This window comes from Lactiplantibacillus paraplantarum (assembly GCF_003641145.1).
In the GTDB taxonomy this organism is placed as follows: domain Bacteria; phylum Bacillota; class Bacilli; order Lactobacillales; family Lactobacillaceae; genus Lactiplantibacillus; species Lactiplantibacillus paraplantarum.
Window position 1 is genome coordinate 1,555,924 of sequence record NZ_CP032744.1, and the last position, 922,746, is coordinate 2,478,669.

Genomic DNA, 922,746 nt, shown 5'->3' on the forward strand with positions numbered 1-922,746 from the left:
CTTTAACTTGAAATCAGTCTGTGCTGATAAGTGCAGTTTGATGGTAAGGTAGTAGGGCCAAATGTTGGCGGATGTGTAGCCTAAACATAAAGCCCCCATTAGTACAATTACTAGATTAGTAGTCAAACTAAACAGCAAACTACCGAGCGCACCCAACCAGAGGCAAATTAACAAGTAACTACTAGCTTTGAGATTTAAGTGTTTGGTGCTAAAAACACTAGCAGCACGCGCAACATAGAAGACAACGATTGCAGCTAAGTAGTTGGTATTGTGTGTTTGTTGGTACTTGAAGAGAATCAAAACGTAGGGCAAGACGATTCCCACGTTAGCCAAAAAATTAAGCGTAGCTACGGAGAAGTCTAATCCGGAGTGTCGTAAACGAGTCAAAAATAATCACAACCATTTCGTTAGTTTTCTAGGCTTAGTATACCAATTAATGGACACAAACGGTGGGAAAAGGTATGTTTAATCGCATCAACTTGGAGGATTTATAGGTATGATAAAGTAGAATTATTAAAATAATAGTACAGGTTTACTTTAACTTAAATAATAAAAACAAAATTCTTACCAACATCATCACAATTTTGTCATATTTATTCACAAAAAACATAAAATTCTTATTTATCATTATCCTCATAATTTAAATAATGAATGGAGTTATGCAAATATGATTTATGCTCAAATTTTAGCTGGTGGTAAGGGTACCCGAATGGGGAACGTCCCAATGCCTAAGCAATTCCTATTATTAGCAGATAAACCAATCTTGATTCATACAATTGAAAAATTTACACTAGAAAGTCGTTTCGATGCTATTTTAGTTGTCTGTCCGGTTGACTGGATTAGCCATACTGAAGACTTAATCAAAAAGTACATTACCGATGACCGAGTACGGATTGTTACTGGTGGATCCGACCGAAACGAGACTTTGATGAGCGGAATTGCATATATTCAGAAACAATACGGGATTCATGATGATGATGTTGTTGTAACACATGATGCAGTTCGGCCATTTATAACACAACGGATAATCAATGACAATATTGAAGCTGTCTTAACACATAAAGCAGTCGACACTGTAGTACCGGCAATTGATACAATCGTCCGGGGTACTGACAAACAAGTTATTGATATTCCCGTACGCTCAGAAATGTATCAGGGCCAAACACCACAAAGCTTCCATATTCAGACATTAATTGATTCATACCAAGCACTCAGTACCACACAAAAAGAAACGCTGTCTGACTCGTGCAAAATTTGCTCTTTAGCGGGGCAATCAATTAGTTTAGTACTTGGTGAAAATTACAATTTTAAGATTACAACACCGTTTGATTTACGAGTTGCATCAGCTTTAGTAGAGGAGAGGTCATAAGATGTTAAATCAAGTTTATCGCTTAATCCGCCCTCGCCAATTTGAGGTTGAGACAGTTGCAGAAAAAATCGGTACTGACGACATCATTGTGCGTCCTAAGTTCTTATCAATCTGTCATGCAGACACTCGTTACTTTTTTGGCCAACGTTCACAAACTGCATTACGTGCCAAACTTCCAATGGCACTGATCCATGAAGCCGTGGGTGAAGTCGTGTTTGACCCACAAAATGTATTTAAAGCAGGAACATTGGTTGCAATGGTACCGAACACTCCAGTTACAAAAGATTCGATTATTCAAGAAAATTATCTACCCTCATCCAAGTTCCGTTCAAGTGGCTATGACGGATTTATGCAAGAATACGTTTGTTTACGGCGAGATCGAGCAGTAGTTGTCCCAACCGATTTTGACCAGCATATGTCTGCCTTTATTGAAATGATTTCCGTTGGCGTTCAGGCACTGACAAAGCTGGAAAACACTATGGATGATGATAAACGAATTATCGGTATCTGGGGAGACGGAAATCTCGGCTATATCACGGCCACACTTGTCAAACAAATTTTCCCTGACAGTCAATTGTTAGTGTTCGGTCGACATCAGTCTAAATTAGATTATTTTTCATTTGCTGACAAAACTTATCTTGTCGATGATATTTCTCCCGATATTAAAGTTAGTCAGGCGTTGGAATGCACAGGCGGACAAGGCAGTGAAACTGCTATTCAGCAAATTATCCAACATATTCAGCCAATGGGAACCGCTATTCTTATGGGAGTCTCCGAGAATCCTGTTGGTATTGATACTCGTTCAGTTCTTGCAGAAGGGCTGACATTGCGGGGGGTTAGTCGTAGTAGCCGAGAAGATTTCAAGCGAGCCATTAAGATTCTGTCTTCTAGTTCAGTCACTCGTGAACGCTTACAGAATTTAGTTGGTGTTGTCAAAAAGGTCAGCACTATTCAAGATATCACTAACTTTTTTGATGGCGCCGTAACTAACTATTGGGGCAAGGAGGTGATGGAATGGGACGTTTAAAGACTTTAAAGCTCGTGTTACTACACACGAGCTTTAATTTTCTCTATCAAACATTTTATAAAATGTTTGGACCTAAAAAAGGGCGCATTACGTTAGCAACAATGCGTAGCGACCAATTAAATGATAATTTAAAAGCTCTCCATCAGGGGCTATTGATGACTGATATTAATCAGATTAAGATATTTTGCTATCATTATGACCGTACGTTTTCTGGTAAATTAGGATTCTTACTCGCCTCAATTAAAGCACTGTACCTAATTGCGAGATCTGATGTGTTTGTCATTGATGATTACTTTTTTCCGCTATATGCAATTCACAAGCACGAGGACAATCAAGTGGTACAATTATGGCATGCAATTGGGTCCTTAAAAAAATTTGGATTAAGTTTACCAGATGCTAATCAAAGCGTTATGCGGCCACACACGAACTATGATTGGGTCTTGATTAATGCTAAAACGGATCAGCGGGCATATTTGGACGCCATGGCCATTGATGAAGCCCATGTCTTGGCAATCGGTTCCCCAATGGTCGATGATTTGCTCAACCGCCTGCCACAGTGCAATTCTGCTGTTCGCCGTATTTTATATTCACCTACTTATCGGCCTGGCGCCCAAGGTAAACAACAAGTTATGAATTATGTTAAGAATATGATTGATGCTTGTCAACAGTTAACCGGCCAATGGGAAATTTATATTTCACTACACCCATATTTAAAACTTACGGCCATGGCCCTACCAAAAAATGTTCATATTTTTCAAGATGCGGAGAAAGTTAAGACACTAATGCCAACTGTTGATTTATTTATTACTGATTATTCATCATTATCGTTGACGTTCAGTTATTTTGAACGGCCTATTTTACTTTATACGCCCGATTATGATACTTACATGCAAACTTCTGGATTTTACGTCGATTACTATCAATATTTAAAAGCACCTTATTTTAACCAAGCTACTCAGGTTGTAAATTATATTAATAATAAATTGGATCACATGGATTTGTCCTATGTACGCCACTTAAAACAAAAGACATTTCCACATCAAGATGGCCGTAACACCGGACGGGTTGTTCAATTTGTTAAAAAATTAACAAGGGAGAATAATAAATGATACAACGATTAAAACGAATTGCACGCCGAATCATATATGGACGCAAACAACCTCAATACACTGATACCGAAGCTATATCTGACACACCCACCGCCAACGAAAATATTGCTTTTTTGAATACATTACGAATTGAAAAGGATGCTGAATCATTAATCAAGCGCCAAGTTACTAAATTAGCATTCAATAGTTCTTATTTAGTCATTGAGGGAACTGCTTGGTTTGAAAACTATCCAGAGCAAGATACTGAGCGGATTATCAAAAGCCTTGTATTAACTAATGATATGGGCGAAGAACTTGAAATTCCGTTAATTAATACTCACAGTGAAAATACAGATTTTCCTTACGCAGGATATCATGGTGATGTTAACTTCTCAACACTTAGCAATGGTAAACCACTAATACCAGGAACCTATGAAATCAAGATCCAGTTAAAACAATATCTAGGCAACGGTTGGCTAATTCGTCGGACAACCATCGGTCAAGTTGCCGATACTCAGCAGGATTTAAATTATACGACCAAAATGACCAGTTATTCAGCTAAGAGTAACAAATCATACAGTTTAATTTTCCGCTACAATTTGGCTGCCCAAGCATTAAAAGTGACGTCATACAAGCTGAGCGATGTTAACCCGCTTGAAAATGAATTCACTGAAGATGTTGGCTTAGACAGTGCCGCTATGCGGGCTATTAAACGCCGTGCCTTAAAAGTGTGGTATCGCTGGTATTGTCTGCAACCGATTCATAAGAAACAAATTTCATTTGTTTCCGATAGTCGGGTCACTATTTCTGGTAATTTTGAGTTTATTTATCAGGAACTAAAACGCCGCAACACTGATTTTAAAATTTCATTTTATTTAAAACCAAGTATTAAAACTAAAAAGTCTTGGAAAGAGGTCCGGACGTTAGCCAAAGCCTTGGCAACTAGTCGCTATGTCATTTTAGATGACTTTTACCCGTTAGTTTATCCATTGCATATTCGCGAAAATGCGGATTTGATTCAAGTTTGGCACGCTGTAGGGGCCTTTAAAACGTTTGGTTACAGTCGCTTAGGGATGCCCGGTGGTCCCAAGATTCAATCTTTGAATCATCGCAACTATACTAAAGCCTTAGTTTCTTCTCACAATATTGCGGATAAGTACGCAGAAGGATTTGGAATTGCCCCGGATAAAGTTCAACCGTTGGGTATTCCTCGAACTGATATCTTCTTTGACGAACCTAAGAAACAAGCTATTCGGGAACGATTAGAGAATGATTTACCATTTATTAAAGGTAAAAAGGTTATTCTCTTTGCGCCAACCTTCCGTGGTAATGGACAACAGTCGGCGTACTACCCATTTGAAATGTTAAATTTCAAAGAAATCTATGAAGCTCTGCACGAAGATTACGTCTTTTTATTGAAGATTCATCCGTTTGTGCAGAATAAACCGACCTTACCGTATGAATATTCAAACTTCTATTACGATGTTTCTGATTATCGGGAAATCAACGATTTGCTACTTGTTGCCGATCAATTAATTACCGATTATTCGTCAGTATGTTTCGAATACGCATTACTGAATCGGCCAATGATTTTCTTTGCGCCTGATTTGGCTGATTACATGCAATCCCGGAGTTTCTACTTTAACTACTTTGACTTTATTCCAGGTAGTTTGGCTGAAAATACGGGTGAGTTGATCAATCAGCTACAGCATCCGCAGGTCGACCAAGCTAAATTAGATGGCTTCGTAAACTTCTTCTTTGACGATTTAGATGGCAAGTCTACGGCTCGTTTTGTAGATGCGCTTGAAAATGATTTTGTAGATCCAGATGCAGCTGAATTAGAAAATACTGATGGTTTAGCCATTAGTGAAGATGGCAAGATTATTCCTGACTGGGGTAAAAAGGCCAAATAATATGATAAACTGGAACAGTCAGTGGCACTATCAGCGCTTTGAAGATGCTGATAATGTGATTGGCTGTTTTTTGATTACTAGTAGGAGGAATTAATCATGGCACAAATTATGACTCGACGGTTAACAACTGCTGACGTCACTCAATTACAACAGATTAGCATTGAAACATTCAAGGATACATTTGGAAGCCAAAATACGGCTGAAAATATGGCGGCATACTTACAGGACGCTTATAACGTTCCCAAGTTAGTAGCTGAGTTAGCAGAACCTGAATCTCAATTCTATTTTGTTGAACGTTCAGGGGAGTCACTAGGATACTTAAAATTAAACACTGGACAAGCCCAATCAGAAGCAATGGGACCAGACACCTTAGAAGTCGAACGTATTTATATCCGACAGGCCTTTCAACATCAAGGACTTGGCAATCAATTCATGGCACAGGCTATTCAAATTGCTCAAGCCGCTGAGAAACAAAAAATTTGGCTCGGCGTTTGGGAACATAATGAACCAGCAAAGGCCTTCTATACGAAATGGGGGTTTAAACAATTTGGGGCACATGACTTTGTAATGGGAGACGATCGGCAAACTGATTTATTAATGATTAAATCGTTGACTAAAAATTAGTTTTAACGATAGTACCTGATTGGCTAGATGGGCAAGTAAGCACTAATAAGATTAGTTTGATTTTTCTAATTTGACGTGCCACCCCACTAAAAACCTTTGCTTTTACTCTGCAGGGGGCTTATACTGTTAATCAATCGTACACGATTAAAAGGAGTATGTTTATGACACCAGAAATCGACTTGGCTAATCAGCTCTGTTTTAGCATTTACAATGCCAATCGGCTGTTTAACAAATTTTATGTCGAGGCATTAGCACCGTTTAAGCTGACATATGCGCAGTATCTCGTTTTAATGGCGTTATGGGAACATGATGACCAGTCATTGCATGAGTTAGGTCAGGTCCTACGCTTGAATAGCAATACCTTAACACCACTGTTACGGCGCATGGAGGACGCAGGGTGGCTGCAGCGGGAACGACCAGTAACGGATCGTCGCCAGCTAGTCATTCACCTTACGACTCAAGGGAAGCAACAACAAGCAGCGATTGAAACGGCGATTGCGACTTGTATTGGTCATTATCACTTAACAGTTGATGAATATCAGCAAGCGTTGGCATTAAACCAGAAAATAGTGACGACATTGTCACAAGATTTGGCCTAAGCGGGCCTTTTTATTGGCTATTTCAGTCGTGCACGATTGAAATGCAGAAATTTTAGGAGGATCTTTATATGGCAGATTATGACACAATTTTTATCGGTAGTGGTCACGCGACATGGCACGCAGCAGTGACACTAGCTCAAGCACAACAAAATGTGGCAATTATCGAAGAGGATACGATTGCCGGAACATGCACTAACTTTGGTTGCGATGCTAAGATCCTGTTGGACGGACCTTTCGAGTTGACTGAACAACTCAAACAATATCAGGGGATTGGCGTTAACACATCTCCAACCATCGATTGGGCACAGCTGATGGCTTATAAGCAGCAAATCATTCAGCCCTTAGCCATGCAAATGACGGCGATATTCAAACAATTAGGTATTACAATTATTACCGGTCATGGTGAACTAACTGATACGCATACCGTTCAAGTTGATACTACCAAATATACGGCTGACAACATCGTCATTGGAACCGGTCAGCGACCGGCTAAATTAGCGATTCCGGGTGCCGACCTCATGCACGACAGCCGTGATTTTCTTGATCTTCCAACCATGCCTAAACGCTTGACCTTGATCGGCGCGGGAATTATTTCACTAGAATTTGCTAACATGGCAGTGCTACTAGGATCAGAAGTGCATATTATTGAGTTTGCTGACCGAGCACTACCAGCTTTCTATTCAAAACACGTTGAAAAGATAATGGCACATCTGCAAGCTGCCGGGGTTCATTTCCACTTTGGTGAAGCGCTTAGTCGAGTTACTCAAACAGCGACGGGGTTATTAGCAACTACTAAGAGTGGGCTGTCAATTGTAAGTGATGATATCATTGCAGCGACGGGTCGCATTCCTAACATTGAGCATTTAGGGCTAACGACAGTCGGTATTGAGACTGATCGTCATGGTATCATCGTAGACGACCATCTACGGACGACTGTTTCTAACATTTACGCAAGTGGTGATGTGATTAGCAAGAGGTTACCTAAATTAACACCGACCGCAACGTTTGAATCAAACTACATTGCAGCTCAATTACTTGGAAATACGGCTGCCATCGATTATCCGGTGATTCCATCAGTTGTCTTCACGTTACCAAGAATCGCGCAAGTCGGTATCAGTGTTGAAACTGCCAAGAGTGATACTGAGCATTTTCATGTTCAGGAATTACCATACGGCAAGCTATTAGCTTTCCAATATCAGAATGAGGTTGACGCGGACTTACAATTGGTTTTTGACCAGGCCAACTACTTAGTTGGAGCTGCCATATACGGTAATGGTGCACCTGACTTAATTAATTTACTGACGATGCTCATTACTGACCATGTATCAGCTAACGAATTAAGTCATAAAATTTTTGCTTTTCCAAGTGCGTCGGTGGGAATTATTGACATGTTGACGCCACTATTACATCATGATCGATAAGTGAATAAATTTACCAACACAAAAAATACTGTGCAGACTGCCTGCCAGTATTTTTTGTGTTATCAAACGTCAGCTTCGATAATTCGTTGCGATCAAGCCTGCTAATTTGGACAGGAATACAATCAAGCCAACGAGTATCCAGGTCATGCTTCCCCAATCCAACCAAGTAGCCCGGACAAATAAACTAATCAAAATGAACCAATTCATCCCGAATAGCCACCAGCTAAAATCAGTCCTGAAAATGGTCAGCCATAACAACGGCGGTAAACGCTGATTTAGTGGCATGATTGCCAGCAATACTGCCGGAATAAGCGCGCTCTCCAGCATCGCAAAGTAATGGTGGGGATCACTAGTATAGGCGACGGCGCCCAACCAGCCATAGTGACTTGGAATAGCCGGCAGTAACGCTGATTGTCCGAGATAGACCAGCACTGGTTGACCAATTAATAATCCCAATAATCCCCAGGTCGATTTTTTCATGAATATACGCCATCCTTATTATTGAATAATGTTATTTTAACAATCTACATCGTATGCTAACTATCGAATAATTGTAAACTTCTGATAAAGAAAGGGTAAATGCAGGCCATGATTTGTTCACTATGCTTTCAAAATATAAGTAATGGGTATTTTAAAACAGTATGCGTATAATAACCACTTAATAAGTTTATTTGGGGGAGTTATGATGATAATAATTAGAGTTTCAATTATGATTTCAGTCGTTTTTTACTTATATTTTATTATTAATCTATTGTTAATTAATCACTACCGAGAACCCACTCAAACGTACGAGAAGGGGCCAACACCGTACGAATTATTTCTGGTCATTCCAGTTCTCAATGAAGAACAAGTGATTACTAAAACCATTGCACGACTTTCAAAATCTCTTGCACAATTGCCATCGACAATTCGAGCGCAAATCATTGCTGTCGATGATGATTCCACGGACCATAGCCTGTTAATGCTGACCCAGTCATCCTCACCATACTTACAAATCCTACATCGCGCTGGTAATCAACGCGTCGGTAAGGGAGCCGTTTTAAACACTGCTGTCCAGTATATTCATAAGACACTGGCGACAACCGCTGACACGCATCAAGCAGTCATTGGCGTCCTGGACGCAGATGCTTTTATGACCGCCACTGATTTGATACGCGTACTTGCACGATTTGAACAAGAACCGCAGTTAGCAATGCTTCAGACTAGTGTCAGTATTTATAATCAATCCAATTGGCTCACTAAAATGCAAAACTTTGAGTTTATGGGGGTTAATAACGCTACTCAGCAACTGCGTAATCGGCTCGGTCAAGGGATCGCGTCGGGGAATGGTCAGTTTGTTCGCTTAGATTTAGCTTTGAAAAATCCATGGGGGAATAGCTTACTAGAGGATCTTGAGTTTACCTTGCGCACCTGGTTGCTTGGTGGGACACGAACCACCTTTGATCATACATTAGTTGTGCAACAAGAAGCTATCGAACAACTACGACCATTTTTTCGCCAGCGAGTGCGCTGGTGTCAAGGGGCAGTTCAGTGTATGCGTTATTTACCAGCACTATGGCATTCAGGACGATTAAACCACTTTCAAAAGTTAGATACGACTTTTTGGATTCTGATGCCCATCAGTGGCTGTGTTGTCCCACTCACCAGTCTCACCACCCTAATTGTTCTTGTAAGCCGTAGCGTGCAACATTGGCAATCAGGGTGGCATCATCTCGTCATTGGGACGCTGTTAGCGATTGCTTTGATTGCTTGCCTTGTTTTGGCGGCACTATATCAACGGAACTGTACTACTGTTAAACAACCCGTTCGATTCATGACTGCTATCAAGCAAAGTCTGAGTTTTCAAGCATTTTTATTGATTATTAGTTTGACACCATACGTTGCCATTTATCGACAATTGCGTGGACACACAACGTGGGCTAAAACCCGTCATGGTACTACCCGGGCAACGCAATACACTGATTCTGATTTAAAACGCTCATATTAAGATAAGGGTGAATTTCTATGAAGTGGTACTATAAGATATTTCAGACCATTATTCTAACGGTTGCGGCGGGGCTACTTGGGTGGATGATTATGGCCGATTGGCAAATCAGTTTACAACTTCATCTCTCAATCAATGCCTGGATGGGTGCCATACTATTCGTATTGTTCATTGGGACCACGATTGGCTTCGGTAGTTGGTGGTTAAGTCGTCACCAAACAAGTTGGTTAGTCGCAACACTGTTTGGACTAACACTCCTGAAATTCCCACTGGTTATTGGGTTAAAAATCAATCCCACCTCAGACTTTTGGAATTACCACACGTTAGCCGTCTTTAGCGCCCAGGGGCTCACTTGGACGCAGCTTTTACATCAGGGCACCATTGGCAACTATGTCGTCTTCCCACACGCCTTAAATATTGCGAACGGCTACAGCTTAGCAGCAGCATTTGGCGGTTCTAATTTTTTCGTCAGTCAATTGATCAACATTGAGTGTACCTTAGTAGATATGGTCCTAATCTACTGGCTGGTCGCCCGATGGCTTTCGCGCCAACTGGGGATTATGACGGCACTTATTTTTTATTGGATCCCAGCTTATTGGCTGTATGGCACTTTACTAAATGGTGGTGAACCGTTCTTTCTAACAAGTATCCTACTCATGATGTATGCATTGACACGCGCATTAGTCCCATTACCAACAACCACACTTACAGACCGGCATCTGTACCTAGCATTAGCTATTGTGGCAACCATTGTAGCTAACATGTTAAGGCCAATCATGGCAGTCTGGTTGATCGCGCTCAGTTTAATGGCAATTATTCTATTATTTACAGTTGGCCGTCACTACCGTTATCAATATCGTCAGCTAATGATCTATGGCGGTGTGGTATTAGGATTACTGTTCACGGCTACGAATATTGACAGTTGGCTATACGGCTTTAAAGTAGCGCCAAGCCGGGTTGAAACGCTCTATAGTTTGGCTACTGGCACTGATGTAAAAAGCCGGGGAACTTATAGTCCAACCTTGCAAACAACTATTAGCCATGAGTTACGGGCGGCACCAACGTTAACACAAGCTTATCCGCGTATCACACGAACGATGACAACGGCCTTGCAAACCAATCTCAAACAAGTCCAACCACAAATGGGCACCTTTGCCAATCAAAAAATGCAGGGCTTTATTCGTGAAGATTATGGTTACGACTGGAGTTTGTATAATTTAAGCAATCATTCCGGTCTACTCAACCATAGTTGGTTCCATTTGGCGCCAATACTGATTACTAGTGCAACAGTTTATTGGCAGATTATGCTTATTATCGCATTGTTAAGCGTCTTAATTGGATTAGGACTTCAATGGCACCAACATTATCTCAATCGCTATTTACTAATGGGCGCACTTTTATTAGACGGTTTTACATTAAGCGCCTTACCATTAGAAGTACAGGGCCGCTACCATATCATCTTGTACTTACCGGTCCTCATGCTAATGACTTGTGGGATTGCAGCCATGAAACTGTGGTGTCATAACCGTCCAATTAAGCATAACTGATTCAATAGATTACTCATAAGAATTTAACAGGCGTCATTTAATTATTCGACATTGCGCTATTAATAAAAAGGTTATGACTGAAAATGACACCAGACATTTATTCAGTCATAACCTTTTTAGTGATAATTGGGACTAAGCTCGTAATAGTTCTAATTTATCATCATAAAGCCGGATTGTTAATTAAGGCAATAAAGTTGTTAAAGCTGGCTTGCCCGATATGATCAACAAAGTTAAAAAGAAGTGCTAAAGGGGTTACCTTGGCGTTACCCCCAGGTTCTAATCTAGATTTTATGATCAATCAAGACGCTAGGAGCGCTGATGCTAATGTCAAAGATTTCATTATTGGGTGCTGCTAGTATAATTGATAACCACACTCCGTAAGACAGCAAATACCATTGATTGCTGCCACCACTCAAAACCATGAAGCCAAACAGGGCGGGGTGACTAGTTATACTAGGAAGAACAGGGCACTTGTATTGATAGTTAAGCATGTACATCAAAATAGGGGTCCTTAAGGAGAAAAGCCAGTGAAGCACAGCCCCATTCACTAAGGTTAAACAGGGAAGAAACCATAAAAGCTGAAAAAGCGATTAACACCCGCTTTTGACGCAATGTTGGCTTTCATGATGAATATCACCTTCGCTATAACTTGTGATTGCACTGTTTTATTGAGAAGGGCCATTCATCTTGAAAAAGTGTTCACCAAGCAAGCACTTTGAGCTAGCACACGTTATTCAATCAAGTGTGTGATTATGGCTAAATGTAGTGGGCATCAAGGCATTATTAATTGTGAGTATGATGTCGTCAAGGTTGAACAATGTTAATGATGTTTGCTTGATAATGAAATTATAGGACAACTATTTGAATGTAAAAAAAATTGAAAAACCTTTTAATTTCGGGTGCTAACAGACAAATTATTCGCTGAAGAAAACAACGAATAATTGTAGAATAACTTTGATATCCCCACAAGTCACGTGATTAATGCCAATATGATTTGATTATTGGCTGTTTATGTAGCTATAAATGGCCAAGATATCGTTTCTATCGCCATGGTCGCATGCATATCCTTGATAATGTCACCTAGACTAATGACTATTGCCAAGCTAGTCAGGTAAACACTGAAACACGTGATCGAGTATTGTCTGGCAGCTTATCAATGAAACGCCTAGCGAATTGGTCCGTGAAATTATCAACTAGCCAAGCATAGTCTGTCTACAATTTAATTACCGCAAGCTGGTCTCGATACACGACCTGAGGCTTCTATGGGTTAACTACAAACAAGGTTAAGCATCGTCATAATACTTATATCGATATGTTGGGATTACTGATCATGTAGTTCAAGGCATAGCGCAACCGGTTTATTGAATCAATACTAGGCCATCATCATCGGTTTCCATAACACAAAAACCACTTTGTCACGGCAGCAACTTGTACAAAATGCTTATCATCGCAAGCACAGCAAATGTTATTACAGCCAAAAGTAGCACAAATTTTTTTACCTGAATATATTTTCTAAATTATTTTTGGCCGACTATAAATTAAAACGACAAAACACGTTTATCAACGCAACTAATGCTAAAATGCTAAGGCGTTCAAGGTGAATCGTCATATTTAGTGAGGGGGGCTTTTTTTACTTTTTCTAGTTTACATAATATATATTATACAAAGTAGAATCAAAACAAAAATCGCTCCCCCACGACCTAATTTGGTCCCCTGTGGTGTCCTTTTACTGTACACCAACTTTTTTGCGAATTTGTTTGCGAATCATTATTTCGTCGTGAACATTTTTGCTGTTCATATTTTCAAGGTGCACGCTTCACTTAAATTGTTTTTTTATGATTCACTAAAACATCAACACTGAAATTAATCGATTGAATTTCAACAAAGTTTTTTAATCAATTTGAATTAGCTTATTCAAATCACTAAAAGTTCAAATACTTTCAAACTACTAAATCTAGTTATTACAGACTTGCATCTATTTTCATGATTTGCTGATATCCATGTCGATTCTACGGTTCTTTTGATGACCACTCGTTCAACTAACAAACGAACACGTGCTTAGAATGCGCCTCTCAACAGCGGTCAGATCGCTTGTTTTTGTTTCAATTTTATGTTTTAGTTAAAGTAAGAATTCAAACCCAGAAAGGATGTCCTACTACCAATGGCCGCAAAATTCCCGTATGCCAAAAGCTTCCTCGCATCATTAGAAACTGCTGGTAAACAAGCTAGTACTATTGAGCAGTACGAATTAACCTTGGCTGATTTTTTCAACTATGAGCAACATTTCAATGAAACTTTTGCTAAAGATCAATTATTGGCAGATTTAACTGAAAATGATATTCAAGCTTATTTAGATATGCTCCGTGAACAACGCCAATTCAAAATATCGACGTTGAACAAATGCTTGTCGAATTTAAATGGCTATTTCAGCTATCTATTTTCGCATCGAATCATTACAACTTTACCGACCTTTACAATTAAGGGGCAACCACTGACTAACATGCAACAAACAACTTCTTGGCCAGAGCAACTAGCTGCTTGGCTGACAATTGATGATCTCCATCCATACACCCGCTTATTTTTGTTGCTGACGACCAAGGGTTATACCGCCACAGAGATGCTAACACCGGGGTTTTATCAGCAATTGAACACAATTACCTTTACTGCTTCAGAACAGACTTTTTTGGTTAAACTACATGCCTATTTGCAGCCATTACAGACTCGAAGTGGCAGTTCGGATCTCTTTTTAAAGCAACGTCATCGTGGAACTGATCCACATATCACCCTGGCAGCATTACACAAATACTTAGCGGGTGATAGTCAACGTTTAGGTGTGCCATTAAAGCCTGTTGCACTGCGTCAGGACTTCATACTTTGGTTTCTCAATCAGCATCGGACGACCGAACCGACTGAGATCATACAACAACTACGGTTAGATGAAACTAGCCTTGAATATTACCAAAACTTGCTACGACAACGTGATTTACGTATTTTAAAAGCTACCAAAGTAGACTAAGGCAACACTGATAAGCTAACTGAATACAGCTAGCTTTTTTAGTTAAAGTAACTTTACGTTATTGCGTTTACTTTACATAACTTTACAAACGCGTCACAAGCATTACGTGGAATTTGCTAGTTAATTAAGAAGCCTTAAAACGCCTGTACAACACGTTTTTTTGCAGTTAAACTAGTTTTATTGATTAACAAAAGTATTTGAAAGGATGATTTGATGACGTTCTATCGTTGGTTGGAACCGTTTATTGAACAGAACGGACCGTTTGCACCAGCCGCATGTTATGCGCACTCAGATTTCGATTTTCCTTTGACTAGTAATGTTCATGAATTGTCTGACTATATTACTTATTTAAATATTCGTGACTCGGTCAAAAAATCGTTTTATTCGGCATTAGACGCGTACCAAGCAAGTTAACAATCATAATTATACTTAAAAACCAACCTACTAGCCCCAGCGACGATTGCTGTGGTTGCAGGTTGGTTTATTCGTATTTCTAGTATTTATCGAGACGATGTCCAAACGATATGAAGCTCCCAAATCTGACCTATTCTCAACGCTTAAACATCATCTGGTTTACTGCCAATGCTGTTTAATGAAGGCTTCACGTCCGCCCATCTCTTCAATCTGATAACGGAATGGATTACGGCGATAAAAATCCTGGTGCTCGGCCTCTGCGGGATAAAATGGCTTGGCATCTTCAATGGTTGTCACAATCGGCTCAGCAAACTTACCACTAGCGGCAAGAGCATCTCGTGAAGCCGTTGCCACTCGACGCTGCGCTTCACTATTAACAAAAATTACCGGTCGATAGCTGTCGCCACGATCTTGAAATTGGCCAGAAGCATCGGTTGGATCGGTCTGACGCCAATAGATTTCAACCAAGTCGGCATAACTGATTACTTCTGGGTCAAAAGTAATTTCAACCGCTTCAGTGTGCCCAGTCGTGTGACTAGCAACTTGTTCATACGTGGGATTGGCAACGGTCCCACCGGTATAACCCGAAACGACGGACTTAATCCCTGGCTGCTGGTCAAACGGTTTGACCATGCACCAGAAACAACCACCAGCAAATATTGCAGTCTCTGTCATCTAAATTCCTCCCGTTTATTAACTCAATTATTTAAATAAACTCTGATACTGGCCATAGCCAGTCTTTTCAAGGTCGGCAACTGGAATGAACTTCAGTGCTGCCGAATTAATGCAGTACCGAAGCCCACCTCGATCAGTTGGCCCATCTGGAAAGACATGACCCAAATGTGAATTTGCTTGCGTACTCGTCACTTCTGTTCGATGCATTCCAAACGATTCATCACGATGTTCATTAAGGTTATTCTGATCGATTGGTTTCGTGAAGGATGGCCAACCACAGCCGGCATCATATTTATCACGTGAACTAAAAAGCACTTGCCCGCTAACAACATCCACGTAAATGCCTTCCTGATAAAAATTATCATACTCACCACTAAATGGTCGTTCAGTTGCGGCCTCTTGAGTAACGGCGTACTGTTCAGGCGTCAGACGTTGGCGTAATTCATCTTTTTGCTTATCCATTGCTATCAGTCCTTCCTGTAATTAAGTTGTGTACAATCTAATTACAATATTTATCATACCTCAATTTATCTAGAATGCAAAAAAGAAGCTCCAACAAGTGGCAGCTTCTTTTAAACTGATTTGTCAATTAAGCGTTGAAGGCGTCCGTTAATTGAGGGACAACTTGCTTCTTACGTGAAACGACACCTGGTAAACTCAAACGGTTGTTAGCAATCGTCTTACCAAAGGCCTGCTCAACGGGTTCCGTTGGGTTACCAACAACTAATAATTCAGAGTTACTATCTAAGATATTAGTTGCCAAGATTAAGAATAAATCATAGCCGTCACTTGCATTTTCGTCTTTAGCAGCAGCTTCTAGCGCAGCTTGGCGCTTGAAAACGTCATCCAAGTCAACTGTATTGATTTGCGCAACCCGGACTGTTTTGCCAGCCATCTCGAATGACTTAGCATCGGCATCGATTAATTCCTTTTCAGTCTTGCTGTCAAGGTTAGTACCCGCTTTAAGCATGGCTAAACCATATGTTTCATAATCAATATCAGCAATTTTAGCTAAGTCTTTAACAACTGCAACGTCGGTTTCCGTTGTAGTTGGTGACTTTAAGAGTAACGTATCTGAAATGATTGCAGACAACATCAATCCAGCTAACTTGGCAGGAATTTCAATGTCATTTTCTTGGAATAACTTGTAAATGACAGTACTGCAGCAACCAAGTGGTTCGGCTCGGTAAAATAATGGTTGTGCCGTGTCAAAACCAGAAATTCGATGATGATCAACTACATGGCTAACCGTAACGTCAGCAATGTCACTGACACTTTGTTGTGGTTCGTTATGGTCGACAAGCATGACACTGTCAACTTCATCACTGGCCTTAGTAATCACCCGTAGTGCTGGTTCATCAAAGTAGTCCAAAACAAATTGGGTTTCTTCGTTTGGTTCGCCTAATGCAACTGCTTCAGTGTCCGCCCCCACTTTATTTTCAAAGTATGAGAACGCCTTGGCCGCCACGATTGCGTCGGTATCAGGATTTTGATGTCCAAAAACTAATTCCTTACTCATTAGCACAAAACTCCCTTAAAACTTATTTTTGATTAATCTTTTGTAACCGTGAAATATAATCTTCAGCTCGTAGGTAAGTGTCAAATTCATCAAGGAAATTCTTGATTCGTGGAATTTGGTCCTTATCTTTACGGAAGACAAAGTTTAAATCGAACTTGATGGCTGGTTCAAATGATAACGTATGCAGCTTATCAGTTGCTGGATTAGCCACCATAAATGAATTTGGCAAAGCCGTATTAGTGTTAGTAGCTGCCACGAAGCGGTAAATTTGTTGCGGTGTCGTGAAACGAGCGACTGCCGTTGGTAAATCCGCCAATTGGTTCTTATAAGATTCTTTAACCACTTGATCCAAGTAATAGTTTTCAGGGTAAGTGACCCACGGATTAAGCGTTGTATCCTTAAACTTGATCCGCTTCTTCTTAGCTAACTTTTCATCACCCGAAATAAATAATAATTCATCTTGGATAATCTTCTTGGATTGATATGGTTTCCAGTTCTTAATACTTTCATCAGGCAAGTACATGACAGCCAAATCAATTCGGTTATTTTCCAACCGTTCCCAAATCTCTTTACGCGTCAACATGTGTAATGAAATAATCACATTCGGATTTGCTTCATAATACTTGATAGCAAAATCTTCAAAGACGTGATCTTCAATTGAGGCTAAAACCCCAATGTTAATCGTCCCTTGAGTTGCACTCGTAGTTTGTTGAATTTCATCAGTCGCCTTGTTAAGAACATTATAAATGCTGTGCGTCGCATTGAGCATTGTGTAACCTGCGTCAGAGAGTCGTAACTTTTTTCCAACCGAATAAAACAAAGGGGCACCAACCGTACGCTCTAGTTTTTTGATCTGTTGGGTCAATGCTGGTTGGGTAATTCCTAAAATTTGAGCTGCTTGCGTGTAATTCATCGTTTCAGCTAGTTGCAAGAAATACGTTAACGTTTTCGATGAGAAAATACTTTCTTGAGTTGTCTTCATGAATTTTACCTGATCCTTTCTTCTTATCGCCATCTTATAATATCTATAATTTTATACAAGATTCAAGATGAAAGCAAGCGGTTGTTATCGGTAAATAAAGCTTAACTAATTCATAATCTTTTACCCTGCCATAACATTATCTTAATCGAATGGCCGTTAACGTGCAAGTATTCGCATTAAAAACTATACAGTGAGCGGAATGGGATGAATCTGCATGGCAACGGGCTCGCCCTCCGTGTCAGTATCAACGACAAAAGAACCATTAGAATAACGCGCGCTGACCGGATGGTCATCATTTAAAATTGAATGGTGCTTGCCACGATCAGTCAACACATCAAGTGCTACCCCATTAGCATTATTAGCCACTAAGACGTAGTCAGCAACCCGGTGTGGATTATTTTTCAGTTCGCGTAAAACCTGTACCCCACGACGGGCCCGACTTGTTATTGGGAGATCGGCCACTTTCATTTTTTTAAACGAACCACGCTGCGTAATCATTGCAATCACATCATCATTAGCCGCAATGGCTGCCCGCACAATCGCATCATCGCGCAGATCCATGGACTTGACGCCGACCGCTTTCGCACCAATTGTTGGGATCTCGCTCAAATCATAGCGCAGGCCATAACCATGTTGCGTGATCAAAATCAAGGTTCCTGTTGGCGCGGCTGGTAAGTATTTGACCGTCACAACGCTTGCGTTATCTGACTTCATTTTTATAAACTGGCTAGCCCGGGTCTTATAAGTTCGGCCCGGCGTGTAATCAGCAAAGGCGGTTTGTTTGATATAACCGTCACTAGTTGCCACTAAGAATTTCCCGGTAGCTTTAAGATTCTCAAAAGAATAGACCCACGTGATGCGCTCGTTGTCGGCCAACCCGATCGTCTGAGAAATGTGTTCGCCGGTATCTTTCCACTTGGCGTCAGCAATTTCATAAATCGGTCGGTAGATTAGATGGCCCATGTTGGTGAACATCATTAAATGATCTAAAGTACTGTTCTTAGCTAGATAGATTGGATAATCTTCATCTTTAAGCCCATTATCATCAGGCTCAGATGCCGAGTAAGAGCGTAAACTAGTTCGCTTGATATAGCCATCATGGCTGATCATGACGATGACGTCTTCTTGTGGAATCACGACCTCGGTCTTAACCTTTAGTTCTTGAATCTCGTTTTGAATCTCAGTCAAACGGTTAGTTGGATAAGCTTTTTGAACAGCTTTCAATTCGCGCCGTAAAACTTTATCGAGTTCTTTAGGTTCCGCCAAAATCAGTTGATAAGCTTCGATGGACTTGGCTAGTTCAGCGGCTTCTTTTTCTAACTGAGTCACATCGGTGTTGGTTAACCGGTATAGTTGCATCGTCACGATGGCTTCAGCCTGAATTTCAGTAAAATCAAATTGACTAACTAAATTCTGCTTGGCATCTTTCTTATCCTTACTACCACGGATCGTCTTGATCACTTGGTCGAGAATGGACATCGCCTTGATTAAGCCTTGAACGATGTGCTGGCGATCCGCAGCCTTTTGTAAGTTAAACTGGGTCCGACGGGTTACAACGTCTCTTTGATGTTCCAAATAGGCCGCTAGAATTGTCTTGAGGCCAACATGTTCAGGTCGCTGATGATAAATAGCCACCATGTTGAAGTTATAAGTAATCTGTAGATCGGTATTTTTGAGTAAGTATGTCAGAATACCTTCTGCATTGACGTCACGCTTTAATTCAATCACCACCGATAGTCCTTGGCGGTCACTTTCATCACGAACTTCGGCGATTCCTTCGATCTTCTTCAGAATGCGAATTTCATCAATTTTTTTCACCAATTGCGCCTTGTTAACTTCATAAGGGATCTCTGAAACTTCAATCTGTGATTTATTCCCCTTAAGTGGCACGATCTTGGTTCGTGAACGTACCACGATACGCCCACGGCCAGTCTCATAGGCTTGTTTGATGCCTGCTAATCCTTGAATGATCCCCCCAGTTGGGAAATCGGGCCCCTTGACAAAGTCCATCAAGTCTTCAAGTGTTGCCTTAGGATGATTCATCAGGAATAAAATCGCGTCGATAACTTCACTCAAGTTATGCGGCGGAATTTCCGTTGCGTAACCGGCCGAAATCCCCGTTGCCCCGTTAACTAATAAGTTAGGGAAGCGGGCCGGTAAAACAGTGGGTTCATACTCCGTGTCATCAAAATTTAGGACCATATCGACAGTCTTTTTATCAATGTCTTGAAGCATTTCACCAGCAATTTTACTCAAACGTGCCTCGGTATACCGCATGGCAGCAGCCGGATCACCGTCCATGGAGCCATTGTTCCCGTGCATTTCAATTAACGGTTCTCGCAGTTTCCAGTCCTGACTAAGCCGCACCATTGCTTCATAAATCGAAGAGTCACCATGGGGATGAAAATTACCCATGACGTTTCCGACTGACTTAGCGGACTTACGGAAAGCTTTGTCAAAGGTGTTCCCGTCCTGATTCATCGCGTATAGGATTCGCCGTTGTACTGGCTTCAAGCCATCACGGATATCTGGCAAGGCGCGTTCTTGAATAATATATTTAGAATAACGGCCGAAGCGGTCGCCCATGACGTCTTCAAGAGTTAGTTCTTGAATTTTTGGTTGTTCAGTTGCCATTTTACGACCCCCTCTATTGTTTTAGCTGTTGGGCCAATTCTTCATCGGCCTGTTCATGTGCGGATGAGACGGCCTCGTTATCTAACAATGATCCATCTTCATCTAAATTAAAGTGGACGTTACTTTCGATCCATTTCCGACGAGGTTCAACTTTGTCACCCATTAGCGTTGTGACTCGTTTTTCCGCTAGCGCCGCGTCATCGATGCGAACTCGGACTAAAGTCCGTTTTTCAGGATCCATGGTTGTTTCCCATAGCTGTTCCGCGTTCATTTCACCGAGTCCCTTGTAACGTTGGAGTGCGTAGCCTTTACCAAATGACTTGGTCTTGAGCGTTAATTCCTCATCGGTCCAAGCATATTCCGTCCGCAATTGCTTGTTTTGCTTCTTTTGCAACCGATATAACGGTGGCAGAGCGATGTAAATTTTGCCAGCATCTATCATGGGGCGCATATATTTGTAGAAGAACGTGAGTAACAGAATCTGAATATGGGCACCATCGGTATCGGCATCGGTCATAATAATGACTTTATCGTAATTACTTGCTTTAAGGTCAAATTCGGGGCCAACGCCAGCACCAATTGTGTAAATCATGGTGTTGATCTCTTCATTTTTGACAATATCAGCTAATTTGGCTTTCTCAGTATTCAATACCTTACCACGTAATGGCAAGATAGCTTGGAATTTTCGATCACGTCCTTGTTTAGCTGAACCACCGGCCGAATCCCCTTCGACTAAGAACAATTCATTCTTCTTAGCGTTTTTAGACTGCGCTGGCGTTAATTTCCCAGAAAGTAGCCGTTCTTGCTTGTGCCGCCGCTTACCATTTCGACTTTCATCACGGGCTTTGCGAGCAGCTTCACGGGCCTGCCGAGCTTTCGTTGATTTGCGAATCAACATTTGCGCAAATTCGCCATTTTCCATCAAGAAGAATTGAAGTTGTTCACTCACGATGTTATCAACGATCGTCCGGGCTTCGGGTGTCCCGAGCTTTTCCTTAGTTTGACCTTCAAATTGTAAGAGATTTTCCGGTACCCGTAATGAAATAACAGCGGATAGCCCTTCACGGACATCGGAGCCTTCCAAATTTTTATCCTTGTCCTTCAATAGGCCAACTTTGCGGGCATATTCATTGAACGCCTTCGTCCAGGCACTGCGGAACCCGACCTCGTGCGTCCCACCATCGGGCGTCCGCACGTTATTGACGAATGACAACAAATTTTCCGAATAGCCATCGTTGTATTGCGCAGCGACTTCAACTTCGACGCTTTCCTTAGTGCCATCAAAGAACATAATATCCCCAAGGGTGTCCTTATCTTCGTTGAGGTAACTGACAAACGCCTTGATACCATCTTCGTAATGGAAGACCAATTCCTGCTGCTGATTTTCCCGTTCATCAGTCAGCGTAATTTTGACACCTTTCAGCAAGAATGCGGATTCACGCAACCGTTCGGCCAACGTTTGAAAATTATAAACCGTCGTTGTAAAAATACTAGCGTCCGGCTTAAAAGTCATCGTCGTTCCAGTTGGCTTATTAGTCTTCCCTTTCTTTTCGAGAGTACCAACGGGATGACCACCATCTTTGAAGTGTTCAACGTAGCGGTAACCATCACGGATGATCGTTACCGTTAATTCGGACGACAACGCATTAACGACGCTCGCACCGACCCCATGCAACCCACCAGAAGTCTTATAACCACCCTGGCCGAACTTACCACCAGCATGTAAGACTGTTAGGATAACTTCAGGTGTTGGAATGCCAGATGCATGCATTCCAACCGGCATTCCACGACCATGATCGACAACGGTGATACTGTTATCAGCGTGAATAATCACGTTAATTTCTTTACCATAGCCAGCTAAGGCTTCATCAACGGCATTATCAACAATTTCATAAACTAAGTGATGGAGTCCGCGGCCGTCCGTAGAACCGATATACATTCCGGGACGTTTCCGAACGGCTTCTAATCCTTCAAGTACTTGGATTGAAGAATCATCATATTTTGGGCTTTTCTTGGCCATTCTCACAACTCCTTTGATATTTATAAATCTGCCTCATCAAGTAATACTTTAAGGTAACCGTAATAAAATAGTCCTAAAAGCCTCGACCTGTCAAGACGTAATCGTATTGAAAACTTCATTATCACGTATGCTCATTATCTGTTAGCATACACGTTACTGATCCAAAAAGCAAACATACGTTCGCAATAAACGATACAACTAAAAAATTAAAGCCACCTACTAGCTTACCTCATGTTGATTCTAAGCGCCAGTTCAATGAATAAACTTATTAGTGGTCACGACTAGTTCTTAAAACGCGTGACTAATTTGCTAGTTAGCGCTTTAAAGACCTTTACCGTCAGCTTTTAGCCATATAAAAATTATCAAAAAATCATTTTAATTTCATAATTTGACACGCAAACATCATTTTTTAAACCAATTAATTCCCACAATCTTAAAAAGAATGCTAAAATATTGATTGATTCTATTGCAGGAGGAACCAACTTTGAAAATAATAATTATGCTGATCATCGCCTATTTAATTGGCGCGATTCCTTCGGGTGTCATTATTGGCAAGTTTTTCTTTCACACTGATATTCGTCAAGCAGGCAGTGGTAACATCGGCACCACCAACACGTATCGGGTTCTGGGTCCGACCGCTGGGACAATTGTCATGGTGATGGATATTCTAAAGGGCACCATCGCAGCACTGCAACCGACCTTGCTGTTTCATATGAATAACCGGTATACCTTATTGATCGGACTAGCAGCCATTTTAGGACATACTTTCTCAATTTATATCGGCTTCAAAGGTGGCAAGGCCGTTGCCACCAGTGCCGGGATTTTACTGGCTTATAATTGGGAATTTTTCTTGATTGCGAGTGCCATCATGCTACTGTTAGTTTACACGACCAGTATGGTTAGTGTTGCTAGTATGACGGCCTTCCCAATCGTCACGTTGATTGCGATTTTTTACTATCAAGATTGGCTGCTATCACTCGTGGCCTTTGCATTGACCCTCTTCATCTTCTATCGGCACCGCAGTAACATTGCACGTATCAAAAATGGGACCGAATCATTGGTGCACTTCGGACTCGGTTGGCGACGTCAGCAACGGGCCAATCGCAAATAATCGCGTGACTTTCAAGACCACTTCATTATTGAGTGGTCTTTTAGTTAGGAACTGGTAAGCTTAGTTGCTGGTTTTTGGTTTTGCTATTTTAGTTAAAGTAACATGATACAATATACTTCTGTTTATCTTCCTGATCACACCAAAAAACCGGTCAAGCCTGTCGACCGGTTTTGCTAAATCATCGTAATTTTAGTTAGAAAAAGCTAATCGCATATTTGGCATCAAACGTCTGGTTCGCTGCAAGCCGATTAATGCCCATCTTATGACTTAATTGGCCATCACTATCAACGTTATCCGCAATGCCCCACCATGGCTCTAAGCACACGAATGGCGCTTCTGCGGGGTATGGAGACCACATGCCGACATATGGTGCGTCTTCGATTGTCATGGCCACCCCATGATCATCCCGATCAGTATCCAACATCAATGTCGTTTCATGATGATCCAGCGCTAAAATCAAGGCATCATCTTTAAACAAGTCTCGACTGAGCGCCAACGGTTTCGTTAAGTCAAAATCATCCGCATTAGCCGCATCATTTAACGGTGCTTGTAACGGAATATGTGAATAAACCTTCCGTGGCGCCACCGTAATTTTATAATCAGCTAAAGTTGCGGTTGAATCAGCAAGTGGCACGTTAAAGGCCGGGTGCCCCCCAACTGCAAACAGTAATTCTTGATTAGCTGGATTATGCACATTGTAGTTAACGGTTAATTCATGATCCGTCAGCGTATAAATCAAGCGTAAGCGAAACGCATACGGATACATGTCCCGCGTTGCGCTACTATCAGTCAGTTCAAGCGTTGCTTGCGTTGCCGTTTGCTTCACGACCGTAAAATCGTTATCACGGGCAAAACCGTGCTGTCCCATATGATAAGCCTGACCAGCAACGGTATATTGATCATTCTTCAATCGACCAACGATTGGAAATAACACGGGTGCGTGCCGACCCCAAAAAGTTTTGTCGGCCTGCCACATGTACTCGATACCGTCATTAGACTTGACACTACTTAGTTCAGCCCCGGCTTCGTTAATTAAAACGGTCAGGTACTCATTCTTTAATTCTACTGTCATCCGCGTAAACGTCCCCCTTATAATTATAAAATATAGCGGCTAAGATCCTTATCCTGCGCAATGTTCCCGATGCGGTCATTAACGTAGCTTTCCGTAATCGTGACTTCGCCCATTTCCATGTCTGGTCCTTCATATAGCAATTCTTCCAGGAGCTTTTCCAAAATGGTGTGCAACCGGCGCGCACCAATATTTTGGGTCTCGTGGTTAACTTTATAAGCAATCGTCGCAATCGCTTCGATGGCTTCGATCGTAAACGTTACTTTAATATTGTCAGTCCCAATCAAAGCAATATATTGCTTGATCAAGGCGTTTTTCGGTTCCGTTAAAATTTTAACAAAGTCGTCTTGACTTAGATCATCTAATTCAACGCGAATTGGAAAACGGCCTTGTAATTCAGCAATCAAATCACTCGGTTTACTTTCTGCAAAGGCTCCGGAAGCAATAAACAGAATATGATCCGTATTGATGGGCCCGTATTTTGTTGAAATTTGTGACCCTTCAACAATTGGTAAAATATCCCGTTGAACCCCTTCGCGTGAAACTTCACCAGAACCTTGTTGACCACCCTTAGTGATCTTATCAATTTCATCAATAAAAATGATCCCAGTATTTTCAGCACGAACAATCGCATCGTGATAAATGTCAGCATTGTTGACTAATTTTTCAGATTCTTCGCGGACTAAGATTTCCCGTGCTTCCGCAACTGGCATCGTCCGTTGAATCCGCTTCTTCGGCATTAAGGCCCCTAGGCTATCACCAAGATCAATCCCCATTTGGCCGAGCATATTATTATTGCCAGCAGCTGCCTGTTGTGGATCATCCATTTCGATCGTGACCTCTGAATTTTCTAAGCGGCCAGTTTTCAACTGATCTGCAACCGATAACCGTTGATTACGGACGGCATCCGTCACTTCTTCGTTATTTGCATCATCAACGTTGGGGGTCTGACCATTTTGCATCTGACTAAACATATTCATCATATTTTGGAATTCGTTGCCATTGCTTTTAGCTTGCTTCTTTTGGGCGGGCACTAATAACTTGACCAACCGTTTATCAGCAGCTTGGACCGCTTTAGCTCTTACACCGGAATAAGCCTGCTGTTTTTCCATTTCGATGGCCACGTCCACCAAGTCCCGCACCATTGATTCAACATCGCGACCAACATAGCCAACTTCCGTAAACTTAGTTGCTTCAACTTTCACAAATGGGGCGTGCACGATCTTGGCTAATCGACGCGCAATTTCCGTCTTTCCGACCCCGGTTGGTCCGATCATCAGCATATTTTTCGGGGTAATCTCTTCCTGCATTTCAGCCGACAGTTCCATCCGCCGATAGCGATTACGTAACGCGATGGCCACCGCTTTTTTGGCTTGGTTTTGGCCAATGACATAATTATCAAGTGCGGCCACAATTTGTTTCGGTGTCTTATTGATTTCTTCCATGCGAGTTTCCTCCTACATTACAAAGTTTCTGAGATGACGTTATGGTTAGTAAAAATATCAATGTCGCCAGCGATATTGATGGCCGCTTCAGCGACTTCCTTAGCACTCATGTCCTTAGCATGCAACTGCATGGCGCGCGCCGCAGCCAAGGCAAAGTTACCCCCAGAACCAATAGCTAAGACGTCGTTATCTGGGGTAATTACTTCACCACTCCCAGAAACAAGTAACATCTCATCTTTGTTCATCACGATCAACAATGCTTCTAGTTTTTGTAACGCTTGGTCACTGCGCCATTCTTGGGCTAATTCAACGGCCGCCCGCTGTAAGTTGCCAGAAAATTCGTTGAGTTTCTTTTCAAAACGATCTTCAAGGTTGAACGCATCCGCGACGCTCCCGGCAAACCCCACGACGACTTGATCATTATAAATGCGCCGAACTTTATGGGCGGTGCCCTTCATTACGACTTTTTCACCCATCGTGACTTGGCCATCACCAGCCATGGCATTATGGCCATTCTGGCGAACCGCACAAATAGTAGTTGCTTCAAATTTCACTGTCATGTTCAGTCTCCTTTGTCGATTCCCGCGTTGCCCGTGGGAAAAATTGACGATAATCTTGTTGTAAATGTTCCTTGGTCACGTGCGCATAGATTTGCGTCGTGGACAAGCTCGTATGACCTAACAGCTCCTGCACGGTCCGCAAGTCAGCACCATTATTCAGCATCTGCGTCGCAAACGTGTGCCGGAGCATATGGGGATGAATATCCGCCGTCAAGCTACTTTTTTTAACGATTTGATTCAAGACATATTCGATCCCGCCACCAGTAATCGGCCCGCCATGACGGTTAATAAACACGCTTTGGTGCGTCTGCTCATATTTGGCCATCACTGGTTGTCGGCAGACGGTTTCGTAATGTTGAAGGGCAGCGGCCGCGTACCGACCGAACGGCACGTAGCGTTCCTTATCGCCCTTCCCACGAATCAACATCATCTTAAGATCGAAATCAACGTCGGCTAATTGTAAATCGACACATTCACTCAACCGAATCCCGGTGCCATACAAAACTTCTAACAACGCCGCGTTCCGGGCCCCCATCACACTATCATCCGCATAGACGGTTTGAAATAATACGTCCAGCTCCTTTTGATAGAAAAAGCGGGGCAAGCGAGCCGCGTGTTTTTTGAGTTGGACGTACACAAACGGATTCAATTTTGCTAAATCATTCTTAACTAAAAAGTTATAGAACGACCGCAAGCTTGAAACTTTCCGAGCAATTGAATTGCGGGTCAAGTGCCGGTCATATAAATGACTCAAATAGACGTTAACATCTAACCGGTCAACTTTAGTATACGCTTTCGCACCGCCATTTGCCGTTAAGAAATCATTAAAAGCCTGAATATCTTCACGGTAAGCCGCGGCCGTCTCTTCCGAATACTGACGTTCCACCCGAATATACTTTAAAAAGAGGGTTAAATAATCCGTTTCCATGCAAAAACCTCCATACGTTGCTACTTTAGCAAAGTATGGAGGAAAACACAATTATGCACCCTGTTATAGGCGATATTTTAGTTGTTAACAGTCAACGTTTCATCTTTAAAGGTTGCTAGGTCGGCCAAGGCCCGTTCAGAAATCGCCGTATTCCGTTCGCGCTTATCACGAATGCGTTGCTTCAGCTTCGGCATGATCCCGAAGTTCGCATTCATTGGTTGGAAATTGCTAGCACTCGTGTGTGTGATATAGTGGGCCATTGCCCCCATCATCGTGTCCGTTGGGAATACTACCGGATCTAGACCTAGCGCTAACCGGGCCGCATTCGTCCCCGCAACGATCCCACTCGCCGCACTTTCGATATAGCCTTCGACGCCCGTCATTTGGCCCGCAAAAAATAGGTCAGGCCGTTGCTGCGTCTGATAAGTTGGCGTTAATAGTTTTGGTGATTTCATAAAGGTATTACGATGCATGACACCATAACGGACAAATTCAACGTTCTCTAAGCCAGGAATCAATGAAAAGACCCGTTTCTGTTCGCCCCACTTAAGGTGGGTCTGGAAGCCCACAATATTATATAGATCGCCGGCCGCGTCATCTTGACGTAACTGAACGACTGCAAAGGGTTGCTTGCCCGTCTTCGGATCTTCAAGACCCACTGGTTTAAGTGGACCAAATAGCATCGTTTGGCGCCCACGTTGTGCCATCACTTCAATCGGCATACAGCCTTCAAAGACATCCGAATTTTCGAAATCATGGGCTTCGGCCATTTCGGCATGGATCAACGCGTCGTAGAAAACGTCAAATTCTGCTTCCGTCATCGGACAATTGAGATAGGCCGCTTCCCCCCGGTCATAACGTGACTTGAGGTAAACCTTATCCATATCGATCGAATCCTTCGTTAAAATCGGTGCCGCCGCATCGAAAAAGTGTAAGTCATCTTCATCGTTGAACGCTTGAATCGATTTTGCTAAGGACGCCGCGGTTAATGGGCCGGTCGCCACGACTGTAATGCCATCTGGAAGACTCGTGATTTCTTCGTTAATGACTTCCACGTTTGGTAAATCAGTGATGGCCGCCGTAATTTCGGCAGAAAAAGTGTCGCGATCAACGGCTAGTGCACCGCCAGCTGGGACAGCGTGGTGTTCAGCCGCTTGCATCACGATCGAATCCATCTGCCGCATTTCGGCCTTTAGTAGGCCCGCCGCGTTGGCTAATTGGTTCGCCCGCAGTGAGTTTGTGCACACTAGTTCTGCAAATTGCGCCGTGTGATGGGCGGGGGTCATTTTACTTGGTCGCATTTCGTACAAGCGAACATTGACGCCCATGTTGGCAATATGCCACGCTGCTTCCGAGCCGGCTAAGCCAGCGCCAATGACGTTTACTGTTGGTATTGATGCCATCCAGAATTCCTCTTTTCTTGTTGTCATACCATTGATAGTATTGTTGTCATCATACCTGAGAAACTAGCAGAAGACAACTAATGGCATCAGCAAATCCTGCAGTGCCATGTCCATCGTCAAGCTTAAGGCGAACATTAATTTAAGTGGGCGCTTATTTTTCCGAGAAAACACTTGTCAATCAGTCGTGATGGTGAATTTTATCAATGGCTTCTCGAGAATTGTACGTGTTATTTTACAATGCACAAAAAAAGATCATCCGTAGATGACCATTTTTTGATTTATTTTTGCACATTTTCAGTATAATCGCCATTTGGACAAAGCACTTGCTTGCCACCTTTGACCTTCTTTTCGACCAGGTAATGGCCATCCTTCGGGCAATCGCGGCCAACCGGCTTATCCCAAGAGACAAAGTCACAATCTGGGAAGCGGGAACAACCATAGAAGATCCGGTTTTTCTTCGATTTCCGTTCAATGACCTGGCCCTGCTTGCATTGCGGACAAACGACACCAATTTCTTTAACGATTGGCTTCGTATTACGGCAATCCGGGAAACGGGAGCAGGCAAAGAATTTGCCGTAGCGGCCCATCTTCACAACCATTGGGGCGCCACAAATATCACAATTGAAACCCGCCAATTCGTCTTTGATTTGGATTTTCTCCATACTTTCCTCGGCCGTTGCGACTTCTTTAGAAAACGGCTTGTAGAAACTATCGACGACTTCGACCCAGTTTTCCTTACCTTCTTCAGTCGCATCCAGCTGTTCTTCTAAACTGGCAGTAAAACCGACATTAACGACATCCGGGAAGTATTCCTGAATAATATCGTTAACGATTTCACCGAGTTCAGTTGGCACAAACCGGCGCGCTTCTAATTTGACGTAGTAGCGCCGCTGAATCGTATCCAAGGTTGGCGCGTACGTTGACGGCCGCCCAACACCATTTTCTTCCAATGCTTTGATGAGGTTGGCTTCAGAGTAACGTGCTGGTGGCTGGGTAAAGTGTTGTTGTGGATCAGTCTTCGATAACTTGACCACGTCGCCCTCACTCAAATCTGGTAAGACGTTATTCTTTTCCGTCTTATCGTAGATCTTCGTAAAACCAGCAAACTTCGTCTTCGACCCGTTCGCCCGGAATTGGACGTCATTTTGGTCGATCGTGACCGCCATCGTATCGAGGACTTCAGGCGTCATCTGACTAGCCACAAACCGTGACCAGATCAGCTGGTATAACCGGAATTGATCCTTCGTCAAGTAGTCTTTGATGCTAGCTGGTGTCCGGAAGACGGATGAGGGCCGGATTGCTTCATGGGCATCCTGAGCGCCTTCTGGTAACTTGCCCTTGACAGGTTTGGTGGCCGCATATTCTGCGCCATATTCTTTATGCAAGAATTGTGACGCTTCGTGCTTGGCAATCGACGAGATCCGAGTCGAGTCAGTCCGCATATAAGTGATTAAGCCGACGCTACCTTCCTTACCACCAACGTTGATGCCTTCATACAATTGTTGTGCCGCCATCATCGTCTTACGCGTCCGGAAATTCAACTTCCGGTTGGCATCCTGTTGCATGGTGGAAGTCGTAAATGGCGGTGCTGGGAACCGTTTGCGTTCCTTTTTGACGACTTTGACGACATTAAAATCGCCATTGCGATCTAATTGGCCCAAGATTTTTTGGACCGCATCGTTGTCATCCAAAGGTTGCTTCTTACCATGGGTGCCATAAAAACTCGCCATGAATTTGGAACGGCCCTTTTGAAATTCACTATCGATCGTCCAATACTCTTGGGGTTTGAACGCTTTAATTTCATTTTCACGTTGAATGATCAAATCTAGCGCGATCGATTGCACCCGACCGGCCGATAATCCCTTTTTGACCTTTTTCCACAATAATGGACTAATCGAATAACCCACTAATCGGTCCAAAATCCGCCGGGCCTGTTGGGCATCCACTAGGTCCATATCAATTGAACGTGGTTCCTTAAAGGCGTTTTTGACCGTATCCTTGGTGATTTCATTGAAGACGACCCGGTTTTTATCCTTAGGGTCTAACCCTAATAAATAGGATAAGTGCCAAGCAATGGCTTCCCCTTCACGGTCCGGGTCAGATGCGAGGTACACGGCTTTGGCTTTTTTAGCCTCTTTCCGCAATCCCTTGATCACATCACCCTTACCACGAATCGAGATATAGTGCGGTTGATAGTCGTTATCCACGTCGACACCCATCTTGCTCTTCGGTAAATCCCGAATATGGCCCAGACTAGCAACGACTTTATAAGAACGACCTAAATATTTTTCAATCGTTTTTGCTTTAGATGGTGATTCTACAATCACCAATTTTTTAGCGGGTGCTTTACTTTTCCGCTTAGTCGCGGTTTTAGTTGCGGTCTTCCGCTTTGCCGCTGGTTTGGCTTTAGTTGTACTTGCAGCCACGCAATCAGCTCCTTACAGGTTTCATCATCATTATTATAAATATCAGTTTAAGAAATCCCTGTAATCATATTTCAAAAATTTCGTGTTGTCAAATTTTTGGTAAAAACTCTTCTATTATATGTCGTGAATTTAGGACTGGTTTGGCTCCGGCCACGATCAATTGATTGCAACCAGCCGAGAATGGGGCATCGATTGGTCCGGGTACTGCTAGAACATTGCGGTTGTTCTGTAAGGCCAAATTAGCAGTGATCAGACTCCCCGAATGGGCCTGTGCCTCAACCACCATGACCGTTTGGCATAGCCCGGCAATAATCCGGTTGCGAGCCACAAAATGGTATGGTTCAGGACCGACACCTAGTGGATACTCACTAATTAATAAGCCGACCTGACTAATCTGCTGCTGTAATTCGCGATGTTGACGGGGATAACTAATATCTAGGCCAGTTCCAATGACTGCAATTGTGGGCAAGCCAAAACGAAGGGCAGCACGGTGAGCAAAACCATCGGCGCCCTTCGCTAACCCACTAACAATCGTTACCTTTTCCGCTGCTAACGGTGCTAATAACTGAGCTACCGCCCGCTCTGCATATGATGTTGCCTGCCGGGCACCAACGACAGCAAGTTGGCGTGTCGCTAACAATTCCCGTTGTCCACGCAAAAATAAGACAAGCGGTGGCTGATAGCCTTCTAGCAACGCTAATGGATAATCAGCGTCTAGAATCGTCAAAATATCAACTTGGGCGTGTCGTTGTAAACGCCGTTGAAACGCCGCACTCCGCCAATCAGCTGTAAAGCGTGCCACTTGGCTTGGTGTTAGCTTAGCAACCCGACTAATCTTAGAAGGCTCAGTGATGACACGGCGTGACGCGCGACAATATTGTAATACCCGCACCATCCCTGCATAACCAATCCCCTGGACGACTTGTAACCGAACTAATAAACTTCGTAATTGCACGGTGCCCACCACTTTCTTTACGCATCCGGCCTGTCCCAAGATGCTGAGCAGGCACTCGCTTTAAGAAGTAGTTACGGATTTACGCGCGCTTAGCGTTTCGAACCGGTGAAAAAGATTGGCGATGAATCGGAGTGGCCCCGAGACTGGCCAACCCGGCCAAATGCTTAGCAGTCCCGTAGCCCATATTATCAGCAAAGTCGTACCCGGGATACACTTGATCGTACATTGTCATCAAGTGATCCCGAACGACTTTAGCGACAATACTAGCTGCTGAGATACTGGCACTCTTTGCATCACCTTTGATTAAACGAGTCTGTTCAATCGGCACTGGCACCTGCATCGCGTCAACTAGTAAGCGCGTTGGTTGAACCGGCAAATTATGAACGGCCTGGGCCATTGCGACCCGGGTCGCCTCGTAAATATTCAATCGATCAATCTGCTGCGCATCCGCAACGCCGATTCCCACGGCGACCGCTTCTTCTAGGATCCGTGGCATCAGGGCCGCCCGTTTCTTGGCTGTTAATTGCTTTGAATCATTGACTTCTAGCAAATCAAAATGATCGTCCAAGACCACAGCGGCAGTTACGACCGGGCCAGCTAACGGACCGCGACCAACTTCATCGATCCCAGCAACGTATTGTCCGCCGTGGGCCCAAAAATCCCGTTCTAAACGCATATGTTGATTAAAACGTGTCACTAATGCCGCCTGTTTTTCAGCTTGTCGCAAATAGTGTTGATAAGCCTGTTGCACGCCCTTGCGAGGATCGGCTTGGGCCGCGGCTAGAAGTGCTGCCGTTGGTTGCTCAGCCAGTAGCCGTTTAAAATCCGCAATCGTTCGTTCAGGCATCGGGTTGATCCCCCGTTAAGTCGAGCGTAAAGCGCCCAAGCCGACCCTTACGAATATCTAAGAGGAAAGCCACGCAGAAACGTTCCCAATCATCGCGCATCCCCGCATTTTTGGTCATCGCAATCAGTAATTCTGGATTTGGTAAGGCCAACTGATCAGCTGTCAAATGGTAACGGTCGACTAAGCGTGTCGCGTAGTGCTGCTTGAAGAAGTCCAAGGCAAACAAAGCAACGTCATCGTTAGGATAGATATTTTCCTTGATCGCACCCGTGACGGCCAGCTTGGTCCCAACGACTTGGTCTTCAAACTTCGGCCATAAAATCCCTGGGGTGTCGAGTAATTCCAATTTATTGGACGCTTTGAGCCACTGCTGGCCCTTAGTAACGCCCGGACGATCACCGACTTTGGCAATTTTTTTATTGACAATATGGTTTAATAAGGTCGATTTACCAACGTTGGGAATACCGACACAGACCGCGCGGATTGGCCGATTAGTAATACCGCGAGCTGCAATCTTGGCTAACTTGTCAGCCAACATGTCACTAGCCGCTTGCGTCATTTGCTTACCAATCGTGCGACTACGTGAATCGACCGCGATCGCAACTTGACCCTGGTCTTCATAATACTTGACCCAGTCAGCTGTCGCTTGGGGATCTGCCAAGTCCTTCTTGGTCATAATTAAGAGGTGTGGTTTTTGTTGAACCGTTTTTTCAATTTCTGGATTCCGGGAAGCCACTGGAATCCGGGCGTCGACCAATTCAAAAACAATATCAACTAAGTGTAAATTGTCCTGAATTTGATGAATCGCCTTGGCCATATGACCTGGGTACCATTGAATATTTGCCATTACGTTGTGCTCCTTTTTCTCGTGGCGTGAATGCCTTCAAGCTTTGATCATTGTTAAAATTTTTTAACAGCACTGGCTGTCAAGCCGATGCTGCTAGTTCCAGTGGTGACATGCTTAAGTATTCTGCACTAACCGCTACTAATGCACTCATTCGCTGAAGCCGTTAGTCACTGTGCATTCATGAACTAAACATCCCACGCTTACTAGTCTAGGACTAGCATGGTGCAGCAATCTATATTTTACCATGTTTACACCGACCATGCTTTGAAACCGCCCATTGACCTGCTGCCCAAGACATCTTCACGTTAATTTAGTTAACCGGAATCTCTGTACCATTTTACTGGGTGCAAGCTTGCGATAACTGTCAATTAGTTCGTTAGTCAAAGCTCATCGCACAACCCCACTTAGATTAACGCTTCGTTGATAATGTCCGTCGCTACAATCATAATCATATACACAGTTCGCCTACTGCCGACCACAAATAAGCGCGACGTCACAGTCCCTCATCAAGGTGACTGTAACCGTCGCGCTTATTTGATTGTCGTTTGATAGCCGTCAGCTAACTAACTGACGTGACTTAATCCCAGAATTTAGCCGCAATCTTTTGTCCCTGATCAATCTTTGCCCACTGCTGAGCCTCCGTTAACTCGTTGCCTGAGTCACACGAAGCGAAGCCGCATTGCTGGGATAAATATAACTGGTCCTTATTCAAGATTTGACTAGCTTGTGTCAGTAACCGTAACGCACGATCTTCATCATCTAAGGTATTGGTTTTACTGGATAACAGTCCCAAGACGACTTCCACATTCGGCCGGTCCTCAAGTACCTTGAGCGCTGAAAGATCACCGGCGCGGTCATCGTCCCATTCAAGGAAGAAACGGTCGTAGTGTTGATCATGCAGGAACTTCTTAGCAATCGTATTGTAACTGCCTTCCGCAAAGTGCCGACTTTCATAGTTACCACGGCAATTATGCGTCCAAACTTTCAATCCTAATTGATGACCAAAATCAACTAATTCATTATTAGTGTTGACAGCCACATCAGCTAATTCTTGGAGACTGCCATTTCCAGCACCAAAGGGACTTTGCTGATTATCACTGGCAAACACTTCCCACAAGCAGTCATCAAATTGAATGATTTTGCCACCCGCAGCCTGATAATCCGTTAAGAATTCTTTATACGCCCCGAGTAAGCCTGCATGCAAGTCATCAACAGTCTTGTAAACCTGGTCCGGGCCATATAACTTATCAATGTATCCAAACTCAACAAAGGCGTGCGCGGGACTCCAGATCGTTAATTTAACGTCATTACCATCGGCTTGTGCCTTAAGTTGCTGATAAATATCGATGAAGTGATGATGCTTACCCGAAAGTGGCGCCGTGATTTCAATGCCAATATCTTTACGTGTTTCAAAATCACTGCCGTCATGATCACGAAAATTATAACCTTCATCCGCAATAAACCGCCGAACCCCACTAAACCCCCAGATAAAATCTAAATGCCACATTGACTTCGTATATTCGCCATCCGTTAGCACATCAATACCATGCGCTTTTTCGGTGGCAATCACCTTTTTCACTGCCGCTGTTTCGGCAGCCTGATAGCCCGGCAAAGCCTCATAGAATGGGTATTGAATATCGTCACGATGTTCGATTTGATTTTTATAAGTAAGTAAACTAGCCGGGCGTAAGAGTGAGCCAACCAATTGGAAATGTGTTTGTGTCATAATGTAATCATCCTCCGTGTCTGTCTTAATGAGTTTATTATAACAATCTGATTAGAAAATAGATAAGACTGATTACATTGATGATATAATAGGCAACACCTATAACTTAAATAATTTATTCAATCACGCCAGCTACAATCATGCGTTAACTAGATACTGAAACCAGACATTTCTCAGGAGGTGCACTTAATGCGTATTCAACAATTGCGCTACTTAGAAAAAATTGCCACGACCGGCTCAATCAACGAGGCGGCCAAACAACTATTTATCAGCCAACCCTCATTATCCCAAGCAATGAAAGAACTCGAAAAGGAATATCAAGTACAACTATTTTATCGTCATAAAACGGGGATCACTTTGACGGATGCGGGCCGTGAATTCATTAACTATTCCCGCAGCGTCCTCGATCAAGTTAATTTACTCAACGAACATTTTGGCCAGGGAACCGTTCGCAAGCGGATCTTTAGTGTCTCTGCGCAACACTATGCGTTTGTCGTGAACGCCTTTGTCGAATTGGTCAAGGAAATTGGTGGCGATACTTATCAGTTCACATTACGCGAGACTGAAACGGCCAACGTGCTCAATGACGTTCAGACTTTGAAAAGCGAACTCGGCGTCATTTACCTTAATAGGTTCAATCAGACCGTGCTTAGCCGTTTGATTGCTGACAAAGACTTAAGCTTCGTCCCGTTATTCGAGGCCCACCCACACGTCTTCGTGGGTCGTGATAACCCGTTAACGCACAAGCAAGAACTGACTTTGGATGACCTACGAGACTATCCCTACCTTTCTTATGAGCAGGGCGATACGAGTTCCTTTTATTTTGCAGAAGAAATTCTCAGTACGCTGCCTCATAAAAAACATATCCGCATCAGTGATCGGGCCACGATCTTCAACTTGATGGTGGGTTTGAACGGTTACACGATCAGTTCAGGCATCATCAGCAGTGAACTCAATGACGAAAAAATTGTGGCAATCCCACTAAAAGTGGACGATGCCATGACCCTTGGATACCTGCGCCATAAAAAAATCGAATTAAGCACGACAGCCCAGCGCTATTTGACACTGTTGAAACAGCACATTCAAGGATATGGCTTTGACGTTTTTAATGATAATTGACTACTTGACACATGACGTGACTGAATTCATTTTTTGTCAACAACAGCCTACAGTGGTGGGTTGTTTTTTTGCAATTTTGATCAAGGCCTTAATGTCCAAACCGTGATTCCCCTCACTAAAGCATTTAAACATCATATATATCCTTTTCAAAACCCCCGCTGAGTTGTGGATTAACTCAGCAGGGGTATCAGTTTTTTATCTTACTTTATTGATCAAACTTCAACACACTCAAAGCCCAATCAATCTTGTTCATAATAATATGCATTTAAAGTATATGTTTTAATGGGGGTAATCTGTAATTCATATTTTTCAACTAAATCAGCTAACTCCTGACCATCGATGAGTGTTACCGTATTATTCCCCTGCATCGCCTTAGCTTTAGCTCGGTTGGTGAAATGACTAGTTGTCACAAAGATACCATATTCAGCATTAAAACTATCCATGACGCCCTTAAATTTATCAATTTCAGGCTCGGATACCTGGTCCTGCGTATACCGTTTGCACTGAATTGCCACCCGGCTAGTACGAAATTCGTCGGATTTAAAATAACCAAAGCCATCGATACCGTGATCAGCTGAACGTACCACACCACGATTTTTATCAATGGTCACACCCATTTTTGAAATCAATGCTCGCGAAAAGTTTTCAAACTTTCCAGGATTGAATTTTTTTAAACATTCAATTAAATCACTCTTCCATTGTGATTCATCTGCATCTTGCTGCGACTCTGGATCATCGATTACGACCAGGTCTTCATCCCTATCTGCCAACTTGTCATCAGCTTCCTGCATTGCTGTTAATTTCCGGTGTGCTCTTTCACGTGTCTTTTGATTCCAATAGTTCGTAACTAGTTGGTTTTGTTCAGAGGTCGGATAATGTGATAATGAATCAGTTCTGCCAATACTTGTCAGCGAAACTTCCTTTCCCCATTCTATAGAACTAATATAACCAACTGTAAGTAGATTTTTTAACCCAAAGTTGAAATCGTATAGGAAGGGATTATACGATCGTCCGGTCCGTGCACTGACTTTAGTATCATAGACATCCTCATACTTCAGATTAGCATATTCATTTGCAGCAATTGTCTGGCGGATTATTTTTCGTGAGGCTGTTCCGCCAAGTTCCCGCAGTGCTAAAACAATTGCCTTCTCTACATTCCAACGCTTATAACTCATTTCAAATGCCAACTTTCAAATTTAATACCAACTATTTTTTGACACGGCAAACTGTCAATATTCGGCTTCCAAATTTATTCTATCATGTTTGAATTAGGCTTGCGCTGATTACTGTATCATCTAACCAGCTAAAGTCACGAAAAAACGGCATTCAACTCGAATGTCGTTTTTGTCTTGCCGTGACTACTCGTTTGTTTCAACATCCAATACATGTTTACCCGCCAGCGCACGGCCAAAATCAGTTTCATCAAAATGATCAATGATTTGCTGAAGCGCGGTCGCACTTAAACTGGATCCAAATAACGGACTGCCGGGCTCAGTCATAATACCATTCGCCAGTCGGGGATAGCTAATGGGATCAAACCCAAGCGTCTCCACAAAGTGGGCCACAGTTGCTACGGCTTGGGGCTCATCACCAGCTACCAATAGGGCCTTCCGCGCCGGATCGCCATTAGGTCTGGCGTCTTCTTGCAGATTATGATAACCCATATGATTCAATGTTTTAACCAGATGGCTCCCTTTGAAGTATTGCTGGACTTGTTCGCTGGAGGACGTCTGGGGATCCAGAACTTCTTCCCGTACCCCGTCTGTTTCCCACCAATAATTCATAGCGTCAATTACAAGTTTGCCATCAAGCGCCGTAGCCGGGATTTGCCGGTAACGACTCAGCGGCAATGCTAAAATAATTAACTCACTGTTGGCGATGACATCCTGATTTTCCGACGCAATTGCACCCGGAACCAGTGTTTGAATCGTTAGTTCAATTTTGCTTACTTTGCCAGAGCCTGAAATGCGAACGTTATAACCGGCCGCCAATGCAAGTTCTGCTAAGACAATGCCAACTTTACCGGCGCCGAGAATCCCAACGTTTTTGATTGTCATTTAGTCGTCACCTGCTTCGCTTGTAAAATAGCTTTAACTTGTGGAATCACCTGTGTCGCATACAACTCAATCATTCGTTCACGTTGAGCCGCCGTTTGATTACCGGCCCCGTATACTAAGTCAAAGCGCCCCAGCCCCAGTGTTTCAATCGTCGTCACGATCCGTTGGGCAACCACGCTCGGCGTCCCAACATAAAACGACCCATACTTTGTTTCACGATCAAACTGCTCATGACTCATTGGCGCCCAGCCCCGAGTCAATCCAATGCGATCAAAATTAGCTTTGATATTTTGATAAGCCACCGTCAAGGCCTCATCCTGATCATCCGCAATGAATCCATGTGAATGCACCGCAATCGGATAAGCTGGCTGATTGAATTTTTTAGCGGCTTCATGATACAGTTTGATATACGGTTTAAATCGGTCCGCCCGACCACCGATGATTGCAATGATGACTTTATAGCCAATCTTAGCCGCGCGAATAATTGATTCTGGTGAACCACCAATCCCGATGTAAGTCTCAAGTTCACCAGTAGCCGTCTTTGGATACACGTCTTGATTCGTTAACGGGGCCCGAAACTTACCCGACCAAGTCACTGGTTTTTCCGTTCGCAGTTGGTCATATAGTGCGAGTTTTTCGTTAAATAGGTCATCATAATCCGTCAGATCATAGCCAAATAACGGGAACGATTCGGTAAACGATCCCCGTCCTAACATCACTTGGGCGCGCCCATTAGACAGACCGTCTAACGTTGCAAACCGTTCATAAACCCGAACCGGGTCATCGGAACTCAGCACCGTTACTGCTGACGCTAATTTGATGTGCTGGGTCACGGCAGCGGTGGCTGCCAACACCGTTTCCGGACTTGAGACGCTGTAGTCTGGTCGGTGATGTTCACCAATTCCAAAAATATCCAGCCCATACTGATCCGCTAACTGACCTTCGCGCACGATTTGGCGCAATGACTCGCCCGCCGACTGTAAACTACCATCCGCGTTCGCCACAATATCCCCAAATGTTTCTAACCCAAATTCTAGTTGATTAACATCAATCATTTTAATGGCCCCCATTACTTTCGTTTTGCTTACTTTTAGTAAGTGATTGATGTTAATATAACGTATTCGCGCTTTAAATGCAACTGATAGGTACAGCTTGCTAGTCATCAATCATGATTAAAATAACCTGCTAATTAGATGGGTGCCGATCCGGTAGTCATTCACTGATACAACCATCGGCGGCAGACTAAAAAGAGGTATTCAATTAGAATACCTCTCCATAACTCATCTATAAGTTGATGCGCACAAATAATAATTGCAATACCCCAGCTTAAAACGCAATGCCTAGGCTCGTAACTGCCGCTGCGTCTCATGACGTTGTGCCCATAAGTTGATCACTAAAGCGACAATCATTAATCCGAACGCCACAATCATGATATTTTGTAGTCCTGTGTGTAAGATACCGCGCATCATCGGCACTAGGTGCGCTGGCAACTGGCCCGCCCGACTAGCATCACTCAACTGATTCATCATCGCCATGGTGATTTTACCATCCGATTGTGCCACCCCACTGGTCAACGCTTGGTTCATGATTAGCCCAAAGATAGCCGTGGTAAACGTCTGGCTGAGCATCCGAATCAAATAACTAAACGAGGTCGCCACTGGGATATCACGTTGATCAGCGTCCACTTGCACTTTAACTTGTAATTCATTAAAACAAGCTCCGTTACCCCAGCCCTCAAAGAAACCTGCGAGTAATAAGACCCAGTATGGGAGTTTGACACCACCAATCATTAACGGCACAAAGGTCAAGGTCAAAATGATAATATTGAGTGTCAAGACCCGGTGCGGTGTTAAGTGCCGACGTAACCAAGGAACTGATTCACTACCACCAAAGTTAGCGAACGCACTCGGAATCTGCGTGGCACCACCAATTAATGCCGACGTCCCTAATAAGCCTTGCGCCCACATTGGACTATAAGTCAAGAAGGCCACAAAAGCGCCCCAAATGAGCACGAACAGTCCAAAATCGATAACTAACGCTGGATTCTTAAACAACCGGCCGGGAATAACTGGGTCCACCGCCTGCCGTTCAACCACGGTCAAGCTTCCTAGCATGATCAAGGCGACGATAATCACAATCGCAACGATCCACAGCGACACCATGCCAATCAATTCGATCCCGCCAAGTAAGCTGATGATGCCGATCGCCATCAAGGCTGCTCCGGCACGGTCCATTGGTTTTAGATTATGTGGCCGCTTCGGTTCCTGATAAAAGATCTGTAGCAACACGGCCGATAAAATCCCAATCGGCACGTTCAAGTAAAAGATCCAGTGCCAAGACCACACATCGACAATCACACCACCGACCATGGGGCCAATAATCGTTGCCATACTAAAGCAAGCTGAGACTAGTCCTAGTGCCCGCATTCGGTCACGCGGATTCTTAAAAATATCCGCATACATGATGTAAGGTAAGGAAATCATCCCCCCGTTGCCAAGACCCGCAATCCCCCGAGCAATAATCAAAAACCAGATATTGGGTGCTAATCCTTGTAGTAAGGAGCCGACAATAAAGAGTGCCGTCGTCATTTGATAAGCCCGCTTATTACCAAAGCGCTCACCCATTTTTGACCAGATCAAGGTTGAAACTGCCGTTCCTAGTAAGAAAACGGCCACGATCCACGCCATTAACCGTAGACCGTGTAAATCCGCAATAATTGCTGGTAGCGCCGTATTCACATTCGTACTATCGATACCAGCCATAACGTTCGATAGCAACAGGGCGCCCTGAACAAAATAAATGGCCCGTCGATTCACAACAAAACTTCTTTCTATAATTGCTAAACATCTCGTCAGTCGTTCAGCTAAAAGTTACCTCAATCCAACCCGTTGAAATTCACTATTTCATACTGATCAATTAACGCACAATTTCTAGTATACCGCTTTACCCCCACCAAAAGGCAAGTTCCAAAACACAATTTAAAGTTAGTGACCATCCCAAGATTAAGATAGTACTGGAATTCTTTCAATCAACATCCAACCATCAAACAACAACGTCTACTTGCATGTGATAATTTGGCTGACTTAAGTCAAGTGACCGTAAAAGACAATTCGACAGCAACTGTGCGATGCATAACACAATTGCTGTCGAATTAGTTTTATGGCCATTTTAAAGTTAACTCGTTAATTCATTGCGTCTTCCCACGCCGCCTGCGGATTGATACCAGTCTTAGTTGCAAGCCTTTCTAAAGTTTCAATATCAGTAGTAGACAACTGCAACTGGCTGGCCTTAACTTCATCGGCAACATACTTTTCCTTAGTCACACCAACAATTGGAATGGTTCCCTTCTGCATCGCGTAAGCCGTGGCAATTTCAGCAACTGACGCATCCTGAACAGTACCAATTTGTTTCATAGCGGCAGTTAAGTCTTCAAGTTGTGGTAAAACTTTGTTATATGTTTCCGCGCGTTGACTCCCTGCAGGTAATGGGTGCTGGGCATCATACTTTCCAGACAAGGCCCCCTGTTCAAGCACCATGTATGCGAAAAAATTGATATCGTGTTCACGACAGTAATCAAGTAAGCCCGCTTCTTCCGATGAACGATAGAGTAAACTATAATGATTCTGAACAGCGGATGCTTGAAGCCCTTCAGCCCCAAGAATTTCATTGACCCGCTTTAGTTGGGCTAAATTGTGATTCGATACACCAACGCGCTTAACTTGACCATTTTTAACTAATGGAATTAATTGCGGGGTCCATTTTTCAATGTCCGCCGGATTGTGAATCCAATAAATATCGATGTAATCTGTGTTTAACCGTTGTAAACTTCCCGCCAACATTGCGGCAACTGCACGTTCACCACTAGCCATTTGCGGGGTAAACTTGGTCGATAATAAATAGTCTTGCCGTTGATAGGGCTTTAATAGATCACCCAAGATTTGTTCCGAAGCACCCACCCCATAAGCATAAGCCGTGTCAAATAAGTTCAGTCCTTGCCGCATGGCACTTTCAACAACCGGCTTTAAGTCATCTCCAAATAAATGGTTTCCAAAAACCTGGTCGCCACCAGCCATTCCCGCTCCCCAAGACCAAGTTCCTAGTGCAACAGCTGGTAACGTTTCATTTAATTGTGGCATTTTATTAATCCCTTTCGTTTTCAAGTGCTAGTCAGACAGATCGGGCTGCATCACCATAGTATCAACGTCCAGAACAGTTTTGATTATGCACTCAGTATACGTCTTTAGCCAAATTAGCCATTGATCGGAATAATTGGCTAAATCGTGCTGATTGAGATAGGTCAACAAAATTAACCAGTGCGTGGTCTGATCAACAAAAGTGGCAGTATAAAGAGCTAATTGTTGCTTTCTTACAGCAATTTGGGATGCCAAATCCGTTTCAAATTGTGTATTAAGCTCAGGCGCAATAGTGAAATCCAGTGATAGGACCTGATTAGTATTGGTTCCACTCACCATCAAGCCGGCTGGCGGGCTCACTATGTGTTGCAAGTGCAACTCATCAATTGATTTTTTAGTAACGACCGTTTGCGCCAATTGACCATATCGCTTAAACTGGGGCGAATTGGTGTGTATCTGGTAACTCGCTGGGTCGCGATAAAGTTCAAAAATAACGTTATGCGTGCCCACTTGATCAGTATGCGTTGCATACATTGCTAACGTCCCTGGTCCAGTTACTAAAGAAGTCGTCATATTATACTGGCCTTCCGCAGCAAACCGTGCTTGGTCAGTCACATTGATTTGTAGCTGGTATCGTCGAAATATTAACTGTTGATTTACCGCCATCTGAGGCTCCTTTCGCTAGTCAAGTGCTGGTAATGACTTAATCCTTTTTGCCGGGACACCGCCAACGATTTGGTTATCGGGAACATCCGTCACTACCACGGCTCCAGCTGCTATCACAACATTATGTCCAATGTGAACACCACCGATAATCGTCACATTACCACCAATCCAAACATCATCACCAACCGTGATAGGCGCTGTATGGGTGATTAAATAACGACTCCATCAGACCGAATCCCAAAACGTTTACGGGCATCAAGGGAATGTTGGCCGCAATAAAATTTAGTATCAGGCGCAATAATGACCCGATTTCCCAACGTAATCCGATTTGAATCCTGAAAATAACAATTGCCATTGATAAAGACATCATCACCAACTGAAATATGGTCTCCATAGATTGCTTCAAAATGACCATTGATGGTAACTCGCTGGCCGGCTGCGTGAAATAGCTCATGAATCGATCTACTACGGCTTTCAGCATCGGTTTGCGTATTCATTCGTTGGACTAACGTTTTACCCCGAGCCAATAACCGTTGTAACTCAGGGTCACGATAGTCGTAGTCTTGTCCTGCTAATAATTTTTCGTGTTCAGTAAGTGTCAAGAACATCTTCCTTTCTTAAATCCCAATTATTACTTGCAATCAATTGTTCTTTTGATTCATTAACAAGTTTTAAAAACAAATTCACTAGTTAACGGAACAAATTTTTTAATAATTTGCGCTGCACCATCATTTTCGTCACAGAATATCGGACAATTTTTTCATTATGAATGCAAAAGTCCTATAATAAATGTATATTGATACCGAAAACAAATAGTGAGGCTCGAATATGGAAACACGTATATTAAATTACTTTCTAACCATTGCACGACTCGGAACGATTTCCGCCGCAGCACGTGAATTACATGTTGCTCAACCGACCTTGAGTCGTCAAATTCAACAGTTAGAATCACAATTAGAAGTGCCGCTCTTTACCCGCGAAAAACATCGAATGACATTAACTAAGGCAGGGCTAACCTATCAGCTAAAAGTTCAACAGATCCTAACTGAATTAAACCAGACGAATCAATTAATCAAGAACATCAATAACGATGCTCTGACTGGTACCATTAATATTGGTTGTGTTGAATCAGCTTTAATGGCTGAACTGGCACCACTATTAGTCGCCTTTCACCAGCAAAATCCGAATGTTAATTTTGATTTTTACGACGCTGATGGAACTGCCATTCAAGATCGGTTGGATCAGAACTTATTAGAAATCGGCTTTGTCTCGACTCCAATCAATGCCGCAAAATATCACGCGCGACGACTACACATTAATGATCGTTGGGGCGTTGCCGTTTCCAAAACAAATCACCTCTATCAGCAAAAGTTCGTCCAGATAGCTGATTTGAAAAATCAGTCAGTAATCATCCCCCATCGACAATTGGTCAAAACTGAGCTGAATGCTTGGTTGTCACCAGCGAACCAGGCCTTGCAAATCGTTGGTGAATATAATCTATTAACCAATGCGACCGCTTTAGCGGCGAATGGTCTGGGTGTTCTCATTTGTATTGAAGGGGTGGCCCTTCCAAAAACCAGTCACTTAAAGTTCATCCCATTTCAGCCTGAACACAATCTAGCGCATTTTTTAATTTGGCGCCAAGACGTTCCGCTTAGTAAACCTGCCCGATCATTGATTGACTTTTTAAAAACGCAACTATTTATTTCGTAATCCCTACTAAAAATACGGTTTTCACATCCAGAAACTTGTTCCCGTAATCTTCATAATCCTTAACTTAGCTCAATTATTGATTCAAAAGGCGTAACGCATTAGTGAATTCGATCTGTTGCTTTTCTTGATCACTGATGTGCATTTTGGTAATTGCTTTTAAAATCATGGCACTGGCACCGACCGGTAAGCTTCCAAAGGGCGCATCCGTCCCAAATAAAACATGGTCAGCACCGAAAAAAGCAACGGTCAGGTCTAATGCCAGTGGATTACCTAGGATAGCTGTATCGACAAAGAACTTATGAAAATCGCGAGCTTGTTGCGGTGTCAGAATGGCATTGATCCGACCCGCAAAGAATGGTACCATCCCACCAGCATGATGAACGATAACTTTTAGTTGTGGATAGCGCTGAAAAACACCCTTCAAAACTAGTTGTTGCATCGCCTGGGTTAATTCATATTCCCAACTAAAAACAATATTATTATCTGGTTTACGAGTATCAAAAATTGGATGTAACCAAATCGGTAACGCTAACGTCGATGCCATCGCGAACAAGGGTTCATAGTCAATAGTCGCAATACTTTTCCCTAAAGCCCGGGTAAAAAGCTGAATACCAAGTAGCTTAGGATTCCCCATTACCTGTTCAGTCATAATCTTTAATGCGCCAGCAAGATTATTCATTGGCACCATGGCAACTGCCCCAATAAATTGATTGGGATTTTGTGCAGCCATCGCCGCTAACTCTTCATTAGCAGCCCAACAAAGTGCCAACGCTTGCTCAGAATCAACATAATCTTCAGGGTTCAGGTTAACCATACTAATTACCTGCCGCGTAGCTACAATCTGTTTTGCTTGGCGATACTTGAGATCAAGTAAAGCCTGGTTATTGATATACGCAGCCTGGTCAGGAATAGTATGGTCAATCGTTAACATCCGTTGATAAAATTGGGGTGCTAGTACGTGGGCAAAAATATCAATTGGAACATTTTCAGTTATCAAATTATTAATCACACTTTCTGTATTAACTCATTTCGATTATTTGACTTTAATTTGGCTTTAAACGTTCATTCAGAGCGCCACTTCGTCTACGATTTCGTAACTGACAAACCACAGTATATCAGTCAAAAAAGTTACTGACGGTTCTTGTAACAACAATTATGCCTGTTAGTAACGCTTACCACTAACTGCTAATGATTAGAATAGCTATATCTCACCAAATTGTCTAATGCTTATACTTAATTGACATCTATGTATATAGTGTATACATCAATCTCCTTAGTTGCTAGTGTTGGTTGGCCAATACACGTTGCGTTAGTTAATCAGTCGCGAACCATGATTAATGCTAAACAACAACTGGCACACCACGTATGTCCTAAGCGTATATTAATCGATTCAAAATGGTTATTAGCCAATTTTCAATATTCTGCTTACAATAAAAACTAGCAATAGATTAAAACACAAATGGAGTGAAGCATTATGGAATATCGTCAATTTGGTCATACGGGTTTACAAGTTTCACCGCTTTGTTTAGGGACGATGGGCTTCGGCACTCCCGGAAATAGCATGTTTCCCTGGGCAATTGGTGAACCGGAAAGCACACAGATTGTTAAGAAAGCCCTCGACCTAGGACTGAACTTCTTTGATACGGCAAATATTTATTCACATGGTGATAGTGAACGACTACTGGGATCGGCATTAAACCAACTGGCAGACCGTGACCAAATAATTGTCGCAACTAAGGTATTTTTTACCGAAAAGAATGCTCCTAATTTGGCCGGACTCTCTAGAAAAGCAATTTTTACTCAGCTCGACAAGAGTTTAACCCGACTTAATATGGATTACGTTGACCTCTATATTATTCATCGTTGGGATTATCACACACCAATCGAGGAAACAATGGCTGCATTACATCAGGTTGTTCAATCTGGTAAAGCACGCTATATTGGTGCTTCCGCAATGTACGCTTGGCAATTTGAAAAGGCCCAAGCAATTGCTAAAGCCAATGGTTGGACTGAATTCGTTTCAATGCAAAACCACCTAAATCTTCTGTATCGTGAAGAGGAGCGTGAAATGTTACCACTGTGTGCTGATCAAAATATTGCTGTAACACCATACTCCCCCCTCGCATCCGGGCGGCTGGCACACCAGCCTAACCAGACAACTCAACGGTCACAAACGGATACCGTCCAAGTCTCAAAGTATGGTGCTACCGAATCTGAGGATCAGGCCATCATCGATGCAGTTGGACAGGTCGCTCGCAAGCATGGCGTCAATCGTTCACAAATTGCCCTCGCTTGGTTATTACAAAAACCAGAGGTAACTGCTCCAATCATCGGTGCCACCAAGGTTGCACATTTGACGAGTGCCATCGATGCGTTAAAGGTTAAATTAGACGCCAGTGACATTCAAGCCTTAGAGGCCCCATACTTACCACATCCCGTCGTCGGCGCTTACGCACCGGGAACTACTGACTATCAACGGTAATAACACCATGTATTTAGTCCAATTAAAGGTTTCATAGTAGGACTCCTGCTTGCCAAATCAATTGGGACGACAGCAATCTTAAAAGACAAGTACGTACAATATGGTCTTTGCTGACTACTTAATCAGTTTAAAATTAGGCGACAAAAAAGGCACAATCAAAAATCAAATGATTTTTGATTGCGCCTTTAAATTATCTACGCTCAACCGAACTTAATTCGTCTTTTCAATCAATTTCATTGCCGCATCGTAAGCCCGGTCATTATCACTGATCTTGTTAGCTAATTCAGTCTCGATCTTGGCCAACGTCTGTTTATCAACCTTGCCATTGACCGTTAACTTGGCATGCTTTTGATACTGCTTGACCGCACTGGTGGTTGAATCACCAAAGTAGCCATTAACGGTTCCTTTAAAGTAGCCTAAGGCTTGCAAATACTTCTGGAACGTCTTGACATTGCTATTGACCTTGTCAGCTTGTAAGTCACTGACCTTGCTAATAACCGTCAAGCTTGCATAACTCGGTTCATCAGCTTTAACATCAGGTGTTAAGCCCTTCTTGTTGATCCAAGTGCCATTTGGTGTCAGCCACTTTGCGACCGTGATCTTCATCTCAGTCTTATCATTAAAAGTCGTCACCGTTTGAACGGTCCCCTTACCATATGACTGTGACCCGACCAGTTTAACACCTGCCGATTGATGCAAGGCTGCGGAGAAGATTTCAGCTGCCGAAGCACTCCCACCATCAATTAAGACGGTCGTTGTCTTCGTTTCTTTAAAGCCACCATCATACTTCTTGGATGCGGTGTACTTTTCGGTCGAACCATCGCGTGCTTGGACCTGCATGATCGTTTTACCGTTCTTCAAGAAGATCGAGGCCATCTTTAAAGCAGCTGTCATCAGGCCACCAGGGTTGCCACGCATATCGATGACTAACTTCTTGGCGCCCTTCTTATCGAGTGCCTTCAACGCCGTCTTAAACTCCTTAGCGGTATTCGTTGAAAAAGTCGATACCGTAATATAACCAATCTTCTTATCGCCACCGACCAATTTGTAATCAACGGTCGTCACTGGAATCTTCGCGCGCTTCAAACTAACGCTAAAGGTTTGACCACTGCGTTCGATCGTCAACTTGACCGTCGTACCGACCTTACCACGCATCATGTTAACCGTCTGTGTCAAGGTCTTACCGGCCACTGACTTACCATTGACCGTCTTAATGATATCCTTCGGTTTCAAACCAGCTTTCTTAGCTGGCGTACCAGCAATTGGTGAAATTATTTGAACATAATTGCCAGACTTTTGAACCTGAGCACCAATTCCAGAAAATGAACTGTCGATCGTGTCATTCAGACTTTCCGTCTCACTCTTGTCCATGTACTCGGAAAATTTATCACCTAACGAATTGACCATGCCGTTAATGGCACCGTTGGCCAACTTATTCGCATTGACCGGTTTGTAGTAATTCTCATTGATCGTTTCATAAACTGATTCGATCTTTTTCATCGCTTTACTAGTCTGTTGCATACTGCTGAGTTGGGCGTTCACTTGCCGGCCAATCAGCCAGTACGTCCCGCCAACCCCAATGCCTAGTGCCACCACGATTGAAATAATATACGTCCATAATCCAACCCGGCGCTTGGGCCGCTGTTCCTTTTTCAAGTGTGGATTGGTTTGTTTGGGTTCCTCTGACATACCGAACGTCCTCTTTCCTACAAATTAATTTAAGCTTCACTCGCCAAATAGGCCTGCCACGCGTCATCAAAAACCGTCATCGTTGGAAGATAGCTAGCATTCAACTCTAAATATTGTGAAAGCTCATGAAAATCCTTACTTTGTTTTGGAAATGATTGATCCAAAAACGCGTTATTCGCAAATTCGGCGATGGCATCAGTACTGTCTGGGTTCCGCTGCGTCATCAAAAATGTGTAAAATGTTTTGTGCATGAATTCACCCCTTTAGTCACTCGTCTTTGGAATGTGCATTTCAAACTTAAATTGATCGTTTTTCAAGTCAAGCTTGTCAACGCTATAGCGAACATCGTGTTTGCCGACCAGTTTATTCAAGTACAAGTCGATTGTCTTCTTCTTAGCGTTCAACTTGACCCACTTAGGTGTCTTATAATTATTATTAATATAATTAATTACAAAACTGATTGGTAAGGACATCGTTCCCACTGATAAATTAGTCGCCTTGAGCGAAATATTACCGTTATCGATAACACTTGGCTGCATTGTGATCACAAAGGACACATCCTGACCAAGCACCTTCGTCGTTCCTAGCAAATAAGCTCCGGTCGAACGGACGACGAACCGGTACTTCATATCCTGACCCTTTTGCAAGTCATTCAAATAATAACTAGCGAGCGCGTTCAGTTGTTGCCGATTCATTGTAATTGGAACACTAGCGGCATCCGTATTACTGGCAGCCGTTAGACTCGTACTTTCACTTGGCGAGCGTAAGACCTGCGTCCCCATATAGGCACCCGTTCCCACGATCAACGCAATTAAAGCCACGGCGACCCATTTCCAAATATTGACTGGTCCGCCCGTCTTCGGCTGTTTAGGTGTTGGTGCTTGCTTAGTTCGTTGTGCTTCCCGCATCTCATTTCCTCCTTACTTCTTAATCAACCAAGCATCATGAGCCATCATGGCCTGATACAACTTGGTCGTAAACACACGGTAACCCCGTTTATTGGGATGGAAATTATCGGCCGTCGAGATTAAATCATTCGTCTTATTTTCAGTCTTCAAAGCCCCCGTGATTGCCTTAGAACTTGTCAGACTCGTTAAAGTCGTTGCACTAGCCGCTTGCTTCAACTTGCGAATCTGTGCCGCCGTCTGGTACTGGCCGTGTGACATGGTCCAATTGATATCCATAAAGTACGTGTGCTTATATTGACTAACCGTCGTCTGCGTCTGATCATTCCACTGGCTAATGTAATGCGTGATCGACGTCACATTTGGAAAGTTCACATAAATTGGATTATAGATGCTAAAGACAAACACCGACGCGGAACTGTTCAAACTTTGTAATTTATTAAATAATTTAGTCAATTTATTGGCATATAACGTCTGTGCTTTGGCGACCGTGGCGTTGTTTTTCGCCGTATTGTTAGAAGTTAGTGACCCTTCCAGCGTTTGCAGCAGATCATTACCACCCACCGTCACGGTAATCACATCCGCCTTGGCAATTTTTTGTTGTAACGCTGTCGACTTATTAATACGTGCTAAAATCTGGTCACTCCGATCACCGGACTTACCGGCATTCGTGGTGGTTACCTTGAGCTTTTGCTTCGTCGCCAACGTCTTTTTGATTTGACCGACATAGCCACCCTCGGCCTCATCGCCGACCCCTTCTGTTAAGGAGTCACCCACAGCTACTAAATTAATTTTAGCTTTATGCTGTGTCTTGCTAGAACTTGCCTTTTTAGTCGTGGTTGGTTTAGTCGTTGCCGACTCATTTTGCGGATGTAGCAAGTAGTTGACCCCGAAAAACACCGCGGCCGCTAATACCGCAACCACTAAAATGACCTTGATTGTTTCTTTAACTTTGGACATTGGCCTCCAACCTTTCTAGCCCTTTAGTTGTCATTCCCGACCACTAACAACTCGTCGCTGAACAATAAAATGGTCACCATCCCCAACCGGGACGATCACCATTCGCCGTTAGTGCTCGTAGACAAGTTGTCTGTGGGCCCTTCGTTCACTTTACGCTAGCGCCTGCGTATGGTATTCCACGGCAAACGCCCCTGGGCCACCATGCGTTGCAATAATTGGCACCGTTGGTTGAACGCTAACTTTCAAACTTGGGAGTGCCGCTTGTAGACGCGCCCGATATTCTTCCACGCGCTCCGTGGCACCAACGTGTGAGATTGCAACTTCCGCCACGTTCGGCGTGGCAATAATATCTTCAAGAACCTTATCGAAGAACTTATTGATGGCTTTAACGCCACGGCCCTTCATCTTCACATCTAAAGCGCCATCATCAACTTCCAAGGCAATCTTAACGTTTAATAACGTACTGATAGCCCCGGTTAACCGACTAACACGACCACCAGCAACGAGGTTATTCAAGGTCATGACGCCCATGAATAACTTCGTATGGGCCTGAGTCGCATGGATCTGGTCAATCACAGTTTGCTTATCAGCGCCACTTTGAGCTAATTTAGCAGCGTTCAAGACCTGAAAAGCCATCGCCCGGTCGGTTGTCCGCGCATCAATAACGGTAACATCGGTCTTCGTAATCGAAGCCGCTTGTTCCGCCGTATGCACCGTCCCAGAAATCGCTTCGAGCATGTTGATACAAATCACACTCGCACCATCCGCACCTAACTTATCAAACGTCTCAATGAACGTCCCTAGCGCTGGTTGGCTCGTCTTTGGTAAAGATTTAGCCGTTGCCATCTTGTCAATAAACTCTTCACGCGTAATCGTCTCATCTTCCACGTAAATGGTGCCATCGATCATGACAGTCAACGGAATCACGGTAATATCGTATTTTTTTACCTCGGCATCCGTTAAATTTGCCGAAGAATCGGTCACAATCTTGATTTTCGTCATACTTTGCCACGCTTTCTTATGCTTGTAACGTTTAAACAATCGTTACAATAAATTAATGCTTTCAGTATAGCAGAAATCTGCCTGAGTTTCACGGTTGCCACTGAATTAACGGCGACGGAAATCATCAAATTCGTACGGATACTGATTTTTCTCATCAACCGTCCCGATTTGTTGGTGCACGAGTTGCCACTGCGTGTAATCCACGGCCGGCATCCAGGTATCCCCTTCAAAGCTTGCATTGATGCGAGTCCGATATAAATAATCGGCCACCGGTAAGACAGCCTCAAAGACCACGGCCCCACCAATGAAAAAAATTGGTTCATTCGGATGTACTGCGGCTAGTGTTTGAATCTCAGCAACATTGCTTAACCGGTGCACATCTGACGGTAACACTAAGTCCGACTGCTGCGAAAGCACCCAGTTCGTTCGCCGTGGGAGCGGCCGCTTAAAGCCCATAAAAGTCTTACGGCCCATCACGACATGATGACCAGTCGTTAACGTCTTAAACCGCCGCATATCGGCTGGCAAGTGCCAAGGCAGCTGGCCCTGTTTGCCAATCAAGCCATTCTGATCTTCCGCCCATATCAAAGCTATCATCACAGCCCTCCTAAATCGCAACCGGCGCCTTGATTGCCGGTGCAGGATCGTAGCCTGTGAGCTTAATGTCACTCATTTGATAATCAAAGATACTCGTATGCGCGCCACTTAATGCCAGTTGTGGTGCCGGCCGCGGCTGACGTGCCAACTGGGTCTTGATCTGTTCCACATGGTTCGTATAAATATGCGCATCACCCAGCGTATGCACGAATTCGCCGACTTCTAAACCGGTTTCCTTAGCAATCAAGTGGGTCAGTAGTGCGTAACTTGCAATATTAAACGGCACCCCTAAGAAGACGTCCCCCGAACGTTGATAGAGCTGACAAGACAGCTTACCATTCGCCACATAAAATTGAAACAAGGTGTGACACGGCGGCAACGCCATGTTCGGCACGTCTTCCGGGTTCCAAGCAGAAACGATCAAGCGACGAGAATCCGGATGTGTCTTGATCATCTCAATAACATTGGCAATTTGATCGATCGTCTCACCCTGGCGTGTTTGCCAGTGTCGCCACTGCGCACCGTAGACGTCACCCAAATTACCATACTTGGCCGCAAACGCGTCGTCTTCTAATATTTGCTCATCAAAAGCTTGCAGCTGAGCTTGATAAATTGGTGCGAAATCTGAATCATCTAACCGTCGATGTTCAAAGTTCGTCATATCGGGGCCTTGATAATCGGGACTCGTTACCCAGTTTTTAAACGCCCATTCATCCCAAATATGATTGTGATGTTGAAGTAAATACTGAATATTCGTATCACCGTGTAAAAACCACAGTAATTCGCTCTTAATCAAGCCAAATGGTACTTTTTTAGTAGTCAGCAATGGGAACCCTTGACTGAGATCAAAACGCATCTGATAACCAAACACACTGTAAGTCCCCGTGCCGGTACGGTCATCCTTATACGTGCCGTGTTCCAAAATGGTGCGGGCAAGTTGTAAATAACTATCTTCTAACATGCGATCATCCTTTCAGGCTTCTGCATACTGGCTGAGGTAGTCCCAGCGATCCATCTTCTCATCAATTGTTTGCTCAGTCTTAGTCAATTCTTTTTGCAAATCAGCTAATTTGCCGTAATCACTAGCATTTTCAGCCATTGCAGCTTCAATTTCACCTTTATGGGTATCAAGTTGCTCAATGATCCCTTCAATCTTGTCATATTCCAGTTGCTCTGCGTAGGTTAGCTTAACCTTTACTTTTTTAGTTGTTGGGGTCGGAGCCTCATCTGCTGACGATTGATCAACAGTCTTGGTCGCAGACTTACTGATCGGTTTATTGACGTCCTTTTGATCCTTTAAATAGCTGGAGAAGCGACCAGAATAACGTTCGATCTGCCCCTGACCATCAAAGATCAAGAGTTTCGTCCCAACTTTGTCCAAGAAATAGCGGTCATGGGAAACGGTGATGACGGTCCCCACAAAGTTATCGAGATAATTTTCCAACACCGTCAGCGTCCCGATATCTAAATCATTGGTTGGTTCATCCAACAATAGTACATTGGGTTGTTGCATTAACAATTTCAGTAAATACAAGCGGCGTTGCTCGCCTCCTGATAGCTTACGAATCAAGGTTCCATGCATCGAACGCGGAAATAGAAACTCTTCTAGTAATTCAGTCACTGAAACATGCTCACCTTGTTTGTTGAGAACCGTTTCACCAACCTCTTGTAAGTAATTGATAATCCGCTTATCACCCGGAATCGGCTCAGTCTGTTGTGTATAATAAGCCAGCTTGACCGTTTCACCAATCGTTACCGTCCCACTATCAAGTGGTAGCCGGCCCGCAATCACGTTTAATAAACTAGATTTACCGGCACCATTAATTCCCGTAATCCCAATACGATCATTGGCCTGAATCAACATTGAAAAATGATCGAGGATCGTTTGCCGTTCAAACTGCAAGCTGGCGTCCTTCAGCTCAATGACCTTCTTGCCCAAGCGTTGTTGGCCTAGCGAAATATCAACGTCACTGTCAACTTGAAGCGTATTTAAATTATCCTTTAAATCGTTGAATCGATTAATCCGGCCCTGCTGTTTCGTACTACGCGCAGGCGCGCCCGCCCGCATCCAGGCCAGCTCCTTTTTATACAGCTGCTGTTGCTTATGTTCAGCCAGGACGTCACGTGCGACCCGTTCTGCCTTAGCCTGAACAAAGTCTTGGTAATTGCCAGTATACTTATGCAGCTCACCAAACGACAATTCAAACATCTGGTTAGCGACTTGGTCTAAGAAGTACCGATCATGAGTGACCACAATTAACGCACCTTTGTAACTGGCCAAATAGCTTTCCAACCATTCAATCGAATCAAAATCAAGGTGGTTGGTTGGTTCATCTAATAATAATAAGTCCGGTGACTGAATCAGAACTTGAGCTAGACCAACCCGCTTTTGCTGGCCCCCGGACATCTGCTTGACCGTTTGTGTCAGATCCGTAATGTGTAGTTGCGTCAAAATTGTTTTAACGTCACTTTCCGCCGTCCACGCATCTTCCTGGTTCATCTGGTCTTCAGCTGCTACGTAAGCCTTTTGGGTTGCCGGATCTTCTGGCCGATCAGCATACGCTGCGAGTGTCTGCTCATAGTGGCGAATTGTCCGAAAGACTTGCTGACTACCAGCTAGAACGGCATCAATGACCGTCAGATTCTGATCAAGTTCTGGTTTTTGTTTTAAATAACCAATCGTATAGTTTTTCGGCATCACCAGTTGTCCGGCTTCAGGTGCCGTAATCCCAGCTAATACGTCTAATAAATTCGTTTTCCCGGACCCATTAACGCCAATGACACCAATCCGGTCATGTTCATTCACAATAAACGAAATATCATGAAATAACGTCTTCTCACCATAAGTTCGGGTCAGATTTTCTGCTCTTAAAGTTTGCATTCTTGCGATCCACCCTTTTTTTACATCATTAAGTTCTATCTTAGCTAGAATCGACCTAAAACACAACTGACAAACGCGCAAATCAAAGTTAATATTTCTTAATGATCACGGTCTAATTTCCAAATGCGTTTATAAAAAAACTCCTGGCGCCCATTTAGGCGCCAAGAGTTTTATTACGAACTAATTTTTATGATCACCATAAACGTCAAAAACAGTCCGTTCGTCGTCAACCACTAAGTGCAGCTTACCTTCAGCGGTTAACGAACTAGTCTGATAAATATTGTCGATGCCATCAGCATCTCGTGGCTTAAATGGCAAATAAATTTGCTCGCTGCCCCGCTCATCACCGAATAAAATATCAATTTTTTCAATATCTTGATAGTGGGTGACCCGTTCGAACATCCCACTGGTTACGGATGATAGCTGTGTCGTTTCGGGATCGATAGCATCTGCATCTGGTGTAAATTCAGCTTTAAATGACTTGCAAGGGTGAATGATGGTCATATGACCACCCTTAATCCGACCATAACTAGTCGTTACCCGGCCAATCCATAGGTCCGAGATATCTTGATGATGAACTGTCCAAGTGTCACCATTCCGAAAATGAAATTTCAATGCTTCTAATGCTCGTTCCATTTAAATCACCTCATTGAATTAGTTTCACCTTTATCGTAACAGATTCATAGAAAATATCAATGGTTTTTTGAATCCGCTACCATCCCTGCAAAATCAAGCAAATCATCCTGTTGATTGGCAACTTGTTTGGTAATCACGGCCTGTAGACAAGCCGTTAAGATTTGTCCCATCATCGGTCCGGGCGTCACTAACTTCGCTTTCACTAAGTCGCCACCATTAATTGCCAGTTCATGCTTATCGTGAATCGGTAAATCAGCATAGGCCCGTGCCAATTCCGTCTGATCCTGGCCAAAGCCTAGAATGGTTGCCACCTGATTAGCTGTTGTCAGCGCGTCTAAGCCCGTGTAAAAGTTCTCTTGAGCAGTTAGCCGACCCGCACGTTTTAACGCGGCTACGGCCTTAACAGCTGTCGTAACGTGACTAATCAACTCATTACTGGTCCTCCACATCTTTAACAAATGCCGAACTGCAGCTTCATCCGTCAATCGCATCGTCCAACTGAGCAAGGTCCAAGTACTCTCAATACTCGTCAAATGCCAAGTCGGTAAGGCCATTAATTGACGTAACAGTCCTTCTTGATCAGCCATTGCTGGCATATAACGATATAACCCAGTGGTCAACAGGCCCGTCAAGCCAGCGATTGGGTGTTGGCCCATCAATAATTTTTCCCACTCGACTCGCGTCCGTTCTACGGCAATCTTCGTCAGTAAAGTCGCATTATCGGCAATCGCTTGTTCAGTCTGTGGTTCAATAGTAAAGCCTAACTGGCTCGCAAACCGAACCGCCCGCATCATCCGCAACGCATCTTCATGGAAACGCGCCTCGGCTATCCCGACGGCACGCAAGACCCCTTGCTCTAAATCTGCTAAGCCATCGAATAAATCGATCACTTTACCATTAGCCGTCATTGCTAAGGCGTTGATCGTAAAATCACGACGTTTAAGATCATCTTGCAACGACCGCACGAACGTTACCTGATCAGGCCGCCGAAAATCTTGGTAGCCAGACTCAGTTCGAAACGTCGTCGTTTCGTAGCCATTACCGTGGTCTAAGATCATCACCGTACCGTGCTCGATACCTGTATCAACCGTTCGTTTGAATAATTGTTTGACTTCAGCTGGAAACGCACTGGTGGCAATGTCCACATCGTGCAATGGTTTACCCAAGATCGTATCGCGAACACACCCACCAACAAAGTACGCTTCATAGCCCGCCGCCTCAATCGTATCAAGAATCGGCTTGGCTGCTTGAAACTCAGCTGGTAACTGCGTCAAGATCATAGTAAATGCTCCAAACCAACGAAGAGTTCATGATACTGGTTCACTTTTTCAACCGCCACTTTTACCCCAGTCATAAATGAGATCCGGTCAAATGAGTCTTGGCGAATCGTTAGGCCTTCACCAGGGCCACCAAACATGACTTCTTCGTGCGCCACTAACCCAGGTAACCGCACAGCGTGGATCCGCATGCCTTCATATTCAGCACCACGTGCCCCTGGTAAGGTTTCAGTTGCGTCAGGATTGCCTTGTTGTTTAGGCTGCCGCACTTCAGCAATCTTCTTAGCCGTACTAATGGCGGTCCCACTTGGCGAATCGATTTTATCGTCATGATGCATTTCGATAATTTCAACGTCAGGGAAGTACTTAGCTGCTTGTTGCGCAAATTGCATGAGCAAAACAGCACTGATACCGAAATTAGGCGCAATTAACCCACCAACTTGCTTGTCCTTAGCTAATGCTTGCAAATCAGCAACTTGTTCATCGGTCATCCCGGTTGTCCCAATGACGGGTGAGATGCCATGGTTAAGTGCAAACTTAGCATTTTCATAAACAGCCGTTGGAATGGTAAAGTCAATCCATACCGTGGCATCCGTCTTAATTTGGTCTAAATCATGAAAGGCTGGAACGTCTTGATCCTTGAACCGATCATCCTCGTTCAAATTCTGTTCACTACTGCGAGCATCGTAAACACCCACCAATTCAAAATCAGGATTATCAATAACCATTTGAGCAGCCGTGCTACCCATCCGACCTTTGTAGCCGGCAACAATTACTTTTACCACAATAAATTCCTCCTCAAGATTAAGCTAATTAGCACAATGCGTGTTACCTTATATTTTAGCAGACAATCGCCAAATTAGGCAGGAGAATCCTCACTGATTTCAGACAAGCTTCGACTTCCGGTCACAATTCGCTTAGAAAGCGTCGTGGCTGATGTCTATGTTACCGCCACAGCCGTGATTAATAGTCGTTTAATTGCCAAAAAGTGTTGGACTCAAAGCGATAATAACGCTAAGTCCAACACTTTTCTAAATAAGATGCAACCAGCAATCAAGCAGGTCTCAGACCGCTATCACTATCAGATCAACGTTTCAATTGCAGCCAACACGCCATCATGATTATTATCATAAGGTGTGAGGTACGTTGCCATCTGCTTGACTGGCATAATCGCATTTTGCATCGCATAACTATAATCAGCTTCACGCAACATTTCTAAATCGTTGCCATTATCACCAAAAGCCGCTGTTTGGCTAGCGGTCACTTGCCAATGCGACTGCAAGTAGGCTAGTCCAGAGGCCTTATTGACGTGGGGTGGAATGACATCTAAGCCATTCCCCCCGCTGACTGTCGCTCGCAAGCGGCCGGCAAATTGCTGGTTGATCAGATCCGCATGCGCATTGGCATCCGTATCCTGCCAACTAAAAGTGGCCTTATAGATATGGTCATCAATCGTTGATAATGATGGTACCACCTGCAACCGGCTCAAATAATAGCGCATAATCGGACTATCATCTTGTGGCCGAATGTAAGCGGCCTGTTTTCCTGAAATGGAGATTTCCGCACCAGCTAACGCGGGTTCGTTTGCCACATAGGTTAATAATTCCTGATACAACGTCGGCTCAATCAAGCTTTCAGCCAAGACGTTACCGTGATTATCAATGACGAGACCGCCATTCTCGGCGACATACGTCAGTTCGCCCCTGATGCCCTCAAAAACGTCAATACAGTGTTGTAACTGATTGCCGCTAGCCACAACAAAGTGCTGGCCTTGTGCATTCATCTGGTCTAACTGGGCCTGAAATCGGCCATGATCAAACTGATGATCATCTCTTAAAAAGGTTCCGTCTAAATCGGTGGCAATAATCGCTACTTTCACAATGATAGGCTCCTTACTTAGATTTACTCTAAGTTTATTCTACCAAAGATGAAAGTGTTTTCAACTAGTAACCCTGATCTTCGTAATCTTCTAGCATTGCCACCATCTCACCATCATCGGGTTCAATCATCAGGTAATTGCGCAGCGCAGCAACTGTATCATCAGTCAAACCCGCTTCCCGGAAGAAGTAAATCGCCGGTTTAAGGAAATCCTTATTATGCTCAAAGAACGGGTACGCTGCCTCATAATTATCTTTTGCGGCCTGGAAGTGATCCAATCGATCGTTAGAGATGGCTAAGTTCCAATAAAACTGCGGGTCAAACTCATCGCTCCGTAGATACTGATCCAACAATTCAATATTATCTTGATAACGTTCCCGCTGTACTAACAAATTGGAAAGCTCCAGCACAGTGGTTAGATTATCAGGATCGATACTCAACCCTTCACGCAAATATTTTTCAGCTAGCTCCTGATCGTCTAATTTCAAGGCCAAGCGCGCCGTTTGCAAGTACAATTGTTCATTGTACTGATCAACGGCTAACCCTTCTTGAAGCGTCAATAACGCCTGATCTAGCTGGTGCAATTGCTCTTGTGCCTGAGCCAAGTATGGATATAAGGAAGCATACTGGTCATCTTGTTCCCGCAACTTATTAAAAATATCAACTGCTTTTTGTGGTTCCTTCAATTGCAAGTAAGTGAACCCTAATTCAAACTGACTGTCCGGTGTTAATTTAGCTGGCTTGATCTGTTCTAAATAGCCTACTGCTTGTTCGAAGCGTCCCGACTCCGCGTAAGCAACGCCTAGTCGTTCAACTAAATTAACCTTAGAAAGCTCTACTTGCCCTTGCTTGATCAAATCCAAGTAGAAGCGCGTCGCTTGACCATAGTTGCGAATCAAGAAATAAAACTCAGCTAGCGCAAACTCAACAATTGGTTCATCTGGTGCCAATTGATAGGCTTCTTTCAGCTTTTGTTCACTAACTTCAAATAATTCCTGCGTCTGATATAAATCTGCTTCAACAAGTAACGCTTGGACATAGGCCGGTGAATCTGGTTGGACTTGTTGTAAGTAGTTTAGCGCCAAATCCGTGTCATCTTCATCAATCGCAATATCCGCGAGGCTTGTTCGCAAGTCATCTTCATCCGGATACTTTGCCAATAACTTCTTATAGACCCGCTCTGCCTGCTTCAAAAAGCCGAGACCGTATAACTCCTCAGCCAAACTATACAGTGTCTCATCATCATCTTTACGTAAGGCCCACGCAAAGTGTTTTTTGGCCGTATCAATTTGCCCGTTTGATAGTGCCGCGAGCATTTTTTCTGAATAACTCATTACACCCATCCTTTAAACCACCAAGTACCACTTCATTCAGACTTTGCGGTTACATTATTTATTTAACGGACCGCTTACCGCTTTCTTTACGAATCACGGCACCGGTTGTTCCGTCGCTTGACCTGACAGTCTATCATACCGCAGACGACAGCAAAAAAGCCAGTATAACGGTCGCTATACTGACTTTCATGTTTGCATTTCATTAACTGATATGCATTATTTAACTGCGTCCTTTAAAGCTTTCCCTGGCTTAAATGCAGGTACTTTGCTTGCAGGAATTTGGATTTCGTCACCAGTTTGTGGGTTACGGCCCTTACGAGCAGCACGTTCACGTACTTCAAAGTTACCAAATCCGATCAGTTGAACTTTTTCACCCTTTGCAAGAGTGTCTTGGATTGATGCAAAGACTGCGTCAACTGCAGCAGTTGCGTCTTTCTTCGTTAAGTTAGTTGCCGCAGCAACGTTGTTAACTAATTCAGCTTTGTTTGCCATGTTTGATTCACCTCCCCGTTACAGAGTGAAGGATCGCCGTGCTTTTTAACATCGTTGATCCAGATGATCATTTTTGAGTGGTCCAAAAATGAGAGAAACGATAACAAGCATCATTTCTTCATCAAAGATAGCATAGGAATGCCGTAATAGCAAGCTTTTTTAGCCTTTTTGACGAAAAATGCGCAAAAAGATGATAATCGTTTACATCAATCTGGAATTGTGCTAAAATGCCGATTTTACGCGCTTTTGCTTACTTACGTCGGCGTTCGATCATATGGATCGGCGTTCCGGTAAAATCAAACGCGTTCCGAATCTGGTTCTCTAAGAACCGTTCGTATGAAAAGTGCATCATATCAGGATCATTAACGAAGACCACGAAGGTCGGCGGCTGAATGGCCACTTGCGTCGCATAATAGACCCGTAGCCGCTTACCATTATCACTAGGTGTTGGATTCATGGCGATGGCATCCATGATCACATCATTCAAGACTGAGGATTGAATCCGCCGCATATGGTTCGTATTGACCTTCTTGATCAGCGCCGGTAGTTGTTCCAATCGCTGGTTCGTTTTGGCTGAAACAAAGATAATGGGCGCATAACTCAAGTAAACAAACTGATCGCGAATATAAGCTTCGAACTCTTGCATAGTATGATTATCTTTCTTAACAAGATCCCACTTATTGACCACGATGATAATGCCCTTACCGGCTTCGTGAGCATAGCCAGCTACCCGCTTGTCCTGCTCGCGAATGCCTTCTTCACCGTTAATAACGAAGAGCGCCACGTCACTATTATCGATCGCTTTAAGGGCCCGCATCACACTATAACGTTCAGTATTTTCGTAGACTTTTCCCTTTTTACGAATTCCGGCCGTATCGACCATCACGAATCGATCGCCGTCTTGATCCGTAAACTTGGTGTCAATCGCATCCCGCGTCGTCCCAGCCACGTCAGAAACAATCACCCGGTCTTCACCTAGCAAGGCATTAACGATTGATGATTTACCAACGTTCGGCCGACCAATCAAACTAAAGCGGATCGTTCCAGGTTCCTCGTCACCACTTTTTTCAGGGAAGTTTTTGATGACCGCGTCCAACAAATCCCCGAGTCCCAGTCCATGGGCCCCTGAAAGCGGATATGGATCGCCAAAGCCGAGTGAGTAAAAGTCATAGACCTCACTGCGTAATTCAGGATTATCAACTTTATTGACCGCTAACACGACCGGCTTATTCGACCGGTACAAGATTTGCGCAACGTGTTCATCAGCGTCAGTAACGCCTTCCTTAATACTAACTAAATAGATAATGACGTCGGCTTCATCAATAGCGACTTCGGCTTGCTGTGTAATTTGCTTAATAAACGGGGCGTCTTCAATATCAATCCCCCCGGTATCAATTAAACTAAATTCCTGACCAAGCCACTCACTATTGGCATAAATCCGGTCACGGGTGACCCCCGGTGTATCTTCAACGATTGAGATTCGATCACCAGCAATCCGATTGAAAATTGTGGATTTACCAACGTTTGGTCGCCCAACAATGGCGACAACTGGTTTTGCCATGTTTAATTCCTCCTTTGCCCTCGTAGCGTCAGGTTCCTGCTACGAGTCTCAAATTAATTGGTAACACCAACTAATCTGTTCCTAAAAAAATATCCTTCAAGGCAAGCTTGAAGGGTATTTTTAATCAATCAATGATTAGTTTTCATCATTGTTGCTTTCAGCATTCTTCAATTCGTCACCGATCAAATCACCTAAAGTGAAACCAGTTGATTCTTCAGGAGCATTAGCCGTTGAACGTTCGCTAGCAGTCCGGTTATCCCGGTTGTTGTTACGACGACGGTTGTTATTGCTCCGACGTTCTGGTTGACTTTCGTTATCATCGTCAGCAGTTTGTGGCTTTTCTTCCAAAGCTTTAATTGATAAAGCTAACCGCTTTTCGTCTGGACGAACATCCAAGACTTTGACTTTGATTTCTTGACCAACTTTTAAGACATCGTTTGGTGTTGCAATGTGTTGGTGTGAGATTTGTGAAATATGAACTAACCCTTCGACACCAGGGAAGACTTCCACAAAGGCACCAAAGCTCGTCAAACGCTTAACTTTACCATCAAGTACGGCACCTTGTGGGGCTTTTTCTTCAATACCATCCCAAGGTTCTGGTAAAGTAGCTTTGATTGATAATGAAACACGTTCGCGGTCAGCATCAACGGATAAAATCTTCACCGTAACTTCTTGACCGACCTTCAATACATCAGCAGGCTTCTCAACCCGGTCGTATGAAATTTCTGAAACGTGAACCAAACCATCAATACCACCGAGGTCAACAAAGGCACCGAAGTTCGTCAAACGAGCAACTTTACCTTCAACGACATCACCAGCTTGCAAGGTCTTCAAAGCTTCTTCACGTTGTGCTTCGCGTTGTTTTTCAACAACGGCACGATGTGATAAGATCAAACGGTTTTCGCTAGGTTCGATTTCAATAATCTTAAGTTCAAGTTCTTGGCCTTTGTAGGCGTTTAAGTCTTCAACATAATGATCATCAATCATTGAGGCAGGGATGAAGCCACGAACACCAGCGTCAACGACTAACCCGCCCTTAACAACTTGCGTTACCGGAGCTTTAATCGTATGACCTGCTTCGTATTCTTTTTCAACATCGTCCCAAACTTTGCGAGCTTCTAACCGACGATGTGACAGTAAATAACTGCCGTTTTCCTTGTCGCTGCCAATCCGAGAAATGACAACCAAGTCTAACACATCACCGACTTTAGCGGCTTCGTTGACATCGTCAACCCGTTGTGTTGAGAGTTCCTTCAAAGGAACGACCCCTTCAACACCGGTACCTTGGATACCAACAATTACTTGTTTGTCGTCGTCGATTGCTAAGACTTCACCCTTAACAACGTCACCGACGTTTACTTCTTCAACGCTATTTAAAGCGTCTAAAAGTTCATTTTTCTCTTGGCTGTTTTCGTTTTCACTCATGCAAATTTCCTCCTGTCAACAATAACTCTAACCTATATCATAGCTGAAAACGCAATGAAAAGCTAGCTAAAAGCATTAAGTTAATACAATTAGATTGTTGAACTTTGTTTTTTTGTAATAATTTCCGCAATGGCGGCCACAACTTCGTCAATTGACATTGGCGTCGTATCAACGAGCGTGGCGTCTGTTGCCTGTGTTAATGGTGACACTTTACGCGTTGAATCTTTATGATCACGTAATTCAATCTCAGCCTGTAACTGAGCTAAGGGTGTGTCGATGCCCTTCTTGATATTTTCGGCGTACCGGCGCTTAGCACGTTCCGCCGCCGAAGCTACTAAAAAGATCTTAACTTCGGCCTTGGGTAGCACCGTGGTACCAATATCACGACCGTCCATCACAATCCCACCGGCAGTTGCCATTTCACGCTGTTGATCCGTTAAAATCGTGCGTACTTGCGGTAATGCTGCAATCGTTGAGACGTTATTCGTAACGTCTGGTTGACGAATTGCCGCCGTGATGTCTTCCTGGTTAGCAAAGACGAGTTGATCTGGTTCTCCAGGCTTGAAACTAATCTTGAGCGTTTGCATCGCTGTAACGACGGCTGCTTCATCCGCCAGATCAACGTGTTGTTGCATCGCCCAATACGTCACTGCTCGGTACATCGCACCCGTATCAACATAAATATAGCCAAACCGTTTTGCAACTAGTTTGGCTACGGTACTCTTGCCAGCTGAAGCCGGACCATCGATGGCCACCTGTAATGCTTGCTTAGCCATTAACTAACCCCTCACAATCTGCAAAAATCGTGTATTAACGGACACGTAACCGTTGACCAGCTGAAATCGTTGCCCCAGATGATAAACCATTTAGCTCTAACAATTTATCCACTGAAATTCCAGCATTCGTAGCGACCCGGTAGACCCCTTGACCGGCTTCTACCGTGACGTACTTGGCGCTTGAAGATGATTCTGAGGAGCTACTGCTGCTAGTACTGCTACTGTCTTCAGTACTCGCACTTGCTTTTGAACTAGCAGCGGCTGAACTAGCCGCCTTGGAACTGGCTGCTTTAGAGCTAGCCAATGCCAAGCTACTGCTCTTGGCAGCAGCTTTTTTCGACGATGCGGCCGCTTTTTTCTTGCTAGCAGCAACCGAAGACTTGCTGTCAGCAACACTGGCCGATGACTTTTTCGAGCTCGAACTAGCAACTTGTTCGGTCTGTTGCGGATTATTAAGCGAATTCTTTTTCACCAAAAAATAGCCAATTGGCGCCAAAGCAAGCAACAAAATCAAGACCACTAAAACGGTCGTTAATGTTGAGTTGCTACTGTCTTGTTTTCGTTTTTGAGTTCGCGATAAGTTGCCCGAGTCATCCCGATCGTCTTCAAAAGTTTTGTCCCACGGCTTATCCGCTTGGGATTTGTCATTCTCATTTTTTTGACTCATAGGGTGTTCCTCCTCAAAAAACTTTCAATCAATATTGTAACATAACCCTGAATTGATTTCTTTAAGAATTTAGTAAAAACAATTGAGCTAAGCGTTGCTCCCACGATATTGTTGGTGTCGTCGTAACTGCTCTGACCGCCGTCAACCCTAATGCGGTCAGTGGCAGTGGTTCACCAGCAAGTTGACAACATTGTGCCGTATGTGGAACTGCGGACTCATCAAAATAAGCTAACATCACAGCTCGATGACAAGTTGTTGTTTGCACATAGACCATCAAAGCCCGCAGTTCACGTTCCTTCGCAACTTGCCGATCAGCAAAAATCGTTGCAACCATCGCTGGTGTCGCCCCCTGCTGCCAGTACGATTGCAAGACCGTACTACGGTCATCGACCGGGGGTTGTTTCGCTTGATAACGTGCATAATCTTGCTGGATCTCGTTAGGCGTGGCAGCCGTCAATTCGTTCAGATTACGCACAAGATTCTCATCCCCTGGTGCATAGAGCATGATGGCCATCGCCTGGTGACCATCCCGGCCCGCGCGACCAATCTCCTGAACATAATCAGCTAAAGTCGTTGGCAAATGATAGTGAATCACTAAGCGAATATCCGCTTTATTAATCCCCATCCCAAACGCCGACGTTGCACAGATAACATCCAATTGCCCCGCCATGAATTGCTGTTGGATTTTAAAGCGGTCATCAGCCGCTAAGCCCGCATGATAAGCAGCCACTCGTAAGGTTGTCGTTGTCCGCAACCATTCAGCAATTAAGTCAGTTTGCCGTTTGGAAGTAAAATAGACGATTGCTGGCCCGCGAGTGCTCGTCACTAAATGTTGTAAGGTAGCCCGTTTGCTAGCTTCATCGTTAACTTGTTCAACCGCCAAATAAATATTAGGACGGTTAACCGAATATAAGACTTGCTGCGCGCTAGGAACAGCTAGTTGTGTCACAATATCTTGCCGGACTTGCCGTGTTGCCGTTGCGGTTAACATTAGTGTTCGCGGTGAGCCTAATTGCTGGCGAATGTGGCCGAGACGTCGATAATCCGGGCGAAAATCCGGGCCCCAAGTTGAAATGCAGTGCGCCTCATCGATGACTAACAGTGCTAATGGCACTTGCATCAGTGCTGCTTGAATCACATCTTGACCTAACATTTCTGGTGAAACAAATAAGAATTTTATTTGTGCCAAATGATTCAGTAACCGCTGACGAGCACCATAGTCTAACTGTGATGTTAGGGCCGCGACTTGTTTTTCGCCCTGATAGTTCAAACGGGCCACCTGATCTTGCATCAACGAGATAAGTGGTGACACTACCACAACAAGTCCCGGCAACGCAGCCCCGACTAGTTGATAAATCAGCGATTTGCCAGTCCCCGTTGACAATACGGCCAAAACATCTTGGCCCGCTAACAATTTCTGGATAACCGTTAATTGACCAGGCCGAAATTCGTTAAAGCCATACTTTGTTTTTAATAACTGATATAACTCATCCTCTGACATGGTGACACCTCATAATTTGAAATAGCCGGAACTCAAAAAAATCTAAGGTAGGCATTGCAACTTGTGCATCTTGAAACGACCAGTTCGCAATATCGGGGCGATTGACAAAAATAGTGGTCAACTGCTGCATCAAAGTGCTACTTAGCACCGACTCAAACGGAAACTGGGGTAACCAGATTGCAACTTCTAGCAAGTGCTCCCGAACCGTACTTAATTTCAAGCGCCTCGTCTGTGCAATTGTTGCCAGTTGGTTAGTCTTGACAAAAGCTTGATACGTCTGCCAGGCACTTTTACTGATCGCGCTAGATTGCTTTAAAGGTGCCAATAGATTCCACAATGGATCGGTTGTTTGATGTTGTTGCAGCCAATTGATCCATTGACAAATAGCATCCGTCCGCATCAAGCCGGTTTCGAGCGGCTGACGGCCTAATTGTTCGGCTAATTGTTCATTAGTAAGGCCTGGTTCTTGATAACCCGTTAAGCCTTGGACAAACACTGTCGGCAAATCTGGTACCGACAGGCTCGTTAAGAAAGCCGTCAGCGCTGCATGAACTTGGCCACCAAGCTCCGACTTCGGTTGTTGTCGTAACCAGCGCTTGACCTGTGCTTGGATGCCCGGATCAGTCGTCACCGGATAGTAATGACGATCATGATGAACTAATTCAGAAACTACTTGCAGTGCTAGCTGACTAATAGCCATAAAGCGACGAACGTCCGTCGTTTGAAACGCCTGGAAAGCTTGAGGTAAGTATAACGTTTGTCGCAATTTTGCTTGGCGCTGCTCACCAGCCGGCGTTAATTGCCAACATCCCGTTGCCGTACTGACTAATTGCCCATTTTCTTCTAGGACAGCAGTCGCTGCCATGAAGTCTTCTAAGGGGACACCGTGCCAGCTGTCAAGTAGTTCTAAACACCCTGCTGTCAACCCGGCAAAAAGTGTTGAGACCGTGCGGCGACCACGCAACACATTGAACAACCCCTTTGCCCGTCGCGGTGTCGGACTGAATAACAATAGAACGTAGTCTGTAAACACGGTGAGTCCTCCCTCCAAGTATTTTGTTGATACTTTTATTTAAACGATCACCGGATATTTTTCAAAGTCATGGATGCCCAGCTAATAGCTACTAGCAAAGGATAAATTAAGCCGCTCAGTCACTAGCTTCCAAGCATTTCTAGTAAGATAAAAAACCTTTCAATGCATCCTGTATCAGCCATTACCAAGTACGCATTTAAAAACTAGTTGCGATAAAGGCTGGGCCCATGATTGATCAACACTACGCGTATTTAAGAATATCACGATGGCGACCAATAAAAAAGGCAGTCACCTTGCAGTTACGCAATTAGTGACCACCCCAATTATTTTGATTAAATTCGGCTCATAAGTTGATTATGGTTGCCTAACCATTTAGCTAGCCGTTGATAGACCAGCCAGAAGACGTTACCGACTAACAGTCCCTTGATTAGATTGAACGGAATCACAGCCACTAGCACAACCGTATTCAACGACATGCTGAGCTTCATCCCCATCACCTGCAAGTAGAATGGCAAGACGAACGTCAAGTTGGCTAACGATTCAATGACCACTAGACCAATTGTCGCCACCGCAATTGCCACGGGCATTCGCCACTTAGGATTACCACGATAATAACGCAGCACTAGCGCAAAGGCTAAGATCAGCACTGCCGTTCCCAGAAAACTAGCTAGGGAACCGATTAAATCATAGATGGCAAACCCCATCATCGCTGAATGAAGCAGCAACTTGATAATGGTGATGACGAACGCACCCCCCACACCAAAAAGAAACAGACCAATTAGAATCGGAATATCCGAAAAATCAATCTTCATCCATGGCGCAATCGGTAAAATCGGAAACTCCACTAACATTAAAATATACGCAATGGCACCGAGTAAGGCTATGCCCACTAGTCGGTGTAACGTTGTATGTTGCATAACGCACCCTCCTATGGGTCATCTTCAATGAACCGCATTACCAGTTGTTCAAACAAAAAAAGTCCACCCAATCACACTAACTGTCATCCGGGCGGACTTACTTGCAACGCTTGGCAAATAAGCTCGATCTTCTTTATACCAGACTTTACTGTCGACTTTGGAATTACACCAAATCACTATGCAGCCGCATAGGTCGCGGGTTATTACCGCCGGTCGGGAATTACACCCTGCCCTGAAGATGAACCAATATTTATTTTTACAAATTCATTTTAACGGCTTTCGTCCAAAAATGCAAGCGCTATCGTTCACCTTTTAACTTACTAATTTCAATTGGCTTCAATTTTCGGTACTCCCCAGGTTGTAAACTCTGCAAGTCGAGGACCCCATAACGTTCACGCTTTAACTTAGTCACTGGATGACCAACCGCCGCTAACATTTTCTTTACTTGGTGGTTATGGCCTTCGTGAATTGTTAATTGGACTAGCGCATTATTTTTCTTATGATCACTATCTAACAGATTCGACTTGGCCGGTGCCGTTTTACGGCCATCGATTTCAACCCCTAAGCGTAATTGCTTGAGATCAGCATTCGTTGGCACCCCTTCGACTTTAGCCAAATAAGTCTTCTTGACTTCGTACTTTGGATGAGTTAACCGATTTGCTAAGGCGCCGTCATTAGTCATGATCAATAAACCTGATGTATCATAGTCTAACCGCCCCACTGGGTAGATTCGTTCAGACACATCTTCAAAAAAGTCCAGCACCGTCTTACGGCCTTTTTCATCATGAACCGTCGTCACGACCCCCCGTGGCTTATAAAATAAATAATACACGAGTTTTTCCGCATTCAACGGCACGCCATCTACTTCGACACGGTCACTAGGTTCAACTTTGACACCAAGCGTGGTGACAGTCGTCCCATTAACCTTAACATGGCCAGACGTAATCAACACTTCTGACTTACGCCGCGAAGCAATTCCTGCTTCCGCCATCACTTTTTGTAATCGTTCTGCCATTATTTATCCTCACGTTCTGCTTGTAATTTATCTTGAAATGCATTTAAAAAGAGGTCCGTCTCCGGCGCCGGATGTTCAGCGTCACTTAACGCGGCCAAATCAATCGTTGGTAAATCATCCAAAGATTTTAGCCCAAAGTAATCCAAAAATAGCTCCGTTGTGCCATATAGGATTGGTCGTCCCGGTTCATTCAAGCGCCCCGTCTCAGTCACCAACTGCCGCAAAACGAGTTTTTGAATCGTTGAGCCACTATGCACACCGCGAATCTCATCAATCTCAATTCGCGTCAATGGCTGCCGATACGCAATAATGGCTAACACTTCCAACGAAGCTTGTGACAGACTGGTCGTTAAGGGAGCCTCAAAGTACCGTTTTAATACTGAGGCCACCTCAGACTTGGTCGCTAATCGGTAAGTATTCGCCGTCGATAAGATCATTAACGCACTGTCTGCGTCTTGCTGATACTTCGTAGCCAGTTGTGTCAGCATCGTCGTAATCGCCGGTTTGGCAAATCCCGTGGCGTGCTCAATCTCAGCAACTGTGATGCCTTCATCACCCGCCACAAATAATAATCCTTCAATTTGTTCAATGTTCGTCATGCTGTTCATCCTGTCGTAAATATAAATGAATCGGACTCAGCGGCGCAGCTTGTTGCAAGGCCAACTGATCCTGCTTGGTTAATTCTAACACAGCCATAAAGGTTGTCACTAACATTTCATCGCTAGCACTGACCGTAAACAGCTCAGCAAAGTCTAAGCCCTGTGGTTGCTGCTGCAGCTGTGTGGTAATTTGCGTCATTCGTTCATCAATGTTAATCGTTTCCGCTACGACCGTTTTCGTTAATGTCCGTACCCGTCGCCGTTTAGCCACCAGTTGCCGAAACGCCGCTTGCAAGTCATCCAACGTGATCCCCGCGGTAAGCTTGGGCGCACTTAAATCGGCCGGCACGAGCATCGCTTCGCGCGTAAAATGTTGGTGCCGGGCCTGTTCCTTAGTCCGTAACTCGCCAGCAGCTTCTTGATAAACTTTATAGGCTAATAATTCAGCAACAAGTGAATCACGGGGATCCTCTTCGTCATTGCCGTCATCAACATCATCTGGTTCGGGCTGTGGTAACAAGAAACGACTTTTGATCGTCATCAAAGTCGCCGCCATGACCAAATAGTCGCCAGCAATGTCCAATTTCAACGCTCGCATGGAATGCAAGTAGTCCAAATACTGTTGGGTAATCGCCGCGATTGGAATATCATAAATATCCATCTTATTTTGTCGAATAAGGTGCAGTAACAAATCCAAAGGTCCCTCAAATTCTGAAATTTTAATGGTGATTGGTTGTTGATTGTTTGTCACGATTACGCTCCCACGCACCAATGATTGGCGCCATTTCTAAAGTTCCCATGACCCGTTGGTTCGGATACAACGCAGCGAGCTCATCTAACATTTGATATTGATTGGCCGCCGTTCGTTCCTCAGGTGATAATGAGTCATGATGTAGCAAGATAAAGTCGCTGCCAACTTCAATGCCAATAATACCGCAAAAGTCACCGTCACCTTGACGCCATAACAATAACTGATGGTCATCAGTTGACTGGTACCACGTCATCTCAGTTTGTAAATGCGCTAAATCTTTAAAATCAGGGATAAATGATAGTAGCCCCATCGCCACTTTCTCATAATCCTTACGATATTTAACGAGCACAGTATCGCCTCCCTTGCCTCTGCTTGACTTTGCACGCCACTAGGCCCGTGGATGGTACTTATTATAAACCTCAGCTAAGCGTTTTTTTGAAATATGCGTATAAATTTGGGTCGTTGAAATATCGGCGTGTCCCAATAATTCTTGGACAACTCGCAAATCCGCACCATTTTCCAAAATATGCGTAGCAAACGAATGTCGTAACGTATGTGGCGTAACATTTTTTTCAATTCCGGCTGCTTTAACTTCCGCCTTCAGATTTTTCCAGACGCCCTGTCGGCTTAGCTTACCACCATGATTGTTAATGAATAAGTACGTATTCCGACGTTTGGCCGACACAAGCTTAGGCCGCGCCGTCTTCAAATACCGAGTAATAAAATCAATCGCCACATCCCCAATGGGAATAATCCGTTCCTTATCGCCCTTCCCAATCGTTTGAATCAGTCCCAAGTCCAAGTGCAAGTCATCCATAGTTAAATTGATTGTTTCGCTGACCCGTAGCCCCGTCGCATACATGACCTCCAATAAAGTCCGGTCGCGCAATCCCAACGGTGTATTCAGCTTAGGAACAGCCAGTAAGCGTTCGACTTCCCGTGGTGATAGTACTTGCGGCAAATGTTGGGCCCGCTTAGGCGTATCGATCTTTAACATGGGATCCGTATCGATGGCGTGCATCTGCGCTAAATATTGAAAAAATTTGCGTAGACTTGAAACACTATGAATAATCGTATTGCGCGACTTGCCCGCTTCATCTAAATACTGCAAATAATTCAAGAGGACGTACCGATCAACCACACGATAGTCCGTGATCTGCTGACTCATTAAGTACTCGCTGAACGTGGTTAGATCCTGAGCGTAACTCTTGATCGTATTCTCGACCAGTCCCCGTTCAACACGCAAAAAATGCAGGTAATCAGCAAGCTGGTCCTGCATTTTTTGATCAATCGTCGGCTTGCTCATCAGCAATCTTGACGAGCTTGATTTCACCTGGTTGTTGGCTAATCAAGCGTTGCTTCAACAAGTTACCCACGGCACGCTTAAATTGTGACTTGCTGATACCGAAATAATTACGAATATCATCGGGATCGCTCTTGTCCCAAAAGGGCAGTGCGTGGTCGGCTTGGTGTTGCAAGGCTGCTAGTAACATCTGGGCATCGTCACCAATTTCTTCATAGCCCCGCGGTTTCAACGATAAATTCAGTTCGCCATCCCGCAAATGACCAATCACCCGCGCTTTGACGTGTTGCCCCATGCGCGGTTCCTGTTCACGCTCTGATGGATGAACGAAGCCTAGATGATTATCATCAGTAATCACCGAAGTTCCCGCCATCTTCAGTCGAAAAACAGTGGCCATCGTATCAGTGTTTTTGACTTGTTCTCGATCATACGGCTTGGCAATAGCTTCAAAATCTGTCAACTCCGCTAAAGTAGCCCATAAGCGTTGTTTATTATCTCGGGCTAATTTAACGTATAAGCGATCATCTTTCTTTGGCCATAACCGACTAATGGTCGGCAACTCGTCCAGTGACACCACCAAGTCTTTGTTTGGTAGCCCAACATCGACAAAGACACCGAGATCATGACGCGTCCGGACAACTGTGCCCCACACAAAGTGATCGAACGAAATCTCTGGAACCAAGCGTGTCATTTGTAAATGGTGATCTTCATTCTCGTAGACAAAGCCTTCATATAGTCCACCAATGTGTAATGGCTGCTCTGGTTCCATTTTATCGACCCATAACGTTTGACCGTCTACTTGTACGAAGTATGCTTCATCATTTTCATCGGTTACCTTCGCTGTAACCACCGTTCCAATAATACTATCCATGTGATAACTCCTCTGAACGTCCATCTAAAAAATGACGCACGTGTTCTTAATTACTGTAAACTTAAATGTAAGACTTGAATAATGCAATAAGTAATGCCGGCCGCAATAATCGGTCCCGCAGCAATCCCTTTGAGCAAAACGACACCCATGATAGTGCCAAATACTAATGCTACGGTAATTTCCGGTGTCGCTGACAACAGTCCGACACCATGAAAAGAGAGCACTGAGACAAGGACCCCACATGCGACTGCAATCCAGCCAACTGGTGATTTAAACGCATGCCACAGGTCGCGAAACCCAATTTGACCAGTTGCAATCGGAATCAAAATCGCCACGGTGATTACCGTTACGCCCCAATTGATTCCCTTTTGACCAATCGTCGTCAATAATTTACTTGTATTAGGAATCAACTTAATGAGTAGCACGACAACGGTCGCAATTTGCAAGGACTGATTTTTCCCCAACCATGCCACTACTAAAATTGCTAATAAAAATAACCAACTTTCCATACGACACCTCACGTGTTATCAATTGTAACTGAAAACGGCCCGAATTACGAGGGGTGTTCGCCCGTTACTCATCAATTTCACAATCCCCCCCTGACTAATCACCGATTCCTGTTCTTTAATCTTGGAAGGAATCATGCTTGAAAAGTGCCAAATCGTCAACGGCAAATGTTACCAGCTTAAGCCCGCTGGAAACAGTTCGAGGTAGCGTAAACTTGCTTAGTTAGTGCGTCCTACGCCGACTTCCAGGCATTCCTGCCAATTGCTGGAACGCGGTGGACACAGATTTAAGCCGAAGACCACGTCTTAAATACTGGTCTTCCACTAACCAAGCAAAGGACGCTTGCTAAGTGGAATTTCACCGCTGAGCATTGGCCGAAACGCCTTCCAGTCGGGACAGTATTCGAATGGCTGACAGGGATATACCCAACTTTTGCTGGATTCATCGTTGTTTTTCATAAATGGTAACTTTATCAATCAATTGTCAGACTGAAAGTGATATTGAGAGAACTCACTAATTCTGAATCAGCGTAGTAAGATTTAATCTCCCGACAAAGTGCTAATGCACCTAATGCTTTGTTTAAAGCTCAAGTATCAAAATAGTCAACGATAAATTGCGCTAAGTTCGGTGGCCGTTCATCCGCCATTCGAGCGGCTTACCGAAACGTGTTCAGGGCCGCTGAAGCCTGTGCTTGCTACGCCACCGAATCAATGCTCGACTTCAACCCGCGGCCCTGAACACTCTTGAGACTGGATGGGCTGGATGACAATGCTCAGTAGCCAAATTATTCTTAGGCGGAAGTGCGTTGCTTCCGGCTTAGAATAAGACTCGTATTTGAGATGACGCGGGTTGGGCGTTAGCTCAAATCGACGTCGGCTGCGTTCCAGCAATTGGCACCCAGCCTCGGCAGTCGGATTAGGACGTCCTTCGCTGACGAACAGGCATTCAAACGATTTGGCACTTTTCAAGCATGTTTCATGCTAATTTGGCTGGAGTAAGGCAATTTATGTAATATAAAAAGCCGCCGCAAAGCGGCGACTTTTTAACATCAAATTAGATTTGATCTTAAAGGGCGTTTGAAGCACCGCGGTATACAAGGCCACGACGTGAATCAACTGTGATCAATTGACCATCAGAAATAACACTAGTTGCATCCTTAACACCAACGATAACAGGAATTCCCATTGAGATACCAACAACAGCAGCGTGTGAAGTTAAACCACCGTTTTCAACAACTAAAGCACTTGACTTTTCGATTGCTGGTAAGTAGTCTTTGTCAGTCGTCTTAGTAACTAAGACGCCACCTTCAACGGCCTTGTCGATAGCTTCTTGAGCAGATGTTGCGATTACGGCTTTACCGATAACCGTTTCATCACCGACACCTTGACCATCAGCTAACTTTGACCCAATTAGTTGGATCTTCATGATGTTAGTTGTACCGCGTTCGCCAACTGGCACACCGGCAGTGATCAAGATTAAGTCGCCTTCCTTGGCAAAACCAAGTTCAACAGCCTTAGAAGCAGCTAAATCAAACATGTCATCAGTGGTTTCTGGTTTTTCAGCCACGATTGGTTGAACACCCCAGTTAACCATTAAGCCACGTTGTGTCCGTTCGTCAAAAGTGATTGCTAAGATATCAGCATTTGGACGGTACTTCGAAATCATCTTAGCCGTGTAGCCAGATTCAGTCGCAGCAACGATCGTCTTAATGTTCAAGTTCTTAGCAGCCCGAGCAATCGCAATCCCGATTGTTTCAGTAACACTTGTCTTGTCGAAACGGTTTAATTGTAATGTTCCGTTTTCAGCCAAAGTGTTTTCAGCCTTTTCGTCGATCTTAGCCATCATGGCAACTGATTCAACAGGGTAAAGACCATTAGCACTTTCACCAGAAAGCATCGTTGCGTCAGTACCATCAAAGACGGCATTGGCAACGTCAGAAGCTTCGGCACGAGTAGGACGTGGGTTTTCTTGCATTGAGTCTAACATTTGGGTAGCCGTGATAACAGGCATGCCTAAAGCATTACACTTCTTGATTAAACTCTTTTGTACCAATGGCACATTTTCAGCAGGAATTTCAACACCCATGTCACCACGAGCAACCATCAACCCGTCACAAACCTTAAGAATTTCATCGGCGTTGTCGATACCTTCTTGTGATTCGATCTTAGGGAAGATTTGAACGTGTTCCATGTGCTTTTCTTCAAGTAATTCACGAATGTCTAAGACATCTTGTGGCTTACGAACGAATGAAGCAGCGATGTAGTTGATTTCATGATCCAAACCAAAGCGAATATCGCTTGAGTCTTTTTCAGTGATCCCAGGTAAGTTGATTGAAACGCCAGGAGCGTTAACACCCTTACGTGAGCCTAAAACACCGGCGTTTTGAACAGTCGTAACCAATTCGCGGTTAGCTTCGTCTTTTTCGTCGATCTTCATGTCTAATAAACCATCATCAAAGAGGACATGGCCACCTACATGAACGTCATCAAAGAGATTCTTGTAAGTAACGGCAATCTTATCATGGGTCGTATCTAATGATTCGTCCATGGTAATACGAACCTTGTCACCGATCTTGTATTCAGATTTCCCGTTAGCTTGAACGGTCGTCCGAATTTCAGCACCCTTAGTATCAAGCATGATACCAACGGTCTTACCCGTAATCTTTTCTGCTTCATGAACTTTGTTTAAGCGATCTAAATGTTCTTCATGATCACCATGTGAAAAGTTAAAGCGGAAAATATTTGCGCCGGCTTCGATTAATTTAACAATAGTGTCAGTATCGGTGCTGGCAGGACCAAGTGTTGAAACAATCTTGGTTTTCTTCATAAGAAAAATCTCTCCCTTGAAAGTTTTTATAAAAAGACATTAACGTCATTTTTATCAGATTAAAATAAGAACAAACGTATCACGCTTACTTGAATGAAATCTCATCATTCAGTTTGTCGAGTGATACTTCAACCTCATGCTTAGAATCAAATAAATCTAGCATGTTGTGGTTAACCAGTTGGTTGTTTTGAATCCCAACCGCTAAACCACCCTTACCCGCAAGTAAGAGTTCCACAGCGTAGGCCCCCATCTTGCTGGCCATCACCCGGTCTTTAGCAGTTGGATTCCCACCACGTTGCATATGCGCAATGGTGTTACCACGGGCATCAAAGTCACCATATTCAGATAACTTTTCAACAAATTCTTGAGCGCCCATGACACCTTCGGCTAGCACAATCAAGTTGCTCCGATGACCATTGGCCCGGTTATGCTTGATTTTGTTGGCAATTTCTTCCATGCTCCAGTCAACTTCGGGAACCACGATCGCAGTCGCACCGATTGAAACACCAGACCATAAAGCAACGTCACCAGCGCCACGACCCATAACTTCCACAACGAAAGTCCGGTCATGACTGTGCGCCGTATCGTAAATCCGGTCAAGAGCTTGCACGTTCGTATTAACAGCAGTGTCAAAACCAATCGTGAAGTCCGTGTAAGGAATATCATTATCGATCGTCCCTGGAAGACCAATCGTATTATAGCCATGTTCTGTTAGGCGTAACGCACCATGATAAGAACCATCGCCACCGATAACAACCAAAGCATCGATGCCGAACCGCTTTAATTGTTCGATCCCTTTTAATTGACCTTCTTCATGCGCGAATTCTGGGTAACGTGCGGAGTACAATAAAGTTCCACCACGCTGAATCACACCATCTAAGTCGGCTGCTTCTATTTTGTGAATGTCACCGGCAACTAATCCAGCAAAGCCGTAATTGATGCCGTATGCTTCCAACCCTTCAGCCATTGCTTTACCAGCAACTGCACGAACGGCCGCATTCATACCAGGAGCGTCGCCGCCACTGGTTAAAATACCAATGCGTTTCATTTTTTCACCTCAGGCAATAAATTGAGTTCGTAACTCCATAAGTGATTCTAACACTTTTCCCGTGGATTGTCTGTTATTTTCTAAAATTAAATGCGGTAAAAAACGCCGTCGTATCAAGGGATAGCGTTCTTCATCACGACATTATCGCGACCTAATAAGGTTGTAAGCGCTCCAACTAAATCGGGATTTTCCGCGACCCAATACTGTGAATTTAGTTCAACTGTTCGATGCGCCGCGGCCGAGTAGATTAAAACTGGATTGGGGCCCTGATACTGACTTAAAATCCTTAAAATTTCCTTTTGCACAGTCGCCGTTGCTTGGTCAGGTTGTAAGCGTAAAAAGAGTTGGCCGGTTGGCTTCGGCAATTGTTCTGCCAGCTGCCAAGTGTTTACAATCACTTGTAAGTCCCGCTGTTGCTCGACCTTGCCACTAATCAACACAATCGCTTCCGGTTTCAATTCCGCCTGAATCCGTTGGTAAGTGTTGGGAAAAATCGTTAAGTCGATTTCACCAGACAAATCACTTCCAGTTGCAAACGCCATCGGTTGACCACGCTTAGTCCGAATCGTTCGGACTTTTGTAATATAGACCAATATTTGGGCCGGTTGTTCACTCGTGAGCGTGCTGACTAATTGCGTATGTCGTTGTTGAGCCAGCCAATCATACGCCTCTACTGGGTGCCCCGAGACATACACACCAAGATATTCCGCTTCTTTAGCTAATCGCTCACTTAACGGGAGTTCAGGTTGTTTTTTGATTTTAGGTGCCAGTGATTCGAACAACGTCATACTGTCCCCGGCTAACTCCGCACTGGACATCAGCTCTGGCACGCTAGTCAGTAACTCCGCGCGGTTCAGGCCAAAGTGATCGAACGCGCCGGCATAAATCAGCGCGTTCATTAAATCGACTTTGAGCCACTTGGCATCGATGCGTTGCATAAACTGCTGAAGATTTTTAAACGAACCGTTGGCCTGGCGTTCATCGAGCACACTAGCAATAAAATCACGTCGCAAGCCTTTGATTGAACTCAACCCGAACACGATGGCTTGACCATTCCAATCAAAATATTGCCCACTACGATTAATATCTGGTGGGATGATGGCTACCTGATGCTGTCGAGCTTCCGCTAAATATTGCTTTAACTTAGTTCCGTTGCCTAATACCGAGTTCATCAACGAAGTAAAGAACGCTCCCGAATAATGGACCTTCAAGTAGGCCAATTCAAAGGCCATCTTACTATAAGCAATCGCGTGGGAACGGTTGAAACCATAATTAGCAAATTGCTCAATATATTGATAGACCTGGGTCGCAACAGTTTCAGAATAACCATTTTGTTGTGCACCGGCAATAAATTGCTGCCGCATTTTATCAATCACCGCATGTTTCTTTTTACTCATAGCACGCCGCAATAAGTCGGCCTCGCCCAGTGTAAACCCACCCATGACCGCCGCAACTTGCATGACTTGTTCTTGATAGACCAAAATACCGTACGTTGGTCCTAAAATTGGCGCGAGTTGTTCAGCTGGATAGCTGACAGGTTCTTGGCCCTGTTTCCGGGCAATAAAATGATCAATGTTTTCCATTGGTCCTGGCCGGTATAGTGCATTGACCGCTGCGACCAACTCAAAATTATCCGGATGTAGTCGTCGGAGAACATTGCGAATACCAGCCGATTCAAATTGGAAGACCCCCGTTGTATCACCGGCCTGAAATAATTTTAAGGTCGCTGGGTCATTCAAATTGATCTTAGTAATGGCCAAGGGCTTGCCAGTTTGGCGCTGAACGTAATGTAGCGCACTGGCCATTAAAGATAGATTCCGTAATCCTAAGAAATCCATCTTTAATAAACCAACCGCTTCGACGGTGTCCTTAGTATACTGGGTCATCATCATGGTTTCACTACCCGCTTGTAATGGAACAATTTGAATCAACGGCTTTTGACTTAACACGACCCCCGCCGCATGTGTCGAGTAATGTCGCGGCAAGCCCTCCAGGCGTTGTGCGGTTTCAAATAGCAATTTATTTTTAGTCGAATCAGCAACTAGATTTTGCAAACGTTGTGAACCTTGATAAGCCTGCTGTAACGTGATGTGTAACTGGTTGGGAATCGCCGCACTCCAATCACTCATCTCATAAGTTGATAACCCAAAGACCCGACCAACATCGCGTAAAGCCTGCTTGGCGGCCAAAGTCCCAAACGTGATGATTTGAGCGACGCGGTCATGGCCATACTTATCATGAACATAATTGAGGACTTGCTCACGACGGTTATCAGGAATGTCTAAGTCAATGTCCGGCATATTAGCCCGTTTAGCATTCAAAAAACGTTCAAATAACAAGTTATATTGTAACGGATCGACATCCGTAATATTAAGCACATAAGCGACTAATGACCCTGCTGCCGACCCCCGTCCAGGGCCCGTCGTGATATTAGCCTCGTGGGCAAAATTCATCACATCCCACACAATCAGAAAGTAATCATCAAAGCCCATCTGATCAATCACGGTTAGTTCACGATTCAAGCGATCTTGATAGCTCTGTTGATCAACGGGCTCCGTCATAGCGGCTAAGCGCTGCTTTAAGCCAGCCGCACATAACTGCCGTAAATAGACATTGGCCGGCTGTTCATCGGGCGTTGGAAATTGCGGTAACTGCGGCGGCTGAAATTGTAATTCCACTCGGCACTGCGCCGCAACTTCGGTCGTAGCGTCAAGCGCACCTTTCAATCCGAGTTGATCGTAATCGGCGGCCACCATACTAGCCGGCCGTAAGTAATGACTCCCTTCAATACCTTGTAACGTCTCAGGCTGTTCGATCTGCTGTCCCCGATCGATCGCCCGTAAAACTGAGACGGCAAAATAATCCTTTGCTTGAACATAGTCGACTGGATCTAACGCAATTACCGACAATTGATGTTGGTGGGCAAAGTCAGTCATCGTCGTTCGCAGTGCGGGTGCTTGGTCCAAAGAAACGCCCAAGTAAAGGCTATCAGGATCGACGGCTCGTACGAGTGTGGCGACCCAATTAGCAGCCCGGTCAGCGCCATCTTGTAACAGTAAGGCGGTCAATTCACTGTCTTTAGCTGGCGTTAATACCATCAAGTGGTCCAAATAGGGTAAGACCGCTGTTAACGGCAATCCTTCAGCCGCAGCCGTTTGCTTCATCGTCGACAACCGCATCAAATTTTGATAACCCGTTCGATCTTTAGCAAGGACCACTAAACCGAACGTTTGATCCGTTAAGTCACGCCCTAACAAATTCAATGTAATGCCTAAGACCGGGGTAATTTCTGCCTGGCGACAAGCATTGTAAAAATCAACAATACCGTACATGACATCGACGTCCGTTAAGGCCAGTGCTGAATAACCATGTTGCTTAGCAGTCTGGACTAGCTCATTGACGGTGCTAGTACTTTGTAACAGACTGAACGTACTCAATACCTGTAATGGGACATACTGCGACAATATCGCCGCCCCCTTTCATTAATTAAAACGCGATGTATCGGTTATGCTTCAAACCGAAAAATGATGTCAATTAAGTGATCCGCTAGCAGAAATCAGCTGTCAACCAGGCCATTACTAACAAACCCAATCAGCAATTTGAGAAACATTCAAGCATACCTCATGAACAATTGACCAATGACGCGCAGTAGTTACTATTCATTATACCAAACAGTTGTTCTAAGCGGCAGTCATAAGTCACCATGTTCACTAACAAGATGGTCTTCAACTCGACTACGGTACCAAAGATCAACCTGGTGACCACCTAATAGGACTAATTTTTCTAATTAAAGCCTTAATATCCCGTTATTATCCAATTGCTTTTTCCCACCGGTGTGTTAAAATAATTTTCATTGGGAGGTGTCGGAAAATGATGAGACAACTTACGATTATTTTTTGGAGTGTCCTCTTCGGTGAAGTCATCGGCTACATTGGTGGCGCCCTCGAACAACTGGACTATAATTTCGGTGAAATTGGCATCGTGGCCGCAGTCTTTGCGCTAGTCGTTGTCAACAGCATCACTTATATTACTAATCATTCCCAACCCGCTAAAGGTTCAGATAATAAGTAATTTAAAATGAGAAGGGGCTATGCCACAGCTAAGCCGCTACACAAACAAGAAGGACGAGCAACCGAATGCGGGTTGTTCGTCCTTTTTGCTGAACCCTTTGACCGAGGTACGTGGTATCTACGCTCAAAATGTGTGCAAATCAATTAATTGATAAATCGTTCAATCATCCACAGTTAGTCAGCACTTTCTTGAGCGTTTGGTAACGATTTGCATCTTTTCTCTTATAATATCTTAGACCATCACCAATATGGTTCCAATCTACATATAATCAAAAACCTGGACTGTGAGTATCTAAAGATGCTCACAGTCCAGGCTTTTTGCTGATACGACTTTTATTACCAGCACTCGTAATCATCAGTTGTTAATCCAATTAATAACACTTATGCGGGTTGAGTCGTTTGATTTTCAAATACTAAGTGATCGTCCATCAAGTTAATAGCAACCGTCGATTTAGGAGCTACGCGGCCCGCAATAATCTCTTTAGCGAGAGGCGTTTCAACATGATTAGTAATAAAGCGTCGCAGTGGCCGCGCCCCATACGCCGGTTCATACCCTTGCTTAGCAATCCACTTCTTAGCTTCATCTGAAATTTTCAGTGTGATTTCACGGTCTTGTAGCCGTGCCGATAACCGAGCAATCAGTTTCAACACGATTGCTTCAATCGCACCTAATTGTAATGGCGTAAACATAATGATGTCGTCAATCCGGTTTAAGAATTCTGGTTTAAACCGGCTTTGAACCAGCTGCATGACTTGTTGATGCGTCTCATCGGACAAATGCCCCTGATCATCAACACCCGCCAGCAATAGCTCTGAGCCCAAATTCGACGTCATGATCAGGATAGTATTCTTAAAGTCAACTGTCCGTCCCTGACCATCCGTTAAACGCCCATCGTCTAACACTTGTAACAAAATGTTAAAGACATCTGGATGGGCCTTTTCGATTTCATCAAATAAAACGATTGAATACGGATTACGACGAACAGCTTCAGTCAACTGACCGCCTTCTTCGTAGCCAACGTAGCCAGGTGCTGCCCCGACTAGCCGTGAGACGGATTCCTTTTCCATGTACTCACTCATGTCGATACGAACCATGTGATCATCGGCGTCAAATAAATTTTCAGCTAGTGCTTTCGCTAACTCAGTCTTGCCCACCCCAGTTGGCCCTAAAAACATAAAGGAACCTAAGGGACGGTTAGGATCTTGCAGGCCGGCCCGCGAACGTAATACGGCATCTGAAACCGCATTGACCGCTGCGTCCTGACCAACGACCCGTTCATGTAAATGGTCTGCCAAGTGTAATAATTTCTCTCGTTCACCGGCAACCAGCTTGGCTACTGGAATACCCGTCATCCGGGAAACCACATTGGCAATCTGATCTGGCGTAACCGACTCTTCAACGAGCCAGTCTTCATGATGATCATTAGCTTCCATGGCGGTTAGTTCTTGTTCCAACTTAGGAATCGTCCCGTGTTGCAACTTAGCCGCCTGCTCCAGATCATAATTATTTTCAGCATTTTCCAAGTCATGTTTAGCTTTATCTAACGCAGACTTTTTATCACTCAACGCTTGCAGACTCTTCTTTTCACTATCCCAACGTTCGGCCAATGCCCGCTGTTTTTCCTTCGCACTGGCCAATTCTTTTTGCACATCAGCCAAACGTTTAACGGAAGCATCATCGGTTTCTTTCTTGAGTGCCGCTTCTTCGACTTCTAAGCGCATTAATTGCCGATTAACTTGATCTAGTTCGATCGGATTAGAATTCATTTCGACCCGGATTTCTGCAGACGCTTCATCGACTAAGTCCAACGCCTTATCAGGTAAATACCGATCCGTAATGTAACGATCAGACAACTTCGCAGCGGCTACTAAGGCATTGTCGTGAATCCGAACGCCATGATGAATTTCAAAGCGTTCTTTTAAGCCCCGTAAAATACTAATTGTATCTTCAACACTGGGTTCAGCAACTAACACTTTTTGGAAACGCCGTTCTAGGGCCTTATCTTTTTCCATGTACTGGCGATATTCGTCCAATGTCGTAGCCCCAATCAAATGAAGTTCGCCACGTGCCAACATTGGCTTTAATAAATTACCGGCGTCCATACTACCTTCCGTCTTACCGGCACCAACGATATTGTGAATTTCATCAATGAACATGATGATTTGCCCATCACTCTTCTTGATTTCCTTCAATACCGCCTTGAGTCGTTCTTCAAATTCACCACGATATTTTGCTCCGGCAATTAAGGAGCCCATGTCTAGCGAAAATAACGTCTTATCCTTCAAGTTCTCCGGCACATCGCCACGAACGATCCGTTGGGCCAAGCCTTCAACAATCGCCGTCTTACCAACACCCGGTTCCCCAATTAGAACAGGGTTATTCTTGGTTTTCCGTGACAAAATTCGAATTACGTCCAAAATTTCTTCATCCCGACCAATAACCGGGTCCTGATTACCTTGCCGTGCCTGCTTAACTAAATCGACCCCGTATTTTTCTAAGGCCTGATATTGATCTTCTTGGTTGCGAGAAGTTACCCGTTGACCACCCCGAATACGATCAACGGCATTCTTAACTTGTCCAGCTGTAATCCCTTGCTGCTGCAAGTATTTGGTCAACTGATCCCCAGTCTGGTCCATCAACGCTAGGGCTAAGGTATCCGTTGCGAGATACTCGTCACCTAACGATTTACGCTTAGCATCGGCAGCCTGCATCAAGGTAGCCAGGCTGCTACTCATGCTACCACCATACTGAACGTTACCACCGCTAACAACGGCAATGTCATCCAGTTCACGGTCGAGTTCATTTTGTAATTGATCTAAATCAACACCCGCTTCGCTGAAAATTTGCCGGACTAGTTCCCCCGGCTGCGTTAAGAATTTAAATAAGTGGGGTACCCCAATTTCTTGGTGGCGCCGCGTTTGTGCAATTTGCTGAGCCTGTTGTAAGGCTTGTTGTAAACTTTCTGTAAATTGTTCTGGATTCATATTCACGTACCTCCTCAAAAATGGTAGCAAAAAGGCAGCCGTCATAGCTGCCAATTTTTGTTTGACCTTTATTGACTATTAAAGTATAACCGACAAGGTCAAACAAGGTCAAGAATTTAGTCCTGGTCATAATTATCCTGAACGATCTGTAAGACCACGTCCACCGCTTGGGCCATCACCTGTTCTGAAACGTATTCGAACCGACCGTGCATGTTCTCACCGCCAGCGAACAAGTTGGGCGTTGGCAAGCCCATAAATGAGATCTTGGAGCCATCTGTCCCACCACGAACCGGATAAATTGCCGGCGTAATGCCGAGCTTAATCATTGCTTGTTTTGCCAGTTCAACAACTTGCATGTCCTTTTCAATGACTTCACGCATATTATAGTACTGGTCCTTCATGTCGACCTTGATCCGGACCACACCGTCAGCTAAGTTCAACCGATCCGCAACTGCCATAAATAACCGTTTACGTGCTTCAAACTTATCGCGATCATGATCACGAATAATGTAAGTCATCTTGGCGCTATCGACCGTTCCGTCTAAACTAAGCAAGAAGAAGAACCCTTCGCGACCTTCCGTATGTTCTGGGACATCGTGAGCTGGTAACGCCGATTGAAAATCAACGGCTAATTGCAAAGCATTGACCATCTTATCCTTAGCTTCACCTGGATGAACATTAACGCCTGTAATGGTCACGGTGGCTTGGGCTGCGTTGAATGTTTCATACTCCAATTCACCGAGTGGGCCTCCATCGACCGTGTAGGCGTAATCGGCACCAAAGGCGGGTACATTAAAGTGATCAGCCCCAGTCCCAATTTCTTCATCAGGACCAAAAGCTAAGCGAATCTTGCCATGCTTGATTTCTGGATGGGTCAGCAAATATTCCGCCGCACTAATAATTTCAGCAACACCCGATTTGTCATCGGCACCAAGCAGTGTGGTCCCATCAGTCGTGATCAACGTGTGACCAGCATAGTTCTTTAAGTTGGGGAAGACAGCGGGATCCAACACGTAATCCCCGTTGCCTAACTTAATGACTGATTCGCCATCATAGTTGTCAACAATTTGTGGATTGACATTTTCCGCATTAAAGTCGGCCGTATCGATGTGCGAAATAAAGCCTAGTGTTTTGACCGCCTTATCAGTATTAGCAGGGATGGTGGCAAAAACATACGCACTCTGCGCATCCTGTTCAACATCACTCAAGCCAAGTTCGGTAAGCTTGATCATTAACTGTTGCAAAAAGGCCGTTTCACGTGGTGATGACGGAATTGTCGTTGATTCCTCATCAGAACGACTATTAATCTTAACAAAAGTTAAAAAGTCTGAAATTAAGTTTGGATATTTTGACATAGAATAACTTCCTTTCCTTATTAAAGCTCATGATTAACTTAGATGAAGGTAAACGGATCAGTATTCAGCTGAGACGCCACAATCTCGATTGGCCAACCAGCTTGTACTCGCCACTGATTAAACAAACTAGTCAGTTGTGGTTTACAGATACTCTCGATATGATGGCCCGGGTCGATAACCGTTAACCCCGCCGCTAACATATCATGACCAGTATGATAATAAACATCACCCGTCACGTAAGCTTGTGCACCTGCTTGCAGCGCTTGGGGATAAAATTTGCCACCATCACCGCCGAGGACAGCGACACGGCTGATCCGTTGTTGAGAATCAGCGCTGACTAGTCGCAGCCCACTGACACCAAATGCTTGCTTACACTGTTCGGCAAGCGCTTGAGCCGACAACGGTGTCGGTAAATCACCAACCCGGCCCATATAATACTGATGACCGCCAGATAACAGTGGCACAACCTGATAGTCCCACCTGTCAGCGGCTAGGTCATCAATACCTGCCACCGCAGTCGAAACCTGATCGGCTAGTAAATCGACGCTGAACTGTTCACCTGAGTTGACAGCGTAACGATCTAGCGTGGCACCCACGGTATTCGTTAAGTATTCCTGTACCGTTTCAACTTGATTGGTCGGTACCGTTAGGGTCAGCTTAACAGCCTGTGCATGGTACCCAGGAACCAACCCCTGGACGTTTTGCAAATCTAAGGCCGCCGCAAGCCAATCGTTCATACCACCCTCCGCACAGTCCAAGTTCGTATGGGCCGCGTACACCAAGATGTGGTGGGCTGCAAGTTCTGCATACATTGCTTTCTGAGGATCTTGATAATCAAGATTGTTGGCTGGCCGAAACATGACGGGATGGTGGGCAAAAATCATGTCGGCACCGATTGCGATGGCTTCTTGGACAACTTCCGGCCGCACATCCAAGGTGACTAACACCTTGTGGACATCCTGATGAGGATCACCGATTTGTAACCCGGTGGGATCATGCTCCCATTTCAACTTGAGTGGCGCAAATTTTTCAAAGCGCGCGATTAATTCACTTGCTTGCATCCGTCAAGACTCCTTCAATCAATTTAATTTTGGCATTAGCGCGCGCCAAGTGCTCCGCCGGAATCACTTTAGCCCGCTGCATTTGCGCAACCGCAGCGTTCACTCGCTGTAGTTCGCGCTGCCACTTGGCAATAAATACCGGCGACTGCTCAGTTAACAGGAACGGACCAAACAACTGCTCAGCGGCTGTATATGTGACTGCATGATCAACGCGATCCGCACAAAGAATCTCATAAGTATGACCATCTTCTGCCAGAATTCGCTCAGCCACAATTTGAAACTGATTAGCAGCTAGCCATTCACGCACCGTTGCTTCACCAACGTTAGGCTCCAATATGAGCCGTTGAACATCTACAAGTTGTGGTGCACCTTGCTCGAGAATGTGACGAATCAAAGGACCCCCCATTCCGGCAATCGTCACCGTATCAATACGATCAGTCGGCTCAATCGCAGCCAATCCGTCAGCCAACCGGGCCACCAAGACATCAGTTAAGCCTAGCTTTTGAATCTCATGGCGCGCGTTCTCAAAGGGACCTTGAACGACCTCACCGGCGATACCATAACTAATTTGGTGATTTAATGCGAGATTAGCTGGCAAATAGGCATGGTCTGACCCGATATCGGCTACTCGTGCCCCTGGCTTAACGAACGCCCCAACCGTTGCTAATCGTTGTGATAATTGTTTTGCATCCACATACAGTTCCCCTTTAATTCGGTCAGACTTACCCACGCTAATAAAGTATCAACAACACGACTTTCAGCAATTATTGGCAAATCTTCCCAGTCTAATTGTTTTAATTATACCGTTTAACTAACTACGGATGGTACGCGTTATATTAACTTGACTAGTACCATCCGCCACTAATCATATTTTACCATGCTTCACCATGAATACGCATTCAGCTGGTTAATTTTTTCTGAAAATTCCTAAGATTTGTTCAAACTAACTAAAATTCCATAAACCTAAGTTCAGCTAGCAAGCTTGCGTGCCATAATAGTAATGTCGACTGGCAAGCGACATGTATCTTATCTTCTAACGAGAGAAAGTTTGATTAATCATGCGAAAACGTCTTGTAACGACGTCGCCATTTTTGACTGGCCTAAAATTATTAGCCATTCTGCCACCGGTGGGAATCGGTTGGCTCATTTATTTAAGCCGCTGGCAATGGCTGGCGCTACTCAAACACCCGCGACAATTCGGCCGTCATGACCCATTGTTAGGATTTATTGTCCTGCTAATGGGTGTCACAACGCTCAATCTCAATCACCGTGATTACCGCAGCGTTGCACTGTCCGTTTTAATGCTTTTTGTATTAGGCAATTTATGGCTACTATGCCGTGAATCAACCCAATCAATTGCATGGCACGAACTGCGTAAATTCGTCATCCAATTCGGCTTGTATATTGCAATCAGCGGCTTTGCGTTTCATTGGCTCAACCAAGTATTGACACTACCGACTTGGTTAAAATTCCTGTTGGGCGATTTATTGTGGGGCTATGCCGCTAATCAAAATCGTTTATTCGGTTCCGCCTACAATCCAAACGATGCCTGCTGTCTATTATTGATTGCCCTCGGTTTACTATTGACGCAATTAAGTCATGAAAGCGTTCACCCCTTCACCCGCTGGCCACTAGCGAACTGGTGCTTCGTCGGCCTACTGTGTGTAGGTATTTATCAAACCAAATCACGTACGGGTCTCATGATCATGATTGCTATTCTGATGATGACGGCTTACCAGCTTTGTCGCCATCATCGCCTTTTAGTCACAACAATCTTAATAACCAGTAGTTTAATTATCTGGCACGTTTTCCCCCGCAGCGCCTCCACCGTTACCGCCCTTCAGAGTCGTTTGACGATTTGGCACAATAGTTTCGCCGTTTTCAAGCAGGCGCCGTTTCTCGGTGTCACGTATTTCGGCTTTGCCCGCCGCTATCTGCAACTGACCGGGACCTATGTTCCACACGCCCATGATATTTTACTCATGCTGCTGGCTTCTTTTGGCATTTTAGGTGGCGTTGGCTTTATTTACTTAGTCCTCAGTAGTGGTTGGCACTTAACCAAATATTGGCATCAGTATCGCACCCCCAATTTGCGATACTTTATGATGACGTTGCCCATCATTCTAGCTTACGGATTAACAGATTTTGTCTTATCTTCCATGCAGGTATTGATTATTATTTTGCTGATCATTGCTTGTTGGCATCATGAACAGCAATTGAGTACTAACAGCCTCATAGCGGCTACCAGTCACCGCTAGCCTGCAATTTAATCAGGGCACCGGTTACCGTTATCGTCGCCACACATTTCAAACGACCAATAACGGCCAGTTATCCCAAAAACAGTGTCAGCTGTCGGTGATCATCACACCGTAGCTCACACTGTTTTTTAGCGTGCCGTTAACTGAAGCGACGATAGGCCAAGACCGTCAACGGCATAAAAATTACAATAATAAGTCCGCTACTCAGTAGCACGACAAACGCATTTAATCCCCACTGACCAGTCTGCAAAATCGTGCGAATCGCGGTGATTGTTAAACTGACCGGATTCAATCGAACGACTATTTGAAGCATATGTGGTAACGTCTTGGTCGGAATAAACGCGTTGGATAAAAAGGTCAGCACTAGAATAATAATCATTGAGAGGCTGCCAATTAACGCCGCATTTTTGACCATTAATCCGACTAAGACAAAAACCCACGAGAGCGACCACCCAACAAATACTGCTAGCAGTAAAACACTGACCAGTACTAGCGGGCTAACGGTGGGGCGCCACCCCATCATGGAAGCCGTCACCAGCGCCATAATACCAGAAATAAGCAATCGCAAAACATCGCCCATTAACTGACCGGCTAGCGGCACAATTGGTGAGATTGGCAGCGTCTTAAAACGGTCAAACACCCCCGCATTAATATCTTCACGCAATTGCTGGCCAGACCCCGAAGCCGCATTTAAAATACTTTGAACCAAAATACCGGTAACTAGCATTGGTAAATACGCATGGACACTGCCGGCAATCGCCCCACCAAACAAGTAACCAAATAATAGCGTAAAAATAACCGGTTGCATCACCACATCGCTAATATTATCCGGGTTATGCCACGTCTTTAACAAATTTCGATGTGTCATGGTCAAAATATGACTTAATTGTGTTAGTTGTTTAATTGCCATCTCTTTGTCCTCCTCTAATTCGTGCCAACGGTCAGCTTCAAAAACACGTCATCAAGCGATGGTGTGTGCATGGCGAAGTTGCTGACCGTGATTTGAGCGGCTTGCAAACGTGTTAAAACTTCAGCGACTGTCGTCAAACTGTTGGCGCCTAACGGTACGGTCAAGGTACGTGCCTCAACTTGTACGTTTTGACCAAGAACCGCTTGCAAAATATTTGTCGCCGATGCAACTGCCGCAGTCGTACTGACTTGTAACTCAAGTTCTTGCCCACCTATGCTTTGCTTCAAAGCTGTCGGTGTCCCACTAGCAACTAACTGGCCGTGATCAATGAGCGCAATGTGATCCGCTAATTGGTCCGCCTCTTCTAAATATTGCGTTGTCAATACCACGGTTGAACCAGCCGCAACTAATTGACGAATCGCCTGCCACATCTGCGTTCTTGTTCGGGGGTCCAGGCCAGTGGTCGGTTCGTCAAGAAAAAGAATGGCCGGCTTGCCGATTAAGCTAACCGCTAAATCTAATCGGCGCCGCATCCCACCGGAAAATGTCGCTAAGACGTGGTCCGCGGATTGCGTCAAATCAAAGTCAGCCAATAATTCAGTTGCCCGAGTTTTCGCTGCCACACGACTTAATCCATTTAACCGCCCAAAAATCTGCAAATTTTCCCGGGCACTCAAGTCCTGGTCGATACTGGCCGTCTGCCCCGTTAGACCAAACTGCTGGCGAACACGTTGGGCTTGTGACAACGAATCAAACCCATTAACTATGATTTTTCCAGCATCTTGCCGCAATAGGGTCGTCAGCATCTTGATTGTCGTTGTTTTCCCCGCACCATTCGGACCCAACAAGCCAAAAATTTCACCCCGTTGCACTTGCAGCGACAAGTCTTTAACGGCGACTTTCGCGCCAAACCGTTTCTGAACATGCGTCATTTGAATCATCATTTCTTCACTCATTCTAAAACCTCCCACAAATTAGTCAGGTCCCCCTGACGAAATATATAGTAAGTCCCCCTGATTAATTTGTCAATCATTAATTATTGACCGGCGATTCCAAAACCAGCTGCCCTTAAAGTGCCGTGTTTCGGAGAATGTTGTATACTTAAGAAAATAACGAATGGAATGATTTGACCGTGACAACAAATATTAAGGCAGAACTAGTCGCCGGAAAATTAGCTGAATACGAGCAGCTAAGCAAAATTTATGATGATATTGTCAAACAGGCGCGCCCACGAATAACCGTTGAGGGCCAAGGCAAGATCCTATTAGCGCTAGCTGATGAAGACCACCTCTCACAAAAGCAGTTGGCGAGTCGCCTCGGCATGTCGCCACAATCAACGAGTGAATTTGTCTATAAACTAGTCAATCGGCATCTAGTAACCTTATCAAAGTCCACTAAAGATCGACGGGTCAACCTGGTTAACTTAACCACGGCTGGTCGCGAAGAAATCGCCTCCGCAGCTCAAGAAGTGCCACCGTTTGTCAACACACTTTCCGATGACGAGCTTGATCAGCTGGCGCCATTGTTAACCAAGATTACAACTGCGATGTATGCGGATATTGACGCTGCTAACCCAACTTTAGGCGTTAAGTTCCACAAATTATTTGCTAGTCGGTACTTGAAGCAGTTTAAAAAGTAAGACCAGCGCTACCTGACAGTCATTTTTAGCTGGCACCTTGCTAAAAATTAGCCATGACCAATATTTCGCTCTAACCGGATCTAAAAAGCGGACCAATTCAGTTACGAATTGATCCGCTTTTAGTGCTTATTCAACTTTTATCAAAAATCACATTTTACCATTGATAATCAGTTGGGTCCTGTAATCCGCGACCGGTTGCTTTGTCCAACATAATGCGTTGTTCAAAGTGAGCCACATTGCGTTTAGTCTCCTTGACCATATCTGGATTAACGGAAACATAATCGATACCGCTTTGAATCAAAAAGTTAGTGAACTCTGGGTACTCAGATGGTGCCTGACCACAGATTGAAACCGTTTTACCATCTTTGTGCGCCGTCTTGATCAGGTGTCGAATGGCCCGTTTAACAGCCAAGTTCCGCTCATCAAAGAGGTGCGCTACCGTATCATTATTGCGGTCACAACCGAGAATCAGCATCGCAAGGTCATTCGAACCGATCGAATAGCCATCAACGAATTGGTTGAATTGGTCGGCCAAAATAATATTAGTTGGGATCTCAGCCATCATATAGACTTTAAAGTCCGCACCCCGAATCAGCCCTTCATCGCGCATAATAGTCGTTACTTTTTGCGCTTCATCGACAGTCCGGACAAATGGAATCATCACGTTCAAATTTTTCAAACCAAATTCATTGCGAACCTTTTTGACCGCAGCCAGTTCCAACTTGAAGGCCTCAATATACTTCGGATCGTAGTAGCGAGATGCACCCCGCCAGCCCAGTAAGTCAGCTGGTTCATGTGGTTCGTACTTATCGCCACCCTTTAGATTGCGATACTCACTCGACTTAAAGTCTGAGAAACGTAGGACGACTGGCCGCGGTGCCATCGCTCGAACGACCTTGGCAATCCCATCCGCCAACATATTAACCACTTTTTCAGGATGGCCCTGCTCAATCAAGTATAGCGGATGTTCATGAATAAAAGTCGTCCATAGGAATTCTTCACGCATTAGGCCGATGCCATCAGCTGGTAAACTTGAGTATTTGTCAGCCAGATCAGGATCACCCAAATTCATCATGACGCCCGTTGCAGTTGGGGCAAAATTCTCAGCGGCAACCACTTGACCAATGGCTGCTGTTGCACTGTTCTTAGGCTTCAACATGCTGGCAACCTTGCCTTGATAGACGACCCCGTTCTTAGCATCGACCGTCACGACATCACCGGTCTTCAAAACATCGGTTGCCGCCACTTTCTTACTTTTAGTGCCGACAATACATGGAATCTGCATTTCGCGAGAAACAATCGCCGCGTGACAAGTCATGCCGCCGTTATTGGTCACAATGGCTGCGGCTTTCTTCATTGCTGGCACCCAATCTGGTGATGTCATTAACGTCACTAACACTTCGCCTTGCTTGAACTGATCAATGTCTTTTGGATTATCGATGACATGAACAACACCACTGGCTAATCCGGGACTAGCCGGCAAACCCCGGACGACAACCTTGGCATTCGCTTCATCCACAACGTCTTCATCGTCAGCGGCACCGTTGTGCTTATTACGCTGTGACCAAACAGTCTCTGGCCGTGCTTGGACGATCCATAGCCGATTGGTATTCGTGTCCAATGCGTATTCCATGTCCATGTAGCAACCGTAGTGCCGTTCAATTTCTTTCGCGTAGCCCGCCAATTCAATCACCTGCGCATCGGTCAATACTGGCTGACCTTGCAACTCATCGGGAACAGGTTCTTCTTTAGTCCCACCACCCGGTAACCGCATCAATTGGACAGGTTGTTCGATAATATTCTTTTCAACGATCTTCATCGATTGCTTATCGATAACAAAGTGATCCGGCGTAACTTTGCCCAAAACAATATATTCACCCAAACCGTAAATGGCATCGATCACGATCTTGGAAGCATCCCCATCCGCCACGTTGACGGAGAACATAATTCCTGACGCCTTAGAAAAGACCATCATCTGAATGGCAGCTGAGAGGGCCACTTTTTCATGCGGGAAATGCTGTTTGTGTCGATAATACGTGGCCCGATCAGTAAACAGTGACGAATAACATTGTTGAACCCGGTTAACGACATCGGCAGCACCCTTAATATTTAAGTAAGATTCTTGTTGCCCAGCAAACGAAGCATTTGGTAAATCTTCAGCAGTCGCTGAAGAACGAATTGCCACGAACGGATCAGTTTGCCCCATCTTCTTGGCTAGATCCGCATAGGCTTGTTCGATATCAGCTGCTAAGTCAGCTGGCATCGTGGCACCCACGATCAAGTGCCGAATTTGTTCGCAAGCAGTATGCAATTCATCAGAATTTTCATAATCCTGAATACTTGCTAATAAATCATTGACCTTGTCGTTCAGCCCCGTCTGGTTCATGAAATACTGATACGCCCGGGCAGTGGTCGCAAAACCATACGGTACTGGAACATCCATCGATGACGTCATTTCACCTAGTGAAGACGATTTACCGCCCACTAGGTTCACATCTTCGCGGTGTAATTCATCAAACCATAAAACGTTTGCCGTATCACGACTACTCATAAGATTACCTCCCTGTATTTCTTAACTTGACTATCACAATTATCAAACTGAAAAGCAAATTCATGTAAGCGTTTACATTAACCATTTATATTGTAGTTCATTTTTACACAAAGTAAAACCTGTTCTCACTATTTTTTCGATAGAATATGGTTATTAGTATTGATCAATCACGTCCACGAAAGTTCATCGTTATCCTTAAATAGCTGGAATTCTATTGATCTTCATTCTCAAAACGGTTCGTAGCTCATCATTGGCAGGTAAGGCTAATTAATTAACGAATACTTTTCACAATATTATTAGTTGAGTGTCGTATCGTCACTTCACCAGACACGTTTTTTCGTCATCATTAATGCTTAACATCGTTATCATCTCTAAAACAGTGCCAACAAAAAATTGTAAGCTCAATAACAAACCGCTGCAGGACGTCTTAACCTGTTCAATCCAATTGACACTCGGCACAATCACATATGCTATACTGATGGTTATTATACATATTTTTCATTGATTCGGAGGAATCCCTAAATGCACAAATTGGCCATTTTGGTTATTACAATCGGCATCACACTCGCTGGTTGTACAACCCAAACATCCGCCCCAGCCCATCACCACCCTGTCAAAGCGACGACCCAAAAAGTGCTCCAAGCAAAGACTAAAACGTGGACTTTTGATCAAGCGGTTAGTTCTAAACAGACGAAGCATGGTGTTGCCAGCAAATTAGAAGCCTCAGTTGTCGACAAGACAACCGCCCAATCAAGCTGGACAACTAGCCAAGGCCAGTTTTTATCAGTAGGCATCAAACACCGACAAGTCTCATTCTCTAAATGGCAGCGCGCTCAACAACGGCATATCATAAAAAGTTACCGTCATCGACTTCATTACATGTCAGTCAGCCAAGTCAACGCGGTTCTAAAAAAACTTGGCGCACCGATTAAAATTAATAAGTTGACCGACTTGATCTATTTAGAGACTGGTAGCAGCACCGATCCTTTACCAGTGGCCACGGCCTTCGTTGCTAAGGGCCATCATCTCTACGCCATTAATATGCAATACTCAGATACTGACCAGACTACAACCATTGACCGCGGTCGTTCTTTTACCGACACGAACACTAAAGTAACCCCTAGGCACATTAGCGTTGATCAACTCAATGGCACTTGGATTGCTGCCGAAACAACAACTAGTGCTAGCGACACCGGCAAGCTAATGATCAAAAACGGTTACCTGTATCAGCATCGGTATAATAGTTATGAACGCTCCGCAATCCAAGACCTCAGTCGTTATTCATTAGGCTCATTAAACCAAAATGTAACCTACGCAGCCTTCAAAACTGATGCCGCTCACGCCGGTTACCAGTTGGCACATAATACTGTTGCTAGTGGCGACAGCACTGGTATGTTGTACATCGTTATTAACGCCAACAAAATCATTCGCATCAATCAGCAACTTGTCACGACATATAACAAGACCAGTACCATCGTTGCAGCTAGCGCTTTGCCGCAAACAGACATCGATATTTTTAACCAAATGGATCAACAACATCCTGGCGAATCGGCCGCGACCATTACGGTCAAAGCTGGGCCAGCCCGAGTGGCACTCACCAGTAGCCTGAATTATCTGACCGATCCAGATGCTGGGCAAATCACTAAAGAGGTGACCGTTAACTAAGCTGGTTATCCCCTCGTTATTAACAGAGAAGGTCGGCAACGTTGTTTTGACCTCATGGCTTACAGTTGTTATGGTTAACTAATAATCACAAGAAATGCGTCCTGTAATGAACCAGTGTGTTCATTGCCGGACGTTTATTTATTCAGTAAAAAAGCCATAAACCCAAGTGCCAAATCAGCTAGGCACTATAACCACTATCGCCAGTACATCAAATATTTAGTAAAGTCATCAGCCTTACATACAGCTTTGATTGTCAAAATTAATCGACCTCGGTTACACTGGGCGTCATTCCATTTAAGAAAGTAGTGATTGTTCATGACAGAATCAAAACGGGCTAGCAACGGTGACAAAATCTTTAAAACGTTAAACCCGGAAGCAGCGGCGCAATTGAAAGCCTCCTTAGCTAATACTGCGCCAGTACTCAGCCAATACATTTCAGAATTCGTCTTCAATGATATTTTTGGTCAACCTGGGATGAGTCTAAAACAAAAAGAAATCATCACTCTGACCGTCCTATTGACACTCGGTGATACGAATTATCAGCTACGCGTTCACCTTCAGAGTGCCTTAAATATCGGCATTACCAAAGCTGAGATCATGGCTACTTTTGTTCAATGCCTTCCCTACGCTGGTTTTCCACGTGTACTGACAGCCGTCCAAATCGCGACCGACGTCTTTGCACATTCTAGCGCTAAATAGTCATTTACCCTCTCACAAGCCAACTCAACAGCGCCGGTGTTCAGAATCTAAATAAGATCTGGATGCTGGCGCTTTAATTATGATCCCCCACGGACCGCATCTTTAAAGCTAATTGACACTTAACGATTGACCGTCTATCGATATTAACGCACGACCACCATCCTTAAAATCTGTCAATAAAGGTCACTGACCATTGTCACAACCAACGGCAAACGTTGACATAACAACGTTGATCGCAAATGCCATTATTGATTTACACAGCGAACTAACAAACCAATTGACTTAATTCGCAAAATCTTAGTTATCAGATTATCAACGACTGGCGTCAAAGTAAGATTGCATGTTAGCATTTTAATTGTACAAAACTTAATTATTTTTTATTGGTGGTTCTTACAGAAAGGAAGATGAATGATGGCAGACAAATTGACGACTGAAGCAGGTCAACCATGGGCCAATAACGAGCATTCACAAACAGCGGGATCTCGTGGCCCGGTTTTGATGCAAGACTACGATTTGTTGGAAAAGTTAGCCCATTTTGATCGTGAACGGATTCCCGAACGGGTTGTTCATGCTAAGGGGGCCGGTGCTAAGGGTTACTTTGAACTTCTCAACGATATGAGTGCTTATACCAAAGCCGATCTCTTCAACGGTGTTGGTAAAAAAACGCCCCTGATCATGCGATTCTCGCAGGTTGCTGGTGAAAAAGGGTACCCTGACACTGTCCGCGATGTTCGCGGCTTCTCGATGAAGTTCTATACCCAGGAAGGTAATTACGACATCGTTGGTAACAACACGCCGATTTTCTTCGTCAACGATCCCCTGAAATTTCCAGATTTTATTCACTCGCAAAAGCGTGATCCGAAAACCAACCGGCGAACGCAAAATATGCAATGGGATTTTTGGTCACATTCACCGGAATCACTGCATCAAGTCACCTATTTAATGGGTGATCGTGGACTGCCCGCCTCATTTCGGACGATGAACGGCTACGGTTCCCATACGTTCAAGTGGGTCAACCAACAGGGTGAACAGTTCTGGATCAAATATCATTTCATTGCTGATCAAGGGGTTAAGAATATGACCGCGGCAGCCGCCGAACAAGTAACACTCAAAAATCTCGATTATCTGCAAGATGATTTGTATGATGCGATTGAAACCGGTGACTCCCCTTCATGGACACTCTACGTACAAATCATGCCGTATCAAGCTGGCTTGGACTATCAGTGGGATATCTTCGACGTGACTAAGGTCGTCGCTCACAAAGACTATCCCCTGATCAAAGTTGGCCGCATCACTTTAAACGAAAATCCAACGAATAATTTTACGGATATCGAAGAAGCTGCCATGTCACCCGCCAACTTTGTACCAGGCGTCGAACCTTCACCGGATAAACTACTACAAGGGCGTCTCTTCTCCTACAAGGATACCCAGCGCTACCGCTTAGGTGTTAACTTTGAAGATCTACCAGTTAACAAACCAATCGTGCCCGTGCATAACTACGAACGCGATGGCTATATGAAGGCTGATAATCAGGGTGCTGCGGTCAATTACGAACCAAATTCACTGAATGGCCCTCAAGAAGTGCCAGACGCAGCCATTAAATCAGTCACCGTCACTGGTGATGCCCAGGCCCAACCATACGCTCATCATGTTGATTATACGACTCAGGCCGGTGACTTATACCGACTGATGAGCACTGCAGAACAAGCACGCTTGATTGAAACAATCAAAAACGCGCTAGGTCAAGTTACCCTGCCTGGTGTTAAGGAACTTGAAATCCAACAATTTTACGCGGCTGATCCAACATACGGCACTCGTGTCGCAAAAGCTTTAAACTTGGATCTCGAAACCGTTTTAAGCTATCGCGAATAACTCATTGGCCATTAATTTACGCCAGTAAGCATGACACTCAGACCAACTATTAGGAGGAATATACTATGCTTGATCAAGAAATGACCCAATTAGAACGTGTCACCTTAGAACCTGCTGCTGCCGCCTTAGCTACTGCTACCGACCCACACCCCCGAATCTACGAACTGCCACCAGTTAAGGGTCGGGCAATTCTCGACCAACTTCAAGACAGTCCCGTTACAAAAGCCAACGTCGACATTGCCGATCAACTAATGGATACTGGTCAGTGGGGCACCATTAACGTGCGGTTCGTCCGCCCCGCCGGCAACTATGCTCAATTACCAGTCATCTTCTATATTCACGGTGCTGGGTGGGTCTTCGGTGATGCGCACACCCATGATAAATTGATTCGTGAATTGGCCGTTCGAACTAATTCAATGGTCGTCTTTCCGGAATATAGCCGCTCACCAGAAGCACGCTATCCGGTTGCAATCGAACAAAACTACGCCGTATTGCAGCAACTGCCAGCACTGGCAACTGACAAGCAGTTTGATGCTACTCGTTTGACCGTCGCCGGTGATTCCGTTGGTGGCAACATGGCAACGGTCATGACCATTATGACGAAGCAACGTCAAGGTGTTCCAATCAAACAGCAACTGCTCTATTATCCGGTAACGGATGCTAACTTTGATACCCCGTCCTATCAAGAATTTGCCGAACACTATTATTTAACCAAAGCTGGCATGGAATGGTTTTGGGACCAATATTTACCAGACCAAGCGACGCGTCAAGAAGTCACAGCATCCCCATTACAAGCGTCACAAGAATTACTCACTGGTATGCCTGCCGCAATGATTCTGACCGACCAAGCTGATGTTCTTCGCGATGAAGGTGAAGCCTACGCAGCCAAATTACGAGCGGCCGGAGTTACCGTCACTCAAGCGCGTCTCCAAGGCATGGTCCATGACTTTGTGATGCTCAATTCACTTGATCAAACTAACGCGACCCGCGCCGCAATGGACCTATCGACCACCTGGATCAACCAACGCAATAACTAGTAACTGGACGCAGTAACGCCCCCAGACTAACTAATTAACAAATCACATTAACAGAGTCAAAGCAAACAAGCTTCACAAGAATTGTATTCTTGTGGAGCTTGTTTTTAGTTGCGTTCAATATTGTCATAATAACGGCCGCGCTCGAGTTCCAGGTCAAACCGACCTGTCATTAAGCCCCCGTTTGAGCCACTCCCAAGCCGCGTGAATCCCAAAAGCCGACGCAAATGATAACAACCAGGTCAAAACGTAACACACCCCGATACCTAGCCCAGACAGCTTGATTGTCAAAGCACGCCCAAAACTCAGCCACAGCAGCTCCGACCAAAAAACATTGGCTAAATAGGCCTTATAGGCCATCCCGGCCAACTGATGTACCACCCTAGTCACTGGGCGCTGCTGTCGAACTTGGACCTCGCACAATACTGCTAGTAACCCAATCACAATCAGTGCATACAATACCATTGAGGGCTTGTAATACGGCGCGTTACCCAACTTAATAGGAAAGCCATACGTAAAAAATTCCCAATTGGTCCAAGTCAGGCACAGCAAAAAGGCGCCCATCAATCCTGGCCACCACCGACTCAGCACACGCTGAAACGACGCTCGAAACACCCATGCCAGTACACCAAGCACACCAAAAATCAAGAAACTAATAAACAGACGGTCCACTAAATACCAGTCCTGCATGTGGGGACCATGAAAGATTTGGCAATCATAAAACCACAGCCAGAGCACTGTAATCACCGTTGTCAATCCTAAAACTAGCCAGCCATGTCGCGGCTGCTGTTGACACCACCGACCAATTGCCCAAAATAACGGCATCAGTAAGATAAATTGTAGCATCATGGTGTTGTACCATAAATGCGGCGCCGCATTCCCATTAACAAAGTGCCAGAGAAAGCTTTGCCAATGATGATACCGTCCACCTAATTGTAATTGGGGCATCAAAACCAAGTAAATCGTGGTCCACCACAGCGTCGGAATAAATAATGCATGCCATTGTCGTCGCAAATACTCACCATAGGTCAACGTTGCTTGGTTGAGTGTTGTTCGCGTCGTCGTGTAAAGAATCCCAAAAATAAAGGCCGGCGCCGTATACTTGACCAGATTATAAAAAATACCGATACCAATTTGCGTGGCGATCGACGGTGCAGTCGTCAATGCGTCGGCAAGGATTGGCTGGGCCATGACCGCAGTACAGGCCCCTAATTTGAGGTAATCACCCACGTCAGTCACATCAGCTGATATGTTAGAAGCATTCATTATCGTTACCACCTTTTCGAATTTCGTGAGATCGAACGGTGGTCAATCTTAGGTTCAGTCTAATAAATTCTTCAGAAATTGCAAGGGGGGGTGACTAGCATCCCCACCAGCAATTTAAGCTTGTACTTACTACCAAACCACTCGTCTGGTTGTGCTACAAGTGTTCTTGATCAAACAGTACGATCACTTTACCAAAGCTCTCAGCCGCCTGCAGGTAGGCATGTGCGGCTGGGACTTGGTCAAACTTAAAAATCCGCGTTGGTGCAACTGGCACCTGATAGTCAGCAATAAAGTCAAATAAGTCTTGTAATAACGACTGAGAAACTTCCCCAGACGAGAATCCGGTCAAATACCGATTATTGGGAATATCACTAATCGGGTCAAAGTCTGGCAGCGTCCATACGCCGCCTAATTCTCCGGTAGCATTAACAATGCCCCCTTCATTCAGATGCAATAACGTGTCCTTAACACTTAACGGACCAATCAAATCAATAATTTTATCAAAATAATCAGTTCCGGCTGGTAGCTGGGCACTATCTGGCGCTATGATGACCTCATCAAAACCCGCGTCTAATAATTGCTGCCGTTTAGTGGCTCGTCGTGTTGTGCCAGCCACGTGAATTCGTGAATCATAGGCCTTAATCAAACGCAAATCAGCAACACCAACGCCACTAGTTGCTGCTCGAATCAGTACGCGGTCCGTTGCTTTCAACTGTAAACTCTTGAAAATTCCATAAGCCGTATAATAAGTTTCCGGCGTCGCCACCAATGATGCTAACGGTAAATTCGTGTTAATTGGATACACTTGGTCATTAGGCAACAAAACGTATTCGGCGTAGCTCCCATCATAGGCCCGTCCCATCTCACCCATAATGGAAACCACGCGCTGACCACGACTCAGTGTGGCTGGCGCACTCGTCTCATCAACGATTCCCACAACTTCAATACCAAGGACTCTGGGAAAATGAACACTAGGTGACTTGCCTTCCCGTGTAAAGATTTCTGAATGATTAACGCCAAACCCTAACACTTTTAGTCGTGTCCATCCGGGTTTAACACTGGGTTTAGGCCGCTTTGTTAGTTTTAATACCTCGGGGCCACCTGGCTGATTAACAACATAAGCTTGCATCTTATTACTCCTTTGTGTGCTGACTTTAGTAACTAATCGATTATTTGATATCAATGTTAACACTATTATTTAACTTAACCTAGAAGTCAATACTAAGCTAGTATCGCGCTCCGACAGCTAGTTAAATAGACATTCACTAAGGTCATTGCTGCTATTAAAAATGACCAGCATTAATAGACGGCCGTGGTCGGCAGCTAATGTTGGTCATTTGGGCAGCAAGTACCTTGATAATTTTTAAGACTAGTTAGTCACAAGCTCGGTATTAGCATGATTGGTATACGTCGGACTAGCCGACATGACTGGAGGATTGGCGTCGTTTCATGGCCATGATCATCACACCTAATTCAATCACAACTAATATGAATAACAATCCCAAGGCCATGGTTGACCCCAACGCCGTTCGATGCGCATTTGTGCCACTGGCTTGAGCCTGAACGAGCGTAATGATCGCCGACACAACGGAAGTCCCAATCGCCCCCGCAAACTGTTGCAGTGTATTGAAGACCGCATTTCCATCGGCCTGCTGACTAGCCGACAATTGCTGCAGCCCACTGGTCATCGTGTTGCCCATCGTCAAACCAATACCAATCATTAGTAAAATATAAATCGCTAAAATAAAGGGACCGGTCAGTCGCATACCTAAAACTGTAAATAAAGCCATCGCAATCACTAAAATCGTCGACCCTGTCAATACGGGTCTAGCAGCACCAAAGCCATCTAAAATCCGGCCACCTAATGGCGCAAAAACTGCTCCAATGGCCGCTCCAGGCAAGACAAACAAGCCCGCTAACAAGGCGCTTTTCCCGTTAACCAACTGAATATAGTTGGGCAAAATAAAGGCCAATCCTAGCGCACAAATTTGGACAAGAAAATAAGCCATTAAATGAAAATCATACGAACGCACTTTAAAAATCGTTAGACTAATCAATGGCTGCGCTGCACGCTGCGTCCGCCACACAAAACCGCCCAAGCCAATCAATCCCACTACGATCCAAGCCACACAGGCCAGTGGCTGCGTCGTAATCGTTGCTAACCGACTAAAACCAATGGTAAACCCTACAAATAATAAGATAACCAGCAACCAACCGACAACATCAAAGCTAGTTTTGACAATCGGCTGTGCCTGACGAATCCCGTAAAGTCCCAGTAATAGCGAAATCACTAACACTGGAATTAAAAGCATAAAAATCCAATGCCAATTCAACTGACTAACGATGATGCCGCCAAAAGTTGGACCCAGCGCGGGTGCGATGGCTGTGATAAGTGTCCCGACTCCCATGAGCGTTCCTTTTTGATCAGCTGGTGCCCAGTCCAAAATGATATTAAACATTAATGGTAAAGCAATCCCTGTCCCACAACCTTGAATAATTCGACCCGCAACCAATAATGGAAAATTAGTTGCAAGCGCATCAACGATCAAACCGACCATAAATAAAAGGTTGGCCGTGACAAATAACGTTTTAGTTCGAAACCGGCGTTTCAAATAGGCTGAAATGGGCACGATACTGGCCACAATCAGTAGATAAGCCGTCGTCATCCACTGAACGGTAGCCGTATTGATGGAAAACTCACGCATCAGCTTAGGAAAAGTAATATTCATTGCGGTCTCCACAATGACACCGCAAAACGAGAGCAATCCGGCCGCCACGATAGCCACAATCAGTTTGAGGTCAACTTGTTTTTGCATTTGTAAATTCAGCTCCTTAAGTTTTAGTTCGAATACGAACTAGTTACTTATTCTAACATACTATTTCGATTTCAACAGTAGTATTTACATTGACTTTATAAAGATATGTTTCTATAATTCAAAATAGTTAGTATTAGAACAACTACCGAACATAAGGAGTCTAATTATGCAGGATTCATTAGGTATCATGATTAAAAAAGCCAACAATGCTCTGTCCCGTGATTCTGATCATTATGCGAAATCCCTTGGTCTGACTGGTATGCAAATTAGTACCATCAACTTTATCGCTAACAATGAGCACCATGACCTCTTCCAACGTGACTTAGAACTAGAATTCAACATTCGCAAAGCAACTTGTTCCAGCTTAGTTTCGAAAATGGAAGCTGCTGACTTACTGATTCGAGTTCCGGCCAAAGATGACGGCCGTTACAAACGATTATTATTGACACCCAAATCACGCAAACTCGCTACTCAAATCGAACATTTTTTTGAAACTAGTGAACGCCGCATGGCACGAATCATCGGTGCCAATACTGCTATTACTTACGAAGCCTTGCGGCAAATTACAGTCGCCTTTGCCGCCCCAACTAAAGCCAACGACTAGTCCACTTAATCCGAATGGCATGGCCGCCATCGCAAAACATGTGATGACACACTATCGACTAAAAACCCGGCTCAGGCAACCGTTTGCTTGAACCGGGTTTTAGTCAGACTCAAAATTTTAATAATGACTACCGTCAACCAACTAATTCGCTAAAAAATCCGTAAAAAGTTGTTGGTAGATATCAATGAAGTCATAAAACATTTGCTTAGGAAGACTCTCATTAACTTGATGCTGGGTCATATTGCCCGGGCCATAAACGGCGAAGGCAAAGTCAACCGGTTGTTGTTGTGCTAAATTAGAGGCATCCGTAATACCAGGACTCGGTGCGACCACAATTTCACGACCAGCATAGGGCTGCCCCACCTTCTGAATCAACTTAACTAACCGATTGTTAGTCTTGGTGGCAATCGGGGCTTCATTCATGATGACCGTGGCACTGATTTTGGCACCCTGTTGATTATACGTCGCAATAAGTTGGTTTAACTTTGCAATAACCTGATCATTATCATACTCTGGAATCGTTCGAACGTTAATCAGGGCAGTTGCTGAATCTGGTAGTGAGTTCACTTGGTCACCACCATTCAACACGTCAATATTGAACTTGACCGGGCCCATTTCACCAGCGGGCAGTGTGGCAAAGTAATCATTGGCTTCGTTGAGCAGTTGAATCAACGGAACTAACGCATTATAACCACGCTCGGGTGTCGAACTGTGCACTGCTTTACCCTTGGAGGTCAATTTTACATCATAAGACCCCTTCTGTTCAGCCGCCGTTCCGTAAACTGTTGACGGTTCCGCAATTAATAACCCGGCGGCATCTTGCATCAGGCCTTGCTGATAGAACGCTGCTGAGCCTGCTTCCCCAACTTCTTCACCCATTGTCGCTAATAATCGAATCGTCCCTTGCTTAGGCAACCCTTGTTGCTGCAAATTGATCATCGCCACGATTAACGCGACCAGCCCAGCCTTCATATCCGTCACACCACGGCCAAACAGCTGACCGGATTTTTCCGTTAACGTGAAGGGATCAGTGTCCCACGCATCCCGATCGCCAGCCGCCACAACATCCATATGGCCCGAAACCACTAGTACCGGCTGACCATTACCGATTTCAGCAACCAAGTTCGCCCGGTCACCAGTGACTGTATTGAGATCGGCGGTAATTCCGTAGCGCCGTAGCAATGCTTGAAGATACTTAGCGACCGCCAATTCATGGTCATTCACTGATGGAATTTTAATCACATCAGCTAAAATTTGAAGCGCTTCAGTTTCTTTGATCGTCTGCATTTTTTGCCATCTACTTTCATTTGATAATTCCAGCGTAGCATTATCAGGTCTTTGCTGGTACTTTCCCGGTCAATTTAAATTAACCTGTTCTATATGATCATCCTAATACGCATTGTGTTAATTAATCGATCATGATTAATACTCACTAATAAGCTAACAAGCTTGTATATCCTAATAATTATATATTGCCAATGATTATTTTTATGGACGGCTCAAAATCGATGTCCGCGCTGTCGTCTGATCATTAAAATATTCATATTGGACGAGTTCGGCATATGATCCTGCAATATTAATAACATTTGCATATCCCCGATTAAGCAGCGCGCGGACCATGTTATAACTCCGCTGACCAGTCTGACAATGAATATAGACCGGCCGATCTGTCGGAATTTCAGTTAAGCGCTGCCGAAATTGACTCAATGGAATATTGTGTGCGCCATTGATGTGGCCATTAGCATATTCTTGCGGTTCCCGGGCATCAATAATAAATGCGCCACCCAAGACCAACTGCCGAACTTGCGTCACACTAACTTGCTTGAACTCATCATTAAGGATATTTGCAGCCACCAAACCGACCATATTGACCGCGTTTTTAGCCGTACTGACCCACGGTGAATAACATAGTTCAAGATCCGTTAAATCACTCACACGTCCATGCATCGTTATTAAACTCGCAATAATATCAATTTGTTTATCAACCCCAGATTGGCCGATAGCCTGAGCACCCAAAATTTCACCACTCGGATAACTAAAAATCAACTTAATAAACACCGGTGTCGTATTAGGCATGACACTGACCCGATCTTGTGGCGCCACCGTTGCAAAGCGATAATCGATCTGCTGCTGTTCACAAGCAGTGGCGGTCAATCCCGTTGAGGCAATGTTTAGTGTAAACAAATGTAATACTTGTGAGCCAATGACACCTTGACAATCAGGCGTCTGCCCATATAATTGATCAACCAAGTGACGAGCCTGCATTTGTGCCGGAAATGCTAAGGCCAAACGTGTTGGTTGCCGCGTCAAGCGATTAGTTACCTCAATCGCATCACCCACCGCATATATATCCGCCACGGATGTTTGATAGCGATGATCAACTTTAATCCCTCCCGTTACACCCAATTGACAGCCCGCTTGAACGGCCAGTTTCGTTTCCGGCGTCACGCCAATTGCCATGATAACCAGCTGTGTTGCAACGGTTCGTCCTGAATTTAACCGAACCTGATTGGAACTAATGGCCGCGACCCCATCTTGTAAAATGAGTTGCACCCCATGATCATACAATTCTTTGTGGACCATCTGCGCGAAATCATCATCGAGGGTTCCTAAGACATGTTCTGCCGCTTCCACTATCGTGACCTTCTGACCAGCCTTTTGTAAATTCTCAGCCATCTCTAAACCAATAAAGCCACCACCAACCACGGTCACGTCATGTACCTGATGTTCAGTAATGAACGTTTGGATCAAGCGGACATCCTGAACGTTACGGACCGTCATGACGTTAGACTGTTCAACGCCTTCGATGGTCGTTGGCACAATCGGACGGGCCCCGGGCGATAAAATTAAACTATCATAAGGCACCGTAGCGGTAACATCACTATCTACCGGTTTAATTGTAACGGTTTTACTACCAGCATCTACCGCTATAACTTCCGTCTTAACTTGAACGTCAATCTGATACTGTTGCTCAAACTGTTCAGGTGTCTTCAAAATAACATCGTCTGGCTGATCAATCACATCGCTAAACGTATACGGTAAAGCACAGTTTGAAAATGACACATCCGGACCCTTTTCAAAGACGGTTATGTGGGCAAATTCATCCAATCGCCGCACCCGGGCCGCCGCGGATGCACCACCACCAACCCCACCAACGATAACGACTTGCCTTACTTTCATTTAAATCATCCTTTCATTACCCGTTTGATAGCGCTTAATTAGCTTCAATTCTAAAGGATTCGTTCTTAAACCACAAGCACACGGCTGTATCATTATCACTATCGGTTCAAGTCACTCGTAATCAGGTGACTTTATTTTTAAGTGAAAATAAGTTATTATTAGTAAAAAGCTTAAAGAAACTTACGGTGATGCTTAATGAATCAAAAAGAACGTTTAACCCTAATTTTAACGCAACTGGCAACTAGTCCCTCACTCAGTTTAAAAGATATTATGCAATTAACAGGGACTTCGCGCGACACTGCTCGGCGGGACATCGTTAAACTAGCTACCAATAATCTCGTAGAACGGACTTACGGTGGTATTAGTCAGCCCAATACTTTTAATAAACTAGATCAATATCTTGACCGCGATAACGACTTAATCCAAACTAAACGCGCCTTAGCAAAAAAAGTTAGTCCTTATTTAGCCTCTGCTTCGTTGTTATTTTTGGATATTTCTACTACAGTTGCCTGCTTGCCACAATATCTCCAATCGGATCAGCCCGCAATGCTCGTCACTAACTCACTTGATATCGCTGACCAAGCACTGCGGCACAGTAATCTTCAAACGCGGATCTTAGGCGGTACTTTAGATGCCCAACAGCGTTGCGTGCATGGTGCTGATAGCATTTTAGAATTACAAAAATTTCAATTTACAGCCACTGTCTTGAGTTGTGCGGGTCTTACTGCTAACGGTGTTTATTACGCCTACGAGTCTGATATTGCATTAAAGACAACGCTCCGTGCCCAAAGTGATCGGTTAATCTTAGTCTTTGACCATACCAAAGTGGACGTCAAACATAATTTTAACTTGTTGGCGCTCACTGATTTTGACTTATTCGTCACGGACCAGCCACTCCCTGAACACATCACTCGTCAAATCGCACCCGATAAAATTATTTATCTCTAGGAGGAAAATTATGTCATCATTATTAACTAGCCAACGCGCCATGTTAGCCTTGATACAAAGCGGCCTGGCCTATACGATCGATCCATTTGATCAAGATCGCTATCAAAAATTACAAACTTTATTGATTCAACAGATGGCCACCACTTCCAACTTATCCGTTGCGACATTAACCACGATGCTGACCCAAGATACGGGCTATGTTACACCCAAATTAGATGTGCGCGGTCTAATCCGCCACGGCAACCAGTTGTTACTGGTCCAAGATATTAAAACTAAACTCTGGGCACTACCAGGTGGCTTTGCCGACGTCGGTTACACCCCTACTGAGAACGTGGCCCGCGAAGTCTGGGAAGAAACCGGACGACACGTTAACGTGCAAGGGTTACTCACCATTTTTGATACTGCACTACGCGTCGATATTCCCCAGCCGTTCCAATACTATAAATTAGTCTTCGACTGTGAGATTACTGATGGCCACTTCGAACCGAACATCGAAGTAGCTCAAACAGCCTATTTTACCCTTGATAACCTCCCCCCTTTATCCAAAAATCGTACCACCGAAGAACAATTGCACCAATTAATGGGTTGCGCCGAAGTAGTTAAAGTCGATTAATCGCAACACTGCCTTTCAGCTGCTTGTGCCTGCTAGTGATTACTACCATCACTAAAAAGAGGTTTCAGAACTTTTCATTCTGAAACCTCTTTTCTTAATGACACGCTAATAAAATCAATAGTCACAACTACGTTAATTTTCATAGACTTAGTAATGATCAGCTTCACAAATACATTTCAAAAATAGACACGGCGTGCTTACATATCCACCAAACCAACTAAAGTTCGTTGAAAACTTATCCGCCGAATATGACGGGGAATAAACTGGCGAATATCATCATCATTAAAACCCACTTGTAATTTATTACGACCGACAATAATTGGTCGTCGTAATAACTGGGGGTGTTCGCACAACAGCTGTAAAGTCTCATTAAATGTCATATCCGGTAGCTTATCCGCAATCGTGGGATACAACTGCGAACGAGTCGAGATAATATCATCCAACCCATTTTCAGTCAGACATAAAATCTGCTTCAACTCACTAATCGTCGGTGCCGTACTACTAAAATTCTTCTCTTCAAATGCAATACCATGGTCACGGAACCATTGGCGGGCCTTTCGCGATGAGTTACATCCTGCTTGAGTAAACAATTTAATCATAATCATTTCGCCTCCTCGGTTAGTGTTTTTTATTATGATAATTATAACTTGTTTATTATTGTAGCAGGTTATTCATGACTTTGTAAAGACATGAACGAAGTAATCGTAAAAAATTCATTATTTTTTCATATTTTTTATAGTATTCATAATAATTATTTTATGGTTTTCACCAGTTGTCAGCTTTTTCGGACTACGTTTCACGAGCCGCTTTGTTTTCCATTAACAATCGTGACGATAATAAATAGGGTACTTGATACTTAAGCGCTAATTGTCGTAAAAACGGGCCAAGTAAGTCATGTTCCGGTGTTAACGTCGCCAGTAACGCTAAATAGCGTTGTTTTTCGGCCGTCGTACATCGCTTTTTAAAGTAACCCCAGACGTGTTGATAGGCCGTCGTTAGTGTCGCTTTAGTCGGTGGCTGCCGCGCAGCTTCTGCCAATAATTGTTTTAAGCGTGCTTCTTTAGTAGCCGACCACTGATTATTACGGGCCAATTGCCGAATTGCATCGTAATGCTGTTGCGAATGTGCCATCACCCAATATTTTTGATAGGCCCATTCCCGCTGCCATTGTGTCATTTTTATCCCCCTTGTTCTTGATCACTAACTAGACTAAATACTATAGATAGCCTGTTAATAAGCCCAGTCTGTCCCAGTAGCCATCTAAAAATCGCTGTTGTCAATATTCTATCGAATTCAGAATATTAACAACAGCGATTTGCTTAATTAACATGTTTAATACGCATTGCGCTAATTTATTATTTATGTTCGACACAGGCCAATTACATCAAGTTAAGACATTCATTGGCCGTTACTTTAATCGTGAGAGTTCATCCATCATTGCTGACCGTCGCGGATATTGTTGATGCCAATCACGAACGATTGCGTGCACGGTCCCTTTTCCAGCCGGATAATTCAGCATCCGCTCTAATATATCAACTAACTGTTGGTATTTGCGCCGAGTCCCGGTAGTAGCAGCCATTTTTCGAACTTCCTGGTCATATTTAGCTAATAATTGATCCGAAAAATGTGGTTTCAACAACCCTTCATACGATCGCATATCCCACAATCCATCCGCCGCAACTACGGCCTTTAATAAGGGACGTAATAAATTTTCTTGCACGTATAGCGGTTTAAGATCCGCACGCGGATTAGTAGCGATCGCAGCAAACAGTTGTGTCCGCGCTGCTGGCCAATCCTTAGGGGCATAGCTCTGCTTCAATTCTGAAAACAACGTTTCATCCGCTGGACAATATTCAGTCAGTAATTGCCACAATTCCTGACGATATAACTTCTGATTACCCTGCTGTTGGTAGACACTTTTTAGTTGTTGACTAAATGCGACTAACAACGACGCATCATCAGTGACAAGTTTTTTACCAGTCTGTAGCAATTGGACTGCATGGGCTGCGTCTTGATGCTGTAAGCAGAATTGGGCATAAAACAAACGTACTCGTGGCACTGTTAGATTAGTTTCACAAAATTCAATGACCTGCTGATCAGGAACATGCGCCGCTGCCATCATTTGCAAATGGTACTTTAGCCATTTTTCAACCTGAAAGTCACGCTCCCAACCATTAGGGCGCTTTTCAGCGGCTCGTAATTGCTTGGCCGTATAAGCTAACTTGGCATCAATAAATGCTGGCGTCTTGAAATACGTGAACAATAATGTCATTAATGCATCTTCAATAAAATTTGAGGAGAGCGTTAATTGGTGACATAACCAATCAAACACTTGTTGCTGAACATCCGTATTAGCTTCTGCCAAAACTTGTTGCCATAAATCATCACAAGCACTCATAATCATCATGATTTCGCCATCTGAGTCATCAATGTCGACTTGGTCGATTTTAAGCATCAAATGCGCTAATATTTGAAATACCAGACTGAACTGACGCTGATCAACTAGGGGTTGCACTTCCTCATTCAGCAAGGACAACATTTCTTCACCAAAATCAGTTGCGGCCGTATAATCAATAAAACCATCCGAGTCGGCGTTAGTCTCAAACGGATCATCAATTACTGCTAGATATTCTGACAAGTCCCGTTGCGGTTCTAACCCACCAACCATAAGTTTAAACAATTGTGCTAGGTGTGCATCATGCATCAAAACAGTGTTCAGGAAGTCCCGAACTTGTGCATTCGTCGCGTGGGCGACCACCTGAGCCACCCGGTTCTCGTCATGATCATCCTCATTACTATCGGTTGTCTTTGCAGGTTGACTTGAATCATTCACTGCCGCCACTTGATATAATACCGCCGCCATGTGTTTGCAATACTGATGTCCAGCCGCGTATGGGCAGTCACAAGTACCAGCTTGAAACTCGTCATTACTCATACTGATGCTTACGTCGTAACACTTAGTTCCCGTCACTGTGGCTGTAATTTGCGTTTTGGTCTGTTGCAAGTCCGTTACTAAACCTTGTAAATAATAATCATAGCCGCGCTCGGCAATCACCGTTGGAAAATAGGCTTCCCAATCCAATATCATCACTCCCGTTAACTAATCCGTCTTTACTCTACTCCAATATGAATTAACGGACAAGTTACTACGTACTGAACTGGCCCTTATGACCACAAGAAACGGATCAATAACCGGTCAACTTGCGCATTCTCATGTAATTGACTGTGTTGCGCGTGTTGGCCGGAAATCTTAACTTCCCGGTAAGAAAGTGCCCGGTCAGCAATCAAATAGCGTAGCGACTGCGACGACGCGTTACTAACCGAACCATCCGAATGGGTCCCGTCGCCCTTATCCCCATAAATATTAAGGACTGCCACTTGCTGACGCGGGTAAACCTGCCGTAACTTCATGAGCTGGCGATACGCTGGTTGAATCTTCGTCGGGCGTCCCTGAGCAGTTAGCTTCATCTGATTAGGCTCGTCATCCATCCCCAAGATGCCGTTAAAATGACCAGCAATGTCGACTTGTTTGCGCAGCTGCGGTAAATGCTTGTTTTGTCCATTCGCTAATAGATAAAACCCAATCGCCATATTCCCCATAGAATGCCCAACCATGTTGAACGATTTGATACTATAAGTCCGTTGCAAAGCAACTACGACATTTTTGGCCCATTGTCCAACCTTCTGATAGTTCGACGAACGATTAGCGGCAAAATTAACTTCAACAATGGGCCGATAATCGCCCCGTTTAAAAGTTCCCTGCAATTTCACGGTACCGTTGCTAGCAACCATGGCACGAATAATAGTTCGCGTCACGCCCGCCTTAACCGCCGCGTTAGCCATATGTTCTTCTGCATGGTAACTACTGCCCCAACCATGGAAAAACAGCGTTGGCACGTATTTTTGACCGTTGGCTATTTGCGGTGCTCCCGGCGTCGTCAACGAGCGACCACAACCACTTAGCATTACTAGTAGACCAACTAAACTGCCCCATAACCACAACTTTTTCACTTCGAACATCCCCCTTTTCACTCAACCAGGCCGCAACACAACATTCAAACGCGTGCCTAGCCCGATTGCACTCTAATCATATCATGTTAACCGGTCCAACTCAGCAACTAGTGCATGATTAACCTTGACGTTTTTTACTGATGACATACTTGAGCTAGACTAAGTCTTAAGATCAAAATAACCAGCTTACACCGCTGAAAAGAATTCAGTCAGTATCAACTGGTTCGATTAGTTCATCGGCCGCCGACCATCAGGCATTTCTGACAAGTGGCGTCACGTGGTGTGCCTAGCGATTGCGATGCCTTGGTCCTCGGCTTAAATCGGCGTTCGACGCGCCATACCAACGAATCATACCAACGAATCATGCCCTAGTTAATTAACACGTTTTAATCATGATCCATGGTCAATACACTCACACAACGCGTTAATATTTGTTAGCGCCATCTTATTAAGTACTCAGCTTACAACCATTGTGGCCGGTCGCCAGCCGTATGCGGCTTATTGATACCCAGACTAGCGCGCTGATAATCATTCGGCTTCACAATCAATCTCATGACCAAATCCGCCACACTGGCTCGTGAAACTTCAGTCCCTTTAAATGGTTCATGGCTAGTCGTCAATTCGTAATCAATTTCATCATGATCCGTTAACCAGGCTGGTCGAATTTCCGTATAATCAATTGACGACGTGCTCAATAAATCAGCGGCCTCCCGAAAACCGGGCAAAAAGGCGGCAATTGCTTGCTCATTCCACTCACCAAACTTACCAGGCACTTCGTGGTGCGCCCCCAACGCACTAATAAAGATGAGCCGGTGTTGTGACGTCTGCTTCATTGCAGCTAAAATGTCCTTGGTTTGCGTTCCTAAATCGGTACCGCCAACGTTGGAATAGACAATATCTGCCGGTGCCATTGCCCGGGTTAAAGTCACCATATCGTGCACATCCCCTTCTACCAAAGTGACGCGCGGATTATCACGATACTGGGCCAACCGCGTTGCGTGTCGTAAAAACAAAATCAATTCATCAGTGGTTTCAGTTAATAACCGATCAATCACTAATCTAGCCGTACCACCATGGGCACCAATAATCATTACTTTAGTCATTCTTATTTCTCACTTTCATTAACACACCTAGGCGTTACACAAACGGTAGCTAATCGTGGTCCTGCTTGCAACATCGGCAACAAATACGGGCTGCCAGCGTACTTTTGACGGTACGCTTGATCAATGACGACATTCAACGTTTCGTCGTGAATCGCCGCAAAATAAACCGTATAATTATGCTCAGCTAAATGTATCCGCCCCGCTTGTTGCTTGACCGCTGAGCGGTACCACCGCGATTGGGGACCATTCCACGCCCGAATAAACAACTGGTGATTCACGACCACCGACCAGATCCAAGTCGGTGTACCATAAGTGTGCCCATCAGCATAAAATGGCGACACTTGAAAATCATCCGCAAGCGCAAAGGCTTGTAATTGCTCAGACCGCCAATGAACTGATTGCGTTTCGCCAGTATTGGTCATGTCCGCTGCTCGCTTTACCATCGACATTCACCACCAAACATGATGCTTGACTGAACAGCCAATCGTCCCATTTTCGAAATTCTCATTAATTGTATCTGCTGATTCATCGTGCCACTACTCCCGTCATTAATTATTAGCGTCATCCATTAACAATGTTCATCCTAAAGCTTGACAACCATTATGTCTAATGCTTATATAGTATTCAAAAGCATGCGCATTTGTAATAGTAAGGAGTGTTCCTATGGAATTAAGAGTTTTGCGTTATTTTCAAGCAGTCGTCACGGAATTAAATATCAGCCGAGCTGCTGAACGCTTACACGTTTCTCAACCAACCATTTCACGTCAGCTCAAGGATTTAGAAGACGAACTAGGTGTCGTGCTGTTTGAACGTAATGGTCGCCATATTCAGCTCACTAGCAGTGGTGAATATTTTGCAAATCAAACGAATCAAATCTTAGCACTTACCGATAAGACGCTCGCCAACGTCAACACGGCCAAAGAAATTAGTGGCACGCTGGCGCTAGGAAGTGCCGAAGCCCGCAGCTTTCTAACTATTGCCCAGTCGATCAAAAAATTACAACGCCAGTACCCTAAAATCAAGACGAATCTAACTAGTAGCAACGCGAATCAGATTCGAGCTAATTTAAAATCCGGTAATTTTGATTTTGGCATCGTTATGGAACCGACCGATAAACACGAGTTCAACTTCATTCGCTTACCCGGTGAGAGTCGTTGGGGCTTATTAGTCCCCCGCCAGTCACGATTGGCAAACCAAGATCACATTAGCTTAGACGATCTTAAAGATCAAAACATTATTACTTCAGCCCAACACGGCATGCTTGACCAACTACAAAATTGGTACGGCGATAGCACCCCCCAGTTTAACGTTGTAGCAACTTATAACTTGCTTTATAACGCGTCGCTATTAGTCTCAGCGGGTGTCGGCTACGCGCTATGTGTTGATGGCATTATCAATACGAATCAATCTGATTTGACATTTGTACCCTTAACACCCCGCATCACAACGGGCACTAGTTTAGTCTGGCCCAAAGGACAACGATTATCCACTGCCGCCAATGCTTTTCTTGTGCAGCTGGCTAAGGATATTGAGCAACCACTACCCATAACTGATTAACGCTTCAAGGACCATCAGCGACAACTTGCTAATAAAACTGCGAACCAAATAATTGAATTGACCACAATTAAAATGCTAAGCTAAGTTATCAGTTTTTAGGAGGAATCATTAATTATGCAGGCAGTTGTCATTAATCAATACGGTGGTCCTGAAGAGCTACAGATGACCACCATCGATCAACCCACCATTGCGGCCGACGAAGTCTTAGTTGCCGTCAAAGCCACTAGTATCAATCCAATTGATTGGAAGGCGCGGCAAGGCTTATTAAAGGGCATGTTTGACTGGCAAATGCCAGTAGTCCTTGGCTGGGACGTTGCCGGGATCATTGTTGCAGCCGGTCCGGCAGTCACTAAATTCAAGCTTGGTGACGCCGTCTTTGCGCGCCCAGATATTTATGAAGATGGCCGCCGTGGCACTTATGCCGAATACGCAGCGGTCAAAGAGGATAAGTTAGCGTTAAAGCCCACTGAACTGTCATTTGAACAAGCGGCCGCCCTACCACTTGCGGGACTGACCGCTTATCAAGTCATTCATAATCAGTTGAAGATTCAGGCCGGTGAAAAGGTTTTGATCCAAGCTGGCGCTGGTGGTGTTGGCCTGAATGCGATTCAAATTGCTAAGTACTTAGGTGCCAAGGTAGCCACAACGGCTAGTCCCAATCACCATGACTTGTTAAAAAAGCTGGGTGCTGATCAGGTCATTGACTATCACACCACGGCCATTCAAGACGTTCTTCATGATTATGATGCTGTCTTTGACACGATTGATGCGATTGATGACGGCCTAGCTATTTTGAAGCCTACCGGTCGCTTAGTGACGATTGATGGCCAACCCACTGATGCTCAAAAGGCTCAAGGCCCCACAGTGACTAGTTGGTGGCTCCAACCCAACGGTCAGGAACTCGCTATTTTAGGTGAATTGGCCGTTCAGGGCCAGCTTCAAATCGTCATTGACCAAGTCTTTCCGTTTAGTACGGCCGGGCTCCAAGCTGCCCACCGCTATAGTGAAAACAGCCATAGTGCGGGCAAACTGATTATTAACGTTGGTACTGAGGCTTAGTCTAATCAAATATCAGTACCATTAAAACAAGGGACTGGGATAAAACTATAAAGCGCGTCAATTACTCGATGAAACACTGAGTAATTGACGCGCTTTATTTTTTATGGCAATAGGACCAAGCCGTGTTCGGTGTCACTGAAGCCTGTACTGACTGCACCAATGAATTAATGCAACACCCACATTAATTTTATTGGCTAAGCAATACTCAACTTCAATCTGAAGGTCAGCGTAGAATAATCATCCAGCTAATTACGCATGGTACTTAGTTGATCTATTATGAAGCATGACTAAAATAAGATAATTAGTTACACGTTATGCTAGTTGCTATTTAGCATTAGTCATGATTAAAACGTGCCAAGTTTAGATTGTTATACGTCAGCCAGTACGCGTCCTATGTCGACCTCCGGGGCTGGGTGCCAATTGCTGGAACGTAGCCGACGTCGATTTGAGCTAACGCCCAACCCGCGTCATCTCAAATACGAGTCTTATTCTAAGCCGGAAGAAATGCACTTCCAGCTAAGAATAATTTGGCTACTGAGCATTGTCACCCAGCCCCTCCAGTCGGGTGAGCCGTCAATGAGTATTTTTTGCGTGAGTATTTTATGGTATGGGAATTCTTCGATACTAAGTTACTAATTTAGCAATCGTAGTATTGGTGCAGCTTGATATCACGCTAACAGTCGAATCACAAATTTACCGTTTATCAAAAACAACGATAAGTCTATCAAAAGGCCGAGTACATCCCTGTCAGCCATTCGAATACCATCTCGACTGGAAGGCGTTTCTGCCAATGCTCAGCACTGCAAGAGTGTGAGGTTCAGACGAGTTGAGACTGAGGATTAGCCTAGCTAACCGGAAGTCTCAGTCTGACCTGAACACGTTTCACCAATATGGTATTAAGGCGTGGAAGACCAGTATTTAAGACGTGGGTTGCGGCTTAAATCTGTGTCCACCACGTTCCATCAATTGGCAGAAATGCCTGGAGGTCGGTATAGGACACATTTATCCAGGCAGGTTTACACTAACCTGAACTGTTCCAGCAGTTCTAAGCTGGCTGCCTTTGAGCTTAAGAACTTGGCACGTTTTAATCATGATTCATCCTAAATTAAACGATGAAGGACTATTGCCAATTACCGCGAGCAGTAACCCGCGGGGTCTGATTGCCGTACTGATACTCTTGCTTCACCGCCAACTGGCCCACCAAGTTCAAGTAATTAAATGGCTGATCAAAATTGGGCTGGAAAAACATATCGACATAGGCCAAGTCATCAATCGTATTTTGGTTCTGAATCATGACTGAAATCGTATTGGCCGCCTGAGCAATGTCATGGCGGCTCCAAAACTGGGCCCCTAGTAAATGCCGATTTTGATAATCATAAACTAAATCAATGGTCACCTTAGCCGTGGTCGGCATATATGCCGGTCGCCAATTACCTTGATAAACAGCGTGGCGCACGGGTAACTTTTTCTTCTGAGCCGCGCCTAACGTTAAACCCGTGGTCGCCATCGTGTGATCAAATAATTGCATCGCAGATGTTGCTTGTGTCCCCATATATGGATGAAGATTGCCGAAAACATTAATTCCAGCTAAGGCTCCTTGACGCAAGGCGTTGGTTGCTAAGGGGGTATACGCCGGCTGTCCAGTGGGATTAAAGTTAACCATACAAGCATCGCCAGCCGCATAAATATCAGGATTCGAGGTTTGCACATAATCATTGATCAAAATGGCCCCGTGGCGATCCATCGCCACCTGCCCACGTAATAATTCCGTATTCGGCATAAAGCCCGCACAGACGACAGCTAGATCAACTTCATAATCCCCTTGGGCAGTTTCGACCAATAATCGATCAGCATCACTAGTTGCAAAGCCAGTGACTCGTTCATTCAAATGAACATCAACATCATGATCCCGTAATAATTCAGCGGCAGCATTAGCCATTTCCGGGCCAAGATAATTATTTAAGATTTGCTCATGTGAATGAAAGAGTGTCACCTGATGCCCCATACTAGCATAGCTTTCCGCCAATTCGGTCCCCATATAACCTGCCCCAACAATGGCAACGTGTTGGCCTGCTTGTAAGGATTGATATAACTGTTGTGCTTGCTGATAGTTCTTGCACAATAAGACTTTCTCATGATCAATTCCCATAATTGGTGGCACAACTACTGACGAACCAGTTGTCATAATCAACTTATCGTAGTGATCAATGAACACCGCACCAGTTAACATATTAGCAACCTGAACTGTTTTCTGTGTCGTATCAATTCTTAAGACATTATGTTGAGTTTTAACTTGCGCACCCAATTTGATTAAATCTTGCGGCGTCGCATAAAACATATCCTCGAGGTGTTGGATGACCCCCGTTAAGTATAAGTAAATACCGCTTGAAACAAACGAGATATTGTCATTTCGTTCATAAATCGTCACTTCCGTCTCCGGATGTCGGGTTAGAATCTGTCGTGCCGCTGCTGTACCTGCATGGGTACTGCCAACGATAATTACTTTCATATTACCGCATCTTCCATTCTTCCAGATTTGCCACGCTATTAGTCATCACGTTTAACGTTTACTGCTATTCACTTATTATATCGCGTACTAAATCATTTGTATATGGACGAGATCATCTCAATTAAACATTGTTAAAATCTGGTTATGACCAAGTCTAGCCTTACAACCACTGATTAGCCTTCGCCACGCGAATCGCTTCTAATCGATTGTGAACCCCCAGTTTGCTAAAAATAGCGGATAAGTAATTACGAGTCGTCCCTGCTGACAAGTATAAATTAGCGGCAATTGTCTTCGTGGGCAACCCTTTCTCGGCTTCGATCAAAACTGCTAATTCCCGTTCGGTCAATGGGTTGTTGTCTGCTGATAACATGTTCGTGACCAGCTCGGGCGCATAGATGGTGCGGCCAGTCATCACAGCTCGAATCGCATCGATCAGGTCATCACTCGGACTATCTTTTAACAAATATCCCGCGACATTGGCTTTAACCGCTCGTTCAAAATAACGACGTTGCGCAAAGGTCGTCAAAACAATCACTTTCGTCGCTAGCTGCAAACTGGCCAATCGATCAGCAACATCCAACCCGGTCATCCCCGGCATTTCGATATCAAGAATTGCGACATCTGGTTGCAATGCTGGCAACTCCTGCCAGGCGTTTAGCCCATCTACTGCGCTACCCACCACGTGTAGATCATCTTCTAGTTCCAGTAATTGGGTCAAGGCAGAATTCAACATACTTTGGTCTTCTGCTAAGTATAAAGTTATCATGCTGGCTCACTACTCCTTTGGTAAAGTTAAAATTAACTGGGTGCCGCGCCGACTACTCGTGATGACAAAGGTGCCCTGTTTGGCTTGTAGCCGAGTACGCATCCCGGCAATCCCGTTGGCGCCCTGACGAGTCAAGGTCCCACCCTTACCGTCATCTTGCAGCTTAATCTGATAAATTTTTGCCGTCTCGACAAAATCAATCCGCACCTCGTGCGCGCGTGCGTGGCGCATCACATTGGTCATGGCTTCAACTAACACCGCCGCAAAACAGCTTTGGACCGTTGTCGGCCACTTGGTTGCTTGTGTCTCACCAGCTGTCGTCGTCCATACACCGGCCGCCGCTAGATTATGAGTTTGGGCCAACAAGACTTCTGTGAGTGATTGTTCGTGTAAATTATTGACGATTTCGCGAACTAACTGTAGATTTTGGCGACTGGTCTGTTCGATTTCGTCCAGTTCTGATACCACTTTATCAGGTGCTTTGACGAGTAATTTTTTGGCCAATTCCGTTTTAAGTGTAATCATTGAAAAGCTCTGTCCGAGGGTATCGTGCAAGTCACGCGCGATTCGTTCACGCTCGTTACGTTCCACAATTGTTTTTAATCGGCGGTTAGTTTGGTTGAGTTGGCGCTGTCGTTCAACTGACCGCGAAAAGGTATACGCGAGTATGGGTGATAACAATGGAAAAACTAAGCCCATCACGTCACCATTATGCCACCCAAACGCACCGGGATACTGCAAATAGTCTCGTATACAGCCAGCAATTAAAAAGACATAATAACCCGCAGCAAAACCATAAAATTCTCGTTTAGGCCGGCGACCAAGTAAAAAACTCACTTGCCAGCCGGGAAAGATGATCATAAAATTGTTAGCCGCAAATACCGCAAACAGTCCCGTCACAACAAGCTCCGCTGGCATCGTCACTGCACGCCAATGCGGTTTCTCAACAACTAAGATGTATAATACAAGAAAGCCAGCAATCATCATTAGCCAGAACCAATCATGCCAAGTTTTTGCTGGTATATAAATCGCAATTGTATACGGCAAATAGGCGAGCCACACGTAGCTCGTCCATTCGATCGTCTTCAATTTATTTTTATAATGCGTCAACAACGCCATGCCCCCGTTTAAGTCCCCGCTGAATCCCCCAACTAACAATCACTAATAGGCCGCACACCCACAGCCCGATGCCAAACAAATCGATTAATTTCAGTGTACCATGGGTGCCCCAGTTGACCAACAAATCGTTCACATAATATGTTGGCAGTCGTTTACCAACCGCCTGTAGCCAACTTGGCAATATGTTAATAGGCCACCATAGGCCACTAATAATGGCCATCGGAAAGGTAATTAAATTACTAGCGACACTCAACGTTTCGGCACGGTTCAAAAATGAGAGTCCAACGCCCATCAGCAATGTCGGTAATTGACCAATCAGGGCAATTCCAAGTATCCCTAGCCATTGAAACACGGTTAAATCAACGTGGTTAACAACGACCGCAAGCGTGCCTAAAATAACGACCGTTAGCGCATTCATCCCCAAACTCATTATTCCAATTGAACGATAGTACGGTACTACCCCGTGTGGCGTTAACCGTAACCACCGTAATAGTCCCCGTTCCCGGTCATGCATTAGAATCTGGGCAATACTGAACAGCGCACTGATTGTCCCACTATAAACGATCATGCTGCCCATGTAAGACCGATTAAAAAATGCGATTTGCGCCGTGGTGCCACCGGTAACCATTACTTTTGTAAATAACAAGTAAAAAGCTGCTGGCATCACCAAGGCAAAGAACTGAAACGCTGCGTTGCGAATAATCAAACGCCGGGCATCAAATCTTAGTTGTGCCATTAAAATTTTCATGCCGAGACCCCCTTCGTCAGATGAACAAAAATATCCGTCAATGATTCACGACTGATTGAGACTTGATGCAATTCACTGATTATTGGCATCATCGCTTGCAGCGTAGCGTCACCGTTTTCACTACTCATGCGTAGTTCATCACCTTGCTTAGTAACCGCAGTTACTGCCGCTAAATTCGTAAACCGGCTCGTCGGCAATGCCGTTTGGCAACGAATCTCTACTTGTTGATATTGTTTTTGCAACGCGGCAAACGAGCCTTGAAAGACAAAGTGCCCGTCTTTCAGCAACATAATTCGATCAGCGATGGCTTCAATCTCCGGTAAGTAATGACTGGTAATGATAATGGTTTTACCAGCGGCTTTTAAGCGCCTAATTTGTTGCCAAAATGTCTGTTGCGCATTGGTATCCATGCCAACGGTCGGCTCGTCTAAAAATAATAAATCAGGATCACCTACCAGTGCTAAAGCAAAGGTGACTCGTCGCAACTGTCCTCCTGATAATGCTGTCAAGCGTTGCTGGGCTAAATCTTGTAATTCCAATGAGGTTAATAATGCCTGCCAATCAAATTCAGGCAGCCGTTGTGCTGCAGCTAGCATTAACATATCACGCACCGTCACGCCTTGAATTGCCATATCACCCTGCAACATTGATCCAATCTTTAATCGTGCCGCCAAACTACCAGCTACTTGCCCGAACACCTTGAGATGGCCCTGTTGAACCCGTTTGATCCCTAATAGCAAGTTTAACAACGTCGTTTTACCGGCCCCATTTTCACCAATCAAACCAACAATCTCGCCCGGCACAATCGTCATATTAATATCAGTCAAAACTGACTGTTGACCATAACTAAATGCAACCTTAGTTGCTTCAATCAACGGTGTCATTCTAACCGCCCCCTTTAATGACTATAGTGTACGTCAGTGTAATCGGATCGAGTAGTCGCGTTTGTCATGACTATCAGGTGACAAATGTCATTATGACAACACTGAGCAGTCAGAATGAGACGCTGTGACAAAAAAATGAACTTCTAAGTTTACACCAGAAGTTCATTTAAATCACACTTAATGACATGAGTCACCGTGCCTTCAATGCCCAGTGCGCCAATTGTGAAACGACAATAATCACAATAACACCAATAGTACGCACACTCAATGACAGCGTTCGACTATAAAAGAGCCACACAGCCAACCCCAATACTTCGGCACCAAAAATCACAAACTTCATTTGCAACACATCCGATCCACCAGCCCATTTGCGACTAGTATACGGGCTAATCAAGCTAATGTCGATTGAATTGCTATTATTTACTAGCTATAATTCCAACTGTGATTTCACACAGCTATTGCACACGTTGTTGCTCGTCATCATTCAATACGAGGTTAGATGACTTTTTGTTCTGACCAGCTTTCATGTTAAACTTAACCTATGTCACAACTAAAATAAGGAGGTCGACCATTGTTAATTAAGCCGATACACCCTGCTGATCGAACACCGCATTTGATTAGCCAATTAACGCAGCTTTGGCGACAGTCCGTCGATGCCAGCCACCACTTTCTGACGCCCGCTGAAATCACGGCCATTGAACAGGAAGTCCCCACGGCATTACGAACCGTCCCACAACTGCTCATTGCCATGAATGAACAGAACGAGCCAACCGGTTTCATTGGTATTGATGGTTCACTGATAGCCATGCTCTTTATTACCCCCACTGCTAGTGGCACTGGTATTGGAACTGCCTTACTGCAAACTAGTATTCAGGATTATGGTGCCACAACGGTTACGGTGAATGAACAGAACCCGCGGGCACAGCAATTTTATGAACACCGTGGTTTTTACGTCACAGATCGCCAAGCAACTGATGATCAGGGCAGACCGTATCCATTATTAACCATGACTTACAGCACTGACTAAAAAACGACCGGCTTGACAAAGTCGTTTTTTTCATAAATAATGGACTTGTCCACTATTTATGAAAAGGAGTTGTGATTATCGAATATTTCAGTCTAACTAAATATATTGCGGGCATCTACCGCGAATCCAAGAACAGTATCAACACCCAATTAAAGGCACTAGACATCCGAGCAACTGAAAGTGATCTATTACTAGTTGTTTACGATCACCCGGCCCAAACCCAAAAGGAACTGGCCGCTAATCTGATACTTGATCCCAGCTTATTGGCTCGCACCGTCCGTCAGCTTGAACAGCGTCAACTCGTCACTCGTTTTCGTGACCCCGCCGATCAGCGTAGTCTGAGAATTAGTTTAACACCAGCGGGTGAACAAATTGCGACTGCCATTAAAAAAACGTTGATTGATTGGTGGCACGACTTCTTCACTGCCCATCCAGAAGTTAATGAGCAAATCTTTACAACCCAACTACAACAAGTTTATTTAGGCTTACAAGAGAAAAGAGATTGAAGTCACATTGAAAGAATTCATTAAACGCTTTGGGGTCCTCGTGATTGGTATTTTGTGTATGTCGGCCGGCGTCGCACTCTCTAAATTATCCTTACTAGGGACTTCTCCGATTTCAAGTATTCCGAACGTTATCAGCAATATTACGGCAATTCCAATTGGCCAGTTGACAATTGTCTTCATTTTCATTTTAGTTCTACTGGAGGCCCTCGTTTTGCGCCGGCAGTTCTCCTGGCAAAACTTATTACAATTAATTCCGGGCAGCCTGTTCGGTTGGTTCATCGATGCTTTTGTGAAGGTTTTTCATAACCTCCCTAATCAAACATACATCGAGCAACTCGGACTTGTCTTAATGGGAACGGTGCTCTTATCGTTAGGCGTCTTTTTAGAAGTCAATTCGCACGCCATCATCATGCCTGGTGAGGGACTGCCGAACGCCATCGCACTCATTCATCAACTCAAGTTTGCCAAAGTCAAAGTTTATAATGATTTCATTTTGATTGGCATTTCGCTAGTCTTGGCACTTGGCTTTACCCACTCTTTAGCGGGCGTGCGGGAAGGAACCCTCATTGCGGCCTTTTTAACTGGGCGACTCGTAAATTTCTTTACCGAACATGCCAATCGATTTGTTGATTGGATGACACCAGTTGCTGGTGATTAATCTTCAGCATTGTCCAATAAAGCCACGGTCACTAGTTAGTGACCGTGGCTTTTGCTGTCAGTGTTCATCGCAATGTTTTAATCTGCCAGTGCCCGAATTTTTTCAACCACTGATGTTGGTGAGCACTGACTATCCGTTAATTGTTGTCCAAGCCGATTTAACGCTGGTTTACTTTGTACCCACACACTGGTTGTCGCATGTTGTAGTAATTGCCGATCATTTTCATCATTACCAAATGCCACGTAACGCGTGATTCCAAGCCGTTGCAAGGTTGACCATTTGTTGATCTTACTAGCGGTCAAATCCAAATTGCCTTCCGCGGTATGCTGAACAATCGTCAAGCCCGTGGCTGCCTGCAATTGCGCGCTTAAACGCGTACTTTGTGCCATTGTCAATCCCACTAAAATAACTTTGATCACTTCATTCAATTCCGGTAGGGCAACTTTTTGGGCCAACTGTTGCGGATCAAGCTGGTTAAGAATCGGCTGGGTGTCATCAACTTGAGCCGCATAGTTCCAACAACTATCCGCAATATAACTCAGTCGCTCGCTAGCAATCAACTCAGTCACCAGCTGCAGATCACGTGGCGTTATGGGTGCGACCGGCCTAATTTGTCGATTATCCGCAATTAGCGCCCCATTGGCACCAATCAGTAATCCATCCTCAAACCCTGGAATCATTGGCAGCAAATCGCGAATTGGCCGCGCTGACGCAAAAATTACTTGATGACCACACTGCTGCAGCGACCGAATCGCAGCCAAAATCGGTGGTGCAATCGTCTCACCATCAAAGCTTAACGTCCCATCAATATCAAATACATAATTCATTTGAGTACCCCCATCTTAATTAACCTAACTCCCCTTCTACGTCTTAGGGTACCATATTAATTAGTCGCCACGCGACATCAATCAAAATGGACCAAACAAATTCAGTCCACCAAACAGTTCACAAACTGCTTGTTTTTTTGATACTATCACAAAACACTCGCTTAACTAAAATTAGCTATGTGAGTATTTCGCCAACTAACTAGCCACGATGTTGGGCACGCCAACTAGGCTACGGCTGAAAGCCTGACCAGACCGTATTCTTAACCCCGCTAACCATCAGTATGTCAGATTAACCAGCTTTGTATACCTTGTGTTAGTTATTTAATTTAGTATTAATCATGATTAAAACGTGCCGAAACAGGTAAAGTCAAAAACACCCAGCTTAGAATAAGACTCGTATTTGAGATTGCGCGGGTTATGCGTGAGCTCAAATCGACGTTGAAGTGCCCTACAATTGGCACCCAGCCCCGGAGATCGGCATCGGGCGCACATATGCTGACAAACTAGCAACTAAATTCAAGCACTTTTCAGTAGTGATTCATGACATCAACTCCGTAACACTCGACAGATACCGTCGAAAGACCAGAACAGTATGTTTCAGCATCCATATAAACAAAAAACGCCTGACCAATCAGCACCTTTAGCTGGTTAGTCAGACGTCATCATCTGGTGATTATTCCAAGAAATCTTTCAATTGTTTACTGCGTGATGGGTGGCGTAACTTCCGTAGCGCCTTGGCTTCGATTTGGCGAATCCGTTCACGGGTCACACCGAAGACTTTACCAACTTCTTCCAGTGTCCGGGTCCGACCATCATCAAGTCCGAACCGTAACCGTAACACATTCTCTTCCCGATCCGTTAAGGTATCAAGCACGCCTTCCAGTTGTTCCTTCAGCAATTCATACGCCGCAGCATCTGCTGGTGAAGTTGCATCTTGGTCTTCGATGAAGTCACCCAAATGTGAATCATCCTCTTCACCAATTGGCGTTTCCAATGAAACAGGTTCTTGTGCGATCTTCAAGATTTCACGAACCTTTTCCGTTGGCATATCCATTTCGGCCCCAATTTCTTCAGGGGTTGGTTCGCGCCCTAAATCTTGTAACAATTGCCGTTGAATCCGAATTAACTTGTTAATGGTCTCGACCATGTGCACTGGAATCCGAATGGTCCGCGCTTGGTCCGCAATTGCCCGCGTAATCGCTTGGCGAATCCACCAAGTCGCATACGTTGAGAACTTGAATCCTTTGCGATAATCAAACTTTTCAACGGCTTTCATTAGCCCCATGTTACCTTCTTGAATCAAATCAAGAAATTGCATGCCCCGACCCACATACCGTTTGGCAATCGAAACAACCAACCGTAAGTTGGCTTCGGCTAATTCCTGTTTGGCAGATTCATCACCTTGTTCGATTCGGAGTGCTAAGGCGACTTCTTCGTCAGCCGTTAACAAGTCGACCCGACCGATTTCTTTCAAGTACATCCGGACGGGATCATTGATTTTAATTCCGGAAGCTGAACCAGCGTCACTAAGTTCCTTCTTAGAAACCTTTTTGACACTCTTGACTGCCCGAGCATCAGGATCACCTTTTTCATCAACAACACTGATCCCAGCATCTTCAACTTTTTGCAATAATTTATCAATGCCACTAGCATCTAGTTTGTAAGGCGCTGCTAATTTATCTGATAATTCATCATATTGAATGCTACCAGTTTTCTTATATTCCTTGATTAATGCTTTAACGGCTTTGTCATATGCCGTCGTTGCTTTTGCCTTTGCCATGTAGTAGCCTCCTATTTAGTATGCATCTACCAGCTGATCGGTTGCAATACCGAGCCAACTTTAAGTATATCATTTTCATGCCTAGTTATCAGCTTGTTGGACCTGTTGCTGTTGCCGATATAGGTCGATTAACGCCAACGTTAACTGCTGAACCAAATCGTGATTACCGATTTGCTTGGCCGCCGTTAACTCAGCTTTTTTACTGTTGATTTGTTCCACCAGCGGCTGTTGATTCATGATCACGTTGACCAGATCTGCAATCTCTTCCTTGGAAGATTCACTGGCAACATCCATAAATTCCAAACTCGTGACGACGGGTTGTAACTCTGAATCCGTCATAAAATCCGTAAAGTTGCCCAAATCAAATTGATTATGCGTTTTAAAATAAGCCTCCGCATACACTAAGATTTGCTGATACGAATCATGAACAAAATGAAAACCGGCAATCGCCATCACACGTAACCAAACGTCATGATCATTCAACAAACGGTATAGTAATAACCGTTCCGCCTTCTCTACCCGACTCAACGGGCCACTGTTCGTACTGCCATCCACCGTTGCTGGAGGTGGCCCTAACGGCGCAGGGACTGGCGGGGGAGCCATTTGCTGTGTGTCCGAGCGACTACCACTGCGTCGAACGGCCTGCTGACCGACCAGTGATCGCAACTGTTGCTTCAAATCATCCTTATCAAGATCGAATTCCGCCACTAATTGGTTCAGATACAAATCCTGTTCGACACTGGACGACAATTGCGCTAATTGTTGTAAGACCGCCTGTAAATAAGTCAATTGATCAGGCGTATTTTGCAAATTCAAATCATGTTTTAAATACTGCATTTCAAAAGCAGTTGGCGTTTGCTTGCCGTCTTCAAATACTTGGACGAACTTCTCCTGCCCCTGAGCACGCAAATATTCGTCGGGATCCATCCCATCGGGCATCTGAATCACGCCTAAATTCAGTCGACTGTTACCACCTAGCAACTTCAGGGCGCGATCGGTCGCCTTTTGTCCCGGCATATCACTATCGTAACAGACGTACAGAGTGTCGGTAACGCGCTCAAGCATATAAATCTGCTCATCAGTCAAGCTCGTCCCCATTGATGCGACCCCGTTCTGAATACCAGAACGATATGCCGCAATCACATCCATAAAGCCTTCAAATAGTACCACCGATTTTTGTTGTCGAATGGGGCCCCGCGCTAAGTCAAAGTTAAAGAGCACCGAGCGTTTGTTAAACAGCTTCGTTTCCGGACTGTTCAAATACTTGGGTTCATTAGGCGATTTTTTGAGGATTCGGCCTGAGAAAGCAATCACCCGCCCACTCGCATCTTTAATCGGAAACAAGACCCGGTCAATGAAGCGATCACGTAAGTCACCTGATTGATTTTCAATAAACAGTCCCGACTGCCGTAGTAGTTGGTAGTCGGTCTGGTGCTCCTTGAAAAAATCCAATAAAAGCTGATTAGCCGGTGCATAACCGATTCCAAACGTTTTAATCGTCTCATCATCTAGTCCGCGCTCATGCAAGTACTTGAGCGCCGGTTCACCCAGTTCAGTATTCACTAAAATATGTTGATACATCTTAGCACTATCCGCGTACAGCTTTAACAGATCAGCTTGTTGCTGATCCTTAGGTGTGGCCGGTTGTGACTGAGCCGTATAGGTTGCCGGCAAGTCAATGTGTCCAAAATCGGCCACTTTGACGATTGCTTCCGGAAAAGACAAGTTTTCGAGATCCATAATGAAACTGAACACATTGCCCCCGCGGCCACAGCTGAAACAGTGAAAAATCTGTTTTTGCTCATTGACCGAAAAGGACGGCGTGCGTTCTTCGTGAAAGGGACACAGGCCAAATAAATTCTTACCAGCCTTCTTCAACTGAACATATTGTCCAATAAAATCCGCAATATTAACTGCTGAGCGGACTTGCTCAACCTTTTCTTCTGGAATTCGATTGGCCACTTTGCCACCCCATTTCTACTAACTAAAGTCTGACAAACCAACCAAATCATTGTCGCAATCAAAAGCCGCATCACAAAACTTGGATGCGACTTTGTGCGTGCAAACTTTTACAGAATACATATTACCACAAGTTTGACAGCAGTGCAATAATAAGTTGTCCTTATTAGACATATTTGTCAAATTCGTTTGTCATCAAGCTAAAAAAGAAGCCACAGCCTTTGCTGTAACTTCTCCTCATTATACACGGTACGCGCTTATTTAACGATTAATTGGTTCAAGTCACCCATCACATTAATCATTTGGGCAATCGTTAAGAGTTGTTTCAAGTGATTATCCCGCACCTTTTCATCCTTGCTCATAACCATCGTCTGTTCAAAATAATCGACGATCAATGGTCGCAAGGCGGCTAAGGCCTTGAACCGGTCATCCATACTCATTGCTGGGGTAAATTGCTTTTGCAATTCAAGAACAGCGTCATACAAATGTTGTTCCGCTTCATTTTCAAATAAGCTTGGGTCGACAGTCAAATCACCGGCATCCAGCTTAGCTTTCGCCGTGATCCGCAACAACCGGGTAAAGGCTTCAATCGTATCCTTGAACTGAGGATCATCTTGATGCGCATTCAGCACGTCGGCTGCTTTGAACATTTCACGGATATCCTGACGACTGCCTTTGATAACCGTATCGACAATATCATAGCGAATCTTACGATTATTGAACCACTGCTTGACGCGGTCCGTTAAGAAATCAGCAACTGGCGCCGTTTGCTTTTCAAAGTCCAAGTTGTACGTGGCATCATGGGCCACCAATTCTTTTTGAATATCGGCTTCGAGTTGACGAATTGGGAAGTCCCAACCTTGTTCCCGAACGATCCGTACGATACCAAATGCTTGGCGACGCAAGGCAAATGGATCATTGGACCCACTTGGGGTTAAGCCAACGGCGAAGAAACTCGTAATCGAATCCACCTTGTCAGCAATCGCTAACACCGCACCGACCTTTGACTTAGGTAAATCGCCATCAGCACTGATTGGCATATAGTGCTCGCGAATCGCTTGGCCGACGACTGGATCTTCGCCCTTCAAGACGGCATACTTGTCACCCATGACCCCTTGTAACTCAGGAAATTCACCAACCATGCCAGTAACCAAATCAAACTTATAAATTTGAGCGGCCCGGTGAAGTTGGTTCTTTTCAGTTTCAGTTAAGCCAAACTGATCGGCTAAGAAGGCACTGATAACCATGACTCGTTGCATCTTTTCATACATGGTCCCAATCTTATCGTGGAAACTAACCTTTTTAAGCCGTTCAACGTATTCTTGAATCGAATGTTGTTGATCTTCGTGGTAGAAGAAGGCCGCGTCTTCTAAGCGTGCTGTCAACACCTTCTGGTTACCCAAGGCCACGTTTTCTAAGTGTTCCGTATTCCCATTCCGCACTGAAACAAAGTGTGGCAATAAGTTATCTTCGGCATCGGTCACGTAGAAAAACCGCTGATGATCACGCATCGACGTAATCAAGACTTCGTCCGGGATCGTCAAGTACTTGGTATCAAAATCCCCCGCAAAAGCGGTTGGATATTCCACCAAGTTATTAACTTCTTCCAGCAAATCTTCATTAACTTTGATTTGCCAATCGCGTTCGTTCGCTAACGCCGCAATCTGTTCGCGGATCGTCGCTTTACGTTTAGCTGCATCCGCAACCACTTGAACACTAGCTAAGTCAGCTTCATAATCCATGGCAGTTGCAATCTCAACGTCATGGCCCAAGAACCGATGGCCACGAGAAATCCGATCAGCCGTCACGTCTAAGATTTGAACGGGAACGATTTCGTTATCTAATAATGATACGAGCCAGCGAATCGGCCGAACATACTTAAAACTGTACGTTGACCATTTCATCATCGTTGGGAAATTCATCTTGGTGATAACATCCTTAACGCCAGTTGCTAAAACTTCAGCTGCCGTTTTACCAGCCGTAAAAGTCTGGACAAAGACGTACGGGGTGCCCTTGATATCCTTAAAGACAATATCATCAGTCGAAGCCCCTTGACCTTTAGAGAACCCAATCGCCGCCTTCGTCCAGTTGCCATCCGCATCCTGGGCAATCTTTTTAGCCGGGCCGCGAACTTCTTTTTTTACATCCGCCTGCTTGTCAGCTAAGCCCAATACTTGGACCGTCAACCGACGTGGCGTTGAAAAAGTCTTAACATCTTCAAAATCAAGCCGCGCATCTTTCAGGAATTTGACCATTCGTTCCTTAAGTTGTAACACACTCGGTGTAACGACGTGGGCCGGCATTTCTTCCAAACCGATTTCAAGTAAATAAGTTTTCGCCATTATTTCGTCTCCTCCTGTGCATGTTTTAATAATGGGAAGCCACGTTTTTCACGTTGCGCCACAAATTCCTTAGCAATTGACTTCGCCATGTTCCGGATCCGGTCTAAATAACCAGCCCGTTCCGTTACTGAAACCATGCCGCGAGCATCCATCAAATTGAAGGTATGACTGCATTTAAGACAGTAGTCGTACGCTGGGTGAACTAAACCGTTCTTGATTTGCCGCTTAGCTTCCTTTTCGTATTCATCAAATAACATTAACAATAATTCTTCATTACTGTCTTCAAAGGCGTACTTAGAATTCTCAAATTCTGGTTCCAAGAAGATGTCACCATACTTCACACCATCGCCCCATTCAAGGTCGAATACGGAATTCACATCTTGAATATATGAAGACAGGCGTTCTAACCCATAGGTGATTTCAGAAGTGACCGGATCAACTTCGAGACCGCCAACCTGTTGGAAGTACGTGAATTGGCTGATTTCCATCCCGTCGAGCCAAACTTCCCAACCAACACCGGCACAACCCATTGATGGGTTTTCCCAGTTGTCTTCCACAAAACGGATATCATGTTCCAGTGGGTTGATGCCGAGTTGTTCAAGACTTTGCAAATATAAGTCCTGCACGTTTTCTGGTGAAGGTTTCATGACCACTTGGAATTGGTGATGTTGGTATAACCGATTGGGGTTCTCACCATAACGCCCATCAGCAGGCCGCCGTGATGGTTCAACATAGGCTGCATTCCATGGTTCGGGACCAATTGCTCGTAAAAATGTATAGGGGCTCATCGTTCCGGCCCCTTTTTCTGTATCGTAGGATTGCATTAACATACAACCCTGATCCGACCAAAACTTTTGCAAGGTTAAGATAATCTCTTGCACTGATAATTTTTTGCTCATTAGTATCCTCCCAAAATTAGTGACTGAACGGCTGATAACTTTGAAGCAGGAACCCGCTCAACCAACTTAATGGCAACAAAAAAGTCCCCTGTCGTCAACAATAACGACATAGGGACGATTGGTTTCGCGGTTCCACCCTACTTCTGAGTAACCTCAGCAGCTTAATTACATGGTCTTAAAGCTCCGAGAGCGCCAATTAACGACTTTGATTGACCGTTTCACACCATCACGATCTCACTGTAAATCAAAGGCCATCAACCTTCTCTCATCAACACTTAACTATTCAGTTCTTCATCATCATAGCTGATGCTTGTTCGTTTGTCAATCCTCATTCTTGCGTGGCGCCAGTGGTTGGTACCAACTACTCATCTGATCAATGAAACGTTTAGACTTCAATCGGACCCCCACTGAATTCTGATAAATTTCATCGAGAATTCGCCGTAACTCCGCCGCCGTCCGCGGTTTGACCTTAATGGAATGAACCTTGGCCAAGTCCAGCACCGAAAACTGGCGCAAATAAAAGATAGCCGCGGCACTAGCATGCAAGCGATGCGGATCTAAGTGCCAGTGTTGCTGGCAAAGTAAACCACCGTAACTTTCAGAATAATCCAGTGGTAAATCGGTACGGCCACATACCGTACACCAACGCAATTCCGGTGCAACGCCAAATGGTTGCAATAACTGAATCTCAACCACGTTAGCCACCAACGCGGGGGCCACGTCTTGATCAATCAGTTGTAGCGCGCTGGTCAATTGTTGGTACCACCGGCCTACCGGTTGATTATCAGGAAAAGCCACGTCAACCAAATTCATCACATACGTCGCGTAAGCATTCAGCGCGATATCTTGACTAATATGCTCAAGATATTGAACGGATTTGACGCTATTAATATACGACAGGCCTTGATCGCGTAAATCACCAACGTATTCCCCCATCGTGAACGGTAATAACTCTGCCGCCATCTTAAAGCCGCGCCGCCGCGCACCGCGAACAAAAAACATTTTCTTACCATACTCAGCGGTTAAAAACTTGATCAGCATGTCGCGCTCACGGTAATCGCGGCGAAAAAGCAAAATACCGTTAAAATTTGTGACCATTTGTTGGGCCATCTGAATCACCTAACGATTCTAATAGTCATCTTGCCGGTAGCCGTAGCTTGCCAACAAGTCTTGGCGGTCCTTCCAGTTTTCTTGGACCTTCACCCAGAGTTCAAGGTACACTTTATCCCCGAGTAAATGTTCAATATCACGCCGGGCTAGTGAGCCAATCTTCTTGAGCATACTGCCACCCTTACCAATGATAATCCCTTTTTGTGACGATCGTTCAATGATAATGGTCGCCTGAACATGAATTTTTTCTTCATCTTGCCGTTTGATCGAGTCAATCACGACGGCCGTTGAATGCGGCACTTCTTGGCGCGTCAATTCAAGGACCTTTTCACGAATCAGTTCAGAAATGATAAATCGTTCGGGATGGTCAGTGATTTGGTCAGACGGATAATACTGTGGGCCTTCTGGTAATTGCGCTTTCAAGGTCGCCAATAATTCATCAACGTTATTCCCTTCAAGCGCCGAAATTGGATAGACTTCCTTCCACGGTAATGCGTCCTTATACTGATCCATGATTTCTAGGAGATGGTCCGGGTGAACTTGGTCAATTTTATTAATCACCAAATAAATCGGTTGTTTGACCGTCTTAAGTCGGTCAATAATAAAATTATCACCAGCGCCACGCCGTTCATCAGCATTGATCATAAATAACACCGCATCCACTTCACCTAATGTCGACAAGGCCGACTTGACCATAAAGTCACCCAAGCGACTGTGCGGTTTGTGAATCCCGGGCGTATCAATAAAGACCATCTGGGTATCGCTCGTTGTATAGATACCTTGGATTCGATTCCGCGTCGTTTGGGCTTTATCTGACATAATTGCCACTTTTTGACCAACGACCCGGTTTAATAATGTTGATTTACCGACATTTGGACGACCAATAATCGCCACAAAGCCGGAATGAAATGCTTGTTGTTCTGCCATATTCAATTCCTTTCAATCTTGCCCACCGGTTGACCAATCATTAGCCTAACCAGTCGACAACGAAGTTCCAAATTTTGGGTGCAAACAATATTAACCCGACCAAAACTGCAAATGCTGCGGCAAACACGACTGCGCCAGCTGCAATATCCTTGATCTTTTTAGCTAATGGACTGAAGTTGGGCCCTGTCACCATGTCGGACAGGTTTTCGGCAATCGTATTGTTAATTTCACATAGCATGACCAAAAAAATAGCTAATGCCAGCCATAGCCATTCGTTAACGTTTAGGTGGACCCACCAGCCAGCAATCAAGGCTACCGCCCCCAGTGCAAGGTGGGTTCGCATATTACGTTCTTCAATCACCACCGTCTTAAGGCCATTCCAAGCATGCAGCCAAGATTGCCAAAAGGAGTGATTCTTGCCGACCTGAAGTCGATCAGGCCTATTTTTCGAGGCCATAGGCGTCCAGAATCTGGCGTTGTAGCGTAAACATTTCGGTTTCATCTGCTGGCTGAAGATGATCATACCCATTCAAATGTAAAAAGCCGTGAACGACCAAGTAGCCGAGCTCACGTGCCTCTGAATGTTGCAAAAAGGCAGCTTGTTCGCTTACTTTATCAACTGAAATCATAATATCACCAAGATTTAGCGGCATTTCTGCTGCCATCTCAGGATCCATCACAATCAGATCGTCCTCATCATCATCGTGCATCGCGAAACTAATGACATCCGTTGGCCGATCTACCCCCCGATATTGTTCATTAATTTTTTGAATCGCATCATTGTTCATTAAAGTCACGGAAACTTCCGTGTCGTCTCGTAACTTCAATGTCTTCCCGGCTAGCGCGATTAGATCCTGAATTAGTTGCAATTGTTCAGGCTGCGCGCCCGCCGTTGTTTGATCATATAATTCTAAATCCATGAGTGCCCCCTAGCGTTGTTCCACACGGTCGTAAGCCGTAATAATCTTGGCAACGACCGGATTTCTAACCACATCATCCGCTGTAAACTTAACGAACGCAATATTAGGAATACCACCTAAGATCTGTTCAGCTTGAATTAAACCGCTCTTAGTGTGGTGTGGTAAGTCGATTTGGGAAATGTCACCATTAACGATCATTTTGGCGCCAAAGCCCAGGCGGGTCAGAAACATCTTCATCTGGGCATTCGTCGTGTTCTGTGCTTCGTCTAAAATGACAAAGGCGTGATCAAGCGTCCGGCCCCGCATATAAGCTAGCGGTGCAATTTCGATGATGCCCCGATCCATTAGGCGCTGCGTATGTTCTGCACCATAAATATCGTACAAGGCGTCATAAATCGGCCGCAAATATGGGTCGACCTTTTCCTTCAAGTCACCCGGTAGAAAACCGAGACTCTCACCGGCTTCAACTGCCGGCCGCGTCAAGATCAGTTTTTCAACATCACCACGTTTTAAGGCAGCAATCGCCATCACAACGGCGAGATACGTCTTCCCGGTCCCCGCTGGGCCAATTCCAAACGTAATGTCACTTTTAGCAACGGCTTGCACGTACTGCCGTTGCCCAAAATTTTTGACCCGAATGGGCCGTCCACGATTATCCTTGATTAAAGTCTCAGAATAGAGGTCTTTGAAATAAGCTAGCGTACCGCGGTTCACCATCTTAATGGCGCTAATCACATCGGGCGCACCAATTTGAATACCTTGTTTAATTAAACTCGTTAAATTATCTAGTACTGCTTGCGTATTATGAACAGCCGCTTCGTCATCACTACTGATCGTCATCTGATCTCCAAACACGTGCAGTTGAACGTGAAGACCGTCCTCTAGTAAGGCTAAATGAGCGTCTTCTGGTCCTAACAGTGCGACTGATTGGGCTGGATCAGCAATGAGAAATTTTTGTTCATATTTTGAGTTTTCGGTCAAAAACATGGACTCCTTTATTGACAGATTTAATCACCATTAGCTGGCAATGTCACCCGCAATTAGCGTGATAACCACGCCGATTTCAGCAGGTATTTGTTAGTTAATCATAGCATAAAAGCCCCTTAGGAACCAGTACAAGGACGCTCCGAGTGCCATTCACCAATCCATTCCACCGGCCACACTTAATTAACGAACCAACTTTTCAAATTGTCACCTAATTTCCGTAAACAATTGTTATTAGTGGAAACGGTAGCACAAAAGAGCACGGAACAAAAAGGCGGTCTGCTCGCAAGCAACCTTGGGGCGCACTTTTCGATAATGGTAATATTGATAGCAAAATTATGCCCAAAATAAAAAACCGGAGAAAGTATTCTCCGGTTAACCGTTAATTCAATAATGATTTAACTGTTTGGTTGATCAGCTTGCCATCTGCCTGACCTTTAAGTTTTGGCATCACTGCCCCCATCACCTTACCAAAGTCACCTTTACCAGTGGCTCCGATTTGTTGAATGGTGTCAGCAACAATTTGTTGAACTTCTTCGTCCGACAATTGTTTTGGCATATACTGCTCAACAATTGCAATTTCTGCTTTAACGCCGTCAACTAAATCTTGACGACCCGCATTTTCGAATTCACTTAATGATTCGCGCCGTTGCTTCAGTTCACGTGAAAGCACGCTCACTTCTTCTTCAGCCGTTAAATCATGGCCCGCATTAATTTGTTCATTCATTACCGCGGACTTAAGCATCCGTATAACGCTGAGGGTTTGCTTATCGCGCGCCTTCATCGCAGCTTTTAGATCACCATTGAGTGTATCAATTAAACTCATTGGTTTTCCCTCCTCGTTAGGTCATTAGTAATCAATACTAATTACTTGAAACGACGACGGTTCTTACGCTTACGTGCTGCTTCAGATTTTAACTTCTTCTTCACACTTGGTTTTTCGTAGAATTCCCGTTTGCGGTATTCTTGTAAAGTACCACTTTTTGAAACGGTACGTTTAAAGCGACGAAGAGCATCATCAAGAGATTCGTTTTTACGAACGACTGTTTTTGCCATGTTAAATTCCCTCCCTCCGAGCTCAAAAAGTAACCGTTAAATTATGCGTACTTACACATAACGCAACTGTTCTAGTAAATTATACATAAATTGAAAAAGGCCGTCAACCAAAGTTTACAATTTCCTTAAAATAAATCGTTAAGAGCAACGCCAGCTCGGACAGTAAATCGTTTTCATCGCCCGCTAGCTATGCTACACTAAGGGTATTATCGAACCGAAATGAGGTTATTACATGTCAGCAATTAAAGTCTTTATTTTATCCGATTCCATTGGTGAGACAGCACACAACGTGGCCTTAGCTGCCGCTGCTCAATTTTCCGACTATGACATTCGCTATCAACGGTTTCCATTCGTGCGGACAGATTCACTACTCCAGACCGTCTTAACTCAGGCCCTCAAGGAACACGCCGCCATCTTTCACACGTTCGTTGATCGTCGGCTCAGCCAAATCGTTAATCAGTTTTGTGTCGCCCATGAATTACCTTATTATGACGTAATTACACCGGCACTCGATACGTTCTCCCAAATTACGCACGTTCAACCGTCCAATCATCCTGGAACCGTTCATGCCTTGAATACCAACTATTTTGATCGGATTAACGCGATCGAATTTGCGGTCACTTACGATGATGGCAAGAACCCCAGTGGCTTTTTAGAAGCCGATGTTGTCTTACTGGGAGTCTCACGAACTTCTAAGACCCCCTTATCACTTTACTTGGCCAATCGCAATCTAAAGGTCGCTAACTTACCACTGGTTCCTCAAGCCCAGATTCCTGATGAAATCTGGAAAGTTGACCCCAAAAAGATTTTCGGCCTAACTAACGATCCTGAAAAGTTGAACGATATTCGTCGACAACGGATGGTCCAATATGGGCTCAATCCCGATACCATGTATTCCAACACGGATAAAATTAAAGCAGAACTTGAATATGCTGACAAGATTTTCAAAAAAATAGGTTGCTTAGTTATCAATGTCGCTAATAAATCAATTGAAGAAACGGCCACTTTGATTACCGAAAGCTTAAATACCGATGAGTCAGACAATCATTAAGCGGTGCACCTATCAGTTAAGCACTTTACCTGAGCCTATTTTTCATTAAAAGCGCGTTACGACTAATTAAACTCGTAACGCGCTTTGTCATCTTCTTAACTTGTGAGGTTTAACGTTTCCAGCAGCTCAAGCTAATTCGACACCCCCATCAACATGCAATACTTGTCCCGTCACAAACTGATTTTGCATCAGATAGAGATAAGCTGTCGCCACTTCCGCTGGTGTCGCCACACGTTTCAATGGATTACCATCGCTTACTTCAGCTGTTTGAGTCGCTAACTGCTCAGCAGATAATTGCCGCCACAATCCGGTTGGCGTCCAAGTTGGTGCAACCGCATTAACACGGTAATTTGGCGCCAACTCAACGGCGAGGCCAGCAACCATCGTATTAATTGCTTGATTGCCAATGATGGCCCCAGAAGCGTTATCCGGCCGACCACCCGCACCTGAAGTAAAAATTAGCGAACCGTGCTGGTTAAGATGTCGGCTAGCAATCTGCGCTAGTTGAAGATTAGCAAAAAATTTAGCTTCAACTGTCTGTCGTATCGCTGCTACCGAGTTATCAAGAAATCCGCCACCCATGGCGCCACCTAGCATCGAAATAACATGATCGAAACCAGCGTTACTTTCAAAAAAGGCGGTCAACTGTTCCTTATTTTGCGCCTCTAACGCCGTTCCCATTAGACGATCCGGGGCTCCTAATTTTTTTACTGCAACTGCGACATGCGCAGTCGTACGACCAATAATATGAACACGGGCGCCGTGTTGTAACGCCTGGCGCGTAATTTCCATGCCAAAACCTGAAGTACCGCCGACTACTAATATCCGTTGTTCAAATTGCATTTTTAACTTCCTCCTTAAAACAAAAAACGACAACCGGCTTGCGATCATCGTTCAATTCTTATTAACTACTGTTGTTCAATATCTGCAATCAGATGGTCATTAAACCGGCCAGCGCGCAACATGGCAATCTCGTACTTGTATGGCGGCAACTGGTGTTTCTTATCAGCCCCGACGTATGGCGTTTCTAAAATCTTACTGATATCCGGTAGCTGAGGATGGTGCGCGACCGCATTCAAGGCGTCAAAACCAATTGTTCCCATACCGATATTGGTATGACGATCTTTATGCGCACCTTGCGGATTTTTCGAGTCATTGAGATGAATCACTTTCAAGCGGTCCAGCCCAATCACGTGGTCAAATTCATTCAGAACCCCATCAAAATCATCTTTAATGGCATAGCCGGCATCACTCGTATGACAAGTATCAAAGGTAACGGATAACTTTTCATTGTGAGTCACACCGTCAATCATTTGTGCGAGCTCTTCAAACGTCCGCCCAACTTCAGTCCCCTTACCAGCCATCGTTTCTAACGCAATTTGAACATGCTGTTCTGGTCGGATAACCGTATTCAAACCCTTAATGATTTGTGCGATGGCCACATCCGCCCCAGCACCAATATGGGCACCGGGATGTAGTGTCAATTGCGTCGCACCAACCGCGTCTGCCCGCTGGATTTCTTGATATAGAAATTCCGTTGCAAATTCAAAGTAACCCGGTTTTTTCGTATTGCCCAAGTTAATAATGTACGGCGCATGCACCACAATCTGACGAAGATCGTTGGCTTCAATTACTGGTTGTGCTTCGGCAATTTTAAGTTCGTCAATCGGTTTACGCCGCGTATTTTGCGGCGCTCCCGTATAAATCATAAACGTATTGGCGCCATAGCTAGCTGCCTCATTGGCTGAGCCTAGCAACATGTCAGGCGCTTTCATCGAAACATGTGATCCTAGTCTAAGCATTATTGATCCATCCTTTTCTCAAATTGGCTAATTCTGATCATAACAAGGATTAGCGCTATTTTCTTTACGATACCAAACAATCATTGCACCAGCTGAAATATCTCAACTAGTTTCAGTTTCAATCGCCTGTGGATAAAAGTACGCCAAGGTCCGCTCAATCGCGTGACCATCATTACGCGTATTCCACAGCTGATTAAACCGGACCAGTTGTAACGACGTCGCTGGCATTGCCAAGACTTGGTTCAACGCCGCCATCGTCATCACGAATGGCCCCGGCGCCCAATCCTTAAAGTCCGCTTGGAGGCCCACCTCACGTTTATAGTGGTCCCAATCAAATACATAGAAAACAATCTTTTGACAATTTGGTAATAACGCGTAGTCAAATACAACCGACGAATAATCACTGATCAATGTATTGGCAACCGTCAATAATTCATCCGTACTAAATTCGGGGACTAACGTCACTTGATCTGGGTAACGAGCCTGCAAGTCACGTTCCTGATCAGCCAAATGCGGATGTAATTTGATCACCAAACGTTGATCTGGTCGTAACTTTAATTGGTCAAAATCTGCTGGTAGTGTCAATTGAACACCGGCCCGGTACGTTGGCGCGTACAAAATAACTTCCTGTTGTTTAAATTCCGGGTATTTTTGATAAATGGCGGTCGTCGTTCGCGTCACCCAGCCAGACTCACAATACCGATCCGAACGTGGGTAGCCCAAAACACGCATGCGTGTTTTGGGAACGTGGTAACTCGCCGCAAAAATCGTTCCCATCTTATCGGAACCAACCACGTAATCAGTAATCTGATCATAAACAGCTTGGAATCGGCGGCGATCATCTGCGGGACGCTGAGCCGTCTGCGGATCGCCCCAACCAAATGTTTTGACCGCCCCAGCAGCATGCCAAAGTTGAATTAACCGCTGTGACGATCGTCGCGTCAGGCCGGCAGTAAAGCCATAATAATTATCAATATAGATATCCGTTGCCCGTGTGATGGCGGGGACCCCCGTCAATGCAAATCGAATAGAATCATGAAACGGCTGCGTTGCAATTCCAATTTGTGTCAGTTGGGCAGCGCCTTTGCTGGCACTTGGCAAATAATACACGGTCAAGCGTCCAGGGATTCGTTGATTCAATTGCCGAATAAAGTCCAAATTATCTGCAAAACTCATGAGATAAATGACCCGATCGGTTGTTCTAAAGTGTGCCAACCACGATATGACCCGCACAAGCCAGACATAAATTGTTTTTTTCACACTGGCCATCCTTTCATTTTGTCATTAATTACTAATTTTTCATGCTATCAGTCACTAACACAATGCTTGTATTATATACCAGATTCCCAGGCTTCGGCTAGTCGGGACACAGTTAATAGTACTAACTAATGGCGTCCGGCCAAACTAGAGCATCTACAAAAAAGTGTTTGCAAACGCCACGGTTTGCAAACACCATTTATCATATCAACCCAGTCAAGGCTTTGGCTCATAGAAATGCCCGAGGATCTTGACTGTATCCGAAATACTGACGAAAGCGTGGGGATCGGATTCCGCCATGGCCGCCTTCAACTCGCTCATTTCGTAACGCGTGATAACCGTGAATAAAATCGTCTTGTCATCATGTTGATAAGCGCCTTCAGCGTTGTGGACGATGGTCACACCACGGCGAATCCGATTTTGAACACTGTCAATCACCGTCTTCGGGCGACTCGTAATAATCATGACTTGCATCTTCTGCTGACGCGTATACGTCATATCCATGACCCGACCATTCACAAATAAACCGAGTGCGGAATAAAATGCATACGGCCAGCCATAGACGAAACCGGCCGCAATCACAATGATCGAATTAAAGGCCATGTTGATCGTCCCAATACTTCGCCCCGTTTTACGGCGTAACACAATCCCGATAATATCAAGACCACCAGTTGAAATACCATTCTTCAGGGCCGTTCCGGTTCCAAAACCATTAACTGCCCCCCCGAAAATCGCACAAATAATAGGGTCATGGGTTAAACCGACTGGGGCAATCAGTTTAATCATAATACTAGATAATGTAACCGCCAAGAACGTATACAAGGTGAACTTATGTCCGATGGCACGCCACGCAATAATGAACATGGGCACGTTCAAAATAAACAGTAACGCCGCTGTTGAAATTTGGACTGGCAGAAACTTGCTCATTAAACTATTGATCAATTGAGCTAACCCGGTAATCCCTGATGAATAAATATGCCCAGGGGTCCAGAAATAGTTCATGGCAATCGAAACTAAGATGGCGTAAATAAATGCAGTTGACGCTTTGACGACATCACGATGGTGTTTGGATAACTGCTGAAAATCATCCATGAATTAAGTGTGCTCCTTTACGTTTTTGCTTTCGTTATTGTAACACGCCTATCTACAAACAGCCGGTCTTTTGCAGTTTTCTGCTAAAAGTCTCACGTTTCTCAGCAAAATCCCATTAATTAGTGCGGCCGAACCAATCTTATATTCAATCTACCTTTGTTTATCATGATCACCTGTTCTTAATATCAATACTTGATGGGCCCTAATCTACCTTAGGCGTATCCGCCCACTGTTCAGCGATAAAATCAGCGCGGCCACCCGCTTCCTGTTCCGCATACACGACCGGATTATTCTTATAGAAACGCTGATGACGCGCTTCAGCCGGATAAAATGGTTGCACGTCTTCAATTGCTGTGACGATTGGCTGGGCAAATCGTTCACTAGCTTGTAACGCACGTTTGGAAGCTTCAGCGACTTGGCGTTGTTGTGGGCCATCAACAAATATGACCGGCCGATAGTTATCACCACGATCTTGAAATTGGCCCATTGCATCAGTAGGATCCGTCTGATGCCAATAAATGTTAACTAATTCTGCGTAACTAATAATTTGGGGATCAAACGTAATCTTGACCGCTTCAGTATGGCCAGTCGTATGTGCTTTAACTTCTTCATACGTTGGGTTTTTCGTGTGGCCACCGGTATAACCTGAAACGACACTATTGATGCCTGGTTGGCTATCAAAGGGTTGAACCATGCACCAAAAGCATCCACCCGCAAAAATTGCTGTTTCCATGAGAATTCCTCCAATTAAATATTAATATAAATCTAACACTAATTAAAAAGAACGTCCATTCCTGGGCGTCCTTAATCACTTTATTCGGTTGGTTCATCATCCGTTACCGGATTAGTAATATTCAAATCTAAATCAGCCAGTTGCTGGTCAGAAACTCGCGATGGTGCATTCGTCATTGGCTCAGATGCCTTAGAATTCTTAGGGAAGGCAATCACTTCACGAATGTTGTCGTTACCTGATAATAACATTGCGAACCGGTCTAACCCGATGGCTAAGCCACCATGAGGCGGAAAGCCCATATCAAGCGCATCTAACAAGAACCCAAATTGTTCTTGGGCTCGTTCCTTAGTGAAGTCCAATGCTTTGAACATCTTTTCTTGTAATTCGCGGGTATGGATCCGGATCGACCCACCCCCGAGTTCATAACCATTCAAAATGATATCATACGACTGGGCATGGGCTTTGTGGGGATCTTCGCCATCATTCAAATAGTGCACATCTTCTTCGTTGGGCATCGTAAATGGATGGTGGGCTGGGACCCAACGTTCAATACCTTCGTCATATTCGAACAATGGCCAGTCAACGACCCATAGGTAAGCGTATTGATCTTGATCAATCAAGTCAAGTTCCTTAGCAATCGTCGTCCGTAAGTAACCCAGCGTGTCAGAAACTACTTTGAAACTGTCGGCGGCAAACAATAATAAGTCGCCTGGTTTAGCAGCAGCAGCACTCGTAATGGCTTCAAAGTCACCATCGTTCTTGAAGAATTTTGCAACGGGACCACTAAAGCCGTCGTCAGTGACTTTCATCCAGGCTAAGCCCTTAGCACCAAACCGTTTAACGTATTCCGTGTACGCATCGATTTGCTTTCTAGAGTATTGATCAGCACCACCGGGAACCGCAATCGCCTTGACCATGCCACCATTAGCAAGTGCATTATCAAAGACTTTAAAACCAGCGTTAGAAACGGCCGCGCCCATGTCTTTGAGCTCCATACCAAAGCGCACATCCGGCTTTTCAGAACCAAAACGGTCCATAGCTTCTTGCCAAGTCATTCGGGTGAACGGCGTCTTGATGTCGACACCCTTGACGTCCTTCATGACTTGCTTAATCAAGCCTTCGGTATAAGACTGAATTTCTTCAGCCGTTAAGAAAGACGTTTCCATATCGATCTGAGTAAATTCAGGCTGCCGATCCCCTCGCAAATCTTCATCACGGAAACAGCGCGCAATTTGATAGTAGCGATCAAAACCGGCGCCCATCAATAATTGCTTAAAGAGTTGGGGTGATTGTGGTAATGCGTAAAAATGCCCTTGATAGACCCGTGAAGGCACTAGGTAATCCCGGGCCCCTTCTGGCGTCGACTTCGTTAAGAACGGCGTTTCAATATCATAGAACCCGTTGGCATCAAAATAGCTATGAACTGCTTGAGTGATGCCATTACGAATTTTCAATCCGCGTTGCATTTCTGGCCGCCGCAAGTCCAAGTAACGGTACTTCAAGCGCAATTCATCTGATACGTTAATGTCATCTTGAATATAAAATGGCGGGGTTTTCGCCTTATTTAAGATTTTGGCATCGTGAATTTCAACTTCAACTTTACCAGTCTTCATGCGGTCGTTAATGGCGTCAGCATTCCGATTAACAACGGTCCCTTGCACTTCAATGACGTATTCGCCTCGTAACTGATCCGCTACCGCCAAAGCATCCGCTGAAAATTCCTGACTAAAGACTAATTGCACAATTCCTTCACGGTCCCGTAAATCAATAAAAATCAAACTCCCCAGGTCGCGGCGTTTTTGTACCCAACCTTGTAAAGTGACCGTTTGGCCTAAATAATCCTCATTGATGAGACCCGCATATGTGGTCCGTTTCATAAACGCTTCCTCCTTATAAATCGGCAAACTTGCCGTTCACACTACTTATCTAAAACTTGATGAGCATCTTGATAGATATCCGCCATCGCAACCTTGGTTTCTTCACCCGTCGCCATCGCTTTCAAGTTAACGACCTGATCAGCCAGTTCGGTTTCGCCCACCGTCATCGTGTAACGGGCATTCAAGCGATCAGCACTCTTGAACTGAGCTTTAGGCTTGCGATCCAAGTAATCCCGTTCGGCCTTATAACCGGCTGCCCGTAATGCCTGTACCAGCTTCAAAGTCGTAGCACTAGCAGTGTCGCCAATTCCCACAACATAGACGTCCAACTGATCATCAGTTGGTACCGCAATGTTTTCGGCATCCATCAACACTAATAGTCGTTCAACGCCCAAGCCAAAGCCGACACCCGAAACTTCAGGACCACCTAATTCCTTAACCAATCCGTTGTAACGACCCCCAGCACAGATCGTCGTATAGCCCTTGCCTAACGCTTTTGAGTGGGTCATAATTTCAAAAATCGTATGATTATAATAATCTAATCCCCGGACCATCGTGGCATCAATCTCATACGGAATTGCTAACGCATCTAAATACGTCTTAGTTTGATCAAAATGCGCTTGAGCTTCCGGAGACAAGTAATCTAAAATTGATGGCGCATCGGCCACAAATTGTTGATCTTCCGGTGCCTTACTATCTAAAACCCGCAATGGATTCTTGTGTAACCGTTCCTTGGAGTCATCACTCAGTTCATCAAAGTGTGGTTCCAAATAATCGATCAGGGCTTGGCGGTAATCATCACGCGTTTGTTGATCACCCAACGTGTTGATGACCAGCTTCAAATCAGTCAGGCCAAAGGTTTTAAGCAGGTTATAGCCCATCGCGATTACTTCGACGTCTAGGGCGGCACTTTCACTACCAAAAGCTTCCACGCCTAATTGGTGGAACTCACGTAACCGACCTGATTGGGGCCGTTCATAACGGAACATTGGTCCCATGTAATAAACCTTGTATGGTTTGAGAACTTGCGGTCCGTATAATTTATTCTCAACGAACGCCCGCACAACCCCGGCAGTGCCTTCTGGGCGGAGCGTAATGTGTCGGTCACCCTTGTCATGAAAATCATACATCTCTTTCGTCACAATATCAGATGTATCCCCCGCGGAACGTGAGAAGACTTCGAAGTTTTCAAACATTGGCGTCCGAATTTCTTTGAATTGATAAGTCTTGAAGACGGCACGGGCCGTTGCTTCAACGTATTGCCACTTTTCACTATCGCCAGGCAAAATGTCGGCGGTGCCTTTAGGCCGTTGATATCTCATTAATATTTCCTCCTTGATTGCAATCGACAAAAAAAGCGCCCTTGATTATTTACCAAGGGCGCTGTTAGCGCGGTACCACCTTTATGAGTACTAATTGATAACGTCTGTAATCACAGGCGGAACGCTGCCGTTCACCTCAAAAGCGTCTCCTCATTGTTCACTATCCGGAATTCTCAGCACTACCGGTCTCTGGTTATAGTGGCGCACAATGCTCTTACTTTCTCTGCGGTCGATTGATTAATATATGGTTAAAGTTACACGAAAATCACTTAAAAGTCAACGATTCTAGTTAAAATTATCCCAAGTTTTCGTCGCTTGGGCATTTTTTTGGTATACTATTTGCAGCACTTTAAATTGTAATTATCTTAAATTTAGTTGGTGACAAAGTATGCAAGTTTTAAAACAATTTTGGCGTCAAATCACCGTTATGCTTATTTTCATTGGCTTGGTGATTGGTTTTGTGGTGCTACTAGTGACTAATAACACAGCCACCGTTAACATCGCCAACGTCAATATCCGTAGCGGCCCTGGCATGAGCTATGCCATTGAAGACGCAACGTCTAAGGGTACCAAGGTCCATATCATGAAACGTAAGAATAACTGGCTATACGTTCGTTATGCGGATCATAAGTTTGGCTGGATTGCCAGTTGGTTGGTCAACGAACATAACAGTCAGTTAACCAAAACCACTAAGATCTCTGAGGCCACCATCGTCTTGGACCCTGGACACGGTGGTTCTGATTCCGGAGCGCTCTCCAGCAAGGGCAAGATGGAAAAAACGTACACGCTACGGGTAGCCAAAGCAGTGGCTAAAAAGCTCCGCGCAGCTGGTGCCCACGTCGTCTTGACCCGTGATAGTGATAAATATGTGGGGCTGAGTGCGCGACCAGCGATAGCAAATAAGCTGCATGCGGACGCCTTTATCAGTTTCCACTTTGATAGTTCACCAGAAAAGAACACGGCTTCTGGAATTACGACTTATTACTATCATAAATCAACTTCACTAGCACTCGCCAAGGCGTTGAACAATAACGTCTCGACCTTGCCAATTCCTAGTAAGGGAACTGACTTCGGTGACTTCTTAGTTATTCGTGATAATTCGCGGCCGGCCGTCTTGATGGAACTGGGCTACATTAATGATAAGTCCGACTTCAAGACCATCAGCTCAAAAAAATATCCACAAGAAGTGGCCCATGCCGTCTACGCGGGATTAAGCACCTACTTTGCTAACCAATAGCAACATCGTGAAGGACACCATGCATCTGGAAGTGGTCGTCACCCAATTACTTGGATGGCGACCACTTTTTGTTGCTTAATTTCAACCTAAGCGCTTGAGCATACGTCAACTGAAGGTACTCGCGCAGTCACCTCACTATTAGGCCTTCTAATTGTTAATAGCAATTAATTGCGTTACAGTGATGACAACGATATTCAGCATTACTTTAGGAGGGGTCATGATGCACTTAACAGAAGCTTGGTTCACACAACTACCATTAACTGGCATTGAGCAAATATTGCCAGTTAGTGGTGGCGATATCAACGCTGCTTTTCGGATTGTCACACGTCACCACCAATATTTTTTAAAAGTCCAGCCGCACAACAACGTCACCTTTTTTGACCATGAAGTTGCAGGATTGCAGCTACTCGGTGCAGTGATCAAGACACCAACTGTTATTGCCAGTGGCACGATTGCAACTGATGGGTACTTATTGCTGGATTGGTTAACAACTGGGACCGGCAGTCAGTCTGCCCTTGGTAAAGCCGTAGCAACGGTCCACCAACAACATCAAACCCACTTCGGCCTCGACCACGATTTCACTGCTGGCAAACTGCCTAAGCTTAATCACTGGCAATCTGATTGGGCGACTTTTTATACCCAACAGCGCTTAGATGTATTAGTCAACTTGGCAAAGGAACACCATTTATGGTCACAGACACGTGATGAGCATTATCACCGATTGCGGCAACAACTTCTACAAGATCCTCACATGCATACCGTGCAACCAAGTCTCCTTCACGGTGATTTATGGTCAGGTAATTACTTATTCGACACCGCCGGCACACCCTTTTTGATCGATCCCGACGTCTTTTATGGTGATCGTGAAATGGATCTCGCAATGACGACACTCTTTGGCGGCTTTGACGCTGACTTTTATCAGGGATATCAAGCAATCTACCCGTTTGCTCCCGGCATGCAAGCCCGACTACCAAGTTATCAACTTTACTATCTGCTAGCTCACCTGAACCTCTTTGGTGAGCCATACGGAGCGGCTGTCGATCGTATCCTGATGCAATATTAGCTAAAGAGCCCCGGCACCAGCAGTCTCAATTGAGCGCACTGGTGCCGGGGCTTTTTAACAACCTGCTAGATACAATCACTAATTATATTAGGATTATCAGCATCTTAACTAACCGACCAACGTTAATAAGTCATTTAAATCTGTCACTTGAACCTCGGGCGAACTAGTCACCTCGATCAGCTGATCAATATCAAATAAATAACCAGCAATATCAGCATTGTGACCCGCCTCAATATCCAAGTTACGGTCACCAACCATAACGGCTTGTTGTCGATCAACATGGTGCTTATCTAATAAATAATTTAAGGCCGCTGGATCTGGTTTGCGTGGAAACGGCTGGTCGGCAGTGACTGCGTCCGTAAAATAGTGATCAAGGCCGGCTTGGACCAAATAGGTCTGGGCACTTTCGTCACGATGCGTCATTAAATAGTTATGACCACCGACTGCGACTACTTTTGCAAGCACCGCCTTGGCTCCCGTAAAAGCGGCCGGTGCTTGTTGCAATTGTGGCTCCCAACGTTGATAGCCTGCCCGCAAAGCTTGCCAATCCCAGCCATTTTGCGCTGCTATCGTTTTTTCTGCATAACCAACCGACTGTTGTCGCATTAGCCGGTAAGTCGCTTCAGCCGTTATTGTTCCACCTAACTCAGCCACCGCTTGTTGAAAAGCTTGGACCATGGCTGGATAAGTATCTAGCAAGGTCCCGTCAAGATCCCATAAAAACTCGCGCATCTCATTCACTCCTATTATTAATTGTGGTATACAAAAAGCTGAAAGTACCAGATTGGCCTTTCAGCTTTAGCTCAACGTTGATCAGTGTCATAGCAAATCGTGACCGGGCCATCATTAACTAGGGATACTTGCATATCAGCACCAAATTCACCAGTCGCAACGGTCACCCCACTAGCCGCGAGTTGCCGATTAAATGTATCGTACAACTTGCTAGCTAACTCAGGACTTCCCGCATCCGTAAAGCTTGGCCGATTGCCATGACGCGTATCTGCATATAACGTAAACTGCGATATCGACAAGATGGCACCACCAACTTGCTGAATATTCAAATTCATTTTGCCAGCTGCGTCACTAAAAACGCGGAGATTCAAAATCTTATGTGTAACGTAGTCTAATTCGGCCTGGCCGTCGCCGTCTTGAAAACCGACCAGCAAGACGAAACCATGGTCGATTGCACCTTGAACATTACCATCAATACTTACTTGTGCCTGCTGTGCTCGCTGAACAATGACTCGCATAAAGACCTCCTAAAACATTTTCCGTTCGACAACATAAAGATCTTGAACATTTTTTAAGCTATCAATAATTCGTTGCAGATGCTCTAAGTTCCGAACACCTAACGAAACACTAATAATGACCATCTTGTTATGATCAACCTTACCATTGACATTCGTCAAAAATTTCGTGTGGTTGTTGATGACTTTTAACACATCGTTTAACATCCCATTACGATTGTAACCTTGAATTTCCAAATCAGAATTATAATTCGTCCGATCGCCCTCAGGATTTTCCCACTGCACATCAATCAGCCGCTCACCGTTAGCTTCAGCACTCTTAACGTTCGGGCAATCTACTCGATGAACCGAGACACCACGGCCCTTTGTAATATAGCCAACAATTTCGTCTCCCGGAATTGGTGAACAACAATGGCTCAATCGAACCAACAAGTTATCAACGCCTTGAATAATCACGCCACCAGAAGATGAGACTTTTTGACGTTTACGTTCCTGCTTTTCTTGATCATCATTATGATGATCCTTAGCCTTCTTCTTCGTTGGCGTTTCCGTAGCATCCGCTAGAATAGCTTCTTCACGCTCACGCTGGCGATTTGCTTCTCGCTGCTTACGCACATCACTCGTCAAGCGGTTTGCAATTCCTACTGGTTGAACGTCACCAAAGCCTAACGCTGCAAATAAATCATCCTCACTGCCATAATGCATCTTCTGAGCAACTGCGGTTAATTTGTCCTTAGTCATAATCTCTTTAGGATTAAACTCTAAATCACGTAATTGCTTTTCTAACATGTCGTGACCAGTAATAATATTTTCTTCACGGTCAGCGTTGCGGAAAAATTGTTTGATTTTGTTGCGCGCTCGCCGCGTATAAACTAATTTCTGCCAATCGCGACTTGGCCCAGTGGAACTGCTGGACGTTAAAATATCCACGATATCACCGTTTTTGATTTGGTAATCCAGCGGTACGATTTTACCGTTAACTTTGGCACCGGTCGTATGGTTACCCACTTCAGTATGAATTGAGTATGCCATATCCAACGGACCAGCCCCTTTTGGCAATTCCGTCACGTCACCCTTAGGCGTAAAAGCATAGACCCGGTCACTGAACAAGTCACCTTTGACGCCTTCCATGAAGTCAGCAGCGTCCTTGCTTTCATCTTGGAGTTCAATGATCTCCTTGACTAAATTCAGCTTATTGCCTGACTGAGTCTCCTGAACCTCATCTCGCTTACCTTCCTTGTATGCCCAATGAGCAGCGACCCCATATTCAGCGACCCGGTGCATTTCAAACGTCCGGATTTGAATTTCTAAGGGTTTGCCCTCAGGACCAACTACCGTCGTATGCAAGGATTGATACATATTAGCCTTGGGCATCGCAATATAGTCTTTAAAGCGGCCTGGCATTGGTTTCCACTGCGTATGAATCGCACCTAAAACTGCATAACAATCCTTAATCGAATCAACGACCACGCGAATTGCCAACAAATCATAAAGTTGACTGAACTGCTTGTGTTTATCGCGCATCTTCTTATAGATCGAATAAATATGTTTGGGCCGGCCATAAATTTCTGCTTCTGGTAGCTCAAGATCATGCAGTGCCTTTTGGATATCTTGAATCGCAATTTCAATATACTTCTCACGGTCTTCACGCCGAGAATTCATCAAATGAACGATTCGGTAATACTGTTGTGGATTCAAATAGCGCAACGAGATATCTTCCAATTCCCACTTAATCGTACTAATCCCTAACCGGTCCGCAATTGGGGCGTAAATTTCTAGGGTTTCATTTGCAATCCGCCGTTGCTTATCCGGACGTAAGTGTTTTAATGTCCGCATATTATGCAAACGGTCTGCTAATTTGACAATCATGACCCGAATATCTTTTGACATGGCCAACAATAATTTTCGATGATTTTCGGCTAATTGTTCCTTGTTCGATTTATACCGAATCTTACCAAGCTTAGTGACACCATCAACAATAACGGCCACATCATGGCCAAAAAGTTCTTCAACGTCACCTAAAGTTACACCCGTATCTTCCACAACATCGTGTAAGAAACCAGAAGCGACGGTTTCAGGGTCCATCTTTAATTCAGCTAAGATACCAGCAACTTGAATGGGATGCATAATGTACGGCTCACCAGATTGACGATACTGGTCCTTATGCACGTAGGCTGCAAAATCACAGGCTCGTTTAACTAACGCCACGTGATCATTATTCATATACTTTTGAACCATGTCCAAGATATCCTGGGCAGTCCAAGTAGGTTGTTTGGGCATTTTATCACCACGACTTCCACAAAGATTCTATTTAATAAAAGGCACGCGAGGTTCCCACCCAACGTGCCTTGACAACCGTTTTAACGCAAACTCGCGCGGGGACCAGTTAACCCATATGCTAAGTAGGATATGCCTAAATCAACTAATGCTAAGTAATAGACATACGTTGGGAAAAATAGATATAGACCCACAAAACAGCCAACTGGAAATAACCAGATTAACCAGCCCGTCTGTTCAGTCCGCCGAATCCACCAGCCCACGACGGCTGCCAACACAAAGTCAACTACGAACAGTAGCCATACAATCTGATGAAACCGACTAACACTCATGAATTTCAGTAACCATGGTAACATCACCCCAACGACAAGCGCAATCAACCAATATTGGCCATTAAACTTACGAAATTTTTCCGTCAAACTAACTCCCTCGCTTACGCTTTATTGCTAACTGACTATGATTATTTATTGTACACCACCGACCACAAAATTACACTAGTTCGCACCAAAAAGAAACACTACTTAACAAGTATAGTGGCGCCGTTTCAGCTCGCATAATCCGTGGTCCTAGACCGACTGCTGTAATCCCAGCAGTTTGTAAAGTGTTGACTTCTTGAGGTGCCAACCCGCCTTCAGGGCCAAAAATTGCCAGTAAGCGTTGCGGAGACGTCATTGTTTTCAACGTTTGCACCAGCTGGCTACTCTCACCCTGCTTGGCCGACTCTTCCCACGCAACGACCCCCGTATCATACGTGGTGTTTACTAACACGTGCGTTAGATCCGCTTCATAAGTCACACTTGGAATCATTGTTCGATGTGACTGTTCAGCCGCTCCCTGCGCAATTTTGGCTAATCGGTCTAACTTCCGCTCACGCTTATTGGCCGCCCATTTTGCCACCGTCCACTGACTATCAAAAAAGACAAAGGCACTCGCACCCAACTCGGTACCACGCTGTACGATCTGTTCAGGCTTATCCCCCTTGGACAGCCCACAGGCAATTATTACCGGCAACGGTAATTCGACTTTGGGTGCGGTGACAGCAGTAATCGTCGCCGTCGCCGTTTGCCCATCGCTATTCACTAGTTCCGCTACCACCACTTGTTGGGTCTGGGTAACAAACTCGGCAAGGTCACCTGGCTGAGCCCGCATCACTTTGATCCAATGTTTGACCGTCGCTCCAGCAACCGTAAAGGTTTGTCCAACCGTCGCCGTAATCGGTGTCGCTAAAAAGTATCGTTGCATTTCAGTTCCTCACTAATCTTCATCCGTCGGTAAGTAAGCCACAATACCATGCCAGTCGCCCATTTGCGTGTGCTGAGCAATCTGAAAGCCGGCTTCTTTAATTGCGCTTAGCACAACTTGGAACTTATCATCAATGATCCCAGAGGTGATGAAGTAACCACCACGCTTTAAGTTTTGGCGTGCCTGCGGAACTAGCGGAATAATGATTTCAGCCAAAATATTGGCCACGATAATATCGGCCTGTGTCTGAATCCCAGCTAATAAATCATTCGCCGCCACGTGAACATCCTTAGCAACTGGGTTTAAATCGAGATTTGTTTGTGCTGACGCCACGGCCACATCGTCCAGGTCATAGGCTTCTACCGCACCGACGCCCATCGCTTTAGCCGCAATACTCAAGACACCAGATCCAGTCCCGACATCGATTAAATGCTCGCCACCATTAATAACAGTCTCAAGCGCTTGTAGACACAATTTCGTTGTCGGGTGCGTTCCAGTACCAAATGCCTGACCAGGATCTAATCGTAAAACCAACTCGCCTGGCTGAGCAGGTTGATATGATTCCCAGCTTGGTACAATCGTCAAATACCGGGTCACCCGAACCGGATGATAATATTTTTTCCAAGCCGTAGCCCAATTTTCATCGGCTAAGGCCGTCATACTGACTTCATTCGGAGCCGGGTTTAAACCAAAATCTGCCAATTGCCCTACCCGCTGTTTGATTGTTGGAATAATTTCCGGTACGAATACCGTTTCAGGGTAGTACGCTGAGATTTTTGCCCCGCTCGTCGCGTGCGGAATAGTGGTCAAATCAATAATTTCACCATACCGATCAGGTTTTAAATTTTGATAATCCAACGCATCATCAATTTTGACCCCACTGGCACCGGCTTCCATTAAAATATTAGCAACCGCCTCGACGGCCTCGTTGGAAGTACTGACCGTTACTTCAGTCCATTTCATTTTTAAGTCATCCTCCTATTAAAAAAGCCAAGTCGCTTATCACAGTTCCTTAGCTTCGCACCGTTTATTCTCATTAACAATTATATAACAAGCCGCAGTAATTTGACAATCAGCTCGTAATCCAACCATGGTGCTTATGATCAATCGCCCGTCGTGGTAATTTTGATACAAACGGATTGCCAGCGACAAAGAAACGAAGCGGCGCAGTTGTCCACTCACCCTTATTAACAATTCCAATTCGAGGCGTTGTCACTACCCGCTGTGGATGGCGGTCATGGTGCAAATCCAATGATAAGGTCGCCAACTGTAATGGTTGGCCATTCAGACGCCGATCCAGTCCGAGCGCCTGCGTCAGTTTCCCCGGTCCATTCGTCAAATTGGCAACCGGAACCGGTCGCCGCTGTTGCATTTGTGTCATCCCCACAGCCGGCTCAACGCCGCGAATCAATACACATTCAGGTACTCCGGCCGCTTGGGTCACAATGTTCAGTAAGTACCAAGTCCGCATTTGATAAATATAAATTGTCCCGGCAGGTTGCCAAAGTGCTTGGTTACGTGCCGTCTGATGGTTCTTGTAGGCATGGGCACCCGCATCGGCCGCGCCTAAATAGGCTTCCGTCTCCGTAATCCACGCTGTCAATGCACCGGTAGTCGTCTGTAATCGCAATTGTTTACCTAACAAGGCTGCCGCAATTGCTTGCGTCGTTTGAGTGCTTAAAAATCGTTCAGTATCTGTCATACTTACTCGCTCCTAATAGAAAACGGACTAGCCACTATGCCAGTCCGTCATCGTTTTAACTTAGTCATTATTTGCGGTCTTTTTGGTTAAATGTTTATTCAAATACTTGATCATATCGGCCTCATGCTTAAAGATCCGAGGATGCTTTTGCTTATGCAACCGAACCGCAATCTCATTGATCTTAATTCGCCCAGTCCAAGTATGACTATATTTAACGACCACCCGATTATTGCGGTGATCCTTACCAAACTTCAACACGTAAACGCTGTCGGGCACCATCAGCGGTCTAATATATGTTTTATCGTAGTCATAATGTATCGATCGCAGAAACTGTTTCGTGCGTTTTAACATGTCGTTGATCTCTCCTTCACAATGTGAAATTGATTAAATAATAAATTAATTTATCGTTATTACATTTTCATATCTAGCTTTTATTATAGCAGACTTTAAACAAGTAGTGTACCAATTTGCCACTGGTTTAGCAAGTAACGCGCTTTAATTCTTATAAATTTGCTAACCATGACGGAATTGTTTTTGACTGTTTTACGGGTATGGTAAAATATGATTAAATTAGTTTCGGTTATCAATTTTAGGGGGAATTAACTGATGGTACTTATTGAAAGAATTTATCGACGTGGGCATGAGCAATTAACTAATGTTGATCAAATTGAAAAATTTGAAACTAGTGATGGCTACGTCACATCTAACGAAGTATTAGCCCGAGAAATCGGTGCGGATAGTGAAAACTGTTTCTATAAAAATCAAGAAGGCAAACGTAAAAAAGTCGTTGCGTCCAAAGACGATCAAGGTAGTTGGCATTTAAAGACTATCGGTACAACTGATCCAGCTAGTGATGGGTTACTGCAGCTGCCTCATATGGACAATGTTTGGGGCTAATTAAGTACTGACACTTAACTTAAAGAATAAACTGATAGTTAGTAGCTATCAGTTAAAACTACCATTAAGAACTCAAGTTCTTGATGGTAGTTTTTTATGCCCATTATCATTTAATATGTCGACCAGGTTGGCTTGCTATTCGTCAACGTGTGTTCGTCCTATTCCGACCTCCGGGGCTGGGTGCCGCTCGAATGGCAAATGAACGACCGCTTAACTTGATACAATTGCTCGTTGTCTATTTTGATGCCGGAACTTCAATTAAATGTTGCATTGCTGTTGACCATCTCTAGAGATAATCCCCATACTAATAATAGTTGAGTTGTCACAACAACGTTATCAGACAGGTAATTGGGTGACAAAATTATCCTTTAAGAAAAAATAATAATCAACCCATCAAATGTAGTCATACCTATGTCGACCATTCGAATGCGATCCCGGTTGGAAGACGTTTTTGCTAATACTGCCTCTAATTTTTAAAGATCAGCACGCTTTAATCATGATTGATGAAATCTAACTAGCACAATACGCATCCGGAACTCGAAAATTTAATTGCATTCTTAGAAACAATTACCTATCAACAATCACAAAAATTAGTTGTAAAACTTTCTGATGGTACGCAAATCGCACATGAAGATCCCGGACAAGGACTTGTTTTGGAAAACTAAATATAATCTAACAACAACGCAAAGAGCGGCGGCTACATCCATTGATGTAACTACCGCTCTTCTTTTTATTTATTAATTGCTTAGTTCGGCTTTTCGTCTTCGTCGGTTTTCAGAACCGCCATGAACGCTTCCTGCGGGATTTCCACCTTGCCGACAGCCTTCATCCGCTTCTTACCAACTTTTTGCTTTTCGAGTAACTTCATTCGCCGCGTCCGGTCACCACCATATAAGTGCGCCGTCACGTCTTTCCGATAGGCCTTGATGTTGGTCCGAGCAATGACCTTAGAACCGATCGTCGCCTGTACCGGAATCTCAAAGTTTTGTCGGGGAATAATCGTCTTCAACTTCGAAGCAATCTCACGACCACGTGCCGGTGCAAAATCACGATGGGCAATGAAACTCAGGGCATCGACTTGATCGCCATTCAACAAAATATCAATTTTGACCAAGTCACTGGCGCGATAGCCGTCCAAATCATAATCCAACGAAGCATAACCGCGCGTGTTCGATTTTAACTTGTCAAAGAAGTCAAAAATAATTTCTGACAGCGGAATGTGATAAACCACATTGACCCGGTTACTATCCAAGTATTCCATCGTATCGAACTCGCCGCGTTTTCGCTGAGCTAATTCCATCACTGCCCCAACATAATCGTTAGGAACCATGATTTGGGCCTTCACGTACGGTTCGCGAATTTCTTTAATAGCCGAAGCTTCTGGCATTTCGGCCGGATTCTCTACTTTCTTCTCCGTCCCATCGGTCATAAGCACATGGTAGGTTACGGACGGCGCCGTGGTAATCAGTTCGAGATTAAATTCTCGTTCGAGACGCTCCTGAATAACATCCATGTGCAGCAATCCTAGGAACCCGCACCGGAACCCAAAGCCCAATGCCTGTGAAGATTCTGCTTCAAATTCCAAAGCGGCATCGTTCAATTTTAATTTTTCTAACGCTTCTCGCAAATCCGTAAATTTCGCATTATCAGTCGGATAAATCCCGGCATAGACCATCGGATTCATTTCACGATAACCAGCCAAAGCTTTTTCCGCTGGCCTTTTTGCATTCGTGACCGTATCACCGACCCGAGTATCTTGAATATCCTTGATACTAGCCGTAATATAACCAACATCACCGGCCATTAAGTAATCCCGAGCTAATGGCTTAGGCGAGTTAACGCCAACTTCAGTTACTTCGTACTCACTACCACTGTTCATCAGCCGAATCCGGTCACCCGGACGGACAATCCCTTCATGAATGCGGACACTAAGCACGACGCCCCGATAGTCATCATAAACCGAATCAAACACTAACGCTTTCAGCGGTGCATCTAAGTCTCCCTGAGGGGCCGGAATCTTATGCACAATCTGTTCAAGTAATTCCTCAATCCCGATTCCCGCTTTTGCTGAAGCTAAGACGGCATCTTCGGCATCAATACCGATGTCATCTTCAATTTCTTTTCGAACCTTTTCGGGTTCGGCTGAGGGCAAGTCAATTTTATTAATTACCGGTACGATTTCCAAGTCATCATCAATGGCTAAGTACACGTTGGCCAGTGTCTGAGCTTCGACCCCTTGCGCAGCATCCACAACTAAAACTGCCCCTTCACAGGCTGCGAGACTCCGTGAAACTTCATACGTGAAGTCAACATGTCCGGGCGTATCGATTAAGTGGAAAATATAGGTCTCCCCATCTTTTGCTTGGTAGTGTAATTCCACCGCATTCAATTTGATCGTAATCCCACGTTCACGTTCCAAGTCCATTGAATCCAACACTTGGTCTTGCATTTCGCGCTTGGAAATCGTATCAGTTAGTTCCAAGATTCGATCCGCTAGCGTTGATTTGCCGTGATCAATATGGGCGACGATCGAAAAATTCCGAATATGTTGTTGCCGATCTTGCATTGTCGCTTTATCCATTGATTTTCCTACTTTCTTCCTAAGTCCTAGTCTTTTTAATTATACCAAGATACAAGCACAAGCACAATTTTTCTATCAAATACAACGACCTACCAACAGCAACCATTTGAACAATCGATCATTCAGCGCAACCAAAAAAAGTACAAACCATCAGCGGTCTGTACTTTTTTGCTTACTTATTTAAAATGGTCAATTTGACTCGGACTAAGTCGTTGCCACTTGTTCGAATAAAAATCATCATTAATTTGGTAATGAACTGGCTTCGTCTTCTTAGTCAAGAATGGGTCAACCTTCTGATCCACTGCTAACCAACCACGCCAGCCAAGATGAATGGTATCAGTCATAAAGTAATCTTTACCACCGTCCTGGGTCAGGTCCAAAACGTTATTAAAGCCTTGACTCTTCAACTGGTACTGTATTTTTTCATCAAACTGCGCAATCATTTTCATTGATAATCCAGTATATGCGGACCACCGCTGATTAATTGGCGGAATGATGAACAAAACATCCGTATGCGTCTTCGCAAATTGATTTAAGACTAATTGGAAATCGGCAAACTCTGGCGACTTCGTGTAATTCAAGTGTCGTTGTGAATCTTTAAGCCGCTTGTAATTACGTTTTAACTTCGTATTCCAGAATTGATTACTGATCTCCAGACTATTTGAATCCGTTTGGGCAGCGCCAATCTTACCTGCTAATTGATCTAGTTGGTTGAAATTATAAGTTGCCGGTAATTTATCAGCTTGCTTATTAACGGTGTTCAAATTCTTACCTGCAATCCCAAAACGTGAGAAAAATTCATCCTCACTGCCAAGGACCCGCGCTTTATAATTGATGTACGCCATTTGCGCACTCGTTGGTTTAAAGCCAGCCGCAACCCGTGCCAAGGCACCCTCCAAAACACGGTCGGAAGAACCTGAAGGCATCTGAAGCAACCGTTGGGCGGCATACCGATCCATTGCCGTATTGTGTTCATCTTGCAGCCAGTCGATAGTCTGCAGCGGTGAATAGTAATACGAAAACGCATCTTTACGTGTCCCTTGAGGAACAAACCATTGTGGCGAAATTACAAAGACGGCCTTCTTATTTGTAATCTGCTTTTTCACCGACTGCATCGCAAAATACTGGGTCAATGACTGGGTCCCCCGTGCACCGAGCAAAAATGGTCGGTAATCACGGTGATATTTAGCTGCCAGTACGGACGGATGCATCGGATCAAACCGCGACCATTCTGAAGAACCGAAGAATGGCACATAGCCATCATCCAACGCTTGTCGCTTAACTAACCGACCCTTTAATACGTTAGCTGATAAGGAAACAGCGGCTTTTTTCTCAGTATCTTTAGAAATGTGATTCAATCCAAATGAAAACGGTGAAAGCAGTACGGCCAATAATAAGACGGCTGCCAAAATAATTGGCCCAAAAATCTTAAAAAGGCGTTTGGCGACCTTCATTGCAAGTTCTCAACCTTTGCAACAATCTTCGCCGGTGTATCCCATTCTGACCGTTGAAATTCAGAGACCGGTACTTCGATGCCTAATTGATTTTGGAGTTCCAACAAGAGTTGGACGGAACCCATCGAATCTAAGATTCCTTCATCAAACAAGTTAACGTCCATATTACTTGAAACGTCTTCCCCCGTTAAGTCTGCTAAAATTGATAAAACCGTTGCTTTTGTATCATCCATTGTCATTACGCTCCCTTATTGTAATTATATTATGGCCGGGCTCCAAAGAATAACGTGTTCAAAAATCCTGAGAAAATCAAGAAACTGAAACAAACCACGTTAAACGTTAGGAAAATCGCAAAGTACTCCGTAAATTTATTCGATGGTAATTGCGCCTGATGCTTCTTCTTGTAACGTAACCAAGCATCGTTGACGACCATTGCGAAACCATGGAACAATCCATAAACAATGTAGTACCATGTTTCCCCGTGCCAGAACCCCATGATTAACATATTAATAACGTAGGCCACATTAGCCGTTGTGATGCGGCTCTTAAAGACTTTATGCTTCATCATGAAGAACACTAACCGCATGTAGATGAAGTCACGGAACCAGAATGACAACGTCATGTGCCAACGATTCCAGAAATCTTTGATGTTCTTTGATTTGAACGGTTGATTGAAGTTCATCGGGGTTTCAACACCCATCAGGTAACTGATCCCAACTGCAAACAAACTATACCCAGCAAAATCAAAGAATAAATCCATGCTGTAGACGTACATTACCCCAAGTAGTGCCCACGACATCCCGTGAGCTTGTAAGGCTGCGTGTTCAACGACTGGCAGCATTCGAGTCCCAAAAATATAAGCCAAAATGAACTTATATAAGAACCCCAAGAAAATGTAGTGAACGCCCTTTTCAACTAACCCGAGATATTTCTCACGGGTCGGCACACTATCATAATCCTTCACAAACCGCCGATAACGGTCGATCGGTCCAGATGAAATCGTCGGGAAGAACAGTAAGAACTGCCCAAACAACACCGGATGGAATTCTTTGATCACGCCATCACGGGTCTCCATAATCATCTGAACAACTTTAAAGGTTAGATAGGAAATCCCTAAGAAACCAATGATCGAATTAGCACCATGCGCTACAGCTGGCGTAATTTTAACGACCGCTAATGGAATAATCGCCAAAACCACACTGACCACGAAGACCCACCCCTTATTAGGTGAATCTGGTCGTTGTCGATACTTCGAGTACAACCAAACCAACGTGATCTGATAAATCAGATAAATCACTAGTGCGATCCCAGTCCGCCACTTAACACCACCAAAGGTCAGCATTAGGAAGACAAACGATATTAGTGACTCATACCAATGGGACCGACGACCATATAACAAACCAATCATCAACGGTAACAACGCGATAAAGAGCAGCACAAAGTACGTTGGGTTACCGTATGGGTCAAAAGACATCATTCTGGGTTAACCTCTTTAATGATCGACTTGACATCAATCTTACCGTTAGGCGTTAATGGCAAGCTCGTTTGATAGACGAACCGTTGTGGAATCATGTATTCCATCATCATTCCTTGTAGGTCCTTTTTAATTGCAGTGGTCAAAGCAAAATCACTTTCAAAGTCATTCGGCTTTGGCACCACGTACGCAATCATTTGAGTTACTTTGTGCTCTTTATCGTATTTGGGAACGGCCACTGCTTGTTTGATATGCCGTTGTTGTGCTAAGAAGTGATCAACTTCTTCTAATTCGATTCGGTAACCATGCATTTTGATTTGGAAATCGACCCGACCGCGATACCGGAATAACCCATCCGCATCCATCGTGCCAATATCACCAGAATGATAAGCGCGCTGGCCATCTAATTCAAAGAAAGCTTTGGTCGTTTTTTCAGGATTATTTAAATATCCCTTCGAAACAGATGGACCGGCAATAATTAATTCGCCTTCCGTGCCAGCAGGAACCGCTTCACCATTTTCATCAACGACCAGCATACGCGTATCCGCTTTGGCATATCCGATTGGCAACCGATCATACTTTGCTAAGGCTGCATCAGTGATTTCAATCTGAGTGACGGCCACGCAAGTTTCCGTTGGCCCATAAGTGTTAAAGATTCGGGCAGCAGGAAACCGTTTTTTTAGTGTCGCTGCCGTCTTATGCGTCAACTCCTCACCACAGAACAAGAAATGCGTTAAACTCGGTAAATTTTCGGCATTGAATCGTGGTTCTAACAAGCAAATATCCATGAATGATGGCGTTGATACCCAAACATTAATTGGTAACGTTGGTAACGCCGCAAATAATTGCTTAAAATCATCTGTCACTGCTTTCGGCAACGCGTACAGCGTACCACCTGAGGCTAACGTTGGATAAACATCCATCACCGATAAGTCAAACGAATACGGTGGTTGTGACAACGCATTGGGTTGATCAGGCAACCCAAAGTCATCACCTAACATCCAGTCAACGTAACTGACCAGATTATCATGACTGATCTGAACCCCTTTAGGCATTCCCGTTGTTCCCGATGTAAAGATAATGTAGTAATTATCATCGCCACTAACTACGTGATCAGCTTGATAATCTACCGGTGTTGCAAAAATTGCCGCTAATTGATCCGGTGTGATAACTGGAGTAGTGCCAACACCGGTTGGTAGATCAACCACCGCAATCACGGCAGCCGGTTTAGCAATCTCATTAATCATCGTTAATCGCTCATTTGGCGAATGCGTATCAATCGGAATGTAGGCCCGGCCTGATTTGACAACCCCTAAGAAAGTCGCAATCATTTCAAAAGTTTGTCCGCCAAACACAATGATTGGATCTTTCGCTGGCAAATCCAGCGTATCAAGATGTGCCGCTAACGCATCCGAATAAGCTTTTAATTCCGCATAGGTATGCGTGACACCTTGCACATCATAAACCACTTTCTTGGGTTGCGTCCGTGCATAATCATCAATCGTTGTAATGATGTTCTCAATCATAATTAAAACTCCCCCCAAACAATAAGTTACTGCGTTCACTTTTAGAATTCGTTGTAAATAAACTTCGCTTGGTTGATCCCACTATAGCCGTATAGATAAACCAAGGCTAGCATGACAGCAAAATAGAATACTGTGAGCGCAATAAATTGAACGACTGGTCGTTGAAACCAGCTTTTCAACTTTGCGAACATGCCATCACCTCCTCTTATTCAATAACAGTTACTTAATATCACCCTTCATCAGTTCCGCAAAAATTTTATTAGCCGCCGCTTGACTACCAGCGGCCTTGCGATAGTAATTACTTAACAATACTACGCCAGTCTTGCCGTCTGGTGAGAGATAAACGCTGGATTCATACCCGTAACCAAGTCCGTGTGACCGAATACCATTGCTCATGTTATAAACACCACCGCCATATTCACCAGTGGCCGTTCGCGTGTGTAAAATTGCGACGTTCTTTTTTGACAATAACTGCCCCTTCAGAATGGCACTTTCAACTGTAAATAAATCTGCAGTACTCATATAAACTTGACCAGTCCCTAACTCATTGGCCATCTGGGCTTTGCTTTCTGGCATCGTCTGATCATAATTAGGAATCGTTTGATCTGCAAGTGCTCGGTAGCCCGTGGTCGCATTCTGACCCTGACCATGAATTAAAAAACCAGTTTCCTTCAAATTCAACTTGTCAATAAAATGCGTAGTAAAGAAATGTTGATATGATTGACCAGTCACCTTGCGAATAATACCAGCTAACAACAAAAAGTTAACGGACGAATAATTATTAATACCATTTTTATCTGGATAGTAAAAAACATTATGGGCCGCAAAGTCAATCACTTTATTTTCCGGTAAGAATTCTTTCGAACCACTCTTCAACCGGAATCCGGTCGTCATATCTAACATCTGACGAAGCGTTGTTTGACGGCCATGCTTGAGGTTTGGATAATACTTAGAAATCGGATCAGTTAACTTTAATTTGCCCGCCTGTACAAGCTGCATAATGCCGACCGCCGTCATTGATTTTTGAATTGATAAAATTTGGTACTTTGAATTTACTTTGTTAAGTTGGTCCTTTGCTTTATTCGCGTAACCAAAGGCACGCTTATAAATAACATGATCATTTTTAACCACTAATGCTGAACCCACAAAATGGCTTAACTTCAAAGCCTTAGTCACCTGTGCATCCGTGTTTTTATTATTTGAAAACGTTGTTTGGTTCACCTTACGACTGAGCTGGCTATTTTTCAGTGCCGCTTTTTTATTCAGTGCCTTGTTAGCCAGACGCTTGTTGGCAATCGCCGTTTGTCGCTCTGTATGATAAATATAGTAGCCGCCACCAGCTCCCACAATCAGCAGTCCAAGCAAAACTGTTATCAAAAGTTTGCTTCGCTTCACAATGATTGACCTCCCCATTAGACTATCGATTACGAACTGATTGGTGATATTAGCTGCGCCGCTAATAGTACGCTAAGTTCAATTATCAGTGTAACAATCTAACAACCGATAACGCCTGTGACACCTCAAAAAGAACAAAATCCTGCATTTGCGCTTACTGGTCCGACATATTTGTAACGGTTTTGTAACATCAACGTTACTCTCCCCATGAGTAAACGACGTATTACTTCACCTCCTTGACTAATTCTAGCACTCACTAATCACTAGGCGACAGGATAACGAAACAGTTTGCACAAAAATCAGGCTACTGAAAAGTCACTTAATAAACAGGCTCAATAGCTTTACAAGTTAACATAAAAAAGCTGGGTAAGCACCATCACAACTCATGATGGGCGCTTACCCAGCTACTTATTACATTTATAAAATCAGTCTGCCTAGTTAGACACCCCGAAGTTTGTCAAATAATGAACTCTTACCGTTACCGGCAACCGTCTTACCACTAGCTTTAGCGAAGGTCTTCAAAGCTTCTTTCTGACCTTTGTTCAAGTGTGTTGGTGTTTCAATGGCAACCGTGACCCGTTCATCACCATTGCCATTACCACGCAATCGGGGTGCACCCTTGCCACGTAACCGGAAAGTCGTCCCCGTTTGAGTACCAGCTGGGATCTTCAACTTAACGTCACCATGAACGGTCTTAACCTGAACTTCATCACCAAGCGCTGCTTGAACAAAGTCAATCGGCAACTTGAAGTAAATCGTCGCCCCATCACGTTCAAAGTCTTTGCTTGGTTCAACCCTAAAGATGATAAAGAGATCCCCATAAGGGCCACCATTAGTACCGGCTTCTCCTTGGTTTTGAAGTCGCATTTGCTGTCCTTCTTCAACCCCAGCAGGAACGGTCACTTTGATAGAATGGCTCTGTTCCGTATGTCCAGAACCACCACAAGTTGCACACTTATCTTTGATTTCTTTACCAGTCCCGTGACAAACGTCACACACTTGTTGACTCATCATCCGACCAAGCGGTGTGTTGGTCTGAACTTGGATATAACCAGCACCATGACATTTTGAACAGGTCACTGGTGAAGTCCCAGGCTTAGCACCGGAACCGCCACACGTTTCACATTGTTCCTCACGATTATAAGTAATGGTCGTCTTCTTACCAAAAATGGCATCTTCAAATTTCAATGTCATTTCATACTGTAAATCACGCCCTTGTTGCGGCGCCGTTGGGTTAGGTCGCCGTGAGCCACCTGCGCCACCACCAAAGAAGGAACTAAAAATATCCTCAAAGCCACCGCCGCCACCGAAGCCGCCAAAGTCTTGGCCACCAAAGCCACCGGCACCGCCGCCAAAGCCTTGCTGACCGCCAGTTGATCCAAATTGGTCATACTGAGACCGCTTTTGAGGATCGCCTAACGTTTCATACGCTTCATTGACAGCTTTAAACTTTTCTTCCGCACCAGGTTCATGATTCAAATCAGGATGATACTTCTTTGAAAGCTTACGGTACGCCTTCTTAATTTCGTCCTGACTGGCATCCTTTTCAACACCCAGAACCTTATATAAGTCTTGCTCTGCCATTGTAACCTCCTAATGAACCTTAATTAAGTCTCATTAATACTAGCATATTTAAACCAAAAAGGCCAAAGCCACGTGGCCTTGGCCTTTTGTTCTGACAGTTTTACTTCTTATCCTTGTCTTTATCCAAGTCTTCAAAGTCACCGTCAACCGTGTTGTCATCACCGCTCTTGGCCGAATCAGCGTTGCCAGCAGCATTACCGTCGGCACCAGCTTGAGCACCCTGAGCTTCTTGGGCTTGTTGATACAACTTGACTGATAAGTCTTGAACGATCTTATTCAAATCATCCTTCTTGGCTTTCATCTCATCAATATTGTTATCATCTTGAGCCTTCTTCAAAGCATCACGGGCATCTTGAGCCTTCTTAACTTCATCTTCGGAAACCTTACCTTCAAGATCCTTCAAGGTCTTGTCGGTCGTAAAGATCAATTGATCGACTTCGTTCTTCAAGTCAACTTCTTCTTTACGTTGCTTATCGGCTTCTTCATTTTCTTTGGCTTCCTTGACCATTTGATCAATTTCGTCGTCTGAGAGACCCGATGAACTCTTAATGGTAATCTTTTGTTCTTTATTAGTTCCCATATCCTTAGCAGAAACGTTAACGATCCCGTTCTTATCGATATCGAATTTAACTTCGATTTGAGGAACGCCACGAGGTGCTGCTGGAATGTCGGTTAATTGGAAACGACCTAACGTCTTGTTGTCCGCAGCCATTGGCCGTTCACCTTGCAAGACATGAATGTCAACAGCTGGTTGATTATCAGCAGCCGTACTGAAGACTTGTGACTTGCTAGTTGGAATGGTGGTATTACGGTCAATCAATTTCGTGAAGACCCCACCCATAGTTTCAATTCCAAGTGAAAGTGGCGTAACATCAAGCAACACAACGTCCTTAACATCACCAGTAATCACACCACCTTGAACAGCTGCCCCTAAGGCAACCGCTTCATCAGGGTTGATTGAATGGTTAGATTCTTTGCCAGTCCACTTTTCAACGGCTTCTTGAACAGCTGGAATCCGGGTAGACCCACCGTTTAAGATAACAACGTCTAAGTCGCTAGCAGAAAGGTTGGCATCTTTCAAAGCATTTTCAACTGGGATCCGGGTCTTTTCAACCAAGTCCGCCGTCAATTCATTGAACTTAGCCCGCGTTAACGTGGTTTCCAAATGCAAAGGACCACTAGCACCAGCTGAAATGAATGGTAAACTGATTTGCGCTTCAGAAACACCAGAGAGATCCTTCTTCGCTTTTTCAGCAGCATCCTTTAACCGTTGTAAGGCCATCTTGTCTTGTGATAAGTCAACGCCATTGTCAGCCTTGAAACTAGCCACTAACCAGTCGATGATCTTTTGGTCAAAGTCGTCACCACCAAGGTGAGTATCACCGTTTGTTGATAACACTTCGAAGACGCCATCGCCTAATTCCAAGATGGAGACATCAAACGTCCCACCACCAAGGTCATAAACTAAGATTTTTTCGTCTTTGTCGGTCTTATCCAAACCATAGGCTAAAGCTGCCGCCGTTGGTTCGTTAATAATCCGTTCGATGTTTAAACCGGCAATCTTACCAGCATCCTTAGTTGCTTGCCGTTGGGCATCATTAAAGTAAGCAGGAACAGTTACAACGGCCTTTTCAACCTTGTCACCAAGATAGTCTTCAGCAAATCCTTTGATGTATTGTAAAATCATTGCTGAAATTTGTTGTGGCGTGTAGTCTTTGCCTTCAATGTTAACCTTGTAACCCGCTTCACCCATGTGGCGCTTAATTGAAGCAACGGTATTAGGGTTAGTGATTGCTTGCCGCTTGGCAACTTCACCAACTTGAGTTTCGCCATCTTTGAATGCCACAACTGAAGGAACCGTCCGGCCACCTTCAGGAGTGGTGATAATCTTAGGTTCATTACCTTCAAGAACCGCTACCGCAGAGTTAGTAGTTCCGAGGTCAATCCCGATAATTTTATTACTTGCCATAAATTAACAAACCTCTTTTTAATTAGTATTTTTATTGATTAATTACTGTGCCACAACGACCATGGCTGGACGGAGTGTCCGGTCTTTCAATAGGTAACCCCGTTGTAAGACTTGCACCACCGTATCGGCCGGATGATCATCATCAACTGGCACGGTCTGAACAGCTTGGTGAATATTTGGATCAAACTTTTCACCCGCAGCGGCGACTTCAGTGACCCCATGCTTCTTCAAAGCGTCTTGCAAATGGCCATAGACCATTTCAACACCCTTCTTCAATTGCTGAGCCGCTTCATCATCCGCTTGCGTTGCTAAGGCCCGCTCTAAGTTATCTAATACGGGTAAAACATCCTTAGCCAACGCTTGACCGTCATATTTCAGCAACGCCGCTTGCTCTTTCTTGTTGCGGTTTTGCATATTGACGATCTCAGCTTGTGCTCGCAACAACTGATCGTCCTTTTCATCTAACTGCGCCTTAAGGTCAACAATTTGTTGCGCTTGCGGATCCACCTGTGTTGTTTCTTCGGATTGGTCCGCTGCGCTAGTTGCTGCCTGAGTTGCTTCACTGGCAGTAGAAGTTGCCTTTGAATCAGCTGTCGACGTCTGTGAATCGGTTGACGCCGTATGCGTTGATTTTTTTGCCAATGTTTTCATCTCCCTGTCCGTCACTCGTCAAAGTACCGGTAATAATCTAGTAATTTGCGGGCGAGTTCACGTTGGAACGCACCCATCAGCCCAATCATCCGTGAATACGGCATGGCGGTCGGTCCAAGTAAGGCAATCACACCCTGCCCGTGTTGATCGACATCGTAAGTAGCGGTAATCAAACTGTAGTTCTTCAACAAATCGTTGGTAATCTCATTACCGATACGAACCTGAATTTGTTGACCAGGTGGGCCAATCACATTAGCTAATCGATCCGTTTGATCAAGTAACGAGTACAATGACTGTAACTCTTTCGGGCTCTGTTGTTCGGTATAGTTAAACAAATTTAACTTGCCGCCAACATAGAAGCGCTCAGAAGCTGCCTTGGACAACACACTGCCAAAAATATCCAAGAAACCATCTGGATCTTGCAAATACTGTGCAAGTTTTAGTGGAATCTCATGAGTCAATTGACGGAGGACGTCTTGTAACGGCAAGCCAACTAGCTGGTCATCAATAAACCGAACGACCGGTTCCAGCTCATCACCAGTAATGTCATTAGGAATGGTGAACGTTTGATTTTCAACGTCACCATTATTCGTGACTAGGATCGCCATGACTTGATGATTGCCCAACGGTACGAGTCGGAAACCACTAAGACGGCTGTCTTTGAGCTCCGGACGCAACGTGAAGGTCGTATAGCTTGTCAATTGGGACAAAATATCGGCCGACTGGGCAACAATTTCGTCAATCTTATGGAACTCGCCACCTAACGAATGTTGAATTACTTTTAAGTCTTTGCCGTCAACCTTTTCGGGCTTCAGAATATGATCGACATAGTACCGGTACCCTTTAATTGATGGAATTCGACCTGATGACAAATGCGTTTTGACGATCAATCCCAAATCCTCTAGCCGGGCCATTTCATTACGAATGGTCGCCGAACTGACCTTGATTGGCAGCTCTTGAACTAGCGATTTGGACCCAACTGGGTTACCGCCCTCGGTATAGTCACGGACAATGGCCTTTAAAATTAGGCTTTGTCGTTCAGTTAACGTGATCATCACCTCTTTTTAGCACTTAACTTAATGGAGTGCTAACACAATTACTAATATAACAACCACCCCGATGAAAGTCAAGGAAAGACAAAGTATTTCTGGAAAAGAATGCTTGAATTATCAGTATGGTAAGCACCACCATGACAGGTCTTTAACGACCTCAATCAACAATTAGCACTCCTTACCTACGAGTGCTAATATACACCCACATCAATGACATTGCAAGCACGATGCCTAGCAATAGCACCTCGCCATCAGCGGCAATCCATATCGTAATCGCCAACATGGATTTAATACCCAGGATGTAATTGATTACCCACCAAAAAGTCCGAGACAAAACTAATTATGCCCAGTTTCTTTTTCCAGAAACTGAGCACAATTTTTCTATCAATATTGTCGAGATGGGGGCCATTAAAAACCGCATACACCTCTTACTACTTACCGTTCCGCTTTATTAATAGCATGATCGATAACTTCATTATCAAACTGTTCCTGAAGATAAGCCTCATTGTCGATCGGTAAGTGCACGTGAAAATCAGCAAAATGTTGAACCTTCAACGTAGCTTGTTCCACTTCGAATCCAAGCAAATGACCACCCAACTGATGATCCTTGCTTAGAAAATGTAAGTGAAAGCCACCGACCGTAGCCCCTTGGAACAAGTGTGGCGCATAGTAACCAATAATCGTTCCATCGACATCTTCCCCAGTAAACTCGGGTTGCGTCGCTGTTGCTGCAACCAACGTCTTATAAGGCGGTTCTTGCCGTGGGGCGACTCGCGTCTTAATATGTGCAAACGTGCCATCGACCCGAATGGCCGCAAACACATTCGTTAAGCGATAATCTTGAATAACCTGCTGTTCAAAATCGGCCTGCTTGATTGTTGCCAAGTTAGCGCTGATGTCAGGTTTTTCAAAGTGTACCGATGCAAACGGTAACGTTTCGTCAGGCTTGATTTCACGAATCTGGCCGTCTTCACGTGCCTGATAAGCGTGACCATCAACAATGATCACTTCACCGTTAAGACCATCTAGCGTCCCAATTCCAGTATCACCATGTGTTAAAAGTTCCCGGGCCGTGATGGTTCCATCAAATAGACCGGGCACGAGTAATCCTAACGTGCCGTGTTGAAAAATTGTTGTTGTATCCATTCATTATGCCTCCAAACTATCTGATTGTTTAGCAACTTGTATTCGGGGTGCCACCTGAAATGGGTGCATGGCATAGTAATCTCGGGTAGCCTGTTCATCACGTTTTAATTGGGCGACTAACTCATCCGCACCCGCAAATTTAATTTCACCACGCATTCGATGACTCCAACGAACCGTCAACTGTTGGCCGTAAAGATCACCGTGGAAATCTAATAAATAAATTTCAACCGTAATTGGACGATGATCGCCGAACGTGACGTTGCGCCCCACTGATGCCATCCCCATGACCCATTGTGAGCCAATCTGCACCATTGTGGCATAAATACCAATACCGGGCACCCGCGTATTGGAGCCGTGGGCAACGTTGGCAGTCGGGAAGCCCAGCGTACGGCCCCGTGCTTCACCATGGACCACTTCACCGCTAGTTTCATATTGATAGCCAAGTAACCGGTTGGCCGTATCAATTTCCCCAGCGTCCAACGCATGGCGAATGCGCGTCGAACTGATCTTTTCAGCATCCAATTCGGCCTTGGGAACTTCAATAATTTCAAATCGATTGCGACCATATTCGTTCAACCGTTGCATGTTGGCAATTTCGGCCGGTCCGTAAGTGTAATCAAAACCGGCCACTACTGTTTGCGCGTGCAAACCAACGATCAACTGGTCAACAAAGGTTTGCGGTGGCATGGCACCCACCGCCGCATCAAAATGGAGGACGTACAAGATTTCAACACCAAGTTCCGCCATCAATGCTGTTTTTTGAGCAATCGTCGTTAAATAGCGCACCTGCTGGGGGTCCGTATGTTTGAAGACAACTGACGGGTGCTGATCAAACGTCATCACTGCCAGTTTTGCGTGTTGTGCTTGGGCCGCCTGACGTGCCGTTGCAACAACTTGTTGATGCCCGCGGTGAACGCCGTCAAAAAAGCCTAAGGCCAATACGATCGGCCCTTCTGGGATTTGGCCCGTCGCCACGGGATACTTTAAATTAATCACCTGCATGACAAAAAACTCCTTAATTGACCGCAAACATTTTAAACGGTTTGTACCGTTGTTCATCCGGTCGGTAACTATATAGACATTTTAGGCTGTTTTGGTAAACTAACGCAACCATCGTGTTCGCATCTGGATCAGTTTGTTGGCCTTCCGCAGCCGTAATGAAGGCTCCGTTTTTGACGCGTTGCCACTGTTCATCAGTCAATGTGACCCGCGGGTATTGCCCCAATGCTTTATCGATTGGCGCTAGTAAATCACCGGCCGTGCCAGCCTCCACGTGTGCTGTAATTTCTTCAAAAGTCACCGTTTCGGCCAGCGTAAAGCCACCGCTCTTTAGCCGAGTTAGGTCGCTCATGACAGCGGGTACTCCGAGAGCCTTACCAACATCCACCGCCAACGTTCGCACATAGGTTCCTTTGCTACAAGCAACGGTAAAGTAAATCGTTTGCGTCTTAGTTTCCGGATCATAATCGGCAGCCTGCCGTTGCTTAAAGCTGGTAATCGTCACGTGACGTTCAGGTCGTTCGACCGTTTCACCGTTTCTGGCGTAGTCGTACAACCGCCGCCCGTTCACTTTCACTGCTGAAAACATCGGTGGAATTTGCGTAATTGCACCGGTCATCTGTTCTAGTGCTTCATCGATTGCTTCACTAGTAAACGGTTCACTAATCGCTTGCCGCGCAATCTCCTCGCCATCTAAGTCTTCAGTGGTCGTTGCAAATCCTAGTGTGATGCTGCCTTGGTATTCCTTGCCCGAAGCGACTAAAAATTGAACAACCTTAGTGGCGTTACCGATACAGATTGGTAAAACACCATCGACGTTCGGATCCAAAGTCCCGGAATGCCCAACTTTTCTAGTCTGGTAGAGCCGGCGAATTTTAGCAACACAATCAAAACTCGTCATTCCCCGGGGTTTATATAATGGTAGAATTCCGTTTAACATAAAAAACTCCTTCAATATTTAAATTCAGTTTTAAGTGACGCCTAACAGGGCCGTCACGGATTTAATCGTCCTTAATCGACGGTTTTCAGTATACCACACCTCACCCATATGTAAGCGGATTATCAAAGAATTCAGAGTGCTTGATGCCATAGCTAAGCCGTTTAGCACCAATCATCCTGGCTAAGTGATGAATATACCACGTGCTTTAAATATATAATGCTGCATTGTACTAGTTAATTTGGCATGAAATATGATTAAAACATGCCAGTTCGTTGGATTACTATTAGTCAGTATATGCCCGTCCGATGCCGACCTCCGGGGCTGGGTGCCAATTGCTGGAACGTAGCCGACGTCGATTTGAGCTAACGCCCAACCCGCGTCATCTCAAATACGAGTCTTATTCTAAGCCGGAAGAAGGCCACTTCCAGCTAAGAATAATTTGGCTACTGAGCATTGTCACCCAGCCCCTCCGGCCTAAAAGCCTGTGAGGGGCCCCGGCGTAGAACGCGCTAATCAAGTGATTTTTCGTTAAATGTACGATTTTCGACGGACTCAGCTAGTAGCTTTTAAACTTAGAAATAGCCATTTTTAATCATGATTCATACTAAATAATAACTAGCACAATGCATGTATAATGATTAAAAGCCGGCATAGCTAGCATCACAGTAGATTCAACCAATAAATCATATTTTTATTAATAAGACGTAGAAAAACCGTGCCGCCCTGAATTCAGGCACTGCACGGTCATTATCAATGATTCATCAATCTAATCTTGTGACAGACTGGCAATAGTTGTTGATTACTTTATCGATCAAGCTTGAAGTGCCGTTTGCTGGCGACCTAACCAATTTTGTATTTGCTGAGCAATTTGTTGGGGTGTCAATCGATCAGTCGCAATTGTCAAATCAGCCGCAGCCGCATATAAACTTTGACGACGCTTTTTCAATGCTAAGAGCGCACTACGATCCAATTCATTGACCAATGGCCGGCCAGCGTCATTTTGGACCCGGTCAATGATTGTTTGGTCACTGGCCGTTAACCATATAACTGGCACTGCACTTTGCTTTAAACTTACGGCATTCATAGTAATCGTTGGTGTCCCACCACCAGTTGATAAAATCCCCGGCGTTCCAAGCGCTTGGAGCAAGGTTTGATGTTCCAACTGGCGAAAATACCCCTCCCCGTGCTCCGCAAAAATCGCCGTAATTGGTTGTCCGGCCCGTTGAACGATCAAATCATCCAAATCAGCATGTTCAGTCGCCAACGTCCGCGCCAAAATCCGACCGACCGTTGTTTTACCGCTACCCATAAATCCAATTAAAATTGCTTGCATGTTTAATTCCTCCTCACAATCTGATAGCCCGCTGCCACAAGTAACGTTGCAGCCTGGCTTTGGGTGTTGGCATCACTAAATGTCAATTGCAACACCCCGTCAATATCTTCACGAATTTCTAAAATATGAATGTTGATCAAACTAAGCTGAGCTCGGGCCAACCGTTGCGTCACATCTGCAATTGCCCCGACCTGATCTGGAACGTTTAAAAATAAATCGAAGAAGTTAGGCAACCCGCCAAGCTGTTCGGGCCCTAAGTGGTCACGAGTTACTTTAGCAGCCGCAAAAAATTCATGTAATGTTTGTTGGTCACGCGCCGTAATTGCCATTTTTATATGTGTTAATTGGTTAATATAATCCTGCAATTGATTGGTTATTAATTCAGGATTAGTCATCAAAATCGCCGCCCACATCGTCGGGTCAGAGCTGGCAATCCGGGTAATGCTTTTAAAACCCCCAGCCGCTAGCCGTAGTCCGAGTGGCGAATCCGCTAAGGCCTGTTGCGTTTGATTAACTAAGGCAGCAGCAATCACATGCGGCAAATGACTTAACTGGCCCACAATGCGATCGTGTTGCACCGCTGTAACCGTTAACCATTTTACGCGAGCTGCACGCAATAGTTGTTGTAATTGTTCAACAGCCGACTCGGCAGCAAGTCCCGGCACCAAAAAGTAAAAAGCATTTTCAAAGAGGTTAGCACGGCCGGCCGTCACTCCTGACTTATGTGAACCAGCCATGGGATGACCGCCAACAAAAGTGACACCCCGTTCTTGTAGTGCCCGTGCAGCTCGCATAACTACTTGCTTCGTACTGCCAACATCCGTCACGAGCACACCTGGCTTTAACGCCACGGTTGCCAATTGTTGCAAGTCAGCCACAATTACATTGACGGGACCGGCTAAGATAATGATGTCGGCCTGGCTCGCTGTCGCTGCTAAGTCGATTTCACTGTCATCGATCATACCTTGTTGGCACGCGTAACTCAGGCTGGCAGCGTCGCGATCCATTCCAATGATGCGAACTGTTGGGTGTGCTTGCTTAATGGCCAGCGCCAATGAACTGCCAATCAATCCCAATCCTTTGATCAATACGGTCGTCATGCTGGTACCTCCTGACTTAGGCGGGCTAAATCTTCAAAAAACGTTGGGTATGAAATATTCACCGCTTCGGCGGTCTGTAATTCGCTCGGAGCTGCCAACCGTAACGCCGCAATTGCCATCATCATGCCAATCCGGTGATCCCCATGACTTGCTAACGGCATCGTTGGTTGATGCCAAGATTTACGACCATCAATAGTAAAGCCATCCGGTTGGGCCGTGATCTGCACCCCGAGTTTTTGTAACTCGGTCACAATCGTTGCAATCCGATCCGTTTCTTTGACCCGCAATTCAGCCGCCCCACTGATTGTCGTGATTCCGTCAGCGGTTGCCGCTAACAGGGCTACCAGAGGTAACTCATCAATTACGGCAGGAATCTCAGCCGCGGTTAATCGTACTGGCTGTAGTTGCGCATACGCGACATCAATCGTGCCAACTGGCTCACCTGCCTGTTGCTGTTGGTCAACCGTTACTTGGCCGCCCATTCGTTGTAAGATCGTTAATAGCCCAGTCCGCGTTGGATTCAATCCTACGTTCACTAGCCGGATATGAGAATTCGGGATGATTGTTGCCGCTGTGATGAAAAATGCGGCGGAGGAAAAATCCCCAGGAATCGTTAATGACTGCCCATGCAAGACCGGCTTAGGGTGCACTGTAATCGTCCGTTGATCAGCCGCGGTTTCGATTTGACCCCCAAATTGTTGTAATAGCCGTTCAGTATGATCACGAGTAGGTAGTTTTTCAATAATCGTGCTCGGTTGATCAGCTTGAAGGGCCGCTAAAATTAACGCACTCTTGACTTGGGCGCTGGCGATTTGCATCTCTGTACGACCTCCATGTAATATTTGTCCAACGATCGTCATTGGTAAATGGCCGGCCGTTAATTGTAACTTGGCGCCCATCGCTTGCAAGGGCTGGCGCACCCGTTCCATTGGTCGCTGACTAAGTGACGCATCTCCAACCAAGGTGGTCGTAAACGATTGACCAGCTAGCAGACCAGCAAGTAAACGTGTCGCCGTACCCGCGTTGCCCATATCTAATTCTTGCTTTGGCTGCGTCAGCCCGCGTAATCCCTGGCCAATGATCGTCACCGTTGTACCATCCCGCATGATAGGGACCCCTAATTGTTGCAGCGCCGTTAACGTCGATAAACAATCAGCCGCCGGTAAAAAGTGGTGCAGCGTCGTAGTGCCCTGACTAATGGCCCCCAAGATCAAGCCCCGATGCGATAAACTCTTATCGCCTGGTACCGTTAACGTTCCCTGTAAGCCACTGATGGGCCGCGTCATTAATTTTTTTATCATCAATTATCATCACCTAATTTATTTGATAGACACACCACACCATCGAAGGTGTCAAACGCGTCAGTTGTCGTTCATGCGTTGTTAAAGTTACGTTTTTCTCATTGGTTAACACGTAGGCCGCCTGATTTTGCTGATAGGCTTGATAAGCCAAATACTTGCTAGCAACCGCTTGGACCGTAACGTTATGCACTAATCTTGTCAGCAATTGCGCGGTCGCCGCATGGGTATACCCAATCTGATTGTCAGCATCCAATCGCTGGATCACGACTAACGGGTCTAACTTAGTCATAAAACAAGTCAGTAGTGTTAATTGGGACAATAACGCATAATGGACATCACCCCAACTTGCGTGTAACGTTGTCGATTTAAAAGCGGCTGGAATAATTAAGCGGTCGCCCGAGTAAACAGCTAAATTAGCTAAAATCATCTCAAAACTAGGGTGCCCCACAATCTTTGCCTGATCCTGAAGATCCCGATGATTATACGCTTGCGCTGCCGCATAACTATCCGTAACCTCAGGACCCAAAGTATGAATTTGCATGCGTCCCTCCTAGTACTTTCGAAGCGCTTCACGGTAATCTGCGACCGTTTGTTGGAAACGAACTAAGTTACTACCATCAAAAGTGGCGGTTAACGCCCGTGCTAGTTCGATGGCCACCACGCTTTCTACTACGATTGATGCCGGTGCGATCGCGGTCGTATCGGAGCGTTCAACACTCGCCTTTTGGCTCACCTTGGTCGCAATATCAACACTTTGTAACGGCTTGTATAGCGTTGGAATAGGCTTCATCGCTGCTTTCACAATGATTGGCATTCCGTTAGTCATGCCGCCTTCAAAACCACCTAAATGATTCGTTAGCCGCGACCAACCAGTTTGCTCGTCCCAGCTGATTTCATCCATCACTTGACTACCATAGTGATCAGCCGCCGCAAACCCATCACCGATCTCAACACCCTTCATGGCATTGACACCCATCACCGCAGCCGCTAATTGACCATCTAGCTTTGTATCCCAATTCGTGTAGCTTCCTAGGCCAGCCGGAACGTTTTCCGCAACGACCCGAATCACACCACCTAAAGTGTCACCAGCTTTCTTGGTTGCCGTAATAAGATCATGAATTTCAGGAACCAGTGCTGCATCTGGTAATCGCAAATCATTCTGACTGATTCGTGCCCGTAACTGGTCAACGGTCAACGCCAAATCATTCGTGACTTGCTTGGTACCAATTTGCTGAACGTAACCAATTAATTGAATATCTAATTGCATTAGTAACTGCTTACAGATTTGACCAATCGCCACGCGCATGGCCGTTTCACGAGCTGAGGAACGCTCCAACACGTTACGCAGATCCCGATGACCATACTTCATGCCCCCAACCAAATCAGCATGTCCAGGTCGTGGTCGTGTGACTTGCCGCAACGTATTCGTGGCCGTGGCGGGACTAACGGGATCCATGATAGCTGCCCAGTGAGCGTGATCTCGATTCATAATTGTTAGTGCGATGGGCGACCCCAGCGTGACCCCGTGACGGACGCCGCCACTGACCTGAACCGTATCATGTTCGATCTGTTGCCGATTGCCGCGACCAAAGCCACCTTGGCGTGCTGCTAATCCTGCATTAATAGCTGCAATGTCTAACTTAAGGCCTGCTGGAATACCAGTCAGAATTCCAGTCAATTGGGGCCCGTGAGATTCACCCGCTGTAACGTAATTAATCATGTTTCATATCCTCCTTGTGTAGATCTGTTTGGTATGCTCGTGAGTTATGCATAATCGCCTGAAAGATTGCTTGTAGGTAAGGTGTGTGTGCCGTTTGCGTACTTTTAACAGCAACTTGCTGTAAGACGCGTTGTTCACGCTGCTGATCTAATACCGGCAGCTGTTGCTGTTGCTTCAACTCACCGATAGTTGTCACCGTGTCAAAACGCTGATTGAGTAACCGAACAATCTGACGATCAATGTGGTTGATCCGTTGCCGTTCTTGGTTGAGCGTTGCCGGCATATGTAGCGCCCAAGCAGCTAAGCCGACAAAAGCTAGGCCAATGAGACCAACTAATAAATCAAAGCGCATCGCCGTCGCCACACTTTGCTTTGAAAGCCACCCAGTCATCAGCGGAATCGTAAAGGAAGCCAGACTACCAAACGTGAAGTAAATACCGGTAATTCGACCCTTGATATGCGGATAGCATTTGATAAACAAATTAAGACCGACCTGCATCACACCACCCGCAGCAGTGAACCCAAAACTAAATGCCGCCAACATGGATACGCTAGCAACCGGACTAAAACAAATCACCGCTAGCGCCAATAACGAACCACTATTCATCGCAACTAACAATTTAGTTTCCGCAACACCGCGACGTAACAACCAAAAAATCACAAGAACGCCGGTGATTGAGCCAATACTGTAGAGTGAAAGTAGCCAATGCGCCAGGACCGAGGAAAAATGAAAGGTCCTCGTTGCAAATAGACTGACCCATTGTGTGTAGAGAATCATGAGGGCCATCGAAGTGTAACCATAGCCTGCTAAGCCTACTGTAGCTAGCCACCGTCGTGTTTTAGATTGCTGTTGTCCTACAACGACCGCATCTGAATTAGATTGATTTTTAGCTGGAAACTGTTGCCGATTCAGTAACACTCCATTAATTATCAAAATCGCAGCCGCTAACATAAATGACCAGCCATACCAAATTTTCTGAGCTTCAAAATTAGCCACCAACAAAGGCAATAAGAATTCGCCGGCAGACATAAATGCTTTCAATAACACATTCGCAGAACCCTGCCGACCACCCATTTCGATAAATGTCGTATAAGTTCCCGCATCCAATGCCGAATTCGCGATTCCTGCTAAAATTGCTAACCCATAAGCAAGTTGAATATTGGTCACAACCGCCATTCCAACAAAGAAAATCAAGTAACTGAGCATCCCCAGATTGACAAAGACTTTACGGCCGAAGCGATCCGATAAGTTGCCGAGAATAAAGTAGGCGAGCAAACGGCCGATTCCAATCCCCGAAATCACGTAAGAAACGGTCGCTAGTGGTGCTTGCCAATGTTGACCTAAGGCCTGCATATTTTGCGTTAAAATAATTAAGCCAATGCCGTGAACAAAGTAGTTTAAGTAAAGACTGACTGATAATTGATGCTTGTGCATAAACAACAACTCCTTAATGGAAATAAAAAAAGCCGGCTAGATTCCAAGAATCTAGCCGGCTCATCAAAATTTAATCTCATTTGATGATATGCTTGCCGCTAGACTCACTGTGTCTAGCTGGCCAAGATGAATTGACTTCGCTTAGACACGAACGTAGGTGCCGTCCGTATCTAAGGTTCCAACACGGGCGCTACCTAAAATAAGCAAAGCCATAATAATAAGTTGCATTGATGGTTAAAGTCGTCATATTCATCTTTCCTTTCCGTTTTATTGGTTGTTTATATTAAAACATTCTCATTTTAATACGTCAACCCTAATTTTATTTTAATTTTAAAATCGAGCAGTTAATTATTTCGAGCAACCGCTACCATTACTGTTAAATAAGCTTACTGAGTAGCGTCAAAATAACATCAAGGATTGGTATCACTAATGTAACGGTCCAAAAATGCGCTTCTCATCAAGTTAGTCAGTGCGACCTAAGTCTGACTTTCGGACTGGTAATCAATGGCTACAATCACGCGTTTTCCTCCCGCAAACCCATTCGGCTGGATGAGGAGTCAGCGTTGAGGTGGTCACCGCCAACTTAGGCCTGCTTCAATTAATATTGAGCTCAAAAAAATAGTCGTTGTGAATCCACATGGATTCACAACGACTATAACGTTGAACCGCCTAATCTTGACGCTTCAAATTATTGATTAATTCGTCAATCCGGCTACCGTATTGAACCGAATGATCGCGTTCAAAAGTTAGTTCCGGGGTTTTATAGATGCTAAGTCGTGAACCCAATTCGCTACGAATTAAGCCCGTTGCCTTAGTCAATCCAGCCGCCGTCTTTTCACCATCGGATGCCTTATCTGACAAAATACTGTAGTAGATGGTCGCTTGTTGAAGGTCGCCAGTTACCGTCACACCGGTAATAGTGACACCCGCAACTCGTGGATCACGAACCCGTTTTAACAAAATATCATTAACTTCACGTTCGATTTCTTGTTCTAAACGACCAACTCGATAATGTTGTGCCATCTGCTAATCCCCCTTTTTAAAGGTTATTCCACTGGGACTTCCTTCATCACGTAGGCCTCAATGACATCGTTGACCTTAATATCATTGTAATCTTCAATCCGAAGACCAAGTTCAAAGCCCTGTTTAACTTCCTTAACGTCGTCTTTGAAACGCCGTAAACTAGCTAACTTGCCGTCATAAATAACGACACCATCACGAATGACCCGGACACCGGAGTCACGATGGATAACACCATCAGTGACCATCCCACCACCGATCGTCCCAATCTTAGAAACCTTATAGATTTCACGGATTTCGGCTTGACCAGTGATTTCTTCTTTATAAGTTGGTTCGAGCATCCCTTTCATCGCGCTTTCGATTTCATCGATTGCGTTGTAGATGACTTGATGCAAACGAATATCAACATCATCAGTGTCAGCTTGGGCCTTCGCTTGTGGCGTTGGCCGGACGTTGAACCCAATAATAATCGCGTTACTTGCTTCTGCTAACGCAACATCGCTTTCATTAATGGCCCCAACTGCCGTATGGATAATATTAACCCGCACGCCTTCAACCTCAATTTTCCGTAAACTACCAGCTAACGCTTCAACGGAACCTTGAACATCGGCCTTAATAATGACATCAACTTCCTTGAGTTCACCCTGTTTCATTGAGTCAAACAAGTTATCCAAGGTGACGTGAGCCGTTTGCTTCCGTTCTTCCATCAAAGCTTGTTTGGCACGTTGTTCACCAGCATCGCGCGCCGTCTTTTCATCATCAAAGACCACGAACCGGTCACCCGCATCAGGCACATCGTTCAAACCAGTAATTTCAATTGGTGTTGATGGTACAGCTTCCTTGATTCGCTTACCATGATCATTAGTCATCGTCCGGACTTTTCCGTAAGTATTTCCGACGACGATTGGGTCACCAACATGCATTGTCCCTTGTTGGACAAGCAACGTAGCAGTTGAACCCTTTCCACGATCAAGACTTGCTTCCAATACGGAGCCAGCCGCATTTTGTTTAGGGTTAGCGGTTAATTCTAACACTTCTGATTGTAACAAGATCATATCTAATAATTCATCAAGGTTCTTACCGAACTTCGCTGAAATCTGAACAAAGATCGTGTCACCACCCCAATCTTCAGGAATTAAACCATATTCGGTCAATTGTTCCATCACATGGTTAGGGTTAGCACCAGGCTTATCGATCTTATTAACGGCCACAATAATTGGCACCTTAGCGGCTTTCGCATGGTTGATTGCTTCAATTGTTTGTGGCATGACCCCATCATCAGCAGCGACCACTAACACGGTAATATCAGTAATGTCCGCACCCCGTGCCCGCATTTCGGTAAAGGCCGCATGTCCAGGCGTATCCAAGAACGTAATGGTCTTGCCATCATGTTTAACTTGATAAGCCCCGATTGCTTGGGTAATCCCACCGGCTTCACCTTCCGTAACGTGAGTGTGCCGTAATTGGTCCAATAAGGTCGTCTTCCCATGGTCAACGTGACCCATGACAGTGACAACGGGTGCTCGTGGCGCCAAATTATCAGTATTATTAACTTCATCATCAAAGAACTTGTCTAAGTCGGTAACATCGACTTGCACTTTTTCTTGCGCCTCAATGCCGTAGTCACTGGCAAGGATTTCAATCGTATCCTTATCCAAAGATTGATTTTGGTTAACTGCCACGCCTAACATGAATAACTTCTTGATGATTTCGGCTGGTTCACGATGCAATAACTTACCCAAATCTTGAGCATTCATGCCGACCGTGTAAACCAGTGTTTCTGGCAATGGCTTATCTTTCCGAACTGGGGCTGGCTTGTTATTGACTTGCCGAATTCGTTGATTCTTATTATTGCGGCTCTTATTGTTACGGTTATTGCGCCGCCGGTTATTATTATTACCACCCCGATAACGGCCACCGCCATTACCGCCACCATTGTTATTATTGTTTAAACTGCCACCAAAGCGACCACTACCGTTACGGGAGCTGTTACTAGTCCCGTTACCCCGGTTACCGTTTGAAGCGTTGCTGTTCGTCGTATTCCGGTTATTATTCCGGTTCTGACTACTATTATTGGAACGATTACTGCTATTGTTCGAACGGTTAGCACTCGTATTTGAACGGTTACTATTATTGGACCGGTTGTTAGTACTGTTGTTAGACCGGTTCGTATTGTTCCCATTACTATTCCGAGTACTGTTACTACGTGCAGCATTGGTTGAACGGTTACCGTTATTACTGTTACTGCGGTTGCCACCGTTATTATTGCTACGATTACCGCTACTGTTACGGCTTTGACTATTATTTTGGTTATTATTACGATTATTATTCAAAGAATCACCACTCTGTTGATGACGCGAGTTGGATTGCTGCTGATTAGCAGTTCGTGTCACATTTTTTGCTGCAGTTTGCGCAGCCCGACCAGTTTTAGCTGGAGCCGGTTGAGATTTAGGATGGGTAACCGTGGTAGCGCCTTGTAACTGACGCGCCTCACCGTCACCGAGTGTCGACATATGATTTTTGACGGAGAATCCCAGCTGCTGTGCTTGCGCAATCAGTTGCTTACTTGGGACGTTGAGCTCCTTCGCTAATTCATAAATTCGCTTTTTCCCCATATCTTCACCCTCCTTTACCGTGTCATGATCGCCACCATTTTCTTCGCAAACCCGGCATCCGTGATGGCATAAATAGTTCGTTTATTCCCGGTAGCCGTGTTTAACTCTGCTTTAGTAAAGGTATCGATCACTGGAACATCATAAGATTGGGCCTTATCATGGAATTTTTTGGCAGTCGTGGGACCGGCATCGCTAGCAATAAAGACTAGTTTAGCCGTCTGATTACGAATTGCGGCCAAGGCTAAATCCTCACCCGTAATCTGCTTGCTGGCACGCCGTGAAAGGCCCAGTAGGTTTAAACAAGCTTCGTTAGGCGTCATTACCGAAAAGTTCCTTTCGGGCTTGTTGATGATCAACATACGCCACTAACTCATCGTAAAAGTCCGCGTCAACTTTAATACCAAACGCCTTATCAAAAGTCTTTTCCTGTTTGGCGCGTTGCGCAACCGCTACGTCTAACGCGATGTAAGCACCGCGACCCGGCTTTTTACCGGTCGGATCAACGGATACTTCATCTTGCTTATTCTTAACGACCCGGACTAAGTCTTTTTTGGGATGCATTTCACCCGTCACAATGTCCTTTCGTAACGGCACTTTTCTTTTTTTCATAATCCCAGACCTCCTTTAGTTACTTCACTCACTTAGCAACCAACTTATTCAGCATCACTCGCTGGTTCATCAACGGCTGCTTCTGAATCAGTCACCGGTACTGCTGCTTCGGACGTTGCTGCTTCATCATTACTGGCTTCACTCGTTGCTGTTGTTGGTACTTCCTCAGTGGTTGCTTCTGGGGCCGTCTCAGCAGCGGCAATATCATTCGGGTTTGCATCCATTATATCAGAAGCTTCGGTTTCCGATTTAATATCGATCTTGAAACCAGTCAATTTAGCAGCTAAACGGGCATTTTGACCACGTTTACCAATGGCTAATGACAATTGATAGTCAGGAACGACCACGGTACAACCCCGCTCATTTTCAGGATCGAAAATAACATCTAAAACTTCAGCAGGATTCAATGCATTGGCAATAAATACAGCCTGGTCATCCGTCCATTCAACGATATCCATGTTTTCACCATGTAACTCGTTAACAATCGTTTGAACCCGCTGTCCTTTAGGACCCACACAAGTTCCGACGGCATCAACATTCGGATTATTAGAACGGACCGCTACTTTAGCCCGGTCACCAGCTTCGCGAGCAATGGAAACAATCTCGACGATGCCATCAAAGATTTCGGGAACTTCTTGTTCAAACAAACGTTTCAACAAATCTGGCGCTGTTCGCGAAACAAACACTTGTGGCCCCTTGGTCGCGTTTTCGACCTTAGAAACGTAGACCTTAATTTTATCATGAATCCGGTAAACTTCACCAGGCAACTGGTCTGAACGTCCCATAACAGCTTCTACTTTACCTAAGCTGACGTAAACAAACCGATTATCTTGACGTTCCACCTCACCAGTCACGATTTCATTTTCATACTGGCTGTATTCATCATAAATGATTCCACGTTCAGCTTCACGAACTCGCTGCATGATAACCTGCTTAGCTGTCTGCGCCGCAATCCGACCAAAGTTCTTAGGTGTTACTTCAAACCGAATATCATCACCAATTTCGTAAGCTCGGTTGATGGCTAATGCATCTTGCAAACTAACTTCCAAACGTGAGTCGAAGACGTCTTCGACAACTTCTTTGACCGCGTAAACGTGAATATTACCCTTAATCTGATCAAAGTCAACTTCAACGTTTTGAGCCTGACCATAATTACGCTTGTAAGCTGATACTAACGCCGCTTCCAACGCTTCGATCACAACTTCTTTTTTGATGCCCTTTTCTGATTCGAGGGTGTCTAAGGCCCCTAATAATTCCTTGCTCATGTGTAGACTCCTTTACTTATTTAGAACTTTACCGCTAAACGGGCTTGCGAGATTTGTTCCCGGTTAATCGTCACTGTTTTATGACGTGTCTTATCCATGTAATCAACGGTTAACGTCGCCGGCGTCACGGCCGTCAAGTCACCTTCAAAAACCTTCTTGCCATCTAATTTCTGATATAGCCCAATGTGCACATACTTACCGATAGCATTTTGATAATCAGCTTCCTTCTTCAGGGGCCGCTCCGCACCTGGCGAAGAGACTTCTAAGAAATAGGCCTGTGGAATTGGATCAGGATCCATGGTATCTAACTTTTCACTAAGTTCATCACTAACCATTGCACATTCTTCAATATTAATGCCGCCCGGCTTGTCAATATAAATTCGCAAATACCAGCTTTGACCTTCGCGAACAAATTCAAGATCCACGAGTTCAAATTGGTGTGCGCTGACAATGGCTGCGGCCACTGGCTGAATGGTTTCAACAACGTTATTGCTCAAGGCTGTGCCTCCTATTCAGATTAGTCCAATAAAAAGAGTGAGCATCGCTGCTCACTCGTTAACGAGTTTTAAATTACAACCCATATATTAGCACAATTATCTAAGAACCGCAAGTTTACGCCATTTATAGCATTCAAATGACCATTACGCTGATTAACGGCTAGCCACGCTTTTAAGTGACAGAAAGCCTGTCAAATCACAGTTTGTCACCATAATTCGTTGGCAACGATGATGATAGCCCGCGGTCGTATCAAATGAGCCGTTCACCTTAAAGTTTCATCAACTTTTAACAAAGCCGGGCACAATGACTACTAAAACAAGGATAATTGATTTTCATCTGGCAAATCGCTTAACACACTATTTTCAGTCATAAAATCGATTAACCCCTTTGAAACTTTGCCGCGCTTAGATAAATCTTCCTTCGACAGGAACGGTTTATCTGCGCGGGCCGCCACGATCTGTTTGGCAACGTTCAAGCCCAAACCTGGTACTGCCCGAAATGGGGCAATCAATGTATCACCATCAATCAGCCAGTCCGAAGCATCCGATTTTTCAAGATCGACCATTGAGAACTTAAAACCCCGCTCTAGCATTTCATTGGCTAATTCTAAGACCGTTAGTAAGTTTTTCTCTTTGGCACTGGCATCCATTCCTTTATCAGTAATGGCTTTCATTGATGCCTTGACAGCTTCTTTACCGTGAGCCATCGCGACCAGATCAAAATCATCTGCCCGAACTGAGAAGTATGCCGTGTAATAGATCAACGGGAAGTACACTTTAAAGTAAGCTACCCGTAGTGCCATTAAGATATAGGCCGCCGCATGGGCCCGCGGGAACATATACTTGATCTTTAGACAAGATTCAATGTACCAATCCGGGACGTCCGCATCTTTCATCGCTTGTTGCCACTCATCCGGGATCCCACGACCCTTCCGCACGTGTTCCATAATTTGGAAGGACATGTCAGACTCCATGCCATAATGAATCAAGTCGGTCATGATGTTATCCCGACAACCGATAACTTCAGCCAGTGTAACCGTCCCATCCTTGATCAACTCTTCAGCGTTTCCTAACCACACGTCGGTCCCATGTGACAATCCAGAAATCTGAAGTAATTCATTAAAGGTGGATGGGTGGGTTTCTTCAAGCATTCCCCGCACAAACCGCGTCCCAAATTCAGGAATTCCAAGCGTCCCCGTCTTGGAAAAAATTTGGTCTTCTGTGACCCCTAAAACCTCGGGGCTCGAAAAAATCTTCATGACGTGCGGATCAACCGGCGGAATACTTTCAGGTTGCACGCCGGACAAATCTTGCAACATCCGAATCATTGTCGGATCATCATGTCCCAGAATATCGATTTTTAAAATATTATCGTGAATCGAATGGAAATCAAAGTGGGTCGTTTGCCAGGCCGCACTCTGGTCATCGGCTGGATACTGAACGGGCGTGAAATCATAAATATCCATGTAATCCGGCACAACGATGATACCGGCCGGATGTTGACCAGTCGTTCGTTTGACGCCAGTCGTTCCCTTTGCTAATCGGTCAACTTCCGCCGAACGAAGTGTTTGATTCGTATCCCGTTCATACGCCTTGACGTAGCCATAACCGGTCTTATCAGCAACCGTACCGATTGTCCCAGCCCGATACACATTTTTCTCACCGAACAAGACCTTGGTGTAATTATGGGCAATGGGTTGGTAGTCTCCTGAGAAGTTTAAATCAATATCTGGCACCTTGTTGCCGTAAAAGCCTAAGAACGTTTCGAAGGGAATGTTTTGCCCATCACGCACCATGTCAGTCCCACATTCAGGACAATCCTTAGGTGGTAAATCGTACCCTGACCCATATTCGTTATTCGTATAAAAATGCGAATATTGGCAATTGGGGCAACGGTAATGCGGTGGCATCGGGTTCACTTCAGTAATCCCAGACAAGGTCGCGACGATACTAGAACCGACCGACCCCCGGGAACCAACCAAATACCCGTCTTTATTACTCTTAAACACAAGCCGTTGCGCAATCAAATAAATCACTGAGAACCCATTGCCAATAATACTTTTAAGTTCTTTATCGACCCGCTTTTGAACGATTTCAGGTAATGGATCCCCGTACCACGCATGGGCCCGATCCATTGTTAATTTTTCAATTTCCGCCTCGGCACCCTTCATTCGTGGCGTATATAGTTTGTCCTTAACTGGCCGCACAATTTCAAATTGATCAGCAATCGCCCGTGGTGTCTCAACCACGACTTCGTGGGCCGTATCTGCGCCCAAGAAATCGAAATCTTTAAGCATCTCATCCGTTGAGCGGAAATGCACATCGGGACGTTCAGTTCGATTTAACGGATTACCTGGTTGTGAATGTATCAAAATTTTACGATAAATTTTGTCCTCAGGATTCAGATAATGGACGTCGCCCGTGGCAGCAACCGGAATATTCATTTCATGGCCTAGTTCGACCATGTTACTGATAATTTCTTCCAGATGGGCCGTATCCGCAATTAAGCCACTCTCAATCAGTGCCGAATATGCAGGTTTCGGTTGCACTTCCAGAAAGTCATAATAACCAGCCTTTTGACGGGCCTCCGCTTTTCCCTTTTGCATCATCGCAGTAAATACTTCACCACTGGAACAGGCCGAACCAACTAAAATACCATCACGATACTTATTTAAAATACTACGTGGTACGCGTGGCACACGGTAATAGTACTCAACATTCGATAAGGAAATAATCCGGAAAAGGTTTTTTAACCCAGCTTGCGTCTGTGCATAGAGCGTCGCATGAAATGGCCGGGCATGGCGATACGCCGCATTCTCATTCATATGGTCGTTCAATTGATCATGGAACTGGACCTTATAGCGCTCTTCAGCATCCTTCAAGAAAAGATGATTCAAATGTCCAGTTGTCTCCGCATCATAGATCGCGCGGTGATGGTGTTCCAGATTAACGTTGAATTTCTTGGCTAACGTATTCAGCCGGTATCCACGCAAATTCGGGTATAACCACCGTGCTAACGTCAACGTATCAATAATTGGATTCGTGATGGGCCCCATATGATGTCGTGCATAGCCCGTGTTCATAAAGCCAATATCGAATGTCACGTTATGCCCGACAACGATCGCATCGCCATAAAATTCTCGGAATAGTTTAAAAACTTCTTCTTCCGATTTAGAACCCCGCACCATGTCATCAGTGATACTCGTTAGATTAGTGGTCGTCTCAGAAAGATGGAAACCGGGATCAATAAATTCTTCAAATTGATCAACGACGTTCCCTTTGACCATCTTGACCGCTGACAGTTCAATCACCCGATCATAAATAGCAGAAAGCCCCGTCGTTTCGGTATCAAAAATCACATAAGTCGATTCCTTTAAATCAACATGGGCATCGTTATAGGCAATCGGGACACCGTCATCAACCATGTTGGCTTCAACACCGTATAAAATTTTGATGTTGTTTTTTTCGCCAGCCGCAAAAGCTTCTGGAAACGCCTGCGCTCCAGAATGGTCCGTAATGGCAATTGCCGGATGACCCCACTTAGCGGCTTGTTTCACATAATCACTAACACTATTAGTCGCGTCCATCTGACTCATATTAGAATGCAAATGTAATTCGACCCGTTTGTCATCCGCTGGTGCAGTATCTTGACGGCTCGCATGCGACGTTTCGTTGATATCGTACGCATTAATCGTCAAATCACGCATAAAACTATCTTCTTGGACGGAGCCGCGCACGCGAACCCACATACCCGGTTTCAAGGCCGCAAACTGAGCTTCATCATCAGCATTCCGTGAGAACTTTTTGACGACCATTGATGAACTATAATCCGTGACCTTTAGAATCAATAGTTGCCGCTGTGACCGAAGCGTACGCACTTCCATGTCGAAGACGTAGCCTTCCACAATGATTGATCGTTCTTCTTCGGTAATTTGAACCATTTGTTTCGCAGGCTCCTGTGGATTGATTTGCTTTCCCAATTGAACGGGACCCTCAATTGGCGCGGGAGCATCAGCTTGTTTTTGACGTTTTTCATTAGCTTTCTTGATAGCCGCTTCCGCTTTTTGTGCAAGTGCCTGGTCAGACTTCGCCTTTTGCTCATGAAACTCTTTGATTTTGGCCTGAGAAGCACTCTCATCGATCATGGTGTGGACGGAAAACTTCGGAAAGCCCAGACGATGATACGTACTTTCAATGGGTCCCAGAGCTTGATTAGTCAGAAAATTTTGAATGACTTCATTTTCAGCTAATAAAATGACACGCCCATCTTCATAAGTCGGCACATTGCTATTACACAACGATTGAACTAATGGCGACTTGATGCCGCTGTGTTGAACGATCCATTCCCAGTATTCAGCCAGCTCACGACCATTGACTTCCGTGTCATCGGTCGCAATTGTAAACGTCACTCGTGCGATGTCTTTAAAGGCAATTTGGAGTTTGTTTTGAAAAGTCATAAATTGTGTATATGGTAAAACGTGTTGGAAATGCAGATGAAATTCCCAAACTTTGGAAGCTTGATGAACGGTCAACTTATCGATCATCGCTTCTGTAAATTCAGGACCCGTTGGCATTTCAATTTGTTCGAGCAATTTCTCAAACATTTCTTGTTGATTTAAACTCACCAGTGGTCCTCCTTTTGTTAATTGGACTCAGTTGATAATACCTGCGTTGCGCTGGTTAATCTGGCATGAATTATGATTAGCATCGACCGATTGTCAGCATACGCGCCTTCAAAAATGGCTGCTGACCTTAATAATCGGCCAACGATCATAATGCATACTAATGATAACTAGCACTAACTTAATCTAAATAATCCTCAGTGAACGTTCAAGTCGTTCGCTTGAAACGTTACTATTTTATCACAGTCTGCTCACTGAGCCACGTGATTAATCGGCCAACAAAAATCACCTAGTCAACGAACTTCAACCAGGTGATTGTTGTTGGCGACTAACCACGGGTAGTTGCCGTATTTTTATTTCACAAAATCCTAATCAATGTTTTTCAACAAGACGGCCAAATTATTGGCAATTTCTTCCTGCTTAACTTCCAAAGTTTCACCAGTCTGACGAAGTTTGATTTCAACAATTCCTTCACTGGCTTTCTTCCCAATCGTGATTCGTGCAGGAATTCCCATTAAATCAGAATCAGCAAATTTTACACCAGGCCGTTCCTTACGATCATCATACAACACATGATACCCAGCGGCTTCTAGCTGCGTTTCAACTTGATCAGCAACTTCAACTTGATCAGCCTTCTTCGGGTTAACCGGAATGACGTGCACGTCAAACGGCGCAATCGCTTTAGGCCAAATCAAACCATTTTCATCAGCCCGTTGTTCCGCAATCGCTGATAACAACCGTGAAACGCCAATTCCGTAACATCCCATGATTACTGGAATATTACGACCATTAGCATCCAAGACTTCCGCGTGTAAGTCTTTCGAATAACGCGTACCTAGCTTGAAAATATGTCCAATTTCAATTCCCTTTGTAAACTTCAAGACGCCGGCACCATCTGGTGATAATTCCCCCTCTTGAACAAAGCGAATATCGACGTAATCTTCAGCATGAAAATCCCGTTCTGGGTTAACATTCGTGAAGTGGTGGCCATCTTCATTGGCCCCGACCGTAATGTTAGCCATGTCTTTGACATACTGATCAGCAACAATTTTCACATCATCACTAACATTGACCGGACCAAGTGAACCGAAGCTGGCCCCAAGATATTGTTGCGCCTGTTCTGGTGTTGCCATATCTAAGAAATCAGCACCAAGATAATTCTTCAATTTAACATCATTGACTTCATGATCGCCACGAACCAATGCCATTACTGGTTGATCATCCGCAATGAACAGAATGCTCTTAACTAGCTGATCAGCCCCCACCTTCAGGAAGTCCGCCAAGTCTTCAATGGTCCCAACTCCAGGCGTGTCAATCTTTTCCATATCCTTCAACGAAGCGTGCGACTTTTTAGGAACATACAAGCTCCGAGCCATTTCTAAGTTGGCCGCATAATCACTCGCATCCGAGTAAACGATCGTATCTTCACCAACCGGTGCGATTGCTGAATATTCACGAGAATCTTTGCCACCCATGGCACCACCGTCACCAATAATCGAACGGAACTTCAAACCGACCCGTTCAAAAATATTTTGATAAGCTTGCGCCATCGCTTGAAATGTTTCATCTAATGACGTCTCATCCGCATGGAACGAATAAGCGTCCTTCATGATAAACTCACGCCCACGGAGTAACCCGTAACGCGGGCGGTCCTCATCACGATACTTAGCTTGAATTTGATACAACGTCAACGGCAACCGTTTATATGATTTGATTTCATCACGAACAATTGAAGTAAACGTTTCTTCATGTGTAGGGCCTAAAATAAATTCCCGGTCATGCCGATTCTTCAGTTTGAACAATTCTGGACCGTACGTTTCATAACGTCCAGTTGCTTTCCACAGCTCAGCTGGGATGACTGCTGGCACTAGCATTTCAGCCGCATCAATGTTTTCCATTTCCTGACGGGTAATTTTTTCAATATTTGTTAATACCCGGTAGGCCAATGGTAGATAGGCGTACATTCCCGCTGAAATCTGGCGAATATAGCCAGCCCGTAGCATCATTTGATGACTCAAGGCCTCCGCATCATTAGGCACTTCCTTGAGGGTTGGGATTAACAGTTTCGATTGTTTCATCTACAAATCTTCTCCTTATTGTTTCAAATTAAACATCACTTAGAAGAAATACCGTTGAATATCATTCCAAGTTACTAGAATCATTAATAACATCAAAAGGCCAAATCCAATCAAGGTAATGACACTTTCCGTTTCCACTCGTAGTGGCTTACCTCGAATGCCTTCAACAATGTTTAATAATAGTTTACCACCATCAAGGGCTGGAATTGGCAATAAATTGACAATTCCGAGGTTGATCGATAACACAGCCAGCAAGTAAATCACAGTGCGCACACCAGATTTAGCCGCTTGAGAAGTCGTTGCAAAGATTGCCACGGGCCCCCCTAAATCATTCAAACTAAAACCATGGGTAACCATCCGCCCGAGCACTTGAAAAATCTGCTTCGTGATTCCCCACGAGCCAGTAAACCCATATGCCAACTTAGCACCTAGACTCGTATCCGTCTTAGTGGCCCATTGGACCCCAATTTGACCGATTCGATTACCAGAAACCGTCTTTGCAGCGGGCGTGACTGCAATTTTTTTAGTCTGTCCCGCCCGTTTGATGGTCAACTTTAATTGTTGCTTGGGGCTGTCCTGAATCAATAACGAAATTGATTGCGCACTCGTCATTTTTTTACCATTTACGGCCACAATCTGATCACCCTTTTGAATGCCAGCTTGTCGTGCGACTGAGTGAGCCGTTGTCGCTGCAACGTGGGTCGTCGTACTGGTGACCCCCCCTTGCATAAAAGCTAAAATGGCAAAGGTAATGATGGCCAGAATGAAATTATTCATCGGACCAGCAAAATTGGTCAACATACGTTGCCAAAGTTTGGCCGATTGAAACTGAACGTCGACCGGGGCAATTTGAACTTCAGTCCCGTCACTTTCCACAATGGTCGCATCATGATCGACAGAATATCGTTTCACTTCAGTTTCGTCACCATTTTCGTAACCTTCGATCCAGAGTTCTTTTTCTAGATCAGTGGCCGTTACCGATAGCGGAATTCCATTGAACAACGTTGTTTTTTTACTAGCATTGATCGAATGAACAATCCCATCCTGACCGACTTGCAAGCTTACTGGTGTCCCTGGTTTGAGTTCTTCATCCTCATCATCGGCGACACCTGCCATCCGCACGTAGCCCCCAATTGGTAAAAACCGTAACGTATAGGTCGTGGCATTACGACGAAACGCGACCGCCTTGGGCCCCATCCCGACAGAAAATTCACGCACTAAAATTCCAGCCTTTTTGGCGAAGTAAAAGTGCCCAAACTCATGGACGATGACCAAGATACCGAAAACGATAATGAACGTAATAATTGTAACGATCAATTAAGCGCTCCTTTCTCCCGCGTTTCGGGTATTCAGCTTAAAAGAGGCCGAATAAATGTGCGATTGGAAAAACTAATAACATACTATCAAAACGGTCCAAAATTCCACCATGGCCTGGCAAAATCTTACCAGAATCCTTAACACCATAGTACCGTTTTAAGGCCGATTCAACTAAATCACCAAACTGGCCGACCACTGATAAGACGAGGGTGATTAACACCATACTTACCACACTTGCATAACCAACATGGAAACCAATGGCAAACGCACTGGCAACAATCACGCCAATGACGCTACCCCCAATACAGCCTTCCCAAGTTTTATTGGGGCTGATGGGTGTCACTTTGTGTCGACCAAGCTTGCGGCCAACCATGTAAGCACCACTATCCGTCAACCAGACAATGAACATCAAGAATAATAACATGTAGACACTCACACCCCGAGCAGCGGTGAAGTAGTTAAAGCCCATGCCAATGTATAACACACCTAACGTCAACATTCCGGCATCATCAAACGAGAATCGGTTGCGTGACCAAACCGTGTGCAATAGTAGTAAAATCACTAAAAAGTAAACCACGTATTCCTTATTGAGTTGATCCGGTAACCCATTGAACCATTTGTTAGGCGCAATTTGAATCATTACTGCCAACATGCTGACAATCGCTTCAAATGAAATCAGCAACTTTTTACGCATCACGAGTAATTCACTCATCGCAATGGCACCTAGTAACATAGCCACAATATCCAAGGTAATCCCACCAACAAAAATGACTGGGATAAATAAAATTAACGCAACGACCGCCGTGATGACTCGTTGTTTCATACTGAAAACTCCCCTTTATTTATGATCCGACAACCCGCCAAAACGGCGATCACGGCTTTGAAAATCCGCTATGCACGCCTGAAGAGTCGTCGCCGTGAAGTCTGGCCACTTAACATCCGTAAAGACCAGTTCACTGTACGCAATTTGCCACATTAAGAAATTTGAGATTCGTTCTTCACCACTGGTTCGAATCAATAAGTCAGGATCATTGTATGGCGCAAGTGGTGCCGTCATCAGTGCTGCGTCGATGGTTGCATCATCAATATCATCAACCGCCAATCGACCATCCTGCACCTGCCGTGCGATCTTTTGCACTCCGGTCACGATCTCAGCCCGTGAACCATAGTTGAGGGCAAAGTTTAGCACCATCCCGTCACAATCCTTAGTATCCGCAATCGCATCTTGAACTGCCTTTTGGGTGGCGGCTGGTAGACGATCAACATAACCCATGACTTGCACCCGAACGTTATTTTTGATCAAATCTGGCACAAAAGTGTCAAAAAAACTTACTGGCAATTGCATCAGATAATTCACTTCATCAGTCGGTCGCTTCCAGTTTTCGGTTGAAAACGCATAGAGCGTCAATACTTTCACGCCCACATCACTTGCGGCAATCGTAATCTTCTTGACGGTATTCATACCTTCCTTATGGCCAGCAATGCGTGGTAAATGCCGTGACTTGGCCCAGCGACCATTGCCATCCATAATAATGGCGACGTGTGCCGGAATTCGATTAGGATCCAATTGCACGTCCGTTTTATCTGCAGGATCATTCTTATTAAAAAAAGCGAACAAGGCGCACCTCCATAAAAATAGCTTAACTATGCACTATTTTACCAAAAAAAGCACTAATTAACTATTCGTCAACAAAAAAAGGCTTGAATTTCTCCAAGCCTTAATAAATTGGTCAGTCATTAACCTTCCAAAATTTCTTTTTCTTTGTCGGCAACAATCGCGTCAACGTCCTTACCCGCTTGATCCGTTAACTTTTGGGCTTGGTCTTCTAACTGATGTAACTGGTCGTCAGTGAACTGACCAGCTTTATGGCCCTTCTTCAAGGCTTCCATTGCATCACGACGCACGTTTCGAACGGCGACCTTGGCGCGTTCACCTTCCGCCTTAACGTCCTTGGCAAGTTCTTTCCGCCGTTCTTCCGTTAATTGTGGAATAACTAGCCGAATCGCCGACCCGTCGTTAGCTGGACTAATCCCGAGGTCTGACGCTAAAATAGCCTTTTCGATTTCTTTAAGGGCACTCTTATCAAAAGGGGTCACCATTAATACCCGTGGTTCCGGCACCGTAATAGCTGCCATCTGATTAAGAGGCGTCTGAGTGCCATAATAATCTGCAGAAATCCGATTCAATAATGACGCGTTCGCCCGGCCAGCCCGAATATTACCAAGCTCACGCTGTAAAGCGGCTTCCGCCTTCTTCATCCGTTCCTGTGCTTCTTTTAAAATTGGTTCTGTAATTGCCATATTATTTCCCCCTGACTGTTGTCCCGATGTGTTCACCGGCGACGACTTTCCGAATATTACCAGGTTCATTCAAGTTAAAGACCACGACAGGAATATCGTTGTCCATTGATAATGAACTAGCTGTTGTATCCATAACTTGCAAGCCTTTGTTGATAATGTCGAGATGCGTAAGTTTATCAAATTTAACCGCGTTAGCATCCTTATTAGGATCAGCTGAATAAACACCATCGACCCCATTTTTAGCCATGAGGATGGCGTCAGCATTGATTTCAGCAGCTCGTAATGCCGCAGTTGTATCCGTTGAGAAGTATGGACTCCCAGTACCACCGGCAAAAATAACAATCCGACGCTTCTCAAGATGGCGCATTGCCTTTCGCCGAATGTATGGTTCCGCGATTTGACGCATTTCAATGGATGTTTGAACCCGGGTCGGCACACCAATTGATTCAAGATTATCTTGGAGTGCTAAGGCGTTCATAATGGTAGCCAACATACCGATATAATCAGCTTGCGCCCGTTCCATACCCATCTGTGCGCCAGCTTCACCACGCCACATGTTGCCACCGCCAACAACGATTGCAATTTGAACGCCCATATCATAGACGTCCTTGAGTTCTTCTGCCACCGTTTTAATGACGGGTGGATTGATGCCAAAGCCCTTTTCACCAGCTAAGGCTTCACCACTAAGTTTTAGGATCACACGCTTATATTTAACTTCCGACATCGTTTTGTCCTCCTCGAAATTATCTGTCTATTATTTTACCATATATTTGAATAAGCGTTTGGTTGTCAGCCATAAACCACGGGAAAATTAACCGAATTCTCTTTTTAAAGCGACTTCAACCCGTTACTTTACAAAAAGGGACTACGCCGAAAATTGCTTTTCGTCGTAATCCCCAATTAGCTAATTCTTTAACTAGTAATTAGTCTTTAATTTGGTTCATAACTTCGTCGATAAAGTTATCAGCCTTCTTTTCGATTCCTTCGCCAACTTCAAAACGAATGAATGAATTGACCTTGCCACCCTTTGATTCAACAAAGTGAGCCACAGTTTGGTCAGAATCCTTAACAAATTCTTGGTCATCCAAGCTGATTTCTGAAAGCCACTTGTTCAAACGGCCTTCAACCATCTTTTCAACGATCTTTTCAGGCTTACCTTCATTTAAGGCTTCTTTAACAAGAACGTCCTTTTCATGAGCTAAGCGATCAGCAGGGACTTGTTCACGGTTAACGTATTCAGGATTGATGGCAGCCACGTGCATAGCCACGTCCTTAGCAGTCGCACCGTCAGCGCCATCTAAGACAACTAACGCCGCAATTTGACCACCATTATGAATGTATGAGCCAAAGTTTTGATCAGCACCCTTTTCAACAACTTGGAAACGACGTAAGCTGATCTTTTCACCAGTTACTTGAGTCGTTTCGATGACATCGTCTTTGACCGTGCCATTAGCCGTCTTTAAAGCTAAGGCATCGTCAACTGAAGCAGGTTCTTCTTCAGCAATTTTATCAGCAACTTCAGCCACTAAATCCTTAAACTTGTCAGTTGAAGCAACCGAGTCAGTTTCACAGTTAATTTCAACAATGGCAGCTTTGTTGTCTTTGATGGCAACGGCAGCAATGCCTTCAGCGGCAACTCGGCCACTCTTCTTTTCGGCCTTGGCAACCCCTTTTTCACGCAAAACGTCAACGGCTTTTTCCATGTCGCCTTCAGTTTCAACTAACGCCTTTTTAGCGTCCATCATACCAACACCGGTTTTATCACGAAGTTCTTTAACTTGTGCTGCAGAAATCTTTGCCATAGTTTACTCTCCTTTGAGTATCTTGATTTTAAATAAAAAGCTGCCCGTCAAATCAGGCCGTAATGGTCCGCGATTTTTAGGCAGCCTAATTATTTCAATTAATTATTTGTCTGACTTAGCGTTATTGTCGCCTTCAACGGCTTCAACGATGTCTTCCAATGAGTCAACGGACTTCTTAGCGTCCTTGCTATCTTTGAAAGAATCTTCAGTAACGTCTTCGTCTTCACCTTGACGGCCTTCAATGACAGCATCAGCCATCTTAGAAGTAATCAAGCGAACGGCACGAATTGCGTCATCGTTTGATGGGATGATAACATCAATGTCATCTGGATCAGTGTTGGTGTCAACCATGGCAACGATCGGAATGTTCAACTTTTGAGCTTCCTTAACCGCAATTTGTTCCTTACGAGGATCAACGATGAAGACAACATCTGGAATCCGAGGCATATCTTCAATACCACCCAAGAATTTTTCAAGCTTGGCACGTTGCTTCATTAACAATGAAACTTCCTTCTTAGGTAAACGTTCGAAGGTCCCATCAGCTTCCATCTTCTTCAAGTCTTTAAGCCGTTTGATCCGAGTTTGAATCGTATTCCAGTTAGTCAAAGTCCCACCTAACCAACGATGGTTAACGTAGTATTGACCAGCACGGGTTGCTTCTTCTTCGATTGAGTCTTGGGCTTGCTTCTTAGTCCCAACAAACAAGATAACGCCATCATCAGCTGCAGCGTCCTTCACGAAGTTGTAAGCTGAATCAATCATCTTGACCGTCTTTTGTAAGTCAATGATGTAGATGCCGTTCCGTTCCGTAAAGATGTATGGTTTCATCTTTGGGTTCCAACGACGAGTTTGGTGACCGAAATGGACACCGGCTTCAAGCAATTGTTTCATAGAAATAATAGCCATAATAAATGTGCCTCCAAAAATTTGTTTTATTCCTCCCCACTGCTCAACTAACTATGACACTCTCCCGAGCACCGCCATAATTATCCCAGTAGGTGTGAATTGGTTTTAACACCGAAAATTAGTATACCGAAAATCACTAGTGCTTGCAAGCAATTTCATCAATAATTTGTGAATTGGGTAAAGTGTGTTAAAATACAATCTCGCATAGGGGGCTCACTTAATAATGATAAAAGCCATCATTTTTGACCTTGACGATACGTTATATGATCAAAAATCACCATTCACGACTGCGCTAACCAAAACTTTTAACCAGCGTTTAAGCGATCCTGAATTGGCAGAAATTTTTAATCGGTTTCATGATTTTAACGACCGCACCTTCAATCAGGTGACGGACGCAGCCATGAGCCTAGAAGCCTGGCAAACAGCCCGTATTCGGCATGCTCTGGCACCCATTACTGGGCGTATCAGCATGGATTGGGCGATCCAATTTGAAATGGCCTATCAACAGGCCTTAAACCACATTTGTCTCTTCAATGGTCTCGCCGCAACGTTAACCAAGCTTAGCCACGCTTTCAAAATTGGTATCATCACAAACGGGCCGGCACCCATTCAGCATCAAAAATTACATCAATTACAAATTGAACATTTTGTGCACCCAGATAATATTTTCATTTCTGAAGAATTGGGCATTGCTAAACCAGACCCGTCGATTTTTACCACCTGGGCTCACCAGGTTGGCATTAAAGCCAACGAGGCCGTTTATGTCGGCGATAACGCCGCATTAGATATGACCAGCGCTAAACACGCCGGCTGGCAGACTTTTTGGTTCAATCACCGGCAAAATGAGCAGATGACGCCCAGTGTGATTCCGGATCAAATTATCCAGAGTCCAGCGGAATTAAACGAGCTACTACTAGCTTTAGTACAAGCTGCTAGTGCATCATAGTTGTATTACTCAAGACTTTGTATCATCAGTAATTAAAGCACTACTCAAAGAAGTCGCCCTAGCTGAACTCTAGGGCGACTTCTTTTGGTGATACCCTTCGCTACCATCCTAACCAGCGAATCCTAAGTCACAGTAATTTTGTTAGTTACGCAACTGTTGTTAGTGAAAATGAACCTGGTACGAATACAAAAAGGCGCTACTCATCTGAGTAGCGTCTTTTTTATCAATTATTGTCGAGATTAGTCAAACTTAACTTGCGTATCAGCTTTACCAGTTTCGATGAATTGCTTGTTGCTGTTCATTGAAACGTGCACCATGTTGTGAACGGCAGTTTCTGTGTAGAAGGCCGTATGTGGTGTAATCAAAACGTTGTCGCGGTTGAACAAGTTCATGAAGACCTTGTCATCAATCGTTTGACCTTCAAGATCCTTGTTAAAGATCTTAGTTTCGTATTCATACGTATCAAGAGCGGCACCGGCAACTTTGCCACTGTCTAAGGCTTTGATCAAGTCTTCTGAGTCGATGAGCGTCCCACGAGCAAAGTTCAAGATGTAGGCGCCATCTTTCATCTTACTGAAGGCATCCGCATTCAACATGTGGTAGTTATCCTTCAATGCAGGAACGTGTAACGTAATCACATCAGCTTGGGCGTATAATTCGTCCAAGGTGTCAACGTACATGCCTTCCTTTTCAAGTTCAGCATTCCGGTAAACATCGTAACCGATAACCTTAGCGCCGAAACCTTTGAAAATATCGATGGCAGCACGGCCAATCCGACCAGTACCAATAACACCAACAGTCATGGTGTTTAATTCCTTGGCAATATCTGGAGCCCAACGGAAGTCTTGCTTAGCTAACTTCTTGTTGAACAATGGCGTTTGGCGTAATAATTGCATCAATTGCGTTACTGATAATTCAGCAATCGCATTTGGTGAATATGCAGGCACGTTAGAAATGTTTAAGCCACGCGCTTTAACAGTAGGAACGTCCAAGTTATCAACACCAACGTTACGAAGAGAGATGTTCTTAACCCCTTCGTCGGCTAACTTGTTTAATACTTCAGCAGTATAGTCCTTTTGTTGGTATACATCGGCACCGTCGAAGCCCTTAGCTAAGTCAACGTTGTCTTCAGTAAGTAATTCTGGAACTAATTTAACTTCAACATCTGGGTTTTCTTTCATCCAAGTATCGAAGAATGGACGTTCGTCATCACGTACAGCATATGCAATAATTTTCATTACAAAAATTCCTCCTATATATTGATACAGTAAATATTATAACAGTAAATGCCAGAAATAGAATCATTAATTGTGAAAACTTCGCTAAATTTTTACATCGTGAGCTGACAAGTAATTTAGCTTGGCAGCTCTCGATTGGTGTTTAAAGGCGTATTCGGCCTTCAACGCACTTGATTTGTCATTGAAAGTTTCATGATAAATTAATTGCAAGGGGCGCCGTGATTTTACACGTGTGTACTTAGCACCTTTGCCAGCGTTATGTGTTGCTAACCGGCGTTGTAAGTTATCCGTAAAACCACCGTACAACGTCTGGTCAGCACATAACAATACATAAAAATAATATTTTTTCGTTGCGGCATCGACCGTAACAGTCTTATCAATCTTCGCCATAAAGTAGCGTGTGCACCTCTTCTCCATACTCACCATTATCTTGATATACCACAAGCGGCGGCATAATCCGAACGCCGTTGGCCTTGCCGTCTTTGATCATTTCAATCAACACCATATTGGCTTCTCGCCCAGCCTTAGGATGTACAAATCGAATGCGTTTGGGTGCCAACCGATTCCTAGCCATTGCGATGAATAGATCATCCAGCCGCTCGGGACGGTGAACGAAATAAGCCTTACCATTCATTTTTAGTAAATCACTACTCACAGCCAAAATTTGATCTAGATTGGCCGATAATTCATGACGCGCAATTGCCAGATGTGGATTGGGATTTTTAACACTTTGGGGCTGATCTTTAAAATATGGTGGATTACACAGGACCGTGTCCACCGAATCTTTCGGTAATTGTTGCGTGATTGCCAGTAAGTCTTCGTTTAGAACCGTCATCTGGTGTGTTAAATGGTTCAAGGTAACACTTCGTTGCGCCATGTCCGCCAACCGTGGTTGAATTTCCACGGCTGTAATGTGACCGCGAGTCTTGGCGCTGGCAAACAATCCCACGGCGCCGTTACCAGCACAGAGATCCACAATCTGACTGTTAATCCCCTTCGCAACTTGCGCAAAGTCCCCCAGTAAAACGGCATCCAGTGAAAATGCAAACACTTGAGAACTCTGAATAATTTGAATATCTTTACTATATAATTGATCAATACGCTCATCAGCGTGTAACGTGACGTCGGCCATACTCGGCCACCCCCTCCATTAAAATCATCGCAAAGCTATCATACAATTAACTTGCAGAATTTGCCAAATTTCGTCATACTGTGAGCAGTTAGTAAACGAAAGGAAGATCGTGATGTTTTATTCTTTTATGCGCGGACTAGTCCGACTGATCATCACCATAATTAACGGTCGGCCCCGCTATCAAGGACGTGCCAACCTTCCTGAGGGCGCCTACATCTTAGTTGGCCCACACCGAACATGGTTTGATCCTCTATACTATGCCTTAGCCGGTAGTCCAATGAAGTTTAGTTTTATGGCTAAGGAAGAATTATTTAAAAACCCTGTTTTGCGGTACATTCTCGTCCATGCCAATGCTTTTCCTGTCAACCGCCAACATCCTGGACCCTCCGCGATCAAGACCCCTGTCAAATTCTTGCGAAGCGGAAAACTCTCACTAATTATGTACCCTTCAGGAACGCGACACTCACAAGAACTCAAGGGTGGCGCGATAGTTATTGCCAAAATGGCTGGTGTGCCCCTCGTCCCAACTGTTTACCAAGGGCCATTGACCTTCAAACAGCTCTTCAGTCGACAACGCGTCACTGTCCGTTTCGGGGAACCCATCTACATTGATCGCAAACTTAAACTAGATGATGCCGGTCAGAAGCAAATTGAAACTAAAATGCTCAGTGCTTTTGACCAGCTGGATCACCAAATTGATCCAACGTTCAAATACATTGATCCCGCAACAACTAATTCTAAGCGCCAATAATACAATAAAAAAGTGTCGGTAATCGCGATTGCGAACCGGCACTTTTTTATTATCAATACTACTTACTATCGTTTTTAGAAGCAGCTTTCATTGAATTTAACATCTGGTGCAATTTCTTTTCGGATGGGCGTTGACCCATTTGCATCATCATGCTCCGAAGCATTTCTTCACTAATAGGTGGATTTTGCTTCAAATAGTTTTGCATATAATGCCGGGCACCAAAGAAGCCACCAGTTAACCCAACTAATACGCCGATAACGACGATTAAAATCCAAATTCCAGTAGACACAGTCATTCCCCTCCCTTATTACAGTCTTCATTAAACTAGTCTACACAAATTAATAATAAAAGAAAAGGAAAATTTGTCAGTTGACAAATTTTCCTGAAATCGGTTAATCATCCCGCAGGCCGCGATCACGTTGTACCTGGCGAACCTTTTCGGGCGTAACCTCTTTACCATCTTTATCATAAACTTGCAGCATCTCAACTTGTTGCCGGAACCCGGCCCGAAATTCCTGCAAGTATTTTTGCCGTAACTCTTGCCGTTCCGCTTCTTCCAACTCGGTGAGGCCCTCGGCTTTCGCCTTATGAGCTAACTCATTGATCCGAGCAAGCAATTCTTTTGAAATCAAAGTAGCAGCCCCTTTCATCAATGCAATATACACGAAAATAGACCGTAAATCAATTAATAGCGTTTGTCAACCGAACATTTGTTTGAAAGCTGTGAAACGCTATGCTACAATTGGTTTAACCAATAATGAAAATAATAAATGAGGTGCCAAGATGAGTAAAACATCGGAAAGCAAACAAATGGCCGTTCTTCGTTTTATTTATGAACGCGTCAATGAAAAAGGATATCCGCCAACTGTTCGTGAAATTGGGGAAGCCGTTGACTTATCTTCGACTTCGACCGTTCACGGCCATATTTCACGACTTGAAAAGAAGGGTTACATTCAAAAAGACCCTACCAAGCCCCGCGCCATTGAAGTAACGCCCGCTGGCTTCGAAGCCTTGGGAGTCGAAACCACCCCGCATCAAATTCCAGTCCTCGGAACCGTGACCGCTGGACAACCCATCTTAGCGGTTCAGGAAGCCACAGACTACTTCCCGATCCCTAAGGAATTAGAATCATTCGGTGGTGATTTATTCATGCTAACGATTCGAGGCGAAAGTATGATCAATATCGGCATCATGAATGGTGATCAAGTTATTGTCCGTCGTCAAAGCTCAGCTGACAACGGCGACATCATCATTGCGATGACCGATGAAAATGAAGCGACGTGCAAACGTTTCTTCAAAGAAGCCGATCATTACCGCCTCCAACCCGAGAATGATACGATGGCGCCAATTATTTTGAACAACGTCTCCGTCCTAGGTAAAGTTGTTGGTTTATACCGCGACATGCTTTTTCAATAAGTATTAATGATCAAAAAGATGACCTTAGCCGTCATCTTTTTTTATTACCACGGTTCTTACTCACTTATTTCCCGCGTAGCGCAATTTTATAAACATGCGTTATAAATACTTTTGCCCTTCACGTTGTGCAAGCCGTGACAAAGTTGTCGTTGCCAGAAATTCACGGCCCCATGCCGGATTAGTCTTACTGTAATCGCGCAACGCCCAACCAATCGCCTTTTGAATAAAGAAATCTTCATCGCATTGATTGCTTAAAATGGCCGTCCGTAAATACTGAACATTGGTTTGTTGCTGCCAACCTAACTGTAACGTAATCCCCACACGCCGGACCCATTTGTCAGTAGCGCGCAAGTACACTGGTCCTTCTTGCTCTAAGCAACCGTGCTTCAGAATGTACGTTGCGAGTACTTTACGCCACGCATCAACACTATCCCACCACGGCGTCACTGTAAGTTGCTGCTGACACCATTGATACTGAGCCGGTGTTAGTCGGCGCAGATTGGCCAGCGCAAGGTCAATTGCCACGTACTGATACTCGCGATAGGGTTGTTGATAATAAAAAGCTAGCCAGTGCTGTAACTGATGTGTCGTTAGTTGGTAGCTCGCCTGACGAATCGGTCGTAACAGTTCCCTGCGCTCCGGACTTTTAACCCCCAGAAACTGAAACTGGTCACGCATGTACTTAGCCATCGGTGCCTGATTTTCAAGATGACTGGGTAAAAAAAGTGGTGGTGTCGTCAACAAATTAGTCATTTTGTCCCCTCATTTTCAAAATATTTTAATTCGGTATCAAACAGCCAATAGTTCAATGGTATAATAATTATATTATTTCAAACATTGGGAGTTGGTTACATGTTGTTCCTAGCCATTATGGGCTTGATTGTTTTTCTATTAGCTTTATTTTCCGTGATTTATGCACGTCAAACCGGTGGTGGTTGGAAATTTCTAACGTTCATAACGGTCTTAAGCGCTGTGGTCACTATTTATGCTGTTATCAAACTACCGTATTGGCCTTACAACCAGTCACAGCACACTACCAGCAAAGCAGCATCAAGTGCTAAAACTAGTGCAAGTACTAGCAAATCAAAATCGACGAGCTTAAGTTCCTCACAGGTTATTTTCAACGAAGGTAGCGCTAAACAAGCTGCAGCAACTACTAAGTTAAACGAAGAAAACATTCTTAAACAGCTGCAAGCGAACTATCAGTCAATCGGGACGGTCGCATTTACGAAAGCAACCAAAACTTATACGATCACCCCAACCGGCAAAAAATACGTCAAATCTTTAAAAACAATCAAGTCATATCCGTCACAAAATCAAAAAGCCATCACGACAATTACTTCAAACTTCAAGTCCTTGTCTAAGTCACTTAAAAAGAATCTAGCGGCTGGTTACACCATTCAACTGCTACAGCCAGATACAACTGATAAAACCTTACTTAGTGTTAAAGATGGCCAAATCATCACTAATAATTTCAAATAACAAAAGCACTTGCCTAGCAATTTTGCTAATAGCAAGTGCTTTTTTATTAAGCCTCGCGATCCAGGTATTGACGTTGCTCAGCTTTTTGTCCGGTTAGCACAAAGCGGTGTGGATCATCCGCAACTGACACAACCTGATCTTCAGCTTGCCATTGCAGTTGTTGATTAAATAATGTCTCATATTCCGCGACACTGACTCGTCGACGACGGGCTAAACGTTGCGGTAAGCCAGCGTCCAAGCCCAATTGATAATCAGGCTGGAGTTCACCAGTATAAAACTCCCCCTCCGCACCAGAGCCATAACTGAATAGTCCTAATTGGTCGCCCGGCTGTAACTGCGGATCTGTTAATAATTGCGATAACAAGCTTAAATAGAGTGACCCAGTATACAAGTTGCCCACTTGCCGGTTCAACTGACGCGCATGCTCAAAATGAGCCAGCCAGCGTTTTTGCTGGTCATCATCGACTAGTGGCAAAGCGCTCCGAAGTGCCTTAAGACCCATTTTTGTATATGGCAAATGAAAAACTAACGCCGTCATCGCTTCTGGACGTGTGTGCGTTGTTTTCAAGTAATCTTTAAAAACATCTTGGAAATAGTCAATATAAATATTAGATGAATATTTACCGTCAACTAGGGCTTCTGTATGGTACAACGGGCGCCAGAAATCCATTACATCGGCACTAAGTAAACTAGTCGTGGTCCCCAGTGCCAACACCTGCGGATCAGCGCTAATTAGCATGGCGACCGCCCCGCCACCCTGAGTCGGTTCTCCCGGTGTGTTCAGCCCATAACGAGCCACATCACTACCAATAACTAGGGCCTTCTTATCTGGATGAATCCGAATATGATCCTGGGCCAGCTGAATACCAGCAGTCGCAGCATAACACGCTTCCTTCATTTCAATCGTACGAACGCGTCGATTCAATCCCAACAATTTAGCCACGTATATGGCACTCGCTTTCGAATTATCAATACCCGATTCAGTCCCTACAACTACTAAATCAATGGCGGCAATATCTTCAGCCGTTAGCATTGGTGCTGCGGCATTCGCCGCGAGCGTGACTGCATCCTGACTAGGTGGGATCACTGCCATCTTGGACTGACCGATACCAATCAAATATTTATCGGGCTCAGCCTGACGTGCTACCGCCAACTCAGCCATATCAACGTATAAATGCGACGTTGCAAAGTGCAACTTATCGATTCCAACTTTCAAGTGTTTTCCTCCAATTTGTTAATAACAATAACGGATTAATAGGCATTTCCCAGTGGTCCTAAGTAATGAAAATCTGGATCAGATCCAAGCCGATAGCAACTGAATGCACGGCTGAGTTCATTATGAAAAGTAACGACGATTGCAGGCGTTGCCCAAGTGGAGGCCGCCCAAAAGACAGTGTCATCAAACTCCCGCCTATCATTTGGATACCGGTGATAACCTTGAACGTTATCCCATATGGTGCCATGCGTATTTAACCAATCCTCTGCTAGCCCCGCTTCAACCTGCGTCATGACGTCTTGATTATCATCGATCAAACACGCTAGTTTTTTCCAATCCAATTGCCAATCATGTATGCGCGGGGTCGACCCGCGTGTTCCTAGCGGCGTATGTGTTAATACTATCGGTGTCAAATCGACAAAATCCACTTGAACCACCCCGTTCGTTAATCATCCTAAGATTTCTCAACTATTATATCATTTTGCCATAAAAATATTGTAAGCAATTGCTTGACCTGGGACGGGTTCCATAATCTATGCTGAATTCAAATAACGGTAGTTAAAGTAATTATTTAAGTAAGGAGTGCGTTAATATGTGGTTTTTACGTCATCATGATCAGACTAGAGTTCAAGCCCCAGTCGCAGGTATTTATCAGACCATCCCCACAGTCGCCAACCCACAACGAATGGGTTTACTTGCCATGCAGCCAACGGACGCTGTGATTAACGCCCCACTGGATGGTGACATCATTAGCTTGTCATCATCCAGGGTCTCCTTCAAAGCACTCAATGGCCAGCGCTTTGAACTTCGTATCGACACACCAGACTATCAAAACAGCTGTGATTGGCAAGTCCGGATTGGTGATTCTGTCTCGCCACTAACCATCTTAGGCACACTCAATGGCAACTTGGCAAGTATCATCATATCCATCTACCGGATTGACTCAATACCCGCGACCAACTTAGTGACGGCAGCCAACGACTAGTTTGATACTTTAGATTCAACATCCCCGTTCGGTGAGCTTAACTGTCATATTCGCAAAGTAATCTGTTAGCTGATCAGGTACGCCAATTACAAAACAGCGCTTGCGTCATTAACTTGCAACTTCGTATGGCCTTCTTTTTATAGAATTCCACACAAAGCTGCTTTTTTTGCCCTGCTGACAAATTGAAATCATTAAGTGTCATCGCATACGGTAACACTCAATATAAAATTGAACCACAGCAGTGTTTACTAGCGTCTTAATTGACTAGTTATCGCGAATCCATTACAATTTTTGTGACTCGATAATTGATTGCTTTATACCTTAATTCGGGCTATGATATTCATACTGGTTTAAAATGCTTTTCTTTATTGATTAGTGAGCGACTACTATTCAACCGGTGCCAATTGGTATCGATCACCAAGCCAAAACGCAATTGATTCGTCTAAAAATTATGAAAAGGTCGGATACTAATAATTATGAAAACCATGAGTCTAGTTGTTCCGTGTTATAACGAGGAACCTACGATTGAAATATTTTATCATACCGTTGAAAAAGTTCTAGCGGATAATCCGGAGGCGTTCAACGATATCACAACTGAATATGTCTTTGTCAATGACGGCTCTTCCGACGACACGCTGAACGTGCTACGTACATTAAACGCTGCTCATCCTGATACTGTGCATTACGTTTCATTTTCTCGGAATTTCGGGAAAGAAGCTGGCTTATTGGCAGGTCTGGAACATACAATTGGGGATTATGTGGCCGTCATGGACGTTGACCTACAAGATCCGCCGACTTTGTTGCCTAAAATGTTGGCTATGCTTCAAAGTGGCGAGTACGACTGTATTGGTACAATGCGGGAAAATCGTGCTGGTGAGCCCTTTATTCGTTCGTTTTTATCGCGTTCGTTTTACTCAATTGTTAATAAAATTTCAAAAGTACAAATTATTCCTAATGCCCGCGATTATCGCTTAATGACGCGCCAAATGGTTGATGCCATCTTAGAATTACCCGAATATAATCGTTTTTCTAAGGGGATCTTTAACTGGGTCGGTTTTCGGACAACTTATTTAAAATTTGAAAACCAACCCCGGTCTGCCGGCGAAACTCATTGGTCAATCTGGCAGCTCTTCAACTACTCAATGGACGCCATCGTTGACTTCTCTGATGTTCCCCTGAAAATTGCTACGTTTACGGGCGGCCTACTTTCCTTAGCTTCCATTATCAGTATTTTTGTCGTAATTATTCGCAAATTACTATTTAATAATAGTGTCAGTGGTTGGGCCTCAACCGTCACGATTTTGCTCTTAATTGGGGGCATTCAACTGTTCTGCCTGGGCATTATTGGTAATTACATTGGTAAGATTTACATTGAATCAAAGCACCGGCCTCACTACATTGTGCAAGAGAAAAAATAACCCATTCATAATTGTCCAATACCGCTTTAATTGTTAGATACTACTACAAAATCCAACCTGCTTCTACCTGCTGTCAATTTAATTATTGATGGCAGTTTTTTTGACTCTTGTTAGTTGATGATATTATATTCAAACCCTCATTTACTTACAGATTGATTTTTTGACATCCGCCTAGCCACTTGCCGACTTAACGGTATCCTGGCACAAACTGAGTTTAATTTACATTCAATTCACTTAACGTTGCTGTAAATATGCCTCCCTATCATTATCGTATATAAAACGACCCAGCAGTATCAAACAAAACTGTCTGGGTCGTTTTGGTTATTGAGTAGTGTCCCCTTGCTAACAATTACCAGAATCTAATGTATCGTATACATTGTTTCAGTTCTATCTGAAACTCGAAAACCATTTTTCAACGGCACCGCTGCTGGTAATTTACCAATAGCAGTGTTACCAGCATGCCCCACGTACACATGCGATTGGCCATAATGCGTATCAGCCTTAGCTTCATCCGTTTTACTTTCAACGCTCTCATCACTGGCATACCGATAATGCCCGTTAGTTGTGAAGGTCTGCGAAGGCAAGTCCGGCCGTAGCCCAGCGGCGGCTTGTAATTGCCGACTCACCTGTTTGCGACTGTCTGGGTAAACCTCTACCATACTACGACCAGCAATATCAAACGTTCGCCACTCAAATGTCAATCGTTTTACTCGATATTGCTTAAAAGTTTTACGACTTTTAAACAGTGTTAACATATCGTAATCCGTCAAATTAGTCCTCATTTGATCTTTCAAATCACCGACAACTTTGGCCCCTTTAGACGAAAGCCCTTCCTGATTCAAGCGCTTGACCATTGCGTAAAAGACGGCTTGCTGCCGAAAACCACGGTGTTGATCGTTGTCGATATGTCTTTCGCGTGCATAGGCCAATGCACGTGCACCAGACATCGGTTGCAAACCTGCTTTAAATTTTTCTGGTTTGCCCCAGTAATTTTGTCCGATAAAGTCACGATCAACATTAACTTCAACGGGGCCAACATCATCAATGGCCCTAATAAAACCATCCCAATTAACAGTTAGATAATAATCAATTGGCAAATTCAAATAATGTTCAACGGTCGCCACCGCCGCTGCATCACCACCATAGGTATACGCCGATTCAATACGCTGATAACCATGATATTGCTGCGAATGGATCTTAACAAAAGTATCCCGTAATAAACTACATAAGGTCATTGTTTTAGTCTTATGGTTTACAATGACTACCATCATTCCATCCGTGCGCGTTGTCGACAATTTGCGCTTGCCACTATTATCTAACCCCATCAATAAAAAAGTACTGACTGGTTGCTGGGTCAAATTATGATGCGGCTTGATAACTCGTGACTCATGGAACGAGTGCAACATGTCAAATAATCGAATACCTTGAATTGTAAAAACCACTAACATAAAGGTTATACAACTCGTTACTAGTACAATTAGTCGTTTTCTTTGCCATTTAGGCAGTTGCCGCCTTCTCATAAACTCAGTCCCCCCGCATTTCATTCATATCGCGCTTAAATTGATCAGTAATTGCCATTGTTTTTGCCCAAATTTGTTGCTCAGTACGTTGATTTCTAGGCGTCTTAATCTGATAAGTGTTCATAATTTGTGCAGGTTGCCCTCCTAGTACATAAATGACGTCTGAAAGGCGAACTGCTTCAGAAATATTATGCGTTATCAAAACAATCGCTTGCATTTTAAATTTCCTGCGTTCCCATAATGTGATCAAATCTTGCCCTAACCGCTGCCCTGTTAAAACATCCAGTGCTGAAAACGGTTCATCCAAAAGGAGCAGTTCTGGCTCAACAGCAAGTGCACGCGCAAAACCAACGCGTTGTTTCATTCCTCCAGATAGTTCATAGGGGTATGCATTTTCCAACCCTTTTAAACCAATCAAATTAATTAAATTGTCAATTTGAGCGTCAACATATTGACAGTCAGAATTAAGCTGACTTTCTAGGCCAAACATGATATTTTGACGTACTGTCAACCATGGAAATAGCGCAAAATTCTGAAATACCATACTCATCCGGCGATCAGGAGCCGTGACTAAATTACCATCAAAAGTAATGGCGCCATAGCTGGGCTGAATAATCCCCGCAATCATTCGTAATAGTGTTGATTTCCCGACACCCGACGAACCAATAATACTAATAAACTGGTGCGTTTGAACTTGCAAACTAACCGCTTCTAAAATCAGTTCAGACTGCCGCTGTTTTGAAAGTATAAATGACTTTGAAACGTGATCAACATCTAATAAAACTGCTTTTTTCAACTTAAACTCCTCCTCGTATTAATAATGAAAGCGACGTTCAGCAAATCGATATAATGGTTGCCAAATCAACACAACGCATAACCCAACAATGACACAAATAATCAGTACGCCAGTTGCTTCTGCAGGTTTATTATTGATATTTTTGGCAATGTAAGCACCAAGTCCAGTAACTGCATACTGATGGGTACCCCAGCTAATCAATTCAGCCGCAATATCAGCATTCCAAGCTGCCCCAGCAGCATTAATAATTGCGGTAATGAGGGCGGGAAACAGTGATGGAATTAAAAAATGTGTCCACCAACGCCACCCTGACAGGTGAAAAACATTAACAACATCTTTGATATCACTGGGAATTGCCAGATATCCCGCAATAATGTTGAAAAAAAAGTACCATTGAGTTCCAGTCATTATCAATGGAATGACCCACCAATGCTGTGTTGTCCCCGTCAGCGTAATCATTAATGCAACAATTGGAACATAAATATCCGCGGGAATTGATCCTAAAACCTGTCCAACCGGTTGAATCAGTTTTAATCGCCGTGCATCACTGGCAACCCATACGGCAAGTGGAATAAAAATAAGCGCCGAAAGTAAAACAGCTATCAAAACACGACTAGTTGTTAGGAAGGTCCATTTAAACAAAACACTTAAATTAATCCAATCAAGATATTTTATTAGTAATACACCCAAGCGATATAGACCAACAGCTATTACTAGCCACCATGCAATGCGCCAATATACTGTATATTTTTTTAATATTCGTATAATCCGTGAAAAGCCCAGTTTTTGCCATTGCTTTGGAGCACCATATAACCACCAATACCGGATATGACGATGGAATCGCTTAACTAACAGCGGCACTTTAGCCATAACCATCAAATCATAGACTTGCGATTGCTGTGGTAGTTGGCTATCGGTACTCGTACCATATTTATAATGTGCCGTTCCTTTAATCAGTGGTTGAAAAATAAACACATTGACCAATAACACACAGATAACTAGCGCAATCACTGCATTAATAACAGCACCAAAATTAGCTGTATCAAGCGCAATCTGGATGTATGATCCAATTCCTGGTAGCACCACTGTTTCATTTTTAGGAACCATGATCGTCGCTTGTTCACAAGCGACTAGGGCAAACCAAGCAGCCGATTGAGAAATGACAATATTCCATAGAATGCTCGGTGTCGCATAAAGGAATTCTAAGCGCCAAAATCGTTGCCAGCTATTACAGCCAAATTGCTTAGCCACTGTCATCAAGTCTTCGGGCGTAACCCGAAGTGACTGATAGAGAGCCAACATAATATTCCAGGCCTGTGCAGTAAAAACGCCGAAAATAGCAACGGCCTCAACACCTAGCACATTATTGGGAAACAATCCCATGAACCATGCAGTTGTAAACGTTAAAAACCCCAATAACGGCACCGACTCCAATAAATTAACAATCGGCAAAATAACATAGCGTGCACTTCGATAGCGCGCTGCTAATACGCCAAAAATCAAAGAAAACAATATTGAGTAGCCCATTCCAATGAATAGTCTCGTTGTTGTTCGTAACGCAGCCGCTACTAAATGTGACATTGTTAAGTAGCCTTTCCCTCCCGTAGTATCTAAATAACCTTGAGTGGGTAATCGACTGAGCGGCAGGTTCATCTTGGCAATGCACCAGCCAATCATAAGCAAAATTCCAATACTTAGTCCAAGCCACATCATCGTTCCCACCACAGAACGTACTTTAATCCCTCTTTTTAAACTTGTCATGGGGACTCCTTTCCATGTTCAAGTTGTTTTTAGGCAAATAAAACCCCATTAGCAAATTGCAGCTAATGGGGTAAAAAACTAAAATGGATAACGATTTTTGCATCGACGCATTCATTGAGTTTTAGCACTTTAAGACGTAAGAACTAGTCTAGTTATCTTGAAAGAGCCTTAATTCGGCAAATTCTGCTTTACTCATTCCTGTCTCTCGACATTTCTGGGCGATAACCTATATTCTTAAAGTAACCTCACCTAATTGCAACTGATTTTTATTGCTGATGTAATCAACAATGCTATCATAGTTTCAAGATCTTTAATCGTCAATAAAAATTAGCTAATAATAATCATTAACAAGTGATTATTTATACTTTTTAGGTTTCCTTTATAATCGTAACTTTTACTTAACTATTTATCTCTAAACAAATTACTCGTACTGTCTAACTTAAAATTTGGCCTTTAATTGCCACAAAAATCCTGTTACTTAGTGAAAAATTCTCGGTACCGAAAAAATGGAGCGCACGTTAGGATACTGTGTCGCAAGAACCAAGCCAACCCCCATAAAATCGCCAATTATGGCCGAACCTCCCTGACTAACAAAAGGTAACGGAATTCCCGTTAAAGGTAACAGCCCAATCGTCATGCCAATGTTTTCAAACATATGGAAAGCTAGCATTACGGCTACTCCAGTGGAAACGTAGACATAAAATCGGCGTCGACTAGCGAATGCTGAGCGAAAAATCAGATAAAACAAGTACATGTAAACGATAAGCAAGACACTACAGCCAATGAATCCAGTTGTCTCACCAACAACCGAAAAAATCCTATCTGATTCCCTAACTGGCACATAAACAGCGTTATGAGTTACACCATTCCCAGTTAATCCACCCACACCAACCGCTCGCATACTTTGCCACAATTGATAGCTTTGATCCGAGACGCCATTGCTTGGGTTAAGCCACGTATTGATGCGATCAAACTGGTACAATTTAAATCCGATATGAGATAACAGAGATTGGCCCGTACTCGATGTCGCTAACCAAATTAAAATAACCCCAATGGATCCAGCCACCAATAACACACGCCATAAAAAACTAAATCGGCATGGTGAAACAATCAGCATACCAATGAAAATTGTCAGAAAAACTAACGTCGTTCCAAAATCATTGATGATTTTCAACGCAACAATAATTGGAAAAGTGTAAATAACTAGGCGACGTGTCAACCGCCAATCCGCATTAAAATTATTGTGGGGTCCCCATTGTTGATCTTGAACGATTAACCGGCCCATCATTAAAATATAGAGCGGTTTCATAACTTCAACTGGTTGAAAAGTCAGTGTACCAATTGCAAACCAACTTTTAGCCCCTGTTTGAACATAATATTCTCGACTATAGAAGACCAATAAAAGTATCAATAACAGCATGCCAATTGAATAGCCAATCGGGGCCCACTGCATCAATTGGTTTTCACTTAGGTGAAGCATCGTTGTCGCTATCAATGCACCTACAAGGTACCAGAGACATTGCATCATTGTCGTCCGGACAGGATCAATCACTTTTAAATCATGCAGACAAGCATAGTAAATAGCCCACATACCAATACAACAGAGTATGATGATACATAATATAATCCCCCAACCATAGTCGCCAATATGTTTATGCTGTTGCCACCGACCAAGTTCTCTATTATTCATTTGTTACCCCCCATAAATAAAATTTATACCGGGCTTAGTATAGCGGTAAATCCAAATATTTTATATTTTAAGTGACATTTTTAGGCTTAATTAATCGATTTAACCAGATTCTAAATATTGCATTAAAATCTTAATCATCTCGGCTAAGCCTCTTGGTAGCCACGATAAATTAATTGATACAACATTTGATCATTATTACGGTTAATATTTTGCACGTTGTTGACTAATCGTCTTAAAAACTTAGCGTCAGTCTAACATTTGACGCTACTTTAAATCTTTTGAATAAATATTTATTCCAGCAGAAAATTATGCTATACTTATTAAGTACCATATGGAGAGTTGGCAGAGTGGTAATGCACCGGACTCGAAATCCGGCGAACCGGCTAATACCGGCGCGCAGGTTCAAATCCTGTACTCTCCTTAAATTGATTATCTGTACCAGCCTTGAGCGTCGTCAATCGTTGAGTTGACGGCGTTTTTATTTTAATTTAATTGTTTCAAAACGGCTTTAATTGATATAATGGTGCACTTTTTGGTGCACTTTTACGAAAAAACATCAAATTTCGACGATTTAGTGCACTCAAAAGTGCACCAAAAAAATCCACACCACTGTAACTCATTGTGCCCCAAGGGGTTACAGCAACGGTAAATGCACATGACGCCTAGGCGGTTAAAATATATGGAGTAAATAAATTAAAAAAGCCCCACACCAACCATTATGGTCAGTGTGAGGCTTTTTGTTATTTCACATATTCAAGAGTATTATTAGCTGGGCCAGTTGCCATATAAGCATAGCCGTTCGGACGTGGTTGGCGCACCCAACGATAACCACCTTGAATGATAGCTTGATCAGTCTTGATGGTTGATCCCGCTGGCAAGACAGCAATAACACTGGACGCTGTAGAAGCGCCTGTTCGAAGTTTCACAGCTGTTTTGAGCGTGTATGTCTTCTGCTCCTTGACCCACTTTGGCCCGGCTGGCTTAGGCTTACTTGGCGCAGGTACAACTGTCTTAGTCGCTTTTGCATACTTGTCCCAAGCGGCTTTGTCACCGTAGAAAACGTTGAAATCAAGATTGCCACCCCAACCTGACAAGCGCCCAACGCTTGCGTATTGGAAGATGACCATCGACTTCCAATGCTTAAGTAATCCGTATAGATCACGTGGCTTGAACCCATTAACGACCGTATCACGATTATACTGGGCCAACCATAGTCCATAATTAGCCTTGACAACGGACGACCAGTCCAATGAATTTTCGCAATTAATACCAGTATAGAGCAACGGACGAACTCCAGTCTGGCTATAAACAGAATCAAGCCATTGTTTGGCTAGTCCAACGCCAACTTGATCTTGAATTGTCGAACCACTCGTGTTTTCGAAGTCCAGAACCAGAACAGCTTGACCGATATACGGCTTAGCCTTGGACAAAAAGTAGTCGGCCTGTTTCTTTACATCAACGTCATTTCGAATAAAGTGATAGAGTCCTAACTTTTTGTCCGCAGATAGAACTTGTTTAGCATGCCCGCTCCATGACGGATTCGTATATCCTGTTCCTTCAGTTACTTTCACAATGACGAAATCACCAGCGATTTCATCAACATTCATGCCAGCCTGATAACTGGAAACATCAATACCATTTAAACTCATTATTCTACACCTCCATCTAATGCATGTGTAATTGATTTGAATACCTCATTACCGCCAACACTGACGGCGCCAGCAACTAAACCATCAACTAACCCTACGACTGGTTTAATATCGCCGTTCAGCCAACCAAATACAATACCAATCACTGCCCCAATTCCCAATGCAATCATTGGTAAATACACATTCTTCAATGGTGTTTGCTTAACTCCCCACACGATTACAAAAGTAGCAATCGCAATCATGGCAATAGTACCACCATTCAATAATTGGATAAATTCTTCCACTATTTTTCATCTCGCTTCCTATAATATTCGATTATTTCCTGTTTCTTTGTGTTCTCCTTCTGTAGCGCCTCATTATCCTTTTTTAGCTTGGCAAGCGTGTTGTCAGTGGCCTTAGTACGGTTCAATATCGCCGGTGCTTGAGTTATCAATGCAACGATTATCGAAGCACCAGCACTGATGAGGGCCACGAGTACGACGTCGCTCACTATATCAGCCCCCGATTACTATTTCATGGATCATCGATGATAAAACAAAAAATGCATACATCGATTCAAAACTTATTAGTTGCCCATTACCAGCATCGTGAAAGATAAAGGCGACCATAAAAAAGACCCACACAAATGTGAGGGCTCCTGTCATTACCGGTTTATAATATGGTACATCAATATTCCAGAACGAATAGACAACTGCTAACGTCGCTACAATCATGAGTATTGAAATCGAAGGTGGATCATCCATGATATCTAAAACCGTTGGCCGTGGTGGTACGAAGGCAAAGGTTACATTATGCCTAACGAGAAAATAGACGCCCAATCCATAAGTTTCTAATGATTTCCACAACCAAAAACGATTCTGCTTTAAATGTGTTAACACATACTTTCATCTCCTAACCAGTCACCCAAACAAACGTACCGCCTACATAGTCAGTCACATCAAATTGTCCATCCATTGGGCTCTCAAAATTCAAATTTCCATCATTACCCAGTGTTAATGAAAATGAACGTCCAATTGTTCCTCTTAACGAGAACGGGATAGACTGTTGTGGATAGAAATTCGTTGGTAATTTTGCAATGACAGCATCACGAACTAAGTTAGTAATTGACAGTCTCAAAACTACAATTTCGCCGATTTTTCTTATACTTGTTTTTCCAATATTAGCTCTGTTTTCGAAACCATTGATTAACGTTAAGTCAATCCATCCAGTATCCTCAACCGCTGAACCAAGGCCTTCTAACATTCGGTTCAACGGTTCATCCCAATTTGCTTGACCATGATTAATAGTAGTGATGTTAATCATAACTAACACCACCTTTATAAATAATAAAAGGGTTAGAAATACCGGTATATAGGCATTCTACCCCCCCCCCGTCATTTTCTAACTTGTTTTTAATTTTCATTCTTTTTATCCTCCGTTTCTGTGTCAGTCGTATCTTCATTAATACCAACTAGCTCATTGTATTGATCCTCTGTTAGTAAACCGCCTAGTTTCAAAGTGCTTAAATTATCCGCATTATACAGCCCCATCGCGTAATACTGTTTGATAAAAATAAACATTAGTTAGTTCCTCCATTCTGTGCAGCAATTGCAAGCATTGCTTGAGCGTTGAACTGGTCTTGCGCAGTCTTGTTCTGCGCAATTTGCAACATCAATGCCGCATTAGTTTTATCTTGTTCTGACGGCTCCGGTACTGGCACTGGATGTGCTGCAAGCCATTCATCCTTATCAGTGCCATTCCATGTAGTCCCATCCCACGTAATTGGCTCGTATAGTCCATTTGTCGGTGCTACTGGCGTCGCGTTGCCTGGTAACGGATTAGGTAACTCATCATCCGTCATAAAAAATTCACTGTGATCCAGCTCATTGTCTTCATTCCAAAAATATAATATTTGTGGCAATTTACTCATCCCTTCCTAAATAATTAATGCCTGCAAAATCTAACTTAGTACCGTTTGGCAAGGCTTTGGCTACATATAGTCCATCATCCTTAATGGTTACTGGAAATTCGGTTTGACTAGATACATTTCGGCATAATGCTGTGATGCCACCGTCAGCCCCCAAAAACTTATCTGGCATTGCTAAAATTCTCGTTGCTGCCGGAATATCTGCAGTTGCTACGATTCCAGAAGTCAAATGGACAAGATCATTCACACGTCGAGCAAGCGGTGCATCTTTTGCTTGATACAGGCCTTCCACCGCACCAACCATTGTCAAACGAACTAATCCAGTGTCTTCCGCATGAATATCGTTGGCCGCGGGTGCCCAGTACTCTGACTTTCCAACAAATACCTCACCAAAAAACAAATTGTGATCTACACCATCGGTAGACCCATTGTTGTCAATACGGAATGCTCCCTGAACATTATTACCTGAATTGAAGCTAAGCTTATACAGAACTGCTTTAGACGGATTTGGAACAACACTCGTGGTTAATTGAATATTATTCAAATTATCATTTGCATCATGACAAATCATGTAAGCATCAAAGCTTGTAATACCGACAGCACCATACGCAATGAAATAGACATCATAATTTGTGTTGGGTACCAAGGTATACTCATCCGTTATTGCAAAAACCTCCTCATCAACACCGGGCTTTTCTTTGTCATGTAAGATGCTGAATAAATTGACTTTGCCATTCTTGTATAAGTGATTACGAATAACAAGAACTTTTCCACCAACGGGTGCGGACCAATGTTTAGTATTTCGAGGAGTTGCAGAATTTAAGATCAAATTTTGCCGACTAACTGGTCCCCCAGACAAATGAAACGTATCAGAGTCAAGGCCAGAGAAGTTATCATTGATAGTCTTTTCCCAATGTTCTTGACCATAATCAACTTTTGCTAAACTTACTGTCATAATTGAACTTCCTTTCTCTAATTCAAAGCCGTTCAATTGTGAACGGCTACTTTACGAAATAAATACATGGTTAAAATTAATCCAAAATGTGTCGTCGCTTGTTTCTGAACAATATTGCAACTGAATTTTTCCATTGTAAAAATTCCAGCCATATTGAACTCCAAATGCTCGTGTATCAAAGTGAGTGTTAACCATTTGGTGCTCGCTAAACCAATCCGTAACTAGCTGTGGCAGCGTAGCAACGTTTAATGTTAGATTCCATCCCTTGGTAATAGCGATGCCATTCACAGAACCGCTCAGCATTAACATATCAACTGCCCCTAACTGAATAATTCTAAAGGCGGGAGTATCACCTAAAAAATTACTGTAAACTTTTGCACCATTCATTAGAGTAATCCCATCCCTAATCCAGCCAGTATCTGTGACTTGTGCAGTGTCCTCCACTGCTGGGCGCCAATCCGTTGCCTTATCACCAAGCTCAACTTGTACATGATATTGACCGGTGTTCAAACTGACATTTCGTACAGAAATTTGCAGAATACCAGTATTATTTGTCGTTACAGTCAAAGGACTTCCAGCTTTAACGCCATTAGTACCGGAAACTGCCTTAAATCCAGCGTTTCCTGCAAATAGATCCTGTGTTCCTTGGTCATCACGTGCTGGAATATTAGTAGATACCGTATACGTAGTATTGGCAGCTAATTGTAAATTGACTGATGGCATTTCCAAATAATCTTCCCGATACTGACTACGTTTGAATTTCTCCAAGCTAAAATAATTTCGGCCTCCGATAACCATATTGTTCAAATTTTTGAAATTCGTATTGATAACCCCATCCCAGCCTGCTTGACCGGAATCAATATTGGTGATATTAGTCATAAATCACACCACCATTCCAATATGATAAAGGGGTTAGAAACGTTGATAATACTAAGTTTATACCCCCCCCCGGCGTTTTCTAATGTAGATTTAATCTTCATGTTTTTGTCCTCCCATTACTTAAAAGTTGCATTCAAACACTGAATACCAATAGTTGCTGGCTCCGAAATAAGATACATCCATTTTCCATCACTCGCACGGGTAACTGCAAAGCTACCGATATTGAAGTCCGGTAATGCAGCTTTGATTTGTGCTGTCATGAACCGCGGAATCATCACTTGACCATTATTCTGCAAATCAACATTCATTGTTAATTCCGTCATTAGCGGAACACCGGCATACGAAGTTGTTTGTGCAATACCAGCGCCATTGTAATAGCCCCATGCTTTAAATCTGGGATAATCGTTCAGATTCAGTTTGGCGGTATCAATTGCGTAGGACTTTTCATTCAGTACAACTGCTACTTGTTGGTTCTGAACATAGGTCGTTGTCGCTAATCCATTCGGATCAACCGCAACCGTCACATTCTGGATTTGACCAACGACCACAGTAACGGCCAACTTGAATTCCAACAAAACTTTATCTGCAAAACTAGGCATCATTTCAGCTTCTACAGCCTTGATTACCGCGTATAGAATTTCACTGCCACCAGTTTCCTTAGCATAAATGCCAATCGCATTAACTGGATAGCTAATTTCTAGATCACGATTCGTAAAAAAAACTTCGACTTGCTTTAACGTATGATCATCTAGTCTGACAATAGAATTGTCCGTCAGTACACCACTCTGCATCTCATCCGGCATCGCTGTTAATTCACCAACGCTTACTGTCGATAGGTCTTTGCTACTTGCGGTCGTGCGTGTCAGCGAGAAGGTTGTTTTACCCGCTGCTGCTCGACTTGCTAATAATAAGCCTGCACTTGTCAATTGTGAATTTGCATATGTTGCCATTTAACTCACCTCCTTTAATTGTGTACTCTCAGCGGTCACAGACGTGTTGACCGTGACATGTTGCACGGTACCGACGCGCATAATTTCATCCGCTAACAGCATAAAACTGACTGGTTCCGCATCTACACTAGTTGCAACCGCAACTTGAACTGCTTGGCCAGCATTAAATTGCTCGACTGTCCGCTCTGTACGTCGCGTTGTTATTTGATAGGTTAAATTGGCTGGAACATAAACATTCAACAAATAGCGTAGCCGTTTGATTTGTGTAACACTCACATCCGCTTCCAAGCTGATGGTGCTCAAGATTGAATTGATCGCATCAACTTCAATATCAGCCGGTATCTGCATTGCCTTAACAAGCGAACGAAAATAGCCAATTGTGATTGGCTGTGGCGGTAAGATACGCATCAAAATGTCGTACCGTCGCTCTTCCAAAGTAGCCCCTGATTCAGGTGTGATTCCCAGTTGATATTCGAATAACGACAATCCTTGGGCATCCGCCGTAAAGACGTATTGATTCATCAATATTCGATTCAGTTGGTCCGTATTCGCATCAACTGCCACCTGTTCAGCATTGACTAGCGAATGCATTTCCACAATATCATCATAATAATCTGGTAAATAGTCACTTAATTTAGCCATTGAAGTCCACCACTCCCATCACTGGTAGCTGTGATACCGTATTGTTGAATACCAAATCAATATCAGCTGCTTGTCCATTTAATAGTGGTAACGAGGCATTAACAACTCCATCAACCTTCATCAGCTGAGTTAGGATTTGCGCACGATAGATTGTCAATTGGTATCCTCGGCCAGTCACCGCATCGACATTATTCCAGTCGGTACGCTTTTGTTTGAAATAGGCTTCAATTCCTGTCTCAATCGCCGAACGAACGGCCTCAACAGTAATCTGACTATCAACTTCAATGGTGGTAGTAACATTAATTACCAGCTCAGTCGGTGCAACGACCGTGACCTGATGTCCAATTGGCGCAAGTCCATATCCTTCCCCAGTAACCTCATCTGGATCAATCGTATTCTTTACTTGATTCAATAGGTCAGTACTTGCAGCTCGTAAATCATTGTCAATAATGACTAGCTTTACAGTGCCGCCACCGTGCCACGCCGGATAAACTTGACCGGCGCCAACGTCCTCAATTCCAGCTAGCATCTTTAAATAATCGGCCACATTCCCACCATAAGCATTGTATGAGTCAGGCGAGAGTAATCGCTCACGTAGATGATCATCAGTTTCAGCATCGCGGGCTGGTACCGGCACTGCAGTGATTTCAGCCCACGATAGCGAATCATTCGGCGTCACTGGTAATATTTGGCCACGATAGCCATTAGGGCCGCTTCCTACTGATTCAGCAACTAAATAGCCTACGCCGTCGCCGACAATTTCAGCCACTTTATAAAAGAACGGCTCATCGCCTAGACTTGCAAACCGGTCACCGACCTGCACATTAGTCACCGGCTGTCCGTCAGCATCGGTAAATTTGGCGCTGGCTTTGGCCGCAGTCGCTGGCTGTCGCGATGTTCCTTTCTCGACAGCCCGATAATCCAAGAACTCGCTTTGTGCAGTTAATGTATATGTCTGACGGACAATCTTTGCTGCATCCATAGAACTTTCCGCCATTGCGGATGCAGCTGGCGCTAGCGCATCATAGATAATTGAGCCTTCACGTTTATCAACCGTATCAGAAACTTTTGCCAACATTTTATCCAGCCAATAGTCAAAGTCTTGGGCTTCCAACTGATTGGCTAAGTCATCAGGATTCATTCGCATGCACCTCCTTTTCAACACTCATGGTGCCATATACCGTTTCAACCGTAGCTGTGATGTCTAAAGTAGTCGCATTTACTTGTACGATGCTTTCAACCACTACATCATCAACCCGATCATCCGCCTGTAAAGCTTCTTGCAACATTCGTTCGACTTCAACGGTGGCATAGTCAAAGCTTTTTCCCAGCAGTTCACTAAAATCATTACCATACTGGTCAGAATAAATGGGAAAGACAAACCTTTCAGTCCGCATCACCTTATCAACGGCTTGAACCATTGCGTCATAGTCATCAACCATACCAACGATGTGCCCGTCTACTACTTGATAAGTTCTCGAGGGCAACGTGACTTCTTCCACTTCGTCCGCCAGGTCATCAACTGTAACGCCATCGTCGACTGTTTCAATTTCATCCGCCATTGCTCTCACCTCAGACTTTATCAAAAATATAAAATGACTGGCCACCATCACTGCGAATCATCGCAACGTGGTCTCCAGTCTTTAACCCATTCTTAATTTGTACCTTTTTATCACTACCGTCGACTTTTACGATCGTCTCATAGTCACTGACAGCTCTTCCCGTAGTCAGAAACACATTGGTCAGCATTAAATTATTGCCAAGCTGAACCTGTAGCGGAGTCGTACCCACAACTGTGCCGTAAACAACATCAGCATAGTCCGACTGGCTGCCACCTCTACTCTTCAGCATACTAAGTAGCCACTCACCGGCCATCTTTTACACCTTCATTTCTATTTCGCAAGTATATTTAGTTCCAAAATGATGTGTCGCCTTGGTAATGAGCACTGAACGGGTCCCAAGACCAATGTCCTTCAAGCTCTGAATTTTGACGTACACTGCATTACCAGCAATCAGATCAATATCGCCTAACGTCGTGAGCGTCAAGGTGTATGCTTGCTTGTTTTTCGACTTTAATAATGCTTTAGCTTGCTCCATCATCTGTGCTTTGTTCGACTTATCCTTCGCATTTTCTACGTGTTGAAGCCGGCCCCAGTTATCAATATTATGACGACTACTTGCAGTAACAGTAGTGTAATGCGTATCCTTAGCACTCTTGCCACTAGCAGTCGCTGTACTCTTCTGACCTTTAGTCTCATCCTCTCGAACGATTCGTACCACGGTTGCAGCATCATCAATACTGCGTTCGTATTGAAATTTAGTCATCAATGACTTGTCCCCCACAACTGTCGTTAACGCCTTGTACGGAGCCTTCCGAAGTTCAACCACATCATAATTTGCAGCCACAAAATACAGATTACCAGTTGCTTTCTCGGTGTTTTCAATCGACGTTTTCAGCATATCAAAATAGCTTTTACTATCACAGACTTCCGCCGCTAGCTTATGACTACTAGCGCTGACAATGCTGTGACTGATTTGAGCCATATTGCAAACTTTACTAAAACGCTGACTCAACGTCGATACCGGCCAAACAAGGGAATCTTCATTTTTCAAGTAACGAAGTTTATCATAGGCAGTCACTGTGAACTTTTCTGGTTCATATTTGAAATCGAAAATATAGCCGTAAAAAATTCTGATACCATCCCAATAGAATTTAACAATGTCCCCGTTATGCGGTGTGAATCCTTCATCAACCTCGACAATATCAAACTCCAATGAACCGGCCGAATAATTCAAGTCAGTCGTCCAAGTAATCGAATCATTGACTAACAGGTTACGGATGTCCCACACAATCGCCCCTTCACCGCGATGTTGGACCGTCATCGTCGTTACTGCCATTCCTTACACCGCCTTTACTGCAGATTTTTTCACCCATCCGCGCCAACCGCCGCTAAGCGTCGTCACGTGATATGGATAAGCTCTTCCGAGAGCGATAAAGTTCACTTTGCGAATGGTGTTATGCTCAGTCTGGCCAGGTCCCCGTCCATAACTATCAACGTGCAAGCGGCCATTTACGATTACCTTCGAGCCTCGCCCAATTTTTTTGGGTGGCTTTGGCCGCGGCTTTCCTTTTTTCGCAACTTTTTTCTTAGCAATTTTCATTTTTTCAGCTTTATAAGTTTTATACTCCGTTAGATCTAACGTGAAGGTGTATTCATCCGCATTTGCATTTTCCATCCCGTAATTAAAGCTAGCAACTGTCATCTTCAGTGAAATTTTAGTTCCAGAAACAACCAAGCGAATTGGCTTTTTTGACTTTTGAGCCGCAATAATCCAATCAATATACTTTTGAGCCGAACTAAGTGGCTTGGAGGCAGTCACATAACGCACATTCTTAGTCGTGACTGGCAAAATACTTTCTATTGACAGTGTTCGCAATTTAACTTCACCAATTCTGTTGATTTCGCCAAGCTTGACAACTTCTTCGGTTGCATCGTTGGTTTCATAGTTAACTTTTAATTCTTGTGGGTTAACCGGTAGCTCAATCGTTTTGTTCTTGTTATCGGTCAGATACACACCAATATGTTTTGCCATTATTCACTCACCTCTTTAGCTCATCGCCGTGCCATTTTTACGAATCAAATAATTCTCAAGCTCGCGAGCGATAGTTTCGCCATCAAGTGCACCATTACCGCTGCTAACCACTTGAATTGCACCTGGTTGTACTTGAACAACCATACTTGAAGCATCGCCATAATGGTTAGCTGTCACCGTTTCACGAGCATTATCGCCAAATGGCGTCGTAGCCGGAACATCGCTTATATGGCTTCCTGTAGCTCCGAATTGAATCTGACCATTAGCAGTGATAGAACTACCGCTCATTCCATTAATCGCATTAGACACATTACCAATGACTTCTAATGCTCTATTGAAGCCAGCTGCTAGTTGATCACCAGGGTTTAGCCCAGTTAAACCAAAATTTCCTAACGATGAGTCAATATTGGCAGCACTCACTGCTGACGTTGCCATCTTAGCTCCCGCCTTACTAATCAACGAGCTAGTTCCATTCATCCCGATTGCCATACCTTGGCCCATATAGTCACCAATTTCAGCAAATAACCGCGATGGTGAATGAATTTTAGCAGCTGCACGAGCAGCACGATTAGCTTGTGCAATCAGGGCATTTGCAGCCGCAGTAACCGTTCCTAATCTCGACCGCATTCCGGCGGCCAATCCGGCACTAATCATGGCACCAGCCGAACGGGCAGCACTAACACCACTCTTCATTGCACTGGTAGCAGCATTAACTAAGGCGTGTGCGGCAGACCGTGCATTACCTGTTCCGCCTTTAAAGGCGCTAACAAATTTATTAACCGCATCTCGTGCAATAGATCCTAATGTATTTAGTCCGGTCTTAACAACACTAACCGCGCTGACCATTGTTTTTAGGCTAGCGGCAGCTGATGCAGCTTTGTTTGCTATTGAAGCAACCTGAGTCGCTACAAGTTTCGTTGCTACTCCCAATGCAGCCATACCGATAGCAGACGCGGCGGCAGCGATTCCTAGCCCTGCGAGAACAAGGGCAGTGGCAGCAGCCACCAGCACAATAGCAGCAAGTCCGATCATTGCCATCATTGCTCCCATCATAACCATCGTTAAACCGACCATCGCCATCATCCCTCCAGCCATAACCAGCATCAGACCAGCCATCGCCATCATTGCTCCAGCCATAACCATCACAAGGCCTGTAAAAGCCATCATCGCTCCGGCCATAACCAGCATCAAGCCAACCATCGCCATCATTGCTCCAGCCATAACTAATATTAGCCCCATTGCGGCAACCATTGCACCGGCCATAACTAGCATTAGTGCAACACCTAGCATCATTATTCCAACTGCAGCCACCAATGACATTGGTGCTACTAACATCAAACTTACCGCTAATAGCATCATTCCAACCCCAGCAATCAAGCCCGTTGCGGCAATCCCCATTAGGGCCACGCTCATTAATAGCAAACCAATTGCGGCAACCATACTAAACACGGCCACTAACGGCATTGCTACGGCTAGAATCATCATTCCAACTGCTGCAATCATCACTGTTACTGCTACCATGGTCATTGCTACGCCTAATAGCAACAAACCAATCGCAGCTAGCATGGACAACGGTGCTAGTAGCACCATACTAACCGCCAATATCATCATGCCAACTCCAGCAATCAAACCTGTAACGGCAATGACAGTTAAAGCCACACTCATAAGTAACAGTCCGACAGCCGCAATCATACTGAATACGGCAATCAACGGCAATGTGATTGCCAGCATCAACATCCCAACAGCAGCGATAATAACAGTCACCACGATGGCAGCCATTGCAACGGCAAATAGCAGCGCTCCCACGGCTGCGATAACAAATCCAACACCTAAGATTAATAAGGAAGCTCCTAATAGAATAAGACCCACTGCAGCAACAATAGCAGCCAAACCGAAGACGGCAACCGCACCAGCAAGCGCTAATAGTCCAATAGCGGCACTAACACCATACTGAGAAATCAACGGCAATTGAGTTGCTAATAGCGCCAAGCCAGCCGATGCAAGTAACACCGCAATACCAATCAATAGTAAAGCAGCACCAAGAATTAAGAATCCCACCGCACCTCCGATTAAGGACGGTCCGAGTAGTTTAACGATGACAGCTAATACAGCGACAGCCGCAATCATTCCAAAGAACATTGCAATAGCTGGCCAACCAGCTGACACCAGCTTGATTGTTGCGTTCGCAATCATCAATAGTCCCGCGCCTGCTAAAGCAGCGCCAGCACCAATCAGAACCATAGCAATCCCTAGCTTCAACATTGATGTCGCAGCCGCTCCCGTCTTACCGGGTTCTGGTACTGGAATTTCTGGAACTTTAGGTGTCTTTTGAAACATTGATAATGCTGATCTAATCCCTTTAAGCGCTTGGAACCCTTTCATCGCAGTGACAACCAAACCAACTGCCACCGCCACTGCTTTGATTTGTCCTGGGCTCATTTTTGATAAAGCATTCAGGCCGGCAATCAGAACCGTGAACTTTAATCCCTGCATTCCAGACTTCATAACGACAAACGCGGCCCCAATCGTTTTAAGCGTTCCTGGGCTTAGCTTACTTACAGCATCCGCTACCGCGCTAATCGATTTAGCCGCGCCTTTGATTGTGTTACCCGCCAATTCACCAAAACTCTTGAACGGATTTTTACCACCACCTGCCAGCTTCCCAAACACTCGTTTGGCAGACGCACCCAGAGTCGTAAACATAGACTGTACCGACTTGATAGCGCCAGTGTCCGTAAATCCGGCCCACATTTGTTTTGCATTTGCGACGACGGTTTTAAATGCATTCATCGCACCATCAGCAATTGGCTTAAAATCAATTTTATTAATGGAGTCAGACAAGCTGGATACCATTTTAATACCAACTTGACTTGCGCTATCAAAGGCATCTTGCAACTTAATGGCGACACCTTCTTTGAGTCCATCAACTGCTTGTCCGACAGTCTTAAATTGTGTTGCCATCTTAGTAAAGCCTTTATTAGTCCCAGCTTTTGAGACAGCATTGAAGAAATCCTGTGTTTTAACTTTGCCGTTTTGAATATCCTGAACTAATTGTGCAGTGGATCTGTGCATTGTTTTAGCGACTGCAGCCATACCAGCTGGTGATTGTTGCATCATCAATTTAAAATCAGCCCATTGTACTTTAGGCATGGCAGCCATCTGAGTAGCTTGCTGACTCAAAGTCTTCATCGCTTGTGCCGGATCTTCAGAGGCGGATGCTAGCCCACCAAATCCTTTAACCAACGATGTCGTGTTCTTTGTACCAACTGCTGCTAGCTGGCTATAAGTTGAAGCCATATCTGATGCAGAATAAATTGTTTGTTGCGCAAACTTTGATAAACTTCCACGAGCGGCAGAGATTTGCTTGGGGCTTTGTCCAATCATGGACATGTTCCCGTTAAACGTTTGCCATGCCTTGCTGGAATCGTTCAATTCGCCAATCATTGAGCCAATCCCCGATGAGGCAATTCCAATGCCTTTACTAATACCGCCACCAATAACATTGGCACCTAATACAGACTTAAATACCCCACCAGTTTCAGCGGCAGACTTGTTAAGACTGCTGAATGGATTGGCGCCTGCCATTCCAGACTTGAAACGTGAAAACATCGACTGTCCCTGACTTAATTTACTGTTTAGTTTGTCTAGTGGTGATGTGAATCCGTCTAGAATTTTAATTGTTGCGCTTACAGTTGACATACTCATGGCCTCCTTTCTTTTATGTACAAACAAACTAGAAGACTCAGTGCCTTCTAGCTTTTCGTTTAGCGTCTTTTTCTTGACGTCGTTCTTCCTTAACTCTTATGTCAATCCCAGCGATCACGAGTGCCTTTTCTCGGATAGTTAGGGCTGTGTACTGTGACGGGGTCCAGTTGAAGTTATTCATCGTATAGAAATAGTATGAAAAATCTGCACCTTCACCGTCTTGAATTATTTTTTTACTTCATCCGTTAAATCCTTCAAGTTTTCCTGGTTGATACCTGACAGTTTCATGACTTCACCACTAAGATCAGTCATTTCACCAACTTTCAGCATTTCCTTCAACGTCCCGATTGGATCAGCTAATGTACCATAGCTTTCTTGAAGTTCATGATCATCTAACGGAGGGAACACGACCGAAGCTGTGACAAGTAGTTCGCCAAACAGCTCCTGGTCTTGAGTCTCCTCAATTTGACCCGTTGCCGGATTTTTACGCCGACGAGTGGCTTTCTTTCGTAATCCATCGATTTCTTTATTAGTAATCTCTCGAATAACAAACGGCTCAGTAAAGCGCTTGAACGCGACTTCTTTGGTTGCTGGTTCATACGCCATATTTTGTTTCAGAAAGCTAGATACACTACGTTGTTGCTTTTCTTCGGTCATGTTGTAATTCCTCCTATAAATCGAATCCAGTGAATGCCTGAATTAGGCTAACGCCTTCAAAAGTAAAATCAGATTCCCATTGCATTACATCGTCATCCGCTTCAAAATCAGCAAACGGAACATCATCTAAGTTGACGTCAGTGAAATGTAATGTTTGAGTGCCAGCTGCGCTGGTAGGATCATTAATTGTTAAAGTCGCTTCAAAGTACAAGTCTTTGCCACCGTTGATGTATGGTAAAGCATACTTAGACCAGTTCGAACTAATTAGGTAACCACCTAACGTCCCAGTTCCTTCCACACTCGTAGTCTTTTTGTGCTTCCAACGTGATCCAAGTGTCTGCACATCTTCCTTATTTTTTTCTAGCTTGGCGCTAAATTTATTTGCTTCAATCAATGGAATAACCTTGCCATTGATAGTGATATAAATTTTCGCGTCCTTAGTTGAAATCGTATCGCGCCCATTAAGGAACGAGCCGATTGTCGTGTTTTCAGCCATGTTTTAGACCCTCCTATTGAACAGTAATCGTCATGTATAATTTTTCCATTGCTTCGTTTGGTTGAACCGCTAAATCTACCACAATGGAGTCTTTAGTTTGGCCTTCTGCCACAGTTACATCATCAGCCACAAAATTAGTGATAGAACCACCATTTTGCAATGTATCCAGTTGAGCCACAAGGTTTGCTTTGAATAGGTCGCGACCAGTGTCATCGTTGTTGACCTTACCAATGAACTGGTTTTCGAAAATTGTTTGCGTCAAATTCGCAATGCCATCGATTGTGCGGATGACCTGGTTTTTAGCAAAATAGCTTGGCTTGTCATCAGTAAATTGAACCAGGCTGTTGATGTCCTCTTCAATAACCACATCGCCATCTCGCTTCACACTAAATACGAGGTGTCCTGCTTTCAAATTATCAATGATTGCTGTATTTGAAAGGCGAGGTGTCGCATCTTGTGCATCCGGATAAACGGCATACGTCAACGAGGCACTACCATCAAGCGCAGATGATGCTCCTGCAATATATGCGGCTGCGGTAGTTGCGTCCAAGACCGTGCCATCCATTAATGTCACGCCATTGACAACAGCTGTAATGGCTTCCGAATTGTACTTGGTGTCGGTCGTCAAAGCTGGTACAACGCCCGTCACCTTGTACCCTTCATCATCACGCATCCGCTGTACAAGGTTCGCAAGTAAGGCATGAATCTCAGTATCAACTGGATAGCCGGCCGTCGTGACGACACTGTATGAGCGAGTCTCCATGGCGTCAGACAATAATGTCGTGATGTCGCCCTTTTCACTAGTACCACCCGTCAGCTTATACGTGGTCTTACCAGTCAATGCTGCCAATTTGGTTGGTCCTGCCGTTTCATCTGCGGTAACAACATCAATATAATCATTAGACAGCAGTGGCACTGAACCATCACTCTTAATTGCCTGTTGATCAACTACAGACGTTCCTAGAAGCGTTGTAACTGTAATTTTCGTCTCGTCCGTCGGGTCTTTTAACACACTGACAGTCAGATCATTACCACGTACACCTGCGTATTTAGCTGTAAGCGTCCATGGCAAGCCTTCATCAGCCACTGTTGCTTTAGTACCAGCATTGTCGTTGACTAGTAACACAGTTACGGCTCCCTTTAAAGCTTCATGAATTGTAATCGCCTTAGAATCCGTCTGAGCAACACCAATCAGTGCGCGAAAGTCACTATCTCCAGATAGCTCAATGACCCCATTAGCGCCCCAACCATAATCAACACCGTTTGCCATTAATACACGGCCAGTAGTCGTATCAGTTTGTTGTTCCGGCACCCCTTTGACATTGATATATGCGCCAGGTCGTACCTTATTTTGTGTCTTCCAAATTCCGCCTGCCATTTAAATTGCCTCCTTAAATTTATTGATTTCACTTTTAGCTTGTTCTAACGAATATTGTTTATCTTCTTCCAAAACAACTTTGAGAATATCGACTTCCAACTTCGTGAACGCACTCGCCATTAACAAGTCGGCCTTATCAAACTTTGGCACAACCGTTTTGGCTCGCTTTACTGTTCTCTTGGTTTCACTCACGTTTTGTCCCTCCTCGATAATCAATCGTCTCTTGTTTCGTGCCATCATCAACAGGTACCGCGCGGAAACTGACAGTGAATGTCATCAGTAACGCCCCATCGTTGTGGTCGAAGTTTCGGTTTGTGATCCCTGCGAAATCATTTAACTGAACAAAATTATCAGCTAATAATTCTTCCATCATTTCCATATCTTCATTCGGGTTTTCCGGGTCTGGAAAATACACCAATTGAAAGTGATTATCTCGCACTTGGATACCGAATAGGTTTGGCATAATAGCAGTTGGCAACTTTTCCACAAAAAAAGATGGCTCTTGAAAACCACCTCGTTGTTGTTCACGATAAATGGGCAACCCTGGAACAAGTTGAGCCAACTGTGTAGCAATTCGCTTCGTTACATTAAATGACATTGAACCACCTCATGAGAGCTTAGATAAGAACTTTTGTAGTGCAGGGGTCAACAATGACGTCATTTGGTCATCAACCTCAAACATTGTTTTCATCAGCATGTGCTGCCCAGGAACCCAACCACCGCCACGAGTTCTATGTCCCATTTCGATATATTGCGCATATTCGATGTTGTTTAGCGCCGTCAACGTAATCACGGATGCACTAACTGTTGGCCCTTTCAATTCCCAACCACGTCGAAGCGTCCCTGTGTCAACCGGTGTTTTGGCTTTGACTCCTTTGAGTATTTGTGCACCAACTCGTTTTACACTCTCTTCCAACTGCGATTTAAGAATTTCGGCATTGGCCTCCGTTTGAACCTTCTTCGCAAATTCTTTGAATTCAGCATCATCAATCGTTCCCCAACTCATTAGCTGCCACCTCTTTAGCCTTCTCATCACGAACCATCGCTACTTCTTGATGGGTCTCATAGCCCGTATACCCCCTGCTAGCGCGCTTATACTGGGTCACATTGCCATTCACATCAGTGACGGCAATCAAATCACCAGCAGCTACCTTAACCCCGTTATCAATAATGAGCTTGGCGTCGTACAAATCAGTCCCATAGAACGATTGTTCGCTGGTTTTCAATCCTGACAGTACCACTTTTGCCGGGCGATTTTCACAAATAACCACGTCTTCGGTGGTTGTGAATGGCCCATCTTCAACTTCCCGCACACCGGTAATGGTTACGCGATCATGCCATAGTTTGGGCAACACTTTTGCCATGCGCTTATAACCATTCATTGTTTCACCACCCGGTAACTATTCAGAGTCGCCAAAAAGTTATCGCTAATTACATTGGCTTCCTGCAGCTCCAGATAGGCTTGTGATGGCGATTTAAACTTAACGGAGGTATCACCCTCGGAAATACTATCAACATCTCCCGACTGCTCGTCAAGTGGCGTTAACAACTGATGGGTGCCGACATACTGCATGCACATCGCTACAATCGTGCTATCCAGATGTTCTGATAAGGCAATCGGATCAACATGGCAATAATTTGCCACATCCATAATCGTCTTATCGAGCACATAACTTAAAACATCATCATAGCCATCATTCCCGTCAGGCTTCGGCAATAGCTTCTTTAGTTGGGCCAATAACACTGGCCGCCGCGGTAATTGTTCCATGCTTACCCCACCTTTACTTAACGAGTGCTAATAAATCAGCTTTAACGGCACTAGCATCGTATTGAATTCCTTCTTGGTCTAAATAAGCCTTGATTTGTTCGACCGTGCTTGAATCGGTTGGTTTAGCCAATGTTTGCACTGTGCCTTCTGCCGGAGCCTTATCACTCACAACAAATTCAATCCCCTTGGTCTTGGTCTTCAAGATGAAAACATCATCGTATGATTGTTCGTAATACAAGAAGTTCCCAGAATTCATAGCTGATGGACTGTCAAAGCCAGCAAAACTGTACTTTTGCGGTGCGATTTGAATTCCGTTTGAAATCAAGAACATTTCAATTTGCTTAGCATCAGCTTTAAGTTTGGAACCAACCGTGAAGTCGAAAGCCGTTTGCATTAAGTCAGATGGCACAACCACAATTGTTACATCATCTAGGCTATAAACAGTGCGTTGAACGTTATTAGGGTCTTTCAAGACCATTTCACGGTTCATTGCTTCAGCACGTTTAAGAATGGCGTTGTTCTTTGGCGTCAGGTATAAGATTCGGCCTTGTTGTGGCACACGGGCTTCGTCCATTCCGACCATCATGTCATCGAACGCGGTTAAGATGTTCTTTTCATCTAATGTATCAGTTTGAATGCCGCCATCGTTCGCGTCTGCTTTACGTTGATATAGCTTAGAAAACATTTCGCGATCCATTTCTGGCATCTTTTCATCAAGATTGAATTGCTTCGTGATATTCGCCATCGAGATCACATAGTTAGATTCGTCCACATCTGATGGGTCAACCAAGGTACTCCAATACCGCTCATTTTTAAGTTCATATGGATCCCAATCATTTGAATAGTTTGCAGAAGGTGTTGTAATGGTTCGCCGCGCACGGTCCCGCCGACCTTCATCAATCGTTAACCGTGGGACTTTGATATGTTTAGCACCATCAAAGCTAATTAATGAATTTGACGGTGAGTTCCATAAGTCTGCTGAGAATAAATGTCCGTCGTAAAAAGATTGTTGAATCGCCTGTTGGTAGGCATCTGCATAATTAATTGTTGCCATGTTGTTTTCCTCCTAAGATTTAAATGCGTCGATCATTGCTTGGGCGGGATCTGGATCTTGCGGGCCACTCCCACCGTTTGGTTCGTAATGTCCCTGCTTACCTTCGTCGAACAAATAGCCATCGGACTTTTTAAGCGCTGCTAACTGATCATCGACACCTTCAAGCTTGCCATCATCGGTTAGCTTCACCTTATCCATATCAAGCAAGCCCTTGATGGCTTTAGGGTTACGTACTTTAGCACCAGTCAGCGCCGTATTCAATGCGCCGTTCAACTTGGTTTGGTTAAGCTGAGCGGTCAATGCTTTAGTGTCCTCATCATATTTGGCTTGTAAATCAGTGACTTGCTTAGTCAACTCTTCGTTATCCCCTAATTGCTTTTTAAGGCCCTTCAAATCCTTATCCCGGCTAGCCACGTTACCTTTTAAAGTTTCGTTTTCTTGTTGCAAGGCTTCAATGCCAGTACTGGCTTTAACCTTGGCGTTTTCGATATCCTCGCCGTTGATATCCATAACAGCCTTGATTTGTTCCTCGGTAAGTTTCAGTTCTGTTAGTTTTTCACGTTTCATTTTTGTTTTCCTCCGTTACGCTTTTTGTACGTGGTTGCACCACCACTTGTGTAAAACAAAAGAACCTTTTTACGTCTTGTTCGGGACAATTTAGGTATAAAAATAGCACTCAACCGGTGATGGAGTGCTGGTGGAACTATCTATTGGTTATTGCCATTCAATTTTCACATTCCAATGATCTTCGGTGATTTTACGGGCCTTGTCCAAACATTCCTGAACATTAGGCGCATACTTGTAATAACTATATTTAATCTCAGCTGTAAAATTATTTACTTCTAAATTGTTACGAAAGGATTCCATTTCAGGTGAATTATAGTCAATACCCGCAGCTTCTTGCTGTTCATTAAACCGATAGTATAGGAATTCTCGAACATCTGGGTTGATCTCATTTATTTTCATCAATAATTCCCACCTTTCCTCGATTCAATACGACAAACTTATCACCATTTGAATTATACCACCCATCAACGCCTAAGCCCATTGCAACGTAATCGAATAACATCTCGCCAACCAGTGGCTGTACTTTCTCTTTAATTCCATATATTTGCATTTGTTTTTGCAATGCAGCCTGAAACTCAAATTGATTTACGATAACGCTATCCGCTGCCATTGTACCAGTGACAAGTTCATTAGGCGAATAGCCATATTTTTTGGTAGTATACTGATAATCTGCACCAAAATATATTCCCCGTCCATTAAGAGAATTGTTGGTTGTCGAATACTCCAGCGGACCCCGCAACAATTGCTGCTTTCGATCAGTATAACGATAAATTTTCGCACTATCAGGAATTAGTAGCGAATCCTTCCAATTAATAATAGTTGGTTTAACATCATAGCCCAGTTGGTGGGCATAGTCCAACATATTTTGGCGGTAGGCACCATGATAAATATCGTCCGGTACGTCTGGCCTTTGCCGTTCAACCTGAATTATCATGCCTTCAAGCTGAGCAGCAGTTAACTCACTGATACGGGCAATCGGCTTCTTACTCAACATTTGAGTAATGTCACCATTATTCCAAACCCTGTTGGCAGTTCCATATTCCTTCCACCAATCAGCATAGGTAGCATTCTCAATTAACTTACCTTTACCAGTCTCAGGATCACGCATCCAACGTTCACCCACATCGGGTAAATCCGCAATCCACGGTACTGTCGTACAGCGGCACCGAGCGTGGATCAAGGGGTAGTTAATGCCAACTCGCCGGTCTTTCATCGCAAAATGTTGACCGTCTAACTTAGCGCATATGTTACAAGTATGACTTTCAAGCGTTGCCATATATTCGTAAGCATCAATACCGCTTTCTTCGTAGCTCTTAGCGGTTGCTTCTTCTTGGATATGGCCTAATTCAGATTGCACCAGGTTATGAATCTGATTTCGCTTCACATCTTGGAACTGGGCGTGCATTCGTTGGGCAACTTTATCAACGCCCCAACCCATCACAGTTGCACGAAACAGCGAATCCATTAAATAACTAGGCAGTTCTTGCTGATAGTTCCTCCAAATCCGTTGTGAGAAGTCCTTGCCATCTTTAGCCCATGGCCGAGATACCACTGTTTGAAGCTGGGCCTCATTGAAATGAGCGAAATCCGAAGTAAACGCGCCACGCTGTTGCTGAACATTAAACGTAGTCCGCATATAAGTGTCTTCATATTGCTTCGTCAACGCTGTTTCCATACTGCTAGCATGTTTCTTGGCTAGCCCACGGGTAAGTTTACGCATTTGGTCTTCAAGCGCTGACAGACGCGCTAAGCGGCTCTTATAATATTCACTGTTTAACTCCTGTTCATACCCTCCAGTCTTGGCCTTAGCTTCGAACTGCGCTAGCGTATTCTGCCAATGTTTGGTCTTGATGCCGTCCAATGCCTTAATGGCTTGATCAGAACTTAACCCCTCATTGGCGGCATACTTATCAACCCATGAGCTGGCTTCCTTGGCAATCTCACGGTAGGCGCCGTTCAATCCGGGTTGCAGTGCCTTCTCATAAGCTTGCGTATTCTTGATTGCTCGCTGCTTAACGCGCAAATGACGCTTCTCCCAATAACTAAGTTTGGTCATCGTCCTCACCGCCTAGCTGGTCGTCAGCATCTGGATTACCGTAGCCATCTTGCGCCACAATATCATCTTGCCGATTCTTCAACTCTTCTTGCCAGTCATCGACAATTGGATTGGCCTTAGCAACAGCCTCATCACTAGAATACTGGGCGACCTGCGCCACGACCTGAGCTTGCTCCAAGCTATTCTGGATAGCTGTGCGAGTCCACGTCTGACTAATTGGGCGACTGTCAGCATCACTAACACCCAGCCAGCCCATAATAGCCCGCACAAGCTCGCTAAGTGCATCTCGGAAATAAGCTTCAGTGTTAGACGCTTTAAGTTCAAGATGCCCATATAATGCACGAATAGCCGTTCCAGAAGCATTTCCGATTGCTTTAAAATCTGTCGGGTTAATGCCCTGCCCATCTACGAATATCTTGCTGTCAGTACGGTTCAAAACGTTGTCCCGAGCTTCAACTGGAATGTCGATAGTCAACTTGTCAACGCCAGACTTATCACTTGGGCCGAGGTTATCCATCTTAATCGCTTTGTCCTGCTTTAAGGTTTTCATAAACTCTGACAAGTCGGTGCCACCATAATTGGTAAGCACTAAAATAACTTGTTGTACGTCGTTAATGTCGTTCACGAAGCCGTTATAAACGTTATCGAACACATCGATGAACCCCTTGACCTTCAACAACTCTGGGCGTTGGTCCTTGTTTTTAGGGAAGGCAATAAAGGGTACCCGGCCAAACCCATGGTCAAATACGGCACCAGCACCCACTTCATCACCAGTTGATACATCATAAGTTGGGAATCGGTCGTCAATCGTTTCCAGATCACTATAGTCTGACAGCTTGGACTTAAACACTGTTACATCTTTAGCCGTCCAATATTCGTGAACATTGAATTGCTTACCGGTATCTGGGTCCAGCTCTTTGTAGCTACGCCGCACTGCCAGTAATTTACGATCGAGGTCACTGCTATAAATGGGAGTAACCTGATCAGGCGGCACAATACCATAACGGAACTGCTTGTCATCATCAATCCAATAATGAAGCCAACCAACACCAGCATTACTAGCATCAACTACTAACTGATTCAGACGCAGGTTAAAGTTGTCGCCTAACGTATTTTTGATTTTATCGTTAAGATTGTCGTCCTCAACGTCAATTGCCGGTGGCACCGTTGCAAGATAGCCCGCTTCCTGATCAATTAATAGCTGAGCATAATTACTACTAACCCGGTTATCAGCATGACGTAATGGGCCGTCCTCGGCTTCCTTGCCTTCTTCTTTAGTCTTAGACTCACCATCATTTCGCAATGTAATATCATTTTCATTGTGGTAATAGCGCAAGGCTGTACTGTAGTGACGGTTAAACCGAGTTCGTCGCCCGTCGGTATTCTTTAACAATTGGATCATCGCTTTTGTTTCCAAGGCTTGAAACCTCCTTTCCGCATGATTGACTCAATGGCATACCGAACAGCATCAATACTGTGGTCGTTACCATCGGGGTATTCTGCTTTTAATTCACCATACTTATCGCGTTCTAACTCATAGGCTGTGAACTCACGGGCAGCATTAGGACAACGCTCCGGATCAATAATGATTTCACGTAAGTCTTGTAGCCATTTGAATCCCTGGTCACGACTTCCCGGCCCCTTAATGGCACCAATCACCGGCAGCCCCATGTCCCGAAGTTCAGCAATCGTTCCGGGTGAAGCAGAATCACCAGTGATTGGCTTGTTTTCGGGATCATACGGTTTGATTAAATCCACGGCGTTCTGGTTCTTCAACCCAACCTGGTAAACTTCTGCGTAGATGTATAGCCGGTGCCGTGCGACATCAAAAAAGACTTGCTCGTATGCCAATGGATCACTGGCAAAACCGAAATCAAGTCCTCGTCTTGGGTTATCAAATGTTTGTAATTCCTGTTCCGTAATGCGCCGCTTAATGATGTTGTTAAATACCTCAGCGCCCGTCCCAGTAATCTCACCGAGATACTCATGGGCGTACGCTTTGGGGTTATCCTCCTTTAACTGCTCGGCATCCGCAATGAACTCTTTACCAAGCCATTCTCTTGGAACACTAAGATAATCGGATTTATGCACCAATGTATCGCCGCGCAGGCCTTCACTGTCAGTCACTTTATTCACCCAGCTATTCTGACTCGCTGGCGGATTGTAGCTATAAAAGGTGATGATGTCACTACCACCACGATTAAGCGACTGATTCATAGAACGAATTTCCGGCCAGCCACCGAACTCATCAACTTCTTCATAGTGTTTAAACTTAGTATAGCCGTGTCTAAACTTCTGTGATTTAATTTTACGTGGCTTATCAGCACCCTTAAATCGAATCTGCTGGCCAGTCGGCATATAAGTTAATACCATCGGACTAACAGACTCTTTCCAATAGTCTTCAACGCCCAATACATCGATGGCCCATAGATACTGGTCAAACACTGAATCACGCAGCGTGTTTGCAACTTTCCGTAGTACTACGGCGTTCGCTTCTGGGTCTTTCATGATTCCCAATACGACCTCAATTGAAACGAAACTTGACTTCGTTGATCCACGGCCACCGGACAGCCAATAATTTGAATGCCGACGATGCTTAATATCAACGTGAAGATTGTAGAAAGATGTTGCTACTTTAGTCTTTAAGCTCACTCGTTTCATCTTCATCATCTCCTTCGATATTATCGTCAATCTTAACGCCCTGTGATTCCTGCTGAGTTGTGTAAACATCAGCATACTTAGCAAGCGTCTCAAGCGCCTTCTGCTTATCATACATTTCAACCACGGCCTCACCTTTGTCAATCCGGATTGACTTTACATTGCTCGTATCAATTTGATTACTATCTTCCAAGGTTACTATATTCTCGTAATACCACGCTTGCTCTCCTGTTTCTGGGTCAATATCAGGATCCATGCGATAGTGCCCGTTGTCATCCTCATAGGGACCCGTTTTATCTCTAATCTTAGTCCAACGCAAACGCTTCACTGTTTTAAAGCTAACCACATCGCGAACATCCGACTTAGACTGCTGGCGCAATTCAAGGATGATATCTTGAAGGTCAAAGTACAAGTCAGATTGTTGTTGCTTCTTCAACTCAGTCAACTGCCGTTTTACACTAGCATTCACTAGCATCCGACTACCATTCACATTGGCTGTATTCCAATCAACTCTGTAAGCCTGCTGGTACGCCCAAGTTGCATTAAATCGCTGTAAATAAAAGAGGCAGAACAACTTCTGCTTTTCAGTCAGCTCGTTGTTTGCCTCTAATTCATCTACTATTTTAGGTGCAACCTTGGGTGCATCTTTTTTTCGTTTTGGTTGCACCTTTTTGATTGCAGATGCATCCTTCTTCCAGCCGTCGCGGGTACGCCACGATTTGAGCGTATTGACTGGCACACCATACTTAGCTGAGATGTCTTTGTAAGCCATCCCTGAAGAGTAATCCCTACCTGCCTGTTTTCGTTTATCCATTACATACCACCACACCCTGCTTTCTATTGATTTTATGTATTAAATTCTAACTTTCGTTGGTATTTTGGGGTTCAGCATCTAAATACCATTGTAAATTAAAATTTTTTATTTTCTTTTTCACAGACTTTCCTGATCGCTCAGTAACGACAATCAAAAATCCTAACATCCCATAATCTGTCTCGTGCTGTTCACAATATGCATCTAAGTTCATTAAAAATAAATCACGTGACATACAAAATTGATTTGTTTCTCCCGGAACTAGACTGGCACCATATTTTTCATTTTGGTACATCTTTCCATGTGAAGAAATAATTAATCCCGTTGTATCTTTCCATGGTTGACTTGGCATGGTAGCAAAAAGCATCACCTTATCGATTTCGGCAATCTTTTCAGGCGACTTGTTAGTTACTAAAACAGGAATTTCAAATTCTTTTTTACCTTCAACAGCCGTTAAAGAATTATGGAAAGTTATCTTTAACCTAACCTTTTTACTCCGTTTAGACTGATATATTGTGTAAACTAGCACCAATGCTCCTACAATTCCTGAAAACCATTCCGCCAATGAACCTATTTCCATCACAATCTCCTCCAAACTAATATAACTATACAAAAACTCCCACCATTAAGCGAGAGCTAGTTTGAAGGCATGCTATTAGTTTAAATTCATTCTCTTTCTTTTCTCAGTTAAATCCATATCACTAAAAAGCTTGATATATCAATGATAGTTTGTTTTCCAAATTAAAAGCCCTCCGAAGGACGCTAGCTTTTATTTGGTATTAGCCCTCAAAAAAGAAATTATTTCAGTGTTGCTGATAAACTCATGGTGTTCAATCATCGACCAAATTCCTTTGTCATTTTTTTGCCATAAATCAATTTCATAAACATTACGCTTACCAGTTGAGAGACGATTCATATAAGAATTCCAATCAATCTTTGAATCACTAAACTTCATCTCAACTTGACGCATTAAGTCAACAAATATCTCCTTACTCGTTACTCCAAAGGACTCTCGGTCAGTTTTGTTCTCTAAATACTCAGTTATATCAATTTGGTACATACCACATCACTCCCTATCTAATCCAACTATATATAAAGCTTCTACTATGTTATATGAGTAAGAGGCAGTTTCAAATGCTACATATCTGAAAACCACCTTAAAAAGTTAAACATTAGTAATATAAATTACATTATCCTCAACTTGTACCTCATACAAGAAATCCTTCTTAGCAGAATAGTACATATAACCGCTAATTCCCTTTTTACCCTTTTCTATTGCATCATCCTCCATGTAATCTCGCATATGTTCAGACATAAACTCTTGATCTGAGCTAGCATCGACCCATTTTGGCAAGGTAACAATCACCTGATTAATAACATTACAATTCTTGAACACTGTAAATTCAGTCCCTGTACCCAAAGAAGTGTTACCATCTAACTTATAGGTAACAAAGCTATCATCTTCACGAATCTTTGTCATTCCTTTAGGGTCAATAACGGAATGTACCGCATTCTTCTTTAAAGAATGTGTCTTATTGAATAAGAGATCTAACAACGTCAAAGTTATATCTTCTGCTGCAAAGATAACAAACCTGGCCTCGACGGGTGTTATAGTTTGTGATCTTACCGCTGATCCATGTGAAACTGAAGTTAAATTTCGTAAATTTCCTATCTCAGTAACAATATCAATCACATTATCGAATACCGTTGGAAATTGTTCGCTTGCCGCTAACTCTGAACTCAAGGAGCTTAGTGTACCCTTGATTAATTTATTCAGACTAAGATACCTATCTTTATCAATATCCTCATCATTAAGTGCTTTATATACCCATTTACAAGTTGATTCAATCATGCTTCGCGCATAATTAACAGATTCCCCGTAACGTTCCTCGTTATAGCTATCATTCATTTCAGAGTAACGTTCATCAATTGATGCTATTCCAAAACTATCAACCTCGGGCCTCAAAATTTCACCAGGATGTCTCATATTTTCACCACATCTTTAATTTAATTGACTCAACTATATCAAACCGCACTGTATTATGCGATTACGTTGTTTCAAATTTTTAAACACACAAGTATGTACCTGGCTCTCCTAAAAGCTCCAAAAAATGTCACCGTTAAGTGAGAACCAGTTTGAAGAACAGTAATCGGACTTTACCGGCTTATTGTACCGTCATACTCTTTTCAGATATAATGTAACTAATTAGTCATTCTAGGAGAAAATATCATGAAAAAGATAATTCAAAAAATTTTAGAGAATTCATTATCATCTCTACTATGTACTGCAATAATTTGGCTTTGCTCAAATGCTGCAGTATTTTATATGTTTATTCCAAATAAATCCATTATTCAATCATTTTCCATTATTTATGATAATAAAATATGGATGACAATAATAATAATTGGTCTTCTTTTACTGATAGCACGGTCATATAACATTCATCGAATAAATAAAATACAGTATTTCCCAGATTATAGTCTTATACCTCAAACTAGAAGTACAATTACTGTCAAAAAACCGGGCGAAGTTGCATTCACTGTCTATCTTTCATACTCCTTTGATAACCGTATCTTTGTTCAAGGTATATCTAATCTCAGATGTCCTAAATGTGCACAGGACTTGGTAACTAAACGAACTATCATTTTGGGTAGATATGAACATTTTTGTCCACAATGTAAATTTTCAATTACTAATAATTTCACTGATAATACATGGTCACAAATACTTACCCGTAACTCCGAAACATTGTTTAACAATAAGACAACAGAACAAGTTAATGATATTATTAAGCAATAATAAAAAGCTGTCGAGAAGCCTAATCAATTTAGACTTTTTAACAGCTTTTTATTTACACAATTAAAGAACCCACTCATTTACGCTATTAATATAACATCTAAAAAGGGACATTGTCTGGACATATAAGGGACAATTATCCAACCATTTCTTCGAGGCTCACAATTCCAAACAAGAAAATTGAAAACTCTTGAATTGCCTCTTTCTGATCACGCTTAATGGTTTTTTCCGACACATTAAAATAGTCAGCAATTTTCATAAACGTCCATTTTTGTGGATTGATATACATGTTTTGAATTACAAAATAGCGCCGCTTCACTGCCATATCACGCTTACTAGCGTAGCTGTGATAGGCCTGCAGCATTAAGTCTGTGTACTCCATCATTTTCTTGGTTCGTGCCTTATAACCCACAATACTACGGATTTTTAAATCATCCTGTGAGAACACATCTTTAAGATACTGATCAATATCCGTATCAATATCTTTGGAGTGCTCCGTGAGAATATCATAGTTTTTCAATAGCAACTTAGTGTTTTTAACTCGCCAAGTCTGCTCGTTAGCAAATTGTCGCTTGCGTTCGTTGCGAACTAGCTCTGTCACCAACTTCGTTATTTGTTGAATTGATTTTTGATCCAACTCTATCACCCTTTCAAATAATTACCATGGCAATTCCTCCCAGTGCCTATCTAAAAACTCAGCCATTACACGAGCTTTAAAACGCCAAGGGCTGCCTTTAACCCCTCTATGAATCAATTGATGGTGCTGTTCCATATAACCAATCTCACGACTATATTTTGGGTTATAAATAATATTATCTAATATCCAACCCCAAGATTTATTGCCGCACCATTTACGCAAATCTTTTGACGTCCATGTACGTCCAATAAGACTTTCTCCCTCAAACCCATGCATATCATCTGGTATCAACTTCATGCTATCTGGAATTTGAACCGGTACTGTTACTTGTAAAACTTGCTTCATAATAATCACTCTTTTCTTTTAATTAATGACTATTATGATTCAATTTTCAATTCATGGTTAACCAGTTATTAAACTGTGTCAAGAACAAGTGATACTCTTCGCCACTCAGGTCAACCCAGTAACCATCCGTGCCAATAAAGTTAACTTGATAATGTTCTTTAATCTAAGAAATCATCGCCACTTTACTAAAGACAATTACTACTTCTTCACCACTAGCATTCTCTGTTGTAAACATTTATACACTCGCTCTCTGATTTTTAGATTGTTACTGTACATCATTTTTTGTCAGTTCCTTGTTTACGTTTTTCGATAAAAAGTGTAAAACTGAATACTCATCCTAAAAACACTTTAAAATCAGTGTTCTAACAAATCAGCATTGCGATGGATGTCGCCAACTATTTCAGGATAGGTTTGTGGAAATTTAATATCATTGTCCCATTCACCCAAACAAGCAAATAACGGCTTCTCCCCACAATAGAATCCTGCGTAATCCTCTCGACATTCGACTTTTAAATAGTCAGTAATGTTTTTCCCATATATCATAGATGACGTAGCTAAAATGTCGCCCTCGTAGATATCCTTGCCGTCCACGTCTTTCAGGCCGGTAAACTGCTCAAGCTTAAACAGTGCGTCAATTCCATCAACTGCGCCATCGTTTGAGTACCCGTCCTGTCCATCAGTACTAGCCTCTGCCCAATAGGCTTGACCATGAATAAATTCAATATTGTCAGGTAACAGCATTTTATTCTGAATTTTGTCCCATGCTCTAAACTTAATCATCGTTGCCACCTCCAACATTTAAAAAATCGATATTTTTTGAAAGTTCACGATTAGTTTTAGCCAACAAACTTAAATATTCATCAATTTTTAAAACTTCGTTATCGTCAATAAGTCGCTGTGTATAGACTGCCTTTAACGCTGATGATAAATCTGGGTAATAGCCAATCGCTTTCGGTATGGGCTTACCAACACTATCCGTTAATCGACCACCTTTACTGTCCGTAATACGTTGCAGCACCCAATTATTGTATTTCTGTGCATCAACTTGATAATCATTGTTAATTTTAATAATCATGCTCAATCCTCCCCGAACGCTTTATCCAATGCCACTTGAGCCTCGATGTAATCAATTGCCAGCTGATAGGCCTTATAGATACGTTCGTCTTGGTCTTTGTATTCATCAGCCACTCGTTGCTTAAGTTCCGTCCATGTTCCTTGGTAACAGCCAGTCGTTGCCACATCTAGCGACGGGATATAAGTTAATTGAGCATTATCGCGCGAGCTTTGCAAGCCAGCTACGTACACTTTAAGGCCGGTTGATTCGTGCCAGTTGACCCAATTTAGGTTGGCACCCTCTAAGTCAGCACCCCTTAAATCGGCACACCTTAAGTCGGTACACCATAAGTCGGCACCCCTTAAGTTGGCACGCCGTAAGTCAGCACACCATAAGTCGGCACGCTCACCGCCGGTCTCGTTGTTCAGCCATTTATTGTGTAAATTAATAATTACGTCTAATTCAGTTTGCTTCATGCTCAATCCTCCTCGAACGCTTCAAACGCCCGCTTACGTTCCTCGTTAGTTGGTTCCTTGACGATTATCATGCTATGCTGCTCTCTTTCATGAATACCAGCCAATGGGTCTTGCCACGTTTATTGCCAAACAATGGTTGGTAGCCGATAGCGTCCAATATTAATTTCACATTGCACCTCAAAATAGAACGTTCCAAATTGTGATTGCGAACCAGGTTTCGAAAATCAACGCAGCAATCCATGCCGCGATAATGAGTCCCAAAATACAAATATTGCCCAACTGCTCAATTAGTTCTCGCATCCGTTATCACCTCTCGTTACCTGGTAAGGTGCATAATCATGTACCATCCGCAAGCGCTCTGAATTTTCACGACTATGTTTGTCAGCATTCATGCGCATCCGCCGCCGTTTCTTCTTAACCGTTGATTTCTTGGTGTGTTTCCGTTGTTTCGTCATAATTTTCCTCCGATAAAAAATAATTGCCGTCAATCACTGCCAGCAAGCGTGGTTTTAGCCAGGTATTGCTGTGACCAATCATCTGACTACACTTTGTCAGTGATATTTCATTTGCAATCACTCTTTTCATTACCAGTAGCTCATAGTGCGTGAGCGTCGGCAAAGCATCTGGCATACAAGCAGATATTGCATGTACCTGCTTCAACGCATCTGGCGGTGCATCAGTGACACTACCATATTGCTGTTCCACTACCTGTACAGCCGCTAACAGTATTTGATGATTAAATCTCTTCATTTTGGGCCTCCGTTAAGGTGATTGGGTCTCCTGGCTCAGTCCGCCAATCGCCAAGCCTTAACATCGCCGCAACGTCAGGCGTAACCCGAACCCCTTTAATATGATATTTCGCCATGAAACTATAAATTCCGATATTATGCTGTTGATTATGATGAACCCGACACAGTGGCATCACCTGATTACCAATGTGTTTGATATGATTACGATCACGACCAATGCCGACAGCGTGAACATGCGCGACATCCGCATGGTTGCCACAAATGCAGCATTTCTTATACTTGAGACAAGTCCGCTCCCAGCCATACTGACCTTGCACTTCATCCAACGTTCGTGTTAGAAATGGTACGTTCCACGCTAGACAAAAATCAATTAGGTATTCAATAAAGTTGGTTGCCACCGTCTCCGAACAGTTTGCCAACGAAAAGCCGTCATAGATTCCGCTATATAGCGCGTACTGCTCCTTCATTTGTGTCTTAGTCAACTCAGGTAAGTAGTTGCCCGCCCAACGGTCAATCTCACCCAGCAAGGCATATATCTTGTGCTGCTGAGCGGCCGTAATATGGCGCCCATCATCGTAAAGCAAGCCAACTTCACCATTCGACACTAGATATTGCAACTGGTCGGACTGGGTTAGTTCGATTGTCACAATGTTGTCCTTGATTTCTAGCACGCGCCCCATTGCTTGTGGCAATCTCTACCAGCTCCTCCGTATACTGTTCATGCACGATCTCCGTACAGTTGGGACACGGCCCAATGTTGAATACACCGAGCATCGTCTGCGGATGCACGACCTTAGTCCCATGACATAATTCACATTCCATTTTTTGCACCTCACTTTATACTTCACCGCGATAATCCTTGATTGCACTGAATGCAACACCATTACCAACACCGTAATTCTTCATTCGACTTAATGTTCGCGCGCCGTAACGATTTTCGAGACCCTTACCATCTAAGTTAGTCGTCACAATCACCGTCTTGTTCTCCCGATCACGCCAAAACCGATCTACTAAGTCTTGCGAGTATTCGGTATCACGTTCACTGCCAAAGTCATCTAGTACGACTACATCGGCCTGTTTAATTTCAAATAAAATTTTGTTAACCTGTCGCTTCAACGTATCGTCTTTAAACGACTGTTTTTGCAACTCAATAAGCTCATGCCAGTCAATAAATAGTGCCTTCCAACTGACATAGACGGTTTTAGTCTCGCCATTTTTTGTAACCTGCTTAGTTGTCTTATACCCTGTTTGAGCCAACACGGCATATAGCATTCCCATTGCTAAGTGCGTCTTACCACGACCCGTTTTGCCAATTAATAGACTATGCACAGTTTTGCCATCAGCAATCTGCTTCGCTATTTGCTGACACCTCACTAGCACTCGTCTCTCAGGCTCATCCGTCGCCATATAGTTCTTAAAACGGTGCCGCATGACATCAGAACTACTAGTCACGCTATAGGTTCTCAGATAGCCCAAGGCATCATTGCGATGTGCGACCGTCGTTAATTCTGTGGCCGTTGGAATCGTTCGCTGTGCAACAGGTTCGGTATACCCACACTTCTTGCGGCGCAGTTGTCCATTCTCAGTGTAGGTAATCACTCCTGGGCAAGCCCCAGCTAGTTTTCTACCAGTCACTGAGTCAACCGTCTTGGGCCGTAACAGTGGTGTGCCACAGTTTGGGCAATTCACGCCATAGGTTTCAAACCGACTGTTCATCAACCGCTCAATTGATTCCTGTATTTTTGTGGGTTTTACCATGGCAAATCATCATCCGCAACATCACGGTCTTCTAATGCAAACCCATTCGCATGTCGGTTAGCACTCGGTGCCTGATAATCATCATCGAAGCGACCATTAAACCAGGTCGACCCGTTCATTGGTTGTTTCCACTTATTGGCAGCCAAATCCTGTTGATACAGGCGTAATCGTTCCAACAAGTAGTCATTAGTATGCTTGATACTCTGTTTACGCCATATTTTATAATGGGCGAACGCTTGCTTCTTTCCCTTTTTATTTGGATATTGATTCCAAATCAGGTCAAATTCATTTTCTAGTGACACGGATGGTGCGGGTAGGTCCGCACGTTGCGCTGTTTGGTCTGCTCCTGATTCTTTTTCTTGTTCTGACTCTTGCTCTAAATCTAGTTCTAATTCTTTCTCTTTCTCTTTCTCTACGTTACGTCCTGTTACATCACTGTTACTTTGTAACGCTTTTTGACGTTTACGGTAGGCCCGCACGCGCTTAGCTGATGAACTTTCCTTGCCAACTAAGCCTTCTGTAACATCATCCGCAAATCGAAAGGCACTTGCATCTTCATCAGAATATTCAATCAAATGTTTCGCATTCAAAAACGTTAATAAAAACTCAACATCGACTTGTTGCTCCTCAAGAATCAGCCCTAGCTCCTCAGAAAAATCTTTACCAATCCCCGTAAAGTAGATATAGCCACCATTCTCAAGCGATAGCAGAATCATCTCCAAATAAATAACAGCGTAGGTGTCGCCACCCGACATCCGGCGCAATAAGCGCACTGCTGGGGATTTAAAAAAGTCCATTTGTAACTTGATCCAGTAATACGTTTTTTCAGCCATAATGGACCACCTTCCTAAAACGGCATATCAGCATCACTGATGTCAATCTGCTTGCCATTGTTTTCAAATGGATTGTGTTGTGGATTTTGTGCGTTAATACCTGCTTGCGCTTGTTGGGCCGCATCCGCTGTGTCAGCCCGCTGTCGTTGTTGGGCTGACTCTTGCTTGCTATCCACAAAGTCAACCGTATTAACGACGACATCTTGCGTGTAATGAGTTTGACCATTACTCTCATATTTGCCACTGATCAACTGTCCTGTGATCCCGATTCGACTGCCTTTGTGAAAATACTTCGTCAGCATTTCAGCGCGTTTTTCCCATGCTTGGCAACGAATAAAGTTACTGTTATCACCATAGCCACGCACCGCAATGCTAAAACTTAAAACAGCTTTACCACTCTGCGTATACTTCAGCTCTAAATCATTCGTAATTCGACCATATAGACTTACCACATTCATACGTTTCCACCTTCCAAATCGTGCCGCATTTGCTTAGCAGCATTGAAGAACTTCACAGCATTACTGGTCGTATTCAGCTCAGCATCGACGTAGCCCGTTTGTCCCATTAGTTCTTGATAAATATCAGGTTGGTCACGCCCCGTAGCTTGACTGATTAATTCGATTTGATGCATTGCTTGCTTCAAGGGACCACTACTAGTATTAGTTTGATTGTTATTCTGGCGTCGCTGGTTAACACCGCCACGCTGTTGGCGTTGTCCACCACTGTGTTGAGCAATACTCGGTGATGCCGCCGGGGCGCTCGTTGCAGCTCCGTCATCATCAACCTCGGAACTCACACCGAATGAGGCTCCTAACGAATACCGTTTAGCATAAGTGATCGCGCTCCCAGCTTCCTGGGGCTGGCCGTTCGTTGTAAACTTCATCCACGGTGAATGGTAAACAAAACCAGTTGTATGCACGATGATTGTCCGCACACGGATGACTTTCATATCGATTTCAGCTTCCTGATACCAAGCTAATCCAGTCGCTTTCAAGCCATCGTCAATCGATTTGATTAAGTCATCCAGTAGAACATAATCGTATTTTTTGTTATTGCCATTTTTCGTTCCGTAATTAACGTGTCCATTTTTGGCTGGGGCCTTAACTTGAGACCGGAACTTAGCCAATCCAGTATTAAATGCCGCTTGTAACTCAACTCGTTTTTCTGGCGTAACTTTCTCTACTTTTGGTACATCCGTTTCTTTATCGGTCATCTAAATACCTCCCTGAATCAATTGCAATTTAAGATTGCGGGCCTACTTCAAGTTACAAAACACCTCATAATCAGCTGGTGTCATTTCATCGCACGGAGTACGACCATAGATTGCAATACCCGTTTCGATTACCGATAAAATGGCAGTATTTAAGTTACTTGTTACCATCTTTGCACCCCCATACTCGTTGCCATAAATGTGGTTTGGGCGTATGATAGACACGTAGTTTGATAAGATATGCGTCTAACGCGGTACCTACGACTGGTTGCATCCGGTCGTGGGTATTTTGTTGTTTTAGCCAAATTTCGAATGGCTTATGCGGTACTTTTCTCATAATCAGTTTTCCTTTCTAATTCACTTGGCTCAGTGCAGAAATAAAAATCTCAAACTTACGTCCGGACGCTTCAACTACAGCAATCCGCCGTGATGACTTACCAAACAAGTCAGGTTTAATTTCAACGACTTTGCCAACGCCTCCAGCAATAATGAGCTGTCCAGCTGACATAACGCTTGGATAAGTTACACGATCACCAACACTAATAATTGTCATAATTGCCCTCCTCATCCGGTAAGCGAAAAATCCATTTATCGGCTTTCTGCTCAGGTGTTACTACTATCACGCCGTTGTCACCTAATGCTTCTAGGAACTCCTCTGAATACTTCTTCGTGCTATTTCGTTCGATAACGTTGCAACCAACAGCAAACTGAATATCAGTTAGCAAAGTCTCTTCATTGGCCCGAATCGTATTATGCCGTCGCATACTAAGCGCGTAATTAATCGATTCATCATACATAGTTAAAACCTCCTTTTTAAATTCCAAACCAGTCTCTAATTTCATGTCGCTTAAACCACAATGTTGTTACCACCCATGTTAGTAGCACTACTGCTACCCAATTTGGTAATACGATCATTATTTTCCCTCCAATTAAGCTTATATTGAACCATCATCTACCCGCCTAGGTTTTAGTTACTTAAATTCTGATGATTCAATAACCATTTATCGACTGCTGGTGCGTACCATTTTCCATCTCCCTCTGGTTTTGGAAATCCTTCTTTATCACGATAGTGTTTGTCGAATGAATCTACTTTGATACCAAACTCAGAGTAGAAATCTTTACGTCCAATCATTTTATGCTTAACGGTCTGCTGACTGCGACCGTCTGCAACTCCCTGTTCATATGCTTGTTTAAAGAGCTTCGATAAGGAAGCTACTAAACTGTCCATTTGGCTACCCCCTCTGAACCTTATTCATATAAGCCTAATGATGTTTGTCGAATAATGGTCTTTGTGGCGGTCGATGGCTCCCAGTCATTAACGAAGTCCATTACCATCCGATAATCCTTTTTCCGCAACATCGACCGAGCGCTTACACCGGCAATCTTCTTGACACCGCCATTAATGTCTTTGAATAATTCGCCACGCTGCTTTTGAGTAATGCTGCCATAGCTATTTGATACCTCAGATACTCGCTGATTAATCCGACGTGCCAGAATATTGTAATCTGGCTGAGGAATAACTTGGTTCTCTTTTAGGTCTTTTAAATCATCCTCAACATCATCCAATCGCTGGTTAGTTTCCTCATTTGCGTCCAGTGCCAATTTTGCAAGTTCACGTGGTGACGTTGGTAATGCTGGACGTGATGGATTAAAATAATTTTCTTCCAACTCGTCAAACATATCCCAGGCTCGATCAGTACCTAGCATTTTTGAATGCCGACTGGCGCCACGCTTAGTCCACAGATACAAATGACTAGAAAATTTATTAATAGGCAAGTCGAAATTTTCTACCTGGCTTTTAAATTGTTTCAAACTGTTTGCTTTAAGCAAATAATAATGGATACCTTCAATAAACTTAGTCTTGTTATTGGCGAAATTTTGTTTAATCGCTGTGTTCGTTGCCCCATAAAACTCAGCTAATTGCTCTGTAGTCAAAATCAGTTCTCCATTAAATTTGATTTGTTCTACGTCTTGCATTTTCATCGTTCCTTCCTAGTTTTCAATATTTAATACGCGGTAAATTTTTTGTCGAATATCGATAGACTTAGGTGACATATCCGCATGAATTGCTCGATTTACCTGTGTAGGGCCCTCACCAATCAATTTGGCTAATTCAACTTGACTCATATCACGTTCAAATAATCCAATCTTAATTTTGGTCGTAATTGCTTTGGCACCATTAATTAATTTTTCCTCAGTCATTTTCAACCCTCCTCAGTAATTTATTTATCAAGTTATTGCATTTTCTACCATATGTGATAAAATCAATGTATAAGAAATAAGCATACAAAAAGCCATCTTCTAGCCTTTCCTACCAAAGTTACGCTGTGAAGTTGCCCGTTTCTTGTTGCTCAATTACTTGATGAATTCATTATCAATCATTTGTGATAAAAAGTCAAACTTATATTCCACCATTTGTGATAATAATTTCATCAATACCCTTAGGAGTGTTGATATGACTACATTAGAAAGAATAAAAAAACTTTCTAAGCAACGCGGATGGTCACTACAAACTTTAGCTGAAAAAGCAGGTTTAGGAAAAAATAGCATTTATCGCTGGGATGCAAAAACACCCAGTACCGCTAGCCTACAAAAAGTTGCCAAAGTTCTAGACGTCTCTGTCGCCGATTTGCTTGGAAGCGAAAGCACTGTTCAATCGGATGAACCAAAACACATTGACGTTGATGACATCGTTAATAGTGTTGCGCCACTTACACAACGTGATCATGCTTTATCCGATGAGGACCAGGCTGCTATTCGTGCGCTTGTCAAAACTTACCTTGAAAGTAAGGAAGGACAAGACCGACTACGTAAATATGGTGGTTACGATAATAATGGCAAAAAAACTGATGGGAAATGAAGTGATTAGATGATTTATGACACCTTGCAAGAAGCGTTGACTGATATGGAAACGTTAGGAACTTGGGACCCTGATCGTCTAATCCGTCATTTTGGGATTGCTTACCACTATACTAGTGACTTACCAGATAATATCAACGGTTACTCACTACCGTTGACTAGAACCTTTTTTATTAATGAAAATACTAAGTCACCCATATTTGTAAAATGCCATGAGTTGCAACACTGCTTACTCGACCCAACTGTTGAGCCACTCATCGATACTAGTATGGTCTCAAATTCAAAAATAGAATCGCGTGCGAACCGTGGCGCATTCTATATTATGATTAAGAACTACTTAAATACGACTGATATTGAACCAGGCGATTTTAATATTCTCAGATTCGCTGAGAGCTACCAGCTCGAAACCAAACATTTATTATTTATTCGAAACGTAGCCGAACAGGAACTGGGTATTAAGATTAGTCAAGGCGTATTTAGTCTGTAACTGTAATTTAACCAGTGAATCTATCATAGAAAGAGGAAATGTCCGTGAACCTGTTTAACAAGATTCTAAACATTTTTAGTAAGGCGAACATGGCTTCTGTCCTTGAAGAAGATAGTGAGAGGATAATAAAAGACATAGAAATAGAGGACCGAAATATAGAACGATACCAAATTCAATCGGGAAAGCTATACAATCTCTGGCACAGTAAAAACTATGTTGCTACAGAATCCTATGGATTAAAAATAATCGGCCATGGTAATTGGTTACCTGGCGTGTTTGAAACTATGGCCAAACTATATCGTCGACAGAAACGATATAACAGTGAAATTGACATTCTAGAGGCTGGAATACAGGCACAAAAAGAACATAGTAACTCCGGAGTGGCAATCAGAGATTTTCAATTACGTATTGAAAGAATTCACGAGTTACAACCGAATAGTAATAGCATAGACTGATATACTAAGTTTACAAAAAAGCGTTTCACCGCCATCAACAGTAAAACGCCTCAAATAACGTTATGTTGCTTTACAAAAACAATTATATCATTGGAGGATATGTAAATGAATATGAAAAAGGTCGCGACCATGGGGACAATTCTATTAACCGGGTTAAGCTTAACTGCTTGTGTTAGCTCTTCAAATGAATCAAGTTCTAGCTCCAAGAAAGAATCAACTTCAAAAGTAGCAAAGTCGAATTCAAAAAAAGAAGCATCTAGCAAAAAAGAAAGCAGTAGTTCATCGAAGAAAAGTAATGATGCTAATGATATCCTTCAAGCTATGGATTCTAAAAAACTCGCTAAATTTAATGAAGACTTGTCATCCAGCTTAAGCGAAGATCAAGGATTTGCGAACGATGGTCAAAAAGGATACGACTACGCAACTTACATTGACACCTTAGCGTATGACCACAATAGAGGCCTAATTGTAACAGTCAATGATGACTTTATGGGATTAAATGACGCCCAAAAAACTACTGTCGGACAAGGAGCACAAAAATTAGCTGCAACACAGCTCGTAATCGACGGTATGGACATTGGTGCAGACAGTTCTGCCATCATGACCAATGTCCACTATGGTTCTGAAAGGGTCGGTCACTCAAAATCGTTCTCACCATCTAATTTTAAATGGAAATAAAAAAAGCACATCCCCTCCCGCCAAGAAGTCAGATGTGCTAATTGAACAAATACATAACAAAGGATAACTCTACCCTTTTTATAAAATTAATTATACCTGAAAGGAAGTGATGCCACAATCCTTCAAATTCTACCCGCCTAGGTGAAATTTAAGGAGGAAATCAAAATGGCAAGTATTACTAAAAGAAATGGTAAGTGGGCCGTCCGCGTCAGTTACTATGACGAATTCGGCAAACGATGCTTTAAAAACAAAAGTGGTTTCACTCGCAAAAAAGAAGCTGAACAATGGGCTACCGAATTAGAACAAGCTAAGTTTGATAAATCCATTGGTAAGACTGACACAACGACACTCTTTTCTGATTACTATGAACGATGGCTAGAAACTTACAAATTTGGCAAAGTTGCACGAATTACCGAACAGGAATACCGATACACTCTCCGTCAAATCGCTGAACTTTTACCAAAGATCCAACTATCAGCAATGACTCGGCTGCGGTATCAACAATTCATTAATGACTTTGTTCATGGTAACTCACAACAGCGTACCAAACGTAATCTTAAAGACGACCAGCCCTATCATAGTAAATCATCCGTTGAAAAGCTGCACGGTCATATTCACGCTGCTGTTGTTGATGCCGTGGCTGATAACTTAATTAAGTCTGATTTCTGTCTGCACGCTGAGTTAGGCGGTCATGCGGGTAAATCAGCACAGTTAAAGTACCTTGATGCCGAGGACATGCAAAAACTAGCCGCTGAGGTTAATACGGATATCAAGTTAACCTCTACCAGCAAATCAATGATCTACACTGGTTTACTAACTGGAATGCGAGTGGCCGAGGTTTCTGCACTCACTTGGCCCGATATTGATTGGCAAAACAAAACCGTACGCGTTAATAAGTCATGGGATTATGTTTATGGTCAAAAATTCAAGAAAACTAAAACCGAATCGAGTATTCGGACAATAACCGTAACTGACGATCTTTTAAATCATCTTAAAACGTTACACGCTTTACAAATGGCAGTTAAATTGGACAACCCAGATCATTTGGTTTTCATGAATAAGCGTGGTCGTATTCCCTCTCCAGGTGCATGCGATAATCTGCTTAAAAAATACCACGACTCATTGGGTATTAAACGGATTAGCTTTCACGGCCTACGTCACACTCATGCTAGTTACCTACTCTACTGTGGTGTGAAGATGGAATACATCTCAAAACGATTAGGTCACAAGAACAGTTCCATCACTCGTAACGTCTACGCTCATATGATTAAAGAAGACCAACGACAGGAAAACGAACGGACCTTAAAAGCCCTCTCTCAGGTCAACTAACATGGTGCACTTTTGGTGCACTCAACAAAAATGATAGCGCTAAAAGGCTTGATATCAATGATATGAGAGTGCACTCGAAAGGCTGTACTCTCCTTAAATTGATTATCTGTACCAGCCTTGAGCGTCGTCAATCGTTGAGTTGACGGCGTTTTTATTTTAATTTAATTGTTTCAAAACGGCTTTAATTGATATAATGGTGCACTTTTTGGTGCACTTTTACGAAAAAACATCAAATTTCGACGATTTAGTGCACTCAAAAGTGCACCAAAAAAATCCACACCACTGTAACTCATTGTGCCCCAAGGGGTTACAGCAACGGTAAATGCACATGACGCCTAGGCGGTTAAAATATATGGAGTAAATAAATTAAAAAAGCCCCACACCAACCATTATGGTCAGTGTGAGGCTTTTTGTTATTTCACATATTCAAGAGTATTATTAGCTGGGCCAGTTGCCATATAAGCATAGCCGTTCGGACGTGGTTGGCGCACCCAACGATAACCACCTTGAATGATAGCTTGATCAGTCTTGATGGTTGATCCCGCTGGCAAGACAGCAATAACACTGGACGCTGTAGAAGCGCCTGTTCGAAGTTTCACAGCTGTTTTGAGCGTGTATGTCTTCTGCTCCTTGACCCACTTTGGCCCGGCTGGCTTAGGCTTACTTGGCGCAGGTACAACTGTCTTAGTCGCTTTTGCATACTTGTCCCAAGCGGCTTTGTCACCGTAGAAAACGTTGAAATCAAGATTGCCACCCCAACCTGACAAGCGCCCAACGCTTGCGTATTGGAAGATGACCATCGACTTCCAATGCTTAAGTAATCCGTATAGATCACGTGGCTTGAACCCATTAACGACCGTATCACGATTATACTGGGCCAACCATAGTCCATAATTAGCCTTGACAACGGACGACCAGTCCAATGAATTTTCGCAATTAATACCAGTATAGAGCAACGGACGAACTCCAGTCTGGCTATAAACAGAATCAAGCCATTGTTTGGCTAGTCCAACGCCAACTTGATCTTGAATTGTCGAACCACTCGTGTTTTCGAAGTCCAGAACCAGAACAGCTTGACCGATATACGGCTTAGCCTTGGACAAAAAGTAGTCGGCCTGTTTCTTTACATCAACGTCATTTCGAATAAAGTGATAGAGTCCTAACTTTTTGTCCGCAGATAGAACTTGTTTAGCATGCCCGCTCCATGACGGATTCGTATATCCTGTTCCTTCAGTTACTTTCACAATGACGAAATCACCAGCGATTTCATCAACATTCATGCCAGCCTGATAACTGGAAACATCAATACCATTTAAACTCATTATTCTACACCTCCATCTAATGCATGTGTAATTGATTTGAATACCTCATTACCGCCAACACTGACGGCGCCAGCAACTAAACCATCAACTAACCCTACGACTGGTTTAATATCGCCGTTCAGCCAACCAAATACAATACCAATCACTGCCCCAATTCCCAATGCAATCATTGGTAAATACACATTCTTCAATGGTGTTTGCTTAACTCCCCACACGATTACAAAAGTAGCAATCGCAATCATGGCAATAGTACCACCATTCAATAATTGGATAAATTCTTCCACTATTTTTCATCTCGCTTCCTATAATATTCGATTATTTCCTGTTTCTTTGTGTTCTCCTTCTGTAGCGCCTCATTATCCTTTTTTAGCTTGGCAAGCGTGTTGTCAGTGGCCTTAGTACGGTTCAATATCGCCGGTGCTTGAGTTATCAATGCAACGATTATCGAAGCACCAGCACTGATGAGGGCCACGAGTACGACGTCGCTCACTATATCAGCCCCCGATTACTATTTCATGGATCATCGATGATAAAACAAAAAATGCATACATCGATTCAAAACTTATTAGTTGCCCATTACCAGCATCGTGAAAGATAAAGGCGACCATAAAAAAGACCCACACAAATGTGAGGGCTCCTGTCATTACCGGTTTATAATATGGTACATCAATATTCCAGAACGAATAGACAACTGCTAACGTCGCTACAATCATGAGTATTGAAATCGAAGGTGGATCATCCATGATATCTAAAACCGTTGGCCGTGGTGGTACGAAGGCAAAGGTTACATTATGCCTAACGAGAAAATAGACGCCCAATCCATAAGTTTCTAATGATTTCCACAACCAAAAACGATTCTGCTTTAAATGTGTTAACACATACTTTCATCTCCTAACCAGTCACCCAAACAAACGTACCGCCTACATAGTCAGTCACATCAAATTGTCCATCCATTGGGCTCTCAAAATTCAAATTTCCATCATTACCCAGTGTTAATGAAAATGAACGTCCAATTGTTCCTCTTAACGAGAACGGGATAGACTGTTGTGGATAGAAATTCGTTGGTAATTTTGCAATGACAGCATCACGAACTAAGTTAGTAATTGACAGTCTCAAAACTACAATTTCGCCGATTTTTCTTATACTTGTTTTTCCAATATTAGCTCTGTTTTCGAAACCATTGATTAACGTTAAGTCAATCCATCCAGTATCCTCAACCGCTGAACCAAGGCCTTCTAACATTCGGTTCAACGGTTCATCCCAATTTGCTTGACCATGATTAATAGTAGTGATGTTAATCATAACTAACACCACCTTTATAAATAATAAAAGGGTTAGAAATACCGGTATATAGGCATTCTACCCCCCCCCCGTCATTTTCTAACTTGTTTTTAATTTTCATTCTTTTTATCCTCCGTTTCTGTGTCAGTCGTATCTTCATTAATACCAACTAGCTCATTGTATTGATCCTCTGTTAGTAAACCGCCTAGTTTCAAAGTGCTTAAATTATCCGCATTATACAGCCCCATCGCGTAATACTGTTTGATAAAAATAAACATTAGTTAGTTCCTCCATTCTGTGCAGCAATTGCAAGCATTGCTTGAGCGTTGAACTGGTCTTGCGCAGTCTTGTTCTGCGCAATTTGCAACATCAATGCCGCATTAGTTTTATCTTGTTCTGACGGCTCCGGTACTGGCACTGGATGTGCTGCAAGCCATTCATCCTTATCAGTGCCATTCCATGTAGTCCCATCCCACGTAATTGGCTCGTATAGTCCATTTGTCGGTGCTACTGGCGTCGCGTTGCCTGGTAACGGATTAGGTAACTCATCATCCGTCATAAAAAATTCACTGTGATCCAGCTCATTGTCTTCATTCCAAAAATATAATATTTGTGGCAATTTACTCATCCCTTCCTAAATAATTAATGCCTGCAAAATCTAACTTAGTACCGTTTGGCAAGGCTTTGGCTACATATAGTCCATCATCCTTAATGGTTACTGGAAATTCGGTTTGACTAGATACATTTCGGCATAATGCTGTGATGCCACCGTCAGCCCCCAAAAACTTATCTGGCATTGCTAAAATTCTCGTTGCTGCCGGAATATCTGCAGTTGCTACGATTCCAGAAGTCAAATGGACAAGATCATTCACACGTCGAGCAAGCGGTGCATCTTTTGCTTGATACAGGCCTTCCACCGCACCAACCATTGTCAAACGAACTAATCCAGTGTCTTCCGCATGAATATCGTTGGCCGCGGGTGCCCAGTACTCTGACTTTCCAACAAATACCTCACCAAAAAACAAATTGTGATCTACACCATCGGTAGACCCATTGTTGTCAATACGGAATGCTCCCTGAACATTATTACCTGAATTGAAGCTAAGCTTATACAGAACTGCTTTAGACGGATTTGGAACAACACTCGTGGTTAATTGAATATTATTCAAATTATCATTTGCATCATGACAAATCATGTAAGCATCAAAGCTTGTAATACCGACAGCACCATACGCAATGAAATAGACATCATAATTTGTGTTGGGTACCAAGGTATACTCATCCGTTATTGCAAAAACCTCCTCATCAACACCGGGCTTTTCTTTGTCATGTAAGATGCTGAATAAATTGACTTTGCCATTCTTGTATAAGTGATTACGAATAACAAGAACTTTTCCACCAACGGGTGCGGACCAATGTTTAGTATTTCGAGGAGTTGCAGAATTTAAGATCAAATTTTGCCGACTAACTGGTCCCCCAGACAAATGAAACGTATCAGAGTCAAGGCCAGAGAAGTTATCATTGATAGTCTTTTCCCAATGTTCTTGACCATAATCAACTTTTGCTAAACTTACTGTCATAATTGAACTTCCTTTCTCTAATTCAAAGCCGTTCAATTGTGAACGGCTACTTTACGAAATAAATACATGGTTAAAATTAATCCAAAATGTGTCGTCGCTTGTTTCTGAACAATATTGCAACTGAATTTTTCCATTGTAAAAATTCCAGCCATATTGAACTCCAAATGCTCGTGTATCAAAGTGAGTGTTAACCATTTGGTGCTCGCTAAACCAATCCGTAACTAGCTGTGGCAGCGTAGCAACGTTTAATGTTAGATTCCATCCCTTGGTAATAGCGATGCCATTCACAGAACCGCTCAGCATTAACATATCAACTGCCCCTAACTGAATAATTCTAAAGGCGGGAGTATCACCTAAAAAATTACTGTAAACTTTTGCACCATTCATTAGAGTAATCCCATCCCTAATCCAGCCAGTATCTGTGACTTGTGCAGTGTCCTCCACTGCTGGGCGCCAATCCGTTGCCTTATCACCAAGCTCAACTTGTACATGATATTGACCGGTGTTCAAACTGACATTTCGTACAGAAATTTGCAGAATACCAGTATTATTTGTCGTTACAGTCAAAGGACTTCCAGCTTTAACGCCATTAGTACCGGAAACTGCCTTAAATCCAGCGTTTCCTGCAAATAGATCCTGTGTTCCTTGGTCATCACGTGCTGGAATATTAGTAGATACCGTATACGTAGTATTGGCAGCTAATTGTAAATTGACTGATGGCATTTCCAAATAATCTTCCCGATACTGACTACGTTTGAATTTCTCCAAGCTAAAATAATTTCGGCCTCCGATAACCATATTGTTCAAATTTTTGAAATTCGTATTGATAACCCCATCCCAGCCTGCTTGACCGGAATCAATATTGGTGATATTAGTCATAAATCACACCACCATTCCAATATGATAAAGGGGTTAGAAACGTTGATAATACTAAGTTTATACCCCCCCCCCGGCGTTTTCTAATGTAGATTTAATCTTCATGTTTTTGTCCTCCCATTACTTAAAAGTTGCATTCAAACACTGAATACCAATAGTTGCTGGCTCCGAAATAAGATACATCCATTTTCCATCACTCGCACGGGTAACTGCAAAGCTACCGATATTGAAGTCCGGTAATGCAGCTTTGATTTGTGCTGTCATGAACCGCGGAATCATCACTTGACCATTATTCTGCAAATCAACATTCATTGTTAATTCCGTCATTAGCGGAACACCGGCATACGAAGTTGTTTGTGCAATACCAGCGCCATTGTAATAGCCCCATGCTTTAAATCTGGGATAATCGTTCAGATTCAGTTTGGCGGTATCAATTGCGTAGGACTTTTCATTCAGTACAACTGCTACTTGTTGGTTCTGAACATAGGTCGTTGTCGCTAATCCATTCGGATCAACCGCAACCGTCACATTCTGGATTTGACCAACGACCACAGTAACGGCCAACTTGAATTCCAACAAAACTTTATCTGCAAAACTAGGCATCATTTCAGCTTCTACAGCCTTGATTACCGCGTATAGAATTTCACTGCCACCAGTTTCCTTAGCATAAATGCCAATCGCATTAACTGGATAGCTAATTTCTAGATCACGATTCGTAAAAAAAACTTCGACTTGCTTTAACGTATGATCATCTAGTCTGACAATAGAATTGTCCGTCAGTACACCACTCTGCATCTCATCCGGCATCGCTGTTAATTCACCAACGCTTACTGTCGATAGGTCTTTGCTACTTGCGGTCGTGCGTGTCAGCGAGAAGGTTGTTTTACCCGCTGCTGCTCGACTTGCTAATAATAAGCCTGCACTTGTCAATTGTGAATTTGCATATGTTGCCATTTAACTCACCTCCTTTAATTGTGTACTCTCAGCGGTCACAGACGTGTTGACCGTGACATGTTGCACGGTACCGACGCGCATAATTTCATCCGCTAACAGCATAAAACTGACTGGTTCCGCATCTACACTAGTTGCAACCGCAACTTGAACTGCTTGGCCAGCATTAAATTGCTCGACTGTCCGCTCTGTACGTCGCGTTGTTATTTGATAGGTTAAATTGGCTGGAACATAAACATTCAACAAATAGCGTAGCCGTTTGATTTGTGTAACACTCACATCCGCTTCCAAGCTGATGGTGCTCAAGATTGAATTGATCGCATCAACTTCAATATCAGCCGGTATCTGCATTGCCTTAACAAGCGAACGAAAATAGCCAATTGTGATTGGCTGTGGCGGTAAGATACGCATCAAAATGTCGTACCGTCGCTCTTCCAAAGTAGCCCCTGATTCAGGTGTGATTCCCAGTTGATATTCGAATAACGACAATCCTTGGGCATCCGCCGTAAAGACGTATTGATTCATCAATATTCGATTCAGTTGGTCCGTATTCGCATCAACTGCCACCTGTTCAGCATTGACTAGCGAATGCATTTCCACAATATCATCATAATAATCTGGTAAATAGTCACTTAATTTAGCCATTGAAGTCCACCACTCCCATCACTGGTAGCTGTGATACCGTATTGTTGAATACCAAATCAATATCAGCTGCTTGTCCATTTAATAGTGGTAACGAGGCATTAACAACTCCATCAACCTTCATCAGCTGAGTTAGGATTTGCGCACGATAGATTGTCAATTGGTATCCTCGGCCAGTCACCGCATCGACATTATTCCAGTCGGTACGCTTTTGTTTGAAATAGGCTTCAATTCCTGTCTCAATCGCCGAACGAACGGCCTCAACAGTAATCTGACTATCAACTTCAATGGTGGTAGTAACATTAATTACCAGCTCAGTCGGTGCAACGACCGTGACCTGATGTCCAATTGGCGCAAGTCCATATCCTTCCCCAGTAACCTCATCTGGATCAATCGTATTCTTTACTTGATTCAATAGGTCAGTACTTGCAGCTCGTAAATCATTGTCAATAATGACTAGCTTTACAGTGCCGCCACCGTGCCACGCCGGATAAACTTGACCGGCGCCAACGTCCTCAATTCCAGCTAGCATCTTTAAATAATCGGCCACATTCCCACCATAAGCATTGTATGAGTCAGGCGAGAGTAATCGCTCACGTAGATGATCATCAGTTTCAGCATCGCGGGCTGGTACCGGCACTGCAGTGATTTCAGCCCACGATAGCGAATCATTCGGCGTCACTGGTAATATTTGGCCACGATAGCCATTAGGGCCGCTTCCTACTGATTCAGCAACTAAATAGCCTACGCCGTCGCCGACAATTTCAGCCACTTTATAAAAGAACGGCTCATCGCCTAGACTTGCAAACCGGTCACCGACCTGCACATTAGTCACCGGCTGTCCGTCAGCATCGGTAAATTTGGCGCTGGCTTTGGCCGCAGTCGCTGGCTGTCGCGATGTTCCTTTCTCGACAGCCCGATAATCCAAGAACTCGCTTTGTGCAGTTAATGTATATGTCTGACGGACAATCTTTGCTGCATCCATAGAACTTTCCGCCATTGCGGATGCAGCTGGCGCTAGCGCATCATAGATAATTGAGCCTTCACGTTTATCAACCGTATCAGAAACTTTTGCCAACATTTTATCCAGCCAATAGTCAAAGTCTTGGGCTTCCAACTGATTGGCTAAGTCATCAGGATTCATTCGCATGCACCTCCTTTTCAACACTCATGGTGCCATATACCGTTTCAACCGTAGCTGTGATGTCTAAAGTAGTCGCATTTACTTGTACGATGCTTTCAACCACTACATCATCAACCCGATCATCCGCCTGTAAAGCTTCTTGCAACATTCGTTCGACTTCAACGGTGGCATAGTCAAAGCTTTTTCCCAGCAGTTCACTAAAATCATTACCATACTGGTCAGAATAAATGGGAAAGACAAACCTTTCAGTCCGCATCACCTTATCAACGGCTTGAACCATTGCGTCATAGTCATCAACCATACCAACGATGTGCCCGTCTACTACTTGATAAGTTCTCGAGGGCAACGTGACTTCTTCCACTTCGTCCGCCAGGTCATCAACTGTAACGCCATCGTCGACTGTTTCAATTTCATCCGCCATTGCTCTCACCTCAGACTTTATCAAAAATATAAAATGACTGGCCACCATCACTGCGAATCATCGCAACGTGGTCTCCAGTCTTTAACCCATTCTTAATTTGTACCTTTTTATCACTACCGTCGACTTTTACGATCGTCTCATAGTCACTGACAGCTCTTCCCGTAGTCAGAAACACATTGGTCAGCATTAAATTATTGCCAAGCTGAACCTGTAGCGGAGTCGTACCCACAACTGTGCCGTAAACAACATCAGCATAGTCCGACTGGCTGCCACCTCTACTCTTCAGCATACTAAGTAGCCACTCACCGGCCATCTTTTACACCTTCATTTCTATTTCGCAAGTATATTTAGTTCCAAAATGATGTGTCGCCTTGGTAATGAGCACTGAACGGGTCCCAAGACCAATGTCCTTCAAGCTCTGAATTTTGACGTACACTGCATTACCAGCAATCAGATCAATATCGCCTAACGTCGTGAGCGTCAAGGTGTATGCTTGCTTGTTTTTCGACTTTAATAATGCTTTAGCTTGCTCCATCATCTGTGCTTTGTTCGACTTATCCTTCGCATTTTCTACGTGTTGAAGCCGGCCCCAGTTATCAATATTATGACGACTACTTGCAGTAACAGTAGTGTAATGCGTATCCTTAGCACTCTTGCCACTAGCAGTCGCTGTACTCTTCTGACCTTTAGTCTCATCCTCTCGAACGATTCGTACCACGGTTGCAGCATCATCAATACTGCGTTCGTATTGAAATTTAGTCATCAATGACTTGTCCCCCACAACTGTCGTTAACGCCTTGTACGGAGCCTTCCGAAGTTCAACCACATCATAATTTGCAGCCACAAAATACAGATTACCAGTTGCTTTCTCGGTGTTTTCAATCGACGTTTTCAGCATATCAAAATAGCTTTTACTATCACAGACTTCCGCCGCTAGCTTATGACTACTAGCGCTGACAATGCTGTGACTGATTTGAGCCATATTGCAAACTTTACTAAAACGCTGACTCAACGTCGATACCGGCCAAACAAGGGAATCTTCATTTTTCAAGTAACGAAGTTTATCATAGGCAGTCACTGTGAACTTTTCTGGTTCATATTTGAAATCGAAAATATAGCCGTAAAAAATTCTGATACCATCCCAATAGAATTTAACAATGTCCCCGTTATGCGGTGTGAATCCTTCATCAACCTCGACAATATCAAACTCCAATGAACCGGCCGAATAATTCAAGTCAGTCGTCCAAGTAATCGAATCATTGACTAACAGGTTACGGATGTCCCACACAATCGCCCCTTCACCGCGATGTTGGACCGTCATCGTCGTTACTGCCATTCCTTACACCGCCTTTACTGCAGATTTTTTCACCCATCCGCGCCAACCGCCGCTAAGCGTCGTCACGTGATATGGATAAGCTCTTCCGAGAGCGATAAAGTTCACTTTGCGAATGGTGTTATGCTCAGTCTGGCCAGGTCCCCGTCCATAACTATCAACGTGCAAGCGGCCATTTACGATTACCTTCGAGCCTCGCCCAATTTTTTTGGGTGGCTTTGGCCGCGGCTTTCCTTTTTTCGCAACTTTTTTCTTAGCAATTTTCATTTTTTCAGCTTTATAAGTTTTATACTCCGTTAGATCTAACGTGAAGGTGTATTCATCCGCATTTGCATTTTCCATCCCGTAATTAAAGCTAGCAACTGTCATCTTCAGTGAAATTTTAGTTCCAGAAACAACCAAGCGAATTGGCTTTTTTGACTTTTGAGCCGCAATAATCCAATCAATATACTTTTGAGCCGAACTAAGTGGCTTGGAGGCAGTCACATAACGCACATTCTTAGTCGTGACTGGCAAAATACTTTCTATTGACAGTGTTCGCAATTTAACTTCACCAATTCTGTTGATTTCGCCAAGCTTGACAACTTCTTCGGTTGCATCGTTGGTTTCATAGTTAACTTTTAATTCTTGTGGGTTAACCGGTAGCTCAATCGTTTTGTTCTTGTTATCGGTCAGATACACACCAATATGTTTTGCCATTATTCACTCACCTCTTTAGCTCATCGCCGTGCCATTTTTACGAATCAAATAATTCTCAAGCTCGCGAGCGATAGTTTCGCCATCAAGTGCACCATTACCGCTGCTAACCACTTGAATTGCACCTGGTTGTACTTGAACAACCATACTTGAAGCATCGCCATAATGGTTAGCTGTCACCGTTTCACGAGCATTATCGCCAAATGGCGTCGTAGCCGGAACATCGCTTATATGGCTTCCTGTAGCTCCGAATTGAATCTGACCATTAGCAGTGATAGAACTACCGCTCATTCCATTAATCGCATTAGACACATTACCAATGACTTCTAATGCTCTATTGAAGCCAGCTGCTAGTTGATCACCAGGGTTTAGCCCAGTTAAACCAAAATTTCCTAACGATGAGTCAATATTGGCAGCACTCACTGCTGACGTTGCCATCTTAGCTCCCGCCTTACTAATCAACGAGCTAGTTCCATTCATCCCGATTGCCATACCTTGGCCCATATAGTCACCAATTTCAGCAAATAACCGCGATGGTGAATGAATTTTAGCAGCTGCACGAGCAGCACGATTAGCTTGTGCAATCAGGGCATTTGCAGCCGCAGTAACCGTTCCTAATCTCGACCGCATTCCGGCGGCCAATCCGGCACTAATCATGGCACCAGCCGAACGGGCAGCACTAACACCACTCTTCATTGCACTGGTAGCAGCATTAACTAAGGCGTGTGCGGCAGACCGTGCATTACCTGTTCCGCCTTTAAAGGCGCTAACAAATTTATTAACCGCATCTCGTGCAATAGATCCTAATGTATTTAGTCCGGTCTTAACAACACTAACCGCGCTGACCATTGTTTTTAGGCTAGCGGCAGCTGATGCAGCTTTGTTTGCTATTGAAGCAACCTGAGTCGCTACAAGTTTCGTTGCTACTCCCAATGCAGCCATACCGATAGCAGACGCGGCGGCAGCGATTCCTAGCCCTGCGAGAACAAGGGCAGTGGCAGCAGCCACCAGCACAATAGCAGCAAGTCCGATCATTGCCATCATTGCTCCCATCATAACCATCGTTAAACCGACCATCGCCATCATCCCTCCAGCCATAACCAGCATCAGACCAGCCATCGCCATCATTGCTCCAGCCATAACCATCACAAGGCCTGTAAAAGCCATCATCGCTCCGGCCATAACCAGCATCAAGCCAACCATCGCCATCATTGCTCCAGCCATAACTAATATTAGCCCCATTGCGGCAACCATTGCACCGGCCATAACTAGCATTAGTGCAACACCTAGCATCATTATTCCAACTGCAGCCACCAATGACATTGGTGCTACTAACATCAAACTTACCGCTAATAGCATCATTCCAACCCCAGCAATCAAGCCCGTTGCGGCAATCCCCATTAGGGCCACGCTCATTAATAGCAAACCAATTGCGGCAACCATACTAAACACGGCCACTAACGGCATTGCTACGGCTAGAATCATCATTCCAACTGCTGCAATCATCACTGTTACTGCTACCATGGTCATTGCTACGCCTAATAGCAACAAACCAATCGCAGCTAGCATGGACAACGGTGCTAGTAGCACCATACTAACCGCCAATATCATCATGCCAACTCCAGCAATCAAACCTGTAACGGCAATGACAGTTAAAGCCACACTCATAAGTAACAGTCCGACAGCCGCAATCATACTGAATACGGCAATCAACGGCAATGTGATTGCCAGCATCAACATCCCAACAGCAGCGATAATAACAGTCACCACGATGGCAGCCATTGCAACGGCAAATAGCAGCGCTCCCACGGCTGCGATAACAAATCCAACACCTAAGATTAATAAGGAAGCTCCTAATAGAATAAGACCCACTGCAGCAACAATAGCAGCCAAACCGAAGACGGCAACCGCACCAGCAAGCGCTAATAGTCCAATAGCGGCACTAACACCATACTGAGAAATCAACGGCAATTGAGTTGCTAATAGCGCCAAGCCAGCCGATGCAAGTAACACCGCAATACCAATCAATAGTAAAGCAGCACCAAGAATTAAGAATCCCACCGCACCTCCGATTAAGGACGGTCCGAGTAGTTTAACGATGACAGCTAATACAGCGACAGCCGCAATCATTCCAAAGAACATTGCAATAGCTGGCCAACCAGCTGACACCAGCTTGATTGTTGCGTTCGCAATCATCAATAGTCCCGCGCCTGCTAAAGCAGCGCCAGCACCAATCAGAACCATAGCAATCCCTAGCTTCAACATTGATGTCGCAGCCGCTCCCGTCTTACCGGGTTCTGGTACTGGAATTTCTGGAACTTTAGGTGTCTTTTGAAACATTGATAATGCTGATCTAATCCCTTTAAGCGCTTGGAACCCTTTCATCGCAGTGACAACCAAACCAACTGCCACCGCCACTGCTTTGATTTGTCCTGGGCTCATTTTTGATAAAGCATTCAGGCCGGCAATCAGAACCGTGAACTTTAATCCCTGCATTCCAGACTTCATAACGACAAACGCGGCCCCAATCGTTTTAAGCGTTCCTGGGCTTAGCTTACTTACAGCATCCGCTACCGCGCTAATCGATTTAGCCGCGCCTTTGATTGTGTTACCCGCCAATTCACCAAAACTCTTGAACGGATTTTTACCACCACCTGCCAGCTTCCCAAACACTCGTTTGGCAGACGCACCCAGAGTCGTAAACATAGACTGTACCGACTTGATAGCGCCAGTGTCCGTAAATCCGGCCCACATTTGTTTTGCATTTGCGACGACGGTTTTAAATGCATTCATCGCACCATCAGCAATTGGCTTAAAATCAATTTTATTAATGGAGTCAGACAAGCTGGATACCATTTTAATACCAACTTGACTTGCGCTATCAAAGGCATCTTGCAACTTAATGGCGACACCTTCTTTGAGTCCATCAACTGCTTGTCCGACAGTCTTAAATTGTGTTGCCATCTTAGTAAAGCCTTTATTAGTCCCAGCTTTTGAGACAGCATTGAAGAAATCCTGTGTTTTAACTTTGCCGTTTTGAATATCCTGAACTAATTGTGCAGTGGATCTGTGCATTGTTTTAGCGACTGCAGCCATACCAGCTGGTGATTGTTGCATCATCAATTTAAAATCAGCCCATTGTACTTTAGGCATGGCAGCCATCTGAGTAGCTTGCTGACTCAAAGTCTTCATCGCTTGTGCCGGATCTTCAGAGGCGGATGCTAGCCCACCAAATCCTTTAACCAACGATGTCGTGTTCTTTGTACCAACTGCTGCTAGCTGGCTATAAGTTGAAGCCATATCTGATGCAGAATAAATTGTTTGTTGCGCAAACTTTGATAAACTTCCACGAGCGGCAGAGATTTGCTTGGGGCTTTGTCCAATCATGGACATGTTCCCGTTAAACGTTTGCCATGCCTTGCTGGAATCGTTCAATTCGCCAATCATTGAGCCAATCCCCGATGAGGCAATTCCAATGCCTTTACTAATACCGCCACCAATAACATTGGCACCTAATACAGACTTAAATACCCCACCAGTTTCAGCGGCAGACTTGTTAAGACTGCTGAATGGATTGGCGCCTGCCATTCCAGACTTGAAACGTGAAAACATCGACTGTCCCTGACTTAATTTACTGTTTAGTTTGTCTAGTGGTGATGTGAATCCGTCTAGAATTTTAATTGTTGCGCTTACAGTTGACATACTCATGGCCTCCTTTCTTTTATGTACAAACAAACTAGAAGACTCAGTGCCTTCTAGCTTTTCGTTTAGCGTCTTTTTCTTGACGTCGTTCTTCCTTAACTCTTATGTCAATCCCAGCGATCACGAGTGCCTTTTCTCGGATAGTTAGGGCTGTGTACTGTGACGGGGTCCAGTTGAAGTTATTCATCGTATAGAAATAGTATGAAAAATCTGCACCTTCACCGTCTTGAATTATTTTTTTACTTCATCCGTTAAATCCTTCAAGTTTTCCTGGTTGATACCTGACAGTTTCATGACTTCACCACTAAGATCAGTCATTTCACCAACTTTCAGCATTTCCTTCAACGTCCCGATTGGATCAGCTAATGTACCATAGCTTTCTTGAAGTTCATGATCATCTAACGGAGGGAACACGACCGAAGCTGTGACAAGTAGTTCGCCAAACAGCTCCTGGTCTTGAGTCTCCTCAATTTGACCCGTTGCCGGATTTTTACGCCGACGAGTGGCTTTCTTTCGTAATCCATCGATTTCTTTATTAGTAATCTCTCGAATAACAAACGGCTCAGTAAAGCGCTTGAACGCGACTTCTTTGGTTGCTGGTTCATACGCCATATTTTGTTTCAGAAAGCTAGATACACTACGTTGTTGCTTTTCTTCGGTCATGTTGTAATTCCTCCTATAAATCGAATCCAGTGAATGCCTGAATTAGGCTAACGCCTTCAAAAGTAAAATCAGATTCCCATTGCATTACATCGTCATCCGCTTCAAAATCAGCAAACGGAACATCATCTAAGTTGACGTCAGTGAAATGTAATGTTTGAGTGCCAGCTGCGCTGGTAGGATCATTAATTGTTAAAGTCGCTTCAAAGTACAAGTCTTTGCCACCGTTGATGTATGGTAAAGCATACTTAGACCAGTTCGAACTAATTAGGTAACCACCTAACGTCCCAGTTCCTTCCACACTCGTAGTCTTTTTGTGCTTCCAACGTGATCCAAGTGTCTGCACATCTTCCTTATTTTTTTCTAGCTTGGCGCTAAATTTATTTGCTTCAATCAATGGAATAACCTTGCCATTGATAGTGATATAAATTTTCGCGTCCTTAGTTGAAATCGTATCGCGCCCATTAAGGAACGAGCCGATTGTCGTGTTTTCAGCCATGTTTTAGACCCTCCTATTGAACAGTAATCGTCATGTATAATTTTTCCATTGCTTCGTTTGGTTGAACCGCTAAATCTACCACAATGGAGTCTTTAGTTTGGCCTTCTGCCACAGTTACATCATCAGCCACAAAATTAGTGATAGAACCACCATTTTGCAATGTATCCAGTTGAGCCACAAGGTTTGCTTTGAATAGGTCGCGACCAGTGTCATCGTTGTTGACCTTACCAATGAACTGGTTTTCGAAAATTGTTTGCGTCAAATTCGCAATGCCATCGATTGTGCGGATGACCTGGTTTTTAGCAAAATAGCTTGGCTTGTCATCAGTAAATTGAACCAGGCTGTTGATGTCCTCTTCAATAACCACATCGCCATCTCGCTTCACACTAAATACGAGGTGTCCTGCTTTCAAATTATCAATGATTGCTGTATTTGAAAGGCGAGGTGTCGCATCTTGTGCATCCGGATAAACGGCATACGTCAACGAGGCACTACCATCAAGCGCAGATGATGCTCCTGCAATATATGCGGCTGCGGTAGTTGCGTCCAAGACCGTGCCATCCATTAATGTCACGCCATTGACAACAGCTGTAATGGCTTCCGAATTGTACTTGGTGTCGGTCGTCAAAGCTGGTACAACGCCCGTCACCTTGTACCCTTCATCATCACGCATCCGCTGTACAAGGTTCGCAAGTAAGGCATGAATCTCAGTATCAACTGGATAGCCGGCCGTCGTGACGACACTGTATGAGCGAGTCTCCATGGCGTCAGACAATAATGTCGTGATGTCGCCCTTTTCACTAGTACCACCCGTCAGCTTATACGTGGTCTTACCAGTCAATGCTGCCAATTTGGTTGGTCCTGCCGTTTCATCTGCGGTAACAACATCAATATAATCATTAGACAGCAGTGGCACTGAACCATCACTCTTAATTGCCTGTTGATCAACTACAGACGTTCCTAGAAGCGTTGTAACTGTAATTTTCGTCTCGTCCGTCGGGTCTTTTAACACACTGACAGTCAGATCATTACCACGTACACCTGCGTATTTAGCTGTAAGCGTCCATGGCAAGCCTTCATCAGCCACTGTTGCTTTAGTACCAGCATTGTCGTTGACTAGTAACACAGTTACGGCTCCCTTTAAAGCTTCATGAATTGTAATCGCCTTAGAATCCGTCTGAGCAACACCAATCAGTGCGCGAAAGTCACTATCTCCAGATAGCTCAATGACCCCATTAGCGCCCCAACCATAATCAACACCGTTTGCCATTAATACACGGCCAGTAGTCGTATCAGTTTGTTGTTCCGGCACCCCTTTGACATTGATATATGCGCCAGGTCGTACCTTATTTTGTGTCTTCCAAATTCCGCCTGCCATTTAAATTGCCTCCTTAAATTTATTGATTTCACTTTTAGCTTGTTCTAACGAATATTGTTTATCTTCTTCCAAAACAACTTTGAGAATATCGACTTCCAACTTCGTGAACGCACTCGCCATTAACAAGTCGGCCTTATCAAACTTTGGCACAACCGTTTTGGCTCGCTTTACTGTTCTCTTGGTTTCACTCACGTTTTGTCCCTCCTCGATAATCAATCGTCTCTTGTTTCGTGCCATCATCAACAGGTACCGCGCGGAAACTGACAGTGAATGTCATCAGTAACGCCCCATCGTTGTGGTCGAAGTTTCGGTTTGTGATCCCTGCGAAATCATTTAACTGAACAAAATTATCAGCTAATAATTCTTCCATCATTTCCATATCTTCATTCGGGTTTTCCGGGTCTGGAAAATACACCAATTGAAAGTGATTATCTCGCACTTGGATACCGAATAGGTTTGGCATAATAGCAGTTGGCAACTTTTCCACAAAAAAAGATGGCTCTTGAAAACCACCTCGTTGTTGTTCACGATAAATGGGCAACCCTGGAACAAGTTGAGCCAACTGTGTAGCAATTCGCTTCGTTACATTAAATGACATTGAACCACCTCATGAGAGCTTAGATAAGAACTTTTGTAGTGCAGGGGTCAACAATGACGTCATTTGGTCATCAACCTCAAACATTGTTTTCATCAGCATGTGCTGCCCAGGAACCCAACCACCGCCACGAGTTCTATGTCCCATTTCGATATATTGCGCATATTCGATGTTGTTTAGCGCCGTCAACGTAATCACGGATGCACTAACTGTTGGCCCTTTCAATTCCCAACCACGTCGAAGCGTCCCTGTGTCAACCGGTGTTTTGGCTTTGACTCCTTTGAGTATTTGTGCACCAACTCGTTTTACACTCTCTTCCAACTGCGATTTAAGAATTTCGGCATTGGCCTCCGTTTGAACCTTCTTCGCAAATTCTTTGAATTCAGCATCATCAATCGTTCCCCAACTCATTAGCTGCCACCTCTTTAGCCTTCTCATCACGAACCATCGCTACTTCTTGATGGGTCTCATAGCCCGTATACCCCCTGCTAGCGCGCTTATACTGGGTCACATTGCCATTCACATCAGTGACGGCAATCAAATCACCAGCAGCTACCTTAACCCCGTTATCAATAATGAGCTTGGCGTCGTACAAATCAGTCCCATAGAACGATTGTTCGCTGGTTTTCAATCCTGACAGTACCACTTTTGCCGGGCGATTTTCACAAATAACCACGTCTTCGGTGGTTGTGAATGGCCCATCTTCAACTTCCCGCACACCGGTAATGGTTACGCGATCATGCCATAGTTTGGGCAACACTTTTGCCATGCGCTTATAACCATTCATTGTTTCACCACCCGGTAACTATTCAGAGTCGCCAAAAAGTTATCGCTAATTACATTGGCTTCCTGCAGCTCCAGATAGGCTTGTGATGGCGATTTAAACTTAACGGAGGTATCACCCTCGGAAATACTATCAACATCTCCCGACTGCTCGTCAAGTGGCGTTAACAACTGATGGGTGCCGACATACTGCATGCACATCGCTACAATCGTGCTATCCAGATGTTCTGATAAGGCAATCGGATCAACATGGCAATAATTTGCCACATCCATAATCGTCTTATCGAGCACATAACTTAAAACATCATCATAGCCATCATTCCCGTCAGGCTTCGGCAATAGCTTCTTTAGTTGGGCCAATAACACTGGCCGCCGCGGTAATTGTTCCATGCTTACCCCACCTTTACTTAACGAGTGCTAATAAATCAGCTTTAACGGCACTAGCATCGTATTGAATTCCTTCTTGGTCTAAATAAGCCTTGATTTGTTCGACCGTGCTTGAATCGGTTGGTTTAGCCAATGTTTGCACTGTGCCTTCTGCCGGAGCCTTATCACTCACAACAAATTCAATCCCCTTGGTCTTGGTCTTCAAGATGAAAACATCATCGTATGATTGTTCGTAATACAAGAAGTTCCCAGAATTCATAGCTGATGGACTGTCAAAGCCAGCAAAACTGTACTTTTGCGGTGCGATTTGAATTCCGTTTGAAATCAAGAACATTTCAATTTGCTTAGCATCAGCTTTAAGTTTGGAACCAACCGTGAAGTCGAAAGCCGTTTGCATTAAGTCAGATGGCACAACCACAATTGTTACATCATCTAGGCTATAAACAGTGCGTTGAACGTTATTAGGGTCTTTCAAGACCATTTCACGGTTCATTGCTTCAGCACGTTTAAGAATGGCGTTGTTCTTTGGCGTCAGGTATAAGATTCGGCCTTGTTGTGGCACACGGGCTTCGTCCATTCCGACCATCATGTCATCGAACGCGGTTAAGATGTTCTTTTCATCTAATGTATCAGTTTGAATGCCGCCATCGTTCGCGTCTGCTTTACGTTGATATAGCTTAGAAAACATTTCGCGATCCATTTCTGGCATCTTTTCATCAAGATTGAATTGCTTCGTGATATTCGCCATCGAGATCACATAGTTAGATTCGTCCACATCTGATGGGTCAACCAAGGTACTCCAATACCGCTCATTTTTAAGTTCATATGGATCCCAATCATTTGAATAGTTTGCAGAAGGTGTTGTAATGGTTCGCCGCGCACGGTCCCGCCGACCTTCATCAATCGTTAACCGTGGGACTTTGATATGTTTAGCACCATCAAAGCTAATTAATGAATTTGACGGTGAGTTCCATAAGTCTGCTGAGAATAAATGTCCGTCGTAAAAAGATTGTTGAATCGCCTGTTGGTAGGCATCTGCATAATTAATTGTTGCCATGTTGTTTTCCTCCTAAGATTTAAATGCGTCGATCATTGCTTGGGCGGGATCTGGATCTTGCGGGCCACTCCCACCGTTTGGTTCGTAATGTCCCTGCTTACCTTCGTCGAACAAATAGCCATCGGACTTTTTAAGCGCTGCTAACTGATCATCGACACCTTCAAGCTTGCCATCATCGGTTAGCTTCACCTTATCCATATCAAGCAAGCCCTTGATGGCTTTAGGGTTACGTACTTTAGCACCAGTCAGCGCCGTATTCAATGCGCCGTTCAACTTGGTTTGGTTAAGCTGAGCGGTCAATGCTTTAGTGTCCTCATCATATTTGGCTTGTAAATCAGTGACTTGCTTAGTCAACTCTTCGTTATCCCCTAATTGCTTTTTAAGGCCCTTCAAATCCTTATCCCGGCTAGCCACGTTACCTTTTAAAGTTTCGTTTTCTTGTTGCAAGGCTTCAATGCCAGTACTGGCTTTAACCTTGGCGTTTTCGATATCCTCGCCGTTGATATCCATAACAGCCTTGATTTGTTCCTCGGTAAGTTTCAGTTCTGTTAGTTTTTCACGTTTCATTTTTGTTTTCCTCCGTTACGCTTTTTGTACGTGGTTGCACCACCACTTGTGTAAAACAAAAGAACCTTTTTACGTCTTGTTCGGGACAATTTAGGTATAAAAATAGCACTCAACCGGTGATGGAGTGCTGGTGGAACTATCTATTGGTTATTGCCATTCAATTTTCACATTCCAATGATCTTCGGTGATTTTACGGGCCTTGTCCAAACATTCCTGAACATTAGGCGCATACTTGTAATAACTATATTTAATCTCAGCTGTAAAATTATTTACTTCTAAATTGTTACGAAAGGATTCCATTTCAGGTGAATTATAGTCAATACCCGCAGCTTCTTGCTGTTCATTAAACCGATAGTATAGGAATTCTCGAACATCTGGGTTGATCTCATTTATTTTCATCAATAATTCCCACCTTTCCTCGATTCAATACGACAAACTTATCACCATTTGAATTATACCACCCATCAACGCCTAAGCCCATTGCAACGTAATCGAATAACATCTCGCCAACCAGTGGCTGTACTTTCTCTTTAATTCCATATATTTGCATTTGTTTTTGCAATGCAGCCTGAAACTCAAATTGATTTACGATAACGCTATCCGCTGCCATTGTACCAGTGACAAGTTCATTAGGCGAATAGCCATATTTTTTGGTAGTATACTGATAATCTGCACCAAAATATATTCCCCGTCCATTAAGAGAATTGTTGGTTGTCGAATACTCCAGCGGACCCCGCAACAATTGCTGCTTTCGATCAGTATAACGATAAATTTTCGCACTATCAGGAATTAGTAGCGAATCCTTCCAATTAATAATAGTTGGTTTAACATCATAGCCCAGTTGGTGGGCATAGTCCAACATATTTTGGCGGTAGGCACCATGATAAATATCGTCCGGTACGTCTGGCCTTTGCCGTTCAACCTGAATTATCATGCCTTCAAGCTGAGCAGCAGTTAACTCACTGATACGGGCAATCGGCTTCTTACTCAACATTTGAGTAATGTCACCATTATTCCAAACCCTGTTGGCAGTTCCATATTCCTTCCACCAATCAGCATAGGTAGCATTCTCAATTAACTTACCTTTACCAGTCTCAGGATCACGCATCCAACGTTCACCCACATCGGGTAAATCCGCAATCCACGGTACTGTCGTACAGCGGCACCGAGCGTGGATCAAGGGGTAGTTAATGCCAACTCGCCGGTCTTTCATCGCAAAATGTTGACCGTCTAACTTAGCGCATATGTTACAAGTATGACTTTCAAGCGTTGCCATATATTCGTAAGCATCAATACCGCTTTCTTCGTAGCTCTTAGCGGTTGCTTCTTCTTGGATATGGCCTAATTCAGATTGCACCAGGTTATGAATCTGATTTCGCTTCACATCTTGGAACTGGGCGTGCATTCGTTGGGCAACTTTATCAACGCCCCAACCCATCACAGTTGCACGAAACAGCGAATCCATTAAATAACTAGGCAGTTCTTGCTGATAGTTCCTCCAAATCCGTTGTGAGAAGTCCTTGCCATCTTTAGCCCATGGCCGAGATACCACTGTTTGAAGCTGGGCCTCATTGAAATGAGCGAAATCCGAAGTAAACGCGCCACGCTGTTGCTGAACATTAAACGTAGTCCGCATATAAGTGTCTTCATATTGCTTCGTCAACGCTGTTTCCATACTGCTAGCATGTTTCTTGGCTAGCCCACGGGTAAGTTTACGCATTTGGTCTTCAAGCGCTGACAGACGCGCTAAGCGGCTCTTATAATATTCACTGTTTAACTCCTGTTCATACCCTCCAGTCTTGGCCTTAGCTTCGAACTGCGCTAGCGTATTCTGCCAATGTTTGGTCTTGATGCCGTCCAATGCCTTAATGGCTTGATCAGAACTTAACCCCTCATTGGCGGCATACTTATCAACCCATGAGCTGGCTTCCTTGGCAATCTCACGGTAGGCGCCGTTCAATCCGGGTTGCAGTGCCTTCTCATAAGCTTGCGTATTCTTGATTGCTCGCTGCTTAACGCGCAAATGACGCTTCTCCCAATAACTAAGTTTGGTCATCGTCCTCACCGCCTAGCTGGTCGTCAGCATCTGGATTACCGTAGCCATCTTGCGCCACAATATCATCTTGCCGATTCTTCAACTCTTCTTGCCAGTCATCGACAATTGGATTGGCCTTAGCAACAGCCTCATCACTAGAATACTGGGCGACCTGCGCCACGACCTGAGCTTGCTCCAAGCTATTCTGGATAGCTGTGCGAGTCCACGTCTGACTAATTGGGCGACTGTCAGCATCACTAACACCCAGCCAGCCCATAATAGCCCGCACAAGCTCGCTAAGTGCATCTCGGAAATAAGCTTCAGTGTTAGACGCTTTAAGTTCAAGATGCCCATATAATGCACGAATAGCCGTTCCAGAAGCATTTCCGATTGCTTTAAAATCTGTCGGGTTAATGCCCTGCCCATCTACGAATATCTTGCTGTCAGTACGGTTCAAAACGTTGTCCCGAGCTTCAACTGGAATGTCGATAGTCAACTTGTCAACGCCAGACTTATCACTTGGGCCGAGGTTATCCATCTTAATCGCTTTGTCCTGCTTTAAGGTTTTCATAAACTCTGACAAGTCGGTGCCACCATAATTGGTAAGCACTAAAATAACTTGTTGTACGTCGTTAATGTCGTTCACGAAGCCGTTATAAACGTTATCGAACACATCGATGAACCCCTTGACCTTCAACAACTCTGGGCGTTGGTCCTTGTTTTTAGGGAAGGCAATAAAGGGTACCCGGCCAAACCCATGGTCAAATACGGCACCAGCACCCACTTCATCACCAGTTGATACATCATAAGTTGGGAATCGGTCGTCAATCGTTTCCAGATCACTATAGTCTGACAGCTTGGACTTAAACACTGTTACATCTTTAGCCGTCCAATATTCGTGAACATTGAATTGCTTACCGGTATCTGGGTCCAGCTCTTTGTAGCTACGCCGCACTGCCAGTAATTTACGATCGAGGTCACTGCTATAAATGGGAGTAACCTGATCAGGCGGCACAATACCATAACGGAACTGCTTGTCATCATCAATCCAATAATGAAGCCAACCAACACCAGCATTACTAGCATCAACTACTAACTGATTCAGACGCAGGTTAAAGTTGTCGCCTAACGTATTTTTGATTTTATCGTTAAGATTGTCGTCCTCAACGTCAATTGCCGGTGGCACCGTTGCAAGATAGCCCGCTTCCTGATCAATTAATAGCTGAGCATAATTACTACTAACCCGGTTATCAGCATGACGTAATGGGCCGTCCTCGGCTTCCTTGCCTTCTTCTTTAGTCTTAGACTCACCATCATTTCGCAATGTAATATCATTTTCATTGTGGTAATAGCGCAAGGCTGTACTGTAGTGACGGTTAAACCGAGTTCGTCGCCCGTCGGTATTCTTTAACAATTGGATCATCGCTTTTGTTTCCAAGGCTTGAAACCTCCTTTCCGCATGATTGACTCAATGGCATACCGAACAGCATCAATACTGTGGTCGTTACCATCGGGGTATTCTGCTTTTAATTCACCATACTTATCGCGTTCTAACTCATAGGCTGTGAACTCACGGGCAGCATTAGGACAACGCTCCGGATCAATAATGATTTCACGTAAGTCTTGTAGCCATTTGAATCCCTGGTCACGACTTCCCGGCCCCTTAATGGCACCAATCACCGGCAGCCCCATGTCCCGAAGTTCAGCAATCGTTCCGGGTGAAGCAGAATCACCAGTGATTGGCTTGTTTTCGGGATCATACGGTTTGATTAAATCCACGGCGTTCTGGTTCTTCAACCCAACCTGGTAAACTTCTGCGTAGATGTATAGCCGGTGCCGTGCGACATCAAAAAAGACTTGCTCGTATGCCAATGGATCACTGGCAAAACCGAAATCAAGTCCTCGTCTTGGGTTATCAAATGTTTGTAATTCCTGTTCCGTAATGCGCCGCTTAATGATGTTGTTAAATACCTCAGCGCCCGTCCCAGTAATCTCACCGAGATACTCATGGGCGTACGCTTTGGGGTTATCCTCCTTTAACTGCTCGGCATCCGCAATGAACTCTTTACCAAGCCATTCTCTTGGAACACTAAGATAATCGGATTTATGCACCAATGTATCGCCGCGCAGGCCTTCACTGTCAGTCACTTTATTCACCCAGCTATTCTGACTCGCTGGCGGATTGTAGCTATAAAAGGTGATGATGTCACTACCACCACGATTAAGCGACTGATTCATAGAACGAATTTCCGGCCAGCCACCGAACTCATCAACTTCTTCATAGTGTTTAAACTTAGTATAGCCGTGTCTAAACTTCTGTGATTTAATTTTACGTGGCTTATCAGCACCCTTAAATCGAATCTGCTGGCCAGTCGGCATATAAGTTAATACCATCGGACTAACAGACTCTTTCCAATAGTCTTCAACGCCCAATACATCGATGGCCCATAGATACTGGTCAAACACTGAATCACGCAGCGTGTTTGCAACTTTCCGTAGTACTACGGCGTTCGCTTCTGGGTCTTTCATGATTCCCAATACGACCTCAATTGAAACGAAACTTGACTTCGTTGATCCACGGCCACCGGACAGCCAATAATTTGAATGCCGACGATGCTTAATATCAACGTGAAGATTGTAGAAAGATGTTGCTACTTTAGTCTTTAAGCTCACTCGTTTCATCTTCATCATCTCCTTCGATATTATCGTCAATCTTAACGCCCTGTGATTCCTGCTGAGTTGTGTAAACATCAGCATACTTAGCAAGCGTCTCAAGCGCCTTCTGCTTATCATACATTTCAACCACGGCCTCACCTTTGTCAATCCGGATTGACTTTACATTGCTCGTATCAATTTGATTACTATCTTCCAAGGTTACTATATTCTCGTAATACCACGCTTGCTCTCCTGTTTCTGGGTCAATATCAGGATCCATGCGATAGTGCCCGTTGTCATCCTCATAGGGACCCGTTTTATCTCTAATCTTAGTCCAACGCAAACGCTTCACTGTTTTAAAGCTAACCACATCGCGAACATCCGACTTAGACTGCTGGCGCAATTCAAGGATGATATCTTGAAGGTCAAAGTACAAGTCAGATTGTTGTTGCTTCTTCAACTCAGTCAACTGCCGTTTTACACTAGCATTCACTAGCATCCGACTACCATTCACATTGGCTGTATTCCAATCAACTCTGTAAGCCTGCTGGTACGCCCAAGTTGCATTAAATCGCTGTAAATAAAAGAGGCAGAACAACTTCTGCTTTTCAGTCAGCTCGTTGTTTGCCTCTAATTCATCTACTATTTTAGGTGCAACCTTGGGTGCATCTTTTTTTCGTTTTGGTTGCACCTTTTTGATTGCAGATGCATCCTTCTTCCAGCCGTCGCGGGTACGCCACGATTTGAGCGTATTGACTGGCACACCATACTTAGCTGAGATGTCTTTGTAAGCCATCCCTGAAGAGTAATCCCTACCTGCCTGTTTTCGTTTATCCATTACATACCACCACACCCTGCTTTCTATTGATTTTATGTATTAAATTCTAACTTTCGTTGGTATTTTGGGGTTCAGCATCTAAATACCATTGTAAATTAAAATTTTTTATTTTCTTTTTCACAGACTTTCCTGATCGCTCAGTAACGACAATCAAAAATCCTAACATCCCATAATCTGTCTCGTGCTGTTCACAATATGCATCTAAGTTCATTAAAAATAAATCACGTGACATACAAAATTGATTTGTTTCTCCCGGAACTAGACTGGCACCATATTTTTCATTTTGGTACATCTTTCCATGTGAAGAAATAATTAATCCCGTTGTATCTTTCCATGGTTGACTTGGCATGGTAGCAAAAAGCATCACCTTATCGATTTCGGCAATCTTTTCAGGCGACTTGTTAGTTACTAAAACAGGAATTTCAAATTCTTTTTTACCTTCAACAGCCGTTAAAGAATTATGGAAAGTTATCTTTAACCTAACCTTTTTACTCCGTTTAGACTGATATATTGTGTAAACTAGCACCAATGCTCCTACAATTCCTGAAAACCATTCCGCCAATGAACCTATTTCCATCACAATCTCCTCCAAACTAATATAACTATACAAAAACTCCCACCATTAAGCGAGAGCTAGTTTGAAGGCATGCTATTAGTTTAAATTCATTCTCTTTCTTTTCTCAGTTAAATCCATATCACTAAAAAGCTTGATATATCAATGATAGTTTGTTTTCCAAATTAAAAGCCCTCCGAAGGACGCTAGCTTTTATTTGGTATTAGCCCTCAAAAAAGAAATTATTTCAGTGTTGCTGATAAACTCATGGTGTTCAATCATCGACCAAATTCCTTTGTCATTTTTTTGCCATAAATCAATTTCATAAACATTACGCTTACCAGTTGAGAGACGATTCATATAAGAATTCCAATCAATCTTTGAATCACTAAACTTCATCTCAACTTGACGCATTAAGTCAACAAATATCTCCTTACTCGTTACTCCAAAGGACTCTCGGTCAGTTTTGTTCTCTAAATACTCAGTTATATCAATTTGGTACATACCACATCACTCCCTATCTAATCCAACTATATATAAAGCTTCTACTATGTTATATGAGTAAGAGGCAGTTTCAAATGCTACATATCTGAAAACCACCTTAAAAAGTTAAACATTAGTAATATAAATTACATTATCCTCAACTTGTACCTCATACAAGAAATCCTTCTTAGCAGAATAGTACATATAACCGCTAATTCCCTTTTTACCCTTTTCTATTGCATCATCCTCCATGTAATCTCGCATATGTTCAGACATAAACTCTTGATCTGAGCTAGCATCGACCCATTTTGGCAAGGTAACAATCACCTGATTAATAACATTACAATTCTTGAACACTGTAAATTCAGTCCCTGTACCCAAAGAAGTGTTACCATCTAACTTATAGGTAACAAAGCTATCATCTTCACGAATCTTTGTCATTCCTTTAGGGTCAATAACGGAATGTACCGCATTCTTCTTTAAAGAATGTGTCTTATTGAATAAGAGATCTAACAACGTCAAAGTTATATCTTCTGCTGCAAAGATAACAAACCTGGCCTCGACGGGTGTTATAGTTTGTGATCTTACCGCTGATCCATGTGAAACTGAAGTTAAATTTCGTAAATTTCCTATCTCAGTAACAATATCAATCACATTATCGAATACCGTTGGAAATTGTTCGCTTGCCGCTAACTCTGAACTCAAGGAGCTTAGTGTACCCTTGATTAATTTATTCAGACTAAGATACCTATCTTTATCAATATCCTCATCATTAAGTGCTTTATATACCCATTTACAAGTTGATTCAATCATGCTTCGCGCATAATTAACAGATTCCCCGTAACGTTCCTCGTTATAGCTATCATTCATTTCAGAGTAACGTTCATCAATTGATGCTATTCCAAAACTATCAACCTCGGGCCTCAAAATTTCACCAGGATGTCTCATATTTTCACCACATCTTTAATTTAATTGACTCAACTATATCAAACCGCACTGTATTATGCGATTACGTTGTTTCAAATTTTTAAACACACAAGTATGTACCTGGCTCTCCTAAAAGCTCCAAAAAATGTCACCGTTAAGTGAGAACCAGTTTGAAGAACAGTAATCGGACTTTACCGGCTTATTGTACCGTCATACTCTTTTCAGATATAATGTAACTAATTAGTCATTCTAGGAGAAAATATCATGAAAAAGATAATTCAAAAAATTTTAGAGAATTCATTATCATCTCTACTATGTACTGCAATAATTTGGCTTTGCTCAAATGCTGCAGTATTTTATATGTTTATTCCAAATAAATCCATTATTCAATCATTTTCCATTATTTATGATAATAAAATATGGATGACAATAATAATAATTGGTCTTCTTTTACTGATAGCACGGTCATATAACATTCATCGAATAAATAAAATACAGTATTTCCCAGATTATAGTCTTATACCTCAAACTAGAAGTACAATTACTGTCAAAAAACCGGGCGAAGTTGCATTCACTGTCTATCTTTCATACTCCTTTGATAACCGTATCTTTGTTCAAGGTATATCTAATCTCAGATGTCCTAAATGTGCACAGGACTTGGTAACTAAACGAACTATCATTTTGGGTAGATATGAACATTTTTGTCCACAATGTAAATTTTCAATTACTAATAATTTCACTGATAATACATGGTCACAAATACTTACCCGTAACTCCGAAACATTGTTTAACAATAAGACAACAGAACAAGTTAATGATATTATTAAGCAATAATAAAAAGCTGTCGAGAAGCCTAATCAATTTAGACTTTTTAACAGCTTTTTATTTACACAATTAAAGAACCCACTCATTTACGCTATTAATATAACATCTAAAAAGGGACATTGTCTGGACATATAAGGGACAATTATCCAACCATTTCTTCGAGGCTCACAATTCCAAACAAGAAAATTGAAAACTCTTGAATTGCCTCTTTCTGATCACGCTTAATGGTTTTTTCCGACACATTAAAATAGTCAGCAATTTTCATAAACGTCCATTTTTGTGGATTGATATACATGTTTTGAATTACAAAATAGCGCCGCTTCACTGCCATATCACGCTTACTAGCGTAGCTGTGATAGGCCTGCAGCATTAAGTCTGTGTACTCCATCATTTTCTTGGTTCGTGCCTTATAACCCACAATACTACGGATTTTTAAATCATCCTGTGAGAACACATCTTTAAGATACTGATCAATATCCGTATCAATATCTTTGGAGTGCTCCGTGAGAATATCATAGTTTTTCAATAGCAACTTAGTGTTTTTAACTCGCCAAGTCTGCTCGTTAGCAAATTGTCGCTTGCGTTCGTTGCGAACTAGCTCTGTCACCAACTTCGTTATTTGTTGAATTGATTTTTGATCCAACTCTATCACCCTTTCAAATAATTACCATGGCAATTCCTCCCAGTGCCTATCTAAAAACTCAGCCATTACACGAGCTTTAAAACGCCAAGGGCTGCCTTTAACCCCTCTATGAATCAATTGATGGTGCTGTTCCATATAACCAATCTCACGACTATATTTTGGGTTATAAATAATATTATCTAATATCCAACCCCAAGATTTATTGCCGCACCATTTACGCAAATCTTTTGACGTCCATGTACGTCCAATAAGACTTTCTCCCTCAAACCCATGCATATCATCTGGTATCAACTTCATGCTATCTGGAATTTGAACCGGTACTGTTACTTGTAAAACTTGCTTCATAATAATCACTCTTTTCTTTTAATTAATGACTATTATGATTCAATTTTCAATTCATGGTTAACCAGTTATTAAACTGTGTCAAGAACAAGTGATACTCTTCGCCACTCAGGTCAACCCAGTAACCATCCGTGCCAATAAAGTTAACTTGATAATGTTCTTTAATCTAAGAAATCATCGCCACTTTACTAAAGACAATTACTACTTCTTCACCACTAGCATTCTCTGTTGTAAACATTTATACACTCGCTCTCTGATTTTTAGATTGTTACTGTACATCATTTTTTGTCAGTTCCTTGTTTACGTTTTTCGATAAAAAGTGTAAAACTGAATACTCATCCTAAAAACACTTTAAAATCAGTGTTCTAACAAATCAGCATTGCGATGGATGTCGCCAACTATTTCAGGATAGGTTTGTGGAAATTTAATATCATTGTCCCATTCACCCAAACAAGCAAATAACGGCTTCTCCCCACAATAGAATCCTGCGTAATCCTCTCGACATTCGACTTTTAAATAGTCAGTAATGTTTTTCCCATATATCATAGATGACGTAGCTAAAATGTCGCCCTCGTAGATATCCTTGCCGTCCACGTCTTTCAGGCCGGTAAACTGCTCAAGCTTAAACAGTGCGTCAATTCCATCAACTGCGCCATCGTTTGAGTACCCGTCCTGTCCATCAGTACTAGCCTCTGCCCAATAGGCTTGACCATGAATAAATTCAATATTGTCAGGTAACAGCATTTTATTCTGAATTTTGTCCCATGCTCTAAACTTAATCATCGTTGCCACCTCCAACATTTAAAAAATCGATATTTTTTGAAAGTTCACGATTAGTTTTAGCCAACAAACTTAAATATTCATCAATTTTTAAAACTTCGTTATCGTCAATAAGTCGCTGTGTATAGACTGCCTTTAACGCTGATGATAAATCTGGGTAATAGCCAATCGCTTTCGGTATGGGCTTACCAACACTATCCGTTAATCGACCACCTTTACTGTCCGTAATACGTTGCAGCACCCAATTATTGTATTTCTGTGCATCAACTTGATAATCATTGTTAATTTTAATAATCATGCTCAATCCTCCCCGAACGCTTTATCCAATGCCACTTGAGCCTCGATGTAATCAATTGCCAGCTGATAGGCCTTATAGATACGTTCGTCTTGGTCTTTGTATTCATCAGCCACTCGTTGCTTAAGTTCCGTCCATGTTCCTTGGTAACAGCCAGTCGTTGCCACATCTAGCGACGGGATATAAGTTAATTGAGCATTATCGCGCGAGCTTTGCAAGCCAGCTACGTACACTTTAAGGCCGGTTGATTCGTGCCAGTTGACCCAATTTAGGTTGGCACCCTCTAAGTCAGCACCCCTTAAATCGGCACACCTTAAGTCGGTACACCATAAGTCGGCACCCCTTAAGTTGGCACGCCGTAAGTCAGCACACCATAAGTCGGCACGCTCACCGCCGGTCTCGTTGTTCAGCCATTTATTGTGTAAATTAATAATTACGTCTAATTCAGTTTGCTTCATGCTCAATCCTCCTCGAACGCTTCAAACGCCCGCTTACGTTCCTCGTTAGTTGGTTCCTTGACGATTATCATGCTATGCTGCTCTCTTTCATGAATACCAGCCAATGGGTCTTGCCACGTTTATTGCCAAACAATGGTTGGTAGCCGATAGCGTCCAATATTAATTTCACATTGCACCTCAAAATAGAACGTTCCAAATTGTGATTGCGAACCAGGTTTCGAAAATCAACGCAGCAATCCATGCCGCGATAATGAGTCCCAAAATACAAATATTGCCCAACTGCTCAATTAGTTCTCGCATCCGTTATCACCTCTCGTTACCTGGTAAGGTGCATAATCATGTACCATCCGCAAGCGCTCTGAATTTTCACGACTATGTTTGTCAGCATTCATGCGCATCCGCCGCCGTTTCTTCTTAACCGTTGATTTCTTGGTGTGTTTCCGTTGTTTCGTCATAATTTTCCTCCGATAAAAAATAATTGCCGTCAATCACTGCCAGCAAGCGTGGTTTTAGCCAGGTATTGCTGTGACCAATCATCTGACTACACTTTGTCAGTGATATTTCATTTGCAATCACTCTTTTCATTACCAGTAGCTCATAGTGCGTGAGCGTCGGCAAAGCATCTGGCATACAAGCAGATATTGCATGTACCTGCTTCAACGCATCTGGCGGTGCATCAGTGACACTACCATATTGCTGTTCCACTACCTGTACAGCCGCTAACAGTATTTGATGATTAAATCTCTTCATTTTGGGCCTCCGTTAAGGTGATTGGGTCTCCTGGCTCAGTCCGCCAATCGCCAAGCCTTAACATCGCCGCAACGTCAGGCGTAACCCGAACCCCTTTAATATGATATTTCGCCATGAAACTATAAATTCCGATATTATGCTGTTGATTATGATGAACCCGACACAGTGGCATCACCTGATTACCAATGTGTTTGATATGATTACGATCACGACCAATGCCGACAGCGTGAACATGCGCGACATCCGCATGGTTGCCACAAATGCAGCATTTCTTATACTTGAGACAAGTCCGCTCCCAGCCATACTGACCTTGCACTTCATCCAACGTTCGTGTTAGAAATGGTACGTTCCACGCTAGACAAAAATCAATTAGGTATTCAATAAAGTTGGTTGCCACCGTCTCCGAACAGTTTGCCAACGAAAAGCCGTCATAGATTCCGCTATATAGCGCGTACTGCTCCTTCATTTGTGTCTTAGTCAACTCAGGTAAGTAGTTGCCCGCCCAACGGTCAATCTCACCCAGCAAGGCATATATCTTGTGCTGCTGAGCGGCCGTAATATGGCGCCCATCATCGTAAAGCAAGCCAACTTCACCATTCGACACTAGATATTGCAACTGGTCGGACTGGGTTAGTTCGATTGTCACAATGTTGTCCTTGATTTCTAGCACGCGCCCCATTGCTTGTGGCAATCTCTACCAGCTCCTCCGTATACTGTTCATGCACGATCTCCGTACAGTTGGGACACGGCCCAATGTTGAATACACCGAGCATCGTCTGCGGATGCACGACCTTAGTCCCATGACATAATTCACATTCCATTTTTTGCACCTCACTTTATACTTCACCGCGATAATCCTTGATTGCACTGAATGCAACACCATTACCAACACCGTAATTCTTCATTCGACTTAATGTTCGCGCGCCGTAACGATTTTCGAGACCCTTACCATCTAAGTTAGTCGTCACAATCACCGTCTTGTTCTCCCGATCACGCCAAAACCGATCTACTAAGTCTTGCGAGTATTCGGTATCACGTTCACTGCCAAAGTCATCTAGTACGACTACATCGGCCTGTTTAATTTCAAATAAAATTTTGTTAACCTGTCGCTTCAACGTATCGTCTTTAAACGACTGTTTTTGCAACTCAATAAGCTCATGCCAGTCAATAAATAGTGCCTTCCAACTGACATAGACGGTTTTAGTCTCGCCATTTTTTGTAACCTGCTTAGTTGTCTTATACCCTGTTTGAGCCAACACGGCATATAGCATTCCCATTGCTAAGTGCGTCTTACCACGACCCGTTTTGCCAATTAATAGACTATGCACAGTTTTGCCATCAGCAATCTGCTTCGCTATTTGCTGACACCTCACTAGCACTCGTCTCTCAGGCTCATCCGTCGCCATATAGTTCTTAAAACGGTGCCGCATGACATCAGAACTACTAGTCACGCTATAGGTTCTCAGATAGCCCAAGGCATCATTGCGATGTGCGACCGTCGTTAATTCTGTGGCCGTTGGAATCGTTCGCTGTGCAACAGGTTCGGTATACCCACACTTCTTGCGGCGCAGTTGTCCATTCTCAGTGTAGGTAATCACTCCTGGGCAAGCCCCAGCTAGTTTTCTACCAGTCACTGAGTCAACCGTCTTGGGCCGTAACAGTGGTGTGCCACAGTTTGGGCAATTCACGCCATAGGTTTCAAACCGACTGTTCATCAACCGCTCAATTGATTCCTGTATTTTTGTGGGTTTTACCATGGCAAATCATCATCCGCAACATCACGGTCTTCTAATGCAAACCCATTCGCATGTCGGTTAGCACTCGGTGCCTGATAATCATCATCGAAGCGACCATTAAACCAGGTCGACCCGTTCATTGGTTGTTTCCACTTATTGGCAGCCAAATCCTGTTGATACAGGCGTAATCGTTCCAACAAGTAGTCATTAGTATGCTTGATACTCTGTTTACGCCATATTTTATAATGGGCGAACGCTTGCTTCTTTCCCTTTTTATTTGGATATTGATTCCAAATCAGGTCAAATTCATTTTCTAGTGACACGGATGGTGCGGGTAGGTCCGCACGTTGCGCTGTTTGGTCTGCTCCTGATTCTTTTTCTTGTTCTGACTCTTGCTCTAAATCTAGTTCTAATTCTTTCTCTTTCTCTTTCTCTACGTTACGTCCTGTTACATCACTGTTACTTTGTAACGCTTTTTGACGTTTACGGTAGGCCCGCACGCGCTTAGCTGATGAACTTTCCTTGCCAACTAAGCCTTCTGTAACATCATCCGCAAATCGAAAGGCACTTGCATCTTCATCAGAATATTCAATCAAATGTTTCGCATTCAAAAACGTTAATAAAAACTCAACATCGACTTGTTGCTCCTCAAGAATCAGCCCTAGCTCCTCAGAAAAATCTTTACCAATCCCCGTAAAGTAGATATAGCCACCATTCTCAAGCGATAGCAGAATCATCTCCAAATAAATAACAGCGTAGGTGTCGCCACCCGACATCCGGCGCAATAAGCGCACTGCTGGGGATTTAAAAAAGTCCATTTGTAACTTGATCCAGTAATACGTTTTTTCAGCCATAATGGACCACCTTCCTAAAACGGCATATCAGCATCACTGATGTCAATCTGCTTGCCATTGTTTTCAAATGGATTGTGTTGTGGATTTTGTGCGTTAATACCTGCTTGCGCTTGTTGGGCCGCATCCGCTGTGTCAGCCCGCTGTCGTTGTTGGGCTGACTCTTGCTTGCTATCCACAAAGTCAACCGTATTAACGACGACATCTTGCGTGTAATGAGTTTGACCATTACTCTCATATTTGCCACTGATCAACTGTCCTGTGATCCCGATTCGACTGCCTTTGTGAAAATACTTCGTCAGCATTTCAGCGCGTTTTTCCCATGCTTGGCAACGAATAAAGTTACTGTTATCACCATAGCCACGCACCGCAATGCTAAAACTTAAAACAGCTTTACCACTCTGCGTATACTTCAGCTCTAAATCATTCGTAATTCGACCATATAGACTTACCACATTCATACGTTTCCACCTTCCAAATCGTGCCGCATTTGCTTAGCAGCATTGAAGAACTTCACAGCATTACTGGTCGTATTCAGCTCAGCATCGACGTAGCCCGTTTGTCCCATTAGTTCTTGATAAATATCAGGTTGGTCACGCCCCGTAGCTTGACTGATTAATTCGATTTGATGCATTGCTTGCTTCAAGGGACCACTACTAGTATTAGTTTGATTGTTATTCTGGCGTCGCTGGTTAACACCGCCACGCTGTTGGCGTTGTCCACCACTGTGTTGAGCAATACTCGGTGATGCCGCCGGGGCGCTCGTTGCAGCTCCGTCATCATCAACCTCGGAACTCACACCGAATGAGGCTCCTAACGAATACCGTTTAGCATAAGTGATCGCGCTCCCAGCTTCCTGGGGCTGGCCGTTCGTTGTAAACTTCATCCACGGTGAATGGTAAACAAAACCAGTTGTATGCACGATGATTGTCCGCACACGGATGACTTTCATATCGATTTCAGCTTCCTGATACCAAGCTAATCCAGTCGCTTTCAAGCCATCGTCAATCGATTTGATTAAGTCATCCAGTAGAACATAATCGTATTTTTTGTTATTGCCATTTTTCGTTCCGTAATTAACGTGTCCATTTTTGGCTGGGGCCTTAACTTGAGACCGGAACTTAGCCAATCCAGTATTAAATGCCGCTTGTAACTCAACTCGTTTTTCTGGCGTAACTTTCTCTACTTTTGGTACATCCGTTTCTTTATCGGTCATCTAAATACCTCCCTGAATCAATTGCAATTTAAGATTGCGGGCCTACTTCAAGTTACAAAACACCTCATAATCAGCTGGTGTCATTTCATCGCACGGAGTACGACCATAGATTGCAATACCCGTTTCGATTACCGATAAAATGGCAGTATTTAAGTTACTTGTTACCATCTTTGCACCCCCATACTCGTTGCCATAAATGTGGTTTGGGCGTATGATAGACACGTAGTTTGATAAGATATGCGTCTAACGCGGTACCTACGACTGGTTGCATCCGGTCGTGGGTATTTTGTTGTTTTAGCCAAATTTCGAATGGCTTATGCGGTACTTTTCTCATAATCAGTTTTCCTTTCTAATTCACTTGGCTCAGTGCAGAAATAAAAATCTCAAACTTACGTCCGGACGCTTCAACTACAGCAATCCGCCGTGATGACTTACCAAACAAGTCAGGTTTAATTTCAACGACTTTGCCAACGCCTCCAGCAATAATGAGCTGTCCAGCTGACATAACGCTTGGATAAGTTACACGATCACCAACACTAATAATTGTCATAATTGCCCTCCTCATCCGGTAAGCGAAAAATCCATTTATCGGCTTTCTGCTCAGGTGTTACTACTATCACGCCGTTGTCACCTAATGCTTCTAGGAACTCCTCTGAATACTTCTTCGTGCTATTTCGTTCGATAACGTTGCAACCAACAGCAAACTGAATATCAGTTAGCAAAGTCTCTTCATTGGCCCGAATCGTATTATGCCGTCGCATACTAAGCGCGTAATTAATCGATTCATCATACATAGTTAAAACCTCCTTTTTAAATTCCAAACCAGTCTCTAATTTCATGTCGCTTAAACCACAATGTTGTTACCACCCATGTTAGTAGCACTACTGCTACCCAATTTGGTAATACGATCATTATTTTCCCTCCAATTAAGCTTATATTGAACCATCATCTACCCGCCTAGGTTTTAGTTACTTAAATTCTGATGATTCAATAACCATTTATCGACTGCTGGTGCGTACCATTTTCCATCTCCCTCTGGTTTTGGAAATCCTTCTTTATCACGATAGTGTTTGTCGAATGAATCTACTTTGATACCAAACTCAGAGTAGAAATCTTTACGTCCAATCATTTTATGCTTAACGGTCTGCTGACTGCGACCGTCTGCAACTCCCTGTTCATATGCTTGTTTAAAGAGCTTCGATAAGGAAGCTACTAAACTGTCCATTTGGCTACCCCCTCTGAACCTTATTCATATAAGCCTAATGATGTTTGTCGAATAATGGTCTTTGTGGCGGTCGATGGCTCCCAGTCATTAACGAAGTCCATTACCATCCGATAATCCTTTTTCCGCAACATCGACCGAGCGCTTACACCGGCAATCTTCTTGACACCGCCATTAATGTCTTTGAATAATTCGCCACGCTGCTTTTGAGTAATGCTGCCATAGCTATTTGATACCTCAGATACTCGCTGATTAATCCGACGTGCCAGAATATTGTAATCTGGCTGAGGAATAACTTGGTTCTCTTTTAGGTCTTTTAAATCATCCTCAACATCATCCAATCGCTGGTTAGTTTCCTCATTTGCGTCCAGTGCCAATTTTGCAAGTTCACGTGGTGACGTTGGTAATGCTGGACGTGATGGATTAAAATAATTTTCTTCCAACTCGTCAAACATATCCCAGGCTCGATCAGTACCTAGCATTTTTGAATGCCGACTGGCGCCACGCTTAGTCCACAGATACAAATGACTAGAAAATTTATTAATAGGCAAGTCGAAATTTTCTACCTGGCTTTTAAATTGTTTCAAACTGTTTGCTTTAAGCAAATAATAATGGATACCTTCAATAAACTTAGTCTTGTTATTGGCGAAATTTTGTTTAATCGCTGTGTTCGTTGCCCCATAAAACTCAGCTAATTGCTCTGTAGTCAAAATCAGTTCTCCATTAAATTTGATTTGTTCTACGTCTTGCATTTTCATCGTTCCTTCCTAGTTTTCAATATTTAATACGCGGTAAATTTTTTGTCGAATATCGATAGACTTAGGTGACATATCCGCATGAATTGCTCGATTTACCTGTGTAGGGCCCTCACCAATCAATTTGGCTAATTCAACTTGACTCATATCACGTTCAAATAATCCAATCTTAATTTTGGTCGTAATTGCTTTGGCACCATTAATTAATTTTTCCTCAGTCATTTTCAACCCTCCTCAGTAATTTATTTATCAAGTTATTGCATTTTCTACCATATGTGATAAAATCAATGTATAAGAAATAAGCATACAAAAAGCCATCTTCTAGCCTTTCCTACCAAAGTTACGCTGTGAAGTTGCCCGTTTCTTGTTGCTCAATTACTTGATGAATTCATTATCAATCATTTGTGATAAAAAGTCAAACTTATATTCCACCATTTGTGATAATAATTTCATCAATACCCTTAGGAGTGTTGATATGACTACATTAGAAAGAATAAAAAAACTTTCTAAGCAACGCGGATGGTCACTACAAACTTTAGCTGAAAAAGCAGGTTTAGGAAAAAATAGCATTTATCGCTGGGATGCAAAAACACCCAGTACCGCTAGCCTACAAAAAGTTGCCAAAGTTCTAGACGTCTCTGTCGCCGATTTGCTTGGAAGCGAAAGCACTGTTCAATCGGATGAACCAAAACACATTGACGTTGATGACATCGTTAATAGTGTTGCGCCACTTACACAACGTGATCATGCTTTATCCGATGAGGACCAGGCTGCTATTCGTGCGCTTGTCAAAACTTACCTTGAAAGTAAGGAAGGACAAGACCGACTACGTAAATATGGTGGTTACGATAATAATGGCAAAAAAACTGATGGGAAATGAAGTGATTAGATGATTTATGACACCTTGCAAGAAGCGTTGACTGATATGGAAACGTTAGGAACTTGGGACCCTGATCGTCTAATCCGTCATTTTGGGATTGCTTACCACTATACTAGTGACTTACCAGATAATATCAACGGTTACTCACTACCGTTGACTAGAACCTTTTTTATTAATGAAAATACTAAGTCACCCATATTTGTAAAATGCCATGAGTTGCAACACTGCTTACTCGACCCAACTGTTGAGCCACTCATCGATACTAGTATGGTCTCAAATTCAAAAATAGAATCGCGTGCGAACCGTGGCGCATTCTATATTATGATTAAGAACTACTTAAATACGACTGATATTGAACCAGGCGATTTTAATATTCTCAGATTCGCTGAGAGCTACCAGCTCGAAACCAAACATTTATTATTTATTCGAAACGTAGCCGAACAGGAACTGGGTATTAAGATTAGTCAAGGCGTATTTAGTCTGTAACTGTAATTTAACCAGTGAATCTATCATAGAAAGAGGAAATGTCCGTGAACCTGTTTAACAAGATTCTAAACATTTTTAGTAAGGCGAACATGGCTTCTGTCCTTGAAGAAGATAGTGAGAGGATAATAAAAGACATAGAAATAGAGGACCGAAATATAGAACGATACCAAATTCAATCGGGAAAGCTATACAATCTCTGGCACAGTAAAAACTATGTTGCTACAGAATCCTATGGATTAAAAATAATCGGCCATGGTAATTGGTTACCTGGCGTGTTTGAAACTATGGCCAAACTATATCGTCGACAGAAACGATATAACAGTGAAATTGACATTCTAGAGGCTGGAATACAGGCACAAAAAGAACATAGTAACTCCGGAGTGGCAATCAGAGATTTTCAATTACGTATTGAAAGAATTCACGAGTTACAACCGAATAGTAATAGCATAGACTGATATACTAAGTTTACAAAAAAGCGTTTCACCGCCATCAACAGTAAAACGCCTCAAATAACGTTATGTTGCTTTACAAAAACAATTATATCATTGGAGGATATGTAAATGAATATGAAAAAGGTCGCGACCATGGGGACAATTCTATTAACCGGGTTAAGCTTAACTGCTTGTGTTAGCTCTTCAAATGAATCAAGTTCTAGCTCCAAGAAAGAATCAACTTCAAAAGTAGCAAAGTCGAATTCAAAAAAAGAAGCATCTAGCAAAAAAGAAAGCAGTAGTTCATCGAAGAAAAGTAATGATGCTAATGATATCCTTCAAGCTATGGATTCTAAAAAACTCGCTAAATTTAATGAAGACTTGTCATCCAGCTTAAGCGAAGATCAAGGATTTGCGAACGATGGTCAAAAAGGATACGACTACGCAACTTACATTGACACCTTAGCGTATGACCACAATAGAGGCCTAATTGTAACAGTCAATGATGACTTTATGGGATTAAATGACGCCCAAAAAACTACTGTCGGACAAGGAGCACAAAAATTAGCTGCAACACAGCTCGTAATCGACGGTATGGACATTGGTGCAGACAGTTCTGCCATCATGACCAATGTCCACTATGGTTCTGAAAGGGTCGGTCACTCAAAATCGTTCTCACCATCTAATTTTAAATGGAAATAAAAAAAGCACATCCCCTCCCGCCAAGAAGTCAGATGTGCTAATTGAACAAATACATAACAAAGGATAACTCTACCCTTTTTATAAAATTAATTATACCTGAAAGGAAGTGATGCCACAATCCTTCAAATTCTACCCGCCTAGGTGAAATTTAAGGAGGAAATCAAAATGGCAAGTATTACTAAAAGAAATGGTAAGTGGGCCGTCCGCGTCAGTTACTATGACGAATTCGGCAAACGATGCTTTAAAAACAAAAGTGGTTTCACTCGCAAAAAAGAAGCTGAACAATGGGCTACCGAATTAGAACAAGCTAAGTTTGATAAATCCATTGGTAAGACTGACACAACGACACTCTTTTCTGATTACTATGAACGATGGCTAGAAACTTACAAATTTGGCAAAGTTGCACGAATTACCGAACAGGAATACCGATACACTCTCCGTCAAATCGCTGAACTTTTACCAAAGATCCAACTATCAGCAATGACTCGGCTGCGGTATCAACAATTCATTAATGACTTTGTTCATGGTAACTCACAACAGCGTACCAAACGTAATCTTAAAGACGACCAGCCCTATCATAGTAAATCATCCGTTGAAAAGCTGCACGGTCATATTCACGCTGCTGTTGTTGATGCCGTGGCTGATAACTTAATTAAGTCTGATTTCTGTCTGCACGCTGAGTTAGGCGGTCATGCGGGTAAATCAGCACAGTTAAAGTACCTTGATGCCGAGGACATGCAAAAACTAGCCGCTGAGGTTAATACGGATATCAAGTTAACCTCTACCAGCAAATCAATGATCTACACTGGTTTACTAACTGGAATGCGAGTGGCCGAGGTTTCTGCACTCACTTGGCCCGATATTGATTGGCAAAACAAAACCGTACGCGTTAATAAGTCATGGGATTATGTTTATGGTCAAAAATTCAAGAAAACTAAAACCGAATCGAGTATTCGGACAATAACCGTAACTGACGATCTTTTAAATCATCTTAAAACGTTACACGCTTTACAAATGGCAGTTAAATTGGACAACCCAGATCATTTGGTTTTCATGAATAAGCGTGGTCGTATTCCCTCTCCAGGTGCATGCGATAATCTGCTTAAAAAATACCACGACTCATTGGGTATTAAACGGATTAGCTTTCACGGCCTACGTCACACTCATGCTAGTTACCTACTCTACTGTGGTGTGAAGATGGAATACATCTCAAAACGATTAGGTCACAAGAACAGTTCCATCACTCGTAACGTCTACGCTCATATGATTAAAGAAGACCAACGACAGGAAAACGAACGGACCTTAAAAGCCCTCTCTCAGGTCAACTAACATGGTGCACTTTTGGTGCACTCAACAAAAATGATAGCGCTAAAAGGCTTGATATCAATGATATGAGAGTGCACTCGAAAGGCTGTACTCTCCTTATTAGAGCAGTAGAGACCAGATTCAAAAAATAAGAACCCCGACAAATCAACGTTTGTCAGGGTTCTGTTTTTTGTAAAGGGCTAAAAGAGAATCAAAGTGAGAACAGATTGAGAACGAGTAATCCCTTTATATATGCAGGATTAAAGTGAATATTGAAAATTATTGAGAACAGAATAGCTATCCAGAATCCCACGTATAGATTATTGAACGACGAAAAATCCCCACACCAGCCTTTATGCCAGTGTGGGGATTCGTTTTACTTCACGTATTCCAATGTATTATCTATCGGGCCAGTTGCCATATAAGCATAGCCGTTCGAACGTGGCTGACGCACCCACCGATATTCACCCTAAATGATGGCTTGATCAGTCTTGTTGGTTCCCCCTGCTGGCAGCGTTAGCATCTGTTGACGGTGCGGTCCGAAGCTTCACGGCTGCCTTGAGGATATACGTCTTTTTTTCTTATTAGAGCAGCAGTCAGCACAACAAAAAAGTATTTTAACAAATGAGACTTCATACCATACATTTGTCAAAATGCTTTTATTACGTGAAAATCGCAATCAATTATTTATCGGTCACCACTCAGACTTTTTCATCATTCCTGGTTACGCGCTGCTTTGCCAAATACAAGGAGTGATGTGATAATACCAAAACACGATAACAAAAACAAAATACCGTAACACAACACGTCCCCCACCGTCACTAAGGTCTTCGGAAACCCAGCAATTGAGACCCATAGAAAAACCACACTTAGCCAAAACCAGAACGACCGATAGAACCGAACCGGACGACGTACTCGCATGATGCTCCCCCCCTAACTCCTGCTTCCAATGAAATACGACGGTTGACAAACCGTGATTGGAATACCATTTATTATAGGCAGAGCAACCTTAAGCACAAGTCCTTGACCGTTCAAATCCGCTTATTTAGCCATAATTAACGACTAGTTACGTTTGTTAAGTGATAATAAGTCTCCCATTGATCAAAGCGTTAACTCAACATCACCTATTTGGTTTATGCGCCACAATCACAAATCGATCCTCAAACGTTGTAATTTGACCATTAACGGCTAGCAAAGCTTGCAGTTGATGTAATTTAGGTAATATCCGTGTGACATCAAAATTAGGAAACTCCCACGGAATAACCGTTGCATAATAGACAATTGCGCCAATATCCCTAAAGCTCATTTTAACAAACGCTTGGTCGGCACGTAGAATTTCAAACCCGGCCGCCTGCATGCGGGTCACGACTGTCAGCAAATGATTATCCGGATAAGCTGATTGATACCGTTCGTCAAAGAACCGAGATAAGCTATAATTATTGGTCGCTCCCACTTGTTGTGTGACAAACCATCCACCCGGCTTTAAAACTTCGCCTATCCGAGCTATCGGCATGGCACCATGACTATTTGTTACCATATCAAAGGTTGCATTCGGTACTGCCGTCAATTGTTCGGCCGAGTCTGGATAAAGTGTGACACCAGTTGGGACGAGCGTTTGCCTCAACAAGTCAATATTTGGTTGCCACCCCTCAGTAACGGCAGTCAAATCAGGACGATGCTCAAATTGACTCATCAATTCACCGCCACCCGTATCAATATCTAACCACTGAGCATCAGGTCGTAACCGTTCACGCACCAATGTCTTATAATCCCACGGCAACGTTTCCGTCTGCCAACGTCCCGCCAAATGGTCAAAATCCCAACCGTGCATTGACTGATGGGCTTCCTTAAGCCAACTGTTTTCTAAATTTATCATTGTTAGCCTCCCGTAAAGCGTTTTAAAAGCGCTTTCAAAACGTTGCACTGCCAGCCTCATCGTCAAAGCGTGGCGTCGCTTTTTCCCATAAACATATGCTATCATAACAGTAACTTTAAAAGGAGGTTTGGTCAATGACACAATTATTAGTTACTACTACTGAAAACATCCCAGGGCACCCTTATGAAGTCGTGGGTGAAGTCTTTGGTTTAACAACGCAATCTAAAAACCTAGTCCGTAATATCGGGGCGGGCTTAAAAGGTCTCGTTGGCGGTGAAATTAAGGACTACACCAAGATGCTCGAAGAATCACGCGATGTGGCTGTTAACCGGTTACGCGATAACGCTAGTGCCATGGGTGCCGATGCCGTTGTCATGATGCGTTTTGATACTGGATCAATTAGTCAAGACATGCAATCGGTCGCAGCTTACGGCACGGCAGTCCGCTTCGTCACCAAAGAACCAATTGGTGATAATGAATAATCAGACTCAAGCATCTCGCTGATAATCCGGCGAGATGCTTTTTGCGTACTCATACCAGCCAGTTGTATTCCCCAATCAGACCACCTAGTCAGCGCCGAATGAATAAACACCCGCCACAAGCCAGTAATAATCCCATTGCTGTCAAATACGCCGCTTGTGGGCCCACAACGTTAGCCAATAATACTAGTCCAACACTACCGATCGGAATTGAAATGGTGGCAAGCGAGTTGATGATTCCACTTAAGCTCCCAACAATTTGTCGATCAGCTACTTTTAACAGACTCGCCATCAACTTAGGATTTGCTTGGCCCATACAAAATCCGCCAATCATCATAACTGTAACGACCACCCAATAGTTTTGCCAACTGAGCAGATTGATGAACAAGCCTTCAAAAGTCACCACCGTCGTCAACATAACAGCCCGAAACGACCATTTCTGAAACCAACCTGTATGTAGCAAGTTACCCGCGACACTCCCAATTACAAACGCGGTATTCATCACCAACACTGCACTACCAAACGAAAGTGGCAACGCCGCGCCATGATCAATCAAGTATAAGTTCAACAAAGCATCAACACTGGCCCCAACCGCGTTTAACAACAAAACACTGGCCAATAGCGCCAGCACATTCATATGTGCACCGGCTTCCATCGCAACTCGTACTTGTTGCAATAACTGACGAAATGGTGGTGTCGTTGCGGCTGGTACTGAAGGTAATTTTAAGGCACCATAACCGCATAGCAAAACAACCCCAGCAAGTAAAAATGTCACCGCATTCAAATACCCCGCCAATTGATAATCCCCTGTCGCCGCTAAGATGCTCACTCCCAAAGCTTGACCCAGTGTCTGCACCAAAACGCCGATGCCTTGATTGATACCTAAAGCTTCCTCTTGTAAATCGGCCGTCACTTTAGCTTGTAATAATGGCATCCGTAAACTACTGCTCATCATCCCAAGGATATCCGAGCATAAATTGATGGCAATAATGATCAATAGTAAGCCGACCTGTTTACTCGTAATAAGTTGTGCCAATACCATATATAACATGGCCTGAATAAATTTCAATCCGACCAACCAACCACGCTTATTGGATTGCGTATCCGCCAGCCGACCAGTAATAATACCAAAAACACCGGGTAGCACGGTAGCTACTGAAACTAGCGAGACCATCAAACTAGCCTGCGCGAATGTCCGGGCATACGTCAATAAAATAATGTTAAATAAGCTAGTGCCAATTGTCTCAAAAATATCAGCGACTGTTAACGTGACAAACGCGCGATTATGACTTAGATTTTTCATGACGCCACTTCCAGTTCAAAATTATTTTTCGTTTAAATAAATTTAAACGATAAACAGATTTTAAACATTTGATTTTTATTTGTCAAATGTTTAAGCTAGTAGTGAGGTGAAAAAGATGACTAAAAACACCCTGGCACAGTTTGCAAAGTTAATGGCCGATCCAAAAGTGGCCGCCATCTTAAAGGCCACCAAATCAGATACTGGCCTAACAACGAAGCAAATTTCAGCCCAGACTAATATCCCTAACAATCAGTTGTACTATACGATCAACAAAATGCAAGCTGCCGATCTATTGACTATCGTTAATCAAGTTCAAGTCAAAAACTTAACCGAAAACTATTATTCCAGTGCCCATCTCTCCCATGAAACACCCCAAAACCAAGCGGACCTTGACAGTCGCAACGCTGACCTAACTGATATCTCTGGCACTTGGAGTAAGGCGCATGTTCAACAACTTTTACAATGGATCATGTTATTGAATCATGAATTTACTGAGGCTTACCAGGAACAAATGACTCACCAACATCCTGACGAAGCCAATGTTTTTTTTAGTAATGCCACCTTAAACCTTTCAGCAGCAGGCGAACATCAATTACGGTTAGATTTGATCAAATTGTTAAGTGATGCTGAAAAAAATGATCCTGATCCTCAATCAGTGGATAAACATTCCGTTAAATTACTTGTTGAGAAGTGGAATAATGCCTGATATGTTATCGTTGATCGCATTAGAATGGCCACTGGACTGTCGTGTAATCAAGGTTAGTGACGAAACAGCCTGCAAACGTCAAAAAAAGCTCCGAATCACTGGAATACCAGTCATTCGGAGCTTTTAGTTCAAGCTTAAAATTGCATCAAGCTCAACATATCATAATCTTTTATCTTGTCGCGGCCGTGCAAATCCTTCAGTTCGACTAAGAAAGCCGTTCCAACCACATTGCCACCTAATTCTTCAACCATTTGAATCGTTGCCGAAATGGTGCCACCAGTCGCCAGCAAGTCATCAGTGACGAGCACGTTTTGACCAGGTTTAATTGCATCTTTATGCAAATACAGTGCTGATTGACCGTATTCTAAATCATAAGTTGCTTTTACGGTCTCCCGTGGCAGCTTCCCTTTCTTACGAGCTGGTGCAAAACCAACACCCAGTTCATAAGCTACTGGACAACCGACAATAAAGCCCCGCGCTTCAGGACCGACAATCATATCAACATGTTTATCACGCGCAAACTGCACGATCTGGTCGGTGGCTTCACGGTATGCTTCACCATCAGCCATCAAAGGCGAAATATCACGAAAAATAATTCCGGGTTCGGGATAATCCGGAATACTAGCCACATACTTTTTTAAATCTAATGCCATTTGTTCTTAACAGCTCCTTCAATTCTTAACCGCAGCCTGGTTCTTCACCCATACTTGGAGCGCTGCAGATTTACTATATAAAAGCGTTTCTTCAGCAACGATTTGTTGCTCGCGTAGCTGATAACTAGGGGCGTGATGTAAATCCGCTTTCGCTGGATTCGAAACGCCATTCATGACACCATCATTTATTTTAACAAATCCAACCTCAAAAAACACCTGAATCATAAAAATAAGCAAATTTCGTTCAATATGCAGATGTTTAGCAACTAAGGTCAACTGATGATGAATGTCGACATCATGATGGGTAGCGGTGAACTGGAATAGCTTCGCAAACTGTTCACGATTTGGCATCCCAGTCATATAAACCGATTCTTGCCGGTACAAATAGAGGGTCACCTGATCAAGCGCAATTGTGGTTAAGAGTTGCGTCATGTCAGCAAGCGTATCAGGACAATCCACAACAAAGACGGCATGACTGGCCGTGACCGCTGCTAGCTCTACCGTCGTATCACCGACCCACACAGCTTGGACTTGTGATCCTAAGTATTGTTGAACTTTTTTCAATAATCGCTGATGGAAGAAAAGATAGACACCCGGTGCTTGAAATAAATGGGCTGACAAATGTTGCGTCCGAGCATCAATCACTTGGGTACCAGTCACCGCAATATCTTTAATCATAATTTGCGGCTTTGTCTGCCCATTCCAAGTATTTTCACTCAACTCACCAACTAGCGTGACATCTGCGGGACTCGCCTGAACGGCAGGTAACGCTGCTCCCATTGAAAAACCAATGGCGTCAACATTAACCGTCTCATCGCCAAGTTGTAATTTTAAATGCTGTTGATCACTACCAATCGCTCGCGCCTGTGGAATCATGTTTGGGGTTAATTCAAACACTGGCGCCGGATTATCCGTCCCAAATGGTGCTAACGTTTGAATATCCGCTAGCGTTGCCAAGGTCGCCTCAGCTAATGGTAACGTGCCATCAATTGGCAAACTGACCTGCGCGTTAGCCGCCAGTTGCTGATTGACCGCTGCTTCTTCCATCGCCGCTTTAAGGGTCGCCAGTTGATCGGCCATCACGGTCAAGCCAACCGCCATGTGATGACCACCAAATGCAACTAACGCCTCCCGGACAGGATCAATCGCAGCGAATAAATTATACGCCTCAACACTCCGGCCACTACCCTTGAGACGACCTTCGTCATCTTCATTTAGCACTAATGTTGGCTTACCAGTCGTTTCAACCACGTGGCTTGCGACAATACCCAAAACCCCTTCATGCCAACCATGGCCGGTAATCACTAAGGTTTGACGGGCCTGATTATCAGCCGTTTGTGCCTGTTCAATGGCACTAGCACTAATTGTTTTAACCAGGCCTTGCCGTTTTTCATTCAATTGATTGACCTGTTTAGCCAATGCCGTGGCCCGTTCATCATCCAAAGTCGTTAATAATTCAACACCACTTTGAGCCGACTGCAACCGACCCAGCGCGTTTAATCGCGGCGCAATTCCAAAACCAATGCTAGTCTCATTCAATTTATCAGGAACTAACCCAGCTTCTTGAATCAACGCTGCTAAACCCGGTCGCGTCGTCTGTTGCAAGACTTTCAAACCAAGTGTCACCAAAGTCCGGTTTTCAGCTGTTAAACTTACCAGGTCAGCAACCGTCCCAATGGCGGCCAGGTCTAATAATTCTTCCGGAACCTCTTCAAGTAGCGCAGTCGCCACTTTAAACGCCACGCCGGCACCAGAAAGACCACCAAATGGATAACTGCCCTCTGGATGTCGTGGATGAACAATGGCGTAAGCATGCGGCAATTCAGTCGGTAACTCATGATGATCGGTCACCACGACATCAATGCCCTGTTCCTGCACCTGATTGATAACTGCATTTCCCGCGACACCGTTGTCCACCGTCACAAATAGCTTCGTTCCAGCCGCAATCAACCGGTCAAAAGCGGCCTGATTAGGACCATAGCCATCTTTGAAACGATCCGGAATATAGTAATTCACGTTAGCACCAATTTGGTCCAGCGTTTCATACATGATTGACGTACTCGTTAACCCATCCGCATCATAATCGCCGTAAATGGTAATTTGATCCCCAGCAATGACCGCCTCTTGGATGCGCTCAACAGCTTTTTCCATGTCGTGCATGGTCATTGGGTCCAGCAATGGTTGTTGATCCGCGTGCAGGAATGGCACGGCTTCTTTGGCCGTATTAATGCCCCGCATCATTAACAGACGGGCAACTAAGGGGGTCACGCTAGCCGCCTCAGCCAACTTATCAACATCGGCTTCATCAATGGACGTCGTCAAGCGTGGTACCCACTTCTTCTTTGCCGCTAACATGGCATCCTTCCTTTCAACTACTTACTTATCGGTTGGCGTGGTTGGTTGTTCGACCACTGCCCGCTTTTGTTTACCTTTATTATTCAAACGCAACGTTAATTGCTTATTTTCAGCAGTCAACTTGTCAATCTTAGCCTGGGCCGCTGCCAATGCTTCACTATGGGCGGTCCGTTCCTTGGATTCATTGACCGTTGCCATCAGTACTGCGGTAATAACGCCTAAGATCAACGTCACCACAATGACCAAGATCAGTGGCCAATGAACCGCTGTAATCCCAAAATTGATTCGCACTGGTTCCACGTTTAAAATTGCAAAAATAATCACGACTAACGCAATGACTAGTGCACTCACTAACCGCCATTGATTCTTCATTAAACTCATCCCCTATTTAAAATTAAAAACCGTCCCCGTCAGCCAATCCCCGAGCTTGGGTGCCAGCTGATAACCTAAATTAGCCGCCGACATCACCCAGGGCCGATTCAATTCACGCCGTTGATGTCCCAGTTTGCTCACAATCAACTCAGCAAACTTAACGGGATTCAATGCCAGCTGCTCGACGCGTTCTAAGTAATGTCCGGCTGGATCCGCAATCTTAAAAAAGTCCGTTTTAATGGGGCCCGGATTAACCGTCAGCACGTTAACATGGGCATCCTTTAACTCTAGACGTAGTGCATTGTCATAAGCAATAACAGCCGCCTTACTAGCTGCATAAACGGCCGACTTCGGTGTTGCAATTTTGCCAGCCATCGAGGCGATATTAACAATTTCACCGGCTTGCTGTTTGACCATTCGCTGTGCAGCCAGTTGGCTAACATACATGGTTCCCAACGTATTGACACGCAACATTTTCGCCATCACCGCTGCATCCATCGCGGTTACCGTCGTCATATCACCAAAACCAGCGGCATTAATGACCACATCCAATTGACCAAATAGCTCATCGATGGTTGTAAAGACGTGATCAACGTCCGCCACGTGGCCCACGTCACAAGTAATCGCCACGGCCTGCCCTTGTGATAACAGACGACATTGATCAGCCACTTGTGTTAGCCGTTCACGTCGGCGGGCTGCTAAGACGACATTGGCTCCCTGACTCGCCACGGCTAGGGCTAATTGTTCGCCCAGTCCACTAGATGCGCCAGTGACCAAAACAGTTTTACCCATTAAGTTTGTCATTTACTTGACCTAACCTTTCTCAGGTAATGGAATATCAATTACATCAAAGTCGCGAACGACTTTTGAGTGACTGAAGACTTTCTGTGCTTGTTTTTGCAGTTCCTTACTTAACTTACCAGTATACCGGGCCGAAATATGTGTTAATAACAACTGCTTAACACCGGCTTGCTGGGCCACCTGAGCTGCTTGGGTACTCGTTGAATGGTAATAGTTATGTGCCAACTTACCTTCATCTTTTCCGAACGTGCTCTCATGAACTAAGGCATCCGCATCCTGTGCCAAACTGACCGCGTGCGGTGTCCGCCGAGTATCACCGAGAATCGTTACTGTTCGCCCTTTTTGTGGCGCAGCGATGTAATCTTGTCCATTGATTGTCCGACCATCAGGCAACGTCACCGTTTTGCCGGCTTTTAATTGACCATAGACGGGACCACTCGGAATGTTCAGGGCTTTGAGTCGCTCTGCTTGTAATTCACCTGGGTGATCAGCTTCTTCCACCCGGTAACCGAAACAAGCAATCCGATGATCCAGAGGCTCACAACTTACTTTGAACGTGGCATCTTCAAAGACCGTCTCAGCCTTCGTGATTTCATGAAACTTCAATGGATATGACAAATGGGTACCAGAGACCCGCAACGCCGTTTGAACGAAGTCACGCACACCAACTGGCCCGTATACCGTCAATGGCTCGTCACCACCCTGAAATGACCGCGAACTCAATAATCCTGGCAAGCCAAAGATATGATCACCGTGTAGATGGGTAATAAATATTTTGGCAATTTTGCGGGGCTTTAACGTCGTGCGTAAAATCTGATGTTGCGTCCCTTCGCCGACATCGAACAACCAGACTTCATTCCGTTCATCTAATAACCGCAATGCTGTGCTGGTGACGTTTCGAAATTTACCCGGTGAACCGGCACCGGTACCTAAAAATTCTAATTGCATATTTTTGTTCGTCCTATCTATACAGTCTGCTAACTATTTTACCGAATCTAACGGCAATACACAATTGTTAGCACTGCAAAGTCATGACCGGTGAACACAATTGCACCCACCGATCGTCATTTTAAAAATGACTTCAATTTATTCTAACATGTCACGCCAAAATTATCGCACTGGTTTTTTAAGAATTCGACTGCTGATAACGCGGTGACCACTAACTGTTCACACCTGAAGCTGCCAGCATCCAGCAACCCATTTTCACATCAAATTGACTATCATGACTGGTTGTGACCGTTTTCATCAAAAACGTCATCGACTAACTATGAATTACTGTCAATATTGCTTAACCTAATCGACTATCGTATACTTGCTTACAAAAGTATCTCAATACGAGGTGACCACTATGCGACTCATTGACTTTAACTTATCAACCGCTGATTTACAACAAATGCTACCACTATATTGGGAACCCGTGACCAATCAAGCCCATCCCATTCAAAGCGTCACACTCATTGATCAACAATTAGTATTAGTAGCCGCGCGATCTGGAGTACCACTGACGCTGGACCAATTCAACGCCCGTACCCGCCAAATCAGTGGACAGACTCAACTCTACATACAGACCGCGTCCCAACCACTCCGTTTATTTGGCTATCGGCTTAGCCAGCAACGACTATTGTTCGGCTGAGGACGTGGACCCAGATCCAAAAAAGCAGCGTGGTTAGTTAAGATCCTAACCACGCTGCTTTTTGTTCCATTATTATTTTATCGCAGGTCTGGCCGCCAGAAATTAATCTGACTGTCGTGACAAGCATCGTCAACTGGCCATCGATTCAAGCACATCTAATCCATGAATTGGAACGAGTAATCCAAGATTTGAATCGTATCATCATTCTTAGCACCGGCTGCCCGTAAAGCGTCATCAACGCCCATACCACGCAGTTGCCGCGCAAACCGCATTAGACTTTCTTCATGGTCTAAGTTGGTCATCTTAAATAGTCGTTCCAACTTTTCACCAGACAAGACAAACAAGCCTGGTTCTGGGTTATCAATGTTAAAGTCCGCATTCGTCTCAGTCGTGTAATCCCGGTGCTTCAAATCGTCAACACCCTTGATTGGGAATTGTGGTGTCGTATCTAATAAGTCAGCCGTCTTGGCTAACAAGGCTTTCAGTCCCTGTTGCGTGATCGACGATACTGGAAAGACAGCCGGTGTGTTGGGTAACATATCATCCGTCGCTAACTTCGCCTTAAAGGCTTCCAGATTAGCTTCGGCATCCGGCATATCCATCTTAGTCGCCACCACGATTTGGGGCCGTTTTAAGAGATCAGGATCATAACTCGTCAACTCATGGTTGATTTTATGATAGTCTTCAAACGGATCATTTTCTTCCACACCACTCATATCAATGAGATGTAAAATAACGCGGGTCCGTTCGATATGCCGCAAGAACTGAATCCCTAAGCCGACCCCGTTAGCCGCACCTTCAATCAAGCCAGGCAAATCAGCCATGACAAAATCGCGACCGTCATCCAAGCGAACCATCCCGAGATTAGGCACTAAGGTCGTAAAATGGTAGGCCGCAATCTTCGGCTTAGCACTCGTGACAACGGAAAGCAGTGTCGACTTACCAACTGAAGGAAACCCGACTAAGCCAACATCAGCCAAAACTTTCAATTCCATTCGAATTGTCAGTTCATCTCCAGGTTCACCGTTTTCAGCAATTTCTGGCGCCGGATTTTTGGGACTAGCAAAATGAATATTGCCCCGGCCACCCCGGCCACCTTTGGCGACAACTAGCCGTTGATCTTTACTGACGATATCACCAATCAACTCACCAGTCTCCGCATCCGTCACCGTGGTCCCAAGCGGCACCTTAATGACTGTATCCTTCGCAGAACGACCAGTCATCTGCTTGATCATCCCGTTACCACCAGCGGCAGCCTTGAATTTCCGCGTGTACCGAAAATCCATCAACGTCCGTAGCCCTTCATCGGCTTGTAAGACCACGCTCCCACCGCGGCCGCCATCACCACCAGCTGGGCCACCATTGGGTACAAACTTTTCACGGCGGAAAGCAACCATGCCGTTACCACCGTTACCGGCCTTTACATCTACTTTTACTTGATCAACAAACATGTTTTGTTCTCCTGTTTCTTCTATATTATTATCTACGAAATCCGATCGTGCGAAATTAGATACCTGACCTAGTATACAAATCTTCGGCCACTTCGTCAAAAGTTCCACGCCCAATCAAGATAATCAGCTTAAAATAACTCTTGGTGATGATTCAATGACGGATTTTGATTTATTTTGACAGTTTTTGAAGGTTTTTGTTGCATTTTGACGCTTAAACAGGTATATTATTATGCGGAGGGATTTGAAAGTGCTTACAGAAGAACGTCAACAGTACATTTTAAATACGATCCGTTTCAAGGGCATTATTAAAATCAAGGACATCTGTTCTGAAACTCGTTGTTCCGAGTCCACGGCACGCCGTGATCTCCAACAATTAGAAGAACAGGGCGAGTTACTCCGCGTCCACGGTGGCGCAAAATACATGAACTCGCTTCAAGAAGAACCCGCGATGAATGATAAGGTTTCCCGTAACGTTAATGCTAAGGACCATATCGCGCAGCAAGCGGTTGCAAATATTCAAGTCGATGACGTGATTTATTTGGATGCTGGTACATCAACACTGGCGATGATCCACCATTTAAATCCCAGTTATAACTTGCGGGTTGTAACTAATGGGGTCGTCCATGCTTCCGCCTTAGCGGACATGGGCATCCAGACCTACTTGCTTGGTGGCAATTTGAAAGGCACCACCAAAGCCGTGATTGGTCCCGAAGCCGTTAAGTCGTTAGAGGAATACCGATTCAACAAAGTTTTTCTTGGCATCAACGGTGTCCATCCCAAATTCGGGCTCACAACACCCGACCCTGATGAAGCGGTCGTCAAAAAAACCGCAATTTTACAAAGTGAAGAAAGCTTTATCTTAGCTGACAACACTAAGTTCGATCACGTTTCGTTTGCGCGCGTCGGTGATTTATCCAGTGCGACCATCATCACCGATCAACTCACACCAAGCGTTGCCGAACAATATCAACCATTAACTACGATTCAGGAGGTTCAATCATGATTTATACCATTACTGTCAATCCATCAATTGACTACGTGGTGCAACTACCCCAAATGACCCTCGGTAGCGTTAACCGATTAGCACATACGGCGAAACTGCCTGGTGGTAAAGGTATCAACGTTTCACAAATTTTAAACGACCTACACCAACCCAACAGAGCTCTCGGCTTTATCGGTGGGTTTACCGGCACGTTTATTAGTGATGCTTTAAAAGCCAAGGGCCTAGATTGCCACTTCACACCAATTGCCGATGATACCCGGATCAACGTGAAAATTCACGCTGAAGAGGAAACCGAATTAAATGGTGCGGGTCCCGACATCACAACAAATGAAATCGACAACTTCTATACCGAATTAGCCGATCTAACACCAGATGACGTGGTCGTCATGTCTGGTAGTCTGGCACCTAGCTTACCCGATAGCTTCTACTACGATATTATTCAAAAGGTTGAAGCTGCCGGTGCGAACTTTGTCATCGACACGACCGGTGAAGCCTTGAAGAAGACTTTGCCAAGTCACCCACTTGTGGTTAAACCGAATAACCATGAACTGGCTGATTACTATCACACGACGTTTAATGGCCAAGCCGATATTATCGCGGCGGGACAACGGATGCTGGCTGAAGGTGCACAACACGTGCTGATTTCAATGGCTGGCGATGGTGGCCTTCTAATCACCAAAGATGCGGTCTACTTTAGTCCCGCACCTAAGGGCCAAGTAATCAACTCAGTCGGTGCCGGTGATTCAATGATTGGTGGTTTTGTCGGCACATTTGCCAAAACACACGACGCTGTTGAAAGTTTCCGTTACGGTCTCGCCTGCGGATCCGCAACCGCCTTTTCGGAAGACATTGCGACCCGCGCCAAGATCGACGAAATCTTGCCACTCATTAAAATTGAAAAACTCGCTCACTAAAGAAAGGACTGTTACCTTAACATGGATATCCGCGATTTATTACTAAAAGATGTCATGATCATGGACATGCAAGCCACGACCAAAGACGAAGCGATTGATGAATTGGTTCATAAATATGCCGAACAAGGTGTCATCAACGACGAAGCGCTCTACAAGCAAGATATCATCAAACGTGAAGCTGAATCAACGACCGGGATCGGTGATGGGATTGCCATGCCGCATGCCAAAGATAAGGCTGTTAACCGGGCAACCGTCATGTTTGCTAAGAGTAAGGCCGGTGTTGACTTTAATGCGTTAGATGGTCAACCCGTGCACCTCTTCTTTATGATTGCTGCTCCCGAAGGTGCCAATAATACGCATTTGGCTGCTCTCGCCGCCCTCTCAAGCCTATTGATCGATCCTGAATTGGTCGCTAAACTTAAGAATGCCCAATCACCTGAAGAAGTTCAACAACTCTTCGGTGATGCCCAGGCTGCTAAGGAGGAAAAAGAAGCCGCAGCTGCCAGCACCACAACTGACGAAAAACGTCCCTACTTAGTTGGGGTTACCGCTTGTCCCAACGGGATCGCCCATACTTACATGGCTGAAGCCGCTTTGATCAAGGCTGGGGAAGCTGCGGGGGTCGATATTAAGATCGAAACAAACGGTTCTGAAGGTGTTAAGCACTTATTGACTGCCGATGAAATCGCTCGTGCCGACGGTGTTGTGATTGCTGCCGATAAGAAAGTCAAGATGGCTCGTTTTGATGGCAAACATCTCGTTAACCGTCCCGTCACAGATGGAATTAACAAGGCTGACCAATTAGTGCAAGAAGCTTTGAGCGGCAAAGCTCCCGTCTATCACGATGCTGATGGGGGTGCTACTGGCGACGATGACGGTGCTAGCGCTAATGGTAGTGTTTGGGGTGAAGTTTACAAGGACTTAATGAACGGGATTTCCCACATGTTACCATTCGTTGTTGGTGGTGGGATCTTAATGGCCCTCTCCTTCATTATTGAACAATTTGCCGGTAGTAAGAGCTTGGCCTTTACCTTCTTCAACCAAGCTGGTAACATGGCCTTCGCCTTCATGGTTCCCGTTTTAGCCGGTTACATCGCCGAATCAATTGGTGATCGCCCTGCTTTGATGCCTGGGTTCGTTGGTGGGTTCATGGCTACGGTTTACACTGGCGCTTACGGTGGTGTTTACACAGCTTCCATTACGGCCAATGCTAAGAGTCCCGCTGGCTTCTTAGGTGGTTTAGCCGCTGGGTTCTTGGCTGGTTACGTTACCGTTTGGATGAAGAAGTGGACCAAGAACATGCCACAATCCTTAGACGGGATGAAACCAATGTTGATTTTCCCAATTCTCGGATTATTGATTATTGCCGCTTTAATGTTCTTTATTGTTAACCCAATCTTCTCAGTTATCAACGCTTGGATTACCCACTTCTTGAACTCAATGGGTACTGGTAATGCCGTTCTTCTCGGACTCGTACTTGGTGGGATGATGTCGATCGATATGGGTGGTCCTTTCAACAAGGCTGCTTACGTCTTCGCCACCGGTGCCTTTACCGCCACGCAAGATGGGAACTTAATGGCTGCTGTTATGGCTGGTGGGATGGTACCACCATTGGCAACTGCGATTGCAACTGCTTTTTGGCCAAAGAAGTTTACGGATGACGAGCGTAAAGCTGGGATTTCTAACTGGTTACTTGGGGTTTCATTCATCACTGAAGGTGCGATTCCATTCGCCACGGCTGACCCATTACACGTTATCGGTTCTAGTGTTGTTGGGGCCGCCATTGCCGGTGGTTTAACGCAACTTTGGGGCGTTGCTGTCCCTGCTCCTCATGGTGGCCTTTGGGTCTCACTACTCGCCACGAACATCTGGGGTTACATCGGTGCCACGGTTATCGGTGCCGTTATTGCTGGGGTTATCCTTGGTATTTGGAAACCAGCTAAAGCAACTAAATAATGTCATGCAAAAAGACGATCAACATGATCGTCTTTTTTGTTAGCCAAATTAACGAAATATCCGTCTAACCCCGCTAAAAAACGGGTATAATAAAATTAATATGTTATTTAGAATCGAGACGAATTCGATGAAATTATGGAAATCTATCTTAGGCATCGGGATGGTGCTGCTCGGTGGTATCTTCTTATCTAGCTGCCAAAAAACTACGGCCACCACCCTGCCGCCTGTCACGCACAACACGTTAACGGCCATGATTATCAGTGACGACCATGTCATTGCACCAAGCTTACATGATAATGGTAAGGCTTTCAGCCAATATGCTGGCAACGATGCGGGGGCCGATTTAAAATACAGTGCCACAATTTTTCGCGCGTTTATCGCTAAAGCACTAGCTACAAAACCCGACGTTGTTCTCGTCAGTGGCGACATCACTAATAACGGTGAAAAAGCTAGTCATGAGTATGTCGCTAAGCAGCTTCGCCGACTAACTGACTAGCACATCCGCGTTTATGTCGTCCCTGGTAACCACGACTTGAATAACCCAATTGCCCGTCGCTTCAAGGGTAATCATCAGTATAGCACTGAGGCGACCAGCCCGACTCAGTTCAAAAAAATTTATCGGCAAGCTGGTTATAGTCAAGCCAGCGAAAATGATCCGAGTTCACTTGGGTACTTAGTCAAACCAAGTAAACACACCTGGTTTCTGATGTTAAACTCGGCCATCTATAAAAGTAATTATCAACAAGGCAACTCAACGGTCGGTGGCGGTTTAACAGACGGTACCTTGCAATGGATCGCTAAAGTCGGCAAACAGGCGAAACAGGCCCATGCAACGCTCATTCCTGTATTGCATCACAATACGATGGACCACACGGTGATTCATCAAGACTATACGATTGGCTACGCTGAAGATGTTCGCAAAGCACTGACAAACGCTGGTATTAAACTATCACTCAGCGGCCACATTCATGCGCAAAGTATCAAGTCGACCAAAGTTGCTGGACAGTCGCTAACCGATATCGCTAGCGGTGCCTTAATTTTAGGATCGCACTATTATGGTACGCTGAAGATCAATCAAGCTAACGGTACTGCTACCTACCGCGCAACCCCATTAAACGTGAGTGCCTACATCAAACAACAACAAGGTGTTACGGCCATGCGTGCTTATCAAAAGTATGACCACGATGTATTATATGCGGCCGGCTATAATGCAGCGCTGAGTCAACTATACGAAGATCGCGACGAGACCAAGCTATCAACCGCCAAAGTTAACCAATTAGCTCGTGGCATGGCCGCTGCTAACATCGCGCTGTTCCGGGGCACATCAGTCACGAATAGTACCGCAATCAAAGCCTGGCAGCAAATGCCACAAGATACGAGTCTGCGCGGATTCGTGCTGGCAACTCAGAAGCTGCATGGCAATGTGACGTGGTCGGGAAAAGTCCGATAAGCATTAGTGAGCGTGATTTTACTGCTCTCTACAATCATTTATTAAATATCCTATCAATTCGAGCATAAAAATAACGACTTAGTTGGCCAACTGAGTCGTTATTTTTATACGGACTATGTGGCCCCTTTTTGATAATGCTTCGGCGTCACGCCACCACCGGCTAATGAGAACTTCACAGTCTGTGCGACGTTTTTAGCAATCCCCAATGCCTGAATCTCCTCAATTGAGGCGCCAGCAATCTTACTCATGGAACCGAATTTGCGCAATAACTTGTTCCGCGTCTTAGGCCCCACACCAGGAATTTCATCTAACCGTGAACTCAACGAATGCTTAGTATGCACTTGACGGTGGAACGTAATGGCGAAACGGTGCACTTCATCCTGAATCCGTTGTAGTAAGTAGAAGCCCTGACTCTTAGGATCAAGATGTAGGTGCTGGTCACCGGCCGATGCGAGGAGGTCCGCCGTCTTATGATGATCGTTCTTGACCATCGCCGCAACCGGCGTTGCAATTCCTAATTCGTTCTCTAAGACGTCCTTAGCTGCTTCAAGTTGGATCTCGCCACCATCCATCAAAATTAGGTCTGGTAACGCTGTATGTTCCTTCAACAACCGTGTATAGCGCCGTCGAATCACTTCACGGGTCGAAGCTGCTTCATCCGCATGATCGACCGTCCGCAACTTATACTTTCGGTACAACTTCTTATTCGGTTGCCCGTCTGTGAAGACGACCATCGCTGAAACTAAGTCCGCTCCCTGAATATGGGAGTGGTCAAACGCTTCAATTTTATGACCCGCTGGTATACCTAAGGCGTCAGTAATTTCCTGCATCGCACCAGTTGTCTTGCGCTCATCCAACTCCAGCAACCGGAACTTTTCTTCCAAAACGATGCGCGCGTTCTTTTGAGCCATGTCTAACAAATCTTTCTTCTGCCCGCGCTGAGGTGTCCGTACGGGGATACCCAGAATATCACTTAAAACCTGTTTATCCAGCCCATTGGGAACCAGCACTTCGCGTGGTAGCACATTATTCTTACGGTTATAAAATTGCAGGATAAAACTCGTCATTTCTTCTGGTGCCGTCGATACGACTGGAAACAACCGTTTCTCACGTTTCATCAGCCGTGCTTGACGAATAAAGAAGACTTGAATTGAAAGCCAGCCCTTGTCCAAATAAAAGTTAAACAAATCACGCGGTGTATTATCATTGGAAATAATCTTTTGTTTTTCAACGGTCATCTCAATGTAATTCAATTGATCACGCAATTCGGCGGCTCGTTCAAATTCTAATTCAGCAGCTGCCTTGTCCATTCGTTTCGTTAATTGCTTCTTGACCGTTTCAACGTGCCCATTTAAAAAGGATTTAATTCGTTTGATCTGCGCGTCATACGCCGTCGTTGGTACTGTCTTGAAGCACGCACCGAGGCATTGACCCATATGATAGTACAGACAAGGCCGATTTTGAAACCCATGACACCGGCGTAACGGATAAACTTTCTGAATAAAGTTGACCGTCTCTTGAGCAGCGTAAACATTCGGATATGGGCCAAAATAATACCCACCATCTTTACGAACATCGCTCACAATTAAGATTTGAGGATCACGTTCATTGGTGATCTTGATATACGGATAACCGGTCCCTTTTTTTAGTTTAATATTAAAATAAGGTTGGTGCTTTTGAATCAACGTAATTTCTAACAGGAAGGCTTCCTTATCCGTTGAAGTCACAATAAATTCAAAATCCGCAATCTCCGAAACTAACCGTGCTGTCTTGCCGGTATGGCTACTTTTAAAATACGAACGCACCCGGTTTTTCAAGTTTTTGGCCTTACCAACGTAAATAATCTGACTATTTAAGTTTTTCATCAGATAACAGCCCGGTAAGTCCGGTAACAAAGATAATTTATGTTCAATATGCGCGGATGCCATGTCACACCTTCCCTTCGTTTAAATTAGCATTAATAGTATACCGCCTGATAGCATGTGGCTCAACCAATCGGCCTGCAAATATGATTTTAATGATACCGATAACGGCTGGTCACAATTGTTTACCAAACCACAGCAAAGCTCGGCTATCATTGACCCAAACAAAAACCGGCCGCCAGAATAATCTGACAGCCGGTTCACATTCTCGTATTTACATTAAAATTTTTGAGAGAAAGTCTTGGGCCCGTTCCGTTTGCGGGTTCGCAAAGAATTCGTCAGGCGTGTTATTTTCTTGAATATAACCATCCGCCATGAACCAAATCCGATCCGCTACTGACTTGGCAAAGCCCATTTCATGCGTTACCACGACCATCGTCATCCCATCCTTGGCCAATTCTTGCATAACATTCAAGACTTCGCCAACCATTTCGGGATCCAACGCAGATGTTGGCTCATCAAACAACATTACTTCAGGATTCATTGCTAAAGCCCGCGCAATGGCCACTCGTTGAGCCTGCCCGCCCGATAGACTACTTGGAAAGGCATCCGCATGATCATCCAACCCTACTCGTTGTAATAGCTCATGGGCGGTCTTAGTCGCCGTTGCATCATCGGTATGTTTGACTTTCATCGGTGCTAACTTGATGTTTTCTAGTACCGTCATATTCGGGAACAGGTTGAAACCTTGAAAGACCATCCCCATCTTTTCCCGTAGCGCATTAACGCTCTTAGTGTCCAGCGTCGTCAAATCTTGTCCCTCAAACGCCACTTGCCCACTGGTTGGCGTTTCTAACAAGTTTAAGCACCGTAAAAAGGTACTCTTACCACCACCAGAAGGTCCAATAACTACAATCACCTGTCCGGGTTCTACTTTTTCGGTAATATCTTTTAAAACAACGTTATCACCGAAGCTCTTCGCAAGGTCTTTAACTTCAATCACTGGTTTAGTCATGTTGCATTCTCCTTTCGAAGTAGTTCAAGATACGTGAAGCCGTAAAGGTCAAGATAAAGTAGAGGACCATAATAACGACAATCGGTGCGACGCCACGATACGTGTCAGAACGAACGATGTTGCTTTGATAAATTAGTTCCGTCACCCCAATAATTGAGACAATCGAACTATCCTTGATCAACGTAATAAATTCATTGCCTAGTGACGGCCAAATATTCTTAAGCGCTTGTGGCAAGACGACGTACCGCATCGTTTCGCCATTAGACATCCCTAAGCTCCGAGCAGCCTCCGTTTGTCCCACATCTACGGAATTGATCCCGCCACGAATGTATTCGGCCACGTAAGCACCAGAATTCAAAGAAATCGCAATAATCCCAGAAGTCAGGGCCGGCAAGTTAACAAAGAGTCCTAACCCAAAATAAACGAACATCACTTGGACCATCATTGGTGTGCCCCGGATAAATTCAACATACGCCGTTGCTAACCAACGAATAGCGGTCTTCAGTGGGTTGCCTTTGGTCATCCGAGCTAAGGCTAGTAGAATCCCAATGATAAAACCGAAGAAAACGGAGCAAACGGTAATGATTAACGTGTATTCAATCCCAGTTGCAAAAGCTTTCCAGTAATGTCCCATTGAGGTGTTAACCGTGTTGGTCTTCAGATACTTACCAGCAGCTGGCAAGTATTGCTTTTTAACTAAATTTTCTTTCTTAATCTGATCAACCGTCTTGTTAACCTTGTTAACTAAGCTAGTTGATCCCTTTCGAAACGCAATTGCTGAACTAGTAGCATCAGAACTCATGTTGAAGTCGCTAGGAATTGCGACTAGATTTTTATTATTTGAAACATAGGCTTCAGCAGACGGCTTTTCCATCGCAACCCCGTCAACTTTATGACTTTGCAACGCCAAGATCAGGTCTGACTGTGAAGTCATCCCCTTTGCCTTCGTATTCGAAGTTTGACTCTTAATGGCATTATATTGCGTGGTCCCGGTCTGGGCACCTAACGTACCACCCTTAAACGAGTCCTTATTCTTATATTTGGCTTTATCGGTTTTGTTGATGACAATGTCATAACCACCCTTGTAATAAACGTGAGTGAAATCAACATTTTTCCGTCGTGATGGCGTTGGATTCATCCCAGAAATAATCATATCGATCTTGCCAGTCTGTAAGGCAACCAACAGTGAATCAAAGGACATCGACTTGACCTTCAACTTAACCCCTAAATCTTTGGCCACCTTTTTACCGATCTGAACATCCATCCCAACGACCTTACTCTTGCCGTTGACCGTCGCCTGGAATTCATACGGCGGATAGTCTGGGGACGTCCCCATAATGAGGACCCCCTTCTTTTGAATCTGCTCTAACGAATTATCAGCCGCTTGTGCATGTTGCGACTGTCCGAGCGGGACAACCGTCATGATCAGGGCCACAATAATGGCTAACAACCACCCAAATCTTTTTTTCATATGCTTTTCTCCTCGTTTGTCATTTACAAGAATAAAGTATAACCGCATATGATTATTTATGCAAGTATTTTTGAAAAATTCTTTATTTTATGCATAAATAGCACTTTTATACACGTATTTGTCCCTTAATTGTGTATAAAAGACGAATAACTGACAAATGACACAAAATTTGCTATCATTAGCGGTAACCGAAAGGAATGATAACATGGCTTTAAAAGTACAACGTCAAGATAACCTTGATAAACTATTTGATAAATTTGCAATCGGTCCTGACGACAAAGACAAGCTAACTACCAAAGCCGTTCAGGAAACAATTGATGAACATGCCCAACGACAACCTAAATCAACCGATAAACCAGTTGATCACAAATAACCAATAATGTATTAGTACCGATTACGTCACAAAAAGAGCCTTCATAACTGAAGGCTCTTTTTCGTTCTTAAGCTTACTTATAAGAATCCATCCCAGAGCACATGACAACTTGGTCCTGCTTATTAGCTGATCGCATCTATTAACGCTCAGCATCCGCACAGCTAACTTTTAACACCAAATTGCGGCCACTGATTAGTGGTTAATTAGCAAATCTTTGTTCCAATCGTTTGCATCTTTTCGCGGCGTTCGGCCTCTGTTTCTGGAGAAACATCGCGCCAATCCACGACTGCCAAGGCGCCATCGAGCATCCCACTATCGTCCTTCAAGGCTAAGGCATTGTGCCAACGAGAAATATTTAACCCGTTACCAAGATAAGCTTCATCGGCAGGAGCGACGTGCATAATATAGCCCGCATTATTTTCAAGCGGTGTTGTATAATCTGGATCAGCTTCCTTTAGAATGACTAGTTGAAATTTATTACCAATAGCACAGCTACCACCTAAACTAGAGTACTTGTTAGAACCATCATCGGTTGTTAAAATAACTTGGCTACCTGCGGGAATCTTGTCAGCTAAATAGGCTTGAGCATCGTCTTTGATATTAATTTTCATTGAAATCATCCTCCGTATCAAAATAATTAAGTTGTGCACAACTCTTTTACAATTATTAATTTACGCCATTTAATCAGTAAATGCAATTATTTGACTCATTTGGGCAAAAAAACACCCACAAATGCGGGTGTCAGTTGCTACTTGACCGGTTTACCATTCGGATACTTGTCGTTTAGCTTGGTAATATTCTGCTGGGCAACTTCTTCAAACGGAATATCAGCCCATTCAGCGACCTGTGATAAGTACCATAAAACGTCACCCATCTGTTTTGTTAACTGATCTTTATTCAATCGTTCGCCGTGAAACGTATACTTTTTAACCAAATCAACGACTTGCCCGGTCTCAGAAGCTAAGCCTAAGGATAAATTCGTCAAAACCTGTTCATTTCCATATAACGTCCGATTTGCTAATGATTGATATTCATTAAATTCCAAGTTAGTTGCCTCCCACAGTATGTGCTTCGATCCATTGCCAAATGGCATCCTTGCCTTCCTTAGTTTTAGCCGAAAACGCAATAAAATCATCCTCAGCTTGGAAGTTAAGTGTTTTCTTAATTAAGCTTTCCTGTTTATTCCATTTACCACGCGGAATCTTATCACTCTTAGTAGCGACGACTAGTAAAGGCATCTGATAGTATCGCATCCACTCATACATGGTAACATCATCTTTGGTAGGTGCATGCCGTGCATCCACTAGAATAATGACGCCACGTAACGTGTCCCGGCTTGTCAGGTACGTCTCAATCATTTGCCCCCATTTCTCACGTTCCTTCTTAGAAACCTTGGCATAGCCATATCCAGGAACATCAACAAAGTATAATTGATCCTCAACTTTATAAAAATTCAGCGTCTGCGTCTTACCAGGTTGACTAGACGTCCGCGCATAGCTATTTCGGTTGATCAAGACGTTGATCAACGACGATTTGCCGACATTTGATCGACCGGCTAGACCAATTTCTGGAAAACCAGTTGTTGGGTACTGACTTGGTGCCACCGCGCTCATGACAAGTTCAACGTTATGCACTTCCATCGAATTAACTCCTTCTGCAATCGTTATTGCATTCATTTTACCATAATTTAAGCGTTCGCTAGGGCCCAACGCTCAAGTTCGATTTAAACAGCATTCAGGACCGCGAATGAATCCTCATCGCGGTCCTGAATGAAAAATGCTATTACGGGCGCTTAAAAAAGCTTTAGGAAGCCTTTTGATCCGCTAAAACAAGTTCTGGTTCGGCATGATCCGCTACCGTTTCGCGGGTAATGATTACTTTCTTAACATCTTCGCGACTTGGAATATCATACATGATATCACGCATGGTGTCCTCGATAATTGAACGTAACCCCCGGGCACCCGTATTGCGGGCTAATGCTTCTTGAGCAATCGCTCGTAAGGCGTCGTCGTTAAAGTCCAATTCAGCACCATCCAAAGCAATCAGACGCTGATATTGCTTAACAAGCGCGTTCTTTGGTTCCGTTAAGATTCGAACCAAATCGTCTTCCGTTAAACGTTCGAGCGCGGTCAAGATTGGAAGACGCCCAATAAATTCAGGGATTAAGCCGAATTGCAAGAGGTCTTCTGGGACAACTTGTTGCATCAGACTCTTGGAATCATCCAAGACTGCATTTTTACCGTCCGTATCAGTTCCAAAGCCAATTGTCTTATCACCTAAACGACGTTTGACGATGTCTTCAATTCCATCAAAGGCCCCACCAACGATGAATAAAATGTTGGTCGTGTCAATCTGAATAAACTCTTGTTGCGGATGCTTACGCCCACCCTGCGGCGGCACATTGGCAATCGTGCCTTCCAAGATCTTCAAGAGTGCTTGTTGAACCCCTTCACCAGAAACATCCCGGGTGATAGAAACATTTTCACTCTTCTTAGCGATCTTATCAATTTCATCAATATAAATAATACCTTTTTCGGCACGTTCAACATCGTAATCCGCATTTTGCAATAACTTCAGTAAAATGTTTTCAACGTCTTCACCCACATAACCGGCTTCGGTTAACGTCGTCGCATCTGCAATCGCAAATGGGACGTCTAAAATCCGGGCTAGGCTTTGTGCCAGGAAGGTCTTCCCAGAACCAGTAGGCCCAACTAAACTAATATTACTCTTTTGTAATTCCGGACCATCATCAGTCTCTTCATCGCTATCAGCCATAGCCTTAACCCGTTTGTAGTGGTTATAAACCGCAACTGAAAGGGTCCGCTTAGCTTCATTCTGACCGATCACATACTGGTCCAACTCGTCTACGATTTCTTTAGGCGTTGGAATATCTGTTAATTCATGCGTTTGTTCTTCACTAAACTCTTCATCGATAATTTCTTTACACAAATCGATACATTCATTACAGATATAAACGCCGGGGCCAGCCACGATCTTTTTAACTTGATCTTGTGATTTACCACAAAACGAGCAGTTCACAGGGCCGTTTGTCTCGGTATTCTCAAACATTCATTCTCACCTCATCGATGTATTTACATGGATTAATCATAACAGAAAAACTAAGCTAAAACCAGCTTAGGCACTGTCTTCTACGTCCATTACTATAACATGGACGAACCCAAACCCGAAATTATTTGTTCAAATGGGTCGTTGAAACCAAATAATCAGCAAACTAACTGGTAACAATCGTTCGTCATCACTTAATTAATCCTTGATTAGCTACCGCTATGTAAAAAAAAGATTATGCCAGAATTAATCTGTCATAACCTTTTACTTGCTTACTAATTAATCTTTGTCGCTGTCATCTTTTTTGTCGTCTGCTTTAGCGTTTTGCTTAGCAGAATCAGCAATTAAGTCAACGGCTTGGCGAATTGCAATGTCATGTGACAACATATCATCAGTTAAAGCACCACGAACAGCGCTTTCTTCCAGGTTGTATTGACTAGCTAAATCCTTAACTTCAGCAGCAATTTCATCCTTAGATGGTTTGATGTTTTCAGCTTCAACAACCGCTTCTAAGACTAAGTTAGTCTTAACCCGGCGTTCAGCATCAGCAGCAAATTGCTTGTGCAAGTCGTCTTCAGTAGTCCCTGTCAACTTGTAATAAGTCTTAGGATCGATTCCTTGTTGTTGCATATTAGCCAAGTATTGGTCCATTTGACGATGAATATCGTCTTCCTTCATGGCATCAGGAATTGCTTGAATTTCGGCATTGTCGACAGCTTGGTTTAAAGCTTCATCTTCAATGGCATCATGAGCAGCAGATTCCTTTTGTTCTTTAAGTTCATCCTTGATCTTAGCTTTTAATTCTTCAAGTGTATCAACGTCTTCGTCAACATCCTTGGCAAATTCATCATCTAATTCAGGGAGTTCCTTAGTCTTAACTTCGTGAACCGTAACCTTGAAAGTGGCTTCTTTATCTTGTAAATCTTCGGCTTGGTAATCCTTAGGGAAGGTTACCTTAACTTCAGTTTCGTCGCCAGCCTTAACACCAACTAATTGGTCTTCAAAACCAGGAATGAATGAGTTAGAACCTAATTCAAGTGAATAGTTTTCAGATTCGCCGCCTTCAAATGGTTCGCCATCAACGAATCCTTTAAAGTCGATGACCACCGTGTCACCATTAGCGGCAGGTTGGTCTTCCTTCAAAACTAATTCAGCTTGCTTTTCACGCCGTGATTCTAATTCAGCGTCAACATCCTTAGCATAGACCCGCGTGTTTTGACGAGTGACACTAAGTTCTTTGTATTGGCCAAGCTTAACTTCTGGTTTAACCGTAACAACGGCTTTTAAAACCCATGGCTTGCCTTTTTCCATGCTGTCAACGTCGATTTGAGGTTGATCAACTGGTTCAATTTCAGTTTCCTTGATTGCTTCTTCATATGCCTCTGGGAGCACGATGTTTAAAGCATCTTGATAAAGGGCTTCTTCACCGTACATTTGATTGAAGATTTGACGTGGAACCTTACCCTTACGGAAACCAGGAACGTTTAAGTTCTTTTTAGTCCGTTGGAAGGCCTTATCAATACCTTCACTAATTTTGTCAGCACCAATTTCGAATGTTAATTCGCCTTGGTTGCCTTCTTTCTTTTCCCACTTTGCAGCCATTGTATTCCCTCCGAAACATTATAATTTCTACAATTCTAGTCAATTGCATACTTGTTAAGTTTAACCTATCGTTCCCGTAAAGTAAACCGAATTGGTTAAAAAAGCGCGTAAGCACGCCATTGATTGTTAATTTCTTTAAAAAAAGCGACTTGGAAGAAGACTTCCAAGTCGCTTAGATCAATCAATGAAAATCAGTTAGAGATTAGTCATCAATTTCTGAAACAACACCGGCACCGACAGTATGACCACCTTCACGAACCGTGAACTTGGTACCCTTTTCGATGGCAGCTGGTTGAATCAATTCAACAGTGAACGTTACGTTGTCACCAGGCATAACCATTTCAACGCCGTCTGGCAATTCAATAACACCAGTGATATCAGTGGTGTGGAAGTAGAATTGTGGACGATAGTTTGAGAAGAATGGCGTATGACGGCCACCTTCTTCTTTGCTCAAGATATAAACTTCACCCTTGAACTTCTTGTGGGTTTGGATCGAACCTGGCTTAGCCAAAACTTGACCACGAACAACTTGTTCACGGTTAACACCACGTAATAACGCACCAATGTTATCCCCGGCTTCACCTAAGTCAAGAGTCTTACGGAACATTTCAAGACCCGTAACAGTTGACTTAAGAACGTCTTCGTGTAAACCAACGATTTCAACTTCATCGCCGACCTTAACAGTCCCACGGTCAATACGACCAGAAGCAACAGTCCCACGACCAGTGATTGAGAAGACGTCTTCAACAGGCATCAAGAATGGCTTTTCAGTATCACGAACTGGAGTTGGGATGTATTCATCAACAACGTCCATTAAGTGCATGATAACCTTTTCTTGTTCTGGGTCGCCTTCAAGAGCTTTAAGCGCTGAACCACGGATAACAGGAATATCGTCACCAGGAAAATCGTATTCTGAAAGTAATTCACGTACTTCCATTTCAACCAAGTCAACTAATTCGTCATCGTCAACAAGATCAGTCTTGTTTAAGAAGACAACGATATAGTCAACACCAACTTGGCGAGCCAAGAGGATGTGTTCACGCGTTTGTGGCATAGGACCATCAGTTGCGGCAACAACTAAGATTGCACCGTCCATTTGAGCGGCACCAGTAATCATGTTCTTAACGTAGTCAGCATGTCCTGGGGCATCGATATGAGCGTAATGACGCTTTTCAGTTTCGTATTCAACGTGGGCAGTGTTGATAGTAATACCACGTTCACGTTCTTCCGGAGCAGCATCGATAGAAGCAAAGTCTTGTTCTTTAGCCAAGCCCTTAGATGCTAATACCTTAGTGATTGCAGCGGTCAAAGTAGTCTTCCCATGGTCAACGTGGCCAATAGTACCAATGTTTACATGGGGTTTTGTTCTTTCATAATGTTCTTTTGCCATTAATGAAACCTCCTGTGATTTTCGCAAGAATAGTGCCGAGGCCAAAATGGTCTCAACAATTCTTTAGTTAGTATTATACTACATCCTAGTGAAAAGGCCAAATCGCGCACCCATCACTGAGAATCCTTAAATATTATATATAGCCTAATCTGATTTGTAAACAGATATTATTCAAAAAATTGATTTTTTGTTAGGAAATTCTTATTAAACACGCTTACTGCTGTAAATCAAGACTAAATTGCTGAATTTTTTGTTGAATTTTCATCATTTTTTCTATTTCTGCTCCCGTGACGGTCACCGCCTGTCCCGTCTGTTGCCAGATTAAAACATCGATCCACGCCGCTGGATCAGTAATAACTACTTTGGCTTGCGGATATAAATACATTAATTGCAATTGTAAAAGTTCCCGTAAGTTTTCATATAGAAAAACATCTTGATTGCCGAGGCGCGCTTTCAAAACTCGATAAACCGCCATACTAGTCTCATCCTGACCAAAGACTGATAGTTTCGCTGGACACAATGTTAGCATTTCATCGTTGAGTAGCCATTGCATCTTAACCATTTCTGGCACGCGTAAATTATATAGCGTATAAAGAACCTCAACCCGCGTTAAAGGGTGCAAAAATGGATCCACTAATAGAAATTTAGCGGCCGTTAAGTAACGTTGGTACGTCAAATGATGGGCTGCTTGTAAACTATCGGCATGCTGCCGCGCCGGCTGATCGGATAGATGATAGAAATGCCGCATCGTTGTCGTTAAAGTCGTTGCAACCGTCTGTTCAGCATTAGTCTCCGCTGCAGCTAGGGTGGCAAGCATCGTTTTTGTCCAACCACTTGATTTACGGGCCATGATCACGATGCGAGCCATAATGAAATCATGATTCGCAATGAGCGCCGTTATATAGAGTTCCGCAGCCCCATCGGTTGCTAAATACTGTGCTTCAAATTCACTCGCATAACTAGCAGCGGCCACGTATTGTTGATCCGCGACCAATGCTTGTACCAAATGATAATTGATTGGTGCCGTTTGTTGAGTTTGATAAACCTGCTCCCACAAACTGGCGGCCTTAGACCACTCCTGAGCTTGGCTGGCTCGCTCGGCTGCTAATTGTGTTTCAGATACCGTCACTTGATTTCGCCCCTCTTCATTGCTACTAAAAAAGTCGGAAGCAACTTCCGACTTTTTTATGATTAAGCTTTAGCGTCACTTTCAGCTGGTGTGGCTGGTTTAGCCTTCTTAGTCCGACGATGGTGCTGATTAACTTCCATAATGACTGGTAAGATAACTGGATGCCGCTTTGTTTGATCCCATAAATAATGGTTCAACTTTTCACGCACCGCTTGTTTGAGGTGACCCCAGTCAAACTCTTTGTTATCCAGATTTTCCTGCACCGTTGTTTTAACCAGCTCAGCGCTTTCCTGCATTAAGTCTTTACTCGTCTTGACATAAACAAAACCACGCGAGGTAATCTTTGGTGTTGCGATAATCTTCTTCTTCTTCCGATCAATCGTGACAACCGCCACAAAAATACCGTCTTCTGACAAGATTTTACGATCACGTAAGACAATGTTACCGATATCACCAACACCGATACCATCAATCATCGTATCACCAACTTCAACGGAGCCGGCTAAATGCATGGTATCCCCATCATAAAGTAATTGGTCCCCTTTAGCTGCGATCAAGACATGGTCATCTGGAATCCCAACTTCGCGGGCAAAGTCAGCATGCGCATCCAACAGTCGGTATTCGCCCTGAATGGGAATAAAGTACTGTGGCTTCATCATATTGATCATTAATTGTAAGTCCCGTTTGGCAGCATGGCCCGACGAATTCATTTCATCCGCAATTGCTTTGACGTCCGCGTCAGCGCGATAAATCATATCACGTGTCTTCGCGACCACGGTTTCCATCGAATGCGATGGCGTCGTTGTAATAAAGACTAAGTCACCTTTCTCGATATTAACCTTGCTCTCCTGCTTATTTGCCATCCGCTGTAGCGCCTTGATGGGTTCACCCATCCGGCCCGTCTGCAAGATAACCACTTGTTCAGGCTTAAGCTTGTCAATTGACTGCAAAGGAACAACGACATTTTCAGGCATGTGTAACTTACCCAGGTCAATAGCCGTCTTGACGATGCTCTCGACATCACCAGGCATCAGAGCAACTTTTCGATCCGACTTCGAGGCGGCATCCAAAACCTGCTGAATGCGCAAAATATTGGAAGCTACCGATGCCACAATAATCCGGCCAGGATGATACTTAAAAGTCTCTAGAACATAAGCCGCAATTTCACGCTCACTTACAGGCTGTTCGTAATTTTCAGCATTGGCCGAATCACTAAGCAGTGCCAAGACACCCTTTGAACCAATCTCTGCTAAGCGTGCAAAATCAGTCTGGTAGTCTCCTGCCGCAGTTGGATCAAACTTAAAGTCACCCGTATAGACGACCTCACCAGCACTGGTTTGTAACACGATTCCCATTGAGTCAGGAATTGAATGGGTCGTCCGGAAAAACGAAACCGTCACTGAACCAAAATCAATTTCGGTCTTCTCGTTAATCACGTGAAAATCATTAAAGTTTTTAGCCTTGGGATCCTTTTGCAATTGAATCTTAGCAAGTTCAATCGTCAATTCTGAGCCGAATACGGGCACGTTAAACTCATTTAAAAAGTATGGTAACGCACCAATAGCGTCAGCATGGCCGTGAGTTAAGAAGACTCCGACGATTCGATCAGCATTTTCCCGCAAATAACTGAAATCTGGAATCACAATATCAATTCCTAATAATTCGTTTTCCGGGTACTTTAGCCCACAATCTAAAATATAAATATCGCCATCGACTTCGACAGCATACATGTTTTTACCGTTTTCACGGACCCCGCCAAACGGGGTAATTTGAATTTTACTACTCAATTATTTCACCTTGATTCTTCTAAATGTTTAATGTTTGAAAAAGTTGTGTTGTCTGCTCAGTACTTAGCGGCAAAATCGGTAACCGTGGATTACCAACAGGTTGCCCTAAATGATTCAATGCCGCCTTGACGGGCGCTGGTGATGGTGCGCTGAATAATGCACTCATCTTCGGCGTTAAATCGCGTTGATACTTTGCCGCCATCGCAATATCGCCTTGATCAATGGCGCTGAACATCGCCGTCATTTCGTCACCATAAATATGACTAGCCACTGAAATAACACCTGCGCCACCAATTTCCTTAGCAGCTAAGCTTTGTGCGTCTTCACCCGTGTAAACCAAAAAGTCAGCTGGTGCATTCTCAACAATGGCACCAAATTCTTCCATCGTCGCACACTGCTTAATTCCAATAATATTCGGATGCTGTGCTAGCGTTAATACCGTTGACACATCCATTTTCACAACGACTCGGCCTGGAATATTATAGATAATTACCGGTAAGCCACCCTGATCAGCAACTGCTGTAAAGTGCGCAATCATCCCAGCTTGGTCCGGCTTGTTGTAATAAGGAACAACCACTAAAGCGGCCTCAATTCCCTTGATCTGACTAACCTTCTTAGTAAACGCAATCGTGGCAGCAGTACTATTAGAACCAGTTCCAGCAACGATTGGAACCCGACCATCAACGATGTCAGCAGCTTTCTTCAATAAAGTTAACTTTTCATCTTCTGTTAACGTCGGTGCTTCACCAGTGGTGCCACCCACCAAAATTCCTTGTGTGCCATGTGCTAATAAATGTTCAATCAAACTCGCTAACCGCTTTTCATCCAATTGTTGGTGATCATCGAAAGGGGTCACCATTGCGGTCATTAAATCAACGTTTGCAAAGTTCATGATCTAAAAACTCCTCTATTAAAATTTACAAGTACCAGCGTACCTGTTCCGATTAAGTAACTCTCCCCAGTTTACCACATTTTAAAGTAAAGCAATAGTTAGACCATTCTTAGACAATTTAATGAGCGCGTTGATGCCTAAAATAAATCAGCCATAAACCTAGCGCCATAAGCTGTAAGCCAGCAGTGACTAAAAAGATGGGTTGATACCCCCACCAGTTGGCAACTAGTACGGCCAAGCCTGGGCCGACGACGTTACCACACGCTTGTGCTGACTGGTTCAAACTGAAAACACGACCAAAAGCAGCGTGCGGAACGTGTTCAACGGTCATCACTTGAAGCGCCGGTAATAGTGCCGCATCCGCAACACCGAGTAGTAACCGTAGAACGACCAGCTGAGCCATCTGGTGAACCATACTGGTTAATAGTAAGTCAACGATTGCTAACGTCAAAAAAATAAGCAGACAACGATTCGCACCTAACCGATCTAAAATACGGCCAACCCGATTAGCCATTAGAATGGTAGCGATTCCCGGTGCAGCAGCTACTACCCCGGTCATCCAAACGATTGTTTGTGTCGATGCTTGGGGAGCCAAGTCCCCAACTAATAAACTTAACAGTGGCGTCACCGCGTTTGTCGTTGCTTGCACAACTAATAACGATGTTAATAAAGCAATGACAAAGTTTCCACCTAATTGTTGTAAAACTGGCCGTAATGGTAGTAGTTCAGCCCGACTAACGGGCATCACTGTCTCCTGCACACCCCACCATGTCATGACAAATACTAGGGCCATCAAGCCGCTGGTTACCATAAAAGCTCCCCGGTAACCTACTGTATTAGCAAGAACACTGCCTAATAACGGTCCCATCAATGTGCCACTAATACTGCCCGTCACTAACCTACTTAACCACTGTCCACGCCGTTCAGCCGGTGCTGTAACTGAGATCAGCGCATTGGCGTTATTGATATAGCCCGAAAAGGCCCCCTGAGCCGCTCGCAAAATTAACAGCACCGCTACGTTAGGGGCCAAGCCTACCCCTAAGATCGTCAGTGTCATCATGCCAGCTGCGCGTAGACACATCAATTTACGTCCCTTTTGATCAGCTAACCGCCCCCACAATGGTGCGACCAGCGCTTTACAAGCATAAGTAATCGCAAAAGCAGCCGCACCTAAAAAATTCAACTGATTCGTAGTGTAGTCTCCCAAAGTCTGAATATATAACACAATAAATGGTAACGTCATCGCATTACCCAAATCTGTAATCAAACTGCCAAACCATAGAACCCGAAAATTACGGGTCAACCTTACCGTCGCTTCCATGAAATCCCCTCAATCACTTTTGAATAAGCAAAAGTATACCGAACGGTTGTTTGGGATTGATAAAGTTTATGTATTGTTTCTGTAATTTTTCGAACAAAAAAAGAACCACCCGTAGGCAGTTCCCATAATCTTAATATTAACGACGAAGACCAAGACTTTGGATTAAGTCACGGTAACGGTTAACGTCTTCTTTACGAAGGTAAGCTAACAAGTTACGACGGTGACCAATTTTCTTCATCAACCCACGTTGTGAATGAAAATCCTTCTTGTGAACCCGTAAATGTTCGTTTAATTCGTTGATGTCTTCCGTTAAAACTGCAACTTGGACTTCAACAGAACCAGTATCGCCTTCGTGACGAGCATACTTGTTAATAAGCTCCGTCTTCTTTTCGCGTGAAATTGCCATGTGTTTCAACCACCTTTCAAATAATTGCCCTAAACTGAGTAAATCGTTGGTGGTGCACGAAAAACTAAGTAAAGGGTTGCTGAACACTTGATATAGTCTAGCAAACTAAGGACTAAAAAGCAAGTTTGAATACATATCAAGATAAATTACTTTACACATAACGGTTGCATTCAGGCCGGGGCTTATGTATAATAGCATTTGTTGAAAAAATGATGGAGGTGAATCTGATGCCAATTATCAAATCCGCTATTGAACGCGTGAAAACAAACAATAAAGCAAACGTCCGTAACACCGCCCAAATGAGTGCGATGCGGACTGCTGTTAAAAAATTTGAAGCTGCTAAAACTGCTGGTGCCGACAACGTCGACGATTTATACTTAGCAGCAACTAGCGCAGTTGACAAGGCTGCTTCTAAAGGTCTTATCAAGCGCAACAAAGCTGCCCGTGACAAGTCACGAATGGCCGCACGTTACGCTAAATAAGCTAATTTTACGCCCGAGCATTGCGACGGCGTTTTTTTGTACCTTCAGCCAAATAAAAGATAGACTGCCAAGATTTAAAAAATCTTGGTAGTCTATCTTTTTAAGGTAACCGCTATCGCCTACATTCATCTTGATAACAACCTTGCTAAAGTTTAACGATTAAACTTCAACCAGGCATCTGTCAGAAATCCTAGTACATTGGCTCAGTAATCCAGTGTGAGAATTAGCGCTCACTAGTAAAAACTCAGCCGTTGCTCGCAAATCTAGGCATGGGTTCCAGCCACCGCTCGCCGCTCATTAACAAATTGAACCATGAACAATTCAAAAAGCAATTCGGGATCGCGCTGAGTCGTTTTCATCTGTACTTCTGTTTGTAATAATCCCAAGTAAGCTGCTCGTAATGCGGCCTGATCAAAGTGGCGGACCGTCTGCATCGCCAACTTGACCCGATATGGATGCACTTTGAGTGTACTAGCTAAACTGCCCTGACTGTAACCGGCCCGGGCCATAATTTTAACTTGTAATAATAAGCGAAACTGTCCCAATAAAATGGCATTGATTTTTAACGGTGCTTCCTGAGCCGCCACGAGCTCGTGATACAGTTCAACAGCTGGTTGTGTCCGATATCGTAACACGTCGTTGACCAAATCAAAGACATTCTGTGTCAACGACTTAGTGACTAAGGATTGAACCGCCGCCAAATCAATTTGTTGGGACTGCGCCGCATAAATCATTAGCTTAGGCAATTGCCCCATAATCAATCCCAACTGTCCATCCGTTCGATTAACCAATTCTTGTAGCGCGTCAGCATCAATTCGAATCTGCTTTTCGTCCAGAGCTGCCTGTACATAACGTTGCGTTTCAACCTCAGACACTTGATTGATTTCAATCATTGTCGCTTGCTTTTTCAAAGTTTTAACAAGTTTTTTGCGCGCATCCAACTTCTCATAAGGCGCCATGAGCACCAAAATAGTCGTGGGCTCTGGTTGTTCAAAATAATGCTGTAGCGATTCTAAATCGTGATCAACTTTGGTCTTTTTATTCTCACCCGTTAAAAAATACGGATGGTTAATAAAAACCAAGCGTCGATCACCAAAAAACGGCGCTGACATTGCATCATCCAAAGCAACGGCTACCGGTGTCGTTTCCATGTCATAACTGCCGACGTTCATCGTTTGTTCTTCACTTGGAATTTGTTGCATCAACGCTTGTTTGAGCTGATCGGCTAGGTAGTCAACCGTTCCCAAAATAACATAGACCGATGCTAATTCACCTTTGCGAATCGATTTTAACGCTTGTTGTGCGTTGATGACGATCACCCTCCTTTAAAAATGTTTGCCAACGGCCCTTCCGATGATTAAAAAAGCGATACGTAATCATTCCTTGTAAAGCCGTTGAATAAGTCTCTATATGTTGAGCTGTTAATGTCGTCAAGGTTTCTTGATTGGGATGACCATAACGATTATGGCGTCCCACCGATAACACACCACGTTGGACGCCCAATTGTCGCAATGCCAGTGGATCAGACGCCGTTTTACTACCATGGTGGCCTAACTTGAGCACGTCCACGCGCAGTTGGGGATAGCGGGCGACGATTGCCCGTTCTCCTGCCCGGTCAAGATCACCGGTAAACATAAAACGCTGCTGTCCATAAACACCCGTCAGCACTAACGAATCTTCATTCTCAGCACGCCCAGGTTTAAACGGATGGACAGCCACTAAACCATCCGCAAATGTTTGACCAGCGAGGGCCTCAACCACTTTCGGCCGCTTTTTAGCTGGTAGCAACAATTTCTGAAACTTAGCTAAATGTGCCATCCCCGCTGGAACTACCACCTGATTAACTGGCATCAGTCGTAACAGCTCGCCCAAATCACCGATATGATCAACATCCTTGTGTGACAAATAAACTGTATCTAAGTGTCTAATCCCTAGACGATGTAAATAATTGACTGTAATGGTTTCAACACGTGATTTAGAAGTTAGGCCATCATCTTGCCAGCGAGGCCGTGGAAAATGCAATTGTCCACCGGTATCAATCAAACTGACCTGACGATTAAACGGTTGGCGAATCAAAATCGAGTCGCCTTGGCCAACATCGATAAATTGAACAGTGCCATGCAGTGGAAAGCGCATGCTGATACCAAAACATGTATATGCTAATAATAATCCCCAACAATACCGACGTTTTGGTGTTCGTAATAGCCATAAACTCAGCAAACTGAGCCCCCACGCCCACAGCGCATTCGGTTGACCAATGACCAGTAATCCCGGCCAATGACTGACCCAATCAAGCCAATTCTGAAAGCTCGCCAAAACCCACTCACACATACTGGTGACTAATGGAAATACTAAGCCCACGCTAGCTCCAATGACGGTCACTGGTAGCAATACCCAACTAAAAATCGGCGCCACTATTAAGTTAACTACTAGTGACCACAGGTGCCACTGGGCAGTTGCCACCAATAACACCGGTAAACTAATAACTTGAACCCAGACGGCTAGTCGCCACGTGGGCAAGCCCGGCATTAAGATGAGCAATAACGCCAGACCATAACTGAGCTGACCACCTAACTGACTCAATACTAAGGGATTATGGACGATTCCGATTATCAGTGCCATACTCCAACCACTCAACGAACCACTCGATTGCCGTGTCAGCAGTTGCCAAACAATCGGCAAGGCCGCCGTCACCACTGCTCGTTGTAAGCTATCGGCACCACCACCCAGCACAAGGTATGCTGGTAAAAGCCCTAGCAACCAGCAGTCAATGGCTTGGTGACTTAAATGTAACCGCAGCAACAGCCATTGTAAAAATGCAACCAATAAAATAACGTGCATCCCCGACAAACTAAATAGATGCAACAACCCCAGCTGTTGTACTGCACCCATAGTCGCCTGAAAATCCGCCGGCCGCATCCCCACTAATAAGCTGGTTGCATAGCGACTGAGCGTCGGTGGGAGCCGCTGACACGTCTGAAAAAACATTTGTCGCCAACGATGTAATTGGTCAAGCAGTCGTCCCCAACCACGCCGCGGTGCCGTCCTAACTTGCTTGACAGCCGTTACAGTGAGTTGGCGTGCAATCCCTTGACTACGATAATATTTGGGCGCGTCAAACTGACCTGGATTCGTTGGTGGTGCAATCGCATCAAGTTTGCCTTGCACCCGCCACGTCGTTCGTCGAGCAATCTGGCCCAATTGTTGTTTTTCAATCGCTCGTTTCAATTGGCCCTTGACTAATAATTTACCCACCGGACTCGTAGCAACCATCTGATACTGACTACCACGTAGCGTAATTGCATCCGGTTGAACCGTCAAATTAATCGTTACCATCTGACTGGGCTGCCGAACCAAGTTTGTAAAACGTTGGTTTTGCCAACTCAACCAACCAGTCATGGGTACTAAACAGAGTATCGTCACCAGTAAGCAATGACGATCTCGTAATCGTACGACTCGCCATAACCAGATGAATAATAATCCAGCCGCTAGCCATTGTTGGTCAACTAACCAACTACTAAGTAAACCGCACGCAATTGCGGCAAAAAACAGTGCCCGCAACTAGTCACGGTCTAATAAGATTTGATCAAGATTCAACTTATCTAAGTCTGATTGATCAAACTTAACTTGTTGCAACGCCACGTGTTTCCGTTCAATCAAGGACATCGCATAAGCATCATTATGATAATTACGCAAATAATGAATTTTTTGAATTCCAGCTTGTAATAACATCTTCGTACATTGCAAACAAGGAAAGTCAGTGACATAGATTTCGGCACCAGCCGTCGCCACCCCAAACTTAGCACATTGCAAAATCGCATTCATTTCCGCATGAATCGTCCGCACACAGTGCCCGTCAACCAAATAGCAGCCTTCATCAATGCAATGCACGTCACCAGATACTGAGCCATTGTAGCCACCCGCAATAATTCGTTTGTCACGCACAATCGTCGCGCCGACCGAAAGCCGTTCACACGTGCTCCGACTAGCCAGTAAGACAGCCTGCATCATAAAATATTGATCCCATGGAATTCGTTGATCTCTCATTACTTTATGCCTCACTTTCAATGACAGTAGTATACCAAATTGTTTGCTTTGAAACTAGACGGTCAGTTGGTCTTTATACTTCGCCACTGTTTTTTCACCAAAGCCACTAACATTTTTCAAATCATCAATCGTCTTAAAATTACCATGTTGCTGGCGATAATCAATAATTTTTTCCGCTTTCTTTTGCCCAATTCCACTTAATTTTTGTAAAGCAGCCACATCCGCAGTATTAAGATTAACCTTATCCGTCGACGAATGAGCACCACCAGACACTTCCAAATTAGAACTAGCTGATGGCGTCACCGGTGGTTTGACCACAGTTAAAGGCTGTTCACCCTTAACTGGTACGTAAATAACTTGTTGGTCAGTGACTTTAGCAGCCAAGTTAACTTGCTGAGCATCGGCTTGTGGCTGCATGCCTTGCGCCAACTGAATGACATCTGCCACCCGCATACTTGCTGTAATCTGATACAACCCCGGCTTATTAACTGCACCCTTAACATCCACATACCCTGGTAAATCATTGCCTGCCTGACTGCCAGCCGGATTCACTGATACTGTTCCCGTTGCCGACGTACTAGTGGCCGTTGTTGAACGTGCACTTGTCCTATCGCCTACTGATTCTGAACTAGCCAGTAACTCATTGGGAACAGCTGATTGCGGTTGTCTAAGCTGACTAAGGGCCCACCCCGTTATCAAAATAATGATAAGCGCACTACCAATTCCAACGATACGCCAATGTGCTTTAAGTAATTTGATCCAAGTCATCATTTATTTTCACCCCTTCGACTCATAGTTACGAAGAAGGTGTCTCAGACCATGAAAAAAGTTTGGGTTTTATCCCAAACTTTTTTTCTAACTTGAACCCAATCTTAATTCGGATGGGTCTGCAAATAATGAACCGCCTGTTTAAAAGACGTCACCGGAATGACTTTCATGTTCGGTGCGTACTTTTTAGCGGTCGCTTTGGCTAACTGATAATTAGTTTGCCCTTTTTCTTCAACGGCTAACAACGCTTTGGTTGGCTTGACATACGGTGCAAAGAAAATCGTTGCGCCCGCGCGTTTTGCGGCGATCACTTTCTTATCAATCCCGCCAATTTCACCAACTTGGCCATTCTGATCAATTGTTCCAGTACCAGCAATTTTACGCCCATGCCGCAAATTCTGATTGGTTAATTGTTGATAAATTTGTAAACTAAACATTAATCCAGCTGACGGTCCACCAATTTGGCCGGGATCAACCTTAACTGGGATGGCCGTTGTGACCTTGATATTATCAGTCAACCCAATCCCGATGCCGGCACGGTGGGTGCTCAACTTGACCAAGGGCGCGGTGGCCTGCTTGGTATCGCCATTACGCCGGTACGTAATCGTCACCCGGTGGCCCACCCCCTGCCGACCAATATAATGTTGGTAAGCACTCGCCGTGTTAAAATGGTGCCCATCAACTTTGGTAATGGTATCGCCAACTTTTAATTGGTGCTTAAACTTCGAATTAGGCTGAACGGTCAAGACATAAATTCCTTGATAAGTCTTATGATAAGCTTTATGGGCGGCCGAATACGCCGTCGCAATCGCCTCATTAATCGCACTACGCATATAAAATTTTTGAACGCGATTATAGGTCGCGTCATCTTGACCACCCGTCATATCCTGCGCACTAACCACATCATAATGTGGATTCAACTGTGCATATAACCACAGTATGGGTGTCGCCGGCGCTTCTGCCACCGAAGTCAACATAAATTTACCACGGTGATGATCTGGATGACGTTTAACGGTGACAAACGTTTTTAAGTTATCCGCACTTCCCGGCCCCTCTATATAGTACGGTAACGGTACCAAAAACAGGGCCAGAACCACCAGTACGACGACTAGTATGCCCCAATACCGGCTTAATAGCTGTCGTACTTTAGTCATGTTGATCATTTCCTAAACGTTGGTGTAGTTTTTGTGCCACTGCGGTTGGGACATACTTCGAAACATCGGCCCCCATCTTAGCGACTTCTTTAATTAAACTAGACGAAAAGTAAGCATACGGCGGTCGAGCAATTAGACAAATCGTTTCGATCGTCTCATCCAACGACTTATTCATCCACGCGATGTCACGTTCATAGCCAAAATCCTGCTCATTGCGTAGTCCACGTACTAACACGGTGGCGTGGACGCTCGCCATAAAATCGACGGTCAATCCGGTCGCTGCTTGAACTTCAACATTGGGTAGTTCCGCGACTTCATCGCTGATCATCGCTACCTTTTCAGCCATCGTAAACAAGGGTTGCTTACTCGTATTGACCATCACAGCAACGATCAGATGGTCAACAAACCGACTAGCACGCTGAATCATATCTAAATGTCCACGCGTAATCGGATCAAAACTTCCTGGAAAAACTGCTGTCACCATAATTTACCCAACCTCCGTTACTTTTTGGTAAATGGTAATAACTGTAATACCATAATCTTGTTGTCGAACCAATTCAAAACCTGACAACGTTGTTGGCAAGTTCGCATTGGTATCAGTTTCACAGACAATTCGACAACCCGAATTCAGTAATCCCAATGTATCACAACGTTGAATATCCTTAACAATTTGCTGTTTAGCATACGGCGGATCTAAGAATACCCAATCAAAGCGTTCATTTTGAGTTGCTAACCGGTCTAAAACTCGTTCAGCATCCCCCTTAATGACTTCAAAACGGTCGGGTGCCTTCGTGACGGCAATATTATCCTTAATCGTCTTGATGGCTTGGTACTGCCGATCAATCAAGACCGCCCGGGTCACCCCCCGTGAAACAGCTTCAATACTTAAGCCACCACTACCCGCAAACAAATCTAGGGACTGACCACCATCAAAGTAAGGCCCAATAATATTAAAAACAGCTTCTTTCACTTTATCTGTCGTTGGCCGGGTCTGCATTCCTGGTACGGCTTTTAACCGCCGGCCACCAAAGTCTCCTGCTACAATTCGCATCTCATCTTCACCAACTTAATCCTCATCATCGTCATCCGGTGCTCCGGTCGTGGTCGGTTTAAAGAACCCTTGATCCACGCGTTCACCAAAGTTCATAGCAACGTCCGGTCGGTATGACGGCTCAACCTTACGAACAAAATTTAATTTTTTGATTTTAGTGGTTGCCGCTGGAATCTGATTTTCATCCATGTACAAGACCACATAATGTTCCTTGCGTGATTGGTATTGAATTAACCCAAACCGCTTTAATTGGCGCACCTGCTTCATCGAATGCATATAGACGATGAGCGACCGGCGCGGTTTAACTGTAAAATCCATCGAACCTCACCTCTTCTACTAGCGTTGTTGTTTAAATGTTAGGCTAGATTCCGTATTTCGTCAACTAAGTTCTTTAGTTCCATATTGAATTTCAGCATTTCGCTAGCCTGTTAGACGACCTAAATTAAAAAATCACTAGCAGCCTGAGCCACTAGTGATCCACTGACAACAAAGTTATTGTGGTGCGATTTCTAATAATAAATCGTCCGTTTGAATCACATCACCCGCATTGACATAGATGTGTTCAATGACACCATCTTCTGGTGCTTGAATCGTCGTCTCCATCTTCATCGCTTCAGTCACGAGTAATGGTTCGCCCTTCTTAACGGTCTGGCCTTTCTTAACCAGTAACTTCAGAACGGACCCGCTCATCGTTGCGCCAACTTCATTCTCGTTAGTTGGTTCTGCTTTACGTGTGCTCGTTGCCGACTGATGAATGGCATTATCCTTGACCATAATCTCTTGATTTTGACCATTGATACTAAAGTAAAGTGTCCGGACCCCATCAACATCGGGATCACTAATTTGGTTGAGCTTAACAATCATGGTCTTGCCCTTCGCCAATTCAATATCGACGGTTTCACCCAGTCGCATTCCCTGGAAGAAAGTTGGCGTGTCCAACAAGGAGACATGACCATACCGTTTGTGACTGGCATTGTAATCCATGAAGACTTTTGGATACAGGATGTAGCTCAAAACCTCCTGATGATTAGCGTCGCGGCCAAGTTTAGCTGACAATTCCGCTTTAACGGCGTCAAAATCAGCCGGCTTAGCTAAACTACCTGGTCGAACAGTCAACGCTGGATGATCCTTCAAAATAATTTTTTGCATTTTCTTCGGAAAACCACCAACTGGTTGTCCAATATTACCAGCAAAGAAATTAATTACTGAGGCTGGAAAATCAAGTTTGGTTCCATGATCATAAATATCAGCTGGCGTCAAATGATTCTCCATCATGAACAAGGCCATGTCACCCACAACCTTTGAACTTGGTGTCACTTTGATGATATCACCGAACATATCATTGACCGTCGCATACATCGCCTTGACCTCTTCCCAACGGTCACCAAGGCCAACTGCTTTAGCTTGTTGTTGCAAGTTAGAATATTGGCCACCAGGCATTTGCGTCTGGTAAATATCCGTTTGGGGACTAGTCATCCCATTTGAAAAGTCTTGATAATATGGTCGGACACCTTGCCAGTAACGATTAATAGCTTCGACATTATTAATATTAACATCTGGTTGGCGATCATTGTGCGCTAACGCGTAGTATAGCGAGCTCATTGAAGGCTGGCTCGTCGTTCCTGACAGTGAACTGGCTGCAACGTCGACCACGTCAACACCAGCTTCAACAGCTCGCGCATAGGTGAAGATACCGTTGCCAGTCGTATCATGTGTATGCAGATGAACCGGCACGGCTAACGATTCCTTTAACGTAGCCACTAACTCATAAGCAGCTTCCGGTTTCAAGACTCCCGCCATATCCTTAATAGCAATAATGTCAGCACCGGTTGATTGCAAATCTAAAGCCAATTGCCGGTAGTAATCGAGACTATATTTCTGTCGATCAGGATCCATAATATCGCCAGTATAGCAAATCGTTGCTTCAGCAATCTTGCCCGTCTCCTTGACGGCTTGAATACTCTTTTCCATCTGTGGAATCCAATTCAAGCTGTCAAAAATACGGAAGACATCAATTCCACTCTTAGCGGCTTCTAAGATGAATTCCCGAATCACATTATCGGGATAGTTTTGATAACCAACCGCATTCGAACCACGAAATAACATTTGGAATAATGTCCGTGGCATCGCTTGCCGAAGTTCTTTTAGCCGATTCCATGGATTTTCATTCAAGAAACGGTAAGCCACATCGAAAGTCGCACCGCCCCACATCTCATATGAAAACAGTTGTGGCAATGCCTTTTGTGACGCAGCAGCAACGGCCAGCATATCCTTCGTCCGCATTCGGGTTGCAAATAAGCTTTGATGTGCATCACGCATCGTCGTATCCGTTAATAACACTTGCTTTTGTGCTAGTAACCACTGCTGCAAGCCTTGGACACCCTGGTTGTCTAAGACGTCTTTGGCCGTCACAATTTCAGGTGCGATCGGCTGGAAATCATCTTTGAATTCAACGTCAGGGTAGTATTTTTTTGCGTGCTGAGCAACATCGGCAAAACCATTAACAGTCACGTTCCCAATATACTTCAACATTTTATCTTCACGTTGCGTGTCATCAGGGAATTTGAAGAGCGTGGGCGTTTGATCGATAAAGCGTATCCCAGCTTCACCAGCTTGAAACGTTGGGTTGTCGATCACATTCAACATGAATGGGATGTTCGTCTTGACACCACGAATGTCAAATTCAACTAAGACCCGTCGCATCTTATGAACAGCCGCCTTGAAATTACGGGCCGCCACACAAGCCTTGACTAACAATGAGTCAAAATATGGGGTTACAATGGCCCCCGAATAAGTATTACCAGCATCCAACCGAACACCATTCCCACCTGGTGACCGGTACGTCTCAATCCGTCCAGTATCCGGCATAAAATCATTAGCCGGATCTTCAGTCGTGATTCGGCACTGAATTGCCGCACCCTTATATGTCAAGGCGTCTTGGTGTGGCAAATGCAAGTCTTCGAACAGATCGCCACCCATCGCAATTTTCAGTTGGGCGTGCACGATGTCAATTTCAGTAATCATTTCCGTAACCGTATGCTCCACTTGAACTCGTGGGTTGACTTCCATGAAATAGAATTGATCCCCTTCGACCAAGAATTCAACCGTTGCTGCGTTTAGATAGTGGACACTCTTCATCAAATCGACCGCCGCATTGCAAATCTTAGTCCGTAATTCAACTGGAAGTGCTACGGCTGGTGCAAATTCAATCACTTTTTGATTACGACGCTGAACAGAACAATCCCGCTCAAACAGATGCATCACGTTACCGTGCGCATCCGCTAAAATTTGAACTTCAATGTGCTTGGGGTTCGCAATGAACTTTTCTAAGTAGATTTCATCGTCGCCGAAGGATTGCATGGCTTCCGAACGGGCTCGGTCAAAAGCTTCTTGTAATTCTGAAGCTTCATGCACGATCCGCATCCCACGACCACCACCACCCATAGCAGCTTTGATCATAATTGGATAACCGTACTTTTGGGTAAACTGCAAGGCCTCATTCAGGCTAGTCACCGGATGCAAAGTACTTGGAATCGTCTGAACGCCAGCATCACGTGCCACTCGCTTGGCCGTGATTTTATCCCCAAACATCTCGAGATGTTCCGGCTTAGGGCCAACAAACGTCATCCCTTCTTCAGCAATCCGTCGTGCAAAAGTCGCATTTTCAGATAAGAAACCGTAACCAGGGTGAATCGCATCAACATGATTTTCTTTGGCAATGCGAATAATATCTTCAATATCAAGGTAAGCCGCAATTGGCGCCTTACCTTCCCCAACTAGATACGCTTCATCAGCTTTGAAACGGTGAACTGAAAACTCATCTTCTTTGGCGTAAATCGCAACAGTCTGCAAGCCTAATTCATGACAAGCACGGATAACCCGCGTTGCAATTTCTCCCCGGTTAGCAATTAATACTTTCTTCACCAAAATCCCTCATTTCCAAATAAAATCATTTTAGCCTGCCTGTCGAACGGTGTTGCGTCGGGCTATTTTTTCCAACGCACTGATATTTAACACCAACCCCAGTGAAAGGGTCAACACCATCATACTGGAACCACCATAACTCATGAACGGGAAAGTCACCCCAGTAATCGGAATCAGACCAACAATCCCACCCACATTAACAAATGCTTGAATGGTCAAATATGCGGCCACTCCGTAGCATACTAGTGCATTAAACGTATTAGTTGCACGTACCCCAATATATATGGTGCGCACCACAATCACTAATAATAATCCCATCACTAGCAGAATACCGATCAATCCTAGTTCTTCTGCCGTGATCGACATAATGAAATCAGTGTTTGGCTCGGGTAAGTATCCGCGCTTTTGCAAGCTATTCCCAATACCAACGCCTGTCAAGCCGCCATTCGAAATGGCATAGTAAGAATTGACCAGTTGCGTTCCAGCCCCCGAAGCCGTCTTGAACGGATTAAGAAACCCCAGAAATCGCCGGAGCTGATAAGAATTAGTAAAAGCACTTTGGGGTAGACGACTCACTAACGGTACTAAGACCCATTCAAAGGCCCCGACTGCCCCCGCAAAAACACCGACACCAACAAAGTACGGAATACCACTCGCAAATAAAATCACTGCCGCAATTGCTAAATTAATCGTTGCCCCACCAAGGTCAGGTTGAACAAAAATCAATAAAATCATCGCGAAGAGCATCACAAACTGTGCACCAAGTTCACGAAAACGGGCCACGCCAAAATGCGCCTCACGTTGGGCAATTATTGATGCCAAGTAAATGATCAGATAGAACTTACAAAATTCGGCCGGTTGAATTGAAACTGGCCCTAAAATAATCCAGCCGGCCGCCCCATTAATTGATTTACCAACTAGCCGGAGAAGAACCAAAACAATCAACATCGCAAACCCCAAAAAGCCGAGTAACTTAGTTTGCTTAAAATAGTCAATCTTCAAATTCATACAAACCAAAGTAATCAATAATCCTAAGACAACCCAAATCAGCTGTTTTACCAAATAACCGGTGGGTGTCGTGCCATTTTGTGCGGCTACGTATGAACTCGATGAATAGACCATGACAACGCCGATCCCGCTAACAATCAAATACGGGATAAACAGCACATAGTCCATATAGTGTAACTTTTTCCACATGAGCTTAAATCCCACCCTAATTAATATCTCAGTTCGCTATTGTTCCCCACAACAGCGCGAACTGCTTGCTTGCAACAATTATAGCATAAGTCGATTTTAACACAGCATTTTCACATATTTATTTGTTGATTTTTAATCAAGTCTTGATGATTCACTGACAAAGACACTTTATTAGTTCCACCTCACAAGGCTATCGCGCGGGGGCTGTTGATGAGAATCAGCAGTCCCGTCTGGCCCCACTTATCCACCGTCATTCAGTACCAATCACATTAAACTTACACAGCCGAGCTAGACTGTTAACTAGCAAGAAACGACCTTACCCCAGCAAAATACTAGAATAAGGCCGTTTAACGAAGTACAAAATTATATTATTTCATATGTCAACTTGACAAGGGCTAGTTCATCTTAAAAAACTGAGCACAATTTTTCTATCAATATTATTGTCGAGACGCGCGCCAAAAAGTTGCTTGAGCTTTCCACTACACCCCTCATTCCGCTTCATCTGCCGCAATTGCTGCCTTTAATTTGCGCTGATACCACCCAAACACACGCTGAACATTCGCAACAGCACGCTCAAATGAAAATGTCCCTAACAATAACAAACATGGTAAGTATTGGATCAAATAGCGACTCCGACCACCTTCAAATAGCAGTAAAAAGACAAAGCCACCAATCATTGACAGTCGTAGCAGTTGGATGACCCGCCACTTAGCCCCAGACCCCAACACAATAACCGTCAGTAGTGCGATCCACCACAGTTGAGCTGTAAAACGAAAATCGGCAATATGCCGGCCATATAAATAAATAAAGTTTTTCAACCAATTACTAAAACCCTGATTCGTCGGTTTTTGATTTTCACGAAAGAAATTACCTTCTTTCAACCAGCCAAAGGTCCCGTCAGCTGTATTATTACGCTGCTTTTTTATTAAGAATTCAAAGTAACCCAGTGGTCCCAACTTTTTTAGACGTCGTTTCAGCATCTTAATCGAATAATCAGTCTTTTGTTTTTTAGTTGGCAAGACCGCCATTTGAATTGCTTGCTTTTCACTATAGCCACCGGTCCCATAAACACCCATCGCCATGAAATGAATTGCAGGAATCGACCGTGACCGATCTAATTTGATATACGTTTGCCCTTGAATTGCCTGATTCGTGTAGTGATAAGTGAAGCCCGCACTTTCCACCATTAAGATCAACATCGCAGCGCTGACAAAGATTGCGGGCGCATGCGGGGCACGCTTGTGTTTTAATCCTTCTAAGCATTCAATAATGACAATCGCGATGACTGGAATAATCGATGAAGGTTTCATAAAATAAGTCAACGTAACACTTATTCCAAAGCCAACCGCTGACGCCACTCGCAGTAGCGGTGGCAAGCTCGTCTGACGCATCACAAAGTAACATAGCATGTAAAAAGAAACCAAGGGTAAGCCCCATGCATCCGTATACGGCATAATAATACTTGGGAAGACAGCCAACCAGCCCGCATGTAAATACAATGCGAATCCCAGCGCGTGTCGGCGCACCACCGCCACACTTAACAAGTTAAAGGCCGCCGATAAATCAACGAAAAATAACGTCACATAATCAAAAAACTGCCACGATGTTTGTCCCGTTGACTCTGATAGCCAATGCATAAAAAGCATGATGGGCATATTATTTTGATTAAGACTATAGTATGCAGTTACGCCAACTTCCTGCACGTGCTTGGCACTAGTCGCTGCATAATGAAGCATCCCCGCATCAAAGCCACTCACCGGGTGCACAAACGTGACAAAGATGATTTGGCCGATAACGACCAGCCCGAGCAAACTGCCCGCTGTCCAAAGTTGGTGCGTGACCAGCACACGATACACGCCCCGTCGAAAGCGTGGGTAGGCATAACTCATAATTAAAACGGCTGTAATGCCAATGACTAAACTAGTTGTTAGCATGGTCGTGCTCGTCCCAAACGTCGCATTATCACCTAAAATAATATTCGGCGAAGTCACCGCAAAGATGAACATTAAGCCAAATAACAGCCACCAAATGACTGTAATTGTTGATTGACTAAACCGGTAAAAGTAACGTCTTATCATTGATCTCACTTCGTTGAAAGTGTCAACTCGTCATTGAGTTATCGAATCAGCAACACCCACGGATGTTTCATAACGTGCCACCACTTACTTCAACTTATTTTCCTTTCCGGCGCTGTCGATAATGATCACGAATGGTCTGACCATCATCACATAAGACCGCCCATAATCGTTGCCATTCTTCCGTGAACCCGCGCATCTTCCAAGTTGCTTGCGTTGTCATCGCATTGATGACCCCCACTAATCGGATCCATGACGTCAAAAACATGTAGAGCGGCAATGTCAAAGTCAACCACCACAAGTGTGAATAAAAGCGCTTTTCTTCTGGATATGGCCGTAGCAGAATGCCCACACTGATAAAATTGATTACACCAACCATGGCATACAGCGCATAGATCAAGAGATAGGATAGCCCGACCACCACGGTTGAATAACCAAAAGCAATTAGAACGATCGTTGCAAAAGTCCAAATCATTCGTGGAAATGTAAACGTATGGTCGATCATGATCCGGCGCACCAAGAAATCTTTGAAAAAGCCTCTGATACTAGCTGTTTGTGCCATGTAATGTTGCGCCACTTCTAGTTCACCACGCTGCCACCGCTGCCGTTGCGTATACAACTCTGAAAAACCCGAAATTGGTGCTACGTAAAAAATCGCATTCGCACAAATCACAACCTTTTTGCCAAGTCGCGTCCGAATCTGGAAAGTCATGTCCGTATCTTCACCAATGGTGTCAGTGTCGTACAAAAAGGTTTCCATAAGCACTTCCCGCCGAAACGCTGAGAAGGCCCCTGACATAGTAAATAATTGGTCACAAAACGATTCGATCGTTCGGCCAGACAAAAAGGCTTGGGCATATTCGTAGTATTCATTTTTGGCTAACAAACGGTGCCACCAACCATGAACTTGTTTAACCAAATCCCGTTGTGGTAACACTGCTCCGGTCATAGCTGCAATGCGCTCATCACTCTCGAATCGTAATACCATATTTTTGACCGCGTTTGATTCCAAAAGACCATCACTATCGATATTAATGACATAACTACCAATACTCTCATAAATTGCCGCATTAAGTGCTCGCGCTTTACCCTTATCAGTATTAACATACCGCAAAAACAAATCTGGAAAGGCATTTTGAGCACGAGCGTACGCCCCAAAGCTATCATCAGTACTCTGGTTATTGGCAAGGATAATCTGCATTGATTTTTTATCATACGTCTGATTATCGATTGAACGGATACAGTCAAACAACGTATCCTCAGAGTTATAAACCGGTACAATAATGGTTACCCACGGCCATTTAGCAGGTGCTTCAAGCTTAGGCATGTGCCGGTGTAATCGCATTAACTTAATCGTTGATACGATTGCTGGAATAATTTCAACAACAATCGGTACCAGCGCCCACGTAATCCAGAATCCCATTCTGGTCAGTGCTAAGTTGATCCAATACATCACAGAATTCGATCCCTCCAATCAATAAACTGCTGATAAATTCCTCGGGCCAACTGCGAATATGTGAAAACATTGTAATATAAAATAATAACAAGGACATAAAATAATAAGCGCCCAATGACAGAATGCGCCAAGAAGAAGGTTTGACCACCGCCAAAGTGAACAATCACAATCACGGTAACTAGCCGTAACACATTGATCAGGTAAATAAATACTAAGCCAAAAACACCATAGAATACTTTCTCACGACGATTATAAGCCGGATAGAATGCCACCAACGAAACAAACGCACAGGTTTCAATAATCCCTGAACATTCGTAGTCAATTGACATGACTACCGGATTACCACTATTAGTGATATACACTAGTCCCATTTTGAACATAATAGTACACCAATTGGTTATATCGCTAAATAGTGCGACCCCGTGAATGACGGCGTGAGTAAAAAACCACACCCAATACGGACGACTAATTGCTGTTAATATAAAAAAAAGCCCGGCGCTTCCCACAATAAAGTAGAAAGCTGATAGCCGAGCCCGTTTGAGCACTGACAGTCCGTATAACCATATTACAATCCCTAGTAGGATTTTTACATTCATCGTCCACCAGTCCTATTAATTAGCTGACCGACCGTTCCCAATAAGAACCAAGTCGGCGGTTATAAATGATTGTCAGTCAAAACTAGTTCCATAAATCCCAATAATTACTTTTTAACTTTTGGTAAATCAGTTGGTTCTAATTGCCGCCGCTTGCGGAATTTGAAATAACCCCACGCCACGATAACAACCCCAACACCTGAAATCAAGTACGGCCCCGTTGAACCACCAGCGACCGTCACTTTCTCATTACCAATATTTGGATTATACATCGTAATGGTTTGACCCGTCATGGTTGAAATCTTAAATTTACTCAAATCAACTCTAAATTCCGCAATCGAATGTGAACCAGCTTGTGAAACATACCCATTACCAACGGTTCCATACTGATGACCTTCGTTCCACTCGCCACCAGTAAAGGACACGGCTTTGACAGCCCCGTCACTTTGTGAACTTGGCATATCGCCAGACCAGACATAATATTTTTGACCACTGATATCAAAATTATAGTCTCCATAACCTGGAACTTGACCATACTTCATCTTGACATAGACATAAACGTACTTAGAACGTGTTTAGAATCTTTTCAAGAGTATTCGCAGGAAGGCTAAGCTAATCATCATCTTACTGGTGTTCAGCTTTCGCTCACAATTACGCCAGAGGCGCCGATATTTTCCTAGCCAGCTAAAACTGCGTTCGATAACCCAGCGTTGCGGGGTCACTTGACCGTGCCTAAGGTCACTCTGTTTAGCAATAATGACTTCAGCGTTAATCATTGCCTGAACTGATTGAGCAAAGTTTTTACCAGTATAACCACCATCGGCCATTACTCGTTGAACCAGGTCAAACTGTGATTTGTTTAACGCCAGTAGCGCATTGGCGCCATCACGCTCAGAAACATTGGCGGTTGTCACATGGACTGCCATCGGCAGCCCATTGATATCTACAGCAAGATGGCGCTTAATCCCACTCACCTTTTTACCACCATCGTAGCCGCTACTTTCAGCAGGATCGGTATTCTTGACACTTTGAGCATCTAGAATGACGAACGATGTATAAACTGAACGCTTCTGAGCCAACCGATGTTGGCTGACAATTTTTTTAAAACCTTATCCAGAGGAGTGATACCAGCAGGAGATGGCGTTTTAGTCCAAAGTAACCAGTAATAATAGACGGTTTCCCATTTAGGAAAATCGCTGGGTAAATCGCGCCAAACGCACCCATTTTTCAAGGTATAAAGCAGGGCACAAAAGATATCATATAAATCAACCTTTCTTGGCTTAGTCCGCTTACGTATGCCTTCTAGATCTGTCCGGATTAGTTCAAATTGTTCACGAGAGATGTCGCTACTATAATGGTGTGCAAAGCTTTTCATGGATTAAAAACTCCTGTTTTTGATCTAATTTAACTAAAATCAAATCGAATGTCAAAGTATCCAAACACGTTCTTACCATCGCTGACCATGGCAGTATAGCCGTCATAACCCTCAGTCAAAGTGACGTTCTTCCAGTCATTGAAATTACCATCAATCTTAATATTTAGATTATCATTATCGTTACTAGCATTATTATCTGTCGTTAATGACGCCTTAGAAGCCGTGTCATCCTTATCTGTGATTACCCCTGCCGAACTGCTCGTCGAATTTGTGGCACTGCTTGAATCAGTACTACTGCTTGAATTTGTTGCACTACTTGAATTGGCGGCGCTACTTGAGCTAGCCGAACTGGTCGCAGTTGTAGTAATCGTACCGGCAGTGGTCGTTGCGCTATCACTTCCAATGTTCGGATTAGCCATTGAGATTTGCTTCCCACTTGCGCTTGCCGTCAATCCTAGTTTGGTCAGATCAACTTTGAATTCAGCATAGTTATGCGAACCATCATTCGTCACATAACCAGTTCCGACCGTCCCGTACTGGGTGCCTTCGTTCCATTTACCACCAGTTAGCGTAAATGATTTGACACTTCCCGAACTAACGCTGCTCGGAATGTTATTCGACCAGACATAATAAGTTTTACCATCAATAGTAAAATTATAGTCCCCATAGCCTGGAACTTGGCCGTTCTTCATCTTGACGTAAACATTGACGTACTGACCATCACCCGCTAGCGCCGTATAACCGTTATAGCCTTCCGTTAACGTCGCACTTTTCCAATCATTCATTTTACCATCAATTGTGACGTTGGTGCTGGCATCAGCAGTCACTGAATTCGTCATTACCATGGCACCGGTCATACTAAAGGCAAGCATGCCTAAAATCATCAACTTATTAATTTTTTTCACGATGGACACACCTCCAAAACTTAACATCGTTTTTATGGGTCATTAAGACCAACGGACCTTTTTTACCCTGTAAATCAATAGTATACTCCTCGCATCAATTAATCAATCAATATTTCCATTTAAATGAACTCAATGACCATTAACAGCACTAATGATTATCGCCACGGACCAGTCTGACTAATTTTAGCCGTTTTTAGTCCATGGTTTGTAAAAAAAAAGCACGTCCCTCAATTAGGACGTGCCGGCACGAATTAACGTGTGTTATTTGTTCATTTTACGCTTTTTAGCTTCTTTTTCACGTGAATTAGTGTTCAAGATACGTTTCCGTAACCGAACATGATCCGGCGTAATTTCACAGAATTCATCACTGTTCAAGAATTCCAGTGATTCTTCCAACGTCAAATGCGTTGGCGTCTTGATAGTAGCCGTCAAGTCCTTGTTAGAAGAACGCACGTTGGTCATGTTCTTACCCTTAGTAATATTAACCGAAATGTCGTTTTCACGGCTGTTTTGGCCAACAATCATACCTTCATAGACTTCGGTACCTGGGTCAACAAAAATCGTTCCCCGGTCTTCAATCCCCATCGTAGCGTAAGTCGTTGTCTTACCTTGGTTAATTGAAACTAAGGCGCCATTCCGACGACCAGGGTTCCAGTTAGGAATAACTGGCAAGTATTCAGAGAAAGTATGGTTCATAATACCGTAACCCCGCGTTAGTGATAGGAATTCCGTTGAATACCCAATCAAGCCTCGTGAAGGTGCCAAGAAAGTTAACCGAGTTTGGTTGTTACCAGTGCTTTCCATGTTCTTCATTTCAGCCTTACGTTTAGATAAGGTATCAATAATTGAACCAGTATATTCGTCAGGAGTATCAATCTGAACAGATTCGAATGGTTCGCAACGCTTGCCATCAACTTCGCGATAGATAACTTCTGGACGAGATGCTTGTAATTCATAACCTTCACGCCGTAACGTTTCGATTAAAATTGACAAATGCAATTCGCCACGACCAGAAACGACCCATGAACCCGGTTCGTCGGTATCGTCAACCCGAAGTGAAACGTCGGTTTCAAGTTCAGACTTCAACCGCATTTCAAGTTGACGGGCCGTCACAAACTTACCTTCTTTACCCGCAAATGGTGAAGAGTTCGTTCCGAAAGTCATTTGTAACGTTGGTTCATCAATCCGTAAAATCGGCAAAGCTTCAGGATTGGCTGAATCAGCAACCGTTTCACCAACGTTGATATCTTCCATCCCAGAAACAGCAACTAAGTCACCGGCGTGGGCTTCGTTGATCTCCAAACGTTGTAAACCGAAGAACCCGAACAACTTAGTTACTCGGAAGTTCTTCTTACTACCATCAAGCTTCATGACTGAAACACTGTCACCAACCTTGATTGTTCCACGGAAGACCCGACCGATACCAACCCGGCCAACATAGTCGTTGTAGTCTAATAAAGCGACTTGGAATTGTAATGGTTCGTCAGAGTTATCAATTGGTGATGGAATCGTCTTAATAATGGTATCAAAGATTGGTTGCATCGTATGTTCTTGCTTAGCAGGATCCGATTCATAACTAGAAGTCCCATTCAAAGCTGAAACGTAAACGACTGGGAAATCTAATTGTGATTCGTCAGCACCTAATTCAATGAAGAGGTCTAGCACTTCATCAACTACTTCTTCAGGACGAGCACCAGGGCGGTCAATCTTGTTGATGACCACGATTGGTGTTAAATGTTGTTCCAGGGCCTTCTTTAAAACGAAACGAGTTTGCGGCATCGTCCCTTCAAAGGCATCAACAACGAGTAACACCCCGTCAACCATCCGCATAATCCGTTCAACTTCACCACCGAAGTCAGCATGTCCTGGGGTATCCAGAATATTGATTTGTTTGTCGCCGTAACGAACGGCCGTGTTTTTCGAAAGGATCGTGATACCGCGTTCCTTTTCAATGGCATTAGTGTCCATCGCCCGATCGTCAATCTGGACGTGTTCGTCAAGGGTATCCGATTGTTTAAGCATTTCGTTAACCAACGTCGTTTTACCGTGGTCAACGTGGGCAATAATGGCAATGTTGCGGATATCATCTCTAAATTTCAAAATTGATCTTCCTTTCATCCTTCAAAATTCTTACTATCCTTCGACAGCAGAAATCTTACATATATTAATACAAACCGCCGTTACTATCAAGTCTCAGCTTCAACTTGAAACCTTCATAACGACGTTTTCAGCAGTTTTCATCCATTGACATAAAAAAACTGTGACATATGGGTCACAGTCCCACTACTTTACTAGACGATTGCCAAAATTGAGCGTTGTGCGCGCTTTGTCGCTATCAGTACAGCACCCGATGATAACATATCAACGGGGGTGCCGTCAACTCTAGTCACTACCAAACCAAGGCTTTCAGCGAGAACTCGACCAGCTGCAAAATCCCACGGTCGCAAGTATGATAAGTAACCCACCAGCTCACCAGCCAACACCTGACTAATTTGAATACCGGCGCTTCCCATGATCCTAGGCCCAAGTGATTGTGCCACGACCGTCTGCATGTTAAATCGATTTTGAATCAACAACGGTGCACTCGCACCGAATAGGCCCGCACTTAAATCAAGATTAGCCGGTGCAACTAACGGCTCATTGTTAAGTGTGACCCCAATCTGGGGACCACCAGCATACAACTTATTCGCCATCACATTATAGATATACCCCAAAGTTGGTTCGCCATCGACATATAAGCCCACCATCATCGCAAAATGGTTCCGTTGGTGAACAAAATTCATGGTACCATCGATTGGGTCCACGATCCAAACATGTCCAGCCATCGTATCAACCTGATCGCCAGTTCCCTCTTCGGCCAAAATGTGCGCATCTGGATCTAATTCACGAATCTGATGCACCAAAAAGTCCTCATTGCTATGATCCACATTAGTCACTAGATCACGGCGACTTGTCTTTTCGGCCACGGTTAGATGCGCTCCCATCTTGGCAATCACTTGTACTCGGGCTGTCTTCATCACCGTCTGCATCGCCTGATTTAACTGTTTCACAACATTCGTTTGCACATTATTCACCTAGTCTCGGTATTGAAATCGCTGCTTATTTGTCGCCCGTGCTGCTTGCATCGTTTGGTAGATTCGATAGCCTGACGCGGCTTCATATTCACGCGATAATCGTTTTTCTTCTGACTTAGCTGGAACGACCGTCTTAAACTCACGGTAAGCTCCCAATAACTCAGCCGTCGTAATCGAGCTTTCATTGGCGGCTTCCACAGCTTGATAAAAGGTCGTGACCTTAATGATCTCGGCCGTTGTCCAGGTCTCATCCAGTGGGTACTGATAATTATCATTACGCTTAGGCATCTTCGTCCAGCTCCCCTGCTGCGACCCGATCAAGTTCTTCGCGAACCTGGCCGGCAATCTCAGCATATTCTTTTTGTTCTTCATCAGACAGCACCATATCAGCCATCCGCTTAATACCATTAGCACTAATTAATACCGGTGACGATAACCCAACTAGCTGATCCTCATCGACCGACGTCTGAATATTTGTCACCGTACCAATAAACGGTGATTGCGCATAAAACGCGTTAAGCACTTGTACTAATGCTAACACACTCAAGGTCTGATTAGTAACAATTGTCGGATCATCGATTTGTTCGGTGGCCGCACTCATTTCATCCATGCCGAAGCTGATGTCCTGATTTGCCAAATACGTCATGACAGGTGCGGGACCAATATATGACCGACTCCAAGAAATTAAGTGAGCCGCAGCAGTGCCTACCACGAACGCGCGAACGTCAGTGGGACCAACACTCAATTGCTGACGTAATAATTGCTCTAGCAAGCGACTTTGTGGCAAAGTCCCTAATCCTACCACTTTGGAATGATCGATACCACTAAAGCGGGCCGCTAATACACTCAAAACTGCATCATTACTACCAGCTAAAATGATTTTGCCATTAAAGCCAGCCCCCATCGCATCGTTAACAAACGCACGAAATAATGGTAAGGTCGCCTTTAAATCACCATTAGCATCTCGATCCATTGCCAATGGTACTAAATTTCCAATAATCAAGCTATCCGCCTGCGAATAATCTGGCTTAACTTGCGCTGCTAATGTAAATTGCCGACACGTTAGGCTCGCCGTCACCAATGCTTGGTAGCGCGGTGCTTCATCAGCCCCCGTTGCAACCACTAATTTCACTGGCAAATCTTTGGCAATTGCGACTAATATTAATTGTTGTACGAATTCGAATAATCCCCGAATAATTACCGTATTAATCATTTCAATCCCTCCAACCTTCGCTAATAATTGTACCTGAGCTGTCAACGAATTCAAGTAAATGTTAACAAAAAGCTTACCTTTCTGTAACATTCAGGCCAAACTAATTGAGAGCTCGTCCCTAACCGGATGAATTTAGCACCTAACCACAATCGACCACAGAATTCAAAGCGACCACTAACTATTAGTTACGTCAAAAACCGGTATTAAAATGGTCCTCGCCATAATTTATCATAAAAGCGACTGTTTTGATTACTTTATGCTATGGGTATTAATTCAGCACGTTCTTGGTACGACACACGCGACTAGTCACTTATCATGAGTATTCGGCTTTATCGAGCTTTAAAAAGACTTAGAAGACCCGCAGTATTTTCCAGCAAGATAAACTGGCCTTTTTCAATCGCTCAAAATTGGCCTTTAATTTTAAAACTTCAGGGCCTGTTTGCAGCACTTCCTTCTGAACTAAAAGCTGCAAGCATTATTATCATCACCGCCCAGCCCAATTCTATGTAAAACAAAAGTTTGAGGCTCACACCTCAAACTTTTATTAATTCATTATCCACATTAGATGTGTGTAGGATAACCCATCGCTTCATCGGCTGCTTCTTGAACTACTTCGCCTAAGGTTGGGTGGGGATGAATCGTTAAAGCAAGGTCTTCGACATTCATGCCACCATTAACCGCAACGCTTAATTCAGAAATAAGGTCACTTGCACCGGGACCAGCAATCTGTGCCCCAACGATTGTGCCTTCGTCTTTAGTACTGATCAACCGGAAAAATCCGTCCATTGAGTTCAATGAGATTGCTCGACCATTACCGGCGAACGGGAACTTAGAGGCCTGAACTTTCAGACCAGCCTTTTCAGCATCGGCTTTTGTCATGCCAACCGTTGCTAATTCTGGATCAGTAAAGCAAACTGCTGGTATTGAGACGTAATCATTGGCAGTTTTCTTACCACTAATAGCACCAGCGGCAACTTTAGCTTCTGCAAAAGCCTTGTGGGCTAATGCCGCCCCAGCAACAATGTCACCAATTGCAAAGATATCCTCAGCAGCCGTCCGTCCCTGCTCGTCAACTTCAATCAAACCGCGTTTAGTCAACTTAACATCAGTGTATTCCAAGCCCATATCATCTGTATTAGGCCGACGACCGACAGTCACCATCACATAGTCAGCATGAATTTCAGTTTCTTTGCCATCAACGGCATAGGTCACCGTAACACCACTATCATCTTGTTCGGAGTTTTTCGCCATCGCATTCGTAATGACGTCGACCCCTTTCTTCTTGAAATCGTTTAAAACGAGCTTAACCATGTCTTTTTCAAAGTTAGGCAAAATTTGTGGTGTTCCTTCAAGAATCGTAACGTGAGCACCAAGATTAGCATACGCGCCGGCTAGTTCAGAACCAATATAACCGCCACCAATAACGACTAACTCTTTAGGTACTTCAGGTAAGTTTAACCCACCCGTGGAATCAACGACACGGCCCGTAAACTTGAAACCAGGAATTTCAACCGGCCGGGAACCGGTGGCAATGATCAAATGCTTGAATTTATAAGTCTGACCAGTATGATCGCCATTCATCACGCGTAAGGTATGATTGTCATGCATGTAAGCTTCACCACGAACGACTTCCACCTTATGCTTTTTGAGCAACATCTCAACCCCACCAGTTAAACGATCAACAACTTGATGATCTTTCCAGTCCTGGGTCACTTTAAAATCTAATACTGGATCTTGAATATTCTTAATGCCAAAAATCTTACTGTCCTTGGCTTCTTGAAGTCGATGTCCAGCACTAATCAGCGCTTTTGATGGAATACAGCCAACGTTAAGGCAGACACCACCGATATATTCTTTTTCTACCACGGTGACTTTTTGGCCGAGTTCCGCGGCCCGAATCGCAGCGACGTAACCCCCAGGGCCCGCGCCGATGATCATTGTATCGCGTTCTTCAGCAAAATCTCCTACAACCATTCCGACCTCATCCTTCCATCAAAAGTAATTCTGGATCATGTAACAATTGTTTCAATAAATTCATTGCCCGCTGGGCCGTCGCACCATCAATCAACCGATGGTCAAAGCTTAGGGATAATTTTTGCATCTTACCAACCACAATTTCGCCATCATCATTGACATATGGTTCTTTACCGATGCGGCCAACCCCTAAAATTGCAACTTCAGGCTGATTAATGACCGGCGTAAACCAACCGCCACCAATCGAACCAATGTTACTAATCGTAATCGAGCCACCACTCATCTCATTAGCCTTTAGCTTGCCATCGTATGCTTTTTGCGTGTTGTCAGTGATTTCTTTGGCAATTGCAAACAAGCCCTTACCCTCAGCATGTTTAATATTTGGTACTAACAATCCGCGATCAGTATCCGTCGCAATACCAATATTAAAGTAGTGTTTGTAAACAATTTCCTTATTAGCATCGTCAATAGAAGCATTTAGTTCTGGGAATTGTTGCAATACCGCAACTAATGCCTTGACAATATATGGTAAGAAAGTCAAGTGAATGTCACGATCTAACGCGACTTGCTTGTACTTCTTTCGGTGTACCATTAAAGCGCTCACTTCAACTTCATCAAACAGCGTAACGTGTGGGGCCGTATGCTTACTATTAACCATTGCTTTAGAGATTGCTTTTCGAATTGGTGTCATCTTTTCGCGCGTCTCTAGTTCTGGCGTGTCAGAAACATATGGTTTAACTGGCGCAGGTGCCGGCGTTGTCGCTGCAGTAGGAGCGGTCTCAGCTGTGACCGCTGCTGGCTTAACACCCGTAGCAGTTGGAGCACCGGTATAATTGTCAATATCTTGCTTCGTAATCTGACCGTGTGTTCCAGTTGGTGTGACTAAGGTAATATCAATATCCTTATCACGTGCATACTGCCGAACAGATGGCATCGCTAAGACCCGTTTGTTAGGGTCGCCAGCTGCTGGTGTTCCAGTTGGTTGTGCTGGTGCTGCTGCCGAGGCCGACTTCGTTTCAGTAGCTGGCGCTTCGGTTGCTGTGGCCGCCGGTGTTTCAGCCTTCGTAGCTGGTGCTGCATCACCCGAACCATCATCAATTGTAACGATAACATCGCCAATCTTGGCAGTTTCGCCTTCAGGGACTAAAATATCAATAATTTTACCACTCACTGGCGATGGTAATTCTTCAACCGATTTATCATTTTGAATTTCAACTAGAGAATCGTCTTCTTTGACTTCATCACCAGGTTTTACGAGCCATGATGCAATTTCGCCTTCTTCAAGACCTTCACCAAGCTCTGGTAATTTAAACTCGTAAGCCATTGGATAACTTCCTTTCATGACAGTCTCAGGTGACTGTTTTTCGATGCCGCGATCACCTTAATAGTTCAAGATTTCGCGGGTTTTTGCTTCAATTTCATCTTCTGCTGGTAACCAGTCGTCTTCTGCTAACCCGAATGGATAAACCGTATCTGGCGCATAAACCCGGCCAACTGGTGCACTTAAGTAGAGTGCGCCTTTTTCAGCGATCAATGAGGCTACGTTTGCTGCAATACCCGCTTGCCGTTGCGCTTCTTGAATCGCTACCGCGCGACCAGTCTTCTGAACCGATTTAAGAATTGTTTCTTCATCTAAAGGTGACAACGTCCGTAAGTCAACCACTTCGACTGAAATGCCTTCCTTTTCAAGTTTTTCTGCCACTTTAAGTGACTGATTAACTTGAGCACTGTAGGCGATTAAAGAAATATCAGTCCCCTCACGAACCACGTTCGCTTTATCCAACGGAACGGTATAAGCTTCATCTGGAATATCTGCCTTCATTGACCGATATAGCTTCAAGTTTTCAAGGAAGAAAACGGGATCATTATTCCGAATTGAGGAAATCAACAAGCCCTTAGCATCATATGGATTAGACGGTGTCACCACCCGCAGTCCAGGAATTTGAGCCAAATAACCTTCCAATGAATCCGCATGCATTTCTGGTGTGTGCGTGCCACCACCATATGGTGACCGAATCGTGATCGGCATGTGGCGCGTGCCACCTGTCCGGAAGCGTTCACGTGACATCTGTCCCGCAATCGAATCCAAAGTTTCAAAAATGAAACCTAAAAATTGGATTTCAGGAATTGGCCGGAAGCCTTCCAAAGCGAGCCCAATTGACAGCCCACCGATACCAGATTCAGCTAAAGGAGTATCGAAAACACGGTCTTCGCCAAATTCGGCTTGCAGGCCATCGGTGGCCCGGAAGACCCCACCGTTTTTACCAACATCTTCACCAAAAACTAAGGTCTTTTCATCCGACCCGAGTTCTAATCGAAGCGCATCGGTAATCGCTTGAATATACGTTTTCTTTGACATGTTACTTCGACTCCTTTGCTTGGAATTCCGTAATTTGTTGTTGAATGTTTTGTGGTTGTTCTTCAAAGACATTCCCCAAGAATTCGGTCATTTTCTGCTTTGGTGCATCATCCGCTTGTTTAACAGCGGCCTTGATATCTTCTTTAACTTGTTCAACATATTCATTTTCTTGATCTTCTGACCAGACACCTTGATCAGTCAAATATTGACGATAACGAATTAACGGATCATTATCGAACCATGGTTGTTCTTCGTCCTTAGTCCGGTAACGCTTAGGATCATCCCCAGCATTCGTATGTGGTCCGAACCGATAAGTCAACGTTTCAATCATGACTGGGCCATTACCGGCAGCAGCGTACTCACGAGCAGCCTTGGTCACTTCATAAACTGCTAAGAAGTCCATCCCATCGACTTGAACACTTGGAATACCAGCTGCAACGGCTTTTTGAGCTAATGTCTTCGCGGCTGTTTGCTTGCGCCGTGGCACTGAAATGGCATAGCCGTTATTTTGAACAATAAACACTGCGGGTGCTTCAAAGGCACCGGCAAAGTTCATCCCTTCATAGAAGTCACCTTGCGAAGTCCCACCATCACCAGTATAAGTGTAAGCAACCTTGTCCCCGGTCCCATTCTTCTTGATTCCAAGTGCTACACCAGCTGCTTGTACGTATTGTGCCCCGATAATGATTTGTGGTGGCATTGCGTGGAAGTCCTCTGGATATTCGTTACCTAATACGTGACCACGCGACCATAAGAATGCTTTGTAAACTGGTAATCCATGTTGAATTAACTGCGGAATGTCACGATAGGCAGGCATTAAAACGTCGGTTTTCTTCATTGCCGCGTTACTACCCATTTCACTGGCTTCCTGACCCTCAGTCGGCGCGTAGAATCCTAACCGACCTTGCCGTGTTAACGCGTTAGAGCGTTGATGTAACGTTCGCTCCCATAACATTAGCTTGAAGAATTCAACTAGTTGTTCGTTTGAATATTTAGAGACAATTTCTGGTTTGATTACTTTAGCTTGACCATCCAATACTTGCACGGGTTCAAAATCTTTCCCAAGTGCATCCCGGATCGCACCAAAATCAACAATTGGTTTTTCGTTGTCCATAAATGACACATCCCTTTCATGAACGTACAAACGTTGTGGCTTTCCACCGCGTTCGTAATCGTTTTCATAATTACAAGTCTAATTTACCATTGCATTTCATCTTTTGCAAGCCCTTCCAAATACCGTGGAGTCGGCTTTTTTTATCAAACTGATTGTGAACTATTTAATTTGTCAGTATTTTTGTTTTCATCTTTTTCATACCGGGTGCTACTTTTTAATTCAGGCTTATGCTAAACTAGATATTAAGTGTAAATTGCGCGATCTTAATTTTGGAGGTAATTGGAATTGATTAAAATGCGCGACATCATCCGCGAAGGTAATCACACATTACGCGCGGAGGCAAAACAAGTTAAATTTCCGTTAAGTGAAGCTGATCAAAAACTAGCTAACGATATGATGGAATACTTAGAAAATAGCCAAGACCCTGAATTGGCAAAAAAATACGGTCTACGTGCCGGTGTTGGTTTAGCCGCACCGCAAGTCGACGTTTCTGAACAAATGGCTGCGGTCCTTGTTCCAAGTGAAAATGAAGATGATGACCCCGTTTTTAAGGACGTCATCATTAACCCTGTCATTGTTAGTCATTCCGTGCAACCCGGCGCATTAACTGAAGGCGAAGGTTGTCTGTCAGTCGACCGTGATATTGCCGGCTACGTGATTCGTCACGATCGCATTACATTGCGCTACTATAATATGGCTGGTGAGCAGAAAAAGATTCGGCTAAAAAATTACCCAGCAATCGTTTGTCAGCATGAAATTGATCACTTACATGGGATTTTGTTCTACGATCATATCAATGGTGACAATCCATTTGCTGCGGATGATGATTTAGTTCTGATTTCTTAACTCGTCTCAAAAAAGCAGTTCTGAATAATTCAGGACTGCTTTTTTGATGCACTCGGATTCAACCGACGAAGGTCTTTTAAATATTCCAGAGTGGCTTCATTCATTAAGTAGGCAACATCTAAATGTAACTGACCACTCCGTAACCACGTGTCCGTCACCCGCAATGCTGGACCAGCATCCTGAAAAGCCTCAATTTGGTTGCTAATCGCATATTCTTGCAGCTGGTTATTAAACAATCGCCGAACTTCCGGCAAATCAGCTGTAATCATACCTGGTGCATCCAGTACGTACTCAAAGACCATCACACCGCGCCCCCATACATCGGCAACCGGTACCGAATGAATCGCACCCGCAACTTCTTGGATGGTCATCGCATTGGCAAGTACTTTGAATGATGCTGTCATGGCACTATCAACGGTACGCTGACCTGCCCGGCGAATCTTCAATGCGGCCCGCTTTAACACTTGTCGTCGTAACAATTCATAAACGACCAGTGCAATTAAGACGCCACCAATAATCGTTACCCAAGTTTGCATCGTCAACCTCCCGATTCTTTTTTTGTATAATGATTCACAATTTTAGGAATTTTTTTGCTTTTTACTTATATTTAGCATAGCATGTTTCATCAAAAAAAAATCTTTTAACCGCTTTGTTTTTGAAGAAAGTTAACATTGTATACACCCATCTTAAATTATGCTAAAATGTAAGATAATTGTTGTGTTTACACAACCTGGTGTACGGATCAAACTTTTATTTTTGCTATCTATTTAGATTACTTAGAATCTAAATAAATCTTGTTTATATTAAGGAGTTTTACGTATGATTTACAAAGTATATTACCAAGAAACCCAAAAACGGAACCCACAACGGGAAACGACCCAATCTTTATATCTCGAAGCAGATACTGAAGTGCAGGCACGGACTTTAGTGGAAGATAATACGGATCACAATATCGAATTTATCGAACCGTTAGAAGGTAACTTCTTGGATTACGAACAAAAAAATCCAGAGTATCACCTAACGGAGTTCAATAAATGAAACGGTTAAACGTCAAAAATAACGAAACCGCTGTTTTTGCAGTCGGCGGTTTAGGAGAAATTGGGAAAAATACTTATGGTATCCAATTTCAAGATGAGATTATTCTGATTGATGCCGGAATCAAGTTCCCTGAAGACGAACTTCTCGGAATTGATTACGTTATCCCAGATTATTCCTATCTAGTTGCAAATCAGCAAAAAATAAAAGCTTTAGTGATTACGCACGGTCATGAAGATCATATTGGTGGGATTCCTTTCCTACTAAAACAGATCAACGTGCCAATCTATGCCGGCCCCCTAGCCTTAGCCCTAATCAAGGGCAAGTTAGAGGAACACGGGTTATTAAAAACAACTGAATTACATGAAATCAACGAAGATACGGTGCTAAAGTTCCGTAAAACTCGAGTGTCGTTCTTTAGAACAACCCACTCAATCCCTGATACACTGGGTATTGCGGTCCAAACACCACCTGGCACAATCGTGGAGACTGGGGACTATAAGTTCGACCTGACTCCAATTACTAACCAGCCACCGAACCTTCAAAAGATGGCCCACCTCGGTGAACGCGGTGTTCTGGCATTAATGTCAGACAGTACTAACGCCGAGCGGCCCATCTGGACTAAGTCTGAACGCTGGGTCGCGCAATCCATTCGCCATATTTTCGAACAAGTTGAAGGTCGGATCATTTTTGCCACCTTCGCATCTAATATCTCACGAATTCAAGAAGCCGCCCAAGTGGCACTTGAACATCATCGTAAGATTGCTGTATTTGGTCGCAGTATGGAAGCCGCTATCGTGAACGGTCGTGAATTAGGCTACTTGAACATTCCCGACGAAGCTATTGTGGACGCCAATGATTTACGATCATTGCCAGCAAATAAAGTGATGATTTTGTGTACTGGTTCTCAAGGTGAACCCATGGCTGCCCTATCGCGAATTGCGAACGGGACCCATCGCCAGATTTCAATTGAACCTGGTGATACGGTGATCTTCTCCAGTTCCCCAATTCCCGGTAACACATTAAGTGTCAACCACGTTATTAATGAACTGGAAGAAGCTGGGGCAAACGTTATTCATGGTAAAGTCAATAACATTCATACCTCTGGACATGGTGGTCAGGAAGAACAAAAATTGATGCTCCGCCTGATGAAGCCGAAGTTCTTTATGCCAATTCATGGTGAATATCGAATGCTGAAGATTCATACGGAACTGGCTGAACAGTGTGGTGTGCCATTAGACCATAGTTTTATTCTTGAAAATGGTGATGTCTTGGCCTTTACCAAAGACTCGGCCCGCGTCGCTGGACATTTTGGTGCCGGTGATGTTTACGTTGATGGTTCTGGTATCGGGGATATTGGTAACGTTGTGCTACGTGACCGCCAAGTGCTTTCTGAAGAAGGTCTCGTCGTCGTCGTGGCCACGATCAACTTAAAGAAGAAAGAGATCCAAGCTGGTCCAGATATTCTATCACGGGGGTTCGTTTATATGCGCGAATCTGGTGATTTAATCAACGAAGCTCGGCGCCATGTCTTCCGTACGATTCGCCGTAAGATGAAGTCAGATAAAGCGACCGAAGCAACCATTCGCAACGCGATTATTGATGATCTGCAAAGTTTCTTATTTGATAAAACTGAGCGGCACCCAATGATTCTGCCAATGTTGATTATGAACTAACTACTTGCCGGAACGATCCCGTTCCGGCTTTTTATGGCGTAAGACTGATATGAGGTGTAATTTTGATTGCTGAATACTACATTATTATTAATGAACTTGCGGGTTCCGGTCACGGTAAGCTGGTTTGGGAAACCATCAAACCAATACTGGAACAACGTCAAATTCATTTTGAATACCGAGTTTCCGAATACGCTGGTCACACTATTCGGCTCGCGGCTGAGTATGTCAAAACTATTCAGCATCGACCAAATGTGACCCCCGTTATTTTAGTCGTTGGGGGTGATGGCACCCTCAACGAAGCTTTAAATGGCGTCATGCAGGTGCCTCAGGCGGAGCCAATTCCCCTCGCCTACATTCCCGGTGGTTCTGGTAACGATTTCGCACGTGGATTAGGTATGGCAACTGATCCAGCAATCGCATTAGCACAAGTACTTAATAACATGCGTCCCCGTACGTTAAACATCGGTTATTTCCACGAGACCTTAAAGAACGAACACCGTTACTTCATCAACAACGTTGGCCTTGGATTTGATGCTCAAATCGTTGATGACACAAATCGTAGTAAACAAAAAGGGCGCTTAGGGCGTTGGTCTTATCTGAGCAATATGTTAGCTGCATATTCACAACAGGAAGGCTTTCCACTAACCGTGCACGTTGATCGTAAGCGCGATTACTATAAGCATGCGTTTCTATGTACGGTTTCAAACATCCCTTATTTTGGCGGTGGCGTCAAAATCTTGCCACAAGCGAACCTACATGACGACCAACTTGAATTGATCGTGGTCGAGGAACCTCATTGGTGGATTATAGCCTGGTTGTTCATGCTACTACTACTTGGGGGTCGCCACCTTAACTCCCGTTTCGTTCACCATTACCGCAATGCTAACTTGCATTTACTAGTTAATTCAGTTGAAATCGGGCAAATGGATGGTCAAAGTATCGGTAATCGCAACTATGACCTATACTTTTCAACTCGGCCCTATCCGTTTTGGATTGATACTAGTATTCATAATCATCATTAAAATACTTGGCTGCTTGCTGAATTAACCTACATGTTGACCTCATCAAACAATAAAATGAATCTAAAAAACTAATTGCGCTCAGCTTCTTAAGAAACTGAACGCAATTTTTCTATCAAGAATGTCGAAACGTACGCCAAAAGATTGCTTGTTTCGCTCTCATTTAGTGATGATCACTTCTGTTTACCAGACCCATCTTCCAACGGGTCTCAAGCTAACTGTTTTTGAATTTAAGAAACGTTCTGTTTTAATCAGAATTCATTATTAAACAATAACTAACACAATACGTAAACGACTAACTTGCATCCAACAAAAAAGACCGGCAACCACCTCAAATGGCCGACCAGTCCTAAATAATCTTAATCTTCAGAAGCGTTGATTGCTTCCAGAAGCATATCAAGTTGTTCACATTTACGGGATAGATGACCAACCCGTTCTTTCAAATGTGGATAAATAGTCACAACCCGTGAGTGATCCTGTTGCCGAACGGCCAGCGCTCTTAAATGATCAAGTTCGGTATTAGCCTCTTGATACTCTTCCAGGATCTCAAAACGATTACTCATTGATAGCACTTCCTTATCACAATAGATAGGTCCAATTTTTCATGTTGAAAAACGACAAACATAATATACCACAATTATTAGTAAGTTTAAATCATAAAATTCAAAAAAAGCAAAAAAAATACCCTTAGCACCGAATCATGCAGTGTTAAGGGTATCACTAACAAATCAACTACTTAACCGTACCAGCAAAGCTTGGCATGAAGTATGAACTGATTGTTTGCACTTGAACGTTTTTGCCTTCGGTTGGTGCCGCTACATATTGATTATTACCAATATAAATGGCATCGTGATAAGTACTACCACGGCTACCCCAGAACAGAATGTCCCCAGGCTGAGCGTCCGCAACTGAATGGGTTGTCACGTAAGCTTCCTGTGCAACCGTGCTATGTGGCAACGTAATACCAGCAGCATGTTGATAAACATAGGAAACTAAACCTGAACAGTCCATTCCTGAAAGACTAGCGCCACCCCAAACGTAAGGAATGTTAGCACTGGCTAGCTTTAAGGCTAATCCAGTTACCGAGCCAGTGGCTAAATCGCTGGTTGAACTAGTTGTCGTACTGCTACTATTAGTCGTTGCCGCATTACTTGCTGAGCTGCTAGCACTACTAGTGGCTGCAGCAGAGCTACTCTGACTCGTCGTACTAGCACTAGTGGCCGTTGAACTACTCTGACTGGCACTGCTAGTAAGAGTAGTGCTGCTCTGACTGGCACTGCTCGTTGTCGTTGTACTACTTGCACTAGTAGTCGTTGTATCACTTTGACTAGTTGCGGTTGAACTGGCAGCTGAGGTTACACTACTCGTTACGGAAGAACTCGTTGCCGTACTAGTAGCTTGACTATTAGCAGTCGATGAACTAGTAGTACTTGATGATGCGGCTGCACTAGTTGCAGTACTCGTTGGCAATGAAGCACTCGCGCTTGTTGCCACAGCTTTTACAGTTACAGCCGCTGTAGAAGAAGCCGTTGATGAAGCTGCTGAAGTCGTTGACGTGGTTGAACTAGTAGTACTTGATGTACTGGCACTGACAGCATCCTGACTTGCTGTACTAGTGCTACTAGTATCACTAGCGCTAACACTTGAAACTGAGCTAGCACTCGTACTTGAGGTCGAACTAGCACTGGCCACCGTCGCTGTCTTCGTAGTAGCACTAGTTGCTGACACAGCGTTCGTTGTCGTGGTTGCTGCTTGACTCGTCTTAGCGGTAGCCTTGGTCGTTGCTCCCGGCACTTGGATGTTTTGCCCCACCACAATCAAATCGCTAGATAAGCCATTTAATGTTTGGAGAGCATGCACAGAAGTGTTGTACTGATCAGCAAGCGCCCAAAGTGTATCACCCGCTTTAACGGTATATGTACCCTTAACAGCGGCTTTCTTAGTTGCTGACTTAGTCGTGGTCGTCTTAGTCGTTGACCCACTAATTTGTAGGTTTTGACCAACATAGATCAAATCGACATTTACATCAGATGCTTTAATCTGGTTAAGTTTTTCAATACTCTTTACGGAAACTCCGTGTTGTTGAGCGAGGCCCCAAACTGTATCATTTGCTTTTACAGTGATTGAGGCAGCATTGGCAGCTTGGCCTGTAGCAAGCAATAACCCAACGGCACCAACCGTACTGGCTAGGACCTTGCCCGTTGTATGTGCTTGTGACATTTAATTCACTCCTTAGTTATTAAAATCGATAGTAACAAAACCGTCTTTTGACGTAAGATTAAGAAATTCTTAATTTGCTTTTACAAATCATAATTTTATTGTAGCACAATTTATCAAAATACAAACTAGAATCGCTCGTTTTTTTACAAAACTGTGCGGTTATTTTGAAAAACGCTTGCCAATACCAAAGTAACGCTATTTGCCGGTATATCAGTGTTTATCGATATAAACATAACGTTATCATTTGATTAATTCAAATAATTGCTTGCACATTTATAGTCGAGTATATCAGTCAATGAACCAACTAAAAAGCACATTAACTAACTACTGAGTTAATGTGCTAAAAATTATTATTTAAATGCGTGGATCAAATAATCGGTCAACTGGTTGTTGTTCATGTACTAGTTTAATTGCATCACCCAACAATGGACCAACCGATAATTGAACTAACTTATCAAATTGTTTATCAGCTGGGATTTGGATCGTATCAGTCACAATAACCTTTTCCAATTTAGAAGCTTGTAGTTTGGCAACCGCATCCTGTGAAAAAATCGCGTGGGTCGCACAACCGTAGACAGTCGCTGCACCGGCCTGCGCTAAAGCATCTGCGGAAACGTCAAATCGCGTGCCAGTATCGATCATATCATCAATGACAATAGCCACCCGGCCCTTCACATCGCCAATAATACTGCTAGGGACAATATTGTCATCATCTGGATGCCGATTATCAATGATTGCAATCGGTGCACCTAATAGTTCCGCCATCTTACGTGCTCGCGAAACACCTGCATGGTCCGGTGAGACCACCACAAGATTGTCAGTAATGCCGCGATCCTTGAAATAGCTAGCAAGAAGTGGCGCCGCGAACAAATGATCGACCGGAATATCGAAGAAGCCTTGAATTTGAGCAGCATGCAAATCAACCGTTAAGACTCGACTAGCCCGATCCTTCTCCAATAAAGTTGCAATTAACTTAGCTGTGATTGGTTCGCGTGAACGGGCTTTGCGATCTTGTCGTGAGTACCCATAATATGGAATGACCACATTAATTTGACTGGCACTAGCCCGCCTCAATGCATCGATCATAATCAATAATTCTAATATCGTATCATTGACTGGTTCTGAGATTGATTGAATGACAAAAACTTCTGCCCCACGAATACTTTCTTCGATGTTGATCTGAATTTCACCATCACTAAACCGCTTTACAGAACTTTTACCGAGCGGAATTCCAACCCGCTGTGCGATTTTCTCGGCTAACGGCAGGTTCGAATTCAGGGCAAACAGTTTCAGTTTGGCATAAGATTGATCTGTTGACATAACGACCTCCATAAAAGTTGTTTGATGACTTGCTACCTTGATTATAGCAGTTACCGCGGTCAAAAACCGTCGGCAACCGAATTTTATTGCAAATGATCTCGGCCGACAACGACACGCTGGCATCAGTCTTGATTGGTATTAACAATTAGCAATTAATTAGTTACTTGTGGCATGAAATTAGCAGGAGTAATTCCATTCATACCAATCATTGGATCGATTTGCCCACTGCTAACTAACGCAGGTGTCAAAATAGTTGACCTTGTTGGCTCAGTATTCGTCACCGGCGCGTCAGTTGGTCCATCTGAATCCGTTCCGTTCTTCTTAACTGACCCAGTCTCATCGCTGTCAATCGCTCCAACTGACTGTTCACCAGTCGTGGTTGGTTCAGCCGCTTCTGACGTCGAGTCCCCACCAAAGACTTGCTGCAACCGTTTGGTGAGCGTAGTCTGCCGATTAACTGACTCATTGGTAACACTTCGCTCAAACGATTGGACATCGCCTAATAAGATTAGCATCTTTTCGGCTCGCGTAACAGCTGTATATAATAGATTGCGCTGTAACATACGTGAAAATTGTGGCACTAACGGCAGGATCACCATCTTGAACTGACTCCCTTGCGACTTATGAATCGACATACTGTACGCTAATGTTAATCGGTTCCAATCGTTGCGTTGATAAGTCACTTCATTCTGATCAAACGCAATTGTGATTTGATCTTTTTTGGACTCATTATGGGAATCATTGGCCAGATCAATCCCCACAATCTTTCCAATATCACCATTAAAGACATTGTCTTCTGGTGAATTAACGAGGTGTAAGACTTTATCGCCAACTCGAAAATCCTGGCCATTATAAGTGAGATGCTTTTGACGTGCCGACTTCAGCGGATTGAATATTTTCTGAACCGTGGTGTTAAGCTGATCAATACCGGCCGTACCACGATACATCGGTGCTAAAATCTGGACATCTTCCGCACTAAATCCCTTAGCTTGCGCCCGTGCCACCACTTGCTCGACAATGTGGTTGACTTGATAAGCATTACAAGCAATAAATGAACGATCTGGCTGATTAATCGCAAAATCAGTGGGCAACCGGCCATCCTTGATTGCATGGGCTAAGGGAATAATACTGGAATCATTGCCTTGGCGATAAATTGTCGTTAACTCGATTTGTGGTAATTCAGCAAATTGTAACAAGTCATGAAAGACTTGCCCAGCTCCAACCGACGGCAATTGATCTTTATCACCAACCAAAATAACTTGCATGTGGCTCGGAATTGCCGTCAACAGCTGCTGGAAAAGGACCGTATCGACCATTGACATTTCGTCAATGATCAACAGACCTCCGTCGAGTTCTTTACTAGGCTCTTCGGGGCCATCTTCACGACCAGTTAGCCCTAATAATCGGTGAATCGTGCTAGCTGGCAATCCCGTTGTCTCAGCCATCCGTTTGGCTGCTCGACCAGTTGGCGCGGCTAGCAAGATTGGAAAAGGTTTATCTTTATATTGATTAATATCTAACGATACATCGTGTAATTCCGCGTAGAGCGCCACTAGTCCACGAATAATTGTTGTCTTACCAGTCCCTGGCCCCCCCGTTAGTAGAAAAACCGGTGCCGTAATTGCCGCCTTTAAAGCTTCTGTCTGCGAATCATCATAAGTAATATTGCTAGCCCGACCGACATGCTCGATTGCGCGCTCAACTGAATGGGCCGCTAATTGTTCATCATGATCAGCGGCCAGTAATCGCTGTAAGTGCTCAGCGACCCGCCACTCAGCTTCATATAATCCGCGCAAATAAATTCGATTTTCATCGCCCACAATTTTGTTTTCTTTAGCAAGCACAACTAATTGGTCAGCAAGCTTTGACGGATCGATTTGAATATTACGTGCATTCTCAAGCAACTGCATTGTTTGATTCAATAAAGGTTGCGCCGTTGTATAGGTGTCACCATTTTCTACACATAGTTCGTTAATTTCAGTTAAGAGTGCCGCTTTTAATCGATTATCCGCTTGGGGATCAATCTTTAATTGGGCTGCAATTTGATCGGCCTTCTTGAACCCAACGCCCTTGATATCCTCCACTAAACAGTAAGGATTCTCTTGAATTTTAGCTAAAGTCTCCCCCTGATAACGGGCATAAATAGCTGCAGCTAGCCGGCTCCCAAATCCATACGCATTGAGGCCAATTATCGTCTGTTCTAGACCATTATTGACCGTTAACGTATCAATCAATGTCGCTTGAACACTGGCGCGCAGACCAATGGGCTTCAAAACCTTCGGATCTGCTAATATTTGATCAATGGCATCTTCACCTAAGGTATCTACAATCCGTTCAGCTGTCCGCTTACCTAACCCAGGAAAGTCACTACCTGATAAGTAAGCAATCAAACCGGTGCGCGTTGTTGGTGTCTCATTTTGATAATTATCGGCTTGAAACTGCATCCCATATTTAGGATGTGTGACCGGTTTGCCCGTAAACCGATAGGTCGTTTCTTCTTGGATATCAGCAAAATTTCCGGTAACAACGATTTCATCTTCCGACCAATCAATATTCTGTTCGGTCACTTTGACTAATAAGACCTTATAAAAACTATCAGCACTACTAAAAAAGACGGCAGCGACTTTACCGACAATAAAATGCGTGACCGGTCCCCGACCAACATCGTTGGAAAATAAATTTGCTTGTTCGTCCGCCACGGAAATCCTCCTCAATTAATTGTGTTGATTATCTGCTTGGGCAGCTAACATTTTTTCAATATCCGTTAGCTGTTGCTGATGGGCTTTAAAATACGTGCGATCTAATTTTTTAGCCCGTTCAAACCAAGTTGCATACGGTTGACCCAAAACCATCGCCGTCAGTCCAATGTTAAACGCGGCCCGGCCAGAGTGTGAATCTAAGGCATATGCACGTTGGTAATAATCCGACGCTTGCTGATTATTGCCTAATGCAAGTAATATGTCTGCAACTAGCAAATTGGCGTCAGTCTGATTTGGACGGGCTTCTTGTACCGTGATTGCCCAGACTAAGGCATGTTGGTAATCGTGCTTTGCCATTAAAGACTGTGCCATCATCATATAGGCATCATTTTTTAATTTATGATCCGTGATTTGTTGATAATATGGAAGGGCCTTATCATAAGTTTGCGCTTGATAATACACATTCCCTAAGGCATAGCGTAGTAAGTCTGCGGCTGGCTGCTGTTGGTCAAACTTACCTAATGCTTTCATCGCTAGCGCTTCTGCTTGTTCGAAATCTTGACCGGCCGTTAACAAAACAACTAACTCATAATAAGCATGATAATCTTCCGGTTGTGCGTCAATTTCACCGATAAGTTGGTGAACTAATGCTTGCTGTTCAGCCTTGTCAGGACGTGATGCTTTTGCCATTCATGCCACTTCTTTCTTTTATACTAAATCGTATCAGTTGCATCAGGACGACGCGACAAATACGATGTATCATTCCAATCTAATAATTTGAACTGTTGCCCACGATCCCGCGTCTCCAAAATTGTGGTGGACGTATTTGATAGTCCCCCCCGTTGGCGCAAAGTTGCTAATGTTGCCCCCAATAACGAATTGACCAGTGCATTTAAGGCGGCACCATGACTAACAATTAGGACATTATCATCACGCCGTGGATTGGCCTGAACAATTTGTTTGATGGCCGGTGTCATTCGCTTCAATAATTGTTGAAAGCTTTCTCCCTGAATCGCCGTGGGATCATATTGATCAGGATGATTTCGAAAGGCGTCAAATTCAGCCGGATATTTGGCCTGAACATCGGTAAAGGCCATGCCTTCCATTTTGCCTAAGTTAAATTCTCGCAATCGACTGAGCACGGTCAGTGGCAAGTCAGTTTGTGTCAAATCATGACGCAAGGTCATCGCCGTATCGCGTGCCCGCTTTAGCGGACTGACATAAATGTGACTAAAATGAATATCTCGTAAAGCTGCTGCTAATTCATGGATTTCTTGATAACTCGTCGGTAACAATGGTGAATCCCCTTGTGAGCCCTGATAACGCCCCTCTAGGTTCCATTCCGTTTTTCCATGACGAATAAATAATAATTTTGTCAATTGCTTACTTCCTTATTTTATCATTCTAAATACTAAATTCAGCGTCAAACTGCTAGCAATGCTGACTAAAAATAATCTTAACCAGCTAATTAGCACCGTTATCGGGATTGAACGTCAACTAAGTTATCATAACCGTTGCCAGTCTAACAAGTGACTCTTAAACTGTCCGAAACCCACGACTTACCTAACTAAATCTGACAATGCTCAGCGATACAATCCTCCTTAACAATGGATTATGAAGAATAATATTTAAGAGTCCTGTCCAGCACACGCTAATAATTGGCAAAAAGGTCCAGATGCCAGCGTAAAGTACACGATCAACCAGATCTAAGCTCGTTACTTTTAGCTTTAATAATTAGCATGTTTTAATCATGATTAATATCAAACAATAACTAGTCCAACGCATATTACGCTATATATTATGACAGTTTTCAGCCTGATTTTCAAAATCTGTTCACGAATTTTATCAATCGACTTTAAAACCTTCTAACCGCAACCATCAGTAATTTAAATGATACTTAACTGTTTTAACGCAATGCCGTTTGCTGATTATTATCGTAGCTTGTAAAACTAGAACTACTTAACAAAAATATAATTATGTAAACTAAAATATTAACCTGCATTTAATGGTTCTTAATGGATTCTCCATTCGAATACCATCCCGTAAGCTTCAATTCCAACCATCGCACAAAAAATGGTGGCAAGTAGCGTTGAAGCACTACTTACCACCACCTTCATCAAGGCGTCGGAACAATTGCCAACGTCCAAGTTATCGTACTTTGATACTCACCAGCAGCTGCCAGTGGCGTCGCTAGTAAGTGTAACGAGCTTGGCGTCACATCAAACGTCTGTCCTTGATGTCCAGTCTGCGTATACACCGTTTGGGTCGCACCATCTGCCGATAACGTTCGATCCACTACCCCGGTTGTATCCTTCAACACCAACTGAGCCGTTTTGAGTGTCGCTGTCCCGGACGTAAATGGACTTAAACTAGCAAGTAATTGCCAATCAGCCCCAACTGTTCGGTCATCAACGACCGACAACCGGTAATCATTGTTGCCATCATATCCCGTTCCGGCCGCCGCTGGTATTGTACTGGTCGCCAAACTGGCCCCTTGTGCCAGCGTTCCAAGTGTTACTGTCCCAAAATTAAAATTAGGAACAGCATTCAGTGATAACCGCCCGCCACTTTTAACCGTTAATAACGCCGCATTTGTAGTTACAGTCTGCGGTTTGCCATTTACCGGATAACTCAGACTGGCATAATAGGCCGTCCCATCGTCATCTGCATTAGTAGGCACCGTTACCGTATAACTAGTATCCGTCACGTTCAATGCGGTTGCTTTACCGTCCTTAACACGATACCAGTTATTTACAGTAACACCATCTGGCAACGTCGGTAAAGTAAAGGTTGCGGGTGTCCCTTCTACGACCGTCACGTCCTGGAGTGCACCGATTAACAGTTTGACACTATCACTTAGACCGTTGGATGTGCCAGTAATCGTTACCATTCCGTGGTCATCAGCTTTTCCAGAAGTATCAGTAGCCGCGTCAGCCGCGGTTACATTACCATATTCATCAACTTCTGCTAACGTTGGATCACTACTTGTCCAGGTGACCGGATCAGTTGCATCTTCTGGTGTCAAAGCTGCGTGCACCATCGTCGCTTGCGAGTTATTCAACCACTCGTCATCACTAGTGACCTTAATGCCAGTAGTCACGACCCGCTCAGGTGTTACGGTGATTTTAGCAATTTTTGACCAGTAATCTGGAAATGCGCCAACTCCTGAGAAATCATATTGAACTTGAAAATATACCGGCGTTGTCGCTGTGACTTGTGGTGCGTTGTACGTATAGGTTCGACTATTCGTACCGACTTTTTGATAGGTCTGGCCACCATCTGTCGATTGCCACCAAACATACTTACGGCCGCTCAGCAGACTGGTGGCCGCTTCAAGTGCACTCCGTTGTGCGCGTACCGACAACGTCACCGAACTACCCCCAATCACATTCGTATCGATAGGTTGTTGCGAAAAGCCACCTGACAAATTCAAGCCAATGATCGAACTTGGTGGTGTACTCGGCGGTTGTGGTGGTGTCTTGGCAGCAAAAGCAAGCGTGGCAGCACTCATACTGATGAATATACTCATTAACACTAAGAAGCAGGTCTTGATTAACTTTCTCATCATCCCTCACTCCTTACGCGAACGTCGCTGTCCGACCCAGTAAGCTGCTATTAAAAGCGCCAAGAGGATCATCAAAGCGACAGTGCCCCACAACCACCAATTGATCTTTCGTGGACCAACCAAATGGCGATTATGTTGTTCGGCCCGCTGTGCGGTTAAGGTAAAGTCACGGTTAAAATTCCAAACTCGGCGACCACTTGTCAAGTGTAACTTCAACTGATACTTACCCGCGGCTAAGTTTTTAGTCCCCAGGGCCACCTGATAATTAAACCAGCTGTTCGGCGCCATTGAGCCTGATTTCAGCTGCTGAGTTGTAATGGTTTTTCCTGTCGCACGTTGAATAACCCGGGCCTGAATATTAAGTTGTCCAAAAAGTGTTGGCGTCAGATTACGAAGTTTGGCAAAAAGCATTGGTTGCCCATTAGTTGGTGTCACTTTAACTTGATCAAGCGCTAATTTTACTGGAATCGTCACTTGTGGTTGACACCACAACGCAACTGCTGTTACTTCCGCATAACGGTTCTTCAGCATAAAACCCTGACTAGTCGTTGGCCGCGCGGCATTCGCCGTTGGATTGGTGGCAAAAAGGCCACCCAAGACTTCCCCTTTAAAACCGGCCTTAGGAATCGTTGTTTTAAACGCAACGGTCTTAGCCTGATGAGCAGCTAGCTTGACGGTTACGCCACCCGTCGTCATATCAGTAAATGTCGTCGTTGCCGACGGATCATGCCGATCAGAAGGTACATAGGCCACATTGCCCGCGTCCGAAGTCGTTGCGTTAACCGGCGTCACTTGAAGCGTAATGGCCGATTTGCCAGGATTGCTGACCGACACTTTAAACACTTGGGTCGCTCCAGGAGTCACCTTTAGATTAAAGTACCCCGCCTGCTTATCTAATTGATCCTTGGGCAGCAGGGGTGTCAAAATAAAACCCGATGCCGGTGTACTCGCTGCTGCTTGACTAGGAAGTGCACCTAAAAGTCCCCCTAACAGCAATGCCAGCATTAATACCCACCACTGACCGATTTGTTTCCATCGCATTCTAAACACCCCCACGACACTTAATAACTAATTAACGACTCGCAAATCATATTTAATCAGATTCTATGATGCTGCTTTAGGTGCAGCAGCAGCGGCTGGTGCATTTTGTAACGTCCAGTAAAGGGTTGCCGTATAGGTCCCAGCAGAGATATTCGACTGTTTACCGACTTGCAACGAACTACTCGTCGCGGTCGTCGCCGTATTCGAACCTTCACCAGTATTGGCAGCTGCATTCCATAATGTTTGTGGACTTGCAACCCAGCCATTTGTGACCTCACTCTGGTTTAGGGTTAGTGCTGTCGGTGCTGCTGTGCCACTGTTATCAACCGTTCCCTTACTCATATTTAAATTCAACGTCGCCGAATCGATCGTTGCTGGTCCCGAACTAAACGGACCCATGCCAACCGTCAATGTCCAACCAGCATGGTTACCACGATAATCACTCACATTCAGATTACCGCTACCATTACCATCATAGCCATTTCCGCCAGATGTGTTCGCACTCGTCGCATTTAAGGCTGCACCTGCCGAAGCAATGTCTTTAACGTTAGTTGAGCCTAGTGCAATGTTTGGCACGGCATCTAACGTTAACTCGCCAGGCATAACTGTAAATTGCGCGTTAGATAAAGCTTCTGCATTGCCAGTGCTATCTGCCACATAACCCGATGAAACCGTTGTCAAGTTACCTTCTGCTGTCCCAGGTCCGGCTGCTAACGCCGCAATTGGCATTAACGCAAGTGATAGTGCCGTAACGCCACCACTTAATCCCGTCATTAATTTAAAAGCTCGCATGTTACTTCCTCCTTCTCAAACTTCAGTTGTCATATTAGTTTACTAATTACTTTATGATTCCGCTTTCACCGTCCTCTTCACCTGACGCCAACATCAGTTTAGCATGTACACATATCGAAACCACGTGTTTTATTTTGATTCATTAACTTTCCGTATTAATTACCGGTCCCGACAATAGGTTACTTACTCCCACTGATAACAATACTTAAATGCTAATAAAAAACGTCAAGGCTATTTTAGCCTGACGTTTACTTAAATTAATTCACTTATTTTTTTAACGCTTCATCGAGCGCGTTGACGCTCTTAATCGGCCCCACAACCGTTACAACATCGTGCAAAGCCATCATATCGGTCGGCTTGGGTGAAACATTGATGTCTTTTCCATGCTTGATTGCAATCACCGTCAACCCAAAGCGCTGGCGAATATTCAAATCAATCAAATTTTGATTAACGAAATTCGGGTCAGTAATTTCAATGGCTGCTAAAGTATACTCATCGCTCAGATCAATGAAGCTCAAAATATGATTCGAAAGTAATTTGCGTACGATTCCTTGTCCCATATCACGTTCTGGAAAAATAACTTGGTCCGCACCAACTCGCTCAAGCACTCGGCCCTGATCACTGGTCTCAGCCTTAGCAATAACCTTTTTAGCCCCCTGCTCCTTACTTAACATAGTTGTGAGGATGCTAGCTTCCATATTGTTCCCAATGCCGATAATCACGTAATCAAATGTATCAACGTTTAAATCATGCAAAACTTCTTCATCCCGGGTATCTGCGATCATCGTTTGCGTCGCGACCTCCATCAATTCATTGACGGGTTCTTCTTTGATGTCAACAGCCAAGACATCTTGATGTGCAGCTGCCAGCGTCCGAACAACACTTTCGCCAAATCGTCCAAGACCGAATACCGCAAAACTCTTCTTCATAAGTTGCCTCCTAGCCAATCAAAATATTTTCTGCCGGATAACGAATCAAGTTGACTTTCGCCTGCCGTTTAGACAACGCGTATAGCGAAGTGAAGATACCGACCCGACCAATGAACATCAGCATCATGATGATAATCTTGCCAATCAAACTCAGCTGCGGTGTTAATCCCAAACTAAGCCCGACCGTCCCAAAAGCCGATAGCACTTCAAACAAGACGTATTCCAAGCCGAACCCCTTGGGGATTTTTTCCGTCTGTGTCAAGACCAAGGTTGCCACCGTTAACACAATACTAGCCAGAAAAATCAACATCAGTGCGCGACTAATATTTTCTTGACTGAAGCGGCGATGACTGAATTCAACATCTTGTCGACCGCGTAATTGCGCAATACTTTGAAACATTAGCACGCCAAATGTCGTTGTTTTGATCCCGCCAGCCGTCGAACCTGGCGTACCGCCGACAAACATCAAAATCATGATTACAAATAAACTCCCTGCTTGTAATCCCTGCGTCGGCATGGTGATCAACCCCGCGGTTCTTGGTGTGACACTTAAAAACAGCGTATTGATCGTACGATTAGCCCATGACATTCCCATTGGCAGTAACTTCAAATCTCGTTCAGTAACCAGTAGCAAGATAAAGCCAATCACAAATAAACTAAGGGTTGTCAGCAACGTTAATTTTGAATTTAAGGTCAACCGTTTGCGTGTGTGGTACAACAAGAGGTCGCGCCAGACCAAAAATCCGAGTCCCCCGGCAATAATTAAAATCATCGTTACGATCAACACGTAAGGGTCATTACGGAAGCCTTGGAGACTATCGCCAAAGACGTCAAAGCCCGCATTGCAAAATGACATGACCGCATGATATAAAGAGACGTACAGTCCATGTTGCCAGCCAAAGCGTGGTACAAAATCAAGCGCTAATAAACCCAAGCCCCCTAATTGGAAGAGTAATGAGAGCCCGACCACGTACTTCATCACACTCTTAGTATCACTTAACCGTTCTAAGTTCAATGAAGCCTTGACCATTAACTGCGTTGAAAGCCCAATCTGACGTCGCATGATATTAAATAGCAGCACCGCAAACGTCATATATCCTAACGCCCCCACTTCGGAAAGGCCCAGAATAACGAGTTGTCCAAACGTCGTCCAATGGGCAGCGGTATTGACCACTGTCAGCCCCGTAATACAAGTGGCAGACGCTGACGTAAACAAAATATCAATCAACGAAGTCTGGACATTCGCAGGGGTCGCCCATGGTAAACTCAACAACCCAGTACCAATTAAAATCAAAATAATAAAACCGGCTACCATTTTCTTAGATAGCGTATCAAAAAGTTTAAAATGTGCTAATTTTTTCATAATCCTTCCATCCTACAACAACTTAACCGTCACAATTAACGTTAACTCTCGGTTCGCATTGATCACACTTCATTTAGCTTAATCAACCCTACCAAGAAAAGCAAGTCAGATTTAATCACTTATACGGACTTCATCTTACTCAGGACGGTTATCTGCCAATTAGTCAGATTGATGTACGACCGCACAGACCAGTCTATTCCGATCTCCGGGGCTGAGTAACAATTGCCGAAACCTGTCAACGTCGATTTGAGCTCACGCAAAATCCGCACCATTTCAAATACGCATCTTATTCTTAGTCGAAAGCAAGTATAAGACTTACTAACCAAGCAGAGCGATACTCAATGGCCTTTCCCAGCGGGCTTCAGCTGGTCGTTTTCAACTTTGAGACATGCCATATTACAACAATAAATTATGACAAATAAACTAATAATCCATAGTTGAACTACATTTAACCAAATAGCTGAACAATCGACGATTAACTATTTGCTGGCCATTGCACCATTAAAAAACCCACCAATCAAGATAAACTTAATCAGTGGGTCATCAATTAACGATTAAACATACTGCAAGACGCGCTCATCATTATAAGCAGCATCAATCATACCGGAACCTAAGCATTCCTCACCATTGTAAAAGACCACCGCTTGTCCTGGCGTAATCGCGCGGACCGGATCATCAAAGGTTACCGTGACTTCAGTGTGGTCATCATTAAAATGAACAGTTACACCGGAATCCTTTTGACGGTAACGGAACTTCGCCGTTACGTGGAAATCATTGCCTAAATCCTCGTTAGTCACAAAATGAAGATCAGAGGCCTTTAAATGCGTGGCATATAGGTGTGGGTTATGGTATCCCTTGCCGACATACAAAATATTTTTCTTGAGGTCCTTACCAATCACGAACCATGGCTCGTTATCCTCACCATCGCCACCAATACCAAGACCACGTCGCTGACCAATCGTATAATACATCAAGCCAGCGTGCTCGCCCTTAACTTCGCCATCAAACGTCATCATTTTACCAGGTGTTGCGGGTAAGTAATGACCCAAGAATTCCTTGAAGTTCTTTTCGCCGATGAAACAAATCCCAACGGAATCCTTCTTCTTGGCCGTTGCTAAGCCCGCGTTTAAAGCTAACTTGCGCACGTCTGGCTTAACCATCTCACCAAGTGGGAACATGACCTTTTGTAAGGTTTTTGAATCTAATTGACTTAAGAAATAAGTTTGGTCCTTGTTACTATCGACGCCTCGTAAAAGATGCATCGTACCATCTTCATCATGCTGCAAACGCGCATAATGACCAGTTGCAATGTAGTCAGCACCTAAATCCATGGCGTAATCCAGAAACGCCTTGAACTTAATTTCCTTATTGCAGATAACATCGGGGTTCGGAGTGCGGCCCTTCTTATATTCGTCTAAGAAATACGTGAAGACCCGATCCCAATACTCCTTCTCAAAGTTAATTGAATAATAAGGGATCCCAATCTTATCCGCAACTTTGGCAACGTCTTTATAATCCTCAGTTGCGGTACAAACACCATTTTCGTCCGTATCGTCCCAATTCTTCATAAACACGCCTACCACGTCGTAACCTTGCTGCTTCAAGAGTAAAGCCACGACGGATGAATCAACACCACCACTCATGCCGACAACGACACGGGTGTTACTGTGATCAGTCATACTTTTCACCATCATTTCCAAAAGATTCTGGAGAATCCACGATTTGAAGGTCGTACAAGTCCAGTAAGTTCCATTATAACAAAGAAAACGCCGGCTGCAAGCCAGGCGTTTCATCATTTAACCCTCAGTCAGGATATCCCGTTCAATAAAATTAGTCAAAAGATAACGTAATTGTTCAACTGCCTCAGGATGCGCATCGTTTTTAAAGATATTTACCCGTTGGACACCATTCCCCGTCACTGTCGTCATTTTAAAGCCAGTCAAGTCCGCATTAACCGTCACTTTTAGCTTAAAAGCTGCTTGATATGGTGAAGTTGGATCCAAAGAGCGTTCAAAACTAAACGCACCCGAGCGTCCTTTCACAAAGCCCAGATCCATCAATGTGTATTTTTTGACCGTTGGGCTTAACGTGTACGTCTTAGTATCACCATCTAATTTCACCGTTGTTGTGTATGCCATCAGTCACACCCCCTACTTTTTTAATAAGCGCTGCGTCGTCTTTGTCAACACAGATACAAATTGATCCAAATCAGCCTTGGTCGTGTACCGACCAAAGCTTAACCGAATCGACTCAGCAATCCGTGGTGAATCTTCGCCAAACATTGCAATTAAAACATGCGATGGTTCGAGACTGCCCGCGGTACATGCGGAGCCCCCCGAAACTGCGACTCCGCCTAAATCCAAATTGGTTTGCATCGTATAGGTTGAGACACCCTTGATCCATAAGTTCAAGACGTGTTGTAAATTATGCTCACCAAGGGACCCGTTGACTTCAAAATCAACGCCGTTAGCCGTTAGCTGATCGACGATGTATTGCTTAAAATCGCGATACTTAGCCTGCCGGTGGGCCTTCTCAGCGGTCGTCAGTTCTTGCACAGCCGTGGCAAAGCCCGCGATTGCCGGAATATTTTCAGTACCGGCACGGCGCTTATCTTCCTGCTCGCCACCCTTAACGAAGCTGGGGAAGTTAATGCCATTGCGTTTATACAAGAAGCCCAAGAATTTAGGCCCGTTGATTTTATGTGCTGAGGTGGACAACATATCAATATGATCCCGTTGGACATCAATATCTAATAGTCCATAAGCTTGCACCGCGTCCGTATGGAACCAAGCCTGATGATCCTTTAATAGTTCGCCGATTTCATGGATTGGCATCTGTGAACCGACTTCATTATTGCCGGTCATGATTGAGACAAGAATCGTATCAGGACGTAGTGCCGCCTTCAAATCATCCAGGCTAATTTGCCCCTGTTCATTCACGGGTAAATAAGTAATCTCAAACCCGTGTTCAGCCAGAAAAGCCGTTGATTTGAGAATCGCTTGATGTTCAATCGCAGTGGTGATAATATGCTTGCCCAAATGCTGCCGCATCCAGGCAGTTTGCATCACCGCCGTGTTATCACTTTCTGTGCCACCACTAGTAAAGATAATGTCATCATCAGCCGCGTTAATACTTTGGGCAATGATATGCCGGCTATCATCTAAAACCTCACGGGCGGCCCGACCAAATGCATGGGTGCTCGAAGCATTGCCAAACGTATTCGTCATCTGGTCAGTCATTGTCTGAATAACAGACGCGGCCATTGGTGTGGTGGCCGCATTGTCTAGATACACTTGCTTCATTACAACTACTTCCTTCTACAAAAACTTAATTAATATCATTTCCAAACTAATTGCGGCCTAGTTTTGTGCTGCAAACAAGGCGAGTAACATTGCTGCGGATTGCTTACCAGCCGCCAGAATAAACTCATCAAAACTAACACCAGCATTTTCATCGCCGACATCAGACATCGCCCGAATGACAACATACGGCGTCTTAAATTGATGGCAAGCTTGGCCAATCGCGGCCCCTTCCATTTCACTAGATAAAGCGGCTGGAAAATGTGCCAAAATCTTATCAGTAGCGGCCTTTCCCGCAATAAACTGATCACCAGAGACAATTAGACCCGTCTTGGCATTCAAACCAGTTGCCTTGGCCGCTGCCATGATTTGCTTTACCCAATTGGCATCCGTTTCGTAGTATAGCGGCTGTTGTGGTAATTGGCCATATTCATAGTCAAAGGCCGTCGCATCAACATCATGGTAGGCAGTCGCATTGGCTACAACAACGTCACCAACATGCAGACCAGTGCCAATCCCACCAGCGGAACCGGAATTGATGACCACGTCCACATCAAAGTTAGTAATCATTAAAGCCGTGGTCATACCAGCTTGGACTTTACCAATACCCGATTGCACTAACACGACTTCCTGCTGCTCAATTGTCCCATCATAGAACGTAATATCCTTAATATTAACGATCTTTTCGTCTTGCAAAGCGTCCCGTAACGTTTTAAGTTCTTCTTCCATCGCACAAATAATTCCAAATTTCATGTGAGCCTAGCGCCTACTTTCTATGGTGTTAAAAATAAGATTAAAAAGACAATAATAATACCAACGACCAACCCGGCAATGACCCAATTTAATTTGCGGGCCAACCGCTTGGTCTTGGCTTCCTCAACGGCCCGGTTATTCTCAGCAGCATACGCTTGTCTAGAAGCGCCCGTTTCTTCCGGTTCCGGTTGTTGCTCCTGAGTCCCGTCACCGGTAGGCCGGCTACGTTGTTGGCGGTATTGCTGTCTGGTGACTCGATCATCATCTGCCACTATCCCTCAACTCCTAACTCAGGGTGACTTTGCCAGTACCAGATTGCCATCACCGTTTTAGCATCCTGAATCTGGCCAGTCTGGACTTGGTGTATTGCCGTTGGTAAATCAAGCTTGATGAGGCCGATTTGTTCATCGGGGTCTTGCGGTAGCGCCGTTGTCACCGCTGTTAGTCCAGTGGCAACGTACAATTTCATTAATTCATCCGTAAAGCCCGGCGACGTATAAAATTGGGCGACGGCTTCTAGATGCTGAGCCGTTAACCGTGTTTCTTCATTCAATTCCCGAACCGCGGCCTGGTCCATCGTTTCACCGGCTTCAACTTTACCAGCCGGAATTTCAACGGTCAGCCCCCCGGTTGCTGCGCGCCACTGTTGTTCAACAATCATTTTTTGTTGCGCGGTTATCATCAACATTGCAACAGCTGGTTGGTGTCGTACAATTTCGCGCGTTGCGGTCGTTTGATCCGGCAAGGTCACTTCTTGACGTTCGACTTGTACTAAGCCACCTTGATAGACCAACTTGCGACTTTGAACCCGTTCCTCAAATGTCATTGATCAAGAACCCCTTTCAGTGTCTGCTCTCTCAATAAGGATACCGATTTTTACGGCTGATTGCAATTTTCAACTGACTGATTACGATAATTTTAACGAACCCCGCAAAAAAATGGATTAACGAGCAATCAGCATTGCCCATTAACCCATCCAATCACACTGTGCATCAAGCAGTGGTTGTCATCTTCAATTAAACCTCTGCTAAATTAGTCACAAAGTCTTCGTACGCAGTTTGTTCACCAGTTTCGGTCGCCGTGGCGGGACTATAATCGCCCTGAAGTGCATCTTCTAATGGCAAGGTCACAATCCGGACAAACGTCGCGTTGCCAATCAATTCCATCCAATATTCTTCATCAGCGCCTTGATGAACGACCGTCTTGACCATCCCACCAGGATTAGTGACGTGGATTTCTTGATTAAAATCAGTACTTTCTTGATGCAATAATACGTACATCAACGAAGAAGCCGACATCGCGGTTCCACAAGCATTGGTAAAGCCAACGCCACGTTCAAACGTCCGCACAAAAATCGCATTAGGTCCTAAGATCTCAACAAAGCTAACGTTAACACCATCTGGGAAAATTTGATTTTGACCATCATTCATCCACTTGCCAATCCGACCCAATTCAGGACCAACCAACGTGGCATGGTCCACAAAAGCAATTAAATGGGGGTTAGGAACGGCAACGGCCGAGAATTTTAGATCAGCAGACAGCGCTGGAATCTTTTCATTAATAATTGTCGTCGCATCGTTGTTCGCATGCATGCCGAGTGTCTGCGCGTCAAAAGTTACGGGTGAAATTTCAACACTGTAAGCTGGGACGTGAGCCGCAAAATCAGCAACGGCCTGCACCTTTAAGTCCGCATACATCGTCTGAACCCGGAAGTCTTCCTGACTATTCTGCGTACCCAAATAACGAGCAACGGTCCGTAGCCCATTACCGCACATGCTGGCTTCCGTCCCATCCGCATTAATGACCCGCATCCGACCAAGTACTTGCGGATGTTCCGATTTATCGACAACTAACACCCCATCAGCGCCATCGTACAAACCAGCGCCATCACGTTTACAAATGTTAATTGCCAGTTGCTTCAAATCCGCATCCGATAACGGTGCTTGAAATTGTGTTTGATCTAATAAATAAAAATCGTTACCAGAACCGTGTACCTTGATCATTTTCACAGCCATCAACATCCTATCTATATAATATCGGTCTTAATTTAAACTACTTCATTATCATACTGACTTTTTCATGAAAATTCAATTGCAAAGGACCATTTCTCATAATAACCATTCAAAGTCCTGCGCAGGCAACTGTAAATTCTTAACAACACTTAAATCTTGCATCTGAAAAACGCAATCAGCTTTTTTTACAGCTATATCTCAATCATCCCAGTGTTCGGATTTACCGACTAATTGATAATCCACGTCAGCACAAAAATGTGCCACTAATCAGTCCCGTTTGACTGATTAGTGGCACATTTCATAAGTTATCAAGATTCACTCTAAATTTAATTCAACTTAAGCTTCCAAACCAGTTGTCACTGATTCAGGGTAGTTTTCACGAACGATTGCGGCACACCGTGCACATAACATTGGATAAGCCTCATCGCTACCAACATCGGTCTTAACCATCCGGCAACGATCACAAACATCACCGTCAGCATGACTGACCTTGATTGCCAATGTATCACCAAACGTTTCGGCATCCGCAGGGGCATCACTTAGCGCGTGCAGATCTAATGCTGAAACCATCAACATTTGCCGAACATTGGTATGCAAACTATCTAAGAAGGTTTGCGTGTCCGCATCCACGTACAAGTCCAAGTGTGCTTCTAAGGACTTCCCAATCAACTTAGCATCCCGAGCTTCTTCAAGTGCCTTCAAGACATTGCTACGCAGATCCATAAACCGAGTCCATTGGGCCATTAAATCGTCACCATTAGCATAATCTTGAACAGTTGGCATATCCGTCAACTGAACGAATTCTTCTGGTTCCTTCAAGAACGGCCAAATTTCTTCAGTCGTGTGTGGCAGCATCGGTGTAAAGAGCTTCGTCAAGGCAACTAAGACGTCATAGAAGACCGTTTGCATTGACCGCCGTGAATGGCTATCCTCGGCATCAATGTACATAATATCCTTGGCAATATCGAGATAGAAGTTTGATAAATCAACCGTCAAGAAGTTGATCAGCTTCTTGTAGATATCCAAGAAATCATAATGATCGTAATGGTCCTTCGTCTCAGCCACGAATTGGTTCAAACGTGTTTCCATGTACTGGTCCACACTTGCTAAATCTTCATAAGCGACGCGGTTGGCCTTCGGATCAAAGTCCGCGGTGTTGCCTAACATGAAGCGAACCGTATTCCGGAACTTCTTGTAGGAATCGGCCACTTGCTTAAAGCTTTCCATCGAGACCCGAACGTCGGAACTGGTATCCACTGAAGCGACCCACATCCGAACGATTTCAGCACCCATCTGCTTAATGACATCAGCTGGCGCAATCGTGTTGCCCAGTGACTTACTCATCTTACGGCCCTGATTATCCAACGTGAAGCCTTGTGACAAGACTTGCTTGTATGGGGCATGCCCAGAAACGGCCACACTCGTAATCAAACTTGAGTTGAACCAACCACGATATTGGTCAGAACCTTCAAGGTATAAGTCGGCTGGATAGTCAAGATACGACCGTTCTGCCAAGACCCCTTGGTGTGATGACCCGGAGTCAAACCAAACATCCATAATATCGGTTTCCTTAGTAAAGGTGCCGTTTGGTGAATGTTCATTGGTATAGCCATCTGGTAATAAGTCCTTGGCATCGCGTTCAAACCAGACGTTCGAACCATACTTACCAAATAAATCAGCCACGTGGTTGATTGTTTCCTCGTCCATGATTGCAGTACCATCTTCAGCGTAGAAGATTGGTAACGGCACACCCCAGACCCGTTGCCGTGAAATGACCCAGTCACCACGGTCACGAATCATGTTGTAAAGGCGTTTCTTACCCCACTCTGGGAAGAATTCAACGTCATCCATCGACTTCAGAATTTCATCACGCATATCACCAACGGAAGCAAACCACTGCGGTGTTGCCCGGAAGATAATTGGCTTTTTAGTCCGCCAGTCAAATGGATAGCTGTGTTCGTATGGCATATATTTCAACAACAGCCCAGCAGCCTTCAACTTATCCAGTGCGATCTTGTTAGCGTCATCGTAGAAGACCCCTGCAAAATCATCGCCAGCTTCGGCCGTTAAGAACCCTTTGTCATCAACCGGCGCAAAGACTGGCAGATCATATTGCTTACCGATCCGGTAGTCATCTTCCCCATAGCCAGGTGCGGTATGCACTAAACCAGTCCCGGAATCAAGCGTAACGAAATCGCCTAACATCGTCACTAATTGACGGCTATTATCAAAAGGATGTTCGCATAAAACGTTTTCAAGTTCCGCACCCTTGACCGTTTTAAGCACTTGAACATCTTCCCAACCAAACCGCTCGGCATTTTCGTCAAGTAATTCAGCAGCAAGTACAAATTTACGACTTTCACCAGCTGGTTGCACAACCACGTAGTCAAAACTAGCATCAATGGTGATCCCTTCCGAAGCTGGAATCGTCCAAGGAGTCGTCGTCCAAACAACCATGTAAGTATCATCGTCTAAGACACCCTTACCATCAATGACATGTTCGCCATAGAAGGCCGATGGTGAGGTAACATCATGGTATTCCACTTCAGCTTCCGCCAAGGCTGATTCAGAAGACCATGACCAGAAGACGGGTTTTTGGCCCCGGTAAATTAAGTGGCGTTTGGCAAAGGCACCAAAGACCCGCACTTGGGCCGCTTCAAATTCTGGCTTTAATGTTAAGTATGGGTTATCCCATTCACCAGCCACGCCTAACCGCTTAAATTCGTCACGTTGACGATCAACTTGTTCCAGCGCATACTTACGACAAAGTTCCCGGAATTCATTATCCGTCATCTTTTTACGGTCATAGCCCGCTTGCTTTAATTTTTGTTCGATTGGCAAACCGTGAGTATCCCAACCAGGAACATAGGGTGCCCGGAATCCATTCATCGATTTATAACGAACGATGAAATCTTTTGTGATTTTGTTCAAGGCATGCCCCATATGAATGTCACCATTCGCGTATGGTGGGCCATCGTGTAAAATAAAGCTTGGCTTACCTTCATTCAATTTTTGCCGTTGTTCGTAGACTTTGTTTTCAGCCCACACATTTTGTCGTTCAACTTCCTTGACCGGTAAGTTGCCACGCATTTTAAACTTGGTCTTACCAAGGTTTAACGTTTCTTTAACGCGCATATTCTCACTCCTTAAATTTTTTATCAAACAATCGCTAATTGAATTTTAGACACAAAAAAACTTCGTCCACCCAGGGACGAAGTTATCGTGGTACCACCCAATTTTAGAATTGTTTAAATTCTCTCTTAGCATGGTTAACGTCCATGGACCGGCCACCCTTACTCATTTCAGGGTAACGTTCGGAGATGATCTGCAATTGACTAAGGGACGACCGCCTTTCCATTACCGGCAGCTCTCTGGACGTATTAGTTAATCGTTTGCTGTTCTCCTCAATACATTCAATTCGCTTCAATTGTGCCTGACAATCCACCTAATTAGTCATTAGTATTGTCATCAGGGAAAATAACCACCGTCTGCTGTTGGGCTTGATCGCCACCGTCTGCAACGGGGGTCTCACCACTCGTTGCTTCCGTAATTTCAACGGTTGCTTCTGAGTTTACGCTCGCATCACCCGAGTTGTCAAGGTTATCTTCCTTTAAGACGTGTTGAATTTCAGCATAATCAGCCGTATTCGTCTCACTAAGTAATTGATCCCAATCCTTGCTCTTAACTACTTCTAACTGCGATTCAAGCATCACTTGGAGACGCTGACGGAAGACCCGCGTTTGTTTCTTCAAATCATCAGTTTCAACGGATAACCGCTTAGCTTTTTGGGAAGCTTCATCAATCATTTGGTTTGACTTGTCGGTTGCTTCACTCACAATATCAGACGCTTGCTTTTGTGCTTCACGAGTAATAATGTCGGCTTCCTTCTTAGAGTTCGTCTTCACTTTATCCGCAGCTTCTTGGGCAACCAAGATGGATTGATTTAAGGAATCCTTCAACTCGTTGAAATATTTCAACTTGCCTTCACTCGCATCCAGCCGCTCTTGGAGGTCCTTATTTTGCTTCAAGGTAATTTGATAATCTTTAATAATTTGTTCAAGAAAATCATTGACCTCGTCAATATTGTAACCACGTAGTTTCGTTGAAAACTCTTTGTTATGAATGTCATCTGGACTTAACACCATTAGAATTCCTCCAATATCTATTTACTATGAATAAGATTTAACGTTACTCGCAGCCGCGCTTTCTTAGTCTCGCCGCTAATCTCGGCAAGCCGCACACGGCCATAATGATTCACACTCAGCATATCTAACAATGCTAATTCGTAATCCGCTTTCGGCAAATCAGCCCAATTGAGCCGCACCTTGGCACCCTCAATTAGTTCTTTAGCGTGGTGCCGCGACAAGTTGAACGCTGCCTTAATAATATTATCCGCTCGTAGTGAACTGACCGTGGTCGTTATGGTTTCCCAATCATCTTCCGGCGTGACCACCTCGGTCAATGGTACTTCCGTCAGATGAACTTTTGTCTTACCAAAACGATCAATTTGATCACTAAAGTAGTTTGCCATTTCAGTCTCACATACAAACTGCCAAGTCTCACCATTAGTGACAATATCCCCAAAGACATCCCGTTCAACCCCGGCATTTGCCAATGTCCCCAATATTTGACCATGCTTTAAGGTAGCAAACTTGACAGGGTAGACAATGTTAAACAGTGTGATTTGAAAATCAGCCATCTCAGGTTCATAGTACACCGGATAAAACAAAATCCGTTGCAACTCTGCCCCTTCAAAACCGCCAAAAGCCCGCATGCGCACATCATCCAATTGATTTGCCAGTGTTTGCGCAATATAAATCTGACGTGGATTCAAGAACGCCGTTAGGATTGGGCGATACTGATCAGCAACTTGCCGTAGCCAACCAGTGACCTGTTCAATAAATGGGGCTTCACTATCGCGAAAATGTTGTTTTAAGTTATCATTCACGATACTATCCTCGTTATTCTAATTTAATACATTATCAAAGTTAAAAGATAAAACAAGCCACTTTCAGCTAATTGGAGCACTAACAGCGCAATAATCGGTGAAAAATCCAGTCCGGCAATTGCGGGAATGAAGCGCCGAAAAATACTGAGAAACGGTTCACAAATCTGACCCAAAAACTGGCCCACACGGGTATTATAAGCTCCCGGGAACCAGGACATCAAAATGTAAACCACAATGGCTAATTGGTATAGTTGAAATAACCGACTAATAATCGTCACTAACAGGCCACTCACTCCTTATAATTTGCTCGTATCAAACTGACTCGTGGTACTTCCAGAGACTTCATAATTTTCTGGAATACAGAGAAAAATCTCATCACCGATCCGTTCAATTTCACCATTAATCGCGAAAACTGTCCCGGTAAGAAAATCGACAATTCGCCGCGCCATTTCATCATCGACGTGATCAAAATTAACAATCACGGCTTGATTTTTAAGGAGCTGCGTGGCAATTTCCTTAACGTCCGAATAAATTTTGGGCTCGAACAAGGCAATTTTACTGTTCACTGACTTTCCCCCTTGCATTGGCACAACTTTCGGGGTACTACGGGTGTTGGTTGCTTGTTCAGTGGGCGCCGCTGCTTGTGAAGCGGTTGGCTCCTCATACTGACCGTCAGAATCACCAACCCCAAAAAAGTTACTAATGAATCCGGCCATCTGCTTACGCTCCCTTCACCGCTTTACTTACGCCGACGTTTAAAGAATGGTGGGGTATCTAAAGAATCCCCATTGTTGTCATCCTTACTGTCATCAGTCTGTGAATTATCATTAAAAACATCAAAATCAGTTTTTTCAACGTTATTAAATTCCTGACCATTATTAACTGGCCGTGAATTATTAGGTTCACGTCGAATATCCCAGTTACCAAACGGATCATTCGCTTGTGATTCACTTGGTTGGGCAGCGGCTTCACTAGTTGCTGGTTGGTCGTTTGGAGTGGCAAACATGCCACCACGTTGTTGACTAGCTTCACTGCGACTTGGTTGACTACCCATCTTGAGTTCCCGTTGCTTCTGGTCAATTCCAGTGGCAATCACTGTCACCCGCACTTCGTCCCCAAGGCTCTCGTCAATCGATGTCCCGAAGATGATATTAACATCCGTTGTTGCTGCTTGTGAGACAATGTCAGAAGCGGCTTGGGCTTCATACAAGGACATGTCAGGGCCACCCGTGATGTTCAGTAAGACTTGTTCAGCACCATCGATGGAAACTTCCAATAATGGTGAAGAAATTGCCTGCTTGGTCGCATCAGCCGTCCGATTTTCGCCACTAGCAGAACCGATTCCCATCAGCGCGGAACCTTGATTTTGCATCACCGTCTTAACATCGGCAAAGTCCAAGTTAACGTAACCTGGTGACGTGATTAAATCAGAAATCCCTTGGACCCCTTGACGTAATACATTATCAGCTTCTTGGAAGGCTTCCATCATTGGCGTCTTCTTATCAACGATTTCAAGTAAGCGGTTATTGGCAATGACGATCAACGTATCAACGTTGTCCTTCATCTGGGCGATTCCTTCAGCAGCATTGCGCGCTCGTTTCGGCCCTTCAAATGTGAATGGTCGCGTCACAACGCCCACCGTTAAGGCACCGGAATCTTTCGCAATCTTGGCTACAACGGGAGCCGCACCGTTACCAGTACCGCCACCCATACCGGCCGTCACAAAGACCATATCAGAACCTTGTAAGGCTTCTGTCAATGCTTCTTCACTTTCCTGTGCCGCTTTTGAACCAACATCAGGATTAGACCCAGCACCTAAGCCCCGGGTAAGCTTTGGTCCAAGTTGAATCTTAGTTTCAGCGTTTGACGTCTGTAATGCTTGTACATCAGTGTTAGCGACGATAAATTCGACACCTTTAACATCTTCAGCAATCATCCGGTTAACGGCGTTGCCACCACCACCGCCGACACCAATGACTTTAATATTAGCCCCTGAATTCTGGGTTGAATCTAAAGAAAATTCCATGTTTTTTCCTCCGTCATTTCTATCCGATTATTAATCAAAGAAGTGGTTAAAAAAGCCCTTGACCCGTTCAACCGTCCCCTTGCGATCTGGATCAGCCTGCTCCTGAGATGCTTGTGGTGCAGACTGTTTTTTAGTTGTTTGCTTAGGTTGTGGTACTGCTTGACTAGGTGTCGGCGTTGCGTCAGCAAATTCCAACGCCACACTGGCCCGCGTATCACCAGTTAACGCACTCTTAACAAGTAACGTTACTTCACTCAAGGCTGCTTGATATTTGATGACGGCCAACGCCTCATCAAACGACGGATGCCTCAAGCCCATTTGGTTAGGAGTGAAGACACGCACCCGCGTGCCAAACCGTTGGGCTGCCAAATCAGTAATTCCTGGTAACGCAGCCACCCCGCCAGTTAATACAATACCTCCAGGCAATTCAAGTGCCCGAATCTCATCTAAGTGCTGCTTGACCTTATCAAAGATTTGGTCCAAGCGAGCTTCAATGATTTCTGCTAAGTATTGCTCACTTATTTGCTCCGGTGTACTTTGCCCAACAACATCAACTGGGAAAAGTTCATCATCTGAAGCCTGCTGAGCATCGGCATAGCCATAATCACGTTTTAACTTCTCGGCGTTCTCAATCGAGGTGTTCAAGACAACTGAGATATCCTTGGTAATATACTGGCCGCCTTCTTGATCAACGTAAGTATATTTGAGCTGGTGATCATGAATCACCGCCGCGGTCGTCTGACCACCACCCATATCAATGATGATTGAACCAAAATCCTGTTCGCCATCATTGAGCACTAATGAACTCAGCGCTAAAGGCGCAATCACAATCTGTTCAATTTGTAGCCCGGCCTTTTCCAAAGCCTTGCGCGTATTATGAATGATCGTTTTCGGGCCAGTGAACAGGGTCCCATGCATTTCAAGCCGGACCCCGACCATGCCACGAGGATCCTTGATACCATCAAACCCATCGACAACAAATTCGTCAGGAATGACATCAAGAACTTCCCGTTCTGGTGGTAAACTCTGAACTAGCGCTGCCGCCGCAACGTTTTGAACATCTTCATTATTAATTTCTTTTGATTCATCTGCCACGGCAATCATGCCACGACAGCGCTCAATTTTGACCAGGTTAGCAGGTACTCCTGCAATCACCTTTTTTATTTCGATACTTGCTTTTTCTTCAGCTTGGCGTACTGCTGATCGAATCGTTTCGGCCGCCTTATCAATATCGACGATAACGCCACGACTTAAACCATTAGAACGTGCGCTTCCCACACCAATAACGTTCATTTGCCCTTTAACACGTTCAGCAACAATGACTTTTATTGAGGTGGTCCCTATATCAAGTCCGACATAAATTCCTGAATTATCCATAATAGAGGAACCTCCTAGTATTTTACATAAATATTCAAGGATTCGCTGACATATCCAGTTAACCCCTAGTTTACCATATCCTAAGCGCTTTTAAAAAGGTCACACTTAGCATTCTATCAATTATTCTGATTCTTGAACGGATGGGAGTAAGCTCCCACTTCAAGATTGATAACACCCTTGCTCTTCATTTTCGCGACAATGCCCGGATAATAGGCCATCTTACTAGCAAAAGTACTGATGGTTGCGTACACTTCATTACCGTCATTCATATAGAGATGGACCCGTTCGGGATTAGCCTTGTTCGGTGCAAACTTGATTTCAGAAATGTTATGTTTGACCGCTGATGGCAACTTGGCATACTGCGTAATCATCGTCTTTAACCGTTGACCACTCTTAAAATTGGCATAGATAGGCGACCCACCACCCGGTTGCGAATAAGTTGCTTTTAAAATCAAGCCATTCTCCAAAATTCGACGATAATGCTGTCCTGACGACAAGTACCCTGCAATCCGAATTTCTTTAACTGTCACCCGAACACCATTGAGTCCTACCAACTTAGTCGTGACCTTGCCAATTTGTGGTTGCGATTGATTAGCACGCTTAGTTGTTCGCTGGTCGTGACCAATGACAGACCACAGCGCCACCCCTGGGTTAATTTTGGTTGCCGTTGTTACTTGTGTCACTGACAACTGATTATTACCTTGAATGGACACCGTTTGGACATGGCTCAGCGGTGAAACAAAGTACCCTGCCACCGCAGCGCCAATCAGAAAAACACCCATCAATATCAAGACCCGCTTAAAGAGCAGTCGGCGACGTTGTGATTTAAGCTTCGGCAATTTATCACCAATTCGTAGTCGCTTACCCGACCAACTATGACGACTTTTCTGTTCTGCCCGATGATTTTCAGCGGCATCATGTTGAAATCGCTCCCACGGTGTTAATTGCTCAGGGTGCTCACGATCCTTAGGCTTTTTATGAAAAATGGCCATCACACCCACCCTTTCACTCTGGTCTTCGTGTTACTTGATCACCGTTTCCAAAACGTGCAATAACTGGTCCGCTGCATCCGGCATACCTAACTTCTTGGCATTTGCCGCCATCGCTTCACGATGAGTTGTACTTTGTAGCAACCTATCTAGTGCAGCCACCAAGCTAGCACCAGTCAGGTCGGCCTCCGTAATTAATTCAGCCGCCCCCGCATTCACAAGACTCTGAGCATTCTTAGTCTGATGATCATTGGTGACATATGGACTCGGAACTAGAATTGAAGGAATTCCTAAAGCCGTAATTTCCGCAATACTAGTGGCACCAGCCCGACCAAGAATAACCGCCACTTCTGGTAAAATAGCAGGCATATTTTTGATGTATGGTTCGATTTTAACATTTGCAGCTAGTGCTGTCGCCGACAAGCCATTCCGGATCTTATCGTAGTGCACTTGTCCAGTAACAAACAGGGTCTGGTAGTCACGCTTATTTAGTTCGGGAATTGCCGCTACTGCCGCCGCATTAATACGCGCTGCCCCGCGGCTACCGCCAAAAATCAACGCCGTTGGAATATCAGGATCCAATCCAAATTGCGCTAGTGCACCACTTTTTTGGATATTGGCCACTTGCTGAGCCCGCGGATTCCCAGTCATCACGACTTTTTGTGCTGGAAATTGTGACCGCGCACTTTCGAATGAAATCGCAATCTTATCCACGAAGCGACTTAAAAACTTATTGGTCACTCCCACAACTGAATTTTGTTCGTGAATAACCGTTGGAATGTGCATCTGGCTCGCCGCAAACACGACCGCCCCACTGACATACCCTCCAGTTCCTACCACTACGTCAGGCTTGAACGCCTTAATATATTTACGCGCGGTAACCACACTCTTTAAAAACAAATAAACTGTTTTAACGTTTTGCAATGACAATGAGCGTTTGAACCCCTGAATCTTAATCGTCTTAAAATCAATCCCACGTTCAGGAACAATCCGACTTTCAAGCCCACGATGCGTACCCACGAATTGGACCTGGGCTTCGGGATCATGCGCTTTTAGTGCATCAATCAAAGCTAGTGCAGGATAAATGTGTCCTCCAGTTCCACCGCCAGAAATCATTAATCGCATTAGTTCTCTTCCGCCTTTCCAGTTAACTGCTCAATCGCTTTAATAAACCGATCACCCCGAACTTCAAAATTCGGGTACTGATCCCAGCTGGCACAAGCTGGTGATAACATGATAATATCACCGGCTTGGCTATGCTGCCATGCAACTGGCACGGCGGTCTCACAGTTATCCGTAAATTCAATATCTTGAATGCCAGCTAAGCGGCCCGCGTCCGCAACTTTTTCAGCCGTCTCACCGAAGACGATCAGTGTCTTGACATGTGCCTTTAATGCTGGTGCAAGCTTTTCAAACGTATTACCACGATCCAGACCACCGGCCAATAAAATAACAGGTTGATCAAAGCCCTTTAATGCCATTTCAGTTGAAACGAGGTTGGTTGCTTTAGAATCATTGTAAAATTGTCGCTCCTGATACGTCTCAACGTACTGGGTTCGATGACGAACCCCCGTAAAAGTCTTCAAGACCTGTACGATTCCCGCTGTTGGAACATCTTGTAACTTAGCAACGGCAATGGCCGCCAACGCATTTTCAACGTTATGGTCGCCAGGGATCCGAATATCGGTTGCATCCATGATATATTCATCTTTGAAATACAGCTTACCAGCTTCCTCATAAGCCCCATCCTTAGTATTGGCTTGTCGTGAAAATGGAATAACCGTTGCTTTCGATTGAGTACTTAGTTGCCGCCATTCTTCACTGTCCCAGTTGATAACCAAGTAGTCACTAGCTGTCTGGTTCATCGTAATGCGCATTTTGGCCTTAACGTAATTCTCGCGCGAACCATGATAGTCCAAATGGGTCGAATAAATGTTCGTAATAACCGCAATGTGCGGATGAAGCGTCCGGATCCCACATAGCATAAAACTCGATAATTCTGTGACCATGGTATCGGCTGCCGTTGCTTTTTGAGCAACAGCTGAAGCTGGCACGCCAATATTACCTGCTACGTAAGCCTTACCGGCAGCGGACCGTTGATTCAACATCATCGTAATCATGGTCGTCGTCGTGGTTTTACCGTTCGTCCCAGTAACCCCAATCAGTTCACCTGCCAGAATTTGCGAAGCAAGTTCGACTTCAGTGATGACTGGAATCCCCTTCGCTTGGGCCCCACTAACGATTGGATTTGAATATGGGATACCTGGGTTTTTAACCACTACTTTAAAATCTTCATCTAGTAGTGAAAGTGGATGACCACCCGTGATGACTTTGATGCCGTCACTCAATAATTCTTGCGCATCCGGATTATCATCAAACTCCTTTTTATCATTAACGGTCACAAATGCGCCTAATTTGTGGAGCAACCGTGCGGCATTGACCCCGCTCTTTGCTAAACCAAGAACCAAAACTTTTTGGTTACGATACTGCTCAACCGACTTCATAAACCAAGATCTCCCTATAATGTTTGTAGATGGTGCCTAAATTAACTTGTTATGTGACCGATGACCTCGAATCTAGTCATCGGCTAATTATTCATGATACGTCAGTGACTGCTTCCATGACATAATTTGCGGTAGGCTTTGCAGCCATTCAATTATTCATAGCTACATTGACAGGAACCAGCACTATTCACTTTAACTTACTTACTTTCTGACTACCAATGGATAATTTGGATAAAGTCATACCGCAAAATACAATTATGTACAATCAACGCGGGCAATATCGTCCGCGTTAATTAAAATTTAGCTTTAGATAATGGTGGCAACGCTAATGACAGCGGCCACTAAACCAATCGACCAAAAAACAAGATCGATTTTCCATTCACTCCAACCCTTCATTTCAAAGTGATGGTGAATCGGGCTCATCAAAAAGATTCGCTTACCAGTCAATTTGAACGAAGCCACTTGTAACATAACCGAGGCCGTTTCAATCACAAAGATAATCCCAATCAATAAAAGCGACAACTCGTGATGCAATAAAATCGATACCGCGGCTAAAGCACCACCTAACGCTAGTGAACCCATGTCACCCATAAAAATCTTAGCGGGTTTGTGATTATAAACGAAGAATCCGACTAATGATCCCACCACTGCTAAGCAAAACAACATGACGTTGTATTGATTTTGCGCGTAAGCAATGACTGCGTAGGCGCCAAAGGCAATCGTGGCTTGACCAGCAACTAATCCGTCCAAGCCATCCGTTAAGTTGACCGCATTTGAGAAGCCTACTAACCAGATGATGACGAATAGCATGTACCAAATTCCCATCGACCAGTCACCCAATCCTGGGATTCTGAGGGCCATTGGCAAATGTTCATGCTGATAAACTAAAGTTAAAATCACGGCACCAATAATTTGTCCCAGCAATTTCTGCCATGCTTTCAAACCTTCATTTTGTTTACGCCACAGCTTGATACTATCATCCCAAAAGCCCAACGCACCGTATAATACCAAGATAAACATTAGAATCCACGTGGTTGGCTGTAATTGATGTTGCCACCCACCGACCCACAGCGTGGTAATCAGAATCGCGATAATGAAGAGCAAGCCCCCCATGGTCGGTGTTCCCGATTTTTTTTCATGCCACGTGGGTCCTTCCTCACGAATCATTTGCCCCTCTTTGCGGGCACGAAAATACCGAATAAGTGACGGCATTAACGCAAACACAATAATAAAACCACTGATTAGGGTTGCACCCCACACTAATACACTCACAACAATTCTCCATTCTAAGACTTAATAAGGACTACTTCAGTGTCACACTAATTGACTGCTTTGCTTCAATCGGATTACCCGCCGTCACACTTTGCGTCTTGACGTAACCTGTCCCGCTAGTCGTGAGTTTAACTCCCGTTAACGTGGCAAAGTCTGCAACTTCACTCGCTGACCATCCGGATAAGTTTGGCATGTACATCTGACCATTGGTAACCAAAATGACCCGTTGACCACTTGAAACAACGGTGCCCGAAGAAATCGACTGCTTGACGACCCGACTACCCTTACCAACAACTACGACGTCTAGTCCCTGCTTCTTAGCAGCACGCTCAGCCGCGCTAGTTGATTTACCAGTTAAATCCTTCATTTTAACCGTCGTCGTTTTCGTCTCGCTCGCTTTTTGCTCTTCCAACGCCCGCTTCATTACCGTATCAAAGATTTCTGCCATGTCATCCGATGCTGAACTACCATTAAGCGTTGGTTGTTTCATCGTAATATACATAATGTACTTTGGATTCTTAGCTGGTGCCATTCCCACAACTGAGTACAGGTAGGTATTGTCACCCTGCTCATAAGTACTCCCATTGCTGACTTGGGCTGTCCCAGTCTTGGCAGCGATCCGGTACCCTTTGATCTTATACGATGACCCGGTCCCGTATGACTTATAGACAACATCTTGCATATGATCCAGAACTTTGCTAGCCGTCTTCGAACTAATTGGCTGACTAACGACCTTCTTCTTAGCCGTATAAACCGTCTTATTGGTATTAGGATTGGTAATTTTAGAAATAAAGTACGGCTGTAACATCTTACCATGATTAGCAATCGCTGTGAATCCGCGTAGCATTTGCATGGCGGTTACCTGAATTCCTTGACCAAAGGCCGTGTCCGCCTGTTCGATGGGATACGTGAATTGAATGGATCCACTTTGCTCACTGTCAAGACCACTATTAGTACTTTCACGTAGTCCGAAGCGTTTAATGTACTTCAGCCACGTCTTGGCTCCCATAGTCTGTTCAAGGTGAGCCATGGCGGTATTACTTGAAAGGGCAAATCCCTTGGCGTAAGTGATATTGCCCCAACCACTCGTATTCCAATCGGGAACGGTATTATTGCCAATCTTATATTCACCGGTCGGTACGGTCACGTTAGCGTTGTACTTACCACTGTCAATTGCTGCAGCCATCGTGAAAACCTTCATTGTTGATCCCGGTTCATAAGTATCTTCAACCAGCAAGTTGCGCCACATTTTAGATAATCCTGACTTAGTCTGCGCATTAAATGTTGGTCGTTGCGTTGTGGCCAAAATCGCCCCCGTCTTGGCATTCATCAACGTTGCTGTCATCGATTTAGGTGAAACTTTAGCATTCACTTGTGAAACCTTGGTTTCAAGTAATGTCTGTAACTTACTATCAAGGGTGGTATAAATATTATCGCCATCCTTGACCTTCTTACCAGTCTCGGTGCTACCTTGATACCCGCTCTTCGTAATCGTCTTACGGCCATCAGTCCCCGATAATTGCTTGTTAAAGGCCAGTTCAATTCCCATCGAACCCGTTAACCGAGTTTGATCAGTATTCTTTTGACTTTTAGATGTTGTTAGCCCCACCAAGTGGGATGCAAACGTCCCATTCGGATACAGCCGGGCTTCAGATTCAATAAAATGAAGGCCAGTTACGTTTTGCGCATCAATTTTTTCCTTAGTTGTCAACGAAATGTTTTTACCGGCAGTACCAAATTCGATTTGGAACTTACCCGCACCCTTTTGTAACGTTGCAAGGGCCTTTTTGTAACTGATTGGTAAATACTTCGACAACACTTGGGCGGCCTTCACATTATTTTTAACATACAGAGCCTTACCACTAGCACTTTGTTGATTTTTCGCCATAATCGCATAAATCGTATAAGTACTCGTGTCTTCAGCAATCGGGTCGCCATTGGCCGTATAAATGGTTCCACGCTTGGCCGTAATCGTCTGATCTTCCGTATATAATTTCTTAGTGGCTTCAACCAGATTGACCCCGTTAACGTGGCGCACAATCGCGATATATGAAAAACGAATGATCAAAACACCAAAGACGGCAATCGCGCCAAAAAATAGCCATTGGCCAAAAATTCTACGATTTTGTTTTGGTGACCGTTTCGAAGTCATTCGTTGTTTGTTCTTATTCATTTGTAAACATTCCTTATGCTACCGTTATTGAGTGATAGCCCGTACTGCTTAGCAATTTTATTTAAACGGCTTCGACTTGAAAGTTCACTAATTTCCTGTGCGGCCGACGTATTTTTCGCCTGCACTTTAGTTACTTTTGTCTGCACCGTCTGTAACTGACTTTGTGCGTTACCAGTCGTAATGTTCGTTGAAACTAACATAATGGCTAAACCAAAAACCACCAAACTCAAGCCAACACACAATACTTTCTCAAACATTGAAAATGCGACCCGTTGTGTCTTAATAGACGGGTTCGGGGTCACAACGGGTTTAGTTTTATGTACCGGGGTGGTTGCGCCAGGAGTCTGCTGTGGCAACTCCCGCGCTAATCCATTTTGGGCCATTTTAATCACTCCTTTAATTATTCCTGAATATTATTTATTCGTTAACTTTAATCGTTCGATAGCACGTAACTTCGCACTGCGAGCACGACGATTAGCCTCAATCTCCGCATCGCTAGGCACGATTGGCTTACGACTGACCAATCGGTAATCTGGCTGCATCTCAGCCGGAATAACTGGTAAACCAGGTGGTAACTCCGGTAAATCACTGTGTTCTTTAAAAATCGTCTTCACCAATCGATCTTCTAATGATTGGAACGTAATCACACTGACACGACCATGGACATCGATTAGATCAATTGCTTGCTCAAGTGACGTCTCAAGGACCCCCAGCTCATTGTTGACTGCAATTCGAATCGCTTGGAAGACCCGCTTGGCTGGATGTCCACCAGTTCGCCGAGCTCGAGCGGGAATAGCATTCTTAATGATTTCGACCAATTGACCAGTCGTGATAATCGGTTGTACTGCTCGTTCACGTTCAATTAGTCGCGCGACCTGCTTAGAGAACTTTTCCTCACCATAACGATAAAAGATTCGAACAAGATCCGCATATGGCCAAGTATTAACGACCGTTTGCGCCGTTAGCGCTTGACTTTGATCCATCCGCATATCCAGTGGGGCATCGTGTTGGTACGAAAAACCCCGGGCAGCGTCATCGAATTGTGGTGACGAAACCCCAAGGTCGTAAACCACACCATCGACGTGTTCAATCCCACGGGCATTTAATTCGGTTTTCAAGTTTGCAAAGTTACTTTTGATGAACGTGACCTGACCGCGTTCAAGATATGGTGCTAAATTACTTTGATTATAGTCAATAGCCGTTTGATCTTGATCAAAACTAAACAGATGACCATCAGGACCTAACTGTTGCAAGATTTCTCGTGAATGACCACCACCACCTAACGTACAATCCACGTAGACACCATCCGGCCGGACGTTTAACGCGGCGATTGCTTCATGTAAGAGTACCGTTGTGTGTTCAAATGTTGCCACGCGTGCGCCCCCTTCCTAATTATTATTTTTTCTAAAAATCAATTAAATTTTCTGCAAGCTCATCGAAGTTCGCTTCAGTTTCCGTCTCAAACTGTTGCCATTGCTCGGCACCCCAGATTTCAAACCGATCAGAAACGCCGACGATCACACATTGCTTTTCCAACTTCGCATATTGTCTCAACGTGGTAGGAATCATCACTCGCCCCTGCTTGTCTAATTCACATTCGGCAGCCGCAGCATAGAAAAAACGGACAAAGGCCCGCGCATCCTTACGCGTCAAAGGCAAGTCGTCCAACTGTGCCTGTAGTGTCGCCCAACGTTCAGCAGGATAGCCAAAAATACACCCATCCATACCACGCGTTATCACAAATGCCGTTCCCAACAACTCACGAAACTTGGCAGGAATGATTAACCGCCCTTTTGCATCTAAGGCATGTTCAAATTCTCCAAAAAACATCTTAGACGCCACGGCCAATCAACCCCTTTCATTAAACATAATTCAAGTCTACCACACCCCCCCACTTCCTACCACACCGTTTTGTTACTTTTCCAAATTGTTAACAAAATGTCAAAAAAAGCCCCACCTAACGTTAGTTTCGTTAGGTGGGGCTTGGTGGGGGGATTTTTACTTACGATAGCAAGAAATGACTAGCTAATGCCAAAATATACACGACGAGCGTCAACAGTTCCGCCCCCCGCCAATAAAGCTTAAAAAAGCGCCAATACAGGATTTCTCCCCGTTCGACAGCTTCAATGAGGGTTAATCCGATCCCCAAAATCATCAAGGATAACACTTCATAAGGTGCCAGCGAACTGTCCGTTGCTTGCAGTGTCAAAAAGTGGGTAAAAACAATTAAAAATGGTGGCCAAAAATCTAACAGCCTTAAACCATGTGGCCAAACGCGGTGTGCGACCCGTTTGACACCTAAAATGATCATTGAAATTGCGGCCAAGAAAATCAGCTGCCCATACCAAGTGGTCCATAACTCTCGCATATGCGTACTTGCCTCCCCATTAGTGTCGGATTAAATTATAGAGATTATCCTTAAACTTTTCAATCATCTACAACAGCCCTATAATAAACATAAACTTATAATTGGAGGGATGACCGTTGTTACAATATTTCACGACTGGCCAAAATGGCCTTTTGACCACGCCCGACGACCATCACGACCAACCTTACTGGATCAACGCTGAACGACCAACCCCCGATGAAATCGACCAACTGGTGACCCAATTCGATCTACCTAAAGATTACTTGACGGCCATACTAGATGATGCGGAGGTCTCACGAGCAGAACAGTTAGCCACAACGCAGTCCGGTCAGCCGATTTTAATCGTTATGCAGTATCCCAAGCTAACCACAAGTGACTTAGGCTATTTGGAATTTCAAGTCTATCCCTTTGCTCTGATTTTAGTAGACGACGTTGTTCTCACCGTCAGCAACTATCCGGCCAGTTTCATCCAAGATTTTGTGATGGACCCGGCGTCCTCCAAATTAAGTCTGGATAACCATGAAGATTTTGTTCTAGCTATCATGTGGTATATCGAACACAGCTTTGTGACCGCGCTTGAGCTAATTAACCACCGGACAACAACATTGGAAAGTCGCTTAAACCAAGCCACTCACAATGTGGAACTCTTTCGAATCATGGCCTATCAGAAATCATTGATTCGCTTCAAAGCTGCCCTTAATCAGAATGCGCCGACACTAGACGCGGTCGAGAATTCAGTTACCCATTTTAATGCGCCCCACCACCAATCGCTCACGAATGACATTAAGATTGAAACCCAGCAAGCAACTGACATGGCTGATACGACTAACCAAATTCTACAACAGTATAGTCAGTTAGTTGGTTCGGTCATTTCCAACAACTTAAATGATGTGATGAAATTCTTAACTTCACTCACCATGGTCCTAACGATTCCAACGATTATCGGCGGCATTTATGGTATGAACGTCAAATTACCTGGGGCCAGTCTCGTCCACGCTTTTACTTGGCTGATGCTTGGGACGATTATTCTCTGCATTATTAGCATTGAATATTTACGAAACCATGACTATTTTTAATTTCAATTGAAAAAAATCTGATTCCACGTTAAACTATGAAAGAATTACTCGTAAAGTGTGGTGCATACAAACATAATGAAGAAGAAATCAACTTTTCAAAAAATTACGATGATCGTTATCTGGTTAATGATCATTTCGACCATTGGTTCATTGGTGCTGACTGCCCTATCCGGGTTAGGTTTACTCACTTTCTAGGCCAATACCATGAAATTTTCAATCCTTACCAAAAAGTCAGTTACGTTTGCTAATCGCAATCGTGACTGACTTTTTAGTTGTCACTAATAAATATTGTTCTGCTTTGCCATTCCGGCTTGTTAAAAGAGCGTCGTCACCCAGCCCCCCAGTCTGAAACTTGCGCGTGGGCTAGCCAACGGATTAATGTAGTCTTGGCATTAGTCCATTGGCTTAGCCAGCACAGGTTTCAGTGGCACCGAACGCATTGCGCTCAGCCGCCTGGAAGGCGTTTCGGACAATACTCAGCGATAAAAGCCCACTTATGCAAGCGTTTTTGGCTTGGTTAGTGGGGAAAGACCAGTATTTAGCTTAAATTGGCGTCCATCGCGTTTCAACAATTGTCAGGAATGCCTGAAAGTCGGTGTAGGGCGCACTAAAAAAGCTTCCAATGTGTTAAGTCTAAGAACACTAACACATTTGGAAGCCTATTTGTTTGTATCGTCATTCATTAATTCATTACACACGATGTTCGACATCGTCGCCTGGAACTGGCGCCTCATCGGCCGACTTCTGGCGATAAACTTTGCGTGGTTTGCTTCCTTCAGAAGGCCCAACTACGCCGCGTTCCTCCATTTCATCGACAATCCGTGCCGCTCGATTATATCCGATGCGAAAGCGCCGTTGCAACATTGAGACACTGGCTGACTGTTGGTCAGTCACCAACTCAACAGCTTCAGCATAATACTCGTCTTCGCCATCACGTGGATCACCATTACCACTGGCATCAGCCTCGTCATCTTTGACCAACATACTATCATCGTAATCAGCCGTCTGCTGTGCTTTGATAAAGTTAACAACTTCTTCAACATCATGGTCAGAAATATAAGCGCCCTGGACCCGCAATGGCTTATTCATCCCCATTGGCTGGTAAAGCATATCCCCACGTCCAAGTAGCTTTTCAGCACCATTACTATCAATGATCGTCCGTGAATCCGTCCCACTTGAAACGGCAAACGCCATGCGTGATGGCACGTTGGCCTTAATCAACCCAGTAATAACATCTACCGATGGCCGTTGTGTGGCCAAGATCATATGAATTCCAGCCGCGCGGGCCATCTGTCCTAAGCGGATAATCGCATCTTCAACCTCACTTGAAGTGACCATCATTAAATCGGCTAATTCATCAACAACCACCACGATATACGGTAAAACGGGCCGATTTTGTCCATCCGCTGCATTTTGTTGGCGAATGTACTGATTATATCCCTGCATATTACGCTGCTTAGAATCAGCAAATAATTCATAACGCCGTTCCATTTCAGCAACCACCTTATGCAATGCCCGTGCGGCCTTCTTCGGCTCAGTCACCACGGGCGTCAGCAAATGCGGAATACCATTGTAAACCCCTAATTCGACCTTTTTAGGATCAATCAACATGAACTTAACTTGACTTGGTTTCGTGTTCATCAGTAGCCCCGTAATCATCACGTTAATGGCTACTGACTTACCACTCCCCGTTGAACCGGCAATCAGTAGGTGCGGCATTTTGGACAAATCCGCGACAACTAAATTACCAGAAACATCGCGACCCAACGGTACTGCCAGCGGTTTCGTTGGGTGCGCCGGTTGAGCTTCAACGATATCTCGAAACGACACCGTTGAAATTTGCTTATTCGGCACTTCGATTCCAATCAATGATTTACCAGGAATGGGGGCTTCAATTCGTAAGTCCTTTGCGGCTAGTGCCAACGCCAAGTCGTCAGCTAAATTAACGACCTTACTGACCTTGACACCGACTGCTGGATGTAATTCATACTTCGTTACGGACGGCCCTAAACTGACGTTTTTCACTTCAACCTGTACACCAAAGCTCGCCAGTGTAGTAGTCAACTTTTGTGAGTTACTTTCGATTGTTGCATATTCAGCGCTCTGATCCGTTTTCGGAATTTTCGTCAATAATGTCGATTCTGGCAATTGATAGTCCGCATCATCCATAACCTCAGTACCTTGTAATTCCTGTTCATGATCTGGTGTCGCCATCGAAGGCACTGATTTAGCTGGTGGCTCATCACGATCACTGGCCACCGTAATATTCAAATCTGCTGATGAATCCGGCGTTGCACTAGTTGCCGAAACAGGCTTGGCAGTTGTACTGGTGGCTGCGGCAGAAACTGCTGATTGCGGTTCTGCCGAGGTTGCCTGCGGTTCAGGTTTGGTTGCCGCTTGGTTGGCCCGCACTTGCTGGTGCACACGCCAGCGCGCCACTTGAACCCGTATCACGTGGGCAAGTTGCTCATAGCCCGCACGCAACTGCTGGCCCAACTGTATCAGCCCCTGACGTAATACTTGCATAGTCTTATGAAATGGCAAGTTAAAGGTGATGTACACGCTCGCAATCATCAAAATCAGTGCAATCAGAATGGTCCCAACATTGGCTAACAGTGGATAAGTAATACTGTACCCAGCAGCACCAACTAAGCCACCACCAAGATTGCTGGCCATGCCGCCCTTGCTAAAATCATTTTTGATCAGGTTCCAAGTAATCTGCCAAAAATCAGTATGGCGGTTTAATTGATTAAACATTGGGATTTCTAATAACAATAAGTAACTGAAGAAAAACAAGTTACCACCGACCCACCACCGCCAAGTCAGCCGTGGCCAACGACCGAAAATCATTAAGTAACCCATTACGAGTAATGTTAAGCCCGCAAAAATCTGGTAGGCATTACCAGCAATAGCTCGGAAAAACTCTGCAAATACCATGCCCACTAATCCAACTTTCAACAAGGCTAGTACTGTAATCAGTAATCCTATCAGGCCAATGACATTCCCAGTCATCTGTCGCTTAGCCGCAACCGTCGGCTTCTTCTTACGCGTCGAGGTTCGGCGCTTTTTCGTTGTTGCTTGTCTACGCGCCACGCTTCGTTCATCCTTTCTCAATTAGTCCTATCTTCATTATAACAAACTCAAGTTCCCCCGTCCCCATCAAAAAACGCACCCTAACGTTTAGCGCTAGTGCACGTTTTGCTGGTTACTTCAATTTATCATTTTCATAGTGGTGTGACCGTTCAAGGTTCGGAAATTGTTGTTGGCGTAAGGCTTCATAAATCACGATGGCAGCGGAATTCGATAAATTCAGAGCCCGAATATGTGAATCATCTTGGGGAATTCGAATTGCTTTTTCCGGGTACTTGCGCATAAAGGGTTCTGGTAAACCAGTCGTTTCCTTACCAAATAAGAAGTAATGATCCTTACTGGTATCACTGTAATCAACATCCGCATAATCATGCTCAGCAAACTTGGACACTAAGTACAGCTGATCTAAATTAGGAATACTAGCTAAAAAGTCTTGCAAGTCAGCGTGATAAGTAATATCGACACTATCCCAGTAGTCCAAGCCAGCCCGTTTTAGGTGCTTATCATCAATTTTGAAGCCCAATGGTTCAATTAAATGCAAGGCCGTATCCGTTCCGGCACAGGTCCGGGCAATATTACCAGTATTAGCCGGCATTAACGGTTCAAATAACGCAATGTGATTTGTCAAAATAATCGTCCTCATTCATATTAGTCTCTGTGCCATGTTGATTCATAGCAATCACATTAATCATACCATGTCTCCGACTCAACGGCGAATTTTGAAATTAAAAAACGCATTGTTCGCATTCTTAACTAATCTTTCCTATACTAATCACCGTACATCTTACAATTAGCACTGATAATTCATCTAAACAATTGATATAAACCGAGGAGGAATCATCTATGAAAATTATGATTATTGGGGCAACCGGTATGGCCGGGTCAGCCATCACCAAACTAGCACTTGACCGTGGGCACACCGTTGTAGCCATCGGGCGCTCCGAAACAAAACTAGCGACCCTGCCGGCCAACCCTAACTTACAGACCAAGGCCCAAGATGCGTTTGACCTAACATTATCCGAATTACAAGCGGTTGATGTGGTCGTGGATGCCATGGCCACTAGTCCGGACAAAGCTTATCGACACGTAGATCTCGCAACTAAGCTCATCGCGCAACTTCGTGAACAGCAACGACCACGCCTCGTCTTTATTCTAGGTGCTGGTAGTTTAACCACTGGCGATGATCAGCACCTCTTCGTACACGACATCGAAAGTAATCCGGCTAACGCTGCTTTTGTCGCCATTCCGCAAAATCAATTGGCCGAACTGACTTTCTTACGGACGGTCACCAACGTCGATTGGGTGGGCATCTCCCCAGCCGCAACCTTCACGACCGGTCCCGCCACTCCGGTTCAATACGGTCAAGATACGTTGCTAACGAACGCTGATGGTGAATCCGTGACCAATAGTGGGACGATGGCGGTCGCCGTTTTAGACGAGCTTGAAGCACCTCAACATCATCAGGAACGGTTTACAGTCGCCAACCAGTAATGCTCGTCATATGGTTAGCATCACCCTCAGTACCAGTGGCTTTACTAAGGTGACTTAATTGTGCCGACTTAGACAAGCCTGTGTGCATTTGGCATGTAACTCCCAGAGAGTGGAACAAAAGGTGATCTACTTGCGAGCATTAACGTAAATTCGGCGATTATTCCTGGAAATGGAATCGTCACCGAATTTGGATTAAGCGGAACAAGCCACCTTTTGGCGCACGTTTCGACAATATTGGCAGAAAAATTGTGTTCGGTTTCTTGAGAAGCAGTCTTTTCTCAAGCGACTGAACACTTTTAGTTTTATCTCAATCTCCTTTTAGGCAATTACTCGTGACGCTTGGTACCAGTGCTTCGCCTTTAGACTTGCTAATGACAACGTCAACGCGTACTAACTAATTAATTCTGATTGATGAAAAAATGCTGAGCACAGCTTAATCTGAGCATCAACGCTAGCTCGGGCCCTCACCGACCTTTAATTAATTCTTCACCAAAGCATGCTAAACTATTGCCATGATTATTTGAAAGTGGGGATACCATGCATAACCGTTTATCAGGGCGGAATTTGCTCTTCATTGGCACCATGTTATTTGGACTCTTTTTTGGTGCTGGTAACTTAATTTTTCCAATTTTTTTGGGCCAACAATCAGGTCAACACGTTGGCGCGGCCATTATCGGCCTATTGATTACTGGGATTGGGCTCCCGTTACTAGGTGTCATTGGCATGGGCCTAACGCGTAGTCAGGGCGTTTTCGACCTAGCCACTAATGTCAACCGCCCTTACGCCTATGTTTTCACCGTACTACTATATTTTACTCTCGGCCCACTATTTGCAATGCCGAGGTTAGCAACCACCGCCTTTCAGATTGGACTGGCTCCCTTTTTGACCGCCAAGTCACAATCTGGGGTTTTATTGGTCTTCTCAATCGCCTTTTTCGTGGTCACCTGGCTCCTCGCTCGTAATCCAGGCAAGATCATGACTTACGTTGGCAAGTGGCTCACCCCCCTCTTTTTACTATTATTAGGGGCCTTAATACTCGTAGCCCTCATCAAACCATTGGGGACACTGAACGTTGCCGCTAGTGGCGCTTATATCAAACATCCAATTCTAACTGGATTCACTGAAGGTTACAATACAATGGATGCACTAGCTTCGTTAGCCTTTGGCATCGTCGTCATCGATGCGATTCGTGACCTCGGTGTACGCGATCCAGGCCAAATCGCAACTGACACGATCAAGGCCGGCCTGATCAGTATGAGTCTAATGGCCGTCATCTATGGCTTACTAGCGATTATGGGGACCATGAGCTTAGGCCGATTTGCCCCAGCTGAAAACGGGGGCATTACGTTAGCTCAAATTGCCGATGCATACTTTGGTCGATTCGGTAACGTCTTACTGGCTTTAATTGTTATTATCGCTTGTTTAAAAACTGCTATCGGTCTCACCTCAGCTTTCGGTGATACGTTGCATGGAATGTTTCCTAAGATTTCCTATCATTGGCTAATCACACTTGCTTGCCTCATTCCGGCCATTCTCGCCAATGTTGGGCTAACTGAAATGATTACTTATTCAACCCCAGTCCTGATGTTTCTTTACCCGCTCGCCATTGTGTTAATCCTACTGGCCGTATTAGCCCCTTGGCTTGGGATGTCCCGGTGGCTATACGGAATGACAACTGCCTGGACTATGATTCCGGCCATTCTAGCTGGAATTAACGCCATGCCATCCGCTTGGTTGCAAGCGTCCTGGTTGCAAGCCTTGCTTCACCTCAACGCCTGGTTACCGCTTGCCGGTCTAGGTCTAGGCTGGAGTGTCCCCGCACTAATTGGGTTCATCTTAGGTTGGCTAATCAGTCGTAAGCAGCAAGCAACTTCAAGTTTACATTAATCGTTCAATACACAAAGGCCCTCCATCAGTCTTACTTGACTGATCTGGAGGGCCTTTTAAGTTGCTTCACCGGCAAACGGATTAACAACGATTATCCATGATCTGCGTTATTGCTTACCAAGATATTATCAGCACGATTCTCGTTAACATTGCTATTTACAAGTTACTGACACCTTTTGAAAATACAAAAAAACGTAGTATTTCGGTGTGGGCACGGCGAAACGCTACGTTAATGAAGTACAACTCGGTAGTCACCAACGACATGTCGATGTTAACTACCAAACGATTTCTCAAAGGTTATCTTAACACCGGTATTTCAATCATGCAAGCACCTATGTTAACCTTTTTGCATCGTCAGTAAACTCACATCAACCGTAATCTTGGTTAGTCCTTGCTGTTTAGCAATCGTCAATTGTTCAGCATCCGCCCCCCAGTGCAGTGGCGTCATTACTAATAAGTCGTTAAAGTCAATGTCATCAAGTGCAACCTGATATTGAATTCGTTGCCGCTTAGCAGCTGGATAATGCTGAGCAAACAGATCTAACACACGTTGATTATCATACTGATATTGGCGATCAGTTGGCTTAAATAACAGGTGGCGCAGTTCAACTAAATATTCAGGATTAGGCACAATCTTCAGTAACTGCCCACCGGGGGCTAGTACCCGTTCAAACTCTTGGTAAGCGGATGGCGAGAAAACGTCCATAATAGCCGTAAACGCCCCATCAGTAAAAGGCAACTGGGCCAAATCTGCCACACAATAATAAGCGGATGTTGTCAATTGGGTGGCTAAGTTAACCCCGTCTTTACTAATATCAAAGCCAATCCCAACATCAGCAGGATTAGCATGTAATGTCAGCAAGTCAGCTAACGGCGTCCCTTCACCACTACCAATATCTAAGATTCGTTGCGCCGTTTTTGGCAACGCCGCATTAATGGCCTGAACAATCGGGCCGAAAAAGCCAGCTTGCAAAACACGGCGGCGGGCCGCTAACATATTGGCATCATATTCACTAGCAACCTGATGCGTCAAAAAATACAACGTCCCTTTTTTAGAAAAATCCACTTGATGCCCATTGGGACAGCATAAGCTGTGGCCGTCAATTGTCACATATGCTTGGTTACAAACTAAGCACCGAAAGCGGCCAATGTTTGCCTGAACAAACTGGATGCCGCGGTCAATTTTTTTCACAGGTGTCACCTTGCCTTGGTTAATTTTATCATCAGCCGTCCCCTATCAATCCGATGTTTTTGCGCTTCTCTGAGACTAAGAATTCGCCACTACAACATCATATAAAGGACGTGTGTTCAATCATACCATATCATCGCGAACAAAATAGTAGCTGTTACGATTTAGGTATGGTATCTTATTAACTGTTCTAAAGGCTGACTTAAATTGTCCAAATGAATTTGCTACCGAATGGCATGAATTTAATGACATAAAGGAGACTCATTCAGATGGCAAAGAAATCAAAAATTGCGAAAGCAAAACGGATCGAAGCAACTGTGGCTAAGTATGCTGAACGGCGCCAAGCGCTTAAGGCTGCTGGTAACTATGCCGAATTAGCAAAATTACCGCGTAATGCCTCGCCCGTGCGTATTCATCGACGCGACTCACTTGACGGTCGACCACACGCTTACCTACGTAAGTTCGGCATGTCCCGTCTTAACTTTCGTCGCTTAGCACACGCTGGTCAAATTCCGGGTGTTAAAAAGGCGAGCTGGTAAAGGGGCAACCGGTACTAAGCTCATTAATGATTAACAGTACAACTACCATAAAAAGGTTCCACAGGATTTGTCATCAGACAGATTTCTGTGGAACCTTTTTCCTTGGCTTTATTCGTCTAACTGCAGCCCTGCCACGTATCTTTCATGCAACTAGCCAACTAATATGCTAATTTTTAAGGCTTATCATCAACTGATGGCTTTTTTTCTGGTTCATATAGTCCTGAAGAGCGTCGATACCAGTCAAAGAGATGCGTCCATAAGACTTTCAAAATCGCATAGCCCGGAATCCCGAAAATAACGCCCATCAACCCAAAGATTTTACCAGCCGCTAATAAGACGACTAGAATCGTAATCGGATGAATATCTAAGCTACTCCCTAGGACTAACGGTGAAATAAAGCGGCCTTCAATCGTTTGTTCGATGACGAAGACAATCAGAACTTGGACCAGCATCCACGGCGAAGTGACTAACGCAATCACCACCGAGGGCACCATCGCGAGGAAGGAACCTAAATACGGAATCAGATTTAAGATTCCAGCCGCAATTCCTAACGTCAAAGCAAATTTCAGTCCAATAATGCTGTACCCGACCGCAAACATCACAGCAACAAAGAACGCCACGGTCAATTGACCACGAATGTAATTACTGACTTGTGAATTGATTTCCGTTAACACTTCTAAAAATCCCGAGCGTGCCTTGGTGGGCACAAACTTAGCCATATACTTGGGTAGCTGATGACCATCGCGTAATAGGTAGAAAAGAATAAACGGCATCGTTATCAACCCAATGATGACGGTCGTCACAGTGCTGAATACGCCCGTAAGCGAAGTCACCGTCCCAGTCAAGTACTTCGAAAAGCGACCACTCACCAACTTACTGAGGTCCGTATTCCAGCTCTCGAGTTGATCACGAATACCACTGAGTTGCGGATCATTGATCCAGCGATTAACTTCTGTGCTGGCATTTTTCCAGTAAGTAGGCCAGTCATTGATGATCGATAAGGTTTGGTCGCGAATCGTTGGGATAATTGCAATAATGCCTAACGCTAGCAGCGCGACAACCACAATAAATAGCCCAATGATCGTCCAAGTCCGTCGCACGTGAAAACGTTTTTCTAGCCAGTCAACCAGCGGATTAAGCAAGTAGTACAAGACGCCAGCCAAAATAATCGGCAGGCCGACGATACTAAAGAATTGCCGGACCGGGTCCAACAACCAATCAACTTGCCTGCCCATAAAGAAGATCGTCAATACTAACAAAATAATGACTAAAATCCGAATAAGCCGTTGGGTTGACCATCGTCGCTTCTGTGAATCAGGTTTCAAACAATCCCTCCTCCCTAAGCCTGATACGTAATGACGCTACCGACTTTGATCGTTGGTAACTGGTTCGGCGTCAAATAAATACCGTTTTCCATTGGTTTGGCAGGTACTGGTTTGAAGTACAACGTCGCGTGCCCGATTGACGTTAAATTAGCTTCAACTAGCCCACCGGCAAAAACCACCGTATAAGTTTGTTGATCGATCGTAATGGTGCTACCAGCAACTAATGAAAGACTCGTGATGGGCTGTTCAAATTTTTGAACCACCGCGATTTGCTGTAATGGTGCCGTAGCCGTTTCATCGAATAGAACTAGAATTGGTTCCTTGGAATCGATGGCATTCGTACCAATCGATTGTACTGTTGCAGTTATTGTCATATTGAGACCCCCATCGATTAATTAATTGCTTTAATTGTAGCATAGTCCTAATCGCAGACGCCAATTTGTCATCGCTTACACGTGGCATATCTATGCTATACTTGAATTATCTATCAAGGAGGTTTGTTATCATGCAAGAACGCATTTTATTCGGAACGTATACGAAAAAAACAAGCCAAGGGATTTACCAAGGAACCCTTGACACCACTGCCAAAACCTTAACTAATGATGGCTTACTGGCAGCCACTCAAAATCCCACCTATTTGGCCCTTTCAGCTAAGGATCGCCTATACAGTGTCGACAAGGAAGATGACGAGGGCGGTATCGCAGCTTGGCAGTTAGATGGCCAGACCGCTCACAAACTAAATACCGTCGTCGCACCTGGCACCCCACCAGCCTACGTTGCCGTCGACGAAGCCCGGCAACTCGTCTATAGCGCTAACTACCATAAGGGAACAGCCGAAGTCATGAAAATTGCTGCGGATGGGGCGCTAACTTTGACCGATACCGTTCAACATCGTGGTAATGGCCCTCGTCCTGAACAAGATGGCTCCCATATTCATTACATCGACCTCACGCCAGACAATCGCTTAGCCGTAATCGATTTGGGTAGCGATAAGGTCTACGTCTATAACGTCAGCGACGCCGGTCAGTTAAGTGAACAATCCGTACTCACTATGGAAGCTGGTTTCGGGCCACGCCACCTCGTGTTCAGTCCGGACGGCCATTACGCCTTCTTGGCTGGTGAATTATCAAGTCAGATTGCAAGCTTAAAATATGATGCCCAAACTGGCACCTTTACGCAACTTGGCATTGTCAAAACAATTCCGGCCGACTACACGGCGCATAACGGTGCCGCAGCCATCCGTTTAAGTCACGACGGTCATTTTCTCTACGTCTCCAATCGTGGCTACAACACGTTAGCCGTCTTTGCAGTAGCCGCAGACGGTCACTTGACTCTGATTCAGCAAATCAGTACGGAAGGTGACTTCCCCCGTGACTTTGATTTAGATCCAACTGAAACCTTTGTCGTGGTCGTCAACCAAAATACCGACAACGCGACTTTGTATGCTCGGGACTTAACGAGTGGTAAACTAAGTCTATTACAAAAGGACGTCAACGTGCCCGAAGGCGTTTGCGTTCGTTTCTAGCAAAGGATGAAGCTCATGTTATTAAAAGAAGTCTGTGTTGAAAATTACACCAACATTCCCGCAGCGATTGCGGCCGGTGCGAACCGGATTGAACTCAACGATAATTTGGCCGTTGGTGGCACCACTGTCAGTCGCGGCGTAATGGCCGAAGCGGCCAAGTATACTGGTGAACATCACGTGCCCCTAGTCGCCATGATTCGCCCTCGTGGTGGGAATTTCGTCTATAACGATACGGAATTAAAAATTATGGAAGCGGATCTCCTACAGGCCCAATCATTGGGTGTTGACGGTGTCGCATTTGGTGCTTTAACCGCGGATCATCAACTTGACGAAGAAGCCTTGGAACTATTAATTGGTGCAGCCGGTGGCATGTCGATCACCTTCCACATGGCTTTTGACGCCATCCCTGCCGACCAACAGGCAACAGCGATCGATTGGTTAGTAGAGCATGACGTCGACCGTATTTTGACACATGGTGGTCCACTTGATCAGACGATTGATAACTGTGTCCCCCACTTACAAACGACGATTGCCCAAGCAGCCGATCGGATTCAGATTTTGCCTGGTGGCGGCATTACCGCTGCAAACGTAACGACCATCACGGCAACGTTAGGGGTTAATCAGGCCCACGGGACAAAAATCATTAAATACTAAGAGCTTCCAAAAAGACGCATCTCATTTTTTGAGATGCGCCTTTTGATTTAAAAAATCAAGACGTCAATAGCTGTTATTCAAACGCCTGCGTATCAGTACAAGACGCCCCTAACCAAACTGGCGGCTTTCGTTCTAAGTTGGCCACGATAGGCACTGACTATTTAGCGCATTTTAATCACCATTCGCACTAAGTAGAACGAGCATAATCTGGTACCAAATACTAATACTTCCACTGTCCAACTTACGAATTGGCACGCTGATTATGTGTAATCAAGCGACTAAGATCAGACGGCAACGGCGCAAAAGTCGTCAGGGTCTTATCAATGAACGGATCATCAAATTCCAATTGCATGCAATGCAGCGCTTGACGTTGAATCCACGGATCACGAGGCCCATTGTAAAGCTCATCTCCAACCAACGGATGACCGCTAGCCGCAAAGTGAACCCGAATCTGGTGCGTCCGACCAGTATGCAAACGTACCCGCACCACCGTCATATTGCGCAATCGTTTAACTACCCAATATTCAGTCAAGGATGGTTTACCATCAGGCCGCGTGGTCCGTTTGATAAACGAATCAGCAGCCCGACCAATCGGCGCATCTAGCCAACCATGATCAGTAGCTAATTCGCCACTGACCACGGCTAAGTACATTTTGCGCATCGCGTGGGCCTTCAATTGATGGTCAATGATCGAGTGTGCAAAGTGGTGCTTGGCGAACAGAACAATGCCACTCGTATCACGGTCCAAACGAGTTGTAATATGTACAACTTCATTATCATAATGGGCAGCTTGATAATAGCCCTTCACCCGATTAGCTAACGTATTATCGGGTAACGCGTGTGCCGGCACCGAGGCCACCCCAGCTGGTTTATTCACGATTAAATAATCCCGATCCTCATACAAAATAGTTATTGGCAACATTGAGACGCCGAGATGATCATTGCCAATTTCGGCGGGTGTAACCATCGTCACGGTCTCACCACCCGTCAACATGTGAATCGCTAATACTGGTTGCTCATTAACGAGAATCGCTCCGCCATGAAACTTGACTTTCTTCAATAAACTACGCGTCACGCCGTGCTGTGCCAAGAGCGTTTTGACCTTCATCGGCGTCGCCTCATGATTGATCCAAGTAAACCTCATTGTTCGTCCAACCCAATGAAGGACGTTCCAACTCGTTTCCAGAAACGGTTATGCCGGTGTTGTGCAAAGGCAATCCGCCGGTTAGCAATCGAATAACGAATTTGCTCAATTGGACGTGGTTGGGTATCCATTTGATCAGCCGTAAAGATAAAATGCGACTTTTGTTGTGGGCGAATCGTGATCGTTTCGTATGGCGCTACGATGACTGGCGAACCAAGTGTTCGGAAGACCCGGTTGTTGATCGATGCAATTTCAGCCATTTGTAAAGCATCTAATCGCGGATGAATAACCGCACCGCCCACTGATTTATTATAGGCTGTTGAACCGGTCGGTGTTGAGACGCATAACCCATCGCCACGGAAACGTTCAAATAATTCATCTTGAATATAAACATCGGCAACCATGGTGCTCCCAAGTTTTTTGAGCGTTGACTCATTCAACGCCAAATAATGATCCGTCGCATCGGTGTCGGCATAAGTAATATCCACAGCTAACAATGGGTAGGTCACACTCTGCCCATTATCTTCTAGCAAACCAGTTATCAGTTGGTCGATCTCATAATCACGCCAATCCGTATAAAAGCCGAGATGGCCAGTATGCACGCCGACAAAGCGTACCTGATCAACCATGTGGCTATAATGATGAAATGCCGCTAAAAGCGTCCCATCGCCCCCTACAGATAGAACAATATCGGGGTGTTCATCATCGATCTCAAATCCAGCAGCTAGCAGCTTAGTATGTAACTCACCCGCTACTTTTTTCGTCTTAGCACTCGCATTTGCAAAAATCGTTACTTTCATGAATTCTGATCTTCCTTTGTCGAGTCAGGATCATCATTACTCGGCCCCTTCCCATATGAGAACAGGCTCTGAGCTTCTTGAATTTCCTCACGAATTTCTGACATTTCTTTATCCAAACTAAAAGCGGCTTCGGCAGCTCGTTGTAGTCGCTGACTCAAATTTTCAGGGAAATCTCCTTGATATTTATAGTTAAGTGAATGTTCAATCGTTGCCCAAAAATTCATAGCAAGCGTCCGGACTTGGATCTCGGCCAAAATTTTCTTCTCACCACCAACCATCTGGACGGGGTACTCAATCACGATATGATACGAACGGTAGCCAGATGGCTTTTCATTACTAATATAATCTCGTTCTTCTAAAATCGTCATATCGGTCCGTTTTCGCAACAAATCAACGACTTGATAGATGTCCTCAACGAACTGACACATAATCCGTAAACCGGCAATATCTTGCATATCTTGTTCCAAGCGGTCTTCTTGAACTTTACGTCGGGTCATCTTTTCCTTAATGCTATCAACGGGTTTGACCCGCCCCGTTACAAATTCAATCGGTTCATGCTGATTCAAATCACGAAATTGTTTCCGCATTCCCCGCAATTTAACTTTGAGCTCATCAACAGCTTGCTGATAAGGCAGTAAAAAATGATTCCAATCTTCCATCGGGGCACCTCCGTTTCAATCCATACCCTAAAATTTTACCATAATTTGCTGGAATAAAAAGTTAACGTTCTCGAGATTGAACCCTAAGTTCACTTTTTTTCCAAACTGCAAGCCTAGAAACAAAATACTTTACGAATTTAGCAAATCGGTGCATGATAACGGGTGAAGGTTTAATCTAAGTAACGAGTTATGCTTTGGTGTTAAAAAATTTATGAAATGAAAAACTTGCAAATACCTCGTTTGATTGGTATTCTGCACTATGACGCGAATAGAGAAAGTGGAGGAATTATGACGTGTTAGAAGTGTACTTATTTGTAAATCCGTTGGCAAACCAATGCGTACGCGATGAACAAAACGTGTTACGGTTGGCAAATGACTCAGACAAGCAAATCCAATTTCAATTCGTACCGTTACTGAACATCAATGTTATCCAGCGGGCCTTAAAATGCCAAGGGATCAAAACATCTGACTGGCACGCCCAAAATGAACAGTCGCAAACGCTGTACCGGGTTATTTTGGATTACAAAGCAGCCCTATTTCAAGGTAAAAAGCGCGGCCGTAACTTTTTGATTGCCTTACAGTCTGCAATGCTTAAGGCTGGTCAACATTATTCAGAACACCTCGTCAAAACCGTGGCGACGGACTGTCAAATTGATTTGGATATGTTCATGGAAGATCGTGACAGTGACTTAGCAAAACAAGCCTTTCATGCTGATCAACGATTGGCTTCCGAAATGAATATTACCGAGGCGTCTTCCGCCGTCGTTTTTGATTGCGACCAATACGATTATGGCGTCTTGTTAGAACAATTTAATTACACGACACTTTTTGATTTAGTTAATGGTAACTTAGATCCTTTCCAAGATGCCACCCGGGCAACCAATGCCAGTTGCGCTAACCTGACTAACGCACAATTACACGTTTTATAATTTCATCAATTGCAATTATTCAACTGGTTTACCAGTCAAAAGCACCCGACGATCATTTTCGCCGGGTGCTTTTGACTAGTATCAGTTTTTAAATTCTCAGCGCCGGCACCATGAACAAGCACTGACACAACTGCTTATCTACTTTTGTAAAATAAAACAGGTGCTAGAACGATTTATTTTGAACGCTCATTTGTAAACAAACTAATGCTAAGGTTGTGATTCACTCGCTTACTGCTTCGTCACTAACTGTTCAAATTCATCTAGTCGTTCTTCAAAAACCTTGAAAGCTGCATCTAGATAATCTGGCTTGGTCATATCAACACCAGCTCCGTGCATGACATCAATTGGAAACGCTGAAGAACCTGCTTTCAAATAGCCTAAATAGTCATCAACGGCCCCCGCCTGCTTGGTACTAATTCGGTCGGCTAGCGTCGAGGCGGCCGCAAAACCCGTGGCATACTGGTAAACATAGTAATTGTAATAGAAGTGTGGAATACGCGACCATTCATCGGCAATCTGTGGATCACTGACCACTGCATCACCGTAATAGCGTTGATTCAACTGCAAGTACTGTTTTGATAACCGGTCAGCAGTCAAAGCTTGGCCAGCTTGATCTTGTTCGTGTAACCATTCTTCGAATTCTGCAAATTGGGTTTGACGGAAAACGGTCCCCTTAAAGCCATCTAGGTAATAATTCAAGACATAGGCCCGCATCTGGGGGTCCTGTTCAGTTGCCAGAAAATAATTAGTCAGCAAATTCTCGTTAGTAGTTGAGGCGATTTCCGCCACAAAAATTGAATAGTCACCATATTGATAAGGCTGATGATGCGTCGTGAAATAAGAATGCATGCTATGACCCATTTCATGGACCAACGTGTATAAATTATCAATATTATCCTGCCAATTCAATAACATATACGGCGCAGTATCATACATTCCTGACGAATAAGCACCACTGCGTTTGCCCTGATTTTCCACAACGTCGATCCACCGTGAAGCAAAAGCCGTTTTTACATGTTTGAGATAGTCGGGGCCTAAAATTTTCAGTGCCTGTAAAGCCGTTGCCTGCGCCTGTTGATAAGAATAATTGATTGTCGGTTTGGGTGCTAACGGCGTATACATATCATACATATGCAACTGATCTACACCTAATAGGCGCTTACGTAGCGCCACGTAACGATGCAACAAATGCAAGTGATCATCGACAGCCGTAACTAAAGAATCATAAACCGACGTTGGAATTTGATTAGCAGCTAACGCGGCTGTTCGCGCATCGGGATAATGGTGGGCTTGGGCCACAAAATTATGCACTTTGACTTGGCTGGCAAGTGTCGAGGCAAGTGTGCGCCGAAATTGGCCGTATACTTGATATAATGCCTCAAAAGCTTCACGTCGGACTGCCGGATGGACGGACTCTAGTAACACGCCGTAAAGCCCTTGTGAGAGCTTAACAGGATTGCCATCATCATCCTGAACAGTCGGAAATTGAAAATCAGCATTGTTTAGCACACCAAACGTCTTAGCTGAGGCCCCAAAGATGTCGCTAGCCCCTGCCAGTAAAGACTCTTCATTTTCAGACAATACGTGACCCTTTTGCAACCGCACCGTGTCTAATAAGTGCCGATAATCACGTAAAGTGACGTTTTCGTCAAGGTACGTATCCAATTCACCTGGTGTTAATTGTAAAATAGCCGGTTCAAACCAAGCAGTTGCTGCAGATACCTTGGCTGTTAAACTACTAGCTTGATCATCTAAAGCCGCATTCGTACTGTTTCCAGTGTCCTGATCACTCTTCAAACTAGCATATACCGCTACTTTTTCTAGCCGTCGATACAGGTCTAAGACCGCCTGAATCCCTGCCAGCACCGTATCGGCCGAACTGATAAAATCATCTTTAAGTGCTGCAACGGTGGGGATTGTCGCTTTGATTTGCGCGACATCCGCCGCATACGCAGCCTGATCAGCATAAATAGGCGTGAGATCCCAAGTCAACGTTTCAGGAACGGCCGAACGAGTCGGCAATTTTTTAGTTGCTACCATGCAGATTCCTCCAATTATTTCAATATAGCACTAGGTTACCACATATTGTAGCAACCACGGTAGCATGTGTTTTCAAATCAACGATCACGCCATTTGAGTTGTTGCGCGTTGATTTGCCAGACTGACCCCTGCTTAATAATGACTCGCTGATCAACTAACATAGTCATTATTACTGTAATCTGCTGTTGTAATAGCTGACCTCGTGCGTGCAAGCACACACGCCGCGCAAGTAATGGCCGGAGTTGATGCCAAATCAACGCGCGTAACTGTCCTGAAGTGAGAGCCCCTGTCCGTTGCCGTAATGCACCAAAAACGTGCCCGTACCAAACAAGATACGGCACTGCCAATATTGGCAATTGTGGGATCGTCGGAATGGTCCAGCTAGGAAGTTGCGCAATCGTCCCACCACGATGATAACAATAGGCCTGTAACTGCTCAAATACGTGTTGATGGCGTAGCCGGGCGAACATTAATTGTTGATAATAGCGCTGTAAATGATTCGTTGACAGTGGCAGTGTATCAACGGTCGCTGTGAATCGACGCAAATTCGTAACCGACTGCTGCGTAGTGTTTAACCAGTAGCTTTGGTAGCTCAATGGTTCGGCGTCCAGCGTCAAAATATGATGTAATAACTGGACGTTAGCAGTCGTAACGTGTAAAAAAAGCAGATATGGCCCCCACTGTTGTTGGTATTGTAAAAACTTTAAGGCCTTGCTATTGAGATGCAACTGCCGCTGATAGGGCTGCCCCAACAACCACAACACTTGATAACCATGCCGCCAATATCCGTGAGTACGAGCTGCTAGTCGATCTACTGACAAGGGGGAACACTGAAATTCTAAAGCTAGTGGTGGCGCCGTAGCTCGTTGGACCAAAATATCTGGCCGCTGGTGTAAGTCCGCTAATTCGGCTTCCAAGCGAACCGTATAGCCACTAGCCGCAAACCAGGTGGCTAATAGTTGTTTACCGCAAAGATGTTCAGCCGTTTCGCCTTCTGAGAAAATATGACAATCCGTCACATGCACGTGTGCAAAGTGGGGCACAACCACTGACCCCCGTTTGAGCCGTACGGGTTGTGAGCATCCGGGGCACTGATAAGCTAACTGACGGTCCGCAGTTGCCGCATTGATCAGTTGCTGACAGTCGTTCATTGCCATAAGCATCCGACCCCCTCCCTTCAACTAATAATTACGTCACCATCACCGATTCCTATGAAATTCCATCGTTATTTTTAAAAATTTCTTCTTCGTTAAACAACTCAAGCATCCCCGCCGACTCATGAGTCATTAAGCCGGCTTGATGCACTAAATCACAAAAAAACCCAACATCACGGATAAACGTCATGTTGGGTTGCTAAACTGCTATTTAAAATAGTGACGAATCGTTTCTAACGCGGCGTTAGACATGATTTTTTCACCATGTTCAAGTAATACGTCGGCTGAAACATTAGCTAAATGAGCGTATTCCAACGCCACCGCTACATCGTCCTTGATAGTTGCCGTTGTTGATTGGTCAACAAAGAAAACCAGTTCTAGATAATATTGATCCCGATACTTAAATAAGTTAGATGCAAGTCCTTCTGGCCGGAATAACTGTGCTAATGATACCAAATCTTCGAATTGATCAAATTTCAACACATATTCCTTAGTTGGCGTATCCGGATCATCAAGATACGGATCGAGGTCATTCGTATCCTTAGTTGGATTATGCGCAACACCTTGCCCGTCTTCAACTTGATTCGTATCCGTCTGCATCAATTTACGCTTTAAATAATCCGAAACATCATCCTGCGAATCATCATCATCTGATTGATCAGGTGACTGAGTGGCTTTCGCAATCGTATCTTGTAAATTATCACTGTTTTTGCTAATAAATAATTCTAAACCATTTCGGTTTGGTAATACTTGGAAAGTTACGGCATCATTGTCCTGAAATTGATGATCAACATCAACTTCCTCCAAGATGCTATAGAAGAAACTTTCAATTTGCTTATGATTCCCTAGTAAATCTAATACGCGAATACCGCGTTCATTGAGATCATCATTTCCAATAACGACGCGAATCGTATCTTCGTTGATGCGTTCCATCTCCATTACAGATCCACCCCTTTCTAAGTGTCAAGGGCCATAATCACTATCACAATTCTAACTTATTTCAGTTTATTGTAAAGTAATCTATCTGAAAATACAAAAATTGGCCAATTAGTTAAGCTAACTAGCCAATGATTATCACATATTTGCTAATTGTTGTGCCCGCAATAATTCTAACGTTCGAATCTTCCGTGGTAAGAAGCGCCGAATTTCATCTTCATTATAACCGACTTGTAATCGTTTTTCGTCTAACATGATTGGTCGACGTAACAAACTTGGGTCCCGAGTGATCATATCAAATAATTCATTCAGCGATAAATCATCAATATCAACATTTAATTGCTGAAAAGCTTTTGATCGCGTAGAAATAATCTCTTCCGTTCCTGATTCAGTTAACTGTAAAATATGCTTAATATTCTCAATTGAAAGTGGCTCAGTAAACAGATTGCGTTCTTGAAAATCAATGTCGTGTGTCTGTAACCAGGCCCTAGCTTTGCGACATGAGGTACAACTTGGTGCGGTATATAAAATAACCATACTGGGTTCCTCCTTGGCGTCGTTAATCAATTTCTATAATATAATTCATTATACGCTAACCGCTTTTAATTGTGAATAGGTTTAACGAAATTAATTTAGATGAAACTAATTATTTAATTTACAATTATTCATTTTTTGTTATTTATCTGCAAAATAAATCGCTTTTATTACGAATTTCGTTATTAATAAGATTGTGTGCAATTTATTTTCATCTTATAGTATTAATAACCATTTTACAGTAAACTGACAGAAAAAGCTTAGCAAAATGATTTGCTAAGCTTTATCGTATTAACCAAGATTTAATTGTAAAAACTTCTGGGCAACCATCACCGGAATATCCGGACCAGCTGCCGCTTGTGCTTCTTGTTGTAGCCGATCAAAAGGAATATCTTGTGGCAAATGTGTTAACAATAATTTTTGAACGTGCGCCTGCTTAGCAATTTTACCGGATTGTGCCGATGTCATATGCCACATTTTTCCGGTTTTATCGGCATCAAAATTCGTATCAGTCATTAATAACTGTGCACCAGTCGCAAAGGTTGCCAATTCTGGTAAATAAGCTGTATCAGCCGAAAAGACCAATTGTTGATCGGTAGCCCGCTCAACAATTCTGACCGCGTACGCTGGGACCGGATGCTTAGTTGGCAAAAAGCTAATATCAAACGGCCCAATCTGGTTGATGACGGCCGGATCATAAGCGCGACCTTCTGTAGCACCACCCCACGTCAGCGCACCAAAGTTTAGTGGGTCGGCTGTGTGGCCATAAATCGGCAAAATCGGTGTTTTGCGTTCTCCAGGACGTAACTGCCAATAATACTGTAAAACACCTACGTCAGCCGTATGATCATGGTGATAATGTGTTAAAAGAACACTATCGAGCTGTAAGGGGTCTAGAATCTCTTCTAAGGCGTTCAAAGCCCCTGACCCACAATCGAGCAACAAGTGATAATCACCAGCCGTAACTAGGTAAGAACTCGTCCCTACTCCATTATATGGATAACCACCGTAATAACCCAGAACTGTTAATTTCATTATTGACCATCCCTTCAATTTTCTGTACTACCTTATTTTAATATAGCCGCAAGAAAAAATGAAACCAACAACTTAACATATTTTCAATTATTTTGAAAAACACGTATAATAATAGATGTAATAAATAAGGAGTGATATTGATGAGTGGAAAGATTGCAGCAACATTTGGGACACGCAAAATTCTAACTATGATCCAACAAAAACATGCTGATCGAGACTTGCTTTTAATGCAGGCCAACGCTACTGAAGATCGCTACATGTTACTCGACTTAACTGGTGAAAAAACAGTTTTTTCAAGTCCCGTAACATATGACGTTTTACTTTCAAAGGGATCAGCCGACTGGCATGGGATGACTAGCTTTATTTTCATTGAGCTACCTGTTGAAGAACAAAAGGTCTTTAGTTCTAAATTCAGCAGTTTCCGGCATGATTACAATAAACCGGACGGCCTTAAACACTTTTGGGTTTTACGTGAATCTAAAAATAATGCGGCCTTCGTAATTGTCACGAATTGGCATAGTGACTCCGAATACGCCGTTTGGTTGCGAAGTGAATCATTTAAGCCATTTGCGAAGTATATTACTTCCGATTACGGTTACCATGAAAGCCGTTATTCATTCGTTCGTTCATTAAAATCATAACTCAGTATGAGGTTCAAAGTCGCTGCGTATACCGCAACGACTTTTTTTTACATCATTGTATCTTAAACACTTTCGATATTTACCGTAAAATTAGTAATTACCAGATAGATTAGTCACTCACATCATCAAAACGGCATTTAAAATAGGACTGCCCATATCAACTGAATGACGTTCTAACTTGGTTGATTTTAGACGGTAAGATTGCAGTCTATCGCAAAAAAATTGCCAATCTCTTAGTTTTAAGCATCAGATTATTTACCACAGCCATACACATACCATATTTGCTTGATTCAAATATTATTGATTAATAACGAACACAGTAAATGGGACGAGCACAACTTCCGTCCTTGATAGACGCTGACAATGAACCCCAAAATTTGCAAAATGAATTATTTCTCAACTCAGAATATTGCAGCACCGGAAATCTGTCAGAAATAAAAAGTACCTACACCAATTTAAGGTCAGGTACTCCATTAACTTCACTTGACGAATAGCCTCAAAACCGAGAAGCATTGGAACTTTCTTTTTGTATTCAAGGTAACCTACGGAGAATAAAGCAATCCGGTCGATTATTTACTGTTTACGTTTAATCTGGCTAGTGTCAATTATCATGGGCGAATACCGCCTTCATCAAGGCATCTAAAATATAGCCATTGATATGGTTGTAAACAATCACTGACTTATTGTTGCCAACTTTGAGTTGTAATGCTTTAGTTGGTCGGGCAGTTGACGCCGTGAGCATGTGGCCGACCTTTACTTGTACAATATCTGGTTGCTGATCCATCAAAAACACCTCACCATTTATCTGATAAGGTAATGATAGTGTATTTTAAGGCCGCTGAGAATACTGTCAGTCATTTACTGCTTACCTTACGTTTACACTTGACGAAGAACTACAATTTCATAATTTACACTATAAAAAAAACATCATTCATTAACGAATGATGTTTGTAACGGTCCGTACGAGACTCGAACTCGTGATCTCCTGCGTGACAGGCAGGCGTCCTAAACCAACTAGACCAACGGACCAATTGCGGGAGCAGGGTTTGAACCTGCGACCTTCGGGTTATGAGCCCGACGAGCTACCAGACTGCTCCATCCCGCGATAATATAATGACCCCTACGGGATTCGAACCCATGTTACTGCCGTGAAAGGGCAGTGTCTTAAACCACTTGACCAAGGGGTCATATTTTTAATATGAAACAACGGAGAAGGAGGGATTCGAACCCTCGCACCGCTTGCGCGATCTATACCCTTAGCAGGGGCACCTCTTCAGCCACTTGAGTACTTCTCCAAAATGGGCCTAAATGGACTTGAACCATCGACCTCACGCTTATCAGGCGTGCGCTCTAAACCAGCTGAGCTATAGGCCCAAAAAAGCGGGTAACGAGAATCGGACTCGCGACAACAGCTTGGAAGGCTGTGGTTTTACCACTAAACTATACCCGCAGAATATAGATATGGCGCGGGACGGAATCGAACCGCCGACACATGGAGCTTCAATCCATTGCTCTACCGACTGAGCTACCGAGCCATTGTAGCCATTTTAAAATATTAACTTAACGGTCCGTACGAGACTCGAACTCGTGATCTCCTGCGTGACAGGCAGGCGTCCTAAACCAACTAGACCAACGGACCAATTGCGGGAGCAGGGTTTGAACCTGCGACCTTCGGGTTATGAGCCCGACGAGCTACCAGACTGCTCCATCCCGCGATAATAAGGAGGATGAGAGATTCGAACTCTCGCGTGGTTTGACCCACCTGACGGTTTTCAAGACCGTTCCCTTCAGCCAGACTTGGGTAATCCTCCATATGATGTAACTAGGAAATGTCCACTATTAATAGCAGATGGACCTTGTAGGGCTCGAACCTACGACCGGACGGTTATGAGCCGTCTGCTCTAACCAACTGAGCTAAAGGTCCAAGCTCTTATTCCTATCGCGGCAGGGGGAATCGAACCCTCGACCTCCCGGGTATGAACCGGACGCTCTAGCCAGCTGAGCTACACCGCGATGTGTTAAATAATCGTAAATGACTACTTAATCGGGAAAACAGGATTCGAACCTGCGACCCCCTGGTCCCAAACCAGGTGCTCTACCAAGCTGAGCTATTTCCCGTTATATGCACCCAGTAGGAGTCGAACCTACAACCTTCTGATTCGTAGTCAGACACTCTATCCAATTGCGCTATGGGTGCTTCATAAAAGTGCCGAGGACCGGGATCGAACCGGTACGGTTATCACTAACCGCAGGATTTTAAGTCCTGTGCGTCTGCCAATTCCGCCACCCCGGCAACACTTTGGTACAAAGCGGAAGACGGGATTCGAACCCGCGACCCCCACCATGGCAAGGTGATGTTCTACCACTGAACTACTTCCGCATAAATATTCAGTTAATGCCGACTAGAGGATTCGAACCTCCGACCCCCTGTTTACAAGACAGATGCTCTGCCAGCTGAGCTAAGTCGGCATGACGATTAACACAACTATAACATCATATCATGCTCAGTTACATAAATCAACAATAACTTTTGTGAAACTATTTAATTATGAGCCGTAAACAATGAGCCGTGACAGTCTCGAACTGTCGACCCTCTGATTAAAAGTCAGATGCTCTACCAACTGAGCTAACGGCTCATGATGGAGGATACAGGGCTCGAACCTGTGACCCTCTGCTTGTAAGGCAGACGCTCTCCCAACTGAGCTAATCCTCCAATTTCGCATGGCAACGTCCTACCCTCGCAGGGAGCGATCCCCCAACTACTCTCGGCGCTAAGAAGCTTAACTTCTGTGTTCGACATGGGAACAGGTGTATCCTTCTCGCCATCATCGCCACACTATGTGAAACTAAATATTAAATTAGATAATATCCATTTAACCTAATGGTTAAATGAGCCGTGACAGTCTCGAACTGTCGACCCTCTGATTAAAAGTCAGATGCTCTACCAACTGAGCTAACGGCTCATGATGGAGGATACAGGGCTCGAACCTGTGACCCTCTGCTTGTAAGGCAGACGCTCTCCCAACTGAGCTAATCCTCCAATTTCGCATGGCAACGTCCTACCCTCGCAGGGAGCGATCCCCCAACTACTCTCGGCGCTAAGAAGCTTAACTTCTGTGTTCGACATGGGAACAGGTGTATCCTTCTCGCCATCGTCACCACACTATTGAGAAACTTGTGCTCTCAAAACTAGCTAATATCAAATAATTTCATATGAACCGGAACACCAATTACTTGGTTAAGTCCTCGACCGATTAGTATTAGTCCGCTTCATGCGTCACCGCACTGCCACTTCTAACCTATCTACCTGATCATCTTTCAGGGGTCTTACTTCCATAAAGGAATGGGAAATCTCATCTCGAGGTGTGTTTCACACTTAGATGCTTTCAGCGTTTATCACATCCATACGTAGCTACCCAGCGATGCGCCTGGCGGCACAACTGGTACACCAGAGGTATGTCCATCCCGGTCCTCTCGTACTAAGGACAGGTCCTCTCAAATTTCCTACGCCCGCGACGGATAGGGACCGAACTGTCTCACGACGTTCTGAACCCAGCTCGCGTACCGCTTTAATGGGCGAACAGCCCAACCCTTGGGACCGACTACAGCCCCAGGATGCGATGAGCCGACATCGAGGTGCCAAACCTCCCCGTCGATGTGGACTCTTGGGGGAGATAAGCCTGTTATCCCCAGGGTAGCTTTTATCCGTTGAGCGATGGCCCTTCCATACGGTACCACCGGATCACTAAGCCCGACTTTCGTCCCTGCTCGACCTGTCTGTCTCGCAGTCAAGCTCCCTTGTGCCTTTACACTCTGCGAATGATTTCCAACCATTCTGAGGGAACCTTTGGGCGCCTCCGTTACTTTTTAGGAGGCGACCGCCCCAGTCAAACTGCCCACCTGACACTGTCTCCCACCACGATTAGTGGTGCGGGTTAGAGTGGTCATACAGCGAGGGTAGTATCCCACCAACGCCTCCACCGAAACTAGCGTTCCGGTTTCTATGGCTCCTACCTATCCTGTACAAGCTGTACAAACACTCAATATCAAGCTACAGTAAAGCTCCATGGGGTCTTTCCGTCCTGTCGCGGGTAGTCCGCATCTTCACGGACAATATAATTTCACCGAGTCTCTCGTTGAGACAGTGCCCAGATCGTTACGCCTTTCGTGCGGGTCGGAACTTACCCGACAAGGAATTTCGCTACCTTAGGACCGTTATAGTTACGGCCGCCGTTTACTGGGGCTTCAATTCTGAGCTTCGCCGAAGCTAACCCATCCTTTTAACCTTCCAGCACCGGGCAGGCGTCAGCCCCTATACGTCATCTTACGATTTTGCAGAGACCTGTGTTTTTGATAAACAGTCGCCTGGGCCTATTCACTGCGGCTGATCTTGCGATCAGCACCCCTTCTCCCGAAGTTACGGGGTCATTTTGCCGAGTTCCTTAACGAGAGTTCACTCGCTCACCTTAGGATTCTCTCCTCGACTACCTGTGTCGGTTTGCGGTACGGGTAGTTAAGTACTCACTAGAAGCTTTTCTCGGCAGTGTGACATCAGACGCTTCGCTACTAAATTTCGCTCCCCATCACAGCTTGTCCTTAAAGTGAAAAGCATTTGACTCTTCACAAGACTTACTGCTTGGACATTCTAATCCAACAGAATGCACATCTTAGCCTCCTGCGTCCCTCCATTGCTCAAACGCACTTAACTAGTACAGGAATCTCAACCTGTTATCCATCGTCTACGCCTCTCGGCCTCGACTTAGGTCCCGACTAACCCTGGGAGGACGAGCCTTCCCCAGGAAACCTTAGTCATTCGGTGGATAGGATTCTCACCTATCTTTCGCTACTCATACCGGCATTCTCACTTCTAAGCGCTCCACAAGTCCTCACGATCTTGCTTCACCGCCCTTAGAACGCTCTCCTATCACGCGACCTAATGGTCGCATCCATGGTTTCGGTAGTATGCTTAGCCCCGGTACATTTTCGGCGCAGGATCACTCGACTAGTGAGCTATTACGCACTCTTTAAATGGTGGCTGCTTCTGAGCCAACATCCTAGTTGTCTATGCAACTCCACATCCTTTTCCACTTAGCATACATTTAGGGACCTTAACTGATGGTCTGGGCTGTTCCCCTTTCGACGGTGGATCTTATCACTCATCGTCTGACTCCCGGATATGAATCAATGGCATTCGGAGTTTATCTGAATTCAGTAACCCAAGACGGGCCCCTAGTCCAAATAGTGCTCTACCTCCATGATCCTAATTCCGAGGCTAGCCCTAAAGCTATTTCGGAGAGAACCAGCTATCTCCAAGTTCGTTTGGAATTTCACCGCTATCCACACCTCATCCCAGCAATTTTCAACTTACACGGGTTCGGTCCTCCAGTGCGTTTTACCGCACCTTCAACCTGGACATGGATAGGTCACCTGGTTTCGGGTCTACAACCTCGTACTCAAAACGCCCATTTCAGACTCGCTTTCGCTACGGCTCCGACTTTTTAGTCTTAACCTTGCACGGGATCATAACTCGCCGGTTCATTCTACAAAAGGCACGCCATCACGCATTAACGCGCTCTGACTTATTGTAGGCACATGGTTTCAGGAACTATTTCACTCCCCTTCCGGGGTGCTTTTCACCTTTCCCTCACGGTACTGGTTCACTATCGGTCACTAGGTAGTATTTAGCCTTGGGAGATGGTCCTCCCGGATTCCGACGGAATTTCACGTGTTCCGCCGTACTCAGGATCCTGAACTGAGAGAACTTGATTTAATCTACTGGGCTATCACCATCTATGGCGGATTTTCCCAAATCCTTCGACTATCAAATTCTTTGGTAACTCAAATGTTCAGTCCTACAACCCCAAAGTGCAAGCACTTTGGTTTGGGCTGTTCCCCGTTCGCTCGCCGCTACTTAGGGAATCGAAATTTCTTTATATTCCTGCTGCTAATGAGATGTTTCAGTTCACAGCGTTTACCTCCAACTAGACTATGAATTCATCTAGTGGTAACAGTTGATTAAAACTGCTGGGTTGCCCCATTCGGAAATCTCCGGATCATAGCTTACGTACAGCTCCCCGAAGCATATCGGTGTTAGTCCCGTCCTTCATCGGCTCCTAGTGCCAAGGCATTCACCATGCGCCCTTGTTAACTTAACCTCATTTACCTAACGGTAAATGCGATTAATGAGTTTAGCGATAATTAAACTTCAATAAAAAACTCAAAAAACGCGGTGTTCTCGGTTTCATTATGAAAAAATATATTTGATATTATCTAGTTTTCAAAGAACAAGTTTTGAGAGTTAAATCTCTCAAAACTAAACAAAGTTTCGACGCGTGTGTAGGTTTCCGTAATATTCCTTAGAAAGGAGGTGATCCAGCCGCAGGTTCTCCTACGGCTACCTTGTTACGACTTCACCCTAATCATCTGTCCCACCTTAGGCGGCTGGTTCCTAAAAGGTTACCCCACCGACTTTGGGTGTTACAAACTCTCATGGTGTGACGGGCGGTGTGTACAAGGCCCGGGAACGTATTCACCGCGGCATGCTGATCCGCGATTACTAGCGATTCCGACTTCATGTAGGCGAGTTGCAGCCTACAATCCGAACTGAGAATGGCTTTAAGAGATTAGCTTACTCTCGCGAGTTCGCAACTCGTTGTACCATCCATTGTAGCACGTGTGTAGCCCAGGTCATAAGGGGCATGATGATTTGACGTCATCCCCACCTTCCTCCGGTTTGTCACCGGCAGTCTCACCAGAGTGCCCAACTTAATGCTGGCAACTGATAATAAGGGTTGCGCTCGTTGCGGGACTTAACCCAACATCTCACGACACGAGCTGACGACAACCATGCACCACCTGTATCCATGTCCCCGAAGGGAACGTCTAATCTCTTAGATTTGCATAGTATGTCAAGACCTGGTAAGGTTCTTCGCGTAGCTTCGAATTAAACCACATGCTCCACCGCTTGTGCGGGCCCCCGTCAATTCCTTTGAGTTTCAGCCTTGCGGCCGTACTCCCCAGGCGGAATGCTTAATGCGTTAGCTGCAGCACTGAAGGGCGGAAACCCTCCAACACTTAGCATTCATCGTTTACGGTATGGACTACCAGGGTATCTAATCCTGTTTGCTACCCATACTTTCGAGCCTCAGCGTCAGTTACAGACCAGACAGCCGCCTTCGCCACTGGTGTTCTTCCATATATCTACGCATTTCACCGCTACACATGGAGTTCCACTGTCCTCTTCTGCACTCAAGTTTCCCAGTTTCCGATGCACTTCTTCGGTTGAGCCGAAGGCTTTCACATCAGACTTAAAAAACCGCCTGCGCTCGCTTTACGCCCAATAAATCCGGACAACGCTTGCCACCTACGTATTACCGCGGCTGCTGGCACGTAGTTAGCCGTGGCTTTCTGGTTAAATACCGTCAATACCTGAACAGTTACTCTCAGATATGTTCTTCTTTAACAACAGAGTTTTACGAGCCGAAACCCTTCTTCACTCACGCGGCGTTGCTCCATCAGACTTTCGTCCATTGTGGAAGATTCCCTACTGCTGCCTCCCGTAGGAGTTTGGGCCGTGTCTCAGTCCCAATGTGGCCGATTACCCTCTCAGGTCGGCTACGTATCATTGCCATGGTGAGCCGTTACCTCACCATCTAGCTAATACGCCGCGGGACCATCCAAAAGTGATAGCCGAAGCCATCTTTCAAACTCGGACCATGCGGTCCAAGTTGTTATGCGGTATTAGCATCTGTTTCCAGGTGTTATCCCCCGCTTCTGGGCAGGTTTCCCACGTGTTACTCACCAGTTCGCCACTCACTCAAATGTAATTCATGATGCAAGCATCAATCATTACCAGAGTTCGTTCGACTTGCATGTATTAGGCACGCCGCCAGCGTTCGTCCTGAGCCAGGATCAAACTCTCAAATTAATGATGAGTTCTAAAAAGCTCATTTAAAGTTGTACTAAAATTTATTTGCTAGCGAATTGACTTCGCAAATGTTTTTGCTCTTGATTCAAAATCAAGAGACCCTACACATTTGATTCGTCGAAACTTTGTTCAGTTTTCAAAGATCTAATTCCGTTGCGTTGACTTCCTCAACACAACTATTACATAATATCATTTCATCATTTTCTTGTCAACAACTTTATTTAATAAGTTGAATAACTATTCAAATGATTTTAAAACGTTATTATCATATATATAACTGCCGGCGTCTCAATCAATCGATTTGTTAACGCGACAAGAAACATCTTATCATCAGCGATTATTTATGTCAATAACTTTTTTGTTGTTTTTGAATATTTATTCATAAGCAACATTTTGAAACGAAACAATGTAAGTGCCACTGACTAGCTGTTTAGCAGCCCTGCTCGCGGCGACAAGATATATATTATCAAGTATTAGTATGCAGGTCAACCCTTTATTTGAATTTATTTTGATAAATTCGTAAAAGGTGTCGTTTCGCTCACACTAACACTCATAAATAGCTCATGCAGCTCACTTGCTAAAACAAACCTTAACCCTTGCTGCTCAAACTTCACACGAGTTTGTTCATCGAGAGCTAAATGGTCAAACACAAAAACTGCGACTTTTTCATTATCCAGCTTTGCCATAATAGAATCATACAAACGTAATTGATCAACATCAATACCAATTGTATGCCGCAAAGCCCACAACACTGAAGCCAATGGTGAATTGCCAGCTTGAACTGGTAACCGATAAAAGTAATACTTTGAATCAGATTGACCAACTAAAAAATGAGTTCCTTGTTGATCATTGTATATGATCGTGCCCGCAACTTGTTTTTGCACTAATACTCACCCGCCTTCAATCGGTTTAGTGAATCTGCAGTCCAACCCGCTAGATGGGTCGCAATTGGCTCAAATCCCGCATGAACATGCCGATTTGTCCAAAAATGTTTGTGTCGGAAAGTCTTATAAATTTCTAAATCATTGACCGTTGGGTGCGGTTGATGTTCAATACAGCGCAACGATAGACTGATTTTGCCAGTATATTCATCAATATCCAAAATAACAACGTCAACAGCCTGACCAACCTTAAGATATTCAGTAATGCTCTTAACATACCCTTCATGACACTCTGAGATATGAATCAGGCCCTGATGCTCACCATCTAACGTTACAAATGCACCGTATGGCTGAATTCCAGTCACTCGTCCATGAACCCGCATGCCAATCCGATAATCGCTCATGACAATTCCATCCTTTCTTTATCATTTGTTCTTATAACAATTGCAATCCATAGTATTATAACCTGAATACCATAGATTGCAAAATCGTTTACTAATAAAAAAGACCTGCATCCGCAGATCCTTTCATTACTACTAATCTTCAATCGCAATTGTTTCGATCACGACATCTTTAACTGGCTTGTCTTGCATCCCTGTTTTAGTTGCCGCAATTTTATCAACGATGTCCATTCCATCACTAACAGCACCAAAAACAGTATGCCGAAAGTCCAGCCATGGTGTCCCACCATTACCATATGCCGTCACAACCTCTTCTGGATAACCAGCTTGTTTCATCTGATCACCCATCCCAGCATCTAATTGTGGCTTTTGAACGATAAAGAATTGACTGCCGTTCGTATTAGGGCCAGCATTCGCCATCGACAAGGCCCCTCTTAAGTTGAAGACTTCTGGTGAGAACTCATCTTCAAAAGGTTGGCCCCATAAACTTTCACCGCCCATGCCAGTACCAGTCGGGTCGCCACCTTGAATCATAAAATCAGGAATTACTCGGTGAAAAATAATTCCATCATAGTAACCCTTCTTGGCTAAACCAACGAAGTTTTCAACACTCTTAGGTGCTTGCTTTGGAAATAACTGAACCTTAATGTCGCCAAAGTTAGTTTTGATTGTTGCTTTTGGTCCATCGACCTGACTTAAATCTAATTGTGGAAATGCCACAAAATCACCCGTTTTCTATAAAAGATTATCTTGATGATACAAGAGAACGCAATTAAAAGCCAGCCATTTGTAAGGTTTTCTTGTGATTACCAACTAAGCATAGTATTTCCATTAATTTTCTGTTAACCTAGATAAGATTAATTTCATATTACTTGGAGGTAACCATGAGCTTTTTAATTGATTTCGTGTTGCACATTGATCAACACTTAGTCACCATCGTTAATAGTTTTGGAATTTGGACGTACCTTATTCTCTTTGCCATTATCTTTATTGAGACTGGTGCGGTCATCCTACCGTTTCTACCCGGTGACTCACTCTTATTTGCAGCTTGCGCACTTGCAGCTAATCCATCCTATGGCTTACATATTTGGACATTTGTCATCATCTTCCTAGTAGCAGCCTTGGCAGGAGACTCACTCAACTTCTATATTGGTCATTCTTTAGGGGAGCGCCTGACCGAAACATCATGGTTCGGTAAATTGATCAATCAGAAACAACTAGCAAAGTCCGAAAAGTTCTTCGAAAAACATGGTGGCATCACCGTTACAATTGCCCGCTTCATGCCAATCATTCGGACCTTTGTTCCGTTCGTCGCGGCCAGTTCACGAATGAAATACCAACAATTTATTCGTTACAACGTCATCGGCTGCGTCCTCTGGGTTATCCTCTGTTGTGGCGGTGGCTACTACTTCGGTAATATTCCGTTCGTCAAAAGTCACTTCTCAATGGTCGTGATTGGCATCATTCTAGTTTCTTTGATTCCAGCCGTCTTCTCGGCATTACGGGCCCGTTTCAGCCGCCCTGCAGAAAAAGAAGACTAATTCGCTTAACTTAGAACCTCAAAAGGTCCACCAGCAGATTTAAAACTTGCTGGTGGACCTTTTGATTTACGTTACCTAAACGGCAAAAAATTCTGCCAATTCACCAGTAACCACTAATCAGTTTCACTAGTCGGTTTCACGTAACGCCCGTTGTCCAATACTGAGCAGATAGACAAACGCCCATTCAATCAACACAAATGCTAAGACAAAACACTGCCCAAAGAACGTATCCGGTAATACTAAAATGATTCGGTCCAATAATGGATCAAATAACCAATCTGAATTACGGAACAAAATTTTATGAAACATAATAAAGAACTGATCAAAATTAATTGCCATCACGACAGCAACTAGTGGCGGAACCCATAGCGCTGTCTGCATCGGCAGCACTAGCCGCCATAACTGACGATCACGTCGCAGTCGTTGCCAAAAGAAGTAAACGACCACACTCGTGACAATGAAAACCACATAATCAAGCATAAATAAGTTTTTGACATCCGCAAAATGCACCAACGCGCTGGTTGAATCCGTAAAATCCGTCATCACTAATTTAGGGACCCACGGAAAATTAAGATAAGCCAATAACTGATAGTAATTCGTCATTAATTGACCCAACGTCAAATTGACGACCGATCCTAGTTTTTGCCATAACGCGTTTGCAAAATACAGCCACGTCGCATTGATCGTCACAATGATTGTGCCACTGACGAGCCATAAGTATAGACAGATCCACTGGGCTGCATTCTTGACTCTATTTAGCCACACCATCGTCTAAATCCCATTCATCCAAGGTATTGACCTCATTAGTTGGCTTGACAGTCTGTTTAGCGACTAATTCAGGTGTGGAGACCCCGGTATATACTAACAAGGAATCAATCCCAAAATTAATTGCTGCTGAAATATCCGTCATATAATTATCGCCAACCATCACACAATCGTGCTTGTCGAGGCCAATACGATCGACCGCTTTCTGCATAATAATCGTTTCTGGCTTACCGACGTAGGTTGCCCGTTGCTGGGTTGCCCGCTCAACCATCGCAATCACCGAACCGGCCCCAGGAACTAAGCCCCGTTCGTTAGGCAAGTTGGTATCCGCGTTAGTGCCGATGAACTTGGCACCCCGCTTAATTGCTAACGTTGCCAGTTCAAACTTATGATAAGTTGCATCATAGTCCAAACCAACAATCACAAATCGAGGCGTTTGTTCGTTAAATTGAAAGCCCTTCTCAAGCATGGCGCCCTTTAAACCAAGTTCACCAATGACATACATCGTCTTCTCACCGTCACCAGCCAAATCATCGACATAATCAGCCGTTGCTAATGCCGCCGTGTAAACATTAGCTGGACTAACATGAATATCATGATTATCTGCCAAATTAGCCGCTACGTCTTCCGGCGATTTAGTCGTATTGTTTGTAACCAATAGAAAATCCGTCTGACTTGCTTGCAGCCGTTCAATAAATCGTTTAGCCGCTGGGATTCGTTCCCGACCACGATAAACCGTTCCGTCCAAATCAATTAAATAACCCTTGTACTTGCCCAATCAAAATACCTCTCTCTGTTCACTACTTTTGTCGAATGGTAAAGTGCCGCTTACCACTATTCTGCTTCGTCGTCCGGGCCTGATTACCATTACCAGCTGTAACCTTCGCAGGCTGCTGACGTTTTTCAGTAAATGGCGCCGCTTTTTGCTTTGTCGTAAAATTATGTGCCTTACGCCGTTGTTTACTACGACTGCTATTGCGATTACTCCGGGCACGCGACTGCCGGTTACTAGTGGCTTTCTTGCCACGCCGATCATCCTTACGTGGCCGACTTGTCCGTTTCGGCTTAATGACCCGTTCATTTTTCACTATAAAATAGGCACAGCCAAAATTACAATATTCATATAAATAGTCCTGAACCGCACCAATCGTCTGTGACCGTTGCACATCCTTAACATCATCCCGAAAAAAGCCTTTTAGCCGTAACTGTTCAAAGCCCCAATCACCAACGATATAATCATACTTGTTCAAGATTGAGCTGTAACGTTCAACGAATTTATCGAGGTCAAAGCCCTGGCGATAATCATAAACGATTTCAAACGGGTGCTTGCTAACTTCAAAGTGGTTCTTATCAGTCCGTAGTCCATGATATAAATTACGTCGCCGTTCCGCTTGTTGTTCAGCTAGTTCATCAATATGTTCGCGATTCACATTGACACCACCTTTCTATTAATTAACCGGCCATTGACTTGTTAAATAGTTGCCAACAACCGTTCTTAGCATTGCTTCAAATAAAATTTCAGTTTGACCACTAATGTTGAGGGTTGGAAAGAATGGAATAAATAGGTCATGGTCTAATAACGCTATTTGGTAAGTTTGTTGGCGATCAACCGGTTGCCCATGCACAAGTAATTCGTGCTGATCAGCTTGCCATGCCAGTCCTTGATATTGGATATAACCAAAAACCTGACCACGAAAGCCCATTCCTTTGATGGGGAATTTGTTCAAAAACGGTCGCACTAGTTCCATCTCATAGACTAACCGCCAAAGTTCCGTACCACTCAAAGTCACCCGAATAACGTGCATGGCGTGCGGTAACATGGTGTGTAAATCATTTTGATTCACCAGACCTGCCGGTAGATCCCGCATAAACAAGCCACCATTGAGCATTCCAAGATCGGTCCCGGCATAGTCTGTAATGGCTGCCAGTCCCAAAGCCGTTAACTCGCTCGCATGATGCCAATGTGGGCGTAGTTGTGTGGGAACGCTCGCCACAACTTGCTGGGTCAGTAACGCTTCTCCCTGTTGCTCCCAACTCGCAATCAACGCCCCATCATCCGCTACAGCGGGTAAACTAGCCGTGGCGACAGTGTGGGCCCTGACTGTTTTGACACGGTGCCGCTCGTCAATGGTTAATTCGATTCGTCCGATATATTCACCGTATTTACCAGCAGCGGCAATTAGGACGCCATTCTTCAGTTCACCATTCACTAATAAGTGGTGCGTATGACTGCCAATGATTACATCAATCATCGGGAACTGCTTGGCCAACCAACGATCGACGTTAATCCCCAAATGAGACATGAGGACCAACACATCATATTGACCCGCGTATTGCTGCAACAATGCAGGCAACCGCGTCTTAACCGCCGCTGGTGTCCACCCGTTCAACGGATAAGTCAACGTGAACGGCGCTGTAAAAGCCAGTAACAGAATTCGCGTGCCCTGTACCGTCGTTATGATTTTGCCAGGCAATGCCCATCTTGGCGGCTGGTGTGTCGTCATATCCGTCAAATTATCGAGAATCACATCAAAGTTAGCCCGCTGATATAGCTGATCCAAAGCCGCGTGTGTTAACCCAAGGCCCTCGTTATTACCAATCGTGACCGCATCATAGCCAATTGCGTTTAACAACGCCACATTGGCCTGTCCTTGAGTAGCTTCCGATAGCGGATGGGCGCGATCGACCGCATCACCTAAATCAACCGTAACCACATGACTCCCGGCTCGTCGGCGCTGTGCACGCTCAGCCAGCAAATATCGCTGGATACGTGGCCAATTTTCAAAATGCGAATGTAAATCATTGGTATGCAAAATCGTGACTTGCTCATCCACGGTCAATCGCCCCTCAATCGTTGTCTTTGTTAATCCTAAAGCATTCACTAAACTCGGTCAAGCACTCCCTTACTGCCGCTTAGCGAAATCAACGGCTTTCCCCTTAACCATTTGCTCAATTTCGGCCAATGAAAACGGCGCCCCAAACGGCACTTGATGGTCCAAATAATCGACCTCTGGTGTATCAACACCCACATTAATATTTTCCTTAACGTTGACTGCATAGTGGTGGATATGCCCGTGCAAATTAATAATTTGTTTGACAATCCCCATCATCATTGGATAGTGCGTCATGTAATACTGACGGTGATCATACTTAATTAGCACCCCAACGTCATGAAATTCAAACTTTGGTTGCCCATTTAACTGCGGATCATGCGCGGCCAGATACTTAAAGAAAGCCCGAGAATCATGGTTTCCCTTAATAAAAACAATTTTGCCATTTAATTGAGCTAATAGTGCGCAAACCCGCTCGTAAGATAGTTTCGCCGGTCGCGTAAAATATAATGCCACGTCACCAAGATGATAAACCGTATCCTGGTCGGTGACTCGCGCATTCCAATGTTCAACGATAACTTGATTCATCGTCTCAACATCAGGAAATGGTCGGGGCGCAAAATCATTATCACCGAGTAAATCAGCATGATAAAAATGTGTATCAGACGTAAAGTATTGCATCGTTCAAACCTCTTATTCGTATATTTAAACTGGTCAAAGGCCGCTTTTAAAACTAGTCAATTATCATTGTACCGCGCCCCGTTCTAAAAGGCACTAGAACAGTTTTAAGCGGATCACAATTTATTGCTTAGACCACCAACCCACCGACTAAAGCAACTGTTTTCTAATGCGCTTGCCGCCAATAATATCTTAATCCATAAAAAATGTGTCTAACTGCGACCAATAACAGTTAGACACATTTCTAAATATTCAACAATCATACCGCCAGTGACCATGCGTGTTCAATGACTAACCACGACTCCGTTGACGGATCCGATCACTTACAATTTTGACCACATATAGACCAACTACCCAAGCTGCTGATACGATCAATGCAATCAACGTTTCAAATTTCAAGCACAGTACCACGGCAATGAAGCCTAAGAATACAAGAATGAAGTAATCAGATAGTGGAAAGAGTGGCATCCGGAATTTCACTTTGACCTGACTCCCCGCTTGACGCCGATACTTAATATGAGCCACCACGATGGCGCCCCAAATAAAGATAAAACACGTCGTCGAGACACTCGCAATTAACGAAAAGACTTTACCAGGCATCAACAAATTTAAAATCACCGAAAGCCCAATAACTAGTGTTGAAAACCACAGTGCATTTCGGGGCACCTGTCGTGTTGAGAGTGTCCCCATACGTTTGGCAAACTTACTCTGACCATCATAAGTCAGTGAAAATAACATCCGGCCGGTGCTAAACAGCGCACTATTACAACTAGAAGCAGCCGCTGTTAGGACCACAAAGTTAATAATGGCAGCTGCTGAGCGAATTCCTAAATTCGTAAACACTTGTACGAACGGACTGTGAGCTGCGGAAAAATACTGCCACGGATACATGCACATTAAGAAAAATAACGAACCGACATAAAATAAAATAATCCGGACAGGAATGTCATTAATAGCTTTGGGAATGACCGTTTTCGGATCAGCCGTTTCTGATGCCGTCATACCGACCATCTCAATCCCAATAAAGCTGAATAGGACCATTTGAAATGATAGCACTAACCCTTTGATCCCATGGGGCATAAAGCCACCATAATTAACTAAATTCGTTAAACTAGCGTGGCCAACAGGCGTCTTAACACTAAAAATCACCATTCCGACACCAACCGCAATTAACGCGATAATGGCCGCAATTTTAATAATTGCAAACCAAAACTCAGTTTCCCCAAAGGCTGAAACGTTAATTGAATTTAAGCCCAGCAGTAAGATCAAGATAACTAATCCTGGAAGCCACTGTGGTAACTTAGGCCACCAAAACTGCATGTATTCACCAGCAGCTGTAATTTCAGCCATTGCAATCGTGATCCAGCAGACCCAATACGTCCAACCAGCCACGAACCCCGTCTTATCACCCAAATATTGCTTAATAAAATCAATATAAGAATGCGTATGAAGATCAGATAACAGTAGTTCACCTAACGCTCGCATTAATAAAAAACAAACTAAGCCCGTCACTAAATACGCGATCAATATCGCCGGACCAGCCAAGTGGATGGATTGACCGGCACCTAAGAACAGCCCAGTACCAATCGTGCCGCCGATGGCAATTAATTGAACATGGCGACTTTTTAAGCCCCGCGAAAGTTGTTCCGTCTCGGGCTGTGAATTTTCTTTCATCATTATCTTTGCACTCCCCTTGAAGTTATTATAGCGGGCAAATTCCCGGCATTCAAAAGGGGGCGCTTCCGAAAATTAATAAATCGGTCTATACCTATATCCGAGTATCTTCGTCGTTCAGCACAAACGTAAGCGTTTGCCGGCCCACTTTCATGCCATTCAACTTTGTTAGTTGAGCAATCAAGCTGTCACCGATACTACATGAATAAAGTGAAGGCAACGCATATTAGCATGAGCAACTTTCACCTTAACAAGCAAAAGCGCACCCGGATTTTCAGCCGGGTGCGCTTTTGAAAGAACTGATCAATTACTTTAAACTAATATCTACTCGTGAATCACCCGTTCAACATCCCTAGCAATCATGAGTTCTTCATCAGTCGGAATTAATAGCGTTCGGATAGTCGCAGCCGAAGTGCTTAGATCCCGTTCGACACCGCTGACCTGATTCTTAGCCGGATCGATGGCAATTCCAAAATAACCTAAACGATCAGCGATCCGCTGCCGCATCTTCGCATCTCGCTCGCCAATGCCGGCCGTCATCACTAGTGCATCCGCACCTTGCAACTCAGCCAAATAGGCTCCGACATACTTGACGATCCGATTAACAAAAATATCGATAGCTAACTGGGCCATCGGATCAACATCACAGCGCGCTTCAAGTTCCTGCATATCGGCAGAGCCAGCTAGCCCCAGTAATCCTGATTGCGTATTCAAAATTGTGAGCATTTCGTCGGGATTATTAATATTGAGCTTCTTCATGAGGTAAACGATAAGTGATGGATCGACATCACCAGATCGAGTCGCCATCGTAATACCAGCTAACGGTGTGAATCCCATAGACGTATCCAGTGACTGTCCATGATCAATCGCCGTAATCGAACTCCCCGCACCCAGATGTAATGTAATCAGCTTCAATGCAGTCAGTGGTCGGTCCAACAACTCGGCCGCCCGCATCGCGACATAACGATGACTGGTTCCATGAGCACCAAACTTACGGGCGCCATACTGTTGATAGTAATCATAGGGTAATGAATACAAGTAATTAACAGCTGGCATGGTCGTATGAAACGACGTATCAAACACGGCAACGGCTGGCACATACGGTAACACCCGTTTAAAAGCTCGAATACCAACCACATTAGCTGGATTATGCAACGGGGCATATTCCGCAAGTGCCGTTATCTGTTCAAGCACTGGTTCAGTAATCAAAACTGATTCATGAAATAATTCACCACCAGCAACGACCCGATGCCCCACCCCAGTAATCTCATCATATGAGTCAATGATTCGCAATTTAATTAACTCATCCAAAATGATGTTAACAGCCGTTAAGTGATCCGCGACCACTTCCGTCTCCTGATATTGATGATCGACACCGTAACGAATATTGACTGGTGATGTCTTAAAACCAATCCGTTCAACCGCTCCTTGGGCGATTACTCGCTCCTGCGGCATTTCAAACAATTTAAATTTTAACGTCGAACTACCGGCGTTAATGGCGATGGTCTTCCCCAAACGACACGCTCCTAGCGAATAATATTCTGGTCAACCCACGCATCAATTTGAGCAGCAAACGTCTGAAAAGCTCGTTGATCCTCAAATGATGGCAAGTCGCCTAGTAATACTTTACCCGCTTGTTGGGCCTGTTGTCCATGTTTCTGTAAAATAACGATTGATTTTCGTGACTTTTCATCAAGAAATAGGTTCGTCGGTAGATTCAATAGGCCCTGCAGATAAGCTGCCGTACTCATCCATTTTAATAGTCCTTGCGATTCTTGTGATTGAAAAATCGTCGTTGGAACTAAGAAAACACCCCAGCCCCCCGGCAACAAATGCGCCATCGCTTGTTCCATCATTAGATGGTGAACGTAAGAATGCCCATTAGTCGCCTTAGTTTGAAAACCTTGGACACGTTCATCAAGTGGGTAATATCCCACCGGCAAATCACCAATTGCAATCGTTGTTTTCGGCATGACAAGTGGATCGATGGCGTCTTGATGAAAGAGGTCGACTGCTGAACGCTGTAAGTCCATACTCATTGCAGCAATCGCCAACTGGTTATCATCATTATCGACCCCATAACCCTGAATTGGATGTGGTCGATCAGTCTGCAATTGATTCATGACCGTGGTTAGTAAGTTGCCGGTCCCGACCGCAACATCCAAGATTGACAAATCAGTCGTCGGTCCCACTAACTTAGCAATTAAATAAGCCGTTAACAGACCTATCGAATCTGGTGTCATTTGATGGTTAGGATCAACACGATCATTATGAATCGCTTTTAATAGTGCCAGTTGAAGTGCCCGCCGAATCGTTTCAGCATCTAATTGCTTTAAATCAATGGTTTGATAGCGTTTTTCTAGCGCTGCTGCCTGCTTCTGATCCGGTTTACCATCCTCAACATGCACAGACTGACTTAGTAAATTATCACCAGTCTCGATTAAGGCATCCACATAAGAAACGGATAGTTGTTGCATTAAAACTTGAACTGATTGATCTAAGACCTGAAAAAGCGCCTCAGTTTCTGCTTGTGCCAGAATACTCACCCTCCCGCAAAATCTGTAATCCTTAACCATATTACTGATTTTACGAGCCAAGTTCAAGTCACGAGGTTCACTCAGCCATCAAGGTACCAACTTATCTTGATAGGGATGTTCGTATGATTGTAAGATCAACCGATACAACGTCTGCCGGGATCGAAAATTAACATACCGTTGTGTTTCAAATGCCCCACCAATCAGTAATAGGCTAATCACCGATAAGAGGATGGTGCCGTGACGCTTCTTCATCTACTGATGTCCTCCGATCGGGTAAGAGTAGTCGGGATTGAAAGTGAATACCTTTGTCAGTTGTCATCGTCATAGTTAAATCATCATCAATATGAAATTGTTGGACGCCTTTCATCAACACGATTTCACCCCCACCATAGTGATGTAATCCAATTCGATGCAAAATATGATAATACGTCAACAAGTAGTGTTTGCCCGTAACAGTATTCGTCAAATGAACCGCTTTTCCGGGTTCCAAACCACCTCCGTCGGAAATCTGATCGATAACAAAGTGGTGCGCCGGATTTTCAAGTTCGTGGAGCATCAAATACCAATCAACTGTCGGTAAATCAACCTGTGAGCGTCGCCCTAAATTACGTTGCCCTTGAAAGAGAGTTGTCATGACAACGGCCGCAATGGTCAAGGCTAGCACGGCTTCAATTAAAGTAAAACCGCGTCGCTTAATCATTAGCCAACTCCGGTATTACCGGTAACAGCAACTGTTGTTGGCGTGCTTCGTACTGCTCCCTAGCCGTCTGGATTGCTTGCAACGTCTGTCGCTCGCGAGACTGCATCATTAATTCCAAGCCTTCAAAACTAATCAACCCACCCATCAATAAACCAAGGGCAACAATTGTCTCAATCATCATAAAACCCATTCGCGTCTTTAACATGCGTGACTTTGTACGCCCCCCACCCCATCAAAGCATTGAGTTTAATCTGCCGTTTAGGTTGCAGCTGTGATTTAAAAATCACCACGGCCAATTCTGGATGCCCATTTCTCTGAATTTGAATATCTCGGCCACGTTCCGTTTTCAGCGTTACAGGTAACGGCAAATGCCACTGTTGAGCCGGTACCGGCCGCCCCCGTTTACCGGCCCAAGTCACGACTTCCGTCCCCCGAAAGCTAACGACTTGTGGTTGCCCCGTCACACTAGCCGTTAACGTTTGTTGCTGCCACATCGTTTGTAATTCCCGCCAAAAGGCCTGTTCAGCATTCTGCTGCCGTTGGCGGGTTGGAAAGCGGTGCACAGCGATGACCGCTAGACTAGCTACAATGGCTAATACCGTTACAATTTCAATTAGCGTGAAAGCGGGCCGTTTAACCACCAATTAACTTTGATTTGGGGCGTACCGGGCTAATTCCCTGAGTCGTGGCCTGTTTATGTTGGCCCGCATTGATATAGCCCTTATCCAACAGTTTGTCCAACATCTCAGGACCACCCGTGACCGCTTCACCCGTATCATTGGCATACATTTCCGCTTGATTTTGAACGACCTCGGTAAGGGCCTCTTTTTGCCGAGTAGTTGCCCGGTTACGTTGATCATTTAAATTCGGCACCACAATCAACATTAAAAGACTGATAATGGCCAGTACGATCACCATTTCAATCAGTGTAAAACCACGCCGTGACACCGTCGTTCTTTTCAATAATCGTTGCATTAATAATGTCATTTTAAAATTTCCCCCATTGATTGATACATCGGTAATAGCAGACTCATATAAGTACCAACAACGACCAAAGCAATAACACCGAACATGACGGGCTGAATCCAACTGATCAACCGATTCAATTGGCGAATCAATCGCTCATATTGCAAAGTTGCAAAGTACAACAGCTCTTGACTCAGTTGCTCCGTTGGACTCTCTTTGCCTACCAATAAAGCTAGTTCGTCCGGCAATAGTCGGTCATTTTGAATAATGGTCATTAATGAAGCGCCGCTCAGCAAAGCCCGCTCTACGACTTGACCTTGCTGATAAATCAATGCTTTCGGTTGAAATTGCTGACTGACCTCACAGATGCCCCGAATTCCCAAGCCGCCAGTTAGTAACATGCCAGCATTAAGGCTTAAGTAATAACCACAATAATTTTTAATCAGCGGCCCAACTAGTGGTAATCGCGCTAACCAGTGGTACCGACGACGAATCGGCAAGTGCTTAACCTTCAGCCCCAGTCCTAATAAGCTGATGCCTAAAATGACAATACTCACCCCACCGATCCATTGCCACGGTGGGATTGTGCCACTCACACTGCTGCCTGCATCTAAACTCGGTAAAATCGCTGACTTGACCAGCCCCAGTGTTCCCAATAACAGTACCAATAGTAGACACGGATACTGTAATAACCGCCGGATTTGCCGGGCTTGCTCAGCTCGGGCGCGCATTAACTGTCCCGCCTGAGTCAAGGTATGCCGTAATTCACCATGAGTTTCTGCAATTAAGAATTGATAATACAAATCAACTGCAATGTATGGTCGCAATGCCGTTGAAAGCTCATCCCCGGCTGCTAAGCGTACCAATACGGGCTGTAACGATTGAAAGGCCGGCCCTTCTACATCCACAGCGAATTGAAAAGCTTGTTGGAATGAAAAGCCATTGCCCAACAAATCTGCCAACGTTTCAAATAACGTTGCCTGTATTGCAATTGGAAGTCGTTTACGCTTCTTTAAGTTGATTGGCCGTTGCATGATCAAGACGGCCCGCTGCCAATTGTTCATCAATTAATTGTGCCCACCTTTCAGTCATCATCTGGGTTGTTTGCGGAATCTTATGGGGCATCACAACCGTATCAAAAATCGTGGCCACACTACCATCCGTCACCGGCACCAAGCGCTGATAGGACATTGCCGTTAAAGCTTGTTCTAGAACAGCTGGTGCCACACCTAGTTGCGCTAACCGTGGCATAATGCCATAAACACCACGCGCATGGATGGTACTTAATACCAAATGTCCACTTAACGCTGCCTGTACTGCAATTTTAGCCGTTTCCGCGTCACGAATCTCACCGATAATAAACACATCGGGATGGTGGCGTAATCCGACTTTCAATAAATCCGCATAGGCCATTTGTGCGGGTGAATTAACTTGTAATTGTAAAAACTGTGGTTCATAAATTTCAACCGGATCTTCAATCGTCATTACCAGCCGCTGTCCCCGGAGTTGTCGGACAAGGTCATACATGGTCGAGGTCTTACCAGCTCCCATGGGCCCTGAAAATAAAATTAAACCAGTTCGATGCATTAGCTGGCTCAATTGCTGGCGTTGACGCGGGATTAAATATTGCAATGCTTGGGATTCACCTTCATACAGTAATCGTACGACCAAGGACTCACGATCCAAAAAATCACCCACAGCTGAAATTCGCAAATTTAAGGTTTGCTTTTCCAGTATTAGCGTCATCGCACCTAACTGTGGTCGGCGATGATCACTGATGGCCATGTTACTCCGGTATTTAATGTGGTTCATCAATTGTTGGGCGCGTTCCGTCGTCATCTGCGCCAGGGCCCGTAAACTTCCCGTGGTTTGTATCAATATCTGGTAACCTTCTGCCGTGGGTAACCAGTATATATCACTGGCACGTTGACTCACGGCCGCCTGAATAATGTCGTTCAACTTAGCTTCAATCGCCATTAGTTATTGTCACGCTCCTTTCAATAACTAATTTCGCAACATTAGCTAATTTCCACGAAAATATATTTTTTTATTTAGTACCCCCTAAAAATCACCTTGGAAACGCTGAAGTGAGAGTGAGATAAAAGATGTTTCGCTTGCAAACAACCTTTTGGTGTCCATTTCGACAATGTTATATAAAAAAATTGCGTTCATTTCCTTAAGATTTTTTCTTAAGAAAATGAACACAATTAGTTTTGTGCTAGATACACTTCACACCATACTATTTTCAAGATGGCTTTTTACTAGATTACTTCACGGCGCTTACTCGCTCTAAACTACATTATCAGCATACGCTTGTCCGATTAGCAAACCGCCCTTTTTAATAACAAGCCGGCAGTCGCATCTTAACGCTGTTTAGACCCGATCAGCTCGTTCAATCTCATCCTTAGTTGGAATCGATGGTTGCGCACCTAATTTTTGAACAGCTAGGGAAGAAGCTCGGTTCGCAAACCGAACCGCAGCAGCCAAATTGCTAAAATCGGGCATTAAAACTGAACTTAGCGCCCCAATAAAAGTATCCCCAGCGGCAGTTGTATCAACGGCTTCAACTTTATAAGCGGGTACAAAACCATGTTCGGCACCACGCATCCAAAACGCACCCTTACTCCCAACAGTAATAATAACATTAGCAACACCGAGGGCTTGCAACTTTTGTGCCCCCTGAACCATCGATTGTTCATCAGTAATGTGCACGCCGGTCAACGTCTCAGTCTCAGTTTCATTAGGCACAATTAAGTCCGTCGTTGCTAGTAGTTCTACTGGTACCGTTGTTGTAGCGGGGGCCGGATTTAATATCGTCTTTTTGTTAGCAGCATGTGCCAATTCAAATCCCCGAATCGTCGCTGCAATGGGTGTTTCGAACTGTGCGATCAGAAAAGTACTAGCATCAATTGCCGGACGTGCTCGTTCTACATCTTCAGCCGTCACTTGTTGATTAGTCCCACCGTCAATTAGAATGCGGTTTTCACTGCTACTATCTAGTAAAATGAACGCTGAGCCAGTGCTAGCTACATTGCTATGTTGAACGTACTGATCATCGACACCACTATTCGTCAGCTGTTGCACCATAAACGCGCCTTCCTGATCAGTGCCGACCTTACCGATAAAAGTGGTCTGAGCACCTGCCCGGGCTGCCGCAATGGCTTGGTTAGCCCCTTTACCGCCACCAGCAATACTCTTTCCAGTTAGTGGCAAGGTCTCGCCGGGCTTGGGAAATCGTTTAAAACGTAAAATCGAATCAACATTCAAACTACCTAGTACGGTTACTTTATTCATGATTATTCGTCCCTTCAGTATTCAACTGTTCTAATTTTAGCAAACTGGCTGAGGACGCGCACTTGTTTTACTAATATTTTAACCACTAAAAAACGTGGCTCCTTGATTTATCATCAAAGAACCACGTCATTTCATCATTAATCTGGATAGTTAGCAGCTTCGTATACTTCTGATACGTCGTCGTTATCTTCCAATTCATCAATCATGTGTTGTAACTTTTCAACCTTATCAGCAGGAACATCCGTTAAGTTTTCAGGAATCATGGTTAATTCAGCTGTTTCCAACTTGTAACCATTAGCTTCGAGTGCGTCACGAACGGCCGCTAATTGTTTAGGATCAGTGTAAATTTCAAACGCTTCGTCGCTTGATTGTAAATCGTCGCCACCAGCATCTAAAACGTCCATCAACATCGTATCTTCGTCGGTATCTAAATCTTCACGACTAATCACAATGTAACCCTTACGATCAAACATGTAGCTAACGGCACCAGTTGCAGCTAAGGCACCACCATGATGTGTGAACGCTGAACGAACCGCCGCAGCGGTCCGGTTCTTGTTATCAGTTAATGCGTGAACCAGAACGGCGATACCACCAGGGCCGTAGCCTTCGTAAGTAACTTCTTCGTAGTTCTCCGCACCGGAGCCACTACCTTTATCAACCGCCCGTTTAATATTATCCTTAGGCATGTTGGCAGCTTTGGCCTTATCCATAACTAACCGCAATTGCGCGTTAGAATCTGGATCAGGACCCCCGGCTTTTACAGCCATATAAAGTTCACGGGAAATCTTTTGGAAAACTTTCCCACGTTTAGCATCTTGGGCGTTCTTACGTCCTTGAATGTTATGCCATTTTGAATGTCCTGACATGTGTGACTCCTTCTTTCGTTATTTATTTTCAGTTTTGTAGATAAACATACGTAGAGTATGATAGCAAAAAAAGCGAGCGATTTCAAGCACTAGAACCAACGATAGCCAAGTTCTGCTTTTTTGCTTCAGTTTACTGAACAGATTAGCAAGTAACCATGACTAGTTGCCTGTCAACTGTTGACGAACCAGCCCTCTACGGCCGTAAGTAGGCGTAGCCCTCAGCTTGTAAATCTGCAATTCGCACCACACCAGCGGGTACGATTGTTACGGTTGACGGGAGTTGCGCTTTACTTATCTGATGACTAGCCATGGCGTTATGGCAAGCATCGATTTCAACTTGTGGTAATGCTTGTCGTAACGCATCCCAGGCAGACGTTGTTAACGTTGTAATCGCTGGCCCATTAACCACAACCACTACCGTACTTGTCGGTCGCACCGCCACAAAGTTTTGAACATTACTAATCGCCATTGCAACCTTGGCGGGTTCATCGACATGTACTACTAAGTTAGTCATTTAACCGACCTCCTTCTAGCGACCGCACCTCAAGCGCACGTAAATAATGATAACTGCTCAACATATTAGCGCAGGTCGCATCCGTTTCGTCCGGCACCTCATAGATCATCGTAGCATGTGGATTAAGGACTGGCAGTACCCGTGGCCAATCGATTAACCCCTGGCCTAACGGTAAACTATCATGACGCTGGCCCATTGAATCCACCAGATGGTAATGCTGAATGAGTGGGGCCAACCGTTTCAAAGCCAACATGGTCAGTGCCATATCACCATGTAATGCGATAAAGACATGACTCAAATCGCAAACTAGCGGATAATGATGTTGGATAATCCGCTCATCTAGTTGCGGATCGCCATACATAAAACTAGCGGTTACCCCATTTTCAATCATCACGTGCCCGTTTGCCTGCCGAACCAACTCATCTAACCGTTCAAAAACAACGTCACGAGCAGCAGCCAATGAATCGTATGCTTTAATCAAAGGAGCACTGTCACTACCATAACCACCATGCACCAAAATTTTAACATCTAATTCAGTTGCTAGTTCGAGTAACTGAGCCGTACTCGTTTGTAGAAATTGATACGCCCCCGCTTCACGGTGTGGGTCGAGTAACTGATCAAGATGGACGCCTTGATAACTCATCGGGTGATGAATCACAATTTGTTCGGTGACATTAGTCTTTACAAATTGGACCGCCGCTTTGAGTGCTTGAAACGCTGCCGGTTCAAAATCTGCTGCACTGGTAAAAAACTCAAACACCTGCGGCCGATATTGTAATCGATTCATTAATTGGGCGGGGTCCTGGGCCGCTTTCAAGCCTAACTGAATTTTTCCGGGACGCTGCCGCATTACTAATTGTGTCATCCGTTTAACTCATCCTTTCAGTCATTCCAAGCCAAATAAAAAGGCTTGGAATATTTATTCCAAACCTAGTATAACGCTATCGTTCTTAGTTATGCCAACATCACTCGTTGACACACAGACCAGTTAGTCCGCCGATTTAGTTGAACCACGCCGCACAATGCCATATGGTAAGGTCACAGTTTTCTCATCAAGTTCCTTATCATTCATCAATTTCGTTAACATCCGCATGGCAACCGCACCGATATCATACAACGGTTGAGTAATCGACGTGATTGCTGGCCGCGTAATTTGGGTGATAATCGTATCATTACTTGTAATCACTTCTAGGTCGTCGGGAACATTGATCCCAGATTCCATGCTAGCATTAATAATACCAGCAGCCATCTCATCGTCACCAACAAAGACCGCTGTCGCACCACTATCAGCAATGACTGGTTGTAACTTCCGACCAGCATCATATGAATAGCCAGCTTCATACACCAGGGCATCGTCAAACGGAATCTTAGCTTTAGTTAAGGCCCGTTTGTATCCCGTTAGTCGGTACTCAGCATTGATCGACTGTGATAATGAACCTAAGGCCAATGCAATCTTCTTATGACCACGATCAATCAGACTAGTGACAGTCTCTTCGACGGCAGCCGCATAATCAATATTAACACTTGGGGTTTCGTTGTGTGGATCAACCGTTCCGGCTAATACGACTGGCGCCTTGGCACGTTTGAATTCTGCGCGCAGCTTGTCGTCGATATGGTTACCCATGAAAATCACCCCATCGACTTGCTTAGCCATCAAGGTATTCAACACATTGACCTCTTGTTCGCCGGCATCATCAGAATTGGTCAAGATAATGTTGTACTTGTACATCATCGCAATATCATCGATCCCACGTGCTAACGAAGCAAAGTAAATATTCGTTACATCAGGGATAATAACGCCAACCGTGGTTGAACGCTTACTTGCTAACCCTCGTGCAACCGCATTTGGCCGGTAGTCTAACCGTTCAATAACGGCCAACACCTTTTTCCGCGTTGCGGGTTTGACATTCGGATTACCATTGACGACCCGTGAAACTGTGGCCATTGAAACCGCCGCTTCACGTGCCACATCATAAATTGTTACTGTTTGTTTTTCCATATAAAAATAGCCCTTTCTTGCTTGGTATCATATGTTTTCATTCGTTTTCATGCAACATCAACCAATATAGCAAAATTACGCTTCCAATGCAACTTAAGATTGTTATTGAAATCGCTTTCATGAAAATAATACCGTACTTGTTTTCAAAATGCAAGATTTACCACACGAAGATTGTTATTTTAGGCTCATTATTCTCAGCTTTTTATCATCAACAGCGCTATACTAGTATTATTATCAATAATTTATCTTATCTAAGGAGTGTTTGAATTGGCAGATTATACGAAACTGCAACAAGTTCGTCAATGGACCCAGGATAACCACGTTGACGTCACCTACATTAGTAATTTTCACACAATTTCATATTTAACTGGATTTGAGAGCAATCCCTACGAGCGGACATTAGCTTTGTTTGTTTTCGCAGATGCGGAACCATTCCTCTTCGCCCCCGCCCTTGAAGTTGAAGCCATCAAGGATATGGGCTGGCCCTATAAAGTTTTTGGCTACTTAGACCATGAAGAACCATACGCCTTAATTGCCGATCACATTAATGCACAGTTAACTGATCCTAAAGTTTGGGCACTTGAAACGGGCAACTTGACGTTAGATCGCTTTAATGCACTCAAACGCCAATTTCCAGCCGCTCGCTTTGATAAGGACTTATCTCCTTACATCCAACAATTACGGCTCGTCAAAACGGCTGACGAACTTGACAAGTTAAATATTGCCGGTAAATGGGCCGACTTTGCCTTTGAACAAGGCTTTGCCGCCGTCACGGCTGGGCGAACTGAACAACAGATTGCCGCTGAGTTACAGTACGCCCTCATGAAAAAGGGCATCATGGAAATGAGTTTTGATACTTTAGTCCAAGCTGGCGAACACGCCGCTAATCCCCATGGCGCGACTAATGAAACTCAAGTCAAGCCGAATGAATTAGTCTTATTCGATCTTGGTGTCATGTACAAAGGTTATGCTTCTGATGCCTCCCGAACGATTGCTTACGGTCAACCGACTGCTAAGCAAAAAGAAATCTTTGACGTCTGTCTGGAAGCTAACCTAACCGCTCAGGCGGCCATCAAACCAGGCATGGCCGCCGAAGACGTCGACAAGATTGCTCGCGACATCATTACTAAGGCGGGCTATGGTGAATACTTCATTCATCGGTTGGGCCATGGGATTGGGCAAACCGATCATGAGTTTCCGTCAATCATGGCCGGCAACCATATGCCGTTAGTTGAAGGCATGTGCTTCTCCGTTGAACCCGGTATTTACATTCCAGGTGTCGCTGGCGTTCGAATCGAAGACTGTGGGGTCGTCACTAAAGAAGGCTTTAAGCCATTCACCCACACACCAAAAGAACTAAAAGTTTTAGATTTGTCATAAATTTGATAAAAACCGGTCGCTACGGAACTTTCCGTAACGGCCGGTTTTCAGCTTATCTTTAATTTACACTAACTAATTTGGTTATGATACCACTACTATATCTATTCAGGTAACGGATGTTGTTCTTCATAGTCCGCAACCTCTTGTAATAACGCGTCAGTCTGCTTCAATGGCAACACGTCACAATTCACAGCAGCTTCACTACCAGCTTGGCTCGCCTGGCGGTAAACGTCTATTTTGTGATTAACTTTTTGTAGATTTAATAATGATTGATGAATTTGAGCTTCAACTGCCTGCCGTTGCTCTTCAAACATCGCCAATCGCTGGTCGATCGTCTCGTCGCCAGCAGCACACCAACTGATGAATTGACGAATATCTTCCAAGGGCATCCCGGTCTGTTTAAGACACCGAATCAATGCCAACGAATCTAAATCATCATCGTTAAAGACTCGCCGCCCCTGCTTATCACGTTTAACAAACGGGGTTAAGCCAGCTTTATCATAGTAACGTAATGTATAGCTTGAAATACCGGTCTTCTTAGCGACCGCGCCGATTGAATACAACTTAATTCCTCCTCAAAACAGATGGGACACCGAGCCATTGCTCCGTGTCCCATCCAAGATCGTTACACCTTATTTGGTTGGTGTCGTATCATCAGTTGGTTGCGCATCATCAGCCGTTGTATCAACTGACGCTGGTGCATCCGTTGCTTTTTCGGCAGTTTCAGTCGCATCCGTTGCGGCTGACGTTGTCGCTTGGGCAGCATCCTGATAAGCCGCGCCCCCGTCAATGACAATGTCAGGATCATTGGCTTCGTCGTCTTCGACTTTAGTTAACTCCGATCGTAGGCTGTCCGTGGCCTGATCAAGGCTTGAACCAAAGCTTGCGCCAGTCTCTTGCTTGGCCGCTTGATATTGATCCGCAAAATCTGCAACTTTACGCTTAGCGTCTTCATATTGCTGACCCGCTTCAGCTTTGAAATCTTCAGACGCATCTGCTGCATAAAAGGCGTAATCAATCGCTCGATCTTTAAAATCTGCAATGCCCTGTTGTGCCTTCGCCTTTAACGTCGCCTTTTTGTCATCATCCATTTTCATAACGGCAGTTGCAATTGCAGCGCCGCCCAAAACAACACCTAATAAGAATCCTTTTTTCGACATAATTAAGACTCCTCACTATTATTTTTTGACCGTCGATTGCGGTAAACATCAAATGCGGCCTTACCAACTTTACTTGCGCTTGAGAATTTACTCCGCTTTTCATTAGTCTTGCCAATTTTGGCAGTCAATTCACGGGTGGCGGAGTTAAGATCAGAAACGCTTTGTCCCAAATCGCCCATGGCTTGAAATGCTGGATCAATGGTGGCCACTTTACCATTAACATCTTTCAATAGCTCGTTGGCATTGGCCATAATCTTTTCAGTCTCATGTGATAAGGCATCGACATCATCCGTAATGTTATTTAAACTTCGGTTGACTTCCCCCATCGTTTTAGTAATCCGCATTAAGAAAATCCCAATAAAACAAACTAGTAATAAGAATGCAATGGCGGCAATAATGCCCGCAATGTGTGTAATCATCCTAAAATTCCTCCTTCGACAGCCACTATATTAGAACTAGCATAGCATTGTCTTTAGTATACCGCAATTAAAAAAGTGCTTACAACCTTCGTCTACTCCCGATAGAATGGGAACCGCTTATTCACGACTTGGTTGACCGCGTCAAATCTGATAAACTAGTGAACAGACAACAATAACGAGGGTGAAGATATGTTTAATCCAATTAACTTAGCAGTGGTCGAAACACCAACTAAACAAGTTTCGGTGTGGATGAAGTTGGCTAAGAAGATTGACTGGCAACAAATTATTATTAATATTGGTGGCAAAATACTTGAAATCGTCCTATTTATTTTACTATTTTGGGTGATTGATCGGCTAGGAAAACGCCTAATTCATCATTTATTTTTAACAAATGCGAATACTAGTGACACGGCTAACAACCGTATTTCAACGATTTTTACCTTATCATTGAATATCTATCACTACGTCATCATGTTTTTCGGCATCTATGCCGTTCTTTCAGTTCTAGGGGTTCCCGTAGGCACATTGATTGCTAGTGCAGGGATTTTCAGTGTGGCATTAGGTCTAGGTGCCCAAGGCTTTGTCAGCGATATCGTTACTGGCTTCTTTATCTTACTTGAAGACCAGATTGATGTGGGTGATTACGTCAAAATCGAAACGATTGAAGGCACCGTCTCAGCAATTGGCCTCCGCACTACTCAGGTCACTAGCCCTGATGGGACCTTGAACTTCATTCCTAATCGCAAGATTTTGATTATTAGTAACCAATCCCGCAACGACATGCGCGTCTTGATTGACCTCTATATTCTGACCACGACACCCGTTCAAGATTTAACGAACGTGGTTCGGGAAACGAATTCCGACCTGGTTTCTCAGTACCCTGATATCATCGGTGAGCCCGACATCCAAGGGGTAACCACGCAGGCCGACGGAACGTTGGTCTTCCGGGTCCAGTTTTACGTTAAAAACGGGATGCAATTTGCAATTCAGCGCGATTTTTTAGCAGCCTACTTGGATGCAGCCCGAGCAGCGGGAATACAACTGCCTTCGCCGCGACTGAATATCGCACCAACGCATAAATAAGTTACACCAAACTAGCCCGCACCTCGGTTGCTCAAACGTGAGCGCTGACGTGCGGGCTTCATTTACGAAATAACTAACTAAAAACAACGCACTGACTAAACTTGTTAGTCCAATGCGTTGTTTGAAATTATTTGTGCAAAGCGTTTCGGTGAGTCAAAAAACCAGTCATTGCATCGACGCCACTCATAATGGCAGCCGTGTGTGGCACCATGTTTTCCGAGTGTAACGAATACGGACTGTCGACCCCTAACCAGAACATTGTCCCTGGAATCTGATGAATCAAATAACCGAAATCTTCACCGGTCATTGCTGGTTTTGTTTCAATGAAGTTGACATCATCATCATCCTGCATGTACTTGATAAAATCAGCAGTGATTGCGTCATTGTTCTCCACTGGATAATAACCACCCTGATTGAGCTTTAAATCAATATTGCAGTCATAAGCGAGCGCGATTCCTTCAGTAATCGTCCGAACCCGCCGCTGAATATGCATGTTCATCTCCTGCGTCAACGCTCGGATCGTCCCGTCAATCTGCGCCTCACCGGCAATCACATTGCCAATCGTGCCAGCAGTAAAGTGACCTAATGTCACCACACCACTTTGAATCGGGTCCACGTTGCGCGCTACGATCGTCTGCAACTGGGAGACTAACGCTGCCCCAGCGACAACCATATCATTGGCTTGATGTGGATATGCAGCATGGCCACTCTTTCCACTCAAGTGCGCATGGATCTCACAAGTGCCGGCAAACAACGTGCCCATCCGACAACCGATTGCCCCTGTTGGTAGGTTCGGATTGTCATGAAATGCAAAGATTTCATCCGGCATCCAATCACCAGTTAAAGCTCCGCTCTCATACAAGCGCTGACCACCTGACGCATTTTCTTCGGCCGGCTGGAACATGAAGACCATGTCAGTGGCCGGTCGATTTTCCGCAAAATAACTGAGAATTCCCAGCGCTACTGACATATGAATATCATGTCCGCACGCATGCATCACCCCTGGATGGGTCGATGCAAATGGTAAACCCGTATTTTCAGTAACTGGTAACGCATCGATGTCAGTTCGATAACCGATTCGATAATCATGCTTTAAACCACTGACTTTCACTAAAATCGCCGTATCCAAAGTTGGAATGGTTTTGATTGTCAGCCAATCTTGAGGCATCTTGCCAATAATCGACAATAAATAAGCCTGTGTTTCATGTTCTTGTAAGCCGATTTCCGGAATTTGGTGTAAGTGTTGATAAATTGGAATTAGATCGGTTTCCCGTAAGACCATTGTTTATCCCTCCACCATTAAAGATTCCGTAATTCTGCCATTAATTCAGTCTTGCTCTTCGTCTTATCATCAATATCTTTCAACTTACGAGCAGGAACCCCACCGACTACGGTGTTAGGAGCGACGTCTTCAATGACGATCGCACCCGCAGCCACAACGGCACCCTTACCAACATGCACGCCTTCGAGGACGGCCGCATTGGCACCAATCAGCACGTCGTCATCGATTTGAACTGGCTTAGCCGAAGGTGGCTCTACCACGCCAGCTAACACAGTACCAGCGCCAATATGACAGTTCTTACCAACAATTGCGCGACCACCAAGAATGGCACCCATGTCAATCATCGAGCCTTCACCGATTTCGGCACCAATATTGATCACGGCCCCCATCATAATGACCGCATTGTCGCCAATTAATACTTGGTCACGAATAATCGCACCGGGCTCGATCCGCGCATTGTATTGCTTCAAATCTGCCATTGGTACGGCTGAATTGCGCGCGTCATTTTCTAATTCGTAATCTTCGATATTTGCAGCGTTAGCCTTTAAGAACGGTTCAACATCCGCCCAGTCACCAAATAAGACGCCAGAGTTGCCACTGAAGAACGTTTTGATACTTGCTGGAACGTTTAATTGGTCTAAAGCACCCTTCACATACACTTTTACGGGTGTTTTCTTCTTCGCACTGCCAATATAGTTAATAATTGATTGTGCATCTAATTTTGCCATCGGAGACCCTCCAAAAAATTTATTTAGCTTTTTCGCTAGTGGAAAAATCCTTCTCAATCATATCATACTGTTTGCCAATTTCATGGGTCAGAAAGTTAAAACTCTTCATGAATTCACGCCGCGTGACAATTCCTTGAAAAATTCGCTGCTCATCAACGACTGGAACAAACGGATTATCAATCATTAGGTGTAATGTCTCTTCAACATCATCGACATTTTGAACCGTCTTCACCCGCGTCTCCATCACATCACAAACACGTTTTTGCAATAAAATTTCAGTATTCAATTGGTCAAAGCCCAACATTTGTTCCGTAATCAGCGGTAACGACACTAGCCCTTCAAAGTGGCCACCATGATCAAGTACCGGAATTTTTGAATATTTGACCTTTGTTAAAACTAAAAATGCGTGATACAAGTTATTATTAGTTTGAACGTTCGCGACCACGTCAGCCGGGATCAAATAGTGGTCCGCGTTGCGTGACAATAAGTCCGCAACTGGTTGAATTAACATACAAGCGCCTCCTTAACTAAGCTCATTCTCTTATTTTAACTGCAAAGTCACTAAGTTAAGCTCTAAAATCAGCTTTTTTACCGCTTTTTAATCAGCAAAATGAAATTTTAGTTCTGGCACTGCCTGCATCTGCCGATCATAATATTGAACATCGATTCCTGCTGAGGTGGTGGTGACAATTGCATAGGTACCGCCAATCCGTGCAAACTCTCCACGTGGATAGGTGATACTACCGGGATTAAGCACTAACACACCACCATGCCGTTCGACCCCCAATTGATGGGTATGCCCAAAGAACGCTAATACGGCATGCTGCGCCGTGGCATTTGCCAATAGATGTGCCAACCCCATATTTACACCAACTAAGTGTCCATGGGTCATATAGACTGAAACGCCATCAATCGTTGGATTAACCTCATCAGCTAACGCCGTATCAAAATCCATATTTCCTTGAACCACAAACATTTCTTCAAACAACGGGTCATCATGTGGTAATTCAGAATCACCACAGTGAAAGAAAGCATCAACCTGACCACGGTATTCATCAAATAATCGTACCAACACATCTCGATCACCATGACTGTCACTTACAACTAAACATTTCATGCCTTCGCCCACCATTCATCGAATTTAGTCATCAGCTGACGTAAGGCCGCCCCCCGGTGACTGATTTGATTCTTTTGTGCTGGCGTTAATTCCGCCAATGATTTTTGAAACTTACTCGACCAGAACAACGGATCATATCCAAAGCCATTATTCCCACGCGGGGCGATCAAGATGCGTCCAGCTAACTCACCATTAATGACGAGTTTTTCACCACTCGGCTTAAGGGCGACCAGTGTTGTATGAAAAGTAGCGGTGCGCTTAGCTTCAGGAACACCGCCCAGATTTGCTAGTAACTTAGCATTGTTGGCGGCGTCGTCATGATCACCAGCATACCGCGCTGAAAAAACGCCAGGATCACCATGCAACGCCGTGACCATCAAACCGGAATCATCAGCAATTGCCGGTAGCCCAGTTGCTTCAACCACGACCGTTGCTTTTTTAGTGGCATTTTCTTCAAAGGTAATCCCATTTTCCTTAATATCTGGAATATCTTGGAAGTCCGCCAACGTTTTGATGGTGATATCATATGGCGCCAGCATCGCACTAAATTCGCGGGCCTTATTAGCATTGTTCGTGGCAATAATTAATGTTTGTGGTTTAGTCATTCGTTTCACTCCCTAAATCAATATGTTGCGCGTAAAAATTCGGTTGGCCTAACCAGTCGCGAGCAATGGCTTCAAATTGTTCGGCCGCCCCAGTTGTATAATATTCATCTGGATAACGCTTGGTAGAACTGTCGTTAGCAATATCTAAATAATCAAGTACGGCCGAAACATCGTTCACCGTTTCCGCACCAGAATCAATCAGCGTTACTCCTGGACCCATGACATTTTGAATGAGTGGTCGTAATAATGGGTAATGCGTACAGCCCAAAACAAGCGTGTCCACATCTTGTTTTTTTAACTGTTTCAAAGATGCCGCAACGACACGTTTGGCAACTGTCGAGTGGTATTCGTTGGACTCAACCAACGGCACAAACTTCGGACATGCCTGCGAAATCACTGTGGCAGTCGGATCCTTCGTTAAAATCGCATCCCGATAAGCGTTACTACGAATCGTACCCTCAGTCGCAATCACGCCGATCCGATTGCGTCGTGAAGCTTTTAATGCCGCCCGTGAACCAGGGGCAATTACCCCAATCACAGGAATTGACAACTGTTGTCGTAAAGCTGGCAATGCCGCGGCTGTCGCTGTATTACAAGCAATCACTAGCATTTTGATCTGTTTTGCCATCAGAAAATCAGCCATTTGCCAAGAAAATTTCCGGACTTGTTCTGCTGGTCGCGGACCGTATGGCAAACGTGCCTGATCACCAATAAAATAAACCGTTTCCCGGGGGAGCTGCTTCAACGCTTGTTTAACAACGGTCAACCCACCGACCCCCGAATCCATGAATCCAATTGCATGTTCATTTGCCATTTTAAAAATCTCCGTTCACTGAATTCTGAAACTTTATTATGGTCTTTTTTGAAATTGATTTCAAGCCAGACCAATTGCGACGAAATTGTAAAGTTTCCGTTGATAAATTGAAAAAAACCGACACATTAGCGGAAACGGGGTATAATATTGATTATACAGTGGTCAGGATACCACGATTTTTTGCATGGAAAGGAATTATCATGACGAACGACTTTTATTCTCAATTTGCGGGTAACTCAATTAAAGCTTCCATCCTTAGTGTGGAAATCTTGCGAGATGCCTTACTACCAAAATTATTGGGTGATGACAGTAGTGGCATCCTTTACTGGGCTGGTAAAGACTTGGCACGCCAGTTTCCTGTCGCTAGTGATGATGATCTTGTTACCTTTTTTGAGCAGACCGGCTGGGGGCATCTCATCATTGTTAGCACAACTGATGATTTGATTACCTATGAACTAACTGGTGAACCGGTTGCTCGCCGTAGCGCTACAATCGAATTACCAGATTTCATGCTAGAGACTGGCTTTTTAGCTGAGCAGTCAGCCCTTCGTACTAACTGTGTCAGTGAAGCTAAAATTACGTTTCAAAATCGAATGCGTTTAAGAATTTCAGTGACCATTGATCATCATCAACCTATCATCAATCACGATCCCGCAACACCAATCGAGATTGTGCGACCACAAGTTGAAATTGATGATGCCCAACCTGAAGAAGCGCAATAAAAAAAGACGGCCAAGTGGTCGTCTTTTTTTATTGCGCTGCGGACGTTTACTTACCAACCATTCAGATGAATATCACGATTGACAAAATAACTAGTCGATAAAACCCGAGTAATTTGTTTTAGGAATGACTAAATAACTGCATTTCTCAATGGTTAAACTAAAAAAGGCCGGTATTCTTCAATAAAGAATACCAGCCTCCTCAAGTCACCACTAAGCCAACGGTGACCTTATTTTATAAATATTGAGCTAAAGTTTGTTTAATTTGATCCTTAGAATGGTAGCCAACTAAGGTATCAACGACTTCGCCATCCTTCTTAACTAACAAGGTTGGAATACTCATGATACCAAAGTTGCTGGCCGTTTCAGGATTTGCGTCGACATCCATCTTATTGAATGTCACCTTGTCACCCATTTCATCAGCTAATTGTTCCACCACTGGTGATTGCATCCGACAAGGACCACACCATGTTGCCCAGAAGTCAGTTAACGTTACGCCTGAAGCCGTATCCGTTGTAAAAGTTTTATCAGTAGTTGCTGCGACCATTGTAATCGGCCTCCTTTAGACTTTATCTGTTACTAATAGTAAGTATACCAGTAACCATGTGGAACACAAACAATTTGTTCACGATCAAAAGCGCCCGGGTTACGAACATTGCCAATCATCCACACTGCCCTGCTCGGCCTGTGTGGATCACGGGCTACTTAAATTGCACCTCGGTTGCACCATTGCCCCCATGATTAGGGGCGGCAAAGTGGAACGACTTAACTTGCCGGTTGGATTTCAGATAATTGGTAATACCGTCACGTAACGCCCCGGTCCCCTTTCCATGAACAATCGTCACGGATGGATATCCGGCTAATAACGCCGCATCGATATACCGATCAACTTGGGTCATCGCATCTTCATAACGGACCCCCCGTAAATCTAAGTTCGGGGAGACATGACTGGCGTTGGCGCTTTGAACAGTCGCCCGCGCTCGCTTCGGCTCTTCCGGTTTGACCCGCTCCAAATCACCGTCACTAATTTTCATCTTCAAAATACCAAGTTGGACTTCCCACTCATGTTTACCCATCTGACGCATCAATACACCGCGTTGGCCATACGACTTCACCAGCACGTCATCGCCTTCATGGAAATCATGCTGCGCTTTAGCCCGGCGCAAGACCCGGTTATTTTTAAGCTTAGGCTGTTGCTCTAAAGCATTCAACGCACCCTTTGCATCGATTAATTCGTTTTCTTTAACCGTCGCTGTCCCACTGGCCAATTGTTTCTTACGCAACTCACTAATGATGGCATCTGCCTTGGTCTTACTCTGCTCAACAATTGTATTGGCCTGCACCTTAGCATCTTCGATCAACTGATCCTTACGTTGCTGATAAGCATTGAACTCACTCTTCAACTGCCGATGCAGTTTCTCGGAATCCGCCACTTGGGTCTTCAAATGCAATTGTTCATCCTCGACCTGCTTACGCTTCTTCACTAAATCCGCAATCATCGCGTTGAGGTCTTGACTATCCGTATCCGTCAATGAGCGGGCTTGATCAACAATTGTTTGGGGAATTCCTAACCGTTGCGCAATATCTAGCGCATTACTCCGACCAGGAATTCCGACCAACAACCGGTACGTCGGTTTAAGCGTTTGCTCATCAAACTCCATACTAGCATTGATCGTATCAGGACGGTTAAACCCGTAAGCCTTAAGTTCTGGATAGTGGGTCGTCGCCACAACTTGGGTTCCCTTAGCTCCGATAGCATCCAAAATAGCAATCGCCAGCGCCGCCCCTTCTTGTGGATCAGTCCCGGCACCCAATTCGTCAACGAGCACTAAGCTATGGGAATCGATCTGGGCTAAGAAACTTTCGATATTTTCCATATGGGATGAGAACGTACTTAAATTCTGTTCAATTGATTGTTCGTCCCCAATATCCGCAAAGATTTCATTATAAACGCCAACGCGACTCCCGGCCTCAACTGGAATAAACAATCCCGACTGGGCCATTAATTGCAGTAATCCCAGCGTCTTCAGCGTAATCGTCTTCCCACCAGTATTAGGCCCCGTAATAACCATCGCCTGATAATCAGTTCCTAAACTAATATCATTAGCGACGACTTTGCGAGGATCAATCAGGGGGTGGCGTGCTTGCCGTAGATAGACTTCGTTTTTGACTGAGACGGCTGGTTCGGTTTCCTTCATATCATGTGCATACCGGGCCTTGGCATTAATAAAATCAAAGTGGCCAAGAATGGCCGCATTATTGATAATTTCATCTTGGTAGGGTGCAATCAAGTTAGACAGGTCTTCCAAGATGCGCTGTTCTTCTTGTTTTTCTGCAACTTGATTTTGACGTAACCGGTCATTTAACGCCATGACCGCTTGAGGTTCAATAAACAGTGTCTGACCACTAGCCGATTGATCATGAACGATCCCCCCAAATCGGCCACGGTTCTCAGCCTTAACCGGGATAACATACCGATCATTTCTAATCGTAATGATTGGATCACTTAAATACTTCGCATCATGACCACGCGTATAATGTGCCATTTGGTTACGGATTTCCGTCTCGGTGCGTCGAATATTGCTCCGAATACGACTAAGTTCTGGTGAGGCCTCATCCGTAATATGACCATCACCTTCGATAGCAGTGGCGAGCCGCTTTGTCACTGCTGGTAAAGTGACTAATTCCGCGACCTCGTCAAATAGATGCCGAATATCATTTTCAGGAGCGTCTTCTAATAATTCGGCAAAAAAGTGTGTTATTGCCCGCGTCGTTCTTAAAACCCGCCCAACTTGACCGAGTTCACTCCCATTTAAAGTTGCACCAATCGCTAGCCGCTTCATATGCGGTTTAATATCTGCTAGGCGCGCGACAGGAATGCCGCCCTTTAACCGATAAACTTCGGCACCATCATTCGTCTCATCCAGGGCCCGTTGGATATCTGCAACGGCAGTCATCGGTTGTAAATCATTGAGTGCCTGTTGGCCAGTTGCCGAAACGAGGTATGGCGCTAATTGTTGTTTTACTTGTTGGTACTCTAACGTATTCAATACTTTGGAATTCACTGATATCCCTCCGAAGTTCCAATGAATCACGAAAAGCCGCAAAAAAAACAAACAATGCAATTACTTGTCGGCATCATCCGTTTGCATTTTCAATAATTCAGCTTGTTTGTCCACCTGATCTGAAATCGCATTGAATGCAAGCAACATCGCAATCTCCGTGTCTGACAAATCGGGGGCTAATTTTTTTAATTGTGTCACTTGTTCATTCATCATCCGCGTCACCGTTTGCATGTGACGATCAGATGCCGTACCGATGATCGTGTAAGTATGACCATCAATTTCCGCTTTAAAACGGCGTTTGTTAGCAGTCATCAACATCCAACTTCCTTTCAGTAACAGTTAATATTCTAGCATGGTTACCATAATTTTGCGACCGTTAGAACCGCATGCGAGCCTTTAAAAAAGCCCGCGGACATGGGTCCACGAGCTCAAATTGACTTGCGACTATTGCATGCCACCATCATCAGCTAAGAAAGTATTCAATACTTGCTCAACCATATCCCATTCATCGTCAGATTCAATCAATTGCAATTCGCCGTTGTCACCATCTTCTGGATCGAAAATGTAGGCCTGAATATCAACCTCATCATCGGCCGCAGCATCTGCTGGATACAATAAAATGTATGAATGACCGAAATCTTCTGAATCAAACGTGAATAAAATATTAAATAGTGTCTCATTACCTTCGTCATCAACTAATGTGATCACATCATTATCTTTACGATCTTGGTTTTGACTCATGTTAGTTCCTCGCTATTCTTGTGTGAGTTTGCCATGGCGATCCAAGTAATTTTGCAAGATTAGACTTGCTGCTAACTTATCAATCACCTTTTTGCGTTTCTTTCGTGAGGTGTTGGCTTCTTCAACCAGCATCCGTTCAGCTTCAACAGTCGTCAACCGTTCATCTTCAAAGTCGACTGGCAAATGAAACCGAGCTGTCAGTAACTCGCCGTAATGTTGGGCCGCTTCAGCCCGCGGTCCCAAAGTATTATTCATATTCTTTGGCAATCCTAGGACAAAGCCCCCAGCATCCAATTCGTCAACGAGTTCAGCCACCCGGTCAATCCCGAATTCTTCAGCATCCTCATTGATTCGAATAATTTCAACACCTTGGGCCGTCCAACCAAAAGCATCACTAATGGCAACACCGACAGTTCTAGAACCAACATCTAACCCCATTAACTTCATGCATCGACATCCTTATCTGCCTTCAAATAAGACTTGACAAGCTCTTCGATAATCTCATCGCGCTGATGCTTCCGAATTAAGTTCCGAGCATCTTTCAAGCGCGGGATATACGCCGGATCACCGGATAGTAAGTAACCTACGATTTGGTTAATCGGGTTATAGCCCTTTTCTTGTAACGCTTCATAAACCGTCGTTAACGTGTCATGGACATCTTTAACGCTGTCATTATCGAAGTCAAAGTACATTGTTTTGTCTAATGAACTCATATCAAGCACCTCCCGCTAGTTTCCGCTTCTTATCTATTTTACTAAATGCCCATATGAAGTACAATCAATCCACTTTGATGTAACACATTCGTAATAATAACCAGAGTTAAGCCGGGCATTTTCTGCAAAGTGGTATTGATTTACATTGATTTTTCATCAACTCATTTTGCCACAAGTAATGCGCACTCATGTCCTCGTCAGTCATAACTAAATAATAACTCGCAAGATGACACGACTCCTCCAAAGTTGGCCGCAATCGCCAAAATTCACGTCAAATTAATTGAATAAGTAAAAAAGCAGTGCCATTAGAACTATTCGTCCTAACAGCACTGATTTATTTGGCTTGCTACTTGGTCTCACTTGATCCACACAAAGCTATTAGCATTTGTATGACCGTTCAATTGATTCCTATTGTTCAGCTAACCATTCATGAGCAGCCTTCAAAGCAGCCGGTAATCCAGCTGGCTTCTTGCCACCGGCTTGTGCTAGCGTTGGTCGGCCACCACCGCCGCCGCCAACTTGTGAGGCAATGGCTTTAATTAAGTCGCCAGCTTTAATCCCAGCCTTGACCTTATCATCACTAACAGCCACCAATAAATTGACTTTTTCGCCAATGACTGTCCCGAGTACCAGGACATCCGAATATTGTTTCGTCTTCCAAGTATCAGCGAGCTGACGAAGCTGATCCATCCCTGAAACTTCAACTTGTTGTGCAATCAAGGTCGTGCCATTAACATCATCGACCTGATCAAAAACTGCCCCAGCTTGTTGTTTGGCTAACCGACTTTCAAGGCTAGCCCGTTGCTGTTGTTCTGCCTTCAAATCAGCTTGCAATTGACTGACCTTCGTTGGCGTATCAGCCAACTTTGGTGCTTTGACTTGAGCGGCAATTTGCTTCAAGGTCTGTTCCTCACCGGCAAGCAGTTCAAAGGCCTCCTTCGAAGTAACGGCCTCAATCCGACGTGTACCAGCACCAATCCCAGTTTCAGAAACAATCTTAAATAGTCCTAATTCACTACTGTTCTTAACGTGGGTCCCACCATCAAATTCAATCGAGTAGTCGCCAATTGAAACGACCCGAACAATTTTGCCATACTTTTCCGTAAAGACGGCAATCGCACCCATCTTATGACCAGTTTCCTGATCAGTTTGAATCGCACTAACTGGTAGTGCTGCCCAAATCTTATCATTGACGATCTGTTCAACTTTCGCTAACTCTTCGTCAGTCACTTGACCAAAGTGGGTGAAATCAAACCGTAAATAGTCAGGTTCAACTAATGAGCCAGCTTGTTTCGTATGTTCACCTAAGACGTCACGTAAAGCTTGATCTAATAAGTGGGTTGCCGTATGGTTCTTTTCAACCTTATTATGGAAAGCTAAATCGACGTTCAACGTGTAAGTTGCATCTTTGTGCATTGGCTTCAACACTTCGACCGTGTGCAAGTGTTGCTTATTAGGCGCATTTTGGACATCCGTCACTTTGGCAACCACTTGTCCGGCATCATCCAAGATCACGCCACGATCAGCAACTTGACCTCCCATTTCAGCGTAAAATGGGGTCTTGCTGAAAATCATTTCAGCCTGGCCGTTGTCAATGTGATCCACTAAGGTTTCATCCACAATAATATCATTCAAAGTGCCTTGAACATTAGTCAACTCATCATAACCGACATATTCACTCGGCGTCTTGATGTCAATCAACAAACTCCGTTGCACACCCATTGACTTCGCACCGCTACGGGCATTCCGCGCACGATCGCGTTGAGCTTTCATTTCAACTTCAAAACCAGCTTCATCAACATCCAAGTTTTCATCGCCAGCGTATTCCTTAGTCAATTCAAATGGGAAGCCATAAGTGTCGTATAACTTAAACGCATCTTTGCCAGCCAAAGTCTTTTGACCAGCTTGCTTAGTTTCTGCAATCAAGTTGTTTAATAAGTTCAGACCGTCATTTAACGTTTCATTAAAACGACTTTCTTCAGATGCCACGATTTTTTCGATATACGTGCTATTCTTAAGAACATCTGGATAGTGTGAGGCCATGATTTTGCCTACGATTGGCACTAATTGGTCCAAGAAAGCCTCTTTTAGGCCTAGCTTTTGACCATGCAAGATGGCCCGGCGAATCAACCGGCGAATAACATACCCCCGCCCCTCATTGGAAGGTAGCGCACCATCGCTAATGGCAAACATAATTGCCCGGGCGTGATCAGCAATCACCTTAAAGGACACGTCGTCCTGCGCATTATCGCCATAATGCTTACCATCACTTAATTCTTCCGTTTTATGAATAATCGGTAAGAACAAGTCAGTTTCAAAATTCGTTTTGGCATTCTGAAAGACTGAAACGACCCGTTCCAGCCCCATCCCCGTATCAATGTTTTTACGAGGAAGTGGTTCATAAGTGTCTTCTGGCGTGTGATTAAATTGTGAGAAGACAATGTTCCAAACTTCCAAGTAGCGTTCATTTTCACCACCAGGATAATTTTCTGGATCATCGTCAGCTAAATTATTAAAGGCTTCACCACGGTCATAGAAAATCTCTGAATCAGGACCGGATGGGCCTTGGCCAATATCCCAGAAATTATCTTCAACTTTAATGATATGGTCAGGTTTAACACCCGTTGCTTCCCAGAACTTAGCAGCATCCGTATCTTTGGGATAGACCGTCATGTATAACTTATCCGGATCCCAACCAAACCACTTCGGTGAGGTTAAGAGTTCCCACGCCCAACTGATAGCTTCTTTTTTAAAATAGTCACCAACCGAAAAGTTACCCAGCATTTCAAATAACGTGTGATGGCGTGCTGTCCGGCCAACATTTTCAATATCATTAGTCCGGATACTCTTTTGTGAGCTAGTCATCCGGGGATTATCAGGTACAACGGAACCATCAAAATATTTCTTCATTGTGGCAACGCCGGAGTTGATCCACAATAACGTTGGGTCATCTACGGGAACAAGTGACGCACTTGGGACAATCGTATGGCCCTTTTCATGGAAAAAGTCCAAGTACATTTGCCGAATTTCACTACTACTTAATTTTTTCATTTAATTCTGGCACCCTTTCTATCATGCTTAATTTAAGGCAAAAAAACACCGTTGCTAGCAAAGACGCTGTTAACGCGGTACCACTTTGCTTGCAACGATGTGTTCGTTTACCTCTTAAGCTCATTAACGCTGAGACACGGACTAGTTTGCTAGTCATACTTTTAGGTAGCATCTAAACCACACCGCACTTTTCCCAGCAACCAAAGTGTCTCTTGACCGGCATGTGATTTAAATATGTCCTTACTTTGCAAAGTATAGAAAACTTACTGCTGATTGTCAATACACCGTCCGGTAGTTTTTGACCAATCCGCGTCAATTATTACACCTTAAGACTTACGATCCTTGCGGGCATTCCGTGCAGCGGCGCGTTGTTCAATGCGCCGATCCATCCGCGCCTTATCACTGATCTTTTTACGAATACGGCGTTTATACCCCGGCTTGATCTTCTTCTTAGATTTCTTGACATAACCAATCAGGGTTGGATCGAGCTTCTCTTGCTTAGGGCCCCGTTTAGCACGACGATTACGGTCATATGAGTCCACAATTTCGCCATCCTGAATGGCCTTAGGCTTAAACTTAATGCCCATCGCTTCGACCGCACTGACCTTAGCTTCTTCGCCCGGACTATATAATGTAATGGCCGTACCAGCCATTCCATTACGACCTGTCCGGCCAACCCGATGAATAAAGAATTCCAAGTCATTTGGAATATCATCGTTGATAACGTGTGAGACGCCTTCAATATCAATGCCTCGGGCGGCTAGATCCGTTGCAACGACAAACTGATACTTCAACTGTTGTACATCACGCATCACCCGTTTTCGTTCACGTGGTTGGATATCACCATGAATCATAGCAACGGTTAGACCCTGTTGCCGCAAATAATGCGTTAATTCTTGAACGCGCTCCTTGGTGTTGGCAAAGATTAACACCAAGTAGGGCTCCCCAATCGTCAACAACCGATAAATGATACTATTCTTGTCATGACTTTTGGTTGAAATCAACCAATTGTCAATAGTGGGACTAATCACCGATGCGACCGGAATTTCTTCCATAACTGGATTATTCATATACTTACGTAAGAAAGGCGTTAATTTTTGTGGCATCGTTGCTGAGAACACCAACATCTGCAAATCAGCTGGCATCCGCCCAGCAATCTGATCAACCACGTTCAAGAAGCCTAAGTCGAGCGTCATATCAGCTTCATCAACTACTAGTTGGGTCGCCCGATGAACATCGAGTGCTTGTGAACGCATTAAATCAAGAATACGGCCAGGCGTCCCAATAATTAGTTGTGGCTGGTGGCGATTAAGCTTTTCAATTTGTTCCTGCTTATCAGTACCACCAACATATAACCCAATATGAATTGCTTTCGGGCTATGTTGAATTAATTGTTTAGCCGCCGTCTGAATCTGATAGGCTAATTCACGGCTCGGCGTTGTAATAACCGCTTGCACATAGCGCTCATCGGCATTCAGTTGATTGATCATGGGCAATAAGAAGGTATGCGTCTTCCCACTCCCCGTCGCCGACTGCCCAATCACACTCCGGCCAGCAGCAATTACCGGAATCAATTTTTCCTGCACTGCAGTCGGTTTGCGGAAATTGATGTCAGTTAGCGCCTGCATCAAAAACGGCTGCAATTTAAAATCTTCAAAACTTGCGGTCATAGTTAAACCTCTTTCTCATAATGGCTAGCGACTTGGTCGAGTTCTCGCACCACCGTTTCAATTTCTTGTTGGTCCTTCGCCTTGGCACCACTTGCTAAAGCGTGACCACCCCCGTCATGGTGCTTGGCCACGCCATTGATCGATGGCCCTTTCGAACGTAGCCGAATTCGAAAATCGCCTTCCTTTTGTTGGACAAAAATCGCCCAACACTTGACGGTATCGATTCTTCCCGGTAGTGGCACAACGCCAGCGGTACTAGCATCGCCAATTGCAAATGAATCCATGATGTCATTCGTCAGAATAACATAGGCGGCACCAGAATCAAGTTGGGTCAAATGTTCATAAACATAGGCCGAGAGTCGGGCAACTGGTAACGTGATCGTGTCTTCAATCCGGTTAACGGCTTCGGCATTGGCGCCAGCTTCCATTAGCGCGGCTGCGGCCCGCATGGTACTTGGCTTGGTAGCGGAATATAAGAAACGGCCCGTGTCACCAACAATTCCTGCGTACAATAGGCGGGCAGCGTCAGCCGTCAGTGTCAATTCTGATTCAAATGGCGCGAACCAGTTATAAATCATTTCACTCGTACTGGAGGCATCAACATCCACCCATTGTGGTTCCCCAAAAGCATCATCATTCGGATGATGATCGATCTTAACAATCGTCTTACCTTGTTGCCAAAACTCCCCATCAATTCTTGGCTGGTTAGCGGTATCGAGAATTAGTACTAAAGCATCTTGATAGTCTGCTTCTGTAACTTCATCCATTTGCCCTAACCAATCAAAACCATGGTACTGTTTACCGGGCGTCAATACTCGTTTGTCCGGAAAACTAGCTTTGATGATAGCTGCTAATCCTAACTGACTGCCAATGGCATCCGGATCAGGCCGTTGATGACGATGAATAATAATTGTTTTTGCTTGTTTGATTAAGTCAAAAATTGCTGTTTGGACGGTCATAAATGAACCTTCTTACTCTCATAATTTACTGATGGCGATTAAACTGTCACAGTACTCCAGTATACCGAAGAATCCCCGCCGCGCCAAATAAATTAATTGTCATTCGGATAAAGCGGCAGCGTTAAGTTCTCAAAAGCTAGTGGTGCCAGGCCTGTCAACGTAATGCCAAGCAACCGGATTCCAGTATCAAAGTGAGTATCAACGACCTCGTCAAAAATTTCTTCAGCATATTGATCAAACAAAGTCGCGTCATTCGGAATGAACTCACTAAAGGTGCTGCGCTTAGTAATCGTTACAAAATCACCATAACGTAACTTTAAGACTAGCGTTTTCCCATGACGTTGGTGCGCCTGCATACTAGTGGCGACTAACTTAGCAATGGCCTTCAGATGCGTGTTCACTTCCGCTGTCGATTGTAAAAACGGCCCGAATGTCCGCTCCTTACCAATCGATTTTCGTTCTCGTAAATATTCCACTGGCCGATCGTCGCTCCCCCGAACCCGCCGGTACAAAATGTAACCAAGCTTGCCAAATTGCTTGATTAAGTCTAATTCGGACTGTGCGTATAAGTCTTGACCGGTCATGATGCCTAAATCATGCATCCTTGGAACCGTCTTTTTACCGACGCCACGAAACTTTTCAATTGGTTCACGTAACAGAAATGATTCCGCATCCTGTGGCAGGACAATGGTCACGCCAGCTGGCTTCCGATAATCAGACGCCAATTTGGCAATAAATTTGTTATAAGAAATTCCAGTTGAACAAGTCAAATGCGTCTGATGCCATATCTCTTGTTGTAATTTATGGGCCAATTCGACGGCACTGTGAATATGCTTTTTATTAGCAGTCACGTCTAAATAGGCCTCATCAAAAGCAATCGGTTCGATCATATCCGTATATTCATGAAAAATACGATGAATCTGATCAGATATCTCACGATACAACGGAAAGTTAGGTGTCTTGAATACTGCCTTGGGACACAGCTCTAAGGCTTTAGCAGCCGGCATCGCTGAATGGACGCCAAATTGTCGTGCGACATAGTTGGCCGTCGTAACTACCCCCCGGCCACCGGTCTGTCGCGGATCATGAGCAATCACTAATGGCTGGGTCTTATACGCCGGATGTTCTCGTTCTTCGATCGACGCATAGAAGGCGTCCATATCCACGTGAATGATTTTACGCTTTGTGTTCACCCGAATGGGCGCTTCAATAATTGACTGAGCCATTAGCTATCCCTCCTATTCTTAGTAGGTTCATTATACACGAACGTACGTTCAAAAGCGCGTGTTTGGTCCAGAAAAATCCTAAAAAAATAAGCGATGACCAGCACTGATCAATCGCTTATCTTTAATTATTATTTAGCTTCAGAATCAGACTCATTGTCTGCTGCTGAACTTGCTGATTCAACTTCAGACGTTGCTGCTGATTCAGCCGCCGCACCTGATTCTGGTGCAACCGTCTTAGCTGCTGTATCTTCGGCTGGTGAAATCTTTGCCACTGCGTTTAAATCGAAAACTAAGAAAATACCGTCACAATCTAAGGTAACCGTCTTTTCAGTTTCATTAACTTCATCGACAACGCCGTGTAGCCGACCAATCGTTGTGACCTTGTCACCGCGTTTGATTTTGCTTAACATTTGTTGATGCTGTTGTTGTTGTTTCCGTTGTGGACGGATCATGAAGAAGTATAAGAAAGCAAACATGACCACGATGAACAGAATTGATGCCATTTGACCCATTTAATATCGCTCCTAATCTTAAGTAAAAGTTTGACTATCTTTAACTTTAACAAATTACAGTCTGAAATACCAGTATCACTAAAAGTTTTTCGGGTTTTTCTCGTTAAAACCGTACATTTCAAAGAAATTCTGCCGGAATTCCAGTAAATTGTCATCCATAATTGCCTGCCGTACTTGTTTCATCAAGTGTAATAAGAAGTACAAGTTATGATAACTCGTTAATCGCAACCCAAACGTTTCATCCGCCTTAATTAAATGACGAATATAGGCGCGTGTAAAGTTACGACAAGTATAGCAATCGCAATTATCATCTAGGGGTGTGAAGTCATGTGCATAGGCCGCATTCTTGACCACCAGTCGGCCGTGTGAGGTCATACAAGTCCCATTACGGGCAATTCGCGTGGGTAAAACACAGTCAAACATATCAACACCGCGAATCGCACCATCGATCAACGCATCCGCTGAACCAACCCCCATCAGATAGCGGGGCTTATTCTCTGGTAATAACGGCGTTGTAAAGTCCAAGACATGATTCATTTCAGCCTTAGATTCTCCAACTGACAAACCACCAATCGAGTAACCAGGAAAGTCCAAGCTAACTAAATCTTTTGCACTTTGTTCACGCAAATCTTTAAAACCAGCCCCCTGAACGATACCAAATAAGCCTTGGTAATCGGGATGTTGGTGAACTTTTAAGCCCCGTTCAGCCCAACGACTCGTTCTGGCAACCGACTTACTAACATAGTCGTAACTTTCAAAGAACGGTGGACATTCGTCTAAGCTCATCATAATATCCGGGCCAAGATCATTTTCGATTTGAATGGCCTTTTCGGGTGACAAAAACATCTTTGAACCGTTCAGATGGTTCTTAAAATGAACCCCTTCTTCGGTAATATCGCGGTTTTTAGCTAATGAGAAAACTTGAAAACCGCCTGAATCTGTCAAGATACCCTTTTTCCAATTCATAAACTGGTGTAAGCCACCAGCTTCCTTAACAATCTGTTCGCCGGGCCGTAACCAAAGATGGTACGTATTTGATAAGATAACACCCGCACCCATCGCATCCAATTCTTCAGGGGCCAGTGACTTAACACTGGCCTGTGTTCCTACGGGCATAAACATAGGTGTTGGGAAAGTTCCATGTGGCGTAATCAGTTCGCCAAGTCGAGCCCCAGTATGCTTTTCTTTCTTAATTAATCGGTATTTAATTGCCGGTTCCATATCCGTTCCTCCGTATCAAAATGTTGCTAAACACAAACAATGATAGCACGAAATCCAGTCGTGAACCAGTCACAACGCCACGAGTAACTTGTAAGGTGTTGCCAAACATCGCAAAATAGCCCTAATATCAAATAGTCGCCTCAAGAATCCATTAGACTTTCTTGAAGCGACTATTAATCAATATTAAAAATGCTAAAATGGGGCCCAAAATCAGCTATTAATCATTAACCTGCAAGCAACCATTACTGTTTAGATCAATCTAACCACTGATTTTCGATTAGCCCCAACAAGTTCCTATTTCAAGTTCAGCCTAATTAATGAATAAACATAGCATCCCCAAAACTGAAGAAGCGGTATTTTTCATCAATGGCGTGCTGGTAAGCCTTCAAAATCAAGTCACGCCCCGTAAAGGCTGCAACTAACATGACTAAGGTCGACTTTGGTAAGTGGAAGTTCGTAATGAATGCATCCACAACTTTCCATTGATAACCAGGTTTGATAAAGATATCCGTCCAACCAGAATCAGGTTTGATTTCACCATCAAATTTACTACCAATCGTTTCCAGCGTCCGAATTGACGTCGTTCCAGTCGCAATGATGCGCCCACCACTTTGCCGGACTTCATTTAACGTCTTGGCAGCATCTTCATCTAGCCGGTAAAACTCACTGTGCATCTTATGATCTTCAATATTATCTTCTTCAACTGGTCGGAAAGTCCCTAATCCGACATGCAGCGTCAAGTAAACTAACTTAATACCCTTGTCTTGAACCTTTTGTAAAAGTTCCTTTGTCCAATGAAGACCCGCCGTTGGTGCAGCGGCTGAGCCATTTTCTTTGGCATAGACCGTCTGATAACGATCAGGATCGTCGAGCTTTTCCTTGATATATGGTGGCAATGGTGTTTCACCGAGACGCTCCAAGATCTCCATAAAGATGCCATCATAGTGGAACTCGATCATTCGAATCCCGTCTTCTTTTTCAGCGGTCACAGTCGCTGTCAACTGACCATCACCAAACGAGATCACCGTACCGACCTTGGCACGCTTAGCCGGCTTCATTAACGTCTCCCACTCGTCACCTTCTGTGTTATGAAGTAATAAAACTTCCGCATGGCCACCAGTTTCAGGCTTAACACCATACAAGCGGGCTGGCATCACGCGTGAATTATTCATCACGACCGCGTCGCCTGGATTAAGTTGATCAATAATATCGTAAAAATGTTTGTCTTGCATTTCACCCGTTTGGCGATCTAATTCCAATAACCGTGAACTGTCCCGCTCTTTAATCGGTGTTTGAGCAATCAATTCGTGTGGTAAATCATAATCAAAATCTTCAAGTGTTAAACTCATATTGTGACCTCTTATCTTTATTTATTTTGGGGGTATGGAACCCCTAAATGTTGATAACCTTTAATTGTAACGACCCGACCACGTTGCGTCCGCTTTAAGAATCCGATTTGAAGTAAGTACGGTTCAACGACTTCCGCAATTGTATCCGTCTCTTCACCAATATTAGCAGCAATGGTTGCTAGCCCAACCGGACCACCATCGTAATATTCTAACATCGTCCGCAAAAGCTTATTGTCAGTCTCGTCTAGGCCCGCATCATCAACACGTAAATAGGTCAACGAGCGTGCCACGATTGCCTCGTCGATGGCGTCCTGGTCGGCAACTTCCGCAAAATCACGAATCCGCTTGAATAATCGGTTCGCAATTCGTGGCGTGCCACGTGAGCGCCGTGCAATTTCGTGGGCCCCCGACGGTTTGATGCTTGTTTGAAAAATATCTGCAGTCCGCTTAACGATATCTTCCAAATCCGCAACTTCATAATACGCCATGTGTTCGACAATCCCAAACCGATCTCGCAATGGCGCCGATAACATCCCAGCCCGTGTCGTTGCTCCGATTAAGGTAAACGGCGGCAATGGGAAATGCACGGGATGAGCTGTCGGCCCTTGTCCAACCACAATATCAACAAAAAAGTCTTCCATGGCTGAATATAGCATTTCTTCAACGATTTTTGGCAACCGGTGAATCTCATCAATAAATAAGATATCACCTGGTTCCAGTTCATTCAAGAGCGCCACTAAATCACCAGGCTTTTCAATTGCTGGACCGCTAGTCGTCCGGATATTGACCTGCATCTCGTTCGCAATCACCATCGCTAACGTTGTCTTTCCTAATCCCGGCGGACCATACAGCAACACGTGATCTAAAGATTCTTCACGCTTGCGGGCCGCTTCAATATACACGCCTAATTCATGTTTGACCCGTGCTTGGCCAATGTATTGGGCTAACGTTTGCGGACGTAGCGATTTTTCTAATGAAGCTTCTTCGTCATCAGCTTTATCCCCAGATAATAACTTGTCATCATCCATTCGCTACTCCTCCCATCTACTTCTTCATCAATAATCGTAAGCCTTCGCTTAATAGCGTATTAGTATCAGCAGCTTGCGCTTGACTAAACGTTTCCAGCTTCTTGGTCACTTTCTTCACATCAGCCTTCGAATACCCAAGGGCCTCTAAAGCGGCCAATGCATCCGCTAACGCTCCGTCAACAGCTGGAGCATTCACATCCAACGCCGTTTGACCCGTAACATCAACGTTCAGATCATTTAATTTGCCTTTCAAATCTAAAACAATTTGTTGGGCCGTCTTCTTGCCCACCCCTGGAAAACTCGTCAGGTAAGTGGCATTTTCTTGATTAATGGCTTGAATCAAGCCAGCATGGTCGTTGTTCGCCAAAATTGCCAGTGCCGATTTCGGACCAATCCCCGAAACACCGAGCAGCTTTTCAAACAATGCCTTCTCGTCAGCATCAAAAAAGCCAAATAGGCTCATACCATTGTCACTAACGGCTTGGTGGATATACATCTTAACTGCAGTTTGTCCCACCTGATAGCGGTACGGATTAGCCGTTAGCACTTTGTAGCCAATGCCATTGACCTCAATCACCACAAAACCGGGGGTTACATCGGTCACTTGACCGAGAAAATATTCGTACACCGGAAAAACTCCTTTAAATAAAACGTATGTTTGCTTGCTAAATTGTACCACATTTTTATAGCGGCTTAACACTGGTGCATCGATAAAAACCAAATTTTAATATTGGCCTAGTCCCCCTCAGTTGATTTGATAGCGCTAATGACAATAAATGCTTGCTGAGGCGTAAATGGCGTGCTATGCTCAAAGTCTTAGGAGGGTCGCGCTATGCAACTTAAACCGTTTAAAGCGGTGTTACCAACCGCAACTGGTCAAACTAAAATTCAAACTGCTACTACTACTGATTGGGACCACCACGACACAATCATCCAGCCTGATTCCAGTTATTACTGGTATGAACTAACGCTCAACGGCGTTCACCAGTGGCGTTTAATTGCCAGCTGGCCAATTGATCAAACCGTGACAACCATGGTTCCTGGTGCCATCAATACGGTGCTTTATCCGCAACAACCCGTTATTGAGATGCTAATTGACGACTGGGTGGGGCATTTTGCACCGATAGTTGAAGTGACGGACACCGCTCACGTGACGCATCGTCTCTGGCAGATTACCGAACCTGAAGTCAACACCGACATCACCGCTGCCATGGCACCAGTCACACCGCAAAAAACGTGGTTGACGACGATTAGTACGCCACTAGTAATGCTAGTGTCAACAACTGAATGGCAAAAATTCGCAACCGCGCCAGCTATTCCTGATCAGTTGATTGCCATGGCAACGCCTCATAATTAAAGGTGCGCCAATTATAAAATCAACCGGTTTCGACACGCTTCTTTACGTTATTGCCGATAAATTAAAATGGACTTCTCAAGAATCACATTCGATTCTTGAGAAGCCCATTTTAAGACAACAATCTTGCACATTGCGCTAATTATTCTTTAGCACGAATCATGACCCAGATTAACGACGTACAACATCCTTAATCAAGTTTACCGCCTACGATGGCGTAACCACCACCAACATGCAACCACCAAACTAATACCAGCACTAATTACACTCAGCCACAAACCAATTTTTAATCCAGGCGTCCGATAAGTGAGTCGGATTCGGTGCCGACCAGCTGTCAACTTAGCTCCCACAAAGCCCTTGTTGACCACTTGCGTCTTGACGGTATGACCATCGACTTGCAGTTGCCAGCCGGACGAGTATGGAATTGACGTCGTCAGCACAGTTGCCGTCTTAGTCATCGTGGTTCCCGTAATCTGATTATTAGTCACCCGCTGCTGTTTCAGCCCGCTCTTCTGTAGTTGACGCGTCCGTTGGCGATAAGTCTTTCCTAACGGTACAGCAATCAATTTAGCGGACTTGAAATGTAAACTACGAATACTCGTGAAGTTCAGTGTAATCAACTTGCGTGCGTGCTTACTATACCCTAAGTTGATCACTGCTGATGTGCGTGGCTCATAATCCGACATATTCGTTGTGCCCAGTTGACTGAAACTCGTCAAATTATCCATGGTTTGAGCAGTTAAGGAATAGCCACTGGCACTTAGATTACCCTTCAAACCATCCCGAACATCATCTAGATAATCGACTTTGGTATATGGACGCGCCGTAAACACATTTGTATTTTGACTCGTCGTCAAAGCATTTTTGATTGAAGAACGTCGATAACTGATGCCATCTAGCACGAGATAGAGTTCCGTGTTTCGATACCGTTTGGGATGTTTGATGGTCAATTGGTATGGCATCTGATGGCCCTGGACATCACTGATCATGCTCGTTAACCCGTTCGCGTTTTTTTCCTGATTTTTTTTGACTAATTTTTGGTTAGCTGCAATCAAGTCAAGCACGCGATTAGACGGTTTGGTGAGACCAGTGGTGGGCGTTAAACTTTCCCGTTGTTCCGGTGTTAATGTGATCGTATCTGCCGGTAATTTAGTCAATGCGTTGTTTGACGCGCCGGTCGCGTGTTGATTACGATAAATGATCACCTTGTCCAAGGTATCCAAAACGTTCGTCGTGTCCGCTTGGACTGAGTAGTCGACAGTTTGGCTGGTGACCGCTGGCTTAACGGACTTAACCCCGCTAACGGACTGCGTGGTGACGACACCTTGTAACAAAGCCTGTTCACGATCAACAGCATTCAAACGCGCAAATTGGCGTTGACTGATCTGCTGCCGTTGTGTATAGACTAACGGCAACGCATGCTTGGATTTCAATAAAATTGTTCCAGTATGATTGCTCATGCCATAAATAAACTTATCCGCAAAAATCTTTGGTTCGCCAGTTTTCATCTTAACAACCTTATATCCGGCTGGTAAGGCTTGCTTCTTCAACTGATCTTCACGTGCAAACAAATATTTAACGCCTAATAAGTTATACATCGTCGTGCGACCATCCAGTGACCCTAGTGGCGAGTTCATCGCGTACTCGGAATTTCCCAAAGCTTGACTAAAAGCCCCCACATAGCCATTTTGAACCGAAAAGTATGACCCGACGGTACGGGTTCCCAACACCATCGGTACATCACTCTCAGCCGAACGCATCGTATAATAGTTGGGAGCCAACGCTGTCCGATAAAATTGCCCCGTTGCTGATAAACTTTTCTGGGCACCATCAAAATAATTTTTGACCCACTTCATCGCTGCACCCTGACGCAACTGTTCAGTACTATTAGAATTCGTATTGACACTCAACCAACCGAGCCCGTTGTTTGCTAGATTCAGTGTGACAACCCCTAGTAATAACACGTAAAACTGACAATTGGTCAATTTTAATGACTGCTGGGCCATGAGCACCCCAATTAGAGCGAGCAGAATCAAGTAAGTCGCAATATCGTGTTTACGAATATTAAGATAAAAGCCGTTAATCAACCAAATAACAATAAGTAGGCTTCCACTAATCCCTGCTAACCATTTGAGATCGGTCGCAGTCAAAGCGGTCACTTGGTCCATAAAGGCCATTGTGGCATAGGCAAAAACTAACGTAGCCATTAACAACCACCGGTTGGATGGCGTTGAAAAGACGTTAAACACGGCTGCAAATTGGGGTAATAAAATACCCAGCATCATCGCTAGAAGGACCCAATTGAGCACCCAATAGCGTTTAAAATGACGCAACGTGTAAATAACTGCTATAAAGCTAATGCTGCTTAACCCCAAGGTGACCCAGTATTGAACACTGCCACCATTCGTTAACAGTCGATTGGGTAAATTGACGTAATAATTAATTGGATAACTCGTCAGACCATTCGCAAAGTTAAAGCTTGCGCGCGTTGCCGTTAACATTGCTAATAACGTGGGTACTAACAATATACCAGCCATCGCGACCCCTAGCCCGACAGCCACTAATAGTCGCCAGAAGAGTTGGCCAAACGACCGCATCACTAACTGCTCACGGTGCCGCGACCAAAAACGAACTAAGGCGTAGATCAACCCACCTAACGCCAGCAAGTAAGCAAAATAAAAATTACTCAAAATAACGATGGCAGTAATTAAACTGAGCGGCAACCAATGCCGCCCCCGTAAGACCCGTTCAATCGCCCAACAAAGTAGCGGGAACCAAATCATTGGTAATAAAAAGAACGGATGGTGCATCCCCACGTAAAACGTATAAGCCGTAAACGTGTACGTTAAAGTCCCAATCAAGCGACTCATACGTTTAAACTTGAACTGATGACTAAAGCCCAAAAAAGCCAGTCCGACAAAGTATAATCGTAATAAAATCAGCGCTTGGTAAGCCCATTCTAAGTGGTCCTGAGAAACAAACGCTACTAAGTAATTAAACGGGTCACCGACAACATAGTAAGAAAAAGTCGTCAGTTGGTCGGCCCCCAAACCGAGATTCCATGACCAACTAAATAATTGCTGCGGATGTTGCTGTAAGATCCGTTGAAACTCCAATAAAATCGGGAAGTGTTGTGCAATGCCATCCACTTCCCAAATTAATGTTCGACCGGCCAAGAAAAGCCCGCTATAAGTAATCGTCGCGATAACCACAAACATCCCCGTGTACCAGACGACTAGTGGTATCTTCCGTACTGTCTTCAAAATCAGGTGCCCCTATCTTGTAATTACGCTGACCACGTAATCCCCATATTTTGCTATATAAAACAATGGTCTTATTTTACCATGAACATTTCAACCTCGTGCCGCTCAACACTAATCTTAATAAATTCGTGAGCCTCATTGAATACCATCCCAGCAAACTAAATCCCCATTAACATCAACTATCAAAAACCGCTCCTTGTTTTTCATTAATCATGCGTCAAAAAATTAACGCCAATCCCAATTATCCAAAGTTTCGATGGTCGTGGTTGCTGGGTAACTCCCAAACAATCTCACTAATAGTTGTAACCCATTCATCGCATTATCGCGTTGCAAGTTGATCGTCGCAATTTCCGCTTGATCATGACAGTCCGGTTGCATTTCAAAAGCATTGACTTGTTCATACAAATTTAACGTTATCATCTTGGCACTTTTAGCACTCGGACGCGCATTCAATTGCCACAATGTTTTGCGGCCAGCTATAAATGTTGGCGTGGCCTCTGGTAAATCCGCTAAAAAACAATAAGCTGAGTAGACTTGCCGATAATAAAGTTTGGTCATATCCACACTGATCACTCCAATCGTGTTGCGTGGCACTGATAATCTGTATACACCTAGCCACCCATTGCAGTTAATCATAGCTAACTCTGCTAGTCAATTCAATCTGAACTACACAAGTTAAAACTAAACCGGTCATTATTCTTGATTTCAACTTAAGTCTATTAATGCCACCAGCTGCAAAAAAAGCCCCCACGCTATTAGAGCTGTGGGGGAAACTTAGTTATTAGTTTTCATTTTTGAGAACCATCACGTTAATCGCGAGCTTCGTGACTATCCTGAATTCGTTTGAACATCCGCTCCATGTCTGAATTCGTAAAATGAACCGTCACGGGTCGTCCATGGGGACAATTGAACGGATTCTCACAAGTGGGCAACTTGGCTAACAATGCACGGGCCTGCTGATCATCCAAATGATGGTTCGCCTTGATTGCTCGTTTACAAGACATCATAATGGCCGACTTCTCTCGGAACTGAGCAACCGTCAACTTATCATCCTGTAAGAGCCAATCAACCATCTCACGAATCGTATCCTCTTCTTGCCCAGCCTTAAACCAAGTCGGGTGAGCATGCACAATAAAACTATTACCACCGAACGACTCTAAATGAATCCCAAGCGCCGCTAACAACGGTAACTTTTCCTTTATCTTTAAAACATCACTCGTCGGATAATCCAAAATAATTGGTACTAACAAGTTCTGCTGATCCGCACTAACCTCACCAATTGCTTGCCGGTAATACTCGTAATTGATTCGTTCTTGGCCCGCATGCTGATCTAAAATATACATGCCATCATCCGCCTCGGCCAATAAATAAGTCCCGTGCATTTGACCTAAGTAACGTAATTGGGGAAAACGTTCCGCATCAGTTGCTTCGCTAGTTGGGACTGCCGCTGAGTTACTAGTCACTACCGATTCAGCTTCCTTACCAAACGGTAACGCTGCCGCTTCAGACTGGTAACGCTGATCAAAGGTTTTAACTGGCGCCGTCCCCAGTTCGTCACGATGACTAATCATAATTGGCGCCGTGGTACTACTGGCTATCGATTCAGGTACAACCGTTTCGCTAGTCATTTCGGTATTCGGGGTTGCCGACGTGGCGCTCACCATTGTTGTGGCAGCCGCTGAATGAAGGGTTGCTGCGGCCAGCGACGCTGCAAATTGCTCAGTCGACGCCGGAGTAGTCTTATCCGCCACCTGATACTGTGACGAAACGGCGTTCAAATCCATCGCTAATTGATCCGTATTTAAATGTTCGCGCCGGTGACTACCAAGATTGGTCAATGCCGATGGAATCAAGTTCACATCCACTAACCGGTCCGTAATCGTGGTACTGATCAGCTTAGATAATTCTGATTCCTTACTCAGTCGTACTTCTTGTTTCGTGGGATGAACATTCACATCCACTAGTAGCGGATCCATCGTTAAGGCAATCACTGCAATCGGATACCGGCCAACCATTAATTTGGACCCATAGCCCTTGATGACGGCTTTTGTCAACTGCTGATTCTTGATGGCACGACCATTAATCAAGACGGAGATATACTGACGACTTGCCCGTGTCAATTCCGGTAAGGCCACAAATCCAGTCAGCTTAAAATCAGTAGTTGCCCCCTGAATGGCAACCATTTTACGGGCATTTTGCACGCCGTAAATACCGGCAATTACTTGTTGTAAATCACCGCGACCAGCCGTCTTTAACAGTTCTTTCGCATTATGAACCAGCCGAAATGCGACTGCTGGATAGCTCAGTGCAATGCGATTGACCACATCCAAAATATTAGCCAATTCGGTTTGTGGTGATTTTAAATACTTAAGCCGTGCGGGTGTATTAAAGAATAAATCGGTAACTGTAATGTCAGTTCCTTGTCGCAAGGGTGCTGGTGATTGTTGCAACAGCTTACCACCCCGATAATGAATACTTGTTCCAGTAGTACCAGTACTCGTATTCATCACCACATCCGCCACTGAAGCAATACTAGGTAGCGCCTCACCTCGAAAGCCTAAGGAGTGGACGCGAAACAAGTCTTCACGCGACGTAATTTTACTCGTAGCATGCCGTTTAAAAGCGGTTAAAACATCAGCATCATCAATGCCATCACCATCATCGATAACCCGAATTGACTGAACACCAGACTCTTGAACTAAAATATCGACCTGCGTCGCATGCGCATCAACGGCATTCTCAACGAGCTCCTTAACGACCGAGGCGGGCCGCTCCACAACTTCACCCGCAGCGATCTGATCCGCCAACACGGAAGCTAATTCATGAATTTTCCCCATTACCATCGGTCCTTTCGTCTAAAATTATTTAGATACCTTTTTTCTAACTCGCAATTCATACGAAACACAGTCAGTTTAAACTGACTGTTTTCAACTTAAATACTTGTCACATTTCAACAATAATCCATGACAAACATGCCCTTAAAATCGTTATTGCTTTGCAAGTACCGCGCTACTTACCTAATTTCTGCTGCCATTTATATAACTGATTCATCACATCCATCGGCGTCATCGCCATCAGGTTCAACGTCTTCAATTGTTGTAAGACCTTTTCACCTTTAGCATCAGTCATCGCTGGCTCAGCAAATAACGAGAGCTGTTCATCACCGGCTGCAGTTGCCGGTGATTCTGCAACTGGAGTCGCTGACTCAACGGCAACTGAATTATTGACCGCTTCATTAGTCACCGTATTCGTTACGTTCACGTCAACACTAGCAACCGCATCACTAGCTGAAATCGAAGCCGCTGTAGTTGAAACCGTGCTCGTTTGACTTTCTAAACTCGTGAGAATTTTATTGGCCCGCGCCAATAGACTAGTTGGCATCCCAGCCAACTTAGCAACGTGCACCCCGTAAGACTTATCTGCTGCCCCGGGTTCGACCTTGTGTAAGAAGACCAGTTCACCGTCTTTTTCAGTTGCGCCAACATGCACATTGCGCAACCCCGTCAATTCTTGATCCAAGGCCGTCAACTCATGATAGTGAGTCGAAAACAACGTCTTAGCATGAATGTGGTTATGCACAAATTCAATAATCGCCTGTGCTAACGCCATCCCATCATAAGTTGCCGTCCCCCGTCCAATTTCATCAAATAACACCAAACTGTTGGCCGTCGCGTGTTGTAAGGCATTATTAGCTTCTTGCATTTCCACCATAAATGTACTTTGGCCTGAGATTAGATCGTCAGTTGCACCAATCCGTGTGAAAATTTGGTCAAAAATAGGGAGTTGCGCCGACTTAGCCGGTACAAAACAACCAATTTGGGCCATGATGACTGTCAAAGCTAACTGCCGCATATACGTACTCTTACCTGACATATTCGGTCCAGTAATTAGTAATACCGTCTCGTCAGGTGCCATCGTCACGTTGTTTGGCACGTAACTCTGATTACCCATAACCTTTTCAACAACGGGATGGCGACCATCAACAATTTTTAAGTCATGTGACTTAGTCAATGTTGGTTGTACGAAATGGTAATCTTCGCTAACAACTGCGAAACTTTGTAAAACATCAATCGCTGCAACCGCCTTAGCTAACGTCTGTAAGCGCTGAATGGCCCCCTTAACCGTTTCACGAACCTTCGTGAAGAGTTGGTACTCAAGATCCGTAGAATGGCTCTCAGCTTCTAAAATCAAGCTTTCATGCGATTTCAACTCAGGTGTGCTAAAACGTTCGGCATTCGTCAACGTTTGTTTCCGTTCATAACGATCCTTTGGCAATTGGGCTAGGTTGGCTTTTGTAACCTCGATATAGTAGCCAAAGACCCGGTTAAAACCAATCTTTAGATTTTTAATACCGGTTGTCGCACGCTCTTGGGCCTCTAGTTCTGCGATCCATTTTTTCCCGTTATTCATCGCATCCCGGTATTGATCGAGCTGTTCATTATAACCATCCTTGATGACCCCACCGTCCGTTACCGACAAGGGTGCGTCTTCAACGATTGCCGCATCAATCAGATCCGCAACGTCTTCAACTGGATCCAACTGATTGACTTCCTCGTTAAATACTTGCGTGTCCAATTCCGATAAGATATATCGAATCTTAGGAATCTGACGCAATGACGTCTTTAATTGAACTAAATCGCGACCATTTACGCTACCAAAGGCAACCCGGCCAGCTAACCGTTCTAAATCATAGACCTTAGTTAATTCTTCTTGTAAGTTGCTACGTTCAAAATAGTGGTCCAACAAAGTGGCAACCTTACTTTGACGCGTTTCAATATCGTTCTTCACGATCAACGGCCGGTCGATCCACTGTTTCAGTAGTCGCCCGCCCATCGCCGTTTTGGTTTCATCCAATAACCACAAAAGCGTCCCCTGCTTTTTACCAGTTCGGATCGACTTCATTAGTTCCAAATTATATTTAGAATTATGATCAAGTTTTAAGAAGTACGATGGTTCATAAGCAATTGCTTTTTGTAGGTGTGCTAGACTCCGCTTTTGGGTTACCGTAATATACATTAATAGCCGTTCTACAACTTTTTTTTCCAACTCAACAGTCAAATCCTGGGTCAAATAACTTAGCTCCGCCTGAGGAGTCACGTTATTTTGTTCCGAAACGAGAATCCCCAGTGATTTGATCTGTCCACGCAAGTCGTCGCCAACTGAAGCATCGACCACAATTTCCTTGGTTTGCAAACTAGTCAACTCGTTGACCAGCGCATCATTGGTCGTTAAAACACTCGTCTTTAATTCCCCTGTCGATAGGTCGGCGTACGCAAAGCCATATTGTTGATTGCTCTGAGTCAATGCAGTCAAGTAGTTATTGGTCTTCGCCTGTTCGGCACCACGTTCTAGCGTCGTGCCGGGCGTGACTAATTGGATCACTTCCCGCTTGACCATACCCTTAGCTAATTTGGGATCTTCCATCTGTTCACAAATGGCTACTTTGTAACCCTTATCAACTAAAATATCAATATAATTTTGCACGGCGCGATGCGGTACCCCACACATTGGAATTGGATTTTCTGCCGAATGGTTCCGCGTTGTTAACGTCAACTCTAATAACTGGGCACCTTTAATCGCGTCATCAAAAAACATTTCATAAAAATCACCGAGTCGATAAAATAAAAACGCATCGGGATATTGATTTTTGACTGCAAAATATTGACGCATCATCGGTGTATCTTTCGTTTTTTGTGGCACACTTAATCCTACTTTCTATCCTTAAATCTTAATCGTCAAAATATGGGTGATCCGGATTAATTAAAATCCGGGCAATCTTTTTCGCCCGGCCACTCTGACCATCAATGTCAATCACACAACCAGATAACACCGCCGGACTATCCTCTTGCACGTTAAAACGGGTCGGCATTTGTTCTAGGAATCGCTGAATAACGTTCTCCCGGGTCATCCCTAAAATGCCATTATACGGTCCCGTGAAGCCAACGTCACTTAAAAAGGCCGTTCCATCGGGTAAGACCCGTTCATCACTTGTCTGCACATGGGTGTGCGTCCCAACCACGGCACTCACTTGACCATCCAAGTACCAGGCCATTGCCTCTTTTTCACTCGTTGTTTCGGCATGAAAGTCAATGAAAATATTCGGGGTTTCTTCCCGCAACTGGGTCACTAATGGTTGCACTGTGGTAAAAGGGTCAGCCAAGTTTTGGCCCATAAACACATTACCTTGTAAATTAATTACGGCTAACTTGACCGTATTGACCTTCACAATCGTGTACCCAACGCCCGGGGTGGTTGCCGGCGGGAAATTTAATGGTCGAATCAGTTTCTTGGCCCCGTTAATAAAATCAAAGATTTCATTATTATCCCAAGTATGATTGCCCATCGTAATAACATCAGCACCTGCCGTCAAGATATCCTTATAAACTTCCTGATTGATACCACGGCCACGGGTGGCATTTTCCCCATTGACAATGGTAACTTGCGGCTTGTAGCGCCGTTTTAACTTAGGTAAGTACGTGGTAACCGCCGTCTGACCGACGTTGCCCATGACATCCCCAACAAATAGAATTCGCATAGATTGCTCCCTTGTTTAACGTTATACCAATTATTTTAGCATTATTTAGCCCGAAAAACGTGATTGAATTTTACTGACAATTAAAAAATGAGCTTAGGTCAAGACCTAAACTCACTTCCCGGTTATTTAGCGTAATCAACTGCTCGAACTTCCCGAATAACCGTAACCTTAATATGACCGGGATATTCAAGTTCATTTTCAATCTGCTTTTTAACATCGTGCGCCAAAACAGTTGCCTGTAAATCAGAAATTTCATTTGGCTTAACGATGACCCGAATTTCACGACCGGCTTGGATGGCATAACTCTTCTTGACCCCATCCTCATTATTAGCGATCGCTTCTAGCTTTTCGAGCCGATGAATATAATTCTCCAGCGACTCGCTCCGAGCACCTGGCCGGGCGGCTGAAATCGAATCAGACGTCGCAACCAATACCGCAATGATCGACTTAGCTTCCACATCACCATGATGGGACGCAATCGTGTTAATCACGACGGGACTCTCTTTGTACTTCGTTGTTAATTCCACGCCAATTTCAACGTGGGATCCTTCGACCTCATGATCGACGGCCTTACCAATATCGTGTAATAATCCTGCGCGTTTCGCGAGTGTAACATCTTCACCAAGTTCAGCGGCCAACACGCCCGCCAACTTCGCAACTTCAATTGAGTGATTCAAAACATTTTGACCATAACTGGTCCGATAATTTAACCGACCAACTAGCTTGATTAAATCAGGATGCATCCCATGCAAACCTAAGTCAAAGACGGCTTGTTCACCGGTTTCACGGATTTTTTCGTCCATTTCCTTACGTGCTTTTTCAACCATTTCTTCAATCCGAGCTGGATGAATCCGCCCGTCTTGAATCAGTTTTTCAAGCGCGATCTTTGCGATTTCACGACGAATCGGATCGTAACCACTTAAAACGACGGCTTCTGGCGTGTCATCGATAATTAAATCAATCCCCGTCAAAGTTTCCAACGTTCGAATGTTACGACCTTCCCGGCCAATAATCCGGCCTTTCATGTCGTCATTCGGCAAAGCAACGACCGATACCGTGGTCTCTGAGACCATATCGGCGGCACTTTGCTGAATCGCTTGGACAATTAAGTTTTTGGCTTCTTTTTCAGACTGCGCTTTCACTTCGTCCGTATTTTCTTTAATTAATACGGCCCGTTCATGCGTTAATTGTTCGCGCGTTTGGGTCAAAATCTGTTCGCGAGCTTGTTCTTGTGACAAGGCCGCGACCCGTTCTAACTCAGCTTGACGTTGCGTGATTAGTGAAGCTGCACTTTGTTGCTGTTGTTCAACACGTTTTTGCTCATTGGCAATTTTATCTTCTTTTTTGCCTAAAGCATCCTCGCGCTTTTCAAAAGTATTCTCTTTGTGATCTAAAGTTTCTTCACGTTGAAGCAACCGGTCTTCTTGCTTTTGCACTTCATTCCGGCGTTGCTTTAACTCTGTTTCAACTTCAGCCCGGTAACGGTGACTCTCTTCCTTAGCCTCAAGGACTTTTTCTTTCTTGTGAGTCTCCGCTGCCCGTTTGGCCTCAGAAATAATACCTTCGGCTGTGTTCTTGGCAACGTCCAATTCTTTTTCATGGACGTTCTTGCGTACATAGTAACCAATCCCATAACCGACAACAATTGCGATGACTGCGAGGATTATACCGAAAACATTCATGTTTCCACCTCCGCATCACCAAAATCCAGTTAACATAAAATCAACTACAAATTTTCAGATGTTATATTTTGATTATTTACACACTTGTTATTCTAATGTTAGAAACGAATAGTGTCAACTTAAAGTCTTATGGCAACCGGTCTACCCGTGCTGATTTTGACTCGAAACAAGCCAAATATGTACATAAAACGTCCAAAATAATTATTTTGGACGTTTTATAACTAACTATTTATTTTTCGGTTGGCTGGTCATCAAGTTCTAGCGCTGTCTCAGTAGGTCCCGCTTTGGGTGTCTTACCTTGGCCCTTGCTAGCACTCTTAGCTGTGGCCTTATCCTTAGCTTGATCATTAGTTTCAGTCGCTTCTTCATCACCAGTTTGGTCCATGCCATACGCGTCCCGAACCTTTTGCCGAATTTCCGTCATGATATCAGGATGTTCGTCCAGGTATTTCTTCGCATTTTCACGACCTTGACCAATCCGATCGTCGCCGTATGAATACCAAGAACCACTCTTCTTCACAATATCCTTTTCAGCAGCCATGTCGACAATTTCACCAGTTTGTGAAATACCATGACCATACATAATATCTACTTCAGCTCGCTTAAATGGTGGCGCCACCTTGTTTTTAACAACTTTGATTCGAACACGGTTACCAATAATATTGGTTCCCTCTTTAATTTGTTCAGCCCGCCGAACTTCCAACCGAATTGTTGCGTAGAATTTCAACGCCCGACCACCCGGAGTCGTCTCGGGATTACCAAACATCACCCCGACTTTTTCACGAATTTGATTAATAAATAATGCAATCGTCTTAGTCTTGTTCAACGTTCCGGATAGTTTTCGTAATGCCTGTGACATGAGTCGAGCTTGTAACCCAACGTGCGCGTCACCCATTTCACCTTCAATTTCGGCCCGTGGAACTAAAGCCGCAACTGAGTCAACAACCAAAATATCAACGGCACCACTAGAAACTAAGGCATCTGCGATTTCAAGCCCCTGTTCACCAGTATCTGGTTGCGAGAGCAATAGATCATCGATATTAACCCCCAAATGTTCCGCATAAATAGGGTCTAAGGCATTTTCAGCATCAATATAAGCTGCCGTGCCACCTTGCTTTTGAACTTCAGCCACCGCGTGTAACGCAACGGTCGTTTTACCTGAACTTTCAGGACCATAGATTTCTACGATCCGGCCACGTGGGTAGCCGCCAACACCCAACGCATCATCTAAGGCCAACGATCCACTTGAAATCGTTGAAATCGTCGTCTGGGCAGCATCACCCATCCGCATAATCGCCCCTTTACCAAAGTTCTTTTCGATCTTTTTTAGGGCAGTATCTAGTGCTGCTTTCCGTGCATCAGCCAAATTATTTCCTCCTTTGGTGCTCGTTTCTAACTCTTAATATCATAGCTGTTCAAAGTCAGAATTGCAAGCAAAAAGCGAACAAAAGTTCGTATTATTTTTTTAAGTCCATATCCGCGTTTAAAGCATGCCGCAATAAGTCTAAACCAGCCATCACACTGCGCTCACGGATCTGTTGCCGGTTACCAGCAAAATGATACTGGTGAGCAACAACGGGTTGATTGCGATAGGCTAAGCCGATCCAGACGGTCCCAGCAACTTGACCTTCAAGTGTCCCCGGCCCCGCAACACCAGTAAAGCTCACGCCCACTGCAGTATTTAATTGTTTTTTGGCTCCCACTGCCATGGCTTGAGCAGTCGTTTTAGAAACTACCCCATCGGTATCAATAATTGCTTGCGGCACATTGACTAACTGATGCTTAGCTTCATTGGCATACGTGACAAAGCCACCCGGAAAGATTGCTGAGACACCGGATACACTACCGATCGTGCTCTGAAATAGTCCGGCCGTTAAACTTTCCGCAGCCGTAAGACTCAACTTAGCCGCAATCATTTGCTTAATAACCGTTGTCACTAACGAATTATCATCACCATAACCGTAAAAGAAGGTCCCCACACAAGCTTTAATTTGCTGGTCCACCGTATCAATCATCGTCTTGGCTACCCTCTCAGTCACTGCTTGGGCACTCAGGCGTAACGTCACCTCGTTAGTCTTGGCATACGGTGCGATCGTCACTTTAGTCTGGCCATCGATCAATGGCTGCAACTTAGTAACCAGTTCAGACTCACTGATACCATAAAAGCGCATCACTCGCGAATAAATTTGTGCCTGTCGCCCGTATGCCGCGGCCAATTTCGGCTTAGCTTCAGTATCAAACATCATAGTCAATTCGCGGGGCGGTCCCGGCAGCAACAAGAAATCAGCACTATCCACAGACTGATAAAAAGCCCCAACCGCCATCCCATTGTGATTAGTCAACGGCACCGCACCATCAGGATATAATGCTTGTAACCGGTTATTAGCAGTCATTGTCTTACCATTAGTTGCAAACCAAGCCGTAATCTTTTGCATCGCTGATGGCGACTCAACCAACGCCACGTTTAAATATTGTGCGAGGGTCTGTTTGGTTAAATCATCTTTCGTTGGTCCTAGTCCCCCCGTCAAAATGACGAGATCATTCCGTTGGGCCGCAATTTCAATCACGGCCGATAACCGTTGCGGATTGTCACCGACCACCGTCTGATAATAACTATCAATTCCTAATTCAGCCAATCCTTGTGCGATATAAGTACTATTCGTATTTGTAATCTGTCCCAGTAAAATCTCGGTACCAACCGCGATTATTTCTGCTTGCATGCCAAAAGCCTCCCCGTAATCATATCGATTACATCCAGTATGGGCGCAGTTAACAACGTCCTACAATTAGTATATACGAAAACAACGGGTGACCCCATTAAAAAGATTGCACATTTTACCTCAGTAATCCAATCCTAATCGTGAGTAAAAGCGCCACCCTAAGCGCAATACTCAGGGTGGCGCTTACTATTAACTTTATTTAAACCCATCTGCAAAAACGTCACGATTCTGAACAAAATAATCAACGCCAGAATATATCACAAAGAATAAGCAGATATATAACATAATTAAGGCAAACGGAACGTGAATAGCCGCAAACAACACATTGTTCAATAACAAGAAGATAATTGCAATCATTTGTGTGGTTGTTTTAATCTTCCCAGGCATCGCAGCTGCCATCACTTGACCATTATTTTCAACGATTAATAGGCGTAATCCTGTCACAGCTAATTCCCGACACATAATAATCGCCACAACCCAATCAGGGGCTGCATTCATCCGCACTAGTATGATAAAGGCGGTCATCACTAACATCTTATCCGCCAGTGGATCCGCAAACTTCCCAAAGTTAGTCACTAAATGTTGGCCCCGCGCGATTTTACCATCCGCTAAATCAGTTAATGAAGCAATCGCAAAAATAACTGTTGCCACCACTTGGGTAACTGGAATCGTTGTTCCAGCCCACACAACTTGCCCCCAATTAAGGGGTAGCACCATAATAAGAATAAAAACTGGAATCAGAATAATCCGAAACACCGTTAATTTATTAGGTAAATTCAAAGTACCAGCCTCCTCCGCAACGTTATTTGATGGTTAAAGTAATCGTTCGAACTTGTGACGTACTGTTTTTCGGATTAAAGTTGAACGTCTTACCATTGATGGTTACGGTCGTGGCAGTTGCGTTCCCAAACTGGAACTTAACCGTCTTAGCATTGCTTGGTAACGTTAGCGTATGTGACCCATCCGCCTTCAACGTTCCTTGCCAAGTTTGTGTTCCATTAGTGGTGACGGAGGTCCAAGCAGCCTTAGTAGACTTGATCACTACTTTATTCTTATCCGCCCCATTCGTCAAAGTAAAGGCTGTATCGCTACTACCGTCAGCTTTAATGCTTTGTTCCTTGGTAGAAGCAGCTTTAGAACTAGTTTTAGCTGACGAGCTAGCTTTCGATGAACTTGATTTCTTTTTAGAGCTCGAAACTTGTACCGAAGAGTTGTCGGCACTCGTACTAGAACTCGAACCAGCGTGGGTCCGGACCGCCATAAACCAAATAAATAACAAAATCAAAACCACGATAGCTGTGACAATGATTGTTGGTAAATAGTTGCGCACCCGACTAGCTGGTGAAGTGGGCTGTTCACGACTCGCAACCCGGGTAGGTTGAACTTCATCAACATTTTCAACGATGTTTTCAGCGTGAACACTTGGTAATTGGTCACGATATTCCTCTAACAAGGCGTTACCATCCAAATCAACAGTATCTGCATATTGTTTAACAAACGCCCGCACATAAAAATCACCTGGCAACTTATCAAACTGTTCATCTTCGATTGCAATCAAGTAACGCTTCTGAATCTTGGTGATTTGTTGCAAATCATCAATGGTCAGGCCCTTCGCTGTCCGAGCAGCCTTTAAGCGCGCCCCAATCGTTGTTGTTTCTTCGTTATTTTCACTCATTGACTTTTTCTCCACCCTAAGTCTATTTTCAAAATCTTACGGTTAATAGTATATCACAGCAACTAAATTTAGCAGCCCCGTGACCATTAAATTTCAGATTTCCTTAACTCTTTGCCTGTGGTCGAATTTGATACTCACTAATAGCTTGAGAAGTCAGTAATTGTTCAGCAACCGTCTGCAAATCGGCCAGCGTTAAGTGATCAATTACGGCTGGCTCATCAAAAATAGTGGCCGTCCCAAATAATCGTTGATCATACCGGTTCGCGATAGCTTCTAAGGAGTTCGCCATGAAGACAATGCGGCCAATCATTTCCTTTTTCACTAATGCCAACGTTGCTTCTTGATCAACAACGGCTGTCCGCCAATTTTCCAACACGTCAATGATGGCCGCATCAAATTTTGCGGGATCATCCGTCTCACCACTAAAGGTCACAAAATTAAAGCCGGACTGTAATTCGAAATCATACCCAAACGTATCATCAATGATTCCTTGATCATATAAGCGTAAATAATCGGCCGAAGTATCACCAAATAATAACTCTAGTAAAACATTGACCGCTGCGCGATACTTTAAGGCCGCTGCGCCCGCTTCAATCGGCACTAATCCCTTGACACCAACGATTGATTTGGCCCGATTGACCGGCATATCAATCGTTCGGTAAGGAATAATATCATGCCCATCCGTAACGGTTTCAGGAATTTTACGTGCAATCGGTTGAAAGGCCGTAAAATTCTTCGCTGCTTGATTAGTCTTGATCCACCCTAATACTTCATCCGGGTCAAAATGGCCAACCACAAACAACGTCATGTTCTCGGGATGATAAAATGTCCGATACGCCGCGTACAAGTCATCAGCTGTAATCTTAGCAATTGAATCCGTAGTCCCCGCAATATCGTACTGCAGTGGATGGTTCGGATATAAATTGCCAATCATGCCAAAATACAACCGCCAACTTGGATCATCATCATACATCTCAATTTCTTGCCCAATAATACCTTTTTCCTTATCAACCGTTGCTGGTGTAAAGTATGGATCCTGAACAAAATCCAGTAAGGTCATGAGATTGGCTTGCAAGTGACGGGTTGCCGAAAATAAATAACTCGTCTTCGTAAAACTCGTAAAAGCGTTTGCGCTCGCACCATACTGACCAAAAGTTTGAAAGGCATCATGATCTTCCTTTTCAAACATCTTATGCTCCAAAAAATGGGCAATACCATCCGGGAAACGTTGCATTTCAGTGCTACCCGCCGGTACAAAGGTATTGTCGATCGAGCCATAATTCGTTGTAAAGGTGGCGTACGTCTTATGATAGCCAGCCTTAGGTAATAACGTGACGGTCAACCCGTTGTCTAACTTGGCTTGATAACAGCTTTCATTAAATTGATCATATTTTTTTACTTTCATGCGGTTACCCCACTCAAGAAGAACCCATTATTCAGGGTCACCATCTTTGCGACTGCAATAATCTGCTCACGCGTAACATTTTGAATCTGCGTTAACCATTCAGTATCCGTGACATGCTGTTGCGTTAAATCATCGATTAATGCCTGAACTGCGAATGTCCGCTGACTATCTAAGCTCGATTCAAAATCATTAATCAAGCCCAGTTTAAGTTGCGCTACTAAATCATCTGTAAAATCGCCAGTCTGAATCGCCGTCAGTTGGGCCGCAATAATTGCCAGTACTTGATCATGATTCTTACCATCAATCCCAGCTTGCACCTTGAGAACACCACGGAAGGTATCTAACGAACTGCTAGCATAGTACGCGAGACTTGCTTTCTCACGTACATTCATGAATAGCTTAGATAGTGGGGACCCACCAAATAATTCGTTAAAGACCAAGGCCGCGTAATAATGATTACCACGATAAAAGACTGGTAAGTCATAACCTAAATTCAGTTTGGCCTGACTAAGCGCTTGTTGTTCACTTACTTCAACGTATTGCTTCGTATTATGATGTTGATAAAATGGCCGGGGCCGTCCAGTTGGGCGGTCTTCAAAGCCAGCCTGTTGCCACTGCGTCAAAATAGCTGCCTCATCAATATCACCCGTTACAATAATATCAATTTGATCATCTTGAATCATCATTTGATAGTAATTATATAAGCTGTAAGCATTAATTGCCGTCAAATCATTAACTGTGCCGTAACTTGGAACTTGTTGAGCTGGTTCATCAGCAAACAGTGCTGCATTGAGCTGTTGGGCAGCATAATACTGTTTGTCATCCGCAACCGACTTAATAGCCGCTTCCAAGTTCGTCTTTTGGCGATCAAACGTTGCTTGGTCAAATTGGCCACCAGCAGCCAGTGGTCGTAAAATGACCCGTTGCAAAAATTGAATGGCTTGATTCGTCAACGGCTGATCAGTCGCCAAATAGCGTTCATTAGCAACGGTAATGGCTAATTGTAAATTATGTGTTGGTCCCTTACGACTAACACCCGCACCAAACGCAGCGCCATACATGGCAGCCAATGCATTGGCTAACGCCCGTTGATCCGGATAATCGGCAGCGCTCGTTTCTAATAAGTTCGATAGTAACGCCCGCTGGGTAATTGTCTCACGCGCAAGCGGTGCGCGGAAATTAATAATAATTTGGTTGGTTTTAAATTGATGACTCTTAACCGTCGTCAATTGGACCCCTTTTGCTAACTGAGTTTGCAACATGTTTCCTCCTTGCATATGTAATAAATAATAAGCGAAAGGCCGGATTGACGCAACTTTCCGTCCTATTGTTTTTTAAATTTAAGCATTCTGGTCAGTAAATGATCTATTCTCGCAATTAAATTAAATTCTCGTGAGTGGCAAATATCATTGCCAAGTCGCGTTTTGTCTGCTATTCTTTTCATTATTGATTAAATTAAGGAGCGGTTAATGTGAAAGTAATTAAATTTGGTGGCAGTTCACTCGCTAGTAGTCAACAACTGCAAAAAGTCCTCTCAATCGTCGAAGCTGATCAACAACGTAAATATGTAATTGTGTCAGCACCAGGTAAACGGTTCGATGGCGACACCAAGGTCACCGATTTGCTTATTCAATATGCGCGTCAAACGATTCATCATCAGGATACACAGGCAGTCGTTGCGTCCATCATTGACCGTTATGCCGAAATTGGCCACGGCTTTAACGTGCCCGAAACCCAATTGACCCCAATTTTTGAAACCATTCGTAATTTACCGAAGCAAACATACGCTGATAATACCTATTTAATGGCCACTTTCAAGGCGCATGGTGAACGGCTCAACGCGCAACTGGTCGCCGCCGTCTTTCAGCGAAGCGGCCTCAACGCGCGCTATCTTGATCCTAAAGAAGCTGGCATGGTAGTCACTGATGTTCCCGACGATGCTCAGATTATCAAGAGTAGCTATGACCAACTTGCTAAGTGGGCCGACAGTGAACAGATTTTAGTGATTCCTGGTTTCTTCGCTTACAATCGCAACGGCCAAATTTGTACTTTTTCACGTGGTGGCTCCGATATTACCGGTGCGATCGTTGCCCGGGGGGTTCACGCCGAACGTTACGAGAATTTTACCGATGTCGATGCGATATACGCAGTCAATCCTAACTTGGTCGCTAAGCCAGCAGCCATTAATGAAATGACGTTTACCGAAATGCGTGAGCTATCCTATGCCGGCTTTTCCGTTTTTCACGATGAAGCCTTGATTCCTGCTATCGAAGGTAACATTACTGTCAATGTCAAAAATACAAATCATCCTGAGGCACCAGGAACTTTGATTAAATCAACTCGTGAACCCAATCCCCACTACCCCGTCACAGGGATCGCCAGTTCCTCTAGCTTTTGTTCACTATACTTACGTAAGTATTTATTAAATAAAGAAGTTGGCCTGGGCCGTAAAATTCTGACAATTTTAGAAAACCATCATATCAGTTATGAACACATGCCATCTGGGATTGATGATTTAACCATTATTTTTGATGAACACCAGTTAACACCTGAATTAGAAAAAACACTAGTTGCCGAAATTTCAGCGGCAATTAATCCTGATGAAATCTACTTTACCCACGACTATTCAATCTTGATGTTGGTTGGGGAAAACATGCGTAACCGTGTCGGCATTATGTCACGTGCCGCAACTGCATTAGCCAACGATGACATTAAATTGATTATGGTCAACCAAGGTGCTTCCGAAATTTCCATTATGTTCGGGGTCCACGATAACGATGCTAATCAGGCCGTAATTGCGTTATACAAAGAATTTTTTAATTAATTCATCATAAATAAAATATCCGACTGGCAATTGCTAGCCGGATATTTTTTGCCATCATGTTTTAACCATTAGTCATTGTTAAGGGCGCCTGTGAGTTAGATTGTTATTCCTCAGCAATGATTCGGCTATTTCAACTTCCAAGACTAGGTGGCAAATGGGCTAGGCCTTGATATTAGTCCGTTGTCGTAGCAAGCACGGGGACATTAACACCAAACAAGTTGTGATTGCCACACGAATGGCTACTGAATGGCCACTACTAGCGATATCGATTGGTCGAGCAACCATCTGAACAAACGTCCAAATAGGCTTTCCAAGAACCTGCTACATTCTTAGAAAGCCCATTCACATTGCTGTTAAGAACCCAATGTTAGCTTTTTGACTCATACCGGTTGCACTTAACAACTGTTACCACCCATGGTTATTAATTCTCAACCTTCTGATTTCCAAACCATTTCTTATTAATTTTATCTAACGTTCCGTTAGCCTTCAATTTTTTTAAGCCCGCATTGATTTTACGCTGCATCGTTTTATCACCCTTACGCATTCCGACTGCAAAATCTTCCGACTTAAAAGTTCCCTGGGTTTCTTGGTAATCTGCCGAGTTAGCTTCATGTTTAATGTAATAGTTCGCATAAACACTATCAATCAAAAGTCCTTTGATTCGGCCCGCATTCAGATCGAGAAACGCATTCGTGAAGGTATCATATTGAACCGGTGTCTTTTTGGCAATCTTATCCTTCAACAATTTGGGATTGTTTTCCAGTGACTCATAGCCTGAAGAACCTGACTGAACCCCCAGCGTCTTACCCGTCATATCATTAAATGAACTAATATGATTTTTCTTTAAAGAAACGAGTACCTGCTTATTCTTTAAATAAGTATTACTAAAAGCTACAACTTTTTCCCGCTGCGGATTTTTCGTATAACCATTCCAAATCAAATCAATCGTGCCATTACGTAGCTCAGTTGCATTCATGGACCAATCAATTGTTTGGAAACTGACCTTAATACCGTATTGTTTAAAGACTGCCCGAGCAAGGTCGATATCATAACCGACCAGCTTACCAGATTTCTCTCGGAACCCCATCGGTACAAAGCTATCGTCCAAACCAACCACCACGTAGCCTCGTTTTTTGATCTTAGCCCACGTATCTTGTGTGTCAGCTCGCTTGGTCACACTTTGACCACAGCCACTTAACGTCGTTGTCATCCCTAAGAGCATCACGACAAGCAGACTTAGTACGAATAATCTTTTCTTCATCCTGACGCCCCCTACTGCTTATTGGTTGGTTCAACGTGGAACATTTCATCCGCAATATTTTCAGCAAAGGTCAAATCATGAGTGACCACGATTTGGGTCATACCATCAGCTTTTAAACCTAAGATCAACTTTTCAACTTCTTGCCGTAAGTTCGGATCAAGTGCCGAGGTTGGCTCATCATAACATAAAACATTCGGCTTCATTGCTAACGCTCGGGCAATGGCGACTCGCTGCTTTTGCCCCCCAGATAGCTGATATGGATACTGGTCAGCATGATCACCTAAGTCCAACCGGTCTAATAGCGTCTGAGCCTGTTCTTCGGCGGCCGCAGCCGACTGCTTTAATACCGTTGTTGGTGCTAAGGTAATATTTTGCATCACCGTTAAATTTGGAAACAGTTCAAAATTTTGAAAAACGACGCCGATAACACTATCGTTGCTCCGATTAGTATACGGGTCAAATGGTTGCCCATCGACTAAAAATTCACCGGCATTGACCTTTTCAAGTCCCGTAATACAACGCAATAACGTCGTCTTACCTGCACCAGAAGGACCCACAATACTCAGAATCTCACCATCTTTTACGGTTAAATTCAAATTCTTAATAATCGTTCGCGTACCAAAACTTTTTGTAATATTTTTGAGTTCTAACATGTGATGGCCTCCCTATTTCCAGTAACTGTAGTGTTTTTCAACTCGTCCAAGGACAAACGTTGTCACGGCTGTCAGTGCTAAGTAAATGACCCCAACTAGCACTAAGGGTACTAAGGTGACGTCTCGCGCTGTCGCTACGTTACCAGCTCGTAATAAGTCCCCTAAACCAATGACATAAACTAACGAAGAATCTTTGACTAAGTTAATCACTTCATTACCCACTGACGGTAAAACAATTTTAATCACTTGGGGAATTACGATCTTACGAATAGTTTGCCAATAACTCAACCGCAAAACCCGGGCACTTTCATACTGACCGTTATCAATTGACTGTAAGCCCCCCCGGAAGATTTCCGCAAAGTAAGCCGCGTAGTTTAAGATAAATGCGAACAACGCCGCGTAATAACGAGGAAAGACGATTCCAATCAACGGTAAACCATAAAAAACGAAAATCAATTGTAGCAGTAACGGCGTCCCCCGCATTAACCACACGTAGAAGTGCAACAACCATTGCAGTGGTTTGAAATTAGACATTAGTCCGAGACCAACAACTAACCCTAACGGTAGTGACCCAATCAAGGTCCAAATAAAGATTTTCAGTGTCATAATGGCACCTGATAGTAATGATGGCAAAATTTCTAAAATATAGTGCATGTGCTTTCCCTCCCAAATTTACAGTTCACATGATGCTGCGTCCACTAATCCGTCATAATCCGCCCCAACAAAAAAGTCCCCTTGAGTCGAATACTCAAGAGGACGGTTATCCGTGGTGCCACCTCACTTCGTAATAACTTCACAGTTACTACCTCAGGGAGTTTTGTGATAACAAAAAAATCGTCCTTAGGCCAAATTACCTAAGAGGACGATTTAATCGCGGTTCCACCTCATATTCACTAGTTGCTCACACAACTAATCTCAACGAGTTTATCACTAAACTCCGCCGCTAACGAGGCCAACCGGAACAGCTTACTAACTTCAGCCATTCAACTCACAGATGTGGTTCGTTGTAAACCTTGGTTATCTTTCCATCACCGATAACTCGCTAGACAAGATCTTCACAACTACTCTTCTGTTCCCTGTTTTTTTATGTTGCATTCATACTAATCGAAAATGAAGCAACCGTCAAGGTTTTTTTTATTTATTACGGTGAAAAATTCCAGCAATCCGCGACCACACCCCTGGTTTAGGAGTATCTAAATTCATTAATGGCACCGTTTCGCCTTCAATGCGTCGCGCAATATTTCGGTAGCCTTGTGACGCCGGATTTTTAGGATCCAAGACAATCGGTTCCCCGTTATTCGAAGTCCGAATCACGGCATCATCATCAAAAACGATCCCTAGCAAGTCGATCGACAGGTGATGCGTAATTTCATCAATATCCATCGTCTCACCGTCTTGCATCATGCGCGTCCGAATTCGGTTAATTACTAATTTGGGCGCTTCCGCTAACGGATACTGTTCCAACAAGCCGACGACCCGATCCGCATCTCGAATAGCTGAGATTTCGGGTGTCGAAACGATAATGGCCGCATCAGCCCCCGCAATCGCATTCATGAAGCCTTGTTCGATCCCCGCTGGACAATCTAGCAAGACATAGTCAAAATCTGGTTTCAACTCGTCTACAATCGTCCGTACTTGGTCTGGATTAAGCGAATCTTTATCCGCATTTTGAGCAGCTGGCAATAGGAACAATAAGTCATCAAACCGCTTATCTTTCACTAAAGCTTGTCGTAACTGAGCTCGACCGGCAACTACATCCACAATATCATAGAGGATCCGGTTGTCGAGGCCTAAAATAACATCCAAATTTCGTAATCCAATATCTAAATCTACTAAGCAAACTTTCTTGCCCATCAAAGCAAGGGCCGTCCCTAAATTGGCCGTTGTGGTCGTTTTACCGACCCCACCCTTACCAGAGGTGATGACAATTGCTTTTCCCATCAAACACGTCCTCCATTTCGAGTAAATAGCTTCGGTCGTACCCGTTTTAATTGCTGGAGCGGCTGGTAGTCTAACGCCTGAATATCATTAATGTAGACCACGTTGGTCCCATCAACAACTTTTTCAAGGTCAACTAATTCTAACAATTCACCAACTCGGACTCGCGGTACGGTCGCTAAGGGACTGACGATTACCGCATCATTATGATCTGGATAACCGGCTTCAAGGGCACCATTAACCTCACCCATCACAAAGATACTGCCGGTTGCCCGGAGTACCCCACCCTCATGAATCTTACCGAAGAACAACACGTCCCCCGTAATCTCAACGACCTGACCATTACGAATGATCTGATTGACCAGATGCACCGTATCACGTTCAATCATCGCTAAAGCATCCGCCGTCAAAATAACATTAGCCGTTAATTTATGAATGCTAAATAACGGGTATTGTTGAATCAACTGCGTTACTTTTTGATTTTGTTCCGCCGTCAATAACCGACTAGCCGTATCTAGATCAAACGAGATTTGTTTATCAGTCGTATTATCGGCCTGTAACCGATCCAACAAGACTTTCAAGTCGACCATAATATCATCGAAACTTGCTTCTTGCCGTAAGATCAATTCGTAGCCATCATTACTGGCCTTTAAAACCACACTCTGCTGCATGTTAGAATTCCTTTCTGCCGACTAATTAACACTCAGATATAACCGACGCATTGGATAATATAATATGACAAAGATTGCTAGGTTGACCGCAATTGTCGGTCCTAGCGTGTACACGGCAAAGTCCGCTAAGCCACTTGAAATCACGTGACTCATGGTATACCAAATGTACGTAAATGCTTCTAAAATGGTCAAATTAATAATATAAATCATTAGTAACGTCAAAAAATTCAAATCCAACCATGGTTTGATTTGCCGACATAAATAAACCACTAGCGGTAAACCAATCATGTAAACACCCAAAATTCCAGTATAATACCAGTCAAATACCAAGCCCACGAATGCCGACCAAATTCCAACCGATAGATTATCACGATCATCCAAAAAGACAGCAAATACGATCCACAATAAGACTAAGTGTATGACACTGGCATATGGATAACTAAATAGTTTACTAGCAAAAACGTTTGAAATTGATCCATCTAAAAAGAGTGCAACAAATAACCCAATTGGAAAAATAATCTTTAATCTTGAGTAACGCACCGTTGCACCTCCTATTGCTCAGCAACCGTCACAACTGTCAAATCGCTGAGGTCCGCTGCGGGTGTGATCTCGACTTCAGATGCCAGTCCATAATCATCTTGCTTAACACTGGCAACCGTTCCGACATACAGGCCCTTTGGTGTATTACCACCTAACCCACTAGTCACAACCTTATCGCCCTTTTTAATTTTAACATTGGACGTCACGGAACCCATCTCTAAGAGATTACTACTCTTATCATAGCCTGAAATAATTCCGTTAACCGTTTTACCAGCACTATTGGTGATTTGAATGGCAAACTTGTTCGAAGACGAACTGGTATTTGAAATCAATTCAACTTTAGAATTCGTTTGGTTAACTTCCACGACCCGGCCAATCAAGCCCTTTTGCGACATTACTGGCATATTCTTCTTCACACCGGCCGTCGCACCTTTTGAAATCACGAGTTGATTCATCCAAGAAGAAGGCGTCCGTGTCAAGACATTGGCAGTCACCGTCGTGTAATCGGATAACGAATTATTTAATTTCAATTGCTGACGTAATTGCTTGTTTTCCGCACGTGTCGTCTGCGCACTAACTTTGGCTTGCGCTAATTGGTCAACTTGCTTCTTCAATTTCTGATTTTCTTGATAGGTGTTCAGCAAATCAGAAACTGAGTTGGTCGCACTTTGTAAGCCATTGACTGGCCAAGCAATCACCCGGTCAACCGCACCGGCCACATCGTTACCAAATTGTTGGATTAACGGTGGTGTCGATTTTTTATCACGAATGGCTACTGAGACACTCATCAAGCCGAAACTAATAATGAACACGACGATCGCAATCACTAGTTTTCGGTTAGAAAAAAACTTTTGCATAATGAACCCCCGGTCGAAAATTCAATGATTTAACAATAAATAAGCGGGAAGACGTCTTCCCGCTCACCTGTTATCGCTTTTTCATAACGTCGATGCTCTTGAGTGATTCACCCGTCCCAACGGCAACACAGTCGAGGGGTTCGTTCGCGATGAAAACTGGTACTTTGGTTTCATCTGCAATCACTTCAGAAAGATTCTTCAATAAGGCACCACCACCGGTCAAAACAATCCCGTGGTCAATTACGTCAGAGGCAATTTCTGGAGAAGTTTCTTCGAGGGTTTCTTTAATAGCTGAAATAATCTCGGAGACGACTTCTTGAATGGCTTCCGAAACATCTACAGATGAAATCTCAACCGTTTTTGGTAAACCAGATAAGAGGTCACGCCCACGAATCGTTGAGCCTTCTAAGTCCTCAGCAGCTTCTAAGGAAGCAGAGCCACAGTCAATTTTGAGTTGTTCAGCTGTGCGTTCACCGATCAAAAGGTTAAACTTCTGCCGAACATGATAAATAATTGAGTCGTCAATTTTATCACCGGCCATTCGAATTGAACGGCTTGATACGATGCCACCTAATGAAATCGTGGCAACATCCGTCGTTCCACCACCAATATCAACCACCATGCTACCCGTTGGATCCATGACTGGTAACCCAGCGCCAATTGCAGCAGCAAATGGTTCTTCAATGACGTACGCATCCCGGGCACCGGCTACCCGCGTAGCATCGATGACAGCACGCTTTTCAACTTCCGTCACACCACTTGGTACACAGACCATCACGTATGGCTTACCGTTAGAACGGCCAAGTGTCTTTTGAATAAAGTATTTCATCATCGCAACGGTCGTATCGTAGTCCGCAATGACCCCATCTTTCATTGGTCGAATTGCCACAATACTTGCTGGTGTTCTCCCAATCATATCCCGTGCTTCAGAACCGACTGATACAATTTCGCCAGTCTTCGTGTTCTTCGCAACTACGGACGGTTCCCGTAATACGATGCCCTTGCCGTCAACGTACACAATTGTGTTGGCAGTACCGAGATCGATCCCGATATTTTTTGTCCCAAATCCGAACACTACATTCATCCCTTCATCATTAACAAATTTAATTTTTTATTTAGTCATAATAGTAAGTATTATAGCATAGTCGCACTGCATTAAAAAAGCATTGCCTGAATCCTAGCATACCGTAAATTAATGAAAAATACAGTCCCACTATTTAACTTAGATAAAATTTAACAAAAAACGCGATCAGGCCGAATAAATTATCGGTCCTAACCCCGTTATTTTACCACATTCTATTACGAATCCGTATTACAATTTAACAACCCCTGTTCGGCAAAGCTGAAGTAATCGGTTACACCGATAATGAAGCTGTCCAGAAGTGGTAACCCGACGACTTCACAAGCTAGTTGTAGCCGCTTTGTAAATTCAACGTCTTTTTTCGACGGCGTCACATCCCCACTCGGATGGTTGTGTGCAATCACGATGCGGGCTGTCAACGTTGTCAGCGCCACCTTAATAATTTCCCGTGGCTGCGCTGGACAACTATTAAGAGTCCCTTGAAAGATAACTTGCCGCTTGATAATTTGATTTTTAGTATCTAGACATAATAATTGTAACTGCTCCTGTTCTAAGTTAGCAAAATCTCGGGCTAACACAGCTCCCAACTGCTCGCTTCCATAAACTTGACCTAAAATCAAACGACTCGGTCGCGGTAATAACTGACCACAGCGAAGTGCAATGATCAGACCATGCCACAACGGATTTTCTGATGATTCGTGTAACCACTCCACAGCGTCTTCGAGTGGATACTCACGCTCAAAGGCTTGCGTAGCAGCACTGACCGCATCCCTTGGTAAGAATGTTGTAAAGTAGGCCCGCACTAATTCACGAACTTGGATTGTTGGTAATTGTTCTTCACTAATAACCGTCATTGAAACCACCCCTTCTAACTAGTAGTTTCGCAAACTGTCGCGGTAACCATTTTTCCCCGCTATTTTTATGACATTTTATTAACGTCACTATCGGTCCATGAGAACTTTTCCTTACTATGTCAGACTTGCTTCTGTTCAAACACTAGTCACGATACAGCTTAGTCGGTAGTCTGATCATCATTATCTTTAAAGTAGGCCCGCACCTCACTAATAAAATACAACGAACCTGTCAGTAGCAGCGCATCCTCACTCGACATTTCTTGCAACGTCTGCATCAGTGCCGTCTGCCAATGATCAAAAATTTCAGCCGTCCGTCCACCTGGCATTTCATCGGCCAACATTGCGGGGTCAGTGGCTTGACGCTTGGCATTAGGGCCTTCAAATTGAGTCAACCGTAAGCGGACATTAGGTAGCGCTCCTAACGTCTGTATCATTTGCCGATGTTGTTTATCCGCTAGAACCGCAAAGATGACATAAACAGTTTGTTGCCCAAAACGCTCACTCAGGGTGGTCGCGAGTTCCGTTATCGCCGGCTCATTATGGGCGCCATCGATCATAATCAGTGGCTCCTGATTCAATCGCTCAAAGCGACCGGGCCATCGCGTCTTAGCCAAAGCTGTTTTGACGTCACGGACTACCACGGGGACCTGGACCCGTTGATGATAAGTCAAATAAGCCGCGATGGCTACTGCCGCATTATCAACTTGATAATCTCCAAGCAGTGGTGTGGTCAGGTCCTTAAAATGTTCGTCTAAACCGTCAAAGTTAAACCGTTCTTGCCAACCTTGAGGCGGTAATAATTTGGTTCTAAAGTCCACTCCCAACGTCTGCAACGGCGCTTGTTGCTTCTTCGCCGTTGTAACCATCACTGCCTGCGCCTCAGCGGGTAGCTTACCGACGACTACTGGCACCTGCGTTTTTATAATTCCTGCTTTTTGAGTTGCAATGGCCGTCAACGTATGACCTAAAATCTGCATGTGATCATAACCAATTGTCGTAACCACACTAACTACGGGTGTCCAGACATTGGTAGAATCATACAGACCACCCAAACCGACTTCAACAATGGCAATATCAATGGGCTGTGACGCAAAGTACAGGAACATCATCGCCGTTATAATTTCAAATTCTGTCGGTCCCCCACTTGGCAATGTTGCGTCAAGCTTAGTAACGACCGGTTGAATCCGTTGTACCAAGCTGACTAGTTCTTCATCGCTAATCGGGATCCCATCAACACTAATCCGTTCATTGAAGCGCACAATAAATGGTGACGTAAAGGTTCCCACCGTTAACCCATCCGCCATGAACAATTCGCGCAAATTAGCAACTGTTGAGCCCTTACCATTGGTCCCGGCCACGTGGATTCCGGTTACTTTTAACTGTGGATCGCCTAACTCGTGTAAGAATTGGCGCATCCGACTGAGCGTCGGGGCCTTTTTAAATTGCGTTCGGCCGTGAATAAATGCCAGCGCTGCCGAATAAGTCTCAATCATGTTGGTCTTCCTTCCTATAAATCAGCTTTAATCATCATTTAACTAGTCGCTCATCATCTATCTGACTAATGAGCCTTTATATTTAAAAATTAACAATAAAATGGTAACCATCCCGAGAACAGGGACGATTACCATTTTACCAGTAACAAACATTTCAGTTAACTTTTATTATGAATTAAGCTTGCGCCTTAATATCAACTAAGCGTTGTTTCAAGGCTACTAGCTTGGTTTGATTATCCGCTAACTTTTCTTTTTCACTATTAACGACATCTTCAGGGGCATTGGCAACAAAGCGTTCATTACCTAACTTCTTCGTCGCCCGTGCGACTTCGCTCTCAAATTTAGCTTGTTCTTTTTCAAGTTTTTTGACTTCTTCGTCGAGGTCAACCAGTTCAGCTAACGGAATGTAAACTTCCGCATCACTGATCACTTGCGTCATCGCCAGCTTCGGTGCAGCCACGTCAGCGCCAATTGAGAGTGTCTTCGGGTGGGCAAACCGTTGAATATAATCTTCATTAGCTTTGAAAACGGCTTGTAACCGGGTGTTGTCCGTCTTAATTAATAGGTCAACCGCTGATAACATCTTCGCGTTAGCTTCTGCTCGAATGCTCCGAACGGCCGTAATTAATTCAATAAGTGAAGCCATATCACTTTCAGCCGTCTCATCATCAAATTCTGGATGGTCAACGGGATAAGCGGCCACCACTAAGGATTCACCAACGTGTGGCATCGATAACCAAATCTTTTCGGTCACAAATGGCATAATTGGGTGCAATAACCGTAAGATTTGATCCAAGACATACGCTAACACATTTTGGGTATTAGCCTTAGCTTGCGCATCATCACCGGTCAAGACTTCCTTACTCATTTCAATATACCAGTCACAGAAATCGTTCCAGATAAAGTTATATAGGGCCCGACCAGCTTCACCAAAGTCAAACTTATCAAAGGTGGTCGTCACTTGTTTGACCGTTGCATTCAAGCGACTTAAGATCCACTTGTCCGCTAACGTCCAGTCACTGGCAGCTGGTAATTCCGGTTTGGCCATGGTACCCAGATTCATGATAACGTAACGACTGGCGTTCCAAATCTTGTTAATGAAGTTCCAGGCAGCATCCATCTTCGTGTAACTAAACCGCACGTCTTGTCCAGCCGTCGAGCCGTTGGATAGGAACCAGCGTAACGCATCGGCCCCATACTTTTCAATCACATCCATTGGATCGATCCCGTTACCGAGCGACTTACTCATCTTACGACCTTGTTCATCACGGATTAAACCGTGTAAGAGTACGTGCTTAAATGGTCGTTTGCCAGTAAATTCCAAACTCTGGAACATCATCCGTGATACCCAGAAGAAGATAATATCATAGCCGGTAACCAGCGTATCCGTTGGGAAGTAACGCTTAAAGTCTTCCGCATCAGTGTTTGGCCAGCCCATCGTTGAAAATGGCCAGAGTGCACTTGAGAACCAAGTGTCCAACACGTCTGGATCCTGTTCCCAGTTTTCTGGATCTTTTGGCCCATCAACACCGACATACGTTTCACCGGTCGTCTTATTATACCAGGCCGGAATCCGATGTCCCCACCAGAGTTGCCGTGAAATAACCCAATCATGAACATTATCCATCCATTGATTGAATGTGTCCTCAAACCGATCAGGCACAAATTCTACCTTATTATCAGTCTTTTGATTCTTCAACGCTTGCTCAGCAAGTGGCTTCATCTTAACAAACCATTGTGTTGACAGGCGCGCTTCAACCTGAACGCCAGTCCGTTCTGAATGCCCAACACTATGCACAATTGGGTCGATGTTAATCATCAAATCTTGGTCTTCCAAATCCTTGACCATCGCTTTACGGGCTTCAAACCGGTCCATACCTTCATACTTACCCGCGTTGGCATTCATTGAGGCATCGTCATTCATGGTGTTAATCCGCTTCAAGTCATGCCGATTGCCGACTTTAAAGTCATTCGGATCATGGGCGGGCGTGATCTTCACCATCCCAGTTCCAAACTCTGGATCAACGTACGCATCGGCAATAATTGGAATTTCACGTTCGGCTAATGGCAAGATGACTTTTTTGCCAACCAATTCCTTATAACGGTCATCACTCGGATTAACCGCAACGGCGGTATCGCCCATCATGGTTTCAGGACGGGTCGTGGCAATTTCAATGTAATGCTTACCATTGAAAGTATAGTCTTTGTCAGCAAATGGGTACTTGACGTGGTAGAACGCACCCTTATCATCCTTATGAATCACTTCAATATCAGACAAGGCCGTCCGTGCTTGAGGATCCCAGTTGATGATATATTCACCACGATAAATCAAGCCCTTGTTGTAAAGATCAACGAAGACTTTCTTAACCGCATCGGAAAGACCATCATCCATGGTGAACCGTTCACGAGAATAGTCTAATGACAGTCCCATCTTGGCCCACTGTTGCTTGATAATTGACGCGTATTCGTCTTTCCAATCCCAAACTTGTTGAATAAACTTCTCACGGCCAAGATCATAACGGCTGATCCCTTGTTCGCGCAGTTTGGCTTCAACCTTCGCCTGCGTGGCGATTCCGGCATGGTCCATCCCTGGTAACCATAAGGTGTCAAAGCCTTGCATCCGTTTTTGACGAATAATAATATCTTGTAATGTGGTATCCCAGGCATGGCCTAAATGCAACTTACCCGTAACATTTGGCGGTGGAATCACAATTGAATATGGTTTAGCTTGCTTGTCGCCCGAAGGCTTAAATAAATCTTGGTCTAACCAAGTCTGATAACGGCCCGCTTCCACGGCGGTCGGATCATACTTAGTTGGCATATCAGTCGTTGGTTCTTCTGACATTGGGGCACATCCTTTCTCTTGGCACTAAAAAAGTCCACTCATCCTATTAGACTAGGACGAATAGACTTCGCGGTACCACCTAATTTTAAAGCCATCACAAGTGATTGCTTTACAACTTAAACATCGTTGTTAACGAACGGTGTATCCCGTCCGGCTATTCCTACTAAAACAGTTCAGAATAGCAGCTCGCAAGTTACCTTCACGCTAAACCGCCAAGCGTGTCCCACTCATCACGCTCTCTCTGTTGACGTTAATTACCGCTACTCTCTTGCTCATTGCTAGTTGTCACTATTGTAATGAATTTCCTGAGTGCCGTCAATCCTTATTCGAATTGTTTTAAAGCATCGAGGGCCGCCACATAATTTGGTTCATGACTAACATCTGGCACGATTTCATGATAAACGATTTTACCGGCCGCATCAGCAACGTAAATCGCTCGCGTCAAAGTACCATTATTGGGCAAGTAAAGATTCGTTGCGTAACCAAAAGATAATTCTTCGTCAGAAGCCACCGTTAAGTTCTTAACACCTTCCTTAGCACACCAGCCAGCTTGATCCGCAACCGCGTTATTGGAAATGGCTAAGAATTGAACATGGGGGTACTTGTCAGCCTGTTGATTGAACTTCTTCGTTTGAATAGAACAAACGCGCGTATCAATATCTGGCATCACACTTAATAAGACTGGTTTGCCCAATAAGTCTTTGGTCTTAATTTTCTCATCATGGGTGGTAAATACTTTGAACTTCGGTAATTGGTCACCATCTTGCAACGGTTCACCGACTAAGTCTAACGCTTGATCATGAAATAATACTTGCACGTAAAACACCCCTTCGATAACTAATGGTTTTCTAATATTGTGATAGAACTAGTATAGCTTAAATTTAACGCAATTTCAGTTATCGCGCAAATAATCGTCTCACAAATTATCATTTTGAGCACCACACTAATTATTTAGGATTAATCATGCTTAAAACAGGCCATTAAGTTGGCTGAGTATGCTGGCGCAATCAAGACAGATCTCAGTGTCATTGAATACGTTTCAGTCAGCCACTCGAATAACTAATAAACAACCACTTACCTCGGTATCAGTAGTCATTGCGGGTTTAGTACCGGGCTTTATTTTGAACATCCAATCGTTTGGCCACATTTTAGTACTGAAAGCTTAATTTACCGTCAACTGAATGCCAGTATTCGATTCAAACTGAATTTATCGTCACCAAAGGCACACAGTCGATTGGCTAATCATGGCCCACAATTCAGCTTGACTTTACACGACAAGCTGATGTTGTCAATAGCAAGCACTTGCTTTAATAACAAGTCGGCTTTGAGTCGTCCAAAAAACGAGCAGCCCTTATCACGGCATACTCGTTTTGGGTATTACTGATTTAATTGATCTTTGACCTATAGTAGTTCAGCAAAAACATCTTCTTGGGCATTTAAATAATTTTCGCCTGGTTTGATCTCAGTCGTTTTAACGCCGGCTAAAGCTCGTTCCATCAAGCCTTCGACATCAATCCGTTCTTCGTAGGACCGTGAACGGTCTAGCTTGGGGTGCGTCTTTGGTGCTGGCGGTGCAAAAATCGTACAACAATCTTCAAATGGCATGATCGACAAATCATAGGTATCGATATCTTCGGCAATTTTGATAATTTCCGTCTTATCCATGGAAATCACTGGACGCAAGACGGGTAAGGTGGTCACATCATTGATGGCAATCATACTATCCATCGTCTGTGAGGCCACTTGCCCTAATGATTCACCATTAAAGATCGCCTTACCATGCCGTTGACGCGTGATAGCGTCCATCAAACGCATCATCAGGCGCCGTTGAACGGTCATCAGATAACCTTCAGGCACTTTTTCTTTAATTTCTTCTTGAATCTCAGTGAATGGAATCTGAATAAATTTCACACTACCCGAATAACTCGCTAGCGTTGACGCTAACTGCTTAGCCTTCGCTAACGCCTGTTCACTCGTGTATGGTGGACTGAAGAAATGGACCATTTCCATGTCCACACCACGCTTCATGCCAAGGTAGCCGGCAACTGGTGAATCAATCCCACCAGAAAGCATCAGCATACCCTTGCCGGCTGTGCCGACGGGCAATCCACCGGCGCCCTGAATCGTTTCTGATGATAAGAAAATACCGTTTAATCGAACCTCGACCCGCAACACAATGTCCGGATTTTTCATCTTAACTTGAATCCCGTCAACGTGGTCTAAGATCTGACCCCCGACCATATCATTGATCTGATTTGTATCGTATTCAAAATGATGGTCAGAACGCCGTGTATTGATTTTGAAAGTCATGCCCGGTTCAAACTGAGCCTTGACCATCGCGATCGCCGTTTCATAAACGGCATCCATCTCGGCATCAACGCGAATACTTGGTGAAAAGTTCTGAATTCCAAAAACTAACTTCAAACGTCCCATGACCTTATCGGCATCCTCACCATTTAACATGATGTGCATCCGGTCACGGTTCGCGTGAACCTTTAGTTCTGGAAAGTCGTGCAACGCTTTGCGTACGTTACGGCCCAAACTATCAATAAAGTTCCGCCGGTTTTTACCCTTGGTCGATAGTTCACCATAACGCACCATAATTTCAGTGTACTGCATGAACAAGTTCCTTTCCGTTATGCGTCTGCATTAATTTTAGAGAATTTTTGGTAAAGCTGATCAAAGACTTTAATAAACTGATCAGCTTCTGCCAACGTATTATGCTCATCAAGACTCACCCGCACAGCACTCGTCGCAATGTTTTCTTGCACATGCATCGCCATTAGCGTACTAGAAGCTAAGTGTTTCTTCGATGAACAAGCACTCGTCGTTGAGATATAAATACCTTGGTCTTCAAATGCGTGAACGATGGTTTCACCCCGCACGCCATTGATTGTGAAACATAAAATGTGGGGTGCAAAACCAGCTGTTGGTTGGCTAAAGATGGTCACTTTCGGCAATGACTTAATGTGCTCGTAGATTCGCTGCTTGATGGCCCGTTCACGTGCCACCTTATCCGCTTCATCCGTGAGTAACAGCCGCAGGGCCTTTGCCATGCCGGCAATTGCTGGTAAGTTTTCAGTTCCAGAACGCCAGTTACTTTCCTGGCCGCCACCATTCATTAATGGTGCTAGCTTCCGACCATTGCGAGCATAAATAAAGCCAACACCACGCGTCGCATGAAACTTGTGGCCGGAAAAAGTCACGAAATCAACCCGGTCATTCATGATCATGTTCTGAATTCCCTTGCCAATACCTTGAACCGCATCAATGTGATAATGAATCTTCGGGTATTGTTTCAGTAGTTCAGCCACCTCAAGTAGGGGTTGAATCGTACCAATTTCGTTATTGACCGCCATCGTTGACACTAAAATCGTGTCAGGTCGAATTGCCGCTTTCAAGTCCGCCACGTTGATGCGGCCTTCCTGATCGACGGGTAGATAAGTCACTTCATAACCGAGTTCTTTTAATTGTTCCATCGAATTATGAATAGCAGGATGCTCTACCGCCGTGGTGATCAGATGTTTCCCAAAGGCCCGCTTTTCAATCGCGGTCCCTTTCAAGACCCAGTTGTCGCCTTCCGTCCCACCAGATGTGAAGAATATTTCGTGGCCCTGCACACCTAATAAATCAGCAATTTGCTGCCGTGATTGTTCCAACAAATGAAAGGCCGTTTCACCAAAATTATGCAAACTAGACGGATTACCCCAGATTTTCTGGGAAACCGTTGTATACGTCTCAAGTACGGCGGGAGCAGCTTGCGTCGTCGCACTATTGTCAAAATAAATCATTACTACGCCTTCTCTTTCCAAGAAAGTGTGCTTTGCACTTACTTTCGATAAGAATTCTTTGCAATTATACCAAATATTACTAGTGAAACAAGAGCTTTTGTTCCAAAACTAAGATTAACTGACTGGTGGTCGCCAATTTAGTTAGTTTTGACTTACCTGCCCAGCTTAGCTGGCAAACAGTCCCTAGCTTGTTAGTGGCCATCAAAAAACAGCTGGTAGTTGTTATCTAACAATCACCACCAGCTGTTTTTTCAACCCACTAAAATCAAACGAACACTTTACTAAGCCTTGTCAGTGCCCTTATCAGCTTGCTTATTAGCATAGTAGCTGTCTTCAATCCGTTTATAAGACCCCGGATCAACTTTATCGACCGCCGTTGCAATTACTTCTAAACTCCGGGCATAGTCATGCGTTTCTGTGAATAACCGTTGGGCCTCCACACTCGCAGCTTGCACCTCTTCATGGTTCGTTTTATAACGATTAGCGTATTGCAGAAGTTGTTCCGCCATGACGGCAGCATCCGTTAAATCGTTGGTCTTTTCTTTCAAAGTCGCCATGTCCGCCTGAATCACAATCAACTGCTTCGTGATATCGTCCATGTTAATCACGAGTTTATTAATATCATGATTGAGCCGTTCAATCTCCTTAGCCACAACTTTGAAATAGTCCAAGTAGTCTTTCGGCAAACCGGGCAAGTTTAAGTTTTCAACTTGCCGCTTGATCGCATGAATTTCGAAGTCGAACCGTTGCAACGTTTCATGTGCTTTGGATTCCTCAGCAGTTAAACTCGCAACTCCTTTATTAATCGCAACCTGCTCTTCTTCAATTCCCTTCAGTTGCTCATCTTGTTCCGCAAAGTGGGCCGCAATCTCACTAAAAATGGCTTGCTTACTAGTAATGGCCGTTGTGTCCGCCTGATAAACAGATTCAATCGTCTTTAATTGTTCATTTAGTTCACGCGTCCGTTCGACTTCGCCATTATTTAATGTATAGCTTTGAGCTAACCGATCCAACTCGATTTGTAAGTGATGATTCTGATTCATAGCGTGCGTCAAAAACTTACTAATCTCTGCTTGTCGCTGATCAACAATGGCCTTAGCATCGATTTCCGCTTGCATCACATCATACAAATGATCAATGCGCTTTTCAATCGCATGATTGCCGTTTTCAGCATCCGTTACTTTCAATTCACCAAGTAACGCTGTGTTATCCTCAATTGCTTGCTTTAACGCCTTAATTTCCGGCTCAATTGAATCAATTTCAAAGTGAAAATGCTGGGCCGTTAATTGTTGATAACCACTAGCAAGTTCAGCTAATTGATCAGGAAAGCCACTCACCAAGTCCTTATAAATTGGCGGAATCCGATCTATGTCCATTTCAAGGGCTCCGGTATCATGATGCAACTGATCAAGGACCTTTTCAGCCGCATCGTGATCACCGGCCTTGGCTAATTCAGAGAAGTGATCAAAATCACTTTCCAAATTTGCTAACTGATCCTCTAGTTTATCGATGCTCGGACCAAATGAAAAGTTTTGTGATAGTAATGTTTTCCGCAAATTCTGATATTTCTTTTCTAAACTAGCCACTGCTTGCCGATGGGCTGCATCCGCATCATCTAATGCCTGCAACCCTTGACGAATTTCTGCTTGCCGCTGTTCGATCGTATCCAATGTGGCCGCTACTTTTTTCAAGTTTTGTTGCGCATCTAAGAAACGAACGCCCCGGGCTTGCGTGGTAATGGCCGCCAACTGCTCACTAACGGCGGGTAACTGGTCATTTGCCACTTCTTGACCAGCGCTCTGCAACGCTTCCAACTTCGCTAACGAACCGCCTGTTAGTCCGAGTTGTTCAATTTTTTCGAAATCCGTGGTTTGCGATTGCTTACTTAACGCTTGTTGCCGGGTCGTCAATTGTCGAACCTGCTTATCAATATACAATTGAAAGCCTTTGACCGCCGCGTAGATGACAATCGCAACCACAACAATGCCGATTGCTACTTGCATACGAATACCCCTTACATTATTTTATTCCGTTTTAATTGCGTTGCGCCTCACCCTGCTGAGAACCGTAACCTTGCTTTTTTCTGAAAATCCAATTAAAATCTATCTTAAATTATAACATAGACGTAACTAACGGACAGTAACAATTTGTTAACATTCAAGGAGGATTTTTACATGGCTACCACGGAAACATCACTTATGAACCAACAACTAGACGCCCTGCTTTTTCAAGAAACCAACCTGGTCGCGAACTTAGCTAACGCGAGCGCCCTCCTCAACAGTACGTATACTGACCTCAACTGGGCCGGCTTTTACTTATTCAACGAGCAAACTGGTGAACTGGATTTAGGGCCCTTTCAAGGTAAAGTCGCGTGCATGCACATTAAAGTCGGTGCCGGTGTGGTCGGGACTGCTTTTGAAACGCAGACAAATCAACGGGTGGCTGATGTCCATCAATTTCCTGGTCACATTGCCTGTGACAGTGCTAGTAATTCTGAAATCGTCGTCCCAATTACCAAGAATGGGCACCAAATCGGCGTTCTCGACGTGGATTCTCCATCGTTAGACCGATTCAATGCCGATAACGAAGCCGAATTAACTGAGTTTGGGGCTATCTTAACGTCTCATATTGACTAATCATCATTAAACGTGGTATGCTACTCTTTGTGTAAAATAATGCAGCAGTGAGTGGGTAAGCTCGTCAACAGATTGGTGCCAATATTTTGGTCAGTTAGTAACCTGCGGCTGCAATGGTGAAACCTGCAGTCCAATCTGAACGAATATCGAACTTACATCGGATTATTTTACTCCAACTAAAATTATTGGAGGAAACATTTTATGTCTCGTTATACAGGTCCAAGTTGGAAAATTTCCCGTCGTTTGGGAATGTCCCTTTCAGGTACTGGTAAAGAATTAGCTCGCCGCCCTTACGCTCCTGGTGATCATGGCCAAGGTCGTCGTGGTAAGTTATCTGAATACGGTACACAATTACGTGAAAAGCAAAAGTTACGGATGATGTACGGTTTAACTGAACGTCAATTCGCTAACTTATTCCTTAAAGCTGGTAAGATTCGCGAAGGTAAGCATGGTGTTAACTTCATGATCTTACTCGAACGTCGTTTGGATAACATGGTTTACCGTTTAGGCTTAGCTACGACTCGTCGTCAAGCGCGTCAATTAGTAAACCATGGTCACATCACTGTTGATGGCAAGCGCGTTGACATTCCTTCATACGAAGTTAGTGTTGGCCAAGTTGTCTCAGTTCGTGAAAAGTCCAAGAAGTTGGCTGTTATCACCGGCGCTGTTGAAGCCGTTGTTGCACGTCCTAACTTCGTTCAATTCGATGCTGATAAGCTGGAAGGCTCATTGACTCGTTTACCAGAACGTGAAGAACTTGAAGCAGATATCGACGAATCATTAATCGTTGAATACTACAACAAACTTTAATTTCCGGTATTGAAAAACCGTCGCATTTGCGGCGGTTTTTTGTGTCTCAGTTAAGTTTAAGGCTCACGCTCGGCACTCACGGCGGCCATGACCGGCTGGTAAATTGGCAACAATTGTTTGAACGTTGTTATGATCAATCTGTTCAACATATCAGCATCTTCAAATAACGGATCGCCAGCTAAGACTGCGCGCCCCACGACCAATTCGCTGTGCTTATACTGGTCAAACTTCTGAATGGCCTGCATAATATGCGCCGGTGTCGCGGGTTGTGTGGACGGTACGCCATGATTATTACTAATAACATAGTCTGCCGGTAAGGCTGTCAGCAATGGCGCCAGGTCTGTGAGTCGCATGCGCGCCTGCACGGCTGGCTTACATTCATCTAAAATATCAAAATAGATAAACAAGCGGTCAGGCCATAGCCCTAATTCAAAATGCGGCCAAGCCTTATAACTACGTTTATTTTGGCTAAACGCGACCCAAGTATCTACCGGTGGGTTTTTAAATCGGCGCAAGTGTTTGGCAACATGCGCATAAAAGGCCGGCTTCCCAGGAGTTTGTAAACTCGTAATAATCGTTGGTGCGAGCTGCTCGAACTTAGGATCAATCACTGTTTTAATCAAACGCATGCGTCCCGCCAACGTTTGATCATTAAAAATTTCAAAGTCTTGATTTGTAAACACGCTTATCATCCCCAAAACCAATTTGCATTAACCATACCGCATTCACCATCACAACGCTAGCCCCCCCTCTTTCGCTATTATTGCTAGAACATGCTACAATGATAATTACTATCTAGGAAAGGATGTTAGACAATGGCTGAAACAGATAAACAACCGGTCGACCGTATCGAAACGGCCATGCACGGGACGCCAAAGCTGCATCCCGATGAGCAGCGAAAGTATCTTGGCACGTTTCGTGAACGCGTCGAAGTCGCCATAACTGTTGCCCAAGTCAAACAGGCTAGTTATGTTGACGCGCTCAACCAAGCATTTGCAGCGCATCCCGATGACCAGCTGTATATTAATGGTAATTTAGAACAGGAACTGATTGGGCCGTACATTAAGGCCGCTAGTCAAGCCAATATTAAATTCACCATTAAAACAGACGATATCTACCGAACTGCCGATGACAATTATGCACTGGTATTTACCGCTGCAACTGCCATTAACCAAGACGTTATTGACATTGCACAACGTTATCCATCCCAGACATCACCAGCAACACCGAAGGCCGATAAAGCGCCCGGTTTGCTAGATAAATTCAAAAAGTTACTTTAAATGTTGTTTATGACACTGAAGAGAACGGAACAAACCTGCATGTGCTAACACGCACCCAAAAGATACAAACAAACGACCACTAATTCTTTAATGATAAAATATCATTGAAGAATTAGTGGTCGTTTGTTTCTCGTTATTCTTCGTTCCTGAGAAACAAACTGATCTCCCAACTTGCCCCTCCGAAATATCGCTAACGTACATGCTATAAAAGTACCGTTCCTTAAATTGATAGAAGAATCGTGCTCAGTTTCGTCCCAGAATATTTTACATTTGACCGCGTTTAACTATGCACCAAAGTTCCATAAAGACTGGTTATGAACAAAGCTACAACAATAATGCCCATAAGACTGACCGATATCCATGGCGTTGTGGCGATACTCAGTAGTAACAATATCCCACCACCAACTAGCGTATAGCCTAACCAATAACGAACACGTCGCCAAATCATTGGCCGAATTGCTTGACCACCTCGATGTAGCTGGGCATACTGGTTTGCACTGATCGTCGGCAAGTAGTTGCCAATGGCCATAAAGATAAACGCAATTAAACTAATGGCAATGCGCCAGATATCTAACTGGTGGCCTAACCCATAACTGATCGTCGTTGTATAGATCACGCCTGAAAGCACGGGTACGATCCAAATAATCATCCGTTCAAAGCGCGGTGCTGGCCCCTTATGGTTCGCATTAAGACGCGTGACTCCCACGCAGATGAGCTGAAACACCATCATCATTACCGGAAATCCAAAGACCACCAGTGATTTGGCGGCCATTCCATTGGGTTGATTATCTAAATTAAAATGAATCGCCATTTTAGCGGGTAACGCCGTATAGTTCACGATACCATAGCCTATTGGTAATAAAATGACAATGTAACTCAGCCACAACTGCAGATTTCTTTTCATCATCCTTATTCATCCCCCTGCTTTGGACTGAAACGATACAGCCACGTCAACATTTCCTCGAATACGCTAGCGTTTAACTCATAATACAAATAGTTTTTCTCCTTAGTGACGGTGACTAAGCCTGCCTCCTTCAAAAGCTTAAGGTGATAAGAAACCGTTGCGTGGCTTAGCTTAAAATGTGCCGCAATCTCGCCAGCTGATTGCCGATCTTGACGTAGTTCTTCTAGGATCTGACGTCTGACAGGATCGGCAATTGCTTTGAAAGTCGTATTCAATGCCATAGATCGTGCCTCCCAAAAACTATTTCGATATGTTTCTAAATAGATTATAACAGCCCTTGAAAATTCTCACAAGAAGTATTTAGATAAAGCTCGAAATAGATATATTCTAACCAGTTCGTATGAAGATTGAGAATCAAAAAAGCCGGTCAAGAGACCAGCTTTTTAATTCTCAATCTTCATTTCCAAACAACGCATCCAACAACTGCCCCGCCACTGGTTGGGCAGTGCCAAACATTGGGAACAAGTGCGGATACAAGTACGGTGCCGCATGAATACCTAAGTATACTGCCATTTCAGGATGCTCCGGCACTAGTTCTGCGTAAAGATTAGGAATCATCACGTCGACCCCGGCTATCGATAGATGTAAATCCGCCACCAGTTTTTCAACTGCTTGTACATAGGACTGATGCATGTCATCGGTCGCATCCAGCACATCAGCACCATTACCAAAGGTGGCATCTTCTCGTAATAAGATCTGCGTGCCACGACTGACGACTGAATCTAATGTCAGATGATACGAGTCCAAGCGATAACGCTCGACTGTCCCTAACTGTAGCGCTGATTGGGGCCACTTAAAGGCAGTTCCCCGCAATGCGCGACCATTCTTACGATCTAATAAAGTCTTGACCGTTGAACGCCCATCGCCAACAATATTAGCGGGAATTCGTTCAACAATCGCTTGTACCCGACCATCAATAACCAGAAAACGGTAACTTGATGCAACCACCACTTCTTCTGCCATCACCGCGGGAGTTTGCTCAAATAACTGCCGGACAACCTGTTCAAATAATTCTCGTTCTGGCATTATCCGAAAAACGGCCACTTTATGCGACTCATCCGCCGCCTTTAATACAATCCCACCCGCTTGAACATACCGATCATAATCAGCAATCAATTGATTCGCCGTATGATATGTTTGCGAAGCTGGTACCTGAACGCCATGCTCAGCTAAGACTTGTTTGGCGGCTGCCTTATTAGTCAATACGGTCGTTAGCGCCTGTGGATTTAAATCTGTCCCACTACCGTTGACCACTAGCTGCGAACGCCCTAACTTGGTTAATCTTAAAATGTTAGCGGGCGCGTCAACAACGTCTACCCGCACACCACGCGTCAGTGCTTGCTGGACTAATTGCTGACTCGATAAATCTAACGTGGTAAAACCAGCAAGTTCAAAGGGCCGTTCATTGATAGCATTCTGGTAACGCGTAGCCTGTTTGAGTGCCCATGCCAACGGATCAGCTTGCATGGCGATTTGTGCGCTCAACGTCGTCTTGGGGTCTGTGACCCGCTTCTTCAACTGTTTGAGTAAGACCGCATCTTCATTCGGTAAGTTATAAGCCTTAACAAAATCAGCAAGTGCCTCTAAGACTTGGGCCGCTGGTACGGCTTGAGCACTAGCCGTTGTCGGATTTTCAGCCAATACTTGTTGGGTCAACTGCTCAGCTTGTACGTTGACCTGTGGCACCATCTTGACTGGAAGTGCCGGCATCATCACAAAGTAACTCGCTAGCAAACGAAGGAATGCCACCGCGTTAGCATCCACTCCAACTGGGCTAGTCGGGTCGAGATCTAATCCCCGGTATTCGAGATAATAAACGCCTTGACGGGTCATCGTGGCTAACTGACCGTTGCTCCGGAAACGAACTGGCCCATCAAAGTCGCTGACTGATAAGAGCTGTTTATCGCGCACTGCCGCAGTTAACTTAGCTACATAACGATCAATCGATGTGTAATCGCCTGTCACTTGACTGTAACGACCATCGGGATGTTGAACACTGCTACGCTGATGCCGACTAGTCGTATCAGTAACGGCGAGGGATGGCGAGGCGCCAAACAAATACTGAATCAGCCAATTCATTCGAACCAATCCTTGAGCAACTTTTAGATAGACTGCATTGCGAAAATCGACGTAACTGTGATACTGCTGATGAAACGTTTCGGTGTATAACCGAGTAAATAAAGTTTCATTCAAGCTGAGGTTCACATGACTTCCAGTAGTCATTAACTTCTGTATATCATACTTACGTGCTAAATCCCGGCGACGTTGATAGCCGACCTGATCAACATCAGCTAATGGGATTGTTGCCAAATCAGTCGGCAATACTGGCGTACTCGATAATGGCCATAATTGCTCTCCCTCACCGAGCGTTCGGCGTGCCGCTGTATTCAACCCATTCAGATAAGCCATTAATGCTGGAATATCACGACGAACCGGCGTACTAAATTTTAAAGCACTCGCTGAAAAGCCAGGGCGCAGTTGCTGATTTTGTTGTGCTGAGCCCAACGCGTGAGGATGACGTGTTGCGGCTAAGCAGCCATGACTGTCCACCCGGTGCATGGTCACCTCGAGTCCTAAATTAGCCTGATGAACGAGTGGGACTAACTGATACTGTACAATTGCCTTACCAACGGCATCTAATTCCATAATGATCAATCCTTTGTAATTATTTTGACTGCTAAACTGATTATTCGGTGTCCTTCATTGTAAATGCTATAATAGTTGGGACTAGTTTTGCAAGGAGGGATTTCAAACGATGCAACAACCTTTAGCTTATCGGATGCGGCCAAAAACATTGGAAGACGTTGTTGGCCAGCAGCAACTGGTTGGTCCGGGCAAGATCATCGCACGAATGGTCAAGGCCAAACGTCTATCATCAATGATTTTATATGGGCCACCGGGTACTGGCAAGACCAGCATTGCCAGTGCCATCGCTGGTTCGACCAAATACGCTTTTCGCATGTTGAATGCCGCCACTGATAGCAAAAAGCAGCTTCAAATCGTCGCTGAAGAAGCCAAAATGAGTGGGACGGTTATTCTGTTACTGGATGAAATCCACCGGTTGGATAAAACCAAACAGGATTTTCTATTACCCCACCTAGAGAGTGGCCGCATCATTTTAATTGGTGCCACCACCGAAAACCCATATATTAGTATTAACCCAGCCATCAGGAGCAGAACTCAGATCTTTCAAGTCTTTCCACTAACAGCTGAGGATATTCAGCACGCTGTTGAACGGGCCCTTGCTGATGAAACAAACGGTCTTGGTCGTTACCGAGTTGACTTAGCGCCCGCCGCCTTGCACCATCTTTGCACGGCAACTAATGGCGATTTACGAAGTGCCCTCAATGGTTTAGAGTTGGCTGTACTGTCATCAACCCCCGCCGACGATGGCACCATCACCATTTCACAACAAACGATTGAAGAATGTTTGCAGAAAAAGGCCCTGTCTGCCGACAAAGATGGCGATGCCCATTATGACGTGATTTCGGCATTTCAAAAGTCCATTCGTGGTTCCGATGCCAACGCCGCTCTGCACTATTTGGCACGATTAGTCGAAGCTGGCGATTTAAAGAGTATTATGCGTCGACTGATGGTGATTGCTTATGAAGATATCGGCTTAGCAAACCCAGCAGCTTGTGCCCACACGGTTGCCGCTGTTCAGGCCGCCGATCAACTTGGCTTTCCAGAAGCACGAATTCCGTTAGCTGATGCCGTGATTGAATTAGCCTTGTCACCAAAGTCAGATTCAGGAATCAGTGCCGTTGATGCCGCCCTCACAACGGTTCGTAACGGGCATTTCGGTGACATTCCAGCCGATTTAAAAGACGCCCATTATCAGGGCGCTGCCAAACTCGGGCACGGTGTCGGCTATGATTTTCCGCACGACCATCCGGGCGACTGGGTTGCTCAACAATATTTACCAGATGCCATCAAATCGGCCAAGTATTATGAGCCCAAAACAAATGGGCGCTACGAAACGGCGCTTGCTCAACAATACGAAAAATTATTAAAAGCAAATGCGCGAAACCGTTAACAACACCTCGGTTGTGCTTATAATTGCAACTTTTATTTTTATATGCTAGACTAAGAGTCGAAATTACTAAGGTGTGCGCATTGCTCTAAACAAAGTGTTGCCGAACAATTAATACTACTTTGGGATGTCCGTTAGCTAATTCCATAACATGCCTTATCCTTTGGTAGTTAGCGAATTAGTCAGAACGTCCCACCTGCCTTAAAGCGGGTCAATACTGAAGGGCGATTAACGGCACCACTAGTTTTTCCGGAAGTTTACTTCCGTTGGTCAGGACTTGTTCCTGGCCTTTTTTGTTGCGTGAAATTACCGCCAACCAACAGCCACAGTTTGTTGGATCCGTTAATGAGTCATTATTTGAAGGTGCCCAACGGTTGGTTCACGATCTATCAACAGGCGTACATCTTAAGCTATACTAACTAGGCAAGCTTACGCTGAATTTAGCGCATTTAAAGTCTCCGTACTAGTTGTTAATATTATTGCTGGCATTGAATTTGTCTTCTCTTCCAGAATCGACTAAAATAATACCAACATCACCTTTTGGAGGTTTATTTTGATTACACTACTGCTTGTCGTTTACACACTCATTGCGGGATGGCTCAGTTACTACCTACTGACCCACCAATCGCGACCGTTTCTCTTTTTTGATCCCAACAAAGCGCCCACCATCAAACATGTGGCTCGTTATGGCGGCGGTTTAATGTTACTAGTCACCATTGCTTGTCTCGTGACCATCTTTATCCAAGCAACAATGCTAATTGCCATCGTGTTAGCAAGTGGCTCGCTCATCATGATGGCAATTGCACTAATTTTAGTGAGTTTTATGCAAATCTCATAGAAAACGCTTTTTATTTATTGCGAAAACCTTTACAATATAGTTATAAAGTAATGAGGGGTGAGAATGATGTTACAACAATACCAACACATTTTAGTTCCTGTTGATGGTTCTTATGAAGCAGAATTAGCATTTAAAAAGGCGGTTGCCGTCGCGAAACGGAACGGCCCTAACGCCTCAGTTCACATGGTCCACGTGGTTGATACCCGTGCTTTCCAAAACATTTCTAGTTTTGATACGACGATGGTCGAACAAGTGACGGATACTGCTCAAAAGACGCTAGATAAATACGTTGCCGAAGCTAAAGCGGACGGCTTAGATAACGTTGATTACTCCATCGAATATGGGGCACCAAAGACGATTATCGCTCGTGACGTTCCTAAGGACATGGGGACTGACTTAATTATGATTGGGGCTACTGGCCTCAACGCAGTCGAACGTCTGTTGATTGGTTCGGTCACTGAATACGTCACTCGAATGGCTGTTTGCGACGTGCTGGTTGTCCGGACTGACTTAGAGAATAAGCCAGCACCTAAACCAAAGAAAAAGTAATATTTTAATGCACTGACTACCAAAGTCGAGCCAATGAAGTTATGAAACTTCATTGGCTCGACTTTTTATATTGTTCTCTAGTATTGCTTATTTAACCAGCCTAGTCAGTACTGGCTCATTATTCCAAAATGACACGGTAGAGTTTCTGACCAAGATCATTCAAAGCCGTCGTTTGTGCTTCACGTTCCCCATCAGCAGCCATCACAGTCATGATAAAGGTGCCTTGCCGATTTTTGACAATGGCCGCATCATTTTGAACACCATACGCTTGATAATCTCCAGTCTTATTGTAAATCGTTGCCCGTTTTGGCAAATTTTTGACTAACTTGCTGTGATCAGTATTAGCCTTTAAAATCGTTAACATGGCTTGATCAACCCTTTTAGAAATCAACCGATAGTTAGCCAGCCGTTGCAGTATCGTTGCGACATCCCGAACTGAAGTATAGTTATCACGACCCGCTTTTAGTGCCGCGGTGTCCATTAATCGACGTGCCATTGTGGTATCTTTTAAGTCCAATTGAGCAACTTCACTGTTGATTGCAGACACACCGCCCACTCGATCCAACATAATATTAGCAGCGGTATTATCGCTGTCCGTAATCATCCGCTTAGCGATCTCCGCGTAAGTCAGCTGACTACCAGCAGGTAAAGTATGTAACGTTCCCGTACCACCGACCTTATCTTCAGCACGTAATGTGTACCGATTCTGCATTTGCCAATTGTTTTGATGAACTTGATCATAGGCTGTCACTAAAATAAATAATGTAATTAAACTCCCAGCGCGCTGTGCGCCATTATTAACGATTACAGTCTGACTGCCCGTCAACGGCATGACTGCTATCGAAGTTCGCCCGGCCACGTCTTGCATTGTTTGCTCAACAAGCTCGGAGACCGTCTTAGTTGGAAACGTCGCCAGCGGCTTCCCAGTCGCCACAGGTTGCGCTGTAGACGTGGTCCCACTGGCCGCCGACTTAGCAGTGGTTGGCGCCATGGACGACCAGAATAGCTGACCAATGATATAGCCACCACCAATTAGCAGTAACAGTGCAACTAGCCCACTAAGCAACCACTGCTGATTAAATCGGGTTGAGAATATGGCTAGTCGTGATTGTGATTGTCGCCGTTGCACGCGACTTGGTTGGATTGCAGCACGCTTAGTCAACACGTCTAAGCGTTGACCACATTCCAAACAAAATTGGACGTTCGGTGCATTCTGATAACCACAATTTTGACAACTCATCTTAACATTCCCCCCAGTAATAAAAATGGGCCAGTCAGCAGCGTGCCGTGCTCAATCAGGTTGAGAACACCCAAATCAAGCGCGGCCACTCACCGCTAACTGTCCCACTGCACAATTTAAGCTTCGTTAGCCACTTGCAACGGTGCAATGTGGTACTCGGCCATTTCTTTCGTGATTTTTTCAGTCAAACTACTGTTGTGCGTGACTAAACTCAACGCGTATGCCACATAGTAATGGTCATGTGCTGACTGAATATTATTTAAAACAACTTCATTGGCCGCTTTCTGCGCATACAACCGATCTAATAAATAAAGTGACTGACTTTCCTGGGCCTTTTTAAGTGCCAAATCAATTAGCTCCAAGGCTTCTTCGGGGAAGTTGATTTTGGCATAAAGTTGCGCAGCCGAGGCATAAATCAGGATTTCATTTTGTAAATAATCATCGTCACCCATCGGCATTGCTTGCGCATCCATTGTGTGTAAGGTGGCAACTGCCTGCTTGACGAAGATCTCAGCCTTGTCATAAGCCTGTTTACGTTCATAAGCTAATCCAGTCCCCAACGTTGCTAAGATGGCAAACATATCATGACTAGATTTAACAAACTGATTTAGCAACATCCCAAAGTTAAAAATAGCTTCGTCAGCATTGTCATTAAGAACTAGCTGCAAATAGCCCTCATAGTAGTAATACTGTTTCTTGTCGGTATTACTACGTAGCTGTTTGGGCCGGATGTGCTGGAAGACGTCTTGCGCTTCTTCCAGTTGCATATGTCGAATCAATAAATCAATTTTTTTAAAGGTCCGATATAACTGGTCATCATTTTCAATGATAACTTCTGACAAACGAATTCCTAATCGATTACAAATTTTCATCATAATCTTCATACTTGGGATCTTGCTTTTTTTCTCAATCAAACTAATCGTTGCCTGAGTACAAATACCATCTGCCAGTTCTTTTTGCGACATGCCCTTCCGTTTTCTGAACTGCCGCACCTTTTCTCCTAATATTCTCATGCTTAACCCCTCTTTTATTCAATTGCCTTAAACCCAACTCAGTTGTTTGTTGCTGTCCTTGCTCGACCCCACTTAGTGAACAAGGCTATCGTGACACCTAATCAATCCTCATTAATACGTTCGAATAATTGAGCACTAACCAATTGGACAATACCAATCACGCATATAATTATATTCACATAACGGAATTTTAGCAAGAAATACGCGTAATTCTTATTTAATATTAAGTTTATACCATGCTTTAACACTAAGAATGTGTTTAGAATCTTTTCAAGAGTATTCGCAGGAAGGCTAAGCTAATCATCATCTTACTGGTGTTCAGCTTTCGCTCACAATTGCGCCAGAGGCGCCGATATTTTCCTAGCCAGCTAAAACTGCGTTCGATAACCCAGCGTTGCGGGGTCACTTGACCGTGCCTAAGGTCACTCTGTTTAGCAATAATGACTTCAGCGTTAATCATTGCCTGAACTGATTGAGCAAAGTTGTTACCAGTATAACCACCATCGGCCATTACTCGTTGAACCAGGTCAAACTGTGATTTGTTTAACGCCAGTAGCGCATTGGCGCCATCACGCTCAGAAACATTGGCGGTTGTCACATGGACTGCCATCGGCAGCCCATTGATATCTACAGCAAGATGGCGCTTAATCCCACTCACCTTTTTACCACCATCGTAGCCGCTACTTTCAGCAGGATCGGTATTCTTGACACTTTGAGCATCTAGAATGATGAACGATGTATAAACTGAACGCTTCTGAGCCAACCGATGTTGGCTGACAATTTTTTTAAAACCTTATCCAGAGGAGTGATACCAGTAGGAGATGGCGTTTTAGTCCAAAGTAACCAGTAATAATAGACGGTTTCCCATTTAGGAAAATCGCTGGGTAAATCACGCCAAACGCACCCATTTTTCAAGGTATAAAGCAGGGCACAAAAGATATCATATAAATCAACCTTTCTTGGCTTAGTCCGCTTACGTATGCCTTCTAGATCTGTCCGGATTAGTTCAAATTGTTCACGAGAGATGTCGCTACTATAATGGTGTGCAAAGCTTTTCATGGATTAAAAACTCCTGTTTTTGATTTAATTTAACTAAAATCAAATCGAATGTCAAAGTATCCAAACACGTTCTAAGGTCATTTATTAATTATCCAGTACTCCAGTTCGTTAACCGGCCTAATTAAGGACTTGTTTATTAAAAGTGAGAACTACTGAAAGCGATTCAAAAGGCAATAAATAAACGTTATTTACAGCTCATATTACTTGTCATGACACCCTCGTCTAGAACGCTATCGCGGCTTAATAATCAAGCTTGGTTCTCATACTTCTTTCAGTAGATTATAACCAACTCAGTAGCCAATTTATCAATTGATAAAAATAATAATGTTTAGACCTCGTTTGCAGTTGTTTTAATTGACCAGGTCGATTCGTGATGAGTCCATCCGCCCCCATAGCAGCCAGCCGTTGCATGGCGAGTGGCCGATCAACTGTCCAAAAATATACGGCATGATGCTGACGATGAGCCGCGCTAACCTGTTCACGAGTGGCCGTTAGGGCTTGCAGTGAATAAAAACTGGCTACTGAATCCGAAAAATCGGTCAGATAAAATGGCGCAATTAATCCTACTGGCAGTTGAACATTTCGTTGATGCAATTGTTCAATGATCCGGTAGTCTAACGAATGGACGGCCCCTTTTTGACGCACCAGTGTCTGGCCATAGCGCTCCGCAAAAGCGCCCATCAATTGATTGGCTGCTCCTACTGATTTAATTTCGACTAACAAGGGTTGTTGTAAGTTACGTGCCACCGTAAAGTACTGATTAAACGTGCTTAAACGCCCCTTTTGACCATGCTCATGCAAGGGTAACCCACTCAATTCATCGACTGGATAATCATGGACTGGCCCCGCTTGACCAGCCAGGGCTGTCAACGTGAGATCATGCATCACGACCCAGTGCCGATCCGCAGTCGGCTGAATATCCATCTCAACCATGTTAGGTCGGGTCTGTCTAACCGTCCGTTTAAGCGCTGCTGTCGTGTTTTGAACACCATCATGACCATTGACACCTCGGTGCGCAATAATTGCTGGTGTCGCAGTTGTCGGCGCACCTAACCACCAACCCGAATAACTGCTTATGGCCACCAAGCTAATCAATATTATTAGTGCCGTCTGCCATTGAGACCTTACTGAGGTCACCCGTTGTGGCCGCCATTGTGCCCATTCACCCATGAGCAACAACCAGCCAATTAATTGTAATCCTGTCATACTGATTATTGCCACCAGTCGACTCACAATCTGGCTGTAATTCCCACAGATCCAAACGATTCCCACACTAAGGCCGGCTAAAATTCCCCAGCCAATTAGTACCATCCAGCCATAACGCGTTCTTTTAATAGCCGCCCACCACGATGTTTTCCAACCAGCCTGCCAGTAGTTTTTCCAATTGGCAGGGTTCAGCAATTGTTGTCGGAGTGCCGGTAACCACTTCCAGCTCAACAACCAACCAAGCGCCCATAACGGTGCCGCTACGGGTAACCAGTCATAACGCGTATTAAAGATCACATTCTGAATAGCTGCCGGCAACTGTAAACTTGCTTGTAAGGTTGCTAGATAGCCTAACCAGCCGAGTGGCAGCCACCACACTGCCATTACTAGCAACATTGACCAGCGACAAATAAATTGACCAACCTGCAATGGCTCGTGATTACTACGGACCGCTAATGCTGGTAGCCAAGCACTCAACACAATTAGTCCAATCAAACTCATTCCGCCACCAACTTGAATGCCCAGTACCTTAACAAGCACTGCTAGTAACATGCCAGTTAACCACCAGATGGCTAGTGGCCCAGTTAATTGCTGTCCACCACGAATAATTAGTTGCCATCCGCGACTTAACAACCTGATCCCTCCTCACAAAAAGTGGTGGTCGTGATGAATTGCTTCATCCCAACCACCACAAATTAATTACGGTTTTATTCTGCGTCTAACGCGACAAAATCATAGTGAATGCCAGACTGACGTTTGAATTCATCAAATCCAAGTTGGATCAATTGATCAATCAAGTCCGTGTAGCTAATACCTGAAACTTCCCATAACTTTGGATACAAACTAATATTAGTAAAACCAGGCAACGTGTTAATTTCGCCCAAATATGGTTCGCCATCTTCAGAAACTAAGAAGTCAACCCGTGCCATCCCTTTCAAACCAAGGGCTTTAAATGCGTCTAGTGACATCTGCTGAATCCGTTTGGTTAACTCAGCCGGTAATTCGACTGGTAGCTCAAAAGTCACACCACTAGCATCCACGAATTTATTATTATAATCGTAGAACGTATCCGTCTTTGGAACATCGATTGCACCAAGCTTAGAGGCCTTAGGATTTTCATTACCTAATATTGAACATTCTACTTCTCGCGGATTATCAATTGATTCTTCAACCAAAATCTTATAGTCATACTTGAAGGCATCCGCTAAGCCGTCCAAATATTCCTGTTCATTCTCAGCCTTATGAATTCCGATTGATGATCCCTGGTTCGCTGGCTTAATGAATAAATGATCACCGACATGGGCTTGCAAATAAGCATATGTCATCTGATCCCGATTTTCAGGCGTGACCACCACGTACTTCGTATTTTGAATATGGTGATGGGTTAGAATCTGCTTCGTAATGTCTTTGTCAAAGCTGGCCGCCGACGCTAACACACCACTACCGACATAGGGCTTCTTCAATAACTTGAACAGCCCCTGTAAGGTGCCATCTTCCCCCAAGTTACCATGCACCACTGGGTAAAAGATATCAATATCCTTAGCTAGTGTCAGGTTCTTGATGGGTGCTAATGGATCACGCATGTCCAACTTGGGCATTTCTTCAGCAACCACTTGATCTTCTGGTTCGCCATCAAATACCCGCCGCGTTGCGGCATCACTCAAGACCACTCCGTCCTTTGTGATTAAAAACAAGTCAACATCATACTTATTCTTGTCCATGGCATCATAAATGTTATGCGCTGAACGCTTCGAAACATCGTGTTCTGAAGAATTCCCGCCAAATAACATACCAACGTGGATCTTTTTTTGTGTCTCCATAATTTTGTTCATCCTATCAAGGTTTATTTCATACTACGGCTTAGTTAATTCTACAATATCTGAGCACAATTGAAAACATTTTTGCAATAAAATCATTGGTTTTTACGCATTAAATGGTGCAGTTAAGACCACTTTACCTAACATTTGGCCCGTTTCCACAATTTCATGAGCGCTTCGTAAATTAGCTGCATTAATCCCTGCTAATATCCGCTTGGTCGTTGGTACAATGACCCCAGCATCCGCCAATTGGGCTACTCGGGCTAGAATAATCCCCTGTGTTGCCATCGATGGTAACCGATAGTTAGCTTTCGTAAACATAAACTCCCAAGCAAAGTTCAAGCTCTTGGGCTTTAATAATGCCATTGGCAATGGTTGCTGATTCGTGACGACCGCCACGATCGTTCCGAGTGGCCGTACCAGTGGCGTGACTAACGGTAAATATCGATCCGTTGAATGCAATAAAATCACATGATCAACGGTCGTCAAACCCGCCGCTGTCAATTGTGCGGCCAAATCTTGATGGTAATCCAAAACAACATCGGCACCTAGCTGTTTGACCCATTCAGTGGTAGCGGGCTTACCAGTTGTCGTAATAACTTGGAGTCCCGCCCACTTAGCCAACTGAATAGCCATCGACCCCACACCACCGGCACCATTGATAATTAGGACACTATGTCCAAGATTAGCATTGGCAGCCGCTATAAACGGTAACTTTTCAAACAATGCTTCCCAAGCCGTTAACGTTGTCAGTGGTAATCCGGCTGATTGTGCCGCGGTCCACTTTTTGGGCGCACAAGCGACTAACCGCTCATCCACCAATTGGTACTGCGCGTCACTGCCTGGCCGGTCAACGGCGCCGGCATAGTAAACAAGATCATCAGTCATAATCGTCGTTACCGCTTCACCCACGGCCAAGACTTTCGCTACCGCATCAAAACCTAGTATCCTAGGATGCTCAACTTGCGGTTGAACCTGCCGCTGTTTAGTATCAATTGGATTAACCGACGTTGCGAGAACTTCCACTAAAATATCACGCCCGCGTGGTTGATCGATTTCAATCGTGACATCTTGTAAACTTTGCGGATCACTTACCGGTAATCCTTGCGTTAAGCCAATTGCTTTTGCTTGCATTCAAAAGACTTCCTTTCAAATCTAGCCTAAAAATTCCAATTCATCATCCAAATAATCAACAACTGCAGTTGGTAAATCATCGTGCAGTGCTAACGCCTCTAGCAATCGATTACGATTAAAAATCTGCGTCCATTCAGCCTCACTTGATGGGCGCGTATGCATCATTAACTGCCGATGCCATTCCTTTAATGCCGCTAACAAATAGTCACAGTACAGTTCGTCCTTATTCGTAATCAGCGTCAAATAAGTTGATAACCGCTCCGGCTCCCCAAAAATTAAAGGTGTTGTTAACTTTTGATACCGACTCAACAACGCCGCCAATAATAATAATTTATCCGCACGAGCTAATTTTGACTCATCGGCCAATTCATCCAAGATATTCCCAATGTGCGTATAAGCGTGGGCCCAACCGGTCGTTCCCACAAAACCACGAGTATCCGTTTCTAACAAAATATAAATCGTCATTTGGGTAACAATCAAGTCAAGCCGAGCAGGCGTCATGAATTTTAGACCCGCATGATCCGCGTACAGTAATACTGATAGCAACAACACCGCAAAGGAACGCTGATAGACGGCATCATTTTGTGGCTCGTCAATATGGGCAAATAATAGCTGATCTTGAATCAACTGATCAAAAATAGCACCTAATTGTGCCGGCGTAAGCACCTGCTGTTGCAGGGCTTCATTTAACAAATAGTAGACGCCCTGATCACGAACCTGTGGATTACGCGAGCCAATGTGCGCCATTAAGAGCTTGACCTGCTCACTACTAATGGCCGTCAGCGTACCTTTCTTCAACTGTTCATGCAACGTTGCAATCAATGGCAGAACTTCTTCATCACCCGGAAGCGTCACCGTCGTTGCCACAGTGCTCGGCAACTGTTTGATCAGCGCATCCATCCGGGCCGGTAATGATTGATAAACCTGTCCCGCACGAAGTTGCTGTCTTAATTTCAATACTGCATTTTTAACCTGCATCAATTTCTCTGCTTGCATAATGACCTCGTAATCTCCAATTTACCTTCTATTTTAGCATGTCAGTGCCCGTCTTGCCCAAAGGAACCCATTCAAACATAAAACGTAACGCATTGTGCTCGTTAATTTGGCATGAGTCATGATTAAAACATGCCAGTTAGTTGGATTATTGTTCGTCAGCATATGCGCGTCTGGTGCCGACCTCCGGGGCTGGGTGCCAATCGCTGGAACGTAGCTGACGTCGATTTGAGCTAACGCCCAACCCGCGTCATCTCAAATACGAGTCTTATTCTAAGCCGGAAGAAATTCACTTCCAGCTAAGAATAATTTGGCTACTGAGCATTGTCACCCAGCCCCTCCAGTCTAAAAGAGTGTTCGGGGCCACGGGTTGAAGCCGAGTATTGCCTAGCCAACGGATTAATGCGATCTTGGCATTAGTCCGTTGGTGTAGCAAGCACAGGCTTCAGTGGCCCCGAACACGTTTCGACAGCATTTCCTTGAAGCATGGAAGACCAGTATTTGAGACGTGGACTTTCGGCTCAAATCTGCATTGAAGTGCCCTACAATTAGCAGAAATGATTGGAAGCCAACGTAGGACGAACTAATCAAATGATTTTCGCCAAATTGCATACTTTTCAGTAGGATTCAGATGGTAGCTTTTAAACTTAGAAATGACTATTTTTAATCACGATTCATACTAAATAATAACTAGCACAATGCATAAAACGTGGCCTAATTATAGCCGTTATGATGCCACCCTGAGCCTTACTCTGGTTGACATCATAACGTCCTAATTAGGCCACGTCTAAACATCGATACGCTAATTCACGTGCAATTAATGCATTCTCACGAATGATGATTAAAATAAGTACAATGTGCTTCAATCATGCTAAATCAATACTTATGGTTGTGGCAAAACGTCTACTTGTGATTTGATAAACGTCGCAGATGCAGCTAATGAAGCTTGTTCATCGGCAGTTAAATCCAGTTGAATTAACGACTCAATGCCATGCTTACCAATTACAGCTGGCATGCCGACATAAGTCCCGAACTGCGGATCAAATGCCGAAACTGGGCAAGCTAATTGAGCGTCCGCACTGACCGCTTCTGCTAATCGCACCCCACAAGTAGCAATCGCAAAGTTGGTATAGTGTTTACCAGCCATGACCGCAAATGCCCCCTGCCGAGCGTCTTCTTCAAGTTGATCAAGATTCAGGCCAGGGAAATTCTTGATTGGCTGCCCGTTAACACTGACCGTTGACCAAGCAACAAATTGTGAGTTACCGTGTTCACCGTAAACATAGCCCGAAACATTTTTGCCATTCGTCCCAGCTGCTTGCCCCACATACTTTTGCATCCGGGCCGTGTCTAAAAAGGTCCCCGTACCAAAGACCCGCTGACGTGGAAAACCGGTCATTCGTTGTAAATAATCCGTCATCACATCACACGGGTTCATAATATCAATCAAAATGCCTTTAAAGCCAGACGCCACAATTTTAGGCGCAATATCCCGAACTATAGCTTGATTCAAATCATACTCACCAAAGCGGCCTTTAGAACTGTTCATGTCAATCGCACCAATATTACCGGAAGCCACGATCAAAACTTCAGCATCTGCTAAGGCTGAATAATCATTTAAAATAATCTTAGTGGTTGAGCTTAGACGCGGTGAGGCATCGTCTAAATCGAGTTTTTGGGCCTTCGCCAAGGCCTCATTCTTGTCAATTAATACTAATTCATCAACGGTTCCTTGTTGAACCAACGTATAGGCCACCGTCGCACCGACTTGGCCTAACCCGATCACACCATATTTACGCATGCTGTAAACCCCAATCTGTAGTTTATTTAACTTGGTAAGCGTACATTGCAACCGCTACAAAGTCAAGCAGGACGCTGTCTCATTAGATTTTAATCAATTGTTATATTTCGTGACAAATCAGCTTATATAACTTCATCAATACCGAGTGCCGGCAATCCTAAAGAATGAAAAAACTAGCTTCAAGGAACGGATCCCTAAAACTAGCCTAGTCAAACGATATTTTAATTTAAAGTGCCCGCTTAGTCAGTTGAAACTGGCAAAATCGCACCTTTATATTTCTTTTCAATCCATTGTTGAGTACTCTTAGAACGTAACGCCTTCATTAACTTCTTAATAGCTGGTTTGTTCTTGTCACCCTTACGAACAGCCACAATATTAGCGTATGGCGAATCTGATTTTTCGAGCGCAATTGCGTCCTTCTTGGGATTCAAACCAGCTTGCACGGCGTAGTTCGCATTGATTACGACCGCGTCACCTTCATTGTTCTTGTAAAATGTTGGCATTAACTTAGCTTCGTATGAATGCTTGAACTTCAGATGCCGTTTGTTAGTTTTAATATCATTGAAGGTTGCTGAAGTCAAATCAGTCCCCTTCTTCAGGGTAATCAAACCAGCGTCCTTGAACAATGTCAAAACCCGACCATAGTCAGCAACGTTGCTGCTAACTAACACTGTCGCACCATCTTTCAAGTCTTTCAAACTCTTAACCTTCTTGGAATAGACACCGATTGGTTCCAAGTGAACTTTACCGGCAGATACTAGACTACCATTATTTTCTTTGTTCCAGTTATCCAAAAACGGAATATGCTGGAAGTAATTAGCGTCTAATTCTTTAGATGCCAACGCTTTGTTAGGCAAGACGTAATCTTGGAAAACTTTGATTTTTAAATTAACGCCTTCCTTTTTCAATTCTGGTTGCACATGCTTCAAGATCTGGGCATGTGGTACTGACGATGCCCCGACCGTGATGGTTGTTGTCTTAGTCGATGACGATGATGATTTACCACAGCCAACTAATAAAATCGCCGTCGCGGCAACTGCTAGTAATCCTAAAATCCGCTTTTTTTGCATAACCCTAATTCCTCCTAAATTAACTTTAATTAACTCGCTTATCGATATGTCGAACTGCAATATCCCCGATAAATTGGAAAATGAACACGATGATAACAATAATAACCGTCGCAACTAGCGTAATCGCGTTGTTATTAGACTGGAAGCCATCTTGGTATGCCAAGTTACCTAGGCCACCAGCCCCAATGGCCCCGGCCATCGCGGTATAACCAATCAAAGAAATCGTCGTCACTGTGATTCCGGAAACCAAAGCTGGCATGCTCTCTGGTAACAAGACCTTGCGAATAATTTGCCACCGCGTCGCACCCATTGATTCAGCCGCTTCAATCACCCCATGATCTAATTCATGGAACGCTAACTCCACCATCCGGGCGTAAAATGGCGCTGCTGAAATGATGAGTGATGGTAAAGCTGCTCGTGGCCCAATAATCGTCCCAACTAATTTGGATGTTACTGGCAATAATAGCACGATCAAAATAATGAAAGGAATCGACCGGAAAACGTTCACGAATAACGCGACAATCCAATTCAACGCCTTAGCCAGTGGATTCTGACTACCGGCTGTCTCATAAAGTAACAAACCTAAGGCGATTCCCAAAATGGCAACAACGACCATTGAAACGATCGTCAGCCAAATGGTTTCCCAAGTTGCCGACATCATGCTACCCCAATCAACATTTGCAAATTTAAAGTATGAATCCAATCCTTGATCATTCACGATTTAAGACCTCCGTTTCTACCCGCATCGTTTGTAGGTACGCCAGAGCGCCCTTGATCTGTTCCTGGTCACCCGTTAGTTGCAAGTACAGTGAACCGATTGCGCCTTCTTGAGTTTGGTGAATTCCACCCTCAATAATATTTAAATCTAACGGGTATTTCTTTAACATCTCTGAAACAATTGGCAACTGGGCCTGATCACCATGGAACGTCAATTGGACGATGGTTCCTTTAGGATACTTCGCTAACAGCTGATCAACGACCACCGTCGTGTCATTCAGAGACGGCGTGACTTCTTCATTAACAAACCGCTTCGTCACTGCTTGTTGTGGTCGCTTGAAAACTTCTAATACCGGTCCCTGTTCCACAATTTTACCGGCTTCCATCACCGCGACGTGATCGGCAATCTTACGAATCACGTGCATTTCATGCGTAATCAATACAATCGTTAAATGTAACTTCTGATTGATCGATAGTAGCAGGTCCAACACTTCATCGGTCGTTTGAGGATCTAAGGCACTCGTTGCTTCATCCGAAAGTAGGATTTGCGGATCATTCGCAAGTGCCCGAGCAATCCCGACGCGTTGCTTCTGCCCCCCAGATAATTCGGACGGATAAGCCGTTTCTCGTCCCGCTAACCCGACTAAATCAGCCAAGTGTTCCGCCTTTTTACGAGCATCCGCTTTGGACTGACCCGCAATCTCAAGTGGAAACATAATATTTTCCAAAACAGTCCGCGACCATAATAGATTGAAATGTTGAAATATCATGCCAATCTTTTGCCGTTGAGCCCGCAACTTTGCCCCGCTCAGCGTTGTAATATTGACATCATCAATTACCACTGACCCACTCGTGGGGGTTTCCAGGCCATTCAACATCCGTACCAAGGTACTTTTACCAGCACCCGAATAACCGACGATGCCATAAATGTGACCATCTTCAATCTTTAAATTAACATCTTGGACGGCATGCACCGCTCCCTGTTTGGCATCAAAGGTCTTCGTCACATCTTTAAATTCAATCAAGTCAAATTCCTCCTTACACATCAAAAAAGCTCCTCATCCTAGACGATTATGACAATAATCATCAACAGGACGAGAAGCTTAGCCTCGTGGTACCACCCATCTTCACAACCAGCTCGCACCAGTTGTCTCAAGAGTTACTATGAACTCCGCATGATAATGGGTGCGACCCAAACTTAGCTTGTTGATACTCACTAAGCTTCATTACTTCAAGACCATCTTCAGTTTCACGATCAATCCCCTTACACCAACTAGGGACTCTCTAGGTAATCGTTACCACGTACTCATCTTTTCAAAATGATATTTTTTTAATCAATTGTTAATGTACCGAGTATACCGAGCCTGTTTCTAATTGTCAAGGCCTGACAATTAGTCCACGTCAATTAACCAAGCAACGCCGTCTTCCGCACTATTCAACGCGTCAAAATTATCCGTTAAAGCTGGGTTAACTGCAACCACGGTGCCATTAATTGGACAATTAAATTCTGAGACGGCCTTAGTGGCTTCAACACTTAGAAAAGCGCTGTTTTGACTAACTTTATCGCCAATAGCTGGTAATTCGGCATATTTAACTTCACCAAGGGCTTCATGAGCCGCCTTAGTTAGACCTAGCCGAGTATGCCCATCAACATCTTTTGTCCAAAAATAAGTTGCATCTTCACTCATATTAAACACCATACCTTTACATTGATTTTATTATTCAAACCGGTCGTTACGACTGAACATGTAGGACTTGTAATGATACCGCATTGACATCATTAATCCGATCCCAGCCATGTTAGCGATCAACGCCGACCCCCCTTGACTAATGAACGGTAACGGGATCCCAGTCATTGGTAACAGTCCGATACTCATCCCAATATTTTCGAATACGTGGAAGAGAATCATCATAATGACCCCGGTTGAAATGTAAGCGTAGAATTCGTTCTTCGTATCAAACGTCACCCGGATCATCTGATAAATCAATAAGAAATATAACAAGATGACCACGGCGCAACCAATAAAGCCAAAGTTCTCACCAATGACTGAGAAAATCATATCAGATTCGCGTACGGGGACGGTCACGTGTGAGACGTTAAACCCCCGCCCGGTAATCTGACCTGAACCAATCGCCTTCATACTCTGCCAAACTTGATAGGCATTGTTCGACGTGTCCGTCGACGGGTTCAACCATGTATCGATCCGCGCAAACTGGTACTGCTTAAAACCGATGGCTTCCAAAATATGTCGGCCACTTGGTGCAATCACTAAATATAGTGCCGTACCGGCAATCGCAGCAACGGCTGCAAACGTTGGTGCCAGTAACCGCCACGAAATCCCGGAAACTAAAATCACGCCGCCTAAAATCGCGAAGAATACCAACATCGTCCCAAAGTCATTTTGTAACTTTAAGAGAACCGCTACCGGAACCATGTACGCAATCAATTTACCGATTAACTGCCAGTCGCTCGCCATGGTGTGAGTGGGGTGTTCTGTATTGTGCATCGTTACCACCCGCCCCAGCATCAAGATAAAGGCGGGCTTCATAACTTCCGATGGCTGCAGCGTTAGCGAACCAACTGCAAACCAACTCTTAGCCCCGGTACTGGTATACAGCGATCTACTGTATAGGACTAAAACCGCCGCTAACAGGAAGATCCCGAACCAATACGCAATCGGCGCCACCCGCCACAACTGTTCGGAATCGAATTGCATCACGATCACAGCAATTGCGGTCCCAATCACGAACCACATGACTTGAGAAATCACCTGCTTCGTGACGTTCACCGAACTAGAATCGTGCACTGCGGCGACGTAAATCGACGCCAGCCCGATTAGTCCTAGCATCATCACTGAAAATATGATACCCCAGTCAATTCTTGAATCCTCGTCTTGACTGCGGAGTCTAGATTCTTCTGCCACAAATAACGCTCCTAACCTGTTTGGATTAGTCCACCGCATTCGGCAGACTAACCCTATTCACAATATCATTTTGTACTCTTTAAGATAGTCTTTATTATACAACAACCTGGTGCCGAATTCTCGGAACCAGGTTGAAGGTTTACTAAAAATTAGCCTTTGTGTAGATGGTAAGCCGACAAGATTTCTTGCAAACTTTCATCAAAAGATTTGGTATGTGCAAATGGTTGGTTATCGCTAACCATTTCAGCCTCAAATCGTTCACCAACTTGTGTCACTTGCCCAATCATCTGCTTACCGATCAAAACCTCGGTAACTGGTTGACCGTTGACCTTGGTTTCATTTAAAGTAACCGAAATTGCCTTATCTTTTCTTGCCACGGTGGTCTTCCTCCTTGTATTGCGGGTTACGACGCAATGAAAAATGGGCTGGCACGGGATCAAAACCGCCCTTAACCAAAGGATGACACCGCAAGATCCGTGCCATCCCCATTAGACTTCCCTTCACTGCGCCAAACCGTTCGATTGCCTCTAACGTATAATTAGAACAGGTTGGATAGTACCGACAATGGGCCGGACTAAACGCAGAAAAGGCCCGCTGATAAAAGCGGATGCCTTTCATTAATAACCGTCGCATCGTAATTATTTCTTGTTCTTAGCGGTCTTTTGCATATGTTCAAGTAAGATACCAGCACCCTGAGCAACGTTGTTCAATGGATGTTCAGCAACCATTACCGGAACCTTTAAGTTTTCACTGATCAACTGATCGAGCCCACTCAAGAGTGCGCCCCCACCAGTTAGCGTGATCCCCCGGTCAATAATATCGGCCGCAATTTCAGGCGGTAAAGTTTCCATCACATGATGAGCGGTGCTAACAATCTGCATCAACGTTTCATGGATAGCTTCTTCAACTTGATTAGAATCAATGTCGATTGACCGTGGCATTCCAGTCACCGTATCGCGGCCACGGACCTGGGTGACCTTATCATCGTCGCCATCCTGTTTGAAGACTTGGGCGATTTGAATCTTAACTTGTTCCGCACTGCGTTCACCAATCAACAAGTGATGTTGATCCTTGACGTAGTTCACGATGTCTTGGTTCATCCGGTCGCCAGCCATTCGTAACGAACTGCTGGCCACAATATCACCTAACGATAGGACTGCAATATCACTAGTCCCGCCACCAATATCAATCACCATGTTACCGCGTGGCTGGAAGATATCCATGCCAGCACCAATGGCTGCCACTTTTGGTTCAACTTCCAAGAAGACTTTACTACCACCAGATTTTTCAGCAGCTTGCAAAATCGCTTTGCGTTCAATTTCAGTAGTGTTCGTTGGGGTACAGATCATAATACTTGGCCGTGACATAATACCACGAACATTTAATTTTTTAATAAAATAAGACAACATTTCTTCGGTGACGTCAAAATCCGAAATCACCCCGTCTTTTAATGGTCGAATTGCCCGAATGTTACTAGGCGTCTTCCCAACCATTTGGTAGGCTTCGGACCCGACTGCCAACACTTGATTCGTGTTTGTATCGATAGCGACCACGGATGGTTCATTAAGGACGATGCCCTTGCCCGATACGTAAATTAAAACATTGGCAGTACCTAAGTCAATACCAATATCTAAAGCCATGTTTTTGCTCCTCTCAAACATACAATTATACGACTAATCATTATACCATACTCTACAGTTGATGAGAACTGACGGTAGTACTAGTCACCCATTCACTTGCTAATACCAATCAGTTAATTGCGACTAATCATCACGGCGCTTAGACCACTCATCGACCGTCAATGAATAAATTACTTCATCACGATACTGACCATTCAGCAAGATATTTTCTGGTAAGGTCGCATCTAAATGATATTTACGGCGTTCAGCAACGGCCCGACTTGCCTTGTTAGCAATATCCGCCCCTAAGGTCACCTTATGCAGATCGAGTTCTGTAAAGGCAATTTCTTCTAGCCGTTCAAGGGCCTTCGTCATAACTCCGTGCCCAGTAAATGTCTGCCCTAGCCAATACCCAATCTCGCCATTATGATTAATGGCACTAATATTATGCAAGTCCAACATACCGGCAACTTCCCCATCCACAATGATGGTCGTAATAAAGACCTGCCCGTGCGCCTGCTTGGTCAACATGGATTCAATAAAATGCCGTTCGTCAGCAACAGTGGCGGTCGCATCGACCCATGGCATCCATGGCTTTAAATAGTCGCGGTTATGATCAACTAAGTCGAAAAGCGGCTCCGCGTCAGCCACTTCGGTTGGTTTCAATGAAATGTGTTTGTCGATAATATTAATAAACATAAGTTGTCCTCCTGAATGATTGGCGTCGGGTTACCCCGCTGCGCCACAAAAAAGCCTTCAAACACGAGTTTATCGCACTTTGAAGGTTTTGTAAGCAATTATTTATATTTATTCCACTGCTTCATGCGCAAAATCAGGATTCAGCGCATAAACGGTGCCATCGGGAATATCGACCCGTTTAATCTCAGCACCTAACTTGGCTAACTTACCATGAAAATTAAAATAGCCCCGGTCGAGATACTTTAAGTTAGTGATTTCAGTATACCCGCGACTAACTAACCCAGCAATTACCAGTGCAGCGGCAGCCCGTAGATCAGTTGCCGTGACTTGAGCGCCATTGAAGTCGGTTGGCCCATACATAATAACTGAGCGACCCTCGACCTTAAAGTCAGCGTTCATCCGCCGTAGCTCATCGAGATGCATAAAGCGATTTTCGAAAACGGTTTCGGTTAGCAAGCTTGTTCCCTGCGCGCATAACTGTAAAATGGTCATTTGCGGTTGCATGTCTGTTGGAAAGCCAGGATGTGGCAAAGTCTTGACGGAAGTTGGTTTTAAATGTTCTGGACCAATAACTCGAATACCAGCTGGCTCTTCGGTAACCGTCACACCCATCTCACGCATTTTTGAAATCAGTGGCTTATTATGTTCAGCGATGGCGTCTTCAACTAAGACGTTTCCCTGTGTCACCGCAGCGGCAACCATAAATGTCCCGGCTTCAATCCGATCTTGGACAATACCGTGGTCACAACCGTGCATCGCCTTAACCCCTTTGATCCGGATGGTTTCGGTACCGGCACCAGTAACCTTAGCCCCCATCTGATTCAAGTAATTGGCGAGGTCCACAATTTCAGGTTCACGAGCGACGTTTTCCATCGTTGTGACGCCATCAGCAAGTGTCGCAGCCATCATAATATTTTGAGTAGCACCGACACTTGGAAAATCTAAGTAAATTGCAGCACCATGTAATCGGGACGCCGTAGCCTCAACATAGCCGTCGTGGCGTTCAATTTCAGCTCCCAAGGCACTTAAGCCTTTCAAATGTAAATCGATTGGTCGTGAGCCGATCGCACAGCCACCAGGCATAGCGACCTTAGCATGGCCTAACCGGGCTAACAATGGTCCCATGACGACAATCGAAGCCCGCATTTTAGACACATATTGAAACGGTGCTTCGGATGATAACTGACGGCTAGCGTCAATATCAATTGTTTTATTAATTTCATCAAAATCAATTTTAGTATTCAAAAACTTTAAGACGTTATTCATTGTGAATACGTCTGACAACACTGGTACATTTGATAAATGCGTTTGTCCCGAACTAGCCAATAAGCTTGCGGCTAGAATCGGTAACACTGCGTTTTTAGCGCCCTCAATATGAACATTTCCTGTCAAACGTTGACCGCCATGAACTACAATTTCCTCCATGGATAAACCCTCCATCACTAAACGATAATCAACAAACAAGTTACGTGAGATTTCAGATTGCGTAAAAAGTACGCTTATCAAGAACTTCACCGAGCCAAGTGCACGCGCACCTACTCAGATTTCGATGTTCATCGCGATACTTAGCTTGTGTCACGCGATGTGCAATCCAAACACTAGCTCCACCGTTAATACAACCTGAACACACTGTGACAACTGTCCAATAACAGCGTCCAAGCTCAAATCGGTTCCTAATCATCATAACATAGAACACTAGCGGATAAATATTACATTTTACATTTTCGTTACAATTTCAACACAAATATTAAATACTTATGATTAGTTAACTAATTAGCGAATTGCGCACGTAATGAATTGACAACGCGTGAATAATTTGACTGATAACAGCACTCATTTGTAATCGTTTCCTTTATTGTAATCTCAATATAAGTTGCATTCTACCATTCAAGTTATCGAGTTGCCCCTAATACGCTCAGTTAATTAGTAAAATCTTGTTCGCAAGCAATTCAGTAACGACTATTGTTAAAATGCAGCGATTAGTCGAGTTGTTGTTTATCAGCATGCGCGTCCGATCCGGCTTGCGGGGCTAGGTGCCAATTGCTGGAACCAGGCGGACATCGATTTGAACTCACGCAGAAAATCACGGCGCAATTTCAAATACGAGTCTTCTGCTAGCCTAGGAACACCACCCCGACAAGAAGAACTTCCCCCTTGAGCATTGTCACCCAGCCCCGCCAATCTCAGGCTTTTGCAGGCCACGGGTTAATACCTAGTCAACGGATGGCAGTAGTCGATTGGCGTTGCAAGCACAGGCTTCCGTGGCACCGTGTACGTTTATAGGCAATTCCACTTTTTGCCGCAGATCTAAATTGACTATACTCGACTTCGACTAATCGGCACATTTTAACAATGTTTTCTGCCGATACCATGATTCCATGATATGTGTTAAAGGTTTAATAGTGTGCAATATTGAATCGACAAAACAAAAAAGCACCCGCAAATAATTGCAGATGCTTTTCAGAATTTTAAGTTGTTAATGCCGAGCAACGTTCAAACGGTTCATGGCACGCCGCAAAGCGACTTGGGCCCGCGCCAACTCCGCATCATCATGCTTCTGTTGAGCGTCTTGAATCCGTGTTTCAGCGCGTTTCCGTGCATTTTCAGCCCGGGCAACATCGATGTCATTCTGACGTTCAGCACTATCCGCAACAATCGTTGCTGTATTATTGCTGAACTCAACAAAACCACCGTTAACGGCAATTTCGTCATCTTCCTGATCACTCTCAAGTTGCTTGATCCGAACCTCATCGATTGCAAGTGACGCAATCACAGGAATATGGTTCGGTAAAATCCCGAGTTCGCCATCAATCGTTCGCACGATCAACATTGGCGTCTTATTTTCATAGACCTGACCGTCTGGAGTTACGATGCTAACGGTTAATGATTTTGCATTGTCAGCCATGTAAACCCCTCCTAATCAGTTACCATCGATTTCGCTTTTTCGACCACGTCGTCGATCTTACCAACTTGACGGAATGCGTCTTCTGGTAGGTCATCATATTTACCCTCAAGGATCTCTTTAAAGCCCTTGATGGTATCATTGATTGGCACGTATGAACCAGGTTGGCCAGTAAAGTTTTCGGCAACGAAGAAGTTTTGTGATAAGAAGAATTGAATCCGCCGTGCACGTGCAACGGTCGTCTTTTCTTCGTCAGATAATTCATCCATCCCTAAAATCGAGATAATATCTTGCAATTCACGGTAACGTTGCAAGACCCGTTGAACTTCCGTGGCAACTTCATAATGTTCTTCACCCACGATTGATGGGTCCAGAGCGATTGATGAAGATGCTAATGGGTCAACGGCTGGATAAATCCCTTGTTCCGTTAAAGAACGTTCCAAGTTGGTCGTGGCATCCAAATGGGCGAACGTCGTTGCAGGAGCTGGGTCGGTATAATCATCGGCAGGCACATAAACGGCTTGAATCGAAGTAACTGAGCCCTTCTTAGTCGAAGTGATCCGTTCTTGTAATTGTCCCATTTCAGTAGCCAAAGTTGGCTGGTAACCAACGGCTGAAGGAATCCGCCCAAGTAAGGCAGAAACTTCAGAACCAGCTTGCGTAAACCGGAAGATGTTGTCGATGAATAACAACACGTCTTGGCCTTGAACATCACGGAAGTATTCCGCAATCGTCAAACCAGTCAAGGCCACCCGCATCCGGGCACCCGGTGGTTCGTTCATTTGACCATAAACCATGGCGGTATTCTTTAAAACGCCGGAAGCCTTCATTTCAAAGTAAAGGTCATTCCCTTCACGCGTCCGTTCACCAACACCGGTAAACACGGAAATCCCGTTATGTTCTTGGGCAATGTTATGAATTAATTCCTGAATTAAAACAGTTTTACCAACACCGGCACCACCGAACAACCCAATCTTACCACCACGAACATATGGTGCTAAGAGGTCGATAACTTTAATTCCAGTTTCCAATACTTCAGTACTGGTTGTTAATTCATCATATTTAGGCGCATCCCGATGAATCGGGTTACGTTCTGCATCTGGACCGAATTCTGGACCACCATCGATGGTCTCTCCTAAAACGTTGAAGACCCGGCCTAACGTCTCTTTACCAACGGGAACCGTAATTGAAGAACCAGTGTCTTCAACCGGCATTCCCCGGCGTAAGCCGTCCGTACCGTCCATTGCGACGGTCCGGACAACTCCATCACCTAATTCCAACGATACTTCCACCGTTAAAGTGTCATCGTTGTCCTTTTGAATGATCAAGGCGTTATTAATATCCGGTAACTTATCGTTTAGAGAGAATTCAACGTCAACAACGGGTCCAATAACTTGTACAACTTTACCTGTACTCATTAGTCGTTAATTCCTCCCACTTCGTTATTCTTGCGCAACCAAACCACCAGTGATTTCAGTGATCTCAGTGGTAATAGCAGCTTGACGTGCGCGGTTATATTTCAGATTCAACTTATCGATTAAATCGCCAGCGTTATCTGATGCAGCCTTCATCGCGGTTGACGACGAAGCATGTTCAGCAGTCTTGGCATCCAAGATTGCACCATAAACTAGGCTTTCAGCATATTGTGGCAACACAGCCGACAATATCGCTTCTTCTGACGGTTCCATTTCATACTCAGGACCGACATCCACCCGACTATCCTTGGCTTTACGATTATCCGACTCACTTTGTTCAAAAGTTTCTTCAGAAATTGGCAGCATTTTAACTGACCGAAAGCCCGAGGAAAGTCGATTGATAAAGTGGTTATAGAATACGTAAAGTTCATCAAAGACTTCGTTGTGGTACATTGATGTGACTGTCTTAACGATTTCACGAACTTCCTTAAAAGTCGGCACGTCTGAGACACCGCGGTATTCATACGCCACGTTTAAGCCGTTCTTTTTATAGAAATCCGCACCAGTGCCACCAACCGCCAAAACGACCGCGTCATCGGCATCAATCTTATGTGTCCGCATGAAATCGTTAGTTTGTTTCAACACATTACTGTTGTAACTGCCAACGAGACCACGGTCCGAAGTGATCACCAATAAACCAGTCTTTTTAACGGGGCGTTGTGCAAGCAATTCACTAACTGAAATTGTATTGGAATTACTATTAGCAACACCGGCACTTGCTGACATCAGATGAGCTTTGGCAAGATGTGAAACGATGCTTTCAACTTTAGAAGCGTACACCTGATACGTACTGGTATGCTTTTGAATCTGGTTTAACTTAGAAGTTGAAACCATTTGCATTGCCGACGTAATTTGATGGGTCTTCTTCGTTGAGTCAATTCGGCGCTTGACATCCATTAATGATTCTGCCATGCACTACTCACCATCCTTTTCAGCCATAACTACTTCGCAGCGGCAGCGGTTGGCTGGAATTGTTCTGCAAACGCATCTAAGGCACTATTCATTTGATCAGCGTCTGGTAACTTCTTGGTTGCCAGAATCGTATCAAACAAATCTTGATGACTAGCGCGAATAAATTCAAACAATTCGTTTTGATAACGGGCAATATCACTAACTGCCACTTTATCTAAATAGCCGTTGGTCAAAGCATATAAAATCATAACTTGTTCTTCAACCTTTAATGGTGAATGAACTGGTTGTTTTAAGACTTCAACGATTCGTTGCCCACGGTTTAACTTCGCTTGCGTTGCCGCATCCAAGTCAGAACCGAATTGTGAGAATGATTCCAATTCACGATAAGAAGCCAAATCCAGACGTAACGTCCCGGCAACCGACTTCATCGCTTTAATTTGGGCATCCCCACCAACCCGAGAAACAGAAGCCCCGGCATCGATCGCTGGCCGTACACCAGAATAGAATGAATCGCTATCCAAGAAGATTTGACCATCGGTGATTGAAATAACGTTGGTTGGAATGTAAGCTGAAATATCCCCAGCTTGCGTTTCGATAATTGGTAAGGCCGTCATTGAACCGCCACCCAATTCATCACTCAACTTAGCAGCCCGTTCAAGCAACCGTGAGTGCAAGTAGAAGACATCCCCAGGATAAGCTTCACGACCTGGAGGACGACGGAGGATCAAGGAAAGTTCACGATAAGCCGTGGCTTGTTTTGAAAGGTCATCATAGACGATCAGAACATGCTTGCCGTTCATCATAAATTCTTCACCCATCGCTGCCCCAGCATAAGGAGCTAAGTACAGTAATGGCGCTGGTTCAGCAGGTCCGGCAGTAACGACGATTGTGTAATCCATCGCACCTAATTTCTTCAACGTTTCAACTTGGGCCCGTACCGTTGAATCCTTTTGACCAATTGCGACGTAGACACAAATCATGTCTTGGTCCTTTTGATTCAAAATGGCATCAATGGCAACGGACGTCTTCCCAGTCTTACGGTCCCCGATAATCAATTCACGTTGACCACGACCAATTGGTACTAAGGCATCAATGGCCTTAATCCCAGTTTGAAGCGGTTCACTAACTGATTGCCGTTGCATAATGCCAGGCGCTTTATGTTCGATTGGCCGCGTATTCGTGGTCTTAATCTCACCTAAACCGTCAACTGGTTGACCTAATGGGTTAACAACCCGGCCAATCATGGCGTCCCCAACTGGAACTTCCATGATCCGACCAGTCCGCTTAACAGTATCGCCTTCACGAATACCATCAAAATCCCCTAAAACAACGATACCAACATCGTTGCTTTCGAGGTTTTGTACCATCCCGTAAACTCCGTTACTGAATTCGAGCAATTCACCTTGTAAGGCATTGTCGAGTCCGTGAGCACGGGCGATCCCATCACCAACATAGGTGACAGTACCGGTTTCAGCAACTGAGAGCTCAGTTTGATAACTTTCTAATTGTTGTTTGATTAGAGCACTGATTTCTTCAGATTTAATGCTCATAAAAGTTTCACCTCTTCGTAAACTAATTGTTGATGAGTGCTCGTCTTAAATTCGTTAGTTGTAACGCAACGCTACCATCAAACGTTTGATTATTTGACTTCACAATTACACCGCCAATGATTGCTTCATCGACTTTACGTGACAAAACAACCTGATTGGCACCAACGCGTTTGGCGAATGCCTTTGCGATAGCATCAGCTTGCTCATCTGACAACTTGACCGCAGACGTTACTTCGGCATGCACTATTTTGCGACTCTCATCGAAACGTGCCTCAAACGCGTCAACAATGTCGACTAAGTTCGACATGCGGCCGTAATCATACAACATTTGAATAAAGTTTTTAATGTATTCTGAAGCGTGGTCAGTCAAAGTTGACAACGTTGTCTGTTTTTGATCAACCGGAAGCAATGATCCTGAGAGGACCTCTGCCAATTGCGGGTTGTCGACAAAGACTTGCCGTAATTGCTTTAATTCGGCCAGGAATGCTTCGGTCTGATCTTTTTCAACTGCAAGTTCAAAGAGTGCCTTTGAATAACGACTTGCAATTGTAAGATTATCAAGACTCATGCTTTCCCAACCCTTCAATATACGAATTAATTAATGCCTGTTGGCCTTCCGGATCCAATTGCTTCTTAATAATCTTCGTAGCAATGGCAACCGAAATGTCAGCGACGTCTGATTGGACGTTCTTCAAGGCATCTTGACGCTCCTGTTCAATATCCTTACGTGCGTTTTGTTTATACTGCGTTGCTTCGTTTTGCGCATCGGCAACGATGGTTGACCGTTGCTTCTCGCCACTCTTCTTCGCATCCGCCACGATTTCACTGGCTTCAGCGTGTGAGTGTGACAATGCGTCACGACGTTGATCCGCTAAATCACTAGCTTCTTGCCGCGATTTTTGCGCTGAATCAATATCATTTGCAATTTTGTCTGCCCGATCAGCCATCATTTTCGTGATGGGCTTCCAAGCAACCGCTGAGATCAACGCCATCAAGACGATGAAACTAATCCCAATAAACAACATATCACCAAGGTAGAGACCGGATGCACCGATAATTAAATGCGAGAGCATCTAATGACACCTCCTTCTTTCATTTTCATTAAAATGAACTCGTTGACCAATGATTACTTGTTCATAACCATCAAAGCAACAACGAAGGAAATGATAGGCATTGATTCAATCAACCCAACACCGATGAACATGTTAGTCCGTAATTGACCAGATAATTCTGGTTGACGGGCCATCCCTTCAAGCATCTTAGAAATAACCAAACCGTTACCAATACCAGCACCTAAAGCGGCACCAAACATAGCAATACCTGCAGCAATTGCTCCCATAATCTGTGTATCCTCCTTAAAATTAAAAAACTAGAAATTATTCCTCGTCGTTAACCTTCTGAGAAATATAAACTGAAGTCAAGGTTACGAACACGAACGCTTGAATGCTCCCGATAAACACTGAGAAACCTTGCCATAAGAGTTCAATTGGAAATGAGTAAACATAGCTCAACCAACCGTTACTCTTTGCCAAATCAGCAACCTTCGTTAGTAACATTTCACCAGCAAAGATGTTCCCGAACAGCCGAAGCCCTAAAGTTAGGAAATCGGTAAATTGTTCAAAGATGTTAATAACCGAGAATACCGCGAAAGGCTGCGTATATTCTTTCAAATAACCGCCCATACCTTTCTTACGAACACCAGCGGCATGCGCAAGTGCCACGGTCATAAACGATAACGTCAAAGTCACAATCGGATCGGCGGTTGGACTCTTCAGATACGTGTACTGCCCGACCTGAACATGAATGAACAATCCAAGTTGGTTAGCAATGAAGACGAAGAGGAATAACGTAAATGCGTACAAACCGAAGTTAGCCGCTTCATTCCCCTTAATCGAACCTTTGACAATGCCATTCGTGAACTCGATGAGCCACTCCAGCACATTTTGTCCACCCTTGGGCTTCATAGTTAAATGTCGCGAAAGTAAAAAGACAAACAAGAACACAATCAGACAAGTCACGATTACTGAAATGTCATTCGCGATATTAAACGTCAGTCCAAGGAATTTGACTGTAGGAACTGGATCACCCACTGAATATCACCTCTTTCCTTTAATTTCGGTGCTACGATAACCTTAACCTTTGAGTCAGTCAACGTCAATTTTATCGTAACCTGAAATGGTAGATTGGGGTCACCCCTAATCAAAATACAAAGGTAATAATACCACCACCGTCGAAAAAATTCAAAATAATTTCAACTTTTCATCAATCAATAAAAATCCAACGATACCAAGCTTTCATTAAGCTTTCAAATCATTGGATTTTCATCATCTCGACTTTATTTTCATCTTGGTACCGACATATTATCGGCTACTTCTCATTAACCGCCGTCTTTGGCAGTACAAGGTTCATCGCAATTCCTAATACCGTCGCAACTGCTAGACCACTAAATTGAAAACTTCCCATTTGTAAGTAAGCATTCCCAATTCCAATTACTAGAATGGCTGATGCAATCATTAAATTGCGCTTTTGGTTAAAATCAACTTTATTATCAATCAAGATTCGCATCCCACTAGAAGCAATCACCCCGAATAATAGAAAACTAACACCACCAATAACTGGGGACGGAATACTTTCAATCAACGCCGATAGTTTACCAACAAAGCTGAAAACAATCGCAAAGAAGGCCGCGCCACCGAGAACATAAATGCTATGGACCCGCGTGATAGCCAGCACGCCAATGTTTTCACCGTAAGACGTTACAGGGGGGCCACCAACAAATCCAGCAATAATTGACGCCGTCCCATCACCAGCTAACGTGTGGTTCAAGCCAGGATCTTTGAAGAAATTCCGCTTTGTCAGCTTATTTAGGACCATAATGTGCCCCATATGCTCCGACATTGTCACAAAAGCAATCGGTGCCATACTTAAGATGGCACCCCAGTAAATTCCAGGATGGTAGCTAATAAACGGCAATTGAAAGGCGGGCATTGCAAACCACTGAGCCTTTTCGACTCCTGTAAAGTCAACAATTCCTGCTAACACAGCAATGATATAGCCACAGACGATTCCCAACAAGATCGGTACCAGGCTCATAAAGCCACGTAAATACATGTTGAAGATCACCGTCAATAACATGGTTGCCATGGCCACACCAAAGTATTTAATATCATAACTACTCCCATTAATGGTCGCATCTTTGGCCGCCGTACCAGCAAGCGACAACCCAATCACCATAACAATTGGTCCTACAACAATGGGTGGTAATGCTTTATCAATCCAATCAGATCCGATCAGCGTGACTAGTAAGCTGACCAGCAAATAAACACAACCGACCGCTACGGTCCCTTGTGCAATCGCCGGATACCCCGCCGTCTTCATTAAAGACTGCATCACCACGATGAACGAAAAGCTTGAACCCATGTACGCCGGAATCTTCCCACGTGTAATTAGAATGTACATTAACGTGCCAACACCAGAACTAAACAGTGCAATTCCGGGATTCAAACCAACTAAGATTGGGACCAATACAGTTGAACCGAACATTGAGAACAGATGTTGCACTGACAGGCCTAACCAACTACCCAATTTCGGTCGGTCATGAATATCTAATACGACTTCATCATTATGAAACGCCGCTTTTTTTGCCATAACGCACCCCTTTTTACTAATGATTGCAAAACAAAAGACAGCCCACCACTCAAAGCGGCTAGGCTGTCCGAAATTACGCACGACTCCCTTAAAAAGCGTCCGTCCGTTCATCCTTTTCAGCCTCTCTGAGCTAAATTAAAGGAACTGTTTAATTGCAATCAGTCTACTCGTCTCAAGATTAATTGTCAACTTAATCTTTGAACACACTTGATTCGTAAATCGTCACAGTAAAAAAACAACATAACATTTGTTACCAATTCTCTTCAAAAATGATAATGTTTGCTTATCTGACAGTCACCACGAACCGGCAACACGCCTCATTATTAACTACAAAATAGTCTCTGAACTCACTCAAGCACAGACGGTTAACGTCAATAACTACCTATAATATAGAAAGAATTGGCAATAATTATCGCAATTAAAAAGGCAGCCCCCCAAGCATGGCCTGGCGGTGCTACCTTTTTTCACAACTTACTTCGTACCAAATAACCGGTCGCCAGCATCGCCCAACCCAGGGACAATGTAGCCATCTTCGTTCAAATGGTCGTCGAGTGCTGCCGTATAAACGTCAATGTCTGGATGCGCTTCTCGAAGTGCTTTAACACCCTCAGGAGCCGCCACTAAACACATGAACTTAATATTACTTGCGCCACGCTTTTTCAACATATCCATTGCCATGATGGCTGAACCACCAGTGGCTAACATTGGATCAACGACAAACAATTGCCGTTGCGAAATATCAGTTGGCAACTTCACGAAATATTCGACCGGTTTCAAGGTCTTTTCATCCCGATACATCCCAACGTGCCCAACTTTCGCTGCCGGAATCATGTTCAAGAATCCGTCAACCATTCCTAAGCCAGCCCGTAAGATTGGCACAATGGCAACTTTCTTACCAGCCAACGTCTTTTGCGTCGACTTAGCAATCGGTGTTTCAATCTCAATGTCTTTCAACGGCATATCACGTGATACTTCGTACGCCATCAACGTTGAAATCTCATTAACCATTTCCCGGAAGACCTTCGTACCACAGTTCTTTTCCCGAATGATCGTCAATTTATGTTGAATGAGCGGATGATCCAAAACCTCAAACTTACCCATGTTGCTACGCACACTCCTTAGTAATTTCTTTCTATTGTAGCTAATTTAGAGAGAAAAAACCAGACCTGATATAAATTACTTAATCAACATCGATCGGGTGCTTAGCCGTTAAGGCCATTGCTTGTTGTTTGACATCATCTAAGTTTGCTTGATCTGTCGGTGCTTGTAACGCTTGCAGAATCAATTCAGCTACCTTAGTTGCATCAGCTTCATCAAACCCACGAGTTGTAATGGCCGGCGTTCCTAATCGAATACCAGAAGTCTTAAAGGCACCGAGCGTCTCATTAGGAATTGCTTCTTTATTCACCGTAATATAAACCGTATCTAACAGATCTTGTACTTGACGTCCGTTCAAACCGGACTTAGTGACATCAATCGTCATTAAATGATTATCAGTCCCGCCAGAAATGACCCGAACCAAATCAGAATCGTTAAAGACTTTGGCCATAGCCTTGGCATTATCAATAATCTGCTGGGCATAAACTTTAAATTCAGGCTGTAAATCTTCGCCCAAAGCAATCGCTTTACCTGCAATCACATGATCCAATGGGCCGCCCTGATTACCAGGGAAAACGGCTGAATTGATCTTCTTACCATACTTTTCTTTTGCTAAAATCATGCCACCGCGGGGACCGCGTAGCGTTTTATGCGTAGTGGTTGTGACCACGTCAGCATACGGCACCGGGTTAGGATGCAAACCAGCTGCCACTAAGCCGGCAATATGAGCCATGTCAACCATCAGCAGCGCACCAACTTGATCGGCAATCTCACGAAACTTCTTAAAATCAATCAGACGACTATAAGCAGACGCACCAGCGACGATTAACTTTGGTTGAAATTCTTGTGCTTGGGTAAGAATCGCATCATAGTCAAGCTCTTCGGTCTCGGGATTAAGCCCATAACCTTGAAAATCGTAAAGTTTGCCGGAAAAGTTCACACTGGACCCGTGTGTTAAATGGCCCCCCGCGTCTAGTGACATTCCCATCACGCGATCACCAGGTTGAATCAGTGCCATATAGGCGGCTGCATTGGCCTGTGAGCCAGAATGTGGCTGTACGTTGGCGTATTCTGCACCAAATAATTTCTTAGCCCGTTCAATCGCTAAGGTTTCCACTTGATCCACATATTCGTTACCACCATAAAACCGGTGGCCCGGATAACCTTCAGAGTATTTATTTGTCAGCACACTCCCCTGTGCCGCCCGGACACCCTTCGAAACGATATTTTCAGAAGCAATCAACTCAATATTGTGTTGTTGCCGTGCCTGTTCCTTACTAATCGCAGCCCATACTTCTGGATCTTGTTCTTGGTAATTCATGAATAAATCTCCTCCATTTCACAAGTGACAACTTTCGGGTTTTCCCGACTTGCAATCATTATACACTAAAATGTGTTTGTCCGGCAGATTTATTTAATCGGTTCATATAGGCAAGCCCTAATCCTTTATTTTCAAAGGCTTGACACAAAATATCCTTAATTTTCGTTTCAGTATCAAAGTGCCGCAAGCCAGCGAACAGCTTTCGACTAGCCGACTGAATATCATCTCCAAGCGAGAATTGTTCGCAATTAGCTGGAATTAGATTGTTAGTTAATATACCATCAGTTGCCATAACACCCATTGGAATCTCCTGTTGAGCGGCCCACGCTAATGCTTGTGGCCAATCTTCCGAGCGATCAACGATATAAACTTGGGCGTTAGGCGCATAGTGTTTGTATTTCATTCCAGGAGCCTTAGGCACTTCCGTAGCGCCCACATGGTGTAATTCAGTTTGAACCGGCATGCCAATCACCTGCTCAATCGCTTCCGGTGTTACGGCACCGGGCCGCAGAATTGCCGGTTGATCGGTCGAAAGATCCAATACCGTGGATTCAACCCCAACCTTCGTCGGACCATCATCCAGAATACCAGCAATTTTACCGTGCAGGTCGTGCAACACGTGTTGTGCCGTCGTTGGACTCGGCTTACCAGATGTATTGGCAGACGGTCCTACGATCGGCGTTTCGGCCGCACGAATCAAAGCTAGGGTCGCATCATTATCAGGATTACGAAAAGCAGCGGTCGCTAGCCCACCCGTAACTTCTGGTGCCAATGCATCTGGCTGCAATTTAAAAATCATCGTCAACGGTCCCGGCCAAAAGGCTTTAATTAGTTTCTTGGCTGCTTCCGACAACGGCTGAGCAAACCGTTCGACTGTCTCCACATCAGCAACGTGCACGATCAAGGGATTATCACTCGGGCGGCCCTTAGCCAAGTACACTTGCTTGACGGCATCCACATTCGTTGCATCGGCCCCCAACCCATAGACCGTTTCCGTTGGGAATGCCACTAACTGCCCTGCCGTCAATAATGCGGCAGCGGCCGGAATCTCATCCGGCGTATATACTTTCGTTTCCATAATTCGTTAAAACCTCTACTTTATTATTAATCCATTGTTATAATCAAATAATCTTCCTTATTATTACAATCAAATAGCCTTCGTTATTATTTACATTTTGGACTAGTCAACCCATCACGAATTCTGATTAATCGAAGTGCCAGTATCAAGATATTCAATAACTAATTGTGCCAAGATCGGTGGTCGTTCATCAGCCATTCGAGCGGCTTACCGAAACGTGCTCTGTGCCACTGAAGCCTGTGCTTGCTACGCCACTGAATCAATACCCAGACCGCATTCATTCGGTGGCTAGGCTCAACCCACTGCCCTTCACACTATTGAGACTGGAGGGGCTGGGTGACAATGCTCAGTAGCCAAATTATTCTTAGCTGGAAGCGGGTTACTTCCGGCTTAGAATAAGACTCGCATTTGAGATGACGCGGGTTATGCGTGAGCTCAAATCGACGTCGGCTGCGTTCCAGCAATTGGCACCCAGCCCCGGAGGTCGGAATAGGACGCGCATCGGCTGACGAACAGGAACCAGACTTAATCGGCACACTTTAATCAGAATTCATCCCAAATAACACTAACACCAAAGACATCGATATTAATGCAACACCCAACTATCGCTGATTTGCCGCCATATCGACGCGAAGCATTCGGTCATGGCCAGCCATATCTTGTCGCAGCGTCACCGTTGCGTCAGGTAATGTCTGCGTAAATAGCTGTTGTAGGGCCGCCCCCTGATGATAGCCAAACTCCAAGTATAAGCGACCGGTTGGGACCAAATAATCGGCAACCGTCGCGGCTAACCGTTCATAAAGCGCCAGCCCCTCATGAGCAGCAAATAGTGCCGTCTGTGGCTCATAGTCTAAAACACTCGCATCCATGACATCTTTTTCACTCGTTGCAATGTACGGCGGATTGCTCACAATAACATCAAATGATTGCTGAGACACATCAACTAGTAAATCACTGTGAACCAATGAAACATCTAGCCGTAAGTGGTCCGCATTCGTTTGGGCTACCCGTAGTGCCGCTGTTGAAATATCGCTAGCCGTAATCTCCCACGCCGGGCGCTCATGTTTCAAGGCCAAGGCAATTGCCCCCGACCCGGTACCAACATCTAAGAGGCGCACCGGTGCCGTCTCAGGAATATCGGTTAAAATCCAGTCTACCAATTCTTCGGTTTCAACTCTAGGAATTAGCACTGCCGGATCAACTTGCAATTCCAGGCCATAAAACGGCGCGTGGCCTAGCACATACTGAACCGGCTCACCAGCTACCACCCGGTCAATTCCCTGCTGATAGGCCTGCCAGATGTTCGTTGGTAAAGAATCACGGTAATGAATTAATAATTGGGTCTGATCCAGACGACTCAATCCTAACAACAAAAAACGAGCACTGTCCGTGGGCAATTGGGCCGTCTTTAGACAAAAAGAAGCCCACTGCTGGGCTTCAAAGTAAGTAGGCTGATCAGGCTTAATCATTAGTTAAACGCTCCATCTTTTCGGCTTGGTCAGCTAGAACGAGGGCATCAATAACTTCGTCCAGTTCACCGTTCATGACCCGGTCAAGTTTATTGAGTGTTAACCCAATCCGGTGATCCGTGACGCGGTTTTGTGGAAAATTGTAAGTCCGAATACGTTCGGAACGATCACCCGTCCCAACGGCCGATTTACGTTCAGCATCATATTCGTTTTGTTCCCGTGATTGATAATAATCGTAAACGCGTGCCCGCAAGATTTCCATTGCTTTAGCCCGGTTTTGTTGTTGGGACCGCTGATCCTGCATTGAAACTACGATTCCAGTTGGTAAATGGGTCATCCGCACCGCCGAAGACGTCTTATTGATATGCTGACCACCAGCACCAGATGACCGGAAGACATCCGTTCGAATATCCTTTTGGTCAATATCAATATCAACATCTTGTGCTTCTGGCATCACCCCGACCGTTGCTGTTGAAGTGTGCACCCGGCCAGCTGATTCAGTCACTGGCACCCGTTGTACCCGGTGAGCACCACTCTCATACTTCAACTTTGAATAAACCTTATCACCAGAAATAATTAACACAATTTCTTTAAAACCGCCGACTTCAGTTTCATTACGGTCAGCGACTTCTACCTGCCACCCTTGCCGCTCTGCGTACTTCGAGTACATGTTGAAGAGGTCAGCTGCAAACAAGCTGGCTTCATCACCACCAGCGGCACCGTGAATTTCCATGATGATATTCTTATCATCGTTAGGATCTTTAGGCAACATCAGTAACGTGATTTCATGTTCCAACTGATCTTTTTCTGCGTTGAGGTTCTTTAAATCATCTTTGACCATCGCATTCATTTCATCGTCAAGCTTTTCACGAAGCAACTCATCATTTTCTTCAATCTGACTCGTAACTTCCTTATAGTGATTATACTTTTCAACGGTCTCACGAATATTACCCATTTCTTTAGATAACTTCATGAATCGTTGTGAATCTGAAATGACTTCCGGATCACTTAACAATTCACCGAGTTCTTCATACCGATCAGCAACGGCTTGTAACTTATCAAAAAACTTATCCATTCTCAGTTAATCCTCACTTTGTTAATTTCGGCGGGTAAAAATAATGATGACGACAAACTGGGTAGTACGCCTCATTACCCCCGATTTGAACTTGTTCGCCTTCATAGACTGGCTGACCATCGTGGAACCGTAAATTCATAATTGCCTTTTTACGACAAAACCAGCAGATCGTCTTCATTTCTTCAATCTTATCAGCATATAATAGCAGGTACTTGCTGCCTTCAAACAACTCGTTGCGAAAATCGTTTTTCAAGCCAAACGTCATGACTGGAATCTTCAACTTATCCACAACATTGGCTAACTCTAAGACATGATGTTTCTTCAAAAACTGGGCTTCGTCAATTAAAACGCAGGCCGCGTCTGGATTAGTCTGACTAACGACATCGAAAACATTCGTATCGTCAAAAACTGGTGTTGCTTCGCGTTTCAGGCCAATTCGGCTTGCAACGTAGCCCACGCCATCACGATTATCTAAGCCACTCGTTAGGATGATGACCGACTTATCTTGTTCCTCATAATTATGGGCAACTTTCAAAATTTCAATGGTTTTACCACTGTTCATCGCGCCATACCGAAAAAATAACTGTGCCAAGCGACTCATTCCCCTTTTTTACACATTTCTAGTCAATTATAGCGGATTTGGCCGTGAATTTCAGCATTCTGTCATTAAAACTAATTAACGAATTGATAATATGCAGTTAAATGGCGGGAGTATCACTTTTCTTTTAAGGACGTTCAGTATAAAATACTTGAGAGTAGGACATTTTGTCCGGTGATTATGATTTTAATACCCAGTTGTCACTTTTGTTAATGATATCCGGGTAAATCAAGAATTAGGGGTACCGATAACTTATGTCAATTAATAGTACATTAGCCACTTGGACAGGTAAATCCGCGTACTGGTTTTTACACACTTTCCGTGGCGGTGGGAGTTCCCTCCCTGGCAAGTTGGCGCTGAAGCTTGATCCAACGATTTTAAAGCATCTCGCCAAGAACTACGACGTCATCGTCATCACTGGGACCAACGGCAAAACGTTAACGACCGCTTTAACGGTCAAGGTTTTACGTGAACAGTACCCTGACATTTTGACAAATCCAAGCGGATCCAATATGAAGCAAGGCATTGTCACGACCTTTTTACGGGCACCTAAAACCCATCAAAAGCCACTCGCAGTCCTAGAAGTCGATGAAGCTAACGTGATCATGGTCACCAAGTACATCACACCCAAAGCCTTTGTCTTCACAAATATTTTCCGTGATCAGATGGACCGCTATGGCGAAATCTACACGACTTATCAAAAAATCCTAGACGGTGTTGCCTTGGCACCGGAAGCCACGATTATTGCCAATGGTGACTTGCCGTTGTTCAATGCTCAACAATTGCCAAATCCGATCCTTTATTACGGGTTTGACTACCAGGCCGATCATGACCAACAAGCGCCGGCCAATACCGATGGCTTGTTGTGCCCCCGCTGTCAGCATATTTTACGTTATCATAGCCGGACTTATAGTAATATGGGGAAATATTACTGTCCTCACTGTGGCTTTGAACGGCCCCAGCTGACATACAAGCTAAATGCGCTGACTGAAATGACACCCACCAGTTCTGATTTCGAAATCAACGGGCAAGCCATGCACCTAAATATTGGTGGTCAATATAATATTTATAATGCGTTAGCAGCATATGCGGTCGGCCGCTTTATGGATGTCACACCAGCTAAGATCGCCCACGCGCTCAGCGACAACGACGAGCAAGTCTTCGGTCGCCAAGAAACATTTCACGTTGGCGAAAAAGATGTGACGTTGATCCTTGTGAAGAATCCAGTAGGTCTTAACCAGGTTTTACAGACAATCAGTACGGATGATCGTCCCTTCTCATTTGCCGCCCTTCTTAACGCTAACTACGCAGATGGGATCGATACTAGTTGGATTTGGGACGGCGACTTTGAAAAATTACCGTCATTAAATATTCCCGCCTATATTAGTGGCGGTGAACGTTATCGCGATATTACGTTTCGGCTTAAAGTTGCTGGCGTACCCGAAGATCAATTAACGGTTATTCCTGATTTAACCAACATGACGGCAGCAATTCAAAAACTACCAACTAAGCAAGTCTATGTCGTTGCAACTTACACGGCAATGCTTCAATTACGGAAACAACTTGCCAGCCAAGGCATTATTGATGGGGGGATGGCTTAACCATGACTTATACTTTGCATGCCGCACACCTCTACGGCGATTTAATGAATACGTATGGTGATATTGGTAATATTTTAGCTATGCGCTATTACGCACAGGCGGTCGATGCCGATATTACGGTTGACCTAGTCAGCTTAGATGATCCGTTTGACGCTGAAAAATACGACTTTGCCCTCTTCGGGGGTGGTCAAGATTATGAGCAAACCATTGTCTCCAAAGACTTACAGACGAAAAAAGATGCGCTGACCGCTTATATTGAAGCCGGGGGCCCGTTATTAGCAATCTGTGGCGGTTTCCAAATGCTGGGTCACTATTATATTGGTGCTCACGGCGAGAAAATTGCTGGCATCGGCGCATTAGATCACTACACGCTGAGTCAGGATAACAATCGCTTTATCGGTAACATCACTATTGAAAATGCTGAAACGCACCAGACCTACTATGGCTTTGAAAATCATAATGGTATGACTTTCCTTGGTGAAGGCGAACGTCCGCTGGGCAAAGTTCTTCAAGGCAATGGCAACAATGGTAAAGATCACTCTGAAGGGGTTATTTATAAAAATACCTTTGGTTCCTACTTCCATGGTCCAATTCTCGCCCGCAATGAAGCGCTCGCTAAACGAATCTTGAAGTTAGCCCTACAACGCAAGTATCCTAATGGTCATTTCGATGTGCTCGACCAGCTCAATGAAGACCTCACTAAAAACGTGGTCGTTAAACCTTAATAGATGGCAACAAAAGACACCACTGGACCGATGACTTGGTCAGTGGTGTCTTTTTGCGCAATCAACAAGATGCTTTAATAGCATATTTGTAAGCCCTGTCATTAGTGAACCCCTTTAAGCTATAATAAATATTTATATACTTTTAGATAGCGTTTAGTAATAAACTGATTACATCAGTCGAATTGCTAAAAAAGACTGATACCAGCTTGAGCCAGTATCAATCTTTTTTATCATATCAGGGGGTTAACTAATTAAGCCTTGGCCCCTGGTTCTGAGGCGATAATTTGTAAATCGCCCTTCAACGTCCATTGTTTAACATCAAACGGTAAGATAAAATGAATGCCTTTGCTCAGTGGATACTCTTGACCATCAACGGTAATGCTTCCTTGACCGGCTAGTACCGAGACCAACGTATACGGTGCCGTTCCCCGATTAAAGGTCGCTTGACCATCCGTTAACCGCCATTGCCAAACGCCGAAGAATGGTGATTGCACGTACTTTGTCACCGTAGCATCCCCAACCTGCGTCGTCGTAATGTCGAGATCAGGATCATGATGAGGCACATTAGTAGTATCAATTGATTGTTGTAAGTGGAGCTCCCGCTTTTGACCAGTCGTCTTATCGACCCGATCCCAATCGTACAGCCGGTAAGTCGTATCAGAACTTTGTTGCGTCTCTAAGACCATAATACCTTTACCGACAGCATGGATCGTCCCCGATGGAACATAGAGAAAGTCGCCGGGTTTGACGGGCACACGCCGCAATAACTTATCCCATTCTCCATTATTGATCCATTCAGCAAGTTGTTCACGGGTCTGCGCATGGTGTCCATAAATCATGGTGGCGCCAGGTTCAGCCGCAATAACGTACCAACATTCAGTCTTACCGAGTTCATGCTCATGTTCAGCCGCATAAGCGTCGTCAGGATGAACCTGAACCGATAAGTCTTCACTGGCATCCAAAATCTTCGTTAATAATGGGAAGACATCACCCTTGGCATTGCCAAAAACGTCCCGGTGTTCTGCCCACACCTGATCCAACGTCAAGCCGGCATACGGGCCGTTTTCAACAGTCGCTGGGCCATGGGGATGAGCTGAAATAGCCCAACATTCACCAGTATGGTCACTGGGAATATCATAGTCAAAATCATCATGTAACTTAGTCCCACCCCAAATTTTTTCATGAAATACGGGTTTTAAAAAGTACGGTTCACTCATAAGGTTTACTCACTCCATTGCTGAATTTAATATCTAAATTTTAGCATACATGAAAGCGGTTGTGAAACCGAACCAACTAATTTGTAACCGTATCCGCCAACCACGCTGCAATTAATTGTCGGCGGGCTGGCAAGAAAGTCTGGTTATTAGCAACTGGATGGACCCGATTAGATAGAAAAACAAATCCTTGTTGTCGCTGACGATCGAGCATCAGCAACGTCCCTGTATAACCGGTATGAAAAATGACGGGGGCTGTCTCAGCCGGACGGTGCCATAGATTCCACCCAAAACTTCGGCGTAGATGCCGGTTGGGCGTCCAATCTTGATACAAGTTCGCAATCGTGGCCTGTGTCAGTACGGTAGGAACATCAATTTGCCCGAGCATCAGTTGAGAAAAACGAACTAAATCAGCGACACTCGCAAATAAACCGGCTGAACCGCAATGCTCGCCTAAGACTTGCGCCTTGGGATCATGGACAATCCCCTGCAATAACCCAGTTTGGACTGAATACGTCGTCGGTACGACTTTCTCGCGGCTTGGTTGGAAACTCGTATGCCATAGTCCCAATGGTCGTAAAACGCGCTCGGTAATAAGCGGTTGAATGGCCTCACCCACGATCCGTTCAATCACCTGACCCATGATGATCAGGCCTAAGTCAGTATACACGACGCGATGATTGCGATTACGATTACTGATTGGCAGCTGTTGCAACGCTGCTAGTAAGGCTTCTGCTGATAGTGCATTTCGATTGGGGATATACCCACTTAGTCCACTCGTATGTGTCATTAAATTACGACTTGTAATCGTAGTCGATTGCAAGGAGGGCAAATAATCGTGCACGGGCCGGTCCATTTCAAGTAACCCATTCTGGATCAACTGTAACGCGACAGTCGTTGTCCCCACGACCTTAGTGACCGAAGCCAAATCATACATGGCATCCGCCCATAATGGCTTAATCGTCGGTTTCACCTGAGCCACTCCCATCTGACCAGTATGTATCTCCGGCCCATCGATCAGAGCATAGCTTGCCCCCGGAATCACTCGCTTTTGGACCATCTCGTTAATTTGTGCTTCAGTTCTCTTAAAAGTTCCCATTAATTTATTCATTCTCTCTTATTAGGATCATGATACAGATGATGCCAACGCTACTCAGTCGCACCGCTTGGTATCAATTACAATCACCGTATTGCGTTAATTATCATTAATACCGAACGCGGTAAAAAGTGGTGGCCTGTACGTAAATGTCGGTATATCAGCAGATCCAGTATAACTAGCTTCCATCGACACACTACCATCGCGATTCTAACCTCAGCCCTTGCCACCAAACAACCGTGGCAAAGTTACCAACCAATAACTAATCAATGCAAGTCCACCAATGATAAGTAGCCATTGCTTCGGCACCAACTGATGATTATACAGCAAAGTGCAGCTCACCAGTATCCCCGTACTGACCCATTCAATCGCTTGCCAATGTTGGTTACTCCATTTTATCATTTTGCCAACCCCTTTATTTTAGCGTCTTTTCAACGTCCCGACATTACCAACCACAATCTTTAACTAACCGTAATAGCCCCTAACTGAACAACCACTGTCTTGTCAAAAAAACACGCAATTAAACTGTACCTTTCTCATTCACAATACCACGCATAATCTAACTACGCATACAAAAACGACTTTAGCCCACTCGCATAACGAGTGCCACTAAAGTCGCCATTTAATCGCACTAATAATAACGTACTTAGTCTAATTCAACTTTCTGAACCCAACCTTCAGGCGCTTCTCGATCGCCAAATTGAATGCCAGTCAATTCGTCATATAATTTTTTGGTGACTGGACCAACTTCCGTTTCACTGTAGAACACGTGTAACTTTCCTTGATGTTCCAAGCCACCAATTGGCGAAATAACAGCAGCAGTTCCGCAAGCACCCGCTTCAGCAAAACGATCTAGATCATCAATATAGACATCGCCTTGCTCCGTCTTCATGCCAAATTTATGTTCTGCCAAGTAGAGTAATGAATACTTCGTAACAGATGGCAAAATTGATGGTGATTTTGGTGTGACGAAAGTGCCGTCCTTGGTAATACCAAAGAAGTTAGCTGACCCAACTTCTTCAATCTTGCGATGCTCAACCGGATCAAGATAAACACAGTCAGAAAACCCATTGGTATGTGCTTCTTGACCTGGGAATAAACTAGCAGCGTAGTTTCCACCAACTTTGTAAGCCCCAGTTCCTTTATGAGCTGCTCGATCATATTCAGACGTTGTAAAGTTCGTCGGCGTCATCCCACCTTTAAAGTAACTACCAACTGGCATTGCAAAAACCGTAAAAATATATTCTTGAGCGGGATGGACCCCAATATTACCGCCAACCCCAATCATTAATGGCCGTAAATATAAGGTCGCGCCCGTACCATATGGTGGGACGTAATCTTGATTAGCCTTAACAACTTGTTTAACGGCATCCACAAACATATCCGTTGGCACTTGTGGCATTAACAACCGTTCACAACTAGTCTGCATCCGTGCGGCGTTGCGGTCCGGCCGAAACAACTGAACACTGCCATCCTTAGTCCGATAAGCCTTCAAACCTTCAAAATCTTGCTGACCATAGTGCAATGCTGTTGAGCCTTCACTAATATGTAAAGTTGCATCCCCCGTTAATTCCTTTTTGTACCAAGCACCATCTTTCCAATACGCACGGTAACGGTACGGAAGATTCCGGTATTCAAACCCCAAGTTGTTCCAGTCTAATTGTACATCTGCCATATGCTTCGACTTCCTTCATATGTAATTTTTCAAATTAATTAATTTGAATTTAATTAAAAGATTAATAGTTAATTAGAACTTTGTCAAGAGGCATTAAAACATTTCCGACGTTCAAGTTATTTTTTGGTATAATGGGGGTAAATTTAGCAAAGGACTGGTTCGTTGTGGCTAGTAATTCAGATTCAATTTATAACGTTATGTTCTACATCGCCCATCATCCAACTGAAATTCAATTTACCCAACCAGAATATACTAACGTTGTCCGCATGGGTGTTCCCGACCGAATCAAAGTCGCCAATCCCGACATTTATTTCCCTGACAACAAGTTATTAGTCAATCGCTTCCAAGACGATTTTGTGGCTAAAAACGGTAATTTACTCGATTTTTTCTTCGATTACACGGAGAAAAAAGTGCCTAATTACCATGAAGTCTGGGTCTCATCGGCGCACTTGCCGGCTAAGCATTTATACTTCTTAGAGCTGTCATTTGAATAATTAACATGCTCCCCCGATAACCAAACTTCCTCGCTACTGAAATAGGCCCATCACCAAAAATACCCGCCATAGATTAGCAACCTAATCCGTGGCGGGTATTTTATGCTTTATTAAAACTAAGCATCAAACCTTACTTAGTCATAAAGATGTATAGATCAGCAGCTGAGACCCCAATCGTAAATCGCACACCTTTTGAAGTGATTGGATCGATCGTCGTCGTACTACCATTATTATCCTTGGTTTCTTTTTGGAACTGCTTCATAACCGTCTTAGCATTGGCACCCGTTGTGGTGGTCATTAAAGCAAACGCGGTTCCAAAATTCTTTTGACGCGTCTTATTCTTAAAAGCCTTGGTTGGAACGATCATTGCCGCTCCTAACACATCACCTTTTTGAACATTCAAACGAATTTTATAATCCTTAGTTGTTAACACATTGGTAATCCCATTACGGGGTGTCTTCGTTGGTAACAACTGGGATTTGACCTGCTTTTTAGCCGTCGCCATTGCTGCGGCAACTTGTTTCTGAGTCGTTTGCAAACTAGCGGCTTGCGTTTTTAGCTGGGCTGCCGCCGTTTGCTGAGCTTGTAACGTTTTCGCTCCCGTCACAGCCGCTGTACCACCGGCCTTGATTTGTGCCTGTGCTTGTTTGACTTTAGCCTGAATCGTCGCCTGTTGCTTTTTAAGCGCAGCACCCTCAGCCTGCAACTTTTTCGCGGCTTTCTGATCAGACTTGCTTAATTTGGAAGCAATCAACGCCTGATTATAAGTCGTTGCCATCTTTTGATAGCCAGCTAACTTCTTGGCCCCTTGCACGTGAACCGTAGTGGTATCCGAACCAGCCTTAATCTTCACCGTCTGGCGGGTTGTCTTGGTCGGAACTTGAATAACAAACGTATGATTATGCACCGCCGCCGTTTTCGTTTGTCCACCATCAAGCTGATAATGAATCGTTTTGACATTGGATTTTCCCTTAACGGCCGCCACTAACCCGTTTGGTTTGTATGTGGTTTTAGTCGTTGATAAAGTTGTCTTACCGCAACCCGCTAACAATAATGCTAGCGCACCCGCGGTAACGGCAACCATTGCTGTTTTCCGGAACAATTGACACCCCTCCTTTAGTTGAGACTAATATTACCAGTGAATTGACTATTATATAGATCCGCATAGAACCCATTTTGAGCCATTAATTGTTCATGCGTCCCAGTCTCAACCACTGATCCATGGTTCATCACAATAATGTTATCGGCACCTTGAATGGTAGACAACCGGTGCGCCACTACAAAGCTAGTCCGATTCTTCAACAGACGTTCCATGGCGTGTTGGATATGAACTTCAGTCCGCGTATCGACAGAACTCGTTGCTTCGTCCAGAATTAAGATTTCCGGATTAGCAACAAACGCCCGCGCAATCGTCAACAGTTGACGTTGACCTTGTGAAATATTCGAAGCTTCTTCGTTCAAAACCGTTTGATAACCATCTGGCAACTTACGAACGAAACTATCAACGTGGGCTGCCTTAGCCGCCGCATAAATTTCTTCATCCGTAGCGTCCTCACGTCCATACTTCAAGTTATCAAAAATCGTGCCCGTAAAGAGCCAAGTATCCTGCAGCACCATTGCAAAGTGTGAACGCAAGTCTTCACGATGTAAGTCCCGTGTATCGGTCCCATTTAACTTGATGGAACCACCTTTAATATCATAAAAGCGTTCCAATAAGTTAATGATCGTGGTCTTACCAGCACCAGTCGGCCCAACAATGGCCACCTGCTGACCGCGTTTAACATCCAGATTATAATCCTTCATTAGTAAAGCATTATCTGCATAACCAAATTGCACGTGTTGCAAGCTAATTAAGTTATCACTATCTGGTTCGGCTGGTAAGTTTGATTTAGTTTGCTTCATTTCTTCTTCATCGAGCACTTCAAAGACCCGTTCAGCAGAAGCTACGGTTGATTGAATCGTGTTCAACAAGTTCGCCATTTGTGAAATTGGTTGTGAGAACTGTTGTGTATATTGTAAGAAGGCTTGAATATTCCCAAGTGAAACATTCCCATTCGCCACATCAATCCCACCAATAATCGCTACGAACACGTAACCAATGTTATTCAGGAACATCATTAATGGCATAATAATCCCCGAAATAAATTGAGCCTTCCATGCAGATTGATAATAGTTATTATTTTGAACTTCAAAGTCATCGATGGCGTCCTGTTCCTTATTGAAGCTTTTAATAACCACATGACCAGCATAGTTTTCTTCAACTTGGTTATTCAGTAATCCCAGACTCTTTTGTTGCGTTCCAAAGAATTTTTGCGATTTTGGTGCAATCACACCAACCACGACCACACTCAATGGAATCGTCACTAATGCAATCAACGTTAACTTCCAACTAATTGTCAGCATCATCCATAGGGTCCCGATAAACGTTACGGTACTTGTGACCGCTTGAGTCAAGTTTTGTTGCAATGTGTTGGCAATGTTATCCATATCATTGACGGCCCGACTCATAATGTCACCATTTGAATGGGTATCGTAATATGAAATCGGCACCTTTTGCATCTTACCTTTAAACGAACGCCGTAGCTTATAAACCGTCCGTTGTGAAATTCGGGTCATGATGTACTGTTGAATAAAATTAAACAGTGCCGAGGCCAAGTACATGATCAAAACAATCATAATGATTTGGCCAATTTTTTCAAAGTTGATCGGGTAACCAGATTGGCTGATACCAGCTTTTTGTTGCGCGGCCCCCTTCATAATCCCCTTATAAAGTTCAGTCGTTGCTTTACCTAAAATCTTAGGTGTCCGAATCTGGAAGATCACGGAAGCAATGGCAAAAATCATGACCACCGCCAAACCGACCCAGCGGTCTGACATGTAGCGCATTAATCGAATCGCCGTTTTCCAAAAACTCTTAGGCTTTTCAACCAGTCCAGCATGACCACCAGGGCCGTGGCCACCAGCGGGACGGGCAGGCTTGGTTGAACTCGTATTCTTTTCGCTCATTACAGCTGATCCTCCTCTCGTAATTGTGACTTCATAATTTCTTGATAAACTTCATTATTAGCTTTTAATTCAGCATGGGTACCTTTACCGACCAATTTACCATTATCAAGTACCAAAATCAGATCAGCATCCGCTACCGTTGCAATCCGTTGTGCCACAATCACAACGACACTCTGTTGAATTTGCTTATCTTGCCGTAATTCAGCCCGTAATTGTGCATCAGTTTTAAAATCTAATGCTGAGAAGGAATCATCGAACACGTAAGCAGAAGCATGCTTGACCAGGGCACGGGCAATCGCTAACCGTTGCCGTTGACCACCAGAGAAGTTACCCCCACCCTGTTCAACGTGCGCATCCAAGCCGCCTTCTTCTTTTACGAAGTCCGTTGAGCGAGCGATCTCTAAAGCGTGCCAAATTTCGTCATCGGTTGCATGCTCGTTCCCAAACTGCATATTTTCACGAATAGTCCCCGTAAACAAGGTTGCCGTCTGCGGTACAAATGAAACCGCTTGATGCAACTCAGCTAATTTCAACTGCCGCACGTCCGTACCATCTAATTTAACTGCACCACTTTCGATATCATAAAATCGTGGGATCAGATTGACTAAGGTCGTCTTCCCAGAACCGGTACCACCAATAATAGCAACGGTCTGGCCAGAATGGGCCTTAAAATCAATATCTTCCAGTGCCAATTGTTCCGCACTTTGATACCGATAGTTCACATGATCAAATTCAAGACTGTGTTCAGTTGCGGCTGGTAACGTTGTTGCTTTTTCAGGATCAGTAATTTTAGGTTCAATGTTCAAAACTTCTTGAATCCGAGAAGCAGAAGCGGCTGCCCGTGGGATGAACGCAAACACCATGGCCAGCATCATGAAGCTCATCAGCACTTGCATCGCATAAGTCATGAAAGCAATCATATTCCCAATTTGCATCGTTTGACTACTGATCAACTGGCCACCAAACCAAACAATGGCCACGTTAGTTCCACTCATGATCAAGGTCATTACCGGGTATGCTAAAGCGACGATCGTATTAACCTTAATTGCGTTATGCGTGTAATCTTGGTTGGCATCTTCAAAGCGATCCTGTTCAAACTTATCTTGACGGAATGCGCGAATCACCCGCACACCAGTTAAGCCCTCACGGAAAACCAGGTTAATGCGATCAGTCTTAGTTTGCATCGCTCGGAAAAGTGGAATTGCAAATCCCATAATCAAACCAATAAAAATTAGCAATACCGGAATGGAGACCACGAAGATCCAAGTTAATTCGTGACTCTTAGTGTACGCTAAAAAACTGGCCCCGACTAACATGATGGGGGCCATGATCATCATCCGCAACGCCATCATGGCGACGTTTTGAATTTGGACCACGTCGTTGGTTGTCCGAGTAATCAATGAAGACGTCTCAACTTTATCGAATTCATCATTCGAAAAATTAATAACCTTCTTATAAATATCCGACCGTAAGTTTTTCCCTAACTGTTGTGATGATCGCGCCGCTAAAAAGACGTTCCCAAATGCTGCCACAACTGATAACAATGAAAAACCAATCATTTCAAAACCAATTTTCCAAATATAACTAATGTCACCAGTGGCAACCCCATTGTTCACAATATTAGATGTCAAACTAGGCAAATTTAAGGTCGCAATCACTTGCACGATCATAAATAAGACCGCACCAATCACCGCAGGATACGAAATCCGACCTTTTGCTATTTTAAGCATTTACACGCTCCCCTTCATTCATTATTAAATTAATAATGCAGTATATTAATCTAACTAAAAACGGTCTGTTTGTCAACCATCTTTACAAGTCTCACGCAAACTATTGTAACGCACTCATCGCAGTTTAGCACCTAAAAGGGTTTAAGAATTTCTTAAGCTCAGCGTCATGATGACATAAAAAAAGCACTACGTTATCAATGCGATAACATAGCGCCAGACTTGGCATTAAGCTAGTACTTCTTGAACATTTCTGGGAACGTTAGTCGTTGACACGGCTTCCCAAGCGTTCACGTTTTGCCCTTTAGTTTCAATTTTTAAATAGTGCCGCTGCTTTAGACGGTGATCCGCCGTAAATGTTAACCAGCGTTGATTACCTTGTCCGTCGCTAGTCAGCACCCGATACGTGTACACATCCTCCCCCATCTGGCCGGTGGTATGACTCACGGCCGAATTCGTTCGACCATAGACTGTCTGTACCTTAACTAACGGGTTCAGATTATCAACTGCCATCGCTAACTCACTCCCTTGATTCTTCGTTATCGTCGGCGTAATTAGCAACGTACCTACACTAAGCATTACAATAACTAACAACAAACCAATAACCCCTTTTTTATTCATATATATTGTCCCCCAAAATTAATTATTTTGTTAAGCGTATCGAAAGCCCGACCTTCTGGCTACCTTAACTACACTTTCTTAACTAATTTTGTAAATTACTAACCAAGTTTGATTTTCCTTAACTATTAAGGAAGTTATTTTAACAATGTCTCAATAATTATCGCGCTTTTGAAGCTAATCCATTAGAATAGGTAGTAGTTTTCAATTATGGGGGGATTATCATGCACAGACGGGGTATCAACTATTTATTAAGCTTAATCACGACACTTGGCCTCTTAGCCGGCTGTCAGGCTGCTTCACCGGCAACTAAACAAGCCAGTAGTCAATCATCTAAGGCTAGTTCCAAAAGCACACACAGCACAATTAAACACCAATCACCGGCACACCCTTATCAGCATTGGCATGCCGTCAAAGTGGTCCACTTGCCGATCCTGATGTATCACAGTATTTCCAGCGGGAACCAGTTACGTGTCCCTGCCAAAGAATTTCGGGCAGAGATGACGTACTTAAAAACCCATGGGTACCGGACATTGACTGCTAATGAAGCCGTCTACGCTTTAAAACATCGGCGCCTTCCACAAAAGAAAGTTGTCTGGGTCACGCTCGATGATAGCTACAAGGACAACATGACAGCGGCTTGGCCAATTTTAAAACAGACGCACCAACATGCCACCATCAATTTCATCACCGGCTTTACCCATAAAAAGAATCACTTAACTTTAGCCGATGCCAAGCAGATGCAGGCTTCCGGCAATATTGACTTTCAAAGTCATACCGTTCGCCATTTAGACTTAAATAACTTAACTTACCAGGTCCAATTAACCGAATTATCGAGTTCAAAAAAATGGCTCGATCATAATTTACAGCAAAATACTCAAGTTATTTGTTACCCGGCTGGACGTGCAAACAATCAGACGATTAAAGCCGATAAACAGGCTGGTTACCAATATGCGCTGTCAACGGCACCTGGCATCGCCACTAGCGCACAGAACGCGTACAACCTCACTCGACAACGGGTCGTACCTGGAATGTCGCTCACGGCCTTTCAGACACTATTAACGACTACCAATGAATAGTTGTCGTCGATAGTAACTCAAGTTTCCGGTTAATTGACCTGTACAAACGTGGTTCACTGATAACCGTCATTGGCTAGGCTACAACTTTCTTAAATTGTTTGGACCCATACTAGGTATTCGTCCTTTCAATCGATTTGAGATCACTCGATAAGTATTCAAAATGATATGGGTCAACATAAAGATGCGATGACTAGCTTAAATTCATCAACACCAAATATTAGCGCCGTCATCTGGCAGCAATAGCAAAAAATCAAGCGTCAGAATGTTGAAATATCAACATTCTGACGCTTGATTGCTTTCCATTAATTATCGCTTTATCACCCGCACGGTAGTTATACCATCATAGGTAGCACGTAACAAACCATTGGTATTAAGCCCTTTGCGAAAAAGAGAGATATTTTATTTACAAATCCTGGAAGAGCACAAATTAATTTAATATTGGTTCTTTTTTGATGTTTTGCTTTCTCCACTATTATATACCAACTTATTATCTTAAACACAAAAAAGTCCCACACCAGCCAATTAAGGCTAGTGCGGGACTTTTTTGTGTTGTCCAAAATTGCAACTTTTGTAGTTAAAAATCAATTTTAACTGCCGTATCAAGGTTAATATCTGACAACTATATACCTATTTTACATTTTTAACGTTTTTTATTATTTAAGAAGATAAACCCAGTTTTGAACTATATAAAGTGTTTATATTTACAGATTCATCTGAAGAAAATATTTTTTGTATAATCTGAAACGAAAGACCCTTAGCTGAAAAATTACTATTTTTTCTTTTAGCCTCATTTATTTCGAGCCTAAGTTCCTTATCAGTCTTATTCATAGCTCTTAGAACCTTTTGTAAATACTCTTCATCACTTATCAGGCCTTCTTTGTGTTGCTTACCAAGTTTTCTAAGATAGTTAAATTTGGGTTGCGAATATTGGTTTAAATTTGAAATAAACTGTTGTACCACACCAAAACTACGATTTCGTTTCATAAAAAATGTGATATCATCTTCGGATACAAACTCTATATCTGTTTTTTTTAGGGTATTAGTCATAATTTTTTTAAATTTCTTTGCTTCTTGTTTATTGGAATTAATCTTTTTTGCCAACTCTTTTTCTGACATTCCGGAAATTTTTTCGGCTGTTTTCCTAAAGAGCATATTTATAACTTCAGTAGTGCTTTGAATACTATTTTTTTGCTTTTTTTTAGAAATACTCATACTAATAGAGTCTTTTATAACAAATAAAGTAGTATCTATATCCCCTAAAAAAGCGAAAACAACAATAAATACAGCCAAGCTAACTAAAATAAGAGAAAACATAAACATAATGGAAACAGCCAAAATATCAATTAACATTTATTTGTCCCCCTTATCCGTATAAGATATAAAAGTCCAGCATATTTTATCCAAAACACCAACAAAAAAAATAAGTACTCCATCTAACAACGTCATTATACCACTAAGACTTTTTAAAATGTCAGAAAAGGTTGAGTCACCCGGAACATTTGATACCAGTTTAAAAACAAAAACAAGTCCTAGTAATCCGACAAAGAACAGCGCTTGGATACAGAAAGCTAACCACCTTATTCTCATTTCAGGATGATATTTATGCATAGCACTATAAAAGCTTAAATGCATTGCCAACTTAAACATCGTTTGAACACCAAAATTGACAATCGCAAAGTAACGCATAGTAAGACTAGACGTGTCTATAAAAGCAAAGAACATCCAAATCATGCTAATGAAATAAATTAAAAGATCCAGAAAAAAATCAGTAGTTTTATTTAATTCCTTTTCCTCCTGTATTTTTTGTGCATTGTTTATGCTTGAATATTCTTCTCTTAATTGTTTTCCAACTACTGAATCAGACTGTTTTCTATGCTTCATTAACATGCTCCCCCTGAAAGACTACATTATAGAAAGTATATCATATTAACGTAACTTAATTGAAATCACATTACAAAAACACACCAGACTACTTTTTTATCATTAAATATCATTTTGCCTAACTTCTAAATTTTACTCATCTTTACAATTAAGTAACTTTAGTCTTAAAAATCCCCGCACTATTAATCGAATTTTTTCACTTAATCATCAGTTTATTGCCTGGGTAAATCGTACTGTAAATGGATTTCTCATTCTGACTGGCCAACGTGTACACGTTCATGCCGTTCCGTTGGGCAATCGACCACCATGAATCACCGTACTTGACTGTATAATACGTGTGAGAATAACCAGCTTTAGAATACCACCTGCCAATTGCCAGTAATGTAGTTTCACAGTAGTGAGTATTAAAGTTGCACGATTTCTCATGTATTCCTATGATAACAGTGGAACCTACTAATATCTGTTTTCCTCTTTCGCTGAGATACTTTCTCTTATGTATTAGCCATCTACCTTTACAGCAGGCGGCTTTTTACGCAAAAAATTCCCCACGCCGAAGCGCAGGGGAATTAATCAAGTTATAACTATCATCTAGAAACTACACTAGAGACAATTAATATTATACTTATTACTTGCTATTCTGTAAAGTATTGTAGTTATCTAATTAGCTATATTGACAGCTAATAATGCTAAATCTAAACTCTCACTAACAAAATATACAGGCAAGCAACACAAAAAAATCTTCCACCCATCAAGCAGAAGATTATCCTCATCACTTCCGGCACCACTAACCGACAATCTTGGGGGGATTTGAAAGCTGTGATACTAATAACAGGACAAGGGACATAATAACACTTGTCGGTTTATATCACAATACCGAAAGTAATCTATAGAAAAATATTAATAAGTCCTTGTTATATTAATCAGGTTTAATGTATAATAACTGTGTTCTTTATTATCTTAGGAGAAACAGAACACCCATTTTATTTATTTAAACATTGGGCCAGTCTTGACTGGCTCTTTTTTATATATTTTGTTAACAAAAAATCCCCCACGCCGAAGCATGGGGGACTAGAACAGTTCACGATTATTATACTACTTTTTCTCCTGATTGTGAGGCGGATTCTGACGTCGTTTCAGTGTTAGATGATGCAGAACTATTCACTACAGCGACTGTGGACGTTGGTGTTTGCGCTTCGTCAGCAACTTTATTAGCCGTCGCTTCAACTTGGCTTTCCTCGTCACTTTTAACTGTTGGTACTGTCACTGTTTGAACGTCAGTAATAACGCCCAGCATACCGAGGATCGTTAATACGGTATTCAATACTGCGATAATTGCTGACCAGTCACCAGTAAACTTAATGCCAAACATGGCAAAGATTTGTTGAACCAAAACGATCAGTAACGAAATAATTCCAGCGATCAATTTACCATTCAAGCTTCCATCAGCATTCTTAAAACTAATTTTTCTCATTTCTTTTGGTTTCCTTTTCATATAGATGTTTAAATTCCATGTCATGACCATCTAGCCGGCCTTCTACCTTAATGACCCGATTTTCAATCGCATTCATTGCTTCAGCATTTTGCTGCCTCACTTTTAAACTTTCATCGGTAAAATGGCTCAGCCGCTTGCCTAAATCGTTAAGCGGGATACGGACCGTCTTATTTAGAATCCAATTAGCTAGTACACAAATACTAGCGACAATGGCAACAATTGATCCCCATTCATCCCAGCCTAATCCTAATAGTGTATGCAATTACCGCACCACCAATCGCTGGCCAGGATAGATAGTGGTGTAAATCGTCTTGCCGTTCTGACTAGCTAATGTAGTCATATTTAGGCCGTTGCGTTGTGCGATTGCCCACCAGCTGTCGCCAGACTTGACTGTGTAATACGTGTGAGTTGCACCACTCTTTACATATTCCAGCGTATTACTTGCCGGGCCAGTTGCTAGATAACCATACCCATGTGAACGTGGTTGACGCACCCAACGATAGCCACCTTGAATAATGGCCTGGTCCGTCTTAACCGTGGTTCCAGCTGGCAAAATAGTGATCGCATTTGATGACGTTGACGCGCCTGTGCGCAGCTTAACCGCAGTCTTGAGTGTGTAGGTCTTCGCTTCCTTGACCCACTTGGCTGACGTAGATGGCTTGGAAGTGTTTTTGTTGGCTCCCTGGTTGTTGGCCTTAACCGCATCCTTATTGGTCGGTTTGACCGTTGATTTTTGACCAGCTGTGTAGTAATCAGTATAAAGTTGACTAACGTCAAACCCACCGTAACTAATCCGGAAATGGGCTGACCCAGACCATTGCCAGGCATTGTTATTCGTATACCATTTCTGACCAGACATGACATAGGGGTAGCCAGCAACCCACCCTGTTTTGCCCTTGATGGTCATCTTGTTGTTAGCCCATGATCCAGACGTGTAAATGTCGGCCCGATAACCAAACTTCTGAATCTCTTTCATGAAGGCGGCATTGTTGCGGTCATTGGTTGCTTGTGACAAGATTCCTTGTTCTTCAGCCGATTCTACGTCCGTTGCCAATACTGCGCCCACCGGTAACCCGGCCGCTTTGGCTGCCTGACCAGCATAATCAGCTTCGGCAATCGCTTGGGCCTTAGTTTTATAATGGGCAAAATGATAGCCGTTGACGTATAAGCCAGCCGCTTGACCATTAGCGATATTGCTAGCAGCATAGCCATCTTTGAAGGTTGTGCCTTCACTAATCTTAACGGTGAGGGCCTTAACACCAAACTCGTTACGCATCGAAACATACTCAGCGGTACTCATATAGCCGTTGTTATTCGACACATCCACCATATCCATGCGAGCAGCCTGACTGGTAACATTGACCATTAAAAAGGCCATAAAAATGGCGCCCACCGTTAAGATGAGTGCCTTTAACTTGTGCTTATTCAATTGTCTACCTCCTATTTGTCATTCCTGATTGAACGGTCAAAAGCGTCCTAAAATACACTGGCCTAGTCGTTTTAACTTATTAATTTTCAATTCACCATCTCTTCAAAGTTCATCTTTCACTTAATACTTATGATGTTGGCAATTCATTCTTAAGAATGGATTGCAGCACACTCTGCGCCTCCGACATCGTAACATCGTCTAACTTCTTATCTGAAAAATCTGATTCAGTGGCAGTAACATTCGCATTCACATATGTGCCAGTTTCAGACTGATTAAATTGAGTGGATACCGATGAAATCTTGCCAGCAGTAAAACTCCACCCACCATTAACTGCAATTAGAGAGTCAATTACTGATGGAATCTTATCCACCGCACGTTTGGATAATTCTTTTTTGGTTAGATCATCGAAAGTTTCATCTTTAGCTAAGTCTGTCGGATAAATAGTGACATTTGCCGTAATAGTTACTCGACCTTCTACTTCGCCACGAAGACCTGCAATTACAGAACTCGTATTACCAGTGCCATCGATACTATAAGAAATGCTAGTGTTTAATAATTCCATTGTTATTCCCCTTTTCCATATGCTTTGTCAAACTGATCAAATACCAATGCGTATACTAGAGCTGTTTGACCTTCCAGCTCATACGGATAGTCTTCAAGTGCATGATACAAAGCTTTCATTCGTGCAGAATATGAGCTAATTTCAATGCTTACAGGTTCGTCCACCAATTGATCAAACTCTTTTTGAGCTTCATCCATGGTATAGTCATCTTTCAGAATTAGAGTCTTTTTGTCTTCCTTATAAACAAAGTTCCCATCTTTATCCGTTTTAAAGAAATTCTTTTGGGTTGCTAATTGGTCAGCGTTAAATTGCTTATTAAGATCCTCTAGATGCTTAATTAACCACGTCCGCCCAAGCGAAGCTCGGCCTTTAAGCTTGAACTCTGATAAAGTATTGCCGATGGTTACTAGTTGTCCATTTGTGAATGTTACTACTTCTTTTCTTGCTGTCATAATTGACTATACCTCTTTCATTTGTTTGACTTCATTTCTAATTCAGTTATACGATCCCGATAGTTACGAATCAATGGGATAAGAGCTAATGCGACCCGGTCGTATTGAATACCCCGGACGCTACCATTATCATCGTACTCGACAAGTTCATTCAGACCAGCGTCGTCCAGATCATCAGCAATCATTCCGAAATAAGTTTCTGGAGTTTTAGCATTAGAATCACGAGTTTTTTCTAATACTTCTTCTTTGTCTTTCCAGTGTGCAACTGGAACTTCTAGAAGTTTATCACCCAGCTGGGTCTCAAATGTTCGAACAATGTCGGTCTTGTACTTAGCAGCGGAATTCGACGGAACTAATGCCCCATCGGGAGCCAAATAAGCATTCGCACCATGAGATGTTGTATGGGTACTCTTTAGATAAATATAACTAGCCTGCATACTAATGTTAGAACCATGCAAACCGGTGCCTGCGTGACCAGGATCACCAACTCTTATATACGGTGATAGTCTTATGCCATCAGTGAATACGCGACCACCAGATATAAGCACACCCCGTTCGGCGCCACCAATCTTAGTTACTTGCCATCCGCTGGTTGAGTGCCCTCCAGAAATACCTGAGAAACTTTCTTCTCCCATTGGCGAAGTAAATATATTGCCGTCATTATGCTGGTGAGTAACTACAAAATAGTCACGGGCCCAGAAGGTTGCCCCGCCCCAAGATGCCCCCGCCATAGCGTTACTGATACGAACATATGGGGTTTTTTGCTGTGAAAATAATTGTGGTTCAATCATTTGAATTTCTCCACCCGATATGAACACACGATTATCCTTGTTAGCAACTGAGATATACTTACTATTAATGTTAATGTCAATCGCGTTATCAGATGAATGGATACGCCCTGCTTGGAACTCAACATTACCAGTGTTCAGATTAATTGATAAGTTACTACCTTTAATCGTACCGGTTGTTATATTGTTCGCATTCAAATTGATTACATTTATATGTGCAGCATTGATGGTTCCTGCAGCAATTTTATCAGCACTTAGGTTCTCAATCATGCCGTCCTTAATGACAGCATTATCAATATAGGTAGCAGCCGTAATATGCAGGTTGTTACCGTGTATCTTAATTCCTTCAGGAGAGATATTAATTGCGTTAATAATCCCATTCTTTTCAACACGAAGAGCAATCCGGTCATTAGTTTGAAGGATAGCAGAATATGCGTGCTGAAGTTCTGCACCAGTTGTAATATCAGGAACATAGGCCGCAGCTTTATCTCCTTGGTTGAGCATTGGGCATATCATCGCAACATGACCACCACCATGAACACGAAATGAAAGGCAAACAGTTTCAGTTCCATCCGGAGGGATGACATTTTCAACTTTAATTAGTTCCAGTCCACGGCTGTTTTTATGCGTTTCCTTGTATCCAATACGAGCGCCCTTAGTGTCGTAAAATTCAACAATAATCATCGCATCGATGCCAACGTGATCAACATTTATATAAGCACTAGCCGACCATGGAGTTGAGGTGTCCAGCCCAATAACAATTTTTCTTGAGAACAAATTATACCAAGTATTGGTATCTGTCGTTGTTGGTTGATTAATACAAATACCTTGGTACCCGTTAACCCATGACCAAGCAAAATCTGACTTATACCAAGTTGCAGTTGTCCCACCAGTCCAAGATGTTCCATCCATATAGTCATATTGGAATTGTGAGTTAGTTACAATATTTCTTTTGCCAAAGGTATTGACCTGCCCTACAACAGAAGTTATCTGGTTGCTCAATTGCTCTACCTTGGATTGATAGGTGCTATTATCCACTTTGCCACGAACCGTCGTTTGAATGGCGTCCACAGTTTGCGAAATGCTTGAAAGTGCTGTGATTGTCGCATTGTCCAACGGACTAGTGGAATAATCAGTTGCGTTTGAACCTAACTCTAGTTTCATATTGGAGAATGTAATAGTGGCTGTCGAAGGCACATTATCAAGGCGGAGATAAACACCTTGTTGCGAAAACCCATTCAGCTTGATGGTTGCCACATAATGTTTCTTTGTGGTGCCAACAGTACTATCAATATACCCCATCCAAGTTCCACCGTCTGAGTTACCATTATTTTGGATAGTAAAGTTCGCAGAAGCCGTAGAAATAGCATCAAAGCTTAGAGTTACTGTAGTTCCTGCTTCTAATCTTCTGCTTAATGCGTACATTTGATATGCCTGGTTAACTTTATTGGCACCTGTTACAACGTATGGTTTATAGGTTTTCAATAACAAGTTGGTTCCCACAGCACTATCTTGAACCTGCTGCTGAACGGTCATCAAGGTGCTACTGAAGGAACTAGATGTTGCTTGCAACTGGCTAATATCATGCTTATTCGTGTTATTGTCACTGCTCAAAGAATCAAAGCTAGCAGATAAAGACTTAGTAGATGCCTGAAGCGTACCAATGTCAGTAGTGTGTTTACCGATAGTATTGTTAACAGTCGTAAACTGAGCTTTAAACCCACTGGAATCGGCTTTAAGATCATTGATACTGGTTGTATGCCCATCGACGGTACTCTTAACACTGGATATGGTACCGTTAATTCCGTCAGAAGTTGTCTTAATCTGGGTCTGAGTCCAAGTCTGGGTGGCGTAGCCGTTAAGGTCCTTCTGCTCAATTTTCTTGGAAATATCAGCTTTCATACTATCCACAGTTTGGGAAAGCTTTGATACAGCTGTGACTGTTGCATTATCTGCTGGATTAGGGCACCAATCAGTAGCTAGACTACCTTTTTCCAGCTTAAGATGACTTACAGTCCCGGTTCCAGAACCAGAAAATTGAATATATCCATTAGCAGATTCAACGCTTGTTATATTTTCTGGTACTACAAATGTTGATGATATTCTTCCTGAACCTGAACTATTAGTAGAAGGGATATTATACCAAGGACCAAAATAGCGTGTGTTGCTATCCGTAAATAGTTTTACTTCCCAACCAATACGGTTTTTAGCACTTCCTGCGACAAATCCTTGATATTCATAATCAACTGAGATCGTTACAACTTCTCCTTCTAGCCCTTTAAGTAGAGATAGAAAATCATCATTGTTTTCATTTGAAACGAAACCACCTGTAAATGTTCCGGTTAAAATTTTATCTGCAGTACCAGTTAATAGGTTAGTCCCAACAGCGCTGTTTTGAACTTGTGTTTGAACAGTTTCTAAGGTAGTGCTGACTTCTGTGGCAGTCTGTTTAAGTTGACTAATATCGTTCTTATTAGTACCATTATCAGTCGTTAACGTATTAAACCCAGTAGTCAATTCCTTGGACGTCGTTTGTAAAGTACCAATATCAGTGGTGTGCTTACCCAGAGTATTATTAACAGTCGTAAACTGGCTCTTAAATGAACTTGAGTCAGCTTTAAGGTCATTAATACTGGTAGTCTGACTGTCGACAGTACTCTTAATACTTGACATGGTTCCGTTAATACCATCAGCAGTCATTTTAATCTGATTTTGAGTCCACGTCTGGGTGGCGTATCCATCCAAATCAGTCTTGGTCAGTTTTGTAGCTAAGCCATTCTCTAATTCAGCAATGGTCATAGTCGATCCGTCAGTTAGTGTCTTATAACTCTGACTAACTGCCCCGGCAATTTGCTTGGCATCTTTAGAATCAGCGGCAGCAGAAGAAGCCTGTTTAACTGCAACACTAGCGTCACTTTGAGCACCAAGTGCACTAGCTAAGGCACTCTCTGCTTTTTGGTCAACTTTTCCGAATTCCGAGGCTGTAGAGTTTGCTTTAGCAACTGCGATACTAGCGTCGCTTTGAGCACCTACTGCTTGATCCAGTGCTTGATTAGCTAGTGCATTTGTATCATCGTACTTGGCCGCAAGCTGGTCAGCCTTATCACTGGCCGCTTTAGCTGCATCTGTACTAGCCTTAGCTTCCAGTTCCACTTGGTCAACTTTTGCTTTCACTTCTTCCCCAGTAGCGTCCGACACAGTAAGTACCCATTTACCAGTTCCATCTGCCTGACGCTCGTAAGTCCACAATTCAACTTTATTACCGTTCTGCTTGTACCAGATATCGTTAAATTTAGCTCCGTATGGCGGTTCAGTTGTATCTGTACCATAGATATAGTTACCCGAAGCACCTTGCCGTCCACCTAAGTCAGCAACATATTGTGATAGCTCGCCTCGCCAAGCATAGCTACTACTAGAGGTTGAGGTCTGATCTGCTTTAGAAACAGCAGACAAACTGCCATCAAACGTCATAGTATAACCATTATTAGGCACGTTGAACTTGTTGCCTTTAGTATCCTGTAGTGTTAGCCAATCGCCAGCTTCTATTGCAGGATTGCCAAACCAATTCAAACTGAAAGGGTAGAAGGTCAATCTCTGTAACTGTTGCCATATTGATGTTAAGCGATCCATTGTCATCAAACTGTTGGTGAGTTTAATCTGTGATCCTGACGTTGCCCCTACTTGAAGCGTGTTTGTAGTTTCGGTACTCTGACCTGTTGAATCCGTAGTAGTCGTTGTGACCTCACACTGAATACCGCCAATTTTGTATGGTGCTTCATTTTTCGTTAAGCCACCTTGTTCGTATTGGCTCGGGTCTAATGTATAATCTGGCTCTGCAATCGTTCGAATTGTTAATTTGCCGTCCCTATCAAACGTTACAAATCCTGCATAAAATTGAGCAATCATACCAATTGCATTTCGATACGTTTGACCGGTAATAGCACTCGGTAAGTCAACTTGTACAGGCAAACGACTAATGTCAGTTGTATTAAGCAAAACGCCAGCCAAATTTGCAATTTCTGCAATCACACTGGTCATTTTCGCAGGGTAAGTTAACTTAGAAGTGTAGGTACCCTCCAATAGACACATCTGGTCATATGCCTTAATTGTTGTCTCATCGTTGTTTCGGTCCATTTGAATGTCATCTGATACGATAAAAAGACCAAGCGAGCTATACTCATAGCCATTAGATGTTTTTATACCAATCTTAGGCCATACCGTCATGCCAGGTTTAAGTCCTTCAATTAAGTGCGAAAACTTAATTGTCACGCTGTTTTCATAATTCGAGCCAATACCAAACGTATCTCCAGTATAGCCACCTGCGTCATATGAAATGGATGCAACATCTGTCGTTTTATAGTCAATCTTGTTAATTGTGACAACTGCATCCAACGTCCGTTCAGTTGCCTTCCATGCAACAAGGGCTAAATCAGATTGCTTAATCATTAATTTTCACCCTCCTACTGTTCAATGAAATCCATTGAAACATTTTGCCAAATATAATCTGATGTCACTGGATTAAGTGTATAAATCGGTGCAGTCCGATCACCAACATAAAATGTTTTGGTCACTACTGCACCTTCTTGTGGGTCTAAATAACTGCAAGAAAAAAACTGTCCAGAGACAGCTTTTAGTATTGTGCTATTCTCGACCAGTGTTAGCGGCCCCCATTTTACTGTTAACTTGCGTTTGATTGCGACACGGTCTCGATGCAAAAGCCCATTCGCGTCACGTGATGCTTTTGCATCGATATCTTGGATTGCAACTTCTAGGGACTGTGGTGCTTTAACCACTGTCCCACCAATCTTCAGTGAATATGTCAATCGTAATCATCTCCTATAGTCTCAACATGTTTTTTCCATTCTTCTGATTTACCCCGTTAATGCCTTTAATGGCAGCATTACCGAACTTCTCATCACCAACTTGCAACGTCAAGTTCACATTGATTGGTTGGTTATTCATACTGCCGCCAACATTTGTCATTTGTAAGCCCTGTACAAGCGCGTTAACGATGCTTGTTCCAAGCTCGTTAATGCCACCACTATTCATACTCTGTGTACTTGTACTACTTGGCTGACTAGCCAGGTTGCTCATATCCATCGACTGAGTTAAAGCTGTAGGCATTTGTAGGCCATCACTGAACGTTTGTCCCATGAATCTTAGTGCCTGCCTAATCAGCTGCATTGAACGTGGCACGTTAGTCAGTGGCAAGACCATTTCTGGTCTATTCTGCTCAGCAATCTCAATCATTTGATGAGCATCAACAAGACCACCATTAGCAAAACGGCGGTGCCCAATCGGTCCACTGTGCAACCAATCAAATTTAGGCGTGCCCCAAATGACTGTGTGGCCAGCAGCATTGTAGTAATCAGAGTTGTTCAGATAAGCCAATACTTGGTCAAATGATGATCTAAAGTTATGATGTCCAGGGAAAGCAAATGCATCAAATGTTGACTTGACATACTGTAGTGGTCCACCTGCAGGATTACCAGCTAGCGAGTTCACATCAGTAATTGTCTGCGTAATATTTCGATTCCCAGTTTCTGACTTAGCTACTTCAATGATATCGTGTTGCATCTTTGACCACCGCGATTTAGGAACTTTGGTCATCTCTAGTGCGCGACTAATCATTGAATGAGTGATTGATCCACCATTTGGTCCTTCGCTCTCGCCGTATTCTTTGAGAATCTTACCGACCCAACTTTTAGCGCTATCAACACTAAAATCCACCATACTTTTAGCAACATCTAGCGGATAGCCGCCTAAACCGGTAAATTTAACAAACTTGTTCATAGCAGCTTTCAATACTTTTTCAGGGTGCGTGACATCGTCCCAAATATCACTTGCCGTATCTTTCACACCATCGGCAAAACTGCCTACACTGTCCCCTATACCACTGAACAAATCACCAAAATTTGGCATGCTAAAGTTGAAACTTGGCAAATTGAAGTTACCGATACTTGAAAAGTCAAAATCAAAGTCTCCAATACCACCAGCATAGCGTGGCACCATTGCTGTTGCTTTACGAGCCGTTTGTGCCGCATTGAGAATTTGAGTTCCTCTTGGAAGATTGACCATCATATTGCGAACGGCTGGGAAAAGACCTGTTCGTCCATTTGGTAACTTGTATGCTTCACGATACTTATCACCAACCTGATCATTAACGATTGCTGGACCACCTTTATGGCGACCACCAGTTGCAAATGAAGGCACGCTCCAGTGGCTCAATGATTTTGCTTTGCTGGAGGCGCCTACGTGATTGAGAATCCATTTAATGCCATCGATAACGCCATTAACGGCTTTTCCAATCGTACCAATAATTGCATTAGCAACATCCGCAGAACCCTTTTTTACAGACTTCCAACCAGATGAAAGACCGCCACCAATTTTACCGCCTAAACCACCGGCCCATTTTGCAATTGTTTTACCCGTACCAGTTCTAAACGAGGCAACCCAATTACCTAACTGAGTACCGGCTCTTAACGCAGCCGTCCTAGAACTCCCCATTCCAGAATTAGTCTTCGAGCCTAAACTTCCAGCCCAACTAGAGACAGTCTTACTTGCGCCAGTTCTAAAGTTATTAACCCATGAACCTAACTTACTACCCGCATTCTTGGCTAATCGTTTGCCATCTTCAACTTTAGTATTAACATTACTACCAATATTTGATGCCCATTTTCGAATACCGACGATTGCACCTTTAGATTTGCTCGTAAACTCAGACGTCCAGTTACCAATCTTTTTACCCGCTTCTTGAGCAGCCTTTTTACCATCAGAGACTTTCTTGTGAACACCGTTGCCAATATTCGATGCCCAAGTGTTAACAGTTCTCTTAGCACCGCCAACAAACCCAGTAGTCCAATTACCAATATTCTTTCCTGCTTGTTGGAAATCCTTCTTAGCATTAGTTATATGGGTCCCAACCTTTTTACCAACACTCTTAGCCCAATCGGAGGCTTTACCCGGTAATTTCGATGCCCATTTAAGAATATTCTTACCTGTTTTTGTATCTTTAAGGAACCAGGAAGCAATCGTGCCAACCGGATTAATAATAAAACCAATTATTTTAGTCCAATTTTTAGAGATCCAATCGATTGAATCTCCAAACCATTTGGTTATATTCTTCCACACAGAATTACAAAAATCTCTAAATTTCTTATTATGTTTGTATAGCGCGACGAATCCAGCAACTAATGCAGCGATAGCCAATACCACTAATGCTACTGGATTCGCGTCCATAACTACATTCAATGCAGCTTGACCAACAGCAGCCAGTTTAGACCACACAGACCAACTCTTGAGCGCCTTCCAACCATCTGCTAATGCAGTAGCATAATCTGACCACTTCATTTTTGCAAGCGACCATAATGTCTTCACGCTGCCAACAGCTTCTTCTAGCTTATCAATTCCAGTAATCCCTTTAAAAAAGTCTCTGAGAACATGCCCTTTACCACCAATAATAGCCGCTTTGTCAGCTAATTTTCCAAGTAGTCCTATTCCATTACTTAGCCCCGTCATTGTTACTTTAAATGCAAACATAGTTACTAAGACTTTCGCCATTGCTTCAACGGCCGTATGGTGTTTATCTACCCAACTGGAAATCCCACCTAATGCATCTGCTAACTTCTTAAGCATGCCAACGATAACTCCACCAGTCCACTTTGCTAATGGCTTAAGAAACGAATCCCATATCCATTTAAAGGCTGGCTGTGAAGCTTGAATAATGCTGTGTACTAATTTAAGTGCCGCAGATAATGCATCAAAGAACGTTGGAATTAAATTGGTAATCGTGTATTTGGCCAATGGTAACAGGATATTCTGATATCCCCAATCCAAACCATTCCATACGTCTTTGACTACTGGTCTAATCGCTTTTAGTAATCTATCAATCGATTGCAGTAAGGGCGTAAAGTCAAGTTTAGAAGCCCACTTAACTGTTGCTCCTGACATGTCATTTAACGCACCCAACATGTCATTAACCATACCGAGCAGCGTTTTAAAAATAGATGTACCAACGCCACCATGTTGCCAAGCCTTATCAAATTGACCGCCAAGTGCACTAATAGTATTAAAAATATTTGTGAATATCTTGTAGAGATTTGATGCAATCTTCTCACCCGCACCACTATTCCAAGCATTACGAAATGCTACTGCAATATTATTAAGCACTTTTATTACAGCGTTCAATGCATTTAAAATTGATTGAATAAGCTTGGTACCAGCGTTGCCATGATTCCATGCATTATCAAACGCCTTAGCGATATCACCAATCAGCCCGACTAAATTTGTCACCAGCGTAATGAGATTGGCAAAAATCCGTTCGCCCAGATTGCCGCCATTCCATGCACTACGGAATGAAGTGGCAATATCATGTATCAGTTTCAATACATTATTTAGCGAATTAAAAATGATTTGGACTAGCTTAGTACCACGACCGCCGCCACCTTCCCATGCTTGTGAGAAAGCTTTGGCAATATCGCCAATAATATTAAGCATGTCTGCTAACAATTGTAAGATAGCTTCTACTGTTTTCTGACCAGTACCGTTATCCCATACATGCATAAACGATCGCCCAACATCGCTTAGCGCTCGTTCAACCTCTTTCCAAGCATATTTAGCTGCATTCACTACTGACTTACCCTTGGCATCCCAAGCTGCCTTCATTGGGTCAAACAGCTCACCTAAAATTTTTTGCAGTTTTTTAGCTGCATCAGTTGCACTGTTGAATGACTGACCTAATGGTACGCCGAAATTGACACCATCATCGCCAGCTCCAGCATCAGTACCATCCGTCGATTGCAGTGGTGTACTTTCCGGTGCGTTTTGTGTTGGTGTTGAGTCTGGTGCCGTTTGTGTTTCCTGTGGAGTAAAAGTCTCTTTAGGCTTTTTATCGTAAGAGTAGTCTTCAGCATCATTGCTCTTATCAAGAACATTCAGTTCATCAAATCCCATCAAAGATTGCATGAGCTCTTTATTCTTTTTCTTGGTTGCTTCCATTGAGGCCTGGGACCGTTTATTTGCAGCCTCAATTGCTGCATTAGCAGCACGAACCTTGGCCGCACCTTGTTTGTTAGACTCAGCAATTTGTCGATTTGCTTCACGAACTGAGGCTGCTTGAGCTTGATTTTGAGCGCGTATTTGTGCATTAGCCTCACGAACCGACTTTGCCTGGGCAGCGTTTTGCTTTCGAATCTCTTCATTAGCTTTCTTAACAGACGCAGATGCTTTACTAGAAGCGGAGGCCGTATCATTAAGTGCCTTAGACTGCTCATAAAGCCCCTGCGCACCTTGCCGGGCTTTAGAGTAACTCATACCCGTTAGTGCTGATGTGAACTGTGCCAACCATGATGTGGCTTTAGATAATGATGACATTAACGCATTCACAGCCGGAAGAACAAAGTTATAAATCGGATAGAATGCTGTCAGTAAATTGACCTTGATTTGATTCAGACTACTTGCAAACTGCGCGTTCGTCTTAAATGCTGTCATCATCCCAGTAGCAAGTTGCGTCAAGCCTTGGTACAGCAACCCAAATACGATTAATTGTGATGGGAGGTACTTCAACTGCTGGACAATGCCGCCCAGTGCCCCGCTGGTCCGCCTAGCACTAGAAGAGGCTTTGTTCATTGAAGAACTACTACTATTTCCAAAATTACGTATCCGGCTTGTGGCACCTTGAATACCGTTGCTAATGCGACTGAACCAATTAGAAGGCCCCTTACCGGAACCTGATGCTTTATTCATTGCGCTACTTGCCGCACTGCCGAAACGATTATACGAACCTGCCGCTCGTGTAGCAGCCGTCCCGGATTCACCCATCTCAGTATTGAGCTTACCAATTACAGATTTAAGTTCGTCACCACGATCAGAAACATAAGCATAGCTCTTGTTCAGACTATCATTGGAATTAATGAGCTTGTTCATCTTATCGCGTGTGCTCATGATGCTCTTTTCAAGTGCCGTGCTTTGCTTGGTCAGCCGGTCGCTGGCACCCATCGTCTTCATAGAATCCTGAACATCACGATAGGAGCCCTGCAACGCCTTCAACTGACGCCGATAGGTTTCAATTTTAACTTCGTTTTGATCCATAGCTTTAGAAATCTGCCGTAGTGAGTCCGGCACCGCTTTAAATTCTTGTCGCATTGATTGGGCTAGGGCTTTAGCTTGGTTTTGATAACGCGTCATCTGAGCTTGAGCGGACGCAACCTGATTATCAATTTTAATTCCTTGCGTCCCATTCTGTTGAGCGGTATTCAAGGACGTTTTTTGATTCATTAGGTCACGCATCTTGGCTTGAGCAGCTCGGGCCTGATCCATCTTTGCATTGATATCACTCAGCATGGCCTGTAGGTCCTGTTTTACCTTAATCCGGCTACCGGTAAACATCTTGCCAGCATTCTGGTTGACCTTACTAGCCCCGGTAGATGTCGAGCTACTCATTCGTTCGAATGCAGTTTTGATAGTCTCGTTCAACCCGGACAACTGGTCTTGCAACTTTTGAACACCTTTAGAAACGTCCATCGACTGCTCGGTCTTGTCCATACCGGACTTCGCACTATCAGCGGTCTTCCCCATCAATTTATCAATCATCGGTTGAACCTTGGCAAACTGTTCTTCCATTTGTTCGGTGTTCACTTTAAATAGCATTTCAATTTCTTCAAGTTCCACGTTGTTTCCCCCTTCCTATGTAGTTTTTTTGAATTTTCGGGCTGTCTTAATCTTTTGCGACTGTTGCATTAACAGTAATTGATCCTGCTTCCATTCTGGCTCTGCTACCGATTTAGTCACCGTTTTAATAAATGGATATGCCTCTTCAACCGATGGCATTTTGCTAGGGTCATTCAAGGCAAACGCCATCATCTCAGCCTGCTTATGGTCCATTACTGCTCTCATCCGCATATCATCCATACGGTTACGATTGTTCGCAATTATTTGTACCATCAACTCACCGAAATCAAGCTCCCAAAAGCGATCAGAATCAATCCCTGATTGTACGGCTAACGGATAAATAGCAAGCAATAACTCGGAAACCGTCCGATAGTTATTATTTAGAATGTCGTCTCTGTTGTCGGTTCGCTGTCCAGAGTGACCTCCGATTCCGTATTCGTCTTCGAAGCCGAAGCTGTCTTGCCGAAAAAACCTGATTCTTGGAATAAATCTGTTAACACTGTAAATAAATCCATTGGGGCATGGCCTTCATCAAAATATTTTTCAAAAGCAGCAAAAATGTCGTTATCAGTAACTCCGTGAGTTTGGTTCGCTCCTTGCAATACGATAAGCATTTCATTCAATGGTGGCAATTTCATTCCGCCATCCGCACTCATAAAGAGCGACATCATAGATTTACCCAAGCGTTTTTCAATATTCAAAACATCACGGCCTGTTAACTTCAATTCAAGTTGTAATCCACCCATTTCAAACTTCTTAGTTGCTTTCTTTACTGTCATAACGTAATTCCTCCATTTTTATTATTCGTCTCATATCAGCCAGCTGGCTTACTCGTCTCTTACTCAAGTTATTTACTATCTGGATAAAATATAATTGTTCTAGGCTCCGGCGCTACTACTGGCCGTCGCAAAATCTGGACCGTCTGACACGATAATTGAAATCGTGTATTCAAGCGCACCGTTGACGGCAACGTTACCCATCTTGACTGTATATGAGCCAGTGAAAGTAGCGGTCATACCATCTGGATAAGTTACCTGCCATTTATATTGCTTGTTGTCACCATTGTGCGTTAAGGCCGTCGCGAAGTTAGCCCCCTTATACACAAAGGTGAATGCGAGCGTTGACGTATTTTCAATCCCAGGCACCGACTTCTTTTTCGTATCTGACAAATCGGTCACATCAATATTTTCTGGATCTGAACCCATGTCAGGAATTGTCTTAACACCGCCAATTTCTTCGAACTTAGTCCCATCCGTTGACATTTCTAATTTAGTTCCAGTTCCGGCAAGCCCGGCACTAGCATCTGCTGCAAATCGTTGTAAATCAAATACAGTTAACTTCTTTTTCAATTTCAATCATCCTTTCAACTTTCAAATACGCGATGACTCACATTATCAACTACACCAGTGAATCGCAGTACAGTGCGATTCACGCCCGCTAAATTGCTATCACCAACATCACTAGAAAAGCCCATATCACCAAACGATGACATGAGCTTATTCGTAATAATTGTCGTACTTCCTTCTTTTAAAAACAGATCAATCGTAATAGTCCATGCTGTCTGCAATTCTTGCTGATCAGCGTCACGAAAATAGGCCTTATGTGACGTGTTGTAAACAGCTGTTGGGAACACAGTCAGGCTGTCTGGATAAGTAGTTGATACCTGCTTAATTTCTGGTATAGCCATTAACGATTGATAGACTAATGACTTAACATTAACGATTACCATCAACTGCCCCCTAACTTGTGATGCAGAGCCGTCTCCACACTGGTCTTAATTATTTCTGGAGCTTCTTGACTAGCTTGTTTAACAGCTGGTGTCATGAATTGCCGGGCTGGTTGCCCGTTCGTGCGATAAAATTGCCGACCATTAATTTCAACTTTGGGCATTCCGTACAATTCATTGAGATCTGTATCAACGTCATCTGCTGGAATAAACCACGGTGTTTGCCTATACATGGGAGTAAAGCCATCAGGCAAGTCTTTCTCGGACTCTTCACCAACTCGACCAGTACCAAGTTCACGGAACAGTGCTACTGGATCATCTGACCAAACGCGACCAACAATCTCGCCATCTTTGTTAACGACCTCATATTTAATGCTACGGACTAGCTCACCATTGCCATATTTAACACTGGATTGTAGCTCTTTGACAGCATAACCCTCAGCCTTTTCAACGACATCGAACGTAGCATCCCAAACAGCGTCGTGCACTACCTCAGGAAGTTTGCCAAGCTGTGCCTTCAATTTGTCATAGCCTTTCCATTCAATCTCAGTCATTAGACCCATCATCTCGATTGCATTGCTCCAAAGTGATATTCTTGTGCGTACTAAACGTTTGAATTGAATTTATAACGTAATCAGGTTCATCATCCTTATCAACATTGACGCAAACTCCCCAATTCTCTTGCTGACCCTCATTGATGTCATCACCCTGATACTTGCCAGACTTGATGTACTTGAGCTCCTTGCCCCAAAGCTGCGCATTAACAGCACCGCCTGCAGCTTGAATATTCATTTTTACCGCTATAGGAGTACTCCATCCCGCCGTAATGACATTGCCTTCATCATCTTTACCGGCCTGCCTCTGTCTCAAATAAACAGTCGTGAGACCTGTTAGCCTAAGACGCATTAGAATCGCCTCGTTTTCGCAACACGATAGGGCGCTAATGCAGTTTTAATTATGTTAGGTAGTCCCAACTCAAACGATTGAGAAACACCGCCCTCTGAACGAGATGCTTCACCTTCTGTCCCTTGCTCGTTGTACATGATAATGGCAAGACGTTTTGCCTGAATTAGAATCGGTGTTGAGAGCGTAGACTGGGTATAATCCAAGCACGTTTGAACAGCATCGTCGAAGATATCATCAATCATTGCAGCATCCGGCGTATCTTTCTTAACACCCAATCGCGCATACAGTTTTATCAATTGTCCCGCCTTATCCGGTGGGCTTGGCTTAGCCATATTGTCACCCCCTATTCTTCATCTTCAGTTTCTGACTCAGTATTATCGGTGGTTTTCTCATCCTTCTGCTTATCAAGACAAACAAAAAGCTCATCATTGAACGCGTCTTGCGCAATGTTGAGCTCATCACCTTTTTCATATCGAGTATCCTTGTACCGAACCGGGAAATCTTTAACGCGAACCTTCATTATCAATCACTCCTAGACTAAAACCTGAGCTTGGAACACTTCATCCGCAGCGGCAAATGATGGTAAAGCAACCGCAGAAGCCTTTTCCCAAGTACCAATTGGATCCATAGAGTTTGTGTAGATCATGTCATACACGTTACCCACGGAATTAATTTGTGCAGTCCCACTAAACTGTGCCAATTCTTCCGGAGTTGGGCCAAATACTTTGTTACCGATGGGATCATCGTTCATTAAGACAAGTCGATTTTCTGGGAAGTAACGGCTTTTGGTAATCTTGCCATCTTTTCCGACTTGAGTATATTTCTGATCATAAGTCCGAAAGATTGGTAAGCCTTGTGCCTGCATGAAAGTATCAAAGTCAGCCTGCCCAAGTGCCCGAGTGGAGTTACCATATACGGCTTGTAAAACCTTCGCATTTGTCGTAATTAAGCGATAAATCTTACGACTAGTCAATGCACGCGTTGGCGTAATATCCATCTTATCGCACCAATCTGTAATATTTTTGAGGATATCCGCGTCAGCATTATCCCAGGTAGCAGCTCCAGTTAAGGCCTCTTGGTGTTCTGTTGGAACTTGATAATCAAGATTAATAACTACTTTGCCGCTTTCATCCGTTAACTCAGTCTTACCTGTAGCAAGCACATCCATTGCAGTTTTTTCAAGCCGGGCCAAAACGCCTTGGTTAAGCACATCAAAGTCATTGTATACGTGTTGCTTTAAGTAACTGGCTTCTGCCGCAGAACGTGGATTCAACATAGCATATAAATCTTGTTCCTTAATTTGCATTTTACGTTTAATCAATGCCAATTCAATAGCGGCTCCTTCTGCGGAACGACTACCGATTTCGGCTTCACTGTCAAAGGCTGCATAAGAAGCAATTACCGGAATACGGTTTTGGCGTTTCAAAATATCAATAGTCAGGGAATTGACCTTGATAGCCGGGAAAAGTTCATCCCCTCGCATGTCTGGATATTGACGATTCAAGGTGTAGTCGATTAGATCATGTTGCGTAAATAAATCTGAAATTTGAGCCATTTGTTATTCTCCTCCTTTATTTAAGCTTGCGCCGTAGTAGCGTCAGTATCAGTAAACGTAATCTTCTTCAATGCGGTAATAGCATCTGTCGCTGGAGCTACTGGTAATCGTTGCCCCAATAGGTAACCTTCTACAATTACACCGACCATTTGAGCACCGTGTGTTACGTCAGCTTCGTCAATCGTGATGCCTTCGGCTTTAGCGTCATTAGTCGGGTAAATAGTACCCGCTGGAATGACTTTGTGACCAAATTTGTCCGTAGTTACTGCATAGCTAGTATCATCAACTTGACGTGAAAATGATACAAACTTTTCAGACGCCATGAAATTCTTTTGTTCTACTGTTCCTTTATCCAATACATAGGCCATAACCTAGTACCTCCTTATTTTGTCGTCCACAGACTGGACTTCGCCGGTTGCTGTGAGTTATTTAATTCTTCCGCCACGGCCGCTCCTTCGGACTTGTTTACAGTGGTGTTCGTCCCCGGTAACGTTGTACCAGATGCTGCAATCCGACCATCGATCGCCTTTTGTAAACTTTCTTTAAATGCCTTAGTGATATTGGTATAAGCTTCCTCAACACCTTTTTCATCTGCAAGCACATCATCACTAAATGCCGCGATAAGCGTAGTGGGTAGATCATCCGCACCTAACTTAGCGGTAACGGATGCCTTGTTGTTACTAATGGCGGTTGCACGATTAGCGTCGGCAAGTTGCTTGGTTAATTGGTCTTTATCATAGTTGGCCTTTTCCAGGTCAGTCATCTTGTCGTAATCTTTTTGCTGCTGAGCTTCACTAGCCTGTTTTTCATCATGTGTTTTAATTGCCGAAGCAATCAGCTTATCAACACTTGATTGCCAGTCTTTTTCGCTAGCAAACGATTTAAACGGCGTATCTGCCTGATTGTCTTGATTGAAGTCGTCATTGTTGCTATTTTGATTGGCGTCGGTTGTGTTAGGCGTGCTATCAGCCGTCTGATTGCCACCTTCATCCCCGCCAGTTCCATTATCACCGTCAGCAAACATCTGTAAATTCATCTTTAGTTTGAGTAGCTTCTTCATAATTAAATTCCTCCATGCCCACGCATTTCCGATAACTCAGGCCACAAAAAAAGCACCCCGTGCATTACTCTAAGAGCCCCACACATTGTGCTAAATTGACCGTGGCGTCATTATCAGACCCACGCATGCTATTTAGTTTGAGTAGTTTAGCGACGTGCTCAGGTCATCATGCTAATCCTGATGGAACATTGTCGAAAGGATCATCGTGGCGGTTTGTATTGCTGTTACTTGGTCATATCCTTTATTAAGTGCTTCTTCATAACATGTTAGAAATGCATCCGTCATGAGCTTAAAGCCTTGCTCCGTGTCATCATCAAAAGCCAGGCCTTTCATTGCCATCTCGGTATAACGCATTAAATCCGAATTCTCTTTACTCATGATATTCTCCTCGTCGTACTAAAAAACGCCCAATCAAAATGATTGAACGCCCTACATTGCAACAATAACGATATCTTGCCATTGGTCACGGATTTTCTTGCCATCAATTACATAATCAAGAATCTCATCAACATCGTCAGTATCTTTGAAGTGATAATCAAAATCACCATTATCTTTAGAAATGATACGTTTGCCCTCACTATCAAAACCAATGTACCACTCAACATCATTGATTTTGATTTGAACCTCCATACGAACATCTAATGCAAATCGAAGTTGCTCCAAAGACTCTAAGTGATCCGAATCAGCTTTTACTCGTCTTACCACCATCTTTATTCACAATCCTTTCTGCAATCGTTAATTTCCGCCCAGGTTCTTCACGCCGGGGAACAACCTTGCCATTTTTCTTTGTAACGTGTAACCAGGAATGCGCATGCGGCACAATCGTGTGTATTTTGGCATTACCATGGTCGGTAAAATCAATGTCCAGCCGGGCCTTTCCAGTCTTACCATAATATCTTCGCGCAACTAGTTGCCCATCGACATAACGGTCAAAAACTGAGTTAGCTTCCTGTTGATACGGAACACCGTGCACCTCACCAAAATTGTGTACATTGTTCAACGAAAATTGTTCGCGTCGAACCTCGCGCGCTACTTTCAACAGGCTTTGGTAACTATCACTGTCATTATACTTCATCGTCTGAAAATCTTCGAATGTTTCGGGTACGTTATCTGCACCTAAAATCCGTTTGTATTCATCATACTGGGTAGAATCATACCGACGATTTCCAATTTGATTATCCAAATTATCGAAAGCTTGCCGACCATGCTTTAAGATTACTGCCTGGCGCCAATTTTGATAAGTAGCATCAGGCTTCAACTTGAGCTTTTCACCAGTAATTGGATCATTCGCCGTCCGTGGTAGCATGTACTTGCTATCTGACAAATAGATGATCGCAACAGTTCGGCAAAACGGATGCAACGGTGGAAAATTTACGTTTACTTCCGCTTCATTCACATTAAATATTCGCCCATCAATATTTCGACAAATCTTTGACGTTCGCATATCTAGCACAGCAACCAGTTGGTACGTTTTAACACCACGCTTTTTCCATTCATTGAGCTTCGTTTGATTATGAAAGTAGTTGGCTTCTGTTCTAATCAATCGTCGTGTATTGTAGCTGCTAGCTCCAAACTCCTTAGCTAAAGCTTGCACCATGTCACGTTCACGCATACCGCTCATTTGCTGTGCAGTGAATAGTTCACTAAGTCGGTCGGCTAGTTGGTCCGTGTTATGCCAAATCCGTTTAGAGTAGTTCTTGCCTTTAAACGGCGCATCTAATGTAGCCTTAACGTACTTCCCTGACAACTCTTTAAACCGTGTTATTGGTTCGTCTGGGTTCACTTTAACTGTTACCATCTCTTTACCCGTTTTAGGGTCAAAGATAGTTCTAGTGTGCATTTTAGGCTGACTATCAGCGCTCACGCCCGGAAGAATGACGTCTTTATCAAAGCCACCTATAATACTCTCGTTAGTTGCCTGATCAAGTGCTTCTTGAATTACCCTGGTATAAAGGTCCGTGGACTTCTCAATCTCAACAGATGCCGCTTGTTTCACCGCAATGTAGCTCTTAGCCTTGAGCTCTTCCAATCTGGTAATACGGCCCTTAGCTGCCATCCGTGATAGATAGTTGGTAACCTGCTTCTTCGACTCTTTATCATTGATATTATCAGCCAGAGCCCGCAACGTTACTAGTTCAGTCGGACTGACTTTCGTGTTAAGAATTTGCTGCGCCTCGGACCCCGTCATTTTACCATCTGTAAAATATCTTTTATATATCTGTGATACCTCACCAGTCAAATAGTTCTGAGCACGCATGTACGCCCTCGCAATGATAGTCGCTTGTTTGGTTGCAGCATCATGTGATTTCTGTTCGCTCTGAACGGCTCGCAGTTGCCAGTAACTTAACTTGCGTTTGTCATCCGCCACTCCTACACCTCCGAGCTTATAAAATCAAATACAGCAAAATTAAAATGCCTGTAATTGGCTTCCATCCAAGCGAAACTAATCCCAGCATTTTAATTATCACGATCACAAATACACCAATCGTTTTAATGATTTTATTCAATTCTGAGTTAATTGCCCTTCACCACCACTTGCAAATTCTGAGGATATTGTGCTGAAATATCTTGTAGTCCGTGTAATAAGGTCTCACACAGAACTTTGTTATCAGCACTGGGCTCAATCAATCCAATAAACAAGCCACCACTTTCGTTAACAGTGGCGTTAGATAGCTCATTAGTGATGGCTTGACCAAGCACCGAAACAGCAGCACAAACTAGGTCATGGCCCTTAATAGCACTATTCGCGTGGCCCGTTATCTGATAACTAACTACCTGCTTTTTGTTTAACTGAAACGTTGCCAGAATCATCCGCAGTTACCTCCTCGTTATCTGTGGCAGGCTCGCCGCCCATAGCTTTCTGCTGTAGCTTGAGTGCTTTTTCCTTTTCCTGATCCAGCATCTTAATCAACTCTTGCGGATCATTGGTCCCAGGCAACCACCCGAGGGCCACTAATTGCGGAATAACACCCTCAGCATTCTTAATATTATTGATGACATCTGCCATATTGACAGGAATATCAGGAACTATATTAATTGTTGCCCCAGAAGCGTCTACCGACTGGCCTTTAAACGTCATAATATTCTGCATTAAGCGTAGTCTCTGCCGAATACCCCGCGTTAAGTATCGCTGCTTAGTCGCTAACAATTGGAGTAAGCCGAACAGCTTGTATTTCATAGCTTCACCGCTAATCGTCCCAGCAAAGTTTTCGTCATTCATGTTAGGGACGTAAGACGTTTGATGAATGTCATCCTTAATCGACTTAACAAGTACTTGTAGCTGTGATTCGTCAAAGCTCTTGGTCAACCATTCAACGCTAGCACCCTGGTCGCCCTTACCAGGCGCTTCTAAGATGCCATCCTTTAAGTTAGCTCCTTCACCGTCCTCGCCCTCATCTAGCGTAAAGCCATAGACTACCAGCAAGGCATCCACGAAGTTCTTTTTATCGGTGATACGGTCTGACTGTAATTCGTTATAGGCGTTGATTAGGCTAATCGTTTGCTCAAAATCACCTTGGCGTTCTTCGTTATTACGATACCCAATCAGTGGGACGCCACTAAAATAGTGTTGAACGGCCTTAGGTTTGCTAACTAAATTAGCATCTGATAACACTCGTCCCGTCTTGGTTCGATACTGAATAATCCAGTGGGCCGTATAGATAGTGATTAGATAACCATCAGCATTACCACGTAGATCTTTCTTTTCCACGTAGTAAATACCAAACAGTGGATTTTTATCCAGCGTGTCATCCGTTACCAGTACGCAGCCGCGCGGATCAATTTTTTCAATTGCCAACTCAGTAGTTGTGTCTGATACTTTTTTAATGTAAAGCAACTCATACGCACACCCAAACACACTTAAATCTTTCTCCATTTCCGTATTATGCGAATCAATATCCATCTGGTCTTGAGCGTCCGTAATAGCTTTAATATCCTTGCCATTCGCCGGTGAAATGGAAACTGGATTACCCGTTGTAAAACCGGTAATCATGTCAGTAATGTATTTAGCATGGTTCGTCATTACCTTTTCATCTGCACGATCCAACTTAGCCGCCATCTCAAGATTACGGTTTAAGATATGCTGTTTGCCCTCATAGTAATGTTCCAACATGTTATAACGGCCAATGCGTTCCCGTTGCTGATCGATAGCATAGTTGATCACTTCGAAACTAGGGTTTTCAATATTACCGGCCAATTCACGGTCAATCGCAACATTGGAACCCCGCTTCTTGTTCAAATCATATTGCATCCGCTCACCTCTATCCTCTTAATCCCTTTGGCTTCTTAATTGTCCGTGCCTTGAGCCGTTCGTGTGTGTTATAGATGGCATACCGTAACGCGTCCATTACGTCATCGTTAAGCTTGACGGGTAAGCCCGTAGCCTCGTCCCAGACATACTGGTAGATTTCATCTAAAAAGGCATCAATTGCTTCTTTAATAACAAAAAAGTGGCCTTGCTTCATGCACTTAGCCACTGACTCAATTCCTGATAAAACTGATTTTTTAGCGTTGAACGCTTTGAGCCCTTCACGTTGGAACCGGGCAACGTGTTCTGGTCGCGCGCTATCAGCCCAGAACTTTAATTTCTTGCCGTAGCGCTCCTGAATCTCTTTGGCAATCGTAACCCAATAGTCAATCTCTTCAAACTGACGTGTATGTTCTTCAATTAAATAAGTATTGCCGTCTCGATCATCTGCCATAACTACGATTGTTCCCTTATGCTCATAGCCCCAGTCAACGCCACAATAGTAATTTAAGTTGTCCGGTAACTTCGAACGCGGAATAACCATGGTATCCTTGTTAAAGTCCCTGTACACCATCCCTTCACCAGATACCCATAAGCCAAGAATTGAGCGATCATAGAACATTCCTGCAGGCGTACCAGCTTTCTTGCGTTCAAGATACTCCTTCGGTAAGAAAGTGTTGTCATCAATCGTAAAATGATAACTGACAATGCCGGCCTTAGGATCGTTATTATCAATATAGTTCTTCTTCAGGTAATGCGTTGGTACGTCTGGGTTAGTATCACAAATAATCCGTGCATCAGGTGCCGAACAACGATCAAGGATTTCATTAAACACCGCTTCGTTTGCCAATGAAGCTTCATTCACATAAGCTCCAAAGCTTGTCATACCACGGATAGCACCAAGCCCAGCAATTGAACCAGTAAACGTTTGAACGACTTTCACGCCGAACAGCTTGAATGAACCGTGCTTATCAAACTTAAAATCAATTCCATATTTGTTTGTCAGTTCTTGCAACACATTGTTTTGTAATGATTTACTAGAATAACCCGCTAGAATATACATGGGCTCATCGATGTCCAGCTCGTCAGCCACTGCACGTATCCGCCGTAACTCCATCAAGAAGATATCATTATCAATTACCGTTTTACCAGAACGAACGGCACCATAGTTAATCAACAGCCGCCAATCATTCCGCTGCAATACCGTTTTCATCACATCGATTTGCTTTGATGTATACAAGTTAGTTATCGTGATCATCATTCCCCTCAATAGCGTCATCAATCTTATCTAATAATTTAGATACTTTGGTTTCAGTATCATCGCCTTTATCATTAAGAATGTGCGCCTTAGCTTCAACAATATCAGCTTCGAATTTAAGCTTTCGTAATTTTTGCTTAGCGACATCACCATCGTTGTAAAAAAGCTTAGCCAGACTGTCTAATGCTTTTTGCTTGTCATACAGTTTAACGACTAAGCCATCTTTACCACGATGGATATCTTGCACCAACGACCAATCGATTTGATCACTGGGCTTTAAATAAATGTCGGCAACATGCTTCTTAACTGGGTTATCGTCTGTATCTAAGAACACATTTCCATCCGTATCTTGCACTGTCTCTTCGTGAACTTTGTAGTCCAGAACGTCCCCCAGGCTGGCAAATGCCTGCTTAGCATATTCGCTGGCAATATCATTAGCAGTCACGTACAGTTCGGCACGTTGCTGCTTTTTTAGCTTGGCGAGCTGGCGTTTTACTCCAGCATTTCCCAGCATTCTTGGACCATTACGTAACGCAACCTCGTAACTGCAACCATAAGCTTTTTTATACGCCCAGGATGCATTAAAACGTTGCAAATAAAAAAGGCAAAACAACTTCTGCTTCTCAGTCAGCTCGTTATTTGCCTCTAATTCATTTACTATTTTAGGTGCAACCTTGGGTGCATCTTTTTTTCGTTTTGGTTGCACCTTTTTACTTGCGGATGCATCTTTTTTCCAGCCATCACGTGTACGCCATGATTTCAACGTTCCAACTGGTACATCGTATTTAGCCGAAATATCTTTATACTTCATTCCGGCCGCGTAATCTTTCCCCGCTGCTTTTCGTTTGTCCATTACATACCACCACACCTCCATTAATTGGAATTAATTAGTCTAGCTCAATTGCTTAATGCGTTTTGAGAAACAATAACAACGCTTGAATAAATTAATTTGAATCCACGATACAACGTAAGAATGCTTATTTTCGTCGTATTTCGTCATGTAATGATGTACCATTTGCTCGCCCTCCTTTATTTTTAATATGTAATTCACTAATCTAGTAAGTCGTAAGTTTGCTTAAAGATATCAGGCTTGCATGGGTAAAACTCACCGTGAACTCCTTTGATGATGTAATCACCCCGCTCAGCAAGCATATCGCCTTCCAATGTGTGAATGACTAACTTTACATCAGGTGTGCCTTTATTTTCAAAACTGATTACACTTTTTTTAATGGCTTCACAAGCCCATTCTGGATCTTCTTTTTGGTCATAGTCTCCCGTCCATTTGAAACAATCAATAACTACTGGTTTCTTTTGTGCTTTCATGCTGTACCTCCTTATTTTTATCCAAACTAAAAGCGCCATGCTGTTTAGCACGACGCTTCATCCATTTATCTAAGTGGGCATCTATCTCTGCTTCTTGTGGCGTGACGTAGCCGTATTTTGTGTTAATCATCTTTGCCATGAGTTGCCTCGTTGCTTGAACAGAATGGATATTGTACCCCGAATAATTCTAGATTCACTTTTTTCAAATCATCCTCAATAGCCTTATTGTCTTTCATATTCATTGTGACACCTCCTAATCATATGTACAAAAAAAGCCTGACATAAGTCAGACACCTTTATCATTTTATAATCCTAGATTATCATAGACCGAATCTGGGTAATAATACATTTTTTTCTCGTTATTTTTTCTGTGATGTGCATCGCTGTCAGGCCAATTGTCCATTGCGTATTTAATCGCCTTCTCATAATATGGAACAGAAATTGATAGGTCAGTTTTCAATTTCGTTGGAAAACGTTCACTATCTACACGCTTATTTTTGTCAATATTAACTACGATTATTGGCAATTCTAACTTTATTGCTACCTCAATTTCCCATCTCACAAATTTCCTAAGGTTCTTAGTATGCTCGCCTAATAAGAGAATAAACAATTTTGAGTTAGCAAAGCGTACTCTCAACTGTTTCTTAATACTTTCCTCCTCACTATCATCATAAGATTTATTTAAATCATGTGCATTGTTCAATTTAAAATCATCATGCGTATTTGCTGCCCATGCTTGAATCATTCGATAATAATTCATATCTTCGTCTCCATCAAACGCGACGTACACTTTATTTCTGTAGGCCATAAAATTGACTCCTTAATTGAAAATAATTAATTTCCTTATTAGTCTCTTTATCCAAGAGAATAACTAATTTGGTTGGCTTCTTAAATTTAATTCTTCGAAGCTTAAAAGTCCAGAGTATAGTATCTAATATTTCTGTAGATTCATATCTGTCATGATCGAGTCTAGTTATTCCAGAACCAAAAAGTGTTATAACTACCGTTCTTCCAGCATAAAACTCATCTATTTCATCCCAAAAGTTAATTAAAAATTTAACATAATCTTGAATTGATAAATATGCTCGATTTTTCTCATCAAAGTGAGTCAACGCTGTCAAAAAAACATCTTCTGAAAACTTGTGAATTGATCCAAGCTCGTACTTTGTTTTCTTGCCAGTATGTCTATCACTATTGATTTGTAATTTGTGCCTATGCTCTAGTCTTGAATCTCCATCAATAGACGCATCTAGTTGTGAAACACTATCAACCTTATTATCAATAAATTGGCCATTAAGAGAACTATGTGAAATTATTTCATCGTCAACTTTCGTATCAAAATATTCATTGAAAGCGAACACTTTGATAAATTTCTTATTATTATAATATTTATCGCTGAATATATCTCCTTGCTTTATTACAATTTCTGAATTTCCAACTTTTAGCCCGATTTTTCTAATCAAATTAGCACTGATCAATTTATACAAGTAAAAGATAATCATGAAAATAATAAAGCCGACAAGCATCCAGCTTCTAATCATTTCTTTAAAGTCACAAAACGACAGCAAAGCTCCAATGACTCCAAATAACCAGCCCCCACTTGTTGAAACCGACCTCCATAACTCCTTATTGAAAAAACCTACGTCCATACTTTCCATGAGCCCCCTAGCAATCAAGTCGTATAGCACTATACTACCTCATTGTTATTACAAAAAGAAGGGAACAAACGGAAAATATAAAAGCATCCATATTACATAAAAGTATAGATATAATTATTAATACTAAAGAAATAATAAGTTTCATAAACTTAAGATTTTTCATCAGAACTTCCCTTTCATTACCTAAATTTATGTATCAAAAAAAAGCCCGGTTCCGACCCCGGGCTTTAACTAATAGACAATGCCGGCGGCAGAGAGAAGCGCATCACCCCTTATAAATCCGCCGGCTACACAGATAGCTGGATTTGAACCAGCATAGACGGTTTTGGAGACCGCCATCTTGCCAATTAGATCATATCTGCTTAACAGACGGGCCGTCATATCAACTTAATCAAGGAGGCAACACAAATTGTACACCTGTGCCCGTCTAAAGTGGCGATGTGGAATCGAACCACATGCAGCATAATAAATACCGTATTTACCTTAATCCGCCACATACAACGGTTAGAGCTATCAGAAAAACGTTTATTTGTCGCCCTAACCAATTATCGATACTACTAATTTACCACCAATTTATTGCTATGAAGTCCGGCTTGAGTTCGGAAAAAGTTCGGTTAAAGTCCGGCTTGAGTTCGGTTTTGATAAATATTCAGATCTTCTAGGTAATAGCTCTGTGCAAACTGTAGCATTGCCAATGGCTTCCAGCGGTCAAAATACTGAGTCTTGCTGTAGCCAATATCCATGTAGCACATCGTGTCGCTGTAACCTTGTAGATATAGCCGATCTAATATCTCCTGGCACTCATGATCACAGCGAGCCATGGCCTGAATAGTCTGTCGGACAATCTGCTCTGCATACAGGCGGCGTGTAATCCGATCCTCGGCCGAGTTACCAGCTGGGGACGACTTAGGCATGCCATCCATGCTAGGCGATTTTAAATCAGCGACCGAATGGCCGGACGCCCGAACTGCTTGCGGTAACTTCTTATCCAGGAACCGCCGCACCTGTTTAATTGTTTTCTCCTGGTCAATTGGTGGAAAAATTTCATCTGAAATAACTTGCTGTTCGCCCATCATGCGCCCCTCCGCTTTCGTATGCTATAATTAATTTTGTAGGAATTAGTTGTAGCGCAATCAGCATTGGCAGCGCCTTTTATATGTTATACTTACAACGGTCATTCGAGTGGTCCTGTGACTAGTCGCCCTAGTAGGCGGCTTTTTGTTTACTCTCGCGCTCACTCAACTCCATAATGTCAGCAATGAAGTCCTGGCCAATTTGTGCCTGTTGCTCAGTTGTTAGCGCCGCGTTCATTTCCAGGTTGGCAACCGTGGCTTTCATTTGGATTGCTTTGGCGTATTCGGTGTCAGTCATGTTTTCCCTCCACCACATATCCGTCTAGCCATGCACGGGCAAAATCGTCCTGGTTCTCAGCAATCCACAGAGATAAGTCGCTAACCCCTGCTAGTGCCTCATCTAAAACACCAAACAGTGTTTCTTCCTGTCTGACAATTTCAAGATACCCCGCTACCTCTTTTGGAATTACTGGCAGTTCGGCATACGTCTGCTTGAATATCGCATCAGCAATTAACCAGCGTTCACCATCAATATCAGTTGCTATCCAGTCACCAACGCATAATTTACCTGACCCTGTTAGATATACTTCAGGGCTGTGGTGAGTTCCAAGCATTGTTCCTGCGTCAATTAATTCATACTTATCAACCATCTCATCGCTACCATCAAACTGTTCGGCCTTGATAGTGGCCGTTTTACGATAAACTTTAATCATTGTCGCCATCTCCAATCATCTGTTAGAACTCGATAGTTCCAGCGCTATCACAATCCATGCCACAACACTGATAAAAGTAACTCCATGCCAAAATCCGTCTAAGAAGTTCCCAATGATCGTGACTAAAATAAATAATGCTATCATGCCAAGCCCAATCTTGTTTTTAGTACTCATTTTCAATCCTCCCCGAACGCCCGCTTATTAATGTTGTACGGCTCATATTCCTTGGATAATTGCTTGCCATCTAAAGCTTTAGCTTTATTTGCTTCGGCATGTTCCTTCATTCGCCGGTGCTTCCGTTTAATCGTTGAACGCTTCTTAGTGTGTTTAGGCATTTTCGTCCTCCGTAATTTCATCTATTTCTACTCTAGGATTTCGTTTATCAACGGCAAATTCGTCCTGGAATCCTGTGATGTGCTTTCGATTGTCGTTGCCTAAAAGCCCAGCCTTCATAAAGCCGTCCAGCACAAACTTTTTAGCAAACGCGATATTATCCGCATCTTTCCGGTTGTTCTTCGTGTACCACGTAAATTTAAGCTTGCAAGGCCAACTGAATTCGACTCCAGAATTTCGACTAGCCCGCGCATATACACTACATAAGGCCGTGTACCGCTTCTTTAGGTTAGCTGCGGCGTATCTGTTGGCCCGTTCAGCCTTGATGTACTCATTTAAGCTAGGTAGTTCGCCCTTAATCACGACTTTGTTCATGCTTTCGGCACCCAACTAATGTAATAGCCATTAACGACCTCGTTAGACATACTGGCCTGTCTAATCGAAAACTCTGGGGCGTCAATCTTCTCGCATAATCGTGCCAGTGTTTGATAGGCGATCACTTCATCAGGATTGTTATGCTTCTCAGCACGCCAGTAACCGTTATTCAGTGGCAGGCTGTATTTGTGGACTAAATCCTTTACCCGCTTAAACTTAATCGACGTACTTTCGGATATCTGTCTGAGAGAATGTTTGCCATGCTTATACGCTTGCCGAATGGCTTTAATATCTTCACGTTCTCCCTGCTTCGGATCTTGTTTCATACTGGCTAGGTAGGCCGCATCACTGCTTACCTTAGTCCCAGGCTTAACCAGTCTAACTGGGACCGGCCATTCACCAGATTTGTAGTTATGTTGCGCGAGCTTAAACATTTCCGGTTCGGGCCCCATTGCTAGTGGGTGATCGATATCGGGTAGATCAGCGTTAATTACTAGCACCTGTGTTTCAGTCATGCGCTCACCCCTCTTTGACCATTGACTTCGATTCCAAAAATTTATTAGCAAAATACTGCTGCCCCTTGCCCGTAATTAGGGGCGTAAAGCGTGTCTTTGAACCATGGTTAGTGGTGATCACGGTTTCTCTCACTTCCATGATTCCCAGCTCCATCGCTCGTTGGGTCGGTGAGTTGTAACGTTTCCCCATCGCTATTAGGTAGCCATGAGTTCTTAGCCAATCGAACAAGCGGTTTTGACCAGTCTTAATACCATGCTGGCGTAATACCTTAGCAAAATTACCAACGCTGATAGAATCGTCTGAGCCTGAAACTGCTTGGCCTAATCTAGCTGGCCCTTGCAACTGTTCATTCTCCAGTTTCAGCTGCTCGTTTTCCATCATCAGAAAACTATATCCACGTTTGACAACCTCCACTGGGCTGTTCCAGCGCCTTTCAACAGCTAGGAAATAATTACGATAACGGCTACCATTTTGGTTTCTAACCATCATTGCTAATTGCTTAGCCATGTCAAGCGTAATAACATAATCGTCAATTTCCCGCACGGCCCCATTGTTGACAACCGTACTTGATGTACACTTGTCAAAATCGACCCCTTCATCAAACAAAGAAAAATTATTTTCGACCCAGCGACTAAAGCGTTGTGCGATCTGAAGCCCTTTATATAGATCCCGGGCAGACACCAACTACCGCCCATCTTTTTCAGTGATTTTAATCAATTCATTCATGCGCTCACCTCCGTTTGCAATCCTTGTCTAGCTTGCTCTAGATCAATAAAATACTCGGCTGGTTTACCCCAACATTGGGTCAAATCAAAATTTAAGCCATCCCGCTGATATTCAATAATTAAAACCTCGAGTGCAAATAGCTTGTACTCATGAGCGCACACTTCATCTTGCGCGCTACCGCCAGACTTTAAATGCCGCTTCATACGCTGCTTAGTCCAGTGCAATGCGGCCGGTTCATAGGCATGGTTAGCGGCTAACTTGACTAATTGATTACCCCAATTCATTTAGCTTCCTCCTGACTGTTCATGAACGCTAGGAACGCCTCGTCGCTCATATCGTCCTGCTCGTTATCGCTTGAGTTTGACTTAGAATCCGCCTGAGAAGCATCACTTTGCGCCCACTTTGGCATAATTTCCTTACGGCGCGACTTCGAATAACCACCCGGTTTATTAGCATTAGCCAACCGTTTATCGTGATCAACGGTTGCTTGTTTAGCCTGTGCCAGCGTCGTAATCTTTCGCTGCTGCCAACCCTTGATTACCGCACGCAAATATTTCAAAGCACCACGCGACTGCACATCGTGTTCACCAGCAATTTGAATGGCGTAAGCCACCAATTCAGGTTTAAGCACCGCAAGCCATTCATCAATTTCAGGACGAGCAACCCCGTTCGAAAATCCCCACAGGTTGGTCCAGTCATTAATGACCTGCTCGCGTGTGACACCCGCGTCATCATCATAAGAGTCAGTATCAGTCAAGTCAGGGTCAGTACTAGTAAGTTCTTTATGTTCTACTGGTTGACCTCCACCTTGCCCAACCGGTTGACCTACTTCATCTAAACCAGTTGGCCTACTTTTATGACTTGTAGTTGGGTTACTGGTTGGGTAACCATCTGACCTACTATATAAATTAATAATGCGATATTCTGGCGGCTTCACATTCTTCTTGCCTCTAACGTATTTAATTAGTCCTAGTTGCACTAATGAGTTGCGTGCTTTATCGAGGCCGGGTTCGGATAGTCCTGTAAGACTGAGTAATGCCGAATTTTTCATGCGAAACTGAACGTCCAACTTGCCTTCGTCGTTCGCATAGTCTAGTAACTCGCGATACAGATTATTTTGGCCGTTAGAGACACTCGCTTCATACATCTTAAAATTACGGTACGCTCGTCGTTGTTTGAAGTAATCCAAATTCGTCCCTCCTGTCCTTATTAATGGGCCTCTCACCCGCTCGGTGGATTCAGTCACTGCTGTTCAAGCCAATTCTGTTTTGTCAATCTATGAGTAAGTCGTCTGCACTAACGACGCTCTCTAACTTTTTGGTACTACGACAATAAGCACAATGTCCGCATTGGATAGGATCTGCTTCGCCTTTAATGACATCTTGAATATGCTGTTGAGATTCCAATACCTGGTTCATAGCATTAGTAAGTCGGTACTCCGGTAAATCAATAGCCTGCTTGTCTGGTGGATCCTGTTTGCTTACTGCCACGATGTACGGTTTACACGTCACACCAAATTGCTGCTTAATCAACTCTTGATAGACTGCCATCTGAAGTGGGTAGTTATACGCATATACAAACGGTTCTTTCTCACGAGTTTCTGGATTCCAATACGCCTTGTATATGTCAGCGGTCGTCTTGAGATCCACGAAGTAACCTTGTTTCAAATTGAGGCAATCAATCTTGCCCTTCCAGGGATAACCACTGATTTCACCAGTTACAATCACTTCCTTATCGCCTTGATAAAGAAGATTAAAATCATGGTCGTCAGATAAGGCTTCAATCATGGATTCAGCAATTTTGAAGTCCTTCTTGAGATGGCCCTTGCTCGGTCCTCGGCTTGAAATTGCTTCGGAGTGTTCATCAACGAACTTCGCATGAGCCTCCTCGCTCTCAAAATAGCTGTGAAGCCAGTTTCCAACGACTAACGCCGTTGATTTCATACATGGTTCCCATTTACCCTGCAACTCGGCTAACGCTTCTGCTTCACAGGCTAAAAACTTCTTGAACCATGTTGCTGACATAAATGATTGATCTGTCCAGCGATCGTAATAGTTAGCTGGCGTCAAGGTCTCCGAGGTTATCGAAGAGGTTTTGCTGGTCGACTTCGTCTTTGACAGGTTCTTGATCATTGCTTGATGCCTCCTTTGCAGCCGTTCTAACGGGTTCTTTAGCTGGTTCAGCAGATTCTACCTTCTCGGCTTTATTCTCTGCTACATCAGCTACCAATGACCTTTTAGTCGGTGTTACGTCTTTTTTATCGTCATTCTCATATTCGTTGCTAGTGGTTTCGTTAACTGCTTGCACGAACAAATCGTTATCACTTGAGCTGTTAATGTAGAACTTAGCAGCTCGATTAATTACAGTCCGTTTAGCCATCTCTTCTGGGAACTCGTTTTGAACCTTCTTCGTCTTAGCGTGGCTCCAACTGGTGTCGATGTCCTTTTTTGTCATAACCGTATATGTCCGGTTCCCGTTGATGTCTTCGATCCATGCAAAGGCCCCGATAATTGGCTTGTCTAAGTTCTCAAAGCTTGGCTCGAACTCCTTAACCACCAGCACCCCATTTTCACCGCCAATCTTGAACGTGTCGTCTTTGTGGACGACCTGTGCTTGAATATCCTTAACGTTTGAAAGACGCTTTACAACGCTAATTGAGCCGAAATAGGAGCGTTGCATGACTAACTGGTTGCCATAAGGAATGAAATAGCATTGGTTTTTAGCCGGGCTCAATCCTTGAATTGCCATGTTCATCAACGCCTTGATAACTGATCCTTGGTCACACTTATCAAGTAATGGTTGCCCCTTAGACGTATCACTCAAAATCAAGTAAGCACTGTTTAATGCATTCCCTACTGAATAATCAGGTGGTAATGACAAGCCTTCATTATTCTTCATATCCTCAATATTGTTATTAACCATCGTAACTAACTCATTACTCATGCTTCTTCCTCCTCTGATACCCAGTGATAGCCCAGACGTGTCATCATCGTGTCCGTGTCGATGTGTACTAGTAGCTCGTCCCATAGACGGGACTGACCAAACACATCAATCAGCCATTGCCAATTAGATTCCTCACCTTGATCTGGATACAACACACTTACGTCAGTCGAACCGAAAGTGACGATACAAATGGCGCTCAACATATCGGCCTGCATATCAATCGCCCACTGCTTAAAGTCATTGTTATCGATGTAATCTTGAAACAACTGTGCCTTGTCGAACTCGTCACCATCGTAGCAATAGTTATCTGCGTCAAGTACCCAGTCGCGTGAGTCGTTACGTTGCTGCCAATGCTCGTTTAAATCTGCCTGTGCTGGTATCATTTCGCCCACCTCCGTACCAAACGTTGCCTTAGTGACTGTTTCGGAGTACAATAAAAATCGAAAATAAATTTACTATGCGTCTTAGCTGCACGGGTACTACCAATACTCGAGCAGCTTTTTTTGTACTCAAATTTAGGCTTTAGCGATACTTTGCGTACTTCCAATTCGTTCGACCTCCTTAAATGTGCCAAAAACATTATTCAATTCTTCAATTGTGATTTGCTTGTAAAGCACATTTCCAATTCTGAACGTGAATTTCATCGTCTTCATCTCCTTAAATTCCAAACCAACTAGCAACTTCATGACGCTTGAACCATAATGCCGTTAACGCGCAGCCTACTATTGCTCCTTCAATCATTGCTATTTCCTCCTATCCTGCTTGCGTTTGTTCTCTTCTGCTCGCCAACGGCTAACTTCCGCCCAATTATATTGGCGAGCCCCTAATGCAACATCAGACGGCAATGGGTAGTATTCACGTCGCGCCAAGTTGCTTATTGTTGATGGCGAAACATTCCATTCAGCGGCAAGCTCAACACCTTTGAGCCATTTTTTAGGCTGTCCCCCTGCCTGATACTTAGGATTCTTTTTAATGGAAACCACTTGCATCTTTTATCACTCCTCCTAGCCATTTTCTTGGTTGACTTTATCGATTACTTCCTGCAATTTATCCATTGGAATACCGGCATACTCAGCCTTCTTAGCCAAATCGGTTATCTCGGCGCTAATCTCTTCTGCGTATTCACGTGGATAGCGTTCAATAACTAGTTGCTGCGCTGGTGTCCGATCTCTCGGCTTGACTGTAATAGCTTCTTCAAACTCAGCCTCAATTCTTTCTCGCTGACGCTGTTCCTTTTTCTGTTTCATCAAAGCCGAGAACATATCACCTTGTAGCTGACGATCATTCTGGAATGACAGCACGCCGAAATTCTCACGAGCACCAGAATAATTAAGCCAAAAATCGTTAATTACATTTGCTAACGACTTCCTTATTTGTGAATCAGTGCTTCTTGATCCACTCTTCAACCGAGACAATTGTCCGGGAGAAACATGCGTCCTATCTGCAATCTGCTGCTGTGTTAGTGTTTTATCTCTACCTAATGCCAATGATAATTGCTCTGCAAACTTGTTCTTCATACCTACACCTCTGTATTTTGGAAAGGGCTTTATATCGCCTTTCCACGTAATTCACCTATAATTTAAATTAATCGGGATGATCTAATAAGTAATCCATCATCTCAGCTGCTGGAATCTGCCAGCCGTTATGGGTATTCACATAATCAATAAAGCCACCCTGTTCAATATCCAAATCATGGCGATGCTTGGTTAAATATCGTGAGGCTCGTTCGGTTGATTTAGTTCCGTATTTATACCTGGCCAAATCTTTAAGCTTCCAAGTACAAATACCACGCTGTGCTTGCTGCCATGCTTGGAACCTCTCGTATTCTTCTTCGCTAATGAATTGGAATCCCTTTGGAGCCTCATGCCGAATCAATATCGTATCTGACATGTTCGCACCTCCTAATATGAAACTGACATAAGTTGGCTAGCTTGCTCGTTATACTCGGCCGTTACTGCTCGAAATTCAGCATCTAGTGCTTTATCGCTTAGTGCCTCAAACATTACTCTTGGTGTTTCTGGTTTAACCTTTGCTAGTGCATTGATTAATGTAGTTCGTGATAGATGTGTCATTTTGTTTCCTCCGTTCTTTGAAAATTAAATATTTGCTTTTAGTAACTCGAATATTCGACGCGCTTCATCAATGTTGCTCTCGTTAATTTGATATACGTTAGACACACCTAAATGGAACCTAATGATCGTTTTAACTGCGTCTGACAATGAATAAGCTTTTGGATTCTTACCGTACTTCTCGTTGACAAATTTCGAAATATCGTTTTTAAGCTCCATCCAAGCAGTGTTTCTTGCTTTGACTGGTGCTAGGCTTTTGGCGGCAATAGCTGCGTTTACCTCTGATTGGACCATTTCGTGCAATTGTTCTTGTGTGACTTCCATTACTCGATCACCTCCTTAGGTAACAGATCCTTGACATTAATTTCTAAAGCACTTGCCAACTTTATTGCCGTTCTAAGTCCAGGCGTTTTACTGGTATTTTCAATTCCACTAATTGTTGTTTGAGGAACTCCACTTAAATCGGATAATTTAGATTGTGTTAAACCTCTTTTATTGCGAAATTGGATTAATCGTTCTCTGGATGTCATTTTTTCACCTCATCTCTGTATACTCTTTAGAGTATATGCTCAATTGAATGTATTGTCTACTCATTTGAGTAACTTTATTTAAAAAAATAATGTTATGTTTGTCATATACTCATTTGGGTTAGGATGTGATATTTATGGATAAAACTCATAGCACGTTCTTCAAAGAACGTCTTTACTCGTACATGAAAGAACAAAACATAACATTAAATCGTGTAGCAACACTATCAGGAATGGCAGCAACAACCCTCAGCAATATTGTGAACCGCGGCTCTGCACCCAGAATTGATACTATCTATAAAATTTGTAGTGGCCTTGGTATCAGCGTCCACGACTTCTTCGACTTTCCGCCCTACAACGAGGTGGAAGAATAATGGCAACGCTAAACGATTCAATTTATGGACACAACCAATTTTCGGCACATGCCAACTATAGTGCTACACTAAAGCAAGTGCAGAGTCTCATTAATAATCAAGAAGTTTTGAATGGGTTACGCACATTAACTTTGCAAAGCAACGCGTTGAGACAACTTTCCAGTATTGCCACGTCCACTAGGCCGGCAATGCTAGCTTCAAGCAACGCGTTGAAACAGCTTTCCAGTATTGCTGCATCCACTAGGCCGGCAATACTAGCTTCAAGCAACGCGTTGAAACAGCTTTCCAGTATTGCCGCATCCACTAGGCCGGCAATGTTAGCTTCAAGCAACACGTTGAAACAGCTTTCCAGTATTGCCATGTCCGCTAATGTAACGGCAAATACCTTAAACGCACAAATTCAAAATGTTACTGCAATGGATCTAAGAACAGGTGCCAAATTCAACACTATAATTAATCAATTAGGGCTTAAAAACGTTAAAAAAACGCAGATAGAAATTAAAAACATGGCACAATTATTTGGACCGGAAGTAGTTGAAGGCATCCTTCACTCCATTAATGAATCTACGCCTGAAGTCGTACCAACCAAGCCGATAAAGAAATTCACGGAGGCCCAAGAACAAAATGCTGAAGTAAGCAAAATAAACGAGACCTCTTATGCCCATGAAGGTAAGAATGGTGAACCGGCGTATAGTATCATCAATAAAATTTTGCAACAGTATCATTCCCTTTCTAAAATGAAATTAATTATTTTCAATGCCATACTTGGCGAACTATTTTCTGCAATGTTGAGCTCACTAATTTCAAACGTAGGCCTGGCGAATGCAATCATTATGATGCTTATCTTGACTGCGCCTTACAACGAGGTGGAAAAATAATTTCCATAGACTTCTCACTTAAAAAGGTGGTTAAAAAATGTTAACAGCTACGATTCATTTTTTAGATGGTGAAACACTAACGCTAAACGTACATGACTTTGTTTGGGGTATTCGCACTGCGCCAATTAATGATCGTCCTAAAAAAATTTCTAAAAAGAACTGGGAAAAGATAACGTACGATTTTCCTAACAAAGACGAAATTAATGGTCCGTTTGAACTGAACGAACATATTAAGCTAGGATTAGTGCCAAGTATCACCAAACTTCTAAACAACTACACTTTCTTTTTCACTGATGATGACCCTGGCACCGTGTTTGCCAGCTCCAAAGTGGTAAAGATTGTCAGTCATTAACGTTTAATCCGAAGAGTTGCTATTTGCGATAGCGGCTCTTTTACTTGTTATTGGCTTCATTTTGGCATCTCCCTTTAATTACTCGAATTGTGTACTTCTTCTTCAAAAAAATAAGTCCATTTAACACGTTTTTTTGTCGATATATTGTTCATTCTTACAGCCATTTTCTTAGCTCTACCAACACTTGGTGTTCTGTGTCCTTGTTCGTAAGACGCTAAAGTTGTCTCTGGCATATTGAGAAATTCAGCAGCCTTTTTTTGCGTTAGTCCGTTGATGTCTCTCCACTCTTTTAACCAATGACGCATGTTAACACCTCCTAACTAAGTAATACGTTTCGCGTACCTTTGATGCTCACTAATATAATACAATTCGTGTACTTAGTCAACACAAAAATACTCTAAACGAGTATTTTTTATATTTCTGTACAAAATACGCATTATGCGTAGTAATCTTATAATTAATGAAGGAGGCCTATCGATGTTTGCTGAACGCCTTAAAGAATTACGAAAAAGAGAAGCTGGTCTAACGCAAGAGAGATTAGCAATGCAATTAGGCATGGCCAAAACAACACTGGCTTCCTATGAACAAGGAAAACGACAGCCTGATCTTGAAACACTTTCTAAAATTGCAGATCGTTTTTCCGTGACAACTGACTACTTGCTTGGAAAAAATGGCACGCCAAAATGGGCAACCAAGAAAGATACCATTGACCTGAAGGATTTTCTTGAAGCAAATGAGGGTTCGATGACCTATGGGGGTGAAGATCTTACTGAAGAAGAAAAACAACAAGTGCGTGTGGCCATGGCAACAATATTCTGGAAACGCCACAAGCATGATTAGGAGTTGTACTTATGGATAGAGTAAAAGATATCGTTAAAGCTATTGTCAACCGTTATCACACAGCGGACCCGTTTGTAATTGCGGAAAAGCTTAACATACAAGTAGAATGGTGTGACTTCGGGGCAATGCCCCTGGGTAAAAATGCTTATGACAACCAAGAGCCTATCATACTACTCAATAATTCTATTAAACACACGCCTACACAGTATTTCATACTCGGTCATGAGCTGGGACACGTTATATTCCACGAGGGGCTGATTGGGTACTACACTTCCGTTAAACATGGACATTCTAAGTTTGAACGTGAAGCTGATGAATTTTCAGTTGGATTAATGGGAATGTTTTTTATTGAGGAAAATGGTCATATTCCCTATTCATACAGAGAACTGGCCTATCAATACGGAGTACCATTCGACAAAGATTAATATCAATTAATTTGGAGGAATTATGGAAACTTTTGCCGAGATAATGTTCTTCATCTCATTGTTAATATTTATATATTTTATATGTCAGGGAATTTTTAAACTTATTAAAGGTGGCGGCTCAAAACGATCTTTTAAATATGGCTTGATTGCTCTCGCTGCATCTTTTCTATTTGTTATTGTAGGACTAATAGCTAATCCAGTTAAGAATACAGTAAGCAGTAAGGACACGATAGCACACCCGAAAAAAATCAGTACGTCAAAGATTGAAAGCGACGATAAACGTTCTAACAAAAAGCATTCGAACAAATCAAGTAGCAAAAGAAGTGATTCGAAGAAGACTAGCTCAAATAAAACAAGTAACATCAAAAAAAAATCTTCCGAGAATAATAGTGACACTAAGAAGACTGTAGCCAAAAAATCTTCAAGCAAAAATAAAGCTAGTGCTAAAAAAGCTACGAAAAAGCAATACAATTTCAATAAAGTTAAGCTTGGCATGACTAAGTCTAAAATAATTAGTATTCTTGGTAAACCAGATTCCGATACCTCTGGAACTCTATCATATGGCAAGGATTATTTAATGCTAAACGAGAAGGGAAAACTATTCAGTGGTTCCCCTAAAGCTATTCAAAAACAAATAGATGCCAATATAAAAAAAGAAAAAGCTTCTTCTAGTAAGAAAGTAGAAAACGATCGTGAATTACGCTCTTATGCGAAAATCTTCGGTCAAAAGGACGTTGAGACTCTTCAAAAATATGTTGGAACAGTTTACTCTTCAATAGAAACATCTAGTGGTATGGCCTATGGTTACAGCACTGAATATGGAATGCTTTACAGATTAGATGATAGTAGCACTGGTATCACTCATGTATATAAAGATGGCCTTGGAGACTCTGGTACACAACTGTATGTCGGTCAGACCATCAAACAAAAACAACGTAAAAATTATTATTACTATAACTAGGAGGAAGACATGTCTATTATTCTCACATGGTTAATAATTATTATCGCTATTATGTACTGGATTTTAAATAAGTTCGTTAAATTCATGACAGCGGGACATCTCAAACTAAAAGATTTAATTCGTGCAGGTCTTTGGTCAATGATTGGAATTTTCATCTGGAAAAAGTTACACCCAAATGAAGATATACCGGACCGCTTTAACTCAGAAATTAATAAGTATAAGGGACTTCTCGCACAGACACAGAAAAATCACGATAAGAATTAATATTGCTATAGACCAGATAGGAAGTCGATAAAGGCTAGGAGTTGGGACTACTTATAGTTCGGGGAATTATTGTTATTGGGGAATAACATATTTTGGAGGGATTACTTTGGATATATTTTTTACATTTATGTTTCTTGTATCTTTAATTGCGTTAGCTTACTTTTCAATTCGTGGGGGAATTCATCATTTCACAAAAACAGGTGTTAATCGTCTATACAAAAAATACACCTTAATCTCAGTAGGACTAACAATCCTATTCTTAGCATTAACGGTTTGGGCCGCCCCTTCTGGCACAGCAAGATCGAGTGCATCACAGTCAGATACAGCCTCAAGTAGCAAAGCAAAGAAAAGTTCAGCAAAAGATGCATCGAAAAGAAAGGCTAGTATCAGTAAAGCTAACTCTATTAAAGAGAAGGATTCATCTGAAAGCGCCCTATCAAGCAGCAAAGAAGAATCTGCAAGTATTGCTGCCTCCAAGTCTGAATCCAAAGAGAATTCAGAGAGTATGGCTAGTTCTGAATCCGAAGCAAGCAAAAAGCAGTCTGAGGCAGAAAGCTCTTCAATAGCTAAAGCCAGTTCAGAATCATCAGTTGCTAGCTCGTCATCAGCTAAAAAAGCGAGCGAAACAAGTACTACAGACAATGCTTCTTATACACAAAACGGTGGTTGGACTACTGCTGCTTCTGGTATGGTTTTTGTATCAGACTCCAATAAGTACTACACCAGCGTTAAAAATCCAGGTAATTACCAATATATGACCCAGAGTGCTGCTGATAATTCTGGTGCCAAGCCAGCACCACGGGGCAATCAATACGCAAGACCATAACAGGTCCAAGCCCTCGTCGGGGCTTTCACGCGAGTGTAGTTCAACGGTAGAACAATTATTTGCACACTTCTCATAGGTCTCACATCCTATATTGATGCAGGTTCGACTCCTGCCGCTCGCATTGTAACAAATAACCCATACTACCGCTTACTTTAGCACGTACATCACGTGGGCGTAATTCAATGGTAGAATAACGATTTCAGCCCTTCTCTCTCGTTTGAAATTGTTATGTAGGTTCAATCCCTGCCACCCACTTTTAAAAGAAAGAAGGTAAGATTATGGATAAAGATATGTCGAAATACGAACTCATAGATAACATTACTAATGACTTAACCTCTTTTATTAATCTGTATGCTTTCGTTTATCTTACAAAAGATAGCTACTCAAGGAAAGAATATGACCGCATAATCCAAGGAATGGAAAGAGATATGGTTGATCGTCTTAAGCAAAAATAATTGTAGGTACATTCTAATTAACTGTTGAGCCGACCAAAACCCATTGTTGGCTCTTATGCGAGTGTAGTTTAGTGGTAAAACGACAGCCTTCCAAGCTGTAGTCGCGGGTCCGATTCCCGTCACTCGCTTAGTAAAAAATGATTACTTTGGAGGAAATCTGTATGGATGAATCAAATTCAGTCAGCACGCCAATATTGTCAATTCCAGAATCAACTAACTACTGGTTAGTGAGGGCTGATGGTGGAAAATATTACTCTGATTTTTTAGAGGACGGATTCATTGCAATTGCTAATAACAAAATAACCATTGCATCCATTAACAAACGGAAGCAAAGTTCTAATTCAAATAATATTAACTACAGAGAACTATATCTTGATGCATATCCAAACGAAAGTAACCAGACTGCAGGTCTTCGTGCTAACCAGATTCGTAGATTTGCCAGCACTATGAAAATTAACGATATCGTGCTGGTACCTGCTAAAAACTCAACAAATTTTCTTATCGGAGTTATTACTAGCAGTGCATATGATGCTAATCAAGCTAATATCACTAAAAAGATCGATCTTCAAACATTAAATGCAAATCATTCTACTATTTGCCCGTATACTAAACGTCGAGACGTAACTTGGATTAAAGAAATTTTTAAAAATCAGCTTCCCAAAGGATTGTTGTGGGCATTATCAGCCCATGAAGCATTATTTCATATACAATCAATTGACGATATTAATTCAATTGACCGTCTCTTTAGCCCACTTTATATTAAAAACAAAAATGTTCACTTTCTTATCAGTGCTGGCACAAACGAAAACTTAACCATGAAACAATGGGATGAATTTATTTCTATTTTGAAGACTGCTGATATTGATCCAAAATTAATAAAGGTGGATATTCGCCGTAATTCGCCTGTCTCTATGAATTTAATCGCTACTGTAATAAAAATAAATGAGCTCTATAAATTATATAAAGCCATAGAGCCTTTTTTAGAAGCAGGAGTCTTAACCACTGGCACAGGTGGAACCTTACTTTTCGCATGGCGTGTAATTGGTGGTAAACGTGGTAAGGAACTGGGATTAGTAGAATGGTGTCAAGAAATTTATAGACAGCATTTAGAAAATAAAAAGCTTAAATACAAAGTTAATTATAAGATAGCTAAGCAAAAAGATTCAGAGTTAAAACGAGCAAAATTACATCCTAAAGTTAGTGGAACCTTAATTCTACCTGAAAGTAAATCCATGAATCAGGATCAGGAATCACTTTCGCAATCAACAAAGTTACGGGAAAAACAATCAAAAAAAGTACTACTAAATCAGCTTGTCGAGTTATTAATATACTTATCACTTTCAGCCAAAAAGTAATTGTTGTTGATAATAACCAGTAAGCCCAGATCTTTTTTAACATTGCTTTCCCCCCTTTTTTATAATTATACTCCTAATAAAACATCTTAGAGATGGTATTATTTAGCAATGAATTGTCAATTAAATGTGAAGTTACAAATCATTGTCACTCGCTTAGTACCCCTTTATTGGGGTATATATTTTCAGCTCAAAGGAACATACGTTTGGGAATGTCAACCTATTGTTATTTCCAGTTGGGAGGAATAAAACATGTCAGTAACCAAACTTAATAATGGTAAATGGCAGGCCCGTGTCTCTTATAAAGATGATGACGGTAACTATAAGTCGGTTACTCATTTAGAAAAGCGCAAAACTGACGCTGTTGAGTGGGAAACTAAAACTAAAAATGCTCTGCTGGAAGGTGCTGACTTATCACGTAGCACCGAGAGTCTAAAGCACTACTTTCTTGATTGGATCAGAATTTACAAAACTGACGGCGTATCGCGTCATACCCACGAGCTATATATGGGCAATTGGCGTCACATCTCTGCATATTTTAAAGATCGACCTATGAGCGCAATTAAACGGCCGGATTATCAGAAATTTCTGAATGAATTTGGTCGCAGTCATGGAATTGCCACATCTCACAAACTTCATCAACAAGTACACACCGCAATCAAGGACGCTGTAGCCGATGGTATTCTAAAACGTGACTTTGCTTACAAGGCACACGTCACTGGACGCCCTCCTAAGCCCGTAGAGGAAAAGTATTTGACGTTGCCCGATTATAAGAAGCTGCGTAAATACCTCATTAAAACGGCTGATTATGACCACATGACTATGCTGATGATGCTGTTTCAATTAGAAACTGGAACCAGGTTCGAGGAAGCTGCTGGTCTGACGTGGGATAATTTGGATTTGAATAATGGAATAGTTCACATTAAACAGCAGTGGGACGCTCGTAGACAGACTTTTCGTCCAACTAAGGGAAATGGACAGGCCGATGGAGATATAACCATAGGACCCGCCTACTGTCGTTTTATGAGGAGCTATCGTAGCACGCAGAAAGATTATTTAGAATTGCACGAAATGAAGAATCCTAAGAACCTCGTATTTTGGTCTAAACTAGGAAAAATCGTGGGCAATGGGAATGCAAACGAAGAGCTAGGACGTATTTGTAACCGTCTAAAGATCAACAAAGTTACAACACACGCCATGAGGCACACACACGCTTCGATTCTTATCTTAAATCATGAGTCCCTTCCCTATGTTCAACATCGCCTTCGACATCAAAAACTAGAAACGACCGTTAACACCTACGTCCATCTTATTGAAGAAGAAAACGGCGTGTCAGATAAGAAGGCTACCGAGCTAATGGACGAAGGATTTTAAAAAATGATAATTTTGTGATTGCTGTAGTCCTTGTGCCGCAAGGGATTACAAAATCATTTGTTAATTTTTCTTCCAAAAAATGCTATATTTTGGCTACTTTTTTCGTTTTTGGAAGAATCGTGGAAGAACATATCGTGTTTGAGTGGTTTTCGAGTGTAAAACAAAAGCACCAAAACGCCTTTATATCAGCGTTTTGGTGCTTTGTCGTTTCTCTATATTTGTCGACTTATCACCCGCACGGGGATCGAACCCGTAACTCCGCCTTGAGAGGGCGACGTCTTAACCAATTTGACCAGCGGGCACAAATTCATTTACTATCTTACCGAATGATAAGCGGCTTGTCAAATCAATTATGACTTTTGCCATCGAAAAACCGTAACAACAGCTAGCCCAACGAATAAAATCAAACAATAAACAACACTGCCCCAAAAAACGAATGTCAATAATTGCGGTAACAAAAAATTACGCATAACCGCTAAGCCGATTGACGTGACAGCCCAGACGATCAGCTGTTGACGTAAATGATTAAATAAACGATCTAATTCTGATTTAGACACGTACTCACCTTCCCATCAATTAGTTTAGTCATCTACCGCTACTAAGTTCAAGCAAAAATACAAAAAACATGCATAAAGTTTCACCAAAGTCTTGACAGTATTTGATGGAAAAGTTACTATTAAATAGTTGTTATTGGGTATTCGCCAAATTGGTAAGGCAGCGGACTCTGAATCCGTAATTTACTGGTTCGAGCCCAGTATACCCAATTAGAATTAATGATTAAACACTAACGTAGGTTTGACCTACGTTAGTGTTTTTTGTTAATTATGGCTAAGTAGATGAAATTTTCTTTTTTCGCCAACAAAATAGTTTACGGACTTGAATCGGGGTTTATAATAGATTATGTAGACTGTCTGTGAAGCCTTTTAAATCGTCACTATTTTGAAATCAATACAAAGGAGATAATGTTGTTGGTATACAAAGATGTTTTTGGTATCGATCACGATGATTGTCACATTGTCCAGACGCGGCACGAGTTTAACCGGATCTTCATCATTGAGAATGAAGTTGGCTCGCGTTTTACTTGCATCAAGGATGGTGCCCCACTAGAAAAGAAGATGTCCGGACACTGGAAGTATGCAAAAGCTAGCGATGCCCCGAAAAACTATGCTGTTCCTTACAAGGCTCAGAAAAACTAACACCCATTGAAAAGAGGATTATGATGCGGCGTTATCAACCGTCACCCAAATCAAATGGTCGGGTCCACCACTCGATCAGTCATAACACCAACCCCTACTATGGTCAACGTGGTGCCGATTGGGTCAAGAACACGAATGCTTCGTTGTTCAACGCCCAACATGAGCGCTCCCAAGCAAAGAATCACGTTGAGCGCCAAGTTCGTCACAGTATGCGTCAAGTGCTATGGGTGGTCGTGGCAATTATCACGATGTTACTTGGTGGTTTTATCTTATTCTCGTTTGCAATCAATATTTAATGACAAAAGAGCAATTCAGCTTATTTGACAGCCGAATTGCTCTTTTTATTAACCTTTTATTTCCTTGGTATCTACTAAAACTTTACTGACCATTCGAAGCTCATCAGTTAATTCAGAAGTTCGAATCCGGCCAAATTCATCTAGGAACTTACCGAGGCGTTCTTCGTTAACTTTTTCAATGACTCGCGCCAATTTTTCCCCTTTCGCGGTCAACGTTAAGTAACGATACCGGCGATCATAAGGATCAATGTTTAGCACAATTAAATCATTGTTGATCAAGTAAGTGAGCTTCCTTGAAATCGCTGAAGAAGAAACGTGGCGGTCAGCGGCTAGCTCTTTCACCGTAATTCGGTGATCAGTGCTATGGTCAAGATAGTAAAGAATCAAGAACTGTTCAAACGACACATCTGCATCAGTCACCATCGTTTGGATAATCTCACGAAGATGGCTTTCGAGCCAGGACATGCCCACTAAAACTTTCTCGAACAGTTCCGCATCGTCGTACTTGGCTTTTTTGGTATTAGTCTTCATCATTATTAAAACCCCATTCATGCGTCACGTTCAAGGCATCATCAACAACCCCGTGATTAGGCACGGACTTCTGCTGCTGGCATCACCGTAATTTCAAGATCACGCGTCATTTGTTTTTCAATCGCAGTCTGAACATCATGATCCGTCACAACTAAGCTTGACAACTTACTCTTACCGCTAATGATATCCTGAACATGTTGGTTATCCAAATCATCCGCAGATACAATTGGTAAAAGATGGAAGCTTTCATTGGTTGCTTGCAAACACTGGTCGAATAATGGTGAATTAATGCCCATCACTAACACACTGTTTTGTTGTTGTAAGACTGATGCCAACCACCAGTTCAATAATTGAGTTTCAGAATGGAAGACATTCGTAATGGCCTCTTCCTTATTCACTAATTGAATAGATAGTTCATGATTACTACCGTATTGCTTGACCATTGCTAAAGAGTGGTCCGGACGATAGAAGTTTTCTAAAGTAACTTGCGAGTTATTTGTCCGGTCAAGGTATTGGGTGACAGATAAGAACCCAGCAGCATCGTAGACGTCACGTCGAGTAGCCAGTGAACCATTAAAGTATGTCATGTACCAAATAGCACCATTCTTACGATACTTCAACGTCATGATTGGCGTCCCACCATCATCGGCAATTGACACAATCTGCTGGTCAGCATTACGTTTATATTGCCATGCTGGATTATCAGGTAATTCTGGCTTAGTCTTCGCAACCGCACCCGGAACCTTCGCTTGAATCGTATAGTACATATTATATAATCCGGTACGCTTATCAACGAGTCCAGCCGCTTGATAATTATTCCAAATATCTGGCAAACTATCATTATAGTTGACAGTAATCACGTTGGCATTATCCTTAACTTCACTCTTCAATAAGCCCATAATCATTTCCATTGAAGCTTTTTCTTCACTAGATAATGACTGAATCAGGTCCGTGCTGAATAAGAAGTATTTTGCGGACTGATCGAATTCAACGGGTGATACTAAGTGCGTTGTCCCGTAATCCGATTTTAACTTTGCATCGATTCCTTCAACCTTTTGTTGCAAACCTTTAACAATCGTTGCGTTTTGATCGTAGTCATGTTGTAGCCGATTAATCTTCTGGTTGATCAAGTTAAGTGAACGTTCCTGTTCGTCTTGGGCACTCTTCTTTTTACGATCATAGGCCACTAACGCATCTTGAGCGGTATGTAAGTCTTTTTCCGCACTCGTAATCGCGTGTTCTTTCCGCGAACGTTCACGGGTTTCAGTCTGTTCACGTTTCTGGAGTTTCACGAGTTCACTGTTGATTGCGTCACTCTTTTGATACAGGTCCTGAGCTTGCTTTTCTTGTTGCTTCATCAAAACGAATAACTTCTTCAAGTCTTGTTCGCCTTGAATTGCTTTACGCATATCAGCTTCATTCTGCTTGAGATCAGCTAATGATTGTTCTGACTGCGTAATCTTCTTTTCTAACGATTTGATGGTCTGATCGCTCTTAGCAAGAGCTTTCTTAGCATCATCATAACGTTTTTGAGAAGCATTGATGGTCTTAACCATTCCTTGCCGTTCACCATCATTAGTATTAACAACTTTATCCTGCTTAGATAATGTGATCTTAGCATCTTTTAACTGCTGTTCTAAGTTTAACTGTTCGGCGACTAAGGTTTCGTACTGTTGCTTTTCGTGCTTACGGTCTTGAACTAATTGAACCTTAAGCTCCCCGCGTAAAGTTTGGTATTGTTTGTTTAAATCAGCCATTTCACGTTCAATCGCCGCACTGTTCTTTGCCGCCGTTTGGGTAGCACGCCGTTGATTAACCCGGTTTTGACCCTTAACTGGGGCACTAGTCGAAGCCGTTACGCCACTGCTAGTTGGCCGGACACCGCTAGCCGACCGCACATTGGGGGTCGTGCTACTTTGGGTTGCCTTTGGTTTTGGCTTTTGAGCAGCAACGGTTGAAGTCGCCGTTGCACGCTCAGAATGATTACGATAATCCTCATTCTTATCTCTGCGCTTTTTATTGAACATCTTCATAATGCAACTCCTCCATAAACTTGATTGTTTGCTCAAAGAGTAGAAAGGTCATTGCTGACCTTTCCATCCGTTCAGCAAATAATCAAGCTATTCTAATTATTATGCTTCATGTTTCCGACGAGAAACGCCAAAGTATAGCGCTGAACCCATCAATAAGGTTGAAAGACCCAAGACAGCCAAAGCAGTCCCGTTTTCGTCTTCATCCGTTTGAGGTAACGTCTTCGCGTCAGAAGTCGTCGTCTTCGTCGTTACAACTGGTTGTAATGATGCGGAAGCAGGAACAACCCCACTCGTACCATTGCTAGTTGCAGTCGTGGTTGGCGTTACTTCATCATCAGAAACCGTGGTTGCTGGTGCGGTTGAAGCCGCCGTCGTTGATGAACCAGTGTTGACAGTGTCATCACTTGGCGTCGTAACAGGGGCAGTAGTCGTGGTACCAGTACCGCCACCATTGACGTTATCACCAGTACCAGGTGCGGTGGTTGGTGCCGTCGTGATGGTTCCGCCACCGTTATTACCATTGTCACCAGTACCAGGTGCAGTGGTTGGCGCAGTCGTTGTACCACCATTATCGGTCTTAGAATAAGTTAAAGTAATCGTAGCATCATCAGCGACCGTACCAGTCAATGCGCCATCAGCTGACTTGTAAGTGTAGCCATCGATTGTTGGTGTTGCGACCGTGTATGTGTCCCCAACTTTGTATGTTGTGGTCGTAGCGGTCTTGATGGTGTTACCATCAGCATCGACATAATTTACCGTAATCGTCTTAGTTTGTTCAGTTGGTGTCGTGCTACCGTTCTTCGTGTAAACAAGGGTAACTGTGTTACCGTTATATGCAATCGTCCCGGCAATAGCATCACCAGTTGCATGGTCATACGTGTAACCAGCAATTTCTGGTTGACCGACCGTGTAAGCTTGACCAACGATATATTCAGTTACACTAGACGTCTTGATGGTGTTGCCATCAGCGTCAACGTAATTGATCGTCAAGTTAGCTTTGTTTTCAACAGGTGTCGTTGAGTCCTTGGTGTAAGTTAAGGTAATGGTCTTATTACCATCAACCGTACCAGTTAAGGCGCCATCAGCTGACTTGTAAGTGTAACCATCAATGGTTGGCGTCTCAACGGTATAAGTTGAACCGTTGTCCAAGGTTTGGGTCGTCGCCGTCTTAATTGTCTTACCTTCAGCATCAACGTAGTTTACCGTAATCGTTGATTGTTCGACTGGTGTCGCATCCTTGGTATAAGTTAAGGTAATGGTCTTATTACCATCAACCGTACCAGTTAAGGCACCATCAGCTGACTTGTAAGTGTAACCATCAATGGTTGGCGTCTCAACGGTATAAGTTGAACCGTTGTCCAAGGTTTGGGTCGTCGCCGTCTTAATTGTCTTACCATCAGCATCAACGTAGTTTACCGTAATCGTTGATTGTTCGACTGGTGTCGCATCCTTGGTATAAGTTAAGGTAATCGTCTTATTACCATCAACCGTACCAGTTAAGGCGCCATCAGCTGACTTGTAAGTGTAACCATCGATGGTTGGCGTCTCAACTTTATAAGTTGAACCGTTGTCCAAGGTTTGGGTCGTCGCCGTCTTGATCGTCTTACCATCAGCATCAACGTAGTTTACCGTAATCGTTGATTGTTCAACTGGGGCTGCATTCTTAGCGTAAGTTAAGGTAATTGTCTTATTGCCGTCGTACGTCCCGGTTAAGGAATCACTAGCTGACTTATACGTGTAACCATCAATTGTTGGTTGGTCAATCGTGTAAGTCGTGCCGTTATCACCAGTCGAAGTAGTTGAATCCTTGATTACATTGCCAGCTTCATCAACGTAATTTACAGTAATGTCAGATTGTTCGACAACTGGAGCATAAACAAAAGTTACTGTATTAGCGCCAGCAACAAGCGTACCTGCAGCAATGTTTCCTGATTGAACATCACCGTCACCAATCTTGTAACCCGTGTAGGTATAGCCATCAAGACTTGGAGCAGTTAATTCATACGTACCGCCTGCACGAGTAAAGGTTCCATCAGTACCTTGCGTATACTGGTTGGATGCAGCCACAGTTGATCCATCAGCAGTTTGATAGTTAACAACAATACCGGTATTTTCAGCGTATACTAATACAACTTCATTGTTGGTAGCATCCGTATCAACTGTCCCAGTGAGGCCATTTGCATCACCAGTAACATTATTGCTTGCACCATAGAGTGCATAGCCATCAATCGTTGCTGGATTAATAGTAAAAGTTGTTCCAACTTTCCCACTCTTAGTTACACCACCGTCAATCTGAGTATACTTAGGGGTACCATCAGCATTAACACCGGTGATTACAACATACGCCACACTGACATCTGAAGCATCTTCAGCTGGCGTAGTAATCGTCGTGTCTGTAGTTACATTTGTTGTATAATCCCAACCAATTTGATTTGATCCTGCTGCGGTATCATGAACAGCACGTGGAATATCAGTAAAAGTTAAACCACCATTTGCAGAACTGCTAGTAGTAGCAGTGTAAACATAATTTAGTTGTAAATAACTGTTGTCCGCAAGTGAGTCAGCGTAAACGACACTTGGCATGCCAGCTGCATCATTATCAGTAAGCGTTGTGGTCGTTCCATCAGTAATAACCCCATCAGTTAGTGTATTACCAACTGTATATGATGTTAATTTCCAAGTACCAGTTGCAGAAGCAACGTTCCCCTTCACTGCAAACGAACCATTAGCGTCTGTCCAATCAACACTAGAATTTTTTGATAGCGTGACTGTGACATCGTAAGTAGTGTCAGCTTCAGTAGCAAAATTTGTACCATCAACAACGGAATTTACGTTGTCCGCTCCTGCCGCATCTGCATTCTTAACTACTTGACCTTTACCACTAGCTACGGTAGATGTAGCTTCTGATGTCGATGCACTAGCCGCTTCAGAAGTAGTTAGTGTTGCTTCACTAGTAACCTTCGGTGTTGCGTCAGATGTAGGTGTAGTGACTGTCGGAGCTGTTTGTTCAACAGTCGCAGTAGTAGCAACACTAGCAGCTCGTGATTGTACCTTAGCAGAGGTCGCAACAGCAGTTTGCGTAGTGTCATCTTGCTGTGCGGCTGAATTTCCGCTCGCTGAAGTAGCACTTTGTGTTGCAACAGTTGCGGTCGAACTGGCAGCACTACTTGAAGATGTTGCTGTTGAACTAGCTGTGCTTGACGTTGAAGTTGCAGTTGAAGATGCAGAACTGGCATCCGTAGCAGCTGACGAAGTCGTTGCTGAACTAGTTGCAGCTGAACTAGCAGCACTAGAAACTTGTTCTGTGTTGGTGTCCGTGTTTGCAGAAGTATCAGCTGAAGCATTAACGTTGGCAAAAACTAAACCAGCAGCTAGAGCTAACGTGGTTGCACCGGCATAAACCCAACGTTTACCGTCTTTATACATCTTTACCCGATAAACTGAATCACCGGTCATTTTTTGATTATCTTTTGACATATGGAATCCTCCCCGAGCACCCACGATTTTCTGCATTTATGTAAAATGATGGGTGACAAATCGCTTGCCAGCCCATCATCTTAGTCGTGCTTATCGTGTTGTGCTTAATAACACCATTACGATTTTGTTGGCATTCAGTTATATTTAACGAATTAGCCCTTAAATGCGGCAATAACGTTTAAGATAAAACTGTGTAATCCACCAAAGATGTCGTTAGAAACACTTGATGTATATGATGATGTGTGTGTACCTGGTAAAATATGAAAATCATTGAAAAAGCTCATGAGATTAATCCCCTTTAGTTTAGTTAATTATTAGCCCTTGATGGCTGAGATAACGTTTAATACGAATTGGTAGAAAGTACCAAGTGGTTGGTTGCTGACATAACTAGTATGTGATGACGTATGCGTACCTGGTAAAAAGTGCAAATCTGAAAAGAAACTCATAATGTATATCCTCCCTCATTATTTAAATAATATCAAGATATTAATTAATAAATTGATTAATTTATTTATCTAAATAGATTAACCCTTGATCGCTTTGATAACGTTCAAGATGAAACTATGCAAGCCACCAAAGATATCGTTGGAAACACTTGATGTGTATGATGACGTGTGTGTACCTGGTAAGATATGGAAATCATTGAAGAAACTCATAATATAAATCCTCCTGAAAGATTAGTTAAGATTACTTGCTGAATAAGCCCTTGATTGCTGGAATCAAGTTTAAGATGAAGCTGTGGAAACCACCGAAGATGTCGTTGGAAACACTTGATGTGTATGATGATGTATGGGTACCTGGTAAGACGTGGAAATCGTTAAAGAAACTCATAATGTAAATCCTCCTATAATTGTTTGACTAAATTACTTTTTGAATGCAGCGATCAAGTTCAATACGAAGCTGTGGAAACCACCGAAGATATCGTTGGAAACACTTGATGTGTATGATGACGTATGCGTACCTGGTAAGACGTGGAAATCGTTAAAGAAACTCATAATGTAAATCCTCCTATTTGTTTGATTAAATTAGTTTTTGAATGCGGCGATCAAGTTTAATACGAAGCTGTGGAAACCACCGAAGATATCGTTTGATACGCTTGATGTGTATGAAGAAGTATGGGTACCTGGTAAGACGTGGAAATCGTTAAAGAAACTCATAATGTAGATCCTCCTATAATGTGATTGATTTTTATTATTAGCTAAACAAACTCTTGATTGCAGGAATCAAGTTTAAGATGAAACTGTGGAAGCCACCAAAAATGTCGTTAGAAACACTTGATGTGTATGATGACGTGTGGGTTCCTGGTAAGAAGTGCAAATCAGTAAAGAAACTCATGAATAACTCCTCCTTTTTGGTTAATTAATGGTTAGTTCCTCAAGTCTCGATATTGAATCGCGAGACTCGATTAATGGAAAACAAATTAAGTTCTGCAAGCTTCGGTTAAGCGGTTAGAAAATTCAACTAATTAATCATCAGCCTCTCTAACACCCGCATCTGGCGATCTTAACCCTTAACTGCAGCAATCACATTCAACACAAACTGATAGAAAGTACCAAGTGGTTGGTTGCTGACATAACTAGTATGTGATGACGTGTGGGTTCCTGGTAAGAAATGTAAATCACTGAAGAAACTCATAATCAAATCCTCCTTAGAAAATTTACAAATCATTCGTTGATTAGTAACACAATTATCAATAATTTAATTTATCCTGTTAAATAACTAATATTGATTACTAATGCGAATGTGAAACAAGTAACCTCGTTTACGATTTAAATATTAACTAATTATCCCTACAATCGTCAATAAAATTACTAATATTTGAATAAATACAGGGCAGTATCATATTCAATTAGTAAATATACACACTATAGACTACTTACGCGTTTCATTAACGCCCCAAATTTGAGGGCAATATCAATATTATTTATATTTATCACGAGCTAGTCACAGCACCAGAAAGCGTTTAAATCCTTGTTAGTATCGCTATTTAAGCATGGTTGCTTTCTGGCACGCGCCTACTTTTTTTCCCGATTATGTCTCTTATCATTCATAAATTAGTAACCTAAAAAATAATTATAAAATTAGCTTTTTTCAACTTATTATTAAAATTATTAATACTTTTAGCCGATTTTTTACCGCTTCTATTGTCCGCGTTAACCAACACTTACCATTAAAATACATTATTTTTCACAAAAAAAGTGGTCATTGCCATCGTTCAGCAATAACCACTTACTAATCTTAATAATCGAATCGTATCGCTCTAAATGCTTCTAACCGTGTTGATATTGCAACCGGTAAAAGTCACGATAACGTTCATGCGTTGCTAATAAGGATTCATGATCGCCATCTCCAGTAATGCAGCCATCCTCCATAAAGAGAATCCGCGGGTACGCCTCAATTTGATTCAGGCGATGGACAATGGTAATGGTCGTCAAGTCAGCTGGTAAGGTCGCCAATAGCTGCGTGACCCGTTCTTGGTTCTGATTATCAAGGCTAGCCGTCGCTTCATCGAGAATCAGTAACGATGGCTCGCGGACGAGTGCGCGAACAATGGCTAAGCGTTGCCGTTGTCCACCTGAGACATTGAGGCCCCGCTCACCAACATCAGTGTCCAGACCCGCCGAGAGCTCCGCCAACCAATCGGCCAGACCGACTTGCGTCAATAATGCACTCAACTGTTCATCTGGCACGGCCTGAGTTGACCCTAATAACAGATTGTCGCGAATTGTTCCTGGCATTAGATCGACTTCCTGACTCACGTAACCAATCTGATTACGAATCGACGGGATTGTATAACTGTCCATTGCCTGACCGTTGACGTCCAGATCACCGCGGGTCGGCGTATAATAGGCCTCTAATAACGAGACTAAGGTTGTTTTCCCACTACCGCTCTCACCAATCAAGGCAATTCGTTCACCACGGTGGATCGTTAAATCAACGTCCTTGAGTACTGGTTTATCATGTTCATAACCAAAATCAACGTGATCAAAGTCAACCGTATCGATCGTTGTCAATGTTTCCCCAGATAACCGTTTATCTTCTTCGGGACTATCTAAGATATTATCAATTCGTTCGGTTGCCCCGACCGTTTGTTGGAGTGCCGTTACTAAGCCCGTTACGCTACTTAGTGGTGAGATCATTTGGACTGCATACATTAAGAAAGCCACTAAACTTCCAATCGTCAAAGCCTTTGTTTGAACCAAAATACCGCCATAAACAATGATAATAAAAATCGCTGCCAACAACATAATGTTAAGGACTGGGTTCAATACAGAAATCAACTTGATTTGGCGAACACTGAAGCCCTTGATCCGATCAACTTGATCGCTTCCTTGCTGTTTCAATGCCTTTTCAGCAACCATTGCTTTCACTAACCGGTTTTGTCCAATCATTTGAACCGCAGCACTATTCAAATTGGCCGTTTCTTTTTGAATCGCTTTGGAAATTCGCGCTAACACTTGCCCCATTGGGACGATAATCACGGCCATTAGTGGGACCACAATCAAAATAATAATCGTTAAGCGAAAGTTTAATAACAGCATTAACGTTAAGGAACCGATAATCGAAATGATCCCATTGATGGCGTTTGAGAACTGACTGGAAATCAATTCAAAAATCGTCGACGTATCATTGACCACCCGACTAGACAGTTCCCCCGTCCGATTATGATCAAAATACGGAATTGGTAAATCAACGATATGTTGCCATAGCGCACTACGTAGCGTTGAGACCGCGTCCACCCCTGTGTAACTGAGCAAGAAGCTCGACGCAACACTTGCAAATAATTGGACGACGATCACGACTGCCAAGCGTCCTAATAACTGTCCCGAAGTGCCATGATTAAAAGCATCGATGAATTCTTTCAACATCAACGTAATCCCAAGGCTACAAATCGTGGCGACAAACGACAATAGGATCCCAACAATGAAGAGCCCCTTCTTTGGGTGGGCATGCGTCATGATCAGTCTTAGCAAATCACGGGTTCCATACTTAGCATGCGGTTGGTTAGCCGATGACGTGATATGTGTTTCCATTGGTTGTAACTCCCCTCATTGCTTGAATATCTGGCTGAACAACTTGATCATTCCAGCGTTGCCAAATCATCGCTTCTGAAAAGCGACTGCTATTGCCATACGCACGTTCACTCATTTGTGCCAATTGCTTTGGGTTTTGCAATAACGCCAAAATCACCTTACCAAGTTCGACTAAGTTATTCGGCGTAATTAGACGCCCATTTTGACCATCATTAATCATCGTCGCTGGTCCATACTTGATGTCGTAAGCGACTACCGGCACGCCATGACTCAGCCCTTCCAAAATACCTAAGTTAAACCCCTCATACTGGCTAGTCAAGACCATCAGTTGGGCCTGATTGTAAACAGGCGTTAAATCACGTTCAAAACCTTTAAACGTGATAAATGATTGCCAGTGTTGCGAACTAACTAGTGCTCGTAACCGATTTTCTTCTTTAAATCCAGTCCACGAATCACCATAACCATAAATATCTAGCGTCACGTTTGATTGTTTTTCGTGAACATAAGCGACAGCCTTGATTAATTGCTCTAGATTTTTTTCAGCTGACAACCGCGCAACCGCAATAACCTTACCAGCAGTCCGATCACCAAAGTCAACTGGCCGTGTGGCTAATTGCTCATCGCTCACACTGCCAACTGGGATCGCCAAAGTTGGAATCACATTATGAATATGGTTTGTCATGTCGTCACACTCTTCTTGCGTTGACATAATCAAGCCCGCCATCTGATTCGCATGATCTAAACCAATCTGGGTGTATGGCACAATTGGTGAGTTGACAACGTCAAGTGGATCCAGCGTGAAATTACTGTGTAAAAATTCATACTTGCGGGCTAATGTCGTCATTTTAACTATTGGATTCATCCCCGCATCACTGCGATCCACGATCATCGTCCCATGACCACCATATTCCGTATTCAATGCGTCTAAGAAAAACGCCGTTAACTGATCCCAATCTTCAAATTCATAATTGTGACCATGATAGTTTAAGAGGCGCTGGTGCGTAGCGACCGGTTGTTGCTTCTCGTTCGGCCGAAAGAATGTCTCTAAAACGGGTTGTTGTTGTAAATTGCAATGTTGCTCTAACACAATATTCTGCTTGTCATCAAAATACTGCGCCACCGTTAAGAACCCCCGCGTGTCATAGTAGTCACGTCGGCTAACTGCGCCTTGAGGATTGAGAATATCAACGTAATCAATATTACCTTGCGCATTCAGCATCAAAGCCTTTTGACGTTGTTCCCGTTGGATCACATCAAATTCATTGGCACTGACCCGTTCCAAAGTTTCACCCGTCACCCGCGGGTAGTTAGCGGCTGTCAATGGTTGACCCTCATAATTCGTAGTCCCTTGAAAATAATCATACATATTGACTTGAAATTCGTCATCATAACCGATCTGATGCATATTTTGGTGCAAGTCCCGCACAAAGTTACGGGTCACGATCAACGCGGGTACCCGATGCTTTGTGAATAACTTTTGACGCTGAATCATGGCTAATTCAATAGCCGATGGCGTCGAATCAATTTTACTTGTAATAAAGAAATACATTTGCTCCGCCCCCGCTTTTATTCATGTGATAAACTCTCAACTGGATCTAATCGTGCAGCCATGTGTGCTGGTGCCAAAGCTGCCAACAAACTGATTACAACACTGACCGTGATGCCACCTAGCATTGCTGCCCCTGAAATTCGAACAATTGGATACTTGATTAAACTATAAATCGCCATATTGCCTAAGAATTGCCACCCTTCACCAAACAGTAATCCCATAATCGCTGCTAATACCCCAATAGTTAGAGCCTCAGCAAAGAACAAATGACTAATATCGCGTTTACGGGCGCCAAGCGCTCGCAGTACCCCGATTTCACGAGTCCGTTCAGAAACACTAACGTATAAGACAACGATGATCATAATTGCCGAGACCAATAAAGCAATGCCAGCCACGCCAGTCAATACGTTAGTGGCTAAACGAATATAGGTATTCAATGAATCAATTAAATCACCGATTCCAGTGTAGTTATACTGTTGTTTCTTATTAGTCCCCTTGATGGCCTTGATGTTGTGTTCAACTTGCTTAACATGCGCCAGTTTGTCAATCTGGACAATGGCAAAGTTTGGCCGGTAAGCCACGTTCTTAGCCGCCAACATCTTTTTAACCGTTTGGGGCAAAACAACAACACTTGTATCATCGCTACCAGTAATCCCACTAACGGTTAATGTCTGCTTGACCGTTACGGATTGATTCTTGCGATTAACCGTTGTCAACTTAACTGTCAATTTTTTATGAAGTGCTTTTTGATAATGCTTTTTGCCCATCATCTTCTTGGCTAACTTGCGACCAATTAAGACTTGGTCAGTGCCCGGGCGCGACCCATTCTTAATGGTTTTACTCAAAATTGTCGGGTTATCCGTCTGGAGACTTGCCGTCACCGTTGTTTTTTGATAATTAGCCTGAGTACTCGTATAATAGCCTAACTTAGCGGACTTAACATGCTTGATAGCTGCTAACTGTTTGGCATTAGCAGTTGTCACTTCAGCGTTCTTAGCCGCTGTGACTTGTTCTTGATTAACTGCAGCCTTGTAAGCTGCCGCACTTGTCGCTTTTTTACGCGCAGACGTGCTGACCTTCCCCGTCTTCTTTGAAACTTGCACAGCGGTTGGATTGACCTGCGACGTAATCTGGTGATTCATATAATTTTGGATCCCTGATCCTAAGCCAAGCATCACAACGATACTACTGATTCCAATCGATGATCCAAAAATAATCAGTAAGTAACGGAGCCACATCCGGCGCATATGCTGCATTGACATCCGGAACATCTGTCGAAAACCAAGGGTCCGATAACGAGTTGGCTGTTTATCGACCACATCGAACGGAGCCCCAATCACTAATTCATCATGAATTTGGCCATCATCTAAATGAACAATGCGTGTCCCGTAATCAGCAACTTCTTGCGAATGAGTCACCGTAATGACGAGTTTTCCTTCTGCGGCGATCGAATATAAAATATCCATCACTTCTTGGGTGTTTTCACTATCTAAAGCCCCCGTTGGTTCGTCCGCAATGATAATATCGGGATCACTCGCCAGTGCTCGGGCAATCGCGACCCGTTGTTTCTGACCACCCGACAGTTCATTTGGATACTGGTGGGTCTGCTGTTCAAGCCCCACCCGTTTGAGCAAGTCTTGTGCCTGTTGAACCTGCTGCCCACGAGACATCTTGGTCATCTTCAGTGAGAGCATAACGTTATCCAAGACGGTTAGATAACTGACCAAGTTAAAGTTTTGAAAAATAAAGCCAATGGTTTCACGCCGGTACCGGTCCATTTGCCGCACATTCATTGAGCGCAAGGACTGACCGTCTAATAAGACGTCCCCATCATAATGATGGTCCAAACCACCAATAATGTTCATCAGTGTTGACTTACCGCCACCGGACTCCCCAAGAATCGAAATAAACTCTCCCCGTTCAAAGTTTAAGTTAATGCCCTTTAAGATGACATTTTCTTGGTGATTTAAGGTATAGGCCTTACGAATATCGTGTAATTCTAAAAAGCTCATATATGTACCTCCACTATTTTTTTAACTACATTCCCCACGATGTATTTCCTCATTAATAACATTGCGATTTTTGGTGAATGATGTAAAGTGTTATTGAATACCTGTGGTCATCATTCATTATTAAAATTATAATCATCTTAAACCCTAATAAGCCGCATACTTGGTAGTTACAATTTGTAAAATATCGCTTATATGATCAATTTTTCGAATAAAAAAATTTCAAATTCAGGATAATTTTGTATCGGCAATCAACACTTACTAGCGTGTACGCTTATTATCAGCACCCCACCGTTTCAAGGTATACACTAAAAAGTGGTTTTTACTAGGTTTGTCATTTCCTAGTAAAAACCACTTTAAACTACATTGCGTTCATCAATCTGGCACGAATCATAGCATCACGATTAAAACTATACCATTCCTTAAAAGCAGCCAGCTTAGACCCCTTGGAAAAGGTTCAATTTAGTGTAGACCTGCTTGGTTAGTGCATCCTAGGCGTTCTGCCAATTGCCGAAACGTGGGCCCTACAATTGTCACCCAAGTCGGAATAGGGCGCACACCCGTTGACGAACAGTAAATCTAATTGATGACATATTTTAATCATGATTCAAACTACATAATACATACTTTAAACCAGCCACTTATATTCGGTACTCTCAAAACAGCGCTACTTACGAAACAGTTCTTACTTAAAAAAAGAGCGTTTTGTTACGACGCGATAAATCGCATCAGCTAACCCAGTCACAAATACCACAATTAGCCCAACAAATTGTAGCCATGGTAACTGTTGATTGATCACCGTCACTTCACTGCCTAGCCAAAAGACCAGTAACCCGACCACAATAATGATACTTTCGATAATGTTTAATTTACGCATATTAAGCTCCTTAAATTTAGCCATAAATATTAATCATGGCTGAATTTTTTACTATTTATATAGTATAACCCGCCTTATCCGTTTCCGCAGTCTAAAGCTCATCTAGCTTGAGCAACTTCAAATCAAGCTTGCTTGATCCAACCTGAAGATTATGTTAGGACACGCACGTGCGTATAAACAAGAATCCACCTGATTGAGCTGCCTCCACACTTATTAACTAGCAAATTGGTACCATTGGGATTAGGTGATAAAGTCTATATAAGACATCAAAAAACACCAAAATACAAATCAGCAATCTGCCAATCCGTATTTTGGTGTTTTTTAAATGATAACTGTTAACTAGTCACTAAGACGGGCAGTTAACTTTTTAGTTAATTCTTCGTAACCAGGCTTGCCAAGTAAAGCAAACATGTTGTTCTTGTAAGCTTCAACACCAGGTTGGTTGAATGGGTTGATCCCGTTCAAGTAACCAGAAATGGCCACGGCAGCTTCAAAGAAGAACATTGTGTAACCTAACGTGTAAGCATCTTGTGAAGGAATGTTAACAACCATGTTAGGAACACCGCCATCAACGTGGGCCATAATAACCCCTTCGAAGGCTTTGGTGTTAACTTGAGCCATCGTCTTACCTTCAAGATACTTCAAACCATCAAGGTTTTCGGTTTCCTTAGGAATGTCAACGTCGCTAGTAGCATTGTCAACTTTAACGACCGTTTCCATCAAGTTACGACGACCTTCTTGGATATATTGACCCAATGAATGTAAGTCAGTCGTAAAGTTAGCTGATGATGGGTAAATACCCTTTTGGTCTTTCCCTTCGGATTCACCCATTAATTGCTTCCACCATTCTGAGAACATCGCCATGTTTGGTTCGTAGTTTTCCAGAATTTCAGTAGTATAGCCCTTCCGGTACAAGATGTTCCGGTAAGCCGCATATTGATAAGCTTCATTCTTAGTTAAATCGGCATCTTTATATTCATTTTGGGCATCGGCAGCACCCTTCATTAATGAGTCGATGTCTCCACCTGATACCGCAATTGGTAATAAACCAACTGGTGTCAAGACAGTGAAGCGACCACCAACATCATCGGGAATAACAAAGGTTTCGTAGCCTTCAGCGTCAGCTTCTTGCTTCAACGCACCGCGCTTACGGTCAGTTGTCGCATAGATCCGGCCCTTAGCAGCTTCTTCACCATACTTCGCAATTAACCGTTCCTTGAAGACCCGGAATGCGATTGAAGGTTCCGTCGTCGTCCCAGACTTCGAAATAATGTTAACAGAGAAGTCACGGTCGCCGATTAAGTGAATTAAATCGTTGACGTATGAAGATGAGATTGAGTTCCCAGCAAAGACAACTTGTGGGAATTTACGGTCTTCACGTGAAAGTGATGACCAGAAAGTTTCGTGTAAGAATTCAATGGCTGCCCGTGCACCGAGGTATGAACCACCAATCCCGATCACAACGAGGACGTCAGAGTCGCCTTGAATCTTCTTTGCAGCGGTCTTGATCCGTGCAAATTCTTCCTTATCGTAATCTGTTGGTAAATTTAACCAGCCGCGGAAATCATTACCGGCGCCGGTTCCTTCACGCAGCTCCTTATCAGCAGCTGTGACCATAGCTTGCATTTCGCCAAGTTCATTATCATGAACGAACTTAGTTAAATTAGAGCTGTCAAATGAAATGTGTGCCATTTACTATTACCTCTTTCTATACGTATTTACATGTCATATTATACAATAGCTCGCCTAATAATGAAAAGCGCTTCCCCTCTTTTTTCGTAAATTTTCGTAATTTGTGTAAAAAATAAATACAATTATTAACAAAAAAGGTGCTGATAACTTGCCGTTACCGCACCTTCAGCAGATTTTTTTAATCTGTAAATAAAATAATTAATTTTTTAGTAAAGCTTTACTAAGCCTTCATCAAGGATAACGCGATTCCACCAACAATGACTAGAATCGAGCCAATCACCACGTAGACCATTTCTCGTTTCGTCTTGTGTTCACCTAATAGGTAGATGCTACCAAATGTTGAGATAACAATTCCCATTTGTGAAAGGGAGTAAGCGACGGCTTGCCCAATTTGGGCCATTGCCATAAACATGAAAAGGTTCCCAACACCCCAGACCAGACCAGTGACGATATTACGATAAGTGGCTTTAACGACCCACGGCTTATCCTTAAAGGACCAGATCAAAGCACCGAGCAACATCCCCACTGCTTGGGGCATGACAACCGCCTGCGCATTAACATTACCATAATGAACAACGATCGTGTACCCGGCATAGCCAATAGTTGATAAGATCAAGGCGCGAATCCCAACACCCCAATTTTCAGAAGCACTACGGTTCGGATCAGTCTTATCAGTTAAGGAAGTCAACACGGCCCCCGCAATTAGAACAATCACGGAAACAGAACCAATCCAATACATGTTGCCGTGCCATTCATTAAATAACAGCACACCAGCCAATGCATTAGCAACCAGTTGCATCCCAGTTGAAATTGGCGTCGTCCGTGAAATGCCGACCGCCTTCATTGACGTAAATTGTTGACCTTGACCAATACTCCAAAACAACCCGGAAACGATCCCAATCAACCAAATTTTGCTTGTTAAGGTTGGTTGTTCGACCGCCCATAATGCTAAGCCAAATACTAAGGCCCCCATGGTCATCCCAAGGGTCTGTTGCCGAGCGGTACCGCCCATTCGGCCACTAATTAAGCCGATACTGCCCCACGCAATCGCAGGAATCAGTGCAATTAGAATTCCCATTACTAATAATCCTCATTTCTATGTTTTCTCTCTTGCCTAACGACAAAGAAACATTTTACCAGTTAAGTAACCGTTTTACCAGTCACAATCAGGGATTCAAGGCCAAATATAATTATTTTTATATTTTCATGAATTCGTTTTCTTAGTGATAGGGACCGTTTTCAATTAATGAAAACGGTCCCCGAAATACCCATTAAAATTTTTTTATTTGCCGCTCAAATTATGACGTTATCGACTATTTGTCGAGCGTTAAAACCAGTACCTTCAAATAATTACTTGCTAAATATGCCTTGCGTGTAACAAAATCAGCTGGCAACCGGAACGTCTCACTAAGCGTGAAGTGTCGATCACTACCAACAAAGGCCGCCGTCACCGCAGCCTTAAACTTCTTCATAGAGAAATTATTGGCAGTAGTTGCAATTACTAATTGACCATCTCGCCGAACAACTGGCAAAGTTGCCGTTAATAAGTCCGTCAGATCGGTGGCAACTTGGAACTTTTGCTTCTTGACCCGAGCAAAGGTCGGTGCTGTTACAACCACAACGTCATAACTTAACCGGTGCTTTTGCGCATAGTCTAAGTAACTATTCACTTCGATTGCCCGGATTTCCTGCTTATCAGGATCAATGTTATTGACTGCCAGTTGATCAGCAGTTTCTTTGGCGCCTTTTTTACTCGTTTCAATGGAAATTGTCTTGGCTGCGCCAGCAACTGCTGCAGCTGCCGTTACCCCATTTTCTTGACTAAACAAGTTCAGAACCGTCTTACCTTGTAATTCAGCACCTGCCAACCATTCCCGAATGGGCCGCATATCTAATAACAGCCCAGTCGTTAAGTCATCGGCAAGGTGTAATGGGTACGTCACTGCACCTTCTGTCACTAACAACGGTTCTGGCGCCGCCGCCCCCGTTACCAATTGACTCTTCAAGTTAGCTTCTTCAACGTTAAAGCGTAACTTAGCGTAGATTCCCTTAAATTGATGATCCGTAGCCGCTTCAAAAGCTGCGTAAAGCATTTCGCGTTGTTGATAAACACCTTCTGCATACCAAGTAAACACATAATAATCTTGATAACGATCAATGGCTAAACCACCTAAACCGTCGCCATCCGCATTGAAAACCCGTTGTGGCAACTGTGGATCCATGCTTGTTGCCCGCCGCACCAACGCCTGTTTGAATAACTTGCGGAAATAGTCGGTCGTCGGCGTCTCACTTTCATCCAAGCTAAGCACCCAACCTAATTGTCGGCGATGCTTAGCAATCAGCGCGTAGCCCATAAATTGTGAACTCGCCATTAATGCCACGAAGGAGCCATCGGTTAGTTTCATACTTGGATCTTTTAAATCGTCCTGTACGAGTAAGGGATAGCCATCCTTGACCTTACGTTGAGAATTACCCGTAATTTGTACTCTTTGCATAATTATTGTTTCTCCTATTCATTTTAAATCTTATCTAAACTATTGATAAATCGCTGTTTGCAGCCTTGTTAAGGGTAACATATTTAGCCCCAGAGTGCGAGGTGGAACGCTAACAAATACGGAAATGCACTGGTCAGAATCAGTTTGCTAAATCATCAGTTAAGGTCGCACGACTTCCAATTCCACCTTAACGTTACCACTGCATTAACAAAACCGGGCTTTAAGATCAGCACAATCTCAAAACCCGGTCACTTATTTAGTCACGCTTTTCAAAACGCCACGTTAATCATCAATAATTGGCTTATCAAAACCTTCATCCGGGAAAGTGACGGTAAAACAGGTTCCTTCATTTTCCACACTATCCACCTTGATCGACCCACCATGTTGTTGGACCAACTGATGTGAGATGGCAAGTCCCAAGCCTGATTCACCATACTTTGTATTTTTTCGTGATGGATCGGCCTTATAGTACCGCTCCCAAATATTCTTGACCTGATCTGGTGTCATACCAATCCCATGATCTTGAATCGCCACGACTGTTGCGTGATCGGTCCGACTAGCCGTTACTTCAATCACGTTAGCTTGTGAAAATTGAATTGCATTTTGCATGATGTTGAATAGGACCTGAACAAACCGATCGTAGTCCGCCCACACTGGTAACTTTTCAGGAACCGTCAGTTTAAATTGATCATCAGCGGCGGCCGCCTTCTTTGTGAGTTGTTCAACTAAGTTATGCAAAACCTCGGCACCATCAAAATTGGTCTTGTTTAAAGCAATCTGTCCGGTTCGGATTTTTTCATAGTCTAAGTTCTCATTAACTAGTCGAATCAGCCGCTTCGTCTCGTTTTGCATCAACTCGATCGAATGACCCTTGTCTTCTTCCGGAATCGCATCGTATGCTAATCCTTCCAAAATACCATTAATTGTGGTCAATGGTGTTCGCATCTCATGCGCGGCATCCGCCATAAACTCTCGGCGCCGCTTTTCCTGCCGCTTAATTTCTTCATTAGAGGCTCTTAACGAGTTGACCATGCCGTTAAAGTCATCCGCTAAATCGTCAATCTCATCTTTGTGATTACTATCCACCTGAATATCAAAATCACCGTTAGCAACGGAATGAGTTGCATAACGTAGCCGGTTGATCCGGCGAACCGAATAACGCGCCAAGATATAACTCAATAGTAGCGCCGCAATTCCTGAAACTAGCAGTGCGATGAACAAATTCTTTTCAATCTGTTGTTCGCTCGCCTGTAACGTTTGTTCAAATGAACCAATTGAAATCGCCCCAACAAATTTCTTAGTCGATCCATTCTTATAGAAAAGCGGGACTAACACGTCAATCGTCCGCAACGATGGCGTATTCACTGGTTGATTGTGATTACGCGACCGAAACGTAACATGGGGCGCTTGTGTAATAATCTTATTCTGCTTGAGCTTCTTCCAATCCTTGGCCGAAATCTTAGGGTCGTAGATTGATCCCCCAGGGGTACTGTCCATCGATGTCCCCACGCCACTAGGATAGACCAACGTCTTATTAGCATCATAGACCGAAAAATGAATGTGCTGATCGCGTAAAATAACCGTACCATCATTTAGAAATTGTTGGTTAAACCCCACGACTTGATTAGTCTTCGTATTATACCGAATTGCTTCTTTTTCAATACTCGCGGCGTATTGCTGTAATTGCTGCCAAGAGTTTTGATAAAGCATCGTCCTAGTCGTCCGGATAAATGAAAACCCGAGAACCACAATCACCGTAATGATAACGGCAAAGAACGCCAGCATTTGTTGATAAATCAGCTTCATTGAACATCAACTCCACTATCATCAAACTTGTAGCCGACCCCCCAAACCGTTTGAATAATTTGTGGTCCGGCCTTTTCGATCTTTTGCCGTAACTTCTTAATATGGGCATCAACGGTCCGTTCGTCACCATAATATTCGTAGTCCCAAACGAGTTGTAATAACTGCTCGCGTGAGAAGACCTGGCGTGGTTTCTGCGCCAAAGTCTTGAGCAGGTCAAACTCCTTAGGCGTCAAATCCTGAATTTGTTTGTCTGCTAAATAAGCCTCACGCGTCTTAGTATTGAGTTTAAAATGATCCGTCTGTACATCAAAAGAACTAACCGCATTGGCTGGTTGTTCAGCTGGCGTCGTCTTCGATAGATCAGCTCGTCGGTGTAGTGCCTTGATCCGGGCAATCAACGTAATCGGTGAGAACGGCTTAGTCACATAATCATCCGCCCCCATCTCTAACCCGAGGACTTGATCACTTTCCGAGTCACGCGCCGTCAACATAATAATTGGTACAGTTGGTGAAGCCTTGCGAATATCCGCACTAACTTGCATGCCATCTTTACCAGGTAAATTCAAGTCAAGGGTCACCATATCCCAGCCATTGACATCTTCGTTAAACATTTCGACTGCCTCATTGCCATCATAAGCAAAGTGGGCGTCCCACTTTTCCTTCTTAAAAAACATGGCCATCATTTCAGAGACCGACTTATTATCTTCAATCATTAATAATTTCATAGTGTAACGTCCTCCAAGTTAATTACGATTGCTAACGTTATTGATTAATCATCATTTATTAACCTACTATTATCATACCCTACTTCGCGCTAGGATTCAGGTTTAGTATAACAACAAATTAATACCAAATCGTGCACGCTTTGTGAAATAACTGTGTCATCCGGCAATGAAGTGCGTCTTTTTCGCTATTAGTAACTATACCAGCAGGTTCCTCTCACTTAATAACGTTCTAACACAAAAACACAAGTTTTCTACCATATCACCATGATTAGAAAACTTGCGTTCCGTTTACTTATTGATGAGCCAATCTGACCAATCATTCTGACCAATCTGCTAGGTGTGAGGTCCGCTGACGAAAGCCCACTAAAATAATCCTTTTTAGTTTTTGAACGAGTGGATGGGGGCTGGAATATGGCCACCACGTTTAATGAAAGCCGTTGGTTGATTAGTATTGACCGGCATAACTGGTGCCCGGCCAAATAAGCCACCAAATTCAACCGCATCGCCAACACCTTTACCAGTTGCTGGAATGACCCGCACCGCCGTTGTTTTATTGTTGATCATCCCAATTGCAGCTTCATCCGCAATCATACCACTGATAGTAGCGGCACTAGTATCACCTGGAACCGCGATCATATCCAGACCAACTGAGCAGACCGCCGTCATCGCTTCCAACTTTTCAATATTTAAGCGACCAGCACTAACCGCACGAATCATCTCGGCATCTTCAGAAACTGGAATAAACGCGCCAGACAGCCCGCCAACATGTTCGCAGGCCATCACACCACCCTTTTTCACAGCATCGTTCAGTAAAGCCAATGCTGCAGTGGTTCCTGGCGCACCAACACTTTCCAACCCGATTTCTTCCAGAATCTCAGCAACCGAATCACCCTCGTTAGGTGTTGGTGCTAATGACAGGTCCACAATACCAAACGGCACGTGCAATCGTTCAGACGCAATCGCACCTACAAACTGGCCCATCCGGGTCACTTTAAACGCTGTCTTCTTGATTTGCTCCGAGACCACGTCGATCGACTGCCCCCGAACTTCTTCCAAAGCCCGCTTCACCACACCAGGACCACTAATTCCAACGTTAATGATACGATCTGCCTCACCAACACCATGAAAAGCACCGGCCATGAATGGATTATCATCGACCGCATTGGCAAAGACGACTAGGCTCATGCAATTGACTGGATCATCAGCCGCAATCTGCTTAATGATATGGCCCATTTCACCGACTGCATCTAAGTTAATGCCGGCCCGCGTTGACCCAACATTGACAGAACTGCAAACTCGGCTCGTTGCAGCTAGCGCAGCGGGAATTGATGCAATAAGCTTGCGATCCCCGCTTTGATACCCTTTCTGGACCAGCGCTGAGAAGCCACCAATCAAGTCAACACCTAATGCTTGCGCTGCTCGCTCCATAGTTACCGCGTATGCAACATAGTCGTGGTCTTGGCTAGCGGCCGCAATCAAGGCAATGGGCGTCACCGCGATTCGCTTATTAATGATTGGGATCCCATACTCCTCTTGAATTTGAGTGGCCACTTTAACTAAGTCCTTGGCACTACTCGTAATTTTGTCATAAATTTTCTGGCGGGCCCGTTCACCATCACTGTCAATACAATCGAATAATGAGATCCCCATTGTAATCGTACGAATATCAAGATTTTCTTCGGCCACCATTTGAATAGTTTCTAAAATTGAACGACTTTCCATGGCAGCCTCCTATAATTTCTGAATCGCGTCAAAAACTGCTTGCCGCTGAATTCGAATAGTTAACGCGGAGGCCTCACCCAGCGTTTCCAATGCTTTTTTAGCTGCTGCAAAACTCAGCTGCTGATCATCCCACTCCGCTGACAACATCATGGTAAAATTATGGTCCATCAGTGTCTGCGAAATATCGACAATGTTCATCTTCAGGCGTGCTAACTCGTTTGCTACTTTGGCGACAATTCCAATTTGATCCTGTCCAACAACAGTAATAATTGCTTTCATCTTCATACCCTCCGCTAGACGCATAGTTACTTGCGTGTAATTGTTCATATCATAGCATGAGTTCTCATGAAACGCACTCGTTACCTCATTAATATAGTAACCAATGAGAATAATAAGATATTCCTCATAAACGTGGGTTCACAGACTAAGTTTTGCTATAATGAAAAATGCTTATCGTTTTCAGAAAGGAGTCGCAATTTGACACAACAACATCATTTACGGGGTGTCTTGCTCGCCAGTAGTGCCTGTATTCTGTGGGGTATCTCAGGTGTTGCCGCGAGCACCCTCTTCATTAACAATCCACACTTAACAGCGATGTGGTTGACACAGGTCCGTATGATCAGTGCCGGTTTGATTTTGATCATCTGGGGAATGCTAGCTGGCAAACACCCCTTTCAGATTTGGCACCATCGCCACGCTGTTTGGACGGCGGTCAGCTATGGTTTGCTGGGCCTTATTCCGGTGCAACTCTGCTATTTTGAAGCCGTCCGCGTCGGTAACGCACCGATTGCCACGATTATTCAATTTCTTGGGCCGTTTATTATTAGTATCTATTACTTCCTATTTAAGCACGTGACCCCTAGTCGCATCGAATTGATTGGGATGATCATGGCCTTTATCGGCACATTACTGATTGTTACTCACGGTCATTTGAATAGTTTGGCAATTTCCCCCGTTGTCTTATTCTGGGGTGGTTTATCCGCAATCGGGGTGGCTACCAATACTTTGATTCCACGGACAATCTTGCCTAAGTATGGCGCTTTGACTGTCACTGGATGGGGACTACTCATAGCAGGGATTTTTCTGACATTGTTACAACCCATGTGGCGCGTCCATCTGACAATTACTTGGCCTCAATTTGGCTTACTACTCGTCATTATTCTGTTAGGAACAGTGGCTCCCTTCTTAATGTTTGCCCGTAGTTTGAGCGACATTTTGCCAACAACAGCCAGTTTAATGGACGCTTTCGAGCCCTTAGCCGCGACGGTCTTCTCAATTACTTTTCTAAACGTTCAGCTCACCAGTTTCGATTTTGTAGGCGGATTACTGATTATCTTGGCAGTCATGGCACTTTCAATGAACACACACAAGATGTTACAATTTTTACACCGACGCCGAGCCCACTCGTCTTAGAAGTTAGTTGCGCATTGTTAATACCTTTGGACAGATTAGTTGGCAGAACTGCTGAGCTATGCTAAACTAGGATTGTTGAATTTGGGGATGTTCTGGATTCGACAGGTATAGTTTGAGTTCGGATTGCGCTTCGTAGGTTGCGTCTACGTAAAAACGCTCAGTTTAAATTATAACTGCAAAAAATAATAACAATTCTTACGCTTTAGCTGCCTAATAAGCGCTTAACGTAGATCCTCCCAGGATCGTCCATGTTCTGGATCTGGGTCCTAATTTAGTGGACTTACGCTCAAAGCTTCCACCTGGAGTTGCGAGAAGAGATTAATCAGGTTAGTCATTGCTGGGTGCCCTGACATACGGCGTTTGCAATGATGAAATTTAAATAGTATGAATATGAGCGTAGATATCCGAGGGGCAATATGCTTGGACGCGAGTTCGACTCTCGCCATCTCCATTACCAGTATTACCCGATGTTCAACTTGACCCGTTGCCAATTAGGTAGCGGGTTTTTATTATATTAAAATAACGCTAGGATACTGATTGATTTTCAGACGTTCCTCATTAATATTAGCTAACTAGCAATTCAGTGTTCAATTGCCAATTATTTGATCACACCATGTTGTACTTAAATTTCAAATTACGATATAAAAAAAGGTTACTTGAAACGAATGGATTCGTTTCGAGTAACCTTCTCATATTCACCATATTAAGCTAGACCGTCCCAACTCGCTGCCGATCAAAACCGATTCGTACTAAAATCCGGTAAAGTAATGGCACAATAATGACACATGCCACCGCGTTGATGGTCGCAGCCAGTAAACTTGTAAATGACCCAATCATGGCAACTTTTAAGGAAGTCCCCACCATTAAAGCTTCAATCACACCAGTGCACCAAGAAGTAACGATCTTAGTAAGCCCGGCCACCAAGGATACCCAGTAAAGTCGTACTAAGTGATCTTCACGATAGCCAATCGATTTAAAACTCAGATTAACCATCGCGGCTAAAACAATGGCTTCTATAATGGTTAACCACGAGGTCGCGGCATAGCCATTCAAAATATCAAACAAACCAAGTCCCACCGCACCAGCCGTAGCTCCGTATCCAAATCCAAGTAACATCACCGCCAGGACCGTCAGAATGTTACCAAAATGAATAAACGGCCGACCAACAATTGCGGGTAACGGGATCCGTAATACACTAATGCCAATAAAAATAATAGCTGCAAACAGCCCTGCAAATACAAGCTTTTTTAATTGTTCAGACCTTCCCATTCAATTCCCTCCAATTACACACATCTTTTTATCATTATATTCTAATATATTCCCGAGGCAAATAATAGCCCTAGTCTAATTTTTTCGTTGTGGTAACTCAATAATTGTAGCAGTTTCCGGTACTTCAACACTTACTTCGTAGGCGATGGCAAGCAAATCGTAAGCCGCCCGGGGCATCTCATATTGATGACAAACTAAATAATAGCCTAAATCAACCGCAATTTGATGTGCAATAACAACACTATCGCCACTATGGTTAAGCCGCTGACGAGCCCGTGCAACGAGTTTTGCTAACACAACATCGTTCTGAATTTCGGTGGCCCGATTTGCTAGCGCCAATTGGGTACTTAATCGTTCATTGAGATAAAACACCCGTGTTTTTGTCTTCGCCATCTTCCTCAACTCCTCGCTGTAATCATAGGAGTTTAGCATCGACTTCGCAACGAATGACACCCCCAAAACCGCGTCACCATTGAGCTCATTTACATCTCACAAAAATTATTATCAGAACAAGCTAATTCGAATTCAGCCATAGCAATCACACCATCGTTCCGGATAGTATAAGTAAATTTAACTTACGATTTAATTTATATCGGTAACTGACACTTTAATCGGCGTGTTCTTGGTTAGGCAACCCCAATAACAGCACACCGATACCAAGTAGTAACACCGCTACGAACACCATAAAAATAGCGGTAATGCCAAAACCAAGTGCCATCAATGCCCCAACTAAAAATGGACCAATTGTCGCACCAATCCGGCCAATCGACTGTGCAAACCCCATCCCGATTCCCCGAACTGCTGGCGCAAATTGTCCCGGCGTGAACGCAATCATAATCCCCCACGCACCCAACGTAAAGAATGACAGCCACGCACCACTAATAATAATCATCACTGGATTATTGGCCAGTCCAAATGCCGCAGCACTGATAACTGTTCCAATCAAATACGTTGTCAAGACGGCTTTACGTTTAACGACGCCAATCAACCAAGATGCCAAATAATAGCCTGGAAGCTGAGCTAAACTCATTAAGACGGTGTACCCAAAACCATGAACTAATGAAAATCCTCGTAGAACTAAAACGCTTGGTAACCAAAGAAACATGCCATAGTAAGCAAACATGATCACAAACCACAAAATGCTGAGACAAATCGTTGAACGCCGGTATTCAACCGACCACACTCGACGTAAAGCCTGTCCAAAGGCAATTTTCTCCGACTGCTGGCGTCCCTGTTCCACTGGTAAATGTCGCCGCATTAGTAACGCATACAACCCCATCAAGGCCGTAATCAGGACCGTCAAGCGCCAACCAATGTGCGGCATGATTAAGAAAGATAGCAGCGCCGCGACAATCCAGCCAAATGCCCAAAAACTATCGACGAGGACTAGCATCCGTGAGCGTTGCGTCCCCGTAAAGTGATCAGCGATAATGGTTGCAGCCACCGGTAACTCACCACCTAGACCGATTCCGGTAATTAAGCGAACAACTAGGAACCATTCAACATTAGGTGTTACTGTCAGCAACAAGTTACCTAGTGAAAATAATAGTAACGTTCCAATTAGGACCGGCTTACGTCCCCACTTGTCCGCTAAGTAACCGCATCCCAGCGCACCAATCATCATGCCCAGTGAGGTTACCGCACTGACCGCCCCCAACTGTCCAGCCGTCAACTGCCAACTTACTTTGATAACGGGCATCACAAATGATAACAGGGCCACATCGAGTGCATCAAATAACCAGGCCGTTCCGATTACCCATAATAGCTTGGCCCCAGTTGTCTTATCTTCATCCATTTAAATACTCCCCCAAATTTCCCAAATCGCAATATTGTATTTAGGTATTTTTTACCTTTATAGTGCTATAAAAATAGCATACTAGGTATGCCGTGTCAACTGACCTACTTCAGTCGATAAACCTTAGCCGGCCGTCCAGAAGAACTAGGACGAGCAGTACCGACTTCCGTAAATAAATGAACATGCGTTTTACGAAAGTTAGAATTATCAATAGTTGCAACTGGCTGCCGCCATAAAATCGCATACAATTCACGAGCCTGCTTAAGCGTAAACTGGTCGCCCAGCACTAATAAGATCGTTGGTGCATAATCAAGACGATTACGTAAGCGCTGCAAAGCTGTTTTTAAGATTAGACCATGGTCAGCCGTTAATGGTTGCTTCGCCGAATGTTGGTAGAAATCCCGCTCAGTCTGTGAATCAATAACACCGGCAAACTTTAGACCGTCCGCCACGAGATCATCACGATCCACCCGGGGAGTAACCGCAAACCACTTGACGTCCCGGGCACCATACCCAGGCACGAGTTCTGGCTTGACCGGTAGATAGACCATATACGTCAAAGCTAATGAGCGTTCGCCTGGAACCCGATCAACGGCAGTGAATGTTCCCAATTGTTCCGTATGGAATTGTTCAAGCTGGACACCTAGTTTTTCACGAACTAGCCGTAACGCCGCTTCATCGGCACTCTCATCCATTCGTAAATACGTGGTCGGTAACCCCCATGTATCCTCAAACGGTGCGTGATCACGCTGAACAAGTAAGACTAACAACTGTTTGGTCACAACATCAAAGCTCCAAATAACATTAGTAATACTAATCAGCGGTCGTTGATTGATTGGTTGTGCCATCCAAATCGACCTCCTACAAAAACGGCCACTGGCATCTGCCGTGGCCGTTGATTATTTTTTAATTCATTGCTTGCAACGCTTGAACTGTCCAACCGTTAATAGCTGACTTTTCAATAATTGCTTTTTTAATTTCCCAGACATCCGCTTTGATATAGCGATGTCGGGCGGTCATTAATGGAATATCAGCATAGACCTCTTGACCGCGATTAATGGTAACGCGCATTGAATTACATCCTTTCCTAATGCTCAGGAAATTTGTAAATAATTCTAATACTAAATACTGGGGCAAGTACGTGATACTAAAAATTAATTTATTCAAAATCCGAAGTTAATTCAGTTCGGTAGCGTGAAATCTTCCGAACCAATATATAACTTTATCATACTTCACCCATTATCGCTAACAGAACGCCTCTGCTTTTATTGTTTTTAACTTTATTCGGCTTATGAAGGCGTTTGCATTGTGTAAATGAGGCGCCGGCTTTACACTTAAGGTAATTTTATAAGGGAGGTTTTTTACATGCGCAATTATAAATATGCCGTCTACGGCGGTATCTCAATTGTCTATTTAATTACACTATATGCGTTGTACCACCTTATTCGAACGGCTTATATTCTATTCTTTCTATAGTTCTGTATTCGTCTACCTATTTTGCAAGTCATGACGATTAGCAACGGTTAAAGAAGCGCATCAAGCATGAATAAATACTTGATGCGCTTCTTTAGTTGCCACCATCATGATTAGTTATATTTGATCTAAGACTCAGATCAGACCTAATTATCTACCATTAGACGGGCTACTATTAGGCAATTGTCTCAAACATTATCGATGCCACAAATACCGATCAACAGCCAGCGCTACCTTAGCATTTTCATGTAACTGACTATGCTGGGCATGGGCGCCATAAAAATCCTTTTCTGTATAATCAACACGACGGTCACGTAACAAGTACTTGATGGAACGCGCTGAAACATTGGTGACTAAGCTATCCGAATGACTCCCATCATTCAACGTACCCACAATATTCAATAATTGTACGTTCTTTGGAAAGTTGGTTCGCTTGGCTGCCAACAATTCATAAGCCGCGTGTAAATATTTTGGTTGTCCAGAAGCCAAGAATGAGTTCTGATTGGCAACATCATCCTCACCAACCACCCCATCGAACGGGCCCGCAATCGTAACTAACTTATTGATTTTTGGAAAACTGGTCGGCTGTTGTGTCATTAACATATTGACACTGGCAACACAACCGGCCGAGTGGGCTACGATATTATATTTTTTAAACGCATGCTGTTGTTGAACAGTTGTAATAACCTTCGCTAACCAGGCACTCTGCTGATCGTACTGCGCCAGATTATTCTTAAACACGACTTGAATAATCGGATTACGTACCCGACCGTTCCAATGACCAGTTAACGTTACTTGACCGCTCGTGCTGACCGTCGCCACCAATACCTTGTGAGCATGGGCCGTTTGCTCAGCATGTGCAATCAACGTATTCGTCGACTTCGCACTACCTTGAAAGCCATGAACGTAAAATGTCGGGAGCTGACGATCCACGTATGGTGACGCCTTTTTAGTACTAGTTGTCTGACGGGCCGTTTGCTGCTTATTGGTCGTACGCTGCGTACCACAGCCGGCCAAACCAACGACTAATAATAGTGCCATCAACCACCATCTGATTTGCTTCACTTTATTCGCCCCATTAATTCTAATTTTGTTACCTTCAATTAATTACGCTGCTATTACCAGTTTCGCTTAACCACGACCAACTCATCTCGTAAATAAGTGCTTGCTAATTGTAGGTAGGTTACATGCTTGCCTGGTGTTGGTGCGTGTAATAACCAACCATCACCCGCATATAAGGCAACGTGGTGAATCGCACCATGTCCATGGTCATGGGCAAAAAAACATAAGTCACCAGGCTGCGCATCAGCTAAGTCAATCGCGCCCCCTTGCTCAATCTGATCTTGAGCATCTCGTGGTAATCGTATCCCTAAACTCCGATGCAAGCTGTAGACAAAGCCCGAACAATCGAAACCATACGCACTGACACCACCCCACAAGTACCGTAAATCCAAGAATTCTTCTCCCAAACGTACTAGGATAGCACCACGGGTCAAATTAGCTGTCTTAAACGTAAACTGAGTTGCCCGTTTGGCAATCTTTCCCGTTCCTAACGGTGTCTGTACCGTATAATAACGATGATCTTTACTACTAATGACAGGTAATTCGGTTCCAAGACTGAGTGTTAACAACGTCCGCCCATCTAATCGAAGCAACGGGGTAAAGCCCCACCGAATAGTTACAGTGGGACCTGTCAAAACTGGCAATGGGACAGTCGACAGTTGCGCCGCCCATACCCATCCTGGATATCCCTGCGGATGACGAGCATCCGTCTGATCAAGAACATAGCCATACGCCCAACCATTAACAAACCGTTCCACTAAAAAGACATCATTGAATAACGCCTGCGTCACGATCCGATTGTCCTGTTCCAACGTTACAGTATCCGCATCTGTTAATTGTGCTAGCCACGGTTGTAGGCCAGTATTAGTCAACGCCAGCGTATCAATTGCGATATTTTCAGGTTGCCGCCACACATTCGCTACCGTAGCAATGATCCGTGTTGTTTGCATTCTAGTCACCTCATTTTTTTAGTTTACCATATCTCCTTAGTGACGTCTGTACACCTTACTTAGACTTGCTACAATCTTAATCTTACTAGTCCAGCTCACCATCACCGGCACGTTAAGAAGCTATCCTTTCAGTAGAAACTTTACGTCAAATATTAAAAAGCACTGTGAAAGTATGCTATGATACTAATAATTACTTAGGAGGCGTTTTGACGATGGATAAGACCGATTTGAAGATTTTGAACGCCTTGCAGGCCGACGCACGCATCTCACTAAAAGCGCTCGCCGATCAATGCTTCATTTCTTCGCCTGCAATCTCCGCACGAATCACCCGTCTAAAGAAAAGTGGGATCATTCGTGACTATCAGGCCAATCTCAACTTTGAAAAACTCAATTACCATATTAAAGCTTACATTCAATTACAACTAGAACCTACTCAAAAGGAACGTTTTTACCCGTTTGTTGCCGGTATTCCAAACATTCTGGAATGCGATTGCGTGACGGGCGAATACTCGCAAATTTTGAAAGTGGTTTTCGAATCAACCCAAGCCTTAGATGAGTTCGTCAATCAATTACAAACCTTTGGCAAGACAAGTACTCAGATCGTCTTCTCTACTAGTGTTCCCAATCGTGGGCTGACATTACCAGATGATCATGATATGACCAAAACTAGCCACCAATAGCCACTCAGCCAAGCCTAAATAGGCACCCCGAAAATGATTCTCGGGGTGCCTATTTAGGCTGACAATATATAAAAGGACTAATATCGTTGAACAAAGGCTAGTGTTAAACTTAAGACCAATTTAATAAGCGAAAAATCGCTTGTGGGGTAGTCACTTGATAATGACGTTTCAAAACCTCTAGACCAATATTACAGCCAACTAACAGGCCACCGCCTAAAATCACGCCGCCCCATAATAGTGAACCAAACCAATGCACTGCCACCAAACTGAATAAAAATAAAACCGCACCGCTAATCATTCCCAATGTCAGTCTAACAAACCATCGTCTCATTGGATCACCCTCCATTAAGCGAATCGATTCATTACATAAATTGCACCAAGTCCAATTCCCCACAAAACTAATAATGGCACTAAAACTAACATACCGAACTGGTACCAACCCAGTACCACCATGAACAAAACTTCGATACTATGACCTAAAACCAATAACTGTAAGTATTCACGAAAATACCATTGCACACCGATGCCGATTAAAAAGCTAATTAGTATCACACCATAGAACGTCCCGTGAATCATCCTCCAAACTCCTTTTGATTGTGTTTGTCATTCATTCTTACTTAATAAGTATGCCGCATCTAATCGCTAGCCATTATCATATTTATGTAAAGACTAAGTTATTTTTCAGTAAAGATAACAAAATAACTTCAGAATTCTCATAAACTGTTGTTAACAGTTACTGGTGTAACGTGTTATGATTAAAGGACAAACCAATTAAACGCAATAATTATGGGGGCGCACTGTGTTACAACTACTCACGCTATCAAGTTTAGGCAAAGACCTTTTTAATATTAAGATGTTAATTGTCATTCTTATCACGATTGGCCTGATCACCCTAATGACAATTCTCACTTACCTTCTGGAGCAACAAGTTCATCGTCGTAAAAGCCGATACTGGACAATCTTAGCTCATGGTTCTGAGGCCTTAAGTGTTCTCATTAGTATGATCTTATTACGACAAATATTTATCACGCTAAATTCAGGTAGTATCATCAGCTGGACTTACGCCACAGTCCAGTTAACTATCTTGCTCTTTAGCCTTAACACCATGCGTAACCTGGCTGTTGAAATTATTAATCTTTTAATGCCACTATTTATTTATGGTCAAGCAATCTGGATGGGCCATACAACGCAATACTTACCCATCTTTGTGGTAATGACGATCATCTTAATTGGGACGGTCATCTATATTACCCATAACTATCAAGAATTACACACGACGCAATGGAAATACCTTCTATTCCAAATTTTATACGGTGGCACGTGGTGGGGCGTCATTTGGTCAGTCCATCCTTTCGAGCTGACTCATACCTTAGTCATCATTATGGCCTTCATTCTTTACATGTGGCTGATTCGCTTAGCGGTCAATCGAGTGCAGAAGTTTTTTTACGAAGTCCTAACTTTTGATCGACAAGTCAATTACGATGAATTAACTGGTATTCGTAATCGTGCCAGCTTTGATACTAGCGCCAACGAAGTATTTAATGCCTTCCAACAACGACATATGGGACCCATCACCATGGCCATGTTTGACATTGATCACTTTAAACACTTCAACGATCAATACGGTCACTTGGCAGGTGACGCTGTATTACGCCATGTGGCTCATTTTTTTGAATTAGAACTCAGTCAACGCAGCACTCACGGCCAAATCTTCCGTTATGGTGGTGAAGAGTTTGTCATAATCTTTCGAGGTTCCCCAGCCTTAGAAGTTGGTCAAACCATGCGTACTTTGCAACGCGAACTAAAAACCAACCCCATTAAATTTAATAGTGAGACGTTGGCTGTCACAGTTTCAATCGGTATATCTGAATTACAACCCACTGACCATCGCTTCACTGATTGGTTCGTGCGGGTCGACGACTACCTTTACCAGTCCAAACAAGCCGGCCGTGACCAGACGACCGTTGAAAGTCAGTTATTAATAGATTAATATTTTACGTCTTAAAATAGGCTCATTACATTGTACTAGTTATCAGTTAGTAGAGGACAAAAGGTGGTCTGCTTGCGAGCATTAATGTAAATTCGGCGATTATTGCTGGGCTTGGAATCATCACCGAATTTGGGTTAAGCGGAACAAGCCACCTTTGGGCGCTCCTTTCGACAATATTGATAGAAAAATTGTGTTCAGTTTCTTGAGAAGAAGTCTTTTCTTAAGCGACTGAACACTTTTAGGTTTGTCTAATCTCTTCGCCAGCATGTACGCATCCTACCATGACTTTTGGAAATCAGGAGAATGGCTGAAACGTTGCCAAAGTACGCTCCAAGTAACAATCACGCATATCTTTTTAGTACAAATTCCTCTCAACTTCAACTATTGATGTAAACATTACTCAGCAAGGTACCCTGGCGTTTAATTTTATGGATTGCAAGGTCATTCACTTCGCCTGGCATTAACCACTGATTAAATACTTCAACCCACCAATGTCTAAACCTAAATAGCCCGTGTCTAGGCCGCCAATTAACGGCGACCTAGACACGGGCTATAACTAATAACGCTATTCTTGACGTTCCTTCAAACTGAGCTTTTCGACGTTCAATTCTTTATCGACCCAACCATTCACAAAACTGCTTTCATGGCTAACTAGGATCAAATTCCCTTGAAAAGCCTGTAAAGCTCGTTTAAGTCCCTCTTTGGTCTCATCATCCAAATGATTCGTTGGTTCGTCCATAATTAAGAAATTACTTGGCACTAGTTCTAATAAGGCCAGTTTAACCTTAGTCTGCTCGCCCCCACTAAGTAAGTGCATCGGCTTCATCGCATTGGCCGCATTGATACCACACTTCGCTAGCTTAGTCCGAATTGTCTTCGGTAACATCGTTGGATATTCATTTTGAATCGTTTGTAACGGTGTTAACTGTGGATTATCCCATTCCAAATCTTGATTGAAGTAATTAATTTTAGCAGATGGTGAGAAATTCGATTTTCCACTTAGCGCCGGAATCACACCTAGAATCGACTTAATTAGCGTCGACTTACCGACCCCATTAAAGCCCTTAAACGCTAGCTTTTCACCATTAGTCATCGTAAAGGTCACTGGTTCCAATAATGGCTTACCGTAGCCCACAGATAACTTAGTCACACTCAACGCATTTTGTGACCCCGTATCCAAGTACGGAAAAGCAAACTTGGCATGTTCATTCTCACTCGGCGGATCAACCCGGTCCAAATGCGACAGCATCTTTTCTCGTGACTTGGCCATCGTTGACTTCGAGCCCGCCTTATTTTTACGAATAAACTTTTCGGCTTTTTCAATCACAACTTGTTGCTTTTCAAAGGCCTTTAGTTGGGCTTCCTTACGAGCTTCTTTTTGGCGCATGGCCGACTTAAAATCGCCCCGATACTTAATAATTTTTCCAAAGGCCACGTCACAAATACAGTTTGTCACCTGCTGCAAGAAATCGTAATCATGGGAAATCACCATGACGGCACCTTCAAAACCATTCAAATAATCTTCAAGCCAACTAATATGCGCCGTGTCCAAGTAGTTGGTCGGTTCATCGAGGATAATCACATCTGGATTTTCCAGCAATAACTTAGCCAAAATAATCTTAGAACGCTGTCCACCAGACATCTCACTAATGACGTGATCCCGACCGATTTCATCTAATCCCAGTCCAGTAATCACCCGTTCCATTTCAGTTTCAATATCATAAAAATTATTGGCTTCCAAGGTTTCTTGAATCCGACCCGCGCGTTCCAATAACTGGTCATCCATCTTTTCAGCATAATCCGCATAAAGTTGTTGCATCTGAGCATCCAAATCATAAAGTCGCTGAAAAGCCGTCTTCAAAAAGGCGTATAGCGTCATGCCGGCTGGAATATCAGCATATTGGTCCAAATATCCCGTCCGGACGTTGCGTTGCCACTTGATCTGACCAGATAATGGTAAAATCTGTCCCGTTAAGATTTTGATTAGGGTACTCTTACCAGCACCATTTTGACCGACAATGCCCATATGATCCGCACGTTCCAGCGTAAAATTAGCATCATCATATAATTTACGGTCCGCAAAGCTTTGCGATAAATCCGTTACTTCTAGTAAAGCCATGTTGTTTTCAACCTACACTTTCATTTTGACCCGTATTAAAACGGGCCCCGTGCGTCACGAGGCCCGTTGCGATGAACCTGTTGCTAAGCTAGCACCAAGTCCTTATCTAGTTCGTATTGCATATGGAAGTACATCCGATCACCGATAGGCTTGATGCCTACCGATTCGTAGTGGTAACGGTCATAGAGCTTTTTTGCTCCTAAATTAGCCATATCAACGTTCAAACCGATCCGCTTCTGACCAGCTTGACGTGCGTATCGTGGCAGAGCGGCAAGTAACTTGCCACCAATCCCATGACCCTGATAATTGGGGTCGACCGCAATCGAATCCAGGTACCATTCGTGCTCATAACTTTCAGCTTCAGCTTCAAATGCTGAACCAAACGCATCATTATTCGCAGTAACTCGTGCTAACACGTCGTCCACCGCGTCCTCATTTTTGTCAGGATAACCAAACGCTACCCCGACCACTTGACCATCGGCCTCGGCCACTACCGTCGTTGCCTTGCCGGATAAATAATCAGGTGTCCGGTAAGCGGCAGTAATGGCCTGCTCTAAGTCAGGTTCAGGAATGTCGTCTAGTTCCTCAAGTTGCATTTCATCAAAAATCATATTAATTAGCGGTGCTATCTGGCCCGCGTCGTCTTGATCGGCTGGTCGAATTGTTATCACGAATAGCCCTCCTTCTTATAGTAACACCTACATTACTATGAAAAGCAGGCATTGTCAAAAGTCGCGTCTGGTGTGAACGGTTACAGTTGTTATTTTTTGAGTTGGTTACCGACTGCTGTCACGTCCGTCGCATTATCAATCGTGGTATACTGAATAACACCGTCTTATACTCATTATTATTGGCATGAATCATGATTAAAACGTACCAGTTGTGTAAGTTCAAAAGCAGCCAGCTTAGGCCCGCTGGAAAAAGATCTATTTAGCGTAAACTTGCTTAGTTAATGACGTCCTATGCCGACTTCCAGGCATTTCTGCCAATTGCTGGAACGCGGTGGACACAGATTTAAGCCGAAGACCACGTCTTAAATACTGGTCTTCCACGCCTTAATCCATATTGGTGAAACGTGTTCAGGTCAGACTGAGACTTCCGGTTAGGGACGCTATGACGCCAAGCGGAAATTCACCGCTTAACGCCCTAGCTAGGCTAATCCTCAGTCTCAACCCGTCTGAACCTCACACTCTTGCACCGCTGAGCATTGGCCGAAACGCCTTCCAGTCGGGACAGTATTCGAATGGCTGACGGTGATGTACCCAACCTTTGATGGACTTATCATTGTTCCTCATAAACGGTAATGTTGTTAATTAACTGTCAGTCTGAAAGTGATATTGTGGGAGCTCACTATTCCTCAAGCGGCATAGTAATAATCGAACTTCTCGACAAAGTGGTTAATGGAACCCTGACGTTTCGTTTAAGGTTCCGGTGTCAAAATAGTCAGCGACAAATTTTACCAAGTTAAGTGGCCGTTAATCTGCCATTCGAGGGGGGTTCCAAAACGTGTTCGGTGCCACTGAAGCCTGTGCTTGCTACGCCAACGGACTAATGCAAAAACCGCATTAGTCCGTTGGCTAGGCAATGCTCGGCTTAAACCCGTGGCCCCTCACACTCTGAGACTGGAGGGGCTGGGTGACAATGCTCAGTAGCCAGATTATTCTTAGTCGGAAGTGTCTTTCTTCCGGCTTAGAATAAGACTCGTATTTGAGATGACGCGGGTTATGCGTTAGCTCAAATCGACGTCGGCTGCGTTCCAGCAATTGGCACCCAGCCCCGGAGGTCGGCATAGGACGCGCAACGGCTGACGAACAGCAATCTAACTGGTACGTTTTAATCATGGTTCATGCCAAACCTGATGAGTACGACACATTTAATAATGAATTATTTTTGAAGGGATTTGAGCTTGTGAATATTCGCGATATCGATCATTTGACCTTAACCGTTACTGACATTGCACGATCATTACGGTTTTACCATGAAGTATTTGACCTTCCCATTGTGACCTTCGATGGTGACCGCCAAGCTGTCTTAGTGGGCAAACAAAAAATTAACTTTCAGACCACTGACCAGCCACACCAACCAATTGCAGCTAAGCCAACGCCTGGTAGTGCGGACCTTTGCCTGATTGCAAAGGATAATATTGATGACATTCAGCATCACTTAAAGAGTTATTTCGTGGATGTGATTGCCGGACCGGTTGAAAGAACTGGTGCTCACGGAAAGTTGACGTCATTGTATGTTCGCGATCCTGATAACAACTTGATTGAAATTAGTAACTATCATTAAAAAAAGCCACAAAAACTAATCATCGAAGACGCCCAGAGCAACTGTTCAGTAACTTGCGAACAACTGCCCTGGGCGTCTTTTGGTCGTTATCTTGATATTTTGGTCAGTCGTTGATCAATCTGCGCTGCTAGCTGCGTAATTCCAGCGGCTGTCAGTCCCGTTGCTTCTGGATAAATCAAGACTCGCGCACTAGCTTGTAAGTCCAACACGGCTGCCACTGGTCGACTGACAACCAGCAATTGGTGGGCGGTCACCGGTAAGTCGTCCGCGGTTGCGGCCCTAATCTTAAGTGTTGACTGGGCTAGCGCCTGCATTAGCCGCTTGACTAGTCGTGCATCAAGTGCCGCGTCAATCACCATGCTGCCCGAAATCGAATTCTGTAAAATCCCCGTCGGTGTTGAGTTCAACACTAATACTTCGTCAATCATGTTACCGCCCCCCCTATAATGCCAATAGTATATCGTGGGAGTCAGTGGGAAGCAATCAAACGCACTGCCCCCGCATCAAGTTGTTCATTTGCTGTCACCGGTTGACACGATACCCGATGCAACACCAAAAAAGTTCCGCCTAAATCGAAATGATTTAGACGAAACTTTTTCAACAAACCCAACGTTGGCAGCACAGGTCTTATTCAGCTGCACCAATCAAATCACCGCTAATCACATGACCAGTTGGATTAAGGATTAGTTTATTAACGTGGTCCATATTGGTAATAACGACCATCATCGTTGTCGCTTTACCTGCCGACTTAATAGCGGCCAGGTCAACCGTTGCGACTGCGCTACCAGCCGCAATTTCATCACCAGTTGCGACGTGTAATGTAAACGGCGTGCCATTCATTTCCACAGTATTAATCCCCATGTGTAGTAAGACTTCTAGGCCGCTCGTCGTCTTCAAACCGATGGCATGCTTAGTTGGAAAGACACTTGTCACCGTCCCACTAACTGGGGCAACGATTTCGCCATCTTGCGGTTCAACCGCGTAGCCATCACCTAAGAGTTTACCAGCAAACGTCTCATCCGCAACCGCACTAATCGGCATTAATTGTCCCGTTGCCGGTGCATGCAAGACCGTTGTCACCGGTTTCTCCGTTATAGTAGTAGTTTGCGGTTCAACGGGTATCTGTGGTTCAGCATCAGGCGCTGAGGTTGTTGCTACCTGACCGGAAAATAATTTTTGTAAAGCCTCCGCCACAAACTGGACTTCCGTGCCAATCACAATGTGAATGTTATGAACATCCAATACGTTCAGGCCGGGCACGCCAGCAGCCATTACGGCCGGCTGATCGACTTTTTCCGTATCCTTAAGTTGTAACCGCAGCCGTGTCGTGCAGTTATTAATTACACTAATATTATCATGACCGCCAATGGCCGCATAAATCTGCTTGGCTTGGCGCATATACTTATCATCCGTTGCTGCAACAGCCACCGCTGGACTAGCAGGTGTATTCACCCCATCAACATCGGCCGTCACAACTTCACGACCAGGCGTCTTCAAATTAAACCGTTTGATTGCAAAGTCAAAACCAAAGTAATAAATGACGGCCATCACCAGTCCTTGAACCAGTAACATATAGGGTTGGTTGGCTAACGGCATCCGAAAACTCAATAAATAATCGACTAACCCGCCACTAAACGAAAAACTTGCGGTCCAATGCATTAGCGCGGCAAATCCCAACGATAATCCCATAAAAACGGCATGTAATAAGTAAAGTGGCCAAGCCACGAACATGAATGAAAACTCAAGTGGTTCAGTAACACCAGTAAAGAACGACGCAAACGCACCCGCTAACATCAACGAACCGACTTCTTTTTTCCGTTCTGGTCGCGCATTACGATAAATGGCATACGCACCCGCGGGTAATCCAAACATCATAATTGGGAAAAAGCCAGCTTCATACATTCCAGTAATCCCTTTAACGCCATGACTAGCCCAAAAATTGCCAATATCATTGATACCTGCAACGTTATACCAGAATACTGAATTTAAGGCGTGGTGTAACCCGGTCGGAATCAATAAACGATTGAAGAAACCATATAAACCGGCCCCCACGAAACCTAATTTAGAAATCCCCGTGGCAAAGAGCACGATGGCATCATATACAAACGGCCAGACAAAGTATAATACTGCCGTCACGATTAACATCACGAAGGCAGCCATGATTGGAACCAACCGTTTGCCACTAAAGAATGAGAGCGCCATTGGCAACTTAACTTCGTGGAACCGATTATAGAGGGCAGCCGCAATCAATCCCGCACTAATCCCAATCAAGACGTTGTTATCTAACGCACTAAACGCCGGGTTGATCTGACTCACCTTAACGTTCAGCATGGTTGCTAACGTTGTCGGTTTCAAAACAGTTACTGGGACTTCAAATGCGATTAAACCGGCAATAGCCGCCGCACCGTCCTTATTGACCGACATTCCAATGGCTAAACCGACTGCAAACAGTAAGGCTAAGTTATTCAGGACAACGTCGCCACCCTGAATTAAGTAATTTGCAAACAGCCACTGTTTTGGTAAGTAATTCCCAATCCCAACCAAAATTGCTGCTGCGGGCAGCGTTGCAATCGGTAGCATCAAGGACTGACCGATTTTCTGAAAATATGTCTTCATACCAATTTCTCCTCGTTCTCTTTTTAAGCACGTTATAAATCCTATCACAACATGTTTTCATTGCAAGTTTACAAGGTCACTTCATTGTATAGACCAATACGAAAGAAATCGATTTCAACCTTACTAAGTTAAGTTTTTCTGCCCACAAAAAAAGTTCTGAAAATTTTCAGAACTTTTTCATTAATATTCTTATTTTTCAGTAACTGGGATCTCCGGGTGCCGATACTGCCGCATCATTTCTGCTAAGTGGACTTCATGGGTCACAAATTCATGGACCCGACAAACATAGTCGTGTTCCCGCCCAATCTTGGCAATGTAACCATTAATATAATCAACTTCGGTTGGCCGCCCCTTCGAGAAATCTTGATACATTGATGGGTAATGGTATTTGTACGCCCGACTGACCGTTTCAACCGAATCAATCTCTTCTTGCCGCGTCTCAATGAGTTTGATACCTGCTCGTTCACAAGCATCGTACGCTTCGTTGAACATCTGGGTGGCCATCTCCTTAACCCCCGGATATTCAATGAATTGGCCCATCTGAATTTCAAACATCGTACACAAACTATTAGTGACCGCGTTGAATACAACTTTGGACATGCACATCCCCATAAAGTTATCCGACCAGATTGGATTTAAATCTGCGGCCTTGAAGTCAGCCATCACTTGCTTAGTAGTCGCATCAATCACACCCGCATACTTACTCATGTGCATCGCCTCACTGCCCTTAGGTCCCATAAAGTCAACGGCGCCCGGACCATTTAAGACCGTTGCAATCATTGCAGTACCGCCAATAATGTGGTCTTCAGGAAAGTATTGCGCAATCTTTTCAAAGTGCCCCATGCCGTTCATTGCGGCAAAAACGTACTGGTCCTCATGAAATAACGACGCGTCGCGCTTGAGTTCATCGGCTAACTGCATTTGCTTTTTAAAAACAATCCAGACATCTGGATGGCCTTGATATTCTTCAGGATAATAAATGTTGATGGGAACAACGTGATGGTTCTGATGATCCCGCGCTACATCAACGCCGCCTTGCTCGCGGACCTTCGCTACGTTTGGTTCCCACGTATCGATAAAATCAACGTCTACACCAGCGTTTTCTTGTAACATCACGCCGTACCGATATCCCATTGCGCCTGCGCCAATAATGCCATATTTCATAAGTAAAACCATCCTTTCATCTTGCCAACTATGTGTGTACCCGTCAAACATCAATTCACGACGTCTCTAATCTTAGTCCACTGGACCGATCTCTATGTGTTGCCACGCTATACCTACTACTATGTGTCTAAGCTACTTAACGACTATGTGTTTTTTAAATAAATTAGTGCTATGTGTCACTTGATGAAAAAAACGCCCTTTGAATAATCAATCAGATTATCCAAAGGGCGTTTACACGCGATACCACCTTAGTGCTAACCGAACTCACATCCGGTTACTCATCACGTTCACAACAACTAAACGTGTGCACAATAATGGGTGCGACCAGTGAATCTCGTAAAATCCACGCCAATCCTTTAACTTTCCACAACCTGTCATCACACCTTCACAGCAACGGCGCTTTCTGAGCATCACAAGTCGGTTACTCCTTAAAGCATTATAGCTTTTCATCAAGTTTTAATGTTATAACCATAATATCATTTTAAAGAAAAGTCAACCTTAAAAGCAAAACTTTTTTCAAAAACAGGCCATATTTATCCGACACAGGTCACGAATACTAACCTGGTCCCACCTATTGTCGTCGTTCACTATCGAGCGTCGTTAGTAACGGCTTCCAATCAAGCGACCAAATCATACCGAGTGCGTGATCCCCCGTCAAGACGCCTAAGACAGGACCGATGACACCCGTTTTGACTCGAACAGCTGGAAATTGATAGCGTAACTCACTTGCCCAGTCTTCCGCAATCTGCGCATCATTAGCACTAATAACATCAAGTCGAACCGGTAATTGACTGGTCATCACAAATTGACTAAATTCATCTTGAACAGCCTGTTGCGCATTTTTTAACGTTCGCTCCTTGCCCAAGAGTTGAATCTTACCGTGCTCGTTAAACGTAATAATCGGTTTATTCCGTAATACCATCGTTCCGGCCAAACTACTATTGTTATATATCCGGCCATTCTTAACTAAATGTCGCATCGAATTAACGATTAAGACGGTTGTCGTTGCTGCCCGCAAGTGCTTTAGCTGTGCCAAGATGTCATCCAACGCGTAGCCCGCTAATGCCATGGCCGCCGCTAACTTCACCATATTGGCCGTACCAGCACAAGCCGTCCGTGAATCAAACACCCGCACGTCAATCCCATCGACTGACGGCGCATAAGTCTTCAAATTATTGATCCAACCACTAATACCACTACTCAAGCCAATGACCAAGATTTGATCATACCCAGCCGCTTGCAATTGGTCAAAAACCACTTGCATTTCTGGCATTGAAATTTGAGAAATTGTCGGAATATCTTTCTCAACCTTCAATAACCGATAAAACTGATCAGTCGTAATATCAACGTTTTCATGATAAACGTGATTACCGAACATAATTGGATCATTCACCACCGTAATTTGGTAATCTTTTATAGCTTGCGCACTCAAATTGGCAGAGCTTTCGGTCACCACCGCAATTTTCATAATTTCACTCCTCATCGTGTCAGTCAAATAACTGCCACGTCCCGCTAATTAACTTCGATTAGCGCGTCCATCAGCCATGATAATTCCATGGAAAATCAGCGCCAAAAAAAGACGCTCAGATACAGTATACTGTACCTGAGCATTCTTTTTCAAATCGCGACATTTACAGGGGTTGTAATCGTATTCTCGGACGTTTGCGGCCAGACCGTGGTATTTGCAATCGGAATGAGATTAATCGGTAATTCAGCTCGTAGTTTGTCACGCTGGACAGCAGACAACGCGGCAATCCGATAACAATTGGCCGTAACGAATTCAACTGAGAAATCGGCCTCATTAGCGCGGCGCTTCAATTCTTCTTGACTAACGGTACTAAAACCGAGATACGTTTGTGTTAACTGGTCCAACCGAGCCACTGTTAACGGTGCAGCTGGTTCGGGATTGCGAACAGCTTGATGGTCACTAATCAGATGCTTAGCCGCCACTAAAACATCGTTAAGCACACTATTGGCAGTTGCCGTACTCCCAGCCCCTGGACCAGTGTACAAACCAGTTCCAATAGCCTCACTCTGGATCACGATTGCATTTTGAACACCATTGATTTGACTTAAAGACTGATTAGTAGGAATGGCTACCGGTGCCACACGACAATATAATCCGGTAACATGCTGCTGGATTTGGGCCAGTAATTTAACGCCCCAACCATTTTCAGCTGCTAACTGACAATCCACGGCTGTCAGCGCCGTAATGCCAACGGGACGAATTTGTGACAAAGTCAGCTCCTGACCAAACGCAAAGCGACTGAGGATCATTAATTTATAGGCCGCATCAACTCCCGCAACGTCATTAGTCGGATCAGCTTCCGCATAACCGGCCGTCTGGGCGGCAGCTAACGCTTGTTCATAAGATTGACCAGCTGTCATGGCACTTAAAATATAATTAGCAGTCCCATTAATAATGCCACTAACAGACTGAACATTATCCGTAGCATAGCTATCCGTCAAGGTTCGCAAGATGGGAATTCCGCCCGCAACACTAGCTTCATAAAACAAATCACACCCCCGCTTCTTAGCTAGTGCGGCCAATTCAGGCCCGGCCGTGGCAATTAAGTCTTTATTAGCCGTCACAACGGCCTTACCTTGATTAAGCGCCGCTACGATCGCCGCCTTGGCTGTCGCAACTGTTCCCATGACCTCAATGATCAATTGAATCTGTTGATCACAAACAACGTTCGTCAATGAATCAGTCAGCCGCGTGCCAATCGGTAACTGAACTGAACGATGGGCATTCAAATGATTAACGACAACTGCTGCTAGGTGCAACCGAATACCTTGCGTTTGTTCAATTTTAGTTGCTGAGCGGGTCAACCGTTCAACCACCCCGCTACCCACGGTCCCTAACCCTAACATGCCCACTTCAATTGTCGTTGTCATTACAACACCCTCCGTTTCGTTCACTTTCAATCAGCACAAATTCATCATCAGCTAAATTTGTGCCAAGGCTTGATCTAAATCAGCGATTAGATCTTCCGCATTCTCAACCCCCACCGAAATTCGAATCAAATCAGGGGTCACCCCGGCAGCCAATAATTCCTGTTCATTCAACTGCGCATGTGTCGTTGAAGCTGGGTGAATAATTAATGATTTCGCATCGGCAACGTTGGCTAACAATGAAAAGAGTTGCAAATGTTCAATCAACGCCTTACCAGCCGCTTCACCACCAGTTAATCCTAAGGTGAAGATGGAACCGACCCCATGTGGGAAGTACTTAGCTGCTAGGTCATGGTACGGGCTGTCTTCAAGTTCTGGGTAATTGATCCAAGCAACTTTCGGATGCGCCTTTAAAAAGGCCACGATTTTGCGCGTATTAGCAACGTGCCGTTCTACTCGTAGCGACAACGATTCTAACCCTTGCAGTAATAAGAAAGAATTGAATGGACTGATGGTGGCACCAGTATCCCGCAGTGTTTCTGCCCGCACCTTGGTCGTGAAGGCTGCACCACCTAAGTCAGCAAAAACTAGTCCGTTATACTGGGGATCAGGTGCCGTAAAGTCTGGGTACTTGCCACTCGCACGCCAGTCGAACTGTCCACCTTCGACAATGACGCCACCCATAGTCGTGCCGTGTCCACCAATAAACTTAGTCGCTGAGTGCACGACCACGTCAGCACCATGTTCCAGTGGTCGAACCAAGTAAGGTGTCCCAAAAGTATTATCCACAATGAAAATAATGCCATGGTCATGGGCAATTTTACCAATTGCTTCAAAGTCGACAAGGTTGATTCCTGGATTACCAATGCTTTCAACGTACAAGGCTTTGGTATGCTCATTAATCGCGTTCTCAAAGTTGGCAGGATCATCTGGATCAACAAAGTGTGTTGTAATACCTAACTTATTCAAGGTTACGCTGAATAAATCATAGGTACCACCATACAGGGTATTAGCTGCTACGATTTCATCACCCTGTTGTGCAATATTCAAGATTGCGGCCGTAATTGCAGCGGAGCCGGTTGCCAACGTCACCCCCGCCGTTCCGTGTTCTAAAGCCGCGACTCGCTTGTCAACTACGTCCGTCGTTGGGTTAGTTAATCGGGTATAAATATTGCCAGCATCAGTCAAAGCAAACCGGCCCGCAGCTTGCTTGGCGTCCTTAAAGACGTACGACGTTGTCTGATAGATTGGAACAGCACGAGCACCGGTTTCATCGACCGTTTGCCCTGCGTGGACTTGTAACGTTTCAAAGTGGTAATTTTCAGGATTCGTTGTTGTCATAATTAATAACCTACTTTCGCTAAATTCAAAGTTGCCAACCAGTTTTGATACAACCGGTCACTTGCTGTCTGCCAACTGTAATCGACCGTTGTTAGTCGTTCAGTTGCAAAGTAATGTTCGGGTAACTGAATTGGTAAGTGTTTCCGCCGATCACGGAAATATTCATCGGCTAGCGTTTGCCGTTCATATTCGGGATGCCCAGTTACATAGACCGCGTGCTGTTTCGGTGCGGTCAAAACAAGCGGTCCCACCTGTGGATTGTCGGCAACAACCTGCAAGCCATTTGGTAATTGTTCGGGCATGACCAGCGCGGTGTGCCGTGATTGCGGCATTTTTAGTAAGCCCCCAGCGCTCAGACCGTTAATTAATGGTGATTTAACATCAGTATTCGTCGCACGATAAATACCAAATATTTTGTGCGCCACAAGCCGCTTAGCAATGCCAAACTGTGCGTATAACCCTGCTTGTGCTGCCCAACATTCAAATAAAGTCTGACTAACATGTCGTTGCGCCCAATCAATAATCACCAGTAACTCCCGCCAGTAATCGACCCTTTCAAACGGCAACGTTTCAACTGGCGCCCCCGTGACAATCAAACCATCAAAATACTGGTCATAGATATCCGCTAACGTCACGTAATGTGCGGCAATAACCGCTTGGGGTAAGCTCTTAAACTGATGACTTGCCGGATACATAAAAGTCACGGTAACGTCGGTTGTCCCGGCCGCAAAGCGCTTCAAGAACTGCCGTTCAGTTGTTAGCTTCGTCGGCATCAAATTTAAAATTAAAATTTGCTTGCTCTGAGAATTGACCTGATTATCCGCACTTTCCCACTCACCACGTGCCGCTAACAGGCCATTATTTGCTGTGACTGTCATCTAACCGCTTCCTCTCTCGTGTTCTTAAACAAAAAAAGCTTTCGTCCATTAGTCTCTATACATAGAAACTAACGGACGAAAGCTTTCGCGTTACCACCGTTATTCGTTGTCATCTCACGATCACAACCTCGACGAGTACCCTAACATCTAGGAAACCCCGCAATATATCGGTTGCCACCGCATGCGTAGCCGCTACGACCCGCATCATGACTCCAAGCTCATCTTCACCGCACTTCTGATTACTTCTCTCACCATCACGAAGCTCTCTGCAAATCAGTTATGTGATTACTCTTCTCTTCAACGTCTTAATCTGTTTTTAATTTAAAACTAATTTAACACCAGATTTATTCATTGTCAACTCATTTTATTGTTTTATTTTTGTTATGCTTTAACTTGAACCCGTGCTTTGAACACCCACAATCATATACCTGTTCGGCAGCAATTACGCATCCTGGGCCGATCTCCAGGGCCGGTGATAATTGTAGGACACTTCAACCTAATACGCTAATTTAAAAATAAGTACATTATCTTGTTAAATCGACTACTGAATAACAAATTGACCGTTTATAAAGAATAGCGCCCAATCCATCAGGGGTTGAGGGACATCTTTACCAGACACTCGAATACCATCCCGACTAGAAATCGGCGTCGGACGAACCAACTAAGCACGTTTACACTCAGCTGGCTGTTTTGGACTTAAGCTATCCAATAACTTATAAGCATCCGCATATCACAAGGCTTTCACCACAAATTTTAATATTTGTTGAAATTTATCCTTGACACTTTTTTCGTCTTTGCCTATACTGAACACATTCAATAACGAAAGCGAGGAACCAAGATGTCAAAGTCAATTACTAACTTGAACAGTTCATGGCAAAGCCGGCCGTTCAGATTGTAATACCGTCCACACGGATACAATCTGGCAAACAGTTTGTATCTGTGCTGGCTAACTTTGATATTCAAAGAAGTCTGCATGGGTTTTAAACACAGCAGGCTTCGGTTCCGTAAAGGGCAAACCAGAGCTTACTGGTTTGCCCTTTTTTATTGGCTTTGAACTTGCCCGAACTTAAGAAATCTTTTGAGGTGATTAGATTGAAACGTATGATTGCATTTATTAGTGCCTTAATCGTCTTTCTAGGGGTAGCCTTTGTTATGACTGGCAAAACTACCGCTACGAAAACGACCAGTACAAAGAAAGTGCCAACAGTTGGCATTCTTCAACTTCAGACCCACCCCGCTCTCGACGCCATTCATCGCGGCGTGGTCGCTGGTTTAAAGGAATATGGTTATATTGACGGCAAAACCGTTAAGATTGATTATCAAAACGCGCAAGGTGATCAGAGTAACCTGAAAACGATGAGCCAGAAATTCATGAATGAAAACGCGGCATTAACAGTTGGGATTGCCACCCCCGCGGCACAAGCACTTGCCTCGGCGGCGAACAAACAAACCCCCGTCATGTTAGCAGGGATCACTGATCCATCTGGTAGTGGCCTCATCAAAAGTGATCAGCATCCAGGTGCTAACATTACCGGGACTTCAGGCGAATCACCTCTGAAATCACACTTAGATTTATTGCGCAAGTTAGTGCCAAGCGCTAAAACTATCGGCATTATCTATACCACGTCAGATCATGGTGGTGAATATAATGCCAAAAAATTCGCGCGGATTTGCAAGCAAGAAGGCGTGAAGTACAAGTTATACACGATTGCGAACACGAACGACATGCAACAAGTTGCTGAAACGATGGCCGCTAATGTCGATGCCGTTTACGCGCCCCAAGATAACGGTGTTGCTAGCGCCATGAAAACCCTTGTCTCCGTAACAAACAAGGCTAAAATTCCAGTTATTCCGGCCGTTGATACGATGGTTAAAGCGGGCGGTCTCGCAACCTTATCCGTTGATCAATATCAACTTGGTAAGCTAACCGGAGAAATGGCTGCTAAAGTTTTGAAAGGTAAAGCAACGAGCGATTACCCAATCAAAGTGATTACTAAGGGTAAGATGACCATCAATTTGAGTGAAGCTAAAAAACTCGGCATCAAGTTCCCTGCTAGTGTTATTAAAGAAGCCAAGACGAAAGGGGTTATTTACAAATGAGTATGATCGTATCAAGCATTGGCCAAGGTCTCTTATGGGCTACCCTTGGCGTCGCATTATTTTTGACATTCCGAATCCTTGATTTTCCTGACATGACCGTTGAAGGTACTTTCCCGCTCGGTGCAGCAACTGCCGTCATGGCAATCAGCCATGGAATGGGGCCCATCACCGCTTCCCTACTAGCCTTCGTTGCGGGCGCGATTACGGGACTAGTAACCGGCCTACTTTATACCAAGGGTAAAGTGCCAATTCTCTTAGCTGGTATTCTGGTGATGACCGCGTGCTTATCAATCAATTTACGCATTATGGGTGGCAGCTCCAACGTCTCACTACTTGGCAAACAAACCATTTTTTCTAATCACTTTTTAGAATCATTACCTAAGTATTTTGACAGCGTCTTTGTTGGCCTCGTTGTGATCAGTATTATTACCGTGCTTCTGATCGTCTTTTTACAGACTAACCTCGGTCAAGCCTTCATTGTCACCGGTGACAATCGTGAGATGGCACGCTCGATCGGCATCAATACCGATAACATGACTATCATGGGTTTAATGGTTTCCAACGGCATCATTGGTCTGGGCGGCGCACTAATTGCGCAAAATAACGGTTACGCTGATGTCAGCATGGGGATTGGGATTATTGTAATCGCACTAGCTTCGATCATAATCGGTGAAGTCGTCTTTGGCGAATTGACATTGAACCAACGACTCGTTGCGGTCACACTTGGTAGTATCTTGTACCAGTTCGTGCGCTTATTAGTCCTCCAATTGGGATTCAACACCAACGATATGAATTTATTATCCGCATTGATTTTGGCTATCTGCCTGATGCTGCCTCAATTCAATAAAGTCTTACACCTTAGCCATGTTTTGAAGAAGGGAGTGGCCCGTTATGACGAACAATAACGCTCCATTATTATCATTAAAAAACATCGTCACTAAAGTTAATCCCGGAACCCCGAATGAGGTTAAAATCTTGCGGGGACTCAACCTAGACGTCTATGACGGGGATTTTATTACCGTCCTCGGTTCCAACGGTGCTGGTAAATCGACCCTCTTTAATACGATCAGTGGTGAATTACCCGTTGATAGCGGCACCATCCAATTACGAGATCACGATATTACCCGACTTTCCGTTGAAAAACGGACGGCCTTCCTGGCGCGGGTCTTCCAAGATCCTAAAATGGGGACCGCACCACGAATGACCGTTGCCGAAAATTTGCTGCTCGCTAGTCAACGTGGCAAACGGCGTACATTGAAATTACGGCAATTAAAAAAGCATCTGCCACACTTCCAGGCCCTGACAGAAACCATGGACGGCAACGGTCTTTCTGAGCGGCTCAATACCGCGACTGAAAATCTATCTGGTGGTCAACGACAAGCGCTGAGCTTTTTAATGGCAACTGAACAGCGTCCCGACCTCTTGTTATTAGATGAACACACGGCCGCCCTTGATCCCAAAACTAGCGCCCAGCTCATGACGCAAACTAATCAGCGCGTTACAGAAGAAAAGCTAACTTGTTTGATGATTACACATCACTTAGATGACGCACTTAAGTACGGTAACCGCCTGATTGTCCTTGATCAGGGTCAAATCAAGTACGATGTTCGTGATGCGGAAAAAGCACAACTGACAAAGGAAAAACTGTTAAGTTTCTTCGATATTATTGAATAAATTAAGTCTAGCCTGTTAATACTGACACCCAGTCATCAATTTTTTGATGACTGGGTGTTTTTTACAGCTAATTGTAACCGTTTTAGTTGTGAACAATTTATTTTAGTGCTATATTCTAACTAGAATATTTCTAAACTGAGTGGTGTCGACATGCACAATCATTTCTAGTTAATAATTTAGAATAATTACAAACTGCCCTTGTCGACAAACTTAGTTCGTGTTATATTCTATTTAGAACAGTTCTAAACTAAAATTTGGAGGCTTTACAATTATGAAAGTTATTGTCGTTGGTTCTTCTCATGGTGGTTATGAAACGGTTCGCGGTATTTTAGCCGCTCAACCAGATACGGAAATTCAATGGTACGAAAAAGGCGATTTTCTGTCATTCCTCTCATGCGGGATGCAGTTATACCTCGAAGGTACCGTTAAAGATGTTAACGCCGTCAGCTATGCCACGCCTGCTGGAATGCAAGCGCAAGGCGTTCACGTCTTTGTAAATAGTGAAATTAGTAAGGTCGACCCTGCTAGTCACAGTGTTCACGTTATTGATCACGCCACTGGTGACGAACGTGATGAAGCTTATGACAAGCTAGTCCTAAGTGTCGGCGCAGTACCATTTGACCTACCAGTACCCGGCCATGACTTAGCCAACATCTACGCGATGCGTGGTCGCGACTGGGCCATCAAATTAAAGGCCAAGACCGTTGACCCCAGCGTTAAAAATGTGGTTGTCATTGGCTCCGGTTATATCGGTATCGAAGCGGCTGAAGTCTTTGCTAAGGCCGGCATGCACGTCACGGTTATCGACTTATTACCACGTTTACTCAGCCTTTATCTTGATCAAGAATTCACGGATATCTTAACTAAGACGATGGCCGATCACGGCATCTATGCCGCCGTTGGCCAAGGTATTAAAGCGTATGAAGGCGTTGATGACCACGTCACCAAAGTGGTGACCGACCAAGGCGAATATCCAGCTGATCTAGTCGTAACCGCCGCCGGAATTCGGCCAGCAACTGGCTTCTTGAAGGACGTTGTCGACTTGGATGATCACGGTTTGATCAAGATCAACGACCACCTCCAAACGAGTGACACTGACATTTACGCCGTCGGGGACGCGACCTTAGTCCCATTTGCCCCTACTGGCAAGGATAACCGCATTGCGTTAGCCACTAACGCTCGTCGGCAAGGTCGGATTGCCGCTAAGAACTTACTTGGCGAAAACGTCCCAATGCCCGCCGTTTCTGGTTCATCCGCACTTTCCGTCTTTGACTATCACTTTGCTTCCACTGGTGTTAAAGAAGGTACCGCTGATAAACTGGGCGTCAAGACAGCATCCGTGTTAGTCACCGATACCATTCGGCCTAAATTTGTCTCTGAAGACGCTGGCAACACCAAAGTTTGGTTCAAACTAACCTTTGACCCAACTGACGGTCACGTGCTTGGTGCGCAAATCATGTCGAAGTACGATGTCACAGCTAACATCAACGCCATCTCAGTGGCTATTCAAGCTAAACTGACTGTTGCTGACTTAGCTTACACGGACTTCTTCTTCCAACCAGGCTTCGATCGTCCTTGGAACATTATCAACGTCGCCGCCCAAAAAGCAGCCGCAACCTTAAACTGAATCAATTAGACCTTAATTAAGCCATGAAACATCAAACGGATTCCTCAGCCACACATTGCTGAAGAATCCGTTTTTTAATGCCAGTCATCAGAATTGACAGTGTAACAAGTTTATTTTCAGATATCATTTCATAAAACACCATGCTAGACGTTGTACTAGTTATTACTGAGCATCAATCGTGATTAAAATGTGCCAGTTAGATTACTGTTCGTCAGCCGGTGTGCGTCCTATTCCGACCTCCGGAGCTGGGTGCCAATTGCTGGAACGCAGCCGACGTCGATTTGAGCTAACGCCCAACCCGCGTCATCTCAAATACGAGTCTTATTCTAAGCCGGAAGCAACCCACTTCCGACTAAGAATAATTGGGCTACTGAGCATTGTCACCCAGCCCCTCCAGTCGGTAAGCCGCTCGAATGGCTGATAAAACAGCCACTTAACTCGGTATAATAGGTCGTTGAATATTTTGATACTGACACTTCAGTTAGACGTTGCGTTATCATCGTTCATTTTAACTATTCCAATACTACGCATGACGATTTAGACATAGTTCTACTGTCACAATAGTACTATCAGTCTGAAAGTTTGATGACAAGATTATCGTTTGAGAAGAATAACGATCAGTCCTTCAAAAACTGGGTACGCCTATGTCTGCCTTTAGAACACTGTCCCGGCTGGAAGGCGTTTCTGACAATGCTCAGCGGTGAAATTCCACTTGGCAAGCGTTCTTTGCTTGGTTAGTGGAAGATCAGTATTTAAGACGTGGGTTGCGGCTTAAATCTGTGTCCACCGCGTTCCAGCAATTGGCAGAAATGCCTGGAGGTCGGTTTAGGACGAACCATCAAAGCATGTTTACGCTAACTCGCACTTTTTCCAGCGGGCCTAAGCTGGCTGCTTTTGAACTTACACAACTGGCACATTTTAATCACAATTCATGACAAATTAACTCGCACCATGTGTATCATGTTAATAAAAGACGGGGATTCAGAAAGGTTTAACTCGCTGAATCCCCGCCTTGATAACTATTATCTCAAGAAACATATGCTGTTTGAGCGACTTTCATCAAGTCGGCCACGTGCTAATAAATATTAATCAAGCCCTGAGTGCCTTGATCACCCAAGCCTTTGACATCGACCATTACTTCATAAAGTCGTTTAGCCTGCGCCGTCGCAACCAGATTAAGTCCCATCGCATCCGCCTCACTCAAAGCAATCCGCAAATCTTTAAGAAAATGGCGGGCAAAGAAGCCCGGCGTGTAATCGTCCTTCAAAATCCGGGGCACGTAATTATCCATGCTCCAGTTATCGGCACCACCGCTGGATAACGTTGCCAAGACTTTTTCCGGATCAAGACCGGCTGCCTTGGTATACAATAACATTTCAGTTAAGCCAGTCATCGTCCCTGCAATCATGATCTGATTGGCCATCTTAGCGTGTTGGCCGGTACCAGCATCCCCAAAATGATTGACCTTGTGACCAAGAACGTTGAATAACGGTAACATCGTCTCGTAAGTAGCGGTATCGCCACCAACCATCACTGTCAAGGTGGCGTTTTGAGCACCAATATCACCACCGGACACGGGCGCATCCAAAGCATGCATGGCGTGTTCACGCGCGTAAGTCGCAATTTTAACGGCTAACTTGGGTTGGCTCGTCGTCATGTCAATCACTGTTTTTCCAGCAGCCAAGCCGCTGAAAATCCCGTGATTGCCAAAATAAACTTGGTCAACGTCCTGTGGAAACCCAACCATGGTGAAGACCACGTCACTCATTTGTGCCACGGCAGCCGGCGTATCCGCCCAAGTGGCCCCCGCCGCAACTAACGCATCCGCCTTACTTTTTGTCCGATTATAAACCGTCATATCATAGCCAGCTGCCATCAGATTGCGGACAATCGCTGCCCCCATGACGCCGGTACCAATCCAACCTAATTTCATCATTTACGCACCTTTCCTTCTACGCGCTGTTCATTGCGGAGACGTCGCCAAAAATGAATCAGGAGCGTGATCATAAATGCTACTAATACGATACCACCAAAGGCCGTCGCGGGAATATCCCAACCAATGGCAGGAATCGAAATAAATAATTTAATGGCAATCAAAACAATCAAGCAGTATGCCATCGTTTCCAGTTCAGGAATCTTACGCATTAATCGCATGATTACTTCAGCAATCCCGCGCATGCAAGCAATCCCAATCATGCCACCAATCAAGACGATGACTGGATTATCAGAAATGGCTAATGAAGCTAATACCGAATCAATTGAAAAAATAATATCCATCATTTCAATCTGAATCACAACTGACCAAAAATTACTCAAGCCAAAGAAACGTCGTTGTTTCTTCGGTTTCTGTGCCACCGCAGCCCCATTTTTCGGCTGACTAAAATACCGATAAACCAAGTACACTAGGTAAGCCGCACCTAACACCTTAATCTCCCAAAAACTAATTAAATACGTCCCGATTCCAATAATCAAGAATCGAAACACGTAGGCCCCCCATAAGCCATAGAATAACGATTTTTCGCGTTCTTGTAAATTATCTAAACTCTGTGTTTGCGCTGCCAAGACGACGGCGTTATCAACTGAGAGCAAACATTCAATAATCGCTAATGATAAAATAATCAACCAATCATTAGCAGATGTTATCACGTTGCCCCAGTTAGTTGCGCTGAAGAAGGGTCCATACAACTGTTCGATTAAATGTAACAAGCGGCATCCTCTTTCTCTCAATTTGATTTGCTAATTTAAGTATACCCGTAAAAATAATTGATGACGCTTCCGCGAACTAATTTTCAAAAATAAAACTTATTTTCATCGTATTTACGAATCATTATTCTAATAAGCTGTCTGTGGATAACAAAAAAACTAGCCTATTGCTAGTTTTCTAACCCATCATTCTAATGTCCGGATGACTTTAGCTGGCACACCGGCCACTAATACATTATCTGGCACATCATGTGTCACGACCGCTCCCGCAGCGACCACGACATTATTACCAATTGTCACGCCGGGGGTAATTACCACTCTACCACCAATCCAGACATCATCACCAATCGTGACTGGATGCCCTTGTGCAAGGTTAGCACGTCGGCCACGTGCCGTTAACGGATGATTGACCGTATAAATATCGACATTCGGACCAATCATTACGTTATCGCCAATCCGAACCGGCGCAATATCCAAAATCGTTAAATTATAATTGCTGAGAAAATTATCGCCAACGTGAATATTACGACCATTATCGCAATTAAAATTAGCTTGCACAGAAAGATTGCGGCCATAGCTACCTAAAATTGCTTGCATCTTGACAGTTTGCGCATCAGGATCCGTCGCATCAATCTGATTGAATTCTTGACATAATTGGGCCGCGCGCGCCTTTTGTGCAGCCACCTCAGCGTCCTTAAATTGGTACCACTCACCAGCGGTTAATTTTGCTAATTCTGACATTGTGCCACACTCCTTTAGATTTATTACTTTAACTGTACGACTTAGAGTATGCTCCAAGTCAACCAAAAACTTACTGATTAGCCACTGTCGAACCGAGCGTCCACGTCACCGTTCCTGTATAAGTCGCTGCTCGGGCCGTTGCCGTATTAACTCGTAGTAACAGTCCATCATTTGCCGACCAGCCACTCGAATGACAGATGAATAGACCCTTAGCTTGAGGCAATTGGTCATTGCGTATTTTGATACTAGAACTTCAATTAAACGTTAAGTTGGCATTAACCATTGTAGACATTTCAATACCAATATGGATATTTAGATATGGTTAGGCTGTCGCAATAGCATCGTCAGTCTGACAGTTAAATGCCAAAATTACCGTTTGTGAATAACAACAATCAGGCCATCAAAAGTTGAGTACATCCCTGTCAGTCATTCGAATACTGTCCTGACTGTAAGGCGTTTCTGACAATGCTCAGCACTGCAAGCGTGTGGACTCAGTCTAACCCGAACACGTTTCGTCAATATGGCATTAAAGCGTGGAAGATCAGTATTTAAGACGTGGGCTGCGGTTTAAATCTGTGTCCATCGCGTTCCAGCAATTGGCAGAAATGTCTGGAAGTCGATATAGAAAGCACCTACCAAGTAAGTCCACCCCAATCAGAACTTTTCTCAGTGGGCCTAAGCTGACTGTTTTTGACTTTAGTTGTTTCGACCGCTTTAATCATGATTAATACCAATTGCATCGAAATTAACCATAAAAAGGAAACCCGCAAGTACACAGATTTCCTTCATATTATTTAAGCTTTAAACTCGCGCATCAATTGTTGGACCTGCCGATTATCGTCAGCAGTACCAATGGTTACTCGTAACCAGCCCGGTCGTAAGCCAGTTCTGATTAAATAACCATGCTGGCGTAAGTAATCGGCTAGTCGGTCTGCTGCGGGATAATTGAAGAAAATAAAGTTGGCCCCCGACTGATCATACGTCAGGCCTTGCTCATCCAAGAATGTTAACCATTTAGTACGCTCGGTTGCGTTTTTTTGAACAATAGTTTGAACAAAATCAGCGTCGTTAATCGCTGCCAAGGCCGCCACTTGTGCTAATGAATTTACGTTATAAGGCAACCGAATCGTTTGCATCGTTGACGCATACTGCAAGTTGAAGACCGCATAACCGACCCGGAAATTAGCCAAACCATATGCTTTTGAGAAGGTGCGCATGACGGCCACGTTCGCATACTTAGCAGGTAATTGCATGGCAGTGACCTGCGACGCAGCCGGGACAAAATCAATATAGGCTTCATCAATTAAGACCATCGTGTCAGTTGGGACTTGCTGAATGAAAGCTTCAATACTTGCCAGCGATTCAACTGTTCCAGTCGGATTATTCGGATTACATAACCAGACCATTTTCACCTGAGGGGTAATTGCACGCAGCAAACTAGTAAAATCAACGTGGTCATTCGACAATGTTGGCACACTGACTAGTTTAGCACCCTCGATTTCAGCGTGTAACCCGTATTCAGAAAACGTCGGTGTCGAGACCAACACTTGATCATCGGGAGCTAAAAATGTTCGTGATAGCATCACAATCATCTCGTCAAGGCCAACGCTAAAGACAATACTGGCTGGATCAATCTGTTGTTGCGCTGCAACTGCTTGCCGTAACACCGCCGCCTCAGCATCTGGATAACGATTGCTTTGAGCAAAATCCCAATTTTTGACGGCTTCGGCCACTGCTGGTGAAGTGCCATACGGATTTTCATTGGCTGACAACCGGACTAATTTGGCGACGCCCAATTCTGCTTGCAAAGTCGCCAGGGGTTTCTCTGGCACATACGGCTTTAACCGTTTAATACTAGCCTTCATCCAACTACCTCCTATAAATTATTGATTTCAGGTCGATCCTTGTAGTCACTCATCTTGCCCTCACGTTTAGCCAATTCTTGCTTGATCTGGTCAAAGCTAACACCACGTTCGACCAATAGCACTAAAACGTGATACAACAAGTCTGCCGTCTCATAAGTCAATTCATCATCACCAGGGTTTTTGGCCGCCACAATGACTTCAGTCGATTCCTCGCCGACCTTCTTTAAAATCTTATCGAGCCCCTTAGTGAATAAATAATCCGTATAGGAGCCCTTCTTAGGCGTTGCTTTCCGTTGTTTGATCAGTTCATATAATTCTTCCATATTTTGCATATTCGACACCACTTTCTTCTATAATATATTAATCAATTAATGAGGACTGAAAACCATCTGCCGTTAATCAACCATCCCAACATCACGCGTGATTCTTGCAGCAGATTAGCTTCCTACTAACACAACCGGGCTCACAGACGATGTCGTCAATTGCAACAGTCTAACGTCTCAGCCTTCATTTTCTAGTTCAACCGGGTTAAAGAAACAACTCGTATGTCCCGTATGGCAAGCGGGACCGTGTGGGTGAACTGTGACCAATAAAGTATCTTGGTCACAATCCAACGTCATACTGACGACATCTTGCAAGTTACCGCTCGTAGCGCCTTTGTGCCATAATTCTTGCCGTGACCGTGACCAGAACCACGTTTGGCCTGACGTCACTGTTCGGTGATAACTTTCAGCATTCATCCACGCAACCATCAAGACATCCTTCGTATCCGAATCAGTGACGACCGTTGTCAGCAAGCCATCGCCCTTCTCAAAATCTGGTGTCATCGTACACCCACTCCTCGCTCGCGTAATCTCGTTTTAACATCCGCAATCGTCAACTCGCCAAAGTGGAAGACGGAAGCCGCCAATGCACCATCAATCGGGGTTGTCCTAAAAACATCCACAAAGTCTTGTAAGTTACCCGCACCACCGCTGGCAATAATGGGTACGTTAACGGCTGCTCCCAGCGCCTGATACAACTTCGTATCAAACCCCGCCTTCGTGCCATCACGGTCCATACTCGTCACCAATAGCTCGCCCGCTCCTAATGCCACGGCCTGTTTTGCCCAAGCAATCGCATCTAGGTCAGTCGCTTGTTGACCACCATGCGTATAAACACGATATTGTTGTGTGGATGAATCCCACGCCGCATCAATGGCAACGACTATGCACTGATTGCCAAACTTCTCGGCCCCAGCACGAATCAGTTCCGGATTGGCCACTGCCGCAGAATTGATGGCCGTCTTGTCAGCGCCTGCTCGTAGAATCCGTTGCATATCCGCGACACTACTAATGCCACCACCAATCGTCAGTGGCATGAAAACCTGAGCTGAGACCTGCTCAACCATTGTCGCCATAGTCTCACGGTGCTCATTGGTGGCCGCAATATCTAAAAAGACTAATTCATCAGCACCCTGTTGTTGATAAGCCGCTGCAATCGCAACTGGGTCACCAACATCAGTCAAATTCACAAAGTTAACACCTTTCTTGACTCGGCCATCGGCAACGTCCAGACAAGGAATAATCCGTTTTGCTAACATTTAGTCACCCCCGCCAACTCAGCCAGTGTCACGCCGCCTTCAGCTAAGGCTTTACCAATAATGACATCTTTAAACCCACTAGCTTGTAAGACTTGAACATCGGTCAAATTTCGAACGCCACCACTGGCAATCAAGTTGGCCGTGGGCACTTGGGCTTGTAATTCTTGATACAACGCGAGGTTCGGCCCCTGCATCGTGCCATCACGCGCAACGTCCGTCACGATAAAATGCTTGGCACCACTTGCGGTCATCGTCTTCATTAACGTACTCATCTTGGTCTGCGACTGCTCCAACCAGCCTTTAATTGCCACATAGCCGTTGGTTCCGTCCAACCCAATCACGATTCGTTCGCCACCAAACTCACTTAGCAACTGTTTAACCAGTTGTGGATCAGTCAACGCAACCGACCCTAGAATCAAGCGGTCAATCCCCAATTTGAGATAATCAGTCGCAAGCTCGTAAGTGCGAATGCCACCGCCAAGCTCAATCGTACCGGTAAACGCCTGCCGAATCGCCGTAATCGTCGCTAAGTTTTCAGGACGACCAGACTTGGCCCCGTCTAAATCAACCATGTGTAGTTGCTGCAGGCCCGCCGCATTAATTTGTTGGGCTTGAACGACAGGGTCAGAATTGATTAACGTTGCTTGTTTAAAATCACCTTGGTAGAGCCGGACACTCTGACCGGCCCGTAAATCAATTGCTGGAAAAATCATTTGCACTCACCATTTCCTTAAAAGCTGCTAGTTGTTTCAGTCCGACTTGCCCACTCTTTTCCGGGTGAAACTGCATGCCAATCACATTTTGCCGCTGGACGATACTTGGGACCTGGACGCCGTGTTGGACCGTCGCCACAATTTCTGCTGCCGGGCAAACCGCGTAGTACGAATGAACGAAGTAAGTATAAGCTGCGTCAATACTGGCAAAGGGACTGTCAGAACGCTGGAGTTCATTCTGATTCCAACCCATCTGTGGGACTTTGACATTCAAGTCCGTTGGCAGAGCAGTAACGTGGCCGCTTAACAACCCCAGACCCGAATGCTCACCGTATTCTGAGCTACTCTCAAACAACAGTTGCATACCCAGACAAATCCCCAAAATGGGCTTACCATTCTGCGCTAATGTCTGTAATACGCTAACTAGTCGTCGTTCTTTCAAAGCAGCCATCGCCGCTGCGAAAGCCCCTACGCCGGGTAAAATGATCGCATCGGCGACCGCTAATTGTTGCGGGTCAGCCGTTAAAACGGTTGGCACTTGCAGGTAGTCAAAAGCTTTCTTCAGATTACGAGTATTGCCCGTATCATAATCGACGATCGCAAACATTTAAATCACACCTTTCGTGGAGTTGACCCCCTGAATATCAGGATTGATCGTGACGGCCGCCCGCATTGCCCGTCCGAACGCTTTGAACAAACTTTCAACTTTGTGATGGGTATTACGGCCGTACAGGATCCGTGCATGCAAATTCATTTCGGCAGCGAAAGCGACAGCCTGGAAGAAATCCTCAACTGTTTCAGTATCCAACCCACCGAGCCGCGGGTTAGTGAGTTCAGCATCAAAGACTAAGTAAGAACGCCCACTTAAATCGACACTGACTTGCCCCAACGTTTCATCCATGGGGACAAATTCCGTCCCGTACCGTTCAATTCCCTGCTTATCACCCAGCGCCTGCTTAAAGCATTCACCAAGCACGATTCCCGTATCTTCAGTCGTGTGGTGCGGGTCAACGTCGAGGTCGCCATGACACTTCACGACCAGCCCGAAGCGCCCGTGCTTCGCAAATAAGTTCAACATGTGGTTCAAAAAACCAATTCCGGTATCAATTTCGATACCACTCTGCTCATCTAAATTCAAACTGATTTCAATCTGGGTTTCTTTCGTTTCACGTTTAATCGTTGCTTGTCGCATATTCATTTCCTCCTCATCTACTAAAACGACTATCGACTGTGGTCACAATCAGTATCAACTAATGGTTGCTCCTTAATCATAGTAAGTGTCGAAACGGCTCTCAATCGCCCGTGCGTGGCCTTCCAGACCTTCGACCCGCGCCAACGTGGTAATCGCTGGGGCTTCTTTTGCCAACGCATCCTTGGTGTACTGAATAAAGGACGTCCGCTTAACGAAATCATAGACGCCAAGTGGTGATGAGAACCGCGCCGTGCCACTTGTTGGTAAGATGTGGTTCGGGCCTGCCACGTAGTCGCCAAGTGGCTCGGAAGCGTAGCGCCCTAGGAAGACGGATCCTGCATTTTTGATTAAATTCAAATATTGAGTGGGATTTTTCAGTTGTACTTCCAAGTGTTCTGGTGCCACCGTGTTCATCAAGTCAAACATTTCTTCAACTTTCGCAACAACGGCAATGAACCCTTTTTCGTTGACCGCTTCCGTGGCAATCGCTTCTCGTGGTAAAACTTTCAACTGCGACGTCACGTTGTCACTAACGGCCTGCGCCAGATCGGCACTATCCGTAATCAAGATTGGTCGAGCACGCTGATCATGTTCAGCCTGGCTCAGTAAGTCAGCCGCTAATTGACGTGGATCGGCGGAATCATCCGCTAAAATCCCAATTTCTGACGGACCGGCGACCATGTCGATTGCTACCTGACCAAAGACTTGTTTTTTCGCAGTAGCCACAAAGACGTTGCCGGGACCAATAATCTTGTCAACTGCTGGAATTGATTCCGTCCCATAAGCTAAAGCAGCAATCGCTTGAGCACCACCGACCTGATAAATGGCGTCGACGCCAGCGATTTTGGCTGCGGCCAACACTGCCGGATTGATACCATCTACTTGCGGGGGTGTGACCATAATGACTTCGCTGACACCAGCGATTTTAGCAGGCAACGCACTCATCAGTAACGTTGACGGATACGCGGCCGTGCCACCGGGAACGTATAATCCGACCCGCTTGAGCGGTAACAGTTTTTGCCCGCGAAGGACCCCAGGTTGTTCCGCATCAATGAACCCCGTCGCCTTTTCTTTTTCGTGAAAACTCGTGATATTACGCTTTGCTAACAACAAGGCGTCCTTTACTTGGGGATCTAAGTTCGCATAAGCGTCGTCAATCACCGCTTGTGACAATTTAAAATCCGTCACATCGACGTTATCGAATTGTGCTTCATAGGCTTTAACGGCCGCATCTCCCTTTTCAATGACGTTAGCGATGATATCTCGCACGGCTGATTCAACTTTCAGGTCTGTCAATTGCTGGGTCTTAGTTTGAACTAAGCGTTTTAAACTAGCTAAATCTTTATTAATAATTTTCATTAGACAAACTCCTTTGGATTATTCATATTGATAACTGCGGCTAACCGGTCAACTAAATCAAAGATGGCGGTTTGCTGTTGTTTTAAAGCCAACCGGTTGACTACTAACCGCGTCGACACAGGTTGTAGATAGTCATAAATCTGTAAATGATTCTCCCGAATCGTGGTTCCGGTCTCAGTAATATCCACAATGGCATCGGCTAGCCCGGTCAACGGGGCCAATTCAACTGACCCCTCAATCTTGATGATTTCAACGTCTTGACCCAAACGATCAAAATAGCGTTGGGTAATCAGCGGGTACTTAGTCCCAATAATTTTCCGTCGTGGTGCAACCGGATCAAAGTCAGCAGTGGAAGCAAGTACGAATTGGCACTGGCCAACGCCCAAGTCTAAAAGTTCGTATTGGGTACTCTCGTGTTCCGTCAGAATATCACTCCCAACGATTCCGATATCGGCAGCACCTCGTTCGAGAAAGGTCGTCACATCAGGACCCTTTGCCAAGATAAACTCATAGGGCTGCGTCTCAGAATCAAAAATCAAGCGACGTTGCTTGTTACGAACTTGGGTACAATCCAACCCAGCCTGTTCAAGTAATGGCAGCACTTGTTGTTCCACGCGCCCCTTAGTCAAAGCAATCTTCAATCGTGTTTCAGTCATTGGTCACACCTCCAGTTAAATCAATCAGTTGGGCATTCAAACGTTGTGCTTCGATGCGCGCACCTGCCAAATCATCAGCTAAACTCAAAATGGCGTGCGATTGCTTTGCCAAGTAGGCTTCGGCTTGTGCCCACTGGGCAGGTTCAAAATAGATCAACTGTTCCGCATAGGCGGTTTGTTGATTAGTCGCTAAGGTCGTTAATAGGTCAACATTGAGGCCCATACCCACGGCTGGTTCGGCTTCAGCCTGAAAGTTTGTCAGCAATTTGTCATAGCGCCCGCCACTAAACAAGTAGCCTGCACCTGCCTGTGAATACCCCCGAAAAGTAAGCCCAGTATAATATTTTTGCGGGGCCTGACTACTCAAATCCACTGAAATGGCTTGCTTTGGCATCGTCTGCCGCATCCAAGTAACAACCGTTTGTAGCCGTTTAATACTCGGCTGAACTGTAGCGGGTAACGGTGCGGCCGCTAATTCTTGAAAGATACGTTCTGGTCGACCGAACAAGCGTGGCCACGCCTGGAGAAAAGCATAAAGTGGTTGCGTGCGATACTTACCAATCAAACTCGTGTAACGGGGAACCTGCTTATCAAACAGCGCAGTCAAAATCGCTTGCTGTTCAGTTGTATCGTCTGTCAAACTCGCTACGACCCGTTGTGCAAATTGGGCGTCGCCTAACTCGATCTCGACAGCATCCGCAATCAGTTCACTTGAAAGCTGATTAGCAATCGTCAAACATTCAAATTCAGCTTTTAGCGACGCGTAGCCGACCAATTCAACCCCCGCTTGCGTGATCTGGTTATACGAGCCCGATAGCTGTCGGCTCACCCGGAAGATATCACCAACGTAACCGAATTTTTGGGGTAACGGCACGTTGGTCGCACTAATGAAGCGGGCCACTGGTAAGGTCATATCGGGCCGCAAAACTAGCGTCCGACCATTATTGCTAAACAACCGATATAACTGGTAACTCCCCATCTGGTAAGGTTCGAATACCGCCTCGTTCTCTAATAACGGCGTTGCAATCGGCGCTAACCCCCGTTGCTTAAAATGGGCTTGGATCACCGCGATCAAGTGTTGCTTAGTACGGGCTCGCCGACCAAATTCATCACGAGTTCCTAATGGTAATAAGTGTTTCAACATAATTTACGCCTCCTAAAACGTCGTTATTTTTTAAAGCTAACCAAATCAATTCATACCGTTGTCTATCAAACACATTAACCAAAAACTTACATGCCACCCGGAGCGGCTTACTGTTCCATGATGCTGGCTTATCACAGGAACAAGTTGGAACTAAAAAACGCCCCCTTAGCAATTTGCTAAAAGGACGTTTTCGCGTGGTTCCACCTTATTTCATCCACCGCTCGCACGGTAGACCTCATGTTGATCAAGTCAACTTGGATAACGAAACCAATTCGGCTAAGGCTAATGAGACTGGTTCACCCTAGCAGTTCATAGATGTGTGTTCATTAAGTCTGTCTGCTCGGTTCTCAGCTACCCGAGCTCTCTGGATGAGGAAGACTTAACTACTTGTTCTAATCACAACCGTTTATTAAAATTTGATTAGTTGTTTAATTTAATATTCATTGTAGTCACTAACCTGATAGCTGTCAACCCTTAATTAATTTTTTTATGAGATGATAACCGCGACCAACACTAATAATATCATGCGCATCTGACCCATAGATCATCGGAATACCAAGCTTTTTCGCCCGCTTCAGAATCTGCTCACCCGGATAAAAATCATTACAAAATGGTTTGTAAAGACCTGCTAAATTCAAATCCAACTGCCGGTGCTGTTGCTTTATCAATGCCAGAATCTGATCAACTAATTCAAGGTTGTTCGCATCCAATGGCTCGTTCAAATTAAAGTAGTCCTGGTATTTGCGGACCAAGCTCATATGACCAATTCGCTGAGGAGCGTACGGACCCAAGTCAGTCTGTACTGAAGCTAAGACCGTCTGATAATAGTGCTCAAAGACCTGTTGTGGCGTTGACAACCATTGACCAAAGCCAGCTGAAAAATCATCGGTCGACATATCTACTGGCCAAAAATGGTCATGCCGACCACGCATAAAGTGCACCGATAAAATACTTTCCTGCGTCTGTGGGCCGTAAGTATTCAGAAAATCGCGCGTCCAAGCGACGTGATCAGGCAAAAAGTCAACCTCAAAGCCGACTGAAATCTCGATTTGCCCAGCATGTTTGACTTTCAGTTCGTTGGCTAATGCCAAATAATCGTCAACTTGATCCAACCGCAATGACGCCTCGGTATAACCGGCCAGCGTACCTTCATACTGGTTACGAAATGCTGGTGGCAACGGTGCATGCTCCGTAATGCAGTAACGTTGCATGCCTAACTGTATCGCCCGTTGCACCATCTTATCCGTTGCTTCACCGCTTCCATGCGGACATAATTCCGTGTGAGTATGCCCATCCATTAACATATCCTCATCACCCTCTCATAAATTATGCTTATTCAACCATACTTTTATAATTTAAGCAAACATCGGCGATGATGTTCAGGCCGATCCGGTCACATGTTCAAACACCGCTATCCTGTTGTGCCAGTCATCACTAATCATGATTAAAACGTGCCAATTAGTTAAGTTCAAAAACGGCCAGGTTAGGCCCGCTGGGAACAGGTGCGAGTTGGCGTAGGCTTACTGAGTTAGTCGACTTCCAGGCATTTCTACCAATTGCTGGAACGCGATGGACACAGATTTAAGCCGAAGTTCACGTCTTAAATACTGGTCTTCCACGCCTTAATGTCATATTAGTGAAACGTGTTCAGGTCAGACTGATAATACTATTGTGATAGTGTAACGATGCCTAAGTCGCCATGCTTAGTATTGGAATAGCTAAAATGGACGATGACAGCTTAACGTTTAATTGAAGTGCCAGTATCAAGATATTCAATAACTAATTGTGCCAAGATAGGTGGTCGTTCGTCTGCCATTCGAGCGGCTTACCGAACGTAGGGGCTGGGTGCCAATGCTCAGTAGCCAAATTATTCTTAGCTGGAAGTGAATTTCTTCCGGCTTAGAATAAGACTCGTATTTGAGATGACGCGGGTTGGGCGTTAGCTCAAATCGACGTCGGCTGCGTTCCAGCAATTGGCACCCAGCCCCGGAGGTCGGACTAGGACGAGCACGTGCTGACGAACAGGAATCCATCTAGTTGGCACGTTTTAATCATGATTAATACTAACTAAGGGTTAGCGCTTCTGGTGAACACCGGCGGTATCGCACCGAAAGTCTAATAATTTACTTATTTATTTATATTAATCGTCACAATTTCTTTATACCATGATATAGTCAACATTAGTTAAATTGCATCAATCATCAAAGGGGGGACCAGCCATGCACGAACTCATTACTAAACTTTATCAACTCGCACTTTCCAGTCACATTGTCAGTACGTTGCTGGAACCCGTGCATATCGTTATTTTGGCTTTACCCATCATGACCTTACTACTAGCCATGATTATCCTGACTGTCCAGTTACGGACCCGCCAAACATTGAGTGAACGTAACCTAATTAGTACCTATTCGTTCATTTGGTACTTGGCCGCGGCCTATTTACTGATTATTTTGCCGCTACCCACCCGCTCCTCGGTAGCCAGTTTGACCAGCGCCGAATATAATTTACAACCCTTTTACTTCTTATCGCAGTTGAAAGCACTCACGCCATTTGAGCTTGGCGACCCTAGTACTTGGTTAGCCGCCTTCAAATCCGACACCTTCTTTCAACCCTTCTTCAACATCCTATTATTCATGCCAATTGGTGCCTACTTAAAGTGGCGTCATCGCTGGCCACTCTGGTTGATCACCCTGACGAGCTTCTCGATTTCATTGTTCTTCGAGACCACTCAGTTAACTGGATTATACGGATACTACTCACGGGCTTATCGCATGTTCGATGTCGACGATTTAATGATGAATACTCTCGGTGGCATCGTCGGTGCTTGGTGCCTGCATCTCATTCCCAACAAGTGGCGCAATCGTGATCACAGTACCCGACTGAGTTGGCGTGACCACCCGATCAACTGGCGCCGAATTGGGGCACTGGCTACCGATTGGCTGATGATTGCCGCCTTTGATACCGTCTACTTTGTCCTAGTCAAACATTTTAATTGGCCACTACCACATGATTTTCGCTGGCTATACCTAGCCGATATCGTCCTCTTCTTCCTATTACCAGCTTGGTGCTGGCAAGGTAAGACGCTTGGCGGCCGCCTGCTCAATAGTCAAATCATGACGACAACCGGTAACCGCGCTAACCTCTGGCAACTACTAATTCATTACGGTGGCCTCTACTTCATCAGTCTGCCACTATTATTCTTAGACTTATGGTTATTCAACCGGCTCGGTAACGTTCCCAGTGCCACGCTTAACCGCCTCGACGTCTACCTCGTCTTAGTCTCAGTTATTTTACTAATAGTCAGTTATGATTTGTTATTGGCCCTATTCAGTCGTAGCCACCAATTATGGTGTGAAAAGTTAAGCCGGACAACCGTCAATTAGTTAGGTCGTGGCAAAACTTCCTTTGCGTTGACCCGCAACTCATGTTAAATTGAAGATATCTCAAAACGCTGGAAGTAAAAACAATGATAAAAGTCCATGAATTAAGCGACGATTTCCGTTGGGTCGCTGTTAATAATTATACTGAAAACGACTATCACCAACTCGTTAGTGAAGAACATGTTACGGATGAAATGCTAGGTTATGCAACCGACCAGCATGAACGTGGTCGGCTTGAATATGATGCTAAAAGTGCCATCACCACGATTATTTTCGACGTGGTCACTGAAGATGATGACGAAGGAACCTACACGGCACAAGTTAGCTTTATGCTGATCGACCACACGCTCCTGACATTCACTACTGATAACACCATCTTTGTCGAAAATATGTTAGCTGACGAAATCGATGCGGATTGGGAAGACGTGCTGCACCCATACGACCATATCTTCAACGTCTTGTACAAATTGTCGCGCCAATATTTTTCCGCTATCAACAAAATTAATAAGCAGCGCCAAGACATTCAAATGAAGATGAAAAAGCAAATTCAACGGTCGGTTATCATCCAATTAATGGATTTGGAAACCACGTTAGTTTATTTTTTAACTTCACTGAAAAGTAATAATGACATGCTACAATCACTGAAGCGCTTTGTTCCTGTCAAATTTTCAGCGGCGCAACTAGAACGGCTTGATGATATTATCGTTGAAGCTCAGCAAGGGTTGGAGATGGCCAACATTGCCTCTGACATTATCGGCCGGGTGTCCAATGCGTACTCCAATATTCTGGATAACAGTCTAAATAACACCATGTGGGTGCTCACCATCTTCTCGATCGTACTCACCATGCCCAACATCGTCTTCGGTTTTTTCGGTCAAAACGTCGACCTACCATTCATGAAAAATCCGTTCGGTTGGGAAATTACCGTCGTGATTGCCATTGCCCTATGCGTACTCACCATCTGGCTGCTGCGACGTAACTCATTTCGTAAATAAAGGAAGTCTTAAAAATGCCTAGTCGAGTCAAAGTCACGGATACCAACGATTACATCACCAAAGCCGCCATAACGACACAACCAATTTTGCGCACGCTTGACCAGCTTATCACGACTGAATTACCTGATTTCACTGCTAAAATCAAGTGGAATTTGCCCTTTTATGAACATGGCAAACAATACGTCAGCATCGCAGCTTATAAGGCTCACGTCAGTCTTAGCATTGCGACCGATCTTGATGATAAGACGCTCGCCGCTGCTAAAACGGCTGGCTACGCGACTGGTCAAAAGCGGCTTAATATTCAGTTGAACCAACCCGTTCCAACTGAACTAGTTAAACAAGTCTTACAATTAATTGCTTAATGCTTATCCCAACCCATCAACTTGTTAGGTTTAACCCAATAAGATCGACGAAAATGGCAGTCATTCTTGATTAGCGAATGACTGCCATTTCTTTGCGTATATCTTTTCAAATGCTTATTCTTGAGTGCCAAAAACGGTTGTCAAACTTTAATTATGCCTATGCAGCTAACTTTTTTAGACTTATTAAGGATACTCAAATCACCTGCTTAAGTTATCCTCATACAGACAATTTTTATTCATACGTTTAGTTATCACGACCGTTAACGGCGTCTTAAGCGGTAATCTTTCACATTCGCAAACCGGGCCAATTCATCCAGCTGGCCAGTTGTCTTCAAATATTGATCATACTCTTGATCTAATTCTGGCCGCACTTCATTCGTACCTGGTACAAAATGAATGTTTTCATGACCAGCTTCTGTGGCTGTCTGATAATACCATTCCTTAAACTTCAAATAACTCATTGTATCTTGTAAATCGGTAATCTGCTGTTGCAAGTCTTGTTCGTGCTTTTTCAACAGCTGATAGCGATCCGTCAATGTCGCGTCACCCTTCAGTCTGAGCGCAATAAAAGTCGCAATTTCTGCAACCGGTACGCCGGCATTCTTAAGACAGACAATCGTCCGCATCAGATGAATATCGTTGTCAGTAAAAGCGCGCCGGCCAATCGAATTACGCTGGACAAAGGGTAATAAGCCAGCTTTATCGTAGTACCGAATCGTATCGATTGATACACCTAACTCGTTTGCAACTTGTCCAATTGAATAAGTCATGCAGTTCCACTCCTTAGGATTAGTTTTCCAATTATCTTAACGCGTTTAATCATCCGTTGACAACGAAATATTTTCGCGTGATTGGATTTCAGTCACCAATCCTTGTAAATTTGCTAAACCGCCATGATAGGCAAAATCACCAAGTGGTAAGTGTGCTGGAATTTCACTTGCATTAGCCTGTGCAAACATTACCTGCGCAATACGTTTTGGATTGCCAGGAGCTTGTGTTACAGAATCAGCTACGCTTGCAACTGAATCACTAAAAGCCGCATAATCCTTGATTGTCGGCACGACCTTTTGTGAAGAACGACCTGACCACTGCGTCCGGGCGCCACTAGGTTCAACCGTCATCACCCGGATACCTAAATCAGCTACTTCTTGGCGTAACGTATCGCTGTAACCTTCAACGGCATACTTGGTTGCACTGTAATACCCCATCGTCGGTAAAGTAGTTAGAGCCAATGCCGATGATAAGTTAATAATCACACCCGAACGTTGTCTGCGCATCGTAGGGAGCACAGCCCGGGTCATATTCGCTAATCCAATCACATTGACCTCGAACATATACCGAACTTGGTCCATGTCACTCTCTTCAATTGTTGCAAAATAACCCAAGCCAGCATTATTGACCAAAACATCGATGGTTTTAAAACGCTCAATGGCCTTAGCAACGCCCGCTTTAATTTGGTCCTCATCGGTAACATCAATGACAACCTTTTCAATACGCTTAGCATCAAAAGCATCTAAGTAAGCCAAATCATCTAAGTGCCGGGCCGCTGCCACTAAGTTCGTATCTTTATTCTGCGCGACGATTGTGGCTAATGCCTTACCAAAGCCACTCGAAGTTCCTGTAATTAACCATGTTTGTGCCATTTTGTATGCTCCTCTTTATTCTCACTAACCAGTTTGCTTAGCCACTATTTCTTAGCTGCACGTACTAAGCCGTCTAACCAACTTTGGTGCCCATTCAACATTGGATTGGGGGTCTGTGAAGCTAAGTCCTTAGCTGGTTTACCAATTTGAGATTCTTGTGTTAATAATCTAATCCGGCCATCCGCCAACTTTTCAATTAGAAATGCATGATAAACATCAAATTGAGTATCTTGATCGCCATTTTGCCAACCATGCCAAGCTAGGCGAGCGGTCTTACCATCGGTTGGTTCAACTAATTCCATCACCTGCGCATCGATTGGAAAGCCAAACGTATCGAAGCGAAAATGTTCAGCAAATTTTAACTTAGAACTTGTCTGATTATCCAATACGATATTAGCCGCATTGTCATAGTACGTTGTCCATTTAGCTGTATCTACAAGATTCTCCCAAACAGCCGCTAACGTAACTCCTTCAGCGATGACCTCATTCGAAACAAAATTATCCGTACGACCTGGTAAATATTCAGTTGACCAATTGATTGATTGCATTAATAAGTCCTCCATATTTGTTTTGCGTTAAAATTTTATTCAAACTAACAAATTGGTATTAGAACATCTCATTGACCATTCATTAACTTTGAATAGCCCTAGCTTATATGCTGGAGCTGACTCCAGGACAAGAATAAAGACCAATCATTGACTGTGTCTTAATAAATTTTTAATTTTTCGAACCGAACTTCATCTTAGCATGTTCAACCACTACATTTGAACTAACTCTCGAATAGCTAGTCATAGCAAAAAAGCTGATTGCCAGAATCAATATTCTAGCAATCAGCTTTTAAATTTCCACTGACAAATCGGCTTTATTGCACGTGCAATAGGCCCATCTTGTCCATGGTCTCCGCAATCTGGACTGAGTTCCAAGCAGCACCCTTTAAGAGGTTGTCAGAAACATTCCACATGTGAAAGGCTTGCGGTGTTTCTTGATCAGGACGAACCCGGCCAACAAACGTGTCCTTAGAGCCTTCTGCATTATGGGCTTGCGGATAAATTTGGTTATCAGGGTCGTCTTGTAAGACTACGCCTGGTGCAGCCGCCAAAGCATCTTGAATGCCCTTGACGGTCGCCTTAGGATCTTCAACTTCAAAGTAAACTGATTCAGAATGACTCACTGGTACCGGAATCCGCACACAGGTTGCCGTTACTTTGATGTCCTTACTATCCATGTCGCCGCCACACATAATCTTTTTGGTTTCATGGATCATCTTCCATTCTTCATGGGTGTAGCCATCTTCCTCAAACACGTCAATTTGTGGTAACGCGTTAAAGGCAATTGGATAATGCTTCTTATCACCCGCAACCGGCAAGATATGGGCTTCCATCTCTTCACCTTTTAAGTAGGCTTCCGTCTCATCATGCAATTCCTTCAAAGCCCGGTTACCAGCACCACCAACGGCTTGATAAGTCGAAACAATGACCCGCTTTAAACCAAACGCTTTGCGCACTGGTTCCAAAGCGACGACCATTTGGATGGTTGAGCAGTTCGGGTTAGCCACGATTCCATGATGAAGCTTCAATGCTTCAGGGTTAACTTCAGGAACGACCAACGGAATCTTAGGGTCCATCCGGAAGGCACTCGTATTGTCGACAACTACGGCACCCCGTTTGACTGCTTCAGGGGCGAACTTCTTAGATACTGAGCCACCCGCTGAGAAGAGGGCTAAATCAATTCCTTCGAAAGATTCAGGAACAGTCTCTTCAACAGTTAAGGCTTGACCATTGAACTGTAATTGTTTACCGGCTGAACGACTTGATGCCAAAAGCTTAACTGAGTTAACAGGTAAACTCGTCTGTTCCACCATTTTGATCATCCGCGCGCCAACTGCACCAGTTGCACCGACAATCGCGACGTTATATCCACTCACTATGAAGACCTCGCTTTGATAGTTATTGAAACCTCATTATAGCACGTTTGTAAAAATTAGAAAATAATGAGTTTCGTGTTGGCACTAATTAATTTTACCCCACCACTAATCTCGCACTGCTTGCAGCTGGCAAAATCGGATAGCAGTAACCGCTACCAACATTGTCAATATCACGATTACTAGTTTTGACGTATAATAAATGTAACTCAGAGGAGGCCGTAAAGATGTGTACCAGCTTAACTTATCTTGATACCACCAACCAACATTATTTCGCCCGTACAATGGACTTTCCCACGACTACACCTTGGCGCCCCATCTTTTTGCCGCGTCATTACCAGTGGCCAACGGGACTCGCTACCGCGCGAACGACGCAGTACGCTATTCTCGGTGGTGGTCGGGCCCCCGCTCACTTTGACAGTTATCTCATGGCAGATGGCATCAACGAAACTGGACTGACATGCGCCGAACTCTATCTTCCTCACGCGGCAACCTATGCCAATCATCGTCAATTTGGAAAAATCAATTTAACACCCCAAGCCTTCATTAACTGGGTGCTTGGGGAACACCAATCGGTCGCGACCGTTATCGCAGATCTGCCATTGGTCAACCTTGTTGGCGCATCCTGGGGTGACGATACTGGAGAAATCTATCCCTTTCATTGGTATCTCAGCGATTCTCACCAGAGTATCGTCATCGAACCAACTGGGGGGCCGCTGATTGCCCAACCGAATCCGGTAGGTGTGCTCACCAATACGCCAATACTAACGGATCATCAATGCCGGCTAAACCGTTACTTAGGACTAGCTGGCAGTCAGATTTCCGCAGCAACTTACCATGCAGCCAAACAACTGGTTCAGACACGACAGCCGTTGCCAAATAGTCCCATTCCGACCGAGCGTTTTATTCATATGGCCATCCGTCGACTTGGAACGCCCCAATTGTCGGCACAACAAGTACCGGCAACGGTATTCCACTGGTTGCATGAGGTCAGTCTGCCTTACGACGCACGTCGACGCAACTTGATCAGCCATAATTACACCCATTACCGTTGCTTAATAACCTTAGAAACACGTCATTACCGCTTCATTCCACGAACAACCGGTCGTGAACAAGCATTGACGCTAACTCCCAAGATGGCCGCAACGTGGCACGCCCCCTACCTTTACCCCACTGATTAACACTCTGACTATCAATTAAAAACTCACGGTTGACGATTCCTCGTCAACCGTGAGTTTTATTAATGCCGTCGTTTTAAAAAATGTTCAAATTCCTGATTAATGGCTGCCCGTACTCGTGGCTCATGCAGATCAGCCTGGCCCGCTTCTGTGCCACCAGTTACCTGACTAACCACCTGCAAATAACCAAATAACACCTGACTAGGATCCAAATGGTATTGTTTCGCTAATGTGACCGCTAAATCATAACGGTCTGGACCTAATAAACTTGAATAATCCATCAATCCATATCTCCCTTCGCTTGTTCCAACTGCCGACTCATTCGCAAATAAGCGAAGAAATGAAAAATAATTCCGCCCGCTAGTAGAATCGCGCCTAACCACACCGACCAAAAGGTGGCTAAGATAGCTAAACCATATATCGTCACACTTCGAACCGGATCAAACTTGATTGTCGCATAAAAAGCCATTGAAATGCCGGGCCTCTTCAACTCCTGATGATGGTGCAAATAAGCATACATAAAATAGAACGTTGCCGAAATAAAAAGCGCAATTAAGTCATAAGCAATAAAAGCCGTCTGCATATCCTGTCGATTACCGGTCGTTAACGCATCAGCAACTAAAGACATCGGATAATCTAATAACGTAATACTAAAGAGCATCAATAAGTTCAGCATATTCACGTTACGATCAATTCGTTGTAGCATATTGAAATAATCATGATGAAACAGCCACAGCGTACCAACATAAAAATATGAAAAGACGTACGACAAGATCAGTGGCCATTGTGCCAACAAGGCTGCCAATAAATGGCCAGTTCGATAGTCTGGAATGTGAAATTCTAACACCAAGATTGTAATTAAAATTGCAAAAATACCATCACTAAATGCCTGAAACCGATCCGTTTTCAACACCAACACCTCCCACAGCGTTTTAGGATACCATAACTCCCAAGTAATTACTGTAATTAACTTTTCAAACTGGTGCCCAAACCGCTACTCCCGTTCCTGATATGGTAAGATTAGCTTAATAAAAAGTAATTGATGTGGGGGCGTCAAGACAAATGCGAAAATTATTAACACCGAAGTTGCTGTTCTTGTTTTTCTGGGGAATCGTGGTATTTGCAAGTATTTTGATTTTACCGAATATCACCACGTTTGTGAATGAACAAACAGCACTGCCACAAGATTCAACTACAAGTACCAAATATCAACAACAATGGGGCCACGGATTAGCGGGCACCCAATCCTTAACCTTAGTTTTCAATAATCCAAATGGTAAGTTATCAAACCACCAGCATCAACAAATCACGACAACCTTATCCAAACTCAATCGTCAAGCTGATGACTACGGGATCAATCAACTTCGAACACCAACGGGGATGACTAATGATCGGCAGCTCCTGCGTTCCAACGACGGGTCCACTGAATTAGCGCTAGTGGCCGTTCAAACATCCCGTGCCGATTTAGCCGTTATTGGCAATCAACTTAATAACGCCATCTCAATTAATGGACTCACGACAAGTGTCACTAGTACTGATCTAATTTATCAGCAACATGCCCAGCAACAACGCCGCGATTTGATGATTAGCATGTTCATCAGTAGCCTACTCAGTTTAATCATACTCGGCTTTATCTTCCGTTCAGTGTTAGTGCCATTATTAAACTTACTATGCCAAGCCGTCACCCTGATTACGACGGTCAGCTTCATTACCAATGCACGCTTGGCTTGGCATTGGCCACTGACTGCCAACGCCATCGGTTTAGCTGGCTTAATTAGTCTAATACTGACCAGCCTACTAACCTGGCACTTTATGCACACTTATTGGCAATCCGCTGACAAACTAACATCAACAACGGTCAGCCTCGTAACTTTAAGGCGGCAATATCGCCAATGGCTTCTAGTGTTAATCCCAATACTTATCATCACATTGATGCTAAGTTGGACTGCCCTAATTTCATTAGCCTCCGCTTGGACCATTACGATTGCCGTAGTACTGACTTTACTCGCCGTGCCAACACTCAACTATGCTTTTACCGTCCTACTCGGTGACAATCTTTTCTGGCCGGGAAGCACAACCTGGCCATCACGCTCACGCAACTTGTGGGGGCCAATTGAGTAAATTTAGTCATTGGCAACCGGCATTGGGCGGATTGACTGCGATCTTGTTAGTCGTTCCCGGCTTAGTCATCGCCACTAATCAATTTGCCGATGATAACCTACAACCCTGGCGTCAGACTCAACTGAGTAATGCCGAGTTAGGACAACAATTAGTTCAAGCACATTTTGGAACGGGGGCTACCGCCCCAATTACAATTACAGTGCGCGCAACCAATAATTTAACGCAACAACGTTCACTTCAAACCATCGATCACTTAACAACTAAGCTTCAAGCTGTTACCGGAGTCGCGCGCGTGATTTCCGTTACGCAACCGACCGGCCAACCATTGAACGCGTTCTACGTCAAACAACAACTCGCCCTGCTTAATATTGACTTAGCCGGTAAACAGGCTAGTGCCGTTAAACTACAGCACCAACTGACAGCCGATCAAACTAGCTTAGAACGAGCTGCAACTGGTCACCACACCAAGTCGGTCGACCAACTATCCGATCGTATTAATGATTTGGCCAATCTTAACGACCAGTTAACGCAACAACTACAAATACTGACCGATCGCGATAATGATTCTAACAACATCAATCAACAATTAACAAAATTGAATCAGTTAACTGATCAAATAACGACGGCACTAAATCAAGTTGTGACTGCTCAAACAACCGTTGCAACCGAAGCTGGGCATATTGATCAGCACATCCACAACGTTAACCAGTCATTAAAACAAACCGTCCTACCACTGAAGACATTATTGGCATCATTAAAAAACACCCAGACCTATCTAAGCGGCTTAGCAACTAGCCAAGTCGGTCATAGCTTTTACTTACCCACCAATGTAGCCACTAACCAAGCCTATCAGAACAGTCTATTTACAAATATTAGTAGTGATCGACGAATGACCCAGTTAACAGTCACTTTAAAGACCGCACCGACTAGCGCCAGCAGTCGTCAGACACTACAACGCCTTCAGCAAGTTACCCATGCCAGCCTATTAGCAACACCGCTGGCACACGCAACCGTCCTGATGACTGGAGTAACACCGCAACAGTCCCAGCGCCATACGTTAATTTCACACCACGCGATTAAATGGATCGTACTGGGGCTCGCTGTTTTCAGTATCATTCTGTGGCTGGAATGGCGGTCATTGGCATTTAGTATACTAATTACAGCGGGCCTCGTTGGCATTACATTAACCAGCTGGGGGTGGACACAATTAATTTTGACGCACTGGTTACAGACTGGGGCCCTTAGTAGCAGTGTCTTTCTCAGCAGCTTAGCTTTACTGACACTACATTGGTTATTGATCACGGCTACGACCTCTCAGCATCAAAATTGGGTACATCAGTTCAATGCCAATCGACTGAAACAACACTTTTACTATTGCGGTCAACTAGTGTGGCCCGTGACGATTATCGAATGGATCTACTTACTGCCGTTACTCTTTATGAGCGCTCCAGCCTTGAAAGGCTCGGCACTCATGAGCCTGATTGGCATCAGTATTAGTAACTTGATTGTGCCGTTGATTTTCCCTGGCTGGATTCGCTGGACAGCCGAGCCACCTGCCCTAACCTCGATTTTACGACGACTGCGACCGTCAACCAATCACTAAAGCAAGTGTGCCTGACTTGTACCTGCTTTCAGATTGGCCGCGTTGTCTAACAATGAACCAAGCAACTTCCAAAAGCCCTAATTTAGCCTAATGAGTACCGACAAAAATTGCGTTTTCAGCATTCAATACTGAAAACGCAATTTTTCATTTGCTACCAATGTGCTTAGGGTATTTTTAACATGATTCATAACCGCTTAATTAACGCCAGCCGTCTTTGTCAGTGTGAAAGCACGCATTAAATAAATAACCATCATTGGATTGCCACTATGATAACATCAATGTCATAGTTTGATGCCGTAATCCGGCCTCCATAAACGGTTCACCCTGTGGTTGGTAACCCAATTGTGTATAAAATTCTTGCGCGGTAACCTGGGCTCCCAATGTTAATTGGCGCCAGCCACGCTCAACACCGTCGGCAGCAATTCGTTGCAGTAATTTTCGTGCGTAGCCCCGCCCACGAGCTGCCTTCAACGTTGCGACCCGTTGAACATGGCCTGTCTGCGCATCACTGGGAGTCACCCGTGCAGTGGCCACCGCTTGTCCTTGATCATCATACAGAACATAATGCCAAGTTGCCGGCGTGACCGTATCAATCTCCAAAGCTTCATCGATGTGCTGTTCAGTAACAAATACCGCTCGACGAATCGTAATGGCATCAGCATACACCAATGAATCAATTTGATTGCTTGTTTTAATTTGCATCGCTTTACCTACTTTTCTTCTCAAATACTTTGAGAATACGCGTTTCATACACGACCGTCAAACCAGCACCGGCCGAAATTAACGCATTCTTAAAAATGTTCGCGCTTACGACTTTACATCATATGTTAAAATGACTTGATGACTGCTTATCGAGTCATATCCAAATTTGTTAAAAATGAGGTCTTTATCGATGTTTACCAAATTTCGCCAATACGTTAATACGCGAATTGGATTTTTTTGGCTACTAGTCCTTCTATTTTGGGCCAAGACCATCTACGCGTACTTAACGGAATTTTCGTTAGGCGTTGCCGATCCACTTCAAGCATTTTTAATGCTCGTGAACCCGATTGCAACGACGGTTTTCCTTTTTAGTCTGGCGTTCTACATTCGTAAAACCGGTGTATACTATTATATTCTGCTATTCATTGATGCTTTAGACACCATTTTACTGTATGCCAACGTGATCTATCATCGTGAATTTACGGATTTCATGACCGTTAGTACGATCACTGGAGTCTCCAAAGTTAGTCAGGGACTCACCGGTTCATCACTTGCATTGGCAAGTTGGGGTGACGTGCTATATTGGGCAGATATTATCGTCATCCTTGCCCTAGTTATTCTTCATCGAATCAAGCAAGAGGCCCGGCCAATTGCGAAACACACTGCCTTTGCCTATACTTCCGCCGCCATTGCCGGCTTTGGTCTCAACCTAACTTTGGCCGAAGCCAACCGTCCGCAACTACTGACCAGAACATTTGACCGTACCTATATTGTCAAATATCTTGGTCTCGATGCCTTCACGGTCTACGACGGTATCAAAGACGAACAGACGAACCACCAACGGGCCAGTGCCAAAAAATCAGAACTGGACACCGTTAAAGATTATACTGAGTCTCACTATGCGGCTCCCAACGCCAAGATGTATGGGTTGGCTAAGGGACGTAACGTCATTGTGATTCATTTGGAAAGTTTTCAACAGTTCCTCATTGATCAGAAGGTCAATGGCAAGGAAGTAACACCGTTCTTAAATAAGCTATACCATAGCAACGCAACTTACAGCTTTAAGAACTTCTTTCACCAAGTCGGTCAAGGAAAAACCTCCGATGCTGAAAACATGCTTGAAACTAGCACTTATGGTCTTTCAACCGGCTCTTTGTTCTCCCAATTAGGTTCTGATAATACATTCCAAGCGGCTCCGGCGATTTTAAATCAACGCGCCAATTATTCGTCAGCAGTCTTCCATGGTAACGTTGCTAGCTTTTGGAATCGTAATAACACTTATAAGAACATGGGCTATCAATACTTCTTTGATGCTAGCTACTTCGATACCACGGGTGATAAGTCAACCGGTTACGGCTTGAAGGATAAGTTGCTATTCAAGAATTCTGTTCAGTACCTAGAGCGCTTACAACAACCGTTCTACGTTAAGTACATTACGGTTACCAACCACTTCCCCTTCACTCTAGATAAGGAAGATACGACCTTTAAAACTACCGATACTAGCGATTCGGCAATCAACGGTTATTTCCAAACTGCTCATTACCTCGACCAATCGATTAAAGAATTCTACACTTACTTGCAAAAGGCTGGTCTATTAAAGAATTCGATGATCGTGCTGTACGGTGATCATTATGGCCTGTCGAACAGTGAAAATTCAACGTTAGCCCCGATTTTGGGTAAATCGGCAGATGATTGGAGTTCCTTTGATAGTGCGCAGCTTCAGCGGGTCCCGTTCATGATCAATATACCTGAAATTAAGAGTGGTAAGGTCGAATCGACTTATGGTGGTGAAATCGATGTATTACCAACGATATTGCACCTACTTGGTATCTCTAGCAAACGCTACATTCAGTTTGGTACCGACCTTTTCTCCAAGCAACATGACAGTACCGTTGCCTTTCGCAATCGTGATTTTGTAACTTCTAAATACACCGTCCTAAGCGGTAAAATTTATGATAACGTGACGGGTGAAACAATTGATGACGACGAAGCGGTTCAAAAAACCGTCGATAAGGATCAAAAAAAGGTCGATAAAGAATTGAGTCTTTCTGATTCACTTAACAACAAAAACCTGTTACGTTTTTACACACCAAAGGGTTTCAAGAAAGTCGACGCTTCAAATTACAATTACGCCGATGGCCTTGAAAAAGAAATTCAGATTCAGAATAAACTGGCTGGTAAGTCAACTAGTCTTTACTCGAAGAATGGTAACAAGTCCACCGATACACTGTATCAGACGGATGCACCAGAAGCTTCGCATAAGAAGACCGATTCAACTCGGATCAAGATTACCAATCCGGATGATACCGATAGTACAACAACTAGTTCTAGTAATACCAACTAAGTGACAATAATCAAGAACTAACTGAAAAACGTTATGGGCGTTCACTTCACGTCCCATAGCGTTTTTTTTGTACCTTAGTGTTCAACTAGTGGGCGTCCACTGGTATGGATTTCATGATAAAATAAAATTAATTATGACTCGATTCGTACTTAGCGAACCGAGATAGGAGGCACCATTCATGGGCGCTTGGCGTTTTTGGTGGGATAGTACCCACCGTTTCTATAAGAACTGGGGCAGTTACGTTGCCCTAATTTTCGGTACCAATATTGTTATCAGTTATCTTGCCGTGCCATTCTTCAACTGGGTCTTGGAAATGCTTCTAAAATGGCAGCGCGTAAGTTATGTTTCCTATACTAATATTGGCAGCATTATTATCCGCCAACCTTTGGCGGCCCTCGGGATGCTAGCCATTTTATTAGCCATTATTATTTTAGTTTACTGGCAATTCGCATTCCTATTACTCGGTATCATCAATATTTTTCGCGGTCGGCCGCAAACAGTACGAGAAGTCTTACACTCGACATTCACTAGCTTGAATGCCACGTCACCGAGCACCTTTCTATTTTTTATCGGCTATTTCATGATCATCCTGCCATTCGGCAGCTTCATCTTCACGACGCCCCTACTGAATAAGGCGCGAATTCCTGCTTTTATTATTAGTTATCTAACGGATAATCCCTGGATGACAGTCGGCCTAGTACTTTTCTACCTAGTGGCTGGTTACCTAGGTATTCGGCTCATTAGTCTATTACCGCTAATGATCATCGATGGCTTACCGTGGCGGCTGGCCGTCACCCGTAGCTGGCAACAAACACGTCATCATGTTCTTCGTTACATCTGGCTAATGGCCGTAACCTTACTTATGATTTTTCTAGTCGTCACCTTAATCTATACGCTAATTTATGTCGCTCAGCTACAGTTTGACAAGACTAGCTTTGCCATGGTTGCTGCAACCGTTAACCTCTTCATCATGGAAGCAGTCACGGAAATTATTATCTGCTACACGACAGCTATCTTTATGATGTTGATTATCGTATGCTATCGCCAAGATTTTACAATTTTACGGCAACAACCGTTATACTTCAATGAGGCACCCCGCTTACGCAAACTAACTCGTGCTAGCGTGGCGGTCGGTCTGATCTTAGCAACCAGTCTCCTAGTTGCCGTTAATCTGGTCTACCTCAACGGGCTAGTAATTACCAAACCAATCATGATTTCCCACCGGGGTGTCGATGATGGTAATGGTGTTCAAAATACAATTCCGGCACTCGTAAAAACCAGCAAGGAACATCCTGATTATGTTGAAATGGATATTCAAGTCACTAAGGATCATCAATTTGTCGTGATGCATGATCCGACACTAAAGGCGCTTGCGGGAATTAAAAAGAAACCGTCACAATTAACACTCAAGCAACTGGAAAAAATTACCGTCCGTGAAAATGGCTATCAAGCAAAGATTCCAAGCTTTGACGCCTATTTGCAAGCCGCTCACGCGCATCACCAAAAGTTATTAGTTGAAATCAAAACTAGCTCGGCGTACACCTCAGCCGATACTAAGCGTTTTATTAACCGTTACGGGGCGACGCTACTGGCAAACCATGACCAAGTTCATACACTCAGTTATAAAGTCATGCGGGACTTGAAACGCTTAGACAAGCAGCAGTTTGTCAGCTATATTCTGCCCTATAATTTAACGTTCCCCCACACGGACGCCAATGGCTACACCATGGAAGTTACCACTTTAAACGATCAATTTGTCGACAAAGCTGAGCGTTATCACAAGACCGTCTATGCTTGGGACATCGATGATACCGATCAGATGGATCAAATGATGTTTATGGGTGTAACCGGGGTCGTCACGGATAACTTAACGGAAATGCAAGCCGAAGTGAAGAGCAACACTGATCATCCAAGTTACGCCAAGCTCTTGTTGACCTTCATGAATGAACTCAGCCTGACTAGCAATGAATAACAATACCTCAGTATGAAGTCCCACATTTTAAAGGAAATACTCTTTTAAGCAGCTCACAAATTCCAGGTTGCTAGCATCCAAAAATAATGTCAGACAACGTTGTTGACGGATGATACTGCTTATCATCTGCATTTTATAAGTAGCACAAAAATAAGGGCGGACTCAGTATTTAGTGATGCTGAGTCCGCCCTTATTCAAGTTGTTTACATTTTCTCAAAGACGGTCGTACTGTGCAATGGACTGCGCCGTTCTGGGTACAAAGCCATCATTAACTGATTGACTGCGTTTGGTGCTTCGCCAAAACCGCTCGCAATCAGTCCCAACTTACCGGGATAAATGATTGTATCACCAATGGCCGCAATCCCTGGAATATCGGTATTCATTTGCGTATCAACCGTAATCAACCGGTGTTCCATCGTTGGCGTAACGTGCCAATTACGAATCACTTTATTATCCGCAATAAAGCCATAATTAACGATCAAATCATCAACTGCCAACGTTTCTTCGGCGGTCCCCCGTACTTCTTTCATCGTTAATTCCAGCTGACCATCCGTAGTTTCAGCAAGCTGCTTGATCAAAAATGGCGTTTTTATCGCCACGGACGATGCCTTTAGTAAGTCAACGTTGTGTTCCATACCGCGGAATCGGTCTCGCCGGTGCATAATGTAGACTTGTTTGGCAACTGACTCCAACATTAGTGCCATGTCAATCGCTGAATCACCACCGCCAGCAACCAGCACCGTTTGATCTCGAAACTGCTCAACACTAGGAATATGGTAAAACAATTGTTTATTCTCAAAATCAGCTGCATTATCAACCGCCAGACGCCGGGGTTCAAAAGCCCCACTGCCGGTCGCAACAATAATCGCCTTTGTATGCGATTGTTGCCCATTAGCTGTCGTAATCGTAAAATCACCCATCGCACCAGTTACATCCATCACCGGACTAGCTAACTGAATATCAATTGGAAACTGCTTCAACTGGGCTTCAAGTTGTGCCACTAGCTCGCGCCCTTTAATTGCCGGATAACCAGCGACATCATGAATCACCTTTTCAGGATACAAGGTTTGAACCTGTCCACCTAATTCAGGTAAGCTTTCTAATAACTGCACACGCGCATTACGCATGCCAGCATAGAAGGCTGCAAACATCCCAACCGGGCCACCACCAATAATTGTTAAATCGTATTCTGAATTCATCGTTTCCCAGCTCTCTTGTATGTAGATTTGTTGCTTCTAATTCTAGTGGATTCCACGAAGGTTTGCAAAACCAATTTCGCTAATTACGACTATAATAGACTTAAAAAACGAGGCAGCTTAACCATGCGACGATTAAAAATCATTAAAATAATGGCGGTTCTAAGCACGACCCTCATTGTCAGTCTAGGAACATATTGGCAGTATCGACTGAGCCCATTGCGAAAAGCACAAGTCAATCAAACAACGATCCCAACAATTTTTGTTGGTGGTGATTATGCGCGCGCCTTTTCCACGAACGGTTTTGTACACCGATTAACTACTGCACGCCTCATGACCAAGGGGTTAGTCGTCCATGTCAGTCAATCTGGCCATGTTACCGTTCAACAATTTGGCACCCTAAAGGATAATCCCACGATCCAAGTCATTTTTGCTGATAACCACCATGCCAAACGACAGGCTCGTCAATTTGCTAGTGTCATGCATATCCTTGCAACTCGCTACCACGTGACCCATTACAATGCTGTCGGTCATTCATCTGGTGGCAATATTATTTTCGATTATTTAACTGCTGACCAGTCTCACCCAGCCCAGATTGACAAGTTTGTCACGATTGGCTCAACCTACCCTGGATTGACCGCCCAAGTATTAAAACACTTACCGCGAAAGCTGCCCATCTTAAACATTGGTGGTCAAATCTGGCAAACTAGCGGTGACGGTGGCGTTAATTTACAAGCTGTACTCACATTTAGTCGCCAGTTACAAACAGCTGGTTGGCAACCGCAGACGGCGATTATTCACGGCAGTCCACTTACTGCCAGTCACTCTATGCTCCATATCAATCCCCAAGTGGACCTATTGATTATTCACTTTTTATATGATTAAGATAAGATTGATGCCTAATCTCGTAGCAAGTAAGTGTGAGACAAAAGGTGGTCATTAACGTAAATTCGGCGATTATTCCTAAGTTTGGGATAACCGCCGAATTTACATTAGGCGCAACAAGCAACCTTTTGGCGCACGTTTCGACAATATGGATAGAACCAGCTCATTTTTTTAAATTGAACTCGCACAATTAGCCCTGTCCAAGATGCTTTGTACTGACCCTTCTAAGTACTGAAAAATGAACCGCTACACTGAATCCAACGCGATTGGTTAGTTTAAAAAGCGAACAAAACTCCGATTGTACTCCGCTTGTACACGAATGGTAAGCTATGGGTATACTTTAGATGGAGGCGATTACCATGCGCAATAAATGGCGGTGGTTATTATTAGCAATAACAGGAATTTTCTTTTTGATGTTTGGCCCACCATTAGTTAGTCAAGCTCGTGATGTTATCGAAGCCACTGGCAATGATGCAAATAGTGCCATTATTAAAGATAGCAACGGTACCATTATTTCTCACGATGCACAATTGCCAGCAGATCAAGATTATACTGTCAATTATAACTGGCGAATTCCCAACAACGTGAAAATAACGGCCGGAGATACCATGACTTTTCAGATTCCTGAAAACGTTCAGATCACAACGGACAGGTCCTTCCCGATGAATGGGTTTATCGGTGGAACTGTCGGTACATTTAACCTTGCTGCGGGTTCCCACACTGGTATTGTAACGTTTAATCAAGCCTACCAAATAGCCACTATGAATCGTTCTGGCTACGTTAGATTAACTGTCAAAGGAACCGTTCCAAGCCAACCAAGTAACACGACCCCGATTGCCCTAGAAAAATCCGCTGCCTGGGTCGATGCTTCAGACCCACGGCGAATCAACTGGACCGTACACGTGCTGGCAAACAATAATACACTCGTCAACCCAACTTTTACTGATACGTTAAGCAATAATCATGAATACGTTGCTGGTAGTGCCAGTTTAAAAGAGCAGGACGGCACTGTTATTCCAGTCACCACTACTGCCACTGGTCAACAAGTGACATTTGCCGCTAACGGCCGCTATCTTAAAGATTTGATTTTAACTTATCAAACTAAAACGAATCAACCAGATGGCAAAGACACTTTTGAAAATAGTGTCAACTACCAAGATAGTAACGATAATAGTGGTCACGCTGAAGCCTCGATTGATCGTCTAGAACCAGATATTCCCGAAGAACCCAACGTTACAGAACCGCAAGAGCCGGGAGACGAAGACAATCCGGGAACTGAAGAACCCGGAACTGAAGAACCTGGAACTGAGCAGCCCGGAACTGAAGAACCTGGAACTGAAGAACCTGGAACTAAAGAACCTAATGTCGAAAAACCTGAAGTTTCCGAACCGAAGAATCCAGGGGCTGAAAATTCTAAGCAACTTTCGATCGCTAAACCCAACACTTCATCACCACTCACTACTACCGGACTCAATACCACAAGCGGGTCCAACAAAAATACGCTAGTACCATCCAAACCAACCAATCAGTTACCGGCGACTGCCACCGCCATTTTTGACCGTACTAATAATCACAGTAACCAGTCATTACCACAAACTGATGAACATCCAGCAACTGGACTCGCTTGGTTAGGACTTGTCGTACTGCTAGGATTACTTAGTCTCGGTCTTGGTACCATGCACCATTATCCTCGTTACTAGTTGCGGTCGCTTTCTGAGCCATCTCAGCATTTTTCAACGTTGATTTTGCTTCGTTAGCTCTACAACACACGCTTACCGTTTCTCAATCAATCGTTCTCCCAAAAACTAGCGTCAGCTGGTCATTAAAACAAAGCATCAACCAGCCCTCACCTTTTGAGCGTTCAAAGACCATACACTAAAATGGACTTCTCCAGAATTTGATTCTTGAGAAGTCCATTTTACTTTGAACTCAGCATATCAGCACTTTCATCAATAGCCAGCTTAAAACAATCATTTACCCGTTACCTAGCCAGCTCACCTGTCAGTCTAACTAGTACAACCATCACACAGCCGCCTAGTCGGTTTCACGATCCAGTTGCTCCAGCGCCGTTTTTAGTTGCAACTGTGCACTAGTATCTAGTGATGGGTAGGCCAACGGCAATTCAGCCAGCCGTTGATTGATAATTTCGGACACGCACAGCCGCGAGTACCACTTACTATCCGATGGAATAACGTACCATGGCACCGCCTTGGAAGCTGTATTCGTAATGGCATCATCATAAACACGTTGATAATCATCCCAATACTGCCGTTCTTGAATATCAGCTGCTGAGAATTTCCAGTTGTGACTCGGAATCTCGATACGGCGAATAAAGCGCTGCTTCTGTTCAGCCTTCGACATATGCAAGAAGAATTTGAGCACTAAATACCCGTTATGCTGCAAATAATCTTCAAAATATCGCAAATCGCCAAACCGGCGCTCAAAAAATGCATCGTTAACTTGTTTGTTAGTCTCAATATCACCCACATGTTCGTTCACAATGATGTCTGGATGCACCCGACTAACTAACACGTCTTCGTAATACGACCGATTAAAAATGCCAATCATGCCCCGCTTAGGAATCCGATCATGAACGCGCCATAAATAATCATGAGCAATTTCTTGACTAGTCGGTTGCTTAAATGATGTGACTTCACACCCCTGAGGGTTCACCCCACTCATGACATGACGAATCATACTATCCTTGCCCGCCGCGTCCATGGCCTGAAAAATAATCAGGACACCATAGCGATCCTGCGCATATAATTTTCCCTGTAATTCAGACAGCTGCTTAATATTTTTTGCAATCTGATTTTTAATAACTTTTTCATCCTGGAATTCCGGATCAACCGTGGTTGCTAACTTGGTTAACCCCAACTTTTGCTTTCCCGTATACCGATAATGTTTTTCAAAATTCACGTTCTGACTTCCTCTCAATCAACGATACGCCACTAATGTCTCCAATGGCTGATGTTCGGCCATTTGACCAGCAACGGCCGCTTTTCCAATTGACACCAACAATAACGGCTGGTACCGCTGGGCATCTAGTCCCAGAATTGTTGTAAATCCGGCGGCATCAAAACCGGTCATTGGATTCGTATCATAGCCATGTGCCTTAGCAACTAGCATAAATTGCATCGCAATCAGACCAGCATCTAGTGATTCAATCGTAAGCGGACTATCTTCCCTTGGCACTTCTTGTCCCGCTTGAAAGGCCGGAACTTGGTGCCGATTAGCGCGGTCGACCACAAACAAGACGACCGCACTAGCTGTTGTTAACTGACTCGTATTCCCAGTCGCTGTACATAACCGTTGTCGTAGTTGTTGATCCGTAATGACTAACGCTCGAATCGGTTGCTGATTCAGGGCAGTTGGCGCCAAAAACGCCGTCTGCAACATCGCACTCATTTCCTCACGTGTAATTTCAGTTTGGCCATCATATTGCCGAACGGAATGCCGCGCATTCATGATTGCTTCTACTGGATTTTTAGTCGTCATTAGCTTTCACCTTCCTTAATTTTTAGTATAAGTCAGCACCTGTATTTTCGCCAGTAAGCGTTTCATCTAAATAATCCGAACGCTTTTTGTTATCAATGACGATTTAATTCGCTACTAGCCGTTGTCAGCGCTCGCTGAAACGTTTACAATTGAATTATAGCTTTACGCGCTTCAGACCTAATCAGGGAGGATGTTTTACATGGCAAAACGTAAAATGATTTTAGACTTAGACACCGGGATCGATGACGCAATGGCCATCGCCTATGCAGTGGGGGCCCCCGACGTTGACTTAATTGGGATTATTAGTTCATATGGGAACTGCCTTGTTGATCAGGCAGCCATCAACAGTTTACAAATTTTAGAATTATTAGGGGCGACCGATGTCCCCGTCTTTCTAGGTGAACCTCACTCCAGTACTACCGAACACTTCGATGTCATGCCCATCTCACAACAGATTCACGGCATGAATGGTATCGGTGACGTTAAGCTCCCCGAACCCAAGCGTGCCGTTGAGACTCAGTCCGGCGTTGATTTCTTAATCGACGCAGTTCATCAGTACGGTGCCGATTTAACCTTAGTGCCAACTGGTCCATTGACAAACTTGGCCGAAGCGCTTGAAAAAGCCCCTGACATTGCCAGCACAATTGGTAACGTTACATTAATGGGTGGTGCTTTGACCGTTCCAGGTAACGTTAGCCACTACGCTGAAGCTAATATCAATCAAGATGCCGAAGCTGCTAACGCCGTCTTCACCAGCGATATGCCACTTACGATGGTTGGTCTAGATGTCACGTTACGAACACTACTGACTAAGACTGAAACGCAACAATGGCGCGATTTAAAGACAACCGCTGGTGAAAAGTTTGCGGATATCGTCGACTACTATATTGCAGCCTATGATATTACAAGTCCTGATTTACATGGTTGTGCCCTTCATGATCCTTTGGCCGTTGGCGTTTCACTTGATCCTAGCTTTGTCACCACGTTAGATCTGAATATGTATGTTCAGGCAAGTGGCGAAGACTATGGTCGAACAATTGGTGATCCAGCGCGGCTCAATGAGCCAACCAACGTCACGGTCGCTCTAACTGTCGACAAAGATCGTTACTTAAAAACCTTTATGACTTATTTGACTGCTTTATTTGAACAACACTAATTCACGATAATCCTCGCAACCGGGTAACGGAAATTATTTTCTGCTATCCGGTTGTTGTCGTTGATTGCCACCTAAAATTAAGCCAGCACTATTTAATTCATTGTTTTTTATGTTAAATTAACAGTATCACTTTTTAGAAAGTAGGCATTCACATGGCACAAAAATATTACGCTGTTCGGAAAGGCCGACATCCCGGTATTTATCGAACTTGGCCGGAAACACAAAAACAAGTGAGTGGGTATCCACAAGCGCAGTATAAAAGTTTTCCAACTGCCGCAGCGGCGCAGGCCTTTATGGCAGGTCAAACTAACCTGGGGTCCACCACCCCTGCCAAAAAAAGGACAGCGACTAATCAAGCACCCGTCAATGCGGCAATTACCGTCTATACCGATGGTGGCTCTCGTAATACCGGTAACGTGGCTGGTCAACATGTTCACCAAGACGATAAGGCCGCGTGGGCTTACCGGATCGAAATGCCTGACCAACTTGTCACCGATTCCGCTGGTGAATGGGGTGCAACTAATAACCGCATGGAAATTATGGCCTTCTTACGGGCACTCGAACAACTACAACAACTAGGGCAGACAAAGACTAGTATTCTCTTTGTGCTTGATTCCCAATACGTGTTAAATGCCGTTACTAAGGGCTGGCTAGCGGGCTGGAAGCGCCGGGGTTGGAAACGTAGCAACGGTCCACTAGTCAACGCCGAACTGTGGCAAGCAGTTGATCGCTTACTGCCTCAATTTACCACCCTTAACTACCGTTGGACCAAGGGGCATGCCACTAATCAAGGAAATGTCTTTGTCGACCATTTATTGAATCAGACAATGGACCAAATGCACCCAGGCCAACCAGTAACGCCATCACCGGGTGCAAGAACAAGTACCAGTCAATCTGCGGATAAGCCCACCACGAGTACACCACGCTCTAAGGCAGCAGATCCGGCGGCAGTAAGTCAATCGTCAGACACACCACAAGCGGCTGATCCAAAACAGGTGGCTCGTTCGGTCGCTGCAATTAAGAAAATGCTGCGTAAGTAACTACTAAAAAACTGTGCGATCAAACATTCACATTAACGGAATTGTATCCATTATATGTAGTGTTGGACCGCACAGTTTTTATGATTACTAATTTCTAAAGCCAGCCAATTTTCTTCAATCCGTTTGCAATACCATCATGATCACAATCAGTTGTCGTAAGGTCCGCTAAAGCTTTAATTGCTGGCTTCGCATTACCCATGGCAACTCCAATCCCCGCACTTTGTAGCATCTCACGATCATTCTCATTATCACCAAAGGCCGCCACGTTCTTCACATCAACGTTGAGTGCCACCGCTAATTTAGCAATTCCTTGCGCTTTCGAACCAGCTTTCGGGATAATATCCACCCCACGTTCGTGAAAACGGACAAATGAAAATTCATCTGGATGTGGCAAAGCTTGGTTCTGTGAATCTGAGTAAAACATCATTGCCTGATAAACATCATGATTCCGGTAATAATCTGGCGCATAATCTAAAGTTGGCGCTCGAAATGTATTCAAAACATCCCGCGTTTGCGACGATGGATGGGTATGAATATGTAAGCCATCTAATGACTCAACTACAATATCAATTTGCTGTTCATCAGCCGCAGCGACCAACTTGCCAATGTTAGCCTTCGAGAGTGTATGCTGATGGACTTGCTTACGATCGGCAAAGGCCGCAGAACCATTACAAAGAACGTAATCACGTAACTTTAGCGCCTCAATCACCGGTCGCGCCATCGCTAAGTTACGTCCAGTGGCAATCGCCACGTGAATATTACGATCTTTAAGTGCCTGGATGCTGGCAATGGTGCTTGGTAATAATCTCTTATTACTTGCCAAGAGTGTATCATCAATATCAAAAACTGCTAATCTTGCAACCATGTTCATTACTCCTCTAATTATCGTTGAATAAATTCCGATTTGATCAGTTCATGTGTTCGAGTATTCCCCATCGCCAATCGAAATGCAGACTGACCGAGTGACTCTAAATGATGGTCAATAGTTGAAAATTTAAGTAACCGACTCGTTAATAAATTTTCTTGACCAATGTTTGGAATCGGTGACAGCTGATGATCAATAAAGTACTGATACGCACCAGCACCAATATCATCACCGTTAGCAAAAATTGCATCAACCCAGTCCGTCTGCTTTGCGAAATACTCACCGGCGCGATATCCATCTTCATAGGTAGCAGCGCCAGTGAAAAGCCGCTCATCCGTAAGTTGACCATATACATCGTGATACGCCCGCCGCGTGACACGAGTGCTAGCACTAATCACATTATTGCGACTGAGAATGACCCCCATCGTCTGGTAACCCCGCTGTTTTGCCCACCGCAAGGCCGTTACATAAGAGGCCATGCGATCCGTATACGCCGCAGCCAATTCACGATCGTCACCAGGATCTTCACAACAGACGATCTGCCCATACTTGCGGTAATGTTCCAACGTTTCTAATGAGCTACTACGGGACGTAAAGATTAACGCATCATAAGCTTTGCTACGCAAGTCTTCTAAATAATGACGCTCAATGGTCATATCATAATTAGTAGGTAGCAACATAATTTTATACCCAGCGGCAAAACCAGCTCCAACGATACCATCAACGATTCGTGCAAAATATGGATGGTTGGCATAGGGCAAAACAACCCCGATCGTTTTAGTACGGCCCCGGCTAAGATCTCGAGCGACTCGATTAGGAACGTAATCTAATTCTTGCATGATGGCCTCAACTTTAGCCCGCTTATCATCCGCAACGTATTTTTGATGGTTGATGACGCGTGAGACTGTCGAGACAGAATAACCTGATAGTCGCGCAATATCATGAATGTTGGTCATCACAGAACTTCCTTTCTAAGTTGATGATACCACGTTGTTTCATAAAATTATCATAATTTATGATACCGGTACCAGGTCAAGTAACTTTTTATCAATTTTCTGATATTAATCGCATTTTTGTGATAATAACCGTATGATACTAACTATGGAGGTTACAGACATGTCAATCTTAATTGCACTCAAACAGCAAACAGATTTTACTAGCACTGAACAGCGGATTGGGCATTACATTCTGGCCCATCTTAATCAACTACCCACGGTTCTTATCAAAGATTTAGCCGCCAAAACTTATACTTCTCATTCCGCCATTATTCGACTAGCTCAAAAGCTTGGTTTTCACGGTTTTCGTGATTTCCAACGTGCACTAACCACTGAAATCGTCACCCAAGAGCAACAAGCTGCGACAGTTGATGCCAACTTTCCTTTTTCAGCTAGTGATTCAGTGACAACCATTAGTCAAAAAATGGCGTCATTGACCATCAACGCCATTCAAACAGCACAACAACAACTCGATACAACCCAACTAGCCCCTGCGGCCGACTTGTTAGCACGGGCCAATCGTATTTTCATTTTCTCGCAGGGTGACTCGCAACTACGGGCCCGTAGTTTTCAAAACAAATTAGTCAAGATCAACCGCTTTGCCCTAATTGCGGAAGAATACGCAGACGAGGCATGGAACGCAGCTAATCTAACTTCTAAGGACTGTGCTTTAATCATTTCTTACGCAGGAACGACCAAGATACATCAGCAATTTGTTGCCTACTTTTACGAGCATAAGGTACCAGTCATTGTATTAACTGGTAATCCCCAATCACCATTAATTGATCAGGCTACTTACCACTTGCTGACGGTTCAAGATGAATATAACTTTGCCAAGATTGGCACCTTTGCTTCTCAAGCAGCATTTGAATATGTTTTAGATAGTCTTTTTGCCGTGATGTACGCCCAAGACTTTCATAACCACTTGCAAGATTTACAACAGAAACAGCAGTTAATTCAAAATGGCCCGCTCACCACTAAATAGGGCCAGTATTCCCCAAAAACGTGCCTCAGATTTTTAGCTTCTGAGGCACGTTTTCGATAGTTAATTAGCAGGACAACGTAATTTATATCAATTTATTTATCCTAATTGCAACCCCGCACTGGCCAATGCTTGATCCACCACCGCCATGACGGCCTGTGAATGGGCTAGCTGGCGCTTAACCGTTACCATGTCATGCTCCGCAATAATGCGCTCAAACGCCACGAACTCGGCATGCATTCGATGATCGGCCTGATTGAGTGCCAAGTCAGTTGTTGCGCCATCGTGAGTAATTTCAGTAAAGCTTTCAACCGTGTTTGTTGGACCGTTCACAACAATTGAACCAGCCGTCCCCTGAATCGTCGAACGAACGGGTGAGGTGGAATCCTTTGAGCCAATGCAGACCACCTGAACATCCGGATAAGTCAGGATTAAAATACCTGAGGTGTCAATATCTCGCTCAATATTTGCAACATACTGGACGCGCGTTGGTGCCCCAAGCAAACCGACAACGAAATGAATGTTATAAATATTTAAATCCATCAACGCACCGCCACCCAACTTCGGATTGAAGGCTGGTAAAACGGTCCCGGCTTTAAATTGATCATAACGTGATGAGTATTGGGAATAGTTACACTCAATAATCTTCAAGTCACCCAATTTGGTTAAATCACGCTTAATTGCTTGATAGTTTTCCAAGTACTGATTCGTAATGGCTTCAATCAACACTAGATCTTGTTTTAGTGCCAATGTTTGTAATTCCGTCAACTGGGCTGCAACTAGTGTAAATGGTTTTTCACAAATCACATTTTTTCCCGCTTGCAACGCTTGCTTGGCGTAAGTGTAATGCAACGAGTTCGGTAACGCCACGTACACCGTATCAATCGTTGCATCTGCTAGCAAAGCTTCGTAATCAGTATAAACGGTCTCGATGTTGTAAGTCGTTTGTAATGCATGTGCTCGTTCCACACTACGGGGTGTCGATAATAAGCCAACTAATTCAATCGTTGGTATCATCTTCACCATCGGCAAAAAATCTTGGACAATCTTACCGGTTCCTAAAATTCCTAAACGCATCTTTAGCCCCTCCTAACGTCGACACTGTTGGATACCTTGTTCCAGCATCTTGATCTGCAATAAAGTTTCTTCATCTTTGACTAACTTAGGCTGACCATTAACAATCGACTCGTATACGCCAGCGTAGACCCGACTATAATCACCAACTTCGGAAACCACTTTTTCTTCATGGTATTGCCCGGCATCATCCATGTAAGTCAGCGTGCCATAGTTTTCTGGTTGATCGACGCCAAAGTCCGCATGATCTGGCATGTAAAAATGCTTCAAATCATATTCTTGCCGATCCTTATCCGCCTTCACGAACATACCTTTTTTACCATAAACCACAAAACTTGGTCGCGATTTAATGCGGAAATAACTCGATTTTACAGAGACTTTAAGTGCACCGTAATATAAATCAATGTCGAAATAATCATTCATTCGGTCAGTTCCTAGCAACTGACGAACATCATAATGAACATCATCTGGTTCCCCAAAGTACGCGATCACTTGATCTAACGTGTGGCACGCATGCCCGTATAAATAACTCGTGTCTAATGAGAAATGGTCAACGTTGGTTGGAACTTCTGGCCGGAAGTAATCAAAGTGCATTTCAACTTCTAATAAATCACCAAGGACGCCGCTTTCAATCACCTTTTGCGTCGTTAAATAGTCCGAGTCAAAACGACGATTCTGATAACATTGAATGAATAAGTGCTTTTCGTTAGCAAGTGCAAAAAGTTCCTGAGCCTCCGCCGACGTTTCAGTAAATGGTTTTTCCACCAACACATTCTTCCCGTGATTTAAAACATCCTTAGCCACTGAATAATGTGTGTGGCTAGGCGTTGAGACCACGACTAGTTGAATTTCAGGATCTTGATAAATATCATCCAACGTGGTCGTATAATGAACACCCGCAATCGGCTGCCAATTTTGACGTCCTGAACGTGAATAAATCGTCTTGACTTTAATTTGCTCTTTAAGCTTTAATGCGAATGGCAAGTGATACCGATTCGCACTCTTACCATTACCAATATAAGCAATTGTTAACATAATAGTAGCCCCCAATTAAGTTGATAATCTTATTATACTGACTTAATAGCCGCCGCCAAGCTTTTCACCAGCTTTAGGTTAGAACGTTCAATAATTAAGTCCTTACAACGCGAATTTTAAACATTAGGTCCAGCCAAAATTAATCAGCGCAGATCATACTCTTATTCACATGATTGCGTTAAAATTAAACTACTTTACTAAATCTAGGAGGAACTCTGGTTTGCAAACCGTTTTCTTAGTCTTACTGCTAGTCGCTGCGGTCGTTGTTGCTAACGCCGTCTACGCACGCTTTAATCAAGTACCAGTCGCCTTTTTACAAATAGGTGCCGGGCTGATTTTATCATTGATCCCGTTATATCAAAATTTTGAATTGGAACCCGAAATTTTCTTATTCGTCATTATTTCGATTCTCATGTTTAATGACGGCCAAAACACCAATATCCGTAAGCTCAGCCACCAATTCGGAACGACCTTGTCACTTTCGGTCGTACTGGCAATCGTGACCATTCTAATTGTCGGGACGGTAACTCACTTATTGATCCCAGAATTTTCACTGGCACTTGCTTTAGCTTTAGGGGCCATTATTACGCCAACCGATGCCGTCGCGGTATCATCAATTACGACCAAGGTCGCGATTCCCGGTGAGGTCATGACAACACTAGAAAATGAATCACTTTTCAATGACGCTTCCGGTATCGTGGCCTTCAACTTAGCCATTGCCGCCATCGTAACTGGTAAATTCTCTGTCTGGCATGGCATCACCAACTTCTTATACGTCTTTGCCGGTGGCATCTTCGTAGGATTAATCATTGGTTATATCATTGTCGCTATCCGTATCATGCTGATTCGGATGCGGGTGGACACCCCGTCTGTAATCGTGCCGTACACATTGCTAACACCGTTTGTCGTGTATTTCCTAGCTGAATCACTAGGTGTTTCTGGTATTTTAGCCGTCGTCGCTACCGGACTGATTCATGGTGTTCAATCTGACCAATTAAGGCTAACGACATCGCGGCTACAAATCGTTATGACCACCACTTGGTCAATCGTTGCAAGTATTTTAAATGGGATTGTCTTTGTCCTTCTGGGCGTTTCGCTACCAAGTGTTATCAACCACTTACAACAACGGGATACCGGCTCCGTTGCGGTCTTAGTCGGCCTCGGAATACTACTCTACCTCATTATGACATTCACTCGGTTTCTCTGGACCCGATTTGACTTAGCTCGTATTCGAGCTTGGGATAATCATGAAAAGACCCGCAACGCTTTTGTCATGGGGCTTAGCGGCGTTCACGGAACCATTACGCTTGCCATGGCATTCTCATTACCGCTAACGCTCAACGGCAGTAATTTTCCTTACCGCAATGATATTATCTTCGTAGCTGCGGTCGTTATCCTGACCAGCTTATTAGTTCCCACCATCTTGCTACCAATGACATTACCCAAACAAACTGTGAAGGTGACCGAGGACGAATTAGCAACCGCTAAAGCTGATATGGTGTCTCACGCTATCGATCTGATGCAAGCGCGTCATGGTAATAATGCTAGCACCAGCAAAGTTATTGCAATTCTATCTGGTCAGCGCGTCCTAGATGGCCGGCCTAAACGCTCCCAACTAGCCGGACTGTTTGATGCCACCTTCGAAGTCGAACAAGCCACTGTTGATCAAATGGTTACGAACAAAGAAATTACCCCCCACGAGGCCGAAAAGTATATGCGCGTCGCTAGTCAGACCCGTATTCAAAATCAACAAACTTTTTTTGAGCGTCTAAAATTACTGTTCCGCTTCACCATGGCTAAGTGGTCACTCAGTAAAAAGGCGCGGGCGCGACGCAAAATGTTCCGGCAGTACCGGCCGCGCCGTGGTCAGGACCGTTCAGAGCTCTTAGCGCGTAATCGCCAAATGTGGCATCGAATGCGGCAAATTGAGCAAAAGCCTTATGAAGCAGTACTGGCCTACCTAGCTGACACGATTACTGCCGACAATCAGCAAGCTATTGGTATCGTTCGCCGTGCTTATGACGAACGGCACCGTCGCTTGTCTGGTGAACGCGATGGGCAAAACATCCAAAATGAATTACTGATTGAAGCCTTTCAACTAGAATACAATTTTATTCAAACCCAATTGGCCAGCAAAACATTCAGTTCAGAACTTGGCAATCAGCTCTACGAACAGATTTCAACCGACCAACTGGTTTACTTACAATCCATCAACACGGATTAACTTCATTACTAGCGCTACTACGTACTGGTCACTTTAACACGAATCATGGTTAAAGAAGCTCGTAACGGAATCGCTGTTTGTCAATATGAAGATGGTCGACACTTAGTAATGTCAACAACGTGACCAACTGTCGCGGCCATCTTTTTTACAGGCAACCCGGTACACTAAATGTATACCAGCGGTCGGACCCGACTTAACAGTCTGACAAGCCCCCCAATCTTGTGACCATGGTTATCAAATGACACCGATGCAGTTATCGGTGTCATTTTTTTATTATTTTGAAATAAAATGCTTGTCTTAGAGCCACTCTAAGGTGCTAGGCTATAAACTATACTGATGAATTAGAAAGAGAGCGATAAAGATGGAAACACCGATTCTAGCACGTATCGATCAGCCAGCTGATCTTAAACAACTATCCTTACCGGAATTGACCCAGTTAGCAACCGAACTACGCCAAGTTTTACTGAATAAAGTCAGTCACACTGGTGGCCACGTTGGTCCTAACTTAGGCGTCGTTGAATTAACGATTGCCTTTCATACGATCTTCAACTCGCCCGTTGATAAAGTTGTCTGGGATGTCTCACACCAATCCTATACCCATAAAATTCTAACTGGCCGTAAACAAGCCTGGCTCGACCCCGCCCATTATGACGATGTCAGCGGCTATACCGCCCCCGAGGAAAGCCCCCACGACTACTTCAATATTGGGCATACTTCGACTTCTATCGCCCTAGCGACTGGGATGGCCGTTGCTCGGGATCTTGAGGGTCAAACTGGCAACGTGATGGCCGTAATTGGTGATGGATCACTATCTGGTGGTTTAGCCCTTGAAGGTTTAAACATTGCCGCCACTTTAAAATCAAATTTGATTATTTTAGTTAACGACAATGGCATGGCGATTGCCGAAGATCACGGTGGTATTTATCAAAACTTACGCGAATTGCGAGCAACTAACGGAACGAGTACTCACAACTTATTCAAAGATTTTGGCCTCGATTACCGCTACGTTGATGATGGCAACGACCTCGAAACGATGCTTACGGCTTTCAAGACCATTAAGGATATCGATCACCCGATCGTTTTGCACGTCCATACTGAAAAGGGCCATGGCTATCAACCAGCCATTACGAATAAAGAAGCCTTCCATTGGCACGTGCCGTTTGACCTCACTACCGGTCAAACCTTACATCCTAACACTAAGGAAACTTATACGGACGTGATCCATGCTACTCTAGAAAACGAGCTGACAGCGAAGACTCCCATTACCGCCATTACAGCCGCCGTCCCAGGAACTTACGATCTCAAACGCTTTGGTCGGCGGCATCCTGACCGCTACTTTGACGTCGGAATTGCCGAACAAGAATCCATCACATTCGCTGCTGGACAAGCGCAACAGGGATTGCGTCCGATTGTCTTCCATTCCGGGACATTTCTGCAGCGAGCTTACGATCAATTATCACACGATCTTGGTATCAACAAATTGCCCGTGACGATCATGGTCGCTGGCGGTCGCATCAATGCTGGCGATCCGACCCATCAAGGAATCTTTGATGTCGCTATGCTCAGTAATATCCCTAATCTCACTTACTTGGCACCAACAACCAAGGAGGAACTTCAGGCGATGATGCACTGGGCCTTGCACCAAGATAACGGACCGGTCGCCATCCGCGTTCCTAGCAACGACGTACAATCAGCACCATTAGTAGCTGATTTCAAGGCAACTAAGATGCACACGTTGCATACTGGTCGCCAAGTTGCCTTACTCGGTGTTGGTAGTCTATTGCCTTTAGCCTCAGCCGTTCAACAACAATTAACTGACCACCAAATTGACGCTACGCTCATTGATCCACGTGATATTTCTGATCCTGACATGACAACTTTAGCCGCCCTCAAAGCTGACCATCAGCTAGTCGTTACCGTCGAGGAAGCTAGCCTTAGTGGTGGCTTTGGTGAAAAAGTCAGTCGCTACTACGGCAACAGTACGATGCGAGTTCTAAATTTTGGGGCTACCAAACGTTTTAACGATCGTGAAACGACGGCCGAGTTACTTCATGAATTTAAGCTTACCCCACCGCAAATTGTTACTGCGATTACCGAACAATTAACTCAACCTTAAGCAACACAAGTTTCGAATGATTTTAAAATCCTGTCATGTGCTATTGGCCGCATATGACAGGATTTTTCCGTATTGGCTGGGATGAAAACACTGCTAAAACAACAGTTTAATGACTTATTTATCATCACGATAAAATATCGCAGCAATGGCGAATGAGCCATCAACATTGTAAAATCAGTATTCATATGTCAGTCAACAATTCTTTTAGGCCAACATCTGCCACCTGAAATGCGCTAGACTGGACTTTTATGCGCTAGTACCGTCAAAACTTGTCCCCCATTTTTCTACTCAATTACCGTTTGCATGTGTCGTTAACGTGTTTCTATGCGGAATTATCGCTGCGTATAATTATTTGGCCAAGTTCCAAGAAAGTTAACTAACAATATTTAAAATATTTTATTTGCTAACAACCAGTCCCAGACCAGCGTTGGCTAGTACATACATCATCATTATCGTTATACTAACAACTCATTTCCAACTAAACAATTGACAGTATCACTAGAGTTGTTTACAGTAAAACCAATCTTGATCCTAATATTGGAGGTCTTTCCATTATGGCAAGCAATCAAGCCTTACTGATTATTGATTATACTAACGATTTTGTGGCTGATGACGGTGTCCTGACTTGTGGGCAACCCGGCCAAGCACTTGCACCAACCATCGTTCAACTCGCTGATCAAATGGCAACAGCGGGCGACTGGGTCTTATTACCGACCGACGTCCATACCCCGCATGATCCTTATCACCCAGAAAGCCAACTTTTCCCGCCACATAATGTCCGTGATACTTGGGGACGTGAACTCTATGGTCCGCTGAAAGATTGGTACGCTACTCATCAAGATAAGGACAACGTCTGGGCATTCGACAAGACGCGCTACAGTTCGTTCGCCGGAACTGATTTGGATTTACGTCTGCGTGAACGGCATGTCGATACCCTCCACTTAGTCGGTGTTTGTACGGATATTTGCGTGTTGCATACCGCCGTCGACGCTTATAATTTAGGCTATCAGCTCGTCATTCACCAAGACGCCGTTGCAAGCTTTGACGCCGCTGGCCACGAATGGGCGTTGCGCCACTTTAAAAATAGTTTAGGGGCGACGATTGCTTAACTGTACCAAAATAAAAATCACGGATTCATTGATCCGGCCAAGCCGCCTAATGAATCCGTGATTTTTATTTTGATAACTCAATGATTAGTTTAAGGTGGGCTCAACCCATTTTTGTAAAATCAACGTGTTGATAATCCCTTCGACCAAGATCACCGCCAGCATAACTAAACTCCCCGTCCATAAGGAATCAATCTGCCCCTGGTTAACTAATTGGCTGGATAGAAAACTGATCATGCCAATTAATAAGTTGGCGAGACGAAAGGCCACGTAAATAACAATTACTGTAATAACAACATTTACAAATCGTTGCCGAAACTGAGGTAAAAAGCCCTTCGCTGCATTGGTTGCAAAGTGACATAGGGTAATCGTACTCCAGATCAGGATTGTCGCGAGTACTAATACAAGTAACGTGCCGAGTGCGAACTGGGCCACACTCCCCGCATCAAACTGACCAAAGAACATCGATGTACCCGTTAAACCGCCCATCAATTCATTCCAACCAAGCCACAACGTTAAGCCAAATAGAATGACTTGTGCCAACCACACATAAACAATATTGATTAATGACGCTACTAAATTAATCATGTAACGGCGCCAATCACTAATCGGTAATAGCCAAAACGTCCCGGACCGGAAGAATTTTTCATTTGAAACTGCTAATAAAATAAAACCAACGATCAACGGCAAGGCCATCCAGGCACATAAATTATAAAAAAGTGTGGCGGCCGTAAAGTTACCTTTGATGGCTGTCCACAGACTCGTGACAATCACGGCCAGGGCCTCGATACCAACTAGTAAACTCATTTGCTTAAAACGCGGCCAACTAAGGGCCTTAAAAAGTGACCAACTACTTGTCATCCGTCACACCTCCCGTATACAAACTCTCATAATAATCTTCAAGTTCCATGCCGTGCTCGTCGCGAATCGCATCAGCTCCCTGATGGACAACAATCGTTTGGTCCTTAACGACCACGATTTCATCAAGAATCGGCGCAATCTCGGTCACATAATGATCACTGATCAGCAGCGTTGCATTCGCTGGCGTCCATTTAATGATACTATTGATAATTTTCTTGCGACTCATACTATCGATACCGCTAAAGGGTTCATCCAATAAGTACAGGGCCACCTTACGGCTAAGCGTTAACGCAATGATGAGTTTCTCACGCGTTCCTTTGGATAACTCGCCTAATTTTTGTTGTGCGTTAAGTTCCAAAAAAGCCGCTAGTTCCTGATAACGCTGCTGATCAAAATCAGGATAAACGAGTTGGTAGAACTGCTCAATTTGGTGCAATTTCATGCCCGCACTAAAGCCCGTCAAATGGTCCGTAAAACTCACCTGTTGCTTACGTGCCACGGCATTGGTCGTGTCATTAATCGTAATTGTCCCTTGCCCTTTAGCACTACCGGTAATGAGGCGCATCAGGGTCGTTTTACCCGCCCCATTTTCACCTAATAAACCGACAATTTTGCCCGGCTCTAAAGTTAGTTGCACGTTTTGCAAAATCAAACGTTGATTATGCTTATACCGTAAGTCTTTAATCGTTAATGCTGTCATGCTGATGCTCCTCTCGTTGGGCAATGTATTGTTGCAAACTCGTCACGATCTCGCTGTCACTCAAATCTAGTGCATGTAATTGATTGTACGCTAATGTTAATTGTTCTGTCACCAACGTCGTCTTCAATTGAGTAATACGTGCCTGATCCGTCGTCACAAAATTACCCTTACCTCGTTGTGATGTGAGTGTGCCTTCCGTAATCATTTCACTGAGCGCCCGTTGAACCGTATTGACATTAACAGTTAAATCCAGGGCAAGCTGCCGGACAGCTGGTAACTTAGCACCTGGCGGTAATGTTCCATCAATCATCTCGTGATAAATATATTGTTTGATTTGGTAATAAATCGGAACCTTATCATCAAATTTCAATTTGACGGCCTCCTTAGTGTTCTATTTTACTATTACAATATAACATGATGATAATTAAAATACAATCGTGACCTACCGTTATTAATGACAACGGTTACATTATCTTCTTGAATCTTGATCTAGTAGCGCTATACTTAAGTTAGTAAGTGGTCTAAATTGGCCACATCACACGAGAGGGATGGTAGCATGTTAAAAAATGAAAATGCCATTGCGTTGATTCGCGCGATCGACGTTGCTTATAGTGACCCCGAAGTACGCGCAATTCCTGAACTACAACAAGCTCTAGCCAAAGCTGCACAGGACTTAGATTGTGTGGCCGATCATCATCAAGTTGCCAGTCGGTTGAACCAGTTATTAACAACGTGGGGCGCCAGTCATTCACAGGGACCGGCCGTCCTTGATCAGTTATATTTGATTACACTTACAGACGGCGTAGATATTCCTTGTCAGTTACCCTACCGAGCCTAATAGCAGTCGGTTCACTTCTATAATGACAACAGCTCCTGAATCAATGGACTGATTCAGGAGCTGTTGTCATTTTAATTTACGCCTACTTGACATACTGATCTAAAAACGCTGCCACGTGCTGTTTATACCGCTGATAATCTTGAGTAATCGCTGTGGTATGCCCAGCGCCTTTCACTAACCACAACGCTTTTGGTTGATGGGCATTACGGTACAAGGCTTTCCCCATGCTAGTCGGTACAAAATCATCCTTTGTCCCACTAATGATCATGATTGGCAAACGGTTCTTGCGAATCTGGGCCACTGCATCAGCTTCTTTAAAGCCATATCCAGCCCGTAATTTGGTCATTAAACTCGTCACATTGACCAATGGAAAAGCTGGCAAGTGATACAACTGACCCGCTTGATAACTAATGATTGCGTTGGCACTCGTAAACGGACTATCCACCACGTACGCTTTGATTTGCGGAATTTGTCGCTCGCCACTAGCCATTGTCATACCAGCTGCCCCCATACTGATCCCACTCATCACGATTTGAGTTGTGGCCGTTTTATGTACAACGGTTTTGGCCCACTGCAAGTCGTCTCGGCGTTCCAACCAACCGTAGCCGACCGCTTTTCCCTGGCTCACACCACTTGCTCGGGAATCAGGAACTAAGACATTATAACCGAGTTCGTGATACATCCCAGCCCACGCCCCCATTAATGACTTATTACCAGCAAAACCGTGCGCCAAAATGACGGTCTTCTTAGACTGCTTAGCGGGAAGATACCAAGCAACCAAACGTAAGTGATCGCTTGATTCAATAGTCCACGTCTGTTTACGTGCATGTAAATACCAATACTTTTGGTGATAAACCGAACTTTTTTTCGATAATTTAGTACTTTGCGTCACAAACGCTTTGTCACCACGCGCAATCGCCACATGATAAAAATAACTACTGGCACCGATCAAAGTCCCCACCACTAGGACAACAAGCACCCCCAGCGTGATCCACCATTTCTTCATTATGTCTCACTCCTTGATTTCATAAAAATCCGTTTCAAGCGGGAAAATTTCGCCACTCCTTCATAATAACCGTTATAATTAAAGATAACTAGACCATATTGAGGAGGGCTTTATTTTATGCACTATTCCGAAACGTGGGATTTAGACAGTATCTTTGCTGGCGGCATTGATTCGCCAGCACTGACTGCTAAAATGTCCACGATTAAACAGCAGTTGACCACGACAGCAGACACCTTAGTTCACTGGCGTGCTGCCGCTGACACACCAGACGCCGACTGGTTTACCCAACTCGTCAACAGTCTGCAAGCCATTCAAGCCGGTATTGACCAAGCTACCGTTTTCGTGGTTGCTTATCAATCCGCGCATGCGGACGACACCAAAGCCGCCCCACTACTGAACCAAATTTATCAACTTGATAATCAGTTGACCAATTTATTAACCCGCTTCAAGAAGCAACTCGTTAAGTTAGATCAAGCCACCTTTGACACGCTCGTGCAACAACCGGCACTACAAGCCATCGCCTTTAACTTAACCGAAATGCGTCAGCAAGGCTTAGCGCTTCTAGATGACGACACTGAAGCCCTAATCAACGACTTAGCACTCGATGGTTTTCAGGGTTGGAGTGACCACTACGACACGTTAGTTAGCCAAATCCAAGTGCCCTATACCGATGAAAACGGGATAACCCAGCAACTATCCGCGGGCCAAGCCCAAAATATGTTAGCAGCTGCCATGCCGAACGCCCAACGCGCCGAATTAATGCGCAACTGGGAGCACGCTTGGCAAGCACATGCCGCTCCCTTTGCTGATACGTTGAACCACTTGGCGGGCTTCCGACTGGCCAATTACCGTGCGCATGGTACGACGAACTTCCTACAAAAACCACTAGAGCTCAACCGCATGAGTCAAGCGACACTAGACACAATGTACCAAGTTGTCGCTGACAGCAAGGACATTTTACTAAGTTACCTGAAGCGTAAGGCCCAGTTACTCGGTAAAGATCAACTAGATTGGCAAGATATTGAAGCCCCACTAACCTTGGGACAACTTCCTAGCCAAACTTACGATCAAGCTGCCGATTTTGTCATTAACAACTTTCGCCAATTTAGTCCAAAGATGGGCGCTTTAGCCCAACACGCCCTTGAACATCGTTGGGTCGAAGCTGAGAATCGCCCTAATAAGCGACCCGGTGGCTATATGGAAAATCTACCAGAGACCCACGAATCCCGAATTTTCATGACGTTTACGGGTTCACCTAATGACACAGCCACCCTCGCCCACGAATTAGGGCACGCCTTTCATGGCAGCGTCATTCAAGATCTACCACTTTGGCGTCAGGATTACGCGATGAACGTGGCCGAAACCGCCTCAACATTCGCCGAACTGATTGTCGCTGACGCCAGTGTCAAAGCGGCCGATGATGCCAAAACCAAATTAACTTTATTGGATGCTAAAATGCAAAATCCGTTAGCCATGTTTCTGGATATTCGAGCCCGCTTCTTGTTTGAGACGCGCTTCTATACCGCCCGTCAGCACGGGATCGTCACTCCTGACACTTTGTCAGACTTGATGCTAACCGCCCAAAAAGACGCCTATGGTAATGCCTTAAATACTTACCACCCGATGTTTTGGGCTAGCAAGTTGCACTTTTACATCGATGATGTCCCATTTTATAACTTCCCGTACACATTCGGCTACCTATTCAGTCTCGGCATCTACGCACAAGCCAAGACGCAACCTGACTTTGAGGACCGCTATATTGCCCTACTGCGAGACACCGCCAACATGTCGACCGAAGCCCTAGCAACTAAACACCTCGGTGTTGATCTGACCACACCGGCCTTCTGGCAAGCTGGTGTGGCTTTGATCAAGCGGGACATCGATGAATTCATGGCGTTATCCGCACCGTTAATCTAAGGAATGGAAGTGAACACATGTTTCCAGAACGTTTAAGAGCACTACGTCGGGGGCAAAAAATGACCCTCGCCCAACTCGCCACCGCCCTCAATCAAATGCCGACCGCAGACAAGACGACTCGTCAAAATACCGCGGCTCAAATCGGTAACTGGGAGCGGGACTTACGGACCCCGTCCTACCTAGAAGTTCGTAAATTAGCCGAATTTTTCAACGTCACGACTGATTACTTGTCAGGTAAATCTGACCAAGAAGAATACGACCTCGGTCGCATCTTTTTATCGGGCAAGCCGTTGACGTTTAATCAAGAACAATTATCCAGTGAAGACCGCTATGAACTGTTTCAGTTGATGGATGGTTACTTACATGGTCGCCAGCATCGGGTTTCAACGGATGCCACCGGCCAAGAAGAATTAGATTTACACTTTGATGACTAGGAGTTTGTAATGAATCCCAAAAAGCTAAAACAATTAAAAAAGCGGGCCAAAAAACAGGCTAGTGCCCCGTACATTCAACAGTTAATGAAGTACCGCGATTTATTTAAGGACGATCCTCAAATTCTGGTGCTAATTAATAATGTCTTGGAAAGTGATCGCTTGCTGGCAGCCGGCTTAGCCCCACAACAATTGCCAGTCCTAGAAGTCCCCGATGATTTCCAGGACCATCTCTTTGAGCGCATCAATCAGCAATATGCTATGGGTGATCCTGCTGGTGATGCGGCCTGGAACCAACTATCAGCCGCTCTCCCAAAGGTCGATCAACTTCTACGCGACTTTCGTGACTATATTGAAGATCAGTATGGGATGTGGGCCTACATCAGCGCGCCATTCCTAAAGGATCTAGCTGACTTTACCGGTAGTGCGCCAGTTCTAGAAGTCATGGCCGGTAACGGCTACATCTCCAAAGGCCTCAAACGCCTTCATCCTGGTCAGCCAATTTATACCACGGACTCCAAAGATTGGACCCACGAGACTGGTAACGAAACTGGTCGCCACCCGGTTACGTCAATTGAAGCATTGGATGCCGTCAGTGCTTTCAATAAGTACGCCGCAACTATTAAATACGTCATTATGGCCTGGTCACCGGACAAGTTGACGATTGATTGGGACTTGTTGCAAACCATGCGGCAAAGTGATTACGATATACCATTGATCGTCATTGGTGAAAAATACGGCGCCACGGGTTCCAAACAATTTTGGGACCACGCTAATTATCAAGATAACGAGGCCGTTACCAAGTTAAATGCTCATTTCCGACCATTTGACCTGATTCATGACCAAGTCTATGTGGTCCGATAATTGAATACACGTTAAATTAAAAGTCGTGCTTTCAGGATTAAATTCTGAGAGCACGACTTTTAATTTTTTCGTCATAGTTGAATCCCTTTTTTGCCAAATTCATTCGTAATTTGCTTAAATCTTAGCATCCCATTTTCAATTGTTGCAGTTGTTCCAATCCCGCCACCAACGATGTTCGTGAAATTCCCCCGGCAGCGAGACTTTGGTCGTCAAATTGATTAATTGTCGCGTAAAACCAAATTCCAAGCTGTAAGTTCAGCTTCCGTCATTGCGAACTGCAACGCTAACAACCGCTGAGCGGCTTGAGCATAAGCCTTTCTGTCAATGAGTTGTGCCAATTCGACTTGATGTGACAATGGTTGATCTTGACCTTGCGGAAACACCACCTCAGTTGTGTCTCCCTTATGACGACTAAGCGTGTACCCTAATCCCGTTGCGAACACATGTAACTGCCAAATTAACCAAGTGCTTTCAGCTTGCATTAGCATTAATCCCCCTAATTGTGTGCCATCCAATAAATCGCTAAAATTGTATATAAGATCAATAACGTAAACGCGTAGGCTTTCCAAGCCGTCCCCATCGGTTGTTGCACCGATTGCAACCCCCAGACCAAGCAGAATGACGCTCTAAAATTATATCCACATGATACCATGCCTTTCTGCACGAAATATTGTTAAAAGGTTCCGGTTTAAGATCAAAAGCAGCCAGCTTAGGCCCGCTGGAAAAAGTGCGAGTTAGCGTAAACATGCTTTGCTAGTTCGTCCTACGCCGACCTCCAGGCATTTCTGCCAATTGCTGGAACGCGGTGGACACAGATTTAAGCCGCAACCCACGTCTTAAATACTGGTCTTCCACTAACCAAGCCAAGGACGCTTGCTAAGTGGAATTTCACCGCTGAGCATTGACCGAAAAGCCTTCCAGTCGGGATAGTATTCGAATGGTAGACATGTGCGTACCCAAATTTTGCTGGATTTGTCATTGTTTTTCATAAACGGTAACTTTGTTAAGCAACTGTTAGGTCGAAAAGATATTGGGATAGTTCGCTATTTCGGAATTACTATAGTAATAATAGAACACCTCAACAAAGTCGTTAGGGTAACCCTAACGTCTCGTTTAAAGTTCCTGTATCAAAATAACCAGCGACTAATTGTACCAAGTTAAGTGGCCGTTCATCTGCCATTCGAGCGAGTTCCCGAAACGTATTCGGTGCCACTAAAGCCTGTGCTTGCTACGCCAACAGACTAATCCCAAAACCGCATTAATCGGTTGGCTAGGCAATGCTCGGCTTCAACCCGTGGCCCCTCACAGGCTTGAGACTGGAGGGGCTGGGTGACAATGCTCAGTAGCCAAATTATTCTTAGCTGGAAGCGATTTCCTTCCGGCTTAGAATAAGACTCGTATTTGAGATGACGCGGGTTGGGCGTTAGCTCAAATCGACGTCGGCTGCGTTCCAGCAATTGGCACCCAGCCCCGGAGGTCGGAATAGGACGCGCACCGGCTGACGAACAGGAATTGAGCTAACCGGAACCTTTTAACAATGATTCATGCCATCCTAGAACAAAAAAGCCTGCAATCAATCGATTACAGGCTCATTAACACTGACTATTCGACGTTGAACTCCTTGAAATAAGTGGTTAATGGTTTCAATTCGTTCGCGTCATATTTTTCTTTGAAGGCACTGACAGAGGCAGCCGATGTCTTGGCTGGATCAACATCGAGGATTTCAACTGGTAACCCCCGTTTGTCCGTAATCTTGGCATCAATTAAGACCGGACGACCGGCCTTTAACTCGGCCATCGCGGTTTCAAAGGCGGCGTGCAATTGATCAAAATGCTCAACCCGAATTCCCTTGACGCCCATTCCTTCAGCAATCTTAGCAAAATCAGCATCGATTAGATCAATCCCATAATACGGTTGTGGCACATCCTCTTGTTCTGATTTAATAAAGTTCAACGTTTGGTTAGACGTCACAATATTAAAGATTGGCAAGTGATATTTGACTTCGGTCAATAAATCTTGCATGACCATTGAGAACGCCCCATCACCAGCAATATTGAAAGCTTGCCGATCAGGATAACTCATCTTCGCCGCAATTGCCCCGGGGACACCAGCACCCATCGTGGCAAATAGTGCTGAGGTCAATAATTTTTGCTTGGGATTCATCTTCAAAAATCGGAAACTATTGATCGTATTATCACCGACATCCATTGAGAAGACTGCATCATCGGCAGCGACCCGGTTGATTTCTTGGTAGACTTGTTCGTATTCAAGTGGATCGGTCTTCCGTTCACTCAGCTTCTTCAAATACTGTTTCCAGTCGGCCATATCTGCTTTAGCTGCTTGGTAGTATGGCGACGGTGACGCTGGTTCACTTAATGCCAAGGCGCGCTTGATAAACTGTTTGGCATCGCCATTGATGCCGAAATCCAAATGATGGTGACGCCCAAACTTGCCAGGATCCAATTCGATTTGCACGTATTTGAAATCGTGAGTCGTGTACATAATCTGTGCGAACGAATAATCCGCGCCAACTGAAACGACCAAATCGGTAATCCCCATCAGTTCATCCGCCGCTTTCGAGGCTGCCCGATAAGCGCTTCCCATATTACCATCAAAACTATCAGGAATGACGCCCTTGGCTAACCCAGTGATAATAATCGGTACTTGCAGACGTTCCGCTAACGCCATCATGTCCTCGGTTGCACCACGCGTCCCTTGACCAACGTGGAAGACGGGGTACTTGGCGTTCTTGATCATCGCTAACACCGTTTTAACTTGTTCATCATCAATAGTAGGAATGCCGGTTAATTTAGCTGGTACACTTGCTGAATCATAATCAAGATCTGGAATTTCAACGTAGCCAAAATCGTTAGGAATCGTTACAACGGCCACACCGTTTTCACGGTAAGCCGCCCGAATCGCCTTATCAACAACGTATGGCAAACTTTCCGGTGTCATGACCGTCCGATTGAAGACCGCCACATCACTGAAAATCGGTTCTTCGGCGAATTCTTGGAAATAATCATAATTCATATTGGTGTGAGCAACTTGGCCCACCAAGGCAAGGACGGGCACATGATCTTCCTTCGCATCGTATAACCCGTTGAGTAAGTTAACGGCACCAGGACCGGCTGACCCAAAGGCAACCCCGATTTTACCCGTCAACTTCGCATCCGCTGCCGCAGCGAGGGCCCCCACTTGTTCGTGACGTACCTGCACATATTGGAGCCGTTCTTGTTCAACATCCAACGCGTGCATAGTGGAATTAAACGACCCACCGGCATAACCGTAAATCTGTTTAATATCCCAAGCCTCAATAACTTTCAACATTGCAACCGACGCTTCAATCATCTTTGCCATAGTAAATGCCTTCTTTTTCAATATTGTTGTATACGTTTTCATTTACGGTTATCAGAATACATCTAAATTGTTCAAAATTCAATTGTAAACAATTATTATTTTATAAATTTTTGACTTAACTAACCAAATTCGATAACAGGCTATCAACTGTCAGTGGTGCTATAATACTGTTGCATCAGATTCTCATCAAGCTAGTTTAGTACGTTAATTCTCACTAATCGGTAAGACGGGATGGGATGTTGATGAAAAATAAATTGATTAATTTTCTGACTACCGAGCTATCAGCATGGCCAGTTCTAATCATTGCATACTATGCCATTACGGCTAAACCAACTGGTCAGTGGCAACTAATTTTTAACCTTCCCGTGAGCTGGCTAATCAGTTCCTACCTGATTGCTTTCCCACTCCTCCTAACAAACGTCCCAAAGTTGCGCCACAATCCGCTCAAGATGAGATCGTTATCAGTACAGGCTAGTCTAAAATACCATTCCCGGCTCAATGAGCGGGCCAAACGGTGGGACGACGAAATGAATCTCGCCATTTTTTTACTTGAACGCGGCAGTCTAATGTTATTTTCTGAACCACTACTACTATTTTTAATGAGTTATCGTGGCATGTGTTGGCTACACCATTTTTTGTAACTAAAAAGCAGCCACTGTTCACAAAACTGAACAGCGGCTGCTTTAGCTTAACATCAACTCATTTAAGAATATTAGTCGTCAAGAAAGCTACGGCGGCCTCTTGAATTTTATGTGGCACGTGGTGAACGCCACCCTCAGCGCGTTTAAAGACCGTCGCCTGCAAGGCTGGCTCGTCCTTGAAGCGGTGTTTAAAGTCGCGAACATACTGATAAGGGACCATCTGGTCAGCCGTTCCGTTGAAGAAAAACATCGGCCGTCCCGCCAGTGTTTCCGGGTGTTCAGATAAATCAAACTTAGCTAGTTGCTGATAAGTTTGTGCAATCAATTCCGCCGGTAACTTAGCTTGTAATGCGGCTGGTAGTTGTGCGACTTGATCCTTGGCAAAAGCCACCGGTTCAGGTGAACCAATTAGTGAGACGCCCGCAACTACTGCTGGCTGTGTTGCCATGATACCAGCAGCAGTGATGCCGCCCATCGAGGTCCCCATTACCCCAATCTTATTAGGATCACTGATTCCAGTGGTCACTAGATCATCAACCAATTGTGGAAATTCCGCAACCGAATGCCCGACAATTGACCAGAAATGTTCCGGATGACGATCCAAATCAGTCCCATCATTGCGACTCCCATGTAGGTATGCTGTCGGGAGTATGACCCGAAAACCAGCCCGTACTAACTGATAAGCGACTCCCAACTCGGTTGCTGTTTGGTTCGTCCAGCCATGGTAATCAATAATTGTTGGTAACTTGGTCTGTGCCTGACTGGCTGCAAACACGTGTAATACGGGTAGGTCACCAATTCTGGTCGTCCGCACCACCACGTCTTCAAATAAATTTGTTGTCATGTTTATCACCGTTTCCAAAATTAATAGTTAATAGTGTAGCAGAAGCCCAAACGAAAACCAACCCAAACGCGTTCACCGTGGTTAAAGCTTAACCATCATGAACGCGCCTGAGTTGGTTATTAGTAAGTAGCAATTGTGTGGTGCCACTCAATACTACTTTTCAAGCGTATCTAAGAAATCTTCAACTTGTTTTTGGGTTTTACGGAATTTGTCAACATACCGACCAATTTCTTGACCATCTTCAATACCAACAAAACTAGGAATTCCCATCACACCCATGTCTTGTGCGATTTCAATGTTGGCGTCACGATCAACCGTGATCCAATCGTATTGATCGTACTTCGCTTCGATTTGGGGCATCACTGGTTTAATGAAAGCGCAATCCGGGCACCAGTCCGCCGTAAAGAATAACATGTGCTTACCCGTCTTGATACGTTCGCGAATTTCTTCGTCGCTTAAAGTTGCAGTTGCCATGAAAAATGCCTCCAATATCTTTATGATAGTTATAGTTTAACACATACTAAAAGTAAGTAAAGCCTTTTGCTTTATTTTGACGCTTGGACTAGGGCTTGCTTGAGATCCGCTGCTAAATCGGCCCTATTCTCAATCCCAACGGACAGCCGCAATAAGTTGCCGGTGATCCCCTTTGCTTGTCGTTGTTCTTCCGTTAAATCCGCATGTGTTTGAACTGCGGGAACGGTCAGCAAGCTTTCGACACCACCAAGGCTTTCCGCAAACGAAATGACACGGAGGGCCCGTAAAAAATCATCAACGTCCGTACCAGTGGCGAGATAAAAGCTAATCATCCCACCACGTCCAGGATATAAAACACGTTCAACGTGTTCATCCGCTTTAAGCACCGTGACCAGTTTCTGGGCGTTGATCTCCTGTTGATGCAATCGTAGTGGCAAAGTCTTCAAACTCCGCAATAACAACCAAGCATCAAAAGGATCGAGAACCGCCCCAGTTGTTACCAGATTGAATTCGAGAGTCTCAGCATCCGCCTGTGACTTAACGACGACCGCTCCGGCTAAAATATCATTGTGACCGGCCAGATATTTGGTTGCGGAATGAACCACAATGTCCGCTCCTAAATCTAGTGGTTTTTGAATCAAAGGGGTGTAAAATGTATTATCAACAATCAACTTAAGGTTATGAGCGTGGGCGGTAGTTGCCGTGGCTGTAATATCAATGACTTTCATTGTCGGATTGGATGGCGTTTCTAACCATAGGGCGACGGTCCGATCGTCGGCCAAAGCTGCCAGTGTTGCTTGATCTTGACCATCCCAGACAACAAAATCCAAGTGGTAATGATCATGCAGTAGGTCAAAGAAGCGGTATGAGCCACCATACAAATCATCAGATACAATTATCTTGTCACCACTATTAAACAACGTGAAGACAAGCTGAATGGCTGCCATCCCTGAGGTTAGCGCATACGCTGCAACCCCGTGCTCCATCTCCGCCAACACCTGTTCCAAAATACAGCGAGTTGGTTGGGCTTCACGAGGATAGTCAAACCCCGTCGATTGTCCCAGACCAGCATGCCGGTATGCGGTCGACAGGTAGATTGGTGCTGAAATGGCCCCGGTCTTCTCATCATCGCTCCGATTGCCAGCTTGTGCTAACCGTGTTTCAATATGTAACTCATCAGTTTGTTTTGTCATATTTTTCAATCCCGTCCTATCTAAATTATGCGACCCGCTAAACAGTCGTGACTGTGCAAAAGCAGTCACAAAAAAACCGCCATCTCCAAGGGACGCCGGTTGCGTGTTACCACCCAAGTTTAATCACGGGTCACCCCGCCAAACTCATCAAGTTATTTTCTAACTTACTGGAATATCGGCCAGTCCCGCCAGTGCAGCCTTGTAACCGCTGCTGGGCATTCCGAGTTCATCTTCATTGGGCGTAACCTTACCGCTTTACACTCACCACGGCTCCCTGTTAAAGGCGTGACCCAATTACTCTTCTCATCAACATGTTATTTAATGATATTTCCATCTTACTCTCATAATAAAATTCGTGCAAGTCCCAAAATCAACACTAGCCAAATATTAACTAAAAAACGGTCTGCCGACGAAGCGACACACCGATATAAACTGACTAATTGCTCATTAACATTGCTTATCCTAAAAATTTTTGAACGATTGCAAAGTAAACTAAAATCAGAATGCCCAGGCCAAGGGTCTTTAACAGTGCTAACCACTGGCCACCAGCCGTCCGACCCTTAGGACCAAAACAAATGGCAACGCCCCCACAAATAACCGCTAACGTTCCGAGCTCGCGCCCCCAATTAGCATTCAACAAAAAAATGAACGGTCCTACTAAACCACTGACAATGGCAACAATGCCCATAATTTTAAGAATTAACCGGCCTAGCCGCTTATCTTTTTCATCATAAATTTCATGTTTCTCTTTTGCCATAATCCATCCACCAACCTTTATTCGCTACAATCTAGTATGCCGTATTTTACCCTAATGAGCAAGAAGGCGGTTACAGATTTAACATTACCCGGTGAACGTTTGCTATTTAATGATTCATTATTAAAGTTAAGCTGTTGTATAGTCAAGCAAGCTTGGGGCTCAACGGCTTGCTTTCCGGCCAATTACTAGTGCTGATCACAATCAAAAATTAAGTGTTCAAAATATAAAAATTATGAACACTTAACTGGTAATACTTATTATCATCCGTTTTGACAATTATTCTTGTTAATTATGGTTGTGTTGCAACGACTTGCCAAACATCACCCTGCGCTAATTGTTGTTGTTCTAATTGTCCTTGGGCATTCACGCGAAAACGACCGGCTAAATGGGCCACGTCAGTGTTTTGGTTCTCATAAACCTCCACGTAGACTAAGCCACCGTTCTGATATTGATTAAAGACAAAATCTTGTTTCTTAACTGCCGTTTGTTGATAGTCCTTGGCAACCTGCTGCCAAGCCCAATCATTGATTTGACTAGTTGTTAAATGACGTGAATTAACCACCTGACTACTACTCGTCGCCGGCTGTTGGCTAGTCGCAGCCTGACCAGCCGTTGTTGTCGTGCTCGTGCTCGTCCGACCTGAACTAGCCTGTGATTGGTCGGAGGCAGTTACATTGTTATTATCCTGACGACTCGTCGTACTAGTTGTGGCTTGTGATTCGGTAGCAGCATTGGCAACTGTTGACGATGATTTAGTTGCCGCCGACTTAGCCGCGGCTGATTTCTTAGTGGTCGTCGCTGAAGATGACACATCTTTTTTTGCTTTAGTCTTTGACACGACCGACTGAGTTTCACTGACCCGCGACTGGTTAGACTGATGGTCGGCCTCTAAGTAATAGCCGCCCCCCAGCGCAATGATCCCAGCAATCACGGCTGAACTAACTAATATTTTTTTCAAGATAATCAACTCCCCAAAGATTAATTGTCTGATACTAACTACAGCATACGCCATGTTGCCTAACTTTACCAACGTTTACCTGTTTTGGATTTAATTTTAACTATTTGATTAGATTTACATTATCTTGAAATGTAACCGGTTCATAATTTGTCATCAAATTGTTACTTATGTGAACCACCCTTCACATGCTATAGTAATCAACCGATACTAAAACTAGGAGTGTGTTAATAGAATGCCACGTAATTTAAAAGAAGAAGTTGTCTTTACCGCCATCATGGCCGGTCTGATGGTTTTTGTGATGACCGCCTACAACGTTACCCTTGCTCAAGGCTTCAGTAGCGGGTTAGTAATGGCAATCCTCAGTGGCTACCCACTCGGTTTAGTCGTTGCAATCATTTTAGACTTATTGGTCGTGGGACCAATTGCCAAACGATTAGCTTTCAAATATATCATTAATGATTACATGCGCAAACGGGTCGTCCTGATTGGAATTACCATTTCCGTTTTGATGGTCCTTGGCATGGTCACTTGCATGTCCCTCTTCGGGATTGCAGTGGAAGGTGAATTGGCTGGAAGTCACGTCTTAGCGACTTACGGTCACACTTGGATTTTTAACTTGATTGTTGCATTACCACTTCAGCTCATCATTGTCGGCCCAATCGCCCGCGGTGTGCTTGGAAAAATGCAACGCGCAACTGCTAATACCGAATCAGTAGCTGCCATGGATGAAGAAGATTAATATTTTTAGTAATAAATAAACGGGAGGTTGACTGATAGTAGTAATAATCAGTCAACCTCCCGTTTTTATTTGACACAAAAAAACGTGTGTCAGCCATCCGAAAATGGTTAACACACGTTCATCGCGGCGCTGGTAAACCAGCGGGGGTGACACTCCACAATGTCAGTGACCCAAGCACTCTGAAATACGTCAGAGAAACGTGCCCCGCTATCAATATTAGTCACTAGCCGCTCGCGCGGAACCGTTATTGCTAACGATCTGACTCTATCGACTCATCGCATGGACTACCATATCATCTCTAGCCATAAAATGCAAGTCTTGATTGTGGATAACTGAAGCACAGCTAGCAACTACTGCTTGTCATTATTATTAGCACTACTTGCCACTAATAAAAACGACCATCACTAAAAAATTGGGTGTTCCCGTTAACTAGCAACCGGCACACCCAATTCCATTGGTATTTTGATTTTGGCTTGGCTCCAATATCAATTCTTACCTTACCATAGTCATGTAAAGATTCAGTAATTAACTCGTAAAGGTTACGTTTAAGCTTCCGCTGCAGTAATTTGATCTAACCGATCAGTCTGCGCCGTTAGCCAATCCGTTAATAATTTTTCAGCATTAGCTTGATCTGCCAACACATCATCGGCCGTTCCCAATTCATCAATCCGCAAACCAGATGGTAAGGCTTCGGACTCAGCAATCATATAGACGTTGATTGGCATCGTATCATCAGCAGCCGTGACCTTTCCAATTTCAGTTAAATTGGCCAGTGGCAAGTTAATGACACTCGTTTCCAGTCGAAAGCTAATTGCGGGCTCATGCTTGGCCGTTAAAGTCACTTGGGCTAATTGGTTGGCCTTAATCGCGGCCAATAATTTAGCTAGCCATGGCTTGACCTTAGTTGCTAATTGCGCATAGGCGCCCGTTAAACTTGCCTGCGTGATCTTTTCAGCCGTAACATCATCGATAAAATCTTGTACGTTTCGTTGCATAAAACACTATCCCTCATTTATTTATTCAATTTCATTAATTTGCACGCCGCCAGCGAGTCAATAACACTAGCGTATAAAAATTGATTCCCAATCCAATCACACCCATAATCTCTAACAACAGCTTGATTTCCATACCAGCCGTACTCTGATACCCGGACATCAACGCGCTGACTAGTCCCAGACTATAAATCAACACGACGAGCCCTAGAACATAGAAACCCAGCATGCGGTTAATATACACTGCTAGCACGCCCAAAAAATACAACACTAAGGCAATTAACAATCCCTGCCACATTTCAGCCACCGAAATGCTTTTTGATTGTAAGTGAAAATGGCTGGTCGACATCATCCAGTTGACGATACCGTAACAAAAAAAGGATACAAACGCAAATGCAACTAAGCGGGTCAGTTTCAACAAATCACTCCTATTACTGGGCAATTAAGTCAATAATGGCTGGTCGTTCAATTCCAGTGAAATACTGGTTCAAATCAATATCTGCTAGCGCCTTGGCGATGGCTTCATGGTCATACCGCACGCCTTTGAGGGCTGCTTCAATATCCTGAACATTACCACTACCAAAGAAATCACCATAAAATTTAATATTATTAATTAAGCCGTCATCCACTGAGATCCGGACATCAATCGTTCCCATATCAAAATGTTGACGTCGTTTAACTGAGAATTCTGGTGATTTGCCGTAAACCCAGTCCCAATTAGCATAATAGTCTTCGTAAATTTTATCAATAGCTTTTTGTTGTTCAGGAGTGACATGGTACTCCTTGTCTGCAATTTGATCTAACGAATCCACATGAAATAACTCTTTCAGTAATGCGTCTTGGAATTCAGGTACCGTGATATTCTGGTATTCCGGTGCTAAGTATGGTCGCAAGTTCGTCACCCGGCTTCGAACTGATTTGATCCCCTTAGAAGCAATCTTATCAGTTGGTACCGTCAGTGCTTGGGGCACAACGTTCAAGTCAACGTTCAGCATTAACGTCCCATGGGAGAACGTCTTGCCATTGCGTGAATACATCGCATTGCCGGAAAACTTCTTGCCGTCAACTAACAAATCATTACGACCACTGACCGTTGCTGTGGTGGCACCCATATCGTGTAAAGCATCAATAATTGGTTTTGTAAAGGTCTTAAAATCACCAAACTCTTGACTATCACTATCCACTACGAAGCTGAAGCAGAGATTGCCAAGATCTTGATACACCGCCCCACCACCAGAAAGCCGTCGAGTGACAGTAATATGGTGTTCCCGCACGTAGTCTGCATTAATCTCTTCAAGGGTGTTCTGGTTACGACCAACAATGATGCACGGTTCTTCATAGTAGAACAAAACTAATGGTTCATCGAAATCCACGTTATTCATTAAATATTGTTCGGTAGCCAAATTACGGCCAATCTCATGATCTTTCATTGCGACATAGTACATAGTTTTAAAATCTCCTTCAGCTTTAGGTTACTTTAATCATACAGCAAGATGAAAAAAGGACCCACAATGTGAGCCCATTTTTTGGAAGAATCATACAAAAAGTTTGGCGTGGTATTCTTCATACCACCAGATGACTGATTCACTATCCACATCCGTGAACGTTTGATTGGCGGCAATCCGTTCTCCGTGGATATAACCGTGCCATCAATAGATGGAGGTTGGGCCAGTCAGTTATCCGAAATTAGCGGAAACGCTGCTATACTGCACTAGCTATCACTTGACGGGTTTGTTACAACAATTGGGTAACGATTGATACTGACCTGTGACTCTTCCGATAAATTCAATATAGCATATAATGTAAGCGATTGCAAACGCGGATAAAAAACAACCTGATCAGCCGAAGCCGACCAGGTTGCCGCAAAATTAATAGCGGTCGTAATCGCTATCCATTTAACTATTGTCAGTATAAAGCCATTTAAAACTCGGAACAACTAATATGCTTATCCCTTGAGCATGGCAACATAATGGGTGGCACCTGAACGACTGAGATAGCGTAACCAGGTGTAACCTTCAGCCTGAACAGTTCCATTATAATAAACCGTCTCACCCGCATTATATGCGCCAACTACGCTCGATTTCGTGCTTGGTGCAGTACGAATATTAGTCGTCGTTACGAAACGAAAGGCGCCCTGACTATTCGTGACCGGTTTAGATGTCGTGTTCCCGGTTGACGCGTTCCCACTAATAGCGACATAGTGTTGTGCACCTGAATAAGAAAGATACCGCAACCAGGTCTGACCATTAGCCGTTACCTTAGCATTGTAATAAACTGTATCACCAGCATGATAGGTGCCAACACTTGGGGCACTGCCCGCTGGTGTGTTTTTAATCGCCGTTGTCTGGGTAAACCGGTAGCTACCGCTCTGTGGTGTTACTTGGGGCTTGTTGACATTAGTCGCGGTACTCTCGCTACTAATTTGAACATAATGTTGAGCACCCGAATAGGACATGTAACGTAACCAAGTTTGACCATTAGTCGTCACTTTACCATTATAATAGACCGTGTCACCCGCATTATACGTGCCGACCGTCGTAGCACTGGTTGCTGGTGAACTTTTAATCGCCGTTGTTTTAGTAAACCGGTATGAGCCACTAGTGGCAACCACGTCTGGTTTCGCTACAGCGTTAACCTCATCACCACTCGTAGCAACGTAATGTTGCGCGCCAGAATAGGACAAGTAACGCAACCAGGTCACCCCACCAGTTGTGACCTTACCATTATAATAGACCGTGTCACCTGCATTATACGCACCAACAATTTGTGCTGTTTTGCTAGCTGCTGAGCGAATATTAGTCTTCGCTGTAAATTTATAGGCACCACTAGCAGGTGTAACCGTTGCTTGATTATTGTCATTATTAGTGGTTGTCTGGCTGATCATCACGTAACGTGATACCCCAGAGTAAGACTGATAACGTAACCAAGTTGCATTGCCGACCGTCAACTTACCATTGTAGTTCACGGTTTCACCAGCATTGTAAGTTCCAACTACAGCACTGGCTGCGTCTGGCGCATTGTGAATCGTTGTGGTCTTAGTAAATTTATGTGTGCCACTCGTTGCCGTAACGTTTTGATCAGGTTGAACCTGATTGTTATTATTACCGCCACTAGGCTGGCCACTGATTGCTTCTTGATCCCACTCATGCAACTTGTTATATTCAATGATGCTAATCAGTGAACTCGCGTACGTTGGGGCCGTTGCATAACCATCTTGTTGCAAGAGACTAGCAACACGCCGATAATCGGTGACCCCAATTAAATTGCTGTAACGCGGATTGACGACCAAAAAGGCGCCATGATCTTCGACACTCGCTGACCAATTCGGGTACTTCCGAAAAGCGTCTTGAATCGTAATGTATTGTGAGCCATTCCATTCCTGGGTTGGGAAATAGATCGACTGTCCTTGGTAACTGCCCTTAATACCGAACAAATTATTACCTTGAGTTGCTAATTGTGATTTACCCCAACCACTTTCCAAAATCGCCTGTGCGGCTGTCACTGATGGTAAAACTTGATATTTGTTCCAACCAGAGATTGCGCCAGCTTTGATTTGATCCAAGAAAACTTCTTGACTAGTGGCCGCCTTGGTCGAACGCGTTGTCATCACCGATGAACGAACCGCATCAGCTGCCACTGTCGTCTCAATCTGTGGCGACACCTTAGCAGCAACGGCCCGCTTAGTATCTTGCGCTGATGCTGATGATTGCGCAGTCGACTTAGCGGCTTCACTAGCGACTGCTGAAGCGGGCTTGTCCGTAGTCACAGCTTGCTTGGCTTGACTTGTCGCCTCACTGGCCTTAGCTGACTCAGCACTAGCACTCTGACTCGCCTGACTCGCAACTTCACCAGTCTTAGCCGTCTTATCAAGTTGTTCGACCGCACTAGTCGTCGTAGCCGCCGTAGCACTGGCCGCGGTATCATCATTAGTGGCTTCACTGGCAGATACCTGACTTTGCAGTGCTGTACTGTCAGTTTTAGATTCCTGACTCGTTGCTGCGCTAGCTGCCCGCACTGTCACGCGGCTCGTAACGCTAGTAGCATTAGTTTGATTATCCGCTGAATCGGTATTACTGGCAGTCGCTTGATCAGTGGCACTGGTAGCCGTCTGACTGCCTGCACTCAGCGTGACCTGACTAGCAGCAGAGGCCGTACTACTCCCCTTAGTCGCAGCTGCTGGTTTACGATCTGCTGTTGCCGTATCAGCTTTACCGCTCAACATTGGTAATAAAGCGGTACTCAACAATAATGAAGTTACTACTTTTTTTGTCATTCCTATTTTCAATTTAAAATCCCCAAACTTTCCGTGAGTTAGCTGTTAACACAACCGATTGATTTCCCTTGTGAAACCTGCTATTACAGAATAATATTAGCATGTCACTGGCCCACATTCAATCTTGATTGCTTCCAATTATTTTATTCATATCGATTGATTGACACCGTTATCATTTTGAATTATTAACCAATTACCAGGTGGTTATTATGACTAAAGTTAGCAATTGTCTCAAACCCCTGTAGTTATTAGCCTCGCCTTGAATACGTCTGTTTTCAAATACTGAAAACTAATCAAAAATGACTGACGAACAGCTTGACCTCAGTGATGACCATTATTTTTTTAAATGTACATGTTAGCAAAAAAATTTGTGCTTTTTATCTACTATTAAAATAATTATCCTTACCAACTTAAATTAGTTCCTGCATCAATCGGTTTAAAATACTTACATCATTGAAAATTAATGCTAAAATATAGATATTAACTAGCCATATCAAACGGGGGTAACCATTATGTTACAACAATATCAAAATATCTTGGTACCAGTTGATGGCTCCAAGGCCACCGATGAAGTTCTTCGTCGGGGCATCGAAGTCGCTAAGCGTAACAAGACACATCTCGACATTTTAAACGTGTTGGAAGTTAACCAATTCAGTGACACGTATGGCGGCGCGGTCAGTGGTGACGTGATCTACAAGTTATCAGAAGATGTTCAAAAACGTTTAGGTGAACTCAAGCAACAAGTCCTTGACGCTGGCGTCACCGATGTCGATGTTCACGTTCGTTTTGGTAATCCTAAAACAGTCATTGCTCGTGAATTTCCCGCTGACCATCACAACGAATTAATTATGATTGGTTCAACTGGCTTATCCGCCGTTGAGCGTTTAATGGTTGGTTCCGTCACAACTTATGTCAGTCGCAATGCAATTTGTGATGTCCTAATTGTTAAACCGGCAGCCAAAAAAGAAGACTAATAAAAAAGTCTGGATACGTTCCAGACTTTTTTAGTGGCTTCCGTGCGTTGCCTCGTCTTCCCCGTTATAAAGGAGCTTCATTCATGACCTGGACTTATCAACTTACCATCCCGCCTAGTTTGAATCAACAGTCGATTCGGACTTGTCTTCAGACTTGGCTGATTCCCAAGCGTATTCAGGGCCAGTTACGCCAAACGCGTCGAATCCAACTGAACGGTGCACCAACGTCGATTGCACAAGTCGTTACTACTGGTGATTGCCTGACGTTAACGTTTATCCCCAGTGACTTTCGGACCCCGACCTCGAACTATATTGCGATTGCCACGGCCCCAGCCACGATTTTATATCAAAGCAGCGATCTGTTAGTCGTCGATAAACCCGCTGGCGTGAAATCGCATCCTAATCAACCGGGTGAAACTGGATCAATTTTAAACGACCTAGCAGCCACACTCCAGCCAACTCAACAAGCCCCGTACATGGTTCACCGATTAGATCAAATGACCTCTGGTGCGATGCTAGTCGCATTGAACCCGGTTGTCGTCCCGATCCTGGACCGTTTAATCAGCGATAAGCAAATTCGCCGGACTTATTATGCTTGGGTACGTGGTCACTTTGCCGCGCCAACCGGGCATTTCACTGCACCAATCGGTCACGATGCTACCGACAAACGCAAACGCTGGGTCAACACGGCCGATGCACAACCAGCACTCACCGACTACCAAGTATGTGCAACCACCGCCCATCAGAGTTTAGTTAAACTGACCTTGCATACTGGCCGCACCCATCAGCTACGGGTCCACTTGGCCGCCAGTGACCACCCGATTATCGGTGATCCACTTTACGACTCGCAAGCGGAGTCGGCGCCCCGGCTGATGCTCCATGCCCAATTATTGGATTTGCAACTTCCGTTTAGCACCACACGGGTGACGGTACCGGCCCCACTGCCAGCGGTGTTTCAATCGCCAGCTACAATTGATGGGTATTAAGTATGCCAAAAAGATGATCCGCTTTTTAGATCAAGCAGACCATCTTTTTTGACTATTTTTCATTTACCAATATCAACAGCCCACTCATCACCGCCAAAACAACGCCCACTGCCATGCCCTTGAGCGGCTCACGAACAATTGGGGTCGCGGTCAAAGCTTCGACCATGGCACCACCTAAATATGTTACTACGAGACCCAGTACGGCGCCCCAAAAGATTGTGACTAGTAAACTAGCCAGCCACGTTGTCTTCATTGATAGCTCCTCCAATATGGTCAGGTCATGCCGGACCTTTTGATTGAGTGTATCAAAGCAACTGAGTGTTTGCAAATTAATTTATTACAACTATAACTTATATTTAATAAATCAGTAACCATCATACTTCACTAATTGAGGCTCATAGACGATTAATCTTCTATAAAACCATTGATGTTAGCATAAAAATCGCTCAACACCCCTATTCGAATACTAGGTGTTGAGCGATTAACTGATCCGACATCTAACCAATTACTGTCCCTCATTACTCCAATCTGCGTACCAATTCGATTCAACGACTGTTTGGGGCACGTACTGACGAGTCAATAATGCCAACCACTGCCGGACAATTTTACTTAGCGTAAAGTCACGACTGCGTTGTCGCGCCCGCATCGCATAAATCTCTCGCTGTTGCTGATCGGCTAATAGCGGTAGCAAACCATTTATCAACTGATTAACATCTCGTGCTGGTGTCAGAACACCATGCCGCCCCGCCTGTAAATACTCAGCTGAACCTGTATTCCACATCGAAATAATCGGTAACCCCATGGTCATCGCCTCGCCCATGACTAGTGGCATACCTTCCCAACGCGACGTCATCATGAAGACACTGGCGCGTTGATAATGTTGTCTTAACTCTGTATCCTTCAATGCCCCCCGATAAATAATCCGACCACGAACACCGAGTTCATCCATCAAGCGGTAAAACGTCGTCATCTGAGCTTGCGGACCAGAACCCGCCACTGCTATTTGCCAGTCGTCCGGTAGCGCTCGCGCAACAGTTAATAAGTAGTCTAAGCCCTTATGTTGCATATCAATGCGCCCCGTATAGGCAATGACATGTTGCGCCAGATCCGCACGTTGCCCCCGCGCCTGCATTGTCGGTGGATTATAAATCTTAACCGTATGCGAGTTAAACCGCGAATACCCTTCCCAATCATAGTCCGTTAATGTCACTACCGTATCGGCTGCCAGCAGTCCGGCGACGAGTTCATCTTGCATCTGAACATAATATTGATTCAAATACACATCAATATTATTATGCATCCAGGCAATCACATTAATCCGTGGCAATTGCCGTTTAATTGCTGGTGCAAAGCTCGTTAGCAACCCTCCTGGTAAGATGATTGCATCATACGCCCCCGTCTCTAAAGTAGCTAATAAGTCTGCTAATTGGGACGCATATACAGTTAACGGTGCCGCACCAAAATAATTTAACACAGCATTACTAGCCGGCCGCCGCGCAGTAATTAACGGCGCGTTCAATTCATAAAAAGCTCGGGGTTGGGCCAGCGAATAGAAGGCAACGTCTGCTTGTGACGTCAACGCATTGCCCAGTACGGTCGTTGCGCGCTTGACGCCATCCATTACTAAATTCTCAACTGCTAGTAAAATTTTCATTCGCATCGTTGACTGGTTATGATCCGACCAGTCGCTCCTTTCCACGTAAGTTCGGTTCATGGAACCGGAATTGATGATATGTGCCCATTTATCAGCCCATTCATCTCTGACTAACCGCTATTACCATCACTAATGCCAATTCGGGATAGCGTTATTATAACAGGAATAATTAAAAAGCGATTAAAATATGCTTAGTATACGTATATTAACTATTCTTAGGGTGACTTGTGATTACCACACATAATTATTCTTAACTTGCCATGGCTAGTATCAGAACGTCTCAAACTACTTTTCCGTTTAAATTAAGGCGCATTCAAAAAATGGTTATCCTAAATTCAATGGTTATTTATTGACTATTTGAATAGCTTGGTGTACACAAAAATAGCGTTGCTACTGGAGGCACAGGCCAGTAGCAACGCTATTTTCAAATTAAGATTTTAACTGCTTATTTTAAACCCTTCCATTGCCAATCATTAACTTCTGGCAAATCGGTTCCGGCATCCCGAATGTATGCATTGTGTTTAGCAAGCATGTTATCCATGGATTGAACAAAGGCCGCACCGGTGTTTTCCATTGCTGGTTGCGCCGCAATCGCCGTCTTAGCTAAGTCGAAACGATCCATTTGGTTCATGACCCGTACGTCGAATGGTGTGGTAATATCACCATTTTCACGGTAACCGTGGACGTATAAGTTATGGTTGTGACGATCGAAGAAGATGTCACGAACTAAATCTTCGTAACCGTGGAAAGCAAAGACCACTGGTTTGTCCTTAGTAAAGTAATGGTCAAATTCAGCATCTGACAAGCCCCGTGGATCCTTTTCAGGACTACGCAACTTCAAGATGTCGACCACGTTCACGAAACGAATCTTCATCTCTGGGAAACTGTCGTGTAGTAATTGGATGGCAGCCAACGTTTCAAGCGTTGGTTCCGTCCCAGCAGCTGCAAAGACGATGTCTGGTTCGCTACCTTGATCCGTGCTTGCCCAGTCAATGATACCAAGACCATTGTCAACTAATTGTTTAGCTTCTTCAATGCTGAACCATTGTTGACGTGGGTGTTTTGACGTAACCACGTAGTTGATCTTTTCTTGGCTCCGGAAAATGACGTCACCGACAGCTAATAACGTGTTGGCATCGGCTGGTAAATATTCGCGAATGTATTCTGGTTTCTTTTCGGCCAAATGAGTCAACGCACCTGGATCTTGGTGGGTGTAACCATTATGGTCTTGTTGGAATACAGTTGAAGCCGCGATAATGTTAAGTGATGGGTACTTTTTACGCCAATCAAGTTCATTGGCTTTACGTAACCACTTGAAGTGTTGCGTCAACATTGAGTCCACAACGCGTAGGAAGGCTTCATAACTGGCAAATAACCCATGACGTCCAGTTAAGACGTAACCTTCTAACCAACCTTCAGCTTGGTGTTCAGATAACTGAGCATCTAAGACCCGGCCAGCTGGAGCTTCATATTGGTCACTATCTGGATGAATGTCTTCCATCCATTGACGATTAGTGGTTTCGAAGACACCATATAAGCGGTTAGACATGGTTTCATCAGGTCCGAACAACCGGAAGTTATCAGGATTCTTCTTGATGACATCCCGCAAATAGTCTGACCAAACAAGCATATCTTGCTTAACATTCGCGCCTTCCTTGGACGTATCGACCGCATAATCCCGGAAGTTTGGTAAGTTCAAGGCTTTCGGATCAACCCCACCATTGGTGATTGGGTTAGCTGCCATCCGACTGTCCCCAGTAGGAATAATTTCTTTAATATCATCCTTCAAAGAACCATCTTCATTGAAGAGTTCCTTTGGTTGATATGATTCAAGCCAATCAACTAAAGCGTCCGCATGTTCCATGTCATTTTGATCAACAGGAATCGGAATTTGATGGGCCCGGAATGAACCTTCAATCTTATCGCCGTCCCATGACTTAGGACCAGTCCAGCCCTTAGGTGCACGGAAAACGATCATTGGCCATACTGGCAACGTCGCATCGTCATTTTCACGAGCATGCTTCTGGATTGCCTTGATCTTTTCAACGGCTTCATCCATGGCTTTAGCTAAGACTGGGTGAACCTTTTCAGGATCGTCACCTTCAACGAAGATTGGTTCCCAGTTCATGCTTTCGAAGTATTCCTTAATCTTAGCATCAGAAGTCCGACCAAAAATCGTTGGGTTAGAAATCTTAAAACCATTTAAGTTCAAGATTGGTAACACTGCCCCGTCATTGATTGGGTTAATGAACTTCGTTGATTGCCATGAAGTTGCTAATGGACCCGTTTCGGATTCCCCATCACCAACAACGACCGCTGCAATTTCGTCAGGATTGTCAAGAATTGCCCCAACCCCGTGTGAAATTGAGTAACCTAGTTCGCCACCTTCGTGGATTGAACCAGGTGTTTCAGGTGCCGCATGGGAAGCAACCCCACCTGGGAATGAGAATTGCTTGAAGAGTTTCTGCATTCCTTCAACATCCTGCGTAATTTCTGGATAAATATCGGTGTAAGTACCGTCAAGATAAGAGTTTGAAACCATCACTTGACCACCATGACCTGGACCTTCAACGTAGAACATCTTCAAACCGTACTTGTTAATAACCCGGTTAAGGTGCGCGTAGATAAAGTTTTGACCGGCAATCGTCCCCCAGTGACCAATTGGATGAACCTTAACGTCACTGGCCTTCAATGGCTGTTGTAATAATGGATTATCTTTTAAATAAAGTTGCCCAACTGATAAGTAGTTGGCTGCCCGCCAGTACTTATCAACTTTTTGCAAATATGCTGGTGATGAGTAATCTGTTGTCATTTCAAAACACTCCTTAATTTGCTTTTCACTTGAACGTTAACAGTCTAAATGTTTTCGTTTACAAGTTCTATTTTAACAACTCATTTTAAAAAATCAACCTTTTTGTTAATTGGGACGGTCCAATTTTGTAAAACGAAATAAAAAAACGAGGCTGATCCCTTGGGACACCTCGTTTTTTTATTAAAATATTTTTTTGTGAGTTGTACTGATATTAGTTTGCTTTGATATGCCCAGAATTGACTCCAGCACCTTGATTCGTTAACGGCAACCAGTTCAGCGCTTTTAATAGATAACGATCCCAAAAATCCCATTCATGGGCCCCAGAACCAATTAGATACTCATGTGGCACCCGTTGTGTCGTCAAGAATTGGTCAAATTCATCGTTCACTGGCTTCAAGCCATCACGATCACCAATAGCCATGAAAATTGCAGGTAACTCGACGTGGGCCGTCAACAATTGTGTAACCAGTACTTGTGGATTCAACGCTGAACGTCCCGCAGCCGCTAAGTCCGGGCCGAATACTCCGTGCTGATACGCCGCCGTTTCGGCAAACCACTGGGGTGCTTGCGGCAATATTTCCATACCCGGCCGCACATTCAGCCCGGCTGACAAACTCACGATTGCGCCAAAAGTGTCGTGAAATTTTAACCCGTTATACAGCGCACCGTAACCACCCATCGACAAACCACCAATGAAAGTGTGCCGACGATGATGCGATAATGGAAATGTTCGCCGGGTGAAATCAACTAATTCTTGGCCAACAAACTGACTATACGCTTCTCCTGTCCAAGGATGATCGGTGTAAAAGCTATTTTCACCAGCCGGCATTACGACCGCTAGATTACGTTCATCCGCCCATCGCTGAATCCGCGTTCCACTGATCCAATCAATCTCACTACCTAAAATGCCATGTAACAAATACAAAGTTGCAAACGGCCCCTGGACGGGTTGCGGTCTGCCCTGCTCATCTGGAACTAATTTATCCGTTGGCAGACATACAATCAGTGGAACCGTCCGGTGTAAACTGGCCGCCATAAAATTAATCCGAATCAATGCCATTGCTATTCCAGCTCCTAACTATTCGTCGAAACAAACGTCGTATACTTCATATACTGATAATGAAGCCGCATATTAGAAACTTCGAAGGGGGTCCCATCATCTAAGAAGAAGATTCCACTCATTAGTCCCACTGGCTCATTAGGTTGCAAGTGCAACAGTTCCTGATCATTCGTATTCGATGCATCCGCCGCAATTGATAGAAACGACTTAGTCACGGCCGCATGCAATGTTTCCTGTACATAATTAAAGATTGAACCACTGACCACTTGCCGATTCAACTGCGGCACAAGCTTGATTGGAATGTAGCCACTCTCAATCATGAAGGGCTGATCATCAAGTAATCGCAGTCGTTTGATTTCATAAACAAACTCGTCAGCCGTTAAAAATAAGTCTTGTTGCAACTCTTGACTTGCAGGAATGACGCGAAAGTCTAATAATTGAATACTGGGTTGAGCACCCTCAGTATTTAAACTATCCGTAATTCCTAAATTTGTGCCCTCGTACTTAAATGAAGATTGATTTTTAAGATATAATGGATTAATGAACGTTCCCGAACCCCGCTTCTTGAAAATCAAGCCTTTACTGGCCAGTACATTGAGTGCCCGCTTAATTGAACTGCGGCTCACCTGATACTGTTCGCTAAGACTCCGTTCATCTGGAAGCTTCTTATCAACAAATTCATTCGCCATGATGCGCTTATTAAGATCGGTGATGACTTGTTGATACACTAAGTCAGCCATTGTAATCCCTCCTTTGAGGTTATTTCGTACCTTCAGTATAGCAGAATTATTAGCGTTTGGGTGAATTGTTCCGGTCCATTTATAAAATTGGACCGTATTTTTAATAAATGTGAGGTTAACTAAAATGTCTAAAAAGAAGAAAAAAGATCAATTAGGTAAAACACTTGTCGAAAAGATTCTGGATAAGGCCAACATTAGCTACCAACAATACGAGTTTCCAACCGAAACGGAAGGTGATGTCCAACAGTTGCAGGTCGATCACCTCGGTGTTGACGAGCATCATATCTACAAAACCTTAGCGTTAATTGGTAACAAGACCGGCCCCATCGTTGGTGTCCTGCCGTTAGATGAACACCTGAGCTACAAAAAATTAGCCAAGCTATCGGGCAATAAAAAGGTCGGCATGATTCCATTAAAAGACTTGGAGCGGACGACTGGTTATCAACATGGTGCGAATACCCCCGTCGGCATTTGGGAGACTAAGAAATTCCCAATCTATCTTGACGAAACGGCTAAGCAACAAGGCAAAATTCTGGTATCTTCCGGTAAAATCGGTCGTTCGATTGAAATTGACGCTGATGATTTACGCAAACTTGTTCACGGCACTTTTGGCCCAATAACGGAGTAATCTTGTGGAAAACTTGATCAAGAATAACAGTATTGTCCTGCTGATTATCATCGGCCTACCAGGACTCTTTGCTTGGTTACTAACGAGCGTCAACCGGCAAACTAAAGCAAATCTGGTCAACCATTATGGAATCAACAGTCAAGTCTACTGTGGCTTTTTAGGTATCATCATCCACGAACTCAGTCATTTAGTATTAGCACTAATTTTTCGGCATGGTATTCAATCCGTCAGGCTGCTCAAACGACCGCACCTCCATCCAGAGAATGAGACAGCGGACGATTTAGCATTGGGCTACGTTAACCATACTTGAAATCGACACAGCTTGTATCAAGTCATCGGTAATTTGTTCATTGGTGTAGCGCCAATTTTTGGATGTACCGCAGCGCTCCTTGGGCTAGATTGGTTCCTAGCTCCTGGCCTTTTTCAAGCAATTTTCAAATTAGCCGACACTCCTGGACAGCCGCAATGGACGGCTAGCTGGCAAGCTTTAACGAGTACATCGACAAGCTGGTGGCAACTGCTATTATTACTAATATTGACCGTTACCATTGTGATTGGCGGCTTTGATCTGAGTCCCGCTGATTACCAAAATAGTGCGATTGGATTATATAGTACCGTGGGCATTGTGCTTGTACTGACGACGTTGTTAACTTTAATTGGTATTACTAATTGGATTCACACGCTAGTTACTTGGGGACTAATGGTAGCCATCATTTTAGGCTACTCACTACTCGTGTCACTTGTCGTCATGCTGATAACCCATCTCTTAACAAATCGTGCCTAGCACTGGCTTCCTCGCCGTCAACTAATTAACATCAAATTATTTGAGTCAGCGCCGCAAGTTAAACTCGATTTCAGAAATTAAGATTGGATCAAATAGAAAGGGACGTTTCAAGAATTGACGATGAATTCTTGAAACGTCCCTTTCTATAGTGATCAGCCAAAATATCGGCGGCAATACCTAATTTTAACGGTATCAATCGAAGTTGTCACCAATGCTCACGCTTCGTCATCCGCCGTCCACTCAGCTTTAAACTGATCGACAAATTGGTGCATCACCGTCGTTCGGTGCGCTGCTAAGGTCTTGGCAGACGCCGTATTCATTAGATCTGCTAACTTGAATAGTTTTTCATAAAAATGATTGATGGCCGTCCCGGGCTGATTGCGATATTGATCGCGCGTCAACTGTTCACGAGGCGCAATCGTTGGATCATAGATTTTCTCGCCGACGTGTCCTGAATAATAAAGCGCCCGTGCAATTCCAATGGCGCCAATTGCATCCAATCGGTCTGCATCCTGAACGATTTGACCTTCCAGACTCAATTTTTGCACTCCGTTGAAGGATTTACTAAATGACATGTGGTCAATAATATCAAAAATCGCCGCCTGATCGGCCGGTGTGACGTGCAGACTAGTCAACTGATTAGCCAAATCTTGATGGGCCTTAATCGGGTCTGCCATTAACTTATCATCGATCACATCATGTAGCCATGCGGCCGCCAAGGTCAAATTCAAGTTAGCCCCCTCAGCTTGTGCAAGGCGTCGTGCCAAGCGGTTGACCCGCTGTAAATGATCGCTACCATGGCCACTGTGATCCTGGGCGAGTTGCCGCAAAGCGTAAGTTTGAATTGCTCTTAATTGCCCCTCCGTTATCATGCTCTCATCCTATTCCTGTATTTGATAATATGCCCGTAATTTCTTGATAGTCCCCCGACTGAAGGTCAGGTGATCCCGGTTGTCCATGCTAATGATTCCCTTATTAAAGTCAACCGTAATGACATGATCAAGATTCAGGGCATAACTTTGAAACTCATTGAAAAATTGCATTGCTGTAAGTTGTTCTTTAATCGTGTTTAAATTCTTATGTACGACATAGGACTGGGTTGTCGTAACAATTCGTGTTGTCCGTAACCCGTGTTCCTTCTCACAGTAAATAATATCTTTGAGCTTCAATGTTAATAATAACGCGCCACTTCGTAAGGTCAAAGTCGGTTCGACCGATTGTTGTAACGTCACTAACCGTTTTTTGACGACTTGAAGGATCTGTTGTACTTGTGGCACAAATTTTTCTTTATTGAACATATTTGTTTTTGAGATAAACCCAGTGGGCGTCGTCATCGCATTCAACGTATCCGGCATCATATCATCCCGCACCGTCACATAGACGACAAAACCATCAGGATCATAATCACGAATTTTTGAGGCCAATTGAATGCCATTAATTTCACGCTGTAAAACAATATCTAAAAAATAAAGATTTGGTCCGCCACCCTTTTTCACCGCTGCTAACACGTCAGTTGGCTGCCACGCCGAGACTAGCTCATAATTAAAATGCAATGCCTCGAGCTGCGCCGTAATGATGTCATTTAGCCAGAGACGTTGCTGTTCTTGATCGTCACTGATAAACACCTTCATATCAATCACTCTTCCCAATGTAAAGCAAATTAACAAACCAACCACCCAATCAATTTACTTTACGCCCAATTTAAATTGTTTACAATCAGTTTATATCATACTAAAGCCCCACCATTACAGCAACCAAAAAAACACAAGTAGCCCAAATAATTAGCATCATGGGCCACTCGCGTTAGTCTTTACTTTTCAATTTGTTGCGGTTTGGTCTGTGCTTGGTTGAGCCGTAACAACTCGTCCGTCCGTAGTTTATTAACAATTAGCTGGGCCGCCGCCGTAGTTAGACTATGGCTGAGGTCCTGGTCGGAAACTGTAATCGGATCATCAGGATGATGGAGCTGGTTTGTTAGTACCGTGATAAAATTATCATAAGCCCGCTTAGGATAACCCGTGGCGGTTACTTGATCAATCCCCTGCCGAATTTTGTCCAATGGATAACTTGGTTTCAGCAAACTAATCACGATAATATCAGCCAACTGCATAATTTGATATTTTTTCTTTACTGGCGACAAGATTACTTTGTGTTTAACATAATTATTAATCATCGCAGCAGTAACTGGATCGGCACCTAATGGCTGCAACGTCTCATTGATTAACAGTAGCACCTGATCCATATATAAATCAAAATTTGGTAATTCGGTCCATTTAGGCAAGATTACTTTTCCCATCCGAACCTGCCAGTCGGCGTAAGTCTCATTAGCTGCCATTATGTTGCCTCCTCTGGTAAATTGATTACATTAATTATACCTAGATTAACTAGTCTTGTAAACTAGATGACATTGTAAATCACATTAATTTCTGAATATGTTATCATTTATGAGTTAATGCAAAATACAAATGAAAAGTAGGTTATGTTGTATGTATGAAATGACTAAGAAACTCCGCGTCGGTGATGATGTCAAGGAGCTGATTCCACAAGCCGTGATTGCTGGGCTTTGGGACCGACTTAAAGCAATGCGGAAAGAAAAATTATTGATTGATAGTACGATAGCAATCATGTTCAGTGATGATTATGAAGATAACAAAATTTTCTTCATGACCCTTCAAAAAGCCGGCTCATTCGCTAATGAATACGAAATGGCCTATGACGGGCCCAAAGACTTCCTCGGTCACGGGACCATCGTCATTATTAAGGACCGCCCCCGCACTATTCAAATGAGTATCTCTGATGCTAACAAAGATGCAGATACGCCAACCGAGGCATCAGCTGATTAAAAATAAACTGTTATTAAGTCACACCAACCAACACTAAAATTTGCTTGGTGTAACAAGATAATACTTGGCTTTAAGGTTTAAGTGTTGCCAACACGCTTGTTATCATGGTCCAAAAAGCACCGCCAACACTAGGTTGGCGGTGCTTTTACTTATTGTACTTCAATCTTACCTTCACTGTCCGCAACCGTTTTTGGTAACGTTACGGTCAGCAGTCCAGCTTGATAGTGCGCCTGAATCTGGTTACGGTTCACATTCATCAGAAGGAACTTCCGGGTAAAGTCCGCATCCATTCGTTCGCGATGTAGCATGCGACCATCATCATTACGATCGTCTTGCGACCGATGCGCTCGAATGGTTAGCCACTCGTCAGCATAGTTAACAGTAATGGCTTCCTTATCAAAACCGGGTAATTCGGCCGTCACTGTGTAATCATCATCATGTTCAACCACGTCCGTTTTCATACCGACGTGTGCATTTAAAACGTTCTCCGCTTCCCGGTGAGCCCGCTTTAATAACTTAGTTGGTTTTAGCAAGTCATCTAAATGATGACCTAATAGTTGCTGGCGCATGTCAATAACCTCCGTATCCATTCAATAATTAATTAGTAAGCCTGTTGGTGAATTGCTTCAGCAAGTAAATCTAAGGCATTGTCACGCGTACCAACTTGATCCATATCAAAGATGATTGAATCGATGTCGCCACCCTTGAAATCAAATTGTTCGAAATAAATATACGGATCTTCACCTTCCACTTTAAGGAAAGCGGCTTCAATTTTTTTATCAAAGCCTGCCGCCCAATCCGCATCGTCCATCTGATTAAAATCTGCACGGGTCACGTAACCACGGTCACGAATTAAATCCATCGCTTTTTTGACATCACTATCTTGATAAACCAATTTCTTCGAATCCTCATGAATCTTAGTTTTCGTTTCTACTGGCATCATTAAAGATCTCCCTTTACTTGGTATACCCTTAGTTTAGCACCATTCATTGGAAACGTTAACCATCTTTCTCGTAGCCTTATGATTTCCGCTTAGATTATTGCTAATTCGCCGATTAACCTCGATAGACCAATTAATTAACCGTCACAGAGGCTGACAAAAACGGCGATAAGCCTTATAATAATAGCTACTTCGCGTTATACTTAAATTAACTACTATATATGAAATGAGGAATGTTTCTTTGGACAGTGGCCAGATAATTTTAAATTTAGTCATTATTGTCATTACGTTCTTCGTCGCTGCTTTCTTTGTGGCCTGTGAATTTGCACTCGTTCAGACCCGCCCAAGCGCCCTCGAAGAAGAACAAAAAAAACGGGATAAGCCATCCAAACGGATTGCAACCTCCTTGCACATGGTCCGTAATCTTAATGAGTACCTTTCAACAACCCAAGTAGGGGTCTCATTAGCTGGTATCATTTTAGGTTGGATCGGGGAACAAACAACTGAACACTTTGTGCTTGATTTCTTATCACTATTCAACCTATCCGTCTCAACGGCGGTATTACGTGGGATTAGTATTGTTATTGGGGTCTTCTTACTGACCTACTTAGAAGTGGTGCTAACCGAAATCGTACCTAAAAACATCGCAATCGACATGCCACTCAAAGTGATGGCCGTCATTACGACACCATTACGTTGGTTCCACGTCATGTTCTACCCATTCGTCTGGTTATTGAACGTGTCATCGGCCGGCGTTGTCAAGATGTTAGGTATTCCAGTTGCCAATGAAGATAACGATGTTTATTCACAAGCTGAAATTCTCAACCTATCTCGGAATGCTGTGACTGGTGGTGAACTTGAACGTAACGATTACCTCTATATGGAACGAGCGTTTGAGTTTAATGACAAGATTGCTAAGGACATCATGATCGACCGTACTCAGTTAGTCGTTATCGACATTAATGATACGGTTAAACAAGCCATTCGTGTTTATTTACAGAAACGCTTTAGCCGGTTGCCGGTTGTCGCTAACAATGATAAGGATAAAATCCTTGGTTACGTCTATAATTACGATTTGATCCGTCAAGGTGAAGTTGACGATGATATTCGTGTCAACAAGCTATTACGCAATATCATTACAATTCCTGAAACAACGCCAATTCAGGCCATCCTTCAAAAGATGATCGATAAGCAAACACCAATCGTCGTTGTGGTCGATGAATATGGTGGTACCAGTGGGATCGTTACTGATAAGGATATTTACGAAGAGTTATTCGGGACAGTCAACGATGAAATCGACAATGTTTCTAACGAATACATTGAGAAGCAAGCAAATGGGACTTACCGTATTAGTGGTAAGATGACCATCTACGACTTTGAACGTTATTTCAAAACCGACTTACAAGAATTCGAAGACTCGGACGTCGTTACTTTGACTGGTTATATTTTGGATAATTTTCCGAAAATTCAAGCCGGTGATACAATTCAAATCGGTAACTTCAACTTCAAAGCCCTTGATTTTGAAAATGCCTATATTAATTGGTTTGAAGTCAGTGCTAAGACCGACAGTTTAATTGACGATCATAGTGACAAGCAAGTACAAGACTAAATAATGACTTAGATTAGTTTAGTTAGAAAAGCGTGGACGCACGTTTCGACAATATTGATAAAAAAATTGTGCTCAGTTTCTTAAGAAACTGGGCACAATTAGTTTTGCCCCAAGCGTTTTTAAGTTGTAACACGCATGACACTTAATTGCTCCCAACCAATAACAATCAACCTAATATGTATTGGTTTGATCGCACTGCTTTAAGATGGGCACTCTTAAAATTTTAGTTGGCCTCAAGCCCACCGCAATCATTGCGATCCCTGACAATTGCAGACCGCAGTTGTTTGCAATTAATTAGTGCCCGGCGTAAACTAATACTAACGTAAAACAGAAATGAGGAACTGCTGTGAGTGAATCAACAATCAATATCATTTATATTTCCATTGAAGGCAACACCCGCTCATTTGTCACTGGTATGCAAGACTATGCTAAGACCCAGCATGCTGCCGATGATAGTAACCCGTTAATTACCTTGAAAGAAATCACCGAACAGTCAGATTTTGACATTGAAACAGAACCCTACTTTGCTTTTGTCCCAACTTATCTTGACGGTGGCAACGGGATCGATAATGGCGTTAAGGAGTTAATGACCAACGTATTAGGTGAATACCTGAACTACGACCAAAACTCACGGTTCTGTCTCGGCGTCGTTGGCTCTGGTAATCGTAACTTTAACGATCAGTACTGTCTAACTGCTCGGCGTTACGCCGAACAACTTGATACGGATATGATTGCCGATTATGAACTTCGCGGCACTTCCGTTGATACTGAACGTGTCTACAATGTCATGAAAGATCGCTTAGCGGCCTATTTAGACAATCAAACTTTTTAGATATTATTCAAAACGGAAGCCCCAGTCAGCACGACATTGCTGCTTGGGGCTTCCGTTTTGTTAATCACTGCCTTGCTTTAGCCTTAATCATCACGCAGTGGACCTATTCCGTTTCCTGATCCTTATCAAAGATCGTGGGCCCAATGATGAGTGATTCCGCCAGTAAGGTTTCATTGTATAGTTTAAACACGTACTTCTGATACTTGACCTCACGTTGCGAAATCATATCCAAATATTGCCGTTCTTGTTCGAGCGCATTCATAAACGCGCGCATCTCCAGCTCTTTTTCTGCCCCAGTAAATTCCGGTCGCCGAACAACGTCAACCCAAGCCCGAGCAAAATCGCGGGTCCTAGTCCGTTGTTTTTGCGTCATCAGATCAAAAATAACGGACTCTTTCACGTGTGGTGGTAAATACATTTTTTGAACTGTATCAATTGCATGATGAACCATGGCAACTCGGATCTTATCAATCTCACCAGTAGCTTCATCGTCGGTCAACGCCGGTTTTAGTAGCCACCGAAAGATAATCGTTGGGACAATCATACTGAGAATAATCAACGTACTAGCGGCCATTAAAACCAAGTTAAAATCAGCTTGACCGACTGTGGTATCCGTTAAGGTGTAGGCCAAGGCCAGTGTTACGGCACCGTGCACCCCACCCAAGGCAAAGATCCAAGCAGGTCGATTCTTAAAACTCAACCGTAAGCGACCATAGGCGTAACGCACCAACACGTTACTAATATATAAGACAAAACCAATCATCAAGAAATTCAATGAACCATGTCCAAATTGCTCACTCACAAGAATCTTGATAAACATAAAACCAAGAACAACAAATACCATACTGTTAAAGATTTCAGTAATCATCCCCACCAAGTCGAAAGCAAAATGAACTTGCTGGGCATTAATCAGTCGGCTCCGTTGGGCTTCTGCATTATGCACCAATCCCGCCACCACAACTGCGATGATGCCTGACACGTGGATTGCTTCGGCAGCGTAATACAAAATAAAGGGCGTAATCACGTAAATTAACAATGACGCGTTCAGCGAATTATACGAAGAACGTAATAACACTTGCCGAAACAACACCATGATCCACGCACTCACAAACCCGAAGAGCACGCCACCCACGGCTGAAATAATAAAGTCAATAATGGTTTGACCATAATTAATATAACCATTGGTGTACCACAACACTGCCATATTCAACAAGATAATACCGGAAGCATCATTAAACAGTGATTCCATCTTCAAGAAGGTTCCCTCGGTTGGTGGCATCTCTAAGCCATTGGTCACTGATTCCATTGCCGTAGCGTCAGTTGGCGTGCTAATTGCTGCAAGAATAAATGCTAATGGCAGTCCAACTAGGCCAAGCGCTGCCAAACCAAATCCCGCCACAATTAAAGCAAGAATGACTAACACGACCGTCGTTTGAATAATATGCTTTAATTCCTTACCAACAGCATTTAGTCGGGTTGCTTGCCCCTCAAAAAACAAGAGTGGAGCAACAATCAGACCAATAAAAATCTCAGAATTAAAATTCTCAATATGATTGCTCAGCATTGGAATAAAAAATAGTCCAATTCCTACTAACGGCACTACACCCTGTCAAGTACACAGTTTAAATAATATAAATTATGATGCTTTAAATCGGAGGGCATGATTTCGACATTCTGTCGGGGTCATGCCTTTTAATGACTTTTGACGTCGACCGTTGTTGTACCAGTCAATTGCTTTGGTAATGTTTTGAAGTAATTCTTCTTTGGTCAATGCGGTTTTAAAACTTAAGTCCTCATCTTTTAAATGACTCCAGAAACTCTCCATAGGCGCGTTGTCTCCAGGTGTCCCCGGTCTTGACATGCTATGGCAAATGCCATAGCTATTAAGGGCCCGATTGAATTCTAATGATGTATAGGCCGAACCTTGGTCAGTGTGTAAAATTAATTCGTTGGCGGCCAGGTCATTACTTTTCATTGCTTTATTAACAGTTGCTGTCACCAGTGTTGTCGTTTCGGTATCATCGATCGCCCAGGCAACGATACTGTGATCGTGTAAATCCTTGATGGCACTAAGTCGTAGTTTGTTGAGACTTTGATTACCGTATTTTAATTCAGTACAGTCGGTTGTCCAAACCTTATTAGATTCTTCCTGATTAAAATCATGCTTGATGATATTGGCTGACATCATTTCTTTATATTCCGCTTTACGATCATGTTTACTAATGCGAATCGATGATTTGATATGGTTAACTTGCATTAATCTTCTGATACGTTTGGCATTCACATGGTACTCAGTCTCTTCGTTGATGTGCATAACTAAGGTTTCAACACCAAATATATAATTATGGCTAATTTCTAATTTAAGCATGAATTTAACTAGCTCATCATTTAGTCGTTCATTAGCGGTTAATGTCCGGTTCAACCATTTATAATATGACCTCCGCTTGATCCCGACTTCTTGACACAACCAACTTATGGGATATTTACCGGCTAGTTCTTGAATTGCCTGATATTTTGAGATCCGGTCGATTGATGACCAACCACTTACTTCACTCTCCTTTGAATCTCTTTCAATTTTTTTGACAGGTCCTTTTCCATTTCCAAATGTTTAGTTCTAGCTTCTAATTCTTTTATTTTCAGTTTAGCGATATCTAACTCGGTAAGTGGCGTAGCTTTACTTTTCCCACGGCGGTCGGCTAAAGCGTCCACACCGCCGTTATTTAGCTTCTTGACCCAGGTATAAACTTGTTGATACGAGACCTCAAAATGGCTAGCGGCCTCGTGGTAAGCATAGTCGTTGGCGATAGTCCATTGAGCTATTTCAATGCGTTCAATTTGGGTTGTCTTGCGTCCGTCTTTCATCTTTCGGTTCCTCGGATTTCTATTGGAATAAGTTTTCTTTCCAATAGTATAATCTCTAAACCAATTAGACACCATCCCGGCGCTACTCAAACCATACTTGGTGGCTAATTTTGGAAAAGACAGCTTTTCTTTGATATGTTCCTGTACAATCCTTTGGCACTACACCCTGTCAAGTACACAGTTTAAATAATATAAATTATGATGCTTTAAATCGGAGGGCATGATTTCGACATTCTGTCGGGGTCATGCCTTTTAATGACTTTTGACGTCGACCGTTGTTGTACCAGTCAATTGCTTTGGTAATGTTTTGAAGTAATTCTTCTTTGGTCAATGCGGTTTTAAAACTTAAGTCCTCATCTTTTAAATGACTCCAGAAACTCTCCATAGGCGCGTTGTCTCCAGGTGTCCCCGGTCTTGACATGCTATGGCAAATGCCATAGCTATTAAGGGCCCGATTGAATTCTAATGATGTATAGGCCGAACCTTGGTCAGTGTGTAAAATTAATTCGTTGGCGGCCAGGTCATTACTTTTCATTGCTTTATTAACAGTTGCTGTCACCAGTGTTGTCGTTTCGGTATCATCGATCGCCCAGGCAACGATACTGTGATCGTGTAAATCCTTGATGGCACTAAGTCGTAGTTTGTTGAGACTTTGATTACCGTATTTTAATTCAGTACAGTCGGTTGTCCAAACCTTATTAGATTCTTCCTGATTAAAATCATGCTTGATGATATTGGCTGACATCATTTCTTTATATTCCGCTTTACGATCATGTTTACTAATGCGAATCGATGATTTGATATGGTTAACTTGCATTAATCTTCTGATACGTTTGGCATTCACATGGTACTCAGTCTCTTCGTTGATGTGCATAACTAAGGTTTCAACACCAAATATATAATTATGGCTAATTTCTAATTTAAGCATGAATTTAACTAGCTCATCATTTAGTCGTTCATTAGCGGTTAATGTCCGGTTCAACCATTTATAATATGACCTCCGCTTGATCCCGACTTCTTGACACAACCAACTTATGGGATATTTACCGGCTAGTTCTTGAATTGCCTGATATTTTGAGATCCGGTCGATTGATGACCAACCACTTACTTCACTCTCCTTTGAATCTCTTTCAATTTTTTTGACAGGTCCTTTTCCATTTCCAAATGTTTAGTTCTAGCTTCTAATTCTTTTATTTTCAGTTTAGCGATATCTAACTCGGTAAGTGGCGTAGCTTTACTTTTCCCACGGCGGTCGGCTAAAGCGTCCACACCGCCGTTATTTAGCTTCTTGACCCAGGTATAAACTTGTTGATACGAGACCTCAAAATGGCTAGCGGCCTCGTGGTAAGCATAGTCGTTGGCGATAGTCCATTGAGCTATTTCAATGCGTTCAATTTGGGTTGTCTTGCGTCCGTCTTTCATCTTTCGGTTCCTCGGATTTCTATTGGAATAAGTTTTCTTTCCAATAGTATAATCTCTAAACCAATTAGACACCATCCCGGCGCTACTCAAACCATACTTGGTGGCTAATTTTGGAAAAGACAGCTTTTCTTTGATATGTTCCTGTACAATCCTTTCTTTGAATGCTTGAGAATAGCTGCGATTTTTTCTTTGATGCCTTAAGCCTTCACTTCCATTGAGATCGTACAATCTTTTCCATTGATGAATAACGTTTTTATTTATTTGTAGATCCCTGGCAATTGATTGCACCGTATGGTTATTATCAATCAGATTAAGAATGTTAATCTTTTCATCAAATGAATACTTTCTATTTGAACGCATACAAAAACCCCTTAGGTACACAGATTTTTTATTATTTAATCTGTGTACCTAAGGGGTAGTATATCCAACAAGCTCAAATAGTTCACTGATATTTGTGGAATTACCCGGGAAATAAAAATACTAATGACCGCGGCTAACACCAAAATGAAGCTTGAAACCATCAAGTTCACGTACTCACCCCACTATTAATCATTTATTAATTACACATCAGGCTAGTTAAGCGGCTATTATTCATAATTAAAAATGTGCCAACCAGTTAAAGCCATCAGCAACTTAACGTTTAATTGAGGCTCTCGTATTAAACTATCCAACGACCAGTTGGACCAAGTTAAGCGACCGTTCATCTACCAGTCAAGCGTTTTCTCGAAACGTACTCGGTGCTACTGAAGCCTCTGGCCCCTCACAGGCCTCAAACTAGAGGTCGGACTGGAACAACCACATGCTGATGAATAGAAATTTGTCTTATTGGGATATTCTTAATCATAATTAATACTAACTAATAACTAGGGTCCGTCTTAAAACTACTTAAGTAAGATGCAAATTGAGGCAATGTAGACCGTAGCCAGATAAACATGAGCGAGCTTATCATAACGCGTTGCAATCCTACGAAAGTTCTTCAACTGATTGAAGAAGTTCTCAATCAAATGGCGCTCACAATAAACGTGGTAATCATAGGTCCACTTGTCTTTGGTATTTTCCTTTGGCGGAATGGTATAGACGCCTGCTTTATCTTCAATATACTGGCGAAGTTTCGCGGTGCCATAGGCTTTATCCGCGATAATATTTGATTGAGAAATATCGAAGCCTTCCAGCAACTCACTGGCAACTTGGCTATCATGTACTTGACCACCTGTTAGGCGAAAACCCAAGGGATTCCCTAATCCGTCAACGAGTGCGTGAATCTTGGTCGTTCGGCCACCTCGACTTAATCCAATAGCTTGATTTTCGACCATACATTCGGCATTTTTTTTGCCCCAGTGGCCTTTTGATGCGCTCGAACGATCGTTGAATCTAAGCTCAAGTTTTCCATGTCGGGATCGTCAATCAATTCGAGAAAAACCTGTTCGAACAAGCCTGAACTTACCCAGGCTCGGAAGCGACTATACACCGTTTTCCAAGAGCCATAGCGTTCAGGTAGATCACGCCAAGGAGCCCCGCTGCGCATGAGCCAGAGGATAGCGTTGAGGGCGGTACGGTTGTCTAGGCTTGATGGACGGCCAGTCCGGTATGGCGGGAAGTATCCTTTGATTCGGTCCCACTGAGCATCTTCCAGTTCGTATCGTTTAGGTGTTGTCATCGGAATGCCTCGATTCGTTTTTCCTCAGATTATACCTGAATTTTTAGTTTTCAGACAGTCCCTAGTAGAACATGTATTAATTGTATCCGATTATTAAAAAATTGTATCGTCAGTCGTCTTCGCGCCTGCAAACAAGTCATCAAAAAAGCTTTCAAAGCGACTGGCCTTGAAAGCTTGGATTCTCGTGCGAGCACTCATTAACCATTTAATAAATGTTCACGCCGGGCACGCCATAATACTAATGCTAAACTACCCAACATAAAAATAGTTACTGTAATAAAAAGTACCGAGTATGAGAACTGAGCGACCATCATCCCGCCAAACAACGGTCCCACGGCTCGCCCTAGCGACAAAGCCATGTTGTAACGGCCTTGATATTTTCCCCGCTGATCATCAGCTGCCATATCATCGACCCAGGCAGGCGCAATCGGTAATCCAATCACTTCACCAATCGTTAATACGACCATAATAATGATGAAATCAACGTATTGTCGGGCAAATACCAACCCCAAGAATGACAGCGCAAATAGCGTAATTCCAAAGCCAATCTGGGTTCCAATCTTAAATCGTTCGTTAAATAAGGCAACGATTGGCTGGCTCACAATAATCAGCAGCCCGTTGATCGTCCAAACTTCACTATATCGACGGAATGGAATCCCTAAGTTGGTCATATGCACGGATAGAATGCTCTCCCATAATGCATAACTCAAATAAATTGTGAAAATCATCAAACAAATCGTCCAAATTAACTGGCGATGATTTTTAGGCGTTGTGTCACGCTTCTGTGTCGTGACTTTTCCCGTCCGAACAGCAGGTGTGACATTAAATGTACTTAAGGTAATGACCATCAGTCCAATATAACAAACAGTCGCCACCATAAAGACTACGCTAATTCCAAGCTCTAATAAGTACCCTACCAACAACGTTCCGATAACGACCCCAACGTTTAAAGCTAAGTAGAGCATGTTGAAGACATAGCGATTGGACCTGGTCGTAACCGTCGCCGCATAAGCATTGACAACCGTCATACTGATTCCATCACCAAACCCAACAATGATTAACCCGATTGCGTATGGCCACAAGCTATGCCAGAAAATCAACGTTGTTAAAATCGCCGTTGAAATTCCCCCGCCGAGCAAAGCCGTATAGTATGGTCGCCAGTGGTCAAACAGACGCCCACCGACAAAGTTACCGGCAATCATTGCCAACGACATCAAAAAGAGAATAACTCCTGAAAAAGTTAAGCTTTGCTTGAGATAATTATGCATGTAGACCGTTGTTAATGGCCACATAAATGCAGCCCCAGCGTTGTTCAATAGATTAGCTAAGAACAGCCAACGCAACCGAACTTCTTTTTGCATCTCCTCACCACATTTCTTAGTTGAATTTATTCATCGCAAAAACAATACCCTAGCTAGTATACGCCGCTTGGTGACTTTTACCTACCAATCAGCCGAAAAAGATCATCAGTTCGCTAATAATCCCCTTTAAATCAAGCTTTACAATAACTTCTACGCCAATATTTGAGGTGTAACGTCAGTGCAAATCTACCCATCGTATATTAGGAATGGTGCGCACGATTGCTTGTGTATCACACCTAATTGGGCTCGTTTTAATGAGGTGCCTGGTTTTTAATTTTCACTCACTTTGAGTAATGGTTTATAATCAATGAACATGCGCCGTACATAACGACACGAACATTAGAATCAAAAGTAAGGAGACGTTAACATGCAACTTTTCACTATTCCAGCCGACCAGACCGCATTTAGCACTAAAGAAGTCGTTGCTATTACTAAAATGACTAAAGATGCCCTCCGCTATTATGAACAACAACGGTTAATTGGTCCGGTACCACGTGACCACAATAATTACCGGCAATACTCACATCAAAATTTAGAACGATTGCAATTCGTCGCAACTTTTCGGCAATTGGGTCTGGATCTAAAATTACTCAGCGGTGACGGCCGCATTCCAAGCCGTGAGCAACGGATTAAAGAGTTGCGCTCATATCGTACTACCGTTCAAGAACAAATCGCTCACTTACAAGCAACTGATCAGTTTTTAGCCCATAAGATTGCTTACTTTAAGGCCTCACCAGATCACTAACCAACTTTTTGATTGATTGCTTGCTATCGTGTGGACACGATAGTTTATACTAGCGCCAGACTTAAATTAAAGAAGGTTACGATTTATGAAAACAATTGCTATTAACCAATACGGTAGTGCGGAAGCATTCACAATGATCAACATGCCTAAACCCGAACCACAAGCTGACGAAGTTCAAGTCGCCATTCATGCCTTTAGTCTCAATCCAATGGATATTGCCGGTCGGATGGGGGCTTTGTCATCACCCTTTACTGACTTATGGTCTTTCCCATTGGTCTTAGGCTGGGACTTCTCTGGTGTAATTACTAAAGTGGGCTCCGATATAACTAGCTTTAAAACTGGAGATGCTGTATTTGGCTCAGCCGCACCAGCCCACGCGGCTAACAATGGGACTTATGGTGAGTTTATTACCGTTAATACCAAAGAATTGGCCCATCTCCCATCAGGGTTATCATTTGATCAAGCCGCCGCTTTACCAATCGCCGGACTGACGGCTTATTACGGGATGAAACATAATCTCAATCTTCAACCCGGACAAAAGATTCTGATTCAAGGTGGTGCTGGCGGTGTTGGCCTTTTTGCCGTTCAGATTGCCAAAGCCTTTGATGCTTACGTCGCTACCACCGCTAGTGCTAATCACCGCAACTTACTGGTTGATCTGGGAGCAGACGAAGTGATTGATTACCACGAAACCAATCCTGCCACCGTCTTACACGATTATGATGCCGTCTTTGATACTGTTGGTGACATCGATACTGGTCTTAAGGTCCTAAAAGCTGATGGTCAACTTGCAACCATTGCGGCTCAGCCAACAGACGCTCAGCAGTATGACCAACAGAAAAAAGCTGCTTTTCAGTTCACACAAGGCTCATCGGAAGACCTCGCCGATCTAGCTAAGTTAACAATCAACGGCCAAGTTAAGTTGACCATTGCGACGTTACCATTTGCCGTAGCCAGCGTCATTAAGGGGCATCAAGCTATCGAAAGTCGTCATACCACTGGTAAGATTGTCATTCACGTTACAGATTAACTAATGACGACTACTATGGCTTGGTAAGCCCGATCAGGTTGACACAGCTTCTGACTACCAGTACCGAATAAAAATAAGTTTTTAGAAGCCAGTTTGATTTCTGAAAACTTATTTTCATTTGGACTTACCACTCAGCTCAAAAGCAGCTATCGCAGCCTTGGTTGCAACTGAAACGATTCAACGAATACCTTAAAATCTTGTAGCACACTTTAAGTGCCACTATCATTCACCTAACTACCCTCTCCGTAAACTAACAAGCCACTGTCTTGACAAGCTCTGATCAAATTTTCGACCATGGCAAACTGGTCGCAGCCATATTAATTTAACAATTCCAAAAAATTAATATTGAAATGTCCGGTTTTTGAACCTGATTGTCGACTAGTGACCCTAATGATTGTTATAATATAGCCAAACACTGCCAACAGGTGTAATTTTTCAACAATTGAGGTGACAACATGGCGAATAATAGCTTTGGCTTGGCATTAGGCTTCCTGGTGATTTTGCTGCTCTGGATCTATCAACGTGTGCGCATGCCAAAGATGCGCTCACTCGCCGGCTACATGTCGCGACGCGCAATTGAAAACGAAGAAACGTGGCGGTTTGCACAACGCTTCTATTCAATGTTCGGCATCGAGATTTTCTCTATCTTGTTAATTGGCGCGATTATTGGTGGCCTGTTCAGAATTCCGTTATTGCAAAACTTTAATTTTCAAGCCATCGCCTTGGCGGTTGGTTTGATTATGCAAAATGTCGCAACTGAACGTGAATTGAAACATCAGTTTCCAAAATCATCCCAACATTAACACTTTATAATTGACCATTACGATGAATAGCTTAATATTAGTAATGGTAGTTTAATGCTAATTAACGATTACGAACAAGTACCTGGTTTAAAATATTCTTAGTAAAGAAGTGAAATTGATGAGTAACGAAAAAATTGCCTTATTCACCATCTTTGGCGGTACCGGTGACCTCGCCCAGCGTAAACTGTACCCGTCACTATTTAAGCTCTATCAAAAGGGCTATCTTAAAGATCACTTTGCCGTTATTGGTACGGCTCGGCGTCCTTGGACTGATGATCATTATCACGAAGTCATTAGTGACTCATTGGCTGATCTCAATGCTGATCAGGAAACCGTTGAACAGTTTGCGAGCCATTTCTATTACCAATCGCATGATGTGACTGACGCTGAACATTATCGAACTTTGAAAAAGTTATCTGAAAAGTTGGACGCTCAATATGGTCTACAAGGCAACCGGATTTTCTACTTAGCAATGGCACCAAATTTCTTTGGTACAATTGCACAACATTTACGTTCCGAAAACATTTTGACTGATAATGGCTTTAACCGGGTCATCATCGAAAAGCCATTTGGTCATGATTTTGAAAGTGCCAAGGAGCTAAATGATCAATTAACAGCAACCTTTAACGAAAATCAAATCTATCGGATTGACCATTACCTAGGTAAGGAAATGATTCAAAATATCACGGCCATTCGGTTTGGCAATAATATTTGGGAATCATTATGGAACAATCGCTACATCGACAATATTCAGATCACATTAAGTGAAAAACTGGGTGTCGAAGAACGGGCCGTTTATTACGACAACAGTGGCGCTTTGCGGGACATGGTGCAAAACCATATCTTACAAATTTTGAGTCTCCTAACGATGGATCAACCCGTTGAATTCACTGAAAATGATATTGATGTCGAAAAGGTCAAGGCGTTACGAAGCTTACGACCACTTAAACCTGAAGAAGTTGCGACTAACTTTGTTCGCGGCCAATATGGTGCGGGTGATGATGGCGCCAAGGCTTATCGCGATGAGGATAAGATCTCACCTGATTCAAATACCGATACCTTCGTGGCCGGTAAAGTTATGATTGATAATTATCGTTGGTCCGGGGTACCATTCTACATTCGTACTGGAAAACGTTTAGCCGATAAATTTACACGGATCGACGTGGTCTTCAAACGACCAGTTGTAAATATCTTTAATCACGATGACGTCCGTGCTAATGATGACGCAGCAACGAGTCTCGATCCTAACATCTTGACGATCAACGTTGAGCCAACTGAAGGCTTCGAGCTCCGCATGAATGCCAAAGCAATCGGTCAAGGGTTCGCAACCACCCCCGTTAAGTTGAACTATTCACATGATGCCGAAGCTACGGCCGGTAGTCCCGAAGCTTACGAACGCTTACTTCACGATGCCTTGAATGGTGATGCAACTAACTTTACTCACTGGCAAGAAGTTGCCGACTCGTGGAAGTTTGTCGATGTGATTCAGCAGTACTGGGATGAGCACCAACCTGAATTTCCAAACTACCGCCCTGGTACGATGGGACCAGATGCGGCCGATGAATTATTACGTAAAGATGGTCACCGGTGGGTCTACCGCAACTAGCCGTCCTAACGTAGTCACTTAAATTGCTTAATTAAAAGGATCAGTTACCAACACTTGACTAACAACGTGTTGATAACTGGTCCTTTTTATATCGCTTTAACAATTGGATGGGTTGCTGTCCGTCAGCAATACACGTTTATTTTGACCTTCGAGATTGCGCCTGCGGATTAGCTTAACTAGCGTCGCAATAATCCTTAACAGCACCCATTCTGCTTATAAACGCCTACCCTACCAGTTGTTCACAAACTTGAATCAACCGTTTGACACCGGTCGTCAACGCTGACAGTGTCAGCCCGGCAAACCCTAACAAGTAATAGTCCGCCGTGGGCATGTCGCGCCAATTGGAATTAAGCGGATAAATCCGAACCTGTTGCTGTTCTAGGGCTCCTAATAATTTGGCCTGTGCAATGCCTGGAATCTGAACAACTAAGTGCACCCCCGCGCCGGTTGCAATCGGCCGGATCCGCTTAGTTTGCGCTAACTGTTGACAAAGTACCCGATACTTTTGTCGATTAGCAGCTCGGTTTCGACTAAGGTGCCGATAATACGCCCCATCTTCAAAATAATTAGCCATTGCTTGTTGTAACAGGCCGGCCACCATTTCAGCCCGATATTGATACTGTTGATGATAAATTGCTACCAGTTGTGGTGGTAAGACTAAATAACCCATCCGTAATGTCGGATCAATTCCCCGCGAAAACGTCCCCAAATAAGCCACCTGATTAGCCGTTGCTAACGACTGTAGCGCGGGTAATGGGTGCGCACTGTATCGGTATTCACTATCATAATCATCCTCAATGATGAGATGTTGAGTACCCGCCCATTGTAACAACGCTAATCGTTTCTCGATGGGCAAGACGACCCCTAATGGAAATTGATGGCCAGGGGTCGTATAAATGATCTGGGGATTGCGCTCACGAACTTGTGTCAAATCGAGCCCATCTTCCGTCACTCTGATGGGGACCGCCGTCTGTCCATAACTAGCCGCCAATTCGGATAAACCGCGGTAGCCCGGATTCTCAATCCCGACCGTTCCGCGTGGCAAGATACTAAGTAGAATACTGAGACCTGCCTTAGCCCCACTCGTGATAACAATTTGGTCCGCTGTGCACCGCACACCACGAGTCGTTTTCAAAAATCGAACCAAGTTTTCACGTAAAGCCGGTAAGCCCTGCGCATCCGGATAAACGGCCGTTGGTTGCTGCTCAGTCTGACGCAACGCTAGTCGGACAGCCCGTTTCCAAGCGTTCCAACTTGGCGATAACAACTGAGTCACACCATACCGAAAATCATAAGTGAACGCCCTGGATTTAGTGGGCTGTGGCACAGTCTCCAGCGTCTGTTTAGCTGCTGGCCAGTGTGTCCGATCGCGATAAAAGTAGCCACTCCCGGGAACGGTATACACATAGCCCTCCGCTAGCAACTGATCGTAAGCTTGTTCGACAGTAGTCTTGGAAACTCCCAAATTTTGTGCCATTTTACGAATCGACCATAACTGGTGGTTGGCTTGAGTAGCATCATAGTCATCACGCATCTGCTGGTATAACTGAATATATAACGGTGTCGTTGACTGACGATTTAATGGCATCACACAACTGTCCTTTCATTTTTATCAAAATTGTCTATTTCTAACCGGACGATTGTTGTTTATTATAAACGGTAATCACGTTGAGAGGAAGGTCCTAATGATGAATACAAATATTCGGATCCAACAAATTCAAGTCTCTGGCATCCGACGCTTCGATGAAGCAATCAGTCAAATTCCCGATATTATCAGATTAACGGTCGGTGAACCTGACTTACCCACCCCAAGTCACGTTAAAAAAGCGGCAATTCAAGCGATTCATAATGATTGGACACACTACTCGCCACTAATGGGCTTTGCCGCTTTGCAAGATGCTGCGAGTCACTACTTTCAACAGAAATATCAACTCACCTATGCACCTGAACAGATCATTGCAACAGTCGGAGCTAGTGAGGCCGTGGCAACGACCCTGCTCACTTTACTTAATCCTGGCGATACCGTCTTATTGCCAACACCAGCCTACACGAGCTATCAACCCGTCGTTGACATCGCAAACGCACAATTAGCCCCCATTGACACAACCGCAACGGGTTATAAATTAACATCCAGTGCGTTACAAGCTGCGCTAGATGATCACCGTCGCGACCACGTCAAGGCCTTAATTTTAAACTACCCGACCAACCCCACCGGCGTCACGTACACTGATGATGAATTACGGGCTTTGCAAGCCGTCATTGCTACCGCTGGAATCTACGTTATTAGCGATGAGATTTACAGTGAACTAACTTATGAACAGCCTCATACTGCTTTTGCCACACTATATCCAAGCAAAACGATCACAATCAATGGCCTCTCCAAATCGCATGCCATGACTGGTTGGCGACTGGGATTCATCATGGCCCCAAGTAACTTGATTACCGAGATGAAGAAGACCCACCAGTACCTCGTTACTTCAACGAGTTCCATCACCCAAGCCGCTGGTATCGAAGCACTTACCCATGGTCTGGATGATGGCCCAGAAATGCGTAACGTCTATCAAGCACGCCGCGATTACGTCGTCAAGCGTCTGAGTGAAATTGGATTCAATTATATTTATCCGACGGGCGCATTCTATATCTTTGTCCAACTACCACAGGATTTCCAAGGCACCAGCTGGGACTTTGCGACCCGACTCGCACACGAAGCCCAAGTTGCTGTCGTTCCTGGCTCAGCATTCGGTACGAGTGGCGAGGGTTGGTTCCGAATAAGTTATGCAGCCAGTCAATCGGCACTACGCGAAGGGCTAAATCGTTTAGCCTTATGGCGCGCCCAAACTACCACACAGGAGGATTAGTCACATGAATTTAGCATCCGCACACCTGATTACCGCCATGGTCACGCCATTTGATGACCAACAACACGTTGATTTCCGCCGCTTAGAGCAACTGATCGAACACTTACTTGCAACTGGCACGGACTGCTTATTAGTCGGGGGCACGACTGGCGAAGGTCCCACGTTGAGCATCGCTGAAAAACGAGATTTATACACGCAGACAGTTAGGATCGTTGCTGGGCGAGTTCCAATCATCGCTAATACGGGGACCAATGACACTGCCGCCACAATTCATTTCACCCACATTGTCAGTCAAATCGAGGGCATCGATGCCGCCCTCGTCGTTGTCCCACCCTATAACAAACCCAACCAAACCGGGATGATGGCGCATTTTACAGCCATTGCCGAAAAATCAGACTTGCCCATTATAATTTATAATATTCCCGGTCGCGTAGGCGTTAAGATGACGGTCACGACGATTCTGACTTTGGCCCATAACCCCAACATTATTGGGATCAAACAATGTGGTTCCGATGAAGAACTGGCCGCAATTATTGAAAAGGCGCCTAAAGATTTCCTCGTTTACACGGGCGAAGATGCTCAGAGCTTGACCACCCTCGTCTTTGGTGGTCAGGGAACGATTTCAGTGTCAAGTCATTTATTTGGAAATGAAATGGCAACGATGCGCCGCGCCTTGAACCACGGCGACATCACCCAGGCGGGGCAAATTCAACGACGTTTAATGCCGAAGATGGCAGCACTATTCACACAACCCTCACCGGCACCCGTTAAAGCGGCGTTGAACGCCCGACACTGGTTAGTCGGAAGCACGCGTCTACCAATTTTACCGTTAACCACCAATGAACAAAGTCAACTACTCAACAGCTTAAAGTAATGCAGAATGGTTGGTAGTACCTAGCAAAAGCGCGTATACTGAAACTAAAATAATTAGGAAAGTGGTGACCATGATGTGCGGTTGGGCTTTTACTGGCGGTATGCCCTTGATGTGGATGGGTGGCGGCTTTGGCATTATCAGCTTACTGATTCTGTTAGCCGTTGGTGCTTACTTTTTAGGGACACGTTCACGCCATCACGATTAAAGTTCTCATTGGAATAGTCAAAAAGACTTTCAAGGCACGGCTTGAAAGTCTTTTTTGTTCAATCATCAGGAATCAGCCAACCGGGTCAAGGCCTCCCCATTTCAGGTTACCTGTAGCTTTGCCTAATCGCATCAGTCCAAACGTTGATCTAGTCTCGATGACTTAATTTCAAGATAGTAACGTCAGTAAGTTTACCAGCCTTAACATTGCTATTGAATTTGTCCCCACTAACTTCATTTTCACTCACAATCCATAAGCCGATTTAAACAAACTGGCCGCCAGTCCCAATGCCCCGATTCCAATCACAATTTTAAGTAATCTGGCAGGTAAGTGGCGCACAATTCGTGGTCCTAAGCTACCACCAATTAGAAAACCAATGCCTAAAGGTAATACATAGCGCCACTGAATTGGCGTTTGCAGGCCATACACGACGGCTGAAACAATATTGGCTAATCCCAACGCCAGATTTTTCTGAGCATTATAGACGACAAACGGTGCAGCACTCGTAAAAGACAGGATCGACAACATCAAGACACCACCCGCAGCACCAAAATAACCCGTATAAGCCCCGACTAAAAAGATGCCCAACCAAGCTAAAGCCGTCATCCATTTAGGTGTCACAACAATTTCACCGGGCTGTTTAACATGAATATGACGAGGAATCAGCACTAAAATTCCCGCAATCAAAATAAAAAATGGGACGACCTTCGCAAAGGTCGCTGCCGGGATAATAAATAACAGAATTGCCCCAACAATACTCCCAACTAAGGTCAGTGGAATGAGCGTCTTCAATTCCTGACCATGCCCCCGTAGTTCCCGGCGTGAGGCCGGCACGGCCCCAAAGCTAGTAAAGACTAAGCCAACGGTGTTAGTAACATTAGCCGTAACGGGCGGCAATCCCAGCGCTAGTAAGACCGGGTACGAAACCAGCGACGCTAACCCAGCTGCAGTGCTAACAATCCCCGCAACAATCCCAACAACGACTAAAATAACGATTAACTCTCCGAACGTAAACATGTGCAACGTTCCCTTCTCTCTTAATAGCCTTACAATAGCCACAACGATTACCATAGTCAAATAACCATGTTATAATAATAAATCATAATACTAACAATTAAGTATCAATTAAATAAGGACTTTAAGATGAATATTAAAGATTTGCAATATTATGTTTCGTTAACTCAGCTCAAAAATTTTTCATTAGTTGCAGCCCAATTTCACGTTAGCCAACCGACCATTTCGGCTGCTATTCGGCGATTGGAGACCGAATTGAAAACACAATTACTAATTCGGGCTAATCCCCACTTACCGGTGGCACTCACCACGACCGGGATTCAAGTCCAACGACACGCCAGTCAGATCCTATTAGAGCACCAACTGATGTGCCAAGAAGTTGCCCACACCACAACCGATCAACTTGTCATCGGGATGCCACCAATCATTGAAATCAACTACTTTCCCCGGATTGCAAGTCAATTACCACAGGCTTTATTCAGCCAGATTCAACCTATCAGTCAAGGTTCGCTCGCGGCGCTCAAAGGATTAAAAAACGGACAATTAGACTTAGCCGTATTTGCTTACCTCAATGAATTCACGGATACGACTATTCAACTCACGACGTTTGACACCCAGTCATTCAGTATTGTTGTACCAACTGACGATCCACTAGCAACCCACTCACAACTTCAATTCAGATCGTTACGTCATCAGCGTTTTGTAGCTCTCAAAGATAACTTTGTCCACCGCCAGGCATTTCGTCAACTCAGTCATCAAAATCATGTTCGGCCAACGATTGTCTTCGAATCCAACGAAATCGGTAGTATCTTAAACATGGTTCGTCAGCACGTGGGCATTGCTTTATTGAGTAACGCCGTCCAATTACCGGCGGGATTACACCGGCTCCCCCTAACTGACGCGCAAGCGCCCACGTTCAATGTCGGCGTTGCATACCGCCACTCAATGACGTTTAGTCCAACCCAAGCCGACCTGATCCAACGACTAACCGCTGCTTTTCAATCCGTCGATTGGCACGCATACTAGCCAGCACCTAAAAAGCCACCGTGTAAGTTTATCAATATGATAAGCTCACACGGTGGCTTTTATAACGGCTGTCCGTCAAGTTAGGTTGCCAAATTCAGGTCATTAAACAGACAAGTTTTTAGTAACCTATCCTGATTGCTAACCCGTCTCAACCTCAGATTAAGCTTGTTGAACAGCCTTCGAGATTGGGGTATCGCCATTGATCAGCGCAATGGTTTTACCGACCGTTGCAGGGGTGTGTAACGTTTGAACTGTAAAAGTTGCGACATCATCACGCGTAATCTCACCGCCAACGTCAGGGTTAACGGTTACTTTGCCAGTACCGGCATCATTAATCAGCGTACCTGGTTGCAAAATGGTGTAATCCAATTGCGTTCTAGTCTTTAGCCATTCATCCGCATAATACTTCGCCACATAGTACGGTTGTAATGCTCGTGGCCACCGACTCCGATCCGGTGTGAATTCAGCGCTAATAATCACATACCGCTTAACACCCGCAATTTCAGCTGCTTGCATTGATTTGACAGCCCCATCCAGATCAATCATCAAAGTCATATCATAACCCGTTTGACCGCCAGATCCCGCTGCAAACACAATCGCGTCCATACCATTAAAAGCTAACGCTAAATCTTTAGGCTGAGCCATTAAGTTAAATTGTACTGGTTGGGCACCAGCATCTTCGAAAGCTTCGGCCTGTTCTGGTTGGCGAATACCTGCGTACACCTGGTCACCTTGAGCCACTAACTTGGAAACAATTTTCTTGCCAATTTGCCCGTGGGCGCCAATCACAAAGATTTTCATCTGGGTCACTCCTGTCCTTTAGTTAAGTTTCATTATAAAACTTACCAGTTCAAAAAAGTATCATTCTGCTCCTGATTTGTCCAGTTTACAGAATTAGCTTATAATATGAGCATCTAAATGAGAGTAGTGATAATTTATGTCAAAATACATTCGTCAGGCCACTAGTGCCGATTTGCCAGCCATGATGGCCATTATCGAGCAAGGCAAACAAGCTTTGGCTGCCGACCAGATTCCCCAGTGGCAAGACGGTTATCCATTAGCTGCTGATATTCAAGCTGATATTGATGCTAAAATTGCCTGGGTACTCATCGTCGATGATCAGATTGCTGGAACGGCCGCACTGTTAACAACGCCTGACCCCAATTACGCCACTATTTATGCTGGCAGCTGGGCACCTACCAAGAACCAACGTTATACCTCAATACATCGAATCGCCATTGCCAGTGGCTACCACGGACAACACCTAACTGACTTTTTCTTTAGTAATCTCATCACCATGAGTTACCAACTTGGTTTTCGGCAACTCCGCATTGATACACATTCGTTAAATCAGCGGATGCAACACATTATTACCAAGGCTGGATTCGATTACCGCGGTGTTGTCTACATGGATCACGACGAAACTGACCAATGAAATGCCTATCAATTACTACTACACTAATATTTGTCAGCCACGTGGCCCTCACTATTCAGTTTTAAACATCACGAACGCTTTAATTAAGACCAAACTCAACAAAAAGCACGCCAGATTATTCTGGCGTGCTTTTTCCAACTTTGTAGACACCACCTGACAGTCAAGCTTAATTAACTGGCACAAACACCTGTTGTGGCAGTGAGTACAAATACTGTTTAGTCACCTTTCCTGGATACATCGACGCTAGCGCTGCTGCATATAATTTAACTTGACCAGCGTAGCGCGTCTTCAAATCTTCAGGCTGCTTGACGTGGTCCGTCTTATAATCAAACAAGGTTAACCCATCATCCGTTTCTAAATAGCCGTCAATAATTCCATGAATCAGGACTTTTCCCGTTTCATGTTCATCAACATCGAAAATCTGACGTGCTGGAATCAGTAACGAGAATGGCACTTCGCGGTGCACCTTCGCCGGATTATCCAAAATTTGGCTGCCCAGCTCACTCTGGTAAAAAGCCACGATGGTGTCAACTGCAATCAATTTCGCGACATTGGTCGTTAAGACCCGGTTAGCCACTAACCCATCAATCGTACTTTGAACCGTCGTTTCATTGACCGGTTTGGTCAAATCAAGTTGTTCTAAAACTAAGTGGGTCGCACTCCCAACTTCCGCACTGGTTGGCGCCTGCGTAGTTTGTAAAAATTGTGGCAATTCCAGTGACCCAGTCACAAACCGGGATGTCGGTCGTGAACGCCGCTGACTAACAGTCGGGTTCGCATTCATCAGCGGGGTATCCGGATCTTCAAAGATTCGTTTTACTTCTGATACCGATTGGTATGCCGTCGTCGTCGTGGAAGCCTGGTGTGGATAATGAAAATTCAGTATCGTGGTCAGATAATCACGCGTTACTTGATCAACATCGATGGTGACTTGCTGTTCAACTAGTTCAAGCGCATCAGGTTGAGTACCCGTTACCGCTTCACTTTGCTCCGCCAGAACGGTGGTGGCATCTCCCAATTCAATGGCTAGCTTGGTCGGATCATCCGTCAATTCGTAATTGGGCCATTCATCTCCCCAATATGCCTTCATGGCCGGATGCCGCATCACGGCCATACCGACCCAATCTAATTGATTAGTCGCCGCAATTCGTGCCTGAGCACTCAAAACGCGCCCGTCGCTAGCAAAGGCTTGCCGCCATTTTTCGGTCGCGGTATCAATATCCTTGATCGTTCCAACCAAATAGAGCTGTTGCTGAGCTCGCGTAATCGCCACATATAGTTTCCGCATCTCTTCGGCTCGCATCTTCTTGCTGACTACCTGCTTAGTCACAACTTGTGGCAAGGTCGGGTACTTCACACGCGTTTCTGGGTCCAAATAAGTAATCCCAATCCCCGCTTCTCGGTCCAATAGCGCGCTCGAGCGCGTATCAGTCTGATTGAACTGCTTATCCATATCCATCACGAAAATCACGGGGTATTCAAGCCCCTTGCTACCATGAATCGTCATTACGTTGACCGCTTCCGCATCAGTCTCGGCCACGGCAGCTGCCAAGTCCTGGTCCTTTTCCTGCATCCGGCGAATAAAACGAACGAACTGAAATAAGCCCTTAAAACTGCCCTGCTCATACGTATAAGCACGTTCATATAAAGCGTGGAGATTAGCCTGACGCTGTTTACCAGCTGGCATTCCGCCAACGTAGTCTAAAAAGCCAGTTCTTTCATAGATTTGCCAAATCAGGGTTACGATTTGATTACGTCGTGCCAGATCTCGAAATTCAGTCAATTGTGTCAAGAAGGTCTCGATTTTAGCATAAACTTGATCACCATATTCAGTCGCCGGACCAGTTGGATAATTATGATAAAAGTCCTGGACGGCTTGAAAATAATCACTCGTTTTATTCTGGATACGCAAATAAACTAATTGATTTTCGTCTAATCCGACAATTGGCGAGCGTAGAACCGCCACTAACGGAATATCTTGATATGGGTTATCGATAATACTGAGTAGTGCCATCATGATCCGAATCTCAGTGGTTTGGAAATAATTCTGGGCATCATTGACCACAACGGGAATGTGATACCGCTTGAAAACATCAATAATTGTTAAATTATGATTACGTGTTGGTACTAGTAACGCCACGTCACTGTAACGAAACGGCCGGTATTCCCCATTAGCACGTTCATAGATTGGCTTATCTTGGGCCTTAAGTGCCAAAATCTTTTGGGCGACCATCGTGATACTCCCGACGGCAGGATCATCAATTGAAAAATTGGTTTCATCCGTGGAGACATCTTCTGTCGACTTGTCAGTTTCCGTCTGGTAAAGTAATAGATTCGTCGTTTGTGGCATATCGGCCGGATAATCCTTGGGCCCATACTTGAGGTAAGCCGCTTCATCATAATCAATTTGCCCGACCGGCGCGTCCATCAGCTGACTAAAGATTAGGTTAGTCAAATGATCGACATTCGCCACCGACCGGAAGTTTTCAGCTAATACGATCCGTTCCCCGTGTTCGGGATTCGTCCCAAAATCGTGATACTTGTGCAAAAATAATAACGGATCAGCTAATCGGAACTGGTAAATCGACTGTTTGACGTCTCCCACCATGAACATATTTCCTGGCTGGTCACGCGCCAACAACTGCAAAATACTTTCTTGCAAAGAGTTAATATCTTGATATTCATCAACCATAACTTCTTCAAATTGGGCCCGTAACTGCGCCAAAGCTGCCTGACCACTTTCATTGTCACTCGTTAAGATTTGCAACGTTAGGTGTTCCAAATCCGAAAAGTCTAGGACGTGTCGCCGCCGTTTTTCAGCTGCAAAAGCCGTCCTAAACTGCTTGGTCGCATCCACTAGCTCAGCCACAATTGACTTTGCCCCCACCATAATATCTAAGACTTGCTGCTCATCGGCCGCAAAATAGGTCTCGCTGAGGGTGGCCATTTGTTTCTTGACACCGTCAACAAATGTGCCCATAGTTTTGGCCCGCGCAGTCTTCTCCGGCTCGTCCTTATAAGTTTTTTTGAGAGCTCCAATCTTGAAAGTGGCGACTTGAGTACGTAACTCATTCCAACTTGCCGTTGCCAATTGTTCACGGAGCGTCGTCAGCGTTTTTTGTGCTGTAGCGAGTACCTCAAGCGTTTTCGGGACTAAGTCAGCATCCGTCGCAACTTTTTGCGCCTGTCGTAATTTCATTTGCATCCCATCGACTTCATTAATGAGCAATGGTAATAATTGTTGTTGATAAAAGGCACTGGCCGTTAACGCTTCCTCATCCACCTGATAAGGTTCTGGTAACTTGCTCAGCCAGCCTTCCGGATTCGGGGTCGACTGGGCAAAATCAAATAACCGAAAAATCAATCGACTGAGACCATCATCACTTCGATCATTAGAAAAATTCGCTGTTAATAAGTCAAATAACGTACCATCTTCATCATATAATTGTTCACGAACACTGTCCCAAACCTGATCACGAATGAGTAACCCCTCAGTGTTGTCCGTCAATAGGCGAAAAACAGGATCCAAATCAATAACGTAGTAATAACGCTGAATCACGCGGAGACAAAAAGCATCCAACGTACTAATGTTGGCTACCCCGAGCAAATTTAATTGCTGCCGTAATTGCCGAATCGCTGGTGACGCCGTGGTTTGCGCCGGATTGTCCGTCATTAACTGTGAGATTCGCTTATTGATTTGCGATTCCAGCTTTTGTTTCATATGCTTGGCAGCTAAGTTTGTAAACGTCACCACGAGTAACTGGTCAATATTCGTGCCGGCCAGTATCTTGCGCATAATACGTTCGATCAATACGGTCGTCTTTCCAGAACCAGCCGAAGCTGAAACTAACAAGTTATTTCCCTGCTGTGCGATAACAGCTTGCTGGCTAGGTGTATAGTTTGTACCCTCACTCATGGTTTTCTCCACCTTTCTGTGTCTTCAGTAAATCAAGAACCTGTTTGGCTGATAATGGCGGTAGATCCCGATAAGCATTTTCTGCCAACATTGCATCAAACTGCATAATTGATAGATACGGCGAATACTGTAAAGCAGTTGTCTTATCGTTCAGCCGAATTGGATTTAGTTGAATTTCTCCAGCGAAAATCGCTTCAGCAGCTGCAATAATCAATTGACTATTATGCTGTAATAATCGTTCTAACTGGTCATTCGTCACCAGTGAAGCTGCACGCCCCCCACTATACGACCCATCCTTTTTACGTGCGAATGGGTAAACTTTCGAGGTCCCGTTACCTTGTTGTAGTTCGCTATCTAAATGTTCCAATAGCTGCGGATCATCGAGCAAAATTCCCTTATACTTATTCTTCTTTAGGAGCGCTGCTTCAAAACCGCCCTGAATATCTTTTGGTTTCAGAGTTGGATTTTGAATGTGCATGTAAAGTGCGCCGGCTAATTTAACCGCAGCTTGATCAGAACCAACTAAAGCTTGCTCGTTGTGCAGCACAGCATCCAAATAAGTTAACATTTGCATTGCGAGACCATAGTAAGCCTCTTGAAAATCAAATTTATGTTGGGATGACTTATAATCGACGATTCCCAGGTAACTTTGATCTGCCACTTGGATTTGGTCGAGACGGTCAATCTTCCCCCGTACGTGCACACTATGCGTTGCATCAATTTGAAAATCGAGCGCTTTTAATCCGTGTTCCTTGCCAACGTTACCAAATAAGACCTCGGTTTGCTTCGGCTCAGCGGCTGACAGTTTACTTTGATTGCGAATCGCAAACGCAATCTGCCGGACTGTGTTGATTAACTGCCGTTGCAAGTAAGCCATCCGGTTAGAACTCGTCAAAATTGTAAACTGTGGTTGATCTAAGATTTGACGGGTCACAGTCTCTAAATACTGTCCTAACTGTTGATCACTGGCTTGAGCCAATGGAATTTGATCAGACCGTAACGCCTTGATGAGCCCATCTAAGACAGCGTGGAAAAACTCCCCAGTACTAGCAGCTGATAACTCGAACACATCACGCTCACGCAGTTTGAGCCCATATTTCAAGAAATAAGCGTACTGATTACGATAAAATTCTTCTAGTTTTGAAATTGACGTATAAATTTGATGCCCATACAAAGCCTCAACGCTGGCTGGTGTCAGCTTAACAGGTTGATTGCGATAACTTAATCCAGCCATCAATTGACGTGCTAGCTCACCGAATTGGGGGTCACGCGTCAATTGTTGCCGTAACCACACCCACACCGGAGCAGGTTGTAATGGTGCGCCAACACGATTACGGTCAGTATTCGTCGTTAACACATCGCGGTAAACCTGAATCACATGACTAATCGTCCGGCGCTTAGTCCCAACAAATGGCCGAGCATCGGCATTAGTCGGATCAGGCGTCCCAAGATAAGTATGTTCTCGCAAATTGAACTGACGTTGAATTCGCCGCACATAGTTGGACCAATTTAAATCTGTTTCTTGATCATCTTTTAAGGGGGCACTGAAAAACAAGTGTCGACGTGCACTTAAAAAGGCCAAATAATTCAGACAACTTTCATCACCAAGCTGAACGACAGCTGAATCATTTAAATAGTGATCACCATCTAACGAACTGAGCGTTGGTTGCAAATTTTCTTTATCCACATCACTCAATAAGTTGTTCGTCATAATCCGGTCAGGCATCACTAAATCTGTTGCCCCAACCATGAAGACAACTTTATGGTCCTGACTTTGAACCATTCCGCTCTCTGAAATTAACACCTGGTCCAACGTCGACGGAATTTGCGAGTAACTGGCACCTTCAAAACCCGCTTGTAATAGTGCCAAAAAGTCCGTAATTTCAAATGGCTCTGCACCTAAAATCGTCACGTATTCATCTAGCATCCCACAAAAAGTTTGCCAGGTCTGCTCAGGCTCGGCAGCTGCCCGGACATCTTGACGATCCAAGGCTTGATCGCGCCAAGCTAATAGCTGGTCCGTAACGCCCTGGCTTGTCAGAAAGTTGACCAGCAATGTCACGGCTGCTTTGCCATCCGGTGCTTGCCGCATTTTTTTAAAAAACGGTGGTAACGTTTCAGCAACAAAGTGATGAATCAAGTTGATTTGTCGCGAAATTTTAGCATTTTGATCCGTCTCGACCCCGGCGTCACCCTCGGTTAATTGAAAGTATTGCCAATCTTCCTTTTGTACCCACCGCTGGCCGTGATAACCACTTTTAAGGATAAAGTTTTCGGTCAGATCTACTGCTTGGCGGTAGGCTTGCCGATCCATCGGTTGCCCATTGATATTTGGCATCAAAAGCTCGGTTTTCAATACTCGCATAACATCACGATATTGATACTGCTGCGCGTCGATATCAAACAACGCGTTAATCAACTCGACTAACGGATGGTCGGCCATCGAACGCTGCAAATCCACAAAGTATGGTATTTCTAATTCATGAAAAGTCGGCGCTAACATCGTTTGGTAGGCATCTAAGTGCCGTGTCATAATCAGGAAGTCCCGATAATGATAATCGTCGGCGGGATCGGCATGTTTTTTCGCGACCATTGCCCGAATCATGCGGCCAACTTGTGCTAATTCAGTCTGCCGACTATCGGTCCGGAATAAATGCACATTCGTATTCGGCTCCTCGTGACCGGTAGCCGCTTGGGGCTGACCACGCCAAAAATCATCGAGAGCCACTAAGCCGGGAGCCACGCGCGGCGTGTCAGCATAAATATCTTGGCTAACCGGAATCTGACGAATACGGGCATACTGATAAAGCCGATAATAAAGCCGACCAGATTGATAAAATAAGGTCCCGTTTTCAGGCGCATGATCCACAACTTTATGATCAAGCATCAAACTGATTGTCACGTCCGCGCCCTGTTCCAGCATAGTCGTGATGATCCCCTGTTCCTGAGCCGGTAATTGAGCAAAGCCAGCGAGTTCCACATAAACGTGCGTTCCGTGCAAGTCTTGATGCCGTAGGTAAGCATTCAATTGAACGAGAATATCAGCGGGCTTAAGATACTTATCCGCAGTCGCCGCCACAAAGTCTTTGTAAACGATCGCCAGATCATGTAGCTTAGCCTGCAAGTCACCTGCCTGAGCATTCGCTGCCAATTGAACCACGTCTTCTGGCTGCAAATTAGCGGTCTGTAACTCATTAATTTCACGAGCCAACTGGGTCACAAAACCAGTTTGTGAGATTTCACCACCAAACAACCGCAGTTCGTCGGCATGCCGTTGTAAGATGCGGTATAACAACATATCAATTCCCGCCGCGGAAAGTCGTGGCACTTGATAAGCTGCTTCATTCTTCATCAAGTACCAGGCGAGACGGGTAAATGAAAATACTTGAACCTGAGTCTGGGCATACAAGTCTGGTTGTCCAAAAGCCCGTGCCAGACGGTTCAACACATCAACTTCAGTATCGAACTTAATATGGTTCGGTACCAAATAGAAAAATTGATCATGTGGCTTGGCCGTCAAGGTTGCCACTAACTGCGTAACCATGGTACGGCGATGGTCCATCTTGGCTGGTCCCAATACAAATTGTAGGCTCACCACTAATTCCTCCTCTAATCTGAACAAACGTTCTCATTAAGTTAGTCTCATTATCGCATATTTACCCATCTAAAAAAACACCTAACCCGTAAGTTAGATGTTTATTATAACGTCCATTAATTGCCTAGTTCTTCGGCCGTATGCCCCGAGTCCAATAAGTGTTGATACTCAGCATAAGTTGCTGATGCGACCTGATTGGTCCCCGACTTAAAGTGAATTTTTTCCGTACCGGCTGCTTTCGCCGTCTTGTAGTACCACTTTTTAAATCGTAGGTACGCTAGAGAACGTTGTAGTGACTTAATTTGATCAACTAGCACGTCCTCTTGTTCGTTCAAGAAATCATAACGTTCACCTAACGAATCGTCACCATCCAGACGCCACGAAACAAAATAGGCAATGTCTTTGATGGGCACACCCGCGCGCTTTAAATCCATAATCATCGCCATCAGCTGAATATTGTCTTCAGTAAATTGTCGACGTCCACCAGCATCACGTTTTACAAATGGTAACAAACCTTCCCGATCATAGTAACGAATCGCTTCAACCGACAGTCCCATCTGCTTGGATACTTCACCAATGGTATATACTTTCATCTTCAGTCCTCCGATATTCAATATACGACCAGCTACAGCCATCGACGGCTACTTAGAAAATCCGAATCAACGCAACCCCAATAATCATAACTAGTAGCCCCATCAACTGAGTACCCACGATTGGATTCTTCTTGGAAGCAAACCACCCAAATTGATCAATCATCAAACTTCCAGCCATTAGCCCAACTAAAACAATGACGACTGCTAGGCCGGTACCAACGATTGGAACTAAGTAAACATTACCTAAAACATACAACGCCCCAATCATGCCACCAACCCACATCCACCAGGGATTACGTGTTCCGGTAGGTGTACTCAATTTAAGTTGTGGCCGCAAGATTAGTACAACGACGATCAAGCCCAAGGTTCCGACCAAAAAGGAGATAAACGCCGCGTGAACCGTAGAGCCAAGTACTCGTCCTAAATGTCCGTTAACGGCCGTTTGTGTCGCGCTAAACATTCCAGCAACCACCCCTAATATTCGCCAAAACCAGAGGCCTCGTTGCACAGGTGTGGCTACCATTTCTGCTGTTTCAGCCATTCGATTATGGCGGTGATCAAACCACCCCTTGGCCGCAACCGTGATAATAACGCCAGCTAGTACTAAAATAGCGCCTAAAATACGTGTGCTCGTCAATGCACTTTTAGGAGAGTCAAACCACCCAAAATTATCAATCAACAATCCGGCTAAGATTTGGCCAAGCACAGGCATAATTACCGTTTGCACACTACCTAACTTCGGAAATAGCAAGATGTTACCAGTTAAATAAATAACGCCAAAGAACCCGCCCAGCCAAATCCAAACTGGCTGACTCGTAAATAAGGCCGTTGAAAAACCTAAGGTATGGATATCAATTAAGGTAATTATTGCTAAAAATAGCGTTCCCACGGCAAAGGAAGCTAAAGAAGCCAAAAATGGTGACCCCACTGAGCTGCGCAATCGTGAATTAATACTCGTTTGCATAGGTAACCCAACACCAATTGCCAACCCGACTAAAATTGCTAACATTAAACATTTCCTCATTTCTTTATCTTGTCTTAACAACATGTCACAGGTTACACCCTGTAGTTAACTACAGCTCAAGGATTATGTTTTAAAATATTTCAACCATTAACGTGATACTAACTACTTTAGCATGGATTGTGACAAACCGCCTTACACATCACGTTAATCGATTGGTAGCAGTTTATAGGTGCTTTATCACCGACCTACCCACGGAGACGTCTAATAATTATTATTTTCGATTCTCAGTAAAAACGATCACCACAATCAATTGCACCCAAGACAAACCCGCATGCCAATATTAATATGACTCCATAATTAAGATAGTCATGAAAATAATTACCGTTTGGTATTATTTTCATGACTATTTTGATTGGCAATTCAGTTATAGTTATTAATACTAATCAATCGTTCCCCAGTGTTCCGGATCTTGACGCCACGTATGCAATGAAGCTAATTCCCCGTCATCAATATAATCGGCCTGGCGGGCAACCTTGATCAATTCAGGATAGTTGGACAAGCTGAACAGTGGTAATGACGCAGCGGCAAAGTTTTGTGTCGCAGCGTCTAAAGCGTAACTGAAGATTGCCCCAACGGCCTGAATATCGCCGCCCGCCGCTTGCACGGCCTTGGCTGCCTGCAAAACACTACCACCGGTCGAAATCAAATCATCCAGCATGACAACTTTTTGACCGGGCTTTAACACCCCTTCGATTTGGCGGCCAGCACCGTGGTCCTTAGGTTTAGCACGAACATAGATCAATGGTAGATTTAACAATTCCGCCACCCAGGCTGCATGGGGAATGCCAGCCGTTGCGACCCCCGCAATCACTTCGGTCGCCGGGTATTCACGTTTGATGATGGCGGCAATGCCCTGCGCAATATGTTGACGAACCGCCGGATAAGAAATCGTCAGCCGATTGTCCGTATAAATTGGACTTTTAATGCCACTGGCCCAGGTGAATGGGTCGTTTGGTCGTAGTGTAACGGCTTTAATCGTCAACAAATCAGTGGCGATAGTTGCTGCAATTTCACTCATATTAGTTACTCCATTCTGTCATAATATCGCGATACGCTTGAACCGGATCAGCGGCCTGCGTAATTGGCCGCCCGATGACGAGACCGTTGCTCCCAGCCTTAGCAGCGGCAGCCGGTGTCATCACCCGTTGCTGGTCATCTGACTGCGCCGACGCTGGCCGAATTCCCGGCGTAATTCCGAGAAAATCAGCACCGACGGCCGTATGAATCGCCTGAACTTCTTGGGCGGAACAAATGACGCCATCACAGTCACTCGCCCGTGATAGTTTGGCATAATGCACGACACTCGCCCGCACCGTCCCCATGATCTGCTGGTCCTGATTCAAAATAGCTTGATTAGTCGAAGTTAACTGCGTAATCGCTAATAACTTGGGAGCAGTAACCCCAGCGGCCGTTGCGCCTGCGACCAATCCTCGTTTGGCGGCTGAAAGCATCACGTGCCCACCCGCAGCGTGAACCGTCGTATAAGTTACCCCTAACTGCCCAATCACCCGCATTGCGGCTTCGACAGTATTGGGAATATCATGTAGTTTCAAGTCTAAGAAAACCGCGTGGCCGCGCGCTTGCACTTCCGTCACAATACTCGGTCCCGCCGCGTAAAATAACTCCATGCCGATTTTGACAGTGACATGTAAATCAGCCGGAAATTGGTCTAAAAAAGCTAAGGCCCGTTCGGCGGTGGGAAAATCTAACGCAATGATAATTGGTCGCTTCATCCTTGGACCTCCTGAATCAACGCTTGCAAGCTGGTGATCCCGTACTGATCCATCGCCGCCGGTAAGCCAGCAATAATGTCGGTACAAGCAGTCGGGTGACCATACGTTGCGGCCCCAACTTGAACAGCATTTGCACCAGCCAGGTAAAATTCCAACACATCAGCCGGCGTGAACACGCCACCAACGCCAATAATCGGCAACTTGGTATGTTGACGCACGTCATGGATCATCCGAACCGCAAGTGGATGAATGACTTTTCCAGATAAACCGCCCGTACCATGCGCTAAGATCGGTTGACGTGTGGCTAAATCGATGCCCATACCCGTTAACGTGTTAATCATCGTCAGTCCAGCCGCTCCACCAGCTTCGGCAGCGAGTGCAATTGGGACAATATCAGTGACATTCGGGGTCAGCTTCATGAAAACTGGTTTATCGACCGCGGTAACAATCGCCTTAGTCAACGCCGTTACCGTCGCTGGATCAGTTCCAAAGGCTAGGCCGCCATGGTCGACGTTTGGACATGAAATATTGATTTCCAATAATTTGACGTTAGGTGCCGCCGCCATTTTTCGTGCGACTGCCACGTATTCATCAAAGCTCGCCCCCGCGACACTCCCAATAATCGGTAAATCCGGATAATGAGTCGCTAACCACGGTAATTTATCGGCCAGCACATTGTCAATTCCGGGATTCTTGAGTCCAATTGCATTGAGCCACCCCGCGGTTGTTTCCGCGGTCGTTGGTCGTGGGTTGCCCGCTTTCGGTTCGGCGGTGGTCGACTTGATGACCAAGCCCCCCAGCGCACTCAGGTCCAACTGTTGAGCCATCTGTTGACCATATGCCGCCGTACCACTAGCCGGCATAACCGGATTTTTGAACGTGACACCGGCTAAATTTACTGTTAATCGTCCCATCGTTTTCCTCCTATGATCAAGCTTATCGGCGGGTGTCCTGATTTAGAGCGCCTGTGTTACAAATGATTGTGATTCTCGTACTTGCAAAATTGCCGCGACCGTATCTAAGGCCGTAAACAATGGAATACCGTGCATAATTGACGTGTTTCGAATCAGGGTACCATCATTTTCAGCCTGTTCTTCATCTGAAACCGTATTAATGACGACTTGAACTTCGCCAGCTTCCATGCGATGCAGTAAATCATGCTCGCCACTATCGATTTTGTCGACGGTCGTAACGGGTAACCCGTGTGTGGTCAGAGCAGTCGCCGTTCCCCGAGTCGCTAGCAATTGGTAGCCCAACGCATGGAACCGCTTGGCTAACGCCACTGTTTCTGGCTTGTCTTCATCCCGGACTGTCAAAAGTACGTTACCATGGCTCGGCACGTGTAGTTTAGCCGCTTCAAAGGCTTTGTAAAGCGCCTTTGCCATCGTGACATCGCTGCCCATGACTTCACCCGTTGACTTCATTTCTGGTCCCAACAAACTATCCACACGATTCAACTTTGAAAATGAAAAGACCGGCGCTTTGACGTGTACTAAGGGACCCGGTGTGACCAAGCCAGTCTGATAGCCTTGTTCAGCCAATGACTGGCCAAGGATTGCCCGAGTCGCAACTTGAGCCATCGGAATGTTCGTGACCTTGCTTAAGAATGGCACTGTCCGGCTCGCGCGCGGATTGACTTCAATCACATACACTTGGTCGTCGTGGATTACGAATTGAATGTTCATCATCCCGACACAGTTGAGTGCAATGGCTAATTTTTCAGTATAATCCACAATTTGTGCTTGGACCGCCGCCGAAAGTGACTGCGGCGGATAAACGGCCATCGAATCGCCAGAATGGACCCCCGCCCGTTCGATGTGCTCCATAATTCCCGGGATCAAGACTGTTTGACCGTCACAAATGGCATCAACTTCACATTCTTTCCCGACCAAATAACTATCGACTAAAACGGGGTGGTCATGCGACACCTTGACCGCGTTATGCATGTAATAGTCTAAGTCGGCCCGCTTCTTGACAATTTCCATCGCCCGGCCACCAAGGACATAACTGGGCCGAACAAGGACGGGATAGCCCAACTTATCCGCAATAGCTAGCGCGGTTGCTTCATCACTTGCCGTATCACCAGCCGGTTGTGGAATGGCTAAAGCTTTGATGACCTTATCAAATTCGTCACGGTCTTCCGCCCGGTTGACATCCGCCACACTCGTCCCCAAGATTTTGATACCATGGTCAGCTAATGGTTTTGCTAAGTTAATCGCTGTTTGACCACCAAATTGCACAATCACGCCCACTGGTTTTTCGAGTTCGATCACGTTTAAGACGTCTTCAATCGTCAGTGGCTCGAAATACAATTTGTCTGATACTGAGAAATCAGTCGAGACGGTTTCCGGATTACTATTCATGATAATCGCTTCATAGCCAGCTTTTTGGATGGCTTTAACGGAGTGAACGGTGGCATAGTCGAATTCCACCCCTTGTCCAATGCGAATCGGCCCTGACCCTAACACTAAAACGGATGGGCGTTTCGTAACGATACTCTCATTTTCAAACTCATAAGTGCCGTAGTAATAAGGTGTCTCCGAGGCAAACTCACCGGCACAAGTATCGACCATCTTATAAACGGGCGCTAATTTGTGCGCTAAGCGGAAGTCGCGAACCTGGTCGATCGTTTCGTGCCAATAGTCAGCTACCGTTTGATCGGCGAAGCCATTGCGTTTAGCGACAGTTAGTGTCTCTAAGTCATCCGTATGGGTACGCAAGGCTTGTTCGATTTCAATAATGTGTAATAGCTTATCCAGGAAGAACACGTTGATCTTGGTGAGTTCGGCTAATTCATCAATCGGGTAACCGCGGCGAATTGCTTCCGTTAAGTAGAATAACCGATCATCCTGCGCATGAATGAGCTTATCGCTAAGTACATCATCGTCAACACTGCGCAAAGCGGGTTCTTCAACGTGGTGCACCCCAATTTCTAGTGATCGGACCGCCTTTAGTGTGGCTTCTTCAATATTACGCCCAATCGCCATGACTTCCCCGGTTGCCTTCATCTGAGTGCCCAAACGACGATCAGCATGGGTGAACTTATCAAACGGCCAGCGAGGAATCTTGCAAACCACGTAGTCCAACGCTGGCTCAAATTCAGCGTAAGTGGTGCCCGTCACCGGATTTTTAATTTCATCCAAATGCAAGCCGACTGCAATCTTGGCAGCCATCTTAGCAATTGGGTAACCAGTCGCTTTAGAGGCTAACGCTGATGAGCGACTGACCCGTGGATTTACTTCAATAATATAGTAGTTAAAACTATTCGGATCGAGAGCCAACTGAACGTTACAGCCCCCCTCAATCTTCAACGCCCGAATAATCTTCAAAGCAGCATCCCGTAATAATTGCACTTCGCGATCGGCTAACGTTTGAACGGGTGCATAGACGATTGAATCACCAGTATGAATGCCCACGGGGTCAAAATTTTCCATATTGCAGACGACCATCGCATTATCGGCAGCGTCACGCATAACTTCAAACTCAATTTCTTTGTAACCGGCAATGCTTTGTTCGATCAGAACTTGGGTCACTGGTGACAACGCCAACCCATTTTCAGTAATGTCGTGTAACTGTTGGGGCGTCTCCGCAATCCCGCCGCCAGTCCCCCCCATCGTAAAGGCTGGTCGCACGATGACCGGATAACCAGCTTGCTCAGCGAAAGCCAAAGCCTCGTCAACCGTCCGCGCAATCCCAGAAGCTGGCACGGGTTCGCCCAATTCTTCCATGAGTGCCTTAAACTGTTCCCGGTCTTCCGCTTGATCAATTGCGCTGAGCTTCGTCCCTAACAGTTCAATGTGCAACTCATCGAGAATACCTGATTTGGATAATTCCATCGCCATATTCAAGCCCTGTTGGCCGCCTAAAGTTGGTAAAATCGCATCGGGATGTTCTTTACGCAAAATCTGTGAGACAAATTCAAGTGTGATTGGTTCCAAGTAGACCTGATCTGCAATTTCTTTGTCCGTCATAATCGTTGCGGGATTAGAATTGACCAAGACCACTTCATAATCGAGTTCTTTTAATGCCAGGCAGGCTTGCGTCCCAGAATAATCAAATTCTGCGGCCTGACCAATAATAATTGGCCCTGAACCAATTACCATGATTTTATGAATATCTGTCCGTTTAGGCATTGAATTGGCTTCCTTTCTGGGTGGCTTGATTAGCGGCCATCAAATCAATAAATTCGTCAAAAATATGATCAGCATCGTGAGGACCTGGCGCTGCGTCCGGATGATATTGCACGGAAAAGGCCGCGTAGTCGCGATGCCGTAAGCCTTCCACGGTACCATCATTAATCTCCTCATGGGTGATTAACAAGTCAGTCTGCGCTAATGAATCCCGGTCCACCGCGTAACCATGGTTTTGCGACGTAAAATCAATCCGCCCAGTTGCAATCTCACGAACGGGATGATTAAAACCACGATGTCCGAACTTCATCTTGAACGTGTCCGCACCGTTTGCTAGCGCAAAAAGTTGATGTCCGAGACAAATTCCAAATAGCGGCACATGTTTTTCCACTTCTCTGATCATCTCTAAGGCTCCCGGAACATCTTTGGGATCACCAGGGCCGTTCGTCAACATCACACCATCCGGATTCAAAGCCATGATTTCACTGGCCGTGGTATTGTACGGCAACACCGTCAAGTTACATTGACGCTTTGCTAGTTCGCGTAAAATCGAATGCTTCAAACCAAAGTCGACGACGACCACGTTAGGACCTGTCGCTGGGTTGGGATAGGCGTTATTCGTTGAACTCTGAGCAACAACCGCCCGATTTAATTCCGTGACTTTGAGCCGGTCAACCGTATCCGGTAAGACGTTATCGACGATGGTGGCCTTCATTGCACCCTTCGTGCGGATATGTTTAGTGACCGCCCGCGTATCAATATCCATAATGCCAGGAATCGCATTTTGTTTTAGATAATCGTCCAACGACTGAGCGTTACGCCAATTACTGGCTCGCCGGGCAACTTCGTGAACAACAACGCCCTTACAAGTTGGTTTGATTGACTCATGGTCATCCCGATTAATGCCGTAATTTCCAATCAAAGGATACGTAAACATCAAGATTTCACCATTATAAGACTGGTCTGTGATTGACTCTTGATAACCACTCATGCCGGTATTAAAGACTAATTCACCAACCGTGGCCGTTGTCGCACCAAACCCCGTGCCGGGGTAAATCGTACCATCTTCAAGTACTAAGTATCGTTTCATGCTTGCGTTTCCTTTCCATATGCCAACTTACCGTCAACTAGTGTCATTAAGACGTTGCCATAAACGGGCCAACCGATAAACGGGGAGTTGTGCCCCTTCGATAACATGGTGGCCGCTTCGATTTCATATTGATGATCTAAATCAATAATGGTTAGATCAGCCGGTGCCCCCACTGCCAACCGGCCAGCTGTATTTAAGCCAAATAGTTCGGCTGGGCGCGTGCTCATCAGTTCAATTAAACGACCGAGCGTCAGTAACCGGGTCTTGACCAGCGCCGTATATAGCGTGGCAAAGGCCGTCTCAATCCCGGTAATCCCGAAGGCGGCCGTCTTCATGCTGCCCTGTTTTTCGGCATCAGTATGCGGCGCATGGTCCGTCGCAATCATATCGATCGTGCCATCCAATAATCCCGCAACTAACGCTGCGCGATCCTTGGCTGAACGCAACGGTGGATTCATCTTTAGCATCGGGTTATCCATCGTAATATCTTCATCACAAAGGAGTAAATGATGGGGCGATACTTCACAAGTCACGTTGATGCCAGCTGCTTTCGCATTACGAATCACGCGTAAACTTTCCGCCGTTGAGACGTGACAAACATGGTAGTGAACCCCACTCGCTTCTGCTAACATGACATCACGGGCCACTTGGGCCGCTTCTGAAACATTATTGATACCAGGCAATCCCAGCCGGTCAGCAACGGGCCCCGCGTTCATCACGCCATGGTGATAAAGCGAATCATCCTCAACGTGCGCCGCCAATGGCAACCCAACTTTAGCAGCGCCTTGCATGGCTGCAAACATGGTTCCGGCCGTTTGAACACCGGAACCATCGTTACTGACGGCAAAGGCCCCCGCCGCTTTGACACCTGCGAAGTCAACGAGCTGTTCACTAGTCCGGCCAGTTGTAATGCTGGCATATTGCGTGACGTGAACATGCGCTTCCTGCTGATTACGCGCCACCATCGTCGCGACCCGCTCAGGTGTATCGGGTACCGGATCCACGTTAGGCATTGCTCCGACCGTTGTGAAACCGCCGTGCGCCGCAGCTAACGTTCCGGTCGCAATCGTTTCCTTCGCCGTTTGGCCTGGATCGCGTAAATGAACGTGCACGTCGACAAAGCCCGGACTAACAAAGTGCTGATCGGCACAAATGACGTGATCCGCCGGTCCAAACTGCTCGTGTAGTTGATGCCCAATCGCCTTAATTCGGCCCTCGGCAATCAGGATATCCGTTGTTTGTAATTGCCCAGCTTGCCACACTTGCGCATTCTTAATTAATGTTGTCATGCGTTAAACCTCCACTTGAGTTGCTGAAATTAACCCTTGATGAGCGAGGACGCTCGCCACCATTGCCATCCGAATATAAACACCATTCGTCATCTGCTGAAAAATTCGTGATTGCGGCGCTTCAACTAAGTCACTTGCTAATTCAACACCCCGATTAACCGGTGCCGGATGCATGATGATGGCCTGCTTAGGCATTCGTGCGGCGCGTTCAGCTGTTAGCCCATACTGTTGATGATAGGCAGACGCATCGAAGGCCTGATTGTTCACTTGCGATAATCGTTCGTGTTGGACCCGTAATAACATCATGACGTCCATCGTTGCGACTAACTGGTCCATCGTCTGATATTCGCCGTATGCTTCAAAGTCACGGCCATACCATTCCTTCGGGCCACCAAAGTAGACCTTAGCCCCTAACTGTGTCAATAACGCCATATTAGAACGTGCCACCCGCGAATGCGCTAAATCACCCACAATAGCAATTTTCAGACCATCGAAATGCCCAAATTCTTCATAAATCGTTAACATATCTAGTAACGATTGTGACGGATGCTGCCCACTCCCATCACCGGCATTGATTAGGCTCATATCAAAGCCAGCTTCAAGTAACGGTTGATAATAACGATCGCGTGGATGCCGAATTACAGCTAAATTAACCCCAATCGCCTGAATCGTTTTCAACGTGTCCAACAAACTTTCACCCTTAGTTACTGAACTGGTCTTCGGATCAAACGGAATAACTTGTAAGCCTAGCCGCCGTTCAGCCATTTCAAAACTTGTATGTGTGCGGGTACTATTCTCAAAAAATAAGTTCATCGCAAACGTTGGCTGTGACAGTTGCACCGTTTTACCATTCTTAAAGGCCTGCGCCAACTTCAGGTAGGCCATCACGTCTTGATTACTGAATTGTTCAACACTAACTAGGTTTTGACTCGTTTTCATGGCTATCGCCGTCTCCTTTGTGTACAAAAAAGTCTAGCTTCCGCAAAATGTTTGCAAAGAGGCTAGACTCCGATTAAGTGGTCACGCATGACCAAACCGTTTCGTTCCTCTCTGGAAACAATTAAATGGTTTTATTCAATTAAATCATTCTTCTAATTTTTCAATACTAATGCCATCATGACCATCGTGTTCTTCAAGCGCCACACTGACTTGTTCATCCAAGGCCGTTGGAATATTTTTACCAATAAAGTCGGGCCGGATTGGTAATTCACGGTGTCCACGGTCAACTAATACGGCCAACGAAATCTTTGCGGGACGTCCATGGTCCATCAAAGCATCTAAGGCGGCCCGTACCGTCCGGCCTGTAAATAAGACATCATCGACCAAGATAACGTGTTTGCCATTGATATCAACTGGAATATCAGCACCATTTAGCTTGGCTTGACCGGCAACATCAACCGCATGGTGATCATCCCGATATAACGTGATATCTAACGAACCAACTGGCACGTCAACGCTTTCCAACTGCTTCAATCGTTGCGCTAACCGTTGGGCCAAAAAAATTCCGCGGGTCTTGATACCGATAAATACTAGGTTACCAACACCCTTATTTTGCTCAATAATCTCATAAGTGATCCGCGTCAGCGCGCGGCGCATGGTCATTGCATCAACGACTTCTCGTGCCATTAGTTTGTCAGCTCCATTTCTGTAATTTCACCTTAACCTGCGGGTTGAAAAAAAGGGCCGTCCCGTTTTCCTGTGAAAAGCGTGGGCGACCCTAACATGACCGTTCCCCTTGTTAGCCTCACAGGACTAAGTTAAAGGTGCTTGTTTAATTGGACTAAGTGTAACGAACTCCACCACGACTGTCAAGGGTTAATCAACCCGAGTACATTAATTATCTGATGACTTTGAGCGTTGATCATTAATATCGGTATGTATCGTTGATAATACGGGCCAGTTAGCTGGATGCCTATTCATCAGCATGCGCGCGTCCTAGTCCGAGTTTTAGGCCGGATGCCAATTGCTAGAACCGAGCAGACCTCGATTTGAACTCCGCAGAACCCCCCTACGCAAATTCAAATATGCGTCTTCTGCTAGCCGGGAACATCACCCCGACAAGCAATACTTTGCCCTTGAGCATGGTGTCACCCCCGCCCCGCCAGTCTCAAGCTTGCGAGGGGCGGGGGTGAAGCTAAGCATTGCCTAACCAACGGATTAATACGGTCTCGTTGGCGTAGCAAACACAGGCCGCAGAGGCGCCGAACACGTTTCGGTAGTATCGCCTAGAAGCCGTATCGTATGTTTACATTAACTCGTCTTTTTTCAGTGGTCTACGATGCTGGCTATTTTGAATAAGGATATAGCACGTTTGACCAACATTGAAATCTATTAACCCGTAACACTAATTCGACACTTCATTTGTTTTTAATCTATTTTTCATTTAATTATAGTCAAACTGCCAAATTATCGGTATACTACTTGTTAAAGATAACTAATTTTAGGGGGACTTACCATGCGTTTACAAACACTATTACAAACACCATCAATGCAACATATGCGGGTAATTGCGGGTGAACGCGGTCTCAAGCGCGAAATTAGTAATATTGGAATGATTGAATCACCCGACATCGCCAACTATCTCGCCAATGGTCAATTTTTGATTACAAATGGCTACCCATTTATTAATACGACAACGGACCCCTCGACCTTAATCAAAGCAATGCACAATGCCAATTGTGCCGGCCTTGGCTTTAAGGATCATCGTTACGTTGACCATTTGCCCAAAAAGGTGCTCGCTTTAGCGGATGAATTAGCCTTTCCAATTATTATCACACCCGGCGATGAGCTGATTTCTGAAACCATGCGTAAAATGTTAAGTATTATTTTAAAATCCCAGACTAATGAGCTTAGTCGGATCGTTACGGCTAACCAAGCACTTGCTGATTTGTTGTTAAAAGACCCAACTAATACAACCGTCTTGAATAAGTGTAGTGAGCTCATCCACCACCCAATCTTTTTAATGGACAGTCATTTTCGCGTTGTCAGTGCCTCACAAGACCTGCCAATGACGCGTCACACTTTGACAGACTTTTTACGTAACCAGACCGATATCGACTATTTCAACCTTAATACCCGCGTCATCCTCCCCTACCAGACAACTGACTTAACCATCATGCCGCTGTTTTCAGCCTACAAAGAAAACAAGGCTTTTGTTGGCGTTCTAGACCTGGATCCAGCCAATTCAACCGATCAGATGCTCACACAAGTCGTCCTTAATACCCTAAGTTTCGTCAACAGCCGCGTAGACATGTTGAACGAGTCAGCTTTCCGTAATCAAAGTGGCTTCTATCTGAATGTTATGGACGGCGGTATTTCTAATGAGCTCGTGAATAAGACGCTAAAGGCCCGCAACATTGATCCAAGTACCAAGTTCCACTGCGCAACTATTCTAGTGACCACTACTCATCAGGCATTACTAAGCAACCACCTTTTAGAGCAGGTGCAACAACTCACACTATGGTTTATTAAAGAATACCAGGCTGCTGTCATTGTTTTTTCATTAAAACAGCAATTAGTCTTATTAATCAATGATCAACAAAACGCCCAACACTTTTTAACGGCCCTCGTTCAATTTATTCAGCCTAAGTTAGACAAACAAGCCCGTTTGATTGCTGGTTACAGCTATTCGACATTACCCTTAACGGAACTTGCGACTATTTATAATGAAGCCGCGGAAGCTTTAGCACTCAGCAAGAATAGCCCCCATGCGGTCACGATTTATCGGCCAAAATACGTTAAAGAATTGATCTCATTGATTCCCAAAAACGAAGCCCGGTCCTTTGTCGAACGTGTCTTAGGCGGACTTGTCAGTGGCGTGAGTGCTCACGAGCAGCTTAACTTATTAACGACTCTGTACGGATATTTTTATTACCATCAAAATATCGCGGAAGTTGCTGGTCACCTCGACATCCATCGGAATACCGTGATTTACCGGCTCAAAAAAATCGAAAAAATGTTGATGTTGAATTTGGACGATCCTGAGCAGACCCAGACACTTGAAATGGCCGTGTTACTTTGGCATAATCAGCAATCGCAAAAGTGAACGTTTTCATTTTGAACTTTCGTGAAAAAGCCGTTTTCACGAACATTAATTTATTCGGCAACATTTGTATTCGGTTTTCATCTGTGCTAGAATAAGTCTCATTCAAATAAGTGGTAATTGCCTATATAATGTCATGATATGGTTGACGAGTTTCTACCCAACCCCGTAAAGGTTGGACTATAAGCAAACGAGGTCATCCCGTTTGCCGGGGTGACTTTTTTTATAGGCAAATCAGCTTAATCGAGAGAGGAAGATTGATTTGAAGGAAGTATCCGTAGCACCTAAAATTACCAACATTAAGGCGGCCGTTTTAGGATTTCAACATCTGTTAGCCATGTATTCGGGTGATGTGCTTGTTCCGTTATTGATTGGGGCAGCCTTGCATTTCAGCCAAGAACAATTAACTTACTTAGTTTCAATCGATATTTTCATGTGTGGAATTGCAACATTCCTACAATTAAAACGCACTCCGCTAACAGGGATCGGACTTCCCGTCGTGCTTGGCTGCGCAGTCCAAGCCGTCAATCCACTGATTCAAATCGGTAAAACGTACGGTCTGGGGACCATGTACGGTTCAATTATTGGTGCTGGTATTTTTATTTTCTTGATTGCTGGACTGTTTTCAAAAATCAAGAGCCTCTTTCCGCCCGTCGTCACGGGATCACTAATTACAATCATTGGTTTCACCTTGATCCCAGTGGCCTTTCAGAACCTGGGTGGTGGCGATACTAGTGCTAAAGATTTTGGTAATCTACAAGCACTAGGTATCGGTTTTCTTACGATTGCCATTATTTTATTAATTAGTGTTTTTGCACGGGGTTTTATGAAGTCCGTTTCAATTCTAATCGGGATCTTAGTTGGTACCTTGATTGCTGGTGCCATGGGCATGGTTTCCTTGAAACCCGTCGCCGAAGCCAGCTGGTTCCACTTACCGACCCTCTTTTACTTTGGTACTCCCCATTTTGAATGGTCATCTATTCTGACGATGATCCTCGTCTCATTGACCACAATGGTCGAATCAACCGGGGTCTTCTTTGCCCTTGGCGACATTACTGGTCGTAAAATTGAAAGTGATGATTTAAAGCGGGGTTACCGAGCAGAGGGGATTGCCGTTATTCTTGGTGGATTATTCAGTACTTTCCCTTACTCAACCTTCTCCGAAAATGTCGGGGTCGTTCAATTATCCGGTGTCAAAACACGGAAACCAATTTACTTTTCCGCAGCCTTCTTAGTTATCTTGGGCTTATTGCCTAAGATTGGTGCGTTGGCTACTATTATTCCCGACCCAGTACTAGGCGGCGCCATGGTCGTCATGTTCGGGATCGTTGGGATTCAAGGAATTAGAATGTTAGCTCAAGTTGATTTTCGTAATAATAATAACTTGCTCGTTGCAGCCGTCTCCATTGGGCTTGGTTTAGGGGTCACAGTTCAAACGAACATCTTCCAATTTCTACCAGGCGCACTTCAAATCATGTTAAGTAACGGGGTTGTCGTGGGTAGTCTAGCCGCAGTTGGTCTCAACTTACTCTTCAACCGACACGCGGCTGAGACCACTGTCGATGACGAATCAGTCGGTCTTAATGAAACTGAACAGCATTAATCATTATTCTTAAACGCAGCGGCTCACATCCCGACAACACGGGGTGTGAGCCGCTGTTTTTTGTTCGGATACGTTACATCAACTCTTTTTAATCATCCCTTCCAATCAAATTTATGCTGACGTGCATTCACTGAACACAATCAATCCACACGCTTCGCTAGTCAACCGTTCATGAATCATGATCAAAACATGCCAATTGGTTAAGGTCAAAAGCACCAGCTTAAACCCGCTGGAAAAAGGTCGAACTAGCGTAAACATGTTTGGCTTGAGCGTCCTAGACCGACTTCCAGGCATTTCTGCCAATTGCTGGAACGCGATGGACACAGATTTAAGCCGAAACCCACGTCTTAAATGCTGGTCTTCCATAGGCATGCAATATTGTCGAAACGTGTTCGAGCCAACCTGGGTCTGCGGTTAGCTACACAATATTGCCAATCGGGGAAGACCACCCGCTTAGCAACATCGCTAGGCTAATCCTCAACCCAACCCGGTTGGACCTCACACTCTTGAAGTGCTGAGCATTGTCAGAAATACCTTCCAGTCGGGACAGCGTTCGAATGGCAGACATGGACGTACCCAACTTTTGATGAATTGATCATTATTTTTCTCAAACGATAATCTTGTCAGCAAATTGTCAGACTGATAATCCTATTTTGACAGTTCAACTATGCCTAAATCACCATATTAGTATTGGAGTAGCTAAAATGGACGATGATAACTTAACGTTTAATTGAAGTCCCAGTATCAAAATATTCAACGACCGATTGTACCAAGTTAAGTGGCTGTTCATCAGCCATTCGAGCGGCTTCCCGAAACGTGTTCGGTGCCACTGAAGCCTGTGCTTGCTACGCTAACGGACTAATGCCAAAACCGCATTAATCCGTTGGCTAGGCAATGCTCGGCTTCAACCCGTGGCCCCTCACACTCTTGAGACTGGAGGGGCTGGGTGACAATGCTCAGTAGCCAAATTATTCTTAGCTGGAAGTGATCTTCTTCCGGCTTAGAATAAGACTCGTATTTGAGATTGCGCAGTGGGCTTCTGCGTGAGCTCAAATCGACGTCGGCTGCGTTCCAGCAATTGGCCCCCAGCCCCGGAAGTCGGATTAGGATGAACACGTACTGACGAACAGCAATCCGACTAATTGGCATGTTTTGACCATCATTCATGATACTTTGGTAAAAGTGGACAATGACTGCATGGTCGCTTGAGACTACCCTGACGATGTTGGCATTAAGTCAACTGAAAGAGATAAAACAATAAATCCCCTGTTACCCTAAAAAGCAGTATGTTATACTAGACAATTGTTGAATTGTTAGTTTTTTATTAATTTTAGGAGTGGGTCATTATTCTAGAACAATTATTTCATTTGCGTGAAAACCGTACTTCAGTCCGCCGCGAATTGATCGGTGGTCTGACGACCTTTTTAGCGATGTCTTATATTTTAGCCGTAAATCCCGAACTATTGGGCAGTACCGGTATGAGCAAAACTGCTGTCTTCACCGCAACGATTTTAGCTGCCATTGCTGGCTGTCTCTTAATGGGACTGGTAGCCAACTTCCCCGTCGCGCTTGCGCCTGGGATGGGGTTGAACGCCTTCTTCACTTATACGGTCGTCCAAGAATGGCATATTCCATGGCAAACGGCCTTAGCAGGTGTCTTGGTCGCTGGGATTCTCTTTATTCTATTAACACTGTCTAAGTTGCGCGACAAATTGATTAATTTGATTCCGAGTGCCTTAAAGTATGCCGTATCTGCGGGAATTGGGTTATTCATTGCCTTTTCTGGGCTCCAAACTTCCGGTATTATCGTTGCCAACAAATCGAACGCCGTGGCCCTCGGCAACTTGCACAGTCCGACCGTTTTATTAGCAATTTTCGGCATTATTGTTGGCATTATGTTAGTCACTGCTAACGTTACTGGTGGTATCTTTTGGGGCATGTTCATCACGGCCGCAGTCGGCATGATTTTTGGTATCATTCCCTTACCAACTGGTATCGTCAGTGGTGTTCCGAGTGTCCAGCCTATCTTTGGTCAAGCAGTCACCCATCTTGGCAATATCAATTCGTTTCAAATGATTATCGTTATTTTAACGTTTTTCATTATTGGGCTTTTTGATACCTCCGGAACACTCGTTGGGGTAGCCACCGAAGCCGGAATGGTGGATAAGCAGTCTGGTGAAGTTAAAGGAGTTGGTAAAGCACTCTTTAGCGGTGCGCTAGCGACATCCTTAGGCGCAATCTTTGGGACCTCACCAACGACCGCCTACGTAGAATCAACCTCAGGTGTAGCTGTTGGAGCCCGTACTGGCTTATCATCGGTCTTCGTTGCGCTCCTGTTCGCCATTGCCGCCTTCTTCTCACCAGTTTTAACAGTGATTACATCTGCGGTTACCGCTTCAGCACTAATTATCGTCGGTATTTTGATGCTTTCAAACGTTCAGTATATTGATTGGACCAAGTTCGAAATTGCCGTACCAGCATTTTTTACCATGATTATGATGCTACTGACTTATAGCATTTCAGAAGGCTTGGCCGTTGGTTTTATCTTTTATCCGATTACCATGACCGTCAAAGGACGTTGGCGTGAAGTCAATGCCCTCATGTGGACGATGATGGTCGTCTTTATCTTGTACTTCGCCTTTGTTGCTTAAGGCGCGATTGATTAGTCTAGCAACTGCATAGAAGGTCAAAACACCCACGAGTTTTCGAAAACTCGTGGGTGTTTTTGGCTTTCATTGCTCATATAACTGATCTTAATTAGTGTTTGATGACCTGTTGATTATGATAATCTTCAGCAAAGACTTGGGCAAAATCGGCCATCTTGACAGTCCCCAATCGTGGCTGATGAGCCCGATAGTCCGCATAAAAATCGTGCTCACGTTGGTAAGCCACCGTTTTGACATACTCTCTTGCAAAAGCTATTGGCATTCCCGCCGTCACTAAATTGTTCTGCATAACCTCATCAGGTACTTGTGAGACACGTAAATCTGGCATCTTGAGCGTCTGCGATAATGCTGACGCAACTTCCAAATAAGTCTGTTCATCACTAGCAACATAGGACACGGTCTGTCCAGTAACGGGTTCAGTCAGCGCTTTAATGATAACTGGTGTGACATCAACCGGAGCCACCCAGACGTTCTTAACATCGAGACTAGCATTAGTATAAATTCGATGACTTTTTCTAACTGTCGGTACACTGTTTAATAGATTATAGTACATTGCGGTTGGCCGAATGAACGTTAAGTCAACATCCGTTAAGGCCGACGTTAACGTCTGTTCGATAATGTGATACATATACAACGAACCAACTTCGGGACCTAAATCAGCACCCACGCTACTTAAGTTAACGACCCGCTTTACCCCAGCTGCATTGATTGCAGCTGCATAGATCTCTGCTTGTTGTTTGGCAGCAGCATAAATATCATCACTAGCCAATACGCCGGTCAACATTAAGTAGACAACATCGGCCCCCCTGAATGTTCGTGTCAAAAAGGCCTCATCATCGAGACGGCCGATTGCCGGCGTTGCTCGAAATACCTTGATTAGCCCACTACGACTAGACTGATGGCTAATCACCGTCACATCATGTCCATTGTGAGTCAGTTGAGGAACGAGGGTCTGATTTATGCGACCAATCGAACCTGTTAAAACAATTTTCATTTCACAATAACCTTCTTCTTTAATCTACGTTATCTCTCAAAGTCATTATCGATTATAAGCGACCACTAAAACCTCGTCAATCATTCGTAATTATGTTAGCCCAACAGTGTCAGCGGCTGGTTTTATAGTTTCTTCATAAGCTTAATCTGATTAATAACATTCAACAGACAATCCCACTTATCAGCATATAATATTGATTGAAACTGCGCAAATATAGGCATATAATGTCAAGAACACTTAACTATATTAACTGTGACCGACAGATACTTTTTCTGCTGTCATAAGTTTTTCTTACGGAGATTATATTTAAATGAGCCTGGTGCAATTAGAAATAGGACTACTTTGGTTGACTGGATTAATTACCGTCAGCTTTATCCTTACAATCGTGATTTATTACTGGTACTCTCGTAAGCATTCCAATAATTATCTTGAAAACGACGATTTTAAGCTTCGTTATTTTATTCAAAAGCAGGTCGATTTTCGCGGACAGACGACCGGATATGAGTGTCTGCTACGGCAACATAACACTGACGGTTCATGGTCATTGCCACCACAACTGGACTCCTTACCACTCCAACGCGTGATCTTCTTGCTTGAAGATACTTTTAAGGCATTACCTAATGAAGCCATTACGCTATCAATCAACTTGGAATATGAACAAATCATTAGTCCCGAATTTCGCTACTTTGTTCGCTGGGCCATCGCGAATATTGAGCCGATGCATTTAGCTGTTGAATATACGCCACAGTATCAGTCACGCCACATCAACAAACGGCTATTTCGGCGACGAATCCGTGAAGCCCGCAAATACGGCATGCAATTTGGGATTGATAACGTCGGGGCTAGTTTAGCTAATTTGAAGAATATTCAGTGGTTACTAGCAGATATCGACACACTAAAATGCTCAATGCGTTCGTTTCGTAAGGAAGATCCTTCCGTCTGGCTAGACTTGAACCTTCAATTTTGGAATCAACTCTCAAAAGACAACGATATCGATTTGATCTTAATGGGGATTGAAAATGAAGCCGACGAACAGTTAGCCGAGCAACTCCAGATCAGTATTCGTCAAGGCTACTTATTCGGACATCCCATCAATCCCGACCAACCAACAACCAAGGAGGATCAGCATGACCAAACAACCTAATGAAGATTCCAACCGGCAGCAACTTTATTCTGATGCCTATTTTGATTCTGGCCACTGGGGGCTTAAAATTTGGCAAACCATTGTCGGACTGGTAGGCTGGTTAGCTGTCATTATCCCAATCACAGTTACGATCCTTTCCATCTGGTCAAGTTATAATCATCGCATTCCTCGTTTCTGGTATTATCATGAGGGCATCTTTGAATTTAAATTTATCGGTATTCTACTGGTCTTTTGCTTTGCACTTGCTTCACTCTTTGCTGTAACTATGACTATTATTCAGAACCGTAAACGTGAACGGGTCGTTGAGCAGTGGCCGACCTTTAATCCCATCAATCAAAAAAAGCGGCAACAACTATTAGCAAAATTCATGGATGACCGTTTCGGCAACGCTGAATTTCGGGAAAACACCCGTTATTACCGGGTCAAACCCGAACAGAATCTTGATACGGATCAAATTCAACAACTCTACCAAAAAAATGATTTGGACGATTTAAACGATTAGGAAGGAAGGTCACCATGACCAATATTTTCATTGACCATTTATTTGAAGCGACGTTCTTTAAAACAGTCGTCAACCTGGCCCTCCTAATTCTCTGTCTGTATCCCGTTGTTGGCTCATTCTTTTGGTTTGCCGGCTCATTATCCTATCGCTTTATTAAGACCAATAAACGCGACGACAATTGGCAAGCCATTCCGGTTGACCAACAACCCATGATTACCATCATGATTCCGGCCCACAACGAAGAAGTCATGATTGAAGAGACCATCACTTATTTATTCGATGAACTCAACTATACGAACTATGAAGTCTTGGTCATGAACGATGGTTCGACTGACGAGACAGCGGCTATCATTCGCCGCCTGCAGTTAAGTTATCCCCGCCTGCGGACCGTTGAGATCGAGAAGAACAAGGGTAAGGCCCATGCTTTTAACATCGGGATGTATTTTGCTAAGGGTGACTATATTCTGAGCAACGACGCCGATACCATCCCTGAAAAAGACGCCCTGATGAAGTACATGAACTTCTTCATCCATGACCGCGATATGAATACGTCCGCCGTCACAGCCAACATGGATGTTCAAAATCGAACATCCCTCCTAGGCAAATCACAAACTGTCGAGTTTTCAAGTATCGTGGGCGTTATTAAACGTAGCCAAACATCCATCAACGATTCAATGTATGCTTACAGTGGCGCTAATACCCTGTACCGTAAACAATTTCTCATTGATGTTGGCGGTTTCCGTCAAAATCGGGCGACCGAAGATATTAGTATTGCGTGGGACCACCAAATGGTCGGCGCCGTTCCTCGGTTTGCACCCAACATCGTCTTCCACATGAATGTTCCCACCACGATTCGTGATCTTTATCATCAACGTAAGCGCTGGGCTCAGGGCGGGACCGAAGTCTGGTTAACGAACATTAAAAAGTTTCTCTTACACCCGATTACCCATCGTTATCAACTATCGATGTTCGTTGATTCAACCTTGTCGATTATCTGGTCATTTTTCTTCGTCATTACTTCCCTGATGTTTTTGATCCTCATGGGCTGGTTCTTGATGACCGGTAACTTCGAACGCATCTACCATGGCCTGATGTTGTCATTTATCTTCGTCAGCTTTGAACTATTGGCAGGTTTCATGCAATTACTGGCCGCATTACTACTGGACCATCACGGTGCGAAATTAAAATATTGGTTTTTTGCACCACTCTACATGTTGTTTTATTGGATGATTAATCCCCTTACCGTAGTGGCAACGTTCGTACCAGCACTGAAAACCATCTTAGGCTTTGGCTCAGGGACATGGGTCAGCCCGAAACGCCAATCCTTACAAAATAAAAAATAACGTTCGCGTAACCGAGCTCAACAGCAAACTAACTAAGAACACCCAATGACATCATGTTTGCACACACTAATTTAACGCTACTAACAAAATCGTGCGATTAACCGAGAGCCACTCAGTTAACCGCACGATTTAATTTGTTTTTTAACTACTACCGATGCATTAATCTGTTACGAATCAATATTTAAAAAAGCTTCGATGTCACAGGTCGGCAGCTTAGGCCCGCCCATAGCAGCACTAGCTAGTGAAGCTTACGACGTCAGTGCACTACACTGAACAACAATTGCCATGCGTCACGTGCCACTGAACACAAAGATCCGCGGGCAAATTGTGAACAGCCTCTTGGCTAACTTGTGTACTCAGTTCAGTAATCGTCATGACCTGCCGCCCACCAAGTGCACAACTATTCAGCTGAATCTGGCGTGCGCCAGCTTGGTACAAATCACTCATAATTTGATGATACGCTGCTGCCAAATCGTGCACCATTTCTGAATCTGACTGGTAGACTTGGCTGAGTGCAGTTGCATTAGCTGGCCGCTTAAGTTCCGCCAAACAAAGTGTAGGAGCTGGCAGTATTTGCTTATCGACTACCCCACCACTAATCTGGTCACGCATAAATTCAAAATGAGCGACAGCCGGATGATTGAAGCCACTAATTTTACCAGTAAGTGCAAGTGCTGGTGTTTGGGGCGTTGATGCTCGACCAATGCCCTGTAACCCCCAAAAGAAATTGAGATGCCACCAGTTTTGATTACGCGACTCACCACTATTAACCGGTTTTTGGATATGGTGAATAAACGCAGCATCCTCGACATTCTTAAGCCCGGTTGCGCTGACATTTAAAGTTGTTAACTTTCGTTGCAAGTAACCACGCCGGCTACCAGCCACATGCCAATTATGTATGCGTCGCTTAACTACCGTCATCAAAGCGCCCATTTCCATACTAAACTTAGCCTCCAAATTGCTCTTAACATATCAAAATAAAAATCGTCCCTTTATTTTCGCTTAAAAAGGACGATTTTAACGTTGGTGCTGGTCATTCCCAACACGCAACTTCAAATTTTATAACGAATTTAAGTAATGCTACTAGCATAGAATGGGATAATCTGATTGTCAAGCATTAATCAATGCAACTGTTCAATTCCTTTGGCACCAATATCGGTTCGATAAATCAGATCGCCAATCGCCAGTTGATCAATTTGCTGATAAACCGCCTGCTGTGCCGCCATCAAGTTGGGGGCACTAGCCGTTACCATCATCACTCGACCTCCCGCACTGACTAATTGATCCGGCGTACCGGTTACACTCGCGTAATCAGCTCCCGTCACGCTTGGAACGGGGACCCCCGCTTTAACTGGCCCCGGATAACCAGGAGCGGCTAGTACAACTCCGAGGTAGCTGGCAGCCGTCTGCCACTGAACGTGCGGTTGCCGGTGCTGAAGCAAGTCGACAATGACTTGATAGAAATCACTCTGTAGTTGCGGTAATAAAATCTGGGTTTCAGGATCACCTAGTCGTAGATTATATTCAATAACTTGAACACCAGTTGCAGTGAGCATGCCGCCAACATAGATGACCCCTTCAAAACTCAATCCCTCCGCTTTCATTCCCGCAATTGTCGGTTCAATAATTGTGGTAACTGTCTGCTCAATGACTGCCGGCGTAATTTGTGGCACTGGTGAATAGGCCCCCATCCCGCCCGTATTTGGTCCCAGATCATGATCTTGTAACCGTTTGTGGTCCTGCGCCGTTGGTAACAACACATAGCGCTCACCACCAACTAAGACCATTTGTGAGAATTCAAAACCGGTCACATAATCTTCAATCAACACAGTCGCACTGGCCGCAAATGCCGTTGTAATTGCCGTTGCCGCCTGTTCATAACTCGTTGCGACCGTCACACCTTTGCCAGCCGCCAGTCCATCGACCTTGATAACTTGTGGCAATGACTGTTCACGACTATAAGTCAGCGCAGGCGCTAACTCGTGAAATTGGCGGTAGTCGGCGGTCGGAATGTGGTGGCGACGCATAAAGGCTTTGGCGAATACTTTAGAGCTCTCCAATTGTGCAGCCGCCTGATGCGGGCCGAAAATCGCAAGTCCCGCCGCCTGGAAGTAATCAACGATGCCAGCTGCTAACGGTACTTCTGGGCCGACAAAGGTCAATGTGATGGTATTGGCCCGCGCAAAGTTAACTAAACCTGCAAAGTCCATTTCTTCAATTGCCAACGTCTGAATCCCATCCGGCACCATTCCTGGATTACCGGGCGCACAATAAACGGTACTGACCTGTGGACTTGTCATCATCGCCTTGGCAATGGCATGCTCACGACCACCACCGCCAACTACTAATACTTTTGCCATGTTCGCACCCATCCCTTCACTGATTAATGCCGGAAATGCCGGACACCAGTTGTGACCATCGTAATTCCATACCGATCAGCCATCGCAATGGAGTCCTTATCGCGAATACTCCCACCCGGCTGCACGATTGCGCGAATACCATGTTGAGCCGCGTATTCAACACAATCATCCATCGGAAAGAAAGCGTCAGAAGCTAAAATAGCCTGCTCATAACCGGCCTGTTGCATGGCCTTGCCAATTGCAATCTTAGTGGAATCAATCCGGTTCATCTGTCCAGAACCAATTCCCAACGTCCGGTCCGCCGTCGTAACGACCACCGCATTACTCTTAACGTGTTTAACGACCTGCTGGCCAAAAGCTAATGCCTTTAATTGCTCCGGTGTTGGTTGCGTCTGAGTGACAACCGTAAAGTCAGCTGGCGTTTCAAAGGTTGTATCAACCTCTTGCCGTAGTAAGCCACCGCCAACTGAAATGGTTTCAAATTTATCAGCCGTATGGGCTTGATCAAAGTTAACCGTCATTAAACGCAAGTTTTTCTTCTTAGATAAGACGGTTAAAGCCTCGTCATCGAAACTTGGTGCAATAATAATTTCCAAGAATAACGCGTGCATTTTTTCCGCCGTTGCTAAGTCGACAGGTCGATTGAGTGCAATAATGCCACCGAAAATAGAAATCGAATCGGCTTCATAAGCCTTATCCCAAGCATCTTCAATCGTCGTCCCCAACCCAACACCACAAGGATTCATGTGCTTCATCGCCACTACGGCCGGTTGTTGATATTCACTGACCATCCGCAACGCCGCGTCAGCATCCTTGATGTTATTGTAAGAAAGCTCTTTACCATGAATTTGATGCGCACCCGTAATTGAAAAGTCAGTTGGTAGTGCATTTTCGTAGAAAGCTGCTTGCTGATGACTGTTCTCACCATAACGAAGGGCTTGCTGCTTGTCGTAAGTAAGCGTTAACTTATCTGGAAATTCCTCAGTCGTTAAATATTGGGCAATCAGTGCATCATAAGCCGCGGTGTGTTGAAAGACCTTGGCAGCAAGGTGTTGCCGTACTATTGGTGTAATGGCTTCCGCTTGTAGGTCCGCCAGAATTTGATCATAATCAGCCGGATCTACAATTGGTAGTACGGCTGCAAAGTTCTTGGCGGCGGAACGTAACATCGATGGGCCACCAATATCGATCTGTTCAATGGCTTCAGCCTGTGTCACATCGGGTCGCTGAATCGTCGCCTTGAATGGATAAAGATTAACAACGACCATGTCGATTGGCTGAATCCCAGCTGCTTCTAATTGGGCCATATGCGCTGGTAGATCACGCCGAGCCAACAAGCCCGCATGGACCTTGGGATGCAAAGTTTTGACCCGTCCATCAAGCATTTCAGGAAAACCGGTCACTTCTTCAATCCCAATCACTGGAATGCCCGCTGCTTCGAGTGCCTTTTTCGTCCCACCAGTTGAGATCAACTCGTAATCTAGCGCAACGAGTCCCTTTGCAAAATCAGTTAATCCTTGCTTATCAGAAACACTTAACAACGCACGTTTTGTCATCTTAAATTGCTCCTTCATTAATGAGTGTCTGTAACACATCTGGATAAAATTGGTGTTCACAAATATGAATACGCGTCGCCAGCGTTGACAACGTATCATCGGGTGCAACTGGAACAACGCGTTGGGCAATTATTTGCCCAGTATCGATACCAGCATCGATATAGTGAATCGTCACCCCCGTCTCAGTAACACCAGCCGCAAAAGCATCTTCAATGCCGTGACGACCTGGAAAATCCGGTAACAGTGCCGGGTGGATATTAATAATTTTATGAGCATAAGCATTCAACAGGGTGGGACCAATAATCCGCATATATCCTGCTAATAACACGACATCAATTTGTCGCGCCTGCAGTGCCGTTAAAATAATGGCCTCCGCAGCCGCCTTGTTGGCATACTCATGAAAATCAACAATTAGTATGGGTACATTAACTGCTCGGGCCTTCGCAATCACGGGCGCATCTGGCTGGTCACACACAAGCAATCCAAGCACTACGGGTAGTTGGCGTACCTTAATAGCCTGCTGTAAAGCATCAAAGTTCGTCCCGTTGCCCGAAGCAAATACCGCGATTTTTTTAACCATGCTGGGCCTCCTCAAAAACAACCGGAGTCGAACCAGCTTGAACTGTTCCAACTTGATAATAAGGCTGCTGAGTAGCTGTTAACTTCGCTATCACCGTCGCCACTTGATCTGGATGAACTATCAGGACCATTCCTAATCCTAGGTTAAAGGTCGACCGTAAGTCCGTTGCCGTTAAGTCCCCAAGTTCAGCTAATAACGGCATAATCGGTGGTACCGGCCATTGTCCCAACTCCAGATGGGCACTTAAACCGGCTGGTAATGCCCGCGCAACATTTTCAATTAAGCCACCACCAGTAATGTGAGCAATGCTCGCCACTAATTTTTGTTGTAATAATGGTTGAACGGCATCAACATAGATGGTCGTTGGTCGTAAAAGTTCAGTCTGTAGGTCATGACCAAGTTCTTTGAAAACCGTTGTTAATTGGTAATCATGCTGTTTGAATAAAATATCACGTACGAGACTAAAACCATTAGAATGTAGCCCATTAGATGGTAAACCAATCAGAACATCCCCAGCAGTCACATTAGCTGGCGATAATAAGTCGGCGCGATTCGCAATCCCTACCGCAAAACCAGCGAGATCATAATGGTTTTGACCATACATATCCGGCATCTCAGCCGTCTCACCACCAATTAAAGTCGTATGTGCCTGATGACAACCGGCCACAACCCCGGTCAAAATGGCCTTGACCCGATCCTGATCTGTATGCCCTAAGCCTAAGTAATCTAAGAAAAATTGCGGCGTCGCCCCTTGTGCTAAAATATCGTTCACACACATCGCCACTAAGTCGATACCAATCGTCGTATGTCGATCAGCCGCAATCGCCACCAATAATTTAGTACCAACACCATCCGTACCAGCTACTAGCACGGGATTATTGGTCGTCACGTCCGGACCCAGTGGAAAAGCACCACCAAATGCGCCCAATTGTTGATTACCACTCATTTGTTTGACCGTCTTTAGGACATCGTAGCCGGCATTAATATCAACGCCAGCCCGCTTATACGCATCACTCACTTGATCACCCCTTCATGATTGGCGTGTAATTGCGCAATTTCTGCATCGTACTCTGCTTGGTAGTCATACAGTGCCGTCGGATAGTCGCCATTAAAATAAGCCATACACAATCCGCCATATGGTTCACTGGTCTGTAAGCCAACCGCATCAATGACCCCTTGTTCACTCAAAAAACCTAGTGAATCGGCGCCAAATGTCTGACACATCTCAGGAATCGTTTGTTGAGCCGCAATCAACTCGTTAGTCGATTGAATATCGATCCCGTAAAAGCATGGATAGCGTAACGGTGGCGATGCAATCCGCAAGTGAACTGATTTTGCGCCCGCATCCTTCAATAATTTAACGATACGGCGACTAGTCGTTCCACGTACGATTGAATCATCGATTAACACGACTCGTTTGCCAGCAACGACCCCTTTGACAGCTGAGAGTTTCATTCGGACGCCCTGTTCCCGTAATGCTTGGGTCGGTTGAATGAAAGTTCTTGATGAATACTGATTTTTGATCAACCCCATTTCATAAGGCAGGCCACTTGCTTCAGCATAGCCAGTCGCCGCCGACAGGGATGAATTCGGGACCCCGACAACAATATCAGCATCTACCGGCTGCTCAATGGCTAACTGAGCCCCCATTCGTTTACGGGCAGAATGGACGTTGACACCATGAATATCCGAGTCCGGACGCGCAAAGTAAATAAATTCCATCGAGCAGATGGCTAACTGTGTATCAGTTGTATAGTGATCAATCGTCAAACCATGATTATCAATTATTAACAGTTCTCCCGGCTGAACATCTTGAACAAACGTAGCGCCGATCGTATCCAAAGCACAGGTCTCACTGCAAACGACGTACCCCCCCGTGGGTAGCTGACCCACGACTAATGGCCGTAACCCATTAGGGTCCAAAGCCGCGATCAAACAATCGTTTGTTAATAATAAGTAGGCAAAGCCACCATGCACTTGTCGTAAGGCATCCTTAACTTGCTCCGTTAACGTGGCTGCCGGACTGCGCCGAATCAAATGCATTAAAATTTCACTATCAGAACTGGCATGAAAGATAGCCCCATGTTGTTCTAAGCGCTGCCGTAATGTCACCGCATTAGTTAAATTGCCATTATGAGCGAGGGCAAACTGCGCATCGCTAAAATTAAAACTCAATGGTTGAATATTTTCTAAGCCATGATTACCAGCCGTTGCGTACCGAACGTGCCCCACGGCGGCTTGTCCCGTCAAGTGTGCCAAGCGACGAGGATCACGGAAGACATCAGCTAATAGACCGAGCCCCCGTTCCGTCTGAAGCTTACCATGATTATTAGCGGTAATCCCAGCACCTTCCTGACCACGATGTTGCAATGCATGAAGTCCAAAATACGTCAATTGAGCCGCATCCGGCGAACCCCAAACACCAAACACACCACATTCTTCATTTAGACTGCTTACTTCAGTAGGCATGGTAACGCCCCTTCCCACAACTGTTTTGCAAAGCTCACTTTGATATCAAAGGCTTGATCAGCAGTCTGAACATGTAGTCGGTCCTTCGCCGTCGTCTGTCCTAAATAAGTCACATACGGTTCCATCAAGCTTTCAAAAGCTGCTTGATGTTCTGGTGTCACCGAGATAACAAACCGCGACTGCGTTTCCGCAAAGAAATTGGTAGCAGATAAATCACTAACCAGTTCTACCCCCATACTTTGTGGGAAACAAGCTTCCGCGATCGTGGTAATCAACCCACCCTCAGAAACATCATGGGCACTGGCCACTAACCCCTTTTGAATTGCCGTTAACAATAATCGTTGATTGCGATTTTCGGTCACGAGGTCAAAATCAAACAGTTCACCACTAATCGTCCCGGTCAACATCTTTTGTAGTTCACTGCCGTTGAAATCGGCTGCCGTTGTTCCTAATACGTAGACCGCATCGCCAGCGTGCTTGAAATCACTGGTGGTAATATCTTTTTGATGTTTGATCAATCCTACCATGCCAATCATCGGGGTGGGATAAATCGCTTCACCATTCGATTCATTGTTCAACGAAACATTGCCAGAGATGACTGGCGTATTGAATAACTGACAAGCACGCGCAATTCCCATGGCCGACTCATCTAAATCATAAAATTGCTCTGGCTTTTCCGGATTACCATAATTTAAACAGTCAGTGATTCCTAAAGGCTGCCCACCCGAAGCCACAATATTACGCGCCGCTTCTGCGACGGCGATTTCACCACCGATCCGTGGATTTAAGTATAAGTATCGCCCATTCACATCAGTCGTAACTGCTAAGGCCTTATCCGTATGCCGAATCCGAATTACACCTGCATCTGAGCCTGGCTTGACGACCGTATTCGTCTGAACTTGCGAGTCATAAGTGCCATATAACGCTGCCTTGGAGGCAATAGTTGGTTGTTGCAGCATCTTCTTCAATGTTCCGGTCGCATCAACTAGTCGCGGCATAAATTGATGGTGACTCTGATGATTCAAACGGGTCGGCCGTTTCTTTTCTCGTTCATAGACGGGGGCCTTGGTTGCCAACGCATCAACTGGCACGTCAGCGACTAGTTTACCGTGATGAAATAATTGATATTGATGACCAGCCGTTACCTTACCGATAGTGACGGCATCCAGACCGTACTTTTCGAAGACCTGATAAATCTCAGCTTCCGCTCCCGCTTTAACACACAGTAACATCCGTTCCTGTGATTCAGAAAGCATCAGTTCAAAAGGCGTCATGCCAGTTTCTCGTTGCGGGACTAAGTCAAGATTCAAGGATAAGCCACTTCCGGCTTTAGAAGCCATTTCGGCCGAAGATGATACGAGCCCGGCCGCCCCCATATCTTGAATACCAATCAAGATATCCCGGTGATCATGAATCACTTCAAGGCACGCTTCCATCAATAGTTTTTCCATGAAGGGATCACCAACTTGAACAGCGGAACGTTGCGTCTCATTGGCATCATTAAATTCGGCTGAAGCAAAGGAAGCACCGTTAATGCCATCGCGTCCCGTTTTGGCACCGACGTAAATAACGGCATTTCCAATTCCTGTTGCTTGCCCCTTTTGAATGTCAGCCTGGTCCAAAATACCGACACACATGGCATTCACCAACGGATTCTTTTGATAGCTCGCATCAAACACGGTATCGCCACCGATCGTTGGAATTCCGATACAGTTGCCATAACCCCCAATTCCAGCAACGACTTGTGAAATCAAGTATTTAGTATGCGCATCCGTTGGTTCACCAAATCGCAAACTATCTAATAAGGCAATTGGACGAGCCCCCATTGAGAAAATGTCGCGAATAATGCCACCCACACCGGTCGCCGCACCTTCATAAGGTTCGACCGCTGACGGGTGATTGTGACTTTCGGCCTTAAAAACAACGGCTTGACCATCACCAATATCAATAATACCCGCCCCTTCACCAGGGCCCTCAAGCACTTGTTCACCTTGTGTCCAAAATTTCTTCAGAACTGGCTTAGAATTCTTGTACGAACAATGTTCACTCCACATGCCAGAAAATAGGCCAGTCTCGGTCTCGTTAGGCAAACGTTCGAGCACTTCATCCGTTAATAATTGATATTCAGCATCGGTCAAACCCCAATCCCGATATACCTTGGAATCACGAACATCGGTCGGTGATAATGGTTGCTTTCTAAGCATGCGTAGCCTCCTCTTGATTAGCAATGACGGACTGAAAAATTCCCAGACCATCTGTGGAACCAAGAATCATTTCCACAGCCCGTTCTGGATGGGGCATCATGCCTAACACGTTACCGGCTCGATTCATGATACCAGCAATGTTTTCCGTACTACCATTCGGATTATCGACATATTCAAAGATGATTTGATGGTTGGCACGTAACTCAGCTAACGTCGTTTCATCACAATAATAATTACCCTCACCATGCGCAATTGGCAAACTGATTTGATCCGTTGAACCATACGCGGACGTAAAAGCTGTCCCATGATTAACAATTCGTAACCGACTATCTTGACAAATAAATTTGGCTGAACGATTCGACTGCAAGGCACCTGGTAATAGCCCAGCCTCAGTTAACACTTGAAAGCCATTACAGATACCGATAACTGGTTTACCTGCGTTTGCAAACGCAATCACGGCTGGCATAATCGGTGCAAAACGAGCAATGGCTCCACTTCGCAAGTAATCACCGTACGAAAAACCGCCCGGTAAAATGACCGCATCGTAACCTGCCAGTGACGTTGCCGTTGCAGGAATCAAATCCGCCGAGACGTGTAAAACATCGCGCAAAGCGTTTACCATATCATGATCACAATTAGAACCAGGAAAAACTGGTACGGCAAATCTCAGCATTATAAAGCCTCCATCTCAGTAATTTCGTAACGATAGGTTTCCATGTTGACGTTAGCTAACAACTGATCACACATTTCATCAATTTCAGCAGCTACTGGTCGATCATCTGCGTGAATCTTAACCTCAAAATACTTGCCTAACTCAACCGCATCCACATTCGTATATCCCAGCCGATGTAGGGCATCATGAATGGCCTCACCCTTGGGATCTAAAATTGATTGCTTATAAGTAACATAGATTTTAACTAAGTACATGTTAGGCCTCCTCAACGGTTGCTAACCGTGCCAATACTTCCTGATAAACACTCGTCAAATTACCAAGATTCTTGCGAAAGACATCTTTATCAAGTGATGCCCCGGTTTTTGAATCCACTAATCGACAGCTATCCGGTGAAATTTCATCAGCTAGCAAAACTTTACCCGTGGTCGTCAAACCAAATTCGATTTTAAAATCAACGAGTTGCACACCCATTGCCGCAAAAATTGCCGTTAGCCGTTGATTAACCTGCAAGGCTTGCCGTTTGATTTCAGCCACAGTCGCTGGCGTTGTCACGTTCAACGCTTGGATCTGTGACTCATTAATAAAGGGATCATCTAATTGATCGCTCTTGTAGAAAAATTCCAGTACCGGTTCAGTGAATTTAGTTAAATGTGGCACTGCAAACTTACGCTCAAAACTCCCTGACGCGGCATTACGAACGACGGTTTCTAGTGGAATCATCGTAACGCGCCGCAAAAGCTGCACGTAGTCTGAAGGTTGATCAATGAAATGGTTCACAATCCCATGGGCAGCTAGGTCTTTAAAAATCAGACTTGCAATCTGATTGTTTAAGCGACCTTTCTGCTCAATCGGAACTTTGCGCTTCCCGTTTAAGGCCGTTGCCTGATCCAAATATTCGACCCACAAAATTTCGGGATCATTAGTGGCATACATCGCTTTGGCTTTACCAGTGTATAGTAGTGCTTTTTTCTCAATTGGAGCTGTCATGATTATTGTTCTCCTTTCAAACTTGCCAGTGCTGCTAATGCCGCATCAATATCGTGATTTAAAACGGTCACGTGGCCCATCTTGCGTTGTGGCTTAATGTCAGCCTTCCCGTAATCATGAAAATGCCACTCTGGATGATTGATCAACTGTTGCCGTGCCAATGTCAAGTCCGCGCCTAACAGGTTGCGCATTACCGCTGGACTTGTCTGAGTGATGGCTGGAATCGGCAAACCGCAAATACTTCGAATATGGGCTTCAAATTGTGAGATATTGCAGGCCTCAATCGTATAGTGTCCCGAATTATGGGGCCGCGGCGCTAACTCGTTGACTAATAAGGTATCATCCGGTAGTACAAAGAATTCAATTCCTAAAACGCCCCGTAGTTGTAAAGCCTCCGCGATAGACACCGCAATTTTGCGCGCGGCAGCATGAACACTAGGACGAACGTTGGCCGGTGCAATCGTTGTGTGTAAAATGTGATGTTGGTGTTGGTTCTCGACTAATGGAAAGGGTGTCACCACACCAGCAGCGCTGCGCGTCACCATCATTGAAACTTCTGTTCGAAATTCCTGGCGGGCTTCTAAGATACATGGTTGTGCCAACAGTGCGTGGGCCGCATCCGTCACCGTGGTCGTTGCTAAATCCGTCTGTCCGTGACCATCATAACCACCCGCCGCTGTTTTAAGAATCGCCGGGGTACCGACACGATTAAGGGCATAGTTCAATGACTGTAAATCTGTCACTGGTGCAAACGGGGTAACCGGAATGCCATGATCATGAAGAAATTGCTTCTCATTAAGTCGGTCCCCAGTAATATGAAGTAAGGCGGTTCCCTGTGGCAACTGCGCGTAGGCTTGGGCGGCAACTAGTGCGGCTTCATCAACATTTTCAAACTCATAAGTTAAGACATCACTACGTCGTGCTAAATCTAATAACGCCGCTTGATCGTCATAAGCAGCCACAATTTGAAAATCAGCAACTTGGGCAGCCGGTGCTTTAGGCATCGGGTCGAGAACTCCCACATGATAACCCATCGCTTTAGCACTAAGCGTCATCATCTGACCAAGCTGGCCACCACCAACGATGCCAATCGTTGCCGGTGGTAAGATGGCGTTCTTAAAATTGACGTTCACTTTGTTCAGCCTCCTGACGTTGCCGCATACGGAAATCACCAATAGCCTGTTGTACCTCAGGCTCACGTAAACCAATAATTTGGGCAGCCATTAGGGCAGCATTCTTAGCTCCAGCTTCCCCGATCGCCATGGTCGCGACAGGAACTCCCGCCGGCATTTGGACAATCGACAATAATGAATCGACCCCGTTCAACGTATGCGTCTTAATGGGGACACCAATTACTGGTAATAGCGTATTGGCGGCTAACATTCCTGGTAAATGGGCGGCACCACCCGCTCCCGCAATAATCACTTGAATACCGCGCACTGCTGCTTGTTCACCATAAGACTGTAAGGTCTGGGGCATTCGGTGCGCTGAAATTATGTGCCGCTCATAAGATACCCCTAGCGCTGTCAACTGTTCTGCCGCTAATTGCATGGTTGGCCAATCGGAAATTGACCCCATTATCAAACCAACTTTCGCCATCACGATCCCTCTTTCTCTGTTTTCACCATTAGTTTAGCAACCAGCCGCCTCACTGTCAACGAATTTCTTAACTTTATTGATTAATTAACATTTTAATGTTCGTGTTTTTAAAATAAACAAGTTGACTAATATTACTTTAGATTTTGACCAAACGCTCAATATTAGCAATCGATTCACTACTATTCATCACTAATTAACATTTATGAATGGCCATCATCATAATATTATTTATATCTAAATTACCGAATAATTGACTTAACCACAAAAAAAGAAGCTTTGAGAACATCAATCCTCAAAGCTTCTTGGTTAAGAACTTGCTTGACTATTTAGCTGAAGCGCCAGAAACACTGTCAACTTCAGGTGTTGCCGGCTTTGTTGGTGGTACCGGCGCTGCTTCGGTGTCGGCCGATGCACCCGATACATCGTCAACAGCTGGTTCTACATCCGTGTCTACTGATGCCCCAGAGACATCATCAGGCTTTGGTGTTTTGGTTTTTGACGATGCCCCCGAAACGGCATCCGTCTTAGCATCTGGATCAGGCGCTAACATCTGCCCAGTCTGCTTCAGGTAATACTTAACAATTGGTAATAGGTCCAGTACAAACTCGTTAATGCCTTTGTATTCGCCCTTATCATCATGTAAGGCTTGGTAATAGTGCATCACATATTTATTAGGAATACCAGGTACCGGTAACTTAAAGAGATCGGTTTCACCTGTCCGTAACATATGGACGGCCCGTTTAACACCTGGAACAGCCCGTTTTGGATGACAATCAGCTAATGGGTTGCCGGCTTGTGCTGGTGTCCGTGAAGCCAGCATCTTATCGCCATCCATTTGGTGATTATAGTATAAGAACTGATTGTTGGCGTCGGCATAAGTCAATTCCATTGGCATCGAATTTAAGAACCAATTTAATTGCTTAACCGTCAGTACGCCCCGGTCTAGCTTGACGTAATCGTCACCTTCAGCCGCATGGGTCTTAGCAGCCGCTTGTTCAACCCAATCAGCAGCATGCATATCAACACCTTTAATGGTCGTCTCAACTTCGCCCTTAGCTTCAAGATCTTCATTTTTCCAATCATCAGCATGGGCTTCTGCGTCCATCGCATTGACCATCTTTACAAACTTCAGGAACTTACCTAACGTTTCTTGTAAAAATGACACAGTTCGTGGATCCTTTAAATTATTCTGATCATCAAAGGCCTGCTTAACTTCACCAAGCAAGAACTCATTTCCAGGCATTACAACCGCATCGACACCAGGTGATTCCAAAATTTGGCGTAAATTTAACTGGGCCCGCGAAGAACCTTGATCATAATAAGAAGCCCCTACGATCAATACTGGTTTGCCAGACATTGGATGAATCTTGAACGATAGCCATTCGATCACGCTCTTCAAAGCGGCCGTAATCGTGTGATTATGTTCCGGTGTGGCAATAATAACGCCGTCCGCCTGCATAATTTTCCGCTTCAGATATTGAACTGCTTCGCCTTCTGTTTGATCGTCACTCTGATTAAACATGGGCACGTCTTGAATATCCAAGATTTCAATGTCAACCATGTCACTAAAATGATTAGCAATGAACTTTAATAATAATCGGTTATAAGACTTATCTTCAATTGAACCTGCAATTCCAACTAATTTCATTCGTCGTCGCCCTCTCTATAATTTTTCCCAGTCCATATCGCGAACTTCTTGATGCGTCGTTGCGTTAGCATGCTTTAATTTCTTCGTAATTGCTACAAAAACTTGAAAATCAGCAAACAAACCATCTAGCTTAGCAACTTTTTGTTCATCGGTTAGGTTCCCCTCATCATCGAAAGCCTGTAACGAATGGCCTAACATAAATTCTGAGCTCGGCATGATCCGTGCACGCAATTCTGGTGAATCCAAGACTTGCCGAAGATGGGCCTGGGCCCGTGAAGTTCCCAACGCGCCATACGACGCACCAATAATCATCACCGGTTTATCAACAAAAGGCTGAATATGAAATGAGAGCCACTCCAAGGCGTTCATTAAAACGGCCGGGGCTGAATGGTCATACTCTGGTGTGCTGATAATCACCCCATCCGCTTGTTCGATCTTATCGGCCATCATTTGGGCCTGTTCTGGAATTTGACGATTTTCTGGCTTATTAAAGATTGGCAACCCTTTAATTTCCATTAACTCAATTTCTGCTTGATCCGCATAGTGGGCTTGCATGTATTGCAATAACTTACGGTTAGTCGATTGATCTGAATTAGTTCCAACCATCGCGATAAACTTGTGCATTAAAAACAACTCCTTCTTATAATCAAATAGTCAAATATTATATAATTTCTAAATTAATAACTATATTGTAATGGATTTCACTAGAGAAAGCAAAACAATTTTAAGCGCTTTCAACTTTATTTAATAACTAACTGAATTAGCTTAAGACAAGTCGCCACACTCCATTAAGCAAATCCAGTCCGCCCGTTCTATTTTCATGCAACTATCATCGTTAATAGCCATTTTCACAATCTCGCTAAGCAACGATTAAATCAATTAATTCGGCTGAATTAATATGGCCGAAATAGGCCGTTAAATCAAGGGGGGCTAGTGCCGCCGTAATTGCTTGACGTTCATATTTCACACCAGTCAGTCGCTCAATGACTGGTGTGATTGGTTTTGCACCAAAGAAATCACCATAAATCGTAACCGTCTTAATCCGTCCAGCATCGACGTTAAGCTGAAACTCAACCGTACCGGCATCAAAGTGCCGCCGCTGCTTGACGGTAAACGCTGGTGATTGGCCATAAATCCAATTCCAGTTCTTGAAATATCGCTGATTTAATTCCGCCACGCCTGCCAAAGCGACATCATCTAACGGATACGACTTAGCTTGACTTAAATCAGCCACACCCAAGATTTCACGGGCTAACGTATCTCGAAAAGCTTCGATCGTTAAGTGTTGGTATGCTGGCGCCATGTAAGGTTTTAAGTTCGTAACCCGACTCCGAACTGATTTGATCCCCTTGGAAGCTAGTTTGTCCGTGGGCACCGTCAGTGCTTGAGCAATCTGCGTTTGGTCAACATCATACATCAGAGTCCCATGGGAAAACATTCGGCCATTCTCAACGTGCATCGCGTTACCCGAGAATTTCTTGCCATCAATCAATAAGTCGTTACGACCGCTCATCATCGCATTGGTGGCCCCCATGGCATGCAAGGCCTTTAAGACCGGTGCTGTGAATCGCTTAAAGTTACCAAAACCGTCCCCATCATCCTTAGTGATAAAACTAAAACTAACATTACCAAGATCATCATATACAGCACCACCACCAGAAGTTCGCCGTGTCAACGTAATGTGGTGCTGATCGACATAGTCCTGATTGATTTCCGCCTTAACATTCTGATAACGACCAACAATAATGCAAGGATCATTAATGTAAAAATACAAAATTGGCTCGGTTAAATCAGCGTGTTCCATCAAATACGTCTCAATAGCCAGGTTTGTTCGAATGTCATGACTGGAACTAGCAAGATAGCGCATTGTCACACTTCCTATTCTAAATAGATCCGTTGTAAATCATTGATTTCATTATTAGTTAATTTAAGTTCTGTGTGTAAATAATGATTCAAGTTGCCTGATTGCCGTTTGATTTCAGTCATGGCCGCATCTAAATAGGCTGCATCAACCGACCACAGTGCCCGAATACTGTCAACCGTTGCTGCTGAAGCGCCCTGTGCCCGCGCGTCCATAACTGCCCCGTTGATTCGACCAATTGAAGCTTGATTTGTTAGCAGGTAATCCTGCTTGATCGTCTTAAAGTCAACCCCTAGCGCTGTCAATAAGTAAACTGCGCCCATTCCGGTCCGATCCTTCCCCGCTGTACAGTGAAATAGCAACGTTGAATCAGGTCGATCATTGGCCAGTAAATTATCGAAGAAGCGCCGATATTCATCTTTGGCATGTTGCTCGTTGGCCACCATCCGATAAACTTTTAGCATGTGTTCAAACCCACTATCCGGATGTTTTTCCAAATTAGCCGTCATCTTGTCAGTACCATCTGAATTAAGCGTTTCGTCAACATTAAACACGGGTGCGTACACGTACTTAGCACTGCCAGGAATCCGATCAGGAGCGTCCAGAACTTCTTGTGGTGAACGAAAATCGATATCGTAGCGGACACCGTAATCACCTAACAAAGCTTGTCCAGCGGGCGTTAATTGGTCAAGTCCCCCCGTTCGAATAACTTTATGCCATTTAATTTGTCGGCCATCTTTAGTCGAGTAGCCACCGAGTTCACGGAAATTAATACCGCCTGGAACAGTTAATACACGTTGATTTGTCATTGTTGAAGCCACCTATCTGTTAACTTTTCAACTTCTATTCTAACATTATCGGTCAGTTTAAAGGTGCGTCAATTACCGAATAATTATCGACGCCGGGTGTCAGGTATTAACGATAATTAAAACATTTCGTTCTCAGGATTTCTGTTCGTCAGTATTGGCACTATTCTGCTTTCCAAGACTGGGGGACCATCGCCGACATCGAGCTGCCTGTTTTTAAACTTAGGCACTGGCTTATTTTAATCAGGACTTATGGCTGATTAACGCGTATAACGCGTTCTTATCTTTATTGCCCTAATCAGCCAGCATACGCCATCCTATCATCCTATCAATGGGTGTTATAATGTAAGTTGCATGGATAACTGTCTTATACTGACGATAGCCTCGTATGTAATTTCCGTCAAACATTGCCGGAAGCTCGCGGATCAGGTTGCTGTTCGTCGATAGCCGTCAGCGCTTGGCTAACGGCTATCAAACCGGTTCTGAATGACCGCTTTCAACGAGGCTCAGCCGATTGTCACTGACTTGTAACCGGCAACACTGTAACTACTATGAGCGTCACCAATTATCAGCAGGTGTCCTAACTAGTTTCAACTATTTTAAATTCAATAACATCAATAATAAACGGAGGATCTTTCGATGACATTTGATTATGCACATCAAACTGACTGGCCAATGATCAGTGGCCAGCATCAATCACCAATTGACATTCAGACTAAAACTGCTCAAGAATCACAACTATCCGCTATCAGCTGGCGAGGACTCTACCAGGCACAAGCAATCACTGGTGAAGCTACTACATTGAAGGCTAGTGGCATTGGTGCCGCCTATTTGAATGATCGCGACTTCGCCTTTCAACAAATTCACTTTCACACACCCGCAGAACATCTTATTGATGGTCAGGCCGCACCAATTGAATGGCACCTCGTTCATCAAAGTGCCACCGGTCAATTAGCCGTTGTAGCCGTTTTCGGACGCATTGGCAAGCCTAATTCCAGTTTGCAAGGCTTGCTTGACCAATTGACGCCCCAAGCGAGTCACAAGCTAGCTGCCCCCGTTAACTTAACTGAACTTTTGCCCGATACCGGAACGGTCTATCACTACTTAGGATCATTAACGACCCCGCCACTAAGTGAAACGGTTGAATGGTATGTCTGTGCTGATACTGTGATGATTGGTGAACAACAACTAGCAACTTATCAGCAATTATTTACAGCGAATAATCGCGCACTGCAACCATTAAATGACCGGCCAATCATCGCTGAACGCTTCTAAATAATTTCTAATGGGGTGAGTTGATGCCTAAAAAAGTAATATGGGGGTTAATTGCCAGTGGCTTATTTTTATTATTAATCATTGGTTTGGGGCTAACAACCCAAATTCACCAAGATGAAACCAGCCACGTATTAACCACCCAAAAACGACCATTAATTATGATTGCTGGCAGTAGTAGTCGGCGTACTGACTTCGATGATATTGTACGTTCGCTCAATGCGCAACAGCGTCACCCACTAATCACTCTGACCGTTACTGCGAATCAGCAACTACAATTCAAGGAAAAGCGGGTCGAAAATACTAATATTAACGACGCGATTATCGTGATCTTTTTCGAAAATAGTGCCGATTCAGCAGAAAACATTATGACTCAAACAGACGGTTTAGCTAAAGCCATTCAGTACTTACAACGTCACCAACATCTTAAAACAGCTAACGCCCTAGGGTATTCGAATGGTGGCTTAATTTGGAGCCGTTATTTAGCTGGCTTAAGCACCTCGAAACCATTGGCAATTCACGATTTGATGCTAATTGGCACACCATTTTTAGGTATTGATGCTGAGCACCCAGATAAAACCCTCTATACACCGCTTCTCAAGCACAAAGATCAGTTCAAGAAACTACACGCTGTGATTAACGTTGCTGGTGACACCGGGAATGGTGATGATGACATTGTACCGCTTAGTAGTGTGAATGCTGGTGGCGATTTATTTATGAATAACGTGACCCGCTATACCGCCATGACCGTCAACCAAAAATCAATCAGTCACGGTGATTTGCTCCACGAGGCTTACGTGGCACGGTTGATTCGGCAAAATCTGATCAACCAATAATACAATCACATCGTAAACGATAATACTCATCTAATAAAAATAGCTTATCCCTACTTGGGATATACTACCCCTTAGGTACACAGATTAAATAATAAAAAATCTGTGTACCTAAGGGGTTTTTGTATGCGTTCAAATAGAAAGTATTCATTTGATGAAAAGATTAACATTCTTAATCTGATTGATAATAACCATACGGTGCAATCAATTGCCAGGGATCTACAAATAAATAAAAACGTTATTCATCAATGGAAAAGATTGTACGATCTCAATGGAAGTGAAGGCTTAAGGCATCAAAGAAAAAATCGCAGCTATTCTCAAGCATTCAAAGAAAGGATTGTACAGGAACATATCAAAGAAAAGCTGTCTTTTCCAAAATTAGCCACCAAGTATGGTTTGAGTAGCGCCGGGATGGTGTCTAATTGGTTTAGAGATTATACTATTGGAAAGAAAACTTATTCCAATAGAAATCCGAGGAACCGAAAGATGAAAGACGGACGCAAGACAACCCAAATTGAACGCATTGAAATAGCTCAATGGACTATCGCCAACGACTATGCTTACCACGAGGCCGCTAGCCATTTTGAGGTCTCGTATCAACAAGTTTATACCTGGGTCAAGAAGCTAAATAACGGCGGTGTGGACGCTTTAGCCGACCGCCGTGGGAAAAGTAAAGCTACGCCACTTACCGAGTTAGATATCGCTAAACTGAAAATAAAAGAATTAGAAGCTAGAACTAAACATTTGGAAATGGAAAAGGACCTGTCAAAAAAATTGAAAGAGATTCAAAGGAGAGTGAAGTAAGTGGTTGGTCATCAATCGACCGGATCTCAAAATATCAGGCAATTCAAGAACTAGCCGGTAAATATCCCATAAGTTGGTTGTGTCAAGAAGTCGGGATCAAGCGGAGGTCATATTATAAATGGTTGAACCGGACATTAACCGCTAATGAACGACTAAATGATGAGCTAGTTAAATTCATGCTTAAATTAGAAATTAGCCATAATTATATATTTGGTGTTGAAACCTTAGTTATGCACATCAACGAAGAGACTGAGTACCATGTGAATGCCAAACGTATCAGAAGATTAATGCAAGTTAACCATATCAAATCATCGATTCGCATTAGTAAACATGATCGTAAAGCGGAATATAAAGAAATGATGTCAGCCAATATCATCAAGCATGATTTTAATCAGGAAGAATCTAATAAGGTTTGGACAACCGACTGTACTGAATTAAAATACGGTAATCAAAGTCTCAACAAACTACGACTTAGTGCCATCAAGGATTTACACGATCACAGTATCGTTGCCTGGGCGATCGATGATACCGAAACGACAACACTGGTGACAGCAACTGTTAATAAAGCAATGAAAAGTAATGACCTGGCCGCCAACGAATTAATTTTACACACTGACCAAGGTTCGGCCTATACATCATTAGAATTCAATCGGGCCCTTAATAGCTATGGCATTTGCCATAGCATGTCAAGACCGGGGACACCTGGAGACAACGCGCCTATGGAGAGTTTCTGGAGTCATTTAAAAGATGAGGACTTAAGTTTTAAAACCGCATTGACCAAAGAAGAATTACTTCAAAACATTACCAAAGCAATTGACTGGTACAACAACGGTCGACGTCAAAAGTCATTAAAAGGCATGACCCCGACAGAATGTCGAAATCATGCCCTCCGATTTAAAGCATCATAATTTATATTATTTAAACTGTGTACTTGACAGGGTGTAGTGCCGCATCTGGTTCGGGGAAAACCACCTTGCTCAACATGCTCGCCACGTTAGACCAGCCAACTAGTGGGGAAGTCACCATTCATCAACAACCGATTACACATTTAAAAGGTAATCAGCTTGCTGATTTTCGGGCCAAAGAGATTGGGTTTATCTTCCAAGATTTTAACTTATTAGAAACAATGACGGCTTATGAAAATATTGCCTTGCCATTGTCACTACAAAACACACCGGTAAAAAAAATCAAACCAGCCGTTGAAAAAGTCGCGCAACAATTGGGGATTCAAGAATTCTTGGCGAACTACCCTAATGAATTATCTGGTGGTCAAAAGCAACGTGTCGCGGCAGCCAGAGCTTTGATTAACGATCCTGCTATTCTATTTGGTGATGAACCAACTGGTGCCCTTGATTCTAAGTCAGCGCGTGAATTACTTGATTTATTCACCAAAATCAATCAAGAACGAGCCGTCTCAATCTTGCTAGTGACCCACGACCCATTTTCAGCTAGCTTCTGCCAACGAATTCTCTTTATTAAAGACGGACAGATTGGTCAGGAACTCAAACGTGGGGATCTCAGCCGCAGTGACTTTTATCAACAGGTGCTTGATAACCTCGGAACGTTTGAACAGTAAGTCGAAACAGTAAAAGGAGTACTTTAAACTATGTTAACTAAACTTGCAATGACCGGTTTCAAACACCGGTGGCGCGACTATCTGGTCCTCTTCTCAGGGCTGATTATGTCTAGCGCAATCTTTTATATGTTTGAAGCGCTGGCCACCAATCAAGATTTCTTAAAACAAAATACGAGCATTAGTATGGTCGGCATCATCTTCCAATTCGGTTCTGTGTTACTTACCATCATCACGTTAGTCTACATTGGCTATGCCAATTCATTCTTATTAAGTATGCGTAAGCGTGACTACGGACTTTTCATGCTCGTTGGTGCGCGCAAGAGTAAAATCGGCCAATTGATTTGGCTTGAGACGCTGCTCGTCGGCGTCACTGCAACCATTGTCGGGATTCTCGTTGGGACGGGCCTAACTGTCGGTGTGAGTCAGATTCTAATTAATAGCCTTGGTTTAACGCTCCACCGATTTGCGGCCTGGTATACACCAGCTGCCATCGCCACCCTATTACTATATGTCGGCTTATTCCTAATTGCTGGCTTATTCAACCTACTAGCATTAACTAAGACACCGGCCCTGAAATTACTACACAGCAACGACCAACCTAACCGGCCCCAACTAAAACCAGCTCGCCAACTGGTTGAAATCGTTGTCGGCGCTATTGCGATTGCAGTTGGGTACTGGTCAATGGCCAACTTAAAGACTTTACAACTCATGGGTATTGGTATCGCCCTCGTAACAATTGTTTTAGGGACTTACCTCTTATTTAATGCCATTTTTGTTTGGTTAATGGTCGCACTCAAACGCTTCTCATTCGCCCAACGTGGCTTGAACGGCTTTACTTTGTCACAGCTTAGTTTCCGGATCCGTAATTACACGAAGATGTTATCTATTGTGGCAATGTTATTTGCACTAGCACTCGGCGCAATTACTGTTGGGATGGGTTTCCACAGTCAAATTCCATCAATGGTTAACATTAACAACGCCTATGATATGGGGTTAGTCAACGCAAGCAAAGCCGAAAAGGCCCAAATTGCCGCAATGAAGCCTAAGACAACTGCTACCTATCGTTTCAAAGCAACTAAGAAAGTTATCTATTTCCAAGCTGATGAATTTAACCGGCAACCTTTTGCCACTATTCACACCGAAGACAAAAAGCAACTAACTTTTAGTACCGTTCGTAACGACGCTACCAAATTGCAAAAGTCAGCTGAAAATTATCAATTAATGCAACTTCAAAGTGGCGTTATGGTAACCGCAACGCCAATGTTCTTATCAAAAGCGGCTTACGCTAAAATCGCCCAACCTGAGCAACGACTGACAGTATTCGCAACTAGCAGTGTCATCGAGCACCGAACTGCCCTAGACAAACTGGCCAAGCATCATTTTCATACCACAAGTCCCGAACAATTCGGTGGTCGCTATGCAATGTATCTGACGGTCAACAGTATGTATTCTGGCCTTGAATTTATGGGCATGTTCCTTGGAATTGCCTTTCTTGCCATGCTTGCTAGTTGCTTGATGTTTAAAATCCTATCCGGTGCTGATGCTGATCAACACCGGTACCAGATGCTTGATAAAGTCGGTACCACTAAACGGCAACTCACCGGTGCCATTAATAAAGAGATTGCAGTTCTCTTTATTCTTCCTGGCATCGTCGGCATCGTGCACGTCTTATTCGGACTACAAATGTTCAAGATCATGATGATCACATCACCATATGCGGGTATTTGGTTGCCATTCTTGATCTTTGCTGGTCTCTACTTGCTCTATTATCTCATTACGATCACCATCTACCGGCGAATCGTTTTACAATAACCTTTCGGAGGAGGGAAAAATCATGGTATACTTTGGATTAGTCGCTTTATTAATCGTTATTACACCATTACACCGTTACGTGCTCGCAAATCGTCGTCAATTCTGGTTAGGGACACTCATGCCGCTTTTGTGGCTCGGCGTTAACCTAGGCTTAGCTACCCAGATTGTCTTTGAACATCAAGACACCCTACTGGCCGTATTGGGTACCCTCCTCCTACTCTCTAGTTGGATTGCTGCCCGTATTGACCGTACCGAACGACAACTGCACCAGCCGCAGCAAAAGGTCACAACGAAATAGGGCAATCACTGCAATGAGGTGAATAAAATGCAGTTCAACTTTAATAGTACGGAACCAATCTACTTGCAGGTTGCCGACCAGATCGAAGAAGCTATCTTTACGGAAACCTTCGCTGAAGGTGAGCAAATTCCTTCGACAACCGAGATTTCTAAAGAATTTCATATTAATCCTGCAACCGTGCTTAAGGGCATGAACATCTTAGTGGATGCCCAATTGATTGAAAAACGGCGCGGTGTCGGGATGTTTGTCATCACGGGGGCCCAACAACGGATCGTTGAAAAACGCCGGGACCAATTCTATACCGATTACGTCAAAAAACTAGTCAGTGAAGCGCATAAGCTGCATATTACGCAGACTGAATTAGCTAATTTAATTGAACGGGGGTTTTCCGAATCATGAGTATTCAAGTTCAGGCTGTCCAGCAGGCCTTCCACGGCCAAACCGTCCTGGATAATCTTAACCTAACGATTGCACCGAATACGATTTACGGCTTACTAGGCCGCAACGGTGCCGGCAAAAGTACGTTATTAAATATTATTAGTAATCGCATTTTTGCTGACGATGGCACAGTCACCATGGATAATGAGTCGATGCGTGACAATGACCACACATTAGGTAAGATTTACTTGATGAGTGAAGTCAACCTCTATTCTGAACGTTCGCGGGTCAAACAGTTATTCAAGACCACGGCCCTATTATACGGCGATTTCAATACCGCTTACGCTGATAAGCTGGCCCATACCTTCGGACTCGACTTAAATGCACGCTTTGGCAAATTATCGACCGGTTACCGAACAATTTTCAAACTGATTATTGCGTTATGTGTGCCAGCTGAATACATCTTCTTAGATGAACCAGTCCTAGGATTGGACGCTAATCACCGCGAAATTTTCTATCAAGAATTGATTGAAACGTATAGTGACCACCCCCGTACATTTGTGATTTCGACCCATTTAATCGAAGAGATTACGAATTTGATTGAGCACGTCTTCGTTCTGGACAATCATCATATTATCGTTGATGGTGATGTCACTGACATTTTAGGGCAATCCTACGCGGTGACTGGCCCACAAATCGATGTCAGCACTTATACAGACGGCTTAAATATTATTGGCAAGGACCATCTTGGCGGTATCACAGCCCACTATGTCTACGGGCCATTAAATGACGATCGACCAATTCCTGACACGGTCAAAGTCGAGCATTTAGATCTGCAAAAACTATTTGTTAACCTGACTAATACCAAGGAGGAGGCCGCCGCGCATGTCAATTAAAGTTCGTAATACCACCCGTTATTTATTAACGGAGCAATTGAAGATGACTGGTTGGTCAGTACTCGCTTTATTCGCAGTATTTGGCGTACTTCCGTTACTATTCGCGCTTATTACGGGTAATATCCGGCAGTATTCTCCGCTTGGTAACTTTGCCGATTTAAGTCTTGGTGCCTTGTTCTTTATGCTTATCTTCATTGTGGGAGCACTCACCTACGATAATTTCAAACTCTTTATTCAAAACGGGATTTCTCGACAAACTTACTTTCAAGCTCGGGTACTAGCATTACTCATGCTTAGCGGTTTTTTTGTGATTATTAATGCCATTTATTACTACGGTATTCACGCTCCGTATTTGCACTGGAGTACCAATGCCGCGTTGATGAAAACGGCCTATTCGATGTATGGCTACGCCTTGGGCAGTCACATCTGGTTGAACCTTTTAGCTAGCTTGTTCTTCAACTGGATTTTCTACATTGGCGTTGGCCTTACAGGCATGGCCTGTGGCACGTTACTCGCATTATTTGGTAAATGGGCCAAAACAATTTTGATTATCGCTACCCCCATCATTGGTGTACTTATAATTTGGGTGCTCATCGTCATTATGACCCGTAATCAATCGAACTATAATTACACGGGGCTAGAGAACTTCTTCAAGTTTATTGTCGGTTACCCTAGCCACGGTGAGGCTAAAAATGGTTATCTTAACCCAATTATGCCATTCATTACAATGCTGATTGGCTGCGGTATCATCGGTAGCCTTGCCTACCTGTTCAACCGTAAATTAAGAATCAGAAATTAAATTCATTGAAACAGAATCCGTAACCTTAAAAATAAAGCAGGTCGTGACGTTGTTAACATCACGACCTGCTTTATTTTTTTATTACTAGTAACAACGTTGACTTGGTTAAAAACTAACGCTACTTCTCAACCTGCGTATTTTGTAAGTCCGTTTTGACCACGATTACGTCCGTCAGCGCATTCCGTTGCACATACGTCGTGACCGAACCTTCAAGTACCCGTTCAACGGCGTTTAATCCGGTTGCCCCCATCATGATCAGATCATTATGATGATCCTTAACAAAGTCCTGTGAAATAATAGGCTTGGGGCTACCCATCCGGATATGAAAGGCAATATCTGTAAAACCATCTTGGTTGACTTTATCAACCGTTTCTTTCAAATAGGCTTCAGAATCCTGAACTAATTGATACGTAATGTCACCATCCGCTAAACCAGCTAAGTTATACCCAAACTGACCAGGATCGATGACCGCTAACACATCAATATGCGCCTCATTACGTTTGGCGACTGCAACTGCCTTATCAAGCGCAATCTCAGCTTGTTGTGACCCATCTAGGGGAACTAAAATATTCGAATATTCTTGTACCATTGACGTCACGCCCTTTCCATCTATTAGTTCTATTTTACCATTTATCAGCGTTGGTTGCGCTATCATTTATGGAAACCCATTAACGATTCCCACTCATTCACTCATAAACCGTTCATCAGCAGCATTTGCTTTACATAATATTTACAATAACGACATTTGATATTTACAGTTGTGCTTTACAATTGGAGTTAATCCACTTGGGGGTGAGTTGTATGCTTTCTTTAGGTATTCAGCCAGGGTTAATCGCCAGTCAAACAATTGTCATCAATGATGTCCTTTCATATCAAGTACGCTTACGTAAATTACGGGTGGGTCACGCCCCATTCCAGCTTACGATCATTGCAACTACAACATTGGGCCGTCTGACCGTCATGCACCTTGGCTATCATGATTTGCTTACGGCCCGCACGGCGTTCAATCACCAACTTCACCAACTTGAACCCCGCTAAAATTAGCCAACACGTCGCTGTATTAATATGATAGGATGGTACCTAGTAATTAATAAGCGGGGTAATATCTGTGGGACAACTTATCAAGCAACTCTGGCATCGCTATCAAAGCGTTCTATCTTATTTAATCTTCGGGGGCTTAACTACTCTCGTCAATATTGTTGTTTTTGGCATTTTTAATCATTTTTGGCCGTACTGGTTAGCCAATACGATTGCTTGGTTCATCTCGGTACTATTTGCCTACATCACCAACAAGCTTTGGGTTTTTGATTCCAAAACGCCGACTTTCCAAGCCGTTTTGATTGAAATGACCTCATTCTTTGGATTCCGTTTACTGAGTTTCTTCATTGATGAAGGTATCATGATTATTGGGGTCTCAGTACTTCACGGTAACGACCTCATCGTCAAGTTAATTGACCAAATTATTGTGGTCTTACTGAATTGGTTCTTTAGTAAGCTATTTATTTTTAAAGACCGCGAGCATTAAATCTCACCAAATTAGGCTTATAAATAAGCGCTTCAGGAGTTTAGAAAATTCCTGAAGCGCTTATTTGCTGCACAATGAATATCCACCCGAACGTCCTCTAATTCTTAACCCACCTTTTACTTGAATAGCTTGACACTTCAACCGATTTGGCGTTGCACCGTATGTAACGTCGCTAACTTAGTGGCTACATCATCAATATTGACACCATCCCAATTATAGAAAACAAATTGTCGTCCACACCGCATTTTAATGACCAAATGACGTGCTGATGACGCATACCCATTTCGAATTTCAGCCTGATCTGTAGTCAGTGCATAAAATTGAATATCATCGACATTTAACACTAATTCGCCGATGCGAACGACGACCTGCTGATTGACTGTCGTTGGTGGACAAACCAACAAACAAGTTCCATCATGATGCTGATACCGTAGCTTGACCGCAACTAAACCGGCCGCGGTCAACTGGGGGGTGAAATAAAATTCGGCGCCAATATGCAACGCACTCACAGGCCAAACTGCGCTTAGTTGAAACCTAAAGTGTCGACCATGAAAATCCGTTAAAATCCCTTGATTGTAGTCCGGACGGATCATTGTAATATGTCCAATCATGATGCCTCATTCCTTTCATTTAGTTACTGATAATGTATCACGCTGCACAGCCATAATTGGTGTTAAAACTCAAAATCACTTGATTTTAACAATTTTTATTAAAATAGTAATTAAATTATCCTTACTCATGCTAATATTTGAGTTAACCAATCTTATTTATCGGAGGACATCTTTAATGAAATTCACCAGTCAAGAAGCCGATTACTTAATCAACCTATTAACCAATCAATTATTATCGCTACTAGGTCGCGTGAACCGGTGGCAAACACACAGTTTGAGTCAACAACAGTACGACCAACAAGTCCAAGAGACCCTTCAGCCCGAGTTAACCATGCTCACAACGATCAGTACCAAACTTCAGCCACAGGCCAACGATTCAATTCAACTCGGCGCCATTCAAACCGGCATTACTAAACTGCAAGCGGCAATGACGTATCAATTAACACCTGACCAGCTCGCTCATGCTAATGAACGCCGTCTCAATCGACATTTCCGTGATTGAACGTCTTTTTGACGACTCCAAAAATTAGCAAAAACATATGGTAATTATTATGACAACGTATGAAGTCTAAAACTAATAGTCGCCCTTGATGACGTGGGCAATTATCATATAAAGCTTTGGGAGCAGTCAGTCACCGCCCCTTCATTTGATTGCAATAAATTATCAGCACCGCTAAAACAGAGTTTAAGGTCGCTATTGCTTAACAGGCAGCAAGTTGTATGCACCTTTTCAATTGTTTTTAATACTGATATGTCACTTTTTGCAATTGAATCATAGCTAAGTCGCAATCCTTAACAGAAAATTCAAATTTCGATCACGGGATGGCTATTTTTTCTCGGTACAATGGTCTTATCGATTAACACAACCACTTGACTGAAGGAGGGCCTCCCATGTTCTTAATTGTCTACTGTATATTTGCTATTGCGGTCTTTTTCTGGATTTTTGGCTTCGTTAAAACCGCCATCATTATCGGCATCCTGGCACTGGGCTTGATTGCCTACTCCTTCATTCGCCGAGAGATTATTCGGCGGCGGTTACTTAAACAACGTACGGTCACCAATAAAAGTCGCTAAAAAAATTCCAACACAGCGGTGTCGGAATTTTTTATTATCTATTTCTGTGCTAAGCAAGTCACGATCCGGTTAGCCGCTTCATGCACATTTTGTGGATCAGTCGCTAAGTTTAAGCGTACGAAGCCCTGATCATCAGGACTAAACCATTCGCCAAAATCAACCGCAATCTGACATTGATCTTGAATAAAAGCTTTCGTCTGAGTAGGCTGCACATAGGCGCGTAAGTCTAGCCACGTCAAGTACGTTCCTTGTAGCTCCGCTAAAACTAACTTAGGTGCGTGGGCCGCAAAAGTTGTCCGCAAATATTGATAGTTATCATGGACAATCGTTAATATCTGATCTAACCAAGCGGCTCCTGATTCATAAGCCGCTTGGCCAGCTACTTGGCCCAATACACTAATTTCAGTTTGCGTGAACCGACCAATGTGTTCATCATAACGTTGACGTAATTCAGGATTAGGAATAATGATGTGTGAATTTAAGAGGGCTGCGATATTAAACGTCTTAGACGGCGCATTAACGACAATGACCCGATCACTAAAGCGACCATCTGCCACTGTTAACGCAGATTTAAACGGATGATTAGTCCGATCAATTTCTAAATCCTGATGAATTTCATCAGAAATGACCAACACATGGTACTGTTCACATAACGTTAACAGCCGTGTTTCTTCATCCTCCGACCATATCCGCCCAACTGGATTATGTGGCGAACATTGAATGAATAACCGAACTTGATTCGTCTTGATTTGCCGTTCAACATCCGCAAAGTCAATCGTATAGTGGCCATGATCATTACGCAATTCCGACGTGACCAATTGCCGATGATTATCCCGGACCGCGTTAAAAAATGGATAATACACTGGGATCAAGATTAGCACGCCATCGCCTGGTTGCGTTAAAATATTCACTAGTGCGTATAATGAATTAACGACCCCACTACCAAAGCGGATCCAATCGCGCTTCAAGGCTAATCCGTGACGCGTCTGCTCCCAATCAATAAAAGTACGGTAATATCGCTCTGGGGTAATCGAATAGCCGTACACACCATGGGCGACTCGCTCCTGCAACGCTTGGGTTACTTGTTCTGGGACTTTAAATTCCATGTCGGCGACCCACATTGCCAATAAATCAGGATTACCATAGCGAGCTTGTAATGCATCCCATTTCAATGAATCCGTATGCCGACGTGTTGTCGCGTACTTCTTAATAAATGCTGCTTGTTCCATCTTAAAGCCCTTCTTTCTCAACAAAAAAACTTCGTCCTTAATTCTTCTAAGGACGAAGTCTACACTCCGCGGTACCACCTATTATTACAGTCTCGCTGTCGCTCACGCAACACTATCGTTACGTTTAACCAACTTATCGGTGGTTAACCCGGGCTAACAGCGTCAACCGTTAACCAACTCCGAGTTCATCTTCACAATAAGCTAATGGTCAAATTACACCATTGTTTTGACTCGCTAGGCATCAGCTTATCGCTACTCTTCTCATCAACATTTAATTTTTACGTTGTTTCTAAGTTACAACGCAACTACCAAAATGTCAACAACGTCTTTAAAATTGCGCTTGCTCTAGAACCTGGTAGCCATCAATCCGCTGCTCTGCAGTTGGAAATGCTCCGGTCTGTAAGAAACGTTTAGCCTGCATCACGCTTGGCGAACTATTCGCCCAATTTAATTGGTCCAAAGGAACCCGCGCAGCACCTGCCGATACAGCTTCAGTATAGTGTGGTCGGTCATGTAATAGTTGTCCGCCCACTGGCTCTAATAAATAATAAATATTAATTAACGTTGTTGGTAGCTCTAATGCTGCTAAGGCTGGAATCGTGAGTTGGACAGTACCTAATTGTTTAGAAATGACGGTTTGTAGTCCTGTTTGAAGTTGTGCCATTTGACTAACGGACTCACTCAATGTGGCCCGCGTCGTCACTGGTGTCGTTACTAAATCATAACGATTTTTGAACGGCCCTATTAAACATTTATTAAGGACCATGGCCGTTGAATCACCAATGATACCACAAACAAATAGTGGACTACTTGTTGGTTCGTTAATCATTAATTTTTTCCTTCTCTCAGTCATACGATTAAGCAGATAAATTAATTAGCCTATAAAAATATAACAGTTACATTTTACCGTACAATTATGATAAGGTTCCTAAAAAAAGCATGCTAATATAAATATTTAACAACTTTTAATAATTCTATGAAAAAAAATCGAATCTTGGCTACTAAAACGCACAAGGTTCGATCAATGTAGTTTGTTTATGATTAGTTAGACTGAACATCCGTGGTGTTAATAAACGATTGCGCTGGTACCCGAATCAGCCAACGAGTCATCGCTTGATGGCCAACGTGAATGCCCAAGCCATTCCAAAATGATGGTTGATAAGTGGCCGTTAACTTAACTGCGTATGCTTTTTCATGGGCACGATCCTGCTTAACTAATTGCTTTTGTGACCACGGAATACCAGCATCCGCAACTTTAACTTGTGACAAATTCGTAACTACCGTCGCTTTGTTACTAGAAACGGTATACTTGGCGCCATTGACCCAATAATTATAAATATGCACTGGTTTTTGCGTCGTTCCCCGATCAACCGCGACATAGTAAGAACCATTGGTGCCAACGCGTAAAACTAAGGGTTCTACTTGATAACTCACCTTAACGTCTTTAGTATCTGACAGAGAAACTTGATGGTTAAAAGTCACGTAACCCATACCAACCAACAATCCGAGACTGACGATTAATTCAACGGTGGTAATGATAAGATTTCCCCACTCAAACGTATGCTTACGCTCCACGATCATCTTGATGCGTCGTACGCGAATATGATGAAATACCCACACGACTAACGCCAAAACAATGATCCACGCAATGATCCCAATCCAATTCCATGCAGAAGTCATTGATTGCCAACCCTTTCTCAATTACATTATTATGTTCTAATTGTAAATAATCCGCCCTTAAATAACAAGTAATCCAACAAATTCACAGCAAGCACTCAGAGATAGATTGTGAAAATAATCACTGAAACGGTGCCAATGTAATCGAATTCATGGTAAAATAAAGTTATTAACTTGTAGAAAGAAGGAGTACACATGATCGCGTCACTAATTTATTGGGTTGTTGTGGTCGGATTGATCGTCTGGGGTGTTTGGATGGCCATTCTTTCCGCATACTGGGCTGGTCAAAAACAAAATGGTAACATTTTCTTTATTGCAATTATGAATACCTTAGGTGCCTTAGCCGGTCTCTTAGTATGGTGGGTCTTCAATAATCAGGATTGGCAATACTATTGGCTCTCAAGCACCGTCAAGACAACCAACCTCTTAGGAATCGTCCTAATCTGCTACGTTGTCTTAATTGTTATTGAATTCATTCAAGGTCGTGGCATCAAACCTGAAACAGCTAAATAATGATTATTTTAAACGCCAAGCAAGTTGCTAGGCGTTTTTTATTATCAAATGCGAAAACAAGCTTGCCCTTCAGTACTTGTTACAATGATAACATTTACTTTGTCATGCCTCATGATTCGCATCTAGTTATCAGATGAATGTAGTCAGATCCGGAGATTGGGGTAAGCTGTGCCTAACTAAACCGAATCCAATTTAATGATGTATTTTTTATTATAATTAATAAAAAACAACTAGCACAACACGTAAGGTTAACGTGTTGTGCTAGTTACTGTTGGGGATAAATCATGATTAAAACGTGCCAAATAGTTAAGGTCAAAAACAGCCAGCTTAGGCCCGCTGAAAACAATTCGAGTTAGCGTAAACCTGCCTAATTAACTGCGTCCTACGCCGACTTCCAGGCATTTCTGCCAATTGCTGGAACGCGATGGACACAGATTTAAGCCGAACCCCACGTCTTAAATACTGGTCTTCCACTAATCAAGCACAGAACGCTTGACAAGTGGAATTTCATCGCTGAGCATTGGCCGAAATGCCTTCCAGTTGGGACAATATTCGAATGGCTGACAGGGACCTACCCAACTTTTGATGGATTGATCGTTACCTTTCTCAAGCGATAGCCTTATCATCAAACTGTCAGACTGATAATACTATTGTGATAGTGTAACGATGCCTAAGTCGCCATGCTTAGTATTGGAATAGCTAAAATGGACGATAGCAACTTAACGTTTAATTGAAGTGCCAGTATCAAGATATTCAATAACTAATTGTGCCAAGATAAGTGGCCGTTCATCTGCCATTCGAGTGGCTTACCGGCCGTAGGGGCTGGGTGACAATGCTCAGTAGCCAAATTATTCTTAGCTGGAAGTGACCTTTTTCCGGCTTAGAATAAGACTCGTATTTGAGATTGCGCAGTGGGCTTTTGCGTGAGCTCAAATCGACGTCGGCTGCGTTCCAGCAATTGGCACCCAGCCCCGGAGGTCGGAATAGGACGAGCACGTGCTGACGAACAACAAACCACCTAACCAGCACGTTTTAATCATGATTCATGACAGATTAACTACTACAACGCGTATTAGCCTTATAAAAAACGATTCTCAAAAACATTGAGAATAAAGTGAACCCCTAAGGTTGGACACCAAATCTAACCTTGGGGGTTTTACTATGTCAAAATTTAATTTAGAACTTCGAATAAAGGTCGTTACTGAATACTTATCTGGTAAAGGTTCACCGTCTCTAGCTAAGAAGTATCGCATTAGCAATCATGCAATCATTCTGGGTTGGGTTCATCGATTTGAGCGGCGAGGTATTGAAGGTCTAAAAGACCGGTCAATGTCCCAAGAATATTCTAGTCAGTTCAAAGTCGATGTATTAAACTGGAGGAAACGAAATCAAGCTTCGCTTCCAGTGACTGCCTTACACTTTGACTTGTCGTCGCCAAGTACGATTTGGCAGTGGGAAAAACACTTCCAGGAATCTGGAATAGCGGGACTTGAGTGCAAACGAGGGAATCCTAAGACCATGGCCAAACACAAGCAGAACAACCCCAAACCTGAAAAACCACAGACTCCAGCCGCAGAATTGAAGCAGCTAAAACAAGAGAATCAAATGTTAAAAATAGAAAATGAATTCTTAAAAAAACTCGATGCCTTAGCACGAAAGAAGTCAAAACACACGAACTCATCGAACTAGTAGACGAGTTAAGGCAGAATTTTCAAGTTTCCATCAAACTAGTTCTTAAGGCTGTTCGTATTCCTCGCAGCACGTATTATTATGCTAAGGAGCATCGTGGTCGTAACTTAGATGATTCACAAATTATTCAGGCAATTGATGAGATTCGTCAACAAGATCCAAAATATACTCGGAAATACGGGTACCGACGAATAACCGGTGCTTTACATGACGCTTATGGCTTTAAAATCAATCATAAGCGGGTCTTACGGATTATGCGGGAACAAGACTGGCTATGTGGCGCCTTTAATCGGCAGAAACGAAAGTATAATTCTTACAAGGGAACTGTTGGCGTCATCGCCCCAAATCGACTTAAGCGACGATTCAAAACAGATCGGCCTTACCAGAAGTTAGTCACCGACGTCAGTGAATTTCGATATGGGAACCAAAGCCAAAATGAACGGGTTTATTTAGAACCAGTCCTCGACCTCTTCAATGGAGAGGTTCTGGCTTTCAATATCAGTGACCACCCGACCGTTGAATTCGCTTTAAAGCCTTTGAAAGAAGCCCTAAATCAAATACCGGTGTTAGATTATCGGACGACTGTCCATACTGACCAAGGGTTTCAGTATCAGCATCGCCACTGGCAAAACACGCTTAAAGAGCACCATGTATTTCAGAGTATGTCGCGTAAAGCCACTTGTCTCGACAACGCCGCCATGGAGTCGTTTTTTCACATTATGAAAGTCGAGGTTATGGATGAACATTTTGAGACCAAAACAGCGCTTATCGAAGCTATGAACGAATGGATAGACTTCTACAATCATCGGCGCATCAAAACAAAACTGGACGGCAAGTCCCCGATAAAATACCGGGAACTTACCGTCCAGAAAGCAGCTTAATAAAGTTGTCCAATTTTAAGGGTTCACTTTAGAATCGTTTTTTATAAGGGACTGTCCTAAAGGCTGCTACCACCGATAATCATTGAACCGTATCAGTCTTGAAGATTTCAATTGGGGCAACACCAGCAGTGGCACCCCGCCAGTCAACTTGTGACACTGCTTCACGACTGAGCTACGGTTAATTCAAAGCCCCCCGGTGCCACTTCATTTGTAGTAACACCCGCTGCTAAGATTGGTGTAGTGCCGCTTACTGTTGGCACTGCCTGTGTGCCTAAGTTAAAGTGGCCTTGAATCGTCTGTTCAGCATCCGTCCGCGTTAAGGTCAGACACTGACCGTCAATCGTCCATGTCAGCTGACTAGCTGCCAAGAAATCGGCCTGTTGCCGGCGGAACTTGATCAAGTTAGTCACAAATTGGCGAACTTGTTGTTCCTGCTCATTAGGTTGCCAGTTCATGCAACGACGATTATCAGGATCGGCCCCACCAGCCATTGCCACTTCCGTCCCATAATAGACACATGGACTTCCCGGCAACAGCATCAATAAAGTTAGTGCAGACTGAAATTTAGTTAGATTACCGTGCAACGTTGTCAGTAACCGCGGGGTATCGTGCGTGTCTAAAGCATTGAACATTGCTTGTTGATTAGGTTGCCGATACATCATTAACTCAAGATTCGTTTTACCTACATAATCTTCAAGGCTGAGTTCACCATTAAATACCGCCATAATTGGCTGCGTCAGCGGATAATTCATGACCGCGTTAAATTGACCATTACCGACCAACGACTGGCTACTATGCCACGATTCACCTAATAAATAAACATCCGGTTTGACCGCTCGCAATGCCCCACACAGTTGCCGCCAGAAACCATGGTCGACCTCATCAGCAACGTCAAAACGCCAAGCGTCAATGCCAAATTGTTCGATCCAGTATTTGGTCACGTCAATCAAGTAAGCTTGTACCGCGGGGTTCTGGGTGTTGACTTTCGGCATCGCTGCCCCCGTCGCAAAGGTTTCATAATTAAGCTGCTTCGTCTTCGGATCACGCCCCACTGGCCAACCATGAATATGAAACCAATCGGCAAAGCGTGATTGTTGACCATTCTTAATGACATCTTGCCACTGCGGTGACTGCTCACCGAAATGATTAAAGACGGCGTCTAACATCACACGCATGCCCCGCGCATGAGCCCCATCGACCAGTGCCTGAAAATCAGCCTTGGTGCCAAAGTGCGGATCAATTTCAAAGTGATCGATCGTATCATACTTATGATTTGATGGTGACGTGAAGATGGGACACAAGTATAGGCCATTAACTCCCAGTGCGGCTAAATCATCTAAGTGTGCCGTAATTCCTGGCAGATCCCCACCGTAAAATGAATCACGATGGACGGTCCCTGCGCCCCACGGTTGAACGTTGGCTGGGTCATTTTGCCGCACACCATTTGCAAAGCGTTCAGGAAAGATCTGGTACCAGACCGTCTCCTTGACCCATGCTGGTGGTAGCTCCGCATCGCTGACGTGCATGTATGGCATGTGAAAATAATTGCCCACCGTTTGCCAGTTAGTGACCACGTCGTCAAAGAAGCCCCCTTCACCGTAGCCAACCGTCGCACCGGTCGTATCCGTAATCAGAAAAGCGTAGACCACCCGGTTAGTCGGTACGGTCAGCGTCGTTTGCCAGTACTGGTTGCCCTGCGTCGCTAATCCTGGCTGCATCACCAACCGTTGTAGATCCGTGGTGCCTTCCTGCCATAAGTAAGAATCGGCAAATAAAATTTCGACTTGGGCCACATCATCGCGCGCAGTTTGTAGCCGAATTTGCAATTGGTGGGCCGCTAACACCGCCGTATCTTCACTTTCAGGACGATGCCTAATTCCAGCTAGTTGCATTATCAGATCTCCCTCCATGTAAACGGTCTCATTATCAACTAGACCATTTACGTCAATTATCCTCATGATTTTGGTTAAAACGTCCCCGTTCACCCTGATTTTAGTGTATCATTTAGTCAAAATCAGTTGAAAGGACGTTATCCATGAAAACACTTTATCGCAGTACCCGCGAAACTGCAAGTCACACCATGACGTCATCACAAGCCGTGCTTCAAGGTCTGACGCCAGATGGTGGCCTCTTTGTGCCCGTGACGTTACCGACCGCTAATTTTGACTTCGACCAGCTCGCCACGATGAGCTACCAAGAAGTTGCTTACGAGGTCCTTAAACTCTTCTTCACGGATTATACCGCTGATGAATTGCACGCTTGCATTAACGCAGCTTATGGTGATCAGTTTGACGATCCCCAAATTGCGCCAGTCACGAAGCATGGTCAGCAGTATTACCTAGAACTCTTTCATGGACCGACCATTGCATTCAAAGACTTGGCCCTTCAAATCCTACCGCATTTGATGACAACGGCAGTTAAAAAGAACCATTTACAAGCCGAAGTCGTTATTTTAGCGGCCACCTCGGGCGATACGGGTAAAGCTGCCATGGCCGGCTTTGCCGATGTTGATCAGACTCGCATCATCGTCTTCTATCCAAAAGATGGTGTCAGCGCAATCCAAAAACAACAGATGGTGACCCAAACCGGAGCTAATACTAGTGTTGTCGCGATTAACGGTAACTTCGACGAGGCCCAAACAACGGTCAAGAAACTGCTAACCGACCACCAACTACACGCGGAATTAGCCGCCCACCAGTTCCAGTTCTCAAGCGCTAATTCCATCAATATTGGTCGTTTGTTCCCACAAGTGGCCTATTATGTCTACACCTACGCTCAACTTATCAAGCAGGGGCAAATCAAGAACGGTGATGAGATTAACTTTAGTGTCCCAACTGGAAACTTTGGGGATGTTTTAGCCGGCTACTATGCCAAACAACTGGGCACGCCCATTCATAAACTGATCTGTGCTTCCAATCGTAATAACGTTCTCACCGATTTCTTTAATACCGGGACTTATGACAAAAACCGGGAATTCTTCCTGACGAGTTCACCGTCCATGGACATCTTAGTCTCAAGTAACTTGGAACGGTTGCTCTTCTACTTGACAGGATCGGACGCCACGGCGACTGCTAAACTAATGAATGATTTGCAAACAACCGGCCGTTATACGATTACACCGGCAATGCGTGCTAACTTAGCTGATTTTTGGGCCGGCTTCGTGACTGAAAGCCAAGATCAAGCCGAAATTCATCACCTGAACCATGCCCATCACTACACAATCGATCCACATACGGCCGTGGCCTCGGCGGTTGCCAAACAATATCAGGCCGCAACCAGAGATCAACGGCCAATGGTGGTCGTCTCGACTGCTAGCCCGTATAAATTTCCCCAAGCCGTTCTAACGGCCATTACTGGTGAGCTCAGTGCGGTAGATGGCCTGGCCGCAGTCGATCAGTTACATGAGTTGATTCAAACACCCATTCCAGCAACGGTCACAGCCCTCCGTACTGCGCCCGTGCGCCATAAGCAGGTTGCGGATGTTGATGATATGGGAACGACCATTAAAACAATTTTAAATCTTAACTAGAAAGTGTGACCAAGATGATTACGACCATTGCGTTAGACCTAGATAATACGTTATTAACTTCTGAGAAGACGATTTCGCCGCGAACTGAAACAGTTCTCAAACAGCTGCATTCGGCCGGCAAACGGATTGTACTGTGTACTGGGCGACCAATTAAGGCGATTCAACCATACTTACAACAACTTGAACTTAACCAACCAACTGACTACGCGATTACCTTTAATGGTGGGCTAGTTCAGCAAAACACGACTGGTGACGTCCTTGCTCGTACTAGTGTGACCAAACAAGATTTACAACCCTTATTTGAGCAAGCCCAGCGCGATCATTTCTACTTAGACGTGATTGATTTGAAGCAAGTCTACTCCATTACGGACCTAGGCAAGTCACCATATGAAGACTTCTTACAAGGCTTAATGCCATTTAAGAATGTTCGTTTTGCCGACCTGCCTGCTGATGATTTATTCGGTAAAGTCGTTAGTGCTGGTCAAGACGCTAAAACGGTCCAGGCCCAATTATCAAGTCAAATTACCGATTTCTTCCACGTGGTCCCATCCCGGCGGACTTTGTTGGAATTCTTACCACCGCATACTGATAAGGCCAGTGGTTTGCAACAACTGCTCGGTCACTTTAATGAAGACTATGACAACTTGATGGCCTTTGGTGACGAAGAAAATGACCTGGGAATGCTAACCGCTGCTAAGGTTGGCGTGGCGATGGCGAACGCCATTCCAGCAGTCAAGACAGCGACCACCCATGCGACCCTGAGTAATGACGAGGACGGGGTCGCCGTGTTCCTAGAAAATTACTTCAACTGATCCCCAACTGAAGCCTGTAACGGGCTTCTTTTTTAGCACACCAACTCAAAATCAAACTAACGAGGTGTCCCATGCAAGCTCCCCGCATTATCCCAGCAGAATTAACGACTGGCGCTTTTTTCGATATTTTAGCAGATGAGGACCACAGCTTAAGTTATATTCAGGTTAGTGAAGAAGACGTGAGTCACCAGCACATCGAGCACCCCATGCTGGATCACGTCCACTTCGAAAATGTCCGGTTTACGGCCAGTCAATTTGAACGGCTTGACCTGACCGATGCCGTCTTTATCAGCTGTGACTTTTCTAATTGCCAGTTTGAAAAAGCCAGCTGGCTACGCGTTCAATTCAAAGATTGTAAGCTCGTCGGTATCGATTTGAACGAGGCCGCCCTCAATAACGTCGCCTTTGACCACTGTCAGCTCGACTTAGCCATGCTGTGCGACATGCGGTTCAAAACCGTGACCTTTGATCACTGTCGGCTTAATGGAGCCAGCTTTATGAACAATCGGCTAACGACCGTCAAGTTTAACGAAACCAACCTCGACCAAGTCGCTTTCAACGATACCGCCCTCAAAAATATTGACCTAAGTACCTGTCAATTCGAGCGTCTCGAACTGGACACGGCTGCAGCACGCGGTATGATCGTCAATACTGATCAAGCGGCTTATTTGGCCGCTGCTTTAAACGGCATCAAAGTTAAACCTTGATACTGGTGAACTTACAGGAACTAGTCACCGTACGAGTGAGTGACCAAGCTGACCAGCTCACAAGATCAAGGACGATTAAGTACTGATTGGCAGGTGTCCGGTGCTTTTACCAATAACTATGCACGTATCTGTCAGAATACTTTTATAACCTTAACACGCAAAAACACCACATTCGCGAGTATTGACCTGCGAATGTGGTGTTTTTGGCGTTTATCATGCCAACTCAAATTGCTCACCGGTATAACCAGTGCGGTCAGCAGCTGTAATTGGGCGAATGACTTGGCAAGGATTGCCAGCCGCAATCACGTTAGCTGGAATATCGTGAGTTACCACGCTGCCACCACCAATAATCGTGTTAGCACCAATGGTCACACCTGGTAATACGGTGACGTTGGCGGCTAACCAACAACCGTCACCAATTGTGATTGGTCGGGCAATGCAGCCCCCCTTAATGCGTTCGGTTGCATCAAACAAGTGATTGCTTGTGTAGAGCCCGACTTTCGGTCCCAATAAGACCTGACTACCGATCGTAATCGGTGCGCCATCTAGCATCACGCAGTCATAGTTCGCATAAAAATCATCACCCAAGTGAATATTACGCCCAAATTCAACGCGAAAATTAGGATTTACAAACGGCTTATGACCAGCTGAACCGATCAGTTGCCGCAATAAAGCTTCCTTGGTCTCTGGATCAGCCGTTGCGTTCACCGCGTTAGTTGTTAATGTCGCTTGGTCCCGTAACGCCGTCAGTTCCGAATCAGTATCCCGATATGGCTGACCAGTTGCCATGTACGCAAATTTCTCATCTAAATTCATTCTGCACCCCCGCTTTTATCGAATAAAATTCAAATACCATGTCAGTGCACAGATGCCTTGAGCTGAACGAATCTGGCCATTCTTTAATAGTTCAATCACTTTGGTAAGCGGAACAAGTTGCGTATTCACGTATTCATCCGCATCAAAATGCCGTTCACCATGTTCTTGCGGATCAATGTGGGTCAAAATCAAACTGACCGTTTCGTCCGTGAAACCCTCCGACGAGCTGATTTGCGTCATGATTTGTGAGTCGTGGGCAATGTAGCCCGTCTCCTCTTGTAATTCACGGGTCGCGGCCGTGAGCGGATCCTCCCCCGTATTGATAAGACCGGCGGGTAAACTAATCGTCTCGGCATTGCGACCAACCCGGTACTCTGATCCTAACACGACTTGGTCATCAGCGGTCATCGCCAAAATCGTGACGGCATTCCCATGCTGAATCAAATCACGTTTTACTTCTAATCCATCAGGTGTTTCAATCGTTTGTTTGACCAAATCAAAAATCGGCCCATGGTACACCGGTGTCGTTGATAGGACCTTACCGGGCCGGCCAACTTTCTCAAATAAATCTGACATACACATTCACTACTCCTTAGTTTTTCTCGAATCCGGTACACCATCCGGCAGCATCTTACGAATACCACCCGTGGGGTCTGGCACGTCACCTTGATATCGCGGTATCAAATGAAGGTGACAATGCATTACGGTTTGGCCCGCAGCTGGTCCAACGTTAATACCAATGTTATAACCATCCGGATGGTTATGCGCATCTAGATACACTTTTGCTTGGGTCAATAAGGCGAGCATCGCATTCCTGGTCGCCGTGGGCACATCAAAATACGTGGCATAATGTGCTTTCGGAATAATCAACAAATGCCCCGGACTCACCGGATGCTTATCGAAGAAGGCCGCTGCTAAGTCATTTTCCAAAATATACGGCAACGGCTGACAAAAAATACAAGCCATGCCAAAATCCCCTTCCTATTTTGCTAACCAACCACCGTCAATTGGAACCACCGTACCATGAATATAATCAGCGTGCTGGCTCGCTAAGAATAACGTCAGGTCAGCAACTTCTTGTGGTTGCGCCCAGCGTTTAGCTGGCGTCTCGTTGGCGACCCACTTCGCCATCTTGCCATCACCAGCAAAGTCGGCGGCATTCATAGGCGTATCGATGGCGCCAGGTGCAATACAGTTGGCTCGAATTCCCTGAGCCGCGTAGTCCAAATCAAGTTGTTTCGTATAGCCGATAATAGCGTGCTTAGCCGCTGTATAGGCCGCACCACCGCCACCACCAACGAGACCAGCAATCGAAGCCATATTCACGAAAACACCATGTTGTGCAGCTAACATTGTGGGCAACACTGTGTTAACCACAATAAACTGGCTCGTCAAGTCTGTCGCCAAAATATCTTGCCACATTTTTAAATTCGTCGCTAAAGTTGGTTGGTACGCGTCCAATTTACCAGCCGTATTACACACAATAGTTGGATCGCCGAGGACGTCAATTCCCGCTGCAATCGCTGCAACTAGCGCATCAGCATCGGTCACGTCAGCGATCTCATAACACAGTGTTGCCGTCGATTCTAAAGCTTGCGGCTGTGGTTGCCGATCGATGGCAATCACGTTAGCCCCCTGTGCTAGGAAACTCTGGACCTGGGCTAAGCCAATCCCGGAGGCGGCCCCAGTGACCAAGACAGTCTGTCCACGATATTCATCAAATTGCATTAGTCAACCAACTGCCAGTCCGTCGCTAAAATGTCACAATCGGTCGGTGACCACATACTATAGGCTTCATCGTCCGTCTTAATTAAAAAATACGGGTTCAGCGGATCACCTTTAAAGGTCGTCGGTGCTTGTAGTTCTACAAATAATTCCGTGCCTTCCCAACCTGTCCGAACGGCACGTTTGCCAGCTTTTAGTGCGGGTAAGATTGCTTCAAATGTCATTATAAATGCCTCCAATTATTAATACCCAAATCGTATCATAATCATGCAAGGAGTGACAGGTAAAAATTGGTACCAACAAATTGTCTATTTTACTGGTACGGACCAATTATTTGTGCGATAATGTAAGCGAATACAGAAATTAATTACTACTTGGAGGAATTTTTAATGAGTAAACTTGGTGTTTCGGTCTATCCCGAACGATCAACCTTTGAAAAAGACGCGGCATACCTTGATTTAGCCGCAAAATATGGCTACCAGCGGGTCTTCACGTCCCTGCTTGAAATTAAGGGCGATCAGGCCGCAGTCGTTGCTAACTTTAAGAAAGTTATCACTTATGCAAACCAACTTGGCTTGCAAGTCATGGTCGACGTCAATCCGGACCTCTTTAAACAACTTGGTGTCTCCTATGACGACCTGTCATTCTTCCATGATCTTGGTGCTTGGGGCGTTCGGCTCGACTTGGGATTCACCGGTCAAGAAGAAGCACGGATGACGCACAATGAATTTGGCATTAAGATTGAAGTTAACATGTCTAAAGGAACCCACTATGTTGACACTATTATGGATTATTCACCTGAAAAGGATAACTTACTGGGTTCTCATAACTTCTATCCACAGCAATACACTGGCCTCGGCTACGACTACTTTGTTCAGACTTCTGAACAATACCGTCAGTACGGTATCAATACTGCCGCCTTCGTCTCATCAAGCGACGCAACATATGGTCCTTGGCCAATGCAAGATGGCTTATGTACCCTTGAAGATCACCGTGGTTTACCGATTGCGGCTCAAGTCCAACACTTGAAGATGACGGGCTTGATTGATGACGTCTTAATTGGTAACGCCTATGCAAGCGAAGCCGAACTAAAAGCTGCCGCTGAAGTCTTCTTTAGCCCTTACCCGCTCCTACACGTTGAAACCGTTGCTGATTTATCAGCGGTTGAAGAAAAAGTGCTATTTGCACAACCACAAACTTATCGCGGTGATTTTTCAGATTACGTCATTCGTTCTTCACAGACCCGGGTCATCTACAAAGACGAGGCCTTTCCTGCTCACCATCTGGATGCTATTCATGCTGGTGACGTTTTGATTGATAACGATGAATTCGGCCAGTACAAAGGTGAGTTACAGATTGCTCGTCAAGATCTTGAAAATACCGGCCGTATCAACGTGGTCGGCCACATTACTAAGAGTGATTTACCATGTCTAAACTTGTTACAACCATGGGCAGACTTCAAGTTTATTGCTGCCAAATAAGATTCGACCAATGGAGGTGTCCCGTTAATGACAACTGATTACCGTTTAACTAGCGATGCTGACCGTGAAGCCTTTTACCAACTCTATCAATACGCATTCAACAATCATGATACCCCCGCGCGACGTCAATTCTTCATGGACCGCTACCAACATGGTTGGATCTATGGCCGTCACGACAACGGTCAACTGGTCAGCGGGCTATATAGTCTGCCGCTAGCAGTCAACTTCCATGGTGTCACTTACAAGATGAACGGGATTGGCGATGTGATGACCGCTCCGGAATACGCTGGTCAGGGCGGCGCCGGACAACTATTGACGGCAGCTCTTGAAGAGATGGCTGCTAAGCACGTGACCTTGTCGTATCTAGCCCCCTTCGCATACGGCTATTATCGACGTTTTGGCTATGAACACGTCTTCGACCACGCGCACCAAGTCATGGCCGCCCGCGATCTTCCGCGCATTAAGCCAACGGACTGGGCTGGCACGGTTACCCGCCATGGTAATGAAGGCCTAGGCCTCATCAACGATTTTTATGCGCAACAGCGGCAAAATCAACGAGGTGGCTTGATTCGGCCTACTTGGTGGCAACATTACCTGACCCTTAAGCATAACTGGTCAATCGCAATTTACCGTAACGTCGCTGACCAGATCGAGGGCTACTTGATTTATGAACGGCAAGCCACTAACTTTGCGATTCAGGAATGGGCGACTAGCACCCCCGCTGCTTACCAACGACTGGCCAACTTTGTCACTAAGCATGGCACCACCTTTGATACGTTTAGTTATGACAGTCCAAGTACGGCAAACGGCTTAGATTTGCTGGCTGACCCGTACCGTTTACAAGTCACCATCCAGCCATACATGATGGCGCGCATCGTTGATCTATACGACTTTATCAAACACTATCCGTTTACCGCGGACATACAACCACTTCGCCTAGCAGTCAGTGACGCTACCCTGTCCTCTAATCAAGGCATCTGGGCATTAACGCGGCACAACGGGCAAGTAACGTTCAATCGTGTTAGCGACCAATTAACTGGTCAGACTGACATTCAGTTAACGATTCAACAACTAACCACTGCTTGCTTTGGCACTCAGAGCTTAGCCCGAGCATACCAACACGGGTTAATCACCGGTGATGTGAATGCGATCAACCGGCTTGACACTAGTCTGGTGAAGGAACGACCGGCACTTATTGACTACTTTTAAACGCTTAAGTTAGATAAGCAGCATGACTGACTAAAAGTGGGTCGCCAGAATGACTATTCTGGCGACCCACTTTTTGTTCAGACGCTGCCTGGTATTGATATTTGCCATGGGTCAAGTCATTTACGAATCAGATGGCAACAAATACTAGTACTGGTCGATTAAGCTGGCGCCGTGAGCAAATCAACTTAATAATGAATTGCCTTCATCACGTACCTAATTAGTCTCCATGTTTAGGCTGCCTTAGCAAATACGTTGGTTACTTACTCGACAGGAATATTCCAACATACTAATCTTCAATTGCTATTAGAAAGTGAGGTCATTATTCGAATGCATCATGATCATGCTGTCGTTATCACTGCAGCGCCAACGACATTTCCCGCTAATGCGTTAAAAAAATCTTGCTCTATTACCACGTGACCCAAACTGAATTTGCTGAACACATTGCAATCTCGCAAAAACAACTGTCATTTATCTTAAACCGACAAGCCTTCATGATTATCTCCGTCGCCATCAAGTTAAACCAGCAACTAGTTTAAAAGCACATTGGCGATTGGAACTGTATTTGAATATCGACTTACAAACTATCAACCAGAATTCCAACCCGCAGTGACTAAATTCAAATGGGCAACTGCTTAAAATATGACAGCAACCACTATTTTTCCAAAAAGATCAATCTTTTTCATTTGAGCAAGCATGCTTAATCTTCTAGACGTATTCAAAATCTTCAACAATTATACAAACACTTACCGTCTACTTATTCCCTCATGAATAGGAGCTGTCTAGCGAAAATTGACAATTAGATTAAAAACATTAAAATAATATTAAAATAGTTAACTTGCCATTTTTCATTTCTAATAAATTCATACTATCGAAAGGAACTCGCCATGGCCATCAAACAATCTGATTTAACCATCAACATTAGTAATCACCAATCTAGCCTACAAATCTTCAAAGCTGCCGCAAGTAACTTCATTAGTTCACTAAGCGGTAAAATGTTTAGTTTTGGTCTTGGACTCATGTTACTTGACGAGACGCACTCTGCCATCAGTTTTGGTATCAACATGATTATTAGCCCGATCGTTGGCTTGCTGTGCCTCGTCCCGATTGGTAATCTCATCGACACTTATCCACATAAAGCGATTCTTACCGGTAGCCTGACTGTCCGAACGCTGGCACTGATTTTGTTTGCGACTAGTATCAACTTGTTTACGGCGACTGCTAAACTAATCCCGATTGTTTTATTTCTGATTATCGACGCAATTTCAACAAATATTAATGATACTTGTTATTCTGCCGCCACCCACGAGCTTGTTAATGGTCCCCATATTCAACGCTTGAATTCGTTAACTCAAAGTGCCATTTCGCTTTCCTCGATTCTATCACCAGCGTTAGGGGTTGGTCTGTATAGTCTAGTCGGCTTTTATGGCTTCATTATATTAGAAATCATCGCGACACTCGCGTCATTTAGTATTATGCTCACGATGCGATTCCATTATCCATCAACGAATCAATTAACTGACTCACGACGCATGCCAGCAACCTCTCACAGCCAGTTTGCAACATTCCGCTTCGGGCTGAACTACATGCAGTCGCGAACCATGATCAAAATTACAATTCTATTGAGTGTCATTCTGAACTTCTTATATACCGCCGTTACCATTGGAATTCCATATATCTTAAAGGATCAGCTCCACACCGGTAATGGTCCAGTCGGCCTGCTTGAGACAGGGAGCGCGATTGGCATGTTGCTTGGCAGTTTACTTTTGACTTTGTTACCGTCAACTGGCCAAAAACATCTCTTTTCAAAATTAATTATTCCAGTACTCGTTCTCGATAGCCAAATATTTTTATTAGGTGTCCTATTCATGACAGCCCAATCACCAGCCGGCTATGCGCTACTCGGGAGTCTTATTATGGGGATACTGGCTTTCGCACTTGTTATTCTCAATATTACCTTTCAGGTCTACTTACAACAAACCGTGCCAACCAAATTATTAGGCCGTGTCGTTGCGACGCTAACAACCGTCAATAGTTCAATCATGCCAATTGGAACCCTCCTGTTCACCTTGATCTTTCAAAGTACCACTCGCGGCGGTCTAATCCTAATCATCAATGGTATTCTGTTACTTGGATACACGGCATTGTTATGGCAACCCTTGCATCGGGCCATTCGCAGTGAACAGTCGAATCAATCATGATCAAAGTTACTTCAGATGCTTATTCTGACTGTCAATCAATAATCATGATAGCAACTATCGCAACCTGATATAATTCGAAGCATCCCGATAGCAGTATAATTACTTATAACCTATGATGAAAGGAGAAATAAACATGCCCTTAATGCGCATTGATATGGTACGGGGACGCTCGCAAGCTGAGATCCAAAAAATTCTAGATATTGCATACCAAACAGCTAGTACAGCTTTACACTTACGGCCCCGTGATCGCTATCAAATCGTTACACAACACGACCCTGAAGAAATGATTATTGAAGACGTCGGTTTAGGTTTCAAGCGCACCACCGCTTTCTTAATGTTCAGCTTAACTTCAAGTCCTCGTAAGGTCGAAGATAAACAAACCTTTTACAAATTACTCGTCAAAAATTTACATGATCAATTAGGCATCGCACCGACCGATGTTATGATCAACATCACGACCAATCGCTACGAAGATTGGAGCTTTGGCGACGGCGAAGCACAATTTCTAAACGGTGACTTAAATTAACGTCCAATCCACAGCCTATTAAAAAAAGATGCCTCGCAATCCAACTGGATCACCAGACATCTTTTTTGCTGGTATCATCGCTATTGACCGCCAGCATTATATCGTAAATAAAACTAACGACTATTAATTGATTATCAATATCATATTAACCATGTCTTGACATTAATTTTCATACAAATAACCGGCACCCCGTAAGGCTGCTTTGATTGCTGTTAATTGTTCTGGCGTCTGATAAGCCACCGTATGGCTATGGACACCATCCGTTAATTCCGACAACAAATGCCCCTGTAACTTCTTAAGCCGGCCCATAAACAGATTAATATCACCGACTGAGCGAATCTCTAATTCACCCCGGAGCCGTCCGTACAATGGATGTTCAACCTCAACATCCTTAATCACACCACCCGCACGAATGATCAAGTCCATCTCCTTAGTCGCCTCATTAGGAAAATGTCGGCAGACTAAGACAACCGTGGGCTGGTTGGCTTTCTCCAATTCATATCCTTGTAAAGTAGCAACAATTGCTGTTCCATGAGCCCTCAATAACGAAATATCGCCAACGATTGTCTGGCGACTAACATTAAATTGCTTTGCTAACGTCGTCGCACTTATTGGGACCTGCGTTTGTGATAATTTTGATCGAATTTGTTCTCGCCGTTCTAATCCTGTCATGACTCACCCTTCTCACTATTTCAATAGGCTAATTTTACCAGAAAATCACTAGAATTGCTTTCATCACCTGTCAAACTATGATAAACTATGTTCATTTATCATAGGTGTCAAGACACCTAAATCTTAATAAATTAGGATTGATTAGCAATGCGCAATTTATCTTTATTAACCGACTTATATGAATTTTCAATGGCCAATGGTTTTCACCACGACCTACCACGAACCAACGCCACTTTCGATCTCTTCTATCGTCGCGTTCCTGACAATGGTAGCTTTGTCATTGCCGCTGGTTTACAGCAAGTTGTTGAGGCCTTGCAGGACTTCCACTTTACTAGCAACGATCTCGACTACTTCCGCCAGCTCAACTTATGGGATGAACGTTTCTTAACTACTTTGGCGCATTTTAAGTTAACTTGCCAAATCAAGGCACTTCCCGAAGGCACCCCCGTCTTTCCTCGCGAACCTTTGCTGACAATCACTGGTCCGCTTGAGCAAGCCCAGTTACTTGAAACCCTCGTCTTAAATATCGTCAATCATCAATCACTCATTGCCACTAAAGCTCGGCGACTAAGCTACGCCGCAGCGGGTCGCCCCATCATGGAGTTCGGTGCTCGGCGTGCGCAGGGACCTGACAGTGCAATTTACGGGACCCGGGCAGCAATCATTGGAGGTGCTAATAGTACCTCCAACGTCCTAGCTGCTAAACAGTTCGGTATTCCCGTTGCCGGTACGATGGCACACAGTTGGGTTGAGGCTTTTCCAGATGAATTAACCGCCTTTCGCAAGTGGGCCGAACAATATCCGGACAATAGTGCACTGCTAGTCGATACTTATGATGTACTTAACTCGGGAATTCCAAACGCAATAACTGTCTTCAAAGAACTACGCGCAGCTGGGCATGAACCCGTCGGTATTAGAATCGATTCAGGAGACGTCACGACCTTATCACAAGCCGCCCGATCACGACTGGATGCAGCAGGTTTTCCAAATGCCAAAATCACCATTTCTAACGCATTAGATGAACATATCATCACTTCGTTACTTCAAGAAGGTGCACCTATCGATAATTTTGGTATCGGTGAGAAACTCATCACAAGTGCTTCAGCCCCCGTTTTAAGTGGTGTCTACAAACTGGCCGCAACCGAAATTGATGGTCAGCACACGCCCAAAATAAAAGTGAGTGCCAGCCGTGAAAAGTTAACGATTCCTGGTGACAAACAAGTCTATCGGCTTTACGAACCAGGAACCCAACGGGCCTTTGCTGACTTGATTGCACTAGCTACCGAAACCATTACTGGTCAATCCAGCTTAACCGTTGTTAATAGTAATCCACTCAGTGTTGACCGGCAGCAACGACTCACCAATTTTGACGCTCGGCCCTTACTTGTACCGGTAGACTTATCTACAACTACCATGATTCCAATATCAGCGATTCAAGCAGCAACCCAAGCCAAGCTCGCAGAACTGCCTCGCACCACCCAACGGCTCGTCAATCCGGACATCTACCCGGTCTACATGACGACCACCCTTAGCCAGTTACAAACTAAGCTATTGAACGAAATGACGATTCTCGCGAACTAGCCAAGCAAATCTGCTTTGAACAAACTAAAGCCACTTCTGATTAGTCATCAAATGACTGCTAAATACAGAGGTGGCTTTAGTTGGTCTGGGCGACACCCATCATTGGGGCTTACTGATCAGCAATTTGATCATGTTTGCCAGGGGTCAATATTTTAGTCATCACCGTGATCAAATAGGCTTGTTCACGTTCAAGTTCTGTCCCTGGCAGTTCAAGCATTAACCGCGCTAAGTAGCCAAATAACTGCGATAACAAACTTTGGATTATCAAATCATTCGGCCAATCAACAATCAGATGATCTGCTTTTAATTGATTTAAGACGCTACCCATCTGCTTAACCATCTGGGGCGCAATCTGACTCAGAATCTGTTCGCGCCGTGTCGCATCAAAAGCCGCCATTTCAAAAACGACCTTTAATTCCTTAATGTTGGCCTGGGCAAAAGCAACCCTGTCCGTTACAACTGCGGTGATAAACGCTGACAAGCTTGGATAGCGCCGGCGTAATTCATCTTCTGAAAAATCATTGGCTAAGATTGGGACGATGTGCGCGGCAATGGGGGCTAAAATCGCATCACGTAGCGCCGCTTTAGTCTTATACCGCCGATAAACCGTCCCTTCTGCAACACCAGCCCGTTGCGCAATGTCACTAGTACTGGTCTGATCAAAACCCTTTTCAGCAAACAAATCAAGACTTGCCTGGAGGATCGACCGTTGCTTAGGCGTAATCGCTTTATCTTGACTTAGATCCTGTTGAAAGTAATCCCGTATCCGTGGTCGTTCCATGTCCTCACACCTTCCGATAACGTTTCATCCCAACAATGTTCAACATTGTTAGTACGACCATAAACCCTACTAATATTAACAAATCAACCCCAATATCGCCAAGACTAGCACCCTTAGTGACGACGCCGGTCAATGCATTGGCACCGTAGTATAACGGCATGATATGGGCAATGGCTTGCAGCCAACTCGCCATACCATCGACTGGAATCAAACCAGCAAAGAAGATTTGCGGGACAACGATCAGTGGAATGAATTGAATCATTTGAAATTCCGAATTAGCAAAAGTGGAAATAAAGATTCCCAAGGTCAAAGCCACTAACGCTAATAGTAAATTGGTCAAAAAGACCAGCCAAATACTGCCGACTAAGTGAATCTTGAATACCGCAATCGCAAAAACAACGGTCAGGACAGTCTGAATGATTGCAAAGCCACCATAACCAATTAGATAGCCCATAATAATTTCACTCCGTCGAATTGGGGTTGCAAGTAGCCGGCTTAGGGTTCCAGTAATGCGTTCATTCAAAAGTGAAACACCAGAAATCAAGAACACAAAGAAGAAGACAAAGAAACCTAGAAAGATTGGCAAAAAGTTTTCAAAAAACGTTGAATCACTACTACCATAGATATAATGACTGCTAGTGGTATAGGTCGTCGTTTGTGCTCGACTATTTGTTGGCGCCGCAGCACTCGCTGTAGCCTGCTTCAATTGCTTTTGAATTTTAGCCACAGCAGCAGTATTCCCACTTGCCTGTGCTTGGGCCAAGGCCGTATTTAGCTTGCTAACCGTTGCCTGTTTTTGCGTCGCGGTCAACTTTTGTAGTGCCACCTGTTGCTTTTGCAATACCTTTTTTTGTGCTTTAGTAGCCGTGACTAACGTCTGAACCTTTAATTTGACCAACCCACTTTGTAATGCAGCTTTAATCAATGAAGTATTGGTCGGATTACTATTAGAATACGTTATTGTTAGCTTGCCATCCTTTTGCGTGAGATAACCATCCAAATCATGTTGCTTAATCATGGTCTTTGCCTGGCTACTATTGTAATGATTAATATCGACATGCTTCGTATTAATTGCTTTGACCACCTGGTGATCAACATTGTGAACACCCAAAGTCGCAACTTGAGTCGTATTATTTTGAAACAAAAAATACATCAATGACATGATTAAGAGTGGCGCCAAAAACATCAGTGCCAAGGTCCGCTTATCACGCAACATCTGTTTAAAAACTCGTCTAACGATTGCCATCGTTCGCATCTTGCATCCGCCCCGCTTTCAAAAAGACCTGTTCGATCGTATCTACCGCATACTGTTGCTTCAGCGCCACGGGTGTCCCCTCAGCGAGCGCAATGCCATGCCGAATCAACATGAGATAATCACACCGTTCCGCTTCGTCCATGACATGGGTCGTCACGAGCATCGACTTGCCAGTGGACTTGAGCTTATTCAACTCGGTCCAAATCTGTTGCCGTAATTCTGGATCAATCCCAACGGTCGGTTCATCTAGAATTAATAATTGAGGATCCTGAACCAGCGCAATCGCTAATGATAACCGTCGTTTCATCCCACCAGAATAACCACTGACGCGCTGGTCTAATTGGGACGTCAAATCAACTAATCCGGCCGCATAATCAATCATTTGTGCTAATTTAATTTTGGGGACACTCATCAACTGCCCAAAAAAAGTTAAATTTTCACGAGCCGTTAGCGTTTCATATAAAGCGTCACTTTGGGCCATATATCCCACTTGCGCCATTACCGCCCGATTGGGCATCACCGTATCCATCACTTTAACTGTGCCACTATCGACCGCTTCCATCCCTAAAATACTCTTGATCAAGGTGGTCTTCCCAGCCCCGGATGGCCCAATCAGTCCATAAATCGTCCCAGTCGGCAATGTCAAATCAATTTGATTCAACACTTGGTGATGACCGAAGTGCTTACTGACTTGCTTGGCGATGACATAATCTATTGCCATATTCATAACCCACTTTCCAAAAAGTGAGTGTTCACTCACTCATTTAATGATTTTAGTATAATCAGTGCATCTCGGTTTGTCAACAATGAAATGAGTCGATACTCATTTCATTGTTGAATCTTCCTAGGTCTAACTCTCAAACGAGAATCTTACCAACCATCAATCACACGATTCACTGCAAAAAATAAGATCAGCATTTTCAAATCAAAAATGATTTTGCCATGCTGATCCTATCATTGACTATTTTAAGCCAGATATTCAGTTACTTGCTGAGTAATAACCGCTCGTTGTTCCGAATCCAAGTCAAATTTCCCCGTCATGAAGGCACTCGTTGGAATCTGTAAACCGACCAAATTATCATTCGGCTTTAACCCCATGAAGGTCAATAACGTTTTTAAGTGAGCAAGACCAACTTTGGCCGCTTTTTTACCACCTGCACCAGTCAACATGACTGGCTTATTCATAATAAAATCTGGTGCACCAAACACACCAGCCTCAGTTGGGCGCGACAACCAGTCTAGTGCATTTTTGAGTCCACCGGGAATCATTTCATTATATTCCGGTGTGACGATCCACAACCCATCAGCAGCTTGGACTTGCTCTCTAAACGTCATCACTGAGCTGGGAGCGGGAAATTCAATGTCTTGATTAATCAACGGTAAATCTGCAATATTGGCAAATGTCACCTCAGCTCCCTGCGCAACTAGTTGTGTGCTGATTTGTTCTGCCACCGTTTTATTGAATGAATCTTTCCGTAATGAACCAACTACCATTAAAATCTTTTGCATGTTATTTATCTCCATTTCTTCTATATAATCAATTAATTTTATTCTATGGACGATTTAAATTTGAAAGAGGCTACAAAGCCAATTACTAATAATCCTGTAAGTATGCCAAACGCAACCTGATATCCTAATAATGTTGTATGAGCTGTGAGATTAATCATGCCACTGATCGAAACCAATAAGGCAGTCGCAATCGCCCCTGCAATTTGTCCGGCCATCGTATTAATAGCATTACCATGTGCAATCAGTTTAACAGGTAGCACATTTAACCCAGCAGTTGCTAGTTGCATTAACATTAATGAGAGCCCCATCATCCAAATCGCATATGCGAGGCCAATCCACACCAACGAAACAGTTGCCGTGAAGAAGACAAACGGCATTGTGGCGATTGCCGCAATCAAGAAACCACTGATTGCTAACTTACGAATACCGTATCGATCGAATAGCATTCCTGATAGTGGATTGACAACTCCCATCATAATGGCACCTGGTAACATGAGTACCCCCGTGACTAGCGCTGATATATGAAAAGCACTCTGCAAGTACACTGGAACTAATACTTGCATCCCTAACAGGGATAACTGACCTAAGCTACTCAAAACAACACTTAGATTGAAGGCCTGATACTTAAAGACCGTTACGTTCAGCATCGGTTCTTTCAATCCCGTCTGACGATGAATTAATAAACCTATTAGGATGCTCCCGATGATAATAACGACTAAACTAAGTAACCAGTTACTACCAATAGTTGAAAATCCGTATAAGATACCAGTAAACCCAAATCCAGAATACAAAATTGAACGCATATCTAACTTAGGATTAGTCGTTGGAATTAATTTACGCATACCAAGCATGACTAGGGCAATGACGGCGATAGTGACTGGTATCAAAATACCGAACAAGGCACGCCAAGTATAGTGAGCTAAAATCCAGCCAGATAGTGTCGGTCCAATCGCTGGTGCTAATGCAATGACAATTCCCGTTATCCCCATCGCCATGCCACGTTTTTCCGCTGGGTAGATCAATACCATAATATTGCGCATGAATGGCATGATGATTCCCACTCCGACGGCTTGAATAATACGTCCCGCTAACAACATGCCAAACGATGGTGCTACATAAGCAACGATCGTACCAACCAAGAAAATTCCAAGAGCTGTAAGATACAATCTTTTTGAATCAAACTTGTATAAAAATACAGCCGAAATTGGAATCATGACCCCGATCGTCAATAAATTAGCAGTTGAAATCCATTGTGCAGTTGCTAATGAAATATTAAATCCCTGTGCAATATTGGCCAACCCATTATTTAATAGTGTCTCTGTTAGTATCGTCATAAAGCCACCGATAATAATCGCCAACACTAGAATAGTTTTATTGTATGGTTTGCCGTTAGCATCAATACTCTTTGTTAAGTCCAAACTGCTCACCTCTCAAATCTATGTTAACCATCAGCTGACGGACAATTGTGCTTGCTACTATGGTCGTTTAGTGAATTTAAGTTCCGCTAAATTTTTTGACAGATACACATAAACTTGCTACGCTTATTATGTTCCTGGCAACAGAAAATACAATAACATGTTTTTATGTTCCTGGCAACATATTTGTTTTTATTTTTTAGGAGGTGTACCACATGGCACTGGAAGAATACCCAATTGGTAAGGCCATTATTAACTTGGTCTCAGCACATCGGCACGTCACAACTAGTAAGATTGCCGGTATCGGCCTACACGCAGGTCAGGATTTAATTTTATTATCGTTATTAGAACAAGATGGACAGTCACAAAACGCACTTGTCAAACAACTTTGCGTCAACCACTCCGCAGTAGCTAAATCAGTCTCACGAATGCAGAAAAAGGGCATTGTCAGCACTCAAAAGTCCGAAATAGATCGCAGAATCACATTAGTCTTTTTGACCGATAGCGGGCGACAATTGGCACAACAGGCCCAAGCCATTTGGGAAAATGTTGAACAACTGGCTTTTAAAAATTTAAACGCGGCTGACCGCGCAAACTTTTTACGACTAATCGCTACTGTTCAACAGAATTTTGAAACTAATTCCGAACACGATTCATAACGAGATTGGGACAAAAGTCGGTCTACTTGCGAACAACCTTTTGGCGCATATTTCGACAATATTGACAAAAAAATTGTGTTCAGTTTCTTGGGCAGATCTTAAGAAACTGTGCACAATTAGTTTTATCCCAAAATCTAAATGTTTTTAGCATCGTTTCCCGTAGCAGCCTTTGACCTTGAGAACTAGCATATTTTGCTTTCAAGACGGATTAACTAGACGACACCGTTATCATTTTTTTACTTGCTAAATTAGCAAAAGCACCGTTTCAGCTCTGTAACAAGTATTCATATGACATAACGCTAAGTTTGTCAATTTTTCCAATCAGTTTATTTATATTTAAAGCTATTTCACTTTTGGTATAGCCTCTTTTTGACCTCTGCCAATTACTATCTGCTAATCATATTTCAACAATACTATCCTTCTAATCAAGAATGGTTTTTCTCGTTTAAAAATATTTCATTGCATTACTATTTATAACAACTAAAACCGGTGGCCCAGAATCATAATTCTGAGCCACCGGTTTGCTAATTTCTCTTTTTCAAGTATCAATATTGCCATTATATCTCATGTTTTTCTGAATTCAATTATGTTTTCAAACCATTGTTAATAGCTTTCGTCCCAAGTCATAATCCAATTGCCGCTCAGATGCCGGCATCATATTACCCCCAGTTGCCCAGACAATGTGAGTGACATCTTTGCCAGCGAGCGCCGGAAATTGAGCCATGATGGGAGCAAGCGCCGTAAAGCCCGCTGCGGCTGATGGTTCGACCATCACATCTTCGGTATCGACTAATTTAGTCAAATAACGATATAAATCATCATCTTCAAATGTTGCTGTTCCGAGTAATAGCGTCCGCATCACCTTACCAGCCAGTCTTGATGGCCGACTAACGGCTAGCCCGTCAGCAGCAGTTAAGCCGTCTAAACCAATATCTTGAACGGCAATCTTTTCATTCAGTTTGGTCATCATTCCAAGGGTCACCGACGGCACGTGGGTCGGCTCGCAAAAGACTGGGTAGATATTAGCGCCCATAATCATCTTGAGACCAAAAGCCACACCACTAGGGCTGCCACCAACACCAGCTGGCAAATAGACGACAACCAGGTGTTGTGCATCCATTTTAATGCCCTGTACTTTTAATTGATGTTGTAATCGCACCCCGGCAACGGCGTAACCTAAAAACAAGTCACGTGAGCCCTCATCATCAACAAAGTGGGTATGATCATCTTTAGCTGCTGCGGCCCGGGCCACTGGAATCACACTTGAGAAATCAGTATTCAACTCCTCAACGATCACACCATTCGCCCGCAGTTTATCCTTCTTCCACTGACGCGCATCATGGGACATGTAAACCGTCGTCTTAAATCCAAATTTTGCTGCCATCATTCCAACACTGAGCGCTAAATTCCCCGTTGAGGCCACAATCACGCCATACTGAGCGAATAACTCATGATACTCGGTTGTCGCTAGGACACTGTAATCATCCATATACGTCAGATCCGTATGGGCCATGGCCACCTGCTCCGCGAACTTAAGCACTTCATAAATACCACCACGTGACTTGATTGAACCTGAAATTGGTAATTGACTGTCAGCCTTTAAATAAAGTTGTCCCGCCAATGACTGGTGGTTAATCATCTCCCATGCCGGTTTCATCTGCTTAAGTGGCAACAATGGTGACTCAATAATCCCGTTCATCGCCGCTGTCTCTGGAAAGGCAATCGCCAAAAATGGGGCAAAACGTTCCCAGCGCGCAACCGCGTCAAAAATATCAGCGCGCGTCAACGGCAAGTCGGTCTGTTGACCATAATCTGGATTCTGCCAAACAATCGGTCGTTTGGCCATCAAAGCTCTAATCTGCGGGTGCTTTTCAATCATTACCGTTGTATCCATACTTTCAGGTCCTTTTCATTTAATTGAAGTTCTGGTAGCACAATATCTAACGCCTACTTGCACCAAGTTAAGTAAGCATTCATCAGCCATGCGAACATTTTCCAAGCTAAATCTCGTATTTAAGATTGCGCAGTAGGCTGCTACGTCAATTCAAATCGATATCTGCTCTGTTCCAGTAATTAGCACCCAGCCTCAAAAGTTGGCATGAGCCGCACACGTGCTGACAAGCAACAATCTAAATCAAGTTTTAATCACAACTCATGTTAGATAATATGACATTGCTTTTGTCCATTATTTAACCACACTTGCGCCTAAGAAACAATCCTGGGGCCCTAATTGCTAATAATTGTTGGTTGACCAATCGAACAAGTTAACGTTTCAGGCTATAGAAAAACGGCGTTCAAAGTAATTAAACTTTGAACGCCGTCTGCAACTACTAAGATGTTGGTTGACCAACAATCCCCGTCCGCACTGCCTTATCATCCAGCAAGCTAACAGTCAGACTAGTCGGTCTACTTCAAATCAGCCCCGTTCGTCCGAATCACCTTTTGATACCAATAGAACGAATCCTTCTTGGAACGATCTAGTGTTCCGTTACCTTCATCGTCCTTATCGACATAAATAAAGCCGTAACGTTTCGACATCTGACCGGTGCCGGCAGAAACTAAGTCAATGCAGCCCCATGGCGTATAGCCAATTAGGTCAACCCCATCTTCGGCAACCGCCTTGATCATTTCACTGATATGAGCCCGCAAATAGTCGATGCGATATGGATCATGGATACTGCCATCAGCTTCAACCTTATCCCGGGCACCCAAGCCATTTTCAACAATCATCATTGGCTTGTGATAACGGTCTTGTAACCAGTTCAAAGAATACCGCAAGCCTTCTGGATCAATTGGCCAATCCCATTCACTCGTCTTCAAATATGGATTGTCTACCGCCTCGGTGCCAACAAAGTGATAACTTGGGTTGTCATCTTGAGCAGCGACTGTATTTGAATTGTAGTAACTAAAGCCAATATAATCAACAGTGCCTTCCTTCAAAACTTGCCGATCTTCCGCCGTGATATCTGGGCGGAAACCAGTCTGTTTGAAGTAAGCTTCCATGTTATTTGGATAGTAACCCCATGATTGCACATCCGCAAACCAATAGCGGCGTTGCATTGCTTTTTCAGCTTGCATGATATCTTGTGGCTTAGCTGTTGCTGGATAGATTGGTGTCATATTGATCATATTACCAATCTGAAAGTCTGGATTAATGGCATGGCCGATCTTAACGGCTAACGCACTAGCAACCACTTCATAGTGGGCGGCTTGATACATCAAAGCTTCAGCATCCGGATCGTCGGGTTTCAATACTAAACCGGAATCCGTAGCCATTAAGAATTGATTCGTATAAGTTGTCTGATTATTAATTTCGTTGAAAGTCATCCAGTACTTAACCTTATTCTTATAACGCTTAAAGACCGTTTCAGCGTAGTGGACGAAGAAGTCAATAACTTTCCGTGAACGCCAACCACCGTATTCCTTAACTAAGTGGTATGGCATTTCAAAGTGGGCCAACGTAATCACTGGTTCGATACCATATTGTAGACACGTATCGAACATGTCATCATAGAACTTCAACCCCGCTTCGTTCGGTTCTTCTTCATCACCATTTGGGAAAATTCGCGTCCAAGCAATCGATGTCCGAAAACACTTGAAGCCCATTTCAGCAAATAACTTGATATCTTCCTTGTAATGACCGTAGAAGTCGATACCTTCATGGTTCGGGTAGTTCTTACCCGCAATCACACCATCCGTGATTTCACGGGGAACACCATTAGCACCAGCAGTCATGACATCAGCCACACTAACGCCTTTGCCACCAGCTTGCCAGCCACCTTCTAGTTGATGGGCAGCGACCGCCCCACCCCATAAGAAATCAGATCGTAAACCACTCGTTGTTGCCATGCTCAATCATCCTTTCACTATAAATCTTCACCATCGCTCGCAATAACTTGTTGGAACCAGTCAAAGGAGTCTTTCTTAGAACGGTCGAAACTGCCATGACCGTTATCATCGGCATCAACGTAAATGAACCCATAACGTTTTGCCATTTCACCAGTACTTGCAGAAACCAAGTCAATACATCCCCATGGCGTGTAGCCAATCAGGTCGACCCCATCTAATGCAACGGCTTCTTCCATTGCCAGGATATGATCACGGAAATAGCTAATACGGTAATCATCGTGCACACTACCATCAGCTTCCTTCTTGTCATATGCGCCGAACCCATTTTCCACGATGAATTGTGGTAAGTGCCACCGATCCTGCATCCAATTCATGGCGTACCGTAAACCAGTCGGGTCGATCTGCCAACCCCAGTCGGACTTTTCAACGTAAGGATTTTCGACAAAGTCATCCGGTTCCTTAAAGTCATATTCTTGATCACCGTCGCGACCCTTAGTGACAAATGACATATAATAACTAAACCCAACGTAGTCGACCGTACCAGCTTTCAATGTCGCTAGGTCGGCTGCGGTGATGTCCATGTCAAAACCTTTACGTTCAAAGTATTTTGGCAACCACTTTGGATACTCGCCGAGGCAGTGCACGTCGCCAAACCAGTACCGTTTTTGCATGGCCCGTTCCGCCATCATCACATCCGCTGGTTTAGCCGTCAATGGATAGATTGGGCACATTGCCACCATGCAGCCGATTTGGAAATCTGGATTGATAGCGTGACCTGCCTGGACAGCTAACGCGCTCGCTACTAATTCATAGTGGGCAGCCTGGTACATCGCTTGTTCCCAGTTGTCGTCCGCGCCTAATTGCAGCCCTGAATTTTGAAGTAATGGGTGGGGATCACTCCACGCGGTCTGATTATTAATCTCATTAAAAGTCATCCAGTACTTAACTTTGTCCTTGTAACGATCAAAGACCACGGTTGCAAACCGCACAAAGAAGTCGATCATCTTACGATTGCTAAAGCCACCGTACGCTTTGACAAGGTGGTACGGAATTTCAAAGTGCGACAACGTCACTACTGGCTGAATGCCATGTGACAACAAGTCATCAAACAAGTCATCATAAAATTTCAATCCCGCTTCGTTAGGCGTCGTCTCATCACCATTTGGGAATATCCGCGTCCAAGCGATTGATGTTCGAAAACATTTAAAGCCCATTTCAGCGAATAACTTGTCATCTTCTGGATAACGATGATAAAAATCATTACCCCAATGGTTCGGATAAACTTCGCCTTCCTTGACGCCGTCAGTTACCTTACGGGGAACCCCGTTGCGACCAGCTGTCATCACGTCGGCAATGCTAACACCTTTGCCATCGACATCCCAGCCACCTTCTAATTGATGCGCCGCAACCGCGCCGCCCCACAGAAATCCTTTAGGCATTTTGTATCCTTTTGTCATGAACTAATTCCCTCCATTAATGCTGCTCAGGCTATCCCTGAGTTACAGTCTTTGTTACCTTAACTAACGATTAACGTGTAACCGCCACGTAATCATTATCGAGGTATCTGCCATTACGATTGACTACGGCATGAATGAAAAAACAAGCCCAGACCAACACCAGCAGGTATTTGCCTAGGCTCAAATTAATTAACTACTTCGCCTCATCGGCAGCTAACCGCCGATAAACGTCGACGACTTCACCAGCTAAATCGCGGAAGGTGATGGCATTCATGATATGATCTTGTGAATGTACTAACAGTAATGACACGTGGGTATGTTCCCCTTGTGCTTCCGCCGTTAACATTGAAGTTTGTGAATTGTGTGCTTCCGTCAAGAAATTATCGGCTTCCTTCAACTTGGCATCTGCGGTTTCAAAGTCGCCTTCCTTAGCAGCTTTAATTGCTTCGAAAGCGGAACTCTTTGCGTTGCCACCATTAACGATCAAACCCATGATGGTTTCGAGACTTGCTTCAACTTCTTTTGTTTGTTCTTCTGCCATTAACCCTCATCCTTTTAGCATTTATTCGTGTGCGTCACAATCAAAATGCCACCATCCTCGATAGGTCTACCGTGGATTGGCAGCACTTACAATTAAATCATTAGTTTGCTTTTGCAATTGATGCTTCGGCTTCTTTTAAAACTTTTTCGCCATTCATCATACCGTAGTCTTGCATGTTGATTACTTCAACCGGAATATCAACGCGCTTTTGGAAATCACTTAACATGTAACGAACTTGTGGTCCAAGCATTAAAATGTCAGGATTCTTTTCAGCTAACTTAGCATCGGCGTCACTGGCAGCGGTTGCAAAAATATCTGCATCGATACCATCTGCTTCTGCAGCCTTTTGCATCTTTGATACTAATAATGACGTTGACATCCCAGCAGCACATACCAACATAATTGTTCTTTCAGCCATAATAAACACGCTCCTAGATCGTTTTAAATTTATATGTTACAGCGGTTGCTTTAATAAACCGCTTTCATTACAATTAGAATTATAAGTCATGGGTACAAATTTGACAAGCCTTATTAATCAGATATTCGCAATTTATTTAATTTGTACCCATAAATTCTATATTGACGACTTAAAATTTGAAAGAAGTGAACTTTATGTATCGTGATATCGCAGCTAAACTTGTGACTGCCATTCAAGATGGCATTTTTACCGTTAAACTTCCGACCGAAGCCCAATTAATGGCACGCTATCAGGCAAGTCGTAACACAATTCGCAAAGCAATTGACTTAGTCTACCAGCAAGGCTTGTTGCGCCGCGTCCAAGGTAGTGGCTATTATATTACTAATATTCAACTACAACACAAAACGGTCGTTAACTTGTCGGCCCGCTCGCTATTTAATAGCAACCTCCATCCCCGTAACTTGAAATCAAAGATTCTTACCTTTGATACGATTCAGGGGGATAGTGCGTTGAGTCGCAAGCTCGGAATCCCTGTCGACGAAGAACTTTACCGCATTATCCGACTACGCTACTGGCATGAACAACTCTATTGTCTAGAAGAAGCGTACTATTTACGTTCAGTGATTCCTTACTTGTCGACCGAAGCAGTTAATTCATCAATTTGGGATTTCATTAATGAGGCTTACGGAATCGGAATTGCCAACAGTGATGACTACCTCTCACTGACTAATTTAAACCAAGAAGAAGCTGACCTAATGGGACTCGAACATGGTGGTACCTATCTGGCACTAGATTCCTGCAATTATTATAAAAATAACGGTCTCCTTGATTTCTCACATACCGTCTTCGTTTATCCTGATCTAGCGCTATATTTTCACACCACCAACCTGGCAAATAATTAATTTATGGCTAAAAAAGGACGATTCACTATAAATTCATCACAATTTATGGGTATACTAGTAACAGTATCCAAATTTACGATGGAGGAATTAGCGTGTCAGCACCCCTTTTTTCAGTGGTTGTACCAGCTTACAACCAGCATAAATTTATAGATAGCTGCTTGACTAGTCTACAACGCCAAACCTTAACGGACTTCGAAGTCTTTGTGGTTGACGATTGTTCGACTGACGACACTGGTGAACAGATTGCCGCGTTAATCAAAGGCGACGACCGATTCCACGTGATCACTCACGCCCATAATCGAGGCGTCTCCGCAGCTCGTAACTCCGGTATTGCTGCTGCCAAAGGCAAGTACCTTTGCTTTGTTGATGGCGATGATTGGGTTGAGCCAGACTTTTTGGCGACCTTCTTAGCTGCCTATCAAGCAGCGCCGAATACGCAACTTGTTGTGTGTGGACACTACGGCTACTTAGCCGTCCCTAGTCCCGCCAAAACATACAGTCAAAAAGACTTGATTGCTAACATTAACTTCGGCACAGTAGGTGGTTTCTCATGGAATAAGGCCTTTGTTCGCAGTATTATTACCACCCACCACCTAAAATTCAATGAAGATATTGATTTCCTCGAAGATCAATTGTTTGCTTTTCGTTATGCCAACTACGTACAGTCCTCCGAATACGTACCGGACCGGACTTACCATTATCGTTGGCGTTTTCGAAGCAACCTTGCCCACATTGGAATTCCATTCTTCACTGCGCGCCGTAAAATGCTGAAAATTCTCAAGCAAGAAAACAAACAAGTTTTGAACGAAGATTGGAATAATCAGTAGCTACTTAACGTACCCATATCCTTGGGTGCGTTTTTTAATGCCATCAACTACCATCCTGCAAAATAAAGTGGCAATTAACAATTAAAGGCTTGTTGAATGGCAGGTAACGCCTTACAATTGGACTATGTTAATTAATTTGATGGGAGGGTTAGTGATGACAACGATTCATTTATACTTAGTTCGCCACGGACAAACTAAACTTAATGCTGCGGGCCGGCTACAAGGCATTTATGACTCAGAACTTACCCATAACGGCGTTCGTTCTGCCGAGCGGTTAGCGCGGATGCTAGCTGATGTTCATTTTGATGCTGCTTACGTCAGTGATCTGGGCCGCGCTCAACAAACGAGTCGCATTATCACCGCACACCATCCTGAAATAAAAAAGCCGACGATCGACGTCGGCTTACGTGAATTTAACTTTGGTGGTCTTGAAGGCACTAAAAACATGTGGATCGTTAATCAAGTTCGAAAACAACTGGGCATTGGAACGTTTGTTAAACTGATGTTAAGTCGAGAACGCTTTGCAACCCTACTCTGGGTGTTTAATTCACTCGATCAGACGCGCGCTGCTGAAACCTTAGTCGGTGTCACTGACCGAATCAGCCGTACTCTCCGCCGAATCTGTTTATACGAATCACAAAACAATGATCACGACAAAAATATTCTGATTGTTTCCCATGGTCTGGTGCTCAGCGCATTTCTATATCAGATCAGTCCTCGTGAACTCCCCACGCGTCTCCTCAAAAACACTAGTGTTAGTCGCGTCGATTACCAGGATCGTCAATTTAAGTTGATCGACATTAACATCACGCCTAAGAAACGGGCCTAGTTGTTTCCAAACTGACAGCTTGCGTCGTACAGCTTGGAAATTGAAGTCGCGCTTGAATACCAAAGAAAGCTTTGATCTTTCGTTGGAGTTCCTGCCCCGTCGCATGCACCGTTGCTTCATTAGCAGCTTTGTCGCCAATTACAATTAAGATCCGACTGCTTTTACTATCCAAATTAGGGGCTAGTGGCATCGCCGGACTAGCTAACAAACTAGTACCCATTACCGTTACTTGTAACTGCACTTGATCGGTCCCTAGTGCATTCATGTCCCACGCGTTAATATTCACGGGATGACGCGCATGAATCAGCTGAATCAAGTCAGCCAATGCACTTTGCGGCTGGGCCACGGGAATCTGCTGAGTCGTTAATTGTTTTTCAATTGCCGGGTTCAGCTCACGGTTATCAAGGTTGGTCATCGACAAAATGGCTAGCGGAATCTCCGCGGTGGTCGTCGGTAAAATTTCAATTTTCAACAGTTATCACTTCCTAAAAACACTTCAATACTAAGTGTGCCAAATTTGACGTAAAAGTCAATCATCACCACTTAAGTCATAGCGAAATTTTAATAATACCACAAAAACGATTCCCTTAACACTCAGGAATCGCTTTTAATATGTGTTATCACAACCACAGCAGGCTATCCTGTAAGTTGACCTTACTTAATTAGTCGTTAACGGATGCGCAGCAAAATATTTTTCTAAGAATAAGGCTAACCCATCATTGTAATTCGTATCGGTCACATAGTTAGCAACCTTCTTAACTTGTGGTAAGGCATTCCCCATCGCTACTGATAGATCAGCTTCTGCCATCATGCCAACATCATTCAAGCCATCACCAAAGACAAACGTATGGGCAGCATCAATATGTTGCTCACGCTGAATTTGTTTGACCGCCGTCCCCTTATCAGTGTTGAGGGGAATCATTTCAATATTGTTCGGATTAGATGATGATAATCGCAATAATTTACTATTTGTTAATTTTTCACGGGCAGAATCTAACCGTGACATGTCTTCACGACTGAGAATCACCCCATTGGTAATCTGATCTTCAATCGTCGCTAACTGGGTAAAACTCTTCACTTCCTCGTAGCCGATCGAAACTTCATCCGCATCAAAGTTAGCCGCATTCCGCGCCACAAACCTAGGAATCTGCTCCGTATAATAGGCCATATCCGGGGTAAATAGCATCATCGGTAAGTTGTCACGACGAGCAATCAGATAAGCAAGCTCAACTGCAGCCCCTCCCAGCTTAGTAATTTCACGCCCCTGAGTACCATCAAAAACCGCACCATTAGATGTGACTAACCGGACATCCGAATTTAATTTATTCCGGACAATTTTCGCAAGCTCGTACATGCGCCCCGTTGCAATATAAAATAATACATCTTGTTTCTGTAACCGTTCGATCGTTGCTCGAGTTCGCTCCGAGACATATTGATGGTCGGTTAATAACGTACCGTCAATGTCCATAAAGACTAAGTATTTTGGCATAGTTGAACTCCTCCTACGTATTTACACCTACAATTGTACGCTATTCCACCTCGGAATGGAAATCGCTTTCAAAAATAATTGTGCCACCGCATTCTGATTCAATATTTCTGAACAATCTTAACTTTGGGGCCCACTCAACACTTAAACAATCGCCTAATCACTTTAAATAATAACGTTTTTAATTAGCAACTTGACTTTCTGGCGTAGCACCATTAAATTAGAAAACAATTAATAAATGATGATAAAAAGCGTTGAACAGTTCAGTAGTGGCCAATTGTTAGCCCTAGCGAGTCTGAGATGGTGCAAGCAGACCTAACCACGGTATCACGAATATCGACTGTGAGTGTCCGGGTAAAATCAAAGTAACCTGGGCTGGTTAACACCCATTATCGTGTGACACATCTTAATCATGTGCTCAAGGTCAGGAATGTAAATTGCTGATGAATACCGGTGGTAACCCGCGCTCGCGTCCGGCAGACTAGTTAGTCTGCCGGGCGTTTTATCTTTATTTATTAATAAATCATTTTAAAGGATGGTCATACATATGCATTTTACAGTTCTCGGCGCAGGCGCCATGGGATTACGTTACGGTGTGTTATTACAAGAAGCAGGCAATCAAGTTGATTTTGTGGATACTTGGCAACCAAATATTGATCAAATTAAGCATCAAGGTGGCGTTTACGTGGCCCGCGACCACCAGAATCGACACTTAGTTCCCGTCAAAGTCTCAACTCCCGAAGATTATCACGATGATCCCGACGTCTGGGTCGTTTTTACCAAACAGATGCAACTAACCGATTTTTTAACTCGTACCGCGCACGCTTTTAACGGCCACCAATACGTATTGACCTGCATGAATGGCATGGGCCACGTTGAAAAGTTATTGCATTACTTCAAACCCGAAAAATTGTTAGCAGGAACGGCCTTAGTTGCAACGGTCTTAAACGGCCCCGGTGATGTCGATTTTATTGGTGCTCGCGGGGCTGGTACGATGAACCTTGCTAACTACACCGAGCAACCTGACGAAATGACGCATAAAATCGTCACGGAATTAGACAAATGTCAGTTTCATCCCAACTTGACTACTAATTTTCGCGGAACACTGCTTGCAAAAGTGGTTTTTAATTCCGTGGTCAACACGCTCTGTACCCTCTTTGAAATTACGATGGGCGAATTCGCCGCTTATCCAGGAGCTGATGAACTGAGTCGGCAACTGATTGATGAGGCCTATGATGTCTGCGAGCGTGATGGCGTCACCATGTTGAACACGCGCGCTGAAGAACTTGCCTCAGTTAACTATGTCAGCAAAGTCGCCAACCCATTGCACTACCCTTCAATGTATCAAGATATGTCTCATAACCGGCCAACCGAGGTCGATTATATCAATGGCTACCTCGTCAAACTTGGTCAAAAGTACCATTACCAGGCAAAAACACACGCGTTCTTAACACACCTTGTTCACTTAGCTGAAACCACCCGTCAAACCAGCGCCGCAACTGAACACACTACTGAACAAAGTGCTCAGGACGCGACCGAACAGGCTAGTCAACAAGCAAGCGCATAACCAATCCCCACTTTCTTAGTAAAATCATGTACAATGGAAGTTAAGTTGATTTTACTGAAGGAGGCGGTAGGCCATGCAATTCAGTCGGGAATTTAAAGGAATCTTTCTCGCCAGTATCAGTGCGACCTTTTGGGGGATCTCGGGTGCCGTGGCACAGACGCTTTTTGATACGACCGATATTAATTCAATTTGGCTGACCGGTATCCGCATGCTGGGAGCCGGGATTGCATTATTACTAGTCAGTTTGGTGACTCACGTTGACTTGTGGTCAATCTGGCGGCAACCACGCGACTTATTACAAATCGGTGCTTACACGTTGCTGGGGTTGATGCCAGTGCAATTCACTTACTTCTTGGCTGTAGAAGCGAGCAATGCGGCTACTGGTACTATTTTACAATTTATGGGTCCCGTGTTCATCGCATTATGGATGTTAGTGGCTCATCGCCAATTACCAACACGAGCAGAAGGGCTGGCAATTGTTTGTGCCTTGCTCGGCTCATTCCTACTGGTGACCCATGGCAATCCGAGTACCTTAGTGATCTCCGTCTGGGCATTAATCTGGGGATTATTATCTGGGGTTTCATCTGCAACCAACACGTTACTCCCAACCAAGTTGCTCACTAAGTACGATCCGATGACCGTCAACACATGGTCGATGTTACTAGGAGGAATCTTATTCAATATGGTTCAGCCATTTTGGTCGATCCATATTCCACTGACCCTCTTAAATATTAGTAAGCTGAGCTTTGTCGTACTTTTCGGTACCTTGTTAGCATTCCTGTTTTTCTTGCAAAGCTTACAATATATTCGCCCCACCGTTGTCAGCTTACTAGATGCCTTCGAACCTTTATCAGCCACCATCATTGCAGTGGCTTTGCTAGGTGTCAGCTTCGGTTGGCTTGATATTATTGGCAGTATTCTAATCATTAGTACCGTCTTTATTTTGGCTGTTGGCCAAGGTCCTAACGACCGCACTGCCGAGAATTTCAAACAGCCCTAATGAAGTTAACGACAACTCAAGACATGAAAAATCCGGTTATGACCAAGTCTGTAAACACTTAGTCACAACCGGATTTTTTGTCTCTACAACGTTCTAGTCATCAATGGCACAAATTAGTACCCACGATTTAGATCCACTTGATTACGTACTAACGTGCCATCTTTGACAAACTGAGCAAAGTTAGCCGCAAAAATTGGGAAAACCGTCGCCCGAAAATGAGCAATTTGTCCTGAAATATGTGGGGTAATCAAGACATCATCACGTTGCCATAAAGGATGGTCAGCTGGCAAAGGTTCTGGTTCAGTAACATCTAGTGCAGCCATACTCAATTGCTGATTATCTAGCGCCATCATTAAAGCTGCCGTATCAACAGCGGGCCCCCGACCAATATTAATTAATATTGGTCGCTGCTTAGTCTGCTTAAATAAATCGGTACTGAACAAATGATGTGTCGTGGGTGTTAGCGGCAAGGCATTGACAATAAAGTTGGCAGTTGCCAGTGCGGCCGCTGTAGCCGTAAATGCTACCGTTTCATGAAAATGCTCAGCTGGATGTCCAGTAGTATTGACCCCCACCACGTGCATACCGAGCGCACTAGCCTTGGCTGCTAGCGATTGACCAATTTGGCCCGTTCCATAAATCAATAACTGTTGTCCAGTCAAGGTTGACGTGGTTATCGGCAACTGCCATTGCCGCGTCCCACGCTGGTTCAACCAGGCAGCATGGTAGCCACGAACGACTGTTAACATAGCCGCTAACACTGATTCACTAATAGCATCCGCGTGAATACCGCTTGTATTAGCAACGATGACCCCCGCTGCTTGTAAGTCCTTCAGCGGTAAGTAATCAACCCCCGCCGAGATGACTTGGACAAATTTTAGATGATTACTGGGCTGAGCTAATAACGTTTTTAGCAAAGGATGATTTCCATACATGACCTCGATTTGACCGTAATCAGCCGGTGTGACAGCATCTGCATCTTTAAAAATCCAATCCGGATAAGTCGCTTGTAACTGTTGGCGCTGCTCTGGTTTGGTCGCTTGGGCCATTACTACCATTGGCATAATATATTACCCCTTTTCTACTTTATTCATGCTTTCATCATACCACTACCACTCATTTGACCCGTAATGATTAACATGCCGCCCGCTCCCAATCACAGGAAAAGTACCTGTGAACGATCCAATACGCGTTGTACTTGTTAATCATGATTCATACTGAATAATAATTAACAATGTATATCCAATGCCCCTCGCTTAGCACTAATTACTTTTAGAAGGCTTGTTATTGAAATGCGTGTCGCCAGTAACACTTTAGTGGCATCATTTAGTCGCTGCTTCTGACTGAAAGACCGTATCGAACGTACTAACAATTTCGACTAACACGTACTTTTCCATCAGTCCTAGGGTAGCGACTCTTGAGCATGGAATTTGGTATGTTTTACAGCAATTACAGCTTGTACCCAAATATCAACCGATACAAAAAACAGCACTCGAAATAAAATTTTCAAGCACTGCTTACGACAACGTCCAATTAATAGACTATGAAAATGATCTGATTATTCAATGACAGCCAAGCCACCGGTCCAGCCAATCTGCTCGCTTGCCGCTAACGTCATTTGTAAAAAGCCCACCGCTTCTAACTCATGCGCACGCTTCAACTTACCAGCATCCTTCACTTGTAACGGACTGTTGGCCAAAGCCTGAATTAATTGTTGTTTGGCAGCATCATCATCACCCGCCACCAGCACGGTCGTTGGGGCTTGACCATTGACCTGACCACTCTGGAGTGTCGCGGCAAAGTTGGTGTTAAAGGCTTTGAGCACTTGACTAGCTGGTAGTTGCTGCTGTAGTTCTTGCGCAGCTGAACTATCATCTGGTACAACCAGTTCGTCCCACGTATCAAAGTTCAAGGGGTTCGTAATGTCAATCACAATCTTCCCTTTAAGCTGGGTCGCATAGTGCTTGGCTAGCACTGCCAAAGCGGGATAAGGCACTGCCGTGATCACAATATCACCAAATAGTGTTGCTTGGTCCTTAGAACCATAATAAGTCACTTCATTACCAGCCACTTCAAAATTATGGCCAATTGCTTGTCCCATATTTCCTTTACCAAAAATTGTAATTGTCATGTCCTTACACTCCTCATATATCGATTATAAATAATTTTATAATTACATTTTAGCATTGATTAGCCATTAGCGTCATTATCGTGCTCTTAAGAATCCACCATCTATAATAGTGGTTAGCAACGTATCAAAGGCCCCCGGTTGAATACATTCGTTGCCACAGCTGACAAGTTGTAGCAGCTATGACTGATAGCTAAACTTACCCTGAGCATTCCAAAAGGGGAGACCCAACTTTACATCATTAACGACCAAAGATTGGGACAAAATTAAAAGTGTTCAATCTCTTAAGAAAAGACTACTTCTCAAGAAACTAAACACAATTTTTCTATCAATATTGTCGAAACGTGTGCCAAAAGGTTACTTGGCCCACTCTCGGGTGCTGACTTTTTTAATTATCCACTTCATTAAGCAGTAACGATTAATTGGCGCTCGCGGTATCACCATAACTAGCACTAGAAGCCGTGGTATCCCCAGTTGTTGAAGACGTTGTATCACTATAACTAGTCGTTGAGCTACTATCCGTTGCACTGTAGCTGTAGCTAGGCGTGCTAGCGCTCGTCTCAGTTGAACTGGTGTCCGTATCGTTGCTATAACTATACGTCGTTGAGGAACTACTATCAGCGCTACTTTCACTATATAGCGAAGATGATGAGCTCGATGATGATTCTGGTTCACTATAACTGTACGTACTAGAACTTGAGGATGAAGCCGTCGTCTTATTCGCTTTAGCTAACTTTTTACGATCCGCAATCAACTTACGATAATCATTATCAGCTAACTGCGACTTTTTGCGATAAGCTTTCAGATTAGCAAGCACTTTATCGACCGTTGTTGACGGCGTCGAAGCCTTGAGTTTATTCTTCTTGTTATATAATTTCTGGAAGGCAGTGTCATAACTCACTACTTTTTTAACGGTTGTCCCCGTCGTCTTGAACAGTTTGTCGTACTTCTTAGCAAAGTACGGCTTGCTACTAGTCAAACCGGTCGTCGTCAACCGTTGCTGATTCTTAGTAACGGTATCCATTGTGACGTCAGCCTTGAGCAAGCCCTTAGCATTACGCAAATCTTGATAACTAGTCCGAACGGTCAGCATCTTAGCTGCCGTATCGTGTTGCTTCTGCAAACTCGTTTTTTCGCTAGAGTCTTTCATGTTATCAATATTATTTTGCAACTTAGTCAACGTCGCATTGGATGCGCTCGTACGTAAGTCACGTTGTGCCGATGACGTATAAACCTGACTCACAATTTTTTCAGCATTCGTCCGAGCATCAGCCTGAGTCGCTTGACCATGGTTCCACATGAAGAAGGCCCCACCAGCAGCGACAACTAAAATAGCCACTCCCGCTAACATCAATTTCCAATTATAACGCCGGGGTTGCTTCTTAAGATGCGGATTTTTCACACCTGCTTCTAACTCAGAAAAGTCACGTTCATCATCAGTCGGCTCATCACTAGAACCCCGTTGCTCTCCATGACGCGCTACTCTTGACATGGTTGGCTTATCAGGCTGTTTGCCCCCATTAGGTTGTTGATCACCATAGAGTTCTTCTCGCGATAACGGTAATTCTGGTTGCGAGTCATCAACAGCTTGTTCTGTTCCTTTAACCGCGATTCGCGGCTGTTGCTTGCGCGCAACTGGCGGAATGTGATCAGCGGGAATCCGTTTTTCAACCTTCTGTTGCTTAGGTGCCGCCGATGTCGGCTTCCTGTTTGCGGTCGCATCAGCCTTGGACACAGCTGACGACGATGTCGTAGCTTGTGATGTCGTAGCCTTTAATGCACCAGATTGAGGCGCTTTAGCTGCTGCAGATTTTGACTGATCAGACGTCGCCTGACTGGCTGCCACTTGACTCGCATGCCGAGCTGTCCGCGTCATTGGTACTTCAGACATGGTCGCAGTAGTCGTTGACTGACTGCTTGCTTGACGCCGAGCCGTCGCTTTAGGCGCACTTGATTGCGCCGTCGTAGTTGTCGATTGCTTGTTAGCACGCTTGTTAGCACGCTTGTTAGGTGCCACTTGTGAGGCTGCTGCGGTCGCCGACTTAGCAGTTGATTGACTGGCCGCTGCCAGATCTTCAGCCGTCGCTGTCTTACCCTGCACTTGTGATGATTTAGGCTTTGCGTGAGTATGCTCTGATTCAGTTGACTTTCCAGCCGCCCCCTTATGCATAATGGCACTAGTTGCTGCCTGTTTAGTGGTCGCACTCGACTGGGTAGCAGATTGAGCCGCAGACTTCTGACTAGTGGCTGCTGAATGGTGTGCTTTTTGAGCGACTTTCTTGGGTTCGATCACCGCGTCAACGGGTTGTTTTTCACTACCGCTATTCGCCGTTGAACGGGGAATATTGACCGTTGATTTTGCTTCAGCTTCGTCTGCCTTCGATGCGGCCGAGTCTTTTAAATCATAGGCCAACGGGATCTGTTCATTATCTTGTTCATCGTTATCATCGTCGGGAATCGGCTCAGTAATTGAATTCCAAAGCCGTTTACCCAAACCTTCTTTTTTGTTTTTTCTAGACAAAACCAACGCTCCTCGCCAATTTATAATTTACATTAGATTCCTGGTTAAGCGCCGACCAAAAATTTTTATCAATTTCGGTAAAATAACCATTAATAGTTAAATTATAGCATGGAATTGGCTACTGAGAAACCACTGGTCAAGCGGATTTGTGAATAACTGACCAATGCCTTAAATTAAGGTTAAAACTCTGCTATAATCGGCTTATCAAGATATTTGAAAGCGAGGAGTTCATATGGCTACTGCGAAAGTTATTTTTGCTACCATTACCGGTAACAACGAAGACGTTGCCGATATTATTACTGAAAAATTCGAAAAACTTGGGGTCGATGTTGTCAAAGAAGAAATCTCGCAAGCCGACGCAACTGAGTTCAACGATGTTGATATTTGTGTTGTCGTCCCTTACACCTACGATGAGGGCGCCCTCCCTGAAGAGGGACTCGACTTCTACGAGGACTTACAGGATTTAGATTTAACCGGCAAGATTTACGGTTGTGCCGGCTCTGGCGATACTTTCTATGATGATGATTATTGCCGTGCTGTTACCGATTTCAGTAACGCGTTGAAGAAGACTGGGGCTAATCAGGGTGCCCCGGACGTCTTCGTTAATCTCGCCCCTGAAGCAGATGATATCAAAGCGCTGGATGCATTTACTGAACAACTCGTTGCTAAAGTTCAATAACCTATTCAAATGACTAAATCGACCGCACTTCGAGATGAGAAGTACGGTCGATTTAGTCGTTTGAATTATTAAGCCACTAACTTACTATCGCTGCTTACGTCGTCCCAACCAGCCGCCAAATAATGTTAGTCCTAAGAGTAACGTTCCCAGCACGCCACCCCGACTTGGCGCCGAACCAGTTTGTGGCAACACAGCTGTCCCTAGTTTAGCCGTAGCGGGTACAATCGATGTTGTGCCTGAATACGACGTGGCCTTGTCAGCCTTTCCTAGTCTACGGTCGTCAATCTCACCGTCCATAGTATTAACCATTTGGTCAGTTGTTGGTACTGAATGTGGCTTGGTTCCAATCAATTGTCCAGATTTCCGGTTATTGGCTTCACTGATAGTCCCAGAATCCGACTTATCAGTTTCAATGGTCGCCAAATCATGACTAGTCTCGTCAGCGGCATCCATCAGATCATTATCAGTGTGCTCCTGACCATGTTCATCAGGTCTTTCTGCTTGACTGGCATTCGCCCCATCGGTATCAGGCCGCTCGACGCGAGCATTCACCGTGATAGTAACTATTTTGCTCAACACCCGACCATTAGCATCCGTATATTGATAAGTCACTTCATAAACACCAACTTTACTAGTATCAACCCTACCGGTGACAGTCAAATCTGCAATAGTTAAAGCATTTCCATTAACGTCCTTTACTAGTAATAAGTTGTCACTAGGTTGCCATTGATCGCCTACCATAACGGTAGAATTTTGAACTTGCAAGTCACTTTGGGACGCGTTCGGCTTAACTGCTTCATCAACGATTACCGTGACCGTCATAGTTGCTGTAACTAACACACCGGTCTGATCCTTGAATTGGTACGTTACTTGATAATCACCTGCCACTGTCCAATCCGGCTGGCCAAGCACTTCGATAGCTGACCATGCCACCGTTTGACCATCACTATTAGTGGCACTTTGAAAATTAGTTTGTGGTTGCCAGGCACTAGTTCCCTGACCATCGGTATGAACTATTACTTGGCTTTGATGCAAATTCAAACTGGCCTTATTTTCTGTAACCGTTACGGTTATCGTCTGGCTTTGATTGCCATAAGTATAAGTAATTTGATAGTCCCCCGGTACAGCGGTATTGACATCACCTGTAACCGTCACATCACTAAAGTCCACCGCCTGTCCATCTTTATCGGTCGCGCTATCAAACGCATCTTGGGCTTGCCAGCTACTACCAGCAGGTAACTCAATATCATGAATATTCAGGCTAGTTTGATCAGCCCGCACAATCACTAATGCCGTTACCGTCTTGCCTGCATACTTAAACGTAACTTGATAAGTTCCCGGTTGTTTCGTATTAACGATATCACCCGATAGTTCTACGGCTTGCTGATTATCGACATATAATGCCTGCACGTCAACTGATTGACCGAATTGATCTGCTAAGCTATCGATACTTTGTGCCCAATTCCAATCAGCACCAACTTCAAGTGTGACATCATGAACATTAAGAATCGCTTGATTAATTTCCCAAATGAATGTTCCAATCGGCGTATTCTCACCACTGTAAAGTGCCACTAACTCAGCGCTAGTTAATCTTTGTTCAGGATTAGCACTGTTCACCCAGTAACCTGTAAATTGATCATTGTTGGGCACATCCGGAAGTCCGACTGAGGATTCCCCCATTGGTGCCAAATTAGTTTTCGGCCCTAAAGTAATTTGTTTAAGATTAGTGCAACCTGTGAACATATTAGCATTGTCCGTAATGTTCTTGAAATCGAGCCCTGACAAATCGATTGCAGTCAATTGAGTGCATCCCTCAAATAATGAGGTGCTCTCTGTAACCTGATCTATTTGGATTTGCGGACTAAGCTTAAGATTGGTTAAATGCTTCATATTCATAAACGCAGCCTCAATATCTTCAAGATCAGTTGTTACCCAATTAGACAAATCCAATTGCGTTAAGCCAGTCTGGTAAAACATGTAACTAGCATTAATCAGGCTTCGAACGTTTAGACTCTCAATGCCAATAATATTAGTTAAATATTCATTGGACGCGAACATATAATCGACATCGGTAACACATCCTGTATCCCATCCAGAGATATTAATCGTCGTTAACTTGCTCGTCCCGGCTCGATTTTCAAACATATAATCCATATCATCAACATGGCCAACCTGCCAACTACTAAGATCAAGTTTTTTTACACTTAAATTATCCAAGAAAAAATAACTTAAATCTGTTGCCGTACTAACATCGATCTTTTCCAATCCTTCATAGTCTTCAACAGCAACTAACCCTGCAAAAAAGGTAGCGCCACATTCAATAATTTTGATTTTATCTAAAATAACAACTTTAACAACCTGTGCTCCCCATGACTTATCTGCCCATGGATTAGTACCTTGTGAATCATAGATTTCCCCACCTTCAAGTACTAGAACACCACTAGCCGCATCATAATGCCACTTAATTCCCTTTGTGTAATTATCCGGTTGCCACGTTCCTTCCATCGCATCACTATCTTCACTTGAGTTATCACTGCGACTATTCGATACATTGAATCGCTCAAATTCACGAGCTGGTACTGTTTTTTCTTCGACCGTCTGTTCATCATCATTGCTTACTCCGGACTCCAGACTGAGTGAATCATCCGCTACTAGTCGTTCATCCTGCTTCTGTTCCATGTCCACATGCTGAGTAATATTTGAATCTTCAGCTGTCAAATCATCCATATCTGTAGGCTGCTTACTAGTTGTACCCGTGTCAGGGGTCACTGGTAATAGAATATTATTGTCCACACTTTCAGATGCTTCGATTTCTTTTTCATTAATGTCATCCTTAGCTTTAATTGAGTCTCCTACATCTTGCTGAATTATAGCTTCATCTTGTTCTGCCGTTGCCGCGAGGTTCTCCTGAACCACTGGTGATTCATCCACACTATTTACAGTCGCTGTCACAATGGAACTAACTTCCACTTTATCGTCACTAACTTCCTGCTCATCGGCCCGACCATTCATTAGCTGCATATTGAGTGCCATTAAAGTGATGCTACCAAATACCCACGCCTTACCACTTTTATACATTTTATAATTTTTCTTTTTTTCCATAATTTCCAAACTCCTCTTTATTTAACCTTGTCGCTGCTTGCTAGTTATAATCCCGATAAAGCTAGTGATTATCAATAATACGGCGCCAACCCAACTTATTCGATTTTGGGGCTCACCAGTCTGTGGTAGTTGGCTCACCACTCTCATCTTAGTGGTACCAGTTGTGGGCTCATCTAATTGAAGACTAGTTTCCTTGGCTCGATGATAACGCGCGTCTGTCAATCCCATACCTTTTTGTTCATACTTAAAATTTTTTTGCTCACTAATTACTTTTCTCAATGGCTGGCTTGAATTAACCGACAAATCATATCGTTGTGCTATCTTTGACTGTCTATCTTGACGATCAATAGTCACGTTCGAACTAGTTAAGCCACTAGCATCATCAGCACTCGCAGTTTGTCCATCTTCTGGTGCTTCTGGCTCACTCGGTGTTTCGGGTTCCACTGGTGCTTCTGGTGCTTCTGGCTCACTTGGTGCTTCCGGTGCTTCCGGTGCTTCCGGTGTTTCTGGTGCTTCCGGTGTTTCTGGTGCTTCCGGTTCAGTCGGTTGCCCCGGTAACGGTGCCTCACCATCGGTACCATTATCAGCACTCGCAACTACCGTGACCGTTGTTACTGCTGTTACCAACTGTCCTGTTAAATCAGTGAACTGATAAACGACCTCATACACCCCAGCTCGCGTCAAATCTAGTTCACCAAGTACTGTCATATCCCGCCAACCAACAGAATGACCATCCGCATCCGTGGCATTGTCAAAATTATCTTGTGCGTGCCACACCGCCGTTCCTGTCTCCTGGTTGATTTCAACGGTGACATCATGTGCATGTAAGCTGAGCTGGCTTTGATTAGCCTTAACTGTGACAGTCACAGTTGTTTCACGGCCGGCATACGTCAAAGTAACGTGATACGTGCCCGGCTTACTCGTATCAACTAGCTCCCCACTCACCGTTACCGCTTGTGGATCAGTACTGAACAAGACACCCGGATCAACAGCCTGGCCATTTTGGTCAACTAACTGGGTCACGTTTTGGGACCAATCCCATTGCTGATTCACAAAGAGGGTACTGTCATTACCAGTAATGGCCGCAGCTGACTTAGTTTCCCAGACAAAAGTAGCCGTTTCAGCTTGGTTTCCTGTATATCTCGCCAATAGTTCGTCACTCGTGAACGTTTGAGAAGCATCAGCCACGTTGACCCATTTACCGGTATACTTGCCATTCTTAGGAATATCTGGTAATCCTACCAAGGGTTGCGTTCCATGCTGACCAAAATCAAGCTCCGGCCCTAGTGTCAATGTTTGCAAGCTTGTCAAACCAGCTAACATTTGCCAGTTTGCCTTGACATTTTGCATATTAAAATGCGATAGATCAAGGGATTTTAGTTTGACGTCATTATTAAACAGGCTATTCATCTTAGTGACATTTGCCACTGTAAATCGCGCCCCAAATTCAATGCCTTCCAAATTGGGCATCTGAGAAAAAGCGCCATCCATTTCAAGCAGACTTGCAGAATCAAAGTTAGCTAGATTCAAATGACCGACACCGCTTCTAGCAAACATATTGGTCATCGTCGTCACGCGACGTGTATCCCAGTCAGTTAACCCATCGATAATTCGAAGTTGATCATTATACTGGAACATGTTTTGCATGTTGGTTACATTGCGTGTATCCCAACCACTGAGATTAAGATAGGTCAGTTCGGTACCCATGAAACTGCCCATAAACATATTCACCATGGTCGAGACATTACCAACGTTCCAAGCACTCAGATCTAACTTTTCCAACGCACTGTTTTCTTTGAACACTGACTGCATATTCGTCACCGCACTTGTATCAAGCCTCTCCAATCCTTCGTACCGGATCACACTGACGAGATCTGCAAACAAACTATTCATGTTAGAACCGGCAATAATTCGATCAGCAATGACGATGCGAGTAATCATTGGCGCCCACGATTTACGACGCCATGGATTATCGCCATAACTATTATTTAATGTCCCACCACTTAACGTCAGGGTCCCAGTGCTCGCATCAAAATGCCAATCAACACCAAAGTTGCCAGACATAGCGTCCTCATCATCCTTAGTGACGTCATGCGCCATTGCTTGGGCAGCACTACGATATTGATTAACGACATCATCGCCATGGGGAAGATTTTGTTCAGAACTAGCAAGTGCCGGTTGGTTAACCATCGACCCGATCTCATTAGGTCTAATTACAGTCACCGGTTCAGCAATCAGTAATTCAGCATCGCCATTTACAAGCGAATCAGTGGCCATTTCTTCATGCGTTAATATTGATTGCCCATGAGCACTTTCTGCTCCCTCAACTTCTGACAAGGAGACGGGACTTTCTTCATTTGCTGTTACTGAGACCGCGTTACTCAATGCAGCCGATGATTCAGCGACCTGATCGCCTTCATCGATAATCGCTTGATCACTAAGCACTGACTGGTTGGCAATCGCCGCAGACTCATCATTAGTGGCAGCAGTGCTATCCCCATTGAAGATAACATTGTTCCTTGCCACCACCGCGTGACACTTAGCTTCAGTTGGCTCGGCGACGTCCGCAACCACACTCTGTTCGGCAACAGGTGTGGCACACTGTTCATCCGCATGCGCAGTTAATAACTGGGTGTGCCACAGTAGCAGTGCCATACTTGCGAATAACCATATCTTTCCATGCTTGTACATCTTATAACGTTTCACTTCTGATTCGCGGTAGTTAATTGTAATTCCCCATTTCTAAAAAGGCTGTCCGACCCAACAATTGATTTCATTAAATAAAGTATTTTCACTATATTTAATTATCGTGTTTAACTAATACACAACTTACAGTTTTTAAATATACCATGGGGTCCTCAGAATGCTCAACTGATTATCACATTTCTAATTAACCTGTTATCAGCCTGATTAACTCAATTATTTATTGTAAAAATATTATTATCGTTTCGCCAATCAAGTAATCGCTCTCATCGCCAAGTCTATCCAGTTTGCCGCGCCATATTTAACTGTTACGGGCTATCCATTCACCATACTGACAATTGCATCGTGCACTGATCGTAAATCATCCCCAATTCGGGCTGACCCTCGCAACGGCAACGCATAAAAAAATGGCCTTAAGAACTTATTATTCTTAAGACCAGTGGCCCCCTATTCTAAAGCCATTACAACTATTCACTGACACCGCCTACATTTGTGCCCACCAAACAATAGTGAGCGCTCAAAGCCATCGTCACTATTAGTAGCATTCATTTAGATCGTCGCTTTATAACGTGTTGCCGTATCACGTTATATACTAACTCGACGATCATAAACAGTACCGTGATTCCCACAATATCAATCAAATAAGACTCCAGACGATAGCCGATTTTTCCAATCCACAAGTCATAAGGCCCTTGAATCAGCAAGAAATAGATGACCAACGTTTCAAGGATCGTCCGAGTATGTCGCCAAAACGATCGCCATTGCATTTGTTTCACACTCCTTCAAGTGGTGACAGCATCTGTAATGCTTGTTTAACTTGACTCACTGCGAGTTGATTCTGATCACCAACGCGCCCAACATGCCCAAAAGCAACCGCCGAACCAGTCAGCTGTCCACAAATACTATTGTAACGACCAAATTTTCCGGTTGCCGTTGCAATAATTGGCACGCTGAGTTGTTGATGCGCCTGTTCAGTGACAGCCATCAACGCCAGGACGACTTGTGCATCTTGCCCTGCCACAGTCACGCGTACCACATCCGCACCGGTTGCAGCTAATTCTTGATAAGTTGTGAGTAGCTCAGCTGGCGTTGCTGTCGTGACCGTCTGACTCGCAATTAGTCGGATCCGATTGACACGCATCTGCTGGGTCAACGTCATAAAATCAGGTTGATTAACCATGGCTAAATCAATATCAACGGCAGCGACGCTCCGATTATTAACCAATGTTTGATAAGTTTGATAATATTCAGCTATATCAGCCGGTCCACTCGCCATTGCAAACATGGCAACCAAAGGAATAGTCCCTAAGACCTGTTGTAATTGAGCCGCCGTATTAACCAATTCGGCGCGGTTATCTAATTCCTGATACGAGTTTAACCGCCACACAACAAGTTGAGCCGCCGAAGTTAAAATCTGACCTGCTTTTCGTAGCAGCTCCTCTCGCGTTGCACCAGTTAAGACGATTCCAATCTTGGGCATCCCCGTCGTTAACGTTAACTCACCAACTGTAACTTCTTTCAAGACCATTCCTGCTTTCATCTTCATTCGGACTACCGAGTCCTGCACCATAATAATTTATTATCTCCTCTTAACAATAGCAAATTTTCGCCGTTTTGACACTCAAAATTCATTTTTTGTTTTGAAATTTAAAGCGCTTTTAATATTAGTTTGTTAATACTGGCATCGCTTCCAGTTTCGATTTACAATTAAGCATACTTTAAGCCCAAAAAGGAGTTACAACATGGAAAACGAAAAGCAGCTTCGCTGGTCCAACATTGCTTTAATTGCGTTCGTGGCGGTCTGGGGCCTTGGTAACGTCGTCAACAACTTTGCGTTACAGGGACTCTCAGTCGTCACTTCTTGGATTCTGATCATGATTATTTACTTTATTCCCTACACCTTGATCGTGGGTCAACTGGGTTCGACCTTTAAGGATGCTGAGGGGGGCGTCTCATCTTGGATTCGTGCAACTAGTACTAAGCGCCTCGCCTATTACGCAGCCTGGACGTATTGGATCGTGCACATTCCGTACTTAGCACAAAAACCCCAAGGGATTCTCATTGCATTTAGTTGGCTGTTCCGCGGTAATGGGAACTTTATCAACACGACCCCCGCGTTAATCGTGCAAGCTATTTGTTTAGTGCTATTCTTGTTCTTCCTCTGGATTGCTTCATTGGGACTAACGACACTGAAACGCATCGGGAGTGTCGCTGGTACGGGGATGTTCATCATGTCGATTTTATTCATCATCTTGGCCGTATCAGCACCATTTATGACCAAGGCGACTGTTCAGACACCGAACATGTTTTCACTCAAGTCCTACTTACCCAAGTTTGACTTTACGTACTTTACGACCGTTTCAATGTTAGTCTTCGCAGTCGGGGGATCTGAAAAGATTTCGCCGTACGTTAACAAGACCAAAAATCCAGGTCGTGAATTTCCATTAGGAATGTTGGTGCTAGCTGGCATGGTCGCCATCTGTGCGTTACTAGGTTCATTTGCGATGGGCATCCTATTTAATTCCAAACACATTCCAGCCGATCTAATGGCTAACGGCGCCTACTATGCATTTCAGCGCTTAGGCGCCTTTTATCACGTTGGAAATTTATTCCTGATTCTTTACGCCATTGCCAATGTGCTTGCCCAAATTTCAGCACTAGCATTCTCAATCGATGCACCATTGAAAATTTTGCTTGGTGATGCTGATCCTGAATTTATCCCCAATAAATTGAGCAAGATGAACAAAAAAGATGTTCCCGTCAATGGTTACATTTTAACCGGGATACTAGTTAGTATCTTAATTATTATCCCAGCATTAGGAATCGGTAACATGAATGAATTATTCAACTGGTTATTAAACTTGAACTCCGTTGTAATGCCAATGCGCTACCTATGGGTCTTTCTTGCTTACATGTTACTCAATAAGCATTTAAAAGAGTTTAAGAGCGATTATAAATTCCTTAAGAACCCTATTGCTGGCCGTTTGGTCGGTGCTTGGTGCTTCCTATTTACGGCATTTGCTTGTATCTTAGGAATGGTTCCTAAGACATCTTACGCTAGCAACCCTAGCAGTTGGCTCTTCCAGCTAACATTAAATATCCTTACACCAATTATTTTTGTTGCCCTAGGCATGATCCTACCAATGATTGCCCGTCGACACCACGCAGACGCCTAATATTGGCAGTTTAAGCAGCCACGCCGTACCATTACTTATTTTATCTTCATAAAGAGCCCATTGATGACGGCGTCGTTCATCAGTGGGCTTTTTATCTGAGCTGCGGTTCTACAAACGATACGCGTTGTGCTCGATCATCGGTCATGAAACTTGATTAAAATTGGCCAATATCTAAGCGCAAGGACAGCCAGCTTAGACCTGCCAGAAAAAGTTCAGATAGTGTAAACTTGCCTGATTTACGTCCTCACCAACTTACAAGTATGTCTGGCAACTTGTCGAGCTATTTTGAGCCACAGCCGACATCTCAAATATTGGCCTGCCACGCTGCAAGACACTACTGTCATCACGTGTTCGGGATCGACTGGGACTGCCGGGACTTGATCCGAACACTCTTGAGACTAGAGGGTCAGGTAGCCAACTAATTCTTAGTGGGCAGTGGCTTTCTCCTAACTTAGAATAAAGCTCATATTTGTAATTGCGTAATGGGGACCGGCGTGAAAGTCGATGTTGAAGTGCTCTATAATTGTCACCCGACCCTAAAAGTCAGACACACTGGCGAACAGAAATCCGGCTGACCGGTGCCTTTAATTATGATTAATATTGAACAAAAACTAGCACAACGCGGAAACGATATTACCCGTTACCATTAATTTCCGGCTCACAATTTAACACTTTTAAATCATTTAGCGGTATGATGCTTATTGAACATAGTCAATCTAAGTTTACCAACCATTCGTCCTTCAAGGAGGTCCTTATTTATGGCTACCGTTGATACTTTCAACGTCTTTTTGAGTGATTACGCCAACGTTTCCCGTTACCTCAATACCCGCTTAAATAAATTATTAACCACCCAACACTTAACCGCTGATACTTTTCTAATCATGCACGAAATTGGTCAAAGTTCGCAACCACTCTTATTAATGGATATTGCCCATCGGCACCGCGTTTCTCGTAGTGCGATTTCACGTCAGATCAGTGTCTTACTTAGCCATCAGTATATTTGTCAACAGGCTAATACCAACGATCGCCGCCAAAAAGGACTCTCCTTGACAGATGCCGGACGTCGACTAGATCAACAACTCATAACGACCATCCAGCAGACCGTGCACCAATGGACTTTGCAATTAGGACAGCCACGCGTTGACACACTACTTAGTATTCTCAATGATTTTAATGATCAAATTATCAATCATGAAGTGCCCACGAGTAATTAAAGTCTAGTTGCCAGTTACAACACTAACAACCGTTTTCCACTCAAGATACCGTTGACTAGTGGAAGCACGCTTCCATTAGTTGCTTAAGCCAGCTAGCAATCGTAGTCAGCAAATTAATTTAACCAAAAAAGGCGACGCCGTGTGAGTCTAGAGATGCTAGAACCACAGGCGTCGTCATATTTTTAACATAATCTCAATATTATGAATTAATTCCCGTCAGCCAGCATAACAAGCGCTCACTGATTTGAAATCTTAATCATCAGCATGAACATCAAAGGCGCCCAACAAGCGCTCCTGAACACCAGGCATATCAGGGTCGTGTTGTCCTTTTCCAGTATCCAAAGTTCGTAACTGTGCCATTTCGGCCGTAGTTAACTCAAAATCAAAAATTTCTTGATTACTCTTGATCCGAGCGCTGTGAATTGATTTAGGAAAAACGATCACACCCTCTTGATGCTCAAATCTGAGGATGATTTGACCAGCATCTTTATGATACTTTGCTGCTAATTGTTGAATGATTGGTTCATTGAACAGGGATTGATTGCCTTGGCCTAAGGGCGCCCATGCCTCCAATTTAACATCTTGAGCTGCTAACAATTGACGTAATGGCCGTTGTTGGAAGTACGGATTAAATTCAACTTGATTGACCGCCGGAATCGTTTCAAATTGCGGCACGAATTTTTGCCAAAGTGTTGGCGTCATGTTAGAGACACCAATTGACCTTAGTTTACCGGCCTTTTGAGCTGCTTCCATCGCCCGCCACGCACCAGGATCATCACCATAAGGTTGGTGAATCAAATACAAGTCAATAGGTCAATCCCAGTTTGGTTAGTGAGCGCTCAATTGCTCGACTAGCAGCTTCATAACCATAGTCTTGCAACCAAAGCTTGCTCGTCACCCAGATTTGTTCACGAGGAATGCCACTATCTTTAATTGCTCGCCCAACTTCATCCTCATTGAAATAAGCAACTGCCGTATCAATATGCCGATAGCCTAATGCCAATGCTTCTTTAACTGCCCGATAAGTTGACCCATCATCTGGAATTTGGAAAGTTCCAAATCCGATTGCTGGAATCGTGTGACCATCATTTAATTGAATTGTTGGAATTACTTCTGTTGACATTAATACCACTCCTTAGTTTATTCATGTAATTGTCGTAAACTGGCACCGAAAATCTGCTCAATTGTCACGGGATCGCGGTGATCAAAAAATTGACTGACACCCAGATCAAGTTCTGCCATTGCCGTCATCTCTAAAGCCGTTAATTCAAAATCAAAAACTGCAATGTTCTCAGCCATGCGTTCAGGATGGACCGATTTAGGAATAACTGTAATCCCACGCTGCAAGAGCCAGCGTAAAATCACTTGTCCAGTTGTTTTACCATGGGCTTGTGCGATGGACTGAATGGTTGGGTGACTAAAAATCGCATGCTTACCTTCCGCAAATGGAGCCCAGGCTTCGACTTGAACATTTTCATGCTGATTAAAGGCGACCTCCTCAGATTGCTGATACCACGGATTAACTTCAATCTGATTAACGACCGGCTGTACTGCCATCGTTAATTCTAAGTTCTTTAGTTGATCGGCATAAAAGTTGGAAACACCAATGGCCCGAATCTTCCCTGCCTGATACGCTTCTTCCAACGCGCGCCAAGCCCCCATCACATCACCATAAGGTTGGTGTAAAAGATATAGATCCATGTAATCTAAACCTAACCGCCGCAATGAATCGTCAATACCTTGTTGAGCCCGCTCATAGGTGAACTCTGACACCCATAATTTTGATGTAATAAACAGTTCATCCCGATTGAGGCCACTTTTTTGAATGGCACGCCCCACCGCAGCTTCATTTTGATAAGCGGTTGCCGTATCAATTAATCGATACCCCGCTCTCAAGGCAGCCGTGACCGCCGCTTCACATTCATCGAGGTTGGGAACTTGGAACACCCCAAACCCTAATTGGGGCATCGTTATACCGTTGTTTAATGTTGTTGTTGGAATCATCTTATATCAGCCTCTCTGTATTTGATTGCAATAACAATCTTACACGCAAACCCAATACTTGAAAATTACCACTTATTCATACTAGTATACATATATTGTATACTAGTATTGGAGGTTTATGATGATTGAGAATTACTTACTAGAAGAATTAATCACGTTTGCTCACGAACACACGCTAGCCAAAACGGCGGTCGCCTTGAACGTTACCCAACCAACGATTACTCGGGGAATGCAGAAATTAGAGACCATGCTTAACGTTCACCTATTTGATCGGCAACCGAATCGAATCACGTTGACGCCGACTGGTCAGTTAGCTGCTCAGGAGGCCGAACTATTATTAGCCCAACAGCGGGCCTTCGTGACCAAAATACAGAATTATGCCCAAAGTTTAGTCACACTGAATGCCGAAACGACCCTTCCAGGTCCACTCGCATTATTGTCATACTTGAAGAAGGCCTTGCCTGACACACTACAGGTGAACCCAGCATTAATTACAATTGATCAGATTACTGACCATCTCATTAATCGACAGGCAAATTTTATTTTCTCTAATCAAGAAATTTTAACAACTGACATTGAATCTCGCTTTATCGGTTCTGAAAATCTAGTAGTTCACCTGCAAAAATTCATGTATCGTGCTAATCAACTTAGTATTACATTTGAAGAACTCCAGGGGATGAGCTTCGTTGTTCTAAGCGCAATTGGTATTTGGAAAGATATTATTCAACAGGCCATTCCTGATGCCAAGTTTTTATATCAACCTCAACGCACAGCTTTTACAGAAATTACTAAGTACTCTGATTTTCCGTACTTCAGTACGAACTTTACAGCATTAGAACGAGAACAACGAATCGACACCAATGATAATGATAACCGCGTCGCCATTCCAATCAGTAATGATCGAGCGCATATGCCAATCTATGTCAATTATCTTGTTAGCAACCGTCAATCGCTGATGCCACTATTCAAACAGTTTGAAGCCGCGTGGCCCACTACCATGAAAAAATCATCTACGCTTTAGGCTTGTCTATTCATAATTGCTATTTTCAATCGAGTCAGTCAAGCTAGTCACATCAGTCTCCACACCAAAAGATCATTTTCTAACTTGAAATCACAATTAAAAAAGATTCCACGCGCCACATTAGATTGTCTAAGCGCGTATGGAATCTTTTTTGCCAAGCTTGTCATGCTTATTAATGTTTCACTTATGTTCATTACTACGGTGCACCGGCCTTTAACACCGATGCTGCTTCGTCACCAATTACTCTCAATCATATTCTGAAGCCGTTTAGCAGATTTGAACTGCCGACCTCTTCCTTACCATGGAAGTGCTCTACCTGCTGAGCTAAAACGGCATTAAGCGACCTTACCAAGTATACCAAAAGCATGTTCAAATTCAAACCGTACTTGTTAACATTCAACAAAAAAAGGAATCGAATTAACGATTCCTTAGGTTGCATGGCAACGTCCTACCCTCGCAGGGAGCGATCCCCCAACTACTCTCGGCGCTAAGAAGCTTAACTTCTGTGTTCGACATGGGAACAGGTGTATCCTTCTCGCCATCGTCACCACACTATTGAGAAACTTGTGCTCTCAAAACTAGCTAATATCAAATAATTTCATATGAACCGGAACACCAATTACTTGGTTAAGTCCTCGACCGATTAGTATTAGTCCGCTTCATGCGTCACCGCACTGCCACTTCTAACCTATCTACCTGATCATCTTTCAGGGGTCTTACTTCCATAAAGGAATGGGAAATCTCATCTCGAGGTGTGTTTCACACTTAGATGCTTTCAGCGTTTATCACATCCATACGTAGCTACCCAGCGATGCGCCTGGCGGCACAACTGGTACACCAGAGGTATGTCCATCCCGGTCCTCTCGTACTAAGGACAGGTCCTCTCAAATTTCCTACGCCCGCGACGGATAGGGACCGAACTGTCTCACGACGTTCTGAACCCAGCTCGCGTACCGCTTTAATGGGCGAACAGCCCAACCCTTGGGACCGACTACAGCCCCAGGATGCGATGAGCCGACATCGAGGTGCCAAACCTCCCCGTCGATGTGGACTCTTGGGGGAGATAAGCCTGTTATCCCCAGGGTAGCTTTTATCCGTTGAGCGATGGCCCTTCCATACGGTACCACCGGATCACTAAGCCCGACTTTCGTCCCTGCTCGACCTGTCTGTCTCGCAGTCAAGCTCCCTTGTGCCTTTACACTCTGCGAATGATTTCCAACCATTCTGAGGGAACCTTTGGGCGCCTCCGTTACTTTTTAGGAGGCGACCGCCCCAGTCAAACTGCCCACCTGACACTGTCTCCCACCACGATTAGTGGTGCGGGTTAGAGTGGTCATACAGCGAGGGTAGTATCCCACCAACGCCTCCACCGAAACTAGCGTTCCGGTTTCTATGGCTCCTACCTATCCTGTACAAGCTGTACAAACACTCAATATCAAGCTACAGTAAAGCTCCATGGGGTCTTTCCGTCCTGTCGCGGGTAGTCCGCATCTTCACGGACAATATAATTTCACCGAGTCTCTCGTTGAGACAGTGCCCAGATCGTTACGCCTTTCGTGCGGGTCGGAACTTACCCGACAAGGAATTTCGCTACCTTAGGACCGTTATAGTTACGGCCGCCGTTTACTGGGGCTTCAATTCTGAGCTTCGCCGAAGCTAACCCATCCTTTTAACCTTCCAGCACCGGGCAGGCGTCAGCCCCTATACGTCATCTTACGATTTTGCAGAGACCTGTGTTTTTGATAAACAGTCGCCTGGGCCTATTCACTGCGGCTGATCTTGCGATCAGCACCCCTTCTCCCGAAGTTACGGGGTCATTTTGCCGAGTTCCTTAACGAGAGTTCACTCGCTCACCTTAGGATTCTCTCCTCGACTACCTGTGTCGGTTTGCGGTACGGGTAGTTAAGTACTCACTAGAAGCTTTTCTCGGCAGTGTGACATCAGACGCTTCGCTACTAAATTTCGCTCCCCATCACAGCTTGTCCTTAAAGTGAAAAGCATTTGACTCTTCACAAGACTTACTGCTTGGACATTCTAATCCAACAGAATGCACATCTTAGCCTCCTGCGTCCCTCCATTGCTCAAACGCACTTAACTAGTACAGGAATCTCAACCTGTTATCCATCGTCTACGCCTCTCGGCCTCGACTTAGGTCCCGACTAACCCTGGGAGGACGAGCCTTCCCCAGGAAACCTTAGTCATTCGGTGGATAGGATTCTCACCTATCTTTCGCTACTCATACCGGCATTCTCACTTCTAAGCGCTCCACAAGTCCTCACGATCTTGCTTCACCGCCCTTAGAACGCTCTCCTATCACGCGACCTAATGGTCGCATCCATGGTTTCGGTAGTATGCTTAGCCCCGGTACATTTTCGGCGCAGGATCACTCGACTAGTGAGCTATTACGCACTCTTTAAATGGTGGCTGCTTCTGAGCCAACATCCTAGTTGTCTATGCAACTCCACATCCTTTTCCACTTAGCATACATTTAGGGACCTTAACTGATGGTCTGGGCTGTTCCCCTTTCGACGGTGGATCTTATCACTCATCGTCTGACTCCCGGATATGAATCAATGGCATTCGGAGTTTATCTGAATTCAGTAACCCAAGACGGGCCCCTAGTCCAAATAGTGCTCTACCTCCATGATCCTAATTCCGAGGCTAGCCCTAAAGCTATTTCGGAGAGAACCAGCTATCTCCAAGTTCGTTTGGAATTTCACCGCTATCCACACCTCATCCCAGCAATTTTCAACTTACACGGGTTCGGTCCTCCAGTGCGTTTTACCGCACCTTCAACCTGGACATGGATAGGTCACCTGGTTTCGGGTCTACAACCTCGTACTCAAAACGCCCATTTCAGACTCGCTTTCGCTACGGCTCCGACTTTTTAGTCTTAACCTTGCACGGGATCATAACTCGCCGGTTCATTCTACAAAAGGCACGCCATCACGCATTAACGCGCTCTGACTTATTGTAGGCACATGGTTTCAGGAACTATTTCACTCCCCTTCCGGGGTGCTTTTCACCTTTCCCTCACGGTACTGGTTCACTATCGGTCACTAGGTAGTATTTAGCCTTGGGAGATGGTCCTCCCGGATTCCGACGGAATTTCACGTGTTCCGCCGTACTCAGGATCCTGAACTGAGAGAACTTGATTTAATCTACTGGGCTATCACCATCTATGGCGGATTTTCCCAAATCCTTCGACTATCAAATTCTTTGGTAACTCAAATGTTCAGTCCTACAACCCCAAAGTGCAAGCACTTTGGTTTGGGCTGTTCCCCGTTCGCTCGCCGCTACTTAGGGAATCGAAATTTCTTTATATTCCTGCTGCTAATGAGATGTTTCAGTTCACAGCGTTTACCTCCAACTAGACTATGAATTCATCTAGTGGTAACAGTTGATTAAAACTGCTGGGTTGCCCCATTCGGAAATCTCCGGATCATAGCTTACGTACAGCTCCCCGAAGCATATCGGTGTTAGTCCCGTCCTTCATCGGCTCCTAGTGCCAAGGCATTCACCATGCGCCCTTGTTAACTTAACCTCATTTACCTAACGGTAAATGCGATTAATGAGTTTAGCGATAATTAAACTTCAATAAAAAACTCAAAAAACGCGGTGTTCTCGGTTTCATTATGAAAAAATATATTTGATATTATCTAGTTTTCAAAGAACAAGTTTTGAGAGTTAAATCTCTCAAAACTAAACAAAGTTTCGACGCGTGTGTAGGTTTCCGTAATATTCCTTAGAAAGGAGGTGATCCAGCCGCAGGTTCTCCTACGGCTACCTTGTTACGACTTCACCCTAATCATCTGTCCCACCTTAGGCGGCTGGTTCCTAAAAGGTTACCCCACCGACTTTGGGTGTTACAAACTCTCATGGTGTGACGGGCGGTGTGTACAAGGCCCGGGAACGTATTCACCGCGGCATGCTGATCCGCGATTACTAGCGATTCCGACTTCATGTAGGCGAGTTGCAGCCTACAATCCGAACTGAGAATGGCTTTAAGAGATTAGCTTACTCTCGCGAGTTCGCAACTCGTTGTACCATCCATTGTAGCACGTGTGTAGCCCAGGTCATAAGGGGCATGATGATTTGACGTCATCCCCACCTTCCTCCGGTTTGTCACCGGCAGTCTCACCAGAGTGCCCAACTTAATGCTGGCAACTGATAATAAGGGTTGCGCTCGTTGCGGGACTTAACCCAACATCTCACGACACGAGCTGACGACAACCATGCACCACCTGTATCCATGTCCCCGAAGGGAATGTCTAATCTCTTAGATTTGCATAGTATGTCAAGACCTGGTAAGGTTCTTCGCGTAGCTTCGAATTAAACCACATGCTCCACCGCTTGTGCGGGCCCCCGTCAATTCCTTTGAGTTTCAGCCTTGCGGCCGTACTCCCCAGGCGGAATGCTTAATGCGTTAGCTGCAGCACTGAAGGGCGGAAACCCTCCAACACTTAGCATTCATCGTTTACGGTATGGACTACCAGGGTATCTAATCCTGTTTGCTACCCATACTTTCGAGCCTCAGCGTCAGTTACAGACCAGACAGCCGCCTTCGCCACTGGTGTTCTTCCATATATCTACGCATTTCACCGCTACACATGGAGTTCCACTGTCCTCTTCTGCACTCAAGTTTCCCAGTTTCCGATGCACTTCTTCGGTTGAGCCGAAGGCTTTCACATCAGACTTAAAAAACCGCCTGCGCTCGCTTTACGCCCAATAAATCCGGACAACGCTTGCCACCTACGTATTACCGCGGCTGCTGGCACGTAGTTAGCCGTGGCTTTCTGGTTAAATACCGTCAATACCTGAACAGTTACTCTCAGATATGTTCTTCTTTAACAACAGAGTTTTACGAGCCGAAACCCTTCTTCACTCACGCGGCGTTGCTCCATCAGACTTTCGTCCATTGTGGAAGATTCCCTACTGCTGCCTCCCGTAGGAGTTTGGGCCGTGTCTCAGTCCCAATGTGGCCGATTACCCTCTCAGGTCGGCTACGTATCATTGCCATGGTGAGCCGTTACCTCACCATCTAGCTAATACGCCGCGGGACCATCCAAAAGTGATAGCCGAAGCCATCTTTCAAACTCGGACCATGCGGTCCAAGTTGTTATGCGGTATTAGCATCTGTTTCCAGGTGTTATCCCCCGCTTCTGGGCAGGTTTCCCACGTGTTACTCACCAGTTCGCCACTCACTCAAATGTAATTCATGATGCAAGCACCAATCATTACCAGAGTTCGTTCGACTTGCATGTATTAGGCACGCCGCCAGCGTTCGTCCTGAGCCAGGATCAAACTCTCAAATTAATGATGAGTTCTAAAAAGCTCATTTAAAGTTGTACTAAAATTTATTTGCTAGCGAATTGACTTCGCAAATGTTTTTGCTCTTGATTCAAAATCAAGAGACCCTACACATTTGATTCGTCGAAACTTTGTTCAGTTTTCAAAGATCTAATTCCGTGTGTTAATCGCTTAACACAACTTAATCATCATAACATCTTAATCAATATCTTGTCAACAACTTTTTTTAAGAAGTAACTTGATTAATTTGTCGTGGTTGCCTTTGCGACAACAGAAACTATCTTACCAATTACTGAAGAAGTTGTCAACAACTAATTTCAATAATTATTTGGCGGTGAGAAGCATCTGCCGTAGCAGCAACGTTTACTAATATACCAGCCACGATTGAAAGTGTCAACAAAAAATCGATTGTTTTTTCAAAATCAAGAAAACTTCACCCTCAAATTAACGTTAATTACAAAATCACTTCATTATATGTCACTAACCTGAGCATTAAAAAAAGTATGTGGGCGTCTACCCTAGCTCGGGCCCACCCACATACTAAATCAATCATAATCGACTACAAACTTGTTTGCTTTTTAATTAACGGTCGTACTCCAGCCACAATTGGAAAAGCCAAAACACCACCAACAACCGCCTGAACCAAATTAGTTGGTACTCCGACTAACCCAGTCGCCATCGTATACATTAATGAATCCGAAATGAAATAACCAGCAACCATGATAACAACTGCGGTTCCAATTGCCGCAACCTGACGCCCTTGCGTCTTACCGGCGCCTAAATATCCCGCTAGCCAGCCTTCCAGGCCATGAACAAGCAATGAGAAAAACATGTACTGCGGATAACCAAGCAGTAAATCTAACAACAACCCACTTGCGCCACCAACAATGGCGCCACCACGCCAACCAAAAATCAGTGCTGCAATAAAAATACCCGCATCGCACAAATTGATGTAACCATGGGTCATTGGAATTGGAATATGAAAGAAAATTGAAATAACAACATTCAGTGCAATCAGCATGCCCAACATTGCAATCGTTCGTGTATTAAACTTAACCCCCACCAAATTACCCATCCTCCTAAACTTTAAATATCTGTCTTCATTTACATCGCCGATACAATACAATTAAGACTTAAATAGAGTTTACACCAGTTACAACTTACGATAATAACAAAAAGACCGGGCCACAACGGGTCCAGTCTATCTGATAAATTAATTTACTTAACGTGCGCTAAGAAATACCGCTTCTTACCCCGGCGCACAATTACAAATTTCCCGTTAAAGGCCGCTGCTGGATCAATTTCTGCATCCACATCTGTTACCTTTTCACCGTTAATTCGAATGGCACCGTTCTTAATGTCTTCACGTGCCTGCCGCCGTGAAGGTTCAAACTTAGTCGCATCGACTAACCATAAAACAATATTTTGCTTTTCAGCTGTCACTTCCGCAGAAGGTACACCCTTAAAACCTTGTTCAATTTCATCAGCGGTTAAGCTCTGAACATCACCAGTAAATAAGGCCTTAGTAATATTTCCCGCTTCAACAACCGCCTGTTTACCATGAACAAACGCCGTCACTTCTTCAGCTAAACGCCGTTGGGCTTCACGCTTTTCGGGAGCTGTCTTCACCGTTTCAGCCAAACGATCAATTTCTTCATGACTTAAGAACGTAAAGTACTTGAGATATTTGACTACGTCACGATCATCCTGGTTGATCCAGAATTGGTAAAATTCATACGGCGACGTCCGTTCAGGATTCAACCAGACTGCTCCACCAGCAGTCTTTCCGAATTTAGTCCCATCCGCCTTCAGTAATAACGGAATCGTTAAACCGTATGCTTTGGCTTCATTACCTTCTAGGCGGTGAATTAAATCCGTCCCAGCCGTAATATTGCCCCACTGGTCAGCCCCACCAATTTGAAGTTGCACGTGTTCAGCACGGTATAAGTGTAAAAAGTCGACTGATTGTAAAATTTGGTACGTGAATTCAGTGTATGAGATACCAACTTCTAAGCGGCTGGCGACGACTTCTTTATTCAGCATCGTGTTCACGCTGAACAACTTTCCGTAATCACGCAAAAAGTCTAATAATGAAATCTTTGACAACCAATCGTAGTTGTTGACAATCGAAAAGTTTTCATCATTACCAAACAATTTGTGCATCTGGGCATTCAAACCGTCTTGATTATGCTTAACTTGGTCCATCGTCTGTAATTTACGTTCTGAATTCTTCCCAGACGGATCACCGATAGCACCAGTCCCACCACCAACTACCACGTATGGATGATGGCCAGCTAATTGGAATCGTTTGAGAATCATGAAGGGAATCAAGTGACCGATATGCATACTATCACCAGTTGGGTCAATCCCACAGTACAATGAAACGGATTGATTTTCCGTAAGCTCTTTTAGCCCCGCCTCATCCGTTTGTTGGTTAATGGCACCACGCCATTTTAAATCATCAATAATGTTCATCCTTATTCCTCCTCAATCGTTGTCACCAGACAAAAGAAAAAACTCGCCCCTGTCTTAAAACAGGGACGAGTTTTCCGCGTTACCACCCAAGTTATCACCATATGTGATCGCTCATTGATTAGTAACGGAAATCATCCGGCCAATGGCAGTTCACGTTATGTAATTCATCTTTGACCACAGCTCGGTTCGCACCACCCACCGAGTCGCTAGACTGTTGGATCAACGACTACTAATTAACGATCACTACTTTTTAATTATTACCTAACATCATAAGCACTCTACTGACAAATGTCAATCATGGTTATCATTCAAATTATTCGTTCAAGACCAGTGAGCCTACTAGACTTGCGCATTCTAACCTGCCAGCACTTGAAACACGACTGGTACCCAAGGCCGCTGATACTAAGCACCATGCCAATGCTTAATTATTAGCATCAGCCGCAATTTTGATCACAGTACCCGCCTGTTGACCTTGGACTTTCGCAACTTGGGCCCCATTTTGCCACTGAACCGAATTAGCCTGTCCATTTTGTGCCGTATCATAAACCGTGACGGCCCCACTAGTAACAGTTTTAGTTGTTAGCTTCTGCTTTTGAATTTGAGTATTGATTTGATTGGCAAACTTGGTTGGATTACTAGCAACATCTTGCGTATTGGCAATCGTTGTCACCGACCAACTTCCCGTATTCCAATGAACGTACACTTTTCCCATTGTCCCTTGAATAGTTGCCGGCGTGCCCGAATTCAACGTTGTGCTTTTCCCCTGAGCAGTCGCTAAATAGTCAACTTGGCTACTAGCATCGCTTTTCGTATTATAGTCCGTTTGCTGATACGTTGCGACGGTGGAGCTAGACCCGGCCTTGGCATACTTTACACGGTAGTTTCCCTTCGTCCCACTCGCACTCAACGCTTTCACAGTCTGATCTGTTGCTTTGACTGTCGCCGGTGCCGCCGTCTGGCTAATTGAACTGACATTGTCCGAAGCTGCGTGTAATACACTGGTCACAGACGGCACGGCAACCAGTCCTACCACCAACATGCCAGTTGCGGTGGCAATCCCTAACTGAATCTTGTGCTTAAAGTTCATAAAAATGTCCTCCTAATTTCTATAACAAAAATTGACCAATTGGATTAGCCCTAGCTATCGTTTTCCTGCTGAACGCTAAACGGATAGCAAAAATACCGTTGATCTCGGATGTTACTATGTACGAGACAACCGGTGATTTACTCGTCTAACCCGCTGATGTGCTGTTTTCCCTACCACTAAATGTTTGCGATTTGTCCGCCCTTGGTGCGTGTGGTGTTGCTGATAATGCCCCGCTTTTTGCTTGACGCTTAGCCGTTGACGGCGAATCACGCGATGCTTGACTCGCTTGCTTGAACGTACCAGTCGTTTTGCCCCCACGACCTTTTTAATTTTTTGCCGCAGATGTCTCACTTGTCTTTTAACTGTTTTGCCACGATGAATCACAACTTTTGTATGCTGAATTGGCTGCGACTTCAGACGACTTGCGGTTAACACGGGGCGTTTGATTGCCTTGGTCGCTTGTTTGCTTTTAACAATGGTTTGAACCTTTGATTGTGATTTAGGCCGTGCTAGGTACCTAATGGCAGTCTTAGTCGGCGCCTTACTTTTAACCACTGATTGAATTCTCAAATGCGATTTAGGCCGGTCCACGTGCTTAATGACAACCTTAGTTGTTGCAACTGATTTGCTTGGAACGCCGGTTTTCAACCGATACACTTTTGAAACTGGCGACATGGTCTTAAGTTTGGTTGCGACAACTGGAACCGAGCGAGTCGTTCCGAGCCACCACGAAACAGGATGGATACTAGTCATTACCCGACTATTATCAACCGGTGCAGCTAGCCCGGCTAAGTGATAGCGATCCGTATACTGCCACAAAGCTGCCGGAATAATCGGTGGCCGACGTGTCAGTGAGCCAATCCACTGTGCGTCAAACTGTTGGCGCGCCTGGTTAGCATATGTCAGTGCAAACGAAGCATATGAATAGAAAATCAACTTCTTGTTAGTTAACGACCGCATCTCATGATACCAAGCGGCCACTGCCGCATTGGTTGAACCTGAACGAACGGTATCAACCTCAAAATCCAAAGCGTAGAAGCGAGCGGCTTTATTGGAACGCGCATAAAAGGCCTGCGCTTCGCGACGCGCACTGCTTGCATCCGTAAATTGTGAAAAATCATATTCACCAAATGGAATCCCATAGCGAACGTACAATGCTGTATTATTAACCGCGTCCCGGTCAATGTAATTTAAGCCATACTGGCGCCGATTAATCACAAATAGCACCTGAGATTTCATCGCTCGCACCTGACTAGGAGTGAGCCGACCTTGCCATTCTGAAATATCCACCACCGCGCGCCCCTGTGCCTGGACATTAATCTTCATTCCAAACGTTACAAGCACGACTGTGGCAACCAACCAACTGACCTTTTTAATTCCCATCATGCGGCCCTCTCCCCATGTTGTGACTCCGCAAGCGAAAAATGTCATCGTAACTTGCCACTGATCCCCACAATCACTAACAGATAAACTGTTAATGGCAGTTTACAATGTTCCTATAATATTAACATTCTTACACTACCCAATAATAGGCTATTTTTAATAGGCTGCGGCGTCAATTCAGTTTCAATTCAGTTACAGCTTGTTAACAACCAATCGCCCCTTTATGGTTAATATTATGAACAACTCTGGAAAGGTCGAGACGTAGATTACAATTAGGTTACATCCAAGTTGTAACCCTAATTAACCATCTTAACTAGAGGCATTAAGGCTCACCATTAAGACCTGGTCAATTCGCTAATTGCTGCTGTTGATTTTTTTTGCAAGCTGCAACTTCACGAAAAAACAACCAATCCCGCTCAAGGCGATAGTTCGTCTTGAGCGGGATTGGTTGTTTGCTAGGTAGCATTATGACACCACTTGCCAACTAGTGAGGCAAAGTCAACACAATGGCCTGTTTTCCCATTTGATTATATGCGGCTTCGAAATTCTTCCAACTAACCGCTTGCTGTTTGTACCCGTACGGATTGTTAATGTAAATCAGCTTTTTAGCTCGGTTAAACCCTACAATGACCACACTATGCATATCGTAAGTCACTTTAACGGCTCCCTGGGGCGTCTGCCACGTTTGCATCGTGCTAACCGGTGCAAATGAAGCAGTCGTGATTGTCCAGACTGGCCGTCCTAATTCGAGTTGTTCAATCACAGTATCAAAGTTTGACCCAGTTAAGTCCTTTACATGGCTTGTCTCAGTTTTTGCCAATTTATAGATTGGCTTATGGTACACACCAAGGCCCGGATTATCACCGGTAATATCACCAACAAAACCATATTCTGGATTACCATGTTCCCCATTACTATAAGTGAGTGGTACACTCGTAATCTTCGTAGCTAATTCATTTTTAGTTACGTTAATGTGCGCGTATTTCATCAACATCGTCAGTGATGTGACCTCACAACCATTGTATAAACGTGGTGTTGCCATTTGATTGACTAGCGGTACGTCCAATTTAACCTGATTAACTGGCTTGGGCTTCGTTTGGGAACTGGATTTAGCCGCATTCGTTTGTTTATTCGTAAACGAAGCATCAATCCAGTCGGAAACTTGTGTACTTGTAAATCCAATGACCCCCAAAAGCACCATGGCAATTATGATCAGCGTCCATAACCGACGCCGTTTCCGTAAATGTCTTGGCATTTGTTACCATCCGTTTCTATTTTAATTTGATAAGCTCAATTTACTAACATACTATGTAGTATCATACCATGAACGAGTTAATAATACACCTTTATAATCTTAAATAAAAGGCAACTTCAAATTGAGCTTAGGTCAATATTATCAAGGCTTAAGATGCCATCCCCGCCAAACACTGTTCCAATCAGTTTAAAGCGTCGTGGACATTCATTTTATTACAACATCAATTCTATTTCCGGCTAGTTCAAATTTTAGCTTGCTAGCCAGTAAATCATCTTTATCTACCAGAATTAAGATTTTTTCAGCCATTAAAGTTATTTTGCTTTATGATAGTAAAGTCAACTGACAAACTAAAAATTCATCATTTATTAAAAGGAGTGACTAAGCGTGCAAGGCCAACTTAACTTACTATTATTATGTTCCGGAACTTACGAAATGATTATTCTTACAATGGCCTTTCATGAATTTCTCACTTGGCGAATCAGTCTCGCCTGGTTTGCACTCGTTAGTTGCCTCGCAATCGGTGGGCAGTTCGGCATTAACGCCGAACTAATCCGCCCCACCATCTTAGGCTATTTTCTAGCACCAATTATTTTGAACACGATTATGGCTAGCCGACTCATTAAAGTTAACTGGGTGCTTATGCTCCCAATCGTCACATTTTTAAACGCCCTCAAGTACCTGATTACCGGTTTCACTAGCCAATTAAATCAGTGGTTGCTTAATACTGATTGGCAAAACCCACTGATCAGTCTTAACTCGTGGCCTATTTTTTACATCAATTTCGCCCTCATTAGCGGTATCCTACTAGGATTTTTCATTATTTGTACGCTCGGCTGGCTGGCACATTACTTGATCATTCGTTCCAATACTGTCACGATCTTTTATCGCGCTGCACTGAACCGTCACGACAACGCACTGGTCTTGATAACTTGTTCTGGTTATGTCATTGCCAAAATTTACGTTCTGAAGCTCGGCCTAATGGCACAAATGTACACTGCAGCGCTAACTAGTATTATCCTAGGTGGATTGATTTTTTATTTGGTCAATAAGAATAACGTTTGGCTGAATGATGTACGCTTACTTAGTGACGTTGCGCACTACAATGAGGTATTAAGTGACCATAATCAGCAACTGCATCTTTTCAAACACGACTACCAAAATATTTTACTCAGCATGTCTCAGTACATTGCACAAGAAGATATGACTGGTTTAAAACGTTACTTTGAACAAGAAGTATTCCCTAACGAACAATTACTAAATCAAACGATTGCTCCTGATCAATTACGCTACTTACGTGCACCAGCCCTTAGTGGTCTCATTTACGCTAAATATCAAACTGCTGAGCACCGCCATGTTAAACTGGAAATCAATATTTGGCAGACTTTAACGTTACCGCAGACTGATCAAATCAAAGTCGTTCGTGTGTTAGGCAACTTACTGGATAATGCCATTGACGCTGCCACCCAAGCAGATCAACTAGTCCAACTAACCATAACGCAGGCTCGTGACAACGTTATGGTTACCATTGCTAATCAGCTTCCCAATCATACGACGATTGATCTCAAACAAATCAGTCGCCAACACTTCACGACTAAACTTGGTCACACCGGCAACGGTCTCAGTAGTATCGCCCGATTAGTCAATAAGCAACTTACGGTTCACTACCAAGTCATCGGTAATACATTTCAAGCCCAATTACGGTTAAAAAAATCGAACAATTAAACTAGCTTTAAAAAATAAGTTGATTAAAGCGCTTTCTTCATTACAATAGAAGTAAAAGCAATTTAATTTTACTGTTAACTGTGAAAGGACCTGACTGGCATGGCTAATTCTGAAAACCAAATGGATAAACACTTACAATCCGCAATATTCGGGGCCCCTGTACTACATCCAGATGAACAACATCGCAACCTTGGTACATTTCACGAACGGATTGATGTGAGCATTACCTTCACCCAGGCGCTTATGCGTGATTACTCAACCGAGCTCAAAAGTGAAATGACTGCCCATCCTGATTATCAATTGCTGCTCCACGGATTATTGGATGAAGATATACTCAATCGTTATGTTAAACTTGCCAACCAACAACAAATCAAGTTTGCAATTCGCAACGATTTAATGTATCAACATACACCCGCTAGTATCGCCATTGCGCTAGTAGCGAACTGTGCCATCACACCCACCACGATCGACATCGATGAGCGTTTTCCGGTGCCACCACTTAGCACAACTACAGATTGGTCGCACGATGCCCTGATTGATCACATTCACCGTCATTTGGAACGGAATCGTGAACTTTTTGGCATCAAACACCATCTGATTTGAGCCGACTATCATTGCATTCGACTATTAGTTTGGCTGAATTATCTCAATATAATCGAATTACTATTCGGTGATACTTGTTGATTTCAAAACCGTCATCGAATTTAGAATAATTGCATGACACTAATTACAACCGGTGGCACTAATAGGGCCGGCAATAAGTTTAACGTACTAAATTGTTTGATTTTTAGCATTCCCAAACCAGATGCCAAAATTAAGATGCCACCAACAATGGTAACTTCATTCAGTAACGCAGTACTTAACGCCCCCTTTAAGACTAGCGCCAAAACATATAAGCTGCCTTGCCAACAAAACAGCACTCCCGCCGCGATGGCAATGCCAAAACCAAATGTCGATGCTAAGACGATTGACGTAATCCCGTCTAACATGCCGTTTGTAAACAAAAACGTATAGTCATGTTTTAAAGCCGCCTCAATCGGTCCCAAAATAGATAGTGAACCAATGCAATACAGCAACACCGCGGTTGCCAACCCCTCTGCTAAGTTGCCACCGGCCAAGCGACTCACCCAGCGATCAAAATGGCCCTGAATATCCAAGGCTTGGCCAATTAGGCCACCGACTGCCAAGCTAACAATAAAGAGCACCGGGTACTTGCTCTGTGGCATCCGCTGCACGACCGCGTTAATCCCAATCACACAGGCCGCCAACCCTAACGCTTGTAGTAATATCGCATGATAGGCTGGTTTGATGCCCTTTTTAAAGATACTGCCTACCAAGCAACCAGCTAAAATCATGCTCGTATTAAAAATTGTTCCAATCATAGCTTCACTCCTTGTACTGATACCATATCTTGCATACTAAATTGACGTATCCGACCAATCATTATTTAGTATAAAGTCTCAAGTAGCTTGAGAGTCAATCGGAATTTGAATCTGGGTAATCGACTGTGCAACCTGATCAGTAATCCCGTAATCAATCAACGCCGTCTCAACTGCAGTTCCTGTCACTTGCCACCCCTGCTCATGACAATCTGCTAACAATTGCCGATACTGAGTGGGAGCATCCACATGCGTGCCATGAAAAATACGTTGTGCGTAAGGCTCAGCCACTAGCCGTTCTTGCTGTACGGGGATCACATCGCCGGGCTCAAATACTAGACAGATTCCTGTATAGCGTTCAAAGTGCCCGGCTTGGACCGCTTGCTGGTCAAGTAACAGTGCGACCTTACCTAAAAAGATTTCATTTGTTACACCGGTCTGCTTCCGTAACTTAGCAATAACCAATTCAATATCGTCTTGTGGTCGATATGGCTGCCGCAACGCCACCATTGGCCGTTCCGGGAGTATTACCCGTTCAGTCCGATCAAAATTGGCTGTTTGCGCCATTTCAATCTGAGCCAAGCGATTATTAATCCGCTGTTGAACTGCCGTTAGCAAACGTAACTGCCTCTCAATCTGCTGGTTTTGCGTCGTTAACATATGTGTTAACTTTGGTAACTCACGGGCTGCAAAAAAATCAGCGATGGTCGCTAGTGACATACCAAGCGCCCGTAAATATTTAATCGTACTTAAACGCTCAAATTGTGGCGTACCATAATAACGGTAATGACTATGGGGATCAACTCGGGCTGGCGTCAATAGCCCAATTTCATCATAATAGCGCAACGTGGCTACCGGAATATCAAATAACTGCGCAAGTTGTCCAATCGAAAAATCAGTCGCCATACTGCCCCTCCTCTTGTAAATACTTTATTACTATCCGTTGTGCTAGTTATTATATAGTATTAATTGTGCTTAAAACATGTCAATATCTAAGAACACAAGCAACCCAGCTTGGTCCCGCTGACAAGCGTGCAATTTGGCGGAAAATTCCTTAATTAGCTCGTTCTACGCCGGCTTCCAGCCATTCCTGCCGGGATTGCATTTAAATGCAGTTATTGATGGATTCAACTTTAGTTAAACTAGTCGTTGTTTCATATACAACAGCTTAAGATGCGATTATTGGGATTGGCAATAGCTGCAATCAGCTATTCGTTTTTTAGTTGCCATGCTAATATTTCAGTATTTCAAACAGCAGATTCAGACTAACACCACGGTTAGCTAAAAGTTCCATACAACAACTATTCCACAATCAATTGTATCAAGAAGCGTGATTGTTTATCAGCCATTCGAGCGGCCTACTGAAACGTGCTCGGTGCCACTGAAGCTTGTGCTTGTTACACCAACGGACTAATGCCAAAACCGCATTAATCCGTTGGCTGGGCAATGCTCGGCTTCAACCCGTGGCCCGCACAGGCTTTTAGACTGGAGGGGCTGGGTGACAATGCTCAGTAGCCAAATTATTCTTAGCTGGAAGTGACTTGCTTCCGGCTTAGAATAAGACTCGTATTTGAGATTGCGCAGTGGGCTTCTGCGTGAGCTCAAATCGACGTCGGCTACGTTTCAGCAATTGGCACCCAGCCCCGGAGGTCGGCATCGGGCGCGCATATATTGACGAACAGTAATCCAACTAACTGGCATGTTTTAAATCATGCTTCATACTAAGTAATAACTAGTACAACGCATCCTAAATGACAATCACTACCACGGCCACATAATAAAACAGTTGCGCTCAGAATGGCATTTCTGAAACGCAACTGTTTTATTTATGACTCATCAGTAGCCGTCATCATTGGATCACTTATCATTATCGTTTGGCTTCATGTTACTAATAGCCACACTAATCACCGCGAGCGACTATTATTTAGCCGCCGTTCGGGTACGACCTGCTCGAATCTCAGCCAAATACTGGTCACTTTGAGCCGTATCGAATTCGTGTTCAGACTTACCAATAATAACTGCGGCTAACGAATTACCGACCACATTGACAACCGTTCGACCCATATCCACTAACCGGTCAATCCCCGCAATAAAGGCGAGTCCCTGTACCGGAACGCCGATCGTCGAAATCGTCGCGAGCAGAACAACGAATGAAGCACCTGGAACGCCAGCAATTCCCTTTGATGTAATCATTAACACAATCAGTAAGGTGATCTGCTGACTCAGCGACAAATGAATCCCATACGCCTGTGCTAGGAACAGCGCTGCTAACGATTGGTAGATTGCGGAGCCGTCTAAGTTAAACGTGTACCCAGTTGGAATAACGAATGAGACAATTCCTTCACTAACACCGTACTTCCCCATCTTATCAATGATTCGTGGCAAGGCTGCCTCAGAGCTCGCCGTTGAAAAGCCAAGCACCATTTCGTCACGAATCACTCGTAGTAGGTGCCAAATATTTAAACCGAACAGCTTACCAACAATCCCCATCACAACCACAATGAAAATCGCCATGGTAATATAGGCGAGAATAATAAAATAACCTAGGGGGGCCAGCGCCTTCAAGCCCATCTCTGCAACCGTCACTCCAATCAAGGCACAGACGCCAATTGGGGCGGTGTGCATGACCCAGTTAGTCACTTTGAACATCGCTTCAGCAACGGCATTCATAAAGTCCAAAATAATTTTGCCCTGTTCACCGATTGCGGCAGTTCCTAAGCCGAAAAAGACGGCAAAGAAAATAACCGGAATCATATCACCAGCAGACAATGATTTAAAAACGTTAGTTGGAATAATTCCCATCACCGTTGACCAAATGCCATTATGAGAAACCGTCTTAGCCGTTTGAACGTATTGACTAATATTCGACGCATGCAGTTGATGAATATCGATATAATCACCGGGATGAAAAATATTACCCATTAGCAATCCCAAAGCAATTGCAATTGTCGTCATGATTTCAAAATAGATAATAGTTTTACCACCAATGCGACCCAACTTCTTCAGATCACCCATATTGGCAATTCCCGTAATTAGGCACGCCACTACAATTGGTAATACAATCATTTGTATTAGGCTGATGAACATGGTCCCAATATTTTGCATGGCTGTAATCGCCGTCTTGTTGCCATAAAAGACAACCCCTAATACAATTCCCAGCACTAGCCCAATTAAAATCTGCCAGCCCAAACTCAATCGAAACTGGCGATACCGTTTCATCTTTCCCTGCTTTTCCAAGCTACTTCCGCCCCATTCTCATTTATGGATGTTTTCATCAAATATTGCACACAATATTAATATTTTAGCACATTTCCGCTTAATATGAGAATTAAATTAAAAAGATAAGTATCAGAATCTGTTTGTCCTATCATAGTGCCTGTTATTGTCAGTTATTTTCCTCATAATCATCATACTACTTTGACTAGCACGTCTTTTATTACTAGTAAAATACGAACATTAATCAAAATAGCGTTAAATAAAACTAGCTTGATTAGAATTTTTAAGCTTTCCTAACCTAGCTAGTCTTTCAATTTAATTCCATATTTAATTATCATCACCAATGAATCAACTTAACCGCTCATTTCAGTAGCCGACCGCATTTTTACTTTGAGCGTGTCATCCGGTCATAGATTGCGGCACTGACCCAATCAGCAGTCCACATCCATAAGACATGTCCCACGGCCTCTGATACGTGCTCCGTCATCGGCTGATCCTTAGCAGCAGGAACGGTACCCAGTGCTGGTAAGATGCCATGATGAAAAGCCGTCCAAACGCCTAATCCGTACAGCGCACTGCTCCCCCCCTTAGCTCGGGGATGCTTGCGGGCCCACAAACTATAAGCCACGGCAAACGTTGTTGAGAAGCCAAAATGCATCACATAGCTGACACCAGGTAAGTCATGACCAGCATATGAATACGTTGCATGCGTAACACTGGCGGGAATGCCCATTTGTTGTAATAATTGTTGTGGGGGATTCGTTGCATCCCGTTCCGGCGTCCGTGGTGGTAAAATATTCTCCCACCCTAACTTAACCAAACCAGAAATCACACCGCCAGTAACACCAGCGATAACGGCGGCCCGATGATTGAACTGCTTTTTCACCATTACTAATTACCTACCTCTCTATATCAATAAGTCAATCATACCAGTCAGGGCAAACTTTTCGAAATAATTTAGCTTGACGACTAAATAAAAAAATTGATTTATCAGAATTAACGTGCTACTATAATCACATTGATTTATCGGGTGATAAATGAAATTAAGAGGAGGAATTGAGATGTATTTAGGCTTAAAAGAAATGAACCATGAAAAACTAAGATACGGATTACTTAGCGGTGTTTTACTGCTAATTGCGCTTGTCGTCTTTATGTTGGCAGGACTTGCTAATGGTCTATCCAATGGCAATCGCCAAGCAGTCGACCAGTGGGATGCGCAAACCGTCTATTTAAATAAGGACGCGAACCAGACATTATCTGCCTCCCAGCTCAAATTGGCAGATCAAGATCGCATTCAGGGCAATGACGTGGCCCCACTAGCTAGCCTATCAGGAACACTGCGAACAGCCAACAATGGTCTCAAAACAACCACGAGTGCTTTTGGAACCACTCGTGATAGCTTCTTGATGCCTAAAGTTGTCACCGGCCATCAGATTAACGGTAAGAATCAGCTGATTATCTCCGCGGCACTAAAAGACAAGGGCTACAAGTTAGGTCAAAAGGTTCGGATTGGAACCACTGATCAAAAAGTAACCATCGTTGGTACCTTTAAAGCAAGTACTTATAGCATTGCCCCGACAGTCTACACGGATGTTGCCACCCTTAATCGACTCAAGGGTAATCCCGTCACTAGCGGCGATCAACAACCAGTTAACGCGTTCGTGACTAAGAAAAGCCATTTTAAGAATCAGCACCATGGTGATATACAACGCTTGAGTATTGCGACCTTTATCGAAAAGCTCCCTGGTTACAGTGCCGAACAATTAACACTAAACACGATGATCTACTTCTTGTTTGTCATCGCGCTCGCCGTTATTGGTATTTTCATGTTCGTCTTAACCTTACAAAAACAAGCCTTATTTGGTGTCTTAAAAGTACAAGGAATTGGTACCAAACACATTCTGGCAGCCCTGCTAACCCAAAGCGTTGCGATGGCCATCATCGGCATCGGTATCGGCCTTTTAATTACACTAGGATTAGCTCAAATCATGCCGGCTGGTCTACCGTTCGCCATTGACTGGCCACAATTTGGAATTTATAGTGTGGCACTCTTACTAGCCGCAGTCATCGGGGCCTTGCTCTCATGGCGTACCGTTGCCAAGATTGATCCCGTTGTCGCCATCGGATAAGGAGGATTTCATTATGAGTCAACCAGTTTTAGCTTTACAAAATATCAACAAACAATTTGGGCACGGTCACACCGCCGTTAACGCTTTGACCAATGCCAACTTTGAGGTCAGTGCGGGGCAATTCGTTGCAATTATTGGACCATCAGGCTCGGGCAAATCAACCTTTTTAACGATTGCTGCCGGATTACAAACGCCCACTAGTGGACAAGTTATTCTCAATGGGCAATCCTTATCAAATCAAACGGAAAAGCAACGGTTAGCTTACCGTTTTAACGAAATTGGCTTCATCTTGCAAAGTTCCAATTTGATTCCATTTCTGACCGTACGTGAACAATTCAAACTCGTCGATAAGATGGCCCGGCGCAAATTCAACCAGGCTAGCACTGATGAGTTGCTCGCAGAATTAGCGCTCACTGAAGTCCGTGACGCTTACCCTAGTGATCTTTCAGGTGGTGAACGCCAGCGCGTTGCCATTGCTCGGGCACTTTATAACGATCCAAGTGTTATTTTAGCCGACGAGCCCACTGCAAGTCTTGACACACCGCGATCCATCGACGTAGTCAAGCGCCTTGCTAACGAAGCCCATCACCATCAAAAAGCTATCGTCATGGTCACACACGATCAACGTCTGATCGACGATTGTGACGTGGTTTATCAAATCGAAGATGGTCAAATGAGCCGACGTGATTAGTAGGCTATAAGCACAAAACCGTCCATAAATCTTTAAGACTTAAAAGGTCTTCTCCAAAACAATACTTGGAGAAGACCTTTTAAGCTTACACGGCCAATTACGACGCGTATTTTACAGATTATTATTGTCACAACTAACTTTTAAGCAGCCATCGTTTTTCGAATATTGACGCTTAAGAACCGCTGATTAAGTTAAGCCGCGCATCCACTAACCAACAATGGTGCTACCACTCACTTTGCTTCGACGCCATGGCTGGATAACACGGCGTTGACTAATTAATTTTGTGGCTCAGTATACTGTTCAATACACTGGACTAAGATTGCCGTAGCCCCGTTGCCCGCACGACCATCATAATACTGACGAAATCGCGGGTCTGCTAAATACAGCTGCGCTAATCCACGATGCATCGCTGGCTGATACTGCGCCCATGCATAGCACAACCAGTCACGATGAAGTTGATAAATCATTGCAGCGCGTTCTTCGGTCGGTTGTTGCAATTGTTGCGTTAAGGCCACTAATAATCGTTGCTCCGTCGCCTGCATAGTTGCGTAATCAGTGGCGCTAAGTTGACTAAAACGTTGATTTGCTGATTCGACCGCCTGCTCACCATAATGTTGGCGAGCTTCTGCGCCGTATTTAACTTCATGTTCATCGAGCTGTGTCTGCTTAAACGCTGCAAACTTCTCCTGATCATTCATTTGATTGCCCTCCCGTTGAGCCGCAATCGTCGTTTCCATCAAGGTCAACAATTGATCTAAATGTCGCCGTTCCTGTTGCAGCTGCTGATATTGTCGTTGAAGTTGTGTCACCACGACAGCTGCTGGTTGATCTAGCAATGTCGGCATCGTGGCCAATGGAATCTGTAACTGCCGGTATAAACAAATCCGTTGCAACCGATTAATCTGGGGTGTCTCGTAATACCGATACCCGTTGTCACCGATAAAAGCGGGTTTCAATAAACCGATTTCATCGTAGTAACGCAAAGTCCGTACACTAACACCAGCTAACGTTGCTAACTGCTTAATCTGATAAGCCATCATGATCACTCCTTTCAACAAGCTTTACTATAAGGGCTAACGTAACGAGAGGGTCAAGTCGTCGTCATCATTTTACTCAAAAAGATCGACTGATGCGTAGCGTAGTGCCCCCAGTCGACCTGACAAAATATCATTAAGTTGATAGATCATGGTACCGGCTAGCCAAACCATTGTCACGACGATACCAACTAATTTGCTTGCGGTAATTTATATCGTAAGGCCCGGTACACTAAGGCAACCACATAAACAGTAATAAAACGATCCAAGTAGTCCGTTCCCACTTGAATCAAAAAGACGGCCATTGGCTTACCCATCCCTGTTCCTAATAATAACTGAACTAGCATACTAGACCCTGATGAGGTGATTCCATGGAACAAGATAACCGTGATTGCCGTGGATAGTAGCGTTCCGGGAAGCGCGATTGCCCCAGCCAACCACCAACTTGAACGCCAAGTTCCCGGCTGGACTCGTCGATATAACCAGCCTGCCATGAATCCCGTTAACAACTGAACCGGCATGAAAAATAGTGAATACAAGTCAGTCGTGGCACCAACAATCACTCCCGTGGCACCCCCGGCCAGCATCCCGCCAAGTGGACCGAACACGGCCGCGGCTAACACCGTCCCAATTGAGTCCAAATAAATGGGTAATTTTAACATCAACGCAATATTACTGCCAATAATATTCAGTGCGATACAGAACGCTAATAACGTAATCGTACGGGTCTTTATTTTTCGCATGGCGTTACCAATTGATGCAAGACATGCGTCAAATCAGGCTCAGTCGCACCGATGACCGTCGTTAAGAACAAACGCCAGAAAGCCTCAACATCAACGTCCGTCATCACTTGGCTATTCACCGTTGCATGCCAAAAATCATGATCGTCAACAATCGATTGTCCGCGAGCGACACCATCCGTGACTACCGTCGTGTAACTGTCAAAGCCATGCAAAATCGTCGAATCAAGCATGCCCGCCACAGCCAACGGGTCATTGATCACGCAACCAATCACCCGCTCATATTGCCAGTGAAAGTCAAAGTAAAACTTAGTAATTTTCTCAATAAACGTCCCCATTGTGGGGTTAATATCTTTAATATAAGCTAACAAACTAGGTGTCAACACAATTTTACGAGTGACATCTAAACCAACCATCTGAATCGGAACCGGCATCAAGTCAAACACAACCTTGGCCGCATCTGGATCACACCAAAAATTGTACTCAGCAACTGGTGAACAATTACCATGACTGCGATAACTGCCACCCATCAATGTAAATTGATCGACTTGCTCAAACAAGTTCGGATCACGCTGCAGCACCGTTGCAATATTCGTCAATGGTCCTAACGCCAGAATTGAGGTGGTGGGCGCCTCCGTCAGCGTAGCTTCGATGAACCTAGCCGCATCTTGAATCGGTCGTACTGCTGTTACTGTCGGAATTTCGCTATTGCCTAACCCATCGTCACCATGTGTATCTTGGGCACTGGTATACGCGACTTCCAACGGGCGATTAGCCCCTAAGTAGACCGGAATATCTAACCGATCAGCTAAATCTAGAATTTTCAGTGCGTTTTCTGCACCAATATGGGTCGGCACATTCCCACAAACAATCGTAATCCCAATCACGTTTAGTGCCGGTGATTTTAATGCTAACAGCAGTGCTAAGCTGTCATCGATACCAGGATCACAATCAATAATAACGTTACGCGTCGCATTCATTCTCTTACCTCCGATAATTGAAGTTCTTGGTTTTTTATCCTGGGAAGTTTACGAACCAGGCCAGCTCACCCTGCGAATAACGTTCAAGGGCAGCCGAATTTATGAAATGCTAATCCAATTATAGCGGACCTTTTAGCGGTTGAACACCATCAATATTTAATTTTTGAGCTAGTTCCATCGTCAAACTTACGACTAGCTGTCCCGTTATTGGCCTTCCTCACAACACTCGGATACTGCATGTCAAATTAGTCGTCCCGTGACCGGCCACAAGCTTCTCCATTCTGGCGCCTGACTACTTAGCACCTACCACGACAAAGCAATCGATGTCTGATTATTCTTAGTTAAGCGGGTAGCTGTTAGCCATTCAAGCGACTTCCTAACACGTGCTCGGTACCAGCGAAGTGTATGCCATTGTTCAACTTCAATTTGTGCCCCCACAGACTCAAGACTGCAAGGATCGGCATAACAGCATGCATGCTGGCGAACAACCTCAGGAACCGCCTGTTTAATCAGGCTTCATACTAAATAATAACTAGCACCTCCGAATTGCACCCACTAGACGACTAACAATCCTAATACCGCAACCTAGCAGCCAAACAATGTCTCTTAATTATGTTACTGAACTTTTACCAGAGTTCAGTAAGTGTACAACTGGAAAACATGGTACAATATGACTACTAAAGATAAAGTAGGTGTCGAAACATGCGTAAAGTTCAGTTTTACGGGGCCATTTCAATTGACGGTTATCTAGCCACAAAGGATAACCGCTTAGACTGGTTGTTCCAAACAGCCGGTGCTAGTGATGCCCCCACCGAAGCATTTATGCAGCAAGTTGATACCGCCATCATGGGTCGCCATACTTACGAATACACGATGGAACAAACCACTGATCAACTCATTAATCCATATAATCCGGCGACCCGCAATATTGTTATGACTTCACAACCACATACTGGTGACGAACGTACTCAATTCACTAACACGCCTGTAACCGAGATCGTTGAAGAATTACGGCGCGCCGCGGGCCATAATATTTGGATCGTTGGTGGTGCAGGTGTCTTGATGCCGCTTTTGGCTGCCAACTTGATCGATGAACTATACATCCAGATTGCGCCAGTCATTTTGGGCGATGGCATTCCACTATTCAACGCCATTAACCAACAACAACGTTTTGAGTTGGTAACCACCAATCAATACGGTCAACTCGCCGAGGTTCATTTTCAGCGATTAAGTGTTGACTGATCGCCAAGTAGAACAGGACCGGCTTATTTGCAAAAATTGCAAATAAGCCGGTCCTGTTCAATCGACAACTAAAGTGAACCCTTAAAATTGGACAACTTTATTAAGCTGCTTTCTGGACGGTAAGTTCCCGGTATTTTATCGGGGACTTGCCGTCCAGTTTTGTTTTGATGCGCCGATGATTGTAGAAGTCTATCCATTCGTTCATAGCTTCGATAAGCGCTGTTTTGGTCTCAAAATGTTCATCCATAACCTCGACTTTCATAATGTGAAAAAACGACTCCATGGCGGCGTTGTCGAGACAAGTGGCTTTACGCGACATACTCTGAAATACATGGTGCTCTTTAAGCGTGTTTTGCCAGTGGCGATGCTGATACTGAAACCCTTGGTCAGTATGGACAGTCGTCCGATAATCTAACACCGGTATTTGATTTAGGGCTTCTTTCAAAGGCTTTAAAGCGAATTCAACGGTCGGGTGGTCACTGATATTGAAAGCCAGAACCTCTCCATTGAAGAGGTCGAGGACTGGTTCTAAATAAACCCGTTCATTTTGGCTTTGGTTCCCATATCGAAAT

Annotated in this window: 901 protein-coding genes, 29 tRNA genes, 7 rRNA genes, 2 other RNA genes, 10 pseudogenes, 4 riboswitches and 5 other annotated features (2 of these 958 cut by a window edge); of the genes and pseudogenes, 206 read left to right on the top strand and 743 right to left on the bottom strand. The window is 44.1% G+C overall.

The window, feature by feature from the left end; all coding sequences use genetic code 11:
• Nucleotides 1-387: the beginning of a hypothetical protein gene (locus LP667_RS07520; protein ID WP_033609454.1), read on the bottom strand. It extends 963 nt beyond the left edge of the window; only the first 387 of its 1,350 coding nucleotides appear in the window; it begins with the start codon at nucleotides 385-387; its stop codon lies off the left edge, out of view.
• 280 nt (nucleotides 388-667) lie between these two features.
• Between LP667_RS07520 and LP667_RS07525 the strand changes: the two genes are divergently transcribed.
• From LP667_RS07525 to LP667_RS07555, 7 genes are all read left to right on the top strand, one after another.
• Complete coding sequence (locus LP667_RS07525; RefSeq protein ID WP_021731540.1) at nucleotides 668-1,369, top strand: IspD/TarI family cytidylyltransferase; 702 nt, start codon at nucleotides 668-670, stop codon at nucleotides 1,367-1,369.
• Nucleotide 1,370: 1 nt separating this feature from the next.
• Nucleotides 1,371-2,396 (top strand): ribitol-5-phosphate dehydrogenase, encoded by a 1,026-nt coding sequence (locus tag LP667_RS07530; RefSeq protein WP_021731541.1) that lies wholly within the window; start codon nucleotides 1,371-1,373, stop codon nucleotides 2,394-2,396.
• A complete protein-coding gene (locus LP667_RS07535) occupies nucleotides 2,384-3,505 on the top strand; it encodes a CDP-glycerol glycerophosphotransferase family protein (protein WP_021731542.1) in 1,122 nt (373 codons plus the stop codon). Before LP667_RS07530 ends, LP667_RS07535 begins: the two co-directional genes overlap by 13 nt.
• A complete protein-coding gene (locus tag LP667_RS07540) occupies nucleotides 3,502-5,397 on the top strand; it encodes a CDP-glycerol glycerophosphotransferase family protein (RefSeq protein ID WP_021731543.1) in 1,896 nt (631 codons plus the stop codon). The genes LP667_RS07535 and LP667_RS07540 overlap by 4 nt, the downstream gene beginning before the upstream one ends.
• A 96-nt stretch (nucleotides 5,398-5,493) precedes the next feature.
• Entirely contained in the window at nucleotides 5,494-6,021 is a 528-nt protein-coding gene (locus LP667_RS07545; RefSeq protein ID WP_021731544.1) for a GNAT family N-acetyltransferase, read from the top strand.
• Nucleotides 6,022-6,182: 161 nt separating this feature from the next.
• Nucleotides 6,183-6,620 carry a MarR family winged helix-turn-helix transcriptional regulator gene (locus LP667_RS07550; RefSeq protein WP_056988290.1) on the top strand — a complete coding sequence of 146 codons (438 nt, stop codon included), beginning with the start codon at nucleotides 6,183-6,185 and terminating at the stop codon, nucleotides 6,618-6,620.
• Nucleotides 6,621-6,688: 68 nt separating this feature from the next.
• A complete protein-coding gene (locus LP667_RS07555; protein ID WP_021731546.1) occupies nucleotides 6,689-8,041 on the top strand; it encodes a dihydrolipoyl dehydrogenase family protein in 1,353 nt (450 codons plus the stop codon).
• A 69-nt stretch (nucleotides 8,042-8,110) separates the two neighbouring features.
• Here the strand turns inward: LP667_RS07555 and LP667_RS07560 are convergent, their stop codons facing one another.
• Nucleotides 8,111-8,521, bottom strand: coding sequence for a hypothetical protein (locus LP667_RS07560; RefSeq protein WP_021731547.1), 411 nt, complete (start codon nucleotides 8,519-8,521; stop codon nucleotides 8,111-8,113).
• A 202-nt stretch (nucleotides 8,522-8,723) separates the two neighbouring features.
• On the opposite strand from LP667_RS07560, the gene LP667_RS07565 reads away from it, so the two are divergent.
• The 4 genes from LP667_RS07565 (at nucleotide 8,724) to LP667_RS07580 (ending at nucleotide 15,002) form a co-directional block, all read left to right on the top strand.
• Entirely contained in the window at nucleotides 8,724-10,028 is a 1,305-nt protein-coding gene (locus tag LP667_RS07565) for a glycosyltransferase family 2 protein (RefSeq protein ID WP_033609455.1), read from the top strand.
• 11 nt (nucleotides 10,029-10,039) lie between these two features.
• Nucleotides 10,040-11,572 carry a hypothetical protein gene (locus LP667_RS07570; protein WP_050584267.1) on the top strand — a complete coding sequence of 511 codons (1,533 nt, stop codon included), beginning with the start codon at nucleotides 10,040-10,042 and terminating at the stop codon, nucleotides 11,570-11,572.
• 2,161 nt (nucleotides 11,573-13,733) lie between these two features.
• Nucleotides 13,734-14,588, top strand: coding sequence for a phage integrase N-terminal SAM-like domain-containing protein (locus tag LP667_RS07575; RefSeq protein WP_021731550.1), 855 nt, complete (start codon nucleotides 13,734-13,736; stop codon nucleotides 14,586-14,588).
• Between the two features lie 213 nt (nucleotides 14,589-14,801).
• Nucleotides 14,802-15,002 (top strand): sterile alpha motif-like domain-containing protein, encoded by a 201-nt coding sequence (locus LP667_RS07580; protein ID WP_003640551.1) that lies wholly within the window; start codon nucleotides 14,802-14,804, stop codon nucleotides 15,000-15,002.
• A gap of 159 nt (nucleotides 15,003-15,161) precedes the next feature.
• Here LP667_RS07580 and msrA (LP667_RS07585) read toward each other — a convergent pair whose 3' ends face one another.
• The 6 genes from msrA (LP667_RS07585) to parE form a co-directional block, all read right to left on the bottom strand.
• A complete protein-coding gene (gene msrA, locus LP667_RS07585) occupies nucleotides 15,162-15,677 on the bottom strand; it encodes a peptide-methionine (S)-S-oxide reductase MsrA (protein ID WP_021731551.1) in 516 nt (171 codons plus the stop codon).
• 27 nt (nucleotides 15,678-15,704) lie between these two features.
• Entirely contained in the window at nucleotides 15,705-16,139 is a 435-nt protein-coding gene (msrB, locus tag LP667_RS07590; RefSeq protein ID WP_021731552.1) for a peptide-methionine (R)-S-oxide reductase MsrB, read from the bottom strand.
• Nucleotides 16,140-16,266: 127 nt separating this feature from the next.
• Nucleotides 16,267-17,196 (bottom strand): manganese-dependent inorganic pyrophosphatase, encoded by a 930-nt coding sequence (locus LP667_RS07595; protein ID WP_021731553.1) that lies wholly within the window; start codon nucleotides 17,194-17,196, stop codon nucleotides 16,267-16,269.
• A 22-nt stretch (nucleotides 17,197-17,218) separates the two neighbouring features.
• Nucleotides 17,219-18,178, bottom strand: coding sequence for a LysR family transcriptional regulator (locus LP667_RS07600; protein WP_021731554.1), 960 nt, complete (start codon nucleotides 18,176-18,178; stop codon nucleotides 17,219-17,221).
• Nucleotides 18,179-18,361: 183 nt separating this feature from the next.
• The gene (gene parC, locus LP667_RS07605; protein ID WP_021731555.1) at nucleotides 18,362-20,812 is read right to left on the bottom strand and encodes a DNA topoisomerase IV subunit A; all 2,451 of its coding nucleotides are present in this window, start codon (nucleotides 20,810-20,812) and stop codon (nucleotides 18,362-18,364) included.
• 13 nt (nucleotides 20,813-20,825) lie between these two features.
• Nucleotides 20,826-22,832 carry a DNA topoisomerase IV subunit B gene (parE, locus tag LP667_RS07610; protein ID WP_021731556.1) on the bottom strand — a complete coding sequence of 669 codons (2,007 nt, stop codon included), beginning with the start codon at nucleotides 22,830-22,832 and terminating at the stop codon, nucleotides 20,826-20,828.
• A 484-nt stretch (nucleotides 22,833-23,316) separates the two neighbouring features.
• On the opposite strand from parE, the gene plsY reads away from it, so the two are divergent.
• Complete coding sequence (plsY, locus tag LP667_RS07615) at nucleotides 23,317-23,943, top strand: glycerol-3-phosphate 1-O-acyltransferase PlsY (protein ID WP_003644419.1); 627 nt, start codon at nucleotides 23,317-23,319, stop codon at nucleotides 23,941-23,943.
• Nucleotides 23,944-24,136: 193 nt separating this feature from the next.
• Here plsY and LP667_RS07620 read toward each other — a convergent pair whose 3' ends face one another.
• From LP667_RS07620 to LP667_RS07670, 10 genes are all read right to left on the bottom strand, one after another.
• Entirely contained in the window at nucleotides 24,137-25,015 is an 879-nt protein-coding gene (locus LP667_RS07620) for an aldose 1-epimerase family protein (RefSeq protein WP_021731557.1), read from the bottom strand.
• Nucleotides 25,016-25,038: 23 nt separating this feature from the next.
• Nucleotides 25,039-26,457 (bottom strand): ATP-dependent protease ATPase subunit HslU, encoded by a 1,419-nt coding sequence (hslU, locus tag LP667_RS07625; protein WP_021731558.1) that lies wholly within the window; start codon nucleotides 26,455-26,457, stop codon nucleotides 25,039-25,041.
• Between the two features lie 17 nt (nucleotides 26,458-26,474).
• Entirely contained in the window at nucleotides 26,475-27,017 is a 543-nt protein-coding gene (hslV, locus tag LP667_RS07630) for an HslVU peptidase proteolytic subunit (protein WP_021731559.1), read from the bottom strand.
• Nucleotides 27,001-27,945, bottom strand: a complete 945-nt coding sequence (xerC, locus tag LP667_RS07635; protein WP_021731560.1) for a tyrosine recombinase XerC — start codon at nucleotides 27,943-27,945, stop codon at nucleotides 27,001-27,003. The genes hslV and xerC overlap by 17 nt, the downstream gene beginning before the upstream one ends.
• 77 nt (nucleotides 27,946-28,022) lie before the next feature.
• The gene (trmFO, locus tag LP667_RS07640; protein ID WP_021731561.1) at nucleotides 28,023-29,348 is read right to left on the bottom strand and encodes an FADH(2)-oxidizing methylenetetrahydrofolate--tRNA-(uracil(54)-C(5))-methyltransferase TrmFO; all 1,326 of its coding nucleotides are present in this window, start codon (nucleotides 29,346-29,348) and stop codon (nucleotides 28,023-28,025) included.
• Nucleotides 29,349-29,626: 278 nt separating this feature from the next.
• Nucleotides 29,627-31,774, bottom strand: a complete 2,148-nt coding sequence (gene topA, locus LP667_RS07645) for a type I DNA topoisomerase (RefSeq protein ID WP_056988289.1) — start codon at nucleotides 31,772-31,774, stop codon at nucleotides 29,627-29,629.
• Between the two features lie 88 nt (nucleotides 31,775-31,862).
• Nucleotides 31,863-32,729 (bottom strand): DNA-processing protein DprA, encoded by an 867-nt coding sequence (gene dprA / locus LP667_RS07650; protein WP_021731563.1) that lies wholly within the window; start codon nucleotides 32,727-32,729, stop codon nucleotides 31,863-31,865.
• Nucleotides 32,730-32,808: 79 nt separating this feature from the next.
• Nucleotides 32,809-33,576, bottom strand: a complete 768-nt coding sequence (locus LP667_RS07655) for a ribonuclease HII (RefSeq protein ID WP_021731564.1) — start codon at nucleotides 33,574-33,576, stop codon at nucleotides 32,809-32,811.
• Nucleotides 33,569-34,423 carry a ribosome biogenesis GTPase YlqF gene (gene ylqF, locus LP667_RS07660; RefSeq protein ID WP_021731565.1) on the bottom strand — a complete coding sequence of 285 codons (855 nt, stop codon included), beginning with the start codon at nucleotides 34,421-34,423 and terminating at the stop codon, nucleotides 33,569-33,571. Before ylqF ends, LP667_RS07655 begins: the two co-directional genes overlap by 8 nt.
• 577 nt (nucleotides 34,424-35,000) lie before the next feature.
• Complete coding sequence (locus tag LP667_RS07670; protein WP_021731566.1) at nucleotides 35,001-36,149, bottom strand: cobalamin-independent methionine synthase II family protein; 1,149 nt, start codon at nucleotides 36,147-36,149, stop codon at nucleotides 35,001-35,003.
• A 189-nt stretch (nucleotides 36,150-36,338) separates the two neighbouring features.
• On the opposite strand from LP667_RS07670, the gene LP667_RS07675 reads away from it, so the two are divergent.
• Complete coding sequence (locus tag LP667_RS07675) at nucleotides 36,339-37,268, top strand: LysR family transcriptional regulator (RefSeq protein WP_021731567.1); 930 nt, start codon at nucleotides 36,339-36,341, stop codon at nucleotides 37,266-37,268.
• Nucleotides 37,269-37,507: 239 nt separating this feature from the next.
• Here LP667_RS07675 and LP667_RS07680 read toward each other — a convergent pair whose 3' ends face one another.
• From LP667_RS07680 to LP667_RS07710, 7 genes and pseudogenes are all read right to left on the bottom strand, one after another.
• On the bottom strand, nucleotides 37,508-38,443 hold the full coding sequence (locus tag LP667_RS07680) for a restriction endonuclease (RefSeq protein ID WP_021731569.1): 936 nt from the start codon (nucleotides 38,441-38,443) through the stop codon (nucleotides 37,508-37,510).
• A 183-nt stretch (nucleotides 38,444-38,626) separates the two neighbouring features.
• Nucleotides 38,627-39,325, bottom strand: coding sequence for an NADPH-dependent F420 reductase (locus LP667_RS07685; protein WP_056988288.1), 699 nt, complete (start codon nucleotides 39,323-39,325; stop codon nucleotides 38,627-38,629).
• Nucleotides 39,322-40,380 carry an LLM class flavin-dependent oxidoreductase gene (locus tag LP667_RS07690; protein ID WP_021731571.1) on the bottom strand — a complete coding sequence of 353 codons (1,059 nt, stop codon included), beginning with the start codon at nucleotides 40,378-40,380 and terminating at the stop codon, nucleotides 39,322-39,324. Before LP667_RS07690 ends, LP667_RS07685 begins: the two co-directional genes overlap by 4 nt.
• A 285-nt stretch (nucleotides 40,381-40,665) precedes the next feature.
• A complete protein-coding gene (locus tag LP667_RS07695; RefSeq protein ID WP_021731572.1) occupies nucleotides 40,666-42,141 on the bottom strand; it encodes an MFS transporter in 1,476 nt (491 codons plus the stop codon).
• A gap of 366 nt (nucleotides 42,142-42,507) precedes the next feature.
• The gene (locus tag LP667_RS07700) at nucleotides 42,508-43,461 is read right to left on the bottom strand and encodes an aldo/keto reductase (protein WP_021731573.1); all 954 of its coding nucleotides are present in this window, start codon (nucleotides 43,459-43,461) and stop codon (nucleotides 42,508-42,510) included.
• A 27-nt stretch (nucleotides 43,462-43,488) separates the two neighbouring features.
• On the bottom strand, nucleotides 43,489-44,124 hold the full coding sequence (locus tag LP667_RS07705) for a putative quinol monooxygenase (RefSeq protein WP_021731574.1): 636 nt from the start codon (nucleotides 44,122-44,124) through the stop codon (nucleotides 43,489-43,491).
• Nucleotides 44,125-44,139: 15 nt separating this feature from the next.
• Nucleotides 44,140-44,732: pseudogene (locus LP667_RS07710) on the bottom strand (DapH/DapD/GlmU-related protein).
• A 220-nt stretch (nucleotides 44,733-44,952) separates the two neighbouring features.
• Between LP667_RS07710 and LP667_RS07715 the strand changes: the two are divergent.
• On the top strand, nucleotides 44,953-45,837 hold the full coding sequence (locus LP667_RS07715; protein ID WP_021731577.1) for a LysR family transcriptional regulator: 885 nt from the start codon (nucleotides 44,953-44,955) through the stop codon (nucleotides 45,835-45,837).
• Between the two features lie 73 nt (nucleotides 45,838-45,910).
• Here LP667_RS07715 and LP667_RS07720 read toward each other — a convergent pair whose 3' ends face one another.
• Nucleotides 45,911-46,834: an amidohydrolase family protein gene (locus LP667_RS07720; protein WP_307725414.1), complete on the bottom strand. Its 924-nt coding sequence runs from the start codon at nucleotides 46,832-46,834 to the stop codon at nucleotides 45,911-45,913.
• Between the two features lie 477 nt (nucleotides 46,835-47,311).
• Between LP667_RS07720 and LP667_RS07725 the strand changes: the two genes are divergently transcribed.
• The gene (locus tag LP667_RS07725) at nucleotides 47,312-48,319 is read left to right on the top strand and encodes an aldo/keto reductase (RefSeq protein ID WP_056988287.1); all 1,008 of its coding nucleotides are present in this window, start codon (nucleotides 47,312-47,314) and stop codon (nucleotides 48,317-48,319) included.
• 210 nt (nucleotides 48,320-48,529) lie between these two features.
• On the opposite strand, the gene LP667_RS07730 is transcribed toward LP667_RS07725, so the two are convergent.
• The 31 genes from LP667_RS07730 to dnaE form a co-directional block, all read right to left on the bottom strand.
• Nucleotides 48,530-50,008, bottom strand: coding sequence for a S41 family peptidase (locus LP667_RS07730; RefSeq protein WP_021731582.1), 1,479 nt, complete (start codon nucleotides 50,006-50,008; stop codon nucleotides 48,530-48,532).
• 29 nt (nucleotides 50,009-50,037) lie between these two features.
• Nucleotides 50,038-50,259 (bottom strand): YozE family protein, encoded by a 222-nt coding sequence (locus LP667_RS07735; RefSeq protein WP_021731583.1) that lies wholly within the window; start codon nucleotides 50,257-50,259, stop codon nucleotides 50,038-50,040.
• Nucleotides 50,260-50,271: 12 nt separating this feature from the next.
• The gene (locus LP667_RS07740) at nucleotides 50,272-50,916 is read right to left on the bottom strand and encodes a YpmS family protein (protein ID WP_021731584.1); all 645 of its coding nucleotides are present in this window, start codon (nucleotides 50,914-50,916) and stop codon (nucleotides 50,272-50,274) included.
• 12 nt (nucleotides 50,917-50,928) lie between these two features.
• Entirely contained in the window at nucleotides 50,929-51,873 is a 945-nt protein-coding gene (locus LP667_RS07745; protein ID WP_056988286.1) for an SGNH/GDSL hydrolase family protein, read from the bottom strand.
• 150 nt (nucleotides 51,874-52,023) lie between these two features.
• The gene (locus tag LP667_RS07750; protein WP_021731586.1) at nucleotides 52,024-52,875 is read right to left on the bottom strand and encodes a DegV family protein; all 852 of its coding nucleotides are present in this window, start codon (nucleotides 52,873-52,875) and stop codon (nucleotides 52,024-52,026) included.
• Nucleotides 52,876-52,980: 105 nt separating this feature from the next.
• Nucleotides 52,981-53,472: a dihydrofolate reductase gene (locus LP667_RS07755; protein ID WP_056988285.1), complete on the bottom strand. Its 492-nt coding sequence runs from the start codon at nucleotides 53,470-53,472 to the stop codon at nucleotides 52,981-52,983.
• Between the two features lie 10 nt (nucleotides 53,473-53,482).
• Nucleotides 53,483-54,433, bottom strand: coding sequence for a thymidylate synthase (locus LP667_RS07760; RefSeq protein WP_021731588.1), 951 nt, complete (start codon nucleotides 54,431-54,433; stop codon nucleotides 53,483-53,485).
• Between the two features lie 12 nt (nucleotides 54,434-54,445).
• On the bottom strand, nucleotides 54,446-56,353 hold the full coding sequence (locus tag LP667_RS07765) for an ABC-F family ATP-binding cassette domain-containing protein (protein WP_021731589.1): 1,908 nt from the start codon (nucleotides 56,351-56,353) through the stop codon (nucleotides 54,446-54,448).
• 180 nt (nucleotides 56,354-56,533) lie between these two features.
• Nucleotides 56,534-56,989 carry a hypothetical protein gene (locus LP667_RS07770; RefSeq protein ID WP_021731590.1) on the bottom strand — a complete coding sequence of 152 codons (456 nt, stop codon included), beginning with the start codon at nucleotides 56,987-56,989 and terminating at the stop codon, nucleotides 56,534-56,536.
• Between the two features lie 56 nt (nucleotides 56,990-57,045).
• Nucleotides 57,046-58,269 carry a CCA tRNA nucleotidyltransferase gene (locus tag LP667_RS07775; protein WP_021731591.1) on the bottom strand — a complete coding sequence of 408 codons (1,224 nt, stop codon included), beginning with the start codon at nucleotides 58,267-58,269 and terminating at the stop codon, nucleotides 57,046-57,048.
• On the bottom strand, nucleotides 58,266-59,051 hold the full coding sequence (gene dapB / locus LP667_RS07780; protein WP_021731592.1) for a 4-hydroxy-tetrahydrodipicolinate reductase: 786 nt from the start codon (nucleotides 59,049-59,051) through the stop codon (nucleotides 58,266-58,268). The genes LP667_RS07775 and dapB overlap by 4 nt, the downstream gene beginning before the upstream one ends.
• A 296-nt stretch (nucleotides 59,052-59,347) precedes the next feature.
• On the bottom strand, nucleotides 59,348-60,145 hold the full coding sequence (locus LP667_RS07790; protein WP_021731594.1) for a Cof-type HAD-IIB family hydrolase: 798 nt from the start codon (nucleotides 60,143-60,145) through the stop codon (nucleotides 59,348-59,350).
• 64 nt (nucleotides 60,146-60,209) lie between these two features.
• Entirely contained in the window at nucleotides 60,210-61,478 is a 1,269-nt protein-coding gene (locus LP667_RS07795) for a tetratricopeptide repeat protein (RefSeq protein WP_033609467.1), read from the bottom strand.
• A 216-nt stretch (nucleotides 61,479-61,694) separates the two neighbouring features.
• Nucleotides 61,695-61,970, bottom strand: a complete 276-nt coding sequence (locus LP667_RS07800) for an HU family DNA-binding protein (protein WP_003640587.1) — start codon at nucleotides 61,968-61,970, stop codon at nucleotides 61,695-61,697.
• 250 nt (nucleotides 61,971-62,220) lie between these two features.
• Entirely contained in the window at nucleotides 62,221-63,531 is a 1,311-nt protein-coding gene (gene der / locus LP667_RS07810) for a ribosome biogenesis GTPase Der (protein WP_021731596.1), read from the bottom strand.
• A gap of 135 nt (nucleotides 63,532-63,666) precedes the next feature.
• A complete protein-coding gene (rpsA, locus tag LP667_RS07815) occupies nucleotides 63,667-64,956 on the bottom strand; it encodes a 30S ribosomal protein S1 (protein ID WP_021731597.1) in 1,290 nt (429 codons plus the stop codon).
• An 89-nt stretch (nucleotides 64,957-65,045) separates the two neighbouring features.
• Nucleotides 65,046-65,732 (bottom strand): (d)CMP kinase, encoded by a 687-nt coding sequence (gene cmk, locus LP667_RS07820; protein ID WP_021731598.1) that lies wholly within the window; start codon nucleotides 65,730-65,732, stop codon nucleotides 65,046-65,048.
• A 34-nt stretch (nucleotides 65,733-65,766) separates the two neighbouring features.
• Nucleotides 65,767-66,399 (bottom strand): LysM peptidoglycan-binding domain-containing protein, encoded by a 633-nt coding sequence (locus LP667_RS07825; RefSeq protein WP_021731599.1) that lies wholly within the window; start codon nucleotides 66,397-66,399, stop codon nucleotides 65,767-65,769.
• A 61-nt stretch (nucleotides 66,400-66,460) separates the two neighbouring features.
• Entirely contained in the window at nucleotides 66,461-67,900 is a 1,440-nt protein-coding gene (locus tag LP667_RS07830) for a RecQ family ATP-dependent DNA helicase (protein ID WP_021731600.1), read from the bottom strand.
• On the bottom strand, nucleotides 67,887-68,933 hold the full coding sequence (locus tag LP667_RS07835) for a YpbB family protein (protein ID WP_021731601.1): 1,047 nt from the start codon (nucleotides 68,931-68,933) through the stop codon (nucleotides 67,887-67,889). Before LP667_RS07835 ends, LP667_RS07830 begins: the two co-directional genes overlap by 14 nt.
• Nucleotides 68,934-69,265: 332 nt before the next feature.
• Entirely contained in the window at nucleotides 69,266-69,850 is a 585-nt protein-coding gene (locus LP667_RS07840) for an ECF transporter S component (RefSeq protein WP_021731602.1), read from the bottom strand.
• A gap of 122 nt (nucleotides 69,851-69,972) precedes the next feature.
• A riboswitch (FMN riboswitch) is annotated at nucleotides 69,973-70,094 on the bottom strand.
• Between the two features lie 54 nt (nucleotides 70,095-70,148).
• Nucleotides 70,149-70,865 carry a pseudouridine synthase gene (locus LP667_RS07845; protein WP_021731604.1) on the bottom strand — a complete coding sequence of 239 codons (717 nt, stop codon included), beginning with the start codon at nucleotides 70,863-70,865 and terminating at the stop codon, nucleotides 70,149-70,151.
• Nucleotides 70,865-71,464: an SMC-Scp complex subunit ScpB gene (scpB, locus tag LP667_RS07850; protein ID WP_021731605.1), complete on the bottom strand. Its 600-nt coding sequence runs from the start codon at nucleotides 71,462-71,464 to the stop codon at nucleotides 70,865-70,867. The genes LP667_RS07845 and scpB overlap by 1 nt, the downstream gene beginning before the upstream one ends.
• Complete coding sequence (locus tag LP667_RS07855; protein ID WP_080235676.1) at nucleotides 71,451-72,218, bottom strand: segregation and condensation protein A; 768 nt, start codon at nucleotides 72,216-72,218, stop codon at nucleotides 71,451-71,453. The genes scpB and LP667_RS07855 overlap by 14 nt, the downstream gene beginning before the upstream one ends.
• On the bottom strand, nucleotides 72,184-72,564 hold the full coding sequence (locus tag LP667_RS07860) for a hypothetical protein (RefSeq protein ID WP_021731607.1): 381 nt from the start codon (nucleotides 72,562-72,564) through the stop codon (nucleotides 72,184-72,186). Before LP667_RS07860 ends, LP667_RS07855 begins: the two co-directional genes overlap by 35 nt.
• Nucleotides 72,565-72,603: 39 nt before the next feature.
• A complete protein-coding gene (gene xerD / locus LP667_RS07865; protein WP_033609468.1) occupies nucleotides 72,604-73,494 on the bottom strand; it encodes a site-specific tyrosine recombinase XerD in 891 nt (296 codons plus the stop codon).
• Between the two features lie 7 nt (nucleotides 73,495-73,501).
• Nucleotides 73,502-74,389, bottom strand: a complete 888-nt coding sequence (locus LP667_RS07870) for a CvfB family protein (RefSeq protein ID WP_021731609.1) — start codon at nucleotides 74,387-74,389, stop codon at nucleotides 73,502-73,504.
• 50 nt (nucleotides 74,390-74,439) lie between these two features.
• On the bottom strand, nucleotides 74,440-74,898 hold the full coding sequence (locus LP667_RS07875; RefSeq protein ID WP_003640601.1) for a DUF441 domain-containing protein: 459 nt from the start codon (nucleotides 74,896-74,898) through the stop codon (nucleotides 74,440-74,442).
• Nucleotides 74,899-75,961: 1,063 nt separating this feature from the next.
• A complete protein-coding gene (gene pyk / locus LP667_RS07885) occupies nucleotides 75,962-77,722 on the bottom strand; it encodes a pyruvate kinase (protein ID WP_021731611.1) in 1,761 nt (586 codons plus the stop codon).
• Between the two features lie 85 nt (nucleotides 77,723-77,807).
• The gene (pfkA, locus tag LP667_RS07890) at nucleotides 77,808-78,770 is read right to left on the bottom strand and encodes a 6-phosphofructokinase (RefSeq protein WP_021731612.1); all 963 of its coding nucleotides are present in this window, start codon (nucleotides 78,768-78,770) and stop codon (nucleotides 77,808-77,810) included.
• Between the two features lie 113 nt (nucleotides 78,771-78,883).
• On the bottom strand, nucleotides 78,884-82,234 hold the full coding sequence (dnaE, locus tag LP667_RS07895) for a DNA polymerase III subunit alpha (protein ID WP_021731613.1): 3,351 nt from the start codon (nucleotides 82,232-82,234) through the stop codon (nucleotides 78,884-78,886).
• A 406-nt stretch (nucleotides 82,235-82,640) separates the two neighbouring features.
• On the opposite strand from dnaE, the gene LP667_RS07900 reads away from it, so the two are divergent.
• The gene (locus tag LP667_RS07900; RefSeq protein ID WP_021731614.1) at nucleotides 82,641-82,841 is read left to right on the top strand and encodes a YjzD family protein; all 201 of its coding nucleotides are present in this window, start codon (nucleotides 82,641-82,643) and stop codon (nucleotides 82,839-82,841) included.
• Between the two features lie 380 nt (nucleotides 82,842-83,221).
• On the opposite strand, the gene clpB is transcribed toward LP667_RS07900, so the two are convergent.
• The 4 genes from clpB to LP667_RS07920 form a co-directional block, all read right to left on the bottom strand.
• Nucleotides 83,222-85,825: an ATP-dependent chaperone ClpB gene (gene clpB / locus LP667_RS07905; protein ID WP_056988284.1), complete on the bottom strand. Its 2,604-nt coding sequence runs from the start codon at nucleotides 85,823-85,825 to the stop codon at nucleotides 83,222-83,224.
• A gap of 116 nt (nucleotides 85,826-85,941) precedes the next feature.
• Nucleotides 85,942-87,180, bottom strand: coding sequence for a peptidase T (gene pepT, locus LP667_RS07910; RefSeq protein ID WP_021731616.1), 1,239 nt, complete (start codon nucleotides 87,178-87,180; stop codon nucleotides 85,942-85,944).
• 38 nt (nucleotides 87,181-87,218) lie between these two features.
• Nucleotides 87,219-88,241, bottom strand: coding sequence for a Nif3-like dinuclear metal center hexameric protein (locus LP667_RS07915; RefSeq protein ID WP_021731617.1), 1,023 nt, complete (start codon nucleotides 88,239-88,241; stop codon nucleotides 87,219-87,221).
• The gene (locus LP667_RS07920; protein WP_021731618.1) at nucleotides 88,228-88,935 is read right to left on the bottom strand and encodes a tRNA (adenine(22)-N(1))-methyltransferase; all 708 of its coding nucleotides are present in this window, start codon (nucleotides 88,933-88,935) and stop codon (nucleotides 88,228-88,230) included. Before LP667_RS07920 ends, LP667_RS07915 begins: the two co-directional genes overlap by 14 nt.
• A gap of 364 nt (nucleotides 88,936-89,299) precedes the next feature.
• Between LP667_RS07920 and LP667_RS07925 the strand changes: the two genes are divergently transcribed.
• A complete protein-coding gene (locus tag LP667_RS07925) occupies nucleotides 89,300-90,499 on the top strand; it encodes an O-antigen ligase family protein (RefSeq protein WP_021731619.1) in 1,200 nt (399 codons plus the stop codon).
• 139 nt (nucleotides 90,500-90,638) lie between these two features.
• Here LP667_RS07925 and LP667_RS07930 read toward each other — a convergent pair whose 3' ends face one another.
• Together LP667_RS07930 and LP667_RS07935 are read right to left on the bottom strand one after the other, a co-directional pair.
• Nucleotides 90,639-91,409 (bottom strand): ABC transporter permease, encoded by a 771-nt coding sequence (locus tag LP667_RS07930; protein ID WP_021730889.1) that lies wholly within the window; start codon nucleotides 91,407-91,409, stop codon nucleotides 90,639-90,641.
• A 14-nt stretch (nucleotides 91,410-91,423) separates the two neighbouring features.
• Complete coding sequence (locus tag LP667_RS07935; RefSeq protein ID WP_021730888.1) at nucleotides 91,424-92,365, bottom strand: daunorubicin resistance protein DrrA family ABC transporter ATP-binding protein; 942 nt, start codon at nucleotides 92,363-92,365, stop codon at nucleotides 91,424-91,426.
• Between the two features lie 176 nt (nucleotides 92,366-92,541).
• Here LP667_RS07935 and LP667_RS07940 point away from each other — a divergent pair, with 176 nt between their 5' ends.
• Nucleotides 92,542-93,048, top strand: coding sequence for a MarR family winged helix-turn-helix transcriptional regulator (locus LP667_RS07940; RefSeq protein WP_021730887.1), 507 nt, complete (start codon nucleotides 92,542-92,544; stop codon nucleotides 93,046-93,048).
• A 154-nt stretch (nucleotides 93,049-93,202) separates the two neighbouring features.
• Here the strand turns inward: LP667_RS07940 and ppsA are convergent, their stop codons facing one another.
• Nucleotides 93,203-95,599: a phosphoenolpyruvate synthase gene (gene ppsA / locus LP667_RS07945; protein ID WP_021730886.1), complete on the bottom strand. Its 2,397-nt coding sequence runs from the start codon at nucleotides 95,597-95,599 to the stop codon at nucleotides 93,203-93,205.
• A gap of 522 nt (nucleotides 95,600-96,121) precedes the next feature.
• Between ppsA and LP667_RS07950 the strand changes: the two genes are divergently transcribed.
• The 4 genes from LP667_RS07950 to LP667_RS07965 all read left to right on the top strand — a co-directional run bounded on the left by LP667_RS07950 (nucleotide 96,122) and on the right by LP667_RS07965 (nucleotide 100,872).
• Entirely contained in the window at nucleotides 96,122-97,264 is a 1,143-nt protein-coding gene (locus LP667_RS07950) for a hypothetical protein (protein ID WP_021730884.1), read from the top strand.
• 315 nt (nucleotides 97,265-97,579) lie between these two features.
• Nucleotides 97,580-97,963 (top strand): carboxymuconolactone decarboxylase family protein, encoded by a 384-nt coding sequence (locus LP667_RS07955; protein WP_021730883.1) that lies wholly within the window; start codon nucleotides 97,580-97,582, stop codon nucleotides 97,961-97,963.
• Between the two features lie 411 nt (nucleotides 97,964-98,374).
• Nucleotides 98,375-99,835: a catalase gene (locus LP667_RS07960; RefSeq protein ID WP_033609335.1), complete on the top strand. Its 1,461-nt coding sequence runs from the start codon at nucleotides 98,375-98,377 to the stop codon at nucleotides 99,833-99,835.
• A 65-nt stretch (nucleotides 99,836-99,900) separates the two neighbouring features.
• Nucleotides 99,901-100,872: an alpha/beta hydrolase gene (locus LP667_RS07965; protein ID WP_021730881.1), complete on the top strand. Its 972-nt coding sequence runs from the start codon at nucleotides 99,901-99,903 to the stop codon at nucleotides 100,870-100,872.
• Nucleotides 100,873-101,025: 153 nt separating this feature from the next.
• Here the strand turns inward: LP667_RS07965 and LP667_RS07970 are convergent, their stop codons facing one another.
• The 3 genes from LP667_RS07970 to LP667_RS07980 form a co-directional block, all read right to left on the bottom strand.
• Complete coding sequence (locus tag LP667_RS07970; protein WP_021730880.1) at nucleotides 101,026-102,135, bottom strand: acyltransferase family protein; 1,110 nt, start codon at nucleotides 102,133-102,135, stop codon at nucleotides 101,026-101,028.
• Nucleotides 102,136-102,289: 154 nt separating this feature from the next.
• Nucleotides 102,290-103,264: a zinc-binding alcohol dehydrogenase family protein gene (locus LP667_RS07975; RefSeq protein WP_021730879.1), complete on the bottom strand. Its 975-nt coding sequence runs from the start codon at nucleotides 103,262-103,264 to the stop codon at nucleotides 102,290-102,292.
• Between the two features lie 286 nt (nucleotides 103,265-103,550).
• Complete coding sequence (locus LP667_RS07980) at nucleotides 103,551-104,951, bottom strand: DHA2 family efflux MFS transporter permease subunit (protein ID WP_021730878.1); 1,401 nt, start codon at nucleotides 104,949-104,951, stop codon at nucleotides 103,551-103,553.
• A gap of 166 nt (nucleotides 104,952-105,117) precedes the next feature.
• Between LP667_RS07980 and LP667_RS07985 the strand changes: the two genes are divergently transcribed.
• Nucleotides 105,118-105,555, top strand: a complete 438-nt coding sequence (locus LP667_RS07985; RefSeq protein WP_021730877.1) for a MarR family winged helix-turn-helix transcriptional regulator — start codon at nucleotides 105,118-105,120, stop codon at nucleotides 105,553-105,555.
• A 141-nt stretch (nucleotides 105,556-105,696) separates the two neighbouring features.
• On the opposite strand, the gene LP667_RS07990 is transcribed toward LP667_RS07985, so the two are convergent.
• A complete protein-coding gene (locus LP667_RS07990; protein ID WP_021730876.1) occupies nucleotides 105,697-106,842 on the bottom strand; it encodes an ArgE/DapE family deacylase in 1,146 nt (381 codons plus the stop codon).
• Between the two features lie 201 nt (nucleotides 106,843-107,043).
• Nucleotides 107,044-108,735, bottom strand: coding sequence for an FAD-dependent oxidoreductase (locus LP667_RS07995; RefSeq protein WP_021730875.1), 1,692 nt, complete (start codon nucleotides 108,733-108,735; stop codon nucleotides 107,044-107,046).
• Nucleotides 108,736-108,930: 195 nt separating this feature from the next.
• On the opposite strand from LP667_RS07995, the gene LP667_RS08000 reads away from it, so the two are divergent.
• Both LP667_RS08000 and LP667_RS08005 read left to right on the top strand, forming a co-directional pair.
• Entirely contained in the window at nucleotides 108,931-109,683 is a 753-nt protein-coding gene (locus tag LP667_RS08000; RefSeq protein WP_021730874.1) for a DeoR/GlpR family DNA-binding transcription regulator, read from the top strand.
• Between the two features lie 7 nt (nucleotides 109,684-109,690).
• The gene (locus LP667_RS08005) at nucleotides 109,691-110,296 is read left to right on the top strand and encodes an NUDIX hydrolase N-terminal domain-containing protein (protein ID WP_050584251.1); all 606 of its coding nucleotides are present in this window, start codon (nucleotides 109,691-109,693) and stop codon (nucleotides 110,294-110,296) included.
• 197 nt (nucleotides 110,297-110,493) lie between these two features.
• On the opposite strand, the gene LP667_RS08010 is transcribed toward LP667_RS08005, so the two are convergent.
• The 6 genes from LP667_RS08010 to LP667_RS08035 form a co-directional block, all read right to left on the bottom strand.
• Nucleotides 110,494-110,895: a Spx/MgsR family RNA polymerase-binding regulatory protein gene (locus tag LP667_RS08010; RefSeq protein ID WP_033609334.1), complete on the bottom strand. Its 402-nt coding sequence runs from the start codon at nucleotides 110,893-110,895 to the stop codon at nucleotides 110,494-110,496.
• Between the two features lie 190 nt (nucleotides 110,896-111,085).
• The gene (locus LP667_RS08015; RefSeq protein ID WP_021730871.1) at nucleotides 111,086-111,472 is read right to left on the bottom strand and encodes a YbgA family protein; all 387 of its coding nucleotides are present in this window, start codon (nucleotides 111,470-111,472) and stop codon (nucleotides 111,086-111,088) included.
• Between the two features lie 232 nt (nucleotides 111,473-111,704).
• Complete coding sequence (locus LP667_RS08020) at nucleotides 111,705-113,378, bottom strand: SWIM zinc finger family protein (protein ID WP_021730870.1); 1,674 nt, start codon at nucleotides 113,376-113,378, stop codon at nucleotides 111,705-111,707.
• Between the two features lie 83 nt (nucleotides 113,379-113,461).
• The gene (locus LP667_RS08025; protein ID WP_021730869.1) at nucleotides 113,462-114,307 is read right to left on the bottom strand and encodes an alpha/beta hydrolase; all 846 of its coding nucleotides are present in this window, start codon (nucleotides 114,305-114,307) and stop codon (nucleotides 113,462-113,464) included.
• Between the two features lie 461 nt (nucleotides 114,308-114,768).
• A complete protein-coding gene (locus LP667_RS08030; RefSeq protein WP_021730868.1) occupies nucleotides 114,769-115,410 on the bottom strand; it encodes an NAD(P)H-binding protein in 642 nt (213 codons plus the stop codon).
• A 2-nt stretch (nucleotides 115,411-115,412) separates the two neighbouring features.
• Nucleotides 115,413-115,853, bottom strand: coding sequence for a DUF2255 family protein (locus tag LP667_RS08035; RefSeq protein WP_021730867.1), 441 nt, complete (start codon nucleotides 115,851-115,853; stop codon nucleotides 115,413-115,415).
• Between the two features lie 220 nt (nucleotides 115,854-116,073).
• Between LP667_RS08035 and LP667_RS08040 the strand changes: the two genes are divergently transcribed.
• Nucleotides 116,074-116,967: a LysR family transcriptional regulator gene (locus LP667_RS08040; protein ID WP_021730866.1), complete on the top strand. Its 894-nt coding sequence runs from the start codon at nucleotides 116,074-116,076 to the stop codon at nucleotides 116,965-116,967.
• 114 nt (nucleotides 116,968-117,081) lie between these two features.
• Nucleotides 117,082-118,026 (top strand): NADP-dependent oxidoreductase, encoded by a 945-nt coding sequence (locus LP667_RS08045; protein WP_021730865.1) that lies wholly within the window; start codon nucleotides 117,082-117,084, stop codon nucleotides 118,024-118,026.
• A 1,120-nt stretch (nucleotides 118,027-119,146) separates the two neighbouring features.
• Here the strand turns inward: LP667_RS08045 and LP667_RS08060 are convergent.
• The 6 genes from LP667_RS08060 to LP667_RS16725 all read right to left on the bottom strand — a co-directional run bounded on the left by LP667_RS08060 (nucleotide 119,147) and on the right by LP667_RS16725 (nucleotide 124,392).
• A complete protein-coding gene (locus LP667_RS08060) occupies nucleotides 119,147-120,535 on the bottom strand; it encodes an FAD-dependent oxidoreductase (RefSeq protein ID WP_021730864.1) in 1,389 nt (462 codons plus the stop codon).
• A gap of 160 nt (nucleotides 120,536-120,695) precedes the next feature.
• Complete coding sequence (locus LP667_RS08065; RefSeq protein ID WP_021730863.1) at nucleotides 120,696-121,301, bottom strand: response regulator transcription factor; 606 nt, start codon at nucleotides 121,299-121,301, stop codon at nucleotides 120,696-120,698.
• A 9-nt stretch (nucleotides 121,302-121,310) separates the two neighbouring features.
• Nucleotides 121,311-122,420 (bottom strand): sensor histidine kinase, encoded by a 1,110-nt coding sequence (locus LP667_RS08070; RefSeq protein WP_021730862.1) that lies wholly within the window; start codon nucleotides 122,418-122,420, stop codon nucleotides 121,311-121,313.
• Complete coding sequence (locus LP667_RS08075; protein ID WP_021730861.1) at nucleotides 122,398-123,168, bottom strand: ABC transporter permease; 771 nt, start codon at nucleotides 123,166-123,168, stop codon at nucleotides 122,398-122,400. The genes LP667_RS08070 and LP667_RS08075 overlap by 23 nt, the downstream gene beginning before the upstream one ends.
• Nucleotides 123,165-124,052 (bottom strand): ABC transporter ATP-binding protein, encoded by an 888-nt coding sequence (locus tag LP667_RS08080; protein WP_021730860.1) that lies wholly within the window; start codon nucleotides 124,050-124,052, stop codon nucleotides 123,165-123,167. The genes LP667_RS08075 and LP667_RS08080 overlap by 4 nt, the downstream gene beginning before the upstream one ends.
• Nucleotides 124,053-124,242: 190 nt before the next feature.
• Nucleotides 124,243-124,392, bottom strand: coding sequence for a hypothetical protein (locus LP667_RS16725; RefSeq protein ID WP_021730859.1), 150 nt, complete (start codon nucleotides 124,390-124,392; stop codon nucleotides 124,243-124,245).
• A gap of 231 nt (nucleotides 124,393-124,623) precedes the next feature.
• Here LP667_RS16725 and LP667_RS08085 point away from each other — a divergent pair, with 231 nt between their 5' ends.
• The 3 genes from LP667_RS08085 (at nucleotide 124,624) to LP667_RS08095 (ending at nucleotide 126,243) form a co-directional block, all read left to right on the top strand.
• A complete protein-coding gene (locus tag LP667_RS08085) occupies nucleotides 124,624-125,079 on the top strand; it encodes a GNAT family N-acetyltransferase (protein WP_021730858.1) in 456 nt (151 codons plus the stop codon).
• 71 nt (nucleotides 125,080-125,150) lie between these two features.
• On the top strand, nucleotides 125,151-125,585 hold the full coding sequence (locus LP667_RS08090) for a MarR family winged helix-turn-helix transcriptional regulator (RefSeq protein WP_021730857.1): 435 nt from the start codon (nucleotides 125,151-125,153) through the stop codon (nucleotides 125,583-125,585).
• A gap of 7 nt (nucleotides 125,586-125,592) precedes the next feature.
• Nucleotides 125,593-126,243: a YczE/YyaS/YitT family protein gene (locus LP667_RS08095; protein ID WP_021730856.1), complete on the top strand. Its 651-nt coding sequence runs from the start codon at nucleotides 125,593-125,595 to the stop codon at nucleotides 126,241-126,243.
• A 77-nt stretch (nucleotides 126,244-126,320) separates the two neighbouring features.
• Here LP667_RS08095 and LP667_RS08100 read toward each other — a convergent pair whose 3' ends face one another.
• The 12 genes from LP667_RS08100 to rpsU all read right to left on the bottom strand — a co-directional run bounded on the left by LP667_RS08100 (nucleotide 126,321) and on the right by rpsU (nucleotide 139,047).
• The gene (locus tag LP667_RS08100; RefSeq protein WP_021730855.1) at nucleotides 126,321-127,070 is read right to left on the bottom strand and encodes an HAD-IIB family hydrolase; all 750 of its coding nucleotides are present in this window, start codon (nucleotides 127,068-127,070) and stop codon (nucleotides 126,321-126,323) included.
• Nucleotides 127,071-127,743: 673 nt separating this feature from the next.
• Entirely contained in the window at nucleotides 127,744-128,850 is a 1,107-nt protein-coding gene (gene rpoD / locus LP667_RS08105; protein WP_021730854.1) for an RNA polymerase sigma factor RpoD, read from the bottom strand.
• A gap of 81 nt (nucleotides 128,851-128,931) precedes the next feature.
• On the bottom strand, nucleotides 128,932-130,812 hold the full coding sequence (dnaG, locus tag LP667_RS08110) for a DNA primase (protein WP_021730853.1): 1,881 nt from the start codon (nucleotides 130,810-130,812) through the stop codon (nucleotides 128,932-128,934).
• 254 nt (nucleotides 130,813-131,066) lie between these two features.
• Nucleotides 131,067-133,151 (bottom strand): glycine--tRNA ligase subunit beta, encoded by a 2,085-nt coding sequence (gene glyS / locus LP667_RS08115; protein ID WP_021730852.1) that lies wholly within the window; start codon nucleotides 133,149-133,151, stop codon nucleotides 131,067-131,069.
• The gene (gene glyQ / locus LP667_RS08120; protein ID WP_021730851.1) at nucleotides 133,151-134,050 is read right to left on the bottom strand and encodes a glycine--tRNA ligase subunit alpha; all 900 of its coding nucleotides are present in this window, start codon (nucleotides 134,048-134,050) and stop codon (nucleotides 133,151-133,153) included. The genes glyS and glyQ overlap by 1 nt, the downstream gene beginning before the upstream one ends.
• 321 nt (nucleotides 134,051-134,371) lie before the next feature.
• Complete coding sequence (recO, locus tag LP667_RS08125; protein ID WP_080235621.1) at nucleotides 134,372-135,148, bottom strand: DNA repair protein RecO; 777 nt, start codon at nucleotides 135,146-135,148, stop codon at nucleotides 134,372-134,374.
• Nucleotides 135,149-135,178: 30 nt separating this feature from the next.
• Nucleotides 135,179-136,087 (bottom strand): GTPase Era, encoded by a 909-nt coding sequence (era, locus tag LP667_RS08130; protein WP_021730849.1) that lies wholly within the window; start codon nucleotides 136,085-136,087, stop codon nucleotides 135,179-135,181.
• A gap of 40 nt (nucleotides 136,088-136,127) precedes the next feature.
• The gene (locus LP667_RS08135; RefSeq protein WP_033609329.1) at nucleotides 136,128-136,544 is read right to left on the bottom strand and encodes a diacylglycerol kinase family protein; all 417 of its coding nucleotides are present in this window, start codon (nucleotides 136,542-136,544) and stop codon (nucleotides 136,128-136,130) included.
• Nucleotides 136,528-137,007, bottom strand: coding sequence for an rRNA maturation RNase YbeY (gene ybeY, locus LP667_RS08140; protein WP_021730847.1), 480 nt, complete (start codon nucleotides 137,005-137,007; stop codon nucleotides 136,528-136,530). The genes LP667_RS08135 and ybeY overlap by 17 nt, the downstream gene beginning before the upstream one ends.
• Before the next feature lie 9 nt (nucleotides 137,008-137,016).
• Nucleotides 137,017-137,994, bottom strand: coding sequence for a PhoH family protein (locus tag LP667_RS08145; RefSeq protein ID WP_021730846.1), 978 nt, complete (start codon nucleotides 137,992-137,994; stop codon nucleotides 137,017-137,019).
• A gap of 379 nt (nucleotides 137,995-138,373) precedes the next feature.
• Complete coding sequence (locus LP667_RS08150; RefSeq protein ID WP_021730845.1) at nucleotides 138,374-138,817, bottom strand: GatB/YqeY domain-containing protein; 444 nt, start codon at nucleotides 138,815-138,817, stop codon at nucleotides 138,374-138,376.
• Between the two features lie 41 nt (nucleotides 138,818-138,858).
• The gene (gene rpsU / locus LP667_RS08155) at nucleotides 138,859-139,047 is read right to left on the bottom strand and encodes a 30S ribosomal protein S21 (RefSeq protein ID WP_003638914.1); all 189 of its coding nucleotides are present in this window, start codon (nucleotides 139,045-139,047) and stop codon (nucleotides 138,859-138,861) included.
• A 232-nt stretch (nucleotides 139,048-139,279) separates the two neighbouring features.
• On the opposite strand from rpsU, the gene LP667_RS08160 reads away from it, so the two are divergent.
• Nucleotides 139,280-140,098: a pyruvate, water dikinase regulatory protein gene (locus tag LP667_RS08160; protein ID WP_021730844.1), complete on the top strand. Its 819-nt coding sequence runs from the start codon at nucleotides 139,280-139,282 to the stop codon at nucleotides 140,096-140,098.
• A 126-nt stretch (nucleotides 140,099-140,224) separates the two neighbouring features.
• Here the strand turns inward: LP667_RS08160 and LP667_RS08165 are convergent, their stop codons facing one another.
• The 7 genes from LP667_RS08165 to hisS all read right to left on the bottom strand — a co-directional run bounded on the left by LP667_RS08165 (nucleotide 140,225) and on the right by hisS (nucleotide 148,181).
• On the bottom strand, nucleotides 140,225-140,941 hold the full coding sequence (locus LP667_RS08165; RefSeq protein ID WP_021730843.1) for an SDR family oxidoreductase: 717 nt from the start codon (nucleotides 140,939-140,941) through the stop codon (nucleotides 140,225-140,227).
• A 65-nt stretch (nucleotides 140,942-141,006) separates the two neighbouring features.
• The gene (locus LP667_RS08170) at nucleotides 141,007-141,900 is read right to left on the bottom strand and encodes a deoxyribonuclease IV (RefSeq protein WP_033609328.1); all 894 of its coding nucleotides are present in this window, start codon (nucleotides 141,898-141,900) and stop codon (nucleotides 141,007-141,009) included.
• A gap of 102 nt (nucleotides 141,901-142,002) precedes the next feature.
• Entirely contained in the window at nucleotides 142,003-143,169 is a 1,167-nt protein-coding gene (locus LP667_RS08175; RefSeq protein ID WP_033609327.1) for a CDP-glycerol glycerophosphotransferase family protein, read from the bottom strand.
• 204 nt (nucleotides 143,170-143,373) lie between these two features.
• Nucleotides 143,374-144,249 (bottom strand): YitT family protein, encoded by an 876-nt coding sequence (locus LP667_RS08180; protein WP_021730840.1) that lies wholly within the window; start codon nucleotides 144,247-144,249, stop codon nucleotides 143,374-143,376.
• Nucleotides 144,250-144,451: 202 nt separating this feature from the next.
• Entirely contained in the window at nucleotides 144,452-144,982 is a 531-nt protein-coding gene (msrA, locus tag LP667_RS08185; protein WP_021730839.1) for a peptide-methionine (S)-S-oxide reductase MsrA, read from the bottom strand.
• An 80-nt stretch (nucleotides 144,983-145,062) separates the two neighbouring features.
• Entirely contained in the window at nucleotides 145,063-146,859 is a 1,797-nt protein-coding gene (gene aspS, locus LP667_RS08190) for an aspartate--tRNA ligase (RefSeq protein ID WP_021730838.1), read from the bottom strand.
• A 41-nt stretch (nucleotides 146,860-146,900) separates the two neighbouring features.
• Nucleotides 146,901-148,181, bottom strand: coding sequence for a histidine--tRNA ligase (gene hisS, locus LP667_RS08195; protein ID WP_003640691.1), 1,281 nt, complete (start codon nucleotides 148,179-148,181; stop codon nucleotides 146,901-146,903).
• 388 nt (nucleotides 148,182-148,569) lie between these two features.
• Between hisS and LP667_RS08200 the strand changes: the two genes are divergently transcribed.
• Nucleotides 148,570-149,418 (top strand): N-acetylmuramoyl-L-alanine amidase family protein, encoded by an 849-nt coding sequence (locus LP667_RS08200; RefSeq protein ID WP_021730837.1) that lies wholly within the window; start codon nucleotides 148,570-148,572, stop codon nucleotides 149,416-149,418.
• A gap of 220 nt (nucleotides 149,419-149,638) precedes the next feature.
• Entirely contained in the window at nucleotides 149,639-150,481 is an 843-nt protein-coding gene (locus tag LP667_RS08205; RefSeq protein ID WP_033609326.1) for a fructosamine kinase family protein, read from the top strand.
• Between the two features lie 108 nt (nucleotides 150,482-150,589).
• On the opposite strand, the gene LP667_RS08210 is transcribed toward LP667_RS08205, so the two are convergent.
• The 8 genes from LP667_RS08210 to LP667_RS08245 all read right to left on the bottom strand — a co-directional run bounded on the left by LP667_RS08210 (nucleotide 150,590) and on the right by LP667_RS08245 (nucleotide 157,300).
• Nucleotides 150,590-151,213 (bottom strand): HAD family hydrolase, encoded by a 624-nt coding sequence (locus LP667_RS08210; RefSeq protein ID WP_021730835.1) that lies wholly within the window; start codon nucleotides 151,211-151,213, stop codon nucleotides 150,590-150,592.
• 71 nt (nucleotides 151,214-151,284) lie between these two features.
• Nucleotides 151,285-151,731, bottom strand: coding sequence for a D-aminoacyl-tRNA deacylase (dtd, locus tag LP667_RS08215; RefSeq protein WP_021730834.1), 447 nt, complete (start codon nucleotides 151,729-151,731; stop codon nucleotides 151,285-151,287).
• Nucleotides 151,732-151,740: 9 nt separating this feature from the next.
• Nucleotides 151,741-154,008 carry a RelA/SpoT family protein gene (locus tag LP667_RS08220; protein WP_021730833.1) on the bottom strand — a complete coding sequence of 756 codons (2,268 nt, stop codon included), beginning with the start codon at nucleotides 154,006-154,008 and terminating at the stop codon, nucleotides 151,741-151,743.
• An 80-nt stretch (nucleotides 154,009-154,088) separates the two neighbouring features.
• On the bottom strand, nucleotides 154,089-154,424 hold the full coding sequence (locus LP667_RS08225) for a hypothetical protein (protein WP_021730832.1): 336 nt from the start codon (nucleotides 154,422-154,424) through the stop codon (nucleotides 154,089-154,091).
• 70 nt (nucleotides 154,425-154,494) lie between these two features.
• On the bottom strand, nucleotides 154,495-155,247 hold the full coding sequence (locus tag LP667_RS08230; RefSeq protein ID WP_021730831.1) for a 16S rRNA (uracil(1498)-N(3))-methyltransferase: 753 nt from the start codon (nucleotides 155,245-155,247) through the stop codon (nucleotides 154,495-154,497).
• Between the two features lie 12 nt (nucleotides 155,248-155,259).
• Complete coding sequence (prmA, locus tag LP667_RS08235; RefSeq protein WP_021730830.1) at nucleotides 155,260-156,210, bottom strand: 50S ribosomal protein L11 methyltransferase; 951 nt, start codon at nucleotides 156,208-156,210, stop codon at nucleotides 155,260-155,262.
• Nucleotides 156,211-156,319: 109 nt separating this feature from the next.
• Nucleotides 156,320-156,949 (bottom strand): DNA-3-methyladenine glycosylase, encoded by a 630-nt coding sequence (locus tag LP667_RS08240; RefSeq protein WP_021730829.1) that lies wholly within the window; start codon nucleotides 156,947-156,949, stop codon nucleotides 156,320-156,322.
• 60 nt (nucleotides 156,950-157,009) lie between these two features.
• On the bottom strand, nucleotides 157,010-157,300 hold the full coding sequence (locus LP667_RS08245) for a hypothetical protein (RefSeq protein WP_003640701.1): 291 nt from the start codon (nucleotides 157,298-157,300) through the stop codon (nucleotides 157,010-157,012).
• Between the two features lie 255 nt (nucleotides 157,301-157,555).
• Here LP667_RS08245 and LP667_RS08250 point away from each other — a divergent pair, with 255 nt between their 5' ends.
• Nucleotides 157,556-157,846, top strand: a complete 291-nt coding sequence (locus tag LP667_RS08250) for a hypothetical protein (RefSeq protein WP_021730828.1) — start codon at nucleotides 157,556-157,558, stop codon at nucleotides 157,844-157,846.
• Between the two features lie 745 nt (nucleotides 157,847-158,591).
• Here the strand turns inward: LP667_RS08250 and lepA are convergent.
• From lepA to rpsB, 35 genes are all read right to left on the bottom strand, one after another.
• The gene (gene lepA / locus LP667_RS08255) at nucleotides 158,592-160,427 is read right to left on the bottom strand and encodes a translation elongation factor 4 (RefSeq protein ID WP_021730827.1); all 1,836 of its coding nucleotides are present in this window, start codon (nucleotides 160,425-160,427) and stop codon (nucleotides 158,592-158,594) included.
• A gap of 176 nt (nucleotides 160,428-160,603) precedes the next feature.
• The gene (dltD, locus tag LP667_RS08260; protein WP_021730826.1) at nucleotides 160,604-161,881 is read right to left on the bottom strand and encodes a D-alanyl-lipoteichoic acid biosynthesis protein DltD; all 1,278 of its coding nucleotides are present in this window, start codon (nucleotides 161,879-161,881) and stop codon (nucleotides 160,604-160,606) included.
• Nucleotides 161,878-162,120 (bottom strand): D-alanine--poly(phosphoribitol) ligase subunit DltC, encoded by a 243-nt coding sequence (gene dltC / locus LP667_RS08265; protein WP_003640705.1) that lies wholly within the window; start codon nucleotides 162,118-162,120, stop codon nucleotides 161,878-161,880. The genes dltD and dltC overlap by 4 nt, the downstream gene beginning before the upstream one ends.
• A 23-nt stretch (nucleotides 162,121-162,143) precedes the next feature.
• The gene (gene dltB / locus LP667_RS08270) at nucleotides 162,144-163,358 is read right to left on the bottom strand and encodes a D-alanyl-lipoteichoic acid biosynthesis protein DltB (RefSeq protein WP_021730824.1); all 1,215 of its coding nucleotides are present in this window, start codon (nucleotides 163,356-163,358) and stop codon (nucleotides 162,144-162,146) included.
• Nucleotides 163,355-164,881, bottom strand: coding sequence for a D-alanine--poly(phosphoribitol) ligase subunit DltA (gene dltA / locus LP667_RS08275; RefSeq protein ID WP_056988283.1), 1,527 nt, complete (start codon nucleotides 164,879-164,881; stop codon nucleotides 163,355-163,357). The genes dltB and dltA overlap by 4 nt, the downstream gene beginning before the upstream one ends.
• 41 nt (nucleotides 164,882-164,922) lie before the next feature.
• Nucleotides 164,923-165,072, bottom strand: a complete 150-nt coding sequence (locus LP667_RS08280) for a teichoic acid D-Ala incorporation-associated protein DltX (RefSeq protein WP_003640708.1) — start codon at nucleotides 165,070-165,072, stop codon at nucleotides 164,923-164,925.
• A gap of 28 nt (nucleotides 165,073-165,100) precedes the next feature.
• Complete coding sequence (locus tag LP667_RS08285) at nucleotides 165,101-166,294, bottom strand: serine hydrolase domain-containing protein (protein WP_050584249.1); 1,194 nt, start codon at nucleotides 166,292-166,294, stop codon at nucleotides 165,101-165,103.
• Nucleotides 166,295-166,714: 420 nt separating this feature from the next.
• Nucleotides 166,715-167,860 (bottom strand): molecular chaperone DnaJ, encoded by a 1,146-nt coding sequence (gene dnaJ, locus LP667_RS08290; protein ID WP_021730821.1) that lies wholly within the window; start codon nucleotides 167,858-167,860, stop codon nucleotides 166,715-166,717.
• A 100-nt stretch (nucleotides 167,861-167,960) separates the two neighbouring features.
• Nucleotides 167,961-169,829 (bottom strand): molecular chaperone DnaK, encoded by a 1,869-nt coding sequence (dnaK, locus tag LP667_RS08295; RefSeq protein WP_021730820.1) that lies wholly within the window; start codon nucleotides 169,827-169,829, stop codon nucleotides 167,961-167,963.
• Nucleotides 169,830-169,871: 42 nt separating this feature from the next.
• Nucleotides 169,872-170,471: a nucleotide exchange factor GrpE gene (gene grpE, locus LP667_RS08300; protein WP_080235615.1), complete on the bottom strand. Its 600-nt coding sequence runs from the start codon at nucleotides 170,469-170,471 to the stop codon at nucleotides 169,872-169,874.
• A 20-nt stretch (nucleotides 170,472-170,491) separates the two neighbouring features.
• A complete protein-coding gene (gene hrcA / locus LP667_RS08305) occupies nucleotides 170,492-171,535 on the bottom strand; it encodes a heat-inducible transcriptional repressor HrcA (protein ID WP_021730818.1) in 1,044 nt (347 codons plus the stop codon).
• A gap of 432 nt (nucleotides 171,536-171,967) precedes the next feature.
• Entirely contained in the window at nucleotides 171,968-172,678 is a 711-nt protein-coding gene (gene budA, locus LP667_RS08310; protein ID WP_021730817.1) for an acetolactate decarboxylase, read from the bottom strand.
• A gap of 3 nt (nucleotides 172,679-172,681) precedes the next feature.
• Nucleotides 172,682-173,680, bottom strand: a complete 999-nt coding sequence (ribF, locus tag LP667_RS08315) for a riboflavin biosynthesis protein RibF (RefSeq protein WP_021730816.1) — start codon at nucleotides 173,678-173,680, stop codon at nucleotides 172,682-172,684.
• Between the two features lie 13 nt (nucleotides 173,681-173,693).
• Nucleotides 173,694-174,617: a tRNA pseudouridine(55) synthase TruB gene (gene truB / locus LP667_RS08320; protein WP_021730815.1), complete on the bottom strand. Its 924-nt coding sequence runs from the start codon at nucleotides 174,615-174,617 to the stop codon at nucleotides 173,694-173,696.
• A gap of 811 nt (nucleotides 174,618-175,428) precedes the next feature.
• The gene (locus LP667_RS08325; RefSeq protein ID WP_021730814.1) at nucleotides 175,429-175,950 is read right to left on the bottom strand and encodes a shikimate kinase; all 522 of its coding nucleotides are present in this window, start codon (nucleotides 175,948-175,950) and stop codon (nucleotides 175,429-175,431) included.
• Nucleotides 175,951-175,952: 2 nt separating this feature from the next.
• Nucleotides 175,953-177,050 carry a prephenate dehydrogenase gene (locus LP667_RS08330; RefSeq protein WP_021730813.1) on the bottom strand — a complete coding sequence of 366 codons (1,098 nt, stop codon included), beginning with the start codon at nucleotides 177,048-177,050 and terminating at the stop codon, nucleotides 175,953-175,955.
• Entirely contained in the window at nucleotides 177,047-178,351 is a 1,305-nt protein-coding gene (gene aroA, locus LP667_RS08335; protein ID WP_056988282.1) for a 3-phosphoshikimate 1-carboxyvinyltransferase, read from the bottom strand. The genes LP667_RS08330 and aroA overlap by 4 nt, the downstream gene beginning before the upstream one ends.
• 13 nt (nucleotides 178,352-178,364) lie before the next feature.
• On the bottom strand, nucleotides 178,365-178,892 hold the full coding sequence (locus LP667_RS08340) for a hypothetical protein (protein ID WP_021730811.1): 528 nt from the start codon (nucleotides 178,890-178,892) through the stop codon (nucleotides 178,365-178,367).
• A gap of 9 nt (nucleotides 178,893-178,901) precedes the next feature.
• On the bottom strand, nucleotides 178,902-180,071 hold the full coding sequence (aroC, locus tag LP667_RS08345; RefSeq protein ID WP_021730810.1) for a chorismate synthase: 1,170 nt from the start codon (nucleotides 180,069-180,071) through the stop codon (nucleotides 178,902-178,904).
• Nucleotides 180,064-181,506 (bottom strand): MFS transporter, encoded by a 1,443-nt coding sequence (locus tag LP667_RS08350; protein ID WP_021730809.1) that lies wholly within the window; start codon nucleotides 181,504-181,506, stop codon nucleotides 180,064-180,066. The genes aroC and LP667_RS08350 overlap by 8 nt, the downstream gene beginning before the upstream one ends.
• Before the next feature lie 669 nt (nucleotides 181,507-182,175).
• Complete coding sequence (gene rbfA / locus LP667_RS08355; protein ID WP_021730808.1) at nucleotides 182,176-182,529, bottom strand: 30S ribosome-binding factor RbfA; 354 nt, start codon at nucleotides 182,527-182,529, stop codon at nucleotides 182,176-182,178.
• Between the two features lie 23 nt (nucleotides 182,530-182,552).
• A complete protein-coding gene (gene infB, locus LP667_RS08360) occupies nucleotides 182,553-185,141 on the bottom strand; it encodes a translation initiation factor IF-2 (RefSeq protein WP_021730807.1) in 2,589 nt (862 codons plus the stop codon).
• A gap of 14 nt (nucleotides 185,142-185,155) precedes the next feature.
• Entirely contained in the window at nucleotides 185,156-185,461 is a 306-nt protein-coding gene (locus LP667_RS08365; RefSeq protein ID WP_021730806.1) for a L7Ae/L30e/S12e/Gadd45 family ribosomal protein, read from the bottom strand.
• A complete protein-coding gene (gene rnpM / locus LP667_RS08370) occupies nucleotides 185,451-185,750 on the bottom strand; it encodes an RNase P modulator RnpM (protein WP_021730805.1) in 300 nt (99 codons plus the stop codon). The genes LP667_RS08365 and rnpM overlap by 11 nt, the downstream gene beginning before the upstream one ends.
• A gap of 44 nt (nucleotides 185,751-185,794) precedes the next feature.
• Nucleotides 185,795-187,015, bottom strand: a complete 1,221-nt coding sequence (nusA, locus tag LP667_RS08375) for a transcription termination factor NusA (RefSeq protein WP_021730804.1) — start codon at nucleotides 187,013-187,015, stop codon at nucleotides 185,795-185,797.
• A gap of 20 nt (nucleotides 187,016-187,035) precedes the next feature.
• Complete coding sequence (gene rimP / locus LP667_RS08380; protein WP_021730803.1) at nucleotides 187,036-187,512, bottom strand: ribosome maturation factor RimP; 477 nt, start codon at nucleotides 187,510-187,512, stop codon at nucleotides 187,036-187,038.
• A gap of 311 nt (nucleotides 187,513-187,823) precedes the next feature.
• The gene (locus LP667_RS08385; protein WP_021730801.1) at nucleotides 187,824-192,137 is read right to left on the bottom strand and encodes a PolC-type DNA polymerase III; all 4,314 of its coding nucleotides are present in this window, start codon (nucleotides 192,135-192,137) and stop codon (nucleotides 187,824-187,826) included.
• Between the two features lie 365 nt (nucleotides 192,138-192,502).
• Nucleotides 192,503-194,212, bottom strand: a complete 1,710-nt coding sequence (locus LP667_RS08390; protein ID WP_021730800.1) for a proline--tRNA ligase — start codon at nucleotides 194,210-194,212, stop codon at nucleotides 192,503-192,505.
• A gap of 39 nt (nucleotides 194,213-194,251) precedes the next feature.
• Complete coding sequence (gene rseP, locus LP667_RS08395; RefSeq protein WP_021730799.1) at nucleotides 194,252-195,529, bottom strand: RIP metalloprotease RseP; 1,278 nt, start codon at nucleotides 195,527-195,529, stop codon at nucleotides 194,252-194,254.
• A 37-nt stretch (nucleotides 195,530-195,566) separates the two neighbouring features.
• Nucleotides 195,567-196,352, bottom strand: coding sequence for a phosphatidate cytidylyltransferase (locus LP667_RS08400; protein WP_021730798.1), 786 nt, complete (start codon nucleotides 196,350-196,352; stop codon nucleotides 195,567-195,569).
• A 15-nt stretch (nucleotides 196,353-196,367) separates the two neighbouring features.
• The gene (locus LP667_RS08405; protein WP_021730797.1) at nucleotides 196,368-197,147 is read right to left on the bottom strand and encodes an isoprenyl transferase; all 780 of its coding nucleotides are present in this window, start codon (nucleotides 197,145-197,147) and stop codon (nucleotides 196,368-196,370) included.
• Nucleotides 197,148-197,266: 119 nt separating this feature from the next.
• Nucleotides 197,267-197,830 (bottom strand): ribosome recycling factor, encoded by a 564-nt coding sequence (frr, locus tag LP667_RS08410; protein WP_021730796.1) that lies wholly within the window; start codon nucleotides 197,828-197,830, stop codon nucleotides 197,267-197,269.
• Nucleotide 197,831: 1 nt separating this feature from the next.
• A complete protein-coding gene (gene pyrH / locus LP667_RS08415; protein ID WP_021730795.1) occupies nucleotides 197,832-198,554 on the bottom strand; it encodes a UMP kinase in 723 nt (240 codons plus the stop codon).
• Between the two features lie 199 nt (nucleotides 198,555-198,753).
• Nucleotides 198,754-199,632, bottom strand: coding sequence for a translation elongation factor Ts (gene tsf, locus LP667_RS08420; protein ID WP_021730794.1), 879 nt, complete (start codon nucleotides 199,630-199,632; stop codon nucleotides 198,754-198,756).
• Between the two features lie 102 nt (nucleotides 199,633-199,734).
• Nucleotides 199,735-200,538 carry a 30S ribosomal protein S2 gene (gene rpsB / locus LP667_RS08425; protein WP_021730793.1) on the bottom strand — a complete coding sequence of 268 codons (804 nt, stop codon included), beginning with the start codon at nucleotides 200,536-200,538 and terminating at the stop codon, nucleotides 199,735-199,737.
• Between the two features lie 223 nt (nucleotides 200,539-200,761).
• Between rpsB and LP667_RS08430 the strand changes: the two genes are divergently transcribed.
• Nucleotides 200,762-201,484 (top strand): HAD family hydrolase, encoded by a 723-nt coding sequence (locus LP667_RS08430; RefSeq protein ID WP_021730792.1) that lies wholly within the window; start codon nucleotides 200,762-200,764, stop codon nucleotides 201,482-201,484.
• 239 nt (nucleotides 201,485-201,723) lie between these two features.
• On the opposite strand, the gene LP667_RS08435 is transcribed toward LP667_RS08430, so the two are convergent.
• From LP667_RS08435 to LP667_RS08445, 3 genes are all read right to left on the bottom strand, one after another.
• Complete coding sequence (locus LP667_RS08435; protein ID WP_003640741.1) at nucleotides 201,724-202,722, bottom strand: D-2-hydroxyacid dehydrogenase; 999 nt, start codon at nucleotides 202,720-202,722, stop codon at nucleotides 201,724-201,726.
• Nucleotides 202,723-202,806: 84 nt separating this feature from the next.
• Nucleotides 202,807-203,112, bottom strand: a complete 306-nt coding sequence (locus LP667_RS08440; RefSeq protein WP_021730791.1) for a GIY-YIG nuclease family protein — start codon at nucleotides 203,110-203,112, stop codon at nucleotides 202,807-202,809.
• Nucleotides 203,099-203,854, bottom strand: coding sequence for a tRNA1(Val) (adenine(37)-N6)-methyltransferase (locus LP667_RS08445; protein ID WP_021730790.1), 756 nt, complete (start codon nucleotides 203,852-203,854; stop codon nucleotides 203,099-203,101). The genes LP667_RS08440 and LP667_RS08445 overlap by 14 nt, the downstream gene beginning before the upstream one ends.
• 112 nt (nucleotides 203,855-203,966) lie before the next feature.
• Here LP667_RS08445 and LP667_RS08450 point away from each other — a divergent pair, with 112 nt between their 5' ends.
• On the top strand, nucleotides 203,967-204,605 hold the full coding sequence (locus LP667_RS08450; RefSeq protein ID WP_021730789.1) for a lysophospholipid acyltransferase family protein: 639 nt from the start codon (nucleotides 203,967-203,969) through the stop codon (nucleotides 204,603-204,605).
• 58 nt (nucleotides 204,606-204,663) lie between these two features.
• Here the strand turns inward: LP667_RS08450 and LP667_RS08455 are convergent, their stop codons facing one another.
• Nucleotides 204,664-204,900 (bottom strand): YneF family protein, encoded by a 237-nt coding sequence (locus tag LP667_RS08455; protein ID WP_080235722.1) that lies wholly within the window; start codon nucleotides 204,898-204,900, stop codon nucleotides 204,664-204,666.
• 97 nt (nucleotides 204,901-204,997) lie between these two features.
• Nucleotides 204,998-205,255 carry a DUF896 domain-containing protein gene (locus LP667_RS08460; RefSeq protein ID WP_021732289.1) on the bottom strand — a complete coding sequence of 86 codons (258 nt, stop codon included), beginning with the start codon at nucleotides 205,253-205,255 and terminating at the stop codon, nucleotides 204,998-205,000.
• Nucleotides 205,256-205,388: 133 nt separating this feature from the next.
• Between LP667_RS08460 and lexA the strand changes: the two genes are divergently transcribed.
• Nucleotides 205,389-206,021 carry a transcriptional repressor LexA gene (lexA, locus tag LP667_RS08465; protein ID WP_003640747.1) on the top strand — a complete coding sequence of 211 codons (633 nt, stop codon included), beginning with the start codon at nucleotides 205,389-205,391 and terminating at the stop codon, nucleotides 206,019-206,021.
• Between the two features lie 99 nt (nucleotides 206,022-206,120).
• Here lexA and LP667_RS08470 read toward each other — a convergent pair whose 3' ends face one another.
• Entirely contained in the window at nucleotides 206,121-206,774 is a 654-nt protein-coding gene (locus LP667_RS08470; protein ID WP_021732290.1) for a DNA alkylation repair protein, read from the bottom strand.
• Nucleotides 206,775-206,873: 99 nt separating this feature from the next.
• Between LP667_RS08470 and LP667_RS08475 the strand changes: the two genes are divergently transcribed.
• A complete protein-coding gene (locus tag LP667_RS08475) occupies nucleotides 206,874-207,503 on the top strand; it encodes a hypothetical protein (protein ID WP_021732291.1) in 630 nt (209 codons plus the stop codon).
• Between the two features lie 46 nt (nucleotides 207,504-207,549).
• On the opposite strand, the gene LP667_RS08480 is transcribed toward LP667_RS08475, so the two are convergent.
• Together LP667_RS08480 and LP667_RS08485 are read right to left on the bottom strand one after the other, a co-directional pair.
• Entirely contained in the window at nucleotides 207,550-208,719 is a 1,170-nt protein-coding gene (locus tag LP667_RS08480) for a hydroxymethylglutaryl-CoA synthase (protein WP_021732292.1), read from the bottom strand.
• Between the two features lie 35 nt (nucleotides 208,720-208,754).
• Nucleotides 208,755-209,147: a hypothetical protein gene (locus tag LP667_RS08485; protein WP_021732293.1), complete on the bottom strand. Its 393-nt coding sequence runs from the start codon at nucleotides 209,145-209,147 to the stop codon at nucleotides 208,755-208,757.
• A gap of 164 nt (nucleotides 209,148-209,311) precedes the next feature.
• Between LP667_RS08485 and LP667_RS08490 the strand changes: the two genes are divergently transcribed.
• Nucleotides 209,312-209,704: a hypothetical protein gene (locus tag LP667_RS08490; protein ID WP_021732294.1), complete on the top strand. Its 393-nt coding sequence runs from the start codon at nucleotides 209,312-209,314 to the stop codon at nucleotides 209,702-209,704.
• Nucleotides 209,705-210,180: 476 nt separating this feature from the next.
• On the top strand, nucleotides 210,181-211,122 hold the full coding sequence (locus tag LP667_RS08495) for a glycosyltransferase family 2 protein (RefSeq protein WP_021732295.1): 942 nt from the start codon (nucleotides 210,181-210,183) through the stop codon (nucleotides 211,120-211,122).
• A gap of 359 nt (nucleotides 211,123-211,481) precedes the next feature.
• On the opposite strand, the gene LP667_RS08500 is transcribed toward LP667_RS08495, so the two are convergent.
• From LP667_RS08500 to LP667_RS08515, 4 genes are all read right to left on the bottom strand, one after another.
• Entirely contained in the window at nucleotides 211,482-212,642 is a 1,161-nt protein-coding gene (locus LP667_RS08500; RefSeq protein ID WP_033609587.1) for an LCP family protein, read from the bottom strand.
• Between the two features lie 4 nt (nucleotides 212,643-212,646).
• Complete coding sequence (locus LP667_RS08505; protein ID WP_021732297.1) at nucleotides 212,647-213,438, bottom strand: ABC transporter ATP-binding protein; 792 nt, start codon at nucleotides 213,436-213,438, stop codon at nucleotides 212,647-212,649.
• Between the two features lie 18 nt (nucleotides 213,439-213,456).
• Complete coding sequence (locus LP667_RS08510; protein WP_021732298.1) at nucleotides 213,457-215,199, bottom strand: ABC transporter permease subunit; 1,743 nt, start codon at nucleotides 215,197-215,199, stop codon at nucleotides 213,457-213,459.
• Nucleotides 215,200-215,299: 100 nt separating this feature from the next.
• A riboswitch (M-box (ykoK) riboswitch) is annotated at nucleotides 215,300-215,463 on the bottom strand.
• A gap of 214 nt (nucleotides 215,464-215,677) precedes the next feature.
• Nucleotides 215,678-216,889, bottom strand: a complete 1,212-nt coding sequence (locus tag LP667_RS08515) for an FtsW/RodA/SpoVE family cell cycle protein (RefSeq protein ID WP_056988281.1) — start codon at nucleotides 216,887-216,889, stop codon at nucleotides 215,678-215,680.
• Between the two features lie 333 nt (nucleotides 216,890-217,222).
• Between LP667_RS08515 and LP667_RS08520 the strand changes: the two genes are divergently transcribed.
• Nucleotides 217,223-217,310: transfer RNA gene (locus LP667_RS08520), tRNA-Ser, on the top strand.
• 319 nt (nucleotides 217,311-217,629) lie between these two features.
• Here the strand turns inward: LP667_RS08520 and LP667_RS08525 are convergent.
• The 34 genes from LP667_RS08525 to LP667_RS08695 form a co-directional block, all read right to left on the bottom strand.
• On the bottom strand, nucleotides 217,630-218,538 hold the full coding sequence (locus LP667_RS08525) for a GH25 family lysozyme (protein WP_056988280.1): 909 nt from the start codon (nucleotides 218,536-218,538) through the stop codon (nucleotides 217,630-217,632).
• Complete coding sequence (locus LP667_RS08530; protein ID WP_056988279.1) at nucleotides 218,538-218,822, bottom strand: phage holin family protein; 285 nt, start codon at nucleotides 218,820-218,822, stop codon at nucleotides 218,538-218,540. Before LP667_RS08530 ends, LP667_RS08525 begins: the two co-directional genes overlap by 1 nt.
• Before the next feature lie 210 nt (nucleotides 218,823-219,032).
• Complete coding sequence (locus tag LP667_RS08540; protein WP_056988277.1) at nucleotides 219,033-219,416, bottom strand: hypothetical protein; 384 nt, start codon at nucleotides 219,414-219,416, stop codon at nucleotides 219,033-219,035.
• 13 nt (nucleotides 219,417-219,429) lie between these two features.
• Nucleotides 219,430-219,840, bottom strand: coding sequence for a hypothetical protein (locus LP667_RS08545; protein WP_056988276.1), 411 nt, complete (start codon nucleotides 219,838-219,840; stop codon nucleotides 219,430-219,432).
• An 89-nt stretch (nucleotides 219,841-219,929) separates the two neighbouring features.
• Complete coding sequence (locus LP667_RS08550; RefSeq protein WP_120247159.1) at nucleotides 219,930-220,097, bottom strand: XkdX family protein; 168 nt, start codon at nucleotides 220,095-220,097, stop codon at nucleotides 219,930-219,932.
• A complete protein-coding gene (locus LP667_RS08555; RefSeq protein ID WP_146029293.1) occupies nucleotides 220,097-220,438 on the bottom strand; it encodes a hypothetical protein in 342 nt (113 codons plus the stop codon). The genes LP667_RS08550 and LP667_RS08555 overlap by 1 nt, the downstream gene beginning before the upstream one ends.
• A 1-nt stretch (nucleotide 220,439) precedes the next feature.
• Complete coding sequence (locus LP667_RS08560) at nucleotides 220,440-221,399, bottom strand: hypothetical protein (RefSeq protein ID WP_056988274.1); 960 nt, start codon at nucleotides 221,397-221,399, stop codon at nucleotides 220,440-220,442.
• 51 nt (nucleotides 221,400-221,450) lie between these two features.
• Nucleotides 221,451-222,278: a hypothetical protein gene (locus LP667_RS08565; RefSeq protein WP_056988273.1), complete on the bottom strand. Its 828-nt coding sequence runs from the start codon at nucleotides 222,276-222,278 to the stop codon at nucleotides 221,451-221,453.
• A gap of 116 nt (nucleotides 222,279-222,394) precedes the next feature.
• Nucleotides 222,395-223,228: a hypothetical protein gene (locus LP667_RS08570; protein WP_056988272.1), complete on the bottom strand. Its 834-nt coding sequence runs from the start codon at nucleotides 223,226-223,228 to the stop codon at nucleotides 222,395-222,397.
• Nucleotides 223,229-223,870, bottom strand: coding sequence for a putative phage tail protein (locus LP667_RS08575; RefSeq protein WP_056988271.1), 642 nt, complete (start codon nucleotides 223,868-223,870; stop codon nucleotides 223,229-223,231).
• Nucleotides 223,863-225,011 (bottom strand): baseplate J/gp47 family protein, encoded by a 1,149-nt coding sequence (locus tag LP667_RS08580; RefSeq protein ID WP_056988270.1) that lies wholly within the window; start codon nucleotides 225,009-225,011, stop codon nucleotides 223,863-223,865. The genes LP667_RS08575 and LP667_RS08580 overlap by 8 nt, the downstream gene beginning before the upstream one ends.
• Nucleotides 225,001-225,432 (bottom strand): DUF2634 domain-containing protein, encoded by a 432-nt coding sequence (locus tag LP667_RS08585; protein WP_082618897.1) that lies wholly within the window; start codon nucleotides 225,430-225,432, stop codon nucleotides 225,001-225,003. Before LP667_RS08585 ends, LP667_RS08580 begins: the two co-directional genes overlap by 11 nt.
• A gap of 10 nt (nucleotides 225,433-225,442) precedes the next feature.
• Nucleotides 225,443-225,721 carry a DUF2577 domain-containing protein gene (locus LP667_RS08590; RefSeq protein ID WP_082618907.1) on the bottom strand — a complete coding sequence of 93 codons (279 nt, stop codon included), beginning with the start codon at nucleotides 225,719-225,721 and terminating at the stop codon, nucleotides 225,443-225,445.
• Between the two features lie 27 nt (nucleotides 225,722-225,748).
• Nucleotides 225,749-226,768, bottom strand: coding sequence for an XkdQ/YqbQ family protein (locus LP667_RS08595; RefSeq protein ID WP_056988268.1), 1,020 nt, complete (start codon nucleotides 226,766-226,768; stop codon nucleotides 225,749-225,751).
• 3 nt (nucleotides 226,769-226,771) lie between these two features.
• Nucleotides 226,772-227,464 carry a hypothetical protein gene (locus LP667_RS08600; protein ID WP_056988267.1) on the bottom strand — a complete coding sequence of 231 codons (693 nt, stop codon included), beginning with the start codon at nucleotides 227,462-227,464 and terminating at the stop codon, nucleotides 226,772-226,774.
• Between the two features lie 15 nt (nucleotides 227,465-227,479).
• Nucleotides 227,480-231,163: a tape measure protein gene (locus tag LP667_RS08605; RefSeq protein WP_056988266.1), complete on the bottom strand. Its 3,684-nt coding sequence runs from the start codon at nucleotides 231,161-231,163 to the stop codon at nucleotides 227,480-227,482.
• Nucleotides 231,164-231,394: 231 nt separating this feature from the next.
• Nucleotides 231,395-231,826 carry a phage tail assembly chaperone gene (locus LP667_RS08610; protein ID WP_056988265.1) on the bottom strand — a complete coding sequence of 144 codons (432 nt, stop codon included), beginning with the start codon at nucleotides 231,824-231,826 and terminating at the stop codon, nucleotides 231,395-231,397.
• 13 nt (nucleotides 231,827-231,839) lie between these two features.
• Entirely contained in the window at nucleotides 231,840-232,322 is a 483-nt protein-coding gene (locus LP667_RS08615; protein WP_056988264.1) for a phage tail tube protein, read from the bottom strand.
• A 13-nt stretch (nucleotides 232,323-232,335) separates the two neighbouring features.
• On the bottom strand, nucleotides 232,336-233,700 hold the full coding sequence (locus LP667_RS08620; protein ID WP_056988263.1) for a phage tail sheath C-terminal domain-containing protein: 1,365 nt from the start codon (nucleotides 233,698-233,700) through the stop codon (nucleotides 232,336-232,338).
• Nucleotides 233,701-233,892, bottom strand: coding sequence for a hypothetical protein (locus LP667_RS08625; RefSeq protein WP_056988262.1), 192 nt, complete (start codon nucleotides 233,890-233,892; stop codon nucleotides 233,701-233,703).
• Nucleotides 233,885-234,298, bottom strand: coding sequence for a phage tail terminator family protein (locus LP667_RS08630; RefSeq protein WP_056988261.1), 414 nt, complete (start codon nucleotides 234,296-234,298; stop codon nucleotides 233,885-233,887). Before LP667_RS08630 ends, LP667_RS08625 begins: the two co-directional genes overlap by 8 nt.
• A gap of 9 nt (nucleotides 234,299-234,307) precedes the next feature.
• Nucleotides 234,308-234,706 carry an HK97 gp10 family phage protein gene (locus LP667_RS08635; RefSeq protein ID WP_056988260.1) on the bottom strand — a complete coding sequence of 133 codons (399 nt, stop codon included), beginning with the start codon at nucleotides 234,704-234,706 and terminating at the stop codon, nucleotides 234,308-234,310.
• On the bottom strand, nucleotides 234,687-235,082 hold the full coding sequence (locus LP667_RS08640) for a hypothetical protein (RefSeq protein ID WP_056988259.1): 396 nt from the start codon (nucleotides 235,080-235,082) through the stop codon (nucleotides 234,687-234,689). The genes LP667_RS08635 and LP667_RS08640 overlap by 20 nt, the downstream gene beginning before the upstream one ends.
• On the bottom strand, nucleotides 235,079-235,468 hold the full coding sequence (locus LP667_RS08645) for a head-tail connector protein (protein ID WP_056988258.1): 390 nt from the start codon (nucleotides 235,466-235,468) through the stop codon (nucleotides 235,079-235,081). Before LP667_RS08645 ends, LP667_RS08640 begins: the two co-directional genes overlap by 4 nt.
• A 13-nt stretch (nucleotides 235,469-235,481) precedes the next feature.
• A complete protein-coding gene (locus tag LP667_RS08650; RefSeq protein ID WP_056988257.1) occupies nucleotides 235,482-236,522 on the bottom strand; it encodes a hypothetical protein in 1,041 nt (346 codons plus the stop codon).
• Nucleotides 236,523-236,534: 12 nt separating this feature from the next.
• Complete coding sequence (locus tag LP667_RS08655; RefSeq protein ID WP_056988256.1) at nucleotides 236,535-237,089, bottom strand: phage scaffolding protein; 555 nt, start codon at nucleotides 237,087-237,089, stop codon at nucleotides 236,535-236,537.
• A 147-nt stretch (nucleotides 237,090-237,236) separates the two neighbouring features.
• On the bottom strand, nucleotides 237,237-237,488 hold the full coding sequence (locus tag LP667_RS08660; protein ID WP_056988255.1) for a hypothetical protein: 252 nt from the start codon (nucleotides 237,486-237,488) through the stop codon (nucleotides 237,237-237,239).
• The gene (locus LP667_RS08665) at nucleotides 237,475-239,145 is read right to left on the bottom strand and encodes a minor capsid protein (RefSeq protein WP_056988254.1); all 1,671 of its coding nucleotides are present in this window, start codon (nucleotides 239,143-239,145) and stop codon (nucleotides 237,475-237,477) included. The genes LP667_RS08660 and LP667_RS08665 overlap by 14 nt, the downstream gene beginning before the upstream one ends.
• Nucleotides 239,132-240,562 carry a phage portal protein gene (locus LP667_RS08670; protein WP_056988253.1) on the bottom strand — a complete coding sequence of 477 codons (1,431 nt, stop codon included), beginning with the start codon at nucleotides 240,560-240,562 and terminating at the stop codon, nucleotides 239,132-239,134. The genes LP667_RS08665 and LP667_RS08670 overlap by 14 nt, the downstream gene beginning before the upstream one ends.
• Nucleotides 240,544-241,806: a PBSX family phage terminase large subunit gene (locus LP667_RS08675; protein ID WP_225366473.1), complete on the bottom strand. Its 1,263-nt coding sequence runs from the start codon at nucleotides 241,804-241,806 to the stop codon at nucleotides 240,544-240,546. Before LP667_RS08675 ends, LP667_RS08670 begins: the two co-directional genes overlap by 19 nt.
• A complete protein-coding gene (locus LP667_RS08680) occupies nucleotides 241,781-242,617 on the bottom strand; it encodes a terminase small subunit (RefSeq protein WP_056988251.1) in 837 nt (278 codons plus the stop codon). Before LP667_RS08680 ends, LP667_RS08675 begins: the two co-directional genes overlap by 26 nt.
• 46 nt (nucleotides 242,618-242,663) lie before the next feature.
• Nucleotides 242,664-243,194: a hypothetical protein gene (locus LP667_RS08685; RefSeq protein ID WP_056988250.1), complete on the bottom strand. Its 531-nt coding sequence runs from the start codon at nucleotides 243,192-243,194 to the stop codon at nucleotides 242,664-242,666.
• A gap of 189 nt (nucleotides 243,195-243,383) precedes the next feature.
• Nucleotides 243,384-243,674 carry a hypothetical protein gene (locus LP667_RS08690; protein WP_056988249.1) on the bottom strand — a complete coding sequence of 97 codons (291 nt, stop codon included), beginning with the start codon at nucleotides 243,672-243,674 and terminating at the stop codon, nucleotides 243,384-243,386.
• 105 nt (nucleotides 243,675-243,779) lie between these two features.
• Nucleotides 243,780-244,601: an abortive infection family protein gene (locus LP667_RS08695; protein WP_056988248.1), complete on the bottom strand. Its 822-nt coding sequence runs from the start codon at nucleotides 244,599-244,601 to the stop codon at nucleotides 243,780-243,782.
• 243 nt (nucleotides 244,602-244,844) lie between these two features.
• Here LP667_RS08695 and LP667_RS08700 point away from each other — a divergent pair, with 243 nt between their 5' ends.
• Nucleotides 244,845-245,414, top strand: a complete 570-nt coding sequence (locus LP667_RS08700) for a hypothetical protein (RefSeq protein WP_056988247.1) — start codon at nucleotides 244,845-244,847, stop codon at nucleotides 245,412-245,414.
• A gap of 133 nt (nucleotides 245,415-245,547) precedes the next feature.
• Here LP667_RS08700 and LP667_RS08705 read toward each other — a convergent pair whose 3' ends face one another.
• The 20 genes and pseudogenes from LP667_RS08705 to LP667_RS08790 all read right to left on the bottom strand — a co-directional run bounded on the left by LP667_RS08705 (nucleotide 245,548) and on the right by LP667_RS08790 (nucleotide 254,675).
• Nucleotides 245,548-246,048, bottom strand: coding sequence for a hypothetical protein (locus LP667_RS08705; protein ID WP_056988246.1), 501 nt, complete (start codon nucleotides 246,046-246,048; stop codon nucleotides 245,548-245,550).
• Between the two features lie 21 nt (nucleotides 246,049-246,069).
• Nucleotides 246,070-246,393 (bottom strand): DUF771 domain-containing protein, encoded by a 324-nt coding sequence (locus LP667_RS08710; RefSeq protein ID WP_056988245.1) that lies wholly within the window; start codon nucleotides 246,391-246,393, stop codon nucleotides 246,070-246,072.
• Nucleotides 246,394-246,747: 354 nt separating this feature from the next.
• On the bottom strand, nucleotides 246,748-247,173 hold the full coding sequence (locus LP667_RS08715; RefSeq protein WP_082618895.1) for a YopX family protein: 426 nt from the start codon (nucleotides 247,171-247,173) through the stop codon (nucleotides 246,748-246,750).
• Entirely contained in the window at nucleotides 247,166-247,468 is a 303-nt protein-coding gene (locus LP667_RS08720; protein ID WP_180992842.1) for a hypothetical protein, read from the bottom strand. The genes LP667_RS08715 and LP667_RS08720 overlap by 8 nt, the downstream gene beginning before the upstream one ends.
• Before the next feature lie 2 nt (nucleotides 247,469-247,470).
• Nucleotides 247,471-247,923 carry a pentapeptide repeat-containing protein gene (locus tag LP667_RS08725; protein ID WP_056988244.1) on the bottom strand — a complete coding sequence of 151 codons (453 nt, stop codon included), beginning with the start codon at nucleotides 247,921-247,923 and terminating at the stop codon, nucleotides 247,471-247,473.
• A gap of 67 nt (nucleotides 247,924-247,990) precedes the next feature.
• Nucleotides 247,991-248,083, bottom strand: a pseudogene (locus tag LP667_RS17025) (SAM-dependent methyltransferase); the annotation flags it as partial.
• A gap of 17 nt (nucleotides 248,084-248,100) precedes the next feature.
• Entirely contained in the window at nucleotides 248,101-248,223 is a 123-nt protein-coding gene (locus LP667_RS17235; protein WP_262880027.1) for a hypothetical protein, read from the bottom strand.
• Nucleotides 248,211-248,378: a hypothetical protein gene (locus LP667_RS16730; protein ID WP_156648173.1), complete on the bottom strand. Its 168-nt coding sequence runs from the start codon at nucleotides 248,376-248,378 to the stop codon at nucleotides 248,211-248,213. Before LP667_RS16730 ends, LP667_RS17235 begins: the two co-directional genes overlap by 13 nt.
• On the bottom strand, nucleotides 248,338-248,673 hold the full coding sequence (locus tag LP667_RS08735; protein ID WP_056988243.1) for a hypothetical protein: 336 nt from the start codon (nucleotides 248,671-248,673) through the stop codon (nucleotides 248,338-248,340). The genes LP667_RS16730 and LP667_RS08735 overlap by 41 nt, the downstream gene beginning before the upstream one ends.
• On the bottom strand, nucleotides 248,660-249,364 hold the full coding sequence (locus LP667_RS08740; protein WP_056988242.1) for a putative HNHc nuclease: 705 nt from the start codon (nucleotides 249,362-249,364) through the stop codon (nucleotides 248,660-248,662). The genes LP667_RS08735 and LP667_RS08740 overlap by 14 nt, the downstream gene beginning before the upstream one ends.
• Before the next feature lie 145 nt (nucleotides 249,365-249,509).
• Entirely contained in the window at nucleotides 249,510-250,430 is a 921-nt protein-coding gene (locus LP667_RS08745) for an ATP-binding protein (protein WP_056988241.1), read from the bottom strand.
• Nucleotides 250,424-251,263, bottom strand: coding sequence for a phage replisome organizer N-terminal domain-containing protein (locus LP667_RS17030; protein WP_056988240.1), 840 nt, complete (start codon nucleotides 251,261-251,263; stop codon nucleotides 250,424-250,426). The genes LP667_RS08745 and LP667_RS17030 overlap by 7 nt, the downstream gene beginning before the upstream one ends.
• A gap of 14 nt (nucleotides 251,264-251,277) precedes the next feature.
• Nucleotides 251,278-251,721, bottom strand: a complete 444-nt coding sequence (locus tag LP667_RS08755) for a single-stranded DNA-binding protein (RefSeq protein ID WP_056988239.1) — start codon at nucleotides 251,719-251,721, stop codon at nucleotides 251,278-251,280.
• Nucleotides 251,718-252,476, bottom strand: coding sequence for an ERF family protein (locus LP667_RS08760; RefSeq protein WP_056988238.1), 759 nt, complete (start codon nucleotides 252,474-252,476; stop codon nucleotides 251,718-251,720). Before LP667_RS08760 ends, LP667_RS08755 begins: the two co-directional genes overlap by 4 nt.
• Before the next feature lie 154 nt (nucleotides 252,477-252,630).
• On the bottom strand, nucleotides 252,631-252,810 hold the full coding sequence (locus LP667_RS08765) for a hypothetical protein (RefSeq protein ID WP_121018927.1): 180 nt from the start codon (nucleotides 252,808-252,810) through the stop codon (nucleotides 252,631-252,633).
• 15 nt (nucleotides 252,811-252,825) lie between these two features.
• Nucleotides 252,826-253,026: a hypothetical protein gene (locus tag LP667_RS08770; protein WP_056988237.1), complete on the bottom strand. Its 201-nt coding sequence runs from the start codon at nucleotides 253,024-253,026 to the stop codon at nucleotides 252,826-252,828.
• Complete coding sequence (locus LP667_RS08775) at nucleotides 253,013-253,270, bottom strand: hypothetical protein (RefSeq protein WP_056988236.1); 258 nt, start codon at nucleotides 253,268-253,270, stop codon at nucleotides 253,013-253,015. Before LP667_RS08775 ends, LP667_RS08770 begins: the two co-directional genes overlap by 14 nt.
• A 170-nt stretch (nucleotides 253,271-253,440) precedes the next feature.
• On the bottom strand, nucleotides 253,441-253,701 hold the full coding sequence (locus LP667_RS08780) for a hypothetical protein (protein WP_056988235.1): 261 nt from the start codon (nucleotides 253,699-253,701) through the stop codon (nucleotides 253,441-253,443).
• 20 nt (nucleotides 253,702-253,721) lie between these two features.
• Entirely contained in the window at nucleotides 253,722-254,450 is a 729-nt protein-coding gene (locus tag LP667_RS08785) for an ORF6N domain-containing protein (RefSeq protein ID WP_056988318.1), read from the bottom strand.
• Between the two features lie 15 nt (nucleotides 254,451-254,465).
• Entirely contained in the window at nucleotides 254,466-254,675 is a 210-nt protein-coding gene (locus LP667_RS08790; RefSeq protein WP_056988234.1) for a helix-turn-helix domain-containing protein, read from the bottom strand.
• 160 nt (nucleotides 254,676-254,835) lie between these two features.
• On the opposite strand from LP667_RS08790, the gene LP667_RS08795 reads away from it, so the two are divergent.
• The 5 genes from LP667_RS08795 to LP667_RS08815 all read left to right on the top strand — a co-directional run bounded on the left by LP667_RS08795 (nucleotide 254,836) and on the right by LP667_RS08815 (nucleotide 258,281).
• Nucleotides 254,836-255,333, top strand: a complete 498-nt coding sequence (locus LP667_RS08795) for a helix-turn-helix domain-containing protein (RefSeq protein WP_244926159.1) — start codon at nucleotides 254,836-254,838, stop codon at nucleotides 255,331-255,333.
• Nucleotides 255,334-255,342: 9 nt separating this feature from the next.
• Entirely contained in the window at nucleotides 255,343-255,819 is a 477-nt protein-coding gene (locus tag LP667_RS08800) for a M78 family metallopeptidase domain-containing protein (RefSeq protein ID WP_056988233.1), read from the top strand.
• A gap of 89 nt (nucleotides 255,820-255,908) precedes the next feature.
• Nucleotides 255,909-256,274 (top strand): hypothetical protein, encoded by a 366-nt coding sequence (locus tag LP667_RS08805; protein ID WP_147374850.1) that lies wholly within the window; start codon nucleotides 255,909-255,911, stop codon nucleotides 256,272-256,274.
• A 105-nt stretch (nucleotides 256,275-256,379) separates the two neighbouring features.
• Entirely contained in the window at nucleotides 256,380-256,952 is a 573-nt protein-coding gene (locus tag LP667_RS08810) for a hypothetical protein (RefSeq protein WP_056988231.1), read from the top strand.
• A gap of 165 nt (nucleotides 256,953-257,117) precedes the next feature.
• Nucleotides 257,118-258,281: a site-specific integrase gene (locus LP667_RS08815; protein WP_056988829.1), complete on the top strand. Its 1,164-nt coding sequence runs from the start codon at nucleotides 257,118-257,120 to the stop codon at nucleotides 258,279-258,281.
• Nucleotides 258,282-258,694: 413 nt separating this feature from the next.
• On the opposite strand, the gene LP667_RS08820 is transcribed toward LP667_RS08815, so the two are convergent.
• From LP667_RS08820 to LP667_RS08990, 34 genes are all read right to left on the bottom strand, one after another.
• On the bottom strand, nucleotides 258,695-259,603 hold the full coding sequence (locus LP667_RS08820) for a GH25 family lysozyme (protein WP_056988280.1): 909 nt from the start codon (nucleotides 259,601-259,603) through the stop codon (nucleotides 258,695-258,697).
• Entirely contained in the window at nucleotides 259,603-259,887 is a 285-nt protein-coding gene (locus LP667_RS08825) for a phage holin family protein (RefSeq protein ID WP_056988279.1), read from the bottom strand. The genes LP667_RS08820 and LP667_RS08825 overlap by 1 nt, the downstream gene beginning before the upstream one ends.
• A 210-nt stretch (nucleotides 259,888-260,097) precedes the next feature.
• Nucleotides 260,098-260,481, bottom strand: a complete 384-nt coding sequence (locus LP667_RS08835) for a hypothetical protein (protein ID WP_056988277.1) — start codon at nucleotides 260,479-260,481, stop codon at nucleotides 260,098-260,100.
• 13 nt (nucleotides 260,482-260,494) lie between these two features.
• Nucleotides 260,495-260,905: a hypothetical protein gene (locus tag LP667_RS08840; protein WP_056988276.1), complete on the bottom strand. Its 411-nt coding sequence runs from the start codon at nucleotides 260,903-260,905 to the stop codon at nucleotides 260,495-260,497.
• An 89-nt stretch (nucleotides 260,906-260,994) separates the two neighbouring features.
• Nucleotides 260,995-261,162, bottom strand: coding sequence for an XkdX family protein (locus LP667_RS08845; protein WP_120247159.1), 168 nt, complete (start codon nucleotides 261,160-261,162; stop codon nucleotides 260,995-260,997).
• Nucleotides 261,162-261,503 carry a hypothetical protein gene (locus LP667_RS08850; protein ID WP_146029293.1) on the bottom strand — a complete coding sequence of 114 codons (342 nt, stop codon included), beginning with the start codon at nucleotides 261,501-261,503 and terminating at the stop codon, nucleotides 261,162-261,164. Before LP667_RS08850 ends, LP667_RS08845 begins: the two co-directional genes overlap by 1 nt.
• 1 nt (nucleotide 261,504) lies before the next feature.
• Nucleotides 261,505-262,464 (bottom strand): hypothetical protein, encoded by a 960-nt coding sequence (locus LP667_RS08855; RefSeq protein ID WP_056988274.1) that lies wholly within the window; start codon nucleotides 262,462-262,464, stop codon nucleotides 261,505-261,507.
• Nucleotides 262,465-262,515: 51 nt separating this feature from the next.
• A complete protein-coding gene (locus LP667_RS08860; protein ID WP_056988273.1) occupies nucleotides 262,516-263,343 on the bottom strand; it encodes a hypothetical protein in 828 nt (275 codons plus the stop codon).
• A 117-nt stretch (nucleotides 263,344-263,460) separates the two neighbouring features.
• Nucleotides 263,461-264,294, bottom strand: coding sequence for a hypothetical protein (locus LP667_RS08865; protein WP_056988272.1), 834 nt, complete (start codon nucleotides 264,292-264,294; stop codon nucleotides 263,461-263,463).
• On the bottom strand, nucleotides 264,295-264,936 hold the full coding sequence (locus LP667_RS08870) for a putative phage tail protein (RefSeq protein ID WP_056988271.1): 642 nt from the start codon (nucleotides 264,934-264,936) through the stop codon (nucleotides 264,295-264,297). It abuts the gene before it with no gap.
• A complete protein-coding gene (locus LP667_RS08875) occupies nucleotides 264,929-266,077 on the bottom strand; it encodes a baseplate J/gp47 family protein (protein WP_056988270.1) in 1,149 nt (382 codons plus the stop codon). Before LP667_RS08875 ends, LP667_RS08870 begins: the two co-directional genes overlap by 8 nt.
• Nucleotides 266,067-266,498, bottom strand: a complete 432-nt coding sequence (locus tag LP667_RS08880) for a DUF2634 domain-containing protein (RefSeq protein WP_082618897.1) — start codon at nucleotides 266,496-266,498, stop codon at nucleotides 266,067-266,069. Before LP667_RS08880 ends, LP667_RS08875 begins: the two co-directional genes overlap by 11 nt.
• 10 nt (nucleotides 266,499-266,508) lie before the next feature.
• Nucleotides 266,509-266,787 (bottom strand): DUF2577 domain-containing protein, encoded by a 279-nt coding sequence (locus LP667_RS08885; RefSeq protein WP_082618907.1) that lies wholly within the window; start codon nucleotides 266,785-266,787, stop codon nucleotides 266,509-266,511.
• 27 nt (nucleotides 266,788-266,814) lie between these two features.
• Entirely contained in the window at nucleotides 266,815-267,834 is a 1,020-nt protein-coding gene (locus tag LP667_RS08890; RefSeq protein WP_056988268.1) for an XkdQ/YqbQ family protein, read from the bottom strand.
• A gap of 3 nt (nucleotides 267,835-267,837) precedes the next feature.
• Complete coding sequence (locus LP667_RS08895; protein ID WP_056988267.1) at nucleotides 267,838-268,530, bottom strand: hypothetical protein; 693 nt, start codon at nucleotides 268,528-268,530, stop codon at nucleotides 267,838-267,840.
• Nucleotides 268,531-268,545: 15 nt separating this feature from the next.
• The gene (locus tag LP667_RS08900; RefSeq protein ID WP_056988266.1) at nucleotides 268,546-272,229 is read right to left on the bottom strand and encodes a tape measure protein; all 3,684 of its coding nucleotides are present in this window, start codon (nucleotides 272,227-272,229) and stop codon (nucleotides 268,546-268,548) included.
• Between the two features lie 231 nt (nucleotides 272,230-272,460).
• A complete protein-coding gene (locus LP667_RS08905; RefSeq protein ID WP_056988265.1) occupies nucleotides 272,461-272,892 on the bottom strand; it encodes a phage tail assembly chaperone in 432 nt (143 codons plus the stop codon).
• Nucleotides 272,893-272,905: 13 nt separating this feature from the next.
• Complete coding sequence (locus LP667_RS08910; RefSeq protein WP_056988264.1) at nucleotides 272,906-273,388, bottom strand: phage tail tube protein; 483 nt, start codon at nucleotides 273,386-273,388, stop codon at nucleotides 272,906-272,908.
• 13 nt (nucleotides 273,389-273,401) lie between these two features.
• Nucleotides 273,402-274,766, bottom strand: coding sequence for a phage tail sheath C-terminal domain-containing protein (locus LP667_RS08915; RefSeq protein ID WP_056988263.1), 1,365 nt, complete (start codon nucleotides 274,764-274,766; stop codon nucleotides 273,402-273,404).
• Nucleotides 274,767-274,958 carry a hypothetical protein gene (locus LP667_RS08920; RefSeq protein ID WP_056988262.1) on the bottom strand — a complete coding sequence of 64 codons (192 nt, stop codon included), beginning with the start codon at nucleotides 274,956-274,958 and terminating at the stop codon, nucleotides 274,767-274,769. It lies immediately after the preceding gene.
• Entirely contained in the window at nucleotides 274,951-275,364 is a 414-nt protein-coding gene (locus LP667_RS08925) for a phage tail terminator family protein (protein WP_056988261.1), read from the bottom strand. The genes LP667_RS08920 and LP667_RS08925 overlap by 8 nt, the downstream gene beginning before the upstream one ends.
• Before the next feature lie 9 nt (nucleotides 275,365-275,373).
• Nucleotides 275,374-275,772, bottom strand: a complete 399-nt coding sequence (locus LP667_RS08930) for an HK97 gp10 family phage protein (protein WP_056988260.1) — start codon at nucleotides 275,770-275,772, stop codon at nucleotides 275,374-275,376.
• Nucleotides 275,753-276,148 carry a hypothetical protein gene (locus LP667_RS08935; RefSeq protein WP_056988259.1) on the bottom strand — a complete coding sequence of 132 codons (396 nt, stop codon included), beginning with the start codon at nucleotides 276,146-276,148 and terminating at the stop codon, nucleotides 275,753-275,755. Before LP667_RS08935 ends, LP667_RS08930 begins: the two co-directional genes overlap by 20 nt.
• Complete coding sequence (locus LP667_RS08940; protein WP_056988258.1) at nucleotides 276,145-276,534, bottom strand: head-tail connector protein; 390 nt, start codon at nucleotides 276,532-276,534, stop codon at nucleotides 276,145-276,147. The genes LP667_RS08935 and LP667_RS08940 overlap by 4 nt, the downstream gene beginning before the upstream one ends.
• A gap of 13 nt (nucleotides 276,535-276,547) precedes the next feature.
• Entirely contained in the window at nucleotides 276,548-277,588 is a 1,041-nt protein-coding gene (locus LP667_RS08945; protein ID WP_056988257.1) for a hypothetical protein, read from the bottom strand.
• A 12-nt stretch (nucleotides 277,589-277,600) separates the two neighbouring features.
• Entirely contained in the window at nucleotides 277,601-278,155 is a 555-nt protein-coding gene (locus LP667_RS08950; RefSeq protein WP_056988256.1) for a phage scaffolding protein, read from the bottom strand.
• A gap of 147 nt (nucleotides 278,156-278,302) precedes the next feature.
• Entirely contained in the window at nucleotides 278,303-278,554 is a 252-nt protein-coding gene (locus LP667_RS08955; RefSeq protein ID WP_056988255.1) for a hypothetical protein, read from the bottom strand.
• Nucleotides 278,541-280,211: a minor capsid protein gene (locus LP667_RS08960; RefSeq protein ID WP_056988254.1), complete on the bottom strand. Its 1,671-nt coding sequence runs from the start codon at nucleotides 280,209-280,211 to the stop codon at nucleotides 278,541-278,543. The genes LP667_RS08955 and LP667_RS08960 overlap by 14 nt, the downstream gene beginning before the upstream one ends.
• Nucleotides 280,198-281,628, bottom strand: coding sequence for a phage portal protein (locus tag LP667_RS08965; protein ID WP_056988253.1), 1,431 nt, complete (start codon nucleotides 281,626-281,628; stop codon nucleotides 280,198-280,200). The genes LP667_RS08960 and LP667_RS08965 overlap by 14 nt, the downstream gene beginning before the upstream one ends.
• Nucleotides 281,610-282,872 (bottom strand): PBSX family phage terminase large subunit, encoded by a 1,263-nt coding sequence (locus tag LP667_RS08970; RefSeq protein ID WP_225366473.1) that lies wholly within the window; start codon nucleotides 282,870-282,872, stop codon nucleotides 281,610-281,612. The genes LP667_RS08965 and LP667_RS08970 overlap by 19 nt, the downstream gene beginning before the upstream one ends.
• On the bottom strand, nucleotides 282,847-283,683 hold the full coding sequence (locus tag LP667_RS08975; RefSeq protein ID WP_056988251.1) for a terminase small subunit: 837 nt from the start codon (nucleotides 283,681-283,683) through the stop codon (nucleotides 282,847-282,849). The genes LP667_RS08970 and LP667_RS08975 overlap by 26 nt, the downstream gene beginning before the upstream one ends.
• Before the next feature lie 46 nt (nucleotides 283,684-283,729).
• A complete protein-coding gene (locus tag LP667_RS08980; RefSeq protein WP_056988250.1) occupies nucleotides 283,730-284,260 on the bottom strand; it encodes a hypothetical protein in 531 nt (176 codons plus the stop codon).
• A 189-nt stretch (nucleotides 284,261-284,449) separates the two neighbouring features.
• The gene (locus tag LP667_RS08985; protein ID WP_056988249.1) at nucleotides 284,450-284,740 is read right to left on the bottom strand and encodes a hypothetical protein; all 291 of its coding nucleotides are present in this window, start codon (nucleotides 284,738-284,740) and stop codon (nucleotides 284,450-284,452) included.
• 105 nt (nucleotides 284,741-284,845) lie between these two features.
• Nucleotides 284,846-285,667 carry an abortive infection family protein gene (locus LP667_RS08990; protein WP_056988248.1) on the bottom strand — a complete coding sequence of 274 codons (822 nt, stop codon included), beginning with the start codon at nucleotides 285,665-285,667 and terminating at the stop codon, nucleotides 284,846-284,848.
• A gap of 243 nt (nucleotides 285,668-285,910) precedes the next feature.
• Here LP667_RS08990 and LP667_RS08995 point away from each other — a divergent pair, with 243 nt between their 5' ends.
• Nucleotides 285,911-286,480 (top strand): hypothetical protein, encoded by a 570-nt coding sequence (locus LP667_RS08995; RefSeq protein ID WP_056988247.1) that lies wholly within the window; start codon nucleotides 285,911-285,913, stop codon nucleotides 286,478-286,480.
• A 133-nt stretch (nucleotides 286,481-286,613) separates the two neighbouring features.
• Here LP667_RS08995 and LP667_RS09000 read toward each other — a convergent pair whose 3' ends face one another.
• From LP667_RS09000 to LP667_RS09085, 20 genes and pseudogenes are all read right to left on the bottom strand, one after another.
• The gene (locus LP667_RS09000; RefSeq protein WP_056988246.1) at nucleotides 286,614-287,114 is read right to left on the bottom strand and encodes a hypothetical protein; all 501 of its coding nucleotides are present in this window, start codon (nucleotides 287,112-287,114) and stop codon (nucleotides 286,614-286,616) included.
• A 21-nt stretch (nucleotides 287,115-287,135) separates the two neighbouring features.
• The gene (locus tag LP667_RS09005) at nucleotides 287,136-287,459 is read right to left on the bottom strand and encodes a DUF771 domain-containing protein (protein WP_056988245.1); all 324 of its coding nucleotides are present in this window, start codon (nucleotides 287,457-287,459) and stop codon (nucleotides 287,136-287,138) included.
• 354 nt (nucleotides 287,460-287,813) lie between these two features.
• The gene (locus LP667_RS09010; protein ID WP_082618895.1) at nucleotides 287,814-288,239 is read right to left on the bottom strand and encodes a YopX family protein; all 426 of its coding nucleotides are present in this window, start codon (nucleotides 288,237-288,239) and stop codon (nucleotides 287,814-287,816) included.
• A complete protein-coding gene (locus tag LP667_RS09015; protein WP_180992842.1) occupies nucleotides 288,232-288,534 on the bottom strand; it encodes a hypothetical protein in 303 nt (100 codons plus the stop codon). The genes LP667_RS09010 and LP667_RS09015 overlap by 8 nt, the downstream gene beginning before the upstream one ends.
• Before the next feature lie 2 nt (nucleotides 288,535-288,536).
• Nucleotides 288,537-288,989 (bottom strand): pentapeptide repeat-containing protein, encoded by a 453-nt coding sequence (locus tag LP667_RS09020; protein WP_056988244.1) that lies wholly within the window; start codon nucleotides 288,987-288,989, stop codon nucleotides 288,537-288,539.
• A 67-nt stretch (nucleotides 288,990-289,056) separates the two neighbouring features.
• A pseudogene (locus LP667_RS17035) lies at nucleotides 289,057-289,149 on the bottom strand (SAM-dependent methyltransferase); the annotation flags it as partial.
• 17 nt (nucleotides 289,150-289,166) lie between these two features.
• Entirely contained in the window at nucleotides 289,167-289,289 is a 123-nt protein-coding gene (locus LP667_RS17240) for a hypothetical protein (protein WP_262880027.1), read from the bottom strand.
• Entirely contained in the window at nucleotides 289,277-289,444 is a 168-nt protein-coding gene (locus tag LP667_RS16735) for a hypothetical protein (protein ID WP_156648173.1), read from the bottom strand. The genes LP667_RS17240 and LP667_RS16735 overlap by 13 nt, the downstream gene beginning before the upstream one ends.
• The gene (locus LP667_RS09030; RefSeq protein ID WP_056988243.1) at nucleotides 289,404-289,739 is read right to left on the bottom strand and encodes a hypothetical protein; all 336 of its coding nucleotides are present in this window, start codon (nucleotides 289,737-289,739) and stop codon (nucleotides 289,404-289,406) included. The genes LP667_RS16735 and LP667_RS09030 overlap by 41 nt, the downstream gene beginning before the upstream one ends.
• Complete coding sequence (locus LP667_RS09035) at nucleotides 289,726-290,430, bottom strand: putative HNHc nuclease (protein WP_056988242.1); 705 nt, start codon at nucleotides 290,428-290,430, stop codon at nucleotides 289,726-289,728. The genes LP667_RS09030 and LP667_RS09035 overlap by 14 nt, the downstream gene beginning before the upstream one ends.
• A gap of 145 nt (nucleotides 290,431-290,575) precedes the next feature.
• Nucleotides 290,576-291,496 carry an ATP-binding protein gene (locus LP667_RS09040; RefSeq protein WP_056988241.1) on the bottom strand — a complete coding sequence of 307 codons (921 nt, stop codon included), beginning with the start codon at nucleotides 291,494-291,496 and terminating at the stop codon, nucleotides 290,576-290,578.
• A complete protein-coding gene (locus LP667_RS17040; protein ID WP_056988240.1) occupies nucleotides 291,490-292,329 on the bottom strand; it encodes a phage replisome organizer N-terminal domain-containing protein in 840 nt (279 codons plus the stop codon). Before LP667_RS17040 ends, LP667_RS09040 begins: the two co-directional genes overlap by 7 nt.
• Nucleotides 292,330-292,343: 14 nt before the next feature.
• Nucleotides 292,344-292,787 (bottom strand): single-stranded DNA-binding protein, encoded by a 444-nt coding sequence (locus LP667_RS09050; protein WP_056988239.1) that lies wholly within the window; start codon nucleotides 292,785-292,787, stop codon nucleotides 292,344-292,346.
• Nucleotides 292,784-293,542 carry an ERF family protein gene (locus LP667_RS09055; protein ID WP_056988238.1) on the bottom strand — a complete coding sequence of 253 codons (759 nt, stop codon included), beginning with the start codon at nucleotides 293,540-293,542 and terminating at the stop codon, nucleotides 292,784-292,786. The genes LP667_RS09050 and LP667_RS09055 overlap by 4 nt, the downstream gene beginning before the upstream one ends.
• Nucleotides 293,543-293,696: 154 nt before the next feature.
• Nucleotides 293,697-293,876, bottom strand: a complete 180-nt coding sequence (locus tag LP667_RS09060) for a hypothetical protein (RefSeq protein WP_121018927.1) — start codon at nucleotides 293,874-293,876, stop codon at nucleotides 293,697-293,699.
• A 15-nt stretch (nucleotides 293,877-293,891) separates the two neighbouring features.
• Complete coding sequence (locus LP667_RS09065; protein ID WP_056988237.1) at nucleotides 293,892-294,092, bottom strand: hypothetical protein; 201 nt, start codon at nucleotides 294,090-294,092, stop codon at nucleotides 293,892-293,894.
• Nucleotides 294,079-294,336 carry a hypothetical protein gene (locus LP667_RS09070; protein WP_056988236.1) on the bottom strand — a complete coding sequence of 86 codons (258 nt, stop codon included), beginning with the start codon at nucleotides 294,334-294,336 and terminating at the stop codon, nucleotides 294,079-294,081. The genes LP667_RS09065 and LP667_RS09070 overlap by 14 nt, the downstream gene beginning before the upstream one ends.
• Nucleotides 294,337-294,506: 170 nt before the next feature.
• Nucleotides 294,507-294,767, bottom strand: coding sequence for a hypothetical protein (locus LP667_RS09075; protein WP_056988235.1), 261 nt, complete (start codon nucleotides 294,765-294,767; stop codon nucleotides 294,507-294,509).
• Nucleotides 294,768-294,787: 20 nt separating this feature from the next.
• The gene (locus tag LP667_RS09080; protein ID WP_056988318.1) at nucleotides 294,788-295,516 is read right to left on the bottom strand and encodes an ORF6N domain-containing protein; all 729 of its coding nucleotides are present in this window, start codon (nucleotides 295,514-295,516) and stop codon (nucleotides 294,788-294,790) included.
• Between the two features lie 15 nt (nucleotides 295,517-295,531).
• Nucleotides 295,532-295,741, bottom strand: a complete 210-nt coding sequence (locus tag LP667_RS09085; RefSeq protein WP_056988234.1) for a helix-turn-helix domain-containing protein — start codon at nucleotides 295,739-295,741, stop codon at nucleotides 295,532-295,534.
• A gap of 160 nt (nucleotides 295,742-295,901) precedes the next feature.
• Between LP667_RS09085 and LP667_RS09090 the strand changes: the two genes are divergently transcribed.
• The 5 genes from LP667_RS09090 (at nucleotide 295,902) to LP667_RS09110 (ending at nucleotide 299,347) form a co-directional block, all read left to right on the top strand.
• Complete coding sequence (locus tag LP667_RS09090) at nucleotides 295,902-296,399, top strand: helix-turn-helix domain-containing protein (protein ID WP_244926159.1); 498 nt, start codon at nucleotides 295,902-295,904, stop codon at nucleotides 296,397-296,399.
• 9 nt (nucleotides 296,400-296,408) lie between these two features.
• Nucleotides 296,409-296,885, top strand: coding sequence for a M78 family metallopeptidase domain-containing protein (locus tag LP667_RS09095; protein WP_056988233.1), 477 nt, complete (start codon nucleotides 296,409-296,411; stop codon nucleotides 296,883-296,885).
• A gap of 89 nt (nucleotides 296,886-296,974) precedes the next feature.
• A complete protein-coding gene (locus LP667_RS09100; protein WP_147374850.1) occupies nucleotides 296,975-297,340 on the top strand; it encodes a hypothetical protein in 366 nt (121 codons plus the stop codon).
• A 105-nt stretch (nucleotides 297,341-297,445) separates the two neighbouring features.
• Entirely contained in the window at nucleotides 297,446-298,018 is a 573-nt protein-coding gene (locus LP667_RS09105; RefSeq protein WP_056988231.1) for a hypothetical protein, read from the top strand.
• A gap of 165 nt (nucleotides 298,019-298,183) precedes the next feature.
• Nucleotides 298,184-299,347, top strand: coding sequence for a site-specific integrase (locus tag LP667_RS09110; RefSeq protein WP_056988829.1), 1,164 nt, complete (start codon nucleotides 298,184-298,186; stop codon nucleotides 299,345-299,347).
• 690 nt (nucleotides 299,348-300,037) lie between these two features.
• Here LP667_RS09110 and LP667_RS09120 read toward each other — a convergent pair.
• Entirely contained in the window at nucleotides 300,038-300,244 is a 207-nt protein-coding gene (locus LP667_RS09120; RefSeq protein WP_021732038.1) for a hypothetical protein, read from the bottom strand.
• 199 nt (nucleotides 300,245-300,443) lie between these two features.
• A complete protein-coding gene (locus LP667_RS09125) occupies nucleotides 300,444-301,199 on the bottom strand; it encodes a class I SAM-dependent methyltransferase (protein ID WP_021732039.1) in 756 nt (251 codons plus the stop codon).
• A gap of 134 nt (nucleotides 301,200-301,333) precedes the next feature.
• Between LP667_RS09125 and LP667_RS09130 the strand changes: the two genes are divergently transcribed.
• Nucleotides 301,334-301,681 (top strand): heavy metal-binding domain-containing protein, encoded by a 348-nt coding sequence (locus LP667_RS09130; RefSeq protein WP_021732040.1) that lies wholly within the window; start codon nucleotides 301,334-301,336, stop codon nucleotides 301,679-301,681.
• Between the two features lie 88 nt (nucleotides 301,682-301,769).
• Here LP667_RS09130 and LP667_RS09135 read toward each other — a convergent pair whose 3' ends face one another.
• Entirely contained in the window at nucleotides 301,770-302,981 is a 1,212-nt protein-coding gene (locus LP667_RS09135; RefSeq protein WP_021732041.1) for an MFS transporter, read from the bottom strand.
• Nucleotides 302,982-303,096: 115 nt separating this feature from the next.
• Here LP667_RS09135 and LP667_RS09140 point away from each other — a divergent pair, with 115 nt between their 5' ends.
• A complete protein-coding gene (locus LP667_RS09140) occupies nucleotides 303,097-303,687 on the top strand; it encodes a winged helix-turn-helix domain-containing protein (protein ID WP_021732042.1) in 591 nt (196 codons plus the stop codon).
• Between the two features lie 134 nt (nucleotides 303,688-303,821).
• On the opposite strand, the gene LP667_RS09145 is transcribed toward LP667_RS09140, so the two are convergent.
• The 5 genes from LP667_RS09145 to rnz are packed head-to-tail and all read right to left on the bottom strand — an operon-like array spanning nucleotide 303,822 to nucleotide 308,816.
• A complete protein-coding gene (locus tag LP667_RS09145; protein ID WP_021732043.1) occupies nucleotides 303,822-304,340 on the bottom strand; it encodes an adenine phosphoribosyltransferase in 519 nt (172 codons plus the stop codon).
• Nucleotides 304,341-304,358: 18 nt separating this feature from the next.
• On the bottom strand, nucleotides 304,359-306,695 hold the full coding sequence (gene recJ, locus LP667_RS09150; RefSeq protein ID WP_021732044.1) for a single-stranded-DNA-specific exonuclease RecJ: 2,337 nt from the start codon (nucleotides 306,693-306,695) through the stop codon (nucleotides 304,359-304,361).
• 21 nt (nucleotides 306,696-306,716) lie between these two features.
• Nucleotides 306,717-307,067, bottom strand: coding sequence for a LapA family protein (locus tag LP667_RS09155; RefSeq protein ID WP_021732045.1), 351 nt, complete (start codon nucleotides 307,065-307,067; stop codon nucleotides 306,717-306,719).
• Between the two features lie 12 nt (nucleotides 307,068-307,079).
• Nucleotides 307,080-307,871: an SDR family NAD(P)-dependent oxidoreductase gene (locus LP667_RS09160; protein ID WP_021732046.1), complete on the bottom strand. Its 792-nt coding sequence runs from the start codon at nucleotides 307,869-307,871 to the stop codon at nucleotides 307,080-307,082.
• A 9-nt stretch (nucleotides 307,872-307,880) separates the two neighbouring features.
• Nucleotides 307,881-308,816, bottom strand: coding sequence for a ribonuclease Z (rnz, locus tag LP667_RS09165; RefSeq protein WP_021732047.1), 936 nt, complete (start codon nucleotides 308,814-308,816; stop codon nucleotides 307,881-307,883).
• 400 nt (nucleotides 308,817-309,216) lie between these two features.
• Here rnz and LP667_RS09170 point away from each other — a divergent pair, with 400 nt between their 5' ends.
• Nucleotides 309,217-309,501 (top strand): hypothetical protein, encoded by a 285-nt coding sequence (locus LP667_RS09170; RefSeq protein ID WP_021732048.1) that lies wholly within the window; start codon nucleotides 309,217-309,219, stop codon nucleotides 309,499-309,501.
• 155 nt (nucleotides 309,502-309,656) lie between these two features.
• Here LP667_RS09170 and obgE read toward each other — a convergent pair whose 3' ends face one another.
• Nucleotides 309,657-310,952, bottom strand: coding sequence for a GTPase ObgE (obgE, locus tag LP667_RS09175; RefSeq protein ID WP_021732049.1), 1,296 nt, complete (start codon nucleotides 310,950-310,952; stop codon nucleotides 309,657-309,659).
• A 247-nt stretch (nucleotides 310,953-311,199) separates the two neighbouring features.
• On the opposite strand from obgE, the gene LP667_RS09180 reads away from it, so the two are divergent.
• The 4 genes and pseudogenes from LP667_RS09180 (at nucleotide 311,200) to LP667_RS09195 (ending at nucleotide 316,275) form a co-directional block, all read left to right on the top strand.
• A complete protein-coding gene (locus LP667_RS09180) occupies nucleotides 311,200-311,955 on the top strand; it encodes a DeoR/GlpR family DNA-binding transcription regulator (protein ID WP_003644567.1) in 756 nt (251 codons plus the stop codon).
• Nucleotides 311,952-312,869, top strand: coding sequence for a 1-phosphofructokinase (pfkB, locus tag LP667_RS09185; RefSeq protein WP_021732050.1), 918 nt, complete (start codon nucleotides 311,952-311,954; stop codon nucleotides 312,867-312,869). Before LP667_RS09180 ends, pfkB begins: the two co-directional genes overlap by 4 nt.
• 21 nt (nucleotides 312,870-312,890) lie before the next feature.
• The gene (locus LP667_RS09190) at nucleotides 312,891-314,825 is read left to right on the top strand and encodes a PTS fructose transporter subunit IIABC (RefSeq protein WP_056988472.1); all 1,935 of its coding nucleotides are present in this window, start codon (nucleotides 312,891-312,893) and stop codon (nucleotides 314,823-314,825) included.
• 127 nt (nucleotides 314,826-314,952) lie between these two features.
• Nucleotides 314,953-316,275 (top strand): annotated as a pseudogene (locus tag LP667_RS09195) (metallophosphoesterase family protein).
• Nucleotides 316,276-316,388: 113 nt separating this feature from the next.
• Here LP667_RS09195 and uvrC read toward each other — a convergent pair.
• The 3 genes from uvrC to LP667_RS09210 all read right to left on the bottom strand — a co-directional run bounded on the left by uvrC (nucleotide 316,389) and on the right by LP667_RS09210 (nucleotide 320,623).
• Nucleotides 316,389-318,203 carry an excinuclease ABC subunit UvrC gene (gene uvrC / locus LP667_RS09200; RefSeq protein WP_021732053.1) on the bottom strand — a complete coding sequence of 605 codons (1,815 nt, stop codon included), beginning with the start codon at nucleotides 318,201-318,203 and terminating at the stop codon, nucleotides 316,389-316,391.
• A gap of 208 nt (nucleotides 318,204-318,411) precedes the next feature.
• A complete protein-coding gene (locus tag LP667_RS09205) occupies nucleotides 318,412-319,152 on the bottom strand; it encodes an amino acid ABC transporter ATP-binding protein (protein WP_021732055.1) in 741 nt (246 codons plus the stop codon).
• On the bottom strand, nucleotides 319,145-320,623 hold the full coding sequence (locus tag LP667_RS09210) for an ABC transporter substrate-binding protein/permease (protein ID WP_021732056.1): 1,479 nt from the start codon (nucleotides 320,621-320,623) through the stop codon (nucleotides 319,145-319,147). The genes LP667_RS09205 and LP667_RS09210 overlap by 8 nt, the downstream gene beginning before the upstream one ends.
• A 205-nt stretch (nucleotides 320,624-320,828) precedes the next feature.
• Here LP667_RS09210 and LP667_RS09215 point away from each other — a divergent pair, with 205 nt between their 5' ends.
• Nucleotides 320,829-320,996, top strand: coding sequence for an SPJ_0845 family protein (locus tag LP667_RS09215; protein ID WP_021732057.1), 168 nt, complete (start codon nucleotides 320,829-320,831; stop codon nucleotides 320,994-320,996).
• A 203-nt stretch (nucleotides 320,997-321,199) separates the two neighbouring features.
• Here LP667_RS09215 and LP667_RS09220 read toward each other — a convergent pair whose 3' ends face one another.
• The 11 genes from LP667_RS09220 to rpsO form a co-directional block, all read right to left on the bottom strand.
• Nucleotides 321,200-321,607, bottom strand: a complete 408-nt coding sequence (locus LP667_RS09220) for an iron-sulfur cluster biosynthesis family protein (protein WP_021732058.1) — start codon at nucleotides 321,605-321,607, stop codon at nucleotides 321,200-321,202.
• A 137-nt stretch (nucleotides 321,608-321,744) separates the two neighbouring features.
• A complete protein-coding gene (locus LP667_RS09225; RefSeq protein WP_021732059.1) occupies nucleotides 321,745-322,041 on the bottom strand; it encodes a nucleoside triphosphate pyrophosphohydrolase family protein in 297 nt (98 codons plus the stop codon).
• Between the two features lies 1 nt (nucleotide 322,042).
• Nucleotides 322,043-322,636 (bottom strand): ribosome biogenesis GTP-binding protein YihA/YsxC, encoded by a 594-nt coding sequence (yihA, locus tag LP667_RS09230; protein ID WP_021732060.1) that lies wholly within the window; start codon nucleotides 322,634-322,636, stop codon nucleotides 322,043-322,045.
• A 163-nt stretch (nucleotides 322,637-322,799) separates the two neighbouring features.
• Nucleotides 322,800-324,065 (bottom strand): ATP-dependent Clp protease ATP-binding subunit ClpX, encoded by a 1,266-nt coding sequence (gene clpX / locus LP667_RS09235; protein ID WP_021732061.1) that lies wholly within the window; start codon nucleotides 324,063-324,065, stop codon nucleotides 322,800-322,802.
• Between the two features lie 276 nt (nucleotides 324,066-324,341).
• The gene (gene tig / locus LP667_RS09240) at nucleotides 324,342-325,664 is read right to left on the bottom strand and encodes a trigger factor (RefSeq protein WP_056988473.1); all 1,323 of its coding nucleotides are present in this window, start codon (nucleotides 325,662-325,664) and stop codon (nucleotides 324,342-324,344) included.
• A gap of 202 nt (nucleotides 325,665-325,866) precedes the next feature.
• Complete coding sequence (tuf, locus tag LP667_RS09245; RefSeq protein WP_021732063.1) at nucleotides 325,867-327,054, bottom strand: elongation factor Tu; 1,188 nt, start codon at nucleotides 327,052-327,054, stop codon at nucleotides 325,867-325,869.
• 214 nt (nucleotides 327,055-327,268) lie between these two features.
• Nucleotides 327,269-328,183: a hypothetical protein gene (locus LP667_RS09250; protein WP_021732064.1), complete on the bottom strand. Its 915-nt coding sequence runs from the start codon at nucleotides 328,181-328,183 to the stop codon at nucleotides 327,269-327,271.
• A gap of 62 nt (nucleotides 328,184-328,245) precedes the next feature.
• Entirely contained in the window at nucleotides 328,246-329,970 is a 1,725-nt protein-coding gene (locus LP667_RS09255) for a ribonuclease J (protein ID WP_021732065.1), read from the bottom strand.
• A 19-nt stretch (nucleotides 329,971-329,989) separates the two neighbouring features.
• Complete coding sequence (gene dapA, locus LP667_RS09260; RefSeq protein WP_021732066.1) at nucleotides 329,990-330,862, bottom strand: 4-hydroxy-tetrahydrodipicolinate synthase; 873 nt, start codon at nucleotides 330,860-330,862, stop codon at nucleotides 329,990-329,992.
• 118 nt (nucleotides 330,863-330,980) lie between these two features.
• Nucleotides 330,981-332,183, bottom strand: a complete 1,203-nt coding sequence (locus LP667_RS09265; RefSeq protein ID WP_021732067.1) for an MFS transporter — start codon at nucleotides 332,181-332,183, stop codon at nucleotides 330,981-330,983.
• A 136-nt stretch (nucleotides 332,184-332,319) separates the two neighbouring features.
• Nucleotides 332,320-332,589, bottom strand: a complete 270-nt coding sequence (rpsO, locus tag LP667_RS09270) for a 30S ribosomal protein S15 (protein WP_003639022.1) — start codon at nucleotides 332,587-332,589, stop codon at nucleotides 332,320-332,322.
• 227 nt (nucleotides 332,590-332,816) lie between these two features.
• Between rpsO and rpsT the strand changes: the two genes are divergently transcribed.
• Nucleotides 332,817-333,071 carry a 30S ribosomal protein S20 gene (rpsT, locus tag LP667_RS09275; RefSeq protein ID WP_003645660.1) on the top strand — a complete coding sequence of 85 codons (255 nt, stop codon included), beginning with the start codon at nucleotides 332,817-332,819 and terminating at the stop codon, nucleotides 333,069-333,071.
• Between the two features lie 263 nt (nucleotides 333,072-333,334).
• Here the strand turns inward: rpsT and holA are convergent, their stop codons facing one another.
• The 20 genes and pseudogenes from holA to LP667_RS09375 form a co-directional block, all read right to left on the bottom strand.
• The gene (holA, locus tag LP667_RS09280; RefSeq protein WP_021732068.1) at nucleotides 333,335-334,390 is read right to left on the bottom strand and encodes a DNA polymerase III subunit delta; all 1,056 of its coding nucleotides are present in this window, start codon (nucleotides 334,388-334,390) and stop codon (nucleotides 333,335-333,337) included.
• Nucleotides 334,341-336,632 (bottom strand): DNA internalization-related competence protein ComEC/Rec2, encoded by a 2,292-nt coding sequence (locus LP667_RS09285; protein ID WP_021732069.1) that lies wholly within the window; start codon nucleotides 336,630-336,632, stop codon nucleotides 334,341-334,343. Before LP667_RS09285 ends, holA begins: the two co-directional genes overlap by 50 nt.
• Nucleotides 336,633-337,118: a ComE operon protein 2 gene (locus tag LP667_RS09290; RefSeq protein WP_021732070.1), complete on the bottom strand. Its 486-nt coding sequence runs from the start codon at nucleotides 337,116-337,118 to the stop codon at nucleotides 336,633-336,635.
• Nucleotides 337,119-337,172: 54 nt separating this feature from the next.
• Entirely contained in the window at nucleotides 337,173-337,889 is a 717-nt protein-coding gene (locus LP667_RS09295) for a helix-hairpin-helix domain-containing protein (protein ID WP_021732071.1), read from the bottom strand.
• Nucleotides 337,890-337,990: 101 nt separating this feature from the next.
• Nucleotides 337,991-339,040 (bottom strand): SepM family pheromone-processing serine protease, encoded by a 1,050-nt coding sequence (locus LP667_RS09300; RefSeq protein ID WP_021732072.1) that lies wholly within the window; start codon nucleotides 339,038-339,040, stop codon nucleotides 337,991-337,993.
• Nucleotides 339,033-339,524 (bottom strand): pantetheine-phosphate adenylyltransferase, encoded by a 492-nt coding sequence (gene coaD / locus LP667_RS09305; protein ID WP_021732073.1) that lies wholly within the window; start codon nucleotides 339,522-339,524, stop codon nucleotides 339,033-339,035. Before coaD ends, LP667_RS09300 begins: the two co-directional genes overlap by 8 nt.
• Before the next feature lie 3 nt (nucleotides 339,525-339,527).
• Nucleotides 339,528-340,091, bottom strand: coding sequence for a 16S rRNA (guanine(966)-N(2))-methyltransferase RsmD (rsmD, locus tag LP667_RS09310; RefSeq protein ID WP_021732074.1), 564 nt, complete (start codon nucleotides 340,089-340,091; stop codon nucleotides 339,528-339,530).
• 15 nt (nucleotides 340,092-340,106) lie between these two features.
• A complete protein-coding gene (locus LP667_RS09315; RefSeq protein ID WP_021732075.1) occupies nucleotides 340,107-340,409 on the bottom strand; it encodes a YlbG family protein in 303 nt (100 codons plus the stop codon).
• A gap of 174 nt (nucleotides 340,410-340,583) precedes the next feature.
• Complete coding sequence (locus tag LP667_RS09320) at nucleotides 340,584-344,015, bottom strand: pyruvate carboxylase (protein ID WP_056988474.1); 3,432 nt, start codon at nucleotides 344,013-344,015, stop codon at nucleotides 340,584-340,586.
• A gap of 30 nt (nucleotides 344,016-344,045) precedes the next feature.
• Nucleotides 344,046-345,212: an FtsW/RodA/SpoVE family cell cycle protein gene (locus LP667_RS09325; protein WP_021732077.1), complete on the bottom strand. Its 1,167-nt coding sequence runs from the start codon at nucleotides 345,210-345,212 to the stop codon at nucleotides 344,046-344,048.
• Between the two features lie 488 nt (nucleotides 345,213-345,700).
• Nucleotides 345,701-347,290, bottom strand: a complete 1,590-nt coding sequence (locus LP667_RS09330) for a TIGR03766 family XrtG-associated glycosyltransferase (protein WP_021732078.1) — start codon at nucleotides 347,288-347,290, stop codon at nucleotides 345,701-345,703.
• Between the two features lie 94 nt (nucleotides 347,291-347,384).
• Nucleotides 347,385-348,740, bottom strand: a complete 1,356-nt coding sequence (locus LP667_RS09335; RefSeq protein WP_082618926.1) for a TIGR03111 family XrtG-associated glycosyltransferase — start codon at nucleotides 348,738-348,740, stop codon at nucleotides 347,385-347,387.
• Complete coding sequence (gene xrtG / locus LP667_RS09340; protein WP_033609543.1) at nucleotides 348,740-349,339, bottom strand: exosortase family protein XrtG; 600 nt, start codon at nucleotides 349,337-349,339, stop codon at nucleotides 348,740-348,742. The genes LP667_RS09335 and xrtG overlap by 1 nt, the downstream gene beginning before the upstream one ends.
• A gap of 104 nt (nucleotides 349,340-349,443) precedes the next feature.
• Nucleotides 349,444-349,902 (bottom strand): annotated as a pseudogene (locus tag LP667_RS09345) (Firmicu-CTERM sorting domain-containing protein); the annotation flags it as partial.
• Between the two features lie 9 nt (nucleotides 349,903-349,911).
• Nucleotides 349,912-350,711 (bottom strand): IS5 family transposase gene (locus tag LP667_RS09350; RefSeq protein WP_121018928.1). Its coding sequence is split into 2 segments (ribosomal slippage): nucleotides 349,912-350,441 and nucleotides 350,441-350,711, totalling 801 coding nucleotides; the frame shifts between segments, so codons are not numbered across the junction.
• 41 nt (nucleotides 350,712-350,752) lie between these two features.
• Nucleotides 350,753-351,616 (bottom strand): annotated as a pseudogene (locus tag LP667_RS09355) (Firmicu-CTERM sorting domain-containing protein); the annotation flags it as partial.
• 261 nt (nucleotides 351,617-351,877) lie between these two features.
• The gene (gene typA / locus LP667_RS09360) at nucleotides 351,878-353,716 is read right to left on the bottom strand and encodes a translational GTPase TypA (protein WP_021732082.1); all 1,839 of its coding nucleotides are present in this window, start codon (nucleotides 353,714-353,716) and stop codon (nucleotides 351,878-351,880) included.
• A gap of 191 nt (nucleotides 353,717-353,907) precedes the next feature.
• Nucleotides 353,908-354,681, bottom strand: coding sequence for an inositol monophosphatase family protein (locus LP667_RS09365; RefSeq protein ID WP_021732083.1), 774 nt, complete (start codon nucleotides 354,679-354,681; stop codon nucleotides 353,908-353,910).
• A 9-nt stretch (nucleotides 354,682-354,690) separates the two neighbouring features.
• Nucleotides 354,691-354,978 (bottom strand): UPF0223 family protein, encoded by a 288-nt coding sequence (locus LP667_RS09370; RefSeq protein ID WP_021732084.1) that lies wholly within the window; start codon nucleotides 354,976-354,978, stop codon nucleotides 354,691-354,693.
• Nucleotides 354,971-355,903 (bottom strand): Rossmann-fold NAD(P)-binding domain-containing protein, encoded by a 933-nt coding sequence (locus LP667_RS09375; RefSeq protein ID WP_021732085.1) that lies wholly within the window; start codon nucleotides 355,901-355,903, stop codon nucleotides 354,971-354,973. The genes LP667_RS09370 and LP667_RS09375 overlap by 8 nt, the downstream gene beginning before the upstream one ends.
• A 315-nt stretch (nucleotides 355,904-356,218) precedes the next feature.
• Here LP667_RS09375 and LP667_RS16740 point away from each other — a divergent pair, with 315 nt between their 5' ends.
• Nucleotides 356,219-356,413, top strand: coding sequence for a hypothetical protein (locus LP667_RS16740; RefSeq protein ID WP_131505619.1), 195 nt, complete (start codon nucleotides 356,219-356,221; stop codon nucleotides 356,411-356,413).
• A gap of 51 nt (nucleotides 356,414-356,464) precedes the next feature.
• Here LP667_RS16740 and lpdA read toward each other — a convergent pair whose 3' ends face one another.
• From lpdA to pdhA, 4 genes are read right to left on the bottom strand one after another with little or no spacing between them, the layout of a single operon-like run.
• Nucleotides 356,465-357,877 (bottom strand): dihydrolipoyl dehydrogenase, encoded by a 1,413-nt coding sequence (gene lpdA, locus LP667_RS09380; protein ID WP_021732086.1) that lies wholly within the window; start codon nucleotides 357,875-357,877, stop codon nucleotides 356,465-356,467.
• A 7-nt stretch (nucleotides 357,878-357,884) separates the two neighbouring features.
• Nucleotides 357,885-359,201: a 2-oxo acid dehydrogenase subunit E2 gene (locus LP667_RS09385; protein ID WP_021732087.1), complete on the bottom strand. Its 1,317-nt coding sequence runs from the start codon at nucleotides 359,199-359,201 to the stop codon at nucleotides 357,885-357,887.
• A 57-nt stretch (nucleotides 359,202-359,258) separates the two neighbouring features.
• Nucleotides 359,259-360,236 (bottom strand): alpha-ketoacid dehydrogenase subunit beta, encoded by a 978-nt coding sequence (locus LP667_RS09390; protein ID WP_003639044.1) that lies wholly within the window; start codon nucleotides 360,234-360,236, stop codon nucleotides 359,259-359,261.
• A 1-nt stretch (nucleotide 360,237) separates the two neighbouring features.
• Entirely contained in the window at nucleotides 360,238-361,350 is a 1,113-nt protein-coding gene (pdhA, locus tag LP667_RS09395; RefSeq protein WP_021732088.1) for a pyruvate dehydrogenase (acetyl-transferring) E1 component subunit alpha, read from the bottom strand.
• Between the two features lie 285 nt (nucleotides 361,351-361,635).
• Here pdhA and def point away from each other — a divergent pair, with 285 nt between their 5' ends.
• Nucleotides 361,636-362,196 (top strand): peptide deformylase, encoded by a 561-nt coding sequence (def, locus tag LP667_RS09400; protein ID WP_033609546.1) that lies wholly within the window; start codon nucleotides 361,636-361,638, stop codon nucleotides 362,194-362,196.
• 29 nt (nucleotides 362,197-362,225) lie between these two features.
• On the opposite strand, the gene LP667_RS09405 is transcribed toward def, so the two are convergent.
• Entirely contained in the window at nucleotides 362,226-362,732 is a 507-nt protein-coding gene (locus LP667_RS09405) for a hypothetical protein (RefSeq protein WP_021732090.1), read from the bottom strand.
• A gap of 283 nt (nucleotides 362,733-363,015) precedes the next feature.
• Here LP667_RS09405 and LP667_RS09410 point away from each other — a divergent pair, with 283 nt between their 5' ends.
• The 3 genes from LP667_RS09410 to LP667_RS09420 all read left to right on the top strand — a co-directional run bounded on the left by LP667_RS09410 (nucleotide 363,016) and on the right by LP667_RS09420 (nucleotide 365,929).
• Nucleotides 363,016-363,234, top strand: coding sequence for a DNA-directed RNA polymerase subunit epsilon (locus LP667_RS09410; RefSeq protein WP_021732091.1), 219 nt, complete (start codon nucleotides 363,016-363,018; stop codon nucleotides 363,232-363,234).
• The gene (rnjA, locus tag LP667_RS09415) at nucleotides 363,231-364,907 is read left to right on the top strand and encodes a ribonuclease J1 (RefSeq protein WP_021732092.1); all 1,677 of its coding nucleotides are present in this window, start codon (nucleotides 363,231-363,233) and stop codon (nucleotides 364,905-364,907) included. The genes LP667_RS09410 and rnjA overlap by 4 nt, the downstream gene beginning before the upstream one ends.
• A gap of 62 nt (nucleotides 364,908-364,969) precedes the next feature.
• Complete coding sequence (locus LP667_RS09420; protein WP_021732093.1) at nucleotides 364,970-365,929, top strand: diacylglycerol/lipid kinase family protein; 960 nt, start codon at nucleotides 364,970-364,972, stop codon at nucleotides 365,927-365,929.
• A 356-nt stretch (nucleotides 365,930-366,285) separates the two neighbouring features.
• Here LP667_RS09420 and LP667_RS09425 read toward each other — a convergent pair whose 3' ends face one another.
• The 34 genes from LP667_RS09425 to LP667_RS09590 all read right to left on the bottom strand — a co-directional run bounded on the left by LP667_RS09425 (nucleotide 366,286) and on the right by LP667_RS09590 (nucleotide 403,576).
• The gene (locus LP667_RS09425; RefSeq protein ID WP_021732094.1) at nucleotides 366,286-366,489 is read right to left on the bottom strand and encodes a hypothetical protein; all 204 of its coding nucleotides are present in this window, start codon (nucleotides 366,487-366,489) and stop codon (nucleotides 366,286-366,288) included.
• 169 nt (nucleotides 366,490-366,658) lie between these two features.
• Nucleotides 366,659-368,146, bottom strand: coding sequence for a C40 family peptidase (locus LP667_RS09430; protein WP_021732095.1), 1,488 nt, complete (start codon nucleotides 368,144-368,146; stop codon nucleotides 366,659-366,661).
• A gap of 354 nt (nucleotides 368,147-368,500) precedes the next feature.
• Nucleotides 368,501-369,466, bottom strand: coding sequence for a ribose-phosphate diphosphokinase (locus LP667_RS09435; RefSeq protein WP_021732096.1), 966 nt, complete (start codon nucleotides 369,464-369,466; stop codon nucleotides 368,501-368,503).
• A 152-nt stretch (nucleotides 369,467-369,618) separates the two neighbouring features.
• Entirely contained in the window at nucleotides 369,619-372,165 is a 2,547-nt protein-coding gene (gene recD2 / locus LP667_RS09440; RefSeq protein WP_021732097.1) for an SF1B family DNA helicase RecD2, read from the bottom strand.
• 15 nt (nucleotides 372,166-372,180) lie between these two features.
• On the bottom strand, nucleotides 372,181-372,855 hold the full coding sequence (locus LP667_RS09445; protein ID WP_021732098.1) for a tetratricopeptide repeat protein: 675 nt from the start codon (nucleotides 372,853-372,855) through the stop codon (nucleotides 372,181-372,183).
• A gap of 23 nt (nucleotides 372,856-372,878) precedes the next feature.
• Entirely contained in the window at nucleotides 372,879-373,544 is a 666-nt protein-coding gene (locus LP667_RS09450; RefSeq protein ID WP_021732099.1) for a histidine phosphatase family protein, read from the bottom strand.
• Nucleotides 373,545-374,281: 737 nt separating this feature from the next.
• Nucleotides 374,282-375,733 carry a WxL domain-containing protein gene (locus LP667_RS09455; RefSeq protein ID WP_225428792.1) on the bottom strand — a complete coding sequence of 484 codons (1,452 nt, stop codon included), beginning with the start codon at nucleotides 375,731-375,733 and terminating at the stop codon, nucleotides 374,282-374,284.
• Nucleotides 375,734-375,736: 3 nt separating this feature from the next.
• Complete coding sequence (locus tag LP667_RS09460; RefSeq protein ID WP_021732101.1) at nucleotides 375,737-376,771, bottom strand: WxLIP family cell surface protein; 1,035 nt, start codon at nucleotides 376,769-376,771, stop codon at nucleotides 375,737-375,739.
• 63 nt (nucleotides 376,772-376,834) lie between these two features.
• Nucleotides 376,835-377,563 (bottom strand): WxL domain-containing protein, encoded by a 729-nt coding sequence (locus LP667_RS09465; protein ID WP_021732102.1) that lies wholly within the window; start codon nucleotides 377,561-377,563, stop codon nucleotides 376,835-376,837.
• Between the two features lie 266 nt (nucleotides 377,564-377,829).
• A complete protein-coding gene (locus LP667_RS09470; RefSeq protein WP_021732103.1) occupies nucleotides 377,830-378,492 on the bottom strand; it encodes a potassium channel family protein in 663 nt (220 codons plus the stop codon).
• 10 nt (nucleotides 378,493-378,502) lie between these two features.
• Nucleotides 378,503-379,855, bottom strand: coding sequence for a TrkH family potassium uptake protein (locus LP667_RS09475; protein WP_021732104.1), 1,353 nt, complete (start codon nucleotides 379,853-379,855; stop codon nucleotides 378,503-378,505).
• A gap of 554 nt (nucleotides 379,856-380,409) precedes the next feature.
• Entirely contained in the window at nucleotides 380,410-381,651 is a 1,242-nt protein-coding gene (mnmA, locus tag LP667_RS09480; protein ID WP_307725417.1) for a tRNA 2-thiouridine(34) synthase MnmA, read from the bottom strand.
• A complete protein-coding gene (locus LP667_RS09485; RefSeq protein ID WP_021732106.1) occupies nucleotides 381,652-381,993 on the bottom strand; it encodes a DUF1831 domain-containing protein in 342 nt (113 codons plus the stop codon). It abuts the gene before it with no gap.
• A 12-nt stretch (nucleotides 381,994-382,005) separates the two neighbouring features.
• Entirely contained in the window at nucleotides 382,006-383,157 is a 1,152-nt protein-coding gene (locus tag LP667_RS09490) for a cysteine desulfurase family protein (protein WP_021732107.1), read from the bottom strand.
• A gap of 57 nt (nucleotides 383,158-383,214) precedes the next feature.
• Nucleotides 383,215-383,907 carry a 5'-methylthioadenosine/adenosylhomocysteine nucleosidase gene (locus tag LP667_RS09495; RefSeq protein WP_021732108.1) on the bottom strand — a complete coding sequence of 231 codons (693 nt, stop codon included), beginning with the start codon at nucleotides 383,905-383,907 and terminating at the stop codon, nucleotides 383,215-383,217.
• A gap of 20 nt (nucleotides 383,908-383,927) precedes the next feature.
• Nucleotides 383,928-384,179 carry a hypothetical protein gene (locus tag LP667_RS09500; RefSeq protein WP_021732109.1) on the bottom strand — a complete coding sequence of 84 codons (252 nt, stop codon included), beginning with the start codon at nucleotides 384,177-384,179 and terminating at the stop codon, nucleotides 383,928-383,930.
• On the bottom strand, nucleotides 384,179-384,733 hold the full coding sequence (locus LP667_RS09505) for an NUDIX hydrolase (protein WP_021732110.1): 555 nt from the start codon (nucleotides 384,731-384,733) through the stop codon (nucleotides 384,179-384,181). The genes LP667_RS09500 and LP667_RS09505 overlap by 1 nt, the downstream gene beginning before the upstream one ends.
• A gap of 190 nt (nucleotides 384,734-384,923) precedes the next feature.
• The gene (dapF, locus tag LP667_RS09510) at nucleotides 384,924-385,922 is read right to left on the bottom strand and encodes a diaminopimelate epimerase (protein WP_021732112.1); all 999 of its coding nucleotides are present in this window, start codon (nucleotides 385,920-385,922) and stop codon (nucleotides 384,924-384,926) included.
• A gap of 333 nt (nucleotides 385,923-386,255) precedes the next feature.
• Complete coding sequence (gene ileS, locus LP667_RS09515) at nucleotides 386,256-389,054, bottom strand: isoleucine--tRNA ligase (RefSeq protein ID WP_021732113.1); 2,799 nt, start codon at nucleotides 389,052-389,054, stop codon at nucleotides 386,256-386,258.
• A 69-nt stretch (nucleotides 389,055-389,123) separates the two neighbouring features.
• Nucleotides 389,124-389,336 (bottom strand) — a binding site (T-box leader).
• 32 nt (nucleotides 389,337-389,368) lie between these two features.
• Nucleotides 389,369-390,064 carry a DivIVA domain-containing protein gene (locus LP667_RS09520; RefSeq protein ID WP_021732114.1) on the bottom strand — a complete coding sequence of 232 codons (696 nt, stop codon included), beginning with the start codon at nucleotides 390,062-390,064 and terminating at the stop codon, nucleotides 389,369-389,371.
• Nucleotides 390,065-390,081: 17 nt separating this feature from the next.
• Nucleotides 390,082-390,867 (bottom strand): YlmH family RNA-binding protein, encoded by a 786-nt coding sequence (locus tag LP667_RS09525; protein WP_021732115.1) that lies wholly within the window; start codon nucleotides 390,865-390,867, stop codon nucleotides 390,082-390,084.
• A 23-nt stretch (nucleotides 390,868-390,890) separates the two neighbouring features.
• Nucleotides 390,891-391,145: a YggT family protein gene (locus tag LP667_RS09530; RefSeq protein ID WP_050584279.1), complete on the bottom strand. Its 255-nt coding sequence runs from the start codon at nucleotides 391,143-391,145 to the stop codon at nucleotides 390,891-390,893.
• An 18-nt stretch (nucleotides 391,146-391,163) separates the two neighbouring features.
• The gene (locus LP667_RS09535) at nucleotides 391,164-391,583 is read right to left on the bottom strand and encodes a cell division protein SepF (RefSeq protein ID WP_021732117.1); all 420 of its coding nucleotides are present in this window, start codon (nucleotides 391,581-391,583) and stop codon (nucleotides 391,164-391,166) included.
• Between the two features lie 23 nt (nucleotides 391,584-391,606).
• Complete coding sequence (ftsZ, locus tag LP667_RS09540; protein ID WP_021732118.1) at nucleotides 391,607-392,893, bottom strand: cell division protein FtsZ; 1,287 nt, start codon at nucleotides 392,891-392,893, stop codon at nucleotides 391,607-391,609.
• Between the two features lie 30 nt (nucleotides 392,894-392,923).
• The gene (gene ftsA / locus LP667_RS09545) at nucleotides 392,924-394,270 is read right to left on the bottom strand and encodes a cell division protein FtsA (RefSeq protein WP_056988447.1); all 1,347 of its coding nucleotides are present in this window, start codon (nucleotides 394,268-394,270) and stop codon (nucleotides 392,924-392,926) included.
• A gap of 116 nt (nucleotides 394,271-394,386) precedes the next feature.
• Entirely contained in the window at nucleotides 394,387-395,262 is an 876-nt protein-coding gene (locus tag LP667_RS09550; RefSeq protein ID WP_021732120.1) for a cell division protein FtsQ/DivIB, read from the bottom strand.
• Between the two features lie 30 nt (nucleotides 395,263-395,292).
• The gene (gene murG / locus LP667_RS09555) at nucleotides 395,293-396,384 is read right to left on the bottom strand and encodes an undecaprenyldiphospho-muramoylpentapeptide beta-N-acetylglucosaminyltransferase (RefSeq protein ID WP_021732121.1); all 1,092 of its coding nucleotides are present in this window, start codon (nucleotides 396,382-396,384) and stop codon (nucleotides 395,293-395,295) included.
• The gene (murD, locus tag LP667_RS09560; RefSeq protein WP_021732122.1) at nucleotides 396,384-397,763 is read right to left on the bottom strand and encodes a UDP-N-acetylmuramoyl-L-alanine--D-glutamate ligase; all 1,380 of its coding nucleotides are present in this window, start codon (nucleotides 397,761-397,763) and stop codon (nucleotides 396,384-396,386) included. Before murD ends, murG begins: the two co-directional genes overlap by 1 nt.
• Before the next feature lie 306 nt (nucleotides 397,764-398,069).
• Nucleotides 398,070-399,035, bottom strand: coding sequence for a phospho-N-acetylmuramoyl-pentapeptide-transferase (mraY, locus tag LP667_RS09565; RefSeq protein ID WP_021732123.1), 966 nt, complete (start codon nucleotides 399,033-399,035; stop codon nucleotides 398,070-398,072).
• A gap of 31 nt (nucleotides 399,036-399,066) precedes the next feature.
• Nucleotides 399,067-401,208 (bottom strand): penicillin-binding transpeptidase domain-containing protein, encoded by a 2,142-nt coding sequence (locus tag LP667_RS09570; RefSeq protein WP_056988446.1) that lies wholly within the window; start codon nucleotides 401,206-401,208, stop codon nucleotides 399,067-399,069.
• Nucleotides 401,205-401,591 (bottom strand): cell division protein FtsL, encoded by a 387-nt coding sequence (gene ftsL, locus LP667_RS09575; RefSeq protein ID WP_021732125.1) that lies wholly within the window; start codon nucleotides 401,589-401,591, stop codon nucleotides 401,205-401,207. Before ftsL ends, LP667_RS09570 begins: the two co-directional genes overlap by 4 nt.
• Nucleotides 401,592-401,621: 30 nt before the next feature.
• Complete coding sequence (gene rsmH / locus LP667_RS09580; RefSeq protein ID WP_021732126.1) at nucleotides 401,622-402,581, bottom strand: 16S rRNA (cytosine(1402)-N(4))-methyltransferase RsmH; 960 nt, start codon at nucleotides 402,579-402,581, stop codon at nucleotides 401,622-401,624.
• A gap of 31 nt (nucleotides 402,582-402,612) precedes the next feature.
• The gene (gene mraZ / locus LP667_RS09585) at nucleotides 402,613-403,038 is read right to left on the bottom strand and encodes a division/cell wall cluster transcriptional repressor MraZ (RefSeq protein WP_033609554.1); all 426 of its coding nucleotides are present in this window, start codon (nucleotides 403,036-403,038) and stop codon (nucleotides 402,613-402,615) included.
• Between the two features lie 172 nt (nucleotides 403,039-403,210).
• A complete protein-coding gene (locus LP667_RS09590) occupies nucleotides 403,211-403,576 on the bottom strand; it encodes a DUF3397 domain-containing protein (protein WP_021732128.1) in 366 nt (121 codons plus the stop codon).
• A gap of 116 nt (nucleotides 403,577-403,692) precedes the next feature.
• On the opposite strand from LP667_RS09590, the gene LP667_RS09595 reads away from it, so the two are divergent.
• Nucleotides 403,693-404,652 carry a magnesium transporter CorA family protein gene (locus tag LP667_RS09595; RefSeq protein WP_021732129.1) on the top strand — a complete coding sequence of 320 codons (960 nt, stop codon included), beginning with the start codon at nucleotides 403,693-403,695 and terminating at the stop codon, nucleotides 404,650-404,652.
• A gap of 75 nt (nucleotides 404,653-404,727) precedes the next feature.
• Nucleotides 404,728-404,847 (top strand): DUF4044 domain-containing protein, encoded by a 120-nt coding sequence (locus tag LP667_RS09600; RefSeq protein ID WP_021732130.1) that lies wholly within the window; start codon nucleotides 404,728-404,730, stop codon nucleotides 404,845-404,847.
• A gap of 495 nt (nucleotides 404,848-405,342) precedes the next feature.
• Here LP667_RS09600 and LP667_RS09605 read toward each other — a convergent pair whose 3' ends face one another.
• Together LP667_RS09605 and LP667_RS09610 are read right to left on the bottom strand one after the other, a co-directional pair.
• Nucleotides 405,343-407,745 (bottom strand): DNA translocase FtsK, encoded by a 2,403-nt coding sequence (locus LP667_RS09605; RefSeq protein ID WP_021732131.1) that lies wholly within the window; start codon nucleotides 407,743-407,745, stop codon nucleotides 405,343-405,345.
• A 112-nt stretch (nucleotides 407,746-407,857) separates the two neighbouring features.
• Nucleotides 407,858-408,370, bottom strand: a complete 513-nt coding sequence (locus LP667_RS09610) for a tRNA (cytidine(34)-2'-O)-methyltransferase (protein ID WP_021732132.1) — start codon at nucleotides 408,368-408,370, stop codon at nucleotides 407,858-407,860.
• Between the two features lie 215 nt (nucleotides 408,371-408,585).
• Here LP667_RS09610 and LP667_RS09615 point away from each other — a divergent pair, with 215 nt between their 5' ends.
• The 3 genes from LP667_RS09615 to LP667_RS09625 all read left to right on the top strand — a co-directional run bounded on the left by LP667_RS09615 (nucleotide 408,586) and on the right by LP667_RS09625 (nucleotide 411,481).
• Nucleotides 408,586-409,233 carry an NAD(P)-dependent oxidoreductase gene (locus LP667_RS09615; protein WP_021732133.1) on the top strand — a complete coding sequence of 216 codons (648 nt, stop codon included), beginning with the start codon at nucleotides 408,586-408,588 and terminating at the stop codon, nucleotides 409,231-409,233.
• 537 nt (nucleotides 409,234-409,770) lie between these two features.
• A complete protein-coding gene (gene brnQ / locus LP667_RS09620) occupies nucleotides 409,771-411,120 on the top strand; it encodes a branched-chain amino acid transport system II carrier protein (protein WP_021732134.1) in 1,350 nt (449 codons plus the stop codon).
• A 97-nt stretch (nucleotides 411,121-411,217) separates the two neighbouring features.
• Complete coding sequence (locus tag LP667_RS09625; RefSeq protein WP_021732136.1) at nucleotides 411,218-411,481, top strand: hypothetical protein; 264 nt, start codon at nucleotides 411,218-411,220, stop codon at nucleotides 411,479-411,481.
• Here LP667_RS09625 and LP667_RS09630 read toward each other — a convergent pair.
• Nucleotides 411,458-412,312: a methyltransferase domain-containing protein gene (locus LP667_RS09630; RefSeq protein WP_021732137.1), complete on the bottom strand. Its 855-nt coding sequence runs from the start codon at nucleotides 412,310-412,312 to the stop codon at nucleotides 411,458-411,460. The two genes, LP667_RS09625 and LP667_RS09630, sit on opposite strands and share 24 nt — an antisense overlap.
• A gap of 266 nt (nucleotides 412,313-412,578) precedes the next feature.
• Between LP667_RS09630 and rpsN the strand changes: the two genes are divergently transcribed.
• Nucleotides 412,579-412,848: a 30S ribosomal protein S14 gene (gene rpsN / locus LP667_RS09635; RefSeq protein ID WP_021732138.1), complete on the top strand. Its 270-nt coding sequence runs from the start codon at nucleotides 412,579-412,581 to the stop codon at nucleotides 412,846-412,848.
• Between the two features lie 173 nt (nucleotides 412,849-413,021).
• On the opposite strand, the gene LP667_RS09640 is transcribed toward rpsN, so the two are convergent.
• A complete protein-coding gene (locus tag LP667_RS09640; protein WP_021732139.1) occupies nucleotides 413,022-414,173 on the bottom strand; it encodes an AI-2E family transporter in 1,152 nt (383 codons plus the stop codon).
• A gap of 14 nt (nucleotides 414,174-414,187) precedes the next feature.
• Entirely contained in the window at nucleotides 414,188-414,547 is a 360-nt protein-coding gene (locus LP667_RS09645) for a PTS glucitol/sorbitol transporter subunit IIA (protein WP_021732140.1), read from the bottom strand.
• Nucleotides 414,548-414,678: 131 nt separating this feature from the next.
• Between LP667_RS09645 and LP667_RS09650 the strand changes: the two genes are divergently transcribed.
• Together LP667_RS09650 and LP667_RS09655 are read left to right on the top strand one after the other, a co-directional pair.
• The gene (locus LP667_RS09650; RefSeq protein ID WP_021732141.1) at nucleotides 414,679-415,698 is read left to right on the top strand and encodes a lactonase family protein; all 1,020 of its coding nucleotides are present in this window, start codon (nucleotides 414,679-414,681) and stop codon (nucleotides 415,696-415,698) included.
• Nucleotides 415,699-415,713: 15 nt separating this feature from the next.
• On the top strand, nucleotides 415,714-416,352 hold the full coding sequence (locus tag LP667_RS09655; RefSeq protein ID WP_021732142.1) for a copper homeostasis protein CutC: 639 nt from the start codon (nucleotides 415,714-415,716) through the stop codon (nucleotides 416,350-416,352).
• A gap of 241 nt (nucleotides 416,353-416,593) precedes the next feature.
• Here LP667_RS09655 and LP667_RS09660 read toward each other — a convergent pair whose 3' ends face one another.
• From LP667_RS09660 to yjbM, 3 genes are read right to left on the bottom strand one after another with little or no spacing between them, the layout of a single operon-like run.
• Nucleotides 416,594-417,496 (bottom strand): RluA family pseudouridine synthase, encoded by a 903-nt coding sequence (locus LP667_RS09660; RefSeq protein WP_033609549.1) that lies wholly within the window; start codon nucleotides 417,494-417,496, stop codon nucleotides 416,594-416,596.
• The gene (locus LP667_RS09665) at nucleotides 417,493-418,296 is read right to left on the bottom strand and encodes an NAD kinase (protein WP_021732144.1); all 804 of its coding nucleotides are present in this window, start codon (nucleotides 418,294-418,296) and stop codon (nucleotides 417,493-417,495) included. The genes LP667_RS09660 and LP667_RS09665 overlap by 4 nt, the downstream gene beginning before the upstream one ends.
• A complete protein-coding gene (yjbM, locus tag LP667_RS09670) occupies nucleotides 418,293-418,955 on the bottom strand; it encodes a GTP diphosphokinase (RefSeq protein ID WP_021732145.1) in 663 nt (220 codons plus the stop codon). The genes LP667_RS09665 and yjbM overlap by 4 nt, the downstream gene beginning before the upstream one ends.
• Before the next feature lie 293 nt (nucleotides 418,956-419,248).
• Between yjbM and LP667_RS09675 the strand changes: the two genes are divergently transcribed.
• Nucleotides 419,249-419,884 (top strand): DsbA family protein, encoded by a 636-nt coding sequence (locus LP667_RS09675; protein WP_021732146.1) that lies wholly within the window; start codon nucleotides 419,249-419,251, stop codon nucleotides 419,882-419,884.
• 228 nt (nucleotides 419,885-420,112) lie between these two features.
• Here LP667_RS09675 and pepF read toward each other — a convergent pair whose 3' ends face one another.
• The 5 genes from pepF to LP667_RS09700 all read right to left on the bottom strand — a co-directional run bounded on the left by pepF (nucleotide 420,113) and on the right by LP667_RS09700 (nucleotide 425,583).
• Entirely contained in the window at nucleotides 420,113-421,924 is a 1,812-nt protein-coding gene (gene pepF / locus LP667_RS09680) for an oligoendopeptidase F (protein WP_021732147.1), read from the bottom strand.
• A 77-nt stretch (nucleotides 421,925-422,001) separates the two neighbouring features.
• On the bottom strand, nucleotides 422,002-423,087 hold the full coding sequence (locus LP667_RS09685) for a competence protein CoiA (protein ID WP_021732148.1): 1,086 nt from the start codon (nucleotides 423,085-423,087) through the stop codon (nucleotides 422,002-422,004).
• A 198-nt stretch (nucleotides 423,088-423,285) separates the two neighbouring features.
• The gene (locus tag LP667_RS09690) at nucleotides 423,286-424,017 is read right to left on the bottom strand and encodes an adaptor protein MecA (RefSeq protein WP_021732150.1); all 732 of its coding nucleotides are present in this window, start codon (nucleotides 424,015-424,017) and stop codon (nucleotides 423,286-423,288) included.
• A gap of 135 nt (nucleotides 424,018-424,152) precedes the next feature.
• Nucleotides 424,153-424,551 carry a transcriptional regulator SpxA gene (spxA, locus tag LP667_RS09695; protein ID WP_021732151.1) on the bottom strand — a complete coding sequence of 133 codons (399 nt, stop codon included), beginning with the start codon at nucleotides 424,549-424,551 and terminating at the stop codon, nucleotides 424,153-424,155.
• Between the two features lie 288 nt (nucleotides 424,552-424,839).
• Nucleotides 424,840-425,583, bottom strand: a complete 744-nt coding sequence (locus LP667_RS09700; protein WP_021732152.1) for an MBL fold metallo-hydrolase — start codon at nucleotides 425,581-425,583, stop codon at nucleotides 424,840-424,842.
• 140 nt (nucleotides 425,584-425,723) lie between these two features.
• Here LP667_RS09700 and LP667_RS09705 point away from each other — a divergent pair, with 140 nt between their 5' ends.
• Nucleotides 425,724-426,224, top strand: coding sequence for an antibiotic biosynthesis monooxygenase (locus tag LP667_RS09705; protein WP_021732153.1), 501 nt, complete (start codon nucleotides 425,724-425,726; stop codon nucleotides 426,222-426,224).
• A 601-nt stretch (nucleotides 426,225-426,825) separates the two neighbouring features.
• Here LP667_RS09705 and LP667_RS09710 read toward each other — a convergent pair.
• The 29 genes from LP667_RS09710 to LP667_RS09850 all read right to left on the bottom strand — a co-directional run bounded on the left by LP667_RS09710 (nucleotide 426,826) and on the right by LP667_RS09850 (nucleotide 436,153).
• Nucleotides 426,826-427,008 carry a hypothetical protein gene (locus LP667_RS09710; protein WP_021732154.1) on the bottom strand — a complete coding sequence of 61 codons (183 nt, stop codon included), beginning with the start codon at nucleotides 427,006-427,008 and terminating at the stop codon, nucleotides 426,826-426,828.
• A gap of 170 nt (nucleotides 427,009-427,178) precedes the next feature.
• Nucleotides 427,179-427,253: transfer RNA gene (locus LP667_RS09715), tRNA-Asp, on the bottom strand.
• Nucleotides 427,254-427,255: 2 nt separating this feature from the next.
• Nucleotides 427,256-427,329: transfer RNA gene (locus tag LP667_RS09720), tRNA-Met, on the bottom strand.
• Between the two features lie 9 nt (nucleotides 427,330-427,338).
• A tRNA-Glu gene (locus tag LP667_RS09725) sits at nucleotides 427,339-427,411 on the bottom strand.
• Nucleotides 427,412-427,431: 20 nt separating this feature from the next.
• Nucleotides 427,432-427,519 (bottom strand) — tRNA-Ser (locus LP667_RS09730).
• Between the two features lie 4 nt (nucleotides 427,520-427,523).
• Nucleotides 427,524-427,598: transfer RNA gene (locus LP667_RS09735), tRNA-Ile, on the bottom strand.
• A 5-nt stretch (nucleotides 427,599-427,603) separates the two neighbouring features.
• Nucleotides 427,604-427,674: transfer RNA gene (locus LP667_RS09740), tRNA-Gly, on the bottom strand.
• Between the two features lie 12 nt (nucleotides 427,675-427,686).
• Nucleotides 427,687-427,759: transfer RNA gene (locus LP667_RS09745), tRNA-Phe, on the bottom strand.
• A 29-nt stretch (nucleotides 427,760-427,788) separates the two neighbouring features.
• Nucleotides 427,789-427,863, bottom strand: a tRNA-Asp gene (locus LP667_RS09750).
• Between the two features lie 2 nt (nucleotides 427,864-427,865).
• Nucleotides 427,866-427,939: transfer RNA gene (locus LP667_RS09755), tRNA-Met, on the bottom strand.
• 6 nt (nucleotides 427,940-427,945) lie between these two features.
• Nucleotides 427,946-428,035, bottom strand: a tRNA-Ser gene (locus LP667_RS09760).
• Between the two features lie 39 nt (nucleotides 428,036-428,074).
• Nucleotides 428,075-428,148: transfer RNA gene (locus LP667_RS09765), tRNA-Ile, on the bottom strand.
• A gap of 15 nt (nucleotides 428,149-428,163) precedes the next feature.
• A tRNA-Met gene (locus LP667_RS09770) sits at nucleotides 428,164-428,237 on the bottom strand.
• Between the two features lie 31 nt (nucleotides 428,238-428,268).
• A tRNA-Pro gene (locus tag LP667_RS09775) sits at nucleotides 428,269-428,342 on the bottom strand.
• 5 nt (nucleotides 428,343-428,347) lie between these two features.
• A tRNA-Arg gene (locus LP667_RS09780) sits at nucleotides 428,348-428,421 on the bottom strand.
• A 10-nt stretch (nucleotides 428,422-428,431) separates the two neighbouring features.
• Nucleotides 428,432-428,517: transfer RNA gene (locus LP667_RS09785), tRNA-Leu, on the bottom strand.
• A gap of 15 nt (nucleotides 428,518-428,532) precedes the next feature.
• Nucleotides 428,533-428,604: transfer RNA gene (locus tag LP667_RS09790), tRNA-Gly, on the bottom strand.
• Between the two features lie 16 nt (nucleotides 428,605-428,620).
• Nucleotides 428,621-428,693, bottom strand: a tRNA-Thr gene (locus LP667_RS09795).
• 94 nt (nucleotides 428,694-428,787) lie between these two features.
• A tRNA-Lys gene (locus LP667_RS09800) sits at nucleotides 428,788-428,860 on the bottom strand.
• Nucleotides 428,861-428,864: 4 nt separating this feature from the next.
• Nucleotides 428,865-428,937, bottom strand: a tRNA-Val gene (locus tag LP667_RS09805).
• A 6-nt stretch (nucleotides 428,938-428,943) separates the two neighbouring features.
• Nucleotides 428,944-429,060: ribosomal RNA gene (gene rrf, locus LP667_RS09810) — 5S ribosomal RNA — on the bottom strand.
• Between the two features lie 54 nt (nucleotides 429,061-429,114).
• Nucleotides 429,115-429,187 (bottom strand) — tRNA-Lys (locus tag LP667_RS09815).
• Between the two features lie 4 nt (nucleotides 429,188-429,191).
• Nucleotides 429,192-429,264, bottom strand: a tRNA-Val gene (locus LP667_RS09820).
• 6 nt (nucleotides 429,265-429,270) lie between these two features.
• Nucleotides 429,271-429,387, bottom strand: a 5S ribosomal RNA gene (gene rrf, locus LP667_RS09825).
• Nucleotides 429,388-429,458: 71 nt separating this feature from the next.
• Nucleotides 429,459-432,379: ribosomal RNA gene (locus LP667_RS09830) — 23S ribosomal RNA — on the bottom strand.
• A 205-nt stretch (nucleotides 432,380-432,584) separates the two neighbouring features.
• Nucleotides 432,585-434,151 (bottom strand): 16S ribosomal RNA (locus LP667_RS09835).
• Together the 16S, 23S and 5S rRNA genes with 21 tRNA genes alongside form the textbook arrangement of a ribosomal RNA operon.
• Nucleotides 434,152-434,654: 503 nt before the next feature.
• On the bottom strand, nucleotides 434,655-435,035 hold the full coding sequence (locus tag LP667_RS09840; RefSeq protein WP_021732488.1) for a hypothetical protein: 381 nt from the start codon (nucleotides 435,033-435,035) through the stop codon (nucleotides 434,655-434,657).
• Nucleotides 435,035-435,442, bottom strand: a complete 408-nt coding sequence (locus LP667_RS09845) for a CvfD/Ygs/GSP13 family RNA-binding post-transcriptional regulator (protein ID WP_080235734.1) — start codon at nucleotides 435,440-435,442, stop codon at nucleotides 435,035-435,037. Before LP667_RS09845 ends, LP667_RS09840 begins: the two co-directional genes overlap by 1 nt.
• Before the next feature lie 126 nt (nucleotides 435,443-435,568).
• Entirely contained in the window at nucleotides 435,569-436,153 is a 585-nt protein-coding gene (locus LP667_RS09850) for a peptidylprolyl isomerase (RefSeq protein WP_021732490.1), read from the bottom strand.
• A gap of 164 nt (nucleotides 436,154-436,317) precedes the next feature.
• Between LP667_RS09850 and LP667_RS09855 the strand changes: the two genes are divergently transcribed.
• Entirely contained in the window at nucleotides 436,318-436,974 is a 657-nt protein-coding gene (locus LP667_RS09855; protein WP_021732491.1) for a VTT domain-containing protein, read from the top strand.
• A gap of 126 nt (nucleotides 436,975-437,100) precedes the next feature.
• Here the strand turns inward: LP667_RS09855 and LP667_RS09860 are convergent, their stop codons facing one another.
• The 20 genes from LP667_RS09860 to ccpA form a co-directional block, all read right to left on the bottom strand.
• Nucleotides 437,101-437,742 (bottom strand): TIGR01906 family membrane protein, encoded by a 642-nt coding sequence (locus LP667_RS09860; protein ID WP_033609638.1) that lies wholly within the window; start codon nucleotides 437,740-437,742, stop codon nucleotides 437,101-437,103.
• Entirely contained in the window at nucleotides 437,726-438,517 is a 792-nt protein-coding gene (locus tag LP667_RS09865; RefSeq protein ID WP_021732493.1) for a TIGR01457 family HAD-type hydrolase, read from the bottom strand. The genes LP667_RS09860 and LP667_RS09865 overlap by 17 nt, the downstream gene beginning before the upstream one ends.
• 22 nt (nucleotides 438,518-438,539) lie before the next feature.
• Nucleotides 438,540-439,169, bottom strand: coding sequence for a YutD family protein (locus tag LP667_RS09870; RefSeq protein ID WP_021732494.1), 630 nt, complete (start codon nucleotides 439,167-439,169; stop codon nucleotides 438,540-438,542).
• Nucleotides 439,170-439,187: 18 nt separating this feature from the next.
• Nucleotides 439,188-440,573, bottom strand: coding sequence for a bifunctional metallophosphatase/5'-nucleotidase (locus LP667_RS09875; RefSeq protein ID WP_033609644.1), 1,386 nt, complete (start codon nucleotides 440,571-440,573; stop codon nucleotides 439,188-439,190).
• Nucleotides 440,574-440,642: 69 nt separating this feature from the next.
• Entirely contained in the window at nucleotides 440,643-441,251 is a 609-nt protein-coding gene (locus tag LP667_RS09880) for a metallophosphoesterase (protein WP_021732496.1), read from the bottom strand.
• A 288-nt stretch (nucleotides 441,252-441,539) separates the two neighbouring features.
• Nucleotides 441,540-442,925, bottom strand: coding sequence for an amino acid permease (locus tag LP667_RS09885; protein WP_021732497.1), 1,386 nt, complete (start codon nucleotides 442,923-442,925; stop codon nucleotides 441,540-441,542).
• Between the two features lie 321 nt (nucleotides 442,926-443,246).
• Nucleotides 443,247-444,437 (bottom strand): acetate/propionate family kinase, encoded by a 1,191-nt coding sequence (locus tag LP667_RS09890; RefSeq protein ID WP_021732498.1) that lies wholly within the window; start codon nucleotides 444,435-444,437, stop codon nucleotides 443,247-443,249.
• Nucleotides 444,438-444,448: 11 nt separating this feature from the next.
• Entirely contained in the window at nucleotides 444,449-445,498 is a 1,050-nt protein-coding gene (locus LP667_RS09895) for a class I SAM-dependent methyltransferase (protein WP_050584287.1), read from the bottom strand.
• A 48-nt stretch (nucleotides 445,499-445,546) separates the two neighbouring features.
• Nucleotides 445,547-445,711: a hypothetical protein gene (locus tag LP667_RS16745; protein ID WP_021732500.1), complete on the bottom strand. Its 165-nt coding sequence runs from the start codon at nucleotides 445,709-445,711 to the stop codon at nucleotides 445,547-445,549.
• Entirely contained in the window at nucleotides 445,671-446,159 is a 489-nt protein-coding gene (locus LP667_RS09900; protein WP_056988399.1) for a prepilin-type N-terminal cleavage/methylation domain-containing protein, read from the bottom strand. Before LP667_RS09900 ends, LP667_RS16745 begins: the two co-directional genes overlap by 41 nt.
• A complete protein-coding gene (locus LP667_RS09905) occupies nucleotides 446,152-446,340 on the bottom strand; it encodes a histidine kinase (protein ID WP_237742047.1) in 189 nt (62 codons plus the stop codon). The genes LP667_RS09900 and LP667_RS09905 overlap by 8 nt, the downstream gene beginning before the upstream one ends.
• The gene (locus tag LP667_RS09910; RefSeq protein ID WP_033609640.1) at nucleotides 446,330-446,803 is read right to left on the bottom strand and encodes a type II secretion system protein; all 474 of its coding nucleotides are present in this window, start codon (nucleotides 446,801-446,803) and stop codon (nucleotides 446,330-446,332) included. The genes LP667_RS09905 and LP667_RS09910 overlap by 11 nt, the downstream gene beginning before the upstream one ends.
• Nucleotides 446,793-447,146: a competence type IV pilus major pilin ComGC gene (gene comGC, locus LP667_RS09915; protein ID WP_021732504.1), complete on the bottom strand. Its 354-nt coding sequence runs from the start codon at nucleotides 447,144-447,146 to the stop codon at nucleotides 446,793-446,795. The genes LP667_RS09910 and comGC overlap by 11 nt, the downstream gene beginning before the upstream one ends.
• A complete protein-coding gene (locus tag LP667_RS09920) occupies nucleotides 447,143-448,189 on the bottom strand; it encodes a type II secretion system F family protein (protein WP_033609641.1) in 1,047 nt (348 codons plus the stop codon). The genes comGC and LP667_RS09920 overlap by 4 nt, the downstream gene beginning before the upstream one ends.
• Entirely contained in the window at nucleotides 448,128-449,102 is a 975-nt protein-coding gene (gene comGA, locus LP667_RS09925; RefSeq protein WP_021732506.1) for a competence type IV pilus ATPase ComGA, read from the bottom strand. Before comGA ends, LP667_RS09920 begins: the two co-directional genes overlap by 62 nt.
• A 396-nt stretch (nucleotides 449,103-449,498) precedes the next feature.
• Nucleotides 449,499-450,419 (bottom strand): ribokinase, encoded by a 921-nt coding sequence (rbsK, locus tag LP667_RS09930; protein WP_021732507.1) that lies wholly within the window; start codon nucleotides 450,417-450,419, stop codon nucleotides 449,499-449,501.
• A gap of 137 nt (nucleotides 450,420-450,556) precedes the next feature.
• The gene (locus tag LP667_RS09935) at nucleotides 450,557-451,285 is read right to left on the bottom strand and encodes a YebC/PmpR family DNA-binding transcriptional regulator (RefSeq protein WP_003641545.1); all 729 of its coding nucleotides are present in this window, start codon (nucleotides 451,283-451,285) and stop codon (nucleotides 450,557-450,559) included.
• A 193-nt stretch (nucleotides 451,286-451,478) separates the two neighbouring features.
• On the bottom strand, nucleotides 451,479-451,799 hold the full coding sequence (locus LP667_RS09940) for a DsrE family protein (RefSeq protein WP_021732508.1): 321 nt from the start codon (nucleotides 451,797-451,799) through the stop codon (nucleotides 451,479-451,481).
• Nucleotides 451,792-452,664, bottom strand: coding sequence for a TIM barrel protein (locus LP667_RS09945; RefSeq protein ID WP_021732509.1), 873 nt, complete (start codon nucleotides 452,662-452,664; stop codon nucleotides 451,792-451,794). Before LP667_RS09945 ends, LP667_RS09940 begins: the two co-directional genes overlap by 8 nt.
• Nucleotides 452,665-452,787: 123 nt before the next feature.
• Complete coding sequence (gene ccpA / locus LP667_RS09950; protein ID WP_021732510.1) at nucleotides 452,788-453,798, bottom strand: catabolite control protein A; 1,011 nt, start codon at nucleotides 453,796-453,798, stop codon at nucleotides 452,788-452,790.
• A gap of 267 nt (nucleotides 453,799-454,065) precedes the next feature.
• Here ccpA and LP667_RS09960 point away from each other — a divergent pair, with 267 nt between their 5' ends.
• Nucleotides 454,066-455,178, top strand: coding sequence for a M24 family metallopeptidase (locus tag LP667_RS09960; RefSeq protein ID WP_021732512.1), 1,113 nt, complete (start codon nucleotides 454,066-454,068; stop codon nucleotides 455,176-455,178).
• A gap of 101 nt (nucleotides 455,179-455,279) precedes the next feature.
• On the opposite strand, the gene LP667_RS09965 is transcribed toward LP667_RS09960, so the two are convergent.
• The 3 genes from LP667_RS09965 to LP667_RS09975 form a co-directional block, all read right to left on the bottom strand.
• Nucleotides 455,280-455,741, bottom strand: coding sequence for a MerR family transcriptional regulator (locus tag LP667_RS09965; protein ID WP_021732513.1), 462 nt, complete (start codon nucleotides 455,739-455,741; stop codon nucleotides 455,280-455,282).
• A gap of 69 nt (nucleotides 455,742-455,810) precedes the next feature.
• The gene (locus LP667_RS09970; protein WP_021732514.1) at nucleotides 455,811-456,338 is read right to left on the bottom strand and encodes a YtxH domain-containing protein; all 528 of its coding nucleotides are present in this window, start codon (nucleotides 456,336-456,338) and stop codon (nucleotides 455,811-455,813) included.
• Between the two features lie 2 nt (nucleotides 456,339-456,340).
• Nucleotides 456,341-456,757, bottom strand: coding sequence for a DUF948 domain-containing protein (locus LP667_RS09975; protein WP_021732515.1), 417 nt, complete (start codon nucleotides 456,755-456,757; stop codon nucleotides 456,341-456,343).
• 189 nt (nucleotides 456,758-456,946) lie between these two features.
• Here LP667_RS09975 and LP667_RS09980 point away from each other — a divergent pair, with 189 nt between their 5' ends.
• Nucleotides 456,947-457,840, top strand: coding sequence for a mechanosensitive ion channel family protein (locus LP667_RS09980; protein ID WP_021732516.1), 894 nt, complete (start codon nucleotides 456,947-456,949; stop codon nucleotides 457,838-457,840).
• Between the two features lie 127 nt (nucleotides 457,841-457,967).
• On the opposite strand, the gene LP667_RS09985 is transcribed toward LP667_RS09980, so the two are convergent.
• The 6 genes from LP667_RS09985 to racE form a co-directional block, all read right to left on the bottom strand.
• Entirely contained in the window at nucleotides 457,968-459,122 is a 1,155-nt protein-coding gene (locus tag LP667_RS09985; RefSeq protein ID WP_021732517.1) for an N-acetyldiaminopimelate deacetylase, read from the bottom strand.
• 17 nt (nucleotides 459,123-459,139) lie between these two features.
• Nucleotides 459,140-459,850, bottom strand: coding sequence for a 2,3,4,5-tetrahydropyridine-2,6-dicarboxylate N-acetyltransferase (gene dapD / locus LP667_RS09990; protein ID WP_021732518.1), 711 nt, complete (start codon nucleotides 459,848-459,850; stop codon nucleotides 459,140-459,142).
• Nucleotides 459,851-459,869: 19 nt separating this feature from the next.
• A complete protein-coding gene (gene cbpB / locus LP667_RS09995; RefSeq protein ID WP_021732519.1) occupies nucleotides 459,870-460,361 on the bottom strand; it encodes a cyclic-di-AMP-binding protein CbpB in 492 nt (163 codons plus the stop codon).
• An 87-nt stretch (nucleotides 460,362-460,448) separates the two neighbouring features.
• On the bottom strand, nucleotides 460,449-460,967 hold the full coding sequence (locus tag LP667_RS10000; protein WP_056988398.1) for a metallophosphoesterase family protein: 519 nt from the start codon (nucleotides 460,965-460,967) through the stop codon (nucleotides 460,449-460,451).
• Nucleotides 460,964-461,572 carry an XTP/dITP diphosphatase gene (locus tag LP667_RS10005; RefSeq protein ID WP_056988397.1) on the bottom strand — a complete coding sequence of 203 codons (609 nt, stop codon included), beginning with the start codon at nucleotides 461,570-461,572 and terminating at the stop codon, nucleotides 460,964-460,966. Before LP667_RS10005 ends, LP667_RS10000 begins: the two co-directional genes overlap by 4 nt.
• Nucleotides 461,565-462,386 (bottom strand): glutamate racemase, encoded by an 822-nt coding sequence (gene racE, locus LP667_RS10010; protein ID WP_021732522.1) that lies wholly within the window; start codon nucleotides 462,384-462,386, stop codon nucleotides 461,565-461,567. Before racE ends, LP667_RS10005 begins: the two co-directional genes overlap by 8 nt.
• 200 nt (nucleotides 462,387-462,586) lie before the next feature.
• Between racE and LP667_RS10015 the strand changes: the two genes are divergently transcribed.
• A complete protein-coding gene (locus LP667_RS10015; RefSeq protein ID WP_033609647.1) occupies nucleotides 462,587-463,108 on the top strand; it encodes a YslB family protein in 522 nt (173 codons plus the stop codon).
• 232 nt (nucleotides 463,109-463,340) lie between these two features.
• Here LP667_RS10015 and trxA read toward each other — a convergent pair whose 3' ends face one another.
• From trxA to ruvA, 15 genes are all read right to left on the bottom strand, one after another.
• On the bottom strand, nucleotides 463,341-463,652 hold the full coding sequence (trxA, locus tag LP667_RS10020) for a thioredoxin (protein WP_021732524.1): 312 nt from the start codon (nucleotides 463,650-463,652) through the stop codon (nucleotides 463,341-463,343).
• Nucleotides 463,653-463,806: 154 nt separating this feature from the next.
• On the bottom strand, nucleotides 463,807-466,170 hold the full coding sequence (locus tag LP667_RS10025) for an endonuclease MutS2 (protein ID WP_021732525.1): 2,364 nt from the start codon (nucleotides 466,168-466,170) through the stop codon (nucleotides 463,807-463,809).
• Between the two features lie 60 nt (nucleotides 466,171-466,230).
• Nucleotides 466,231-466,482 (bottom strand): cell division protein ZapA, encoded by a 252-nt coding sequence (gene zapA / locus LP667_RS10030; protein ID WP_056988400.1) that lies wholly within the window; start codon nucleotides 466,480-466,482, stop codon nucleotides 466,231-466,233.
• A 132-nt stretch (nucleotides 466,483-466,614) separates the two neighbouring features.
• Nucleotides 466,615-466,911, bottom strand: coding sequence for a DUF1292 domain-containing protein (locus tag LP667_RS10035; RefSeq protein WP_021732527.1), 297 nt, complete (start codon nucleotides 466,909-466,911; stop codon nucleotides 466,615-466,617).
• Between the two features lie 12 nt (nucleotides 466,912-466,923).
• A complete protein-coding gene (gene ruvX, locus LP667_RS10040; RefSeq protein WP_021732528.1) occupies nucleotides 466,924-467,358 on the bottom strand; it encodes a Holliday junction resolvase RuvX in 435 nt (144 codons plus the stop codon).
• On the bottom strand, nucleotides 467,355-467,624 hold the full coding sequence (locus tag LP667_RS10045) for an IreB family regulatory phosphoprotein (RefSeq protein WP_003641523.1): 270 nt from the start codon (nucleotides 467,622-467,624) through the stop codon (nucleotides 467,355-467,357). Before LP667_RS10045 ends, ruvX begins: the two co-directional genes overlap by 4 nt.
• 408 nt (nucleotides 467,625-468,032) lie before the next feature.
• On the bottom strand, nucleotides 468,033-470,675 hold the full coding sequence (alaS, locus tag LP667_RS10050) for an alanine--tRNA ligase (RefSeq protein ID WP_021732529.1): 2,643 nt from the start codon (nucleotides 470,673-470,675) through the stop codon (nucleotides 468,033-468,035).
• A gap of 326 nt (nucleotides 470,676-471,001) precedes the next feature.
• A complete protein-coding gene (locus tag LP667_RS10055; protein WP_021732530.1) occupies nucleotides 471,002-472,345 on the bottom strand; it encodes a DEAD/DEAH box helicase in 1,344 nt (447 codons plus the stop codon).
• Between the two features lie 2 nt (nucleotides 472,346-472,347).
• The gene (locus LP667_RS10060) at nucleotides 472,348-473,304 is read right to left on the bottom strand and encodes a DHH family phosphoesterase (RefSeq protein ID WP_021732531.1); all 957 of its coding nucleotides are present in this window, start codon (nucleotides 473,302-473,304) and stop codon (nucleotides 472,348-472,350) included.
• Between the two features lie 92 nt (nucleotides 473,305-473,396).
• Nucleotides 473,397-474,530, bottom strand: a complete 1,134-nt coding sequence (gene dinB, locus LP667_RS10065) for a DNA polymerase IV (RefSeq protein WP_021732532.1) — start codon at nucleotides 474,528-474,530, stop codon at nucleotides 473,397-473,399.
• Between the two features lie 128 nt (nucleotides 474,531-474,658).
• On the bottom strand, nucleotides 474,659-475,042 hold the full coding sequence (gene yajC, locus LP667_RS10070) for a preprotein translocase subunit YajC (protein ID WP_021732533.1): 384 nt from the start codon (nucleotides 475,040-475,042) through the stop codon (nucleotides 474,659-474,661).
• 78 nt (nucleotides 475,043-475,120) lie between these two features.
• Complete coding sequence (gene tgt, locus LP667_RS10075; RefSeq protein WP_021732534.1) at nucleotides 475,121-476,263, bottom strand: tRNA guanosine(34) transglycosylase Tgt; 1,143 nt, start codon at nucleotides 476,261-476,263, stop codon at nucleotides 475,121-475,123.
• A 314-nt stretch (nucleotides 476,264-476,577) separates the two neighbouring features.
• Nucleotides 476,578-477,612, bottom strand: a complete 1,035-nt coding sequence (gene queA, locus LP667_RS10080; protein ID WP_021732535.1) for a tRNA preQ1(34) S-adenosylmethionine ribosyltransferase-isomerase QueA — start codon at nucleotides 477,610-477,612, stop codon at nucleotides 476,578-476,580.
• A 17-nt stretch (nucleotides 477,613-477,629) separates the two neighbouring features.
• On the bottom strand, nucleotides 477,630-478,640 hold the full coding sequence (ruvB, locus tag LP667_RS10085) for a Holliday junction branch migration DNA helicase RuvB (protein WP_021732536.1): 1,011 nt from the start codon (nucleotides 478,638-478,640) through the stop codon (nucleotides 477,630-477,632).
• A 16-nt stretch (nucleotides 478,641-478,656) separates the two neighbouring features.
• Entirely contained in the window at nucleotides 478,657-479,268 is a 612-nt protein-coding gene (gene ruvA, locus LP667_RS10090) for a Holliday junction branch migration protein RuvA (RefSeq protein WP_021732537.1), read from the bottom strand.
• 204 nt (nucleotides 479,269-479,472) lie between these two features.
• Between ruvA and LP667_RS10095 the strand changes: the two genes are divergently transcribed.
• The gene (locus LP667_RS10095) at nucleotides 479,473-479,997 is read left to right on the top strand and encodes a DUF1015 family protein (RefSeq protein WP_056988396.1); all 525 of its coding nucleotides are present in this window, start codon (nucleotides 479,473-479,475) and stop codon (nucleotides 479,995-479,997) included.
• A 197-nt stretch (nucleotides 479,998-480,194) separates the two neighbouring features.
• Here LP667_RS10095 and LP667_RS10100 read toward each other — a convergent pair whose 3' ends face one another.
• From LP667_RS10100 to yfmF, 12 genes are all read right to left on the bottom strand, one after another.
• On the bottom strand, nucleotides 480,195-483,257 hold the full coding sequence (locus tag LP667_RS10100; protein WP_021732539.1) for a YfhO family protein: 3,063 nt from the start codon (nucleotides 483,255-483,257) through the stop codon (nucleotides 480,195-480,197).
• Between the two features lie 225 nt (nucleotides 483,258-483,482).
• On the bottom strand, nucleotides 483,483-483,815 hold the full coding sequence (locus LP667_RS10105; protein ID WP_225366501.1) for a hypothetical protein: 333 nt from the start codon (nucleotides 483,813-483,815) through the stop codon (nucleotides 483,483-483,485).
• Between the two features lie 251 nt (nucleotides 483,816-484,066).
• Nucleotides 484,067-486,094 (bottom strand): DNA mismatch repair endonuclease MutL, encoded by a 2,028-nt coding sequence (gene mutL, locus LP667_RS10110; protein WP_056988395.1) that lies wholly within the window; start codon nucleotides 486,092-486,094, stop codon nucleotides 484,067-484,069.
• A 172-nt stretch (nucleotides 486,095-486,266) separates the two neighbouring features.
• Complete coding sequence (gene mutS / locus LP667_RS10115; protein WP_056988394.1) at nucleotides 486,267-488,957, bottom strand: DNA mismatch repair protein MutS; 2,691 nt, start codon at nucleotides 488,955-488,957, stop codon at nucleotides 486,267-486,269.
• A 28-nt stretch (nucleotides 488,958-488,985) separates the two neighbouring features.
• The gene (locus LP667_RS10120; RefSeq protein WP_021732543.1) at nucleotides 488,986-489,792 is read right to left on the bottom strand and encodes a TIGR00282 family metallophosphoesterase; all 807 of its coding nucleotides are present in this window, start codon (nucleotides 489,790-489,792) and stop codon (nucleotides 488,986-488,988) included.
• A gap of 122 nt (nucleotides 489,793-489,914) precedes the next feature.
• Complete coding sequence (rny, locus tag LP667_RS10125; protein WP_021732544.1) at nucleotides 489,915-491,474, bottom strand: ribonuclease Y; 1,560 nt, start codon at nucleotides 491,472-491,474, stop codon at nucleotides 489,915-489,917.
• Nucleotides 491,475-491,703: 229 nt separating this feature from the next.
• Entirely contained in the window at nucleotides 491,704-492,840 is a 1,137-nt protein-coding gene (gene recA / locus LP667_RS10130; RefSeq protein WP_021732545.1) for a recombinase RecA, read from the bottom strand.
• A gap of 91 nt (nucleotides 492,841-492,931) precedes the next feature.
• Nucleotides 492,932-494,194, bottom strand: coding sequence for a competence/damage-inducible protein A (locus LP667_RS10135; RefSeq protein ID WP_056988393.1), 1,263 nt, complete (start codon nucleotides 494,192-494,194; stop codon nucleotides 492,932-492,934).
• Between the two features lie 195 nt (nucleotides 494,195-494,389).
• On the bottom strand, nucleotides 494,390-494,974 hold the full coding sequence (gene pgsA, locus LP667_RS10140) for a CDP-diacylglycerol--glycerol-3-phosphate 3-phosphatidyltransferase (protein ID WP_021732547.1): 585 nt from the start codon (nucleotides 494,972-494,974) through the stop codon (nucleotides 494,390-494,392).
• A gap of 22 nt (nucleotides 494,975-494,996) precedes the next feature.
• On the bottom strand, nucleotides 494,997-495,869 hold the full coding sequence (locus tag LP667_RS10145; RefSeq protein WP_021732548.1) for a helix-turn-helix domain-containing protein: 873 nt from the start codon (nucleotides 495,867-495,869) through the stop codon (nucleotides 494,997-494,999).
• Between the two features lie 103 nt (nucleotides 495,870-495,972).
• Complete coding sequence (gene yfmH, locus LP667_RS10150) at nucleotides 495,973-497,274, bottom strand: EF-P 5-aminopentanol modification-associated protein YfmH (RefSeq protein ID WP_021732549.1); 1,302 nt, start codon at nucleotides 497,272-497,274, stop codon at nucleotides 495,973-495,975.
• Complete coding sequence (gene yfmF / locus LP667_RS10155) at nucleotides 497,271-498,536, bottom strand: EF-P 5-aminopentanol modification-associated protein YfmF (protein WP_021732550.1); 1,266 nt, start codon at nucleotides 498,534-498,536, stop codon at nucleotides 497,271-497,273. Before yfmF ends, yfmH begins: the two co-directional genes overlap by 4 nt.
• 209 nt (nucleotides 498,537-498,745) lie before the next feature.
• Here yfmF and LP667_RS10160 point away from each other — a divergent pair, with 209 nt between their 5' ends.
• Nucleotides 498,746-500,098: an aspartate kinase gene (locus tag LP667_RS10160; protein ID WP_021732551.1), complete on the top strand. Its 1,353-nt coding sequence runs from the start codon at nucleotides 498,746-498,748 to the stop codon at nucleotides 500,096-500,098.
• 421 nt (nucleotides 500,099-500,519) lie between these two features.
• On the opposite strand, the gene LP667_RS10165 is transcribed toward LP667_RS10160, so the two are convergent.
• From LP667_RS10165 to ezrA, 15 genes are all read right to left on the bottom strand, one after another.
• Nucleotides 500,520-501,359, bottom strand: a complete 840-nt coding sequence (locus tag LP667_RS10165; protein ID WP_021732552.1) for an amino acid ABC transporter substrate-binding protein — start codon at nucleotides 501,357-501,359, stop codon at nucleotides 500,520-500,522.
• Between the two features lie 11 nt (nucleotides 501,360-501,370).
• Nucleotides 501,371-502,012, bottom strand: coding sequence for an amino acid ABC transporter ATP-binding protein (locus LP667_RS10170; protein WP_021732553.1), 642 nt, complete (start codon nucleotides 502,010-502,012; stop codon nucleotides 501,371-501,373).
• A 12-nt stretch (nucleotides 502,013-502,024) separates the two neighbouring features.
• Nucleotides 502,025-502,666 (bottom strand): amino acid ABC transporter permease, encoded by a 642-nt coding sequence (locus tag LP667_RS10175; RefSeq protein WP_021732554.1) that lies wholly within the window; start codon nucleotides 502,664-502,666, stop codon nucleotides 502,025-502,027.
• 201 nt (nucleotides 502,667-502,867) lie between these two features.
• Nucleotides 502,868-503,098 (bottom strand) — a binding site (T-box leader).
• 48 nt (nucleotides 503,099-503,146) lie between these two features.
• The gene (gene minD / locus LP667_RS10180) at nucleotides 503,147-503,953 is read right to left on the bottom strand and encodes a septum site-determining protein MinD (protein WP_021732555.1); all 807 of its coding nucleotides are present in this window, start codon (nucleotides 503,951-503,953) and stop codon (nucleotides 503,147-503,149) included.
• Entirely contained in the window at nucleotides 503,953-504,621 is a 669-nt protein-coding gene (locus LP667_RS10185) for a septum site-determining protein MinC (protein WP_021732556.1), read from the bottom strand. Before LP667_RS10185 ends, minD begins: the two co-directional genes overlap by 1 nt.
• Before the next feature lie 21 nt (nucleotides 504,622-504,642).
• Nucleotides 504,643-505,161, bottom strand: a complete 519-nt coding sequence (gene mreD, locus LP667_RS10190; RefSeq protein WP_021732557.1) for a rod shape-determining protein MreD — start codon at nucleotides 505,159-505,161, stop codon at nucleotides 504,643-504,645.
• A gap of 11 nt (nucleotides 505,162-505,172) precedes the next feature.
• Entirely contained in the window at nucleotides 505,173-506,018 is an 846-nt protein-coding gene (gene mreC, locus LP667_RS10195) for a rod shape-determining protein MreC (RefSeq protein WP_021732558.1), read from the bottom strand.
• 70 nt (nucleotides 506,019-506,088) lie between these two features.
• Nucleotides 506,089-507,093, bottom strand: a complete 1,005-nt coding sequence (locus LP667_RS10200; protein WP_003644642.1) for a rod shape-determining protein — start codon at nucleotides 507,091-507,093, stop codon at nucleotides 506,089-506,091.
• Nucleotides 507,094-507,317: 224 nt separating this feature from the next.
• The gene (locus LP667_RS10205) at nucleotides 507,318-507,953 is read right to left on the bottom strand and encodes a JAB domain-containing protein (RefSeq protein ID WP_021732559.1); all 636 of its coding nucleotides are present in this window, start codon (nucleotides 507,951-507,953) and stop codon (nucleotides 507,318-507,320) included.
• 158 nt (nucleotides 507,954-508,111) lie between these two features.
• Entirely contained in the window at nucleotides 508,112-509,446 is a 1,335-nt protein-coding gene (locus LP667_RS10210; RefSeq protein ID WP_021732560.1) for a bifunctional folylpolyglutamate synthase/dihydrofolate synthase, read from the bottom strand.
• A 175-nt stretch (nucleotides 509,447-509,621) separates the two neighbouring features.
• Nucleotides 509,622-512,291, bottom strand: a complete 2,670-nt coding sequence (locus tag LP667_RS10215; RefSeq protein WP_021732561.1) for a valine--tRNA ligase — start codon at nucleotides 512,289-512,291, stop codon at nucleotides 509,622-509,624.
• 49 nt (nucleotides 512,292-512,340) lie between these two features.
• Nucleotides 512,341-512,576: a binding site (T-box leader), on the bottom strand.
• 37 nt (nucleotides 512,577-512,613) lie between these two features.
• Nucleotides 512,614-513,108, bottom strand: a complete 495-nt coding sequence (gene tpx, locus LP667_RS10220) for a thiol peroxidase (RefSeq protein WP_003644643.1) — start codon at nucleotides 513,106-513,108, stop codon at nucleotides 512,614-512,616.
• A gap of 584 nt (nucleotides 513,109-513,692) precedes the next feature.
• Nucleotides 513,693-514,910: a tRNA uracil 4-sulfurtransferase ThiI gene (thiI, locus tag LP667_RS10225; RefSeq protein WP_021732562.1), complete on the bottom strand. Its 1,218-nt coding sequence runs from the start codon at nucleotides 514,908-514,910 to the stop codon at nucleotides 513,693-513,695.
• A gap of 17 nt (nucleotides 514,911-514,927) precedes the next feature.
• Complete coding sequence (locus tag LP667_RS10230) at nucleotides 514,928-516,082, bottom strand: cysteine desulfurase family protein (protein WP_021732563.1); 1,155 nt, start codon at nucleotides 516,080-516,082, stop codon at nucleotides 514,928-514,930.
• A gap of 281 nt (nucleotides 516,083-516,363) precedes the next feature.
• Nucleotides 516,364-518,085: a septation ring formation regulator EzrA gene (gene ezrA / locus LP667_RS10235; protein WP_056988392.1), complete on the bottom strand. Its 1,722-nt coding sequence runs from the start codon at nucleotides 518,083-518,085 to the stop codon at nucleotides 516,364-516,366.
• A gap of 171 nt (nucleotides 518,086-518,256) precedes the next feature.
• On the opposite strand from ezrA, the gene LP667_RS10240 reads away from it, so the two are divergent.
• Together LP667_RS10240 and rpsD are read left to right on the top strand one after the other, a co-directional pair.
• Nucleotides 518,257-518,718, top strand: coding sequence for a GAF domain-containing protein (locus tag LP667_RS10240; RefSeq protein WP_056988391.1), 462 nt, complete (start codon nucleotides 518,257-518,259; stop codon nucleotides 518,716-518,718).
• A gap of 201 nt (nucleotides 518,719-518,919) precedes the next feature.
• Nucleotides 518,920-519,528, top strand: coding sequence for a 30S ribosomal protein S4 (rpsD, locus tag LP667_RS10245; RefSeq protein WP_021732567.1), 609 nt, complete (start codon nucleotides 518,920-518,922; stop codon nucleotides 519,526-519,528).
• Between the two features lie 56 nt (nucleotides 519,529-519,584).
• Here the strand turns inward: rpsD and LP667_RS10250 are convergent, their stop codons facing one another.
• Nucleotides 519,585-520,211: a DUF1054 domain-containing protein gene (locus LP667_RS10250; protein WP_021732568.1), complete on the bottom strand. Its 627-nt coding sequence runs from the start codon at nucleotides 520,209-520,211 to the stop codon at nucleotides 519,585-519,587.
• Nucleotides 520,212-520,343: 132 nt separating this feature from the next.
• Here LP667_RS10250 and LP667_RS10255 point away from each other — a divergent pair, with 132 nt between their 5' ends.
• Entirely contained in the window at nucleotides 520,344-520,808 is a 465-nt protein-coding gene (locus LP667_RS10255) for a YueI family protein (RefSeq protein WP_021732569.1), read from the top strand.
• A 280-nt stretch (nucleotides 520,809-521,088) separates the two neighbouring features.
• On the opposite strand, the gene LP667_RS10260 is transcribed toward LP667_RS10255, so the two are convergent.
• From LP667_RS10260 to gshAB, 3 genes are all read right to left on the bottom strand, one after another.
• Nucleotides 521,089-521,715: a DUF1648 domain-containing protein gene (locus tag LP667_RS10260; RefSeq protein ID WP_021732570.1), complete on the bottom strand. Its 627-nt coding sequence runs from the start codon at nucleotides 521,713-521,715 to the stop codon at nucleotides 521,089-521,091.
• Between the two features lie 2 nt (nucleotides 521,716-521,717).
• On the bottom strand, nucleotides 521,718-521,993 hold the full coding sequence (locus LP667_RS10265) for an autorepressor SdpR family transcription factor (RefSeq protein ID WP_021732571.1): 276 nt from the start codon (nucleotides 521,991-521,993) through the stop codon (nucleotides 521,718-521,720).
• 169 nt (nucleotides 521,994-522,162) lie between these two features.
• Nucleotides 522,163-524,418: a bifunctional glutamate--cysteine ligase GshA/glutathione synthetase GshB gene (gene gshAB, locus LP667_RS10270; protein ID WP_021732572.1), complete on the bottom strand. Its 2,256-nt coding sequence runs from the start codon at nucleotides 524,416-524,418 to the stop codon at nucleotides 522,163-522,165.
• 109 nt (nucleotides 524,419-524,527) lie between these two features.
• Between gshAB and LP667_RS10275 the strand changes: the two genes are divergently transcribed.
• The 4 genes from LP667_RS10275 (at nucleotide 524,528) to LP667_RS10290 (ending at nucleotide 527,192) form a co-directional block, all read left to right on the top strand.
• A complete protein-coding gene (locus tag LP667_RS10275) occupies nucleotides 524,528-525,808 on the top strand; it encodes a replication-associated recombination protein A (RefSeq protein WP_021732573.1) in 1,281 nt (426 codons plus the stop codon).
• 60 nt (nucleotides 525,809-525,868) lie between these two features.
• A non-coding RNA gene (gene ssrS / locus LP667_RS10280) (6S RNA) lies at nucleotides 525,869-526,056 on the top strand.
• 302 nt (nucleotides 526,057-526,358) lie between these two features.
• On the top strand, nucleotides 526,359-526,643 hold the full coding sequence (locus LP667_RS10285; protein WP_021732575.1) for a hypothetical protein: 285 nt from the start codon (nucleotides 526,359-526,361) through the stop codon (nucleotides 526,641-526,643).
• Between the two features lie 66 nt (nucleotides 526,644-526,709).
• Entirely contained in the window at nucleotides 526,710-527,192 is a 483-nt protein-coding gene (locus LP667_RS10290; protein WP_021732576.1) for a universal stress protein, read from the top strand.
• A 118-nt stretch (nucleotides 527,193-527,310) separates the two neighbouring features.
• Here the strand turns inward: LP667_RS10290 and LP667_RS10295 are convergent, their stop codons facing one another.
• From LP667_RS10295 to LP667_RS10455, 33 genes are all read right to left on the bottom strand, one after another.
• Nucleotides 527,311-528,432 (bottom strand): serine hydrolase, encoded by a 1,122-nt coding sequence (locus tag LP667_RS10295; protein ID WP_056988390.1) that lies wholly within the window; start codon nucleotides 528,430-528,432, stop codon nucleotides 527,311-527,313.
• Nucleotides 528,433-528,548: 116 nt separating this feature from the next.
• Nucleotides 528,549-529,445: a helix-turn-helix transcriptional regulator gene (locus LP667_RS10300; protein ID WP_033609643.1), complete on the bottom strand. Its 897-nt coding sequence runs from the start codon at nucleotides 529,443-529,445 to the stop codon at nucleotides 528,549-528,551.
• A gap of 259 nt (nucleotides 529,446-529,704) precedes the next feature.
• Nucleotides 529,705-530,504, bottom strand: a protein-coding gene (locus tag LP667_RS10305) for an IS5 family transposase (protein WP_121018929.1) whose coding sequence is annotated in 2 segments (ribosomal slippage) — nucleotides 529,705-530,234 and nucleotides 530,234-530,504 — 801 coding nt in all. Because the reading frame shifts where the segments join, the coding sequence is not laid out codon by codon here.
• A 279-nt stretch (nucleotides 530,505-530,783) separates the two neighbouring features.
• The gene (locus LP667_RS10310; protein ID WP_021732579.1) at nucleotides 530,784-532,343 is read right to left on the bottom strand and encodes a glycerophosphodiester phosphodiesterase; all 1,560 of its coding nucleotides are present in this window, start codon (nucleotides 532,341-532,343) and stop codon (nucleotides 530,784-530,786) included.
• A 74-nt stretch (nucleotides 532,344-532,417) separates the two neighbouring features.
• Nucleotides 532,418-533,530, bottom strand: a complete 1,113-nt coding sequence (locus tag LP667_RS10315; RefSeq protein ID WP_021732580.1) for a D-alanine--D-alanine ligase family protein — start codon at nucleotides 533,528-533,530, stop codon at nucleotides 532,418-532,420.
• Nucleotides 533,531-533,632: 102 nt separating this feature from the next.
• On the bottom strand, nucleotides 533,633-534,661 hold the full coding sequence (locus LP667_RS10320) for a zinc-binding alcohol dehydrogenase family protein (RefSeq protein WP_021732581.1): 1,029 nt from the start codon (nucleotides 534,659-534,661) through the stop codon (nucleotides 533,633-533,635).
• A 21-nt stretch (nucleotides 534,662-534,682) separates the two neighbouring features.
• Nucleotides 534,683-535,657 (bottom strand): DUF2785 domain-containing protein, encoded by a 975-nt coding sequence (locus LP667_RS10325; protein WP_021732582.1) that lies wholly within the window; start codon nucleotides 535,655-535,657, stop codon nucleotides 534,683-534,685.
• Between the two features lie 880 nt (nucleotides 535,658-536,537).
• Nucleotides 536,538-537,455 carry an L-lactate dehydrogenase gene (locus tag LP667_RS10330; RefSeq protein ID WP_021732583.1) on the bottom strand — a complete coding sequence of 306 codons (918 nt, stop codon included), beginning with the start codon at nucleotides 537,453-537,455 and terminating at the stop codon, nucleotides 536,538-536,540.
• 239 nt (nucleotides 537,456-537,694) lie between these two features.
• Entirely contained in the window at nucleotides 537,695-538,525 is an 831-nt protein-coding gene (locus tag LP667_RS10335) for a MetQ/NlpA family ABC transporter substrate-binding protein (protein ID WP_021732584.1), read from the bottom strand.
• 25 nt (nucleotides 538,526-538,550) lie between these two features.
• Entirely contained in the window at nucleotides 538,551-539,243 is a 693-nt protein-coding gene (locus LP667_RS10340) for a methionine ABC transporter permease (protein ID WP_003641453.1), read from the bottom strand.
• Nucleotides 539,236-540,267, bottom strand: a complete 1,032-nt coding sequence (locus LP667_RS10345) for a methionine ABC transporter ATP-binding protein (protein WP_033609652.1) — start codon at nucleotides 540,265-540,267, stop codon at nucleotides 539,236-539,238. The genes LP667_RS10340 and LP667_RS10345 overlap by 8 nt, the downstream gene beginning before the upstream one ends.
• Nucleotides 540,268-540,633: 366 nt before the next feature.
• Nucleotides 540,634-540,930, bottom strand: a complete 297-nt coding sequence (locus LP667_RS10350) for a glycine cleavage system H family protein (protein ID WP_021732586.1) — start codon at nucleotides 540,928-540,930, stop codon at nucleotides 540,634-540,636.
• Nucleotides 540,931-540,960: 30 nt separating this feature from the next.
• Nucleotides 540,961-542,166, bottom strand: a complete 1,206-nt coding sequence (locus LP667_RS10355; protein WP_021732587.1) for an FtsW/RodA/SpoVE family cell cycle protein — start codon at nucleotides 542,164-542,166, stop codon at nucleotides 540,961-540,963.
• Nucleotides 542,167-542,315: 149 nt separating this feature from the next.
• On the bottom strand, nucleotides 542,316-542,543 hold the full coding sequence (locus LP667_RS10360) for a DUF2969 domain-containing protein (RefSeq protein ID WP_021732588.1): 228 nt from the start codon (nucleotides 542,541-542,543) through the stop codon (nucleotides 542,316-542,318).
• Nucleotides 542,527-542,799 (bottom strand): membrane protein insertion efficiency factor YidD, encoded by a 273-nt coding sequence (yidD, locus tag LP667_RS10365; protein ID WP_033609651.1) that lies wholly within the window; start codon nucleotides 542,797-542,799, stop codon nucleotides 542,527-542,529. Before yidD ends, LP667_RS10360 begins: the two co-directional genes overlap by 17 nt.
• A 5-nt stretch (nucleotides 542,800-542,804) precedes the next feature.
• Complete coding sequence (gene mreB, locus LP667_RS10370) at nucleotides 542,805-543,806, bottom strand: rod shape-determining protein (protein WP_021732590.1); 1,002 nt, start codon at nucleotides 543,804-543,806, stop codon at nucleotides 542,805-542,807.
• Nucleotides 543,807-543,929: 123 nt separating this feature from the next.
• The gene (locus LP667_RS10375) at nucleotides 543,930-544,484 is read right to left on the bottom strand and encodes a GNAT family N-acetyltransferase (protein WP_021732591.1); all 555 of its coding nucleotides are present in this window, start codon (nucleotides 544,482-544,484) and stop codon (nucleotides 543,930-543,932) included.
• Between the two features lie 108 nt (nucleotides 544,485-544,592).
• The gene (gene murA, locus LP667_RS10380) at nucleotides 544,593-545,909 is read right to left on the bottom strand and encodes a UDP-N-acetylglucosamine 1-carboxyvinyltransferase (RefSeq protein WP_021732592.1); all 1,317 of its coding nucleotides are present in this window, start codon (nucleotides 545,907-545,909) and stop codon (nucleotides 544,593-544,595) included.
• Nucleotides 545,910-546,960: 1,051 nt separating this feature from the next.
• Nucleotides 546,961-547,389: a F0F1 ATP synthase subunit epsilon gene (locus tag LP667_RS10385; RefSeq protein WP_021732593.1), complete on the bottom strand. Its 429-nt coding sequence runs from the start codon at nucleotides 547,387-547,389 to the stop codon at nucleotides 546,961-546,963.
• 11 nt (nucleotides 547,390-547,400) lie between these two features.
• Nucleotides 547,401-548,804, bottom strand: a complete 1,404-nt coding sequence (gene atpD, locus LP667_RS10390) for a F0F1 ATP synthase subunit beta (protein WP_021732594.1) — start codon at nucleotides 548,802-548,804, stop codon at nucleotides 547,401-547,403.
• Between the two features lie 24 nt (nucleotides 548,805-548,828).
• Entirely contained in the window at nucleotides 548,829-549,773 is a 945-nt protein-coding gene (locus tag LP667_RS10395) for a F0F1 ATP synthase subunit gamma (protein ID WP_021732595.1), read from the bottom strand.
• Between the two features lie 29 nt (nucleotides 549,774-549,802).
• Entirely contained in the window at nucleotides 549,803-551,323 is a 1,521-nt protein-coding gene (gene atpA, locus LP667_RS10400; protein WP_021732596.1) for a F0F1 ATP synthase subunit alpha, read from the bottom strand.
• A gap of 22 nt (nucleotides 551,324-551,345) precedes the next feature.
• A complete protein-coding gene (atpH, locus tag LP667_RS10405; protein ID WP_021732597.1) occupies nucleotides 551,346-551,891 on the bottom strand; it encodes an ATP synthase F1 subunit delta in 546 nt (181 codons plus the stop codon).
• Nucleotides 551,881-552,396: a F0F1 ATP synthase subunit B gene (gene atpF / locus LP667_RS10410; protein WP_021732598.1), complete on the bottom strand. Its 516-nt coding sequence runs from the start codon at nucleotides 552,394-552,396 to the stop codon at nucleotides 551,881-551,883. Before atpF ends, atpH begins: the two co-directional genes overlap by 11 nt.
• A gap of 53 nt (nucleotides 552,397-552,449) precedes the next feature.
• Entirely contained in the window at nucleotides 552,450-552,662 is a 213-nt protein-coding gene (atpE, locus tag LP667_RS10415; RefSeq protein ID WP_003639224.1) for a F0F1 ATP synthase subunit C, read from the bottom strand.
• 37 nt (nucleotides 552,663-552,699) lie between these two features.
• Nucleotides 552,700-553,413, bottom strand: a complete 714-nt coding sequence (gene atpB / locus LP667_RS10420) for a F0F1 ATP synthase subunit A (RefSeq protein WP_021732599.1) — start codon at nucleotides 553,411-553,413, stop codon at nucleotides 552,700-552,702.
• A 277-nt stretch (nucleotides 553,414-553,690) separates the two neighbouring features.
• Complete coding sequence (locus LP667_RS10425; RefSeq protein ID WP_021732600.1) at nucleotides 553,691-554,971, bottom strand: solute carrier family 23 protein; 1,281 nt, start codon at nucleotides 554,969-554,971, stop codon at nucleotides 553,691-553,693.
• A 471-nt stretch (nucleotides 554,972-555,442) separates the two neighbouring features.
• Entirely contained in the window at nucleotides 555,443-556,072 is a 630-nt protein-coding gene (gene upp / locus LP667_RS10430) for a uracil phosphoribosyltransferase (protein WP_021732601.1), read from the bottom strand.
• 79 nt (nucleotides 556,073-556,151) lie between these two features.
• Nucleotides 556,152-557,390, bottom strand: coding sequence for a serine hydroxymethyltransferase (glyA, locus tag LP667_RS10435; RefSeq protein ID WP_021732602.1), 1,239 nt, complete (start codon nucleotides 557,388-557,390; stop codon nucleotides 556,152-556,154).
• A gap of 58 nt (nucleotides 557,391-557,448) precedes the next feature.
• Nucleotides 557,449-558,468 (bottom strand): L-threonylcarbamoyladenylate synthase, encoded by a 1,020-nt coding sequence (locus LP667_RS10440; protein ID WP_021732603.1) that lies wholly within the window; start codon nucleotides 558,466-558,468, stop codon nucleotides 557,449-557,451.
• Nucleotides 558,469-559,070: 602 nt separating this feature from the next.
• On the bottom strand, nucleotides 559,071-559,937 hold the full coding sequence (gene prmC, locus LP667_RS10445) for a peptide chain release factor N(5)-glutamine methyltransferase (RefSeq protein ID WP_021732604.1): 867 nt from the start codon (nucleotides 559,935-559,937) through the stop codon (nucleotides 559,071-559,073).
• Complete coding sequence (prfA, locus tag LP667_RS10450; RefSeq protein ID WP_021732605.1) at nucleotides 559,930-561,012, bottom strand: peptide chain release factor 1; 1,083 nt, start codon at nucleotides 561,010-561,012, stop codon at nucleotides 559,930-559,932. Before prfA ends, prmC begins: the two co-directional genes overlap by 8 nt.
• A gap of 13 nt (nucleotides 561,013-561,025) precedes the next feature.
• On the bottom strand, nucleotides 561,026-561,604 hold the full coding sequence (locus LP667_RS10455) for a thymidine kinase (protein WP_033609657.1): 579 nt from the start codon (nucleotides 561,602-561,604) through the stop codon (nucleotides 561,026-561,028).
• 260 nt (nucleotides 561,605-561,864) lie between these two features.
• On the opposite strand from LP667_RS10455, the gene LP667_RS10460 reads away from it, so the two are divergent.
• Entirely contained in the window at nucleotides 561,865-563,211 is a 1,347-nt protein-coding gene (locus tag LP667_RS10460) for a Mur ligase family protein (protein WP_021732607.1), read from the top strand.
• Nucleotides 563,212-563,213: 2 nt separating this feature from the next.
• On the top strand, nucleotides 563,214-563,936 hold the full coding sequence (locus LP667_RS10465; RefSeq protein ID WP_021732608.1) for a type 1 glutamine amidotransferase: 723 nt from the start codon (nucleotides 563,214-563,216) through the stop codon (nucleotides 563,934-563,936).
• A gap of 251 nt (nucleotides 563,937-564,187) precedes the next feature.
• Here the strand turns inward: LP667_RS10465 and manA are convergent, their stop codons facing one another.
• From manA to LP667_RS10485, 4 genes are all read right to left on the bottom strand, one after another.
• Complete coding sequence (manA, locus tag LP667_RS10470; protein ID WP_021732609.1) at nucleotides 564,188-565,153, bottom strand: mannose-6-phosphate isomerase, class I; 966 nt, start codon at nucleotides 565,151-565,153, stop codon at nucleotides 564,188-564,190.
• A gap of 76 nt (nucleotides 565,154-565,229) precedes the next feature.
• Nucleotides 565,230-566,249: a serine hydrolase domain-containing protein gene (locus LP667_RS10475; protein WP_050584288.1), complete on the bottom strand. Its 1,020-nt coding sequence runs from the start codon at nucleotides 566,247-566,249 to the stop codon at nucleotides 565,230-565,232.
• 213 nt (nucleotides 566,250-566,462) lie between these two features.
• Entirely contained in the window at nucleotides 566,463-566,648 is a 186-nt protein-coding gene (locus LP667_RS10480) for a hypothetical protein (RefSeq protein ID WP_021732611.1), read from the bottom strand.
• Between the two features lie 244 nt (nucleotides 566,649-566,892).
• Nucleotides 566,893-567,921 carry a branched-chain amino acid aminotransferase gene (locus LP667_RS10485; protein WP_033611961.1) on the bottom strand — a complete coding sequence of 343 codons (1,029 nt, stop codon included), beginning with the start codon at nucleotides 567,919-567,921 and terminating at the stop codon, nucleotides 566,893-566,895.
• A gap of 131 nt (nucleotides 567,922-568,052) precedes the next feature.
• Here LP667_RS10485 and LP667_RS10490 point away from each other — a divergent pair, with 131 nt between their 5' ends.
• On the top strand, nucleotides 568,053-568,415 hold the full coding sequence (locus LP667_RS10490; protein WP_021732613.1) for a hypothetical protein: 363 nt from the start codon (nucleotides 568,053-568,055) through the stop codon (nucleotides 568,413-568,415).
• Between the two features lie 130 nt (nucleotides 568,416-568,545).
• Here the strand turns inward: LP667_RS10490 and LP667_RS10495 are convergent, their stop codons facing one another.
• From LP667_RS10495 to LP667_RS10510, 4 genes are all read right to left on the bottom strand, one after another.
• Nucleotides 568,546-569,517 (bottom strand): hypothetical protein, encoded by a 972-nt coding sequence (locus LP667_RS10495; protein WP_021732614.1) that lies wholly within the window; start codon nucleotides 569,515-569,517, stop codon nucleotides 568,546-568,548.
• Nucleotides 569,518-569,531: 14 nt separating this feature from the next.
• Nucleotides 569,532-571,421: an ABC transporter ATP-binding protein gene (locus LP667_RS10500; RefSeq protein WP_021732615.1), complete on the bottom strand. Its 1,890-nt coding sequence runs from the start codon at nucleotides 571,419-571,421 to the stop codon at nucleotides 569,532-569,534.
• Nucleotides 571,421-573,151, bottom strand: coding sequence for an ABC transporter ATP-binding protein (locus tag LP667_RS10505; protein ID WP_021732616.1), 1,731 nt, complete (start codon nucleotides 573,149-573,151; stop codon nucleotides 571,421-571,423). Before LP667_RS10505 ends, LP667_RS10500 begins: the two co-directional genes overlap by 1 nt.
• Before the next feature lie 225 nt (nucleotides 573,152-573,376).
• A complete protein-coding gene (locus LP667_RS10510; protein WP_021732617.1) occupies nucleotides 573,377-573,769 on the bottom strand; it encodes a YxeA family protein in 393 nt (130 codons plus the stop codon).
• Between the two features lie 221 nt (nucleotides 573,770-573,990).
• On the opposite strand from LP667_RS10510, the gene LP667_RS10515 reads away from it, so the two are divergent.
• The gene (locus tag LP667_RS10515) at nucleotides 573,991-574,845 is read left to right on the top strand and encodes a polysaccharide deacetylase family protein (protein ID WP_021732618.1); all 855 of its coding nucleotides are present in this window, start codon (nucleotides 573,991-573,993) and stop codon (nucleotides 574,843-574,845) included.
• Between the two features lie 657 nt (nucleotides 574,846-575,502).
• Here the strand turns inward: LP667_RS10515 and LP667_RS10520 are convergent.
• The 54 genes and pseudogenes from LP667_RS10520 to LP667_RS10770 all read right to left on the bottom strand — a co-directional run bounded on the left by LP667_RS10520 (nucleotide 575,503) and on the right by LP667_RS10770 (nucleotide 615,127).
• The gene (locus LP667_RS10520; RefSeq protein ID WP_033611965.1) at nucleotides 575,503-576,195 is read right to left on the bottom strand and encodes a hypothetical protein; all 693 of its coding nucleotides are present in this window, start codon (nucleotides 576,193-576,195) and stop codon (nucleotides 575,503-575,505) included.
• Entirely contained in the window at nucleotides 576,196-576,726 is a 531-nt protein-coding gene (locus LP667_RS10525) for a hypothetical protein (protein ID WP_033611966.1), read from the bottom strand.
• Between the two features lie 196 nt (nucleotides 576,727-576,922).
• Nucleotides 576,923-577,072 (bottom strand): annotated as a pseudogene (locus LP667_RS17050) (LysM peptidoglycan-binding domain-containing protein); the annotation flags it as partial.
• 741 nt (nucleotides 577,073-577,813) lie between these two features.
• On the bottom strand, nucleotides 577,814-578,197 hold the full coding sequence (locus LP667_RS10535) for a phage holin (protein WP_033611967.1): 384 nt from the start codon (nucleotides 578,195-578,197) through the stop codon (nucleotides 577,814-577,816).
• Nucleotides 578,184-578,480: a hypothetical protein gene (locus tag LP667_RS10540; protein WP_027821934.1), complete on the bottom strand. Its 297-nt coding sequence runs from the start codon at nucleotides 578,478-578,480 to the stop codon at nucleotides 578,184-578,186. The genes LP667_RS10535 and LP667_RS10540 overlap by 14 nt, the downstream gene beginning before the upstream one ends.
• Entirely contained in the window at nucleotides 578,481-579,647 is a 1,167-nt protein-coding gene (locus LP667_RS10545) for a GH25 family lysozyme (RefSeq protein WP_033611968.1), read from the bottom strand.
• A 127-nt stretch (nucleotides 579,648-579,774) separates the two neighbouring features.
• Nucleotides 579,775-580,209: a hypothetical protein gene (locus LP667_RS10550; protein WP_044431346.1), complete on the bottom strand. Its 435-nt coding sequence runs from the start codon at nucleotides 580,207-580,209 to the stop codon at nucleotides 579,775-579,777.
• A 2-nt stretch (nucleotides 580,210-580,211) separates the two neighbouring features.
• Entirely contained in the window at nucleotides 580,212-580,661 is a 450-nt protein-coding gene (locus tag LP667_RS10555; RefSeq protein WP_044431348.1) for a DUF1617 family protein, read from the bottom strand.
• A 17-nt stretch (nucleotides 580,662-580,678) separates the two neighbouring features.
• A complete protein-coding gene (locus LP667_RS10560; protein WP_056988504.1) occupies nucleotides 580,679-585,895 on the bottom strand; it encodes a gp58-like family protein in 5,217 nt (1,738 codons plus the stop codon).
• A 14-nt stretch (nucleotides 585,896-585,909) separates the two neighbouring features.
• Complete coding sequence (locus tag LP667_RS10565; RefSeq protein ID WP_033611971.1) at nucleotides 585,910-586,272, bottom strand: DUF6711 family protein; 363 nt, start codon at nucleotides 586,270-586,272, stop codon at nucleotides 585,910-585,912.
• A gap of 13 nt (nucleotides 586,273-586,285) precedes the next feature.
• Nucleotides 586,286-592,117, bottom strand: a complete 5,832-nt coding sequence (locus LP667_RS10570) for a hypothetical protein (RefSeq protein WP_056988503.1) — start codon at nucleotides 592,115-592,117, stop codon at nucleotides 586,286-586,288.
• Between the two features lie 15 nt (nucleotides 592,118-592,132).
• On the bottom strand, nucleotides 592,133-592,468 hold the full coding sequence (locus tag LP667_RS10575) for a hypothetical protein (protein ID WP_224272090.1): 336 nt from the start codon (nucleotides 592,466-592,468) through the stop codon (nucleotides 592,133-592,135).
• A 29-nt stretch (nucleotides 592,469-592,497) separates the two neighbouring features.
• Nucleotides 592,498-592,896, bottom strand: a complete 399-nt coding sequence (locus tag LP667_RS10580) for a DUF6096 family protein (RefSeq protein WP_056988502.1) — start codon at nucleotides 592,894-592,896, stop codon at nucleotides 592,498-592,500.
• A gap of 99 nt (nucleotides 592,897-592,995) precedes the next feature.
• Nucleotides 592,996-593,472, bottom strand: coding sequence for a phage tail tube protein (locus LP667_RS10585; protein WP_080499809.1), 477 nt, complete (start codon nucleotides 593,470-593,472; stop codon nucleotides 592,996-592,998).
• Nucleotides 593,473-593,480: 8 nt separating this feature from the next.
• The gene (locus LP667_RS10590) at nucleotides 593,481-593,846 is read right to left on the bottom strand and encodes a hypothetical protein (RefSeq protein ID WP_033611975.1); all 366 of its coding nucleotides are present in this window, start codon (nucleotides 593,844-593,846) and stop codon (nucleotides 593,481-593,483) included.
• Entirely contained in the window at nucleotides 593,846-594,397 is a 552-nt protein-coding gene (locus tag LP667_RS10595) for an HK97 gp10 family phage protein (RefSeq protein WP_033612159.1), read from the bottom strand. Before LP667_RS10595 ends, LP667_RS10590 begins: the two co-directional genes overlap by 1 nt.
• Nucleotides 594,390-594,749 (bottom strand): hypothetical protein, encoded by a 360-nt coding sequence (locus LP667_RS10600; protein WP_056988501.1) that lies wholly within the window; start codon nucleotides 594,747-594,749, stop codon nucleotides 594,390-594,392. Before LP667_RS10600 ends, LP667_RS10595 begins: the two co-directional genes overlap by 8 nt.
• A complete protein-coding gene (locus tag LP667_RS10605; RefSeq protein WP_056988500.1) occupies nucleotides 594,749-595,081 on the bottom strand; it encodes a phage head-tail connector protein in 333 nt (110 codons plus the stop codon). The genes LP667_RS10600 and LP667_RS10605 overlap by 1 nt, the downstream gene beginning before the upstream one ends.
• Before the next feature lie 11 nt (nucleotides 595,082-595,092).
• The gene (locus LP667_RS10610) at nucleotides 595,093-595,269 is read right to left on the bottom strand and encodes a hypothetical protein (RefSeq protein ID WP_056988499.1); all 177 of its coding nucleotides are present in this window, start codon (nucleotides 595,267-595,269) and stop codon (nucleotides 595,093-595,095) included.
• 12 nt (nucleotides 595,270-595,281) lie between these two features.
• A complete protein-coding gene (locus tag LP667_RS10615) occupies nucleotides 595,282-596,304 on the bottom strand; it encodes a major capsid protein (RefSeq protein ID WP_033611979.1) in 1,023 nt (340 codons plus the stop codon).
• A gap of 20 nt (nucleotides 596,305-596,324) precedes the next feature.
• On the bottom strand, nucleotides 596,325-596,672 hold the full coding sequence (locus LP667_RS10620; protein ID WP_056988498.1) for a hypothetical protein: 348 nt from the start codon (nucleotides 596,670-596,672) through the stop codon (nucleotides 596,325-596,327).
• A 14-nt stretch (nucleotides 596,673-596,686) separates the two neighbouring features.
• Nucleotides 596,687-597,364 carry a capsid assembly scaffolding protein Gp46 family protein gene (locus LP667_RS10625; RefSeq protein ID WP_033611981.1) on the bottom strand — a complete coding sequence of 226 codons (678 nt, stop codon included), beginning with the start codon at nucleotides 597,362-597,364 and terminating at the stop codon, nucleotides 596,687-596,689.
• Between the two features lie 171 nt (nucleotides 597,365-597,535).
• Complete coding sequence (locus LP667_RS10630) at nucleotides 597,536-597,742, bottom strand: hypothetical protein (protein WP_033611982.1); 207 nt, start codon at nucleotides 597,740-597,742, stop codon at nucleotides 597,536-597,538.
• 51 nt (nucleotides 597,743-597,793) lie between these two features.
• Nucleotides 597,794-598,072 carry a hypothetical protein gene (locus tag LP667_RS10635; protein WP_003642815.1) on the bottom strand — a complete coding sequence of 93 codons (279 nt, stop codon included), beginning with the start codon at nucleotides 598,070-598,072 and terminating at the stop codon, nucleotides 597,794-597,796.
• Nucleotides 598,047-599,732 (bottom strand): minor capsid protein, encoded by a 1,686-nt coding sequence (locus LP667_RS10640; protein WP_056988497.1) that lies wholly within the window; start codon nucleotides 599,730-599,732, stop codon nucleotides 598,047-598,049. Before LP667_RS10640 ends, LP667_RS10635 begins: the two co-directional genes overlap by 26 nt.
• A gap of 146 nt (nucleotides 599,733-599,878) precedes the next feature.
• Nucleotides 599,879-600,175, bottom strand: a complete 297-nt coding sequence (locus LP667_RS10645) for a ribosomal-processing cysteine protease Prp (RefSeq protein ID WP_056988496.1) — start codon at nucleotides 600,173-600,175, stop codon at nucleotides 599,879-599,881.
• Nucleotides 600,132-601,613, bottom strand: coding sequence for a phage portal protein (locus LP667_RS10650; protein ID WP_056988495.1), 1,482 nt, complete (start codon nucleotides 601,611-601,613; stop codon nucleotides 600,132-600,134). Before LP667_RS10650 ends, LP667_RS10645 begins: the two co-directional genes overlap by 44 nt.
• Nucleotides 601,614-601,623: 10 nt before the next feature.
• A complete protein-coding gene (locus LP667_RS10655) occupies nucleotides 601,624-602,865 on the bottom strand; it encodes a PBSX family phage terminase large subunit (protein ID WP_056988506.1) in 1,242 nt (413 codons plus the stop codon).
• Entirely contained in the window at nucleotides 602,852-603,721 is an 870-nt protein-coding gene (locus tag LP667_RS10660; protein WP_225428789.1) for a terminase small subunit, read from the bottom strand. The genes LP667_RS10655 and LP667_RS10660 overlap by 14 nt, the downstream gene beginning before the upstream one ends.
• Nucleotides 603,722-603,918: 197 nt before the next feature.
• The gene (locus LP667_RS10665) at nucleotides 603,919-604,191 is read right to left on the bottom strand and encodes a hypothetical protein (protein ID WP_056988493.1); all 273 of its coding nucleotides are present in this window, start codon (nucleotides 604,189-604,191) and stop codon (nucleotides 603,919-603,921) included.
• Nucleotides 604,160-604,330 carry a hypothetical protein gene (locus tag LP667_RS16750; RefSeq protein ID WP_056988492.1) on the bottom strand — a complete coding sequence of 57 codons (171 nt, stop codon included), beginning with the start codon at nucleotides 604,328-604,330 and terminating at the stop codon, nucleotides 604,160-604,162. The genes LP667_RS10665 and LP667_RS16750 overlap by 32 nt, the downstream gene beginning before the upstream one ends.
• A gap of 165 nt (nucleotides 604,331-604,495) precedes the next feature.
• A complete protein-coding gene (locus LP667_RS10670; RefSeq protein ID WP_056988491.1) occupies nucleotides 604,496-604,999 on the bottom strand; it encodes a TIR domain-containing protein in 504 nt (167 codons plus the stop codon).
• Complete coding sequence (locus LP667_RS10675; RefSeq protein ID WP_225428790.1) at nucleotides 604,983-605,849, bottom strand: macro domain-containing protein; 867 nt, start codon at nucleotides 605,847-605,849, stop codon at nucleotides 604,983-604,985. Before LP667_RS10675 ends, LP667_RS10670 begins: the two co-directional genes overlap by 17 nt.
• 290 nt (nucleotides 605,850-606,139) lie before the next feature.
• A tRNA-Trp gene (locus tag LP667_RS10680) sits at nucleotides 606,140-606,211 on the bottom strand.
• A 252-nt stretch (nucleotides 606,212-606,463) separates the two neighbouring features.
• Nucleotides 606,464-606,925 carry an ArpU family phage packaging/lysis transcriptional regulator gene (locus LP667_RS10685; RefSeq protein WP_056988490.1) on the bottom strand — a complete coding sequence of 154 codons (462 nt, stop codon included), beginning with the start codon at nucleotides 606,923-606,925 and terminating at the stop codon, nucleotides 606,464-606,466.
• 127 nt (nucleotides 606,926-607,052) lie between these two features.
• Complete coding sequence (locus LP667_RS10690) at nucleotides 607,053-607,220, bottom strand: hypothetical protein (protein ID WP_080440469.1); 168 nt, start codon at nucleotides 607,218-607,220, stop codon at nucleotides 607,053-607,055.
• A complete protein-coding gene (locus LP667_RS10695) occupies nucleotides 607,213-607,635 on the bottom strand; it encodes a DUF1642 domain-containing protein (RefSeq protein ID WP_056988489.1) in 423 nt (140 codons plus the stop codon). Before LP667_RS10695 ends, LP667_RS10690 begins: the two co-directional genes overlap by 8 nt.
• 15 nt (nucleotides 607,636-607,650) lie before the next feature.
• Entirely contained in the window at nucleotides 607,651-607,809 is a 159-nt protein-coding gene (locus LP667_RS16755; RefSeq protein WP_162838576.1) for a hypothetical protein, read from the bottom strand.
• A 2-nt stretch (nucleotides 607,810-607,811) separates the two neighbouring features.
• Nucleotides 607,812-607,970 carry a hypothetical protein gene (locus LP667_RS10700; RefSeq protein WP_121018930.1) on the bottom strand — a complete coding sequence of 53 codons (159 nt, stop codon included), beginning with the start codon at nucleotides 607,968-607,970 and terminating at the stop codon, nucleotides 607,812-607,814.
• Nucleotides 607,963-608,343 carry an endodeoxyribonuclease gene (locus LP667_RS10705; RefSeq protein ID WP_056988488.1) on the bottom strand — a complete coding sequence of 127 codons (381 nt, stop codon included), beginning with the start codon at nucleotides 608,341-608,343 and terminating at the stop codon, nucleotides 607,963-607,965. Before LP667_RS10705 ends, LP667_RS10700 begins: the two co-directional genes overlap by 8 nt.
• Complete coding sequence (locus LP667_RS10710) at nucleotides 608,340-608,858, bottom strand: hypothetical protein (RefSeq protein ID WP_056988487.1); 519 nt, start codon at nucleotides 608,856-608,858, stop codon at nucleotides 608,340-608,342. The genes LP667_RS10705 and LP667_RS10710 overlap by 4 nt, the downstream gene beginning before the upstream one ends.
• Nucleotides 608,859-608,862: 4 nt before the next feature.
• A complete protein-coding gene (locus tag LP667_RS10715) occupies nucleotides 608,863-609,540 on the bottom strand; it encodes a phage antirepressor KilAC domain-containing protein (protein ID WP_307725416.1) in 678 nt (225 codons plus the stop codon).
• 41 nt (nucleotides 609,541-609,581) lie between these two features.
• Nucleotides 609,582-609,869 carry a hypothetical protein gene (locus LP667_RS10720; RefSeq protein WP_056988486.1) on the bottom strand — a complete coding sequence of 96 codons (288 nt, stop codon included), beginning with the start codon at nucleotides 609,867-609,869 and terminating at the stop codon, nucleotides 609,582-609,584.
• On the bottom strand, nucleotides 609,866-610,774 hold the full coding sequence (locus LP667_RS10725) for a DnaD domain protein (RefSeq protein WP_056988485.1): 909 nt from the start codon (nucleotides 610,772-610,774) through the stop codon (nucleotides 609,866-609,868). Before LP667_RS10725 ends, LP667_RS10720 begins: the two co-directional genes overlap by 4 nt.
• A gap of 82 nt (nucleotides 610,775-610,856) precedes the next feature.
• Entirely contained in the window at nucleotides 610,857-611,717 is an 861-nt protein-coding gene (locus tag LP667_RS10730; protein ID WP_082618927.1) for a PD-(D/E)XK nuclease-like domain-containing protein, read from the bottom strand.
• Nucleotides 611,641-612,528: a recombinase RecT gene (locus LP667_RS10735; RefSeq protein WP_033611994.1), complete on the bottom strand. Its 888-nt coding sequence runs from the start codon at nucleotides 612,526-612,528 to the stop codon at nucleotides 611,641-611,643. The genes LP667_RS10730 and LP667_RS10735 overlap by 77 nt, the downstream gene beginning before the upstream one ends.
• Nucleotides 612,525-612,911 carry a recombination system host exonuclease inhibitor gene (locus LP667_RS10740; protein WP_081939563.1) on the bottom strand — a complete coding sequence of 129 codons (387 nt, stop codon included), beginning with the start codon at nucleotides 612,909-612,911 and terminating at the stop codon, nucleotides 612,525-612,527. Before LP667_RS10740 ends, LP667_RS10735 begins: the two co-directional genes overlap by 4 nt.
• Nucleotides 612,912-613,043: 132 nt before the next feature.
• On the bottom strand, nucleotides 613,044-613,214 hold the full coding sequence (locus LP667_RS10745; RefSeq protein ID WP_011101090.1) for a hypothetical protein: 171 nt from the start codon (nucleotides 613,212-613,214) through the stop codon (nucleotides 613,044-613,046).
• A 57-nt stretch (nucleotides 613,215-613,271) separates the two neighbouring features.
• The gene (locus LP667_RS10750) at nucleotides 613,272-613,517 is read right to left on the bottom strand and encodes a hypothetical protein (RefSeq protein ID WP_056988483.1); all 246 of its coding nucleotides are present in this window, start codon (nucleotides 613,515-613,517) and stop codon (nucleotides 613,272-613,274) included.
• A 15-nt stretch (nucleotides 613,518-613,532) separates the two neighbouring features.
• The gene (locus tag LP667_RS10755) at nucleotides 613,533-614,045 is read right to left on the bottom strand and encodes a helix-turn-helix domain-containing protein (RefSeq protein ID WP_027821906.1); all 513 of its coding nucleotides are present in this window, start codon (nucleotides 614,043-614,045) and stop codon (nucleotides 613,533-613,535) included.
• Nucleotides 614,046-614,112: 67 nt separating this feature from the next.
• A complete protein-coding gene (locus LP667_RS10760; protein ID WP_016511199.1) occupies nucleotides 614,113-614,418 on the bottom strand; it encodes a DUF771 domain-containing protein in 306 nt (101 codons plus the stop codon).
• A gap of 11 nt (nucleotides 614,419-614,429) precedes the next feature.
• A complete protein-coding gene (locus tag LP667_RS16760; RefSeq protein WP_003642792.1) occupies nucleotides 614,430-614,600 on the bottom strand; it encodes a hypothetical protein in 171 nt (56 codons plus the stop codon).
• A gap of 24 nt (nucleotides 614,601-614,624) precedes the next feature.
• On the bottom strand, nucleotides 614,625-614,921 hold the full coding sequence (locus tag LP667_RS10765) for a hypothetical protein (RefSeq protein ID WP_003642791.1): 297 nt from the start codon (nucleotides 614,919-614,921) through the stop codon (nucleotides 614,625-614,627).
• Nucleotides 614,921-615,127, bottom strand: coding sequence for a helix-turn-helix transcriptional regulator (locus LP667_RS10770; RefSeq protein ID WP_056988482.1), 207 nt, complete (start codon nucleotides 615,125-615,127; stop codon nucleotides 614,921-614,923). The genes LP667_RS10765 and LP667_RS10770 overlap by 1 nt, the downstream gene beginning before the upstream one ends.
• Nucleotides 615,128-615,261: 134 nt before the next feature.
• Between LP667_RS10770 and LP667_RS10775 the strand changes: the two genes are divergently transcribed.
• The 3 genes from LP667_RS10775 to LP667_RS10785 are packed head-to-tail and all read left to right on the top strand — an operon-like array spanning nucleotide 615,262 to nucleotide 616,728.
• On the top strand, nucleotides 615,262-615,498 hold the full coding sequence (locus LP667_RS10775) for a helix-turn-helix domain-containing protein (protein ID WP_033609666.1): 237 nt from the start codon (nucleotides 615,262-615,264) through the stop codon (nucleotides 615,496-615,498).
• On the top strand, nucleotides 615,498-616,376 hold the full coding sequence (locus tag LP667_RS10780) for a hypothetical protein (protein WP_056988481.1): 879 nt from the start codon (nucleotides 615,498-615,500) through the stop codon (nucleotides 616,374-616,376). Before LP667_RS10775 ends, LP667_RS10780 begins: the two co-directional genes overlap by 1 nt.
• A gap of 37 nt (nucleotides 616,377-616,413) precedes the next feature.
• Nucleotides 616,414-616,728 carry a hypothetical protein gene (locus LP667_RS10785; RefSeq protein WP_003642787.1) on the top strand — a complete coding sequence of 105 codons (315 nt, stop codon included), beginning with the start codon at nucleotides 616,414-616,416 and terminating at the stop codon, nucleotides 616,726-616,728.
• Between the two features lie 74 nt (nucleotides 616,729-616,802).
• Here the strand turns inward: LP667_RS10785 and LP667_RS10790 are convergent, their stop codons facing one another.
• Entirely contained in the window at nucleotides 616,803-617,033 is a 231-nt protein-coding gene (locus LP667_RS10790) for a helix-turn-helix domain-containing protein (protein ID WP_056988480.1), read from the bottom strand.
• A 172-nt stretch (nucleotides 617,034-617,205) separates the two neighbouring features.
• Between LP667_RS10790 and LP667_RS10795 the strand changes: the two genes are divergently transcribed.
• The 11 genes from LP667_RS10795 (at nucleotide 617,206) to LP667_RS10830 (ending at nucleotide 623,225) form a co-directional block, all read left to right on the top strand.
• Nucleotides 617,206-617,568, top strand: a complete 363-nt coding sequence (locus LP667_RS10795; RefSeq protein WP_011101082.1) for a helix-turn-helix domain-containing protein — start codon at nucleotides 617,206-617,208, stop codon at nucleotides 617,566-617,568.
• Between the two features lie 11 nt (nucleotides 617,569-617,579).
• Nucleotides 617,580-617,993, top strand: coding sequence for an ImmA/IrrE family metallo-endopeptidase (locus LP667_RS10800; RefSeq protein ID WP_033611998.1), 414 nt, complete (start codon nucleotides 617,580-617,582; stop codon nucleotides 617,991-617,993).
• A 22-nt stretch (nucleotides 617,994-618,015) separates the two neighbouring features.
• Nucleotides 618,016-618,954: a hypothetical protein gene (locus tag LP667_RS10805; RefSeq protein ID WP_033611999.1), complete on the top strand. Its 939-nt coding sequence runs from the start codon at nucleotides 618,016-618,018 to the stop codon at nucleotides 618,952-618,954.
• A 9-nt stretch (nucleotides 618,955-618,963) separates the two neighbouring features.
• Nucleotides 618,964-619,218 (top strand): hypothetical protein, encoded by a 255-nt coding sequence (locus LP667_RS10810; protein ID WP_056988479.1) that lies wholly within the window; start codon nucleotides 618,964-618,966, stop codon nucleotides 619,216-619,218.
• 106 nt (nucleotides 619,219-619,324) lie between these two features.
• Nucleotides 619,325-620,044 (top strand): hypothetical protein, encoded by a 720-nt coding sequence (locus LP667_RS10815; RefSeq protein WP_056988478.1) that lies wholly within the window; start codon nucleotides 619,325-619,327, stop codon nucleotides 620,042-620,044.
• Nucleotides 620,045-620,073: 29 nt separating this feature from the next.
• A tRNA-OTHER gene (locus LP667_RS16765) sits at nucleotides 620,074-620,165 on the top strand.
• A 47-nt stretch (nucleotides 620,166-620,212) separates the two neighbouring features.
• Nucleotides 620,213-620,299, top strand: a tRNA-OTHER gene (locus LP667_RS16770).
• Nucleotides 620,300-620,322: 23 nt separating this feature from the next.
• A complete protein-coding gene (locus LP667_RS16775; protein WP_016511204.1) occupies nucleotides 620,323-620,499 on the top strand; it encodes a hypothetical protein in 177 nt (58 codons plus the stop codon).
• 57 nt (nucleotides 620,500-620,556) lie between these two features.
• Nucleotides 620,557-620,627: transfer RNA gene (locus LP667_RS10820), tRNA-Gly, on the top strand.
• Between the two features lie 33 nt (nucleotides 620,628-620,660).
• Nucleotides 620,661-621,854, top strand: a complete 1,194-nt coding sequence (locus LP667_RS10825) for a hypothetical protein (RefSeq protein ID WP_056988477.1) — start codon at nucleotides 620,661-620,663, stop codon at nucleotides 621,852-621,854.
• Between the two features lie 249 nt (nucleotides 621,855-622,103).
• Complete coding sequence (locus LP667_RS10830) at nucleotides 622,104-623,225, top strand: tyrosine-type recombinase/integrase (protein WP_056988476.1); 1,122 nt, start codon at nucleotides 622,104-622,106, stop codon at nucleotides 623,223-623,225.
• A 229-nt stretch (nucleotides 623,226-623,454) separates the two neighbouring features.
• On the opposite strand, the gene LP667_RS10835 is transcribed toward LP667_RS10830, so the two are convergent.
• Both LP667_RS10835 and LP667_RS10840 read right to left on the bottom strand, forming a co-directional pair.
• Nucleotides 623,455-623,527: transfer RNA gene (locus LP667_RS10835), tRNA-Glu, on the bottom strand.
• 48 nt (nucleotides 623,528-623,575) lie between these two features.
• Nucleotides 623,576-623,782, bottom strand: coding sequence for a hypothetical protein (locus tag LP667_RS10840; RefSeq protein WP_021732652.1), 207 nt, complete (start codon nucleotides 623,780-623,782; stop codon nucleotides 623,576-623,578).
• Between the two features lie 134 nt (nucleotides 623,783-623,916).
• Between LP667_RS10840 and LP667_RS10845 the strand changes: the two genes are divergently transcribed.
• The 3 genes from LP667_RS10845 (at nucleotide 623,917) to LP667_RS10855 (ending at nucleotide 624,717) form a co-directional block, all read left to right on the top strand.
• Nucleotides 623,917-623,989: transfer RNA gene (locus tag LP667_RS10845), tRNA-Gln, on the top strand.
• 198 nt (nucleotides 623,990-624,187) lie between these two features.
• Nucleotides 624,188-624,421 (top strand): hypothetical protein, encoded by a 234-nt coding sequence (locus tag LP667_RS10850; RefSeq protein WP_021732653.1) that lies wholly within the window; start codon nucleotides 624,188-624,190, stop codon nucleotides 624,419-624,421.
• Between the two features lie 20 nt (nucleotides 624,422-624,441).
• Nucleotides 624,442-624,717 (top strand): hypothetical protein, encoded by a 276-nt coding sequence (locus tag LP667_RS10855; protein ID WP_225442926.1) that lies wholly within the window; start codon nucleotides 624,442-624,444, stop codon nucleotides 624,715-624,717.
• Between the two features lie 48 nt (nucleotides 624,718-624,765).
• Here LP667_RS10855 and LP667_RS10860 read toward each other — a convergent pair whose 3' ends face one another.
• The 21 genes from LP667_RS10860 to LP667_RS10960 form a co-directional block, all read right to left on the bottom strand.
• Entirely contained in the window at nucleotides 624,766-625,251 is a 486-nt protein-coding gene (locus LP667_RS10860; RefSeq protein ID WP_003642771.1) for a MarR family winged helix-turn-helix transcriptional regulator, read from the bottom strand.
• Between the two features lie 53 nt (nucleotides 625,252-625,304).
• On the bottom strand, nucleotides 625,305-627,281 hold the full coding sequence (locus LP667_RS10865; protein ID WP_021732655.1) for a coiled-coil domain-containing protein: 1,977 nt from the start codon (nucleotides 627,279-627,281) through the stop codon (nucleotides 625,305-625,307).
• 99 nt (nucleotides 627,282-627,380) lie between these two features.
• On the bottom strand, nucleotides 627,381-630,758 hold the full coding sequence (locus LP667_RS10870; RefSeq protein ID WP_120247240.1) for a MucBP domain-containing protein: 3,378 nt from the start codon (nucleotides 630,756-630,758) through the stop codon (nucleotides 627,381-627,383).
• A gap of 314 nt (nucleotides 630,759-631,072) precedes the next feature.
• Nucleotides 631,073-631,204, bottom strand: a complete 132-nt coding sequence (locus LP667_RS17245; RefSeq protein ID WP_021732657.1) for a hypothetical protein — start codon at nucleotides 631,202-631,204, stop codon at nucleotides 631,073-631,075.
• Nucleotides 631,205-631,282: 78 nt separating this feature from the next.
• Nucleotides 631,283-631,414 (bottom strand): hypothetical protein, encoded by a 132-nt coding sequence (locus tag LP667_RS17250; RefSeq protein ID WP_021732658.1) that lies wholly within the window; start codon nucleotides 631,412-631,414, stop codon nucleotides 631,283-631,285.
• 31 nt (nucleotides 631,415-631,445) lie between these two features.
• A complete protein-coding gene (locus LP667_RS10890) occupies nucleotides 631,446-631,589 on the bottom strand; it encodes a hypothetical protein (RefSeq protein ID WP_021732659.1) in 144 nt (47 codons plus the stop codon).
• Between the two features lie 32 nt (nucleotides 631,590-631,621).
• The gene (locus LP667_RS17255; RefSeq protein WP_011101806.1) at nucleotides 631,622-631,753 is read right to left on the bottom strand and encodes a hypothetical protein; all 132 of its coding nucleotides are present in this window, start codon (nucleotides 631,751-631,753) and stop codon (nucleotides 631,622-631,624) included.
• Nucleotides 631,754-631,783: 30 nt separating this feature from the next.
• Nucleotides 631,784-631,915, bottom strand: coding sequence for a hypothetical protein (locus LP667_RS17260; RefSeq protein WP_080235743.1), 132 nt, complete (start codon nucleotides 631,913-631,915; stop codon nucleotides 631,784-631,786).
• A gap of 37 nt (nucleotides 631,916-631,952) precedes the next feature.
• The gene (locus tag LP667_RS10900) at nucleotides 631,953-632,093 is read right to left on the bottom strand and encodes a hypothetical protein (protein ID WP_021732660.1); all 141 of its coding nucleotides are present in this window, start codon (nucleotides 632,091-632,093) and stop codon (nucleotides 631,953-631,955) included.
• Nucleotides 632,094-632,261: 168 nt separating this feature from the next.
• Nucleotides 632,262-632,393 (bottom strand): hypothetical protein, encoded by a 132-nt coding sequence (locus LP667_RS17265; protein ID WP_021732661.1) that lies wholly within the window; start codon nucleotides 632,391-632,393, stop codon nucleotides 632,262-632,264.
• A 635-nt stretch (nucleotides 632,394-633,028) separates the two neighbouring features.
• Entirely contained in the window at nucleotides 633,029-634,792 is a 1,764-nt protein-coding gene (locus LP667_RS10910; RefSeq protein WP_021732662.1) for an ABC transporter ATP-binding protein, read from the bottom strand.
• Nucleotides 634,764-636,341: a glycosyltransferase gene (locus tag LP667_RS10915; protein WP_021732663.1), complete on the bottom strand. Its 1,578-nt coding sequence runs from the start codon at nucleotides 636,339-636,341 to the stop codon at nucleotides 634,764-634,766. Before LP667_RS10915 ends, LP667_RS10910 begins: the two co-directional genes overlap by 29 nt.
• Nucleotides 636,342-636,358: 17 nt before the next feature.
• Nucleotides 636,359-638,353, bottom strand: a complete 1,995-nt coding sequence (locus tag LP667_RS10920) for an ABC transporter ATP-binding protein/permease (protein WP_021732664.1) — start codon at nucleotides 638,351-638,353, stop codon at nucleotides 636,359-636,361.
• A gap of 682 nt (nucleotides 638,354-639,035) precedes the next feature.
• Entirely contained in the window at nucleotides 639,036-639,227 is a 192-nt protein-coding gene (locus tag LP667_RS10925; RefSeq protein ID WP_021732665.1) for a hypothetical protein, read from the bottom strand.
• A 339-nt stretch (nucleotides 639,228-639,566) separates the two neighbouring features.
• The gene (locus LP667_RS10930; protein ID WP_021732666.1) at nucleotides 639,567-640,919 is read right to left on the bottom strand and encodes a glucose-6-phosphate isomerase; all 1,353 of its coding nucleotides are present in this window, start codon (nucleotides 640,917-640,919) and stop codon (nucleotides 639,567-639,569) included.
• 220 nt (nucleotides 640,920-641,139) lie between these two features.
• A complete protein-coding gene (locus tag LP667_RS10935) occupies nucleotides 641,140-641,997 on the bottom strand; it encodes a GRP family sugar transporter (RefSeq protein WP_021732667.1) in 858 nt (285 codons plus the stop codon).
• 235 nt (nucleotides 641,998-642,232) lie between these two features.
• A complete protein-coding gene (locus LP667_RS10940) occupies nucleotides 642,233-643,414 on the bottom strand; it encodes a class I SAM-dependent methyltransferase (protein WP_021732668.1) in 1,182 nt (393 codons plus the stop codon).
• 282 nt (nucleotides 643,415-643,696) lie between these two features.
• The gene (locus LP667_RS10945; RefSeq protein WP_021732669.1) at nucleotides 643,697-645,220 is read right to left on the bottom strand and encodes a sensor histidine kinase; all 1,524 of its coding nucleotides are present in this window, start codon (nucleotides 645,218-645,220) and stop codon (nucleotides 643,697-643,699) included.
• Complete coding sequence (locus LP667_RS10950; protein ID WP_021732670.1) at nucleotides 645,217-645,945, bottom strand: response regulator transcription factor; 729 nt, start codon at nucleotides 645,943-645,945, stop codon at nucleotides 645,217-645,219. The genes LP667_RS10945 and LP667_RS10950 overlap by 4 nt, the downstream gene beginning before the upstream one ends.
• A 378-nt stretch (nucleotides 645,946-646,323) precedes the next feature.
• Nucleotides 646,324-647,667 (bottom strand): PFL family protein, encoded by a 1,344-nt coding sequence (locus LP667_RS10955; protein WP_021732671.1) that lies wholly within the window; start codon nucleotides 647,665-647,667, stop codon nucleotides 646,324-646,326.
• 9 nt (nucleotides 647,668-647,676) lie between these two features.
• On the bottom strand, nucleotides 647,677-647,946 hold the full coding sequence (locus LP667_RS10960) for an ACT domain-containing protein (RefSeq protein ID WP_021732672.1): 270 nt from the start codon (nucleotides 647,944-647,946) through the stop codon (nucleotides 647,677-647,679).
• Between the two features lie 198 nt (nucleotides 647,947-648,144).
• Here LP667_RS10960 and LP667_RS10965 point away from each other — a divergent pair, with 198 nt between their 5' ends.
• Both LP667_RS10965 and ssrA read left to right on the top strand, forming a co-directional pair.
• A complete protein-coding gene (locus tag LP667_RS10965; RefSeq protein WP_021732673.1) occupies nucleotides 648,145-649,080 on the top strand; it encodes a DMT family transporter in 936 nt (311 codons plus the stop codon).
• An 83-nt stretch (nucleotides 649,081-649,163) separates the two neighbouring features.
• Nucleotides 649,164-649,534, top strand: a transfer-messenger RNA (tmRNA) gene (ssrA, locus tag LP667_RS10970).
• A 254-nt stretch (nucleotides 649,535-649,788) separates the two neighbouring features.
• Here the strand turns inward: ssrA and LP667_RS10975 are convergent.
• From LP667_RS10975 to LP667_RS11005, 7 genes are all read right to left on the bottom strand, one after another.
• A complete protein-coding gene (locus LP667_RS10975; RefSeq protein WP_021732674.1) occupies nucleotides 649,789-650,349 on the bottom strand; it encodes an ECF transporter S component in 561 nt (186 codons plus the stop codon).
• A 75-nt stretch (nucleotides 650,350-650,424) separates the two neighbouring features.
• Nucleotides 650,425-650,742: a hypothetical protein gene (locus LP667_RS10980; protein WP_021732675.1), complete on the bottom strand. Its 318-nt coding sequence runs from the start codon at nucleotides 650,740-650,742 to the stop codon at nucleotides 650,425-650,427.
• A gap of 214 nt (nucleotides 650,743-650,956) precedes the next feature.
• Nucleotides 650,957-652,144, bottom strand: a complete 1,188-nt coding sequence (locus tag LP667_RS10985; RefSeq protein ID WP_021732676.1) for an MFS transporter — start codon at nucleotides 652,142-652,144, stop codon at nucleotides 650,957-650,959.
• 104 nt (nucleotides 652,145-652,248) lie between these two features.
• Nucleotides 652,249-652,992 carry an NUDIX hydrolase gene (locus LP667_RS10990; RefSeq protein ID WP_021732677.1) on the bottom strand — a complete coding sequence of 248 codons (744 nt, stop codon included), beginning with the start codon at nucleotides 652,990-652,992 and terminating at the stop codon, nucleotides 652,249-652,251.
• Between the two features lie 58 nt (nucleotides 652,993-653,050).
• A complete protein-coding gene (locus tag LP667_RS10995; RefSeq protein WP_021732678.1) occupies nucleotides 653,051-653,215 on the bottom strand; it encodes a hypothetical protein in 165 nt (54 codons plus the stop codon).
• Between the two features lie 597 nt (nucleotides 653,216-653,812).
• On the bottom strand, nucleotides 653,813-654,682 hold the full coding sequence (locus LP667_RS11000; RefSeq protein ID WP_021732679.1) for an alpha/beta hydrolase: 870 nt from the start codon (nucleotides 654,680-654,682) through the stop codon (nucleotides 653,813-653,815).
• Between the two features lie 53 nt (nucleotides 654,683-654,735).
• Nucleotides 654,736-655,629 carry a C40 family peptidase gene (locus LP667_RS11005; RefSeq protein ID WP_021732680.1) on the bottom strand — a complete coding sequence of 298 codons (894 nt, stop codon included), beginning with the start codon at nucleotides 655,627-655,629 and terminating at the stop codon, nucleotides 654,736-654,738.
• A gap of 212 nt (nucleotides 655,630-655,841) precedes the next feature.
• Between LP667_RS11005 and LP667_RS11010 the strand changes: the two genes are divergently transcribed.
• Nucleotides 655,842-656,309: an Lrp/AsnC family transcriptional regulator gene (locus tag LP667_RS11010; protein ID WP_021732681.1), complete on the top strand. Its 468-nt coding sequence runs from the start codon at nucleotides 655,842-655,844 to the stop codon at nucleotides 656,307-656,309.
• A gap of 109 nt (nucleotides 656,310-656,418) precedes the next feature.
• Here the strand turns inward: LP667_RS11010 and LP667_RS11015 are convergent, their stop codons facing one another.
• Nucleotides 656,419-656,640 carry a hypothetical protein gene (locus LP667_RS11015; protein WP_021732682.1) on the bottom strand — a complete coding sequence of 74 codons (222 nt, stop codon included), beginning with the start codon at nucleotides 656,638-656,640 and terminating at the stop codon, nucleotides 656,419-656,421.
• A gap of 14 nt (nucleotides 656,641-656,654) precedes the next feature.
• Nucleotides 656,655-656,885, bottom strand: a complete 231-nt coding sequence (locus LP667_RS11020; RefSeq protein WP_021732683.1) for a hypothetical protein — start codon at nucleotides 656,883-656,885, stop codon at nucleotides 656,655-656,657.
• Between the two features lie 223 nt (nucleotides 656,886-657,108).
• Between LP667_RS11020 and LP667_RS11025 the strand changes: the two genes are divergently transcribed.
• Nucleotides 657,109-658,299, top strand: a complete 1,191-nt coding sequence (locus LP667_RS11025; RefSeq protein WP_021732684.1) for a GGDEF domain-containing protein — start codon at nucleotides 657,109-657,111, stop codon at nucleotides 658,297-658,299.
• Nucleotides 658,300-658,864: 565 nt separating this feature from the next.
• Here the strand turns inward: LP667_RS11025 and LP667_RS11030 are convergent.
• Complete coding sequence (locus LP667_RS11030; RefSeq protein ID WP_021732685.1) at nucleotides 658,865-660,418, bottom strand: ABC-F family ATP-binding cassette domain-containing protein; 1,554 nt, start codon at nucleotides 660,416-660,418, stop codon at nucleotides 658,865-658,867.
• A gap of 83 nt (nucleotides 660,419-660,501) precedes the next feature.
• Nucleotides 660,502-661,089, bottom strand: coding sequence for a GNAT family N-acetyltransferase (locus LP667_RS11035; protein ID WP_003642738.1), 588 nt, complete (start codon nucleotides 661,087-661,089; stop codon nucleotides 660,502-660,504).
• Nucleotides 661,090-662,257: 1,168 nt separating this feature from the next.
• Between LP667_RS11035 and LP667_RS11045 the strand changes: the two genes are divergently transcribed.
• Nucleotides 662,258-662,707 carry a VOC family protein gene (locus LP667_RS11045; RefSeq protein WP_082618916.1) on the top strand — a complete coding sequence of 150 codons (450 nt, stop codon included), beginning with the start codon at nucleotides 662,258-662,260 and terminating at the stop codon, nucleotides 662,705-662,707.
• A gap of 86 nt (nucleotides 662,708-662,793) precedes the next feature.
• On the opposite strand, the gene LP667_RS11050 is transcribed toward LP667_RS11045, so the two are convergent.
• The 7 genes from LP667_RS11050 to LP667_RS11080 form a co-directional block, all read right to left on the bottom strand.
• Nucleotides 662,794-663,135 carry a hypothetical protein gene (locus LP667_RS11050; protein ID WP_021732688.1) on the bottom strand — a complete coding sequence of 114 codons (342 nt, stop codon included), beginning with the start codon at nucleotides 663,133-663,135 and terminating at the stop codon, nucleotides 662,794-662,796.
• 199 nt (nucleotides 663,136-663,334) lie between these two features.
• On the bottom strand, nucleotides 663,335-665,323 hold the full coding sequence (nagE, locus tag LP667_RS11055) for an N-acetylglucosamine-specific PTS transporter subunit IIBC (RefSeq protein ID WP_021732690.1): 1,989 nt from the start codon (nucleotides 665,321-665,323) through the stop codon (nucleotides 663,335-663,337).
• Between the two features lie 189 nt (nucleotides 665,324-665,512).
• Nucleotides 665,513-666,487, bottom strand: a complete 975-nt coding sequence (locus tag LP667_RS11060; RefSeq protein WP_021732691.1) for a ketopantoate reductase family protein — start codon at nucleotides 666,485-666,487, stop codon at nucleotides 665,513-665,515.
• Nucleotides 666,488-667,058: 571 nt separating this feature from the next.
• The gene (locus tag LP667_RS11065) at nucleotides 667,059-667,955 is read right to left on the bottom strand and encodes a DegV family protein (protein WP_021732692.1); all 897 of its coding nucleotides are present in this window, start codon (nucleotides 667,953-667,955) and stop codon (nucleotides 667,059-667,061) included.
• Nucleotides 667,956-668,104: 149 nt separating this feature from the next.
• The gene (locus LP667_RS11070) at nucleotides 668,105-669,385 is read right to left on the bottom strand and encodes a homoserine dehydrogenase (protein WP_021732693.1); all 1,281 of its coding nucleotides are present in this window, start codon (nucleotides 669,383-669,385) and stop codon (nucleotides 668,105-668,107) included.
• A 51-nt stretch (nucleotides 669,386-669,436) separates the two neighbouring features.
• The gene (locus tag LP667_RS11075; protein WP_056988389.1) at nucleotides 669,437-670,723 is read right to left on the bottom strand and encodes an O-acetylhomoserine aminocarboxypropyltransferase/cysteine synthase family protein; all 1,287 of its coding nucleotides are present in this window, start codon (nucleotides 670,721-670,723) and stop codon (nucleotides 669,437-669,439) included.
• 2 nt (nucleotides 670,724-670,725) lie between these two features.
• Nucleotides 670,726-671,601, bottom strand: a complete 876-nt coding sequence (locus LP667_RS11080) for a homoserine O-acetyltransferase/O-succinyltransferase family protein (RefSeq protein WP_056988388.1) — start codon at nucleotides 671,599-671,601, stop codon at nucleotides 670,726-670,728.
• A gap of 1,101 nt (nucleotides 671,602-672,702) precedes the next feature.
• On the opposite strand from LP667_RS11080, the gene trpX reads away from it, so the two are divergent.
• The 4 genes from trpX to LP667_RS11105 all read left to right on the top strand — a co-directional run bounded on the left by trpX (nucleotide 672,703) and on the right by LP667_RS11105 (nucleotide 677,002).
• Nucleotides 672,703-673,701 (top strand): tryptophan ABC transporter substrate-binding protein, encoded by a 999-nt coding sequence (trpX, locus tag LP667_RS11090; RefSeq protein ID WP_021732696.1) that lies wholly within the window; start codon nucleotides 672,703-672,705, stop codon nucleotides 673,699-673,701.
• Nucleotides 673,698-674,606 (top strand): ABC transporter permease, encoded by a 909-nt coding sequence (locus tag LP667_RS11095; protein ID WP_021732697.1) that lies wholly within the window; start codon nucleotides 673,698-673,700, stop codon nucleotides 674,604-674,606. The genes trpX and LP667_RS11095 overlap by 4 nt, the downstream gene beginning before the upstream one ends.
• A complete protein-coding gene (locus tag LP667_RS11100) occupies nucleotides 674,593-675,375 on the top strand; it encodes an ABC transporter ATP-binding protein (protein ID WP_021732698.1) in 783 nt (260 codons plus the stop codon). The genes LP667_RS11095 and LP667_RS11100 overlap by 14 nt, the downstream gene beginning before the upstream one ends.
• A gap of 271 nt (nucleotides 675,376-675,646) precedes the next feature.
• Nucleotides 675,647-677,002 (top strand): FAD-dependent oxidoreductase, encoded by a 1,356-nt coding sequence (locus tag LP667_RS11105; protein ID WP_021732699.1) that lies wholly within the window; start codon nucleotides 675,647-675,649, stop codon nucleotides 677,000-677,002.
• Between the two features lie 1,075 nt (nucleotides 677,003-678,077).
• Here LP667_RS11105 and LP667_RS11110 read toward each other — a convergent pair.
• The 15 genes from LP667_RS11110 to hisJ form a co-directional block, all read right to left on the bottom strand.
• A complete protein-coding gene (locus LP667_RS11110; RefSeq protein WP_021732700.1) occupies nucleotides 678,078-678,938 on the bottom strand; it encodes an NAD(P)-dependent oxidoreductase in 861 nt (286 codons plus the stop codon).
• Complete coding sequence (locus LP667_RS11115) at nucleotides 678,935-679,708, bottom strand: TerC family protein (RefSeq protein ID WP_056988387.1); 774 nt, start codon at nucleotides 679,706-679,708, stop codon at nucleotides 678,935-678,937. The genes LP667_RS11110 and LP667_RS11115 overlap by 4 nt, the downstream gene beginning before the upstream one ends.
• Nucleotides 679,709-679,891: 183 nt before the next feature.
• Nucleotides 679,892-680,446: a sugar O-acetyltransferase gene (locus LP667_RS11120; protein ID WP_021732702.1), complete on the bottom strand. Its 555-nt coding sequence runs from the start codon at nucleotides 680,444-680,446 to the stop codon at nucleotides 679,892-679,894.
• Between the two features lie 70 nt (nucleotides 680,447-680,516).
• Nucleotides 680,517-680,669 carry a hypothetical protein gene (locus LP667_RS16780; protein ID WP_021732703.1) on the bottom strand — a complete coding sequence of 51 codons (153 nt, stop codon included), beginning with the start codon at nucleotides 680,667-680,669 and terminating at the stop codon, nucleotides 680,517-680,519.
• A gap of 571 nt (nucleotides 680,670-681,240) precedes the next feature.
• Complete coding sequence (gene hisC / locus LP667_RS11130; protein WP_021732705.1) at nucleotides 681,241-682,311, bottom strand: histidinol-phosphate transaminase; 1,071 nt, start codon at nucleotides 682,309-682,311, stop codon at nucleotides 681,241-681,243.
• 11 nt (nucleotides 682,312-682,322) lie between these two features.
• The gene (gene hisE / locus LP667_RS11135) at nucleotides 682,323-682,643 is read right to left on the bottom strand and encodes a phosphoribosyl-ATP diphosphatase (protein WP_021732706.1); all 321 of its coding nucleotides are present in this window, start codon (nucleotides 682,641-682,643) and stop codon (nucleotides 682,323-682,325) included.
• 168 nt (nucleotides 682,644-682,811) lie between these two features.
• Entirely contained in the window at nucleotides 682,812-683,138 is a 327-nt protein-coding gene (gene hisI / locus LP667_RS11140; RefSeq protein ID WP_021732707.1) for a phosphoribosyl-AMP cyclohydrolase, read from the bottom strand.
• The gene (gene hisF / locus LP667_RS11145) at nucleotides 683,135-683,893 is read right to left on the bottom strand and encodes an imidazole glycerol phosphate synthase subunit HisF (RefSeq protein ID WP_021732708.1); all 759 of its coding nucleotides are present in this window, start codon (nucleotides 683,891-683,893) and stop codon (nucleotides 683,135-683,137) included. The genes hisI and hisF overlap by 4 nt, the downstream gene beginning before the upstream one ends.
• Complete coding sequence (gene hisA / locus LP667_RS11150) at nucleotides 683,887-684,606, bottom strand: 1-(5-phosphoribosyl)-5-[(5-phosphoribosylamino)methylideneamino]imidazole-4-carboxamide isomerase (RefSeq protein WP_021732709.1); 720 nt, start codon at nucleotides 684,604-684,606, stop codon at nucleotides 683,887-683,889. Before hisA ends, hisF begins: the two co-directional genes overlap by 7 nt.
• Nucleotides 684,587-685,213, bottom strand: coding sequence for an imidazole glycerol phosphate synthase subunit HisH (gene hisH, locus LP667_RS11155; protein ID WP_021732710.1), 627 nt, complete (start codon nucleotides 685,211-685,213; stop codon nucleotides 684,587-684,589). Before hisH ends, hisA begins: the two co-directional genes overlap by 20 nt.
• Nucleotides 685,214-685,798, bottom strand: a complete 585-nt coding sequence (gene hisB / locus LP667_RS11160) for an imidazoleglycerol-phosphate dehydratase HisB (RefSeq protein WP_003644682.1) — start codon at nucleotides 685,796-685,798, stop codon at nucleotides 685,214-685,216. It lies immediately after the preceding gene.
• Nucleotides 685,799-685,870: 72 nt separating this feature from the next.
• Nucleotides 685,871-687,157 (bottom strand): histidinol dehydrogenase, encoded by a 1,287-nt coding sequence (hisD, locus tag LP667_RS11165; protein WP_021732711.1) that lies wholly within the window; start codon nucleotides 687,155-687,157, stop codon nucleotides 685,871-685,873.
• Nucleotides 687,157-687,813, bottom strand: coding sequence for an ATP phosphoribosyltransferase (gene hisG / locus LP667_RS11170; RefSeq protein ID WP_021732712.1), 657 nt, complete (start codon nucleotides 687,811-687,813; stop codon nucleotides 687,157-687,159). Before hisG ends, hisD begins: the two co-directional genes overlap by 1 nt.
• On the bottom strand, nucleotides 687,806-688,957 hold the full coding sequence (hisZ, locus tag LP667_RS11175; RefSeq protein WP_021732713.1) for an ATP phosphoribosyltransferase regulatory subunit: 1,152 nt from the start codon (nucleotides 688,955-688,957) through the stop codon (nucleotides 687,806-687,808). Before hisZ ends, hisG begins: the two co-directional genes overlap by 8 nt.
• A 177-nt stretch (nucleotides 688,958-689,134) precedes the next feature.
• Nucleotides 689,135-689,366 (bottom strand) — a binding site (T-box leader).
• Between the two features lie 58 nt (nucleotides 689,367-689,424).
• Nucleotides 689,425-690,261 carry a histidinol-phosphatase HisJ gene (gene hisJ / locus LP667_RS11180; protein ID WP_033609667.1) on the bottom strand — a complete coding sequence of 279 codons (837 nt, stop codon included), beginning with the start codon at nucleotides 690,259-690,261 and terminating at the stop codon, nucleotides 689,425-689,427.
• A gap of 915 nt (nucleotides 690,262-691,176) precedes the next feature.
• On the opposite strand from hisJ, the gene LP667_RS11190 reads away from it, so the two are divergent.
• The 3 genes from LP667_RS11190 to LP667_RS11200 all read left to right on the top strand — a co-directional run bounded on the left by LP667_RS11190 (nucleotide 691,177) and on the right by LP667_RS11200 (nucleotide 693,694).
• Nucleotides 691,177-692,340 (top strand): VanZ family protein, encoded by a 1,164-nt coding sequence (locus tag LP667_RS11190; protein WP_056988386.1) that lies wholly within the window; start codon nucleotides 691,177-691,179, stop codon nucleotides 692,338-692,340.
• An 83-nt stretch (nucleotides 692,341-692,423) separates the two neighbouring features.
• Nucleotides 692,424-693,332 (top strand): magnesium transporter CorA family protein, encoded by a 909-nt coding sequence (locus LP667_RS11195; protein WP_021732716.1) that lies wholly within the window; start codon nucleotides 692,424-692,426, stop codon nucleotides 693,330-693,332.
• A 14-nt stretch (nucleotides 693,333-693,346) separates the two neighbouring features.
• Nucleotides 693,347-693,694: a DUF1801 domain-containing protein gene (locus LP667_RS11200; protein WP_021732717.1), complete on the top strand. Its 348-nt coding sequence runs from the start codon at nucleotides 693,347-693,349 to the stop codon at nucleotides 693,692-693,694.
• A 260-nt stretch (nucleotides 693,695-693,954) separates the two neighbouring features.
• On the opposite strand, the gene LP667_RS11205 is transcribed toward LP667_RS11200, so the two are convergent.
• The 4 genes from LP667_RS11205 to LP667_RS11220 form a co-directional block, all read right to left on the bottom strand.
• Nucleotides 693,955-694,464, bottom strand: a complete 510-nt coding sequence (locus LP667_RS11205) for a MerR family transcriptional regulator (RefSeq protein ID WP_021732718.1) — start codon at nucleotides 694,462-694,464, stop codon at nucleotides 693,955-693,957.
• Between the two features lie 45 nt (nucleotides 694,465-694,509).
• Entirely contained in the window at nucleotides 694,510-695,337 is an 828-nt protein-coding gene (locus tag LP667_RS11210) for an SDR family NAD(P)-dependent oxidoreductase (protein WP_021732719.1), read from the bottom strand.
• A gap of 44 nt (nucleotides 695,338-695,381) precedes the next feature.
• Nucleotides 695,382-695,885 carry an SRPBCC family protein gene (locus tag LP667_RS11215; protein ID WP_021732720.1) on the bottom strand — a complete coding sequence of 168 codons (504 nt, stop codon included), beginning with the start codon at nucleotides 695,883-695,885 and terminating at the stop codon, nucleotides 695,382-695,384.
• Nucleotides 695,886-696,199: 314 nt separating this feature from the next.
• Nucleotides 696,200-697,261, bottom strand: coding sequence for an aspartate-semialdehyde dehydrogenase (locus LP667_RS11220; protein WP_021732721.1), 1,062 nt, complete (start codon nucleotides 697,259-697,261; stop codon nucleotides 696,200-696,202).
• 224 nt (nucleotides 697,262-697,485) lie between these two features.
• Here LP667_RS11220 and LP667_RS11225 point away from each other — a divergent pair, with 224 nt between their 5' ends.
• Complete coding sequence (locus LP667_RS11225) at nucleotides 697,486-698,439, top strand: linear amide C-N hydrolase (protein ID WP_021732722.1); 954 nt, start codon at nucleotides 697,486-697,488, stop codon at nucleotides 698,437-698,439.
• 59 nt (nucleotides 698,440-698,498) lie between these two features.
• Here LP667_RS11225 and LP667_RS11230 read toward each other — a convergent pair whose 3' ends face one another.
• Nucleotides 698,499-698,717 (bottom strand): hypothetical protein, encoded by a 219-nt coding sequence (locus LP667_RS11230; RefSeq protein ID WP_021732723.1) that lies wholly within the window; start codon nucleotides 698,715-698,717, stop codon nucleotides 698,499-698,501.
• Complete coding sequence (locus LP667_RS11235) at nucleotides 698,717-699,346, bottom strand: TMEM175 family protein (RefSeq protein WP_056988385.1); 630 nt, start codon at nucleotides 699,344-699,346, stop codon at nucleotides 698,717-698,719. The genes LP667_RS11230 and LP667_RS11235 overlap by 1 nt, the downstream gene beginning before the upstream one ends.
• 152 nt (nucleotides 699,347-699,498) lie before the next feature.
• Between LP667_RS11235 and LP667_RS17055 the strand changes: the two genes are divergently transcribed.
• Nucleotides 699,499-700,557 (top strand): MMPL family transporter, encoded by a 1,059-nt coding sequence (locus LP667_RS17055; protein ID WP_225428794.1) that lies wholly within the window; start codon nucleotides 699,499-699,501, stop codon nucleotides 700,555-700,557.
• Nucleotides 700,550-702,160 (top strand): hypothetical protein, encoded by a 1,611-nt coding sequence (locus tag LP667_RS17060; protein WP_225428795.1) that lies wholly within the window; start codon nucleotides 700,550-700,552, stop codon nucleotides 702,158-702,160. The genes LP667_RS17055 and LP667_RS17060 overlap by 8 nt, the downstream gene beginning before the upstream one ends.
• A 264-nt stretch (nucleotides 702,161-702,424) precedes the next feature.
• Here LP667_RS17060 and LP667_RS11245 read toward each other — a convergent pair whose 3' ends face one another.
• Nucleotides 702,425-702,862 carry a GNAT family N-acetyltransferase gene (locus LP667_RS11245; RefSeq protein WP_021732726.1) on the bottom strand — a complete coding sequence of 146 codons (438 nt, stop codon included), beginning with the start codon at nucleotides 702,860-702,862 and terminating at the stop codon, nucleotides 702,425-702,427.
• A gap of 190 nt (nucleotides 702,863-703,052) precedes the next feature.
• Here LP667_RS11245 and LP667_RS11250 point away from each other — a divergent pair, with 190 nt between their 5' ends.
• Both LP667_RS11250 and LP667_RS11255 read left to right on the top strand, forming a co-directional pair.
• The gene (locus LP667_RS11250; RefSeq protein ID WP_021732727.1) at nucleotides 703,053-705,206 is read left to right on the top strand and encodes an LTA synthase family protein; all 2,154 of its coding nucleotides are present in this window, start codon (nucleotides 703,053-703,055) and stop codon (nucleotides 705,204-705,206) included.
• Between the two features lie 178 nt (nucleotides 705,207-705,384).
• On the top strand, nucleotides 705,385-707,178 hold the full coding sequence (locus LP667_RS11255; protein WP_056988384.1) for a glycerophosphodiester phosphodiesterase: 1,794 nt from the start codon (nucleotides 705,385-705,387) through the stop codon (nucleotides 707,176-707,178).
• Nucleotides 707,179-707,381: 203 nt separating this feature from the next.
• On the opposite strand, the gene LP667_RS11260 is transcribed toward LP667_RS11255, so the two are convergent.
• A complete protein-coding gene (locus LP667_RS11260) occupies nucleotides 707,382-708,377 on the bottom strand; it encodes an NAD(P)/FAD-dependent oxidoreductase (RefSeq protein ID WP_021732729.1) in 996 nt (331 codons plus the stop codon).
• Between the two features lie 123 nt (nucleotides 708,378-708,500).
• Here LP667_RS11260 and LP667_RS11265 point away from each other — a divergent pair, with 123 nt between their 5' ends.
• Entirely contained in the window at nucleotides 708,501-709,259 is a 759-nt protein-coding gene (locus LP667_RS11265; protein ID WP_021732730.1) for an alpha/beta hydrolase, read from the top strand.
• A gap of 359 nt (nucleotides 709,260-709,618) precedes the next feature.
• Nucleotides 709,619-710,959: an Ig-like domain-containing protein gene (locus LP667_RS11270; protein WP_021732731.1), complete on the top strand. Its 1,341-nt coding sequence runs from the start codon at nucleotides 709,619-709,621 to the stop codon at nucleotides 710,957-710,959.
• Between the two features lie 334 nt (nucleotides 710,960-711,293).
• On the opposite strand, the gene LP667_RS11275 is transcribed toward LP667_RS11270, so the two are convergent.
• Nucleotides 711,294-712,178 carry a polyphosphate kinase 2 family protein gene (locus LP667_RS11275; protein ID WP_021732732.1) on the bottom strand — a complete coding sequence of 295 codons (885 nt, stop codon included), beginning with the start codon at nucleotides 712,176-712,178 and terminating at the stop codon, nucleotides 711,294-711,296.
• An 18-nt stretch (nucleotides 712,179-712,196) separates the two neighbouring features.
• Nucleotides 712,197-712,757: a nitroreductase family protein gene (locus LP667_RS11280; RefSeq protein ID WP_021732733.1), complete on the bottom strand. Its 561-nt coding sequence runs from the start codon at nucleotides 712,755-712,757 to the stop codon at nucleotides 712,197-712,199.
• 199 nt (nucleotides 712,758-712,956) lie between these two features.
• Here LP667_RS11280 and LP667_RS11285 point away from each other — a divergent pair, with 199 nt between their 5' ends.
• Nucleotides 712,957-713,913, top strand: a complete 957-nt coding sequence (locus tag LP667_RS11285; RefSeq protein WP_021732734.1) for a nucleoside hydrolase — start codon at nucleotides 712,957-712,959, stop codon at nucleotides 713,911-713,913.
• Between the two features lie 152 nt (nucleotides 713,914-714,065).
• Complete coding sequence (locus LP667_RS11290) at nucleotides 714,066-714,953, top strand: ribonuclease H family protein (RefSeq protein ID WP_056988383.1); 888 nt, start codon at nucleotides 714,066-714,068, stop codon at nucleotides 714,951-714,953.
• A gap of 94 nt (nucleotides 714,954-715,047) precedes the next feature.
• Here LP667_RS11290 and LP667_RS11295 read toward each other — a convergent pair whose 3' ends face one another.
• Nucleotides 715,048-715,818: a Cof-type HAD-IIB family hydrolase gene (locus LP667_RS11295; protein ID WP_021732736.1), complete on the bottom strand. Its 771-nt coding sequence runs from the start codon at nucleotides 715,816-715,818 to the stop codon at nucleotides 715,048-715,050.
• 17 nt (nucleotides 715,819-715,835) lie between these two features.
• Complete coding sequence (locus LP667_RS11300; RefSeq protein ID WP_056988382.1) at nucleotides 715,836-716,774, bottom strand: LacI family DNA-binding transcriptional regulator; 939 nt, start codon at nucleotides 716,772-716,774, stop codon at nucleotides 715,836-715,838.
• Between the two features lie 160 nt (nucleotides 716,775-716,934).
• Here LP667_RS11300 and LP667_RS11305 point away from each other — a divergent pair, with 160 nt between their 5' ends.
• Entirely contained in the window at nucleotides 716,935-717,798 is an 864-nt protein-coding gene (locus LP667_RS11305; RefSeq protein WP_021732738.1) for a MurR/RpiR family transcriptional regulator, read from the top strand.
• A gap of 96 nt (nucleotides 717,799-717,894) precedes the next feature.
• Here the strand turns inward: LP667_RS11305 and LP667_RS11310 are convergent, their stop codons facing one another.
• Both LP667_RS11310 and LP667_RS11315 read right to left on the bottom strand, forming a co-directional pair.
• Entirely contained in the window at nucleotides 717,895-718,872 is a 978-nt protein-coding gene (locus LP667_RS11310) for a Gfo/Idh/MocA family protein (protein ID WP_021732739.1), read from the bottom strand.
• A gap of 12 nt (nucleotides 718,873-718,884) precedes the next feature.
• Nucleotides 718,885-719,904, bottom strand: a complete 1,020-nt coding sequence (locus tag LP667_RS11315; RefSeq protein ID WP_021732740.1) for a Gfo/Idh/MocA family oxidoreductase — start codon at nucleotides 719,902-719,904, stop codon at nucleotides 718,885-718,887.
• A 220-nt stretch (nucleotides 719,905-720,124) separates the two neighbouring features.
• On the opposite strand from LP667_RS11315, the gene LP667_RS11320 reads away from it, so the two are divergent.
• From LP667_RS11320 to LP667_RS11330, 3 genes are all read left to right on the top strand, one after another.
• On the top strand, nucleotides 720,125-722,128 hold the full coding sequence (locus tag LP667_RS11320; RefSeq protein ID WP_021732741.1) for a Na+/H+ antiporter: 2,004 nt from the start codon (nucleotides 720,125-720,127) through the stop codon (nucleotides 722,126-722,128).
• A gap of 361 nt (nucleotides 722,129-722,489) precedes the next feature.
• A complete protein-coding gene (locus tag LP667_RS11325; RefSeq protein ID WP_021732742.1) occupies nucleotides 722,490-724,244 on the top strand; it encodes a 1-deoxy-D-xylulose-5-phosphate synthase in 1,755 nt (584 codons plus the stop codon).
• 554 nt (nucleotides 724,245-724,798) lie between these two features.
• Complete coding sequence (locus LP667_RS11330) at nucleotides 724,799-725,353, top strand: cysteine hydrolase family protein (protein ID WP_021732743.1); 555 nt, start codon at nucleotides 724,799-724,801, stop codon at nucleotides 725,351-725,353.
• A gap of 84 nt (nucleotides 725,354-725,437) precedes the next feature.
• Here LP667_RS11330 and LP667_RS11335 read toward each other — a convergent pair whose 3' ends face one another.
• The 3 genes from LP667_RS11335 to LP667_RS11345 are packed head-to-tail and all read right to left on the bottom strand — an operon-like array spanning nucleotide 725,438 to nucleotide 727,281.
• Complete coding sequence (locus tag LP667_RS11335) at nucleotides 725,438-726,211, bottom strand: hypothetical protein (protein WP_021732744.1); 774 nt, start codon at nucleotides 726,209-726,211, stop codon at nucleotides 725,438-725,440.
• Nucleotides 726,201-726,911: an ATP-binding cassette domain-containing protein gene (locus LP667_RS11340; RefSeq protein ID WP_021732745.1), complete on the bottom strand. Its 711-nt coding sequence runs from the start codon at nucleotides 726,909-726,911 to the stop codon at nucleotides 726,201-726,203. The genes LP667_RS11335 and LP667_RS11340 overlap by 11 nt, the downstream gene beginning before the upstream one ends.
• Nucleotides 726,892-727,281 (bottom strand): GntR family transcriptional regulator, encoded by a 390-nt coding sequence (locus LP667_RS11345; protein ID WP_021732746.1) that lies wholly within the window; start codon nucleotides 727,279-727,281, stop codon nucleotides 726,892-726,894. The genes LP667_RS11340 and LP667_RS11345 overlap by 20 nt, the downstream gene beginning before the upstream one ends.
• A 186-nt stretch (nucleotides 727,282-727,467) precedes the next feature.
• On the opposite strand from LP667_RS11345, the gene LP667_RS11350 reads away from it, so the two are divergent.
• Nucleotides 727,468-727,749, top strand: coding sequence for a bacteriocin immunity family protein (locus LP667_RS11350; protein ID WP_021732747.1), 282 nt, complete (start codon nucleotides 727,468-727,470; stop codon nucleotides 727,747-727,749).
• Between the two features lie 82 nt (nucleotides 727,750-727,831).
• Here LP667_RS11350 and LP667_RS11355 read toward each other — a convergent pair whose 3' ends face one another.
• Nucleotides 727,832-728,755 (bottom strand): alpha/beta hydrolase, encoded by a 924-nt coding sequence (locus tag LP667_RS11355; protein ID WP_021732748.1) that lies wholly within the window; start codon nucleotides 728,753-728,755, stop codon nucleotides 727,832-727,834.
• A gap of 117 nt (nucleotides 728,756-728,872) precedes the next feature.
• On the opposite strand from LP667_RS11355, the gene LP667_RS11360 reads away from it, so the two are divergent.
• The 3 genes from LP667_RS11360 to LP667_RS11370 are packed head-to-tail and all read left to right on the top strand — an operon-like array spanning nucleotide 728,873 to nucleotide 731,967.
• Nucleotides 728,873-730,672, top strand: a complete 1,800-nt coding sequence (locus LP667_RS11360) for a M3 family oligoendopeptidase (RefSeq protein ID WP_021732749.1) — start codon at nucleotides 728,873-728,875, stop codon at nucleotides 730,670-730,672.
• Between the two features lie 17 nt (nucleotides 730,673-730,689).
• Nucleotides 730,690-731,106, top strand: coding sequence for a helix-turn-helix domain-containing protein (locus LP667_RS11365; protein ID WP_021732750.1), 417 nt, complete (start codon nucleotides 730,690-730,692; stop codon nucleotides 731,104-731,106).
• 9 nt (nucleotides 731,107-731,115) lie between these two features.
• Nucleotides 731,116-731,967 carry a hypothetical protein gene (locus LP667_RS11370; protein WP_021732751.1) on the top strand — a complete coding sequence of 284 codons (852 nt, stop codon included), beginning with the start codon at nucleotides 731,116-731,118 and terminating at the stop codon, nucleotides 731,965-731,967.
• 121 nt (nucleotides 731,968-732,088) lie between these two features.
• On the opposite strand, the pseudogene LP667_RS11375 reads toward LP667_RS11370, so the two are convergent.
• The 3 genes and pseudogenes from LP667_RS11375 to spxB form a co-directional block, all read right to left on the bottom strand.
• Nucleotides 732,089-732,449 (bottom strand): annotated as a pseudogene (locus LP667_RS11375) (DUF6483 family protein).
• Nucleotides 732,450-733,057: 608 nt separating this feature from the next.
• Nucleotides 733,058-733,180 carry a hypothetical protein gene (locus LP667_RS17270; protein ID WP_021732754.1) on the bottom strand — a complete coding sequence of 41 codons (123 nt, stop codon included), beginning with the start codon at nucleotides 733,178-733,180 and terminating at the stop codon, nucleotides 733,058-733,060.
• Between the two features lie 389 nt (nucleotides 733,181-733,569).
• Nucleotides 733,570-735,327 carry a pyruvate oxidase gene (gene spxB / locus LP667_RS11385; protein WP_021732755.1) on the bottom strand — a complete coding sequence of 586 codons (1,758 nt, stop codon included), beginning with the start codon at nucleotides 735,325-735,327 and terminating at the stop codon, nucleotides 733,570-733,572.
• 242 nt (nucleotides 735,328-735,569) lie between these two features.
• On the opposite strand from spxB, the gene LP667_RS11390 reads away from it, so the two are divergent.
• A complete protein-coding gene (locus LP667_RS11390; protein ID WP_225366493.1) occupies nucleotides 735,570-735,968 on the top strand; it encodes a hypothetical protein in 399 nt (132 codons plus the stop codon).
• 58 nt (nucleotides 735,969-736,026) lie between these two features.
• Here LP667_RS11390 and LP667_RS11395 read toward each other — a convergent pair whose 3' ends face one another.
• The 5 genes from LP667_RS11395 to LP667_RS11415 all read right to left on the bottom strand — a co-directional run bounded on the left by LP667_RS11395 (nucleotide 736,027) and on the right by LP667_RS11415 (nucleotide 740,194).
• Nucleotides 736,027-736,812: an alpha/beta fold hydrolase gene (locus LP667_RS11395; protein ID WP_021732757.1), complete on the bottom strand. Its 786-nt coding sequence runs from the start codon at nucleotides 736,810-736,812 to the stop codon at nucleotides 736,027-736,029.
• A 153-nt stretch (nucleotides 736,813-736,965) separates the two neighbouring features.
• Nucleotides 736,966-737,286: a thioredoxin family protein gene (locus LP667_RS11400; RefSeq protein ID WP_003642657.1), complete on the bottom strand. Its 321-nt coding sequence runs from the start codon at nucleotides 737,284-737,286 to the stop codon at nucleotides 736,966-736,968.
• Nucleotides 737,287-737,357: 71 nt separating this feature from the next.
• Nucleotides 737,358-738,479: a PLP-dependent transferase gene (locus tag LP667_RS11405; protein WP_033609675.1), complete on the bottom strand. Its 1,122-nt coding sequence runs from the start codon at nucleotides 738,477-738,479 to the stop codon at nucleotides 737,358-737,360.
• 457 nt (nucleotides 738,480-738,936) lie between these two features.
• Nucleotides 738,937-739,236 carry a hypothetical protein gene (locus LP667_RS11410; RefSeq protein ID WP_021732759.1) on the bottom strand — a complete coding sequence of 100 codons (300 nt, stop codon included), beginning with the start codon at nucleotides 739,234-739,236 and terminating at the stop codon, nucleotides 738,937-738,939.
• A gap of 289 nt (nucleotides 739,237-739,525) precedes the next feature.
• Nucleotides 739,526-740,194, bottom strand: a complete 669-nt coding sequence (locus LP667_RS11415; RefSeq protein WP_021732760.1) for a hypothetical protein — start codon at nucleotides 740,192-740,194, stop codon at nucleotides 739,526-739,528.
• 232 nt (nucleotides 740,195-740,426) lie between these two features.
• On the opposite strand from LP667_RS11415, the gene LP667_RS11420 reads away from it, so the two are divergent.
• Nucleotides 740,427-740,933 carry a DUF2798 domain-containing protein gene (locus tag LP667_RS11420; RefSeq protein ID WP_021732761.1) on the top strand — a complete coding sequence of 169 codons (507 nt, stop codon included), beginning with the start codon at nucleotides 740,427-740,429 and terminating at the stop codon, nucleotides 740,931-740,933.
• A gap of 545 nt (nucleotides 740,934-741,478) precedes the next feature.
• Here the strand turns inward: LP667_RS11420 and LP667_RS11425 are convergent.
• The 4 genes from LP667_RS11425 to LP667_RS11440 all read right to left on the bottom strand — a co-directional run bounded on the left by LP667_RS11425 (nucleotide 741,479) and on the right by LP667_RS11440 (nucleotide 746,210).
• On the bottom strand, nucleotides 741,479-741,928 hold the full coding sequence (locus LP667_RS11425) for a hypothetical protein (RefSeq protein WP_021732762.1): 450 nt from the start codon (nucleotides 741,926-741,928) through the stop codon (nucleotides 741,479-741,481).
• A gap of 34 nt (nucleotides 741,929-741,962) precedes the next feature.
• Nucleotides 741,963-742,343, bottom strand: a complete 381-nt coding sequence (locus tag LP667_RS11430) for a hypothetical protein (RefSeq protein ID WP_033609678.1) — start codon at nucleotides 742,341-742,343, stop codon at nucleotides 741,963-741,965.
• A gap of 13 nt (nucleotides 742,344-742,356) precedes the next feature.
• The gene (locus LP667_RS11435) at nucleotides 742,357-743,370 is read right to left on the bottom strand and encodes a lipoate--protein ligase (protein WP_056988550.1); all 1,014 of its coding nucleotides are present in this window, start codon (nucleotides 743,368-743,370) and stop codon (nucleotides 742,357-742,359) included.
• A gap of 500 nt (nucleotides 743,371-743,870) precedes the next feature.
• Nucleotides 743,871-746,210 carry an SH3 domain-containing protein gene (locus LP667_RS11440; RefSeq protein ID WP_033609679.1) on the bottom strand — a complete coding sequence of 780 codons (2,340 nt, stop codon included), beginning with the start codon at nucleotides 746,208-746,210 and terminating at the stop codon, nucleotides 743,871-743,873.
• Between the two features lie 500 nt (nucleotides 746,211-746,710).
• Between LP667_RS11440 and LP667_RS11445 the strand changes: the two genes are divergently transcribed.
• Together LP667_RS11445 and LP667_RS11450 are read left to right on the top strand one after the other, a co-directional pair.
• Nucleotides 746,711-747,172 (top strand): universal stress protein, encoded by a 462-nt coding sequence (locus LP667_RS11445; RefSeq protein WP_021732767.1) that lies wholly within the window; start codon nucleotides 746,711-746,713, stop codon nucleotides 747,170-747,172.
• Between the two features lie 83 nt (nucleotides 747,173-747,255).
• A complete protein-coding gene (locus tag LP667_RS11450) occupies nucleotides 747,256-748,158 on the top strand; it encodes an RluA family pseudouridine synthase (RefSeq protein ID WP_021732768.1) in 903 nt (300 codons plus the stop codon).
• Between the two features lie 52 nt (nucleotides 748,159-748,210).
• Here LP667_RS11450 and LP667_RS11455 read toward each other — a convergent pair whose 3' ends face one another.
• The 5 genes from LP667_RS11455 to LP667_RS11475 form a co-directional block, all read right to left on the bottom strand.
• On the bottom strand, nucleotides 748,211-748,411 hold the full coding sequence (locus LP667_RS11455) for a DUF2929 family protein (protein WP_021732769.1): 201 nt from the start codon (nucleotides 748,409-748,411) through the stop codon (nucleotides 748,211-748,213).
• A 252-nt stretch (nucleotides 748,412-748,663) separates the two neighbouring features.
• On the bottom strand, nucleotides 748,664-749,812 hold the full coding sequence (locus LP667_RS11460) for a glycosyltransferase (protein ID WP_021732770.1): 1,149 nt from the start codon (nucleotides 749,810-749,812) through the stop codon (nucleotides 748,664-748,666).
• A gap of 445 nt (nucleotides 749,813-750,257) precedes the next feature.
• Nucleotides 750,258-752,624, bottom strand: a complete 2,367-nt coding sequence (locus tag LP667_RS11465) for a phosphoketolase family protein (protein ID WP_021732771.1) — start codon at nucleotides 752,622-752,624, stop codon at nucleotides 750,258-750,260.
• Nucleotides 752,625-752,835: 211 nt separating this feature from the next.
• On the bottom strand, nucleotides 752,836-753,684 hold the full coding sequence (locus LP667_RS11470) for an alpha/beta hydrolase (protein WP_021732772.1): 849 nt from the start codon (nucleotides 753,682-753,684) through the stop codon (nucleotides 752,836-752,838).
• 14 nt (nucleotides 753,685-753,698) lie between these two features.
• A complete protein-coding gene (locus tag LP667_RS11475) occupies nucleotides 753,699-754,424 on the bottom strand; it encodes a GntR family transcriptional regulator (protein ID WP_021732773.1) in 726 nt (241 codons plus the stop codon).
• 124 nt (nucleotides 754,425-754,548) lie between these two features.
• On the opposite strand from LP667_RS11475, the gene ybaK reads away from it, so the two are divergent.
• From ybaK to LP667_RS17075, 3 genes are read left to right on the top strand one after another with little or no spacing between them, the layout of a single operon-like run.
• Nucleotides 754,549-755,052 (top strand): Cys-tRNA(Pro) deacylase, encoded by a 504-nt coding sequence (gene ybaK / locus LP667_RS11480; protein ID WP_003645900.1) that lies wholly within the window; start codon nucleotides 754,549-754,551, stop codon nucleotides 755,050-755,052.
• 4 nt (nucleotides 755,053-755,056) lie between these two features.
• A complete protein-coding gene (locus tag LP667_RS17070) occupies nucleotides 755,057-755,362 on the top strand; it encodes a hypothetical protein (protein ID WP_225366492.1) in 306 nt (101 codons plus the stop codon).
• Nucleotides 755,363-755,374: 12 nt separating this feature from the next.
• The gene (locus tag LP667_RS17075) at nucleotides 755,375-755,836 is read left to right on the top strand and encodes a hypothetical protein (protein WP_225366491.1); all 462 of its coding nucleotides are present in this window, start codon (nucleotides 755,375-755,377) and stop codon (nucleotides 755,834-755,836) included.
• Nucleotides 755,837-756,051: 215 nt separating this feature from the next.
• On the opposite strand, the gene LP667_RS11490 is transcribed toward LP667_RS17075, so the two are convergent.
• The 3 genes from LP667_RS11490 to LP667_RS11500 all read right to left on the bottom strand — a co-directional run bounded on the left by LP667_RS11490 (nucleotide 756,052) and on the right by LP667_RS11500 (nucleotide 758,171).
• Entirely contained in the window at nucleotides 756,052-756,708 is a 657-nt protein-coding gene (locus LP667_RS11490) for an HD domain-containing protein (RefSeq protein WP_021732775.1), read from the bottom strand.
• Between the two features lie 9 nt (nucleotides 756,709-756,717).
• Complete coding sequence (locus LP667_RS11495) at nucleotides 756,718-757,467, bottom strand: LytR/AlgR family response regulator transcription factor (protein ID WP_021732776.1); 750 nt, start codon at nucleotides 757,465-757,467, stop codon at nucleotides 756,718-756,720.
• 179 nt (nucleotides 757,468-757,646) lie between these two features.
• Entirely contained in the window at nucleotides 757,647-758,171 is a 525-nt protein-coding gene (locus LP667_RS11500; protein ID WP_021732777.1) for a DUF1836 domain-containing protein, read from the bottom strand.
• Nucleotides 758,172-758,322: 151 nt separating this feature from the next.
• Here LP667_RS11500 and LP667_RS11505 point away from each other — a divergent pair, with 151 nt between their 5' ends.
• Nucleotides 758,323-758,679: a hypothetical protein gene (locus tag LP667_RS11505; RefSeq protein ID WP_021732778.1), complete on the top strand. Its 357-nt coding sequence runs from the start codon at nucleotides 758,323-758,325 to the stop codon at nucleotides 758,677-758,679.
• 149 nt (nucleotides 758,680-758,828) lie between these two features.
• Here LP667_RS11505 and LP667_RS11510 read toward each other — a convergent pair whose 3' ends face one another.
• Nucleotides 758,829-759,248 (bottom strand): Hsp20/alpha crystallin family protein, encoded by a 420-nt coding sequence (locus tag LP667_RS11510; RefSeq protein WP_056988549.1) that lies wholly within the window; start codon nucleotides 759,246-759,248, stop codon nucleotides 758,829-758,831.
• Nucleotides 759,249-759,280: 32 nt separating this feature from the next.
• Nucleotides 759,281-759,622 carry a hypothetical protein gene (locus LP667_RS11515; RefSeq protein WP_021732780.1) on the bottom strand — a complete coding sequence of 114 codons (342 nt, stop codon included), beginning with the start codon at nucleotides 759,620-759,622 and terminating at the stop codon, nucleotides 759,281-759,283.
• Nucleotides 759,623-759,860: 238 nt separating this feature from the next.
• Between LP667_RS11515 and LP667_RS11520 the strand changes: the two genes are divergently transcribed.
• Together LP667_RS11520 and nrdI are read left to right on the top strand one after the other, a co-directional pair.
• Entirely contained in the window at nucleotides 759,861-761,228 is a 1,368-nt protein-coding gene (locus LP667_RS11520; RefSeq protein ID WP_021732781.1) for a hemolysin family protein, read from the top strand.
• Nucleotides 761,229-761,574: 346 nt separating this feature from the next.
• A complete protein-coding gene (gene nrdI / locus LP667_RS11525) occupies nucleotides 761,575-762,060 on the top strand; it encodes a class Ib ribonucleoside-diphosphate reductase assembly flavoprotein NrdI (RefSeq protein WP_021732782.1) in 486 nt (161 codons plus the stop codon).
• 103 nt (nucleotides 762,061-762,163) lie between these two features.
• On the opposite strand, the gene LP667_RS11530 is transcribed toward nrdI, so the two are convergent.
• The 7 genes from LP667_RS11530 to LP667_RS11560 form a co-directional block, all read right to left on the bottom strand.
• Complete coding sequence (locus tag LP667_RS11530; RefSeq protein ID WP_056988548.1) at nucleotides 762,164-763,660, bottom strand: cation:proton antiporter; 1,497 nt, start codon at nucleotides 763,658-763,660, stop codon at nucleotides 762,164-762,166.
• 36 nt (nucleotides 763,661-763,696) lie between these two features.
• Nucleotides 763,697-764,635: an IS3 family transposase gene (locus LP667_RS11535; protein ID WP_392389831.1), complete on the bottom strand. Its 939-nt coding sequence runs from the start codon at nucleotides 764,633-764,635 to the stop codon at nucleotides 763,697-763,699.
• Nucleotides 764,605-764,922: a helix-turn-helix domain-containing protein gene (locus LP667_RS11540; RefSeq protein WP_162257788.1), complete on the bottom strand. Its 318-nt coding sequence runs from the start codon at nucleotides 764,920-764,922 to the stop codon at nucleotides 764,605-764,607. The genes LP667_RS11535 and LP667_RS11540 overlap by 31 nt, the downstream gene beginning before the upstream one ends.
• A gap of 196 nt (nucleotides 764,923-765,118) precedes the next feature.
• Nucleotides 765,119-766,057 (bottom strand): IS3 family transposase, encoded by a 939-nt coding sequence (locus LP667_RS11545; protein WP_392389831.1) that lies wholly within the window; start codon nucleotides 766,055-766,057, stop codon nucleotides 765,119-765,121.
• Nucleotides 766,027-766,704, bottom strand: coding sequence for a helix-turn-helix domain-containing protein (locus LP667_RS11550; RefSeq protein WP_021730107.1), 678 nt, complete (start codon nucleotides 766,702-766,704; stop codon nucleotides 766,027-766,029). Before LP667_RS11550 ends, LP667_RS11545 begins: the two co-directional genes overlap by 31 nt.
• Nucleotides 766,705-767,225: 521 nt before the next feature.
• Nucleotides 767,226-768,001 (bottom strand): IS5-like element ISLpl3 family transposase gene (locus tag LP667_RS11555; RefSeq protein ID WP_121018932.1). Its coding sequence is split into 2 segments (ribosomal slippage): nucleotides 767,226-767,677 and nucleotides 767,677-768,001, totalling 777 coding nucleotides; the frame shifts between segments, so codons are not numbered across the junction.
• A 197-nt stretch (nucleotides 768,002-768,198) separates the two neighbouring features.
• Nucleotides 768,199-769,362, bottom strand: a complete 1,164-nt coding sequence (locus LP667_RS11560) for an MDR family MFS transporter (protein WP_021730580.1) — start codon at nucleotides 769,360-769,362, stop codon at nucleotides 768,199-768,201.
• Nucleotides 769,363-769,729: 367 nt separating this feature from the next.
• Here LP667_RS11560 and LP667_RS11565 point away from each other — a divergent pair, with 367 nt between their 5' ends.
• The 4 genes from LP667_RS11565 to zwf all read left to right on the top strand — a co-directional run bounded on the left by LP667_RS11565 (nucleotide 769,730) and on the right by zwf (nucleotide 773,546).
• Nucleotides 769,730-770,107: a MerR family transcriptional regulator gene (locus tag LP667_RS11565; RefSeq protein ID WP_021730581.1), complete on the top strand. Its 378-nt coding sequence runs from the start codon at nucleotides 769,730-769,732 to the stop codon at nucleotides 770,105-770,107.
• 85 nt (nucleotides 770,108-770,192) lie between these two features.
• Nucleotides 770,193-771,137: an NADP-dependent oxidoreductase gene (locus LP667_RS11570; protein WP_021730582.1), complete on the top strand. Its 945-nt coding sequence runs from the start codon at nucleotides 770,193-770,195 to the stop codon at nucleotides 771,135-771,137.
• A 455-nt stretch (nucleotides 771,138-771,592) separates the two neighbouring features.
• Nucleotides 771,593-771,940, top strand: coding sequence for an SdpI family protein (locus tag LP667_RS11575; RefSeq protein ID WP_021730584.1), 348 nt, complete (start codon nucleotides 771,593-771,595; stop codon nucleotides 771,938-771,940).
• A 118-nt stretch (nucleotides 771,941-772,058) separates the two neighbouring features.
• Complete coding sequence (gene zwf / locus LP667_RS11580; RefSeq protein WP_021730585.1) at nucleotides 772,059-773,546, top strand: glucose-6-phosphate dehydrogenase; 1,488 nt, start codon at nucleotides 772,059-772,061, stop codon at nucleotides 773,544-773,546.
• A 223-nt stretch (nucleotides 773,547-773,769) separates the two neighbouring features.
• Here zwf and pdxR read toward each other — a convergent pair whose 3' ends face one another.
• Nucleotides 773,770-775,134: a MocR-like pyridoxine biosynthesis transcription factor PdxR gene (gene pdxR / locus LP667_RS11590; RefSeq protein WP_021730586.1), complete on the bottom strand. Its 1,365-nt coding sequence runs from the start codon at nucleotides 775,132-775,134 to the stop codon at nucleotides 773,770-773,772.
• A gap of 97 nt (nucleotides 775,135-775,231) precedes the next feature.
• On the opposite strand from pdxR, the gene LP667_RS11595 reads away from it, so the two are divergent.
• The 3 genes from LP667_RS11595 to LP667_RS17275 all read left to right on the top strand — a co-directional run bounded on the left by LP667_RS11595 (nucleotide 775,232) and on the right by LP667_RS17275 (nucleotide 777,483).
• Nucleotides 775,232-776,404 (top strand): aminotransferase class I/II-fold pyridoxal phosphate-dependent enzyme, encoded by a 1,173-nt coding sequence (locus LP667_RS11595; RefSeq protein WP_021730587.1) that lies wholly within the window; start codon nucleotides 775,232-775,234, stop codon nucleotides 776,402-776,404.
• Between the two features lie 4 nt (nucleotides 776,405-776,408).
• Nucleotides 776,409-777,278, top strand: a complete 870-nt coding sequence (gene dapA / locus LP667_RS11600; RefSeq protein ID WP_021730588.1) for a 4-hydroxy-tetrahydrodipicolinate synthase — start codon at nucleotides 776,409-776,411, stop codon at nucleotides 777,276-777,278.
• 70 nt (nucleotides 777,279-777,348) lie between these two features.
• Nucleotides 777,349-777,483, top strand: a complete 135-nt coding sequence (locus tag LP667_RS17275) for a hypothetical protein (protein ID WP_021730589.1) — start codon at nucleotides 777,349-777,351, stop codon at nucleotides 777,481-777,483.
• Between the two features lie 243 nt (nucleotides 777,484-777,726).
• Here the strand turns inward: LP667_RS17275 and LP667_RS11610 are convergent, their stop codons facing one another.
• Nucleotides 777,727-778,500, bottom strand: coding sequence for a sulfite exporter TauE/SafE family protein (locus tag LP667_RS11610; protein WP_021730590.1), 774 nt, complete (start codon nucleotides 778,498-778,500; stop codon nucleotides 777,727-777,729).
• A gap of 126 nt (nucleotides 778,501-778,626) precedes the next feature.
• Here LP667_RS11610 and LP667_RS11615 point away from each other — a divergent pair, with 126 nt between their 5' ends.
• Nucleotides 778,627-779,523, top strand: coding sequence for a LysR family transcriptional regulator (locus tag LP667_RS11615; protein WP_021730591.1), 897 nt, complete (start codon nucleotides 778,627-778,629; stop codon nucleotides 779,521-779,523).
• 159 nt (nucleotides 779,524-779,682) lie between these two features.
• On the opposite strand, the gene LP667_RS11620 is transcribed toward LP667_RS11615, so the two are convergent.
• Nucleotides 779,683-780,324: an SDR family oxidoreductase gene (locus tag LP667_RS11620; RefSeq protein WP_021731620.1), complete on the bottom strand. Its 642-nt coding sequence runs from the start codon at nucleotides 780,322-780,324 to the stop codon at nucleotides 779,683-779,685.
• 136 nt (nucleotides 780,325-780,460) lie between these two features.
• Between LP667_RS11620 and LP667_RS11625 the strand changes: the two genes are divergently transcribed.
• Nucleotides 780,461-780,958 (top strand): GNAT family N-acetyltransferase, encoded by a 498-nt coding sequence (locus tag LP667_RS11625; protein ID WP_056988512.1) that lies wholly within the window; start codon nucleotides 780,461-780,463, stop codon nucleotides 780,956-780,958.
• A 166-nt stretch (nucleotides 780,959-781,124) separates the two neighbouring features.
• On the opposite strand, the gene addA is transcribed toward LP667_RS11625, so the two are convergent.
• The 12 genes from addA to pyrR all read right to left on the bottom strand — a co-directional run bounded on the left by addA (nucleotide 781,125) and on the right by pyrR (nucleotide 799,954).
• Nucleotides 781,125-784,874: a helicase-exonuclease AddAB subunit AddA gene (gene addA, locus LP667_RS11630; protein ID WP_056988511.1), complete on the bottom strand. Its 3,750-nt coding sequence runs from the start codon at nucleotides 784,872-784,874 to the stop codon at nucleotides 781,125-781,127.
• Nucleotides 784,867-788,469, bottom strand: a complete 3,603-nt coding sequence (locus LP667_RS11635) for a PD-(D/E)XK nuclease family protein (RefSeq protein WP_021731623.1) — start codon at nucleotides 788,467-788,469, stop codon at nucleotides 784,867-784,869. The genes addA and LP667_RS11635 overlap by 8 nt, the downstream gene beginning before the upstream one ends.
• 116 nt (nucleotides 788,470-788,585) lie before the next feature.
• Nucleotides 788,586-789,062 (bottom strand): MerR family transcriptional regulator, encoded by a 477-nt coding sequence (locus tag LP667_RS11640; protein WP_021731624.1) that lies wholly within the window; start codon nucleotides 789,060-789,062, stop codon nucleotides 788,586-788,588.
• 52 nt (nucleotides 789,063-789,114) lie between these two features.
• Nucleotides 789,115-790,071 carry a DMT family transporter gene (locus LP667_RS11645; protein ID WP_021731625.1) on the bottom strand — a complete coding sequence of 319 codons (957 nt, stop codon included), beginning with the start codon at nucleotides 790,069-790,071 and terminating at the stop codon, nucleotides 789,115-789,117.
• A 394-nt stretch (nucleotides 790,072-790,465) separates the two neighbouring features.
• Entirely contained in the window at nucleotides 790,466-791,104 is a 639-nt protein-coding gene (gene pyrE / locus LP667_RS11650) for an orotate phosphoribosyltransferase (protein WP_021731626.1), read from the bottom strand.
• Nucleotide 791,105: 1 nt separating this feature from the next.
• Entirely contained in the window at nucleotides 791,106-791,819 is a 714-nt protein-coding gene (pyrF, locus tag LP667_RS11655) for an orotidine-5'-phosphate decarboxylase (protein WP_021731627.1), read from the bottom strand.
• Nucleotides 791,816-792,733 (bottom strand): dihydroorotate dehydrogenase, encoded by a 918-nt coding sequence (locus LP667_RS11660; RefSeq protein ID WP_021731628.1) that lies wholly within the window; start codon nucleotides 792,731-792,733, stop codon nucleotides 791,816-791,818. Before LP667_RS11660 ends, pyrF begins: the two co-directional genes overlap by 4 nt.
• 42 nt (nucleotides 792,734-792,775) lie before the next feature.
• Nucleotides 792,776-795,952, bottom strand: a complete 3,177-nt coding sequence (carB, locus tag LP667_RS11665) for a carbamoyl-phosphate synthase large subunit (protein ID WP_021731629.1) — start codon at nucleotides 795,950-795,952, stop codon at nucleotides 792,776-792,778.
• Complete coding sequence (locus LP667_RS11670; RefSeq protein WP_011101887.1) at nucleotides 795,945-797,039, bottom strand: carbamoyl phosphate synthase small subunit; 1,095 nt, start codon at nucleotides 797,037-797,039, stop codon at nucleotides 795,945-795,947. Before LP667_RS11670 ends, carB begins: the two co-directional genes overlap by 8 nt.
• Entirely contained in the window at nucleotides 797,036-798,328 is a 1,293-nt protein-coding gene (locus LP667_RS11675; RefSeq protein ID WP_021731630.1) for a dihydroorotase, read from the bottom strand. The genes LP667_RS11670 and LP667_RS11675 overlap by 4 nt, the downstream gene beginning before the upstream one ends.
• Before the next feature lie 3 nt (nucleotides 798,329-798,331).
• A complete protein-coding gene (locus tag LP667_RS11680) occupies nucleotides 798,332-799,267 on the bottom strand; it encodes an aspartate carbamoyltransferase catalytic subunit (RefSeq protein ID WP_021731631.1) in 936 nt (311 codons plus the stop codon).
• Nucleotides 799,268-799,411: 144 nt separating this feature from the next.
• Complete coding sequence (pyrR, locus tag LP667_RS11685) at nucleotides 799,412-799,954, bottom strand: bifunctional pyr operon transcriptional regulator/uracil phosphoribosyltransferase PyrR (RefSeq protein ID WP_021731632.1); 543 nt, start codon at nucleotides 799,952-799,954, stop codon at nucleotides 799,412-799,414.
• A gap of 829 nt (nucleotides 799,955-800,783) precedes the next feature.
• Between pyrR and LP667_RS11690 the strand changes: the two genes are divergently transcribed.
• The 3 genes from LP667_RS11690 (at nucleotide 800,784) to LP667_RS11710 (ending at nucleotide 806,624) form a co-directional block, all read left to right on the top strand.
• Complete coding sequence (locus LP667_RS11690) at nucleotides 800,784-802,373, top strand: PucR family transcriptional regulator (protein WP_021731633.1); 1,590 nt, start codon at nucleotides 800,784-800,786, stop codon at nucleotides 802,371-802,373.
• Between the two features lie 101 nt (nucleotides 802,374-802,474).
• A riboswitch (purine riboswitch) is annotated at nucleotides 802,475-802,573 on the top strand.
• 59 nt (nucleotides 802,574-802,632) lie between these two features.
• A complete protein-coding gene (locus LP667_RS11695) occupies nucleotides 802,633-803,973 on the top strand; it encodes a nucleobase:cation symporter-2 family protein (RefSeq protein ID WP_021731634.1) in 1,341 nt (446 codons plus the stop codon).
• 1,343 nt (nucleotides 803,974-805,316) lie between these two features.
• A complete protein-coding gene (locus LP667_RS11710; RefSeq protein ID WP_033609323.1) occupies nucleotides 805,317-806,624 on the top strand; it encodes an NCS2 family permease in 1,308 nt (435 codons plus the stop codon).
• A 106-nt stretch (nucleotides 806,625-806,730) separates the two neighbouring features.
• Here the strand turns inward: LP667_RS11710 and LP667_RS11715 are convergent, their stop codons facing one another.
• Nucleotides 806,731-807,633 (bottom strand): NmrA family NAD(P)-binding protein, encoded by a 903-nt coding sequence (locus LP667_RS11715; RefSeq protein ID WP_021730767.1) that lies wholly within the window; start codon nucleotides 807,631-807,633, stop codon nucleotides 806,731-806,733.
• Between the two features lie 310 nt (nucleotides 807,634-807,943).
• Here LP667_RS11715 and LP667_RS11720 point away from each other — a divergent pair, with 310 nt between their 5' ends.
• Genes LP667_RS11720 through LP667_RS11730 form a run of 3 tightly spaced genes read left to right on the top strand, consistent with a single transcriptional unit; the run spans nucleotide 807,944 to nucleotide 810,622 of the window.
• Nucleotides 807,944-808,777: an EAL domain-containing protein gene (locus LP667_RS11720; protein WP_021730768.1), complete on the top strand. Its 834-nt coding sequence runs from the start codon at nucleotides 807,944-807,946 to the stop codon at nucleotides 808,775-808,777.
• Entirely contained in the window at nucleotides 808,761-809,279 is a 519-nt protein-coding gene (locus LP667_RS11725) for a hypothetical protein (protein ID WP_021730769.1), read from the top strand. Before LP667_RS11720 ends, LP667_RS11725 begins: the two co-directional genes overlap by 17 nt.
• Nucleotides 809,280-809,293: 14 nt before the next feature.
• Nucleotides 809,294-810,622, top strand: a complete 1,329-nt coding sequence (locus LP667_RS11730) for a glycosyltransferase family 2 protein (protein ID WP_021730770.1) — start codon at nucleotides 809,294-809,296, stop codon at nucleotides 810,620-810,622.
• A gap of 264 nt (nucleotides 810,623-810,886) precedes the next feature.
• Here LP667_RS11730 and LP667_RS11735 read toward each other — a convergent pair whose 3' ends face one another.
• The 16 genes from LP667_RS11735 to LP667_RS11810 form a co-directional block, all read right to left on the bottom strand.
• Nucleotides 810,887-811,561 carry a uroporphyrinogen decarboxylase/cobalamine-independent methonine synthase family protein gene (locus LP667_RS11735; protein ID WP_021730771.1) on the bottom strand — a complete coding sequence of 225 codons (675 nt, stop codon included), beginning with the start codon at nucleotides 811,559-811,561 and terminating at the stop codon, nucleotides 810,887-810,889.
• Nucleotides 811,562-811,743: 182 nt separating this feature from the next.
• The gene (purD, locus tag LP667_RS11740) at nucleotides 811,744-812,982 is read right to left on the bottom strand and encodes a phosphoribosylamine--glycine ligase (RefSeq protein WP_056988555.1); all 1,239 of its coding nucleotides are present in this window, start codon (nucleotides 812,980-812,982) and stop codon (nucleotides 811,744-811,746) included.
• Nucleotides 812,983-813,005: 23 nt separating this feature from the next.
• Nucleotides 813,006-814,538, bottom strand: a complete 1,533-nt coding sequence (purH, locus tag LP667_RS11745; RefSeq protein WP_021730773.1) for a bifunctional phosphoribosylaminoimidazolecarboxamide formyltransferase/IMP cyclohydrolase — start codon at nucleotides 814,536-814,538, stop codon at nucleotides 813,006-813,008.
• A 1-nt stretch (nucleotide 814,539) separates the two neighbouring features.
• A complete protein-coding gene (purN, locus tag LP667_RS11750) occupies nucleotides 814,540-815,118 on the bottom strand; it encodes a phosphoribosylglycinamide formyltransferase (protein WP_021730774.1) in 579 nt (192 codons plus the stop codon).
• Complete coding sequence (gene purM / locus LP667_RS11755) at nucleotides 815,111-816,136, bottom strand: phosphoribosylformylglycinamidine cyclo-ligase (protein WP_021730775.1); 1,026 nt, start codon at nucleotides 816,134-816,136, stop codon at nucleotides 815,111-815,113. Before purM ends, purN begins: the two co-directional genes overlap by 8 nt.
• On the bottom strand, nucleotides 816,133-817,587 hold the full coding sequence (purF, locus tag LP667_RS11760) for an amidophosphoribosyltransferase (RefSeq protein WP_021730776.1): 1,455 nt from the start codon (nucleotides 817,585-817,587) through the stop codon (nucleotides 816,133-816,135). The genes purM and purF overlap by 4 nt, the downstream gene beginning before the upstream one ends.
• A complete protein-coding gene (gene purL / locus LP667_RS11765; RefSeq protein WP_021730777.1) occupies nucleotides 817,572-819,791 on the bottom strand; it encodes a phosphoribosylformylglycinamidine synthase subunit PurL in 2,220 nt (739 codons plus the stop codon). Before purL ends, purF begins: the two co-directional genes overlap by 16 nt.
• The gene (gene purQ, locus LP667_RS11770; RefSeq protein WP_021730778.1) at nucleotides 819,784-820,464 is read right to left on the bottom strand and encodes a phosphoribosylformylglycinamidine synthase subunit PurQ; all 681 of its coding nucleotides are present in this window, start codon (nucleotides 820,462-820,464) and stop codon (nucleotides 819,784-819,786) included. The genes purL and purQ overlap by 8 nt, the downstream gene beginning before the upstream one ends.
• Nucleotides 820,464-820,718 (bottom strand): phosphoribosylformylglycinamidine synthase subunit PurS, encoded by a 255-nt coding sequence (purS, locus tag LP667_RS11775; protein ID WP_021730779.1) that lies wholly within the window; start codon nucleotides 820,716-820,718, stop codon nucleotides 820,464-820,466. Before purS ends, purQ begins: the two co-directional genes overlap by 1 nt.
• Before the next feature lies 1 nt (nucleotide 820,719).
• Nucleotides 820,720-821,451 carry a phosphoribosylaminoimidazolesuccinocarboxamide synthase gene (gene purC / locus LP667_RS11780; RefSeq protein ID WP_056988556.1) on the bottom strand — a complete coding sequence of 244 codons (732 nt, stop codon included), beginning with the start codon at nucleotides 821,449-821,451 and terminating at the stop codon, nucleotides 820,720-820,722.
• A 2-nt stretch (nucleotides 821,452-821,453) separates the two neighbouring features.
• The gene (gene purK, locus LP667_RS11785) at nucleotides 821,454-822,584 is read right to left on the bottom strand and encodes a 5-(carboxyamino)imidazole ribonucleotide synthase (protein ID WP_021730781.1); all 1,131 of its coding nucleotides are present in this window, start codon (nucleotides 822,582-822,584) and stop codon (nucleotides 821,454-821,456) included.
• Nucleotides 822,568-823,050, bottom strand: coding sequence for a 5-(carboxyamino)imidazole ribonucleotide mutase (purE, locus tag LP667_RS11790; RefSeq protein ID WP_021730782.1), 483 nt, complete (start codon nucleotides 823,048-823,050; stop codon nucleotides 822,568-822,570). The genes purK and purE overlap by 17 nt, the downstream gene beginning before the upstream one ends.
• Before the next feature lie 322 nt (nucleotides 823,051-823,372).
• A complete protein-coding gene (locus LP667_RS11795) occupies nucleotides 823,373-824,698 on the bottom strand; it encodes an NAD(P)H-dependent oxidoreductase (RefSeq protein ID WP_021730783.1) in 1,326 nt (441 codons plus the stop codon).
• Nucleotides 824,699-824,713: 15 nt separating this feature from the next.
• Entirely contained in the window at nucleotides 824,714-825,322 is a 609-nt protein-coding gene (locus LP667_RS11800; protein ID WP_021730784.1) for an NADPH-dependent FMN reductase, read from the bottom strand.
• Between the two features lie 235 nt (nucleotides 825,323-825,557).
• Complete coding sequence (locus tag LP667_RS11805) at nucleotides 825,558-826,565, bottom strand: lipoate--protein ligase (protein WP_056988557.1); 1,008 nt, start codon at nucleotides 826,563-826,565, stop codon at nucleotides 825,558-825,560.
• A gap of 11 nt (nucleotides 826,566-826,576) precedes the next feature.
• Nucleotides 826,577-827,368 (bottom strand): tyrosine-protein phosphatase, encoded by a 792-nt coding sequence (locus tag LP667_RS11810; protein WP_021730786.1) that lies wholly within the window; start codon nucleotides 827,366-827,368, stop codon nucleotides 826,577-826,579.
• Nucleotides 827,369-828,004: 636 nt separating this feature from the next.
• Between LP667_RS11810 and LP667_RS11815 the strand changes: the two genes are divergently transcribed.
• From LP667_RS11815 to LP667_RS11860, 10 genes and pseudogenes are all read left to right on the top strand, one after another.
• Nucleotides 828,005-828,640 (top strand): carbonic anhydrase family protein, encoded by a 636-nt coding sequence (locus tag LP667_RS11815; protein ID WP_021730787.1) that lies wholly within the window; start codon nucleotides 828,005-828,007, stop codon nucleotides 828,638-828,640.
• A 23-nt stretch (nucleotides 828,641-828,663) separates the two neighbouring features.
• Nucleotides 828,664-829,473 carry an alpha/beta hydrolase gene (locus LP667_RS11820; RefSeq protein ID WP_021730788.1) on the top strand — a complete coding sequence of 270 codons (810 nt, stop codon included), beginning with the start codon at nucleotides 828,664-828,666 and terminating at the stop codon, nucleotides 829,471-829,473.
• A 123-nt stretch (nucleotides 829,474-829,596) separates the two neighbouring features.
• Nucleotides 829,597-830,274 (top strand): helix-turn-helix domain-containing protein, encoded by a 678-nt coding sequence (locus tag LP667_RS11825; RefSeq protein ID WP_021730107.1) that lies wholly within the window; start codon nucleotides 829,597-829,599, stop codon nucleotides 830,272-830,274.
• 23 nt (nucleotides 830,275-830,297) lie between these two features.
• A complete protein-coding gene (locus LP667_RS11830; RefSeq protein ID WP_120770892.1) occupies nucleotides 830,298-831,182 on the top strand; it encodes an IS3 family transposase in 885 nt (294 codons plus the stop codon).
• A 29-nt stretch (nucleotides 831,183-831,211) separates the two neighbouring features.
• Nucleotides 831,212-831,850: pseudogene (locus tag LP667_RS11835) on the top strand (ABC transporter ATP-binding protein); the annotation flags it as partial.
• A 30-nt stretch (nucleotides 831,851-831,880) separates the two neighbouring features.
• Nucleotides 831,881-833,662, top strand: a complete 1,782-nt coding sequence (locus tag LP667_RS11840) for an FtsX-like permease family protein (protein ID WP_021730967.1) — start codon at nucleotides 831,881-831,883, stop codon at nucleotides 833,660-833,662.
• Between the two features lie 22 nt (nucleotides 833,663-833,684).
• Nucleotides 833,685-833,960 carry a hypothetical protein gene (locus LP667_RS11845; protein ID WP_021730966.1) on the top strand — a complete coding sequence of 92 codons (276 nt, stop codon included), beginning with the start codon at nucleotides 833,685-833,687 and terminating at the stop codon, nucleotides 833,958-833,960.
• A 27-nt stretch (nucleotides 833,961-833,987) separates the two neighbouring features.
• Entirely contained in the window at nucleotides 833,988-834,359 is a 372-nt protein-coding gene (locus LP667_RS11850) for a GntR family transcriptional regulator (RefSeq protein ID WP_021730965.1), read from the top strand.
• Nucleotides 834,356-835,234 (top strand): ATP-binding cassette domain-containing protein, encoded by an 879-nt coding sequence (locus tag LP667_RS11855; RefSeq protein ID WP_021730964.1) that lies wholly within the window; start codon nucleotides 834,356-834,358, stop codon nucleotides 835,232-835,234. The genes LP667_RS11850 and LP667_RS11855 overlap by 4 nt, the downstream gene beginning before the upstream one ends.
• A complete protein-coding gene (locus LP667_RS11860) occupies nucleotides 835,224-836,033 on the top strand; it encodes a hypothetical protein (protein WP_021730963.1) in 810 nt (269 codons plus the stop codon). Before LP667_RS11855 ends, LP667_RS11860 begins: the two co-directional genes overlap by 11 nt.
• A gap of 118 nt (nucleotides 836,034-836,151) precedes the next feature.
• Here LP667_RS11860 and LP667_RS11865 read toward each other — a convergent pair whose 3' ends face one another.
• Nucleotides 836,152-836,622, bottom strand: coding sequence for a universal stress protein (locus tag LP667_RS11865; protein ID WP_021730962.1), 471 nt, complete (start codon nucleotides 836,620-836,622; stop codon nucleotides 836,152-836,154).
• A 212-nt stretch (nucleotides 836,623-836,834) separates the two neighbouring features.
• On the opposite strand from LP667_RS11865, the gene LP667_RS11870 reads away from it, so the two are divergent.
• Both LP667_RS11870 and LP667_RS11875 read left to right on the top strand, forming a co-directional pair.
• Nucleotides 836,835-837,071, top strand: coding sequence for a hypothetical protein (locus tag LP667_RS11870; RefSeq protein WP_021730961.1), 237 nt, complete (start codon nucleotides 836,835-836,837; stop codon nucleotides 837,069-837,071).
• Nucleotides 837,072-837,141: 70 nt separating this feature from the next.
• Entirely contained in the window at nucleotides 837,142-837,558 is a 417-nt protein-coding gene (locus LP667_RS11875) for a GtrA family protein (RefSeq protein WP_021730960.1), read from the top strand.
• A gap of 137 nt (nucleotides 837,559-837,695) precedes the next feature.
• Here the strand turns inward: LP667_RS11875 and LP667_RS11880 are convergent, their stop codons facing one another.
• Nucleotides 837,696-838,169 (bottom strand): hypothetical protein, encoded by a 474-nt coding sequence (locus LP667_RS11880; protein ID WP_033609349.1) that lies wholly within the window; start codon nucleotides 838,167-838,169, stop codon nucleotides 837,696-837,698.
• 175 nt (nucleotides 838,170-838,344) lie between these two features.
• Between LP667_RS11880 and LP667_RS11885 the strand changes: the two genes are divergently transcribed.
• Entirely contained in the window at nucleotides 838,345-838,671 is a 327-nt protein-coding gene (locus tag LP667_RS11885) for a hypothetical protein (protein WP_021730958.1), read from the top strand.
• Between the two features lie 389 nt (nucleotides 838,672-839,060).
• Complete coding sequence (locus LP667_RS11890; protein ID WP_021730957.1) at nucleotides 839,061-839,243, top strand: hypothetical protein; 183 nt, start codon at nucleotides 839,061-839,063, stop codon at nucleotides 839,241-839,243.
• A gap of 38 nt (nucleotides 839,244-839,281) precedes the next feature.
• Here LP667_RS11890 and LP667_RS11895 read toward each other — a convergent pair whose 3' ends face one another.
• The 3 genes from LP667_RS11895 to LP667_RS11905 all read right to left on the bottom strand — a co-directional run bounded on the left by LP667_RS11895 (nucleotide 839,282) and on the right by LP667_RS11905 (nucleotide 842,152).
• Complete coding sequence (locus LP667_RS11895; RefSeq protein WP_021730956.1) at nucleotides 839,282-840,472, bottom strand: MalY/PatB family protein; 1,191 nt, start codon at nucleotides 840,470-840,472, stop codon at nucleotides 839,282-839,284.
• Nucleotides 840,473-840,800: 328 nt separating this feature from the next.
• Complete coding sequence (locus LP667_RS11900) at nucleotides 840,801-841,301, bottom strand: hypothetical protein (RefSeq protein WP_033612149.1); 501 nt, start codon at nucleotides 841,299-841,301, stop codon at nucleotides 840,801-840,803.
• A gap of 212 nt (nucleotides 841,302-841,513) precedes the next feature.
• The gene (locus LP667_RS11905; RefSeq protein ID WP_021730954.1) at nucleotides 841,514-842,152 is read right to left on the bottom strand and encodes an LVIS_2131 family protein; all 639 of its coding nucleotides are present in this window, start codon (nucleotides 842,150-842,152) and stop codon (nucleotides 841,514-841,516) included.
• A gap of 192 nt (nucleotides 842,153-842,344) precedes the next feature.
• Here LP667_RS11905 and LP667_RS11910 point away from each other — a divergent pair, with 192 nt between their 5' ends.
• The 3 genes from LP667_RS11910 (at nucleotide 842,345) to LP667_RS17085 (ending at nucleotide 845,232) form a co-directional block, all read left to right on the top strand.
• Complete coding sequence (locus LP667_RS11910) at nucleotides 842,345-842,662, top strand: hypothetical protein (RefSeq protein WP_021730953.1); 318 nt, start codon at nucleotides 842,345-842,347, stop codon at nucleotides 842,660-842,662.
• A gap of 1,161 nt (nucleotides 842,663-843,823) precedes the next feature.
• The gene (locus LP667_RS17080) at nucleotides 843,824-844,351 is read left to right on the top strand and encodes a helix-turn-helix domain-containing protein (protein ID WP_054519414.1); all 528 of its coding nucleotides are present in this window, start codon (nucleotides 843,824-843,826) and stop codon (nucleotides 844,349-844,351) included.
• A complete protein-coding gene (locus LP667_RS17085) occupies nucleotides 844,342-845,232 on the top strand; it encodes an IS3 family transposase (protein ID WP_056988819.1) in 891 nt (296 codons plus the stop codon). The genes LP667_RS17080 and LP667_RS17085 overlap by 10 nt, the downstream gene beginning before the upstream one ends.
• 161 nt (nucleotides 845,233-845,393) lie before the next feature.
• Here LP667_RS17085 and LP667_RS11930 read toward each other — a convergent pair whose 3' ends face one another.
• Nucleotides 845,394-847,124: a glycoside hydrolase family 13 protein gene (locus LP667_RS11930; RefSeq protein WP_021730952.1), complete on the bottom strand. Its 1,731-nt coding sequence runs from the start codon at nucleotides 847,122-847,124 to the stop codon at nucleotides 845,394-845,396.
• Nucleotides 847,125-847,267: 143 nt separating this feature from the next.
• Here LP667_RS11930 and thrC point away from each other — a divergent pair, with 143 nt between their 5' ends.
• From thrC to LP667_RS11945, 3 genes are all read left to right on the top strand, one after another.
• The gene (gene thrC / locus LP667_RS11935) at nucleotides 847,268-848,761 is read left to right on the top strand and encodes a threonine synthase (RefSeq protein WP_056988469.1); all 1,494 of its coding nucleotides are present in this window, start codon (nucleotides 847,268-847,270) and stop codon (nucleotides 848,759-848,761) included.
• A gap of 14 nt (nucleotides 848,762-848,775) precedes the next feature.
• On the top strand, nucleotides 848,776-849,573 hold the full coding sequence (locus tag LP667_RS11940) for a Cof-type HAD-IIB family hydrolase (RefSeq protein ID WP_021730950.1): 798 nt from the start codon (nucleotides 848,776-848,778) through the stop codon (nucleotides 849,571-849,573).
• 71 nt (nucleotides 849,574-849,644) lie between these two features.
• A complete protein-coding gene (locus tag LP667_RS11945) occupies nucleotides 849,645-850,280 on the top strand; it encodes a pentapeptide repeat-containing protein (RefSeq protein ID WP_021730949.1) in 636 nt (211 codons plus the stop codon).
• Between the two features lie 213 nt (nucleotides 850,281-850,493).
• On the opposite strand, the gene LP667_RS11950 is transcribed toward LP667_RS11945, so the two are convergent.
• From LP667_RS11950 to LP667_RS11970, 5 genes are read right to left on the bottom strand one after another with little or no spacing between them, the layout of a single operon-like run.
• A complete protein-coding gene (locus LP667_RS11950; RefSeq protein WP_021730948.1) occupies nucleotides 850,494-851,096 on the bottom strand; it encodes a sugar O-acetyltransferase in 603 nt (200 codons plus the stop codon).
• Nucleotides 851,097-851,111: 15 nt separating this feature from the next.
• Nucleotides 851,112-851,678, bottom strand: coding sequence for an NUDIX hydrolase (locus LP667_RS11955; protein ID WP_050584254.1), 567 nt, complete (start codon nucleotides 851,676-851,678; stop codon nucleotides 851,112-851,114).
• A 3-nt stretch (nucleotides 851,679-851,681) separates the two neighbouring features.
• Nucleotides 851,682-852,062, bottom strand: coding sequence for an HIT family protein (locus tag LP667_RS11960; protein WP_021730946.1), 381 nt, complete (start codon nucleotides 852,060-852,062; stop codon nucleotides 851,682-851,684).
• Between the two features lie 15 nt (nucleotides 852,063-852,077).
• Complete coding sequence (locus LP667_RS11965) at nucleotides 852,078-852,824, bottom strand: 3-oxoacyl-ACP reductase (protein WP_021730945.1); 747 nt, start codon at nucleotides 852,822-852,824, stop codon at nucleotides 852,078-852,080.
• Nucleotides 852,824-853,045 (bottom strand): DUF2829 domain-containing protein, encoded by a 222-nt coding sequence (locus LP667_RS11970; RefSeq protein WP_021730944.1) that lies wholly within the window; start codon nucleotides 853,043-853,045, stop codon nucleotides 852,824-852,826. The genes LP667_RS11965 and LP667_RS11970 overlap by 1 nt, the downstream gene beginning before the upstream one ends.
• Before the next feature lie 165 nt (nucleotides 853,046-853,210).
• On the opposite strand from LP667_RS11970, the gene LP667_RS11975 reads away from it, so the two are divergent.
• The 5 genes from LP667_RS11975 to LP667_RS11995 all read left to right on the top strand — a co-directional run bounded on the left by LP667_RS11975 (nucleotide 853,211) and on the right by LP667_RS11995 (nucleotide 858,235).
• On the top strand, nucleotides 853,211-854,302 hold the full coding sequence (locus LP667_RS11975; protein WP_021730943.1) for a DUF871 domain-containing protein: 1,092 nt from the start codon (nucleotides 853,211-853,213) through the stop codon (nucleotides 854,300-854,302).
• Nucleotides 854,303-854,329: 27 nt separating this feature from the next.
• The gene (locus tag LP667_RS11980; protein WP_021730942.1) at nucleotides 854,330-855,511 is read left to right on the top strand and encodes a GNAT family N-acetyltransferase; all 1,182 of its coding nucleotides are present in this window, start codon (nucleotides 854,330-854,332) and stop codon (nucleotides 855,509-855,511) included.
• 413 nt (nucleotides 855,512-855,924) lie between these two features.
• The gene (locus LP667_RS17280; RefSeq protein WP_021730941.1) at nucleotides 855,925-856,047 is read left to right on the top strand and encodes a hypothetical protein; all 123 of its coding nucleotides are present in this window, start codon (nucleotides 855,925-855,927) and stop codon (nucleotides 856,045-856,047) included.
• Between the two features lie 348 nt (nucleotides 856,048-856,395).
• A complete protein-coding gene (locus tag LP667_RS11990; protein ID WP_021730940.1) occupies nucleotides 856,396-857,709 on the top strand; it encodes an MFS transporter in 1,314 nt (437 codons plus the stop codon).
• A gap of 133 nt (nucleotides 857,710-857,842) precedes the next feature.
• Nucleotides 857,843-858,235 carry a tautomerase family protein gene (locus LP667_RS11995; protein WP_021730939.1) on the top strand — a complete coding sequence of 131 codons (393 nt, stop codon included), beginning with the start codon at nucleotides 857,843-857,845 and terminating at the stop codon, nucleotides 858,233-858,235.
• Between the two features lie 162 nt (nucleotides 858,236-858,397).
• On the opposite strand, the gene LP667_RS12000 is transcribed toward LP667_RS11995, so the two are convergent.
• Nucleotides 858,398-858,907: a transcription repressor NadR gene (locus tag LP667_RS12000; RefSeq protein ID WP_021730938.1), complete on the bottom strand. Its 510-nt coding sequence runs from the start codon at nucleotides 858,905-858,907 to the stop codon at nucleotides 858,398-858,400.
• A gap of 147 nt (nucleotides 858,908-859,054) precedes the next feature.
• On the opposite strand from LP667_RS12000, the gene LP667_RS12005 reads away from it, so the two are divergent.
• Entirely contained in the window at nucleotides 859,055-860,488 is a 1,434-nt protein-coding gene (locus tag LP667_RS12005; RefSeq protein ID WP_021730937.1) for a nicotinate phosphoribosyltransferase, read from the top strand.
• A 109-nt stretch (nucleotides 860,489-860,597) separates the two neighbouring features.
• On the opposite strand, the gene LP667_RS12010 is transcribed toward LP667_RS12005, so the two are convergent.
• The 5 genes from LP667_RS12010 to LP667_RS12030 form a co-directional block, all read right to left on the bottom strand.
• Nucleotides 860,598-861,269 carry a TetR/AcrR family transcriptional regulator gene (locus tag LP667_RS12010; protein ID WP_021730936.1) on the bottom strand — a complete coding sequence of 224 codons (672 nt, stop codon included), beginning with the start codon at nucleotides 861,267-861,269 and terminating at the stop codon, nucleotides 860,598-860,600.
• Between the two features lie 4 nt (nucleotides 861,270-861,273).
• Nucleotides 861,274-862,524 carry an ABC transporter permease gene (locus LP667_RS12015; protein ID WP_033609347.1) on the bottom strand — a complete coding sequence of 417 codons (1,251 nt, stop codon included), beginning with the start codon at nucleotides 862,522-862,524 and terminating at the stop codon, nucleotides 861,274-861,276.
• On the bottom strand, nucleotides 862,502-863,245 hold the full coding sequence (locus LP667_RS12020) for an ABC transporter ATP-binding protein (RefSeq protein WP_021730934.1): 744 nt from the start codon (nucleotides 863,243-863,245) through the stop codon (nucleotides 862,502-862,504). Before LP667_RS12020 ends, LP667_RS12015 begins: the two co-directional genes overlap by 23 nt.
• A 245-nt stretch (nucleotides 863,246-863,490) precedes the next feature.
• The gene (locus tag LP667_RS12025; RefSeq protein WP_021730933.1) at nucleotides 863,491-864,033 is read right to left on the bottom strand and encodes an NADPH-dependent FMN reductase; all 543 of its coding nucleotides are present in this window, start codon (nucleotides 864,031-864,033) and stop codon (nucleotides 863,491-863,493) included.
• 38 nt (nucleotides 864,034-864,071) lie between these two features.
• On the bottom strand, nucleotides 864,072-865,451 hold the full coding sequence (locus LP667_RS12030; protein ID WP_033609345.1) for a DHA2 family efflux MFS transporter permease subunit: 1,380 nt from the start codon (nucleotides 865,449-865,451) through the stop codon (nucleotides 864,072-864,074).
• 212 nt (nucleotides 865,452-865,663) lie between these two features.
• Between LP667_RS12030 and LP667_RS12035 the strand changes: the two genes are divergently transcribed.
• On the top strand, nucleotides 865,664-866,107 hold the full coding sequence (locus LP667_RS12035) for a MarR family winged helix-turn-helix transcriptional regulator (RefSeq protein WP_021730931.1): 444 nt from the start codon (nucleotides 865,664-865,666) through the stop codon (nucleotides 866,105-866,107).
• A gap of 592 nt (nucleotides 866,108-866,699) precedes the next feature.
• Here the strand turns inward: LP667_RS12035 and LP667_RS12040 are convergent.
• From LP667_RS12040 to LP667_RS12060, 5 genes are all read right to left on the bottom strand, one after another.
• Nucleotides 866,700-868,001: a D-serine ammonia-lyase gene (locus LP667_RS12040; RefSeq protein WP_021730930.1), complete on the bottom strand. Its 1,302-nt coding sequence runs from the start codon at nucleotides 867,999-868,001 to the stop codon at nucleotides 866,700-866,702.
• Nucleotides 868,002-868,513: 512 nt separating this feature from the next.
• Nucleotides 868,514-869,956 carry a 6-phospho-beta-glucosidase gene (locus LP667_RS12045; RefSeq protein WP_021730929.1) on the bottom strand — a complete coding sequence of 481 codons (1,443 nt, stop codon included), beginning with the start codon at nucleotides 869,954-869,956 and terminating at the stop codon, nucleotides 868,514-868,516.
• A gap of 17 nt (nucleotides 869,957-869,973) precedes the next feature.
• Nucleotides 869,974-871,413, bottom strand: coding sequence for a 6-phospho-beta-glucosidase (locus LP667_RS12050; RefSeq protein ID WP_021730928.1), 1,440 nt, complete (start codon nucleotides 871,411-871,413; stop codon nucleotides 869,974-869,976).
• Nucleotides 871,414-871,606: 193 nt separating this feature from the next.
• A complete protein-coding gene (locus LP667_RS12055) occupies nucleotides 871,607-871,954 on the bottom strand; it encodes a PTS lactose/cellobiose transporter subunit IIA (protein WP_003639489.1) in 348 nt (115 codons plus the stop codon).
• Nucleotides 871,955-872,054: 100 nt separating this feature from the next.
• Complete coding sequence (locus tag LP667_RS12060) at nucleotides 872,055-872,372, bottom strand: PTS sugar transporter subunit IIB (protein WP_021730927.1); 318 nt, start codon at nucleotides 872,370-872,372, stop codon at nucleotides 872,055-872,057.
• Between the two features lie 194 nt (nucleotides 872,373-872,566).
• Between LP667_RS12060 and LP667_RS12065 the strand changes: the two genes are divergently transcribed.
• The 3 genes from LP667_RS12065 to LP667_RS12075 all read left to right on the top strand — a co-directional run bounded on the left by LP667_RS12065 (nucleotide 872,567) and on the right by LP667_RS12075 (nucleotide 874,930).
• Entirely contained in the window at nucleotides 872,567-873,274 is a 708-nt protein-coding gene (locus tag LP667_RS12065) for a GntR family transcriptional regulator (RefSeq protein WP_021730926.1), read from the top strand.
• 92 nt (nucleotides 873,275-873,366) lie between these two features.
• Nucleotides 873,367-874,101, top strand: coding sequence for a glycosyltransferase family 2 protein (locus LP667_RS12070; RefSeq protein WP_021730925.1), 735 nt, complete (start codon nucleotides 873,367-873,369; stop codon nucleotides 874,099-874,101).
• Between the two features lie 154 nt (nucleotides 874,102-874,255).
• Complete coding sequence (locus LP667_RS12075) at nucleotides 874,256-874,930, top strand: histidine phosphatase family protein (RefSeq protein ID WP_021730924.1); 675 nt, start codon at nucleotides 874,256-874,258, stop codon at nucleotides 874,928-874,930.
• On the opposite strand, the gene LP667_RS12080 is transcribed toward LP667_RS12075, so the two are convergent.
• Nucleotides 874,914-875,402 carry a hypothetical protein gene (locus LP667_RS12080; RefSeq protein ID WP_021730923.1) on the bottom strand — a complete coding sequence of 163 codons (489 nt, stop codon included), beginning with the start codon at nucleotides 875,400-875,402 and terminating at the stop codon, nucleotides 874,914-874,916. The two genes, LP667_RS12075 and LP667_RS12080, sit on opposite strands and share 17 nt — an antisense overlap.
• A 186-nt stretch (nucleotides 875,403-875,588) precedes the next feature.
• Complete coding sequence (locus tag LP667_RS12085; protein WP_021730922.1) at nucleotides 875,589-876,419, bottom strand: HAD family hydrolase; 831 nt, start codon at nucleotides 876,417-876,419, stop codon at nucleotides 875,589-875,591.
• A gap of 544 nt (nucleotides 876,420-876,963) precedes the next feature.
• On the opposite strand from LP667_RS12085, the gene LP667_RS12090 reads away from it, so the two are divergent.
• Complete coding sequence (locus LP667_RS12090) at nucleotides 876,964-877,983, top strand: ketopantoate reductase family protein (protein WP_021730921.1); 1,020 nt, start codon at nucleotides 876,964-876,966, stop codon at nucleotides 877,981-877,983.
• Nucleotides 877,984-878,056: 73 nt separating this feature from the next.
• Nucleotides 878,057-878,983, top strand: a complete 927-nt coding sequence (locus LP667_RS12095; RefSeq protein ID WP_021730920.1) for a DMT family transporter — start codon at nucleotides 878,057-878,059, stop codon at nucleotides 878,981-878,983.
• A gap of 113 nt (nucleotides 878,984-879,096) precedes the next feature.
• Here the strand turns inward: LP667_RS12095 and LP667_RS12100 are convergent, their stop codons facing one another.
• The 3 genes from LP667_RS12100 to LP667_RS12110 form a co-directional block, all read right to left on the bottom strand.
• Nucleotides 879,097-880,047, bottom strand: coding sequence for a phosphoglycerate dehydrogenase (locus LP667_RS12100; RefSeq protein ID WP_021730919.1), 951 nt, complete (start codon nucleotides 880,045-880,047; stop codon nucleotides 879,097-879,099).
• A gap of 494 nt (nucleotides 880,048-880,541) precedes the next feature.
• The gene (locus tag LP667_RS12105) at nucleotides 880,542-881,114 is read right to left on the bottom strand and encodes an NADPH-dependent F420 reductase (RefSeq protein ID WP_021730918.1); all 573 of its coding nucleotides are present in this window, start codon (nucleotides 881,112-881,114) and stop codon (nucleotides 880,542-880,544) included.
• Nucleotides 881,115-881,529: 415 nt separating this feature from the next.
• Nucleotides 881,530-883,632: a hypothetical protein gene (locus LP667_RS12110; RefSeq protein ID WP_225420539.1), complete on the bottom strand. Its 2,103-nt coding sequence runs from the start codon at nucleotides 883,630-883,632 to the stop codon at nucleotides 881,530-881,532.
• 232 nt (nucleotides 883,633-883,864) lie between these two features.
• On the opposite strand from LP667_RS12110, the gene LP667_RS12115 reads away from it, so the two are divergent.
• Nucleotides 883,865-884,311, top strand: coding sequence for a flavodoxin (locus LP667_RS12115; RefSeq protein ID WP_021730916.1), 447 nt, complete (start codon nucleotides 883,865-883,867; stop codon nucleotides 884,309-884,311).
• A gap of 84 nt (nucleotides 884,312-884,395) precedes the next feature.
• Here the strand turns inward: LP667_RS12115 and LP667_RS12120 are convergent, their stop codons facing one another.
• The 4 genes from LP667_RS12120 to LP667_RS12135 form a co-directional block, all read right to left on the bottom strand.
• Nucleotides 884,396-887,413: a bacterial Ig-like domain-containing protein gene (locus LP667_RS12120; protein ID WP_056988467.1), complete on the bottom strand. Its 3,018-nt coding sequence runs from the start codon at nucleotides 887,411-887,413 to the stop codon at nucleotides 884,396-884,398.
• A gap of 21 nt (nucleotides 887,414-887,434) precedes the next feature.
• Nucleotides 887,435-890,146, bottom strand: coding sequence for a BspA family leucine-rich repeat surface protein (locus LP667_RS12125; protein ID WP_420889416.1), 2,712 nt, complete (start codon nucleotides 890,144-890,146; stop codon nucleotides 887,435-887,437).
• A gap of 515 nt (nucleotides 890,147-890,661) precedes the next feature.
• A complete protein-coding gene (locus LP667_RS12130; protein WP_033609340.1) occupies nucleotides 890,662-890,883 on the bottom strand; it encodes a hypothetical protein in 222 nt (73 codons plus the stop codon).
• A 5-nt stretch (nucleotides 890,884-890,888) separates the two neighbouring features.
• Nucleotides 890,889-891,662, bottom strand: coding sequence for a type I 3-dehydroquinate dehydratase (locus LP667_RS12135; protein WP_056988470.1), 774 nt, complete (start codon nucleotides 891,660-891,662; stop codon nucleotides 890,889-890,891).
• 196 nt (nucleotides 891,663-891,858) lie between these two features.
• On the opposite strand from LP667_RS12135, the gene LP667_RS12140 reads away from it, so the two are divergent.
• Together LP667_RS12140 and LP667_RS12145 are read left to right on the top strand one after the other, a co-directional pair.
• Nucleotides 891,859-893,292 (top strand): amino acid permease, encoded by a 1,434-nt coding sequence (locus LP667_RS12140; protein ID WP_056988465.1) that lies wholly within the window; start codon nucleotides 891,859-891,861, stop codon nucleotides 893,290-893,292.
• Between the two features lie 758 nt (nucleotides 893,293-894,050).
• Entirely contained in the window at nucleotides 894,051-894,506 is a 456-nt protein-coding gene (locus LP667_RS12145) for a MarR family winged helix-turn-helix transcriptional regulator (RefSeq protein ID WP_021730911.1), read from the top strand.
• Nucleotides 894,507-894,758: 252 nt separating this feature from the next.
• Here LP667_RS12145 and LP667_RS12150 read toward each other — a convergent pair.
• Nucleotides 894,759-895,629: pseudogene (locus LP667_RS12150) on the bottom strand (aldo/keto reductase).
• A gap of 17 nt (nucleotides 895,630-895,646) precedes the next feature.
• On the bottom strand, nucleotides 895,647-896,510 hold the full coding sequence (locus tag LP667_RS12155; protein WP_021730908.1) for an aldo/keto reductase: 864 nt from the start codon (nucleotides 896,508-896,510) through the stop codon (nucleotides 895,647-895,649).
• Between the two features lie 121 nt (nucleotides 896,511-896,631).
• On the opposite strand from LP667_RS12155, the gene LP667_RS12160 reads away from it, so the two are divergent.
• The gene (locus LP667_RS12160; RefSeq protein ID WP_021730907.1) at nucleotides 896,632-897,531 is read left to right on the top strand and encodes a LysR family transcriptional regulator; all 900 of its coding nucleotides are present in this window, start codon (nucleotides 896,632-896,634) and stop codon (nucleotides 897,529-897,531) included.
• A 261-nt stretch (nucleotides 897,532-897,792) separates the two neighbouring features.
• Here LP667_RS12160 and LP667_RS12165 read toward each other — a convergent pair.
• The 9 genes from LP667_RS12165 to LP667_RS12205 form a co-directional block, all read right to left on the bottom strand.
• Nucleotides 897,793-897,865 (bottom strand) — tRNA-Thr (locus LP667_RS12165).
• A gap of 101 nt (nucleotides 897,866-897,966) precedes the next feature.
• Nucleotides 897,967-898,083 (bottom strand): 5S ribosomal RNA (gene rrf / locus LP667_RS12170).
• A gap of 71 nt (nucleotides 898,084-898,154) precedes the next feature.
• A 23S ribosomal RNA gene (locus LP667_RS12175) occupies nucleotides 898,155-901,075 on the bottom strand.
• 205 nt (nucleotides 901,076-901,280) lie between these two features.
• Nucleotides 901,281-902,847: ribosomal RNA gene (locus LP667_RS12180) — 16S ribosomal RNA — on the bottom strand.
• 553 nt (nucleotides 902,848-903,400) lie between these two features.
• Nucleotides 903,401-903,916 (bottom strand): ECF transporter S component, encoded by a 516-nt coding sequence (locus tag LP667_RS12185; RefSeq protein ID WP_033609573.1) that lies wholly within the window; start codon nucleotides 903,914-903,916, stop codon nucleotides 903,401-903,403.
• 143 nt (nucleotides 903,917-904,059) lie between these two features.
• The gene (gene tyrS / locus LP667_RS12190) at nucleotides 904,060-905,316 is read right to left on the bottom strand and encodes a tyrosine--tRNA ligase (protein WP_021732246.1); all 1,257 of its coding nucleotides are present in this window, start codon (nucleotides 905,314-905,316) and stop codon (nucleotides 904,060-904,062) included.
• A 58-nt stretch (nucleotides 905,317-905,374) separates the two neighbouring features.
• Nucleotides 905,375-905,569, bottom strand: a binding site (T-box leader).
• A gap of 168 nt (nucleotides 905,570-905,737) precedes the next feature.
• Nucleotides 905,738-906,403, bottom strand: coding sequence for a hypothetical protein (locus LP667_RS12195; RefSeq protein ID WP_021732247.1), 666 nt, complete (start codon nucleotides 906,401-906,403; stop codon nucleotides 905,738-905,740).
• A gap of 114 nt (nucleotides 906,404-906,517) precedes the next feature.
• Nucleotides 906,518-907,789 (bottom strand): GH25 family lysozyme, encoded by a 1,272-nt coding sequence (locus LP667_RS12200; RefSeq protein WP_021732248.1) that lies wholly within the window; start codon nucleotides 907,787-907,789, stop codon nucleotides 906,518-906,520.
• A gap of 481 nt (nucleotides 907,790-908,270) precedes the next feature.
• Nucleotides 908,271-909,041 carry a C39 family peptidase gene (locus LP667_RS12205; protein WP_056988585.1) on the bottom strand — a complete coding sequence of 257 codons (771 nt, stop codon included), beginning with the start codon at nucleotides 909,039-909,041 and terminating at the stop codon, nucleotides 908,271-908,273.
• 384 nt (nucleotides 909,042-909,425) lie between these two features.
• Here LP667_RS12205 and LP667_RS12210 point away from each other — a divergent pair, with 384 nt between their 5' ends.
• Both LP667_RS12210 and LP667_RS12215 read left to right on the top strand, forming a co-directional pair.
• Entirely contained in the window at nucleotides 909,426-910,763 is a 1,338-nt protein-coding gene (locus LP667_RS12210; RefSeq protein ID WP_021732251.1) for a sensor histidine kinase, read from the top strand.
• A 99-nt stretch (nucleotides 910,764-910,862) separates the two neighbouring features.
• Nucleotides 910,863-911,366, top strand: coding sequence for a YueI family protein (locus LP667_RS12215; RefSeq protein WP_021732252.1), 504 nt, complete (start codon nucleotides 910,863-910,865; stop codon nucleotides 911,364-911,366).
• Nucleotides 911,367-911,467: 101 nt separating this feature from the next.
• Here LP667_RS12215 and LP667_RS12220 read toward each other — a convergent pair whose 3' ends face one another.
• The 4 genes from LP667_RS12220 to LP667_RS12240 all read right to left on the bottom strand — a co-directional run bounded on the left by LP667_RS12220 (nucleotide 911,468) and on the right by LP667_RS12240 (nucleotide 916,247).
• Nucleotides 911,468-912,145, bottom strand: coding sequence for a DUF554 domain-containing protein (locus LP667_RS12220; protein ID WP_021732253.1), 678 nt, complete (start codon nucleotides 912,143-912,145; stop codon nucleotides 911,468-911,470).
• Nucleotides 912,146-912,223: 78 nt separating this feature from the next.
• Nucleotides 912,224-913,048, bottom strand: coding sequence for a MerR family transcriptional regulator (locus tag LP667_RS12225; protein WP_056988584.1), 825 nt, complete (start codon nucleotides 913,046-913,048; stop codon nucleotides 912,224-912,226).
• A gap of 1,014 nt (nucleotides 913,049-914,062) precedes the next feature.
• The gene (locus tag LP667_RS12235) at nucleotides 914,063-915,361 is read right to left on the bottom strand and encodes a cation:dicarboxylate symporter family transporter (RefSeq protein ID WP_021732255.1); all 1,299 of its coding nucleotides are present in this window, start codon (nucleotides 915,359-915,361) and stop codon (nucleotides 914,063-914,065) included.
• Between the two features lie 382 nt (nucleotides 915,362-915,743).
• Nucleotides 915,744-916,247, bottom strand: coding sequence for a YagU family protein (locus LP667_RS12240; RefSeq protein ID WP_021732256.1), 504 nt, complete (start codon nucleotides 916,245-916,247; stop codon nucleotides 915,744-915,746).
• Nucleotides 916,248-916,419: 172 nt separating this feature from the next.
• Between LP667_RS12240 and LP667_RS12245 the strand changes: the two genes are divergently transcribed.
• Together LP667_RS12245 and LP667_RS12250 are read left to right on the top strand one after the other, a co-directional pair.
• A complete protein-coding gene (locus tag LP667_RS12245; protein WP_021732257.1) occupies nucleotides 916,420-917,487 on the top strand; it encodes an ABC transporter permease in 1,068 nt (355 codons plus the stop codon).
• Nucleotides 917,488-917,500: 13 nt separating this feature from the next.
• Nucleotides 917,501-918,178, top strand: a complete 678-nt coding sequence (locus tag LP667_RS12250; RefSeq protein ID WP_021732258.1) for an ABC transporter ATP-binding protein — start codon at nucleotides 917,501-917,503, stop codon at nucleotides 918,176-918,178.
• Nucleotides 918,179-918,453: 275 nt separating this feature from the next.
• Here the strand turns inward: LP667_RS12250 and LP667_RS12255 are convergent, their stop codons facing one another.
• From LP667_RS12255 to LP667_RS12265, 3 genes are all read right to left on the bottom strand, one after another.
• Entirely contained in the window at nucleotides 918,454-919,218 is a 765-nt protein-coding gene (locus LP667_RS12255; protein ID WP_021732259.1) for a MerR family transcriptional regulator, read from the bottom strand.
• 185 nt (nucleotides 919,219-919,403) lie between these two features.
• Nucleotides 919,404-919,955 carry an ECF transporter S component gene (locus LP667_RS12260; RefSeq protein WP_021732260.1) on the bottom strand — a complete coding sequence of 184 codons (552 nt, stop codon included), beginning with the start codon at nucleotides 919,953-919,955 and terminating at the stop codon, nucleotides 919,404-919,406.
• Nucleotides 919,943-920,932 (bottom strand): nucleoside hydrolase, encoded by a 990-nt coding sequence (locus LP667_RS12265; RefSeq protein WP_021732261.1) that lies wholly within the window; start codon nucleotides 920,930-920,932, stop codon nucleotides 919,943-919,945. The genes LP667_RS12260 and LP667_RS12265 overlap by 13 nt, the downstream gene beginning before the upstream one ends.
• Before the next feature lie 20 nt (nucleotides 920,933-920,952).
• Nucleotides 920,953-920,997, bottom strand: a riboswitch (PreQ1 riboswitch).
• A 637-nt stretch (nucleotides 920,998-921,634) separates the two neighbouring features.
• Here LP667_RS12265 and LP667_RS12270 point away from each other — a divergent pair.
• The gene (locus tag LP667_RS12270; RefSeq protein WP_021732263.1) at nucleotides 921,635-922,174 is read left to right on the top strand and encodes a dihydrofolate reductase family protein; all 540 of its coding nucleotides are present in this window, start codon (nucleotides 921,635-921,637) and stop codon (nucleotides 922,172-922,174) included.
• 100 nt (nucleotides 922,175-922,274) lie between these two features.
• On the opposite strand, the gene LP667_RS17090 is transcribed toward LP667_RS12270, so the two are convergent.
• Nucleotides 922,275-922,746, bottom strand: partial view of an IS3 family transposase gene (locus LP667_RS17090; protein WP_225428816.1) — the final stretch only. Its footprint extends 473 nt past the window's final position; only the last 472 of its 945 coding nucleotides appear in the window; its start codon lies beyond the right edge, outside the window — the gene reads right to left on this strand; it ends in the stop codon at nucleotides 922,275-922,277.

Bases quoted from the DNA above. Each gene is read 5' to 3' on its own strand.
- LP667_RS09485 (WP_021732106.1), bottom strand. From the start codon at position 381,993: ATGGCATACACAACAACGGTGAAATTAGATGGTGATACTAAGACGTAC.
- LP667_RS09600 (WP_021732130.1), top strand. From the start codon at position 404,728: ATGAAGAAGAAATCAACTTTTCAAAAAATTACGATGATCGTTATCTGG.
- ftsL (WP_021732125.1), bottom strand. From the start codon at position 401,591: ATGGCCCAAAATGGATTAGCGCGGGAGTTGCCACAGCAGACTCCTGGC.
- LP667_RS08735 (WP_056988243.1), bottom strand. From the start codon at position 248,673: ATGAAGAGATTTAATCATCAAATACTGTTAGCGGCTGTACAGGTAGTG.
- LP667_RS08785 (WP_056988318.1), bottom strand. From the start codon at position 254,450: ATGCAAGACGTAGAACAAATCAAATTTAATGGAGAACTGATTTTGACT.
- LP667_RS08030 (WP_021730868.1), bottom strand. From the start codon at position 115,410: ATGACTAAAGTAATGATTATTGGTGCCCATGGTGGTACGGCTAGATTA.
- LP667_RS10490 (WP_021732613.1), top strand. From the start codon at position 568,053: ATGGGGGTAAATTTAGCAAAGGACTGGTTCGTTGTGGCTAGTAATTCA.
- LP667_RS11405 (WP_033609675.1), bottom strand. From the start codon at position 738,479: ATGACAAAACAAACTGATGAGTTACATATTGAAACACGGTTAGCACAA.
- LP667_RS09080 (WP_056988318.1), bottom strand. From the start codon at position 295,516: ATGCAAGACGTAGAACAAATCAAATTTAATGGAGAACTGATTTTGACT.
- LP667_RS08710 (WP_056988245.1), bottom strand. From the start codon at position 246,393: ATGAAGCAAGTTTTACAAGTAACAGTACCGGTTCAAATTCCAGATAGC.
- LP667_RS11505 (WP_021732778.1), top strand. From the start codon at position 758,323: ATGTATGAAATGACTAAGAAACTCCGCGTCGGTGATGATGTCAAGGAG.
- LP667_RS11105 (WP_021732699.1), top strand. From the start codon at position 675,647: ATGAAAGTTATTGTCGTTGGTTCTTCTCATGGTGGTTATGAAACGGTT.
- LP667_RS08460 (WP_021732289.1), bottom strand. From the start codon at position 205,255: ATGAAAGGGGCTGCTACTTTGATTTCAAAAGAATTGCTTGCTCGGATC.
- LP667_RS16725 (WP_021730859.1), bottom strand. From the start codon at position 124,392: ATGAAGTTTGTGATTTTTGGTGCCGAAGTATTGGGGTTGGCTGTGTGG.
- carB (WP_021731629.1), bottom strand. From the start codon at position 795,952: ATGCCTAAACGGACAGATATTCATAAAATCATGGTAATTGGTTCAGGG.
- LP667_RS10740 (WP_081939563.1), bottom strand. From the start codon at position 612,911: ATGATACCAGCACAGGCAGATTTAAACGAGCATTGGCAGCAACGTAAC.
- LP667_RS07675 (WP_021731567.1), top strand. From the start codon at position 36,339: ATGCGTATTCAACAATTGCGCTACTTAGAAAAAATTGCCACGACCGGC.
- ruvB (WP_021732536.1), bottom strand. From the start codon at position 478,640: ATGGATGATGACAAGTTATTATCTGGGGATAAAGCTGATGACGAAGAA.
- LP667_RS11575 (WP_021730584.1), top strand. From the start codon at position 771,593: ATGGCGAATAATAGCTTTGGCTTGGCATTAGGCTTCCTGGTGATTTTG.
- murD (WP_021732122.1), bottom strand. From the start codon at position 397,763: ATGAAGTCGGTTGAGCAGTATCGTAACCAAAAAGTTTTGGTTCTTGGT.
- LP667_RS10505 (WP_021732616.1), bottom strand. From the start codon at position 573,151: ATGCTTAAAATAGCAAAAGGTCGGATTTCGTATCCTGCGGTGATTGGT.
- LP667_RS08755 (WP_056988239.1), bottom strand. From the start codon at position 251,721: ATGAATGTGGTAAGTCTATATGGTCGAATTACGAATGATTTAGAGCTG.
- LP667_RS07845 (WP_021731604.1), bottom strand. From the start codon at position 70,865: ATGGCAGAACGATTACAAAAAGTGATGGCGGAAGCAGGAATTGCTTCG.
- ileS (WP_021732113.1), bottom strand. From the start codon at position 389,054: ATGCGCGTTAAAGAAACGTTAAACCTTGGTAAGACCAAGTTTAAAATG.
- LP667_RS07560 (WP_021731547.1), bottom strand. From the start codon at position 8,521: ATGAAAAAATCGACCTGGGGATTATTGGGATTATTAATTGGTCAACCA.
- LP667_RS12145 (WP_021730911.1), top strand. From the start codon at position 894,051: ATGGCTACCGTTGATACTTTCAACGTCTTTTTGAGTGATTACGCCAAC.
- LP667_RS08630 (WP_056988261.1), bottom strand. From the start codon at position 234,298: ATGTCATTTAATGTAACGAAGCGAATTGCTACACAGTTGGCTCAACTT.
- LP667_RS11390 (WP_225366493.1), top strand. From the start codon at position 735,570: ATGAAAAATAAATTGATTAATTTTCTGACTACCGAGCTATCAGCATGG.
- LP667_RS09060 (WP_121018927.1), bottom strand. From the start codon at position 293,876: ATGAGAAAAGTACCGCATAAGCCATTCGAAATTTGGCTAAAACAACAA.
- LP667_RS07670 (WP_021731566.1), bottom strand. From the start codon at position 36,149: ATGACACAAACACATTTCCAATTGGTTGGCTCACTCTTACGCCCGGCT.
- LP667_RS11395 (WP_021732757.1), bottom strand. From the start codon at position 736,812: ATGACAACAAATTTATTTGAAGACGTGGTGGTGCGGACGACCAGAATT.
- parE (WP_021731556.1), bottom strand. From the start codon at position 22,832: ATGGCCAAGAAAAGCCCAAAATATGATGATTCTTCAATCCAAGTACTT.
- LP667_RS09385 (WP_021732087.1), bottom strand. From the start codon at position 359,201: ATGGCTTACGAGTTTAAATTACCAGAGCTTGGTGAAGGTCTTGAAGAA.
- LP667_RS11955 (WP_050584254.1), bottom strand. From the start codon at position 851,678: ATGTGTATGTCAGATTTATTTGAGAAAGTTGGCCGGCCCGGTAAGGTC.
- LP667_RS10320 (WP_021732581.1), bottom strand. From the start codon at position 534,661: ATGCAAGCAAAAGCAATTGGCTTAACGCAAGGATTACCGGTAAGTGAT.
- LP667_RS11255 (WP_056988384.1), top strand. From the start codon at position 705,385: ATGGGCGCTTGGCGTTTTTGGTGGGATAGTACCCACCGTTTCTATAAG.
- LP667_RS09435 (WP_021732096.1), bottom strand. From the start codon at position 369,466: ATGTCAACAGATCAATCTTATGCCAAACTGAAACTGTTTGCCCTGAAT.
- thiI (WP_021732562.1), bottom strand. From the start codon at position 514,910: ATGCAGTACACTGAAATTATGGTGCGTTATGGTGAACTATCGACCAAG.
- LP667_RS11880 (WP_033609349.1), bottom strand. From the start codon at position 838,169: ATGATTGGACATATTACAATGATCCGTCCGGACTACAATCAAGGGATT.
- LP667_RS17030 (WP_056988240.1), bottom strand. From the start codon at position 251,263: ATGGCTGAAAAAACGTATTACTGGATCAAGTTACAAATGGACTTTTTT.
- xerC (WP_021731560.1), bottom strand. From the start codon at position 27,945: ATGGAAACGGATTATTTAACCCTCTTTTTAAAGTATATTCGGGTGGAA.
- LP667_RS11560 (WP_021730580.1), bottom strand. From the start codon at position 769,362: ATGCAAAAAGAAGTTCGGTTGCGTTGGCTGTTCTTAGCTAATCTATTG.
- LP667_RS10170 (WP_021732553.1), bottom strand. From the start codon at position 502,012: ATGTTAGAACTCAAAAATATTACAAAAAGTTTTGGTACGCGAACGATT.
- dnaK (WP_021730820.1), bottom strand. From the start codon at position 169,829: ATGGCAAGTAATAAAATTATCGGGATTGACCTCGGAACTACTAACTCT.
- hslV (WP_021731559.1), bottom strand. From the start codon at position 27,017: ATGACAGTGAAATTTGAAGCAACTACTATTTGTGCGGTTCGCCAGAAT.
- LP667_RS11490 (WP_021732775.1), bottom strand. From the start codon at position 756,708: ATGATAACGGAGGGGCAATTAAGAGCAATTCAAACTTACGCTTTGCGG.
- hisE (WP_021732706.1), bottom strand. From the start codon at position 682,643: ATGCAAAATATGGAAGAATTATATGAACTGATCAAACAACGGAAAGCA.
- LP667_RS17080 (WP_054519414.1), top strand. From the start codon at position 843,824: ATGTCAAAATTTAATTTAGAACTTCGAATAAAGGTCGTTACTGAATAC.
- msrB (WP_021731552.1), bottom strand. From the start codon at position 16,139: ATGGATAAGCAAAAAGATGAATTACGCCAACGTCTGACGCCTGAACAG.
- LP667_RS08470 (WP_021732290.1), bottom strand. From the start codon at position 206,774: ATGACTAATTTGTTGACGACACCACCACTTTTTTTACCCAGTCATCTT.
- LP667_RS10240 (WP_056988391.1), top strand. From the start codon at position 518,257: ATGGCTACCACGGAAACATCACTTATGAACCAACAACTAGACGCCCTG.
- LP667_RS09460 (WP_021732101.1), bottom strand. From the start codon at position 376,771: ATGCGATGGAAACAAATCGGTCAGTGGTGGGTATTAATGCTGGCATTG.
- LP667_RS09135 (WP_021732041.1), bottom strand. From the start codon at position 302,981: ATGAAAAATCTAAGTCATAATCGCGCGTTTGTCACGTTAACAGTCGCT.
- aspS (WP_021730838.1), bottom strand. From the start codon at position 146,859: ATGAAACGGACCACATATGCGGGTCTCATCAATGAGGATTATTTAGGC.
- LP667_RS08820 (WP_056988280.1), bottom strand. From the start codon at position 259,603: ATGAGTTTAAATGGTATTGATGTTTCCAGTTATCAGGCTGGCATGAAT.
- LP667_RS08985 (WP_056988249.1), bottom strand. From the start codon at position 284,740: ATGTACCAAATTGATATAACTGAGTATTTAGAGAACAAAACTGACCGA.
- LP667_RS09125 (WP_021732039.1), bottom strand. From the start codon at position 301,199: ATGATAAATTTAGAAAACAGTTGGCTTAAGGAAGCCCATCAGTCAATG.
- LP667_RS08650 (WP_056988257.1), bottom strand. From the start codon at position 236,522: ATGGCAACAATTAATTATGCAGATGCCTACCAACAGGCGATTCAACAA.
- LP667_RS09535 (WP_021732117.1), bottom strand. From the start codon at position 391,583: ATGGCCGGATTCATTAGTAACTTTTTTGGGGTTGGTGATTCTGACGGT.
- LP667_RS11200 (WP_021732717.1), top strand. From the start codon at position 693,347: ATGCCTAGTCGAGTCAAAGTCACGGATACCAACGATTACATCACCAAA.
- ybaK (WP_003645900.1), top strand. From the start codon at position 754,549: ATGTCTAAAAAGAAGAAAAAAGATCAATTAGGTAAAACACTTGTCGAA.
- LP667_RS12040 (WP_021730930.1), bottom strand. From the start codon at position 868,001: ATGGATACAACGGTAATGATTGAAAAGCACCCGCAGATTAGAGCTTTG.
- LP667_RS10325 (WP_021732582.1), bottom strand. From the start codon at position 535,657: ATGCAAGCAGAGAAATTGATGCAGGTTAAAAATGCAGTATTGAAATTA.
- LP667_RS07755 (WP_056988285.1), bottom strand. From the start codon at position 53,472: ATGATAGCTTTGATATGGGCGGAAGATCAGAATGGCTTGATTGGCAAA.
- ribF (WP_021730816.1), bottom strand. From the start codon at position 173,680: ATGCAGGTGATTAATTTAAAGTATCCCGTGGCGACGGGCCAAATCCCA.
- LP667_RS11230 (WP_021732723.1), bottom strand. From the start codon at position 698,717: ATGGATTATTCAAGTTTATTAGGTCCAGACCGTTATGATTTAGCGGTC.
- LP667_RS08440 (WP_021730791.1), bottom strand. From the start codon at position 203,112: ATGGCGAAGATTGATAAGACTGTTACGGTCGATGCCGCAACGAAAAAA.
- trpX (WP_021732696.1), top strand. From the start codon at position 672,703: ATGATTGCATTTATTAGTGCCTTAATCGTCTTTCTAGGGGTAGCCTTT.
- budA (WP_021730817.1), bottom strand. From the start codon at position 172,678: ATGGATACAACAACAATTTTTCAACACGGCACGTTAGGATTACTCGTG.
- LP667_RS08200 (WP_021730837.1), top strand. From the start codon at position 148,570: ATGCAAGTTTTAAAACAATTTTGGCGTCAAATCACCGTTATGCTTATT.
- LP667_RS09325 (WP_021732077.1), bottom strand. From the start codon at position 345,212: ATGTGGAAAAAGTTACACTATATGGACTATGTGCTGTTTATCCCGTAT.
- LP667_RS09030 (WP_056988243.1), bottom strand. From the start codon at position 289,739: ATGAAGAGATTTAATCATCAAATACTGTTAGCGGCTGTACAGGTAGTG.
- LP667_RS09920 (WP_033609641.1), bottom strand. From the start codon at position 448,189: ATGAACAATTGGCAGCGGGCCGTCTTGATCATGCAACGGCCAATCAAC.
- LP667_RS11335 (WP_021732744.1), bottom strand. From the start codon at position 726,211: ATGACAAGTAGTTGGTCACTTTTTAAGGCCCTTAGTTGGCCGCGTTTT.
- LP667_RS10985 (WP_021732676.1), bottom strand. From the start codon at position 652,144: ATGGATGAAGATAAGACAACTGGGGCCAAGCTATTATGGGTAATCGGA.
- LP667_RS17055 (WP_225428794.1), top strand. From the start codon at position 699,499: ATGCGAAAATTATTAACACCGAAGTTGCTGTTCTTGTTTTTCTGGGGA.
- LP667_RS12220 (WP_021732253.1), bottom strand. From the start codon at position 912,145: ATGATTGGAACAATTTTTAATACGAGCATGATTTTAGCTGGTTGCTTG.
- LP667_RS12195 (WP_021732247.1), bottom strand. From the start codon at position 906,403: ATGAACTTTAAGCACAAGATTCAGTTAGGGATTGCCACCGCAACTGGC.
- LP667_RS17235 (WP_262880027.1), bottom strand. From the start codon at position 248,223: ATGCGAGAACTAATTGAGCAGTTGGGCAATATTTGTATTTTGGGACTC.
- LP667_RS11905 (WP_021730954.1), bottom strand. From the start codon at position 842,152: ATGACTTCTGCATGGAATTGGATTGGGATCATTGCGTGGATCATTGTT.
- mraZ (WP_033609554.1), bottom strand. From the start codon at position 403,038: ATGTTTTTTGGAGAATTTGAACATGCCTTAGATGCAAAAGGGCGGTTA.
- LP667_RS11475 (WP_021732773.1), bottom strand. From the start codon at position 754,424: ATGGCTGACTTAGTGTATCAACAAGTCATCACCGATCTTAATAAGCGC.
- LP667_RS09700 (WP_021732152.1), bottom strand. From the start codon at position 425,583: ATGAAATTAACAGTTCTGGGTTATTACGGTGGTTATCCATATAATGGA.
- truB (WP_021730815.1), bottom strand. From the start codon at position 174,617: ATGTTAAACGGAATTCTACCATTATATAAACCCCGGGGAATGACGAGT.
- LP667_RS12000 (WP_021730938.1), bottom strand. From the start codon at position 858,907: ATGACAGGATTAGAACGGCGAGAACAAATTCGATCAAAATTATCACAA.
- tyrS (WP_021732246.1), bottom strand. From the start codon at position 905,316: ATGAACATTATTGATGATTTAAAATGGCGTGGTGCCATTAACCAACAA.
- LP667_RS11910 (WP_021730953.1), top strand. From the start codon at position 842,345: ATGATCGCGTCACTAATTTATTGGGTTGTTGTGGTCGGATTGATCGTC.
- LP667_RS07620 (WP_021731557.1), bottom strand. From the start codon at position 25,015: ATGACAGTAGAATTAAAGAATGAGTACCTGACCGTTTTAATTAACGAA.
- LP667_RS11595 (WP_021730587.1), top strand. From the start codon at position 775,232: ATGATGAATACAAATATTCGGATCCAACAAATTCAAGTCTCTGGCATC.
- yajC (WP_021732533.1), bottom strand. From the start codon at position 475,042: ATGGGTCAAATGGCATCAATTCTGTTCATCGTGGTCATGTTTGCTTTC.
- hisI (WP_021732707.1), bottom strand. From the start codon at position 683,138: ATGACACCAGATTTTGAGAAGGGCGATGGCTTGCTGACAACGGTCGTC.
- LP667_RS09300 (WP_021732072.1), bottom strand. From the start codon at position 339,040: ATGACTAAAGTACGACAGCTATTAAGCCGGTATTGGGGCATACTAGTC.
- LP667_RS08010 (WP_033609334.1), bottom strand. From the start codon at position 110,895: ATGATTAAATTGTTTACTCAAGCAGGATGTAACTCATCGCGAAAGGCC.
- LP667_RS10290 (WP_021732576.1), top strand. From the start codon at position 526,710: ATGTTACAACAATACCAACACATTTTAGTTCCTGTTGATGGTTCTTAT.
- mreB (WP_021732590.1), bottom strand. From the start codon at position 543,806: ATGGCTTTAGATATTGGTATTGACTTAGGTACTGCCAATGTTTTAATT.
- LP667_RS08780 (WP_056988235.1), bottom strand. From the start codon at position 253,701: ATGGACAGTTTAGTAGCTTCCTTATCGAAGCTCTTTAAACAAGCATAT.
- LP667_RS07875 (WP_003640601.1), bottom strand. From the start codon at position 74,898: ATGGAAAGTTGGTTATTTTTATTAGCAATTTTAGTAGTGGCATGGTTG.
- LP667_RS12035 (WP_021730931.1), top strand. From the start codon at position 865,664: ATGGCACTGGAAGAATACCCAATTGGTAAGGCCATTATTAACTTGGTC.
- LP667_RS09900 (WP_056988399.1), bottom strand. From the start codon at position 446,159: ATGATTAAGCGACGCGGTTTTACTTTAATTGAAGCCGTGCTAGCCTTG.
- LP667_RS10675 (WP_225428790.1), bottom strand. From the start codon at position 605,849: ATGGAAAGTATGGACGTAGGTTTTTTCAATAAGGAGTTATGGAGGTCG.
- LP667_RS11205 (WP_021732718.1), bottom strand. From the start codon at position 694,464: ATGACTTATTCAATTGGACAAGTTGCAAACGAGTTAGGTGTATCAATC.
- LP667_RS11050 (WP_021732688.1), bottom strand. From the start codon at position 663,135: ATGATTGACGAAGTATTAGTGTTGAACTCAACACCGACGGGGATTTTA.
- LP667_RS08720 (WP_180992842.1), bottom strand. From the start codon at position 247,468: ATGATTATTAAAATTAACAATGATTATCAAGTTGATGCACAGAAATAC.
- LP667_RS10920 (WP_021732664.1), bottom strand. From the start codon at position 638,353: ATGAGCTTTTTAGAATTACACGATATTCGTAAGGCCTATACCTTAAAT.
- LP667_RS08745 (WP_056988241.1), bottom strand. From the start codon at position 250,430: ATGGTAAAACCCACAAAAATACAGGAATCAATTGAGCGGTTGATGAAC.
- LP667_RS11990 (WP_021730940.1), top strand. From the start codon at position 856,396: ATGGCCATCAAACAATCTGATTTAACCATCAACATTAGTAATCACCAA.
- LP667_RS10215 (WP_021732561.1), bottom strand. From the start codon at position 512,291: ATGTCAGAAGAACCAACGACTGATATGCCAACTAAGTATGATCCGACC.
- LP667_RS11095 (WP_021732697.1), top strand. From the start codon at position 673,698: ATGAGTATGATCGTATCAAGCATTGGCCAAGGTCTCTTATGGGCTACC.
- lexA (WP_003640747.1), top strand. From the start codon at position 205,389: ATGAGTAAAACATCGGAAAGCAAACAAATGGCCGTTCTTCGTTTTATT.
- coaD (WP_021732073.1), bottom strand. From the start codon at position 339,524: ATGGTGACAGCAGTTTTTCCAGGAAGTTTTGATCCGATTACGCGTGGA.
- LP667_RS10395 (WP_021732595.1), bottom strand. From the start codon at position 549,773: ATGGCAGAATCATTAATGGATGTCAAGCGCCGAATTGACTCAACGAAG.
- LP667_RS11020 (WP_021732683.1), bottom strand. From the start codon at position 656,885: ATGATTCACGGGACGTTCTATGGTGTGATACTAATTAGCTTTTTAATC.
- LP667_RS16760 (WP_003642792.1), bottom strand. From the start codon at position 614,600: ATGACACATCTATCACGAACTACATTAATCAATGCACTAGCAAAGGTT.
- LP667_RS10930 (WP_021732666.1), bottom strand. From the start codon at position 640,919: ATGGCACACATTTCATTTGACAGCTCTAATTTAACTAAGTTCGTTCAT.
- glyA (WP_021732602.1), bottom strand. From the start codon at position 557,390: ATGAATTACCAAGAACAAGATCCAGAAGTATGGGCTGCGATTAGTAAG.
- LP667_RS11945 (WP_021730949.1), top strand. From the start codon at position 849,645: ATGCAAGCTCCCCGCATTATCCCAGCAGAATTAACGACTGGCGCTTTT.
- LP667_RS10995 (WP_021732678.1), bottom strand. From the start codon at position 653,215: ATGCGCGTTACCATTAATCGCGGTCAAGAGGTCTATGCTGATATTCCA.
- prmA (WP_021730830.1), bottom strand. From the start codon at position 156,210: ATGAAATGGACTGAAGTAACGGTCAGTACTTCCAACGAGGCCGTCGAG.
- hisA (WP_021732709.1), bottom strand. From the start codon at position 684,606: ATGATTTTTCCAGCAATTGATTTACGGGCCGGTCAGAGTGTCCGGCTC.
- LP667_RS12095 (WP_021730920.1), top strand. From the start codon at position 878,057: ATGCAATTCAGTCGGGAATTTAAAGGAATCTTTCTCGCCAGTATCAGT.
- LP667_RS10475 (WP_050584288.1), bottom strand. From the start codon at position 566,249: ATGGGAACTTTTAAGAGAACTGAAGCACAAATTAACGAGATGGTCCAA.
- LP667_RS08770 (WP_056988237.1), bottom strand. From the start codon at position 253,026: ATGACAATTATTAGTGTTGGTGATCGTGTAACTTATCCAAGCGTTATG.
- ezrA (WP_056988392.1), bottom strand. From the start codon at position 518,085: ATGCAAGTAGCAATCGGCATTGTTGTGGTTGCGATTGTCATCTACGCG.
- LP667_RS08210 (WP_021730835.1), bottom strand. From the start codon at position 151,213: ATGCGCGAGTTTTTATGGGATCTTGACGGGACCTTGCTAGATACTTAT.
- purF (WP_021730776.1), bottom strand. From the start codon at position 817,587: ATGCCTACTGAAGTAAGCAGTCTAAATGAAGAATGTGGTGTGTTTGGT.
- purH (WP_021730773.1), bottom strand. From the start codon at position 814,538: ATGACAAAACGTGCGTTGTTAAGTGTTTCTGATAAGCAAGGATTAACT.
- LP667_RS08935 (WP_056988259.1), bottom strand. From the start codon at position 276,148: ATGAATGGTTATAAGCGCATGGCAAAAGTGTTGCCCAAACTATGGCAT.
- LP667_RS10780 (WP_056988481.1), top strand. From the start codon at position 615,498: ATGGCAACGCTAAACGATTCAATTTATGGACACAACCAATTTTCGGCA.
- LP667_RS11570 (WP_021730582.1), top strand. From the start codon at position 770,193: ATGAAAACAATTGCTATTAACCAATACGGTAGTGCGGAAGCATTCACA.
- LP667_RS08430 (WP_021730792.1), top strand. From the start codon at position 200,762: ATGATAAAAGCCATCATTTTTGACCTTGACGATACGTTATATGATCAA.
- LP667_RS08550 (WP_120247159.1), bottom strand. From the start codon at position 220,097: ATGTTTATTTTTATCAAACAGTATTACGCGATGGGGCTGTATAATGCG.
- LP667_RS10915 (WP_021732663.1), bottom strand. From the start codon at position 636,341: ATGTATTTCTTTATTACAAGTAAAATTGATTCGACGCCATCGGCTATT.
- LP667_RS09265 (WP_021732067.1), bottom strand. From the start codon at position 332,183: ATGGAAGCGACGGTAAGGTTGACCCGTAATTTTCGGGTTCTATGGTTT.
- LP667_RS08925 (WP_056988261.1), bottom strand. From the start codon at position 275,364: ATGTCATTTAATGTAACGAAGCGAATTGCTACACAGTTGGCTCAACTT.
- LP667_RS08900 (WP_056988266.1), bottom strand. From the start codon at position 272,229: ATGTCAACTGTAAGCGCAACAATTAAAATTCTAGACGGATTCACATCA.
- LP667_RS11510 (WP_056988549.1), bottom strand. From the start codon at position 759,248: ATGCGCCAGCAACTATTAGGTCATCATTTAGATGACTTGCTAAAACCA.
- LP667_RS10460 (WP_021732607.1), top strand. From the start codon at position 561,865: ATGTCAATTAATAGTACATTAGCCACTTGGACAGGTAAATCCGCGTAC.
- LP667_RS08800 (WP_056988233.1), top strand. From the start codon at position 255,343: ATGATTTATGACACCTTGCAAGAAGCGTTGACTGATATGGAAACGTTA.
- LP667_RS12020 (WP_021730934.1), bottom strand. From the start codon at position 863,245: ATGGCAATAGATTATGTCATCGCCAAGCAAGTCAGTAAGCACTTCGGT.
- LP667_RS07800 (WP_003640587.1), bottom strand. From the start codon at position 61,970: ATGGCAAACAAAGCTGAATTAGTTAACAACGTTGCTGCGGCAACTAAC.
- LP667_RS16775 (WP_016511204.1), top strand. From the start codon at position 620,323: ATGGATAAAGATATGTCGAAATACGAACTCATAGATAACATTACTAAT.
- LP667_RS12015 (WP_033609347.1), bottom strand. From the start codon at position 862,524: ATGCGAACGATGGCAATCGTTAGACGAGTTTTTAAACAGATGTTGCGT.
- LP667_RS09970 (WP_021732514.1), bottom strand. From the start codon at position 456,338: ATGTCGAAAAAAGGATTCTTATTAGGTGTTGTTTTGGGCGGCGCTGCA.
- LP667_RS11810 (WP_021730786.1), bottom strand. From the start codon at position 827,368: ATGACAAATCAACGTGTATTAACTGTTCCAGGCGGTATTAATTTCCGT.
- LP667_RS11285 (WP_021732734.1), top strand. From the start codon at position 712,957: ATGGCAAAACGTAAAATGATTTTAGACTTAGACACCGGGATCGATGAC.
- LP667_RS09005 (WP_056988245.1), bottom strand. From the start codon at position 287,459: ATGAAGCAAGTTTTACAAGTAACAGTACCGGTTCAAATTCCAGATAGC.
- LP667_RS09075 (WP_056988235.1), bottom strand. From the start codon at position 294,767: ATGGACAGTTTAGTAGCTTCCTTATCGAAGCTCTTTAAACAAGCATAT.
- LP667_RS10175 (WP_021732554.1), bottom strand. From the start codon at position 502,666: ATGCACTATATTTTAGAAATTTTGCCATCATTACTATCAGGTGCCATT.
- LP667_RS08790 (WP_056988234.1), bottom strand. From the start codon at position 254,675: ATGACTGAGGAAAAATTAATTAATGGTGCCAAAGCAATTACGACCAAA.
- LP667_RS11900 (WP_033612149.1), bottom strand. From the start codon at position 841,301: ATGATTAACGAACCAACAAGTAGTCCACTATTTGTTTGTGGTATCATT.
- LP667_RS10750 (WP_056988483.1), bottom strand. From the start codon at position 613,517: ATGCAAGTGGTTTCCATTAAAAAGAATCCTAAGTATCAGGCAGGGGGA.
- LP667_RS10955 (WP_021732671.1), bottom strand. From the start codon at position 647,667: ATGGAAAGTCGTTCAATTTTAGAAACTATTCAAATGGTGGCCGAAGAA.
- LP667_RS09880 (WP_021732496.1), bottom strand. From the start codon at position 441,251: ATGCAATACTTTACGTCTGATACACATTTTTATCATGCTGATTTACTC.
- yfmH (WP_021732549.1), bottom strand. From the start codon at position 497,274: ATGAAAGTAAAAAAATATGATCAATTTAATGAAAGCTGTTATCAAGCC.
- LP667_RS11310 (WP_021732739.1), bottom strand. From the start codon at position 718,872: ATGCGTTTAGGAATTTTAGGAACCGGTAAGATTGTCCAAGATTTTTTG.
- LP667_RS11010 (WP_021732681.1), top strand. From the start codon at position 655,842: ATGGATAAGACCGATTTGAAGATTTTGAACGCCTTGCAGGCCGACGCA.
- rpsO (WP_003639022.1), bottom strand. From the start codon at position 332,589: ATGGCAATTTCACGCGAAAAGAAGACGGAGCTTATTAACAAGTATGCT.
- LP667_RS12215 (WP_021732252.1), top strand. From the start codon at position 910,863: ATGGCTAATTCTGAAAACCAAATGGATAAACACTTACAATCCGCAATA.
- pyrF (WP_021731627.1), bottom strand. From the start codon at position 791,819: ATGAAGCGACCAATTATCATTGCGTTAGATTTTCCCACCGCCGAACGG.
- LP667_RS10700 (WP_121018930.1), bottom strand. From the start codon at position 607,970: ATGCCTAAACACACTAAGAAGCGTTCAACGATTAAACGGAAGCACCGG.
- brnQ (WP_021732134.1), top strand. From the start codon at position 409,771: ATGCATAACCGTTTATCAGGGCGGAATTTGCTCTTCATTGGCACCATG.
- LP667_RS07960 (WP_033609335.1), top strand. From the start codon at position 98,375: ATGGCAGACAAATTGACGACTGAAGCAGGTCAACCATGGGCCAATAAC.
- LP667_RS12265 (WP_021732261.1), bottom strand. From the start codon at position 920,932: ATGAATGCGACGCGTAACGTTATTATTGATTGTGATCCTGGTATCGAT.
- pyk (WP_021731611.1), bottom strand. From the start codon at position 77,722: ATGAAGAAAACCAAGATTGTTTCAACACTTGGTCCTGCCAGCACCGAT.
- LP667_RS10890 (WP_021732659.1), bottom strand. From the start codon at position 631,589: ATGAGTTTCTTTAACGATTTCCACGTCTTACCAGGTACCCATACATCA.
- LP667_RS10000 (WP_056988398.1), bottom strand. From the start codon at position 460,967: ATGAAATGTTTAGTTGTAAGTGACAGTCATGGTGATCGAGATGTGTTG.
- hisD (WP_021732711.1), bottom strand. From the start codon at position 687,157: ATGAAAATTATTAATAAAGATTTAGCTAGTTTAAAACGCTTAGTTCAA.
- LP667_RS08945 (WP_056988257.1), bottom strand. From the start codon at position 277,588: ATGGCAACAATTAATTATGCAGATGCCTACCAACAGGCGATTCAACAA.
- LP667_RS10755 (WP_027821906.1), bottom strand. From the start codon at position 614,045: ATGAAGAACAAGTTTGCAGAGCAATTATCATTGGCATTAGGTAGAGAT.
- LP667_RS12085 (WP_021730922.1), bottom strand. From the start codon at position 876,419: ATGCCAAAATACTTAGTCTTTATGGACATTGACGGTACGTTATTAACC.
- LP667_RS09985 (WP_021732517.1), bottom strand. From the start codon at position 459,122: ATGGTCTTACGGGAAACCGATCTAATTCCAATTTATCAACACTTACAC.
- pepT (WP_021731616.1), bottom strand. From the start codon at position 87,180: ATGTCAAAATATCCAAACTTAATTTCAGACTTTTTAACTTTTGTTAAG.
- LP667_RS11445 (WP_021732767.1), top strand. From the start codon at position 746,711: ATGTTACAACAATATCAAAATATCTTGGTACCAGTTGATGGCTCCAAG.
- atpH (WP_021732597.1), bottom strand. From the start codon at position 551,891: ATGAGTCTTGATAATCTTACAATTGCAAGTCGTTATTCAAAGGCACTC.
- rpoD (WP_021730854.1), bottom strand. From the start codon at position 128,850: ATGGCAAAGGCAAAAGCAACGACGGCATATGACAAAGCCGTTAAAGCA.
- LP667_RS08810 (WP_056988231.1), top strand. From the start codon at position 256,380: ATGAATATGAAAAAGGTCGCGACCATGGGGACAATTCTATTAACCGGG.
- LP667_RS09145 (WP_021732043.1), bottom strand. From the start codon at position 304,340: ATGGCATTAGATTTAAAAAAGTATGTGGCTAGTATTCCGGATTATCCC.
- LP667_RS08860 (WP_056988273.1), bottom strand. From the start codon at position 263,343: ATGACTAATATCACCAATATTGATTCCGGTCAAGCAGGCTGGGATGGG.
- LP667_RS12205 (WP_056988585.1), bottom strand. From the start codon at position 909,041: ATGCCAAGACATTTACGGAAACGGCGTCGGTTATGGACGCTGATCATA.
- LP667_RS08865 (WP_056988272.1), bottom strand. From the start codon at position 264,294: ATGGCAACATATGCAAATTCACAATTGACAAGTGCAGGCTTATTATTA.
- LP667_RS11690 (WP_021731633.1), top strand. From the start codon at position 800,784: ATGCGTTTACAAACACTATTACAAACACCATCAATGCAACATATGCGG.
- LP667_RS09490 (WP_021732107.1), bottom strand. From the start codon at position 383,157: ATGAAGCAAGTGTATCTAGACAATGCGGCCACCACACCAATGGCCGCG.
- dnaJ (WP_021730821.1), bottom strand. From the start codon at position 167,860: ATGGCAGAGCAAGACTTATATAAGGTTCTGGGTGTTGAAAAGGATGCC.
- dltC (WP_003640705.1), bottom strand. From the start codon at position 162,120: ATGACAATGGATGATACAAAAGCAACGGTTTTATCAATTTTAGCAGAC.
- LP667_RS12135 (WP_056988470.1), bottom strand. From the start codon at position 891,662: ATGAAGATGAAAGCAGGAATGGTCTTGAAAGAAGTTACAGTTGGTGAG.
- LP667_RS10350 (WP_021732586.1), bottom strand. From the start codon at position 540,930: ATGAGTGAAGATGCAACTTATTTTTGGACAAAAGATGTTGATGGGCAT.
- mnmA (WP_307725417.1), bottom strand. From the start codon at position 381,651: ATGATGAAACGCCTGGCTTGCAGCCGGCGTTTTCTTTGTTATAATGGA.
- LP667_RS11805 (WP_056988557.1), bottom strand. From the start codon at position 826,565: ATGCGCTATCTTGCTAGTTCCAGTCATGACATTCGAACAAACCTGGCT.
- LP667_RS17265 (WP_021732661.1), bottom strand. From the start codon at position 632,393: ATGAGTTTCTTCAGTGATTTACATTTCTTACCAGGAACCCACACGTCA.
- LP667_RS07575 (WP_021731550.1), top strand. From the start codon at position 13,734: ATGGCCGCAAAATTCCCGTATGCCAAAAGCTTCCTCGCATCATTAGAA.
- LP667_RS17260 (WP_080235743.1), bottom strand. From the start codon at position 631,915: ATGAGTTTCTTTAACGATTTCCACGTCTTACCAGGTACCCATACTTCT.
- LP667_RS09660 (WP_033609549.1), bottom strand. From the start codon at position 417,496: ATGAGGTTTACTTGGATCAATCATGAGGCGACGCCGATGAAGGTCAAA.
- LP667_RS08590 (WP_082618907.1), bottom strand. From the start codon at position 225,721: ATGCTGAAGAGTAGAGGTGGCAGCCAGTCGGACTATGCTGATGTTGTT.
- LP667_RS08070 (WP_021730862.1), bottom strand. From the start codon at position 122,420: ATGGCGTTGTTGACGCATTATAAAAATAAATTGAAGACGATCGAATGG.
- LP667_RS09980 (WP_021732516.1), top strand. From the start codon at position 456,947: ATGTTTAATCCAATTAACTTAGCAGTGGTCGAAACACCAACTAAACAA.
- LP667_RS09550 (WP_021732120.1), bottom strand. From the start codon at position 395,262: ATGGCCATTTTTCATAAAAAGCCTAAGGATCGTGAGCACCCTGAGCAA.
- LP667_RS08100 (WP_021730855.1), bottom strand. From the start codon at position 127,070: ATGAATTATGTATTTGATATTGATGGGACGTTAAGCTTTGATGGTGAG.
- LP667_RS08325 (WP_021730814.1), bottom strand. From the start codon at position 175,950: ATGCAAGCAATTTTAATTGGATTTATGGGTAGCGGTAAAACAACGGTC.
- LP667_RS11960 (WP_021730946.1), bottom strand. From the start codon at position 852,062: ATGGCTTGTATTTTTTGTCAGCCGTTGCCGTATATTTTGGAAAATGAC.
- LP667_RS10005 (WP_056988397.1), bottom strand. From the start codon at position 461,572: ATGACTAAACCACAAACATTAATTATTGCCACGAACAATGCTAATAAG.
- LP667_RS10800 (WP_033611998.1), top strand. From the start codon at position 617,580: ATGGATAGAGTAAAAGATATCGTTAAAGCTATTGTCAACCGTTATCAC.
- LP667_RS08700 (WP_056988247.1), top strand. From the start codon at position 244,845: ATGAAAAAGATAATTCAAAAAATTTTAGAGAATTCATTATCATCTCTA.
- LP667_RS08515 (WP_056988281.1), bottom strand. From the start codon at position 216,889: ATGAATAATAGAGAACTTGGTCGGTGGCAACAGCATAAACATATTGGC.
- LP667_RS08475 (WP_021732291.1), top strand. From the start codon at position 206,874: ATGTTGTTCCTAGCCATTATGGGCTTGATTGTTTTTCTATTAGCTTTA.
- LP667_RS10105 (WP_225366501.1), bottom strand. From the start codon at position 483,815: ATGACCAAACTTTATTATCGGCAAGTCTACTCAGCTTATTGTTTTTTA.
- LP667_RS07795 (WP_033609467.1), bottom strand. From the start codon at position 61,478: ATGAGTTATTCAGAAAAAATGCTCGCGGCACTATCAAACGGGCAAATT.
- LP667_RS09445 (WP_021732098.1), bottom strand. From the start codon at position 372,855: ATGGCAAAAGCATCACGTCCTGACAAGGCTGAACAGCAAGCATTAGTT.
- LP667_RS08815 (WP_056988829.1), top strand. From the start codon at position 257,118: ATGGCAAGTATTACTAAAAGAAATGGTAAGTGGGCCGTCCGCGTCAGT.
- comGC (WP_021732504.1), bottom strand. From the start codon at position 447,146: ATGACATTATTAATGCAACGATTATTGAAAAGAACGACGGTGTCACGG.
- LP667_RS09465 (WP_021732102.1), bottom strand. From the start codon at position 377,563: ATGCGAGCTTTTAAATTAATGACGGGATTAAGTGGTGGCGTTACGGCA.
- LP667_RS09210 (WP_021732056.1), bottom strand. From the start codon at position 320,623: ATGAAAAAAAGATTTGGGTGGTTGTTAGCCATTATTGTGGCCCTGATC.
- rnjA (WP_021732092.1), top strand. From the start codon at position 363,231: ATGAAACGGTTAAACGTCAAAAATAACGAAACCGCTGTTTTTGCAGTC.
- LP667_RS10720 (WP_056988486.1), bottom strand. From the start codon at position 609,869: ATGAATTGGGGTAATCAATTAGTCAAGTTAGCCGCTAACCATGCCTAT.
- LP667_RS11840 (WP_021730967.1), top strand. From the start codon at position 831,881: ATGTTAACTAAACTTGCAATGACCGGTTTCAAACACCGGTGGCGCGAC.
- LP667_RS07600 (WP_021731554.1), bottom strand. From the start codon at position 18,178: ATGAAGACAACTCAAGAAAGTATTTTCTCATCGAAAACGTTAACGTAT.
- LP667_RS09520 (WP_021732114.1), bottom strand. From the start codon at position 390,064: ATGGTGTTAAGTCCAGATGACATTCATAACAAAGAGTTTTCAACGAAA.
- LP667_RS07965 (WP_021730881.1), top strand. From the start codon at position 99,901: ATGCTTGATCAAGAAATGACCCAATTAGAACGTGTCACCTTAGAACCT.
- obgE (WP_021732049.1), bottom strand. From the start codon at position 310,952: ATGTTTGTTGATCAAGTAAAAGTAGATGTAAAGGCCGGTAACGGTGGT.
- LP667_RS08080 (WP_021730860.1), bottom strand. From the start codon at position 124,052: ATGACACCGTTGATTGAAGCAACTAAGGTTGCATTTAGTTATGGTCAA.
- LP667_RS11325 (WP_021732742.1), top strand. From the start codon at position 722,490: ATGGAAACACCGATTCTAGCACGTATCGATCAGCCAGCTGATCTTAAA.
- LP667_RS08915 (WP_056988263.1), bottom strand. From the start codon at position 274,766: ATGGCAGGCGGAATTTGGAAGACACAAAATAAGGTACGACCTGGCGCA.
- LP667_RS08805 (WP_147374850.1), top strand. From the start codon at position 255,909: ATGGCTTCTGTCCTTGAAGAAGATAGTGAGAGGATAATAAAAGACATA.
- nagE (WP_021732690.1), bottom strand. From the start codon at position 665,323: ATGAAGACATATTTTCAGAAAATCGGTCAGTCCTTGATGCTACCGATT.
- dltD (WP_021730826.1), bottom strand. From the start codon at position 161,881: ATGAAGGTCGCCAAACGCCTTTTTAAGATTTTTGGGCCAATTATTTTG.
- LP667_RS09040 (WP_056988241.1), bottom strand. From the start codon at position 291,496: ATGGTAAAACCCACAAAAATACAGGAATCAATTGAGCGGTTGATGAAC.
- LP667_RS09100 (WP_147374850.1), top strand. From the start codon at position 296,975: ATGGCTTCTGTCCTTGAAGAAGATAGTGAGAGGATAATAAAAGACATA.
- LP667_RS10425 (WP_021732600.1), bottom strand. From the start codon at position 554,971: ATGGCAAAAAAAGCGGCGTTTCATAATGATGAAGTCGTATTAGATATT.
- rsmD (WP_021732074.1), bottom strand. From the start codon at position 340,091: ATGCGAATTGTAGCAGGAGACTTTGGTGGCCGGCGGTTAAAAGCCGTA.
- LP667_RS12255 (WP_021732259.1), bottom strand. From the start codon at position 919,218: ATGATGGCTTATCAGATTAAGCAGTTAGCAACGTTAGCTGGTGTTAGT.
- LP667_RS09885 (WP_021732497.1), bottom strand. From the start codon at position 442,925: ATGATGAAAGAAAATTCACAGCCCGAGACGGAACAACTTTCGCGGGGC.
- LP667_RS08445 (WP_021730790.1), bottom strand. From the start codon at position 203,854: ATGGCCGACGTCACGTTACACGCTGATGAGCGTATTGATCAATTATAT.
- LP667_RS10095 (WP_056988396.1), top strand. From the start codon at position 479,473: ATGCAACTTAAACCGTTTAAAGCGGTGTTACCAACCGCAACTGGTCAA.
- LP667_RS10670 (WP_056988491.1), bottom strand. From the start codon at position 604,999: ATGGCCTACAGAAATAAAGTGTACGTCGCGTTTGATGGAGACGAAGAT.
- LP667_RS09020 (WP_056988244.1), bottom strand. From the start codon at position 288,989: ATGAAGCAAACTGAATTAGACGTAATTATTAATTTACACAATAAATGG.
- LP667_RS08675 (WP_225366473.1), bottom strand. From the start codon at position 241,806: ATGAAACGAGTGAGCTTAAAGACTAAAGTAGCAACATCTTTCTACAAT.
- LP667_RS10770 (WP_056988482.1), bottom strand. From the start codon at position 615,127: ATGACATCCAGAGAACGATTAATCCAATTTCGCAATAAAAGAGGTTTA.
- murG (WP_021732121.1), bottom strand. From the start codon at position 396,384: ATGCGATTAATGATTTCTGGCGGTGGAACTGGAGGACACATTTATCCT.
- LP667_RS12270 (WP_021732263.1), top strand. From the start codon at position 921,635: ATGCGTAAAGTTCAGTTTTACGGGGCCATTTCAATTGACGGTTATCTA.
- LP667_RS10550 (WP_044431346.1), bottom strand. From the start codon at position 580,209: ATGGAATTATTAAACACTAGCATTTCTTATAGTATCGATGGCACTGGT.
- LP667_RS11045 (WP_082618916.1), top strand. From the start codon at position 662,258: ATGGTTCATGCCAAACCTGATGAGTACGACACATTTAATAATGAATTA.
- LP667_RS12155 (WP_021730908.1), bottom strand. From the start codon at position 896,510: ATGATTCCAACAACAACATTAAACAACGGTATAACGATGCCCCAATTA.
- LP667_RS09590 (WP_021732128.1), bottom strand. From the start codon at position 403,576: ATGCGAGAGTTATGGACCACTTGGTATGGGCAGCTGATTTTCTTGGCC.
- LP667_RS08905 (WP_056988265.1), bottom strand. From the start codon at position 272,892: ATGACCGAAGAAAAGCAACAACGTAGTGTATCTAGCTTTCTGAAACAA.
- ruvX (WP_021732528.1), bottom strand. From the start codon at position 467,358: ATGAAGTTAATGGGGTTAGATGTTGGTTCTAGAACTGTCGGTGTTGCC.
- LP667_RS12185 (WP_033609573.1), bottom strand. From the start codon at position 903,916: ATGGGTAATTTGGTGGGGGTTAAGTTTAATACACGAACGATTGCAATG.
- LP667_RS12055 (WP_003639489.1), bottom strand. From the start codon at position 871,954: ATGGCAGAAGAACAAACAAAAGAAGTTGAAGCAAGTCTCGAAACCATC.
- LP667_RS08840 (WP_056988276.1), bottom strand. From the start codon at position 260,905: ATGATTAACATCACTACTATTAATCATGGTCAAGCAAATTGGGATGAA.
- LP667_RS07705 (WP_021731574.1), bottom strand. From the start codon at position 44,124: ATGGCGGTAAATCAACAGTTAATATTTCGACGATACCAGCTACAAATC.
- LP667_RS08340 (WP_021730811.1), bottom strand. From the start codon at position 178,892: ATGCAAATTCATACTTTGGGTCCTGAGGTTACGGATAGTTATGCGGCA.
- LP667_RS11340 (WP_021732745.1), bottom strand. From the start codon at position 726,911: ATGACAGCATTAACGATTAAAGACTTACGGTATAAGCATAATCAACGT.
- dtd (WP_021730834.1), bottom strand. From the start codon at position 151,731: ATGCGAGTCATTGTTCAGCGAGCACAGCAGGCACAAGTAAGTATTGAT.
- LP667_RS12010 (WP_021730936.1), bottom strand. From the start codon at position 861,269: ATGGAACGACCACGGATACGGGATTACTTTCAACAGGATCTAAGTCAA.
- LP667_RS10765 (WP_003642791.1), bottom strand. From the start codon at position 614,921: ATGGAAGTCACACAAGAACAATTGCACGAAATGGTCCAATCAGAGGTA.
- LP667_RS08660 (WP_056988255.1), bottom strand. From the start codon at position 237,488: ATGAAAATAAATGAGATCAACCCAGATGTTCGAGAATTCCTATACTAT.
- LP667_RS10825 (WP_056988477.1), top strand. From the start codon at position 620,661: ATGGATGAATCAAATTCAGTCAGCACGCCAATATTGTCAATTCCAGAA.
- hisZ (WP_021732713.1), bottom strand. From the start codon at position 688,957: ATGTTGAAACACTTATTACCATTAGGAACTCGTGATGAATTTGGTCGG.
- trmFO (WP_021731561.1), bottom strand. From the start codon at position 29,348: ATGGCATCAATACCAACAGTAAACGTCATTGGCGCTGGCTTAGCCGGC.
- LP667_RS10790 (WP_056988480.1), bottom strand. From the start codon at position 617,033: ATGCGTCATTGGTTAAAAGAGTGGAGAGACATCAACGGACTAACGCAA.
- LP667_RS11725 (WP_021730769.1), top strand. From the start codon at position 808,761: ATGACCAAACAACCTAATGAAGATTCCAACCGGCAGCAACTTTATTCT.
- LP667_RS10595 (WP_033612159.1), bottom strand. From the start codon at position 594,397: ATGACTGAGATTGAATGGAAAGGCTATGACAAATTGAAGGCACAGCTT.
- LP667_RS11995 (WP_021730939.1), top strand. From the start codon at position 857,843: ATGCCCTTAATGCGCATTGATATGGTACGGGGACGCTCGCAAGCTGAG.
- spxA (WP_021732151.1), bottom strand. From the start codon at position 424,551: ATGGTTATTTTATATACCGCACCAAGTTGTACCTCATGTCGCAAAGCT.
- LP667_RS08035 (WP_021730867.1), bottom strand. From the start codon at position 115,853: ATGGTAAAGCGAGCAGCGGACATGACCAATACTGGCGAAACGCAATCA.
- LP667_RS10060 (WP_021732531.1), bottom strand. From the start codon at position 473,304: ATGACCGTCCAAACAGCAATTTTTGACTTAATCAAACAAGCAAAAACA.
- LP667_RS10015 (WP_033609647.1), top strand. From the start codon at position 462,587: ATGACGAACGACTTTTATTCTCAATTTGCGGGTAACTCAATTAAAGCT.
- LP667_RS08400 (WP_021730798.1), bottom strand. From the start codon at position 196,352: ATGAAACAACGAGTCATCACGGCGGTCGTTGCGTTAATTTTATTTATC.
- LP667_RS09710 (WP_021732154.1), bottom strand. From the start codon at position 427,008: ATGGATCAGCAACCAGATATTGTACAAGTAAAGGTCGGCCACATGCTC.
- LP667_RS11075 (WP_056988389.1), bottom strand. From the start codon at position 670,723: ATGACAACAACGAATCCTGAAAATTACCACTTTGAAACGTTACAAGTC.
- pdxR (WP_021730586.1), bottom strand. From the start codon at position 775,134: ATGCCATTAAATCGTCAGTCAACGACACCGTTATATATTCAGTTATAC.
- LP667_RS09205 (WP_021732055.1), bottom strand. From the start codon at position 319,152: ATGACTAAACCAGTGATTGAAGTTAAAGACCTTGCGAAGAGCTTCGGT.
- pdhA (WP_021732088.1), bottom strand. From the start codon at position 361,350: ATGGACAACGAAAAACCAATTGTTGATTTTGGTGCGATCCGGGATGCA.
- LP667_RS10635 (WP_003642815.1), bottom strand. From the start codon at position 598,072: ATGGTGGTAAGACGAGTAAAAGCTGATTCGGATCACTTAGAGTCTTTG.
- LP667_RS09160 (WP_021732046.1), bottom strand. From the start codon at position 307,871: ATGACAAACTTAATGGGTAAAACTGTTTTGGTCACTGGCGCATCTAGT.
- LP667_RS16730 (WP_156648173.1), bottom strand. From the start codon at position 248,378: ATGACGAAACAACGGAAACACACCAAGAAATCAACGGTTAAGAAGAAA.
- atpA (WP_021732596.1), bottom strand. From the start codon at position 551,323: ATGAGCATTAAATCTGAAGAAATCAGTGCTCTAATCAAACAACAATTA.
- LP667_RS12200 (WP_021732248.1), bottom strand. From the start codon at position 907,789: ATGATGGGAATTAAAAAGGTCAGTTGGTTGGTTGCCACAGTCGTGCTT.
- purD (WP_056988555.1), bottom strand. From the start codon at position 812,982: ATGGCAAAAGTATTAGTAGTTGGCGGTGGTGGTCGTGAGCATGCCATT.
- LP667_RS11680 (WP_021731631.1), bottom strand. From the start codon at position 799,267: ATGAAAACGAGTCAAAACCTAGTTAGTGTTGAACAATTCAGTAATCAA.
- LP667_RS11305 (WP_021732738.1), top strand. From the start codon at position 716,935: ATGTCAATCTTAATTGCACTCAAACAGCAAACAGATTTTACTAGCACT.
- LP667_RS11865 (WP_021730962.1), bottom strand. From the start codon at position 836,622: ATGGTACAAGAATATTCGAATATTTTAGTTCCCCTAGATGGGTCACAA.
- LP667_RS09470 (WP_021732103.1), bottom strand. From the start codon at position 378,492: ATGAAGAAGAGTTTTGCGGTATTCGGTCTTGGACGATTTGGCGAAAGT.
- LP667_RS11890 (WP_021730957.1), top strand. From the start codon at position 839,061: ATGTTCTTAATTGTCTACTGTATATTTGCTATTGCGGTCTTTTTCTGG.
- hslU (WP_021731558.1), bottom strand. From the start codon at position 26,457: ATGGAAGAAATCAATAAGACACCGAAACAAATTGTGGCCGCACTTGAT.
- dltB (WP_021730824.1), bottom strand. From the start codon at position 163,358: ATGATGTCTTTTGACCCATACGGTAACCCAACGTACTTTGTGCTGCTC.
- LP667_RS11360 (WP_021732749.1), top strand. From the start codon at position 728,873: ATGCACTATTCCGAAACGTGGGATTTAGACAGTATCTTTGCTGGCGGC.
- LP667_RS08595 (WP_056988268.1), bottom strand. From the start codon at position 226,768: ATGGCAGTAACGACGATGACGGTCCAACATCGCGGTGAAGGGGCGATT.
- LP667_RS09475 (WP_021732104.1), bottom strand. From the start codon at position 379,855: ATGAAAAAATTAGCACATTTTAAACTTTTTGATACGCTATCTAAGAAA.
- LP667_RS11435 (WP_056988550.1), bottom strand. From the start codon at position 743,370: ATGTACTATGTCGCAATGAAAGATCATGAGATTGGCCGTAATTTGGCT.
- LP667_RS11420 (WP_021732761.1), top strand. From the start codon at position 740,427: ATGCCACGTAATTTAAAAGAAGAAGTTGTCTTTACCGCCATCATGGCC.
- LP667_RS08580 (WP_056988270.1), bottom strand. From the start codon at position 225,011: ATGAATCCTGATGACTTAGCCAATCAGTTGGAAGCCCAAGACTTTGAC.
- LP667_RS11515 (WP_021732780.1), bottom strand. From the start codon at position 759,622: ATGATGCCAGTAGAAACGAAAACTAAGATTCATGAGGATTCGAAGAAA.
- thrC (WP_056988469.1), top strand. From the start codon at position 847,268: ATGAAAACACTTTATCGCAGTACCCGCGAAACTGCAAGTCACACCATG.
- dapA (WP_021732066.1), bottom strand. From the start codon at position 330,862: ATGAACTTTGCAAACGTTGATTTAATGACCGCAATGGTGACCCCTTTC.
- LP667_RS10690 (WP_080440469.1), bottom strand. From the start codon at position 607,220: ATGACTGACACCGAATACGCCAAAGCAATCCAAATGAAAGCCACGGTT.
- LP667_RS08170 (WP_033609328.1), bottom strand. From the start codon at position 141,900: ATGCTTAGACTAGGATCACATGTTTCGATGAAAGCGCCTGACATGTTG.
- LP667_RS09215 (WP_021732057.1), top strand. From the start codon at position 320,829: ATGGCTTTAAAAGTACAACGTCAAGATAACCTTGATAAACTATTTGAT.
- LP667_RS08795 (WP_244926159.1), top strand. From the start codon at position 254,836: ATGAATTCATTATCAATCATTTGTGATAAAAAGTCAAACTTATATTCC.
- LP667_RS10605 (WP_056988500.1), bottom strand. From the start codon at position 595,081: ATGGCTAAGCCAAGCCCACCGGATAAGGCGGGACAATTGATAAAACTG.
- LP667_RS07550 (WP_056988290.1), top strand. From the start codon at position 6,183: ATGACACCAGAAATCGACTTGGCTAATCAGCTCTGTTTTAGCATTTAC.
- LP667_RS12100 (WP_021730919.1), bottom strand. From the start codon at position 880,047: ATGCCAATGGTAGTAATGGCCCAAGCGACCAAACCAGAGCAGCGCCAA.
- LP667_RS07985 (WP_021730877.1), top strand. From the start codon at position 105,118: ATGCAGGATTCATTAGGTATCATGATTAAAAAAGCCAACAATGCTCTG.
- LP667_RS10275 (WP_021732573.1), top strand. From the start codon at position 524,528: ATGCAACAACCTTTAGCTTATCGGATGCGGCCAAAAACATTGGAAGAC.
- LP667_RS08895 (WP_056988267.1), bottom strand. From the start codon at position 268,530: ATGGCAAAACATATTGGTGTGTATCTGACCGATAACAAGAACAAAACG.
- LP667_RS11365 (WP_021732750.1), top strand. From the start codon at position 730,690: ATGTTTCCAGAACGTTTAAGAGCACTACGTCGGGGGCAAAAAATGACC.
- clpX (WP_021732061.1), bottom strand. From the start codon at position 324,065: ATGTTTGAGAATACCGAGACAAACGGCCCTGTGAACTGCTCGTTTTGT.
- LP667_RS11885 (WP_021730958.1), top strand. From the start codon at position 838,345: ATGAAATTCACCAGTCAAGAAGCCGATTACTTAATCAACCTATTAACC.
- rny (WP_021732544.1), bottom strand. From the start codon at position 491,474: ATGAATGTTTTCGGTATAATCCTCGCAGTCATCGCAATTGTTGTCGGT.
- LP667_RS10665 (WP_056988493.1), bottom strand. From the start codon at position 604,191: ATGAAAGCACAAAAGAAACCAGTAGTTATTGATTGTTTCAAATGGACG.
- rpsU (WP_003638914.1), bottom strand. From the start codon at position 139,047: ATGGCAAAAACAGTCGTTCGTAAAAACGAATCTCTTGATGATGCTCTT.
- LP667_RS09085 (WP_056988234.1), bottom strand. From the start codon at position 295,741: ATGACTGAGGAAAAATTAATTAATGGTGCCAAAGCAATTACGACCAAA.
- LP667_RS11895 (WP_021730956.1), bottom strand. From the start codon at position 840,472: ATGGAACAAGCAGCATTTATTAAGAAGTACGCGACAACACGTCGGCAT.
- LP667_RS08975 (WP_056988251.1), bottom strand. From the start codon at position 283,683: ATGGATAAACGAAAACAGGCAGGTAGGGATTACTCTTCAGGGATGGCT.
- dltA (WP_056988283.1), bottom strand. From the start codon at position 164,881: ATGATTGAGAACATCATTACAACGATTGATGATTATGCACGGACGCAA.
- ftsZ (WP_021732118.1), bottom strand. From the start codon at position 392,893: ATGGAATTTTCTTTAGATTCAACCCAGAATTCAGGGGCTAATATTAAA.
- LP667_RS08015 (WP_021730871.1), bottom strand. From the start codon at position 111,472: ATGACACAATGGCAGCGGGAATGGGCCTATCAAAAATATTGGGTGATG.
- LP667_RS09130 (WP_021732040.1), top strand. From the start codon at position 301,334: ATGACACAATTATTAGTTACTACTACTGAAAACATCCCAGGGCACCCT.
- LP667_RS10710 (WP_056988487.1), bottom strand. From the start codon at position 608,858: ATGACTGAAACACAGGTGCTAGTAATTAACGCTGATCTACCCGATATC.
- rpsA (WP_021731597.1), bottom strand. From the start codon at position 64,956: ATGAGTGAAAACGAAAACAGCCAAGAGAAAAATGAACTTTTAGACGCT.
- LP667_RS08510 (WP_021732298.1), bottom strand. From the start codon at position 215,199: ATGACAAGTTTAAAAAGAGGGATTAAAGTACGTTCTGTGGTGGGAACG.
- LP667_RS11215 (WP_021732720.1), bottom strand. From the start codon at position 695,885: ATGCAATCAATCAATTGGTCAACTGAATATTTACCAGGTCGTACGGAT.
- LP667_RS10535 (WP_033611967.1), bottom strand. From the start codon at position 578,197: ATGAGAAAAATTAGTTTTAAGAATGCTGATGGAAGCTTGAATGGTAAA.
- LP667_RS08990 (WP_056988248.1), bottom strand. From the start codon at position 285,667: ATGAGACATCCTGGTGAAATTTTGAGGCCCGAGGTTGATAGTTTTGGA.
- LP667_RS07745 (WP_056988286.1), bottom strand. From the start codon at position 51,873: ATGTCCAAAGTTAAAGAAACAATCAAGGTCATTTTAGTGGTTGCGGTA.
- LP667_RS08565 (WP_056988273.1), bottom strand. From the start codon at position 222,278: ATGACTAATATCACCAATATTGATTCCGGTCAAGCAGGCTGGGATGGG.
- LP667_RS08680 (WP_056988251.1), bottom strand. From the start codon at position 242,617: ATGGATAAACGAAAACAGGCAGGTAGGGATTACTCTTCAGGGATGGCT.
- LP667_RS08855 (WP_056988274.1), bottom strand. From the start codon at position 262,464: ATGACAGTAAGTTTAGCAAAAGTTGATTATGGTCAAGAACATTGGGAA.
- LP667_RS11330 (WP_021732743.1), top strand. From the start codon at position 724,799: ATGGCAAGCAATCAAGCCTTACTGATTATTGATTATACTAACGATTTT.
- mutL (WP_056988395.1), bottom strand. From the start codon at position 486,094: ATGGGGAAAATTCATGAATTAGCTTCCGTGTTGGCGGATCAGATCGCT.
- clpB (WP_056988284.1), bottom strand. From the start codon at position 85,825: ATGAATCCAGAACAATTTACAGAAAGTTTACAACAAGCCTTACAACAG.
- LP667_RS08435 (WP_003640741.1), bottom strand. From the start codon at position 202,722: ATGAAAATTATTGCATATGCTGTACGTGATGACGAACGTCCATTCTTC.
- LP667_RS08365 (WP_021730806.1), bottom strand. From the start codon at position 185,461: ATGACGCCTAACGAAGCTTGTTTAAACCTACTGGGCCTTTCACGGCGT.
- LP667_RS07760 (WP_021731588.1), bottom strand. From the start codon at position 54,433: ATGTTAGAAGATAGTTATTTACAACTTGCCCGCACCATTTTGGAACAC.
- LP667_RS08645 (WP_056988258.1), bottom strand. From the start codon at position 235,468: ATGGAACAATTACCGCGGCGGCCAGTGTTATTGGCCCAACTAAAGAAG.
- LP667_RS10950 (WP_021732670.1), bottom strand. From the start codon at position 645,945: ATGAAATTATTAATGATTGAAGATAATAAGTCGGTCTCTGAAATGATG.
- LP667_RS09120 (WP_021732038.1), bottom strand. From the start codon at position 300,244: ATGCGAGTACGTCGTCCGGTTCGGTTCTATCGGTCGTTCTGGTTTTGG.
- LP667_RS10590 (WP_033611975.1), bottom strand. From the start codon at position 593,846: ATGGTAATCGTTAATGTTAAGTCATTAGTCTATCAATCGTTAATGGCT.
- LP667_RS08450 (WP_021730789.1), top strand. From the start codon at position 203,967: ATGTTTTATTCTTTTATGCGCGGACTAGTCCGACTGATCATCACCATA.
- LP667_RS09065 (WP_056988237.1), bottom strand. From the start codon at position 294,092: ATGACAATTATTAGTGTTGGTGATCGTGTAACTTATCCAAGCGTTATG.
- LP667_RS10760 (WP_016511199.1), bottom strand. From the start codon at position 614,418: ATGTCAGATACGATATTGATTCGGCATGAGGCTCCAAAGGGATTCCAA.
- era (WP_021730849.1), bottom strand. From the start codon at position 136,087: ATGGCAGAACAACAAGCATTTCATTCCGGCTTTGTGGCGATTATTGGT.
- LP667_RS10645 (WP_056988496.1), bottom strand. From the start codon at position 600,175: ATGATTCTGGCAACGTTTCAGTTAAACAAAAAGCAGGTAGTTAGTTAT.
- LP667_RS11800 (WP_021730784.1), bottom strand. From the start codon at position 825,322: ATGCACAAGTTTATCGCGATGGTTGGAACTAATTCAGATCAATCGACT.
- ppsA (WP_021730886.1), bottom strand. From the start codon at position 95,599: ATGAGTAGTCGTGATACGGCAAACGTTTTATGGTTTGATGAATTACAC.
- purN (WP_021730774.1), bottom strand. From the start codon at position 815,118: ATGGTTAAAAAAATCGCGGTATTTGCTTCGGGCAACGGGACGAACTTT.
- queA (WP_021732535.1), bottom strand. From the start codon at position 477,612: ATGAGTTTAACACTTGAAGATTTTGATTATGATTTACCACACGAATTG.
- LP667_RS11080 (WP_056988388.1), bottom strand. From the start codon at position 671,601: ATGACAGTCACAGCAAATAATGGCCTGTTAGCGGCACGTGGTGAGTGG.
- LP667_RS08135 (WP_033609329.1), bottom strand. From the start codon at position 136,544: ATGGCCTCGAAAAATAGGCCTGATCGACTTCAGGTCGGCAAGAATCAC.
- LP667_RS11675 (WP_021731630.1), bottom strand. From the start codon at position 798,328: ATGACAACATTAATTAAGAATGCGCAAGTGTGGCAAGCTGGGCAATTA.
- LP667_RS11250 (WP_021732727.1), top strand. From the start codon at position 703,053: ATGTTTACCAAATTTCGCCAATACGTTAATACGCGAATTGGATTTTTT.
- LP667_RS10600 (WP_056988501.1), bottom strand. From the start codon at position 594,749: ATGCGTCTTAGGCTAACAGGTCTCACGACTGTTTATTTGAGACAGAGG.
- LP667_RS11815 (WP_021730787.1), top strand. From the start codon at position 828,005: ATGACATTTGATTATGCACATCAAACTGACTGGCCAATGATCAGTGGC.
- LP667_RS10730 (WP_082618927.1), bottom strand. From the start codon at position 611,717: ATGATCAAGAACCTGTCAAAGACGAAGTCGACCAGCAAAACCTCTTCG.
- LP667_RS07980 (WP_021730878.1), bottom strand. From the start codon at position 104,951: ATGCAAAAACAAGTTGACCTCAAACTGATTGTGGCTATCGTGGCGGCC.
- LP667_RS08960 (WP_056988254.1), bottom strand. From the start codon at position 280,211: ATGACCAAACTTAGTTATTGGGAGAAGCGTCATTTGCGCGTTAAGCAG.
- LP667_RS08875 (WP_056988270.1), bottom strand. From the start codon at position 266,077: ATGAATCCTGATGACTTAGCCAATCAGTTGGAAGCCCAAGACTTTGAC.
- LP667_RS08575 (WP_056988271.1), bottom strand. From the start codon at position 223,870: ATGGCTAAATTAAGTGACTATTTACCAGATTATTATGATGATATTGTG.
- LP667_RS10255 (WP_021732569.1), top strand. From the start codon at position 520,344: ATGGCTGAAACAGATAAACAACCGGTCGACCGTATCGAAACGGCCATG.
- LP667_RS08150 (WP_021730845.1), bottom strand. From the start codon at position 138,817: ATGAGTTTAATTGATACACTCAATGGTGATCTAAAAGCTGCGATGAAG.
- manA (WP_021732609.1), bottom strand. From the start codon at position 565,153: ATGAGTGAACCGTACTTTTTAAAACCCGTATTTCATGAAAAAATTTGG.
- LP667_RS09940 (WP_021732508.1), bottom strand. From the start codon at position 451,799: ATGACTAACTTAGTAGTACATGTCGATGAACCCGCCAAGGTTGCAATG.
- purQ (WP_021730778.1), bottom strand. From the start codon at position 820,464: ATGCTGAGATTTGCCGTACCAGTTTTTCCTGGTTCTAATTGTGATCAT.
- LP667_RS09090 (WP_244926159.1), top strand. From the start codon at position 295,902: ATGAATTCATTATCAATCATTTGTGATAAAAAGTCAAACTTATATTCC.
- LP667_RS09425 (WP_021732094.1), bottom strand. From the start codon at position 366,489: ATGAGTAATCGTTTTGAGATCCTGGAAGAGTATCAAGAGGCTAATACC.
- LP667_RS07840 (WP_021731602.1), bottom strand. From the start codon at position 69,850: ATGCAACATACAACGTTACACCGACTAGTGGGCATAGCCTTACTCGGT.
- prfA (WP_021732605.1), bottom strand. From the start codon at position 561,012: ATGGATAAGTTTTTTGATAAGTTACAAGCCGTTGCTGATCGGTATGAA.
- LP667_RS11470 (WP_021732772.1), bottom strand. From the start codon at position 753,684: ATGGCATTGATTCGGATTAATTTTATGGCGGCCAGTTTACACCGGACG.
- LP667_RS10900 (WP_021732660.1), bottom strand. From the start codon at position 632,093: ATGAGTTTCTTTACTGATTTGCACTTCTTACCAGGAACCCACACGTCA.
- LP667_RS10510 (WP_021732617.1), bottom strand. From the start codon at position 573,769: ATGAATAAAAAAGGGGTTATTGGTTTGTTGTTAGTTATTGTAATGCTT.
- LP667_RS08715 (WP_082618895.1), bottom strand. From the start codon at position 247,173: ATGATTAAGTTTAGAGCATGGGACAAAATTCAGAATAAAATGCTGTTA.
- LP667_RS10990 (WP_021732677.1), bottom strand. From the start codon at position 652,992: ATGGCACAACCAATCAATCAACGACCGCTGATTAGTATTACTAATGTT.
- trxA (WP_021732524.1), bottom strand. From the start codon at position 463,652: ATGGTCGCAGCAACTACTGATAAAACTTTTACAACGGATACGGCTTCA.
- LP667_RS11975 (WP_021730943.1), top strand. From the start codon at position 853,211: ATGAGTAAACTTGGTGTTTCGGTCTATCCCGAACGATCAACCTTTGAA.
- LP667_RS11845 (WP_021730966.1), top strand. From the start codon at position 833,685: ATGGTATACTTTGGATTAGTCGCTTTATTAATCGTTATTACACCATTA.
- LP667_RS11070 (WP_021732693.1), bottom strand. From the start codon at position 669,385: ATGACAACGACAATTGAAGTGGGCATGTTAGGGTTAGGGACCGTGGGT.
- LP667_RS08685 (WP_056988250.1), bottom strand. From the start codon at position 243,194: ATGGAAATAGGTTCATTGGCGGAATGGTTTTCAGGAATTGTAGGAGCA.
- LP667_RS08455 (WP_080235722.1), bottom strand. From the start codon at position 204,900: ATGACTGTGTCTACTGGAATTTGGATTTTAATCGTCGTTATCGGCGTA.
- LP667_RS09405 (WP_021732090.1), bottom strand. From the start codon at position 362,732: ATGCAAACTTGGGTAACGATTATTGGTGGCGTCTTAATTGCACTGGTC.
- LP667_RS11930 (WP_021730952.1), bottom strand. From the start codon at position 847,124: ATGCAACTAGCTGGAATTAGGCATCGTCCTGAAAGTGAAGATACGGCG.
- LP667_RS10045 (WP_003641523.1), bottom strand. From the start codon at position 467,624: ATGAGTTCATTAGACAAAACAATGTACTTTGACTTCGATAATGACAGC.
- LP667_RS07925 (WP_021731619.1), top strand. From the start codon at position 89,300: ATGCGAAAACGTCTTGTAACGACGTCGCCATTTTTGACTGGCCTAAAA.
- LP667_RS07870 (WP_021731609.1), bottom strand. From the start codon at position 74,389: ATGGATAGTATTATTGGAACGGTGGTTACAGCGAAGGTAACCGATGAA.
- LP667_RS11980 (WP_021730942.1), top strand. From the start codon at position 854,330: ATGACAACTGATTACCGTTTAACTAGCGATGCTGACCGTGAAGCCTTT.
- LP667_RS07970 (WP_021730880.1), bottom strand. From the start codon at position 102,135: ATGAATGCTTCTAACATATCAGCTGATGTGACTGACGTGGGTGATTAC.
- LP667_RS07690 (WP_021731571.1), bottom strand. From the start codon at position 40,380: ATGATTGATGTTAATCAACTAGAATTTGGGTTAGAAACATTTGGGGAT.
- LP667_RS11295 (WP_021732736.1), bottom strand. From the start codon at position 715,818: ATGGTTGCAAGATTAGCAGTTTTTGATATTGATGATACACTCTTGGCA.
- LP667_RS08760 (WP_056988238.1), bottom strand. From the start codon at position 252,476: ATGACCGATAAAGAAACGGATGTACCAAAAGTAGAGAAAGTTACGCCA.
- LP667_RS08040 (WP_021730866.1), top strand. From the start codon at position 116,074: ATGGAATTAAGAGTTTTGCGTTATTTTCAAGCAGTCGTCACGGAATTA.
- LP667_RS11970 (WP_021730944.1), bottom strand. From the start codon at position 853,045: ATGACATTTGAAGCAATCTTACCCGCACTAAAAGCTGGCAAACGTGCC.
- tgt (WP_021732534.1), bottom strand. From the start codon at position 476,263: ATGGAACCGGCAATTAAATACCGATTAATTAAGAAAGAAAAGCATACT.
- LP667_RS09665 (WP_021732144.1), bottom strand. From the start codon at position 418,296: ATGAAAGTAACGATTTTTGCAAATGCGAGTGCTAAGACGAAAAAAGTA.
- LP667_RS10745 (WP_011101090.1), bottom strand. From the start codon at position 613,214: ATGAAGTTGCTAGTTGGTTTGGAATTTAAGGAGATGAAGACGATGAAA.
- LP667_RS10615 (WP_033611979.1), bottom strand. From the start codon at position 596,304: ATGGCTCAAATTTCAGATTTATTTACGCAACATGATCTAATCGACTAC.
- LP667_RS11455 (WP_021732769.1), bottom strand. From the start codon at position 748,411: ATGAAGACAACGTGGCTGGCTAGTTTACTAGTCACAATCTTTTGGGGC.
- LP667_RS11565 (WP_021730581.1), top strand. From the start codon at position 769,730: ATGCAACTTTTCACTATTCCAGCCGACCAGACCGCATTTAGCACTAAA.
- LP667_RS09625 (WP_021732136.1), top strand. From the start codon at position 411,218: ATGATCTGCGTTATTGCTTACCAAGATATTATCAGCACGATTCTCGTT.
- LP667_RS16735 (WP_156648173.1), bottom strand. From the start codon at position 289,444: ATGACGAAACAACGGAAACACACCAAGAAATCAACGGTTAAGAAGAAA.
- LP667_RS12240 (WP_021732256.1), bottom strand. From the start codon at position 916,247: ATGGTGAAAAAGCAGTTCAATCATCGGGCCGCCGTTATCGCTGGTGTT.
- LP667_RS08500 (WP_033609587.1), bottom strand. From the start codon at position 212,642: ATGAGAAGGCGGCAACTGCCTAAATGGCAAAGAAAACGACTAATTGTA.
- LP667_RS11950 (WP_021730948.1), bottom strand. From the start codon at position 851,096: ATGAATTTAGATGAGAAATTTGCGTACATGGCAACTGGTCAGCCATAT.
- pyrH (WP_021730795.1), bottom strand. From the start codon at position 198,554: ATGTCGGAAGTTAAATATAAGCGTGTGATCCTAAAACTTAGTGGTGAA.
- LP667_RS10925 (WP_021732665.1), bottom strand. From the start codon at position 639,227: ATGCGTAAATTAAACATTATCGAAAGTATCATTATTGTGGTCGGGTTA.
- LP667_RS10265 (WP_021732571.1), bottom strand. From the start codon at position 521,993: ATGGCATTGAATACGACTTTCAAAGCAATTGCCGATCCTGTCAGACGT.
- LP667_RS08205 (WP_033609326.1), top strand. From the start codon at position 149,639: ATGCACTTAACAGAAGCTTGGTTCACACAACTACCATTAACTGGCATT.
- LP667_RS11410 (WP_021732759.1), bottom strand. From the start codon at position 739,236: ATGGCAAAAGAGAAACATGAAATTTATGATGAAAAAGATAAGCGGCTA.
- hisC (WP_021732705.1), bottom strand. From the start codon at position 682,311: ATGAAGGCTAGTATTAAACGGTTAAAGCCGTATGTGCCAGAGAAACCC.
- LP667_RS08955 (WP_056988255.1), bottom strand. From the start codon at position 278,554: ATGAAAATAAATGAGATCAACCCAGATGTTCGAGAATTCCTATACTAT.
- LP667_RS08910 (WP_056988264.1), bottom strand. From the start codon at position 273,388: ATGGCTGAAAACACGACAATCGGCTCGTTCCTTAATGGGCGCGATACG.
- hisH (WP_021732710.1), bottom strand. From the start codon at position 685,213: ATGTTTGCGATCGTCGATTATGATACGGGCAATACTCGTAATCTGAAG.
- LP667_RS07525 (WP_021731540.1), top strand. From the start codon at position 668: ATGATTTATGCTCAAATTTTAGCTGGTGGTAAGGGTACCCGAATGGGG.
- LP667_RS08885 (WP_082618907.1), bottom strand. From the start codon at position 266,787: ATGCTGAAGAGTAGAGGTGGCAGCCAGTCGGACTATGCTGATGTTGTT.
- rbfA (WP_021730808.1), bottom strand. From the start codon at position 182,529: ATGGCACAACATTATCGAGTTGGTCGTTTAGAACAAGAAATCGAACGT.
- hisS (WP_003640691.1), bottom strand. From the start codon at position 148,181: ATGAGATATCAACGGCCTAAAGGCACCGCCGACATTTTGCCTGGCGAT.
- LP667_RS12115 (WP_021730916.1), top strand. From the start codon at position 883,865: ATGGCTACTGCGAAAGTTATTTTTGCTACCATTACCGGTAACAACGAA.
- LP667_RS09070 (WP_056988236.1), bottom strand. From the start codon at position 294,336: ATGTATGATGAATCGATTAATTACGCGCTTAGTATGCGACGGCATAAT.
- dapF (WP_021732112.1), bottom strand. From the start codon at position 385,922: ATGGCTGTGAAAATGATCAAGGTACACGGTTCTGGTAACGATTTTTAT.
- purE (WP_021730782.1), bottom strand. From the start codon at position 823,050: ATGGCGAAAGTTGGTTTGATAATGGGGTCAATTTCCGATTGGCCAACC.
- LP667_RS10500 (WP_021732615.1), bottom strand. From the start codon at position 571,421: ATGAGCGAAAAGAATACGAGTTCAACCAAGCCTGCCCGTCCCGCTGGT.
- LP667_RS08350 (WP_021730809.1), bottom strand. From the start codon at position 181,506: ATGCACAAGCATCAATTATCAGTCAGTCTTTACTTAAACTACTTTGTT.
- LP667_RS07545 (WP_021731544.1), top strand. From the start codon at position 5,494: ATGGCACAAATTATGACTCGACGGTTAACAACTGCTGACGTCACTCAA.
- LP667_RS09170 (WP_021732048.1), top strand. From the start codon at position 309,217: ATGCGACTCATTGACTTTAACTTATCAACCGCTGATTTACAACAAATG.
- LP667_RS10520 (WP_033611965.1), bottom strand. From the start codon at position 576,195: ATGTTAATTGATATTTTGGCTGTTTCCATTATGTTTATGTTTTCTCTT.
- LP667_RS10185 (WP_021732556.1), bottom strand. From the start codon at position 504,621: ATGCAGCAGAGTGTGGTTTTAAAGGCCAGTAATGATGGCTACGAATTG.
- purL (WP_021730777.1), bottom strand. From the start codon at position 819,791: ATGCTTAGAAAGCAACCATTATCACCGACCGATGTTCGTGATTCCAAG.
- LP667_RS11120 (WP_021732702.1), bottom strand. From the start codon at position 680,446: ATGTCAGAATTAGCAAAATTAACCGCTGGTGAGTGGTACCAATTTAAG.
- LP667_RS11965 (WP_021730945.1), bottom strand. From the start codon at position 852,824: ATGCAATTTGATGAATATCGTGGACAGACTGTCTTGGTCACTGGGGCC.
- LP667_RS10660 (WP_225428789.1), bottom strand. From the start codon at position 603,721: ATGGACAAACGAAAAGCAGCGGGGAAAGATTACGCGGCCGGAATGAAG.
- pepF (WP_021732147.1), bottom strand. From the start codon at position 421,924: ATGGTAGCAACTAAAAAATTGCCGACTCGTTCGGCCGTTCCTGAAACG.
- LP667_RS09140 (WP_021732042.1), top strand. From the start codon at position 303,097: ATGACTAAAAACACCCTGGCACAGTTTGCAAAGTTAATGGCCGATCCA.
- LP667_RS12130 (WP_033609340.1), bottom strand. From the start codon at position 890,883: ATGCAATGGCGATCGTTTTGGCGACATACTCGGACGATCCTTGAAACG.
- LP667_RS11495 (WP_021732776.1), bottom strand. From the start codon at position 757,467: ATGAAGGTGTTTATCAGTGACGATCAAGAACAGCAACGTCTCTGGCTA.
- LP667_RS08765 (WP_121018927.1), bottom strand. From the start codon at position 252,810: ATGAGAAAAGTACCGCATAAGCCATTCGAAATTTGGCTAAAACAACAA.
- LP667_RS08160 (WP_021730844.1), top strand. From the start codon at position 139,280: ATGTCAGCAATTAAAGTCTTTATTTTATCCGATTCCATTGGTGAGACA.
- LP667_RS10165 (WP_021732552.1), bottom strand. From the start codon at position 501,359: ATGAAGAAAAGATTATTCGTACTAAGTCTGCTTGTCGTGATGCTCTTA.
- LP667_RS09895 (WP_050584287.1), bottom strand. From the start codon at position 445,498: ATGGTTAAGGATTACAGATTTTGCGGGAGGGTGAGTATTCTGGCACAA.
- LP667_RS12225 (WP_056988584.1), bottom strand. From the start codon at position 913,048: ATGGCGACTGATTTTTCGATTGGACAACTTGCGCAGTTATTTGATATT.
- LP667_RS08695 (WP_056988248.1), bottom strand. From the start codon at position 244,601: ATGAGACATCCTGGTGAAATTTTGAGGCCCGAGGTTGATAGTTTTGGA.
- LP667_RS08640 (WP_056988259.1), bottom strand. From the start codon at position 235,082: ATGAATGGTTATAAGCGCATGGCAAAAGTGTTGCCCAAACTATGGCAT.
- LP667_RS07555 (WP_021731546.1), top strand. From the start codon at position 6,689: ATGGCAGATTATGACACAATTTTTATCGGTAGTGGTCACGCGACATGG.
- LP667_RS07900 (WP_021731614.1), top strand. From the start codon at position 82,641: ATGATGAGACAACTTACGATTATTTTTTGGAGTGTCCTCTTCGGTGAA.
- racE (WP_021732522.1), bottom strand. From the start codon at position 462,386: ATGGCAAATGAACATGCAATTGGATTCATGGATTCGGGGGTCGGTGGG.
- xrtG (WP_033609543.1), bottom strand. From the start codon at position 349,339: ATGAATGTAAAAATCCTACTAGGGATTGTAATATGGTTATACGGACTG.
- yfmF (WP_021732550.1), bottom strand. From the start codon at position 498,536: ATGTTGCAAACTCAGTTAGCAAAAGGGGTCCAATTGACGACGGTTAAG.
- LP667_RS09655 (WP_021732142.1), top strand. From the start codon at position 415,714: ATGTTATTAAAAGAAGTCTGTGTTGAAAATTACACCAACATTCCCGCA.
- LP667_RS17040 (WP_056988240.1), bottom strand. From the start codon at position 292,329: ATGGCTGAAAAAACGTATTACTGGATCAAGTTACAAATGGACTTTTTT.
- LP667_RS08240 (WP_021730829.1), bottom strand. From the start codon at position 156,949: ATGACAGATACTGAACGATTTTTAAGCACTCAAACGACGCAAGCAATT.
- LP667_RS10830 (WP_056988476.1), top strand. From the start codon at position 622,104: ATGTCAGTAACCAAACTTAATAATGGTAAATGGCAGGCCCGTGTCTCT.
- LP667_RS07725 (WP_056988287.1), top strand. From the start codon at position 47,312: ATGGAATATCGTCAATTTGGTCATACGGGTTTACAAGTTTCACCGCTT.
- LP667_RS10440 (WP_021732603.1), bottom strand. From the start codon at position 558,468: ATGGAAACGAAAGTATATACGCCGGATGAGATTCCGGCCGCTGCCGCA.
- LP667_RS07975 (WP_021730879.1), bottom strand. From the start codon at position 103,264: ATGCAAGCTTATGTTGTTAATCAGCCAGGTGGCCCCGAGGTATTAAAA.
- LP667_RS10630 (WP_033611982.1), bottom strand. From the start codon at position 597,742: ATGAGTAAAGAGAATTCGGATTTAATGCGTTATACCGAGATGGCAATG.
- LP667_RS10685 (WP_056988490.1), bottom strand. From the start codon at position 606,925: ATGATGGGCGAACAGCAAGTTATTTCAGATGAAATTTTTCCACCAATT.
- LP667_RS11855 (WP_021730964.1), top strand. From the start codon at position 834,356: ATGAGTATTCAAGTTCAGGCTGTCCAGCAGGCCTTCCACGGCCAAACC.
- LP667_RS10515 (WP_021732618.1), top strand. From the start codon at position 573,991: ATGCACAGACGGGGTATCAACTATTTATTAAGCTTAATCACGACACTT.
- LP667_RS10980 (WP_021732675.1), bottom strand. From the start codon at position 650,742: ATGGCGAAGACAAAAACACGGGTGTTTTATCTCAATGAACGATTAAGT.
- LP667_RS12245 (WP_021732257.1), top strand. From the start codon at position 916,420: ATGTATTTAGGCTTAAAAGAAATGAACCATGAAAAACTAAGATACGGA.
- LP667_RS08600 (WP_056988267.1), bottom strand. From the start codon at position 227,464: ATGGCAAAACATATTGGTGTGTATCTGACCGATAACAAGAACAAAACG.
- LP667_RS08245 (WP_003640701.1), bottom strand. From the start codon at position 157,300: ATGTTAAAACGCACGAAACAGTTTCTGCGATCGATACATTATGACTAC.
- LP667_RS09495 (WP_021732108.1), bottom strand. From the start codon at position 383,907: ATGAAATTTGGAATTATTTGTGCGATGGAAGAAGAACTTAAAACGTTA.
- LP667_RS10785 (WP_003642787.1), top strand. From the start codon at position 616,414: ATGTTAACAGCTACGATTCATTTTTTAGATGGTGAAACACTAACGCTA.
- tsf (WP_021730794.1), bottom strand. From the start codon at position 199,632: ATGGCAAAGATTTCTGCAGCACAAGTTAAAGAACTTCGTGATAAAACC.
- LP667_RS11870 (WP_021730961.1), top strand. From the start codon at position 836,835: ATGCTTTCTTTAGGTATTCAGCCAGGGTTAATCGCCAGTCAAACAATT.
- LP667_RS11265 (WP_021732730.1), top strand. From the start codon at position 708,501: ATGCGACGATTAAAAATCATTAAAATAATGGCGGTTCTAAGCACGACC.
- dapD (WP_021732518.1), bottom strand. From the start codon at position 459,850: ATGGCAAAATTAGATGCACAATCAATTATTAACTATATTGGCAGTGCG.
- cbpB (WP_021732519.1), bottom strand. From the start codon at position 460,361: ATGTTAATTCAACCAGTTGCGGACTTATTGTCACGCAACGCGGACCAC.
- LP667_RS09290 (WP_021732070.1), bottom strand. From the start codon at position 337,118: ATGAGAGATCAACGAATTCCATGGGATCAATATTTTATGATGCAGGCT.
- atpF (WP_021732598.1), bottom strand. From the start codon at position 552,396: ATGCTCTCGCATTTAATTATCGGTGCATCCGGTCTCTACCTTGGTGAT.
- LP667_RS08560 (WP_056988274.1), bottom strand. From the start codon at position 221,399: ATGACAGTAAGTTTAGCAAAAGTTGATTATGGTCAAGAACATTGGGAA.
- tuf (WP_021732063.1), bottom strand. From the start codon at position 327,054: ATGGCAAAAGAACATTATGAAAGAACAAAACCCCATGTAAACATTGGT.
- comGA (WP_021732506.1), bottom strand. From the start codon at position 449,102: ATGGCGATTGAAGCTAAGTTGAACGACATTATTCAGGCGGCCGTGAGT.
- LP667_RS11370 (WP_021732751.1), top strand. From the start codon at position 731,116: ATGAATCCCAAAAAGCTAAAACAATTAAAAAAGCGGGCCAAAAAACAG.
- LP667_RS07770 (WP_021731590.1), bottom strand. From the start codon at position 56,989: ATGGAACGAGCATTAGAAGCATTGAAATTTCATTTTCGGAATGGTGAC.
- LP667_RS11005 (WP_021732680.1), bottom strand. From the start codon at position 655,629: ATGCAAACAACACGGATCATTGCTACGGTAGCGAATGTGTGGCGGCAA.
- LP667_RS12065 (WP_021730926.1), top strand. From the start codon at position 872,567: ATGTATCGTGATATCGCAGCTAAACTTGTGACTGCCATTCAAGATGGC.
- LP667_RS08065 (WP_021730863.1), bottom strand. From the start codon at position 121,301: ATGATAACTTTATACTTAGCAGAAGACCAAAGTATGTTGAATTCTGCC.
- LP667_RS11795 (WP_021730783.1), bottom strand. From the start codon at position 824,698: ATGAAATTAGTTGGAATTGCAGGTTCAATTGAAGATAAGTCTTATAAC.
- LP667_RS11540 (WP_162257788.1), bottom strand. From the start codon at position 764,922: ATGAAAGACGGACGCAAGACAACCCAAATTGAACGCATTGAAATAGCT.
- LP667_RS07740 (WP_021731584.1), bottom strand. From the start codon at position 50,916: ATGCGGGAAGCACAACGAACTAAGCAAGCACCAACACCTAAACAGCCG.
- LP667_RS09295 (WP_021732071.1), bottom strand. From the start codon at position 337,889: ATGATGACTTGGATCAAATTACTTAAAGCACATTGGCGTATCGTTGGA.
- msrA (WP_021730839.1), bottom strand. From the start codon at position 144,982: ATGGAAACAGCAATTTTTGCGGGTGGATGCTTTTGGTGCATGGTTCAA.
- LP667_RS12090 (WP_021730921.1), top strand. From the start codon at position 876,964: ATGCATTTTACAGTTCTCGGCGCAGGCGCCATGGGATTACGTTACGGT.
- LP667_RS11625 (WP_056988512.1), top strand. From the start codon at position 780,461: ATGTCAAAATACATTCGTCAGGCCACTAGTGCCGATTTGCCAGCCATG.
- murA (WP_021732592.1), bottom strand. From the start codon at position 545,909: ATGGAGGAAATTGTAGTTCATGGCGGTCAACGTTTGACAGGAAATGTT.
- dinB (WP_021732532.1), bottom strand. From the start codon at position 474,530: ATGGCTCAGTCAATTATTGAAGCGCCCATTCGGGTGAACACAAAGCGT.
- LP667_RS08490 (WP_021732294.1), top strand. From the start codon at position 209,312: ATGTGGTTTTTACGTCATCATGATCAGACTAGAGTTCAAGCCCCAGTC.
- LP667_RS11645 (WP_021731625.1), bottom strand. From the start codon at position 790,071: ATGTTAGCAATTTTAGTCGGGTTGGCAATTGGTGTTGGGTTACCTATG.
- LP667_RS10625 (WP_033611981.1), bottom strand. From the start codon at position 597,364: ATGAAGAAGCTACTCAAACTAAAGATGAATTTACAGATGTTTGCTGAC.
- der (WP_021731596.1), bottom strand. From the start codon at position 63,531: ATGGCAAAACCAGTTGTCGCCATTGTTGGGCGACCAAACGTTGGTAAA.
- dapA (WP_021730588.1), top strand. From the start codon at position 776,409: ATGAATTTAGCATCCGCACACCTGATTACCGCCATGGTCACGCCATTT.
- LP667_RS08665 (WP_056988254.1), bottom strand. From the start codon at position 239,145: ATGACCAAACTTAGTTATTGGGAGAAGCGTCATTTGCGCGTTAAGCAG.
- LP667_RS08175 (WP_033609327.1), bottom strand. From the start codon at position 143,169: ATGGCCAGTGTGAAAAAAACAATTTATGTCTGGCTTGTGCGGGTCATA.
- LP667_RS07655 (WP_021731564.1), bottom strand. From the start codon at position 33,576: ATGCCTGAACGAACGATTGCGGATTTTAAACGGCTACTGGCTGAGCAA.
- LP667_RS08330 (WP_021730813.1), bottom strand. From the start codon at position 177,050: ATGACGACCGTATTGATCAAAGGATTGGGATTGATTGGCAGTTCATTG.
- rpsB (WP_021730793.1), bottom strand. From the start codon at position 200,538: ATGGCTATTATTTCTATGAAACAATTGCTTGAAGCCGGTGTCCATTTC.
- LP667_RS08390 (WP_021730800.1), bottom strand. From the start codon at position 194,212: ATGAAACAATCGAAACTGTTAATCCCAACCCTCAAGGAAGTGCCTAAT.
- LP667_RS10055 (WP_021732530.1), bottom strand. From the start codon at position 472,345: ATGACCGCAAGTTTTGAAGATTTTAAATTGCAGCCGTTTTTGATGCAG.
- aroA (WP_056988282.1), bottom strand. From the start codon at position 178,351: ATGATAAAAAAATTAATGACGCGGCCCATCAGTGGCTTACAGGGAACG.
- LP667_RS08075 (WP_021730861.1), bottom strand. From the start codon at position 123,168: ATGAAAATTTTAATGGCACAACTAAGATTTGATGCCCGGCGTTTGATT.
- alaS (WP_021732529.1), bottom strand. From the start codon at position 470,675: ATGAAAAAATTAAGTAGTAGTGAAATTCGGCAAATGTACTTGGACTTT.
- LP667_RS11315 (WP_021732740.1), bottom strand. From the start codon at position 719,904: ATGTTAACAATTGCTTATATTGGTAATGGTAAGAGTGCGAATCGGTAT.
- LP667_RS08610 (WP_056988265.1), bottom strand. From the start codon at position 231,826: ATGACCGAAGAAAAGCAACAACGTAGTGTATCTAGCTTTCTGAAACAA.
- LP667_RS11735 (WP_021730771.1), bottom strand. From the start codon at position 811,561: ATGGAAATGGGCGCTTTGATGACGGTAGTTAAGCGACGCATACATAAT.
- LP667_RS17240 (WP_262880027.1), bottom strand. From the start codon at position 289,289: ATGCGAGAACTAATTGAGCAGTTGGGCAATATTTGTATTTTGGGACTC.
- LP667_RS11615 (WP_021730591.1), top strand. From the start codon at position 778,627: ATGAATATTAAAGATTTGCAATATTATGTTTCGTTAACTCAGCTCAAA.
- yjbM (WP_021732145.1), bottom strand. From the start codon at position 418,955: ATGGAAGATTGGAATCATTTTTTACTGCCTTATCAGCAAGCTGTTGAT.
- recJ (WP_021732044.1), bottom strand. From the start codon at position 306,695: ATGTTAGCGGCAAAGAAGAAGTGGGTACCACGCTTGACGACGTCCATT.
- LP667_RS09685 (WP_021732148.1), bottom strand. From the start codon at position 423,087: ATGCTTATGGCAATGAACGACTGTCAGCAACTGATCAATGCGGCAACT.
- LP667_RS08950 (WP_056988256.1), bottom strand. From the start codon at position 278,155: ATGAAACGTGAAAAACTAACAGAACTGAAACTTACCGAGGAACAAATC.
- prmC (WP_021732604.1), bottom strand. From the start codon at position 559,937: ATGATTAAGCCTGATCAGCCTACTTACTTTGAAGCCCAGCAGTGGGCT.
- LP667_RS11030 (WP_021732685.1), bottom strand. From the start codon at position 660,418: ATGGCTTTACTAGAAGTAACGGATTTATCGCAAAGCTTTGCGGACCGT.
- LP667_RS08585 (WP_082618897.1), bottom strand. From the start codon at position 225,432: ATGGCGGATGAAATTGAAACAGTCGACGATGGCGTTACAGTTGATGAC.
- infB (WP_021730807.1), bottom strand. From the start codon at position 185,141: ATGGGGAAAAAGCGAATTTATGAATTAGCGAAGGAGCTCAACGTCCCA.
- LP667_RS09105 (WP_056988231.1), top strand. From the start codon at position 297,446: ATGAATATGAAAAAGGTCGCGACCATGGGGACAATTCTATTAACCGGG.
- LP667_RS07830 (WP_021731600.1), bottom strand. From the start codon at position 67,900: ATGTCAGAGGATGAGTTATATCAGTTATTAAAAACAAAGTATGGCTTT.
- LP667_RS09220 (WP_021732058.1), bottom strand. From the start codon at position 321,607: ATGAAAATTAATATCAAAGACGATGCTCAAGCCTATTTAGCTGACAAG.
- LP667_RS11110 (WP_021732700.1), bottom strand. From the start codon at position 678,938: ATGATGAAATTAGGTTGGATTGGTACCGGCGTCATGGGGGCAGCGATT.
- LP667_RS11850 (WP_021730965.1), top strand. From the start codon at position 833,988: ATGCAGTTCAACTTTAATAGTACGGAACCAATCTACTTGCAGGTTGCC.
- rpsN (WP_021732138.1), top strand. From the start codon at position 412,579: ATGGCAAAGAAATCAAAAATTGCGAAAGCAAAACGGATCGAAGCAACT.
- LP667_RS09935 (WP_003641545.1), bottom strand. From the start codon at position 451,285: ATGTCAGGACATTCAAAATGGCATAACATTCAAGGACGTAAGAACGCC.
- LP667_RS12075 (WP_021730924.1), top strand. From the start codon at position 874,256: ATGACAACGATTCATTTATACTTAGTTCGCCACGGACAAACTAAACTT.
- LP667_RS08930 (WP_056988260.1), bottom strand. From the start codon at position 275,772: ATGAGTTGGGGAACGATTGATGATGCTGAATTCAAAGAATTTGCGAAG.
- LP667_RS17250 (WP_021732658.1), bottom strand. From the start codon at position 631,414: ATGAGTTTCTTCAATGATTTCCATATCTTACCAGGTACACACACGTCA.
- LP667_RS11640 (WP_021731624.1), bottom strand. From the start codon at position 789,062: ATGAAAGTATATACCATTGGTGAAGTATCCAAGCAGATGGGACTGTCG.
- LP667_RS08285 (WP_050584249.1), bottom strand. From the start codon at position 166,294: ATGGGGAGGTCAATCATTGTGAAGCGAAGCAAACTTTTGATAACAGTT.
- LP667_RS11425 (WP_021732762.1), bottom strand. From the start codon at position 741,928: ATGCAACGAAACGTACAAGATTTTATCGATGATGTTACGGCTGAAAAG.
- hrcA (WP_021730818.1), bottom strand. From the start codon at position 171,535: ATGATCACGTTAACTGAACGACAAAGCCTAATTTTAAAGGCCATTGTC.
- uvrC (WP_021732053.1), bottom strand. From the start codon at position 318,203: ATGGCATCCGCGCATATTGAACATAAATTATCTTTGTTACCGGACTTA.
- purS (WP_021730779.1), bottom strand. From the start codon at position 820,718: ATGTACTTAGTTAAAATCTATGTTACTTATAAGCAATCAATTTTAGAT.
- LP667_RS11825 (WP_021730107.1), top strand. From the start codon at position 829,597: ATGCGTTCAAATAGAAAGTATTCATTTGATGAAAAGATTAACATTCTT.
- LP667_RS10650 (WP_056988495.1), bottom strand. From the start codon at position 601,613: ATGCAATATGATTTGAACAAGAAGCGGGGTTCCAATGTTGCGATTGAC.
- minD (WP_021732555.1), bottom strand. From the start codon at position 503,953: ATGGGAAAAGCAATTGTCATCACCTCTGGTAAGGGTGGGGTCGGTAAA.
- yidD (WP_033609651.1), bottom strand. From the start codon at position 542,799: ATGCGACGGTTATTAATGAAAGGCATCCGCTTTTATCAGCGGGCCTTT.
- recO (WP_080235621.1), bottom strand. From the start codon at position 135,148: ATGGTCACAAATTTTAACGGTATTTTGCTTTTTCGCCGCGATTACCGT.
- LP667_RS08890 (WP_056988268.1), bottom strand. From the start codon at position 267,834: ATGGCAGTAACGACGATGACGGTCCAACATCGCGGTGAAGGGGCGATT.
- LP667_RS12250 (WP_021732258.1), top strand. From the start codon at position 917,501: ATGAGTCAACCAGTTTTAGCTTTACAAAATATCAACAAACAATTTGGG.
- LP667_RS10210 (WP_021732560.1), bottom strand. From the start codon at position 509,446: ATGATTGAGACTTATTCGGCAGCGCTGGCATTTATTCACGGCCGAACG.
- purC (WP_056988556.1), bottom strand. From the start codon at position 821,451: ATGACAGCTCCAATTGAGAAAAAAGCACTACTATACACTGGTAAAGCC.
- LP667_RS10870 (WP_120247240.1), bottom strand. From the start codon at position 630,758: ATGTCAAAAGATAATCAAAAAATGACCGGTGATTCAGTTTATCGGGTA.
- LP667_RS09410 (WP_021732091.1), top strand. From the start codon at position 363,016: ATGATTTACAAAGTATATTACCAAGAAACCCAAAAACGGAACCCACAA.
- LP667_RS11245 (WP_021732726.1), bottom strand. From the start codon at position 702,862: ATGCAAATTAAAACAAGCAATCAAATTGATTCATTGGTGTATGCTGAT.
- LP667_RS08655 (WP_056988256.1), bottom strand. From the start codon at position 237,089: ATGAAACGTGAAAAACTAACAGAACTGAAACTTACCGAGGAACAAATC.
- ccpA (WP_021732510.1), bottom strand. From the start codon at position 453,798: ATGGAAAAACAAACAGTAACAATTTATGATGTGGCACGTGAAGCGGCG.
- LP667_RS17255 (WP_011101806.1), bottom strand. From the start codon at position 631,753: ATGAGTTTCTTTAACGATTTCCACGTCTTACCAGGTACGCATACGTCA.
- LP667_RS09945 (WP_021732509.1), bottom strand. From the start codon at position 452,664: ATGACACAATTAGTAATGCGGCAGCGTCCCGGAAAAATTCAGTTAGGC.
- LP667_RS08180 (WP_021730840.1), bottom strand. From the start codon at position 144,249: ATGGATGATTTTCAGCAGTTATCCAAACACCATCGTGATGTCGTCAAA.
- LP667_RS11280 (WP_021732733.1), bottom strand. From the start codon at position 712,757: ATGACGACTAAAAATCCAGTAGAAGCAATCATGAATGCGCGGCATTCC.
- LP667_RS10525 (WP_033611966.1), bottom strand. From the start codon at position 576,726: ATGAAGCATAGAAAACAGTCTGATTCAGTAGTTGGAAAACAATTAAGA.
- hisJ (WP_033609667.1), bottom strand. From the start codon at position 690,261: ATGTTAATGGATGGGCATACTCACACGGAATTATGTCCGCATGGAAGC.
- gshAB (WP_021732572.1), bottom strand. From the start codon at position 524,418: ATGGAATTAGATGCCGTTGGTAAGGCAATTGTACAGTATCAGTTAGTC.
- LP667_RS12105 (WP_021730918.1), bottom strand. From the start codon at position 881,114: ATGACAATTACAATTTTTGGTAAAGGAAATATGGGACAAGCAATTGGC.
- LP667_RS08690 (WP_056988249.1), bottom strand. From the start codon at position 243,674: ATGTACCAAATTGATATAACTGAGTATTTAGAGAACAAAACTGACCGA.
- LP667_RS10705 (WP_056988488.1), bottom strand. From the start codon at position 608,343: ATGAACAAAGTCGTGATTAAGGGCGAACTACCTAGCTTAAATGAGTAC.
- LP667_RS11550 (WP_021730107.1), bottom strand. From the start codon at position 766,704: ATGCGTTCAAATAGAAAGTATTCATTTGATGAAAAGATTAACATTCTT.
- zapA (WP_056988400.1), bottom strand. From the start codon at position 466,482: ATGACTGCTAACAAACGCCGTTTTAAAGCGGAAATTGATGGTCATACT.
- LP667_RS11460 (WP_021732770.1), bottom strand. From the start codon at position 749,812: ATGAAAATTTTACTAGCAGTTGAGAATTTAGTAATGGATGGCGTCAAG.
- LP667_RS08280 (WP_003640708.1), bottom strand. From the start codon at position 165,072: ATGTTCGCAAAGTTGAAAAGCTGGTTTCAACGACCAGTCGTTCAATTT.
- LP667_RS09430 (WP_021732095.1), bottom strand. From the start codon at position 368,146: ATGTCACAAGCACATACAACGGGCAAGGTCCTAGCCAGTACGGTTGGT.
- LP667_RS10035 (WP_021732527.1), bottom strand. From the start codon at position 466,911: ATGAGTCAAAACCAAGATCGTAAAGATAATGATGTGATCACATTAGTT.
- hisG (WP_021732712.1), bottom strand. From the start codon at position 687,813: ATGACTGAAACACGATTGAAGATTGCTTTGACTAAGGGGCGCGTGGAA.
- LP667_RS07935 (WP_021730888.1), bottom strand. From the start codon at position 92,365: ATGAGTGAAGAAATGATGATTCAAATGACGCATGTTCAGAAACGGTTT.
- LP667_RS11500 (WP_021732777.1), bottom strand. From the start codon at position 758,171: ATGGCAGCTAATGAGACTTACGCCGACTGGCAGGTTCGGATGGGAAAA.
- LP667_RS07750 (WP_021731586.1), bottom strand. From the start codon at position 52,875: ATGACGAAAATCAAGATTGTGACCGATTCTTCGGCAAATTTAACGGAT.
- LP667_RS11290 (WP_056988383.1), top strand. From the start codon at position 714,066: ATGGCACAAAAATATTACGCTGTTCGGAAAGGCCGACATCCCGGTATT.
- hisB (WP_003644682.1), bottom strand. From the start codon at position 685,798: ATGCGACAAGCAACGATTAAACGTGAAACGAAAGAAACCCAGATTGAA.
- LP667_RS11620 (WP_021731620.1), bottom strand. From the start codon at position 780,324: ATGAAAATCTTTGTGATTGGCGCCCACGGGCAAATTGGCAAGAAAATT.
- LP667_RS10975 (WP_021732674.1), bottom strand. From the start codon at position 650,349: ATGGGAAGGTCTGAACAATTAAAAAAGCTTGTATTTGCAGGGCTGTTT.
- LP667_RS08620 (WP_056988263.1), bottom strand. From the start codon at position 233,700: ATGGCAGGCGGAATTTGGAAGACACAAAATAAGGTACGACCTGGCGCA.
- rpsD (WP_021732567.1), top strand. From the start codon at position 518,920: ATGTCTCGTTATACAGGTCCAAGTTGGAAAATTTCCCGTCGTTTGGGA.
- LP667_RS07540 (WP_021731543.1), top strand. From the start codon at position 3,502: ATGATACAACGATTAAAACGAATTGCACGCCGAATCATATATGGACGC.
- LP667_RS07775 (WP_021731591.1), bottom strand. From the start codon at position 58,269: ATGATCTTGACGCAGTTACCAGCTGAGTTTCAAGCAGCCAAGCCGATT.
- LP667_RS08230 (WP_021730831.1), bottom strand. From the start codon at position 155,247: ATGCAACGATACTTTTTAGCGACACCGATTACGGCGACGGTTGGACAA.
- parC (WP_021731555.1), bottom strand. From the start codon at position 20,812: ATGGCAACTGAACAACCAAAAATTCAAGAACTAACTCTTGAAGACGTC.
- LP667_RS11355 (WP_021732748.1), bottom strand. From the start codon at position 728,755: ATGAAGAAATGGTGGATCACGCTGGGGGTGCTTGTTGTCCTAGTGGTG.
- LP667_RS12120 (WP_056988467.1), bottom strand. From the start codon at position 887,413: ATGGAAAAAAAGAAAAATTATAAAATGTATAAAAGTGGTAAGGCGTGG.
- LP667_RS10135 (WP_056988393.1), bottom strand. From the start codon at position 494,194: ATGCAAGCAGAAATAATCGCGGTTGGTACCGAGATTTTACTGGGACAG.
- LP667_RS08940 (WP_056988258.1), bottom strand. From the start codon at position 276,534: ATGGAACAATTACCGCGGCGGCCAGTGTTATTGGCCCAACTAAAGAAG.
- LP667_RS08045 (WP_021730865.1), top strand. From the start codon at position 117,082: ATGCAGGCAGTTGTCATTAATCAATACGGTGGTCCTGAAGAGCTACAG.
- LP667_RS09335 (WP_082618926.1), bottom strand. From the start codon at position 348,740: ATGTATTGGATCAACTTAGCACTGACCAGAATGGGATTCTGGATTACG.
- LP667_RS09455 (WP_225428792.1), bottom strand. From the start codon at position 375,733: ATGATGAGAAAGTTAATCAAGACCTGCTTCTTAGTGTTAATGAGTATA.
- LP667_RS10560 (WP_056988504.1), bottom strand. From the start codon at position 585,895: ATGATTAAGCAATCTGATTTAGCCCTTGTTGCATGGAAGGCAACTGAA.
- LP667_RS16745 (WP_021732500.1), bottom strand. From the start codon at position 445,711: ATGAAGAAGCGTCACGGCACCATCCTCTTATCGGTGATTAGCCTATTA.
- LP667_RS10335 (WP_021732584.1), bottom strand. From the start codon at position 538,525: ATGCAAAAAAAGCGGATTTTAGGATTACTAGCAGTTGCCGCGACGGCG.
- pyrE (WP_021731626.1), bottom strand. From the start codon at position 791,104: ATGAGTGAAATTGCAGCAACTATCGCCACTGATTTGTTGACGATTAAA.
- LP667_RS10145 (WP_021732548.1), bottom strand. From the start codon at position 495,869: ATGAGTGAAAATAACGAAGAAACAACAACGATTGGGGCGCGCTTAAAG.
- LP667_RS09645 (WP_021732140.1), bottom strand. From the start codon at position 414,547: ATGACAATAACTGCAACAGTACAATCGATTGGTACGAATGCCATCGAT.
- LP667_RS12260 (WP_021732260.1), bottom strand. From the start codon at position 919,955: ATGCGAAAAATAAAGACCCGTACGATTACGTTATTAGCGTTCTGTATC.
- LP667_RS08220 (WP_021730833.1), bottom strand. From the start codon at position 154,008: ATGCCCAAACAACCTACTTGGACTGCCCAGGATATCTTGGACATGGTT.
- LP667_RS12140 (WP_056988465.1), top strand. From the start codon at position 891,859: ATGGAAAACGAAAAGCAGCTTCGCTGGTCCAACATTGCTTTAATTGCG.
- LP667_RS10330 (WP_021732583.1), bottom strand. From the start codon at position 537,455: ATGCGTAAATATGGTGTGATCGGGTTAGGCCAAGTCGGTGCGACGGTG.
- LP667_RS12160 (WP_021730907.1), top strand. From the start codon at position 896,632: ATGATTGAGAATTACTTACTAGAAGAATTAATCACGTTTGCTCACGAA.
- LP667_RS08000 (WP_021730874.1), top strand. From the start codon at position 108,931: ATGAATCAAAAAGAACGTTTAACCCTAATTTTAACGCAACTGGCAACT.
- LP667_RS11060 (WP_021732691.1), bottom strand. From the start codon at position 666,487: ATGAAATATGGCATTATTGGCGCAGGCGCAATGGGATATCGGTACGGC.
- LP667_RS08570 (WP_056988272.1), bottom strand. From the start codon at position 223,228: ATGGCAACATATGCAAATTCACAATTGACAAGTGCAGGCTTATTATTA.
- LP667_RS10120 (WP_021732543.1), bottom strand. From the start codon at position 489,792: ATGCGAATTCTATTTGTTGGGGATGTCATGGGCAACGTCGGTCAGACG.
- LP667_RS11015 (WP_021732682.1), bottom strand. From the start codon at position 656,640: ATGAGACGATGGTTTGTTAGACTGACATTGGGAATGATTAGCGGTGCG.
- pyrR (WP_021731632.1), bottom strand. From the start codon at position 799,954: ATGGCACGAGAAGTCGTTGATGCAATGACCATGCGCCGCGCGCTGACG.
- LP667_RS11660 (WP_021731628.1), bottom strand. From the start codon at position 792,733: ATGGGACGATTAACAGTAAATTTAGCCGGTGTCACGTTCAAAAATCCG.
- LP667_RS10910 (WP_021732662.1), bottom strand. From the start codon at position 634,792: ATGGAAACACATATCACGTCATCGGCTAACCAACCGCATGCTAAGTAT.
- LP667_RS10260 (WP_021732570.1), bottom strand. From the start codon at position 521,715: ATGATGAAAAGAAATCTGCAGTTGTGGCTGAGTTACATTGTCATTTTA.
- LP667_RS09110 (WP_056988829.1), top strand. From the start codon at position 298,184: ATGGCAAGTATTACTAAAAGAAATGGTAAGTGGGCCGTCCGCGTCAGT.
- LP667_RS11100 (WP_021732698.1), top strand. From the start codon at position 674,593: ATGACGAACAATAACGCTCCATTATTATCATTAAAAAACATCGTCACT.
- LP667_RS11260 (WP_021732729.1), bottom strand. From the start codon at position 708,377: ATGAATTCAGAATACGATTTAACAATTATTGGTGGTGGCCCGGTTGGG.
- rpsT (WP_003645660.1), top strand. From the start codon at position 332,817: ATGCCAATTATCAAATCCGCTATTGAACGCGTGAAAACAAACAATAAA.
- LP667_RS07580 (WP_003640551.1), top strand. From the start codon at position 14,802: ATGACGTTCTATCGTTGGTTGGAACCGTTTATTGAACAGAACGGACCG.
- LP667_RS09055 (WP_056988238.1), bottom strand. From the start codon at position 293,542: ATGACCGATAAAGAAACGGATGTACCAAAAGTAGAGAAAGTTACGCCA.
- LP667_RS11225 (WP_021732722.1), top strand. From the start codon at position 697,486: ATGTGTACCAGCTTAACTTATCTTGATACCACCAACCAACATTATTTC.
- LP667_RS07530 (WP_021731541.1), top strand. From the start codon at position 1,371: ATGTTAAATCAAGTTTATCGCTTAATCCGCCCTCGCCAATTTGAGGTT.
- LP667_RS11400 (WP_003642657.1), bottom strand. From the start codon at position 737,286: ATGGCAACTGCAACTTTAAGCGACGAAGAAATTCGCGAACGTATCAAG.
- LP667_RS09315 (WP_021732075.1), bottom strand. From the start codon at position 340,409: ATGGATTTTACAGTTAAACCGCGCCGGTCGCTCATCGTCTATATGCAT.
- LP667_RS08775 (WP_056988236.1), bottom strand. From the start codon at position 253,270: ATGTATGATGAATCGATTAATTACGCGCTTAGTATGCGACGGCATAAT.
- LP667_RS11465 (WP_021732771.1), bottom strand. From the start codon at position 752,624: ATGACAACAGATTACTCATCACCAGCATATTTGCAAAAAGTTGATAAG.
- LP667_RS16750 (WP_056988492.1), bottom strand. From the start codon at position 604,330: ATGGCAAAGATGATTAACACAAAATACGGCTACGTCACGCCACAAGAA.
- LP667_RS09010 (WP_082618895.1), bottom strand. From the start codon at position 288,239: ATGATTAAGTTTAGAGCATGGGACAAAATTCAGAATAAAATGCTGTTA.
- LP667_RS07990 (WP_021730876.1), bottom strand. From the start codon at position 106,842: ATGCAGACGATCAAAGAAACTGAAGCGCTTCAAATTTTAGCTGATGTG.
- LP667_RS12060 (WP_021730927.1), bottom strand. From the start codon at position 872,372: ATGGCTGAAAGAACAATTATGTTGGTATGTGCTGCTGGGATGTCAACG.
- glyS (WP_021730852.1), bottom strand. From the start codon at position 133,151: ATGGCGAAAACTTATTTACTTGAAATCGGTTTGGAAGAAATGCCGGCC.
- LP667_RS07765 (WP_021731589.1), bottom strand. From the start codon at position 56,353: ATGCAAACTTTAAGAGCAGAAAATCTGACCCGAACTTATGGTGAGAAG.
- LP667_RS11715 (WP_021730767.1), bottom strand. From the start codon at position 807,633: ATGAAAATTGTTTTAACAGGTTCGATTGGTCGCATAAATCAGACCCTC.
- LP667_RS16755 (WP_162838576.1), bottom strand. From the start codon at position 607,809: ATGAGTACTAAAAACAAGATTGGGCTTGGCATGATAGCATTATTTATT.
- LP667_RS10940 (WP_021732668.1), bottom strand. From the start codon at position 643,414: ATGCAAAGAGTACAAATTACGGGTAATTCTCAACGTAAGGTCAAGGAT.
- LP667_RS09330 (WP_021732078.1), bottom strand. From the start codon at position 347,290: ATGATAAGACGTTACTTTTACCGGTTTAGTCAATCAACAATTACAGTC.
- LP667_RS10610 (WP_056988499.1), bottom strand. From the start codon at position 595,269: ATGAAGGTTCGCGTTAAAGATTTCCCGGTTCGGTACAAGGATACTCGA.
- LP667_RS11730 (WP_021730770.1), top strand. From the start codon at position 809,294: ATGACCAATATTTTCATTGACCATTTATTTGAAGCGACGTTCTTTAAA.
- LP667_RS08165 (WP_021730843.1), bottom strand. From the start codon at position 140,941: ATGCAATTTGAACAACGGATATTAGTAGTCGGCGGTACTTCAGGTTTT.
- nusA (WP_021730804.1), bottom strand. From the start codon at position 187,015: ATGAGCAAGGAATTATTAGGGGCCTTAGACACCCTCGAATCAGAAAAG.
- msrA (WP_021731551.1), bottom strand. From the start codon at position 15,677: ATGACAGAGACTGCAATATTTGCTGGTGGTTGTTTCTGGTGCATGGTC.
- LP667_RS11300 (WP_056988382.1), bottom strand. From the start codon at position 716,774: ATGACCAACATTCATGATATTGCGCGACTATCAGGTTATTCTGTCTCG.
- LP667_RS10695 (WP_056988489.1), bottom strand. From the start codon at position 607,635: ATGATTAAAGTTTATCGTAAAACGGCCACTATCAAGGCCGAACAGTTT.
- LP667_RS07955 (WP_021730883.1), top strand. From the start codon at position 97,580: ATGACAGAATCAAAACGGGCTAGCAACGGTGACAAAATCTTTAAAACG.
- LP667_RS08845 (WP_120247159.1), bottom strand. From the start codon at position 261,162: ATGTTTATTTTTATCAAACAGTATTACGCGATGGGGCTGTATAATGCG.
- LP667_RS10735 (WP_033611994.1), bottom strand. From the start codon at position 612,528: ATGAGTAATGAGTTAGTTACGATGGTTAATAACAATATTGAGGATATG.
- LP667_RS12235 (WP_021732255.1), bottom strand. From the start codon at position 915,361: ATGAAACGGTATCGCCAGTTTCGATTGAGTTTGGGCTGGCAGATTTTA.
- ylqF (WP_021731565.1), bottom strand. From the start codon at position 34,423: ATGGCAAATATTCAATGGTACCCAGGTCATATGGCCAAGGCGATTCAT.
- LP667_RS11190 (WP_056988386.1), top strand. From the start codon at position 691,177: ATGCACGAACTCATTACTAAACTTTATCAACTCGCACTTTCCAGTCAC.
- LP667_RS10485 (WP_033611961.1), bottom strand. From the start codon at position 567,921: ATGGCAGATGTACAATTAGACTGGAACAACTTGGGGTTTGAATACCGG.
- scpB (WP_021731605.1), bottom strand. From the start codon at position 71,464: ATGACGAACATTGAACAAATTGAAGGATTATTATTTGTGGCGGGTGAT.
- LP667_RS08545 (WP_056988276.1), bottom strand. From the start codon at position 219,840: ATGATTAACATCACTACTATTAATCATGGTCAAGCAAATTGGGATGAA.
- LP667_RS08525 (WP_056988280.1), bottom strand. From the start codon at position 218,538: ATGAGTTTAAATGGTATTGATGTTTCCAGTTATCAGGCTGGCATGAAT.
- LP667_RS10865 (WP_021732655.1), bottom strand. From the start codon at position 627,281: ATGAAGATGTTCAATAAAAAGCGCAGAGATAAGAATGAGGATTATCGT.
- LP667_RS09705 (WP_021732153.1), top strand. From the start codon at position 425,724: ATGAGTGGAAAGATTGCAGCAACATTTGGGACACGCAAAATTCTAACT.
- LP667_RS10810 (WP_056988479.1), top strand. From the start codon at position 618,964: ATGTCTATTATTCTCACATGGTTAATAATTATTATCGCTATTATGTAC.
- LP667_RS11270 (WP_021732731.1), top strand. From the start codon at position 709,619: ATGCGCAATAAATGGCGGTGGTTATTATTAGCAATAACAGGAATTTTC.
- LP667_RS11820 (WP_021730788.1), top strand. From the start codon at position 828,664: ATGCCTAAAAAAGTAATATGGGGGTTAATTGCCAGTGGCTTATTTTTA.
- rnpM (WP_021730805.1), bottom strand. From the start codon at position 185,750: ATGAAAAAAAGAAAAGTGCCGTTACGAAAGGACATTGTGACGGGTGAA.
- LP667_RS10935 (WP_021732667.1), bottom strand. From the start codon at position 641,997: ATGGGAATTCTAATTGCACTGATTCCTGCGATTGCGTGGGGCAGTATC.
- LP667_RS09855 (WP_021732491.1), top strand. From the start codon at position 436,318: ATGAGCTTTTTAATTGATTTCGTGTTGCACATTGATCAACACTTAGTC.
- LP667_RS09615 (WP_021732133.1), top strand. From the start codon at position 408,586: ATGAAAATTATGATTATTGGGGCAACCGGTATGGCCGGGTCAGCCATC.
- LP667_RS07700 (WP_021731573.1), bottom strand. From the start codon at position 43,461: ATGCCACAATTAAATGAAACGTTACCAGCTGTTGCACTAGGAACTTGG.
- LP667_RS09905 (WP_237742047.1), bottom strand. From the start codon at position 446,340: ATGATGATTGAGACAATTGTTGCCCTTGGTTTATTGATGGGTGGGTTG.
- LP667_RS09370 (WP_021732084.1), bottom strand. From the start codon at position 354,978: ATGCCTAAGCGTAATGATAATTATCAGTACCCACTGGATGAGACCTGG.
- LP667_RS07995 (WP_021730875.1), bottom strand. From the start codon at position 108,735: ATGAAAGTAAGGCAAGTCGTTATCGTTGGTGGGGTTGGTGGTGGTGCA.
- LP667_RS10375 (WP_021732591.1), bottom strand. From the start codon at position 544,484: ATGTTTATTAATATTATCGACAAACACATTTCATTGAAACCAACCGAA.
- xerD (WP_033609468.1), bottom strand. From the start codon at position 73,494: ATGCAGGACCAGCTTGCTGATTACCTGCATTTTTTGCGTGTTGAACGG.
- rbsK (WP_021732507.1), bottom strand. From the start codon at position 450,419: ATGAATAAAGTAACCGTACTAGGTAGTTTGAATGTTGATTCGATTTTA.
- LP667_RS17245 (WP_021732657.1), bottom strand. From the start codon at position 631,204: ATGAGTTTCTTTTCAGATTTGCACTTTTTACCAGGTACGCATACGTCA.
- LP667_RS10860 (WP_003642771.1), bottom strand. From the start codon at position 625,251: ATGATGAAGACTAATACCAAAAAAGCCAAGTACGACGATGCGGAACTG.
- zwf (WP_021730585.1), top strand. From the start codon at position 772,059: ATGAGTAACGAAAAAATTGCCTTATTCACCATCTTTGGCGGTACCGGT.
- tig (WP_056988473.1), bottom strand. From the start codon at position 325,664: ATGGCTGCAAAGTGGGAAAAGAAAGAAGGCAACCAAGGCGAATTAACA.
- rnz (WP_021732047.1), bottom strand. From the start codon at position 308,816: ATGCAATTAGAATTTTTAGGTACCGGTGCCGGTTCACCGGGTAAATTT.
- LP667_RS10555 (WP_044431348.1), bottom strand. From the start codon at position 580,661: ATGACAGCAAGAAAAGAAGTAGTAACATTCACAAATGGACAACTAGTA.
- LP667_RS08495 (WP_021732295.1), top strand. From the start codon at position 210,181: ATGAAAACCATGAGTCTAGTTGTTCCGTGTTATAACGAGGAACCTACG.
- LP667_RS08995 (WP_056988247.1), top strand. From the start codon at position 285,911: ATGAAAAAGATAATTCAAAAAATTTTAGAGAATTCATTATCATCTCTA.
- LP667_RS12025 (WP_021730933.1), bottom strand. From the start codon at position 864,033: ATGCAAAAGATTTTAATGGTAGTTGGTTCATTACGGAAAGATTCATTC.
- LP667_RS12045 (WP_021730929.1), bottom strand. From the start codon at position 869,956: ATGGCAACAACGAGTGGTTTACGATCTGATTTCTTATGGGGTGGGGCG.
- LP667_RS09050 (WP_056988239.1), bottom strand. From the start codon at position 292,787: ATGAATGTGGTAAGTCTATATGGTCGAATTACGAATGATTTAGAGCTG.
- LP667_RS08880 (WP_082618897.1), bottom strand. From the start codon at position 266,498: ATGGCGGATGAAATTGAAACAGTCGACGATGGCGTTACAGTTGATGAC.
- pfkA (WP_021731612.1), bottom strand. From the start codon at position 78,770: ATGAAACGCATTGGTATTTTAACCAGTGGCGGCGACGCTCCTGGTATG.
- LP667_RS11065 (WP_021732692.1), bottom strand. From the start codon at position 667,955: ATGAAAATTGCGGTGGTGACCGAAAGCTCTGCCAATTTGAGTGCGCAA.
- LP667_RS11350 (WP_021732747.1), top strand. From the start codon at position 727,468: ATGTTAAAAAATGAAAATGCCATTGCGTTGATTCGCGCGATCGACGTT.
- LP667_RS16740 (WP_131505619.1), top strand. From the start codon at position 356,219: ATGAGTATTCGGCTTTATCGAGCTTTAAAAAGACTTAGAAGACCCGCA.
- LP667_RS10300 (WP_033609643.1), bottom strand. From the start codon at position 529,445: ATGAGAATATTAGGAGAAAAGGTGCGGCAGTTCAGAAAACGGAAGGGC.
- ybeY (WP_021730847.1), bottom strand. From the start codon at position 137,007: ATGGATTTAGAATTATATGATCAAACAACGGCGGGCGCGCAGCCTGAA.
- LP667_RS10580 (WP_056988502.1), bottom strand. From the start codon at position 592,896: ATGACAGTAAAGAAAGCAACTAAGAAGTTTGAAATGGGTGGATTACAA.
- LP667_RS07825 (WP_021731599.1), bottom strand. From the start codon at position 66,399: ATGAGTCAAAAAAATGAGAATGACAAATCCCAAGCGGATAAGCCGTGG.
- LP667_RS10465 (WP_021732608.1), top strand. From the start codon at position 563,214: ATGACTTATACTTTGCATGCCGCACACCTCTACGGCGATTTAATGAAT.
- LP667_RS07565 (WP_033609455.1), top strand. From the start codon at position 8,724: ATGATGATAATAATTAGAGTTTCAATTATGATTTCAGTCGTTTTTTAC.
- LP667_RS09015 (WP_180992842.1), bottom strand. From the start codon at position 288,534: ATGATTATTAAAATTAACAATGATTATCAAGTTGATGCACAGAAATAC.
- LP667_RS08970 (WP_225366473.1), bottom strand. From the start codon at position 282,872: ATGAAACGAGTGAGCTTAAAGACTAAAGTAGCAACATCTTTCTACAAT.
- LP667_RS08615 (WP_056988264.1), bottom strand. From the start codon at position 232,322: ATGGCTGAAAACACGACAATCGGCTCGTTCCTTAATGGGCGCGATACG.
- glyQ (WP_021730851.1), bottom strand. From the start codon at position 134,050: ATGAGCAAAAAATTATCAGTGCAAGAGATTATCTTAACCTTGCAAAAG.
- LP667_RS10850 (WP_021732653.1), top strand. From the start codon at position 624,188: ATGTTGTTGGTATACAAAGATGTTTTTGGTATCGATCACGATGATTGT.
- LP667_RS07535 (WP_021731542.1), top strand. From the start codon at position 2,384: ATGGGACGTTTAAAGACTTTAAAGCTCGTGTTACTACACACGAGCTTT.
- LP667_RS07685 (WP_056988288.1), bottom strand. From the start codon at position 39,325: ATGACAATCAAAAACGTTGGGATTCTCGGCGCCGGTAAAGTTGGCATT.
- LP667_RS11450 (WP_021732768.1), top strand. From the start codon at position 747,256: ATGACCTGGACTTATCAACTTACCATCCCGCCTAGTTTGAATCAACAG.
- hisF (WP_021732708.1), bottom strand. From the start codon at position 683,893: ATGTTAGCAAAACGGATTATTCCTTGTCTGGACGTTGCCGATGGCCGA.
- LP667_RS08605 (WP_056988266.1), bottom strand. From the start codon at position 231,163: ATGTCAACTGTAAGCGCAACAATTAAAATTCTAGACGGATTCACATCA.
- LP667_RS07730 (WP_021731582.1), bottom strand. From the start codon at position 50,008: ATGTCAGAGGAACCCAAACAAACCAATCCACACTTGAAAAAGGAACAG.
- LP667_RS11610 (WP_021730590.1), bottom strand. From the start codon at position 778,500: ATGTTTACGTTCGGAGAGTTAATCGTTATTTTAGTCGTTGTTGGGATT.
- LP667_RS11720 (WP_021730768.1), top strand. From the start codon at position 807,944: ATGAGCCTGGTGCAATTAGAAATAGGACTACTTTGGTTGACTGGATTA.
- LP667_RS11860 (WP_021730963.1), top strand. From the start codon at position 835,224: ATGTCAATTAAAGTTCGTAATACCACCCGTTATTTATTAACGGAGCAA.
- addA (WP_056988511.1), bottom strand. From the start codon at position 784,874: ATGAGTGAGGGTACAAACTATACACCTAGCCAGCAAGCTGTTATCGCA.
- LP667_RS10805 (WP_033611999.1), top strand. From the start codon at position 618,016: ATGGAAACTTTTGCCGAGATAATGTTCTTCATCTCATTGTTAATATTT.
- LP667_RS12050 (WP_021730928.1), bottom strand. From the start codon at position 871,413: ATGACAAAAGGATACAAAATGCCTAAAGGATTTCTGTGGGGCGGCGCG.
- LP667_RS07595 (WP_021731553.1), bottom strand. From the start codon at position 17,196: ATGAGTAAGGAATTAGTTTTTGGACATCAAAATCCTGATACCGACGCA.
- LP667_RS10960 (WP_021732672.1), bottom strand. From the start codon at position 647,946: ATGAAAGCAATTATTACTGTTGTTGGACAGGATCAAATTGGAATTGTC.
- LP667_RS07715 (WP_021731577.1), top strand. From the start codon at position 44,953: ATGGAAACACGTATATTAAATTACTTTCTAACCATTGCACGACTCGGA.
- LP667_RS12005 (WP_021730937.1), top strand. From the start codon at position 859,055: ATGCGCAATTTATCTTTATTAACCGACTTATATGAATTTTCAATGGCC.
- LP667_RS11210 (WP_021732719.1), bottom strand. From the start codon at position 695,337: ATGGCACAAACATGGTTAATTACAGGAACTTCGAGTGGCTTTGGTAAG.
- LP667_RS11940 (WP_021730950.1), top strand. From the start codon at position 848,776: ATGATTACGACCATTGCGTTAGACCTAGATAATACGTTATTAACTTCT.
- LP667_RS08980 (WP_056988250.1), bottom strand. From the start codon at position 284,260: ATGGAAATAGGTTCATTGGCGGAATGGTTTTCAGGAATTGTAGGAGCA.
- LP667_RS10230 (WP_021732563.1), bottom strand. From the start codon at position 516,082: ATGATTTATTTTGACAATAGTGCGACGACGCAAGCTGCTCCCGCCGTA.
- mreC (WP_021732558.1), bottom strand. From the start codon at position 506,018: ATGCAAAAGTTTTTTTCTAACCGAAAACTAGTGATTGCGATCGTCGTG.
- LP667_RS10620 (WP_056988498.1), bottom strand. From the start codon at position 596,672: ATGGCCTATGTATTGGATAAAGGAACAGTAGAACAAAAGAATTTCATG.
- LP667_RS10385 (WP_021732593.1), bottom strand. From the start codon at position 547,389: ATGGCTGACAATGCAAAATCATTAACCGTTAGCATCGTAACTCCAGAC.
- aroC (WP_021730810.1), bottom strand. From the start codon at position 180,071: ATGATTAATTACGTTACAGCGGGTGAATCTCACGGGCCCCAATTGACT.
- LP667_RS08060 (WP_021730864.1), bottom strand. From the start codon at position 120,535: ATGAAAGTAATTATCGTTGGCAGTACCCATGCAGGTACAGCAGCGGCA.
- LP667_RS08145 (WP_021730846.1), bottom strand. From the start codon at position 137,994: ATGTTTTTGACCGAAAACTCAAAATATGAACAAAAATTTCTCATTGCT.
- LP667_RS08725 (WP_056988244.1), bottom strand. From the start codon at position 247,923: ATGAAGCAAACTGAATTAGACGTAATTATTAATTTACACAATAAATGG.
- LP667_RS11195 (WP_021732716.1), top strand. From the start codon at position 692,424: ATGATAAAAGTCCATGAATTAAGCGACGATTTCCGTTGGGTCGCTGTT.
- LP667_RS10855 (WP_225442926.1), top strand. From the start codon at position 624,442: ATGATGCGGCGTTATCAACCGTCACCCAAATCAAATGGTCGGGTCCAC.
- spxB (WP_021732755.1), bottom strand. From the start codon at position 735,327: ATGGCAAAGATGATTGAAGCGTCGGTTGCAATGTTGAAAGTTATTGAG.
- LP667_RS09375 (WP_021732085.1), bottom strand. From the start codon at position 355,903: ATGATTAATACGGTAATTATTCGGGGATTATTCGAATTCGTACAACAA.
- LP667_RS09860 (WP_033609638.1), bottom strand. From the start codon at position 437,742: ATGGTGTGGCTAAATAGAGTCAAGAATGCAGCCCAGTGGATCTGTCTA.
- LP667_RS10795 (WP_011101082.1), top strand. From the start codon at position 617,206: ATGTTTGCTGAACGCCTTAAAGAATTACGAAAAAGAGAAGCTGGTCTA.
- LP667_RS09650 (WP_021732141.1), top strand. From the start codon at position 414,679: ATGCAAGAACGCATTTTATTCGGAACGTATACGAAAAAAACAAGCCAA.
- LP667_RS08250 (WP_021730828.1), top strand. From the start codon at position 157,556: ATGGTACTTATTGAAAGAATTTATCGACGTGGGCATGAGCAATTAACT.
- LP667_RS09190 (WP_056988472.1), top strand. From the start codon at position 312,891: ATGGATATCCGCGATTTATTACTAAAAGATGTCATGATCATGGACATG.
- LP667_RS08870 (WP_056988271.1), bottom strand. From the start codon at position 264,936: ATGGCTAAATTAAGTGACTATTTACCAGATTATTATGATGATATTGTG.
- cmk (WP_021731598.1), bottom strand. From the start codon at position 65,732: ATGGCTAAGCAAGCATTACAGGTGGCCATCGATGGTCCGGCTTCAGCT.
- LP667_RS07915 (WP_021731617.1), bottom strand. From the start codon at position 88,241: ATGCAAGCAAGTGAATTAATCGCGCGCTTTGAAAAATTTGCGCCACTC.
- upp (WP_021732601.1), bottom strand. From the start codon at position 556,072: ATGGGTAAGTTTGAGGTTTTGGATCATCCGCTCATTCAACATAAATTG.
- LP667_RS09390 (WP_003639044.1), bottom strand. From the start codon at position 360,236: ATGTCAAAGAAAACGTATATTCAAGCGATTACCGATGCGCTTCGATTA.
- atpE (WP_003639224.1), bottom strand. From the start codon at position 552,662: ATGGGAGCAATTGCTGCAGGTATTGCTATGTTTGGTGCCGCTTTAGGT.
- pfkB (WP_021732050.1), top strand. From the start codon at position 311,952: ATGATTTATACCATTACTGTCAATCCATCAATTGACTACGTGGTGCAA.
- LP667_RS10205 (WP_021732559.1), bottom strand. From the start codon at position 507,953: ATGACGGTTATTAGTGAAGAACAATTACCAACAATCCAAGTTCGTGAA.
- lpdA (WP_021732086.1), bottom strand. From the start codon at position 357,877: ATGGTTGTAGGAGATTTTGCTGAAGAACGCGATACAATGATCATCGGC.
- yihA (WP_021732060.1), bottom strand. From the start codon at position 322,636: ATGGAAGTGCATAACGTTGAACTTGTCATGAGCGCGGTGGCACCAAGT.
- LP667_RS09505 (WP_021732110.1), bottom strand. From the start codon at position 384,733: ATGACATTTGAGGAACGGGTTCAAAGTCGCAAGTTGGTCTATCAAGGT.
- atpD (WP_021732594.1), bottom strand. From the start codon at position 548,804: ATGAGTACAGGTAAAGTTGTACAAGTTATTGGACCCGTTGTTGACGTT.
- LP667_RS10480 (WP_021732611.1), bottom strand. From the start codon at position 566,648: ATGATAAAATGGAGTAACCAACATTGGCAAGCGATTGAATGGGTCAGT.
- LP667_RS09690 (WP_021732150.1), bottom strand. From the start codon at position 424,017: ATGGAGATGGAACGCATCAACGAAGATACGATTCGCGTCGTTATTGGA.
- LP667_RS17275 (WP_021730589.1), top strand. From the start codon at position 777,349: ATGATGTGCGGTTGGGCTTTTACTGGCGGTATGCCCTTGATGTGGATG.
- LP667_RS07680 (WP_021731569.1), bottom strand. From the start codon at position 38,443: ATGAGTTATAAGCGTTGGAATGTAGAGAAGGCAATTGTTTTAGCACTG.
- LP667_RS09975 (WP_021732515.1), bottom strand. From the start codon at position 456,757: ATGATTACACACATTGCGGGCATTATTGCCGCCATTGCATTCTTATTA.
- lepA (WP_021730827.1), bottom strand. From the start codon at position 160,427: ATGGATAAAGCGACAATGCAAGATCGGCAACAACATATTCGGAATTTT.
- LP667_RS09570 (WP_056988446.1), bottom strand. From the start codon at position 401,208: ATGAATAAGAACAAACAACGAATGACTTCGAAACGGTCACCAAAACAA.
- frr (WP_021730796.1), bottom strand. From the start codon at position 197,830: ATGGCAATTACAGAACCAATTTTAAAAGAAGCACAGGAACGGATGAAG.
- LP667_RS07735 (WP_021731583.1), bottom strand. From the start codon at position 50,259: ATGCACAAAACATTTTACACATTTTTGATGACGCAGCGGAACCCAGAC.
- LP667_RS10315 (WP_021732580.1), bottom strand. From the start codon at position 533,530: ATGGAGACACAAAAAAAGATCCACGTTGGTATGTTATTTGGCGGGAAT.
- LP667_RS09095 (WP_056988233.1), top strand. From the start codon at position 296,409: ATGATTTATGACACCTTGCAAGAAGCGTTGACTGATATGGAAACGTTA.
- LP667_RS07930 (WP_021730889.1), bottom strand. From the start codon at position 91,409: ATGGCAATTAAACAACTAACACAATTAAGTCATATTTTGACCATGACA.
- LP667_RS10775 (WP_033609666.1), top strand. From the start codon at position 615,262: ATGGATAAAACTCATAGCACGTTCTTCAAAGAACGTCTTTACTCGTAC.
- LP667_RS07950 (WP_021730884.1), top strand. From the start codon at position 96,122: ATGCACAAATTGGCCATTTTGGTTATTACAATCGGCATCACACTCGCT.
- LP667_RS09155 (WP_021732045.1), bottom strand. From the start codon at position 307,067: ATGAAGAATCAATGGCGGTTAGTGAGTGCACTAGTCATTGCGTTAGTC.
- LP667_RS11670 (WP_011101887.1), bottom strand. From the start codon at position 797,039: ATGAAACGATACTTAGTACTTGAAGATGGTACGATTTACCCCGGCACG.
- LP667_RS10295 (WP_056988390.1), bottom strand. From the start codon at position 528,432: ATGAGTTGTCAAAATTGTGGTTATCAGAATGCACCGAACGTCCAATTT.
- LP667_RS08635 (WP_056988260.1), bottom strand. From the start codon at position 234,706: ATGAGTTGGGGAACGATTGATGATGCTGAATTCAAAGAATTTGCGAAG.
- ftsA (WP_056988447.1), bottom strand. From the start codon at position 394,270: ATGGATAATTCAGGAATTTATGTCGGACTTGATATAGGGACCACCTCA.
- LP667_RS10945 (WP_021732669.1), bottom strand. From the start codon at position 645,220: ATGAAGCTGATTTATCAACAAATGCTGGCGTTCTTTGCCGTTATCATT.